Source organism: Streptomyces sp. BoleA5 (genome assembly GCF_000373665.1).
In the GTDB taxonomy this organism is placed as follows: Bacteria; Actinomycetota; Actinomycetes; order Streptomycetales; family Streptomycetaceae; genus Actinacidiphila.
In genome coordinates this window covers 1-846,565 of sequence record NZ_KB892090.1, presented here as the reverse complement: position 1 = coordinate 846,565, position 846,565 = coordinate 1, and the positions used below count along the sequence as shown (strand labels likewise).

Annotated in this window: 744 protein-coding genes, 11 tRNA genes, 1 other RNA gene, 24 pseudogenes and 3 riboswitches; of the genes and pseudogenes, 329 read left to right on the top strand and 451 right to left on the bottom strand. The window is 72.4% G+C overall.

Going from position 1 to position 846,565, the window contains the following annotated elements:
- From B085_RS0103935 to pgl, 3 genes and pseudogenes are all read left to right on the top strand, one after another.
- Positions 1-265: pseudogene (locus tag B085_RS0103935) on the top strand (glucose-6-phosphate dehydrogenase); the annotation flags it as partial.
- Complete coding sequence (opcA, locus tag B085_RS0103930) at positions 262-1,269, top strand: glucose-6-phosphate dehydrogenase assembly protein OpcA (RefSeq protein WP_018557259.1); 1,008 nt, start codon at positions 262-264, stop codon at positions 1,267-1,269. The pseudogene B085_RS0103935 and the gene opcA, both read left to right, overlap by 4 nt.
- The gene (gene pgl, locus B085_RS0103925) at positions 1,266-2,048 is read left to right on the top strand and encodes a 6-phosphogluconolactonase (RefSeq protein ID WP_018557258.1); all 783 of its coding nucleotides are present in this window, start codon (positions 1,266-1,268) and stop codon (positions 2,046-2,048) included. The genes opcA and pgl overlap by 4 nt, the downstream gene beginning before the upstream one ends.
- 100 nt (positions 2,049-2,148) lie before the next feature.
- Here the strand turns inward: pgl and pgi are convergent, their stop codons facing one another.
- From pgi to uvrA, 15 genes are all read right to left on the bottom strand, one after another.
- Complete coding sequence (gene pgi / locus B085_RS0103920; RefSeq protein ID WP_018557257.1) at positions 2,149-3,810, bottom strand: glucose-6-phosphate isomerase; 1,662 nt, start codon at positions 3,808-3,810, stop codon at positions 2,149-2,151.
- A 46-nt stretch (positions 3,811-3,856) separates the two neighbouring features.
- Positions 3,857-5,110 carry an MFS transporter gene (locus B085_RS0103915; RefSeq protein ID WP_018557256.1) on the bottom strand — a complete coding sequence of 418 codons (1,254 nt, stop codon included), beginning with the start codon at positions 5,108-5,110 and terminating at the stop codon, positions 3,857-3,859.
- Between the two features lie 78 nt (positions 5,111-5,188).
- Entirely contained in the window at positions 5,189-5,956 is a 768-nt protein-coding gene (locus B085_RS0103910) for a sugar isomerase domain-containing protein (RefSeq protein WP_018557255.1), read from the bottom strand.
- A gap of 149 nt (positions 5,957-6,105) precedes the next feature.
- Positions 6,106-7,086, bottom strand: coding sequence for an N-acetylglucosamine kinase (locus B085_RS0103905; RefSeq protein ID WP_026250649.1), 981 nt, complete (start codon positions 7,084-7,086; stop codon positions 6,106-6,108).
- Positions 7,087-7,195: 109 nt separating this feature from the next.
- Positions 7,196-7,531: an RNA polymerase-binding protein RbpA gene (locus B085_RS0103900; protein WP_078619730.1), complete on the bottom strand. Its 336-nt coding sequence runs from the start codon at positions 7,529-7,531 to the stop codon at positions 7,196-7,198.
- Between the two features lie 161 nt (positions 7,532-7,692).
- Positions 7,693-7,929: a preprotein translocase subunit SecG gene (gene secG, locus B085_RS0103895; protein WP_018557252.1), complete on the bottom strand. Its 237-nt coding sequence runs from the start codon at positions 7,927-7,929 to the stop codon at positions 7,693-7,695.
- A 117-nt stretch (positions 7,930-8,046) separates the two neighbouring features.
- Complete coding sequence (gene tpiA, locus B085_RS0103890) at positions 8,047-8,823, bottom strand: triose-phosphate isomerase (protein WP_018557251.1); 777 nt, start codon at positions 8,821-8,823, stop codon at positions 8,047-8,049.
- Positions 8,824-8,827: 4 nt separating this feature from the next.
- The gene (locus B085_RS0103885) at positions 8,828-10,063 is read right to left on the bottom strand and encodes a phosphoglycerate kinase (RefSeq protein WP_018557250.1); all 1,236 of its coding nucleotides are present in this window, start codon (positions 10,061-10,063) and stop codon (positions 8,828-8,830) included.
- A gap of 130 nt (positions 10,064-10,193) precedes the next feature.
- Positions 10,194-11,198, bottom strand: a complete 1,005-nt coding sequence (gap, locus tag B085_RS0103880; protein ID WP_018557249.1) for a type I glyceraldehyde-3-phosphate dehydrogenase — start codon at positions 11,196-11,198, stop codon at positions 10,194-10,196.
- A 173-nt stretch (positions 11,199-11,371) separates the two neighbouring features.
- Positions 11,372-12,349 (bottom strand): DNA-binding protein WhiA, encoded by a 978-nt coding sequence (whiA, locus tag B085_RS0103875; RefSeq protein WP_018557248.1) that lies wholly within the window; start codon positions 12,347-12,349, stop codon positions 11,372-11,374.
- Positions 12,340-13,347, bottom strand: coding sequence for a gluconeogenesis factor YvcK family protein (locus B085_RS0103870; RefSeq protein WP_037730950.1), 1,008 nt, complete (start codon positions 13,345-13,347; stop codon positions 12,340-12,342). Before B085_RS0103870 ends, whiA begins: the two co-directional genes overlap by 10 nt.
- Positions 13,344-14,267 (bottom strand): RNase adapter RapZ, encoded by a 924-nt coding sequence (gene rapZ, locus B085_RS0103865; protein WP_018557246.1) that lies wholly within the window; start codon positions 14,265-14,267, stop codon positions 13,344-13,346. Before rapZ ends, B085_RS0103870 begins: the two co-directional genes overlap by 4 nt.
- Positions 14,264-16,324, bottom strand: a complete 2,061-nt coding sequence (gene uvrC / locus B085_RS41095; protein WP_051101923.1) for an excinuclease ABC subunit UvrC — start codon at positions 16,322-16,324, stop codon at positions 14,264-14,266. Before uvrC ends, rapZ begins: the two co-directional genes overlap by 4 nt.
- A 39-nt stretch (positions 16,325-16,363) precedes the next feature.
- Positions 16,364-16,783, bottom strand: coding sequence for a Rieske (2Fe-2S) protein (locus tag B085_RS0103855; RefSeq protein ID WP_018557244.1), 420 nt, complete (start codon positions 16,781-16,783; stop codon positions 16,364-16,366).
- A 76-nt stretch (positions 16,784-16,859) separates the two neighbouring features.
- Positions 16,860-19,775 carry an excinuclease ABC subunit UvrA gene (uvrA, locus tag B085_RS0103850; RefSeq protein WP_018557243.1) on the bottom strand — a complete coding sequence of 972 codons (2,916 nt, stop codon included), beginning with the start codon at positions 19,773-19,775 and terminating at the stop codon, positions 16,860-16,862.
- A gap of 210 nt (positions 19,776-19,985) precedes the next feature.
- On the opposite strand from uvrA, the gene B085_RS0103845 reads away from it, so the two are divergent.
- From B085_RS0103845 to B085_RS0103835, 3 genes are all read left to right on the top strand, one after another.
- Positions 19,986-20,717: a maleylpyruvate isomerase family mycothiol-dependent enzyme gene (locus B085_RS0103845; RefSeq protein WP_018557242.1), complete on the top strand. Its 732-nt coding sequence runs from the start codon at positions 19,986-19,988 to the stop codon at positions 20,715-20,717.
- A 4-nt stretch (positions 20,718-20,721) separates the two neighbouring features.
- Positions 20,722-21,378, top strand: coding sequence for an MBL fold metallo-hydrolase (locus tag B085_RS0103840; RefSeq protein WP_018557241.1), 657 nt, complete (start codon positions 20,722-20,724; stop codon positions 21,376-21,378).
- A 95-nt stretch (positions 21,379-21,473) separates the two neighbouring features.
- Entirely contained in the window at positions 21,474-22,787 is a 1,314-nt protein-coding gene (locus tag B085_RS0103835) for an MFS transporter (protein WP_018557240.1), read from the top strand.
- 11 nt (positions 22,788-22,798) lie between these two features.
- Here the strand turns inward: B085_RS0103835 and B085_RS0103830 are convergent, their stop codons facing one another.
- The 6 genes from B085_RS0103830 to B085_RS0103805 form a co-directional block, all read right to left on the bottom strand.
- Positions 22,799-23,779 (bottom strand): TerC/Alx family metal homeostasis membrane protein, encoded by a 981-nt coding sequence (locus B085_RS0103830; RefSeq protein ID WP_018557239.1) that lies wholly within the window; start codon positions 23,777-23,779, stop codon positions 22,799-22,801.
- Between the two features lie 250 nt (positions 23,780-24,029).
- Complete coding sequence (locus B085_RS0103825) at positions 24,030-25,829, bottom strand: TerD family protein (RefSeq protein ID WP_018557238.1); 1,800 nt, start codon at positions 25,827-25,829, stop codon at positions 24,030-24,032.
- Between the two features lie 28 nt (positions 25,830-25,857).
- Entirely contained in the window at positions 25,858-26,439 is a 582-nt protein-coding gene (locus B085_RS0103820) for a TerD family protein (RefSeq protein WP_018557237.1), read from the bottom strand.
- A 108-nt stretch (positions 26,440-26,547) separates the two neighbouring features.
- The gene (gene uvrB, locus B085_RS0103815) at positions 26,548-28,644 is read right to left on the bottom strand and encodes an excinuclease ABC subunit UvrB (RefSeq protein ID WP_026250647.1); all 2,097 of its coding nucleotides are present in this window, start codon (positions 28,642-28,644) and stop codon (positions 26,548-26,550) included.
- Positions 28,645-28,693: 49 nt separating this feature from the next.
- Complete coding sequence (locus B085_RS0103810) at positions 28,694-29,836, bottom strand: acyltransferase family protein (RefSeq protein WP_018557235.1); 1,143 nt, start codon at positions 29,834-29,836, stop codon at positions 28,694-28,696.
- On the bottom strand, positions 29,833-32,007 hold the full coding sequence (locus tag B085_RS0103805) for a bifunctional polysaccharide deacetylase/glycosyltransferase family 2 protein (protein WP_018557234.1): 2,175 nt from the start codon (positions 32,005-32,007) through the stop codon (positions 29,833-29,835). The genes B085_RS0103810 and B085_RS0103805 overlap by 4 nt, the downstream gene beginning before the upstream one ends.
- A gap of 70 nt (positions 32,008-32,077) precedes the next feature.
- Here B085_RS0103805 and B085_RS49085 point away from each other — a divergent pair, with 70 nt between their 5' ends.
- Both B085_RS49085 and B085_RS0103795 read left to right on the top strand, forming a co-directional pair.
- Entirely contained in the window at positions 32,078-32,314 is a 237-nt protein-coding gene (locus tag B085_RS49085) for a hypothetical protein (RefSeq protein WP_158689644.1), read from the top strand.
- A 437-nt stretch (positions 32,315-32,751) separates the two neighbouring features.
- Positions 32,752-33,789 carry a chitinase gene (locus tag B085_RS0103795; protein ID WP_018557232.1) on the top strand — a complete coding sequence of 346 codons (1,038 nt, stop codon included), beginning with the start codon at positions 32,752-32,754 and terminating at the stop codon, positions 33,787-33,789.
- Here the strand turns inward: B085_RS0103795 and B085_RS51825 are convergent.
- Positions 33,754-34,158, bottom strand: a complete 405-nt coding sequence (locus B085_RS51825; RefSeq protein ID WP_026250646.1) for an MHYT domain-containing protein — start codon at positions 34,156-34,158, stop codon at positions 33,754-33,756. The genes B085_RS0103795 and B085_RS51825 overlap by 36 nt on opposite strands.
- Before the next feature lie 141 nt (positions 34,159-34,299).
- A complete protein-coding gene (locus B085_RS45395) occupies positions 34,300-35,238 on the bottom strand; it encodes a hypothetical protein (protein WP_018557231.1) in 939 nt (312 codons plus the stop codon).
- Between the two features lie 170 nt (positions 35,239-35,408).
- On the opposite strand from B085_RS45395, the gene B085_RS0103780 reads away from it, so the two are divergent.
- Positions 35,409-35,987: a methylated-DNA--[protein]-cysteine S-methyltransferase gene (locus B085_RS0103780; RefSeq protein WP_018557230.1), complete on the top strand. Its 579-nt coding sequence runs from the start codon at positions 35,409-35,411 to the stop codon at positions 35,985-35,987.
- Between the two features lie 108 nt (positions 35,988-36,095).
- Positions 36,096-36,899, top strand: a complete 804-nt coding sequence (locus B085_RS0103775) for an N-formylglutamate amidohydrolase (RefSeq protein WP_018557229.1) — start codon at positions 36,096-36,098, stop codon at positions 36,897-36,899.
- A 19-nt stretch (positions 36,900-36,918) separates the two neighbouring features.
- Here the strand turns inward: B085_RS0103775 and B085_RS0103770 are convergent, their stop codons facing one another.
- From B085_RS0103770 to rpsA, 5 genes are all read right to left on the bottom strand, one after another.
- Positions 36,919-40,023 carry an alpha-N-acetylglucosaminidase TIM-barrel domain-containing protein gene (locus B085_RS0103770; RefSeq protein ID WP_018557228.1) on the bottom strand — a complete coding sequence of 1,035 codons (3,105 nt, stop codon included), beginning with the start codon at positions 40,021-40,023 and terminating at the stop codon, positions 36,919-36,921.
- A gap of 147 nt (positions 40,024-40,170) precedes the next feature.
- A complete protein-coding gene (locus tag B085_RS0103765) occupies positions 40,171-40,539 on the bottom strand; it encodes a tetratricopeptide repeat protein (protein ID WP_018557227.1) in 369 nt (122 codons plus the stop codon).
- A gap of 438 nt (positions 40,540-40,977) precedes the next feature.
- Positions 40,978-41,580, bottom strand: a complete 603-nt coding sequence (gene coaE, locus B085_RS0103760) for a dephospho-CoA kinase (protein WP_018557226.1) — start codon at positions 41,578-41,580, stop codon at positions 40,978-40,980.
- Positions 41,581-41,621: 41 nt separating this feature from the next.
- Positions 41,622-42,557 carry a PAC2 family protein gene (locus tag B085_RS0103755; protein WP_018557225.1) on the bottom strand — a complete coding sequence of 312 codons (936 nt, stop codon included), beginning with the start codon at positions 42,555-42,557 and terminating at the stop codon, positions 41,622-41,624.
- 147 nt (positions 42,558-42,704) lie between these two features.
- The gene (rpsA, locus tag B085_RS0103750) at positions 42,705-44,201 is read right to left on the bottom strand and encodes a 30S ribosomal protein S1 (protein WP_018557224.1); all 1,497 of its coding nucleotides are present in this window, start codon (positions 44,199-44,201) and stop codon (positions 42,705-42,707) included.
- A 302-nt stretch (positions 44,202-44,503) separates the two neighbouring features.
- Between rpsA and B085_RS0103745 the strand changes: the two genes are divergently transcribed.
- Positions 44,504-45,337 carry a class I SAM-dependent methyltransferase gene (locus B085_RS0103745; RefSeq protein ID WP_018557223.1) on the top strand — a complete coding sequence of 278 codons (834 nt, stop codon included), beginning with the start codon at positions 44,504-44,506 and terminating at the stop codon, positions 45,335-45,337.
- Entirely contained in the window at positions 45,241-47,898 is a 2,658-nt protein-coding gene (gene hrpB, locus B085_RS0103740; RefSeq protein WP_078619728.1) for an ATP-dependent helicase HrpB, read from the top strand. The genes B085_RS0103745 and hrpB overlap by 97 nt, the downstream gene beginning before the upstream one ends.
- Here hrpB and B085_RS0103735 read toward each other — a convergent pair.
- Complete coding sequence (locus B085_RS0103735; protein ID WP_026250642.1) at positions 47,879-48,670, bottom strand: helix-turn-helix domain-containing protein; 792 nt, start codon at positions 48,668-48,670, stop codon at positions 47,879-47,881. The two genes, hrpB and B085_RS0103735, sit on opposite strands and share 20 nt — an antisense overlap.
- A gap of 80 nt (positions 48,671-48,750) precedes the next feature.
- Positions 48,751-48,833, bottom strand: a tRNA-Leu gene (locus B085_RS0103730).
- A 90-nt stretch (positions 48,834-48,923) separates the two neighbouring features.
- Between B085_RS0103730 and B085_RS0103725 the strand changes: the two genes are divergently transcribed.
- Entirely contained in the window at positions 48,924-49,550 is a 627-nt protein-coding gene (locus B085_RS0103725) for an ANTAR domain-containing response regulator (RefSeq protein ID WP_018557220.1), read from the top strand.
- Between the two features lie 18 nt (positions 49,551-49,568).
- On the opposite strand, the gene B085_RS45390 is transcribed toward B085_RS0103725, so the two are convergent.
- The gene (locus B085_RS45390; protein WP_161275766.1) at positions 49,569-50,099 is read right to left on the bottom strand and encodes a DUF4352 domain-containing protein; all 531 of its coding nucleotides are present in this window, start codon (positions 50,097-50,099) and stop codon (positions 49,569-49,571) included.
- 310 nt (positions 50,100-50,409) lie between these two features.
- On the opposite strand from B085_RS45390, the gene B085_RS0103715 reads away from it, so the two are divergent.
- From B085_RS0103715 to B085_RS0103695, 5 genes are all read left to right on the top strand, one after another.
- Positions 50,410-51,549: a branched-chain amino acid ABC transporter substrate-binding protein gene (locus tag B085_RS0103715; RefSeq protein WP_234018477.1), complete on the top strand. Its 1,140-nt coding sequence runs from the start codon at positions 50,410-50,412 to the stop codon at positions 51,547-51,549.
- Positions 51,550-51,682: 133 nt separating this feature from the next.
- Positions 51,683-52,612, top strand: a complete 930-nt coding sequence (locus tag B085_RS0103710) for a branched-chain amino acid ABC transporter permease (protein ID WP_018557217.1) — start codon at positions 51,683-51,685, stop codon at positions 52,610-52,612.
- The gene (locus B085_RS0103705) at positions 52,609-53,976 is read left to right on the top strand and encodes a branched-chain amino acid ABC transporter permease (RefSeq protein WP_018557216.1); all 1,368 of its coding nucleotides are present in this window, start codon (positions 52,609-52,611) and stop codon (positions 53,974-53,976) included. The genes B085_RS0103710 and B085_RS0103705 overlap by 4 nt, the downstream gene beginning before the upstream one ends.
- Positions 53,977-53,996: 20 nt before the next feature.
- A complete protein-coding gene (locus B085_RS0103700) occupies positions 53,997-54,905 on the top strand; it encodes an ABC transporter ATP-binding protein (protein ID WP_234018476.1) in 909 nt (302 codons plus the stop codon).
- Positions 54,902-55,669: an ABC transporter ATP-binding protein gene (locus B085_RS0103695; RefSeq protein WP_018557214.1), complete on the top strand. Its 768-nt coding sequence runs from the start codon at positions 54,902-54,904 to the stop codon at positions 55,667-55,669. Before B085_RS0103700 ends, B085_RS0103695 begins: the two co-directional genes overlap by 4 nt.
- Positions 55,670-55,793: 124 nt before the next feature.
- Here the strand turns inward: B085_RS0103695 and B085_RS0103690 are convergent, their stop codons facing one another.
- The gene (locus B085_RS0103690; RefSeq protein ID WP_018557213.1) at positions 55,794-56,270 is read right to left on the bottom strand and encodes a PaaI family thioesterase; all 477 of its coding nucleotides are present in this window, start codon (positions 56,268-56,270) and stop codon (positions 55,794-55,796) included.
- A gap of 56 nt (positions 56,271-56,326) precedes the next feature.
- Positions 56,327-58,636: an FdhF/YdeP family oxidoreductase gene (locus B085_RS0103685; RefSeq protein ID WP_018557212.1), complete on the bottom strand. Its 2,310-nt coding sequence runs from the start codon at positions 58,634-58,636 to the stop codon at positions 56,327-56,329.
- A gap of 67 nt (positions 58,637-58,703) precedes the next feature.
- On the opposite strand from B085_RS0103685, the gene polA reads away from it, so the two are divergent.
- Positions 58,704-61,439, top strand: a complete 2,736-nt coding sequence (gene polA / locus B085_RS0103680) for a DNA polymerase I (protein WP_026250641.1) — start codon at positions 58,704-58,706, stop codon at positions 61,437-61,439.
- Here polA and B085_RS0103675 read toward each other — a convergent pair.
- On the bottom strand, positions 61,370-62,272 hold the full coding sequence (locus tag B085_RS0103675; RefSeq protein WP_026250640.1) for a DUF4184 family protein: 903 nt from the start codon (positions 62,270-62,272) through the stop codon (positions 61,370-61,372). The genes polA and B085_RS0103675 overlap by 70 nt on opposite strands.
- 138 nt (positions 62,273-62,410) lie before the next feature.
- On the opposite strand from B085_RS0103675, the gene B085_RS0103670 reads away from it, so the two are divergent.
- On the top strand, positions 62,411-63,622 hold the full coding sequence (locus tag B085_RS0103670) for a lytic transglycosylase domain-containing protein (protein WP_018557209.1): 1,212 nt from the start codon (positions 62,411-62,413) through the stop codon (positions 63,620-63,622).
- Positions 63,623-63,933: 311 nt separating this feature from the next.
- Here B085_RS0103670 and pyk read toward each other — a convergent pair whose 3' ends face one another.
- Both pyk and B085_RS0103660 read right to left on the bottom strand, forming a co-directional pair.
- Complete coding sequence (pyk, locus tag B085_RS0103665; RefSeq protein ID WP_018557208.1) at positions 63,934-65,373, bottom strand: pyruvate kinase; 1,440 nt, start codon at positions 65,371-65,373, stop codon at positions 63,934-63,936.
- Between the two features lie 139 nt (positions 65,374-65,512).
- Positions 65,513-66,217, bottom strand: a complete 705-nt coding sequence (locus tag B085_RS0103660) for an SIMPL domain-containing protein (protein ID WP_018557207.1) — start codon at positions 66,215-66,217, stop codon at positions 65,513-65,515.
- 175 nt (positions 66,218-66,392) lie between these two features.
- Here B085_RS0103660 and B085_RS0103655 point away from each other — a divergent pair, with 175 nt between their 5' ends.
- Positions 66,393-68,228: a bifunctional metallophosphatase/5'-nucleotidase gene (locus B085_RS0103655; protein WP_018557206.1), complete on the top strand. Its 1,836-nt coding sequence runs from the start codon at positions 66,393-66,395 to the stop codon at positions 68,226-68,228.
- Between the two features lie 120 nt (positions 68,229-68,348).
- On the opposite strand, the gene B085_RS0103650 is transcribed toward B085_RS0103655, so the two are convergent.
- On the bottom strand, positions 68,349-69,236 hold the full coding sequence (locus tag B085_RS0103650; RefSeq protein WP_018557205.1) for a LysR family transcriptional regulator: 888 nt from the start codon (positions 69,234-69,236) through the stop codon (positions 68,349-68,351).
- Positions 69,237-69,329: 93 nt separating this feature from the next.
- On the opposite strand from B085_RS0103650, the gene B085_RS0103645 reads away from it, so the two are divergent.
- The 3 genes from B085_RS0103645 to B085_RS0103635 are packed head-to-tail and all read left to right on the top strand — an operon-like array spanning position 69,330 to position 72,747.
- Entirely contained in the window at positions 69,330-70,055 is a 726-nt protein-coding gene (locus B085_RS0103645; RefSeq protein ID WP_037730947.1) for a succinate dehydrogenase cytochrome b subunit, read from the top strand.
- A 2-nt stretch (positions 70,056-70,057) separates the two neighbouring features.
- Positions 70,058-71,992, top strand: coding sequence for a fumarate reductase/succinate dehydrogenase flavoprotein subunit (locus B085_RS0103640; protein ID WP_018557203.1), 1,935 nt, complete (start codon positions 70,058-70,060; stop codon positions 71,990-71,992).
- Positions 71,989-72,747 carry a succinate dehydrogenase/fumarate reductase iron-sulfur subunit gene (locus B085_RS0103635; protein WP_018557202.1) on the top strand — a complete coding sequence of 253 codons (759 nt, stop codon included), beginning with the start codon at positions 71,989-71,991 and terminating at the stop codon, positions 72,745-72,747. The genes B085_RS0103640 and B085_RS0103635 overlap by 4 nt, the downstream gene beginning before the upstream one ends.
- On the opposite strand, the gene B085_RS0103630 is transcribed toward B085_RS0103635, so the two are convergent.
- The 5 genes from B085_RS0103630 to B085_RS45385 form a co-directional block, all read right to left on the bottom strand.
- Positions 72,689-74,122 carry a lysine N(6)-hydroxylase/L-ornithine N(5)-oxygenase family protein gene (locus B085_RS0103630; RefSeq protein WP_018557201.1) on the bottom strand — a complete coding sequence of 478 codons (1,434 nt, stop codon included), beginning with the start codon at positions 74,120-74,122 and terminating at the stop codon, positions 72,689-72,691. The two genes, B085_RS0103635 and B085_RS0103630, sit on opposite strands and share 59 nt — an antisense overlap.
- Positions 74,119-75,504 (bottom strand): pyridoxal phosphate-dependent decarboxylase family protein, encoded by a 1,386-nt coding sequence (locus B085_RS0103625; RefSeq protein ID WP_026250637.1) that lies wholly within the window; start codon positions 75,502-75,504, stop codon positions 74,119-74,121. Before B085_RS0103625 ends, B085_RS0103630 begins: the two co-directional genes overlap by 4 nt.
- A 264-nt stretch (positions 75,505-75,768) precedes the next feature.
- A complete protein-coding gene (locus B085_RS49080) occupies positions 75,769-75,909 on the bottom strand; it encodes a hypothetical protein (protein WP_018557199.1) in 141 nt (46 codons plus the stop codon).
- A gap of 123 nt (positions 75,910-76,032) precedes the next feature.
- Positions 76,033-78,528 carry an aminopeptidase N gene (gene pepN / locus B085_RS0103615; RefSeq protein ID WP_026250636.1) on the bottom strand — a complete coding sequence of 832 codons (2,496 nt, stop codon included), beginning with the start codon at positions 78,526-78,528 and terminating at the stop codon, positions 76,033-76,035.
- A 99-nt stretch (positions 78,529-78,627) separates the two neighbouring features.
- Entirely contained in the window at positions 78,628-79,881 is a 1,254-nt protein-coding gene (locus B085_RS45385; RefSeq protein WP_158689642.1) for an acetamidase/formamidase family protein, read from the bottom strand.
- A gap of 654 nt (positions 79,882-80,535) precedes the next feature.
- On the opposite strand from B085_RS45385, the gene B085_RS0103605 reads away from it, so the two are divergent.
- From B085_RS0103605 to B085_RS0103595, 3 genes are all read left to right on the top strand, one after another.
- Positions 80,536-80,934, top strand: a complete 399-nt coding sequence (locus B085_RS0103605; RefSeq protein ID WP_018557196.1) for a VOC family protein — start codon at positions 80,536-80,538, stop codon at positions 80,932-80,934.
- A gap of 103 nt (positions 80,935-81,037) precedes the next feature.
- Entirely contained in the window at positions 81,038-82,060 is a 1,023-nt protein-coding gene (locus B085_RS45380; RefSeq protein WP_018557195.1) for a class I SAM-dependent methyltransferase, read from the top strand.
- A 33-nt stretch (positions 82,061-82,093) separates the two neighbouring features.
- Entirely contained in the window at positions 82,094-82,996 is a 903-nt protein-coding gene (locus B085_RS0103595; RefSeq protein WP_018557194.1) for a hypothetical protein, read from the top strand.
- A 12-nt stretch (positions 82,997-83,008) separates the two neighbouring features.
- Here B085_RS0103595 and B085_RS0103590 read toward each other — a convergent pair whose 3' ends face one another.
- The 4 genes from B085_RS0103590 to B085_RS0103575 are packed head-to-tail and all read right to left on the bottom strand — an operon-like array spanning position 83,009 to position 88,816.
- Positions 83,009-84,019 (bottom strand): alpha/beta fold hydrolase, encoded by a 1,011-nt coding sequence (locus tag B085_RS0103590; protein WP_018557193.1) that lies wholly within the window; start codon positions 84,017-84,019, stop codon positions 83,009-83,011.
- Positions 84,016-85,845 carry an alkyl/aryl-sulfatase gene (locus B085_RS0103585; RefSeq protein WP_018557192.1) on the bottom strand — a complete coding sequence of 610 codons (1,830 nt, stop codon included), beginning with the start codon at positions 85,843-85,845 and terminating at the stop codon, positions 84,016-84,018. The genes B085_RS0103590 and B085_RS0103585 overlap by 4 nt, the downstream gene beginning before the upstream one ends.
- A 38-nt stretch (positions 85,846-85,883) precedes the next feature.
- Entirely contained in the window at positions 85,884-86,948 is a 1,065-nt protein-coding gene (locus B085_RS0103580; protein ID WP_018557191.1) for a glycoside hydrolase family 113, read from the bottom strand.
- Positions 86,945-88,816, bottom strand: a complete 1,872-nt coding sequence (locus B085_RS0103575) for a DUF2334 domain-containing protein (RefSeq protein ID WP_234018475.1) — start codon at positions 88,814-88,816, stop codon at positions 86,945-86,947. The genes B085_RS0103580 and B085_RS0103575 overlap by 4 nt, the downstream gene beginning before the upstream one ends.
- A gap of 528 nt (positions 88,817-89,344) precedes the next feature.
- Here B085_RS0103575 and B085_RS0103570 point away from each other — a divergent pair.
- The 3 genes from B085_RS0103570 to B085_RS0103560 all read left to right on the top strand — a co-directional run bounded on the left by B085_RS0103570 (position 89,345) and on the right by B085_RS0103560 (position 92,571).
- Entirely contained in the window at positions 89,345-90,589 is a 1,245-nt protein-coding gene (locus B085_RS0103570) for a glycosyltransferase family 2 protein (RefSeq protein ID WP_026250634.1), read from the top strand.
- A 72-nt stretch (positions 90,590-90,661) separates the two neighbouring features.
- A complete protein-coding gene (gene wecB / locus B085_RS0103565) occupies positions 90,662-91,864 on the top strand; it encodes a non-hydrolyzing UDP-N-acetylglucosamine 2-epimerase (RefSeq protein ID WP_051101922.1) in 1,203 nt (400 codons plus the stop codon).
- The gene (locus B085_RS0103560; protein ID WP_018557187.1) at positions 91,861-92,571 is read left to right on the top strand and encodes a hypothetical protein; all 711 of its coding nucleotides are present in this window, start codon (positions 91,861-91,863) and stop codon (positions 92,569-92,571) included. Before wecB ends, B085_RS0103560 begins: the two co-directional genes overlap by 4 nt.
- Positions 92,572-92,633: 62 nt before the next feature.
- Here the strand turns inward: B085_RS0103560 and B085_RS0103555 are convergent, their stop codons facing one another.
- From B085_RS0103555 to hisI, 14 genes are all read right to left on the bottom strand, one after another.
- On the bottom strand, positions 92,634-94,094 hold the full coding sequence (locus B085_RS0103555) for a glutamate synthase subunit beta (protein WP_018557186.1): 1,461 nt from the start codon (positions 94,092-94,094) through the stop codon (positions 92,634-92,636).
- Positions 94,087-98,673, bottom strand: coding sequence for a glutamate synthase large subunit (gltB, locus tag B085_RS0103550; RefSeq protein ID WP_018557185.1), 4,587 nt, complete (start codon positions 98,671-98,673; stop codon positions 94,087-94,089). Before gltB ends, B085_RS0103555 begins: the two co-directional genes overlap by 8 nt.
- 275 nt (positions 98,674-98,948) lie before the next feature.
- Entirely contained in the window at positions 98,949-99,722 is a 774-nt protein-coding gene (locus B085_RS0103545) for a VIT1/CCC1 transporter family protein (protein WP_078619725.1), read from the bottom strand.
- 192 nt (positions 99,723-99,914) lie between these two features.
- Positions 99,915-100,979 (bottom strand): prolipoprotein diacylglyceryl transferase, encoded by a 1,065-nt coding sequence (gene lgt / locus B085_RS0103540; RefSeq protein WP_018557183.1) that lies wholly within the window; start codon positions 100,977-100,979, stop codon positions 99,915-99,917.
- A 75-nt stretch (positions 100,980-101,054) separates the two neighbouring features.
- Entirely contained in the window at positions 101,055-101,951 is an 897-nt protein-coding gene (locus B085_RS0103535) for a DsbA family protein (protein ID WP_018557182.1), read from the bottom strand.
- A gap of 75 nt (positions 101,952-102,026) precedes the next feature.
- Positions 102,027-102,836 (bottom strand): tryptophan synthase subunit alpha, encoded by an 810-nt coding sequence (trpA, locus tag B085_RS0103530; protein WP_018557181.1) that lies wholly within the window; start codon positions 102,834-102,836, stop codon positions 102,027-102,029.
- Complete coding sequence (gene trpB, locus B085_RS0103525; protein ID WP_018557180.1) at positions 102,833-104,077, bottom strand: tryptophan synthase subunit beta; 1,245 nt, start codon at positions 104,075-104,077, stop codon at positions 102,833-102,835. The genes trpA and trpB overlap by 4 nt, the downstream gene beginning before the upstream one ends.
- 200 nt (positions 104,078-104,277) lie before the next feature.
- On the bottom strand, positions 104,278-104,415 hold the full coding sequence (trpM, locus tag B085_RS51820) for a tryptophan biosynthesis modulator TrpM (protein ID WP_375818389.1): 138 nt from the start codon (positions 104,413-104,415) through the stop codon (positions 104,278-104,280).
- 8 nt (positions 104,416-104,423) lie between these two features.
- Entirely contained in the window at positions 104,424-105,233 is an 810-nt protein-coding gene (trpC, locus tag B085_RS0103520) for an indole-3-glycerol phosphate synthase TrpC (RefSeq protein WP_018557179.1), read from the bottom strand.
- Positions 105,234-105,381: 148 nt separating this feature from the next.
- A complete protein-coding gene (locus B085_RS0103515; RefSeq protein ID WP_018557178.1) occupies positions 105,382-105,798 on the bottom strand; it encodes a DUF2752 domain-containing protein in 417 nt (138 codons plus the stop codon).
- 108 nt (positions 105,799-105,906) lie between these two features.
- Positions 105,907-106,119, bottom strand: a complete 213-nt coding sequence (locus B085_RS41060; RefSeq protein ID WP_018557177.1) for an HGxxPAAW family protein — start codon at positions 106,117-106,119, stop codon at positions 105,907-105,909.
- 123 nt (positions 106,120-106,242) lie between these two features.
- The gene (locus tag B085_RS0103505; protein WP_018557176.1) at positions 106,243-106,908 is read right to left on the bottom strand and encodes a TIGR02234 family membrane protein; all 666 of its coding nucleotides are present in this window, start codon (positions 106,906-106,908) and stop codon (positions 106,243-106,245) included.
- 58 nt (positions 106,909-106,966) lie between these two features.
- Positions 106,967-108,487 carry an anthranilate synthase component I gene (locus B085_RS0103500; RefSeq protein WP_018557175.1) on the bottom strand — a complete coding sequence of 507 codons (1,521 nt, stop codon included), beginning with the start codon at positions 108,485-108,487 and terminating at the stop codon, positions 106,967-106,969.
- 32 nt (positions 108,488-108,519) lie between these two features.
- Positions 108,520-108,867 (bottom strand): phosphoribosyl-AMP cyclohydrolase, encoded by a 348-nt coding sequence (gene hisI / locus B085_RS0103495; protein WP_018557174.1) that lies wholly within the window; start codon positions 108,865-108,867, stop codon positions 108,520-108,522.
- Positions 108,868-109,767: 900 nt separating this feature from the next.
- Between hisI and B085_RS0103485 the strand changes: the two genes are divergently transcribed.
- Positions 109,768-110,406, top strand: a complete 639-nt coding sequence (locus tag B085_RS0103485; RefSeq protein ID WP_018557172.1) for a TIGR03085 family metal-binding protein — start codon at positions 109,768-109,770, stop codon at positions 110,404-110,406.
- Positions 110,407-110,412: 6 nt separating this feature from the next.
- On the opposite strand, the gene B085_RS0103480 is transcribed toward B085_RS0103485, so the two are convergent.
- Together B085_RS0103480 and B085_RS0103475 are read right to left on the bottom strand one after the other, a co-directional pair.
- On the bottom strand, positions 110,413-111,678 hold the full coding sequence (locus B085_RS0103480) for an MFS transporter (protein ID WP_018557171.1): 1,266 nt from the start codon (positions 111,676-111,678) through the stop codon (positions 110,413-110,415).
- Positions 111,679-111,700: 22 nt separating this feature from the next.
- Positions 111,701-112,312 (bottom strand): winged helix-turn-helix domain-containing protein, encoded by a 612-nt coding sequence (locus tag B085_RS0103475; protein WP_018557170.1) that lies wholly within the window; start codon positions 112,310-112,312, stop codon positions 111,701-111,703.
- A gap of 82 nt (positions 112,313-112,394) precedes the next feature.
- On the opposite strand from B085_RS0103475, the gene B085_RS0103470 reads away from it, so the two are divergent.
- The gene (locus B085_RS0103470) at positions 112,395-112,898 is read left to right on the top strand and encodes an NUDIX hydrolase (RefSeq protein ID WP_078619724.1); all 504 of its coding nucleotides are present in this window, start codon (positions 112,395-112,397) and stop codon (positions 112,896-112,898) included.
- Between the two features lie 3 nt (positions 112,899-112,901).
- Positions 112,902-114,089 (top strand): MFS transporter, encoded by a 1,188-nt coding sequence (locus B085_RS0103465; RefSeq protein ID WP_018557168.1) that lies wholly within the window; start codon positions 112,902-112,904, stop codon positions 114,087-114,089.
- A gap of 27 nt (positions 114,090-114,116) precedes the next feature.
- On the opposite strand, the gene hisF is transcribed toward B085_RS0103465, so the two are convergent.
- From hisF to hisD, 8 genes are read right to left on the bottom strand one after another with little or no spacing between them, the layout of a single operon-like run.
- On the bottom strand, positions 114,117-114,881 hold the full coding sequence (gene hisF / locus B085_RS0103460) for an imidazole glycerol phosphate synthase subunit HisF (protein WP_018557167.1): 765 nt from the start codon (positions 114,879-114,881) through the stop codon (positions 114,117-114,119).
- The gene (locus tag B085_RS0103455) at positions 114,878-115,294 is read right to left on the bottom strand and encodes a RidA family protein (protein ID WP_018557166.1); all 417 of its coding nucleotides are present in this window, start codon (positions 115,292-115,294) and stop codon (positions 114,878-114,880) included. The genes hisF and B085_RS0103455 overlap by 4 nt, the downstream gene beginning before the upstream one ends.
- Complete coding sequence (gene priA / locus B085_RS0103450) at positions 115,291-116,025, bottom strand: bifunctional 1-(5-phosphoribosyl)-5-((5-phosphoribosylamino)methylideneamino)imidazole-4-carboxamide isomerase/phosphoribosylanthranilate isomerase PriA (protein ID WP_018557165.1); 735 nt, start codon at positions 116,023-116,025, stop codon at positions 115,291-115,293. Before priA ends, B085_RS0103455 begins: the two co-directional genes overlap by 4 nt.
- A 13-nt stretch (positions 116,026-116,038) precedes the next feature.
- The gene (hisH, locus tag B085_RS0103445) at positions 116,039-116,689 is read right to left on the bottom strand and encodes an imidazole glycerol phosphate synthase subunit HisH (protein WP_018557164.1); all 651 of its coding nucleotides are present in this window, start codon (positions 116,687-116,689) and stop codon (positions 116,039-116,041) included.
- Positions 116,690-116,701: 12 nt separating this feature from the next.
- Positions 116,702-116,854: a hypothetical protein gene (locus B085_RS49895; protein ID WP_018557163.1), complete on the bottom strand. Its 153-nt coding sequence runs from the start codon at positions 116,852-116,854 to the stop codon at positions 116,702-116,704.
- Positions 116,854-117,447, bottom strand: coding sequence for an imidazoleglycerol-phosphate dehydratase HisB (hisB, locus tag B085_RS0103435; RefSeq protein ID WP_018557162.1), 594 nt, complete (start codon positions 117,445-117,447; stop codon positions 116,854-116,856). Before hisB ends, B085_RS49895 begins: the two co-directional genes overlap by 1 nt.
- A gap of 4 nt (positions 117,448-117,451) precedes the next feature.
- A complete protein-coding gene (locus B085_RS0103430) occupies positions 117,452-118,552 on the bottom strand; it encodes a histidinol-phosphate transaminase (protein ID WP_018557161.1) in 1,101 nt (366 codons plus the stop codon).
- A complete protein-coding gene (gene hisD, locus B085_RS0103425; RefSeq protein WP_018557160.1) occupies positions 118,549-119,871 on the bottom strand; it encodes a histidinol dehydrogenase in 1,323 nt (440 codons plus the stop codon). The genes B085_RS0103430 and hisD overlap by 4 nt, the downstream gene beginning before the upstream one ends.
- Positions 119,872-120,028: 157 nt before the next feature.
- On the opposite strand from hisD, the gene B085_RS0103420 reads away from it, so the two are divergent.
- The 3 genes from B085_RS0103420 to ybaK all read left to right on the top strand — a co-directional run bounded on the left by B085_RS0103420 (position 120,029) and on the right by ybaK (position 122,984).
- A complete protein-coding gene (locus B085_RS0103420) occupies positions 120,029-121,600 on the top strand; it encodes a hypothetical protein (protein WP_018557159.1) in 1,572 nt (523 codons plus the stop codon).
- 158 nt (positions 121,601-121,758) lie between these two features.
- Entirely contained in the window at positions 121,759-122,466 is a 708-nt protein-coding gene (locus tag B085_RS0103415) for an LON peptidase substrate-binding domain-containing protein (RefSeq protein WP_026250632.1), read from the top strand.
- 17 nt (positions 122,467-122,483) lie between these two features.
- Positions 122,484-122,984 (top strand): Cys-tRNA(Pro) deacylase, encoded by a 501-nt coding sequence (gene ybaK, locus B085_RS0103410; RefSeq protein ID WP_018557157.1) that lies wholly within the window; start codon positions 122,484-122,486, stop codon positions 122,982-122,984.
- A 156-nt stretch (positions 122,985-123,140) separates the two neighbouring features.
- Here the strand turns inward: ybaK and B085_RS0103405 are convergent, their stop codons facing one another.
- The 5 genes from B085_RS0103405 to B085_RS0103385 all read right to left on the bottom strand — a co-directional run bounded on the left by B085_RS0103405 (position 123,141) and on the right by B085_RS0103385 (position 127,083).
- The gene (locus B085_RS0103405; RefSeq protein WP_078619723.1) at positions 123,141-123,749 is read right to left on the bottom strand and encodes an ABC transporter permease; all 609 of its coding nucleotides are present in this window, start codon (positions 123,747-123,749) and stop codon (positions 123,141-123,143) included.
- Between the two features lie 65 nt (positions 123,750-123,814).
- On the bottom strand, positions 123,815-124,645 hold the full coding sequence (locus B085_RS0103400) for an ABC transporter permease (protein WP_018557155.1): 831 nt from the start codon (positions 124,643-124,645) through the stop codon (positions 123,815-123,817).
- A complete protein-coding gene (locus B085_RS51365; protein ID WP_018557154.1) occupies positions 124,642-124,764 on the bottom strand; it encodes a hypothetical protein in 123 nt (40 codons plus the stop codon). Before B085_RS51365 ends, B085_RS0103400 begins: the two co-directional genes overlap by 4 nt.
- The gene (locus tag B085_RS0103390; RefSeq protein WP_018557153.1) at positions 124,761-125,774 is read right to left on the bottom strand and encodes an ABC transporter ATP-binding protein; all 1,014 of its coding nucleotides are present in this window, start codon (positions 125,772-125,774) and stop codon (positions 124,761-124,763) included. Before B085_RS0103390 ends, B085_RS51365 begins: the two co-directional genes overlap by 4 nt.
- A 61-nt stretch (positions 125,775-125,835) precedes the next feature.
- Positions 125,836-127,083, bottom strand: a complete 1,248-nt coding sequence (locus B085_RS0103385) for an NYN domain-containing protein (protein WP_018557152.1) — start codon at positions 127,081-127,083, stop codon at positions 125,836-125,838.
- 204 nt (positions 127,084-127,287) lie between these two features.
- On the opposite strand from B085_RS0103385, the gene B085_RS49075 reads away from it, so the two are divergent.
- Positions 127,288-127,458 carry a hypothetical protein gene (locus B085_RS49075; RefSeq protein ID WP_018557151.1) on the top strand — a complete coding sequence of 57 codons (171 nt, stop codon included), beginning with the start codon at positions 127,288-127,290 and terminating at the stop codon, positions 127,456-127,458.
- A 92-nt stretch (positions 127,459-127,550) separates the two neighbouring features.
- On the opposite strand, the gene dnaE is transcribed toward B085_RS49075, so the two are convergent.
- The 6 genes and pseudogenes from dnaE to B085_RS0103345 all read right to left on the bottom strand — a co-directional run bounded on the left by dnaE (position 127,551) and on the right by B085_RS0103345 (position 136,167).
- Complete coding sequence (gene dnaE / locus B085_RS0103375) at positions 127,551-131,129, bottom strand: DNA polymerase III subunit alpha (RefSeq protein WP_018557150.1); 3,579 nt, start codon at positions 131,127-131,129, stop codon at positions 127,551-127,553.
- Between the two features lie 116 nt (positions 131,130-131,245).
- Positions 131,246-132,220 (bottom strand): zinc metalloprotease, encoded by a 975-nt coding sequence (locus tag B085_RS0103370; RefSeq protein WP_018557149.1) that lies wholly within the window; start codon positions 132,218-132,220, stop codon positions 131,246-131,248.
- A 288-nt stretch (positions 132,221-132,508) separates the two neighbouring features.
- A pseudogene (locus B085_RS0103365) lies at positions 132,509-133,003 on the bottom strand (alkaline phosphatase D family protein); the annotation flags it as partial.
- Between the two features lie 267 nt (positions 133,004-133,270).
- Positions 133,271-134,077 (bottom strand): DsbA family protein, encoded by an 807-nt coding sequence (locus B085_RS0103355; protein ID WP_018557146.1) that lies wholly within the window; start codon positions 134,075-134,077, stop codon positions 133,271-133,273.
- A 53-nt stretch (positions 134,078-134,130) separates the two neighbouring features.
- On the bottom strand, positions 134,131-134,775 hold the full coding sequence (locus tag B085_RS0103350; protein WP_018557145.1) for a hypothetical protein: 645 nt from the start codon (positions 134,773-134,775) through the stop codon (positions 134,131-134,133).
- 75 nt (positions 134,776-134,850) lie between these two features.
- The gene (locus B085_RS0103345; RefSeq protein ID WP_018557144.1) at positions 134,851-136,167 is read right to left on the bottom strand and encodes a DUF2252 domain-containing protein; all 1,317 of its coding nucleotides are present in this window, start codon (positions 136,165-136,167) and stop codon (positions 134,851-134,853) included.
- 157 nt (positions 136,168-136,324) lie between these two features.
- On the opposite strand from B085_RS0103345, the gene B085_RS41050 reads away from it, so the two are divergent.
- Positions 136,325-136,861 (top strand): hypothetical protein, encoded by a 537-nt coding sequence (locus tag B085_RS41050; RefSeq protein WP_018557143.1) that lies wholly within the window; start codon positions 136,325-136,327, stop codon positions 136,859-136,861.
- Positions 136,862-137,998: 1,137 nt separating this feature from the next.
- Here B085_RS41050 and B085_RS0103330 read toward each other — a convergent pair.
- Complete coding sequence (locus B085_RS0103330; protein WP_018557141.1) at positions 137,999-139,666, bottom strand: ATP-binding protein; 1,668 nt, start codon at positions 139,664-139,666, stop codon at positions 137,999-138,001.
- Positions 139,667-139,877: 211 nt separating this feature from the next.
- On the opposite strand from B085_RS0103330, the gene B085_RS50400 reads away from it, so the two are divergent.
- Together B085_RS50400 and B085_RS41040 are read left to right on the top strand one after the other, a co-directional pair.
- A complete protein-coding gene (locus tag B085_RS50400; RefSeq protein ID WP_018557140.1) occupies positions 139,878-140,027 on the top strand; it encodes a hypothetical protein in 150 nt (49 codons plus the stop codon).
- Positions 140,028-140,643: 616 nt separating this feature from the next.
- Complete coding sequence (locus B085_RS41040) at positions 140,644-141,264, top strand: hypothetical protein (RefSeq protein WP_199789139.1); 621 nt, start codon at positions 140,644-140,646, stop codon at positions 141,262-141,264.
- Positions 141,265-141,296: 32 nt separating this feature from the next.
- Here B085_RS41040 and B085_RS0103315 read toward each other — a convergent pair whose 3' ends face one another.
- The 4 genes from B085_RS0103315 to B085_RS41035 all read right to left on the bottom strand — a co-directional run bounded on the left by B085_RS0103315 (position 141,297) and on the right by B085_RS41035 (position 143,405).
- Positions 141,297-141,674 carry a hypothetical protein gene (locus B085_RS0103315; RefSeq protein WP_026250630.1) on the bottom strand — a complete coding sequence of 126 codons (378 nt, stop codon included), beginning with the start codon at positions 141,672-141,674 and terminating at the stop codon, positions 141,297-141,299.
- A 180-nt stretch (positions 141,675-141,854) separates the two neighbouring features.
- Positions 141,855-142,196 carry a hypothetical protein gene (locus tag B085_RS0103310; protein ID WP_018557137.1) on the bottom strand — a complete coding sequence of 114 codons (342 nt, stop codon included), beginning with the start codon at positions 142,194-142,196 and terminating at the stop codon, positions 141,855-141,857.
- A gap of 503 nt (positions 142,197-142,699) precedes the next feature.
- Positions 142,700-142,773: transfer RNA gene (locus tag B085_RS0103305), tRNA-Met, on the bottom strand.
- 137 nt (positions 142,774-142,910) lie between these two features.
- Entirely contained in the window at positions 142,911-143,405 is a 495-nt protein-coding gene (locus B085_RS41035; RefSeq protein ID WP_018557136.1) for a hypothetical protein, read from the bottom strand.
- A 13-nt stretch (positions 143,406-143,418) separates the two neighbouring features.
- On the opposite strand from B085_RS41035, the pseudogene B085_RS41030 reads away from it, so the two are divergent.
- Together B085_RS41030 and B085_RS0103290 are read left to right on the top strand one after the other, a co-directional pair.
- Positions 143,419-144,639: pseudogene (locus B085_RS41030) on the top strand (tyrosine-type recombinase/integrase).
- A gap of 189 nt (positions 144,640-144,828) precedes the next feature.
- Entirely contained in the window at positions 144,829-145,050 is a 222-nt protein-coding gene (locus B085_RS0103290) for a hypothetical protein (protein WP_018557134.1), read from the top strand.
- Positions 145,051-145,063: 13 nt separating this feature from the next.
- On the opposite strand, the gene B085_RS41025 is transcribed toward B085_RS0103290, so the two are convergent.
- Positions 145,064-145,402 (bottom strand): hypothetical protein, encoded by a 339-nt coding sequence (locus B085_RS41025; protein ID WP_018557133.1) that lies wholly within the window; start codon positions 145,400-145,402, stop codon positions 145,064-145,066.
- A gap of 233 nt (positions 145,403-145,635) precedes the next feature.
- The gene (locus tag B085_RS0103280) at positions 145,636-146,226 is read right to left on the bottom strand and encodes an XRE family transcriptional regulator (RefSeq protein WP_018557132.1); all 591 of its coding nucleotides are present in this window, start codon (positions 146,224-146,226) and stop codon (positions 145,636-145,638) included.
- Positions 146,227-146,359: 133 nt separating this feature from the next.
- On the opposite strand from B085_RS0103280, the gene B085_RS0103275 reads away from it, so the two are divergent.
- Positions 146,360-146,746, top strand: coding sequence for a hypothetical protein (locus tag B085_RS0103275; RefSeq protein ID WP_158689640.1), 387 nt, complete (start codon positions 146,360-146,362; stop codon positions 146,744-146,746).
- Here B085_RS0103275 and B085_RS0103270 read toward each other — a convergent pair.
- Together B085_RS0103270 and B085_RS41020 are read right to left on the bottom strand one after the other, a co-directional pair.
- Positions 146,705-147,157: a hypothetical protein gene (locus B085_RS0103270; protein WP_018557130.1), complete on the bottom strand. Its 453-nt coding sequence runs from the start codon at positions 147,155-147,157 to the stop codon at positions 146,705-146,707. The genes B085_RS0103275 and B085_RS0103270 overlap by 42 nt on opposite strands.
- Positions 147,158-147,208: 51 nt before the next feature.
- Entirely contained in the window at positions 147,209-147,835 is a 627-nt protein-coding gene (locus B085_RS41020; RefSeq protein WP_018557129.1) for a dienelactone hydrolase family protein, read from the bottom strand.
- A gap of 79 nt (positions 147,836-147,914) precedes the next feature.
- Between B085_RS41020 and B085_RS0103260 the strand changes: the two genes are divergently transcribed.
- Entirely contained in the window at positions 147,915-149,018 is a 1,104-nt protein-coding gene (locus B085_RS0103260; protein ID WP_026250629.1) for a mechanosensitive ion channel family protein, read from the top strand.
- Positions 149,019-149,034: 16 nt separating this feature from the next.
- Here B085_RS0103260 and B085_RS0103255 read toward each other — a convergent pair whose 3' ends face one another.
- The 5 genes from B085_RS0103255 to B085_RS41015 form a co-directional block, all read right to left on the bottom strand.
- Positions 149,035-150,630, bottom strand: coding sequence for a Na+/H+ antiporter (locus B085_RS0103255; RefSeq protein ID WP_018557127.1), 1,596 nt, complete (start codon positions 150,628-150,630; stop codon positions 149,035-149,037).
- 36 nt (positions 150,631-150,666) lie between these two features.
- Positions 150,667-151,104, bottom strand: a complete 438-nt coding sequence (locus tag B085_RS0103250; RefSeq protein WP_018557126.1) for a GNAT family N-acetyltransferase — start codon at positions 151,102-151,104, stop codon at positions 150,667-150,669.
- Positions 151,097-152,032, bottom strand: a complete 936-nt coding sequence (locus B085_RS0103245; protein ID WP_202470412.1) for an RluA family pseudouridine synthase — start codon at positions 152,030-152,032, stop codon at positions 151,097-151,099. Before B085_RS0103245 ends, B085_RS0103250 begins: the two co-directional genes overlap by 8 nt.
- A gap of 58 nt (positions 152,033-152,090) precedes the next feature.
- On the bottom strand, positions 152,091-152,651 hold the full coding sequence (lspA, locus tag B085_RS0103240; RefSeq protein WP_018557124.1) for a signal peptidase II: 561 nt from the start codon (positions 152,649-152,651) through the stop codon (positions 152,091-152,093).
- A 147-nt stretch (positions 152,652-152,798) separates the two neighbouring features.
- The gene (locus B085_RS41015; RefSeq protein ID WP_078619720.1) at positions 152,799-153,926 is read right to left on the bottom strand and encodes a TraR/DksA family transcriptional regulator; all 1,128 of its coding nucleotides are present in this window, start codon (positions 153,924-153,926) and stop codon (positions 152,799-152,801) included.
- Between the two features lie 554 nt (positions 153,927-154,480).
- Between B085_RS41015 and ileS the strand changes: the two genes are divergently transcribed.
- Complete coding sequence (gene ileS, locus B085_RS0103225) at positions 154,481-157,609, top strand: isoleucine--tRNA ligase (protein ID WP_018557122.1); 3,129 nt, start codon at positions 154,481-154,483, stop codon at positions 157,607-157,609.
- A gap of 273 nt (positions 157,610-157,882) precedes the next feature.
- Here ileS and B085_RS0103220 read toward each other — a convergent pair whose 3' ends face one another.
- The 17 genes from B085_RS0103220 to mraZ form a co-directional block, all read right to left on the bottom strand.
- On the bottom strand, positions 157,883-159,118 hold the full coding sequence (locus B085_RS0103220) for a DivIVA domain-containing protein (RefSeq protein WP_018557121.1): 1,236 nt from the start codon (positions 159,116-159,118) through the stop codon (positions 157,883-157,885).
- A 46-nt stretch (positions 159,119-159,164) separates the two neighbouring features.
- Complete coding sequence (locus B085_RS0103215) at positions 159,165-159,455, bottom strand: YggT family protein (RefSeq protein ID WP_018557120.1); 291 nt, start codon at positions 159,453-159,455, stop codon at positions 159,165-159,167.
- A gap of 62 nt (positions 159,456-159,517) precedes the next feature.
- The gene (locus tag B085_RS0103210) at positions 159,518-160,099 is read right to left on the bottom strand and encodes a cell division protein SepF (protein ID WP_018557119.1); all 582 of its coding nucleotides are present in this window, start codon (positions 160,097-160,099) and stop codon (positions 159,518-159,520) included.
- Between the two features lie 63 nt (positions 160,100-160,162).
- Positions 160,163-160,924, bottom strand: a complete 762-nt coding sequence (locus B085_RS0103205) for a YggS family pyridoxal phosphate-dependent enzyme (protein ID WP_051101941.1) — start codon at positions 160,922-160,924, stop codon at positions 160,163-160,165.
- Positions 160,896-161,636, bottom strand: a complete 741-nt coding sequence (gene pgeF, locus B085_RS0103200) for a peptidoglycan editing factor PgeF (RefSeq protein ID WP_078619741.1) — start codon at positions 161,634-161,636, stop codon at positions 160,896-160,898. Before pgeF ends, B085_RS0103205 begins: the two co-directional genes overlap by 29 nt.
- 15 nt (positions 161,637-161,651) lie before the next feature.
- Entirely contained in the window at positions 161,652-162,875 is a 1,224-nt protein-coding gene (gene ftsZ, locus B085_RS0103195; RefSeq protein ID WP_018557116.1) for a cell division protein FtsZ, read from the bottom strand.
- Positions 162,876-163,121: 246 nt separating this feature from the next.
- Entirely contained in the window at positions 163,122-163,895 is a 774-nt protein-coding gene (locus tag B085_RS0103190) for a cell division protein FtsQ/DivIB (protein WP_018557115.1), read from the bottom strand.
- A gap of 184 nt (positions 163,896-164,079) precedes the next feature.
- The gene (murG, locus tag B085_RS0103185; RefSeq protein ID WP_018557114.1) at positions 164,080-165,171 is read right to left on the bottom strand and encodes an undecaprenyldiphospho-muramoylpentapeptide beta-N-acetylglucosaminyltransferase; all 1,092 of its coding nucleotides are present in this window, start codon (positions 165,169-165,171) and stop codon (positions 164,080-164,082) included.
- A gap of 6 nt (positions 165,172-165,177) precedes the next feature.
- Positions 165,178-166,578 (bottom strand): putative lipid II flippase FtsW, encoded by a 1,401-nt coding sequence (gene ftsW / locus B085_RS0103180; RefSeq protein WP_018557113.1) that lies wholly within the window; start codon positions 166,576-166,578, stop codon positions 165,178-165,180.
- A gap of 40 nt (positions 166,579-166,618) precedes the next feature.
- Positions 166,619-168,028: a UDP-N-acetylmuramoyl-L-alanine--D-glutamate ligase gene (murD, locus tag B085_RS0103175; RefSeq protein ID WP_026250626.1), complete on the bottom strand. Its 1,410-nt coding sequence runs from the start codon at positions 168,026-168,028 to the stop codon at positions 166,619-166,621.
- Between the two features lie 80 nt (positions 168,029-168,108).
- Complete coding sequence (mraY, locus tag B085_RS0103170) at positions 168,109-169,173, bottom strand: phospho-N-acetylmuramoyl-pentapeptide-transferase (RefSeq protein WP_018557111.1); 1,065 nt, start codon at positions 169,171-169,173, stop codon at positions 168,109-168,111.
- Positions 169,173-170,597: a UDP-N-acetylmuramoyl-tripeptide--D-alanyl-D-alanine ligase gene (locus tag B085_RS0103165; RefSeq protein ID WP_018557110.1), complete on the bottom strand. Its 1,425-nt coding sequence runs from the start codon at positions 170,595-170,597 to the stop codon at positions 169,173-169,175. The genes mraY and B085_RS0103165 overlap by 1 nt, the downstream gene beginning before the upstream one ends.
- Positions 170,594-172,189: a UDP-N-acetylmuramoyl-L-alanyl-D-glutamate--2,6-diaminopimelate ligase gene (locus B085_RS41010; protein ID WP_051101920.1), complete on the bottom strand. Its 1,596-nt coding sequence runs from the start codon at positions 172,187-172,189 to the stop codon at positions 170,594-170,596. Before B085_RS41010 ends, B085_RS0103165 begins: the two co-directional genes overlap by 4 nt.
- Positions 172,190-172,358: 169 nt before the next feature.
- On the bottom strand, positions 172,359-174,683 hold the full coding sequence (locus tag B085_RS0103155; RefSeq protein ID WP_018557108.1) for a peptidoglycan D,D-transpeptidase FtsI family protein: 2,325 nt from the start codon (positions 174,681-174,683) through the stop codon (positions 172,359-172,361).
- Positions 174,684-174,756: 73 nt separating this feature from the next.
- On the bottom strand, positions 174,757-175,188 hold the full coding sequence (locus B085_RS0103150; RefSeq protein ID WP_018557107.1) for a septum formation initiator family protein: 432 nt from the start codon (positions 175,186-175,188) through the stop codon (positions 174,757-174,759).
- A complete protein-coding gene (gene rsmH, locus B085_RS0103145; protein ID WP_018557106.1) occupies positions 175,185-176,153 on the bottom strand; it encodes a 16S rRNA (cytosine(1402)-N(4))-methyltransferase RsmH in 969 nt (322 codons plus the stop codon). The genes B085_RS0103150 and rsmH overlap by 4 nt, the downstream gene beginning before the upstream one ends.
- Positions 176,154-176,309: 156 nt before the next feature.
- Positions 176,310-176,741, bottom strand: a complete 432-nt coding sequence (gene mraZ / locus B085_RS0103135) for a division/cell wall cluster transcriptional repressor MraZ (protein ID WP_018557104.1) — start codon at positions 176,739-176,741, stop codon at positions 176,310-176,312.
- Positions 176,742-176,976: 235 nt separating this feature from the next.
- Between mraZ and B085_RS0103130 the strand changes: the two genes are divergently transcribed.
- From B085_RS0103130 to B085_RS0103115, 4 genes are all read left to right on the top strand, one after another.
- A complete protein-coding gene (locus B085_RS0103130; RefSeq protein ID WP_018557103.1) occupies positions 176,977-177,519 on the top strand; it encodes a beta-class carbonic anhydrase in 543 nt (180 codons plus the stop codon).
- A gap of 108 nt (positions 177,520-177,627) precedes the next feature.
- Positions 177,628-178,605: an AAA family ATPase gene (locus B085_RS0103125; RefSeq protein ID WP_018557102.1), complete on the top strand. Its 978-nt coding sequence runs from the start codon at positions 177,628-177,630 to the stop codon at positions 178,603-178,605.
- A 33-nt stretch (positions 178,606-178,638) separates the two neighbouring features.
- Positions 178,639-179,982 (top strand): DUF58 domain-containing protein, encoded by a 1,344-nt coding sequence (locus tag B085_RS0103120; protein ID WP_018557101.1) that lies wholly within the window; start codon positions 178,639-178,641, stop codon positions 179,980-179,982.
- Positions 179,982-182,528: a transglutaminase TgpA family protein gene (locus tag B085_RS0103115; RefSeq protein WP_051101940.1), complete on the top strand. Its 2,547-nt coding sequence runs from the start codon at positions 179,982-179,984 to the stop codon at positions 182,526-182,528. Before B085_RS0103120 ends, B085_RS0103115 begins: the two co-directional genes overlap by 1 nt.
- Before the next feature lie 196 nt (positions 182,529-182,724).
- Here the strand turns inward: B085_RS0103115 and B085_RS0103110 are convergent, their stop codons facing one another.
- The 3 genes from B085_RS0103110 to B085_RS0103100 all read right to left on the bottom strand — a co-directional run bounded on the left by B085_RS0103110 (position 182,725) and on the right by B085_RS0103100 (position 184,718).
- The gene (locus B085_RS0103110; RefSeq protein ID WP_018557099.1) at positions 182,725-183,135 is read right to left on the bottom strand and encodes a DUF3040 domain-containing protein; all 411 of its coding nucleotides are present in this window, start codon (positions 183,133-183,135) and stop codon (positions 182,725-182,727) included.
- A gap of 234 nt (positions 183,136-183,369) precedes the next feature.
- Positions 183,370-184,140, bottom strand: coding sequence for a methyltransferase (locus B085_RS0103105; protein WP_018557098.1), 771 nt, complete (start codon positions 184,138-184,140; stop codon positions 183,370-183,372).
- Between the two features lie 86 nt (positions 184,141-184,226).
- Complete coding sequence (locus B085_RS0103100) at positions 184,227-184,718, bottom strand: SAV_6107 family HEPN domain-containing protein (RefSeq protein WP_018557097.1); 492 nt, start codon at positions 184,716-184,718, stop codon at positions 184,227-184,229.
- 228 nt (positions 184,719-184,946) lie between these two features.
- On the opposite strand from B085_RS0103100, the gene B085_RS0103095 reads away from it, so the two are divergent.
- The 5 genes from B085_RS0103095 to B085_RS0103075 all read left to right on the top strand — a co-directional run bounded on the left by B085_RS0103095 (position 184,947) and on the right by B085_RS0103075 (position 190,946).
- Positions 184,947-185,759, top strand: coding sequence for an ATP-binding cassette domain-containing protein (locus B085_RS0103095; RefSeq protein ID WP_018557096.1), 813 nt, complete (start codon positions 184,947-184,949; stop codon positions 185,757-185,759).
- On the top strand, positions 185,731-187,845 hold the full coding sequence (locus tag B085_RS0103090; protein ID WP_018557095.1) for a YhgE/Pip domain-containing protein: 2,115 nt from the start codon (positions 185,731-185,733) through the stop codon (positions 187,843-187,845). Before B085_RS0103095 ends, B085_RS0103090 begins: the two co-directional genes overlap by 29 nt.
- A 43-nt stretch (positions 187,846-187,888) precedes the next feature.
- A complete protein-coding gene (locus tag B085_RS0103085) occupies positions 187,889-188,500 on the top strand; it encodes a TetR/AcrR family transcriptional regulator (RefSeq protein ID WP_018557094.1) in 612 nt (203 codons plus the stop codon).
- Positions 188,501-188,791: 291 nt separating this feature from the next.
- Entirely contained in the window at positions 188,792-189,406 is a 615-nt protein-coding gene (locus tag B085_RS0103080; protein WP_018557093.1) for a DUF4126 domain-containing protein, read from the top strand.
- A 10-nt stretch (positions 189,407-189,416) separates the two neighbouring features.
- On the top strand, positions 189,417-190,946 hold the full coding sequence (locus B085_RS0103075) for a phytoene desaturase family protein (RefSeq protein ID WP_078619719.1): 1,530 nt from the start codon (positions 189,417-189,419) through the stop codon (positions 190,944-190,946).
- Positions 190,947-191,044: 98 nt separating this feature from the next.
- Here the strand turns inward: B085_RS0103075 and B085_RS0103070 are convergent, their stop codons facing one another.
- The 5 genes from B085_RS0103070 to B085_RS0103050 form a co-directional block, all read right to left on the bottom strand.
- Positions 191,045-192,007: a hypothetical protein gene (locus tag B085_RS0103070; RefSeq protein ID WP_018557091.1), complete on the bottom strand. Its 963-nt coding sequence runs from the start codon at positions 192,005-192,007 to the stop codon at positions 191,045-191,047.
- Positions 192,008-192,063: 56 nt separating this feature from the next.
- Positions 192,064-192,981 carry a methylenetetrahydrofolate reductase [NAD(P)H] gene (metF, locus tag B085_RS0103065; RefSeq protein ID WP_018557090.1) on the bottom strand — a complete coding sequence of 306 codons (918 nt, stop codon included), beginning with the start codon at positions 192,979-192,981 and terminating at the stop codon, positions 192,064-192,066.
- Positions 192,982-193,137: 156 nt separating this feature from the next.
- A complete protein-coding gene (thiE, locus tag B085_RS0103060) occupies positions 193,138-193,842 on the bottom strand; it encodes a thiamine phosphate synthase (protein ID WP_018557089.1) in 705 nt (234 codons plus the stop codon).
- Positions 193,843-193,889: 47 nt separating this feature from the next.
- The gene (locus tag B085_RS0103055; protein ID WP_018557088.1) at positions 193,890-194,255 is read right to left on the bottom strand and encodes an Rv2175c family DNA-binding protein; all 366 of its coding nucleotides are present in this window, start codon (positions 194,253-194,255) and stop codon (positions 193,890-193,892) included.
- A gap of 122 nt (positions 194,256-194,377) precedes the next feature.
- Positions 194,378-195,583 (bottom strand): NAD(P)/FAD-dependent oxidoreductase, encoded by a 1,206-nt coding sequence (locus B085_RS0103050; RefSeq protein ID WP_018557087.1) that lies wholly within the window; start codon positions 195,581-195,583, stop codon positions 194,378-194,380.
- Positions 195,584-195,665: 82 nt separating this feature from the next.
- A riboswitch (TPP riboswitch) is annotated at positions 195,666-195,779 on the top strand.
- On the opposite strand from B085_RS0103050, the gene thiO reads away from it, so the two are divergent.
- The 6 genes from thiO to B085_RS0103020 all read left to right on the top strand — a co-directional run bounded on the left by thiO (position 195,775) and on the right by B085_RS0103020 (position 201,510).
- Positions 195,775-196,923 carry a glycine oxidase ThiO gene (gene thiO, locus B085_RS0103045; RefSeq protein ID WP_018557086.1) on the top strand — a complete coding sequence of 383 codons (1,149 nt, stop codon included), beginning with the start codon at positions 195,775-195,777 and terminating at the stop codon, positions 196,921-196,923. Its footprint overlaps the riboswitch before it by 5 nt.
- The gene (thiS, locus tag B085_RS0103040) at positions 196,920-197,138 is read left to right on the top strand and encodes a sulfur carrier protein ThiS (protein WP_018557085.1); all 219 of its coding nucleotides are present in this window, start codon (positions 196,920-196,922) and stop codon (positions 197,136-197,138) included. Before thiO ends, thiS begins: the two co-directional genes overlap by 4 nt.
- A 4-nt stretch (positions 197,139-197,142) precedes the next feature.
- Complete coding sequence (locus tag B085_RS0103035) at positions 197,143-197,946, top strand: thiazole synthase (protein ID WP_018557084.1); 804 nt, start codon at positions 197,143-197,145, stop codon at positions 197,944-197,946.
- Between the two features lie 174 nt (positions 197,947-198,120).
- Complete coding sequence (pknB, locus tag B085_RS0103030; RefSeq protein WP_018557083.1) at positions 198,121-200,022, top strand: Stk1 family PASTA domain-containing Ser/Thr kinase; 1,902 nt, start codon at positions 198,121-198,123, stop codon at positions 200,020-200,022.
- Positions 200,010-200,912, top strand: coding sequence for a deoxyribonuclease IV (locus B085_RS0103025; RefSeq protein ID WP_018557082.1), 903 nt, complete (start codon positions 200,010-200,012; stop codon positions 200,910-200,912). The genes pknB and B085_RS0103025 overlap by 13 nt, the downstream gene beginning before the upstream one ends.
- A gap of 91 nt (positions 200,913-201,003) precedes the next feature.
- Positions 201,004-201,510 (top strand): DUF4396 domain-containing protein, encoded by a 507-nt coding sequence (locus B085_RS0103020; protein ID WP_018557081.1) that lies wholly within the window; start codon positions 201,004-201,006, stop codon positions 201,508-201,510.
- A gap of 21 nt (positions 201,511-201,531) precedes the next feature.
- Here B085_RS0103020 and B085_RS0103015 read toward each other — a convergent pair whose 3' ends face one another.
- A complete protein-coding gene (locus B085_RS0103015; protein WP_018557080.1) occupies positions 201,532-202,146 on the bottom strand; it encodes a sulfite oxidase-like oxidoreductase in 615 nt (204 codons plus the stop codon).
- Positions 202,147-202,307: 161 nt separating this feature from the next.
- On the opposite strand from B085_RS0103015, the gene bfr reads away from it, so the two are divergent.
- Positions 202,308-202,787: a bacterioferritin gene (gene bfr / locus B085_RS0103010; protein WP_018557079.1), complete on the top strand. Its 480-nt coding sequence runs from the start codon at positions 202,308-202,310 to the stop codon at positions 202,785-202,787.
- Positions 202,788-202,814: 27 nt separating this feature from the next.
- Here the strand turns inward: bfr and B085_RS0103005 are convergent, their stop codons facing one another.
- Both B085_RS0103005 and B085_RS0103000 read right to left on the bottom strand, forming a co-directional pair.
- Positions 202,815-203,120, bottom strand: a complete 306-nt coding sequence (locus tag B085_RS0103005; protein ID WP_018557078.1) for a (2Fe-2S)-binding protein — start codon at positions 203,118-203,120, stop codon at positions 202,815-202,817.
- A gap of 145 nt (positions 203,121-203,265) precedes the next feature.
- The gene (locus tag B085_RS0103000) at positions 203,266-204,615 is read right to left on the bottom strand and encodes a class II 3-deoxy-7-phosphoheptulonate synthase (RefSeq protein WP_026250624.1); all 1,350 of its coding nucleotides are present in this window, start codon (positions 204,613-204,615) and stop codon (positions 203,266-203,268) included.
- Between the two features lie 280 nt (positions 204,616-204,895).
- On the opposite strand from B085_RS0103000, the gene B085_RS0102995 reads away from it, so the two are divergent.
- Positions 204,896-205,414: a hypothetical protein gene (locus tag B085_RS0102995; protein ID WP_018557076.1), complete on the top strand. Its 519-nt coding sequence runs from the start codon at positions 204,896-204,898 to the stop codon at positions 205,412-205,414.
- On the opposite strand, the gene B085_RS0102990 is transcribed toward B085_RS0102995, so the two are convergent.
- Positions 205,365-205,889, bottom strand: a complete 525-nt coding sequence (locus B085_RS0102990) for a DUF1772 domain-containing protein (RefSeq protein WP_037731124.1) — start codon at positions 205,887-205,889, stop codon at positions 205,365-205,367. The genes B085_RS0102995 and B085_RS0102990 overlap by 50 nt on opposite strands.
- Before the next feature lie 253 nt (positions 205,890-206,142).
- Between B085_RS0102990 and erm the strand changes: the two genes are divergently transcribed.
- Both erm and B085_RS41005 read left to right on the top strand, forming a co-directional pair.
- Positions 206,143-206,895 (top strand): 23S ribosomal RNA methyltransferase Erm, encoded by a 753-nt coding sequence (gene erm, locus B085_RS0102985; RefSeq protein WP_018557074.1) that lies wholly within the window; start codon positions 206,143-206,145, stop codon positions 206,893-206,895.
- Between the two features lie 35 nt (positions 206,896-206,930).
- The gene (locus tag B085_RS41005; protein ID WP_037731122.1) at positions 206,931-207,323 is read left to right on the top strand and encodes a hypothetical protein; all 393 of its coding nucleotides are present in this window, start codon (positions 206,931-206,933) and stop codon (positions 207,321-207,323) included.
- Here B085_RS41005 and B085_RS0102975 read toward each other — a convergent pair.
- A complete protein-coding gene (locus B085_RS0102975) occupies positions 207,301-207,888 on the bottom strand; it encodes a Uma2 family endonuclease (RefSeq protein ID WP_018557072.1) in 588 nt (195 codons plus the stop codon). The two genes, B085_RS41005 and B085_RS0102975, sit on opposite strands and share 23 nt — an antisense overlap.
- 283 nt (positions 207,889-208,171) lie before the next feature.
- On the opposite strand from B085_RS0102975, the gene B085_RS0102970 reads away from it, so the two are divergent.
- Together B085_RS0102970 and B085_RS0102965 are read left to right on the top strand one after the other, a co-directional pair.
- Positions 208,172-210,115 (top strand): phenazine-specific anthranilate synthase component I, encoded by a 1,944-nt coding sequence (locus B085_RS0102970; RefSeq protein ID WP_018557071.1) that lies wholly within the window; start codon positions 208,172-208,174, stop codon positions 210,113-210,115.
- Between the two features lie 134 nt (positions 210,116-210,249).
- Complete coding sequence (locus B085_RS0102965; protein WP_018557070.1) at positions 210,250-210,642, top strand: hypothetical protein; 393 nt, start codon at positions 210,250-210,252, stop codon at positions 210,640-210,642.
- Between the two features lie 15 nt (positions 210,643-210,657).
- Here B085_RS0102965 and B085_RS41000 read toward each other — a convergent pair whose 3' ends face one another.
- The 5 genes from B085_RS41000 to B085_RS40995 all read right to left on the bottom strand — a co-directional run bounded on the left by B085_RS41000 (position 210,658) and on the right by B085_RS40995 (position 215,296).
- Positions 210,658-211,320, bottom strand: coding sequence for a uridine kinase family protein (locus tag B085_RS41000; protein ID WP_018557069.1), 663 nt, complete (start codon positions 211,318-211,320; stop codon positions 210,658-210,660).
- Between the two features lie 131 nt (positions 211,321-211,451).
- Complete coding sequence (locus tag B085_RS0102955; protein ID WP_026250622.1) at positions 211,452-212,480, bottom strand: 6-phosphofructokinase; 1,029 nt, start codon at positions 212,478-212,480, stop codon at positions 211,452-211,454.
- Between the two features lie 179 nt (positions 212,481-212,659).
- Positions 212,660-213,319: a response regulator gene (locus B085_RS0102950; protein ID WP_018557067.1), complete on the bottom strand. Its 660-nt coding sequence runs from the start codon at positions 213,317-213,319 to the stop codon at positions 212,660-212,662.
- A gap of 17 nt (positions 213,320-213,336) precedes the next feature.
- Complete coding sequence (gene macS / locus B085_RS0102945; RefSeq protein WP_018557066.1) at positions 213,337-214,491, bottom strand: MacS family sensor histidine kinase; 1,155 nt, start codon at positions 214,489-214,491, stop codon at positions 213,337-213,339.
- Between the two features lie 91 nt (positions 214,492-214,582).
- Positions 214,583-215,296 (bottom strand): lysophospholipid acyltransferase family protein, encoded by a 714-nt coding sequence (locus tag B085_RS40995; protein WP_106434813.1) that lies wholly within the window; start codon positions 215,294-215,296, stop codon positions 214,583-214,585.
- Positions 215,297-215,423: 127 nt separating this feature from the next.
- Between B085_RS40995 and B085_RS0102935 the strand changes: the two genes are divergently transcribed.
- Both B085_RS0102935 and B085_RS0102930 read left to right on the top strand, forming a co-directional pair.
- The gene (locus B085_RS0102935; protein WP_018557064.1) at positions 215,424-216,209 is read left to right on the top strand and encodes an alpha/beta hydrolase; all 786 of its coding nucleotides are present in this window, start codon (positions 215,424-215,426) and stop codon (positions 216,207-216,209) included.
- Positions 216,202-216,780 carry a hypothetical protein gene (locus B085_RS0102930; RefSeq protein WP_018557063.1) on the top strand — a complete coding sequence of 193 codons (579 nt, stop codon included), beginning with the start codon at positions 216,202-216,204 and terminating at the stop codon, positions 216,778-216,780. Before B085_RS0102935 ends, B085_RS0102930 begins: the two co-directional genes overlap by 8 nt.
- Positions 216,781-216,792: 12 nt before the next feature.
- Here B085_RS0102930 and B085_RS0102925 read toward each other — a convergent pair whose 3' ends face one another.
- The 6 genes from B085_RS0102925 to B085_RS0102900 all read right to left on the bottom strand — a co-directional run bounded on the left by B085_RS0102925 (position 216,793) and on the right by B085_RS0102900 (position 221,762).
- Entirely contained in the window at positions 216,793-217,557 is a 765-nt protein-coding gene (locus B085_RS0102925; protein ID WP_018557062.1) for an endonuclease/exonuclease/phosphatase family protein, read from the bottom strand.
- 149 nt (positions 217,558-217,706) lie between these two features.
- On the bottom strand, positions 217,707-218,648 hold the full coding sequence (locus tag B085_RS0102920) for an ROK family glucokinase (RefSeq protein WP_018557061.1): 942 nt from the start codon (positions 218,646-218,648) through the stop codon (positions 217,707-217,709).
- Positions 218,649-218,753: 105 nt separating this feature from the next.
- Complete coding sequence (locus tag B085_RS0102915; RefSeq protein ID WP_018557060.1) at positions 218,754-219,155, bottom strand: DUF5304 family protein; 402 nt, start codon at positions 219,153-219,155, stop codon at positions 218,754-218,756.
- A gap of 67 nt (positions 219,156-219,222) precedes the next feature.
- Positions 219,223-220,452, bottom strand: a complete 1,230-nt coding sequence (locus B085_RS0102910; RefSeq protein WP_018557059.1) for an ArsA family ATPase — start codon at positions 220,450-220,452, stop codon at positions 219,223-219,225.
- Between the two features lies 1 nt (position 220,453).
- Positions 220,454-220,897, bottom strand: a complete 444-nt coding sequence (locus B085_RS0102905) for an SRPBCC family protein (protein ID WP_018557058.1) — start codon at positions 220,895-220,897, stop codon at positions 220,454-220,456.
- A gap of 97 nt (positions 220,898-220,994) precedes the next feature.
- A complete protein-coding gene (locus B085_RS0102900; RefSeq protein WP_037731115.1) occupies positions 220,995-221,762 on the bottom strand; it encodes a metallophosphoesterase family protein in 768 nt (255 codons plus the stop codon).
- 283 nt (positions 221,763-222,045) lie between these two features.
- On the opposite strand from B085_RS0102900, the gene B085_RS0102895 reads away from it, so the two are divergent.
- The gene (locus B085_RS0102895) at positions 222,046-223,842 is read left to right on the top strand and encodes an AMP-dependent synthetase/ligase (RefSeq protein ID WP_018557056.1); all 1,797 of its coding nucleotides are present in this window, start codon (positions 222,046-222,048) and stop codon (positions 223,840-223,842) included.
- A 72-nt stretch (positions 223,843-223,914) separates the two neighbouring features.
- Here B085_RS0102895 and B085_RS0102890 read toward each other — a convergent pair.
- Positions 223,915-224,241 (bottom strand): annotated as a pseudogene (locus tag B085_RS0102890) (GMC oxidoreductase); the annotation flags it as partial.
- A gap of 105 nt (positions 224,242-224,346) precedes the next feature.
- The gene (locus tag B085_RS0102885; RefSeq protein WP_018557054.1) at positions 224,347-225,477 is read right to left on the bottom strand and encodes a glycosyltransferase family 4 protein; all 1,131 of its coding nucleotides are present in this window, start codon (positions 225,475-225,477) and stop codon (positions 224,347-224,349) included.
- Between the two features lie 134 nt (positions 225,478-225,611).
- On the opposite strand from B085_RS0102885, the gene B085_RS0102880 reads away from it, so the two are divergent.
- A complete protein-coding gene (locus tag B085_RS0102880; RefSeq protein ID WP_018557053.1) occupies positions 225,612-226,862 on the top strand; it encodes a glycosyltransferase family 87 protein in 1,251 nt (416 codons plus the stop codon).
- Here B085_RS0102880 and B085_RS46450 read toward each other — a convergent pair.
- A complete protein-coding gene (locus tag B085_RS46450) occupies positions 226,744-228,144 on the bottom strand; it encodes an MATE family efflux transporter (RefSeq protein WP_026250620.1) in 1,401 nt (466 codons plus the stop codon). The two genes, B085_RS0102880 and B085_RS46450, sit on opposite strands and share 119 nt — an antisense overlap.
- A gap of 110 nt (positions 228,145-228,254) precedes the next feature.
- Between B085_RS46450 and B085_RS0102870 the strand changes: the two genes are divergently transcribed.
- Entirely contained in the window at positions 228,255-228,779 is a 525-nt protein-coding gene (locus tag B085_RS0102870) for a PadR family transcriptional regulator (RefSeq protein WP_018557050.1), read from the top strand.
- 108 nt (positions 228,780-228,887) lie between these two features.
- Here the strand turns inward: B085_RS0102870 and B085_RS0102865 are convergent, their stop codons facing one another.
- The 6 genes from B085_RS0102865 to B085_RS0102840 all read right to left on the bottom strand — a co-directional run bounded on the left by B085_RS0102865 (position 228,888) and on the right by B085_RS0102840 (position 235,478).
- A complete protein-coding gene (locus B085_RS0102865) occupies positions 228,888-229,979 on the bottom strand; it encodes a M48 family metalloprotease (RefSeq protein ID WP_018557049.1) in 1,092 nt (363 codons plus the stop codon).
- Positions 229,976-231,151 carry a hypothetical protein gene (locus tag B085_RS40990; protein WP_018557048.1) on the bottom strand — a complete coding sequence of 392 codons (1,176 nt, stop codon included), beginning with the start codon at positions 231,149-231,151 and terminating at the stop codon, positions 229,976-229,978. Before B085_RS40990 ends, B085_RS0102865 begins: the two co-directional genes overlap by 4 nt.
- A gap of 31 nt (positions 231,152-231,182) precedes the next feature.
- Positions 231,183-232,238 carry an NlpC/P60 family protein gene (locus tag B085_RS0102855; RefSeq protein ID WP_026250619.1) on the bottom strand — a complete coding sequence of 352 codons (1,056 nt, stop codon included), beginning with the start codon at positions 232,236-232,238 and terminating at the stop codon, positions 231,183-231,185.
- A 154-nt stretch (positions 232,239-232,392) separates the two neighbouring features.
- On the bottom strand, positions 232,393-233,418 hold the full coding sequence (locus B085_RS0102850; protein ID WP_018557046.1) for a C40 family peptidase: 1,026 nt from the start codon (positions 233,416-233,418) through the stop codon (positions 232,393-232,395).
- A 315-nt stretch (positions 233,419-233,733) separates the two neighbouring features.
- Positions 233,734-235,137 (bottom strand): NYN domain-containing protein, encoded by a 1,404-nt coding sequence (locus B085_RS0102845; protein WP_018557045.1) that lies wholly within the window; start codon positions 235,135-235,137, stop codon positions 233,734-233,736.
- Between the two features lie 89 nt (positions 235,138-235,226).
- Complete coding sequence (locus B085_RS0102840) at positions 235,227-235,478, bottom strand: hypothetical protein (protein ID WP_018557044.1); 252 nt, start codon at positions 235,476-235,478, stop codon at positions 235,227-235,229.
- A gap of 114 nt (positions 235,479-235,592) precedes the next feature.
- On the opposite strand from B085_RS0102840, the gene B085_RS0102835 reads away from it, so the two are divergent.
- Together B085_RS0102835 and B085_RS0102830 are read left to right on the top strand one after the other, a co-directional pair.
- Positions 235,593-236,372, top strand: a complete 780-nt coding sequence (locus B085_RS0102835; protein WP_018557043.1) for a rhomboid family intramembrane serine protease — start codon at positions 235,593-235,595, stop codon at positions 236,370-236,372.
- Positions 236,369-236,650 (top strand): Lrp/AsnC family transcriptional regulator, encoded by a 282-nt coding sequence (locus tag B085_RS0102830; protein ID WP_018557042.1) that lies wholly within the window; start codon positions 236,369-236,371, stop codon positions 236,648-236,650. Before B085_RS0102835 ends, B085_RS0102830 begins: the two co-directional genes overlap by 4 nt.
- A gap of 37 nt (positions 236,651-236,687) precedes the next feature.
- Here B085_RS0102830 and B085_RS0102825 read toward each other — a convergent pair whose 3' ends face one another.
- The 6 genes from B085_RS0102825 to B085_RS0102800 form a co-directional block, all read right to left on the bottom strand.
- Complete coding sequence (locus B085_RS0102825; RefSeq protein WP_018557041.1) at positions 236,688-238,082, bottom strand: aminotransferase class V-fold PLP-dependent enzyme; 1,395 nt, start codon at positions 238,080-238,082, stop codon at positions 236,688-236,690.
- 156 nt (positions 238,083-238,238) lie between these two features.
- Positions 238,239-238,355, bottom strand: a riboswitch (SAM riboswitch).
- A 128-nt stretch (positions 238,356-238,483) separates the two neighbouring features.
- On the bottom strand, positions 238,484-239,548 hold the full coding sequence (gene trpD / locus B085_RS0102820) for an anthranilate phosphoribosyltransferase (protein WP_026250617.1): 1,065 nt from the start codon (positions 239,546-239,548) through the stop codon (positions 238,484-238,486).
- Between the two features lie 126 nt (positions 239,549-239,674).
- Complete coding sequence (locus tag B085_RS0102815; protein ID WP_018557039.1) at positions 239,675-241,312, bottom strand: cytochrome b; 1,638 nt, start codon at positions 241,310-241,312, stop codon at positions 239,675-239,677.
- Positions 241,309-242,349, bottom strand: coding sequence for a ubiquinol-cytochrome c reductase iron-sulfur subunit (locus B085_RS0102810; RefSeq protein WP_018557038.1), 1,041 nt, complete (start codon positions 242,347-242,349; stop codon positions 241,309-241,311). The genes B085_RS0102815 and B085_RS0102810 overlap by 4 nt, the downstream gene beginning before the upstream one ends.
- An 8-nt stretch (positions 242,350-242,357) precedes the next feature.
- Positions 242,358-243,167 carry a c-type cytochrome gene (locus B085_RS0102805; RefSeq protein ID WP_018557037.1) on the bottom strand — a complete coding sequence of 270 codons (810 nt, stop codon included), beginning with the start codon at positions 243,165-243,167 and terminating at the stop codon, positions 242,358-242,360.
- Between the two features lie 78 nt (positions 243,168-243,245).
- The gene (locus tag B085_RS0102800; RefSeq protein WP_026250616.1) at positions 243,246-243,866 is read right to left on the bottom strand and encodes a cytochrome c oxidase subunit 3; all 621 of its coding nucleotides are present in this window, start codon (positions 243,864-243,866) and stop codon (positions 243,246-243,248) included.
- Positions 243,867-244,035: 169 nt separating this feature from the next.
- On the opposite strand from B085_RS0102800, the gene B085_RS0102795 reads away from it, so the two are divergent.
- The gene (locus B085_RS0102795; protein ID WP_018557035.1) at positions 244,036-244,437 is read left to right on the top strand and encodes a hypothetical protein; all 402 of its coding nucleotides are present in this window, start codon (positions 244,036-244,038) and stop codon (positions 244,435-244,437) included.
- Between the two features lie 2 nt (positions 244,438-244,439).
- Here the strand turns inward: B085_RS0102795 and B085_RS0102790 are convergent, their stop codons facing one another.
- The 4 genes from B085_RS0102790 to coxB form a co-directional block, all read right to left on the bottom strand.
- Positions 244,440-245,705 (bottom strand): L,D-transpeptidase, encoded by a 1,266-nt coding sequence (locus B085_RS0102790; protein WP_037731111.1) that lies wholly within the window; start codon positions 245,703-245,705, stop codon positions 244,440-244,442.
- Between the two features lie 120 nt (positions 245,706-245,825).
- Positions 245,826-246,224: a cytochrome c oxidase subunit 4 gene (locus tag B085_RS0102785; protein WP_018557033.1), complete on the bottom strand. Its 399-nt coding sequence runs from the start codon at positions 246,222-246,224 to the stop codon at positions 245,826-245,828.
- Entirely contained in the window at positions 246,221-247,963 is a 1,743-nt protein-coding gene (gene ctaD, locus B085_RS0102780; RefSeq protein ID WP_018557032.1) for a cytochrome c oxidase subunit I, read from the bottom strand. The genes B085_RS0102785 and ctaD overlap by 4 nt, the downstream gene beginning before the upstream one ends.
- On the bottom strand, positions 247,960-248,925 hold the full coding sequence (coxB, locus tag B085_RS0102775; RefSeq protein ID WP_018557031.1) for a cytochrome c oxidase subunit II: 966 nt from the start codon (positions 248,923-248,925) through the stop codon (positions 247,960-247,962). The genes ctaD and coxB overlap by 4 nt, the downstream gene beginning before the upstream one ends.
- A gap of 268 nt (positions 248,926-249,193) precedes the next feature.
- On the opposite strand from coxB, the gene B085_RS0102770 reads away from it, so the two are divergent.
- Positions 249,194-250,588, top strand: coding sequence for a cysteine desulfurase/sulfurtransferase TusA family protein (locus B085_RS0102770; protein WP_026250615.1), 1,395 nt, complete (start codon positions 249,194-249,196; stop codon positions 250,586-250,588).
- A gap of 127 nt (positions 250,589-250,715) precedes the next feature.
- Here B085_RS0102770 and B085_RS0102765 read toward each other — a convergent pair whose 3' ends face one another.
- Positions 250,716-251,690: a carbohydrate kinase family protein gene (locus B085_RS0102765; RefSeq protein WP_018557029.1), complete on the bottom strand. Its 975-nt coding sequence runs from the start codon at positions 251,688-251,690 to the stop codon at positions 250,716-250,718.
- Between the two features lie 137 nt (positions 251,691-251,827).
- Here B085_RS0102765 and B085_RS0102760 point away from each other — a divergent pair, with 137 nt between their 5' ends.
- Positions 251,828-252,031, top strand: coding sequence for a hypothetical protein (locus tag B085_RS0102760; protein ID WP_018557028.1), 204 nt, complete (start codon positions 251,828-251,830; stop codon positions 252,029-252,031).
- 102 nt (positions 252,032-252,133) lie between these two features.
- Entirely contained in the window at positions 252,134-253,486 is a 1,353-nt protein-coding gene (locus B085_RS0102755; RefSeq protein ID WP_158689639.1) for a hypothetical protein, read from the top strand.
- 91 nt (positions 253,487-253,577) lie between these two features.
- Here the strand turns inward: B085_RS0102755 and B085_RS0102750 are convergent, their stop codons facing one another.
- The gene (locus tag B085_RS0102750) at positions 253,578-253,931 is read right to left on the bottom strand and encodes a HesB/IscA family protein (protein WP_018557026.1); all 354 of its coding nucleotides are present in this window, start codon (positions 253,929-253,931) and stop codon (positions 253,578-253,580) included.
- A 242-nt stretch (positions 253,932-254,173) separates the two neighbouring features.
- Between B085_RS0102750 and nadA the strand changes: the two genes are divergently transcribed.
- Together nadA and B085_RS0102740 are read left to right on the top strand one after the other, a co-directional pair.
- Complete coding sequence (gene nadA / locus B085_RS0102745; RefSeq protein WP_018557025.1) at positions 254,174-255,349, top strand: quinolinate synthase NadA; 1,176 nt, start codon at positions 254,174-254,176, stop codon at positions 255,347-255,349.
- A gap of 15 nt (positions 255,350-255,364) precedes the next feature.
- Positions 255,365-256,249 carry a GNAT family N-acetyltransferase gene (locus B085_RS0102740; protein WP_018557024.1) on the top strand — a complete coding sequence of 295 codons (885 nt, stop codon included), beginning with the start codon at positions 255,365-255,367 and terminating at the stop codon, positions 256,247-256,249.
- Between the two features lie 62 nt (positions 256,250-256,311).
- On the opposite strand, the gene B085_RS0102735 is transcribed toward B085_RS0102740, so the two are convergent.
- The 5 genes from B085_RS0102735 to B085_RS0102715 form a co-directional block, all read right to left on the bottom strand.
- Positions 256,312-259,452, bottom strand: a complete 3,141-nt coding sequence (locus tag B085_RS0102735; protein WP_018557023.1) for an efflux RND transporter permease subunit — start codon at positions 259,450-259,452, stop codon at positions 256,312-256,314.
- Between the two features lie 164 nt (positions 259,453-259,616).
- Positions 259,617-260,303: a response regulator transcription factor gene (locus B085_RS0102730; protein WP_018557022.1), complete on the bottom strand. Its 687-nt coding sequence runs from the start codon at positions 260,301-260,303 to the stop codon at positions 259,617-259,619.
- Positions 260,300-261,517, bottom strand: coding sequence for a sensor histidine kinase (locus tag B085_RS0102725; RefSeq protein WP_018557021.1), 1,218 nt, complete (start codon positions 261,515-261,517; stop codon positions 260,300-260,302). Before B085_RS0102725 ends, B085_RS0102730 begins: the two co-directional genes overlap by 4 nt.
- A gap of 111 nt (positions 261,518-261,628) precedes the next feature.
- Positions 261,629-261,907 carry a PspA-associated protein PspAA gene (gene pspAA / locus B085_RS0102720; RefSeq protein ID WP_018557020.1) on the bottom strand — a complete coding sequence of 93 codons (279 nt, stop codon included), beginning with the start codon at positions 261,905-261,907 and terminating at the stop codon, positions 261,629-261,631.
- A gap of 20 nt (positions 261,908-261,927) precedes the next feature.
- Positions 261,928-262,719 carry a PspA/IM30 family protein gene (locus B085_RS0102715; protein WP_018557019.1) on the bottom strand — a complete coding sequence of 264 codons (792 nt, stop codon included), beginning with the start codon at positions 262,717-262,719 and terminating at the stop codon, positions 261,928-261,930.
- A 228-nt stretch (positions 262,720-262,947) separates the two neighbouring features.
- Between B085_RS0102715 and B085_RS0102710 the strand changes: the two genes are divergently transcribed.
- From B085_RS0102710 to B085_RS0102700, 3 genes are read left to right on the top strand one after another with little or no spacing between them, the layout of a single operon-like run.
- A complete protein-coding gene (locus tag B085_RS0102710) occupies positions 262,948-263,505 on the top strand; it encodes a DUF3043 domain-containing protein (protein WP_018557018.1) in 558 nt (185 codons plus the stop codon).
- 47 nt (positions 263,506-263,552) lie between these two features.
- Positions 263,553-264,284 carry a class I SAM-dependent methyltransferase gene (locus B085_RS0102705; protein ID WP_018557017.1) on the top strand — a complete coding sequence of 244 codons (732 nt, stop codon included), beginning with the start codon at positions 263,553-263,555 and terminating at the stop codon, positions 264,282-264,284.
- A 49-nt stretch (positions 264,285-264,333) separates the two neighbouring features.
- Positions 264,334-265,434 carry a S1C family serine protease gene (locus B085_RS0102700; protein WP_018557016.1) on the top strand — a complete coding sequence of 367 codons (1,101 nt, stop codon included), beginning with the start codon at positions 264,334-264,336 and terminating at the stop codon, positions 265,432-265,434.
- An 88-nt stretch (positions 265,435-265,522) separates the two neighbouring features.
- Here the strand turns inward: B085_RS0102700 and B085_RS0102695 are convergent, their stop codons facing one another.
- Positions 265,523-265,729, bottom strand: coding sequence for a hypothetical protein (locus B085_RS0102695; protein WP_018557015.1), 207 nt, complete (start codon positions 265,727-265,729; stop codon positions 265,523-265,525).
- A gap of 69 nt (positions 265,730-265,798) precedes the next feature.
- On the opposite strand from B085_RS0102695, the gene B085_RS0102690 reads away from it, so the two are divergent.
- The 3 genes and pseudogenes from B085_RS0102690 to B085_RS51815 form a co-directional block, all read left to right on the top strand.
- A complete protein-coding gene (locus B085_RS0102690) occupies positions 265,799-267,001 on the top strand; it encodes a bifunctional adenosylcobinamide kinase/adenosylcobinamide-phosphate guanylyltransferase (RefSeq protein ID WP_018557014.1) in 1,203 nt (400 codons plus the stop codon).
- Positions 267,002-267,041: 40 nt separating this feature from the next.
- Positions 267,042-268,085 (top strand): nicotinate-nucleotide--dimethylbenzimidazole phosphoribosyltransferase, encoded by a 1,044-nt coding sequence (cobT, locus tag B085_RS0102685; RefSeq protein WP_026250609.1) that lies wholly within the window; start codon positions 267,042-267,044, stop codon positions 268,083-268,085.
- A gap of 378 nt (positions 268,086-268,463) precedes the next feature.
- A pseudogene (locus tag B085_RS51815) lies at positions 268,464-268,661 on the top strand (phosphatidylglycerol lysyltransferase domain-containing protein); the annotation flags it as partial.
- 51 nt (positions 268,662-268,712) lie between these two features.
- Here B085_RS51815 and B085_RS0102675 read toward each other — a convergent pair.
- Positions 268,713-269,450 carry a hypothetical protein gene (locus tag B085_RS0102675; protein ID WP_018557011.1) on the bottom strand — a complete coding sequence of 246 codons (738 nt, stop codon included), beginning with the start codon at positions 269,448-269,450 and terminating at the stop codon, positions 268,713-268,715.
- 69 nt (positions 269,451-269,519) lie between these two features.
- On the opposite strand from B085_RS0102675, the gene B085_RS0102670 reads away from it, so the two are divergent.
- The 6 genes from B085_RS0102670 (at position 269,520) to B085_RS0102645 (ending at position 277,585) form a co-directional block, all read left to right on the top strand.
- Entirely contained in the window at positions 269,520-270,368 is an 849-nt protein-coding gene (locus tag B085_RS0102670; RefSeq protein WP_018557010.1) for an adenosylcobinamide-GDP ribazoletransferase, read from the top strand.
- A 290-nt stretch (positions 270,369-270,658) separates the two neighbouring features.
- The gene (locus tag B085_RS0102665) at positions 270,659-272,170 is read left to right on the top strand and encodes a leucyl aminopeptidase (RefSeq protein ID WP_018557009.1); all 1,512 of its coding nucleotides are present in this window, start codon (positions 270,659-270,661) and stop codon (positions 272,168-272,170) included.
- Between the two features lie 303 nt (positions 272,171-272,473).
- Entirely contained in the window at positions 272,474-273,862 is a 1,389-nt protein-coding gene (gene lpdA, locus B085_RS0102660; protein WP_018557008.1) for a dihydrolipoyl dehydrogenase, read from the top strand.
- A gap of 51 nt (positions 273,863-273,913) precedes the next feature.
- Positions 273,914-275,671: a 2-oxoglutarate dehydrogenase, E2 component, dihydrolipoamide succinyltransferase gene (gene sucB / locus B085_RS0102655; protein ID WP_018557007.1), complete on the top strand. Its 1,758-nt coding sequence runs from the start codon at positions 273,914-273,916 to the stop codon at positions 275,669-275,671.
- 371 nt (positions 275,672-276,042) lie between these two features.
- Positions 276,043-277,008, top strand: coding sequence for a helix-turn-helix transcriptional regulator (locus tag B085_RS0102650; protein ID WP_018557006.1), 966 nt, complete (start codon positions 276,043-276,045; stop codon positions 277,006-277,008).
- A 61-nt stretch (positions 277,009-277,069) separates the two neighbouring features.
- Positions 277,070-277,585, top strand: coding sequence for a DUF4240 domain-containing protein (locus B085_RS0102645; protein WP_018557005.1), 516 nt, complete (start codon positions 277,070-277,072; stop codon positions 277,583-277,585).
- Positions 277,586-277,625: 40 nt separating this feature from the next.
- On the opposite strand, the gene B085_RS0102640 is transcribed toward B085_RS0102645, so the two are convergent.
- Positions 277,626-278,111 (bottom strand): GNAT family N-acetyltransferase, encoded by a 486-nt coding sequence (locus B085_RS0102640; protein ID WP_018557004.1) that lies wholly within the window; start codon positions 278,109-278,111, stop codon positions 277,626-277,628.
- Positions 278,112-278,161: 50 nt separating this feature from the next.
- Between B085_RS0102640 and B085_RS0102635 the strand changes: the two genes are divergently transcribed.
- Positions 278,162-279,064 (top strand): TIGR01777 family oxidoreductase, encoded by a 903-nt coding sequence (locus B085_RS0102635; protein WP_018557003.1) that lies wholly within the window; start codon positions 278,162-278,164, stop codon positions 279,062-279,064.
- A 154-nt stretch (positions 279,065-279,218) separates the two neighbouring features.
- Positions 279,219-280,460 carry an NAD(P)/FAD-dependent oxidoreductase gene (locus B085_RS0102630; RefSeq protein WP_018557002.1) on the top strand — a complete coding sequence of 414 codons (1,242 nt, stop codon included), beginning with the start codon at positions 279,219-279,221 and terminating at the stop codon, positions 280,458-280,460.
- Between the two features lie 123 nt (positions 280,461-280,583).
- Here the strand turns inward: B085_RS0102630 and B085_RS0102625 are convergent, their stop codons facing one another.
- A complete protein-coding gene (locus tag B085_RS0102625; RefSeq protein WP_018557001.1) occupies positions 280,584-282,110 on the bottom strand; it encodes a hypothetical protein in 1,527 nt (508 codons plus the stop codon).
- A 350-nt stretch (positions 282,111-282,460) separates the two neighbouring features.
- On the opposite strand from B085_RS0102625, the gene lipB reads away from it, so the two are divergent.
- The 4 genes from lipB to B085_RS0102605 all read left to right on the top strand — a co-directional run bounded on the left by lipB (position 282,461) and on the right by B085_RS0102605 (position 285,502).
- Positions 282,461-283,267: a lipoyl(octanoyl) transferase LipB gene (gene lipB / locus B085_RS0102620; RefSeq protein ID WP_018557000.1), complete on the top strand. Its 807-nt coding sequence runs from the start codon at positions 282,461-282,463 to the stop codon at positions 283,265-283,267.
- Positions 283,268-283,306: 39 nt separating this feature from the next.
- Positions 283,307-284,281: a lipoyl synthase gene (gene lipA, locus B085_RS0102615; protein ID WP_026250608.1), complete on the top strand. Its 975-nt coding sequence runs from the start codon at positions 283,307-283,309 to the stop codon at positions 284,279-284,281.
- Between the two features lie 238 nt (positions 284,282-284,519).
- Positions 284,520-284,744: a hypothetical protein gene (locus B085_RS0102610; RefSeq protein WP_018556998.1), complete on the top strand. Its 225-nt coding sequence runs from the start codon at positions 284,520-284,522 to the stop codon at positions 284,742-284,744.
- Positions 284,745-284,821: 77 nt separating this feature from the next.
- Positions 284,822-285,502, top strand: coding sequence for a DUF4191 domain-containing protein (locus tag B085_RS0102605; RefSeq protein ID WP_026250607.1), 681 nt, complete (start codon positions 284,822-284,824; stop codon positions 285,500-285,502).
- A gap of 76 nt (positions 285,503-285,578) precedes the next feature.
- Here B085_RS0102605 and B085_RS0102600 read toward each other — a convergent pair whose 3' ends face one another.
- On the bottom strand, positions 285,579-286,046 hold the full coding sequence (locus tag B085_RS0102600; RefSeq protein ID WP_018556996.1) for an RDD family protein: 468 nt from the start codon (positions 286,044-286,046) through the stop codon (positions 285,579-285,581).
- Between the two features lie 199 nt (positions 286,047-286,245).
- Between B085_RS0102600 and glnA the strand changes: the two genes are divergently transcribed.
- A complete protein-coding gene (gene glnA / locus B085_RS0102595; RefSeq protein ID WP_018556995.1) occupies positions 286,246-287,658 on the top strand; it encodes a type I glutamate--ammonia ligase in 1,413 nt (470 codons plus the stop codon).
- A 108-nt stretch (positions 287,659-287,766) separates the two neighbouring features.
- Here the strand turns inward: glnA and B085_RS50390 are convergent.
- A pseudogene (locus B085_RS50390) lies at positions 287,767-287,951 on the bottom strand (site-specific integrase); the annotation flags it as partial.
- A gap of 117 nt (positions 287,952-288,068) precedes the next feature.
- On the opposite strand from B085_RS50390, the gene B085_RS40985 reads away from it, so the two are divergent.
- Positions 288,069-288,557, top strand: coding sequence for a hypothetical protein (locus B085_RS40985; RefSeq protein WP_018556994.1), 489 nt, complete (start codon positions 288,069-288,071; stop codon positions 288,555-288,557).
- Between the two features lie 156 nt (positions 288,558-288,713).
- Here the strand turns inward: B085_RS40985 and B085_RS0102585 are convergent, their stop codons facing one another.
- Positions 288,714-289,163 carry a hypothetical protein gene (locus B085_RS0102585; protein WP_018556993.1) on the bottom strand — a complete coding sequence of 150 codons (450 nt, stop codon included), beginning with the start codon at positions 289,161-289,163 and terminating at the stop codon, positions 288,714-288,716.
- Positions 289,164-289,249: 86 nt separating this feature from the next.
- On the opposite strand from B085_RS0102585, the gene B085_RS0102580 reads away from it, so the two are divergent.
- Complete coding sequence (locus B085_RS0102580) at positions 289,250-289,708, top strand: SRPBCC family protein (protein WP_018556992.1); 459 nt, start codon at positions 289,250-289,252, stop codon at positions 289,706-289,708.
- Between the two features lie 15 nt (positions 289,709-289,723).
- On the opposite strand, the gene B085_RS0102575 is transcribed toward B085_RS0102580, so the two are convergent.
- The 9 genes from B085_RS0102575 to B085_RS0102535 form a co-directional block, all read right to left on the bottom strand.
- The gene (locus B085_RS0102575; RefSeq protein ID WP_018556991.1) at positions 289,724-290,515 is read right to left on the bottom strand and encodes an SAM-dependent methyltransferase; all 792 of its coding nucleotides are present in this window, start codon (positions 290,513-290,515) and stop codon (positions 289,724-289,726) included.
- Positions 290,516-290,660: 145 nt separating this feature from the next.
- Positions 290,661-291,362: a (2Fe-2S)-binding protein gene (locus B085_RS0102570; protein WP_018556990.1), complete on the bottom strand. Its 702-nt coding sequence runs from the start codon at positions 291,360-291,362 to the stop codon at positions 290,661-290,663.
- Positions 291,350-292,021: a GntR family transcriptional regulator gene (locus tag B085_RS0102565; RefSeq protein WP_018556989.1), complete on the bottom strand. Its 672-nt coding sequence runs from the start codon at positions 292,019-292,021 to the stop codon at positions 291,350-291,352. The genes B085_RS0102570 and B085_RS0102565 overlap by 13 nt, the downstream gene beginning before the upstream one ends.
- Positions 292,022-292,079: 58 nt before the next feature.
- Positions 292,080-293,081: a proline racemase family protein gene (locus tag B085_RS0102560; protein ID WP_018556988.1), complete on the bottom strand. Its 1,002-nt coding sequence runs from the start codon at positions 293,079-293,081 to the stop codon at positions 292,080-292,082.
- A 48-nt stretch (positions 293,082-293,129) separates the two neighbouring features.
- Positions 293,130-294,029 carry a dihydrodipicolinate synthase family protein gene (locus B085_RS0102555; RefSeq protein WP_018556987.1) on the bottom strand — a complete coding sequence of 300 codons (900 nt, stop codon included), beginning with the start codon at positions 294,027-294,029 and terminating at the stop codon, positions 293,130-293,132.
- Positions 294,026-295,360, bottom strand: a complete 1,335-nt coding sequence (locus B085_RS40980; RefSeq protein WP_018556986.1) for an NAD(P)/FAD-dependent oxidoreductase — start codon at positions 295,358-295,360, stop codon at positions 294,026-294,028. The genes B085_RS0102555 and B085_RS40980 overlap by 4 nt, the downstream gene beginning before the upstream one ends.
- Positions 295,357-295,665 (bottom strand): (2Fe-2S)-binding protein, encoded by a 309-nt coding sequence (locus B085_RS50385; protein WP_018556985.1) that lies wholly within the window; start codon positions 295,663-295,665, stop codon positions 295,357-295,359. Before B085_RS50385 ends, B085_RS40980 begins: the two co-directional genes overlap by 4 nt.
- Positions 295,662-296,837 (bottom strand): NAD(P)/FAD-dependent oxidoreductase, encoded by a 1,176-nt coding sequence (locus tag B085_RS0102540; RefSeq protein ID WP_026250605.1) that lies wholly within the window; start codon positions 296,835-296,837, stop codon positions 295,662-295,664. Before B085_RS0102540 ends, B085_RS50385 begins: the two co-directional genes overlap by 4 nt.
- A 26-nt stretch (positions 296,838-296,863) precedes the next feature.
- On the bottom strand, positions 296,864-297,958 hold the full coding sequence (locus B085_RS0102535) for a magnesium and cobalt transport protein CorA (protein WP_018556983.1): 1,095 nt from the start codon (positions 297,956-297,958) through the stop codon (positions 296,864-296,866).
- Positions 297,959-298,445: 487 nt separating this feature from the next.
- Between B085_RS0102535 and B085_RS0102530 the strand changes: the two genes are divergently transcribed.
- The gene (locus B085_RS0102530) at positions 298,446-299,282 is read left to right on the top strand and encodes an undecaprenyl-diphosphate phosphatase (protein ID WP_026250604.1); all 837 of its coding nucleotides are present in this window, start codon (positions 298,446-298,448) and stop codon (positions 299,280-299,282) included.
- 26 nt (positions 299,283-299,308) lie between these two features.
- Here B085_RS0102530 and B085_RS0102525 read toward each other — a convergent pair whose 3' ends face one another.
- From B085_RS0102525 to B085_RS0102505, 5 genes are all read right to left on the bottom strand, one after another.
- Positions 299,309-299,893 (bottom strand): TIGR03086 family metal-binding protein, encoded by a 585-nt coding sequence (locus B085_RS0102525; RefSeq protein ID WP_018556981.1) that lies wholly within the window; start codon positions 299,891-299,893, stop codon positions 299,309-299,311.
- A gap of 73 nt (positions 299,894-299,966) precedes the next feature.
- A complete protein-coding gene (locus B085_RS0102520) occupies positions 299,967-300,989 on the bottom strand; it encodes an NADPH:quinone reductase (protein ID WP_018556980.1) in 1,023 nt (340 codons plus the stop codon).
- A 76-nt stretch (positions 300,990-301,065) separates the two neighbouring features.
- Entirely contained in the window at positions 301,066-301,467 is a 402-nt protein-coding gene (locus tag B085_RS0102515; protein ID WP_018556979.1) for a hypothetical protein, read from the bottom strand.
- A 58-nt stretch (positions 301,468-301,525) separates the two neighbouring features.
- Positions 301,526-302,395, bottom strand: coding sequence for a Gfo/Idh/MocA family protein (locus B085_RS0102510; RefSeq protein ID WP_026250603.1), 870 nt, complete (start codon positions 302,393-302,395; stop codon positions 301,526-301,528).
- 2 nt (positions 302,396-302,397) lie between these two features.
- Positions 302,398-302,772, bottom strand: a complete 375-nt coding sequence (locus B085_RS0102505) for a 5-carboxymethyl-2-hydroxymuconate Delta-isomerase (RefSeq protein WP_018556977.1) — start codon at positions 302,770-302,772, stop codon at positions 302,398-302,400.
- Between the two features lie 276 nt (positions 302,773-303,048).
- Between B085_RS0102505 and glnII the strand changes: the two genes are divergently transcribed.
- Positions 303,049-304,068 carry a glutamine synthetase gene (gene glnII / locus B085_RS0102500; RefSeq protein ID WP_018556976.1) on the top strand — a complete coding sequence of 340 codons (1,020 nt, stop codon included), beginning with the start codon at positions 303,049-303,051 and terminating at the stop codon, positions 304,066-304,068.
- 55 nt (positions 304,069-304,123) lie between these two features.
- On the opposite strand, the gene B085_RS50380 is transcribed toward glnII, so the two are convergent.
- Positions 304,124-304,675 carry a DUF1203 domain-containing protein gene (locus B085_RS50380; protein ID WP_018556975.1) on the bottom strand — a complete coding sequence of 184 codons (552 nt, stop codon included), beginning with the start codon at positions 304,673-304,675 and terminating at the stop codon, positions 304,124-304,126.
- Positions 304,676-304,796: 121 nt separating this feature from the next.
- On the opposite strand from B085_RS50380, the gene B085_RS49070 reads away from it, so the two are divergent.
- Both B085_RS49070 and B085_RS0102485 read left to right on the top strand, forming a co-directional pair.
- Positions 304,797-306,764, top strand: coding sequence for a hypothetical protein (locus B085_RS49070; RefSeq protein WP_018556974.1), 1,968 nt, complete (start codon positions 304,797-304,799; stop codon positions 306,762-306,764).
- Between the two features lie 195 nt (positions 306,765-306,959).
- Positions 306,960-307,466, top strand: a complete 507-nt coding sequence (locus B085_RS0102485; RefSeq protein ID WP_018556973.1) for a GNAT family N-acetyltransferase — start codon at positions 306,960-306,962, stop codon at positions 307,464-307,466.
- 84 nt (positions 307,467-307,550) lie between these two features.
- Here the strand turns inward: B085_RS0102485 and B085_RS0102480 are convergent, their stop codons facing one another.
- The 3 genes from B085_RS0102480 to pulA form a co-directional block, all read right to left on the bottom strand.
- Positions 307,551-307,901: a hypothetical protein gene (locus B085_RS0102480; protein ID WP_018556972.1), complete on the bottom strand. Its 351-nt coding sequence runs from the start codon at positions 307,899-307,901 to the stop codon at positions 307,551-307,553.
- A 10-nt stretch (positions 307,902-307,911) separates the two neighbouring features.
- Positions 307,912-308,664, bottom strand: coding sequence for a TNT domain-containing protein (locus tag B085_RS40970; protein ID WP_018556971.1), 753 nt, complete (start codon positions 308,662-308,664; stop codon positions 307,912-307,914).
- A 216-nt stretch (positions 308,665-308,880) separates the two neighbouring features.
- Complete coding sequence (pulA, locus tag B085_RS0102470; RefSeq protein WP_018556970.1) at positions 308,881-314,349, bottom strand: pullulanase-type alpha-1,6-glucosidase; 5,469 nt, start codon at positions 314,347-314,349, stop codon at positions 308,881-308,883.
- Between the two features lie 328 nt (positions 314,350-314,677).
- Here pulA and B085_RS0102465 point away from each other — a divergent pair, with 328 nt between their 5' ends.
- A complete protein-coding gene (locus B085_RS0102465) occupies positions 314,678-316,138 on the top strand; it encodes a hypothetical protein (protein ID WP_018556969.1) in 1,461 nt (486 codons plus the stop codon).
- Between the two features lie 333 nt (positions 316,139-316,471).
- On the opposite strand, the gene B085_RS0102460 is transcribed toward B085_RS0102465, so the two are convergent.
- The 5 genes from B085_RS0102460 to B085_RS0102440 form a co-directional block, all read right to left on the bottom strand.
- Entirely contained in the window at positions 316,472-317,509 is a 1,038-nt protein-coding gene (locus B085_RS0102460) for a LacI family DNA-binding transcriptional regulator (RefSeq protein ID WP_018556968.1), read from the bottom strand.
- A 31-nt stretch (positions 317,510-317,540) separates the two neighbouring features.
- Positions 317,541-319,172, bottom strand: coding sequence for a glycoside hydrolase family 13 protein (locus B085_RS0102455; RefSeq protein WP_018556967.1), 1,632 nt, complete (start codon positions 319,170-319,172; stop codon positions 317,541-317,543).
- A gap of 97 nt (positions 319,173-319,269) precedes the next feature.
- Entirely contained in the window at positions 319,270-320,196 is a 927-nt protein-coding gene (locus B085_RS0102450) for a sugar ABC transporter permease (RefSeq protein WP_018556966.1), read from the bottom strand.
- Between the two features lie 12 nt (positions 320,197-320,208).
- Positions 320,209-321,210: a carbohydrate ABC transporter permease gene (locus B085_RS0102445; RefSeq protein ID WP_018556965.1), complete on the bottom strand. Its 1,002-nt coding sequence runs from the start codon at positions 321,208-321,210 to the stop codon at positions 320,209-320,211.
- A 93-nt stretch (positions 321,211-321,303) separates the two neighbouring features.
- On the bottom strand, positions 321,304-322,575 hold the full coding sequence (locus tag B085_RS0102440) for an extracellular solute-binding protein (protein ID WP_018556964.1): 1,272 nt from the start codon (positions 322,573-322,575) through the stop codon (positions 321,304-321,306).
- 326 nt (positions 322,576-322,901) lie between these two features.
- Between B085_RS0102440 and B085_RS0102435 the strand changes: the two genes are divergently transcribed.
- From B085_RS0102435 to B085_RS0102425, 3 genes are read left to right on the top strand one after another with little or no spacing between them, the layout of a single operon-like run.
- On the top strand, positions 322,902-324,560 hold the full coding sequence (locus tag B085_RS0102435) for a glycoside hydrolase family 13 protein (protein WP_018556963.1): 1,659 nt from the start codon (positions 322,902-322,904) through the stop codon (positions 324,558-324,560).
- A gap of 25 nt (positions 324,561-324,585) precedes the next feature.
- Positions 324,586-325,674 carry a LacI family DNA-binding transcriptional regulator gene (locus B085_RS0102430; protein ID WP_026250601.1) on the top strand — a complete coding sequence of 363 codons (1,089 nt, stop codon included), beginning with the start codon at positions 324,586-324,588 and terminating at the stop codon, positions 325,672-325,674.
- A 37-nt stretch (positions 325,675-325,711) separates the two neighbouring features.
- On the top strand, positions 325,712-326,554 hold the full coding sequence (locus tag B085_RS0102425) for a phosphatase PAP2 family protein (protein WP_018556961.1): 843 nt from the start codon (positions 325,712-325,714) through the stop codon (positions 326,552-326,554).
- A gap of 23 nt (positions 326,555-326,577) precedes the next feature.
- On the opposite strand, the gene B085_RS0102420 is transcribed toward B085_RS0102425, so the two are convergent.
- Entirely contained in the window at positions 326,578-329,541 is a 2,964-nt protein-coding gene (locus B085_RS0102420; RefSeq protein WP_018556960.1) for a bifunctional [glutamine synthetase] adenylyltransferase/[glutamine synthetase]-adenylyl-L-tyrosine phosphorylase, read from the bottom strand.
- Between the two features lie 230 nt (positions 329,542-329,771).
- Here B085_RS0102420 and B085_RS0102415 point away from each other — a divergent pair, with 230 nt between their 5' ends.
- Positions 329,772-332,090, top strand: a complete 2,319-nt coding sequence (locus B085_RS0102415; protein ID WP_018556959.1) for a peptidoglycan recognition protein — start codon at positions 329,772-329,774, stop codon at positions 332,088-332,090.
- A gap of 124 nt (positions 332,091-332,214) precedes the next feature.
- On the opposite strand, the gene B085_RS49065 is transcribed toward B085_RS0102415, so the two are convergent.
- Positions 332,215-333,042 carry a hypothetical protein gene (locus tag B085_RS49065; RefSeq protein ID WP_158689638.1) on the bottom strand — a complete coding sequence of 276 codons (828 nt, stop codon included), beginning with the start codon at positions 333,040-333,042 and terminating at the stop codon, positions 332,215-332,217.
- 1,272 nt (positions 333,043-334,314) lie between these two features.
- On the opposite strand from B085_RS49065, the gene B085_RS0102400 reads away from it, so the two are divergent.
- The 3 genes from B085_RS0102400 to B085_RS0102390 are packed head-to-tail and all read left to right on the top strand — an operon-like array spanning position 334,315 to position 337,510.
- Positions 334,315-335,214: an alkaline phosphatase family protein gene (locus tag B085_RS0102400; RefSeq protein WP_018556956.1), complete on the top strand. Its 900-nt coding sequence runs from the start codon at positions 334,315-334,317 to the stop codon at positions 335,212-335,214.
- A 5-nt stretch (positions 335,215-335,219) separates the two neighbouring features.
- Complete coding sequence (locus B085_RS0102395; protein WP_018556955.1) at positions 335,220-336,470, top strand: MFS transporter; 1,251 nt, start codon at positions 335,220-335,222, stop codon at positions 336,468-336,470.
- A 20-nt stretch (positions 336,471-336,490) separates the two neighbouring features.
- A complete protein-coding gene (locus B085_RS0102390; protein ID WP_018556954.1) occupies positions 336,491-337,510 on the top strand; it encodes a TolB family protein in 1,020 nt (339 codons plus the stop codon).
- 31 nt (positions 337,511-337,541) lie between these two features.
- On the opposite strand, the gene B085_RS0102385 is transcribed toward B085_RS0102390, so the two are convergent.
- Positions 337,542-337,964 carry a TOBE domain-containing protein gene (locus tag B085_RS0102385; protein ID WP_018556953.1) on the bottom strand — a complete coding sequence of 141 codons (423 nt, stop codon included), beginning with the start codon at positions 337,962-337,964 and terminating at the stop codon, positions 337,542-337,544.
- A gap of 93 nt (positions 337,965-338,057) precedes the next feature.
- Complete coding sequence (locus tag B085_RS0102380) at positions 338,058-338,483, bottom strand: ATP-binding protein (protein ID WP_018556952.1); 426 nt, start codon at positions 338,481-338,483, stop codon at positions 338,058-338,060.
- A 181-nt stretch (positions 338,484-338,664) separates the two neighbouring features.
- On the opposite strand from B085_RS0102380, the gene B085_RS0102375 reads away from it, so the two are divergent.
- Both B085_RS0102375 and glpK read left to right on the top strand, forming a co-directional pair.
- Positions 338,665-339,432 carry an IclR family transcriptional regulator gene (locus B085_RS0102375; protein WP_018556951.1) on the top strand — a complete coding sequence of 256 codons (768 nt, stop codon included), beginning with the start codon at positions 338,665-338,667 and terminating at the stop codon, positions 339,430-339,432.
- Positions 339,433-339,594: 162 nt separating this feature from the next.
- Entirely contained in the window at positions 339,595-341,109 is a 1,515-nt protein-coding gene (glpK, locus tag B085_RS0102370; RefSeq protein WP_026250599.1) for a glycerol kinase GlpK, read from the top strand.
- Here the strand turns inward: glpK and B085_RS0102365 are convergent.
- The 3 genes from B085_RS0102365 to B085_RS0102350 form a co-directional block, all read right to left on the bottom strand.
- Positions 341,087-341,977: a PhzF family phenazine biosynthesis isomerase gene (locus tag B085_RS0102365; protein ID WP_037731098.1), complete on the bottom strand. Its 891-nt coding sequence runs from the start codon at positions 341,975-341,977 to the stop codon at positions 341,087-341,089. The genes glpK and B085_RS0102365 overlap by 23 nt on opposite strands.
- Before the next feature lie 225 nt (positions 341,978-342,202).
- A complete protein-coding gene (locus tag B085_RS49060; protein WP_158689637.1) occupies positions 342,203-342,580 on the bottom strand; it encodes a hypothetical protein in 378 nt (125 codons plus the stop codon).
- A gap of 736 nt (positions 342,581-343,316) precedes the next feature.
- Positions 343,317-344,678, bottom strand: a complete 1,362-nt coding sequence (locus tag B085_RS0102350; protein ID WP_018556946.1) for a glutamine synthetase family protein — start codon at positions 344,676-344,678, stop codon at positions 343,317-343,319.
- A gap of 269 nt (positions 344,679-344,947) precedes the next feature.
- Between B085_RS0102350 and B085_RS0102345 the strand changes: the two genes are divergently transcribed.
- Positions 344,948-346,705 (top strand): NAD+ synthase, encoded by a 1,758-nt coding sequence (locus B085_RS0102345; RefSeq protein ID WP_018556945.1) that lies wholly within the window; start codon positions 344,948-344,950, stop codon positions 346,703-346,705.
- Between the two features lie 216 nt (positions 346,706-346,921).
- Here B085_RS0102345 and B085_RS40960 read toward each other — a convergent pair whose 3' ends face one another.
- The 4 genes from B085_RS40960 to B085_RS0102320 all read right to left on the bottom strand — a co-directional run bounded on the left by B085_RS40960 (position 346,922) and on the right by B085_RS0102320 (position 351,680).
- Positions 346,922-348,151 (bottom strand): MFS transporter, encoded by a 1,230-nt coding sequence (locus B085_RS40960; RefSeq protein WP_018556944.1) that lies wholly within the window; start codon positions 348,149-348,151, stop codon positions 346,922-346,924.
- A 94-nt stretch (positions 348,152-348,245) separates the two neighbouring features.
- Positions 348,246-349,166, bottom strand: a complete 921-nt coding sequence (locus tag B085_RS0102330) for an endonuclease/exonuclease/phosphatase family protein (RefSeq protein WP_420706575.1) — start codon at positions 349,164-349,166, stop codon at positions 348,246-348,248.
- Between the two features lie 268 nt (positions 349,167-349,434).
- Entirely contained in the window at positions 349,435-350,079 is a 645-nt protein-coding gene (locus B085_RS0102325; protein WP_018556942.1) for a TetR/AcrR family transcriptional regulator, read from the bottom strand.
- A complete protein-coding gene (locus B085_RS0102320; protein ID WP_018556941.1) occupies positions 350,076-351,680 on the bottom strand; it encodes a DHA2 family efflux MFS transporter permease subunit in 1,605 nt (534 codons plus the stop codon). Before B085_RS0102320 ends, B085_RS0102325 begins: the two co-directional genes overlap by 4 nt.
- Positions 351,681-351,849: 169 nt before the next feature.
- Here B085_RS0102320 and panB point away from each other — a divergent pair, with 169 nt between their 5' ends.
- The 7 genes from panB (at position 351,850) to B085_RS0102285 (ending at position 357,782) form a co-directional block, all read left to right on the top strand.
- Complete coding sequence (gene panB, locus B085_RS0102315) at positions 351,850-352,731, top strand: 3-methyl-2-oxobutanoate hydroxymethyltransferase (RefSeq protein ID WP_018556940.1); 882 nt, start codon at positions 351,850-351,852, stop codon at positions 352,729-352,731.
- A 202-nt stretch (positions 352,732-352,933) separates the two neighbouring features.
- Complete coding sequence (locus B085_RS40955; protein ID WP_078619717.1) at positions 352,934-353,479, top strand: hypothetical protein; 546 nt, start codon at positions 352,934-352,936, stop codon at positions 353,477-353,479.
- Positions 353,479-354,072, top strand: coding sequence for a sigma-70 family RNA polymerase sigma factor (locus B085_RS0102305; protein ID WP_078619716.1), 594 nt, complete (start codon positions 353,479-353,481; stop codon positions 354,070-354,072). Before B085_RS40955 ends, B085_RS0102305 begins: the two co-directional genes overlap by 1 nt.
- Positions 354,069-354,779 (top strand): anti-sigma factor family protein, encoded by a 711-nt coding sequence (locus tag B085_RS40950; RefSeq protein ID WP_018556937.1) that lies wholly within the window; start codon positions 354,069-354,071, stop codon positions 354,777-354,779. The genes B085_RS0102305 and B085_RS40950 overlap by 4 nt, the downstream gene beginning before the upstream one ends.
- A gap of 138 nt (positions 354,780-354,917) precedes the next feature.
- Positions 354,918-355,898, top strand: a complete 981-nt coding sequence (locus B085_RS0102295) for a daunorubicin resistance protein DrrA family ABC transporter ATP-binding protein (RefSeq protein WP_026250598.1) — start codon at positions 354,918-354,920, stop codon at positions 355,896-355,898.
- Positions 355,895-356,716, top strand: a complete 822-nt coding sequence (locus tag B085_RS0102290; protein WP_018556935.1) for an ABC transporter permease — start codon at positions 355,895-355,897, stop codon at positions 356,714-356,716. The genes B085_RS0102295 and B085_RS0102290 overlap by 4 nt, the downstream gene beginning before the upstream one ends.
- Positions 356,717-356,726: 10 nt before the next feature.
- The gene (locus B085_RS0102285) at positions 356,727-357,782 is read left to right on the top strand and encodes a PHP domain-containing protein (protein ID WP_018556934.1); all 1,056 of its coding nucleotides are present in this window, start codon (positions 356,727-356,729) and stop codon (positions 357,780-357,782) included.
- On the opposite strand, the gene B085_RS45375 is transcribed toward B085_RS0102285, so the two are convergent.
- The 3 genes from B085_RS45375 to ligD form a co-directional block, all read right to left on the bottom strand.
- Positions 357,773-359,323, bottom strand: coding sequence for a M48 family metallopeptidase (locus tag B085_RS45375; protein ID WP_018556933.1), 1,551 nt, complete (start codon positions 359,321-359,323; stop codon positions 357,773-357,775). The genes B085_RS0102285 and B085_RS45375 overlap by 10 nt on opposite strands.
- 131 nt (positions 359,324-359,454) lie before the next feature.
- Positions 359,455-360,330: a hypothetical protein gene (locus B085_RS0102275; RefSeq protein ID WP_018556932.1), complete on the bottom strand. Its 876-nt coding sequence runs from the start codon at positions 360,328-360,330 to the stop codon at positions 359,455-359,457.
- A 13-nt stretch (positions 360,331-360,343) separates the two neighbouring features.
- Entirely contained in the window at positions 360,344-361,243 is a 900-nt protein-coding gene (ligD, locus tag B085_RS0102270) for a non-homologous end-joining DNA ligase (RefSeq protein ID WP_018556931.1), read from the bottom strand.
- A gap of 41 nt (positions 361,244-361,284) precedes the next feature.
- Between ligD and B085_RS0102265 the strand changes: the two genes are divergently transcribed.
- Positions 361,285-362,184, top strand: a complete 900-nt coding sequence (locus B085_RS0102265) for a Ku protein (protein WP_018556930.1) — start codon at positions 361,285-361,287, stop codon at positions 362,182-362,184.
- Positions 362,185-362,195: 11 nt separating this feature from the next.
- Here B085_RS0102265 and B085_RS0102260 read toward each other — a convergent pair whose 3' ends face one another.
- A complete protein-coding gene (locus B085_RS0102260) occupies positions 362,196-365,534 on the bottom strand; it encodes a BTAD domain-containing putative transcriptional regulator (protein WP_018556929.1) in 3,339 nt (1,112 codons plus the stop codon).
- Positions 365,535-365,735: 201 nt separating this feature from the next.
- On the bottom strand, positions 365,736-366,254 hold the full coding sequence (locus tag B085_RS0102255; RefSeq protein WP_018556928.1) for a hypothetical protein: 519 nt from the start codon (positions 366,252-366,254) through the stop codon (positions 365,736-365,738).
- Between the two features lie 267 nt (positions 366,255-366,521).
- On the opposite strand from B085_RS0102255, the gene B085_RS0102250 reads away from it, so the two are divergent.
- On the top strand, positions 366,522-367,310 hold the full coding sequence (locus tag B085_RS0102250; RefSeq protein WP_018556927.1) for a site-2 protease family protein: 789 nt from the start codon (positions 366,522-366,524) through the stop codon (positions 367,308-367,310).
- On the opposite strand, the gene B085_RS0102245 is transcribed toward B085_RS0102250, so the two are convergent.
- Both B085_RS0102245 and npdG read right to left on the bottom strand, forming a co-directional pair.
- Positions 367,307-367,498, bottom strand: coding sequence for a hypothetical protein (locus tag B085_RS0102245; protein WP_018556926.1), 192 nt, complete (start codon positions 367,496-367,498; stop codon positions 367,307-367,309). The genes B085_RS0102250 and B085_RS0102245 overlap by 4 nt on opposite strands.
- A gap of 62 nt (positions 367,499-367,560) precedes the next feature.
- Positions 367,561-368,277: an NADPH-dependent F420 reductase gene (gene npdG, locus B085_RS0102240; RefSeq protein ID WP_018556925.1), complete on the bottom strand. Its 717-nt coding sequence runs from the start codon at positions 368,275-368,277 to the stop codon at positions 367,561-367,563.
- A 288-nt stretch (positions 368,278-368,565) separates the two neighbouring features.
- On the opposite strand from npdG, the gene B085_RS0102235 reads away from it, so the two are divergent.
- The 4 genes from B085_RS0102235 to B085_RS0102220 all read left to right on the top strand — a co-directional run bounded on the left by B085_RS0102235 (position 368,566) and on the right by B085_RS0102220 (position 372,304).
- On the top strand, positions 368,566-369,249 hold the full coding sequence (locus tag B085_RS0102235) for a FadR/GntR family transcriptional regulator (protein WP_018556924.1): 684 nt from the start codon (positions 368,566-368,568) through the stop codon (positions 369,247-369,249).
- 66 nt (positions 369,250-369,315) lie between these two features.
- Complete coding sequence (locus B085_RS0102230; RefSeq protein WP_018556923.1) at positions 369,316-369,909, top strand: hypothetical protein; 594 nt, start codon at positions 369,316-369,318, stop codon at positions 369,907-369,909.
- 10 nt (positions 369,910-369,919) lie between these two features.
- Positions 369,920-370,879 (top strand): dihydrodipicolinate synthase family protein, encoded by a 960-nt coding sequence (locus B085_RS0102225; RefSeq protein ID WP_018556922.1) that lies wholly within the window; start codon positions 369,920-369,922, stop codon positions 370,877-370,879.
- Positions 370,880-371,029: 150 nt separating this feature from the next.
- A complete protein-coding gene (locus tag B085_RS0102220) occupies positions 371,030-372,304 on the top strand; it encodes an MFS transporter (protein WP_018556921.1) in 1,275 nt (424 codons plus the stop codon).
- Between the two features lie 22 nt (positions 372,305-372,326).
- Here B085_RS0102220 and B085_RS0102215 read toward each other — a convergent pair whose 3' ends face one another.
- The 4 genes from B085_RS0102215 to B085_RS0102200 form a co-directional block, all read right to left on the bottom strand.
- A complete protein-coding gene (locus B085_RS0102215) occupies positions 372,327-374,018 on the bottom strand; it encodes a carbohydrate binding domain-containing protein (protein ID WP_018556920.1) in 1,692 nt (563 codons plus the stop codon).
- Positions 374,019-374,181: 163 nt separating this feature from the next.
- Entirely contained in the window at positions 374,182-374,850 is a 669-nt protein-coding gene (locus tag B085_RS0102210) for a hypothetical protein (protein ID WP_018556919.1), read from the bottom strand.
- A gap of 138 nt (positions 374,851-374,988) precedes the next feature.
- Positions 374,989-375,987 (bottom strand): CapA family protein, encoded by a 999-nt coding sequence (locus B085_RS0102205; protein ID WP_018556918.1) that lies wholly within the window; start codon positions 375,985-375,987, stop codon positions 374,989-374,991.
- A 33-nt stretch (positions 375,988-376,020) separates the two neighbouring features.
- Positions 376,021-376,254 carry a hypothetical protein gene (locus B085_RS0102200; protein WP_018556917.1) on the bottom strand — a complete coding sequence of 78 codons (234 nt, stop codon included), beginning with the start codon at positions 376,252-376,254 and terminating at the stop codon, positions 376,021-376,023.
- Between the two features lie 64 nt (positions 376,255-376,318).
- Between B085_RS0102200 and map the strand changes: the two genes are divergently transcribed.
- The 5 genes from map to B085_RS0102175 all read left to right on the top strand — a co-directional run bounded on the left by map (position 376,319) and on the right by B085_RS0102175 (position 381,565).
- The gene (gene map / locus B085_RS0102195; RefSeq protein WP_037730924.1) at positions 376,319-377,167 is read left to right on the top strand and encodes a type I methionyl aminopeptidase; all 849 of its coding nucleotides are present in this window, start codon (positions 376,319-376,321) and stop codon (positions 377,165-377,167) included.
- A 123-nt stretch (positions 377,168-377,290) separates the two neighbouring features.
- Complete coding sequence (efeO, locus tag B085_RS0102190) at positions 377,291-378,427, top strand: iron uptake system protein EfeO (RefSeq protein WP_018556915.1); 1,137 nt, start codon at positions 377,291-377,293, stop codon at positions 378,425-378,427.
- A 19-nt stretch (positions 378,428-378,446) separates the two neighbouring features.
- Positions 378,447-379,700, top strand: a complete 1,254-nt coding sequence (gene efeB / locus B085_RS0102185) for an iron uptake transporter deferrochelatase/peroxidase subunit (protein WP_018556914.1) — start codon at positions 378,447-378,449, stop codon at positions 379,698-379,700.
- A 16-nt stretch (positions 379,701-379,716) separates the two neighbouring features.
- Entirely contained in the window at positions 379,717-380,688 is a 972-nt protein-coding gene (efeU, locus tag B085_RS46440; protein WP_018556913.1) for an iron uptake transporter permease EfeU, read from the top strand.
- Positions 380,675-381,565: a hypothetical protein gene (locus B085_RS0102175; RefSeq protein WP_202470291.1), complete on the top strand. Its 891-nt coding sequence runs from the start codon at positions 380,675-380,677 to the stop codon at positions 381,563-381,565. Before efeU ends, B085_RS0102175 begins: the two co-directional genes overlap by 14 nt.
- A gap of 39 nt (positions 381,566-381,604) precedes the next feature.
- Here B085_RS0102175 and B085_RS40940 read toward each other — a convergent pair whose 3' ends face one another.
- Complete coding sequence (locus B085_RS40940; RefSeq protein WP_018556911.1) at positions 381,605-382,351, bottom strand: bifunctional DNA primase/polymerase; 747 nt, start codon at positions 382,349-382,351, stop codon at positions 381,605-381,607.
- A gap of 431 nt (positions 382,352-382,782) precedes the next feature.
- Between B085_RS40940 and B085_RS0102165 the strand changes: the two genes are divergently transcribed.
- Positions 382,783-383,454, top strand: coding sequence for a heme oxygenase (biliverdin-producing) (locus B085_RS0102165; protein ID WP_018556910.1), 672 nt, complete (start codon positions 382,783-382,785; stop codon positions 383,452-383,454).
- A gap of 29 nt (positions 383,455-383,483) precedes the next feature.
- Here B085_RS0102165 and B085_RS0102160 read toward each other — a convergent pair whose 3' ends face one another.
- The 4 genes from B085_RS0102160 to B085_RS0102145 form a co-directional block, all read right to left on the bottom strand.
- Complete coding sequence (locus B085_RS0102160; RefSeq protein WP_018556909.1) at positions 383,484-384,866, bottom strand: serine hydrolase domain-containing protein; 1,383 nt, start codon at positions 384,864-384,866, stop codon at positions 383,484-383,486.
- 51 nt (positions 384,867-384,917) lie between these two features.
- A complete protein-coding gene (locus B085_RS0102155) occupies positions 384,918-386,039 on the bottom strand; it encodes a putative sulfate exporter family transporter (RefSeq protein ID WP_018556908.1) in 1,122 nt (373 codons plus the stop codon).
- Positions 386,036-386,599, bottom strand: coding sequence for a cysteine dioxygenase family protein (locus B085_RS0102150; RefSeq protein WP_018556907.1), 564 nt, complete (start codon positions 386,597-386,599; stop codon positions 386,036-386,038). Before B085_RS0102150 ends, B085_RS0102155 begins: the two co-directional genes overlap by 4 nt.
- Positions 386,600-386,684: 85 nt before the next feature.
- The gene (locus B085_RS0102145) at positions 386,685-387,590 is read right to left on the bottom strand and encodes a LysR family transcriptional regulator (protein ID WP_018556906.1); all 906 of its coding nucleotides are present in this window, start codon (positions 387,588-387,590) and stop codon (positions 386,685-386,687) included.
- A 171-nt stretch (positions 387,591-387,761) separates the two neighbouring features.
- Here B085_RS0102145 and ddaH point away from each other — a divergent pair, with 171 nt between their 5' ends.
- Positions 387,762-388,577, top strand: coding sequence for a dimethylargininase (gene ddaH / locus B085_RS0102140; RefSeq protein ID WP_037730922.1), 816 nt, complete (start codon positions 387,762-387,764; stop codon positions 388,575-388,577).
- Positions 388,578-388,596: 19 nt separating this feature from the next.
- A complete protein-coding gene (locus tag B085_RS0102135) occupies positions 388,597-390,141 on the top strand; it encodes an FAD-dependent oxidoreductase (protein ID WP_018556904.1) in 1,545 nt (514 codons plus the stop codon).
- Positions 390,142-390,211: 70 nt separating this feature from the next.
- Here B085_RS0102135 and B085_RS0102130 read toward each other — a convergent pair whose 3' ends face one another.
- Positions 390,212-391,204 (bottom strand): small ribosomal subunit Rsm22 family protein, encoded by a 993-nt coding sequence (locus B085_RS0102130; RefSeq protein ID WP_018556903.1) that lies wholly within the window; start codon positions 391,202-391,204, stop codon positions 390,212-390,214.
- A 600-nt stretch (positions 391,205-391,804) separates the two neighbouring features.
- Here B085_RS0102130 and B085_RS50370 point away from each other — a divergent pair.
- Positions 391,805-391,984, top strand: a pseudogene (locus B085_RS50370) (DUF6891 domain-containing protein); the annotation flags it as partial.
- Here the strand turns inward: B085_RS50370 and B085_RS40935 are convergent.
- Both B085_RS40935 and B085_RS0102115 read right to left on the bottom strand, forming a co-directional pair.
- Complete coding sequence (locus B085_RS40935; RefSeq protein WP_018556901.1) at positions 391,944-393,770, bottom strand: ABC transporter ATP-binding protein; 1,827 nt, start codon at positions 393,768-393,770, stop codon at positions 391,944-391,946. The pseudogene B085_RS50370 and the gene B085_RS40935 sit on opposite strands and share 41 nt — an antisense overlap.
- Positions 393,770-395,488, bottom strand: a complete 1,719-nt coding sequence (locus tag B085_RS0102115) for an ABC transporter transmembrane domain-containing protein (RefSeq protein ID WP_018556900.1) — start codon at positions 395,486-395,488, stop codon at positions 393,770-393,772. The genes B085_RS40935 and B085_RS0102115 overlap by 1 nt, the downstream gene beginning before the upstream one ends.
- Before the next feature lie 405 nt (positions 395,489-395,893).
- On the opposite strand from B085_RS0102115, the gene B085_RS0102110 reads away from it, so the two are divergent.
- Entirely contained in the window at positions 395,894-397,375 is a 1,482-nt protein-coding gene (locus B085_RS0102110) for a sugar transferase (protein ID WP_078619713.1), read from the top strand.
- Between the two features lie 3 nt (positions 397,376-397,378).
- Here the strand turns inward: B085_RS0102110 and B085_RS0102105 are convergent, their stop codons facing one another.
- Entirely contained in the window at positions 397,379-398,329 is a 951-nt protein-coding gene (locus tag B085_RS0102105; protein WP_018556898.1) for a GDP-L-fucose synthase family protein, read from the bottom strand.
- A 95-nt stretch (positions 398,330-398,424) separates the two neighbouring features.
- Here B085_RS0102105 and gmd point away from each other — a divergent pair, with 95 nt between their 5' ends.
- From gmd to B085_RS0102075, 6 genes are all read left to right on the top strand, one after another.
- Positions 398,425-399,438 carry a GDP-mannose 4,6-dehydratase gene (gmd, locus tag B085_RS0102100; RefSeq protein WP_018556897.1) on the top strand — a complete coding sequence of 338 codons (1,014 nt, stop codon included), beginning with the start codon at positions 398,425-398,427 and terminating at the stop codon, positions 399,436-399,438.
- A 183-nt stretch (positions 399,439-399,621) separates the two neighbouring features.
- Entirely contained in the window at positions 399,622-402,330 is a 2,709-nt protein-coding gene (locus tag B085_RS0102095; RefSeq protein ID WP_018556896.1) for a DUF7594 domain-containing protein, read from the top strand.
- A 127-nt stretch (positions 402,331-402,457) separates the two neighbouring features.
- Positions 402,458-405,193: a LamG-like jellyroll fold domain-containing protein gene (locus tag B085_RS0102090; RefSeq protein ID WP_026250591.1), complete on the top strand. Its 2,736-nt coding sequence runs from the start codon at positions 402,458-402,460 to the stop codon at positions 405,191-405,193.
- Positions 405,194-405,302: 109 nt separating this feature from the next.
- Positions 405,303-407,531, top strand: a complete 2,229-nt coding sequence (locus B085_RS0102085) for a LamG-like jellyroll fold domain-containing protein (protein ID WP_018556894.1) — start codon at positions 405,303-405,305, stop codon at positions 407,529-407,531.
- Positions 407,528-408,214, top strand: a complete 687-nt coding sequence (locus B085_RS0102080) for a hypothetical protein (RefSeq protein ID WP_018556893.1) — start codon at positions 407,528-407,530, stop codon at positions 408,212-408,214. The genes B085_RS0102085 and B085_RS0102080 overlap by 4 nt, the downstream gene beginning before the upstream one ends.
- Positions 408,211-409,050 (top strand): glycosyltransferase family 2 protein, encoded by an 840-nt coding sequence (locus B085_RS0102075; protein ID WP_018556892.1) that lies wholly within the window; start codon positions 408,211-408,213, stop codon positions 409,048-409,050. The genes B085_RS0102080 and B085_RS0102075 overlap by 4 nt, the downstream gene beginning before the upstream one ends.
- Here B085_RS0102075 and B085_RS0102070 read toward each other — a convergent pair.
- Both B085_RS0102070 and B085_RS0102065 read right to left on the bottom strand, forming a co-directional pair.
- Complete coding sequence (locus B085_RS0102070; RefSeq protein WP_018556891.1) at positions 408,995-410,158, bottom strand: glycosyltransferase; 1,164 nt, start codon at positions 410,156-410,158, stop codon at positions 408,995-408,997. The genes B085_RS0102075 and B085_RS0102070 overlap by 56 nt on opposite strands.
- Before the next feature lie 13 nt (positions 410,159-410,171).
- Positions 410,172-410,717, bottom strand: a complete 546-nt coding sequence (locus tag B085_RS0102065) for a WcaF family extracellular polysaccharide biosynthesis acetyltransferase (RefSeq protein WP_018556890.1) — start codon at positions 410,715-410,717, stop codon at positions 410,172-410,174.
- Between the two features lie 129 nt (positions 410,718-410,846).
- Here B085_RS0102065 and B085_RS0102060 point away from each other — a divergent pair, with 129 nt between their 5' ends.
- Complete coding sequence (locus B085_RS0102060; RefSeq protein ID WP_018556889.1) at positions 410,847-412,379, top strand: hypothetical protein; 1,533 nt, start codon at positions 410,847-410,849, stop codon at positions 412,377-412,379.
- Positions 412,380-412,411: 32 nt separating this feature from the next.
- Here B085_RS0102060 and B085_RS0102055 read toward each other — a convergent pair whose 3' ends face one another.
- Positions 412,412-412,858 carry an adenylyltransferase/cytidyltransferase family protein gene (locus B085_RS0102055; RefSeq protein WP_018556888.1) on the bottom strand — a complete coding sequence of 149 codons (447 nt, stop codon included), beginning with the start codon at positions 412,856-412,858 and terminating at the stop codon, positions 412,412-412,414.
- A 135-nt stretch (positions 412,859-412,993) separates the two neighbouring features.
- Between B085_RS0102055 and B085_RS0102050 the strand changes: the two genes are divergently transcribed.
- From B085_RS0102050 to B085_RS0102040, 3 genes are read left to right on the top strand one after another with little or no spacing between them, the layout of a single operon-like run.
- A complete protein-coding gene (locus tag B085_RS0102050) occupies positions 412,994-414,280 on the top strand; it encodes a glycosyltransferase family 4 protein (protein ID WP_018556887.1) in 1,287 nt (428 codons plus the stop codon).
- Between the two features lie 23 nt (positions 414,281-414,303).
- Positions 414,304-416,037: a hypothetical protein gene (locus B085_RS40930; protein WP_018556886.1), complete on the top strand. Its 1,734-nt coding sequence runs from the start codon at positions 414,304-414,306 to the stop codon at positions 416,035-416,037.
- Entirely contained in the window at positions 416,034-417,293 is a 1,260-nt protein-coding gene (locus B085_RS0102040) for a hypothetical protein (protein ID WP_018556885.1), read from the top strand. Before B085_RS40930 ends, B085_RS0102040 begins: the two co-directional genes overlap by 4 nt.
- A 251-nt stretch (positions 417,294-417,544) precedes the next feature.
- On the opposite strand, the gene B085_RS0102035 is transcribed toward B085_RS0102040, so the two are convergent.
- From B085_RS0102035 to B085_RS0102010, 6 genes are all read right to left on the bottom strand, one after another.
- Positions 417,545-419,116 (bottom strand): methionine--tRNA ligase, encoded by a 1,572-nt coding sequence (locus tag B085_RS0102035; RefSeq protein WP_018556884.1) that lies wholly within the window; start codon positions 419,114-419,116, stop codon positions 417,545-417,547.
- Positions 419,117-419,258: 142 nt separating this feature from the next.
- The gene (locus tag B085_RS0102030; RefSeq protein ID WP_063740978.1) at positions 419,259-420,029 is read right to left on the bottom strand and encodes a CDP-alcohol phosphatidyltransferase family protein; all 771 of its coding nucleotides are present in this window, start codon (positions 420,027-420,029) and stop codon (positions 419,259-419,261) included.
- Between the two features lie 57 nt (positions 420,030-420,086).
- A complete protein-coding gene (locus B085_RS0102025; protein ID WP_018556882.1) occupies positions 420,087-422,246 on the bottom strand; it encodes a SpoIIE family protein phosphatase in 2,160 nt (719 codons plus the stop codon).
- A gap of 272 nt (positions 422,247-422,518) precedes the next feature.
- Complete coding sequence (locus B085_RS0102020; protein ID WP_018556881.1) at positions 422,519-423,607, bottom strand: serine hydrolase; 1,089 nt, start codon at positions 423,605-423,607, stop codon at positions 422,519-422,521.
- Complete coding sequence (locus tag B085_RS0102015) at positions 423,573-423,770, bottom strand: hypothetical protein (protein ID WP_018556880.1); 198 nt, start codon at positions 423,768-423,770, stop codon at positions 423,573-423,575. The genes B085_RS0102020 and B085_RS0102015 overlap by 35 nt, the downstream gene beginning before the upstream one ends.
- 38 nt (positions 423,771-423,808) lie before the next feature.
- Positions 423,809-425,101, bottom strand: coding sequence for a multidrug effflux MFS transporter (locus B085_RS0102010; RefSeq protein WP_026250589.1), 1,293 nt, complete (start codon positions 425,099-425,101; stop codon positions 423,809-423,811).
- Positions 425,102-425,182: 81 nt separating this feature from the next.
- Between B085_RS0102010 and B085_RS0102005 the strand changes: the two genes are divergently transcribed.
- Positions 425,183-426,193 carry a Gfo/Idh/MocA family protein gene (locus B085_RS0102005; protein ID WP_026250588.1) on the top strand — a complete coding sequence of 337 codons (1,011 nt, stop codon included), beginning with the start codon at positions 425,183-425,185 and terminating at the stop codon, positions 426,191-426,193.
- A 6-nt stretch (positions 426,194-426,199) separates the two neighbouring features.
- On the opposite strand, the gene B085_RS0102000 is transcribed toward B085_RS0102005, so the two are convergent.
- A complete protein-coding gene (locus B085_RS0102000) occupies positions 426,200-427,846 on the bottom strand; it encodes an alkaline phosphatase D family protein (RefSeq protein ID WP_018556877.1) in 1,647 nt (548 codons plus the stop codon).
- 843 nt (positions 427,847-428,689) lie between these two features.
- Entirely contained in the window at positions 428,690-429,004 is a 315-nt protein-coding gene (locus B085_RS0101995) for a 4a-hydroxytetrahydrobiopterin dehydratase (RefSeq protein WP_018556876.1), read from the bottom strand.
- Between the two features lie 34 nt (positions 429,005-429,038).
- Between B085_RS0101995 and B085_RS0101990 the strand changes: the two genes are divergently transcribed.
- From B085_RS0101990 to B085_RS51360, 5 genes are all read left to right on the top strand, one after another.
- On the top strand, positions 429,039-429,815 hold the full coding sequence (locus B085_RS0101990; RefSeq protein ID WP_078619712.1) for an SDR family oxidoreductase: 777 nt from the start codon (positions 429,039-429,041) through the stop codon (positions 429,813-429,815).
- Positions 429,816-429,977: 162 nt separating this feature from the next.
- Positions 429,978-430,625 (top strand): hypothetical protein, encoded by a 648-nt coding sequence (locus B085_RS50365; protein WP_018556874.1) that lies wholly within the window; start codon positions 429,978-429,980, stop codon positions 430,623-430,625.
- A complete protein-coding gene (locus tag B085_RS0101980; RefSeq protein WP_018556873.1) occupies positions 430,622-432,739 on the top strand; it encodes a bifunctional polysaccharide deacetylase/glycosyltransferase family 2 protein in 2,118 nt (705 codons plus the stop codon). Before B085_RS50365 ends, B085_RS0101980 begins: the two co-directional genes overlap by 4 nt.
- Positions 432,740-432,769: 30 nt before the next feature.
- Positions 432,770-433,990 carry an acyltransferase family protein gene (locus tag B085_RS0101975; protein ID WP_018556872.1) on the top strand — a complete coding sequence of 407 codons (1,221 nt, stop codon included), beginning with the start codon at positions 432,770-432,772 and terminating at the stop codon, positions 433,988-433,990.
- Between the two features lie 98 nt (positions 433,991-434,088).
- Positions 434,089-434,214, top strand: coding sequence for a hypothetical protein (locus tag B085_RS51360; protein WP_018556871.1), 126 nt, complete (start codon positions 434,089-434,091; stop codon positions 434,212-434,214).
- A gap of 2 nt (positions 434,215-434,216) precedes the next feature.
- On the opposite strand, the gene rnpB is transcribed toward B085_RS51360, so the two are convergent.
- Positions 434,217-434,617, bottom strand: an RNA gene (gene rnpB, locus B085_RS45405) — RNase P RNA component class A.
- Positions 434,618-434,736: 119 nt separating this feature from the next.
- Positions 434,737-435,368: pseudogene (locus tag B085_RS46170) on the bottom strand (RNB domain-containing ribonuclease); the annotation flags it as partial.
- A gap of 65 nt (positions 435,369-435,433) precedes the next feature.
- On the opposite strand from B085_RS46170, the gene yaaA reads away from it, so the two are divergent.
- Together yaaA and eda are read left to right on the top strand one after the other, a co-directional pair.
- Positions 435,434-436,216, top strand: coding sequence for a peroxide stress protein YaaA (yaaA, locus tag B085_RS0101960; RefSeq protein WP_018556869.1), 783 nt, complete (start codon positions 435,434-435,436; stop codon positions 436,214-436,216).
- Positions 436,217-437,019: 803 nt separating this feature from the next.
- The gene (gene eda / locus B085_RS0101955) at positions 437,020-437,688 is read left to right on the top strand and encodes a bifunctional 4-hydroxy-2-oxoglutarate aldolase/2-dehydro-3-deoxy-phosphogluconate aldolase (RefSeq protein ID WP_018556868.1); all 669 of its coding nucleotides are present in this window, start codon (positions 437,020-437,022) and stop codon (positions 437,686-437,688) included.
- Here eda and B085_RS0101950 read toward each other — a convergent pair.
- From B085_RS0101950 to B085_RS0101940, 3 genes are read right to left on the bottom strand one after another with little or no spacing between them, the layout of a single operon-like run.
- A complete protein-coding gene (locus B085_RS0101950; protein ID WP_018556867.1) occupies positions 437,674-438,831 on the bottom strand; it encodes a bifunctional RNase H/acid phosphatase in 1,158 nt (385 codons plus the stop codon). The two genes, eda and B085_RS0101950, sit on opposite strands and share 15 nt — an antisense overlap.
- A complete protein-coding gene (locus tag B085_RS0101945; RefSeq protein ID WP_026250587.1) occupies positions 438,831-439,574 on the bottom strand; it encodes a zinc ribbon domain-containing protein in 744 nt (247 codons plus the stop codon). Before B085_RS0101945 ends, B085_RS0101950 begins: the two co-directional genes overlap by 1 nt.
- Positions 439,571-440,434 carry a Nif3-like dinuclear metal center hexameric protein gene (locus B085_RS0101940; protein ID WP_018556865.1) on the bottom strand — a complete coding sequence of 288 codons (864 nt, stop codon included), beginning with the start codon at positions 440,432-440,434 and terminating at the stop codon, positions 439,571-439,573. Before B085_RS0101940 ends, B085_RS0101945 begins: the two co-directional genes overlap by 4 nt.
- Positions 440,435-440,614: 180 nt before the next feature.
- Between B085_RS0101940 and B085_RS40920 the strand changes: the two genes are divergently transcribed.
- The 6 genes from B085_RS40920 (at position 440,615) to B085_RS0101910 (ending at position 445,998) form a co-directional block, all read left to right on the top strand.
- Positions 440,615-441,745, top strand: a complete 1,131-nt coding sequence (locus B085_RS40920; protein WP_018556864.1) for a hypothetical protein — start codon at positions 440,615-440,617, stop codon at positions 441,743-441,745.
- A 60-nt stretch (positions 441,746-441,805) separates the two neighbouring features.
- The gene (locus B085_RS49890) at positions 441,806-441,982 is read left to right on the top strand and encodes a hypothetical protein (RefSeq protein ID WP_018556863.1); all 177 of its coding nucleotides are present in this window, start codon (positions 441,806-441,808) and stop codon (positions 441,980-441,982) included.
- Between the two features lie 494 nt (positions 441,983-442,476).
- Positions 442,477-443,409 (top strand): ABC transporter ATP-binding protein, encoded by a 933-nt coding sequence (locus tag B085_RS0101925; protein ID WP_018556862.1) that lies wholly within the window; start codon positions 442,477-442,479, stop codon positions 443,407-443,409.
- Positions 443,409-444,140: an ABC transporter permease gene (locus B085_RS0101920; protein WP_018556861.1), complete on the top strand. Its 732-nt coding sequence runs from the start codon at positions 443,409-443,411 to the stop codon at positions 444,138-444,140. The genes B085_RS0101925 and B085_RS0101920 overlap by 1 nt, the downstream gene beginning before the upstream one ends.
- 38 nt (positions 444,141-444,178) lie before the next feature.
- Complete coding sequence (locus B085_RS0101915; RefSeq protein WP_018556860.1) at positions 444,179-445,387, top strand: sensor histidine kinase; 1,209 nt, start codon at positions 444,179-444,181, stop codon at positions 445,385-445,387.
- Positions 445,384-445,998, top strand: coding sequence for a response regulator transcription factor (locus tag B085_RS0101910; RefSeq protein ID WP_018556859.1), 615 nt, complete (start codon positions 445,384-445,386; stop codon positions 445,996-445,998). Before B085_RS0101915 ends, B085_RS0101910 begins: the two co-directional genes overlap by 4 nt.
- Before the next feature lie 17 nt (positions 445,999-446,015).
- Here the strand turns inward: B085_RS0101910 and B085_RS0101905 are convergent, their stop codons facing one another.
- The 3 genes from B085_RS0101905 to B085_RS40915 are packed head-to-tail and all read right to left on the bottom strand — an operon-like array spanning position 446,016 to position 448,023.
- Positions 446,016-446,852: a GNAT family N-acetyltransferase gene (locus B085_RS0101905; RefSeq protein ID WP_018556858.1), complete on the bottom strand. Its 837-nt coding sequence runs from the start codon at positions 446,850-446,852 to the stop codon at positions 446,016-446,018.
- A complete protein-coding gene (locus B085_RS49055) occupies positions 446,849-447,010 on the bottom strand; it encodes a hypothetical protein (protein WP_018556857.1) in 162 nt (53 codons plus the stop codon). Before B085_RS49055 ends, B085_RS0101905 begins: the two co-directional genes overlap by 4 nt.
- Positions 447,011-447,045: 35 nt before the next feature.
- On the bottom strand, positions 447,046-448,023 hold the full coding sequence (locus B085_RS40915) for an RNA polymerase sigma factor (RefSeq protein WP_018556856.1): 978 nt from the start codon (positions 448,021-448,023) through the stop codon (positions 447,046-447,048).
- A 91-nt stretch (positions 448,024-448,114) separates the two neighbouring features.
- Here B085_RS40915 and B085_RS0101890 point away from each other — a divergent pair, with 91 nt between their 5' ends.
- From B085_RS0101890 to B085_RS0101880, 3 genes are all read left to right on the top strand, one after another.
- Complete coding sequence (locus B085_RS0101890) at positions 448,115-448,786, top strand: class I SAM-dependent methyltransferase (protein ID WP_018556855.1); 672 nt, start codon at positions 448,115-448,117, stop codon at positions 448,784-448,786.
- A 22-nt stretch (positions 448,787-448,808) separates the two neighbouring features.
- The gene (locus B085_RS0101885; protein ID WP_018556854.1) at positions 448,809-449,693 is read left to right on the top strand and encodes an N-acetylmuramoyl-L-alanine amidase; all 885 of its coding nucleotides are present in this window, start codon (positions 448,809-448,811) and stop codon (positions 449,691-449,693) included.
- Positions 449,694-449,823: 130 nt separating this feature from the next.
- Positions 449,824-450,699, top strand: coding sequence for a DUF5336 domain-containing protein (locus B085_RS0101880; RefSeq protein ID WP_026250584.1), 876 nt, complete (start codon positions 449,824-449,826; stop codon positions 450,697-450,699).
- A 189-nt stretch (positions 450,700-450,888) separates the two neighbouring features.
- Here B085_RS0101880 and B085_RS0101875 read toward each other — a convergent pair whose 3' ends face one another.
- Entirely contained in the window at positions 450,889-451,425 is a 537-nt protein-coding gene (locus B085_RS0101875; protein ID WP_026250583.1) for a hypothetical protein, read from the bottom strand.
- Between the two features lie 143 nt (positions 451,426-451,568).
- Here B085_RS0101875 and B085_RS0101870 point away from each other — a divergent pair, with 143 nt between their 5' ends.
- The gene (locus tag B085_RS0101870) at positions 451,569-451,856 is read left to right on the top strand and encodes a hypothetical protein (RefSeq protein ID WP_051101917.1); all 288 of its coding nucleotides are present in this window, start codon (positions 451,569-451,571) and stop codon (positions 451,854-451,856) included.
- Positions 451,857-451,863: 7 nt separating this feature from the next.
- On the opposite strand, the gene B085_RS0101865 is transcribed toward B085_RS0101870, so the two are convergent.
- Genes B085_RS0101865 through B085_RS0101855 form a run of 3 tightly spaced genes read right to left on the bottom strand, consistent with a single transcriptional unit; the run spans position 451,864 to position 455,020 of the window.
- The gene (locus B085_RS0101865) at positions 451,864-452,967 is read right to left on the bottom strand and encodes a prenyltransferase (protein ID WP_018556850.1); all 1,104 of its coding nucleotides are present in this window, start codon (positions 452,965-452,967) and stop codon (positions 451,864-451,866) included.
- Positions 452,964-453,701, bottom strand: a complete 738-nt coding sequence (locus B085_RS0101860; RefSeq protein ID WP_018556849.1) for a class I SAM-dependent methyltransferase — start codon at positions 453,699-453,701, stop codon at positions 452,964-452,966. The genes B085_RS0101865 and B085_RS0101860 overlap by 4 nt, the downstream gene beginning before the upstream one ends.
- Positions 453,695-455,020 (bottom strand): glycosyltransferase family 4 protein, encoded by a 1,326-nt coding sequence (locus tag B085_RS0101855; RefSeq protein ID WP_018556848.1) that lies wholly within the window; start codon positions 455,018-455,020, stop codon positions 453,695-453,697. The genes B085_RS0101860 and B085_RS0101855 overlap by 7 nt, the downstream gene beginning before the upstream one ends.
- Before the next feature lie 357 nt (positions 455,021-455,377).
- On the opposite strand from B085_RS0101855, the gene B085_RS0101850 reads away from it, so the two are divergent.
- A complete protein-coding gene (locus B085_RS0101850; protein ID WP_026250581.1) occupies positions 455,378-456,001 on the top strand; it encodes a TetR family transcriptional regulator in 624 nt (207 codons plus the stop codon).
- Here the strand turns inward: B085_RS0101850 and B085_RS50360 are convergent.
- Both B085_RS50360 and B085_RS0101845 read right to left on the bottom strand, forming a co-directional pair.
- Positions 455,964-456,204 (bottom strand): annotated as a pseudogene (locus B085_RS50360) (ferredoxin). The gene B085_RS0101850 and the pseudogene B085_RS50360 overlap by 38 nt on opposite strands.
- A 4-nt stretch (positions 456,205-456,208) precedes the next feature.
- Positions 456,209-456,701: pseudogene (locus B085_RS0101845) on the bottom strand (aldehyde dehydrogenase family protein); the annotation flags it as partial.
- Between B085_RS0101845 and B085_RS0101840 the strand changes: the two are divergent.
- The 6 genes and pseudogenes from B085_RS0101840 to B085_RS0101815 all read left to right on the top strand — a co-directional run.
- Positions 456,696-456,992 (top strand): annotated as a pseudogene (locus B085_RS0101840) (MBL fold metallo-hydrolase); the annotation flags it as partial. The pseudogenes B085_RS0101845 and B085_RS0101840 sit on opposite strands and share 6 nt — an antisense overlap.
- 72 nt (positions 456,993-457,064) lie before the next feature.
- Positions 457,065-457,191, top strand: a riboswitch (cobalamin riboswitch).
- A gap of 88 nt (positions 457,192-457,279) precedes the next feature.
- On the top strand, positions 457,280-458,416 hold the full coding sequence (locus tag B085_RS0101835; RefSeq protein ID WP_018556845.1) for a prenyltransferase/squalene oxidase repeat-containing protein: 1,137 nt from the start codon (positions 457,280-457,282) through the stop codon (positions 458,414-458,416).
- The gene (locus tag B085_RS0101830) at positions 458,413-459,036 is read left to right on the top strand and encodes an SCO2322 family protein (protein ID WP_018556844.1); all 624 of its coding nucleotides are present in this window, start codon (positions 458,413-458,415) and stop codon (positions 459,034-459,036) included. The genes B085_RS0101835 and B085_RS0101830 overlap by 4 nt, the downstream gene beginning before the upstream one ends.
- Positions 459,037-459,611: 575 nt before the next feature.
- Positions 459,612-460,733, top strand: coding sequence for a CbiQ family ECF transporter T component (locus B085_RS40910; RefSeq protein ID WP_051101934.1), 1,122 nt, complete (start codon positions 459,612-459,614; stop codon positions 460,731-460,733).
- On the top strand, positions 460,730-462,343 hold the full coding sequence (locus tag B085_RS0101820) for an ABC transporter ATP-binding protein (protein ID WP_018556842.1): 1,614 nt from the start codon (positions 460,730-460,732) through the stop codon (positions 462,341-462,343). Before B085_RS40910 ends, B085_RS0101820 begins: the two co-directional genes overlap by 4 nt.
- Entirely contained in the window at positions 462,295-463,206 is a 912-nt protein-coding gene (locus tag B085_RS0101815) for an ECF transporter S component (protein ID WP_106434819.1), read from the top strand. The genes B085_RS0101820 and B085_RS0101815 overlap by 49 nt, the downstream gene beginning before the upstream one ends.
- Before the next feature lie 57 nt (positions 463,207-463,263).
- On the opposite strand, the pseudogene B085_RS40905 reads toward B085_RS0101815, so the two are convergent.
- Positions 463,264-463,968, bottom strand: a pseudogene (locus B085_RS40905) (steroid 3-ketoacyl-CoA thiolase); the annotation flags it as partial.
- On the opposite strand from B085_RS40905, the pseudogene B085_RS50355 reads away from it, so the two are divergent.
- Together B085_RS50355 and B085_RS0101800 are read left to right on the top strand one after the other, a co-directional pair.
- A pseudogene (locus B085_RS50355) lies at positions 463,955-464,241 on the top strand (steroid C27-monooxygenase); the annotation flags it as partial. The pseudogenes B085_RS40905 and B085_RS50355 sit on opposite strands and share 14 nt — an antisense overlap.
- 64 nt (positions 464,242-464,305) lie before the next feature.
- Positions 464,306-464,380: transfer RNA gene (locus tag B085_RS0101800), tRNA-Val, on the top strand.
- 68 nt (positions 464,381-464,448) lie between these two features.
- On the opposite strand, the gene B085_RS0101795 is transcribed toward B085_RS0101800, so the two are convergent.
- From B085_RS0101795 to B085_RS0101740, 11 genes are all read right to left on the bottom strand, one after another.
- Positions 464,449-465,603 (bottom strand): tyrosine-type recombinase/integrase, encoded by a 1,155-nt coding sequence (locus tag B085_RS0101795; protein WP_018556839.1) that lies wholly within the window; start codon positions 465,601-465,603, stop codon positions 464,449-464,451.
- Complete coding sequence (locus tag B085_RS0101790) at positions 465,603-465,794, bottom strand: helix-turn-helix domain-containing protein (RefSeq protein WP_018556838.1); 192 nt, start codon at positions 465,792-465,794, stop codon at positions 465,603-465,605. The genes B085_RS0101795 and B085_RS0101790 overlap by 1 nt, the downstream gene beginning before the upstream one ends.
- Positions 465,791-467,182, bottom strand: a complete 1,392-nt coding sequence (repSA, locus tag B085_RS0101785; RefSeq protein ID WP_018556837.1) for a replication initiator protein RepSA — start codon at positions 467,180-467,182, stop codon at positions 465,791-465,793. Before repSA ends, B085_RS0101790 begins: the two co-directional genes overlap by 4 nt.
- Positions 467,179-468,708, bottom strand: a complete 1,530-nt coding sequence (locus B085_RS0101780; RefSeq protein ID WP_018556836.1) for a DNA cytosine methyltransferase — start codon at positions 468,706-468,708, stop codon at positions 467,179-467,181. Before B085_RS0101780 ends, repSA begins: the two co-directional genes overlap by 4 nt.
- A complete protein-coding gene (locus tag B085_RS0101775) occupies positions 468,702-468,899 on the bottom strand; it encodes a hypothetical protein (protein ID WP_018556835.1) in 198 nt (65 codons plus the stop codon). Before B085_RS0101775 ends, B085_RS0101780 begins: the two co-directional genes overlap by 7 nt.
- 94 nt (positions 468,900-468,993) lie before the next feature.
- Complete coding sequence (locus B085_RS0101770) at positions 468,994-469,296, bottom strand: hypothetical protein (protein ID WP_018556834.1); 303 nt, start codon at positions 469,294-469,296, stop codon at positions 468,994-468,996.
- A gap of 19 nt (positions 469,297-469,315) precedes the next feature.
- On the bottom strand, positions 469,316-469,510 hold the full coding sequence (locus B085_RS0101765; RefSeq protein WP_018556833.1) for a hypothetical protein: 195 nt from the start codon (positions 469,508-469,510) through the stop codon (positions 469,316-469,318).
- Positions 469,511-469,525: 15 nt separating this feature from the next.
- Positions 469,526-469,717 carry a mobile element transfer protein gene (locus tag B085_RS0101760; RefSeq protein WP_018556832.1) on the bottom strand — a complete coding sequence of 64 codons (192 nt, stop codon included), beginning with the start codon at positions 469,715-469,717 and terminating at the stop codon, positions 469,526-469,528.
- A gap of 13 nt (positions 469,718-469,730) precedes the next feature.
- Complete coding sequence (locus tag B085_RS0101755; RefSeq protein ID WP_018556831.1) at positions 469,731-470,375, bottom strand: DUF2637 domain-containing protein; 645 nt, start codon at positions 470,373-470,375, stop codon at positions 469,731-469,733.
- Between the two features lie 330 nt (positions 470,376-470,705).
- Positions 470,706-472,058, bottom strand: coding sequence for an FtsK/SpoIIIE domain-containing protein (locus B085_RS0101745; RefSeq protein ID WP_037730914.1), 1,353 nt, complete (start codon positions 472,056-472,058; stop codon positions 470,706-470,708).
- Positions 472,059-472,061: 3 nt separating this feature from the next.
- Complete coding sequence (locus tag B085_RS0101740; RefSeq protein ID WP_018556828.1) at positions 472,062-472,415, bottom strand: hypothetical protein; 354 nt, start codon at positions 472,413-472,415, stop codon at positions 472,062-472,064.
- A gap of 187 nt (positions 472,416-472,602) precedes the next feature.
- Here B085_RS0101740 and B085_RS40900 point away from each other — a divergent pair, with 187 nt between their 5' ends.
- From B085_RS40900 to B085_RS0101725, 3 genes are all read left to right on the top strand, one after another.
- A complete protein-coding gene (locus tag B085_RS40900; RefSeq protein ID WP_078619710.1) occupies positions 472,603-472,965 on the top strand; it encodes a GntR family transcriptional regulator in 363 nt (120 codons plus the stop codon).
- Between the two features lie 253 nt (positions 472,966-473,218).
- Positions 473,219-473,890, top strand: coding sequence for an NUDIX hydrolase (locus B085_RS0101730; protein WP_018556826.1), 672 nt, complete (start codon positions 473,219-473,221; stop codon positions 473,888-473,890).
- Positions 473,887-474,297: an NUDIX hydrolase gene (locus B085_RS0101725; protein WP_018556825.1), complete on the top strand. Its 411-nt coding sequence runs from the start codon at positions 473,887-473,889 to the stop codon at positions 474,295-474,297. The genes B085_RS0101730 and B085_RS0101725 overlap by 4 nt, the downstream gene beginning before the upstream one ends.
- 243 nt (positions 474,298-474,540) lie before the next feature.
- Here B085_RS0101725 and B085_RS0101720 read toward each other — a convergent pair whose 3' ends face one another.
- The 6 genes from B085_RS0101720 to B085_RS0101705 form a co-directional block, all read right to left on the bottom strand.
- Positions 474,541-475,485, bottom strand: coding sequence for a hypothetical protein (locus B085_RS0101720; RefSeq protein WP_158689636.1), 945 nt, complete (start codon positions 475,483-475,485; stop codon positions 474,541-474,543).
- 876 nt (positions 475,486-476,361) lie between these two features.
- Complete coding sequence (locus tag B085_RS49050) at positions 476,362-478,344, bottom strand: hypothetical protein (protein WP_158689635.1); 1,983 nt, start codon at positions 478,342-478,344, stop codon at positions 476,362-476,364.
- A gap of 165 nt (positions 478,345-478,509) precedes the next feature.
- On the bottom strand, positions 478,510-479,067 hold the full coding sequence (locus tag B085_RS49045) for an ABC-three component system middle component 2 (protein ID WP_158689634.1): 558 nt from the start codon (positions 479,065-479,067) through the stop codon (positions 478,510-478,512).
- The gene (locus B085_RS49040; RefSeq protein WP_158689633.1) at positions 479,054-480,124 is read right to left on the bottom strand and encodes a serine/threonine protein kinase; all 1,071 of its coding nucleotides are present in this window, start codon (positions 480,122-480,124) and stop codon (positions 479,054-479,056) included. The genes B085_RS49045 and B085_RS49040 overlap by 14 nt, the downstream gene beginning before the upstream one ends.
- A 544-nt stretch (positions 480,125-480,668) precedes the next feature.
- Positions 480,669-481,316, bottom strand: coding sequence for a GIY-YIG nuclease family protein (locus B085_RS45365; RefSeq protein ID WP_018556822.1), 648 nt, complete (start codon positions 481,314-481,316; stop codon positions 480,669-480,671).
- Between the two features lie 343 nt (positions 481,317-481,659).
- A complete protein-coding gene (locus B085_RS0101705) occupies positions 481,660-482,292 on the bottom strand; it encodes a hypothetical protein (RefSeq protein WP_018556821.1) in 633 nt (210 codons plus the stop codon).
- 12 nt (positions 482,293-482,304) lie between these two features.
- Here B085_RS0101705 and B085_RS0101700 point away from each other — a divergent pair, with 12 nt between their 5' ends.
- Positions 482,305-482,691: a hypothetical protein gene (locus B085_RS0101700; protein WP_158689632.1), complete on the top strand. Its 387-nt coding sequence runs from the start codon at positions 482,305-482,307 to the stop codon at positions 482,689-482,691.
- 1,203 nt (positions 482,692-483,894) lie between these two features.
- On the opposite strand, the gene B085_RS49035 is transcribed toward B085_RS0101700, so the two are convergent.
- The 5 genes from B085_RS49035 to B085_RS0101675 form a co-directional block, all read right to left on the bottom strand.
- Positions 483,895-484,155 carry a hypothetical protein gene (locus tag B085_RS49035; protein WP_158689631.1) on the bottom strand — a complete coding sequence of 87 codons (261 nt, stop codon included), beginning with the start codon at positions 484,153-484,155 and terminating at the stop codon, positions 483,895-483,897.
- A gap of 429 nt (positions 484,156-484,584) precedes the next feature.
- Complete coding sequence (locus B085_RS40890) at positions 484,585-485,379, bottom strand: formylglycine-generating enzyme family protein (RefSeq protein ID WP_234018472.1); 795 nt, start codon at positions 485,377-485,379, stop codon at positions 484,585-484,587.
- A gap of 188 nt (positions 485,380-485,567) precedes the next feature.
- On the bottom strand, positions 485,568-485,987 hold the full coding sequence (locus B085_RS0101685) for an arsenate reductase ArsC (RefSeq protein WP_018556817.1): 420 nt from the start codon (positions 485,985-485,987) through the stop codon (positions 485,568-485,570).
- 15 nt (positions 485,988-486,002) lie between these two features.
- Complete coding sequence (locus tag B085_RS0101680; RefSeq protein WP_018556816.1) at positions 486,003-486,836, bottom strand: aquaporin; 834 nt, start codon at positions 486,834-486,836, stop codon at positions 486,003-486,005.
- Complete coding sequence (locus B085_RS0101675) at positions 486,833-487,222, bottom strand: ArsR/SmtB family transcription factor (RefSeq protein ID WP_026250576.1); 390 nt, start codon at positions 487,220-487,222, stop codon at positions 486,833-486,835. Before B085_RS0101675 ends, B085_RS0101680 begins: the two co-directional genes overlap by 4 nt.
- A 96-nt stretch (positions 487,223-487,318) precedes the next feature.
- On the opposite strand from B085_RS0101675, the gene B085_RS0101670 reads away from it, so the two are divergent.
- The gene (locus B085_RS0101670; protein WP_018556814.1) at positions 487,319-487,810 is read left to right on the top strand and encodes an ArsI/CadI family heavy metal resistance metalloenzyme; all 492 of its coding nucleotides are present in this window, start codon (positions 487,319-487,321) and stop codon (positions 487,808-487,810) included.
- Positions 487,811-488,013: 203 nt separating this feature from the next.
- On the opposite strand, the gene B085_RS40885 is transcribed toward B085_RS0101670, so the two are convergent.
- Entirely contained in the window at positions 488,014-488,562 is a 549-nt protein-coding gene (locus B085_RS40885; protein WP_267881080.1) for a dihydrofolate reductase family protein, read from the bottom strand.
- 219 nt (positions 488,563-488,781) lie between these two features.
- Positions 488,782-489,726: a snapalysin gene (snpA, locus tag B085_RS40880; RefSeq protein ID WP_018556812.1), complete on the bottom strand. Its 945-nt coding sequence runs from the start codon at positions 489,724-489,726 to the stop codon at positions 488,782-488,784.
- A gap of 577 nt (positions 489,727-490,303) precedes the next feature.
- Between snpA and B085_RS0101655 the strand changes: the two genes are divergently transcribed.
- Positions 490,304-490,930 carry a DUF6000 family protein gene (locus B085_RS0101655; protein ID WP_018556811.1) on the top strand — a complete coding sequence of 209 codons (627 nt, stop codon included), beginning with the start codon at positions 490,304-490,306 and terminating at the stop codon, positions 490,928-490,930.
- 78 nt (positions 490,931-491,008) lie between these two features.
- Here B085_RS0101655 and B085_RS0101650 read toward each other — a convergent pair whose 3' ends face one another.
- Complete coding sequence (locus tag B085_RS0101650) at positions 491,009-491,449, bottom strand: VOC family protein (RefSeq protein ID WP_018556810.1); 441 nt, start codon at positions 491,447-491,449, stop codon at positions 491,009-491,011.
- Positions 491,450-492,203: 754 nt separating this feature from the next.
- Here B085_RS0101650 and B085_RS0101645 point away from each other — a divergent pair.
- Positions 492,204-493,217 carry a DUF1259 domain-containing protein gene (locus B085_RS0101645; RefSeq protein ID WP_018556809.1) on the top strand — a complete coding sequence of 338 codons (1,014 nt, stop codon included), beginning with the start codon at positions 492,204-492,206 and terminating at the stop codon, positions 493,215-493,217.
- 127 nt (positions 493,218-493,344) lie between these two features.
- Positions 493,345-493,665 carry a hypothetical protein gene (locus tag B085_RS0101640; protein WP_018556808.1) on the top strand — a complete coding sequence of 107 codons (321 nt, stop codon included), beginning with the start codon at positions 493,345-493,347 and terminating at the stop codon, positions 493,663-493,665.
- Between the two features lie 25 nt (positions 493,666-493,690).
- Here the strand turns inward: B085_RS0101640 and B085_RS40875 are convergent, their stop codons facing one another.
- From B085_RS40875 to B085_RS0101625, 3 genes are all read right to left on the bottom strand, one after another.
- On the bottom strand, positions 493,691-494,887 hold the full coding sequence (locus tag B085_RS40875; RefSeq protein WP_018556807.1) for an NAD(P)/FAD-dependent oxidoreductase: 1,197 nt from the start codon (positions 494,885-494,887) through the stop codon (positions 493,691-493,693).
- Between the two features lie 109 nt (positions 494,888-494,996).
- A complete protein-coding gene (locus tag B085_RS0101630; RefSeq protein WP_018556806.1) occupies positions 494,997-495,950 on the bottom strand; it encodes an RNA polymerase sigma-70 factor in 954 nt (317 codons plus the stop codon).
- A gap of 555 nt (positions 495,951-496,505) precedes the next feature.
- The gene (locus tag B085_RS0101625; RefSeq protein ID WP_018556805.1) at positions 496,506-496,796 is read right to left on the bottom strand and encodes a hypothetical protein; all 291 of its coding nucleotides are present in this window, start codon (positions 496,794-496,796) and stop codon (positions 496,506-496,508) included.
- A 679-nt stretch (positions 496,797-497,475) separates the two neighbouring features.
- Here B085_RS0101625 and B085_RS0101620 point away from each other — a divergent pair.
- Both B085_RS0101620 and B085_RS0101615 read left to right on the top strand, forming a co-directional pair.
- On the top strand, positions 497,476-497,991 hold the full coding sequence (locus B085_RS0101620; RefSeq protein ID WP_018556804.1) for a VOC family protein: 516 nt from the start codon (positions 497,476-497,478) through the stop codon (positions 497,989-497,991).
- Between the two features lie 595 nt (positions 497,992-498,586).
- Positions 498,587-500,278, top strand: a complete 1,692-nt coding sequence (locus B085_RS0101615) for a TROVE domain-containing protein (protein WP_018556803.1) — start codon at positions 498,587-498,589, stop codon at positions 500,276-500,278.
- Between the two features lie 9 nt (positions 500,279-500,287).
- Here the strand turns inward: B085_RS0101615 and B085_RS0101610 are convergent, their stop codons facing one another.
- The 3 genes from B085_RS0101610 to B085_RS0101600 form a co-directional block, all read right to left on the bottom strand.
- Positions 500,288-501,403 (bottom strand): WxL protein peptidoglycan domain-containing protein, encoded by a 1,116-nt coding sequence (locus tag B085_RS0101610; RefSeq protein ID WP_018556802.1) that lies wholly within the window; start codon positions 501,401-501,403, stop codon positions 500,288-500,290.
- 71 nt (positions 501,404-501,474) lie between these two features.
- Positions 501,475-503,400 (bottom strand): purple acid phosphatase family protein, encoded by a 1,926-nt coding sequence (locus B085_RS0101605; RefSeq protein ID WP_018556801.1) that lies wholly within the window; start codon positions 503,398-503,400, stop codon positions 501,475-501,477.
- Between the two features lie 130 nt (positions 503,401-503,530).
- On the bottom strand, positions 503,531-504,739 hold the full coding sequence (locus B085_RS0101600; RefSeq protein ID WP_018556800.1) for a HupE/UreJ family protein: 1,209 nt from the start codon (positions 504,737-504,739) through the stop codon (positions 503,531-503,533).
- 173 nt (positions 504,740-504,912) lie between these two features.
- Here B085_RS0101600 and B085_RS0101595 point away from each other — a divergent pair, with 173 nt between their 5' ends.
- The 5 genes from B085_RS0101595 (at position 504,913) to B085_RS0101575 (ending at position 509,319) form a co-directional block, all read left to right on the top strand.
- Positions 504,913-505,590: a hypothetical protein gene (locus B085_RS0101595; RefSeq protein WP_018556799.1), complete on the top strand. Its 678-nt coding sequence runs from the start codon at positions 504,913-504,915 to the stop codon at positions 505,588-505,590.
- Positions 505,591-506,010: 420 nt separating this feature from the next.
- Entirely contained in the window at positions 506,011-506,529 is a 519-nt protein-coding gene (locus B085_RS0101590) for a hypothetical protein (protein ID WP_018556798.1), read from the top strand.
- Between the two features lie 83 nt (positions 506,530-506,612).
- Positions 506,613-507,455 carry a DUF4097 family beta strand repeat-containing protein gene (locus B085_RS0101585; protein ID WP_018556797.1) on the top strand — a complete coding sequence of 281 codons (843 nt, stop codon included), beginning with the start codon at positions 506,613-506,615 and terminating at the stop codon, positions 507,453-507,455.
- Between the two features lie 83 nt (positions 507,456-507,538).
- Positions 507,539-508,528, top strand: a complete 990-nt coding sequence (locus B085_RS0101580; protein WP_018556796.1) for an ATP-binding cassette domain-containing protein — start codon at positions 507,539-507,541, stop codon at positions 508,526-508,528.
- Complete coding sequence (locus B085_RS0101575; RefSeq protein ID WP_018556795.1) at positions 508,525-509,319, top strand: ABC transporter permease; 795 nt, start codon at positions 508,525-508,527, stop codon at positions 509,317-509,319. Before B085_RS0101580 ends, B085_RS0101575 begins: the two co-directional genes overlap by 4 nt.
- A 60-nt stretch (positions 509,320-509,379) precedes the next feature.
- On the opposite strand, the gene B085_RS0101570 is transcribed toward B085_RS0101575, so the two are convergent.
- The 6 genes from B085_RS0101570 to B085_RS45360 all read right to left on the bottom strand — a co-directional run bounded on the left by B085_RS0101570 (position 509,380) and on the right by B085_RS45360 (position 515,461).
- The gene (locus B085_RS0101570) at positions 509,380-511,053 is read right to left on the bottom strand and encodes an alkaline phosphatase D family protein (RefSeq protein ID WP_018556794.1); all 1,674 of its coding nucleotides are present in this window, start codon (positions 511,051-511,053) and stop codon (positions 509,380-509,382) included.
- Between the two features lie 114 nt (positions 511,054-511,167).
- Positions 511,168-511,839 carry an HNH endonuclease family protein gene (locus B085_RS0101565; protein WP_051101915.1) on the bottom strand — a complete coding sequence of 224 codons (672 nt, stop codon included), beginning with the start codon at positions 511,837-511,839 and terminating at the stop codon, positions 511,168-511,170.
- A gap of 307 nt (positions 511,840-512,146) precedes the next feature.
- Positions 512,147-512,905 carry a Mut7-C RNAse domain-containing protein gene (locus B085_RS0101560; protein WP_026250573.1) on the bottom strand — a complete coding sequence of 253 codons (759 nt, stop codon included), beginning with the start codon at positions 512,903-512,905 and terminating at the stop codon, positions 512,147-512,149.
- A gap of 61 nt (positions 512,906-512,966) precedes the next feature.
- Complete coding sequence (locus tag B085_RS0101555) at positions 512,967-513,629, bottom strand: HAD-IA family hydrolase (protein WP_018556791.1); 663 nt, start codon at positions 513,627-513,629, stop codon at positions 512,967-512,969.
- A gap of 157 nt (positions 513,630-513,786) precedes the next feature.
- Positions 513,787-514,374: a hypothetical protein gene (locus B085_RS0101550; RefSeq protein ID WP_037730909.1), complete on the bottom strand. Its 588-nt coding sequence runs from the start codon at positions 514,372-514,374 to the stop codon at positions 513,787-513,789.
- Between the two features lie 91 nt (positions 514,375-514,465).
- Positions 514,466-515,461 carry a peptidoglycan-binding domain-containing protein gene (locus B085_RS45360; protein WP_158689630.1) on the bottom strand — a complete coding sequence of 332 codons (996 nt, stop codon included), beginning with the start codon at positions 515,459-515,461 and terminating at the stop codon, positions 514,466-514,468.
- A gap of 187 nt (positions 515,462-515,648) precedes the next feature.
- Here B085_RS45360 and B085_RS0101540 point away from each other — a divergent pair, with 187 nt between their 5' ends.
- Entirely contained in the window at positions 515,649-517,694 is a 2,046-nt protein-coding gene (locus B085_RS0101540) for an MFS transporter (RefSeq protein ID WP_018556788.1), read from the top strand.
- Between the two features lie 30 nt (positions 517,695-517,724).
- Here B085_RS0101540 and B085_RS0101535 read toward each other — a convergent pair whose 3' ends face one another.
- The 3 genes from B085_RS0101535 to B085_RS51355 all read right to left on the bottom strand — a co-directional run bounded on the left by B085_RS0101535 (position 517,725) and on the right by B085_RS51355 (position 518,908).
- Positions 517,725-518,213: a hypothetical protein gene (locus B085_RS0101535; RefSeq protein ID WP_026250572.1), complete on the bottom strand. Its 489-nt coding sequence runs from the start codon at positions 518,211-518,213 to the stop codon at positions 517,725-517,727.
- Positions 518,214-518,303: 90 nt separating this feature from the next.
- The gene (locus B085_RS0101530; protein ID WP_018556786.1) at positions 518,304-518,624 is read right to left on the bottom strand and encodes an antibiotic biosynthesis monooxygenase family protein; all 321 of its coding nucleotides are present in this window, start codon (positions 518,622-518,624) and stop codon (positions 518,304-518,306) included.
- A gap of 161 nt (positions 518,625-518,785) precedes the next feature.
- Positions 518,786-518,908, bottom strand: a complete 123-nt coding sequence (locus tag B085_RS51355; protein ID WP_018556785.1) for a hypothetical protein — start codon at positions 518,906-518,908, stop codon at positions 518,786-518,788.
- 15 nt (positions 518,909-518,923) lie between these two features.
- On the opposite strand from B085_RS51355, the gene B085_RS51350 reads away from it, so the two are divergent.
- Positions 518,924-519,052 carry a hypothetical protein gene (locus B085_RS51350; RefSeq protein WP_018556784.1) on the top strand — a complete coding sequence of 43 codons (129 nt, stop codon included), beginning with the start codon at positions 518,924-518,926 and terminating at the stop codon, positions 519,050-519,052.
- Between the two features lie 124 nt (positions 519,053-519,176).
- Positions 519,177-519,470 carry a DUF2087 domain-containing protein gene (locus tag B085_RS0101515; protein ID WP_420706574.1) on the top strand — a complete coding sequence of 98 codons (294 nt, stop codon included), beginning with the start codon at positions 519,177-519,179 and terminating at the stop codon, positions 519,468-519,470.
- 35 nt (positions 519,471-519,505) lie between these two features.
- Here the strand turns inward: B085_RS0101515 and B085_RS0101510 are convergent, their stop codons facing one another.
- The gene (locus B085_RS0101510) at positions 519,506-520,183 is read right to left on the bottom strand and encodes a hypothetical protein (protein WP_018556782.1); all 678 of its coding nucleotides are present in this window, start codon (positions 520,181-520,183) and stop codon (positions 519,506-519,508) included.
- Between the two features lie 118 nt (positions 520,184-520,301).
- Positions 520,302-520,970, bottom strand: a complete 669-nt coding sequence (locus B085_RS0101505) for a DedA family protein (protein WP_018556781.1) — start codon at positions 520,968-520,970, stop codon at positions 520,302-520,304.
- Positions 520,971-521,504: 534 nt separating this feature from the next.
- Between B085_RS0101505 and B085_RS0101500 the strand changes: the two genes are divergently transcribed.
- The 3 genes from B085_RS0101500 (at position 521,505) to B085_RS0101490 (ending at position 525,166) form a co-directional block, all read left to right on the top strand.
- The gene (locus B085_RS0101500) at positions 521,505-522,926 is read left to right on the top strand and encodes a family 2B encapsulin nanocompartment shell protein (RefSeq protein WP_026250570.1); all 1,422 of its coding nucleotides are present in this window, start codon (positions 521,505-521,507) and stop codon (positions 522,924-522,926) included.
- Positions 522,927-523,063: 137 nt separating this feature from the next.
- Positions 523,064-523,831, top strand: a complete 768-nt coding sequence (locus B085_RS0101495; protein ID WP_018556779.1) for a DUF4097 family beta strand repeat-containing protein — start codon at positions 523,064-523,066, stop codon at positions 523,829-523,831.
- A 90-nt stretch (positions 523,832-523,921) separates the two neighbouring features.
- A complete protein-coding gene (locus tag B085_RS0101490; RefSeq protein ID WP_018556778.1) occupies positions 523,922-525,166 on the top strand; it encodes a hypothetical protein in 1,245 nt (414 codons plus the stop codon).
- Between the two features lie 388 nt (positions 525,167-525,554).
- Here the strand turns inward: B085_RS0101490 and B085_RS0101485 are convergent, their stop codons facing one another.
- Both B085_RS0101485 and B085_RS0101480 read right to left on the bottom strand, forming a co-directional pair.
- Entirely contained in the window at positions 525,555-525,779 is a 225-nt protein-coding gene (locus B085_RS0101485; RefSeq protein ID WP_018556777.1) for an FmdB family zinc ribbon protein, read from the bottom strand.
- A 20-nt stretch (positions 525,780-525,799) separates the two neighbouring features.
- Entirely contained in the window at positions 525,800-526,459 is a 660-nt protein-coding gene (locus B085_RS0101480; protein ID WP_018556776.1) for an O-methyltransferase, read from the bottom strand.
- Between the two features lie 22 nt (positions 526,460-526,481).
- Between B085_RS0101480 and B085_RS0101475 the strand changes: the two genes are divergently transcribed.
- Positions 526,482-527,126, top strand: a complete 645-nt coding sequence (locus B085_RS0101475; protein WP_018556775.1) for a nucleoside/nucleotide kinase family protein — start codon at positions 526,482-526,484, stop codon at positions 527,124-527,126.
- Here the strand turns inward: B085_RS0101475 and B085_RS0101470 are convergent.
- Genes B085_RS0101470 through B085_RS0101460 form a run of 3 tightly spaced genes read right to left on the bottom strand, consistent with a single transcriptional unit; the run spans position 527,107 to position 531,574 of the window.
- The gene (locus B085_RS0101470) at positions 527,107-527,934 is read right to left on the bottom strand and encodes a hypothetical protein (RefSeq protein ID WP_018556774.1); all 828 of its coding nucleotides are present in this window, start codon (positions 527,932-527,934) and stop codon (positions 527,107-527,109) included. The two genes, B085_RS0101475 and B085_RS0101470, sit on opposite strands and share 20 nt — an antisense overlap.
- The gene (locus B085_RS0101465; RefSeq protein WP_037731046.1) at positions 527,931-530,378 is read right to left on the bottom strand and encodes a phosphoribosyltransferase; all 2,448 of its coding nucleotides are present in this window, start codon (positions 530,376-530,378) and stop codon (positions 527,931-527,933) included. Before B085_RS0101465 ends, B085_RS0101470 begins: the two co-directional genes overlap by 4 nt.
- A gap of 29 nt (positions 530,379-530,407) precedes the next feature.
- Positions 530,408-531,574, bottom strand: coding sequence for an HpcH/HpaI aldolase/citrate lyase family protein (locus tag B085_RS0101460; protein ID WP_018556772.1), 1,167 nt, complete (start codon positions 531,572-531,574; stop codon positions 530,408-530,410).
- Positions 531,575-531,802: 228 nt separating this feature from the next.
- Here B085_RS0101460 and B085_RS0101455 point away from each other — a divergent pair, with 228 nt between their 5' ends.
- A complete protein-coding gene (locus B085_RS0101455) occupies positions 531,803-532,717 on the top strand; it encodes a TerD family protein (protein ID WP_018556771.1) in 915 nt (304 codons plus the stop codon).
- A gap of 25 nt (positions 532,718-532,742) precedes the next feature.
- Here the strand turns inward: B085_RS0101455 and B085_RS0101450 are convergent, their stop codons facing one another.
- From B085_RS0101450 to B085_RS0101425, 6 genes are all read right to left on the bottom strand, one after another.
- Positions 532,743-533,474: a TerD family protein gene (locus B085_RS0101450; RefSeq protein WP_018556770.1), complete on the bottom strand. Its 732-nt coding sequence runs from the start codon at positions 533,472-533,474 to the stop codon at positions 532,743-532,745.
- Between the two features lie 82 nt (positions 533,475-533,556).
- Positions 533,557-534,699: a DUF475 domain-containing protein gene (locus B085_RS0101445; protein WP_018556769.1), complete on the bottom strand. Its 1,143-nt coding sequence runs from the start codon at positions 534,697-534,699 to the stop codon at positions 533,557-533,559.
- A 16-nt stretch (positions 534,700-534,715) separates the two neighbouring features.
- Entirely contained in the window at positions 534,716-535,291 is a 576-nt protein-coding gene (locus B085_RS0101440; protein ID WP_018556768.1) for a TerD family protein, read from the bottom strand.
- A gap of 62 nt (positions 535,292-535,353) precedes the next feature.
- Positions 535,354-535,929, bottom strand: a complete 576-nt coding sequence (locus B085_RS0101435) for a TerD family protein (protein ID WP_018556767.1) — start codon at positions 535,927-535,929, stop codon at positions 535,354-535,356.
- Positions 535,930-536,002: 73 nt separating this feature from the next.
- Positions 536,003-536,461, bottom strand: coding sequence for a peroxiredoxin (locus B085_RS0101430; protein ID WP_026250566.1), 459 nt, complete (start codon positions 536,459-536,461; stop codon positions 536,003-536,005).
- A gap of 136 nt (positions 536,462-536,597) precedes the next feature.
- Positions 536,598-537,038 (bottom strand): DUF3052 domain-containing protein, encoded by a 441-nt coding sequence (locus B085_RS0101425; protein ID WP_026250565.1) that lies wholly within the window; start codon positions 537,036-537,038, stop codon positions 536,598-536,600.
- A 406-nt stretch (positions 537,039-537,444) separates the two neighbouring features.
- Here B085_RS0101425 and aceE point away from each other — a divergent pair, with 406 nt between their 5' ends.
- Positions 537,445-540,186: a pyruvate dehydrogenase (acetyl-transferring), homodimeric type gene (aceE, locus tag B085_RS0101420; protein WP_018556764.1), complete on the top strand. Its 2,742-nt coding sequence runs from the start codon at positions 537,445-537,447 to the stop codon at positions 540,184-540,186.
- Positions 540,187-540,269: 83 nt separating this feature from the next.
- Here aceE and B085_RS0101415 read toward each other — a convergent pair whose 3' ends face one another.
- The gene (locus B085_RS0101415; RefSeq protein ID WP_018556763.1) at positions 540,270-540,632 is read right to left on the bottom strand and encodes a peptidase inhibitor family I36 protein; all 363 of its coding nucleotides are present in this window, start codon (positions 540,630-540,632) and stop codon (positions 540,270-540,272) included.
- A 104-nt stretch (positions 540,633-540,736) separates the two neighbouring features.
- The gene (locus B085_RS0101410) at positions 540,737-542,338 is read right to left on the bottom strand and encodes an MFS transporter (RefSeq protein WP_018556762.1); all 1,602 of its coding nucleotides are present in this window, start codon (positions 542,336-542,338) and stop codon (positions 540,737-540,739) included.
- 106 nt (positions 542,339-542,444) lie between these two features.
- Between B085_RS0101410 and B085_RS0101405 the strand changes: the two genes are divergently transcribed.
- The 3 genes from B085_RS0101405 to B085_RS0101395 all read left to right on the top strand — a co-directional run bounded on the left by B085_RS0101405 (position 542,445) and on the right by B085_RS0101395 (position 545,242).
- On the top strand, positions 542,445-543,128 hold the full coding sequence (locus tag B085_RS0101405; RefSeq protein ID WP_018556761.1) for a TetR/AcrR family transcriptional regulator: 684 nt from the start codon (positions 542,445-542,447) through the stop codon (positions 543,126-543,128).
- A gap of 53 nt (positions 543,129-543,181) precedes the next feature.
- Positions 543,182-544,378 (top strand): alpha/beta hydrolase, encoded by a 1,197-nt coding sequence (locus B085_RS0101400; protein WP_018556760.1) that lies wholly within the window; start codon positions 543,182-543,184, stop codon positions 544,376-544,378.
- Between the two features lie 75 nt (positions 544,379-544,453).
- Complete coding sequence (locus B085_RS0101395; protein WP_018556759.1) at positions 544,454-545,242, top strand: DUF4429 domain-containing protein; 789 nt, start codon at positions 544,454-544,456, stop codon at positions 545,240-545,242.
- Here B085_RS0101395 and B085_RS0101390 read toward each other — a convergent pair.
- A complete protein-coding gene (locus B085_RS0101390) occupies positions 545,203-546,222 on the bottom strand; it encodes an aldo/keto reductase (RefSeq protein WP_018556758.1) in 1,020 nt (339 codons plus the stop codon). The genes B085_RS0101395 and B085_RS0101390 overlap by 40 nt on opposite strands.
- Positions 546,223-546,227: 5 nt before the next feature.
- Entirely contained in the window at positions 546,228-546,689 is a 462-nt protein-coding gene (locus B085_RS0101385) for a MerR family transcriptional regulator (RefSeq protein WP_018556757.1), read from the bottom strand.
- A gap of 61 nt (positions 546,690-546,750) precedes the next feature.
- Here B085_RS0101385 and B085_RS0101380 point away from each other — a divergent pair, with 61 nt between their 5' ends.
- On the top strand, positions 546,751-547,569 hold the full coding sequence (locus B085_RS0101380) for a serine hydrolase domain-containing protein (protein ID WP_018556756.1): 819 nt from the start codon (positions 546,751-546,753) through the stop codon (positions 547,567-547,569).
- Here the strand turns inward: B085_RS0101380 and B085_RS40865 are convergent.
- A complete protein-coding gene (locus tag B085_RS40865) occupies positions 547,541-548,263 on the bottom strand; it encodes a cache domain-containing protein (protein WP_018556755.1) in 723 nt (240 codons plus the stop codon). The genes B085_RS0101380 and B085_RS40865 overlap by 29 nt on opposite strands.
- Before the next feature lie 46 nt (positions 548,264-548,309).
- On the bottom strand, positions 548,310-549,056 hold the full coding sequence (locus tag B085_RS0101370) for a FadR/GntR family transcriptional regulator (RefSeq protein ID WP_037730903.1): 747 nt from the start codon (positions 549,054-549,056) through the stop codon (positions 548,310-548,312).
- Positions 549,057-549,163: 107 nt separating this feature from the next.
- Between B085_RS0101370 and B085_RS0101365 the strand changes: the two genes are divergently transcribed.
- The 9 genes from B085_RS0101365 (at position 549,164) to fabF (ending at position 558,157) form a co-directional block, all read left to right on the top strand.
- On the top strand, positions 549,164-550,240 hold the full coding sequence (locus B085_RS0101365; RefSeq protein ID WP_018556753.1) for an ABC transporter ATP-binding protein: 1,077 nt from the start codon (positions 549,164-549,166) through the stop codon (positions 550,238-550,240).
- Positions 550,231-551,430 carry an ABC transporter substrate-binding protein gene (locus tag B085_RS0101360; protein ID WP_018556752.1) on the top strand — a complete coding sequence of 400 codons (1,200 nt, stop codon included), beginning with the start codon at positions 550,231-550,233 and terminating at the stop codon, positions 551,428-551,430. The genes B085_RS0101365 and B085_RS0101360 overlap by 10 nt, the downstream gene beginning before the upstream one ends.
- A gap of 8 nt (positions 551,431-551,438) precedes the next feature.
- The gene (locus B085_RS0101355) at positions 551,439-552,338 is read left to right on the top strand and encodes an ABC transporter permease (RefSeq protein ID WP_018556751.1); all 900 of its coding nucleotides are present in this window, start codon (positions 551,439-551,441) and stop codon (positions 552,336-552,338) included.
- Between the two features lie 11 nt (positions 552,339-552,349).
- On the top strand, positions 552,350-553,165 hold the full coding sequence (locus B085_RS0101350) for an ABC transporter permease (RefSeq protein WP_018556750.1): 816 nt from the start codon (positions 552,350-552,352) through the stop codon (positions 553,163-553,165).
- Between the two features lie 66 nt (positions 553,166-553,231).
- Complete coding sequence (locus tag B085_RS0101345) at positions 553,232-554,431, top strand: PucR family transcriptional regulator (protein ID WP_018556749.1); 1,200 nt, start codon at positions 553,232-553,234, stop codon at positions 554,429-554,431.
- A 100-nt stretch (positions 554,432-554,531) separates the two neighbouring features.
- Positions 554,532-555,467, top strand: a complete 936-nt coding sequence (locus tag B085_RS0101340; RefSeq protein WP_018556748.1) for an ACP S-malonyltransferase — start codon at positions 554,532-554,534, stop codon at positions 555,465-555,467.
- A gap of 14 nt (positions 555,468-555,481) precedes the next feature.
- Entirely contained in the window at positions 555,482-556,513 is a 1,032-nt protein-coding gene (locus tag B085_RS0101335; RefSeq protein WP_018556747.1) for a ketoacyl-ACP synthase III, read from the top strand.
- Between the two features lie 74 nt (positions 556,514-556,587).
- The gene (locus B085_RS0101330; protein ID WP_018556746.1) at positions 556,588-556,833 is read left to right on the top strand and encodes an acyl carrier protein; all 246 of its coding nucleotides are present in this window, start codon (positions 556,588-556,590) and stop codon (positions 556,831-556,833) included.
- A 64-nt stretch (positions 556,834-556,897) separates the two neighbouring features.
- Positions 556,898-558,157 carry a beta-ketoacyl-ACP synthase II gene (gene fabF, locus B085_RS0101325; protein WP_018556745.1) on the top strand — a complete coding sequence of 420 codons (1,260 nt, stop codon included), beginning with the start codon at positions 556,898-556,900 and terminating at the stop codon, positions 558,155-558,157.
- A gap of 67 nt (positions 558,158-558,224) precedes the next feature.
- Here the strand turns inward: fabF and B085_RS0101320 are convergent, their stop codons facing one another.
- Entirely contained in the window at positions 558,225-559,181 is a 957-nt protein-coding gene (locus B085_RS0101320; RefSeq protein WP_018556744.1) for a beta-ketoacyl-ACP synthase 3, read from the bottom strand.
- A 62-nt stretch (positions 559,182-559,243) separates the two neighbouring features.
- Between B085_RS0101320 and B085_RS0101315 the strand changes: the two genes are divergently transcribed.
- From B085_RS0101315 to B085_RS0101305, 3 genes are all read left to right on the top strand, one after another.
- On the top strand, positions 559,244-559,846 hold the full coding sequence (locus B085_RS0101315) for a TetR/AcrR family transcriptional regulator (RefSeq protein WP_018556743.1): 603 nt from the start codon (positions 559,244-559,246) through the stop codon (positions 559,844-559,846).
- Between the two features lie 72 nt (positions 559,847-559,918).
- Positions 559,919-560,587, top strand: coding sequence for a hypothetical protein (locus B085_RS49885; protein ID WP_026250563.1), 669 nt, complete (start codon positions 559,919-559,921; stop codon positions 560,585-560,587).
- 3 nt (positions 560,588-560,590) lie between these two features.
- A complete protein-coding gene (locus tag B085_RS0101305; protein WP_018556742.1) occupies positions 560,591-561,352 on the top strand; it encodes a DUF4239 domain-containing protein in 762 nt (253 codons plus the stop codon).
- Here B085_RS0101305 and B085_RS0101300 read toward each other — a convergent pair whose 3' ends face one another.
- Positions 561,353-562,228, bottom strand: coding sequence for an NAD(P)-dependent oxidoreductase (locus B085_RS0101300; protein WP_018556741.1), 876 nt, complete (start codon positions 562,226-562,228; stop codon positions 561,353-561,355). It abuts the gene before it with no gap.
- Between the two features lie 99 nt (positions 562,229-562,327).
- Here B085_RS0101300 and B085_RS0101295 point away from each other — a divergent pair, with 99 nt between their 5' ends.
- The 3 genes from B085_RS0101295 to B085_RS0101285 all read left to right on the top strand — a co-directional run bounded on the left by B085_RS0101295 (position 562,328) and on the right by B085_RS0101285 (position 565,181).
- Complete coding sequence (locus B085_RS0101295; protein WP_051101932.1) at positions 562,328-562,912, top strand: sigma-70 family RNA polymerase sigma factor; 585 nt, start codon at positions 562,328-562,330, stop codon at positions 562,910-562,912.
- Complete coding sequence (locus B085_RS0101290) at positions 562,909-563,691, top strand: anti-sigma factor (protein ID WP_018556739.1); 783 nt, start codon at positions 562,909-562,911, stop codon at positions 563,689-563,691. Before B085_RS0101295 ends, B085_RS0101290 begins: the two co-directional genes overlap by 4 nt.
- Positions 563,692-563,822: 131 nt before the next feature.
- Entirely contained in the window at positions 563,823-565,181 is a 1,359-nt protein-coding gene (locus B085_RS0101285; protein ID WP_018556738.1) for a cryptochrome/photolyase family protein, read from the top strand.
- 216 nt (positions 565,182-565,397) lie between these two features.
- Here B085_RS0101285 and B085_RS0101280 read toward each other — a convergent pair whose 3' ends face one another.
- From B085_RS0101280 to B085_RS0101260, 5 genes are read right to left on the bottom strand one after another with little or no spacing between them, the layout of a single operon-like run.
- On the bottom strand, positions 565,398-566,219 hold the full coding sequence (locus tag B085_RS0101280; RefSeq protein WP_018556737.1) for a DUF1295 domain-containing protein: 822 nt from the start codon (positions 566,217-566,219) through the stop codon (positions 565,398-565,400).
- 5 nt (positions 566,220-566,224) lie between these two features.
- On the bottom strand, positions 566,225-567,511 hold the full coding sequence (locus B085_RS50345) for an SAM-dependent methyltransferase (RefSeq protein ID WP_018556736.1): 1,287 nt from the start codon (positions 567,509-567,511) through the stop codon (positions 566,225-566,227).
- Positions 567,508-568,782, bottom strand: coding sequence for an SAM-dependent methyltransferase (locus B085_RS50340; RefSeq protein ID WP_202470286.1), 1,275 nt, complete (start codon positions 568,780-568,782; stop codon positions 567,508-567,510). The genes B085_RS50345 and B085_RS50340 overlap by 4 nt, the downstream gene beginning before the upstream one ends.
- Before the next feature lie 2 nt (positions 568,783-568,784).
- Complete coding sequence (locus B085_RS0101265) at positions 568,785-569,540, bottom strand: DUF1365 domain-containing protein (RefSeq protein ID WP_018556734.1); 756 nt, start codon at positions 569,538-569,540, stop codon at positions 568,785-568,787.
- Positions 569,534-570,805, bottom strand: coding sequence for an NAD(P)/FAD-dependent oxidoreductase (locus tag B085_RS0101260; RefSeq protein ID WP_026250559.1), 1,272 nt, complete (start codon positions 570,803-570,805; stop codon positions 569,534-569,536). Before B085_RS0101260 ends, B085_RS0101265 begins: the two co-directional genes overlap by 7 nt.
- A gap of 182 nt (positions 570,806-570,987) precedes the next feature.
- On the opposite strand from B085_RS0101260, the gene B085_RS0101255 reads away from it, so the two are divergent.
- Together B085_RS0101255 and B085_RS0101250 are read left to right on the top strand one after the other, a co-directional pair.
- Positions 570,988-571,698, top strand: coding sequence for a dienelactone hydrolase family protein (locus B085_RS0101255; RefSeq protein ID WP_018556732.1), 711 nt, complete (start codon positions 570,988-570,990; stop codon positions 571,696-571,698).
- Positions 571,695-573,179 carry an SDR family oxidoreductase gene (locus B085_RS0101250; RefSeq protein ID WP_018556731.1) on the top strand — a complete coding sequence of 495 codons (1,485 nt, stop codon included), beginning with the start codon at positions 571,695-571,697 and terminating at the stop codon, positions 573,177-573,179. The genes B085_RS0101255 and B085_RS0101250 overlap by 4 nt, the downstream gene beginning before the upstream one ends.
- A gap of 10 nt (positions 573,180-573,189) precedes the next feature.
- On the opposite strand, the gene B085_RS0101245 is transcribed toward B085_RS0101250, so the two are convergent.
- Positions 573,190-573,636 (bottom strand): MarR family winged helix-turn-helix transcriptional regulator, encoded by a 447-nt coding sequence (locus B085_RS0101245; RefSeq protein ID WP_037731032.1) that lies wholly within the window; start codon positions 573,634-573,636, stop codon positions 573,190-573,192.
- Positions 573,637-573,774: 138 nt separating this feature from the next.
- Here B085_RS0101245 and B085_RS0101240 point away from each other — a divergent pair, with 138 nt between their 5' ends.
- Positions 573,775-575,910, top strand: a complete 2,136-nt coding sequence (locus B085_RS0101240) for an MMPL family transporter (RefSeq protein ID WP_018556729.1) — start codon at positions 573,775-573,777, stop codon at positions 575,908-575,910.
- Here B085_RS0101240 and B085_RS0101235 read toward each other — a convergent pair.
- A complete protein-coding gene (locus tag B085_RS0101235; RefSeq protein ID WP_026250557.1) occupies positions 575,898-576,392 on the bottom strand; it encodes a DUF3145 domain-containing protein in 495 nt (164 codons plus the stop codon). The two genes, B085_RS0101240 and B085_RS0101235, sit on opposite strands and share 13 nt — an antisense overlap.
- Positions 576,393-576,628: 236 nt before the next feature.
- On the opposite strand from B085_RS0101235, the gene B085_RS0101230 reads away from it, so the two are divergent.
- The 9 genes from B085_RS0101230 to B085_RS0101190 all read left to right on the top strand — a co-directional run bounded on the left by B085_RS0101230 (position 576,629) and on the right by B085_RS0101190 (position 587,415).
- Positions 576,629-577,537 carry an SGNH/GDSL hydrolase family protein gene (locus B085_RS0101230; RefSeq protein ID WP_018556727.1) on the top strand — a complete coding sequence of 303 codons (909 nt, stop codon included), beginning with the start codon at positions 576,629-576,631 and terminating at the stop codon, positions 577,535-577,537.
- 199 nt (positions 577,538-577,736) lie between these two features.
- Positions 577,737-578,897, top strand: a complete 1,161-nt coding sequence (locus B085_RS0101225; protein WP_018556726.1) for a mandelate racemase/muconate lactonizing enzyme family protein — start codon at positions 577,737-577,739, stop codon at positions 578,895-578,897.
- Complete coding sequence (locus tag B085_RS0101220) at positions 578,894-579,916, top strand: zinc-dependent alcohol dehydrogenase (protein ID WP_018556725.1); 1,023 nt, start codon at positions 578,894-578,896, stop codon at positions 579,914-579,916. The genes B085_RS0101225 and B085_RS0101220 overlap by 4 nt, the downstream gene beginning before the upstream one ends.
- 103 nt (positions 579,917-580,019) lie before the next feature.
- Positions 580,020-581,066: a hypothetical protein gene (locus tag B085_RS0101215; RefSeq protein ID WP_018556724.1), complete on the top strand. Its 1,047-nt coding sequence runs from the start codon at positions 580,020-580,022 to the stop codon at positions 581,064-581,066.
- A gap of 6 nt (positions 581,067-581,072) precedes the next feature.
- On the top strand, positions 581,073-582,194 hold the full coding sequence (gene chvE / locus B085_RS0101210) for a multiple monosaccharide ABC transporter substrate-binding protein (protein WP_018556723.1): 1,122 nt from the start codon (positions 581,073-581,075) through the stop codon (positions 582,192-582,194).
- A gap of 65 nt (positions 582,195-582,259) precedes the next feature.
- Complete coding sequence (gene mmsA / locus B085_RS0101205) at positions 582,260-583,810, top strand: multiple monosaccharide ABC transporter ATP-binding protein (protein ID WP_018556722.1); 1,551 nt, start codon at positions 582,260-582,262, stop codon at positions 583,808-583,810.
- Position 583,811: 1 nt separating this feature from the next.
- Entirely contained in the window at positions 583,812-585,071 is a 1,260-nt protein-coding gene (gene mmsB / locus B085_RS0101200; protein WP_018556721.1) for a multiple monosaccharide ABC transporter permease, read from the top strand.
- A 27-nt stretch (positions 585,072-585,098) separates the two neighbouring features.
- Positions 585,099-586,295, top strand: coding sequence for an aldose epimerase family protein (locus B085_RS0101195; protein ID WP_037730900.1), 1,197 nt, complete (start codon positions 585,099-585,101; stop codon positions 586,293-586,295).
- Between the two features lie 214 nt (positions 586,296-586,509).
- Complete coding sequence (locus B085_RS0101190) at positions 586,510-587,415, top strand: hypothetical protein (protein ID WP_158689629.1); 906 nt, start codon at positions 586,510-586,512, stop codon at positions 587,413-587,415.
- Positions 587,416-587,466: 51 nt separating this feature from the next.
- On the opposite strand, the gene B085_RS40855 is transcribed toward B085_RS0101190, so the two are convergent.
- The 6 genes from B085_RS40855 to B085_RS0101160 all read right to left on the bottom strand — a co-directional run bounded on the left by B085_RS40855 (position 587,467) and on the right by B085_RS0101160 (position 593,662).
- Complete coding sequence (locus tag B085_RS40855) at positions 587,467-589,014, bottom strand: pyridoxal phosphate-dependent aminotransferase (RefSeq protein ID WP_051101914.1); 1,548 nt, start codon at positions 589,012-589,014, stop codon at positions 587,467-587,469.
- A gap of 237 nt (positions 589,015-589,251) precedes the next feature.
- Positions 589,252-590,499, bottom strand: a complete 1,248-nt coding sequence (locus B085_RS0101180) for a hypothetical protein (protein WP_018556719.1) — start codon at positions 590,497-590,499, stop codon at positions 589,252-589,254.
- Positions 590,500-590,558: 59 nt separating this feature from the next.
- Positions 590,559-591,335: a class I SAM-dependent methyltransferase gene (locus B085_RS45350; protein WP_018556718.1), complete on the bottom strand. Its 777-nt coding sequence runs from the start codon at positions 591,333-591,335 to the stop codon at positions 590,559-590,561.
- Positions 591,336-591,420: 85 nt separating this feature from the next.
- Complete coding sequence (locus B085_RS0101170) at positions 591,421-592,224, bottom strand: EI24 domain-containing protein (RefSeq protein WP_026250555.1); 804 nt, start codon at positions 592,222-592,224, stop codon at positions 591,421-591,423.
- A gap of 40 nt (positions 592,225-592,264) precedes the next feature.
- Complete coding sequence (locus B085_RS40845) at positions 592,265-592,810, bottom strand: hypothetical protein (RefSeq protein WP_018556716.1); 546 nt, start codon at positions 592,808-592,810, stop codon at positions 592,265-592,267.
- Positions 592,811-593,041: 231 nt separating this feature from the next.
- Positions 593,042-593,662, bottom strand: coding sequence for a fibronectin type III-like domain-contianing protein (locus tag B085_RS0101160; RefSeq protein WP_324603848.1), 621 nt, complete (start codon positions 593,660-593,662; stop codon positions 593,042-593,044).
- Between B085_RS0101160 and B085_RS50335 the strand changes: the two are divergent.
- A pseudogene (locus tag B085_RS50335) lies at positions 593,577-593,783 on the top strand (TetR family transcriptional regulator); the annotation flags it as partial. The gene B085_RS0101160 and the pseudogene B085_RS50335 sit on opposite strands and share 86 nt — an antisense overlap.
- Before the next feature lie 48 nt (positions 593,784-593,831).
- On the opposite strand, the gene B085_RS0101150 reads toward B085_RS50335, so the two are convergent.
- The 4 genes from B085_RS0101150 to B085_RS0101130 all read right to left on the bottom strand — a co-directional run bounded on the left by B085_RS0101150 (position 593,832) and on the right by B085_RS0101130 (position 597,543).
- Complete coding sequence (locus B085_RS0101150; RefSeq protein WP_018556713.1) at positions 593,832-594,839, bottom strand: NADP-dependent oxidoreductase; 1,008 nt, start codon at positions 594,837-594,839, stop codon at positions 593,832-593,834.
- A 218-nt stretch (positions 594,840-595,057) separates the two neighbouring features.
- A complete protein-coding gene (locus B085_RS49025; protein WP_158689628.1) occupies positions 595,058-595,768 on the bottom strand; it encodes an SCO2400 family protein in 711 nt (236 codons plus the stop codon).
- Positions 595,769-595,906: 138 nt separating this feature from the next.
- Positions 595,907-596,770 (bottom strand): SMP-30/gluconolactonase/LRE family protein, encoded by an 864-nt coding sequence (locus tag B085_RS0101135; RefSeq protein ID WP_018556710.1) that lies wholly within the window; start codon positions 596,768-596,770, stop codon positions 595,907-595,909.
- Complete coding sequence (locus tag B085_RS0101130) at positions 596,767-597,543, bottom strand: IclR family transcriptional regulator (protein WP_018556709.1); 777 nt, start codon at positions 597,541-597,543, stop codon at positions 596,767-596,769. The genes B085_RS0101135 and B085_RS0101130 overlap by 4 nt, the downstream gene beginning before the upstream one ends.
- A gap of 256 nt (positions 597,544-597,799) precedes the next feature.
- Between B085_RS0101130 and B085_RS40835 the strand changes: the two genes are divergently transcribed.
- Both B085_RS40835 and B085_RS0101120 read left to right on the top strand, forming a co-directional pair.
- A complete protein-coding gene (locus B085_RS40835) occupies positions 597,800-599,689 on the top strand; it encodes a glycosyltransferase family 2 protein (protein WP_063740977.1) in 1,890 nt (629 codons plus the stop codon).
- Positions 599,690-600,250: 561 nt separating this feature from the next.
- On the top strand, positions 600,251-600,592 hold the full coding sequence (locus tag B085_RS0101120) for a chaplin (protein ID WP_018556708.1): 342 nt from the start codon (positions 600,251-600,253) through the stop codon (positions 600,590-600,592).
- Positions 600,593-600,651: 59 nt separating this feature from the next.
- On the opposite strand, the gene B085_RS51345 is transcribed toward B085_RS0101120, so the two are convergent.
- On the bottom strand, positions 600,652-602,247 hold the full coding sequence (locus tag B085_RS51345; RefSeq protein WP_078619702.1) for a S8 family peptidase: 1,596 nt from the start codon (positions 602,245-602,247) through the stop codon (positions 600,652-600,654).
- Between the two features lie 172 nt (positions 602,248-602,419).
- Here B085_RS51345 and B085_RS0101110 point away from each other — a divergent pair, with 172 nt between their 5' ends.
- Together B085_RS0101110 and B085_RS0101105 are read left to right on the top strand one after the other, a co-directional pair.
- Entirely contained in the window at positions 602,420-602,695 is a 276-nt protein-coding gene (locus B085_RS0101110; protein WP_018556706.1) for a chaplin, read from the top strand.
- 62 nt (positions 602,696-602,757) lie between these two features.
- Positions 602,758-603,051 (top strand): hypothetical protein, encoded by a 294-nt coding sequence (locus tag B085_RS0101105; protein ID WP_018556705.1) that lies wholly within the window; start codon positions 602,758-602,760, stop codon positions 603,049-603,051.
- A 130-nt stretch (positions 603,052-603,181) separates the two neighbouring features.
- Here B085_RS0101105 and B085_RS0101100 read toward each other — a convergent pair whose 3' ends face one another.
- From B085_RS0101100 to B085_RS0101070, 7 genes are all read right to left on the bottom strand, one after another.
- Positions 603,182-603,466, bottom strand: a complete 285-nt coding sequence (locus B085_RS0101100; RefSeq protein ID WP_018556704.1) for a hypothetical protein — start codon at positions 603,464-603,466, stop codon at positions 603,182-603,184.
- A 134-nt stretch (positions 603,467-603,600) separates the two neighbouring features.
- Positions 603,601-604,854, bottom strand: coding sequence for a beta-ketoacyl synthase N-terminal-like domain-containing protein (locus B085_RS0101095; RefSeq protein ID WP_018556703.1), 1,254 nt, complete (start codon positions 604,852-604,854; stop codon positions 603,601-603,603).
- Positions 604,851-606,149 carry a beta-ketoacyl-[acyl-carrier-protein] synthase family protein gene (locus B085_RS0101090; RefSeq protein WP_018556702.1) on the bottom strand — a complete coding sequence of 433 codons (1,299 nt, stop codon included), beginning with the start codon at positions 606,147-606,149 and terminating at the stop codon, positions 604,851-604,853. Before B085_RS0101090 ends, B085_RS0101095 begins: the two co-directional genes overlap by 4 nt.
- Positions 606,146-607,051 (bottom strand): cupin domain-containing protein, encoded by a 906-nt coding sequence (locus B085_RS0101085; protein WP_018556701.1) that lies wholly within the window; start codon positions 607,049-607,051, stop codon positions 606,146-606,148. The genes B085_RS0101090 and B085_RS0101085 overlap by 4 nt, the downstream gene beginning before the upstream one ends.
- A gap of 275 nt (positions 607,052-607,326) precedes the next feature.
- A complete protein-coding gene (locus tag B085_RS0101080; protein ID WP_018556700.1) occupies positions 607,327-607,527 on the bottom strand; it encodes a hypothetical protein in 201 nt (66 codons plus the stop codon).
- Positions 607,528-607,570: 43 nt separating this feature from the next.
- On the bottom strand, positions 607,571-608,371 hold the full coding sequence (locus tag B085_RS0101075; protein WP_018556699.1) for a family 1 encapsulin nanocompartment shell protein: 801 nt from the start codon (positions 608,369-608,371) through the stop codon (positions 607,571-607,573).
- Positions 608,368-609,369, bottom strand: coding sequence for a Dyp-type peroxidase (locus tag B085_RS0101070; protein WP_018556698.1), 1,002 nt, complete (start codon positions 609,367-609,369; stop codon positions 608,368-608,370). Before B085_RS0101070 ends, B085_RS0101075 begins: the two co-directional genes overlap by 4 nt.
- 124 nt (positions 609,370-609,493) lie before the next feature.
- Between B085_RS0101070 and B085_RS40825 the strand changes: the two genes are divergently transcribed.
- Positions 609,494-610,153 carry a YoaK family protein gene (locus tag B085_RS40825; protein WP_018556697.1) on the top strand — a complete coding sequence of 220 codons (660 nt, stop codon included), beginning with the start codon at positions 609,494-609,496 and terminating at the stop codon, positions 610,151-610,153.
- 18 nt (positions 610,154-610,171) lie between these two features.
- Here the strand turns inward: B085_RS40825 and B085_RS40820 are convergent.
- The 6 genes and pseudogenes from B085_RS40820 to B085_RS0101030 all read right to left on the bottom strand — a co-directional run bounded on the left by B085_RS40820 (position 610,172) and on the right by B085_RS0101030 (position 613,531).
- Positions 610,172-611,400 (bottom strand): annotated as a pseudogene (locus B085_RS40820) (cytochrome P450 family protein).
- A gap of 522 nt (positions 611,401-611,922) precedes the next feature.
- Positions 611,923-612,303, bottom strand: a complete 381-nt coding sequence (locus B085_RS0101050) for a hypothetical protein (RefSeq protein WP_018556694.1) — start codon at positions 612,301-612,303, stop codon at positions 611,923-611,925.
- Positions 612,304-612,530: 227 nt separating this feature from the next.
- Positions 612,531-612,746, bottom strand: a pseudogene (locus B085_RS46380) (alginate lyase); the annotation flags it as partial.
- Between the two features lie 383 nt (positions 612,747-613,129).
- Positions 613,130-613,203, bottom strand: a tRNA-Ile gene (locus B085_RS0101040).
- Between the two features lie 168 nt (positions 613,204-613,371).
- Positions 613,372-613,444, bottom strand: a tRNA-Asn gene (locus B085_RS0101035).
- A 14-nt stretch (positions 613,445-613,458) separates the two neighbouring features.
- Positions 613,459-613,531 (bottom strand) — tRNA-Asn (locus B085_RS0101030).
- A gap of 177 nt (positions 613,532-613,708) precedes the next feature.
- On the opposite strand from B085_RS0101030, the gene B085_RS0101025 reads away from it, so the two are divergent.
- The 4 genes from B085_RS0101025 (at position 613,709) to B085_RS0101010 (ending at position 619,313) form a co-directional block, all read left to right on the top strand.
- Positions 613,709-614,008 (top strand): hypothetical protein, encoded by a 300-nt coding sequence (locus B085_RS0101025; protein ID WP_018556692.1) that lies wholly within the window; start codon positions 613,709-613,711, stop codon positions 614,006-614,008.
- A gap of 80 nt (positions 614,009-614,088) precedes the next feature.
- Positions 614,089-615,543, top strand: a complete 1,455-nt coding sequence (locus B085_RS0101020; protein WP_018556691.1) for an FGGY family carbohydrate kinase — start codon at positions 614,089-614,091, stop codon at positions 615,541-615,543.
- Between the two features lie 69 nt (positions 615,544-615,612).
- Positions 615,613-617,361 carry an ABC transporter ATP-binding protein gene (locus B085_RS0101015; protein ID WP_018556690.1) on the top strand — a complete coding sequence of 583 codons (1,749 nt, stop codon included), beginning with the start codon at positions 615,613-615,615 and terminating at the stop codon, positions 617,359-617,361.
- Positions 617,358-619,313 (top strand): ABC transporter ATP-binding protein, encoded by a 1,956-nt coding sequence (locus B085_RS0101010; RefSeq protein WP_018556689.1) that lies wholly within the window; start codon positions 617,358-617,360, stop codon positions 619,311-619,313. Before B085_RS0101015 ends, B085_RS0101010 begins: the two co-directional genes overlap by 4 nt.
- A gap of 59 nt (positions 619,314-619,372) precedes the next feature.
- On the opposite strand, the gene B085_RS0101005 is transcribed toward B085_RS0101010, so the two are convergent.
- The 7 genes from B085_RS0101005 to B085_RS0100975 all read right to left on the bottom strand — a co-directional run bounded on the left by B085_RS0101005 (position 619,373) and on the right by B085_RS0100975 (position 627,420).
- Complete coding sequence (locus B085_RS0101005; protein WP_051101931.1) at positions 619,373-620,680, bottom strand: RNA polymerase sigma factor; 1,308 nt, start codon at positions 620,678-620,680, stop codon at positions 619,373-619,375.
- A 142-nt stretch (positions 620,681-620,822) separates the two neighbouring features.
- Positions 620,823-622,736 carry a DNA primase gene (gene dnaG, locus B085_RS0101000; protein ID WP_018556687.1) on the bottom strand — a complete coding sequence of 638 codons (1,914 nt, stop codon included), beginning with the start codon at positions 622,734-622,736 and terminating at the stop codon, positions 620,823-620,825.
- Between the two features lie 31 nt (positions 622,737-622,767).
- Positions 622,768-623,217, bottom strand: coding sequence for a GNAT family N-acetyltransferase (locus B085_RS0100995; protein WP_018556686.1), 450 nt, complete (start codon positions 623,215-623,217; stop codon positions 622,768-622,770).
- 30 nt (positions 623,218-623,247) lie between these two features.
- A complete protein-coding gene (locus tag B085_RS0100990) occupies positions 623,248-624,510 on the bottom strand; it encodes an NAD(P)/FAD-dependent oxidoreductase (protein WP_018556685.1) in 1,263 nt (420 codons plus the stop codon).
- A 160-nt stretch (positions 624,511-624,670) separates the two neighbouring features.
- On the bottom strand, positions 624,671-625,978 hold the full coding sequence (locus B085_RS40815; protein WP_018556684.1) for a deoxyguanosinetriphosphate triphosphohydrolase: 1,308 nt from the start codon (positions 625,976-625,978) through the stop codon (positions 624,671-624,673).
- Between the two features lie 36 nt (positions 625,979-626,014).
- Positions 626,015-626,893 (bottom strand): sirohydrochlorin chelatase, encoded by an 879-nt coding sequence (locus B085_RS0100980; RefSeq protein ID WP_026250554.1) that lies wholly within the window; start codon positions 626,891-626,893, stop codon positions 626,015-626,017.
- Between the two features lie 104 nt (positions 626,894-626,997).
- Positions 626,998-627,420, bottom strand: coding sequence for a gamma-glutamylcyclotransferase family protein (locus B085_RS0100975; protein ID WP_018556682.1), 423 nt, complete (start codon positions 627,418-627,420; stop codon positions 626,998-627,000).
- Between the two features lie 83 nt (positions 627,421-627,503).
- On the opposite strand from B085_RS0100975, the gene B085_RS0100970 reads away from it, so the two are divergent.
- The 10 genes from B085_RS0100970 to B085_RS0100925 all read left to right on the top strand — a co-directional run bounded on the left by B085_RS0100970 (position 627,504) and on the right by B085_RS0100925 (position 638,075).
- On the top strand, positions 627,504-628,199 hold the full coding sequence (locus B085_RS0100970) for a SanA/YdcF family protein (RefSeq protein ID WP_420706564.1): 696 nt from the start codon (positions 627,504-627,506) through the stop codon (positions 628,197-628,199).
- A 539-nt stretch (positions 628,200-628,738) separates the two neighbouring features.
- Complete coding sequence (locus tag B085_RS0100965; protein WP_018556680.1) at positions 628,739-630,862, top strand: molybdopterin oxidoreductase family protein; 2,124 nt, start codon at positions 628,739-628,741, stop codon at positions 630,860-630,862.
- A gap of 24 nt (positions 630,863-630,886) precedes the next feature.
- Positions 630,887-631,132 carry a type II toxin-antitoxin system VapB family antitoxin gene (locus B085_RS0100960; protein ID WP_420706563.1) on the top strand — a complete coding sequence of 82 codons (246 nt, stop codon included), beginning with the start codon at positions 630,887-630,889 and terminating at the stop codon, positions 631,130-631,132.
- The gene (locus B085_RS0100955; RefSeq protein ID WP_018556678.1) at positions 631,129-631,533 is read left to right on the top strand and encodes a PIN domain-containing protein; all 405 of its coding nucleotides are present in this window, start codon (positions 631,129-631,131) and stop codon (positions 631,531-631,533) included. The genes B085_RS0100960 and B085_RS0100955 overlap by 4 nt, the downstream gene beginning before the upstream one ends.
- A 111-nt stretch (positions 631,534-631,644) precedes the next feature.
- Positions 631,645-632,979 carry an NAD(P)/FAD-dependent oxidoreductase gene (locus tag B085_RS0100950; protein WP_037730894.1) on the top strand — a complete coding sequence of 445 codons (1,335 nt, stop codon included), beginning with the start codon at positions 631,645-631,647 and terminating at the stop codon, positions 632,977-632,979.
- A 1-nt stretch (position 632,980) separates the two neighbouring features.
- Positions 632,981-635,566: a nitrite reductase large subunit NirB gene (nirB, locus tag B085_RS0100945; RefSeq protein ID WP_018556676.1), complete on the top strand. Its 2,586-nt coding sequence runs from the start codon at positions 632,981-632,983 to the stop codon at positions 635,564-635,566.
- Positions 635,563-635,895, top strand: a complete 333-nt coding sequence (gene nirD, locus B085_RS0100940) for a nitrite reductase small subunit NirD (RefSeq protein ID WP_018556675.1) — start codon at positions 635,563-635,565, stop codon at positions 635,893-635,895. The genes nirB and nirD overlap by 4 nt, the downstream gene beginning before the upstream one ends.
- Positions 635,896-635,923: 28 nt before the next feature.
- Positions 635,924-636,571: a PhzF family phenazine biosynthesis protein gene (locus B085_RS0100935; protein WP_018556674.1), complete on the top strand. Its 648-nt coding sequence runs from the start codon at positions 635,924-635,926 to the stop codon at positions 636,569-636,571.
- A gap of 319 nt (positions 636,572-636,890) precedes the next feature.
- A complete protein-coding gene (locus B085_RS0100930) occupies positions 636,891-637,088 on the top strand; it encodes an antitoxin (RefSeq protein ID WP_018556673.1) in 198 nt (65 codons plus the stop codon).
- A gap of 60 nt (positions 637,089-637,148) precedes the next feature.
- Positions 637,149-638,075: an oxidoreductase gene (locus B085_RS0100925; RefSeq protein ID WP_018556672.1), complete on the top strand. Its 927-nt coding sequence runs from the start codon at positions 637,149-637,151 to the stop codon at positions 638,073-638,075.
- Between the two features lie 279 nt (positions 638,076-638,354).
- On the opposite strand, the gene ppdK is transcribed toward B085_RS0100925, so the two are convergent.
- Both ppdK and dusB read right to left on the bottom strand, forming a co-directional pair.
- Positions 638,355-641,051 (bottom strand): pyruvate, phosphate dikinase, encoded by a 2,697-nt coding sequence (ppdK, locus tag B085_RS0100920; protein WP_037731002.1) that lies wholly within the window; start codon positions 641,049-641,051, stop codon positions 638,355-638,357.
- Between the two features lie 417 nt (positions 641,052-641,468).
- Positions 641,469-642,617 (bottom strand): tRNA dihydrouridine synthase DusB, encoded by a 1,149-nt coding sequence (dusB, locus tag B085_RS0100915; protein ID WP_018556670.1) that lies wholly within the window; start codon positions 642,615-642,617, stop codon positions 641,469-641,471.
- 96 nt (positions 642,618-642,713) lie between these two features.
- Between dusB and B085_RS0100910 the strand changes: the two genes are divergently transcribed.
- The 3 genes from B085_RS0100910 to B085_RS0100900 are packed head-to-tail and all read left to right on the top strand — an operon-like array spanning position 642,714 to position 645,183.
- Positions 642,714-644,126, top strand: a complete 1,413-nt coding sequence (locus tag B085_RS0100910) for an MFS transporter (RefSeq protein WP_018556669.1) — start codon at positions 642,714-642,716, stop codon at positions 644,124-644,126.
- A complete protein-coding gene (locus tag B085_RS0100905) occupies positions 644,123-644,545 on the top strand; it encodes a MarR family winged helix-turn-helix transcriptional regulator (protein ID WP_018556668.1) in 423 nt (140 codons plus the stop codon). The genes B085_RS0100910 and B085_RS0100905 overlap by 4 nt, the downstream gene beginning before the upstream one ends.
- Positions 644,546-644,595: 50 nt before the next feature.
- Entirely contained in the window at positions 644,596-645,183 is a 588-nt protein-coding gene (locus B085_RS0100900) for an NADAR family protein (protein WP_026250552.1), read from the top strand.
- Here B085_RS0100900 and B085_RS0100895 read toward each other — a convergent pair.
- Positions 645,164-646,030 carry a helix-turn-helix transcriptional regulator gene (locus B085_RS0100895; protein ID WP_018556666.1) on the bottom strand — a complete coding sequence of 289 codons (867 nt, stop codon included), beginning with the start codon at positions 646,028-646,030 and terminating at the stop codon, positions 645,164-645,166. The genes B085_RS0100900 and B085_RS0100895 overlap by 20 nt on opposite strands.
- 101 nt (positions 646,031-646,131) lie before the next feature.
- On the opposite strand from B085_RS0100895, the gene B085_RS0100890 reads away from it, so the two are divergent.
- The 3 genes from B085_RS0100890 (at position 646,132) to B085_RS0100880 (ending at position 649,446) form a co-directional block, all read left to right on the top strand.
- Entirely contained in the window at positions 646,132-647,664 is a 1,533-nt protein-coding gene (locus tag B085_RS0100890; RefSeq protein ID WP_018556665.1) for an MFS transporter, read from the top strand.
- 152 nt (positions 647,665-647,816) lie between these two features.
- On the top strand, positions 647,817-648,827 hold the full coding sequence (locus B085_RS0100885; RefSeq protein WP_018556664.1) for an aldo/keto reductase: 1,011 nt from the start codon (positions 647,817-647,819) through the stop codon (positions 648,825-648,827).
- A gap of 34 nt (positions 648,828-648,861) precedes the next feature.
- The gene (locus tag B085_RS0100880; RefSeq protein ID WP_026250549.1) at positions 648,862-649,446 is read left to right on the top strand and encodes a TetR family transcriptional regulator; all 585 of its coding nucleotides are present in this window, start codon (positions 648,862-648,864) and stop codon (positions 649,444-649,446) included.
- Positions 649,447-649,547: 101 nt separating this feature from the next.
- Here the strand turns inward: B085_RS0100880 and B085_RS0100875 are convergent, their stop codons facing one another.
- Positions 649,548-650,930, bottom strand: a complete 1,383-nt coding sequence (locus B085_RS0100875; protein ID WP_018556662.1) for a glycine--tRNA ligase — start codon at positions 650,928-650,930, stop codon at positions 649,548-649,550.
- Between the two features lie 183 nt (positions 650,931-651,113).
- On the opposite strand from B085_RS0100875, the gene B085_RS0100870 reads away from it, so the two are divergent.
- Genes B085_RS0100870 through B085_RS0100855 form a run of 4 tightly spaced genes read left to right on the top strand, consistent with a single transcriptional unit; the run spans position 651,114 to position 654,246 of the window.
- The gene (locus B085_RS0100870; RefSeq protein WP_018556661.1) at positions 651,114-652,076 is read left to right on the top strand and encodes a metal ABC transporter substrate-binding protein; all 963 of its coding nucleotides are present in this window, start codon (positions 651,114-651,116) and stop codon (positions 652,074-652,076) included.
- 34 nt (positions 652,077-652,110) lie between these two features.
- Positions 652,111-652,872, top strand: coding sequence for a metal ABC transporter ATP-binding protein (locus B085_RS0100865; RefSeq protein ID WP_018556660.1), 762 nt, complete (start codon positions 652,111-652,113; stop codon positions 652,870-652,872).
- Entirely contained in the window at positions 652,872-653,765 is an 894-nt protein-coding gene (locus B085_RS0100860) for a metal ABC transporter permease (protein WP_018556659.1), read from the top strand. The genes B085_RS0100865 and B085_RS0100860 overlap by 1 nt, the downstream gene beginning before the upstream one ends.
- A gap of 52 nt (positions 653,766-653,817) precedes the next feature.
- A complete protein-coding gene (locus B085_RS0100855) occupies positions 653,818-654,246 on the top strand; it encodes a Fur family transcriptional regulator (protein ID WP_018556658.1) in 429 nt (142 codons plus the stop codon).
- 11 nt (positions 654,247-654,257) lie between these two features.
- Here the strand turns inward: B085_RS0100855 and B085_RS0100850 are convergent, their stop codons facing one another.
- Genes B085_RS0100850 through recO form a run of 3 tightly spaced genes read right to left on the bottom strand, consistent with a single transcriptional unit; the run spans position 654,258 to position 656,353 of the window.
- Positions 654,258-654,659 (bottom strand): hypothetical protein, encoded by a 402-nt coding sequence (locus B085_RS0100850; RefSeq protein ID WP_018556657.1) that lies wholly within the window; start codon positions 654,657-654,659, stop codon positions 654,258-654,260.
- Between the two features lie 47 nt (positions 654,660-654,706).
- A complete protein-coding gene (locus B085_RS0100845; protein ID WP_026250547.1) occupies positions 654,707-655,546 on the bottom strand; it encodes an isoprenyl transferase in 840 nt (279 codons plus the stop codon).
- A 60-nt stretch (positions 655,547-655,606) separates the two neighbouring features.
- Positions 655,607-656,353, bottom strand: coding sequence for a DNA repair protein RecO (gene recO, locus B085_RS0100840; RefSeq protein WP_018556655.1), 747 nt, complete (start codon positions 656,351-656,353; stop codon positions 655,607-655,609).
- Positions 656,354-656,409: 56 nt separating this feature from the next.
- Between recO and B085_RS0100835 the strand changes: the two genes are divergently transcribed.
- Both B085_RS0100835 and B085_RS0100830 read left to right on the top strand, forming a co-directional pair.
- Positions 656,410-656,772, top strand: a complete 363-nt coding sequence (locus tag B085_RS0100835) for a DUF1304 domain-containing protein (RefSeq protein ID WP_018556654.1) — start codon at positions 656,410-656,412, stop codon at positions 656,770-656,772.
- A complete protein-coding gene (locus B085_RS0100830) occupies positions 656,772-657,071 on the top strand; it encodes a hypothetical protein (protein WP_018556653.1) in 300 nt (99 codons plus the stop codon). The genes B085_RS0100835 and B085_RS0100830 overlap by 1 nt, the downstream gene beginning before the upstream one ends.
- Here B085_RS0100830 and B085_RS0100825 read toward each other — a convergent pair.
- The 5 genes from B085_RS0100825 to leuA form a co-directional block, all read right to left on the bottom strand.
- Positions 657,061-657,750, bottom strand: a complete 690-nt coding sequence (locus B085_RS0100825; RefSeq protein WP_018556652.1) for a response regulator — start codon at positions 657,748-657,750, stop codon at positions 657,061-657,063. The two genes, B085_RS0100830 and B085_RS0100825, sit on opposite strands and share 11 nt — an antisense overlap.
- Entirely contained in the window at positions 657,747-659,093 is a 1,347-nt protein-coding gene (locus tag B085_RS0100820; RefSeq protein WP_018556651.1) for a histidine kinase, read from the bottom strand. Before B085_RS0100820 ends, B085_RS0100825 begins: the two co-directional genes overlap by 4 nt.
- Positions 659,033-661,162 (bottom strand): MMPL family transporter, encoded by a 2,130-nt coding sequence (locus B085_RS0100815; protein ID WP_018556650.1) that lies wholly within the window; start codon positions 661,160-661,162, stop codon positions 659,033-659,035. Before B085_RS0100815 ends, B085_RS0100820 begins: the two co-directional genes overlap by 61 nt.
- Positions 661,163-661,335: 173 nt before the next feature.
- Positions 661,336-662,097, bottom strand: a complete 762-nt coding sequence (locus B085_RS0100810) for a TerB family tellurite resistance protein (RefSeq protein ID WP_051101913.1) — start codon at positions 662,095-662,097, stop codon at positions 661,336-661,338.
- Between the two features lie 158 nt (positions 662,098-662,255).
- A complete protein-coding gene (leuA, locus tag B085_RS0100805; RefSeq protein ID WP_018556648.1) occupies positions 662,256-664,019 on the bottom strand; it encodes a 2-isopropylmalate synthase in 1,764 nt (587 codons plus the stop codon).
- 306 nt (positions 664,020-664,325) lie between these two features.
- Between leuA and B085_RS0100800 the strand changes: the two genes are divergently transcribed.
- Both B085_RS0100800 and B085_RS0100795 read left to right on the top strand, forming a co-directional pair.
- On the top strand, positions 664,326-665,444 hold the full coding sequence (locus B085_RS0100800; RefSeq protein ID WP_018556647.1) for a M4 family metallopeptidase: 1,119 nt from the start codon (positions 664,326-664,328) through the stop codon (positions 665,442-665,444).
- A gap of 9 nt (positions 665,445-665,453) precedes the next feature.
- A complete protein-coding gene (locus tag B085_RS0100795) occupies positions 665,454-665,720 on the top strand; it encodes a protealysin inhibitor emfourin (RefSeq protein WP_018556646.1) in 267 nt (88 codons plus the stop codon).
- Between the two features lie 45 nt (positions 665,721-665,765).
- On the opposite strand, the gene era is transcribed toward B085_RS0100795, so the two are convergent.
- Positions 665,766-666,719 carry a GTPase Era gene (era, locus tag B085_RS0100790; RefSeq protein WP_018556645.1) on the bottom strand — a complete coding sequence of 318 codons (954 nt, stop codon included), beginning with the start codon at positions 666,717-666,719 and terminating at the stop codon, positions 665,766-665,768.
- A 230-nt stretch (positions 666,720-666,949) separates the two neighbouring features.
- Here era and B085_RS0100785 point away from each other — a divergent pair.
- Positions 666,950-667,207 (top strand): annotated as a pseudogene (locus tag B085_RS0100785) (LysR family transcriptional regulator); the annotation flags it as partial.
- Between the two features lie 62 nt (positions 667,208-667,269).
- Here the strand turns inward: B085_RS0100785 and B085_RS0100780 are convergent.
- The 4 genes from B085_RS0100780 to B085_RS0100765 all read right to left on the bottom strand — a co-directional run bounded on the left by B085_RS0100780 (position 667,270) and on the right by B085_RS0100765 (position 670,564).
- The gene (locus B085_RS0100780; protein ID WP_018556643.1) at positions 667,270-667,617 is read right to left on the bottom strand and encodes a hypothetical protein; all 348 of its coding nucleotides are present in this window, start codon (positions 667,615-667,617) and stop codon (positions 667,270-667,272) included.
- Positions 667,618-667,699: 82 nt separating this feature from the next.
- On the bottom strand, positions 667,700-669,034 hold the full coding sequence (locus tag B085_RS0100775) for a hemolysin family protein (RefSeq protein ID WP_018556642.1): 1,335 nt from the start codon (positions 669,032-669,034) through the stop codon (positions 667,700-667,702).
- Between the two features lie 5 nt (positions 669,035-669,039).
- On the bottom strand, positions 669,040-669,537 hold the full coding sequence (ybeY, locus tag B085_RS0100770) for an rRNA maturation RNase YbeY (protein ID WP_018556641.1): 498 nt from the start codon (positions 669,535-669,537) through the stop codon (positions 669,040-669,042).
- Positions 669,538-669,550: 13 nt separating this feature from the next.
- The gene (locus B085_RS0100765; RefSeq protein WP_078619699.1) at positions 669,551-670,564 is read right to left on the bottom strand and encodes a PhoH family protein; all 1,014 of its coding nucleotides are present in this window, start codon (positions 670,562-670,564) and stop codon (positions 669,551-669,553) included.
- Between the two features lie 136 nt (positions 670,565-670,700).
- Between B085_RS0100765 and B085_RS0100760 the strand changes: the two genes are divergently transcribed.
- From B085_RS0100760 to B085_RS0100750, 3 genes are read left to right on the top strand one after another with little or no spacing between them, the layout of a single operon-like run.
- Complete coding sequence (locus B085_RS0100760; protein WP_018556639.1) at positions 670,701-671,216, top strand: GNAT family N-acetyltransferase; 516 nt, start codon at positions 670,701-670,703, stop codon at positions 671,214-671,216.
- 52 nt (positions 671,217-671,268) lie between these two features.
- Positions 671,269-671,496 carry a FitA-like ribbon-helix-helix domain-containing protein gene (locus B085_RS0100755; RefSeq protein WP_018556638.1) on the top strand — a complete coding sequence of 76 codons (228 nt, stop codon included), beginning with the start codon at positions 671,269-671,271 and terminating at the stop codon, positions 671,494-671,496.
- Complete coding sequence (locus tag B085_RS0100750) at positions 671,493-671,885, top strand: type II toxin-antitoxin system VapC family toxin (RefSeq protein WP_018556637.1); 393 nt, start codon at positions 671,493-671,495, stop codon at positions 671,883-671,885. Before B085_RS0100755 ends, B085_RS0100750 begins: the two co-directional genes overlap by 4 nt.
- Before the next feature lie 29 nt (positions 671,886-671,914).
- On the opposite strand, the gene B085_RS0100745 is transcribed toward B085_RS0100750, so the two are convergent.
- Complete coding sequence (locus B085_RS0100745; RefSeq protein ID WP_018556636.1) at positions 671,915-673,012, bottom strand: carbohydrate kinase family protein; 1,098 nt, start codon at positions 673,010-673,012, stop codon at positions 671,915-671,917.
- A 126-nt stretch (positions 673,013-673,138) separates the two neighbouring features.
- On the opposite strand from B085_RS0100745, the gene B085_RS45340 reads away from it, so the two are divergent.
- Positions 673,139-674,002, top strand: a complete 864-nt coding sequence (locus tag B085_RS45340) for an FHA domain-containing protein (protein WP_026250544.1) — start codon at positions 673,139-673,141, stop codon at positions 674,000-674,002.
- A gap of 265 nt (positions 674,003-674,267) precedes the next feature.
- Positions 674,268-675,083, top strand: coding sequence for an HAD family acid phosphatase (locus B085_RS0100735; protein ID WP_026250543.1), 816 nt, complete (start codon positions 674,268-674,270; stop codon positions 675,081-675,083).
- Here the strand turns inward: B085_RS0100735 and B085_RS40805 are convergent.
- The 8 genes from B085_RS40805 to hrcA all read right to left on the bottom strand — a co-directional run bounded on the left by B085_RS40805 (position 675,071) and on the right by hrcA (position 684,450).
- The gene (locus B085_RS40805) at positions 675,071-675,586 is read right to left on the bottom strand and encodes a hypothetical protein (protein ID WP_158689627.1); all 516 of its coding nucleotides are present in this window, start codon (positions 675,584-675,586) and stop codon (positions 675,071-675,073) included. The genes B085_RS0100735 and B085_RS40805 overlap by 13 nt on opposite strands.
- 70 nt (positions 675,587-675,656) lie before the next feature.
- Positions 675,657-676,646: an adenosine deaminase gene (locus tag B085_RS0100725; protein WP_018556633.1), complete on the bottom strand. Its 990-nt coding sequence runs from the start codon at positions 676,644-676,646 to the stop codon at positions 675,657-675,659.
- A gap of 30 nt (positions 676,647-676,676) precedes the next feature.
- Positions 676,677-677,591 carry a ribonuclease Z gene (locus B085_RS0100720; protein ID WP_018556632.1) on the bottom strand — a complete coding sequence of 305 codons (915 nt, stop codon included), beginning with the start codon at positions 677,589-677,591 and terminating at the stop codon, positions 676,677-676,679.
- 6 nt (positions 677,592-677,597) lie between these two features.
- Positions 677,598-677,957 carry a histidine triad nucleotide-binding protein gene (locus B085_RS0100715; RefSeq protein WP_018556631.1) on the bottom strand — a complete coding sequence of 120 codons (360 nt, stop codon included), beginning with the start codon at positions 677,955-677,957 and terminating at the stop codon, positions 677,598-677,600.
- A 108-nt stretch (positions 677,958-678,065) separates the two neighbouring features.
- Positions 678,066-681,341 carry a S41 family peptidase gene (locus B085_RS0100710; protein ID WP_018556630.1) on the bottom strand — a complete coding sequence of 1,092 codons (3,276 nt, stop codon included), beginning with the start codon at positions 681,339-681,341 and terminating at the stop codon, positions 678,066-678,068.
- 87 nt (positions 681,342-681,428) lie between these two features.
- The gene (locus B085_RS0100705; protein ID WP_018556629.1) at positions 681,429-682,166 is read right to left on the bottom strand and encodes a 16S rRNA (uracil(1498)-N(3))-methyltransferase; all 738 of its coding nucleotides are present in this window, start codon (positions 682,164-682,166) and stop codon (positions 681,429-681,431) included.
- Between the two features lie 128 nt (positions 682,167-682,294).
- Positions 682,295-683,434: a molecular chaperone DnaJ gene (gene dnaJ, locus B085_RS0100700; protein WP_018556628.1), complete on the bottom strand. Its 1,140-nt coding sequence runs from the start codon at positions 683,432-683,434 to the stop codon at positions 682,295-682,297.
- Complete coding sequence (hrcA, locus tag B085_RS0100695) at positions 683,434-684,450, bottom strand: heat-inducible transcriptional repressor HrcA (RefSeq protein WP_026250542.1); 1,017 nt, start codon at positions 684,448-684,450, stop codon at positions 683,434-683,436. Before hrcA ends, dnaJ begins: the two co-directional genes overlap by 1 nt.
- A gap of 207 nt (positions 684,451-684,657) precedes the next feature.
- Here hrcA and B085_RS0100690 point away from each other — a divergent pair, with 207 nt between their 5' ends.
- Together B085_RS0100690 and B085_RS0100685 are read left to right on the top strand one after the other, a co-directional pair.
- Complete coding sequence (locus B085_RS0100690; RefSeq protein WP_018556626.1) at positions 684,658-685,392, top strand: MBL fold metallo-hydrolase; 735 nt, start codon at positions 684,658-684,660, stop codon at positions 685,390-685,392.
- 30 nt (positions 685,393-685,422) lie between these two features.
- Complete coding sequence (locus B085_RS0100685; protein ID WP_018556625.1) at positions 685,423-686,250, top strand: DUF3097 domain-containing protein; 828 nt, start codon at positions 685,423-685,425, stop codon at positions 686,248-686,250.
- Position 686,251: 1 nt separating this feature from the next.
- On the opposite strand, the gene hemW is transcribed toward B085_RS0100685, so the two are convergent.
- Together hemW and B085_RS0100675 are read right to left on the bottom strand one after the other, a co-directional pair.
- The gene (gene hemW / locus B085_RS0100680; protein ID WP_026250541.1) at positions 686,252-687,484 is read right to left on the bottom strand and encodes a radical SAM family heme chaperone HemW; all 1,233 of its coding nucleotides are present in this window, start codon (positions 687,482-687,484) and stop codon (positions 686,252-686,254) included.
- A 103-nt stretch (positions 687,485-687,587) separates the two neighbouring features.
- A complete protein-coding gene (locus B085_RS0100675; protein ID WP_018556623.1) occupies positions 687,588-689,420 on the bottom strand; it encodes a SpoIIE family protein phosphatase in 1,833 nt (610 codons plus the stop codon).
- Positions 689,421-689,659: 239 nt separating this feature from the next.
- Here B085_RS0100675 and B085_RS0100670 point away from each other — a divergent pair.
- Positions 689,660-690,499, top strand: a pseudogene (locus B085_RS0100670) (HAMP domain-containing protein); the annotation flags it as partial.
- Between the two features lie 149 nt (positions 690,500-690,648).
- The gene (locus tag B085_RS0100665) at positions 690,649-691,188 is read left to right on the top strand and encodes a response regulator (protein WP_051101929.1); all 540 of its coding nucleotides are present in this window, start codon (positions 690,649-690,651) and stop codon (positions 691,186-691,188) included.
- 14 nt (positions 691,189-691,202) lie between these two features.
- Here the strand turns inward: B085_RS0100665 and B085_RS0100660 are convergent, their stop codons facing one another.
- The 3 genes from B085_RS0100660 to lepA all read right to left on the bottom strand — a co-directional run bounded on the left by B085_RS0100660 (position 691,203) and on the right by lepA (position 695,640).
- Positions 691,203-693,080, bottom strand: a complete 1,878-nt coding sequence (locus B085_RS0100660; RefSeq protein ID WP_018556620.1) for an AMP-dependent synthetase/ligase — start codon at positions 693,078-693,080, stop codon at positions 691,203-691,205.
- A gap of 234 nt (positions 693,081-693,314) precedes the next feature.
- Positions 693,315-693,572: a hypothetical protein gene (locus tag B085_RS40800; protein ID WP_018556619.1), complete on the bottom strand. Its 258-nt coding sequence runs from the start codon at positions 693,570-693,572 to the stop codon at positions 693,315-693,317.
- 202 nt (positions 693,573-693,774) lie between these two features.
- Positions 693,775-695,640, bottom strand: a complete 1,866-nt coding sequence (gene lepA, locus B085_RS0100650) for a translation elongation factor 4 (RefSeq protein ID WP_018556618.1) — start codon at positions 695,638-695,640, stop codon at positions 693,775-693,777.
- A 237-nt stretch (positions 695,641-695,877) separates the two neighbouring features.
- Here lepA and rpsT point away from each other — a divergent pair, with 237 nt between their 5' ends.
- Positions 695,878-696,144: a 30S ribosomal protein S20 gene (gene rpsT, locus B085_RS0100645; protein ID WP_018556617.1), complete on the top strand. Its 267-nt coding sequence runs from the start codon at positions 695,878-695,880 to the stop codon at positions 696,142-696,144.
- Positions 696,145-696,328: 184 nt separating this feature from the next.
- Here the strand turns inward: rpsT and holA are convergent, their stop codons facing one another.
- The gene (gene holA, locus B085_RS0100640; RefSeq protein ID WP_018556616.1) at positions 696,329-697,312 is read right to left on the bottom strand and encodes a DNA polymerase III subunit delta; all 984 of its coding nucleotides are present in this window, start codon (positions 697,310-697,312) and stop codon (positions 696,329-696,331) included.
- 40 nt (positions 697,313-697,352) lie between these two features.
- On the opposite strand from holA, the gene B085_RS0100635 reads away from it, so the two are divergent.
- Together B085_RS0100635 and B085_RS0100630 are read left to right on the top strand one after the other, a co-directional pair.
- Positions 697,353-697,601 (top strand): hypothetical protein, encoded by a 249-nt coding sequence (locus B085_RS0100635; protein ID WP_026250538.1) that lies wholly within the window; start codon positions 697,353-697,355, stop codon positions 697,599-697,601.
- Positions 697,602-697,604: 3 nt separating this feature from the next.
- On the top strand, positions 697,605-699,047 hold the full coding sequence (locus B085_RS0100630) for a hypothetical protein (RefSeq protein WP_018556614.1): 1,443 nt from the start codon (positions 697,605-697,607) through the stop codon (positions 699,045-699,047).
- Here B085_RS0100630 and B085_RS0100625 read toward each other — a convergent pair.
- Positions 699,010-699,276, bottom strand: a complete 267-nt coding sequence (locus B085_RS0100625; protein ID WP_018556613.1) for a GlsB/YeaQ/YmgE family stress response membrane protein — start codon at positions 699,274-699,276, stop codon at positions 699,010-699,012. The genes B085_RS0100630 and B085_RS0100625 overlap by 38 nt on opposite strands.
- 243 nt (positions 699,277-699,519) lie before the next feature.
- On the opposite strand from B085_RS0100625, the gene B085_RS0100620 reads away from it, so the two are divergent.
- The 3 genes from B085_RS0100620 to B085_RS0100610 all read left to right on the top strand — a co-directional run bounded on the left by B085_RS0100620 (position 699,520) and on the right by B085_RS0100610 (position 702,045).
- Entirely contained in the window at positions 699,520-699,969 is a 450-nt protein-coding gene (locus B085_RS0100620; protein WP_018556612.1) for a RidA family protein, read from the top strand.
- Positions 699,966-700,409, top strand: a complete 444-nt coding sequence (locus B085_RS0100615; protein ID WP_018556611.1) for a pyridoxamine 5'-phosphate oxidase family protein — start codon at positions 699,966-699,968, stop codon at positions 700,407-700,409. The genes B085_RS0100620 and B085_RS0100615 overlap by 4 nt, the downstream gene beginning before the upstream one ends.
- Before the next feature lie 214 nt (positions 700,410-700,623).
- Positions 700,624-702,045 (top strand): APC family permease, encoded by a 1,422-nt coding sequence (locus B085_RS0100610; protein WP_018556610.1) that lies wholly within the window; start codon positions 700,624-700,626, stop codon positions 702,043-702,045.
- 102 nt (positions 702,046-702,147) lie between these two features.
- On the opposite strand, the pseudogene B085_RS46365 reads toward B085_RS0100610, so the two are convergent.
- The 6 genes and pseudogenes from B085_RS46365 to B085_RS0100575 all read right to left on the bottom strand — a co-directional run.
- A pseudogene (locus tag B085_RS46365) lies at positions 702,148-704,565 on the bottom strand (ComEC/Rec2 family competence protein); the annotation flags it as partial.
- 17 nt (positions 704,566-704,582) lie between these two features.
- Positions 704,583-705,389 (bottom strand): ComEA family DNA-binding protein, encoded by an 807-nt coding sequence (locus B085_RS0100595; protein ID WP_018556607.1) that lies wholly within the window; start codon positions 705,387-705,389, stop codon positions 704,583-704,585.
- Positions 705,390-705,621: 232 nt separating this feature from the next.
- On the bottom strand, positions 705,622-706,467 hold the full coding sequence (locus B085_RS0100590; protein WP_018556606.1) for a DegV family protein: 846 nt from the start codon (positions 706,465-706,467) through the stop codon (positions 705,622-705,624).
- Between the two features lie 102 nt (positions 706,468-706,569).
- Positions 706,570-707,226 (bottom strand): hypothetical protein, encoded by a 657-nt coding sequence (locus tag B085_RS0100585; RefSeq protein WP_018556605.1) that lies wholly within the window; start codon positions 707,224-707,226, stop codon positions 706,570-706,572.
- A 265-nt stretch (positions 707,227-707,491) separates the two neighbouring features.
- Positions 707,492-710,347 carry a leucine--tRNA ligase gene (leuS, locus tag B085_RS0100580; protein WP_018556604.1) on the bottom strand — a complete coding sequence of 952 codons (2,856 nt, stop codon included), beginning with the start codon at positions 710,345-710,347 and terminating at the stop codon, positions 707,492-707,494.
- A 258-nt stretch (positions 710,348-710,605) separates the two neighbouring features.
- On the bottom strand, positions 710,606-712,576 hold the full coding sequence (locus B085_RS0100575; RefSeq protein ID WP_051101911.1) for a S53 family peptidase: 1,971 nt from the start codon (positions 712,574-712,576) through the stop codon (positions 710,606-710,608).
- A 336-nt stretch (positions 712,577-712,912) separates the two neighbouring features.
- On the opposite strand from B085_RS0100575, the gene B085_RS45335 reads away from it, so the two are divergent.
- Both B085_RS45335 and B085_RS0100565 read left to right on the top strand, forming a co-directional pair.
- Entirely contained in the window at positions 712,913-714,064 is a 1,152-nt protein-coding gene (locus tag B085_RS45335; protein WP_051101910.1) for a hypothetical protein, read from the top strand.
- Positions 714,061-715,641 (top strand): NADH-quinone oxidoreductase subunit NuoF family protein, encoded by a 1,581-nt coding sequence (locus B085_RS0100565; protein ID WP_078619697.1) that lies wholly within the window; start codon positions 714,061-714,063, stop codon positions 715,639-715,641. The genes B085_RS45335 and B085_RS0100565 overlap by 4 nt, the downstream gene beginning before the upstream one ends.
- Before the next feature lie 466 nt (positions 715,642-716,107).
- On the opposite strand, the gene B085_RS0100555 is transcribed toward B085_RS0100565, so the two are convergent.
- Positions 716,108-716,180: transfer RNA gene (locus B085_RS0100555), tRNA-Ala, on the bottom strand.
- 148 nt (positions 716,181-716,328) lie between these two features.
- On the opposite strand from B085_RS0100555, the gene B085_RS0100550 reads away from it, so the two are divergent.
- Positions 716,329-717,603 carry a glycosyltransferase 87 family protein gene (locus B085_RS0100550; RefSeq protein ID WP_018556600.1) on the top strand — a complete coding sequence of 425 codons (1,275 nt, stop codon included), beginning with the start codon at positions 716,329-716,331 and terminating at the stop codon, positions 717,601-717,603.
- Between the two features lie 168 nt (positions 717,604-717,771).
- Here the strand turns inward: B085_RS0100550 and B085_RS0100545 are convergent.
- From B085_RS0100545 to B085_RS49880, 6 genes are all read right to left on the bottom strand, one after another.
- Positions 717,772-717,844 (bottom strand) — tRNA-Ala (locus B085_RS0100545).
- Between the two features lie 117 nt (positions 717,845-717,961).
- Positions 717,962-718,615 (bottom strand): histidine phosphatase family protein, encoded by a 654-nt coding sequence (locus B085_RS0100540; RefSeq protein WP_026250536.1) that lies wholly within the window; start codon positions 718,613-718,615, stop codon positions 717,962-717,964.
- Entirely contained in the window at positions 718,612-719,049 is a 438-nt protein-coding gene (rsfS, locus tag B085_RS0100535) for a ribosome silencing factor (protein WP_018556598.1), read from the bottom strand. Before rsfS ends, B085_RS0100540 begins: the two co-directional genes overlap by 4 nt.
- Before the next feature lie 86 nt (positions 719,050-719,135).
- Complete coding sequence (locus B085_RS40785; RefSeq protein ID WP_018556597.1) at positions 719,136-720,908, bottom strand: LCP family protein; 1,773 nt, start codon at positions 720,906-720,908, stop codon at positions 719,136-719,138.
- Positions 720,909-720,945: 37 nt separating this feature from the next.
- Positions 720,946-721,527, bottom strand: a complete 582-nt coding sequence (nadD, locus tag B085_RS0100525) for a nicotinate-nucleotide adenylyltransferase (RefSeq protein ID WP_018556596.1) — start codon at positions 721,525-721,527, stop codon at positions 720,946-720,948.
- Positions 721,528-721,561: 34 nt separating this feature from the next.
- Entirely contained in the window at positions 721,562-721,720 is a 159-nt protein-coding gene (locus B085_RS49880; protein ID WP_018556595.1) for a hypothetical protein, read from the bottom strand.
- A 140-nt stretch (positions 721,721-721,860) separates the two neighbouring features.
- Between B085_RS49880 and B085_RS0100515 the strand changes: the two genes are divergently transcribed.
- Complete coding sequence (locus B085_RS0100515) at positions 721,861-722,982, top strand: M48 family metallopeptidase (protein ID WP_018556594.1); 1,122 nt, start codon at positions 721,861-721,863, stop codon at positions 722,980-722,982.
- Here B085_RS0100515 and B085_RS0100510 read toward each other — a convergent pair.
- From B085_RS0100510 to proB, 5 genes are all read right to left on the bottom strand, one after another.
- Entirely contained in the window at positions 722,903-724,045 is a 1,143-nt protein-coding gene (locus tag B085_RS0100510) for a hypothetical protein (RefSeq protein WP_026250534.1), read from the bottom strand. The two genes, B085_RS0100515 and B085_RS0100510, sit on opposite strands and share 80 nt — an antisense overlap.
- A 65-nt stretch (positions 724,046-724,110) precedes the next feature.
- Positions 724,111-724,599, bottom strand: coding sequence for a hypothetical protein (locus B085_RS0100505; RefSeq protein WP_018556592.1), 489 nt, complete (start codon positions 724,597-724,599; stop codon positions 724,111-724,113).
- A 71-nt stretch (positions 724,600-724,670) separates the two neighbouring features.
- A complete protein-coding gene (locus tag B085_RS0100500; RefSeq protein WP_018556591.1) occupies positions 724,671-725,996 on the bottom strand; it encodes a glutamate-5-semialdehyde dehydrogenase in 1,326 nt (441 codons plus the stop codon).
- A 91-nt stretch (positions 725,997-726,087) separates the two neighbouring features.
- Complete coding sequence (locus tag B085_RS0100495; RefSeq protein ID WP_026250532.1) at positions 726,088-726,534, bottom strand: hypothetical protein; 447 nt, start codon at positions 726,532-726,534, stop codon at positions 726,088-726,090.
- Between the two features lie 125 nt (positions 726,535-726,659).
- A complete protein-coding gene (gene proB, locus B085_RS0100490; RefSeq protein ID WP_018556589.1) occupies positions 726,660-727,814 on the bottom strand; it encodes a glutamate 5-kinase in 1,155 nt (384 codons plus the stop codon).
- 340 nt (positions 727,815-728,154) lie between these two features.
- Between proB and B085_RS40775 the strand changes: the two genes are divergently transcribed.
- Both B085_RS40775 and B085_RS0100480 read left to right on the top strand, forming a co-directional pair.
- Positions 728,155-730,188 carry a hypothetical protein gene (locus tag B085_RS40775; RefSeq protein WP_106434805.1) on the top strand — a complete coding sequence of 678 codons (2,034 nt, stop codon included), beginning with the start codon at positions 728,155-728,157 and terminating at the stop codon, positions 730,186-730,188.
- A 468-nt stretch (positions 730,189-730,656) separates the two neighbouring features.
- Entirely contained in the window at positions 730,657-731,799 is a 1,143-nt protein-coding gene (locus B085_RS0100480) for a CDP-alcohol phosphatidyltransferase family protein (protein ID WP_037730887.1), read from the top strand.
- 77 nt (positions 731,800-731,876) lie between these two features.
- On the opposite strand, the gene obgE is transcribed toward B085_RS0100480, so the two are convergent.
- The 17 genes from obgE to B085_RS0100395 form a co-directional block, all read right to left on the bottom strand.
- Positions 731,877-733,316 (bottom strand): GTPase ObgE, encoded by a 1,440-nt coding sequence (gene obgE, locus B085_RS0100475; RefSeq protein ID WP_018556586.1) that lies wholly within the window; start codon positions 733,314-733,316, stop codon positions 731,877-731,879.
- A 114-nt stretch (positions 733,317-733,430) separates the two neighbouring features.
- Entirely contained in the window at positions 733,431-733,685 is a 255-nt protein-coding gene (gene rpmA, locus B085_RS0100470) for a 50S ribosomal protein L27 (RefSeq protein ID WP_018556585.1), read from the bottom strand.
- Positions 733,686-733,699: 14 nt separating this feature from the next.
- On the bottom strand, positions 733,700-734,020 hold the full coding sequence (gene rplU / locus B085_RS0100465) for a 50S ribosomal protein L21 (RefSeq protein WP_018556584.1): 321 nt from the start codon (positions 734,018-734,020) through the stop codon (positions 733,700-733,702).
- 233 nt (positions 734,021-734,253) lie between these two features.
- Entirely contained in the window at positions 734,254-738,339 is a 4,086-nt protein-coding gene (locus B085_RS0100460; protein ID WP_018556583.1) for an Rne/Rng family ribonuclease, read from the bottom strand.
- Positions 738,340-738,557: 218 nt separating this feature from the next.
- Positions 738,558-739,331, bottom strand: a complete 774-nt coding sequence (locus tag B085_RS0100455) for a TIGR03936 family radical SAM-associated protein (protein WP_018556582.1) — start codon at positions 739,329-739,331, stop codon at positions 738,558-738,560.
- A 102-nt stretch (positions 739,332-739,433) separates the two neighbouring features.
- Positions 739,434-740,354: a hypothetical protein gene (locus B085_RS40770; protein ID WP_018556581.1), complete on the bottom strand. Its 921-nt coding sequence runs from the start codon at positions 740,352-740,354 to the stop codon at positions 739,434-739,436.
- A 201-nt stretch (positions 740,355-740,555) separates the two neighbouring features.
- Positions 740,556-742,481 carry a TIGR03960 family B12-binding radical SAM protein gene (locus B085_RS0100445; protein ID WP_018556580.1) on the bottom strand — a complete coding sequence of 642 codons (1,926 nt, stop codon included), beginning with the start codon at positions 742,479-742,481 and terminating at the stop codon, positions 740,556-740,558.
- A gap of 115 nt (positions 742,482-742,596) precedes the next feature.
- Complete coding sequence (locus B085_RS0100440; protein ID WP_018556579.1) at positions 742,597-744,135, bottom strand: CYTH and CHAD domain-containing protein; 1,539 nt, start codon at positions 744,133-744,135, stop codon at positions 742,597-742,599.
- A gap of 60 nt (positions 744,136-744,195) precedes the next feature.
- Positions 744,196-745,392 (bottom strand): rod shape-determining protein RodA, encoded by a 1,197-nt coding sequence (gene rodA, locus B085_RS0100435; protein WP_018556578.1) that lies wholly within the window; start codon positions 745,390-745,392, stop codon positions 744,196-744,198.
- Positions 745,389-747,599, bottom strand: a complete 2,211-nt coding sequence (gene mrdA / locus B085_RS0100430; RefSeq protein WP_018556577.1) for a penicillin-binding protein 2 — start codon at positions 747,597-747,599, stop codon at positions 745,389-745,391. Before mrdA ends, rodA begins: the two co-directional genes overlap by 4 nt.
- Complete coding sequence (gene mreD, locus B085_RS0100425; RefSeq protein WP_018556576.1) at positions 747,596-748,204, bottom strand: rod shape-determining protein MreD; 609 nt, start codon at positions 748,202-748,204, stop codon at positions 747,596-747,598. Before mreD ends, mrdA begins: the two co-directional genes overlap by 4 nt.
- Positions 748,201-749,148, bottom strand: coding sequence for a rod shape-determining protein MreC (gene mreC, locus B085_RS0100420; RefSeq protein ID WP_018556575.1), 948 nt, complete (start codon positions 749,146-749,148; stop codon positions 748,201-748,203). The genes mreD and mreC overlap by 4 nt, the downstream gene beginning before the upstream one ends.
- Positions 749,149-749,270: 122 nt before the next feature.
- Positions 749,271-750,290, bottom strand: coding sequence for a rod shape-determining protein (locus B085_RS0100415; protein WP_026250531.1), 1,020 nt, complete (start codon positions 750,288-750,290; stop codon positions 749,271-749,273).
- Between the two features lie 314 nt (positions 750,291-750,604).
- The gene (gene ndk, locus B085_RS0100410; protein WP_018556573.1) at positions 750,605-751,018 is read right to left on the bottom strand and encodes a nucleoside-diphosphate kinase; all 414 of its coding nucleotides are present in this window, start codon (positions 751,016-751,018) and stop codon (positions 750,605-750,607) included.
- Positions 751,019-751,113: 95 nt separating this feature from the next.
- On the bottom strand, positions 751,114-751,449 hold the full coding sequence (locus B085_RS0100405; protein ID WP_018556572.1) for a DUF4233 domain-containing protein: 336 nt from the start codon (positions 751,447-751,449) through the stop codon (positions 751,114-751,116).
- A gap of 24 nt (positions 751,450-751,473) precedes the next feature.
- Positions 751,474-752,958: a bifunctional tetrahydrofolate synthase/dihydrofolate synthase gene (folC, locus tag B085_RS0100400; protein WP_051101927.1), complete on the bottom strand. Its 1,485-nt coding sequence runs from the start codon at positions 752,956-752,958 to the stop codon at positions 751,474-751,476.
- Between the two features lie 127 nt (positions 752,959-753,085).
- The gene (locus B085_RS0100395; protein WP_018556570.1) at positions 753,086-755,722 is read right to left on the bottom strand and encodes a valine--tRNA ligase; all 2,637 of its coding nucleotides are present in this window, start codon (positions 755,720-755,722) and stop codon (positions 753,086-753,088) included.
- A 433-nt stretch (positions 755,723-756,155) separates the two neighbouring features.
- Here B085_RS0100395 and B085_RS0100390 point away from each other — a divergent pair, with 433 nt between their 5' ends.
- Complete coding sequence (locus B085_RS0100390) at positions 756,156-757,022, top strand: hypothetical protein (protein ID WP_018556569.1); 867 nt, start codon at positions 756,156-756,158, stop codon at positions 757,020-757,022.
- A gap of 70 nt (positions 757,023-757,092) precedes the next feature.
- Here the strand turns inward: B085_RS0100390 and clpX are convergent, their stop codons facing one another.
- The 5 genes from clpX to B085_RS0100365 form a co-directional block, all read right to left on the bottom strand.
- A complete protein-coding gene (gene clpX, locus B085_RS0100385) occupies positions 757,093-758,379 on the bottom strand; it encodes an ATP-dependent Clp protease ATP-binding subunit ClpX (protein ID WP_018556568.1) in 1,287 nt (428 codons plus the stop codon).
- Between the two features lie 174 nt (positions 758,380-758,553).
- The gene (locus B085_RS0100380; protein ID WP_037730978.1) at positions 758,554-759,219 is read right to left on the bottom strand and encodes an ATP-dependent Clp protease proteolytic subunit; all 666 of its coding nucleotides are present in this window, start codon (positions 759,217-759,219) and stop codon (positions 758,554-758,556) included.
- 68 nt (positions 759,220-759,287) lie between these two features.
- Positions 759,288-759,890 (bottom strand): ATP-dependent Clp protease proteolytic subunit, encoded by a 603-nt coding sequence (locus B085_RS0100375; protein WP_018556566.1) that lies wholly within the window; start codon positions 759,888-759,890, stop codon positions 759,288-759,290.
- Between the two features lie 242 nt (positions 759,891-760,132).
- Complete coding sequence (tig, locus tag B085_RS0100370) at positions 760,133-761,527, bottom strand: trigger factor (protein WP_018556565.1); 1,395 nt, start codon at positions 761,525-761,527, stop codon at positions 760,133-760,135.
- 165 nt (positions 761,528-761,692) lie between these two features.
- Positions 761,693-761,769 (bottom strand) — tRNA-Pro (locus B085_RS0100365).
- A 111-nt stretch (positions 761,770-761,880) separates the two neighbouring features.
- Here B085_RS0100365 and B085_RS0100360 point away from each other — a divergent pair.
- The 3 genes from B085_RS0100360 (at position 761,881) to B085_RS0100350 (ending at position 764,150) form a co-directional block, all read left to right on the top strand.
- Positions 761,881-761,951 (top strand) — tRNA-Gly (locus B085_RS0100360).
- Between the two features lie 805 nt (positions 761,952-762,756).
- On the top strand, positions 762,757-763,743 hold the full coding sequence (locus B085_RS0100355; RefSeq protein WP_018556564.1) for a CorA family divalent cation transporter: 987 nt from the start codon (positions 762,757-762,759) through the stop codon (positions 763,741-763,743).
- Between the two features lie 20 nt (positions 763,744-763,763).
- Positions 763,764-764,150, top strand: a complete 387-nt coding sequence (locus B085_RS0100350; protein WP_018556563.1) for an arsenate reductase family protein — start codon at positions 763,764-763,766, stop codon at positions 764,148-764,150.
- Between the two features lie 181 nt (positions 764,151-764,331).
- Here the strand turns inward: B085_RS0100350 and B085_RS0100345 are convergent, their stop codons facing one another.
- Positions 764,332-764,784 (bottom strand): Lrp/AsnC family transcriptional regulator, encoded by a 453-nt coding sequence (locus B085_RS0100345; protein WP_018556562.1) that lies wholly within the window; start codon positions 764,782-764,784, stop codon positions 764,332-764,334.
- A 115-nt stretch (positions 764,785-764,899) separates the two neighbouring features.
- Between B085_RS0100345 and B085_RS0100340 the strand changes: the two genes are divergently transcribed.
- On the top strand, positions 764,900-765,904 hold the full coding sequence (locus B085_RS0100340; protein ID WP_018556561.1) for an asparaginase: 1,005 nt from the start codon (positions 764,900-764,902) through the stop codon (positions 765,902-765,904).
- 87 nt (positions 765,905-765,991) lie between these two features.
- On the opposite strand, the gene B085_RS0100335 is transcribed toward B085_RS0100340, so the two are convergent.
- Positions 765,992-766,186 carry a hypothetical protein gene (locus tag B085_RS0100335; RefSeq protein WP_018556560.1) on the bottom strand — a complete coding sequence of 65 codons (195 nt, stop codon included), beginning with the start codon at positions 766,184-766,186 and terminating at the stop codon, positions 765,992-765,994.
- A 453-nt stretch (positions 766,187-766,639) separates the two neighbouring features.
- Here B085_RS0100335 and B085_RS0100330 point away from each other — a divergent pair, with 453 nt between their 5' ends.
- Positions 766,640-767,803, top strand: coding sequence for an acyltransferase family protein (locus tag B085_RS0100330; protein ID WP_018556559.1), 1,164 nt, complete (start codon positions 766,640-766,642; stop codon positions 767,801-767,803).
- On the opposite strand, the gene B085_RS0100325 is transcribed toward B085_RS0100330, so the two are convergent.
- Positions 767,784-768,926, bottom strand: a complete 1,143-nt coding sequence (locus B085_RS0100325; RefSeq protein WP_026250530.1) for a PP2C family protein-serine/threonine phosphatase — start codon at positions 768,924-768,926, stop codon at positions 767,784-767,786. The two genes, B085_RS0100330 and B085_RS0100325, sit on opposite strands and share 20 nt — an antisense overlap.
- A gap of 128 nt (positions 768,927-769,054) precedes the next feature.
- On the opposite strand from B085_RS0100325, the gene B085_RS0100320 reads away from it, so the two are divergent.
- Positions 769,055-770,284: a GNAT family N-acetyltransferase gene (locus B085_RS0100320; protein ID WP_018556557.1), complete on the top strand. Its 1,230-nt coding sequence runs from the start codon at positions 769,055-769,057 to the stop codon at positions 770,282-770,284.
- A gap of 68 nt (positions 770,285-770,352) precedes the next feature.
- Here B085_RS0100320 and B085_RS0100315 read toward each other — a convergent pair whose 3' ends face one another.
- Positions 770,353-771,168, bottom strand: a complete 816-nt coding sequence (locus tag B085_RS0100315; RefSeq protein ID WP_018556556.1) for an Fpg/Nei family DNA glycosylase — start codon at positions 771,166-771,168, stop codon at positions 770,353-770,355.
- A 7-nt stretch (positions 771,169-771,175) separates the two neighbouring features.
- On the bottom strand, positions 771,176-771,664 hold the full coding sequence (locus B085_RS0100310; protein ID WP_018556555.1) for a ribose-5-phosphate isomerase: 489 nt from the start codon (positions 771,662-771,664) through the stop codon (positions 771,176-771,178).
- Between the two features lie 140 nt (positions 771,665-771,804).
- On the opposite strand from B085_RS0100310, the pseudogene B085_RS46165 reads away from it, so the two are divergent.
- Positions 771,805-772,583 (top strand): annotated as a pseudogene (locus B085_RS46165) (hypothetical protein).
- 158 nt (positions 772,584-772,741) lie between these two features.
- On the opposite strand, the gene B085_RS0100300 reads toward B085_RS46165, so the two are convergent.
- A complete protein-coding gene (locus B085_RS0100300; RefSeq protein WP_018556553.1) occupies positions 772,742-773,335 on the bottom strand; it encodes a biotin transporter BioY in 594 nt (197 codons plus the stop codon).
- Positions 773,336-773,598: 263 nt separating this feature from the next.
- On the opposite strand from B085_RS0100300, the gene B085_RS0100295 reads away from it, so the two are divergent.
- Both B085_RS0100295 and B085_RS0100290 read left to right on the top strand, forming a co-directional pair.
- Positions 773,599-774,528, top strand: coding sequence for a carbohydrate kinase family protein (locus B085_RS0100295; RefSeq protein ID WP_018556552.1), 930 nt, complete (start codon positions 773,599-773,601; stop codon positions 774,526-774,528).
- 53 nt (positions 774,529-774,581) lie between these two features.
- A complete protein-coding gene (locus B085_RS0100290; protein ID WP_018556551.1) occupies positions 774,582-775,283 on the top strand; it encodes an HAD family hydrolase in 702 nt (233 codons plus the stop codon).
- Positions 775,284-775,298: 15 nt separating this feature from the next.
- Here B085_RS0100290 and B085_RS0100285 read toward each other — a convergent pair whose 3' ends face one another.
- Positions 775,299-775,940: a DsbA family protein gene (locus tag B085_RS0100285; protein WP_018556550.1), complete on the bottom strand. Its 642-nt coding sequence runs from the start codon at positions 775,938-775,940 to the stop codon at positions 775,299-775,301.
- Positions 775,941-776,101: 161 nt separating this feature from the next.
- Between B085_RS0100285 and pepN (B085_RS0100280) the strand changes: the two genes are divergently transcribed.
- Positions 776,102-778,681: an aminopeptidase N gene (gene pepN / locus B085_RS0100280; RefSeq protein WP_018556549.1), complete on the top strand. Its 2,580-nt coding sequence runs from the start codon at positions 776,102-776,104 to the stop codon at positions 778,679-778,681.
- 245 nt (positions 778,682-778,926) lie between these two features.
- Entirely contained in the window at positions 778,927-779,901 is a 975-nt protein-coding gene (locus tag B085_RS0100275; RefSeq protein WP_018556548.1) for a hypothetical protein, read from the top strand.
- A gap of 9 nt (positions 779,902-779,910) precedes the next feature.
- Here the strand turns inward: B085_RS0100275 and B085_RS0100270 are convergent, their stop codons facing one another.
- Positions 779,911-781,659, bottom strand: coding sequence for a TIGR03767 family metallophosphoesterase (locus B085_RS0100270; RefSeq protein ID WP_026250529.1), 1,749 nt, complete (start codon positions 781,657-781,659; stop codon positions 779,911-779,913).
- A gap of 411 nt (positions 781,660-782,070) precedes the next feature.
- On the opposite strand from B085_RS0100270, the gene B085_RS0100265 reads away from it, so the two are divergent.
- Positions 782,071-785,388, top strand: a complete 3,318-nt coding sequence (locus B085_RS0100265) for a S8 family serine peptidase (RefSeq protein WP_420706561.1) — start codon at positions 782,071-782,073, stop codon at positions 785,386-785,388.
- 61 nt (positions 785,389-785,449) lie between these two features.
- On the opposite strand, the gene B085_RS40760 is transcribed toward B085_RS0100265, so the two are convergent.
- From B085_RS40760 to B085_RS0100250, 3 genes are read right to left on the bottom strand one after another with little or no spacing between them, the layout of a single operon-like run.
- Positions 785,450-785,914 (bottom strand): hypothetical protein, encoded by a 465-nt coding sequence (locus tag B085_RS40760; protein ID WP_018556545.1) that lies wholly within the window; start codon positions 785,912-785,914, stop codon positions 785,450-785,452.
- 19 nt (positions 785,915-785,933) lie between these two features.
- Complete coding sequence (locus B085_RS0100255) at positions 785,934-786,620, bottom strand: hypothetical protein (protein ID WP_037730883.1); 687 nt, start codon at positions 786,618-786,620, stop codon at positions 785,934-785,936.
- A 2-nt stretch (positions 786,621-786,622) separates the two neighbouring features.
- Positions 786,623-787,147, bottom strand: a complete 525-nt coding sequence (locus tag B085_RS0100250) for a sigma-70 family RNA polymerase sigma factor (RefSeq protein WP_026250527.1) — start codon at positions 787,145-787,147, stop codon at positions 786,623-786,625.
- Between the two features lie 99 nt (positions 787,148-787,246).
- On the opposite strand from B085_RS0100250, the gene B085_RS0100245 reads away from it, so the two are divergent.
- From B085_RS0100245 to B085_RS0100235, 3 genes are all read left to right on the top strand, one after another.
- On the top strand, positions 787,247-788,689 hold the full coding sequence (locus tag B085_RS0100245) for an amidase (RefSeq protein ID WP_199789134.1): 1,443 nt from the start codon (positions 787,247-787,249) through the stop codon (positions 788,687-788,689).
- Between the two features lie 157 nt (positions 788,690-788,846).
- Positions 788,847-790,931, top strand: a complete 2,085-nt coding sequence (malQ, locus tag B085_RS0100240; RefSeq protein WP_018556541.1) for a 4-alpha-glucanotransferase — start codon at positions 788,847-788,849, stop codon at positions 790,929-790,931.
- A 49-nt stretch (positions 790,932-790,980) separates the two neighbouring features.
- The gene (locus tag B085_RS0100235; protein WP_018556540.1) at positions 790,981-791,217 is read left to right on the top strand and encodes a hypothetical protein; all 237 of its coding nucleotides are present in this window, start codon (positions 790,981-790,983) and stop codon (positions 791,215-791,217) included.
- Between the two features lie 212 nt (positions 791,218-791,429).
- Here the strand turns inward: B085_RS0100235 and pepN (B085_RS0100230) are convergent, their stop codons facing one another.
- Positions 791,430-794,000: an aminopeptidase N gene (gene pepN / locus B085_RS0100230; protein ID WP_018556539.1), complete on the bottom strand. Its 2,571-nt coding sequence runs from the start codon at positions 793,998-794,000 to the stop codon at positions 791,430-791,432.
- 196 nt (positions 794,001-794,196) lie between these two features.
- Between pepN (B085_RS0100230) and B085_RS0100225 the strand changes: the two genes are divergently transcribed.
- The 4 genes from B085_RS0100225 to B085_RS0100210 all read left to right on the top strand — a co-directional run bounded on the left by B085_RS0100225 (position 794,197) and on the right by B085_RS0100210 (position 800,336).
- On the top strand, positions 794,197-797,607 hold the full coding sequence (locus tag B085_RS0100225) for a beta-N-acetylglucosaminidase domain-containing protein (RefSeq protein ID WP_018556538.1): 3,411 nt from the start codon (positions 794,197-794,199) through the stop codon (positions 797,605-797,607).
- A gap of 94 nt (positions 797,608-797,701) precedes the next feature.
- A complete protein-coding gene (locus B085_RS0100220) occupies positions 797,702-798,241 on the top strand; it encodes a PadR family transcriptional regulator (RefSeq protein WP_018556537.1) in 540 nt (179 codons plus the stop codon).
- On the top strand, positions 798,238-798,948 hold the full coding sequence (locus tag B085_RS0100215) for an ABC transporter ATP-binding protein (RefSeq protein ID WP_018556536.1): 711 nt from the start codon (positions 798,238-798,240) through the stop codon (positions 798,946-798,948). Before B085_RS0100220 ends, B085_RS0100215 begins: the two co-directional genes overlap by 4 nt.
- Positions 798,945-800,336 (top strand): FtsX-like permease family protein, encoded by a 1,392-nt coding sequence (locus tag B085_RS0100210; RefSeq protein ID WP_078619691.1) that lies wholly within the window; start codon positions 798,945-798,947, stop codon positions 800,334-800,336. The genes B085_RS0100215 and B085_RS0100210 overlap by 4 nt, the downstream gene beginning before the upstream one ends.
- A 102-nt stretch (positions 800,337-800,438) precedes the next feature.
- Here the strand turns inward: B085_RS0100210 and B085_RS0100205 are convergent, their stop codons facing one another.
- The gene (locus B085_RS0100205) at positions 800,439-800,975 is read right to left on the bottom strand and encodes an HNH endonuclease (protein ID WP_018556534.1); all 537 of its coding nucleotides are present in this window, start codon (positions 800,973-800,975) and stop codon (positions 800,439-800,441) included.
- 233 nt (positions 800,976-801,208) lie between these two features.
- Between B085_RS0100205 and B085_RS0100200 the strand changes: the two genes are divergently transcribed.
- The 14 genes from B085_RS0100200 to B085_RS0100135 all read left to right on the top strand — a co-directional run bounded on the left by B085_RS0100200 (position 801,209) and on the right by B085_RS0100135 (position 819,556).
- Positions 801,209-802,267, top strand: a complete 1,059-nt coding sequence (locus B085_RS0100200) for a mechanosensitive ion channel family protein (protein WP_018556533.1) — start codon at positions 801,209-801,211, stop codon at positions 802,265-802,267.
- Between the two features lie 323 nt (positions 802,268-802,590).
- Positions 802,591-803,757, top strand: coding sequence for an ROK family transcriptional regulator (locus B085_RS0100195; protein ID WP_018556532.1), 1,167 nt, complete (start codon positions 802,591-802,593; stop codon positions 803,755-803,757).
- A gap of 114 nt (positions 803,758-803,871) precedes the next feature.
- Positions 803,872-805,209 (top strand): ABC transporter substrate-binding protein, encoded by a 1,338-nt coding sequence (locus B085_RS0100190; protein ID WP_018556531.1) that lies wholly within the window; start codon positions 803,872-803,874, stop codon positions 805,207-805,209.
- Positions 805,209-806,156, top strand: a complete 948-nt coding sequence (locus tag B085_RS0100185) for a carbohydrate ABC transporter permease (RefSeq protein WP_018556530.1) — start codon at positions 805,209-805,211, stop codon at positions 806,154-806,156. The genes B085_RS0100190 and B085_RS0100185 overlap by 1 nt, the downstream gene beginning before the upstream one ends.
- A 5-nt stretch (positions 806,157-806,161) precedes the next feature.
- The gene (locus B085_RS0100180; protein WP_018556529.1) at positions 806,162-807,067 is read left to right on the top strand and encodes a carbohydrate ABC transporter permease; all 906 of its coding nucleotides are present in this window, start codon (positions 806,162-806,164) and stop codon (positions 807,065-807,067) included.
- The gene (locus B085_RS0100175) at positions 807,064-808,326 is read left to right on the top strand and encodes a 6-phospho-beta-glucosidase (protein WP_018556528.1); all 1,263 of its coding nucleotides are present in this window, start codon (positions 807,064-807,066) and stop codon (positions 808,324-808,326) included. Before B085_RS0100180 ends, B085_RS0100175 begins: the two co-directional genes overlap by 4 nt.
- Positions 808,317-809,333, top strand: a complete 1,017-nt coding sequence (locus B085_RS0100170; protein WP_018556527.1) for an N-acetylglucosamine kinase — start codon at positions 808,317-808,319, stop codon at positions 809,331-809,333. Before B085_RS0100175 ends, B085_RS0100170 begins: the two co-directional genes overlap by 10 nt.
- 361 nt (positions 809,334-809,694) lie before the next feature.
- Positions 809,695-810,954 (top strand): hypothetical protein, encoded by a 1,260-nt coding sequence (locus B085_RS0100165; protein ID WP_018556526.1) that lies wholly within the window; start codon positions 809,695-809,697, stop codon positions 810,952-810,954.
- Between the two features lie 17 nt (positions 810,955-810,971).
- Complete coding sequence (locus tag B085_RS0100160; RefSeq protein ID WP_018556525.1) at positions 810,972-811,988, top strand: glutamate ABC transporter substrate-binding protein; 1,017 nt, start codon at positions 810,972-810,974, stop codon at positions 811,986-811,988.
- A gap of 38 nt (positions 811,989-812,026) precedes the next feature.
- Positions 812,027-813,313: a hypothetical protein gene (locus B085_RS0100155; protein ID WP_018556524.1), complete on the top strand. Its 1,287-nt coding sequence runs from the start codon at positions 812,027-812,029 to the stop codon at positions 813,311-813,313.
- Positions 813,310-815,925, top strand: coding sequence for a serine/threonine-protein kinase (locus tag B085_RS0100150; protein WP_018556523.1), 2,616 nt, complete (start codon positions 813,310-813,312; stop codon positions 815,923-815,925). The genes B085_RS0100155 and B085_RS0100150 overlap by 4 nt, the downstream gene beginning before the upstream one ends.
- A gap of 5 nt (positions 815,926-815,930) precedes the next feature.
- Entirely contained in the window at positions 815,931-817,118 is a 1,188-nt protein-coding gene (locus tag B085_RS0100145; protein WP_018556522.1) for a PP2C family serine/threonine-protein phosphatase, read from the top strand.
- Between the two features lie 53 nt (positions 817,119-817,171).
- Entirely contained in the window at positions 817,172-818,533 is a 1,362-nt protein-coding gene (locus B085_RS0100140; RefSeq protein ID WP_018556521.1) for a vWA domain-containing protein, read from the top strand.
- A gap of 99 nt (positions 818,534-818,632) precedes the next feature.
- Positions 818,633-819,556, top strand: a complete 924-nt coding sequence (locus B085_RS0100135) for an FHA domain-containing protein (protein WP_018556520.1) — start codon at positions 818,633-818,635, stop codon at positions 819,554-819,556.
- On the opposite strand, the gene B085_RS40755 is transcribed toward B085_RS0100135, so the two are convergent.
- Complete coding sequence (locus B085_RS40755; RefSeq protein WP_018556519.1) at positions 819,537-820,688, bottom strand: methyltransferase domain-containing protein; 1,152 nt, start codon at positions 820,686-820,688, stop codon at positions 819,537-819,539. The genes B085_RS0100135 and B085_RS40755 overlap by 20 nt on opposite strands.
- A 62-nt stretch (positions 820,689-820,750) precedes the next feature.
- On the opposite strand from B085_RS40755, the gene B085_RS0100125 reads away from it, so the two are divergent.
- On the top strand, positions 820,751-821,155 hold the full coding sequence (locus tag B085_RS0100125; RefSeq protein WP_026250523.1) for a globin: 405 nt from the start codon (positions 820,751-820,753) through the stop codon (positions 821,153-821,155).
- Between the two features lie 137 nt (positions 821,156-821,292).
- Here the strand turns inward: B085_RS0100125 and B085_RS0100120 are convergent, their stop codons facing one another.
- The 3 genes from B085_RS0100120 to ettA are packed head-to-tail and all read right to left on the bottom strand — an operon-like array spanning position 821,293 to position 824,109.
- Entirely contained in the window at positions 821,293-821,988 is a 696-nt protein-coding gene (locus B085_RS0100120) for a hypothetical protein (protein WP_018556517.1), read from the bottom strand.
- A complete protein-coding gene (locus B085_RS0100115) occupies positions 821,985-822,437 on the bottom strand; it encodes an acyl-CoA thioesterase (RefSeq protein WP_018556516.1) in 453 nt (150 codons plus the stop codon). The genes B085_RS0100120 and B085_RS0100115 overlap by 4 nt, the downstream gene beginning before the upstream one ends.
- A gap of 7 nt (positions 822,438-822,444) precedes the next feature.
- Positions 822,445-824,109, bottom strand: coding sequence for an energy-dependent translational throttle protein EttA (ettA, locus tag B085_RS0100110; protein WP_018556515.1), 1,665 nt, complete (start codon positions 824,107-824,109; stop codon positions 822,445-822,447).
- A 175-nt stretch (positions 824,110-824,284) separates the two neighbouring features.
- On the opposite strand from ettA, the pseudogene B085_RS51810 reads away from it, so the two are divergent.
- Positions 824,285-825,539 (top strand): annotated as a pseudogene (locus tag B085_RS51810) (Tn3 family transposase); the annotation flags it as partial.
- 331 nt (positions 825,540-825,870) lie between these two features.
- Here the strand turns inward: B085_RS51810 and B085_RS0100095 are convergent.
- Complete coding sequence (locus B085_RS0100095; protein ID WP_026250522.1) at positions 825,871-826,620, bottom strand: SDR family oxidoreductase; 750 nt, start codon at positions 826,618-826,620, stop codon at positions 825,871-825,873.
- Between the two features lie 159 nt (positions 826,621-826,779).
- A complete protein-coding gene (locus tag B085_RS0100090) occupies positions 826,780-827,685 on the bottom strand; it encodes an AraC family transcriptional regulator (protein WP_018556511.1) in 906 nt (301 codons plus the stop codon).
- Between the two features lie 149 nt (positions 827,686-827,834).
- On the opposite strand from B085_RS0100090, the gene B085_RS0100085 reads away from it, so the two are divergent.
- Together B085_RS0100085 and B085_RS0100080 are read left to right on the top strand one after the other, a co-directional pair.
- The gene (locus tag B085_RS0100085; protein WP_018556510.1) at positions 827,835-828,152 is read left to right on the top strand and encodes a putative quinol monooxygenase; all 318 of its coding nucleotides are present in this window, start codon (positions 827,835-827,837) and stop codon (positions 828,150-828,152) included.
- 103 nt (positions 828,153-828,255) lie between these two features.
- Positions 828,256-829,224 carry an alpha/beta hydrolase gene (locus B085_RS0100080; RefSeq protein WP_018556509.1) on the top strand — a complete coding sequence of 323 codons (969 nt, stop codon included), beginning with the start codon at positions 828,256-828,258 and terminating at the stop codon, positions 829,222-829,224.
- Between the two features lie 47 nt (positions 829,225-829,271).
- Here the strand turns inward: B085_RS0100080 and B085_RS40750 are convergent.
- Positions 829,272-829,556, bottom strand: a pseudogene (locus B085_RS40750) (site-specific integrase); the annotation flags it as partial.
- 345 nt (positions 829,557-829,901) lie between these two features.
- Between B085_RS40750 and B085_RS0100070 the strand changes: the two are divergent.
- On the top strand, positions 829,902-830,168 hold the full coding sequence (locus B085_RS0100070; protein ID WP_018556507.1) for a hypothetical protein: 267 nt from the start codon (positions 829,902-829,904) through the stop codon (positions 830,166-830,168).
- Positions 830,169-830,921: 753 nt separating this feature from the next.
- Here B085_RS0100070 and B085_RS0100060 read toward each other — a convergent pair.
- From B085_RS0100060 to B085_RS0100045, 4 genes are all read right to left on the bottom strand, one after another.
- Positions 830,922-832,340: an LAETG motif-containing sortase-dependent surface protein gene (locus B085_RS0100060; protein WP_078619690.1), complete on the bottom strand. Its 1,419-nt coding sequence runs from the start codon at positions 832,338-832,340 to the stop codon at positions 830,922-830,924.
- A 233-nt stretch (positions 832,341-832,573) separates the two neighbouring features.
- Entirely contained in the window at positions 832,574-833,020 is a 447-nt protein-coding gene (gene ssb / locus B085_RS0100055; protein ID WP_018556504.1) for a single-stranded DNA-binding protein, read from the bottom strand.
- A 116-nt stretch (positions 833,021-833,136) separates the two neighbouring features.
- Complete coding sequence (locus B085_RS0100050; RefSeq protein WP_018556503.1) at positions 833,137-834,735, bottom strand: GTPase; 1,599 nt, start codon at positions 834,733-834,735, stop codon at positions 833,137-833,139.
- Positions 834,736-834,739: 4 nt separating this feature from the next.
- A complete protein-coding gene (locus B085_RS0100045) occupies positions 834,740-836,380 on the bottom strand; it encodes a dynamin family protein (protein WP_018556502.1) in 1,641 nt (546 codons plus the stop codon).
- 331 nt (positions 836,381-836,711) lie between these two features.
- On the opposite strand from B085_RS0100045, the gene B085_RS0100040 reads away from it, so the two are divergent.
- Positions 836,712-836,784, top strand: a tRNA-Arg gene (locus B085_RS0100040).
- A gap of 176 nt (positions 836,785-836,960) precedes the next feature.
- Here B085_RS0100040 and B085_RS45325 read toward each other — a convergent pair.
- A complete protein-coding gene (locus B085_RS45325) occupies positions 836,961-837,308 on the bottom strand; it encodes an integrase (protein ID WP_158689626.1) in 348 nt (115 codons plus the stop codon).
- 20 nt (positions 837,309-837,328) lie between these two features.
- Positions 837,329-837,664, bottom strand: a complete 336-nt coding sequence (locus B085_RS49020) for a hypothetical protein (RefSeq protein ID WP_158689625.1) — start codon at positions 837,662-837,664, stop codon at positions 837,329-837,331.
- Positions 837,665-837,843: 179 nt separating this feature from the next.
- Here B085_RS49020 and B085_RS46355 point away from each other — a divergent pair.
- Positions 837,844-838,398, top strand: a pseudogene (locus B085_RS46355) (IS110 family transposase); the annotation flags it as partial.
- A 76-nt stretch (positions 838,399-838,474) separates the two neighbouring features.
- Here the strand turns inward: B085_RS46355 and B085_RS51805 are convergent.
- Positions 838,475-838,591, bottom strand: a pseudogene (locus tag B085_RS51805) (IS5/IS1182 family transposase); the annotation flags it as partial.
- 142 nt (positions 838,592-838,733) lie between these two features.
- Entirely contained in the window at positions 838,734-839,309 is a 576-nt protein-coding gene (locus B085_RS40740; RefSeq protein WP_018556500.1) for a fascin domain-containing protein, read from the bottom strand.
- Between the two features lie 847 nt (positions 839,310-840,156).
- Here B085_RS40740 and B085_RS0100015 point away from each other — a divergent pair.
- A complete protein-coding gene (locus B085_RS0100015) occupies positions 840,157-840,840 on the top strand; it encodes a hemerythrin domain-containing protein (RefSeq protein ID WP_018556499.1) in 684 nt (227 codons plus the stop codon).
- A gap of 81 nt (positions 840,841-840,921) precedes the next feature.
- Here the strand turns inward: B085_RS0100015 and B085_RS51340 are convergent, their stop codons facing one another.
- Positions 840,922-841,056: a hypothetical protein gene (locus tag B085_RS51340; RefSeq protein WP_267881079.1), complete on the bottom strand. Its 135-nt coding sequence runs from the start codon at positions 841,054-841,056 to the stop codon at positions 840,922-840,924.
- Positions 841,057-841,830: 774 nt separating this feature from the next.
- Between B085_RS51340 and B085_RS0100010 the strand changes: the two genes are divergently transcribed.
- On the top strand, positions 841,831-845,058 hold the full coding sequence (locus tag B085_RS0100010) for an FG-GAP-like repeat-containing protein (protein ID WP_106434804.1): 3,228 nt from the start codon (positions 841,831-841,833) through the stop codon (positions 845,056-845,058).
- A 515-nt stretch (positions 845,059-845,573) separates the two neighbouring features.
- Here the strand turns inward: B085_RS0100010 and B085_RS0100005 are convergent.
- The coding region (locus B085_RS0100005) for a DNA-directed RNA polymerase subunit alpha (RefSeq protein ID WP_018556497.1) at positions 845,574-846,565 on the bottom strand (992 nt) is incomplete at its 5' end.

Here is an 846,565-nt window from a genome sequence, read left to right as displayed (position 1 = left end):
CGTGACGATGGACTTCGCCTATGGCGAGTCCTTCACCGAGTCCAGCCCGGAGGCCTACGAGCGGCTGATCCTGGACGTCCTGCTCGGCGACGCCAACCTCTTCCCCCGGCACCAGGAGGTCGAGGAGTCCTGGCGGATCCTGGACCCGATCGAGGAGTACTGGGACCGGCACGGCANGCCCGAGCAGTACACCGCNGGNACCTGGGGTCCGAAGGCGGCGGACGAGATGCTCGCACGAGACGGCAGGAGCTGGCGCCGGCCATGAACATCGATCTGACCGAGACCACCTCAAGCAAGATCAACTCGGCGCTGATCAAGGCCCGCAGGGCCATCGGCAGCCCGGCGGTCGGCATGGTGCTCACCCTTGTCATCGTCACCGACGAGGGGAACCACTACGACGCCCTCAAGGCCGCATCCGACGCCTCGCGCGAGCACCCCTCGCGCATCCTGGTCGTCATCAAGCGGCCCGGCCGCTCCCCCCGGGACCGGCGCAGCGCCCGCCTCGACGCCGAGGTGCGCGTCGGCGGCGAGTCCGGCACCGGCGAGATCGTCCTGCTCCGCCTGCACGGCGAACTCGCCGACCACGCCGAGAGCGTCGTGCTGCCGCTGCTGCTGCCCGACGCCCCCGTGGTGGTCTGGTGGCCCGAGGACGCCCCGGCGAACCCCGCCGAGGACCTGCTGGGCCAGCTCGCGGCGCGCCGGATCACCGACGCGGCGGCCACCGAGGACCCGGTAGCCGCACTGGGTCTGCGCGCCGCGACGTACGCCCCCGGCGACACCGACCTCGCCTGGACCCGGATCACCCCGTGGCGCAGCGTGCTGGCCGCGGCCCTGGACCAGAAGCAGGCCGCGGTCAAGGGCGCCGTCGTCGAGGGCGAGGCGTACAACCCGAGCACGGAGCTGCTCGGGCTGTGGCTCGCCCGGCGACTCGGCGTACCCGTCAGGCGGAAGGTCTCCGACGGCCCCGGCATCACCGCCGTACGGCTGGCGACCGCGGACGGCGAGATCTGCCTGGACCGGCCGACCGGCTCGCTGGCCGAGCTCGCCATCCCGGGCCAGCCGGACCGGCACGTGGCGCTGCAGCGGCGGGCGACCTCGGACCTGATCGCCGAGGAGCTGCGCCGGCTCGACCCCGACGAGGCCTACGCGGCCGCGGTCAAGTTCGGCGTGGACCGGCTCGCGCACGCCGAGGAGGCGGCCGAGCCGGCCGCCGCCGCGGCGGGGACCGGCCAGGACGGCGGCTCCGGCAAGAAGGCGGCCGCCCAGTGACCGCACCCCAGGTGGTGGTCCACCGGGACAAGGAGCTGATGGCGCAGGCCGCGGCGGCCCGGTTGATCACGAAGATCGTGGACGCCCAGGCCGCCCGCGGCTCCGCCTCGGTGGTGCTGACCGGCGGACGCAACGGCAACGCCCTGCTCGCCGCCCTGGCCGCCTCGCCCGCCCGGGACGCGGTGGACTGGGCGCGGCTGGATCTGTGGTGGGGAGACGAGCGGTTCCTGCCCTCGGGCGACCCGGAGCGCAACGAGACCCAGGCCCGTGAGGCGCTGCTCGACGCGGTTCCGGTCGACCCGGCGCGGGTGCACGCGATGCAGCCCTCGGACGGGCCGCTCGGCAACGACGCGGACGCCGCCGCGGAGGCCTACGCGCAGGAACTGGCGGAGGCGGCCGGTCCCGAGGACCACGGGCCGGTGCCCTCCTTCGACGTACTGATGCTCGGTGTGGGTCCTGACACCCACGTGGCCTCGCTGTTCCCCGGGCACCCGGGGGTCCGCGAGACCGAGCGCACCGTCGTGGGCGTACACGGCTCCCCCAAGCCGCCGCCGACCCGCATCTCGCTCACCCTGCCCGCCATCCGTGCCGCCCGCGAGGTCTGGCTGCTGGCGGCGGGCGAGGACAAGGCGGGAGCCGTGGCCATCGCCCTGTCCGGGCCCGGTGAGATCCAGGCCCCGGCGGCGGGTGCCCACGGGCGGGCCCGCACCCTGTGGCTGCTGGACCGTACGGCCGCCGCGAAGCTGCCCCCACAGCTGTACCCGCCGTCCTCCCCGTGAGGCGGTGACCGGCGCGGGACGCCACACGCGAAAGACGCCGGGCGGGCTCCGAGGAGCCCGCCCGGCGTCTTTCGTGCTTCTCGCGTGTGCGCTGTCCGCCTCAGCGGCCGCGCAGCGAGCGGTAGGTGGCCACGAGTGCCTTCGAGGAGGCGTCCAGGCCGGCCACCTCGGCGCCCTCGGTCAGCGCGGGCTCCACGCGCTTGGCGAGGACCTTGCCCAGCTCGACGCCCCACTGGTCGAAGGAGTCGATGTTCCAGACCGCGCCCTGGACGAAGACCTTGTGCTCGTACAGCGCCACCAGCTGGCCCAGCACGGACGGGGTCAGCTCCTTGGCGAGGATGGTCGTGGTCGGGTGGTTGCCGCGGAAGGTGCGGTGCGGGACCTGCTCCTCCGGGACGCCCTCCGCACGGACCTCCTCGCTGGTCTTGCCGAAGGCCAGCGCCTGCGTCTGGGCGAAGAAGTTGGCCATCAGCAGGTCGTGCTGGGCGGCGAAGGCCGGCTCGAGCTCGCCGACCGGGTTGGCGAAGCCGATGAAGTCCGCGGGGATGAACTTCGTGCCCTGGTGCAGCAGCTGGTAGTAGGCGTGCTGTCCGTTGGTGCCGGGCGTGCCCCACACGACCGGGCCGGTCTGCCAGTCGACGGGCCGTCCCTCGCGGTCCACGTACTTGCCGTTGGACTCCATGTCGAGCTGCTGAAGGTAGGCCGTGAACCTCGACAGGTAGTGGCTGTACGGCAGGACCGCGTGCGCCTGGGCGTCGAAGAACTGGCCGTACCAGACGCCCAGCAGACCCATCAGCAGCGGCGCGTTGGCCTCCGCGGGGGCGGTGCGGAAGTGCTCGTCGACCAGGTGGAAACCGGCCAGCATCTCCCGGAACTGCTCCTCCCCCAGGGCGATCATCAGCGAGAGCCCGATCGCGGACGGGTACGAGTAGCGGCCGCCCACCCAGTCCCAGAACTCGAACATGTTGTCGGTGTCGATGCCGAACCTGGAGACCTCCGCCGCGTTCGTGGACACCGCCACGAAGTGGAAGCGCACCGCGTTCTCGTCGCCGCCGAGCCCGTCGAGCAGCCATTGGCGCGCCGAGGTGGCGTTGGTGATGGTCTCGATGGTGGTGAACGTCTTGGACGCGACGATGAACAGCGTCTCGGCGGGGTCCAGGCCGTGCAACGCCTCGTGGAGGTCGGAGCCGTCCACGTTGGAGACGAAGCGGAAGGTGAGCTCGCGGTCGGTGTACGGCCGCAGCACCTCGTAGGCCATCGCCGGTCCCAGGTCGGAACCGCCGATCCCGATGTTCACCACGTTCTTGATGCGGCGTCCGGTCGAGCCGACCCACTTGCCCGTGCGGACGGAGTTGGCGAAGCTCCCCATCCTGGTGAGCACATGGTGGACCCCGGGCACCACGTTGACGCCGTCGACCGTGATCTCGGTCGACAAGGGGGCGCGGAGCGCCGTGTGCAGCACGGCGCGGTCCTCGGTGACGTTGATCTTCTCGCCGCGGAACATGGCGTCCCGCAGCTCGGCGACACCGGTGGCCGCCGCGAGGTCGCGCAGCAGACGCAGCGTCTCGTCGGTCACCAGGTGCTTGGAGTAGTCCAGATGGAGATCGCCGACCCGCACGGTGTAGCGCCGGGCGCGGTCCGGGTCGGTGTCGAACAGCTCCCGCAGGTGGGTCGCGCCCAGCTCCTCGCGGTGCTCGGCGAGCGCGTGCCACTCGGGCCGCTGGTCGAGACGGGTTCGGCCCTGCGTGTTGGTATCGGACATCAGTCCACTTCTCCTCGTCCTCCTGCTGCAGGTCCAAACTAGTTGATTACCTGCACGCCGTTCTTTCACGTCCGCCGTCGGGCGTGGTGACGATCGGACGAAGAGCAGGCAACGCGCAGCCCACCAGACCGGCCGCGAGCAGCAGCGGGGTGTTCGGGCCGAGGATCTGCGCCGTGGCGCCGCCCAGCAGGGCTCCCAGCGGCGCCCCCGCGACTCCCAGGGTGCGCATGGCCGCGCTCACCCGGCCCAGCAACTTCTCGGGCGTGCGCTGCTGCATCAGGGTGGTCTCGTTGACGTTCCACACCATGCTGAGGGCGCCGAAGACGGCCAGGGCGGCCGCGGTCACCGCCAGGGACCGGACGGTGCCGGCCAGGACCAGGCACCCGGACTGGAGGGCGAGGCCCGGCGCGAGGCTCCTGACGCGGCCGCCCAGCAGCGCCGAGAGCCGCCCGGCGGTCGCTCCCCCGGCCACGCTGCCCGCTCCGTAGGCGACCAGGACGACGGCGTATCCCGTGTGCCCGGCGTGGAGCCAGCCGGTGACCTGGAGGACGAGGGTCGCCACCAGGGCGCCGATCCCCACGTTGACCACAGTGTTGGCCGTGCACAGCGCCCGCAGCACACGGTCCCGCCACAGCACGCGTATCCCCTCGGCGATGTCCCGCCGCAGGGTGTGGCCGGCGGCCCGTGCGTCCCGCTCGGGCGCGGGCAGCCGCAGCGAGGCCACCAGCAGGGCCGCGGCCGCGTAGCTGAGGGCGTCCACCCCGAACGGCAGCGCGGCCGTGAGACCGAACAGCGCCGGCACCAGCGGCGCGGCGAGGAAGGTCGCGGCCGTGGTCTGAGCCGTCATCAACCGGGCGTTGGCACGGCCCAGGGCACGGGAGGGCACGACGGCCGGCAGCAGGGAGGTCGCGGCGTTGTCGAAGAGGGTCTGCAGCGTGGTGAGGGCGAACGCCAGCACCAGCAGCAGCGCGATGCCCGCCCGGTCCAGCCACACCGCGAGCGCGAAGGCGGCGGTGAGCGCGCCCCGTACGGCGTCCACGGCCCACATGGCGCGCCGCTGGTCGACCCGGTCGGCCACCGCGCCGCCGAGCAGCCCGAAGAGGAGCCAGGGCACGTAGCCGGCGGCGGTGACGAGCGAGACGAGCAGCGGGGAGTCGGTCAGCCCCACGGCCAGCAGCGGCAGCGCCGCCGCCCGCAGCCCGTCACCGAACCGCGAGACCGCGGCCGCCGTCCACAGCCGCCCGAACCCGCCCCGCCACGCGGGCGCGTGCTCGGTGCCGTACGCGATGCCCGCGCTCATGGAAACCCCCGCTCACCGGTCCTCGACTTTCGTCACAGACCGTAGCGGGGGCCACTGACAACACCGCGTACACCCAGGTCAGAAGCCTCCGCGGTGCAGCCGCTCCCCGTAGTGGCGCTCCAGGACGAGGTTGCGCTCGAAGCCGCCGGGGACGTTGGCCGAGACGTACACCGGTGCCTGGTGGCCCTCGGCGGTCATCAGGCCGACGGCCTCGGCGACGGTCATCTGGACGAGCATGGCCGAGGTGATCGTGGAGATCCCGCACAGCGACCCGCCGTCGGGCAGCGGGAGCAGCGCGTCACCCGTCGGCGCCCCGTTGTCCAATACGACGTCGGCGACGTCGGCCAGGTGCTTGCCGCTGGCGTGCAGTGCCGGGACGGAACGGGTGTGCTGCAGCGAGGTGAGGGCGATCAGCGGGTGCCCCGCCTCCTTCACGTGCAGGGCGAAGTCGACGATCGAGTTGTTGACGCCGGAGTTGGAGATCACGACGAAGACGTCCCGCGGGTGCGGGGCGGCCAGCTCGTACAGCCGCTTGCCGAGCCCCGGCGACCGCTCCAGCAGCGGGTCGGAGAGCACCGAGAGGTCCTCGCCGCCACGGGCCACCAGGTCCGAAAGCCCGATGCGGTTGGTGGGGATCAGCCCGCCGGCACGTCCGGCGATCTCCAGCGCCGTGGCCTGCGAGTGGCCCGTCCCGAAGGCCTGGACGATCCCGTCCGCGGCGACGCAGTCGGCGAGCAGCCGGGCGGCGGCGGCCACGGAGTCCTTGTTGGCGGCGACCACGCGGTCGATGACCGTCCTCGCCTCGTCGGCGAACCGTGCAGCGGTGGTCGTCACGTCGTCGGCCATGGCCGATTCCCCCTGAGTCCAGTGATCCGGTGGGTGCTCCTCCGAAACGATGGACGAGAGGTCTAGTCCACGTCAATCCCCAGACGGGGGTGTCCTGTCGGGACCGTCCGAACCATCCGAACCGTCCGAACCATCCGGTTCGCTCCCGCTCAGTCCCCGTTCACCCGCAGCCGGGCCAGCGCCAGCGCACCCGCGCCGCCGTCGCGCACCGGCAGCACGTCCAGGTCCATCTCCTCGGCACGGGCCACGATCCGGCCGAGCAGCGGTCCCGTCGGCCCCAGCAGCCCGCCCGTGACGACCAGGGGTTCACCGGGTCGTGGGTCCAACGCGGCGACGGTGGCGGCCAGTTCGTCGGCGGCGTCGTCCAAGAGGGCTCCGGCGACATCGTCGCCGTCCCGGTCGGCGGCGACGGCGAGCGGACTCAACCTGGCCAGCCTGACCGGGGGTTCGGCGTACACCAGCGGCACCAGACGGTTGCGCAGCACGTGGCACTCATGGCCGCCGGGCCGTTCCTGCGCGAGGTACGGACCCCCGGGGGAGCCCATGTAGTGGGAGAGCACGGCCTCGACCAGGATCGTCCACGGTCCGCGCCCGTCCAGCGCGCGCAGAGCGGCCCGCATGACCTCGCGGCCCAGCCAGAAGCCGCTGCCCTCGTCACCGACCAGCCAGCCGTTGCCGTCCGCGACGAGGGTCTGGTTGCGCTTCTCGATCCGCGCTGCCACGGCTCCGGTACCGGCGACCAGGGCCAGTCCGTCCGCGGGCGTGCCCGGCGCGGAGGCGAAGGCGACCTCGATGTCGCCGCAGACCGTCACCTCGGGCGCGCCGACGCCATGGCTGTCGAGCGCCGCCCGCAGACAGGAGGTGGCAAGTTCGTGCCCCGTCTCGGGGCCGGTGCCGAGCGCCGCGCCGGCAAAGCCGCCCACGACGGTCGTGACCTCGCCCCTGCGGTCCTCCGGGACCGCGCCGCGGATGGCGTCCGCGAGGTGCTGCGTCAGCGCCACGCGTTCGACGGTCATCGCGTTGCCGGGACCGCCCTCACCCTCGCCGAGCACCACGCCGTCGGGCGCCGCCTCGGCCAGGTAGGCGCGCGTCCGGGTTCCGCCCGCATCGATGCCGATCACCAGAGACACGACACGGAGTATACGTTCCGGTTACGCAGTGAAGGGACGCGACGGGCCCGGTCCGCGAAAGAAGGGTCTTCCTTGCGGGTCGGGCCCGTGGAGCATCAGCCGGTACGGCTCAGATCTCGCCGCGCAGCTTGGCCAGCGCCTCGGCGAGGATCGCCTCGCCGTCGGCCGCGCTGCGCCGCTCCCGCACGTACGCCAGGTGCGTCTTGTACGGCTCGGTGCGCGGCGGCGCAGGCGGGTTCTCCTCGTCCTGTCCCGCCGGGAAGCCGCAGCGCGGGCAGTCCCAGTGTTCGGGGATCTGCGCGTCGCTCGCGAAACTCGGCCGGGTCTCGTGCCCGTTGGAGCACCAGAAGGAGATGCGGAGACGCGGCGCGGACTCGCCCCGCTCGGCCTCTCCCATCGGCCCCGCCCCGACCCGACTACCACGGATCGCGTTGCCACTTGCCACGGTCGTAACTCCCTGCGTGATGGTGCTGCGAGGTCGCCCAGTTTGCGGAGACCGGTTCGCCCCGCGCCTGCGGGGAAAGGGCACCGTATCCCATGGGGCCCTCCCATGATAAGTCGCGCCAACGACGAGGCGTCAGTTCTCCCCGGAAGCCGGGGACTCGGTCACTTCTGGAACTTCAGCAGAAGCCCGAGAGCGACAATGCAGGCAAACCACAGCAGACCGATGACAACCGTGATCCGGTCGAGGTTGCGCTCGGCCACCGAGGAACCGCCGACGGACGACTGCATGCCGCCGCCGAACATGTCGGACAGGCCGCCGCCCTTGCCCTTGTGCATCAGCACGAGCAGCAACAGCAGCAGGCTGAAGATGATGAGGGCGATGGAGAACCCGATGACCACAGCTGGACCAACTCTCTCGGTGACCTAGGACGACGCGGGGGCCGGGCCGCTGCCGCGCAGCGCTCCGACCCCCGACAGAGTACTTCGGGCAGGGCCCGACAGCCTACTGCCGCAGACTTACTGGTCGCGGAAGCGGATGATCTTGACGAACTCCTCGGAGTCCAGCGCGGCACCGCCGACCAGGGCGCCGTCCACGTCGGGCTGCGCCATGATCGCCGCGATGTTGCCGGCCTTGACCGAGCCGCCGTACTGGATACGGATCGCGTCGGCCACCTCCTGGCCGTACAGCTCGGCCAGCCGGCCGCGGATCGCCCCGCAGACCTCCTGGGCGTCCTCGGGGGTGGCGACCTCGCCGGTGCCGATGGCCCACACCGGCTCATAGGCGACGACCAGCGTCTCGGCCTGCTCGGCCGGAATGTCCTTGAGGGCGCCGTCGACCTGGGCGAGGGTGAAGGCCACCTGCTCGCCGGCCTTGCGGACGTCCAGGCCCTCGCCGACGCAGACGATCGGCGTCAGGTCGTGCCGGAACGCCGCCTTGACCTTGGCGTTCACCTGCTCGTCGGTCTCGTGGTGGTACTGGCGGCGCTCGGAGTGGCCGATGACCACGTACGAGCACTTCAGCTTGGCCAGCATCGAGCCGGAGATCTCGCCGGTGTAGGCACCGGAGTCGTGCGCCGACAGGTCCTGGGCGCCGTACTTGATCTTCAGCTTGTCGGCCTCGATCAGGGTCTGCACACCCCGGAGGTCGGTGAAGGGCGGCACCACGACGGCCTCGACGGCGTCGAAGTCCTTGTCGTTGAGCGCGAAGGCGAGCTTCTGGACGTGGGCGATGGCCTCGAGGTGGTTGAGGTTCATCTTCCAGTTGCCCGCCATGATCGGCGTGCGCGTGGTCATCGGGTCAGTCCTCCAGTGCGGCGAGGCCGGGGAGCGTCTTGCCCTCGAGGTATTCGAGGCTGGCGCCGCCACCGGTCGAGATGTGGCCGAATGCGTTCTCGTCGAAGCCCAGGATGCGGACGGCCGCGGCAGAGTCGCCGCCTCCGACCACGGTGAACGCTGGGGGTCCCCCCGCCGGAGGCAGGGGGCTGTCGATCAGCGCCTGGGCGATGGCGCGGGTGCCCTCGGCGTAGTCGGGGTGCTCGAAGACGCCCATCGGGCCGTTCCAGAAGACGGTGGCCGCGTCGGCGAGCTTCGAGGCGAAGAGCTTGCGGGACTCCGGACCGATGTCCAGGCCCTGCAGGTCTGCGGGGATGGCGTCGACGCCGACGACCGCCGGGTGGGTGTCGACCGGGTTCTTCAGGTCCGGGAAGGACGGGGCCGCGACGACGTCCACGGGCAGCACGAACTCCACGCCCTTGGCCTTCGCGCGCTCCAGGTACTCGGTGACAGCGGGGACCTGGTCCTCCTGCAGCAGGCTGTTGCCCACCTCGTGGCCCTGGGCCTTGAGGAAGGTGTAGACCATGCCGCCGCCGATCAGGATCCGGTCGGCGCGCTCCAGCAGGTGGTCGATGACCCCCAGCTTGTCGGAGACCTTGGCGCCGCCCAGCACCACCGCGTACGGACGGGACACCTCGTCGGTGAGCTTCCTCAGCACCGCGACCTCGGTGGCGATCAACAGGCCCGCGGCGTGCGGCAGCCGGGCCGGGAGGTCGTAGACGGAGGCGTGCTTGCGGTGCACCGCGCCGAAGCCGTCGCCGACGTACAGCTCCGCCAGCCCGGCCAGCTGCCCGGCGAAGGCGCCGCGCTCGGCGTCGTCCTTGCTGGTCTCGCCCGGGTTGAAGCGCAGGTTCTCCAGCAGCGCCACCGAGCCGTCGGTGAGGGAGTCCACCGTCGCGCGGGCGCTCTCGCCGACCGTGTCGGTCGCGAAGGCCACCTGCGTGCCGAGGAGTTCGCCCAGGCGCGCCGCGACGGGGGCGAGCGAGAACTGCGGGTCGGGCGCGCCCTTGGGACGGCCCAGGTGGGAGGCGACGATCACCTTGGCGCCTGCCTCGGCCAGCTTGGCGATGGTCGGCACGACGGCGCGGATGCGGCCGTCGTCGGTGATGGTGGTGCCGGACAGCGGCACGTTGAGGTCGGCGCGCACGAACACGCGCTTGCCGCCGACCCCCTCGTCGACGAGTTCGTCGATCGTCTTCATGGTGAAGGCTCCCCTGCCTTGGTCCTGACTGGGTCGAATCGCTCGGACCGCCACCTCATGGGACAGGGTCCGGACGACGGCACGTCGTTCGGACCCTGTCCTCATCGCATGACGGGAGGTCGAGCGGGTGTCAGAGCTGCTCGCCGACGAACACGGTCAGGTCGACGAGACGGTTCGAGTAGCCCCACTCGTTGTCATACCAGCCGATGACCTTGACCTGCTTGCCCTGCGCCATGGTCAGCGAGGAGTCGAAGGTGCAGGAGGCCGGCCAGTTGACGATGTCCGAGGAGACGATCGGGTCCTCGGTGTACTCCAGGATGCCCTTGAGCTGGCCCTCGGCGGCCTTCTGGAAGGCGGCGTTGACCTCGTCCTTGGTGACCTCGCGCTCCAGCTCGATGACCAGGTCGGTCACGGAGCCGGTCGGGACCGGGACGCGCATCGCGATGCCGTCGAGCTTGCCCTTGAGCTGCGGCAGGACCAGGGCGGTGGCCTTCGCGGCGCCCGTCGAGGTCGGGATGATGTTCTCGGCGGCGGCGCGGGCGCGACGCAGGTCCTTGTGCGGGAAGTCAAGGATGCGCTGGTCGTTGGTGTACGCGTGCACGGTCGTCATCAGACCCTTGACGATGCCGAAGTTCTCGTCGAGGACCTTGGCCATCGGCGCCACACAGTTGGTCGTGCAGGACGCGTTGGAGATGATGTTGTGCTTCGCCGGGTCGTACTTCTCGTTGTTGACGCCCATCACGATGGTGATGTCCTCGTCGGAGGCCGGCGCCGAGATGATGACCTTCTTGGCGCCGCCCTCGAGGTGCTTCTTGGCGTCGGCGGCCTTGGTGAAGATGCCGGTGGACTCGATCACGATGTCGACGCCGAGCTCGCCCCACGGGATGTCGGCGGGGTTGCGCTCGGACAGCACCTTGATGGTGTGGCCGTCGACGGTGATGGAGTCCGCCGTGTGGGACACCTCGGCCTTGAGGCGGCCGAGGATCGTGTCGTACTTGAGCAGGTGCGCGGTGGTGGCCGTGTCACCCAGGTCGTTGACAGCCACGATCTCGATGTCCGCACCCTGCTCCAGAGCGGCACGGAAGAAGTTTCGACCGATGCGACCAAAGCCGTTGATGCCTACGCGGATCGTCACGAACCGATCTCCTCGCTGGTGTGCCGGAGGCCATTTCGCTCCGGCTGCGACGTATTGGGATGTCCCCGACCAAGGACGACCCTACCTCCCCGGGCACCTGGCGGTGACATCGGCGCCACGGGTGCCCGCCGTACGGACCGGTAACCGGACGGGGCGGGCGGGCCGCGCCGGACTCAGCCCACCATCTCCTCGGTCAGGTTGGACTCGGTGCCCGGGACGCCGAGATCCGAGGCGCGCTTGTCGGCCATCGCCAGCAGACGGCGGATCCGGCCCGCCACCGCGTCCTTGGTGAGCGGCGGTTCGGCGAGCGAGCCCAGCTCCTCCAGCGAGGCCTGCTTGTGGTCCATGCGCAGCCGGCCGGCCGCCGCGAGGTGCTCGGGCACGTCGTCGCCGAGGATCTCCAGCGCCCGCTGCACACGCGCGCCCGCCGCGACCGCGGCGCGGGCCGAGCGGCGCAGGTTGGCGTCGTCGAAGTTGGCGAGCCGGTTGGCGGTGGCGCGCACCTCGCGCCGCATCCGCCGCTCCTCCCACGCCAGCACCGACTCGTGCGCGCCGAGCCGCGTCAACAGCGCGCCGATGGCATCACCGTCACGGACGACCACACGGTCGACGTTGCGCACCTCGCGCGCCTTGGCCGCGATCTGCAGCCGGCGGGCGGCACCGACCAGGGCGAGGGCCGCCTCGGGGCCGGGGCAGGTGACCTCCAGGGACGAGGAACGGCCCGGTTCGGTCAGCGAGCCGTGGGCCAGGAACGCACCGCGCCAGGCGGCCTCGGCGTCGCAGGTGGCCCCGGACACGACCTGCGGGGGCAGGCCACGGATGGGGCGGCCCCTGCCGTCCACCAGACCTGTCTGCCGGGCCAGCTGGTCACCGCCGGCGACCACCCGCACGACGTACCGGCTGCCGCGGCGCAGCCCGCCGGGCGCCATGACCACCAGGTCGGAGGAGTGCCCGAAGATCTCCAGGATGTCCTTGCGCAGCCTGCGCGCGGCGATTCCGGTGTCCAGCTCCGCTTCGATCACGATGCGTCCGCTGACCAGGTGCAGTCCGCCCGCGAACCTCAGGATCGCCGAGACCTCCGCCTTGCGGCAGCAGGTCCGGGTGACGGGGAGCCGGGAGATCTCGTCCTTCACCGCTGCCGTCATCGCCATGGGCCGATCCTTCCATGCATACGAAAAATCCGGTCGAACGCGGCGGCCAGCAGTTCCGGATCGTGCCGCGGCCCGTCGGGGGCGGCGACCCGGGCCAGTTCCACCGTGCCCGACAAACGCTCGGCTGCCTGTATCAGGCTGTCGCGGTCGAGTACGGCGGCCTCGTCGGCCAGCACCACGTCGATGGTGAGTTTAGGGGCGTGTCGGGCCAAAACCTCCAAGTGACGCTGCGGAGAAAAGCCCTCGGTCTCACCCGGTTGCGGCGCGAGGTTGAGCGCGAGCACCTTGCGGGCCCTGGTCTCCATGAGCGCGGACACCAGATCGGGCACCAGCAGGTGGGGCATCACGGAGGAGAACCAGGAACCGGGGCCGAGCACCACCCAGTCCGCGTCGAGCACGGACTGCACCGCCTCGGGGACGGCCGGCGGGTCGTGCGGCACCAGTTGCACCTCCTGCACCTCACCGGGGGTGAGGGCGACGGTGGCCTGGCCGTGCACGGTCGTGACCTCGTCCGGCACCTCCGGGTCATGGCCGCGGACCGTGGCGGTGAGCTCAAGCGGCACCGCCGACATGGGCAGCACCCTGCCGTGGGCGCCGAGCAGCCGGCCCACCCACTCCAGGGCGGCCACGGGGTCGCCGAGTTGTTCCCACAGCGCGACGATCAGCAGGTTCCCCACGGCGTGGCCGTGCAGTTCACCCTCGCTGACGAAGCGGTGCTGGACGACCTGCGACCAGGTGCGGCCCCACTCGTCGTCGCCGCACAGCGCGGCCAGCGCCTTGCGCAGGTCGCCGGGCGGCAGCACCCCCATCTCCTGCCGCAGACGGCCGCTGGAGCCACCGTCGTCGGCGACCGTGACCACGGCCGTCAGATCCTGGGTGATGCGGCGCAGGGCGGAGAGGGAGGCGGACAGTCCGTGCCCGCCTCCCAGTGCCACGACTTTGGGGGTGACCCCACTGCGCCCTGCCGACCGGCGCAAGCGCCGAGTCGTCCTGATCACTCGCGCCCCATGTCCCGGTGGACGACCACCGTCTCCACTCCGTCGGCGGACAGCCGCGCGGCCAGGCGTTCGGACATGGCGACGCTCCGGTGCTTGCCACCGGTGCAGCCGACCGCGATGGTCACGTAGCGCTTGCCCTCGCGGCGGTAGCCGGCGTTGACGATGTGCAGCAGCTCGGCGTAGCGGTCGAGGAACTCCTTGGCGCCGGGCTGGTTGAACACATAGGTGGCGACCTCGTCGTTGAGACCGGTGTACGGCCGCAGCTCCGGCACCCAGTGCGGGTTGGGCAGGAAGCGGCAGTCCGCGACCAGGTCGGCGTCGACGGGGAGGCCGTACTTGAAGCCGAAGGACATGACGGTGGCCCGCAGCTCCGGCTCCTCCTCGCCGGCGAACTGGGCGTCCATCTTGGCCCGCAGCTCGTGGACGTTGAGGCTGGAGGTGTCGATCACCAGGTCGGCGTCGCCGCGCAGCTCGCTCAGCAGCTCCCGCTCCTTGGCGATGCCGTCGACGATCCGGCCGTCGCCCTGCAGCGGGTGCGGGCGGCGCACCGACTCGAAGCGGCGCACCAGCGTCTCGTCGGACGCCTCGAGGAAGAGCACCCGGCGCTTGACCCCCTTGGAGTCCAGGTCCGCCAGGGACTCGCGGAGGTTGTCGAAGAAGCGCCGGCCGCGGACGTCCACGACCACCGCGATCCGTGCCACGTTGCCCTGGGAGCGGGCGCCGAGGTCGACCATGGTGGGGATGAGGGCCGGCGGCAGGTTGTCCACGACGAACCAGCCGAGGTCCTCCAGGCATTTGGCCGCATGGCTGCGGCCGGCACCCGACATGCCCGAGATGATCACGAGTTCGGGGATGGCCTCGGCAGCCTCGCCCGCTCCTCCGGTCGTCACCTGTGCTCCGCCTCCGTCGTTCGCGTTCATGAGCTGTTTCCCCGTTCCGTGGGGACGGTCACCGGACCGGTCGTCCCCTCTTCCTCAATGATCTCTCCTGTGGCGGTGTTCACCGCCGGTCCGGCAGGGGCGGCGCCGGCCAGCGCGGCGAGCACGGACTCGGCCGTGCGCCGGCCGACACCGGGGACCTCGCAGATCTGCTCGACCGTGGCCGCCCGCAGCCGCTTGAGCGAGCCGAAGTGCTTCAGCAGCGCCTGGCGGCGGCTCTCGCCGAGGCCCGGCACCGAGTCCAGGGCGCCGGCCCGCATCGACTTGGAACGCTTGTTGCGCTGGTAGGCGATCGCGAAGCGGTGGGCCTCGTCACGCACCCGCTGCAGCAGGTACAGGCCCTCGCTGGTGCGCGGCAGGATGACCGGGTCGTCCTCGCCGGGAAGCCAGACCTCCTCCAGGCGCTTGGCCAGGCCGCACACGGCCACGTCCTCCACGCCGAGCTCCTGCAGGGCCCGCTGGGCGGCGGCGACCTGCGGCTGCCCGCCGTCGACGACGACCAGCTGCGGCGGGTAGGCGAACCTGCGCGGCCTGCCCGTGTCCGGGTCGATGGGTCCGCCGGCGACCTCGCCGCCGCTCCCCGGGCCGACGCCCACGCTCTCGCCGTCGCCCTCGCCGTCGACCCATTCGCCGGTCTTCTGCTTCTCCAGCAGATAGCGGCGGAAGCGCCGGGAGACCACCTCGTGCATCGACCGGACGTCGTCCTGGCCGGCGAAGCTCTTGATCTGGAAGCGGCGGTACTCGCTCTTGCGCGCCAGCCCGTCCTCGAAGACCACCATCGAGGCGACGACGTCGTCGCCCTGGAGGTGGGAGATGTCGAAGCACTCGATGCGCAGCGGTGCCGAGTCCAGGTCCAGCGCCTCGGCGATCTCCTCCAGCGCGCGGGAGCGCGTGGTGAGGTCGGAGGCGCGCCGGGTCTTGTGCAGCACCAGCGCCTGCTGGGCGTTGCGCTGCACGGTGGCCATGAGGTCCTTCTTGTCGCCGCGCTGCGGTATCCGCAGGCTCACCTGGGAGCCGCGGCGCTCGGTGAGCCACTGCTGCACCGGCTCGCACGGGTCGGGCAGCGCGGGCACCAGCACCTCCTTGGGCACCCCCTCGCCGCGCTCCTCGCCGTAGAGCTGCTGCAGGGCGTGCTCGACGAGCTCGGCGGTGCCGACCTCCTCGACCCGGTCGGTGACCCAGCCGCGCTGACCGCGCACCCGGCCGTCGCGGACGTGGAAGATCTGGACGGCGGCCTCCAACTCGTCCTCGGCGACGGCGATCAGATCGGCATCGGTGGCATCCGCGAGAACGACCGCGTTCTTCTCCATGGCGCGCTTGAGCGCCTCGATGTCGTCGCGCAGCCGGGCGGCCTTCTCGTACTCCATCGCCGCGGCCGCGTCCCTCATCTGCTGCTCCAGGCGGCGCAGGTAGGTACCGGTGCGGCCGGCCATGAAGTCGCAGAACTCCTCGGCCAGTTCGCGGTGCTCCTCGGCGCTGACCCGGCCGACGCAGGGTGCCGAGCACTTGCCGATGTAGCCCAGCAGGCAGGGCCGGCCGATCTGCGCGGAGCGCTTGAACACCCCGGCGGAACAGGTGCGCACGGGGAAGACCCGCAGCAGCAGGTCGACGGTCTCGCGGATCGCCCAGGCGTGCGCGTAGGGGCCGAAGTAGCGCACGCCCTTGCGCTTGGGGCCGCGCATCACCTGGACGCGGGGGAACTCCTCGTTCATGGTGACGGCGAGCGAGGGGTAGCTCTTGTCGTCCCGGTACTTCACGTTGAAGCGCGGGTCGAACTCCTTGATCCAGGAGTACTCCAGCTGCAGCGCCTCGACCTCGGTGGTCACCACCGTCCATTCCACGGAGGCGGCGGTGGTGACCATCGTGCGGGTGCGCTGGTGCAGGTTCGCGAGGTCCTGGAAGTACGAGGAGAGCCGCTGGCGCAGGCTCTTCGCCTTCCCGACGTAGATCACCCGGCCGTGCTGGTCCCGGAACTTGTACACCCCGGGAGAGTCCGGAATCTGTCCCGGCTTGGGGCGGTAGCTGGAGGGATCGGCCATGCCCCCACCCTACTGATTGACGGTGACATTCCCGTCGTCTCAGGCACCGGTCACGGCGACGAGCTTTCCGCCCTGGACCTGGACGTCGACCTTGGTCAGCGGCTTGGTCGCGGGGCCGGTGCGGACGGCGCCGGTGGCGGCGTCGAAGACGCTTCCGTGGCAGGGGCAGGACAGCGCGGTGCCCTCCACCTTGTCGCAGGTGCAGCCCTGGTGGGTGCACACGGCACTGAAGGCCTGGTAGGTGCCCTGCGTGGGCTGAGCGACGACGATCCGGGCCTCGCGGTAGAGCTTGGCGCCGCCGACCGGGACCTCGCCGGCCGCACCGAGCTCGATCGGGCCGTCGGAGACCGCCGTGCCGGGACCCCCGCAGGCGGTGAGGCCGACCCCGGCGACTCCGGCGAGGGCCGCCCCCTTCAGGACGGTACGGCGGCAGGGGGGCAGGGCGGTGGTGTCAGCCATCGGGGACTCCGCTTCGGCACGTAAGGAGAAAGAGCTTGAAAGCTGCACCTTACGTGTCGAAACTCTGAGCCTGCTGTCAGGCCTTCGCCGCGGCCCGCTTCCGCGGGGCGGCCCGCTTCTTGGCCGGGGCCGGCGGGGCGTCGGAGATCCGCTCGGCACCCAGGATGTCCCTGAGGAACTTGCCGGTGTGGCTGGCGCCCACCCCCGCGACCTGCTCGGGGGTGCCCTCGGCGATCACCAGACCGCCGCCGCTGCCGCCCTCGGGACCCATGTCGATGACCCAGTCGGCGGTCTTGATCACATCGAGGTTGTGCTCGATGACGATCACGGTGTTGCCCTTCTCGACCAGCCCGGAGAGCACCTTGATCAGCTTGCTGATGTCCTCGAAGTGCAGACCCGTGGTCGGCTCGTCCAGCACGTACACCGTGCGGCCGGTGGACCGCTTCTGCAGCTCGGAGGCGAGCTTCACACGCTGCGCCTCACCACCGGACAGGGTCGTGGCGGACTGGCCCAGCCGCACGTAGCCCAGCCCGACCTCGGTGAGGGTGCGCAGGTGCCGGGCGATCGTCGGAACGGCCTCGAAGAACTCCAGTGCCTCGGAGATCGGCATGTCCAGGACCTCGGCGATGGACTTGCCCTTGTAGTGGACCTCCAGGGTCTCCCGGTTGTACCGGGCGCCGTGGCAGACCTCGCACGGCACATAGACGTCCGGCAGGAAGTTCATCTCGATCTTGATGGTGCCGTCGCCGGAGCAGTTCTCGCAGCGGCCGCCCTTGACGTTGAAGGAGAAGCGGCCCGGCAGATAGCCGCGCACCTTCGCCTCCATGGTCTCCGCGAAGAGCCTGCGGACGTGGTCGAAGACACCCGTGTACGTGGCCGGGTTGGACCGCGGGGTGCGGCCGATCGGCGACTGGTCGACGTGGACCACCTTGTCGACCTGATCGTCCCCGTCGACCCGGGTGTGCCGTCCGGGCACGCCCCGGGCGCCGTTCAGCTCACGGGCCAGGTGCGTGTAGAGGATGTCGTTGACCAGGGTGGACTTTCCGGAGCCGGAGACCCCGGTGACCGCCGAGAAGACGCCCAGCGGGAAGGACACGTCGATGTCCCGCAGGTTGTTCTCCCGGGCGCCGTGCACGGTCAGCCGGCGCTCCCCGTCGACCGGGCGGCGCGTCTCCGGGATCGGGATCTGCCGCTTGCCCGCAAGGTACTGGCCGGTCAGCGACTCCTTGTTGCGCAGCAGTTCCTTGAGCGAACCGCTGTGCACCACCTTGCCGCCGTGCTCGCCCGCGCCCGGGCCGATGTCCACCACCCAGTCGGAGGTCTTGATGGTGTCCTCGTCGTGCTCCACCACGATCAGGGTGTTGCCGAGGTCGCGCAGCCGCACCAGGGTCTCGATGAGCCGGTGGTTGTCCCGCTGGTGGAGACCGATCGACGGCTCGTCCAGCACGTAGAGCACGCCCACCAGGCCCGAGCCGATCTGCGTGGCCAGCCGGATGCGCTGTGCCTCGCCGCCGGAGAGCGTGCCGGCCGCGCGGTTGAGCGACAGATAGTCCAGACCGACGTCCACCAGGAAGCGCAGCCGCTCGTTGACCTCCTTGAGCACCCGCTCGGCGATGGTCTTCTCGCGTGCGCTCAGCTTCATGTCGCGCAGGAACTCCGCGCAGTCGCTGATGGACATCGCGGCGACCTCGGCGATGGACTTCCCCTGGACGGTGACCGCCAGCACGATCGGCTTGAGGCGGGTGCCCTCACAGGTGGGGCAGGGCACCTCGCGCATATACCCCTCGAACCGCTCACGGCTGGAGTCGCTCTCGGACTCCGCGTGCCGGCGCCGGACGAAGGGAATCGCGCCCTCGAAGGAGGTGGTGTACGAGCGCTCGCGCCCGTAGCGGTTGCGGTAGCGCACCGCGATCTGCGTCTTGTGGCCGTTGAGCAGGGCCTTCTTCGCGCGCTGCGGCAGCCCCGCCCAGGGGATGTCGGTGCGGAAGCCCAGTTCGTCGGCGAGCGCGCCGATCAGGCGCTGGAAGTAGTCCCGGGTGTGACCGAGCGACCACGGGGCGATGGCGCCCTCGTCGAGGGACTTGTCCTCGTCGGGGATGATCAGCTCCGGGTCGACCTCCATGCGGGTGCCGATGCCGGTGCACTCCGGGCAGGCGCCGAAGGGCGAGTTGAAGGAGAAGGAACGGGGCTCCAGCTCCTCGAAGGACAGATCGTCGTACGGGCAGTAGAGGTGCTCGGAGAACATCCGCTCGCGCTGCGGGTCGTCCTCGGGGAGGTCGACGAAGTCCAGGATCACCATGCCGCCGGAGAGGCCCAGGGCGGTCTCGATCGAGTCCGTCAGCCGGCGCTTGGCGCTCCCCTTGACGGTGAGGCGGTCGACGACCACCTCGATGGTGTGCTTCTCCTGCTTCTTCAGCTTCGGCGGATCGGTCAGCTGGACGGTCGCGCCGTCCACCCGGGCCCGGCTGTAGCCCTTGGTCTGCAGGTCGGAGAAGAGGTCGACGAACTCGCCCTTGCGCTCGCGCACCAGCGGCGAGAGCACCTGGAAGCGGGAGCCCTCCTCCAGCTCCAGCACCCGGTCCACGATCGCCTGGGGCGACTGCCGGGAGATGGGCCGGCCGCACTCGGGGCAGTGCGGCTTGCCGATGCGGGCGAAGAGCAGGCGGAGGTAGTCGTAGACCTCGGTGATAGTGCCGACCGTCGAGCGCGGGTTGCGCGAGGTGGACTTCTGGTCGATCGAGACCGCGGGCGACAGGCCCTCGATGAAGTCGACGTCCGGCTTGTCCATCTGGCCCAGGAACTGCCGTGCGTACGAGGAGAGCGACTCCACGTAGCGTCGCTGGCCCTCGGCGAAGATCGTGTCGAACGCGAGGGAGGACTTGCCCGACCCCGAGAGGCCGGTGAACACGATGAGCGAGTCCCGTGGCAGGTCGAGCGAGACGTTCTTCAGATTGTGCTCGCGAGCGCCACGGACGGTGAGACGATCGGCCACGCCAGTGCGCACCTTTCAAAAGACAGACAAGGGGACAGCACCCCCAGACAGCCTAAACGGGGCGCCGACGAGTTTTCTTCCGGTTATGACGAGAGCGAGCCTATAGCACGCACATTCGATTTTCGGCATCGGTGCGGCAGCTTCACCCGAACGAGTGTCCCGCGCTAGCGTCTCCCCGGAGACGTCGATCAGGTCCGCCCAGGAGGCCCCGTGTCTGTCCAACGACCCGACCCCGACCACGATGCGGCCGAACTCCGCGAAGCCACCGAACGACTGATCGAGACCGTCGCCGCCATGTCCCCCTCGTCCGTCGCCGAGCCGTCGCGGCTGCCGGGCTGGTCCCGCGGCCACGTGCTGGCCCATCTGGCGCGCAACGCCGACTCCCTGGTCAACCTGATGGTCTGGGCCCGCACGGGCGAGGAGACCCCGCAGTACGAGAGCGGCGACCGCCGGGACAAGGACATCGAGGAGGGCGCGGGCCGCCCCCTCGCCGAGCACCTCGACGACCTGCGCGTCTCCGCGGACCGGCTGGCCCTGGCCATCGAGGAGCTCCCGCCGCGGAACTGGGCCGCACAGGTCGCCATGCGCTCCGGCCGGGTGATCGCGGCGGCGGAGATCCCGTACCTGCGGCTCATGGAGATCTACTTCCACCACGTCGACCTCGGCCTGGAGTACACCTGCGCGCACCTCCCCGAGGACTTCGCGACCCGGGAGCTCGGCGCCATCATCGACGACCTGTCGGGCCACGAGGGCGTCGCCGCCGTCCGCATCCACGACACCGGCAGCGGCGAGAAGTGGGTGATCGGCGCGGCCGACGAGCCCGAACTCACCGTCGGCGGGCCCCGGCACGCGCTGCTCGCCTGGGTCAGCGGCCGCTCCGGCGGCGAGGACCTGACCGCCCGTCCGGACGTGCCGCTGCCGGTGCTGCCGCCACTAGGCTGACGTCATGACGTACAGCGGCGAGGTCACGGTCGGGGGCGCGCCCGACGTGCACGAACTCAAGGACCTCATCATCACCAAGGTCGCGGTCGGCCCCATGAACAACAACGCGTATGTGCTGCGCTGCCGCGCCACCGACGAACAGTTGCTCGTCGACGCGGCCAACGACGCGCACACGCTCCTGGAGGTCGCCGGCAACGACGGTCTCGCGTCCGTCGTCACCACGCACCGGCACGCCGACCACTGGCAGGCGCTGCAGGCCGTGGTCGACGGGACCGGCGCCCGCACCTACGCGGGTCGCCACGACGCCGAGGGGATCCCCGTCCCCACCGACGTGCCCGTCGAGGACGGCGACCGGATCCAGGTCGGCCGGGTCGAGCTCACCGCGCGGCACCTGGTCGGTCACACACCGGGCAGCATCGTCCTGATCTACGACGACCCCCACGGGCACCCGCACATCTTCACCGGGGACTGCCTCTTCCCTGGCGGCGTAGGCAACACCCACAGCAACCCGGACCACTTCACGAGCCTCTTCGAGGGGGTCAAGGCCAAGCTCTTCGACCGCCTCCCGGACGAGACCTGGGTCTACCCCGGCCACGGCAACGACACCACGCTCGGCGACGAGCGCCCGCACCTCGACGAATGGCGCGAACGGGGCTGGTAACGGCCCCGCGGCGGCGCCCACCGCGGCGCCGCCACCCCCGCGCCGCCACCCCCGCGCACGTGGGTCGTTGGACCCACGTGCGCACCTCCCCCTCCATGGCCCGGATCGCCGCCGCGTCGGCGGCCGGGACCGCGATCGAGTTCTACGACTTCTTCGCCTACGGCACCGCGGCCGCCCTCGTCCTCGGACCGCTGTTCTTCCCCGACGCCTCGGCGCTCGCCGGCACCCTGGCCGCGTTCGGCACCTTCGCGGTGGGCTTCGTCGCCCGCCCGCTCGGCTCGGTCCTCTTCGGCCACATCGGCGACCGCGTCGGGCGCCGCCCCGTACTGGTCGGCTCCCTGCTGCTGACCGGGCTGGCGACCACCGCCGTCGGCTGCGTCCCCGGATACGCCGCGATCGGCCCGGCAGCGCCCGTACTGCTGGTGGCCCTGCGCTTCCTCCAGGGGCTGGGGCTGGGCGGCGAGTGGGGCGGGGCGGTGCTGCTCGTCGCGGAGCACGCGCCGGGGCGGCGCCGCGGGCTGTGGACGAGCCTGCCGCAGACCGGTCCCGCGGTGGGCTTCCTGCTGGCGAACGGGATCGTGCTGGCCCTGTCCGCGGGCCTGAGCGACGCCGCCTTCCGCTCCTGGGGCTGGCGGGTGCCGTTCTGGGGGGCGGGCGCGCTGGCGCTGGCCGGACTGGCGCTGCGGGCCGCGCTGCCGGAGACCCCCGCGTTCTCGGCGGCCGCGGGGCGCGGTGACCTGGCCCGGGTGCCCGTCTCGGAGCTGCTGCGTGAGCACGGGCGCCTGGTGCTGCTCACGGCGGGCGCCATGGCGTGCGGCTACGCCGTCTTCTACACGGTGACCACCTGGTCGCTGGCGTACACCACCGAGCACCTCGGCATGGACCGCACGGTCGTACTGGGCTGCGTGCTGGTGGCCGTCCTGCTCAAGGGGGCGCTCACACCGCTGGCGGGCCTGCTCGGCGACCGCTTCGGGCGGCGGCGGATGGCGCTGGCGGGTACCGCCGCGATGGGCGTGGTGGTCTTCCCGTACGCCGGACTGCTCGCGAGCGGCGAGCCGGTGGCGATCGCCGTGGGGTCCGCCGCGGAGCTGATCGCCTTCATCACGGTCTTCGCCGTGGTGGGCGCGTACCTCCCGGAGCTGTACGCACCCCGGGTGCGCTGCACAGGCGCCGCCCTGGGCTACAACCTCGGCGGCGTCCTGGGCGGCGCCCTGACCCCGCTCGTGGCGACCCGGCTGGTGGCGGGCACCGGCACTCCCTGGCCGGTGGCGGTGTACGTCGCGGCCGTGGCACTGCTCAGCCTCGGGTGCTTCGCGGCGCTGCCGGAGACGCGGGGTGCGGCCGCGGCGGAAGCGACGGACGCGACGGCGGGGTGCGCGGCGGTCCGCCGCGCACCCCGCCCGGGCTGAGGAGCCGTGGGTCAGACGTCGATGTGCTCCTCGTCGCGCTTCTCCGCGGCCGCCTGCTTCTTCGACGCCATGAGGCTGGTGACCGTGGTGACGGCCAGGACCACGACGATGAAGCCGAGGGAGAACGGGATGCTGATCTCGGGGACGTGGACCCCCGCCTCGTGCAGGGCGTGGAGCACGAGCTTCACCCCGATGAAGCCGAGAATGATCGACAGCCCGTACGAGAGGTGGACCAGCTTCTTCAGCAGACCGCCGATGAGGAAGTACAGCTGCCGCAGGCCCATCAGCGCGAAGGCGTTGGCGGTGAAGACGATGTACGGGTCCTGGGTCAGGCCGAAGATCGCCGGGATGCTGTCCAGTGCGAACAAAACGTCGGTGGTGCCGATCGCCAGCATGACCACCAGCATCGGGGTCATGATCCGCTTGCCGTTCTGCTGGATGAAGAGCTTGGTGCCGTGGTAGCGGTCGGCGACGCCGAAGCGGCGTTCGGCGGCCTTCAGCAGCCGGTTCTCCTCGAACTCCTCGTCGTGCTCCTCGGCCCGGGCCTCCTGGACCAGCTTCCACGCGGTCCAGATGAGGAAGGCGCCGAAGATGAAGAAGACCCACGAGAAGCTGGCGATGATGGCGGCGCCGGCGGCGATGAAGATCGCGCGCAGGACCAGTGCGATGAGCACGCCGAAGAGCAGGACGCGCTGCTGGTACTGGGACGGCACCGCGAACTTCGCCATGATCAGCACGAAGACGAAGAGGTTGTCCACGCTGAGCGACTTCTCGGTGATGTAGCCCGCGAAGAACTCGCCGGCGGGCTGCCCGCCGGCGAAGAACAGCAGGCCGAGCCCGAAGAGGGCGGCCAGGACGATCCAGACGATCGTCCAGGCGCCGGCTTCCTTGACCGACACGTCATGGGGTTTTCGCCCGATGAAGAAGTCGGCGGCGATCAGGGCGCACAGACCGGCGATGGTCAGCACCCAGAGGGTCAGGGATACATCCACGCGATGCCTCCGGCAGATGGGCTGGCAATTGTCAGCGTTGTCGCTGCCGGAGGTCTCTTCCACCCGGGCCCGTGGGCCGGGGCCGGTGTCCCGGGGCCTTTCAGGCCCGTGATGACGGGATGCACCGCAAGCAGGGAGTACTCCCCTCCGCGTAAAGAAGAGTACATGAAATCCCAAGGAAAGGTAAAGAGAGTAAAGTGATCGTCAATCAGGACGGCGGCCGGAGCCCCCGCCGGACCGGCCGGACAGGTCAGTGGCGGCCCGGGTCGTAGGTGCGTCGGGCGGCGGCCACCTGGCGCAGCACCTGGGACAGGACGGCGCTGCCGGGCGGGGCGAGCAGCGGTTCGTACGTCCAGGCGTGGCCGACCCAGGGGTCGGCGAGGTGGTCGTCGGGCTGCGGGGTCAGACGCATCATCGAGCGCCACAACGGGTCGAGGAGCGGACCGTACTCGCGGGCGTCCTCACGGGCGGCGACCAGGATGAGGTGGACGCCGACCTGCGGGCCCTCGTCCGCGAGGTAGCGCAGCTGGTTGATCGTCCGGTCGTCGAAGCCGTACGGGAAGTCGTTGACGACCAGCACCTGGCGGGCCGGGTCGACGCCCGGGGGCACTTCGAAGGGCACGTCCGCGCGCAGCGCCATCTGCACCAGGTCGACCCGCTCGGTGAGCCGGGCGAGCAGCGCCGCCACCCCGGCGGCGCCCGTGGCGGGCGGCTCGCGCAGCGCGCCGGAGTCCGTGAACGGGGCCAGCGCCGTCGCGGCGGAGCCCGCGGGGTCGACGACGTGGACGGCGCACTCCCCCGCCGGGTGGGAGGCGAGCAGACGGGCGGCGAGCGCCACGGCCACGTCCACGGCGCGACGGCGGTCCTGGGCGCCGTCCACCCACAGCCCGCGTTCCAGCGGCAGCCGTACCAGCAGGGGGATGCGCAGCTCCGGGCGTTCGGGCAGGTGGAGGTCGCCGAGCCGGACCGCCATCGGGGGCTCGGCGGGGACGCGGTAGCCGTGCCAGACCGGGCTCTCCCAGCCCGCGTAGGGCGGCGGCAGGGCGGGCTCGACGACCTCGGCCTCGGCGGTCAGCTGGGCCAGGTCGCGGTCGAGCACGGCACGGGCCCGGTCCACCAGCTCCGTCTGGCGCGCCCTGGCCTGGTCGCGGGCGGCCTCGGCGGCGGGGCCGACGCGGGTGCGCGGGTCGGCGAGGATCGTGTCCAGCTCCTGGTCGAGCCGGGACTCGGCGAAGTCGACGGCACTGCGGTACGCCGCGATGGTGCGGGCCAGGTCCTCGAACATGCCCCAGACCTGGTTGTGGAGCCGTTCCTCCATGCTCCAGCCGGAGGCGTCGCCCGCGACGGGCGCCGGGGTCGGGGGCACCGTGCCGGCGGCTGGCGCGGCGGGAGGGGAGGCGGTGGGAGGGGACCCGGCGGGAGGGGACCCGGCGGGAGGGACGGGGGGCGGTGGCGGCGTGGCGACCGGAGGCGGTGCGGTGGAGGGCACGGCGGGCGCGGGGCGCACCGCCTCCGCCACGCGGGCGGCCACGGCGTCCGCCTCGGGGCGGCCCAGCCCCTGGTCGCGCAGCAGCTCGGCCAGTCCGCCCGCGTACCCCTGGCCGAGCGCGCGTACCTTCCAGGCGCCCTGGCGGCGGTAGAGCTCCAGGGCGACGATCGCCGCCTCGCTGCTCAGCCCGGTCACGGTGAAGCTCGCGACCGGCACCCCGTCGGATCCGGAGACGGTCAGGTGGGGCGCGGGGCAGGCCCCGAAGCGGCTCGGCGCCCCGGCGACCGGCGGCAGCGCCAGCAGGACGTGGACGCGGTCCACGGCCGCCGGGACGGCCGCCAGGTCGGCGGTGACGCGCTGCTCGGCGGCGAGACGCGTGGGCACCTCGATGCCGGGCAGCCGCGGCGCCGCCAGGTGGGCGACGGCCCCGGGGCCGCTCACGCGCCCCTGCCCGTCGCCCAGGGAGACGGCGGCCACGACCGGCGTGCCGGCCGACACCCGGACCTCCAGCGAGGTGCCGGGTAGCGGATGGTTCTGCCCGTGGACCAGCTCGGTGGTCATGCCCGCGCCCCCCTGTGCCCGATCCCGATCAGAGCGCCGGCAGGATCGCCGGCATGAGGTCCTGGAAGGTGCGGCCGTTGGCCGGGGTGCCGATCGCGGTCATCGACCAGCCGGCATCGCCACCGCGCTGCACCTTCGCCATGATCTGCGCGGTGTAGGCGCCACCGCCGGTCAGGGTGTAGCGGGCCAGCTCCTGGCCGTTGGTCTCGTCGACCAGGCGGCAGAACGCGTTCTGCACCTCCTGGAAGGACTGCCCGGTGAAGGAGTTGACCGTGAAGACGATCTGGTCGATGTGCACCGGCACGCGCTGCAGGTCGACCAGGATCGCCTCGTCGTCCCCGCCCTGTCCGGCACCGCCGACCAGGTTGTCGCCGGTGTGCCGCACCGAGCCGTCGTCGCTGACGAGGTGCCGGAAGAACACCACGTCCACGGGCTGCTTGTCGGCGAAGAGGACCGCGGAGGCGTCGAGGTCGATCTCCCGTGTGCGGCTGCCGAACAGCCCACGGCGCGGGGCGGCCTGCCAGCCGAGCCCCATGCGGACCGACGTAAGCGTCCCCCCGTCCGACTTCTGCAGGCTGATCTTCTGACCCTTGGTCATGTTGACCGTCACGCGCTGTCCCCTCTCAACCGTTTTGCCGACGTGCGGTTGCTCGCACCCTATGGGTAGACGCCCGGGTAGGGCACCGTGGTTCGGCAAGAGATTCGACGGCGGCGACGGTCAGGCCACGCCCGCCTCTCTCATCTGCCGCAGCTCCTTCTTCAACTCGCCCACCTCGTCCCGCAGCCGGGCGGCGACCTCGAACTGCAGATCCGCGGCGGCGGTGTGCATCTGGTCGGTCAGTTCGCCGATGAGCTCGGCCAGTTCGGCGGCGGGCAGGCTCTTGGCGGCCCGCTTCTCCCCCGCCTTCGCCGACAGGCCCGGCACCGGTGCCTTGCCGCGCGAGCGCTGGCGGCCCGAGCCCAGCAGCTCCTCGGTGTCGGCGTCCTCGCGGGCGAAGGAGTCCAGGATGCCGGCGATCTTCTTCCGCAGCGGCTGCGGGTCGATGCCCCGCTCCTCGTTGTAGGCGATCTGCTTGGCCCGGCGCCGGTTGGTCTCCTCGATGGCCTTCTCCATCGCCGGGGTGATCTTGTCGGCGTACATGTGGACCTGGCCGGAGACGTTGCGCGCCGCGCGGCCGATGGTCTGGATCAGGGAGGTGCCGGAGCGCAGGAAGCCCTCCTTGTCGGCGTCGAGGATGGCCACCAGCGAGACCTCGGGCAGGTCCAGGCCCTCGCGGAGCAGGTTGATGCCGACCAGCACGTCGAACTCGCCGGCCCGCAGCTCGCGCAGCAGCTCCACGCGGCGCAGGGTGTCGATGTCGCTGTGCAGGTACCGCACCTGGATGCCGAGTTCCAGCATGTAGTCGGTGAGGTCCTCGGACATCTTCTTGGTGAGCGTGGTGACCAGGACGCGCTCGTCGCGCTCGGCGCGCAGCCGGATCTCGTGGACGAGGTCGTCGATCTGCCCCTTGGTGGGCTTGACGATCACCTCGGGGTCGACCAGGCCGGTGGGGCGGATGATCTGCTCGACGACACCGTCGCCCCGGGAGAGCTCGTACTTGCCGGGGGTGGCCGACAGGTAGACCGTCTGACCGACCCGCTCCAGGAACTCCTCCCACTTCAGCGGCCGGTTGTCGAGGGCGGAGGGCAGCCGGAAGCCGTGGTCGACCAGGGTGCGCTTGCGGGAGGCGTCGCCCTCGTACATGGCGCCGATCTGGGGCACGGTGACGTGCGACTCGTCGATGACGAGCACGAAGTCCTCGGGGAAGTAGTCGATGAGGGTGGACGGGGCGGAGCCCGCCTCGCGGCCGTCGATGTGCCGCGAGTAGTTCTCGATGCCGGAGCAGGTGCCGATCTGCCGCATCATCTCGATGTCGTACGTGGTGCGCATCCGCAGCCGCTGCGCCTCCAGCAGCTTGCCCTGCTTCTCCATGACCGCGAGCTGCTCGGCGAGCTCCTTCTCGATGCCGGCGATGGCCCGCTCCATGCGCTCCGGTCCGGCCACGTAGTGGGTGGCGGGGAAGACGTAGAGCTGCCGGTCGTCGGTGATGATCTCGCCGGTGAGCGGGTGCAGGGTGTACAGGGCCTCGATCTCGTCGCCGAACATCTCGATGCGGACGGCGAGCTCCTCGTAGACCGGGAAGATCTCGATGGTGTCGCCGCGCACCCGGAAGGTGCCCCGGGTGAACGCCACGTCGTTGCGCGCGTACTGGATGTCGACGAACTTGCGCAGCAGGGCGTCCCGGTCGATCTCCTCGCCCACCCTGAGCCGGACCATGCGGTCGACGTACTCCTGGGGCGTGCCGAGGCCGTAGATGCAGGACACCGAGGCGACCACGACCACGTCGCGGCGGGTCAGCAGCGAGTTGGTGGTGGAGTGGCGCAGCCGCTCGACCTCCTCGTTGATCGAGGAGTCCTTCTCGATGTAGGTGTCCGTCTGCGGGACGTACGCCTCGGGCTGGTAGTAGTCGTAGTACGACACGAAGTACTCGACCGCGTTGTTGGGCAGCAGCTCCCGGAACTCGTTCGCCAGCTGGGCGGCCAGGGTCTTGTTGGGCGCCATGACCAGGGTCGGGCGCTGCAGCCGTTCGATCATCCAGGCGGTGGTGGCCGACTTTCCGGTACCCGTCGCGCCGAGCAGGACGACATCGTTCTCGCCCGCGCGGATGCGCCGCTCGAGGTCGTCGATGGCGGTCGGCTGGTCGCCGCTGGGCTGGTAGGGGCTGACGACCTCGAAGGGCGCCACACTGCGTTCGATGTCTGATACGGGCCGCATGGGTCAACGGTACGACCCCCCACCGACAACCGGCTCCGACCTGCCCGGATCAGGGCAGGAGGCGGGGCCGGCGCCCCGCCGCGAGGTCTTCCACCAGGCCCGGGAGCAGCACCGCCACCGCGATCAGCCCCCAGGCGACCGCGAACTGGAACCAGGTGCTGTCCAGGGGCAGCGACAGTTCGAAGGCCCTGACCCGCCACATCAGGTCGATCAGGGGGACGCTGAGCACGAGCGCGACCTCATGCCACAGGTAGACGGTCACGGCGCGCGCGCTGACGATCCGCACCAGCCGGTCCAGCGGCGGGATCCGCCCGGCCGGGCCGGCGCACGGCCGGAAGCGCAGCAGGAGCAGGACGAAGCCGGCCGACCACAGCGCCTGGGCGAGGGGGATCTCGTTGAGGTCGTAGGAGCCGTCCACGCGGTGGTACGAGGTCCACCAGCCGCCCGCCGCCATGGCGGCCGCCGCCAGGACCGCCACCCGTCCGGCCGGTGCCCGTTCTAGCAGCCCGTCGCGGTGGGCGAAGCCGAGCAGCCAGCAGGTCAGGAAGGTCGCCAGGTCGGTGACGGCGGTGCCGGCCGCGCCCTCCGGCGGGATCCAGACCGTCTGCAGGAGCACGACGGGGGCGAGGGAGGCGACGAGCGCGGCGGAGGGCGACCGCCGGAACACCCGCAGCAGCAGCGGCGAGAGCAGGACGAACCACAGGTAGGCACGCACGTACCACAGGACCCCCGTGACCTGCTCGGCCCAGGCGCTGCCCGGCGGGTCGGCCACCGGCACCGCCCACAGGAGCAGCCGCGCCCACCAGCGGCCCGCGTGGTGATCGCCGGGCGCCCAGCCGTGGAGCAGCATCGCCGGCACCAGGACGGCGCCGAGGCACCACAGCGGCGGCAGGAGCCTGCGCAGCCGCCGCCGGACGACCGACGGCGCGGGCCCCTCCAGGGATCGCGCCATGAACGATCCAGCGAGGGCGAACATCACCCCCAGAGAGGGGAACGCCAGGCTCAGCCAGGCCCAGCCGAACGTGTGGTACGTCACGACGCGGACGAGCGCCAGGGCGCGCAGGAGGTCCAGGTAGCGGTCGCGGCCGCCGCCCGGGGCGGCGGGGGGCCCCGGCGCGGCCCGGCGGGCGGCGTGCCGGCCGGAGGTCCTGGGTCGGGGCAGCGGCGGGGAGGAGGTGTCGGGCGCGGTCATCGGGCGGCTCCCGCGGACGCCTGCGGGGACCCCACCTCGCCGGTGCGTTCGAGCTTCTGCCAGCGCAGCCGGCCGCCGGTCATGGCCGTGACGCAGGAGTGGATCAGGACGAGGTACATCAACTGCCGGTAGACGATCTGCTGCAGCGGCAGCATCAGCAGATGGCGGTACCGCTCGCGGTCCAGGCGGAAGGCGTACGCCGCGCAGAGGAGTTGGACGGACATCAGCGCGGCCCAGGCGAGGAGTGACCTGGCGGGGTCGACGAAGACGGCGCCGTAGACGGTCAGGAGGTCGATCAGCGGCGCGAAGAGGGGTGTGACGATCTGGAAGAGCACGACCAGCGGCATGCCGACGCGGCCGAAGCGTCCCGAGGGCCCGCGGTCCACCAGGGAGCGCCGGTGCTTCCACAGCGCCTGCATGGTGCCGTAGCTCCAGCGGTACCGCTGCCGCCACAGCTGGCCGATGGTGCCCGGTGCCTCGGTCCAGGCGCGCGCGTGCTCGGCGTACACCACACGCCAGCCCGCGCGGTGCAGCGCGATGGTGACGTCGGTGTCCTCGGCGAGGGTGTCGCCGCTCATGCCCCCGGCGTCGATGAGCGCGGCGCGGCGGAAGCCGCCGACGGCACCCGGCACGGTGGGCATGCAGTCGAGCAGGTCGTACATGCGGCGGTCGAGGTTGAAGCCCATCACGTACTCGATGTGCTGCCATGCGCCGATCACCGTGGCGCGGTTGCCGACCTTGGCGTTGCCCGCGACGGCGCCGACCCTCGGGTCGGCGAAGGGCTGGACGAGCCGGTGCACGGTGCCGGGCTCGAAGACGGTGTCGCCGTCCATCATCACGACGAGTGCGTGACGGGCGTGCTCCAGGCCGCGGTTGAGCGCGGCGGCCTTGCCCGCGTTCTCCTGGCGCACGACGCGCACCCGGGGCAGGCGCATCGCCTCGACGATGTCCGCGGTGCCGTCGGTCGAGCCGTCGTCCACGACGATGATCTCCACCGGGTGTGTGCTCGCCGCGAGTGAACCGACCGTGCCGGCGATGCACTCCTTCTCGTTGTAGGCGGGCACGATGACGCTGACGGGATCGGTCACCGCCGGCCCCCAGCTGAAGCGGCGGCGGCCGCGGATCCTGGCGTGCCGGCGGGCGAGGACGAGCATCAGGGCGAAGCGGGCCAGGACGGCGACGCCGACCACGACGAGCAGCCAGAACAGGACGGGCATGGTGAACTCGGCCAGGGTCACGACGCCGATGAGGGCGCGCCCCTGCCACAACTCGGCTCCGCTCGCCCGGTGGTTGGCGGTCGTGGCGCCCAGGCTCGCGGTCAGCGTGGTGAAGGTGTAGCCCTTCGCCTTCATGGTGTCGATGTACGTGCCGAGCGCCTCCACGGTCTGGGAGCGGTCGCCCCCGGCGTCGTGGAAGAGCACGGAGGCGCCCTTCCCGTGCCCCGGGGCGGCGTCGCGGACGATGTGTGCGACGCCGGGGCGCCGCCAGTCCTCGCTGTCGGTGTCGACGAAGGCGCTGATGTAACCCTTGGTGCCGAGGTAGCGGTAGACGGGCCACATGGTGTCGTCGACGGCGTCGGGCTCGGAGGAGTACGGGGCGCGGAAGAGCGAGGTCGTGATGCCCGCGGCGCCGGCGAGCGCCAACTGGGTCTGGGCCAGTTCGCGGTCGATCCTGGCCCTGCTCTGGTACGCCAGGTCGACGTGGGAGAAGGTGTGGACCCCGATCTCGCCGCCGGAGTCGACGATGTCGCGGATGAGCCCGGGGTATCGGGCGGCCATCTGGCCCACGACGAAGAAGGTGCCCGGCACGTCGTGTTCGCGCAGTACGGCCAGCACCTTCGCGGTCCACCGGGGATCGGGGCCGTCGTCGAAGGTGAGCGCGATCGTCCGGGGCGGCAGAGTGTGGCTGACGGGCTCGCCGGCGGCGTCGAAGGTGAGCACCGGCCCGCCCTCGAGGACGGAGGCGGGCACCCGGTCCGAACTCCCGGACTCGTGGACACGGCTGTCGTTGCCGATCTCCGAGTGCAGGTAGCCGTCCAGCAGCATCACGCACACCAGCGCGAACAGTCCCAGCACGGCCATGACGACGCGTGGTCTGGGCACGGCCTGCCGGCCGGCCGACGCCACCTTGGTGATCGCACCGGGTGCCGCGTGCCGGGCCGTCCGTGCCATGGCCGCTCAGTCGTCCCAGCCGTCGCCGGGCGCGGGATCGCCGCCCGCGTCGACCGGAGGGAACGCGGGGGTGTCGGGTCCGGGTGTCGCCGGGACGGAGGCGGACGGCGAGGCGGAGGCCGCCGGGGTGCGCGGCGGGTTGGGCCTCGGGGTGACGCTCGCCGCCGGGGTGGTACCGGTCCTGCCGGGAGCGGCGGTGGCGGTCGCGGAGGCCGTCGCACGGCCCCCGGTGGCGGAGGGGCTCACCTCGGCGGCCACGACGACGGTGGGTGCGGCGGCGGGGCGGGCCGCCGGCACGGGCGCGTGAAGGGCGTCCGGGGCGCCCGCGGCGCGTTCGCGGCCGCTTCCGGTCCGTCCACCCGCCCCGGCCTGCGCCGAAGCGCCCCCGGGGACGTCGGCACCCGGAATCAGGGTCTGGGGCGCGAAAGGGGTTCCTCCCGCCAAAGCCACCCCCAGCAGGACGGCATATCCCGCGCAGGCGACCCCGACCGCCAGTCCGGCGCGCCGGATAACGCGCGCCCGGCGGCCCGACGCGTCGACGAACACGGGCCCTTCCTCCGTGGACCGCCCACGGGGACACGCCCGCCGGGAGAGGGAATGCATAGGCGGAATGCTAGCAGCAATTCCCCTCCGCGAATTCCCTGGATTCGCTTCGGAATTAATCCCACGAATGGGCCGCGACCCCTTTTCGGTAATTTCCGGGAAGTGGGATCCGGAATTCCCGGGGCGGATAGTCTCTCCGTCATGAAGAGCCGCGCGGCACAGCTGATCACCGGGCTCGTGGCGGTCGCCGTCGCCGCGACGACCGCCTCCCTCCTCACCGGCCGGGAGCCCGCCGGCGCCCCGGCGGCCCGCGCGCCCCACGGGAGGGAAACGGTGGCCGAGGTGCCCTTCACCCCGTACGTGGACGCCTCGCGCTCCACCGCGTACGACATGGCGGGTGCGGCCCGCAGCACCGGGGCCGACGGTTTCACCCTGGGGTTCGTCACCGCGCGCGGCGGCTGCGCCCCGACCTGGGACGGGCGCGAGGGCATCGCCCACGGCGACCTGGCGGACCGCATCGCCGCGTTGCGCGCCACCGGCCGCGACGTGCGGGTCTCGTTCGGCGGCGCCGACGGCACGGAGCTGGCGGGGGCCTGCCCCGACGTGGACGGACTCGGCTCGGCCTACGCCGAGGTGATCGGCCGTTACCGGCTGACCGGGGTCGACTTCGACGTCGAGGGCGACGACCTGGCGGACACGGCGGCCGGCACCCGCCGGGCGCGCGCCGTCGCCCGCCTCCAGAGGGAGGCGGAACGCGAGGGTCGGACGCTGTCGGTCTCCTTCACGCTGCCGGCGATGCCCTCGGGGCTGACCGCCGAGGCCTCGGCGCTGCTCGCGGACGCCCGGCGCCAAGGGGTGCGCGTCGACGGCGTCAACATCATGGCGATGGACTACGGGGATTCGTACACCGGGGACATGGGCCGGTACGCGATCCAGGCGGCCACCTCAACGCACCGGCAGCTCAAGGCGCTGCTGGGCCTGCCGGACGCGGCGGCCTGGCGGACCCTCACGGTGACGCCGATGATCGGTGTGAACGACATCGAGGGCGAGGTCTTCACCCTGGGGGACGCTGCGCAACTGGCCGCCTTCGCCCGCGACAAGGGGCTGGGCGGTCTGTCGATGTGGTCCGCCGACCGGGACAGGGCCTGTGAGGACGACCCCGGGAGCACGGCACCGACCCAATGCAGCGGGGTGAACCAGCCGTCACTGGCGTTCGCGCGGGCCCTCGCGGAAGCGTGAGGCGCCGGCGACGGACGGAGACCGCTGCCCACAGGGCGACGATCGCGGCCAGAACGGCGGGCGGCGTACGAACCGTGAAGCCGACGAGAACACCCCGAGTTCGACGACCACGATGGGGACCACCAGGCTCGCTAAGGTGACGGGCATGTCGTAGGGGATCCGCGGCCCACCGGTGGCGAAGCCCGTCACGGCGATGAAGTGCACCGTCCGGATGCCGTATGCCGGATGCCGGAGCCGATTGCCGCGGAACGCGGCGCGAGCCGGCCGGCCCGTCGCGAAGGGCGCTTGCCAAGCGCCCTGGTCGTGCAGCGCGGCCCGATGGCGGCGCCCAAGCAGGCCGCCATCCACCCCGAGAGAGGGGTCGCCCATCGGTGGCCGAGTCCGTTGGCCGTTCCCCATGTGCCGCTCACGGCACCCTCCGCTGTTTTCGTCCGCCGCGCTGCCGCACGCCAGGGTCGCGGGCCGCCCGGCGCACCTCACGACGGCTTCAGTCGCGCGGACACCCGTGCGTCATCTCGTTCCGGGCAGTGCCGTGATCCGCTCCAGCGGCCCGTACGGCCCTTCCGCCAGGGCGTTGCGCAGGGCGGCGACGACCTCGGCGGGGCTGCGGGTGAGCGCGGCGGGCGCGACCCGCAGCACACGCAGTCCCAGCGACTCCAGCCGGCCGCGCCCCGTGCCCGGGCCGAGGTCCAGGACGAGGCCGTCGCGCACCCAGTAGGCGTCCGGCGAGCCCAGGAAGGCGCCGTCGAACTCGAGCGTGGGACGCCACAGGGGTTGCCGCAGCCCCGACCGGGCCACCAGGGCGCGGGCCATCGGCTCCGCGGAGGCCGCGCGCGGGCCGGAGTCCACGGCGTCCAGCAGAGCGGCCACGGCGGGGCGCCGGGCGAGCACCGCACCGCCCAGTTCCGCGGCGAGCGCGGCCGCGGGCACGCCGAGCGCCGCGACGAGTTCGCGGACCACCTCCAGGGCCCACTCGGGGTCGATGGACTCCCGTACGCCGTCGGCCGCCGCCCGGACGACCGGGGCCACGGGCACTCCGTCCACGGTGTCGGGCACGGGGAGCCCGCGGCCGTGGTGGACCCGCACCCAGGTGTGGGTGCGGATGCGGCGCTCGCTCGGCACGAGGACGTCCACCACCGGGAGCCCGCACGGCGGCGCGGCAACGGCGACGCCGTGCAGGGCGAGCCCCGCCACACCGGTGATCATGGCCGGGACCTGCGGATGCCCGGCGAAAGCCAGTGCCGCCCTGGACCGCTGTGCGGCGGTGAGCGGACCGGGCTGGAGAACGACCACTCTGGGCAGCGGCCGCTGCCACCGGCCGCCGGGGCGGCACCACTCGCGCAGCCTGCTCTGCGGTACGCCCACCGCGGCGAGTTGGGCGACGGTGGCGACCCGGTCCTGTTCGCGGGCGAGCCGGCGGACGGCATGGGTGAAGTCGTTTCGCGTCATGCGCGCCCCATCCCCCTCGTGACCGATCAACTACCGCTTGTGACAGACCTGTCGAGAACGGCCACCCTCCCGGGTGGCAGGGCGTGCGGCCGGTTGCCGGCACCGTACGGGGACGGCGACCGGCACCGGGCCGGCACCGACTGTCGGTGCCCCGCCCTAGGGTGGGAACCGTGACGCAACCCCAGACCCATGCCACCGAGGTCGCCTGGACGGTGCTGGATGCACCGATCGGGCCGCTGCTGCTCGCCGCGACCGGGCAGGGCCTTGTCCACGTGGCCTTCCGGACCGGGGAGGAGGAGGCCCCCGCCGTGCTGGAGCGGATCTGCTCCCGGCTGGGCGCCGCGGCGGCGCGCAGGCCCGGGTCCGCGAGCGCCGCGGGAGCCCGGCTCGACGAGGCGATACCGCAGGTGGAGGCGTACTTCGCCGGGACGCGGCACACCTTCGACCTCGACTTCGACTGGTCGCTGACGACCGGCTTCAACCGCCGCGTGTTGCGCGAGCTGTCGGCCGGTGTCCCGTTCGGCAGTGTGGTCGGCTACCAGGATCTGGCGAACCGGGTCGGCGAGCCGGGCGCGGCCCGGGCCGTGGGGACGGCCATGGGCTCCAACCCGCTGCCCGTCGTCGTCCCGTGCCACCGGGTCCTGGAGAGCGACGGCGGCATCGGCGGCTTCGGCGGAGGCCTGCGCATGCTCGACATCAAGCGCTCGCTGCTGGCCTTGGAGGGTGTGCTGCCGGAGCCGCTGTTCTGACCTGCCGCCCACACCGCCGTGGACGGCATCCGTCACAAGGGCGGGGTGCCCGCGGGTGACTCCGGCGGTGCCGATGGGAGGCGGGGAGGAGCGGAGAGGGGTGGAGAAATGGATGAATCGACTTTCCGTGTCACCGAGGGCGCACCGGACTCACCGGTGCTCCTCCATGTCCCGCACAGTGCCCGCGCCGTGCCCGGGCACGTCCGCGAGCGCATCCTCCTGGACGACGACGCGCTGGCGGCCGAACTCGACCACGTGACGGACGCGTACACCGACCTGATCGCCGTGCGCGCCGCCGCGCGGACCGGCGCCTGGCGGTTCACCAACCTCCTGTCGCGGCTGGTGGTCGACCCCGAGCGGTTCCCGGACGAGCGGGAGGAGATGCGCGCCGTCGGCATGGGCGCCGTCTACACCCGCACCTCGCACGGCGCCCCGCTGCGCGAGGACGACCCCCGCCACGAACGGGATCTGCTGGACGCGTACTTCGAGCCGTACGCGGCCGCCATGACGGCCGCCGTCCAGGACCGGCTCGCGGCCACCGGACGGGCGGTCGTCATCGACGTGCACTCCTACCCCGCCGCGCCGCTCCCCTACGAACTGCACGGCGGCGGGCCCCGCCCCGCGGTCTGCCTGGGCACCGACGCCTTCCACACCCCGGCCTGGCTGCTGGACGCGGCCCGCGAGGCCTTCGCGCCGTGCGGCGAGATCGGCCTCGACTCGCCGTTCGCCGGCACCTATGTGCCGTTGAAGCACTATGGCGAGGTGCGCGAGGTGTCGGCGCTGATGGTCGAGATCCGCCGGGACGGATACATGACGGAGCCCGGCGGTGCCCCCGGCGAGGGAGTGGACCGGCTCGGTGACGCCCTGGCGGCCCTCGTCGCCGCCGTCGGCACGGGTGACGGCACCGGCTGAGGGCGAGGGGCCGCCGGGTTCAGCCGATGCGGAAGCCGGTGAACTCCACCAGGCCGCGGTCGCCCGTGCCGCCGTTGCCCGCGGTCATGAAGAGCCCCACGTCCTGCGTCCGGGCCGCGGCCGGGACCGTCACGGTCGCGACCTTCCGCCATGTCGTCCCGTCGTCGGTGCTGCACTCCCCCGTATACGCGCGACCCCGGCGGCGCAGCCTCAGCAGCACCGGGGCCCGCACTCCGGCGAGCCGCCGGTAGCGGTTGAGCAGGCCGCCGCCGTCGGAGTCGTACGACAGCGTCACCCCGTGCCCGGGGCTCACCGCCAGGTTCAGGAAGCCCGGGGCGGCCGGATCGTCGAGGTCGTCGCGGACGACGATGCCCGCCCGCGCCCATGCGGCGGTCTTCGCCTGGCTGTCGACCCGGGTGGTGACCGTCCCTCCGTCGCTCAGCGCGCCGCGCCGCAGCAGTGCCGCGAACTCGGCGGTGCCCTTCCACAGGTCGCGCCCGGCGCCGTCGATGGCGAAGCGGTCGCCGAGCTGCCCGAAGACGGCGCCGGTGCCGTTGACGGTGTGGTACTCGGCGTCCAGCGGGCCCGCGACGTACAGGTCCCCCGCGGCGACCGCGGGCACCCGCGCGCCGCCCGGCACCGGCTCGTACGCGGCCCGCGCCTCGTACCGCAGCGGCGACAGCGGCCGCTCGGGACGCGCCTCGGGCGCGGTGACGTGCCAGCTGGCACGGCCGGTGCCGCCGGCCGCCACGCGCGGCAGCGACAGCGCCCCTCGGGGTGCGGCCCGCACGCCGTTGGTGGTCAGGGAGAAGCCGACCGTGCCCGTGGGGGCGAGCCCGTTGGTGTTGGTGAACTCGGCCGTCACCAGGGCGAGGCCGCCCGGTACCAGCGTCGCGGGCTGCGCCGTCACGGCCAGCGTGCCCTGGTAGGGGGTCGCGGCAAGGGTCTCGTAGGCCCGTCGGGCGAGCGTGTGCGCGTCGCCGGTGGGCCGGGTGGGGTAGCTCCCGGCGCGCTTCGTCCAGCGCTCCTCGGTGCGGTACCAGTCGGCTTCCCTCGGTGCACGTCGGGTGCCGAGGGAAGCCGCGCAGTCGTCCAGGAAGGTCCGCCAACGCGGCAGGTAGAAGTCCGCGACCAGGCCGTTCCAGTCCCGGTTGGCGTACTCGTGCAGTGACACCGAGGTCGCCCGCCCGCCCCAGGTGGTGATCAGCACCCGCGCGGTGCGCTCGAGTCCGGCGCGCTGCGCGTCCGCCCCTCCCCAGGCCCGGGCCTCCGCGAGCCAGGGGCCGAGCAGGAACGCCCGGTGACCGCCCGCCACCTCGTCGGCCAGCCGCATCAGCCGCAGCCACACCTCGGACAGCTGGCGGAAGACCGCCGCGTCGCCACGCTCGAACGCGGCGCGCAGTTGCGGCAGGAGCTGCCGGCTGCGGTTGGCGACGGCCTGCCGGGCGACGTCGACCAGGTCGTAGCGGTAGGCGTCGCTTCGGCGTGCCCCGGCGGACACGGCCAGCAGTGCGGCGAACGCCGTGTCGAAGGCGGTGGGATCGTAGGTGAGGGTGTTCGGCGCGTACACGCTGGCGGCGTCGGCGGTCAGCGAAGGGCGGGCCGTGAACAGGCTGTCGTGGGCGTCGGCGCGCTCCAGAGCGTCGTGCCGGTAGGCGGTGCGGCGCAGTGCCTGCCAGGCGACGCGGGCCTGGCCGTCCTCGGTGCCGTAACGGGTGCGCGCGTAGGTGTCGAACCAGGTCGGCAGGTCCACCCGCTGCTCGTGCCAGGGCAGTTCGCAGAAGAGCTCGAAGGCGGCCGGGTCGCGTTCGGCGGCCTCCGGCAGGTAGCAGGTGCCGGACAGCGCGCTGCCGGGCTTGTCCCGCCAGCTGAAGAAGCGGTCGGCCCACACATGGGTCTTGGCGCCGATCGTCGTCCGGCCGCCGAAGTTGGGGATGGAGCCGAAGGCGTACGGGGTGCCCGCCCAGTCCCGCTCGCGGTCGGTGACCGAGGCGTAGCGGTCGGAGACGCCGTCCACGACGAGCATCCGCTCCTTGTCGACGGCTCCCAGCAGATCGGCCCGCGGATTCTTCTCCCAGCCGAGGATCACCCAGGTCGCGCGGGGGTGCGCCGCGCTCAGCGCCTCCTGGACGCCCCGGGCGGCCGCGGGCACGGGCACGTCGCCCGCGGTCCCGCCCTCATGGAGCAGGTCCATCTTGAAGTACCCGGCCTCGCCGAACAGCTTCTTCTGGTGGCGGTAGAAGGATGCGGCCACGGCGGCGAAGGCGCCGCTGCGCGGGTCGAGCCAGCCCGGGCGGGCGAAACCGTGCCAGGTGCCCTGCGGGACGACGCGCGCCCCCGCGTTGCGTCCGGCGAAGCCGTCCGGGACGGTGCCGAAGTAGCCCGGCAGCACCGGGGCCATGCCCAGTTCCCGCAGCCGCGCGGTGATCCTGCGGCCCAGCGCGGCGCGGGCGTCGACGATGCCCGGGGTCAGCGGGCCGCCGTACCCGGACAGGTTCTGCAGCAGCCACCACGGCTGGTGGGACGGGGCCGGCAACCAGGCCAGGGCCTCGCGGTCGGAGTAGCCGAACTCGCGCAGCACACGCCGGTACACGGCCTCGGCGCCGGCCACCACCAGCACCTCGTTGCAGCCGTGCAGTGCCAGGACGTCGATGAAGCGCTCCCAGCGCGACCAGTCGGCGTAGGGGGCGGTGTAGCCGTCGTTGGTGTCGTTCAGGACGAAGCGGTGCGGCACGGTGGCGCGCCGGGCGATGCCGTCCGGGGGCGGGGCGGGAAGCGTCGCGGGCAGGGCGTCCAGGCTGTCGCCCACCCAGGAGACGCCCACGCCGCACACGTGCTTGAGGTACCAGCGCACGCCGCACAGCAGTGTGGCCGGTGACGTCCCGGCCACCTCGACGCTGCCCCGCCCGCCCGCGATCCGGAAGCGGTCGGACCCTTCGCCGTCCTTGCCGCCGTTCCCCTGGCCCAGCGCGACCAGCCTGAACTGCTCCGCGTGGCGCGGCAGCAGCCGGCCCAGCGCGGCGTGCGCGGGCCCGGTGTCAAAGGAGGCGGCCATGGTCGCGCCCGCCGCCCCCGTGGGGAACACCGCGCCCGCCGCGGTCGCGGCGGCGGAACCCAGCAGCATCCGCCTGGTCACTCGAGTCACGGCCGGCTCCCGACAGTTGGGGCTGCGTCAGAACGCGTGCCCCGGAACCGTAACGGGAGTGACGATGCGGATCAATGTGACGCGAGGGGTGTTCGCCGTAAAACCGGGCGAACTCCCCGGCCTGGCTCACGCCGGGTCGGGGAAGCGGGCCGCCTGCAGGTAGTCGGGCTTGGGGTCGAGCGCCGCCGCCAGCCGGAAGTGCCGCAGCGCCTCGGCCGACCGGCCGGAACGCTCCAGGGTGCGGCCCAGGGCGAAGTGCGCGTACGCGTTGTCCGGCTCGCGCTCCAGGACGACCTGGAACTCCAGCTCGGCCGGGCGCAGCTGCGCCGACAGGAAGAAGGCCCGGGCACGCAGCAGCCGCGCGGCCGTGTTCTCCGGGTGGGCGGCGATGACCGAGTCCAGCAGCTTCACCGCCCCGCGGGCGTCGCGGGCCGCCAGCAGATGCTCGGCCGCGCGGAAGTCGATGACGTGGTTCTCGGGGCTCTGCTCGGGCACAGCCGCCTCCTTCCCCGGGCACTCAACAGCTCACAACTACCCAACATCACCATCCGCATATGCATTCCCCAGGGAACAGCGGCGGGCCCTCAGCCCTCCCCGTCCACCGGACGCCGTTGCGCAGGCACCGCGGGCCCCGGCCGGTCCTCCGGCGCCTCCAGGGCCACCGGTGCCGCGCCGTCGGCCTCGGCGGCGGGCCCCGCGGGGTCCGCGACCGCGGCCGGGCCCGGCGCGACGGCGGGGGCGGGGCCGGGGCGGGGTGCGGTTCGGCGGAGGGGCGGTCGCTCCAGGCCGCGCGCTCGAAGAAGCGCAGGCCCAGCCCCAGCACCACGACGGCGATCCCGATCGCGGCCGACACGGCTTCCATCCGCATCCCCCTCATGTCCACGGCGCGGCGACCCCACTGCCCCATGGACGTCCCGCGGAGAGGGTTCCGGATCAGCTCTCGACGATCTTTTGACGCAACTGCTCCCACACCTGCCGGACCTGGGGCTCCAGCGCCTCCAGCGGCCCGTCGTTGTCGATCACGACGTCGGCGACCGCCAGCCGCTGCTCCCGGGTGGCCTGCACCGCCATCCGGGCCCGGGCGTCCTCCTCGGCCATCCCGCGCAGCCGCACCAGCCGGTCCAACTGGGTCTCCGGGGCGGCGTCCACCACCACGACCACGTCGTACAGCGGCGCCAGACCGTTCTCCGCCAGCAGCGGCACGTCGTGCACGACGACGGCGTCCGGGCCCGCGGCCCGCTCCAGCTCGGCCGAGCGGTCCCGGACCAGCGGGTGGACGATCGCGTTCAGCGCCCGCAGCCGCTCGGGGTCGGAGAAGACGATCGCGCCGAGCTTCGGGCGGTCCAGGGACCCGTCGGCGGCCAGCACCTCCGCGCCGAACTCGGCGGCCACCGACGCCAGCCCGGGTGTGCCGGGCTCCACCACTTCGCGCGCGATCCGGTCGGAGTCGATCAGCACCGCCCCGTACGAGACCAGCAGCCGCGACACCGCGCTCTTGCCCGCCCCGATCCCGCCCGTCAGCCCCACTTTGACCATGGCGCGAGACTACCGGTGCCCCCGCACACCCACGAGCCCGGTCAGGCGCCGTCGTCCTCGCGGTCGGCCAGGAAACGCTCGAACTCCGCCGCCAGGTCGTCCGCCGACGGCAGTTCGACCGGCTCGGCGATCAGGTTCTGCCGGCTGCCGCCGCCCGCCATCGCGTCGTACTGGTTCTCCAGGCCCTGCACCACCGCGACCAGTTCCACATCGCCATCGGCGACCTGGCGGTCGATCTCGGCGCGCACCGTGTGCGCCTCCATCCGCAGAGCGTGCGCCACCTGCGGCAGCACCAGGCCGGTGGCGGCCGTCAGCGCCTCCACCACGGCCAGCGCCGAATCCGGGTACCCCGAACGCGCCAGGTAGTGCGGTACGTGCGCGGCCACACCCAGGACGTCACGGCCCGCCTCGGCCAGCCGGTACTCGATCAGCGACTCGGCGCTTCCGGGCACCTGCGCCTCGTCGAACCAGGTGCGGTGTCCCGGCACCAGGTCCAGCCGGTTGCCGTGCGGCGTCAGCCCCACCGGCCGCGTGTGCGGCACGCCCATGGGGATGCCGTGGAAGTTCAACGCCAGCCGCACGCCCAGGCGCTCGACGATCTGCACCACCGCCGCGGCGAAACGCTCCCACTCGATGTCCGGCTCGTGACCCGACAGCAGCAGGAACGGCGAGCCCGTGCTGTCACGGACCAGCCGCAGCGCGATCTCCGGCGCCTCGTAGCCCGTCCAGCGGTCCCGCTTGAAGGTCATCAGCGGACGGCGCGCCCGGTAGTCCACCAGGCGGTCCGCGTCGAAACGCGCCACCAGCCGGTGCTCCTGCCGTTCCAGCAGTTCCTCGACGACCTGCGACCCGGTCTCACCTGCGTCGATGTACCCCTCGAAGTGGTACAGCAGCACGGGCCCGGTCTCACCGAACGCCTCGTCGACCGCCTCTGCCCCGCCCGGCTCGTATGCGTACAGCCCCTGCGGATCCAGCACTGCGCACCCTTCCCTCGGTCTTCGTCAACTCTGAGTGCAACGGGCCGTACAGCCCGCGCATTCCCGCCCGGACCCGGCGAACGCGGAAGGACCCGCCCTCCAAAGGAGAGCGGGTCCTTCCGTGATGCGTGGGCGTGGGCCCTGCGATCAGCTCTGGCCGCCGGCCAGCTTCTCGCGGAGCGCCGCCAGCGCCTCGTCCGAGGCGAGGGCGCCGGACTGGTCACCGGACTCCGAGGAGTACGAGCCACCGGTCGGGCCGGCCGGAGCCGCCTCGCCGGCCTCGGCCGCGGCCTCGGCGTCCGCCTCGCGGGACTTGATGACCTGCGCCTGGTGCTGCTCGAAGCGCGTCTGCGCCTCGGCGTACTGGTGCTCCCAAGCCTCGCGCTGGGTCTCGTAGCCCTCGAGCCAGTCGTTGGCCTCGGGGTCGAAGCCCTCGGGGTAGATGTAGTTGCCCTGGTCGTCGTAGGACGCGGCCATGCCGTACAGGGTCGGGTCGAACTCGACCGAGGCCGGGTCGGCACCGAAGGACTCGTTGGCCTGCTTCAGCGAGAGGCTGATGCGGCGGCGCTCGAGGTCGATGTCGATGACCTTGACGAAGATCTCGTCGTTGACCTGGACGACCTGCTCCGGGATCTCCACGTGGCGCTCGGCCAGCTCGGAGATGTGGACCAGACCCTCGATGCCCTCGTCCACGCGGACGAACGCACCGAACGGCACCAGCTTGGTGACCTTGCCGGGGACGACCTGGCCGATCTGGTGCGTACGGGCGAACTGCTGCCACGGGTCTTCCTGGGTCGCCTTCAGCGACAGGGAGACACGCTCGCGGTCCATGTCGACGTCCAGGACCTCGACCGTGACCTCCTGGCCGACCTCGACGACCTCGGAGGGGTGGTCGATGTGCTTCCAGGACAGCTCGGACACGTGCACGAGGCCGTCCACGCCACCCAGGTCCACGAAGGCACCGAAGTTGACGATGGAGGAGACGACGCCGGAGCGCACCTGGCCCTTCTGGAGGGTGGTGAGGAAGGTCTGGCGGACCTCGCTCTGGGTCTGCTCCAGCCAGGCGCGACGGGACAGGACCACGTTGTTGCGGTTCTTGTCCAGCTCGATGATCTTGGCCTCGAGCTCCTTGCCGACGTACGGCTGGAGGTCGCGGACACGGCGCATCTCGACCAGGGAGGCGGGGAGGAAGCCGCGAAGGCCGATGTCGAGGATGAGACCACCCTTGACGACCTCGATGACGGTACCGGTGACGATGCCGTCCTCTTCCTTGATCTTCTCGATCGTGCCCCAGGCGCGCTCGTACTGGGCGCGCTTCTTGGACAGGATCAGACGACCCTCCTTGTCCTCCTTCTGGAGGACCAGGGCCTCGATCTCGTCGCCCACGGCGACGACCTCGTTGGGGTCGACGTCGTGCTTGATCGAAAGCTCGCGCGAGGGGATGACACCCTCGGTCTTGTAACCGATGTCGAGCAGGACCTCGTCCCGGTCGACCTTCACGATGACGCCGTCGACGATGTCGCCGTCGTTGAAGTACTTGATCGTCTCGTCGATCGCGGCGAGGAAGGCTTCCTCGGAACCGATGTCGTTGACCGCCACCTGCGGGGTGGTACGAGGGGCCTGGGCCTCGGTGCTGCTCGTCATTAGGAAAAGGGCTCCGGTACGGACATGAAGTCGTAGGTACTGCTACGCCGTAAGCCCGTTTCGCTCCTGCCGATTCCGGACAGCCCACAAGGCCGAGAGGTACAACAGATGTGAGCGCAGCCTGCTCCGTCCGAGGCGCGCAGGCTCGCAGCGCAACTTGTAGCATACGGGGGCAGCCGGGCACGGTCAATGCACGAAGAGCACACCACGGGCTTAACACCCCGTACCGGGCACTGGCACATAGACGTGCTGCGGTGACACCGCAGCCACAGGTCACCACAGAGGGTACGACGACCAGCGCGATGATCCAACCACCGGCCCCCCGGCCAGCCCCCGAAGAACCCGAGGCCACGCGCCGTGTCGCCGACGACACGGAGAGCAGCCGAGCCAACCGCGGATGGTGGGACCGCAACGCGGACGAGTACCAGAGCGACCACGGGGAGTTCCTCGGCGACTCCGATTTCGTCTGGGGCCCGGAAGGAGCAACCGAGGACGAACTCCGCCTCCTCGGACCCGCCGCCGGCCTCGACGGCGCCCGCATCCTGGAGATCGGCGCCGGCGCGGCCCAGTGCTCCCGCTGGCTCGCCGCGCACGGCGCCCGGCCCATCGCCCTCGACCTCTCCCACCGCCAGCTCCAGCACGCCCGCCGCATCGACGACGGCCACAGCCCCTTCCCCCTCGTACAGGCCGACGCCGGCGTCCTCCCCTTCGCCGACGCCTCCTTCGACCACGCCTGCTCCGCCTACGGCGCCCTCCCCTTCATCGCCGACACCGCCCGCGTCATGCGCGAGGTCCGGCGCGTCCTGCGCCCCGGCGGCCGCTGGGTCTTCTCCGTCACCCACCCCGTGCGCTGGGCCTTCCCCGACGAACCCGGCCCCGAGGGACTCACCGCCTCCGCCTCCTACTTCGACCGCACCCCCTACGTCGAACAGGACGAGAACGGGCACGCCGTCTACGTCGAGCACCACCGCACCCTCGGCGACCGCGTCCGCGAACTCAGCGCCGCCGGCTTCCGCCTCGTCGACCTCGTCGAACCCGAATGGCCCGCCTGGAACACCGCGGAGTGGGGCGGCTGGTCCCCGCAGCGCGGCCGCGTCATCCCCGGCACCGCGATCTTCGTCTGCGTCGCCCCGTGACTCCCCGCCCCGCGCGAACCCGGGAGGACGCCCTCGCCGCCCTCCCGGTGCGCACCGCCCTGCCCGCCCTCCACGACGCCCTCGACGGCCACGGCTGCGCCGTCCTCGCCGCCCCGCCCGGCACCGGCAAGACCACCCTCGTCCCGCTCGCCCTCGCCGGCCTGCTCGACGACCGGCCCACCCGGACCGTCGTGGTCGCCGAACCGCGCCGCATGGCCGCCAAGGCCGCCGCCCGCCGCATGGCCTGGCTGCTCGGCGAGGAGCCGGGCGGCCTCATCGGCCACACCGTCCGCGGCGACCGCAAGGTCTCCCCCCGCACCGTCGTCGAGGTCGTCACCACCGGCGTCCTCCTGCAGCGGCTCCAGCGCGACCAGGAACTCCCCGGCACCGCCGCCGTCCTCCTCGACGAGTGCCACGAACGCCACCTCGACGCCGACACCGCCATGGCCTTCCTGCTCGACGTACGCGCCGCCCTCCGCCCCGACCTGCGCATCGTCGCCGCCTCCGCCACCACCGACGCCGACGCCTGGTCACGGCTGCTCGGCGACGCACCCGTCGTCCACGCCCGGGGACACATGCACCCCGTGGCCGTCACCCACGCACCCCCGCCGCACGGCACCCGCCCCCCGCACGGCATGCGCGTCGACCCCGCGTTCCTCGACCACGTCGCCGCCACCGTCCGCACCGCGCTGCGCACCGCCGACGGCGACGTCCTGTGCTTCCTCCCCGGCACCGGCGAGATCGCCCGCGTCGCCGGCCTGCTCGGCGACATCGGCGCCGAGGTCCTCCAACTCCACGGCCAGGCACCCGCCTCCGTCCAGGACGCCGTCCTCCGCGGCGGCGACGGCGCCCGGCGCCGCGTCGTCCTCGCCACCTCCGTCGCCGAGTCCAGCCTCACCGTCCCCGGCGTCCGCGTCGTCGTGGACTCCGGCCTCGCCCGCGAACCCCGCACCGACCACGCCCGCGGACTCGGCTCCCTCACCACCGTCCGGGCCTCCCTCGCCACCGCCACCCAGCGCGCCGGACGCGCCGGACGCGAAGCCCCCGGCACCGCCTACCGCTGCTGGAACGAGGCCGAGGACACCGGCCGGCCCCGCTTCCCCTCCCCCGAGATCGCCGTCGCCGACCTCACCCCCTTCGCCCTCCAGGCCGCCGCGTGGGGCGATCCCGACGCCTCCGGGCTCGCGCTCCTCGACCCGCCCCCACCCGGCGCCCTCGCCGCCGCCCACGACGTCCTCACCGCCATCGGCGCCCTCCGCCCCGACGGCCGCACCACCGACCGCGGCGACCGCATGGCCCGCATCGGGCTCCACCCCCGCCTCGCCCGCGCGCTCCTGGACGGCGCCCCCCGCACCGGCACCCGCCGCGCCGCCGACATCGTCGCCCTCCTCTCCGAGCAACCCCCGCGCGACCACGGCGACGACCTCGCCACGGCCTGGCGCACCGCCCGCCGCGCCCACGACGCCCACGCCGACCGCTGGCGCCGCGAAGCCCGCCGCCTCGCCGCCTCGGCGCCCGACCACCCCGCCACGGCGCTCACCGACGACACCGCCGCCGGACTCGTCACCGCACTCGCCTTCCCCGAACGCGTCGCCCGCCGCCGCGGCGGCGGCAACGGCGCCGTCACCGGCACCGGCACCGGCACCGGCTACCTGATGGCCTCCGGCACCGCCGCCGAGCTCGCCGACGGCACACGCCTCGGCACCCCCCAGTGGCTCGCCGTCGCCGTCGCCGACCGCCCCGCGGGCTTCCCCTCCGCCCGCGTACGCCTCGCCGCCGTCATCGACGAGGACACCGCCCGCACCGCCGCCGCACCTTTGCTCACCGAGACCGACGAGGTCACCTGGACCGACGGCGACGTCACCGCCCACCACGCCGCCCGGCTCGGCGCGATCACCCTCACCACCCGCCCCCTCGCCCACCCCGACCCCGCACAACTGCGCACCGCCCTCCTCGACGGCCTCCGCCGCGAAGGACCCGGCCTGCTCAGGTGGACCCGCGACGCCGACACCCTGCGCCTGCGTCTCGCCTTCCTCCACCGCGAGATCGGCGCCCCCTGGCCCGACGTCTCCGACGAGGCCCTGATCTCCCGCGCGGACGAGTGGCTCGCCCCCGAACTCGCCACCGCCCGCCGCCGCGCCGACCTCGCCCGCGCCGACGCCGCCACCGCCCTGGGCCGCCTCCTGCCCTGGGCGACCGGCGAAGCCGCCCGCCTCGACGAACTCGCCCCGGAACGCATGGAGATCCCCTCCGGCTCCAGGATCCGCGTCTCCTACGACGACGACCGCCCCGTCCTCGCCGCCAAGCTCCAGGAACTCTTCGGCTGGACCGCCACCCCCCGCATCGCCGGCGGCCGCGTCCCCCTCCTCGTCCACCTGCTCTCACCCGCCGGCCGCCCCGCCGCCGTCACCGCCGACCTCGCATCCTTCTGGCGCGACGGCTACCGCGCGGTGCGCGCGGAACTCCGCGGCCGCTACCCCAAGCACCCCTGGCCCGAGGACCCCACGACGGCGGTCGCCACCCGGCACACCAGCGCCCGGCTCAATGCTTCGGACCGATGAAGCGGTCCATGAGCGCGACGGCCTCCCGTCGGGCGACGGAGATGTTGTACGGATCGTTGCCGCGCCGGGTGACCCGCCACTCCACCCCGACCTTGTCTAGGGTGTCCGTGAGGAGTCTCCTGATGTCGTCGGATTTGTTGGTGAAGAAGTAGCGTGGATATTCGTAGCGCTTGCGTTCCCCAGCGACGATCCGCGTCGTCCAGTTGGTGATCCGGCAGCCATCGGAATGGATGAGTCCGCGGATGAAGCCCCACGGGTACCTGTCCACGATCGCTTGCTGCCACGGCTCGAGGGCGATGTGGCGTTCGTGTTTCCTGCCTTCGCCGTGCTGCGGGAACAGACACCACAGGTGCTTCGAGTAGACCTTGACATTGAGTGCCCCGGTCTTGCGGACGCGGCACGTCCTGTTTTGCGGGAAAACCGCGCGCATGGCCCGCTCCGCCTCGTCAATGAGCCCGGTCCACTTCTCCGAGCACGTGATCATCAGACTGGGCACACGGTGCCGGGAGTGCTGGACGATGTGTCCGTCGCCGAGGTAGAGCCCGAGGAGATAGGCGTACGCCACCTCGTCGAGCGGAGTGTCGTCGCATCGGGGGCAGGACGGCGGCGGCCGCCTTCCTGGACATTCACCACGTCTTGAGCGATCCACGTGCAGCCAGTAGCCCACGGTTCCCGGCGGGACTCCGAGCCGACGGGCGACCTCGGCGTTCGGCATGCCCGATCGGCAGAGGGCAATCGCCCGGTGACGCAAATCGTTCCCTTGTGCGACCATGCGTCCACTTTGAGCGGAAGCCGAAGATCAACAAGGCGGAAAGGGGGAACATTCACTCGAACGGGATGTTCGCGAAAAAGTGCCGGGTGCGGGATTCGAACCCGCAAGCCCTCACGGGCAGATGTGTTTGAGACATCCGTGTATGCCGTTCCACCAACCCGGCGGGTTGCGGATCACAGCGTACCGTGCGGGTACGCGACACCGCAGCTAGGTAGGCTCTAGTCGCAGCACCTGCCCTGGAACGAGGAGTCCCGTGAGCGCCGCCGAGCCCGTTGACGAGCAGTCGCACGTACCGCCGCAGACCACCCGCGTGGTGATCGCCGAGGACGAGGCTCTGATCAGGCTCGACCTGAAAGAGATGCTCGAGGAGGAGGGCTACTCCGTCGTCGGTGAGGCGGGGGACGGCGAGACCGCCGTCAAGCTCGCCGAGGAGCTGCGGCCGGACCTGGTGATCCTGGACGTGAAGATGCCCGTGCTGGACGGGATCTCGGCCGCGGAGCGGATCGCCAAGGAGAAGATCGCGCCGGTGCTGATGCTGACCGCCTTCTCGCAGCGCGAGCTGGTGGAGCGGGCCCGGGACGCGGGCGCCATGGCGTACCTGGTGAAGCCCTTCAGCAAGAGCGACGTCGTGCCGGCCATCGAGATGGCCGTGTCGCGGTTCACGGAGCTGCGGGCGCTGGAGGCGGAGGTCGCGGACCTGAGCCTGCGGCTGGAGACGCGCAAGCTGGTGGACCGGGCGAAGAGCGTCCTGCAGACGAAGTACGGGTTGTCGGAGCCTGCAGCGTTCCGGTGGATCCAGAAGACGTCGATGGACCGCCGCATGACGATGCAGGCGGTGGCGCAGGCCGTGCTGGAAGAGGTGGACGGCGGCGCCAAGTAGCGTCGGCCGGGGAACGGTTCAGGCCGAGTGGTCGGGCCAGTCGCGCGACGGCAGGGGGATGTCCGATGAGGGCATCCCTTTGTCGTTGGCGACGGCGAGGCGGTCGACGGCGGCGTCGCGGGGGATGTCGAACCACAGGTCGTACTGGGCGCTGTCGTGGGCGCCGATGTCGACGGTGAGGGGCTGGCGCTTGATCTGCATGGCCTCCCAGTCGATGGAGTGCCTGCTGCCGTCGGCGAGGACGAGCCGGTGGAGGTCGTTGTCGAGGCGTGCGCTGACGGAGTCGTCGACGGTCACGGAGAGGCGGACGCGGCAGAGGCGGCCCTTCGCGGGGTGTTCGGCGTGGGTGCCGACGATGACGGCGATGCCGCAGCGAAGGGCGAGGGCGCGGAATTCGAGGTTCCCCGCTTTGACGGCCGGTGCGTCGAGGGGGATTTCGAGCTGACGCAGGGGTTGGCCGGTCGCGGGCGGGGAAGGGTGGGGCCATATCGCCGCGGCGGTGAGGGCCGCTACCGTGGCCCCGGCGAGCGCTCCGGCCAACGCGGTCACGAGTGGCCGGGCGGCCGCCCGTCGCACAAGGCCACCAAATCGGACCTTTGTCTGCATCTCTCCCCCAGGTGTCGTCCGGTTACCGGTAAGGACCGTTCTGTTTCCGGCACATGACCCAGGTCACCGTCCGATCACATATCTTCCTACGACCTATCTGTGTGCCTGATCAGCGGATTACATTCCCGCCAACCCGCGTGTTGTTCACGCGGTCGCAATCCGGAGGGCCTACGGCCCGCCGACTCGTAATCTCATTGGGCGGCTCCAGGGGGTCGTAGTGCTCAACAACAAGTTCGTCAAGTTTGCTATCCCGGTGGCAGTTGGCGCTCTCGCGCTCACCGCGTGCGGTGGCGGCAAGGACGACAGCGGCAAGGGCGGCGGCGGCAAGCCGACGTTCTCCATCGGCTTCCAGGGTCCGCTGTCCGGCGACAACAGCGCGCTGGGCATCAACGAGGACAACGGCCTGAAGCTGGCTGTCGAAGAGGCCAACAAGAAGGGCGACCTGCCCTTCACGCTGAAGGTCGTGGACGGTGACGACCAGGGTCTGCCGGACCAGGCGCCCGCTGCCGCCCAGAAGCTCATCGGTGACACCAGCGTCGTCGCCGTCGTCGGCCCGGCGTTCTCCGGCCCGACGAAGGCCTCGGGTGGCCTGTACGCCCAGGCGCAGCTCGCCGCGGTGACGCCGTCGGCGACCAACCCGGACCTGACGAGCCAGGGCTTCACCTCGTTCCTGCGCGGTGCTCCGAACGACAACGAGCAGGGTGCCGGCATGGCCGAGTACCTGTCGAAGAAGGAGAAGGCCAAGAAGGTCTTCGTCATCGACGACAAGAGCGAGTACGGCGTCGGTCTGGCGAAGGTCGCGATCGACAGCCTGAAGGCCGCGGGCGTCACGGTGGAGACGGACTCCGTCCCGGCGAAGACCCCGGACTACACCGCCGCCGCGACGAAGGTCGTCAACTCGAACGCCGACGCGCTGATCTACGCGGGTTACTACGCGGACCTGGCGCCGTTCGCCAAGAAGCTGAAGGACGGTGGCTTCAAGGGCATCGGCATCTCGGGTGACGGTTCCAACGACGCGAAGTTCGTGGAGCTGGCCGGCGCCGCGGCCGACAAGTGGTTCCTGACCTGCCCGTGCACCGACGCCACGAAGAACGAGAGCACCAAGGCGTTCACCGAGGCGTACACCGCGAAGTTCAACACGCCTCCGGGCACCTACTCGGCCGAGTCGTACGACATCGCGAACCTGATCATCTCCGAGATGAAGAAGCTCGGTAAGGACGTCACGCGCGACAAGCTGCTGGCGGCCCTGAAGGGCGTCAACTACAAGGGTCTGACCAAGGAGTTCGCCTTCGACGACAAGGGCGAGCTGAAGACCAAGAACGTGTACCTGTACCAGGTCGCCGACGGCAAGATCGGCTACCTGGGTGACGTGGCCACCCTCAGCAACGGCTGATCCGGCAACCGGCATCTGAGGTGGGGGGCGCGGGACGCGGCACGGATTCCGGCCGCCGCCCCGCGCTCCCCATCGCTGTACCGGACGTGTTCTCGCCGCCCTTCACCGGCTTCAGCAAGGATTCCCACGCACGATGAATCTCTTCCACAACTTCTGGGACTACTTCATCCCAGGCTTGACGACGGGTTCCATGTACGCCGTCATAGCGATCGGGTACACCCTGGTCTACGGCGTGCTCCAGCTCATCAACTTCGCGCACAGCGAGGTCTTCATGATGGGCGGCTTCGGTTCGCTCGTCGTGCTCTCCGAGCTCGCCCCGCAGTCCCCGCACGGGTTCACCTCCGTCGTGTGGGTGATCGTCGGCATGATCGCCGGCGCCCTGGTCGGAGCGCTGACGGCGTTCGGGCTGGAGAAGGCGGCGTACAAGCCGCTGCGCAAGCGCAACGCCCCCAAGCTGGTCTTCCTGATCAGCGCCATCGGCGCGTCGTTCTTCCTGTACAACCTGGCGGGCAAGCTGTGGGGCCGCAACCCCGTGCCGATGCCGGAGCTGTACACCAACGGTGAGGTCTTCAGCGTCTTCGGCACCCCGGTGAAGATCACGCAGCTGATCATCATCGGTTCCGCGGTCGCGATGATGATCGGCCTGGACCTGGTGGTCAACCGCACGAAGATGGGTGCGGGCATCCGGGCCGTGGCGCAGGACGCCGAAACGGCGGGTCTGATGGGTGTCGACATCGACAAGATCATCTCCCGTACGTTCATCATCGGCGGTCTGCTGGGCGGTGCGGCCGGCTTCCTGTACGGCTTCGGCATCTCCGGCCAGGTCTGGTTCACGGTGGGCTTCCTGCCGGGCATCAAGGCCTTCGCGGCGGCGGTGCTGGGCGGTATCGGCAACATCCGCGGTGCGATGCTGGGCGGCCTGCTGCTGGGCATCGTCGAGAACCTGAGCTCCCCGCTCTTCGGCACCCAGTGGATCGACGTGACCGCGTTCGTGGTCCTCATCCTGGTGCTGATGTTCCGTCCGACGGGCATCATGGGCGAGCGTCTGGGGAGGTCGGCATGAGCGACACGACCGCTGCCAAGTCCTTCTCGGTGGACGTGGCCAAACTGCGCCGCAAGGCCTGGTACCAGCAGCCCCGCTGGACCCGCCTGCTCGGCATGGTGGCGCTGGGCTTCATCCTCGCGCTGATGACGGGCGAGGACGGCAACCCGGCGGAGAAGTTGTCGGCTTTCACCGGCGCCTTCGAGTCGGCGCGGCTGTACATCTGCATCGCCATCCTGGTGGGTGTCTGGGCGCTGGTGGAGTTCGGCGCTCCGGTGCGCCAGGCGGCCCGGCAGGGTGCGCAGGGCGTCAACAAGTCGCTGGAGCCGACCCGGGCGATGTTCCGGTCCAACGGCTGGCTGCGGCTGGGCGCCCTGGTGGTCGTCCTGGTGCTGGCGATCGTCATCCCCGCGAACACCAGCCTGTTCTGGCAGGAGGTCCTCGTCACGCAGATGGGGATCTTCATGATCATCGCGGTCGGTCTGAACGTGGTGGTCGGCTGGGCCGGTCTGCTGGACCTGGGCTTCATCGCCTTCTACGCGATCGGCGCGTACTCCTGCGCCTTCTGGACCGGCCACATGCCGGTGAAGCCGCCGTTCACGGTGGGCGCGCTGGAGTCGATCCCGTTCGCCATCGTCACCTGCCTGATCGCCGGTGTGCTGCTGGGCGCCCCGACGCTGCGGCTGCGCGGTGACTACCTGGCGATCGTGACGCTGGGCTTCCACGAGATCGTGTACCTGGTGGCCAAGAACTCGGACGGCTTCACCAACGGTTCGCGCGGTGTCATCGGCATCCCGCACCCGTCGATCCACATCGGTCCGATCAACTACGACTGGACGCTGGACCCGCTGCCGTACTGGTACCTGCTGCTGTTCTTCCTGGTGGTGCTGATCTTCCTGTACAACCGCCTGGAGCACTCGCGGATCGGCCGCACCTGGACGGCGATCCGGGAGGACGAGGTGGCCGCCTCCGCGACGGGCATCAACACCGTCCGGTACAAGCTGCTGGCGTTCGCTATCGGCGCGTCGACGTCGGGTCTGGCGGGCGTGGTGTACTCCAGCAAGGTCGGCTTCATCAACCCGGAGAACTTCACCATCGTGCTGTCGGTGCTCGCGCTGGCGTACGTGGTGTTCGGCGGCATGGGCTCCATCGCGGGCGTGCTGTTCGGTGCCGCGCTGCTGGTGTGGCTGCCGAACGCGCTGCGCGACTATGTTCCGGAGCAGGACCGCTTCATCTACCTGGGTGCGCTGCTCGTCATCATGATGATCTTCCGTCCGCAGGGTGTTATCCCTTCCCGCCGCAGGCAGCGCGAGCTGCACATGGCGGAGGCGGGCATCGGTGACGCCGATGCGATGACCGAGCCGACGGGAGGCGTGAAGTCGTGAACGCGGTGAAGGATGCGGGCGTGCAGCCCGCGCAGACCGGCGATGCGGTGCTGCAGGCCCGCGGCGTGACGCTGCGGTTCGGCGGTCTCACCAGCCTCTCGGAGGTCGACCTGACGATGCGGCGGGGCGAGATCCTCGCGGTGATCGGCCCGAACGGCGCCGGCAAGACCTCGCTGTTCAACTCCCTGACGGGCGTGTACGTCCCGCAGGAGGGAGCGATCACCTTCCACGAGGAGGGCGGTGCGGAGCGCAAGCTGCTCGGCGCCAAGCCCTACCTGGTGAACCGTTATGGCGTAGCCCGCACTTACCAGAACATCCGGCTCTTCGCCGCCCTGACGGCCCTGGAGAACGTCAAGATCGCGGCGGAGTCGCGGCAGAAGTCGGGAGCGATCTCGATCATGCTGGGCATGCCGTGGGCGCGCCGGGACGAGAAGGCCAGCGACAAGCGGGCGCAGGAGCTGCTGTCGTACGTGGGCCTGGCGGGCAAGCACAATGAGCTGGCCGCCAGTCTGTCCTACGGTGACCAGCGGCGCCTGGAGATCGCCCGGGCGCTGGCGACCGACCCGAAGGTGCTGCTGCTGGACGAGCCGGCGGCCGGTACGAACCCGACGGAGAAGCTGGAGCTGGAGCAGCTGATCCGCCGGATCAACCAGGATCTGGGCGTCAGCGTGCTGCTGATCGAGCACGACATGAAGCTCGTGATGTCGGTCGCGGACCGCGTCATGGTGCTGAACTTCGGCAAGGTGATCGCCGAGGGTCTGCCCGAGGAGGTGCAGCGCGATCCCGCGGTGATCGAGGCGTACCTGGGTTCGGCCGACGAGGAGGCCGTGGAGGCCGTCGCGGAGATGGTGGAGATCGCCGAGTCGCACCATGCGGCCGATGTTCCCGAAGTCCCCGCGCCGCGTGAGTCCGAGGAGGAGGGCCGATGACCGAGGCCGCCAACTTCGAGAAGGAGACGGCTGGTTCCGTCACCGAGGCCCCGGCGATGCTGGAGCTGGTCGACCTGCAGGTGTTCTACGGCGCGATCCAGGCGCTGAAGGGCATCAATGTGACGGTCCGGCAGGGCGAGGTCGTGGCCCTGCTCGGTGCGAACGGCGCCGGCAAGACCACCACCCTGCGCACGATCTCCGGTCTGCTGCAGCCGCGCCACGGCGAGGTGCGGCTGGGCGGCGAGCGGATCGACGGCGTTCCCTCGCACAAGGTCGTGGAGCTCGGCATCGGCCAGTCCCCCGAGGGCCGCAGGGTCTTCCCGGTGATGACGGTGCTGGAGAACCTGGAGATGGGCGCGTACCGGTTCAAGGGCGTCCCCAAGGAAGACCTGGAGCGGGTGCTGGACCTCTTCCCGCGCCTGGCGGAACGGCGTACGCAGCTGGCGGGCACCCTGTCCGGCGGTGAGCAGCAGATGCTGGCCATCGGCCGAGCGCTGATGGGCCGCCCGAACCTGCTGCTGCTCGACGAGCCGTCGATGGGTCTGGCGCCGCTGATCGTCCAGCAGATCTTCGAGATCATCAAGGAGATCAACGACCAGGGCACCACGGTGCTGCTGGTGGAGCAGAACGCCTCCCAGGCGCTGCAGTTGGCCGACCGCGGCTATGTGCTGGAGACGGGTGCGATCGTCATGGAGGACGACGCCTCCGCCCTGCTGTCCGACCCGCGCGTGCGTGCCGCCTACCTCGGTGAGGGCGCGGCGTAACGTCCGGCGCCGTACGGCGCGTCATACGGCGAGGAGAACGGCTCCCGGAGCATTCCGGGAGCCGTTCTCCTCGTGCGGGCCGTGCGGGCCGTGCGTGGCGCGTGCCGCGCCGTACGGCAGGTCGTCAGGGGGCGACGGTGCCCGGGGTGGCCGGGCGCAGCATGCAGGTGAGGCGGGCGGAGCAGACCCGGCGGTCCTGCTCGTCGCTGATGACGATCTCGTAGGTCGCGGAGGAGCGGCCGCGGTGGACGGGGGTGGCGACCCCGGTCACCTTGCCGGAGCGCAGGCCGCGGTGGTGGGTGCAGTTGAGGTCGACCCCGACGGCGATCTTGCCGGGGCCGCCGTGCAGCATGGCGCCGATGGACCCGATGGTCTCCGCCAGGACGGCGGAGGCGCCGCCGTGGAGGAGCCCGTAGGGCTGGGTGTTCCCCTCGACGGGCATGGTGGCCACGACGCGCTCGGCGGTCGCCTCGACGATCTCGACGCCCATGCGGGAGCCGAGGTCGCCGGCGGAGAAGAGCGCCACCAGGTCGACGCCGAGACCGGCGTACTGCTCGATGACCTCCGGAGAGAAAAGGCTGGTGGTGGTCTGCTCGCCCATGGACGGTGGCTCCGATCGTCGTCGTTCGGTGTACTGGCCCGTTTTCTACCGGACGGTCAGCGGGGACCGCCGACCGGGGTGGTCCGTTCCAGCCGGACGACGACGGACTTGGAGGCCGGAGTGTTGCTGGTGTCGGCGGTGTGGTCGAGAGGGACCAGCACATTGGTCTCCGGGTAGTAGGCGGCGGCGCAGCCGCGGGCCGTCGGGTAGTGGACCACCCGGAAGCCCTCGGCGCGGCGTTCGGTGCCGTCCGTCCACTCGCTGACGATGTCGGTGTAGGAGCCGTCGGCGAAGCCGAGGGCGCCGGCGTCGTCGGGGTGGACCAGGACGACGCGGCGGCCGCCCTTGATGCCGCGGTAGCGGTCGTCGAGGCCGTAGATGGTGGTGTTGTACTGGTCGTGCGAGCGCAGCGTCTGCAGCAGCAGCCGTCCCTCGGGAACGTGCGGGTACTCCAGGGGCGCGGCGGTGAAGTTGGCCAGCCCGGTGGCGGTGGGGAAGCTGCGGGAGTCGCGCGGGGCGTGCGGGAGGGTGAAGCCGCCGGGGCGGCGCACTTTGACGTTGAAGTCGTCGAAGCCGGGGACCACCCGGGAAATGCGGTCGCGGATCCGGTCGTAGTCGACCTCGAGCTCCTCCCAGGGCACCCGGCTGTCCGGGCCGAGGACGGCACGGGCGAGACGGCAGATGATGGCGGGCTCCGACAGCAGGAGGGGGCCCGCGGGCTCCAGGCCGCCGCGTGAGGCGTGCACCATGCCCATGGAGTCCTCGACGGTGACGAACTGCTCGCCGGCCGCCTGGACGTCCCTCTCGGTGCGGCCCAGCGTGGGCAGGATCAGGGCGCGGGCGCCGGTGACCACGTGGGAGCGGTTGAGCTTGGTGGACACGTGAACGGTGAGGCGGGCGCGGCGCATGGCCGCCTCTGTGACGTCCGTGTCCGGTGAGGCCGCGACGAAGTTGCCGCCCATGGCGAAGAAGACCTTGGCGTCGCCGTCGCGCAGGGCGCGGATGGCGGCGACGGTGTCCAGGCCGTGCTCGCGGGGCGGGGCGAAGCCGAACTCCTTCTCCAGGGCGTCGAGGAAGGCGGGTGCGGGCTTCTCGTAGATGCCCATGGTGCGGTCGCCCTGGACGTTGCTGTGGCCGCGCACGGGGCACACGCCTGCGCCGGGACGGCCGATGTTGCCGCGCAGGAGGAGGAAGTTGACGACCTCCTTGATGGTGGGCACGGAGTGCTTGTGCTGGGTGAGGCCCATCGCCCAGCAGACGATGACGCTCTTGGCGCCGAGCACCATGGCGAGCAGTTCGTCGATCTCGGACTGCGGCAGCCCGGTGGCGCGCAGCACCTCGTCGGCGCCGGTGGCGCGGGCGGCGGCGGCGCACTCCTCGAAGCCGTGGGTGTGCCCGGCGATGAAGGCCTGGTCGAGCACGGTGCCGGGCGCCTGGTCCTCGGCCTCCAGGAGGGCCTTGTTGAGCGCGCGGAAGAGGGCCTGGTCGCCGCCGAGCCGGATCTGCAGGAAGAGGTCGGCCAGCGGGGTGCCGCCGCCGGCCAGGCCCTTGGGGGTCTGCGGGTTCTTGAAGCGCTGCAGGCCCGCCTCGGGCAGCGGGTTGATCGTGACGATCCTGGCGCCGCTCGCCTTGGCCTTCTCCAGGGCGGAGAGCATGCGGGGGTGATTGGTGCCGGGGTTCTGCCCGGCGACGATGATCAGGTCGGCGCGGTAGAGGTCCTCCAGCAGGACGCTGCCCTTGCCGATGCCGATGGTCTCGGCGAGCGCGGAGCCGGACGACTCGTGGCACATGTTGGAGCAGTCGGGCAGGTTGTTGGTGCCGAACTCGCGGGCGAAGAGCTGGTAGAGGAACGCGGCCTCGTTGCTGGTGCGGCCGGAGGTGTAGAAGACGGCCTCGTCGGGGCCCGCCAGGCGGTTCAGCTCGTCCGCGACGATCTCGAAGGCACGCTCCCAGGGGACGGGCTCGTAGTGGTCGGCGCCGTCGGGCAGGTACATGGGCTGCGTGAGGCGGCCCTGCTGGCCCAGCCAGTAGCCGCTGCGCCGGGCGAGGTCGGCGACGGGGTGCGCGGCGAAGAAGTCCGGGGTGACCCGGCGCAGAGTCGCCTCCTCGGCGACGGCCTTGGCGCCGTTCTCGCAGAACTCGGCGGTGTGCCGGTGCTCCGGCTCCGGCCAGGCGCAGCCGGGACAGTCGAACCCGTCCTTCTGGTTGACCTTGAGGAGGGTGAGCGCGGTGCGCCGCACCCCCATCTGCTGCTGCGCGACGCGAAGGGTGTGCCCGATGGCCGTGAGCCCGGCAGCGGCGTGCTGCGGGGCGCTGACCTCGGGTGCGTCCTGGACGGGGTCGCCTGCGGGTGCTTTGCCTGCCATGACTTCGATCCTGCCACGGCGAGACCGCGGACCGGCAGTGTCAGTCGGGCGTGGGAGGATCGGGGACGTGGCAGCAAAGGCAGAGAAGACGAGCGCAGCGACCGGCACCGCACCCCAGGGGGGTGAGCGGCCCCGGTTGCTCCTGCTGGACGGGCATTCGCTGGCGTACCGGGCCTTCTACGCACTGCCCGTGGAGAACTTCAACACCACCACCGGCCAGCCCACGAACGCGGTGTACGGCTTCGCTTCGATGCTGGCGAACACGTTGCGTGACGAGCAGCCGACGCATCTCGCGGTCGCCTTCGACGTCTCGCGGCGCACCTGGCGGCTGGAGGAGTTCCCCGAGTACAAGGCGACCCGGTCCGCGACGCCGGACGAGTTCCGCAGCCAGGTGGCGCTGATCGGCGAGCTGCTGGACACGATGCATGTGCAGCGCTTCGCCACGGAGGGCTACGAGGCGGACGACGTGATCGCCACGCTGGCCACGCAGGCCGAGGCGCTGGGGTTCGAGGTGCTGATCGTCACCGGGGACCGCGACTCCTTCCAGCTCGTCTCGGACCACGTCACGGTGCTGTACCCGACCAAGGGCGTCTCCGAGCTGACCCGGTTCACCCCGGGCAAGGTCGAGGAGAAGTACGGGCTGACCCCCGCGCAGTACCCGGACTTCGCGGCGCTGCGCGGCGACCCGTCGGACAATCTGCCCGGCATCCCGGGTGTCGGCGAGAAGACCGCCGCCAAGTGGATCAACCAGTTCGGGTCGTTCGCGGAGCTCGCGGAGCGCGCGGACGAGGTGAAGGGCAAGGCGGGCGAGAATCTGCGCGCGCACCTGGAGTCGGTGAAGCTCAACCGGCGGCTGACGGAGCTGGTGCGGGACGTGGAGCTGCCGTGCGGGCCGGAGCAGCTGGCACGGCAGCCGTACGACCGGGCCGCGCTCGACGACGTGCTGGACACCCTGGAGTTCCGCCACCCCAACTTCCGGGAGCGGCTGTACGCGGCCGACCCGGGCGCCGAGGAGCAGGCCACGCAGGAGGTCGCCGGCGGCGTCGCCGTCGAGGGCCGGGTGCTGGCCGCGGGCGAGCTGGCCGACTGGCTGGCGGAGCACGCCGGGGGGCCGCTGGGCGTGGCGACGGTCGACGCGTGGGCGCTGGGCGCGGGCAGCGTGTCCGAGGTGGCTCTGGCGACGGCGCAGGGCCCGGCGGCGTGGTTCGACCCGGCGGCGCTGGACGAGAAGGACGAGCGGGCCTTCGCCGCGTGGCTGGCGGACGGCGCGCGGCCGAAGGTCCTGCACAACGCCAAGAACGTGACGCGGGTCCTGGCCGAGCACGGCTGGGGCGTGGACGGGGTCGCGATGTGCACGGCGCTGGCCGCGTATCTGGTGAAGCCCGGCCGCCGCTCGTTCGCGCTGGACGACCTGTCGGTGGAGTACCTGGGTCGGGAGCTGGCCCCCGCGGGCGGCGAGGACGGGCAGTTGGCCTTCGGCGCCGACGACGAGGCCGAGTCCGAGGCGCTGATGGTGCAGGCGCGCACGGTGCTGGACCTGGGTGACGCGTTCGCCGCGCGGCTGGAGCAGGACGGCGCGCTGCGGCTGCTGCGCGAGGTGGAGCTGCCGACCTCGGCGCTGCTGGCGCGGATGGAGCGGGCGGGCATCGCCGCTGACCGCGAGCATCTGGAGCGTCTGGAGCAGCGGTTCGCGGGCGAGGTGCAGCTCGCCGTGAAGGAGGCGCACGCCGCAGTCGGGCACGAGTTCAACCTGGGCTCGCCCAAGCAGCTCCAGGAGGTGCTCTTCGGCGAGCTGGGGCTGCCCAAGACGAAGAAGACCAAGACGGGTTACACCACCGACGCGGACGCGCTGGCGTGGCTGGCGGCGCAGACCGAGCACGAGCTGCCGGTGATCATGCTGCGTCACCGGGAGCAGGCGAAGCTGCGGGTGACGGTCGAGGGGCTGGTCAAGACGATCGCTCCCGACGGGCGGATCCACACCACGTTCAGCCAGATCGTGGCCGCCACGGGCCGGCTGTCGTCGACCGACCCCAACTTGCAGAACGTGCCGGTGCGCACCGACGAGGGCCGGGCGATCCGCCGCGGATTCGTGGTCGGCGAGGGCTACGAGTCGCTGCTGACCGCCGACTACAGCCAGATCGAACTGCGGGTGATGGCCCACCTGTCGGAGGACGAGGGCCTGATCGCGGCCTTCGACTCCGGCGAGGACCTGCACACCACCGTCGGCAGCTATGTCTTCTCGGTGCCGCCGGAGCAGGTGGACGCCGAGATGCGCCGCAAGATCAAGGCGATGTCGTACGGCCTGGCGTACGGGCTGTCGGCCTTCGGCCTGTCGCAGCAGCTGGGCATCGAGGCGGCCGAGGCGCGCGGCCTGATGGAGACGTACTTCCAGCGGTTCGGCGGGGTGCGGGACTATCTGCAGCGGGTGGTGGAGGAGGCCCGGGTCACGGGCTACACCGAGACGCTGATGGGCCGCCGCCGTTACCTGCCGGACCTCACCAGCGACAACCGGCAGCGCCGGGAGATGGCCGAGCGGATGGCGCTCAACGCGCCGATCCAGGGCTCGGCCGCCGACATCGTCAAGGTCGCGATGCTGAAGGTGGACGCGGCACTCGGGCGGGAGGGGCTGCGGTCGCGGCTGCTGCTCCAGGTGCACGACGAAATCGTGGTCGAGGTCGCGCCCGGGGAGCGGGCCGCGGTGGAGGAGCTGGTCCGCCGCGAGATGGCGGCCGCCTATCCGTTGCGGGCGCCGCTGGACGTCTCCGTGGGCGTCGGTCCGGACTGGGAGTCGGCGGCCCACTGACCGGGCGTCCCCCGGCCGTCGCGGCGGGCGGCGCGGTGCGTGAGGTGCACCGCGCCGGCGCAGGTCGTGGCGGCCAGGGCGAGTCCCGCTCCGGCGCCGAAGAGTCCGGCCGGGATCATCCCGGCGGCGTCGCCGGTCGCCCCGTACCACTGTTCCGCGCGTACGGCGGCCCCGGCGGCCGTGGTGGCGCCGAGGACGGCCAGGGCGAGCCGCCGGGTCCGGCGGGAGAGCCGGGGCACGAGGGAGGGACGCTTTTCGGCCGGATCGGACGCGGCCCTCAGGGCGCGCAGCCCGTACCAGCCCAGCACGGCCAGCGCCAGGGCCGAGCTCCCGTACTGGACGTACTTGTGCAGGGCCGTGCCGTGCACCTCGTGGTCGAGCACGGGCAGCAGGCGCACACCCCACCGCCCGGGGTGGGTGAAGGCGTCCCAGACCACGTGGGTGGTCGCCCCGGCCACGGCCGACAGCCAGAAGGCCGCGACCGAGCGGGCCGAGGGCCGCACCGGGTCGCCGACACCCGCCAGGGCGGCGATGCCCGCCTGCCGGTGCCCGGGCAGCAGGGCCACCAGCGGGCCGCGCAGCACCATCCAGCCGCCCACCAGTCCGGCGGCGATGAGCGGGTCCACGAGGGCGACGCCGAGCGGCGCGTGGGTGAACTGCCCGTAGCCGAACAGGCCCCGCACCAGCGAGTCGGCGAAGTAGGGCACGTCGGGGGCGAAGGAGCCGGCGACGAGGGCCGCCGCGACGAGCGGGCCGCGTCCTCGTACGGTGCCGGCGCGGTCCTGCCGCAGAACGGGCAGCACGGCCAACGCATGACTGATCGTGAACGGCATGCAACCTCTTCCGGAACACATCGGTCCGATCAGTATGCGACGTCCGGGACGGTGGCTCCGTTCAGGAAGTTGCCGTAGGGTCACCAGGGTTGCCACGCAGGGAGACGGGCAATACGGCTTTGGGGAGGGGCACCGGGTATGCGAGCGCGGTACGGACGGCGGATCCGCAGGGGAGTCGCGGGCACCGCGGTGGCCGCCGCGGCCATGGCGGCGCTGACGGGTTCCCAGGCTCCCGGACTGCTGCAGGGCGTCCTCAACACCAGCGTCGGCGCCCCGATCGTGCCCCCGCCGGGCGATCCCATCGACGGCAACTCGTCGGAGTACTTCACCGCGCTCCCGCCGCTCAACACCCCCGCTCCGGGCAGCACCAGCACCCCGGACGCCGGCGCCGGCACCGTGACCACCGACGGCACGGGCCTGCCCGCCACCGTCCTGGAGGCCTACCGCAGGGCCGAGACGGCGCTCGCCGCCAGCGACCCGGGCTGCAACATGCGCTGGGAACTGCTGGCCGCGATCGGCCAGGTGGAGTCCAACCAGGCGCGCGGCGGCAACGTCGACTCCGAGGGGACCACGATCTCACCGATCATCGGCCCGACCCTGGACGGCAACGGCTTCGCGAAGATCACGGACACCGACGACGGCGCCTGGGACGGGGACCGCGTCCACGACCACGCCGTCGGCCCGATGCAGTTCATCCCGTCGACCTGGCAGACCTGGGGCTCCGACGGCAACGACGACGGTGTCAGCGACCCGAACAACATATTCGACGCGGCGCTCGCCGCCGGCCGCTACCTCTGCGCGGGCAACCGCGACCTGTCGATCGAGAGCAACCTGCACCAGGCGATCCTGGGCTACAACAACTCGACCGCGTACCTGAACACCGTCCTGTCCTGGTACGAGCACTTCCGCGAGGGCGACGTCGTCTCCGTTCCCGACATCGGCGGCGCCGGCGGCGACACCCCCGGCAACCCGCCGTTCTCCGGCTCCCCCTCCGCCACGCCCTCGCCGTCGAAGTCCCCGAGCGCGAGTTCCTCGCCCCGGCCGACGAAGAAGCCCACCCCGACCGCGTCCTCCAGCGGCACGATCGGCACCCCCGGCAGCCCCTCGCCGACGACGACGCCGCCGACGAGCTCCCCGACGTCGGACCCCTCCACGGACCCGACGGATCCCGCGGACCCGACGGACCCGCCGACCTGTCCGACGGACTCCGGCACACCCACGGCGACCCCCACCGACACGGCCTCCCCGTCGCCGACCGGAACGCCCGACCCGTGCGCGACGGCCTCCCCCAGCGACAGCCCGTCGCCGACGGAAACCGAGGGCGGCACCGCCTCCGGCCCGGTCAACTGACGCCGTAGAACCTGTTCTCATTTCACCTCCCGGGGTCACCGGGGAGGCGGTCCACCGCGAGGAGATGCGCTTCACCGACGGGAGCAGCGGCCGATCACGGCGTTCGCCGGGCATGTGAGGATGCGCGAGGACTACGTCCGGCACCCCGTCGGCCTGGTGAGTTCCCAGCGGGCAGGCGGTGCTGCTGATGACCTCCTACCTGCCGTGGGGCTCCCTGCCGCTCGGCGCCGCGCTGCTGTCGCTCGCGCTCCCGCTGGAGGCGCGCGGCCGCCGCCCGGCCGCGGGCGGCGGCGCCGACGGGGTCAGCGGCGTCAGCGGTGCGAAGGGGAGTCGTCCTCCCCGATGTGGTGCACGCGCACGAGGTTGGTGGTCCCCGGGACGCCGGGCGGCGACCCCGCTGTGATGACGACGATGTCGCCCTCCTGGCAGCGGCCGATGCGCAGCAACTCCTCGTCGACTTGTTCGACCATCTCGTCGGTCGTCTGCACCATCGGCCCGAGGAAGGTCTCCACGCCCCAGGTGAGGCTCAACTGCGAGCGGGTGGCGGGCTCGGGGCTGAAGGCGAGCACCGGGATCGGCGAGCGGTAGCGGGAGAGCCGCCGGGCGGTGTCGCCGGACTGGGTGAAGGCCACCAGGTACTTGGCGTCGAGGAAGTCGCCCATCTCCGCGGCCGCGCGCGCGACGGCGCCGCCCTGGGTGCGGGGCTTGTTCTGCTCGGTCAGCGGCGGCAGGCCGGCCGCGAGCATGTCCTCCTCGGCGGCGGCGACGATCCGGCCCATCGTCCTGACCGTCTCGACGGGGTGCTTGCCGACGCTGGTCTCGCCGGAGAGCATGACCGCGTCGGCGCCGTCCATGACGGCGTTCGCGACGTCGGAGGCCTCCGCGCGGGTGGGCCGCGAGGAGTCGATCATCGACTCCAGCATCTGCGTCGCGACGATCACCGGCTTGGCGTTGCGCCGGGCGAGGGAGACGGCGCGCTTCTGCACCATGGGCACGGCCTCCAGCGGCATCTCGACGCCGAGGTCGCCGCGGGCCACCATGATCCCGTCGAACGCGGCGACGATCTCCTCGAGGTTCTCGACCGCCTGCGGCTTCTCGATCTTGGCGATGACGGGGACCCGGCGGTCCTCCTCGCGCATGATGCGCAGCACGTCCTCGACGTCCCGGCCGCTGCGGACGAAGGACAGCGCGACGATGTCGGCACCGGTGCGCAGCGCCCAGCGCAGGTCCTCGACGTCCTTCTGGGACAGGGCGGGCACGGAGACCGCGACACCCGGGAGGTTGAGCCCCTTGTTGTCGGAGATCAGACCGCCCTCGATGCACAGGGTGCGGACCCGGGGGCCGTCGACACCGGTGACCTCCAGGGTGACGCGGCCGTCGTCGACGAGGATCCGCTCACCGCGGGTGACGTCGGCGGCGAGACCCTTGTAGGTGGTGCCGCAGACCAGTCGGTCGCCCTCGATCTCCTCGGTGGTGATCGTGAACTCGTCACCGCGTTCAAGGAGTACGGGGCCCTCCGCGAAGCGTCCCAGCCGGATCTTCGGGCCTTGAAGGTCCGCGAGGATCCCGACACTCCGGCCGCTCTCGTCGGCGGCCTTGCGCACGCGCCGGTAACGCTCCTCGTGATCGGCGTGGCAACCATGGCTCATGTTCAGGCGGGCGACGTCCATACCGGCCTCGACCAGGCCCTTGATCTGGTCGTAGGAGTCGGTGGCGGGCCCGAGGGTGCAGACGATTTTTGCTCGGCGCATGGAACGAGCCTATGACCTACTTCACAGTAGGTACCTCGTGGAATGCGACTGACCAACGTCAGCCTGATTAACGGTTGTTGACAAGTGGTGAAGTGAGCCGTGTTCCGCTCTGATGAGCACACCGCGGGTGCGGCGCGCCTCAGGACGACAGATCGGGGGCCGTCATCGTGAAGTGCGCGGTGACCTGGGCGTACACGCTCTGTCGCTCCGGCTCCATGTCAAGGGCGGGTGCGGACTCCGCGCCGCCGCCGGGCGCCGCGAAGGCGGCGGTCCGCATCGCCGGCCGGGCGCGGAAGGGTGCGGACTGCTGCACGCCCTCGTCGGTCAGCTCGACCAGGGCGACCAGGCGGGCGCCGAGCGCCTCGGCGTACTCGCGGGCGCGCTGCACCGCGTCGCGCACGGCCTGCCGGCGGGCCTCGCCGTAGGCCGGGGAGTCGGGGCGCAGAGACCACCAGGGACCGTCGACGCGGGTGAGCTCCAGATCGGCCAGCCGGGTGGTGAGCTCCCCCAGAACGGTGAAGTCGGTGAGGGCCGCGCCCACGCGCACGCTGCCGTGGTACGCCCGTACGCGTTCGCCGCGGCCCCGCTCCCGCAGCTCGGGGGTGATCACGAAGGCGCCGGTCTCCAGCTTCTCGACGACGTCGGCACAGCCCTTGACGAGTTCGAGCACTTGCGCGTTGCGCCGGGTGAGGTCGTCCAGCGTCGCGCGGCGGTCGGTGCCCCGGGCACTGACGGTGACGGCGATCCGGGCGAGCTCGGGCTCGACCTCGAGGGTCGCCTCGCCCCGAACCCCCACGTGCGGGGTCTCGGGCGTCGGGTACGTCCTGGCCGGTTCTGTGGTCATGCGTCCCACCCTGCCAGGCCGCCGCGGCCGTGACGAGTCATCTGTTCGCAACCTGGCGGGGGTGTTGCCGGGAGCGCCCTTGCGCCAGAATCTACGCGCGTTAACACCACAAAAAGACGATCATCCCGCCCCTGGCGACCACCGGGGGCGCCACCGGGATCCCAGGAGCCGACGTATGCCGCTGAACCGCAGGGACTTCCTCAACCGCTCCGCCGCCACCGGCGCGGGTCTCGCGCTCGCCGGCACGGCGGGCGCCGTGGCCGGTGCGGCCCCGGCCCAGGCCACGGGCCGCCACGGCCCCGGGCACGGGCACGGGCACGGGCACGGACCGAAGAAGTACTCCTTCAGCGTCCTCGGCACCACCGACCTGCACGGCAACGTCTTCAACTGGGACTACTTCACCGACGCCGAGTACGACGACAAGGCGCACAACGACGTCGGTCTCGCCAAGATCTCCACGCTGGTCGCTCAGCAGCGCGCCGCCAAGGGCCGCGGCAACACCCTGCTGATCGACGCGGGCGACACCATCCAGGGCACCCAGCTGTCCTACTACTACGCCAAGATCGACCCGATCACCGCCAAGCACGGTCCGGTGCACCCGATGGCGCAGGCCATGAACGCCATCGGCTACGACGCGGCGGCGCTGGGCAACCACGAGTTCAACTACGGCATCCCCGTGCTGCGCAAGTTCGAGGAGCAGTGCGACTTCCCGCTGCTCGGCGCGAACGCGCTCGACGCGCGCACGGGCCGGCCGGCCTTCGCGCCCTACTCCTTCCACCGGCTGCGCGTGAAGGGCGCGCCCGACGTGAAGGTGGCGGTCCTGGGCCTGACCAACCCCGGCATCGCGATCTGGGACAAGGCCAACGTGCAGGGCAGAATGACCTTCCCGGGCCTGGAGGAGCAGGCCGCGAAGTACGTGCCACGGCTGCGCGCCATGGGCGCGGACGTGGTCGTCGTCTCGGCCCACAGCGGGTCCTCCGGCACCTCCTCCTACGGTGACCAGCTGCCGTACGTCGAGAACGCCGCGGCGCTCGTCGCCGAGCAGGTGCCGGGCATCGACGCGATCCTGGTCGGACACGCCCACTCCGAGATCCCCGAGTACGTGGTGGCCAACAAGCAGACCGGCCAGGGCGTGGTGCTCTCCGAGCCGCTGAAGTGGGGCCAGCGGCTGACCGTCTTCGACTTCGGCCTGGAGCTGGTCCGGGGCAAGTGGGAGGTCGTCACCGTGGGCGCGTCCGTCCTCAACTCCAACACGGCCGAGGAGGACCCGCGGATCGTCCGGCTGCTCGCGGACGAGCACAAGGAGGTCGTGGGCTACGTCAACCAGGTGATCGGCACCTCGGCCGCCGCGATGTCGGCGCAGGAGTCGCCCTACAAGGACACGCCGATCATCGACTTCATCAACTTCGTCCAGGCCGAGACGGTCAAGGCGGCGCTCGCCGCGACGGAGTACGCCTCCCTGCCCGTGCTGTCGCAGGCGGCCTGCTTCTCGCGCACCGCGGCCATCCCGGCGGGCCGGGTCACCATCCGCGACGTCGCGGGGCTGTACGTCTTCGAGAACACCCTGGAGGCCCGGATCCTGACCGGTGCCCAGATCAAGGCGTACATCGAGTTCTCGGCGAACTACTTCGTGCAGACCGCGCCCGACGCGCCCGTCGACGTCGCGAAGCTGACGAACGCGAACGGCACGCCGGACTACAACTACGACGTCGTCGGCGGCGTCACCTACGACATCGACATCTCCCGGCCCGCCGGTTCCCGGGTGTCGAACGTGCTCTTCCAGGGTGCGCCGATCGACGAGTCGGCCCGCTTCGTGCTGGCCGTCAACAACTACCGGGCCAACGGCGGCGGCAACTTCCCCGGTGTCGCCACGGCGCAGCAGGTGTGGGCGAACTCCGAGGAGATCCGCAACACCATCATCACCTGGGTGCAGGCCAACGGCTCCATCGACCCGGCGCGGTTCGGCTCGCAGGACTGGAAGCTGACACGTGGCGGCGCGCCGGTCTTCTAGACCCGGGCAGGGGTTCGCAGCGGAGAACCGGAGGGCGTGTGCGCGGCGCGCACACGCCCTCCGGGCGTTCGGCGGCGGCCGTCGCGCCGGCCGGCGGGCTCGGGCCTCGGGCCTCGGGCCTCAGGCTGGTACGTGTTCGAGGAGCACGCGGCGCAGCTCGCGGGCGGCGCGCGGGGGCTCGGCGTCCTTGCGGTGCGCCAGGGCGACGGTGCGCTGCAGCCCGGGGGCCTCGAAGGGCGTCGTACGCAGCCGGGGACGGCGTCCGGCGACCATGCTGGGCACGACCGCCGGCCCGAGTCCCGCCTCCACGAAGCCCAGCACGGCGTCCATCTCGCCGCCCTCGATCGCGAAGCGCGGCTCGAAACCCGCCGCCCGGCACGCGGTGACGGTGAGCTCCCGCAGGTCGTAACCGTTGCGGAACATGACCAGCGGCCGGTCCCTGAGGTCGCCGACACGGATGGTGGGGCCCGCGGAGGGTGGCGGGGCGTCGGCGGCGGTGACCACCACCAGGTCCTCGTGGAGCAGCGGCGTGGCGTCCAGGGCGGGGTCGTGGCTCTGCAGCGGCAGGACGATCAGGGCGAGGTCGAGGCTGCCGGAGGCCAGCTCGCGCACCAGGTCGCGTGAACCACCCTCCTCGACGACCAGCCGGATGCCCGGGTAACGGTCGTGGAAGTCGCGCAGCACGTCCGGCAGCAGGCCGGTGGCGAGGCTGGGGGTCGCGCCGAGGCGCACCCGGCCGCGGCGCAGCTGCACCAGCTCCTGGACCTCCTGGGTGGCGGTCTCGGTGTCGGCGATGATGCGGCGGGCCAGCGGCAGCAGGGCCTCCCCGGCGTCGGTCAGCGCGATGTTGCCCCGGGCCCGGCTGAACAGGTTCGCGCCCAGCTCCCGCTCCAGTGCCTTGATCTGCTGCGACAGCGAGGGCTGCGCGACGTGGACGCGCTCGGCGGCGCGGGTGAAGTGCAGGGTGTCGGAGACCGCCAGGAAGTACACGAGCTGCTGCAGCTGCATGACCGCACGATAACCCACGATAGGCGCCCCCTATCGAAACGAGCCGGAACATGTCTTGGACCTGTCGTAGCAGGCGGACCTAGCGTCGGGCCCATGGCTTTGGCGACGACGAGGACGAGGACGACGACCGGCACGGGCCGCCGCCCGTCGCTCCTACGGGCACTGTGGGGCTCGACCGTGGGCAAGAAGGCGGTCATGGCCGGGACCGGCGTGATCATGCTGCTGTTCCTGGTCGCGCACATGCTGGGCAATCTGAAGATCTTCTTCGGCGCGGAGGAGTTCAACGGGTACGCGGCGTGGCTGCGCACCATCGGTGAGCCCGCCCTGCACAACAGCTGGTACCTGTACATCCAGCGCACCGGCCTGGTCGTCGCGGTGGTGCTGCACGGCGTCGCCGCCTACCAGCTCAGCAAGCGCGACATCAAGGCACGCCCGGCGAAGTACGAGCACAAGCGGCAGCGGGCCAGCTACGCGACCCGGACGATGCGCTGGGGCGGGGTGATCCTCGGCCTCTACATCGTCTGGCACATCCTCGACCTGACGACGCTCACCGTGAACCCGCTGGGCAAGGAGCACCACCCCTACGAGAACATCGTGGCCGACTTCCGGATCTGGTGGGTGAACGTCGTCTACATCGTCGCGATGCTCGCCCTCGGCCTGCACATCAGGCACGGCTTCTGGAGCGCCGCGCAGACCCTGGGAGCGGTGAACAAGCGCCGCGACCGCGCGCTGAAGATCACGGCGAACGTGCTGGCGGCCTCGCTGACCGCCGGCTTCCTCGTCGTACCCGTCGCCGTGATGACCGGATTGGTGGACTGACCATGGATTACCGACTGGGCGAACCGATCGCCGACACCAAGGCGCCGGACGTACCGATCGCCGAGCGCTGGGACCGTCGCAGGTTCGAGGCGAAGCTGGTCAACCCGGCCAACCGCCGCAAGCACACGGTGATCGTGGTCGGCACGGGCCTGGCGGGCGGCGCCGCGGGCGCCACCCTGGCCGAGCAGGGCTACCACGTCGTGCAGTTCTGCTACCAGGACTCCCCGCGCCGGGCGCACTCCATCGCCGCCCAGGGCGGCATCAACGCCGCGAAGAACTACCGCAACGACGGCGACAGCGTGCACCGCCTGTTCTACGACACCGTCAAGGGGGGCGACTTCCGCGCGCGCGAGTCGAACGTCCACCGCCTCGCCGAGGTCTCGGTGCAGATCATCGACCAGTGCGTGGCACAGGGCGTGCCCTTCGCCCGCGAGTACGGCGGCCTGCTGGACACCCGCTCCTTCGGCGGCGTCCAGGTCTCCCGCACCTTCTACGCCCGCGGCCAGACGGGCCAGCAGCTGCTGCTCGGCGCCTACCAGGCGCTGTCGCGGCAGATCGACGCGGGCAACGTGGAACTGCACGCGCGCACCGAGATGCTCGACCTGATCGTGGTGGACGGCAAGGCCCGCGGCATCGTCGCCCGCGACCTGGTGACGGGCGAGGTGTCGGTGCACATGGGCGACGCCGTGGTGCTGGCCAGCGGCGGCTACGGAAACGTCTTCTATCTGTCGACCAACGCCAAGGGCTCCAACGCCACCGCCATCTGGCGGGCCCACCGACGCGGCGCGTACTTCGCCAACCCCTGCTTCACGCAGATCCACCCGACCTGCATCCCGCGTTCCGGCGACCACCAGTCCAAGCTCACGCTGATGAGCGAGTCGCTGCGCAACGACGGCCGCATCTGGGTGCCGAAGGCCAAGGGCGACACACGTGCGCCGAACGAGATCCCCGAGGACGAGCGCGACTACTACCTGGAGCGGATCTACCCCTCCTTCGGCAACCTGGTGCCCCGGGACATCGCCTCCCGCGCCGCCAAGAACGTCTGCGACGAGGGCCGCGGCGTCGGGCCGGGCGGCCAGGGCGTCTACCTGGACTTCGCCGACGCGATCGCCCGCATGGGCCGCGCCAAGGTGGAGGAGAAGTACGGCAACCTCTTCGAGATGTACGAGCGGATCACCGCCGAGGACCCCTACACCCGGCCCATGCGGATCTACCCCGCCGTGCACTACACGATGGGCGGCCTGTGGGTCGACTACGACCTGCAGACCACCGTCCCGGGCCTGTTCGCCATCGGCGAGGCCAACTTCTCCGACCACGGCGCGAACCGGCTGGGCGCCAGCGCCCTGATGCAGGGCCTGGGCGACGGCTACTTCGTCCTGCCCGCCACCATCAACGACTACCTGGCGCGCGGCCCCCACGACACCGTGGCCCCCGACCACCCCGCGGTCGCCGAGGCCGTCGCCGACGTCGAGGACCGGCTGAAGCTGCTGCTCGCCGTGGACGGCGACCGCACCCCGGACTCCTTCCACCGCGAGCTGGGCGAACTGCTCTGGGACGAGTGCGGCATGGCCCGCACCGAGTCCGGGCTGCGCAAGGCGCTGGAGCGGATCCCGGCGCTGCGCGAGGAGTTCTGGCGCCGGGTGAAGGTGCCCGGCAGCGGCGTGGAGCTGAACCAGTCCCTGGAGAAGGCCAACCGGGTCGCCGACTTCCTGGAGCTGGCCGAGCTGATGTGCCTGGACGCCCTGCACCGCGCCGAGTCCTGCGGCGGCCACTTCCGCGAGGAGAGCCAGACCCCGGACGGCGAGGCCCTGCGCGACGACGAGAACTTCTCGTACGCCGCGGCCTGGGAGTTCACCGGTCCCGGCGAGGACCCGGTGCTCCACAAGGAGGCCCTCGACTTCGAGTACGTACACCCCACCCAGCGGAGCTACGCGTGAACCTCACCCTGCGCATCTGGCGCCAGCAGTCCTCCGAGGAGGAGGGCGCCATGGTCACCTACCGCGTCGAGGACATCAGCCCCGACATGTCCTTCCTGGAGATGCTCGACGTCCTCAACGAGGAGCTGATCCTCGCGGGCGACGAGCCCGTGGCCTTCGACCACGACTGCCGGGAGGGCATCTGCGGCGCCTGCGGCATGGTCATCAACGGCCAGGCACACGGCCCGGAGCGGACCACCACCTGCCAGCTGCACATGCGGCACTTCAAGGACGGCGACACCGTCGACGTCGAGCCGTGGCGGGCCGCCGCCTTCCCGGTCGTCAAGGACCTAGTGGTGGACCGCTCGGCCTTCGACCGGGTGATCCAGGCGGGCGGCTACATCAGCGTGCCCACCGGCAGCGCTCCCGAGGCGCACGCGACGGCCGTGCCCAAGGAGGCCGCCGACTTCGCCTTCGAGCACGCCGAGTGCATCGGCTGCGGCGCGTGCGTGGCGGCCTGCCCCAACGGCTCGGCGATGCTGTTCACCTCGGCCAAGGTCAACCACCTCAACGTGCTGCCCCAGGGGCAGCCCGAGCGCGAGACCCGGGTGCTGGACATGGTCGCGGCCATGGACGACCAGGGCTTCGGCGGCTGCACCAACACCGGGGAGTGCGCCACGGCCTGCCCCAAGGGCATCCCGCTGCCGTCGATCGCCGCTATGAACCGCGAGTACCTGCGGGCCTTGCGCAAGGAGAAGTCGCGGTCCAAGGGCTGACCGGCTCGGTGGCCGCCCCGAGCCCGAAGGTCGTGAAGGCCGTCCGGGAGGGCAGCGGGTAGGGCTCCTTGCCGGTCACCGCGTTGAGGACGACCGCCGAGCGCCACGCGGCGAGCCCCAGGTCGGGGGCGCCGACACCGTGGGTGTGGCGCTCGGCGTTCTGCACGTGCACGGCCGCGCCGGTGCCCGCGACGACCGGGTCCAGCTCCAGCCGGTGGCACTCGTCGATCCTGGGCCGGCCGGACGCGTCGCGGCGGATGTACGGGTGGATCGGGGCGAGCAGCGCGTCCAGGGAGCGCTCGCGGTAGCCGGTGGCGAGGACGACCGCGTTGGTGACCAGCCGGCTGCGGGTGCCCTGCTGCTCGTGCTCCAGGTGGAGTTCGACGGCTCCCAGGCCCATCCGGCCGGCCGTACGGACCGTCACACCGGGGGTGAGGACGGCGTCCGGCCAGCCGCCGCCCAGGGTGCGGCGGTACAGCTCGTCGTGGACGGCGCCGATCGTCCCGTGGTCGATGGCCCGGTGCAACTGCCACTGGCGGGGCAGGAGGTTGTCGCGGACCGGCTCGGCCAGCCCGTGGAAGAAGCGCGTGTAGTCGGGGGTGAACTGCTCCAGGCCGAGCTTGCTGTACTCCATCGGCGCGAACGAGGGGCTGCGGGCGATCCACGTCAGCCGTTCGCGCCCGGCGGGCCGGGCGCGCAGCAGGTCCAGGAAGACCTCGGCGCCCGACTGCCCGGAGCCGACGACGGTGACGTGCTCGGCGGCCAGCAGCCGGTCCCGGTGCTCCAGGTAGTGGGCCGAGTGCACGACGGGGACGGCGGGCGACTCCGCCAGCGGCCGCAGCGGTTCCGGCACGTACGGCGCGCTGCCGACCCCGAGCACCAGGTTGCGGGCGTACGTGCGGCCGAGGGCCTCGGCCTGGCCGTCGGCGTCCAGCCGGGTGTGGTCCACCTCGAACACGGCGCGCCCGGGGTTCCAGCGGACGGTGTCGACCTGGTGGCCGAAGCAGGTGCTGGGCAGCGACTCGGCGACCCACCGGCAGTAGGCGTCGTACTCGGCGCGGTGCGTGTGGAAGCGCTCGGCGAAGTAGAACGGGAAGAGCCGCTCTCGGGTCCTGAGGTAGTTCAGGTAGCTCCACCGGCTCGTCGGATCGACCAGGCTCACCAGGTCGGCGAGGAACGGCACCTGGAGGGTGGCGTCGTCGAGCAGCAGCCCCGGGTGCCAGCGGAAGGAGCGCTCCTGCTCGTAGAAGGCCGCGCTGAGGTACGGCACGCCGTCGGCGAGCGCGGCCAGGGACAGGTTGCACGGGCCGATGCCGATGCCGAGCAGGTCGAAGGGCTGGTCCCGGTGGGGGTCGTGGTCGTCGGTCGCGGTCATCGGGGGGTGCTGCCTTCCTGGTGGGTCGCGCATACGAGCGTGAGCAGTGCCTCGAGGTCGGTGGGTGCGGCGGCCGGGTTGAGCAGGGTGGCCTTGAGCCAGAGCCGTCCGTCGGCGCGGGCCCGGCCGAGGACGGCGCGGCCGTCGAGCATGAGCCGGCGGCGGATCGCGGCGACCTCCTCGTCGCCGGCGCCGGTGGGGCGGAAGAGGACGGTGCTGACGGCCGGACGGGCACGCAGGGTCAGTGCGGGGTGCCGGTCCACCAGGTCCGCGAGGTGGCGGGCCCGGTCGCAGACGGCCTCGACGAGCCCGCCCAGGCCGCGGCGGCCCAGGGCGCGCAGGGTGACGGCGATCTTCAGCACGTCGGGGCGGCGGGAGGTGCGCAGCGAGCGGCCGAGCAGGTCGGGGAGGCCGGCCTCGGTGTCGTCGGCGGCGTTCAGGTAGTCGGCGCGGTGGTCGAGCGGGCGCAGCAGCCCGGCCTCCCGCACCGCGAGCACCCCGGCCGCCACGGGCTGCCAGCCCAGTTTGTGCAGGTCGAGGGTGACGGTGTCGGCCTCCCGCAGCCCGGTGAGCCTCGCCGCCTCCCGGTCGCTGAACAGCAGCGACCCGCCGTACGCGGCGTCGACGTGCAGGCGGGCACCGTACTCCCGGGCGGCGCGGGCGAGTTCGGGGAGCGGGTCGATGTCCCCCGAGTCCGTGGTGCCCGCGGTGGCGACCAGCAGGGCCGGGCTCCCGTCCGCGGCGAGCGCGTCCCGCACCCGCTCCGGGTCGAGCACCCCGCCGGGGGTGTCCACGACGAGGGGGGCGGGCATCCCGAGCAGCCAGGCGGAACGCGGCACGCTGTGGTGCCCGTTGGCCCCGGCGACGACCCGCACGCCGGTGGCGGTCTCCCGGGCCAGCAGCAGGGCGAGCTGGTTGGACTCCGTGCCGCCGGTCGTGATCAGCGCGTCCGGCGCGGCCGCGTCCGGGTGGACCAGGCGGGCCAGTGCGCGGGTGACCCCCGCCTCCAGCGCGGTCGCGGCCGGTGCCTGGTCCCAGGAGTCCATCGAGGGGTTGAGCGCGCTCGCGGCCAGGTCGGCCGCCACCGCCACGGCCAGCGGAGGGCAGTGCAGGTGGGCGGCGCACAAAGGGTCCGCCGGATCGGCCGCGCCCTCGGCGACGACCCCGACCAGCGCGCGCAGCGCCTCCGCGACCCCGGTGCCGTCCTCCGGCAGGGCCTCCCCCAGGACCTCCCGTACCCGCCGCTCCACCGCCTCCGGGCCACCCGCGGGAAGCGGTCCCTTCCGGGCGGCCGCCCCCGCCGCGAGCGCGCCGAGCGCGTCCTCGACCAACGGGCGCAACCGGTCGGGCCCTTCACTTCCGCCGGCGAGATGGGGTGGCATGGAGTCGGCGCCCTCTCCGTTGTCGCGGGTCACCGGCGCGTGCGCGCTGGGCGACCTGCGTAACGACGCTCCCCCGCCCCGGGTGTTGCCAGCACGCCCCGAACGGTCGCCGCCCCGGCGCACCCGCGGACCGCCCACGAGCCGAGGCGCCGCCCCGGGTCCCGTGGGCGAGCCCCACCCGGGGACCATGGCGAAGCCCCGCGGCGGCCCGGATGGTTCCGGGCCGCCGCGGGGCTTCGGTGCGTCAGTCGGCGTGCGAGGCGGTCAGTGCTGCCGCTCCTGCCACGCCGCCGCGTCGGGCCGGGGCTGCCGCCTGCGCACGACGGCGATCACGATGCCGATGACGACGACGGCCGGTACGACCAGTATCAGGAGCAGCTCCGGTGCCCCGACTCTGCCGAACATGCGTACCTCCAGGTTGCTTTCCGCTCGAGCGCCGCTCACTGTACGGCGCAATGCCTCCATCGGCTCCCGGGCGCACACCGGTCACCGTGGCCGTCCGCGCCGCCCGGCCCCGCGCGGGCGTCCTCAGCCGGTCCGCACGCGCAGGGCGCGGCGCAGGTCGTCGAGCTGGTCGGCGAGTCGGCGGCGCAGCGCGGGCGTGGGGGCGGGGTCGCCGGTGCGGAGGCACTCCTCGCCGAGGTCGAGCACGGCGGCCTCGACGACGGGGACGGGGAAGGCCCAGCGGCCCGCCGCCTCGGCGAGTGCGGGGCCCCGGCGGGCGGCGACCGCCACCGCGGCGGGGAAGAAGCGGGGCACGTACTCCCGGACGAGGTCGAGCTGTTCGGGTTGCCAGAAGCCCTGGGCGGTGGCGGTGAAGAGGTAGTTGGACAGGGTGTCGCCGTCGAACATCCGCGCCCAGGCGTCCCGCTTGGCCTCCGGGTCGGGCAGTGCGGCCCGGCAGCGGGCGGCGCCCTCCTGGCCGGTGGCGCTGGGGTCGGAGGCCAGTTCGGCCGCGATGTCCTCGTCCGACGCCGCGCCCAGGACGCTGAGCCGGGTGAGGATCTGCCAGCGCAGTTCGGGGTCGAGCGCGGGCCCGCCGGGCAGTGAGCCCTCGGTGAGCCAGCCGCGCAGGGCACCGGGGTCGGCGGTGGCGGCGATGAGCTCGCGAGCCGCGGCCAGCCGCAGCCCGGGGTCCTCGCCGGAGAGCAGGTCGCGGGCGAGCGCCTCCAGCGTGGCGAGCGCGCCGGGTCGTTCGGCGGCGGGCAGGTAGCGGTCGGCGATCTGCCCGCGGGCGAACCCGAGCACCCCCTGCACGACGGCGATGTCGGTCTCGTACGTCAGGTGGGTACGGGCGACGTCGAGGTAGGCGGCGGGCGGGAGTTCGCCGTCCCGGACGAGGTCGCGGGCGGAGTTCCAGACCAGGGCCCGGCTGAGCGGGTCGGGCAGGCCGCGCAGCGCGGCGACCAGGGTGTCCCAGGACCGGGCGTCGAAGCGGATCTTGGCGTACGTCAGATCCTGGTCGTTGAGGAGCACCAGGTCGGGACGGGTTCCAGGACGGGCGCCGGGCGTCTCGCCGTTCGCGGGCACGTCGGTCTCGAAGCGCTCGCGCAGCACCAGTTGCGCCGGGTCGTCGCCGGCGCGGTCGTACGCGGCGACGGCGACGCGGTGCGGGCGGCCGCCCTGCTGCGTGACGTCGAGCCGCCAGCCGCCGTCGGCGTCCGCGGGGACGGGGGTGAGCGTGTCGACGCCGGTCGTGCGCAGCCAGCGGTCGGCCCAGGCGTGCACGTCGCGGTCGGTGGCGCCGGCGAGGGAGTCGATGAAGTCGGCGAGGGCGGCGTTGCCGAAGCGGTGCCGCGCGAAGTGCTCGTTGATGCCGGCGAGGAAGTCCTTGCGGCCGAGCCAGGTGACGAGCTGGCGCAGCGCCGAGGCGCCCTTGGCGTAGGAGATGCCGTCGAAGTTCAGCAGGGCCGAGGCGGTGTCGGGGACGGCCTCCGGCGCGGGGGCGACGGGGTGGGTGGAGGGGCGCTGGTCGGCGTCGTAGCCCCAGCCCTTGCGGGCGACGGCGAAGTCGGTCCAGGTATCGGTGAACCGGGTCGCCTCGGAGAGCACCTGGTAGCCCATGTACTCGGCGAAGGACTCGTTGAGCCAGATGTCGTCCCACCAGCGCAGGGTGACCAGGTCGCCGAACCACATGTGGGCCATCTCGTGGGCGACGACCATGCCGCGGGTCTGCCGCTCGGTGTCGGTGACGGCGGAGCGGAAGACCATCTCGTCGCGGAAGGTGACCAGGCCGGGGTTCTCCATCGCGCCCGCGTTGAACTCGGGGACGAAGGCCTGGTCGTAGGAGTCGAAGGGGTACGGCTCCTCGAACAGCTCGTGGTAGCGGTCGAAGCAGCGCCGGGTGATGTCGAAGAGCTCCTCGACGTCGGCGTCCAGGTACGGGGCGAGCGAGCGGCGGCAGTGCAGCCCGAAGGGCAGGCCCGCGTGCTCGGTGCGCACCGAGTGCCAGGGGCCGGCCGCGACGGCGAGCAGGTAGGTGCTGATCGGCGGGGTCGCCGCGACGCGCCAGCGGCCCTCCGCCTCGCCGGTGCGCTCGGCGACGCCGTTGCCGAGGACGGTCCACGCGGGGGGCGCGGTCACGGCGACCTCGAAGACGGCCTTGAGGTCGGGCTGGTCGAAGGCGGCGACGACGCGCTGCACGTCGTCCAGGAAGAGCTGCGTGTACAGGTACGTCTCGCCGTCGGACGGGTCCGTGAAGCGGTGCATGCCCTCACCGGTGCGGGAGTACCGCATGTCCGCCTCGACCCGCAGCTCGTGGGGTCCGGCGGCGAGGCCGGTGAGCGGCAGCCGGTTGCCGTCCAGGGTCGCGGGGTCCAGCGGCCGCCCGTCCAGGACGGCGGCGTGCAGCACGGCCGGCTTCAGCTCGACGAAGGTGTCGCCGTCGGCGAGGGCGGTGAAGCGGATCTCGGTGGTGGATCCGAACACCTCGTCGCCGCGGGTGAGGTCCAGGTCGACGGAGTAGTGCTGGACGGCGATCAGCCGGGCGCGGGTCTCGGCCTCGGCGCGCGTGAGAGCAGGCATGCCGCCATGCTGCCCCATGCCCGGCCCGTGGCGCACGGGGGTTCCCCACGGCCCGCCGTCGCCCGGCTCCGGCGCCCGGACGTCGGCCCCGGCCTGCCGTCAGGTGAAGATGCCGCGCGGAAGGGTCATCGACACGAGCCAGGACGGCAGGTCCACCGTCTCGTTGATCTTCAGGTCGCCCGCCACGCTGCAGAGCGTGTAGGCCTCGTGCAGGCTCAGCCCCTGGTCGGCGGCGAGCCAGTCGATCATGTCCCGGACCGCGTTCTTGGCGTTCTCCATCAGGTCCGGTCCCGTGCCGGTCGTCTGGTAGTAGCCCTGGGCGAGCATCTCCTCGGACAGGGCCAGCTGGGTCGGGTCCGCGGCGGGCACGACGGCGCGGGGGCCCGCGATCACCGTGTCCGGGACGATGCCGAAGCGCAGGGTGACCGCCATGAGCGTCTCGATGGCCGTCCCGGTCACCTCTCCGTCGCCCTGCGCCATGTGCCCGTCCCCGGCGGAGAACAGCGCGCCCTCGGCGTAGACCGGGATCTGCATCCGTGTTCCCCTGACGAGCTGCCGGATGTCGGTGTTGCCGCCCATTCCGCCGCTGACATCGGGTGGGAAGGTGCGGTACATGCCCTTGCGCAGGGGCGCGACACCCATGATCCCCATGAAGGGCGCGACGGGGATGCGGGCCTGCCGGCCGGTGTCGGCGCCGGTGAACGTGGCGAAGCCGGTGTTCTGGCCGCGCTCGAAGCCGAACAACTGGATGAAAGGGGCGCCGCTGTTGTGGGGTTGGTCCTCCGGCAGGGCACCGGCGGCAGGGCCGGGAGTGGGGTCGCTCAGCTGGGAGGCCTCGCTCCACGGGGCGAGCGGGGCGAGCGGTTCGGGGCGCAGGGATCCGAAGAGGCCCAGGGCGGGGCTGACGACGACGTAGCCGAAGTCCACGAGGGGGGCGACGTCCAGGACCTCGACCTCGAGGATGTCACCTGGCTTCGCACCCTCCACCTCGATGGCGCCGGTGAGCGGATGGACCTTCCCCAGGTCGATGGTCAGGGTCGCCTCGGGGGTCATCGTCCGGGCCGCGGCGCCGATGTCCAGGGCGTCGCGGCACAGCAGTTGGACGACCTCGCCCGGCCGCACCGTGGTGACCGGACGCAGGTCGCGGTTCCATCGGTTGTGCAGCACGTGGCCGAACCCGTCCACGACCTTGTCCCCGTCCGGTCCCGTCGTCACGTCCGGCCCGCCGGCGCCGGCGACGTCCATGCCGCCGACCGTCCCGCCACCCGCCGCCAGTGCCGACAGCGCGGCCGCGGCCGGTCCCGCGGAGGCCTGCTGGACCAGGCTGCGGGCGCCTGCGGTACCAGAATGCACGAAACACATCGCGGCCTCCCGTGGCCCTGCGTCCCGGGTGCCCGGGGCCACCCGGCTTTCGGGGCTCGACCCGGTGTCGGCCGGGCGGCGCCCGAGGCGGCGGGGAACCGGGTGGCGCGCCGCTGCGAGGGCGCGCGACTCCGTCATCCGATGCGGGAGCGGCCCCGCTCCTCACGATCCTCCGCCGGAAATGCCGCGGCAACCGGGGGCGCGGGACGTGCGGGCGAGGACGTTGATGCGACGGTGCGTCATCCGCATCCCGGGCTCACCTCGGACGGACGGCGTGGAGGACACCGAAGACGCCCGTCGCCGGCAGCAGCGCGCCGGTCGGGCCGGCCCCGGACCGAGGGCGCCGGGGGTCCCGGCCACGCACCCCGCGAGGACCACGAGGACCACGAGCGCCCCGGGCGCCGGCGGTCCGGACGGTCGCGGCGGAGGTGGCGCGGACGGCGGACATGGGTCGGGGTCCCTCGGGCGGCGGCGGTACGGACGTCGTGGCCGGCCGCCGGGCGACGGGCGGCCGGCCACGGGTCCCACCGTACTGAGCCCGAGGGTGCCGGGGCCTCCACCGCCGGACGGGTTCCGTATCAGCCGAAAGTATGGTCCCGGAGGCGGGTCTTGCGTCCGCAGGAGGACGCCGGGCAGGCTCGGCGGATGATCGCCACCTTGCAGTGCACCGTGATCGACTGCCCGGACCCGACCGCGCTGGGCACCTTCTACCAGGGCGTCCTGGGCTGGGCGCTGGACACCGCGGACCCCTCGTGGGTGACCCTGACGGCCCCGCACGGTGCCCGGTTCGCCTTCCAGGAAGTGCCCTTCCACCGGCCTCCGCGCTGGCCCGACCCGGAGCACCCCCAGCAGTTCCACCTCGACTTCGACGTCCCGACCCGCGCCGACGTGGAGCGGGCCCACGAGGAGGTCGTGGCGCTGGGCGCCGTCTTCCTGCACGACAGCGGCGGCGAGCGCAGCGGCTTCCGGGTCTTCGCCGACCCGGCAGGGCACCCGTTCTGCCTCTGCTACGGGCAGACTCCGGGGCCGGCCGTCACGGGGTGAGGGGCCGCCGGCCCGGTGTCGCTGTCGGTGCCCGCTTGTACGGTGTCCACATGCCGCCGCCGGGTGCGGCGGCGTGCGGACACACAAGGCCGAGGGGGACGGTATGGACACGGGACGGACGGCGTACGAGCCGGTCCGGCAGGACCCGGACCCCGCGTCGGTGCGCCAAGTCACCTTCGTGCCGTTCCTGCCGGGCGGCCTGGTGGGCGCGGTACGCGGCGGCGACGGGGTGGTGCGGCTGCCCTCCGGCGAGGTGCTGCCCGGAGAGGACTGGATCCTCGACACCGCCGCCCGGGTGCCGCTGGAGACCGCCGGCTACTACCGGCAGCGTGTGCACCCCTTCGCCTGGGACCCCGGGCGGCAGCGGCTCTACGCCTGGCTGGACGGCGACCGCTACCGGGGCCGGCGGCCGCACGCCGCCGACGCGGACCTGGTCGTGGCCGACGCCGGCACGATCGCGGGCATGCTCCCCCAGGGTCCCGACCGGCGTGCCGTGCTGGACGCCGCGCGTTCCTTCCGGGAACAGGACGACGCCTCGTACTTCGCCGACAACCTGCGCCTGCTGGAGCCCGCCTACCTGCGGGCGACCACGCCCGAGGGCGGTTCGGGCTTCGGCCGGGAGCCGGAGCAGTGGCGCGCGCGGCGCTCGATGGTGGTCGAGGCGCTGCACAAGGACGGCACGTTCCTGGACGTCGGCTGCGCCAACGGGCTGCTGATGGATTCGGTGCGGGGGTGGGCGGCGGAGCGGGGCCGGGTGATCGAGCCCTACGGTGTGGACTTCGCCCCGCGCCTGGTGGAGCTGGCCCGGCGCCGGCTGCCGCGCTGCGCCGGGCGGATAGCCGTGGGCAACGCGCTGGGCTGGCGGCCGGCGGACGGCGGGCGGTTCACGTTCGTGCACGCCCTCGCCGACTGCGTGCCCGAGCGCCGGCTGGGCGACCTGGTGCGCAGACTCCTGGCGGAGCTCGTGGAGCCGGGCGGCCGGCTGCTGCTCAGCGTGTACCAGGCGGAGGGCGGCACCGCGCCGACCGCCGCGGAGCGGCTCGCGGCGCTGGGTGTGCCGGTGGGTGGTTCGGCGCGCGGCGCGGGGCCGGAGCGCACGGCGACAACGGCCTGGGTCGACGCGTAGGCTCGAAGCGTCGTACCCGCTTGGGGAGGCGCCGTGACCGAGCCGTCGTCCAGCCCGATCGTGCACGGCTTCCCGCATCTGGAGCAGGTGCGGACCGCCCTGACCGCGCTCTACCGGCGGCTGTCGTACGACACGGTGAGCCGCTTCCCGGCGAGCGTGCGCCCGGAGGCCGTGGCCTTCCCCGCGGACGAGGACCTCCATCTGGGCGCCCAGCGGGTGGCCCGGGCCATCGTGCAGCACTTCCGCCTGCCGGAGGCCCGCATGGTGGTCAGTTTCCGGGACATGGTGCACGCGGGCAACGTGGAACTGGCCGCGGGGCCCGAGTACTTCGTGGAGCTGCACGGCCGCTTCCGGGACGACCGGCGCGACGTCGGGGCGGTGCTGGCGCACGAGGTCATGCACGTCTACCTGCACCGGCTGGGACTGGAGTTCCCCGGAGTGCGGGAGAACGAGATCCTGACCGACACCGCCACGACCTATCTGGGCGCGGGATGGCTGCTGCTGGACTCCTACCGCGAGGAGCCGGCGCTGCTCGGGGAGCGGCTGACGACGGCCGCGTCCAAGCTGGGCTACCTCACCCCGGAGGAGTTCGGCTACGTCCTGGCCAAGCGGGCGCAGGCCTTCGGCGACGACATCGAGCCGTGGCTCACCAGCCCGAGGGCCCGCGAGGCCTACCGGGCCGGACTGCGGGTCGCCGAGGACGATCTGCGGCATCCGCCGATGGTCGGCTGCGGCTGGGCGGGCCGCCGCCGGTACGCCCACGACCGGCGGCGCGGCCTCGCGTACCCGCCCGCCGGCTACGCCTTCGAGGGCGGCGACCCCCTGCGGGTCTCCTTCCCCTGCCCCATGTGCCACCAGCGGATCCGGGTACCCGTGCGGGGCCGGGTGAAGGCACGGTGCGGGCTGTGCCGGACCGTGCTGGAGTGCGACACCTGACCGCGCGGGTGCTCAGCCGGTGGGCGGGGCGGCCTCCCGCAGGAAGTCCAGCAGCGCGGCGTTGACCTCCGCCGGGCGCTCCTGCTGGGTCCAGTGCCCGCACCCGGGCAGCACCACCGGTTCGCGCAGCGTGGGGTGGAGCCGCCGCAGCGCCGGGATCAGCTCGGACATCCCCGGGAAGCCGTGGACGAGGTCGCGGTCGCCGGTGACGTAGAGGGCGGGAACCTGGAGCGCGGCGCCGGTCCAGGGCGCGGTCAGCCGCCAGTTGCGGTCGATGTTGCGGTACCAGTTGAGCCCGCCGGTGAAGCCCGGCCCGGCGTACTCGGCGGTGAAGGCGTCGAGGTCCTCCTCGGTGAGCCACTCCGGCAGTTCCTCGGGCTCCTCGACGATGCCTAGGAAGCCGCCGCCCGGCGGTACGAGGGGCTGCGCCGGAACCGGGTCGTTGGCGGGGTTGGCGCCGCAGGCGCCGTACAGGAGGCGCCGGAAGGTCGTCCGCGGGTCGGCGGCGAACTCGGCGTCGGCGACACCGGGCCGCTCGAAGTAGTTCCAGTAGAAGTGCCCGCCGTACAGCTCCCGCATGGCCCGCAACGGCGGTGTGCCGCCGCTGCGCAAGGTCGGCGGGACGCTGAGGCCGGCGACGGCGCGGACGACGTCCGGCCGCATCAGCGCGGTGTTCCAGGCGACGGGGGCGCCCCAGTCGTGGCCGACCACGGCGGCGCGGCTCTCGCCGAGGGCGTGCACGAGGCCGACGACGTCGCCGACGAGGTCGAGGACGGTGTACTCCTCGACGGCACCGGGCCGTTCGCTGCGGCCGTAGCCCCGCTGGTCGGGGGCGACCACCCGGTAGCCGGCGGCGGCGAACGGCCCGAACTGGTGGCGCCAGGAGTACCAGCACTCGGGGAACCCGTGCAGCAGCAGGACGAGCGGGCCCTCGCCCGCCTCCGCGATGTGCAGCCGGATTCCGTTCGCTTCGACGGTGCGGTGCCGGACCGCCGCGCGCCCCGCGCTTCGGGGGACCTTCACGGCGTGACGATCGGGAAGTCCTGGTCGGCGGCGTCCAGCAGCCCGACGAGGGTCGCGACCACCTTCAGGTCCCCCTCGTGCTCCACTCCCTCGAAGCGGCCGCCCGCGAGGAGCCGGTGCAGCTCGGGCCGGGTGAGGGTGAGCGTCAGGTCGGCGTTCCGTACGGCGGGGCGCCCGTCCTGGGTGGAGAAGTAGGTGAGGGCGCCGTTGGAGAGGGTCAGGTGCCAGGTGCGGTGCTCGTCGGTGAGGCGCCAGTCGATGGTCAGGTGGACGTCCCACGCCTTGGGGCCGTTGACGCGGATGGCGAGGGAGTCGATGAGCTGGTCGACGGTGAGGGCGGCCATCACGTCCGGGTTGGCGATGACGACCGGGGTCCTGGTGACGCCCTGCCGCAGTTCCTGGGCGCCCATCAGGTAGAAGTTGCGCCAGGGCCCGTTCTCGCAGCCGTGCCCCAGGCGCTCGTAGAGCAGGGCCAGTTCCTCCACCGCGCAGGCGTGCCCGGGGTCGGCGAAGACGGCGTGGCCCAGCAGGGTGACGGCGAAGCGCAGGTCGCCCGCCTCGGCGTACTCCCTGGCCTTGGCGACGGTGGCGTCGGTGCCGCCGAGGCAGTCCACGTAGCGGCGCGCCTCCGCCACCGGGGGGTGCTGCCACAGGTGGGCCGGGTTGCCGTCGAACCAGCCCATGTAACGCTGGTAGACGGCCTTCACGTTGTGGCTGAGGGAGCCGTAGTAGCCGCGGTTGGAGTTGAGCCGTTCCAGGGCGGGGGGCAGGGTCAGCTCCTCGGCGATCTCGCTGCCGGTGAGGCCCCGGTTGATCAGCCGCAGGGTCTGGTCGTGGAGGTAGGCGTACAGGTCGCGCTGGTGGGACAGCAGCCGGTGGATGCCCTCGCGGCTCCAGGTCGGCCAGTGATGGGAGGCGATGACGACGTCGGAGGCGTTGCCGAAGAGGACGAGGGCCTCGTTGAGGTAGTGCGCCCACAGCCGTGCGTCGCGGACCTGCGCGCCGCGCAGGGTGAGGACGTTGTGCATGGTGTGCGTGGCGTTCTCCGCCATGCACAGCACCCGGTTGGCGGGAAAGTGGAAGTTCATCTCGGCGGGCGCCTCGGCCCCCGGGGTCAGCTGGAAGATCATCCGGACCCCGTCGATCGTCTCGTCCTGGCCGGTGCGGGTGACGTGCACGGTGGGCGGGATCAGGGTGACGGTGCCCGTGGAGGCGGTCTGGCCGAGGCCGCAGCCGATCTGCCCGGCCGGGCCCTTGGGCAGTTCGGAGCCGTACATGTAGACGGCGCGGCGGGTCATCGCGACCCCGGCGTCGACGCTCTCGCCGGCGGCGTGCTCCAGGAAGCCGGACGGGGCGAGGACGGGCACCGGGGCGTGGCCGTGCGGCAGGACGCCGCGGGCGCCGCCGAAGTGGTCGACGTGCGAGTGGCTGTAGATGAGGGCGGTGACGGGCCGGTCCCCCCGGTGCTCGCGGTAGAGGGCGAGGGCGGCGGCGGCGCACTCGGCGGAGCGGAGGGGATCGATGACGACGACCCCGCGGTCCCCCTCGACGAGGGTCATGTTCGACAGGTCGAGGCCGCGTACCTGGTAGATGCCTTCGACGACCTCGAACAGGCCCTGCCGGGACGCGAGCCGGCTCTGCCGCCACAGGCCGGGGTGCGCGGTGTCGGGGCACGGGCCCTGCAGGAAGGAGTACGCGTCACCGTCCCAGACCACCCGGCCGCCGCCGTCGGTGACGCGGCCGGGGGTCAGGGCACCGAGGAATCCCCGGTCGGCGTCGGCGAAGTCCGTCGTGTCCTCGGTTGCGCCGGGTGCGAGAGCCGTCATGACGACACAATGTCAGCGTTTAGTCGGAATTGTCACGCTCATGTGCGCCACCAGCGGCGCAGCACCTCCTCCGCGGGTTTGCCGTGCGGGCTGTACGCGAGCCGGGCCGGGGTCTCACCGCTGTCCGGCCAGTCGTCCCACATCCACCAGCACACCCCGGCCCACCAGCGCTCCCCGTCCAGGGCGGAGAGCAGCGCCTCGTAGGCGGCCGCCTGTTCGGCCTCCCCCGGCTGCCGGCTGACGGTCCAGGAGTACGGCGCCGTGGTCGCCCCCCGCTGGCTGACGTACCCGGCCTCCGTGAACAGCACGCGGCGGTGGTACCGGGCGGAGTGGCCGGCCAGCTCCCGGATGACGGGCCGCCAGGCGTCGCGCAGCCTGCGGGCGTCGGTGGTGGGGCGGTCGGCCAGCGGCCAGTAGGCGTCGACGCCGATCAGGTCGAGGGCGCCCCAGAAGGGGACGTGCTCGTACTCGTCGTAGTTGGCGGCGTAGACCAGCGGACCGTCGTAGGCCTCCCGGACGGCGCGGATCACCGCCTCCCAGCGCCTACCGTCCCTTGAGGTGCCGGCCAGTTCGGTGCCGACGGAGAACCGCTCGACGCCGAGCGAGCCCGCCAGTTCCGCGTAGTGGGTGATGAAGCGGGTGTACGAGGCGAACCACGCGCCGGGGACGGCGGGCGTGATGCCGGCCCGGTCGCCACCGCCGGTGAGGTCGACGTGCGGCTTGAGCAGCACCTTCAGGCCGGCGGCGTGCGCTTCTCGGACGATCCGCCGCAGGCTCGCGTCGCTCGCGGTCTCCCCGGTGGTGCGCATCGAGGAGTCGTGGATACCGGACTGGTACCAGGTGGGGGTGAAGGACACCCACCGCGCGCCGGTGGCGGCGATGCCGCGCAGGTAGCGCCCGGCCGCTGGGCTGTCGTAGTCGTCCGCGGCCCAGGAGGGCAGCGCGATGCCGCGGACGCGGTCGTCCGCGGTGTCGCGGGGGCGCTCGTGCGGCCGGTCGTCGGAACGGTCCGCGGGCCGGGCGCCGACGGTGGCGCAGCCGGCGGTGAGGGCGAGGACCGCCGCCGCGACGGTCGCGGCGGCGGTCCTCCCGACCAGGGTCATCCGGCGGTCGCGGGGCTGACGAAGGTGTAGCCCAGGGCGCGGATGCCCTCGACCGTCTCCTTGAGCGGCTGGACCGGGTAGTAGGGGTGGTAGAAGAAGCTGGCGTAGCCGTCGCGCACGGCGAGATTCGCCTTGGCCGAGGCGATCAGGTCGGCCGGCAGGCGCACCGGGTGGTTGTTGTAGGCCTCGGGCTCGTAGTTGCCGATGTTCTCGGGCAGCACCTTGGTGCCGTACACGTCCTTGACCACGTAGGGGAAGAACTGCCCGATGAAGCGGTTGGGGTCGGCCGTACTGCCGCCGAGAGTGCCGGAGAAGTACAGCGAACGCTCCAGGCGCGCGGTGTAGTTCCGGGCGAAGACCTTGTAGTCGGTGGCGGAGGCCGCGTAGTGCGGGGTGGTCCACAGCCTGGGCACCGGCAGGCCCGCCAGGGCGAACTGCGTCAGGCCCAGGGTGACCCGGGTCTGCGCCCACAGGGCGGAGTCCCCCGTGACCGGCCCGTCGTAGACCACGTTGTCGGAGGCGTCGACGTGGGCCCGGTAGAACTCGAAGTCGTCGCCGGTGACGCCGTTGTAGGGGTTGGCGGTGTTCCCGTGCTGGTGGGTGTACCCGTGGTTCATCAGCACGGCGCCGTGCTGGAGCATGTACTTCAGGGTGGCGACCAGTTGCGGACGCTGCACCAGGGTGACCGTCTGCGGCTGACCGTTGTTGTACGTGCCCTTGGGGTCGGTGTAGACGGGGATGACGTTGATGCCGTAGGGGATCTGCTCCGCGGCGAGGTAGTCGGCGATGGCCCGTAGCTCCGCGGGGTCGGAGTTGGGGCTGATGTCCTCCAGCCGCATCATGGCCCGGTGCCGCTCGGCGGTGGCGGGGGCGAGGGAGTCGAAGAGCAGGTCCTGGAAGGCGATGATCCGGTCGCTCTCGGAGACGTAGGCGAAGGGGATCTCACCGACGTAGGTGAGGTTGCCCGAGCGCAGCGCCCACGGGAAGTCGGTGCCCGTGCTGGTGTCGCGGGCGGTGGCCAGCCGTGTCACCGCCGGGTAGCCGGGCCCCGGCATGACGGCGGGCCGCAGCACGCCGCCGTCCTGGCCGGCCGGGACCTTCCGGGTGAGGGTCTGGTCCTTGTACGTCACCTGCGTGACGGTGCCGACGCTGCCGTTCGCCTCGAAGTACGACGCGGTGGGGTCCCAGCCGTACTTGTTCTGGAACTGGGCGACGCCCGTCGCGTTCGCCAGCGACCAGATGTTGTCGGCGAGCCAGGTCACCGGGCGCGTGGTGGTGACCACGTCCTGGTAGAAGGCGGCGGGTACGGCGTCCGGGACGCTTCCGCCGTAGTAGGTGGAGCCGATGTAGTAGGTGGCCGTGTACTGGCCGACCATGCCCGCGGTGTACTGCGAGACGGGCTTGGCGGTCACCGTCCCGAAGTGGCCGGCGAGGTTGGCGGTGGCCATGGCGTACAGCTCGCCGAGGTGCCCGTAGGGGCCGGCGGTGTCGTACAGGACGAGCGCGGTGGTGCCCGCGTCGGCGGCGGCCGCGGCCCGCGCGGAGCCGGCTGCCAGCGGGGCGCGCGCGCCGGCGAGGTCGCGGCCGGCCCGTGGCGGCTGTCCCGCACGGCGGACCGGGGTCATGGCGCGCCGGTCGCGGTCGGCGGCGCGCTGGGCCTTGGCCCAGCCCGAGAAGTCGACCTCGCCGAGGCCGGCGCGGCCGCCCGGGGACTCGCCGCGGTGGCGGTGGTCGCCCTTGCCGGCCGGAGCGTGATCCGCGGCGCCGCCCGCCGGGGCGGACAGGAATGCGGCCCCGAGCAGGGCCACGATGAGCATGACGACGACGGAGAGCCGGGACTTCCCGGACCTCCCGATACGGGATTGCAATTTCCCCCCAATGCACCAGTACGGAACAGGCCGCCGATTGTTCAGAGCGGCAATGCCCGCTGTCAACACGATCATCGGTTTGACTTCTCGTTCGATCATCCATTCCATAATGGAGACCGAAGCCCCCGGAAGGGTGAATCCCCCTTTGGGTGCACGCCCCCGAGCTGCGGCGTTGCGGCACGGGCCGGGAAGGCCACCCCACGCTTGACGCGGAGGGCGATGATCATCAAAAAGTATCTGCTAACTTCCTGCCCTGGAGTTCCGGGCTGCCTTTCGCACCGGAGCACATTGGGGGGACACACTCATGTACGGAAGGCCCGCCCTGGGCACGATGCTGCCGCTGGCCGGTATGGCCACGGCTTCGAGAACCGTTCCTGGCATTCCGTTCGCCAGGGGTTTACAGATAGCGGCAGGACTGGGCTTCCTGCTGTATTGCCTGATCGCATTCGGTCTTATAGCGGCGAGACTCTGGCTCCGCCGGCCCTCGGCCCGTGCGGCGGCGGCCGGCCGCCCCTCCGGGGGCGGGTCATGACGGGCCAGCTCGGGTTGTGGGCCGCGACCGCCCTGATCGTGCTGGCCGGGACCTACAACACCACGCTGTTCCTGCTCTCCCGGCGGCACATCCGCCGGGTCCGCCGGCCGGGACGGCAGCGCTTCTACGTCTTCCTGCTCGCCTGCCTCAACGAGGAGAAGGTCCTCGCCGAGAGCCTGGCCCGGATCACCTCGCTGCCCGCCGACAGCTTCGTGGCACTGGTCATCGACGACGCCTCCGACGACCGTACGGCCGAGGTCGCCCGGGCCGCCGACAGTTCACGGGTCTGGCTCTACCAGCGCCGCCTCCCCGACGCCCGGCGCGGCAAGGGCGCGGCGCTCAACGCGGGCGTGCGCCACCTGCGGGCCGCCGGTCTGCTCGGCCACCGCGCTCCCGAGGACGTCGTCATCTGCGTCGTCGACGCCGACGGCCGGCTCGACCCGCACACCATCCAGGCGGTCGACCCCTGCTTCGACGACCCGGCGACCGGCGCCGTCCAGATCGGCGTCCGCATGTACAACCGCCACCTGGGCCTGCTGGCCCGGCTGCAGGACATGGAGTTCGTCGTCTACGGCGACGTCTTCCAGAGCGCCCGGCGCTTCCTGGGCAGCGTCGGGATGGGCGGCAACGGGCAGTTCATGCGGCTGTCCGCACTCGACACCCTCGGCGGCGACGGCCCCTGGAGCGACAGCCTGACCGAGGACCTCGACCTCGGGGTCCGGCTCATCGCCCGCGGCTGGCGCAACCAGTACTGCACCACCGCCGCCGTCTCCCAGCAGGCCGTGCTCGACGTACGGCGCCTGGTGCGGCAGCGCTCGCGCTGGTTCCAGGGGCATCTGCAGTCGGCCAACCTGGTCCCGCTGATCCTGCGCGAGGTGGCCACCCGCCCGGCCCTGGACCTGCTCTACCACCTGTCCAGCCCGGTGCTGATCCTGCTCACCTCGCTGCTGCCGCTCTCCTTCCTGGTCGCCGTCGCCGGCACCGTCCTCGCCTCGTTCCAGCAGGGCCGGCCGCTGGTGTCGCCGATGTGGCTGCTCGGCCCGTACCTGCTCTCCTTCACCGCGGCCTACGTCTACGGCTTCGTCTACGCCAGGCGCGAGCGCACGCTCGGGCTGGTGCGCTCCGTCCTGGTGGCGCACGCCTTCATCCTCTACGGCTACATCTGGTTCGCCGCCGGCTGGTGGGGCCTGTGGCGGATGGCCACCGGCAAGCGCACCTGGCTGAAGACCGCGCGCACCTGACGGCACGCACTCCTTCTCACACCAGCACACCAGCACACCAGCACACCAGCACCACCGTCCCAGGGGGGAACCATGTCCGCTCACCCAGCCGAACTGCCCGAAGTGCCGGGAACCATCCGCGCGATGCTCGTCCTCGGCACCCGGCCCGAGGTGATCAAACTGGCCCCCGTGGCGCGTGCCATGGCGGCCTCGCCGCTGTTCGAACCGGTCGTGGTCACCACCGGGCAGCACCGCGAGATGCTCCACCAGATGCTGGAGCTGCTCCAGGTCCCCGCCAAGGCCGGGCTCGACGTGATGCGCGAGCGCCAGCGGCTCCCGGAGCTGACGGCCCGTCTGGTGGAGGGGCTCGGAGAGGTCATCCGCGACGACCGCCCGGACCTGGTGATCGTCCAGGGCGACACCACCACCGCACTGACCGGGGCGCTGGCCGCCTTCTACGAACGGGTCCCGGTCGCCCACGTCGAGGCGGGCCTGCGCACCGGCGTCCTCGACAACCCCTTCCCCGAGGAGCTCAACCGCCGGCTGATCGGACGGATCGCCCGCTGGCACTTCGCCCCCACCTCGCGGGCCGCCGCACACCTGCTCGCCGAGGGCACCCCCGGCACCCAGGTGTTCACCACCGGAAACACGGTCGTCGACAACCTGCTGTGGGTGCTCGGCGAGGGCGTCGGACGCAGTGCCTTCCCCGGCAGCGGCCGCCGCCGGGTGCTGCTCACCCTGCATCGCCGGGAGAACCAGGGAGAGCGGATGCGCGCCATGGGCCGCGCGCTGCGCCGGCTGGGCCAACGAGGGGACGTGGAGATCCTGCTTCCGCTGCACAAGAGCCCGGCCGTGCGCGACGCGCTGCTGCCCGAACTGACCGGCCACCACGCCGTGCACGTCGTCGAGCCGCTGGGCTACCCCGACTTCGCGGCCACCCTCGCCGACTGCGAACTCGTCCTGACCGACTCCGGCGGCATCCAGGAGGAAGCGCCCAGCCTCGGCAAGCCCGCGCTGGTGCTGCGTACGACGACCGAGCGGCCGGAGGCCGTGGAAGCCGGCGCCGCCAGGCTGATCGGCACCGACCCCGAGGCGATCCTCGCGGCCGCGGGCCGGCTGCTGGACGACCCGGCCGAGTACCACCGGATGGCGACCGCGGGCAATCCCTTCGGCGACGGACGGGCCGCCGAACGCGTGCTCGCCCAGCTCGCCGAGGACTTCGGGGAGGACGTGCCCACCACGCTCTCCTCCGCGGTCCCGCCGCCCCGCGCCACGGAGCCCTCCCCCGCGGTATGACCACCGCCCTGAACTCCTCCGCGCCCAGGCCGCTGCGCCCCCGGCGGCGGAGGGGCCCGCGGTCCGTCGGGCTGGTGCTCGCCCTGCTCCTGGTGGTGGGCGGCGTGGTGTACGCCTGCCAGGGCCGCGGAAGCGCCGGGCCCGGCTGGGCGGACGGCACGGTGCACGGACCCTGGCTGTCGGTGTACGACGGGTACGGCGACAACCGGGGGGACGCAACATCGCTGCGGCTCGCTCCGGGCGCGGCGGACCGGCCGGACGTCACCCACGCGGGCCTGGTGGTCTCCACCGAGGAGTACGGGAACATGGCGTACACGGCGCGCACCCGGACACTCCGTCAGCTGCGCACCCCGCTCCCCAACCCGTGGGAGGTGCCGTGGCTGGTCTGGGCGTACCGCGACCCGGAGCACTTCTACTACCTCGCCCTCAAGCCCAACGGCTGGGAGCTGGGCAAGCGCGATCCGGCCTACCCGGGCGGCCAGCGCTTCCTGGCCACCGGTCCGGCGCCGTTCCCCACCGGGCGCTGGTACCGGATCGAGGTGGAGCAGCGTGGCGGCACGCTCACGATCGCGGTCGACGGGCGCTTCCTGACCGCGTACACCGATGCCGAACGCCCCTACGCCCGGGGCGCCGTGGGCGCCTACACCGAGGACGCCCGGGTGGAGTTCGACGAGATGGCAGTGCGGCGCCTGCCCCCGGTCGGGTGAGGGCAGGCGCCGCGTTCCGTTCCGTACGCCTTTGTACGGGACGTCTCAGGGGTGACGGAGGGTCAGACCGTCAGCGGGCGATCCGTCGGGCGGATCGGGGCCGGCAGGATGCTCGCGCCGGTGAGGTAGTGGTCCACCGCGCGGGCCGCGGAACGGCCCTCGGCGATGGCCCACACGATCAACGACTGGCCGCGGCCCGCGTCACCCGCGACGAAGACCCCGTCCACATTGGTGGTGAAGTCCTTGTCGCGGGCGATGTTGCCGCGGGCGTCGAGCTCCAGGCCGAGCTGATCGACCAGGCCGTTGCGCTGGTCGGTGCCGGTGAAGCCCATGGCGAGGGTGACCAGTTCGGCCGGGATGACCTTCTCGGTCCCGGGCTGCGGGACGAACTTCCCGTCCTGGAACTCGACCTCCACCAGGTGCAGCGCCTTGACGTTGCCGTTCTCGTCGCCCTCGAACCGCATGGTGTTGACGGCGTAGACCCGCTCGCCGCCCTCCTCGTGGGCGGAGGTGACCTTGTACGTCATCGGCATGGTCGGCCAGGGCTGGTGCGACGGGCGCTCGTCCGACGGCCGCGGCATGATCTCCAGCTGGGTGACCGAGCGGGCGCCCTGCCGGTGCGCGGTGCCGACGCAGTCGGCGCCGGTGTCGCCACCGCCGATGACGACCACGTGCTTGCCCTCGGCGGACACCGGCGGGGTGACGAAGTCGCCCTCCTGCACCTTGTTGGCCAGCGGCAGGTACTCCATGGCCTGGTAGACGCCGCCCAGTTCGCGTCCCTCGACGGGCAGGTCGCGCGCCGCGGTGGCACCCGCGGCGATGACCACGGCGTCGTAGCGCTTGCGCAGCTTGGCCCCGTCCATGTCGCGGCCGATCTCGACACCGGTGCGGAACTTGGTGCCCTCCGCGCGCATCTGCTCGATACGCCGGTTGATGTGCCGCTTCTCCATCTTGAACTCGGGGATGCCGTAGCGCAGCAGACCGCCGATGCGGTCGGCCCGCTCGTACACGGCGACCGTGTGGCCCGCCCGGGTCAGCTGCTGGGCGGCGGCCAGACCCGCCGGACCGGAGCCGATGACGGCGACGGTCTTGCCGGAGAGCCGGTCCGGGGGCTGCGGGGTGACGTCCCCGCTGTCCCAGGCCCGGTCGATGATGGTGACCTCGACGTTCTTGATGGTCACCGCCGGCTGGTTGATGCCGAGCACACAGGCGGACTCGCAGGGGGCCGGGCAGAGGCGACCGGTGAACTCCGGGAAGTTGTTGGTCGCGTGCAGGCGCTCGCTGGCGGCCTTCCAGTCCTCGCGGTAGGCGTAGTCGTTCCACTCGGGGATCAGGTTCCCCAGCGGACAGCCGTTGTGGCAGAAGGGGATGCCGCAGTCCATGCAGCGTCCGGCCTGCTTGGTGATGATCGGCAGCAGGCCGCCGGGAACGTAGACCTCGTTCCAGTCCTGCTTGCGCTCCTCGACCGGACGGGTCGGAGCGGTCTCGCGGGGCGTGGTGAGGAAGCCCTTCGGGTCAGCCATTTGCCGCCTCCATCATCTTCGCGACGGTCTCGGACTCGGAGAGCCCGGCTTGCTCGGCGGCGTACTTGGCGGCGAGCACTGCCTTGTAGTCCCTCGGCATGACCTTGCCGAAGCGGGTGAGGGTGTGGCCCCAGTCGGCGAGGAGCTTCTCGGCGACCGTGGAGCCCGTCTCCTCCTGGTGGCGGCGCACCACGTCGTGCAGCCACTTGATGTCGTCGGCGTCCAGCTCCTCGACGTTCACCATGCCGGTGTTGACGTTGTCCGGGTCGAGGTCGAGGACGTACGCGATGCCGCCGGACATGCCCGCCGCGAAGTTGCGGCCGGTCGGGCCGAGGACGAGCGCGCGGCCCCCGGTCATGTACTCGCAGCCGTGGTCGCCCACGCCCTCGGACACGACGGTGGCACCGGAGTTGCGGACGCAGAAGCGCTCGCCGGTGGTGCCGCGCAGGAAGAGCTCGCCGCCGGTGGCGCCGTAGGCGATGGTGTTGCCGGCGATGGTCGAGTACTCGGCCAGGTGGTCGGCGCCGCGGTCGGGACGGATGATCACCCGGCCGCCGGACAGGCCCTTGCCGACATAGTCGTTGGCGTCGCCCTCCAGGCGGAGCGTGATGCCCTTGGGGAGGAAGGCACCGAAGGACTGGCCCGCGGAACCGGTCAGGGTGATGTCGACGGTGTCGTCGGGGAGCCCGGCGCCACCGTACTTCTTGGTCACCTCGTGGCCGAGCATGGTGCCGACCGTGCGGTTGACGTTGCGGATCGCGACCTGGGCGCGGACCGGGTCGCCGTTGTCGAGGGCGTCCGCGGCGAGCGCGATCAGCTCGTTGTCGAGCGCCTTCGCCAGGCCGTGGTCCTGGTCGGTGGTGCGGTGCCTGGCCGCGCCCTCGGGCAGGTCGGGCACGTGGAAGAGCGGGGCCAGGTCCAGGCCCTGCGCCTTCCAGTGGTCGACCGCCGCGGTGGCGTCGATCAGCTCGGCGTGGCCTACGGCCTCCTCGATCGAGCGGAAACCCAGCTCGGCGAGGAGCTCGCGGACCTCCTGCGCGATGAACTCGAAGAAGTTCACCACGTACTCGGCCTTGCCGGAGAAGCGGTCGCGCAGCACCGGGTTCTGGGTGGCGATGCCGACCGGACAGGTGTCCAGGTGGCACACCCGCATCATCACGCAGCCGGAGACCACCAGCGGCGCGGTCGCGAAACCGAACTCCTCGGCACCCAGCAGGGCGGCGATGACGACGTCGCGGCCGGTCTTGAGCTGGCCGTCGGTCTGCACCACGATGCGGTCGCGCAGACCGTTGAGCAGCAGCGTCTGCTGGGTCTCGGCCAGACCCAGCTCCCAGGGGCCGCCCGCGTGCTTCAGCGAGGTCAGCGGGGAGGCGCCGGTGCCGCCGTCGTGGCCGGAGATCAGCACGACGTCCGCGTGGGCCTTGGAGACGCCCGCCGCGACCGTGCCGACGCCGACCTCGGAGACCAGCTTCACGTGGATGCGGGCCTGCGGGTTGGCGTTCTTCAGGTCGTGGATGAGCTGCGCCAGGTCCTCGATGGAGTAGATGTCGTGGTGCGGCGGGGGCGAGATCAGGCCGACGCCGGGGGTGCTGTGCCGGGTCCTGGCCACCCACGGGTAGACCTTGTGGCCGGGCAGCTGGCCGCCCTCGCCGGGCTTGGCGCCCTGGGCCATCTTGATCTGGATGTCGTCCGCGTTGACCAGGTACTCCGAGGTGACGCCGAAGCGGCCGGAGGCGACCTGCTTGATCGCGGAGCGCCGCGCCGGGTCGTACAGGCGGTCCGGGTCCTCGCCGCCCTCGCCGGTGTTGGACTTGCCGCCCAGCTGGTTCATGGCGATGGCCAGTGTCTCGTGCGCCTCGCGCGAGATGGAGCCGTACGACATGGCGCCGGTGGAGAAGCGCTTGACGATCTCCGAGACCGGCTCGACCTCGTCGACGGGGATCGCGGGGTGCTCGCCGTCCTTGAACCGGAACAGTCCGCGCAGCGTCATCAGACGCTCGGACTGCTCGTTCACCCGGTCCGTGTACTGCTTGAAGATGTCGTAGCGGCGGGAGCGTGTGGCGTGCTGCAGCCGGAAGACCGTCTCGGGGTCGAACAGGTGCGGCTCACCCTCGCGGCGCCACTGGTACTCGCCGCCGATCTCCAGCCGGCGGTGCGCCGGGGCGATGCCGGAGGCCGGGTACGCCTTGGCGTGCCGGGCCGCGACCTCCTTGGCGACGACGTCGAGGCCGGCGCCGCCGATCTTGGTCGTGGTGCCGTGGAAGTAGGTGTCGACGAAGTCGGTGTCCAGGCCGATGGCCTCGAAGACCTGCGCGCCGCGGTAGGAGGCGACGGTGGAGATGCCCATCTTGGACATCACCTTCAGCACGCCCTTGCCCAGCGCCTTGATCAGGTTCCTGATGGCTGCCTCGGGCTCGACGTCCGAGATGAAGGTGCCCGCGCGCAGCAGGTCCTCGACGGACTCCATCGCCAGGTACGGGTTGACCGCCGCGGCGCCGTAGCCGATGAGCAGCGCGACGTGGTGCACCTCGCGGACGTCGCCGGCCTCGACCAGCAGGCCCACCTGGGTGCGCTGCTTGGTGCGGATGAGGTGGTGGTGGACGGCCGAGGTGAGCAGCAGCGACGGGATCGGCGCGTGCTCGGCGTCCGAGTGCCGGTCGGAGAGCACGATCAGGCGGGCGCCGTCCTCGATGGCGGCGTCCGCCTCCGCGCAGATCTCGGTGAGCCGCGCGGCCAGGGCGTCGCCGCCGCCGGAGACCCGGTACAGACCCGACAGGGTCGCGGCCTTCAGGCCCGGCAGGTCGCCGTCGGCGTTGATGTGGATGAGCTTGGCCAGCTCGTCGTTGTCGATCACCGGGAACGGCAGGGTGATGTTGCGGCAGGAGGCCGGAGAGGGCTCCAGCAGGTTGCCGGACGGTCCGACGGCGCTGATCAGCGAGGTGACCAGCTCCTCGCGGATGGCGTCCAGCGGCGGGTTGGTGACCTGCGCGAACAGCTGGGTGAAGTAGTCGAAGAGCAGCCGGGGCCGCTCGGACAGCGCCGCGATCGGCGAGTCGGTGCCCATGGAACCCAGCGGCTCGCCGCCGGTCTTGGCCATCGGCGCCAGGAGGATCCGCAGCTCCTCCTCGGTGTACCCGAAGGTCTGCTGGCGGCGGGTGACCGAGGCGTGGGTGTGCACGATGTGCTCGCGCTCGGGCAGGTCGTCGAGGTGGATCAGGCCGGCGTCCAGCCACTCCTCGTAGGGGTGCTCGGCGGCGAGCTGGGCCTTGATCTCGTCGTCCTCGACGATCCGGTGCCGGACGGTGTCGACCAGGAACATCTTGCCGGGCTGCAGGCGGCCCTTGCGGACCACCTTGTCCGGGGCGATGTCGTCCAGCACGCCGGACTCGGAGGCGAGCACGACCAGGCCGTCGTCGGTGACCCAGTAGCGGCCGGGGCGCAGGCCGTTGCGGTCCAGGACGGCGCCGACGACGGAACCGTCGGTGAAGGTCACGCAGGCCGGGCCGTCCCAGGGCTCGATCAGGGTGGAGTGGTACCGGTAGAAGGCACGCCGGGCCGGGTCCATCGAGTCGTGGTTCTCCCACGCCTCGGGGATCATCATCAGCACGCTGTGCGGCAGCGAGCGGCCGCCGAGGTGGAGCAGCTCCAGCACCTCGTCGAAGGTCGCCGTGTCGGAGGCGTCCGGGGTGCAGACCGGGAAGATCCGCTCCAGGTCCCCGCCGAAGTGGCCCGAGGCGAGCTGCGACTCGCGGGCGCGCATCCAGTTGCGGTTGCCCTTGACGGTGTTGATCTCACCGTTGTGGGCGACGAAACGGTACGGGTGCGCCAGCGGCCAGCTGGGGAAGGTGTTGGTGGAGAATCGGGAGTGCACCAGGGCGATCGCGGTGGCGATGCGCTCGTCGGACAGGTCCGGGAAGAAGGGCTCCAGCTGGCCGGTGGTCAGCATGCCCTTGTAGACGAGCGTGCGCGCCGACAGCGACGGGAAGTAGACGTCCGCCTCGCGCTCGGCGCGCTTGCGCAGCACGAAGGCCGGGCGGTCGAGCTCGATCCCGGTCCGGGTGCCCGCGGCGTCCGCGACGAAGAGCTGGGAGAAGTGCGGCATCGTCGAGCGCGCCGTGGCACCGAGGGTTTCGGGGCCGATCGGCACCTCACGCCAGCCGAGGACGGCGAGACCCTCCTCGGCGGCCAGCCGCTCGATGGACTCGACGGCCTTGCGGCGGTCCTCGTCCTCGACGGGAAGGAAGGCCGTGCCGACCGCGTACCGGCCGGCGGCGGGCAGCTCGAAGCCGGCGACCGCCCTCAGGAACGCGTCCGGGACCTGCATCAGGATGCCCGCGCCGTCGCCGGAGTCCGGCTCGGAGCCGGTGGCCCCGCGGTGCTCCAGGTTGCGCAGCACGGTCAGTGCCTGCTCCACGAGCGCGTGGTCCGCCTCACCGGTGAGGGTGGCCACGAAACCGACGCCGCAGGCGTCGTGCTCGTTGCGGGGGTCGTACATCCCCTGGGGGGCGGGACGCCCGTCCATGTGGGCCCGGCCGGAACCGGCGCCGGCGGCCTGGGGGTGCGTGGACGCGGAACGCATCGGCTCTCCCGTCGTCGTCATCTGGCATATGACATGCGCACTAGGGACGACGTTGGCCCTCTGCGATTTCGTGCAGGTTACATGATGGCCGGATGGCCGAAAAGTGGATAGCCAGTTCCATCATGTGGACTGAGTAGCGCTACGAGCAGGCAGTTTTGGGCCAGCATCGCTCACGTGAGACGCAGGCGACACTGCCCACGGCGCCACAGACTGATGCCCTCTGTCGGTCGTGCTGAAACGAGCGGGTAACAAATGGCTTGTGGCCGTCACCCGGCTCAACCGACGGCGGTGCCGAACAGCGCGCCCAGAACGAAGGTAACCCCGGCGGCCGCTCCGCCCAAGACGAGCTGCCGGAGCCCGCTGAACCACCAGCTGCGCGCCGTCACACGTGCCACAGCCGCCCCGCAGAGGAAGAGACCGATCAGTGCCACGATCACCGCGGGCCAGACCACCGTTGCGCCGAACAGGTACGGGAGCACCGGCAGCAGGGCCCCGACACCGAAGGACAGGAAGGAGGAACCGGCCGCGACCAGGGGCGAGGGCAGATCGGTCGGATCCACGCCCAGCTCCTCGCGGGCGTGGATCTCCAGGGCCATCTCCGGGTCCCTGGACATCTGCCGGGCGACCTCCTCGGCGAGCTCCGGCTCGACGCCCCGTGCGACGTACAACGCGGCCAGTTCGCGCAGCTCGTCCTTGGGGTTGCGGCGCAGTTCCAGCCGCTCGACGTCCAGCTCCGCCTGGACCAGCTCCCGCTGGGAGGCGACCGAGGTGTACTCGCCCGCGGCCATCGAGAAAGCGCCCGCCGCGAGTCCCGCCAATCCGGTGATCACGATGGTCGAGGGGGCCACGTTGCCGCCGGCGACGCCGGTCATGAGCGCCAGGTTCGACACCAGGCCGTCCATCGCCCCGAACACCGTCGGACGCAGCCAGCCGCCGCTCACGTCCCGGTGGGTGTGGTGCGCCACGTGGTACGGCGCCGCCTGCCCGTCCTCCCCCGGCGTCCGCTCGGGGGCCGTGCCCGGTGCGCTGCGCTCCACGGCTGACGACATGGTCAAGGTGCTCCTTCCCCAGGGGCGGCGATCCCCGCATCCCTCCCTCGAACGCCTCGACCGTACGCTCGAATTCCCTGCGTTTCCAGCAAGGAAAGCCTGCCTTACCTGCGAAAACGCGCCCGCCGGGACAACGCCGCGGCCGCCGTCACCAGATGGTGAACGGCGGCCGCGGGCTGCTCGACGTGGGCGTCAGTGGTTCTTGGCGGGCCTGGCCTCGGCCTCGACGGGGACGGCGGCGCCGTCCTCCGCGTCCCGGTCCGCGTCCGGCTCCGCTTCGCCGGCGGCGGTCTTCTCGTCGTCCCCGTCCGCCGCCTTCTCGTCGGCGTCCCCGGCGTCCCCGGCGTCCGCACCCTCAGCGTCCTTCGCGTCCGCGTCCCTCGCGTCGGGGTCCGTGTCCTTCGCGGAGGCCTCGGCCGCGGCGAGGGCCGCCGGCTCGACGACCTCCTCACGGCCCGGCCGCAGCTTCGCCGAGACCACCATGTAGGCCACCGCGGCGGCGAAGACCAGGATCGAGGTCCAGTCGTTGAGCCGCAGGCCCAGGACGTGGTGGGCGTCGTCGACGCGCAGGTACTCGATCCAGAAGCGCCCGACGGTGTACGCCGCGACATAGAGCGCGAAGGCACGGCCGTAGCCGAGCTTGAAGCGCCGGTCGGCCCAGATGACCAGCAGGGCCACACCGACGCACCACAGCGACTCGTACAGGAAGGTCGGGTGGTACGTCGCGGCGTCCAGGCTGTCCGCGGGCCGGTGGGCGCTGTCGATCTTCAGCGCCCAGGGCAGATCGGTGGCGCGTCCGTAGAGTTCCTGGTTGAACCAGTTGCCCCAGCGGCCGATGGCCTGGGCGAAGGCGATACCGGGCGCCACCGCGTCGGCGTACGCGGGCAGCGGGATGCCGCGGCGCCGGCAGGCGATCCAGGCACCGAGGGCGCCCAGGGCGATGGCGCCCCAGATGCCGAGGCCGCCCTCCCAGATCTTGAACGCGTTGACCCAGTCCTTGCCCTCACCGAAGTAGAGCTCGTAACTGGTGATCACGTGGTAGAGACGACCGCCGACCAGACCGAACGGCACCGCCCAGACGGCGATGTCCGCGACCGTGGTCTTCTGTCCGCCGCGGGCGACCCATCGCCGGCTGCCGAGCCACACGGCCACGAAGACGCCGATGATGATGCAGAAGGCATAGCCGCGCAGAGGGATGGGGCCGAGGTGGATGACCCCGCGCGACGGGCTGGGAATGAATGCGAGTTCGAGTTCCATGGCACTCCCGACGCTACCGTGCCGGGCGGCTACGACGGGCACCCGCCCGGCAACGGCTGGATAACGGGCGGGGGCTCAGCCGCTCTGCGAGGCCGCGGGAGAGCCCCCCGCGGGTGCCGAACCGGTCGCCGATCCCGGCGCGCCCGGCGACCCGGACGCGCTCGGCGGGGTGGCGCCCTGCGTCGCGGTGCCGGGCTTCTTGCCCTTGTTGGCCTCGGTGACCAGCTGCTTCAGCCGGTCCGCGGTCAGGTTGGGCTGCCCCTTCGCCAGCAGGTTCTCGCCGCCGTTGAGCAGGATGGTGGGCGTGGAGTTGAAGCCGGCGGTCCCGAAGGCCTTGTTGTTGGCATTCACCCAGTCGTCGTAGGTGCCGTCCTTCACGCAACGGGTGAAGGCGGGGGTCTTCAGCCCCGGAACCTTGCCCGCCAGCTCCAGCAGGTGGTTCTTGTCGGCGAACAGGTCGTCGTTCTCCGGCGGCTGGTTCTGGTACAGCACGTCGTGGTACGCGCGGAACTTGCCCTCGTCCTGCGCGCAGGCGGCGGCGTTGGCGGCGTCGAGCGAGCCGGAGCCGCCCAGGTTCCCGTCGATCAGCCGGACGAGGTGGTACTCGACCTTCAGCTGTCCCTGGTCCTGGAGGCCGTGGATGGTGTCGCGGAGCTCGTTCTCGTAGGCCGCGCAGGCCGGGCACCGGAAGTCCTCGTACACGGTCAGCGTGGACGGGGCGTCGCTCGCGCCGTTGGGGAGGGCCAGCTTGTCCTTGCCCGTCGCGCCCGCCGGGGCCACGGCCGGGGCGCCGGAACTGCCGTCGCTGCCCGCCACCACGACCCCGATGACGGCGCCGACGACCAGGACCCCCACCACGGAGCCCGCGACGATCGCCGTCCTCTTGCGCTTCTGCCGGCGCTGGTCGTCCGCCCGCTGCTCCTGCAGCCGGTCCCGGGCATTGCGCTTTCCTTCACGGTTCTTCTCGCTCACACCCAGGCACAACGAACCGGGGGCACGCTCGCGCGTACCCCCGGCCCATGTTTCGCCCGGAAGAGTGAGGCGCCGCTACCGGCGGACGCCCCGGGCCAGGTCCGCGGCGAGCTCGCGCACGCCCGCGAGACCCTGCTCCAGGTCCGGCGCGTCGAGCAGCCGCTTGACGAACGCGGAGCCGACGATCACCCCGTCCGCGAAGCTTGCCACCTCGGCCGCCTGGGCGGCGTCGGAGACGCCCAGGCCGACGCAGACCGGCAGCTCGGTCTGGGCGCGGGTGCGCCGCACCAGTTCGGCCGCCTCGGCGCCGACGCTCTCACGAGTGCCGGTGACGCCCATCAGCGAGGCCGCGTAGACGAAGCCGGACCCCGCCGCCGTGATCTTCGCCAGCCGCTCGTCCCGGCTGCTCGGCGCGACGACGAACACCGTGGCCAGTCCGTGCTGCTCGGCGGCCTTCCGCCACACCTCGGACTCCTCGACCGGCAGGTCCGGCAGGATGCAGCCGGCGCCGCCCGCCTCCGCCAGTTCGGCGGCGAAACGCTCGGCGCCGTAGCGGTCGACGGGGTTCCAGTACGTCATGACCAGGATCGGCTTCCCGGTCGCGGCGTGCGCCTCGCGCACCGTGCGCAGCACGTCCTTGATCCGCACACCGCCGCGGAGCGCGATGTCGTCCGCGGTCTGGATGACCGGGCCGTCCAGCACGGGGTCGCTGTGCGGAAGGCCGATCTCGACGACGTCGGCGCCGCCCTCGAGGGCGGCCTTCGCCGCCTCGATGCCGCCCTCGACGGTCGGGAAACCCGCCGGGAGGTAGGCCACCAGGGCCGCGCGGCCCTCGGCCCTGGCACCGGCCAGGGTCCGGTCCAGCAGCTCGATCCGCCCGCTCACCGCTGTGCTCCCTCAGCCTCGTCGTACAGCCCGAAGTAGCGGGCGGCCGTGTCCATGTCCTTGTCGCCGCGCCCGGAGAGGTTGACCAGGACCAGGCCCTCCTCGCCGAGCTCCCGGCCGATCCGCAGCGCACCCGCGAGGGCGTGGGCGCTCTCGATGGCCGGGATGATGCCCTCGGTGCGGGAGAGCAGGCGCAGCGACTGCATCGCCTCGTCGTCGGTGACCGGGCGGTACTCGGCGCGGCCGGTCTCCTTGAGATAGGCGTGCTCGGGGCCGATGCCGGGGTAGTCCAGGCCCGCCGAGATCGAGTACGGCTCGGTGATCTGGCCCTCGTCGTCCTGCAGGACGTAACTGCGCGAGCCGTGCAGGATGCCGGGCTCGCCGACGGTCAGCGTCGCCGCGTGCTCGCCGGAGTCCACGCCGTGGCCGGCCGCCTCCAGGCCCAGCAGGCGCACTCCCTCGTCCGGGATGAAGGCGTGGAACAGGCCGATCGCGTTCGACCCGCCGCCCACGCAGGCGGCGACCACGTCCGGCAGCCGGCCCGCGCGCTCCAGGATCTGGCGGCGTGCCTCGACGCCGATGACGCGGTGGAAGTCGCGCACCATCGCCGGGAAGGGGTGCGGGCCCGCGACCGTGCCGAACAGGTAGTGGGTGCGGTCCACGTTGGCCACCCAGTCGCGGAACGCCTCGTTGATGGCGTCCTTCAGGGTCCGGCTGCCCGACTTCACGGGGATGACCTCGGCGCCGAGGATGCGCATACGGGCCACGTTGAGCGCCTGGCGCTCGGTGTCGACCTCGCCCATGTAGATGGTGCACTCCAGGCCGAACAGCGCGCAGGCGGTGGCCGTGGCCACGCCGTGCTGTCCGGCGCCGGTCTCGGCGATCACCCGGGTCTTACCCATGCGCTTGGTGAGCAGCGCCTGGCCCAGCACGTTGTTGATCTTGTGCGAGCCGGTGTGGTTGAGGTCCTCCCGCTTGAGGAAGACCCGAGCCCCGCCGGCGTGCTGCGCGAACCGCGGCACCTCGGTGAGCGGGCTGGGGCGGCCGGTGTAGTGCACCAGCAGCTCGTTCAGCTCCGCGGCGAAGGCGGGGTCGGACTTCGCCTTGTCGTACTCGACGGCGACCTCGTCCACGGCGGCGACCAGCGCCTCCGGGATGAACTTGCCGCCGAACCGGCCGAAGTAGCCCTCGGCGCTGGGGACCCGGCCCTCGGGGTCGGGGATGAAGAAGTCTTCGGACATGACGTTCTCGGCTCCTTCGGGGGCGCGCGTCGGCGGCCCCCAGGGATTCGCGTACCAATGGTCACGTTACGGCGGCGGCGCATGGGACGCCGCCCGCGGCATGGGCGCGCGCCCGCGACCGGGGAGCACGAGGGGGCCGTCGCCGGCGGGACGCCGGCGGGCACACCCGTGCCCCGGTCATCAGGCGGACGGCGCCGCCGTCAGCGCCATCGGCGCCCGTTGATCTGACCCGGCTCGCAGCCGATGTGGTAGCGCACGCGGCGACCGAGGACGCGCCGCGCGGGCGCGCGGCAGCCACGGGGACGGCAGCCCCGGGCCAGTCGCGCGTAGCTCGTCATGGTGCCGGTCAGCCCCGCCCGTGACGCAGCGCGGGGTGCGCGCCGGCGGCGACGAGGTCGGCCACGGCGGCCTTGGGGTCGCGGCCGGTCACCAGGGACTCGCCGACGAGGACGGCGTCGGCGCCGTCGTTGGCGTAGGCGATGAGGTCGTGCGGGCCGCGGACGCCGGACTCGGCCACCTTGACGATGTGGTCCGGGATCTCCGGGGCGACGCGGGCGAAGGTGGCGCGGTCGACCTCGAGGGTCTTGAGGTTGCGCGCGTTGACGCCGATGATGCGGGCGCCCGCGTCGACCGCCCGCTCGACCTCCTCCTCGTCGTGCACCTCGACCAGCGGGGTGAGGCCGATGGACTCGGCCCGCTCGATCAGGGAGACCAGCGCGTCCTGCTCCAGCGCCGCGACGATCAGCAGCGCGAGGTCGGCACCGTAGGCGCGGGCCTCCCAGAGCTGGTAGGCGGTGACGATGAAGTCCTTGCGGAGGACGGGGATGTCGACCTTGCCGCGGACGGCCTCGAGGTCGGCCAGCGAACCGCCGAACCGGCGCTGCTCGGTGAGGACCGAGATGACGGCGGCGCCGCCCGCCTCGTAGTCCGCGGCGAGGCCCGCGGGGTCGGCGATGGCGGCGAGCGCGCCCTTGGAGGGGCTGGACCGCTTGACCTCGCAGATGACCTTGACGCTGTCCCCCCGCAGGGCCGCCACGCCGTCCTTGGCGTCGCGCGCCTTCGCCGCCCGGTCCTTGAGCTCGTCGAGGGAGACCCGGGCCTGCCGCTCGGCGAGGTCCTCGCGGACTCCGTCGATGATCTCGTCGAGCACACTCACGCGAGAGGACCCCTTCCGAAAGCGAAACGATCAAGCCAGTGAGATGTTCCACCGGCACTGCGATGGTAACCGCCGGTCGGCGGAGGACCCGCATCCGGCGGAGCGAAGGCGCCCCGGGCGGACGGTCCGGACGCCGCTCCGACGCAGGTCAGGGTGCGAGTGCGGACCCGAAGGGAAGGTTCCGGACGACGGTGAAGAGCAGCACGACGCCCGCGATCGTCCACCAGTGCACGGCCCGCAGCGGGAGCGAGAAGGGCCTGCCGCGCAGTGTCCGGGTGAGCCAGACCGTCCACAGCACGGCGAAGAACACGTAACCGGCCACGGCCAGCGCGTTGAGGCCGAGCGCCGCGCCGAAGTCGCCGTGCACGACCGCGTAGGCGCTGCGCAGCCCGCCGCAGCCCGGGCAGTACACGCCTCCGTACTGCAGCAGGGGGCAGACCGGGTAGTGCCCGGCCTCGTTCGGGTCGAAGGTGCCGACGTACGCGAAGGCGGCGGCGACACCGCCGAGGACGCCCAGCGGGGCGACGAGGTCACTCGGCTTCGGCCTGGCGGCAGTCTCGGTCACCCGGTGATTGTCCCGCGTCGTGCCCGCCCGGAACAGCCGGGGTGGCCGGAAAGCGCGGAGCCGCCGCCGGCGGTGTGCCGGCGGCGGCTCCGGAGCCCGTTGCCCGGGTCAGCCGCGCTGCCGCTCGGGCATCGGCTTGCCGAGGCCCGCGGCGCGCATGCCGAGACCGACCAGACCGCCCAGGGCGGCGACCGCCAGGCCGGCGAACATCCCGATCGGCTCCGCCAGGACGACGAAGGCAGCCGCGACGCAGAAGCCGATGAAGGCGATGGTCACGCCGGTCCAGGCGGCAGGGGTGTGTCCGTGGCTGTTGCCCGCCATGAGTGCTCCCAAGTCGTTCTTCGAGAAAGGGTCGTCAGTTCGTCCGCCCGCGCGATGGCGCGCGTCACGGGTTATTGTCCCCCGTTCCGCTCACGCTCCGCGCGCGGGGGGTGGCCCGGCGCGTTACGGCGACTCGGTGGGGTCCTCGCCGCGGTCCAGCGCCTTCCACAGGTCCTCGGGACGCTCCTCGCCGCCCGCGGCCGCGGCGGTACGTGCGGGGGGCACCGCCCTGGGGGTGTCGCGGTCGTAGCGGTTCGACATGCCGGGCCAGGTGCGCGCGCGGAGCAGGGCGACGGTGCCGGCCAGCAGCAGGAGCACGCCGCCGGCCGCCGACACAACCGGCCAGGCGCTGGTGGAGGACCCGGTGACGGTCGTACGGGACAGGCCGCTGGCGGTCGCCGCGGCCGCGTCCAGGGCCGCGGTGTCGCCGAACGCGAGGAGCACCGCCGTCAGGGCCCCGGCCCCGCACAGCGCGAGCAGCCCGCCCACGAGCAGCCGGGCCGCTCCCCGTACGGCGAAGACCGCCACGAGGGCGGCGAGGCCCACCAGCGCGAGCGCTCCCGGCACCCCGGTCACCTGGTGGCCGGAGACCCTGACCGGCATCCCGCCGTCGGCGAACGGCGCGCTGCCCTCCTGCCAGGTCTTGCTCGAGGCCAGGAGTACGACCGCGGCACCGAGCACACCGCTCGCCAGGGCGAGGACGAGGCCGCCGCGGCCGCGCGTCCGGCGGGCTGCGGGCTCGGCGGACGGTTCGGCGACGGTGCGGGACTGAGGTGCGGAGCTGCTCACCCGACCACTATCCCCCGTCGCCGCGCCGGCCCGGCACGCGGGGCCCGGCCCGCGCCGGTCAGGCCCCGGCGCGCATCCGGCCGGCCGTGGCGACGGCGCGGAGCACCGCGGCGGCCTTGTTCCGGCACTCGGTGTCCTCGCTGACCGGGTCGGAGTCGGCGACGATGCCGGCCCCGGCCTGCACGTACGCGGTCCCGTCACGCAGCACCGCGGTGCGGATGGCGATGGCGGTGTCGGAGTCCCCGGCGAAGTCCAGGTAGCCCACGGCGCCGCCGTACAGGCCGCGCCTGGTGGGCTCCAGCTCGTCGATGATCTGCATCGCGCGCGGCTTGGGCGCGCCCGAGAGGGTGCCCGCGGGGAAGCAGGCGGTGAGGACGTCGAAGGCCGTGCGGCCGGCGCCGACGCTGCCGGTGACGGTGGAGACGATGTGCATGACGTGGCTGTAGCGCTCGATCGACATGAAGTCGACGACCTCGACGCTGCCGGGTTCGCAGACCCTTCCGAGGTCGTTGCGGCCCAGGTCGACCAGCATCAGGTGCTCGGCACGCTCCTTGGGGTCGGCGAGCAGTTCGTCGGCGAGCGCCTGGTCCTCGCGCGGCGTCGCGCCGCGCGGCCTGGTGCCCGCGATGGGGTGCACCATGGCCCGGCCGTCCTCGACCTTGACCAGCGCCTCGGGGCTGGAGCCGACGACGTCGAAGCCGTCGAAGCGCAGCAGGTACATGTACGGGGAGGGGTTGGTCGCCCGCAGCACGCGGTAGACGTCGAGCGCGCTCGCCGGGCAGGGCGTCTCGAACCGCTGCGAGGGCACGACCTGGAAGGCGTCGCCGGCCCGGATGTACTCCTTGGCCGTCTCCACCGCGGCCTGGTAGGCGGCGCCGCCGAAGCGCGAGGTGACCTCCTCCGGGAGCCGGGAGGGCGGCAGTTCGGCGGGCGCGGAGTCCACGGGGCGGGCCAGGTCTGCGGTCATGGCGTCGAGCCGCCGCACGGCGTCCGCGTACGCCTCGTCGACGCCGGTGTCGAGGTCGTTGTGGTTGATCGCGTTGGCGATCAGCAGCACCGAGCCGTCCCAGTGGTCGAGCACCGCCAGGTCGGAGGTGAGCAGCATGGTGAGTTCGGGCAGCCGCAGGTCGTCGCGGGCGTGGTCGCCGATGCGCTCCAGGCGGCGTACGACGTCGTAGCCGAGGTAGCCGACCATGCCCCCGGTGAACGGCGGCAGTCCGGCGTCGTCGTGCAGGTCGCGCGGGGTGTGCAGGGCCTCGATCGTGGCCCGCAGCGCCTCCAGCGGGTCGCCGCCGGCCGGCACGCCCACCGGGGGCGTGCCGAGCCAGTGGGCGCGGCCGTCGCGCTCGGTCAGGGTGGCGGCGCTGCGGACGCCGACGAAGGAGTAGCGGGACCACGAGCGGCCGTTCTCGGCGGACTCCAGCAGGAAGGTGCCGGGGCGCTCGGCCGCGAGCTTGCGGTACAGGCCGACCGGGGTGTCCCCGTCGGCCAGCAGCTTCCTGCTGACCGGGATGACACGGCGGTCCCGCGCCAGCTTGCGGAAGGTGTCCGGATCGGGGGTGACGGTGCCCGTGGTCATGGTCCGCAGCCTAGTGCCCGGGCGTGGCCGCTTCAGGACAGCGGCAGTTCGCCCGCGTCGAAGCAGGTGCGGTCGCCGGTGTGGCAGGCCGCGCCGACCTGGTCGACCTTGACCAGGATCGTGTCGCCGTCGCAGTCCAGGGCCACGGACTTCACGTGCTGGACGTGCCCGGAGGTGTCGCCCTTGACCCAGTACTCCCGGCGGCTGCGGCTCCAGTAGGTGCAGCGGCCGGTGGTGAGGGTACGGTGCAGCGCCTCGTCGTCCATCCATCCGAGCATGAGGACTTCGCCGGTGTCGTACTGCTGCGCGACGGCGGGCACGAGGCCGTCGGCGGTGCGCTTGAGGCGGGCGGCGACAGCTGGGTCGAGCGGGGATTCCATACCTCCATTCTGCCCGCTCCGGGCGGCACGACTTCGGCTCCTGCCCGCACTCCGCTCACCCGCATGGGGCATGCTTCGTGCATGAGTTTTCCTCCGCCGTCGCCGCCCGACGACCCGCGCTCCGGACAGGGTGGCGGTTTTGGGCCGCCCCCCGGGGGGTTCGGCCCGCCGCAGTACCAGCCGCAACCGCAGTACCAGCCGCAGCCGCAGCCGCCGTACCAGAACCAGGCGCAGTTCCCCGGACCGACGCAGCCGGGCGGGGGTTACGGCTANCCGCCCCCGCCGCAGCCGCCGCGCAGCGGTGGCGGTGCGAAGGTGGCCGCGATAGCCATCGGCGCGATCGTGCTGACAGCCGTCGTCGTCGGCGGTCTGGCGATCGCGCTCAGCGGCGGCGAGGACGACAAGGGCGCCACCGGGACCACCAGCAGCAGCCCGACGGTCTCGGCCCCCACCACCCAGGACACGGCGACGGCCTCCACGGAGCCGGACCCCTCGGAGACCTTCCGCAAGTACGTCGTGCTCAGCCCCGGCCAGTGCTTCGACGACCCGGGACTGGACACCGGCGTCACCGAGGTCACCACGGTCTCGTGCAACGGCCCGCACGACGCCGAGGTCATCGCCAACGAGACCATCACGGGCACCTTCGCCACCGAGGCCGCGCTCAAGGCCAAGGTCCTGAAGCTGTGCGAGGCGGACGCCGCCAAGCGCCTGAAGGACGTCAAGGACAACCCCGGGTACTTCTACTACGCGCTGTACCCGAAGCTCACGGGCTACCAGCTGCAGGGCAAGGACACCGTCTCCTGCTCCCTGACCCTCAGCAACCGGCCGGACGGCAAGAAGCTGACCAAACCGCTGCCGTAGCTGCTGCCCACCGGCGGGGACCGGACGTAGGCTGACGGCATGTCGACTCATGCCCAGCGTGAACGTCTGCTCCTCGCCGACCTGCTGGAGAGTGCCGGACCCGAGGCGCCAACCCTCTGCGAGGGCTGGACCACCCGTGACCTCGCCGCCCACATCGTGGTGCGGGAGCGCCGCGGTGACGCCTCGGCCGGCCTGGTCATCCCCTTCCTCGCGGACCGGTCGGAGCGCGTGCGCAAGGAGTTCGCGGAACGGCCGTACCAGGAACTGATCCGGCTGATCCGCACCGGGCCGCCGCGGCTGTCGCCGTTCGCCCTCAAGCAGATCGACGAGGCGGCCAACACCGTCGAGTTCTTCGTCCACGCCGAGGACGTGCGCCGCGCCCAGCCTGACTGGTCGCCGCGCGAACCGGACCCCGTCTTCGCCGACCTGCTCTGGTCCCGGCTGGAGCGCTCCGCCCGTCTGCTGGGCCGCAAGGCCCCGGTCGGCGTGGTGCTGCGCCGTCCGGACGGCCAGACCGCGGTCGCGCACCGCGGCGCACCGGTCGTCACCGTCACCGGGGAGCCCGGAGAGCTCCTGCTGTTCGCCTTCGGACGGCAGGACTCCGCCCGGGTGGAGACCGAGGGTGAGAAGGACGCGGTGACCCGGCTCTACGACGCCAGGCTCGGCATCACCGCCTGAGTCCGGCTACCCGGGGCGGCGGGCGAGTTCCGCCCGCCGCAGCGCCGGCGCGGCGATTCCCAGGACGGCCCCCGCGGCCGCGACCGCCGCGCTCGCCACGAACACCGGCTGCGGGCCCCAGGCCCCGATGGCGGCACCGGTGAGCGGATAGCTCATCGGTGCGAGGCCGAGCGAGAACAGCGCGGCCACCGAACTGACCCGGCCGAGGTAGGCGGGGTCGGTGAGGGTCTGCAGCAGGGCCCCGCACAGCGCGCCGCTGAGCCCTGCCACCAGGCCGACCACGACCGCCAGCGCGACCGCTCCCGGCAGTGCGGGGACGAAGGCGAAGGCGGCCACCGCGACCGCCGCCAGCCCGAGGCAGCAGGCCTGGGCCAGTCCGGCGCGGGGCAGCCGGCCGCGTACCGTCAGCAGCAGCGAGGCGGCGCCCGCGCCGGCTCCGAAGCCGCTGACGATCCAGCCCAGCCCCGCCGCGCCCCAGCCCCGGTCGGCGGCGACCAGCGCGAGACCGATGTTGAACGGCCCGGCGAAGCCGAGCTCGCCGATCGCGATGACGGCCATGAGCGCGGTGAGCACCCGCCGTGCGCGTATGTGGCGCAGACCTTCCACCAGGTCCCGCCAGGCGGTGCCGTCCGCCTGCGCGGCCCGGTCGTCGGGCGGCAGCGGGGCGACGCGGACGGCGACCAGCAGCACGAGCGAGACCGAGAACAGCACGCCGGCGGCGGCGAACGCGACGGGAGCGCCGCCTGCCGCGACCGCCGTGCCGCCGAGCGAGGCGCCGGCCACGTTGCCGACGCGCATCGCGATGCCCTTCATCCCGTGCAGCCTGCCCAGTTGGTCCGGGCCGGTGATCCGGGCCGGCAGGGCGCCGACGGCGGGCAGGAACACCGCGTCGACGGCGCCGAAGAGCAGCGCGACCACGGCCAGCGCCCACAGCCCGGGAGTGGTGAGGGCGAGCAGCGCGGCCGCCGCGAACATCACCGCGCACCGGGTCAGATCGCTGCCGATGACGATGCGGCGCGGCCCGAACCGGTCGGCCAGCACTCCCCCGCCGAGCATCAGCACCGCGCGCGGCACGGCGCCGGCCGCCAGTACCAGGCCTGCCCGCCCGGGGTCCCCGGCGCGGGTGGCGGCCCAGGACAGGGCGAGGAACCACACGGCGTCGCCGACGATCGAGGCGGTGAACGCGGCCAGCCAGCGCAGGACGTTGGCGTCCCGGTGGGCGGGGGCTCGGGAGGGGGACAGGGGCGGTGCGGCGATGGCGGGCGCCGTCATGAGGTCGCGCCTCCTTCGGGGTTCACGGCCGGTAGGGGAATCCGTACAGGTGCACCGCGACGTGCTCGCGGCCCCCGGTGTCGCCCGCCTCCTCGGCGGCGCGCCCGCGGTCGGTCCAGCGCTTCATCAGCTCGCCCAGCTCCTCGCCGAACCGGTGCATCTCCTCGGCGGTGAGCCGGGGCATGTACTCGGAGCTGAAGGAGGCGTCGGTCCACTCCTTGCCCCAGGCGAGCTGCTGGTCGAGATAGGCGGAGTAGCGCGCGTACCGGGTGGCGAGGAGCTGCCGGGTCACCTCGCCCATGACGGCGGCGCCCTCGGGGCGGTCGGCGAAGTCCGAGGTGCGGAAGGTGAATCCGCGCTCGGAGCTGACCTTCCACCAGCGCTCGCGGCCGTCCGAGCTCTGCCCTGGGGCCTCGGTGATGAAGCCGTGCGCGGCGAGCCTGCGCAGGTGGTAACTGACCAGCGAGACGGCCTCGTCGACCTGGTCGGCCAGCTGGGAGGCGGTCGCGGTGCGGGCGGTGAACAGGGCGCGGTAGAGCTCGATGCGCAGCGGGTGCGTGAAGACCTTGAGCGCGTCGAGGTCGGTGATCCTGCGGGGGTCCGCGCCGGTCTCTTCCGGCTCTTCCTCGGGCATACCGGGGAGGCTAGACAGGAAAGGAAATTTGCGCAACAGAAATTGCGCAACAAATCCTGTGCATCGGCTACGCTCTGCGGCCATGGACGCGAACCAGGGTGGGCCGGCAGTGGACGTCGAGGTGCCGGGGATCGCGGTGCCGGTGCCGCGCCCGGGCGAGACCTGGGCCGTCGGCGCGGTCGTCCTCGACGCGGACGGCAGGGCCTTCGCCCAGCGCCGCTCCCCCGGCCGCCTGCTCTTCCTGGACTGCTGGGACATCGTCGGCGGCCATGTGGAGCCCGGCGAGAACCTCCTGGCGGCCCTGGCCCGCGAAGTGGAGGAAGAGACCGGCTGGCGGCTGCGCACCGTGCGGCGGCTGATCGGGGTGTCCACCTGGGAGGGCGACGACGGCCAAGGCCTGCGTCACGAGGCGGACTTCGTCGTCGACGTCGACGGGGACCTCGCACGTCCGCGCCTGGAGCCGGGCAAGCACACGGCCTACGGCTGGTTCGGCCCCGAAGACCTCGAACGGCTGAAGGAGAACCGGGCACCTGGTGAGACCCTGGTGCACGACGTGATCGCCGCAGCGCTCGACCTCCGTGGGTGACGTGTGCCGTACCTGAAGCTGCTCCGCCGGCCCCATGTGGGCCGGTTGCTGTCCGGTTCCCTCGTCGGACGGCTGCCGACCGCCATGGCGGCCCTGGCCATCGCGCTGGCGCTGCGCGCGGCGGGCGCCGACTACCGGCTGGTCGGCGCCGCCGGCGGCGTCTACGCCGTGTCCGGGGCGATCGGCGGGCCCCTTTTGGGACGGTGGGTGGACCGGCTGGGGCAGCCGCGCGTGCTCGTCCTCTCCTCCCTGGTGTCGGCCGCCGGCTTCGCGGCGCTGGCCGCGGCGCCGGGCAGCACGGCGGTGGCCGTACTGGGCCCGGCCGTCGCCGGGGCCGCGTCGCCTCCGCTGGAGCCGTGCCTGCGGGCGCTGTGGCCCGATCTGGTCGAGCCGGACGAACTGGAATCGGCGTACGCCGTGGACGCGGGCGCGCAGGAACTGGTCTTCATCGGCGGCCCGCTGCTGGTCGGCGGCCTGGCCGTGGCGGGCCCGGCCCGGCTGGCGCTGGTGGCCGCGGCGGTCCTCGGGGTGGTGGGCGCGCTCTTCGTCGCGACCTCCGCGCCCTCGCGCGCCTGGGCCTCCGCCGCCCGTTCCGTCCACTGGCTCGGGCCGCTGCGCAGTCGGGCCCTGGTCGTGCTGCTGTGCGCGCTGACCGGCTGCGGCTGGGCCCTGGGCACGTTCAACGTCTTCGCCGTCGCCTATGCCGAGCGCCACCCGCTGCCCGGCGGCGCGGGCACCCTGCTGGCGCTGAACTCCACCGGCGCCCTGATCGGCGCCCTGCTGATCGCGGCCCTGCCCTGGCGGGCGGACGCGGCCACCAAGGCGGCCGTCACCGGAGCCGGGATGGCCCTCACCTTCTGGCCCTTCACCCTGGTCCCCGGACCGCTGGCGATGGCGCTGGTCGCCCTGTTCAGCGGGGTGTTCTTCGCGCCGCTGCTCACCGTGGTCTTCCGGCTCACCGGCGAACTGGCCCCGGCGGGCACCGTCACCGAGGCCTTCGCCTGGCTGGTCACCCTCGTCACCACGGGCATCGCGGGCGGCTCCGCCGTCAGCGGCCTGATCCTCGCCGACGGCTCCCTCCCCACGGCCGCCGTCAGTGCCGCGAGCGGCGTCACCCTCTCGGCCCTCACCCTCGCCGCCGCGCGCCCGGTCCTGGCCCGCGGCCGGGTCACCGTACAGGCGGCCGGCTAGCCGGCGCGGCCGCCGCCGTCACATCGGTCAGCGCACCGGGTGCCCGGCGTCGCGCAGCGTCTGCTTGACCTCGCCGATGCGCAGATCGCCGAAGTGGAAGACGGAGGCGGCCAGGACGGCGTCGGCACCGGCGGCGACGGCCGGGGGGAAGTCGGTGAGCCGGCCCGCGCCGCCCGAGGCGATGACGGGGACGGTGACGTGCCTGCGGACGGCGGCGATCATCTCGGTGTCGTAGCCGTCCTTCGTGCCGTCGGCGTCCATCGAGTTGAGCAGGATCTCGCCGGCGCCGAGCTCGGCCGCGCGGTGCGCCCACTCCACCGCGTCGATGCCGGTGCCCTGGCGGCCGCCGTGCGTGGTCACCTCGAAGCCGGACGGGGTCCCGGCCTCGGTGCGGCGGGCGTCCACGGAGAGCACCAGCACCTGCCGGCCGAACCGCTCGGCGATCTCGCGCAGGAGGTCGGGCCGGGCGATCGCGGCGGTGTTGACGCCGACCTTGTCGGCCCCGGCGCGCAGCAGTTTGTCGACGTCGTCGGCCGAGCGCACGCCGCCGCCGACGGTGAGCGGGATGAAGACCTGCTCGGCGGTGCGCCGCACCACGTCGTAGGTCGTCTCGCGGTTGCCGGAGGACGCGGTGATGTCGAGGAAGGTCAGCTCGTCGGCGCCCTCGGCGTCGTAGAGCTTGGCCATCTCGACGGGGTCGCCCGCGTCCCGCAGGTTCCGGAAGTTGACGCCCTTGACGACCCGGCCGCCGTCCACGTCCAGGCAGGGGATGACTCGGACCGCCAGGGTCATTGCTCTCGTGCTCCTCGGAATGCTCGGAATGCCTCGAGTTCCACTTCGACCAGGACCCGCGGGTCCATGAACCCGGAGACCACGACCATCGTGGTGGCCGGGCGGGCCGCGTCGAAGAACTCCTTGTGCGCCCGCCCGGCCTCGTCCATGTCGCGGATGTGGGTGAGGTAGATCCGGACGCGGACGACGGACCCGGCGTCCAGGCCGAACTCCTCCAGCGCCGCCAGGGCGTTGGAGAACGCCACCCTGGCCTGTTCGTACGGGTCGCCCTCGCCGTGGAGCACGGTGCCGACGAACGGCATGGTGCCCGCGACGTGGACGCGGTCCCCCGCCGCGACGGCACGTGCGAATCCGAACTGCTCCTCCCAGGGGCTGTCGCTCTGCACTCGCCGCACCTCGGGGGTCTCCGTCATCGGGACACTGCCTCCAGGGCCTCTTCCAGGGTGAACGCCTTGGCGTAGAGGGCCTTTCCGACGATGGCTCCCTCGACCCCCTCGGGAACCAGGGTGGCGATGGCCCGCAGATCGTCGAGGGAGGAGACGCCGCCGGAGGCGACGACCGGCCGGTCGGTGGCCGCGCAGACGTTCTTCAGCAGCTCCAGGTTGGGGCCCTGGAGGGTGCCGTCCTTGTTGATGTCGGTGACGACGTAGCGTGCGCAGCCCTCGGAGTCGAGGCGGGCCAGTGTCTCGTAGAGGTCGCCGCCGTCGCGGGTCCAGCCGCGGCCGCGCAGGGTGGTGCCGCGGACGTCCAGGCCGACCGCGATCCGGTCGCCATGCTCCGCGATGACCTTGGCGACCCACTCCGGGGTCTCCAGGGCGGCGGTGCCCAGGTTGACCCGGGTGCAGCCGGTGGCGAGGGCCGCGGCCAGCGTGTCGTCGTCGCGGATGCCGCCGGACAGCTCGACCTTGACGTCCATGGAGCGGGCGACCTCGGCGATCTGCGCGCGGTTGTCCCCGGTGCCGAACGCGGCGTCCAGGTCGACCAGGTGCAGCCACTCGGCACCCGCCTGCTGCCAGGCCAGCGCGGCGGCCATCGGGTCGCCGTAGGACGTCTCGGAACCGGACTCGCCGTGGACGAGGCGGACGGCCTGCCCGTCGCGGACGTCGACGGCGGGAAGGAGTTCGAGGCGGTGCGTCGTGCTCATGGCGGCGTACGTCCTAGTCCTTGAAGGTGTCGAGCCAGTTGGCCAGCAGCTGGGCGCCGGCGTCGCCGGACTTCTCGGGGTGGAACTGGGTCGCCCACAGCGGGCCGTTCTCCACCGCGGCGACGAAGGGCTCGCCGTGGGTGGCCCAGGTGACCTTCGGGGCCGCGATGGTGGGGTTGGCGGTCTCCAGCTCCCAGGTGCGCACCGCGTAGGAGTGCACGAAGTAGAAGCGGGCGTCGGCGTCCAGTCCGGCGAACAGCCGTGAGTCCTCCGGCGCCTTGACGGTGTTCCAGCCCATGTGCGGCACGACCGGCGCGCGCAGCGGCTCGACGGTGCCGGGCCACTCGTCGCAGCCCTCGGTCGTGACGCCGTGCTCGACGCCCTTCTCGAAGAGGATCTGCATGCCGACGCAGATCCCCATCACGGGCCTGCCGCCCGACAGCCGGCGCCCGATGATCCACTCACCGCGCACCGCCTTCAGCCCGGCCATGCAGGCCGCGAAGGCGCCGACGCCGGGGACGAGGAGCCCGTCGGCGTTCATCGCCTTGTCGAAGTCGGCGGTGATCTCGACGTCCGCGCCGACCCGGGCGAGCGCGCGCTCGGCGGAACGGACGTTGCCGAAGCCGTAGTCGAGGACCACGACCTTCTTGGCGGCCTTGCTCATCTGCCGGCCCCCCTACAGCCGCAGCAGGCCGGCCGCCAGCGACATGGCGGATCCGATACCGAGCAGCACGACGACGCCCTTGGGCAGCTTCTGCTTCCAGAAGGAGTACACCCCGCCGGCCAGGAACAGGCCGAGCAGGATGAAGAGGACCGAGGCCTTGCTCATCAGAGGGCGCCCTTCGTCGACGGGAGGATGCCCGCGGCGCGCGGGTCGCGCTCGGAGGCGTAGCGCAGGGCCCGGGCCAGCGCCTTGAACTGGCACTCCACGATGTGGTGGGCGTTGCGCCCGTACGGCACGTGGACGTGCAGCGCGATCTGCGCCTGGGCGACGAAGGACTCCAGGATGTGCCGGGTCATCGTCGTGTCGTAGGAGCCGATCATCGGCGCCATGTTCTCGGGTTCGGTGTGCACCAGGTACGGGCGGCCCGACAGGTCGACGGTGACCTGGGCGAGGGACTCGTCCAGGGGCACGGTGCAGTTGCCGAAGCGGTAGATGCCCACCTTGTCGCCGAGCGCCTGCTTGAAGGCGGCGCCCAGTGCGAGGGCGGTGTCCTCGACGGTGTGGTGGGTGTCGATGTGCAGGTCGCCCTCGGTCTTGACCGTGAGGTCGAACAGGCCGTGGCGGCCGAGCTGGTCGAGCATGTGGTCGTAGAAGCCGACTCCGGTGGAGATCTCGGTCCTGCCGGTGCCGTCGAGGTCGAGCTCGACGACGACGGACGTCTCCTTGGTCGTGCGCTCCACGCGGCCGACGCGGGTCATGTGGTTACTGCTCCTTCTTGAGCTCGCGTACCGCTTCGAGGAACGCGTCGTTCTCGGCCGGGGTGCCCGCGGTGACCCGCAGCCAGCCCGGTACGCCGTTGTCGCGGACGAGCACGCCGCGGTCGAGGATCGCCTGCCAGGCGCGGTGGCTGTCCTCGAAGCGGCCGAACTGGACGAAGTTGGCGTCGGAGTCGGTGACCTCGCAGCCGATCGCCCTCAGCTCGCCGACCATGCGGTCCCGCTCGGTCTTCAGCTGCTCGACGTACCCCAGCAGCGTATCGGTGTGCTCCAGGGCGGCCAGCGCGGTGGCCTGGGTGACGGCCGACAGGTGGTACGGCAGCCGCACCAGCTGGACGGCGTCGACGACCGCGGGGTCGGCGGCGAGGTAGCCCAGCCGCAGCCCGGCGGCGCCGAAGGCCTTCGACATGGTGCGGCTGACCACCATGTTGGGGCGGCCCTCGATCAGCGGCAGCAGGGACGGGCGGTGGCTGAACTCGCCGTACGCCTCGTCGACCACCACCAGGGAGGGCCGGGCGGCCTGGGCGGCCTCGTACAGCGCCACGACGGTGTCGGCGGCGACGGCGGTGCCGGTGGGGTTGTTGGGCGAGGTGACGAAGACCACGTTCGGCCGCCGCTCGGCGATGACCCGCTCGGCGGCGGCCACGTCGATGGTGAAGTCCTCGCGGCGCGGGCCGGCGATCCAGCCGGTACCGGTGCCGCGGGAGATCAGTCCGTGCATGGAGTACGAGGGCTCGAAGCCGATCGCCGTGCGCCCGGGGCCGCCGAAGGTCTGCAGCAGCTGCTGGATGACCTCGTTGGAGCCGTTGGCGGCCCATACGTTGGCGAGGCCCACCTCGTGACCGGCGGTGCGGGTCAGGTACTTCGCGAGTTCGGTGCGGAGCTCCACCGCGTCCCGGTCGGGGTAGCGGTTGAGGTCGCGGGCGGCCTCGCGGACCCGCTCGGTGATCCGGTCGACCAGCGGCCCGGGCAGCGGGTACGGGTTCTCGTTGGTGTTCAGGCGTACGGGCACGTCGAGTTGCGGGGCGCCGTAGGGCGACTTGCCGCGCAGTTCGTCCCGGATGGGCAGGTCGTCGATGCCGGTCACGAACCCGGTACCGTCCAATCGAATCGGGCGCGGACCGCGGCGCCGTGCGCGGGCAGGTCCTCGGCGTCGGCCAGGGTCACCACGTGCGGGGCGATCTCGGCGAGCGCCTCGCGGCTGTAGTCCACGACGTGGATGCCGCGCAGGAAGGACTGCACGGACAGGCCCGAGGAGTGGCAGGCGCAGCCGCCGGTGGGCAGCACGTGGTTGGAGCCCGCGGCGTAGTCGCCGAGCGAGACCGGGGCGTAGGCGCCGACGAAGATTGCGCCGGCGTTGCGCACCCGGGCGGCGACGGCGGCGGCGTCGGCGGTCTGGATCTCCAGGTGCTCGGCCGCGTAGGCGTCCACCACCTGCAGGCCCTGCTCGATCCCGTCGACCAGGACGATGCCGGACTGGCGGCCGGACAGCGCGGGCGCGATCCGGTCCTCGACGTGCTTGGTGGCGGCGATCTGCCGCTCCAGTTCCTTCTCCACCGCCTCGGCGAGGTCCACGGAGTCGGTGACCAGGACGGCGGCGGCCAGCGGGTCGTGCTCGGCCTGGCTGATCAGGTCGGAGGCGACGTGCACCGGGTCGGCGGTGGCGTCGGCGAGGACGGCGATCTCGGTGGGACCGGCCTCCGCGTCGATGCCGATGCGGCCCTTGAGCAGGCGCTTGGCCGCGGCGACCCAGATGTTGCCGGGGCCGGTGACCATGCTCACCGGACGGCACTCCTCGGTGCCGTAGGCGAACATCGCGACGGCCTGGGCGCCGCCCGCGGCGTACACCTCGTCGACGCCGAGCAGCGCGCACGCGGCGAGGATCGTCGGGTGCGGGAGCCCGCCGAACTCCTTCTGCGGCGGCGAGGCCACGGCCATCGAGGCGACCTTGGCCTCCTGAGCGGGCACCACGTTCATCACCACGGAGGACGGGTAGACCGAGCGCCCGCCGGGGACGTACAGACCGACCCGCTCGACCGGCACCCAGCGCTCGGTGACCGTGCCGCCCGGCACGACCTGCGTGGTGTGGTCGGTGCGGCGCTGCTCGCCGTGGACGAGCCGGGCGCGGCGGATCGACTCCTCCAGCGCGGCCCGCACCTTCGGGTCCAGCTCCTCCAGGGCCCGGGTCAGCGCCTCGGCCGGGACGCGTACCCGGTCGATGGTGACGCCGTCGAACTTCTCCGCGTAGTCGATCAGTGCCGCGGTGCCACGATGCTTCACGTCCTCGCAGATCGCGCGCACCGTCTCCAGTGCGGCCTCGACGTCGAGCTCGGCTCGGGGCAGCAGGTCGCGGTCGACGCCGTCCGACGGGAAGGCGTCGCCGCGCAGATCGATTCGGGAGATCACCCTCCCAAGTGTAGAGAACCGCCCCCGCGGGCTCGGCCGGGTATCAGTCCGTGATACGCCCGCCGTGTCGAGGCCGAAGATCGCCCCCGCCTGTCGCCCGCGGGCGTGCCCACCGATAGCGTTTCGGTCGTCGCTGTGAGCCACGGGAGGGAAACCGGTGACCGAGCCGTCGGACGTCGCGCCGCCGCACGACTGGACCGCCGTGGAACAGGGCCTGTGGCAGGCCTTCCGCCGCGGGGAGCTGTACGACCTGCGCACCGGCATCCCGGAGCGGGACGACCCGGCCGCCGACCGCTTCTGGGGCCCGGACCGCACGGTGCGGGCCGAGGTGATCGCCAAGCTGCTGCTCGACGGGCCGCAGGCCGCCTCGGGGCGCGTGTCGTGCGTGAAGCTGTCCGGGGCCCAGATCAGCGGGCAGCTCAACCTCTCGGGCGGCACGGTGGTGCCGTACGTGGAGCTGCACGACTGCCGCTTCGAGCAGCAGGTGCTGCTCGCGGAGTGCACCTTCACGACCCTGCGCATGGTGCGCTGCGCCATACCGCGGCTGGAGGCGGCCCGGCTGCACACCTCGGGCGACCTGCACCTGCCGCAGTGCACGATCGAGGGCGGGATACGGCTCACCGACGCCCACATCGGCACGGACCTGCTGCTCAACCAGATCACCCTGCGCAAGGACCGGCACGGCCGGGCGCTGGCGGCCGACGGGCTGAGCGTCGCCCAGGACGTCGAGGCCGAACTGATCGAGGCGACCGGCGAGATCAGCCTGCGCAGCGCCCGCATCGGAGGCCGCCTCAGCCTGCGCGGCAGCCGGCTGCACAATCCGTACGGGCGCTACGCCCTCAACGCGGCCCGCGTCACCGTCGAGCACACCCTCTACCTGAGCGCGGGCTACGTCGGCACCGGCGGCTCCGGCAGCGGCACCCCGCCGCTGGGTGTGCGCACCCGGCGCTTCAGCTCGGACGGCGGGGTGCGGCTGGACGACGGCCGGTTCGGCAACGCGGTGATCATCCACCAGGCGCGGTTCCGGCTCACCGGGGGGCAGCAGCTGTCGCTGCGCCGGATCCAGACACCCGAGCTGCGGCTCACCCTGGACCAGCCGCCGACCGGGACGATCTCGCTGGCCGGAGCGCGCGTGGGCAACCTCACGGACAGCCGCACCTGCTGGCCCGAGGCCGGCGGCCTCGACCTGACCGGCTTCGCCTATGGCTCGCTCAGCCCCGAGGGCGCCTTCCCGCTGCGCGCCCGGATCGCCTGGCTGGCCGCGGCCACCCCGGAGTACAGCCCCGAGCCGTACGAGCACCTGTCGGCCGCCCTGCGCGCGAGCGGCGAGGACGCCGACGCCCGCGAGGTGCTGCTGGCCAAGCACCGCAGGCGCCGCGAGACCCTCCCGCTCGCGGGCAAGCTGTGGGGCTACCTGCAGGACGTGACCGTGGGCTACGGCTACCGCCCGGGCCGGGCCGCCATCTGGATGGCGCTGCTCTGGGCCTTCGGCGCGGTGTTCTTCAACGTCCACGGCGAGCCGCGTCCCGTCGACGGCGGCGCCTTCCCCCACTGGAGCCCCTCCCTCTTCGCCCTCGACCTGCTCCTCCCGGTCATCAACCTCGGCCAGGACAACGCCTGGCGCCTCGGTGGCAGCGCCCAGTGGGCCGCCGCCGTCCTCACCATGCTCGGCTGGATCCTCGCCACCACCGTCGCCGCGGGCGCCTCCCGCCTCCTCCGCCGCGGCTGAGGCCCCGGCCGAGGCCCGCCGAGGCCCGCCGAGGCCCGCCGAGGTCCTCGCCGAGGGGGCGCGCTCCGGGCGCGGACGGCCCGTTCGGGGCGAAAACGGACGGGGCGGGACGAGGGCGACGATGGGGGTCGGCGTCACAGGCCCTAGGCTTGCTGACCGTGACCGCTCGTCTTCCGCTCTTCCCGCTCGGCTCCGTCCTCTTCCCGGGGCTCGTGCTGCCGCTGAACGTCTTCGAGGAGCGCTACCGCGCGCTCTTCCGCGACCTGCTCGCCCTGCCCGAGGACGCACCGCGCAGGTTCGGCGTCGTGGCGATCCGCGACGGCCACGAGGTCGCCCCCGCGGGTGCCGAGGAGGCGGCGGCCGGATACGCGGCGGACCTGTCCGGGGCGCTGTACGCACTGGGGTGCACCGCGGACGCGGCGACGATCGGGGAGCGCGAGGACGGCGGCTTCGACGTCGTGGCGACCGGCACGACGCGCTTCAGGCTGCTGTCGGTGGACGCCTCGGGGCCCTATCTGACCGGTGAGGTCGAGGAGGTCGCGGAGGAACCCGGCACCGGCTCGGGGGCGCTGGCGGCCGACGTGGCGCGGGCGTTCCGCACCTACCAGAAGCGGCTGGCCGGGGCACGGGAGCGGAGCCTGGCGGGCAGCCAGGAACTGCCGGACGACCCGACCGTGCTGTCGTACCTGGTGGCGGCCGCGACCGTCGCCGGGACCCCGGCGAAGCAGGCCCTGCTGGAGGCGCCGGACACGGCGGCCCGGCTGGAGGAGGAACTGCGGCTGCTGCGCCGCGAGGCGGCCGTCATCGACAAGCTGGGCGCCCTGCCCGCCGTGGACTTGACGCGGCAGGTGCCGAGCCCCAACTGACGTATCCTCGCAGCGCCATGGTCAAGAAGAAGCAGTCATCCTCCGGCGGCACGCCCGCCACCGTCGCCCTGGAGAAGGCGAACGCCGCCTTCACCGTGCACGCGTACGCCCACGACCCCGCCTCGGAGCTCGGCTACGGGGAGGAGGCCGCACAGGCGCTGGGCACCTCCCCCGACCGGGTGTTCAAGACCCTCGTCGCCGACGTGGACGGGGCGCTGACCGTCGCCGTCGTCCCCGTCGCGGGCTCGCTGGACCTGAAGGCGCTGGCCTCCGCGGCCGGCGGGAAACGCGCCGGCATGGCGGACCCGGCCGCCGCCGAGCGGACCACCGGCTACGTCAGGGGCGGCATCTCCCCGCTGGGGCAGCGCAAGCGGCTGCGCACGGTGGTGGACGCGTCGGCGCTTGAGCACGCCACGGTCTTCGTCTCTGCCGGCAAGCGCGGCCTGGAGGTCGAGCTGTCTCCGCAGGACCTGGTGCGGCTCACGGACGCGGTCGTCGCACCGATCGGACGCGCCTGACCCCTGGACGGCGCAGCCTTAAGGGCGCACTCTGCCCGGAAGCGCACCCGGCTCAGGGGAGGCCCGATGTCCAAGCGCACCCGCAAGCGCAGGTGGCGGATCAAGAAGCGCAGGGCCAACCACGGCAGGCGCCCGGCGTGACCTCCGGGCCCCGCGTCAGACGCCCGGGGGCGGCGGCTTCCATTCCACGGCGGGGGGCTGCTCGTCGCGCGGGCCGAAGCCCGTGGTGAGCAGCAGATGGGTGAGGACGGCCCCTATGGGCCAGGCCAGGAGCGCGCCCTTGGCCTGCAGTTCGAGGGGGCCGTCGAACACCTTTTTCGCGCCGACCGCCCTGGCGTGCGCGATCAGGTCGCTGGTGGGGCCGAGCCAGGTGCCCAGCCGCCAGGCCAGCACGGAGCCCAGTACGGCGCCCGCGGCCATGCCGAGGACCACTCCGACGCCGCCGCGCCGGCTCCGCCAGAAGACGACCGCCCCGGTCAGCACCCCGATACCGAGCCCGAGCAGCACGAAGGTGCCGTCGGCGCCGATCGCCTGCTCCCCCTCGGTGTCCTTGAGGTAGACCGCCTTGCCGTCGGAGACCAGCGGGATCCGCGGCGCCAGCCACAGCCACAGCAGGCCCAGGACCACACCCGCCACGGCCACGAGCACCGCGGTCAGTGCGCCGCTCTTGAGCTCCCGGACGGGGTCCATGCGGCTCTCCTGCTCCGGGAACGGCGGCAGCGGCGCGGGCGGCCATTGGTCGTGAGGGGTCAGGGGTGCGGTCACCCTGCCATCGTGCCAGGTCCGTCCGTGGCCCGCGTCACCGGCACCTCACCGCCGCCACCCGGCGGTCACCGGCAGGCGGCACGCCGGTAGGCCCAGGTGGCCGCCGCCAGCGACACCAGGCCCACGGCCGCGCACACCGACAGGTCGGCGGTGACCGCCAGCCAGTCGGGGCGGTCGTCGAAGCTGCGGATGAGGGCCTCCACACCGTAGGTGGAGGGCAGCAGATCCCGTACGTAGCGGATGGGCTCGGGCAGGTTGCCGGCCGGCAGCACGCCCAGCAGCAGCGCGGCGGACATGCCGAGCTGGCCGGCCAGGGTGGCCAGCTCCTGGCGCGGCGCGAGCAGCCCGAGCGCCGCCCCCAGCCCGGACAGCGCGGCCCCCGCCAGCGGGATGACCGCGGCGAGGATCCACAGGTTCGCGAAGGGCAGCTGGAACAGCGCGCAGCCGATGCCCGCCGTCACGAGCGTCCCGGGCACGGTGAAGGAGGCGTACGCGCCGGCCGCGCCCAGCACCACGGCGGCCGGGGGCACCGGAAGGGTCGCGTAGTGGTCGAGCCCGCCGGAGGCGCGCAGCTGCCCGAAGTACTGGGCCAGCAGGTTGAGCGCCACGAAGGCGACGACCAGCACGCTCGATCCGGCGACCACCGCGCGTGCGGCCGGGCCGCCGTCGACGACGCCCCTCATCATGATCATGATGCCGACCGACTGGAAGGTCGCCACGAACAGCAGCGGGATCCGGGCGACCTTCGCCCGGGACATCTGCGCCCGGTACACCGCGGCCATCGCCGGCAGCAGCCGGGCGCGCGGGGCCAGCGTCGCGGCCTCCGCCCCCAGGGGGGCGGAGGGCGCCGCCGGTGCAGCCGTACGGGTGTCCGCGCCCGCGGAGATGATCGTCACTCCGCGCCGCCCCACCGCGCCGTGCCGTGCGCCCCGTCCAGATCCGTGTCCAGATCCACGTTCCGGTCCGTGTTCCGGTCCGGGTCCGGGGTCAGGTCTCCGCCGTTGCCACCGTTCACGCCTTGACCAGTCCCTTCCTCCGACCGCCGAGCGCCAGGTAGACATCCTCCAGGCTCGGCGCCGTCAGGGTGAAATCGTCGAGCGCGGTGAAGGCCGGCCCGCCGGTCAGCTCCGCGACCACGGCACGGGCCCGCTGCTGGGGCAGCCGCAGCGTCCAGCGGCGTCCGGTGACACGGGCCGTCTCGCGCAGCGCCGCCACGCCGGGCACGGCCAGCGGGGGCTCGTCCCGCCACACCAGGTCCAGCCGTACCTCGTCGGCGACGAGCGCCTTGAGCCCGGCCGGGGTGTCGCAGGCGATGACCCGGCCCTCGTCGATGACCGCGACGCGGTCGAGCACGGTCTCCGCCTCGATCACGTTGTGGGTGACGAGCAGCACCGTGGTGCCGCGTTCGGCGCGCCGCCGGTCGACCGCCGCCCAGACCGCGCGCCGGGCGACCGGGTCCATGGCGGTGGTCGGCTCGTCCAGTACGAGCACGGGCCGTTCGCCCACCAGGGCGGCGGCGAAGCAGGCCAGCCGCCGCTCCCCGCCCGACAGCCGCTTCAGCGGCCGTGAGGCGAGGGCGGTCAGTTCCAGTTCCTCCAGGACGGCGTCCCGCTCGGCGCGCGCGGCCCTGAGGTCGAGGCCGCGCAGCCGTCCGGTGGTCTCGGCGGCCAGGGCCACGGTCAGTTCGTCCAGCGCGCTCGACTCCTGGCCGAGGTAGCCCACCAGCCGTGCCGCGCGCTCCGGGTGCCGGACGATGTCGTGGCCGAGCAGTTCGACGCTGCCCGCGTCGGGACGCAGCAGCCCCGTCAACTGGCGTACGAGGGTGGTCTTCCCGGCACCGTTGGGGCCGAGCAGCCCGAAGATCTCACCGCCCCGGATGTCCAGGTCGATGCCGTCGTTGGCGCGTACCGGGGGGCTCGCGGCGCCGCGCCGGCCCCGCCCGGCCGGATAGCTCTTCACCAGCCCGCGCACGGTCACCACCACCGCCGTCCGCGCGGTGGCGTCCTGTTCCGTGCCCGTACTCACGAGGACCGAGCCTACGCTGCATCCCGGCCGGGACATGCCGCAGGGTCGGATCCGGGCGCGCTCACTCGCCCGGAGAGGCCCTCGCGACGACGGCGCGGGCGTCGATCTCCCGCCAGAAGCCCGCCCGGATGGCGTAGCGGTCGTGCTCGTCGATCTGGTCGTCCTTGTGGGCCAGCAGCCCGAACCGGGCGGCGTAGCGCAGCAGCTCGCCGTCGATGCGGTGCGGGACGCGGGGGTACTCGGCGGAGAGCACCTGGAGGTGGGTCGCGTCGGCGAGCCGGCCGATCCAGCGGCCGGCGAAGACCTGGCCGACCTCGTACGGGTCGCCGCTGACGGCCGTGATGTCCTCCTCGCGGTCCGCCCAGCGCTGTTCGGCGCTGGTGAGCTGGGCCAGCGTGGGCAGGGTCGCGTCGGCACCCTCGGCGCCGCCGACCAGCCCGCGGTCGGAGGACCAGCGCAGGGTGGCGCCGGCGGCCGCCGGGGACGCGGGGTGCGGGGAGGAGTGCCCGCGGTGGACGATGCCGGCGACGTCCTTCGGGGTGGGCACCAGACCGCGGCCGGCGGTGGCGGCGGGTGCGGCGGGACTCGGGCGGGTGCCGTTGCGCTCGGCGGTGACGACCTGGGGCGCGGCGGCGGCCGGCTCCGCGGGCTGGTCGGCCGCGGGCTGCGACTCGGCGCCCTGGGCGGTCTCGGGCAGCGGTGCGGAGAGGATCGCGGCGATCTCGGGGCGCGGGGTGAGCGGTGCGCAGACGCCTGCGGGCTCCCGTACGTGGATGGCCCGGGTGATCCACTCCCGGTCCAGGACGCGCCGTTCGTCGGCCTCGGCGACCAGGTCCTCGGACTGGTTGAAGTCGCCGTCCGCGGCCTGCACGGCCCACAGATGGACGGCGACGCCGTGCTCCTTCGCCGACATCATGCCGGGCAGGAGGTCGCCGTCGCCGGTGACCAGGACGACGTCGGAACACGCGCGGTTGCGGGCCAGCTCGGACAGCTCGGCGTGCATCGCCGCGTCGACGCCCTTCTGCGCCCAGCGTCCGTCGGTGCGGGTCAGCGCCCCGAGGCGGACCGTCACGCGGGGCATCACGCGCAGCCTGCGGTGCTCCGGCTGCGGTACGCGGTCGGGGGCGCCGTCGAACCAGTAGATCCGCAGCAGCGGCTGCCCGGTCTCCTTCTCGGCGCGCTCCCGCAGACCCGCGACGATCTCGGAGTGGTCGACGGTGATCCGGGACCGGGAGGGCTCTCCGGCGAGGAGGCTCGCGGCGGCTCCGAGCAGGTAGCCGGCGTCCACGAGGACGACGCAGCGGTCCATCGGTCTCACCCTCTTCTCCGAAAGTCCTGCCGTCCGACCCCCCGGTAACACTGCTGCCCCGAGTCTGCCCGAACACGGGGGCGTTGTGACCGGTTACGCGATCACCGGCGCGCCACACTCTGCAACTGCCCGAAATGCGACCTTCGTACTCCCGTGCAAGCCTGAGTGCGGCCCATCATCCGAGATTTCCCCCAAGGAGGAATCGTGGGCAAGAACAAGAACCGGGGCGAACGTACCGGCCAGCAGCACGACCGCGGCGCCGCGACCACCGAGGAGCACGCGAAGAGCGCAGGCGGACGCGAGCCGGTGATGACGGTCCCGGGCGCCGAACCGCACGTGTCGCAGAAGCGGCAGAAGAAGTTCGGCCACAACTAGCGCGCAGGCGCCGGTCGCTCATGATCGAGGGTGGCACCCCTTCCGGAAGGGGTGCCACCCTCGTCGCTTCCGCGCGCCGGCTCGGCGCGTGATCAGCCCGCCTGCTGCTGGGCGGTGGCGAGACAGGAGGGGCCGAGGAGGGCCTTGAGGTCGCCGAAGAGCGCCGGGTCGGCAGTGACGCGGTGGCGGTCGAGCCGCAGCACCGTCGTCTTGCGGGCGCCCTGCAGCCGCACGCGGACCTCGGTGCTCCCCTTGTGGCTGGCGAGGACCTCACCGAGGCGGGCGACCAGCGGCGGAGTCACCTTCACCGTCGGGATGGAGATCGTCACCGGGGCGTTGGTCCCGGCGTCCGTGAGGTCGGGGACCATCAGCTCCATGGCCACCAGGCGCGGGATGTCCTCGCGCTTGTCGAGCCGGCCCTTGACGAAGACGACGGCGTCCTCGACGAGCTGGGTCGAGATCAACTGGTAGGTGGCCGGGAAGAACATGCAGTCGATGGAGCCGCCGAGGTCCTCGACGGTGGCGATGGCCCAGGCGTTGCCCTGCTTGGTCATCTTGCGCTGCAGACCGGAGATGATGCCGCCGATGGTGACGATCGAGCCGTCGGAGTAGTCGCCTGCCAGCGCCGAGACGGAGGCGTCCGCCTTGTCGTTGAGGACGTGCTCGATGCCGAAGAGCGGGTGGTCGGAGACGTACAGACCGAGCATCTCGCGCTCCTGCGCGAGCAGGTACGTCTTGTCCCACTCGACGTCGGAGAAGGTGACGTCGAGGCCGAAGCCCGGTTCGTCGCCCCCGTCGTCGTCGCCCATGCCGCCGAAGAGGTCGAACTGCCCCTCGGCCTCCTTGCGCTTCACCGCGACCACGTTGTCGATCATCGGCTCGTAGTGCTCGGTGAGGCCCTTGCGGGTGTGTCCCATCTCGTCGAAGGCGCCGGCCTTGATCAGCGATTCCACGGTGCGCTTGTTGCAGACCACGGCCTCGACCTTGTCGAGGAAGTCGGGGAAGGAGGTGTACTTCCCCTTGGACTTGCGGCAGCGAATGATCGAGTCCACCACGTTCTGGCCGACGTTGCGGACGGCGGTGAGGCCGAACAGGATGACGTCGTCGCCCTGCGCGGTGAAGTTGGCGTCCGACTCGTTCACGTTCGGCGGGAGCACCCTGATGCCCATGCGGCGGCACTCGTTCAGGTAGATCGCCGACTTGTCCTTGTCGTCGCGCACCGAGGTGAGCAGCGCCGCCATGTACTCGGCCGGGTAGTTGGCCTTGAGATAGGCCGTCCAGTAGGAGACCAGGCCGTACGCGGCGGAGTGCGCCTTGTTGAAGGCGTAGCCGGCGAACGGCACCAGGACGTCCCACAGCGCCTGGATCGACTCGTCGCTGTAGCCGTTCTTCCGGGCGCCCTCCTGGAAGATGGTGAAGTTCTTCGCCAGTTCCTCGGGCTTCTTCTTGCCCATGACGCGGCGGAGGATGTCGGCCTCGCCGAGGGAGTAGCCGGCGATGATCTGGGCGGCCTTCTGCACCTGCTCCTGGTAGACGATCAGACCGTAGGTGACGTCGAGGACCTCCTTGAGGGGGGCCTCGAGCGCCGGGTGGATCGGGGTGATCTCCTGCTGCTTGTTCTTCCGCAGCGCGTAGTTGATGTGCGAGTTCATGCCCATCGGGCCCGGCCGGTAGAGGGCCGAGACGGCGGAGATGTCCTCGAAGTTGTCGGGCTTCATCATGCGCAGCAGGGAGCGCATGGGGCCGCCGTCGAACTGGAAGACGCCGAGGGTGTCGCCCCGGCCCAGCAGTTCGAAGGTCTTGGGGTCGTCGAAGGGCAGGGCCAGCAGCTCGATGTCGACGCCCTTGTTGGCCTTCACCAGCTTGACGGCGTCGTCCATGATCGTGAGGTTGCGCAGGCCCAGGAAGTCCATCTTCAGCAGGCCGAGCGACTCGCAGCTCGGGTAGTCCCACTGCGTGATGGTGACGCCGTCGGAGTGCCGCACCCAGACCGGGGCGTGGTCGACGATCGGCTCGCTGGACATGATCACGCCGGCGGCGTGCACGCCCATCTGCCGGACCAGGCCCTCCACGCCGCGGGCGAGGTCGATGACCTTCTTGGCGTCGGGCTCGTTCTCGTACATCGACCGGATCTCGCCGGCCTCGCTGTAGCGCGGGTGCGCGGGGTCGGTGATGCCGGAGAGCGGGATGCCCTTGCCGAGGACGTCGGCGGGCATCGCCTTGGTGAGGCGGTCGCCGACGGCGTACGGGTAGCCCAGGACGCGGGCGGAGTCCTTGATCGCGTTCTTGGCCTTGATGGTGCCGTAGGTGCCGATCATGGCGACCTTGTCGGCGCCGTACTTCTCCGTGACGTACCGGATCACCTCGGCGCGCCGGCGCTCGTCGAAGTCGATGTCGACATCGGGCATGGAGATGCGCTCGGGGTTGAGGAAGCGCTCGAAGATCAGGCCGTGGTCGATCGGGTCGAGGTCGGTGATGCCCATGGCGTACGCGACGATCGAGCCGGCCGCCGAACCCCGGCCCGGGCCCACGGCGATGCCGTTGTTCTTGGCCCACATGATGAAGTCGGCGACGACGAGGAAGTAGCCCGGGAACCCCATCTGGATGATGGTGTCCATCTCGTACTCGACCTGCTTCATCCGGTCGTCCGGGATGCCTCCGGGGTAGCGGCGGTGCATGCCGCGCATGGTCTCCTCGCGGAACCAGGTCACCTCGGTGTAGCCCTCGGGGACGTCGAAGCGGGGCATCAGGTTCCGCGCCTGGAACATGCCGTCGGTGTCGACCTGCTGCGCGACGAGCAGCGTGGTGTTGCGGCAGCCCTCCTGCCAGGCGTCGGACGAGTCGATGCCGAGCATCTCGTCCGTGGTCTTCAGGTAGTAGCCGGTGCCGTCGAAGCGGAAGCGGTCGGGGTCGGAGACGTTCTTGCCGGTCTGGATGCACAGCAGCGCGTCGTGGGCGTCGGCCTCGTGCGCGTAGGTGTAGTGCGAGTCGTTGGTGACGACCGGGGGGATGCCGAGCTTCTTGCCGATCTCCAGCAGCCCGTCGCGGACCCGGCGCTCGATCTCGATGCCGTGGTCCATCAGCTCCAGGAAGTACCGCTCCTTGCCGAAGATGTCCTGGTACTCGGCGGCGGCCTTCACCGCCTCGTCGAACTGGCCGAGGCGGAGCCTGGTCTGCACCTCGCCCGAGGGGCAGCCGGTGGAGGCCATCAGGCCCTCCGACCACTGGGCGATGGTCTCCTTGTCCATGCGCGGGTACTTGGTCAGCCAGCCCTCGGCGTAGGCGTCCGAGGAGAGCCGGAAGAGGTTGTGCAGACCCGTCGCGTTCGCCGCCCAGATGGTCTTGTGCAGATAGGAACCGGAGGCCGAGACGTCGTCGCGCTTCTGGTGCGGCTGGCCCCAGGTGACCTTGCGCTTGTTGCGCCGGGACTCCGGCGCGACGTACGCCTCGATGCCGATGATCGGCGTGATCCCGGCGCCCTTGGCCTGGTGGAAGAAGTCGTACGCCCCGTGCAGGTTGCCGTGGTCGGTCATGGCGATGTGCGTCATGCCCATCTCACCGCAGGCCTTGAACATGTCCTTGAGCCGTGCCGCCCCGTCGAGCAGGGAGTACTGGGTGTGGACATGCAGGTGGGTGAACGGCGTGGTCACGGGAAGCGACACCTCCGGCATCGGTCGTCATCTGGCGGCGTTGGAATCCTACGCCGGGGGTCCGACAGCCGACGCCATTCCCGCGCGTCCCGCCGCGTCCGGCCGGCCCCGTGACCGGCCGGACGCGGAGGGTGGCGTCAGCTCGCCCGGTAGGCGGTCCAGGAGCTCTTCATACGGCTCACCTGGCCCGCGGTGAACTGGTACATGCAGGAGTCGTAGGTGTAGTCCATGAAGTTGTGGACCGGGTCCGCGCCACTGGCCGTGCAGGTGTCGCGGCCGGTCGGGCAGGCGCTGGCGGCGGTCTTCTCGGCGGGCGTGTCGGAGACGTAGTCGCCGTTTGCGCCGCAGCCGCCCTGGAAGGTGTGGTACAGGCCCATCCAGTGGCCGACCTCGTGGGTGGCGGTGTCGCCCTGGTTGTAGTTGGTGGCGGAACCGCCCGGCACGGACGCGTCGAGGATCACGACGCCGTCGTCCTTGGGGTCGCCGGCGTACCAGCTCGGGAAGGTGGCCCAGCCGAGCAGGTCCTCCTGGAGGTTGGCCGAGTAGATGTTGAGCGCGCTCACCCCGCCCTTGCGGAGGCCGGTCTTCATCGCGGTCTCGGCCGAGGAGCTCTCGGTCAGGTTGTACCAGGCGGCCTTGTCGGTGTAGTCGGTCGCGACCAGCGAGAACCGGAAGCCGGAGTCGACGTTGCCGGTGCCCTGGCCCGCGTAGGCGGCGTTGAGCACAGCTATCTGGCCGGAGATGGCGGAGGCGCTGAGCTTGCCGGTGCTGCCGCTGTGGATGACGTGCCAGTAGACCGGGATGGTCGTCGTCGCGGCGGCGGCGACGCGGGAGCCCTTGCCCTCGGCCTTGATCCTGGCGACGCGCTTCTCGAGGTCCGCGTCCATCGCCTTGGCGGTGGCGTCGCTGACGGCGTTGGGCTCGTGGGCCGTGGAGCCCTTCATCTTGCGGGCCGCGGCGTCGCCGCTGTCCGCGCACTGCTCGGCGGGGGTTCTCGCGTGAGCTGAGGCGCTGCTCACGGTCGCCGTGGCGCCGGTGAGGGGAAGCAGGGCCAGGGCTCCGGTCACGGCGGCGAGACCGACGAGACGGCGGGAACGGGGGGTGCGTGACATGTGGGGGCACTCCTCGTGGGACGTACGGGAGGAATTTCCTCCTCGCCGTCCGGAGGTTATGTGTCCATGCCAGAACCGGTGCAGCCCTCTTCCGGCCCATTGGCGGACAGAGGGTAATCCCTGGACAACGAAGGTCCCTTGAGGGTCCGCGCCGGCCGGCGTGACGTCCCCGGAGCGCGGGACGGGCGGTGTGTCCGGATTCGGACCCGGGGGCTCCCCGCCGCCCGCCCCGCGACGGCCGGTCCGCGCACGATGCGGGGACGGGCCGGAAATCGACGTTCGGGCGGCTCAGCGTACCGGCGCGTGGACCCGCTCGACCTTCTGCGTGCCCGACAGGGTGCGGTACGAACGCTCCCAGGTGGAGGAGGCGTTCGGGTCGGTCCGGTCGGAGAGCGCGTAGTAGTCCATCTGCGCCCGCTCACCGGTGATGTCCAGCACGCCGTAGCCGTGGGAGTCCATGTCCAGCCACTTCACATGGCGGTTGGCGGCCTTCACGGCGGCCTCGGCCACCGTGGAGAGCGTGCCCGGGGCCACCTTGAGGATGTCGTCCAGGTTGTCGGAGGTGACCGAGGTGACCACGAACTCGGTCGCAGCCGAGGCCGAGAGCGGATAGGTCGCCGCCTTCACCGGGACGTCGTTCGCCCACGCCATGTGGATGTCGCCGGTCAGGAAGACCGTGTTGCGGATGCCGTTGTCCCGCAGGTGGGCCAGGATCTCGCGGCGGTCGTCGGTGTAGCCGTCCCACTGTTCGACGTTGACCGCCAGGCCCTCGGCGGGCAGGCCGTCCCTTGCGCGGATGCGGCGCCGGCGCCGGCCGTCAGCCGTATCAGCGCGGCGCCGGTCACAACGGCGCCGGCCTTGACGACCGAACGGCGGCTGGGTGTTCTCGATGAGGTCTGTGAGGGTGCAGAGGTCTCGGTCACGGCCGGTCAGATTACGCGTCAGTAACCCCTTTCCGGGACCCCGTGCACGAGGTTTCCGAAGGACTTCGCCCCCCGGCCCCCGGCACGACGCCGGGGACCGGAGGGCGAAGCGGCCCGCGGGCTGGTGCTATCCCTTGCCGATGATCTGGTCGACGGCGGCCGTGTACTGCTCGGGGGTCATCGCCTGCACGCTCTCGAGGGGCTTGTCGTCGAGCTTCACGGTCGGCGTCGCGTTGATGCCGTCCGCGCTGAACTGCTTGTCCATGGTCAGCGCCCACTTGTCGTAGGTGCCGTTGCGGACCGCGTTCTCGAAGGTCTTGTTGCCCTTGAGCGCGTCGACCTTCTGCGCCAGTTCGATCAGCTTGTCGGCGCTGCCGAAGTCGTCCTTGGTCTCCTCGGGGTGGACGTCCTTGGAGTACAGCAGCGCGTGGTAGTCGACGAACGCCTCCTTGCTGACGTTCAGGGCGGCGCCCAGCGCGCTCAGCGCCTTCTTCGAGCCCTGGCCCTGGCCGAGGCTGTTGTCGAGGAAGGCCCCCATGGTGTAGGAGATCTTGTACCTGCCGTCCTTGGCGTCCTTCTGGACGGTCTCGCCCGAGGTCTGCTCGAACTGCGCGCACACCGGGCAGCGCAGGTCCTCGTACACCTTCAGCGTGTGCTTGGCGTTCTCGTCGCCGATGACGATCGACGTGCCGTCCTTGCCCGAGGAGTTGGCCGGCTTGACCAGCGGCTTGTCCGCGGCCTTCTCCCAGTAGGTGGGCGCGTTCATCTTGACGACGGCCACGGCTATGCCGGCACCGAGCGCCAGCACGCCCAGGACGCTGCCGCCGACGACGAGCTGCCGCCGCAGCTTGTCCCGCTTCGCCTGCCGCTCGCGTTCGACGCGCAGCCGCTCACGGGCGGCGGTCTTGGCGGCCTGGCTGTTTCGCTTGCTCATGGTGGTGTGATCTCCGACTCGTACGTACGTGGGTGAGGGGTGGGGCGCCGTGCTCAGCGGAAGCCGAGGCGGGCGGGCGGCCCTCGCCGTACGACGGAGTGCAGGAGCAGGGGCAGCGCCGGGGCTGCGGCCGCGGGCCCGGCAGCGCCGGGACGGGTCGCACCCCGCGGCCCCGGCGTCCGGAGGACGGCCACCGCGACGAGCAGCGGCCTGAAGGCCGCGCGCAGCAGGCGGTGCAGGGCGTCCTCGCCGGCCCGCAGCCACCCGGCGGCGACCAGGCCGACGCAGACGTGCGCCAGGAGCAGCAGCCACGGCGAGGTGCCGGTGCCGGACACCCCCGGCGCGCCGGCGAGTGAGCCGCCGACGTCGCCGTGGCAGACCAGCGCCTCGTTGAGCGAGCGCCACGAACCGGTGACGGGACCGCCGCCCGGGCCGTAACAGGTGTCCTGACCTGCGGTGAACAGCGTGTCGACGGCCAGTTCCAGCGGGACGAGCAGGCCGGCGATCGGCCAGTAGCCGCGCTCGCGGCGGCCGAGCGCGTACGCGACCGCGAAGACGCCCGCGAAGGCCCCCGCCGTGGTCGTCATCGGCAGGGGCTCCCGCGAGAGCATGATGTGGGCGGTCGCGGACAGCGTCACGCACAGCGCGGCGAAGCATCCCGCGCGCAGTGCCCTCAGCCGGGGCCCGGTCCCTTCCATGGCGCAGAGTGTGTCATGCCGGTGTGTAAGCAGTGCCTAAACCCCGCAACAAGGTGCCGGGGGCAGGGCCCCCGATCAGAGCCCCGGGATGCGGCCGTTGCGGAACAGGTCCACGAAGATCTGGTGGTCGGCGCGGGCCCGGGCCCCGTAGGAGTGGGCGAACTCCACCAGCGATTCGGCGAAGCCCTCCTCGTCCCGCGCTATGGCCGCGTCGATGGCGTCCTCCGTGGAGAACGGCACCAGGGAGTGCCCGCTCTCGTCGTCCGCCGCCGCGTGCATGCCGGCGGTGGCCCGGCCGAGGTCCGCGACGACGGCCTCGATCTGCTCCGGGTCGTCGATGTCCGACCAGTCCAGGTCCACCGCGTACGGCGACACCTCCGCGACCAGCTGGCCGACGCCGTCCAGCTCGGTCCAGCCCAGGTACGGGTCGGCGTGCGCCTGCAGCGCGCGCTGCGAGATCACGGTGCGGTGGCCCTCGTGGCGGAAGTAGTCGCGCACCGCCGGGTCGGTGATGTGCCGGGAGACCGCCGGGGTCTGCCCCTGCTTCATGTAGATGACGACGTCGTTCTCCAGGGCGTCGGTGTGGCCCTCGAGGAGGATGTTGTACGAGGGCAGGCCCGCGCTGCCGATGCCCACGCCGCGACGGCCCACGACATCCTTGACCCGGTGGCTCTCCGGGTTGATCCGGCTGGTCTCCGGCAGCGTGTCCAGGTACGCCTCGAAGGCCCGCAGTACCTTCTCGCGGGTGCCGCCGTCCAGGTCCACCGCGCCGCCGCCCTCGGCGAAGCGGCGGTCCCAGGCGCGGATCTCCGTCATCGAGTCCAGCAGTGCCACCCGGGTCTGCGAGCGGGCGTGGCGGAGCGCGTCCAGCAGCGGGCCCTCGGCGGAGTCCAGCGCCAGGGAGGGGACGGCCTCGCCCTGGGCGAGGGCCCGGATGCGCTCGCGGTAGGCGGTGGCGTAGCTGCGCACCAGACCGGAGATCACGTCGTCGGCCAGCGCCTTGCTGTAGCCGATCAGCGCTATGGAGGCGGCGAAGCGCTGCAGGTCCCAGGTGAACGGGCCGACGTAGGCCTCGTCGAAGTCGTTGACGTTGAAGATCAGGCGGCCGTTGGCGTCCAGGTACGTGCCGAAGTTCTCGGCGTGCAGGTCGCCGTGGATCCACACCCGGGACGTGCGCTCGTCCAGGTACGGGCCGCTGTCCTTGGCGTCGGCGAGGTCGGCGTAGTAAAGGCACGCGGTGCCCCGGTAGAAGGCGAAGGCCGACGCCGCCATCTTGCGGAACTTGACCCGGAACGCGGCCGGATCGGCCGCCAGCAGCTCCCCGAACGCGGTGCCGAAGACCTCGAGGATCCGCTCGCCGCGCTCTTCGTCCGTCGTCATGCCTGTGGCCATCGGTGCAGTGCCTCCTGGGCTGGTCCGTGTCTGCCGGGTCAACGCAGGAGCGTACGCTCGCGTGCCCGGCGACGAACCCGGCGGGACGTAATTCGCGTCACCGTCGACCGGCTTCCGACCGGGCACTTCCGGTCACGGTCAAGCGTTCTGGCTTGCGATGAACACCACCAGGGGGCGGGACACCGCGCGTCGCGGCCGGCGGCGCACCATAATCGGACTGCTGCTGATCGGCGGCCTCGTGCTGGCCGCCATTGCGTGGCCCACGCTCTCCGCGCAGGTCCGCGCGGCCAACTGGCCGAAGGAGCAGCCACGCGGGCCTCAGCACATCACCGCACGCATGGAGGCCGTCCGCGACGCCGTCGTCAAGGAGTTCGGCCCCCGCGGCCTGGAGGGCGCCCCCGGCTGCTACCGCGAGGAAGGCGGCATCGCCGGCGGCGGCGAACACCCCCTCGGCCGCGCCTGCGACTTCATGCTTATGCCCGCGGGCGAGAAGGCCACGGGCAAACCCGACGCACTGGGCGAGGCGATCGTGGCCTGGGTGCGGGAGCATGCGGACGAATACGGCATCTGGTACGTCATCTACGAGCAGCACATATGGTCCAGCCGGCTCCCGCAGCAGGGGTGGAAGCTGATGGAGGACCGCGGGTCCATCACCCAGAACCACTTCGACCATGTGCACATATCGGTCTACTGAGCGGCAGTCTGGCTGAGCCGCAGCTTCGGGACGAAACGGCCCGCCGACCAGCGTTGTCGCTGTCACTGGTCGTCCACGTTGGTCAGCGCTGGCCCACCTTCCACGCCCCAGGGGCGGCCCCGCGACGGTGTTCCACTTGCAGGGCGACACCCGCTTTGGGAGTTCGTTCTTAGCTACATGCGCACTGCTGCGTTGCTACTACAAGGCCTCAAGGCAGTCCCCTCGCTACCCCCAAGGTCCCCGCGCGCACAGCTTCGTTGCCGTCATGTTCCGCCGTCAGGATCCGCAGAGCACAGGCACCGGTGCTGTCAAGCTGACCGAGAGGGCCGCGTCCGGTGTAGGCGAAGACTGCAGACATGTAGATCCGAAGTTGATATTGCAATGATTCGGTGAACCATCGAGACTGGCGCCCCGCCCTCACCGCACAGGAGCAGCGTGCGCCGCCTCGCCGCCGCACTCGTCACCATCGCCGCACTCGCCATCGGCGGGGTGATCTGCATGTACCCCGTGACCATCAGCATCTTTGGCACCACCGGGACCTGTTGACCGGCCATTTTCGCCGCGCTCTCCGACCGGACCACCTACGGCACCGACGAGACCAGCATTGCCCTCCAGCCGGAGTGCCGATCTCAGGGCTGGAGCATGTCTCTGATCGGCGGCATCGTGGGAGGCGCCGGTCTAGCGGCGGGCGCGGCACTACTGTGGCTGAACACGTCGAAGTGGCCGAACGCGGCGGCGAACCTGCGGACCACGGTCATGCAACTGCATTACTACGCCCCGGACGGGTACTGCCCAACCTGTCGGCTTGTTTGGCCGTGTCCGACAGCGCAGGCAATTCGCGTCACGCTGATCAGCGACCCCAGCAGTGCCCCATCGCACTGAGTAGGGTCGAGCGGCAGCGCAGGTGCGTCGGCCCTCCTTTCACGGCCTACAGACGCCCCGGAGAGCACCCTCGGCGTTGTCACGCAGTTACAGATGATCTTCGAGTGGAGTCGCCCGCGCATCGACCATCGCCGCAGCTCACACGACTGTGCCAGGCGGCATCACACGGCGAATCTCAGTAGAGTAGAGGTCTACCAGTGCTTCCCTCGCCGACCGTGGATCCGCCGTCCGGGCACTGTGAGCAGGAGACAAGGGTTACCGTGGCACGGCCACTGCCAAGAGTCTGCCGTCCCCAAGATGGAGCCAGCCTCGGCCAGGGGAGACAGGGCTGCCAGAAATGGAGTCTCCGGTCTTGATGCCGATCAAATCGCCGGCGTTTCTCTTCTGGGGAGACAGCAGTAGGCCGCGGTGGGCTTTCCTTGCCTCGCCCAGCCAGTAGGTGCTCCGCTGGGGTTCGTCCTCATTGCGGCCCAGGACCAGCGCCATTCCCTCGTCGAAGCCGTGCTGCAACACGCTGGCCAGCAGGCGCCAGGCATCGCACTTTCCCAAGACCTCAGCGTCGTCCATCACGATAACGACCGGGTCCTCGGTAGACGCCACCGACAGAACCTCCTCGAGTTCATTGTGCCCGATGTCGTCTTGCACGAAGCAGGCCAACACACCCTCCCGATCAGCCAACTCCCTCAGAGGAGAAGGCCTAGGCGCAGCCAGTACGAGGCGGGTGCCATTTGCGAGCAGCGAGCGCGCGATGTTGACCAACGCCGTGGAGCGGCCCGAGCCGGCTGGCCCGGCCACAACGAATCCCGGAGCTGTGCCACACGCCAGATCAAGGCCGTATGCGGTCAGGTCGTCGCCTCCGACACCGGCAATCACCCACAACCTCGATGTCGTCGGGTCACGCATCGTCCATGCCTCATCAAAGCTGATATGGGACGGCAACACATCATGGCGTTTCGGCACCTCCAACGCATCATGGGCTGCGTCCCAAAGGCCGAGCAGCAGGACGTGATCCTCTGGTGTCAGGTGTGCCGTGTGAGAGAACGCGACGAGTGCCTCACGCTCGGGCAGTTCGTCGTGGGTGCACCAGCGGATCCATGCATCAGCGGAGACACCCGTCTGGTCCTCCATGTTGGTGAAGGACCACTTCCGCTTCAGCCTGTGTTGTTCAAGGACGCGATGGAGCGTGACAAGTTCCGATCGCGCCGAAGGGTAGTTCACTTCGAACTCCCTGCTCTTCACGCCGTAGAACGTCGCGTTTGCTGGCCGTTGCTCCTCAGCCGCGTCAGCCATCTTGACGAATCCCTCACTGCGACGCACCACACCAAGGAACACTCTCAACGCATCCTTGTCGTGCCACAGGGCCTGTGCAGCGTTGAGGATCAGCCCCTTCAAGGACTCCTCCGCGTAGTTGAACTGTGCAGTGGAGTGCTCGGCGTTGGTAGCTGTCTCGGCGCTGGCCGGTGGCTCTTCTGCGGCCCGCTCGCGTGGGTCCTTGGTGTTCTGCTTCCGCTGCCCCTCGAAAGGACCAGCTGCGTCGTTCACGTCACCACAGCCTGTAGATGTCGTGGTACCTGCAGGAGGGCGTACTGACGCTTGCGCAACAGTTTCCCTGACGACCTGCTTCCACAAGTCCTTGAAGCGGTTGACTTCGCCGTCTATGTCGTTGGATCGAGCAGCTTCGGCCAGGGCACTGACGATCACCTCGAGGCGGCCCCACGGCGGGAGGTCCGGCCTTTGAAAGGTGTCCAGCACTGCCTGGTGGTTCACGATCCAGTAGTCCTGCGCATCCTTCCCGATGCGGTCGCGAATGGTTCGCGCTGACGGGAGTCCTGCCTCCAGTCTCAGCTCGTGGAGTTCATCGTTCAGCTCCTTCAGGTCAGACTGGTCGGCCAACTCGGGCCTCTTCCACGGCTGAGTCACCATCTCTTCCCCCTTCTGTGATCCAGCGTCAGATGCGGTACATCAGAAGCACCGACGTCTGTACACACGATCGTCGGAATCCGTCCTGCGTTGTCAGACGAGAGTTGTCCTTGGTCGATGCTGTCAGTGATCGTCTTGGTGCCGTCAAGGTCGCCCGTGAGGCGTCCACGCTGGTTGCACAACCCAGCTCGCACCATACGGAAAGCAGGTCCTCATGGAACAGATCAGCGTGCGTCTCGTAGTCCTCCTGCTGGTCGGCGTCCTCGTCGTCGCCCTGATCCTGCATGCACCGAAGGTCGGGGCCGCTGTAGTCGGAGCCACTGCGGTGGTGGCCCTACTTGCCCAGCTCATGGCCCGCGAATGACTCCGGACCGCCCGATCGCATGTTTCCCCATCCAGACTTGTATGGCGTCAACTTCGCTCCGTCGTGGGCCGGTGGGATGGACGAGTCAAGACCTGTCTTCGTGTCGGGGGTCTTGCGATCGATCACACTGCCCTGCGTTTTCGCAGGTCACGGATCAGTTCAACAGCCCCTGAGTGGTAATCATTGGCCATCCTTGGCCCTGCCGATCGCCCTCGGGCGGCCGAGAGACGGCCCAGTGCCGATGCAGTCCTTGCCCTCAGCCTGTCACGCCCGATCATCTCGATGCGAACTATGGGCGGGACGGTCGCTGAGGTCAGCTCGTCTGGTCAGACGGTCATGCGGAGTTGCTGGTGGTCGGCTGCGGTCGCGGTAGTTGCTGTACTTGGCTGCTGTACAGCGCTCTCGGCGGCCACCTCTTCAGGAGCGAGATGGGGGGTCGGGTCCCAACATGCGGTAGCGGCGCGGTCGTGGCCCGTACCTGGGAGCGCCACGCGTACCCCCATGCAGCTCGGCGAAGAAGTTGAACATGTTCAATTGCGCTGGCAGGATGGCACGCGCGTGATCGACGGCCGGTCGAACCGCAGTCATTTGTGGTGCCGTAGTGGGAGGCCGGATTGTGAACACCTACTCACCTGGCCCGGCACGGCGGATCGCGGCTGTCATCGCCTGCCTGTTCGTACTGGTGGGATGTAATCCGCACATGTACAGCGAGGTGCCCGCAGTGCACGACGCGAAGCGGGCGGAGATCGCGGGTTCGTGGCTCTGCATTGATCGCACGGAGGTCTCTCTCCGGCCTGACGGAAAGGCAGTCATCAGCCTCCTGGACGGGCAGGAGTTCGACTTTGACGACAGGTGGCGACTGTCAGGGACTGGGGAGTGGGAGCTGACCGACGAGCGCACCGGGTGGAACGACGGTCAGCACGTCCGGCTGACTCTCACCTCGCGCACGGCATCAGCCACGCGCACTCCGGATCCCGCTGAGCCTCTCGACCCGTCGTCCGAGCATGAGCCAGCACCCGAGACCTATACGTGGACCTTCGAGTTGCAGCGCGACGACAAGAAGCAGTTGATGTTGTACTTCTTCTTCGGCGACCCTGACTCCCGCAGCGCCTATCCCCGTTCGGCACCGCCTCACCTGGCACGGCTGTGGCACGCTCGATGCGAACTATGGGCGCTACGGTCACCGAGGTTTCTGGCTGATCCGGTCGACGGTGGCCAACCATCGCCGAATCCTTGAGGTCATTGCGTGGAAGTACCGCACCCGCTGTGTCAGCGATCGACCACCCAGTGGGCGTCCGCCGGCCAGGATCCCACGCCGACGATGTGTCCCACGATCCTCAACGCGTCACCGATCGGCACCGTGTCCTCGTTCGGATACTCGTCGTGCTGCCCGTTGAGGAGAACGAACCCCCCGCTCGCGCCGTGGGCTCCCGGGTCCACGGCATGCTCACCAGGGTCGCCCTCTCCGTCGAGCAGCATCACCATCGCGCGTTCGGTGTTCGTCACGACGGCCACCAATCGTCCGAATGAACTGGTCAGCCACGTCTCAAGCTGCCCAATATCGATCCTCGCTCGAAGCGCCTCTAGCACCACCTCAGAAGGTACGGGGACGGTGCTGCCGTCATCGATCACCCAGGACTCGATCATGGGCACGACGATCTCACGGACAGATGGGCTCTAGTCGGATCAGTTTTTCTGGAAGTGGTGAGGACGCCTCCCACCTGGGCCGGAGCGCCGCGCCTGGCTGCTGAGCTGCGACGACGCCGTGGTCAGCTGTCATCGTCTGTCAACGTTGGCTTGCCTCGGACGGCCCGGAGACGGCCCGGACTAGTCTCCGACGAATACCAGGTAGCTGCCGGGAGTGGTGGCGCAGTTCTCCAGGTAGGCGGCGAGGTCGCGAACCGCTTCAGCTTGTGAGTCGTTGGTGCAGCGGTCCAGAAGTTCCGGGATCTCGCCGAGTGCGGCCTCGGCCTCCCGCTCGTTGAAGGTCGTGCCGTTGTACGGGTCGACCATCCAGAGCTTGCCCGATGTGTTGGCCGGAAGTTCGGCGATCAGCTGAGCCAGCGCTTCCCCGTGCTCGTGTGACTGCCGGATCAAAGTCGGCTTGCGCTTCGAGCGGCGGCTGGGCCAGTGCGGGCGGCTGCCGTGCAGCTGCAGGTCGATCCCCATGACCTGATTTTCTCCGGTCAGTGCCTACCTGGTCTCGAACTCCGCCAAGGTTGGCGGAGAGACTTTGGGCTGGAGCTGCCATGGGGCGAGAGATCGGGGCCCGTAAGCTGCTGGCGACTCGGGCAGTCTGTGGACCTGCCCGCAATAGCCCGATGTGGGCCCCGATCTTCGAGGCTCGCCCCACGGTGGCTGCGTAAAGTCTCGGAGCGCCGGCCGCCCCAGCCACCGCGGTTCTGACCTCATGCCCCGGCCTTCCCTTGCCGGCGCGCGGCGGCGGACGGCCGTGCCGAGCGGGGCGAAGACTGGAGCGTGGGCGCGCCCGGACGCGGGCCGCGCGCCCGGCGGAGCGTGAGCGACGCCGGGTGCCTTGATGAGGTAGAGAAACCTGTAACAGATCCCGGGCGAGAGTCCGGCTTGGAGTCGCAAGAGGTCCACGGGAAACAGGGCATGCCGCACAAGTAAGAGGGCCCGGAGCCTTGTTGACTCTGGACCCTCTCAAGCAGTAGCGGGGACAGGATTTGAACCTGCGACCTCTGGGTTATGAGCCCAGCGAGCTACCGAGCTGCTCCACCCCGCGCCGTTGTGATCCACACGCTACCACGACACGCGGAGTGGCCCCGCAGCCTCGTTTCCATGCCTCTATTGCGGTTCCTTATGTCCGCTTCAGCGCGTTCGTCAGACTCTCGGAGACCGTCGCCCTCGGCTGAGGCGCCCCTATCCGATCGCGCAGCGTTCGGCGAGATCTCGCAGCGACTCGGGGACACGACGTCCCGACAGCTGGCTCAAATCGCGGATGACCTCGCGGGCTACGTAGTGGTCGTGAACCTGCTCGGGGGCCAAGGACTCAGCTTCCAAGAGCGCGGCTGCGGCCTCCCCGACGTGTCGCCGCTGCGCGTGTTCCCGCGCCACGTCAAGCAGGAAACGAGCCTGCCGCTCCGGAGACAGGGTCGAAGCATCGACCTGCCTCGCAACCTCAAGGGCCGGCCCGGCATCGCCCAACTCGACAGCGGTGCTGACCGCGTGGATCTCCACATTCGTCGGACCGAACTCGGTTTCGAAGTCGTTGCGGTCTTCTCCCAACCGCGCCGCGATCTCCCGCCGGAGGTCGGGCGGTTGTGGACGGGGCCGAACGAGGGGGGCGGTGAGGGTGGCGCACACCTTCGGATGCACCCGCACCGTGGCGGGGGTGCCCTTGCCCGGGTCGCCCACGTGGCCCGCGCGGATGAGGTACGCATTCCGGCGGGTGCCCTGGCTGCGTACATCGAGAGCAACACCGCCGGTTGGGTCGGTCAGGCAGTACCGTTCCGGCCGTTGGACAGCTGGTTATCTAGGGCCTGACGCGCAGGAGTACCGGTCGCCGGAGACCTTTGCGACCAGGCGGGATGCCGAGATCTGGCTGTCACAGGTCGAGGCTGATCTGACGACAGGGGGACTGGCAGGACCCCAATGCCGGAGCGGTCAACTTCGAGGAGTACGCCCTCCAGTGGATCGCCGAGCGCGACCTATCGGCGACCACCGAAGAGCTGTATCGGCGGCTGTTGAGGCTGCACATTCTGCCGACGTTCCAGGCCTGGGACCTGGACGAGATCACCTCACCTCGCATCCGCACCTGGCGGGCAGAGCGCCTGTCGACCAGTGGAGCGGCAACGACTATCGCCGAGGCATATCGGCTGCTTAAGGCGATTCTCGAAACGGCCGTCGAGGACGAACTGATCCGCCGCAATCCGTGCCGCATTCGAGGCGCGGGCAAGGAGTCGGCACCGGAGCGCCCGACCGCAACCGTGGAACAGGTTGACGCGCTCGCCGAAGCCATGGGACCGCGGTGGCGGCTGGTGGTCTACATCGCCGCTTACGGTCCGGCTCGTCCGGAGGAACAGGCCGGCCTTCGCCGCCTGGACGTCGACTTGGAAGCCGTGGGCGTGTGGGGCCGGCGGGCTGTGCCGGAGCTGACGACGGGCAAGCGTGCGGAGGGCCCCACCAAGTCCGAAGCGGGAAAGCGGTTCATCGCCCCCCACCGTTTATGCGCAAGGACTTGGAACACCATCTCAAGTGGTTCGTCGAGAAGGAGCCGAACGGCCTGGTGGGCGAACGGGGCGCGCCCTTCCGCCGCTCCTCTTTCGGCCGCAAGTGGCGGCGGGCCCGCACCAAGGTCGGGCTCCCGGAGAACTTCCGCTTCTACGATCTGCGGCACACCGGCCACACCCTCGCCACTCAATCGGGCGCCACGCTGAAGGACACGTTGGTCCGGGCGGGCCAGTCATCTGAGCGGGCTGCGCTGATCTATCAGCACTCGACGTCGGAGCGGCAGCGGGAGGTCGCCGCGGCTCTCGACGCGCGGGTTCGCGCGGAGCGTGCGCGGGCATCTGGTGCGGGATCTTCGAGGCTCGCCCCACGGTGGCTGCCTCAAGCAGCGGAGCCGGCCGCCCCAGCCACCGGGTTCTGACCTCATGCCCTCGGCCTACCTTTGTGGGCGCGCAACGACGGACGGCGCGCCAAGCGGGACGCAGGCAGGAGCGTGGGCACGGCCGGTGCAGCATGGCGTGGCACACCGTGGACCACCCTCACGGAAGCGGAAGAAGGGATCCGCCGCCGCGCGCTGCGCAGGGAAAGCCGGGACTGGGCCGTTGTCTGCATGGTGTTCTCCTACCTGCTCACGGTTCCCCTCTTCTGCTGGCGTATCTCCCACGGCCAGGACGGCCGTCCGCTCCTGCTCCTCCTCTGGGGGCCGCTGTCGGTCCTGCCCACCTGCCTGACGCTGCTCCGCTCGACGGAGCAGCGGCGGCCGACCCGAATCTCGCAAGGCGGCGAGGCCGAGCCCGAGTTGCGACGCCGCGGCGACCGGCACCGTCGGTAGTGCGGCCGGAGGCTCACGGTTCCCCCGGTACCGACCTCCGCGGACGCATGGCCCGCCGGCCGGCGGTGACGACCGCGTACGCCCGCTCGATCTCGGCCAGATACTGCTCCAGGCGGAAGCGCACCTCCTCGACGGCCCTGCCGTCGTCGCCGGGGTACACCAGGCCCGACCAGATGACCGTCCCGCCCCGGAGCCGGAGCCGGATGCTCAGCCTGTCCGGCCCCGGCCCGGGCTGCTCCTCGGCTGCCACCTCGACCTCACGCGGCATGTGTTCCGGATAGAGCGGCCCGCCCGGTCGGAGCAGTCGCCGCGGGTCGAGGCCCGCCATCCTGCTGTCGCTGCGCGCGACCACGTCGAGACCGTCGACGAAGAAATACGTGTGAACGGCAACGCACGCCGGCCGCCCCGGACATGTGCCGATGAGCAGCGAGCTCACCGCGCCATTGCCTCGCCCGCCGGACCCGGCGGCCCGCACCTCGCGCGGCGACCTACGCGGCATCCGCCTGATGTGACGTCATACCCCGATCGCAGCGGCCCCGCCGGACCAGCGGCCGGCGACCTCGGCCACCATGAGGACGTCCAGGGTCACGTCCCCCGGCCGGGCCTCGCACGGACGTGCATGCGTTCGCCCTGGCTGCCGAAGAGGCTGAGGATCTCGACGGATCGGTCGTCGGCGCTGCCGAACCAGTGGGGCAGCCGGGTGTCGAACTCGGCGGCCTCGCCGACGCCGAGGACGACCTCGCGGTCGCCCAGCAGGAGGCGGAGGCGTCCGGAGAGCACGTACAGCCACTCGTAGCCCTCGTGTACGCGGAGGTCGGGCTCGCACGGGGCGGCCGCCGGGATGACGACCTTCCACGCCTGCGGGGAGCCCGGCTGCCGGGTCAGGGGCAGGACGGTACGGCCGTTCACGCGGCGGGGCCTGAGGCGGACCCGGGGGTCGCCGACCTCGGGGGCACCGACGAGTTCGTCCAACGGTACGCGGTGGGCCTGGGCGATCGGGAGAAGGAGTTCGAGGCTGGGACGGCGCCGGCCGGTCTCCAGGCGGGACAGCGTGCTCGTGGAGATGCCCGTGGCCTCGGACAGCGCGGCCAGCGTGACGCCCCGCTGCGTGCGCAAGCGCTTGAGACGCGGGCCGACCTCGGCCAGGGCCGCGGCGATCGAGGTCAGGTCTTCCATGCGCCCATTGCACCCCGGCAGTCCCCGGAACGGCAACAGGCGCCGTCGCGTTCGGCCGCCGGCACGGCGCCGGGCCGCGATCCGCTATGTTGAACGCGTTCAAACGGTGTTCGCCACGGGGGAAGGGGCGGTCATGGGGGCTGAGGCGGGGCGGCCGCATACACGGCCGGAAGCGCGGCCGGGCATCGGCCGCCTGCAGTGGGTGCTGGCGGTGGGGGCGCCGGCTGCGGCGGTGCCCGGGCTGCTCCACGGGCTGGACAGCCACCACGGCGGCTTCTTCGTGCTGACCGTCGTCCCGTTGGCGCTGCCGCCGCTCCTGGGGCGGTTCCCCAAGGTCTTCGCCCAGGCCTGCGTCGTCATCGCGCTGGCGCTGGTCTCCTGGTCCGTCATCAGCGCGGTGATCGCGATGTACGTGTTCCTGCCCTCGGCCGCGCTCCTGCTGCTCGCCGCGGCGCCGGGACCCGCGGGCCGCCTTCGCTCAGGGGCGTATCCAGCAGTAAAGGCGCCGCCCGTCCGCTGACGCACGGCCGGCCAGCCCGGCGAGCTCCTTGAGGAACAGCCCGAGGACGTCGGGGCCGTGGACGCCGTGGAGGCCTCCGGAGCTGCGGGACCACCCCATGGCGACGTCGTCGAGCAGATCCGCGTCGAAGGCGGCGAGCGCGTCGCGGAAGCTGTCGGTGAGCGAGACCGCGACGACCCTGCCCTCACCGGCAACCCCCACCAGGGCGCCGCGGCGCGGGTCGGAGCGTACGTCCTCGGGGGCGCGGCCGGTGATGAGGACCTCCGCGGGGAGCAGCTCCACGACCGGGTCGATGCCCTGGGTCACGTGCTGGTCGCGGCCTCCGGACTCCGCCCGGCGGAACTCGCGGACCACGGCGCGGGCGGCGTCCTTGTCGTCGGCGGCCGAGTAGTACCCGTAGAGAACACCCATGTCCCGGATGATCTCAGCGGCCACTGACAACGGCCCCCGCCCACAGGGCTGTTAGGCGCCCTTCCCGGTCTCCCCGGTCTCCCCGGTCTCCCCGGTCTCCCCCGCCTCCGCCGCCAGATCCGCGAGGAAGTCCAGGGCGACCGCCCAGGCCTGCTCGGCCGCCTCCGCGTCGTAGTCGTCGAGGCCGGGGTCGGTGAAGAGGTGGCCGGCGCCGCGGTAGCGGTGGATCTCCACGTCGGCGCCCGCCTTGCGCATGCGCAGGTACCAGGCGTTCAGCCAGTCGTCGGGCTCGAAGGGGTCGGGCTCTGCGACGTGCAGCTGGACGGGGAGCTCGGTGGCCGCGTCGTCGGCGATGTCGGAGGTGCCGTGCAGCAGCAGGAGGCCGCGGGCCCTCTCGTCGGCGAGGGCGAGGTTCTGCGCGATGGAACCGCCCAGCGAGAACCCGGCGTAGACCAGGCCTCGGTCGGAGAGCGGTCCGGAGACGGTGACGGCGCGCATCAGCAGTTCGTCGCGGCCGATCTCGTCCTTGATGGCCATGCCCTCCTCGACGGTGTCCGCGGTGCGGCCCTCGTAGAGGTCGGGCACGTGCACTTCGTGGCCGGCCGCCCGCAGCCGGTCCGCGGCGGCGTGCACGGCGGGACGGAGTCCGTAGGCCGAGTGGAACAGCACGATGGTCATGCCGGAGCTCACAATTTCACTTCCCATGATCGGCGCACGGTCGGGTACGGGCTCCATCATGCCCGTTACCGTCGAAGACATGGATTCCGTCATACGACCGCTCGGCGTGGTGGGCGGCTCCCTCGTCGTCACGCTCGCCGTTGGCTGGGCCGTGGACCACGCGCTGCGCCGGGCGGACGCCCGCCACCCGGAGACCCCGCTGTGGAACCTGCTGCGGCGCGCGCGGCTGCCGCTCCAGCTCGTGATCTGCGGTTCGCTGCTGCGCGGCTCGTACGAACAGGCGCACCTGGCCCGCGGCCACACCCGCGGGATCGGGCAGGTGCTGACGCTGGTGCTGATAGGGGCCTGTGCCTGGCTGATCGTCAGGATCGCCGCCGCCGTCGTCGAGGCGTCCTACTCGCGGTACGCCTCCGCCGCCCAGGACGCGGCGCGGGTACGGCGGGTGCGGACCCAGGTGACGCTGATCCAGCGGGTCGTCACCGCGGTCGTCGGCGTGGTCGCGGTCGCGGCCATGCTGCTGACCTTCCCCGCGATGCGCGGCTTCGGCGCCTCCATGCTGGCCTCCGCGGGGGTGATCGGCATCGTCGCGGGCATCGCCGCCCAGTCGACGCTGGGCAACCTCTTCGCGGGGCTGCAGATCGCCTTCGGGGACATGGTCCGGATCGGCGACGCGGTGGTCGTGGAGGGCGAGTGGGGGACGGTGGAGGAGATCACCCTCACCTATCTCGTGGTGCGCACCTGGGACGAGCGGCGGATCACCATGCCGGTCTCGTACTTCACCAGCAAGCCCTTCGAGAACTGGTCCCGCGGCAACGCCCGGATGACCGGCACCGTCTACTTCCATCTGGACCACGCCACACCCGTCGACCTGATGCGCGAGCATCTGCACGACGTCCTCAAGGGGTGCGAGCAGTGGGACGGCCGGGCCTGGGGCCTGGTGGTGACGGACAGCACGCCGTCGACGATCGAGGTGCGGGCGCTGGCCACGGCGAAGGACGCGGACGACATCTGGACGGTGCGCTGCGTGGTGCGGGAGCACATGATCGACTGGCTCCGCCGCGAGCACCCCTACGCCCTGCCGCGCATCAACACCGCCACCGCCCCCGGCCTGGCCGAGGCCCCGGACCGGAGGCAGGCCACCCCCGGGGCCGAGGACATCGGTCCCGGTCCCGGGGCCAGGTAGGGGCCGGGCGGCACCGCTAGCGGGACACACGCAGGCTGCGGACGTCGAGCTGGCGCAGCACCCGGTCGACGATCTCGGGGTCGTAGCCGGGCTCGCTGCGCGCGGCGAGGACCTCGTGCCGGGCGGCGGAGAACATGTCGCGCTGGACGCGCTCGACCGTCTTGATGCGCCGCACCCGGGCGGTGTGCCGGTCGCGCTTCTCGTCGTCGACGATGTCGGGGCAGATCCGGGCCCCGACGTCGAAGGCGCGGCGGTGCAGGAGTTCGGAGACCTCCTCGGAGAAGTCCTCGGTCGCCTCGACCTCCTTCAGCCGCTGCTTGGCGGCGGCCATGGCGCGCAGCGCGAGCAGCATCTCCATGTCGTGCTCCACCTGGGTGTCGCTGCTCACCCCGAGGCGTTTGACGACCTTCGGAAGGGTGAGCCCCTGCAGCACGAGGGTCGTGAGGACGACCGAGAAGGCGATGAAGAGGATCTCGTCGCGCGCCGGGAAGGGCGCGCCGGACTCCGTGGTGTGCGGGATGGCCAGCGCCAGGGCGATGGACGCCACTCCGCGCATCCCGGCCCACCACATGACGACGGTCTCGCGCCACGACAGGGGGATGTCCTCGTCGAGGTCGCGCCGTTTGTGCAGTTTCCTGGTGACCGCCGCGGCCGGCATCAGATAGGCCAGCCGTACGAGGACGACCGCGCCGACGACGATCGCCGCGTGGCTCAGCATGGTGCCCCAGCGGCCGGCGCCGACACCGAAGACGTTGTGCAGCTCCAGGCCGATCAGGCCGAAGGCGACACCGGTGACGAGCGTGTCGACGACCTCCCAGAAGGTGGCGCCGACCAGCCGCCCGGTCACGTCGTCGGCGTCGCGGGCGTGTTCGGCCAGGAACAGCGCGGTGGTGAGCACGGCGAGGACTCCGGAGCCGTGCGCCTCGTCGGCGATCGCGTAGGAGGCGAACGGGACGAGCAGCGAGAGCCCGATCTGCAGGGTCGGGTCCCCCACGACCCCCATCAGCTTGGAGGCGGTCCAGCCGAGCACGACGCCGACGGCGACCGCGACGACCGCCGACAGCAGCAGTTCGCCGAGCGCCTCCGGCCAGGAGAAGGAGCCCGTCACGGCCGCGGCGACGGCCACGTTGTAGACGACGATCGCGGTGACGTCGTTGAAGAGCCCCTCGCCCTCCAGGGTCGACACCATGCGGCGCGGCAGTCCCAGCCGCCCGGCGACGGCGGTCGCGGCCACCGGGTCGGGCGGGGCGACCAGTGCGCCAAGCGCGAGGGCGGCGGCGATGGAGACGCCGGGGACGACGGCGATGGCGATGGCGCCCACCGCCGCGGTGGTGATCAGCACCAGCGCGACGGCCAGCAGGAAGATGGCCTTCTTGTTGGCGGCGAACTGCCGCCAGGACGTGCGCTGTACGGAGGCGTAGAGCAGCGGCGGCAGCACGAGCGGAAGGATGAGCTCGGGGTTGATCTGCACGTTCGGCACGAACGGCAGAAGGGCCAGCACGACCCCGAGCAGTGTCATCAGAACGGGCGACGGCAGCCCCATCCGGTCGCCCAGCGGCACCATCACGATGGCCGCGAGCATCAGGGCGAAGAACAGCGCGAGTTGATCCACGCCCCTAGCGTGGCACGTCCGCCGCCCCGGCCCCGGTCAGAGCACGCGCCTCATCGAGAGGTGCGGAATGCCCGCTTCCTCGTACTCCGCGCCGAAGGAGGTGTAGCCGAGGCGCTCGTAGAAGCCGACGGCGTGGGTCTGGGCGTGCAGTTCGACGGCGGACAGACCGTGCCGCCGGGCCTCGTCCTCGATGGCGCGCACCAGCGCCACGCCGATGCCCAGCCCGCGGGAGGCGCCGGTCACGGCGAGCCGGCCGAGGACGCCGGTGCCGTCCTCGCCGAGCAGCAGCCGGCCCGCGCCGAGTGCGCCGTGGGGGCCGGTCGCCAGGACGTGCACGGCGGAGGCGTCGTGGGCGTCGTACTCGAGCTCGGCGGGGACCTGCTGCTCGACGACGAAGACCTCGTGCCGGACCGCGTAGTACGCCTTCAGGTCGTCCGGGTCGGCGGCGACCCGGACCTCGTAGTCCTCAGGCACTGTCGTCCCGCACGGTGTCGAGGGCGTGCTGCAGGTCGTCCGGGTAGGTGCTCTCGAACTCCACCCAGCGCCCGTCCTCGGGGTGGGAGAAGCCCAGGCGCACGGCGTGCAGCCACTGGCGGGTGAGTTTCAGCCGCTTGGCGAGGGTGGGGTCGGCGCCGTAGGTCAGGTCGCCGACGCAGGGGTGGCGGTGGGCGGCCATGTGGACCCGGATCTGGTGGGTGCGGCCGGTCTCCAGCTTGATGTCGAGCAGGGAGGCCGCGCGGAACGCCTCGACGAGGTCGTAGTGCGTGACGCTGGGCTTGCCCTCCGCGGTCACGGCCCACTTGTAGTCGTGCTGGGGGTGGCGGCCGATCGGGGCGTCGATGGTGCCGCTGAGCGGGTCGGGGTGGCCCTGGACCAGCGCGTGGTAGCGCTTGTCGACGGTGCGCTCCCGGAACTGCTGCTTGAGGTCGCTGTAGGCGATCTCCGACTTGGCGACGGCCATCAGGCCCGAGGTGCCGACGTCGAGCCGGTGGACGATGCCCTGGCGCTCGGCGGCCCCGGAGGTGGAGATCCGGTAGCCGGCGGCGGCCAGCCCGCCGATGACCGTGGTGCCGGTCCAGCCGGGGCTGGGGTGGGCGGCCACGCCCACGGGCTTGTCGATCACGACCACGTGGTCGTCGTCGTACACGATGCGCATCCCGGGCACCGGCTCGGCGACGATCTCCACCGGGCGCGGCGGTGCGGGCATCTCGACCTCGAGCCAGGCACCGCCCGAGACCCGGTCGGACTTGCCGGCCGCGCTGCCGTCGATCGTCACCTTCCCGGCGGCGGCCAGCTCGGCCGCCTTGGTCCGCGAGAAACCGAACATACGGGCGATGGCGGCGTCGACGCGCTCGCCCTCGAGGCCATCGGGGACGGGGAGGGATCGAACTTCGGCAGGCATACTCACCTGATCGAGTATGCCGGATCCGCGGGGCACCCCTCGCCTCCCTGCTCCCGGCTCAGTCCTTGTGCACGGTTCCGTCCGGGTCGAGACCGCGGAAGGACAGCAGGACGATCAGGATGCCGCCGCAGACGATCGCCGAGTCGGCCAGGTTGAACACCGCGAAGTGGGTCGGCGCGATGAAGTCGACCACATGGCCCTGCAGGAAGCCCGGCGCGCGGAAGATCCGGTCGGTGAGGTTGCCGAAGGCGCCCCCGAGCAGCAGCCCCAGCGCGATCGCCCACGGCACGCTGTGCAGCTTGCGGGCGATCCTGGCGATCACCACGACCACCGTGACGGCGATCACCGTGAAGACGATGGTCATGCCCTGGCCGAAGCCGAAGGCCGCGCCGGCGTTGCGCACCGCCTCGAAGCGCAGGTAGCTGCCGATCACCTCGATGGGCTCGTGTCCCTCGAGGCTGGTCACCACCCAGATCTTCGTGAGGAGGTCGAGGACGTACGCGAGCGCCGCGACGCTCAGGAGCACGGCGATGCGCCGCGGCCCCTTGCCGGTGACCTCGCCCGTACCGCCGGTCGGCTCCTCGGCCGTGTCCGCCGCGGTCTCCTGTGCCTTCGCCATGTGAGTCCTTCAGCCCTGATCTGCGCCAGTCCGGATCCTGACGCAGACGAGGTTACGGCACATACGTCCGAACAGCGGGGCTGCGAGGGTTCGGGCCCCGCGATTCCCCGTTTCCGCGCCCGGTGCCCCGCGGCCGGCGACCGGCGGTCAGTGGCGTTCCTGGCGCTGCTTGCAGTCCACGCAGAGCGTCGCACGGGGGAAGGCCTGCATCCTCGCCTTGCCGATCGGCTTGCCGCAGGACTCGCAGAGCCCGTACGTGCCGGAGTCGAGCCGCTCCAGCGCGTGCCCGGTCTGCGCGAGCATCTCACGTGCGTTGGCGGTCAGGGCCATCTCGTGCTCGCGCGTGATGTTCTTGGTGCCGGTGTCGGCCTGGTCGTCACCGGCCCCGTCGCCCGAGTCGCGCAGCAGCCCGGTGATGGCGTCCTCCGAGGTGGTGATCTCGGACCGCAGCCGGTCCATCTCGGCCAGCAGCTCGGTGCGCGCCGCCTCCACCTCCGCCTCGGACCACGGCTCCTCGTCCGGCCGTACGGCCAGGTCGCCCGCGGCGACGGCGCCCGCCGCCTCGGCGATGCGGGCCGTGGGGACCGCGGAGGCGGACGCCCCTGCCGCGGCCGTACCGGCCGCCGTCTTCTTCGCTGCCACCTTTTTGGCTCCCGTCTTCGTGGCCTTCGTGGCCTTCGCGGTCTTCGTAGTCTTCGTGGTCTTCGCGGGTGCGGCCGCAGCGGCCGTACCGGCGCTCCTGGCGGTCTTGGTGGTGCCGGTGGTGCCGGTGGTGCCGGTGGTCCTGGCGGTGGCGGTCTTGGCCGTCTTCGCGGCCTTCTTGGCCGCGGCCGGCGCCTTCGCGGGCTTCTCCGCCGCCGTCACCGCCTTCTTGGCGGGCGGCGCGGTCCTGCTCGCCGTACGTCCCGTGGTCTTGCGTGTGGACGCCGCCTTCGTCGTCTCCTCCGCCACGGCCGCCTTCTTTCCTGCGGCCTTGGCCGCGGTCTTCCCCGCGGCGGGAGCCGCGGCCTTCTTCGCGGCGGGTGCCGCCTTGCGTACGACAGCCTTCTTCGCGGGCGCCTTCTTCACGGCCGCGGCCTTCCTCGCGGTGCTCCGCTTCCCCTCGGCCGTTCCCTCGCCCGCCGCGGGGGCCTTCCTGCGAGCGGGCGCGGCCGGGCGCTTGGCCGCCGCCTTCCGCGCGGTGGGCGCGGCATGCGTGCGGGCCGCGGAGGCGGCCGCCGGTGCCGTCTTCTTCGCCGTCGACTTCTTCGTGACGGTGGTCTTCTTCCCCACCATGGCCGAGGCCCCTTCACATATTGCGATCTTGGCCGCGAATCGTGCCGGAACGATAAATCGGCTCCGGACCCGCGGCAACGGGGCACGCCGCCTGATCCGCCTGCCGTGCCGGGTCGCGAGGCAGGTCTGCATCCGTTGTGCCCAGCTCTCCGCGAGGTATTCAGGTACCAACGGGTAACAGGGTGCGGACCGGGCCATTAGGGTCACACCGGCCCCCCGCGGAAACCCGGCCGACACCGCGCCCCGCGGCCCCTTACACTGGGCGGAGCGAAAGGCGTGGAAGGGGACGAGTAGCGCCGTACGCAGCCCATAGCGACCCGGGGACGGTGGAAGCCCGGGGGTGTGCGCGACGTGAAGATCACCCCGGAGCCGCCGGAAGAAAGCCCGCGAGGGCGAGTAGAGCCGGCAGCGCGACCCCAATGAGGGGGTTGCGGAGGAGCCCCCATGGGCCCGTCCGCGGCCAAGGAGGGTGGTACCGCGGGAGCACTCACAGCAGGCGCTCTCGTCCCTCCGACGGAATACGCACGCGAACGTGTCCGCCGGAGGCAGATCCGATGACGCAGTACCGCCAGGTCCCCGCCCAGGTCGACCTGCCCGCGCTGGAGCACGAGGTGCTCGCGTTCTGGCAGGAGAACAAGGTCTTCGCCCGCTCCCTGGAGCAGACCGAGGGCAAGCCGGAGTGGGTCTTCTACGAGGGCCCGCCGACCGCCAACGGCATGCCGGGCGCGCACCACATCGAGGCCCGCGTCTTCAAGGACGTCTTCCCGCGCTTCAAGACGATGCAGGGCCACCACGTGACCCGCAAGGCCGGCTGGGACTGCCATGGCCTTCCGGTCGAGCTCGCCGTCGAGAAGGAGCTGGGCTTCTCCGGCAAGAAGGACATCGAGGCGTACGGCATCGCCGAGTTCAACGCCATGTGCCGCGCGTCCGTCACCCGGCACACCGACGCCTTCGCCGAGCTGACCACCCGCATGGGGTACTGGGTCGACCTCGACGACGCCTACCGGACGATGGACCCGGAGTACATCGAGTCCGTCTGGTGGTCGCTCAAGCAGATCTTCGACAAGGGCCTGCTGGTCCAGGACCACCGCGTCGCGCCCTGGTGCCCGCGCTGCGGCACCGGCCTGTCCGACCACGAGCTGGCGCAGGGCTACGAGACCGTGGTCGACCCCTCGGTGTACGTGCGCTTCCCGCTCACCTCCGGCCCGCTCGCGGGCGAGGCCGCGCTCCTGGTGTGGACGACCACCCCCTGGACGCTCGTCTCCAACACCGCGGTCGCCGCCCACCCCGACGTCACCTACGTCGTCGCCACCGACGGCCGGGAGAATCTGGTCGTCGCCGAGCCGCTGCTCGGCAAGGCGCTCGGCGAAGGCTGGGAGGCCACCGGTCAGAGCTTCACCGGCCGCGAGATGGAGCGCTGGACGTACCAGCGCCCCTTCGACCTGGTCGAGTTGGAGGGCGCGCACTTCGTCGTCAACGCCGAGTACGTCACGACCGAGGACGGCACCGGCCTGGTCCACCAGGCGCCCGCCTTCGGTGAGGACGACCTCAGGACCTGCCGTGCCTACGGGCTGCCCGTGGTCAACCCGGTGCGCCCCGACGGCACCTTCGAGGAGGACCTGGAGCTGGTCGGCGGCCAGTTCTTCAAGAAGGCCGACGAGGCCCTGGTCGACGACCTCCAGGCGCGCGGGCTGCTCTTCCGCCACCTGCCGTACGAGCACAGCTACCCGCACTGCTGGCGCTGCCACACCGCGCTGCTCTACTACGCGCAGCCGTCCTGGTACATCCGCACGACCGCGGTCAAGGACGCCCTGCTCCGCGAGAACGAGCGCACCAACTGGTACCCGGAGGCGGTCAAGCACGGCCGCTTCGGCGACTGGCTGAACAACAACATCGACTGGGCGCTGTCCCGCAACCGCTACTGGGGCACGCCGCTGCCCATCTGGCGCTGCGAGGAGGGCCACCTCACCTGCGTCGGCTCGCTGGCCGAGCTGTCGGAACTGACCGGCGCCGACCAGACCGGCCTGGACCCGCACCGCCCCTTCATCGACGACGTCACCTTCGGGTGCCCGCAGTGCTCGGCCACGGCCGTGCGTGTGCCCGAGGTCATCGACGCCTGGTACGACTCGGGCTCCATGCCGTTCGCGCAGTGGGGCTACCCGTACCGGAACAAGGAGCTCTTCGAGGGCACCTACCCGGCGCAGTTCATCTCCGAGGCGATCGACCAGACCCGCGGCTGGTTCTACACGCTGATGGCGGTCGGCACCCTCGTCTTCGACCGGAACGCCTACGAGAACGTGGTCTGCCTGGGCCACATCCTCGCCGAGGACGGCCGGAAGATGTCCAAGCACCTGGGCAACATCCTCCAGCCCATCCCGCTGATGGACCAGCACGGCGCCGACGCGGTGCGCTGGTTCATGGCGGCTGGCGGCTCGCCCTGGGCCGCCCGCCGGGTCGGCCACGGAACGATCCAGGAGGTCGTCCGCAAGACCCTGCTGACGTACTGGAACACGGTCGCCTTCCAGGCCCTGTACGCCCGCACCTCCGGCTGGGCCCCGAGCGAGGCCGACCCGGCCCCGGCCGACCGACCGCTGCTGGACCGCTGGCTGCTGGGCGAACTCGGCGCGCTGGTACGGGACGTCACCGACGCCCTGGAGTCCTACGACACCCAGCGCGCGGGCAAGCTGCTCTCGTCCTTCGTCGACGACCTGTCCAACTGGTACGTGCGCCGCTCCCGCCGCCGCTTCTGGCAGGGCGACAAGGCGGCGCTGCGCACCCTGCACGACGTCGTCGAGACGGTGACCCGGCTGATGGCGCCGCTGGTGCCGTTCATCACCGAACGCGTCTGGCAGGACCTGGTCGTCCCGGTCACCCCGGGCGCCCCCGGCTCGGTGCACCTGGCGAGCTGGCCCGCGGTGGACGAGGCGCTGGTCGACCCCGTCCTGTCCGAGCAGATGGCCCTCGTACGCCGCCTGGTGGAGCTGGGCCGCGCCACGCGTGCCGAGTCCGGGGTGAAGACCCGCCAGCCCCTCTCGCGGGCCCTGGTGGCCGCCTCGGGCTTCGAGGCGCTGGGCGAGGAACTGCGGGCGCAGATCGCCGAGGAGCTCAACGTCGCCTCCCTGGCGTCCCTGAGCGAGGTCGGCGGCTCCCTGGTCGACACCACGGCCAAGGCCAACTTCCGCGCCCTCGGCAAGCGCTTCGGCAAGGGCGTCCAGGCCGTCGCCAAGGCCGTCGCCGAGTGCGACGCGGCGGCGCTGTCCCTGGCGCTGCGCGAGGGCAACGCGTCCGTGGTCGTGGACGGCGAGCCGGTCGCCCTGTCCGCGGAGGAAGTGATCATCACGGAGACCCCGCGCGAGGGCTGGTCCGTCGCGTCCGACTCCGGCGCGACCGTGGCGCTCGACCTCGAGATCACCCCGGAGCTGCGCCGGGCGGGCCTGGCCCGCGACGTCATCCGGCTCGTCCAGGAGGCCCGCAAGAACAGCGGCCTGGACGTCGCGGACCGCATCGCGCTGCGCTGGGCCGCCGCCGACGCGGAACTGGCGGAGGCGCTCGCGGAGCACGCGCGGCTCGTCGCGGACGAGGTCCTCGCGACGGACTTCGCCTCAGGCGCCCCGGAGGAGGGGTACGGTCCCGCCTTCACGGACGAGGCACTCGGGCTCACGTTCCACCTCCGCAAGCGCTGACCCCTCCGGGGTCGTGCACCGCGCGACGGCCCCCCGCCCACGTTTCCGTGGGCGGGGGGCCGTCGTTGTGTGCGGGTTGTTTGCACCTGCGGGCGGCTGCGCCGGGCTGCCCGCACACAACAACCGGCCGCAAGGGGCACCCCGAACCGAAGGCGCAAGGCACTCGCTCACAACCACCCGGGGTCGGGCGCGAAAGGGCCGGGCCCCCGAGGGAAGCGATTCCCTGGGGGCCCGGCCCTGTGGTGCCGCAGTGGCAAGCGACCACGCAGACGACTAGTTGTCGTCCTCGTCGATCAGGAACCCACGCATCGGCGTCGGCGCCTGCTGCAGCGGCGCCGGCCCCTGGGGCCGCACCGGTGCCATCGGCTGCGTCATGGCGGGCGACATCTGCTGCTGGCCGCCGTACGTCGGGTTCTGCCCGCCGACGCCGCCCATGCCCTGGCCGCCGTAGCCCTGGTTGCCACCCATGGTGCCGGCACCGGCCGTGGCCATGCCGCCGCCCATCGTGCCGCCCATGCCGCCGCCGCCCATGGTGCCGCCCATTCCTCCGGAACCGGAGGAGAGAGAGGCGGCCGCGGGGGTGCGCGGCGGGGCGAGCGAGTCGTCGGCCTGGTTCTCCAGCTGACGCAGCTGGCTCTCCAGGTACGACTTCAGGCGGGTGCGGTACTCGCGCTCGAAGCCGCGCAGGTCCTCGACCTTGCGCTCCAGCGTGGCGCGGGCGGACTCCAGGGAGCCCATGGCCACGCGGTGCTTCTCCTGCGCGTCCCGCTCAAGCGCGTCCGCCTTGGCGCGGGCGTCGCGCTCCAGGCCCTCGGCGCGGCTGCGGGCCTCGCCGACGATCTTGTTCGCCTCGGCACGCGCCTCGGCGATCGCCTGGTCGGCCGTCTGCTGGGCGAGCGAGAGCACACGGGCGGCGCTGTCGCCACCGGGGCCCTGCTGCTGCATCGGGTGACCACCCTGCATGGGGTGCTGCTGTCCCATCGGGCCCTGGCCCATGGGACCGCCCTGCATCTGGCCCATCGGACCCGGACCCATCGGGCCCTGGCCCATGGGACCGCCCTGCATCGGGCCCTGGCCCATCGGACCTTGACCCATGGGGCCCTGGCCCATGGGGCCGCCCTGCATCGGACCCTGGCCCATCGGACCGGGGCCCTGCTGAGCACTGGGCCCGGCGGGCAGGGCGAGGCCACTGCCGGGTCCCTGGGGACCGGGGCCGCCCATCTGCTGGGGCGGCACCGGCTGCGGTCCTGATATGGCGGCGGGCACGGGAGCCCCGGGACCGCGGCCGTCCTGCGGCTCGGGCTTGCGCATGCCCTGCTGCTGGTTCTGGGCGGCGGCACGGGTCGCCGCGGCCAGCTTGGCGCGCAGGTCCTCGTTCTCGCGGAGCAGTCGGGTCAGTTCCGCCTCGACCTCGTCGAGGAAGGCGTCCACCTCGTCCTCGTCATAGCCTTCTCGGAGGCGGACGGTTGTGAACTGCTTGTTCCGCACGTCCTCGGGGGTCAGTGGCATCTCTTCACCTCAACGTGATCGTCGACATATCGGGAGCCCGCATCGGTCATCCTCGCAAGCCCCCTACGACGGTGAGCAGGATGTACACGATGATCATCAATACGAAGAAGGACAGGTCGAGCGCCACGCCCCCGAGGCGCAGCGGCGGAATGAACCGCCGCAGAAGCTTGAGTGGCGGATCGGTGACAGTGTAGGTGGCCTCCAGGACGACCACCATGGGCTTCCCAGGCTGCCACGATCGAGCGAACTGGAAAACATAGTCCATCACCAACCGGAAGATCAGGACAAGCAGGAAGCACATCAGCGCGATCCACAGCACCTGGAGTGCGATGTCCATCGCGCTGCCCTCTCCCCTGCTTGTTCATGGGCCTCACGGCCGGTTTCGTACGGTTGCGTATCTCAGCTCTGATTGAAGAACCCGCCTTCGGCGATGCGGGCCTTGTCCTCCGCCGTGACATCGACGTTAGCAGGCGACAGCAGAAACACCTTCTGCGTCACCCGCTCGATGCTGCCGTGCAGCCCGAAGACCAGTCCGGCGGCAAAGTCGACAAGTCGCTTCGCGTCCGTGTCGTCCATCTCCGTCAGATTCATGATCACCGGAGTGCCTTCACGGAAGTGTTCCCCGATCGTACGGGCTTCGTTGTACGTCCGGGGGTGGAGTGTCGTGATCCGGTACGGCTCTCGTTCCGACACGACCTTGGGCATGATCACCGGCGCGTTCTTCTCCAGGCTATGGCGTTCTTGTGTGATGGATGCCACTGCGGCGATCCGGGGTTCCCGGGGGGCCGGAGCATGCACGATGCGTGCCGGTTCCTCCGGTTGTGTCTGATGTGGTGGCTGGTGGGACTGGTGCGGTCGGCGGGAGCGCTCCGGCTCGGGTTCGGGTTCGAACTCGTCGTCGGGGTCGAATCCCGGGCCGTCGTACCCGTCGTCCTCCACGAGGCCGAGGTAGACCGCCATCTTGCGCATCGCGCCGGCCATGCTCTGCGTCCTCTCAGCGGGGAAAGACCATATTTTTTGTGTGGTCCGACTTGTTTGGTGACGTTACCCGAGCCCGGTCCGGACTCCGAGTACCGCGCTACCGATGCGTACGTGTGTCGCACCGGCGGCGATTGCCTCTTCGAGGTCCGCGCTCATCCCTGCCGAGACCATGTTCGCAGCCGGATGCGCGGCGCGCAGGCAGGATGCGATTTCCGCCAGCCGATCGAAGGCGGCGCGGGGTTGACCCGCGTACGGCCCCGCCAGCGGCGCGACCGTCATCAGTCCGTCAAGGCGGAGCCCGGGGGCGGTCGCGACTGCTTCGGCGATCCCTTCGACGGCATCGGGTGCGATTCCGCCGCGGGAGCCCGCCGCCCCGGACTCGGCGTCCAGCGCGACCTGGAGCAGACAGCCGAGCTCGCGGTCGGCCCGCTCGGACTTCACGACGGCCGCCGAGAGCGCGTCGACCAGCCGGAGGCGGTCGACCGAGTGCACGAGGTCCGCGTACCGCACCACCGAGCGCACCTTGTTGGTCTGCAGCTGGCCCACGAAGTGCCAGGTCAACGGCAGGTCGGCGCAGGCCTCGGCCTTGGGGGCGGCGTCCTGGTCGCGGTTCTCCGCCACCTCGCGGACACCGAGCCCCGACAGGATCCGCACGTCGCTCGCCGGGTAGGTCTTGGTGACCACGATCAAGGTCACTTCGTCCCGCGCCCGGCCGGCCGCCGCGCAGGCCGCCGCGATGCGCTCCTCTACCGCGGCCAGGTTCCCGGCCAGCTCGGCCCTTCGATCTTGCGTACGGTCAGTCACTCGGTCCGTCCAGCCAGACATATCCCGCGAGCCGTCCGGTGGTCCGCTCGCGGCGGTACGAGAAGTGGTCTCCGGACTCCATCGTACAAATATGGGATTTCTCACCCATCGGCACACCCAGTCGGGCGAGTTGGGCGTGCACTCCGGTGGCGATGTCCAGGGAGGGGGTGCCCCAGCTGGTGGTGGCGCGCGCCTCGGGGACGGCGGCGGCCACCTCGTCGCGCATCGGCTCGGGGACCTCGTAGCAGGAGCCGCAGACCGAGGGACCGGTGATCGCGGTGATCCGCTCCGCGCGGGCGCCGAGACCGACCATGGCCTCGACCGCGGCGGGGACGACCCCGGCCAGCAGACCCGGGCGGCCGGCGTGGGCCGCGGCCACCACTCCGGCGTGCGCGTCGGCCATCAGGACCGGGACGCAGTCGGCGGTCAGCACCGCGAGGGCGAGTCCGGGCCGGGTGGTGACGACGGCGTCCGCCTCGGGGACCCGGCCGTCGGCCCAGGGGGCGGCGACGACGGCGACGTCGTTGCCGTGCACCTGGTTCATCCACACCACGCGGGCGGGGTCGAGGCCCAGAGCGCGTGCGGCGGCTTCGCGATTGGAAAGGACGGCGGCCGGGTCGTCACCGACGGCACCGCCGAGGTTGAGGCTGTCGTACGGAGCGGCGCTCACCCCGCCCCACCTGTCGGTGAAGGCGAAATGGGCGCCGCCCGGACGTGCTTGGCTGAGCGTTATCACGTGTGGCTGTGCTTACTTCAGGAAGTCGGGTACGTCGAGTTCCTCGGCTGCGGTGTCCTGGTAGGGACGCGCCGGGGGAACCTGCGGGGCGATCGGCTGGGCCGGGACCTCGGCCACCGGCTCGGGCTTCGGCTCCTCTTCACGCTGCGTGACACTGCCCAGGCCGCTGAAGGCCGGGCGGGCCGGCTCGGCGGGCTGGGCGGCCGGACGGGACGGCGCCGGGGAGGAGTTCTCCTCGCGGGAGGAGGAGTACGAGCCGAGCACCTTGTCGCGGTTGCGGGTCGGCGGCTGCCCGCCGTCGAAGCCGGCCGCGATGACGGTGACCCGGACCTCGTCGCCCAGGGCGTCGTCGATGACCGCACCGAAGATGATGTTGGCCTCGGGGTGCGCCGCCTCGCTGACCAGCTGGGCGGACTCGTTGATCTCGAACAGACCGAGGTCCGAGCCACCGGAGATGGAGAGCAGCACGCCCCGGGCGCCGTCGATGGACGCCTCCAGCAGCGGCGAGGAGATCGCCATCTCGGCGGCGGCGACCGCGCGGTCGTCCCCGCGGGCCGAGCCGATGCCCATGAGGGCCGAACCCGCCTCGGACATCACGGACTTCACGTCGGCGAAGTCGAGGTTGATCAGACCGGGGGTGGTGATCAGGTCGGTGATGCCCTGGACACCGGAGAGGAGTACCTGGTCCGCGGAGCGGAAGGCGTCCAGCACGCTCACCTGGCGGTCGGAGATCGACAGGAGGCGGTCGTTGGGGATCACGATGAGGGTGTCGACCTCGTCGCGTAGCCCGGCGATGCCGTCCTCGGCCTGGTTGGCCCGGCGGCGGCCCTCGAAGGTGAACGGCCGGGTGACCACGCCGATGGTCAGGGCACCCAGCGAGCGGGCGATGTTGGCGACCACGGGCGCCCCGCCGGTGCCGGTGCCGCCACCCTCGCCCGCGGTGACGAAGACCATGTCGGCGCCCTTGAGCACCTCTTCGATCTCCTCGCGGTGGTCCTCGGCGGCCTTGCGGCCGACATCGGGGTTGGCGCCGGCGCCGAGTCCACGAGTGAGCTCCCGGCCGACGTCCAGCTTGACGTCGGCGTCGCTCATGAGCAGGGCCTGTGCATCGGTGTTGATCGCGATGAACTCGACGCCCTTGAGACCGACCTCGATCATCCTGTTGATGGCGTTCACGCCACCGCCGCCGATGCCGACGACCTTGATGACTGCGAGGTAGTTCTGCGGTGCTGCCACGTCGAAGGCCTCTCGCCTCGAGTTACGTATACCTGTGGGGACGGTCGGGAAGGCCGGCCGATCCGAACCCTAACCCTGAGGTTTAGGGTTACCAGTATGTCTGTCCCGCACTGTCTTTGGGACAGGACACTAAATCGACAAGCGGTTCGCGTTCAACGAACACGCCGAACCTCCCGTTTTTCTTTTGACCCTATGTGATCACGCCAGAGCCGGACCAACCAGGGTGTCGAACACAAGGCTGGGACGTCAACCGTCCGATGCGGCAGGGGAAGTTGGGGCGCTCACGTCGAAGAACTCGGCATGCCGCTCGACTTTCATCAGGGCGGCGAGAGCGACCGCTTTCTCCGCCCCCTGATCCGCGCTCCCCCACATCACCGCGCGCCCACCCGTCAGTTCGACCGTAATGTCGTCATATGAGCGCACCTCGATGAGCTGCGCGTCCCGGTATGCGACCTTCGGCAGGTCCGCCGCGACTCGAACAGCCGCCGCCAATAGTCGTTTTGTACCGAAAAGTCGATAGCTCGCGGAGTCGCGGTCGGGGCGCAATTCGATGATGGGCACACCCTTCAGAGGAGTGTCCCGCTCGTCGAACCGGAAGCCGTCCGCGTCCACTTCGGCGAAGTACCCGTCACCTTTCACCAGGGCGGCGGGAGTTCGCTCCGTCACTTTCAGTGTGATCGCGTGCGGCCACGAACGCTCCACTTCCACCGCGGAGATGCGCGGCAGCCGGCCCTTCAGCCGGCGGGCGATCACATCGGTGTCCACGGAAACCAGCGGCCCGTTGAGCGGGACCTGCGCGGCGTCGCGGACCTCGTCGGGGTGGAGCACCTCGGTGCCCGTCACGCGGACCTGGGTCGCGCGCAGCCACGCGGAGCCGTACAGCAGCCAGGTCCCGGTGCCGCCCAGCACGGTGGCTGCGGCGAGCGCCGTCAGGACGATGACGCGCCGGCTCCGCCGCGGCGGGAGTCCGGTCCCGCCGTCCTGGTCGCCGGCCGCCTCGACGGTCGTCGGTACGGCCACGTTCGCCTCCGGTGTCGTCGGAACTGCCTTCCGCTTCCGGGCAGGCTAGTCGTCGTACTGAGTGGCCGGGCGGCCGCGCGCCGCCCGGCGGGCCGGGCCCGCTCCCCCGTGACCCCAACGGAGCACGGGGCACCCCCGGCGCCGTGCGCGGGGGGTGCCGGAGGTGCCCGGCCGGCACCGGGGGTCAGCCGCGGCGGGCGGCGATCGCCTCGTGGACCATGCCGACGAGCAGCTCGTCGGCATGGGGGCGGCCGAACTCGGCGGCCGCGCGCGACATTTCGTACAGGCGGTGCGGATCGGTCAGGACCGGCAGCACGTTGCCGAGCACCCAGTCCGCGCTCAGGTCGGCGTCGTCGACGATGACGCCGCCGCCCGCCTTGACGACCGGCTGCGCGTTCAGCCGCTGCTCGCCGTTGCCGATCGGCAGCGGGACGTACGCGGCCGGCAGGCCCACGGCCGAGAGCTCGGCGACGGTCATGGCGCCGGCCCGGCAGAGCATCATGTCGGCGGCGGCGTAGGCGAGGTCCATCCGGTCCAGGTAGGGGACCGGGATGTACTGCGGCATGCCGGGCATGTTGTCCGCGTGCGGGAGCTCGTTCTTCGGGCCGACCGCGTGCAGGATCTGGACGCCCGACTGCTGCAGGCGCGGGGCTACGGAGGCGATCACCTCGTTGAGCCGCCGGGCGCCCTGGGAGCCGCCGGAGACCAGCAGCGTCGGCAGGGTCGGGTCGAGACCGAAGGCGGCACGCGCCTCGGCGCGGACCGCGGCGCGGTCGAGGGTCGCGATGGACCGGCGCAGCGGGATGCCGACGTAGCGGGAGTGCCGGAGCTTGCTGTCCGGGGTGCTCACGGCCACGAAGCTGGTGTAGCGGGAGCCGATCTTGTTGGCGAGGCCCGGACGCGCGTTGGCCTCGTGCACCACGATCGGCACGCCGAGCCGCTTGGCGGCCAGGTAGCCGGGCAGGGCGACGTAGCCGCCGAAGCCGACGAGCGCGTCGGCCTTGGTGCGCTCCAGGATCTGCTCGGCGGCCTTGATGGTGCCGCGCAACCGCCCTGGGACGGTGATCAGCTCGGGGGTGGGCTTGCGCGGCAGCGGGACCGCGGGGATGAGCGCCAGATCGTAGCCGCGTTCGGGCACGAGACGGGTCTCCAGACCCCGCTCGGTGCCGAGTGCCGTGATCCCCACGGTCGGGTCCTGCCTGCGCAGGGCGTCGGCGAGCGCGAGCGCGGGCTCGATGTGGCCGGCGGTCCCCCCACCGGCGAGTACGACATGCACCGAAATTCACCGCTCTCCGGACGGTCGCCGTCTGACGAACCGCCTCATCGTCCGTGTCATTGCCCCCGGCCAGTAGCCGGGCCCCCGCGCGTTGAGCGCCGCTCGCGCGCCGGGCTCGCTCCTCGCGAAGGAGATGAGCAGCCCGATCGCGAACATGGTCGGCAGGAGGGCCGAGCCTCCGTAGGAGAACAGCGGGAGCGGGACTCCGGCGATCGGCAGCAGGCCGAGCACCGCGCCGATGTTGACCACGAACTGCGCCGTGATCCACGTCGTCACGCCTCCCGCGGCAAACCTGACGAAGGAGTCCTCCGTTCGACCGGCCACGCGGATACCCGCATAGCCTAGAGCCGCGAAGAGTGCGAGCACCGACAGCGTGCCCGCCAACCCCAGTTCCTCCCCGGTCACGGCGAAGATGAAGTCGTTGTGCGGTTCGGGCAATTGGCCCCATTTCTCCACGCTCGCACCGAGGCCGGAACCGAACCATCCGCCCGAGGCGAGGGCGTAGATCCCGTGCACCGCCTGCCAGCAGTCGCCACTGGGAGTGATCTCAGTGGCGCCGATGCACGCCAGCCGCTCCATGCGGTTGCCGCTGGTCTTGATCAGCAGGAAACCGATCACCCCTGCCACGCCCAGCACTCCCGCGAACAGCCGGGTGGGGGCACCGGCGATCCACAGCAGCCCGAACAGGATCGCGGTGAGGATGATCGCGGTGCCCATGTCACCGCCGAGCATGATCAGGCCGAGCAGCAGGAACGCCATCGGCACCAGCGGGATCAGCAGGTGCTTCCACTGGACGAGGAGCTTCAGGTCCTCCTTGCGGGCCAGCAGGTCCGCGCCCCACAGCACGAGCGCGAGCTTGCCGAACTCGCTGGGTTGCAACTGGAACGGGCCGCCGAGGTAGAGCCAGTTCTGGTTGCCGTTGACCGACTGCCCTATCCCCGGCACCTGGACCAGGATCATGAGGAACACCGAGCCGACGAGCAGCGGGTAGGAAAGCGCGCGGTGCAGCCTCACCGGCACCCGCGTGGCCGCGACGAGCAGGCCGGTGCCGAGCACGGCGGCGAACAGCTGCTTGCGGAAGTAGTACGTGGACGGCAGTCCGTCCTCCAGCGCCTTGATCTGCGAGGCGGAGAAGACCATGACCAGGCCGAGCACGGTGATCAGCAGGCTGCTGCCCAGGATGACGTAGTAGGCGGTCAGCGGGCGGTCCCAGGCCCGCATGGCGCGGTCCAGGACGACTCTGGCGCCGCGCAGCACGCTGCCCCGCGGCGCCTTGCCGCCGGGCGTACGCGCCCCGCGGGCCGCGGCCCCGGGGCGGGGCGGCGCCGCCCGCGGGGGGCGGGCGGGCGCCTTCAGGGCGTTGCGGGAACGAGAACCGGAGGCGTCACCGTGGTCGGCTGCCGTCATGTCCCCTCCTAGGTCGCGGTGCGGGCCGGAGCGGCTCCGGCTACTGCCCGGCGCCGGGCGCCCGCAGATCCCGTACGGCCTCCGCGAAGGCGTTTCCGCGAGCCTTGTAGTTCGCGAACATGTCCATCGAGGCGCAGGCCGGTGCCAGGAGCACCGTGTCCCCCGGGTGGGCGAGGTCCCGTGCGGCGTGGACGGCCGCCGCCATCGCCCCAGTGTCGGTGCGGTCGAGGTCGACGACCGGGACCTCGGGGGCGTGTCGCGCGAGCGCTTCACGGATGAGGGCGCGGTCGGCCCCCATCAGCACGGCGCCGCGCAGCCTCTTGGCCGCGGCCTTGACCATCTCGTCGAAGGCGGCGCCCTTGGCGAGGCCGCCGCCGATCCAGACGATGTGCTCGTACGCGGCGAGGGAGGCCTCGGCGGCGTGGGTGTTGGTGGCCTTGGAGTCGTCGACGTAGTCCACGTCGTCGATCCGGTCCACGTGGGCGATGCGGTGTGCGTCCGGCCGGAAGGCGCGCAGGCCGTCCCGGACCGCGGCCGGCGGGACGCCGAACGCGCGGGCGAGGGCTGCCGCCGCCAGGGCGTTGGCGATGTTGTGCGGCGCCGGCGGGTGGACGTCGGAGACCTCGGCCAGCTCCTGGGCGTTCTTGTGCCGCTCGGGCACGAAGGCCCGGTCGACCAGGATGCCGTCGACGACGCCGAGCTCCGAGGGCCGCGGGCTGCCCAGGCCGAAGCCGATCGCGCGGCAGCCCTCCTCGACGTCGGCCTCGCGCACCAGCGCCTCGGTGGCCGGGTCGGCGAGGTTGTAGACGCAGGCGACCTTGTTGCCCTCGTAGATGCGGCCCTTGTCCGCGGCGTAGGCGGCCATGGAGCCGTGCCAGTCGAGGTGGTCGGGGGCGAGGTTGAGGACCGCGGCCGAGTGCGGGCGGACCGAGGGGGCCCAGTGCAGCTGGTAGCTGGACAGCTCGACGGCTAGGACGTCGTACTCCTCGCCGGACAGGACGACGTCCAGGACCGGCGTGCCGATGTTGCCGACCGCGGCGGTGCGCAGGCCCGCGGCGGCCAGGATGGAGGCGAGCATCTGCACGGTCGTCGTCTTGCCGTTGGTCCCGGTGACGGCGAGCCAGGGCACGGCCCCGGGGCCGCGCAGCCGCCAGGCCAGCTCCACGTCGCCCCACACGGGCACGCCCGCGGCCTCGGCGGCCGTGAAGAGCGGGGCGGCGGGCTGCCAGCCCGGCGAGGTGACGATCAGCTCGGTGCCCTCGGGCAGGGTCCGGCCGTCCCCGAGCCGTACGGAGACGCCCAGCGCCTCCAGTTCGGCGGCCTGCGCCCGGGCCGGCTCGTCGTCGCCGTCGTTGACGACCGTGACGCGGGCGCCGAGGACGTGCAGCGCCTTGGCGGCGGGCACCCCGGAGACTCCCAGGCCGGCGACGGTGACCCGGCGGCCCGGCAGGCCGAGCCGCCCGGCCGCCTCGACGGCGGCCGGCGGAGGTCCGCCTCGACGGGGACCGGGTTCCTGCCCGGGGCCCGGGGTCACTGCGCGGCCACCCAGCCCGCGTAGAAGAGACCGAGACCGACGGCCATGCACATGCCCTGGATGATCCAGAAGCGGACCACGACCAGGACCTCGCTCCAGCCCTTGAGCTCGAAGTGGTGCTGCAGCGGCGCCATGCGGAACACGCGCTTGCCCGTCAGGCGGAAGGAGCCGACCTGGATGACCACGGAGAGGGTGATCAGGACGAAGAGGCCGCCCAGGATCGCCAGCAGCATCTCGGTGCGGGAGCAGATGGCCAGACCGGCCAGGGCTCCGCCGAGCGCGAGGGAGCCGGTGTCGCCCATGAAGATCTTGGCCGGCGAGGTGTTCCACCACAGGAAGCCGAAGCAGGCGCCCATGAGCGCGGCGGCCACGACCGCCAGGTCGAGCGGATGCGGTACGTCGTAGCAGCCCGGTCCCGCGGTGATGACGTTGGAGCAGGACTGGCCGTACTGCCACACGCCGATGACGGTGTAGGAGGCGAAGACCATCACCGAGGCGCCGGTGGCCAGGCCGTCGAGGCCGTCGGTGAGGTTCACGCCGTTCGACATCGCGAGGATCATGAACAGCGCCCAGATCACGAAGATCACCGGGCCGAGCGACCAGCCGAAGTCCTGTGTGAAAGACAGCCGGGTGGAGGCCGGGGTGACGCCGCGGGAGTCGGCGAACTGCAGCGACAGCACCGCGAAGGTGATGCCGACGATCAGCTGGCCCGCCATCTTCGCCTTGGCCCGCAGACCGAGGCTGCGCTGCTTGACGATCTTGATGTAGTCGTCGAGGAACCCGACCACGCCCAGGCCCGTGAAGAGGAAGAGCACCAGCACGCCGGAGATCGTCGGGCGCTCGGAGGTGATGACCTTGGTGAGCGCGTACGCGACGAGCGTGGCCAGGATGAAGGCGATGCCGCCCATGGTGGGCGTACCGCGCTTGCTGTGGTGCTCCTTCGGGCCGTCGTCGCGGATGAACTGCCCGTAGCCCTTGCGGGCCAGCAGCTTGATCAGCATCGGGGTTCCGATGAGGGACAGGAACAGCCCGAGCACGCCCGAGACCAGGATCTGGTTCATTACTGAGCGCCCCCGCCCTCGACGCCGTCGAGAAGCGCGAGTGCGACCCGCTCCAGGCCGACCGCCCTCGATGCCTTCACCAGCACGACGTCCCCCGGACGCAGTTCACTGCGCAACAGGTCGATCGCCGCCTCAGCGTCGGACACGTGCACCGACTCCTCACCCCACGAACCCTCGTTGTAGGCGCCCATTTGCACCCAGGCGGCCGCCTGGCCGCCGACTGCCACGAGCTTGCTGACGTTGAGCCGGACGGCGAGCCGTCCGACAGCGTCGTGCTCCGCGAGGGCCTCCCCGCCGAGCTCCGCCATCTCGCCCAGCACCGCCCACGTGCGTCCCCCGCGTGCCTCGGCGGCACGCCCCATGGCCGCGAGCGCGCGCAGGGCGGCTCGCATGGACTCGGGGTTCGCGTTGTAGGCGTCGTTCACGACCGTTACGCCGTCAGGCCGTTGGACGACCTCCATACGCCAGCGGGACAGCGTCCCCGCTTCGGAGAGCGCGGTGGCGATCTCTTCGACGGGCATGCCGAGTTCACGGGCAACGGCGGCCGCGGCAAGCGCGTTCGACACGTGGTGCTCACCGTACAGGCGCAAGGTCACTTCGCTGCACCCGGTAGGTGTTGTGAGCGTGAAGACGGCCTGACCTCGGTCGTTGAGGCGGACGTTCTCGGCGCGGACGTCGGCGTCGGCGGACTCGCCGAACAGCACGACGCGCGCCGCGGTACGGGAGGACATGGAGCGTACGAGGGGATCGTCCGCATTCAGCACGGCGACGCCGCCTTCGGCGGCCTCCGGCAGCGCCTCGACCAGCTCGCCCTTGGCCCGGGCGATCTGCTCTCGGCCGCCGAACTCGCCGATGTGGGCGGTGCCGACGTTGAGGACGACGCCGATGCGCGGCGGGGTCAGCTCGGTGAGGTAGCGGATGTGGCCGATGCCGCGGGCGCCCATCTCCAGCACCAGGTGCCGGGTGGAGGCGTCGGCGCGAAGCGCGGTCAGCGGGAGCCCGATCTCGTTGTTGAGCGAGCCAGGCGTCCAGACGGTCGGGGCGAGCCGCTTGAGCACCTGTGCGGTGAGGTCCTTGGTGCTGGTCTTGCCCGCCGATCCGGTCAGCGCCACGAGGGTCGCGCCGAGCCGTTCGATGACGTGCGCGGCCAGGGCGCCGAGGGCGAGCTGGACGTCGTCCACGACGATCGCGGGCACGCCGACCGGCCGGGCGGCCAGTACGGCCACCGCCCCGGACGCCACGGCCTGCTTCGCGTAGTCGTGGCCGTCCACGCGCTCGCCCTGGAAAGCGACGAACAGGCCGCCCGGCGTCACCTTGCGGGAGTCGATCTCGACGGACCCGGTGACGGGCAGCGTCAGGTCCGGTATGTCGTGCGTGCTCCCGCCGACCGCGTGTGCGACCTCGGCGAGGGTGAGTGGGATCACAGCTGGTCCTGGTCCTTCTCCTGCGCTGGTGTGGCGGCGGCCCGTTCGATGGCCGCGCGCAGCACTTGTCGGTCGTCGAAGGGGCGTACCACTCCGGCGATGTCCTGGCCCTGCTCATGGCCCTTGCCGGCCACCAGTACGGTGTCGTCCGGCCGGGCGAGGGCGACGGCGGTCGCGATGGCCGCCGCCCGGTCGGGTTCGACGACGACATGACCCCGCTCGTGCGCGGGCACCCCGGCCGCTCCCGCGAGCATCGCGGTGAGGATCGCGAGCGGGTCCTCGGAGCGGGGGTTGTCGGAGGTCAGCACGGCCGTGTCGGCCAGCCGTGCCGCGGCGGCGCCCATCGGGCCGCGTTTGGTCTCGTCGCGGTCGCCGCCGCAGCCGAGGACGATGTGCAGGCTGCCCTTGGTGACCTTGCGCAGGGCCCGCAGCACCGATTCCACGGCGTCGGTCTTGTGTGCGTAGTCGACGACCGCGAGGTACGGCTGTCCCGCGTCGACGCGCTCCAGCCGGCCCGGCACGCCCGGGACGGCGGCGACGCCCTGGGCGGCCGTCTGCGGGTCGATCCCGGCCACCGCCAGGGCGGTGATCGCGGCAAGCGCGTTGGCGACGTTGAAGGGCCCGGGAAGGGGCGAGGCGGCCTCGATCCGCACGCCGCCGGGACCGGCCACGGTGAAGGTGGAGCGCAGCGGCCCGGTCACGACGTGCTCGGCGCGCCAGTCGGCGTCCGGGTGGCCCTCGGCGGAGAAGGTGGTGACCGGGACCTGGGACTCGCGGACCAGGCGGCGGCCGTACTCGTCGTCGATGTTGACCACCCCGGCCCTGCTGCGGCGCGGGGTGAACAGCTGCGCCTTGGCCTGGAAGTAGTCCTCCATGCCCGAGTGGAACTCCATGTGCTCGGGGCTGAGGTTGTTGAAGACGGCGACGTCGAAGACCGCTCCGTCCACCCGTCCCAGCACCAGGGCGTGGCTGGAGACCTCCATGACCAGGGCCTCGATGCCGCGCTCGCGCATCACGGCGAAGAGCGCCTGCAGGTCCGTGGCCTCGGGGGTGGTGCGCTCGCTCTTGAGCCGCTCGTCGCCGATGCGCGATTCGACCGTGCCGATGAGCCCGGTCCTGTCACCGTGCACGGCGCGCAGGCCGCCCTCGATGAGGTAGGCGGTGGTGGTCTTGCCGGAGGTGCCGGTGATCCCGATCTGGAGCAGGCTCCCACCCGGCCGGCCGTAGATCTCGGCGGCCAGGTCGCCCATCCGGGACCTGGGGTCCTCGACCGTCAGCACCGGGAGGCCGGTCGCGGCGGCGCGCTCGGCGCCCGCCGGGTCGGTGAGGATCGCCGCGGCCCCCAGTTCGGCCGCCTGCGGCGCGAAGTCGGCGCCGTGGAAGCGGGCCCCGGGCAGCGCGGCGTACAGGTCGCCGCGGCGGACGGCCCGTGAGTCGTGCGTGATCCCGGTGACCGGGGCGGCATCGGGCGCGGGCGGTTCCACGCCCAGCCGCGCGGCCAGTTCCGCGGGGGGTACGGGGCGGACCTGGGCCGGGCGGGGTGCGCCCGGCTGCTTCTGTTCGGGGCCGGGGGGCTGATCAGCGTGTGACACGGCCGTGAGAGTACCCGCCGGGCCGGGCTCCGGGCCAAAAGCCCCTCGCCGGGCTTCCGGCCTGCCGCTTCCTCCAGTACGGTCCGCGTGCGCGGGGCTACCGCCCGTGCCCGGGGCTGTGGGGTCGTGTCCGTTCACGGCCGCCGTTCCTTCCTCCCCTGCTCGCCGGTCACGGCTTCGAGGGGTCCCACTCGACCGGCAGGTTCGGGGTCTTGGCTCCGCTCGGCGCCACCTGCAGGGACTTCAGGGCGAACTCCATGACCCGCTTGAACACCGGGCCGCAGATCTGACCACCGAAATAACTGCCGCGGGTCGGGTTCTGGATCACGCACGACACGGTCAGGCGCGGGTCGTCCGCGGGGGCGAACCCCATGAAGGAGGCCGTGTAGCCGCTGTAGGTGCCCGTTTCCGGGTCCACCCGGTTGGCCGTGCCGGTCTTGCCCGCCACGCGGTACCCGGCGATCCGGGCCTTGGTTCCGGTGCCCTGCTCGTCGCCGACCACGGACTCCAGCATGGTGGAGAGCGTCCTGGCGGTCTTCGTGCTGACCACCCGGGTCTTCGCCGGCTCCTGCGACGGGACGAAGCGGCCGTCCGGGCCGGTCGTGCCGCGCACCAGGCTGGGCTCGACCCGTACCCCGCCGTTGGCGATCGTCGAGTAGACCGAGGTGGCCTGCAGCGCGTTGAGCGACAGGCCCTGCCCGAAGGGGATGGTGTACTGCTGGGACGCGTTCCACTGGTCCGGCCTCGCCAGGATGCCGGGCGTCTCTCCGGGGAACCCGACCCCCGTGGGCCGCCCGATGCCGAATTTCCTCAGATAAGAGTAGAGGACGCGGTTCGCCTGCTTCTGGTTCTTGCCGAGCTGTTCGGCGGCCAGGATCGTGCCGATGTTGCTGGACTTGGCGAGCACGCCGTTCAGGGTCAGGTGCCAGGTGCCGTGGTCAACGTCGTCGTGGAAGACCCGGTCGGCGCGCGGCAGGGTGCCGGGCACCGTGACGTGGGTGTCCGGGGTGGCCACGCCCTCGTCGAGGACCGCGGCCATGGACATCAGCTTGCTGACGCTGCCGGGCTCGTACGCGTCCTGCAGGGCGGCGTTGCCGAGGGCGGTGGGGTCCGCCCGGGACAGGTCGTTGGGGTCAAAACCGGGAGCGTTGGCCATGGCCAGCACCTGCCCGGTGCGGGTGTCCTGGACGATCACATAGCCGCGGTCGGCGTCGGACGCCCGCACCTGCTGGGTGATCGCCCGCTGGGCCGCCCACTGGATGTCCCGGTCCAGCGTCAGCTGCACGTCGGTGCCGGGCTCGGCGGCGCGCTCCTGCATGCTGGCCGTCGGCACCCGGCGGCCGTTGGACTGGGCGTAGGTGACGGTGCCGTCCTTTCCCGCGAGCGCCTTGTCCAGGCGGCTCTCCAGGCCGCCCCCGCCCGCGCCGGAGGCGTTGACCCAGCCGACCACGCCCGCCGCGAGGTCGCTCGCGGGGTAGACCCGCTTGGCGTGCCGGAGCCGGAAGACGCCGGCGAGGTAGTTGACGCCGTCGCCCTTCTCGGCCCGGTCGGCGAGCGCGCTCTGCAGGTCCTTGATCTGGTTCCAGACCTGCGGCGACTGCTGCCGGGCGATGATCTCGTTGCGCGATCCCGGGTAGTTGGCGAGCTGCCGCGCGATCTTCTTCTCGTCCCCGTCGACGATCGGCGCGAGCAGTTCGGCGGCGCGGGCCGGGGCGTCCTGGGCCTCGGCGTACTCGGGGGTGAAGAGCATCGGGTCGGCCGTGATGTCGTACGCGTCCACGGTGGTGGCCAGGTCGACGCCGTTCCGGTCGGTGATCGTCCCGCGCTCGGCGGCGAGGGTCACCTTGACGTTGCGGTTGACCTCGGCCTTGGCGGCGTACGTCGCGGCGTCCACGGCCTGCACCTGGAAGAGCCGGATGACGAAGGTCAGCACCACCAGGGTCAGCGCGAAGCTGACCAGCCGCAGGCGGGGGCGCGGCCTGCCGAGCCGCAGCAGCGGGGCACCGGCCGGTGTGACCGGGCGCGGGGGCCTGCGCCGCGGCGGTACGGCCGCACGGCCGGCCCGGTCCCGGGCGGCGGCGTCGCGGTCGCGCCCGCCGGCCGGCTTGCGGGCGCCGGGGGTACGGCGGTGCGCGACGCCGGAGGTGCCCGGTCCCTCCTCGCCGGAGGCGGGCCTGCGGGCGCGCGGGTCGCGGCCCGTCGCACGGGCGGCCCGGGCGGCGTCCTCGCGCGGCCGGGCGCCGCGTGCGGCGGGCCGACGCGCTCCCTGCTGCCCGGGCGTCGTCCTGCGCCGGGGCTCCCCGGCCTCGCCGCCGCGTGCGGGGGCTCCGCCGTCGCCGTCGCGGCCCCGGGGCACCTGCCGGCGCCGGGGGGCGGCCCCGCCGCCGTCACCGCGCTCACCGCGGCCCTGCGCGCCCTTCTCCCGGTCGGCCCGGTCACGCCGCTCGCCTCGTTCGCCCCGGTCGCGCGGCGGCTCCCCGTCGCGGGTCACCACGCCCCGGCACCTTCCCGGCCGGCCGGACGGGCGGATCGGGGCGGACGGAGGGCGCGGGGCCCCGGAGCTGCCGTCACGGGGTCTCCTTCGGGCTCGTGCTGGGCTTGGCGGACGGCGTCGGGCCCAGAGAGGCGGCCGCGGAGCCGCTGGGCGCGACGGTGGCGGGCGCCGTGCTCGGGCTGGGCGCCGGGACGTACGGCGCGGCGCCGGGGCTGCCGAGGACGGTGCCGTCGGGGGCGAGGAAGGCCGGGTTGCCGCCGGGGACCAAGCCCAGCTCGCGGGCCTGCTCGTCGAGCGCGTCCGGCGCCGAGTACCGGTCGACCTCCTGCTGCAGCGCCTGCTCCTCGTCGGTGTACTGGGTGGTCTTCTTCTGCAGCTCGCTCAACTTGAAGGAGTCCCGGTTCACCGCCGAGTTGAGCAGCAGCAGGGTGATCAGGCCCCCGCCCAGCAGCAGCACGATCAGCAGCACGAAGGGCGAGCGCGCCGCCGAGCTGCGCCGCCTCATTTCAGCGCCTCGCGGATCCGCTGGGCGCCGCGCAGGCGGGCCGGGGCGGCCCTGCGGTTGGCGGCGATCTCGTCCTCCGTGGGCAGCTCTGCGCCGCGGGTGAGCAGCTTGAGCCGGGGCTGGTACTGCTCCGGCACCACGGGCAGCCCGGGCGGCGCCGTGGTGGCCGCGCCGGCCGCGAGGACGCCCTTGACGAGGCGGTCCTCCAGGGAGTGGTACGACAGCACGGCGATCCGGCCGCCCACCGCGAGCGCGGCGACGGCCGCCGGGATGGCCCGCTCCAGCACCGTCAGCTCCCCGTTCACCTCGATGCGCAGCGCCTGGAAGGTGCGCTTGGCCGGGTTGCCGCCGGTGCGCTTGGCGGCCTGCGGCAGCGCCTCGCGGATCAGCTCGACCAGCCGGGCGCTGGTGGTGAAGGGCTCGCGTTCCCGCTCGCGGACGACGGCCTCCACGATCTTGCGGGCGAACTTCTCCTCGCCGTACTCGCGCAGCACCCGTACCAGCTCGCCCGGCGGATAGGTGTTGAGGACCTCGGCGGCGCTGATGCCGGCGGTCTGGTTCATGCGCATGTCCAGCGGCGCGTCCTGGGCGTAGGCGAAGCCCCGGTCGGCCTCGTCCAGTTGCATGGAGGAGACGCCGAGGTCGAACAGGACGCCCTGCACCTTGGGGACGCCGAGCCGCTCCAGCACCTCGGGGATCTCGTCGTAGACCGCGTGCACGAGGGTGGCCCGGTCCCCGTACGGCGCGAGCCGCTCACCGGCGAGCTTGAGCGCGGCGGGGTCGCGGTCGACGGCGACCAGCCGGGCCTCGGGGAACCGCCGCAGCAGTGCCTCGCTGTGCCCGCCGAGGCCGAGGGTGGCGTCCACGACCACGGCGCCCGGCACTTCGACGGCGGGGGCCAGCATGTCCAGGCAGCGGTCCAGCATGACCGGGACGTGGCGTGGCTCGGACGGGGTGGTGCTCATGAAGCCCTTCTCATCTGCTCTCGGGGACGTACCACTGGGTCCCCGCCCGCTCGTGGGCGGCCATCTGGCACCGGGGAAGGAGTGCCAGCGGGCCGGGGAGCGGGAGGAGGCCGAGCGTCACGTACACGGACGTGAGTCATCAGGCTACGGGCGAGGTCACATTAAGCCGGGAGGCACCTCCTGGGACAACGCCGAAAAGGCGTCTTCCTGACCCGCCAGATAGTCCTCCCAGGCCGCCGCGTCCCACACCTCGACGCGGGTGTTGGCGCCGATCACCGAGCATTCGCGGCGCAGCCCGGCGTAGTCGCGCAGGGGCTGCGGGAGGGTGACCCGCCCCTGCTTGTCGGGCACCTCGTCGTGGGCACCGGCGAAGAGGACCCGCATGTAGTCGCGTGCCGCCTTCGAGGTGAGGGGGGCGCGGCGGAGCTCCTCGGTGAGGGCGCGGAAGCCCTCGACCGGCCATACGTACAGGCAGCGCTCCTGGCCCTTGGTGATGACCAGGCCGTCCGCGAACTGTTCGCGGAACTTCGCGGGCAGGACCAGCCGGCTCTTGTCGTCCAGCCGTGGCGCGTACGTCCCGAGGAACATCCGCACCTCCCGCGTCAGGTTGGCGACCCACTTCGCGCCACTTTACTCCACCAGTCCCCACGGTCAACGAGAAGCCTGCCCTGGCGCAGGCGCCCTCGCGGACCCGAGCGCCCGAATCACCCGCACGGGCGAGCGCGCGCGGCGCCTGTGGGTTACCTCACAGTGCACCGGTTTGACCGAGATTTGCCGGACCCCACAGCAGGTCGGAAGAGACCGCGCGCTCTACGGTCGTGTCATGTCGATAAACGCGCATCAGTCCTCGGTTCCCGCAGGCACCGGCACGGCGTCCGTCACCGACCGGCTGGTCGAGGCGAACCGGCGTTACGCGGAGCAGTTCCGCGACCCCGGCATGGACGCCCGCCCGGTGCTCCACGTGGCCGTGGTCGCCTGCATGGACGCCCGCCTCGACCTGCACAAGGCGCTGGGCCTGGAACTTGGCGACTGCCACACCATCCGCAACGCCGGCGGGGTGGTCACCGACGACACCATCCGGTCGCTCACCATCAGCCAGCGCGCGCTGGGCACCCGCTCGGTCGTGCTGATCCACCACACCGGCTGCGGCCTGGAGTCGCTGACCGAGGAGTTCCGCACGGAGCTGGAGGAGGAGGTGGGCCAGCGTCCGACCTGGGCGGTGGAGTCCTTCCGCGACGTCGACCAGGACGTGCGGCAGTCGATGCGGCGGGTCCGTACGTCCCCCTTCCTGGCCCACACGGACGACGTCCGGGGGTTTGTGTTCGACGTGCACACCGGCCTGCTGCGCGAAATCACAAACGAGTAACGGAAGCGGAGTGACGCGGAGCATAGTTGAAGGAGAGAATGCTTCGTGTGACGGGGAGGGCCGGTCCAGGGATGACCGCGACCCTAGGAACGGGCCGAGGAGAACCGGGTGACGACCTATGACGCACGAGCGAGCCTCAGCGATCTGACTGCCACGGCGGACCGCGTACGCCGGTCGGTGGAGAACGTGATCGAGGGCAAGCCCGAGGTCGTACGGACTGCGCTGACGGTGTTGCTCGCCGAGGGACATCTGCTGATCGAGGATGTCCCCGGCGTCGGCAAGACGATGCTTTCCAAGGCGCTGGCCCGGTCGATCGACTGCTCGGTGCGGCGCATCCAGTTCACGCCGGACCTGCTGCCGTCGGACATCACCGGGGTCAGCGTCTTCGACCAGCAGCGCCGCGACTTCGAGTTCAAGCCGGGCGCGATCTTCGCGCAGATCGTGGTCGGCGACGAGATCAACCGCGCGTCGCCCAAGACGCAGTCCGCGCTGCTGGAGTCGATGGAGGAGCGCCAGGTCACCATCGACGGCAGCACCTATCCGCTGCCGAGCCCCTTCATGGTCATCGCCACCCAGAACCCGGTGGAGATGGAGGGAACGTATCCGCTGCCCGAGGCGCAGCGGGACCGCTTCATGGCCAGGGTCTCCATCGGTTACCCCAGCATGGAGGCCGAACTGGAGATGCTCGACGTGCACGCGGGCGTCAGCCCGCTGGACGACCTGCAGCCGGTCGCCCACGCGCACGAGATCGTCAAACTGGTGGAAGCGGTACGGACGGTGCACGTGTCCCCGGCCGTGCGGCACTACGCGGTGAGCCTGGTGTCGGCCACCCGGGACCACCCGGACCTGAGGCTCGGCGCCTCCCCGCGCGCCACGCTGCACCTGGTGCGCGCGGCACGCGCGGCGTCGGCCCTGGACGGCCGGGACTACGTGCTCCCCGACGACGTCCAGACACTGGCCTCGGCCGTGCTGGCGCACCGTCTGCTGCCGACCGCGCAGGCGCAGTTGAACCGGCGCACCCCGGAACAGGTCATCGCGGAGATCGTGCAGCGCACGCCGGTCCCCGACCCGTACGGCAACCGGTGACCCGGACGACGGGCGGGGCGCTGGAGGTGCCACGTGACCGAGCGTGAAAGCGGCTTCCGGGCCGCCCTGGGCGGCCTCACCACGCGGGGCCGCTCCTTCCTCGCCGCGGGGATCGCGGCGGCCGTCTGCGCCTACGTCCTGGGGCAGCCGGACCTGCTGCGGGTCGGCCTGCTGCTGGCCGTGCTGCCGCTGGTCTGCGTGGCGGTCCTGTACCGCACGCGCTACCGCGTCGCCGGCAGCCGCAGGCTGTCGCCCTCGCGCGTGCCGGCGATGTCCGAGGCGCGGGTGCACCTGCGGGTGGACAACGTGTCGCGGCTGCCCACCGGGCTGCTGATGCTCCAGGACCGGGTGCCGTACGTGCTGGGGCCCCGCCCCCGCTTCATCCTGGACCGGGTGGAGCCCGGCGGGCACCGCGAGGTGTCCTACCGCGTCCGCTCCGACCTGCGCGGGCGCTACCCGCTGGGGCCGCTGCAACTGCGGCTGACCGACCCCTTCGGCATGTGCGAGCTGACCCGCTCCTTCAGCGCGTACGACACCCTGACCGTGGTGCCCCGCGTGGAGCCGCTGCCGCCGGTCAAGCTCAAGGGCGACTCCTCCGGCTACGGGGAGAGCCGCACCCGGGCGCTGGCCCTGGCCGGCGAGGACGACGTGATCCCGCGCGGCTACCGCCACGGAGACGACCTGCGCCGGGTGCACTGGCGCTCCACCGCCAAGTACGGCGAGCTCATGGTGCGCCGGGAGGAGCAGCCGCACCGCACCCGGTGCACGGTGCTGCTGGACACCCGCGCCGTGGCGTACTTCGGCGCCGGGCCCGACTCGGCCTTCGAGTGGGCGGTGTCCGGGGCGGCGTCGGTGGCGATGCACATGCTGGAGCGCGGGTACTCCGTACGGCTGCTCACCGACACCGGCAGCACGGTGCCCGGCTCCGAGGGCTTCGGCGGCACCGACTCCTCGGACGCGGCAGGCGCCATGCTGGACACCCTGGCCGTGATCGACCACTCGGACGGCGCCGGGCTCTCCCGTGCGCTCGACGTGCTGCGCACGGGCAGCGAGGGCCTGCTGGTGGCCTTCTTCGGAGATCTCGACCAGGAGCAGGCCGCGATGGCGGGGCGGATGCGGCAGCGGGCGGGGGCGGCCGTCGCCTTCGTCCTGGGCAGCGCGGCCTGGGGCGCCCTGGACGAGGACGGGACGGCACAGCCCGCGGCCCCGCGGCCGGACGCCGCCGCCGACGCGCCCGAGGGCGCCTCGGCGCGGACCGTGCGGATGCTGCACGAGGCGGGCTGGACGGTGCTCCAGGCCGCCGCCGGCGACCGACTGCCCGATCTGTGGCAGCGGGCCGACCGGCACCGGTCGCGCGAGGAGGCGGGGACGCGATGATGAGCGGACGGGGACGGCTCGCGGTCTGCGCGGCGGCGGCGACGCTCATGACGACCTGCTCGCTGCTGCCGCTGGCGACGCCGAACTCGTGGATCCTTCAGGCCGTCTTCCTGGTGCTGCTGCAGACCGGGGTGGGCGCGCTGACCCGCCGGGCGCCGCTGGCCCGGCCGCTGACCGTACTGGCGCAGGCGGTGTTCTCACTGCTGGTACTGACCCTGATGTTCGCGAACGAGCAGGCCGTGCTCGGGTTCCTGCCCGGGCCCGCCGCGTACACGCAGTTCGGCAACCTGCTGACGGCCGCGATGCAGGACGTGACCCAGTTCGCCATCCCGGCGCCGGTCACCCCGGGCATTCGGCTGCTGCTGCTCGGCGGGGTGCTGCTGATCGGCCTGGCCGTGGACGCGCTGGCGGTGACCTACGGCAGCGCGGCCCCGGCCGGGTTGCCGCTGCTCGCCCTGTACTCGATCGCGGCGGGTCTGGCCGGGGGCGACGGCACCCGCTGGCCGTACTTCCTGCTGGCCGCCGTCGGCTACCTGCTGCTCCTGCTGGCCGAGGGCCGCGACCGGATCTCCCGCTGGGGCCGCGTCTTCGGCGGCGTCGGATCCGGGGCGCGCGCCGGCTACGGAGGACCGACCGGGGCGGTGGCCCCGGTACGGACCGGGCGCCGCATCGGGGCGATGGCGCTCGGCATCGCCCTGGTGGCGCCGGCCGCGCTGCCCTCCATGGGCGTGGGGCTGCTGCCGACCGGCGGCTCGGGCACGGGGAACGGGCGCGGCGGCGGAACGATCTCCGCGGTCAACCCGGTGGTCGCGCTCCAGGACAACCTGAACCAGTCCGACGACCGGGTGGTGCTCCGCTACCGGACGAACGCCGTCTCCAACGCGGACATGTACCTGCGGATCGTTGCCCTCGACCGCTTCACCGGTGACAAGTGGGAGCCCGCCCAGCGTTCCCTCACCGGCGTGCCCAAGGTGCTGCCCAGCCCCCAGGGTCTCGGCCCCGGCGTGAAGGCCGCGGAGGTCGCCACCTCGGTCGCGGCGGACAAGAGCTACGTCCAGATGTGGCTGCCGCTGCCGTACCCGGCCACCCAGGTGCAGGTCGACGGGCGCTGGCGCTACGAGACCACGGGCCGCACCATCATCGGCGACCGGGGTCAGACCACCTCCGGCGCGCAGTACCAGGTCAGCAGCCTTGCCCTGGAGCCGACCGCGCAGCAGCTGGCGAGCGCGCCACCGGCCGACGACCGGCTGCGGGCCGAGTACACGAAGGTGCCGGACTCGCTGCCGCAGGTGGTGGCGCAGACGGCCCTGGACGTCACCAAGGACGCCGGCAACGACTACGAGCGGGCCCTCGCCCTGCAGCGGTGGTTCACCTCGGGCGCCTTCTCGTACGACACCTCGGTGCGCTCCGGCACCGGGGTGCAGGCGATCACCCGCTTCCTGCGCAACAAGGAAGGGTTCTGCATCCACTTCGCCTTCACCATGGCGGCGATGGCGCGGACCCTGGGCATCCCGGCGCGGGTGGCGGTCGGCTTCACGCCCGGCACCGCGGAGGCGGACGGCGCGTACGCGGTCGGGCTGAAGGACGCTCACGCCTGGCCCGAGCTGTACTTCGAGGGTGTCGGCTGGACCCGGTTCGAGCCCACGCCCACCCGTGGCACCCTGCCGGGCTACACCCAGGAGACGACCGCCTCCGACAGCGGGCCCTCGGCGCCCGACACCCCGGAGGAGTCCGCGGGGGCGGGCGCGAGCACCGGACCGACCGTGGCCCCGACCTGCGTGGGCAAGGACGCCCAGCTCGGCAACTGTGACCCCCTGGGCCAGGCCTCGGGCATCGGCGGGGATGACGAGGGGCTGTGGCCGCGGATCCTGGAGTGGACGCTGCGGGTCCTCGCCTGGGCGGTGGTACCGCTGGTGGTGCTCGTGCTGCTGCTGCCGCTGCTCTGGCGGCGCAGGCAGCGTTTCCAGCGGCTGGGCGGCGGCCAGGACCCGGCCGCCCTGGCGGCGTGGCTGGAGCTCACCGGGCGGGCCCGGGGCACGGCGCCGGACGGCGGGGACGGGCGGGGCGGGGCCCCGAAGGGCCTGACCCCCGGCGAGCTGGACGCCATGGGCGCCCGCGACGGCGCCCGGACCCTGGCGGCCTGGCTGGAGCTGACCGACACCGCCTGGGACTACGGCCTGCGGCCCGACGAGTCCGAGACACCGCGCCGGGTCGCGGGGCGCCTCGTCCGCGACGGGGGCCTTGAAGGGCCCGCCGCGGAGGCGGCGCAGCGTCTGGCCGGCGCGGTGGAGCAGGCCCTGTTCTCGCCGCGGCCGCCGGCCACCACCGGCTCGGCGAAGGACGTGCAGCTGGTCCGCGAGGGACTGCACCGGAACGCGGACGCCAAGACGCGGATCCGTGCCGTGCTGCTGCCGCGGTCCGCGGTCCGGGTCGTGTGGCGGTCCGCGGAGCGCTGGTCCGCGTTCTCGGCCCGCGTGTCGGCCCGGCTGCAGGGTGCGGGCGACGCGGTGATGCGGCCGCTGCGGCAGCGGCGGCGGACCTCCTGAGGGTTCCTCCGGGGGCGGCCGGGTGGCCGCTCCCGGAGGCCGCACGTCGCGAACGCCGGGTGGAGCACGCCGAGCGTCGCATGCTGTGTGTCGGATGCCATGTGTCGGATGCAGCGGCACCACGGGCGACGGCAGGCGGCATGGCGAAGGGGCGGGGTTCCGACCGGAACCCCGCCCCTTCGTCTTCGTCCGTGTGTCAGTGGCCCTGTTCGTCGCGGCGCCGCTGCCAGCGCTCTTCGATGCGGTCCATCATCTTGCGCCGCGGCTGGTTGCGCCGGCCTCGTCCGACGGCCCCCTGCTGGGGCTGCCCCGCGGGAGCGGCGGCCGCACCCGGTTTGGCGGCACGACGCCAGCCGGTGACGGCGAGAACGGCACAGCCGAGCATCACGAGGAAGCCCACGACGCTGATCCAGGGCTGCTGGGCGATCATGCCGCTCATCAGCAGCCCGATGCCCACCAGGAAGCCCGCCACAGCCAGGTAGACGCGCCGCCTGGTGTAGGTGCGCAGCCCGCTTCCCTCAAGCGCCGACGCGAACTTGGGATCTTCGGCGTACAGCGCTCGCTCCATCTGCTCGAGCATGCGCTGCTCGTGCTCCGAGAGCGGCACGGAGTCCTCCTCCTCGTCGGTCGCGGGGGAGCGACCGGTACGACCCTTCCAGGATAGGCAGGGAATCGCCCCCGTGAAACCCGCCCCACTACGCCAATCCGACGGGGGGTGTTTTCCCCGTCGAACGCCACGTCATGCCAGCATACGGCCCTTGACCGGGAATCGGGGGGCGTGTGACGGACTCCTCCCGCTGGGTGACCGGAAGAGGCGACGCCGACCGCCCCCGGTTCCGGCTCAGCCGCGCTCGGCCAGCACGTGCAGCTGCGTCGCCACGGCGTGGAAGGCGGGCTGCTCGGCAGCGGCCAGTTCCAGCCTCAGCAGGGCGTCCATCGCGCCCGGTTCGGTGTCCACCAGGACGCCCGGCACAAGGTCGGCGAAGACACGGACGCCGTGCACCGAGCCGACCCGCAGCCCGGCGTCGGCGACCAGGGCGGTGAGCTCCTCGGCGGTGAAGCGGCGGGGCATCGGATCACCCTCGCCCCAGCGGCCGTCGGGGTCGTCCAGGGTGTGCCGGGCCTCGCCGAAGTGACCGGCGAGGGCCCGGGCGAGGACGGCGCCGTGGCGGCCGGCGGCGAGCAGGCTGAGGGCGCCCGAGGCGCGCAGGGTGCCCGCGGCGTTCCGCACGCCCTCGGCGGGGTCGTCCACGTACTCCAGGACGCCGTGGCAGAGCACGACGTCGTGGCTGCCGGCCGGCACGACGTCGAGCAGCCCGTGGGCGTCGCCCTGGACCCCGCGGACACGTTCGGTGACGCCCGCCTCCGCCGCACGGCGTTCGAGGGCGAAGAGGGCGTCGGGGCTCGGGTCGACCACGGTGACCCGGTGGCCCAGACTGGCCACCGGCACCGCGAAGTTGCCGGTGCCGCCACCGGTGTCGAGCACGTCGAGGACGTCCCGTCCGGCGGCCTTGGCCTGCCGGTCCAGCGCATCGCGCAGGACCTCCCAGACCACGGCGGTACGCAGGGCTGCGCGGGGCCGCAGCGGTTCGGCCCCTCCTGGACGGGACATGCGGACGGCTCCTCGCGGACGGACGGGGCTGGGACCGGTCGGCCCGGCCTGGGACCCACTCTAGTGGGACGCCGCCCGGCGGCCGATCAAGCGGGACGGCCGGTCTGCGGCCGTTCCAGCACGGGTTGCAGCGCCAGCATGCGCTCCACGAGGCGCAGGAACATCTCCGTCGCGCGGACGAGGTCGTCGGCCTCGCGGGCGCTGGCCGCGCCCTGGATGCCGGCCTCCGCGCGGGCCCGCTGCCGGGCACCCGCCTCGAACAGGGCGCTCCATTCGGCCAGTTCGGGGGCGACCTCGGGCAGTACCTCCCAGGCACTGCGTATCCGCTGCCGGCGTCGCCTGGTGGGTTCGGGGCGGCCGCGCACGGCGAGGACGGCGGCCGCGGTACGCAGGGCGGCCAAGTGTGCCGTGGCGAAGCGGTCGTTGGGGATCTCCAGGACGGCGGCCTCGTCGAGCCCCCGCCGGGCCTGGACGAGCAGGTCGAGGGCGGCCGCGGGGGCGTTGGCCCCGCGCAGCACGGGGTGGACGTCGGCGGCACTGCCGCCTGCGACGGCGCCGCTGCGGACTGACGCGGTCATCACATACCTCCTGTCTTCGCAGGACGTGTCCGACACTTCCCTGTCTTCACCACTCATCGTGAAGCACACCTCTGACAATCGCGCTGACCTGGTAAAACGGCGGCCACGGCCGTACAGCGCCCCGAACGTCCCCGAGGGTTCCCGAACATCCCCGGATTCGCGGTCCGATGACCCCGTGGGCTAGAGTTTTTGAACTGACCAGTCAGTTCAAAAGAGGGGGGTGGCCACGTGATCGCCGCCGAGGGGTTCGGGCTCGAGGGGCCCCGGGGCCGGGTGTTCGGGGACGTCACCTTCACCGCGCCGGCGGGCAGCCTGATCGCCGTCGAGGGGCCTTCCGGCTCGGGCCGGACCTGCCTGCTGCTGTCGCTGACCGGGCGCATGCGCGCCACCGAAGGCCGGGCCGAGGTGGCCGGGTTCCGGCTGCCCGGGCAACTCGCCGCGGTCCGCCGCGTCGCCGCGCTCGGCCCCGTCACCGGGGTCTCGGAACTCGACCCCGCCCTCACGGTCGGCGAGCACCTGCGGGAACGCGTGCTGCTGCAGCGGCGGTTCGGCGGCTCGCCGCGCGAACTGCTGCGGCCCGGCGGAACCCGCGGGGCGCGCGTCGACGACGCGCTCTCGGCGGCCGGGCTGGACCTGCCGGCACTGCCCAAGGCCGAACGCACCGCCGCCCGGGACCTGGAGCGGCTGGAGGTCCTGCGCCTGGGCACCGCCCTCGCACTGCTGGCCCGTCCCGAGGTGCTGGCGGTGGACGACACCGACCACAAGCTGGCCCCGGCCGAACGAGAGCAGGCCTGGGCGATGCTGCGCGGCATCGCCGCGAACGGCACGACGGTCCTGGCGGTCTGCACGCAGGCACCGGAGGACGCCGTGGTGGTACGCACCCGGGCGCCCGCCGCACACGGCCGCGCGATCGAGGACTCCACCGGCGAGCCCGGTGGCGGGCACGCCGACGAGCACGACGACGAGCACCACCCCGAGCACGAGGACGACACCGACGAGGAAGGGGCGGCCGATGCGCACGCCGAGGCTGGCAGCGCTTGAGCTGAGGAAGTTCGGCAGGGGGCGGCTGCCGCGCGCCGCCATGGTGTCGGTGCTGCTCCTGCCGCTGCTCTACGGCGCCCTGTACCTGTGGTCGTTCTGGGACCCCTACGCACGGCTGGACAAGATCCCCGTCGCCCTGGTGAACGCCGACGATGGCACCACCGTGGACGGGCGACGGCTCGCCGCGGGCGGCTCCATCGTGGACGGTCTGCGGGAGAGCGACACCTTCGACTGGCACGAGACCGACGCCGCCGAGGCCGCCAAGGGCGTCCGGGACGGCCGCTACTACCTGTCGCTCACCATCCCGCGGGACTTCAGCGCGCGCGTCGCGTCGAGCTCCGGCGACCACCCGCGCACCGGCGCGCTCCAGGTGCGCACCAACGACGCCAACAACTACATCGTGGGGCAGATCTCCCGGACGGTCTTCTCCGAAGTACGGTCCGCCGCCTCCACCAAGGCGTCGAGGAATTTCTACGACCGGATCTTCGTGGCCTTCTCCGACCTCCACGACAAGACGGTCGAGGCCGCCGACGGCGCCGACGACGTCACCAAGGGCGCGGGCACGGCCCGTACGGGTTCCGAGGAGCTGGGCGACGGCATCGCCGGCGCCGAGGACGGCGCGCGGCGGCTGGCCGGCGGCCTGCGCACGGCGAAGCAGGGCAGCGGTTCCCTCGCCGACGGGCTGGGAGCGCTCGACACCGGAGCGGGACAGGTCGCCGCGGGGACCCAGTCACTGGCGGACAAGGTCAACGGCTCCTCGGACGAACTGACCTTCGTCAAGCAGCACGTCAAGGAGATCAACGCGGTGGCGCGGGTCGTCGCCCGGGGCTCGCAGGCCGCGCGCGCCGGCATCGACGACCTGCCGGGGCAGGCGGCGCGGGCGGCCGAGGACGCCGAGGACGCCGCCGCGGGGATCCACGACGCCTATGACGAACAGTGCCCCCTGGGCGCGGTCACCCCGCAGTGCCGGACCCTGAGGAATGCCGTCGACGCCGCCGACGAGGTGGCGGACGTCGCGCGCCGCCTCGATACCTACGTGCACGGGCACTCCGCGGCCCTGGACGGGCTCCGCGACGACTTGGGCGCGCTGCACTCGGCGGCCGTGGAGCTGTCCGACCCGGCGCTCGCCGCCAAGCTCCAGAACGCCGTCGACGGCGTCAACCGGCTCAACGACGGCGCCCACAAGGTGGCGAAGGGCCTGCGGACCGCCTCCGCCGGCGCGGGCGCCCTGGACGCCGGGCTAGGGGACCTGGCGTCGGGTGCCGACACCCTGGCGGGCGGGATGTACCGGCTCTCGGACGGCAGCAACCGGCTGACGACCGGCCTGACCCGGCTCACCGACGGCAGCGGGCAGCTCGCCGACGGCCTGCACGACGGCGCGTCCCGGATCCCCGACTACGACGGCCGGGAGCGCGCCGGCCGCACCGAGGTGATGGCGGACCCGGTCCGGCTCGCCGCACGGTCGCTGCACAAGGCGCCCAACTACGGGACGGGCTTCGCCCCCTACTTCATACCGCTGTCGCTGTGGGTCGGCGCGATGGTCGCCTACATGCTGCTGCCGCCGCTCAGCAGGCGCGCGATGGCCGCGGGCGCCCCCGCCGGGCGGATCGCGGTGGCCGGGTGGCTGCCGGTGCTGGCCACAGGGGTGCTGCAGACGCTGGCGCTGATGGCGGTGCTGCACTGGGCGATCGGCCTGCAGATGGTGCGGGCGGCCGGGACGATCGGCTTCCTCGTGCTGGTGACCGCCTGCTTCGCCGCCGTCGTGCAGTGGCTCAACGCCCGTTTCGGGCCCGCCGGCCGCGTGCTGGTGCTGGCGCTGCTCATGCTGCAGCTCACGTCGGCGGGCGGCACCTACCCGGTGCAGACCAGTCCGGGCTTCTTCAACGCGATCCACCCCTTCCTGCCGATGACCTATGTCGTCGAGGGGCTGCGCCACCTCATCACGGGCGGTGGGCTCTGGCCGGTGTGGCGGGCGGTCCTGGTGCTGCTCGCCTTCACCGCGGGAGCGCTGGCGCTCACCGCGGTGTCGGCCCGACGCAAGCAGGTGTGGACGGTGGACCGGCTGCATCCGGAGCTGTCCCTGTGAGGCCGCGCCGAGACGGCCGCCCGGAGCGTAGACAATCGTCGTCATGAACAGTGCACGACGGCAGGCCACCCGGCAGCGGCTCTTCCAGGCCGCGGTCACGCTCATCGCCGAGCAGGGCTTCTCCGCGACGACCGTCGACGAGATCGCCGAGCGCGCCGGGGTGGCCAAGGGCACCGTCTACTACAACTTCGCCAGCAAGAACGAGCTCTTCGAGGAGCTTCTGCGGCACGGCGTGGGCCTGCTGACGGCCTCCCTGCGGGATGCGGGCGCCGACGTCACCGCGCGCGGCGGCAGCCACGTGGACGCCATCGACGCGATGATCAGGGCCGGACTCGCCTTCATCGCGGAGTACCCGTCGTTCACGCAGCTGTACGTGGCCGAGCTGTGGCGGACCAACCGTGCCTGGCAGGACACGCTCATGGTGCTGCGCAAGGAGGCGGTCGCGGTCGTGGAGCAGACGCTGCGCGACGCGGTGGAGGCGGGCGAGCTCTCCGAGGAGATCGACGTGCCGCTCACGGCGGCCGCGCTCTTCGGGATGGTGCTCGTCGCGGCGCTGGACTGGCTGTCCTTCCAGCCCGAGCGGTCGGTCGACGACGTGCACGCGGCTCTGTCGCGGCTCCTGCAGGGACGGGTCGCGGGGCACGCCCGCGCCTGAGCGCCGCACGGTGGCGCGCCGCCCCGGCGCGAGCCCGATCCCCCGTCGGGCCGTTCCGGGACGGCGCTCCCCCGTGCACCCCCGCTCCGGCCGGGCGTCGCAGCCGTTCCGCCGCCCCGTGTCGGCGGTGCCGGTGCCGTGCCCTTCCGTTGCCTCCACCTTGGCGTCCGGGCCGGTCCGCGCTCATCCGCGCAGCTACTCAAGTGGGGGTCTGAGTACGGATACTCATCCCCGCGTCGTATCACTCAAAGGCGGCGGCGCCTTTCCGGGGGTTCGGTAGCATCACGGCCCATGTCGGTACTTCCGCTCGTGTTCACCAGCGGCTGGGCGAGCGGGATCAACGCCTATGCCGTGGTCTTCCTGCTGGGCCTGATGGGCGTCACGGGGGTCAGCGACGAGGTGCCGCCGGCGCTGGAGCGCACCGATGTGCTGGTCGTCGCGGGGATCCTGTTCCTCTGCGAGGCGGTCGCGGACAAGATCCCCTACGTGGACACCACGTGGGACGCCGTGCACACGGCGATCCGGCCGGTCGCCGGAGGCGTGGTGGCGGCCCTGCTGGCCGGACAGGACGGCTCGCTCCCGCAACTGGCGGCAGGCGCGGTCGGCGGGACGACGGCGCTGGTGAGCCATCTGGTGAAGGCCGGGCTCCGGCTGGGCGTCAACACCTCGCCGGAACCCGCGAGCAACATCGTGATCAGCCTGGCGGAGGACGCCGGCGTCGCCACGATCATCGTCTTCGCGCTCTTCCACCCGGTGGCCGCGGCCTGCGTCGCGGCCGTGCTGCTGGTGCTGGGCATCATCCTGGTGATCTTCATACTGTCGCGGATCCGCCGTGCCTGGCAGCGCTGGAGGGCCCGAAGGGAACGCCGCAAGGCCGGTCGCGGCGTTGTCGGTGGCTGGGGCTAGAGTCCCCTTCATGGCACGGATTGCGGTGATCGGCGCGGGGATGGGCGCCATGGCTGCCGCCGCCCGGCTCGCGATCGGCGGGCACCGGGTGGCGGTGTACGAGCGCGCCGCCACCCACGGGGGTGCGGTGCGGCGGCTGGAGCGCGCCGGCTTCGGGTTCGACACGGGCCCCGGTCTGCTGCACCTGCCGGCGGTCTACCGCGACCTGTTCGTCAAGACCGGCCGGGAGAGCCTGGAGGACAGCGTCACCCTCACCCAGGTCGACCCGGCGAGCCGCCACGTCTTCTCCGACGGCACGTCCGTGTCGCTGCCCAACGCGTCGCGCGGCGGGGTCGTCGCGGCCCTGGACGCGGCGCTCGGCACCGGCGCGGGCGAGCGCTGGAGCGAGCTGCTGGTGCGGGCACGGGAGGTCTGGGACGCCACACGCCGCCCCCTGCTGGAGGACGCGCTCGCGGGCGACCCGTCCGCGCTCGGCCGCGACCCGTATCCGGCGCCCGCCGTACGCCGGGGGCTGTTCCGGCGCGGCGCACCCGTCCTGGCCGACGTCGGCCGGCGTGAACTGGACGATCCGCGGCTCGCCGCGCTGCTCGGCTCATATGCCCTGGCGTACGGCTTCGACCCGCGTACCGCGCCCGCGAGCGCCGCCGTGCTGCCGTACATGGAGCAGACCTTCGGCAGTTGGTACGTGCGCGGCGGCATGCGAGCGCTGGCCGACGCCGTGCACGCGCGGTGCGTGGCACGAAGAGTGGAGTTCCACTTCGGGACCGCGGTCACGGGGATCGTGGAGAAGGACGGCCGCGCGGCGGGCCTCGAACTCGCCGACGGCACAAGGGTGGAGGCCGACACCGTGGTCGCCGGTGTCGCGCCGTGGCTGCTGCCTCCGCTGCTCTCGCACGGCGCCGGAGGCGCCTGGCCCGCCGACCGGGTGTGGGACGGAGTCGACCCCGGCCGCCGCTGCGAGGGCCCCGGGCGCCTCACGGTCTGCCTGGCACTGCGCGGGGCCCGGCCCTCGGACACCGCGCACCGTACGGTCGTGCACACCGCGGACCCGCGGGCCGAGGCGGCCGCCGTGGCAAGCGGCGAGCTGTACGACAGCCCGACGGTCACGGTGCTGCGCCCCGACGACGACACCCTGCGGCCCGACGGCGCCTCGGAGTCGGTCACGCTCGGCGTGACGGTCCCACCCCACGGCCCCTCGGGGGTGGACTGGCGTGCGCCGGGCCTGGCCGAGCGCGCCGCGGACGCGGTGCAGGCGGTCGCGGCCGCGGTGCTGCCCGATCTGACGGACCGCCTGCTGTGGCGTGCCGTGCACACCCCCTCCGACACCGAGGAGGAGACCGGCACCCCGGGCGGCCGGCTCCCCCGCCCCGCCCTGGCCGGCGCGGACGGGGCACACCTGCACCCCGGCAACCGGCTGCTCGTCCCGGGTCTGTACCTGGTGGGCGGCTGGTCCCACCCCGGCGGCGGCCTCGCCCACACCGGCATGTCCGGTGCCATCGCCGCCGACCTCGTCATGGGCGGTCCGGGCGGCAGCCGCTGAGCCCCGCGCCGGTCTCACGGCCCGCGGCCCGTCGCCGCGGGCTGCCGGCCTCCCGGCCGGAGCGGACCGGCTCCGGCTGAAGGGCCCGGCGTCGGGCGCTAGTTGTAGCGGTAGGGGTCGTACTGGTCGTACTGCCCCTGGCCCTGCTGCTGCGTCTGCTGCTGGCCCTGCTGGTCGTAGGAGTTCTGCTGCTGCGGGGCGTAGGGCTGCTGCTCGCCGCCCTGCTGCGGCACCCACACACCGCCCGCCGGGGTGTCGTAGCCGTACTGCTGCTGAGGGGCGCCCTGCCCCTGGTACGGATCCTGGTAGCCGCCCGTGTAGTTGCCGTACGCCGTCTGCTGCTGCTCCCAGCCGCCGGTCTGCTGCTGCTGGCCGTAGGCGTCGTACGAGGCGGCGGCGGGCTGCTGTTGCTGCTGGCCGCCGTTCCAGTCCCCGTAGCCGGTCGTGGCGTCGTAGCTCTGGTAGCCGGCGCCGGCACCCGCGTACGGGTCCTGGGCGTAGTTCGGCTGCGGCTGCCCGTCGTACATCGGGTACTCGCCGCTCTCCTCGTGCAGGGGCATGGGCTGGTAGACCTGCGTGGAGTCCGTCCCCGCGGGTGCCGCGGCGGCCTGGCCGGCGGTGGCGTAGCTGTCGTAGGACTGCCCGACGCCCGCACCGGCCGGGGCCTCGTTCCCGGGCTCCTCGTACGGCGCCGACAGGCCGTCGGCCGACGGCTCTTCGTGCTGCGCGCCCCGGCCGCGGCGGCCGGCGGCACGGCGCGGCAGCGGCGGTGCGTCGTCGTCCTCGTCGTCGTCGGCGCCCTCCTTGGGAGACCGCAGCGCCCAGCCCTCGACGAAGCCGCGGCGGTAGGAGAGCGTGACGAAGGTCTGGCCGGCGCCGAAGGCGAGCGCACCCACCACGATGACGAGGACCGAGGGCAGATAGACGCCCAGGACGACTCCGAGGAATCCCGCGAAGGCCAGCAGGCGCCACCTCAGCCGTGCCTTGTACTGCAGGAGCACTTCGCCGAGCAGCCACAGCGCGACCACCCCGAAGGCGATGTAGAGCACTGTGTAGGCCATGAGCGCACTTCCTCACCGTTCACCGTCGTCGGCCAACAGGGGCGGCTGGTCCGCCCTCACGACCTCTGGTGCAGTCCCAGATTCTCGTAGATTTCCAACGACGCCGTGGAGTGATTGAGGGTAATGAAGTGCAGCCCCGGGATGTCCTCGGCCATCAGCCGCCGGCACATCTCCGTCGCGTACTCGACCCCGATCGCCCGCACCGCGGCCGGATCGTCCTTGACCGCGAGGATACGGTCCGCGAGCTCCTGCGGGAAAGGCGCGTTGCCGAGCTGGGCGAAGCGCTCGATCTGCCGCACGTTCGTGACCGGCATGATCTCGGGGATGATCGGGGTCTCGCAGCCCGCCTTCCCGACCCGGTCACGCAGGCGCAGGTAGTCCTCGGCGTTGAAGAACATCTGGGTGATGGCGTAGTCCGCGCCCGCCCGGCACTTGTCGACGAAGTGACGCGTATCACTTTCCCAGTCGGCCGAGCGGGGGTGCATCTCCGTGAAGGCGGCGACTCCCACGCAGAAGTCGCCCGACTCCTTGATGAGCCGCACCAGTTCGTAGGCGTAGTCGACGCCTTCCGGGTGCCGCTGCCACTCCCCCATGGGGTCGCCGGGCGGGTCCCCGCGCAGTGCGAGCATGTTGCGGATGCCGGCGTCCGCGTACTGGCCGATGATGTTGCGCAGCTCGGCGATGGAGTGGTCGACCGCCGTCAGGTGGGCGACCGGGGTCAGGGTGGTGTCGGAGGCGATCCGCTCGGTCGCCCGGACGGTGCCCTCGCGCGACTTGCCCCCGGCGCCGTAGGTGACGGAGACAAACGTCGGGCCGACCGCCTCGATGCGGCGGATCGCGTTCCACAGGGTCCGCTCGCCCTTCTCGGTCCTCGGCGCCATGAACTCGAAGGAGTACGAGCGCTCACCGGAGGCCAGCAGCTCACGAATGGTGACCGCATGATCGGTCCTGGTGGAGGCGGTTCCGAGGGCCATGCGCCTCAGGCTAGCGGCGAGAGCTGGGCCGTCCCAACAGGCGACGCCCAAATGTCCACCCCTTGGACATCCAGCGCTCGCGGCGCGAGACGGCCCCGCGGGGCGCCGGGCAGCCGTACGCCACCCGGCCGGCGCGGGCACCCGCCAGGGCCTCGCTCACTCGTCGTACGCGCGCACCCGCTTGGCCAGCTCGGCCGCCGCGGCACCCGGGTCCTCCGCCTCCGTCACGGCCCGTACGACCACGATCCGGCGGGCCCCGGCGTCGAGCACCTGCTCCACGTTGGCCAGGTCGATCCCGCCGATCGCGAACCACGGCCGGTCCGTGCCCAGCCCCGCGGCGTACCGGACCAGGCCGAGTCCGGGCGCGGGCCGGCCCGGCTTGGTCGGGGTGGGCCAGACCGGCCCGGTGCAGAAGTAGTCCGCACCGGGCTCCGCGGCGGCCGCGGCCGCCTCGTCCTCGGAGTGGCAGGACCGCCCGATGATCACCTCGTCGCCGAGGATCGCGCGGGCGGCCGGCACGGGCAGGTCGCCCTGGCCCAGGTGCAGGACGTCCGCCCCGGCGGCGTGCGCCACGTCGGCGCGGTCGTTCACCGCGAGCAGCCTGCCGTGGCGGCCGCACTCCTCCGCGAGGACCGCGAGGTACTCCAGCTCCTCACGGGCCTCCAGACCCTTGTCGCGCAGCTGGATGACGTCCACCCCGGAGGCCAGCACGGCGTCCGCGAAGGCCGCGAACTCCGCCAGGCCGCCGCGGCTCCGGCGCGCGTCCGTGCACAGGTAGAGCCTGGCATCGGCGAGCTGGGCGCGGGTGGCGCTGCTCGTGCTGGTGCTCGTACTGCCGCTCGTGCTCGTACGCGTGCTCATGCGGGCGGGATCCCCTCGGTCGGCTGCGTCGGTGGCGGGTCGTGCGGTCAGACGGCGAGCGCCTGGGCGCGCCGCTTCACCTCGGTGCCGCGGTTCTCGCGCAGCGCCTGGACGGGGGTGCCGGGCAGGCTCTCGTCCGGGGTGAACAGCCACTCCAGGGCCTCTTCGTCGCTGAACCCGTCGTCCTTGAGGACGGTGAGGGTGCCCACGAGGCCCTTGACGATCTTCTCCTCGCCGATGAAGTCGGCGGGGATCATCAGCGCCCGGTTCTCACCGCGGCGCACGGCGATGAGCTGGCCCTCCTTGATGAACTGGCGGACCCGGGTCACCTCCACGCCCAGGCGTTCGGCGACGTCGGGGACGTACAGCCAGGAGGGGACGAGGGAGTCAATCTTTGCGTCGATCTCGGTCACAGGACAAGCGTGCCATCCCGGACCGACACCATGGAACCGCTCACGCCCCCCGTTGCTCCGTCCTGACGGGTCCGCCACGCCCCGCCGACGCCGCGGCGGCCCGTCCGGCACGGCCCCGCGGCTCAGACGACCGCGGCCCGCAACTGGACCGCGGGGTCGGCGGCCAGGGTCTCGTCGAGGCGGGCGCCGCGCGCGATGAGCTTGCGGGCCTGCGCCAGGTCGCGGGGCCGTCCGACGGCGAACAGGGCGACCAGTTGGCCGTCGCGCAGCCACAGCACCGACCAGGCGGTGCCGTCGGGGTCGCCGCGCAGCAGCATGTGGTCGGAGTCGACGTGGTGTCCGGCGTACTGCACGAAACGCCCGAACTGCTCCGACCAGAAGTAGGGGACGGGGTCGTAGGGCTCGTCGCCGCCCAGGATGTTCGCGGCGGCCGTGCGCGGCCCCTGCACCGCGTTGTCCCAGTGGTGGATCAGCAGCCGCTCCCCGTACCGCGCCGACGGGAAGGACGCGCAGTCCCCCACGGCGTACACCTCCGGCACCGAGGTGCGCAGCCGGTCGTCGGCGAGGACCGAGCGGTCCGGCCCCAGCTCGACCCCGGAACCGGCCAGCCATCCGGTGGCCGGCCGGGCGCCGATCCCGATGACGACCGCCTCGGCGGCGAGCACGCTGCCGTCGGCCAGCCGCACCGCGCCCGGCTCGACGGAGGAGACGACCGCGCCGGTGCGCAGCTCGACGCCCTCCTCCGCGTACCAGCCGCGCATCCGCTCGGCGATGTGCGCGGGCAGCACCCCGGCGAGCGGGCGGTCGGCCGCCTCGACGACGGTCACCTCGCACCCGGCATGACGTGCCGCGGTGGCGAACTCGGCGCCGATCCAGCCCGCGCCGACCACCACGACCCGGTTCCGGCCCTCCAGCACCGGGCGCAGCGCGGTGGCGTCGTCCAACGTGCGCAGCACGTGCACGCCCGGCGTGCCCTCGCTGCCGGGGAGCATGACGGGCTCGGCGCCGCTGGCCAGCACGAGCTTGTCGTACGCGACCGGGCCGCCGTCGGTGAGGACCTCCCGTTCGCCGACGCTCAGGGCGGTCGCGTGCCGCCCGAGCAGCAGCTCGACGCCGATGCCGGCGAAGTCGACGTCCAGCGCCGGGCCCTCCTCGGCGCCGAAGAGCACGCCCTTGGACAGTGGCGGCCGGTCGTAGGGGGCGTGCCGCTCCGCGCCGATCAGCGTGATCGTCCCGCCCCACCCCTGCTCGCGCAGGGACACGGCGGTCTGCACCCCGGCCATCCCGGCCCCTACGACGACGACGCGCTGCTCGCTGCTGGTGGTCACGCGATCACCGTAACGCCGCGGGGGCGCCGCCCGCCGGTACCGGTGCCCTACTCGCCGCGGATGGTGCGTACTAAGGTGGGTCGGGAGCACTCGCGGGAGCCCGGCGCACCGGGCTGAGAGGGCGGCTGGAGCGGCCGCCGACCGTACGAACCTGATCCGGGTCATGCCGGCGAAGGGAGGAGCGGGACATCATGCACCGTCATGACGTCGTCGTGATCGGCGGCGGGATCATCGGACTGGTCACCGCGTGGCGGGCCCGCCGGCGCGGCCTGCGCACGGCGGTCGCGGACCCCGAACCGGGCGGCGGGGCCGCCCAGGTGGCCGCGGGGATGCTGGCCCCCGTGACGGAGGTGCAGTACGGCGAGCAGGCGCTGCTGGAGCTCAACCTCGCGGCGGCGCGGCGCTATCCGTCCTTCGTGGCCGAGCTGGAGGAGACCACGGGGCTCGACGTCGGGTACCGCACCTGCGGCACCCTCGCCGTCGCCCTCGACGCCGACGACCGCGCGCAGCTGCGCGAACTCCACGCCTTCCAGCAGTCCTTGGGTCTGGCCTCGGAGTGGCTCGGCGGCCGCGAGTGCCGCCGGCTGGAGCCCATGCTCGCCCCCGGCGTGCACGGCGGGCTGCGGGTCGACGGCGACCACCAGGTCGACCCGCGGCGGCTGGCGGCGGCGCTGGTGCGCGCCTGCGAGCTGTCCGGGGTGGAGTTCCACCGGTCGCGGGTGGCGCGGGTGGAGGTCGCGGGCGACCGCGCGCACGGGGTCGTCCTGGAGGACGGCACCCGGATCGCCGCGGGGCAGGTGGTGCTGGCGGCCGGCAGCCTCAGCGGCCGTATCGAGGGGCTGCCCGCACGGGTGCTGCCGCCCGTACGGCCGGTGAAGGGGCAGGTGCTGCGGCTGCGGGTGCCCCCGGCCTACGCGCCGTTCCTGTCGCGGACGGTACGGGCCGTGGTGCGCGGCGGCCACGTCTACCTGGTGCCGCGCGAGAACGGCGAACTGGTCGTCGGCGCCACCAGTGAGGAGATGGGCTGGGACACCACCGTCACCGCCGGCGGGGTGTACGAACTGCTGCGCGACGCCCACGAGTTGCTCCCCGGCATCACCGAACTCCCGCTGACCGGGACGCAGGCGGGGCTGCGCCCCGGCACCCCCGACAACGCCCCGCTGCTCGGCCGCGGCGCGCTGGACGGACTGGTGCTCGCCACCGGCCACCACCGCAACGGCGTGCTGCTGACCCCGTTGACCGGCGACGTGATGGCCGAGGTCCTCACCGGCTCGGAGGTCCCCGCGCAGGCCCGGCCCTTCTCCCCCGACCGTTTCGCCCTCCAGGAGCAGCACGCATGACCGCGCCCGTCCTTCTCTCCGTCTCCGTCAACGGCGAGGCGCGCGAGGTCGCCGAGGGCGTCACCCTCGGCGGCCTCGTCGCGACCCTGACCGCCGCCCCGTCCGGGGTGGCGGCCGCGCTCAACGAGACCGTCGTCCCCCGCGCGCAGTGGCCGGCGACACCGCTGCGCGACGGTGACCGCGTCGAGGTCCTCACCGCAGTCCAGGGAGGCTGAACCCATGGCCGACGACCCGCTGACCATCGGCGGCACCACCTTCGACTCCCGGCTGATCATGGGCACGGGCGGTGCGCCCAGCCTGGAGATCATGGAGCAGGCGCTGCTCGCCTCCGGCACCGAGCTGACCACGGTCGCCATGCGGCGGCTGGACCCGACGGTCAAGGGCTCCGTGCTGACCGTGCTGGCCCGGCACGGCATTCGCGTGCTGCCGAACACCGCCGGGTGCTACACCGCCGGCGAGGCCGTGCTCACCGCCCGCCTGGCGCGGGAGGCGCTGGGCACGGACTGGGTGAAGCTGGAGGTGATCGCCGACGAGCGCACCCTGCTGCCCGACCCGGTGGAGCTGCTGGACGCGGCCGAGACACTCGTGGACGACGGCTTCACGGTGCTGCCGTACACGAACGACGACCCGGTGCTCGCCCGGAAGCTGGAAGACGTGGGCTGCGCGGCGATCATGCCGCTGGGCTCGCCCATCGGATCGGGGCTCGGCATCCGCAACCCGCACAACTTCGAGCTGATCGTCGAACGGGCGACGGTGCCGGTGGTCCTGGACGCGGGGGCGGGCACGGCCTCGGACGCGGCCCTGGCGATGGAGCTGGGGTGCGCGGCCGTCATGCTGGCCTCCGCCGTCACCCGTGCGAGGGAACCGGTGCTCATGGCGGAGGCGATGCGGCACGCCGTCGAGGCCGGGCGCCTGGCGTACCGGGCGGGACGCATCCCCCGCCGCCACCACGCGACCGCGTCCTCCCCCGCTGTGGGCCTCGCCACGTTCGACCCGGAGCGGCCCGCCTTCGGCGCCCCCTGACCGGCGGCCCGGCGCGCGGCCGCGACCTGCGTGGAACCCCCGGGCCGGGGCCGCGCCCGAACGGGAGACCCCCGCCGCGCCGGGTCACGGGGCGGTTGCGGTACCGCACGGGTGGGGTACAACCTGGGCGCGTTAGCCCAGAAGGGTCATGTCGGCACCGTAAACTGCACCTTCGTGGACAGGACGACGCTTCGGGACCCGCTCGTCGGGCAGACGCTCGACGGCCGCTACTGGGTGGAGTCCCGGATCGCGGTCGGCGGCATGGCGACCGTCTACCGGGCGCTGGACACCCGCCTGGACCGGCTGCTCGCCTTGAAGGTCATGCACCCCGCCCTCTCCGCCGAGCCCGGCTTCGTGGAGCGCTTCATCCGCGAGGCGAAGACCGTCGCCCGCCTCGACCATCCCAATGTGGTGCAGGTCTACGACCAGGGCACCGACGGGACCTACGTCTACCTGGCCATGGAGTACATCGCCGGGTGCACCCTCCGCGACGTGCTGCGCGACCGCGGCGCGCTGCCCGCCCGCGCCGCGCTGGACATCCTGGAACCCGTGCTGGCCGCGCTCGGCGCGGCGCACCGGGCGGGGCTGGTGCACCGCGACATGAAGCCGGAGAACGTCCTCATAGGGGACGACGGCCGCGTCAAGGTGGCGGACTTCGGCCTGGTCAGGATCGCGGGCACGCACACGGACACCTCCACCAGCGGGGTGCTGGGCACGGTCTCGTACATGGCGCCGGAGCAGGTCGAGAACCTCACGACCGACGAACGCACCGATGTGTACGCCTGCGGGGTGCTGCTCTACGAGATGCTCACCGGCGCCAAGCCGCACGGCGGCAGAAATCCCGTCCAGGTGATCCACCAGGTGGTGAACGAGGACGTGCCCGCCCCGTCCGCCGCCTCCCCCGGGCTGCCCCCGCAGCTGGACGCGCTGGTGGCCGAGGCCACGGCGCGCGTCGCCGCGCGGCGTCCGGCCGACGCCGCGGAGCTGCTGAGGCGGCTGCACGCGGTACGCCAGGGCATGACGCCCGAGCAGCTGGACCTGATGCCGCCGGCCGCACGCACCCCCGCTCCGGCCCCGGCCGCATCTGCCGATTCCGAGGAACCGACGACGGTGGTGCACCGCACCGCGCGCCTGGAGCTGTCGCCCGAGCCGACCCGGCGGCAGCCCCGGGTGGGCTCCCGGCCGGCGTCGCGGTCCCGGCGGCGTCCAGGGGTGATCGCGGTCGTGACGACCCTGCTGCTGATCCTCGGGGTCGGCGCGGGCATCTGGTACATCAACGACGGGCAGTTCACCAGGACCCCCGCCGTCGTCGGGCTGCCGCAGGCGCAGGCGGAGCGCCAGCTGCGCGACGCCGGGCTGCGGGTCGAGGTCGTCGAGGCCTTCGACCCGACCATGACCAGGGGAAAGGTGGCCTCCACCGACCCGGGTACCGGCGAGCGCATCCGGGACAACGGCACGGTGACGATCACCGTGTCCAAGGGCCCGGAGCGGGTGACGGTCCCCGGCGTCGTGGGCGAGGAGCTGGCCGAGGCCAGGCGTCGGCTGAAGGCCGCGGGCCTGAGCCCGGGAACCGTGTCCCGGGAGTTCAGCGACGAGGTGCCACAGGGCCGGGTCATCTCCACCGACCCCGGCTCGGGCGCCAGCCGGCGGCCGGACTCGGCCGTGTCGCTGGTGGTGAGCAAGGGCGTGCCGGTCGACGCCCCCGACCTGCTCGGGCAGCCGCTGGCGGACGCCCGAGCGCGGCTGGAGGAGGCCGGCCTTCGGGTGAAGGTGGACCCGCGGCGGGTCTTCTCCGACCAGGCGGACGAGGGCGCGGTCGCCCGGCAGACACCCGGCGCGAACACGCGGCTGGCGGCCGGGGACACGGTCACGCTGACGATCTCCAAGGGCCAGGAGATGATCGGGGTGCCGGACGTGGAAGGCTTGGACGTCGACGAGGCGAAGGCGAGACTGGAGGCCGCGGGCTTCGACGTCCGCGTCATCCAGTTCTTCTTCACCGGCCAGGTCAACAACCAGTCGCCCGCCGGCGGCACCGAGGCACCGAAGGGCAGCACGATCACACTGTGGGTGCGATAGCCACGTCAGGGAGCGGCGCCGCCGCGCTCCGCAACCCCGTCGGCGGCCATGTCGCGGTGGCCGGCGGTCTGGCCGCCACCGGGCTGGCGGAGGCCGCGCGGATGGGTGCCGAGACCGTGCAGGTCTTCGTCGCCAACCCCCGCGGGTGGGCTACCCCACCCGGCAGTGCGCGGCAGGACGAGGAGTTCCGCGAGCACTGCGCCACGCGGGGCGTCCCCGCGTACGTCCACGCGCCGTACCTGATCAACTTCGGCTCGCACACCGCGGCGACCGTCGACCACTCGGCCGACTCGCTGCGCCACTCGCTGCGCCGGGGGCGGGCGATCGGAGCGCTGGGCACGGTCGTGCACACCGGGTCGGCGACCGGCGGCCGTTCCAGGGCCACGGCGCTGGCACAGGTGCGGGAGCGGATGCTGCCGCTGCTGGAGGAGCTGACGCACGACGACGACCCGTGGCTGCTGCTGGAGCCGACCGCGGGCCAGGGGTTCTCGCTCTGCTCGCTCGTGGAGGACCTGGGCCCTTACTTCGACGCGCTGGACCACCACCCGCGGCTGGGCGTCTGCCTGGACACCTGCCATGTGTTCGCGGCCGGGCACGACCTCGCGGCGCCCGGCGGGGTCAAGGCGACGCTGGACGAGCTGGTGGCGACGGTCGGCGAGGGGCGGCTGAAGCTCATCCACGCCAACGACTCCAAGGACGTCGCCGGCGCCCACAAGGACCGCCACGAGAACATCGGCGCCGGTCACATCGGCGCCGCAGCCTTCGGGGAGCTGTTCCGGCACCCCGCGACGGAGGGCGTGCCACTGATCGTGGAGACGCCGAACGGCGGCCCCGAGGGCACCGGGATGGCCAGCGACGTGGCCGTGCTGAAGTCGCTGCGCCCGGCCTGACCCGTACGTGCGGGAATACCCCGGGGGGGTATACCGTTGAGGAGGGCGACAGGGCACGGCGACACCCGCACTCACCCCTGGGGGACACAGGATGCAGCACGTCGAGCACTCCCACCACGACCACCACGGCACCGCGCACCACGGCGGCGGACAGGCCGGCGGCCCGGCCTCCTGGGGCACCGCCGTCCAGGCCACGTTGCACTGCCTCACCGGCTGTGCGATCGGTGAGGTCCTCGGCATGCTGATCGGCACGGCCCTCGGCTGGCGCAACGTCCCGACGATGGCCCTGGCGATCGTGCTGGCCTTCGTCTTCGGCTACTCGCTCACCATGCGCGGCGTGCTGCGCGCCGGTCTCGACCTGCGCAGCGCCGTGCGGGTGGCGCTCGCCGCCGACACCGTCTCGATCGTCTTCATGGAGATCGCGGACAACGGGACGATCCTGCTGTTCCCGGGCGCGATGGACGCGACGCTGTCGGACGCGCTGTTCTGGCTCAGCCTGGCGCTGGCCTTCGTGGTCGCCTTCCTGGTGACCACACCCGTCAACAAGTGGATGATCGGCCGCGGCAAGGGCCACGCGGTCGTGCACGGGTACCACTGATCTCGCGGCAGGGCCCGGCGGCTACAACTCCGGCCCGTCGCCGGGCTCCTCCTGGTACGAGTAGCGCTGCTCGCTCCAGGGGTCGCCGATGTTGTGGTAGCCGCGCTCCTCCCAGAAGCCGCGGCGGTCGGAGGTCATGTACTCCACGCCCCGGACCCACTTGGGCCCCTTCCAGGCGTAGAGGCGGGGCACGATCAGCCGGACCGGGAAGCCGTGCTCCGCGGTCAGCGGCTCTCCGCCGCGGTGGGTCGCGAATATCGACTGGGGGTCCGCGAAGTCCGCCAGCCGCAGGTTGGAACTGAAGCCGTACTCGGCCCACACCATGACGTGCGTGACGTCGGGCGCGGGCGGCGCCAGCCGCAGGATCTCGGCGGCGGAGACGCCGCCCCACTCGACCCCGAGCATGCTGAACCTGGTCACGCAGTGGAAGTCGCCCATGACCGTCGTGTACGGCAGCGCGGCGAACTCCTCATGGCCCCAGGCGCGCTTGCCGCCGTCCGCCGTGGCGCCGAAGACCTGGAACTCCCACCGCTCGGGCTTGAACCTGGGCACCGGACCGTAGTGGGTGACCGGCCAGCCCCGCTGGAGCCGCTGCCCGGGAGGAAGCTCCCCTTCGCGGCGTTCGGACTGACCCATGCGTCCATGGTGACAGACCTGATGCAGTGCTACCGACCAGCACCTGGGCAAAGTGCGACAACCCGGGTCAGCGGAGTAAGTGTGAACTTACTGGATCACCTCCACCGGCGGTGCGAAGATGCGCCCATCGTGTGGATTCCTCCCGAAAGGACGGGCTTGCCATGCAGGGCGACCCCGAGGTCATCGAGTTCCTGAACGAGCAGCTGACGGGCGAGCTGACGGCGATCAACCAATACTTCCTGCACGCCAAGATGCAGGAGAACCTCGGCTGGACGAAGCTCGCCGCGTACACGCGGCACGAGTCCTTCGACGAGATGAAGCACGCCGAGGTGCTGACGGACCGCATCCTGTTCCTCGAGGGACTGCCGAACTACCAGCGGCTCTTCCACGTCCGGGTGGGGCAGACCGTCACCGAGATGTTCCAGGCCGACCGGCAGGTCGAGGTCGAGGCGATCGACCGCCTCCGGCGCGGCATCGAGGTCATGCGAGCGAAGGGCGACATCACGTCGGCCAACATCTTCGAGGACATCCTCGCCGACGAGGAGCACCACATCGACTACCTCGACACCCAGCTCGAACTGATCGAGAAGCTCGGGGAACCGCTGTACATCGCGCAGCTCATCGAGCAGCCCGACAGCTGAGCGGACCGGCGGCCGGGACTCGGCCGTTCAGGCGGCGCCGGCGGCCGCGGGCAGCGGAGCCGTCACCGGCACCGGCAGCGCCGGCGGGACCGGCAGGGAGGCCGGCGCGGGGGCGGCGGGCACCGCGGGCGTGCCGGGGTTCACCCTGTCGAGCTTCGTACGGGTGGCACAGCCCTCGCCGCGGCCGAGAAGCGCCTGTATCCGGCGCACGCAGGAACCGCAGTCCGTGCCCGCCTTGCAGGCGGAGGCGATCTGGCGAGGGGTGCAGCGGCCGGCGTCCGCATGCTGCTTGACCTGCTCTTCGGTGATGCCGAAGCACGAGCAGACGTACACGCGGTTCTCCCCTCTCTCGATCCCGGCCTGAGGTTAACCTAACCTTACCCCGCCGGTGGAGTGGCTGAAAACCGACGAGGGGCGCGGATCGATGTGATCCGCACCCCTCTCAAGGTCCGCGACGTCCGTGACGGGACGGCCGCCGCTACTGGCCGCGGTACATCTCCGCCACCAGGAAGGCCAGGTCGAGAGACTGGCTGCGGTTGAGCCGCGGGTCGCAGGCCGTCTCGTAGCGCTGGTGCAGGTCGTCGACGAAGATCTCGTCGCCGCCGCCCACGCACTCGGTCACGTCGTCGCCGGTGAGCTCCACGTGGATGCCGCCGGGGTGGGTGCCGAGGCCGTGGTGCACCTCGAAGAAGCCCTTGACCTCGTCGAGCACGTCGTCGAAACGGCGCGTCTTGTGGCCCGAGGCCGCCTCGAAGGTGTTGCCGTGCATCGGGTCGCAGACCCAGGCGACCTGCGCGCCCGAGGCGGTGACCTTCTCCACCAGGTTCGGCAGCAGCTCGCGCACCTTGCCCGCGCCCATGCGCGTGATGAAGGTCAGCCGGCCGGGCTCGCGGTCCGGGTCCAGCCGGTCGATCAGCGCCAGCGCCTCCTCGGGCGTGGTCGTCGGGCCGAGCTTCACACCGATCGGGTTGCGGATCTTCGAGGCGAACTCGATGTGCGCGTGGTCGAGCTGACGGGTGCGCTCGCCGATCCAGACCATGTGGCCGGACACGTCGTACAGCCGGCCGGTGCGCGAGTCCACGCGGGTCAGCGCCGACTCGTAGTCGAGCAGCAGCGCCTCGTGGGAGGCGTAGAACTCGACGGTCTTGAACTCCTCCGGGTCCGCGCCGCAGGCGTGCATGAAGCTCAGCGCGCCGTCGATCTCCCGGGCGAGGGCCTCGTAGCGCTGCCCGGACGGCGAGGACCTCACGAAGTCCTGGTTCCAGGCGTGCACCTGCCGCAGGTCGGCGTAACCGCCGGTGGTGAAGGCACGCACCAGGTTGAGCGTCGCGGCGGACGCGTTGTACAGGCGCTTCAGCCGCTCCGGGTCCGGCACACGGGCCGCCTCGGTGAACTCGAAGCCGTTGACCGAGTCGCCGCGGTAGGTGGGGAGGGTCACCCCGTCCCGGGTCTCCGTCGGCTTCGAACGCGGCTTGCTGTACTGGCCGGCGATCCGGCCGACCTTCACGACCGGCACGGACGCGGCGTAGGTGAGGACGGCGCCCATCTGCAGCAGCGTCTTCAGCTTGCTGCGGATCTGGTCGGCGCCGATCTGGTCGAAGGCCTCGGCACAGTCACCGCCCTGCAGCAGGAACGCCTCACCACGGGCCACGGCCCCCAGGCGGTCGCGCAGCTGGTCGCACTCGCCTGCGAAGACGAGCGGCGGATACGACTCGAGGTCCGCGATCACTTCGCGCAGAGCCTCGGGGTCGGGGTACTCAGGCTGCTGCGCCGCGGGCAGTGAGCGCCAGGTCTGGCGCCCGGCGTGGGTTTCAGCGTTCACGGTCACGAAGCCCACATTACGGGGTCGTGTCCGTTCCTTTGCGCACCGGACCAGAGGATGAGACGACCGGGTGACTCCGGCGGAGCCCCCTCCGGCCCGCCCCGGGCGGGCCTCCGGGGCGCGGACGGCGTGCCCTTCCAGGGCCCTTGCGCCGGCGCCGCCCGGCGCGCGGTGACAGCGCGTCCGGCCCGTGCGCCTGCCGCCGGGTCCACCCAGTGAGACGCCCACCGGCCGGGGCATAGGCTGCCCCGCACACCGCAGCCACCGCGGAAGGGGGGCCGCCGCCATGCCGACGCCGTCCGAGGCGTTCGCGTACGTCGGACCGGCCGACATCCGCGCCGCCGTGGTGCGGCCCGGTGCGACGGGCCGGACGGTGCGGTCACCGGACGGCCTCCGGGAGTGGCTGGACGGCACCGGACCGGCCGAGCGCGAGGAGCCGTTCACCTACGTCGTCGACCTGACCGGCACCCTTCTGCTCGCGCCGCGCCGCAGCGAGCACGTGGCATGCGCCGGTGGCGGCCCCGTGCTGGCCGCGGGGGAGATCACGTTCGCAGCGGGCGAGGACGGTGGATGGGAGGTGACCGAGGTCAGCAACCAGTCGACCGGCTACTGTCCCGACCCCGAGGCGTCCTGGCCGGCCCTGGCGGAGGCCCTCGACCACGCGGGCCTCGCCCGCCCCCGGTGGTTCACCCAGGCGGTCGTCTTCCGGCACTGCCCGCGGTGCGGCGAGCGCAACCTGGTCAAGGACGGCGACTTCACATGTGCCCTGTGCGAATCGCCGCTTCCGCCACGGCCCGGCCGCTGAGGACGAGCGCCCACCCCAGGCAGCCCAGCGCGCCCGTGCACAGGAGCGTGCGCACCAGGTTCCAGCGGACCCAGGCCGCCTCGAACCGCTCGCGCACACCGGCGGCGTCGGCGAGGCCGCCGGGGTCGCCCGCCGCGTCCAGCCGGTCGTTCAGCGGGATGCTGACGCCGAAGGTGACGGCGAGCACCGCCAGGTAGAGCACGGTCGCGGCGATCACCCACGGGAGCGGTCCGCGGCCTCCGTCCCGCAGGCAGAGCACCACGGCGCCGGCGCACAGCAGCAGCGAGCCGCCGAAGACCAGCAGGAACCAGCCGTTCTGGATGGCGGCGTTGATGCGCTGCATCGCGTCGACGAGCGTGCGGTCGGCCGCCTTGGCGAGACCCGGCATGACGGCGACGGAGAAGGCGAAGAACAGCCCGGCCATGAGGCCGACGGCGACGGTGGCGGCGACGAGGACGGCGTCTCGGGAAGTCATGCGTTCAGTGAAGCCGCGCCGCGTGAGACGGAACATGGCCCGAACGCTCCGCCCCATACGCGAGCGTCCACAGGGACCACACGGAAAACCTCGTGCGGAACCGAACGGGACCGGGATACCGTGCCGCACATGGGTTGCACCTACTACATCAGGCTGCGCCGGGCATAGCCGCGGCGCTCTTCGCCGCGGCATCGGGTCCATCGTCGGAACCTCTTATGTCGCGGAGTGCACACCCATGCCTCACCACCGGTCCATGGTGGGTGGCCGACACGAGCTCGGCCAGAACTTCCTCACCGACCGCACGGTCATCGCCTCCATCGAGGCCCTCGTCGCCGCCACCAGCGGGCCCATCGTCGAGATCGGCCCCGGCGACGGCGCGCTGACCCTCCCCCTCAGCCGCACCGGCCGCCCCCTCACGGCGGTGGAGATCGACCCCCGGCGCGCACAGCGCCTCCAGCGGCGGCTCCCGCGCGGAGCGCACGTCGTCAACACCGACGTCCTGCGCTACCGCTTCCCGCGCGAACCGCACGTGATCGTCGGTAACCTGCCCTTCCATCTGACGACCACCATCATGCGGCGCGTCCTGGCCGCCGACCGGTGGGATTCCGCGGTGCTGCTCGTCCAGTGGGAGGTCGCCCGCCGCCGTGCGGGCATCGGCGGCGCCACCATGCTCACCGCCTCCTGGTGGCCCTGGTACGACTTCGCCCTCCACTCCCGCGTCCCGGCACGCGCGTTCCGCCCGGCGCCCTCCGTCGACGGCGGCCTGCTCACCATGAGCCGGCGCCCGGAGTCCCTCGTTCCCGGCGACCGCCACGCGTATCAGGCGTTCGTCCAGCGGGTGTTCACCGGCCCGGGGCGCGGCCTGCGCGAAGTCCTCGCCCGCACGGGCCGCTTCGACCGTGCGGCACTGCGCGACTGGCTCCGCGCCGAGCGCGTGCCGCCGTACGCCCTGCCCAAGGACCTCACGGCAGCTCAGTGGGCGTCCCTGTGGCGACTGGTGCGGTGAGGTGAGTTGGCCGGGGAGCGGCGCATGCTGTGCGCATGCTGCTCCCCGTCGCCGCCGCGCCGATCGGGTGCGTCGAGGCCGTGAGCATCACCGCTGACATGGTCCCCCGGCCGCGCACCGTGCCGGGGGACACGATCGACGTCTGGGTCGAGGACGAGGCGCGGAGCGTCCTCCACCTGCTCGGCGAAGTGCCGGAGGGCGAGCGCGCCCGGTGCTTGGTGCCGGGCTACGGGCTCCGCGCCCACAGCGCCCACGAGGTCCTCTTCGAGGTCGCCCTCTGCTTCCGCTGCGAGGGCGCACCGCTGCTCGGCCCGCTCGTGCCCGCGGAGTTGCGCGGCGTACAGGCCTTCGACGCCGGCAGCGCACCCTGCCGGGAGCTCCTGCGCCGCTTCCAGGAGGCGGCGGCTACAGCCGATCGATCCCGCTGAGATCGATGTCCACGGCGAACGGCACGGACACCTTGAGGCGGTCGTGGTGGATGCCGGTGGCGACGTAGGCGCCGGTGGCCGGCTCCCGTTCGAAGACGTAGACGACGGGGAGCCGGCCCTCGCCGCCCTTCTCGACCCGCCAGAAGTGCGGGATGCCCGCCTCGGCGTACAACTGCGGCTTGCGCTTGCGGTCCCGCTCCTCGGAGTCGGGCGATACGACCTCGACGACCAGCACGGCGTCGGCCGCCTGGTACCCGGTCTCGTCGGCCGCGTCGCTCGCGGCCTCCGCGCGCACCAGGACGAGGTCCGGCTCGGGCCGGTTGCGCGTGTTCAGCACGAGGCTCATCTCCCGCCGTACCCGAAGGGTCTCCGGGGCCGTCGCCCGCAGACCCTGCTCCAGCAGGTACACGGCCAGCGAGTGGAAGCTCTTCTGCGGGCTCACGAACACCAGGCTCCCGTCGATCAACTCCGTGTGCGGCGGGAGGTCGGGAATGCGGTCCAGGTCGTCCGAGGTGAAGCCGCCCCGCGGCGGAATCGCCCAGGCCGGCAAGGGTTCGGCGGTCATGGTTCCTCCCATGGACGGGATTCTGGACGCATCCCCGAGAGTACCGGGGACGTATGCCCCGCGATGCCCCGAAAGCGTGAGACACGACCGTCGCATCGTGGGCGCATGCGTTAGGGTGCGGAGCATGTACGCGCAGCAGACGCACCTGCAGTGGTGGTGGACCGCGGATCCGGCGGCCCACTAGCAGCGCGTACGCACAGCCAGACGCTCAGGCCGCCCGAGGGGCGGCCTTCGGTGTTTGCGCGGCCGTCCCTTCCCTCGCCGAAGACCGGAAGGAACCGCCGTGGAGAACCACGACCCCAGCACCGCGCCCTTTGCCGCCGCGCTCGTCGAACGGCTGCTGGACCCCGCGTGCCCACCGTTCGCGCTGCTCAGGCGCAGAGCGCCGGGATGCGCCGCGGACAGCGTGGAAGTGCTGCTCGGCCCGGTCGGGACGGCCGAGCGGCTGACCGACATCGCGCTGCCCACCGGCGCCCCCGAGGGGGCCCGGCCCGCGCTCGACGCGCTGGCGCTGGTGCCGTACCGGCAGATCAGGGAGCGCGGCTTCGACGTGCGCGACGACGGGACGCCGCTGCTCGTGCTCCGCCCCCTGGAGACGTACGAGCTGCCGCTGCCCGAGCTCATGGCGGCCCTGCCCGCGCACGCGGTGCGCGTCGAGGGCGGGGCTTTCGACGTCGACGACGACACGTACGCCGGGATCGTGGAGCGCGTCATCGAGGACGAGATCGGACGCGGCGAGGGCGCGAACTTCGTCGTCCGGCGCACCTTCCGCGGCGATATCCCGGGGTTCGCGGCGGCGGACGCGCTCGCGCTGTTCCGCAGGCTGCTCGACGGCGAGCGCGGCGCCTACTGGACGTTCGTGGTGCGCACCCCCGAGCGGACCCTGGTCGGCGCGAGCCCCGAGGTGCACGTGCGGATGGCCGGCGGCACGGTCGTCATGAACCCCATCAGCGGCACCTACCGCTACCCCGCGCAGGGGCCGGACGCGGAGGGGCTGCTCGCCTTCCTGCGGGACGCGAAGGAGGTGGAAGAGCTGACGATGGTGGTCGACGAGGAACTCAAGATGATGTGCACCGTCGGCGACCTCGGCGGCGTCGTCGTCGGCCCGCGCCTGAAGGAGATGGCGCACCTGGCGCACACCGAGTACGAGCTGCGCGGCCGCAGCACCATGGACGTGCGGGACGTCCTGCGCGAGACGATGTTCGCCGCGACGGTCACCGGCTCGCCGGTGCAGAACGCCTGCCGGGTGATCGAACGCCACGAGCCGGGGGGCCGCGGCTACTACGCGGGCGCCCTCGCGCTGGTCGGGCGGGACGCGGGCGGCGCGCAGACCCTGGACTCCCCCATCCTGATCCGCACGGCCGACGTCGACGCCGCGGGCGGCCTGAAGGTCCCGGTGGGCGCGACGCTGGTACGCCGCTCCGACCCGTACGCGGAGGTCGCCGAGACACACGCCAAGGCGGCGGCCGTGCTGGCGGCGCTGGGGGTCCGGCCCGGACCGGAGCGGGGCCCGGCGGCGGACCGGCCGCGGCTCGGCGACGACATCCGGGTGCGGGCCGCGCTGGACGGGCGCCGCAGGAACCTGGCGCCGTTCTGGCTGCGGATGCGGACCGCCGAGCAGCCCCGCACGCTGTCCGGGCACGCCCTCGTGGTGGACGCCGAGGACACCTTCACCGCGATGCTCGCGCACGTACTGCGGTCGTCCGGGCTGGAGGTCACCGTGCGCCGCTTCGACGAGCCGGGGCTGCGCCAGGCCGCCCTCGCCCACCTCGGCCCGGTCGTCCTCGGCCCGGGCCCCGGCGACCCGTCCGACACCGGCGACCCCAAGATGGCGCTGCTGCGCGGGCTCACCGCCGAGCTCGTCCGCAGCCACCGGCACGGCCTGCTCGGGGTCTGCCTCGGCCACGAACTGATCGCCGCCGAGCTCGGCCTCGACATCGTCCGCAAGGACGTCCCCTTCCAGGGCGCCCAGACAGCGATCGACCTGTTCGGGCGGGCCGAGACCGTGGGGTTCTACAACTCCTTCACCGCCCGCTGCGACGACGCGACGGCGGAGGAACTGGCCATGCACCGGGTCGAGCTGAGCCGCGACCCGGTGACGGGCGACGTCCACGCGATGCGCGGCCCGGGCTTCGCGGGCGTCCAGTTCCACCCGGAGTCGGTGCTCACCCTGGGCGGCACGGCGATCGTGGCGGAGCTCCTGGCGGGGGTGACGGTCGCCGGGTAGCGACGGACGCTCGGGGCCGGGCGTCGCCGTCCGGCCCCGCGCCTCTTGAACGCGTTCAAGAAATCTGGACCGGAACTTGGAGTCCACTCGAACCCGTTCCCTCTCGCACGGAACGGGCCCGGGTCGCGGCGGTCATGCCCCTGATGCTCCTGCTCTCGCTCGTCGTGCTGCCCGTCCCGCCCGGGTCCTTCCTCGCCTGCGCCGTGGCGACGCACACCGAGGACTGCGGGCAGGTTGGGCGGTACGCGGGCGGGACCGTCCCCGCCGGGGCCACCGACGTCGCCTGCACCGCCACCGGCGGTCTTAACGACCAGGACCACGAGATCGACTTCCGCATTCCGCGCGAAGGCGCCGAGGAACGTCTGCTCGACGCCTTCCCGCGGCTGCGGCGGGAGAGCCTGTGCGCCGCCGACGCCTGCTTCCGCGTGCGTCCGGACGAGCCCGCGAGCAGGCGGCTGTGGGGCTACCTGGAGGCAACGGTGGAGTACGAAGGCGACCGGGCACACGTCCACGTCCTCGCCACGTGACGGGACCCCGGCGCGTCAGACCGCCGCCGCGGGAAGCTGGTGCGTCCGCGGGGTGACCGCGCGGGCACGGCGGGGGCGGGCGGCGGGGGCGGGATCGGACAGGGGGTCGGGAACGGCCGACAGGAGCGGGCCGACGAGGCCCAGCACCGCCGCCAGCATCTCCGGGCCCTCGTGCGTGCCGTCCACCACCAGGTCGGCCACCGCCCGGGAGGGCGCGACATGGGCGACGTGCCGGTCCCGGCCGCTCTGCAGATAGTTCAGCAGGGACAGCCGCGGGTCCTGGCGCTGGACCTCGATCTTGCGGAGGATCTTGCGGGCCAGCCGGACGTCGTCCGGGGCGTCCACGTACACCCGCCAGTCCGCGCGTTCCCGCACCGACGGCAGGGTCAGGGCGAAGAGTCCCTCGACCACCACCAGGCGGACGCCGGGCCGGGCCAGCGCCATGTCGATCGCGGCGCTGACGGCGGCCTCGTCGATGGAGCCGGGATGGTTCCAGTCGAGGATGGCGTGCCCGCCGGCGCTGACCGTCCACACGCCCCTGAGGGGATCGTGCGCGGGCACGTAGTAGTCGTCCAGATGGACCAGTGCGATGCTCTCGGGACACTGCAGCGACAGGGCCTCGGCAAGGGTGGACTTGCCGGATGCGGTGCCGCCTGCGACCGCCAGTACACCCGTCATTCCGGGCGCTCCTCATGTGCTCAAGGGGGATAGACGAAGCGGCCGGACAAGCCGGGTGCAGGGAATGTACGGCCGCGTGATCGCCCATGGCAAGCGGGGAAAGCGCAGACGGCGCCGAGGAAACGCCGTGTTTACCCGAAGAAGACTCCGGCCTCCGTGTAGAGCCGCGGGTCGACCGTCTTGAGCTGGGTCGTCGCGTCGCGGAGCGGGACGCGGACGATCTCCGTGCCGCGCAGGGCGACCATCTTGCCCCAGTCCTGGTCGCGGACCGCGTCGATGGCGTGCAGGCCGAAACGGGTCGCGAGCCAGCGGTCGAACGCGCTGGGGGTGCCGCCGCGCTGGACGTGGCCGAGCACGGTGGTGCGGGCCTCCTTGCCGGTGCGACGCTCGATCTCCTTGGCGAGCCACTCGCCGACGCCGGAGAGCCTCACGTGGCCGAAGGAGTCGAGCGTCTGGTCCTTGAGCACCATGTCGCCGTCCTTCGGCATGGCGCCCTCGGCGACCACGACGATGGGCGCGTAGCGGATCTTGAAGCGGCTCTCCACCCACGCGCAGACCTGGTCGAGGTCGAACCGCTGCTCGGGGATGAGGATGGCGTTGGCACCGCCGGCGAGGCCGGAGTGCAGGGCGATCCAGCCGGCGTGGCGGCCCATCACCTCGACGACGAGGACGCGCATGTGCGACTCGGCGGTGGTGTGGAGGCGGTCGATCGCCTCGGTGGCGATGTTGACGGCGGTGTCGAAACCGAAGGTGTAGTCGGTGGCCGCCAGGTCGTTGTCGATGGTCTTGGGCACGCCGACGCAGGGGACGCCGTACTCGTCCGACAGGGCGGTGGCGACACCGAGGGTGTCCTCGCCGCCGATCGCGACGAGGGCGTCGACCTCGTACTTGGCCAGGTTCTCCTTGACGCGGCGCACGCCGTTCTCCGCCTTGAGCGGGTTCGTGCGCGACGATCCGAGGATCGTGCCGCCGCGCGGGAGGATGCCGCGGACCGCCGGGATGTCCAGCGGCACGGTGTCGCCCTCGAGGGGGCCGTGCCACCCGTCCCTGAAACCGGTGAACTCGTATCCGTACTCCTGGACACCCTTGCGCACGATGGCACGGATGACCGCGTTGAGCCCGGGGCAGTCTCCGCCGCCGGTCAGCACGCCAACTCGCATGATCCATCCCTTCCCGTTCGCACCTTTTGCCTGCGTCCACGACGCTAGCGTGACCGGCGTCACAGGTGGGATGGGCCGTTCGATGAAATCCTTTGCGCCACGGGGATGTTGGCCCGCCGATTTCACCCTTCCGGGCGGCGTGCGGCGTGGGTGCGGGCGCCCCCGGGCCGATGGCGGCGCTACTCCTCGTCCAGGCCTCGTTCGATCGCGTAGCGGACGAGCTCCACGCGGTTGTGGAGCTGGAGCTTGCCGAGGGTGTTCTGGACGTGGTTCTGGACGGTGCGGTGGGAGATCACCAGCCGCTCGGCGATCTGCTTGTAGCTGAGTCCCTTGGCGACGAGCCGCAGGACCTCGGTCTCGCGGTCGGTGAGCCGGGGCGCCTCCGGGGTGTCGGACGCGGCGGGGGCGGGGTCGGAGGCGAGGCGGCGGTACTCGCCGAGGACCAGGCCGGCGAGGCCGGGGGTGAAGACGGGGTCGCCGACGGCGGTGCGCCGGACGGCGTCGAGGAGTTCCTCGCGGCCGGCGGACTTCAGCAGGTAGCCGGTGGCGCCGGACTTCACGGCCTCCAGGACGTCCGCGTGCTCACCGCTGGCGGAGAGCACCAGCACCCGCAGGGCCGGGTTGTCGGCGATGACGTCCTTGCAGACCTGGACGCCGGACAGACCGGGGAGGTTGAGGTCGAGGACGAGCACCTCGGGCATGGCCGCCCTGGCCCGCCGGACCGCCTCCGGACCGTCACCGGCGGTGGCGACCACCACGTATCCGGCCTCGGTGAGGTCGCGGGCGACCGCGTCCCGCCACATCGGGTGGTCGTCGACCACCATCACCTTCACGGCCATGACCCCAATCTCCTCCCTCATTTGGCGAGCCTCAACTCGACTTCTGTCCCCTGCCCGGGCACCGACACCAGTTCCGCCGTGCCGCCGAGGTCCCGGAGCCGGCCGCGGATGGACTGGGCGACCCCGAGCCTGCCCTCGGCCTCGGCGGCCGACAGGCGCCCCTCGGGGATGCCGGGGCCGTCGTCGCGGACGCTGACCAGCACGGCATCGGGTTCGTCCTCGACCAGGATCCAGGCGTGCGCGTCCTCGCCGGCGTGCCGGTGGACGTTCTCCAGGGCGGCGCCCACGGCGGCGGCGAGTTCGCGGGCGGCGCGGCCGGGGACGACGACCGGGGTGCCGGGGGCGGAGACGGTGACCCGGGCGCTGCCGTACGGGGTGAGCAGCGCGCGCAGGTCGCGGGGCGCGTCCGCGTCCTGCCCGGCGTCGCCTTCGGCGCCTGCGTCGTTGCCGGCGCGGGGGGACGGCAGGGCGGCGGCGCCGTCGATGACCAGCGTGCGCAGGGCGGCCTCCTGCTCGCCCGCCATCCGGCCGAGGGCCTCGGCCTCACCGCCGATCTCGGCCCCGCGCCGCTGCACCATGGCGAGCACCTGCAGCACGTTGTCGTGGATGTCGCGGGCCAGCCGCTCCCGCTCCCGGGTGGCGGCCTCGATCTGCAGGGCGCGGGCGAGGGTGCGCTCGCTGGCGCGGGCGACCTCGACGACGTACCCGATGGCGATGCTGGCGATGGCGACCAGCAGCACGTTGTGGAGGGTGTCGCGGGCCGGGGAGCCGCGTTCCACGATGTTGGCGCCGCCGACGAGGCAGGAGGCGGCGGCGGCCCAGCGCCAGCCGCCCTTGATGGCGAAGGCGAGCACGGAGCCGGCCGTCCAGATCGACGGCAGGGTGGGGCCGCCGTCGACGATGCGCTGGTGCGACTCGACGAGCGGGGTGATGAGGATGCCGGTGAGGGCGACGCCGAGGTCGGCGATGAGGAAGGGGCGGGTGCAGCGCTGGGGCGAGCTCACCTTGCCGACGGTGGCCAGCGTCCACACGGCGAGCACCGCCATGTAGGCCGCGCCCGCCAGGGGGTGTGCGTGCTCGTGGTAGGCGACGGCGTAGAGCCCGATGGCGTACGCGGCGGTCAGCACCCGGTAGCCGGTGAGGGCGCGCCACAGCGGCTGCTCGACCGACATGCGGGTGACGCGCGCCGGCCGCGCCGCGGGCGGCCCTCCGGTTCTCCCCCCGGCCATGGGCCGTCCCCCTGTTTCCCCCGGGCGTGTCCGGCTAGGACCCGCCGTGCTGCTGCTTCTTCGCCGCCTCGGCGATCTGCCGCTTGGCGGCGGTCGCGTAGATGTCCACGTACTCCTGGCCGGAGAGCTTCATGATCTCGTACATCACCTCGTCGGTGACCGAGCGCAGGATGAACCGGTCGTGCTCCATGCCCATGTAACGGCTGAAGTCCAGCGGCTTGCCGATCCGGATGCCGGGGCGCATCAGCTTGGGCATCACCTGGCCGGGCGGCTGGATCTTCTCCGTGTCGATCATGGCGACCGGGATCACGGGCGCGCCGGTGGCGAGCGCGATGCGGGCCAGGCCGCCGGGCTTGCCGCGGTAGAGCCGGCCGTCGGGCGAGCGGGTGCCCTCGGGGTAGATGCCGAAGAGCTCGCCGGCCTCGATGACCTTTATCCCGCTGTTGATCGCCGCCTCACCGGCGCCGCGAGCGCCGGAGCGGTCCACGGGGAGCTGGCCGACGCCCTTGAAGAAGGCGGCGGTGAGCTTGCCCTTGATGCCCGGCGTGGTGAAGTACTCGGCCTTGGCGATGAAGGTGACCTTGCGGTCGAGCACGGCGGGCAGGAAGAACGAGTCCGAGAAGGACAGGTGGTTGCTCGCCAGGATCGCCGGTCCCTGCTTGGGGATGTGCTCGAGGCCCTCCACCCACGGCCGGAACGCGGCTCGCAGGGGGTGGCCGATGGCGATCTTCATCACGCCGTACAACAACCGATGACCTCCTGTGTCTGACGGGAAGACCTTAACGCCAGATCCGCCGGTGCTCTCCCCCGGTGTCGGCCGTCCGCGTACTGTGAGGTATCGCTTTTCGCGCATTCCACCGAACAGGAGACGTACGGTGCCGCTGATGCCCGGAGCCGAGCCCTACCGCCAGGACGGCGGTGAGGTCGGCGTCCTGCTGTGCCACGGTTTCACCGGCACACCGCAGTCCATGCGGCCCTGGGCCGAGTACCTCGCCGAGCGGGGCCTGACCGTGTCCGTACCGCTGCTGCCGGGGCACGGCACGCGCTGGCAGGACATGCAGCTGACGGGCTGGGAGGACTGGTACGCGGAGGTCGACCGGGAATTCCGCGCGCTGTCCGAGCGCTGTGACCGCGTGTTCGTCTTCGGAATGTCGATGGGCGGGGCCCTGACCCTGCGGCTGGCCGCCCAGCACGGCGCCGCGGTCAGCGGCATCGCCCTGGTCAACCCCTCGGTGAAGGCCGACAGCCACCAGCTGAAGGCCGTCCCCCTGCTGCGCCACTTCGTCCCCTCGGTGCCGGGCATCACCAGCGACATCGCCAAGGAGGGCTCGAAGGAGGTCGGCTACGACCGCACCCCGCTGCGGGCGGTGCACTCGCTGAGCCGTTTCTGGAAGCTGGTACGGCACGGGCTGCCGCAGGTGACGCAGCCGCTCCTGCTGCTGCACAGCCGGGTCGACCACGTGGTGCACCCGTCGAACTCGGCGGTGGTGCTGAGCCGGGTGTCGTCGACGGACGTCACGGAGACGGTGCTGGAGCGCAGTTACCACGTGGCGACCCTCGATCACGACGCGGAGACGGTCTTCGAGCAGTCGTACGCCTTCGTGGAGCGGCTCTCGGGTGCGGGAGAGCGAGCGGACAAGGAGGACGCGGCCAGTGGCTGAGCCCGAGGAGGAGGAGCGTCAGGTGCCCGAGGGCGGCGAGCCGGAACGCGCGCCGCTGGACGAGGAGTCGGCGTGGGCCGAACTCGTCGCGGCGTACGGGAAGGACCCCGAGCCCGGAACGGGTTCCTGGCCGGCGGCCGAGGACGTCCCGGCGGCGGAGCGGGACGGCGAGGGCGGGTCGGACGGCGAGCGCGAGGGCGAGGGGAACGAGACGGCGGCGGACCCGTCCGCGGTGCCCTCGGCGCCGGACGCGACGCGCATCATCCTGCATCCCGTGCTGTCCGGTCCCCGTGACTACGAACTGGACGAGGACGCCGACGAGGGCCACTACGAGCCGCCGGAGCCGCCGCCGCTCCCGGAGGCGGACGTGACGACGAAGTTCGCCTGGCTCGCCGCGGTGGGCGGGCCGCTGCTGATCTTCGGATTCGTCCTCTTCCAGGAGCCGATGCCGTGGTGGGCCCTCACCGTCGGCATAGGCGGCTTCCTCGGCGGCTTCGCCACCCTGGTGACACGCATGCGGCCGGGCGGCGACGAGGACGACGACCTGCCGGGCGGCGGCGCCGTCGTCTGACGGACGCCGCCGTCAGGCGGACGCGGGCACCCTGAGGGCGGCCAGGACCGGGAGGTGGTCCGTGGCCGCCCTCAGGTCGTGGGCGGTGACGCCGGGCAGGCCGTGCGGGACCCCGCAGCCGAGGACCTCGACGCCCGGGGTCGTGAAGATCGCGTCGATCCGCTGGTGCGGGTCCTGCGGGGTGGAGGTGTACTCACCGCCCCACGGCCGGGCCGTCCAGGCGTCCTGCAGGTCGTCGGCGAGACGGCGGAACGTGCGGCCGTGGGGGCGGTCGTTGAGGTCGCCGCCGACGACCGCGTACGGCTCGCCCATCGCGGCGAGCCGGTCCAGCAGCATGCCGCCCTGGTCGTAGCGTTCGCGCGCCTGGAGCGAGAGGTGGCAGCTGACGACGGACAGGCGGGCGCCGCCGACGCGCACGACGGCGGTGGCGAAGCCGCGCCGGTGCAGGCCGGGTGTGCGGGGCAGCAGGACGTCCTCGGCGCGTTCGACGTGCACCCGCAGGGAGGACAGCACGAGGGGGCCGGTGGCGGTGGCCCCGCCGGTGACGGCGACCAGCCCCGAGGCCCGGGCGAGGCGGGCGACGGCCTTGCGCCAGCGGAAGAAGCGCGGTGCCTCCTGGATCAGCGCCAGGTCGGGGTCGCAGGCGCGGATCACCCGGGCGAGCGCGGCGGTGTCGTCGCGCATCGAGCGGATGTTGTAGCTCAGCACGCGGACGACGGCGGAGCCGTCCGGCTCCGTACGGGACGCCGGCAGCTCCGGCGTTCGGCCCTCGCTCACGGGGTCACTGTAGCGGCGGCGCGTTCACGCGGGGCGGACACGGTCGCACGGGGCGGGCGTGCCCGGCCGGGAAAGGCGGTGCCCCCGTCACTCCTGTGCGTGGAGTGACGGGGGCACCGGTGCCGTACGGGTGACCGCAGGGCCGGGTACTAGCCCTGGCGGGCGAGGTCGGCCGCGCCGACGAGACCGGCCTTGCCGCCGAGCTGCGCGGCGAGGACCTGGGCGTGCGGCCGGTACTGGCCGCCGACCAGCCAGCGGCGGAAGGACTTCCGGATGGGTTCGAGGACGAGTTCGCCCTCGTCGGAGACTCCGCCGCCGACGATGAAGGCGGAGGGGTCGAAGAGCGAGGCCAGGTCGGCGAGTCCGGCTCCGGCCCAGCGGGCGAGCTCGCGGAAGGAGTCGACGGCGACCTTGTCCCCGTCGCGCGCGGCGCGGCTGATGTGCTGGCCCTGGATGCCCTCGGGCGTGCCGTCGCCGAGCGACAGCAGCAGGGTGGCGTTCTCCGGTTGGGCGACGGCCCGCTGCTTGGCGTAGCGCACCAGTGCCCGGCCGGAGGCGTACTGCTCCCAGCAGCCCTGGCTGCCGCAGCCGCACAGCAGGCCGTCCGGCACCATGCGGATGTGGCCGAACTCCCCTGCCACACCGAAGCGGCCGCGGCGCAGCTTGTTGCCGATGATGATGCCGCCGCCGAGCCCGGTGCCCAGGGTGATGCAGATGACGTCGTCGTGGCCCTGGCCGGCACCGAACCGGTACTCGCCCCAGGCGGCGGCGTTGGCGTCGTTCTCGACGACGACGGGCAGTCCGACGCGCTGCTCGACCTTGTCCTTCAGCGGCTCGTGCCGCCAGCGGATGTTGGGCGCGAAGAGCACGGTGGCGCGCTTGTCGTCGACATAGCCGGCGGCGCCGATGCCGACGGCCTCGACCGTGTGGCCAGCACTGACGTCGTGCACCGCTGTCGCGATGGCGTCGACGACGCCCTCGGAGGTCTGCGGGGTCGGCACTTTGACGATTTCGAGAATCGAGCCTTCCTCGTCGACCACGCCGGCCGCGATCTTGGTGCCGCCGATGTCGACGCCGATGGTGAGTCCCATGTATCCCTCAGTATTCGGTCGAGCCCCGCTGCGTCCAACCGTACCGGAGGGCGGCCTGCGCCCTGTTCGGGCCCGATGTTCCGTGCCGGGTCCGTGTCGCGCCGTTCAGTCCAGGTCGATGCGCTCGCTGGGCGGGGTGTCCCCGCCGGAGGTCCAGCGGCGTTCCTGCCCGCTCACCGCGGCGCGGTAGGCGGCCAGGAGTTCGGCGCCCGCGGCGGCGAGGTGGTCGAAGACCTCGGGGTTGCGTTCGACGATCGGCTCCACGGCCTGTTTGACCTGGGAGATCAGCCCCTGCGCCGCCATCTCCGCGGCGGGGGTGCGAAGCATCGACAGTCGGTCGGTGACGGCTTCCGCGAGACGTCGCAGCTCCTCGCCGGCGCTGCCGGGGGTCTGGCCGCTCTGCTGCCGCCTGCGGGCGTTCTCGGCGGCGATGTCCTCCGCGCTCGCCTTGGCCCAGGCGTCGGAATCGGCGTCGGGGCGGCCCGCGCGGTCCGTTGATTCGCTCATGGTGGCTCCGTAAGGCTCCGGCTTGGTACCCACGACGGTACCCGAACAGGGGCGGCGCTTTCAGCGCTCAGCGGGGCCAAAGACCGGGATCCGGGGCGAACCGGACCTGCAGCGCGCCGTCGCGGAGCGCCGCACCGGCCACGGTGCAGCGGCGCAGCGCGGAGGGCAGCGGGAGGATGCGGCGGTATCCCTCGGCGTCGACGACGAGTTCGTCGCCGCGGCGTACGAGGTCGACGGTGTCGCGTGTCGCGCCCGGCAGCGGCAGCCGCCAGAGGAAGTGGCCCTCGGCGGCGAGCCGGTCCTCGGTGGTCCACGGCGGCGCGGCGGGCCCCTCGGGTGCGTCTGCGGGCGGCTGCGCGGCGAGGCGGGCGAGGTCCTCGGCGCCGCGGGGTTCGCGGCCGAGGTGGGGCAGTTCGTGGAGCGCGGTGGTGGTGCCGGCGAGTTCCGCGCGCAGGGCGCGCACTTCCTTGCGGCGGTGTCCCGCCAGTTCGGCCAGCCAGGGGTCGGGGGACCCGTCGGGCAGCAGGCGGTTGGCGACGACGGCTTCGAGGCGGTGGCCGTACAGGGCCAGTCCGGCGCGGGCCCGGCTCACGGCGCCGGCGGCGTGCGCGCCCGGGGCGACGACCAGCCGTACGGTCGTGGCGGCGTCCTCGATAACGGCCTGGGCGGCGGCCAGTTCCCGGTCGGCGCGGGCGGCGGCCTCGTAGGCCCAGGCGCCGGGCGCGGGGACGCCCGCGAGTTGCGCGAGGACGGGCCGCAGGGCGCGGGCGGCCTGCCGTTCCCGGGGGACGAGCCGGGCGATGTAGCGGCGCAGTTGCGCGGGCAGCGCGAGCGCGGCGAGGGCGCCGTGGACCGGTGGCAGGTCGACGACGACGAGATCCCAGCCGCCGGCGGTGTCCCGCAGGGCGCGCAGCAGCGCGAAGGCGTCCGCGCCGGGGAGTTCGGTCAGTTCCTCGGGGTCCAGCGGGGCCGCGCCGAGCAGGTCGAGAAGGGAGCCCAGGCGCTGCTGGACGGCCGCGGCGTCGGCCCGGAAGGCGGCGGCCGCGTCGATGCGCGCGGCCCACAGACCCGGTACGGACGCGACGGGGGCGAAGGACGGCACGGCCCCCTCGTCCGTCCGCGGACCGCCGCCGCCGGCCGGGGCGGGCACCGGGCCCAGCACCCTGTCGAGGGAGGCGTCGCGGTCGGCGGAGAGCAGCAGCACGCGCCGTCCGGGCGCGGCCGCGGCCACGGCCGTGGCGGCGGCGACCGTCGTGCGCCCGGCGCCGCCCGTGCCGGTGACCAGCAGCGTCCGCACGTCAGCCCTGGGACTCGACGCGCTTCTTCAGGCCGGCGAGGGCGCGGTCGATGATGACCTTCTCGGCCTTGCGCTTGATCATGCCGAGCATCGGGATCTTGACGTCGACGGTCAGCTGGTAGGTGACCTCGGTGCGCTTGCCGTCCTCCAGCGGGACCAGGATGTAGGCGCCGTCCAGGGTGCGCAGCATCTGGGACTTGACCAGCGTCCAGCGGACCTCGTTGTCGCCCGCCCAGGTGTAGGCGAGGGTGTGGTCGTCCTTGATGGCGCCCGCGTCGAGGAGGAGCCGGACCTGCTCGGCACGGCCGTCGGCGCCGGCGGAGAGGATCTCGGCCTCCTTCACCTCGCCGGTCCACTCCGGGTACCGGGCGAAGTCCGCGATGACGCCCATGACATCGGCCGGGGCCGCGTCGATGGTGATGCTCGACCTGGTGTGTTCCGCCATCGCCGTGGCCCCTCCGGGACGTCGCGTCGTACCTGCTGTTGTATGCCTGCCGGTGAAGGCTACCGCCTGGTCGGGCGGCCGCAGACCGCCGGGGCCGTCACCACCGCATCGCCCAGGGCGTTCGGGTGGAGTTGAAGTGGCCGACGTTGACGCATTCGGTCGGCCCCAGGCGCATCCGCGGCACGAGCGGCTGGTGGACGTGGCCGAAGAGCGCGTACTTGGGGCGCACCCGGCGGATCGCGTCGAGCAGGGCCTCGCTGCCGCGTTCGAGGCGGCGGGCGACGGTGTCGTAGCAGAGCTCGGGGACGGCGGGCGGGATGTGCGAGCAGAGCACGTCGACCTCGCCGAGGGCCTCCACCTTGGCGGCGTACGTCTCGTCGTCGATCTCGTACGGGGTGCGGTAGGGGGTGCGCAGCCCGCCGCCGACGAAGCCGAAGACCAGGCCGCCGATCTCGGTGGTGGTGCCGTCGAGCACCGTGGTGCCGGGCCGGGCGTACTCCGGCCAGAGCGCGGGGATGTCGACGTTGCCATAGGTGGCGTAGGTGGGGGTGGGGAAGGCGGCGAACAGCTCGGCGTACTGCCGGCGCACGGCGGACTCGATGGCGGTGCGCCGGTCGGTGCCGAGCCCCGACCACAGCTCGCGGTCGAGGGCGCGGGCCTCGTCCCAGCGCAGCGCGGTGCGCAGCCCGACCATGCGGGAGGCGTTCTCGGTGCCGAAGAGGTCGGGGAAGATGCCCCGCGAGTGGTCGGCGTAGTCGAGGAAGAGGATCAGGTCGCCGAGGCAGATCAGCGCGTCGGCGCCGTCGCCGGCCCTGGCGAGGGCATCTGAGGCGCCGTGGACGTCGCTGACGACATGGACCCGCATGACGATCACTCTAGGACGCGGCGGACGGCGTTGGGGAGGGCACACCGGGGCCCCGGTTACCTGCGGGTCACAGGGGTGCTCGACTAGGCTTCCGGCCAGTGGATCCGCACTGTGCCGCAGCGGGCATCCGGCGTGTGACGACGGTGTGACACACAAAACATCTACACGGCACCCCCTACCGCAGAAGCTTTACCGGTGGGTAACGTCCAGGCCGTCCGTTCCACGCTCAACCATGCAGTGGACGCAGCCAGCACCGCCGCCGGCGCCGATGAGGAGCAGCAGTTTGCGCGAGTTCAGCCTTCCGGCTCTCTATGAGGTCCCCGCGGACGGGAACCTGACGGATCTCATCCGGCGCAACGCCGCGCAGCATCCCGACGTTCCCGTCATCGCCCGGAAGACCGCGGCCGGCGACTGGGCGGACGTCACCGCCACCGCCTTCCTCGCCGAGGTCCGCGCCGCCGCCAGGGGCCTGATCGCCTCGGGCGTGCAGCCCGGCGACCGGGTGGCCCTGATCTCCCGCACCCGCTACGAGTGGACCCTCCTCGACTTCGCCGTCTGGACCGCGGGCGCGGTCACCGTGCCGGTCTACGAGACCTCCTCTGCCGAGCAGATCGAGTGGATCCTCGGTGACTCCGGCGCCGTCGCGGCCGTCGTGGAGAACGAGGCCCACGAGAAGTCGGTGGAGTCGGTGCGCGACCGCCTGCCGCAGCTCAAGCACGTGTGGCGGATCGAGGCGGGCGCGGTCAAGACCCTCGGCGCGGCCGGCACGGACGTCGCCGAGGCGACGCTGGACGAGCGCAGCGCCTGGGCCAGGGCGGACTCCCCGGCCACCATCGTCTACACCTCGGGCACCACCGGCCGCCCCAAGGGCTGCGTGCTCACGCACCGCGCGTTCTTCGCCGAGTGCGGCAACGTCGTGGAGCGCCTGAAGCCGCTCTTCCGCACCGGCGACTCCTCGATACTGCTCTTCCTGCCGCTCGCGCACGTCTTCGGCCGGCTGGTCGAGGTCGCCGCCGTCATGGCACCGATCAAGCTCGGGCACGTCAGCGACACCAAGAACCTCACCGGCGAACTGGCCGCCTTCCGGCCGACGCTGCTGCTGGGCGTGCCGCGCGTGTTCGAGAAGGTCTACAACTCCGCGCGCGCCAAGGCCCAGGCCGGCGGCAAGGGGAAGATCTTCGACAAGGCCACCGACGTGGCGATCGAGTACAGCCGTGCGCTGGACTCGGCGAGCGGTCCCGCGCTCGGCCTGAAGTTCAAGCACAAGGTCTTCGACCGGCTGGTCTACGGCAGACTGCGCGCCGTGCTCGGCGGCCGCGCCGAGTACTCGATCTCCGGCGGGGCGCCGCTGGGCGAGCGGCTGGGCCACTTCTACCGCGGCATCGGCTTCACCGTGCTGGAGGGCTACGGCCTGACCGAGTCCTGTGCGGCCACCGCCTTCAACCCCTGGGACCGCACCAAGATCGGCACCGTCGGCCAGCCGCTGCCCGGCTCCACGGTCCGCATCGCCGACGACGGCGAGGTCCTGCTCCACGGCGAGCACCTGTTCTCCGGGTACTGGAACAACGAGGCGGCCACCGCCGAGGCCGTCACCGACGGCTGGTTCCACACCGGCGACATCGGAACGCTGGACGAGGACGGCTACATCACCATCACCGGCCGCAAGAAGGAGATCATCGTCACCGCGGGCGGCAAGAACGTCGCCCCGGCCGTGATCGAGGACCGGATCCGCGCCCACGCGCTGGTCGCCGAGTGCATGGTGGTCGGCGACGGCAAGCCCTTCATCGGCGCGCTGGTCACCCTGGACGAGGAGTTCCTGCCCCGCTGGGCCGAGCAGCACGGCAAGTCCGGCCGCGGCGTGGCGGAACTGCGCGAGGACCCCGAACTGCTGGCCGAGGTGCAGTCGGCGGTCGACGACGGCAACGCCGCGGTGTCCAAGGCGGAGGCGGTGAAGAAGTTCCGCGTCCTGGCGACGCAGTTCACGGAGGAGTCCGGTCACGTGACGCCCTCGCTGAAGCTCAAGCGCAATGTGGTGCTGCGGGACTTCGCGGACGAGATCGCCGCGATCTACGGCGGGTGAGCCCGCGCTGACGGGCCCCACCGAAGTTGCCGGTGGCCGCCGTACGCCTCGCGCGGACGGCGGCCACCGGCGTTACCAGGTGATGCCGTCCTGGGCCAGGACCCTGGCCATGGTGCGCTCGGCCAGGGCGGTGATGGTGACGAACGGGTTGACCCCGATGGAGCCGGGGACGAGCGAGCCGTCGACGACGTACAGGCCGTCGTAGCCCTTCGCGCGGCCATAGGCGTCGGTGGCCCCACCGAGGACGCAGCCGCCCAGCGGGTGGTAGCAGAAGTCGTCGGCGAAGACGTGGTTGCCGCCCAACAGGTAATAGCGGTAGATGGTGGCGCTGGCCCGGTTGGCGCGGTCGCGGATGGTCTTCGCGGCGGCGACGGAGGGCTGGTTCCGGGAGCGGCTCCAGGTCTGCAGGGCGGCCATGCCCAGCACCTGACGGCGCGTCAGGTTTGCTGTCCGGGGGCGCATCATGGGCGGCAGATTCCGCCCATACCGTGCGCACACGGTCTTTTACAAGAGGGCCTTGAGCCGCCCGGCGAGCAGATCCCACCGCCAGGCGTCCTCCACCCACTTGCGCCCGCGCTCGCCCATCCGGCGCCGCAGCTCCGGGTCGTCCAGCAGCGCCAGGATCCGCTCGGCGGCCTCCCCGGGCTCCCCGCCGCGCACCACCCAGCCGGTCTCGCCGTCCAGCACCGCGTCCGGCGCTCCGCCGGAGTCGCCCGCGACGACCGGCAGCCCGGTGGCCGAGGCCTCCAGGTAGACGATGCCGAGGCCCTCGACGTCCAGCCCGCCGCGGCGCGTGCGGCACGGCATGGCGAAGACGTCGCCGGCGCCGAAGTGCGCGGGCAGCTCCTGCCAGGGCACGGCCCCGGTGAACCGCACCGACTCCGCCACCCCGGTCCGCTCGGCGAGCCGCTTCAGGTCGTCCGCGTACGGGCCGCCGCCCACGACCAGCAGGACGGCGTCCGGCTGGGCGGCCAGGATCCGCGGCATCGCCTCGATGAGGGTGTCCTGGCCCTTGCGCGGCACCAGGCGGGAGACGCAGACGACCACGGGCCGGTCGGTGAGCCCGAGCCGGGCGCGCACCGCCTCGCCGCCGGAGGCCGGGTGGAAGGTCTTCTCGTCCACGCCCGGCGGGAGCTGCACCATGCGCCCGGCGGCCTCGGGCGTCAGCGCCCGGGCGATCCGGGAGCGGGTGTACTCGCCCAGATAGGTGATCGTGTCGGTGCCCTCGCCGATCCGCCGCAGCAGCGTACGGCTCGCGGGCAACTGCGCCCACCCCGCCTCGTGCCCGTGGGTCGTCGACACCAGCCGGCGCGCCCCCGCCTTGCGCAGCGCGGGCGCCATCAGCCCGAGCGGGGCCGCCGCCCCGAACCACACCGATGTGCAGCCGTGTTCGCGCAGGAGCGCGGCGGCCCGCCGGGTCACCCTCGGGGTCGGCAGCAACATCGTCGTACGATCACGTACGACCGGGAAGGGCTGCTCGGCGTCGAACGCGGCGACCTCGGAGCCGTCCCGCCAGGTCGACGCGTACACCACCACCCGGCCGGGATCGAGGCGCAGCGCCATGCTGTGCACGAACGCCTGGATGCCACCGGGACGTGGCGGGAAGTCGTTGGTGACGATCAGGGTCTTGTCCATACGTCGCCGAGGGTATCCGGTGCGGTCCGCGGCAACCGACCGCGGTACCCGGCGCGTCTAAGCTCCACACGCCTGTCCACAGGTGAGACCGGCATCGTGCATCATCACAGCAGAACCGATTCGACGAGGTGGACATGGCAGGCGACAGCGGCAAGCGGCTCCCGGTCGGGCCGGTCCTCGCCTGGGTGGCCACCAGGGTCCTGCTGCTGCTCTACGTCTTCAAGGTGCTCAGCCTGTCCCCGCTGGACGTGACCACCGACGTCTCGGTGATCTACCACGGCTGGTACGAGGTCCTGCAGAGCGGCGCCTTCCCCCACCACGACGTCACCTGGCAGTACCCGCCCGCCGCCGCGCTCGCGGTGCTCTCCCCCGCGATACTGCCCTTCCTCGACTACGCGACCGCCTTCTTCTGGCTCGCCTGCGCCGCCGACCTCGTCGCCTTCGCGCTGCTGCTGCGCGGTTCGCGCGGCGAGGGGCGGCGGCCGGCCGGTGCGTATGTGTGGGTGCTGGGCGTGCCGCTGCTGGGGCCGACCGCGTACGCGCGCTACGACGTCATGGTCACCGCCGTCGCCGTGGCCGCGCTGCTGGCGACGGTGCGCCGTCCCAGGGTCGCGGGCGCGCTGATCGCGTTCGGCGCGATGCTCAAGGTCTGGCCGGTGCTGCTGCTCACCGGGGTCCGCGACCGCCGGATCTGGGCGGCGGCCGCGGCCGGGGCGGGCGTCCTCGCCCTGGGCTTCTGGCTGTGGATGCCGGGGGCCTTCGCCTTCCTGCGCTTCCAGGGCGAGCGGGGCACCGAGGTGGAGTCCCTGGGCTCCCTGGTCTTCCACATCGCCCGGCACCACGGCTGGGAGGGCCAGGTGCTGCTGAACTACGGCTCCGTGGAGTTCCTCGGGCCCTACGTGGGCCTGGTCAGCGACATCGCGCTCGGGCTGACCGCGGTGGCCTTCGGCTGGCTGCTGCTGTGGCGGCTGCGGGCGCGGACGTACGGCCCGCAGACGGCCTTCGACGCGGCGTTCACCGCGGTGCTGCTGTTCACCACGACCAGCCGGGTGATCAGCCCGCAGTACATGATCTGGCTGATCGGCCTGGCGGCCGTCTGCCTCACGCTGCGGGCCAGTGTGATGGTGCTGCCCTCGGTGCTGGTGCTGGCGGCGACGGTGCTCACCCTGTACGAGTTCCCGGTGCGCTTCGCCGACGTCGTCGGCAGCACCGACCTCGGCATCACGCTGCTGCTGCTCCGCAACGGACTGCTGGTGGCCGCCTCGGTCATCGCCTGCCGCCGGCTGTGGGTGGCCTCGGCCCGTCTGCCGTCGAGGCCGCGCAGGGCGTCCGAGACGCGTCTGCCGGAGCACGACCAGGACGCCGAGAAGCTGCTGACCTGGTGAAGGCCGCCGTCACGGCCAGGCACTGCAGTCCCGCGGCCACGGCCATCGCCACGCCGACGCCCACGAGCCCCAGCCCGGCCGGGACGGCGAGCGCGTAGGCGAGCGGCAGCTGCACCGCCGTACCGACCAGGGTCACCCGGACCAGCAGCGCGGCCCCGCCGCCGCCCTGGAGGACACCGCCCGGCGCGATGAAGCACGCCAGCAGCACCAGGTAGGGCCCCAGGGTGCGCAGAAACGCCGTTCCTGCAGAGGCCACGCCGGGCTCCGCACCGAAGGCTGCCATGATCCAGGGCGCGGCGGGCTGCAGCACGACCGCCGCGAGGAGTCCCAGGCCGGCGCCGAGCAGCAGTGCCTGGCGGCCGATCGCGCGCCGTTCGTCGCGGCCGGCGCCCAGGTGGTAGGCGGTGTGGATGGACGCCGCCTGGCGTACGGCGTAGAAGCCCATCGTCGCCACGTACACCGCCTTGGTCGCGATCCCGTACGCCGCGACCCGGTCGACGCCCAGCCGGGCCACGATCGCCACCAGGGTGAGCGTGCCGGCCATCCGGACGAGGAAGTCCGCCGCCATCGGCGCCCCCGTCACGGCGGTACGGCGCAGCGCGGCCGCCACCGGCTCGGCGGGCGGGACGGTCGCGGCCCGCCGCACCAGGGGGTTGCGGCGCAGCAGCGCCAGCCCGGCGGCCAGGGCCGCGCCGCGGCCCGCTACGGTGGCCACGGCCGCGCCCCGCACCCCGAGGGCGTGGATCAGGAACGGGTCGAGGAGCAGGATCAGCCCGTTGGCGAGCAGGGCGAGCCGCATCGGGGTACGGGTGTCGCCCGCGCCCTTGAAGACGCCGTCCAGGGTGTTCTGGGCGTAGAACACCGCGGTGCCGGGGAGCGAGACCGCGAAGTACCCGGCCGCGAGGCGGACGGCCGCCGGGTCGCCGTGCCCGCCGAGCAGCAGGGCCGCCAGCGGCTCCCGGCACAGGAATCCGCCGACGGCGACCGCCGGGGCCAGCAGCGCGCACAGCGCCCAGCCGCCGCGCACCGCCGCCCCGACCGCCGCCGGGTCCCGCGCCCCGACGGCCCGGGAGACCAGCACCGTCGTCCCCTGCGCGGCCATCAGCACGACTCCGAGCAGCACGTTCTCGGTGTTCGTGGCCACCGCCACGGCCGCGACGGCCGCTGCCCCGCCGCCGAGCCGGGCCACCCACAGCACGTCGATGATCCCGGCGACGACGCCGGCGAGCAGTTCCAGGTAGACCGGGCCCGCCAGCGCGGCCAGTCGGGCGCGGTGCGTCATGGTTTCCCTCCCCCGAACGGGTACCTCGTTTCGAGATACCGCGTTTAGAGGTACCATCATGGGCACTGCACTGACAAGTCCGAACGCATGATCGGGAAAGGTGGCGAACAGTGCTGGAGCTCACCATCCTGGGCTTCCTCTACGAGGAATCCCTGCACGGCTACGAGCTCAAGGAGCGCATCGCCGCACTCAACGGCCACGTCCGCCCCGTCAGCGACGGCGCGCTCTACCCGGCCATCAACCGCCTCACCGCGGCCGGGCTGGTCGGCCAGCACACCGAGCCCGGCGTCGGAGCCGCCCCGCGCCGCGTGCTCTCGCTCACCGACGCCGGGCGCACACGGCTGCTCGCCCGGCTCCGCGACCCCAAGCCGATCGAGATCACCGACGCCACCCGCTTCTTCGCCGTGCTGGCGTTCCTGAGACACCTCCCCGACACCACGGCCCAGGCCGGGGTGCTGCGGCGCCGCCTGGAGTTCCTGGAGACCCCGGCCAGCTTCTTCTACGACCGCGGAAAGCCCGTGCGCGCCGAGGACACGGGCGACCCCTTCCGCCAGGGCATGCTCCGCATCGCCCGCGCCACGGGTCGCGCGGAGCGCGAGTGGCTCACGGAGGCCCTGGCGGAGCTCACCGCCTGAGCCGGGTCCGGGCGAGGCCCGCGCGCGGTCCGGGCTGCCCGCCCGGGGAGGCGAGCGGTCCCGCGCAGGCTGCGCGGACGGCCCGCCAAGGGCGACCCGCGCACCGGGCTAACCCGCGGCGGCCGCGAAGGCGCGGGCGGCGGCGATGCGCTGGACCGCGGTGGGGTGCGTGCCGAAGAGGACGTGCAGAAGGCGCGGGGGGTCGGGGTCGGAGACGTTGGTGACGGTGAGCCGGCGCTGCATGGCGATGAACCGCTCGGCGTCCCCGGTGAGTTCCAGCGCGTGCGTGTCCGCCCGCCGTTCGACGCGCCGGCTCAGCGCGCAGCCGAACGGCCCGGCGCACGCCGACAGCACCGCCGCCACCGCCGCCAGCAGGAACAGCCCGCGCGGGTCGTCCGTGCCGTGGGAGGAGGCGGCCATGACGGCGGAGAGCACGCACACCCCCGCTCCCGCGCCGAGGGCGCCGAGCAGGGTGCCGCGCGGCACGTCGCGGTGCTTGACGTGTCCCAGTTCGTGGGCGACGACGAGTTCGACCTCGGCCGCCGGGGCCGTGCCGAGCAGCGTGTCGTAGGCGACGATCCGACGGGTGCGCCCGAAGCCGGAGACATAGGCGTTGAGCGCCGTCGTGCGCCGGGACGCGTCGGCGACGAGCACCGCCCGTACGGGGATCCGGTCCCGCTCGGCCAGCGCCAGCAGCGCGTCGCGCAGGGGCCCGTCCTCCATCGACCGGAAGCGGTTGAAGAGCGGCTCCAGCACGACCGGGGCGAGCCAGGACAGCACGACGGCCGCACAGACGGCGCCCAGGGCCGCCCAGGCCCAGCCGAGGCCGTAGTAGCCGTACAGCGCGGCCAGCACGAGCGGAACGGAGACGAGCAGCCCGCGCAGGACGTCGACGGCCCAGCCGCCCCAGCCCTGCGTGACGAGCCCGTAGCGCCGCCGGATGACGCGGACCCGGGCGGAGAACGGCAGGGTGACCGCCTGCTGGAGCAGCACCAGCAGCAGGCCGCCGACCAGCACGCGCAGGGCCCGGGCGTCGCCGAACAGCCCGGTGAGGGCGGCGCCCGCGGGGGTCAGCCCCAGCACCAGCAGAAGTGCGAGCCCGGCGAGGCGGCCGCCGAGCAGGAAGGGCAGCTGCGCGCGGCGCAGGGCCCTGCCGCGGGCGGTCTCCTCCGGTGTGAAGTCCCCGTCCGTGCCGCTCATCCCAACTCCCCCTCGACGTAGGCCCGCCAGCGCTCGGTGAGGGTGTCCTCGTCGATGCCGAGCGTGCCGCGCAGATCCGCACCGGAACGGTACAGCGCGACCAGCCGGTCGGCGCCCCAGGTGTCGGCGATGAGCCGGCAGGCCAGCCAGGCGCCTTCGTACGCCTGGGCCTGCGTGGTCGCGCCGGGCGCGAAGTCGGCGTCCGCGGGGAGGTGGCCGGGCGGGCCCGAGGCCGTGACCTCGCGGCGCAGCTCGGGTGCCAGGCTCGCCGCCGTACGGCCGGAGTCCCGGTAGGCGACCCAGTCGGCGAAGCCCTCGGAGAGCCACATGGGGGTGCGGGAGGTCGTCGCGGCGCGCGTGGCGACGTGGGTGGTCTCGTGGGTGAGCACGACCTGGCGGCCGAAGGCCGACAGCCCGGCGAAGGCCTCGGGGTTGACGATGACGCGTCCGGCGGGGGCGGTCCCGCTGCCGCCGGCCTCCCCGGTGGTGACGGCCGCGACGCCCGCGTAGGTCTCCGCCGGGGCGTCCAGCAGCTCGCCCATGCCCCGCAGCGAGGAGGGCACCTCCAGCACCACCCGTCCGGTCCACCCCTTCCCGCCCCAGGCCCGCCGCACCTGGGGGACGGCCCGGTCCGCGTCGGTGGCGTACCCGGCCAGCTCCTCGCGGTCGCCGGTGCCGAGGACGAGGCTGTGGCCGCCGCGGACGACGTGCAGCGTCCCCTGCTCCCACAGCAGGCCGCCCGGGTCGCCGTCGCCGGCCACCCGCCACCGTCCGCCGCCGTCGGTGCGCAGCAGCAGGGACTCGTCCGTGGTGACCGGGGCGCTGTCGTAGCCCTTGAGGCGGTAGCGCAGCTCGACGCGGGCGGTCACCGGGTCGGCGCCCTCCGTGGAGACCAGCCGGTACGACCAGGAGGCGAGCGGGAGCTCCCGGAGGTTGCGGAAGACCCGGCGTTCGACCTCGCGCCGGGCGGGCGTCACATCGGCCAGATACGCCTTCTCGTCACGGTCCAGGACCGCGTCGGCCCGCCGTTCCAGCAGTTGCCGGACGACCGGGTCCCCGGGGCCCGACTGCTCCGCCGCACCGCCGCCCGAGGGGCCGCAGCCCGCGAGGAGCACCGCCGCGGCGCACAGCGCGGCGGCCGCGGCGCGGGTCGGTGAGCGGAAGAGGGCCACGCCGCCGATCGTACGGTCCCGGCGGCGACGCTCACGTGGGCCGGGTCACCGCCGAGATCGGCAGCATGGCGACGGGGTCGTAGCGGACCCGGGCGCCGGGGTACGGGGCGTGGATGACCCGGCCGTCGCCGACGTACATGGCCACATGGCTGGCGTCGCCGCGGTAGAGGACGAGATCGCCGGGGCGCGCCTGGCTGAGCGGCACGTGCCGTCCGGCGCTCAGCTGGGCCTGCGAGGTGCGGGGCAGGCCCACGCCGGCCTGGCGGTACGCCCAGACCATCAGGCCGGAGCAGTCGAAGGAGCCGGGGCCGGTGGCACCCCACACGTAGGGGGCGCCGACGGCGGAGCGCGCGGCGGCTACGGCCGTCGCGGCGCGCAGCGACAGAGGGCCGAGATCCGGGATGTCGACCGTGCGGCCGGAGCGGGAGGCACGGGCCTCCAGGCGGCTGGCGAGCCGGGCGCGCTCCTGCGGGGAAAGGGAGTTGACCAGGCGCGCGGCCGCCATCAGCTTGCGCTGCACGGCCTTCTTCCGGACGGTGAGGCTGGTGCGGGCCCGCTCGAGCTCGCCGAGCCGGTCGGTGGCCCGGGAGCGTTCCTGGTCCAGGAAGCGCTGGGCGGAGCGGAGTTCGCCGAGTCGCGCGTTGCCGCGGTTGCTGATCCGGTCGAGGGTGGCGGCCCGGTCCAGATAGGTCGCCGGGTCGGGCGAGAGCAGCAGGGCGAGGGTCGGGTCCACTCCCCCGCCGCGGTACTGGGCCCCGGCGAGCGTGCCGAGGTCGTCCCGGAGCCGGTTGACCCGCTCCTGGCCGCGCGCGGCGCGGTCCTGGAGCACCTCCACCTCGCGCCGGAGCCGCTGGGTGTTCTCGCGGGCGGCGTTGAACTGCTCGGTGGCCCGCTCCGCCTGGGTGTAGAGGTGGTCGATGCGGGCCGCGACATCGCCCGGGGTGTCCGCGGGGTCGGCCGCGGCCGTCTGCGCGGTGGTGGCCGCGCCCGCCATCGCGGCGGCGGCGGTGGCCGCCGCCGTCAGGACCGTGGCCCTGGAGGCCCGCGGAGTCCGGCCGGGCTGCGGAATGCGTCGATGGGATGGCACGTCGACCGACAGTAGTCAGCCGGGCACGGGGAGTTCAAAGACCGAGTACGGCCGGGCGGCCTGACGGTGCCCTGCTTGCGCAGGTCACCGCCGGGCCGTCACCGTACGAGATCACCCGATAGGTTCAACGGGCTCCGCTGCTTCGGCCCGGAACTCAGATGCGGACGCCGAACTGGAACGGCATGTTGTTGATGGACTCGTAGCGCACGACGGTGCCGGTGCGCGGCGCGTGCAGGACCATGCCGTTGCCCGCGTAGAGCCCCACGTGGTGCAGATCGCCGTAGAAGATCACGAGGTCGCCGGGCGCCAGCTGGCCCATCGACAGCCGCGTGCCGGCGTTGGCCTGGGACTGGGAGGTGCGCGGTATGCCGGCGCCGGCCTGGGCGTAGGCCCAGGAGGTGAGGCCGGAGCAGTCGAAGGAGCTCGGGCCGGTGGCGCCGTAGACGTACGGCGAACCCAGCTTGGTCTTGGCGGCGGACAGGGCCGCGGCGGCCAGCGAGGAGGCGGGCGGGACGTCGCCGAGGTCGACCCGCTCGTTGGAGCGGTTGGCGCGGTTCTCCGCGGCCTCAAGCGACGCCCGCTGGGCGGCGGTCAGCGAGTTGAGCAGCTTCTGCGCCTCGCTGAGCTTCGCCTGGACTTCCTTCTTCTTCTTGCCCAGTTCGGTGCGGGTCTCGTCGAGCTCGTCGAGCTTGCTCGCGGCCTCCGCCTTCTGCTGGTTGAGGGTGCGCTTCTTCTCGGCGATCTGCTGGAGNCCCTCGGCCTGCTTGGTGCTCAGCTGGTCGAGAGTGGACGCCTTGTCGAGGTAGCTGTCCGGGTCGGCGGAGAGGAAGAGCTGGAGCGAGGGGTCGATGCCGCCGCTGCGGTACTGGGCGCTGGCCAGGGTGCCGAGGTCGTCCTGCAGGTCGTTGAGCTCGGACTGCTGGCGGGCCACCTCGTCCTGCAGGTCCTCGACCTGCTTCTGCAGCTTCTGCTGCTTCTCCTTGGCGCCGTTGAACTTCTCGGTCGCCTGCTCGGCCTGCTCGTAGAGGCCGTCGACCTTGGCCTTCACGCTCTTGACGGAGGGCTTGGCGGGAGCGGCCTGGGCCGCCTGCGCGGACAGGGCGACGGCTGCTGCGGCGGTCGCGGTGAGCACGGTGACACGTGTGCGACTGGCCTGCTTGGGACGACGGTGGGACGCCACTCGGGCGAGCTCCTTCTTCCTCCAGCCGCCTGCCGCATGCATCGGGAACTGGGTTCCCCGGCCCTGAGCGTCGGCGTCCCCCGTCGTACGCACGGCACTTCAGATCGGCGGGACCTCCGCCGTCATCCTGAGTGGATGATCGACTGGGCAGAGGTTCGAGGCACGACCATAGTGACCATCTTGTGATCGGATCAAATCCCTGAAGAAAAAAAGTCGCTCGACCGCGGTTTCTTTACACATATCGCACGTGCAGTGATGACGAGTTGACACTGAGTCCGCAAAAAGCGCCTCACGCACCCCACGGTGTGCTCCAGGTCACACCCGGGCAAGTCGCTTCAGCAGCAAGGTGGATGCGACCGGGCGGGCGCCGGCACGGGCCACACCGTCAGCAACTTCGCGATCGGAAGAAACCACCACAATCGGACGACCGGGAGGTTCCGCCCGAACCAGACGGCGGATCAACTCGTCCGCGGTCTCACCGGCCTTGCTGAACAGCACCCGCACCCCGCGCGGCGGCGCCAGCAGCACCGGGGCGTCCAGATCGGCCCCGTCGAAGACGCAGGTGACCTCGGCGCCGCTCTGCGCCGCGAGCACCGCCAGGCCGCCCAGCAGCCGCAGCCGCTGCTTCTCCAACGGCAGCGCCGGATAACCGGTCTTGGTCACGTTGTAGCCGTCGACCACCAGATGGGACTGCGGCAGCGCCAGCAGCTGGTCCAGCAGCGCCGGATCGTCCTCCGACAGGGCGCGCCGCGCGATGTCCTTGGGGCTGATAGCCCCCGGCATCACCGCGTCGACGGTGTCCGCGGGCCGGGCGCCCAAGGTGTCGCGCGGCGGCAGCGCCAGCTCCCGGCGCAGTCCCGACGCGGCGTCGAGGACGGTGTCCAGCAGCAGCCGCAGGCGCATGTCCTCGGTGCTGCGGCCCTCCCGGGCCGCCCGGCGGGACGCCTCCACGGCCTGCTCGGCCTCGGCGAGCCGGGCCCGCAGCCGGCGTGCCTCACCGTCCGCCGACGCCTTCTCCGCGGCCGCGGCCGCGCGCGTCTCGTCCAGTTCGGCCTCGACCTTGCGCAGCGCGGCCTCGGCCCGCTTCACGTCGCTCGCCGCGCTGCGCAGTTTGCGCTGCAGGGACTCGGCCTCCTTGCGGGCCGCCTCCAGTTCGGTACGGACGCGCACGGCCTCGTTACGGGACTGGGTCCGGGCCTCGTCCAGTTCCGCCTTCAGCTGCCGCAGCTCTCGCTGCGCCTCCTCGCCCGCCCGTTCGGCGCTGACCCGCTGGGCCTCCTCGCCCGCGGCGGCCACCAGCTTGGCCCAGCCCGCGGGACGCAGCAGATACGCGGCGGCCGCCACGTCCAGCGGGTCGACCGCGGGGGGCGGGGTGCCGGCGTCCAGCGCCTCGCACAGCTCCGGCTCGGCCTCGCGCAGCCGGGCACCCACCCGCTGCCGGAAGGACGGGTCGCCCTCCAGCGCCGTGGCCAGCGCCGTCGCGGCGAACTTGGCGCGGCGGCTCGGGGTGAACCGGGCGTAGGGGCGCAGCACCGCGGGCAGCTCGGCCGGGGTCAGCCCGCCGAACGCCTCCGCCGCCAGGGCGACCACGCGGTGCCGTACGCCCTCGGGCAGCGGACGGTCCAGCGACTCGCCGTGGACGGACTCCTCCGGCGCAGCCGCGGTCTCGGGCGCGGCGGCTTCCCCGCCGCGGCCCGGATTACCGCCGGTCCCGTCCACCCGTCACTCCCGTCCAGTCCGTGGGCGCCTCCCCGGCCTCCTTCAACCTCTCTGGCCGCGCCGCATTCTTCTATTGTCCCCGGCCGCGCTCAGGCCTGCGTCGCCGCCGCCGTGTCGGGGCGGTCGACCAGTTCGACCTGGTCCACGGCGTTGCACCAGCGGCAGCGCACCGACTCCACGGTCTCGCTGAGCACCTCGCGCTCCTCGACCGAGGGCTCACCCGCCAGGTCCAGGTGGACGTACTCGACGACCTTGCTGGAGCGGGTGACGTCGAACCGGGTCAGATTGCCGCACAGGGTGCAACGCCAGCGGGTCGTGACGGTCGGCAGGGGCACCGGCATCGGTCGTCTCCTCGGTCGTGCGGATGCGTTCCGGTCACCCTACGGCCTCGGTGGTCCCGCGCGCTGCGGCGAGGCGCCCCGCGACCGTTACACCCGTTCCGTCATGATCGGTCCATGGTCATCCCGGTGTACGACAAGAACCCCGTCCACCGCACACCCGTGGTGACGTACGCGCTGATCGGGCTGTGCGGGGTGCTCTTCCTCATCAGCCCGTCCTCCGGGCTCAACTACATGTACGGCATGGGCCACGATCAGGTGTGCGCCCAGGCGACGTACTTCGCCCGCTGGGGTGTCATCCCCACCGAGCTCTGGCACGGCCACGTCCCCCCGGCCCAGGTGCCGATGCCGAACGGCTGCCCGCCGCTGAAGTCCTTCGCCACCTCGCCGTTCGTGTCGGTGCTCACCGCGCTGTTCGTGCACGGCGGTTGGTTCCACCTGCTCGGCAACATGCTCTTCCTCTGGGTCTTCGGCGACAACGTCGAGAACCGCATGGGCCGCTTGCGCTTCCTGCTCTTCTACATCGCCTCCGGCTACGTGGCGACGTACGGCTACGCGCTCGGGCACACCTCCTCCACCCAGACCCTGGTCGGCGCGTCCGGAGCGATCTCCGGGGTGCTCGGCGCGTACCTCTACCTCTACCCCAAGGCCAGGGTGACCAGCGTCTTCCCCTTCCTCTTCTTCCTGCCGCTGCGCTTCCCGGCCTGGATGGTGCTGATCTTCTGGTTCGTCCTGCAGTGGCTCGCCGGCGAGATCCAGCAGACGGGTCCCGGGGTGGCCTACCTCGCCCACATCACGGGCTTCGTCTGCGGCTTCCTGTGCGCGTGGGTGTGCTATCGCGCAACGCCTAAGCTTGAGCCCGCAGCCAGGGCGAGCCAAGGAGACCTACAGCCGTGATCACCGCGATCGTGCTCATCAAGACCAGCGTCGACCGTATCCCCGAGATCGCGGAGTCCATCGCCGCGCTCGACAGCGTCAGCGAGGTCTACTCCGTCACGGGGACGTACGACCTGGTCGCCATGGTGCGGGTGGCCCGGCACGACGAGCTCGCGGACGTCATCCCGGGCCGGATCAGCAAGATCCCCGGCGTCGAGGCCACCGACACCCACGTGGCGTTCCGCACCTACTCCCAGCACGACCTCGAGACGGCCTTCGCCATCGGCCTGGACGCCTGACCGAGCCGCCCGGCGCGGCGCACCCGGGCCGGGCCGCTCAGGCCCGGTCCCGGTCCGGCACGCAGCGGCCGTCCTCGGTGCGGTAACGCCACTTGGCCCCGTCCGACACCAGCTCCCGCACCGCGTCGACGAAGCGCTCCACGTGCTCGTCCGGGGTGCCCGCGCCGAAGGAGACCCGGATGGCGTTGAGCGTGGCGGCGTCCCCGGCCGAGGGGTCCGGGAGCTCGCCCGAAGCGGCCTCGGGGGCACCGCACTCGCCCGGCTCCTGGTCGGCGGCGCCGAGCAGGGTGCGCAGCAGCGGGTGCGCGCAGAAGAGGCCGTCGCGGACTCCGATCCCGTACTCCGCGGAGAGCGCCGCCGCGAAGTGGGAGCTGTTCCAGCCGTCGACGACGAAGGAGACGACGCCGACCCGGGGGGCGTCGTCCCCGAACAGCGAGAGCACCCTGACCTCGGGGACCTCGGCCAGTCCGGCCCGCACACGGGCCACCAGCGCCTGCTCCCGCCCGACCAGCCGGTCGAACCCTGCCTCCGTCAGCGCGCGGCAGGCCGAGGCGATCGCGTAGGCGCCGATGACGTTGGGCGAGCCGGCCTCGTGCCGGGCGGCCGTGGTGTGCCAGTCGACGTCCACCCCGCCGTCCGCACTGCGGGCCACCCGCCGGGAGGCGCCGCCACCGGCCAGGTAGGGCTCGGCCGCGCCGAGCCAGTCGGCGCGGCCGGCGAGCACTCCGGAGCCGAAGGGCGCGTAGAGCTTGTGCCCGGAGAAGGCCACCCAGTCCACGTCGAGTTCCGCGACGTCCACCGGGTGGTGCGGGGCGAGCTGCGCCGCGTCCAGCACGATGCGGGCCCCGTGGGCGTGGGCCGCCGCGGCCAGCTCCCGCACCGGCCAGAGCTCACCGGTCACATTGGACGCCCCGGTCACACAGACCAGAGCCGGTCCGTCCTCCGCCCGGGCGGCCAGTGCCCGCTCAAGCGTCGCCACCGCCTCCGCCGGGGTGCGGGGGGCACCGAGGTAGGTCACATCGGCCTCCCTCCACGCCAGCAGGGACGCGTGGTGCTCGGTCTCGAAGACGAAGACGCTCGTGCCGGCCGGTACGGCGGCGGCCAGCAGGTTCAGCGAGTCGGTGGTCGAACGGGTGAAGATCACCTGGTCGCCGGGGCGACAGCCGAGGAACTCCGCGACCGTTGCGCGGCTCTGCTCGAACAGGTCGGTCGACAGCTGCGAGAGGTAGCCGGCCCCCCGGTGCACGCTGCCGTAGTACGGCGCGTAGGCCGCCACGTCGTCCCAGACCCGCTGCAACGCGGGCGCGCTGGCCGCGTAGTCGAGGGCGGCGTACCCCACCTCGCCCCCGGTCACGAGCGGCACGAGGACCTCGCGTCCCAGGACGGGCAGCGGAGCGTGGACGGACGAGGGCAGGGCAGGGCGCGGCGACATGGCGAAGTCTCCTGGGAGCAGGCGGGGGTGAAGGAACGTCAGTGATGACGGAACAGCCCTCGGCACGACGGGCGGACGCCCGGGAAGAGGGTGGGGAGGGGCGGCTGGGGGCCGGAAGGGCCCTAGCGCATTCGCTTGCTCATGGAGGAACTCCTCTGACCGCGCTTGCCGCAGACCTCGCTGCCTGCGGCCTGGTCATCACCCGGGGCACCCCGCCACGGAAGGAGGGTTGCCGGACAGCGGGCCGGGGCCGTTTCGCTGTCACTCGTGACCTGCGCAGCATCATGCCACAGGGGCACGCCGCCGCAAGCCGCGGTCCGCATCCCGGACGGCCCGCCCTGGACCGGACAGCGCGCAGGGCCGGGGCCGAAGGCCCCGGCCCTGCGTGGTGGTTCCCGTCGTCAGACCTGCGTGGCCGCGGCCCAGCGCTCGAGCGTCCGTGCTGCCGCCCCGGAGTCGACCGACTCGGCCGCCCGGGCGATCCCGGCCGCGATCCGCTCGGTCAGCGGACCGCCCGCGCCCTCCAGCGCCACCAGCGCGGCCGCCGAGTTGAGCAGCACCGCGTCACGCACCGGGCCGGTCTCGCCCGCCAGCAGCCGGCGGGCGACGTCGGCGTTGTAGGCGGCGTCCGCGCCCCGCAGCGCCTCGATCGGCACCAGTTCGATGCCGACGTCGCGCGGGTCGAAGGACTCCTGCTCGACCTTCCCGTCCCGCACCACCCACACCTGGGAGGTGGCCGTGACGGTGAGCTCGTCCAGCCCGTCGTCGCCCCGGAACACCAGCGCGGAGGAGCCGCGGCGGGCCAGCACGCCCGCGATCAGACCGGCCATCCGGGTGTCGAAGCACCCCACGGCGGAGGCGCCCACCCGGGCCGGGTTGGTCAGCGGGCCGAGGATGTTGAAGGAGGTCGGGATGCCCAGGTCGCGGCGGGCCGGGGCGGCGAACCGCATCGCGGGGTGGAACCTCGCGGCGAAGCAGAAGGTGATCCCGGTTTCCTCGGCGACCTCCGCCACCCGGCCGGCGGGCAGGTCGAGGTTGATGCCGAGCTTCTCCAGGACGTCGGAGGCACCGCTGGCGCTGCTGGCCGCCCGGTTGCCGTGCTTGACGACCTTCGCGCCCGTGCCGGCGATCACGATGGCGGACATCGTGGAGATGTTCACCGTCCTGGCACGGTCGCCGCCGGTGCCGACGATGTCCACGGCGGGGCCGGGGATGTGCAGCGGCTCCGCGTGCGCGTACATCGACTCGACGAGGCCGGTGACCTCCTCGACCGTCTCCCCCTTGGCCCGCAGGGCCACCATGAAGCCGGCGACCTGGGCGTCCGAGGCCTCGCCGCTCATGATCCGGTCCATCGCCCACGCCGCTTCGGCCGCCGTGAGGTCCTTGCCGTTCAGCAGCGCGCCCAGGACGTCGGGCCAGGAGCCGCCCGCCACGGATGCGCCTCCGGCGGGGTTCACAACGCTCATGGTCCACTCCATGGGGTCTGACGTGCGGCGGGAAACATTCGGCTCCAGCCTATCGGCGCGGGGGAACGGGAAAGGGCCCCGTCCATCGGATGGACGGGACCCTGCCCGGTGGCACAGCTTCAGTGATCAGTGGTGACCGTGGCCGCTCGTGATCTCCTCGTACTCCTCGGCGGTGGGCTTGTCGATCTGCGTTCCCTCGCCGTAGTAGCCGCGGGACAGCTTCGCGCGCAGCTTCGCCGTGGGGCCGACCTTCTTCTCCACGCCGTTCTCGTCGACCTCGGGGCCGACTTCGAGCGGCTTGGGCTGCTCGTGCTGGGTGAGCTTGAACAGCGCGCCCTGCTCCAGTGGCTCGTGGATCTCGATGAACTCACCGTGCGGGAGCCGCTTGATGATGCCGGTCTCGCGACCGTGCAGCACCTTGTCCCGGTCTCGCCGCTGCAGACCCAGGCAGATCCGCTTGGTGACGAAGAAGACCAGCACCGGCAGCACGAAGAACGAGACCCGGACCACCCAGGTGATCGCGTTGATCGACAGATGGAAGCGGGTGGCGAAGAGGTCGTTGCCACCACCGACGAGCAGGATCAGGTAGAGGCTGATCCAGGCGGCGCCGATGCCCGTGCGGACGGGACGGTTACGCGGCCGGTCGAGCAGGTGGTGCTCGCGCTTGTCACCGGTGACCCAGGACTCCAGGAACGGGTAGACGCCCATGAAGCCCAGGACCAGCGGGAAGATCACCAGCGGGATGAACACGCCCAGGACGAGTGTGTGACCCGCGAAGTTGATCTCCCAGCCCGGCATGATGCGGATCAGGCCCTCGGAGAAGCCCATGTACCAGTCGGGCTGGGCGTCGGTGGACACCTGGTCCGGCCGGTAGGGGCCGTAGGCCCACACCGGGTTGACGGAGACCAGCGCGGACATGGCCGCGATGACACCGAAGACCACGAAGAAGAAGCCGCCCGCCTTGGCCGTGTAGACCGGGAAGAACGGCATGCCCACGACGTTCTTCTCCGACTTGCCGGGGCCGGCCCACTGCGTGTGCTTGTGGTAGAAGACCAGGATCAGGTGGGCCACCAGCAGTCCCGCCATGATGCCGGGGATCAGCAGCACGTGGATCGTGTAGAACCGCGGCACGATGTCGGTGCCGGGGAACTCACCGCCGAAGAGGAAGAACGAGAGGTACGTGCCGACGATCGGCACGGACAGGACCGCGCCCTCCATGAAGCGGATACCGGTGCCCGACAGCAGGTCGTCCGGCAGCGAGTAGCCCATGAAGCCGTCGAACATGCCGAGGAACAGCAGCAGGAAGCCGAAGACCCAGTTGATCTCGCGCGGCTTGCGGAACGCACCGGTGAAGAAGATGCGCATCATGTGCACGAGCATCGCGGCCACGAAGACGATGGCCGCCCAGTGGTGGATCTGCCGGACGAGCAGACCGCCGCGCACGTCGAAGCTGATGTGCAGGGTCGACGCGTACGCCTCGGACATCTTGATGCCCTGCAGCGGCGCGTAGGAGCCGTCGTAGACGACCTCGTTCATCGCCGGGTGGAAGAACAGCGTCAGGTAGACGCCGGTCAGGATGACGATGATGAAGCTGTAGAGGGAGATCTCGCCCAGCATGAAGGACCAGTGGTCCGGGAAGATCTTCCGCAGGTTGGCCTTGCTCAGGCTGTAGATGCCCAGCCGGCCGTCGGCCCAGTCGGCGACGCGTTCGCCGGCGGGCGCCTTTCCGCGCGGCTTCGCGCTCGCGCTCGTGTTGGTGCTCATCCACGCTCCCAAAAGGCCGGGCCCACGGGCTCTTCGAAGTCGCCCAGAGCCTCGAGGTAACCCTCGCCGTTCACGCTGATGTGCAGCTGCGGCAGGGCGTGACCGGCGGGGCCGAAGATCACCCGGGCACCGTCGGACAGGTCGAACGTCGACTGGTGGCAGGGGCAGAGCACGTGGTGCGTCTGCTGCTCGTAGAGGCTGATCGGGCAGCCGACGTGGGTGCAGATCTTGGAGAACGCCAGGATGCCCTGGTGCGCCCAGTCGCGGGACTTCTTGTCCTTGATGTCGTTCGGCTGGATGCGGACGATCATCAGGGCCGCCTTGGCGAGCTGCTCCTGGTAGTCGTGCTGCTCCTCCTCCAGGCCCTCGGGCACGGCGAAGGTCAGCGAGCCCACGGCGACGTCCTCGGGACGCAGCGGCTTGTTGGTGTTCTGGTTGATCAGCAGCCTGCCCTTGGACCACAGCGTGTGGCGGAGCTTGTCCTCCGGCAGCGGGCCGAGGTCGCGCAGCAGGAACACCCCGGAGAGCGGCACCAGCGTCAGCGCGCCCAGCATGGTGTTGCGGATCAGCTTGCGGCGGCCGATCTGGCTCTCACCGGCGCCCGTGGCGAAGTCCGCCATGACCTTGGCCCGGACCTCGGGGCTCGCCGCGATCGGGTGGCGCTCGTCGGCGACCTCGACGTCCGACATCAGCGTGCGGGCCCAGTGGACCGCGCCGGCGCCGATGGCGAAGAGCGAGACGCCCAGGGTCATGCCCAGCGCGAAGTTCAGCGCGCTGATGTGGCCCAGCGGCCAGATGTAGACGATCTTGTCGATCGGGATGACCACGAAGCTGGCGATGAAGCCCAGCGTGGCGAGCATCGACACGGTGAACAGGAACGCCACCGTGCGCTCGGAGGACCTCGCGGCCTTCTCGTCGATGTCCTGGCGGCGCGGCTGGTGAGCCGGGAAGCCCGGGTCCGCGAACGGGTTCTCCGCGGTCGCGACCTGGCCGCCGCCCTCGTGTGCCGGCCTGTCCGGCAGGTTCTCTTCTGACATGTCCTGACTCATGACTTCTTCGCCTTGGTGGTGTGGGCCGCGAGCCAAATGGCGCAGGCGATCAGGGCCCCGAGGCCGAAGATCCAGCCGAAGAGACCCTCGGTGACCGGGCCGAGGCTGCCCAGCGACATGCCGCCGGGGCTCGGCGCGCCCTCGCCGTTGACGGCGTCGAGGTACGCGATGATCTCCCGCTTGTTCTCCTCCGGCATCGTCGTGTCGGGGAAGGACGGCATGTTCTGCGGGCCGGTCAGCATGGCCTCGTACAGGTGCTTGTTGCTCACGCCCTCGAGCGTGGGCGCGTACTTGCCGTGCGTCAGCGCGCCACCCTTGCCCTGGTAGTTGTGGCACTGGGCGCAGTTGGTGCGGAACAGCTCCCCGCCGCGCGCGGCGTCGGCGCCGGCCGGGTCGTACTGCTCCTCGGTGGGCGTGACCGGGCCGGGGCCCAGCGAGGCGATGTACGCCGCGAGCTGGTCGATCTGCTTCTGCGTGTAGATGACCTTCTTGCGCGGCACCTGGGCGCCGGGCTGCTGGGCCGGCATGCGGCCGGTGCCGACCTGGAAGTCCACGGCCGCGGAGCCGACGCCGACGAGGCTGGGGCCGTCACTGCCGCCCTGCCCCGACGTACCGTGGCAGCTGGAGCAGCCGACGGTGTACAGCTTCTTGCCCTCTTCGATGGCGAGGGACTGGGAGCTGTCGTCCGCCTGAGCCTTGGGCGCCGGCGCGAGCGCGGCGTACAGCCCCCCGATGGCCGTGAGCGCGACAAGTAGGACGACAAGCGCCGCCAGCGGGTGGCGCCGTCGTGCGGAGAGCTTTTTCACGGATTACCCCGGTGTCAGGATCTCTTGCGTCGATGTTCTGGATGTCGTGACCGTCAGCGCGCTCGCGCGCGGGTCCGACTACTTGATCAGGTAGATCGTGGCGAAGAGGCCGATCCAGACGACATCGACGAAGTGCCAGTAGTAGGACACGACGATGGCCGCGGTGGCCTGCTCGTGGGTGAACCGCCGTGCCGCGTAGGTCCGTCCCAGGACCAGCAGGAAGGCGATGAGACCACCTGTCACGTGCAGACCGTGGAATCCGGTGGTCAGGTAGAACACCGAACCGTACGGGTCGGAGGAGAGCGAGAGGCCGTCCTCCTTGACCAGGTTGGTGTACTCGAAGATCTGACCGCCGATGAAGATCGCGCCCATGACGAAGGTCACGATGAACCACGAGCGCAGCTTCTTCACATCGCCGCGCTCGGCGGCGAAGACACCCATCTGGCAGGTGAAGGAGGAGAGCACGAGGATCGTGGTGTTCGTCGCCGAGAACGGGATGTCCAGGACGTCGGCGTGCGCCTTCCAGTACTCGGCACCCGTGACCGAGCGAAGGGTGAAGTACATCGCGAAGAGGGCCGCGAAGAACATCAGCTCGGAACTCAGCCAGATGATGGTTCCGACGCTGGTGAGGTTCGGCCGGTTGACCGACGGGTGCGCGTGCCCGGTTTCTACTGCTGTTGCTGTCGCCACGACCGACATTATGTCGGTCCCTTATCTCGCGCTCACTCCGGGGGGTGCCATTCGGTGTGTCAAGGCCCTTGAGGTAGGGAAAGGCATCCCCCGAAGGAGCTAACCCTCCTCGAAGCACCGTGCTCGGGAGTAAGGTTCGGCCACAGGCAGGCGACTCCACGAAGGCGAGGAGGCACGGATGCAGACGACCGCGACGGTGCTGGTCTACAGCGACGACAGGAACACCCGGGAACAGGTCCGTCTGGCCGTCGGCCGCCGCCCTGCGAGCGATCTGCCGCCGGTCGAGTACCTGGAGTGCGCGACCCTCCCGGCGGTCCTCAGCGCCCTGGAGAGCGGCGGCGTCGACGCGTGCGTGTTCGACGGCGAGGCCGTCCCGGCCGGCGGCATGGGAGTGTGCCGCCAGGTGAAGGACGAGATCTTCCGCTGCCCGCCGGTGCTGGTGCTCATCGGGCGTCCCCAGGACGCCTGGCTGGCCAGTTGGAGCCGGGCCGACGCGGCGGTGAGCCACCCCGTCGACCCGGTCGCGCTCAACGACGCCCTGGCGGGGCTGCTGAGGCAGCGGCTGGCCGTCGACGCCTAGCCTCACATCTCGGGCTGCAGACGGGCCTCAGGGGCGTCGGTACGGTCGGCCACGGCCGGGTCGGCGCCCTTGCGCGCTCCGGTCGCGCTGCCCTTGCGCCACTCGCTCCAGGACAGGTTCCAGTCGCCGAAGCCGTTGCCGAAGGCGGGCATGTCCTCGCCGAGGCTGTGGACGACCGAGACGACGTCGCCGACCCGCACGTTGTCGAAGAACCAGTGGGCGTTGGCGGTGCTCATGCCGACGCAGCCGTGGCTGACGTTGGCGATTCCCTGCGAGCCCACCGACCAGGGCGCGGCGTGCACGTACTCCCCGCTCCAGGTGACACGGGTGGCCCACTGCACGGGCAGGTCGTAGGAGTCGGAACTGCCCGAGGCGATGCCGACGGTCTCGCTGCGCATCCGTACGTTGGCCTCCTGACCCAGCACCACCTTGATGCCGTTGCGGGTCGAGAACCCGGGCTTGCCGGTGGTCACCGGGATGGTGCGGACGAGCTTGCCGTTGCGCTTGAAGGTCATGGTGTGCGTGGCCGCGTCGGTGACGGCCTCGATGCGGTCGCCGGTGCGCAGCGTCAGCGGCTTGACGTCGCCTCCGTAGAGCGAGCCCTTGATGTGCACCTTGTCCAGGGTGCTGCGGACGTCGATACGGGCGTGTGCGGGCCAGTAGGTCTTGGGGCGGTAGTGCAGGGTCTTGTCGTCGACCCAGTACCAGGCGCCCTCGTCGGCCGCCGGTGAGGCGTTGACGTGCAGGTTGCGCTCGACCACGCTCCGGCCGACGGTGTCCTTCACGGCGGCGCTGAGTTCGGCGGTGATGGGCTGGCCGACGCCGTAGGTGCCGCTCTCCGGGCCGAAGGTGACCTTCAGGTGGCGCTTGGTACCCGTGGTGTCGACGGAGAGCGTCTTGCGGCCCTGGCGGCCCTTTCCGTCCTCGGTGGTGACCTTGACGACGTAGTGTGCCGCAGCGGAGAGCTTGGAGGTGCTGCGCCAGCGCTTGCCGTCCGCGGACAGCTTGCCGCTCACGTACCGTCCCGAACCGTCGGAGGCCGTCACGTCGGTGATGCGGTTGCCTTCACCCTTGACGGTGATTTCCAGCGGCTTCTTGGGGTCGGCCTTCTTCGACCCGGCGGCTCCCCCGGTCCACACGACCTGGCCGGCGGCGTCGTACGGGGCGTTGGCGAGGGGATCGCCGCCGCCCGAACAGGAGGCCAGTGGCGCGGAGAGTGTCACTGCAGCGATCGCGGTCGCCATGCGGCGCGGAGAAAAGTGACCCATGGTCACCACGCTAAGCAGAGACGATCTCGGGCGCCCGTCGAGCGCGTGCGAACGGGCGATGGCCCGGACCCCCTGCCGGGGGTCCGGGCCATCGCCGTGCGGTGCGTGGGCGCCGGGCGCTCACTGGGTGCGGTTCTCACCCCGGTAGTACTCGAAGACCCAGCCCCACAGGCCGACGAGGATGAACGGCGAGGCGAAGTAGATCAGCCACCAGCCGAAGATGATGCCCAGGAAGGCCATGGCACCACCGAAGGCCAGCAGGAGCGGCTGCCAGCTGTGCGGGCTGAAGAAGCCCAGTTCGCCGGAGTCGTCCGCGACGTCCGCGTCCTCGCGGTCCTGCGCGCCGGTGTCGGCACGCCGGGCGGTGAAGGCCAGGTAGAAACCGACCATCACGGCGAGGCCGAAGGAGAGGAAGAGCGCCGTGGTGCCCACCGGCTCCTTGGACCACAGGCCGTAGACGACGGCCATGCCCAGGAAGAAGACGGACAGCCACAGGAACAGCTTGCCCTGGAACTTCACTTGCCGCTCTCCTTCTCGTCGCCGCCGGAGACGGCCGGAGCCGCGCCGACGTTCTCCAGCTGGTCCAGAGCGGCCATCTCCGGGTGGTGGAGGTCGAAGGCCGGGGATTCGGACCGGATGCGCGGCAGCGTGAGGAAGTTGTGCCGCGGCGGCGGGCAGGAGGTCGCCCATTCCAGCGAGCGGCCGTAACCCCACGGGTCGTCGACCTCGACCGGCTTGCCGTACTTCGCCGTCTTCCACACGTTGTAGACGAACGGCAGCATCGACAGGCCCAGCAGGAAGGAGCTGATGGTCGAGATGGTGTTCAGCGTGGTGAAGCCGTCGGCGTTCAGGTAGTCCGCGTACCGGCGGGGCATGCCCTCGGCACCCAGCCAGTGCTGGACGAGGAAGGTGCCGTGGAAGCCGATGAACAGCGTCCAGAAGGTGATCTTGCCCAGGCGCTCGTCGAGCATCTTGCCGGTGAACTTCGGCCACCAGAAGTGGAAGCCGGAGAACATCGCGAAGACGACGGTTCCGAAGACGACGTAGTGGAAGTGCGCCACCACGAAGTACGAGTCGGAGACGTGGAAGTCCAGCGGGGGCGAGGCCAGGATGACGCCGGTCAGACCACCGAAGGTGAAGGTGATCAGGAAGCCGATCGCCCAGAGCATCGGTGTCTCGAAGCTCAGTGAGCCCTTCCACATGGTGCCGATCCAGTTGAAGAACTTCACACCGGTCGGTACCGCGATCAGGAAGGTCATGAAGGAGAAGAACGGCAGCAGCACACCACCGGTGACGTACATGTGGTGGGCCCACACCGTCGCCGAGAGGCCGGCGATGGAGATCGTCGCCGCGATGAGGCTGACGTAGCCGAACATCGGCTTCCGGGAGAAGACCGGGATGACCTCACTGATGATGCCGAAGAACGGCAAGGCGATGATGTACACCTCTGGGTGCCCGAAGAACCAGAAGAGGTGTTGCCAGAGCAATGCGCCGCCGTTGGCGGCGTCGAACACATGCGCCCCGAACTTGCGGTCGGCCTCCAGGGCCAGCAGCGCGGCGGCCAGCACCGGGAAGGCGAAGAGCACCAGCACACCGGTGAGCAGCACGTTCCAGGTGAAGATCGGCATGCGGAACATCGTCATGCCGGGGGCGCGCATGCAGATGATCGTGGTGATGAAGTTGACCGAGCCGAGGATCGTACCGAAGCCGGAGAACGCCAGACCCATGATCCACAGGTCGCTGCCGATGCCCGGCGAGCGGACCGCGTCGGTCAGCGGGGAGTAGGCGAACCAGCCGAAGTCGGCCGCGCCGTTCGGGGTGAGGAAGCCGGCGACGGCGATCAGCGAGCCGAACAGGTAGAGCCAGTAGGCGAACATGTTCAGCCGCGGGAACGCGACGTCGGGGGCGCCGATCTGCAGCGGCATGATCCAGTTCGCGAACCCGGCGAAGAGCGGGGTCGCGAACATCAGCAGCATCACGGTGCCGTGCATCGTGAAGAGCTGGTTGAACTGCTCGTTGGACACCACCTGGGTGCCCGGGCGGGCGAGTTCGGCGCGCATGACGAGCGCCATCACGCCACCGATGAGGAAGAAGAAGAACGACGTCGCCAGGTAGAGCGTGCCGATCGTCTTGTGGTCCGTGGTGGTCAGCCACTTGACGACGGCGTTGCCGGGCTGCTTCGTGCGGACCGGCAGCTCGTCCGCGTACGCGTCGTCGTGCGCGGCGGCCGCACCGTGGGGTTCGTTGAGAATGCTCACTGGGTCTTGGTCTCCGCGTTCTTGGCGTTGCCGGTGGTGGCAATGCCTGCCGGGACGTAACCGGTCTGGCCCTTCTTCGCCAGGTCCTTCAGGTGCTGCTTGTAGGCCTCCGGGGAGACGACCTTGACGTTGAAGAGCATCCGGGAGTGGTCCACGCCGCACAGCTCGGCGCACTTGCCCACGAAGGTGCCCTCCTTGGTGGGGGTCACCTGGAAGACGTTGGTGTGGCCGGGGATGACGTCCATCTTCATCAGGAAGGGGACCACCCAGAAGGAGTGGATGACGTCACGCGAGGTGAGGACGAACCGGACCGACTCGCCCTTGGGGAGCCACAGGGTCGGGCCCGGGTTGCCGGTGTCCTGGTTCCTGGAGGCGGGCGTCCCGAAGTCGTAGACGCCGTCGGCGCCCGCGGGCGCGTCCAGCTTCTTCGCGGAGATCGAGGAGAGCTCCGCGGGCACCGTGCCGGCCTTCGGCGTCGACGGGTCGCCGTCCACGTCCTCGACGTAGTTGAAGGCCCAGCTCCACTGGAAGCCGACCACGTTGACCACGTGGTCGGGGCGCGCCGAGGTCTCCAGCAGCTTGGACTCGTCCCGGGCGGTGAAGTAGAAGAGCACCGAGATGATGACCAGCGGGACCGTGGTGAAGAGCGCCTCGATCGGCATGTTGTAGCGGACCTGCGGCGGGATCTCCACCTTGGTGCGGCTGCGCCGGTGGAAGATGATGCTCCAGAGGATCAGTCCCCAGACGAGCACGCCGACCGCCAGCGCGGCGGCCCAGGAGCCCTGCCAGAGGGACAGGATCCGGGGTGCCTGCTCCGTGACGGGGCTGGGCATGCCGAGGCGGGGGAAGTCCTCGTATGTGCAACCTGTGGCGGTCGCAAGGACCAGGCCCGCGGCCAGCGCCTGCGGCAGAATCCGCCGCATCGGGCGCCGCGACGAGCGGTCGGAGCCGTAGGGACTCACGTAGCGCCTTCCCGAGAGTCTCGCCCACGCGTCCGGATGCCCGGCCTGTGCTGGTCGGTCGCCCTGGCGCGGGCAGTGGTGTGGATGTTTATGCGGACCAAACCCTACTGGACTCGATTTTGGGGCGCGCGGGGAGGGGGGCCAACGCGCCGGGGCGGCCCCCGAAGGGGTGTCGGGCACCGCCGCGCACCTGCGGAGGGCCCCGGTTCGGGGTCTTTTGACTGGTCCCCAGGAGCTCGGTGGGACGCCGGGGCGTAGCGTGCAGCACGTGCCCTACTTCGACGCCGCGTCCGCCGCACCATTGCATCCCGTCGCCCGGCAGGCCCTCCTCGCCGCGCTCGACGAGGGATGGGCCGACCCCTCCCGGCTCTACCGCGAGGGACGCCGCGCCCGGCTGCTCCTGGACGCCGCCCGGGAGGCCGCGGCCGACGCCGTCGGCTGCCGTCCGGACGAACTCGTTTTCACTCCTTCGGGTACGCGTTCCGTGCACGCGGGGGTGGCCGGGGCGCTCGCCGGCCGGCGCCGGGTCGGCCGGCACGTGGTCGTCTCGGCCGTCGAACACTCCTCGGTGCTGCACGCGGTGGAGGACGCCGACGTCACGGAGGTGGCCACCGACCGCACCGGCCTGGTGGACGCCGGCGCCTTCGGCGCGGCGCTGCGCGAGGACACCGCGCTGGCCTGCCTGCAGTCCGCCAACCACGAGGTCGGCACGGTGCAGCCGGTCGACGCGGCCGCCGAGCTGTGCCGGGCCGCCGGGGTGCCGCTGCTCGTCGACGCCGCCCAGTCACTGGGCTGGGGGGCCGTGACAGGCGGCTGGTCGCTGCTGACGGCGAGCGCCCACAAATGGGGCGGGCCGTCCGGGGTGGGCCTGCTGGCGGTCCGCAAGGGCACCCGCTTCGCCGCCCAGGGACCCACGGACGAAAGGGAGTCGGGGCGCGCGCCCGGCTTCGAGGACGTCCCCGCGATCGTCGCCGCCGCGGCCTCCCTGCGGGCGGTGCGCGCCGAGGCCACCGCGGAGGCGGCACGGCTGTCCGCCCTGGTCGACCGCATCCGCACCGCGGTGCCCGAACTCGTCCCGGACGTCGAGGTGGTGGGCCACCCCGAGCTGAGGCTGCCGAACGTGGTGACCTTCTCCTGCCTCTACGTGGACGGCGAGGCGCTGCTCCACGAACTGGACCGGGAGGGCTTCTCCGTCTCCTCCGGGTCGTCGTGCACGTCCAGCACGCTGACGCCCAGCCATGTGCTGAAGGCGATGGGCGTGCTGTCCGAGGGGAACGTGCGGGTCTCGCTGCCGGCGGGCACGGAGGCGGGCGACGTGGACCGCTTCCTGGAGGTGCTGCCGGGAGTGGTGCGTGGAGTGCGGGAACGGCTCGGCGCGCCGGCGTCCGGGCCCGCGGCGGGGGCCGGGCGGACGGCCGGGGCGCAGGGCGAGGGCGAGCCGGACCTCGTCGTGGACTCGCTCGGCAAGCGGTGTCCGATTCCGGTCATCGAGCTGGCGAAGGTCATCGGGGACGTGCCGATCGGCGGCGTCGTGTCGGTGCTCTCGGACGACGAGGCCGCCCGGCTCGACATCCCGGCGTGGTGCGACATGCGCGAGCAGGAGTACCTCGGGGCGCACGCCGCGCCCCGGGGCACCGCGTACTGGGTGCGCCGCGTCTCCTGACGCCGCCGGGCCGTGGCGCGCCGGGCGTGCCCGGGGGCGCAGGCGTCCGCGAGCAACCGGCCCGGGCAGCAGGACGGCGGCACCGCGCCTGTGCGGTGCCGCCGTCGTGCCGCCCGGGGGCGCGGGGTCAGTGCAGGTGGGCGCGGACCTCCTGGGCGGCGTCGTCGCCGTAGGCCTTGGTGAAGCGGTCCATGAAGTGGGCCCGGCGCAGCTGGTACTCCTGGGTGCCGAGGGTCTCGATGACCAGCGTCGCCAGCATGCAGCCGACCTGCGCCGCCCGCTCGGGGCCGACGCCCCAGGCGAGGCCGGAGAGGAAGCCGGCGCGGAAGGCGTCGCCGACGCCGGTGGGGTCGACCTTGGCGTCCTCCTCCGGGCAGCCCACGACGATCGGCTCCTCGCCGGCCCGCTCGATGCGGACGCCGTGCGAGCCCAGCGTGGTGACGCGGGTGCCGACCCGGCCGAGGATCTCCTCCTCCGTCCAGCCGGTCTTGGACTCGATCAGGCCCTTCTCGTACTCGTTGGAAAAGAGGTAGGCCGCGCCGTCCAGCAGTATCCGGATCTCGTCGCCGTTCATGCGGGCGATCTGCTGCGAGAAGTCCGCCGCCCACGGGATGCCGCGCGATCGGCACTCCTCGGTGTGGCGGAGCATCGCCTCGGGGTCGTCGGCGCCGATGAGCACCAGGTCGAGGCCGCCGACGCGGGCGGCGACCGAGTGCAGCTCGATGAGGCGGGCCTCGCTCATGGCACCGGTGTAGAAGGAGCCGATCTGGTTGTGGTCGGCGTCCGTGGTGCACACGAAGCGCGCGGTGTGCAGCACCTCGGAGATGCGGACGGAGGCCGTGTCGACGCCGTGCCGGTCGAGCCAGGCGCGGTACTCGTCGAAGTCGGCGCCGGCGGCCCCGACGAGGACGGGCCTGACACCCAGCTGGCCCATCCCGAAGCAGATGTTCGCACCGACGCCACCGCGGCGTACGTCGAGCGTGTCGACCAGGAAGGAGAGGGAGACCGTGTGCAGCTGGTCGGCGACGAGCTGGTCGGCGAATCGGCCGGGGAAGGTCATCAGGTGGTCGGTGGCGATGGAGCCGGTGACTGCGATACGCACGGCTGGGACGCTCCTGCGGAGGCGGACGGCGGACGGTACCTGTCCACGCTACCGGCTGGACCGGTGGGCGCCGACATGGCGAAACTACCTGATAGTAGGCCTTTCTCCCGTGACCCCACGTGCCTATGGTCGTGTCTATGACCACTCCTCTTCCCATCGCACCGCTCGACGACCCCGAGTCGCTCGCCGAGCTGATCGGTGACTGCCGCAAGATGGCCGAGCACTGGGAGGTCCCCGCGGAGAGGGAGTCCGCGCGGGTCGGCCCGGCGAGTCTGCACGGGATCACGGTGCCGGCCGCGTCGTCGCACATCGTCGAGGGCATGGCCGACTTCGCCGACTGATCGGAACCGCGAGGCGCTCCGGCCCGTCCAAGTGGCGTCCCCCGGTCGAAAAACCGGGACGTCATCAGCTGTACGCAGCTGAGCGGAGCCCAGGGAGCCATCGTGGAGAGCGAGCAGACGCGACCGCGCCGCCGGCACAGGTCACCGTGGGTGACGTCGGCGGTCGCCGTCGCCGTGCTGGCCGCCGGAGGCGGCGGCGCCTACTGGGCCTCGTCCGACGCAGGGGTCATTGCCCCGCGCGCCTCGGGCGGCAGCGGGGACGCTTCGCCGGAACCGCTGGAACTCGACGGCGCCACCGGCGGCACCGGCGCAGAACTCACCGTCCGCGGCGATCTGCCCGACGGCCCGTCGTCCGCGGCGGTGCAGCGCCCGGGCAGCGTGTCGCGTGCCGCGGTGGAGCGGCTGGCACGGGCCCTGGGGGTGCCCGGCACGGTGAAGTCCGACCACGGCGCCTGGAAGGCCGGAGGCACGCCGGACGGCGGCGGCCCGGTGCTCCGGGTGAACAAGGACGCTCCGGGCACCTGGGCGTACTCGTACTACGGCGGCAAGCCCCGCAAGAGCCGCGCGCCGGCCCAGGACGACCTCGCGGTGCCGGCGGCGGAGGCACTGCGCAGGGCTGCGCCGGTCTTCGCGGCGCTGGGGCTGAAGGGCGCGCGGACGGACGCGAGCGAGGTCTCGGGCGTGCTGCGCACGGTCACCGCGGACCCGCGGGTGGCGGGGCTGCCGACGCACGGCTGGCGCTCGGCCCTGCAGGTCGCCTCCGACGGGCTGCTGGTCACCGGGCACGGCATGATGGCGCCGCTGACCAGGGGCGACACCTATCCGGTGGGGTCGGCGAAGGAGGCGCTGAAGCTGCTGGAGCGCCGTGGGACGGGCGGTGACCTGGGGATCGGCGACTGCCCCACCGTGGTGCCGAAGCCGTCCCGGGCGCCCGGCGATGACCCGACGCTGCCGCAGGTGCTGCCCTGCGTGCCGGGCGCGCACCGGCAGATGGAGGTGCGGAAGGCCGAGTTCGGCCTGTCGGCGCAGTTCGTGGCCGGGCGGCAGACGCTGGTGCCGTCCTGGCTCTTCGAGGTGGTGCAGGAGGGCGTGACGCGCCCCTCGGTGCTGGCCCAGCCCGCAGTGGACCCGGCGTACCTGCGGGACACGAAGGCCTCCCCCGCGCCCTCGGGGACGGCGGCGCCGGCCGCCTCGACGGCGAAGGTCGAGTCGTACCGCGCCGAGGGCACGGAGCTGACACTGCGCTTCTGGGGCGGGGTCTGCAGTGACTACACCGCCTCGGCCGACGAGTCCGGCGCGGTGGTGAAGGTGAAGGTCACGGTGGTGCGGAAGGACCCGGGCAAGGCCTGCATCATGATCGCCGAGCGGTTCTCCCGCACGGTCCGGCTCGACACGCCGCTGGGCGACCGCAGGGTCGTCGACCTGTCCGACGGCGGCACGGTGCCCCGGAAGTAGCCCGCACACGCGCCCGGCGGCCGCCGCCAAGGGCGTCAGGACATGCCGAAGGCGGCGGGCACCTGGGGTGCCCGCCGCCTTCGTGCGGCGCTCAGTGGAACGAGTCGCCGCAGGCGCAGGAGCCGGTGGCGTTCGGGTTGTCGATCGTGAAGCCCTGCTTCTCGATCGTGTCGACGAAGTCGATGGAGGCGCCGCCGAGGTACGGGGCGCTCATGCGGTCGGTGACCACCTTGACGCCGCCGAAGTCCTTCACGACATCGCCGTCGAGCGAACGCTCGTCGAAGAACAGCTGGTAGCGCAGGCCGGAGCAACCGCCCGGCTGGACGGCGACGCGCAGCGCGAGGTCGTCGCGGCCCTCCTGCTCGAGCAGGTTCTTGACCTTCGAGGCCGCCGCGTCGGACAGGAGGATGCCCTCGCTCTGGCTGGTCTCGTCCTGAACCGTCATCTGATCCACTCCCGGGTTGTACGGATGCTGCCACAACGGTGAACCGGTGGCCGCCCGGATTCATTCCTCCGGGTCCGATGGGTCGTCGCGCCATCCATGCTCGCACACCGGGCCCCTCGCGGGTAATGCGTCACATTGACACGAGGGCCATCGTCATTCTGACGCGAACGGGTTATGATAGATAGCGTCAAACAGACGAAAAGGTTTGCGTCGCAGTTCCGCAGAGAAAGGGCTCCGGGCCCGTGACCACCACATCCGAACCGCTGGACGTCCAGCCGACCCCGCTCGCCCTGCTCCTCCTGGGCCGCGAGTCCGACCCACGCAGCGAGCGCGGCGTCGACTGTCCCGGCGACCTGCCCGCCCCCTCGGACCCGGATCTCGTGGAGCGCGCCCGCGCCGCGAAGGCCAAGCTCGGCGAGAAGGTCTTCGTCCTGGGCCACCACTACCAGCGCGACGAGGTCATCCAGTTCGCCGACGTCACCGGTGACTCCTTCAAGCTGGCCCGTGACGCCGCCGCCCGCCCCGAGGCCGAGTACATCGTCTTCTGCGGTGTGCACTTCATGGCCGAGTCCGCGGACATCCTGACCTCCGACGCCCAGCAGGTCGTCCTCCCCGACCTGGCGGCCGGCTGCTCCATGGCCGACATGGCCACCGCCGAGCAGGTCGCCGAGTGCTGGGACGTGCTCACCGAGGCGGGCGTCGCCGGCGTCACCGTGCCCGTCTCCTACATGAACTCCTCCGCCGACATCAAGGCCTTCACGGGCCGGCACGGCGGCACCATCTGCACCTCCAGCAACGCCGAGCGCGCCCTGGAGTGGGCCTTCCAGCAGGGCGAGAAGGTGCTGTTCCTGCCCGACCAGCACCTCGGCCGCAACACCGCGGTCCGGGAGATGGGCTTCTCCCTGGAGGACTGCGTCCTCTACAACCCGCACAAGCCGAACGGCGGGCTCACCCCCGAGCAGCTGCGCGACGCGAAGATGATCCTGTGGCGCGGCCACTGCTCGGTTCACGGCCGCTTCTCGCTGGAGTCGGTGGAAGACGTGCGGGCCCGCATCCCCGGCGTCAACGTCCTGGTGCACCCCGAGTGCAAGCACGAGGTCGTCAGCGCGGCCGACCACGTCGGTTCGACCGAGTACATCATCAAGGCCCTGGAGGCGGCCCCGGCCGGCTCGTCCTGGGCGATCGGCACCGAGCTCAACCTGGTGCGCAGGCTCGCGAAGGCGCACCCGGACAAGCAGATCGTCTTCCTCGACAAGACCGTGTGCTTCTGCTCGACGATGAACCGGATCGACCTGCCGCACCTGGTGTGGGCGCTGGAGTCGCTGGCCGACGGCAAGGTCGTCAACCGCATCCAAGTCGACCGGGAGACCGAGCACTTCGCCAAGCTGGCGCTGGAGCGGATGCTCGCCCTGCCGTAGGGGCAGGATGGGCGCATGATCCTGCGCCCGTTGCACGACACCGACGAGGACGCCGACGCGGTGGCGGTCGTGGCCGCCGCCGCGTTCGGCGCCTCGCGCGCGCTGCGCGGCGGCGGCCCGCCCGAGGAGACACCCCCTGAGCGGGCCGCTCTGCTGCGGCGGCGCAACCGGTACCTGGCGCGCACCGATCCCGGTGGCTGCTGGCTGGCCGTCGACGAGGCCTCCGGCATGCCGCTGGGCGTGTCGATGTCGACGCGCCGCGAGGGGACGTGGGGGCTCTCCCTGTTCGCCGTCCTGCCCTCCGCGCAGCGGCAGGGGGTCGGCCGCGAACTGCTCGCCGCCGCCCTCGCGTACGGGCGCGGCTGCCTGCGCGGCATCATCTGCAGCTCCGCCGACCCGCGGGCGGCGGCGACCTACCGGCGGGCGGGCTTCGCGCTGCACCCGGCGATGCGCCTGGAGGGCGCGGTCCGCAAGGGCGACCTGCCGGCCCCGGACGGCGCGGTGCACGAGGGCTCGGCCAAGCACCGCGACCTGATGGACTCCGTGGACCGCCGCACCCGGGGCGGCGCGCACGGCCCCGACCACGACCAACTGCTCACCGAGTGCCCCCTGTTGGTCGTGGACGACCTCGCCGGCAGCGGCTACTGCTACGTCGACATGGACGGCCGCATACGGCTGCTGGCCGCGACCTCGCGCCGGCTGGCGTCCCGGCTGCTCACCGCCGCGCTGCTGAGCCTGCCCGAGGGCACCACGGCACGGGTGCCCAACCTGACGGCGGAACAGCAGTGGGCGGTGGACGTCGGGTTGACGGCCGGGCTGGAGCTCGGCACATCCGGATGGGTCTGCCTGCGGGGGATGCGTCCGCCCGAGCCGTACATCCCCTCGGGGTTCTTCCTGTAGACGAGGCGGGGCCCGGGGCGTTCACGAACGCCCCGGGCCCCGCCGCCGATCCACGCCGGGTCTCAGACCCCGGCCAGCTCCGGCTCCTTGCGCGTCTCCCCGTCGCCCGGGCCGCCGGCCCTGGACGCCCGCTTCAGCGCCTTGCGCTTGGCGCGGCGTTCCTTGCGGATCTCGACCATCGTGTAGAGGGTCGGGACGAGCAGCAGGGTCAGCAGCGTCGAGGTGAGCAGACCGCCGATGACGACCACGGCCAGCGGCTGGGCGATGAAGCCGCCCTCGCCGGTGACCCCGAGAGCCATCGGGAGCAGGGCGAAGATGGTCGCCAGCGCGGTCATCAGGATCGGCCGCAGACGGTGCCGGCCACCCTCGATGACGGCCTCCACCACGCCGTACCCCTGGGCGCGGTACTGGTTGATGAGGTCCATCAGCACGATCGCGTTGGTCACGACGATGCCGATGAGCATCAGCATGCCGATCAGCGCCGGAACGCCCATCGGGGTGCCGGTGACCAGCAGCAGGCCGATCGCGCCGGTCGCGGCGAACGGGATCGACACCAGCAGCACCATCGGCTGGATCAGGCTGCGGAAGGTGCCGACCAGCAGCATGAAGACGATGGCGATCGCGGCGAGCATCGCGAGCCCGAGGGCCAGGAAGGCGTCGTCCTGGTCGGACGAGACACCGCCGATCTCGGCCGTGGCACCCTTGGGCAGCTTCAGCGACTTGATCTTCGCCTGCAGCGCCGCGCTCACCGCGCCGGTGTTGTCACCGGTCGGCTTTGCCGTGATCGTCGCGGCGCGGGCCCCGTCGATCCGGGTCTTCTGCACCGGGCCGGGGGCCTCGACGACCTCGGCGACCTTGGCGAGCTTCACCGGTCCCGCGGGGGTGGCGATGGTGAGGGCCTTGAGCTCGGCGACCGTGCCGGCCTTCTGCTCCGAGAGCACCCGCACGTCGCGCTCGGTGTCGTCCAGCACCGCGGTGCCGACGGTCGTACCGCGCACGGCCTGGGTGACGGCGGCGCCGATGGTGGCGTCGTTCAGGCCGTAGCGGGCGGCCTCGGCCTGCTTGGCGTGGACCTCGATGCGGGGCACGCTCTGCGCGAGGTCGCTGGTGACGTCGGTGACGTCGTCCAGTCCGGCGACGGCGTCGCGGACCTGGGCGCTGGCCTTGGCCAGGGTGCCGGCGTCCGCGGCCTTGACCACGACCGACAGGTTCTGGCTGCCGAAGCCGCCGCCGGCGGAGACCGAGGTCGTGCCGGCGCCGTCGAGGGTCTTCAGGCCGGCGCGGATCTCGTCGAGGGCGCCGGCGCTGTCGTCGGCGTCCTTCAGCTTCACCTGGAAGCTGGCCTGGTTGGCGCCGGTGCCGCCGCCGAAGGCCGCCAGGAAGCCGGAGGAACCGACGGTGACCTGGTAGTCCTGGACCTGGTCGATGCCCTCGAGGAGCTTCTCGACCTTGCGGGCCGCCGCGTCGGAGGCCGCGAGGCTGGTGCCCGGCGGGAGTTCCTGCTTGACGGTCAGGGTGTCCTGGTCGCCCTGGTCGAAGAAGTTGGTCTTGAGCATCGGGGCGAGGCCGAAGGTGCCCAGCAGGACCGCGACGGCGATCACGATGCTGGTGACGCGGCGCCGGGTGGCGAAGCGCAGCACCGGCACGTACAGCCGCTGCAGCAGGCTGCGGGCCTCCTGCTCCTCGGCCCTGCGCCGGATCTCGTCCGGATCCACGGTGCCCGCGTCGGCCGGGGGCTTGAGGAACCAGAACGAGAGCACCGGGACGACCGTCAGCGACACCAGCAGCGAGGCGAGCAGCGCCGCGGCCACGGTCAGCGAGAACGAGCCGAACAGGGCGCCCACCATGCCGCCGACCAGGCCGATCGGCACGAAGACGGCGACGGTGGTGAGGGTGGAGGCGGTGACCGCGCCGGCCACCTCGCGCACCGCGGCGACGATCGCGGACTGCTTCTCCTCACCGTAGGCGAGGTGCCGCTTGATGTTCTCCAGCACCACGATCGAGTCGTCGACGACCCGGCCGATGGCGATGGTCAGCGCGCCCAGGGTGAGCATGTTGAGCGACAGACCGCGGGTCCACAGCACGATCAGGGTCAGCACCACGGAGAGCGGGATGGAGACCGCGGTCACCAGGGTCGAGCGCAGCGACGCCAGGAAGACCAGGATGATCACGACCGCGAAGAGCAGGCCGAGCAGGCCCTCGGTGGTCAGTCCGTCGATGGACTTGGAGACGGCCGGGCCCTGGTCGCTGACGACGGTGAGTTCGGCGCCCTTGCCGAGGTCGCGCTCGAGGTCGGCCAGCTTGTCCTTGACGGCCGAGGAGATCGCGACGGCGCTGCCGTCCCGGTCCATGGTGACGGCGACACCGAGGCTGGGCTCGCCGTCGGTGCGGGTGATGGAGTCGGCGGCGTCGGGGCGCTCCGCGACGGTGGCGACGTCCCCGAGGCGGACGGGCTTGGGGGACGCGGGGATCCGCAGGTCCTCGATCTCCCGCACCGAGGCGTACTCGCCGCCGACCTGGACGGTGCGGCTCTTGCCGCTGTCGTCGAAGGAGCCGGCCGGGACGGCGTGGCCGCCGGCCTGCAGCGCCTGCACGAGGGCGGCGCCGCCGAGCTTGCGGGCGGCGAGCTTGCCGTCGTCGGGGGTGACGGTGACGATCCGGTCCTGGACGCCGGTGACGGTCACCTGGCCGACGCCGTCGATGTCCTGCAGCACCGGGACGACCGAGCGGTCGAGCGCGTCGGCCAGTGCCTGCTGGTCCATGCCGGTGGAGGTGGCGGCGAGGACGACGGTCGGGATGTCGTCCGTCGAGCCGGCCACGACCTGCGGGTCGGCGTCCTCCGGCAGCCGCGAGGAGACGCGGTTCACGGCCTGCTGGACATTGGCCACCAGCTTGTCGCTGTCGATGCCGTAGTCGAACCGGGCCATGATCACGGCAGCGCCCTCGCTGGCCGTGGACGTGATGCCGGTGATGCCGTCGACGCCCTTGACGCCGTTCTCGATCGGCTCGACGACCTGCTTCTCGACGACGTCGGGGGACGCGCCCGGGTAGGCCGTGATCACCGACACCATGGGCAGGTCGATGGAGGGCAGCAGCTGCTGCTTGAGGGACGGTATCGCGATGGCGCCGAAGCCGATGGCGACCACCGCCATCAGCGCGACCAGGCTGCGCTGGGCGAGGCTGATTCGGGACAGCCAGGACATCGTGGTGCGGTCTCTTCTCTGTGCTCAGAGTGCTCGGATGGTCTCGGGTTGCGGACTTTTGTCAGCCCACGCCACCTTCTCCTGCCGCGGAGGGTGGTTTCCTCAGCCCGAGGTCGTGATTGCCCGCGGGGGCGTACTGCGGATGCGGTACGCGCCGGTCGTACTCAGCGCGGGGCGGCCCGCACCAGACCCGACTCGTACGCTGCGACGACCAGCTGCGCGCGGTCGCGGGCGCCGAGTTTGGCCATGGTGCGGTTGACGTGCGTCTTGACGGTGAGCGGGCTCACCCCGAGCCGTTCGGCGATCTCGTCGTTCGGCAGCCCCATCGCCACCTCGACCAGCACCTCGCGCTCGCGCGCCGTCAGCGCGTCCAGGTCGGGGGCCGCCGGTCCGCCCTCCGAGGGCAGCGGGCGCTGCCCGCCGCTCTGTGCCAGGAACTGGGCGATCAGGCTCTTCGTCGCCGACGGCGACAGCAGCGCGTCGCCCGCGGCGACGGTGCGGATCGCGGAAAGGAGCTCGTCCGGCTCCGCGCCCTTGCCGAGGAATCCGGCGGCGCCGGCGCGGATCGCCTGGGCGACGTACTCGTCGGCCTCGAAGGTCGTCAGGACGAGGACCGCCACATGGGTCAGGTCCTCGGCCGCGGTGATCTCGCGGGTGGCGGCCAGGCCGTCCGTGCCCGGCATGCGGATGTCCATCAGGACGACGTCCGCGCCGGTGCCGCGGGCCAGGGCGACGGCCTCGGCGCCGTCCGAGGCCTCCCCGACGACCTCCATGTCGGGCTCGGACTCCACGAGCACGCGGAACGCGCCCCGCAGCAGCGCCTGGTCGTCCGCGAGCAGCACCCTGATCATGCGGGGATTCTCCCATCCCCCGCCGGGCCGGCGGGCCGGGCGGGGGCCGCGAGCGGCAGGCGGGCGTGAACGCGGAAGCCGCCCTGGGTGCGGGGGCCGGCCTCGCAGGTGCCGCCGAGGGCCGCGGCGCGCTCGCGCATGCCGATCAGGCCGTGCCCGCCGCCCGCGGTACCCGGGGCCTGCGGGCTGCCGCCGCGGTCGACCACGGTGACCTCCAGTTCCGCGGCGCCGCGCGCGATGCGGATCTCGGCACGGGCGCCCGGCCCGGCGTGCTTGTGGACGTTGGTGAGCGACTCCTGGATGACCCGGTAGGCGGTGAGGTCCACGCTCGCGGGAAGCGTGCCGGGATCCTCTTCGACGACCTCCACCGGCAGCCCGGCCCGGCGGAAGCCGTCGACGAGCTGGTCCAGCACGCCGAGGCCGGGCGCCGGTTCCATGGGGGCGGCGGGATCCCCGGACTGCCGCAGCAGGCCGACGGTCGCACGGAGCTCGTCGAGCGCGGAACGGCTCGCCTCGCGGACGTGCGCGAGGGCCTGCTTCGCCTGGTCGGGGCGGCTGTCCATGATGTGGGCGGCGACGCCCGCCTGCACGTTGACCAGGGCGATGTGGTGGGCGACCACGTCGTGCAGCTCCCGGGCGATCCGCATCCGCTCCTCGGCGACGCGGCGCTTGGCCTCCTCCTCCCGGGTGCGCTCGGCCCGCTCGGCGCGCTCCTCGACGGCGGCGACGTACGCACGGCGGTTGCGGGTGGCCTCACCGGCGGCGGCGGCCATGCCGCTCCACGCGAACAGGGCGATGTTCTCGGCGGAGTACCAGGGCCGGGCTCCGAAGAGCATGGCGATCGCGGGCAGCAGGAGGCAGGTCGCCAGGCCCAGCCGGAAGGTGGTGGTGCGGTCGGTGTGCGTGGAGGCGGAGAAGAGCGCGACGACCACGGTGGCGGCCACCGGTGCGCGGCCCTCCCCGGTCGCGGTGAGCAGGTAGACCACGGTGACCGCGCCGGTGAAGGCGAGGACGCCCAGCGGGCTGCGCCGGCGCAGCAGCAGCGCGGCGGAGCCGACGACGGCCAGCAGGATGTCCGGGGCCGAGGCGTCGTACCGCTCGGTGTGCGGCCCGATGAACATGTTGCCGAGGATCACCGCGAGGACGGCGAGCGCCAGCCCGGCGTCGAGGGCGATGGGGTGGGCCTGCGGCCACAGCCTGGCCCGGTCCCTCATGGATCGATGGTGCACGCTCATCAACGGTACGGGTCCCCACGGACGGCCGTGCCCCGGCCCGGTGCGGTACCGGGCCGGGGCACGTCGGCGAGTGCGCTGGTCGGCGAGGTGTCAGCCGGGGATGAGGCCTTCGTCCCCGAGTAGTTCCCGGACCTCCTCCAAGGTGGCGTCCGAGGCCGGCAGGATCAGCTGGGACGGCTCCAGGGAGTCGTCCGGCAGCGGTGTGCCGAGCCGCCGGACGGCGTCGAGGAGCGCGGTGAGCGTGCGCCGGAACCCGGCCTCGTCACCGCTCTCCATCTCCGCCAGGAGCTCGTCGTCGAGCTTGTCGAGTTCGGCGAGGTGGCTCTCGTCCACCGTCACCTGGCCCTCGCCCATGATCCGTACGATCACGACGCCCTCCTCCGGGGTGTCTACTGCTTGTCGAACCGGGGCTGGTCCTGGGGCTGCGACTGGGTCTGTCCCTGCTGCTGCCCGCCCTCGATGGCCTGCTGCGGGGAGCCGCCGGCCAGCTCGGCCTTCATGCGCTGCAGCTCCAGCTCGACGTCGCTGCCGCCGGAGAGGCGGTCGAGCTCGGCCTGGATGTCGTCCTTGGCGATCCCGGTCGGGTCGTCGAGGGCGCCGGAGGCCAGCAGCTCGTCCAGGGCGCCGGCCCGGGCGCGCAGCTGCTCGGTCTTGTCCTCGGCCCGCTGGATCGCCAGGCCGACGTCGCCCATCTCCTCGGAGATGCCGGAGAAGGCCTCGCCGATCTGGGTCTGGGCCTTGGCCGCGCTGTAGGTGGCCTTGATGGTCTCCTTCTTGGTGCGGAAGGCGTCCACCTTGGCCTGCAGCCGCTGGGCGGCGAGGGTGAGCTTCTCCTCCTCGCCCTGCAGCGTCTGGTGCTGCGTCTCCAGGTCGGTGACCTGCTGCTGGAGGGCGGCACGGCGCGACAGAGCCTCGCGGGCCAGGTCCTCCCGGCCCAGGGCGAGCGCCTTGCGGCCCTGGTCCTCGTACTTCGCGGACTGCTGCTGCAGCTGGTTCAGCTGCAGCTCCAGGCGCTTGCGCGAGGTGGCGACGTCCGCGACACCGCGGCGCACCTTCTGCAGCAGCTCCAGCTGTTTCTGGTACGAGTAGTCGAGCGTCTCGCGCGGGTCCTCGGCCCGGTCAAGGGCCTTGTTGGCCTTCGCGCGGAAGATCATCCCCATCCGCTTCATGACACCGCTCATGGGCCTCGCGCGCCCCCTTCATTCAGCTCGCCGGCACACCTCTACAGACCCCACAGTACGGGCCCTGGTTCCATTACCCCACTGTTCTGTTGCGGATGCGCTCATCCTTAGGAACGATCACAGTTCGATGACCTCAGGCCCAGGGAGTAGGTGAGGGGCTGGGGGTCTCGTCGGCGAGCACGTAACCTTGGAGTCGTGTTCCGACGTCGTTCCCAAACCGAGCAGACCGTGTCCACCACTGTGGTGGAGGACCGGCAGCCCCGCGACCCGCAGGCTCCCAAGGGCCGCCCCACCCCCAAACGCAGCGATGCCCAGACGCAGCGCCGCAAGGCGGTGACCGCACCCACCGACCGCAAGGCCGCCACCAAGCAGGCCCGTGAGGCCAGGCGCGCCGACCTCGCCAAGCAGCGCGAAGCGCTGATGAACGGCGACGAGCGCTACCTGCCCGCCCGTGACAAGGGCCCGGTGCGCAAGTTCGCCCGCGACTACGTGGACTCGCGCTTCCGTGTGGCGGAGTTCTTCCTGCCGCTGGCCGTGGTCATCCTCGTGCTCAGCATGCTCAAGAACCCGGCGCTGCAGAACATCTCCCTGCTGCTGTGGCTCGTGGTGATCGTGCTGATCGTCGTCGACTCGGCCGTCAGCGGCCTGCTGCTCCGCCGCGAGCTGGCGAAGCGCTTCCCGGACAAGCCCACCAAGGGCGCCGTGGCCTACGCCCTCATGCGGACCCTCCAGATGCGCCGACTGCGCCTGCCGAAGCCGCAGGTCAAGCGCGGCACCAAGCTCTGAGCGGGAACGGCGGGTTCGCCGCCGCCGCGGGCCCGTGGCTGGAGCGGTTGGGCGGACTCCGGAACACCGTGCGCCAGGAGCTCGTCGCGCGCCAGCTCGACGAGCAGATCACCGCGCGCTTCCCCGTGGGGCGCCGGCTCAGGATCCTCGACGTCGGCCCCGGCCAGGGCACCCAGGCGCTGCGGCTGGCCCGCGCGGGTCACCTGGTCACCGGCCTGGAGGCGGACGCCGAGATGGCGGCCGTCCTGCGCGAGGCGGTGGCCGCCGAGCCCGAGGGCATACGCGAGCGGATCACCCTCGTCGAGGGCGACGGCCGGGAGACCGGCCGCCACTTCGGGCCCGGCAGCTTCGACGTGGTGCTCTGCCACGGCGTGCTGATGTACGTGCCCGAGCCGGACGCCATGGTCGCCGCGCTCGCCCGCGTGCTGGCCCCCGGCGGGCTGCTGTCGCTGCTGGTGCGCAACGCCGACGCCCTGGCGATGCGGCCCGCGCTGCAGGGCGACTGGGCCGACGCGCTGGCGGCCTTCGGCGGCGACACGTACACCAACCGGCTGGGGCTGCCCGCCCGCGCCGACCGGCGGGCGGACCTGACGACGACGCTCAGCGCCATCGGCGCGCCGCTGCACGCCTGGTACGGGGTGCGGGTCTTCACCGACACGGCGCCGGACGACGCCGTGGAGGTGCCGGAGGAACTGCTGACCGCCGAGGAGCTGGCCGGGCGCACCGACCCCTACCGGGGAGTCGCGGCACTGCTGCATCTGTGCGGCGTACGGAGCTGATCGGGGCGGGATACCCGGGACGGAGCGCCGCGAACGCGACACTTCGGTCATGCGCGATTCCAAGCCGAACCGATGGCGGCCCCCGGCGGCACTGCGGGCGGCGGCCCTGCTGCTGGCCGTCGCGTGCTGCGGGAGCCTGACAGCCGGATGCACGGAGGACTCCCCCTCACCCGGCGCGGCGTCCTCCGCGCCCGCGCCCGTCTCCGCCTCCGAGCCGGCCGGCGCCCGCGATCTGGAGCGCTCCTACCAGCAGGTGGTCAAGGCGGTGCTGCCGTCCGTCGTCCAGATCAACACGTCCGAGGGACTGGGCTCCGGCATCGTCTACGACACCAAGGGCCACATCGTCACCAACGCCCATGTCGTCGGCAGCGCCGACACCTTCGAGGTCACCCTCGCCAACAGCGACACCCTCCACAAGGGCCGGCTCGTGGCCGCCTATCCCGAGCAGGACCTCGCCGTCATCGAGCTGGAGGACCCGCCGGACGGGCTGCGCGCGGCGGCCTTCGGGCGGTCCCGCGACGTCCAGGTCGGGCAGATCGTGCTCGCCATGGGCAGCCCGCTCGGCCTGAACAGCAGCGTCACGCAGGGCATCGTCTCGGCCGTGGGCCGTACGGTCAGCGAGACCGGGGCCGAGGGCGGCACCGGCGCCACCCTGGCCGACATGGTGCAGACCTCGGCGCCCATCAACCCGGGCAACAGCGGCGGCGCGCTGGTCAACCTCTCCGGCCAGGTCATCGGCATCCCGACGCTCGCGGCGCTCAACCCCACCATGGGCGACTCCTCCGCGCCGGGCATCGGCTTCGCCATCCCGGCGGCCACCGTCACCCGCATCGCGGACCAGATCATCGAGCACGGCAGGGTCGTCGACTCCGGCCGCGCGGCGCTGGGCATCGCCGGGCGCACCGTGCTCGACGAGAACTTCCAGCCTGCCGGGGTGGGCGTCGTCGAGGTCACCAGGGGCGGGGCGGCCGAGAAGGCCGGCATCAGGCCGGGGGACGTCATCACCGGGGTCGGGGACGACGACATCACCACGCTGCAGTCGCTGTCCGAGGCCCTGGTGCAGCACGCGCCCGGCGACACCGTGGACGTCACCTTCCAGCGCGGCGGCACCCAGAAGACCGTCAAGGTCACGCTGGGGCAGCTCCAGTAGTGCCGGGTGCCCGGCAGGGGGCGGGGTCGTGGGACGTCCCACGACCCCGCCCCGACGGCCGGCTTTCCCGGCCGCCGCGGCACGGCGGCTACTCGTCGGCGTGCAGGCTCATCGGGCCGTAGATCTTCGTGCTGTCCTCGAAGAGGTGGACCTGGTCGGCGCCGCCCTGGAGGAGGTCCTTCCAGACCTCGCCGATCCATGACTCGGCGTCACCTTGCGTGGTGAACTCCTCGGGCTCGACCGCGGGGGTGACCTCCGTGCCGTCGGTCTTCTCGAAACGCCACGTCCACGCCATGTCCGTCTCCTCGTCCCTGGGGGTGCCTGCCCGGCAGCGTAGCGTGCGCGGACGCGAGAGGATCTGCACGTGGAACTGACTCTCCTCGGCACCGGGGGCCCCGACGGCCTGCCCTTCCCCGGCTGCCCGTGCGCCGCGTGCGAGACGGCGGTGGGCGACGACGCGCGGGCGGCGACCTCCCTGCTCGTGGACGGGGTGCTGCTGCTCGACCTGACGCCCGGTCTCGCCTTCGCGGCGGCGCGTTCCGGTCACTCGCTCACCGGGGTGCGCCAGGTGCTGCTGTCGCACCCGCACGACGGGCCGGCCGTGGAGATCCCGGCGGGGCTGCCCGCGCCGGGCCGGGTGGCGCCCGGGCAGGAGATCGCGCTGCCGACCGGCCACCGGGCGCGGGCGGTCCCGGTCGACGCGCCCGGCTCCGGGTACGAGGTGACGGGACCCGGGGGCGAGCGGCTGCTGTACCTGCCGCCCGAGTGCGCGCCCGCGGGGCTGCCGGAGGCCGTGGAGCCGTACCGGGCGGTGCTGCTGGACGCGGTGGGCCGGCCTGACGCGCTGGCGCGGCTGCGCGCGGCCGGCGCGGTTGGGAGCACCACCGACGTGGTCGCCGTCCACCTGGACCACCGCGTCCACCCGGGGCCGGAACTGCGGCGCCGGCTGGCCGCGCTCGGCGCACGCGCGGTGCCGGACGGCACGACGCTGACGGTCGGCGACATCCACGACGTACCCGATGTGCCGCGGCGCACGCTTGTGCTGGGCGGCGCGCGGTCGGGCAAGTCGGTGGAGGCGGAGCGCAGGCTGTCGGCCTTCCCCGACGTGGTGTACGTGGCCACCGGCGGGATCCGGGGCGGCGACCCGGAGTGGGCGGAGCGGGTGGCACTGCACCGGGAGCGGCGCCCGCAGTCCTGGCGGACGGTGGAGACCTGCGACCTGCTGCCGCTGCTGGCCGAGGCGGACGGGCCGGCGCTGCTGATCGACTGCCTGTCGCTGTGGCTGACGCACGCCATGGACGAGCTCGGCGCGTGGGACGACGACGCGTGGGCGGGGGGCGCCGAGCGCGAACTGCGGCGCCGTGTCGGGCAACTGACCGCGGCCTGGCGCGCGACCCGCCGTACGGTCGTGGCGGTCAGCAACGAGGTCGGCTCCGGGGTCGTCCCGGCCACGGCCAGCGGGCGCAGGTTCCGGGACGAGCTGGGGCGGCTGAACGTCGCGCTGGCCGACGAGTCCGAGCACGTGGTGCTGGTGGTCGCGGGACAGGCACTGCCGCTGCGGGGCTGACCTCGGCGCGCGGCCCCTCGGACCGGTAGTGTTCGACCCCGTGAGCGGCCTGAACCTTGATGACTTCGCGACCCTGGTGGAGCGTCCGGACGCCGGTGTGCGCCGTGACGCCCGCGATCGCTGGCAGCGGCTGGTGCGTCCGGCGAGCGCGCTGGGCGGGCTGGCCGAGCTCGCCGACTGGCTTTCGGCGGCCCAGGGCGTGGCGACCGTACGCCCGATCGAGCACCCCAAGGCGGTGCTCTTCGCCGCGGACCACGGGGTGGCGGCGCTGAAGGTGTCGGCCCGCACCGAGGGCACCGCGGTGGAGCTGGTGCGACGGGTCCTGGACGGGGCCTCGCCGGTCAATGTGCTGGCCCGTCAGTACGGCGCGGGGGTCCGGGTGGTGGACGTGGGCGTGGACGCCCCGGCCGAGGACCTGCCCGCCGACGTGACGGCGCACCGGGTGCGGCGCGGTTCCGGCCGGATCGACGTGGAGGACGCGCTGACGGCCGAGGAGGCCGAGGCGGCGTTCCGGGCCGGTATGGCGGTCGCGGACGAGGAGGCGGACTCCGGCACGGACCTGGTGCTCCTCGGCGACCTGAGCGTCGGCGGCACCACGGTGGCCGGGGTGCTGGTCGCGGCGCTGTGCGGTACGGACGCCTCGGTGGTGACCGGCCGGGGTTCGGGCATCGACGACATCGCCTGGATGCGCAAGTGCGCGGCGATCCGCGACGCGTTGCGCCGGGCCCGGCCCGTGCTGGGCGACCAGCTGGAGCTGCTGGCGGCGGTCGGCGGCGCGGACGTGGCGGCGATCACCGGTTTCCTGCTGCAGGCCTCGGTGCGGAAGCTGCCGGTGGTGCTGGACGGCGTGGTGTCGGCGGCGTGCGCGCTGGTCGCGCAGCGCATCGCCTTCCGGGCGCCGGACTGGTGGCTGGCCGGGCAGGCCAGCGGTGAGCCCGGTCAGGTCAAGGCGCTGGACCGGCTGTCCATCGAGCCGCTGCTGGACCAGAAGGTGACGGCGGGTGAGGGCACCGGCGCGCTGCTGGCGCTGCCTCTGCTGAAGGCGGCGGCCGCCCTGTCGGCGGAGCTGCCGGAACGTTTCTGACGCATCACGGAACGTGCCGTTCCCGTAGGATCCGGACTTATGGGAACGGCCGTCTCGGTCCGGCGTGAGCGCTGCGCGGTGTTCACCGTCGGGTATCTGCGCGTGGCCGGTGTGGTCGACCTGCTGGGTGCGGTGTGGGTGTCCTTCGGCAACGACATCCGGCGGCACGACGTCGACGAGTACGTCACGCCGTACCTGCTGACCGCCGGGTACACCCCCACCTTCCTCGCGCTCTTCCTGGCGGTCACGATGCGCCGCGGGAAGCGCGCGGCCTGGCTGCTCAACCTCGTCCTCGCCGGGCTCTACCTGCTGTTCCCGGCCGCTGCGACGGCCGTCCCCGAGGTCCGCGGCCACCCGCAGAACCGGGTGTCGCTGGGGTGGCGGGCGCTGCTGACCTTCTTCTCCCGGTGACGGCAGATCGAGTCGCTGTACCGCGCCAACGCCAAGTACCGGCCCGTCTGGGAACCGCGTTTCCTGCTCTTCGAGAAGGGCGGCGAACTCCCGCGCATCGGTCTGGCGAGCGCACGCGCCGAGGGGTTCCTCGCCGCGCCCAGGATGCCCTCGGCCCGGCGGTGAGCGGGCGCGAGCGTGCGGGGTGGTCGCGGGGCGGTCCGGCCGCCGTCCCGCTCAGCGTTCGGTGAAGCCGCCGAGCCAGTCCTGGAGCCGCCTCAGCGGTCCCGCCCAGCGTGCGTCGTGGCGGGCGGCCCGGGCCTCGGCCCGCTGCGCCGCCCGGGGCCTGCGGGAGTAGAGCCGCTCGGCCCACAGCGAGTCCGGGCGCGCCAGCCGGAGCGCGGCGAACAGCGCGACGAAGGGCACGAAGACGCCGAGGACGGCGGAGCGCAGCTTGCCCTTGACGAGGGCGAGGAGGACGAACAGGAAGTTGACGGCGATGGTGAGGATCACCGAGACGCGGCTCTGCTGCTCGTCCGGGGTCACCGAGTCGACGCCGAAGGGGACCAGGCCGAGGAGCATCATCGAGACGACGGAGAAGGTGACGACGACGGCCTCAACGCTCTTGCGGCCGCGATCGCTCCAGTACACGTCGTCGAGGTAGAGCACGAGCGCGAACTCGTCGAGCACCAGACCCGCTCCGGCGCCGAACAGGACCGCGGACAGGCCGGCGCCGAAGCCCTGTGAGGAACTGGCGACGCCCCCGAAGCCGCCGATCGTCATGAGGATGATCCCGGGCACCACGTGGTGGATGTGGGTGCCGCCGGAGGAGATGTTGCGGAAGGGGCCCCGGCCGGCCCGGATGAGACGGGTGATCATCCGCGTGACCAGGAAGGTCAGCACGAACGCGCCCAGCGCGAGGAGCAGCGGCAGCTTTCCCGGCTCGATGATGTTGCGGTACCACCAGTCGCTCATGCCGATTGCTCCAGATTCGCCCCGTATGCGGCACTATACGGTTCCGTCCCGGCGGTTACCCTGCACGCCATGACCGCCGGCCCCGCCCCCGACCCCGCGCCCAACCCCGCGCCCAACCCCGCGCCCCCTGCCGCTTCCCCGGCCGCGACGGCGGCCGAGGGACTGCGCTTCGCCTTCGGCACGCTGACGGTGCTGCGGGTCCACGTCGGCCGCTGGGACCGCCCGGCGGCCCGCGCCGGGATGCTGTGGGCGCCTCCGGTCGGGCTGGTCGTGGGGCTGTGCGCGGCGGCGGCCGGCGGACTGCTGCTGCTCCTCGGCTCGGGGCCGCTGCCCGCCGCGGTCGCGAGCGCCGCCGTTCCGGCCGCACTGACGCGCGGGCTGCACCTGGACGGGCTGGCCGACACCGCGGACGGACTGGGCAGCGGAAAGCCCGCCGAGGACGCGCTGCGCATCATGAAGCAGTCCGACATCGGGCCCTTCGGGGTGCTCACCCTGGTCCTCGTCCTGCTGGCGCAGGTCGCCGTGCTCGCCGAGCTGTACGGCGAGTCCTGGACCCGGGGCGCGGTGGCCGCCGCCCTGGCGGGGCTCACCTCGCGCGCCGCGATGACGCTGGCCTGCCGCGACGGTGTGCCGCCGGCCCGGCCCGGGGGGCTCGGCGCGACCGTGGCGGGCGTCGTCCCCGTCCGTACCGCCCGGGCGCTCGCCGCGCTGACGGTGGCGGTCTGCGCGGCCTGCGGGGCCGCCTTCGGCGCGCCGGACGCGGTGCGCTGCGCGGCGGCGGCGGTGCTGGCGCTGGCCGCGGCGGAACTGCTGCTCCGGCGGTGCCGCCGGCGCCTGGGCGGCGTCACCGGTGACGTCTTCGGCGCGTTGTGCGAGACCGCGGCGACGACCTCGCTGCTGGTGCTGACCCTGGGCTGAGCGCCGCGCGACGACCGCGCCGCGGCGTCGGCGGATGCCACAACTCCCGCCGGGCGAAGGGGTGTCGGGCACCCTCGGGGGGTGCCGCGCGGACGCGCCCTCCTAGGGAAAACCCGCGCCTTCGCGGTCATGGGCCCAGGTCGTGGTCGCAAGTGACAGGAGTGAGCGTAAGGTCGGTCCTGCACCCCCGTTCCGTGCCGCGAAGGACGCCCGGCATCGGGACACGAGGGGAGCCGGACGGAGTCCGGCGTCAAGTATTGGACCCCCGAAGGAACAGGATCCGCATCACCGTGACTGCACTGACTCTCAGCACCTCCTCCGCGGCAGCGCTGCGCGCTGACGCCGTCGTCGTCGGCGTGACCAAGGGCGCCAAGGGCCCCGAGGTCGCCGCCGGGGCGGAGGCGGTGGACCAGGCCTTCGCCGGGCGGCTCGCCGCGACGCTCGAGACGCTGGGCGCCTCGGGCGCTGAGGGTGAGGTGACCAAGCTCCCCGCTCCGGACGGCCTGAAGTCCCCGGTCGTGCTGGCGGTCGGGCTCGGCGAGGCCCCCGCCGACGGCGCCGCGTACGACACCGAGGCGCTGCGCAAGGCCGCCGGTGCCGCCGCCCGCGCGCTGTCCGGGTCGAAGAAGGCCGCCTACGCGCTCCCGGTGCAGAACGCGGACGCCGCGCAGGCCGTCGCCGAGGGCGCGCTGCTCGGCGCCTACGTGTACACCGCCTACCAGTCCTCCAACGGCAAGGCGCCGCTCGCCGAGGTCGCCCTGCTCGGCGCGAAGCCGCGGGACAAGGCGTACAAGGCCGCCGCCGAGCGGGCCGCCGTCATCGCGGCCGAGGTCAACCGCGCGCGTGACCTGATCAACATGCCGCCGAACGACCTCCACCCGAAGTCCTTCGCCGCCCTCGCGCAGGAGGCCGCCAAGGAGCACGGCCTCAAGATCGAGGTCCTGGACGAGAAGGCCCTGGTCAAGGGCGGCTACGGCGGCATCATGGGCGTCGGCCAGGGCTCGGCGAACCCGCCCCGCCTGGTGAAGATCGCCTACACGGGCGCCAAGGGCCGGAGCGCCAAGCACCTGGCGCTGGTCGGCAAGGGCATCACCTACGACTCGGGCGGCATCTCCCTGAAGCCGGCCGGCCACAACGAGACCATGAAGTGCGACATGAGCGGCGCCGCCGCCGTGCTGTCCACCGTGGTCGCCGCCGCGCGCCTGGGCCTGCCCGTCAACGTCACCGGCTGGCTGGCGCTCGCCGAGAACATGCCCTCGGGCAGCGCCGCCCGCCCCGGCGACGTGCTGAAGATGTACAGCGGCAAGACCGTCGAGGTGCTCAACACCGACGCCGAGGGCCGTCTGGTGATGGCCGACGCCCTCACCCGCGCCTCGGAGGAGAAGCCCGACGCGATCATCGACGTGGCCACCCTGACCGGCGCCATGGTGCTGGCGCTCGGCAACCGCATGTTCGGCGTCATGGCCAACGACGACGCCTTCCGCACCGCGCTGCACGAGACCGCGACCGAGGTCGGCGAGCAGTCCTGGCCGATGCCGCTCCCGGCCGACCTGCGCAAGGCGATGGACTCCCCCACCGCCGACATCGCGAACATGGGCGAGCGCATGGGCGGCGGCCTGGCGGCCGGCCTGTTCCTGAAGGAGTTCGTCGGCGAGGGCATCACCTGGGCCCACCTGGACATCGCGGGCCCCGCCTTCAACGAGTCCGGCCCCTTCGGCTACACCCCCAAGGGCGGCACCGGCTCCGCCATCCGCACCCTGGTGCGCGTGGCCGAGAAGGCCGGCGAGGGCGAGCTGCTCTGACCGCGGTGTAAGCCTCGGCACATTCCGTACGGCCCCGGGTATGGCATCCGGGGCCGTACGCGTTCGCCAAGAGCGAGCAAAGAGTGCAACCACTCCGTATTCCGTGGGGGATACCGGCGAGTAGCACCAGCCGGGGACGTTCCGTACGTCTCAGACACCGGCCCGGTGCCTCGTCCGCCCCGAACAAGTGCGAAGATGTTGTCTCGGCACGACAGGGCCCCGTTTAACAGAAGCGGCCGAACAAAAGCCGCCGCCCGGTCACGACGGACCGGCTCCGGCGTATCCATGCATGGAGGACGTGACGTGGCGAACGACGCCAGCACCGTTTTCGACCTAGTGATCCTCGGTGGCGGTAGCGGCGGCTACGCCGCGGCCCTGCGCGCGGCGCAGCTCGGTCTGGACGTCGCCCTGATCGAGAAGGACAAGCTCGGCGGCACCTGCCTGCACCGCGGCTGCATCCCCACAAAGGCTCTGCTGCACGCCGGTGAGATCGCGGACCAGGCCCGCGAGGCCGAGCAGTTCGGTGTCAAGGCCACTTTCGAGGGCATCGACATCGCCGGGGTCCACAAGTACAAGGACGACGTGATCTCGGGCCTCTACAAGGGCCTGCAGGGCCTGGTGGCCTCCCGCAAGGTCACCTACGTGACCGGCGAGGGCCGGCTCTCCTCCCCGACCTCCGTGGACGTCAACGGCCAGCGCTACACCGGCCGGCACGTCCTGCTGGCGACCGGCTCCGTGCCGAAGTCGCTGCCGGGCCTGGCCATCGACGGCGACCGCATCATCTCCTCCGACCACGCGCTGGTCCTGGACCGCGTGCCGAAGTCGGCGATCATCCTCGGCGGCGGTGTCATCGGCGTCGAGTTCGCCTCGGCGTGGAAGTCCTTCGGCGCCGACATCACCATCGTCGAGGGCCTGCCGCACCTCGTGCCGGCCGAGGACGAGAACAGCTCCAAGCTGCTGGAGCGTGCCTTCCGCAAGCGGGGCATCAAGTTCAACCTCGGCACCTTCTTCTCCAAGGCCGAGTACACCGCCGACGGCGTCAAGGTCACCCTGGCCGACGGCAAGGAGTTCGAGGCCGAGGTCCTGCTCGTGGCCGTCGGCCGCGGTCCGGTCTCCCAGGGCCTGGGCTACGAGGAGGCCGGGGTCGCCATGGACCGCGGCTACGTCCTCGCCGACGAGTACATGCGCACCAACGTGCCCACCATCTCCGCTGTCGGTGACCTCGTCCCGACCCTGCAGCTGGCCCACGTCGGCTTCGCCGAGGGCATCCTCGTCGCGGAGCGGCTGGCCGGTCTGAAGACCGTGCCGATCGACTACGACGGCGTGCCGCGCGTCACGTACTGCCACCCCGAGGTCGCCTCCGTGGGCATCTCCGAGGCCAAGGCCAAGGAGCTGTACGGCGCGGACAAGGTCGTCACCCTGAAGTACAACCTGGCGGGCAACGGCAAGAGCAAGATCCTCAAGACCGCGGGCGAGATCAAGCTCGTCCAGGTCCGCGACGGTGCGGTGGTCGGCGTCCACATGGTCGGTGACCGCATGGGCGAGCAGGTCGGCGAGGCCCAGCTGGTCTACAACTGGGAGGCCCTGCCCGCGGAGGTCGCGCAGCTCATCCACGCGCACCCCACGCAGAGCGAGGCCCTCGGCGAGGCCCACCTCGCGCTGGCCGGCAAGCCGCTGCACTCGCACGACTGACACACGGACACGCAGAACCATCCGCACAGATCGTTAGGAGCAACCGAAACCATGGCGGTTTCCGTAACCCTGCCGGCGCTCGGCGAGAGCGTGTCCGAGGGCACCGTCACCCGCTGGCTCAAGGCCGAAGGTGAGCGCGTAGAGGCCGACGAGCCGCTGCTCGAGGTGTCGACCGACAAGGTCGACACCGAGATCCCGGCGCCCGCCTCCGGCATCCTCTCCTCCATCAAGGTGGCCGAGGACGAGACGGTGGAGGTCGGCGCCGAGCTGGCCGTCATCGACGACGGCACGGGTGCCCCCGCTGCCGCCCCCGCCCCGGCCGCCGCCGAGGCGCCCGCGCCGGCTCCGGTGCAGGAGGCCCCCGCCCCCGCGCCGGCTCCCGTCGCCGCTCCCGCCCCGGCCGCGGCTCCGGCCGGCGGTTCCGAGGGCACCCCGGTGCTGCTGCCCGCACTGGGCGAGTCGGTGACCGAGGGCACCGTCACCCGCTGGCTGAAGTCGGTCGGCGAGAGCGTCGACGCCGACGAGCCGCTGCTCGAGGTCTCCACCGACAAGGTCGACACCGAGATCCCGTCGCCGGTCGCCGGCACCCTGCTGGAGATCCTCGTCGGTGAGGACGAGACCGCCGAGGTCGGCGCCAAGCTCGCCGTCATCGGTGCCGCCGGTGCCGCTCCCGCCGCCGCCCCGGCCCCGGCCGCCCCCGCGCCGGCCGCCGCTCCGGCCCCGGCTCCGGCGCCCGCCCCGGTCGCTCCCCCGGCTCCGGCTCCGGTTCCGGCCGCCGCTCCGGCTCCGGCTCCGGCGCCCGCCCCGGCCGCCGCTCCGGCTCCGGCTCCGGTCACCCCTGCCCCGGCTGCCGCGGCCGCCCCCTCGGCGACGGCGCCCACCGACGAGGGCGCGTACGTGACCCCGCTGGTGCGCAAGCTCGCCGCCGAGAACGGCGTGGACCTGGCCTCGGTCAAGGGCACCGGTGTCGGTGGCCGCATCCGCAAGCAGGACGTCCTGGCCGCCGCCGAGGCCGCCAAGGCCGCCGCTGTCGCTCCGACCGCCCCGGCCCCGTCCGCGGGCGTCACGGTGCCGGCCGCCGCCGCCGCGCTGCGCGGTCAGACGGTCAAGATGACCCGCATCCGCAAGGTCATCGCCGAGAACATGATGAAGGCCCTGCACAACCAGGCGCAGCTGTCGACCGTGGTCGAGGTGGACGTCACCAGGATCATGCGGCTGCGGGCCCGGGCCAAGGAGTCCTTCCTGGCCCGCGAGGGCGTCAAGCTCTCGCCGATGCCGTTCTTCGTGAAGGCCGCCGCCGAGGCGCTGAAGGCCCACCCGGTCATCAACGCCAAGATCAACGACGACGGCACCGTCACCTACCACGACGTCGAGAACGTCGGCATCGCGGTGGACTCGGAGCAGGGCCTGATGGTCCCGGTCATCAAGGGCGCCGGCGACCTGAGCCTGGCCGGCATCGCCAAGAAGACCGCCGAGCTGGCCGGCAAGGTCCGCAACAAGAAGATCAGCCCGGACGACCTTTCCGGCGGCACCTTCACGATCAGCAACACCGGTTCGCGCGGTGCGCTGTTCGACACGATCATCGTGAACTACCCGCAGGTCGCCGAGCTCGGCATCGGCGCCACCGTGCGCCGCCCGATGGTCGTCAACCACCCGGACCTGGGTGAGACCATCGCGATCCGCGACGTGGCGTACCTGACCCTGTCGTACGACCACCAGCTGGTCGACGGCGCGGACGCCGCCCGCTACCTGAACGACGTCAAGGCCCGTCTCGAGGCCGGCGAGTTCGAGGGCGACCTCGGTCTGTAACCGACCGGAGTCCCCGCGGGACCGTACGACGGCCGAGGCCCCAGCCCCTTCCCGGGCTGGGGCCTCGGCCGTTGTGCCCTCGACGGGGGATCACCGCCGGATTGAACGGCCCCGGCCCGGCGGACGTACTGGAGGGGGCAGGGCCGGGGAGCCGGACGCCGGTGAACCCGCCCCGCGGTGACGGCCGATCGCCGTCACCGGCTCCCGCCGGGGCGCCACCGTCCCCACCGGCCCGGCCGCCCTGGCGGGTTGCGCGCTGCGGAGTCCTTCCCCCGCGCTGACGCGCACGCAGCGGGCTCCGGCGGGGCCGGTCCGGACCTCCCGGACCGGCCCCGTCCCGTCGCCCGGGGCGACCGCATAGCCTCGGGGGCATGCGTGCGGCACGACTGATCCACCTCGTCCTCCTGCTCCAGTCCCGCGAGTCGATGACGGCGACCGAACTCGCCACGGCCCTGGAGGTGTCCGAACGCACCGTCGGCCGGGACGTCCTGGCCCTGTCCGAGGCGGGGGTGCCGGTCTACGCCGAGCGGGGGCGCGCCGGCGGGTACCGCCTGGTCGACGGCTACCGCACCCGGCTGACCGGGCTGGCCCGCGCGGAGGCGGAGGCGCTCTTCCTGTCCGGGGTGCCCGCCGCGCTGCGGGCCATGGGCTTGCACGACGCGGGTTCCTCGGCCCGTCTGAAGGTCTCCGCCGCCCTGCTGCCCGAACTGCGGGACGCACCGCGCTCGGCGGCGCAGCGCTTCCACCTGGACGCGCCCGGCTGGTGGCAGGAACCGCAGACGCCGCGGCTGCTGCCGTCGCTCGCCGCGGCCGTGTGGGGGGACCGGCGGCTGCGGGCCCGGTACCGGCGGGGCGAGGCGGAGGTGGAGCGCGAACTGGACCCGTACGGCCTCGTGCTCAAGGGGGGTGTCTGGTACGCGGTGGCGCGCTGCGGCGCGGACGTCCGGGTCTACCGGGTGGACCGGTTCACCTCGGCGGAGCCCACGGAGGATCGTTTCGGCAGAGACCCGGACTTCGATCTGCCCGCGTTCTGGGAGGCCCGCGCCGCCGAGTTCGCCCGCTCGATGCTCCGGGACGAGGTCGTCCTCCGGCTCACGCCCGACGGCGCCCGCCGCCTGCCGTACGTCACCGACCGCACCGCCGCCCGTGAGGCCCTCGCGGCCGCCGCACCCCCGGACGCGCGGGGGCGGGTGACCGTCACCCTCGCCGTCGAGGGCCAGGACGTCGCCTACGAACAGCTCCTGTCCCTCGGCCCCGACGCCGAGGTGCTCGGCCCGGACGCCCTGCGCGAGCGGCTGGCCGGCGCGGTCCGCGCCATGGCCGCCCTCTACTCCTGAGGGGCGCGTCTGCCGTGTTCCGCGTGCGTGGGAGGGCCGCAGCCAGGATGCTGGAGCGGTGATGGACGAGACGGAGTTCTGGGAGATCGTCGACAGCACGCGTGAGGCAGCGGGGGGCGACCCGGAGGAGCACGCCGACCTCCTGGTGGAACGACTCACCCAGCTCGACCCGGAGTCCGTCGTCGACTTCGCCCGGCACTTCGAGAGCCGTTTCAACCGGGCCTACCGCTGGGACGTGTGGGGCGCCGCCGACCTGATGCTGGGGGGCGCCGGTGACGACGCGTTCGACTTCTTCCGCTGCTGGCTCATCGGCCAGGGCCGGCACGTCTTCGAGGGGGCCGTCCACGACCCCGACAGCCTCGCGCAGCTGACCGGCGCCTTCGACCCGGAGGTCGACGGCGACGCCGAGGACCTCGGTTACGCGGCGGACGAGGCGTACGAGCAGCTCACCGGGGTCCGGCTGCCGGACCTGGACCTGCCGGCGCAGCCCGCCGAGCCGGAGGGCGTCTACATCGACTTCGAGAACGCGGCCGCGGTGGCGGAGCGGTTCCCCCGGCTCTGGGAGCGCTTCGGCTGAGCCGTACCGCCGGGCCCCGCCGCCCGCACCGGGTGACCCGTCAGACCCGGCGCCCCATGCACACGTCGTCCACGTAGACACCGTCCAGCAGGAACTCCCCGGGCAGCACGCCCTCCACGGTGAAGCCGGCCGCCTCGTACAGCCGCCGGGCCGGGGTGTTGTGGCCCAGCACCCGCAGCGTGACGCGCACCGCGCCCTGCCGGCGGGCCTCCACCACGGCCGCCAGGACGAGTTCCAGCCCCACCCCGCGGCCCCGCGCCCAGGTGTCGACCGCCAGGCCATGGATCTGGCGCACATGGGCGTTGGAGGCCAGCGGCGTCGGCGGCACCAGCCCGACGAAACCGGCGAGCCGCCCGTCGGTCTCCGCCACCAGGAAGGCGTCCGGGCCGAAGCGCTCGCCGAAGAAGTCCTCGTTCTCCTCCCGCGGTGCCCGCACCGCATGCAGGGTCGACCACGTCGCCCGCTCCAGACGCACGAGTGCGGGGTCGTCGGAGAGCAGGGCCGGTCGCACACGGATGTCGGACATGCGGGTCACCTTCCCACACCAGGAGGGCCGTTCCGCGCGACGATGTCCCCATGCGCATCGCCATCACCGGCTCGTCCGGCCTCATCGGCTCCGCCCTGGTCCGCTCCCTACGCTCCGACCGGCACGATGTCGTACGCCTCGTCAGGCGCGAGCCCTCCGGGCCGGACGAGGCACGCTGGGACCCGCAGGCAGGCACCGTCGACACCGCGCGGCTCGCGGGCGTGGAGGCCGTCGTCAACCTCGCCGGCGCCGGGGTCGGCGACCACCGCTGGACGGACGACTACAAGCGGACCATCCGCGACAGCCGTGTGCGGGGCACGGCGACCCTCGCGCGGGCCCTCGCCTCCCTGGACACCCCGCCGCGGGTGCTCGTCAGCGGTTCCGGCATCACGGCGTACGGCGACACGGGCGACCGCAAGGTCGACGAGAGCGCACCGCTGGGCACCGGCTTCCTGCCCTCCGTCTGCCGCGACTGGGAGGCCGCCGCCGACCCGGCCCGCGAGGCGGGCGTCCGCACCGCGTTCGCCCGCACCGGACTGGTCGTCTCCGGCAGCGGCGGGGCGTGGGGCCGGCTCTTCCCGCTCTTCAAGGCGGGCCTGGGGGGCCGGCTCGGCGACGGACGCCAGTACTGGAGCTTCATCTCCCTGCACGACCACATCGCGGCACTGCGCCACATCATCGCCACCGACTCCGTCTCCGGGCCGGTCAACCTGTGCGCGCCCGAGCCGCTGACCAACGCCGAGGTGACCCGGGCGATGGGACGGGTGCTGCGCCGGCCCACGGTGTTCGCCGTCCCCGGGCCCGTACTGCGCTCCGTCGTCGGTGAGTTCGCCACCGAGATCCTCGGCAGTACCCGCGCGGTGCCGCGGGTGCTGCTGGACTCCGGATTCACCTACGCCCACCCCGGGATCGAGGATGCGATCCGCGCCGCACTGGCCGAAGAAAGGCACTGAATGCCACCCACAGCCGTTTTCCGGCATCAGTTGGCGCGTGAGTGGGCATGACGGTTCCAGCACCAGCTGACGCGAGCGGGGAAACGTGCCGACCTCGGGGAGGGGCATCGTGCTCTCTACAGCACGCTCTACGGGTTCACATACGGACGTGTGCGTGATCGGGGCCGGCCTCGCCGGTCTCTCCGCGGCGCGTCACCTCACCAGTGCGGGGCTCACCGTCACCGTGCTGGAGGCCGAGGACCGGGTCGGTGGCCGCATGGCCACCGAGAAGGTCGACGGCTTCCTTCTCGACCGGGGGCCACAACTGCTCAACACCTCCTATCCGGAGCTGCGCCGCACCCCGGAACTGGAGGGGCTGCAGCTGCGGCCGCTCTCGCCCGGCGTCCTGGTGCGCTCCGCGGGCCGCGGCTACCGCGTCGGCGACCCGCGTGCCGCGCTCGCCGCGGCCCGCGCGCCCATCGGCTCGCCCCTGGACAAGGCCCGGCTGCGGACGGCGCTCAACCGCCTCGCCGACGCGCCCGCCGAACGCCTTCTGGAGCGCCCCGAGACCACGGCCGCGGCCGCCCTCGCCTCGCGCGGCTTCGCGCCGCGCACGGTCGACGGGTACCTGCGGCCGCTGCTGTCCGCGCTGCTCTGCGACCCGGACCTCACGACCTCCAGCCGGGTCGCCGACCTGGTCCTGCGCGGGTTCGCCCTCGGCCGTACGTGCCTGCCGGCGGGCGGCGCGGCCACGGTGCCGCAGGCGCTGGCCGCCGCGCTGCCGCCCGGTACGGTCCGCACCGGGGTGCGGGCGGTCGCCGCGGCCACGAACGGCGTCCGCACCGCGGGCGGGGACGAGATCCCCTGCCGGGCCGTGGTCGTCGCCACCGGGGCCCGCGCGGCGGCCGGTCTGCTGCCCGGGCTGCGGGTCCCCGCCTTCCACGGCGTCACCGTCCTGCACCACGCCTCGTCGGCCGCCCCGCTGAAGCAGCCCGCGCTCGTACTCGACGCGGACCGGCGCGGCCCCGTCTCCCACACGTTTCCGGCCAGCCTCGTCGACCCCTCCCGCGCCCCCGTGGGCCGCGCCCTCGTCACCTCCGTCCTGCTGGGCCCCGCGGCCGCCCCCGCGCCGGACGACATCGCCGTCCGGGCCCACCTCGCGGAGCTCTACGGCACGCCCACCGCCGGATGGGAACTGCTCGCCGTCCACCACGACGCCGAGGCGCTCCCAGCGATGACGGCCCCGCACGACCTGCGCCGCCCGGTGCGGATACTGCAGGGCCTCTACGTCTGCGGCGACCACCGCGACACCAGCACGGTCCAGGGCGCGCTCCTCTCCGGGCGCCGGGCCGCCCAGCACCTGCTGCGCGACGTCGGCCTCCGCCAGGGCCCCGACACGCAGCCGCTCGCGGCGTAGGGGCCCTTCGCCGGGTCTCCCGCCCGAAGGGCGCGAGACGAACCCGCACCCACTCACGAGCACAGCCACCCCATCGGCATCCCAGGCACCCCCGCACCCCCGTCCCGGCGCCCGGAGGAGGCCTCACCCCACGGGAACCCCCAGGGCCGTCGCGCGGTCGTGGAAGGCGCGGACGGGGGCGGCGTCGCGGTGGGTGTCGAGGCGGCGGCTGAAGTCGCGGACGTACTCGACGGCGCGCACCGACCGCATCTCGACGGCGGCCTGCATGGCCTCCGCGCCGAGGGCGCAGGCGGCGTCGACCTCGCCGAGGCCGAGCCGCGCGGTGGCCAGCACCGTGCGGCAGAAGACGCGGCTGCGGGCGTACGCGTGGCCGCGCAGGTGCAGCGAGCGCTCCGCGTGCTGCGAGGCCGCGCGGTACTGGCCGAGGTCGCGGTGGCAGTGGCCGAACTCGTCCGCGAGCTGGGCCTCGTCGAAGAAGCGCGCCCAGGACGGGACGTCGTCGCCGTTCCTGACCGCCTCCAGGGCGCGTTCGGCCCGCACCAGTGCCGCTGTGCAGGCGCGGACCTCGCCGAGCAGCCCGTGACCGCGTGCCTCGGCCGCGTGGAAGAGCGCCTGCACGACCGGGGGGGCTCCGCTGCCGACCCCCTGCTGGGCGACCCGCGCCAGCTGGACGGCCTCACGGCCGTGCCCGAGGTAGACCGCCTGGCGGCTCATCGTGACGAGGACGTACCCCCCGTAGACGCGGTCCCCGGCGGCCTGCGCGAGCCGCAGGGCCTGCACGAAGTACCGCTGGGCGAGCCCGTGGGCGCCGATGTCGTAGGAGGTCCACCCCGCGAGCCGGGTGAGGTCGGCCACGGCGGCGAAGAGACGGCGGCCCATCGTCTCTCCGTAGCTGCCGCGCAGCATGGGTTCGGCCTCGTGCTCCAGGTAGCGGACGAGGGCCTGCCGCGCGTGGCCGCCGCCGTAGGCGTTGTCGAGGGTGCGGAAGAGCTCGCCGACGGAGCGCAGGGCGGCGATGTCCCCCATGCCGACCCGCTGGCCGGTGCCGCCGAAGACCGCGGGCGCGGCCACCGCGACCGGTGCGTGCGCGCCGCGTAAGCCGCCGCCGGCCCGTTGCGCCGGCAGCCGCGCCGACCCGGGTCCGGCGCCGTGCCCCGGACCGCCCGCGCCCGCCGGGGCGGCGCCCGGCTCGGGGCCGCGCCCCACCCGGTCGTCGGCGCGGCCGATCAGCCAGTCGCGGCTGGGGACCACGAGCCCGGCGGGGGTGAACGCGATCTTGCGGAGGTCGGCCTGGTTGCCGGTGTCCTTCCGCCACAGCCCGGAGATGATCTCGACGGCCTCCTCCGGGGAGGAGGCGTACTCCAGCCCCGCGTAGACGGGTGCGACGGCGTCGAGGCCGAGGTCGTGGGCGGACAGCCGGCGCCCGAGCCGCCGGGTGAAGACCTCGGCGATGAGCGCGGGCGTCGTGCCCCGGGGCTGCTGGCCGCGCAGCCACCGGGTGACGGAGGTCTTGTCGTACCGCAGGTCCAGACCGTGCTCGATGCCGAGCTGGTCCACCCGGCGGGCGAGCCCGGCGTTGGAGAACCCGGCCTCGGCGATCAGGGCGGCCAGTTGACGGTTCGGGGGGCGCTGCGAGGAACGGTCGGACATCTGTGGTGCGGTCCCCTGCCTTCCGGGCGTGCGGGCGTGCGAGGTTGCGGGTGTTCGGGCGTGTGCGGCGTCGCGGGCGTCCGGGGCGGTGTCCACCGTCCGCGGCCCGCCGGGGCATCCGCAGAACGGCGCGAATGTAACGTTCTGTATCGACTCACTCACGACCCGAGCGCCTCCCATTCGCCGTATCGGGTGAATCTGCACCCACATATCGGCAGAACGCTTCCTTTGCCCTTTGCCGGGTGCTAAGCCCTCGGCCCCGTGCAGGACACCACCCCACCGGACGTACAGTTGCTGAGGCGCTCCTGACGCGTGGAGGGGCGCCGCAAAGGACCACAAAGGGAGCGGCCGTGAGTGACCTGCGCTTCGTCCACCTGGGCTTCGGCGAGGACGCGGTGGAGTACCGGGAGGCGTGGGAGGAGCAGCGCCGGGTGCACGCGGCGCGCTTCGCCGACGAGATCCCTGACACGTGCCTGCTGCTGGAGCACCCGCCCGTCTACACCGCGGGCCGCCGCACCGAGGACAGCGAGCGCCCGCTGGACGGCACCCCCGTGGTGGACGTCGACCGGGGCGGCAAGATCACCTGGCACGGGCCTGGCCAGCTGGTCGGCTACCCGATCCTGAAGCTGCCGCGCCCGGTGGACGTCGTCGCGCACGTGCGCCGGCTGGAGGAGGCGCTGATCGACGCGTGCGCCGAGTTCGGCCTGGAGACCACCCGGGTGGAGGGCCGCAGCGGCGTGTGGGTGCTGGGCGACCCCGTCGAGGACCGTCCGCCGGTCATCCCGGGGCTGACCCTGGACTTCGATCCGCGGCTGCAGGACGAGGAGTTCGACCCCCGCCTGTCGGGCCCGGAGTACGCCCCCTCCAACGCCGGCCAGCGCCGCGAGGACCGCAAGCTCGCCGCGATCGGCATCCGCGTCGCGAAGGGCGTGACGATGCACGGCTTCGCGCTGAACTGCAACCCCGACAACACCTGGTTCGACCGGATCGTGCCCTGCGGCATCCGGGACGCCGGCGTGGCCTCGCTCAGCAACGAACTCGGCCGCGAGGTCACCGTCTCCGAGGTCCTCCCGGTGGTGGAGAAGCACCTGCGGCGGGTCCTGGAGTCGGCGGAGCCGCTCCCCCGGGTCGTCCCGGAATCCACAGGCGTACGCTGATGTTCACCAACGAAACGAAGCCTCGAGAGGGAGTCGGACGTGTCCGCTGTAGCGCCTGAAGGCCGCAAGATGCTGCGTCTGGAGGTCCGCAACAGCCAGACCCCCATCGAGCGCAAGCCCGAGTGGATCAAGACCCGGGCCAAGATGGGTCCCGAGTACACCGAGCTGCACAGCCTGGTGAAGCGCGAGGGTCTGCACACGGTGTGCCAGGAGGCGGGCTGCCCCAACATCTTCGAGTGCTGGGAGGACCGCGAGGCCACCTTCCTCATCGGCGGCGACCAGTGCACCCGGCGCTGCGACTTCTGCCAGATCGACACCGGCAAGCCGCAGGCCCTCGACCGTGACGAGCCGCGCCGCGTCGGCGAGTCCGTCGTCACCATGGACCTGAACTACGCCACCATCACCGGCGTCGCCCGCGACGACCTGGAGGACGGCGGCGCCTGGCTGTACGCCGAGACGGTGCGCCAGATCCACTCCATGACCGCCGACCGCGCCGCCGGCCGCACCAAGGTCGAGCTGCTGATCCCGGACTTCAACGCGGTCCCCGAGCAGCTCGCCGAGGTCTTCGGCGCCCGTCCCGAGGTGCTCGCCCACAACGTGGAGACGGTGCCGCGGATCTTCAAGCGCATCCGTCCCGGCTTCCGCTACGAGCGCTCGCTGGAGGTCATCACCAAGGCGCGCGAGGCGGGCCTGGTGACCAAGTCCAACCTCATCCTCGGCATGGGCGAGGAGCGCGAGGAGGTCAGCCAGGCGCTGCAGGACCTGCACGACGCGGGCTGCGAGCTGATCACCATCACCCAGTACCTGCGCCCGAGCCTGCGGCACCACCCGGTGGAGCGCTGGGTGAAGCCCCACGAGTTCGTGGAGCTGAAGGAGGAGGCCGAGGAGATCGGCTTCGCCGGTGTCATGTCGGGCCCGCTCGTGCGGTCCTCGTACCGGGCCGGCCGGCTCTTCCAGCAGGCCGTCGAGCGCCGCGGCGAGCGCGGCGAGGTCGTCGCCGTACAGGCCGTCTGATCACACTGCGGTGACCTGCGCGTCACCGCAGGAACGTGCGGTTCGTCACGTCAGGGGTCCCCGCGGGGACCCCTGACGCGTCCCTGACGTGCGGCACCTCCGCGGGGAACGGCGCGAAGGCACCGCCGGGGTTTCACGACGGTTTGACCGACCGGTCACGGACTGGTAACACAATGTGGTGACTCTGGATAAGCGGACCATCCCACCGCGTCTGAGCCGTCCTGAGGGGGACACCACCATGCAGGCCGCACACCTCCACCGCCAGAGCACCATCCCCGGTGCCGCCGCCGGCGCGCTGCGCGCCGTGGAGTACCTCCTGTTCCGCGGCGCCGAGGAGACGGCGCGCCGCAACGCCTGGTCCGCCGTCCTGGAGGACCGCAAGCGCGCCAAGGACCGCCGTGACGCCCAGCACGTGATGGACGCCCTGGTCTCCTCTCGGGCCTCGCACGGCGACGCCCTCTAGGCCGTGGCGGGGCCGCCGGAAAAGGCGGACCCCCTCCGGTGGGGCCGGGGCCGCGCGGGCCACGTATCCTGTGCGGCATGGCGAGGGATACATCCGAGAGCAACCCTGGGCGCCTGAAGCAGATCGCCCAGACCTACAAGATGACCAGGCGGGTCGACTCCAAGGTCGGTCTCGTCCTTGCGGCTGTGGGAATCGTCACCTTCGGTGTCATCCTCGCCCTCGGCTTCTTGATCGGTCACCCCATCTACGCGGGCATCCTGGGCTTCCTTCTGGCCCTGCTGGCGATGGCGATCATCTTCGGGCGGCGTGCCGAGAAGGCGGCGTTCGGCCAGCTGGACGGGCAGCCCGGCGCCGCGGCCGCGGTGCTGGACAACGTCGGCCGCGGCTGGTCGGTGACGCCCGCGGTGGCGATGACCCGCAGCCAGGACGTCGTGCACCGCGCGGTCGGCAAGGCCGGCATCGTCCTGGTCGGCGAGGGCAACCCGAACCGGCTGAAGGGCCTGCTGGCCTCCGAGAAGAAGAAGATGGCGCGCATCGTCGTGGACGTCCCGGTCACCGACCTCATCGTGGGCAACGGCGAGGGGCAGGTGCCGCTGAAGAAGATCCGCACCACCCTGCTGAAGCTGCCGCGCGTGCTGCCAGGCCCCAAGGTCACCGAGGTCAACGACCGGCTCCGGGCGCTCGGCGACCTGATGAGCAACATGCCGGTGCCGAAGGGGCCGCTCCCCAAGGGCATGCGGATGCCGAAGGGCCGCTGATCGCATACGAAACGGAACGCGAAGTGCCCCGGACGAATCGACTCGTCCGGGGCACTTCGCGTCGTGCGCTCCGCGGTCACATCCGGATCTGGACCGCCTTCACGGCCCGGTCGTGCATGCCGCGGGTGTCGCGGTCCCAGACCACCGCCGGGACGACCAGCAGGAGCAGCAGCGTCCGCAGCACCGCCGCGCCGAGCCCGAGCGGCCCGCCGTCCTCCTTGACCACGCGCAACCGCAGCAGGCGCTTGCCCGGGGTGGTGCCGACGGTGCCCAGCAGCAGCACGCTCATGAGGCCGAAGACCACCGTGGTCCACGGATTGGCCGCGGCCGCGTCACGGTGCGCGATCAGCCCGTACGCGATCAGCGCGCACAGGCCCCAGTCGATGAAGAGGGCCGCGATGCGCCGCCCGACCGGGGCGATCGAGCCGGGGCCGTCCTCAGGCAGCCCGAGGCGCTGCCCGCGGTAGCCGAAGTCGACACCCATCCGCTCCGCCGCGGCCTTCGGGCCCTCGATCCACGATCCGATGACATCCCTGTTGTCCACGGCTCCACGGTAACCCCCCGCCCCGGGGCGCCCGCGTCCGACCCGGCACCCGTGGGGCGGCTCGGTTAACCTGCAAGAAACAAATGGGTCACGAGAGGGAAATGCCCGATCTCTATGGTCGGCACCAACGTGCGCCACCGCACTGGTCGCACCCATGAGCTGCAATCCGGCCTCCCGGGCCGGGCCAAGGAGGAGTTGGATGTCGTTCCAAAACGCCGACGAGGTGAAGAAGTTCATCTCGGACAACGACGTCAAGTTCGTGGACGTCCGGTTCTGCGACCTGCCCGGTGTGATGCAGCACTTCACGGTCCCGGTCGAGTCTTTCGACCCCGACGAGCAGCTGATGTTCGACGGGTCCTCGATCCGCGGCTTCCAGGCCATCCACGAGTCCGACATGGCTCTGGTGCCGGACCTCTCCACGGCCAAGCTGGACCCGTTCCGCCGGGACTCCACGCTCAACGTCAACTTCTTCATCCACGACCCGATCACCGGCGAGCAGTACAGCCGTGACCCGCGGAACGTGGCGAAGAAGGCCGAGGCCTACCTCGCCTCCTCCGGCATCGCCGACACCGCGTACTTCGGCCCCGAGGCCGAGTTCTACGTCTTCGACAGCGCCCGCTTCGAGACCAGCGCGAACCAGTCCTTCTACCACATCGACTCCGAGGCCGGTGCCTGGAACAGCGGTGCGGAGCAGGACAACCGCGGTTACAAGGTCAAGTACAAGGGCGGCTACTTCCCGGTCCCGCCGGTCGACCACTTCGCCGACCTGCGCGCCGAGATCACCCTCGAGCTGATGAAGTCCGGCCTCCAGGTCGAGCGCCAGCACCACGAGGTGGGCACCGCCGGCCAGGCCGAGATCAACTACAAGTTCAACACGCTGCTCGCCGCGGCCGACGACCTGATGCTCTTCAAGTACATCGTGAAGAACGTCGCCTGGCGTGCCGGCAAGACCGCGACCTTCATGCCCAAGCCGATCTTCGGTGACAACGGCTCCGGCATGCACGTCCACCAGTCGCTGTGGACCAACGGCGCCCCGCTGTTCTACGACGAGCAGGGCTACGCGGGCCTGTCGGACACCGCCCGCTACTACATCGGCGGCATCCTCAAGCACGCCCCGGCGCTGCTGGCCTTCACCAACCCCACGGTGAACTCGTACCACCGCCTGGTCCCCGGCTTCGAGGCCCCGGTCAACCTGGTCTACTCGCAGCGCAACCGCTCCGCGGCCATCCGCATCCCGATCACGGGTGCGAACCCCAAGGCCAAGCGCATCGAGTTCCGCGCCCCGGACTCCTCCGGCAACCCGTACCTGGCCTTCTCGGCGCTGCTGCTCGCGGGCCTCGACGGCATCAAGAACAAGATCGAGCCGGCCGAGCCCGTCGACAAGGACCTCTACGAGCTCGCCCCCGAGGAGCACGCGGGCGTCCCGCAGGTCCCGACCTCGCTGTCGGCGGTCCTGGAGTCGCTCGAGGACGACCACGAGTTCCTCCTCCAGGGCGGGGTCTTCACCTCCGACCTGATCGAGACCTGGATCGACTACAAGCGGGTCAACGAGATCGCCCCGATCGCACTGCGGCCGCACCCGCACGAGTTCGAGCTGTACTTCGACATCTAGGAAGTCCGCAGGGTCGGGCCATGATTCCCTGACCTGGGCCGTCCATGGGCCGTGGGCCGTGCCTCCCTCATCGGGAGTCACGGCCCACGGCTCGTTGGTGGGGCGCTTTCACGGAGCAGCGGAAGGTGCCTCTCCCCCGCCCCCGAACGCGGCGTCGATGGCCCGACGGGCACGCTCTTGGCTGTTCGGCATCAGGTGCGTGTAGGTCTCAGGGTGAACCCCGGGTCGGCGTGGCCGAGGTAGTCAGCCAGAGCCTTGACGTTCTCGCCGGCGTCCAGGAGCACTGAGGTCCAGAGACTGCCCGAGTCGCCAGCAGCTTACGGGCCCCGATCTCTCGCCCCACGGCAGCTCCAGCCCAAAGCCGCTCCCGCCGACGTACGCAGTAGGGTGCTGGCCTCATAGGGGGTGGGATGGCTTCTCTCACGATCACTTGGACACTGCGCCATCACGGCTGGGCCTTCGTCACGGTCGCTGACGAACACGGCGAGTCTGAGGTGCTCGCCTCGTACGTCACGGATGCGCCCGAGCAGTTCCTGTACGCGATCGCCAGGCTTGCAGGTGGCGATGACGACACACGAGCTGAGTTCGAGGGGGAACCTCAGGTCTACCGGTGGTTCTTCCACCGCGACGGGTCCGACGTCGACATCCGACTGGTCGAGGCAAAAGACCTTCGAGCGCCCGACAGCTCAGGGACCGTTCTATGGTCGGGGCGCCACGACGCCAGGGCGCTGGCACGGGCGGCTGTGCGGGCCTTCGACCGGGTCGCTCATGAGCTGGGCGAAGAGGGCTACGCATCCCAATGGGGCCGCCCGTTCCCTCGAACGGAGCTCGAAGCTCTACGGAACGGGATGCGCACGCCTGGCAGTCCCATGAGACCTCAGCCACCGCAACGCCCATAGTCCACGTCGAGCGGCGCGTGCCACAGCCGCGCCAGGTGAGGCGGTGCCGAACGGGGAGCCACGGGGAACAGCGGTGACGGGGTCGCTTTGCCGCAGGTCAGCACCGCCCAGGTGAGGCAGGGGCCGCAGCCTCAGTCTTCCCAACTGGGGCCGTAGCTACTTCTGCAACTCGCCGATTGATGCCACGAAAGCGACAACTTGAATCGCCGTTTCCTTGTCCATCTGGCAGATGGCCAGGCCGAGCGCTCGTTCGCCGCGATCCCAGAAGTTGCCGCTGATCGCTCCTTGCTCTAGCAACAGCTCGGTGAAAGGCGACGTCTCACCCCCTGCGAGCCGATTCGTGATGTCGACCGGGCACGGGTCACCCCAGACGACTGCGGCGGCAATCTCGTAGTTGCGGTACACCGACGCCAGGTGCTCTCCGGCCGCCGCGGCGGCTGAACCATCATGGTCATCCCAGAACTCATCGGACTCGGCGAGCACGATCGCATGGCCGCTCTCGTTACTGGTAACGGTCAGATCACCGTGTCCCCATTCGGTCCAAGACCTCGGAAAAGCCCGGGTCTCGAACTCGGCATAGAGCGCTTGAAGATCCACATACGGCATGCCCAGAGGCTACATCTTGTTCGTCCAGGGGCGGCGGTCGGACAAGATGGGGCCGTGCCGGGTGCCGTGCCGAGGAGGGGTCCACTATGCCGTCCACCGAACTGGAGCACACCTTCCGGGTCGCCGCGCCCCCGGATGAGGTCTTCGCGCACCTGGCCGAGCCGACGCACTACATCGGCCTGTCGCCGCTCCTCGTCGCCGTCCGCGATGTGCACCGCAGTGGCGGGAGCGTGCGCTACACGGCCGTGGAGCGGTTCCGGTTCCTGGGGCTGCTGCGGCACGACAACGTCATCGACGTGACGCTTGTCGCCGTCCCGGACCGGCTGCCGCACTCCGCCGAGATCTCCGGCGAGGTCCGCAGCCCGGCCCGGGTCCGCATGGGCTACCGCTTCGCCATAGAGCGCGACGGCGCCGGCAGCCTGGTCACCGACACCCTGCGCCTGCGCACGCCGCCCGGCCTGCTGCGCTTCGCCGCCTCCCAGGCGGGGGCGGTCCAGCGGGCCAGGGCCCGGGTCCTCAGGGACCGGCTGGAGCGGCCCGTCTGAAGACGGGGGATCCTGTCAGGCGCGGCGGCCGACGCCGCCGTAGAAGCCGATCTCGCCGGAGCGCGGCGGGACGGGGGTGTCGGGGCGCCAGAAGGGGACCTGGACGAGGCCCGGTTCCTCCAGCTCGAAGCCGTCGAAGAGCCGCTCGACCTCGGAACGGGAGCGCAGGTTGAGGCTCGCGGTGGCGTTGTTGTAGACCGCCTGGGCGTCGCTGCGGTCGGCGAAGTCGCCGGTGGCGTGCGAGAGCACCACATAACTGCCGGCCGGGAGCGCGTCGCGCAGGGTGGCGACGACCTCCGCGGGCTTCTCCCCGTCGGTGAGGAAGTGGAGGACGGCGACGAGGAGCAGGGCGACCGGTTCGTCGAAGTCGATGACCTGCCGGACGTCGGGGTGGTCCAGGACGGCCCGGGGGTCGCGCAGGTCGGCGAGTACGACGCTGGTGGCGGCCGAGCGGCTGAGCAGGGCGTTGGCGTGGGTGTTCACGATCGGGTCGTTGTCGACGTACGCGATGCGGACTTCGGCCGACACCTCTTGGGCGATCTCGTGCACGTTGGGGGAGGTGGGCAGTCCGGTGCCGATGTCGAGGACCTGGCGGACGCCGCTGCCGACCACGTGCCGGACGGCGCGGCGCATGAAGGCCCGGTTGGCGCGGACGCCGATCCTCACCTCGGGCGCCGCGACGGCGAGTGCGTCGGCGGCCTTGCGGTCGACCTCGTAGTTGTCCTTGCCGCCCAGCAGGTAGTCGTAGATCCGCGCGGGGTGCGGCCTGCCGGTGTCGATCTCCTCGGCGCGGAAGCCGTTCTCCATCACGCTGCGCTCCTCTCGGCGGCCGGCCGGGCCCTGACCCGGCACCGCTGACGACAGCTTTCCACATCATCAACTTCTATGCCGACATAGATAGTTCCTGGTCACCGGGAGTTCGACACGGCGACCACCGGCGGCCGGCCCGCCCTCAGCGCAGCGCGCAGTCCCCGCACAGTCCGCCGCCGGGCACGCGGTAGTACAGGCAGCAACTGCGGCGGACGTAGGCGGGCGCGCCCGGCCCGGTGAGGCGCAGGCCGCCGGCGTCACGCAGCAGGGGGTCCGCCATCAGCTCCTCCGCCAGCGCGACGGCACGGGCGGCGGCGCCGGGCCGGGCGCCCTCCCCCAGGCACCAGGAGTGCAGCACCCGCAGGGTCCCGGCCAGGGCCGAGGCGGCGTTGCCCCACAGCAGCCCCGGCGCGACGCCCGACACCGCGTGCACGGACTCGCAGAGAGGCACCAGGTGGCCCAGGAGCACGTCCTCGCGCAGCCGGCCGGCGGGCACCCGCGGGGCGTCGTCCGGCAGCCACAGCTCGTCCGGGGCCGACCGGCCGGGGTGCCACCACAGGCGTCCGCCGGACAGGTCGGGCATGCGGTCGGTCAGCGCCGCCGGGCCGAGCGCGACGGACCACAGCCGCGCGGCCAGCCCCTGCTGGGCCAGCGAGGCGGCGACGCGCCGCTCCGGCGTGCCGAGCCGCCGCCCCACCTCCGCCACCCGTGCGGTCAGCGCGGGCGACGGCCGCCCGGCGTACACCTCCGCCAGCGGCACGAATCCCTCCGCCCGGGGCTCCCCCGGCCCGGTGCGCACGGCGAAGAACGGCCCCGGGCCGCCTCCGCCGGTCAGCGCGCCCACAGGCCCCTGACGTGTCCGAGATGACGGGTCATGACGGCCTGCACGGCCGCGCCGTCGCGGGCCAGGAGGACGTCCAGCAGTTCCAGGTGCTCCTCCGCCGAGGCCCGGAGCAGGCCGCGCTCGGCGAGGGCCGTGAGGCCGTACAGCCGGCTGCGCTTGCGCAGGTCGCCGACGACCTCGACCAGGTGCTCGTTGCCGGCGAGGGCGAGCAGCCCGAGGTGGAAGCGGCGGTCGGCCTCCACGTAGGCGATGAGGTCCCCGGCCGCGGCGGCGGTGACGATCTCCTCGGCGGCCGGGCGCAGCGCCTCCAGCGCCGTGGCGTCGGCGGTGGAGGCGAGGCCGGTGACGGTCGGGATCTCGATGAGGGAGCGGATGTGGGTGTACTCGTCGAGTTGCCGGTCGGAGACCGCGGTCACCCGGAAGCCCTTGTTGGGCACCGGGTCGAGCAGCCCCTCCTTGGCCAGGTCCAGCAGCGCCTCGCGGACGGGCGTGGCGGAGATGCCGAAGCGGCCCGCCAGCGCGGGCACGGAGTGCACCTCGCCGGGGCGCAGCTCCCCCGCGACCAGCGCCGCGCGCAGGGCGTCCGCGACGCGCTCGCGGTAACTGCCGGAGCGCTGCCCGCCGAGGGCGGGCAGGGCGGGCCCGTAGTGCGCTGCCATGCGGTGGCTCCTCCTCGGCGACGTGGCATGTATGCGACCAGTATCGGTGTCCGGGTCGCTAGAGGACGAATCCGGCGGGGAACGGGTCCGACGGGTCCAGCAGGTACTGGGCCGTGCCGGTGATCCAGGCGCGGCCGGTGACGGACGGCAGCACGCCGGGCAGGCCGGCCACTTCGGTGGTGCCGGTGAGCCGCCCGGTGAAGTGCGTGCCGATGAAGGACTCGTTCACGAAGTCCTGGTGCAGGGGCAGTTCGCCGCGGGCGTGCAGCTGCGCCATCCGCGCGCTCGTTCCGGTGCCGCAGGGCGAGCGGTCGAACCAGCCGGGGTGGATGGCCATGGCGTGCCGCGAACGGACCGCCGTGGAGCCGGGCGCCAGCAACTGGACGTGCTTGCACCCGCGGATGGTGGGGTCCTCCGGGTGGACGGGCGGCTCCTCGGCGTTGATCGCGTCCATCAGCGCGAGTCCGGCGGCGAGGATGTCGTCCTTGCGGGACCGGTCGAAGGGCAGGCCGAAGGAGTCCAGGGGCAGGATCGCGTAGAAGTTGCCGCCGTAGGCGAGGTCGTAGGTGACGGTGCGGCCGTCGGCGAGGACGGCCTTGCGGTCCAGGGCGACGCTGAACGAGGGGACGTTGCGCAGGGTCACGGCGGTCGCCGCGCCGTCGGTGACGGCCACCTCCGCGACGACCAGGCCGGCCGGGGTGTCGAGGCGGACCGTGGTGACGGGCTCGGTCACCGGCACCATGCCGGTCTCGACGAGGACGGTCGCCACGCCGATCGTGCCGTGCCCGCACATCGGCAGGTAGCCGGAGACCTCGATGTAGATCACGCCGTAGTCGGCGTCCGGGCGGGTGGGCGGCTGCAGGATCGCCCCGCTCATCGCGGCGTGGCCGCGGGGCTCGTCCATCAGCAGGTGCCGGATGTGGTCGAGATGGTCGCGGAAGTGGAGGCGGCGTTCGTTCATGGTGGCGCCGGGGACGGTGCCGATGCCGCCGGTGACGACGCGGGTGGGCATGCCCTCGGTGTGGGAGTCCACCGCGTGCAGGACGAGTTTGCTGCGCATGGGGGTGTGTCCTCCTCGTGGGTCGGGTGCCGGGGCCGCGGGCGGGGGCTACGCCAGGCCGGCGGCGATCGCGGCCTCGGTGGCGGCCCGGACCTCCTTCTCCTGCTCCGGCAGCAGCGGCACACGCGGCGGGCGGCAGGGGCCCCCGTACCGTCCTACGAGGTCCATCGACACCTTGATGGCCTGGACGAACTCCGTCCGGGAGTCCCAGCGCAGCAGCGGGTGCAGCGACCGGTAGAGCGGCAGCGCGGTCCCGGTGTCCCCGGCGACCGCGGCGCGGAAGAGCTCGCCGCACGCCCGGGGCAGGGCGTTGGGGTAGCCCGCGACCCAGCCCTTGGCGCCCGCGGCGGCCAGTTCGAGCAGCACGTCGTCCGCGCCGATCACCAGGTCGAGTCCCGGGGCGAGTTCGGCCAGCTCCCAGGCGCGGCGCACGTCGCCGCTGAACTCCTTCACGGCCTTGATGTGACCCGCCTCGTGCAGTTCCGCGAGCAGGCGCGGGGTCAGGTCGACCTTGGTGTCGTGGGGGTTGTTGTACGCGACGACCGGCAGCCCGGCCCGCGCGACCTCGGCGTAGTGGGCGTGCACGGAACGCTCGTCCGCGCGGTAGGCGTTGGGCGGCAGCAGCATCACGGCCGAGCATCCGGCGTCGGCGGCGTACTCGGCCCAGCGGCGCGCCTCGCCGGAGCCGTACGCGGCGACGCCCGGTACGACGCGCTCGCCGCCGATCGCGGCGACGGCCGTCTCCACGACCCGGGCGCGCTCCGCGGGGGTCAGGACCTGGTACTCGCCGAGCGAGCCGTTGGGTACGACGCCGTCGCAGCCGTTCGCCACCAGCCAGGCGCAGTGGGCGGCGTAGGCCTCGTAGTCGACGGACAGGTCCTCGGCGCGCAGCGGCAGGGCGGTGGCGACGAGCAGGCCGCGCCACGGGCGGTCGGGGGTGCTGTTCACGGCTGTTCCCTCTCTTCCTCTTCGGCTGCCCCAGCGGCCAGCAGGCCGAGCGGCACGGGCCGGGCGAGGGGCCGCCCGGGGTCGGTGAAGGGGCATCCGGCGACGGCGGCGACACCGGGGCCGCAGACACGGCCCTGGCACCAGCCCATCCCGGCGCGGGTGAGCAGCTTGACGGTGCGCAGGTCGCCGGCGCCGAGGTCGCGGACGGCCTCGCGGACGGCGGCGGCGGGCACCTCCTCGCAGCGGCACAGCACGGTGTCGTCGGTGACGGTGGACTGCGCCCAGCCGCCGGGGAGGCGGTAGACGGCGTCGAGCACGCCGGCGAACCTCCTCAGCCGCTCGCGGCGGCGGGCGGCGGTCGCCCACCCCGCGCGATCGGGTTCCGTACCGCGCAGCCGGGCGGCGGCGGAACGTCCGGCGATCTCCCCCTCCGCGAGGGCGAGTTCGGCGCCGCCGACGCCGGTGACCTCGCCGGCGGCCCAGACGCCGGGGGTGGGGGTGCGCTGTTCCGCGTCCACCTCGAAGGAGCCGGCGAGGTCGGTGTGGGGCAGCAGTCCGTGGCCGACGGCGAGGGCGTCGCAGGCGACACGGCGCCGTGCGCCGCCGGGCCCGGCCAGGGTGACCGCCTCGACGCGGTCCACGCCGTGGGCGGCGACGACCGTGTGCCGCCAGCGCACGCGGATACCGTGCCGGGCCAGCCGGGCGGCGTACACGGCGCCCTCCACAGCCTTGCCGAGGGGTACGGCGGTGGCGTGCCGCAGCAGGTCGCGCGGGTCGGCGGCCTCGGCGAGCGCCGCGACGCGCGCCCCGGCCGCCGCGAGGCCCGCCGCGACCGGCAGCAGCAACGGCCCCGTCCCGGCGACGACGACGGTACGGCCGGGCAGCACCAGACCCCCCTTGAGCATCGCCTGCGCGCCGCCCGCCGTGACGACCCCGGGCAGGGTCCAGCCGGGGAACGGCAGCACCTTCTCGTATCCCCCGGTCGCCAGGACCACCCCGTCCGCGCCGATCGCGCCCGCCTCCAGCGTGTGCAGGGTGAACCCCGGCTCCAGGCACCAGACCTGGCACCCCGGGAGGTGGGTGACGCGGCCTGCCCCGATGTGGGCGTCGAGGCGCCCGCGCAGCCTCCGCCAGGTACCCCACGCGTGGTGCAGGGCCCCGGCCCTGCGGGCCCGGAGGCCCGGTGCGGGCTGCCGGTAGAACTGCCCGCCCGCCTGGGGCGCGGCGTCCACCAGAGCGACGCGCACGCCGGCGTCCGCGGCCTCCAGCGCGGCCGCGAGCCCCGCCGGGCCGGCTCCCACGACGGCCAGCTCGTACCTCTCCCCGGTCACGGCAGCTCTCCCGTGCGGGCCTGCGGGGTGACGACGTCGCCGGGGTGGGCGACGGTGACGCAGGCGCGCCGGCCCGGGCTGCCGTTGACCGTGACGAGGCAGTCGAAGCAGACGCCGATGCCGCAGAAGACCCCCCGGGGGGCGCCGTCGACGCGGGTGGTGCGCCAGGACAGGACACCGGCCGACCAGAGGGCGGCGGCGACGGACTGACCGGGGTGGGCGGGGATGTCGCGCCCGTCGAAGGTGAAGGTGAAGCCCGGGCCCGGTGCGGCGCGGGCCAGGCGCAGGGGGCTGCGGCGGCTCACGGGGCGGCCTCCTCGGCGGGGAAGCGGTCGGGGCGGAAGGGGGCGAGGTCGAGGTCGGGGCGGACCCCGGTGAGGCACTGGGCGATCAGGTGGCCGGTCGCCGGGGCGAGTCCGATGCCGGCGCCCTCGTGCCCGCAGGCATGGTGGAGCCCGGGGGCGCGGGGGTCCGGGCCGATCGCGGGAAGGTGGTCCGGCAGGTAGGGCCGGAAGCCGGTGTACGCGCGCAGCGTCGCGACGTCCCGGAGCACCGGGAAGAGGGCGAGGGCCTGGGCGGCGAGACGGCGAACGACGGGGAGGGAGAAGGTGCGGTCGAAGCCGACGCGTTCACGGCTGGCGCCGATGAGGACCGGGCCCGCCGCGGTGGCCTCGACGACTGCGGATGTCTGCAGGTCGGCGGAGTCGCTGGCGACGTCGGCGACGTAGTCCGCCGCGTACACCTTGTGCCGGACGGTGCGCGCCGGGAGGGGCTCGGTGACCAGGACGAAGCCGCGCCTCGGCAGTACGGGCAGCCGTACCCCGGCGAGTGCGGCCACCTCGCCGCCCCACGTGCCCGCGGCGTTGACGACGGCCGGGGCGTGGATGTCGCCGCGGTCGGTGCGGACCCCGCGCACGGCGCCGTCCGGCGTGCGGAGGACCGCCGTCACCGTGGTGCCGAGCCGGGCCTCGGCGCCCAGGTCACGGGCGGCGCGTACGAGGCGGGCGGCGGCGAGCGCGGGCTGCACCTGGGCGTCCTGGGGGTAGTGGACGCCTCCGGCGAGGCCCTCCGCCAGATGGGGTTCGAGGTCGCGCAGCCCGTCAGCCGGTACGGGCACCGCCTCGACGCCGCCGCGCCGCTGGGCGGCCGCGAAGTCCAGCAGCGCGTGGAGGCCTTCCTCGCCGGCGGCCACGACGAGCCCGCCCTTGGCCTCGTACTCGGCGGTCGCGCCCAGGCTGTGACGTTCGGTCAGCTCGTGCCACAACCGGGCGGAGAGCAGGGCGAGTCCGAGCTCCGGACCCGGTTCCTTGTCGGACACCAGCAGATTGCCCTCGCCGGCCCCGGTGGTGCCGCCGGTCACCGGTCCGCGGTCCACCAGGACGGTGCGCAGCCCGGCCGCCACGGCGTGGAGGGCGCAGGCCGCGCCCACCATCCCGGCGCCGACGACCACGACATCGCAGCTCGTCGGCTTGCTCACGCCGGTAATATGTCACACAGCACTGCTCACAACCAGCCGTTGCGCCGGAATCCGCGGTGGATGACGAAGCAGGCGACGGCCATCACGCCCACGGCGAGCGGATAGCCGTACGTCCAGCGCAGTTCGGGCATGTGGTCGAAGTTCATGCCGTACAGGCCGCAGATCATGGTGGGGACGGCGAGGATGGCGACCCAGGCGCTGATCTTGCGCATGTCCTCGTTCTGGGCCATGGTCACCTGCGCGATGTTGGCCTGGAGTATCGAGTTGAGCAGTTCGTCGAAGGAGTTGACCTGCTCGGTGGCGCGGGCGAGGTGGTCGGCGGCGTCGCGGAAGTAGGTCCGCAGGTCGGCCTCGATGCCGGGCAGCGGGACCTCGGCGAGCCGCTCCAGGGGGCGGCCGAGCGGGGCCACCGCCCGCTTGAGCTCGAGCAGTTCCCGCTTGAGCTGGTAGATCCGGCCGGCGTCGGTGCCGCGGCCGCGGTGGTCGGAGAAGACGTCCGTCTCGACCTGCTCGATGTCCTCGTGGACCGCGGAGGTGACGGCGAGGTACTGGTCGACGACATGGTCGGTGATCGCGTGCAGGACGGCGGCCGGCCCCTTGGAGAGCTGGTCGGGGACGGTCTCCAGGCCCTCCCGGAGCGGGCCGAGGGAGCCGTGGCCGCCGTGGCGCACCGTGATGACGAAGTCGGCGCCGGTGAAGACCATGATGTCGCCGGTCTCCACCACCTCGCTGGTGGCGGTGAGCCTGTCGTGCTCGACGTAGCGGGCGGTCTTGAGGACGGTGAACAGGGTGTCGCCGTACTGCTCCAGCTTGGGCCGCTGCTGCGCGTGGACGGCGTCCTCGACGGCGAGCGGGTGGAGTCCGAACAGCTCGGCGACACCGGCGAACTCCGCCTCCGTGGGCTCGTGGAGGCCGATCCACACGAAGCCGCGGCCGGACTTGCGGACCCGGGCGATCGCCTCGTACGCGGCGCAGTCGTCCTGCCGCAGCCCGTCCATGTAGACCACGCAGTTCACCACCGAGCTGCCCAGCGGGGAACGCGCCGGGTGGCTGAGGTCCACACGCCGTTGGCGTATGTGGGTGAGGCGGACGGCTTTGCGGAGATTGCTGATCATCGACATGAAAGGCTCCTACGCAGGCATGCGGCGGCCAGTATTGCCCACGCCCGGGCCTGTTCGGGCCCCGCGTCACACCGTCCCCGCACCGCGGGGGACTTGGGGGCGTCCCCGGCCCATCCGCGTACACGGGGGCCGGGGGTGGGAGAGGCGGGCGGTAGGACCGGCCTCCTGCGCGCCGCCCGTCGCAAACACCGCGCGGCCGCATCTCGACGGCATCACCGATGTGGCTTTCTTCGCCTTTTCGGAGGTGTACACATGTTTCTTCGTGATTTCACACGGGATGCCGGTGATGTGACATCCGCGACATGCCGGCGGACCGCGCTCGGGCACGTCCGGCCTGTTCGCGGGGTCGCCGCCCGCCGCAAAGGCCTTCGGGGCGTGCGATCGGGGCGGACCTGGTTCGCGGGGGGCGCGGGACTTCTCTTACACTCCGTAGGGCTCCGGCCGGTGCAGGCCCGGGCACGCCACGTACTCCGCAGAGATGGGTCCCATGAGCGCCATCAGTATCGGTCAGGCAGCTGTGCTCGGCGTCGTGGAGGGGGTCACCGAGTTCCTCCCGATCTCGTCCACCGGCCACCTGAAGATCACCGAAGGCCTGATGGGCATCCCGGTGGACGACAAGGCCGTCGTCGCCTTCTCCGCGGTCATCCAGTCCGGCGCGATCGCGGCCGTGCTGGTCTACTTCTTCAAGGACATCGTCCGGATCTGCAAGGCGTGGTTCACCGGCATCGCCAACCGCGAGGAGCGGTACCACCACGACTACAAGTTCGGCTGGTGGGTGATCTTCGCGACGATCCCGATCGTCGTCGTCGGCCTGGCGGCCAAGCCGCTCATCGAGGGGCCGCTCGCCTCACTGTGGGTGGTCGCGGGCTCGCTGATCGTCGGCAGCGGCGTGATGTGGGCGGCCGACCAGATGGGCCGCCACAAGCGCGGCGAGGACGACACCACGTTCAAGGACGCGATGCTCGTCGGCTCCTCGCAGATCCTCGCCCTGCTCTTCCCCGGCTTCTCGCGTTCCGGCGCGACGATGTCCACCGCGCTCATCCTCGACCTGGACCGGGTCGCCGCGACGCGCCTGTCCTTCTTCCTGGGCATCCCCGCGCTGACCGGCGCCGGCCTGTACGAGCTGAAGGACGCGCTCGGCGCCGGGGTCGACACCGCACCGCTGATCGTCGGGACGGTCGTGTCCTTCGTCGTCGCGTACGGGTCGATCGCCTGGCTGCTGAAGTTCGTGGCCAAGCACTCGTTCAACGCGTTCATCGTGTACCGCCTCGTGATCGGCACCCTGCTCTTCGGCCTCCTGGGCGCGGGCGTCATCGGCGCGTAGGCCGCCGCCGGCGCGCGGGGCCGCCGTCAGCGCGCGGGAGTGCGGCCGGACAGGGCCAGGGCCCGCTCGAAGGCCGTGGCCGCGGCGGGGTCCGGGAGCGTGACCGGCTCGGCGAAGCCCTCGTAGCGGCGGTAGACCTCGGCGTACCGGTCGACGACCTCCAGCACGAACGCGCCGAGCCCCGCGCCGCAGCGGTACTCCTGGCCGGTGGCGCGGGCCACGTCCCAGCCGTGGACGGCGAGCTCCTTGACGATCATCGAGGCGACCTCGGCGGCCGGCATCTTCTCGTACCCCAGGTCGAGCTCGCCCTCCCACACCTCCGGCGCCGCCCACGCCGCGACGGCGCGGTCCAGTTGCTCCGCGTACGCACCGGCCCAGTCCGGGGCGGCGGTGAAGTCGCGGGCGGTCAGCTCCTCGGGCAGCGGCCTGCGCAGCGCCCGGTGCTCCAGGCCGTGCGAGGTGTAGAGGATCCAGTGGTTGAGCAGCGTGCGGGTGTCCCACTCCCCGCACGGGGTGGGCGCGGAGAGTCGGCCCGGGTCGGCACCCACACCGCGGGCGACCCGGGCGGCCTCGGCGGCGGCTTCGATCATGAATGCGTGCAGTTCGGTCATGCGCCCATCCTGCGGAGGCGGGCGGCGGCCGGTCTTGAACAAACGCGACAGCCGCACCGCCCGCCCCGCACGGCTACGGGCCGGTCCGGACGTCGACGAGGACCTTGCCCACCGCACCCTGCTCCACGGCCGCGTGGGCGTCGCCGGTCCGCGCCAGCGGGAAGCGGTGCAGCGGCAGCCCCGCGTCCTCGCCGACCCGCAGGGCCCCGTCGGCCAGGGCGGCCGTCAGGGCCGCGACGGCCTCCGCCTTGGCCGCGTCCGGCATGGTGTAGACGAGCACGCCCTGCCAGCGCAGGTTGCGCGCGAAGCTCTCCCGTACGGGCAGGGTGAACTCGGCGCCGCCGTTGTCGGCGTAGTAGGCGACCACGCCGCCGGGCGCCAGCACCGCCAGGTCGAGCGCGGTGTTCTGCGCGACGGACACCTCCACCACGATGTCGACGCCCCCGGGCGCGACCTCGCGGATCTCCGCGGCGGCGTCGCTCTCGCGGTAGTCGACGACGTGGTGCGCGCCGGCGGCCCGGGCGAGGTCCGCCTTGTAGGGTCCGCTGACCGTGGTCACCACCGAGGCCCCGGCCCAGCGGGCGAGCTGGATCGCCGCGTGGCCGACCGCGCCCGCACCGCCCGCGACCAGGACGGTCCGGCCGTCGAGGGCGCCCGGCGCGAGCCGCGCCGGACCGTGCTCCGCCACGGTCAGCGCGCGGTGCGCGGTCATCGCGGGGATGCCGAGGGCGGCGCCGAGGTCGAAGGACGCGGAATCGGGCAGCGGCACGGCGTGCGCCCCGGGGAGCGTCACGTACTCCTGGGCGGTGCCGTCCGCCCGCTGCCAGGCCGCCTCCCACAGCCACACCCGCTCACCCGTCCGGCCGGGGTCGACGTCCTCGCCGACCGCGTCCACCACCCCGGCGCCGTCCTGGTCCGGCACCTGCTCCGCGACCGTGGCGGGCGGGCCGGCGCGCCGCGACTTCCAGTCCGTCGGGTTGACCCCCGACACCTCGACCCGTACCCGCACCTCGCCCGGACCCGGTCGCGGCACCGGCCGCTCGGTCGGGCGCAGCACCTCGGGGCCGCCGCCTTCCGTGTACACGATGGCCTTCATGATCCGTACAAGGCCGCACCGGAGCGCATTCTTCCCGCCGCACCGCCGGCGCACCGCGCGGCGCGCGCTGAGGGCGTCAGACGGGGGCCGCCCGTTCGCACAGGACGGCGGCGCCGGAGGGTTCCGGCGGGGGCTCGGGGAGGCCCACCGCGGCCGCGCCCGGCGAACGGTGCGGGGCGCGGGGGACGAACGCTCCGCTGGTGCCGCCGCGACCGCGGTGGACCAGGACGCCGGAGACCGGATCGGGGACGGCGTCGAGCGCCGCGCGAGTGCCGGGCAGGGAGCGCCAACCGAGCCAGTGCTCCTCTTCGCGGAAGCACAACTCGAAGACGACACCCCACCCGTACGTGTGCCATTCCCACGCCAGTGCACGGTTGGTGACCGCCGACTCGACGAGCGTCGGCGCGTACGCGTCACGCCATGCCGCGGCGGGTGTGCTGGCGTCGAGGACTTCGATGGACCACCAGTCCGCTGCCATACCCAAAACGATAGGCACTTCGCAAGTCGCCCGCCAGGGTACTGCCCCTGACGGCGCGTCACACAGGGTCGGCCGAGGCCAGCAACTCCGTCACGCGCGCCGCGAAACGGGCGTCGCAGGGGTGGGGGACGCCGGTGCCCACGGCCGTGAGCAGGGCGTCGATGGCGTTGCCGAAGGCGGGCACCGGCCCGTCGGCGCGCTCGGGGAGCGAGGCGACGCCGGTGGTGCCGCGCAGCTCGACGGTCATGCCGGCGGCCGCCGGAGGGGCGGTGAGGCTCAGCGCCGCCGTGCTGGAGGCGCCTCCGTCGTGCCGCAGCACCAGGTGGACGGTGTCGCCGGGGCCCTGGACGGCGGTGAGCGCGGTGACGTCCCCGAGGACGGGCAGGAGCACGGACAGCGCGTGCGGTCCGACGTCCCACAGCGCGCCCTTCTCACGCCGCCACGGGGAGTCGGCGAAGGGGCTGTCGCCGGAGGTGAACACCGAGCCGAGCCACTGCGCGCGGGCGGTGAACCAGCCGTCGCGGGCGGCCTGCTCGTCGATCCAGGCGGAACTGGTGGCGTCGAAGCGGAGGGTGAAGAAGACCACCGACGCGACGCCCGCGGCCTCGGCGGCGTCGGCGACGAGGCGGGCGTCGGTCACCGTCGTCGCGACCGGCTTGTCGAGCAGCAGGTGCCGGCCGGCCTCGGCGGCACGCACGGCCAGTGGGGCCTGCACGTCCGGGGGCAGGGCGATCGCCACGGCGTCCACGTCGCCGATGAGATCGTCCACGTCGGCGTAGGCGCGGGTGCCGAGGGTCGCGGCGAGGGCGGCGGCCGCCTCGGGGCGGCGGCCCCAGATGCCGGTGAACTCGACGTCGGGGTGGGCGACGAGGGCGGGGCCGTGGGCGATCTCCGCCCAGGGGCCGGTGCCGAGGAGTCCGATGCGCATGGTCACCGCTCCCCCGCCGGCTCGGTGTGGCTGCGGTACCAGGTGCGGTCGAGGTCGACGATGTCGACGGCGGTCTGCACGCTCAGCCCCGGGGTCGGCGCGAGGTGCTGCTTCAGCAGTTCCAGGACGGCCTCGCTCAGCCGCGTCTTGGCCTCGGGCGTGCGCCCGGACAGGACGGCGGCGCGGACGAGGACGAGCGCGTGCTCGGGACCGCCGTCGGCGAGGACGTACTCGTCGGACCGGAGGAAGCGGGTCTTGCACGCCTCCACACTGGTGTCGATGGTCTTCGCGACCAGCGGGTGCAACGCGGTCGCGAAGCCGCGCCGGTCGAAGGCGTCCGCGAGGTTGCCTGTGTAGTCCACGGTGATGTGAGGCATGGCACACACCCTACGTCCCTGGTCACGGCGGTCCGCGGGGCCCCGGCTCCGGGGCGGCGGAGGGCGGCTCCGGCCCTGTGGCCGCCGGGCACACGGGGGTGTTCCGGCGGCCGTGGCGGGGCCCGGCGCCCGTCGGACCGGGGTGTCCGGCAGGTGGGACGGCAGCGCGTTCACATCGGGTTAACACACGGGCAATGGATGCGAAATCACAGATTGTGACGCTGCAGCGGCAACACCACCCGCCCCGCAAGGCACACGCCACCAAGGATGACGCCCGTGAGCTACAAGGCCGAGTACATCTGGATCGACGGTACCGAGCCGACCGCCAAGCTGCGCTCGAAGACCAAGATCCTCGCCGACGGGGCGGAGCCCGGTGTGTGGGGCTTCGACGGCTCCAGCACCAACCAGGCCGAGGGCCACAGCTCGGACCGCGTGCTCAAGCCGGTCGCCACCTACCCGGACCCGATCCGCGGCGGCGCGAACCTGCTGGTGCTGTGCGAGGTCTTCAACATCGACGACACGCCGCACTCCTCCAACACCCGTGCCCTGCTGCGCCCGGTCGCCGAGCAGTTCGCCGGCCAGGAGTCGCTGTTCGGCATCGAGCAGGAGTACACCTTCTTCCAGGGCTCGCGCCCGCTGGGCTTCCCCGAGGCCGGCTACCCGGCCCCGCAGGGCGGCTACTACTGCGGTGTCGGCGCCGACGAGATCTTCGGCCGCGAGATCGTCGAGAAGCACCTCGACAACTGCCTCGCCGCCGGTCTGGGCATCTCCGGCATCAACGCCGAGGTCATGCCCGGCCAGTGGGAGTTCCAGGTCGGCCCGCTGAGCCCGCTGGAGGTCGCCGACCAGTTGTGGGTCGCGCGCTGGCTGCTCTACCGCACCGCCGAGGAGTTCGGCGTCTCCGCCACCCTCGACCCCAAGCCCGCCAAGGGCGACTGGAACGGCGCGGGCGCGCACACCAACTTCTCCACCAAGGCCATGCGCGAGGGCTACGACGCGATCATCGAGGCCTGCGAGGCCCTCGGCCGCGACGGCAAGCCGATGGAGCACATCAAGCAGTACGGCTCCGGCGTCGAGGCCCGCCTGACCGGCGCCCACGAGACCGCCCCCTGGAGCGAGTACAGCTACGGCGTCTCCGACCGCGGCGCCTCGGTCCGCATCCCGTGGCAGGTCGAGGTCGACAAGAAGGGCTACATCGAGGACCGCCGGCCCAACGCCAACGTCGACCCCTACGTCGTCACCCGCCTCATCGTCGGCACCTGCTGCTCGGCGCTGGAGAAGGCCGAGCTCGTCTGACGCTCCGCACCGTCCCCGAGGGCGCCCGGCCACCCGCCGGGCGCCCTCGGCGCGTTCACGGGGTGCGGACGGCCTCGAAGAGGAAGCAGCCGTACTCCACGGCCCGAACGTGCACCACGGCCACCCGCGGGTCGGCGAACCGGGCCGCGTGGACGGCGGGCAGGGCGTCGAACACCCCGACGGCCGCGCGGAGGACCGCCAGGTCGGCCATCTCCCCGTCCCAGAGGGCCTCCTGCTCCTCCTCGTCCGCGTTCGCCCAGGCCTCCTCCCAGGCGTCGATCGCCGCGCCGTCCGCCGGGAACGCCCGCGCCCGGCACTCCTCGGCCTCCGCCGGGCCGGGCGCCGCCTCCGCCGCGTACCGCAGGAAGCCCAGCAGCGCGGAGCGCGCTCCGGCCGGGTGCTCCCCCGCGAGCAGCTCCGCGACCCGCCGGACGGCCGGCGGTGTGGCGGGCCAGGGCGTGCCCTGGTGCACGATCGACCCGTTGAGGTGCTCCAGGGCGGCCGCCACCTCCGCCTCCCGGCCGGCGCGCAGGGCGGCCAGATGCCGCGGGGTGTCCGTCGCGGCCCCGTAGGCGTGGAACAGCCGGGCCCAGTCCGTCTCGCGCATGCCGCCATCATGGCGGTGGGCACCGACAGCGCCCGCCCGGAGAGCGCGTGGCGGCTCCCGCGCCGGGGGCGGCGCGCGGGCGGCGGAGTGACCATCCCAGGATTCACTCGTTCAACGGAACGTGAACGCCCAGCACGCGACCGCCACCCGTCCCCGGCACGGCGCACCCGTCATCGTGGACGTCGAGGAGGCGGAGGCCGCACTCGTCGAGAACTACCCGCACCTGGTCCGGCTGGCCTATCTGACGCTGCCGCCGTCGCTCGGCCGGCACCGGAGGGTACTGACCGCCCACACCCTGACGCAGGGCGCGCTGCCGCGCTCGCCGTGCGAACCGGACCCCGCCGTCGCCGACGTGGCCGGCCCGCGGGGCACCGTGGACCCGGCGTACGCCCTGGTGCGGCAGGAAGTACTGGACACGGCGCTGGCGTTCGGGCGCGAGCGGGGCTGGCGGGGCCGGCTGCGCAGGACCCTGGTGGGCGGTCCGGCGCCGTACGTCCTCGGCCTGCGGCTGCACACCAAGGCGACCGGGACGGACGAGGCGGAGCTGGACCGGGCGCTGTCCGGGCTCAACGCGGCCGGGCGGGCGGCGTACGCGCTGCTGGAGCTGGAGCGACCCCGGCACGCGGACGGCCGCGAGGTGCGCAGGCTGCTCGTGGCCGCCGGGGTGGCCGACCCGCGGGGCGCGCTGAAGGCCGCCAAGGCGGTTCCGGAGGGACTGCTGCTGGGCGGCAGCGGGTTCGACCCGTGCACGGTGCACGCCCGGCCGACGGATCTGCTGCGCAGGCGCCAGCACGTGCGGGTGGGCCTCATCGCGGCGGGCGCGATCGCCGTCACCGCAACCCTGGTCGCGGTGCTGACCGGCGGGCAGGACCCGTACGCGGCGGGCGGGTCACCGGGCGCCTACGGCACCGCGGTGCTGCTGGACCCGGCGAAGCTCGTGCGGGTGAAGGACACCGCGTGGACCCGCGCCTCCCGGGTGGACTTCACCGCCTGGCCGACCCGTGGCGGGCGCGCCGGCGACCGGGCGCTGCTGGGCCGGGCGATGGCCGTGTGGGCGCGGCCCTCCGCCCGGGTCTCGGTGTCGGCGACCCAGGGCACCGCCGAGGGACTACCCGTGCAGCAGCCGCAGTTGCTGTACGCGGGGGACCTGGACGGCGCCACGGTGGTGCTGATGTACGACGGCCTGCGGCTGGTGCGGTACGCCGAGCCGCGGGACGGCGGGGGCACGGCGGCCCTGGACTTCGCCCGGGTCGACGGCGCGGGCGTGACCACGGCGGCCGTGGTGCTCGGCCGGACGGACGGCAACACCCGGTTCCTGACCGCGCCCTGGGTCACCGAGGCGGCATCGCGCGACCTGCGGGACCCGGGGCGCGCCCCCGCGAAGCTGGACCGCACGGCGGACGGGGTGACCGAGCCGGTGCGCATGCCGGGCGCGGACAGCCGCCCCGGGGTGTGCGGGGACACCTGGCCCGCGCTGCAGTTCCGCGCCGCCGGCGGACTCGGCGCGGACCGGCCGTTCCTCCTCACCGACCTCGGCGACCTCGTACCGGCGCACCTGACGTACCAGCCGCCGGCGGCGGGTGCGCCGCTGGAGGCGACCGGCCCCACGGCCCTGGCGAACGTGGCCCGGACGGCCTGCAACCTGTCCTCCATGAGCGGCCTGGGCACCCGGTCGGTCAACGTCTGGCGGTACGCCACGCAGCGGCTGCCGGAGGACAACGGCCATGCCTCGTGGGTCTGCGCCCGCGCCGACACCTGGCGCGGCACCGACGGCCGGGCGCTGGCGCTGTTCCTGCCCCCGGTGTCCGACCCGGGCACCCCGGGCGCGCCGGTGGGCCAGAGCGGCCGGGACGGCGGGGCGTGCGGCCGGGGCATGCCGCGGGTGCTGGCCGGGGCGCTGTGGAAGTCCACCGCCGGCCACTGGTACCTGCTGGCCGCGGGCAGCCGTGACGTGACGCGGATCAAGGCCGCGGGCGGCGTGACCGGCACCTCGAAGGGCCCGACGATGGCGGTACGGGCCGAACAGGGCGCCCGGGCCGAGTTGTCGGCGGTGCTCGACTCGGGCGCGGCGCTCACGACGTTGCGCTGAGCCCGCCCCGTCCGCCCCGCCTCACCTCCGGGGCGCTTGAGCCGACGCGCTCCCCCCGCCCCGGTGGCCGGGGAGCGTCCCGACGCGGCGGTGCGGCCGAGGGCCTCCTCACGGCGAAGTACGCCCGGACGGCCGGCCCGGATCTCGCGGACAGGCCGGACGAAGGTCCGTGGGCGGTTACCGGACAATGGAGGCATGAATGATCTCTCCTTCCGCCTCGCGCTGCCCGGCGACGCCGCCCTCCTCGTCCGCCTCCGGGACGACGCCGCCCGCTGGATGCAGGAGCACGGCATCGACCAGTGGAAGCCCGGCGAGATGGACGAGGGCCACTTCCGCGCCCGCATGGCGGCGGGCGAGGTCTGGCTCACCGAGCACGAGGGCCGGGTGGTCGGCGGCTGGGAGCTGTGGTGGACCGACGAGCACGCCTGGGGGGTGCGCCCCCCGGACGCGGGCTACGTCCACCGCCTCATGGTGGACCGGGCGGCCGCCCCGCGCGGCCTCGGCCGGGCCATGCTCGACCGGGCGGAGCGCCGCATCGCCGAGGAGGGCCGCCCGTACGCGCGGCTGGACTGCGTGGCGGACAACCCGCGGCTGCGGGGGTACTACGAGGGCGCGGGCTACACCGTCGTCGGTGAGCAGCCCCACAAGCAGGGCGGCAAGGGCAGCCCGTACGCGGTGACGCTGCTGGAGAAGGCCCTGTGACGATCGCCGCCGACGTGCGGAGCGGCCCGCCCCGGATCCCGGGGCGGGCCGCTCCGCGTCGGCGGCCGCAAGGGGCCGGCCGCATCAGTCCCGCCGGCGCCGGGCGCGTTCATAGCTGTCATGGGCGGCCCGCCGGATCTCCTCCCGGTCGCGCAGGACCGCCTCCATCTCCTCGTCGGCCCCGGGGCCCGGCCCGGGCCCTGTGTCGGTGAGTCGGTCGTAGAGGTAGCGGCAGGCCGCGTCCTCGGTGTCGAAACGCCGGTGCGGGTCGTGCACCCCGCGTTCGACGTTGCCCACCACCCACACCTCGCCTTCCTGCCGGAGGTACCTGAAGTCCGGCGGCCTCAGGTCGAACTCGTGGAAGCCCGGGATCTCGTACAGCCCGCCGGGCACGCCGGCGGAGGCGAGCGCCTCGCTCAGCTCACGTCGGTCCATCGTCGGCCCGTCAGTTCAGGCGGATCAGGTCACCGTTGGCGACGTGGTTGGCCACGTTGTCGCCCGCGGGCAGCACATACTGGAGTCCGTTGCCCGGTTGCCCGAACCAGGGCTCCGCGGGTCCCGAGGCGACCGTGAAGGGCTTGACGACCTTGTACAGGTGGTAGTTGAAGGGGTAGCCCGCGTCGAAGGTGTTGAGGTTCGACGGGGGGATGGAACGCTGGGAGAACGGCGAGCCCGCCGGAGCGAGGAACCTCCCGCCCTCGTTGCCGAAGCGGTCGATCCTCTGTCCGACGCTCAGGGTCAGGGGGACGGGGGTGAAGCCCGTGCGGAAGCCGTCGGGGTTGGTCACCGGGTCCGGGAACTTGTAGCTGTTCGTCGTGAAGTTCCACCAGGTACCCAGGAAACCGTTGGCGTTCTGCCCGTCGAGGCGCCGGTAGCCGGCCAGGATCGTTCCGAGCAGGCCCTTGGTGGGCAGTTCACGCGGGCCGAGCCGGGGGTCACCGCAGAAGAACTTGGGCGCGGTGAAGACGGCACCGAGGCAGATGCGCGGGTTCTCGGGGCCACCGGGAGGGCGCCCGGGGGCACCCACGACCGGGCCGGGCCCGTGGCCCGCTTCGGGGCGGCCGTGGGGAGCCGCGAGCTGCGCGCCCGGCCCCCAGTCCTCGGCGTGGGCCGAAGTGACCGTGCCCAGCAGGGTGCCGACGAGCAGGACGAACAGGGCGGGAAGAGTGGAGAGCGATATTCGCTGGCGCCGCTTCAAGGGTCCTCCAGGGGACGACGGGAACGAGGCCACCCGGGGACGGCGATCACCGTGCGTCACCGGAGCCGCGCGGATACGTACCCCTGCCGGATCGCCCACCGCAGCCGACCCACCGCCGATTCATCCGGATGGACACGCACTTCGCCCGTACGCAGCACCGCCCGGCCGGGGCCCGCGGGAAGCGGGGCGCCGGCCGGGCGGTGACGGAACGTGTCGCTACCTGCGGACGAACACCGCCACGGTGCGGCCCGGCACGGTGAAGGTGCCGGAGGCGGTGTCGTAGGAGGACCGCTTCACCACGGCGTCGGAGCCGGCGGCCTGCACCGGGTGGAGGGCGTAGCCCTTGCCGGCGAGGGCGCCGACCCGCTGGTCCTGGGCCTTCGGGCTCGCGTTGAAGACCACGACCAGCCGCCCGGCGCGCAGGGTGATCACGCCCGGGGTCTCGTCCTCGCCCGAGAGCGGGAAGGACACCTGCTCCTGGACCTGGGCCGCCGTGGTCAGCCCGAAGGCCGGCTCGGTGGAGCGGATGCGCAGCAGGTCCCGGTAGGCGGCCGAGGCCGCGGTGATCTCGGCGCAGCCGACCCGGAGCGTGTCCGCCGTCAGCAGCGGCCTGGCGAAGGACCACTTGGACTCGTTGTCCGCCTTCGGCGGCAGGCCGCGGCCGAAGCCGTTGCCCGCGCCGCAGTCCCAGTGGACGGCGTTGAACCAGTCGCCGGAGTCGTAGGAGTTGCGGTCCAGGGACTTGGAGCGCAGCAGGTCCGAGCCCGCCTGGTAGAGCGCCGGGCCCTGGGAGAGGGCGGGGACGGCCTCGGCGAGGACCTGCATGCGCGCCCGGTCGGCGGGCGAGGTGCCCTTCGGCAGCTTGAAGGCGAGCGCGTCGAACAGGGACTCGTTGTCGTGCGCGTCGGCGTAGGCGAGGGCGTCGCCGGGGGCGTCCGCGTATCCGGCGGGTGAGCCGTTGTAGTCGACCTCGGCGCCGGTGACCTCCTTGCCGGCGCTGTCGGTGAAGGAGAAGGACTTCAGGTTGCCGGTGAGGCCGACCTTGATGAGGTCCTGGTAGTGCAGCAGGCGGGCCCGCTGCTCGGCCTCGCTGCCGTTGGCGGCGGAGCCGTTGGGCTCGTTGAACAGGCCGGAGGCGAAACCCTGGACACCGGGGTCGGAGTCGAAGGGGCCGCCGCCGCGGACCGCGTCGCGGGCCCGGTCGGAGAAGGTGGCGATGCCGGTGCCGGCCATGTTCTTCTGGGTGGCCTGCTCAAAGCGGGCGTCGTCGGCGACCTCGCCGAAGTTCCATCCCTCGCCGTAGAGGATGATCCTCTTCCCGTCGACGCCGTCCTTCGCGGGGGTGAGCGCGTCCAGCGCCTTGCGGACGGCGAGGATGTTCGCCTTCGGGTGGTGGCCCATCAGGTCGAAGCGGAAGCCGTCGACCTTGTACTCCTTCGCCCAGGTGACGATCGAGTCGACGACCAGCTTGCCCATCATCGCGTTCTCGGTCGCGGTGTTGGAGCAGCAGGTGGAGTCGGCGACGGTTCCGTCGTCCAGCAGGCGCTGGTAGTAGCCGGGCACGATCCGGTCGAGGACCGACTTGTCGTCCTGGCCGCTCGCCGCGGTGTGGTTGTAGACCACGTCCATGACGACCCGCAGGCCCGCCTGGTTGAGGCCCTGCACCATCCTCCGGAACTCGACGGTGCGCTGGGTGCCGTCCGGGTCGGTGGCGTAGGAGCCCTCGGGAACGGTGTAGTGGAAGGGGTCGTAGCCCCAGTTGTAGGCGTCCTTGGCGGCGACCGCGGCCACGCACTCCTGCTGCCTGTCGGAGTCGGCCGGGTAGGCGCCCAGGTCGCAGTCGACGGTGGCCTGGTCGGCGCTCTTCTCGGCGACGGTGGCGAAGTCGAAGGCCGGCAGCAGGTGGACGTAGGAGACCCCGGCCTTCGCCAGCGCCCTCAGGTGCGTCATGCCCGCGGAGCCGGTGTCGGTGAAGGCGGTGTACCTGCCCTTGTCCCCGGCGGGGACGGTGGTGTCCGCGACGGAGAAGTCCCGGATGTGGAGTTCCTGGATCTGGGCGTTGTTCAGTCCCACGGCCTTGGGCTTGGCCAGGTGCGACCAGCCGCCCGGTGCGAGCCTCGCGTCGTCGAGGTCGACCACCAGGCTCCGCTTCGAGTCCGCGGTCAGGGCGACCGAGTAGGGGTCGGTGACCTTGTTGGTGACGACCTTCTGGACGCGGGGCGCCCAGACCTTGACGACGTACCGGTACGGCTTGCCCGTCCAGCTCCGCTCGCCGGTCACGCTCCACACGCCGGTGGCGGCGTCGCGCCGCATCGGGACGGTGCGCCCGTCCAGGTCCAGGGCGACGGACTGCGCGGTGGGGGCCCACACGGACAGGGTGGGCCTGCCGTAGGTGAAGACCGGCCCGAGGGCGGCCTTGGTCGCCTTGGCCGCGTACAGGTCGTCGAGGACGCCCTGGATCTGGACGCCGGTGGCGGAGAGCAGCGCCCCTGTGGCCAGTCGTTGCGTGGCGACCACCTGCCCGGTGAGGGCGGTGCGGACCCGGTCGCGGTCGCGGCGGTCGATCGTGAAGGCCGCGTAGTCCTTCAGATGCGGGAAGCGGGCCTTCTGGGCGTCGGTCAGACCGCCCGCGACGCGCTGCAGGCGGAGCCAGTGGCCCTCGGCCCCTTCTGCGACCAGTGCGCCGTCCTTGATCGTCAGGCCGCCGTCCGGGGCGTAGACCAGCTGGTGACTCGCGGCGGTGTCACCGGTCTTCCAGGCGACGGTGTCCGCGTCGATCCACTGGGCCTTGGCCGAGGACAGGTCGAGGTCGGCGGATGAGCCGGAAGTCGAGGGCAGCAGGTACTTCTCCGTGCCGTTCAGCAGCCACACCTCGTGTCCGTAGGTGGCGAGGTCGAGCGACTGGTCGGCGGGCAGGTCCTTGGTGTCGCCCTTGTGGACGATGTAGCTGAGGGACGTGGCGCCCGCCGCGAGCGGCACCTCGAAGACGGCGCCGTACGTGTCGGTGCGCACCGGCTGCAGCGGGGCGGTCCAGTCGGTGGGGTTCGCGGCGCCGGTCCAGGTGTGCAGGCCCCAGCCGCTGTAATCCCCGTCGGCGCGGTGGTAGTGCAGGACGGCCCTCGACCTGTCCTGCCCCGGCTCGGTGCCGGGCGGGGCCTCGGTGAGGACGGCCTCCTTGCCCTGCTCGACCCAGATCTCGCCCGTCCTGGTGACGTCCATGAAGCGGTCGGCGGCGACGTCCTTGGTGCCGTCCTTGTCGATGACGAGGTAGCCGACACTGGAGGCGCCCGGCCTGAGCTTCACATAGGCGAAGGCGCCGTAGGCGTCGCGGCCGGTGAAGTCGTGGCCCGCGGGCCAGGTCGTGCCCTCGCCGTCGGCGATGTCGCCCCAGGCGTACAGGCGCCAGTCGGCGTAGTTCCCGTCGGCCCGCTTGTAGTGCACGACGGCGTAGTCGCGGCTGCTCGCCACCGGGGTCTCCGGCGGGGCCGGGGTGCCGCTGGTGGTCCGGGCGGTGGCGGCGGCGGTCCGGCCTGCGGAATCGATCACGACGGCCTTGTACCGCAGCGCGGTGCCGGGCGTCACGTCGTCGCCGACCGTCTGGGTGACTCGGTACGGCGCGTGGTCCGCGGAGCCGAGCACCTTCCACGGGCCGTTGCCGGTCTGCGCGGCGAAGACCACGCGGTTGAGCTGCCCGCCGTCGACGTCGGCGGAGAGCTCGACGGTGCCGGTGGCACCCGCGGCGGGGGCCTTCAGCGTCAGGGACGGCCGGGTGGCGGGGGCGCCGAGCGGTCTGCCCGCCTTGTAGACCACGGTGGACAGCGCCGGGACGGTGACACCGATCTTCCGGTCGGCGCCGCTGGTCACGGAACCCTCGGTGCCGTAGAGGGCGGTGAAGGCGGTGTTCGCGGAGCCGGTGGGAACGTCGGCGGTCCGCGCCTCGGTGGCGTTGTTGACGGCGACGACGTACTCGGTGCGGGTCTTCGGGTCGGTGCGCGAGAAGGCGTAGATCCCGGCGCCGTCGGTGACGTGGCGCTCGGTCTGGACGCCGTCGGCGAGCGCCGGATGGGCCTTGCGGAGCGCGGCCAGCTTCGCGATCGCCCGGTAGAGGGGGGCGCCGGTGTCGTAGGCGTCGCTCGCGTGGGTGCGGTCGGTGCCCAGCTGGTCGTCGTCGAGGTAGTCGGCGACCTTGGAGGCGAACAGCGTCTGGCGGGCGTCCTTGTCGCCGCCGGCGCCGGTGTAGCCCTGCTCGTCGCCGTAGTAGACCACCGGGTTGCCGCGGGAGAGGAACATCAGCTCGTTGGCGAGCCGGTCCCGGCGCACGAGTTCGGCGTCGTCGGCCTTCGGGTTGTCCTGCTTCAGGAAGGTCCCGATGCGGCCCATGTCGTGGTTGCCGAGGAAGGTGACCTGCTCGTACGCGTTGGCCTTGTCGGTCGTGTACTTGTAGTCGTCACCGAAGACCGAGGCGAGCCTGCCCGCGGAGCCGCCCTGGGAGGCGTACTGGCGGGCCGCGTCCTGGAAGGGAAAGTCGAGCGTCGCGTCGAGCCGGCCCTGGGTGACGTAGGGGGAGGTGATGGAGGTGTCGGCGGAGTAGACCTCGCCGAACATGAAGAAGTCGTCGCGTCCGTGCCTGGCGGCGTAGGAGTCGAGGGCCGTGGCCCACTGGGTCCAGAACGGCAGGTCGACGTGCTTGACGGTGTCGATGCGGAAGCCGTCGACGGCGAAGTCGCGGACCCACTTCCGGTAGATCTCCTCCATGCCCTTCACGACCTCGGGACGCTCGGTCCACAGGTCGTCCAGGCCGGAGAAGTCGCCCTGCTCGGAGCTCTCGCCGGCGAAGGTGGAGTCACCCCGGTTGTGGTACATCGTCGGGTCGTTGAGCCAGGCCGGGACCTTGTCCTCCGCGGTGACGACGGGGGTGCGGGGGAAGGAGTCGCGGTCGACGGCGGGGAAGCCCTTTCCGCCCTTCGCGTAGTCGGTGTCGTCGAAGGGCACGCCGTCCTTCGTCAGATAGGGGAAGGCGCCCTTGGAGAGGTACCCGTAGGACTTCTCGTCGTAGTCGACGACGTCGGCGGTGTGGTTGGTGATGACGTCGAAGAAGACCTTCAGGCCCTTGGCGTGGGCCTTGGATATCAGGGCCTTGAGGTCGGCGTTGGTGCCGAAGTGCGGGTCGACCTGGGTGAAGTCGGTGATCCAGTAGCCGTGGTAGCCGGCCGAGGCTCCCCCAGAGGCTTCGCCCTGGGAGGTACCCCCGTCCCCCGTCCCCTGTACGGGCCGGTTCTTGAAGATCGGCGCCATCCATATCGCGGTGGTGCCGAGGCCCTTGATGTAGTCGAGCCGGTCGGTGAGTCCCTTGAGGTCGCCGCCCTGGTAGAAGCCCTTGTCGGCGGGGTCGTAGCCGGTGCTGAGCCGGGTGCCGGTCAGCCCGCCCCTGTCGTTGGACCGGTCGCCGTTGGCGAAACGATCCGGCAGGACGAAGTAGAACTGCTCCCGCGTGAGGTCGTGACGCGCCGCCCGGGCGGCGAGCGCCGCGTCGGAGGGCGGCGGGGGCGGGGCGGCCGCCTGCGCGGCGGGCGCCGAGGCGGGGACGGCGAAGGCGGCGGCGAGGGCCGCCACCGCGACGGCTGCGGCTCCGCGTCTGCGCGCGCGTGGGCGCGGGGACGCGGGCAGCCCGGTGTGCTGGGCCACGGGGTGTTCTCCTTGCGGAATCCGTGTGCGGACGGTTGTACCTCTGGGAGCCCACGCGCCATGAGCCGTGGTCCGGCAGCGGTGCCGGACCAGTGACCGGGACCGTACTCCTTGCGAAGGGCTTACAGCAAGATGTCGCAAGGATTTCCAACAGACCCGCCGGAACGGCGGTGCGTGGCGTGTGACACACCGTCAGCATCCCTCCCCCGGCGGTGGATCACCGAACACTATGAACGCAATGGCCACGGCTCTGGACCCCCGCCACCGCGTCCCGAAACATCGGGGCCCCGCGCGACGACGCGCCGGGTGACCACGGGAGGACGAGACCATGCTCACCGGGCATTCCCCACGACGCACCGGTTCCGGAACCGCACGACGCCGTATCGCCCTGGCGGCCGGGGGCATCGCCGCCCTCCTCGCCACCGGGCTCGCCGGCCCCCCACCCGCGGCGGCCGCAGGGGCGGCGCCCGCCCCCGCCGACTGCCCGGCCGAGCTGACGGCGCAGGCCACCTGCTACCGCGGCCAGGACGCCAACGGCGCCCACTACGCGATGGCGGTCCCGCACGACTGGAACGGCTCCCTGGTCGTCCACGCCCACGGCGGCCCCGACCTCGGCGACACCTCCGACCCGGAGCGCAGCGTCGGGGACCTCGCGCGCTGGTCGGTCATGGTGAAGGAGGGCTACGCCTGGGCGGGTTCGTCCTACCGCCGCGGCGGCTACGGCACGCGGATGGCGGCCGAGGACACCGAGAACGTGCGGCGGCTGTTCGTGCGGCGCTTCGGCACGCCGCGCCGGACCTTCGTCCACGGCCAGTCCTGGGGCGGGAACGTGGCGGCCAAGGTCGCCGAGATCCACGCGGCCGGTCACCGGTCGCCGTACGACGGCGCCCTGCTGACCAGCGGCGTCCTGGGCGGGGGCTCGCGCGGCTACGACTACCGGGTGGACCTGCGCGTGGTCTACCAGTACTACTGCCGCAACCACCCCAGGCCCACCGAGCCCCAGTACCCGCTGTGGATGGGGCTGCGCGCCGACTCCACGATGACGGCCACCGGACTGCGCGCCCGCCTGCAGGAGTGCACCGGGTACTCCTCGGCCCCGCAGGAGCGCACCGCCCTGCAGCAGCGCAATCTCGACGACATCCTGGCCGTGACGAGGCTTCCCGAGCGGACACTGGAGTCGCACCTGCGGTTCGCGACCTTCACCTTCCGCGACATCGTGCACAACCGGCTGGGCGGCCGTAACCCGTTCGGCAACACCACCGTCCGCTACTCCGGTTCGCACGACGACGCGGCCCTCAACGCCGGCGTGGAGCGCTTCGCCGCCGACCCGGCGGCCCGGCGTGACCTGTCCTTCGACAGCGACGTCACCGGCGCCGTGTCGATCCCCGTGCTCACCGTCCACGCCATCGACGACCCGACCGCCTTCGTCGAGCACGAGGCGGCCTACCGGGCCTCACTGGAAGGGGCCCACCGCGGAGGGCTGCTGGTGCAGAACTTCACGCGGGAGAGCGAGCACAGCGAGCTGAGCTCCTCGGAGTACGCCGCCGCGATGCGGTCGCTGGCGGCCTGGGTGCGGACGGGCCACCGGCCCACGGCCCGCTCGGTGGCGGCCTCCTGCCCGGCGTTCGACGCCGCCTACGGCACCGGGTGCTTCTTCGAGCCGGGCTACGTCCCGCGCTCCTACGCCTCCCGCGTGTACCCGCGGCCGGGGGCGCTGCGCTGGCCGGCGCTGTCCGCCGCCCAGGAGCGCGCATGGAGCCGCCTGGACGGTGTGGGCATCGCGCCCTGAGCGGCCTCCGGCCGAGGGCCACGTGGCCTCTCACCTGCGATCACGCCCCCGCGCAACGCCCCCTGCAGAATCTTGCAGAAAGTTTCTGCAGGGGCCTTCCGTCCCGGCCGGAACGGCTGTTACGTTCCTCTTCGGCCCGGTTCGGCCGGCCGGGGGTCCGCCCCTGACGGCGGGTCCCACGCGCCCGGCCGGCCGGACCGCGCCCCCGGTACGGGGGCGGGCCCAGGACCGGAGAAGCCACCCCGCTACGCCCCGCCCGGGGCAGGTCCAGGGCCCGCCCCGGCATCCGCACGCGGGACGCGTGATGCCCGGCGGGCCCCGTCGGGAAAGCCCTCAGGAACGCCGGCCGGCGCCGGGCGCCTGGCCCGTGGAACCGCGCACGACCAGTTCCGTCTGGAAGACGAACTCCGAGCGCTGCACCGGGTTGCCGCCGATCTCCTCCAGCAGGGCGTTCACCGCGGCCGCGCCCATCGCCTCGACCGGCTGGCGGACCGTGGTCAGCGGCGGGTCGGTGAAGGCGATCAGCGGCGAGTCGTCGTAGCCGACGACCGAGACGTCCCCGGGGACGGTCAGCCCGCGCTCCCGCACGGCGCGCACCGCGCCCAGCGCCATCAGGTCGCTGCCGCAGACGATGCCCGTGCAGCCCTTGTCCAGCAGCGCCCCGGCGGCGGCGTGGCCGCCCTCCACGGAGAAGAGGGTGTGCCGGACGTACTCCCCGGCCTGCTCCTCGCCGAGCCCGAGCAGGCTGCCCAGCGCCTCGACGAAGCCCTCGACCTTGCGGTGCACGGGCACGAAGCGGTTGGGGCCGACGGCCAGGCCGATGCGCTGGTGGCCGAGTTCCACCAGGTGCTGGACGGCGATGCGCGCCGAGGCGCGCTCGTCCGGCGAGATGTACGGTCCGGCGATCGCCGGGTTGAAGCCGTTGACCAGCACATAGGGCACGCCCTGGCCGAGCAGCCGGGCGTAGCGCTCGGGGTCGGCGGTGACGTCGGCGTGCAGCCCGGACAGGAAGACGATGCCGCGCACCCCGCGCTCCACGAGCGCCTCCACCAGTTCGTCCTCGGTGGAGCCGCCGGGGTGCTGGGTGCACAGCACCGCGGTGTAGCCGTAGCCGGTCAGGTTCTGCTCGATGACCTGGGCGAAGGCGGGGAAGATCGGGTTGTTGAGCTCGGGGGTGATCAGCCCGATCTGGCCGGCGCTGCGCTGGCGCAGCCGCACCGGACGCTCGTAGCCGAGCACGTCCAGTGCGGCCAGCACCTTCTGCCGGGTGGCGGGGGCGACCCCCGCCTTCCCGTTCAGCACGCGGCTGGCGGTGGCCTCGCTGACCCCTGCCTGCGCCGCGATGTCGGCGAGTCGGGCTGTGGTGTTCACACCTGCAGACCCTATGCGACCGCGGCGCACGTCAAACGGCCCACCAGACGGTCGTGTCGGCCGGGACGACGACCCCGTCCGCCGTGACCTCCACGGGAGAACTGGCCAGCAGGAGCGCGCCCGGCACGGGCAGTGTCACCGGCGCGGCCGTGGTGTTGACGGTGCACGCGAAGCCGGGCCGGCGGAAGGAGAGCACGCCCTGCGGGGCGTCCTGCCACCGGACCGACTCGCCCGCGCCGAGGCCGTCCCGCTCGCGGCGCAGCCGCAGGGCGGAGCGGTACAGCTCCAGGGTGGAACCCGGGTCGCCGGTCTGCGCGGCCACGCTCAGCCGCGCCCACCCCTCGGGCTGCGGCAGCCAGCTGCCCCCGCTGCCGAAGCCGAGGCTCGTGCCCTCGGCGGTCCACGGGATGGGGACGCGGCAGCCGTCGCGGAAGCCGTCCTGGCCCGCGGCGCGGAAGAACGCCGGGTCCTGACGGGCCTCGTCGGGCAGGTCGGTGACCTCGGGCAGGCCCAGCTCCTCGCCCTGGTAGACGTAGGCGGAGCCGGGCAGCGCCAGCATCAGCAGCGAGGCGGCGCGGGCGCGGCGCGGGTCGTGGCTCTTCCCGTCGGAGGACAGCCGGGTGGCGTGGCGGACCACGTCGTGGTTGGACAGCACCCAGGTGGTGGGCGCGGCGACCGGGCGCATGGCGTCGAGCGAGCGGTCGATGACCTCGCGCAGTTCGGCGGCGTCCCACTTGGTGCCGAGGTACTGGAAGTTGAAGGCCTGGTGCAGTTCGTCGGAGCGGACGTAGTTGGCGGTGCGCTCGACGGTGGGGGTCCAGGCCTCGGCGACGGCGATGCGCTCGCCCTGGTACTCGTCGAGGATGCGCCGCCACGAGCGGTAGATCTCGTGGACGCCGTCCTGGTCGAAGAAGGGCAGGACATCGTTGCCAAGGAGCTTGAGCTGCTCGTGGGCGCCGATGTCGGGCAGGCCGTCGGCCTTGACAAGCCCGTGCGCGACGTCGATGCGGAAGCCGTCGACGCCCATGTCCAGCCAGAAGCGCAGGATCGAGCGGAACTCGTCCTGGACGGCCGGGTGCTCCCAGTTGAAGTCCGGCTGCTCCGGGGCGAACAAGTGCAGGAACCACTCGCCGTCGGCAGCGCGCGTCCAGGCCGGTCCGCCGAAGACGGACTCCCAGTCGTTGGGGGGCAGTTCGCCGTCCTCGCCCTTGCCGGGACGGAAGTGGTAGCGCGCCCGCAGCGGCGAGCCGGGACCCTCGCGCAGCGCCTGCTTGAACCACTCGTGCTGGTCGGAGGAGTGGTTGGGAACCAGGTCGACGATGATCCGCAGACCCAGCCGGTGGGCGTCGCGGATCAGGCCGTCGGCGTCGTGGAGGGTGCCGAACATCGGGTCGATGGCCCGGTAGTCGGCGACGTCGTAGCCGGCGTCGGCCTGCGGGGAGGCGTAGAAGGGGCTCAGCCAGACGGCGTCGACGCCGAGGTCGCGCAGGTACGGCAGGCGCTCGCGGATGCCGGGGATGTCGCCCATGCCGTCGCCGTTCCCGTCGGCGAAGCTGCGGGGGTACACCTGGTAGATGACCGCGTCTCTCCACCAGTCCGTGGTGGCCACGGGCCGGTCGGAGGTGTGGGGGTGACGGGTGGAGTCCGCCAGGTACTGGGTCATGGTGATCCCTTGGAGGATGGAAGGCTCGGTGCGGCGATGGGGCGGGGGCGGGGCACCCGGCCGGTCGGGCCGGGCGCCCCGGGGGATGTGGTACGGGTCAGGACTTGGCCGCGCCGGCGGTGAGGCCGGTGACCAGGTGCTTCTGCACGAGGTAGAAGACGACGCTGACGGGGATGGCGATCAGGACCGCGGTGGCGGCCATCAGGTTCCACTGCGCGTCGTGCTCGCTGACGAAGCTGCTCAGGCCGACGGCGAGGGTGTACTTGCCGTCGTCGAGCATGAAGGTGGTCGCGAAGGCGACCTCGCCCCAGGCGGTGAGGCAGGTGTAGAAGGCGGCGACCGCGAGTCCCGGCCGGGCCAGCGGCAGCACGAGCCGCCAGAAGGTGCCGAAGGGGCTGAGTCCGTCGACCCGGCCCGCCTCGTCGATCTCGAACGGGATGGTGTCGAAGTAGCCCTTGAGCATCCAGGCGCAGTAGGGCACGGCCGTGCTGCAGTAGATGAGGATCAGGCCGCCGTAGGTGTCGATCAGGCCCAGGTCCGAGAGGATCACGTACATCGGGACCATGAGCACGGCGACCGGGAACATCTGGGTGACCAGCAGCGCCCACATGAACTTCTTGTAGCCCGGGAAGCGCATCCGTGAGACCGCGTAGCCGGTGGTGGCGGCGATCATCACACCGATGACGCAGGTGGCGCCCGCGATGATGGCGGTGTTGCCCATCCAGGTGAAGAAGCTGGTGTGCTCCAGCACGAAGGAGTAGTTGGAGAAGCCGGCCTTGTCCAGGATCCGGCCCGGGTGCAGGTAGTCGTCCTTGTCCGGGCCGAGGGAGAGGAAGACCAGCCAGGCGATGGGGAACAGCGCGATGACGCTGGCGGTGATCAGCACGCCGTGCGACAGCACCGAGGCGGTGCGGCTGCGCTGCCCGCGGCCGCGGATCCGCTTCGGGCGCGGGCGCGCCGGGGGGTCGAGCGGGTCGCCGCCGAGGCCGGGGCCGGGGACCGTCGTCTTGGTGGTGGTACTCATGCTGCGATCCCCTCAGCCGGCGAGCTGCTCGTTGCGAGCGAGCCAGCGGCGGTAGAAGGCGGTGAAGACGACCAGGATGGACAGCAGCAGGACGCCGTAGGCGGCGGACTGCGCGTAGTCGCGCGGCTGCTGGCCGAAGCCGAGGTAGTACGCCCAGGTCACGAGGATCTGCGCGTCGGGGGCCCCGCTGCCGAACAGCAGGTAGATGATGGCGAACTGGTTGAACGTCCAGATGATGCCCAGCAGGACGACGGTGCTGCTGACCGAGCGCAGGCCGGGCAGGGTGACGTTGCGGAAGCGCTGCCAGGCGTTGGCTCCGTCCATCTCCGCGGCCTCGTACAGCTCCGAGGGGATCGACTGCAGGCCGCCGAGCAGGGAGACCATCATGAAGGGGACGCCGACCCAGGTGTTGACGCCGATCGCGGCGATCTGCTGGAAGGTGCTGTCCTCCAGCCACTGGGGCTGCGGCAGATGGAGCGCGCCGAGGAAGGAGTTCACCACTCCGGAGTCGCTGAGCATGATCCGCCAGGAGAAGACGGTGACGAAGGTCGGCACCGCCCAGGGCAGGATCAGCATCATGCGGTAGAAGGTGCGGCCGCGCAGCTTCTGGTTGAGCAGCAGCGCCAGGCCCATGCCCACGCCGTAGTGGAGGGTCACGCAGACCGCGGTCCAGACCACCGTCCAGATGAAGTGGGCCCAGAAGCGGTCGTACGCCGTCGGGCCCCACAGGATGTCGGCGTAGTTGTGGAGGCCGATGAACTCGTAGGTGGCGTCGATGTGGTTGACGCCGATGGTGCGGGCCGAGTTCAGGCTGTTGGCGTCGGTGAGCGTGAGGTAGAAGCCCTGGGCCAGCGGGTAGCCCACCAGCACGCCGAGCACGACGACCACCGGGGCGATCATCGCGTACGCGTACCAGTACTTCTGGTAGGAGCGCTTGAGGCGCTTGATCGGACCGGGGCGCGGTTCGCGGGAACCGCGGGTCTTGGCGGCCGTGCCCTGGGCGGCGACTGTCATCGTTGGCCCTCTTCTACGGGGTTTCTTACCGGGTGGAACAGCCGGTGGCCGCCGCCCCCGCCCGGAAGCGGGCGGGACCGGCGGCCGCGGGGATCACTTGCTGTAGTCGGGCAGCAGCTTGGCCATCGCGGTGGCCGCGTTGTCCAGGCCCTTGTCCAGCGGCTCCTTGCCGCCGGCGACCTTGGTCAGCTCCTCGCCGAACGGGCCCCACAGGGAGCCGTACTCCGGCAGCTCCGGCCGCGGCTGGGCGACGGACAGGACCGACTGGAAGCCCTTGACGCCCGGGTCGGCGGTGACCTCGGCGGTGTAGGCGTCCGAGCGGGTCGGCAGGGTGGAGTTCTTGAGGGCGATCTGCGTCTGGCTCTTGGCCGAGGTCATGAACTTCACGAACTGGATGGCGGCTTCCTGGTGCGCCTTGTCCGAGCCCGCGTAGACCGAGAGGTTGTGGCCACCGGTGGGGGCACCGGCCGAGCCGGAGGAGCCGGCCGGGACGGGCGCGATGCCGAGGTTGTTCTTGTCGGCGAACGCGGAGCCCTTGTAGAAGTTGGTGATCTCCCAGGGGCCCTGGATGATCGCGGCGACCTTGCCGTTGACGAAGGCGTCCTGGATGTGCGCGTAGGAGTCGGCGGTGGTGTCCGCCTTGTGCAGGCCGGCGCCGGAGAACATGCCCTGCCAGGTCTTCAGGCCCTTGGCGGCGGCCTCGCCGTTGACGGTGATCTTCTTGGCGGCGGTGTCCACCATGTCGGTGCCCTCGCCGTACAGGAACGGCTGGGCGTAGTACGAGGCGGTGTTCAGCCAGAAGCCGTCGACGCCGGCCTTCTTCTTGATCGTCCCCGCGGCGGTCTTCAGCTCGTCCCAGGTCTTGGGGGCCTCGGCGATGCCGGCCTCCTGGAACAGCTTCTTGTTGTAGACAAGGGCCAGGGTGTCCGTGGTGAACGGGACACCGTAGGTCTTGCCCTCGTACTGGGCCTGCTTCAGCAGGGAGGCCTGGAACTTGTCCTGGTCGGCGAGGGCGTCGGTGCCGTCCAGCGCGACGAAGTAGCTCTTCTTGGCGAAGGCGGGCGTCCAGCCGACCTCGGAGCGGAGCACGTCCGGAGCGCCCTTGCTGCCCGCGGCGGTGTCGAACTTGTTCTGCGCCGCGTCGAAGGGGACGTTGACGTACTTGACCTTGATCTTCGGGTTCGCCTTCTCGAACTCCGCGACCAGGGCCTTGTAGGTCGGCGCCTCGTTCGTCGCGTTCGAGGTGTCCCACCAGGTGATGGTGACGGGACCGCCGGCCTTGTCACCGCCGCTGTCGCCGCCGCAAGCCGTCGCCGCGAGCCCGAGCGCCGCAACCAGCGCGGTGGCCGCTATGCCACGCCGCATGTGATCTCCTCCAGGATGAAAGCCCGTGATGGTGCGGGGCGCGTCGCCGCGTCCCCCCTGCCGACTGCGCCTTTGCCGCGGCCGGGCTATCGAGGAACGTAACAGGGAAGAAAGCCCGACGAAAGACCTTGCTGCAAAGACTTGCAAGATCTTCCGATCGTTACATCTACGTGTCCTCACAGTTGCCGACAGGAGACGCGCCGTGGGACGCTCACCGCCCTGGAAGCCGTTACGCGATCTTCCGCAAATTCATGAAAGGCATTGCCGATCACGCGGCGGATTCGGAATCATCGGCAGGGACCGGCGCCGACTCACGAGGGACCGACATGACCCAAGAGCTCGCCCCCGTCATCCACGACGCGACCGACGCGACCCCGGCCGCCCCCGAGGGGCGCGCTCCCGGCTGGTGGCGCAGCGCCGTCATCTACCAGGTGTACGTGCGCTCCTTCGCCGACGGCGACGGCGACGGCGTGGGCGACCTGCCCGGCATCCGGGCCCGGCTGCCCTACCTGGCGGAACTGGGCGCCGACGCCGTGTGGCTGACCCCCTTCTACGCCTCCCCCCAGGCGGACGGCGGCTACGACGTGGCCGACTACCGCAGCGTCGACCCCCTCTTCGGCTCCCTCGCGGACGCCGACGCGCTCCTCCGCACCGCCCACGAGCTGGGCCTGCGGGTGATCGTCGACATCGTCCCGAACCACACCTCCGACCGGCACGCGTGGTTCCAAGCGGCGCTCACGGACCGGCGCGGGGGGCCGGCCCGTGAGCGCTACCACTTCCGCCCCGGCAGGGGCGAGCAGGGCGAACTGCCGCCCAACGACTGGGAGTCGGTCTTCGGCGGCCCCGCCTGGACCCGGGTCGCGGACGGCGACTGGTACCTCCACCTCTTCGCGCCCGAGCAGCCCGACCTCAACTGGGAGCACCCGGAGGTCCGCGAGGAGTTCGACGCCGTCCTCCGCTTCTGGCTGGACCTGGGCGTCGACGGCTTCCGCATCGACGTCGCCCACGGCATGGTCAAGGCCGCCGGCCTGCCCGACATCGGCCGCAAGGAGCAGGTCAAGATGATCGGCTCCCAGACGCTCCCCTTCTTCGACCAGGACGGGGTCCACGAGATCCACCGCGCCTGGCGCCGGCTGCTCGACTCCTACTCCCCCGCCCCCGGGCCGGAGGCGCTGCCGGCCGAGCGCATCGGCGTCGCCGAGGCCTGGGCCCCGAACGCCGGGCGCATGGCGCTGTACGTACGCCCCGACGAGATGCACCAGGCCTTCAACTTCCACTTCCTGCAGTGCCCGTGGGAGGCCGGGGCGATGCGCACGGTGATCGAGGAGTCCCTCGCCGCCACCGTCTCCGTCGGCGCCCCCACCACCTGGGTGCTCTCCAACCACGACGTGGTCCGGCACGTCACCCGCTACGGCGGCGGCGCGGCCGGCCTGCGCCGGGCCCGCGCCGCGGCGCTGCTGATGCTGGCGCTGCCCGGGTCGGTCTACGTGTACCAGGGCGAGGAACTGGGCCTGCCCGAGGTCACCGACCTGCCCGACGAGGTCCGCCAGGACCCCTCCTTCTTCCGGGCCAACGGCCAGGACGGGCTGCGCGACGGCTGCCGGGTGCCCATCCCGTGGACCACCGACGGCCCCAGCCACGGCTTCGGCCCGGCCGCCGGATGGCTGCCGCAGCCCGCGGGCTGGGGCGGGCTCAGCGTCCAGGCGCAGACCGGCGACCCCGACTCCACGCTGGAGCTGTACCGGTCGGCGCTGCGGCTGCGCCGTGAGCTGCCCGGCCTCGGCGACGGGCCGATGCGCTGGCTGGACGCCCCCGAGGGGGTGCTCGTGTTCTCCCGGCCCGGCCTGGTGTGCACCGTCAACACCCGGCCGGCGCCGGTCCAACTCCCCGTTCCGGGGCGGCCGGTGCTCTCCTCCGAGCCCGTCGCGCCCACCGGCGGATCCGTCCGTCTTCCGGCTGATTCGTGCATCTGGTGGGCGATCTGAGATGCGACCGGTACAGTCCAATCCCGTGACCGCAAGGCTTGCCGACATCGCAGCCCAGGCGGGGGTGAGCGAAGCGACCGTCAGCCGTGTCCTCAACGGCAAGCCAGGTGTCTCCGCCGCCACCCGCCAGTCCGTGCTGGCCGCCCTCGACCTGCTGGGGTACGAACGGCCCGTGCGGCTGCGGCAGCGCAGCGCCGGCCTCGTCGGGCTCATCACGCCCGAGCTGGAGAACCCGATCTTCCCCGCGTTCGCCCAGGTCATCGGGCAGGCCCTGACGCGGCAGGGATACACCCCGGTGCTGGCCACCCAGACGCCGGGCGGCTCGACCGAGGACGAGCTCGTCGAGATGCTCGTCGAGCGCGGCGTCGCCGGGATCATCTTCGTCTCCGGGCTGCACGCCGACTCCACCGCCGACACGGCGCGCTACGACCGGCTCCACGGCCAGAGCGTGCCGTTCGTCCTGATCAACGGCTTCTCCGCCAGGATCAAGGCACCGTTCGTCTCGCCCGACGACCGCGGTGCCATGCGTCTGGCCGTCACCCATCTGGCGGCCCTCGGCCACGAGCGGATCGGCCTCGCGGTCGGTCCCAAGCGGTTCGTCCCCGTGCAGCGCAAGATCGAGGGCTTCCTGCGCAGCATGGAGGAGGTGCTCGGGATGGCCGCCGAGGAGGCGGCCGACCGTATCCAGCACTCGCTGTTCACCCTCGAGGGTGGTCAGGCGGCCGCCTCCGGTCTGCTCGACGCCGGCTGCACGGCCGTGGTGTGCGCATCGGACATGATGGCGCTGGGCGCCGTCCGCGCGGCCCGGCAGCTGGGGCTGTCCGTCCCCGGGGACGTCTCCGTCGTCGGCTTCGACGACTCCCCGCTGATCGCCTTCACCGATCCGCCGCTCACCACCATCCGGCAGCCGGTCACGGCCATGGGCCAGGCCGCCGTGCGCGCGCTGCTGGAGGAGATCGGCGGTACCCCGGCCCCGCACAGCGAGTTCGTCTTCCTGCCCGAACTGGTCGTCCGCGGTTCGACGGCATCAGGTCCCCAGGCGGGGGCAGCCGTACCCGTACAGCAGTCGGCCGGGAGGCGTATACGGGATGCACGGAATCCCACCGGGGGTTGATCGGACGGCGCCGGACCGCATGGCAGACTATCGCCCCATGGGGGAATCGAACGCGAAGATCATGGCCCGCCGCAGTGGCGGCGTACCGCCGCGCTCCATCGATTCCCGTGACGCCGATGGAGCGACGACGGGCAACGGGCTGCTGGCACCACGCCGTCCCAGGCTGTGGTTCGAGATCCTGCTGATCGCCGTCAGCTACTGGATCTACTCGCTGGTGCGCAACGCCGTACCGGAGCAGCAGGACGACGCCATGCGGAACGCGAGCCACGTCTGGGGCTTCGAGCAGTCCCTCGGGCTGGCCTTCGAGCACGCGGTCAACCATGCCGTGAACTCGGTGACGTGGCTCATCGTCGGAATGAACTATTACTACGCGACGCTCCACTTCATCGTCACCCTCGCGGTGCTCGTGTGGCTCTTCCGCAGGCACCCCGGGCGTTACGCGCCGACCCGGCTGGTCCTGTTCGTGACCACAGGCATCGCGCTGCTGGGCTACTACTTCTTCCCCCTGGCGCCGCCCCGGCTGATGGAGGGCGGCGGGTTCATCGACACCGTGAAGATCCACCACACCTGGGGGTCGATGGCGTCGGGCGACCTGGCGCACGTCTCCAACCAGTACGCGGCCATGCCCTCGATGCACATCGGCTGGTCGCTGTGGTGCGGCATCACCGTGGCCATGCTCGCGCGGAGGGCCTGGGTGCGGGTGCTGGGTGTCCTCTACCCGGTCGTCACCCTGCTCGTCATCGTCTCCACCGCCAACCACTTCTGGCTGGACGCCGCCGGCGGCACCCTCTGCCTCGGCGTCGGCTTCGCCGCCTCCTGGGCCGTCTACGGTGGCCTCGCCTACCGGTTGCCCCGCCAGGTCCGCGTCGCCACGGCCTGACCGGGCGGCGGCCGGGTGAGCGCCTAGTCCGTGCCGTAGAAGAGGCGCTCCACCACCGCGCGGGCACGGCGCGTGGCCCGGCGGTACTCCTCGACCATGTCTCCCACGTGGCCGGGCTCGTAGCCGAGGTACCGCCCCACCGCGGCGAGTTCCTTGCCGTCGCCGGGGAAGGTGTCGCCGGCGCGGGCCCGGACGAGCATGACGGCGTTGCGCATCCGGCTCGCCAGGATCCAGGCGGCGTCCAGCACCTCGGCGTCCTCCGCGGCCACGAGTCCGGCCGCCTCGGCCGCCGCCAGCGCCGGCCGGGTGCGGGTGGTCCGCAGACCGGGGAACTGCGCGCCGTGCCGGAGCTGCAGCAGCTGCACCGTCCACTCGACGTCACTGAGCCCGCCCCGGCCCAGCTTGGCGTGGGTCGTCGGGTCCGCGCCGCGCGGCAGCCGCTCGGACTCCATACGCGCCTTGAGCCGGCGGATCTCGCGGACCGCCTCCTCCGGCAGCCCGTCCGCCGGGTAGCGCAGCGGGTCGACGAGGCCGATGAAGCGGGCGCCCAGGTCCTCGTCCCCCGCGACCGGTTCGGCGCGGAGCAGGGCGTGGCTCTCCCAGACCAGCGACCAGCGCCGGTAGTAGGCGGCGTACGAGCCCAGCGTGCGCACCAGCGGTCCGCTCTTGCCCTCGGGGCGCAGGTCGGCGTCGATCAGCAGCGGCGGGTCGGTGGTGGGGATCTGCAGCAGCCGGCGCAGCTCGTTGGCGACCTTGAGCGCGGCGCGGGCGGCCAGGTGCTCGTCGACGCCCTCGTGGGGCTCGTGGACGAACAGGACGTCCGCGTCGGAGCCGTAGCCGAGTTCGCGCCCACCGAAGCGGCCCATCCCGATCACGGAGAACCGGGTCGGCAAGGGCTCGCGCTCGGCCGTCTCGACGGCGTTGACCGCGGCCTGCAGGGCCCCGGTGACGGCGGCGGCGTTGAGGTCGGTGAGGGCGGCGCCGATCGCGTCGGGGTCGTCGCGGTGGACTCCGACCAGGTCCGCGGCCGCGGTGCGGAACAGCTCGCGGCGGCGCACTCCGCGTACCGCGGCGACGGCCTGCTCGGCGGAGTCCGCGCGGTGGACCGCGGCCAGGACCTCCTGGTCCAGGGCAGCACGCGTACGCGGCTGGAGCCCCTCGTCGTCGGCGAGCAGGGCGACCGCCTCGGGGGCCCGCATCAGCAGATCGGGGGCGAGCCGCCCGGAGGAGAGCACCCGCGCGAGGTTGACGGCGGCGGCGCCCTCGTCCCTCAGCAGCCGCAGGTACCAGGGAGTACGGCCCAGGGCGTCGCTGACCTTGCGGAAGTTCAGCAGGCCCGCGTCCGGGTCCGCGGAGTCGGCGAACCAGCCGAGCAGCACCGGAAGCAGGGTCCGCTGGATGGCGGCCTTGCGGCTGACCCCCGAGGCCAGCGCCTCCAGGTGGCGCAGGGCGGCGGCCGGGTCGACGTATCCGAGCGCCTCCAGGCGCTGCTTGGCCGCGTCCGTGGACAGTCCCACCTCGCCGGGGGCGAGCTGGGCGACCGCGTCGAGCAGCGGCCGGTAGAAGAGCTTCTCGTGGAGGCGGCGCACCTCCCGGGCGTGCCGCCGCCACTCCCGCTGCAGCTCCGTCACCGGGTCCGCGCGGAATCCCAGGGAACGGCCGAGCCGCCGAAGGTCGGCCACGTCCTCCGGCACCAGGTGGGTGCGGCGGAGCTTGTGGAGCTGGATGCGGTGCTCCATCGTCCGCAGGAAGCGGTACGAGGTGTCGAGCGCCGCCGCGTCCGCGCGCCCGACGTACCCGCCGGCGGCGAGCTGGGACAGCGCGGTCAGGGTGGTGCCGCTGCGCAGCGACGGGTCGGTGCGGCCGTGCACGAGTTGGAGCAGCTGCACCGCGAACTCCACGTCCCGCAGGCCGCCGGGGCCCAGCTTCAGCTCGCGGTCGAGGTGCGCCACGGGGATGTTCTCCACGACCCGGCGCCGCATCTCCTGCACGTCCTGGACGAAGTGGTCGCGCTCGGCGGCCTGCCACACCATGGGCGCCAGCGCCTCGACGTACTCCTGTCCCAGCGCCGGGTCGCCGGCGACCGGGCGGGCCTTGAGCAGCGCCTGGAACTCCCAGGTCTTGGCCCAGCGCTTGTAGTAGGCCAGATGGCTGGAAAGGGTGCGCACCAGGGGGCCGCGCCGGCCCTCGGGACGCAGGTTGGCGTCGACCTGCCAGATGCTGCCCTCGACGGTGGTGTCGGAGCAGATCCGCATCATGCGCGAGGCCAACCGAGTGGCCGCCTGCAGCGCGTTCGCCTCGTCGGCTTCGGGGCGGGCCTCGGCCACGAAGATGACGTCGACGTCGGAGATGTAGTTGAGCTCGTGGCCGCCGCACTTGCCCATGCCGATCACCGCCAGCCGGCACAGCGCGGCGTCGGCCGGCCCCTCCGCCTCGGCCATGGCCAGGGCGGCGCGCAGCGTCGCGGTGGCGAGGTCGGCGAGCTCCGCGGCGGTCTGCACCAGGTCGCTGGTGCCGCACACGTCCCGGGCGGCGATGCCCAGCATGCAGCGCCGGTAGGCCACGCGCAGCGACTCGGGGTCGTCGGCCCCGGCCAGTCCCCGCTCGAACTCCGTGGTCCCCGGGTGCAGGTCGGCGTGCTCGTAGGTGACCAGGGCGTGCCAGTCGCGCGGGTGCCGGGTCAGGTGGTCGGCGAGCGCGGCGGAGGCTCCCAGCACCCCGAGCAGCCGGTCGCGCAGCGGCTTGGCCGTGGTGAGCGTGTCGAGGAGGGTGCGCCGCTCCCCGTCGTCGAGGGCCTCGACGAGCCGTACGAGGGAGGCGAGCGCCTGGTCGGGGTCGGCGGTGGCGCCCAGCGCGTCGAGCAGGACCGGGTCGCTGCGCACCGGGGCGAGCTGCTCGCCGCCCAGCAGCGCCTCGGCGGCCACGGCGTCGCTGAAGCCGTGCCGCAGCAGCCGCCCGAATCTGGTGTCCCGTCGCCCTTCCAGCACGCCGCCTGCCTTTCCCGGGGCTCCCGTCCGGCCCGATCCGCCCTAGAGAGAGTATCCGCCAGGCCCCGGCTCCGTTACCTGGCGTTATGGCCGGTTTCGGGGTGGTCGTCCTGCGGTGTGAGCGCGGTCTTGTCCTTCTGGTATAAAGCGCTTGCTGTTTTCAGAGGTTTAAGAAATCAACCAACGGTACCCACGGCTACCCATGAGTGGGACGGGGCGGGGAAGAGAACATGCGGCGAATACGTCTGCGCGGGCGTGCGTGGCTCGCGGTCGGGGCGGTCGTGCTCGGAGGGGCCGGTGTCATCACCGCCGCGTCCGTGGCCAGCGGTCCGGAGGGGACCGCCCCGTCGGCCGACGCGAAGGGGCCGGTACCCAGTGCGGTCCAGTCTCTCGACCTCAAGGGCAAGGGCGGGGAGCGCACCCTGTCGCAGCGTGGCACCGACACCTTCGGCCTGCTGGGTGTGACGTGGGACGACCCGCGTACGGAACTGGACGGCACGGTGCAGGTGCGCACCCGTTCCGTGAAGACCGGCACGTGGTCCGACTGGCACGCGGTCGACCCGCACTACGACGACGCTCCCGACCCGAAGACCGAGGGCGCCACCCGGGGCGGTTCGGCCCCGCTGTACGTGGGCCTGTCCAACGGCGTCGAGCTCAAGGTCGTCTCGGAGGACGGCGCCACCGGCAGCCTCCCCGAGGGGCTCCAGCTTGAACTGGTGGGTGACGCCAAGAAGAGCGGCACCGACGTCGCCATGGCACCGGTCGCCTTCGCGGCGGACGCCGAGGACACCACGACCCCGCAGGCCGACCCCTCCGTGACGGACTCGCCGTCCGACACCGCGACGCCCGACCCGGCGGATTCCTCACCGGGCGACACGGCGTCCCCGTCGACCTCGGCCCCGGCGCCGGACTCCTCCGCGTCCACCAGTGCCTCGCCGAGCGCGTCCGCGAGCACCTCGCCTCCCACCTCCACCTCGCCGTCGCCGAGTTCGACCCGGCCGACCGCCCCAGCGTCCACCGTGGCGAAGCCGGCCATCGTGAGCCGGGCCGGATGGGGTGCCGACGAGACCAAGCGCGAGGCAGGTGATCCGCCGTACGCGGACAAGGTGAACGTGGTCTTCGTCCACCACACCGACACCGCCGCCGACTACGACTGCGCCGACTCGGCCTCGATCGTGCGATGGATCTACGCCTACCACCTGTCGCAGGACTGGCGCGACATCGGCTACAACGCTCTCGTCGACAAGTGCGGCACCATCTTCGAGGGCCGCTACGGCGGCCTGGACCTGCCGGTCATCGGCGCGCAGACCTACGGCTTCAACACGCGCAGCTGGGGCATCGCCGCGATCGGCACCTTCCAGGTCATCAACGGCGTCCCGGCCACGCCGATCTCCTCGAAGATGCTCGGCTCGATCGCGGCGCTGTCCGCGTGGAAGCTCGGCCAGTACGGGATCGCTCCCAACCCGAGCACCAAGACGCAGTCCCTCGTGGAAGGCGCCAAGGACAGCTACGGGTTCACCTACGGGCAGACCTACACCTTCCAGCCGATCTCCGGGCACCGCAACGGCTTCGCCACCGCCTGCCCCGGACAGAACCTGTACGACAAGCTCGCCACCATCCGCTCCTACGCGGCCGGCGTCGCCGCGCCGACGCTGAACGGCGTCAGCGGCGCCACGCTCTCCGGGTCCTCGTACTACACCAAGGGCACGGCCACGGTCTCGTGGAAGGAATCCACCCCGTACGCCGTCGTCAAGCGCTTCGAGGTCCTGGTCGACGGCAAGGTCGCGGCCACCGCGAGCCGGACCGCCACCTCGGTGGGGATCACGGTGCCGGCCGGCAAGCACACGGTGACGGTGCGGGCTGTGCACATCAACAACAAGACGGCGACGTCGGCGTCCTCGTACACGATCGTCGGCGACACGACCAAGCCCACATTCACCACCGCGCCCGAGGTGAAGATCCGCAACGCCACCGTCTCCAGCACCTCCGTGCCGGTCTCCGTGACCTGGAAGGCCGCCGACAACGGCGCCCTCAAGAGCATCGCGGCGACCGCGCCGACCACGGCCACCTTCGGCCCGACCACCACGTCGTGGAGCACCTCCGGCAAGACGAACACCGCGGTCACGTACGGCCTGAAGGCCACCGACGCGGCCGGGAACTACGCCACCGCCTCGGTGAGCCGCACGGCGGCGGTCCTGCAGGAGACCTCGGCGACGAAGTCCGGTACCTGGTCGACGAAGAGCTCCACCAGCTACCTCGGCGGGAAGTCCTACACCTCGTCCTCCAAGAACGCCAGCCTGACCTGGACGTTCACCGGCCGCTCGGTCGGCTGGGTGGTCTCCCGGGCCTCGACCTCCGGCCAGGCGTACGTCTACGTCGACGGGGTCAAGGCGGCCACGGTGGACCTCAAGTCCTCCACCACCGCCTACCGGCAGACGATCTGGTCCAAGTCCTGGAGCACCAGCGCCAAGCACACGCTGAAGATCGTCGTCGTCGGCACCTCCGGGCGCCCGGCGATCACCACGGACGGCATCACGTACGTGAAGTGACGCGCTGAGGCAGCAACGACAAGGTCCGGGGAACGCATCGCGCGTTCCCCGGACCTTCGTGTTGGCAGCACTCACCACCCCCGCGCGCGGGGGTGGTCGCGACCTGCCGCGCTGACGGCACGCCTCACAGGGGCAGCCACCTGGGCCTTGTCGTCCTAGGCCACTCCACGGGCGTACCGCCCGGTTGGCACATGCTCTCCGGGTGCCCGGGCGAGACGTACCACATTGCCAGCACCGGCCAGAGCAGCGCCGCCGTGACGATGACCGTCAGCACCATAGGCAGCAGCAGGCGTTGACGGCCGGTCACCTTGCACATCACAGCCCACAGCACAGTCGACCCCATCGCCATGCCGGTCGCCGTGGCCGCCAACGAGACGAGCCGGTAGGCGCCATTGGCATCGATATCGCAGTTCACCCAGGTACTGGACAAAAGCAGCGAAGTCGTATACCTGGAGCCCAGAAAGACCGCCCATCCGATCAACCAGGCACCAGCGCTGTACCGCACCGCCTTCCCCGTGCGGGAAGGCGGTGCTTCCTTTGTCTCCATAGAGGCACCTTCGGGCAGAAATGGTGCGTCTGGTCGGTGGTGTAGCCGAGGCACGTCGCATGGTTGTCGGCGTTCATCCTCCGGGTCGCGTCCCGCGCCTTGTTCCGACAGCAGCGTGACCTCGTAGTAGGGCCGGGGCGTCAACCAGGCGGCCAGGCGGGCGGCTCCGGTTCCGGTTCCGGTTCCGGTTCCGGTTCCGGCCAGCACGGTGCATCCCAGCCTCCGGGCCGGCAGCAGGCCTGGGGCAGGTTGTCCGTCCGGGGGCACGACGACCTCGTCCGCCGTCTTCCGCGCCTCGGCCACAACGTCACGTGCGGCCAACGCGCACGCCGTCGCAGCCGTCACCAGGCCTGCACCCGCTGCCAGTTGCGGCGTCCCGAACAGCACGCCGTGCCGCACGGCCAACGCCGGCACGAAAGCTCGGGAAGGCGCCCGAGAGCCGCCCCAGGTGTTGAAGTCCCGGGCGAAGCCGTCGGCGTGGCTGTTGTAGAGGATCGGCGCGATGTATCCGTCGCAGTCGTACCGAAACCGGGTGCGACCTGTGAGGCTCGGAAAACCGTCGCCACAGGGCGATGATTACCATCAGCATTGGCCACTGGGGCTGTAGCACGGCCCCTCAAAATTCCAGTACGTAATCAGGGACGGCACCTGGGTCCAGACAACCACTATCAACACCAAGAGAATTACGCACAGCAACCAGGCGACCTTCCACCTACGAGACACCCACGCAGCGACCAATAGAAAGAGGAAGGACATCAACAGGACGAAGTTCGACCCGGCCACGTCGTCAGGATCACTCGTAGGTCCGATCTCCTCCCCGATAAACGGGAGGCTGAAGGCGAGCCAGAGAACCGAAGCAATGTACAGGCCTACCGCGACAAGAGCCCGAACCCACAAGCCCAGTCGACTTTCAGGAGCAACCACTTATTTTTCCCTAACCCCATAAATTCCGCGCAGTGCGCCGAGCGGAGCGCCCGGCGCACTGCATCAAGCACAACTGCTATCCCAGCAGGCCCTGTAGCATGGGTTGCCACTCGACGATTCTATTGCCGTATGCCTGCGAACGGGGATTGGTGGCATAGAAGTCGGGCCCTCCCTGATACCAGGCCCCGACGTTCCTCATGTCATCTTCGGTGAAATTGTTTCCCGCGGCCACGGCACCGCTCAGATCACCTACGCGGGCCCGGACGGTCGCGTCCGTACGGTCACGGCCCGGCTTCCCTGGCATGGCACAGCCGACGCGGAGGTCGGCGACGGTTCTGCCGGTGTCTCCATCGTCCTCGGCGCGGGCGGGGGCACCGCCACCTGCACCGTCGCCGTGCACGGCAAACCCGTGCAACGGGCCACCGCCCAGGGCTCCTACGGTCGGGCCGACTGTCGCGCACCACTCACACCTACCGCACGCTGAATCCTTGTGAGCAGCGCTTCCACCGCGCGTTTCGGGGAACCCACCCCGAACGCCATCGACGTCCGGGAACAGGACAACTGACGTGACGTCGATATCTTGCGGACCACAAGTCCGGTTCCACTGAACCTTTTTGCTGACCCTTGACCCAGAGATCCAAGGACGTACCCAGCGTTCCCCGGACCTTCACCTGAGCAGTGGTGCCGGATTCCTGATCTCCCACCTAGCCTAGCGCGGCGCCATTCCCCGTCCCCCCTTCACGGAGGTCCGCCGTGTCCGGCTGGTCCCTGCCCCGTCCCCGCCGCACCGTCACCGCTCTCGCTTCCACGCTCGGCGTCGCCGCCGCCTCCCTCGGCCTGTGGGCCGGGCTCGGCGGCTCCGAGACCGCACACGCGGCCGGCAGCGTGCCGAGCCCCGACCACGTGGTCGTGGTGATGTTCGAGAACCACGCCTACAACCAGGTCATCGGCAGCTCCAGCGCCCCCTACATCAACAACACGCTCAAGGCCGGCGGCGCCAGCCTGACGCAGTCGTACGGTCTCACCCACCCGAGCCAGCCCAACTACCTGCAGATCTTCTCGGGCGGCAACCAGGGCGTCACCGACGACGGCTGCTACACCCCCGGCTTCAGCTCCAAGCCCAACCTCGCCTCCGAGCTGATCGCCGCGGGCAAGAGCTGGGCCAGCTACAACGAGACCCTCCCCAGCCAGGGTTCGACCACCTGCAGCAGCGGCACCTACGCCCGCAAGCACAACCCGTGGTTCGCGTTCAGCAACGTCCCGACGTCGACGGCGAAGACCTTCGCGCAGTTCCCGACGGACTTCACCACCCTGCCGAAGGTCTCCTTCGTGGTGCCGAACCTGTGCAGCGACATGCACGACTGCTCGGTCTCCACCGGTGACACCTGGCTGAAGAACAAGCTGGGCGCGTACGCGACCTGGGCGAAGACCCACAACAGCCTGCTCGTCGTCACCTTCGACGAGGACAACCGGCTGAGCGGCAACAAGATCCCGACCGTGCTGTACGGCCAGCCGGTCAAGGCCGGTTCGTCGTCCGCGACGACCTACAACCACTACGACATGCTCCGTACGCTGGAGGACCTGGCGGGTCTCGGCACGCACGCCGGCAACGCCGCCTCCGCCTCGGACATCACCGGTATCTGGGCGAGCTGAGGCCGGTGTACGTCGCGGACAGCCGCGGCGGAGCCGGCACCGAGGTCCGGGACGCGACGCGTCCCGGGCCCCGGGCCACCGCCGTCGCCCCCACCGTCCTCGTCCTGGGCACGGTCAGCCTGATCACCGACGTCTCGTCGGAGATGGTCACCGCGGTGCTCCCCCTCTACCTGGTCGCCGGGCTCGGGCTCTCCCCGCTCGGCTTCGGCCTGCTCGACGGCGTCTACAACGGCTTCAGCGCGCTGGTGCGGTTGGTCGGCGGCCACCTCGCCGACCGGGGCGGCGGCCGGTACAAGGCCGTGGCCGCCGTCGGGTACGGACTGTCGGCGGTGTGCAAGCCCGCGCTGCTCCTGGCCCACAGCCTGCCCTTGATCGGTGCCGTCCTCGCGGTCGACCGGACCGGCAAGGGGCTGCGCACCGCACCACGGGACGCGCTGATCTCGCTGTCCTCGGCGCCGGAGACGCGCGGACGGGCCTTCGGCGTGCACCGCGCCATGGACACCGCCGGGGCGCTGCTGGGACCGCTGGTCGCGTTCCTCATCCTGCGGCAGGCCGCCGAGGGGTACGACGCCGTCTTCACGGTGAGCTCCTGCGTGGCCGCCCTGGGCGTGCTGGTGCTGCTGCTCTTCGTACCGGGCGGCCGCGGCGGGGCTCCCGCCCCCGCGTCCGCGGATTCGCCCGCGCCCTCACTGCGGGCGTCCCTGGCGCTGCTGCGCCGCCGGGACGTGCGTCGGCTCACGGTCTGCGCGACGCTGCTGGGCCTGTCGACGGTCAGCGACTCCTTCGTCTACCTGCTGCTCCAGCACCGCCTCGGCGTCCCCGACCGCTGGTTCGCGCTGCTCCCCCTGGGCACCGCGGCGGCCTTCCTGCTGCTCGCGCTGCCGCTGGGACGGCTGGCCGACCGCATGGGCCGCTGGCGGATGTTCCTGGCGGGACACGTCGCCCTGCTCGCCGCGTACGGGCTGCTGCTCGCGCACGGCCCGGCGTACGCCGTCCTGCTGCTGCACGGCGCCTTCTACGCCGCCACGGACGGGGTGCTGATGGCCGCCGCGTCCACGGCCGTACCCGACGAGCTGCGCGGCGCAGGCCTCGCCCTCGTCCAGACCGGGCAGGCCACGGCCCGCTTCGCCGCCTCCCTGGCCTTCGGCGCGGCCTGGACCGCCTGGGGCGACCGCACGGCCCTCACCACCGCCGCGCTGGCGCTGACGGTGTGCGCGGTCTGCGCCGTGTACCTGCGTCCCGCGCAGAGCAAGTGACCCCCGAGGAAAGGCCCCCCATGAACACCCGCAGCCGTCTGTTCGTGCTGCTCGCCGCCGTGGCGGCGCTGGCCGCGGTCGCCGCCGTGTCCGTGCTGCGCGCCGCCGACCGCGCGGCGGAGAAGGACCGCCCGCAGGCGGGCGGCCCCGCGGTCACGGCGGGGACGGTGACGCTGGCGCCGGACACACCCCGCATGGTGTTCCGCAACATGGCGTGGGGCCCGCACCGGGACGAGCTCGCCAGCGTCCCGGCCGGCAGCCCCACGGCGGCGCGCACCGCCTCCGACGTCACGTGCCTGCGCTTCTACGCGGCCGCGGGCACCGGCATCTGCCTGCAGTCGGTCAAGGGCGCCGTCCAGGACACCTACCGGGCCGTCGTGCTCGACGCCAGGCTGCACGAGCTGCGCCACTTCCCGCTCGCGGGCATCCCGACCCGGGCCCGGGTGTCGCCCAGCGGGCGCATGGCCGCCTGGACGGTGTTCGTCGGGGGCGACTCCTACGCGGGCACGAACTTCTCCACCCGTACCTCCGTCCTCGACACCCGTAGCTGGGCCCTCGTCGCGAACCTCGAGGACTTCCGGATCATCCGGGACGGCCGGCCCTACCACGCCGCCGACGTCAACTTCTGGGGCGTGACCTTCTCCGACGACACCCACTTCTACGCCACCTTGGGCACCGGCGGCGGCACCTATCTCGTCCGCGGCGACGTCGCGGCCCGCTCCGTCCGGACACTGCGCGGCAACGTCGAGTGCCCCTCGCTCTCACCCGACGGCACCCGGCTGGTCTTCAAGAAGCGCGTCGCGGGCCTCTCCCCCGACGCGCCCTGGCGGCTGTACGTCCTGGACCTGGCCACCATGCGCGAGACCCCGCTCGCCGAGCGGCGCAGCGTCGACGACCAGGTCGTCTGGCGCGACGACCACACGGTGGTCTACGCCCTCGCCGGGGACTTCGGCGCGGACCTGTGGACGGTGCCCGCCGACGGGACCGGCACGGCCCGCCGCATGATGACGGCGGCGCTCGCTCCCGCCTACCTCGGATAGCCCCTGCCCGGCCCCGGCCGGGACCTTGTCCTCAGGTCGCCAGCGACACGTCGGTCGCCTTGACCAGCGCGACGACCTGGGCTCCCTCGGCGAGGCCCAGCTCGTCGAGGGCCTCACGGGTGATCACGGCCGTCAGCTCGCGGCCGCCCCCGAAGACGACCCGCACGCTCGCCATGGCCTCCCCCGACGTCACTCCGGCGACGGTCCCGGGGATGCGGTTGCGGATGCTGATGCCCTGCACCGGGGCCGTCGCCAGGGACACCTCCGTCGCCTTGATCAGCACGGTCACCCCGCCGCCGGGGATGATACCGAGCTCCCGCACGGCCTCGGCCGTCACGGCCGCCGTGAAGTCCGGTCCCCCGCCGTCGAGTCGGACCGTGACCACGGCCATCACCTCGCCCGGGACCACCGAGGCGACCTTGCCGTCGATCTGGTTGCGAATGCTCAGTGCCATGAGCGGCACCGTAAGCCCGTCTGCGGCGTGCCGCGCGGAACGACCCGCCGCCCGCCCCGGGCCCGGGCGGCGGTCTGCACCGCCTGCGGCGGCTCAGGCGGTGACCAGGTCCGCCCAGCGGGTGAACCCGGCGCGGTCGGCACGGATGCCGTGCCGTGTCGAGAGGGCGCCCACGATGCCGAGGCCCCGGCCGTGCTCGTCGGGATCGGTGGATCCCCCCGGCATGCATGGCCGGGCCGACGGGCCCGAGTCGGTCACCTCGATGTGCAGGGCGCTGCGCCCGTCGACGTCCGTCCAGCAGATGCGCAGGGAGGCCGGGCCGTCGGCGTGCACGATGGCGTTGGTGGTCAGCTCGGAGATCACCAGCAGCGCGTCCTCGGCGACCTCCGGGCACAGCTCCCACTCCGCCAGCACGCCCCGTACCCGCCGGCGCACCACGGACAGGGCGCCTGGGATGTGCGACAGCGCGCAGACGTGCACATCCTCGCGCTGCGGCATCGTCTCGGGCTCTGCCGCCATGGTGTCCTCCTCCCAGGGAAATCCCGCCGGGTGGACTCCCGGACCTGCACGAAAGCTTCCGAGACGGGACATCGCGGGTCAATGAATCGGGGTCGCCATTGTCGAACGCCGCCCCCATAGGCCGAACGACCTGCGGAAACGCGCTGATGCCCATCGAGGTTGCCGGGGATAGCATCGACGTATGGCCGGCCCGCTGCAGTCCATCGAACGGGCGGCGGCGATCCTCAGGCTCCTGGCCGGCGGTCCCCGCCGACTCGGGCTGGGCGAAGTGGCCGGCTCCCTCGGACTGGCGAAGGGCACCGCGCACGGGATCCTGCGCACCCTCCAGCACGTGGACTTCGTCGAGCAGGACCCGGCGACCGGGAAGTACCAGCTCGGGGCGGCCCTGCTGCACCTGGGCACCAGCTACCTCGACGTCAACGAACTGCGGTCCCGGTCGATCAACTGGGCCGACGCGCTGGCCGCCCGCAGCGGCGAGGCGGTACGCCTCGGCACCCCGCTGGAGGGCCAGGTCCTCGTCGTCCACCACGTCTTCCGGCCCGACGACAGCCTCCAGACGCTCGACGTCGGCGCCCTGCTGCCGCTGCACGCCTCCTCGCTCGGCAAGATCCTGCTGGCGTACGGGGCGGCGCCGCTGGAACCGCTGCTGAAGGAGGAACTGGAGGCGTACACGCGGCACACCCTGGTGCTCCCGGAGGACCTGAGCCGCGCGCTCGCCGAGATCCGCGAGCAGGGCTGGGCGGCGGAGGTCCAGGAGATGTCGATGGGCGAGGCCGGGGTCGCGGCGCCGATCCGCAGCTCGGGCGGCCTCGTCGTGGGCGCGATCGGCCTGTCCGGCCCGGTCGAGCGGATCTGCGACACCAGGAGCCGCCCTCAGGCGTCCCTGGTCACGCTGCTCCGGGAGGCCGCCCGGGCGATCTCCAGGGACCTCGGCGCCGCCCGATGGTGAGGCCCGCCCGCGCTCCGGACACGGTGGGCACGAGGAGCACAAGAAGCACGAAGAGCACAGAAAACACGAGGAACACGAGGAACACGAGGGCACCGCAAACGCGACGAAAACGGCGGAAGACATAGGAAAGCATGGGAAAGCATCGGAAAGCAGGCCCCGATCATGGTTGAACGGTATGTGATGTCCATCGACCAGGGCACCACCTCCACCCGATGCATCCTCTTCGACCACCGGGGCCGCCTGGTGTCGGTCGCCCAGCGCGAGCACCAGCAGCACTTCCCCCGGCCCGGCTGGGTAGAGCACGACGCCCTGGAGATCTGGCGGAACCTGGAGCGCATCGTGCCGCAGGCGCTGTCCTCCGCCGAGATCGCGGCGGAGGAGGTCGCCGCGATCGGGATCGCCAACCAACGCGAGACGACGGTGCTGTGGGACCCGAGCACGGGCGTACCACTGGGCCGGGCCATCGTCTGGCAGGACACCCGTACCGCGCCGCTCGTCGAGCGGCTGCGCAAGGACCCCGGCGACGACTTCTTCCTGGACCGCTGCTGCCTGCCGCCCTCCACCTACTTCTCCGCGCCGCGGATCCGCTGGCTCTTCGACGAGGTGCCAGGGCTGGAGCAGCGCGCCCGCGACGGGGAACTGCTCTTCGGGACGATGGAGACCTGGCTGATCTGGAACCTCACGGGCGGGGTCGACGGCGGCCTGCACATCACCGACGCCACCAACGCCAGCCGCACCATGCTGATGAACATCCGCTCGCTGACCTGGGACCAGGACCTGCTGGACTTCTTCGGCGTCCCCCGCGTGATGCTCCCCGAGATCCACGCCTCCGCCGAGAACTACGGCGCGGCCCGGACCATCCTGCCCGGCGTCCGCATCACCGCCGCCCTCGGGGACCAGCAGGCGGCTCTCTTCGGCCAGACCTGCTTCTCCCCCGGCGACGCGAAGTGCACCTACGGGACCGGCAGCTTCCTGCTGCTCAACACCGGTTCCACGATGATCAGGTCACGGCACGGGCTGCTCTCCACGGTCGCGTACAAGATCGACGACCAGCCGGCGGTCTACGCCCTGGAGGGCTCGATCGCCGTCACCGGCTCGCTGGTGCAGTGGTTCCGCGACCGCCTCGGCCTGATCAGCAGCGCCCCGGAGATCGAGACCCTCGCCCTGACCGTCGAGGACAACGGCGGCTGCTACATCGTGCCCGCCTTCTCCGGTCTCTTCGCCCCGCACTGGCGCAGCGACGCCCGCGGCGTGATCGTCGGCCTCACCTCGTACATCACCAAGGGGCACCTGGCCCGGGCCGTCCTGGAGGCCACCGGCTGGCAGACCCGCGAGGTCGTCGACGCCATGAACGCCGACTCCTCGATCGGCCTGAAGGAGCTCAAGGTCGACGGCGGCATGACCGCCGACAACCTGCTGATGCAGTTCATCGCCGACGTCCTCGACGTCCCCGTGGTCCGCCCGATGGTCGCCGAGACGGTGTCCCTGGGCGCCGCCTACGCCGCCGGCCTGGCCTCCGGCTACTGGCCGGACCTGAAGGTGCTGCGGAACAACTGGCACCGCGCCGGGCAGTGGCTGCCCGACATGGACCCCGGGCGGCGCGAGGCCGAGTACGAGAACTGGCAGCGCGCCGTCGAGCGCTCCATCGGCTGGATCAGACAGCCCGGGGCCCCGTGACCGGGGGCGTGACCAGGGCCACCGCCCGGCCGGTCACCCGCACCCGTGGGTCCCCCGGGTCGACGCCCACCAGCAGCTCGCTCGGGCGGCCCATGTCCTCGCCCTGCCGCACCACCACCCGGCCCGGTTCCGTCACCAGGCCCAGCTCCCGCAGGTAGCCGCCGAAAGCCGCCGCGGCCGCGCCGGTCGCCGGATCCTCGACGACCCCGCCCACCGGGAAGGGGTCGCGGGCGTGGAAGCGGTCCGGGGCCTCCCGCCAGACCAGGTGCACCGTGGTCCACCCGTGGCGGCGCATGACGTCGGCGAGGGCCTCGAAGTCGTACGCGAGGTCCGCCAGCCGGGCCCGGGCGGCGGCAGCCAGCACCAGGTGGTGGACCCCTCCGAACGCCACGTGCGCCGGCAGCGCGGGGTCCAGCTCGCCGCGCTCCCAACCCAGCGCGGCGAGCGCCGCGTCCAGCTCGGCGTCCTCAGCGGGGCGGGACCGGGTCGGCACGCTGGTGAGCGTGGCGTGCAGCGCCCCCTCGCCGTCGGCCGCGGTCAGCACGGGGATCTCCCCCGCCGGGGTGTCGAAGACCAGCTCACCTGGCCCGATGCGCTCCGCCAGCGCGACGGCGGTCGCGACGGTCGCGTGACCGCAGAAGTCGACCTCGGCGAGCGGACTGAAGTAGCGCAGGGTGAACCGCCGGCGGTCGGGGTCCGCTTCCGTGACGAACGCCGTCTCGGAGTAGCCGACTTCGGCGGCGAGGGCGAGCATGCGCTGCTCATCGAGTCCCGAGGCGTCGAGGACGACGCCCGCCGGATTTCCCCCGGCGGGGTCGGAGCTGAAGGCGGTGTAGCGCAGCACGTCGGTACCGGTTCCGGATGTCATGCCGTCCACGCTGCCACAACAGGGGCCGTCGACAGGCTCGATCCCAGGCACCGATGTGACGCCCCGGCGACCTGGAGGAGGCCCGCCACGTGGCGATCCTCCTTCATGCCGATCTGGGTACCACGCTCGAGCGCTACGCCGAAGCGCTCGAAGGCCACTAGATCTCCCGGCCCTTCTGATCCGTAGCCAGAGCCGGATCGACGCACGACGTTCGGTTGGGTCACTTCAGGGCCCGTCGGGGTCGCCACCAGCCGCGTCGGTTGCCGCACTTCCCTGCCGCTTTGCGCGCTTCGCTGCCGTGTTCCGGGCATGAGCCTCGCGCCGCAGCCGTCGCTCATAATCAGCGATCTGCTGAGACATGGGTATGCCGGTCCCCCTCTGAACGAACCGCTCGTTCTCCCGATCCACCAAGAAGGGAGCGTTCCCGCCAAGGCTCGGCCGCGTGCCGGCGGGGCGTCCGATGTCCCGTCGCGCGCACCAGTAGAACACCCAGCCGAACGAGACGGATTCAACCCTGGAGATCGCAAGGTCCATGCCGATCGCTTCTGCGTCCCGTGCGAGCTCGGCCAAAACGACTTCTCTGGCTTCATCTTCACTCAGCATCTGCCCAGCGTCCCAGAACGTGGATGCGGGTATGTCTCGTCCTCCCGGAGCAATGCGAGCGACCGTGCGGCTCTGCGCCGGCGGAACGGAGACTACCGACCTGATCCACATTTCACCGGCGTCGATCTTGTGGTGCGGTGCTCCCCACACCACCATGGGCGGAGACCAGACCGGAACTCGTGTTCGTCGGGGGATTCTTGTGATCGCTGCGAGGGACGCCGGCACCTTACTGATGATCGGCAGACTGGCAGGGGTTTTCCTCGGGGCGATCGGGCTCATCAGTCTGCTGCCGGCACTCCTCCTCCTGGCCTCGGCGCGACGCGACAAGGCGGTAGGAGCCTTTGAAACCGCGAGGACTGTGCGACGAAACGGTCTTGTCGCGTTGGTTCTCGGGGCCCTGCTCGTCGCCGTCGACACAGCCCTGTGGGTCCTGTAGTGCGCTGTCCATCCCGTCCCCGCCGATCGACTGCGGTGAACTGTCCCTGCGACGTGACCACCGTCTTACAAGTTCTGTCGCGAACCGGGCCGTTCCCGGTTGGCGTGCGCCAGCGCGCCGGCGGATCGGCCGCCCGCGAACGTCCACGACGGTTCCGGCCTCATGCCCTCCGGACCTGCCCGGGCGCCGCGCCGGGCGGCCCACAGACGGCCCACGGCGCGAATGGGACGACTCCGGGCCGACAGCATCGCGCTGCCGGCCCGGATCGCGTCGTACCGGGAAGACCCCGCCGGCCCGCGGCTACAGGTTCGGGAGGTTCTTGCGGAGCTCGAACGCCGTGACCTCGGAGCGGTACTCCTCCCACTCCTGCTTCTTGTTGCGCAGGAAGAAGTCGAAGACATGCTCCCCGAGCGTCTCGGCGACCAGTTCGCTGCGCTCCATGAGGGAGATGGCCTCGCCCAGGTTCTGGGGAAGCGGCTGGATGCCGAGCGCGCGGCGCTCGCCGTCGGAGAGGGCCCAGACGTCGTCGTCGGCGCCGGGCGGGAGCTCGTAGCCCTCCTCGATGCCCTTCAGGCCTGCCGCCAGGAGGACGGCGTAGGCGAGGTAGGGGTTGGCGCCCGAGTCGAGGGAGCGGACCTCGACGCGGGTGGAGCCGGTCTTGCCGGGCTTGTACATCGGGACGCGGATGAGCGCGGACCGGTTGTTGTGGCCCCAGCAGATGTACGAGGGCGCTTCGCCGCCGGCACCCGCGGTGCGGTTGGCGCCGCCCCAGATGCGCTTGTACGAGTTGACCCACTGGTTGGTGACCGCGGAGATCTCGTCCGCGTGCCGGAGCAGGCCCGCGATGAAGGAGCGGCCGACCTTCGACAGCCGGTACTCGGCGCCCGACTCGTGGAAGGCGTTGCGGTCGCCCTCGAAGAGGGAGAGGTGGGTGTGCATGCCGGAGCCGGGGTACTGGCTGAAGGGCTTGGGCATGAACGTGGCGTTCACGCCCTGCTCCAGCGCCACCTGCTTCATGACCAGCCGGAAGGTCATGATGTTGTCGGCGGTGGACAGCGCGTCCGCGTACCGCAGGTCGATCTCCTGCTGGCCGGGGGCGCCCTCGTGGTGGGAGAACTCCACCGAGATGCCCATCGACTCCAGCATCGTGATGGCCTGGCGGCGGAAGTCCTGGCCGACGTTCTGCGGGGTGTGGTCGAAGTAGCCGGAGTTGTCCGCGGGCACCGGCACCGTGCCGTCCAGCGGCAGGTTCTTGAGCAGGAAGAACTCGATCTCGGGGTGCGTGTAGAAGGTGAACCCGAGGTCGGAGGCCTTGGCCAGGGACCGCTTGAGGACGAAGCGGGGGTCGGCGTACGACGGGGAGCCGTCCGGCATGAGGATGTCGCAGAACATCCGGGCCGTGCCGGGGGCCTCCGCGCGCCACGGCAGGATCTGGAAGGTCCCGGGGTCCGGCTTGGCGATCATGTCCGACTCGTACACCCGGGCGAAGCCCTCGATCGCGGACCCGTCGAAGCCGATGCCCTCGTCGAAGGCCTGCTCCAGTTCGGCCGGCGCCACGGCGACCGACTTGAGGTAACCCAGCACGTCGGTGAACCACAGCCGCACAAATCGGATGTCGCGCTCCTCGAGGGTGCGGAGCACGAACTCCTGCTGCTTATCCATAGCTATCCAACCTCACAGGTCATGGGGCCTGTTGTCCGTGCCGGCTCGAGCGAGGGCCAGACCAGTATCGCGCCACGGGATTACCGGACTGTTTCGGCGGCGACCGGTACCGCCGGACACCCCTCGCCACCATTGTGATGCACCCTTGCGATCTTGACACAGGGGGACGACCCCGGAAAGGCCCGTCCGCCACGGCCAGGGGGCCGAGTGCGCGACCCCACAGGCGCCGCCCACGACATCGCGTCGATTTGACGATTACACTGGGCGGCGTGCCTCAACTTCGCCTCGCCCTGAATCAGATCGACTCCACCGTCGGCGACCTCGCCGGGAACGCGGAGTCGGTAGTGCGCTGGACCCGGCACGCGGCCGAACAGGGAGCCCACCTCGTGGCCTTCCCGGAGATGGCGCTGACCGGGTACCCCGTGGAGGACCTCGCGCTGCGCTCCTCCTTCGTCGAAGCCAGCCGTGCCGCCCTGGAGGCGCTCGCCGAGCGCCTGGCGGCCGAGGGCTTCGGGGAGCTGCCCGTCGTCGTCGGCTACCTCGACCGCAGTGAGAAGGCCCAGCCCCGCTACGGCCAGCCCGCCGGCTCGCCGCGCAACGCGGCGGCCGTGCTGCACGGCGGAAGGGTCGTACTCAAGTTCGCCAAGCACCACCTGCCGAACTACGGCGTCTTCGACGAGTTCCGCTACTTCGTGCCCGGCGACACCCTCCCGGTGATCCGCGTGCACGGGGTCGACGTCGCCCTCGCCATCTGCGAGGACCTGTGGCAGGACGGCGGCCGCGTGCCCGCCGCCCGCACCGCCGGCGCCGGGCTGCTGCTCTCCGTCAACGCCTCCCCGTACGAGGTCGCCAAGGACGACACCCGCCTCGACCTGGTGCGCAAGCGCGCCCAGGAGGCCGGCTGCACCCTCGCCTACCTCGCCATGATCGGCGGACAGGACGAGCTCGTCTTCGACGGCGACTCGATCGTCGTCTCCGAGGACGGCGAGGTGATCGCCCGGGCCCCGCAGTTCGAGGAGGGCTGCGTGCTGGTCGACCTCGACCTGCCCGCCGCGGACACCACCAAGGTGCCGGGCGGCATCGCCGACGACGGCCTGGAGATCGAGCACGTCACCCTCTCCGCCGAGCCGCTCCCCGCGTACGAGCCCGAGGTGCACGGCGGCGAGGCCCCGCGGCTGGGCGACGACGAGGAGGTCTACACCGCGCTGGTCGTCGGCCTGCGGGCCTACGTCGCCAAGAACGGCTTCCGCTCCGTTCTGATCGGCCTCTCCGGCGGCATCGACTCCGCCCTCGTCGCGGCCCTCGCCTGCGACGCCGTCGGGGCGGCCAACGTGTACGGCGTCTCCATGCCCTCGCGGTACTCCTCCGACCACTCCAAGGACGACGCCGCCGAGCTGGCCCGGCGCACCGGTCTGAACTTCCGCACCGTGCCGATCGGCCCGATGTTCGACGCCTACATGGGCTCCCTGGGGCTGACCGGGCTGGCTGAGGAGAACCTCCAGTCCCGGCTGCGCGGCACGACGCTGATGGCCATCTCCAACCAGGAGGGGCACATCGTCCTCGCCCCGGGCAACAAGAGCGAGCTGGCGGTCGGCTACTCCACGCTGTACGGCGACTCGGTCGGCGCGTACGGGCCCATCAAGGACGTCTACAAGACGACCGTCTTCCGTCTCGCGCGGTGGCGCAACCAGGCCGCGGCGGAGCGGGGCCAGACCCCGCCGATCCCGGAGAACTCCATCTCCAAACCCCCGAGCGCGGAGCTGCGCCCCGGCCAGGTCGACACGGACTCCCTGCCGGACTACGACGTCCTCGACCGGGTGCTGGCGATGTACGTCGACCAGGACAAGGGGCGCGAGGCGATCGTCGCCGCCGGGTTCGACGGGGAGCTGGTGGCGAAGGTGCTGCGGATGGTGGACACGGCGGAGTACAAGCGGAGGCAGTATCCGCCGGGGACGAAGATCTCGGCCAAGGGGTTCGGGAAGGACCGGCGGCTCCCCATCACGAACCGCTGGCGCGAGCACGCGTGACGCCGCGCCGGCGGTCCGGGGCCGGTGGTGGCGTCCGGCGCTTCGCGGTCTGGGGCGCCCGCCGCTCGGGCCGGGTTCGCCCCGGCGCCGGGGCGGCGCCGGGGCGATGATGCCCGATGTCCTGCTCTCCCGCCGTCTCGCGCCCTTCGGGCACACAGATGCCGGCTGCGGATGGGAGGGCGCGGGACAGCCGGCGACGGCGGACGCTCCCCGCCGTCAGCCCACCCGCTCCGCGGGCCGCACCAAGGCGTCGGACGCGACGACGACCCGGGACGAGGACGACGCCGCCCCGGAACCCTTCGCCGTGCGCCGTTCCCACAGCCCGCCGGCCGTGGCGATCCCCACCCCGACGACCGCCAGCCCCGCGCCCGCCACCGCCGGGGCGGTGTAGCCGAGGCCCTGCGCGAGCACGACCCCACCGAGCCAGGCACCGCCCGCGTTGGCCAGGTTGAAAGCGGCCTGGTTCGCGGCGGAGGCCAGCGCCGGGGCGTGCCGGGCCTTCTCCATGACGAGCATCATCATGGGCGACCCCGCGGCGAACGCCGCGACCCCGAGCAGGACGACCGTGAGCGCCGCGCTCCAGCGGGCGTGCAGGGTGACCGTGAACAGCAGCAGGACGACCGCGAGCGCGCCGAGCCCGCCGAGGAGGGCGGGCCGCAGGGCGCGGTCGGCGAGGCGGCCGCCGAGCAGGTTTCCGATCGTCGCGCCGACGCCGAAGAGGGCGAGGACCAGGGTGACGCTGCCGTCCCCGAAGCCGGCCACCTCCGTGAGCATGGGCGTGACGTAGCTGTAGACCGCGAAGACCGCGGCGAAGCCGAAGATCGTGGTGGCCAGCGTCAGCCAGACCTGCCCGCTGCGGAAGGCCGACAGCTCCCGGCGCAGTCCGCCGCCCGGGGCGAGTGGGATGCGGGGGACGAGCAGGGCGATGCCGGCGATGGCGACGAGGCCGATGACGCCGACGGTGAGGAAGGTGGCGCGCCATCCGAGGTGCTGGCCGAGGAGGGTGGCGGCGGGGACGCCCACGATGTTCGCGATGGTGAGGCCGGCGATCATCAGGGAGACCGCACGGGCCTTGCGCGCAGGGTCGACCATGCTCGCGGCGACGACGGCGCCGACGCCGAAGAAGGCGCCGTGCGGGAGTCCGGACAGCACGCGGCCGGCGAGCAGCCAGCCGAATCCGGGGGCGAGTGCGGAGAGGGTGTTGCCGACGGTGAACAGGACCATGAGCGAGAGCAGCAGGGCCTTGCGCGGCATCCGCGTGGTGATCGCGGCGAGGAGGGGGGCGCCTATGACGACGCCGAGGGCGTAGCCGGAGACGAGGTAACCGGCGGTCGGGATGGAGGTGTGCAGGTCGTCCGCGACGTCGGGCAGCAGGCCCATCATCACGAACTCCGTCGTACCGATGCCGAATGCGCTGATCGCCAGTGCGAGCAGGGCGAGAGGCATGACAGGCCTTTCCGGGGCAGGGTTGCGAGCAGCTATAAGTTTAACTGCGGAACAAAGTCTGCCCGGCCCGTTCTTCCCTTGGGCGAAGAACTCGTTACGGGAGTGCTACCTTCGCGGCCACCGGCCGGTGGTCGCTGCCCGTCGCGGGCAGGACCCACGAGTCGGTCGGCTCCGCGCCCCTGACGAGGATCTGGTCGATGCGGGCGGTCGGGAAGCCGGCCGGCCAGCTGAAACCGAAGCCGTCACCCGCGGCGCCCTGCGTGGAGCGCATCTGGGAGGTGATGTTGGCGAGCGCGCGGTCGTTCATCGTGCCGTTGAGGTCGCCCATGAGGATCACGTCGGGCACCTTCTCGTCCGCCACGGCCTCGCCGAGCGCGTCGGCGCTGCGGTCGCGCTCGCCGGCGGTGAAGCCCGCGTTGAACTTGACCCGCACCGAGGGCAGATGGGCCACGTACACCGCGACCTTCCCGTGCGGGGTGGTGGCGGTGGCGCGCAGGGCGCGGACCCAGCCGAGCCGGATGTCCACCGGCCGCACCTGGCTGAGCGGGTACCGGCTCCACAGGCCGACGGTGCCCAGCCTGGCGTGGTACGGGTAGCGGGCCTTCAGGCCCGACTCGTAGACGGCGGCCTTCCCGGCGGGGATCTCCTCCAGCGCGACCAGGTCGGCCCCGGAGCCGACGAGGGCCTGGGCGGTGCGGGCGGGGTCGGGGTTGTCGGCGTTGACGTTGTGTGTCACCACGGTGAGGTCGCCGCCGTCGCTGTGCTTGTCCGTGAGGAGCCCGCCGAAGAAGTGCAGCCACACCACGGCCGGCAGCAGGACGGCGATCAGCGCGGTGACCGAGCGCCGCAGCAGGCCGATCGCCAGCAGCACCGGGAGCACGAGCCCGAGCCACGGCAGGAAGGTCTCCAGCAGGCTGCCCAGGTTGCCGACCCGGTTGGGCACCGCTCCGTGAAAGGCCATCACCACGGTGATGGCGACGGCCAGTACGGCCGTGACGATCCCCCGCCGCCACATGCCGTCGCCGAACGCCCAGTACCGCCGGAAGCGCCCGAAACGTCCGTTCGCACCCGAACCCTGCGGCTTGTCACCGCTGTCGGTGGTCACGTCCGCGTCGTACGCCTGAGCCATGGGGAGAGTCCTCACTGTCTTGCCAGGTGCTCAGTCGACCATAGGGGATCGACGCCCGGAGGACGGGACTCGCCGGGCGACGGGTTCCCCGCCGGGCCGCGTACGGGGCGCCCTGTGACAGAACCAGGACATTTCCCCCTGTTCCCTGACGCGTTCAGTTCCCGGCGCGGACACCCTGCAGCACCGCGTCGACGATCAGCTCGGACAGCCCCTCCGGCAGCGCCGCGTCGGGGCGCAGCATCGAGCGGGACAGCATGGGGCCGAGGAAGAGGTCGCCGAGGAGTTCCGGGTCGATGTCCGCGCGGAGTTCGCCGCTGTGGACGCCGCGCCGCAGGACCTCGCCGACCTGCGCGCGCCGGGCCGCGATGACGGTGTCGTGGTAGGCGGCCCACAGTTCCGGCTCGTTCTGGGCCTGGGCGATGACGTTGCGCAGCAGGGCGGAGGAACGCTTGACCAGGGCTCTGCGCCGTATGAACTCGACGCAGGTGACCAGGTCGTCACGGACCGAGCGGCCGGCGAGCCGCGGCGTCTGCTCGTCGACGGACTTCATGACGTCCAGCATCAGCGCGTTCTTGCCCGCCCAGCGCCGGTAGACGGTGGCCTTGCCGACCCCGGCGGCGCGGGCGATGCGCTCCATCGACAGTTCCGCGATCGTCGCGCCGTCCTCCAGCAGGCTGAGGACGGCCTCGATGATCGCGGTGTCGGCGGCGGCGCTGCGCGGGCGGCCGCGTGCGACGCGCGGGGAGGGTCCGGGCGGCGTCCCGTCGCACGGTTCCGTCTCCGCACGGGTGTCGGTCACCGCTCCGCCCCCACCGGGCTGGCCTCGCGTTCCTCCCCGCCCGCGGGGCGCGCCCCGGAGGTCCTGCCGGGCAGGAAGAACAGGACGACGAGCATGCCGAGCAGCGCGACACCGCTCGCGACGTAGGCGGTGACGTGCATGGCGTCGAGGAAGGCGTCCGTGGCCGGGGCGATCAGCGCCTTGCCCGCGGGGCCCATGCCCTCGGCCACGGCGCGCGTGGCCTCGATGGACTCGCCGGCCTGGTGCTGCACCCCGGCGGGGAGGCCCGTCAGATGGTCCGCGATGCCGTCACGGTAGACCGTCGACATCAGCGAGCCGAGGACCGCAACGCCGAGTGCGCCGCCGACCTGCCGGAAGGTGTTGTTGACGGCGGAGCCGGAGCCGGCCTTCTCGCGCGGCAGGGAGGACATGATGGCGACGGTCGCGGGCGGCATCACGTGGGCCATGGCGGTGCCCATCAGGAAGAACAGCACCTCCAGCAGCCAGATCGGGCTGTCGGCGTCGAGGAGACGGAAGCCGAGGAAGCTGAGCGCTATGAGCGCGAGCCCGGTGGCGCACGTGGCGCGGGCGCCGACGCGGTCGACGACCAGCCGGGCGCGGGGAGCGAAGACGAGCTGGGCGAGGGCGAGCGGGAGCAGCAGGAGACCGGACTCCAGGGCGGTGTAGCCGCGCACGCTCTGGGTGTAGAAGACCATGAAGAAGGTCACGCCCATGAGCGCGAAGAAGACCAGGCCGATCGCGGAGACCGAGGCGGAGAAGGTCGGGTTGCGGAAGTAGGAGACGTCGAACGCGGGGTGGCTGCTGCGGGCCTCGTGCCAGACGAAGGCGCCGAGCACCGCGAGGCCGCCGACGACGGGCGCGAGGGCCGTGGGGGCGGTGAAGTCCGCGAGCTGGCCGCCCTTGATGATGCCGTACACCAGCAGCACCAGGCCGACGATGGAGAGCAGCACACCGACGGGGTCGAGCCGGCCCGGCCGCGGGTCGCGCGAGTCGGGGACGAGGAGCACCATCGCGACGAGGGCGACGGCGATGATCGGCACGTTCACCAGGAAGACCGAGCCCCACCAGAAGTGCTCGAGGAGCAGGCCGCCGGTGACCGGGCCGATGGCTATCGCGAGGCCCACGGCACCGGTCCATATGCCGATCGCCTTGGGCTGCTCCTCCCGCTCGAAGACGTTGATGATGATGGCGAGCGTGGCGGGCATCACGAAGGCGCCGCCGAGGCCCATGACCGCGCGGAAGGCGATCAGCTCGCCGGAGGAGCCGGCGAAGGCCGACAGCACCGAGCCGACACCGAAGACGGCCATGCCGAAGAGCAGCACCTTCTTGCGGCCGAGGCGGTCGCCGAGCAGGCCCGCGGTGAACAGCAGGCCGGCGAAGACCAGCGTGTAGGAGTTGATCGCCCACTCCAGCTGGCTCTGGGTGGCGCCCAGGCCGGTCGGGGCGGGCTCGGCGATCGTCTTCATCGCGACGTTGAGGATCGAGTTGTCCAGGACCACCACGAGGAGGCTGAACAGCAGGACGGTCAGGATCCCCCAGCGGCGGCGGTGGACCGCCTCCGGGACTCCGGGGCTCGGCGGCTGTGCTGTGTCGACGGGCATGCGGCCAAGGTAGACCCGATTTCCGATACGGGACCGTTTCGTATTGTAAAACCTCGGCAAAAGGGGGAGCGGCGGCCGCCCCCTTTGCGCGAACGGCGGCGCGTGTCAGCATGGAAGCGGTCCGGGGACGCCGTGAGGGCGCCTCGAGATGACACAAGGAGCCGTTGCAATGACGCATGCCGTTCCGGCTGCCCAGACGCCCGCCCAGCCCGCTCCCGACAGCAGCAAGGCGCTGTACGGCGGCAAGGGGACACGGCGGATCACCGTCCGGGACATCGCCGCCGCCAAGGAGCGCGGCGAGAAGTGGCCCATGCTCACCGCCTACGACGCCATGACCGCCTCCGTCTTCGACGAGGCCGGCATCCCCGTGCTGCTGGTCGGCGACTCGATGGGCAACTGTCACCTCGGCTACGAGAGCACCGTCCCGGTCACGCTGGACGAGATGACGATGCTGTCCGCCGCCGTCGTGCGCGGCACCAAGCGCGCGATGGTCATCGGCGACCTGCCGTTCGGCTCGTACCAGGAGGGTCCGACGCAGGCGCTGCGCAGCGCGACCCGACTGGTCAAGGAGGCCGGGGTCGGCGCCGTGAAGCTGGAGGGCGGCGAGCGCTCCGCCCAGCAGATCGAGCTGCTGGTCCAGGCCGGCATCCCCGTGATGGCCCACATCGGCCTCACCCCGCAGTCGGTCAACGCCTTCGGCGGCTACCCGGTCCAGGGCCGCGGCGAGGAGGCCGCCCAGCAGCTGCTGCGCGACGCGAAGGCCGTGCAGAACGCGGGCGCCTTCGCCGTCGTGCTGGAGCTGGTCCCCGCCGAGCTGGCCGCGGAGGTCACCCGCATCCTGCACATCCCGACGGTCGGCATCGGAGCGGGCGTGGAGTGCGACGCCCAGGTGCTGGTCTGGACGGACTTCGCGGGAATGACCGGCGGCCGGGTGCCGCGCTTCGTCAAGCAGTACGCGGCGCTGCGCGAGACCCTCGGCGGTGCCGCGAAGGCCTTCGCCGAGGACGTCGTGGGCGGCGCCTACCCGGCCCCGGAGCACAGCTTCCACTGATCTCCCGACGACCTGTCGCGGCGCCACGCGCGACTTCCCCCCTGAGGCGGTGCGACCCACCGCCCGCTTCCGCCCCGGGCCCCCCTCCCCGGGGCGGAAGTTTTTTCTGAGGACGTTGAGTACACCGCCCCTCGCCTCCGTATGAGTTGGCAACCGCCCACCAGGGGCGGAGCACCGACGAGACACTGCCGGGGGCCTTGGCATGAACGTTCCGAAGTTGCGCCGGTCAGTGGGGGCGGGGGCATTCGCCTCCGCCGCGCTGATCGTCGCCACCGCCTGCAACGCGGGCGTCGACCATGCCAGTCCCCCGGTGGGCGCGATCCAGGCGTCGCAGCCCGCACCCGCACCCGGCCTCCGGACCGTCGACAACGCCCAGCTCGGCAAGCTGGTCACCGACGAGAAGGGCTGGGTGCTGTACCGCTTCGAGCAGGACAAGCCCAACCCGCCGACCTCGACCTGCACCGGCGAGTGCGCGACCCGGTGGCAGCCGGCCGCCGCGGTCTCGGACACCCAGGTGCAAGGCGTGGACCAGAACCTGGTCGGCAGCGTGAAGCGCCCCGACGGCACGATGCAGCTCACGCTCAACGGAATGCCGCTCTACCACTTCGCGGGCGACAAGAACCCGGGCGACACCAAGGGCCAGGGCGCGAACCGCACCTGGTACGCGGCCACCCCGGACGGCGAGAAGGCCGGGGCGCCCGCGCAGCCGAAGAGCGCCTCCACCGAGAACGGGTCAGACGGGTACTGATGGGACAGCAGGCATTGAGAGGACTCGACCCCCGGCGATCAGTAGGGCAGGATGCGCTCGTGGCCGACCATCGCTCAGGTGGGGTCCCCGAAGAGGACCTCATGCGGGCGCTCTACCGCGAACACGCGGGTGCGCTCTTCGCCTACGTTCTTCGGCTGGTCGGCGGTGACCGCTACCTGGCCGAGGACGTCGTGCAGGAGACCCTGCTGCGCGCGTGGAAGAGCGCGTCCCGGCTCGACCCGGGCGCCCGTTCCCTGCGGCCCTGGTTGGTGACGGTCGCCCGGCGGATCGTGATCGACGGCCACCGCAGCCGTCAGGCACGGCCCCCGGAGGCCTCGCCGGCCGCCCTCGACCAGCTCCCGGCCGAGGACGAACTCGAACGCTCCCTGAGGCTGATGACGATCTCCGACGCACTGGATGATCTCACCGAGGCCCACCGCCAGGTGCTGATCGAAACGTACTTCAAGGGCCGGACGGTCAACGAGGCCGCGGCGGCGCTGGGGGTACCGCCCGGCACCGTGCGCTCCCGCGTCTTCTACGCCCTGCGCTCCCTGAAAATCGCTCTTGAGGAAAGGGGTGTGACCACCTCGTGACGGTCTACGGTTACGGCTCCGGGGCAGGTACCCCCCACGACCCGCATGTCGACGTCGGGGCCTACGTCCTCGGCGTGCTCGACGACGCCGACATGGCGCGCTTCGAGCAGCACCTCGCCATCTGCCACCAGTGCGGGCAGCAGCTCGACGAGTTGAGCGGCCTCGTGCCGGTGCTCGCCGAACTCGCCCCCGCCGGCGCCGGCGCACCCGTCCCGCCCAGCGGCGACAAGGTGCTCGGGCGTCTGCTCGGCAAGGTCTCCGACGAGCGCAAGACCCGCGCCCGGCGCAGGATGTTCGCACTCGCCGCCTCCGTGGCGCTGATCGTGGCGGCCCCGACCGTCGCGGTGCTGGCCTCCGGCGGCTCGGACGACGTGCAGGCCAGGGTGTACGCGGAGCAGTTCAAGGGCACCGACAACTCCACGGGCGTCAAGGCGACGGTCGGTGTCAACGAGAAGAAGTGGGGCAGCGAGGTCGGCCTCACCCTCGCCGGGGTCCAGGGCCCGCTGACCTGCCGCCTGGTCGTCGTCGGAAAGGACGGCTCCCAGCAGACGGTCGGCACCTGGAGTGTCCCGACGGCCGGCTACGGCACCTCCGACCAGCCCAACCCGCTCACACTGGACGGGTCGGCGGGGATGCAGCCGGACGACATCTCCCGCTTCGACGTCGTCACGTCCCAGGGGCAGCGGCTGGTGTCGGTCGCCACCTGAGCCCTGCGGGACCGGTGCCGGGAGGGGGGACGCGGTTCGCGTCCCCCCTCCGGCGTTCTCCGAGGTGTCGGCACCATGTCGGTGGGGCTGTCAGCGATATGTCGGCGCCGTGTCGGCGAGGCACGCGACCGTGGCGTCATGACACAACGGGATGCCAAGAGCGCGGACACCGCCGTCAGGGTGCGGGGGCTCGTGAAGCGCTACGGGGAGACGAAGGCCCTCGACGGGGTGGACCTGGACGTGCGGCAGGGGACCGTGCTCGGCGTACTGGGGCCGAACGGCGCCGGGAAGACGACGCTGGTGCGGATCCTGTCCACGCTGATCCGGCCGGACGCCGGCACGGCGACGGTGGCCGGGTACGACGTGGTGGCGCAGCCCCGGCAGCTGCGCCGGGTGATCGGGCTGACCGGGCAGTACGCCTCGGTCGACGAGTCGCTGTCGGGCCGCGAGAACCTCTACATGATCGGCCGGCTGCTGGACCTGTCCCGGCGGGACGCCCGCGGAAGGGCGGACGAGTTGCTGGAGCGGTTCTCGCTGACGGACGCCGCCCGCAAGCCGGCCAAGGAGTACTCGGGAGGCATGCGCCGGCGCCTGGACCTGGCGGCGTCGATGATCGGGCGCCCGGCGGTGCTGTACCTGGACGAGCCCACCACCGGTCTGGACCCCCGCACCCGCAACGAGGTGTGGGTCGAGGTGCAGAACATGGTCGCGGACGGCACGACCGTGCTGCTGACCACGCAGTACATGGAGGAGGCCGAGAAGCTCGCGCACGAGCTGACGGTCATCGACCGCGGCCGGGTGATCGCCGGGGGCCGGGTCGAGGAGCTGAAGGCGAAGGTCGGCGGCCGGACGCTGCAGGTGCGGCCGGTGGACCCCGGGGTGCTCGACGCGATGGCGGCGGCGCTCGGCAAGGGCGCGCAGGCCGTCGCGGACCACGCGGGCGGCGTGCTCAACGTACCGATCCTCAGCGACGAGCAGCTGACGGAGACCGTGGCCGCGCTCGGCGCACAGGGCTTCGCCATCGCCGGTATCGACACCCATCTGCCCAGCCTGGACGAGGTGTTCCTGGCCGTCACGCGCGGCAGCGGCACCCAGGAGCGAGAGGAGCTCGCGGCATGACCGCCGTCACCGTCCCCGTGGGGGACACCAGGGCCGCGACCGCCGATCCGCGGATCGGGCTGCGCGCCAACCTGCGCCACGTCGGCGCCCTCGTGCGGCGCAACGTGCTGCAGATCCGGCAGGACCCGGAGTCGATGTTCGACGCGCTGCTGATGCCGATCGTCTTCACGCTGCTGTTCGTCTACGTCTTCGGCGGGGCGCTCGAGGGCAGCCAGGAGAAGTACGTCAACTACATGGTGCCCGGCCTGATGGCCATGATGGGCATGAACATCGCCATGGCGGTCGGCACGGGCGTCAACTCGGACTTCAAGACCGGGGTGATGGACCGGTTCAGGACGATGCCGATCGCGCGTTCCTCCGTGCTGATCGCGAAGATCGTGGTGGAGATCGGCCGGGCGCTGGTCGCCACGGTGATCCTCCTCCTGATGGGCTTCATCCTCGGACTGCACGTGGACAACGGGGTGTTCGGGCTGCTGGGCGCGGTGGTGCTGTCGCTCGCCTTCGGGGCCTCGCTGATGTGGGTCTTCATCCTCCTGGGTCTGGTCGCCCGGACCCCCCAGTCCGTCCAGGGACTCGCCATGATCGTCGTCCTGCCGCTGCAGTTCGGGAGCTCGATCTTCGCCAAGCCCACGACCATGCCGGGCTGGCTGGAGGCCTTCACCCGCTACAACCCGCTGTCCAACCTCGCGGACGCCTCCCGCAACCTGATCAACGGCGGCGCCGTCGCGCACTCGGCGATGATGACGGTGATGTGGGCCGTGGGCATCACGGTGATCAGCGCGCCGCTGGCGGTGGCGAGGTTCCGCAACAAGACCTGATCCTGGAGGCATGGACCCCGTAGCGGCGCTGGACCGGATCGCCTTCCTCCTGGAACGGGACGGTGCGCCGGCCTACCGGGTCCGTGCCTTCCGCGGTGCGTCCGCCGCGGTCGCCGCGATGCCGCCGGAGGAACTCCGGCGGCGCGCGGAACGGGCGGGCGGCCTGGAGGAGGTCAAGGGGCTCGGGCCGAAGACCGCCGCCGTCGTCCGGGAGGCGCTGGCGGGCGAGCGGCCCGCCTACCTCACCCGGCTGGCGGAGGGTGCCGCGGACGCGGTCCCCCGGCCGGAGGGCGGCGCGGGGCTGCGGATGCGGGCCGCGCTGCGCGGCGACTGCCATCTGCACTCCGACTGGTCCGACGGCGGCAGCCCGATCGAGACGATGGCCCGCACCGCGATGGAGCTGGGCCACGAGTGGGCGGCGCTCACCGACCACTCACCCCGCCTGACCGTCGCCCGGGGGCTGACCGCCGAGCGGCTGCGCGCCCAGCTGGGGGTGGTGGCCGAGGTGGGCGAACGCCTGCCGCCGTCCTTCCGGCTGCTCACCGGCATCGAGTGCGACATCCTCGCCGACGGCGCCCTCGACCAGAACGCGGAGCTGCTGGACCGGCTGGACGTCGTCGTCGCCTCCGTCCACTCCAAACTGCGGATGGACCGGGACGAGATGACCCGGCGGATGATCTCCGCGATCAGCAACCCCCTGGTGGACGTGCTGGGCCACTGCACGGGCCGGCTGGTGTCGGGCAAGCTCCGCCCGGAGTCGGAGTTCGACGCGGACCTGGTCTTCGCCGCCTGCGAGCGCTTCGGGGTGGCCGTGGAGATCAACAGCCGTCCCGACCGCCTCGACCCGCCGCGCCGGCTGCTGCGCAGGGCCGTGGAGGCCGGGGTGCTCTTCAGCATCGACAGCGACGCCCACGCCCCCGGCCAGCTGGACTGGCAGATCCACGGCTGCGCGCGCGCCGAGGAGTGCGGAGTCCCCCCTGAGCGGGTCGTCAACACCTGGGACGTGGAGACCCTGCTGCGCTGGACCCGCACCCGCCGGGTGCCCGCGGCGGCCGCTCAGGGCTGAGCCGGTGCCCGGTCCGCGGGCAGCCCGAGGAGGTCGCGCAGGCCCGAGCTGTCCGGTTCGGCTCCCTCCCCGGGGGACACGGCGGCGTCCATGGCCCGGTCCAGGGCGGCGTGCACTCCCTCGTCGAACTCCAGGTGTCTGCCGCGTTCCCAGTCCAGCTCCCAGCGGGCCCGGCCGTCCTCGACCAGGGCCGCCAGCGCCAGGGAGTACAGCGCGTCCGCGGCGTCGGCGCGGGCGCGGTCCCGCAGGGAGTCGTCGAGGAGCATGTGTCCGCCGTGGCCGGGGCGCGGCATGCAGTCGACCACCTCCGCCCACCGCCCGGCGTCGACGGCGTCCAGCAGCATCGCGAGGTCCGCGGGCCCGCGCAGGACCGCGCGTCCGGCCCGGAGCACCGGTGTCGCCTCGGTGCCGAGCTCCGCCGTCCCCACCTCGGCGGCCAGGTCCCGCCACGGCAGCTGCCGCAGCTCCGCGGCCCCGGGGAGCGCCAGTACGGTGCCGGCGCCGGTTCCCGCGAGGTCCCTGACGAGGCCGGTTCCGGCCGGCGACGGATCGCCGGGGAACGTCCCGGGACCGTCGGCGGGCAACGCCTCGATCGCCGCGACGCGCTCGCGCATCGGGGGGTGGGAGTCGTAGGGCGAGGTCCTCTCCCGGGGCGGGTCGGCGATCAGCCGCCGCTCCTCCTCCTTCCAGGTGCCGCTGTCCAGGAAGGCGCGGAAGCCGGAGTGGACCTCCCGGGCCGGGGGCCGCAGGCCGAGCGCGGTGCCGATGCCGGCGTACTCCCGCATGTAGCGGGTGTGCGCGGCGTCGAGCAGGGGGATACGGCGCAGGGCGGCGGCGGTGGTGTCCCGTCCGGCGATCCCCGCGGCGGCGCGGTCCGCGGCGAGTTCCCCGAGACGGGCCTGGGCCTGCGTCGTCCGCAGGCAGAAGCGGGCGTAGCCGGCGAACATCGAGCCCATCGCGTGGCCGATGCCGTTGCCGTCCTCGGCGTACCGCTCCAGGACCCGCATCAGTCCGGCGCGGTTGCGGGCCGCCAGTCCGGACAGCAGGGTGTCGCGCCGGGCGAAGTGGCCGAGTTCATGGGCGATGACCGCATCGATCTGACGCTCGGTCAGTCCGGTGAGGTACGGGATGCCCAGCATCATGCGCCGGGGCCCGGGGATCAGCCCGAGCACCCAGGAACTCTGCCAGACCGCGGCCACGGGCTCCGCCACGAGCCAGAGCTCGGCGGGGGCCGCGGTCTGCATGGCCTCGGCCACCCGGCGCACGCGCGCCCACAGCTCCGGCTGCTCCTGCGCGCTCACCCGTATCCCGTCCGGCCGCCGGCGGTTGAAGCCGCGGACGGAGGCGAACAGGCCCGACACCAGCGGTGAGGCGAAGGCGACGCTGATGCCCAGGAACAGGAAGGTCACATAGCCCTGCCGCAGTGCGACGCCGGTGAGGACGACGTCGAGGGCCACGATCGCGGCGAGCAGGCCGACTGCCATGACATAGAAGCCGATCAGGAGTACGAGCAGCCGGACGGCCTGGAGGTACGCGCGCATGGCGGAAGGGGTCTCCTCGGAACCTGGGAGTCGCGCGCGACGGGCCGGGCGACGACGCGTCATGCTATTGCGGCGCCGACCCGCTGCTCAACGGCCTTTCCGGGGCGGGGTGGTGAACTCCTCCCCCCCGGTCACACCTCGGGCCGCAGGCGGAGCACCGTCGTGAGGGCGTGGCGCCCCTCGCCCTGGAGGACCTCGACGGGGAGGGGGGCGGGCAGCGGACGGTAGGGGGTGCCGTCGTCGAGGGCCGCGGCGGCCGGGGCCTGCGGAGGGGCGAGGAGCGCGGCGAGCTGGGTGCGGAGGAGGGCGTCCAGGGGCGCGGAGGCGAAGGGGCCGTCGCCCAGGTCGAGGACGAGGGCGCGGGGGGCGCGGGGGGTGCCGGTGAAGCCGATGGCCTCCGCGTCCTGGGGGACGGCGTGGCGGAGTTTGAGCCAGTCGCGGCGGTCGGGGCGGTAGCGCTGGGCGCGGCCCTTGACGACGAGGCCCTCGATGCCGGCCGGGGCGAGCGAGGTGTACCACCCGACGGCCTCGTCGCGGTCGGTCGTCATCGGTACGGCCTGCAGCGGTGGCCCGAGCGGCGCCAGCAGGGCGACGAGGGCGGCCCGGCGTTCGTCGTACGGGCGGCCGCGCAGGTCGGTGCCGGCCGCCGCGAGCAGGTCGAACGCCGCGTAGTTGGCGGGGAGGACGGGGCCGCGGCGGGAGCCGCGCAGCGCCCGGCGCTGGAGGGACGCGAAGTCGATGCGGCCGTCCCGCCAGATGACGACCTCGCCGTCGAGGACGACCCCCGGCGGCAGCGCCCCGGCGGCCTCGGCGATCTCGGGGAAGGTCGCGGTCACGAGCCGGCCGGAGCGGGTCTGCAGACGCACGGGGCCGGTGAGCACGACCATGCGGTGGCCGTCGAACTTGGGCTCGTAGGCGCACCCGCCGGGAAGGGCGTCGGCCGCGGGGACGGTGTCCACGCGGCGGGCCAGGGCGACACGGACGGGGAGCGGGAGGGGATCGGTCACCGGGGGGCGCCCGTCACGGCAGGGTGCCGCGTCCGGCGGCGTCGTCGAGGGCGGCCAGCAGGTCGCCGTGGTCGGCGGCGCGCCGCAGAACCTCCTCGGGGGTGAAGACGAGGTCCTCCGCCGCCCGGCAGGAGGCGACCTCGTCCCAGGTGACGGGGGTCGCGACGCCGGGGCGGTCGCGCAGCCGCAGGGTGTAGGGGCAGGCGGTGGTCTTCGCGGAGGCGTTCTGGGACCAGTCGATGAAGATCTTCCCGGCGCGCAGGCTGCGGGTCATGGAGAACACGACGAGGCCGGGGTGCTCGTCGCGCATACGGGCGGCGAGGGCCTTGGCGTAGCCGGTGGCGGCGGCCTCGGTTGCGGGCCGCAGCGGCGCGTACAGGTGGAGCCCCTTGCTGCCGGAAGTGACGGGGAAAGCGGTGAGCCCGTCGTCCTCCATCATCTGCCGCAGGCGTTCGGCGACCCGGCAGCACAGGACGAGGCCGGCGCCCTCGCCGGGGTCGAGGTCCAGGACGAGCCGGTCGTGGGCGTCACGGCCGCCGGCCACGGTCCACTGCGGGACATGGAGCTCCCAGGCGCCGAGGTTGGCCATGCCGACCAGAGCGGGAGTGGAGTCGACGACGATGTGCGGCTCGTCGGCCTCCCCGGCGGTGGTCACCCATTCGGGCGTGCCGGCGGGCGGGCGTTTGGCGAACCACCGCTGGGCGTGCGGGCCCTCGGGGGCGCGGACGAAGGAGGCGAGGCGCCCGGCGGCGTGCGGCACCAGCACCGGGGCGATGCTCGCGTAGTACTGCAGCAGTTGTGCCTTGGTGTGGCCGGTGACCGGGAAGACGACCTTGTCCAGGTGGGTGAGGACCACTCGGCGGCCGTCCACCTCGACCGTCTGCCGGTCGGGCGAGGCTGACGGGGCGGGCATAGTCTGGAAAGTCCCCGGAAAGGGACGAAAGTATGCGATCCATGTGGAAAGGTGCGATCGGCTTCGGGCTGGTCTCCATTCCCGTCAAGCTCTACGCGGCCACCGAGGAGCACGGCGTCTCCCTGCACCAGGTGCACGCCGAGGACGGCGGCCGCATCCGCATGAAGCGGTTCTGCGAGAAGGAGGGCAAGGAGGTCCCCTACTCGGAGATCGCCAAGGGGTACGAGGACGAGTCCGGCCGCACGGTGGTGCTCACCGACGAGGACCTGGCCGACCTCCCCCTGCCCAGCAAGAAGCTGATCGACGTGCTCGCCTTCGTCGACGCCGGCGACATCGACCCGCTGTCGCTGTCCCGTGCCTACTACGTCGGCGCCGAGACCGCCGCGGCCAAACCGTACGTCCTGCTCCGCGAGGCCCTGAGCAGCAGCGGCAAGGCCGCCGTCACCAAGATCGCGCTGCGCACCCGCGAGTCGCTGGCGCTGCTGCGCGTCCACGAGGACGTACTGGTCCTGCACACCATGTACTGGCCCGACGAGGTCCGTGCCGCGGAGGGGCTGGCGCCGCCGGAGAAGGTCACCGTGCGGCCGCAGGAGCTGAAGATGGCGCGGAGCCTGATGGACACCCTTTCCGAGGACTTCGATCTGGAGTCGATGCACGACGAGTACCAGCACGCGATGGACGAGCTGGTCGCCGCCCGGCTGGAGGGCGAACCCGTCCCCGAGATGGCCGAGGTCACCGCCGCCCCCGACAACGTGGTGGACCTGATGGCCGCGCTCCAGGCCAGCATCGACGCCCGCGGCGGGGAGAAGGCCGGCGCGAAGAAGACCGCCTCCGGCGAGGCCCCGGCGAAGAAGACGGCCGCGAAGAAGGCGCCGGCGAAGAAGACGGCCGCCAAGAAGACCGCGGCGAAGAAGGCGGCGCCCCGCAAGAAGGCCGGCTGAGGGAAGAAGCCTCAGACGGGCCGGCGCAGCAGCTCGACCGCCTCGGCGAAGGCGAGCCCCTCGCCCTCGCGGTAGGCGTGCGCGAAGTCCTCCTCGCCCAGGTACCCGCGCAGCCGCACAGCGTCCTCGTCCAGGCTCGTCCGCTCCCACGAGGTGCAGGCGGTCTGCCGCAGCGCGTCGTGGGCACCCAGCACCAGCGCGGCGCGGCGGGCGGGGCCGCGGACGTCGTCGCCCTCCCGCAGGCCGGCGATCCCGGTGAAGAGCGCGACACCCGGCGGGAAGAGGAGCACCCCCAGGCGCGGCCCGATGATCGGGCTGAGCGGGTGCCCCTCCATGTAGGCGACGGACTCGGCCAGATGGGGCAGCCCGCCGTACGGGTCGCCGGCCATGCCGGTGAGCCAGCCGCGGATGGCGGCGAGGAGTCCGACGATGAACGAGGGCATCCCGCGCGGCGGGGCGGCCTGCAGGGCGTCGAGCAGCGCGAAGGCCTCGTCCAGTTCTCCGCGCCGGGAGAGCAGGGCGATGAGGAGCACCTTGCCGTAGTAGCCCGCGTCGTCACCCACCGGACGGAAGGTCTCGGCCTCCGCCACCCCCTCGCGGATCAGCCGCTCCCCCTCCACGAGGTCGCCGGCGTTGGCGAGGGCGTCGCCGAGGCGGACCGTCATGATCGGCACGTGCTGGTACGCGCCGAGCTTGCGGGCGAGGGCGATGGCCTCGCGGCAGCTCTCCGCGGCGCGGACCCAGTCCCCGGCGTTGGCGGTCGCCTCGGCCTCCGCCGCCAGCACCTCGGCCATGCCCCAGTCGTCGCCGACCCTGCCGAACAGCTCCCGGGCCTCGCGGATGTCGTCCATGGAGGCCTCGAGCCGGTCCTCCACGTCGTTCATCACCTTGGCACGGAGCTGCAGCGCGAACGCCAGCTCCCACACCCGGCCGTGCAGGCGGCAGCTGCGCACCGTCTCGTCCATGAGCTCGGACATGCGGTCGAAGCGCCCGGTCAGCATCGCGCCGAGCATGCGGAAGAGCCCCGGCCGCAGGCTGGACTGCGGCAGCTCCGGCGGGTAGGCCTCGATGATCGCCTCGCCGAGCCCGACGAGCCCCGGGTCGTTCCACACGTCGCGCTCGCCCATGTACGCGAACACCTCGGAGGTGCGCACCCAGCGCCGCGCCTCGGTGAGCTGCTGCGGCGTCATGGGCGGCGGGTCCTCCAGCGGCCCGCGGTCCAGCGGCGGGAGCCGCAGCGGCTCGGCGAAGGCGTCCACCGGGCTCATCGCGGCCACCACGGCGGGCCAGTGGCCGATCTCGCTGCGGTAGTTGCGCATCTCCCAGAACCAGCCGCAGGCCAGCACCAGGCAGAGCGCCTCCTGCTCGTCGCCGGTGTCCACCGCCCGGCGGATCGCGGCCCGCAGGTTCTCGTGCTCGCTCTCCAGCCGGTCCAGGCACCGCAGTTGGCCCGGTCCTCGCAGCTCGGGGTCGGCGGTGCGGACGTACTCGCGGAAGTAGGCGGTGTGGCGACGGCCGACGGCGTCGCGCTCGCCGGCCTCGACGAGGCGCTCGGCCGCGTACTCGCCGATGGTCTCCAGCATGCGGTAGCGGGCGCCGTCCTCGGCGAGGTCGGCGACGACCAGCGACTTGTCGACGAGCGAGGCCAGGACGGAGGCGACGTCGCGGGCGTCCACGGCGCCGCCGTCCGCTCCGCACACCGCCTCGGCGGCGGCCAGGTCCCAGCCGCCGGCGAACACGGCGAAGCGGCGCAGCACGATCCGCTCGGCCTCGCTGAGCAGTCCCCAGCTCCAGTCGACCACCGCGCGCAGCGTCTGCTGGCGGGGCAGCACGGTGCGGCTGCCCGCGGTGAGGATGCGGAAGCGGTCGTCGAGCCGGTCGGCCAGCTGACGGGGCGTCATCATCCGGAGCCGGGCCGCGGCCAGCTCGATGGCGAGCGGCAGTCCGTCGAGCCTGCGGCACAGCTCGGCGCAGGCCTCAGGGTCCTCGTCCGGTGTGAAACCGGGGCGGGCCGCCGCCCCGCGGTCGGCGAGCAGCCGCAGGGCCGGCGTCTGCGGCAGCGGGTCCAGCGGCCGGATCAGCTCGCCCGGGACACCCAGCGGCTCACGGCTCGTGGCCAGCACCGCCACGCCCGGGCAGTGCGCGAGCAACCGCTCCGCGAGCTCGGCGGCGGCGCCGATCACATGCTCGCAGTTGTCGAGGACCAGCAGCATGCGGCGTTCCGCGCAGTACTCGGTGAGCTGCAGCAGCGGGTCCTTGGCCGCGGCCCCCTTCGCCTCGGCGGCCAGCGCCGCCTCGGTCGCCGAGGCCGCGTGCAGCAGTGTCTCGCGCAGGCCGAGCGCGTTCACCACGGCGACGGCCACGGTGCGCGGGTCCTCCACGGGTGCCAGCTCCGCGAACCAGACACCGTCCGGCCAGTGCTCCGCGACCAGGTCCCCGGCCTCCTGCGACAGGCGCGTCTTGCCGGTGCCCCCCGGGCCGGTGACGGTGACCAGCCTCGCGGCCGCGAGGTCGGCGGCGATCGCGGAGAGGTCCGACTCGCGGCCGACGAAACTGGTCAGCCGGGCACGGGCGTTGCCGCGTCGCGCCGGGCTCCCGGACGGTGGCGCCGCGGGGGCGGGGGCGGGGGCGGAAGGATTCAGCAGCTCCGTGTGGAGTGCGCGCAGTTCGGGGCCCGGATCGGTGCCCAGCGTCTCGGCGAGCTCGCGCCGCACCTCCTCGTACGCCGCCAGCGCGTCGGCGCCCCGGCCGGCCTGGCGCAGGGCACGCAGTCGCAGCAGCTGGACCGCCTCGTTCAGCGGGTGCGCCGCGGCCAGTTCCACGGCCTCGGGCAGCACCTGCTCGGCCCGGCCGAGCGCCACCTCAGCGGAGATCCGCAGACGCCGGGCGTCCAGCCGCAGCGCGTCGTAGCGGGGCGCGACGGACACGCGGTCCGGGAGATCGGCCAGCACCGGGCCGCGCCACAGCGCGAGCGCGGAGTCCAGAGCCTCCGCGGCCTTGGCCGCGTCCCCGTCGGTGAGCGCCCGGCCGCCGTCCTCGACGAGCCGCTCGAAGCGGTGGAGGTCCACGGCGTCCGGCTCGGCCACGAGGCGGTAGCCGCCGTCCACCGAGCCGACGGCCTCATGCCCGATCGCCCGCCGCAACCGCGCGACCAGCGCCTGCAGGGCGCCGGTGGCGTCGGCGGGGGGCTCGCCCTCCCACACCTCGTCGATCAGCGCCTCGGTGGTACGCACCCGCCCGGGGCGCAGCGCCAGCGCGGCGAGCAGCGACCTCAGCCGCGTACCGGCCAGGGGGACGGCTGTGCCGTCGTCGCGGTGAGCCTGGGTCGTCCCGAGTATGCCGTAGCGCACGCCCCCATTCTGTCCGAGCGGCGAGCGAGTCCGCCCCCGGGTTGTGATTGCGGCCCGTTGTCGTGTGCGGGCGGCTGCGCCGGACTGCCCGGTGGGATGTGTGCGGCGCGGGTGGTTGTGTTCGGGCCGTTTGCGCCTGCGGCGGGCGGGCGGGGGAGAAACCGCAACCGCAACACCGCGGCGCCGCAGACGAAGAACCGGTCACATACCTTCGCACGCGTCCGCCCGGAACTCCCCCATCGACGTCGTGGCGTTGCCATCCCCGTCGGTGCCCGGCTCCCCCATGCCCTTGTACCAGCGGACCTGCCCGGGCTCGAGGCTCGCGAACTGCGCCGCCGTGAACCTCACGTGCGCCGTCGACGAGGAGTTGTCCCGGGTCCAGCCGTACAGGCTGTACGTGCGGTGCGGTGCGAAGGGGGCCGACGCCGCCACCTCCGCCCGCCAGCCCCTGCCGCCGCTCTCCAGCGACCACACGGTGAACCCCGTGGCCGGCTTGGCGCGGCTCCACCTGCCGAGGCGAGCCGAGGCGTCGTCCGCGTCGGAGTCGTACAGCGTGGCCCCGTCGATGTGGTCGTGGCAGACCACTATCACCCCCAACGGCCTGCCGTCCTCGCTCACGGCGATACCGGTGGTACCCGCCACCGGCACGGTGCACCCGGTCAGCGTGCCGCACACGGCGATGCCGAGCAGCGCCGGCACGGCGAACCTCTTCCACGTCATGGCTCCCCCGTCCTGACCCCGTCCCCGGGCCCCCGGCCCCGGACGACTTCAGGGTGCGCCCGCCGTGGCCCCCGCGGCGACGGAGCGGGTGCGATCGATGGCGTATCGCAACGCGGTCGCGACCCGGGCGTCGCCGACGGGCCGCAGGAACGTCCGGCGTCGGCAGAGCGTTATCCCGCCGTGGCTGTGCCCGGCGGCGGCCGGATGGCATGATCGGGCGGCCAGCACCACGACCGATGACGCACCGCCTCCGCAGGAGCCCGCACGATGACGACCGCAGCAACCCGCAGTGAGCGGCAGATCAGCCCGATCTTCCTGGGCCTGGTCGCGATCATGGCCGTCTCGGGCTGGGCGGTGTGGACGGACTTCTCGACCAGCACCGGCTTCGCCGTGTTCCTGTTCGTCGTGTCCGGCTGGGTCGTCTCCCTGTGCCTGCACGAGTACGCGCACGCCCGCACAGCGCTGCACGGCGGCGACATCTCGATCGGCGCCAAGGGCTATCTGACCCTGAACCCGCTGAAGTACACGCACGCGCTGCTGAGCGTCGTGCTGCCGGTGATCTTCGTGATCCTGGGCGGCATCGGCCTGCCCGGCGGGGCGGTCTTCATCGAGCGGGGCAGGATCCGCGGCCGCTGGAAGCACAGCCTCATCTCGGCCGCGGGCCCGCTCACCAACGTGCTGTTCGCGATCGCCCTGATGCTGCCGTTCACCCTCGGTGTCATCACGCTGGACCGCACCAACGCACCCTTCGCGTCCGCGCTGGCGTTCCTGGCGATGCTGCAGGTCACGGCGGCGATCCTGAACCTGCTGCCGGTGCCGGGCCTCGACGGCTACGGCGTGATCGAGCCCTGGCTGTCGTACCGGACGCGGCGCCAGCTGGAGCCCTTCGGGCAGTTCGGGCTGCTGGCCGTCTTCGGTGTGCTGTGGATCCCCGAGGTCAACGCCGCGTTCTTCGGCTTCATCGACTCCGTGACGGCGGCCTTCGGGATCCCGGACGGGCTGTCGGGCCTGGGCTACGCCTTCTTCCAGTTCTGGAAGGGCGACCCGCTCAGCTAGCGGTCCGCTGCTCCGCCGGACTCCTTCCCCGCCTTCGCCTTGCGCAGGTAGTACCAGCACATGTTGCTGGTCAGGCCCGCGATCAGGATCCAGAGGACGCCCAGCCAGCTGCCCTCCACGAAGGAGACGACGGCGGCGGCCACGGCGAGCGCGCACAGGACGAGCGCGTAGAGGGCGAGGCGGGGCATGGGGGGCGGCTCCTGTCGGGTCGGTCACGAACCCGCCCATTGTCCCCCATGCCCCCGCGGCCCTACACGTCGGTCAGGCGCAGGCCGGCGTGGGCCTTGTAGCGGCGGTTGACCGAGATCAGGTTGGCGACCAGCGCCTCCACCTGGTGGGCGCCCCGCAGCCGGCCGGCGAAGACACCGCGGATGCCCGGGATGCGCGCTGCCAGGGCCTGGACCAGGTCGGTGTCGGCGCGGCTGTCGCCGAGGACGAGGACGTCGGTGTCGATCGTCTCGACCTGCGGGTCCTCGAGCGTCACCGCGGACAGGTGGTGGAAGGCGGCGGTGACGCGGGACTCCGGCAGCAGCGCGGCGGCCTGCTGGGCGGCGCTGCCCTCCTCCGGCTTCAGCGCGTAGGCGCCCTGCTTGTCGAAGCCCAGCGGGTTGACGCAGTCGACGACGAGCTTGCCGGCGAGTTCCTCGCGCAGGGCTTGCAGGGTCTCGCCGTGGCCCTCCCACGGGACGGCGACGATGACGACGTCGCTGCGGCGGGCGGTCTCCGCGTTGTCGGCGCCCTGCACCCCGAGGCCGAGCCGGTCGGCGGTGGCCCGGGCGCGGTCCGCGGCGCGCGAGCCGATGATCACCTGCTGGCCGGCCTTGGCGAGCCGGTACGCCAGGCCGCGGCCCTGCGGGCCGGTGCCGCCGAGGACGCCGACGACGAGGCCCGACACGTCGGGCAGCTCCCACGGGTCCTTCGCCGGGGCCTTGGGGGCGGGGGTCTCATTGCCACTGTCAACAGTCATACCGCGATCCTGCCAGGTGGGGGCCGTGCGTGGCCGCGCGGACGCTGTGACGCGGCCCTCCCGGCCCTGCCCGTACGCGGCCGTGCGCGGCCCCCGCACGGTGCGGGAAAGCCCCCGGACGCACCGGTATTGGCTCGGGGGACGACGGATGTGAGGTATGACATCGGTGTTGCCTCCCGATGCGCGGCCGCCGGGCGGACGCAGGACGTCCCTCGTCCGGTGCGGGCCGCACGGGACAGCTGACGTAACGTCAAAAGTGCACGACAGCACAGGGAAAGGCGGCACCCCGTGACCAGAACCGCCGGCAGCGGCCGCGGCCCGACGCTCCAGGACCGCATCATCGAGCTGATCCACGAGCAGCGGCTCGCCCCGGGCGCGGCCCTGCCGACCGAGCCGCAGCTGATGGACCTGCTCGGCGCCGGCCGCAACAGCGTGCGCGAGGCGGTGCGGGCGCTGCAGGCGCTCGGCATCGTCGAGATCCGGCACGGCACGGGCACGTTCGTCGGACAGGCGCCGCTGCGGATGCTGATGCCCTCGCTCACCTTCCATCTGCGGTCCCGGGTGCGGGCCCTCGCCGACCTCGTCGCGGTGCGCGAACTGCTCGAGGTCGGCCTGATAGGCGAGGTGGCCGGGACGCTGCCGCCGCAGCGGCTGGACGAACTCGACGAGCTCGCGGCGCGGATGGTCGACGACCCGGACGCGGACCGGCTCTTCCACTCGCTGCTCTACTCCTCCTGCGGCAACGAGCTCGTGCTGCAGCTCGTCGATCTGTTCTGGGCCGCCTACCACGAGGTCGGCACCGCCCTGGCGCCCGCCGAAGGCCCGGTCGAGCGGGCCGTCGCCAACCACCGTGCCGTCGTCGGCGCGCTGCGCACCGGGGACGCGGGCGCGGCCAGGGCCGCCATGCGGCGGCACTTCGCGGACGTACGGGAGCGGGTGTCCCGGGCCCTGCCTGCGGACGGCGCGGACTGACCCCGTTCGGGTGAGCGGGGCGCGAAGCGGGGCCGGGCGGGGGCGCGGTCCGCGAGGATGCGGGGCATGGATGCCGTACGGGTCGAGGTCGTCCGTGAACTGCTCGCCGGGAGCGAGTGGCCGGAGCTGACCCGGTCCTTCGCGGGCTCGCTGCGCGGGGCCGTGCGCCGGGGGCCTGCGGGCGGGCTGCTGCTCGTCGGCAGCGGAGGTTACGAGCCCTGGCACATGGCGGCCCACCTGGATGACGAGGCCGCCTGGAGCGGGCTCCCGGAGCTGTCGCCGACGCTGGTGCGGCACCGCGTGCCGCAGGGCGCGCCCCCGCACCTGGCGGTCGGGACGGCCCGTCTGGAGGCCGCGCGCAGGGGCGAGACGGTACTGGTGGTCACCCCCGAGCGGGCCGAGGCCGGGCTGCTGGAGCGGGTGGAGGACGCGCGGCGCTCCGGCGCGACGGTGCTGGCGATGGACGCCGGCGATCCCGAGCTGCGCGGGCTGGCGCACGAGGCGCTCACCGTGCCGCCGGAGCCCTCCGAGGTAGGTATGGACGTGCTGCAGCACCTGGTCAGCGCGGCGGCCGGACGCCGGGTGCGGCTGCGGGACCGGCTGCCCCGGCTCACCCGGCTCGCCGAGCAGTTGGTGTCGCCGCCGCCCGCGAGCTGGTAGGAAGCGGTTCATGACCGCAACCGGGACCGATCCGCTCCGCCCGCTGCGCGGGGTCGTACCACCTCTGTGCACCCCGCTCACGGAGACGGGGGACGTCGACACCGAGGGCCTGCGCGCCCTGGTCGGGCATGTCCTGTCGGCCGGGGTCCACGGGGTCTTCGCCCTGGGGTCCAGCGGCGAGGCGGCCTTCCTCACCGACGCGCAGCGGCGCACCGCGCTCACGACGGTCGTGGAGGCCGTCGGGGGCCGGGTGCCCGTGCTGGCCGGTGTCGTCGACATGACCACCCCGCGCGTGCTGGAGCACGCGCGGGCCGCCGTCGCGGCGGGGGCGGACGCCCTGGTGGCGACCGCGCCCTTCTACGCGGCGACGCACCCGGTGGAGATCGCCGACCACTTCCGCCGGGTCCGGGACGGGGCGGGCGGGGTGCCGCTGTTCGCCTACGACATCCCCTCCGCGGTGCACACCAAGCTGCCCGCGGCGACCGTGTCGGCCCTCGCGGAGGAGGGCACGCTGGCCGGCCTGAAGGACAGCAGCGGCGCCGACGGCCCCATGCGCCGGCTGCTGACCGGGCTGCGCCGCCGCGGCCTGGACTCCTCCTTCGCCGTGCTGACCGGGTCCGAACTCGCCGTGGACGGCGCCCTCCTGGCGGGCGCGCACGGTGTCGTCCCCGGTCTCGGCAACGTGGACCCGCACGGCTACGTACGGCTGCACGCGCACGCCGTCGCGGGTCGCTGGCGGGAGGCCGCGGCGGAGCAGGACCGGCTCGCGCAGCTCTTCGCCATCGTCAACGCGGGCGCGGAGTCCGCGCCGATGGGCCCGAGTTCCTCCGCGCTGGGCGCCTTCAAGACGGCGCTGCGGCTGCGCGGCGTCATCGGCTGCGCGGCCACGGCGCCCCCGCAGGTCCCGCTGGACGACACCGCCGTCGCGGTGGTCCGGCAGCGGCTGGCGGCCGCGGGGCTGATGCGCTGAGGGCGTCGCCCGCCACCGGTTCCCCGCCACCGGTGGCGGCAGGCGGGCCGCCTCGGTGCCTCGCGCCCACCGTCCGGCCGCCCGGTCACGGCACACGGACCGTGAAAACCCGGTTGCGCCGGGCGGCCCGCGCACGGACCATGCGACTTCGTGTCCAAACTCCTTCCCGACCTCGCACCGTGGCGGACCTCGCGCGACTTCCGCCTGATGTGGTGCGCGGGCCTGATCACGACCTTCGGCAGCTTTTTGACCTTCGTGGCCGTCCCGGTCCAGGTCAAGGAGCTGACCGGCTCCACCCTCGCGGTCGGCGCCCTCGGCGCCGTCGAACTGGTGCCGCTGATCGTCTGCGGCCTCTACGGCGGGGCGCTCGCGGACGCCCTGGACCGCCGCAAGCTCATCCTGTGGACGGAGGCGGCCCTCGGGGTGCTGTCGGCCGTGCTGCTGCTCAACGCCCTGCTGCCGCGGCCGGTGCTCTGGCCGTTGTACGTGGTCGCCGCGCTGACCAGCGCGCTGGGCGGGCTGCAGCGGCCGGCGCTGGACGCGATCGTGCAGCGCATCGTCCCGCACGGGCAACTGACCGCCGCCGCCTCGCTGAACGCGCTGCGCTGGCAGATCGGCGCGATCGCGGCGCCCTCCCTGGCGGGTGTGCTGATCGCCTACGCGGGGCTGCGGTGGGCGTACGCCGTCGACGCCCTCACCTTCGCCCTCTCGGTCGTCCTCGGCCTCGGGCTGCGGCCCTCACCTCCTGCGCACGACGCGAAGCGCCCGTCGCTGCGCTCGATCGCGGAGGGGGCGCGCTACGCCTGGAGCCGCAAGGAACTGCTGGGCACCTACGTGGTGGACATCGCCGCCACCGGACTGGCCTTCCCCATCGCGGTGTTCCCCTTCATCGCGGACGACCTGGGCGCGCCCTGGTCGCTGGGCCTGATGTACGCGGCCCTGCCGGCCGGTGCGCTGCTGATGAGCCTCACCGGCGGCTGGTCGTCGCGGGTGCACCGGCACGGGCGGGCGGTCGTGCTGGCCGCGGTGGGCTTCGGGTTGTGCATGGCGGCGGCCGGCTGGTCCGGCAACGTGTGGGTGGTGCTGGCCTTCCTGGCGCTCGCGGGCGCTTTCGACATGGTCAGCGGGGTGTTCCGGGCCACGATCTGGAACCAGACCATCCCCGACGCGCTGCGCGGCCGGCTGGCCGGCATCGAACTGCTCTCCTTCACCATCGGCCCGCAGTTCGGCCAGGTGCGGGCCGGCGGCTCGGCGGCGCTGCTGGGCCTGCGCACCTCGGTGTGGTCCGGCGGGCTGGCGTGCGTGGCGGCGGTCGGGGTCCTGGCCGCCTGCCTGCCGACGCTGATGGCGTACGACGCCCGGACCAACGAGCACGCCGTGGGCATGCGCAAGGCGGCGGAGGACGCGGTGTCCTCCGCCGCCTGACCCGTGGGGGGCGGGGGTCCGATCAGCCGGTGAAGCCGGCGGTGATCGAGGTGAACTGCCAGGTGCTCTGGTTGATGCCGGAGCAGTTGCTGGTCACACCGCCGCCGGGGCACGGGCGGTCCCGGTTGACCGACCAGTAGGCGAGCCGGGCGATGTGGTGGGAGTTGGCCCAGTCCCGGATCTGGGTCCAGATGGCCGGGGTGGTGGTCTCCTGCTGGTCGCTCAGCCCGTTCATGCCGGAGATCCCGAGGTGGGCGTAGGCGGTGGCGTCGTCCCAGCCGAAGGTGGACTTCAGCTTGGCCTTCAGGCCCTCGGCGGCGTTCACGGTGTTGCCGTACATGTCGGCGCCGCCGCCGAAGTCGAACGGCATGATGGTGAAGACGTCGATGCCGGCGCCGAGCGCGTTGGCCCGCTCGACGAGGCGGTTGCCCCAGTAGCTCGGACCGGTCGTCGAGGTGCCGAAGGTGATGATCGTGCGGATGCCGGGGTTGTTCTGCTTGACGATCTTCAGTGCGTTCAGGACGCGGTCCTGGACGACCTCGCTCTCGAACTCGTCGGTGTTCTCGATGTCGACGTCGATCGCCTTGAGGCCGTAGGCGTCGATCACCTTCTGGTACGCGCCGGCGAGCGCCTCGGGCGTGGAGCAGTTGGGCCCGAGCTTGTTGCCGCTCCATCCGCCGATGGACGGCACGATGTCCCCGCCCGCGGCGCGGATGGCGTTGATGGTGGACTGGTCGGTGCCGCCGGTCAGCGGACGGGAGCCGTCCCAGGCGGGGTTGCAGCCGCCGGAGGAGAGGATGAAGGCCATGGTGAACCACTTGATGCCGGTGGCGCTCATCACCGTGGACGGGCTCGGCGGGTCGCCCCAGCCGAGGTAGAGGTAGGGCGCGGCCTGCTTGAAGCCGGTGCCCCCGCCGCCGGCGCTGGTGGTGACGCTCACCGCGTTGGAGGCGGCCGAGGTGTTGCCCGCGGCGTCGCGCGCCCTGACGGTGAAGGTGTACGCGGTGCTCGCGGCGAGCCCGGTGACGGTGCCGGAGGTGCCGGTCACCGTGGTGGCGAGGGTGCTGCCGCGGTAGACGTCGTAGCTGGTCACGCCGGTGTTGTCGGTGGCGGCGTTCCAGGACAGCGAGACGCTGGAGGAGGTCTTGCCGGTGGAGGTGAGGCCGCTGGGCGCGGTGGGCGCCTGGGTGTCGCCGCCCCCGCCGCCAGGGCCGTCGAGGCTGATGTCGTCGGCGTTGTAGGTGCCCTGGGCGTACCAGCCGTGCACGTAGATCTGGACGCTGGTCTGCGAGGCGCCGGTGGTGAAGGGCACGGTGAGCTGGGTGTAGGAGGCGGCGGACGGGGTCCAGGTGGACGCCCCGCCGGTGACCCCGAGGTAGACGTACGCGCCGCGCACCCAGCCGGACAGCGAGTAGGCGGTGTTGGGCTGCACGGAGACGGTCTGGGTGCACTGGGCGGTGTCGCTGCTGCTCACCGCGCCGGCGAGTGCCTTGGTGCCGCTGTGCACGGGACTGCCGACGACCGATCCACCGGAGCAGGACCAGCCGGAGAGGCTGCCGCTCTCGAAGCCCGGGTTGGCGACGAGGTTGGCGGCGTGGGCGGTGCCGGGCAGGGCGATCAGGCTGCCCGCGGCGGCGAGGAGGGCGGCGGTGACGCCGGCCAGGAAGCGGGATCTGCGCGATCCGGTACGGGGGACATGACGACGGAAGAGCACGTGACCTCCCTGTGGGGGGCGGGGGGCTGCGCTGTGCGAGTGGTCTGGACCGTTGGTCTGGACCTGTCGCGGATTGAAGCGGACTGTCGTGCTCTCGTCAAGAGGTCCGGACCACCGCCGCTTCCTGGTTCGGCGGTGGCCCGGACCGGCCACGGGCTCCCGGTCAGCCGACGCGCTCGATACGCGCCTTCCTGATCAGGAACTTGCCGGGCTCCCGGACCTGCTCGAAGGCGGCGTTGTTCAGCAGCGCGCAACTCCCCGAGGTCGAGGTCACCGACACCGTCGTCGACTTGTCGTTGTCCAGGTTGGTCACCTTGAGCCTGGTCCCCAGCGGGAACTGGTTGCTGGAGGCGGCGGGCGCGCCGGCCTCGCCGGAGAGGGTGACCGTCGAGCCCGCGCAGACGACCTGACCGCCGGCGCCGCCCGCCGGCGGCGCGGCCTGGCCCTGGTTCTGGTTCTGACCCTGCTGGTTCCGACCCTGCCCCTGCTGGTTCTGGCCCTGCCCCTGCTGGTTCTGGCCCTGCCCCTGCTGGTTCTGGCCCTGCCCCTGCCCGGCGGGCGCCGCGGGCGCCGCCGGGACGGCCCCGCAGCCGGAGGCCTCCCGCTGCACGTCGATCTGCTTGATCACGGCCTCGCGGTTGGCGATCCGCGCCGCCGACTGGGCGTCGGGGTTGGCGCGTTGGCCCGCGATGAAGCTCTCGTTGTTGCGCAGCGCCTGGTCGAGCCCGTCGCACACCACCGAGGCGTGACCCATGCTCATCGTCACCACGGCGAAACCGCCGGCAAGGGTCGCCGCCCCGGTCATGAGCGCGATCTTCTGCTTGGTGCTCATCGTGCGTTTCCTGGACATGGGGCCCCTTTCCTCCGACCGGCCGCCGGTCGGTTCCGGTCCACGTGCCCTGGGAAACGGAGCGCGGTTGGTCTGGACCTCAATCCGTTCGGAATCTCGGACAGGAAGGGGGTGTCTGTGCTACGGGCGGGTAGCTTGCCCGTCCCAGCGGACCACCAGCCGCCCGCGCTCCTCCGTGACCTCGTGCCCGAACGCCGCGCAGGCGCGCCGGAACCGCCGCGCGATCCAGGCCCGTTCGGCGCGGTCGGCCAGGCGGGTGAAGCAGAAGTCGAGGGCGATCGGCACCGCCTCCAGCCGGACGGGCCGCCGGCCGGCGGGGTCGAAGGTGACGAGGAAGAGCAGACCGCGGTCGTTGCGCAGCCGCGGGTCGGTCGCGTAGTCGTCGACGAAGTCGCCGAGGTCGTAGAGGACCCCGTCCGCCACACCGTGGAAGGCGTGCGCGGACGTGCCCGCCACGAGCGTGGCCCCCGCCGTGCGCAGGACCGCGGCGGCGTCGCGGATGTAGCGGGCCGGGGCGGTGGTCATGTTGGGCCCCCAGTGGGGGGTGACCAGCACCGCCGGGACCCGCGCGCGCAGGCTCGCGACACCGTCGGTGAGCCAGCGCGGGACGCCCTCGCCCAGGTCGGCGTAGGCGACCCCGGGGCGGCCGGGTCCCGCCGCGTACTGCGCCGGATGGTCGGTGACGCCGACGACTCCCAGGCCCGGGGAGCCCGCGCCGCAGCCCCGGCCGCACAGCACCGCAGGAGCGCGCGCGGCGGCCTCGTCCGGTCCGGCCCCGACGGCGGCGATCCCGGCGGCGGCCAGATGCTCCAGGGTGTCCAGCAACGCCGTGCGGCCGTAGTCCAGGGCGTGGTTGTTGGCCAGGTTGACGCAGCTCACACCCAGGTGCGTCAGGGCGCGCACGGCGGCCGGCGGGGCACGGAAGAAGAAGGGCTTGCAGGGGTCGGGCCAGCGCTCGCCGCGGTCGGAGATCGCGCACTCCAGGTTGAGGACGAAGAGGTCCGCCTCCCGCGCGACGGCCACGACCCCGTCGGAGAAGAGCGCCTCCGCAGGGGCCTCGGCCAGCCGCGCGGCAACCATGCGGCCGAGCATGGTGTCACCGGCCAGACCGAGCTTCACCCCTCCATCGTGCACCCGGCGCAGGCGGCCGGGTCAGCCCTCCCCCTCCTCCCGCGCGCGGTCCTTCCACCGCGGGTCGTTCTCCCACTGCAGGTTCCGCTCGGCGGCCGTCTCCATCGCCCGCTCCGCGTCCGCTCGGCTCGGGTACGGCCCCATCCGGTCCTTGGCGGGGCACTCGGGCCCCTCCTCGACCTTGTGGTGCTCGATGCAGTAGAACCACTCGCCGGGCTTCCCCGCGGGCTTGCGGACTCGTCTGAACAGCGCCATCGTCCCTCCTCGTACGACGTCCTGCCGCCATGCTGCCCGACCGGCCGCCGATACACTCGCCGACATGTCTGTCCTGGTTCCCGGCAAGCTCTCCCCCACTCGTTCCGTGCCCGCCTCGATCCCGCGTCCGGAGTACGTGGGCAGGCCGGCCCCGCGGCCGTACGACGGCCCGGAGGTGCAGTCGGCGGAGACGATCGAGAAGATGCGGATCGCCTCGCGGATCGCCGCTCAGGCCATGGAGGAGGCGGCGAAGGCCATCGCGCCCGGTGTCGCCACCGACGAGCTGGACCGGATCGCCCACGAGTACATGTGCGACCACCAGGCCTACCCCTCGGACCTCGGATACCGGGGCTTCCCCAAGTCGCTGTGCTCCTCCGTCAACGAGGTCATCTGCCACGGCATCCCCGACTCCACCGAGCTGCGCGACGGCGACATCGTCAACCTGGATGTCACGGCCTACATCCACGGGGTGCACGGGGACACCAACGCCACCTACCTCGTCGGCGAAGTCGCCGAGGAGTCAAGGCTGTTGGTGGAACGCACCCGGGAATCCCTGAATCGCGCCATCAAAGCGGTGAAGCCCGGACGGCAGATCAATGTGATCGGCCGGGTCATCGAGTCCTACGCCAAACGGTTCGGTTACGGCGTCGTGCGCGACTTCACGGGCCACGGGATCAACACCGCCTTCCACTCCGGGTTGATCGTCCCGCATTACGACGACCCGCGCGCCACCACGATCATGAAGCCGGGGATGACCTTCACCATCGAGCCGATGCTGACCCTGGGCACCCACGAGTACGAGATCTGGGACGACGGCTGGACGGTCGTCACGAAGGACCGCAAGCGCACCGCGCAGTTCGAGCACACCCTTGTGGTGACGGACACAGGCGCGGAGGTACTGACGCTGCCTTGACCTTTCCATTACCTTTCCTTTACGAAAAAGACGAATGGGCGCGAGGTGCCTCGGATAGGTTAGGCAAGCCTTTCACAGGAAAGGCTTGCCTAAGCCGTTGTCCCTGAGCCGCCTGGAGACCGCATGTCCGCCGTCCGCATGTCCGCAGTAGCCGCAGCCGGCATGGTGGTCGCCGTCACCGCTGTCACCGGGTGCGCGGAGAAGGCGGACGGCAAGGCCTCCGACGCGATCACGGTGACCGCGACGGACAGCGCGTGCGAGGTCTCCAAGACCACCTTCCCGGCCGGGCACGTCCGGTTGGCCGTGGAGAACAAGGGCTCCAAGGTCACCGAGGTCTACGTCTACACGCCCAGCGACCAGATCGTGACCGAGCGGGAGAACATCGGCCCCGGCACCAAGGCCACCATCACCGCCGAGATCAAGGCCGGTACGTACCAGATCGCCTGCAAGCCCGGTATGAAGGGCGACGGCATCCGCCAGAAGATCACCGTCACCGGCAAGGGCGCCGCCAAGAGCGACGCGCGCCTGGACGCCGCGGTGGCCGCGTACCGCACCTACGTCCAGGAGCAGGCCGACCAGACCGTCCCGGTGGTCCAGCAGTTCGCCGACGCCGTCAAGGCGGGCGACGTGGAGAAGGCCAAGTCGCTCTTCGCGCCCTCCCGCGTCGGCTGGGAGCGCACCGAGCCCGTGGCGGAGTCCTTCGGCGACATCGACCCGCTGACCGACACCCGCGAGGACGGCCTGGAGGACGGCCAGAAGTGGACCGGCTGGCACCGGCTGGAGAAGTCCCTGTGGCAGGACAAGAAGGCCGGGGCCGAGGAGGGCGCCCTCGCCGACCAGCTGGTCTCCGACCTGAAGGACTGGCAGACCCGCGTCGGCAAGGCCGACATCACCGCCACCAGCATGGCCAACGGCGCCAAGGAGCTGCTGGACGAGGTCGCCACCGGCAAGATCACCGGTGAGGAGGACCGGTACTCCCACACCGACCTGTCGGACTTCCACGCCAACGTCGAGGGCGCGCTGAAGGCGTACGAGCTGCTGAAGCCGGTCGCCGCCGAGAACGACGCGGCGCTCACCGCCGAACTGGACAAGCAGTTCCCGGCGCTGACGGCGCTGCTCGACAAGTACCGCAAGAGCGGCAGCACGACGGAGTTCGTGTCCTACGACACCGTCGGCAAGGACCAGCGCAAGGAGCTCTCGGACGCGGTCAACGCGCTCGCCGAGCCGCTGTCGAAGCTCGCCGCGGCCGTCGCCAAGTAACCCGAGGGGGCATCGGACCATGGGCGAGAAGACCGTCACGTCGCGCCGCAAGGTGCTCGGCTGGACCGGTGCGGGCGTCGTCGTCGCGGCCACCGCGGCCGGCGGCGCCGTGGCCGCGGTCCGCTCCGGGGACGACGTGCAGCCCGCGGGCGCCGCGGGCGGCGCGATCGCCTTCCACGGGGCGAACCAGGCCGGCATCACGACCCCGGTCCAGGACCGGCTCCACTTCGCGTCCTTCGACGTCAAGACCGAGGACCGCGAGGAGCTGGTCGCGCTCCTGAAGGAATGGAGCGACGCGGCCCGGAAGATGACGCAGGGCCGGCCGGTCGGCGAGGGCGCGGTCGGCGGACTCGCCGAGGCCCCGCCGGACGACACCGGCGAGGCGCTCGGCCTGCCGTCCTCGCGGCTCACCCTCACCATCGGCTTCGGCCCCTCGCTGTTCACCACGAAGGACGGCCGGGACCGCTTCGGCCTGAAGGCGCACCGGCCCGAGGCGCTGGTGGACCTGCCCAAGTTCCCCGGCGACGCCCTCGACCCGAACCGCAGCGGCGGCGACCTGTGCATCCAGGCCTGCGCGGACGACCCGCAGGTGGCGGTGCACGCCATCCGCAACCTGGCCCGGATCGGCTTCGGCAAGGTCGCGATGCGCTGGTCGCAGCTCGGCTTCGGCAAGACCTCCTCGACCACGCCCGAGGAGCAGACCCCGCGCAACCTGATGGGCTTCAAGGACGGCACGCACAACGTCGCGGGCTCGGACCGGGCCGCGCAGGACAAGCACGTGTGGGTGTCCGCGAAGGACGGCCCGTCCTGGATGGCCGGCGGCTCGTACCTGGTCGCCCGCCGCATCCGGATGCACATCGAGACCTGGGACCGCACCTCGCTGCGGGAGCAGGAGGAGATCTTCGGCCGGACGAAGGGCGAGGGCGCCCCGATCGGCCGGCAGCGCGAGCACGACGCCCCCGACTTCAAGAAGATGCTCCCGGACGCGCACGTCCGCCTCGCGCACCCGGACAACAGCGGTGTGACGATCCTGCGCCGCGGCTACTCCTTCACGGACGGCACCGACGGCCTGGGCCGGCTGGACGCCGGGCTGTTCTTCATCGCCTACCAGCGCGACGTCCGGGACGGCTTCGTGCCGCTGCAGATGCGGCTGGCGAAGCTCGACTCGCTCAACGAATACATCCAGCACGTGGGTTCGGCCGTCTACGCCGTACCGCCGGGCGTCCGCGACGAGGACGACTGGTGGGGCCGCGAGCTCTTCCAGAACCACTGAGAGGAAGTGACCGGCGGTGTTCGCCAACTACCTGATCGGGCTCCGGGAGGGCCTGGAGGCCAGCCTGGTCGTATGCATCCTGGTCGCGTACCTGGTGAAGACCGGCCGCAGGGACAAGCTGCCGCCGGTCTGGCTGGGCGTCGGCACCGCGGTGCTGGTGAGCATGGCCTTCGGCGCAGCCCTGCAGTTCGGCTCCTCCGAGCTCACCTTCACGGCGCAGGAGGCGCTGGGCGGTTCGCTGTCGATCGTGGCGGTCGGCCTGGTGACGTGGATGGTCTTCTGGATGCGGCGGACCGCCCGGCACCTGAAGGCCGAACTCCACGGGAAGCTGGACGCCGCGATCGCCATGGGCACCGGCGCGCTGGTCGTCACCTCCTTCCTCGCCGTGGGGCGTGAGGGGCTGGAGACCTCGCTGTTCATCTGGACCGCGGTGCAGGCCACCGACGACGGCGTGCGCCCGCTGGTCGGCGCGGTGCTGGGCCTGCTGACCTCGGCGGTGCTGGGCTGGCTGTTCTACCGGGGCGCGCTGCGCATCAACCTCGCCAAGTTCTTCACCTGGACCGGCGCGATGCTGGTCGTGGTCGCGGCGGGCGTGCTCGCGTACGGATTCCACGACCTGCAGGAGGCCGCCTGGCTGCCGGGGCTGAAGGCCCAGGCCTTCGACGTCAGCGACACGGTCCCGGCCGACTCCTGGTACGGGACGCTGCTGAAGGGCGTGTTCAACTTCCAGCCCGACCCGACCTGGCTGCAGGTCACGGTCTGGGCGCTGTATCTCGCGCCCACGATGTTCCTCTTCCTCCGCCCCGGTAGGGTTGCCGCGCCGGCCGTGAAGCCGTCCGCCGCAGCCACGAAGGAGCCCACGTCCGATGACCCGCAGGCCGCGATTCCTGCCGGCGCTCGCCCTGTTGACACTGACGGCGGCGCCACTGACCGGGTGCGTGACGGTGCACGGGGAACGGGCGCTCATCCCGTCGGTGACCAAGGCTGAGGCCGGCAGGGCACTGGAGCGCTTCACCGAGGTCAACAACGAGGCGAACAAGAACCTCGACGCGAAGCTGATCGCCGGCGTCGAGTCCGGCCCCCTCGGCGCCGTCGACGGGGCCGGTCTGCGCGCCCGGAGCACCGTCGCCCCCGGCGGCAACCCCGGCTTCAAGGCGCTGGGCCTCAGCGACCCGCGGTTTCTGATACCCCGCCAGGTGGGCTGGCCCAAGTGGTTCGTCGCCGACGTGGCGCCGGAGCTGGGCGGTTCGGGCTCCGGCACGAACCGCTGGCTGATGGTCTTCGAGCGGGGCGGTGCCCGCGAGGCATGGCGGGTGTCGTACGTCGCCTCCTTGCGGGCCTCCGCCGTCCCGGAGTTCACCCGTGACGAGCAGGGGTACGTGGAGCCGGTGGCGGCCGAGGGCTCCGGACTGGTGGTGGACCCCGGTGAGCTGGGCGGCGCCTACACCGGGTACCTGGCCAAGGGCGACGCGAAGGACGCCTCCGTGTTCGCCCCGGGGTCGTCCACGTCGGAGTTGGTCATCAGCCGGGCGAAGACCGCCCGTACCGCCCGTTCGGCCACCCAGTACGCCGACCAGCCCGCCACGGAGGGGGACTTCGCCCCGCTCGGGCTGCGCACCGAGGACGGCGGCGCGCTGGTCTTCTTCGCCACGCACCACACGGCGAAGATCACCATGCTGCGGCCGGGCGTCACCCCGCAGGTCGACGCGTACACCAGGGCGCTGATGACCGGCACCCTCAAGCAGTCGGTCACGCTGGGCCGGGTCGCCCGGCAGACCGTGCTCGTCCCGGCGAAGAAGGACGGCGGCGGTCAGGTCGTCTTCCTCACCCGCACCGTGGGCCTGGTCGCCGCGCGCGGGGAGTGACCCGCGGGGGCGGTGCGGCCGGAGCCGGTGCGGCGGGGGTCAGTGCAGCCAGCCCACCGTCTCGGGCTCGGGCTCGACCTGGGCGCAGGCGTCGGTCAGCACCCCGAGCAGCGGCAGCGGATCGGGCAGCGCCCGGTCCGGGCCGTGACCGGTGACCCATGCGACGACGGCGCCGGAGGGCAGGCGCGAGGGCGGCAGCAGCACATAGCTGGCGCGGCAGTGCCAGCGCAGGCCCGGGTGCTCGTCGAGGGTCTCGGGATGGCAGTCCAGCTCGCACGGCCACCACTCGTCCTCGTCGGCCGTGGCGCGGGTGGCGGTGAAGAACAGCATCCGGCCGTCGGAGACGGCGACGGGCCCGCCCTCGGAGCCCTCGGCGGCCAGCCGCTCCAGGGCGATCCGGCCCGCCTCGGCCGGTACGTCCAGGACGTCGTGGGCGATACCGGTGGCGGTGATGAAGTTGGCCAGCGGGTGCGCGCGCAGCCAGCGCCTGAGCTGATCCGGATCGGTGGTGGCCTGGGTCTGCCAGGCGAAGGAGACGGGGTGCGTGCCCGGGGTCGGACAGCCGATCCGGTCACAGGAGCAGCGGTAGCCGGAGACGGGCGAGGGATGGGCGGCCGGTGCCAGGGGCAGTCCCGCGTCCGCGGCCTCCAACAGGAGTTCGTCCCGGCGCAGGTCGTCGCCGTTCCGGCCACCGGCGGCCGCACGGACCGCGGCCCCGTCCACTCCGGCACCGCGCTCCCCCGCCTTGCGGCGCAGCCAGTCGGACAGCCTGCCCTTGGTGACCATCGAGCCCCTTTCCTCGCCCGTGAACCCTTGCTCCACCCTACGTAACGAGGGAAAGGCCGTAAGCGGAATCCACGGATGGTTGAAACCATCCTGCTCCCCGTGCGCATTCCGGTCGTACGCGGGGTCCCCTGGAAGGGGGAACGCGGTTACCGCCGATTCGGCCTCCAATATCAGGGCAAAGAGTATCGAGCCGCCGATGAGGAACTTTCCGCATATAAGGGAATGTTTTTCTCGTCGTCACTGCTGGCCGCACCCGGGGCGGCGACCGGCGGGAGTCGCGGCTCCGTGACCACTGTCACCCGCCGCGCGACGGTCCGACCGCCCCGGAAGGCGGATCCGCGCCGGCCTGGTTTCCGACAGGTTGTCGGAAACCCGTCGACTCGGGATCGCCCGAGTGCGGCATTCCTGCAGGCCCGACGCAGGAGGTCCCCTTGACGCCGGCCCACGGCTCCGCGACCGCACCCTTCTCCACCGTCATCCGTTCCGCCAGCCACGACCGGCACACCGAGGCGGAGAGCTCGGCGTTCATCGGCGACCTGCTCGGCGGCCGCCTGGGGGTGGCCGCGTACGCGCGCTACACCGAGCAGCTCTGGTTCGTCTACCGGGCGCTGGAGGACGCCGCCGCGGAGCTCGCCGGCGACCCGGTGGCCGGCCCCTTCCTGCGCCCGGAACTGCTGCGCGTCGCCGCCCTGGAACGCGACCTCGACCACCTGCTCGCCCCCGGCTGGCGCGACCGCGCCGCCGCGCTGCCCGAGACCCTCGGCTACGCCGGGCGCATCGCCGAGACCGCCCGCGCGTGGCCGGCGGGCTACGTCGCCCACCACTACACCCGCTACCTCGGCGACCTCTCGGGCGGCCAGGTCATCCGCGGCATCGCGGAGCGGACCTGGGGCTTCGCCCGCAAGGGCGACGGCGTGCGCTTCTACGTCTTCGACGCGATCGGCGACCCCGCGGCGTTCAAGCGCGAGTACCGCAGCCTGCTGGACGCCCTGCCGGCCGACGAGCTCGAGAGGCAGCGCGTCGTGGAGGAGTGCCGGCGGGCCTTCGCCCACAACTCGGCCGTCTTCGCCGCGTTGGGCCGCGAGTTCCCCCTGACGGCCTGACGGGACGTCGCGGCGCCCGCGGCGGGACGCTAGCCGAGGGGGGCGGTCCAGCCGGAGGGGTCGACTCCGCCCGGAACGGGGGCCGCGGGGTCGTAGGGGGTGCGGGTGAGGACGAAGGAGCCGAGGTCCAGGTGGCTGACGGCGCCGTCGTCCGTGCGCACGGCACGGAGGGTCTCGCCGTCGTAGTAGGCGTCCAGACCGGTCCAGGCGCCGTCCGGTCGCGCGCGGAAGCGGGCGCCGCGGGCGGTGCCGGACACGGCCGTCAGCTCGAGGTCACGGCCGGTGCGCACGCGCAGCACGTACGGGGCGGTGCCCCAGTACCAGTGGCCGGTGAGGGCGAGCAGTTCCGGGTCGGGGTCGGAGACGGGCCGCCAGGGCTCCGGGATGCGGGGCTCGCGTTCGGCGACCAGGCGCAGCAGATCGGCGGCGATCGAGGTGGCGGGGGCGCCGGTGGTGGAGTTGGCGAGGACGACCGCGCCGAGGCCCTCCTCGACGTCGCACCACAGACCGGCCACGAAACCGGGCATGGAGCCGCCGTGACCGACCAGCACCCGTTCGCCCGGGCCCTTCGACAGCTGTACGCCGAGGCCCTGGTCGCCGCCCGGCGCGGCCGGCCGGCGCATCTCCTCCAGCGTCGCGGGCGCCAGGACGCGCGCGTCGCCCGCGGCGAGGAAGGCGGCCCAGCGGCACAGGTCGTCGGCGGTCGACCACAGTTCGCCCGCGGGGGACATCAGCCCGGTGTCCTGCACGGCCTCGGCCATCATCAGCTCGGCGTAAGGGTGGACGGCCCAGCCTCCGGCGTGCGGGGCCCGCGGGCGGCGCGTCGTACGGGTCATCCCCAGCGGTTCGAGGACCTCGGAGGTCAGCACCTCGTCCCAGGGCGTGCCGTCGTGGAGGGCCTCGACGACGGCGCCGAGCAGGGCGAACCCGGGGTTGGAGTAGTGGTGGCGTTCACCGGCCGGGTGCAGCCGGGGCGTCTCGCCGAGGAGGTCGGCAGTCCCGGGACGCAGCGCGCCCGGCGTGCGCTCCCACCAGGGGCCGGGGGTCTCGGCGGCCAGTCCCGCGGTGTGCGTGAGGAGTTGGCGGACGGTGACCCCGTCGGCGGGGGTGGCGCCGATGTGCTTCTCGACGGGGTCGTCCAGACCCAGGCGCCCCGCGTCGCGCAGTCGCAGCACCAGGACGGCCACGAAGGTCTTGGTGATGGAGCCGATCCGGTACTGGGTGTCCCCGTCCGGTGCGTGACCGTCCACGCAGGAGCGCGCCCCGGTCCACACGGCCCGGCCGTCCCGGACGACGGCCGCCACGAGGGAGGGGGTGCGGCTGCGGGACTGCGCGACCGCGACGCAGTGCAGCAGGGCCCGGCGGGTGTCGGGGAGCAGGGCGTCGTCGGGCTCGGTCTGCGGTGTCGGCATGCGCTCACCTTAGAGGCCCCCGGCGGCATGCCGGGCGCACGGGTGCGGCCGTCAGGCGGTCAGGAGCACGCCGGCGTAGGAGACGGTGGCGATGAGGGTCCAGGAGATGAGGCCGACGGCGGCCACACGCGGCCCGGTCCGCGCCAGGGCGGGCAGGTGCACCATGCTCCCGAGCCCCACCATGGCCATGGCCAGCAGCAGTTGCTGCAGCTGCTGCGCGCCGCCGAGCACACCCGCCGGGAGAACTCCCGTGCTGCGCACCGCGATCATGACGAGGAAGCCGACGACGAACAGCGGCAGCAGCGGGGTGCGCCGGGCGGAGGCAGCGGCGTCCGGTCCCGCGGCTCCCGAGATCGCGCGGCGCCGGCGCAGCGCGTAGGCGACCCCCGCGACCAGGGGCGCCAGGAGCGCGACGCGCATCAGCTTGACGAGCACCGCCTCGCCGAGCGCCGCGGGGCCCGCGGTCTGCGCCGTCGCGACGACCTGCCCGACGTCGTGCACGCCGGCCCCGGCCCAGCGGCCGAACTGGACGTCGTCCAGACCGAGCGGGTGGTGCAGCAGCGGCAGCACGCCGATGGCGAGGGTGCCGCAGAGCGTGACCAGGGCGACGGACGCGGCCACGTCCTCCTCGTCGCTGCCGGTGACCTGGCTCACCGCGCCGATGGCGGAGGCACCGCAGATGGAGTAGCCGGTGGCGATGAGCAGGGGCTGGTCGCCGCGCAGTCCCATGCGGCGGCCGAGCCAGACGGTGCCCCAGAAGGTGGCGGCCACGACGCAGACCACCATGCCGGCCGTGGCCCAGCCGAGGCCGAGCACGTCGTCCAGCCCGAGCTGCAGTCCGAGGACGACGATGCCGATCCGCATCAGCCGTTTCCCGGCGAAGGTCAGCCCGGGCCGGGCCCGGCCGCGCAGGGTCGTGCGCAGGCCCGGCACGTTGGCGGCGGCGATGCCGAGGACGACGGCGCCGGTGGGCACCGGCAGGGCGGGCAGCAGAAGGTGCAGTGCGGTCGCCAGCGTGGCACCGGCGGCGGCCATCAGCAGGCCGGGCAGGACGGCCGCCACGGCCTTGCGGCGGCCCGCACCGCTTCCGGCGGGGGTCGCGGCGGGGCGGGCGGCCGGCGCCGCCTCGCGGGGCGCGGTCGCGGGGGTGCGCGCGGGGGTGCGGAGGTTCACCGTTCGCCGACCGGCAGCCGGTAGACGCGCCGCACGCTGGAGCCCAGGCGGGAGATGTCGGCCCCGTAGACGTGCAGCGATATCGCCTTGCCGGGGCCGCCGTTCCACACCTCGTGGATGTCACCGGGCGGCGCGAATCCGCAGACCTCGCCCTGGGCGTTGACGACGTCCTGGGTGGGGACGAGGCGGGAGCCGGCCCCGTCGGGGACCAGCCGGTAGCGGCGCTCGTGCTCACGGCCCCGGTGCACGCCCGTGACGCACCACGAGACGTGGTCGTGGATGGACGTCCGCTGCCCCGGCAGCCAGACCAGGGCGACGACGGAGAAGCTGCCGTCCTCCTCGGCGTGCAGGACGTGCTGGCGGTAGCGGTCCGGGTCGCCCTCGGTGTGGCCCCCGGCCAGCAGGTCGGGGGCGCCGAGGTGCGGCGCGAGCCGTTCGCCCACCAGGTGGGCCGTGGGGCCGGGCGCCAGGCCGCGGCCGACCGCCTCACGCACCTCGTCGACGAGGCGGGCCAGCCTGGCGGTGGGCGCGGAGAGCGCCGGAGCGGTCGCGGAGGTCATGCTCGCAGCGTCCGTGCGCGCGGGCCCGCGCGTCCACTGACAGTTGCTTCACCCCGCTGTGCCCCTCCTTATGGATGCGGTCGGGTCAGCAGCCGCTGCGCCGCTCGGCGACCGTCCGGAGCGCGTCGAGCACCAGGGCCGCGGCCGGGATCCGCAGGTGGTCGCGCGGCACGTACGCCGCGACCCTGCGGCGGGAGACGGGGTCCAGCGGCCGGCCGGTGACCCGGTCCAGCCGCATGAAGGACAGCACCAGCCCGGGCATCATCGCGACCCCCAGCCCCTCGGCGACCAGTGACTGCACCACGAGGTTGTCGTCGGTGGCGAAGGCGATGTCGGGGGCGAAGCCCAGCTCCGCGCACTCGTGGAGGAAGTTGACCCGGCAGCGCATGCAGCCGGCGATCCAGCGTTCGCCGGCCAGGTCGCCGAGCCGGACGGAGCGGGACCTCGCCAGCCGGTGCCCGGCCGGCATCAGGACCATGAGCTGGTCCTCCAGCAGCGGGATCTCGACCAGGTCGTCCGGCACGGCCTCGTGCAGTCCCGGATAGGTGAAGGCGAGAGTGATGTCGCACTCGCCGCGGGTGACCCGCTCCAGCGAGTCGGGCGGCTCGTCCCCCAGCAGCTCGACCCGTATGCCGGGGTGCTCGGCCGCGAGCAGGGCGAGCGCCTCGGGGATCAGGGTGGCGTTGGCGCTGGGGAAGGCGCACAACCTCACCCGGCCGGTCTCCAGCCGGGTCACCGCCCCTATCTGCTCCCAGGCCACGGTCATGCTGTCCAGGATGGTCTCGGCGTGCCGGGCCAGCGCCTCCCCCGCCTCGGTCAGCCGCATGCGCCGCCCGACGCGGACGAAGAGCGCGGTGCCCACCGAACGCTCCAGCGCCTTCATCTGCTGGGTGACCGCGGGCTGCGTGTAGCCCAGCGCCACGGCCGCCGCCGAGTAGGAGCCGGCCGTGACCACGGTGTGGAACGTCTTGATGTGCCTGGAATCGAACACGCATGAATCATAAGAGGAACTTGGGGTGATCCGGCACAGGGCCTCCTGGTGCTTCTGGGACCACTGCGCCGGGGGGTGTTTGCGTCCGCAATCCGGTGCGCGGTGTCCGCTGTGGGTCCACCATGTCACTACGGGTCACACGGGCCTCAACCACACCGCGAGGAGCCTTCATTGAGCGCAGCGCGAACCGCCTCGTACCGCCGGTATCTGATGTGTCCTCCCACGTACTTCCGCGTCACGTACTCCATCAATCCCTGGATGGACCCCACGAAGCCGGTCGACCCCGCGCTCGCCCTGCTGCAGTGGGAGGACCTGCGCGACCGCTACCGCGCGCTGGGGCACACCGTCGAGATCCTGCAGCCGCTGCCGGGCCTGCCGGACATGGTCTTCGCCGCCAACGGCGCCACCGTGGTCGACGGCCGGGTCTTCGGCGCCCGCTTCGCCAACCCCGAGCGGGCCGCGGAGGCTCCCGCGCACCGCGAGTGGTTCCTGAACCGCGGCTACGGCGAGGTGCACGACCCGCACCACGCCAACGAGGGCGAAGGGGACTTCGCCGTCACCGAGAGCTGGCTGCTGGCCGGGAAGGGCTTCCGCAGCAGCCCGCTGTCGCACTCCGAGCTCCAGGAGTTCTTCGGCCGCCCCGTCATCGGCCTGGAGCTCACCGACCCGCACTTCTACCACCTGGACACCGCGCTGTGCGTGCTCTCCGGCGACGAGATCATGTACTACCCGGACGCCTTCTCCCCCGGCAGCCGCGCGGTGCTGCGCAGGCTCTTCCCCGACGCGCTGACCGCCACCCGGCAGGACGCCGCGGCCTTCGGGCTCAACTGCGTCAGCGACGGCCTGCACGTCCTGGTCCCCTCCGGGGCCACCGGGCTGCTGCGGCGGCTGCGCGAGCGCGGCTACGAGCCGGTGCCGGTGGACATGTCCGAACTGCACAAGGCCGGCGGCAGCGTGAAGTGCTGCACCATGGAGCTGCGCGACTGAGCGTGATACGAAGGGGCGCATGTCGCAGCAGCTGCCCCTCCGTACCTCGTACGACGTCGTGATCGTCGGCGGTGGCCACAACGGCCTCGTCGCCGCCGCGTACCTCGCCCGCGCGGGCCGCTCCGTGCTGCTGCTGGAGCGGCTGCCGGGCACCGGCGGCGCCGCCGTCTCCACCCGCGCCTTCACCGGTCTGGACGCACGGCTGTCCCGGTACTCGTACCTGGTGAGCCTGCTGCCCCGGAAGATCGTCGACGACCTGGGGCTGCGCTTCGCCGTGCGGCGGCGGCGCATCTCCTCCTACACCCCGCACGGCGACGGCGGGCTCCTCGTCGACGCCGAGTCGCCGTCCGCGACCCGCGAGAGCTTCGTCCGGCTGACCGGCTCCGACCGCGACTTCGAGGCCTGGCAGCGCTTCTACGGCATGACGCAGCGGGTCGCCGAGCGCGTCTTCCCGACGCTGACCGCGCCGCTGCCCTCCCGGGCCGAGCTGGAGCGGACGGTGGACGACCCGGAGGCCTGGTCGGCGCTGTTCGAACGGCCGCTGGGCGAGACCGTCGAGTCCGTCTTCGAGGACGACGTGGTGCGCGGCGTGGTGCTGACCGACGCCCTGATCGGCACCTTCAGCCACGCCCACGACCCCTCGCTGCTGCAGAACCGCTGCTTCCTCTACCACGTCATCGGCGGCGGCACGGGCGACTGGGACGTGCCCGTCGGCGGCATGGGCGCCCTCACCGACGCCCTGGCGGACGCGGCGCGGGCGGCCGGGGCGGAGATCGTGACCGGCACCGAGGTCACGGCCGTCGGGACCGACGGCACGCGGGCCGAGGTGTCCTTCGAGGGCGGCGCGGTGGGCGCGGGCCACGTGCTGGTCAACGCCTCCCCGTACGCGCTGGCCGGTCTGCTGGGCGAGGCCGCCCCGGAGAAGCCGGAGGGCGCCCAGCTCAAGGTGAACATGCTGCTGCGCCGGCTGCCGAGGCTGCGCGACACCGCGGTGGACCCGCGCGACGCCTTCGCCGGCACCTTCCACATCGCCGAGTCGTACACCCAGCTGGACCGGGCCTACCGCGAGGCGGCGGAGGGCGCGGTGCCCACGGCGCCGCCCTCCGAGATCTACTGCCACTCGCTGACCGACCCCTCGATCCTCTCCCCCGACCTGGCCGCCCAGGGCGTGCACACCCTCACCCTCTTCGGGCTGCACGCCCCGGCGCGGCTCTTCGCGGACGACCCCGCGCAGGCGAAGGAGTCCCTGCTCAAGGCCACCCTGGCGCAACTGGACGGGGTGCTCGCGGAGCCGCTGGCGGACTGCCTGGCGGTGGACGCGGACGGGCGGCCGTGCATCGAGGCGAAGTCCCCGCTCGACCTGGAGCGGGAGGTCGGCCTGCCCGGCGGGCACATCTTCCACCGGGACCTGGCGTTCCCGTACGCGGAGTCGGGCGGCGGCGCCTGGGGCGTGGGGACCGCGCACGCGAACGTGCTGCTGTGCGGGGCGGGAGCGGTGCGCGGCGGCGGCGTCAGCGGCGTTCCGGGCCACAACGCGGCCATGGCGGTGCTGGGCGGCCGGTGACCGCGCGGGCGGGCGGTCGCCCCGCGGACCCGGGACACAGGCCGTGCCCCGGGCGTCCGCGCCCGCGGGACTACTCCGGCTCCGCGGGAGGAGGCGGCCAGGCGTCGCCCCACGCGACGTCGCGGGCCGCGCGGTACAGCGGACCCTGCCGCTTGGTCACGGTGTCGCGGCGCAGGCCGTCCCCGACCGTGCACAGGTCGATGAGGACCTGGCCCTTGCGGATCTGCGGGTGCCGGACGACCCGGTCCGGCGCACCGGCCTGGTCCGCGGGGAAGCGGGCGGCGGCGACGTAGCTGAACTTCTCGTCCTCGTAGGGCAGCGAGCCCCCCTTGACCTGCCGGTGCAGCGAGGTCCGGGCGACCCGCGCCGCGAAGTGGCACCAGTCCGGCGCCTGCACCGGGCAGGTGCCGTCGTGGGGGCAGGGGGCGAGGACGTGGAAGCCGTCCGCGACGAACCTCTCGCGCGCCGCGAGGACGCGCGCGTAGCCGTCGGGCGTGCCCGGTTCGACGACGAGCACGGCGCCGCGCGCCGCCCTGGCGGCCTCCGCGACGACCGCGTCGCGGTCGGCCGCGGTGAGTTCGCCGATGACGTACGACAGCGTGACCAGGTCCGCCTCGGGCAGCCGGGCGCCGCCGCCCAGCGGTGTCTTCTGCCAGCGTGCGTCCCGCACCGCCGCGTGCTCCGACTCCGCGGCCAGTTCGCGGCCGAGCGAGAGCGCCGCGTCCGACCAGTCGAGGACGGTGCTGGTGTGCGTCCCCTCCTCCCAGGCGTCGGCGACCGCCCAGGTCGCGGCGCCGGTCCCGCCGCCCACGTCCAGATGGCTCGCCGGCGCCCACTCCCCCGCCCGGGCCCGGAACTCCGCGAGCGCGGCGCCGACCGCGGCGTGGGTGGCCGGCATGCGGTAGGCCGCGTAGGCGGCGACGTCGGAGCGGTCGCGCAGGATCGGGGTACTGCTGGGCGTGCGCCCCCGGTAGGTGGCGATCAGCCGGTCGACGGCCTGGGTGGCACGGCCCGGCGGCAGCCCGTCGAGGAGTCCGGCGAGGGCGGATTGCAGAGAGGACACAAAGGTCAAGGGTAAGGGCCGCCCGGACGGGGCCGGCGCGGGCGCCGCCAGGGTGCACCGGCACCCGCTTCGGGGGCGGCGGCAAGGTCGCCGGCGCCGGGACGCGACCGGGCCACTGCCGCCACGAGCCGGAAGCTGACGACGGCGCGGGCGTGGACGAGGCCCCGCAGCGGATCGACCGCGTCTCCTCGGTCTCGGGGGTCCCGGCAACCCACGCTGGGACTCTCGTCCGGGACCGTCCGGACCCGCGGGCGGACCAGAGGGCGTGTCCTGCCGGCTCGCGGGGTCGCGCCGTCCGGCCCGGTACGCACCTGTGCCGCATGTCGGAGGCATGGGTCTGGGCCCGGCCGCCACGACCTCGTCGGACGATCAATCGGATGACCAATCGGATGACGCACGCCGGGACTTCGGCCGGCTGTGGGGCGCCTGCGCGGTGAGTGCGGCGGGGAGCGCTATCGGCACCGGGGCCCTGCCTCTGGTCGCCGTCCTGGCGCTGGAGGTCACGACCTTCCAGGTCTCCCTCCCCGCGGCCCTGTCCGCGCTCGCGGCCGCCGCCATCACCCTCCCCCCCGTGACTCCGGGATCGGCGCGGTGTGGGGCGCCGGACGCGGGCTGCCCCTCTTCTACGGGGGCTTCGACGGCTCGTCCGGGACGACGGCGGCGATCGGCCGGGAGGTCGTCGCGGCGCTCACGGCGGCCGGGCTGCCGTCGGAGTGGGACGGGGACCCGGACGGCGTCATCACGGTGACCCCTCTGGACTGGCGCAAGCGGCTGGTCGGCTGGACCGGGCGGCAGCCTGGGCCCCGGCCTGCGGGGTGTCCGTCGTGCCGCGCCAGGAACGCCACAGCGCGGCGTAGGCGCCGCCGGCGGCCACCAGCTCGTCGTGGGTGCCGAGTTCGGTGACCACCCCGCGGTCCATCACGGCGACGCGGTCCGCGTCGTGGGCGGTCTGCAGCCGGTGGGCGACGGCGATGACCGTGCGGCCCCGCAGGACAGCGGCGAGGGCGCGCTCGGTGCTGCGCGCCGTAGCCGGGTCGAGCAGGGCGGTGGCCTCGTCCAGGACCAGGGTGTGGGGATCGGCCAGGACGACCCGGGCCAGGGCGAGTTGCTGCGCCTGGGCGCCGCCGAGGGGGTGGGCGCCACCGCCGAGTGCGGTGTCGAGACCGTCGGGCAGGTCTCCGGCCCAGGCCGCGTCCACGGCGGCCAGCGCCGCGAGCAGCTCGGTGTCGGTGGCGGCAGGCTCCGCGATCAGCAGGTTCTCGCGGAGCGTGCCGTGGAAGACGTGGTGCTCCTGGGTGACCAGGACGACCTGGCGGCGCAGTTCGTCCGGGGCGAGGTCGGCGACCGGCACGCCGCCGACGGTGACGGCACCGCTGCGGGGGCGGTCGACGCCCGCGAGCAGCCGCCCCAGGGTGGACTTGCCGGCCCCGGACGGGCCCACCACGGCGAGCCGTTCCCCGGGCCGTACGTCCAGGTGGACGCCGTGCAGCACGTCGCGGCCGTGGCCGTACGCGTACCGGACGTCCGTGACCTCGATGCGCCCGCCCGCGGGCACGGCCGCGGTCGGCGGCCCGGCCGCGGGGACCATCGCCAGGCCCTCCACGCGTGCGTACGACGCGGCACTGCCCTGCAGGTGCTCGACCCACAGCAGCAGGTTGTCCAGCGGCCCGGCCAGCTGCCGCAGGTAGATCGCCGAGGCGATCACGGTGCCGAGGGACACGGCGCCCCGCTGGTGCAGCGCGCCACCGGTCAGCAGCACGCTGACGACCGGCAGCGCGTAGGAGACGTCCACGGCCGGGAAGAGCACCGTACGCAGCCGGAGTGTGCGCAGCCGGGCACGGCGGGCCTCGGCGATGGCCGTCTCGGCCTTCGCGACGCGGCGTGCCTGCAGACCGAGCGCCTCGACGGTGCGGGCCCCGGCCGCCGTGGCCGACAGCTCCTCGGCGAGCGCCGAGTTGGCCCCGCCCTCGGCGAGGTAGGCGGCGCGGGCCCGGCGCAGGTACCAGCGCAGGGCGACCCCCATCACCGCCATGCCGGCCAGTCCGCACAGTCCGAGCAGCGGGTCGAGCAGGACGACGGCGCCGACGACGAACAGCACCTGCACGCAGGAGACGAGGACCTCGGGCACCGCGTCGCGCAGCGTGACCGCGACGGCGGTGACGTCGGTGGTGCCGCGCGCGGCCAGGTCGCCGGTGGGGACCCGCTCGACGGTGGCGGCGGGCAGCGCGAGGGCGCGGTCGAGGAAGCGTTCGCGGATCCGGGCCGCGGTGCGCTCGCCGAAGCGGGCCCCGGCCCTGAGGGCCTGACGGGACAGCAGGATCTGCAGCACCGTGCAGGCGGCGATGGCGAGTGCCAGCCGGTCCACGGCGGCGAGGGCGGCCCGGCCGGGCGCGTCCTTGACGGTGTCCACGATCGCGCCGAGCAGCCACGGCCCGGCGAGTCCGGCGCCCGCGGCCAGTGCGTTGAGGGCCAGCACGCCGGCGAACGCCCTGCGGTCGGAGCGGAGTTCGCCCAGGGCCGCACGGCGGACCCGCGTACGGTCGGCGACCGGCAGCACGTCCGCCATCACCCCGCCCCCTCGCCCGCGCCCCGCGCCACCAGCGCCCGGTAGCCGGCCTCGTCCCGCAGCAGGTCGCGATGCGCGCCGGTGGCGGCCGCCTTGCCGTCGACGAGGAACACGACGACGTCGGCCTGTTCGAGCAGGAGCGGGGACGTCGTGGTGACCAGGGTCGTGCGGCCCTGCCGGGCGGCGCGGAGCCCGGCGGCCATCGCCGCCTCGGTGTGGGCGTCGACGGCGGAGGTGGGCTCGACGGCGAGCAGGGCGTCCGGGGCGGCGTGCAGGGCGCGGGCGAGCCGCAGGCGCTGGCGCTGGCCGCCGGAGAGGTTGCGGCCCTGCGCGGCGACGGCGGAGCCCAGGCCGTCGGGGAGGGCGTCGACGACGTCGCCCGCCGCGGCGGCGCGGACGGCCGCGCGGATCGCGTCGTCGGCGGGCTCGTGGCGCCCGGCGACGACCTCGCGGACGGTGCCGGCGAAGAGGTCGGCCTCGTTGTCCGCGACAAGGATCCGGTCGCGGAGCGCTCCGACGGGGACGGCGTCCAGCCGGACGTCTCCCCAGGTCGTGTCGGAGGGGGCGAAGCCGCCGAGCCGGTCGACGACGGCGACGGCGTCCTCGGGGCGGGTGGCGGCGAGCGCGGTCAGCAGTCCGGGGCGGACCTCGACGCCGGAGCCCGGGTCGCGCAGGACGGCGGCCGCGCCGGGGGCGGCGGCGGGGGCCCGTTCGGGGTCGTCGGCGTGCTCGGGCCGCAGGGCGAGGAAGCGGGTGACCCGCCGGGCGGCGACGGTGGCACGGGCCAGGTCGGCGCCGCCCTCGATGAAGAGCGCCACCGGGATCACCAGCACGGCGACGTACCCGTGGACGGCGACGAGGTCGCCGACGCTGATCGACCCCTCCGCGGCCATCCGCGCGGCCAGCCAGGTGACGACGGCGAGGAAGAGCGCGGGAAGCCCGTTGCCGAGGGCGCCGACCCAGCTGGTCACGGCGCCGACCCGGTAGCCCTGGTCGCGCAGCGCCGCGGAGTCGCGGCGGTAGCGCGCGGCGTACGCCTCCTTGCCGCCGAGGCCGCCCAGTACCCGCAGTCCGGTCACCACGTCGACCAACCGGGCGGTCAGCGCGCCCTGTTGCTCGCGGTAACCGGCGCCGACGCCCTGCAGCCGGCGCAGCAGCGGCCCGACGGTGACGGCGAGCAGCGGCACCCCGGCCAGCACCACGGCGGCGAGCAGCGGGGATATGGACAACAGGAGCACCGCGACGGCCACGTACGCGACGACGGCCCCGACCCCGGGACCGGTCACGGTGAGCGACTGGGCGATGGCCTGCACGTCGCTCATGCCGATGGCGACGACCTCGCCCGCGGTGACCCGGCGCGGCAGCGCGGCGCCGAGACGCGTGGCGTGGGCCACGGTGACCCGGACGGTGCGGAAGGAGGCGTCCATCCGGACCCTGGTCATCGTCCGGTGCCGGGCGATGCCGAGCCACGCCGTGAACGCGCCGCCGGCGAGGAGCGCCGCGGACCACCCGGCGAGGGCGCCGTGGTCGTCGGCGCGCAGGCCGTCGTCGACGGCGCGCGACAGCAGGTAGGGCGACAGGGCCAGGCTCGCCATCCATGTGCTGCCCAGCAGCGCGCCGAGTGCCACGCGGCGGCGCTGGCTGACGACCAGCCACCACAGGAACCGGACCGGACTGGCGATGTCCCTCGCGGTGGGAGCGGTGCGACTGCCTGGCATGGCCACACCATACTGACCCGGTCCGTCCGCTCTGTCACCCTCCCCCCCACCCGTCCCGGAAACGAGCGGTTCCCACAGCGCGCGCCCGTATACGAAAGGACGGGACACACCGCCCTCCGGGCGGGGGCGCGCGAACCGCCCGCCGGAGCACGTCAGAAGCGCGGACAGGGAGCCCTCAACCCCCTACGATCAGGAACGATCCCCAGACGGCGCCGTACCGCATCACAGAACCCTCCAGCGGACAGATCAAGCCGAATGTGAACTTCAGGACAACTGGCCTCCGAAATTTCGTAAACCGCAGCGAACGCACAACTGTTTGGCATAGCGTTCCGGGTTACTACGGCGCACGGCTGCTTGGGGAAGTAGCGGTGCGCCCACTTTTGTCGCGTTGTGCCAGGGGGGTCCATGCGGCGTGTCGGTATACCCAATTCAGGCCCGATAGATACGTCCCCCGCGCGCGGCCGTACGGCCACCCCGCGCGGGCTGAGCGACAAGGCGCGCTGGTACCTGCCGGCGGCGCTCGTCACGGACGCGGTGGGGGTCGCACTCCCGGTCGGGATCGTCTTCGACGCCACGTTCCAGCCGCACCCGGTGTTGTGCGCCGTGACCGCGGCGGCGGCCTGGCTGATCGTCCAGACCGCCCGGCGCAGGTACACCCAGCGCGCACTCGGCGAGTCGCGCAGCGGGCTGTCCGTGGTCTACGACTGGATGGTCCTGCTCGGCGTGCTCGCGGTGGTCCGCGCGCTGCTCGGTGAGCGCTCCGAGCCCTCGGCGGCCCTCCTCGCCCTCACACCGGGTCTGCTGCTGACCACCGCCTGCCGCAAACTGACCTACCGTCATCTGCTGGCCTCGCGGCGCGAGGCGCACGCGGTGCGCCGCATCCTCGTGATCGGCGAGCCGAGCGCGGCCGACTATGTCGTCGACCAGCTGGCCGCGCGCACCGACCACGAGTACGTCGTGGTCGGTGCCATCCCCGTCGGGCTGGCCAACCTGGAGTGCGGCGCGCCCGTGGCCGCCCGGCTGGAGTCGCTGGCACCGGCGCGGCCGAGCGCCGACTCCGGTGCGGTGCTGACCGCGGCGCGGGAACTCGGCGCCGACCTGGTCCTGGTCGCGCCCGGCCCGCGGATGGCCGGTGAACGCCTGCGGCAGCTCTCCTGGGCCGTGCACGACGCGGGCATCCCGCTGGCCGTGCTCCCGGGCCTCACCGACGTCGCGGTGCGGCGGGTGGAGCTCACCTCAGCCGCCGGGCTCACCCTGCTGCACATCAGCCCGCCGCTGCGGCGCGGGGTGCAGGTGAGCCTGAAGGAGGCGCTGGACCGCGCCGGGGCCGCCGTCGGACTGCTGCTGCTCTCCCCGCTGTTCGGCCTCATCGCGGCGGCCATCCGGCTCGGCTCCAAGGGGCCGGTGTTCTACCAGCAGATCCGGCACGGGGTGAACTGCGTGCCCTTCACCATGTGGAAGTTCCGCACGATGGTGACGGACGCCGACGACCGCAAGCCCGAACTGGCCTCCGCCAACGAGAGCGACGGCCTGATGTTCAAGATGCGCCGCGACCCGCGCGTCACACGGGTCGGGCGCATCCTGCGCCGCTGCTCGCTGGACGAACTACCGCAGCTGATCAACGTGTTGCGGGGCGAGATGTCGCTCGTCGGCCCGCGCCCCCCGCTGCCGGAGGAGGTCGCCCGCTACGACGAGGTCGCGCTGCGCCGGCTGTCGGTGAAGCCCGGCCTGACGGGCCTGTGGCAGGTCAGCGGGCGCTCGGACCTCTCCTGGGACGAAACGCTCCAGCTGGACCTCCGGTACGTCGACAACTGGACCCTCACCAGCGACGTCGACGTGATGGCCCGCACGTTCCGGGCCGTCGTGGACGGCCGCGGAGCGTACTGAATGTCAGGCAGCGCAGGCGTCCTTCCACCACCGGTACGTGGCGGCGATCCCGTCCCGCAGCGGGATCTGCGGCTTCCAGCCGAGGGCGGAGAGACGCGAGATGTCCAGCAGCTTGCGCGGGGTGCCGTCGGGCTTGGAGGTGTCCCAGGCGACGGCACCCTCGTAGCCGGTGACCTCCCGCACGGTCTCGGCCAGCTCGCGGATCGTCAGGTCGTCGCCGCAGCCGATGTTGACCGGCTCCTCGCCGTCGTACGCGCGCAGCAGCACCGCGCACGCGGCGGCGAGGTCGTCGACGTGCAGGAACTCCCGGCGCGGGCTGCCGGAGCCCCAGAGCACCACCTCGGGGGCGCCGTCGCGCCGCGCCTCGTGGAAGCGGCGGATGAGCGCGGGCAGCACGTGCGAGGTCTCGAGGTCGAAGTTGTCGCCGGGACCGTAGAGGTTGGTGGGCATCGCCGAGACGAACAAGGCGCCGTACTGCCTGCGGTAGGACTGCACCTGGACGATGCCGGCGATCTTGGCGAGCGCGTACGCCTCGTTGGTCGGCTCCAGCGGGCCGGTCAGCAGGGCGTCCTCGTGGATCGGCTGCGGCGCGTGCTTCGGGTAGATGCACGAGGAGCCCAGGAAGAGCAGCCTGCCCACCCCGGCCGCGTGCGCCCCGGCGATCACGCTCAGCTGGATGCGCAGATTGTCCTCGAGGAACTGCACCGGGAAGGTGCTGTTGGCCATGATGCCGCCGACCTTGGCGGCCGCCAGCACCACCGCGTCGGGCCGCTGCTCCTTCAGGAACGCCTCGGTGCGCGCCGCGTCGCGCAGATCGAGTTCGCCGCGGCCACGGGTGATCACCTCGTGCCCGTCGGCGGTCAGCCGCCGGGTCACCGCCGATCCGACCAGGCCGCGGTGGCCCGCGACGAAGATCCGGGCGCGGTCGGGCAGGAGTGCGTTCGCTTCGCTCATGGAAGCGAATTCTGCCAGGAGGGTTCACCCCACCGGGGGTGATTCCAAACATCAGTACGCAAAAGAAACATAACCGACTCAAGGGGGGAGATCGCATGGGCAAGAGCGCCCTGATCACCGGTGTGACCGGCCAGGACGGCTCCTATCTGGCGGAGCTGCTGCTGAGCAAGGGGTACACCGTGCACGGCCTCGTCAGACGGTCGTCCAGCTTCAACACCGAGCGGATCGACCACATCTACCAGGGGCCGCAGGAGGCCGACCGCTCCTTCGTGCTCCACCATGCCGACCTCTCCGACGGCGTGGCCCTGGTGAACCTCCTGCGCGACCTGCGCCCCGACGAGGTCTACAACCTGGGCGCCCAGTCCCATGTCCGCGTGTCCTTCGACGCCCCGCTCTACACCGGGGACGTCACCGGCCTCGGCTCGATGCGGCTGCTGGAGGCGGTACGGGCCAGCGGCGTGGAGACCCGGATCTACCAGGCCTCCTCCTCCGAGATGTTCGGCGCCACCCCGCCGCCGCAGAACGAGCGGACGCCCTTCCACCCCCGCAGCCCGTACGGCTGCGCCAAGGTCTACGGCTACTGGGCGACGGTCAACTACCGCGAGGCGTACGACATGTTCGCGGTCAACGGCATCCTGTTCAACCACGAGTCCCCGCGCCGCGGCGAGACCTTCGTGACCCGCAAGATCACCCGCGCCGTGGCCCGCATCAAGGCCGGTCTGCAGGACCGGCTCTACCTGGGCAACCTCGACGCCGTACGGGACTGGGGCTACGCCCCCGAGTACGTCGACGCGATGTGGCGGATGCTCCAGCGCGACGTGCCGGACGACTACGTCGTCGCCACCGGCGAGGCCGCCACCGTGCGGCAGTTCGTGGAGACCGCCTTCGCGCACGTGGACCTCGACTGGGCGGAGTACGTGCGCTACGACCCCAAGTACGAGCGTCCCAGCGAGGTCGACGCCCTGATCGGCGACGCCAGCAAGGCGGAGGAACTGCTCGGCTGGAAGCCCTCCGTGCGGGTCGACGAGCTGGCCCGGATCATGGTCGACGCCGACCGCAGGCAGGTCGAGGACCAGCTCGCCGGCGTGACCGTGCGCATCGACCGGTGAACAGGCGGCAAGGGACGGCCGGTTACGTCCCGGCAACGGCCGCTTGAGCCAAGAGTGAACACAATTTCGTCAAACCTTCACACGAGGAGCTTCACCTCCCCCTACGCTGCCGTCCACAGGCGGCCGAATGGGCCGCTTGTGCACGAGTGAGGCCTTGGGGGGCACATGCGAAGACTTGGGGCGATGACCGCCGCCGGGACACTGGTGGCGGGGGCTCTGGCGGGGATGGGGGTGGCCGCGGCTCCGGCCGCGACCGCGCTCACCCCGCCGGTGGCGATGACCGCGGACGAACTCCCGACCTGGCAGACCAACGGCATCGTCTGGGCGATGGCCCAGTCGGAGGGGGTCGTCTTCGCCGGCGGGACCTTCTCCACCGTCCGCCCGCCCGGCAGCGGCGCGGGCACCAACGAGCAGTCCGCGGTGAACTTCGCGGCGTTCGACGCCGCGACCGGGGCACCGACCGACTGCCACCTGTCGTTCACGATCGGCCCGGGCAGCACGGCCACCGTGCGCGCCCTGGCCGTCTCGCCGGACGGCGACACCCTCTACGCGGGTGGATACTTCAGCGCCGTCAACGGCGTCCAGGTCAACAGCCTGGCCGCCATCGACATCGCGACGTGCACGCCGGTCGCCTCCTTCCACCCCGGGATCTCCGCGACCGTACGGGCGCTGGACGTGACCGCGGACACCGTCTACATGGGCGGTGACTTCACCACCGTCGCCGGCCAGTCCCGGCGGTACTTCGCGGCGCTGACCACCGCGGGGGCGCTGAAGGCCTGGGACCCGCAAGGCGACGAGCCCGGGCGGGCCGTCCAGGCCGCCCGGGACGGCACCCATGTGATGATCGGCGGTGACTTCGACACCGTCGGCGGCAGCGACTCGCACGCCCTGGCGGTCGTGGACACCGGCACCGGCGCACTGACGAAGGCGTACCCGGTGGGATTCTTCCCGGCGACCTCGGTCGTCAAGGACATCACGGACGACGCGACGGGCCTGTACGTGGCCAACGAGGGCACCGGCGGCGGCGTCTTCGACGGCCGCACCGCCTTCGACCTGAGCGACTTCGACCAGCGCTGGCGCGACACCTGCCTCGGCGCGACGCAGTCGCTCGCCGTCTACCAGACGGTGCTGTACAGCGGTTCGCACGCGCACGACTGCAGCAGCATGGGCGCCTTCCCGAACCAGCGGCGCAAGCACCTGCTGGCGCAGTCGGTGGACGACCCGAAGCTGCTCGGCTGGTTCCCGGACACCAACGACGGCCTCGGCGAGAGCATCGGCCCGCGGGTGATGTCCGTGTCGTCCGCGGGCGGCAAGGACTACCTCTGGGTCGGCGGCGAGTTCACCACCGTCCAGGGTGCTCCGCAGCAGGGCCTGACCCGATTCTCCAACGGTCCCGACACCGGCAACCCGACGACTCCCGAGGCGAGCGCGGCGAGCCTGGCGGCCGGGCAGGTCAAGGTGAGCTGGCAGGCGAGCCTGGACGACGACGACAGCGCGCTGACGTACAAGGTCTACCGGGACGGCTCGTCCACCCCGGTGTACACCACCTCCGGCGACTCGCTGCCGTGGGTGCGGCCGCAGCTCAGCTTCACCGACACCGGGCTGACCGTGGGATCGACCCACAGCTACCGGGTCAGCGCGAGCGACGGCACCAACACCAGCCCGCTCTCCTCGACCGCCACGGCCACCGTGGCCTCCGGCAGCAACAGCTACGCCGCGGCGGTGCTCTCCGACGGCGCCAACCTCTACTGGCGCTACGACGAGAGCGGCGGCACCTTCGCCGCCGACGCCTCCCCCGCGGACGACAACGGCGACTACGTCGGCGGCCCGTCCTACCGCCAGAGCCCGGGCGCGGTGAGCGGTTCCAGCACGGCGATCGGCTTCAACGGCTCCGACCAGTGGGTCTACAGCGACCGCAGCCACCCGCGTCCGGCCGCCTTCAGCGTGGAGTCGTGGTTCAGGACCACCACGACCTCGGGCGGCAAGATCGTCGGCTTCGGCAACACCACCAACGGCACCAGCAGCCAGTACGACAAGCACGTCTACATGACCAACAACGGCCGGCTGGTCTTCGGCGTCTACACCGGCGCCACCAACACCGTCACGAGCAGCGCCGCCTACAACAACGGCGCCTGGCACCACGTGGTGGCCACCCAGGGCGCCGACGGCATGAGGATGTACGTCGACGGCACCCTCGTCGGCAGCAACCCGCAGACCTCCAACGAGAACTACACCGGTTACTGGCGGGCGGGCGGCGACAACCTCAACGGCTGGCCGGACCAGCCGTCCAGCGGCTACTTCGGCGGGCAGATCGACGAGACCGCCGTCTACCCGTCCGTGCTGAGCGCCGCCCAGGTCGCCAACCACTTCGCCCTGGCCAGCGCCCCGGCCGACACCGTCACCACGCTCACCCCCGGCGAGGACACCTACGTCAACGCCGGTGCCCCGTCGGCCAACTACGGCACCTCGGGCTCGCTGGCCGTCCGCGGCAGCTCGGCCTACCTGTCGTACCTGCGCTTCAGCCTGCCGCCGGCCCCGGCCGGGCAGACCCTCAAGAGCGCCGTGCTGCGGGTCATGACCAGCAGCGACCCGACGGCGGGCACCAATGACACCGTCTCCGTCGTGCCCGTCACGGGCGCGTGGACGGAGACCGGGGTCGCGTACAACAGCCGGCCGGCGCTGTCCCCGACCGTGCTGGGCACGCTCGGCGGCGCGACGACGGTCTCGACGTCGTACACCGTGCCGCTGGACACCTCCCAGCTCACGGGCTCGCTGGGCGGCTCGTACGCCCTGGCGCTGACCAGCACGGGCACGGACGCGATGTGGCTCTGGTCGCGTCAGGCCGCGTCCCAGGCGAACGGACCGCGGCTGGTGCTCACCTTCGGTTCGTAGCGGCGATCCGGGGACCCCGGCCGAAAGTACCCGCCGGGGTCTCCTCCGGGCCGCCTGTCACGGCGTACGCTGCCGTGGCAGGCGGTCCGTTCCCGCACCGCCGGGGGCGGCGAGGGCTGGGGGGCTCATGCGCACTTGGGGAAGACTGTCCGCTGCACTGGTACTGACGGCGGCCTCACTGGCCGGCGCGGGGATGGCGGCGGCACCGACCGCCGGGGCGCTCACACCGCCCGTGGCCGTCACCGCGGATCCGCTGCCGACCTGGCAGACCAACGGCGTGGTGTGGGCGATGGCCCACCAGGGGGGCACGGTCTACGCGGGCGGGACCTTCTCCACCGTCAGGTCCTCCGGCTCCGGCGGCACCACACAGTCCGCCGTCAACTTCGCGGCGTTCAACGCCGCCACCGGAGCCCCTGCCGGCTGCCGGCTCTCCTTCACCATCGGCTCGGGAACCGCGACCGTGCGCGCCCTGGAGGTCTCGCCGGACGGGCGGACCCTCTACGCGGGCGGCTGGTTCAACGCCGTCAACGGAGTGGCCGTCAGCAGCCTCGCCGCGATCGACATCGCGAGCTGCACGCCGATCGCCTCCTTCCGGCCCTCGTTCTCGGCGACCGTACGCGCGATCGACGTCAGCGCCGACACCGTCTTCGTCGGCGGTGACTTCACCTCGGTCGCGGGCCAGTCCCGGCCGCGGTTCGCGGCGCTGTCCACCGGTGGCGCGCTGCGCGCGTGGAACCCGAACGCCGACAAGCCGGGCCGCGCGGTCCAGCTGAGCCCGGACGGCTCGCACGCGGTGCTCGGCGGCGACTTCGACACCGTCGGCGGCACCGGCTCGCACGCCCTGGCCGTGGTCGACACCGACACCGGCGCCCTGACCAGGGCCTACCCGGTGGGCTTCATCCCGGCCACGTCGGTGACCAAGGACCTCACCGCGGACGCCACGGCGGTCTTCACCGCCAACGAGGGCACCGGCGGTGGCGTCTTCGACGGCCGTATCGCCCTGAACACCAGTGACTTCGGGCAGCGCTGGCGGGACAACTGCCTGGGCGCCACGCAGTCCGTCGAGGTCTACCGGACCGTCCTGTACAGCGGTTCGCACGCCCACGACTGCAGCAGCATGGGCGCCTTCCCCAACCAGCGGCGCAAGCACCTGCTGGCGCAGTCGGTCGACGACCCGAAGCTGCTGCCGTGGTTCCCCGACACCAACGACGGCATCGGCGAGGGGCTCGGCCCGCGGGTGATGACCGTGGCCTCCTCCGGGGGCACCGACTACCTGTGGGTCGGCGGCGAGTTCACCACCGTCGCCGGATCGGCCCAGCAGGGCCTGACCCGCTTCGCCTCCGGCCCGGACACCGGGGCGCCGAGCGTGCCCGAGGTGAACGTGGCGAGCATCCGGCCGGGCCAGGTCACCGTGCGCTGGCGGACCAGCCTCGACCTTGACGACGGCCCGCTGACCTACCGCGTCTACCGCAACGGCTCGGCCACGCCGATCCACACCGCCACCGGGTCCTCCCTGCCGTGGGCGCGCCCGCAGCTCACCTTCACCGACACTTCCGTCACCGCTGGCAGCACCTACTCGTACCGGGTCACCGCGAGCGACGGCACCAACACCAGCGCCCTGTCCACCGCCCAGTCGGTGACCGCCGCGTCGGCGACCCAGGCCTACCCGGCCCGCGTGCTCGCCGACGGCGCCAGCTTGTACTGGCGCTACGACGAGGCGTCCGGTCAGTTCGGCGCCGACTCCTCCCCCGGCGACGACAACGCGGTCTACCTCAACGGGCCGCTGTACCGGCAGACCCCGGGCGCCGTGGCCGGCAGCACCGCCATGGGCTTCAACGGCACCAACGACTACGCCTACAGCGACGCCCGCCACGCCCGCCCGGCCGCGTTCAGCGTCGAGACCTGGTTCCGGACCACGACCACGGCCGGCGGCAAGCTCGTCGGCTTCGGCGACCGCAACGTCGACGACAACCTGAGCGGCAGCTACGACAAGCACGTCTACATGACCAACAACGGGCGCCTGGCCTTCGGCGTGCGCAGCGGCAGCAGCCGCACCATCACCACCACGGGCACCTACAACGACGGCGGCTGGCACCATGTCGTCGCCACCCAGGGCGCCGCCGGCATGCGGCTGTACGTGGACGGCGCCCTCGCCGGCACCGACCCCACCACCACCAGCCAGAACTACTCCGGCTTCTGGCGGGTCGGCGGCGACAACCTCAACGGCTGGCCCAACCGACCCAGCAGCAACTACTTCGCCGGGCAGCTGGACGAGACGGCCGTGTACCCGTCGGCGCTGACCGCCGCCCAGGTCGCCGACCACCACTCGCTGGGCACCGGGGGCGGCGGCACTCCCCCCGAGTCCGAGGTCACGGTCGAGGCGGCCGAGGACTCGTACGTCAACGCGGGCGCCCCGTCCGCCAACTACGGCACCTCGGGCTCGCTCGCGGTGCGCGGCAGCTCGGCGTACCTGACCTACCTGCGCTTCCCGCTGCCCGCCGCACCCGCCGGCACGGTGCTGAAGAGCGCACGGCTGCGGGTGCACACCAGTTCCGAGGCCAGTGCCGGATCCGCCGACAGCCAGAGCGTCGTGCCGGTCACCGGGAGCTGGAGCGAGACCGGCGTGACGTACACGGGCCGGCCCGCGCTCTCCTCCGCGGTGCTCGGCACGCTCACCGGGGCCACCGCGGCGCAGAGCAGCTACGAGACGGCGCTGGAGGCCGGTGCGCTGGCGGGGGCCCTGGGCGGCTCCTACGACCTCGCGCTGACCGGCGCGGGCACCGACGCGCTGTGGCTGTGGTCGAGCGAGGCTTCGGGGGCGAGCAACCACCCCGTCCTCGTACTGACATTCGGCGCACCTTAGTGCTCACATTTTCTTCAAACACCGTCCATCAGCCGTATGTCAACCCATACCCTGCGGTGCACGGGCGGCCAAAGGGCACGCTCGGGGGCATTGGGGCCTTGGGGGGCACATGCGCAAGCTCAGATCCATCTCCGCCGCCTTGACCATGGCGGCGGGGTCCCTGGCGGCGGGGGCGATGGCACCGCAACCGGCGGTGGCACTGACGCCGCCGGTGGCGATGACGGCCGACAGCCTGCCGACCTGGCAGACCAACGGCATCGTCTTCGCCATGGCGCAGGCGAACGGCACCGTCTTCACCGGCGGCACCTTCTCGTCGGTCCGCCCGTCCGGAGAGGCGGCGGGCGGACCGAACGAGCGCGAGGCGGTCAACTTCGCCGCCTTCGACGCGGCCACGGGCACGCCCACGGACTGCAGGCTGTCCTTCACCGTGGGCTCCGGCACGGCCACCGTGCGGGCGCTCGCCGTGTCGCCGGACGGGGCCACGCTGTACGCGGGCGGCTTCTTCGGGGCCGTCAACGGCACCCCGGTCAGCAGCCTGGCGGCGATCGACATCGCCACCTGCACGGTCAGGACGGACTTCGCCGTCGCGGTCAACGCCACCGTCCGCGCGCTGGCCGCCACCACCGACACCGTCTACCTGGGCGGCGACTTCAGCTCCGTCGACGGCCAGCCGCACGACAACTTCGCCGCCGTCACCACCTCCGGCGACGCCACCTCCTTCACCGCCAACGGCGACGCTCCGGGCCGTGCCCTGGAGATCACCCCGGACGGAGCCAACGTCGTCCTCGGCGGTGACTTCGACCGCGTCAACGGCACGTCCTCGCACGCCCTGGCCGTGGTCGACGCGACGACCGGCGCCGTGGTGAAGGGCTACGGGTCCTCCTTCATCCCGTCGACGTCCGTCGTCAAGGACATCACGACCGACGCCACCGGGGTCTACACGGGCAACGAGGGCACCGGCGGCGGGGTCTTCGACGGCCGCATCGCGCTCGACCTCAGCGACTTCAACCAGCGCTGGCGCGACACCTGCCTGGGCGCCACCCAGTCCGTCGAGGTCTACAAGTCCGTGCTGTACAGCGGCTCCCACGCGCACGACTGCAGCACCATGAACGAGTACCCGAACCAGCGGCGCAAGCACCTGCTCGCGGAGTCCGTCGACAACCCCGCGAAGCTGGGCTGGTTCCCCGACACCAACGACGGCCTGGGCGAGGGCATCGGCCCGCGCGTCATGGCCGTCTCCTCGTCCGGCGGCACCGACTACATGTGGGTCGGCGGGGAGTTCACCACCGTCAACGGCGTGGCCCAGCAGGGCCTGACCCGCTTCTCCTCGGGGCCGGACACCGGCGTGCCGACCACGCCGAACGTCAACGCCTCCAGCGTCACCCCGGGCTCGGTCGAGGTCCGCATCCAGACCAGTCTGGACCTGGACGACAGCTCGCTGACCTACCGCGTGTACAAGAACGGCGCCGCCACACCCGTGTACACCACCACGGCCTCCTCGCTGCCGTGGGTGCGGCCGCAGCTGACCTGGACGGACACCGACGTGACCGCCGGCGCCACCTACACCTACCGGGTCACGGCGAGCGACGGCGCCAACACCACCGTCAAGTCGCCCACCCAGACCGTCACGGCGGCGACCACGCCCGAGGCGTACCCGACGCAGGTCCTCACCGACGGCGCGACGCTGTACTGGCGCTACAACGAGACCGCCAACACCTTCGTGGCCGACAACTCGCCCGCCGACGACGGCGGCAACCACGTCGGCGGCCCGACCCGCGGCGTCAGCCCCGGCGCGATCGCCGGCAACGGCAGCACCGCCGTCACCTACAACGGCACCACGCAGTGGTCGTACAGCGACGCCAAGCGCAACCGGCCGAACTCGTACAGCATCGAGACCTGGTTCCGGACGACGACCACCACCGGCGGCAAGATCGTCGGCTTCGGCGACCGGACCACCGAGGCGAGCGCCACCACCGACAAGCACGTCTACATGACCAACGCCGGCCGGCTGATCTTCGGCGTGCGCAGCGGCAGCAACCGCACCATCACCACCTCCGGGGCCTACAACGACGGCGAGTGGCACCACGTCGTCGCCACCCAGGGGTCCAGCGGGATGCGGCTGTACGTCGACGGCTCGCTGCAGGCGTCGAACTTCCTGATCACCGGTGGCAACGACTACGTGGGCTACTGGCACGTCGGCGGCGACAACCTGTCGGGCTGGACCAGCCGCCCGACGAGCAACTACTTCGCCGGTTCCATCGACGAGACCGCGATCTACCCGAGCGTGCTGTCCGCCTCGCAGATCGCCCAGCACTACAACCTGGGGAAGAACGGATGACCCACCCGCCCCGCCGGGTCGCCACCGCCGCCGCCGTCCTCGTGACGGCGGCGGCGGTGCTGCTCACCGGCTGCTCCAGCGGATCGGACGGCAAGGACACCGCGGCCAAGGGCGCGCCCGCGCCGACCGCCGCCACCTCGGCGCCGGTCCCGGACGAGCCGGCCACGCCCACCGACCCCGCCTCCGACGCGGTCCCCAGCGGGCCCAAGGTGCCCGAGGACGAACTGACCCCTGTCACCGGCTCCTTCACCAAGAAGGAGAAGGACTACCTGTCGGGGCGGGTGCCCAAGGGCACCGATCCCGCGGCGGTCCTGCAACTGGGCCAGGAGACCTGCGACCGCATCGCCCGCGTCGCCGAGGTCGACAAGGACGCCGCGATCGGCGGCATCATCACGGGGCAGATCGGCGGTGCCAAGGGCGCCGTCACCCATCTGTGCCCGGACCAGGAGGACGTCCTCGCGGCCGCCGCGACCGGCTTCGCCGACGGCTCCTACACCGTGGGGGCCAAGGCGAAGGCGGGCAGCGTGGTCGTGCCCGGCACCTACCGCGCCCTGACCCCCACCAAGGACTGCGCGTGGACGGCCGGGACGAGGACCGGCACGGCCCACAAGGTCACCATCACCGCGGGTACGAAGACCTTCGACTCGCGCGGCTGCTTCGCCTGGGCACGGGAGGGCCGATGACGGAACTCGAGAGCAGGATCCCGGTCGTGGTGGCGATCCCGACCAAGAACGAGGCGGAGAACATCGCCGCCACGGTCGGATCGGTCATCGGCCACTTCGAGGCGGTGGTGGTCGTCGACTCCGACAGCACCGACGACACCCGCGCCATCGCCGAGTCGCTGGGCGCCCAGGTCGTCCCGTACACCTGGGACGGCAAGTACCCCAAGAAGAAGCAGTGGTGCCTGGACAACGTCCACCCGGACATCCCCTGGCTGCTGTTCCTGGACGGGGACGAGGTGCCCACGCCGGAGCTGATCGACGAACTCCGCGAGATCTTCGCGCGGCAGCCCGTCCTGCCCGCGGCCTTCGACATCCCGCTGCTGTACTGGTTCGCCGGGCGGCCGCTGCGGCGCGGCTACACCGTGGTCAAGCGGTCGCTGCTGGACCGCACCCGGGTGTCGTACCCGGAGGTCGACGACCTGGGCGCACCCGGCATGGGCGAGCAGGAGGGCCACTACCAGCCCCGTGCGGACGGGCCGGTGGGGCAGCTCAGGGGCCGGATCGAGCACCGCGACCTGGACCCGGTGCGCACCTGGTTCGAGCGGCACAACCGCTACTCGGACTGGGAGGCCTGGCTGGAGCACCACCCGGGCGCCAAGGAGCAGGTGCGGGGGCTGAAGACCCGGCAGGGGCGGATCTTCCAGAGGGTGCCCTTCAAGCCCCTGCTGTTCTTCGGCTACACCTACCTCGCCCGGCGCGGCTTCCTCGACGGCCGCGCCGGCTTCGACTACGCCCTGGCGCTCAGCTTCTACCGCTGGCAGATCGGGGTGAAGACACGGGAGAACGCTCCTTCATAGCCGTCCCGTACACGTCCTGGAGGACGTCGAGGACGGCGTCGAGCGACAGCTCGTCCCGGATGAGGCGCCAGGCGGCCTGCGAGGCCGCCTGGTTCGCCCCGTCGCCGAGGAGCTCCAGGACCGCCTTGCCGATGTCCTCGGGGCGCCGCACGACCCGGCCGGCGCCGGACCGCTCGATGTCGGGGGCGAGTCCGTTGGACTCGCGTACGACGACGGGCGTGCCCACCGACATCGACTCCAGCAGCGACATCGCGAACGGCTCGTCCACGGACGGCAGGACGTAGACGTCCGCGGCACGGAAGGCCTCCAGCGCCTCGGCGTGGCTGAGCGGGCCGACGTGCCGCACGGACTTCTCGACCCCCAGCGTGCGCACCGTCTCCAGGGTGCCGGCCAGCTCACCGGAGTCCGGTCCGGCGAGGACGAAACGCGCGTCCGGGTAGTGCGCCAGCACCTCGGGGATCGCCTCGGCGAACGCCTTGGGGCGCTTGCGGGCCTGGAAGCGGGCCAGGTAGAGCACGGTGGGCGGGCCGCTGCGGACCCTCGGCTGGTGCAGTGCGGTGCCGTTGGGCAGCCGTACGGGCCGGGCCAGCTTGCCCTCGCCGACGACCGCCTCCAGGTCGCCGCGCTCCCACTCGGTCAGGTGCAGCACGGCGTCGGCGCGGCGCAGCAGCCGCTTGGTGGCGAGCGCGTCGAGCACCTTGGCCAGCGGCTTGTCGCTGGGGTCGACCATCCCGTGGGTCTGCAGCACCAGCGGACGCCCGCACTGCAGCGCGGCCACGGCGACCGGCAGGGTGATCAGGTCGCGCATCAGGTGGACGTGGACGACGTCCGCCGAGCGCACCAGCCGCCGCGCGCCGGCGAGCAGGGACGGCGAGGTGATCCCGGAGACCTCGAAGCGCGGCAGCACGTGCCGGGCGCGGAAGATCCGTGCGGGCACGCCCTCCACCTCGTGCGGCAGCGCCCCCTCGGGGAAGCCGTCGCCCAGGGTGACCAGTTCGGCGTCGACGCCGCGGCCCCGCAGTCCCCGGGCGAGGTTGAGGGCGACCCTGGTCGGGCCGCCGAAGGCGTTGGTGGGCGTGTGCAGGGTGACGACGTGCAGCACCTTCACGGCTGGGGCTCCTTCACGACTGGGGCTCCTTGAGCGTCCGGGTGCCGTCGGCGGTGTGCAGGGTGAGTTCGGGCAGGTCCTTCGACAGGACGGTGCCGGCGCCGACGACGGCGTGGCGGCCGACGGTCACCCCGGCGAGCACGATGGCGCGGGCGGCGACCCAGGCGCCGTCCTCCACGGTGATCGGCGCGTTGCGGTAGCGGAAGTCGACGGTGCGGTGGTCATGGCTGCCGGTGCACAGCAGCGCCTCCTGGGAGACGCAGACGTCGGCGCCGATGGTGACGGGCTCCAGGTTGAGCAGCCAGGCGCCCTCGCCGATCCACGTCCGGTCGCCGACGGTCAGCTTCCAGGGCCACAGCACCCGGACGCGGTGCCGGATGAGCACCCCCTCGCCGATCGTGGCGCCGAAGGCCCGCAGGATCGCCACCCGCAGCCTGGCCGGGCAGAACCAGGCGGAGAACACGGTGTTCATCACCGCGAACCACAGCGCCTGGACGGCCTTGCCCCGCCCCTTGTCGTATCCGGCCAGTGTGAAGGCCGACAGATCACGTGCCGTCACGGACGCACCCCCAAGAACCCCCGTCCCGCGTGCCCTCCCCGGCACCGTTCGCACAGATTATCCGTGGACACGCTTCCGGGGAGGCCGGATCTATAGACTGCGCGAGGGGAATCGTTGGGGGGCTGTCGCATGGCCGTTCAGGCACACGAAATCCAGCCGCGCGGAATCCCGCCGCGGGGGCCGGGGGGCCCGGCCGGTCCGTCCGGTCCGGCGGCGGGGGAGGTCGAGGTCCCGGCGGTCTCGCCGCGGGCGCTGCTCTCCCGCGCGCTGGCCGTACCGCTGATCCTGGGCCTGGGGCTGTTCCTGCCCGCGGTGGTCGCGGTGCAGCCGGGTCCGGGCGTGCGCGACGGCGTCTTCTGGCTGCAGCTGGTGCTCACCTGCTACTCCGGCACGCGGCTGGCGGTGATGGCGCTGACGGCCCACCGCAAGCTGATCCAGGGCTCGTTCTGGCTCTTCGTGTACGTGGCGATGGGTGTCGCCCCGCTCGTGCAGAACGTCCTCGACCAGACGCCGACGCCGGTCGTCGGCACGCGCGCCGACCTGCTGGTCGCGGTGGCGCTGGTGCTGATCGGCTGTGCGGCCTTCGACGTCGGCGCCCTGCTGTCGCGGCACCGGCCGATCCGCCGGGCCCGGCGCAAGGACCGCTCCGCCTCCTTCCACCGCAGACGGGTGTTCCTGCTGGCGGCGATCGCGTTCGTCGGCAGCGCGCTGCTGGTGGTCAAACTGGGCGGTCCTGCCGTGTTCTTCAGCAGCCGTCAGGCCATCACCGACACGATCCGGGCCGACGGCGCCGCCTCCGCGGAGTCCAATGTCGGCTCCGCCTTCCTGCGCGGCTTCGGCACCGTCCCGGCGCTGCTGGCGCTGCTCGTCTTCACCCGCTGGCTGGTGACCTCGCGACGGGCCCGCCGGCGGCCGCTGGTGATCGCCACCTGGGGTGCGCTGCTGCTGCTCAACGGTGTGGTCAACAACCCGATCAGCAACCCGCGTTACTGGTTCCTGACGGTGCTCTTCTCGTTCCTGTTCACCGCCTTCCCCAAGAGCCCGACGATGTACCGGACGGCCCTGGCGCTGGGCGTGCTGGCCGCCCTGGTCGTCTTCCCGTTCGCCGACCGCTTCCGCTACGACGACAGCGGCTACAAGCCCGTGCAGACGACGTCCGTCTTCGAACCGCTGGCGATCAAGGACTACGACCAGATCGGGATGTTCGCCAACACGATCACCTTCTCGGACACCGGCCCCGGACACTTCTACGGCCGCCAGCTCGCGGGCTCGGTGTTCTTCTTCGTGCCGAGGTCCGTCTGGCAGGGCAAGCCCCGCGACACGGGCGTCATGATCGGCCAGTGGATGGGGATGAAGAACGTCAACCTCTCCTCCCCCATGTGGGCGGAGGTCTGGATCGACTTCGGGGCCGGCGGGGTCGTCGTGGGCTTCGTCGCCCTCGGCTACCTCGCCGCCCGCGGTGACCGCCGCTACGCCCTGCGCACCTCGGTGGACCCGCGTCCGGGCAATGTGATGGCGATCGTCATCCCGCTCGTCGCGGGCTACTCCTTCATCCTCCTGCGCGGCCCGCTGCTCCAGGCCTCGGGCCGCATCGGGGTCGCCCTGATCTGCTTCGCCCTCGTCACGACCCTGCGCTCCGACGAGCGATGGCAACTGCGCTGAGCGGGCCGCGCCAGGCCGGGCCGCGCCGGAGGTCAGCGCCCGGCCGCGCCCGCGGCCGGGGCCGTCAACGCGTCCAGCGCGCGGCGCAGTTGCGTACTGGAGGTGTGCACCGTGTACGGGAAGTAGACGACCTCGACGCCGACCGTGGCGAAGTCCCGTTCGAGCCTGGTGCCCTTCTCGGTGCCGCGCCAGTCGTCGCCCTTGAAGATGACGTCGAACCGGACCTGCTCCCAGGTCTCCAGCTTGTCCGGGACGGTCTCGACGAACGCCGCGTCGACGAAGCGCACGCTGCGGACGATCTCCAGCCGCTCGATGAGCGGGACGACCGGCTTGCGCCCCTTGGCCAGGGCGGCCATCTCGTCGGACACCACTCCGGCCACCAGGTAGTCGCACTGGCTGCGGGCGTGCCGCAGGATGTTCAGGTGGCCGACGTGGAACAGGTCGTAAACACCAGGTGCATACCCCACACGGTGCGCCATGTTGCGAATCCCCCCACAGGAATACAACCATTCCGCGAGTTGCGGAGTCTCAGACATTAGCGTGAAGCCAGTGTGTTTCTCTGGTGAACGGATAAGGTGAGCATCTGGTCACTTCTGGGGGGAAGGGGTCCTTCCGTGCCCGAGTTCAAGGGCCGCACTCTGCTACTCGTCTCCACCAACTACGCGCCCGAGCACGCGGGCATCGGCCCGTACGCCACGCAGATCGCCGAGCACTGGGCGGCCGCGGACGGCGGCGGCGCCGAGGTGCACGTGCTCGCCGGGATGCCGCACTACCCGTCGTGGCGGCTCGACCCGGCGTACAAGGGCGTGTGGCGGATCGAGGAGCGGCGTGCCGGGGTGCGCGTGCACCGTCGGCGGCACACCGTGCCGCCACGTCAGACGGCCCTCAAGCGCGCCCTGTTCGAGGCCTCGATCCTCGCCCACGGGCTGGTCGCGGCGCCCCGCGTCCGGCCGGACGCGGTGGTGGCGCAGATGCCGAGCCTGGCCGGCGGCGTGATCGGCGCGCGCATCGCCGCCCGGCACAAGGTGCCGTACGTACCGATCGTGCAGGACCTGATGGGTGCAGCCGCCGCGCAGAGCGGCATCCGCGGCGGCGACCGGGCGGCGGCCGCCGCCGGGGCCGTGGAGGCGTACGCGCTGAAGCGGGCCACGCTGGTCGGGGTGATCCACGAGAGCTTCGTGGACAAGGTCGCCGCGATGGGCGTGGACCGCGGACGCATCCGGCTGGTCCCCAACTGGTCGCATGTGGCCCGCCCTTCGCGGCCGCGCGAGGAGACCAGGGCGCGGCTGGGCTGGGGACCGGAGCAGACCGTCGTGCTGCACTCCGGCAACATGGGGCTCAAGCAGGGCCTGGAGGTGCTCGTCGAGGCGGCCCGTCTCGACCCCTCGGTGCGCATCGTCCTGATGGGCGACGGCAACCAGCGCGAACATCTGCGGGACCTCGCGGCGGACGTGCCCAACCTGGAGTTCGCCCCGCCCGCCGACGACGCCGACTTCCCCGACGTGCTGGCCGCGGCCGACGTCCTGGCGGTCACCCAGCGCGCCTCGGTCCTGGACATGAGCATCCCGTCCAAGCTCACCTCCTACTTCGCCGCCGGGCGGCCGGTGGTCGCCTCCGTCGCCGCGGAGGGCGGCACCGCCCAGGAGGTGCTCCGCTCCGAGGCCGGGCTGCTGGTGGAACCGGAGGACCCGGGGGCGTTCCTGAAGGCCGTGCGCGCCCTCGCCCAGGACCCGGGGGCCGCCGCCGAACTCGGGGGCCGGGGGCCCGCGTACGTGGCGGCGCACCTGAGTCGTGAGGCCGGATTGTCACGGATCGGTGCGCTCCTCTCGGAGGCACTGGACACGGCCGCAGAAGCTGTCGATCCTGAGGGATCGGACGTATGGGGGGTTCCACGCACGTGAGTGATCAACCGCACGCATCGCAGATGTCCGAGGCCCACGACGAACCGGACCTCCTGCGGGACCAGTTCCGTCAGCTCGTCCGCTACCGCGCGCTGCTGGTGGCCGGCGTGCTGATCGGGCTGCTCGGCGGCGGATACCTGGCCGTCTCCGGCAAGGACACCTACGTGGCGACCAGTGAGGTCGTTCTGCGGGCGGCCACCGTCGACGAGTTCGCGGCCGGCGGCACGGCGCCCGACAAGGCGATCAACATAGGCACCGAGCGGCAGACGGCGATGAGCAACGAGATCGCCAAGCGCGCCGCCAAGAAGCTGCACCTGCCGGCACGTTCCGTTTCCGCGCTCCAGTCCGACCTCCAGGTCACCAACCCGCCCAACACGCTGGTGCTGCGCTTCGCGTACACCTACACCGACCCGGACCAGGCGGCCCGCCGCGCCAACGCGCTCGCCCAGGCGTTCATGGACGCGCGCCGGGAGGCCACCGAGAACACCATCAAGAACACCGTCCACAACCTGCGCAAGCAGCTCGACCCGGTGGTCAAGCAGCGCAAGGAACTCGACGAGCAGATCCTGCGGCTGGGCGAGGGTCCCACCCTCGACGCCGCCACCACCGTGCAGGCCACGCTCGTCGGCCGCATCTCCGAACTCAGCACCAACATCACCAGGTTGCAGACCCTCGACACCACGCCCGGCAAGTGGATCCGGGTCGCCTCCCCGCCAGCGGCGGCCTCCGGCCCCGGGCTGCCCATGATGCTCGGCCTCGGCGCGCTCGTCGGCATCGCGATCGGTCTGCTGGCCGCCTGGGTGCGGCTGGTGTTCGACCCGACCGCGCGCTCCGAGGGCGACGTGGTGCGGGCGCTGCGCGCACCCGTGCTGGGCACCCTGCCGCGCAGCAAGGGCGGGCCGCTGCTCGCCGTCGACAACGCCGACCCCCGGCCGGCCGAGGAGTTCCGCTCGGTCGCCTTCCGCCTCGCGTACGACCAGCGGTTCGCCGAGCACCGCCGGCTGCTCGTGGTCGCCCCGCGCGGGGGCGGCGACACGGCGGCATCGGTGGCCGTCAACCTCTCCGCCTCCTTCGCCGAGATGGGCATGGAGGTGCTGCTGATCGAGGCCGACCTGCGCACCCCCGGGCTGTCGGCGCGGCTGCGCGCGGCGGACGGCTCCCGACCCGGCTGGGCCCGCTCCCCGCACCTCAGCGAGGGCGGCTGGCCGGCCGGTCTCCAGGTGCCCATCGACGCGGGCGAGTCCGGCTCCTTCGACCTCGTGCCGGGGCGCCGGGTGCGCAACGTGGCGCGGGCGCTGACCTCGTCGGCGGCGAGCCGGCTCTTCGCGGAGGCGGACACCCCGGGCGCCGCGGTGATCGTGCTGGCCCCCGCGGTCCTCACGTACGCCGACGCCCTCGCGCTGGCCGACCGCATCGACGGCGTCCTGGTCGTCGCCGACCCGCACGCGGTCCACCGCGCCGACCTCGACCGGGTGCGCCAGCTGATCACCGGCGCGGGCAGCACCGTGCTCGGAGCCGTCCTGCACACCTCGCCCGGCCGCGGATGGTGGGCCCGGCGGGCCCGCAGGGCGGCGCGCAAGCGGAGCGCCGCCGCGGCGCGGTCGGAGGCCGCCGTCCCGGCCGCCGGGGCCGCGTCCTCCCCGGAGGGCGGCGTCACCGTCGCGACGACCTCCACGGCCAGGACGGCCCTCACCCCCGGTGACGACACCCCGGCGCCGACCACCGACACCATCCCGCTGCGCACGGTGACGCGGTGACGGTGCGCCCGGCGCCGGGCGCGAAGACCGCGATCGTCTGCTCCGTGCTCGACCAGGGCGTGGCGGCGCTCACGAACATCCTGGTGCTCGTGGTCGCCGCCCGGCTGTCCAGCGCCGCCGGGTTCTCGGTCTTCTCGATGGTGTACACCGTCTTCTCCGTGCTGCTCGGCGTGAGCGTGTCGTACGTCGGGCAGGCCCTGGTGCTGGAACGGGGCGAGGCGGCGTCGGTGGCCGCGGCCTGCCGCTCGGCGGCGTCCTTCGTGGCCGTGGCCTCCGCCGTGGCCGGGGGAGCCATGGCGGCGGGGCTCGCCTTCGTCCCCGGCGAGACGGCCTGGGCGCTGGCGGTGCTCGGCATGGTGCTGCCGCTGGTGCTCACCCAGGACGGGTTGCGCTACTGCTTCTCGACCCTGCGGCTGCCGCATCTCGCCCTCACCAGCGACGTGCTGCGGCTGGCCGTGGCGCTCCCCGCGCTCGCGCTGCAGCCGCACGGCACGGGCCCGGCGCGGCTGGTGGCGGTGTGGGGCCTGTCCGCGGTGCCCGCGCTGCTCGTCGGCGCGGCCCTGCTGGCCCCCCGGCTGCGCGGCACCAAGGCCGACCTGCGGCGCTTCGTGCGCAGCGGGCACCTCGGGCAGCGCTTCGTCGTCGAGTACGGCGTCGGCAACGCCTCCAGCCAGCTCGCGGTGGTCGGACTCGGTGTCTTCGCCAGCCAGTTGGCGGTGGGCGCGCTGCGCGGTACGACGACGCTCTTCGGCCCGATGAACGTGCTCTTCAACTCCGCCACCGCCTTCGGGCCCCCGCTGCTGGGCCGCGTCCCGGGCATGCGCGGTCAGGTCCGGGCCACGGCCGTCCTCGCCGCCGTCCTCGCGGGCGTCGCCGCCGGCTGGACGGCCGTCCTCATGGCCCTGCCGGACCGCGCCGGCCGTGAACTGCTCGGCGAGACCTGGTCGGCGGCGTCCCGCCTGCTGCCCGCCACGGGCACGCAGTACGCCGCGATCGCCGCCGGTACCAGCGCCCTGCTCACCCTGCGCGTCCTGCGCCCGAAGGCCACCCTGCCCATCCAGGTGGTCTTCTCCCTCGCCTCGGTCGGCTTCATGATCGGCGGCTACGCCCTCGGCGGAGTCCTCGGCGCCGCCTGGGGCCTCGCCCTCGGCTCGGCCCTCAAGGCGCTGGTCCTCTGGGCCCGCGTCGCCGTCGTCCGCCGCGAGTCCGCCCCGGCGGACGACCCCGAGACCCGCGCCGAGCCCGCCCCCGCGTAACGCCCTGCGGGCGGGCCCTGTTCTGCTGCGGGTGGCGGGTCCCGTCGCCGTCCGCGCGTACGGACGGCCGGTTGCCACGCCTTCGCCGGATGGCGGGCGCACCCGCCGTGACCGGCGTATGCGGGTGCTTCGGGGTGCTGTCGGGCGGTGTGCGAGCGAGATCGGGCTCTGTTGCGCCACCTGTGCGGCCGAGACAGAGCCCGTTCCCCCTGTGCCCGCGCCCTACCGGAGGGGTCTCGCCGCCACCCGACTCACGGCCCGGGCGTCGCGGCGGCATCCCGGTGGGTGGAGTGCGGGAACAGCGGGGCGGGGGACGGAAGACGGCCGTCGGGGCCCGGGGCGCAGCGGCGGGCGATCAGGGCCGCGGCGTCCGGGAGGAAGGGCTCCAGCTCGCCGGCGAGGGTGCGGCAGGCGTGCACGAGGGCCGCCAGCACCGCGTCGAGACGGTGTCCGGCGCAGGCGCTGCGGTGGCGGCGCTCCGCGCGGGCCAGTTCCCAGGGCCGGGTCTCGTCGATACAGCGGTTGGCCACGTCGACGATCCGCCACACGGCGGCCGCCGCGCCCCGGAAGTCCACGTCGTGCAGCGCCGCCGCGACGGCGTCCGGCGCCTCCTGACAGGCCGCCAGCACGCTCTCCGTGCCGGGCTCGCCGGGCCCCTCCGCCGCGGGGACGACCCCGTCGCGGAACCGGTGGACCATGGTCACCACCCGGTGCACCAGGTTGCCGAGCCCCCCGGCCAGGTCCGCGTCGGCGCGGGCGACCAGCCGTTCACGCGTGAAGTCGGCGTCGCCGACCCGCGGCACCTCGCGCAGCAGCCACCAGCGCACCGCGTCGGTACCGTGCTCGGCGGCCAGTTCCTCCGGGTCGACGGTCGTGCCCGACGACTTGCTGATCTTGCGCCCCTCCACCGTGAGGTAGTCGTGGACGAGGATGTCCGTCGGCAGCGGCAGCCCGGCCGACAGCAGCATCGCGGGCCAGTACACGGCGTGGAAGCGCAGGACCCCCTTGCCCACCAGGTGCACGCGCCGTCCGTCGCCCGCCCACCAACGGTCGTACGCGGCGCCGGCGTCCCCGTCGGGGCCGCCGTAGCCGAGGCTGGTGACGTAGTTGCCGAGCGCGTCCCACCAGACGTAGATCACCTGCCCCGGGTCGCCGGGCACCGGGATGCCCCAGCCGCGGGCCCGGGTCTGGGAGCGGGAGACGGAGAAGTCGCGCAGCCCGCGCGCGAGCAGGGCGAGCACCTCGTTGCGGCGCGCGGCCGGTTCGATGCGCAGCCGCCCGTCCTCGATCAGCGCGCGCAGCGCGCCGGTGTGGCGGGACAGCCGGAAGAACCAGTTCTCCTCCGCGACCGCCCGCGGCTCGGTGCCGTGCTCGGCGCAGCGGCCGCCGACCAGGTCGTCCGGGGTGTAGAACTGCTCGCAGCCCACGCAGTACAGGCCCTCGTAGTGCTCGCGGTAGAGGTCGCCCGCCTCGGCGCAGCGGCGCCACAGGCGCTCCACGCCGGCGCGGTGCCGGGGGTCGCGGCTGGTGCGGATGAAGTCGTCCAGGGAGAGCGCGAGCGGGGCGTCCAGTGCGGCGAACGCGGCCGCGTTGCGGTCCACGAGATCCTGGACGGGGATGCCCTCGGCCTCCGCGGCCAGCACGTTCTTCAGCGAGTTGTCGTCCGTGCCGCTGAGGAAGCGCACCGGTTCGCCGCGCCTGCGATGGTGCCGGGCAAGCACGTCCGCCTGCACCAGTTCGAGCGCGAAGCCGAGGTGGGGGCGGGCGTTGACGTACGGAATCGTGGTGGTGACGTAGAAGCGGGACGTCCGGGCTGCGGTCATCGGAACCTCCGGGAAGGGCGGGGGCGGGGCTCCGATGCGCAAAAGGATCGAGGCCCCGGCAGGGGCCTCGGAAGACGCGAACGCGTCCGGTGTCAGCGGCCCCGGGCGGGGGCCGTCATCTGCCGGTGGTGCGGGTTCGCGATCATGCCTCGATGCTAGCAGCGGGGGCGCTCAGTTCGCGGAACCATTTCGCGAGGAAGGCGACGAGGAAGAGCGCGTGCACGGCGAACAGCGCCGCGTACGCGGCGAGGAAGACCCGCGGCGCCCCGAGGGTGAGGAAGACCAGGCAGAACACCCCGTAGTCGACGGGCAGCAGCGCGACGGCGCGCAGCCGTGACGGCGCGGCGGCCGGGACCGCCTGGGCGGACGCAGGGGGCCTCGGCTTGAGCTTGTCCGCCAGGAGGCCGCCGCTGAAGATCATCACGGCGACGAACTGGAAGCCGAGCGGCAGCAGCAGCCAGCCCTCGGAGGGCAGGTCGAAGAAGCGGTGGAAGGCGATCAGGACGGCCGCGTGGATCGCGGTGATCTTCCCGGCGTCGACCACGTGGTCCAGCCACTCCCCCGCCGGGCTGCCCCGCCCCAGCAGCCGGGCGAGCTGCCCGTCCGCGGAGTCGAAGGCGAAGCCGACGACGAGTCCGAGATAGACGGCCAGGGCCAGCGGCCAGGAGGGCCGGGCCAGCGCCAGCGCCAGCACCGCGCCCAGGCTGAACGCGGCGCTGACCAGGGTGACCTGGTTGGGTGTCAGCCGCGCCCGGTAGGCGCCGGCGGCGAGCACCCGGCCGGCCGGGCGGTTGATGTGGCGCGAGTACAGCGACACGCCCTTGGCGGACTTCTGGGCCGTGCGCAGTTCGCGCAGGGCCCCACCGATGGTCAGCGTCACGTGATCCCCCAGCAATGCGACATTCGTGCGCATCACATCATGGCAGGACGCGGCCCCGCGTGGGGGGCCGGTCCGCCTCCTGAGGGATCGTCACACCGGCGGCCGGGCCACCGCCGCCCCCGTCACGTGGGTGAGCAGCAGGGCGATGTCGTCGTTGCGCGGACCGGAGCGCTGGGCGTGCCCGAGGAGGCTGTCGGCCAGGGCGTCCATCGACGCGCCCGGGCCGGCCCGGGCGACCTGGGCCGCCAGATCCGCGGCGGAGGCGTCGAGGTCGACGCCCGGGGTCTCCACCAGGCCGTCGGTGTACAGCGCGAACACCGCGCCGGGCGGCAGCGCGATCTCCGTCGTCGGGTAGCGGGCGTCGCGGTCCACGCCCAGCAGCGGGCCGGGCGGCAGCGGCAGCACCTCGGTGGTGCCGTCCGGATGCCGCAGGACCGGCGGCGGGTGGCCGGCGGTCGCGATGCAGGCGGTGTGCCGTTCCAGGTCGAGCTGGGCGTAGAGGCAGCTGGCGAGCAGCCCGGGATCGAGGTCGACGAGCAGCCGGTTGGAGCGGGTCAGCACCTCGCTCGGGGAGGCGCCCGCGACGGCGCGCACGGCGGTGCGGACCTCCCCCATGAGCGCGGCGGCGTTGACGTTGTGGCCCTGGACGTCGCCGATCGTCACGGCGCAGGTGGTCGTGTCGAGCCGGATCACGTCGTAGAAGTCGCCGCCGATGTCGATGCCGCGGGTGGCCGGCATGTAGCGGGCGGCCACCTCCAGCCCGGGGACGTCCGGCAGGGCGCGGGGCAGCAGCCGCGCCTGCAGGCTGATGGTGAGGTTGTGCTCGGCGTCGTACAAGCGCGCCCGGTCCAGTGCCTGCGCGACCAGACCGGCGATCGAGATCAGGACGCTGCGCTCGCCCGAGGAGAAGGGATGGGGGCGGTCGTAGGCGAGGGCCATGGACCCGACGGGCCGGCCCGAGGTGATCAGTGGCAGGAACGCCCAGGCGGCCTTGCGGTCCCGGACGACCATGTCCGGGTAGATCCGCAGCAGTTCGTCGACACTGGCGAAGAAACTCGGGACGCCGGTCTTGAGGGTGCGCACGGCCGGGTTGTCGACGTCCATCGGCAGGGTGTCGACGGACTCCATGAAGTCCTCGTGGTAGCCCCGGTGCCCGATGACCCGCAGCCGCCCCTCCTCGGCCGTCATCAGCGCCACGGCCTGCACGCCGAAGACCGACAGCATCTGCTCGACGACCAGGTCGATGACGTCCTGGGTGCCCACGGCCTCGGTGAGCGTGGCGGCCATGTGCAGCAGGTGGTAGAGGGCGATGGCCCGGTCCGGCGTGGGGCCCGCCGGGAGCAGCGCCGCGGGCGTCTCCGCGGCCTCGGGCGCGGGGGCGGGGGTGACGCGGACGCTCACGCCCGTGCCGTCCGGGTAGAACTCGAAGGTGAGCCAGCGGTCCGGAGGGCGCAGCGCCGTGGCCGTGCCGGGACGGCGGCTGATCATCGCGCCGCGGAAGCGGTCCTCGAAGACCGGGTCGTCCAGCCAGGGCAGCAGATCCCAGGGTTCGGTGCCCAGGAGGTCGGCCACCCGGGCGCCGAGCAGCGCGGCGGCGGTCTGCGTGACGAAGGTGATCCGGCCCTCCAGGTCGAGGGCGAAGGAGCCGTCCGGGAACCGTTCGGCGAGGTCGGCGGCGGCCATGGCCTCGTCCGGGCCGTGGGTGCGGGTGCGCAGCACGGGCAGCACCCGCGGCTCGTCGGGGGGCAGCACGGGCCGGCCGTCCTCGGCGGCCCTGCGCAGCAGCCGCCCCATGCGGTCGCAGGCCCCGCGGTAGGCCTCGCGGTTGCGCCGGGTGATCCGCCCGGGGTGCCCGGTGTGCCCGCCCGGCCACACCAGGCACAGCGCGCCCCAGGTGGTGGGGCCGCTGGTGATCGGGGCCGCCGCGAGCGGGAAGTCGTACGGCAGGACCAGGGCGAGCCTCGGGTACGCCCGGACGGTGTCCTCGTGGCCGCCCAGCAGCACCATGCGCCGTTCCCGGACCGCGTCGGCGACGGGGCTCGAGGCGCTGGGCACCACCCGTCCCCATATGGTGTCGATCTTGCGGGAGACCCCGACGACCACGGTCAGCCGCAGCATGTCCTGCTCGGGGGTCATCAGGTAGATCAGGCCCATGGAGGCGCCCGTGTCGCGCACCACCTGGCTCAGCGGGTAGTCCAGCAGCGCCGGACCGGGGTCCGCGGCGACGAGACCGGCGAGCTCCGGCGCCATGCCCTCACCGCCCTCCGGCCGCAGCCGGGCCCGGTCGCGTCCTGACCTCGGGGACCATCGCCTCCTGTGCCTCCGTTCCGCCGTGGGGGCCGGCCGGCCGACGCGGCTGCCGGGAGGCATCCGGGGATGGACACTCCCCACCACGCGTCAGCTGCCAAACTACCCGATGAACAGCATTGCTCACCTTTCGGGCGCCCGACCCCACCGCCCGCCGCGCACGCCACGTCCCCGCGGCCCCTCGCCTCCCAGCCGCCCCATGCGCCCCACCGGCCTCACAGGATGCCGAGCGCCCTGGCGAACCGGGTGCCCGCCGCCGCCCGGGGCGCGCTCCCGTCGCGCCATGTACGGCAGGGGTGCACCGAGTTGGCGAGCAGCACCAGGAAGCCGTCGGTGGCGGGGTCGATCACCAGGCTGGTGCCGGTGAACCCGGTGTGTCCGGCCGCGCCGCGCCCCGCGAGGGCGCCCATGAACCAGGGCCGGTCCACCTCGAAGCCCGGGTAGGGGCCGCCGCGGTCGAGCAGCGCGCGGCAGAACAGGGCGAGGTCCCAGGCGGTGGAGAACAGTCCGGCGTGACCGGCGACCCCGCCCATGACGTGGGCGTTCTCGTCGTGGACGGCCCCGCGGAGCGGGCCGCGGTCGAGCCGGGCCCAGGGCCTGCGCTGGTCCTCGGTGGCGGCGATCCGCGGGGTCCAGGACGCGGGCGGGTTGTAGCGGGTCTCGTACATCCCGAACGGGTCGGTGACGTCCTCCCGCACGAGGGCGTCGAGGGCCTCCCCGGTGGTCCGCTCCAGGACGTGCTGGAGCGCGATGAGATTGAGGTCGGAGTAGATCCGCTCGGTGCCGGGCGCCGCGACCGGGGCCTCCTCCCACAGCAGCCTCGCCCGGGACTCGGCGTCGGCGTGGTCGTGGAAGGGCAGTTCGGGACGGAGCCCCGAGGTGTGGTCGAGCAGCTGCCCGACGGTGATGCGCCGCTTGCCGGCCGCGGCGAACTCGGGCACGTAGGCCGCGACCTCCCGGCCGAGTTCCAGTCGTCCCACGGCGACGGCGGCCGTGAAGAGCTTGGTCAGCGACGCCAGGTCGAAGACGGTGTCGTGCCGCATCGGCACCCACCGCTCGCGCGGCAGCTCGACGCCGCGGTCGGCGTTGTCGTCGAAGGCGGCGTAACGCTCCGCCCAGCCCACCGCCTCGTGGAGGGCGACGGTTCCGCCGCGGCCCGCGAGGACCACCGCCCCGGCGCACCAGGGGTGCGCCGAAGGTGGCACGGGCTCCAGATATGGGGTGATGTCCGTGACGAGCCGGCTCAGCTCGTCGCCGCGCAGCTCCGCCTCACGGGAGGTACCTCTCGACAGCTGCGGGGCCATGCTCCTCCAGCAACTTGCGGGCCTTCTCGATGAGGGCCGGTGTCGGCTCGCGGCCGGAGGCCATGACCAGGTCCTCCGGGTCGATCATGTGTTCGGACCCGGTGTGCAGGCAACTGTCTGCGGTCTTCCAGGCCCACTTGCTCTCGTCGATCGGCTCGGACATCGCTGCCTCCTGAGTCGGCGCGGCAATGACTGCACGAATCACCGTGCATCCACAGTACGTCGCCGCGGTCGGCACAGCCCGGCGAAGCAGACCACGGCGGCCAGGGCGCTGCCCAGCTGCACCACGGCCATGGGCACCGCCGTGTGCTCGCCCGCGATGCCGACGAGCGGCGAGGCGACGGCGCCGACCAGGAAGGAGGTCGTGCCCAGCAGCGCGGAGGCCGATCCGGCCGCGTGCCGGGTGCGCATCAGCGCGAGCGCGTTGGTGTTCGGCAGCACCAGGCTCATCGCCGCCATCAGCACGAAGAGCCCCGCGGCGACCGGCAGCAGCCCCACCGGCCCGAACCATCCCGAGGTCAGCGCCAGCAGCACCGCCGCGGCCGCCGTGATCACCGCCAGGCCCACCCCGGTCACCTTGTCCATGCTGACCCGCCCGACCAGGATCTTGCCGTTGACCTGGCCCAGTGCCACCAGGCCCACGGAGTTGAGGCCGAAGAGCAGGCTGTAGGTCTGCGGAGAGGCCCCGTAGATCTCCTGGACGACGAACGAGGAAGCGGAGACGTACGCGAACAGCGCCGCGAAGGTGAAGCCGCCGGTGAGCATGTAGCCGGTGAACGCGCGGTCCGCGAGGAGGCCGCGCATCGCCCCCAGCGTCTCGCCCAGCCCGCCGCCGTGCCGGTCCCCCGGGCTCAGCGTCTCGGGAAGGCAGCGCCACACCACGAGCGTCAGGAGCACCCCGACCACGGTCAGCACGACGAAGACCCCGTGCCAGTCGGTGAGCCGCAGCACCTGGCCGCCGATGAGCGGCGCGACGATCGGCGCGACCCCGGAGATCAGCATCAGGGTGGAGAAGAAGCGCGCCATCGCGACGCCGTCGTACAGGTCGCGGACGATCGCGCGGGCGATCACTATGCCGGCCGCGCCGCTGAGGCCCTGCAGCAGCCGGAAGCCGATCAGCACTCCCGTGGTGGACGCGAGGGCGCAGACGGCGGTGGCCAGGACGTAGAGCACCATTCCCGCCAGCAGCGGGCGGCGGCGGCCCCAGCGGTCGCTCATCGGGCCGACGACCAACTGGCCGAGGGCGAGTCCGGCCAGGCACGCGGTGAGCGTGAGCTGCACCGTCACGGCGGGGCTGCGCAGTTCCTCGGTGACCTGCGGCAGCGCCGGCAGATACATGTCCATGGAGAGTGCGGGGAGGGCGCTGAGCGCGCCGAGGAGGAACGTCACCATCAGGCTGGTGCGAGCTCCTGGGATCTCTCCGGCGCGTCGTACCGGGGTTGACGGCCCCGGTGTGGATATCTGGTCGGGCGGGGTCGCGCCGGCTTCCGGCATGGGTCTCTCTCCGTGGTGTGTGAATCGTTCTCTATGCTCTCAGCAATCACGAGGTGGTCGAGGCCAGGTGGGGGCAGATTCATGACGGAATCGGTCGGTTCCGGTAGGAAAGTGCGCTGGGGCATCCTGGCCACCGGTGGCATCGCCGCGTCCTTCGCCGAGGACCTGCGCGAACTGAAGGACGACGCCGAGATCGTCGCCGTCGGCTCGCGCCGGCTCGAGTCCGCGCGCGCCTTCGCGGACCGCTTCGGCATCCCGCGCGCGTACGGCAGCTGGACCGAACTCGCCGACGACGAGGGCGTGGACGTGGTGTACGTCGCCACCCCGCACTCGGCGCACCGCGTCGCGGCCGGGCTGTGCCTGCGGGCCGGACGGTCGGTGCTGTGCGAGAAGCCCTTCACCGTCAACGCGGTCGAGGCGCGCGAGCTGGCCGACCTCGCCCGGACCCACGGACGCTTCCTGATGGAGGCGATGTGGACCTACTGCAACCCCGTGGTGCGGCGGCTGACCGAGCTGGTCGCGGACGGTGCGATCGGCGAGGTCCGCAGCGTGCACGCGGACTTCGGCCTCGCCGGCCCCTTCGACCCCGGCCACCGGCTGCTCGACCCCGCGCTCGGCGGAGGCGCCCTGCTGGACCTGGGCGTCTACCCGGTCTCCTTCGCCCACCTGCTGCTCGGCGAGCCCGACGAGGTCCAGGCCTGGGCCCACCTGACCGAGGACGGCGTGGACGACAACACCGGCATGCTGCTCGGCTACGACAGCGGCGCCATGGCGGTGCTCAGCTGCTCCCTCACCGCCGACACCGCCCGGACCGCGGTGGTCACCGGCTCCGCGGGACGGATCGAGGTTCCGGCCGGCTTCTTCCACCCGGACCGCTTCGTGCTGCGCCGCGAGGGCCGCGAGCCCGAGGAGTTCGGCGCCCCGGACGGCGGTCTGCGCGGGCTGCAGCACGAGGCGGCCGAGGTCATGCGCTGCCTGCGCGCGGGCGAGCGGGAGTCCCCGCTGGTGCCGCTGGAGGGCAGTCTCGCCGTCATGCGGACGCTCGACACGGTCCGGGACCGGATCGGCGTCCGCTACCCCGGCGAGCACTGACCCCCGTCAGGTCTCCCGCAGACCGGGGTCCCCGGCCTCGGTCACGAAGGACGCGGCGGTGGTCAGGGCGGCGCCCGGGGTGGTCACGGCGTCGACGGTCCTGAAGTCGGCCCGCGCCTCCTCGGCGTCCAGCCGGACGGTCACATAGCCGCGGCGGCCGTCGTAGAACCGCAGGTGCGGGTTGGCCTCCATGACCGCCGACCAGTCGGACGGGCGCGGGGAGCCGTCGCGGCCGCTGCTGACCGAACTGGTGACCAGCTCGGTGCCGATGGTGCGCGAGGTCGGGTCGTCCCAGTCCGCCTTGATGTCCATCGCGTAGTGGACGTGCACGTCGCCGGTGAGCACCAGCAGGTTCTCCACGCCGGCGGCGCCCGCCCCGGCCAGCACGCGGTCACGGGAGGCGGGGTAGCCGTCCCACGCGTCCATGCTGAGTGGGGACGCCGCGGTGGTGCCGCTCCTGCGCCGGGACAGCACGACCTGCTGCGGGATCACGTTCCAGGTGGCGTGCGAGCTGCGGAAGCCGTCCAGCAGCCAGCGCTCCTGGGTCGCCCCGGTGATGGTGCGGGCCGGGTCCTGCGACTCCGGTCCCGGGTGGTGCCAGCGGCCGCGGTACGCCTGGTCGGTGCGGTACTGACGGGTGTCGAGGATGTCGAACTGCGCGAGCCGTCCGTAGTGGAAGCGGCGGTAGAGCGTCATGTCCGGGCCCTGCGGGAGCTGCGGGAGGCGCAGCGGCTGGTTCTCCCAGTAGGCGCGGTAGGCGGCGGCGCGGCGGACGAGGAACTCGTCGCCGGGGCCGCCGCCCTCGTCGGAACCGCCCGCGTAGTTGTTCTCGGTCTCGTGGTCGTCCCACGTGACGAACCAGGGGAAGGCCGCGTGCGCGGCCTGCAGGTCGGGGTCGGACTTGTAGAGGGCGTACCGCAGCCGGTAGTCCTCCAGCGTGACGGTCTCCTTGGCGAACCAGGAGGGCAGGGTGCGGTCGGTGTAGGCGCGGGCGCCGCCGGTGGCGCCGACGGCGTACTCGTAGAGGTAGTCGCCCAGATGGAAGACGGCGTCGACGTCCTCGTCCGCGAGGTGCCCGAGCGCGGTGAAGTAGCCGTCGTGGTAGGCCTGGCAGCTCACCGCGGCCAGGCGCATCTCGTACGGGAGGGAGTCCGGCGCGGGGGCGGTGCGGGTGCGGCCCGGGGGGCTGATCCACGGGCCCGCGCGAAAGCGGTAGTAGTACACCCGGTCGGGTGCGAGGCCCTGGGCGTCGACGTGCACGGTGTGGTTGAACTCCGGGTGCGCCGTCGCGATGCCGCGGCGGACGACCCGGCCGAACCGGTCGTCCCGGGCGATCTCCCACTGGACGGGCACGCGCGCGTCGGGCAGTCCGTTGCCCGGCGCCGGCTCGTACGGGCGCGGCGCGAGCCGTGTCCACAGCACGACCCCCGAGGGCGTGGGGTCGCCCGAGGCGACACCCAGCGTGAACGGGTACTCGGTGAGCGTCCCGGGCACCGCCTCGGCCGCCTGGGCGGCACCGGCGACGGGCAGGTTCGTGCTGAACGCCAGGGTCGCGGCGGCCCCCGTGACGGTCAGGAAGCGGCGGCGGTCGAAGAGCGCGGCGGCGGCGCGCAGGATGCGGTCGTGACGGCCGTGGCCCTGCGGCTCCGTCATGTGCTCCTCCCCGGCGGTGGGTTGCGCGACCCCGGTCCGGTGGCCGGGCGGATCTTCACCCGTGCACGGGACTGCGCTGCCGCGTACACGGGCCCCCGGAACCCCCCGTTCGGCCCACGACGCCCCTGCCACGCTGTTGACGCCGCGTCACCTCGGCGACCCGGAACGGCCACCGTAACCGCCACGCCCGACCTCCGCGATCCGGGACCGCCCGTCCGGGGAGACCCCCGGCGCACCAGGTCGGGCAGGGCTTCCCTTCCGAGATCACCCAGAGCGGTGACAGCGGATGCCGCAGCTCACACCCAGGAGAGACTGGCATGACGGACCGTCACCATGTCTGCGGTGCACGACCGGACGTACGGGGGCGGGCCCGCCCGCACCGGCCGCGGGCCACCGGTCCGGCCCCGGGCGGCCGGGTGACGGAGCGTCATGCACCACATGCCGAATCGGGTCCCCGCCGCCCGCCGGACGCGCCGCGCGGCCCGTTGGAGGACCTCGACGACCGCACCACAGGCCTCAGGCCCGACGAGGGTCGGCCTCGGCGCACGGCGTCGACCCAGGGCGCGGGGTGCGCCGCGGGTGTACCAACCCCCGACGGAGGCGCGTATACGCGGCGGTCGGAGCCAGGCAGGGCGGCACGGTCGCCCTGCGCGGCCCGCTGCCGTGCGTTCGGCACCGAGGACGACGAGGCCGCGGCGGCGCGCCAGACAGGCGAGCCGGGCGCGGACAGCCGACGGCGGCGGGGCCGCGCGGGCGGCCCGGACCGCCGCCGGGTCACCGCGGAGGCCCGCCGCCACACCGGCGTGGGAGACGGCGGCCCCGCACCGAGCGCGGGCTGTGCCGCTACGCGGCGCCGTGGGCCGGGGCGATGTCCTCGATGCGCCGGGCCAGCCCGAAGTCCCGTTCCGTGAGCCGGCCGCCCGCCGCGTGCGTGGTGACGGCGACGGCGACCGACTGGTAACCCAGCGTCAGGTCACTGTGGTGGTTCAGCTCGTCCTGGATCTGCGCGATGTGCATCACGAGGACCGCCGCCGGGATGTGCGGCAGCCGGTACGTGCGCCGCAGGCTCGTTCCGTCCTCGGAGAGGGACCAGCCGGGCAGCTCGGCGAGGCGGTCCTCGATCTCCTTGTGCGACAGGGGCTCGGCGTAGGGTGACATGGTTTCATCGTGGCACCGCATACCCTGCGGAGCCATGACTGAGATCGCGGGAAATGGAACGGGCGCGGCGCTCCGGGTCGCGGTGGTCACCGGGGCCGGGTCCGGCATCGGGCGGGCGGTGGCACGCGAACTGGCGGCCTCGGGCTGGGCCGTGGCCCTGGCCGGCCGGCGTGAGGAGGCGCTGCTCCGTACCGCCGAGGGACTGCCGGACGAGGCGGTCGCGGTCATCCCGACGGACGTCAGCCGCCCGGAGGCGGTGGCGGCGCTGTTCGCCGCCGTGGGCGCCCGCTTCGGCCGCGTCGACCTGCTGTTCAACAACGCGGGCACAGGCGCGCCCGCCGTTCCGCTGGACGAGCTGACGTACGAGCAGTGGCGTGCCGTCGTCGACGTCAACCTGACCGGGGCGTTCCTGTGCGCGCAGGCCGCCTTCCGGGCCATGCGCGCGCAGCGGCCGCAGGGCGGGCGGATCATCAACAACGGGTCGATCTCGGCGCACGCGCCGCGGCCGCTGAGCGCGCCCTACACGGCGACCAAGCACGCCGTCACCGGGCTGACGAAGTCCCTGTCGCTGGACGGCCGCCCCTACCGGATCGCCTGCGGCCAGATCGACATCGGCAACGCGGCCACGGAGATGACGGAGCGGATGGCCGCCGGGACCCTTCAGGCGGACGGGCGGCTGACGACCGAGCCCCGGATGGACGTCGACGACGCGGCCCGGACCGTCGCGCACATGGCCTCGCTCCCGCTGGAGGCGAATGTGCAGTTCGCGACGGTGATGGCGACGAACATGCCCTACATCGGGCGCGGTTGAGGGCACCGCGGAGGAGAGGGCCGAGGGGAACGGCCACGCGCGCGGCCGGAGTCGGGGGCCGGGCCACAGCCACCCGCGGCCGGATTCGACCACTTCACCCCCGAAAATGGTCAAGTCCGAAATACGTCCCATAGGACTGCTTGCGTCGCGTTACGTTGCGGCATGCTCTCCAAGCACCACCGCGACGTATGGTCAGAACCACCCGCAGACGAAGCCGGGTCCGAGGCCGGGACCACCGAGCCGGAGACCGAGCTGATAGCGCTGCCCGGTCCCGTGTTCGTCGATTCCAGCGGGAGACGGGCCCGCGCGGTACGCAGGGCCGGCTGGCTGGTCGGCGCGGCGTGCTCCGTCTACACGGCGGCGCTGGCGCTCAGCCTCTCCGGCGCGACGCCGATCGCGCCGAAGACGCTGCTGCCGCTGCCGGGGGTGCCAAGCACAGCGCCGGACGACGCGGGCTCCTCGGGGACGGGAGAACTCGACGAACCGGCCGACCAGGCCGCACCCCCGGCGACGGCGGGCTTCATCCGGGCGGGGGCGGCGGCCGCGCCGTCCCCGCCCGGGGCGGTCCGCCTCGTGTCCTCCCCCAGTCCCAGTGCCTCCCCGACCAAGCGCCCGGCCAAGGGCGGCGGGGTCCCCGGCACCCCGCGGGCGACCGCGGGCAGCCCGGCCGCCCCGACCCCGACCGCCGGCGCGACCGCGACCGAACCGGTCGCGTCCGGCTCCCCGTCGGCGCAGCCCAGCACCTCCGCGTCCCCCGCACCGGGTGTCTCCGACGCCCCGGTCGACCAGCAGCCGCAGGGCGGACAGTGACCGCCCTGCGCCCCCGCCTCGTCATACCCCTGCTCGCCCTCGTGATGCTCGTGTGCGTCCTGCTGCTCGGCGGCTACGTGCGCGGCGACTTCGAGGCCGACCACCGGGTCCACCCGCCGGTCTCGGCGGACAAGGTGCCGGAGGCGGTACTGGAGGGCGGCCCGGTGGTCGACGCCACCGGCGACAGGCCCCGCTCGTACCGCACCCCGGACCGCACGATCGCCCTCACCTTCGACGACGGACCCGATCCGGTCTGGACGCCGGAGGTGCTCGACGTGCTCGAGCGGCAGCACGTGCGCGCCACCTTCTTCGTGACGGGCGGCATGGCCGCCCGTCACCCGGGGCTGATCCGGCGGATGGTCGCCGAGGGCCACGAGATCGGCGTGCACACCTTCTCCCACCCCGACCTGGTGTACCAGTCGCCGGGGCGGATCGACCGGGAGCTGTCCCAGACCCAGCTGGCGCTCGCGGGGGCCGCCGGCATCCACACCTCCCTGTTCCGTCCGCCGTACTCCTCGACCGCGGACGCGCTGGACGACCTGTCCTGGCCGGTCGTCCAGCGGGTCGGCCGGCAGGGCTACGTGACCGCCTTCATCGACCGCGACGCCGAGGACTGGCGGCGGCCCGGCGTGCAGGCGATCGTGGACGCCTCCGTGCCGGCGGAACCGGGCCAGGGCGCGATCGTGCTCATGCACGACGCCGGCGGCGACCGCTCGCAGACCGTGGCGGCGCTGGACCGGCTGATCCCGCTGCTCAAGGAGCGCGGCTACCGCTTCGACACCGTGGGCGGAGCGGTCGGCGCCACGTCCACCAACGGCAAGGTCACCGGCTCGGAACTGTGGAAGGGGCGGGTCTTCGTCGCCGCGGTGGAGCTCTCCGAGGCCGCCGTCCCCACGCTGGCCGTCGTGCTCGCCGGGGTGGGCCTGCTGGTCCTGGCCCGGTTCGCCGCCATGCTGGTGCTGGCGCGCCGGCACGCGCGGCGGCGGCGGGCACCCGGCTTCACCTGGGGGCCGGCGGTCACCGAACCGGTGAGCGTCATCGTGCCCGCGTACAACGAGAAGGAGTGCATCACCCACACCGTGCACTCCCTCGCAGCGAGCGACCACCCCGTGGAGATCGTGGTCGTCGACGACGGCTCGACCGACGGCACCGCCGACATCGTCGAGGCCCTGGACCTGCCCGGCGTCACCGTCGTGCGGCAGCCCAACAGCGGCAAGCCCGCGGCCCTCAACAACGGTGTGGCGCACGCCCGGAACGACCTCATCGTGATGATGGACGGCGACACGGTCTTCGAACCGGCCACCGTCCGCGAACTGGTGCAGCCCTTCGGCGACCCCCGGGTCGGCGCGGTCGCCGGCAACGCCAAGGTCGGCAACCGCACCCGGATGATCGGGCGCTGGCAGCACATCGAGTACGTGATGGGCTTCAACCTCGACCGCCGCATGTACGACCTGCTGCGCTGCATGCCCACCATCCCCGGCGCGTGCGGCGCCTTCCGGCGGGACGCGCTGCGCGACGTCGGCGGCATGAGCGACGAGACCCTCGCCGAGGACACGGACGTCACGATGGCGATGCACCGGGCCGGCTGGCACGTGGTGTACGCGGAGAACGCCCGCGCCTGGACCGAGGCGCCGTCCTCGGTACGGCAGTTGTGGAAGCAGCGGTACCGCTGGAGCTACGGCACCATGCAGGCGATGTGGAAGCACCGCGGAGCGGTCCTGGACCGCGGGCACTCCGGGCGCTTCGGCCGGGTCGGGCTGCCGCTGGTCGTCCTCTTCCAGGTGCTCGCGCCGCTGCTGGCGCCGCTCATCGACGTGTTCGCGATCTACGGGCTGGTCTTCATGGACCCGTTTCGCACCGCGCTCGCGTGGGCGGGCGTGCTCGCCGTGCAGGCCGCGTGCGCGGCGTACGCCTTCCGGCTGGACGGCGAACCGCTGCGCGACCTGTGGCCGCTGCCCCTCCAGCAGGTGCTGTACCGGCAGTTGATGTACCTGGTGCTGCTGCAGTCCTGTGTGACGGCCGTCAACGGCGGCCGGCTGGGCTGGCACAAGCTGCGGCGCACCGGCGAGGTCGGCGCGCCGACCGTCGGCAGCGGCACCGCCGGCCGCGTCTGAACCCCCCGTACCCTCCCGAGGAGTCGACCCATGCCCGAGGCACGCGAGGCGGGAGCCCCGGCGACCCCGCCCCGGCCCGCCGACGGCGCCGGGACGCACATACCGGGTCCACGGGGCGCCGCCCCGGCCGCCCCTGCCGCCGCCTCCTCCGGGAGCGGCGGCGGGGGCGGCGGCGGGGGCGGCGGCCGTGACCGCTACCTCGACCTGCTGCGCGCCCTCGCGCTGGTACGGGTGGTCGTCTACCACACCTTCGGCTGGGCCTGGCTGACCCTGGTCTTCCCGTCCATCGGCATCATGTTCGCCCTGGCCGGGTCCCTGGCGGCGCACTCCCTGCAGCGGCCAGCGCTGTCCGTGGTGCGGGGGCGGCTGCGGCGGCTGCTGGTGCCCTTCTGGCTGTTCTCCGCGGCCGTGAACGTCCTGATGCTGCTCCACGGCTGGCGGCCGCACTCCTGGCACCGGATGCTGCTGTGGATCCTGCCGCTGGCGGACCCGCCCGGCACCACCTGGGCCGAGCAGATCATCGCCCCGCTCTGGTACATCCGCACCTACCTGTGGCTCGTGCTGCTCTCCCCGTGGCTACTCAAGGCCTTCCGGGCGGCGCCGCGGCCGTGTCTGGCGGCGTGCGGCGCACTCGTCGTCCTCGCCCAGTACGACCGGCTGCCGCTCGCCGAGCCGGCCCTCACTCCGGTGGTCGACCTCGTCACTTTCGCGGCCTGCTGGCTGCTCGGCTTCGCGCACCGCGACGGCCTGCTGGACGCCCTGCGGGCCCGCACGGTGGTCGCCGCGGCCGCGCTCTGCCTCGTCGCGGGCGGCTGGTTCGCGTACACCCACCCCACCGACGAGGGCATCGACCTCGGTGAGATCCCGCTGGCCCAGGCACTGTGGTCGGCCGGTTTCGTCCTCCTGCTGCTGCGCTTCCGGCCCCGCCGGATGCACCGGGTACCCGGCGCGGACGGAGCGGTGGGACTGCTCAACGCCCGCGCCGTCACGGTCTATCTGTGGCACGAGGTCGCGCTCTTCGCCAGCGTCCCGTTGATCGACCTGATGTGGGACGTGCCCTTCTTCGAGGCCCATCTCCCGCTCGACGCGACCTGGTTCCAGTTCCTCACCGTCTGGCCGCTCATCGGCGCGGCCGTCGTGCTGGTCGGCTGGACCGAGGACCTCGCCTCACGGCGCCGGCCGCGCCTGTGGCCGGCGGGCGGCAGGAAACGCGGGCGGCGGGCCCGCGGCCGCGCCGCCGGGGCCCGCTGAGTCAGCGCGGCGCCCGGACGTCGTCCGCACCGGGACCGGACCCCGTCCGGTCCCGCCCGCCGAGCAGCAGGACGGCCGGGACGGCGACGAGCGTCCCCGTGAGCACGACCGCGGCTGCCCCGCGCCTGCTGCGCCCGGCCCGCGAGGTCGCGGAGGAGTACGGGATGGCACGGCCGGCCGCGGAGTGCGCGGCGCTGCCGGCCGAGACCGGCGGGGAGGAGTGAGGCAGACGAGTCGAGCTGTACGCCGGGTTCTGTTCCCGGTCGGCCTCGCGGCCGGCCGGGCGACGGCCATCCATCTAGGACCGGCGTTGCCACCGGTCTCGTGCGGTCTACCCGCGGACTCGGGCGGGCAGCCCTCGATCGTCCGCGCAGGACCGTCTCGCGACGGTCCCTCTTGACCTTGCTCCGGGTGGGGTTTACCTAGCTGCCCAGGTCACCCTGGGCACTGGTGGTCTCTTACACCACCGTTTCACCCTTACCGGGAGCCTTGCGGCCCCGGCGGTCTGTTTTCTGTGGCACTGTCCCGCGGGTCACCCCGGGTGGGCGTTACCCACCACCCTGCCTTGTGGAGCCCGGACGTTCCTCGGCAGGACCAGGGTCCTGACGCGGCCGCCCGCTCGGCTCGTCTGCCGTGGCGACCATGCTACCGGCCGATCACGCCGGGGTGAAAAGCACGGTGTGGCGACCGGGGTCGGCCCGCGTGAGGCGGACGGCGAGCGGCTCGCCGAGCGGGAGGGGGGCGGTGCCGCCGCGGACCCGCTCCTGCGCCTCGCGCAGGCGGCCGACGGCCCGCAGCAGGGCCACGGGCACCTCGGCGGTACCGGCGTCGATCGCATGCTGCACACCCGCGTAGTCGAGCCGGGCGCGGCTGCGGACGAGCGCACGGCGGACGTCGACGTCGGTGACCACCCCGTCCGCGTCGAGGTCCATCCGCCACAGCACGGCGGGCCGGTCCTGTCCGGGCAGCAGGCTGGCCGCCCCCTCGCCCAGCACCGTCGGGTGCAGCGGCACCCGGACGTCGGGGAAGTAGAGGGTCTGCACACGCCGGTGCGCCTCGGCGTCCAGCGCGCCGCCGGGTGCGACGAAGGCCGCGGCGTCGGCGATCGCGTACGACACCCGGTAGCCGCGGCCCCCTCGCGGACCGCGAGGTGCATCGCCTGGTCCAGGTCGAGCGACCCGGGCGGGTCGACGGTGAAGAGCGGCACGTCGGTGGCGTCGTACCCCGGCAACCGGGGGTCGCGCGCGGCCTCCTCGGCCTCGGCGAGCACGCCGGCCGGGAAGTCCCGCCGCACATGCAGCTCCGTGCGGAGCACGTCGAGCGCGGACCGCAACCGGGCTCCGTCGGCGGTGGTGACGCGGAGGGGACGACGAAGCATGGAGCGAGCCTAAGTCGCACGGTCGTAGGCTGCACTGCACCGGGGAAACGCGAAGGAGAACCACAGTGCTCGTCCTGCTACCGCCGTCCGAGGGCAAGGCCACCGACGGCACGGGCCCCGCCGTCGACCTGGGCTCCCTCTCCCTGCCCGGGCTCACCACGGCCCGCGCGACGGTGCTGGACGAGCTCGTCGGGCTGTGCGCGGGCGGCGACGAGGACAAGGCGGCGGACGTGCTCGGGCTCAGCCCCGGGCTGCGCGGCGAGATCGCCCGCAACGCGGGGCTGCGCGACGCGCGGACCCGGCCGGCCGGCGAGATCTACACCGGCGTGCTCTACGACGCGCTCGGCCTGGACACGCTGGACGCCGCCGCCCGCCGCCGGGCGGCCAGGTCGCTGCTGGTCTTCTCCGGGCTGTGGGGCGCGGTCGGCATCCGCGACGCGATCCCCGCGTACCGCTGCTCGATGGGTGTGAAGCTGCCCGCGCTGGGGTCGCTCGCCGCGTACTGGCGCACGCACCTCGCCGAGGCCCTCCCGGACGCGGCCGAGGCCGCGGGCGGCGGCCTGCTGCTCGACCTGCGGTCGTCGGCGTACGGGGCGGCGTGGAAGCCGGCGCCGCGCAGCGCGCTGGCGGGGCGGACGGCGACGGTGCGGGTGGTGCAGGCGGAGACGCGGAAGGTCGTCAGCCACTTCAACAAGGCGACCAAGGGGCGGATCGTGCGGGCCCTCCTGGAGTCCGGGGCGCGCCCCGAGAACCCCGACGCGCTGGTCGCGGCCCTGCGGGACCTGGGCTTCACGGTGGAGGTGGCTGCGCCGGGGCGGCTCGACGTTCTGGTGACCGACGTCCACTGAGTTTTGTGCGGGGTGGTCGTGGTTGCGGTCCGTTGTCGTGTGCGGGCTGTTTGCGCCTACGGCGGGCGTCCACCCGCCCGCCCTCACTCCCCCAGCCTTCGGCCGGGGGTGCCCCCAACTCCCCCGCCCCCTCCGTATCGTCAGGCGACTGACGGCCGGAGAGGGGTGAGGAGACGGTCCGGGGTCGCCGCACACGTCCTACTCGACGCCCCCTCCATCCAGTTCGTTGCCGTCGGCAAGGTGAGCGGGCACGGGTTCGGCCGCTCGTTGAAGGACAGAGGTGTGCCCTCGCGCCTGCCGTGACGCAGGCAACCGGTGCGGGGGAGGTGCCCCTGGCCACCGGTGCGTGCGCCCTGTCTCGGCCTGCGGCCGGGAACCCTCCTGCCGGGGGCAGTTTCCTGCGGTGCGGGGAGGGGTGGGCTCCATCACCCCCCACCGGCGCTGGTCGCCGAACGATACGGAGGGGGCGGGGGAGGTGGGGGTCCCCCCGGCCGAAGACTGGGGGAGGGTGGGCGTTCTGGACGCTGACGTGTATGTGTTGTGCGGCACAGACGGCACCGAAAAGTGCCGCCCGCCATACACATAAATATGCGGTACAGAATGCCCAGCCCCGGAGGCCCCGCCCCCGGCCCACCACGCACGCGCGAAGGCCCGCACCAACCGCGCCGGGCAATCGGGCGGGAGGGCGGGGATGCCCGCCGCAGGCGCAGACAACCCGCACACAACAACCGGCCGCAAGGCGCACCGTTGCGCAAGATGCAACGCCCGTTGCGGAGCCCGCAGCCGCCCGGCACGATGCCACCGTGCTGAGCCTCACCCCCGGCGCCCCCGGCGCCCCCTCCCCCGCCAACGCCCCCGTCATCCCCGTGCTCACGCTGGACGACCCCGCCGACGCGCCCCCGCTCGTCCGCGCCCTGGCCCGCGGGGGGTTGACCGCGGTGGAGATCACGCTGCGGACGCCCGCCGCGCTGGAGGCGATCGCCGCGGCGGCCCGCGAGGTGCCGGAGGCGGTCGTGGGGGCCGGGACCTTGGTGCGGGCAGAGCAGGTGGGGGCGGCGGCGCGGGCGGGGGCGCGGTTCCTGGTGAGCCCGGGGTGGACGGAGGGCCTGCTGGACGCGATGGCCGCGTCCGGGCTGCCGTTCCTGCCCGGCGTGTCGACCGCCTCCGAGGTCGTCGCCCTGGCCGAACGCGGCGTGCGGGAGCTGAAGTTCTTCCCCGCGGAGGCGGCCGGCGGCACGGCGTACCTCAAGGCGCTGGCCGCGCCCCTGCCGGAGATCCGGTTCTGCCCGACCGGCGGTATCGACGCGGCCCGCGCGCCGGCCTACCTCGCCCTGCCGAACGTCGCCTGCGTGGGAGGCAGTTGGATGGTCCCGCAGGACGCCCTGCGGGACCGCGACTGGGACCGGGTGGAGCACCTCGCCCGCGAGGCGGCCGGACTGCGCGCGCCGGCGCCGCCGTCAGCGCAGGTGTGACGTGTCGTTGAGCAGCCTCAGCGACGCGTTCCCGTCCCCGTAGTACGCCACCGCCGACAGCGCCGCCGCCGACAGCTCCATCCGGAACAGCGACTCCGGCGGGGCCCCCAGGGCGAGCCGGACCAGGGTCTTGATCGGCGTGACGTGGGTGACCACCAGCACCGTGCGCCCGGCGTAGCGGGCGATGAGCTTGTCCCGGGTCAGGGAGACCCGGCGGGCGACGGCGGCGAAGCTCTCCCCGCCGGGCGGGGCGGTCTTCGCGGAGCCGAGCCAGGCGTCGAGTTCGGCCGGGTGGCGTTCCTTCACCTCGGCGAAGGTCAGCCCCTCCCACGCGCCGAAGTCGGTCTCGCGCAGCCCTTCGTCGACGCGCAGGTCGAGGCCGAGCCGGTCCGCGACGGTCTGCGCGGTCTGCCGGCAGCGGGCCAGCGGCGAGGTGACGACGGCCTGGACGGTGCCGCGGGCGGCGAGGGAGTCGGCGACGCGCTGGGCCTGCCAGCGGCCCTTCTCGGAGAGTTCCGGGTCGTCGCCCCCGCTGCCGGAGAAGCGCTTCTCCGCCGTGAGCGGGGTCTCCGCGTGGCGCAGCAGGACGAACGTGGTGGGCGTGCCGAGGTCGGCCGCCGCGGCCCAGCCGGCGGGCGGGGCCTTGGGGGCCTCGTCCGCGGGTTCGGTGGCGACGGCGGCAGGCGAGGCGCCCGCCGCGGCGGAGGAGCGGCGGGGTTCCCACTGCTTGCCGCGCTTGCCCGCGTCCATCGCCTCGTTGGCGAGCCGGTCGGCGTGCTTGTTCTTCTCGCGCGGGATCCACTCGTAGCTGACCTGCTCCGCCGGCAGGACCGTCTTCGCCTCGGCGGCCAGCGGCCGCATGTCCGGGTGCTTGATCTTCCAGCGGCCGGACATCTGCTCGACGACCAGCTTGGAGTCCATGCGCACCCGCACCCGGGCCTGCGGGTCGATCGCGTGCGCGGCACGCAGCCCGGCGATCAGGCCCCGGTACTCGGCGACGTTGTTGGTGTGCGTGCCGATGAACTCGGCGGCCTCGGCGAGCACTTCGCCCGTGGCGCCGTCGCAGACGACAGCGCCGTACCCGGCGGGCCCCGGGTTGCCCCGGGACCCGCCGTCGGCCTCCACCACCAACGTACGGGCCATTACAGGCCCGACTCGGGGGTGCGGACGAGGATGCGGCGGCAGTTCTCGCAGCGCACGACCTCGTCGGCGGCGGCCGCCCGCACCTCGTTGAGCTCCGTGATGTTCAGCTCCAGCCGGCAGCCCTCGCAGCGCTTCTGGTAGAGCCGGGCGGCGCCGACGCCGCCGGACTGGCCGCGCAGCTTGTCGTAGAGCTTCATCAGGTCGGCGGGGACCGAACCGGCGATGATCTCGCGCTCCTTGACGACCGTGGAGCCCTCGGCGTCGATCTCCCGCAGCGCGGTGCTGCGGCGCTCCTCGGACTCGCCCGCCTTGGCCTGCACGGACTCCAGGCGGCCGGTCAGCTCCTGGACCCGCTCCTGCAGGCCCTCACGGCGTTCCATGACCTCCAGGACGACGTCCTCGAGGTCGCTCTGCCGTTTGGCGAGCGAGGTGATCTCGCGCTGCAGGTTCTCCAGGTCCTTGGGGGAGGAGACCGCGCCGGAGTCCAGCCGCTCCTGGTCGCGGACGGCGCGCTTGCGCACCTGGTCCACGTCCTGCTCGGCCTTGGTCTGCTCGCGGGCGGTGTCGCTCTCCTCGGTCTGGGCGGCGACCAGCAGGTCGCGCAGCTGGGTCACGTCGGAGCCGAGGCGCTCGATCTCCGCGTGCTCGGGGAGGTTCTTGCGCTTGTGTTCCAACTGCGCGAGGCGCGAGTCGAGGGCCTGGACCTCGAGCAGTCGGATCTGGTCTGCGGGCGCGGCTTTCAGCGGGGGGCTCCTGAGGTCGTGGGTTCGTCAAGGGGAAGTGCCTGGGCGTGGGCCGTCCACGGGTCGGTGACGGCGCGTGACACATAGGTGCGCAGCGCCCAGCCGTGCCGTTCGGAGACCTCGTCGAGCCGGCGCGCGGCCTGCTCGCACCAGGGCCACTCGGTGGCCCAGTGGGCGGCGTCGACGAGTGCCGGCGGACCCGCCTGCCGCGCCTCGGACGCCGGGTGGTGGCGCAGGTCGGCGGTGAGGTAGACGTCCACCCCGGCCCTGCGTACGTCGTCGAAGAGGCTGTCGCCGGAGCCGCCGCACACCGCGACGGTGCGGACCTGCCGCTCGGGGTCGCCCGCGACGCGCAGCCCGGTCGCGGTGGCCGGCAGGCCGGCCGCCGCCCGGCGGGCGAAGTCCGCCAGTGTCATCGGCTCGGGCAGCTCACCGATGCGGCCGAGGCCGCGGCGGCCGGCCGGGTCGGCGGGGTCGGGCACGAGGGGGCCGGTGACGCGCAGGCCGACGGCCTCGGCGAGGGCGTCGGAGACCCCGGGGTCGGCCCGGTCGGCGTTGGTGTGCGCCACGTGCAGCGCGATGCCGTTCCTGATCAGGGTGTGCACGACGCGGCCCTTGAAGCCGGTCGCCGCGACCGTCGTCGTCCCGCGCAGGTAGAGGGGGTGGTGCGTGACCAGCAGGTCGGCGCCGGTGGCGATCGCCTCGTCGACGACCTCCCGGACCGGGTCGACGGCGAACAGCACCCGGCCGACCTCGGCGTCCGGGTCCCCGCAGACGAGCCCGACGGCGTCCCACTGCTCGGCCCACGCCGGGGGCCAGAGGGCTTCGAGGGCGGCGATGACGTCGGACAGTTTCGGCACGGGTCGAGGTTACCGCGCCGGTGCCGGGCGGCCGGAATCCCGGGCTGGTCATGAGCACACCGAGCATCCGAAGTCCGACGGAACGGGACGAGCGCCACCCTTACGTGTGAAGACCACCAACTCGTGTCGGACGCCCGGGCGTGCGAAAACTAGCGTCGTGGCCCGGAGGTGAGCCACACCATGACAGCCTGCGCCACCGAGACCACCACCGTGCGACGGGCCGGGTTCACGATCGCCGCGGACGGCTCCTACGCCGCCTGCCTGGCTCAGGGACCCGAGGGGGACGACGGCTGGTACCCCGAGCGCTGGACGCTCGGCGGGCCCGAGCCGTACACCGTGCCGCTGCCCGGGAACCAGCCCGAGGAACAGTGCTCCGAGGTCATGCCGCTGCCCGACGGCCGCGTGCTGATCCGCCGCCGGGTCGCCGACCGGTTCGACCTCGCCCTGCTCTACCCGACCGGTCCCGGCACCGGCGAACAGCTCATCGGCTCGCTGCCGGGCGGGGAGGCGGAGGCGCGGCTGCTGCCTCCGGTCGCCTCCGGCGAGGTGTACGCCCTCACCTACGACCCGGCACGCGAGGTGTCCGCGGTGTGGCTCGTCCACGACGACCGGGATCTGCGGCCACGCCGCCTCGCGGAGGTCCCGGGCCGCTGCGGGGGCGGCGCCTGGCTGGACCGGGCCGGACGTCTGATCGCGCTGGACCGCGAGGCGGAGGGGACGGTCAAGACGGTCGCCGTCGACCTGGAGCGGGCCGGGGCGGTCAGTCCGCTGCTGCAGATCACCGAGGCGAGCAACGACCGGCTGCTGCTCGCGGAGCCGGACAGCGGGCTGCTGATAGTGCGCAGCGACGCCACCGGCGAGGACCGGATCGGCTGGGGCGTGCTGGGCAGTCGCCGGCCGATGCGGTTCGCCGAGTGCCTGCGCGTCCCGGACGCGGTGCTCACCCCGTTCGCGGCCCAGCCCGGCCAGGTGCTGATGCCCGAGGCGTGCGCCGTGGCGCTGCGCGCGGACGGAGCGCACGGCACGTCGCTGGCGGTCTGGCGGCCCGGGGAACGCCGCGCCACCTGGCTGTCCGCGCCGGAGGGATGGCTGGCGGGGGCGGGCCTGTGGTCGGCCCGGGGGGTGCTGCGTCTGCCGTACGCCTGCGCGCACTGCCCGTGCGGCACGGTGGAGTACGAGGCGCCGGCCGCGGTGTCCTCGCCGTCGCCGGCGGGGAGCGCGGCGGAGGGCGCTCCCCCGGCCGTCCCGGACGGGGGAAGGACGAGCCCCGTGCTCCCGTTGCAGAAGGCGCCGCTGGCCACGGGATCTTGAATCGGTAAACTCCTGCGGCGTTCCGCGCACCCTGCAAGCTAGTCGACGGAGAGTCTTCCCATGTCCGATGCCCGACACGACACCGCCGCCGAGGCCCGCCTCGAGGACGGTAACGCCGAGGGCCCGCACGCCGGCCGCCACCGCGGTACGGCTTCCGCCCAAGAGAACGCCCAGGTGGTCGAGGCGCCGCACGGCCGCCACCGCCGCCCCTCCAGGCCCCCCGCCATGGAGGTCTGACGGTCCCGGGGCCCGTTTCAGCCCTCGTGGCGCAGGGCCTCGACGTCGGTGGCGGCGAAGGTGTCACCGGGGTCACGGCCCGCCCAGTACGGGGTGAGCAGGTCGTCCGGCTCGTCGCGGGTGAACGCCTCCTTGGCGGTGTCGGACTTCGCCGTCGCCGGAGCCGTCGCGGCCGGGCTGCCCGTAGTCCCGGACGAGTTCGGCGCTGCGGGGTTCGGCCGAGCTGGCGGCGACGACGTCGATCGGCATGTCCGGCGGCTCGTTCGCTATGCGGTGGGCCTTGGCGCGGCCGTCCGCACCGTCGGCCCCGCCAGGGCGTGCACTAGAACGCGTTCTAGTGCACGCCCGTGCATAACGCATCGCCCCGGCCCTGAAAATAGCTGACGTGTCGTCAGATCAGCGCCCGCCAGTGACATTTGTCCTGCCCGGGTCCGTACATTCCCCACTGACCCGCGGTGGCCGCCGGTCGTAGTGTCGGTGACATGACGACGACAGTGAGCTTCACCAGGGCCGTCAAGGCGTTCGGCGCGGTACGCGCGGTGGACGGCGTCGACCTGGCGATCCGGCGGGGGGAGTCCGTCGCCCTGCTCGGCCGCAACGGCGCGGGCAAGTCCACCGCGATCAGCCTGCTGCTCGGGCTCAACGAGCCCGACGAGGGCGAGGTCCGGCTCTTCGGCGGCACCCCGCACACCGCGGTCCGCGCGGGCCGGGTCGGCGCGATGCTGCAGGACGGCCGGCCGATCCCCCGCGTGACCGTGCGCGAACTGATCACCTTCGTGGCGCGCACCTACCCCTCCCCGCTGCCCGTCGCCGAGGCCCTGGAACTGGCCGGCCTCACCGAGGTCGCCGGCCGCCGGGCCGACCGGCTCTCCGGCGGCCAGGCGCAGCGGGTCCGCTTCGCCGTGGCCCTGGCCGGCAACCCCGAGCTCATCGTGCTGGACGAGCCCACCGCCGCCCTCGACGTCGAGGCCCGGCGCGCCTTCTGGGACTCGATGCGGGCCTACGCGGCCCGCGGCAACACCGTGCTGTTCTCCACCCACTACCTGGAGGAGGCGGACGAGAACGCCGGCCGCATCGTCGTCATCGACCGCGGCCGTGTCGTCGCCGACGACAGCGGCGAGCGCATCAAGCGCGCGGTCGGCGGCAACCTCGTCTCCTTCGACCTGGCCGGGACCCCCACCGAGGGCCTGCGGCAGCTGCCCGGGGTGGTGTCCGTCGAGGTCCGCGGCGACCGCGCGCTGCTGCGCTCCTCGGACTCCGACGCCACCGTCCTCGCCCTCGCCGGCCGCGGCATGGTCCGCGGCCTGACGGTGACCGCCGCCAGCCTGGAGGACGCGTTCCTCTCCCTCACCGCGCGGTCCGCCGCACAGGACGCCGCCCCCATCACCGCCGAAGACACCGTCGCCCTCGCCGAGGAGAAGGTCTGATGCTGCTCGCCTACGTCTCGCTGGAGATCCGCCGCACCCTGCGCGACGCCGGATTCGTGATCTTCGGCGTCGGCATGCCCGTCATGATGTACCTGCTCTTCACCAACCTCGGGGTCTCCGGCTCGGAGGAGGACAAGGCCGCCTCCCTGGCCGCCATGATCGGCATGGCCGCGTACGGCGCCCTGGGCTCGGCGGTGTCCACCGGGTCGAGCGTCGCCGAGGACAAGGGCCTCGGCTGGCTCCGCCAGCTGCGGATCACCCCCATGTCGCCGCTGCTGGTCGTCACCGGCCGCTGCATCAGCGGCTCGGTCACCGTGCTGCCCGCCATCCTGGCCGTCCTGCTGGCCGGCGGCCTCGTCAACGGCGTCGCACTGGAGGCCTGGCAGTGGGCCGCCGTCGGCGGGCTGCTGTGGGTCGGCACCGCCCCCTTCACCCTGCTCGGCCTCGGCAACGGCTACCGGCTGTCCGGGCAGACCACCGGCGTGGTGAACATGGCCTGCAACCTGGGCCTTTCCGTCGTCGGCGGGCTGTGGATCCCCTCGGCCGTCTTCCCCGGCTGGCTGCGGGCGGTCTCCGAGTGGACCCCGTCCCACCGCTTCGGGCAGCTCGGCTGGAGCATCGCGGACGGCGCGCTTCCCCGGGCGGGTACCGTCGCGGTGCTCGCCGCGTGGACGGCCCTGTTCGGCGCGTACGCCGTCTACGCCTACCGCCGCTCGGCACGCACCCCGTGAGTCCCGCCCGCACAGCGCAGGAGAAGGAGACGACGGCCATGGCGACCACGACGCGATCACGGCCCCCGCTGCCGGCGCGCATCCGGCACGGGTGGCGGCAGGTGCGGGTGACCCGCTCCTTCTCCCAGGAGATCGAGGACCTCAAGCCCCCCACCCGCTTCACCTTCCTGCCCTGGCTGCTGATGGGCGTGGGCGCCCTGTCCCACCTCCTGCAGGGCGAGGCCGCCAACCCCTGGCTCGGCGGCCTCGGCCTGCTGGCCTTCAACTCCCTCTACATCGGCGTGGTCTTCACGTCCTTCGACCCGCGCACCGCCCGCGGCAAGGTGCCCCGGCGCTACCTCCTCGCGCTGGCCGCCGTCACCTACGCCCTCGCCATCGGCTACGGCGGCAGCTGGCTGGTGTTCTTCCCGCTGCTGTCGCTGGCCGTCGGGATCGTGGTGCGCGGCCGGCGGATGGGTCCGGTCCTCGTCGCCCTCGCGGTGTCCGCCGGAATCGTCTCCGGACTGCGCAGCGGTGACATCTGGGAGGGCGTGTCCATCGGGTACGGCAGCCTCATCTCGGGCCTGGTGACCGCGGCCATGCTCACCCTCTTCGACGCGGTGACCCAACTGCGCGCCACCCGGCAGGAACTGGCCCGCAACGCCGTCGCGGAGGAGCGGCTGCGGTTCTCCCGCGACCTGCACGACCTGCTCGGGCACACCCTGTCCGTGGTCGTCGTCAAGGCGGAGGCCGCCCGCCGGCTCGCCCCGCGCGACCTGGACGCCGCCCTCACCCAGGTCGCCGACATCGAAGCGGTCGGACGCCAGGCGCTCACCGAGATCCGGGAGGCCGTCACCGGATACCGCGAGGGGAGCCTGTCCACCGAGCTGGATCGCGCCCGCTCGGCCCTGGCGGCCGCCGGGATCGAGGCCCTCGTCAAGGAGTCCGGCCCGCCGCTGCCCTCGCAGACCGAGGCCCTCCTCGGCTGGGTGGTGCGGGAGGGGGTGACCAACGTCGTACGGCACAGCGGGGCGACCAGCTGTGCCATCGAGCTCGCCGGCACCGGCGGGCACGTACGCCTGCGGATCACGGACGACGGCCGCGGCGTAGGCTCGGTGCCCGGATCGGGATCGGGCTCGGGCTCGGGGCTGAAGGGACTCACCGAACGGCTCGCCGCCGCCGGCGGCTCCCTCGGCACGGGCCCCGGCCCGCGGGGCGGGTTCCGCGTGGTCGCCGAACTGCCGGTGGAGGAGGAGCAGACCGCATGAGCGGCGCCATCAAGGTCCTGCTGGCCGAGGACCAGGGCATGATGCGCGGGGCGCTCTCCCTGCTGCTGAACCTGGAGGACGACATCGACGTCGTCGCGCAGGTCTCGGCGGGCGACGAGATCGTCGCCGCGGCGCTGGAGGCCCGGCCCGACGTCGCGCTGCTCGACATCGAGCTCCCCGGGCGCAGCGGCCTCGACGCCGCGGCGGAACTGCGCGAGCGCCTCCCGGAGTGCAGGGTGCTCATCCTGACGACGTTCGGCCGCCCCGGCTACCTGCGCCGCGCCATGGAGGCCGGGGCCCGGGGCTTCCTGGTCAAGGACGGCCCCGTCGAGGACCTCGCCGCCGCGATCCGGCGCGTCCTCGACGGGCACCGCGTCATCGACCCCGCCCTGGCCGCCGCCGCCCTCAGCACCGGGCCCAGCCCGCTGACGCCGCGCGAGCAGGACGTGCTCAACGCGGCAGCGGACGGGGCGACCGTGGCGGACATCGCGGCACGTGTGCACCTGTCGGAGTCGACGGTGCGCAACCACCTGTCGTCGGCCATCGGGAAGACCGGCACCCGCAACCGCACGGAGGCGGTCCGCACCGCCCGCCACAACGGCTGGCTCTGACCGGGCCGCCTACCCCGTCACTCGTGCCAGACCCAGGTGACCCGCTCGTACAGCGACTCGAAGCCGGCGCGCAGCATGTTGTGCAGGGAGGTGTTGCGGTCGCCCGGGCCCTCCGCTCCCGTCTCGGCGACGAGCCATCGGCAGCCGGCGTCGCGGGCCGCCCGGACACGGGCCGTCAGAAGCGCCGACTGGGCGCCGCGGCCGCGCCACTGCGGGAGCGTCGCCCCGCCGAACATGTCGGCGCAGTCACCGTTCACGAAGACGCTGCCGACGGCGACGATCCGTTCGCCCTCCCAGACGGCGTACTGCCGCCAGTCCGGCCTGCCCACGCACGCCGCGGCCATGTCGATCATGGCCGGCGCGGTGAAGCCGAAGGTCGTCATCATCACGGTGGCCCACTCGTGCGCCTGGTGGCGCCCCACGAGGCCGACGCGCAGGCCCGGGTCGAGCGCGGTGACACCGTCGGCCGCGGCCAGGGCCGTCCGTACCTCGCAGCCGAGCTTGACGAGGCGCCCGCCCTCGGCGAGGTTCCACTTCCGTGCGGTCGGGGCCCAGTCCGGGGGCAGCAGCGGCGGCGCGATCGCGAACGAGCCGGCGGGCACACCCTGCTCGCGGTAGAAGCCGCACACCTGCTCCACGACGTCGGCGGTCACCGGTGCGGCGGGCCCGAAGCCCCCGGCCCGGTTGAAGAAGCGGCTCGGGTCCTCGCGAACGGCCAGCGCCCGCACGGAGCCGATCCGCTCCGCGCCGATGCCCAGTGTCCTGCGGATGTCCGCCGGCGCTCCGGTCACGAAGTCGGCGTAGGCCGCGATCTCGGTCTCCTCGGCGAGGCCGGTCGGCACCGTGGTGCTCATGCTGCGTTCCCCTTGTCCTCGGTGGTGACGACGTCGTGGCCGCCGGCGATCGCCGGGACCGGCGCCGCGCCGCCACGGCACCGCGCCCGTGTGCGGGCCGGACGTGCCGGAGACGTGGCGCGTGTGCCGCGCTCCGCCTCGTGATGGATGACGTTCATACCCGCACGATGCGGTGGGGAGCGGAAAGGTTCGATCAGCCGCCATGATCTTTTGCGGGGCCGCCCCGCCGGTGGCGCGGGTGGTACAGGCGCAACCTGTCGTCGCGGTCCCGGTCCAGGAAGTGCACCCAGACCACGCCGGGCGGGCAGTGGAACGGGTCCTCCGGCGGGTTGACGATGGCCGTCTCCCAGATGACGACCTCGCGGCTCGCCACCACGTTCAGCAGCTTCTGGCGGACACCCTCGGAGACGTCGCGGCCGAAGGAGAATCCCAGGTAGTCCAGGTCCGAGCGCTTGCCGGTCGGCCAGGTCACCTCCAGCCGGGGCGACCGCCACCCGGCCCACGCGGAGGCGAGCTCGCCGTGGTGGGCCGCGATCAAGGTCTGCTCGGCCAGCAGGCGGTGGCGCGCGGTGAGGGAGGCGGCGTCGTCGTGGACCCGGTCGCCCAGGCTCAGCAGCGCGGCGGCCAGCTTGGCCCGCGCCTGGTTGAGCCTGCTGCGCACGGTGCCGACGGCGATGCCGCACAGCAGCGCTATCTCCTCGTAGGAGGTGACGTCGGTGAAGTAGCGGAGCATCGTCACCAGTCGCAGCCCGGGTGACAACTGCTCCAGCGCACTCCAGATCCAGTCCCGCAGCACCTGCTCGTCGAGTACGTCCGCCGGGTCCGGCGGGCCGCCCGAGCGGTCCATGGCGACGAACCCCTCGAGTTCGGCCACCGGGACCGCCGACTTCCTGCGCAGCTGGGCGCGGGAGACGTTGCGCACCACCATCCGCAGCCATGGGCCGGCCGCCTCCGGGTCGCGGAGGTCCCCGATGCGCCGCAGCGCGATGAGCGCCGCCTCCTGCACGGCGTCCTCGGCGTCCGGGCCGTGGCCCAGCATGGCGAGGGCGACGCCGTACATGGGCGCCCGGTGCCTGGCGAGCAGCAGACCGAGGGACGCCGCGTCGCCCGACTGCGCGGCCCGCACCAGATGGAGGTCCGGCGGCACCCCGCTCGGCAGCAGATCCGTCATATGGTGACCATTCAACCAGAACGGCCGGAGCCCCGGACCGCACGTCGCGAGCCGCACCCCGGACGGAACGGCACCGCGGGCGTGGGGGACGATGGAGGGCATGAGCACGCCACTCCCCGCCGAGGTCCCCGCGGACGCACTGGCCGCGTTCGAGGCGGCCAAGGGCTTCATGCCCACCCACGAGGGCCTCGCCCTCCACGCGGCCGCGGCCGGCGCCGCCGCGCGCCTCCCGGGCCTGCCCCTGCTGGAGGTCGGCACGTACTGCGGCCGCTCCACCATCCTGCTGGCCGCCGCCGCCCGCGCGGCCGGGACCGTCGCCGTCACCGTCGACCACCACCGCGGCAGCGAGGAGCAGCAGCCCGGCTGGGAGTACCACGACACGACGCTCGTCGACCCCGAGGTCGGCCTGATGGACACCCTCCCCGCCTTCCGGCGCACCCTGCACGCCGCCGGGCTGGAGGAGCACGTGGTCGCGGTCGTCGGCCGCTCCCCGCAGGTCGCTGCGGTGTGGGGGAAGCCGCTCGCCCTGGTCTTCATCGACGGCGGTCACACCGACGAGCACGCCGGGAACGACTACGGGGGATGGGCCCCGCACCTCGCGCAGGACGGCCTCCTGGTCATCCACGACGTCTTCGCGGACCCGGCCGACGGCGGACAGGCGCCCTGGCGGATCTACCGGCGGGCGCTGGACTCGGGCGCGTTCACGGAAGTGTCCGTGACCGGTTCGCTGCACGTCCTCCGGCGTACGGGCGCCGGGACCTGAGACGGCGGATAGCATCGCTGACGTGTTCAAGAGCAAAGCCCGCACCACCGTGGTCGTCGTGGCCGCGCTGGTGCCGGCGTGCGCGGCCGCGTGGCTGGTGTGGGACGCCACGAGCGGACCGGACGACCCCGGACGGAACGGCGACCTCCCGCAGAACGTGCGTCCGCACCGCTCGGCGGCGGCGTCCTCCGGCCCGTCGCCGGCGGCACCGTCCTCCGGGGCGGCGAAGCCGCTCGCGGGGAAGGTCGTGGTGCTGGACCCGGGGCACAACGCGCGGAACAGCCGGCACACCGCCGAGATCAACCGCCTGGTCGACATCGGCACCGCCCGCAAGGAGTGCGACACCACGGGCACGGCGACCGACGCCGGCTACGCCGAGGCCGCGTTCACCCTGGACGTGTCCCGGCGCGCCAGGGCGCTGCTCGAGGCGCGCGGGGCCGCGGTGAGGTTCACGTACGACGGCGACCGCGCCTACGGCCCGTGCATCGACGAGCGGGCCCGGATCGGGAACAAGGCCAAGGCCGACGCGGTGGTGTCGGTGCACGGCGACGGCTCGGCGGCCGGCAACCGCGGCTTCCACGTGATCCTGCCCGCGCCGGTGCACCGCGGCATCGCGGACACCCGCGCGATCAGCGGACCGTCCAAGCTGCTGGGCACCGCCCTCAAGCGGCACTTCGCGGCGGAGACGGGCACGCGGCCGTCCAACTACATCGGCGGCGGCACCGGCCTGGACGTCCGCCGCGACCTGGGCGGACTCAACCTCAGCACCAGGCCGAAGGTGTTGATCGAGTGCGGCAACATGCGCGACCCGAAGGACGCGGCACTGATGACCAGTCCGGCCTGGCGGCAGCGCGCCGCGGAGGGCATCGCGGACGGCATCAGCGCGTTCCTGGAAGACCGCGAGTGATCGGCCGGTGAGCATTGGGTCCCGATCGTGTCACCGAGGGGCGTACCGGTCCCACCCGGCGACAACCGCCCTCATACGATGGGGAACCGCTCGGCGACAGCGACAACGAGACGACTGACAAGGACTCCTAGTGAATAACCGCTCCCTCACCCGAGGAGACGGCGCGGTGATCGGCGCGGCGCTGCTGCTGCTGATCGCCTCGTTCCTGAACTTCTACACGTTCAAGGGATGCAGCTCCGACGAGTGCGGAGCCAGCGCGTGGAAGAGCGAGCTGTTCCCGCTGCTGCCCTCGGTGCACCTCCTGGGCCTGATCGCCGCCGGCCTGTTCGTCGCCTCGCGCTTCCAGCCCGAGGGCCGCAAGCTGCTCGGCATCGGGCTCGCCCACTGGGGCGCGGTGCTCTCCGTCGCCGCCGCCTGGGACGCGCTGTGGTCGCTGTTCCACGGGAGCGAGGCCTTCGAGCTGGCCGCCGGCGCCTACCTCTCCTTCGTCGCCGCGGCCGCTCTCGCCGCGGCCATGCTGCTCACCCTGCAGGGCCTTCCCGCGCTGAAGGCGCCGCTGCTGCCGGCTCCCCGGCCGCAGCAGCCCCAGCAGGCGCAGCCGTACGGCGGCCAGCAGGGCCAGCCGTACCCGGGCGTGCAGCAGGGCGGCTACGGGTACCCGGGGCAGACCGGTGGGCACGGCGCGCCGGCCGACCAGTCGTTCGGCGGCGGCCAGTACGGCTACCCGCACGGGCAGCAGCAGCCGCAGGCCCAGCAGCCCCAGCCCCAGCCCCAGCCCCAGGCCCAGGCCCCGCAGCAGCCTTCGGCGGACTTCGCGGCCTTCTGGTTCGCGGTGCCCGTGGCGCGGCCGCTGTACGCGGAGGACGGTTCGGCCCAGCAGATCGCCGAACTGACCCCCGGCACCTGGTACCTGGCGGTGGAGCAGCGGGGCGGCGCCCTGGTCGCCCAGACCCAGGACGGCCGGCGCGGCGTCCTGCAGGACGTCAGCGGCCTCCAGCGCGGCTGATCCCCGCTCCTCGCACACACGCGAGACGCACGATCCGTGCCCCGGACCGGACGGTCCGGGGCACGGCTGTCTCCCTTCCGGGCCGGGGGGCGGTTGCCGTACCGCATAACTGACATACCGTCAGTTGTGGCGGGAGGCGTGCGCATGCGGCCGCGCCCGACCCGGCCACCCTGCGGGTGCCGGCCGACCTCATCCGGCGCTGAGCTGGGACAGCGAGGGCACCTTGTCGGTGACCTTGGCGCCGGCGCCCTCGCCCGCCGACTTGACGCCGCTGATGGCGTCCTGGAAGGTGCCCACGATGTCGTCCGTGCCCTGGCCGCTGCGCAGCTTGGCCGGCAGGTCCTTGAGCGAGTCGATCCCCGCCGTCAGCGGCGCCACCAGCTTGGCGAGGGTCGGGTCGCCCTTGGCGTTCTCCGAGGCGGCCTTGAGCCGGTTGTAGGCGAAGGCCCCGGCCAGGCCCGCCTTCACCAGCGTCAGCTTGCGGCCGTCCGCGTCCTTGTTGAACTTGCCCTCGCGGTAGGGCTTGACGATCCACTGGTAGGTCGCACCGGCGGCCAGTCCCGCGTTGGCGACGAAGCGCGTCTTGGCGAGCTTCTGCTTCTGCACGGAGGAGGTGGGGCTCGCGGTCCCGCCGCTCGCGGTGTCGCCGGAGTCGCCGCCGCAGGCGGGGACGAGCAGCAGCACGCCGGAGAGCAGGAGGGCGGTCAGGGCACGGCGCAAGGGCATGACGGTCTCTCCCGGGAGGATGCGGTGGGTGATCGCATCCTCGCCCGGGCCCCCGGCACCGGCCACCGCACAGGGCCGTACGGGGCGTCAGGCGGGCGCCACCGGGGACGTTTCAGTCCGCCGATCGGGGCAAGACGGCAGGTATGTCCAGACGATATCGCGGCAATCTGGCGGCCACGATCATCATGGTGGCCGCGGACGTGGCGGCTTTCATCCTGATCCTGTGGATCGTCCTGTGGATGCTCGACGCCAACCGGGCGAACGACCTCGTGGAGTGGATCCACGACATGGCGTCCTGGCTCGGTGGCTGGGCCCACAACATCTTCTCCACCCAATCCGCATGGGCGCGCACCCTGCTGAACTACGGCCTGCCGGCGGCGGTCTACCTGATCGTCGGGCACGCCGTGGCGGGTCGCGTCAACAGGGCCTGACGCCCGTTCACCGGCCGGCGCAGCACCCCGCCGCATCGGGCACCAGCCCGAGCGGCAGCCGGTCGCCCCCGAAGACCGCGGTCGTCGCCTCGTCCCCTCCCAGGGCGGCGACGGCGAGCAGCAGGGCCCCGGCCGTCCATGTGGTGCGTTCCCGGGGCCACACCGAGGGTTCGGTGCCGGCCTGCGCGTCGCCCTCGAAGACGTACCCGGTCCAGTACATGCCGTCCTCGGCGCGCAGGTGCTGGATCTCGGCCAGGACATCCACGGCGCGGTCCGACTCGCCCATCGCCCACAGGGCGAGGGCGAGTTCCGCGCTCTCGCCGCCGGTGACCCAGGGGTTGGGCACCACGCAGCGGACCCCGAGGCCGGGCACGACGAACTCGTCCCAGCGGGCCAGCACGCGCTCGCGCGCGGCCTCGCCGCGCAGCACCCCGCCGAGGACCGGGTAGTACCAGTCCATCGAGTACCGGTCCTTGTCCAGGAACCGCTCGGGGTGGTGGGCGACGGCGTGCCCGAGGGCACCGGCGGCCAGCTCCCAGTCGGGCTGCGGGTCCTCGCGGTGCTCGGCGACGGCCAGCGCGCAGCGCAGCGCCTGGTACATCGAGGAGCAGCCGGTCAGCAGCGCCTCCCGCGGGTACGTCCCGTCCTCCTCGCGCTTCCAGGCGATCTCGCCGCCGGGCAGCTGGAGTTCCAGGACGTACTCGACGGCCGCGTACAGCACCGGCCACATGCGTTCCACGAAGGCGTCGTCGCCGGTGGACAGGTAGTGGTGCCACACGCCGACGGCGACGTAGGCGCAGAAGTTGCTCTCCCGCCCCAGATCGGTGGGCTCGCCCTCCGCGCCGTCGGCCCAGCCGTACGCCGCGTACCAGGAGCCGTCCGGGTTCTGCCGGCGGGCGAGCCAGGTGTAGGCCGCCTCGGCGTGCTCGTGCTCACCGGCCGCGTCCAGGGCCATGGCGGCCTCGACGTGGTCCCAGGGGTCGAGGTGGCCGCCCTCGAACCACGGTATGGCGCCGTCCGGCCGCTGGACGGCGAGGATCCCGGCGACGGTCTGCGCGGCCTGCTCCGAGGTCAGGACGCCCGGGAGGACGAGGTGTTCGGTCCGCCTCACGCGTCGACGCCCGCCTTCGGGGTGTGCGGCTTGGTGGCGTAGGCGACGAAGCTCTTGCCGATCAGCGGGTTGAGCGCGTTCTCGGCGAGCCGGGTGGCCAGCGGTTTCCTCATGATGTCCCAGACCAGCAGCTTGTGGTACAGCTTCACCGGCAGGGCCTTGTCGTTGTCCACGCCGACGGCGCACTTGATCCACCAGTACGGGGAGTGCAGCGCGTGCGCGTGGTGGCTGCCGTACGGGCGCAGGCCCGCCTCGCGGATCCTGCCCAGCAGTTCGTCGGCCCGGTAGATGCGGATGTGCCCGCCCTCGACCTCGTGGTAGGCGTCGGACAGCGCCCAGCAGATCTTCTCCGGCCCGTAGCGCGGCACGGTGATCGCGATCAGCCCGCCCGGCTTGAGGACGCGCACCATCTCGGCGAGCACGCCCTTGTCGTCCGGGATGTGCTCCATGACCTCGGAGATGATGACGCGGTCGAAGGTGTCGTCGGGGAACGGCAGGCTCAGCGCGTCGCCCTCCATCGCCGTGGCGGTCGCCCCGGCCGGGGCCTCCCCGGCCTCCTTCATCGCGGCGAACCACTTGGCGACCTCGCGGATCTCGTCGCCGTTCCGGTCCAGGGCCACCACGTTCGCGCCGCGCCGGTAGCACTCGAAGGCGTGGCGGCCCGCACCGCAGCCCAGGTCGAGCACGCGGTCGCCCGGGGCGAGCGGGAAGCGGGTGAAGTCGACGGTCAGCACGTGGAGTCTGCTTTCGTCCGGGACGGTGACTGGACAGTGGGCCGCGGCCCCGCGGCGGCCTCGATCGCCGCACGGTAGTGCTCGGCGGTGCCGATGGCGGCCCGCTCCCAGGTGAAGCGGGCCAGTACGCGTTCCCGGCCGGCCAGACCGAGGCGGCGGCGCAGCTCGGAGTCGCGCAGCAGCCGGCCGAGCGCCGTCGCCAGCGCGCCCGGGTCCCCCGGCGGCACGGCGAGGCACGTCTCGCCGTCGGGCCCGGCGACCTCGGGGATGGCGCCGCCGGTCGTGGCGACCAGCGGCGTCCCGGTGGCCATGGCCTCGGCGGCCGGCAGCGAGAAGCCCTCGTACAGCGACGGCACGCACGCCACCTGGGCGCCGCGCACCAGGTCGACCAGCTCCTCGTCGCTGATGCCCTTGACGAAGTCGACGGCGCCGCCGAGCCCGTACCGCTCGATGGCGGCGGCCACCGGGCCGTCGTCGGCCCGCTTGCCGACGACGACGAGGTGCGCGTCGGGGTGCTCGGTGCGCAGCTTCGCGAGCGCCTCCACGAGGTGGACCAGGCCCTTGAGCGGCACGTCGGCGCTGGAGGTGGTCACGATCCGCCCCGGCACCTCGGGCACGGACGGGTCCGGCGAGAACAGCGCGGTGTCCGCGCCGATGTGCACCACGTGCACCCGGTCCTCGCGCACCCCGAGGTGGTCGACGATCTCCTGGCGGGAACTCCCGGAGACGGTGAGCACGGACGGCAGCCGGCGCGAGACCCGCTTCTGCATCCGGGTGAAGCCGTACCAGCGGCGGACCGACGCCCGGCGCTTCCACCCCTGCGCGGCGTCGAGTTCGAGCTGCCGGTCGACGGTGATGGGGTGGTGGATCGTCGTCACCAGCGGCGCGCCGAGGGCGTCCGGGCCGCCGAGCAGGCCGTAGCCGAGGGTCTGGTTGTCGTGGATGACGTCGAAGGCGCCCCGCCGGGCGGCCAGGTGACGGCGGGCCCGCAGGCTGAACGTCAGCGGCTCCGGGAACCCGCCGGTCCACATCGTGCCGACCTCCAGCGCGTCCACCCAGTCGCGGTACTCGTCGCGCTTCGGGGTGCGGAAGGGGTCGGGCTGGCGGTAGAGGTCCAGGCTCGGCAGCTCGGTGAGGCGCACCCCGTCACCGACCTCGTCGAGCACGGGGTAGGGCTGGGCCCCGATCACCTCGACGCTATGGCCGAGCCGGGCGAGTTCCCTGGACAGATGGCGCACGTAGACGCCCTGGCCACCGCAGAACGGGTTCCCCTTGTAGGTGAGCAGCGCGATCCGGAGCGGCCTGGCCTCTGCGGTCACTCACGGCCCCCTTCTCACTGCACTTCAGCGGGAGCGTAGCCGCCCGTGCGTTGGTAGAACAAGTTTCAGAATCGGTTACTCAGGAGTTGGCCCGAGAGCACGAAGATACCTGTAGCCGTGCGGGGGGTTCTGGCTGGTGCGGGTGATTCCCGCCACGCCGCGGTGGGGGCCGTGGGGGGGGTTCACCCACCCGCCCGCCGCAGCAAACAACCCGCACACAACCACCGGCCGCAAAGGGCACCCACCGGGCAGCCCGGCGCAGCCGCACACGGCGGCGGAACAGAGCGGACCCCGCGGCAAGGCACCGCAGTACGCTGGGGAAGGTTCCGCACGGCGCACAGATTCGGATTGGGACAGATGACCGCAGCTCCTCAGCCGACGCCGTCCCCCGTGCCGCTGACCGAACGTCAGGAAGCCCGGCGGCGCCGCATCCTGCGCACCAGCGCCGAGCTCGCCGTGCGGGGCGGATTCGACGCCGTCCAGATGCGCGAGGTCGCCGAGCAGTCGAACGTCGCGCTCGGCACCCTCTACCGCTACTTCCCGTCCAAGATCCATCTGCTCGTCGCCACGATGCGTGACCAGCTGGAGCACCTCCACGAGGCGCTGCGCAAGCGTCCGCCCTCGGCTGCCGCGCCCGCGGACCGCGTGGCGGAGACGCTGATGCGCGCGTTCCGCGCGATGCAGCGGGAGCCGCACCTCGCGGACGCCATGGTGCGGGCGCTGACCTTCGCCGACCGTTCCGTGAGCCCGGAGGTGGACGCCGTTTCGCGGCTGACGACCGCGATCGTGCTGGACGCGATGCGGCTGGACGGGCCGCCCGGGCCCGAGCTGCTGTCCGCGGTGCGCGTCATCGAGCACACATGGCACTCGGCGCTTGTGACCTGGCTGTCCGGGCGCGCCTCGATCGCCCAGGTGAAGATCGACATCGAGACCGTCTGCCGGCTCATCGACCTGACCGATCCGCGCCGCGCGCAGGCGTGACCCCGGCACGTCGCTCCTCGGGCGGGAAGACGGCCTCGCCAGTCGGCCAGCGCGATGCTGATCGCCTCCACCGGGCAGCCCTCCGCCGCCGCGTGGGACTGCCGGGCGGAGGCCAGGGTGAAGCCGCCCGGCGCGGAGCTCACGCACATGCCCGTGCCGATGCGCACTCCCCGGTCGACCTCGATGTGCCAGCGGTCCCCCACGGGGTCAGCCCTCCCAGCCGGCGGGCAGGTGGACCATCTTGTGCTCCAGGTACTCGCCCAGCTCCTCCGGCCCGAAACTCGCGCCCGAGCCCGGAGTTCCTGTAGCCGCCGAAGGGGCCGAGCATGTCGCGGCTGAAGGTGTTGACGTCGAACGTGCCGGTGCGCCGGCGGATCGCCGGTACAGACCCTGCCGGAAGGCCGTGGTCGGAGTCGTCGGCGATGCGGACGGCCTCCGCCTCGTCCTCGTACGGCAGCAGGCAGATGACCGGGCCGAAGATCTCCTCGCGGGCGATCCGCATGGAGTTGGACACGTCGCCGAAGAGGGTGGGCTCGACGTACCAGCCGGTGGGCTGCGCCTGCGGGCGGCCGCCGCCGGTGAGGACCTTGGCGCCCTCCTGCTGCCTGAAGGCGACGTAGTCCAGGGAGCGCTGCTGCCGGCGGCGGGCGACCAGCGGCCCGACCTGGGTGGCGGGGTCAAGGGGGTCGCCGACGCCGAGGTGCTGCCCGCCCACGAGCACGCCTCCACCGGCGCCGGCGCCCGGGTACGCGAACTGCCGGACCACCACACCGCCCGCCTCGTCTCGCTCCGCGCCCTGATCGCCGAGGCCCCCCGCACCCCGTGGGAGCTCGCCGCGGCCATGCGGTGGAACCGCCTCTGGGAGCAGATCCCCTTCCCCTCCCGGAACATCGCCGTCGCCGAGGCCGAGGCCCACCTGCGCCGCCTGGTCAAGCTCGGGCACGCCGAACCGGTGCCCGGTTCCGACCCGGTCGCGTACACCGCGGTGTGAGCGGCCGGTGTGAGGCAGACCGCACCAGGCCGGGCACGGCGCGGCACGCGGTCCCGGCTAAGGTGTGCTCGACACAACCAAGTCCAATCACGTCCGAGCGGGGGAAGCCGGTGCGAATCCGGCGCTGACCCGCAACCGTGAGCCGTCCCCGGCCGGGGAGGGCCCAGCCGGAGCACCCGCGCGGACGGGAGCGGCTCTTCCGTCGAGGTACACGGAGCCGGAGCCCGGTGCCGTGACCGCGCGCCCGCATCCGTCTGCGCGACCGCTCACCCGAAAGGCACCACCCGATGCATCTGCGCCGCACCGCCGCGGCCGCCCTGGCCGCCTTCAGCACGCTCCTCATAGCCGCGTCGCCGTCACCCTCGCCGGCAGCGGCCCCCGCCGCGCTGTACGGGGACGCCGACCCGACGTACGACGGCGTGTGGCGCCAGTCGTACGCGCTGCTGGCGCTGCACGCGGCCGACATGGAACCGGCCGGTGACGCGGTGAAGTGGCTCGCCGGGCAGCAGTGCGCGGACGGCGGATTCGCCTCGTACCGTCCCGACCCGACGGCGCCCTGCGACCCGGGGACCGAGGACACCAACGCCACCGCCATAGCCGTCCAGGCGCTCGCCGTCCACGGGCAGGACTTCGCCGTCAAGCGCGCCGCCGAGTGGCTCGCCAAGGTGCAGAACCGCGACGGCGGTTGGTCGTACAACCCCGGCGGAGCCTCCGACGCCGACTCCACGGGCGTCGTCATCGGCGGCCTCAAGGCCGCCGGCACCGACGTCAAGTCCGTGACCACCGACGGCCTGTCGCCCTACGACGCGCTGCGCTCCCTCCAGTTGGCCTGCGGCAAGAAGGACGGCGGCGCGTTCGCCTACCAGCCCGACCCCAAGTCGGGTGACCTCGCGGCCAACGCCAAGGCCACCGCCGACGCCGTGCGCGGCGCCGAGGGCGCGGGCCTCGTCGTCGAGGCCCCCGGCCGCGACGTCCCCGTGCGCGACGGGTGCGGCGGCAGCGCCTCCGACGCGGGCGCCGCCTGGCTCGCGGCCCGGCTCACCGCCGGCGGCGGCCACTTCGACGCCGTCACCCCGGGCTCCGACCAGAAGACCCCCGACTTCGGCACCACCGCCGACGCCGTCATCGCCCTCGTCGCCGGCGGCCATCTCGACGCCGCCAAGGGCGCCTACAACTGGCTCGCCGCCAACTCCGGCGCCTGGGCGAAGGACAACCCCACCGCCCTCGCACAGCTCGCCCTCGCCGCGTACGCCACCGGCAACCCGATGCGGGACCACGTCACGCGGCTCAGCGCCCTCGGCCCGGTCGCCCAGCAGAAGCCCGAGTCCTCGGACGGCAGTTCGGTGTGGTGGATCGTGGGCGCCTGCCTGGTCGCCGGCATCGGCATCGGGGTGCTGCTCGCCGGCCGGAAGCACCGGCTGTGAGGCGGCCGCCCCTCACGGCGGCGGCACTCCTCCTGGCCCTGGTGGCCGCCCTCGTCTCGACGCCCGCGCACGCGGCCGCCTACCGGTACTGGTCCTTCTGGCAGCGTGACGCCGCCACCGGCGCCTGGACGTACGCGACGACCGGGCCGGCCCTCAGCCGCCCCGGCGACGGTGCCGTGGAGGGCTGGCGCTTCGGCGTCAGCCCCGACGCCGACTCGGCCGCCCGCCCCCGCGGCACGGCCCGGTTCGCCGCCGTCTGCGAGGGCACCCCGGCCCGCCCGGGCACCAAGCGGGTCGCCCTGCTGCTCGACTTCGGCACCGCCGCCGACGCCCCGGCCATCCGCACCGCCTGCGCCCGCGTCCCCGCCGACGCCACCTCCGCCGACGCCCTGGCCGCCGTCGCGCCCCCGCTCCGCTACAACTCCGCGGGCCTGGTCTGCGCCATCGCCGGCTACCCCGCCAAGGGCTGCGGCGAGCAGGTCGCCGACGCCGCCGCACCCCCCGCCCCCACCTCTTCCCCGGGCCCCGCGCTCGGCACGTACGGCGCCGCAGGAGTCGTCCTCCTCGTCGTCGCGGCCGCCGCCTGGCAGGTCCGCCGCCGCCGGAGCGACCGCCCGTGACCGCCGGCACACCCCTGCCCCGACCGCCGAGGGCACTCACGCTGCCGGTTCGGCTGCGCCCCCGTGACCGCCGCGACGGCTCGCCCACCCCGGACACCCGCCGTTCCGCCGACGCTGCTCCGCCCCGGCCGCGACAGCGATCAGTCGTGCCGTCCGGTGACACCCCCGGCGCACCACGCACGGCGAACGCGACCGACGGGCTGTCCAGGGCATCGCGAGCCCTCGCGCTGCTTCCCCGGCCGCGCCCGCGCAGCCGCGACGCCTCGCCCACCCGCGACGCCTCGCCCACCCCGGACGCCCGCTCGGCGACCCCCGCTGCCCGTCGGCAACCCCGCCCCGGCACACCGGTGTCGATCGAGCCGGCCATCACCCCCGGCTCCGGCGGGACACCACGCACGGCCGGCCCGGCCGCCGCCGAGGCCCGGGCATCGGCAACCCCCGCCTCGCCCGCCCCGGTCACCCACCGTTCCGGCGCGGCGGTCCGGCCCCGGCGGGCGATCGTGCCCGCGGGCAGCGACGAGCACCCCCTTCGCCGAGGCCCCCGAAACGGCGGCGGCTCCGGCCGCTTGCGGGCGCTGCGACGGCGGCCGGAACGCACCGGGCAGGCCGGCGCCGCGGGCCCGCGGCCTGCGGGCCGGGCGCGCGGGCCGCACGCCGGGGCGTGGTGGCTGTGGGCGCTGGGCCTCTCCACCGCCGCGTCGCGGACGACGAATCCGGCGCTTCTCGCGCTGCTCGCCGCCGTCGCCGGTTACGTCGTGGCCGTGTGCCGGGTGCCGGACACGCCCTGGTCGCGGTCGTACGCCGCGTTCCTGCGCCTGGGCCTGGTGGTCGTCGTCATCCGGCTCGCCTTCGCCGTCGTCCTGGGCTCGCCGATCCCCGGCACGCACACCCTGCTGACCCTCCCCGAAGTGCCGCTCCCCGACTGGGCGCAGGGCGTCCGTCTCGGCGGGCGGGTGACCGCCGAGGGGCTGTGGTTCGCCTTTCGCGAGGGCATGCGGCTGGCCACCCTCCTGGCGTGCCTCGGTGCCGCGAACGCCCTGGCCAACCCGGCCAGGCTGCTGAAGTCGCTGCCCGGCGTCCTGTACGAGGCGGGCGTCGCCGTGGTCGTCGCGATGACGTTCGCGCCCCATCTGGTCGCCGACGTGCGGCGGCTGCGGACGGCCCGCAGACTGCGGGGCCGCACGGAGAAGGGCGTACGGGCGCTGCTCGAGGTCGGCCTGCCCGTGCTCGAGGGCGCCCTGGAGCGTTCCGTCGCCCTCGCCGCCGCCATGGACGCCCGCGGTTACGGACGCACCGCCGCGGTGCCGCCTGCCGTGCGCCGGGCGACCGCCGCGCTCACCCTCGGCGGCCTGCTCGGACTGTGCGCGGGCACGTACGCGCTGCTGGCCGCCACGGGAGCCGCGTACGGCCTGCCGCTGCTGCTGGCCGGACTGGCCGCCGCCGTCGCCGGGCTGCGGCTCGGCGGGCGCCGCTCCGTCCGTACCCGTTACCGCCCCGACCGCTGGGACGCGACGGCATGGCTGATCACCGCCTCGGGGGTGGCCGTCGCCGCGCTGACGATCTGGGCCGCCGCCGCCTCCCCCGCCGGCCTGGACCCGCCCGTGGTACCGCTGACCGCGCCCTCGCTGCCGCTGTGGCCCGCGGCCGCCGTCCTGCTCGGACTGCTGCCCGCACACCTGAAGGGAGCCCGCCCGTGATCCGCTTCGAGCAGGTCTCCGTCACGTACGACGGCGCCGCCGGACCCGCCGTCGCCGGTGTCGACCTGACCGTCCCCGAGGGCGAACTCTGCCTGGTCGTCGGGCCCTCCGGCACGGGCAAGTCCACGCTGCTGGGCGCCGTCTCCGGCCTCGTGCCGCACTTCACCGGAGGCGTCCTCACCGGCCGGGTCACCGTCGCCGGGCACGACACCCGCACCCACCGGCCGCGCGAACTCGCCCATGTCGTCGGCACCGTGGGCCAGGACCCGCTCGCGCACTTCGTCACCGACACCGTCGAGGACGAACTCGCCTACGGCATGGAGTCGATCGGCCTCGCCCCCGACGTGATGCGCCGCCGCGTCGAGGAGACCCTCGATCTGCTCGGCCTCGCCGACCTGCGCGACCGCCCGATCGGCACCCTCTCCGGCGGGCAGCAGCAGCGCGTCGCCATCGGCTCGGTCCTCACCGTCCATCCGCGGGTGCTGGTGCTGGACGAGCCGACGTCCGCGCTCGACCCCGCCGCGGCCGAGGAGGTGCTCGCCGTCCTGCAGCGGCTCGTCCACGACCTGGGGACGACCGTGCTGATGGCCGAGCACCGCCTGGAGCGGGTCGTGCAGTACGCCGACCAGGTCGTCCTCCTCCCCGGCGCGGGCGCCGCCCCGGTCTCCGGTCCGCCGGCCGAGGTCATGGCGCTCTCGCCGGTGCGTCCGCCGGTCGTCGCCCTCGGCCGCCTCGCGGGCTGGTCCCCGCTGCCGCTGTCGGTGCGCGACGCCCGCCGCGCCGCCGCCCCGCTGCGGGAGCGCCTCGCCGGCCGCACCCCGCCCGCGCCGCCCGGGCCCGCCACCGGCGAGCCCGTCGCCGCCGTCTCCCGGCTCACCGTCCGCCGCGGCCGCGTCGAGGCGCTGCGCGGGGTGGACCTGACCGTACGTCCCGGCGAGACCGTGGCCCTCATGGGCCGCAACGGCGCGGGCAAGTCGACCCTGCTGTCCACCCTTGCGGGGATGCGGGCGCCCACCTCGGGCAGCGTGGACGTCGGCGGCCTGGAGCCGTCCCGCGCCCGGCCCGCGGAGCTGATCCGCCGCGTGGGCCTCGTCCCGCAGGACCCCCGGGACCTGCTGTACGCCGACACCGTCGCCGCCGAGTGCGCCACCGCCGACGCCGACGCCCGCGCCACCCCCGGCACCTGCCGCGCCCTGGTCGGCGAGCTGCTGCCCGGGGTGGCCGACGGCACCCACCCGCGCGACCTGTCCGAGGGGCAGCGCCTGGCGCTCGCCCTCGCCGTCGTGCTGACCGCCCGGCCCCCGCTGATCCTGCTCGACGAGCCGACCCGCGGCCTGGACTACGCCGCCAAGGCCCGGCTCGCCGCGCACCTGCGCACGCTCGCGGCGGACGGCCACGCCGTCGTCCTGGCCACCCACGACGTCGAACTCGCCGCCGAACTCGCCCACCGCGTCGTCGTCCTCGCCGACGGCGACCTCGTCGCGGACGGTCCCACCGCCGAGGTCGTCGTCTCCTCCCCCGCCTTCGCCCCGCAGGTGGCCAAGGTGCTCGGCCCGCTGCCCTGGCTGACGGTCGGCCAGGTCGGGGCGGCCCTGGCGGGAACGGCGTGACCGCGCGTCCGCCGCGCGCCGTCCGGCTGGGCGGGCGGGCCGTCGCCGCGCTGACGCTGGTCTCCGCGATCGGCGTCGCCGCGTTCGGCTGGCCGCTGCTCGCCGACCCTGGCTCCGGGCTCGCCCACAGCGAGGACGCGCCCTGGCTGTTCGCCCTGCTGCTGCCGCTGCTGCTCGCCGTCGTCATGGCGACGATCGCCGACGACGAGGACGGCCTGAGCGCCAAGTCCGTCGCCATGCTGGGCGTGCTGGCCGCCGCGGGCGCGGCCCTGCGCCCGCTCGGCGGCGGCACGGCGGGCATCGAGCCGATGTTCTTCCTCGTCGTGCTGTCCGGCCGGGTGCTCGGCCCCGGCTTCGGCTTCTCCCTGGGGGCGCTGACGATGTTCGCCTCGGCCCTGCTCACGGGCGGGGTCGGGCCGTGGATGCCGTTCCAGATGCTCTCGATGGGCTGGGTGGCCCTCGGCGCGGGCCTGCTCCCCGGCGCCGCCCGGCTGCGCGGCAGGGGCGAACTCGTCCTCCTCGCCGGGTACGGGGCGGTGTCCTCGATCGCGTACGGCACGATCATGAACCTGCAGGGCTGGCCGTATCTCGGCGGCGCGTCCTCCGGGGTCTCCTTCGTGCCGGGCGGCCCGCTCCCGGACAACCTCGCCCGCTTCGTCGCGTACTGCCTGGCCACCTCGCTGGGCTGGGACGTCCCGCGTGCCGTGCTCACGGCGGTCCTCGTCCTCACCCTGGGCCCGTTCGTGCTGCGCGCCCTGCGCCGGGCCACCCGGCGCGCCGCGTTCGGCGCGCCGGTGGCGTTCGGCGAGGGGGACGCGCCCGGTGCGCCCGGTGCGCCCGGCGTGCCGCCTCCGTCGCGCTGACCGTACGAGGCCGCGAGCGGGCAGGCCCTCGCCGGAGGGCGGGCGAACCCCGCCGGGTCAGATCCGCTGGATGATCGTGCCCGTGGCGAGCGCCCCGTCCGCGCACATCACGATCAACGCGAACTCCTTGTCGGCGCGCTCCAGTTCGTGCAGCGCCGTGGTGATCAGCCGGGCCCCGGTGGCGCCCACGGGGTGGCCCAGGGCGATCCCCCGTTGACGTTGACCTTCTGCAGGTCCTGGTCGAAGACCTGCGCCCAGGACAGCACCACCGAGGCGAAGGCCCCGTTGACCGACGAGGTCGATGTCGTTCAGCGTCATGCCGGCCTTGCCGAGCACCGTGCGCGTCGCGCCGATCGGTCCGTCCAGGTGGTAGCGCATGTCCGCGCCGACCAGCGCCTGCGCCACGATCCGGGCCCGCGGCCGCAGTCTCAGCGCCCGCGCCGTCCGCTTGGACGCCCACATCACGGCCGCCGCGCCGTCCGAGATCTGCGAGAAGTTCCCCGCGGTGTGCACGGCCGTCGGCATCATCGCCTTCAGCCCGCCCAGCGCCTCCCTGCTGGTGTCGCCCAGGCCCTCGTCACGGTCGACCAGCCGCCACATGCCCTGGCCGGCGAGCTGCTCGTCCCCCGTCGTGGGCACTTGCACGGCGAAGGTCTCCCGCTTGAAGCACTCCTCGGCCCAGGCCCGCCCCGCCCGCTCCTGCGACAGCAGCCCGAGCCGGTCCATGTGCTCCCGGGTCAGCCCGCGGCGCCGGGCGATGCGCGTCGGCATCTTCTACGCCTCCGCCAACCACGACCCCGAGGTCCTCACGTCCTCCGACACTTTCGACATCACCCGCGACCCCACCCCCACCTGGGTTTCGGTGGTGGCGGCCCCCACTTCTGCCTCGGCGCCAGCCTCGCCCGACTGGAGATCGACCTCATCTTCAACGCCATCGCCGGCACCCTCCCCGCCATCCGCCTCGCGGCCGAGCCCCGCCGCCTCCGCTCCCCCTGGCTCAACGGCGTGAAGGAACTCCGTGTGACCTACACCTGACGCCGCGCGTGCGTTTACCGGTCACCGGGTATGGCAGGGTAGGGTGTGCTTTCGCGTGTCCAGCGGGCGTGTAGCTCAGCGGTAGAGCGCTGCCCTTACAAGGCAGATGTCGGCGGTTCGAAACCGTCCACGCCCACCAGTGAGAAGACCCCCAGCCGGTCATGGCTGGGGGTCTTTGACATCCAGATCCGACATCAACGGCCACGCTCACTCGCGACCGGGACGCCTCCGAAGCAGCCGGTCCATGTGGCTCACGGCCTCACGCTGGGTGTCCTGCACGACGTGCGTGTAGACGTTCATCGTGACGGCGATCTGGGAGTGGCCCAGGATCTCCATCACGACGCGGGGCGCGACGCCGGCCGCGGTCAGCAGCGTGGCGCAGCCGTGCCGGGCATCGTGCAGCCGGATCACGCGAAGGCCGGCGCTTCCCGCCACGCGCGTGAATGAGCGGTACAGGTTCCGCGGCTCGACAGGCCGCCCCGTGCGGGTGGTGAAGACGTAATCGGTCTCCGTCCACTGCTCCCCCGCTCGCTCGCGCATGGCCGCCTGGCGCATCCGCTGCCACCTCAGAGGAGCGACGCACATCGCCGGCAGGGGAAGCGACTGCTTGCGGCGGCGTCCCTTGGGGTCATCGTCGTACACCTCTCCATGGACGCGCTGACGCTGCTTGCGGACCCGGATCACGCGCTGCTCCAGGTCGACGTCCTGCCAGCGCAGACCGATGATCTCGCCGCGCCGGAAGCCGAGCGCGATAGCGATGACGAAGGCCGCGTACAGCGGATCGGTCCGGGCCGCCGCGAGGAAGTCCAGCGTCTCGTCCAGCGACCACGGCGACAGATCTCGCTGCTCGACCTGCGGCGGCTCGACAAGCGACACCACGTTGCGCGCGATCAGCTCCTCACGGCAGGCAGCCGACAGCGCGGAGCGCAGCACCTTGTGCGACTCCTTGGCGGTGGCCGCGGTGGTCTGCTCCTCCAGGCGCGCGAGGAACCGCCGGACGTCGGCGACGCTCAGGGCCTCCAGCTTCTTAGAGCCGAGTAGAGGCACCAGGTACAGCCGGACATGCACTTCGTACTTGGCGAAGGTCGTGCGCTTCCGCCGGGGCTTGATGACGTTCTCCAGCCAGTACGGCAGCCACTCGCCAAGCCGGGCCGACCGCGTGGGCACGGGGATGCCGGACTCGACCTTGTCGAGCAGCTCGCGGCGCTTGATGTCGCACTCGGCCCAGGTCTTGCCGTAGGCGAACTTCCGGGCCCGGGTGCCGTCCGGCTGGAGGACGTAGACGGCAGCTTGGTAGCGGCCGTCCTTGCGCTTGGTGATGGTGCCGGCGCCGTTGGGGTTGCGCTTGCGTTGTCCGGGCATCAGGCAGCGGCCTCCTCGGTCTCATGGGCGATGAAGTCCCGTAGGGCGTCGGCGGGGATGCGGCGGGCGCGGCCGATGGTGATGGAGACCAGGCGGCGCGAGCGGATCAGGTCGTAGACGGTGGAGCGTCCGAGCTTGAGCCGCGCCATGACTTCCGGCACGGTCAGCAGCTCCGCGGTCGTGGTCGTCATGCTGCGGCTCCTTCCAGGGCCAGTTGGTCGCGCAGGGCTTCGCGGGCGGTGTCGCGGTTGAGCTGGAGGTCCCGGGCGATGGATGCGGCGAGGACCGATTCGCCGGGGGTGTGGCCGTGGCCGGCGTATTGCCAGTCGGCCAGGACGAGCACGGTGGGGTCCTGGTCGTAGTCAGGCAAACCGAGGGCGTCACGTTGCTGGGCAGCGCGGTAGTCGGCGCGGATCTGCCGGAGGGTGCCAAGGGTGGTGGAGTAGCGGCGCGACTTGGTGGAGAAGTGGCCGCGGAAGCCGAGCATGTGAGCCCAGGCCCACAGCCGCCGGTCGGGATACAGACCGTCCAGGTCCCAGCAGGCTTGGATGAGGCGGCGCGCGTGGTCGGGCACGCCGTGGCGGTCGAGTTCGGCGAGTTCGCCGATGCGGCGGTCCAGAGTGCCAGTGGTCTCGGCTGCTTTGGTGGCGTACTTGGCGACGTATGCTGCGACGGCCTGCTCGGTGATGTCGGTCCCGGCGTCGAAGGCACGGATGGGGCGGATGTCGAGCTGCGTTCCCCAGCGCAGCGCGCGGGCAGGCTGCCCGTCTGCGGCCGGAACGTTGATGGTGGTGTAGGCGTGGGTGGCGGCGGCACGGATCGCGTCGTCCAGCAGGGTCGTGGTGGCCCAGGCCGGCGGCGAGGTGTCGGGGCCTTCCGGACCGTCGATGCGGATAACGGCGTGGAAGTGGACGGCGCCGCGCTTCTGAAACTCGGCGACCTTTCCGTACGAGAGGCAGGCGACGTCGGCGAGGGCGCGTTGGGACAGTCCGGCACGAGCGGCGATCTCGCGGCGGAGACGGTTGGTGAACCGTATGTACAGCTCTCCGGCGTGATTGTTGAAGAGCACCGCGGAGGCGTAGTCGTAGGTCTCCGGGTTCAGTGGGGTGCCGAGGGCGGGGTCGTTGTCGCTATGGGTGGTGCCGCAGCGGCAGCGGCCGGTGTCGGGCTGGTTGTGAACCGGGCCGAAGGAGGGCGCCGTGAAGGTAGCGAAGACCCGGGGGTGGTCCCGGACGGCGCCCGGGATGCCCTTGGCGTCGTCTCCGGCAAGTCCGGCGCGGATGAGGTGGTACGTGTCGCCTGCGTAGACGGTGGCACAGGGCTGGCAGCGGGAGGCCCGTCGGTTACCGCAGGCGATCCGTAACCGACCGCCGGGTTCGTCGGCAGTGGTGTAGGCGTGCAGGGTCTCGCCGGTGGTCTTGTCCTTGACCGCAGTCCAGCCGCGCAGGTGGACGGGGCTGGCGCAGCCTCCGGCGCGGTGGATCTGGTCTTCCCAGCGGTGGTAGTCCGGGGCACCGGCCACTCGCAGGAGATCCCGCAGGATGGTCGGGTCCAGCCCGGTCGGAGCCATGACGGTCATGCGCGGCCCCCGTCGAGGGTGGTGCCGGTGATGGCTTCGACGAGGGCGGAGACGAGGACTTCGGCGACGGGGGGTGTGACGGCGTTGCCGTACTGGCGGACCTTCTCGCGCTTGTTGCCCAGGACGGCGTAGGTGTCGGGGAAGGCCATACCGCGGCCGATCTCGCCGGGTTCGAGCATCCGGAACAGCACCGCGTCCAGTTCGACGGCCGGACAGTTGACCAGGGCGTAGCGATCGCGCGTGGTCAGTGTGCCGACCGGTTCGGCCACGGTGCGGGCGGTACCGGTGCCGTAGTACGGAACGAGGAGGGTGTCCCAGTGGACGGGTTCGAGGGCGGTGACCAAGCCGTGGTGGTTCCCGGACGCTGTGACCGTGGCCAGGGCATCAGTGACCGGTCGGGCGTCGGAGGAGCCGCCGCGGAGTTCGGCGATGAACGGCAGCCAGGCCAGGCCGGTTTCGTTGCGGGCGGTCTGGGTGCGCAGCGGGTCCCTAGCCGGGGCAGCCTGCTTGCCTTCCCTGCCCTCGACCGGCACCAGCAGCGGCGGCACTGCCAAGGCGTCGTTCTCGCGGGTGGTGCGGGTCGGCATCGGTTCGGTTACCGGGGCGGGGTCCGTGCGCCAGGTGCCGCCGGCCGGAACGGTGACGGGGAGGGCGTAGCGGTCGAGGCCAGCGCGGATGCGGGCGAGGGTCTTCGGGGACAGGCCCTTGGGCCGGTCGGCGATCGGGGTGCCGGGACGGGTCCAGTCGATCGCCACCGCGGCGGGCAGCACGCCCGGCTCCACAACCGAGTTCCGGCAAGCCGCACGCGGGCAGCGGTACACGTACTGCTGGCGGTAGCGGCCCATGTCCCGCCGGGGGTTCTTGAACGACTGCACCGCGCTCACGGCCTGCTCGCACACCGGGCACCAGGCGGTGGGGCGGAGCCAGCGGCCCCAGTCGGGGTCGCGGCCCAGGTCCGCCCGCCAGTAGGCGAGGTAGAGGCGGTCGCGGGACTGCGGCGCGGGTGCCGAGCGGACCGGCCGGGCGTGCATGGAGTTCAGCGCGATCAGCCGGGTGCGGTAGCCCAGGGCCCGGATTGCGGCGACCCATTCGGTCCACCGGTACCACGCGCGCACGTCGATGACGTTCTCCACCACCCCTGCGAGGACGGGCTTTCCGCGTGCGGCGCAGGCTTCGAGGTAGCGGGGAACGTCCCACATCAGGGCCCTAGACCGGTCGGTCGCCGCGTCGGGGAGGGTGTCGCCGAACAAGTCGGGCTGGGCGTCGAAGTCCCGCCGCTTGCCCCGTGCGTTGGACCACTGCGGACACTCCGGCGAGGCCCAGAACAGGTCAGCGGCCGGGAAGCGGGCGACGTCGGCGTCGTGCAGGTCGCCCAGGAAGTGATCCGCCCCAGGGAAGTTCTTCGCGTGCGAGGCGATGGCCTTGTCCCAGTGGTTCGCGGCCAGCACCGGACGGACACCCGGGACGGCGGCGGCACCGGAGGAGGAGCCGCCCGCACCGCAGAAGAAGTCGACGTAGGTCAGCACGAGGCACCCGCCCTCACCGAAGCCGGAGCGGCGGTCGGCCGGGAGGTGCCGGAGCCGGAGCAGGCCGGGCAGGTGACGCGGAGCGTGGCGCGGGAGCCGTCCGGGTGGCGGGTGCCGGTGGTGATGGCGGCGACGGGGAAGCCGTCGCAGTGGCCGCAGACACGGGCGCCAGGGCGAGGATTCGAGGGCATGATGATGAAGTCCTTTCGGGTCCTTTGGATCTGGAAGGGAGCAAGGCGCCCGGGGCGGTCGATGCTTGGCGGCGTGTGCCGCCCCGGGGGCCCGTCAGCGCTTGTGCTGGCTGTTGAGCAGGGAGCGCAGGACGACGGCGCATACCGCGATAGACACAGCGGTGATGGCGACGGCGAGCAGCAGCGAGACCAGGACCGTTCCAACAACCAGGACGGCGGCAGTTCCTCCGGCGACGACGGTGATCAGGCCGCTGGGGGTGAGCTGCACCGTCGGCCGGGACGCGGTGACCGGGACCGGCGCCGCAGTGGTGTGCTGGAGCTCCACGGCACTGGTGGACGTCGGCGGAATGACGACACCGGTCGCGGTGGGGTTGGTCGGGATCTTGGGACGGAGCATGGCTGTTCTCCTCTCGGGCCTACTTGGTGGTGCCGTTGACGATCTCGACGCCGGTACGGGTACCGGAGTCGACGGCGGGGGCGAGGAAGGTGTCGGCGAGGTAGAAGCCGCCGAGGACCAGGACCAGGACGAGCCAGGTCGGGACACGGGTGAGCTTGAGGCCGAAGTAGCCGAGGGCGGCCAGGACGGCTATGAGCGGCAGGTGGACGGTCATGGCGTTGGTCTCCTCTCAGCCGATGCGGCAGCGGTGGGTGCGGGCGGCGAGCGTGGCGGCGGCGCGGGTGGCGTAGTCCGAGGACCAGCCGCAGCGTTCGGCGGTGCACACCGCGGCATGGCGACTACGGCCGTAGGGGTCACGGAAGGCGCCGATCTGAACGGGGCCGACGTGAGCGATCGAGTGGAACTGGTCGCGGCGGGCCATGGTGGATCTCCTCTCAGGTGAGTTGGGCAGCGATAGCGGCGGCGAGCGGTGCGGGGACGCCGAGCCGGGCGCGCAGGGTGTCGGTGTCGATCTCGGTGCCGGATGCCGCACGGTGGGCGTCGGCGACCTTGTGGGCGTACGCGAGCAGCGCGGCCGGTACTGGTGGTGCAGGCGGCGCCGGCAGGGCGGGCGGGGCAGGCTCGGAGCCACCGACGGCTTCCCGTTGCGACTCGACCGCAGCGATGGGCTCCGGGTCCGGCTCGACGGGTTCGGCCGCATCGGCGGGAGCCGGGGCGTGCACGAGGAGGGTGCCGCCGAGGAAGGCCAGGGCGGGCCAGCCTGCGACGAGGATGCGCAGCCAGGCGGGCACGTCTGCCAGGTCGAGGAGCCCGGCGGTGGCGATGTTCGCCCCGAGGGATGCGGCGAGGGCGACGGCGAACCAGAACCAGGCCGCACGGACCGGACTGTCGGTGGCGCGGAGAAGGCGCAGGCGGCGCCAAGCGGCGACCAGCAGCAGGTCCACGGAGACCGGGTAGGCCCAGGCTTTCCAGCCGTGCTGTCCAGCGGCTTCGGCGATGTCGTGGAGGTGGGCGAAGGACAGGGCACCGGCGATCACGGCCTGTACCAGCACGGCATCCGGCCGGAGCTTTGAGCGCATGGCGGTTCCTCCATCCAGGGTGTTGGGTCGGTGCCGGGCGGGGCATGGTGGCCGGTCGCCCGGCACCAGGTCATTCGGATTCGGTGGCCTCTCCGGAGCCGAAGCAGGTCAGGCAGATGCCGGCCTGTCGGTGATCGGTCTCGGCGCGCTTGCGGCCAATGCGGACCGGGACGGCGACCTCACCTGTGCCCTTGCACACCGGGCAGGCGGGCGGTTCGGGAGCGGGTTCCTTCCGGGTGGCCGTGGCGGCTGTTTCTTCCGGTGATTGAGGCATGGCGGTGGTAGGGGCTTGGCACGGGGTGGTCGCGCCGACCGTGGTTCGGGGGTGGTTCAGGCTGTGACGGGCACCGGCTTGGCCAGGCCTGTGGGCTCGACTTCGCGCAGCGGGCGGAAGGCGGCGAGGGCGGCCGGCTCGGGAGTGAGGTGCGCGTGCTCGTTGCAGGCGGTGACGGCTTGGCGGAGCGTGGTGTGGGGGGTGCGGGTGCGGACCCATCCGCCGGAGGAGTCGCCGCAGATCGCCAGGCCGGGGCGGTTGGTGGGGATGGTCTGCACGGCGAGCACGGCGTCGGGGTTGATGTCGCCGAAGGCCATCTTGGCGGAGGCTTCGTCGTTGACGCGGTGCGCGACGCGGCCCGTGAGCTGGGCTCGGAGCATGGTGATTCCGTCGCCGAGTTCGGAGCCGAAGCGCTGTCCGCAGATCTCCAGGTAGATGCCGGCGGCGCGGCCGAGCTGGGCCAGGCGGACCAGCGCGGTGACGATCCGCTCGCGGCGCTTCTTCTCCGCCGTGGTGGACCACAGGGCGAGTTCGGCGACCTCATCTATGAGGACAACGATCGGCGTCGGTCGCTCATCTTCCAGCAAGCCCCAGATGTCGGAGGTGATCTCCGCGTCCGGGGTGTCGGCACTGATCCGCTGCTCGCGGCGGATGACCTGGTACGTGTCCGCCATCATGGCCACGAGCGCTTCAAGCAGGTCGGCGGCGTCATCGGGGTTGTCCGCCAGGGCGGAGAAGCGACGTGCCAACGGGGCGAGTTCGACGCCCTGCTTGCAGTCAATCCCGACCAGGGCGACCCGCTGCGAGGCCAGCTCGCGCACGAGGTTGCGCTGATAGACGGACTTGCCGGACTGGGTGGCCCCGAGGTTCAGTGCGTGCGGTGTCTCGCGGTAGTCGCGGTAGTGGACCGTGCCGTCATCGCGGAGCGCGACCGGGATCCGCAGGACCCCGCGATCGGCCCGGACGGGCATCTGGACGCGCTTGAGGACGTCGTAGCCGGTCATGGCGACCTCGACTACCCCGGCCTTGATCTCGCGGGAGGTGACCCCGTGCATCCGGAAGGAGTGCCGCAGACGGTCGGTGGCGGCGGCCACGTCGAAGGCGTCCTGTCCGGGCCGGAGCCGAAGGCGCAGCACCAGTCCTGTGCGGGTGACCCGGATCCGGGAGAGCCGCGCCGGCCGGTCCGGTGGGACATCGCTGTTGGTGGCGCGGGCCCACATCAGTCGAGTCCGGGATGGCGGGACGGTCAGCCCGCATGCCTCCATCACCGAGGCGTAGGTGAACCGGATGCGTACGACGGCGATCAGGGCGCCGATGGTGAGCCAGTACCAGGCCGGACGGCGCCAGCGCAGGACCAGCACCCCGGCTCCGGTTAAGCCGGCCAGGACGGTGAGCCAGGTTCCCGACATGACTCAGCCCTGTCCGTTCGCGGCGGCCGGGACGAGGGCGGTCACCGCGGCGGCGCGGAAGCTGATGCCATGCCGCTTGGTGCCGTTGAACTCGTTCTCCCACGGTCGGGCGACCAGGCCTGTCAGCGCGACCGGGGTGCCCATCACCAGCTCGCCGGAGATGTCGGGCTCGGCAACGGTCACGGTGATGACCTCGGCGGAGCCGTAGGCCGCGTACATGACGTCCACGGTCATCAGCGTGTGCCCGGTCTCCGGGTCCATGGCGATCACGCCGTTCTTCTTGTCGCGCATCTTGATCTGCGGGGGCTGGGCCACCAACACGGCCGCAGCGGAGGTGTCGACGGGGATCTGACGCATGATGGAACTCCCTTTCAGGGGACGAGGAGCGGCGGACTGCTTGGCGGTAGGGCGCCGCTCCCTGGCTTGTGTTGAGGGTGAGCGTGCAGCGAGCGTCACGTCTCACTGTGATGCAATACGTTCTAGATCACAAGAGGGTTGGGTGTATCACCTCGATCTGACTCGCACTAATCGGTAGCCTCGACACATGAGCGTCCGTGCCGATGACCCCAGACCGCCCAAGGTGCAAGTAGCCGCGATTCTGCGGGACGAGATCACCTCGGGCGGGATCGCACCGGGTCAACGGCTGGACTCGGTTCGGGCGCTTGCCCTGCGATTCGGCATCGCCTCTCAGACCGTGACGAGCGCTCTGAAGATCCTGATCGAGGAAGGCGTCATCCGGTCGGTGCCCAACCGCGGGTACTTCGTCCAGTCACCGACCGACGATCCTCAGGGATCGTCCGAGTATCAGGCGATCGTGAAGCGGCTCGACGAGGTCAGCGAGGCCGTCCGTCTCCTCACGGATCGGGTGGCCGACCTTGAGGGAACAGTTCGGCGTGACGGGAAGTAGCGAGCGCGCGAACGGCGTCGATTCGCTCGCCCAGGTCGCGGACATCGCCGGCCAGGCGGTCGAGCCGAACCGCCAGGTCCCGCAGCTCTTCCGGGCTGAGATCCCTGGCATCCGGTGTCGGGGGTGTGCTCTCCATGCCTTCGAGTCAACCGCCAACGCGGGCGCACCACCATGAACGAGCAGTGCAGCACCAGCGCGCTCGTAAGGCACTTGCCATGCACATCAGCGACCGGCTTACGGCGGGGGTCCATCAGTGGACGTGATCGAGGTCTGGAACGGCCAGTACGCCTGCACCTTGCAAGCCGCCCTGCGAATGACCAACGAGGCGTTTGCGACTCACCTCGGCATCGGCATTCGCACGGTCGCCACCTGGCACGCCGACCCAACCATCGTGCCCCGAGCTGAGATTCAACAGCTACTCGATTCCGTCTACGAGAAGGCCTCAGCAGCGGTACGGCAGCGGTTCCATCTCCTCACCGCCAGCAGCACCGCCCACGACTCCACGCCGGCCGCGGTGGGCGCCCCTGCCGCACAGGCCTTACGAGTCGCAATAGCTGTCGTGATCCGCGCCGAAGATGTCCTGATGGTCTGCCGCCGATCCGACGACGCCACCGGGATCACCTGGCAGTTCCCCGCTGGAGTCGTGAAGCCGGGCACAAAGCCCGAAGTCGCGACCATCCGCGAAACCCTTGCGGAGACCGGCGTCCACATCGCCGTCCGGCAGCACCTCGGCAGCCGCCTGCACCCGATCACCGGTGTCATGTGCGAGTACTTCCTGTGCGAGTACCTGGCCGGAGAGGCCCACAACAGCGACGTGTTGGAGAACGTCGACGTCATGTGGACGCCTAGAAACTCAGTTACGCGATTCATCCCCGCCGATAGACTCTTTCCGCCGATCTTGGCCGCTCTGGAGGAGCAGACATGACGCAGCAGACCGACGAACAGCCCGGCATCTCCGCCGCGATCGTGGTCCAGGAAGGGCGCGTCCTGATGGTCCGGCGGCGGATGCGCGAAGGCGAGCTGTCCTGGCAGTTCCCCGCCGGAGGCATCGAAGCCGGCGAGAGCCCCGAGGAAGCCGCCGTCCGGGAGACGCTCGAAGAGACCGGGCTCACCGTGAGCGCCACCAAGCTCCTGGGCGAGCGCGTCCACCCCAAGACGAAGCGGCTGATGTCCTACACCGCATGCGATGTCGTGTCCGGTACCGCGCACGTAGCCGACGAGGAAGAGCTCGCCGAGCTCGCATGGGTGGCCCACGCCGAGATCCCCGAGTACGTCCCGTACGGGCTGTTCGAGCCGGTACAGGACTACCTCGACGGCGCGCTGATCAAGTAGCCGATCACTACGAGAACCAGTTCTAACGACCCTGAGCCACGGCGTAGACCGCTTCGATCTGCGCCGTGGCTCAGCTCCCCGCTCAGCTCCCGATACCTCACGTGTTCTGCGGATCACGCGCACATCGAGGAGCGAGGGACCTCCGTCCACTTCACGTGCTGAAGCAAATGAGGCTGCCACGCTGCAAGCCGAGGGGGTCGCCTGTGTCGGCAGCCAGGTCTGCCGACAGGGCGAATCGGGCGCCTACGGATTCGACCCAGCCCCGCGGTTCTTAGCCCTGAGAAGCGCCTTCAGGGTGGCGTGAACCGTCTCCCCAGAGTAGACGGCAGGTTGGGGTGCATGGAGCTGCTTCACGCGAATTGCGGCCCGGACGAGGAATCCTCGGCTGAATTCATAGTTCTCCCTAGTCATAAACTTCGGCTCGAACCAGAGTTCAGTGTCCGGCTCGGTACGGGTTCCCGGCCAACGTGGGCCTCCGTGATGCCGGGGAACAAGGCTGACGAACCGACTGTATTCCGCGTAGTTAAGGTCGAGGAGAAAAACGGGCCAGTAGTGCCGCAGCACAAATATGTCAGTCTCTACGATGCTCACGAGAGGCTCCCAGTCGGTGCCTCGACTGGCACGCCGCAGCGCCGGGCGGTCAGCATTGACCAACTCGGGCTTGATGAAGGACCCAAAGAGCATCTGGAAGGCGTCATGGAGGTAAAGCATCGCGATAGCAATCGCATTGACGGTCGCCATCGACGCCAGTTCGTCGGCCTCTTCTAGGAGTTGGCGAGCCCGGGTGTCCTCGACCAGCAAATCCATGCTGATTTCATCAAAGTCGACGTTGAATACCATTGGCACGGTGTCTGCAAAGAAGGTCGTCACGTCGGCACGGACCTGCTCGATCGTCGAGACCGACGGGATGAGTCCGTGGTGCTTAAAGGCGACTCGCGCATCATTCATTCGCTTCATTGGCCCTCGGCTGGGGAGCACAATGTTCTTCTGCTTCTGGGTCGCCGTCCAGTAACTCTCGAATGTTGAGCTCTTCTCCAGCTGGACGCCCAGGAACCCTGTCGCTTGGTGCAGGAGGTTCTCCACCGAGTCATGGAAAAGAAGCAGAGAATCGGCGTCGAAGGGGTGGGCTTCATGCGAGATTCGCTCTGCGCGTTCATAGAGTGCCTTGGTGTGAGTCAGGCGGTTCATCTGGACTTGGTCTAGCCCGCTCATGGTTGTCCGCTCGTCGTAGGGCTGGGATTCCGAGGTCGATGGCTGTTCGGCGTCGTCACGATGGTCGGCACGAGGGTAAGCGTGAGGGTAAGTCGTCGACCTCCCCACCCAGCGCTCTGAGCCAAATCACTGACGGCGCTTCAGTAGATCGTCCTCCAGGTCGTCGAGCAGCGCGAGCACTTTTGCGTTGACCTGCCGCCCGGGGTACCGGCTACAGGCATGTTCGCGTTAGAAGGCGGCACCGAAAGGGTGTTCGCAGGGGGAGAGTTCGACTCGGCAATGTTAATGAGAGGCTGTCAGTCTCGGGTCGACGATGCGACGCCCCCACCGCTGGGCTAGTTCACGTCCCCTCGATCTTGCCTCCATCACTCCGCGACTGACCAACAGATCACTCATGAACCCTCAGGAGTCTCGGCACAGCCAAGATCACGGGAGCGAGAGTGGCCGGTCCACACTTGAGCATGATCAGCCGTTCCAAACGCGGTGGAACTTTCCCTACTTCATCAAGGCGCTCCCGCCGCGCAGAGCGCGGCGGCGCGCGGCCCGGCGCCTCGGCCCGACGCTCCTGTCTTCGCCCCGCTCCGGCCCGGCCGCCGGCCGCCCGCCAGACGGCGAAGGGGGTGCTGAGGGGAAACCCGCCGTGGCTGAGGCGGTCGGCTCCGCGGCTTTACGCAGCCACCATGGGGCGAGCCTCGAAGATCGGGGCCCACATCGGGCTATTGCGGGCAGGTCGACAGACTGCCCGAGTCGCCAGCAGCTTACGGGCCCCGATCTCTCGCCCCATGGCAGCTCCTGCCCAAAGCCGCTACGCCGACCTCATTGCCCAACTACAGCGCTCGTGGTGGGAAAAATTCACTGAACTGACGCGTCGTCAATCAGCCCGTGAGGGGGCTGTCCTTGAGGCCCACCGAATCGCGCAATTACGTCGGATTCCACCGAGGATGGCGGAACGTTGTCGACCAAGATGATCTGAGCTCCACGCCCTGATGATTCCAGCCAGCCTTGAATGTGCGCATAGACTCGACGCACAATCGCCTCTCCTAGAACGACCGGAGTATCCGCATCGCTTGCGTCGCTACCCTCCTCTTCATCTGCCAGTTCAGTTGACGCCGGGCCGGAATCTGGTGCCAGATTTTTTTGAGGACTGTCAATCATCAAGAACCCCGGATGGCGTCCGCCTTCCTCGAAAGAGAGCTCAAAAATCGTCAACTCCCAAGCCAGAGCGATCAACGTCATGGCCCCGGCAGATCCGACCCGGTCGTAGCGAACACCACGCACCCATGGGATCAAATTCCTGTCAATCTCGGCATCGTGCAGTTTGGGGTAACCGAAGCTACCCAAAATCGAAGAGAACCGTCGCGTGAGATTGGCGATTAGAGCATCTTTCCCTCGCTGACTCGACTCTGCTGCTGCCATCCTCCGACGGGCCTCAGAGAGTCGAGCAGCCAATGCCTGGACCGATCGATCTCTCTCTTCTACGGATTCAAGCATGCGCTGCTGTTGCCGGATTTGATCGCGGGCGCGATCAGCATCACCCACGGCTCCAGTGGCCGCATCCCGCTCTGCAATCAGCGGCGTGATGGCCTCACGCGTGAGTTCATCAAAGCGCATCTGCAACCGTTCCGCCTCGGCATCGAGATTCTCAGTCTCCTTGCGTGCCGCGATTACCTCACGCTCAATAGACTCAACGTATCCGTTAAGTTCGGTCAATCTCCTTTTCATGCTGTTAAGTTCCTTGGCCACGTCCAAATCGTCATCACCACTTGACGCTGACTCTTCAGACGGCGAAGAAATCGCATAATGCACGAGATGGGGAACTTCTGAACGACAGAGAGTGCAGTGCCCGTCCACAACTGCGACATGGGACAGGTCCGAGGAACAGGCTGGACATTTGACCACACCCAGCGGGTCGAATAGCCTCCTGGCCTCCATCAGCATGCTCAATTTTTTGAGATCGTCGGAATACTGGGCACGCAACGGGCCAAGCCTCCTGAGAAGCGTCTCACGCTCACGCACCAGGCTGGCACTTTCCCGGGCTGACTGTAGCTTGTCCAGGTATTCACGGCGGACGTTTTCCGCGAAAGCCGTTCTCTCTCGGGCAACAACATTGACCCGCTCCAAGCCTGCGAGAGCCTGCCGATAACGACTATCCGCCTCAGCCTTTGCGGCATTGAGAGAGATTGGATTGTCAGGGATGCCTTGGTCGCGGATGAACCGCCAGACGGCATTTAGCCCTTGCCTCTCGCCGGCTAGCTCTTTTTGTAGCTCAGAGATTTGGGTTGATAGGGCCGCCCCATGCTCGTCAAAAACATCAAATACTAGATCGACTACCTGGCGGAGCTTAATGGCTTTATGTGGCGTATTTTCGAGAGCGAGATTCTTATTGTCGAGCCGCGTATTACTCAAATACCACAGGGGTGCTACGTCTCTGATGCTAAGAGCATGCGTGGCTGAGTCATGCCTTGTCGGCGCTACTCGCAAACGCATCCCGTCGAGACCGCAGAGCTGCAGCAAGAACTTCGAAAGGCTTTCCTCTGCTGCAGAATCTGCCGACACCACGCGCGGTGCTACCGAGTCGAGTTGGTCAAGATTTCCTGAAAAGATAAGCACATCACGCGTAGAACCTTCCACGCTCCGCTGGATAACGAAACGCTGATGTGCATATCCAAGTCGGGAAGCATCCGGGGAATTATCGGTAGACTGGTCAGCCTCCGTCAGCCGCTCAACAGGGACCTCAGCTTCGACGGCGAGCTGGACTGCCTTGACTGCGTCAATCACCTCGGGATGCTGTGGATAGTTCCCCGCACCAAGGCAGTATTCGATAAATTCCAGCACCGTTGTTTTCCCAGTGCTAATCTCTCCCGCAATAATACTGATGGGCCGACACGAGCCGTCCGCACCTACGAAATCGACACGATAGTCTTTCCTGTACCCCAAGAGGCGGAGTCCTAGAATCCTCACCCTGGAGCCGTGGAGAGTGGCGATCACCGATTACCCCCATCACACATCGTAAAGGTCCAACATTGCGGGATCGGCATTTAGCCAGGAACTGCAAAAATCCTGTAGTTTGCTGTCGGGAATCTTCCGCAGCCTCTGCGTGATCACCTCGGCGCTCGTTCTATAGGCATCGGCATATACGCTCGTGAGTTGTTCGGAGAGCTCAGATCCACTGGTCGTCAAAACGCACACCCGGTATCCCTTCTCGATTGCCACTCGCACGAGGTCGTAGGCCACCAGCAGGGCTAGGTCCTGCTCGATTCGATTCCTTCGAGTGATAAACCGATGTCCGGGTGATGCATAGCTCATGGGCTTCACAGAGAACCCTGCAAGTACGAGACGTTTAAAGTCGGGCTCGTCAGGTTGGACGACTAGGAATGGATTCGCAGCAAAAAAATCCAGCACTCCCAAGCGTTCGATACTCGGCAACGCCTTCTGGTCTTGCATTGTTTCGAGAAGGAGGACCAGTTGAGCCAGACGAAATTCCTCCTCATCTTCGGGTCGAAAATAGTGTTCAAAGTCGCTCTTTGCGCGGCTGACGTTGGGCTCAATTGGAGACATCTTCGCCCCCCGTCCCCTCACGGGAAACACTAGTAGCGGTGCTCTCCGTGTCTTCCTGTTCCGAAAAAGTTGGCGACAGCGGGCCGTCCTCAGCTTCTTTGAAATAAGCCGCTGCCACATCTCGGTAGTCTCGTACCCAGCCGGCTCGACCAGCATCAACCCGCTGATGAATCATCCCAAAGGCGTGCACCACATTAGACCGAATTTCCGGGGGAAGGTTCGGGTGGTGCTCGCGAACTGCGTCCATGACACGCTCATAGAGTCCGACCAGCTTCCTGCCGGAAGATACTTGCAATGCGCTATTAAATCTTTGCGCCCACAGAGACGCCAGAACTACTTTCGTATCGGCTAGAGCCTTCATCTCATCCGGAATTCCCTTGTCCGTGATTTCGTGGCTGAGGATCTCGGCATTGAAGAACTCTTCCTTTGCCTCCTCGCAGGCGAGCATCTCCGCTTCGCGCATCTGCCGAACAAAGAGAGCCCCCTCATACTGTTCGTAATCCTCAAGAGTTTCGGTGTGCCGCTGCACCCTAGGTGGTAGCGCCACAGTCGGATTGAAGTAGTACTCCCTGATCTGCCGAGCATCCTCAGACTGCAGAATCCGGCGCAACCTCAAGGCATTCCATAGTTCAATGGTCACATTATCCCGCTTTTCCATCCGCCCCTTCCAGCCCTTCCACCATTTCTCTGTAGGGCCGTCCAGATTGACCGGGATACACAGAGTCCAACTGGCAAGGATGTATCCTTCCCGGACTGCGCAGGCAAGTGCTTGCTCATAAGCGTCACGGACCTGCTTTTTCTGCGATTCTCCAAATTCGTCGATGAAATACTTCGACTGCCAAACGCTTACTTCGCCTCCAATTAGGGATCCAACGTAGGCATCAATCCCCCAGTCGCCCGGATTCGCCTCAATGGTCGAACAGTTCGGATACTTCACGTCAACGAGGTCCTGGACCATCTGTTCGAATAGCGCCCGACCTCCATCGACATTGCCGGTTCTTATCTTAAAGAACTCGAAATTGATAACGCCTGTGCCGACAATAGGTACTTCCGTCATTCGCGTGCGATCCCCCCTCGTACGAGCCGCTGAGGCCCAGGTCGCCATCGTCCCATCAGCCCGGTTTGGTTGACCAGCAGTCTGTCAATGGTTACGGAGCGTGGATGAGATGGGTGGAGTCTGGCCCGAGGGGCCGAGTGGCAGCGAGTGCGCAGCACCCCTTGCCCGGCCAGGCGTTGCGGCCTTCCTCGACGGTGATAGCAGCGATGACGCGGGCGGCGATCGGCGTCGGCAGGGTGCCAGCGCTTCGCCGCTCCTGACGGCAGAAGATGTCTGCAACGGAGCTGTATGCCCAAGGACCTTGGCGGGAGTAGAGACTTGCCGTCTATCCATGTCGTAGCAACGAGGCGGCACGGACGAAGCGATGAACGAACTCCGAAAGCGAGTGTTGCAAGGCCACGCCCGCTCGGCTGGACCCAGACTCAAACTTTGGCGAACCACCCCGGTGGACCGGACGGCCGCTCGCGGGTATGGGTAAGCGTTGGGGATGACGAGCCTGAGACACAGCAGAGGTCGACCTCAAAGAAGACAACACCCAAGGCGATCAGGGGACTCGCGGCTGCGGCTGAGAAGCAAGTGGCTCCGGTCGTGCTTCACAGACTGTTCGCGCGTCGTGCGGCTCCGCGGTGGGCGCCTCAACCTTCGCTATACGCCCGTCGTGGAGGCGCACCGCTCGGCGTTTGAACACCAACCGCTCAACCGGGCGGAGGACCGAGGCTCTGTTCATGCCGACCAGCGAGGCCAACTCTCGCGGCGTGACGGGGCCGGCCTCCAGTGCGGCCAGCACCCGACCCTGCGTCGTGTGCGGCTTCACGTGCCGAACCGAGGGTGATGCCTGCACCATCGGCGCGCACGGGGCGGGCAGGTCGGGCACCCCGTAGCCGAGCATCCCGGCAGCAGCAGCCACGGTCGAGATCGGATCGTCCTCGCCGAAGTCGAACCACTCGCCATGAAGCCGGTGCGCCGCGAAGTGCTGGTGTAGGGCCGACTCCAGCTGTTGTCCGCCCTTCGCTTCCCACAGCAGCACTAGCGGCACGGGGCTGCCGACTTGGAGATCGGCGAGGCGCGCTTCCGGGTCGTTGGATACGCCGATCTTCACGGGGCGCACCACGGGCGAGCCGATCAGGTACACCCATCGTCGAGAGACGCCGCTACCCGGCTGAGCGTCGTTGTAAGCCTGAACGGTCGTCATCGCGGGGACTCCTTAACAGTCTCCGAAGTGGCGCGGCCATGCACCACCACCAGCCGGGGCCACGTCACGCTCTCTCCCCAACATAGCTGCGGGGTAGGACAGTTCTACGCGGCAAGCGTGTACCGGCCGCACGACACTCGTCGCACCCGCCCGGCGCCGACGAGGGCCGGCAGCACAGTCGAACCTTCAAGGCAGATTTCCTCCAACACGCGAACGCCCTCCCGGGCCGTCCTGGGGCCGTGGAAGGGCGCTACACAATGACCAATGCCGACAGCTACTGACAGCTCAACAGCAGGTCAGAGCATTGATTGATGTGACGCCCGCAAGTCACAGCCGGACGCGGTCAGGTCTGGCTGAACTGTTCGGCCGCACTGTCTAGGAAGTGTCGTAGCTGTGCACTGGCATGACCGAGATGCTCGTCGATCTTTTCCTTACACTCATCTCTATAGCTGCGGGCCGCACGGCGGGCGGAATGGGCCTCGTCCGCGCGGTTACGCATGCGCTCAACCGCCTCCGCCGGATGCACGTGTTCTCCGTCAAACGGAGTGTGTCCGGGGCAGAACTGCTCAAGGTCGTCAGAAAGTTGCTCTAGCTCATGGACAGTTGCTAGAGAGTCGTAGAGCATGCGCCGGACGTAGAGGGTGCGTCCACTGTCGCTACTCATGCCCTTGAGTAGTCGCGGGAACGCCTCTTCGATACGCCTCCGGTCATCGGCGATGAGCTCGCGGACCCGTGCCATGTCGATTCGCACAATCGATGGATCATGCTCGTAGGGGATGTTCGCGACGTGTACATGCGCTTGGACGGAAGCACTGCTCAAGTCGCCAGCAACCATCATGCGAAGCGCGGAAGCGTCAGCGTGAATCAGGGCGCCCACGGCTGTGTGGCAATCACCCAGAATCCCTCTGGCAGCCTCGACCAAGCTGAGCGGCCCGACGATGTTCAGGCGGACGACAGCAGCGACCAGGGTGTCCATCACTTCCCGTGTTTGAACATGGAAGTCAGCCGGGTGATCGCGACGATCCATGGCGGCTCGCCCGGGGCTTGGGTAGAGGGTCCCCCCGAGCACCTCATCACGCCCGGCCTCGACTCGCTGGATGAGGACATTCGCGACGTCGGCGAAGTGAGCCAATGCGTCGCGCTGGGCGTTCACGTGGGCTTGCTGCAAAGTGGCGCGGGCTTGAGTGTCGGCGGCCTGCACTGCTGCGTCTGCTTGAGCATGGGCGGCACGTGCCTGAATTCGAGCGGCACCCAGGGTTCCAGCGATTCCAAGGGTGACCCCTACCAAAGCGCCACCGCCACCGATGTACGCAGCTATCACTTCCGGTTGCATACGATGATCGTGCCAGTACGTGGGTGTGCTGCGTGGGCGTGAGTGCAAACTCTGCCGTCACCGGTTGGCGACAGGCGGGCCGCAGGTCCGCAGCACGACCGTCTCTGATCGCTCAGGCTTCTCAAGTCGTCGACGCGAAGGATCGTGTTGACATCAGCGACTGACATCAACGGCGGCGAACGATCAGAAGCCGAAATGACCATCGCCGGATCGGGGAACGACCGCTCAACCAGGTTTCGGCACGCCACGTAGCAGGGCACGCGAACTTACAAGTCAGGGATCAGCAACCGCGCCGAACTTACGCCTGTGTCGGGTCTGACGGTGTCGGTTCGTGCCGATGGGAACGGTCGGGTTCGGCGCCGACGGGATTCGAACCCGCGGGCTGGGTAGGGCAAGGACCGCCCGGACCCGCACTGGAGCGCCGTAGGAGGGACCTTCCCCTACGTTGTTCCGCCGCAGCACTCCCCCGCGCGGCCCGACGAAGACCCGACCCGTGCGGCCAAGCTCGGCATAGTCGGCGAGATGGGCCGCCAGCTCCGTGGTGAGGGAGGCGGGAAAGGCCACGGTGTGCAGCCGCGGAGCGGTCCCGACGGCCCTGTGGTCATCGCTGATCGAGCAGGCCACCAGCCACGTTGAGATCCTCGTCTACGCGGGGCTGTTCCTCTTCGACAGACACCCCGACCTCACCGACCAGCGGGCGCCGAGGGCCGCCGCCGGCGCGCAGGTGCGGATGCTGCTGGGCGACCCGGACTCGGATGCGGTCCGTCAGCGCGGAGATGGAAGGGATCGGAAGCCTGGCCGCGCGAGCCCGGATCAGGCGCCTACCTCCAACCGGCCATGGCCACACCAGACGTGGAGGTCAGGTCACACGAGGCGATCCTTTACAACTCCATCGACCAGCCTTGGCCAACCGGGAGTTCCGATGGGAGCCTCGCTGGTCGTGGATGTGGCTGAGCGAACTCCCGGCAGACCCATGCTATTTACTCGCACGCAATACGACGTTCCGCGAAATGTTGTGGCTCCCGGCTGGCCTGCTGGCCTGCTGGCGATCGAGTGTGAATCGTCTGCGGCGCCTGTACGGCCACGGGCCCGCATGGAGCAGACGATGCACGTTGTGGAAATGATCCGGCGTACGAATGCCCGGGACCTGTCGAAGCCATAGCCAGGTACGGCCGGGGGTTGCGGAAGAAGGGAAGGCCGTGCCCCTAAGGAGACCCACGCATCCACCAGCTTCGAAGGTCGTTCCTATGCGCCAGAATTGCCGAACGCGGCCTTGACCAGACCGGCGTCGCCGCTGTAAACCCTCATGCGCCGCACGTTCCCGTCGGCAAGCGTGAGATCGAATCCGGCAGTGCCCATGAACAGGTGCTTGTCCGCGGGGGCGACACTGGTGGTGGCAAGCGGGATCGTCAGCGCATCCTTGCCGACCCTGGCTTCCCATATGGCGTCCGCGGAGTTCGAAAGGCGCAACTCGCCCCACTGCGTCTTGACCTTGCTGTCCGGCATGACGAACAGTGCACGTACCCGGAGTTCAGTGCCCTGGCTGAAGTCGGCTACGTCCTTGGCCGAGCTGAGCGGGGCCCTGCGGATAGCCGCCACCCAACGAAAGAGCGGAGGCGTGCTGCCGAAGGATGATCTAGAGGAGGTTGTCACGGGCTGCATGCTCGCACTCCGCATACCTGCTCTACAAGGTGCGTTGGACCAACTCTGTCGAACCGACCACACGCACAAGAGTCGTCTGGGGACTCGCTGACCAGACTTCCTTGTCTCTGGGTGCCTCGGGTTCGTCGCATCGAGTTCGAGTGCAGGCCCGTCAGCAAGCAGCCACCCGCATGCTTGTCGACGGCGGTGACAGCAACGCCGAGAGACAACTGCGGAACGCGGCAGCCGATGATGGGACGAGGGCCGTCCGTCGCAGGGGTCCCGGCAAGCGGCCTATGGTACGGCGCGAACTTGCAAGGCAGCTGTCGCGCGCGCGGTCTGGACATCCCCCGGACCGGTTGGAACAGGTGCGACCGGACGGAGCGCAGTGAAGCCGTACATCTCGAAGCGGGTGGCGGAGAGCAATAGTAGCCACTCGTCGCAGCCCTGCCACGGGTAGAGGTCACCGGCGCCTCCGCGCGCCACCCGCGGACCGTCACCGGTGCGTGGGCGGGCATCTGCCGGCGCGCCCTTGAAATGCGGTATCCACACGTCAGCGCAGATTTCGTTCGCCGACCCCATCGCAGCCAGCCCGAAGGCGTTCTCGGCCGCGGCGGTCCGCTCCTCGTCGGCGAAGTCGTCGAGCACCTGGTCCTCGTCCGGCTTGCCGTCCCCGCGGAAGGTCAGGGTGGTCGTGCCTGCCCGGGCCGCGTACTCCCATTCCGCCTCGCTCGGCAGCCGGAACGGCCACGCGCCGAGCAGGTCGTCCAGGTCGTCCTCGACCCGGGCCGTGCCCGACACCGAATCAGCGAGGCTGTCCTCGTACTCGGGCAGCCAGTGCTGTACCTGCGCGACCGTCAGCGGATGCCGGGCGATCAGGAACGGCTCGACCCGTACTTCTCGCACCGGCTGGGCCTGGGCGGCACCAGCGAAGAACGGTTCGAGGCCGTCCTCGGCGCCTCCGGCGCGCTCGATGGCGCGGACCGCGTCCAGTTCCGCGTCGGACAAGCCCATCCGGAACGTCCCACCGGGAACCGCGCGGAAGACCACCCCGGACGGCGTGTGCCGCCAAGCCGGTCGGCCGGCCACGATCTCCTGAGCCCACATGGTGCCGGACGCTAGCAGTCAGGCATCCCGGATGAACGAGGGGCTCTGCATTCCATCTCGCCGGTATGGCTACGGGTCACGAGGTGCCGCGCCGCATTCGGGCCACATCGGCCGGCCGGCCACGGTCAATGACGGCGTGCGGAAGTCGAGACGACTCGTTGATCAAGGGGTCATGGCCGCGTCTCGACGCCGAGTTCGACGAGCAGGCCCTTGATGCGCTGCTCGATCTCGTCGCGGATGGGGCGGACGGCGTCGACGCCCTGGCCGGCGGGGTCGTCCAGCTGCCAGTCGAGGTAGCGCTTGCCGGGGAAGTACGGGCAGGCGTCGCCGCAGCCCATGGTGACGACCACGTCGGAGGACCGCACCGCCTCGGTGGCGAGGACCTTGGGGACCTCGGCGGAGATGTCGATCCCGGCTTCCCTCATGGCCTCGACCACGGCGGGGTTGACCGCGTCGGCGGGGGCGGAGCCGGCCGAGCGGACCTCGACCCGCTCCCCGGCGAGGTGCGTGAGGAAGGCGGCGGCCATCTGGGAGCGGCCGGCGTTGTGGACGCAGACGAACAGCACGGAGGGGACGGCGGAAGTGCTCACGGGGTTCCTCCTTGTTCAGTGACCAGTGACGGCGGGTTCGGTGACGGCGGGTTCGGTGACGGCGGGTTCGGTGACGGCGGGTTCGGTGACGGCGGGTTCGGGGTCGGCGGGTTCGGGGTCGGCGGGTTCGGGGTCGGCGGGTTCGGCGACGGACGCCGCAGCCGGGGCGGTACGCCCGAACAGGAGGGCGACCAGGCCGAGCCCGAGGGCGGCGCCGACGAACTGGGCGACGACGAAGGGCGCCACGGAGGCGGGGGCGATGCCGGCGAAGGTGTCGGAGAAGGTGCGACCGATCGTCACGGCCGGGTTGGCGAAGCTGGTGGAGGAGGTGAACCAGTACGCCGCGCCGATGTAGGAGGCGACGGCGACGGGTCCGATGCGCTGCCGTCCTGTGCGGCCGAGACCGAGGACGAGCAGGATCAGGCCCGCGGTGGCGACGACCTCGCCCAGCCACAGGTGCCCGGCGGACCGGTCGTGCGCGGACCAGGCCACGAGCGGTTCGGCGAACATCGCGTCGGCCAGGACGGCGCCACCGACGGCGCCGGCAATCTGCGCGGGTACGTAGGCCGCGACCGCACGCGAGGACGGTCCGTCGCCGGTGGCGCGGCCGGTCCACCATGCGGCGAGGGTGACGACCGGGTTGAAGTGCGCGCCGGAGACCGGGCCGAGCAGGGCGATCAGCACGCCCAGGCCGAACACGGTGGCGAGGGAGTTGGCGAGCAGCTGCACGCCCACATCGCGGGACAGCTCGGTGGCCTGGATGCCCGAGCCCACCACGACTGCCACCAGCGCGGCGGTGCCGACGAACTCGGCAGCGACACGGCGGCCGAGCGGAGCTGGGACGGTCATCCGCGGGCCCCGGCAGCGGCCTGTCCGGCCGGGGTCTGCAGAAGGGAGGAGAGCCGGGTGAGCGCGGGCGGCAGGACCCAGTAGTAGACCCAGGTGCCGCGCCGTTCGGAGCCGACCAGACCCGCTTCGCGCAGCACCTTCAGGTGATGGGAGATGGTCGGCTGTGACACGTCGAACGGCCCGGTCAGGTCGCACACGCATGCCTCGCCGCCCTCATGCGAGGCGATCAGCGACAGCAGTCGCAGCCGCACCGGATCCGCCAGGGCCTTGAACATGCGAGCCAGGTCGACGGCAACCGCTTCGCCCAGGGGTTCACGGACCATCGGCGAGCAGCACGCGGCGGCCGGGTCGTCCTGCCCGAGGACCCGCAGCTCTGATTTCGACATGCGTCTATGTTGACGTCTGTCGATGCAGATGGCAACCTCGGGGTTGCCGAGCTGTATCGATGGATGTCGATACAGAAGCAGATGAGGGAGACCGTCATGTCCCGCGTTCAGCTCGCCCTGCGCGTCGCCGACCTCGAAGGGTCCATCGCGTTCTATTCCCGGCTCTTCGGCGTCGAGCCCGCCAAACTCCGCCCCGGCTACGCCAACTTCGCCATCGCCGAACCCCCGCTCAAGCTCGTCCTGATCGAGGGCGAGGACGGTCAGGACACGCGCCTGGACCACCTCGGCGTGGAGGTGGAGTCCACCGAGCAGGTCACCGCGGCCGCCGGCCGGCTCCAGGAGGCCGGGCTGGCCACCTTCGAGGAGAACGACACCTCCTGCTGCTACGCCCTCCAGGACAAGGTCTGGGTCACCGCCCCCGGCAAGGAGCCGTGGGAGGTGTACGTCGTCAAGGCCGACGCCGACACTCTCGGCAGGAGCGCGGACAGCACCCCGGGCATGTGCTGCGGCTCCGGCGAGCATGCCGAGACCGCGCGGGACACCACCTCGGCCACCACCGGCGGAGGCTGCGCCTGCGGTCCCCGCTAGGCCGCCGGGCGATTCGGCCGGGAACCCGTGCCCGGTCGCCGTCCTTGGGCCGCCGAAGCGGCAACGGCGGGGGACATGCGGGGGCCACGAGCGGAAGGGCCGGCCTGCGGTCGTCCAGGTCCACTGGGAACGCCCCGCTGACGGGAGCCGGGCGGGGCGTTCACGGACAAGGTGCCGCCGTTGTAGGCGACGCGCCGGTATGTTCAGGCGCGGTGGTAGACGTCCACCCGGGGGCCGGGCGGGAACTGCAGGCTGTCGACGCGCCGCCACGGCGTTCTGCGCACCGTGTCGGGGAAGACGCGGAGCCCGGCGCCGATGGTCATGGGGAAGACCATCAGCCGCAGCTCGTCGACGAGGTCGTGATCGAGCAGGGTGTGCACCAGCCGCGCACTGCCCGCGACCAGGATCGGCCCGCCGTCCTTCGCCTTGAGCTCGGCGACGCCCTTGACCGCATCGCCGGTCAGCACCGTCGTGTTCTGCCAGGCGGGGTCGGTCAAGGTGCCGGACACCACGACCTTCTGCATCGTGTTGAGCTGGTCGGCCAGCTCGCCGGTCCGCTCCGGCCAGGAGCCGGCGAAGGACTCGTAGGTCACCCCGCTGATGAGCGGCGTCTCGGCGGCGAGCGTCTCCTCGACCTTGTACTGCCCCTGCTCGGGGCTCATATGGTCGAACACCCACCCCGAGTGTGGACGGGTGTCCTCGCCTCCTGGCGCCTCCATCACGCCGTCCAGCGTCACGAACTCGGAAACGATCAGCTTTCGCGCGGATCTCTCCTGGGAGTCTGCACCCGGCGCTCACCGGGTCTCCTCAGTGGACCGCTCACGGCGCGCGAACTCATCGGTGCCGCTGCGCGCCGGCGGCGCGGCCGGTGTCTCCGCGCGTCGGCCGAGGGCACTCCCCCGCACGGCCCGGCGCCTGCCGCACGAGTGCCCAGGCGCCGTCGGCGAGCCGCTTCCCACGGGGGAACGCGATCACCCCCAGGGCGTCCTGTGGAGCGGACGCCCCGGACCCTGGACCTCCGGTCCCTGAACCCCGGGACCCTGGACCCCCGGACCCTGAACCTCCGGACCCTGAACCCCGGGACCCTGGACCCCCGGACCCTGAACCTCCGGACCCTGGACCCCGGGACCCTGAACCCCCGGACCCTGAACCCCGGGACCCTGGACCCCCGGGCCCTGAACCCCCGGACCCTGGCCCGGCGCCCCGGTCCCCACCTGCGGTGCAGGGCCGAGTCGGTCACCGGGCTGGTTCCCCGCGCCCGGGGCCTGCGCGGCTCCGGTGGCCCACAGCTGGTCGACGCGCGAGCGCTCGGTGGCGTTCGGATAGCGGTTGGTGCAGGACGGGCCGGGGCCGCCGCCCGACATCAGCTCACTGCACGGCCCGCTGTAGTCGTCCGCCAGGCCCAGCACATGGCCGGTCTCGTGGGTGACGACACGAAGCGAGTCGTCCTGCCGGTTCTGGGTGTAGTCGAGGAAGACGTAGCCGCTTCCGTGGCCGTTGGTGGAGGCGTACGACCCGCGCGAGTCGTTGCCCTCGCGGTAGGAGAAGTCGGCATCGGCGTCGCTCGAAGCCTCCTGGAGCTTGACGTTGGACACGGAGCTGTTCCATATCGAGGCCGCGCTCGATATCTGCGAGCGGAAGGTCGGCGCCTTGGAGTCGTTGTAGTAGACGGTCACCGCCTGCCCGTCGGGCTGGGCGGCGCGCTTCGCGGCGACCGACTTGAGCACGGATTCGAAGAACGCCTTGTTGTTCGCGGCCTCCCCGGCCGACCCGTCGTACCGCGCCACGGAGGTACCGGCGGAAGCGGACGGGGTGGCGGCCGACGCGGCACCGGCCACCGCGCCCAGCGCGCTGGAGGCCAGACCCACGCCGAGAGCGAGGGCGAGGAGCCTCGCGGACGTTCGGGACGACTTCATGTGAGGCTCCTACTCACTCGGTGACGCCGAGCGCCCGGTGCGCGGTCGAATCCGCGGGAACACCAGCTCTGAACTGCAGCGACGTCCTTTGGGTCGTCATTGTTAGAGCGGCTCGGCAGGGAGCGCAAAGGGTCCCGCCACTACGTCGCCTCGTAGGTCCCGGGATCTCGCCGGGGCGGTGCGCGGCCCTCCGCTTCGCATATGGCGACGGGACCGCGGGACTGTCGCGCCGTCAGAATCCTTACGCCGCCGGGTAGTGGGCGTGCGTGTCGATTGGGTGGCATTCCGGGACGCACGCCAAAATCCACATTCGGGCAAAAATGGACAAATGCTTAGATCTCGACCACGCCGGGTCTACTAAGCACGCCAGGTGGTAGGCGCGGCGCTGTGACCGATTTCATAGAACATGGGCTTCCGCCCGTTTCGTGCTCCACCGGCCCCGAACCGTCCCCAGGCGTCGCCCTCGCCGCCGGGCGGCATCCCCCACCACTGAGCCGCCGCCCCTCAGTCGGCCGGCTGACCGCCGGGGCCGGGAAACGCACTGGTCGACCGGCGTCGCCCAGGACAGGATGCGGCCATGCGTCACGCCGATGAGGATGATCCCGAGCTGCTCGCTCTTGTCCACCGCTACGTCACACCCGACAGGCGCCACCTCAGACTCGGCGGCCGGCTCATGCGCATGACCGGGCCTGAACGCACCACGTTCGCAAGGGAGCTCGGCGAGGCCGCCCGCGACATCAGACCCCGCGAGCCGGCCATCCCGCTCGAAGGCAGCCGGCGTGAACGCAGGACCGCGGCCTGGCTCATCGCCGCCGCCCGCAGAACCGGGTTCCGCGAACGCCTCGGCGACATGCTTCTCGCCGGCGAGGTCCGCCTCGCAGGCTCGGCCTACTGCGTCACCCTCGCCACGTTCGCGACTCCCGCCGACGCGGACCTGCCGGCCGCCTACCTCGATCGCTACCTGCGACGCCCTGACCTCTCCTATGACCAGACCGCCGCCATGGGCGCTCTCCTGCACCTCGACGCAGAGCTCCGGTCCGATCGGGCAGCCCGGTTCCTGGCCCCGGACGGCCTATGGCGTCAGTGGATCGACGGGCCGCCCCGCAAGGAGCACCACGGCACGCCGGACCGCTACCGCGAGAGCGTCAGCCGGCTCTGCGCCTTCGCCGACGAGAGCGCCGGGCACCCCGGGCACCGCCCCTGAAGGCGGCTGCGAGTGCGGCCACCCCGGATCCGGATCCGGATCCGCCAACGGCTCGCTCCCGTTCGGGCATCTCCCCGCTCAGCCCAGTTGCTCGGCCAGGCCGACGATGACGCCCTCCGGGCCGCGGAGGTAGCAGAGCAGATAGCTGTCCCCGAACCGGGCGATCTCGCCGACGAGTTCGGCGCCGTGGGGGCGCAGGCGGGCGACGGTGTCCTCGATGTCGTCGACGGCGAACATCACGCGGTGCGTGCCCAGGATGTTGTGCGGCCGGTCGCGCGGCCCGGCGCTGGTCGCCTCGGGGCTGCGGTACTTCGCCAGCTCGAGCCGGCTGTGACCGTCCGGGGTCCGGAGCATCGCGATGTCGCAGTGGACGCCGTCGAGTCCGGTGCACCGGTCGGCGAAGAGGCCCTCGATCTCCGCCCTGCCCTCAAGCTCCATGCCGAGTTCCTCGAAGAACGCGACGGCGGCGTCCAGGTCCTCGACGACGATGCCGACGTTGTCCATCCGCTGAATCGCCATCCCGGCTTCTCCTTCTTCCTCGTGCGGCCGGTGGTGGCCGCTGACATCCCTGGGACGGAGCCGGCGGCACGTTCTCGACATCAGGCGCACCGCCGGACCACGGGAGATCCGGGTCGCGCCTGAAGTGAGTCGTGCCGGCCGCAGACAAGAGCATGGCGCAAAAGCTCACGTGCGACCGCCGCGACGGCGGCGCACACGGAGGGCGGACGAAGGTCGCATCGCAGGCGGTGGTGCGCGGTTCCCGCTCACCACCGACGGATGGCTCGGCACGGCCTCCGGCCTCCGGCATCCGGCATCCCGGCAAGGCGGAGAGGGGCGGGGGCGAGTGGTGACGCGGGGTGGTGCGGGACGAGTGAGCCCCCGCGCCTGACGGACGGGGCTGACACGGAGGACGGCGGGCCGCAGCCGTGCCGCATCGGCGGCGGTGCCGCGCGGGGGCCCCGCCCGCGACCCGGACCTGCGGGTCGGGGCCCGCCGGGACCTGCTCCGTCTGCCGCACGGCACCGGTGTACGTCTCGATGACGGCCGGGGCGCCGGCGGGGATCTCCGTGCAGCGGCGCGTCGGCAGGACCGGAGGTCCCGCGGTGCCGTCCCGGCGACTCTCGCCGCCCGCAACGGAGACCCGGCCCGGAAGCCGCCCCGGCGGCTGGGCTCACCCGTTTGCCGACGGGCGCTTCACCCACCTGGCCCAGGTGCTGGCGGTGCTGGGGTGTGTCCGCCGTTCGCCGTGCTTCCATCCCGTCAGGAGGCACACATGATGCGTGAGGACCGACAGCAGGACACCCACCCGCAGGCGGGTGCGTCACGGCGGCATCTGCTCGCCGCGGCCACTCTGGCGCCGTTGCTGGGCGGGGCGATCTCCGCGTGCGCGCCCACCGGGACGTCGAAGCAGCACAACCACCCGTCGGTCATGCCCGTGCGCACCGCCCTGACGGACTGGAAGGAGGTGGCCCTCGCGCTGGGACGGACGGGCGACATCAGGCGCGAGTTCATGTACCACACGGGTCTGCCGCGCCGGGACCTCACGGTGGTCTCGCAGGGCGTCACCGTCAAACCGGGGCTCGCACTGGGCTCGCACGTGTCCTTCGTCCGCTACGCCGACGGGAACACGCTGCTGATGGGCGACGTGGTGGTCACCGAGAAGGAGATGCAGTCGTTCGCCGACGTGCTGCACGAGCGCAAGATCGAGCAGACCGCGATCCACAAGCACCTGCTGTCGCAGGACCCCGAGATCTGGTGGTTCCACGTCCACGCGCACGGCAAGGACCCCGTGGCCATCGCCAAGGGCCTGCGCGCGGCGCTCGACCGGACCGGCGCCCCGCCCCCAGGACGGCCGGACCACTCCGTACCGCGCCAGCTGGACATGGACACCGCCACCATCGACAAGGTGATGGGCGTCAAGGGCGGCATCGACGACGGCGTCTACAAGAACACCTTCGTGCGCCGGGAGACCATCACCGACAACGGCATGGTCCTGCCGCCGGGCCTCGGATCCACCAGCGCGATCAACTACCAGCCGCTGGGCAACGGCCGGGCCGCGGTCAGCGGCGACTGCGCCATGATCGCCAGCGAGGTCCAGAACGTCCTGGCGGCCCTCCGGAAGGCCGGGTGCCAGCTCGTCGAACTGCACAACCACGGGCTCGTGGACGAACCGCGGCTCTTCTTCGTGCACTTCTGGGCCGTGGGTGACGCGGTCAAGCTCGCCAAGGGGATCCGCAAGGCGTTGGACGCCACCAACGTCAAGGGGATGGCGGTGGAGATCGGCTGACCACCCGCAGCCGGTGGCTCCGTGTGACCCGGCCGCCGCTCCGCGCGGGACACCCGCTGCGGACGCGGCGGTCGGCCGTGTCTCCCCCTGGTGTACCGTCTCGGCAGGCGATCGGGGGACGAGGATCATGGCGAGACGCTGGTACACCGCCCTGGGTGTGAACCTGCTGCTGGGGGTTCCGGGCGTTGTCCCGCTCTGGATGCTCTGGTACATCGCCTCCAACTGGCCGCTCGCAGAGCTCGGGTTGACCGTTCGCGAGCCGACGGAGAACGACGGCGTCATGCCCGCGCTGGTGCTCTGCGGGCCCGTCGTCCTCCTGTTCGCCGTGCTCTGGTGGTTGGCGAACCGGCCTCTCGCCGAGCGGACGACACTCACCGCGGGCGGCTACTGGCTGCTCAGCGTCCTGGCCACCCTCCTGCCGACGGCGGCGCTGTTCGCCAACTCCTGATCCCCCCGCCGGTGCGCGGGCCGGGTCAGGCCGGCGTACGGACGCCGGGCTCCGCCGCGGCGGGCCCGGGGGCGACGCGGCGGCGGCGGGTGGGGATGCCCATGGTCGGGTTGGCGACGCCCCAGGCCGCGCCCTTGCAGACGAGTTCCTTGTAGACGGCGGCGAACCTCCCGGTCATGGCCGCGCCGACGGCGCGGTCGTCGGCGGTGACGAACTGGATCAGGCCCTCCTTGCGTCCCAGCGAGATGCACTGGTTGAAGTACCGCAGCGGCATGTCGGGGAGCTTGCCGCCGGTCAGGCGCGCGGCGATGGCGTCGGCCGCCTGCCAGGCGGTGGGGATGCCCGAGGCGCACGACATCCGCAGCGGCTTGCCGCCGGCGCCCGTCGCCATGGCGGCGTCGCCGATGGCGTAGACGTCCGGGTGGGAGACCGAGCGCATGGTGGCGTCCACCACGATCTGCCCCGTGTCGGTGGTCTCCAGGGTGGTGGCCCCGGCGATGGGGTGGACGGCGAAGCCCGTGGTCCACACGGTGACCGCGGCGGGGAGCGAGGTGCCGTCGGCGGTGGTGACGCGGTCGGGCTCTACGGCGGTGACGGTGGTGTGCTCGTGCACGGTGATGCCGAGCCGGCCGACGACCTTCCGCAGGTGCCGGGCGCCCTTCGGGGAGAGCCAGTCGCCGAGGCCGCCGTGGGCGGCGAGCGCGACGTCGAGGTCCGGGCGGGCCTCGGCGATCTCGGTCGCGGCCTCCAGGCCGGTGAGGCCGCCGCCGACGACGAGGACGGGCCGTCCGGCCTCCAGGCCGGCCAGGCGCTCGCGCGTGCGCAGCGCCCCGGCGCGGCCGGCGATCTCGTGGGCGTGCTCGGCGGCGCCGGGTACGCCCTGGTCCTTCCAGCCGCTGCCGAGGGCGTAGACGAGGGTGTCGTACGCCAACTCCTCGTCGCCGTCCGCGCCGTGGACGGCGACGGTGCGGCGGTCGGCGTCGACGCCGGTGACCTTCGCGGCCTTCAGTTCGACGCCGGTGCCCGCGAACATCTCGCCGAGGGGCCGGGGCGTGAGGTCCTGGCCGGCGGCGAGCTGGTGCATGCGGACGCGCTCGACGAAGTCGGGCTCCGCGTTGACGAGGGTGATGGCGACGTCCTCGCGGCGCAGCCGCCGGGCGAGGCGCCCGGCGGCGCTGGCTCCGGTGTACCCGGCTCCGAGGACGACGATGCGGTGCTGCATGTCCTGGCTCCTGTCTGCTCTCCAGCGGATTCGCCACTTGAACCGGGCGGCCCGCCGTTTCCTGACAGGAACGTGATGTGAAGCACGTCACACGGGGATCGTAGGGGCGTCAGAAGGCGTGAAACAGGGGTTCCCCGTGGTCGCCGGCCGCCCATCGCCGGGTGGCGCGTTCGAGCTTGTCGGGGTTGACCTGGTTGCGGACGGCCGCGACGCCGTCGGCGGTGACCTCCACGCACATGACGCCGACGACCCGGCCGTCGACGACCGCCACGACGGCGGGGTCGCCGTTGACGTCCGTCGCGTAAACCTCGGCCGTGCCGCCGACCAGGGCGCGCTTGGCCGCGCCGGGCGTGAACAGGCCCCGCAGGAACTTCGCGACGGCGAGGGCGCCTTCGAACGCCTTCGTGCGGGCCGGCACCTTCCCGCCTCCGTCGCCGACCGCGACGGCGTCCTGGGTGAGCAGCCGCACCAGCGGCTCGGTCCGGCCGCTGGTGGCGGCCGCCAGGAACTCCTCGACGACCCGCCGGGCCGCCGCCTCGTCGATCCCGGCGCCGGTCCCGCGGGCCCTGCCGTCCGCGACGTGCTTCTTGGCACGGTGGTGGATCTGCTGGCTGGCGGCCTCGGTGATGTCGAGGATCTCGGCGATCTCGCGGTGCGGGTAGGCGAAGGCCTCCCGCAGCACGTACACCGCGCGCTCGTTGGGGGTGAGGCGCTCCAGCAGGACGAGGACCGCGTAGGAGACCGATTCGCGCTGCTCGGCGGTGTCGGCCGGGCCGAGCATCGGGTCCCCGGCGAGCAGCGGTTCGGGGAGCCACTCGCCGACGTAGGTCTCGCGCCGTGCCCGGGCCGAGGTGAGCTGGTTGAGGCACAGGTTGGTGAGCACCTTGGTCAGCCACGCCTCGGGGACGTCGACGCGGTCGACGTCGGCGGCCTGCCAGCGCAGGAACGTCTCCTGCACGGCGTCCTCGGCTTCGCTCGCGGAGCCGAGCAGACGGTAGGCGACGGCCTCCAGACGGGGCCTGGACGCCTCGAACCGTTCCACGTCGTGCGGAGTCAGGGCCATGGCCCGGATCCTAGCCCGCGCGCGGCCGTGCGTCAGTGGCCGGCGTCGAGGCGGACGACGGCGCCGATCTCGACGAGCCGGTCGGGCAGCACCAGGTCGGACCGCCCGTCACGGTGCCGGTGGGGCGGTGGTCGCCGCTGTACGCGGCGTGCAGGGGGGCGACGGTGTCGAAGTGGTCCCGCAGGCCCCGTACCGGGACGGTGGTCCCGACGATCTGGTCGGACGGGCCCCGAAGTGCTCCAGCACGCGGTCGAGGTTGCCGAGGGTGGTCCTGATGTCTGCGGTTCGAAGTCGCCGGTCCCGATGAAGGTCCCGGCGATGTCGTGGGACAGCCGCCCCGAGATGGCGAGCGTTTCGCCGGCCCGGACGGTCACGGTGTCTCCTCGTCGTCGACCGGAACGGCCCCGCGCGGCGGGGGCCGGCAGCTGAGACCGGAACCGCCGTGGGGGGACAGGAACGAGGCGAGCGCGGCGCCGGCCGGAGGGCCGTGGCTTTCGTCACGGGTCCTCCGGCCGGGTGGGGCGTGCCGCGGTGGCCGCCAGGGGCGGCGAGGCCTCAGCGGAAGGGGAAGAACCCGCCGAAGCCCCCGACGGGGACGACCACGGGGACGACGACGGCGGGGACGAAACCGCCGTAGAAGTTGTTGCCGTAGAACCCGTTGCCGCGGAAGCCGCCGATGCCGCCGAAGCCGCCGCCGCCCTGGACGTAGTTCGTCACGGCTGACTGAGGGGCGATGGAGGTCACGGTCTGCGGTGCCGCTTCGGCGGTGCCCGCCGCGACAAAGGCGAGCATCGGTGCCGCGAGCGCCGCGGCGACAGTCCGGCGGACGGTGATGTTTGCGCGCATGTCAATCTCCTTCGTACGGGAAGATTGGTGGACAACGGCCGTGCCATTTCCGACCGTCGTCGAACCGGCTTCGTGTGCCTGGAGCCGGTAGGACGAGGGGCACGTGACCCACGCGTTCTCGCTCACCGGGCAGGGACGCCGTGATGCAAGGCGGCAAACGCCGAGGAAACGACCGTGACACGGGTGGGGCCCGGAGTCAAAAGAAAGCGCCGCGCCTCAGCGTCATCGGGGCCGCTTTTCCGCAGGTCGGAGAGTGTGTGATCGGCTCGCCGGAAATCTTCGGGCCGCCTGGGAGGGCGGTCACGCACAAGCATCCCATGGCCATTACACGGGGTCCGGGGTCACCCTCCGTGGCCGCCGGTCCCAGCCGTGCCGTCGCCGGCCCACGCCATGCGATCACCGGCTCCCGCTCCCGCCCCCGCTCCCCGGGCACCGTCCGGCGAGGACCGTCCGATGCGGACCGTCCGGAGCCGACCGCCCGGAAGGGCCGAGGGGCCGGTCGCGCGGCGAGTCGTCGATGGCGCCGACCCCTCCATGCTTGACTCGTCAAATAAATAGCCCTATGTTCGGTTGACGCGTCAAGCATGAATGGAGCAGGGCGGGCTCCGCACCGTCGCCCAGGTGCCCGCCCGTGCAGTCCGCGCACCTCGCGCGGTCCGCAGGATGAGGAGTCACGACCATGGCACAGCCGCACGGCGAGGAACTGCAGGCGATCCTGGAGCGTCAGGCAGAGCTGAGGGACCGTTACCTCCTCCCGGCCGGGAAACGCCCCGCGCCCACGACGCAGGGGGTCCACCACGCCGCGTTCATCGCGCGGGACGTCGAGGAGACCATCCTCTTCTACCGGGACGTCCTGGGCCTCCCACTGGTGGACCTGATGGAGAACCGGGACTACCGCGGGTCGACGCACTTCTTCTTCGACATGGGCGCCGAGAACATGCTCGCCTTCTTCGACTTCCCGGGCCACCCCCACCCCGACTACGCGGAGACGGTCGGCGGCGGCCACCACATCGCGCTGTCGGTCACGCCCGAGGTCTTCGCCACCGTGAAGGAGCGCCTGGAGGAGAAGGGCATCGCGTACGCGGCCTTCCCGACCGAGGTCGCGGACAGCATGTTCCTGGCCGACCCCAACGGGCTGAGGATCGAGCTGATCACGGAGCCCAAGGGCTACGCCCTCGGCGAGTACATCCTCTGACACGAGCGATGCGGGCAGCGGGCGCCGGACGCCGGCCGAAGGGGCGGAGGATCACCTGACGGCCGTCGGTCCGGCCCCCGCACGCGCCGGGCCGCGGCCCGGACCGCCCCGCTCCCCCGGCTCCGCGGTGTTCCACCGCGGAGCCGGGCGCTTACGCCCCGCGCCCACGCCCCGCGCGGCCGGGACCCGAGACCCACGGAACTCGAACTCCGCTGAGATGAGGCCGACTTCGGCCCCCCGGCGGACGCCCGGTGCGCCGATACGGCCGGCCCGGGCCGTGGCGGCCGGGGAGAACTCCCGCGCGACGTCGCGTCGGTGGAGAGCGCGCAGGACACCATCGACGGGCGCCGCCCATCGCGCCCGCGTCAATTGGGATGCGCCGGCGCACGGGGCCGGGTAACGTCCCCGTCCGACGCCTTCCGATGCGCCGTGCCCCGGTTACTTCCTGCGAACAAGTACACACCGGTGCACACCCTTGATCTCGGGAGGCGCCGCTCTCGCGTGCCCCGGGCGATGTCCGTGACCGCGCGTGCCCCGTTCCGCGTGTCTTCCCGCCGCACGCCCTCCGACCGCCACCCTCCAGGGGGACATCTGCATGACCCGGTTCAACCGTCAGCGGGCCAAGACCGAGACCAGGGAGGAGATCCGGGCCGAGATGCCGGGCGTCACCGCGGGCGGTGCCACCTCCCCGCTCTCCCTGCACGGCCGCTGGGTCGAGGCCGCTCCCCGGTCCGCAGGGGCCGTGCTGCGGACGGCGTTCCCGCCGCCCGGCCTCAACCACGAGGCGGGCGCCGGATACGCGCGGGAGCCCAAGGCGGAACTGTTCTTGCTCGCCGTCTCCCACATGGCCGGTCAGAACAGCTTCTACGAGGGCGCCGGGTCCCGCGACGAGCGCTACGCCCGCCTGGTGCGGCGACTCGCCGTCGAGGACCCGCAGTGGACTCTCGGTCTGCTGCGCTGGCTGCGCACGCAGGCCCACATACGAACGGCGTCGGTGGTGGGCGCGGCCGAGTTCGTCCGCGGCAGGCTGGACGCCGGGGCCGCGGGCTTCTCCCGGCAGGCCGTCGAGGCCGTGCTGCAACGCCCGGACGAGCCGGGCGAGTTGCTGGCGTACTGGACCTCCCGCTACGGGCGGAGGCTGCCGCAGCCGCTCAAGCGCGGGGTCGCGGACGCGGTGCGCCGGCTCTACACCGGCCGCGCGCTGCTCAGGTACGACACCCCCTCGCACGACTTCCGCTTCGGCGACGTACTGGAGCTCACCCACCCCGCCCCCGCGCCCGGCCGTCCGTGGCAGGGCGGGCTGTTCCGGTACGCGCTGGACCGGCGGCACCGTCCGGACCGCGCCGTACCACCGGCCGGGGAACCGCTCCTCGCCGCGCACCACGCGTTGCTCTCCCTACCGGTGGAGCGGCGGTACGCGCTGGTCACCGGGGCGGACGGGGCCGAGCGGCTGGCCGCGGCCGGGATGAGCTGGGAGGCGCTGGCGGGCTGGCTGCAGGGGCCGCCGGACGCCGCGGTGTGGGAGGCCGTGATCCCCTCGATGGGGGCGATGGCGCTCGTCCGCAACCTGCGCAACTTCGACCTCGCCGGGGTCGGCGACGAGGCGGCCACGGAGGTGGCCCGCCGGATCTCGGACCCCGCCGAGGTGCTGCGCTCCCGGCAGTTCCCGTTCCGCTACCTGGCCGCGCACCGCAACGTGCCCTCGCGCCGCTGGGAGGAGCCCCTGGAGAGGGCCCTCGGGCACTCACTGGCGAACGTGCCCGCGCTGCCCGGCCGGACGCTGGTCCTGGTCGACCGTTCGGGCTCGATGTTCGACCGGCCGAGCGCGGACACCGAGCTCAACCGGGCCGACTCCGCCGCGATCTTCGGCACCGCGCTGGCGATGCGGGCCGAACGGGCCGACCTCGTCCAGTTCGGCACCGGCAGCCTGCGCGTCGAACCGGCGCGGAACGAGTCCGTCCTGCGGGCGCTGGACCGGTTCGGCGACCTCGGCGGCACGAACACCGCCGCCGCCGTCACCCGGCACTACGCCGGGCACGACCGGGTGGTCGTGGTCACCGACGAACAGGCCTTCTGGTCGCCCCTGGGCGACCCGATGGGCGCCGTCCCGAAGCACGTCCCGGTGTACACGTGGAACCTGGCGGGGTACGCCACGGGCCACGCCGCGACCGGGCCGCACCGCCACACCTTCGGCGGCCTCGCCGACGCGGCGTTCCGGCTGATCCCGCTCCTGGAGGCGGGGCGGGACGCCTCGTGGCCCTGGGACCCCGCCGCCGTCACGGACTGACGGGCCGGGTCAGGCCTTCTGCCCGGGCTTCGCGGTCTGCTCCGGCTGCTCCGGATCCGCCGACTGCGCGTCCTTGCCGCGCAGCGCCTTCTCCACGGCGTCCCGTACCCGGCTGTCCTCGCGCTGCTTGCGCCGTGCGCGGCCGCGGCGCCGGAGGACGATCGCGGCGGCGACGGCCGCGGCGAGCAGGACGATCAGCAGGAGCAGGATCCAGGGCACGGCCCAGCCGTGGGCGGTGGCCTCGACCGGGTCCAGGGGGTTGATGGAGCCCGACGCGTCGGTGAGCATCGGGGTGAGGGTGACGGTGGCGGTCAGGCTGACCGCGGGCGCCACGCCGTGGACGGGCACCTTCACCTTCCAGCTCTCCCCCGGCAGCAGCTCCGGCGGCGCGGCGAGGTCGCCGGCCCTCGCCCGCAGCCATCCGAACGGGCCCGCCACCGAGACGGACTGGCGTGCCGACAGCATCGCGTTGCCGGTGTTGTGGATCGTGTACGTGACGGTGGCGTCGCCCGTGCCGAAGGGGTTGGCCGGGCCGCTGTAGTCGACGTGGAGGTCCTCGACGGCGAGCTTCGGCTTGAGCGCGCCGCTGACCCGCAGCTTGACGCGGATGCCCAGGCGCCGGTCCACGTTGATGCCCTGGGCCTCGTCGGACTGCTTGAGCGAGGTCAGGATGCCGCCGACGTAGTCGCCGGGGGTGGCGTTGTCCGGGACGGTGACGGTGAAGGGGATCTCGGCGGTCTTGCCGGGCTTGATGACGACGCTGTCGCGGTCGGCGTGGACCCAGGCGCCGATCCCGACGGACTTCTTGTCCTTGGTGAGCAGGTCGAGCTGCCCGGTGTCGGTGGTGTAGCCGTCGGACGCGTAGAGCGCGAGCCGCAGCGGGGCGGTGCTGCGGTTGGCCACGACCATGGCGTCCTTGACCTGTCCGCCGGGGTTCGCGGAGTAGCTGTAGCTGGACCGGTCGTCGCCGAACGCGTTCGCGGCCGTCCTCACCGTCCAGGTGACATCGCCGTCGGCCGCCCGGGCGGGGCCCGCGTGGAGGCCCACGAGGGCGAGGGCCGCGAGCAGGACCAGGACGGCGGTGCGGGCGAAGGGCGTCGTGCGGCGCGGTGCGGACGGGAGCATGTCGGGGTTCTCCTGGAGCGGGAGGCGGGGCAGGCACCGACGGTGCCTGCCCCGCCGTCAAACGGGTACGGTCAGCTGCTCAGCGCAGTGATCGTGAGGGTGGCGCGGTAGCCGCCCTTCTCGACGCTGTCCGGGATCTTCAGATCCAGGTCGGCGCCGAGCTTGGCGGAGCCCCGCGGGTGGCCCTGCTCGGCGGAACCGAGGCCGCGCGAGACGGACAGGCCCTGACCGTGGTCGTCGTAGCCGGAGTTCACCGGGTCGCCGGCCTTGGCACCGGCGCCGCCGTCCAGGACGTACGGCGTCCAGCCGAGGTAGGAGCCGGAGAACGTCTTGTCGGCGTCCTTGAAGTCACCCACGTTGGCCGAGATCGACCACGGGGCGAGCGAACGGCGGCTGTCGGAGACGAGGATCGGGTTGATCTTGCCGCCCGCGACGAAGTGGTCGCCGTCCTGCTCCTTGGCGGTACCGAGGTCCACCAGGCCGTTGTAGCCGTCGATGGTCCAGCCGAACTCGCCCGGGGCCGGGTTCGGGACGTCGACCTGCAGGTCCTGCTTGTCCCCGTGGTACGGGTGCACCGTGACGTCGTCGACGTGCGAACCGACCGGCTGGTCGGCGCCGTTGGCGGCGCTGCGGATGTTCTCGACCACGAGCTTGTCGTTGCGCACCTGGACCTTGACGTAGGTGCGGACGTGCTCCTGGTTCTGGACCGAGTTGTACCAGTAGTTGTTCGGGTTCAGCGGGTCGGCGCCGTTGCCCGCGCCGCTGGTGCCGCTGCTGTCCGGCTTGGTGATGTCGTAGTACTTCGAGCCCGAGGCGGAGTTGGCCGTCACGTAGAGGACGCCGCCGGGACCCGGGTACACGTCGGAGGCGCCGGGCTGCTCGGCCGGGTTCTCCTTCGCACCGTTCTTGATCAGGTAGCTGCGGGAGTAGCTGTGGTCGTGGCCCTGCAGGACCAGGTCCACCCCGAGCTTGGAGAACGTCGTCGGGAAGTCCAGACGACGCTGCTTGTTCTCGCTGTCCTTGGCGTGCGAGGCCGGCGAGTAGATCGCGTGGTGGTAGACGAGGACCTTCCACTTGGCCTCGTTGCCGTGCTTGTTGATGACGTCGGTCACGTAGTTGACGTGCGCCGCGTCACCGCCGCCGTTGGCGGAGTTGTAGCTGTTGCTGTTCAGGTCGATGAACAGGACATCCTTGTAGATGTACCAGTAGTCACCGCCCGACTTGGTGCCGTCCGGGTTCCCGTTGTCGTAGTACGGGGCCGAGCGGTCGGTGTTCGGGGTGGTGAAGTGCTGCTCGTAGGCCTTGCCGCCGACGTCGTGGTTGCCGATGGTGGCGGCCCACGGGTACTGGCGCAGTCCGTCGGGAGCGAGGAAGGAGTTCCACTGGGACTCGGTGTTGGCCGTCTCGACCTGGTCACCGCCCGACACCAGGATCTCGGCGTTCGGGTTGGCCCGCAGCGAGACGTCGACCGTGTCCTGCCAGCCGGCCTGGTCGGCGGCCAGGTTGCCGGACGAGCCGATCTGCGGGTCGCCGTAGAACAGGAAGTCGTACTCGCCCTCGAAGTCCTGCGTCTTGAAGGAGTACGTGGTGGACCAGTTGCCCTCGCTGCCGACGCGGTAGGAGTACTGGGTGTTCTCCTTCAGGCCGGTGATCGTCGCGTGGCGGTTGAAGCCGCCGCTGGTGGCGATGTTCGCCGCGCCGATGGCGTCGAAGGTGGCGGAGCCGGCCGGGAACTGGCCGTCGGTCACCTGCGCGGTCGGCGCGACCTGGATCTGCTGCGCCGTGTCGGCGGAGGAGTACCAGGTCACGGTGCGCTGGGTCTCGTTGGCGCCGACACCGAGGACGATGCCGCTCAGGGTGGCGGTGTCGGCGGCGGACGCCGAGGTCACCAGCCCGTTGCCGAGGGCAACCGTCAGGCCGAGGAACGCCGCGGTGGCCCCGGTGGCCACACGGCGCCGCGCGGACCCGGAGGTCCGCGAGGAGTTGCTCGATCTCATCTTTGTCTTTTCCTTCTGTGCACGAATCGTGTGCATCGAGTGGAGAACCCCACGCTGACCTCGGCAGGTAAAGCGAACATAAATGCGAGCCACGTGACAGTTGAACTTCGTACGAGCCCTGGACGGAGTCTCAGAATCCGGACACTCGTTGCACGAACCACACCAGCCCCATCACGGACACCCCTGCCGATATCCCGCCCGTGGCCCACAGCCCGGCCCGCGCCGAGCGCCGGCGCAGCACGATCAGCAGCGGGAAGACGAGGGCGATGATGGCCAGTTGGACCGCCTCGATGCCGACGTTGAACACCAGGAGGGACCACAGCAGCGTCCACGACCACGCCTCGTCGATCCCCAGCGCGCCCGCGAAGCCCAGGCCGTGCACGAGTCCGAAGCAGAACACGGCTCCGAGGCGGGTCCAGCCGGCCCGGTCCAGGCTGAAGTGCCCCTGCCCGGGTGCCTCCAGCTCGGTCGCGTGGTCGCCGCGCCGCCAGATCCGCCACAGGTACCAGCCGGCGACCACCGCGATCGACAGCGCGATGACGGGCTCCACGATCCGCGCGGGCACGTCGACCGCACCCAGCGCGGCGAGCATGAACGTCACCGAGTGCGCCAGGGTGAAGCTGGTGGCCGCCAGCACGATCTCGCGCGGCCGCCGCGAACCGGCGATCAGGGCGAGCAGGAACAGGATGTGGTCGATCCCGGTCAGCAGGTGCTCGGCGCCGAGCCGGAAGAACTCCCAGAACCGCTCGTACCAGGACTGGCCGAGGGAGAAGGACGGGTGCTCGGCGTCGAGCGCGGCACTGCCCGAGCTGCCGTCGAGCGCGTACGTGACGATGGTCTTGGTGCCCTTGACGTAGCCCTCGGAGTCGGGGAACAGTCCGCTGCGCACCTCGCGGTCCTCGCCCTGAGGGCAGTTCCAGTCCACCCGGAGGGTGGCGTACGGCACGCCCTCCTGCCGGCCCATCGTGAAACCGCCGGCCGGGGTCGCGGCGCAGGGCTTGCCGCCGGAGGTCACCGAGAAGCGCTCGGTCGCGTACGCCACGGCCGACTTCGCGTGCGCCTCCAGCGCCGCGGCCTGCGCGGCGGAGTCGCCGGCGTCGAACGCGGCGGTCCCTTCACGGAAGAGGGTGTCGTCGTGCTGGTAGTCGGCGGCGGACACGACGAAGAGGTCGTACTCGAGCTTCAGGGTGGTCCGAACGCGGCCCCCGTCGGCCGGGGCGACGTCCACGTAGACGGTCGAGGTGAACCCGTGCGCGAACGCGGACTGCTGCCCCAGGCCGAGGAAGGCGATCACCGCCGCGATGATCCCGACGAGGCTGCGGCGGAGGCGATGTGACATGTGGCTCCTTCAGGTTGCCACTGCACGGTGCACGTCATGGGTGAACCGGAACCGGCCGGCCGGCGAATCGTGCGAAAACAAGTTCGAGAACAGCCCCCCACGGATGGAGGCGAAGCGGGACGGATTGCAGGATGGGGACGGCACCACCTGTCACCACCCGGAGGTCGATCGCCTTGCGCCCCCCGCTTCGTGCCGCCGCCACCCTGGCCGCGGCCGCCGCGCTGCTCACCGGATGCGGCTCCGGCGACGACTGGTCGGAACCGCATCCCCGGCCCAGTGCCGTCGGAACGCCCGGCCCCGGCTTCGTCGACCGCGCCGCGCCGCCCGCCCCCGAGGCCACCGCCACCCCGCGGCCCGGCTCCTGGTCGGGGGTCCACCCCTCGAAGGGCTACCGCGTCGTCCTCCTCACCTCCGGCGACGACCGCCCCACCAAGAGGCTCGTGACCGCCGTGGAGGAGTGGGCCGAGGCCGAACACGTCGACCTCAGGAAGGTCGTCGCCGACCATCCCGCCGACCTCCTGGCCACCGTCACCCGGGGCCTGGAGATGCACGCGGACCTCATCGTGAGCGCGGGCAACGCCCTGATCGACCCCCTCGCCACGGTCACCCCGAACCACCTCTCCCAGCAGTTCCTCGTGGTGGGCGCGGAGTTGGCCGAGCCCACCGCCAACGTCACCGCGGTCGACTGGTCCGGCGCGTCGTTCCGCGGCGAGGGCCTCGGCATGTCCTCGACGTACGACCCCGCCACCTTCACCCCCGCCCGCTGCGCCGCGGCGATCCGCGCGGGCGTCGCGGCCGTGCTGGGCGGCGTGACCGGGATCGTCCTCTGGCTGGACGAGCACGCGGGATAGCATCCCCGCGCCCGTCCCCCGGCGGTCCGCGCTCTCGCTCGGACGGCTGCTCGTGGTCCACGACGCCGGCCGCGGCGGCGACGCCATCGGTGCGCCGAGGACCGCCGCGTGCTCGCGGGGACGCTCCGCTTGATCCAGCGCCGTCCGCGCAGGACCGCTACGTGGCGGGCCAGGCCTGTGCGCAGTGCCGTCCCCCTGGAACGCGCCTGCGGTGGCACCGCATGGCAGCACGTGGCGCCACTCGGTGCCAGCCGGTGCCACATCGCGTCATGGATGGCACATCAGACCCTCACGGTGCCACGATGACTCAGACTGCCACCATGGCATATCCGCAGGTCAAGAAGGCACAGTGCGCATTGGCGCCCCTGGTGGCGCCATAGAGGCTTGCACATGGCACCACAGTGGTGCCATGATGGCGTTATGGACCTCACCCCGTATGTCGACACCCTCCGCCGCGAACTCGCGGTGGCCGCCGAAGCCGGCGGGGAGGAAGCCCGCGAGCTGGCAGAGCGGCTCACCGCTCCCCTGGAGTCGGCGACCCGCCTGACCATGCTCAACGTGCTCTCCGCGGCGATGGACGAGATCACCCGCGAACTCGCCCCCGGCTCGGTCGACGTACGGCTTCGCGGGCTGGACCCCGACTTCGTGGTGACGCTGCCGCCCGCCGGCGGCGGCCCCGCGGAGATGGGCGCCGCGCCCGTCGAACCGCTCAGGACCCCGGTTCCGGCCGAGGGCGACGAGGGCGGCACCGCCCGCGTCAACCTGCGCCTGCCGGCGCACCTCAAGACCCGCGCCGAGGAGGCCGCGAGCCGCGAGGGCCTGTCGGTCAACGCGTGGCTGGTGCGCGCCGTGTCGGCCGCGGTCGACGGCGCGCCGCAGCCGCGCGCGACGGAGAGGACCCGCACCACCGGACAGAGCTTCCGGGGCTGGGTGCGCTAACCGCGCCCGCGCCGCGCCCCACTTCACCCACACCACGTCCCACCAGCGGGGACGGCCCAAGGACTCAGAAGGACGGGACAGCCATGCCTGCTTTCGACACCACCGGACCGATCTCGGTCACCGCCCATGTGGGCGCCGGTTCCATCCGGTTCACCGCGGGCGACCGCTCCGACACCGTCGTCGAGGTGCGGCCGCGTGAGCCGAAGCGCGACAAGGACGTGCGGGCCGCCGAGCAGACCGAGGTCGCCTTCGCGAGCGGTGTCCTCACCGTCAGGACGAAGGAGCGGTTCCTCATCGGGCCCAGCGGCGTCGTCGACGTGACGGTCGAACTGCCCACGGGCTCGGACGTCGACGTGACCGGCTCCTGGACCCAGGTGCTCGGCGAGGGCCGGCTCGGCGAGGTCCGGGTGAAGACCTCGTCCAACGACGTGCGCTTCGACACCACCGGCCCGCTGCAGCTGACCGCCTCCCACGGCACGGTCACCGTCGACCGTGTCGAGGGTCCGGCCGAGATCACCACCAGCTCCGGCAGCCTGCGCGTCGGCACCATCGACGGCCCCGCCGACATGAAGAACTCGCACGGCACCACGACCGTCGGCGCCGCGCTCGGCGAGCTGCGGGTGCGCGGAGCCCACGGCAACGTCGACATCGCGCGCGCCGAGGGCTCGGTCACCGCCACCGTCGCCCACGGCAACCTGCGCGTCGCCGAGGTCGCCCGCGGCGCCGTCCGGCTGGAGACCTCCTACGGCGCCATCGAGATCGGCGTCCGCGAGGGCACGGCCGCCTGGCTCGACGTCAGCTCCGAGCGCGGACAGGTGCGCAACACGCTCGCCGGCTCCGAGCCCCCGCAGAGGACCGAGGACACCGTCGAGGTCCACGCCCGGACCCGCTGGGGCAACATCGAGATCCACCGCGCCCAGGCCTGAGCCGCACGACCTCGTCCTCGCCTTCGCCCCCGTCCCCCGCCCGCTTCAGCCTTCGATCGGAGGGCCCCATGCCTTCATCTGTCATGCCCACACCCAGGAAGCACGACGCCCGCACGCCGCCGGCCGCCGTCTCCGCCGTCGGACTGCGCAAGTCCTTCGGCGACAGGACCGTCCTCGACGGCATCGACCTGTACATCCCCGCCGGCTCCGTGTTCGCGCTGCTGGGCCCGAACGGCGCGGGCAAGACGACGGCCGTGAAGATCCTCTCCACACTCATCACCGCCGACGGCGGGCGGGCGCAGGTCGCCGGCCACGACCTGGCGACCGATCCGCAGGCGGTCCGTGCGGCGATCGGGGTCACCGGACAGTTCTCCGCCGTCGACGGGCTGATCACCGGCGAGGAGAACTTGCTCCTCATGGCGGACCTGCACCACCTGTCCCGGAGCGAGGGCAGGCGGGTGGCCGCAGAACTCCTGGCGCGCTTCGACCTCACCGACGCCGCCGGCAAGCCCGCCTCCACCTACTCCGGCGGCATGAGGCGCCGTCTGGACATCGCCATGACCCTGGTCGGCGGGCCCCGCGTCATCTTCCTCGACGAACCCACCACAGGCCTGGACCCCCGGTCCCGCCACACCATGTGGCAGATCATCCGCGAACTCGTCACCGGCGGCGTGACCGTCTTCCTCACCACCCAGTACCTCGACGAAGCCGACGAACTCGCCGACCGCATCGCCGTACTCGTCAACGGCAGCATCGCCGCCGAGGGCACCGCCGAAGAGCTCAAGCGCCTCATCCCCGGCGGACACGTCCGCCTCCGCTTCACCGGCCCCGCCGCCTACCGCGACGCCGCCACCGCCCTGCCCACCGCGACCGGCGACGACGACGCCCTGACCCTGCGCATCCCCAACGACGGCAGCCAGCACGCCCTGCGCGCCCTCCTGGACCGGCTCGACACCGCCGGCGTCCACGCCGATGAGCTGACCGTCCACACCCCCGACCTCGACGACGTCTTCTTCGCCCTCACCGGCGACGACACCCGCGTCCCCGACCAGCCCACGGAGGCCCTGCGATGAGCACCCTGTCCCTCGCCCTGCGCGACTCCTCGACGATGCTGCGCCGCAACCTCCTGCACGCCCGCCGCTACCCCTCCCTCACCCTGAACCTCCTGCTCACCCCGATCATGCTGCTCCTGCTGTTCGTCTACGTCTTCGGCGACACCATGAGCGCCGGCATCGGCGGCGGCGCCCCCGACCGCTCCGCCTACATCGCCTACCTCGTCCCCGGCCTGCTCCTGATGACCATCGGCAGCACCACCATCGGCACCGCCGTCTCGGTCTCCAACGACATGACCGAGGGCATCATCGCCCGCTTCCGCACCATGGCCATCCACCGCGGCTCCGTGATCGTCGGTCACGTCATCGGCAGCGTCCTGCAGTCCGTCGTCAGCGTCGTCCTCGTCGGCGCGGTCGCCGTCGCCATCGGCTTCCGCTCCACCGACGCCACGCCCCTGGAATGGCTCGCCGCCCTCGCCCTCCTGGTCCTGTTCGCCACCGCCCTGACCTGGATCGCCGTCGGCATGGGCCTGGTCAGCCCCAACGCCGAGGCCGCAAGCAACAACGCCACGCCCCTGATCCTCCTCCCGCTCCTGTCGAGCGCCTTCGTCCCCCTCGACGCCATGCCCGGCTGGTTCCGGCCGGTCGCCGAGTACCAGCCCTTCACCCCCGCCATCGAGACCCTCCGCGGCCTCCTCCTGGGCACCCCGATCGGCGTCAACGGCTGGATCGCCACCGCCTGGTGCGCCGGCCTCACCGTCCTCGGGTACCTGTGGGCCACCGCGAAGTTCGACAGCACCGGCAGGTTCTGACCCCGTACCGCGCACCACGGCAGGAGGGCCCGCGAGGAACGCGGGCCCTCCTGCCGTGGTTCAGTCCCTCGTGAGGTGCGTGTCCATCACCGTCACCAGCCCCGCCCGCCGCGAAGTCCCCTTCGGCGCGCGGGTCTGGTCCAGCCGCAGCGCCGCGGCACGGCCGCGCAGGGTCAGGGTCATGAGCTGGTTGCCGAACCAGGGCCCGTCCAGTTTGTCCCAGCGCAACGCGGGCGCGGCGGCGCGGCCGTGCCGGGTGAGGGCGCGGCCGACGAGGCGGGCGGGACCCGTCCAGGCGAAGCGGAAGGCGAGCCGCATGTAGCCGGGGATCGTGTTGTGGACCGGGGAGCAGGTGAGTTGCAGCAGCCGGGAGCGCAGGGGCGTGCCGGGGCGGCGGGCCTCGGCGGTGTAGGCGTGGTGGACGTCGCCGGACAGGACGCAGATCGTGGCGGGGGCCTCGGGATCGTCGGCGGCGTCGGTGAGGATCCCGGCGAGGTCGTCGAAGGAGTCGGGGAAGGCAGACCAGTGTTCGAGGTCGCCGGCCTGGCGCAGGCGTTCGCCGCGACGGGTCCAGCGGTGGCCGCGGCTGCCGCGGCAGATGGCGGCGCTCCAGGCTTCGGCGGCGTGGACGGCGTGCGGGAGGAGCCAGGGCAGGGAGGTGCCGATGAGCAGGTGGTCGAAGCTGCCGTCGGGGCGGGCGTTCCGGCGCAGCCAGTCGAGTTCCTCCGGGTCGAGCATGGCGCGTTCGTGCTCGTCCAGGACGCGGGCGGCGCGCGAGTCGACCATCAGCAGGCGGGTACGCCCGAGGTCGCGACGGTAGCTCCAGCGGGTGTGCGCCGGGTCGGCCTCCACGCGGGCGGCGAAGGCGCGCAGGGTCTCGGTGCCGTCGTCGGCCGCGCGGACCGCCGCGAGCAGCTTGTCCGCGGCGAGTTCGGCGGGGGTGAGGTTGCCGAGGTGCTGGTGGACCCAGTACGAGGTCAGGCCGCTGGTGACGCGTTCGTGCCACCAGGCCGTCTCCCGCATGGTGTTGCGCCACGTGTGGGAGGTGTTCCAGTCGTCTATGACGTCGTGGTCGTCAAAAATCATGCAACTGGGCACGGTGGACAGCAGCCAGCGGATGTCCGGGTCGAGCCAGGACTCGTAGTAGAGGTGGGTGTATTCCTCGTAGTCGGCGACCTGGTCCCAGGGCGGCTCGTTCAGGTCGCGGCGCCGGGCGAGCCAGCGGCGGGTGGCCGCAGAGGTCTCGTCGGCGTAGATCTGGTCGCCGAGCAGCAGCAGGAGGTCGGGGCGGGGGGCGTCACCGGAGGCGATGTGGTGGGCGAGCGTGTCCAGCGCGTCCGGGCCGAGGGGGTCGGGTTCGTCCGGGGGCGGTGCCGCCCAGCGGCAGGAGCCGAACGCGACGCGCAGCGGCCGTCCCTCCGCCTCGCCGTCCCCGCCGCCGTCGCCGTCGTGTGCGGCGGTGCGGATGGTGCTCGGCGGGTACGGGGAGTCGGGCAGCGGCCAGACCTCCTGCCCGTCGAGGAGGACGCGGTACGCCGTGGTGGTGCCCGGGCGCAGCCCGCCCACGGTGACGATCGCGTAGTGGTGGCCGGCGATCTGCCAGGTGTGCTCGGTGCCGTCGGCCCCGTCGTCGCACACGACGGTCACGGTGGCGGGGCGGTCGGCCTCGACCCACACGGTGGCCGTGTCCTCGTCCACGTACCTCAGCAGCGGGCCCAGGCGCAGTTGTGCCATGGCGGTCGGCCTTCCCTCCGTCGTCGTGAGTTGTGGACGTCGGAGGGAAGGCGTGAGTTCCCAGCCGCGCCCCGGCCGTGGTCCCGGCGGCCGGGGCGGAGCCGGGACGCGGGCTCAGCAGCCGCTGAGCACGCTGCTGAGCTTGCTCTTCTCGGCGGAGTCGACCGACAGGCCGTAGTAGTACTTCACCTGGACCCAGGCGCGGACGTACGTGCAGGCGTAGGCACTGCGCGACGGCATCCAGGTGGCCGGGTCCTGGTCGCCCTTGGCCTGGTTCACGTTGTCCGTGACGGCGATGAGCTGCGGGCGGGTGAGGTCGTTGGCGAAGGACTGGCGCTTGGCGGTCGTCCAGGCGGAGGCGCCGGAGTCCCAGGCCTCGGCGAGCGGCACCAGGTGGTCGATGTCGAGGTCGGAGGCGGCGGTCCAGGTGGCGCCGTCGTAGACGGAGTACCAGGAGCCGCTGATGGCGGCGCAGGCCGAGTCGGTGACCACACCGCTGCCGTCGCGCTTGAGCACGGTCTCGCGGGTGTTGCAGGCGCCGCTGATGGTGATCCAGTGGGGGAAGAGGTCGCGGTCGTACCCGGTGCGGTTCTCGGTGGCCACCTTGAGCGAGGCCAGGTAGGTGCGGGCGGTGGCCGCGCTGACGGGCGTGGGGAGCGCCGCCTGGGCGGTGGGGCCGTTCAGGGTCGCGAAGCCGGCGAACAGGCTGGTGAGAGCCATGAGGAGACCCAGGCGTCGACGCGCGTAGACACCGCGCCGCGTGAGAGCACTGCGTATTCGGGACATGGGGAACTCCCTCTGCTGTGGGGGTGTTTGGCCGCTGAAACCGCTGGCCATCCTTCTGCTGGAACGTTTCTGCGCGACAAGCGGCAGGTAACAGGTTGGCGACATGGACACGTCATGTCTAGAGGTCGGACGGCACCGGATCCGCGCCATGGCGTCCCCTCGCACCGGCCGGTTCCCCCACGGGCCGGGCCCGCCGCACGACGCTTCAGACGGCGTCGGCGGCCGAGTACCCCGAGCAGGTCGCCGGAGTGCTACCGATACCCGACGGCCAGTCCCACGACGGGCGGACCTGCGAGCAGGCCGTCGTTCAGTCGGCGAGCCGAAGATGCGGGGCGGCCCCGCCGGCGCCGAACTCGGTCACCGCGTCACGGACGATGGCCTCGAGCCGGGCGTGGTGGGCGCCGCGCCAGTACGGGCGCTCGCACTCGGCGCACTGCGCGAACACGTCGTAGCTGCGCCGGGTGCCGTGCTCCAGCTTCTCCCAGACCGCGTCCCTGTCGGCCTCCCGCAACTGCCCGTTGCACGCCGTGCAGCGCGTCCAGGGCTCCAGGACGGGCGCGAACCGGCCGAGCACGTCGCGCAGTTGCTCGTCGGGCTGGTCGCTGTAGACGTACGCGCCCGCCCACAGCTCCCGGCGGCGCAGCAGGCCGCGGTCGCGTGAGAGCATCACCCGGCGCTCGGCGGCCGACCGGGCGGCCAGCGCGGGGTCGCCGATGTCCTCGCTCTCGTAGGCGGCGTCGACCCCCAGCAGGCGCAATCGCCGGGCGAGCGTGCCCAGGTGAACGTCGAGCAGGAAGCGCAGCGGCGCGCCCGGCACCGACTGCGGCCGGGTGACGGGCTCGACCTCCACGTGGTCGCCCGCGGCCGGCACGTACGAGACGGGGACCTCGCGGCCGTCGGCCAGCAGCCGGCCGACCTCGGTGAGCGGGACCCCGAGCGACTCCACGACGTGCCCCAGGGTGGACACCCCGTCGGTGACGACGGTCGTCCGCCCCTCCCGTCGCGCGGAGGCGGCGAAGAGCCGCAGCGCGGAGGCGAAGCTGATGCCGATCTCGGGTCCGTTCAGGCCGCTCACTCCGTCAGGATGTCACCCCGGGCGGGGGTTGTGGGGGCGGGCGCCGGAGGCGCTAGCTGATGTGCAGCAGGAACGACCCGTCCGCCGCCGCCTCGACGCGAACCCGCGCGAGCGTGTCGACGTGCACCGTGGGTTCGTGCGCCGCCGCACGGGGGCCGACGCCGACCACGCGCATGCCGGCGGCCTTGGCGGCCGCGATGCCGACCTCGGAGTCCTCGAAGACCACGCAGTCCTCGGGCCCGAAGCCCAGCTCGGCGGCGCCCTTGAGGAAGCCCTCGGGGTCGGGCTTGCTGGCGCTGACGCTCTCCGCGGTGACCATGACGGCAGGCAGCGGGAGGCGGGCGGCGCTCATGCGGGCCCGGGCGAGGGCATCGTCCGCGGAGGTCACCAGGGCGTGCGGACGGCCCTGCAGCGCGGCCATGAAGGCCGGGGCGCCCTCGACCGGGACGACGCCGTCGACGTCGGCGGTCTCCTCGGCGAGCATGCGGGCGTTGTCGGCATGGTTCTCCGCCATCGGGCGGTCCGGGAGCAGCACCGCCATCGTGGCGTAGCCCTGGCGGCCGTGGACGACCTTCATCACGGCGTCGCCGTCGAGCCCGTGCGTCGCGGCCCACCGGCGCCAGCAGCGCTCGACCACGGCGTCGGAGTTGACCAGCGTGCCGTCCATGTCCAGCAGCAGAGCGCGGGCGGGTACGACGGTGGACGGCGACAGCATGGAACTCCCTCGGACGTACAAGCAAGTGGCCCGCCCGCCGGTCAGGGGAAACGGGCGGAACCACTTTGTTCCTACACGATACAAAACCGTGCGGTGGTTCCGCCAGTAGGGGTGCCGGAGCGCGGCCGGCGCCGCGGCCGCCCCCGCCCCGCAGCTCTCAGGCCGCGGCGTCCACGTACTGCAGCAGTCCGTAGGTGAAGCCCGCGCTCCGGCGGGCGGCCCCGGGCGGGGCCTGCGGGTCGGTGAACTCCAGCCGCCAGCGGGTGGGGGCGTCGCCCTCCAGGGGCCGCGCGGGCGGGAAGGCCCGGGCCACCTCGTCGACGGTGCAGGACCAGGGCGTGAGGTCGGCGAGGCCCGACAGCCGCGGCCCCCGCTCCCCCGGCGCGCGGACCAGCCACTCGTTCCAGACCGCCCCGCCGCCCGGAGCGCACAGCACCTCGAACCGCAGGGTCGGCCACAGCGGGACCGGCCAGAGCAGCGCCGGGCAGGTGACGTCGCCCACCGTACGACGGAGCACCGCCTCGGGCGGCCCGAGCACCGCACGGTAGCGGCGCTCGCCGCGCGGGAAGCCCCTGGCGTGCCCCCAGGCCTGCCAGCGGCGGTTCGCCTCCCGCATCTCGGTACGGCTCGCCCCGAGCGTGCGCAGCGCCTCCTCCACCAGTTCGGGCCGGTGGTCGGCCATGCGCCGCAGCAGTACGAGCTGGAAGCCCCTGGGCCCGAAGTCGTCGATCGCCACGCCCCCCATCCTGCCGGAGCGCCCGGACGGCCGGGCACGACGGCGCCCGCCGCGGGACCGGGTCCCGGGGCGGGCGCGGTGCGCGGGATGCGGCGGCCGGTCAGTCCCAGCCGTTCCCGTTGCCGTCGTCCTGGTCCGGCGTGGTGCCGCCGGTCTTCGCCTCCAGGGCCGCACGGGTGTTGGGCCCGTAGACACCCTGCGGGTCGCCCTTGACCCCGTTGAAGAACTGGAAGCGGGCGACGGCGTCACTCACCTTCCGGCTGTAGTCGCCGTCGGAGGGGCCGTAGTAGAGCCGTACCGCCTTGAGGCGGTTCTGGAGGTCCACGACGGCGGGACCGGTGTCTCCGCGCTGCAGCGTCACGGGCGCGGCCGGCGGGGGCGGCGAGCTGGGCGTCCGGGAGACCTGGCCGCTGGCGGAGGCCGTCGGGCGGGACGCGCTGGCGCTGGGCGTCGGGGCGCCGGTCGTGACCGACGCCGAGGCGCTCGCGGAGGCGAGCGTGGAGGGGGTGACGCTGGGTGAGGCCGAGCGCGAGGCGGAGGCCGAGGCAGAGGGCCGCGCGGAGGAGGGCAGTTCGACCGCGGGTTCGGAGGCGCCCTGGTCGGGGGCCGCCTCGGTGCGGTCCGGTATGCCGGTCAGCTGGGCGGTCAGGAAGACCGCGCCGACGGCGAGACCGACGGCCCCGATGCCCGCGCCGGCGATGAGCGCGCCGCGGCGGCGGCGATGGGCCCCCGCCCGGCGCCGGCCCTCGGCACGGGTGGGGTAGGGCACGAGGTCACGCGACGTGGCGGCCACCGGCACCGGCAGCAGCCGGTCCGAGGAGACCGTGCCGAGGTCGATGAGGTCGGTGTCCTCCTCCCGCCCCTCCGCCCCGGCGGCCGCCTCCGGCGGCATGGGCGCCACGGGGGCCGGAGGCGCGGCCGGCGGATCCGCGGCATGCGTCGGGAAGGCCTCCGCGGCCCCCGCCGGCACGGCGGCCGGGACGGCCTCCTCCGCGTCCGCGTAGCCCTCGGGCCCCGGCACGTACGGCCGCACCCGGAGGGACTCGTACTCGTGCTCCTCCTGCGAAGCCGGTGACCCCGGCTTGTCAGACGCCACCGGCGCCCCCTCCCCATCCCCTGACAGACGCAGTGATTATGCAGACCGCGGTGGCCCGGTGCCCAGGCGCCTCCGGCCCCGACGGTCGTACAAACGGAGCCAATCTCGTGGAAAGGGTGTGAATATTTACAGGGAAGTGACGTGAACGCGGTATCGGAGCCCCGGTACCCGAGCGGAACGAGTCCCTATGGCCCAGGACGACACCGCTGCCCCAGGGGGGCGGGCCACGGCGGACGGCCCGGCGGAGGTGACCGACAAGCGGTCCGTGTACGTCGCGATCGGCGCGCTCGCGCTCGGTCTGCTGCTCGCCGCCCTCGACCAGACGATCGTGTCCACCGCGCTGCCGACGATCGTCAGCGACCTGGGCGGTCTCAAGCACCTCTCCTGGGTGGTCACCGCCTACCTGCTGGCCTCCACCGCCGCCACCCCGCTGTGGGGCAAGCTCGGCGACATGTACGGACGGAAGAAGCTCTTCCAGTCCGTCATCGTGATCTTCCTGATCGGCTCCGCGCTGTGCGGCCTCTCCCGCAGCCTGGGCGAACTCATCGCCTTCCGCGCGCTGCAGGGCCTGGGCGGCGGCGGGCTGATCGTGCTGTCGATGGCGATCGTGGGCGACATCGTGCCGCCGCGCGACCGGGGGCGCTACCAGGGTGTGTTCGGGGCGGTGTTCGGCGCGAGCAGCGTGCTCGGGCCGCTGCTGGGCGGGCTGTTCGTGGACACCCTCAGCTGGCGCTGGGTGTTCTACGTCAACCTCCCCCTCGGCATCGCCGCGCTCGCCGTCATCGCCGCGGTGCTCCACATCCCGGTCCGGCGGACCACGCACCGCATCGACTACCGCGGCATGGTGCTGGTGGCGGCCGCGGCAACGGCTCTGGTGCTGATGACGTCCCTGGGCGGTACGACCTGGGCCTGGGGCTCCTGGCAGGTCGTCGGGCTCGCGGTGCTGGGCGTGCTGCTGATCGGGCTCTTCGTCCTCGTCGAGCGGCGGGCCGAGGAACCCGTGCTGCCGCTGCGGCTGTTCCGCATCCGCACCTTCTGGCTGTGCTCGGTGATCTCGTTCGTCATCGGCTTCGCGATGTTCGGCTCGCTGACCTTCCTGCCGACCTTCCTGCAGGTCGTGCACGGCTACTCGCCGACCTGGTCCGGCGTGCACATGATCCCGATGGTGGTGGGCATGCTGGTGGCCTCCACCGCCTCCGGCCAGATCGTCTCCCGCACCGGCCGCTACAAGGTCTTCCCGATCGCCGGGACCGCCGTCACGATCCTCGGGTTGTTCCTGCTGCACCGGCTCGACGAGACCACCGAGGTCTGGGTGCTGAGCACGTACCTGCTCGTCTTCGGCCTCGGGCTCGGCCTGGTGATGCAGGTGCTGATCCTCGCCGTGCAGAACGCCGTGGGCTACGCCGACCTGGGTTCGGCCACCTCCGGCGCGACCTTCTTCCGCTCCATCGGGGCGGCCTTCGGCGTCTCCATCTTCGGCGCGATCTTCGCGACCAACCTCGCGCGCGGGATCACCGCCGCCCTCACCGGGCTCACCCTGCCGCCCGGCTTCGACCCGGCCATGGTCCAGTCCGATCCGCGCGGTGTGCGGCAGCTCCCGCCGTCCCTGCGCGACCCGGTGCTGCACGCCTACTCCACCGCCATCACCAGCGTCTTCCTGTGGGCGGTGCCGGTCTGCGCGCTGGCCTTCGTCCTGGCCTGGTTCCTGAAGGAGCAGCCGCTGCGGCGCACGGTCACCGTGCCCGACGCGAGCCAGACGATCGGCACCAACCCGGTCGACCGCTCCTCCCTCGACGAGATCGCCCGCGGCCTGAGCGTCCTCGGCAGCCGCGAGGCCCGCCGCGACCTGTACGCACGGATCACCGAGCTGACCGGCCTCGGCCTCCAGCCCGCCGCCGGCTGGCTGCTGCTGTACATCGCCCGCACCGGCTCCGCCGACCCCGTCGACCTCGCCGTGCAGACCACGGTGCCGTACAACGTCATCGAGGCCGCCGCCTTCGAGGTCGAGGAACACCGCTACGCCGTCCGCCGCGGCAACCCGCTGTACCTCACGGAACGCGGTCAGGAGGTCGTGGCGCTGCTCACCGAGGCCCGCCGCAAGGTGCTGGCCGAACTCCTCGGCGACTGGGACCCCGAACGCCACGCCGACCTGGCCGCCCTGCTCACCCGGTTGACCACCGAGCTGTGCGGCCAGGACCAGGACCGCCCCGGCCCCCACCGCCCGACGGCGTGAACCGGCCGACAGCCGGGACAGCCGGGAGGGTCACCGCGGTGACGCGGTGAAGTCGGCCTCGCGCAGGCCGACCCGCGGGTCGACGTGGTGCAGGAGCGCCCGGCCGGGATGGTGAGCGGCCACCCACTCCGCGTCGGCGGGGCTCTGCTCGTCGTCGACCCAGGCGAAACGGCGGCCTCCGGCGTACGCCACGAGCGCCTCGGTCTTCCAGTGCACGAGGTCGGGACGGTGGGCCGACAGCGCGGCGCCGAAGTCGACGTACGGCAGTTCGGGGAGGCCGAGGACCGGGCCGATCCAGTGGTTGGCCTCCGCCATCCACGTGGTGGCCCAGCACAGTTCGAAGCCCAGCCCGAGCAGGGCCTCGCCGTGGGCGGGGTTGAGCCACACACGCAGCGGGCGGGAGGAGATGCCGGGCACCGGCACGCGCAGCGTGGTGTAGCCCTCGGGACGGCGGCTGGGCTTGGCCGCGTACGGGTTGAGCGGCCCGTCGACGTCGAGGAAGAGCAGCGGCCTTTCCATGGCCACAGCCTGGCGTCCGGTGATCGCCGGCGGCAAGGCGATTTCCGCGGCCGGTGGGCGGCGCCCCGCGGGACGGGGCGCCACGCGGATTCAGGCCTGCTTCGGCGCGGCCTGCTGGACGACCTCGAAGGACCACACGGTGGATCCGGTGGCGGCCGGCCTGGGTCGCTCGCCGCCCTCGCGGTGGGCGGCCTGCATCGGGCCGGACATCCAGTTGCGGAAGTCCTCCTCGCTGCGCCACCGCGTGTACACGAGGTACTGGTCGGTGCCCTCGACCGGACGCAGCAGCTCGAACCACTCGAAGCCGTCCGAGCTCTCCACGGCGCCCGCGCGCGAGGCGAACCGCTTCTCCAGGACCTCGCGCTGCTCGGCCGGGACGGTCAGTACGTTGATCTTTACCACGCTGGGCACATGACACCTCTTACCAAGAAGGGACCCGGTCGGGCCCCCGATCCGGACATGTGCGTGCAGTCTCCTACATCAGGCGGCCCGGGAAGCGCGCTGCCGACGGCAAGTCGCCCCCGGAAGCCCGGGCACCACGACGCGTGCGGCGCCGATCACCGCGGCGACCGTCACGGCCGCGCGACGCGGGTGAGGACGACCGCGTAGCGGCATTCCGCATCGCTGGTGTTGGCGAAGACGTGCGGAACGGGTTCGTCGATCTCGATCGAGTCGCCCGCGCAGAGTTCGGGCACGGCGGTGCGACCCAGGTGTACCTCGCCGGCGGCCAGGGCCTCGGGCTCGACGAGGGCCTCCAGGCCGCCGACGTGGACCGATGGCTGGAGATGCTCGGTGAGGTGACCGAGGAGGCCGGCCGCCTCGGCGTCCGCGCGCCCTGAGCACCGGCGGGCGGCGGGCGGCGGGCGGCGCGGGACGGGCCGCCGCGCATCGCACGTCCCCGTCGGACCGGCTGAAAATCACGTGCTCCGGGCCGGTCCGCGTGTCACGCTGCCCGGCGGAGTCATCGTCCCCGACCTGGAGGAGTTCGCTGTGCCCGAGAACGGTGCGCACGCGGTGTCGGCCCTTTTCTCGCAGGGGCGGCTCACGGTCATCCCGCGCCGGGCGGTGCGGCGCGAGCAGTTGCTGCGGCACCTGACCGAGACCCTGTTCCGGCCGGGGCGGGACTACCGGGAGGGCGAGGTCAACGAGGCGCTGCGGACGGTGCACGACGACTGTGCGGCCCTGCGCCGCTACCTGGTGGAGGACGGCTGGCTGGAACGGTCGGCGGACGGGTCCGCGTACCGCAGGAAGCGCTGAGCCGCGGCCCGCACGGACTCGGGCGCGGGAGGCCGTCAGCGGGTGGCGCTGTCGCGCGGCCGGCCCGGGCCGTCGGGACCCGCGCGTCCGGGACCGCCCGTCGCGGGGTGCCCCCGCCCCGGTGCGAGCAGCAGGACGCACACGGCGATGACCCAGAGCCCGGCGAGCCCGAGGCCGATGAAGCCGGCGAACGGGATGAACATCAGCACGCCCAGGACGAAGGCCGCCCATCCCAGCCAGTGCGGCAGCGGACCCGCGTCGCCCCGGGAGACGGCCGGTCCCGCCCCGAGCAGCATGACGCCGATGCCCGCCAGGATGGGCAGGAAGAGGTCGCTGCCGAGGGCGTTGAGGGCCTGGAGCGCGCCGCCGCCGACCAGGGGGCGGTCGCTGGCCTCGACGAGGCTGAGGGTGAGTCCGGCGCTGATCCAGAAGCCGAGGGCGGCCAGGATGCCGCCGGCGAAGGCGACCTGGGGCAGCCAGCCGGTACGGTCGGACGCGGCCAGGACGTGCCGCAGGTAACCGGCGAAGAACGCCAGGAAGAGTCCGGCGACGAGCAGCAGGTAGAGGCCGACGCCCTGCCTGGTGCCGTGGGTGAGGTAGAACGCCCTGACCGCGACCCCGGAACTGCCGATCCCCGGGGTGTCCCCCTGGAGCGCGTACGAGACGGCGGCGAGGATCACGGCCACCAGGCCGGTGAGCGGTCCGAGTCGCATCGGGGGTCTCCGATCCGTCCGTTGGCCCCCCAGACCGGTGGATGTCCGTACCGATGCTGTCACGGCTGGTGTCGGGCCGCCCATCGGCGGCGCCCACCCGGGGCGGGTCCGGTACGGCTCAGAGGGCCTCGGCGACGGCGGCCCGCTCGGGCGTGACCGAGGCCTGCGCGGGCAGCGTCACCGGGACGACCGTCTGGGCGCGGCGCTCCCGGCGGAAGACGTACGCGGCGAGGGAGCCGGAGCCGACCAGGGCGACGGCGGAGGTGGCGGTGCCGAGCCAGCCGGCGCCGAGCCACTGACCGCCCGCGTAACCGAGTCCCACGCTGTACGCGGCCCAGGCCAGACCGGCCAGCGCCGACCAGGGCAGGAACTCGCGGATGCGGCGGTGCGCGGCGCCCGCGCTCAGGCTCACGACGGAGCGGCCGGCCGGGGCGAAGCGGGCGAGCACGACGAGCGCGCCGCCGCCGCGGGACAGGACCGCGCCGAGGATCTCCTGGGCGGTGGAGAGGCGGCGGGAGTGCGCCACGTGCTGGTCGATCCAGTCGCCGCCGCGCCAGGCGAGTCGGTACGCGGCGAGGTCGCCGAGGGTGGAGGCGACGGCCGCGCAGACCAGCAGGGCGAGCACGTCGAGGAGGTCGTTGCCCCCGGCGGCCGTGCCGGCCGTGGCGGCCGAGATCAGCAGGACGCCGCTCGGCATCACCGGCAGGAATACGTCGAGCACGATGGACGCGGCTACCAGGGCGTAGATCCACGGTGAATCGAACAGGGAACCTGCTCCGATGAACACCGCGTCCTCCTCTCCTGGCGAGTGCGCGGCGCCTCCGGGGTGTGGGGCGGTATCGCGCAGAAGCGGTTCTTCTGCGATCCGCTCTCAGCCGTACAGCGTACGCCAGCCATGCTCCTGTGATCCCCTCGGGGGCGCGTGACGTTTTCCTCATCTTCGATGGTGAGCATCGGGAATAGCACGCGATTAACCGGGAGGGAGGACAGAACGTCCCCGGAACGAGATGTTCCGCCCGGACCCGGGTTCACATCATGGACATGCCACACATTGGACGTCCCCCCGGCCCGCAGTCGAAGCCGCACGCGAAGTCGCACACGAGTGCGCCCGCGAGCCGGCCGCCCCGCTCCGGCGGCCCGGAAATCCACGCTCACCCGAATGAGTGAGTGCAGGGCACTCCACCCGGTGGGTAGTTTCCGAGGGGAAAGCGGCCGAGGGCAGGGGGACCACCGCACAACAAACCTCGTTTCAGCATGAATTGATTGCTCTAACCGCGCCTTTGTGGGCGTGGGCCATCAGGCCGCAAGGGAAGGACCATTCATGACGGTTGAGCCGGGTGTCGCGTCGGAGGCAGCGACGGGGAACGGCCAGTCTCAGCGGAGTCTGGGCACCGCTGCCGCGCGGAATTTGGCGACGACCACCAAATCCGCGCCGCAGATGCAGGGAATCACGTCGCGCTGGCTGCTGCGGGTGCTGCCGTGGGTCGAGGCCGCCGGCGGCGCCTACCGGGTCAACCGGAGGCTCAGCTACTCGGTGGGCGACGGGAGGGTGGACTTCGTCCAGACCGGCTCCGAGGTCCGGGTGATCCCGGCGGAGCTCGGCGAACTGCCGCTGCTGCGCGGCTTCACCGAGGAGGCGGTACTGGCCTCGCTCGCCGGGCAGTTCGAGCAACGGGAGTACGCGGCCGGCGAGACGATCGTGGCCGCCGGGCAACCGGCCGACCACGTCTTCCTCGTCGCCCACGGCAAGATCAACAAGCTGGCCCCGGCCAAGTGGGACGGCGAGGGCGTGATCGGCAGCATCGCCGACGGCGACCACTTCGGCTCGGAGGGCCTGGCGGGCCCCGACAGCACCTGGGAGTACACCGCCAAGGCGGTTACCCCGGTCACCGCGCTCGCGCTGCCGCGCCAGGCCTTCCAGTCCGTCATGCAACAGGCCGACGGGCTGCGCGAGCACGTCGCGGGCTTCGTCACCGGAACCCAGCAGGCGCAGAACAAGTACGGCGAGAAGGCCATCGAACTGGCCTCGGGCCACGTCGGGGAACCGGACCTGCCCGGTACGTTCGTGGACTACGACCTCTCCCCGCGCGAATACGAGCTGAGCGTCGCCCAGACCGTGCTGAAGGTCCACACCCGCGTCGCCGATTTGTACAACCAGCCCTACAACCAGGTCGAGCAGCAGGTGAAGCTGACCATCGAGGCACTGCGCGAACGGCAGGAGCACGAACTGGTCAACAACCGGGAGTTCGGGCTCCTGCACAACGCCGACTACCGGCAGCGCATCACCACGCACTCCGGTCCGCCCACCCCCGACGACCTCGACGAACTGATCAGCCGGCGCCGCAACGCCCAGTATCTGCTGGCCCATCCGCGGGCCATCGCGGCGATCGGGAGGGAATTCAACAGCCGCGGTCTCGTGCCGCACAGCATCGATTTCCACGGCCAGCACGTGCCTTCGTGGCGTGGAATCCCGATCCTCCCCTGCAACAAGATCCCGATCTCCCGCGAGAACACCACCTCGATCCTGGTGATGCGCACCGGCCAGGACAACCAGGGTGTGATCGGCCTGCACCAGACGGGAATTCCGGACGAGTACGAGCCCGGCCTCTCGGTGCGTTTCATGGGCATCGACGAGAAGGCGATCATCTCCTATCTCGTCAGCACCTACTATTCCGCGGCCGTCCTCGTCCCCGACGCCCTCGGCGTTTTGGAGAACGTGGACATCGCGCGTCCCGGCGCGTGACCCCGGCGAGCACGCGGTCGCCGGGAGCGGCGGCCGCGTGCTCGCGGAACCCCCGGACGTGGCGGGGGTTTTCCCCACCCCGCTTCCGGTGGGCGGCCTGATTCCGGGCACAACGGGCCCTCCGTAGCGTCCTGGGTATGACGAAGAGCACCCGCACGTTGAGGACATTCGCCGCCGCCGCGGGCGTCGTGGCGCTGATCGGTACGGCGTCCGCCTGCGCGAACGCCTCCGACGACAGCGAGCCGGAGCGCAAGGGCTTCGCGCTCGACGGGAGCGAGCTGACCATCGACTCCTCGGACAGCAAGGTCGTGGTGAGGCCGGCCGACGTGAAGGAGGTCCGGGTGACCCGGTGGTTCGACGGCTGGGCCGTGTTCGGCGACACCCCGAAGGCCACCTGGTCCATGAACGGCCACACCCTGACCTTCCGCACCAAGTGCCAGGGCGCGGTGCAGGACTGCTCGGTGCGCCACGAGGTCCTGGTGCCGCGCGGAGTCCGCCTGACGGTGGTCAACGGCGACGGCAGCGTGGAGGCGAGCGGCTTCAGCACCGCGCTGGACCTCACCACCCGCGACGGCTCGGTCGTCGTCCGGGACGTGACCGGACCGCTCCGGCTCTCCAGCGGCGACGGCCGGATCGACGCGGGCGGCATCGGCTCCCGCGAGGTCAGCGTCCACACCTCGGACGGCTCGGTGAAGCTGGCCTTCGACAAGGTGCCCGACCTCGTCGAGGCGACGAGCGGCGACGGCCGGGTCAGCGTCGCGCTGCCCCACCAGAGCTACAAGGTCTCCGCGCGCTCGGGCGACGGGCACGTCAGCGTCGACGTGCCGCGCGACGACACCAGCGGCCACGTCGTGACGGTCCGTACGGGCGACGGCTCGGTGAGCGTCACGGAAGCCGGCCGCTGACCGCAACCGCCCGGCCCGTGTATTCGTCCCAGCCAGGTGGGAGACTGGACCGGACAACCACCGGCGGCGGACCTGCGGGAGAGGGCGACTGTGACGACGGCACGCTCGTGGTGGCGGCGTGGGGACAATCTGCGCGCCGACGCCCAGGCCGCGAAGGACGCCGCCGCCGAGGCGTTCTACGAGCTGGACACGGCCCAGCGCGACCTGGTGATCTCCATAGAGACCATCACCGCGGTCGACAGCTCCCCCGCCGCACGGCGCGCGAGCGAGGACTTCCGGGCGCTGGGCGAACGCATCGACCAGGTCAGCGCCGCCTACATCGCGGCGGTCGACGCTTACGACCTGGACCGCGACGAGTTGGAGGCCGCCACGGCGGCCCGCGCGCGCACCGAGCTCACCAAGGCGAAGGACGACCTGGTGCGTGCCAGGAAGGACCTGGACGCCTTCGCCCGGGGGCTCGGCCCGCTGCTGGACAAGGCCGAGACCCAGCTCGCCCGTCTCGCCCCGGCCGTGGAACGGGCCCGGCAGGCGCTGCTCGCCGCGTCCAACGCGCTGGACGCCGTACGGGCCTCGGGCCTGCGCGCGGATGACCTCGCGGCCCGGCTGGCCGCCCTCGGACCGGAGCTGACCAAACTCAACCAGGGCGCCGGAACGCACGGCGTCCAGGAGACCATCCGGCGCGGCGACGAGGTGCTGCGCACGGCCGAGGCCATCCGCGCCGAGGCCGAGCGGCTGCCCGAGCGGTCCCGTGAGATCGACAAGCGGATCGTGTCGCTGCGTACAAGGACCCAGGCCCTGGCCACCCGCACGGAGGGCGTCGATCCGGTCCTCAGCGAGCTTCGCCGCCGCTTCAGCATGGCGTGCTGGCAGGACCTGCAGCACGTGCCGGAGCGGTCGACGGAGGCAGTGGGGCGCGCGGAGCAGAAGCTCCAGGAGGCCGCGAAGGCCCGGGACGAGCAGCGCTGGCCGGACGCGACGGCCCTGCTCGGCACGGTGCGGGCGCTGCTCGACGACGCCGACGCGGCGGTGTCCGCGGCCGGCGACAGGCTGCGGCGGCTCAACGAGGTCAGCAAGGACCCGCAGGGCGAGATCGAGCGGACCCGGTTCGCCGTCCGGGACGCGCAGCGGCTGGCCATGCAGGGCCGCACGACACCGGAGCAGCGGCACGCGCGCCCCCTCGACGAGGCGGTCGCCCGGCTCGACCGGGCCGTCGAAGGCCTCCAGGGCCGGCACCCCGACTGGTGGCACTTCCTCACGGAGACGGCGGCGGTGCGCGAGACGGCCGGCCGGGTCGTCGCCGCGATCCGCGAGGACCGCGCCACGGGGCGGGCCTAGCCGCCCTCGGCCACCCCGCCGCCGCGCCCTTCGGGCGAAAAGACGCCGGCTCACTGGAAAGGCGGACCGCTGACCAGGTGCGGGCCCAGGTCTCGGCCGCCTCGTGCCGGCCGGGTTCGTCGAGGAACTCCCGCGGGCGCAGGCCGTCGAGGACCGGATGGCAGTAGTGGCCGTCGGCGAAGTCCACCGTCACGCCGCGCCGCCCGTCCCAGCGCCGGTTCCCCGGGTGGAAGTCGCCGTGCACCACGGTGTGCGCAGTCCGCAGGCGTCCGGTTCCGCGACGAGCGCGGGCGGTCGGGCGGCAGGCCTGCGGGCCTGGGTCCGCTCCGGCGGGGTGAGTTCCCGCCCGGCGGCGGCGTCCCGCGAACGGTTCCGGTGCCGCGGCCCGTCAGCCGCAGCAGCCGCCGCCGCAGCAGCCCCCGCCGCCCGCGGCCGGGCGGGGCGCCGCCGCCCCTGAGGCGGCGGCGGTGCCGCCGACCGCGACCGTCGACAGGAGCTTGACGGTGTCGTCGTGCCCGGCGGGGCACTCCGCCGGTGCGGAGGACTCGGCCATCGGCCGGCTCAGCTCGAACGTGGTGCCGCAGGAGCGGCAGCGGTACTCGTAACGGGGCATGGGCACAGATTAACCACGGCTCACAGCCTGCGCGCCAGGGTCAGTCCGTCCGCCACGGTCAGCAGCAGCGCCTCGACGCGCTCGTCGGACGCGACACGGTCGTTGAACGCCCGGATCCCCGCCGTGTCACCCGTGGCGCGCGGGTCCACGACCCGCCCGTGGTAGAGCGTGTTGTCGGCGGCGATGATCCCGCCGGGCCGCATCCGCGGCACCAGCTCCTCCCAGTAGGCGACGTAGCTGCCCTTGTCGGCGTCGAGGTAGACGAGGTCGATCCACGGCTCGCGCGGCAGCGCCCGCAGCGTGTCCAGCGCGGGCGCGATCCGCAGGTCCACACGGTCGGCGACACCGGCCTTGGCCCAGGCCTCACGGGCGACCGCGGTCCACTCCTCGGAGACGTCGCAGGCGATGAGCCGCCCGTCCGCGGGCAGCGCCTGCGCCATGGACAGCGCGGAGAATCCGGTGAAGGTGCCGACCTCGACGACCTGCCGGGCCCCGGTCAGCCGGACCAGGAAGGCCAGCAGCGGGCCCTGCTCGCGCGCCGACTGCATGGCCGCCGCGGCACCGAAGCGGGCGCGGGTGACCTCGACCAGCTCCTCCTGCACCGGGTCCAGCGGCGGGTTGTGGTCGAGGACATACGCGTACAGTTCGGGCGTGAGCTGCGGGTTCTTGGTCTCGTGCACGGCTGCTCCTTAAGGTGGCGGCATGTACGTGGATGACGTCCTCGCCCTGGTGCCCAGCATGCCAGGCAGGCGGGTGCTGCTGGGGCTCGCGGGCGCGCCCGCGGCGGGCAAGTCGACCCTGGCCCGGGCGATGGTGGAGGCGGTCGACGCACGCCTCGGCGCGGGCACGGCGGCGTACGTGCCGATGGACGGCTTCCACCTCTCCAACGCCCAGTTGGACCGGCTCGGGCTGCGCGGCCGCAAGGGCGCGCCGGAGACCTTCGACGTGGACGGATACGTCCATCTGCTGCGGCGGCTGCGCTCCCGGCAGGCCGGCACCGTCTACGCGCCGGACTTCGACCGGGCCCTGGACGAGCCGGTCGCGGCCGGGATCTCCGTGCCGCCGCAGGCCCGGCTGGTGGTGACGGAGGGGAACTACCTGGCCGACGACGCCGCCGGCTGGCACGAGGTCAGGGACCTGCTGGACGAACTGTGGTTCGTCGAGACCGATCCCGCGGTCCGCGAGGAGCGGCTGCTGGCACGGCATGTGACGGGCGGTCGCACGGAGGCCGAGGCCCGGGCCTTCATCGAGGCCAGCGAACGGCCGAACGCGCTGCGCGTCGAGTCGACGCGCAGCGCGTGCACGCGGGTGGTGCGGCCGGACGGGGTCAGCGGCGCGCCACGCTGAGCATCCGGCGCAGGATCTCCTCCCCCGCCGCGACGCCCGGCAGGGCCAGCGCGTCGACGTGCGGCGCGCCCCAGCCGGTGTCGGCGAGTTCGCCGTGGCCGGGACGCCAGGCGGTGTGGGCGGCGAGCAGCAGTTCGGCGTCCAGGAGGGAGTCGCCCGCGGCGAGCACGTGGTCGGCGCCGGTGCGGCGGACGACCTCGGCCAGGGCCGCGGACTTGGTGAGCGGCTTGGGCACGGCGTAGACCTTGCGGCCCTGCAGGGAGACCGTCCAGCCGCGCTCCTGCGCCCATTCGGCGAGGTCCTTCACCCACAGTTCGGGCAGCAGCGAGCGCTCCACGACCAGGTAGACGAACAGGTCCTCGGCGACACGCTCCTTGCGCAGCCAGGACTCGTCCGCGGTGCGCGCCATGTACGCGCGGACCTCGTCCAGCGGAGCGCAGCCCTCGGCGAGGCGGCGGCGCATCTCGGCGTTCCACTCGTGGTCCGTGTGGCCCTTGACCAGGATGTGCCCGCCGTTGGCGCAGATCGCGTACCGCGGGACCGGGCCCGGCAGGTTGATGCGCCGGTACTGCTTGCGGGTGCGGGTCGTGGCGGGGACGAACTCCGCGGCGGCCGCGAGCCGCTGGATCAGCGCGGCGGCGGTCTCGGTCATGAAGGACAGCGGCCGGCCCTCGTGCACCTCGACGCACAGCAGCCGCGGCGCCTCCTCGTCCGCCATGGACAGGGCCAGGGCCGAGGGCGAGTAGATGAGGGTGCGGTCCAGGTCGCTGGCGACGAGGGACTTCACGATCTCCGGGCGCTGCTTCACTTGGCCTCCACCGCCTTGCCGTCCGTGCCGGTCGCGCCCCGGGTGAAGCGCGGGTGGATCAGCCCGACGCACGAGTACGGCAGGTCGTCCACCTCCTCCACCGGGACGCCGCGCTGCTCGGCGAGCAGCCGGATGTGCGCCAGGTCGGCTCCCGCGCCGCGCCGGGCGAGCACCCGCCACGGCACGCGGCGCAGCATCACCCGGGTGGTCTCGCCGACGCCGGGCTTGACCAGGTTGACGTCCCCGATCCCGTACTCCTCGCTGATCCGCTCGACCGCGGCCCAGCCCTCCCAGGTGGGCGTGCGGTCGCCGGCCTGGAGCTCCTTGACGTCGCGGGCGACCTCGTCGGCCACGGCGCCGAAGCGGGCCGAGACCTCGTCGAGGAAGAGGCCGGAGACGTCCGAGCCGGCCAGCTCGCGGTAGAACTTGGCGCCGTGGAACTCGTCGGGGCCGATGAGGTCGGCGCGCAGCACGGTGCGCGAGACCAGGCCGGAGACGGTCGAGTTCAGGCACGCGGACGGGATGAGGAAGTCGTCGCGGGTGCCGAAGGTGCGGACGCACGACCCGGGGTCGGCCAGCACCGCGATCCCCGGATCGAAGCCCCCGAACGGGGCCACCGCGTCGGCCAGTTCACGGGTGATGGCACCCTTGCCCGTCCAGCCGTCCACGAACACCACCCGTGCGGGGTCGTGGTGTTCGGCCAGCCAGCGCAGGGCGGTGGTGTCGATGCCCCGGCCGCGGACGATGGACACCGCGTAGTGCGGCAGGTCCAGGCCGTGCGCGTGCCGCGCCCAGCGGCGCATCAGCACACCGACCGGGGTGCCCGCGCGGGCCAGCGACACCAGGACGGCCTGCGGGCCGCGTTCGGCGAGCACCAGTTCGGTCACGGCGCCGACGGCGCGGGCGATCCGGCCGGCGGAGTCCGCCAGCGCGTTCCGGAACAGCTCCTGGTACTCCGCGCTGGGCTGGTACTCCACCGGCAGCGACTCGGCGTAGTGCGCCCCGCCGCTCTGGATGGCCTCCTCGCGCTCCTCGGTGGGCGCCTCCAGTTCGGCGTCGGAGAGGTCCTTCAGCAGCCAGCCGACCTCGTCGGGCGCGTACGAGGAGAACGCGGGCCCGCGCAGCGGCTCCGGGAGCGTCGGGGGGGCGGGCGGGCGGGGTTCGTACGAGGGCACCACGGCCAGCAGGAGCCTTTCGGTGTGGCCGGCGAGCTGCGCGAGCAGTCCTCCGGGAGCGTGCAGGGCGGGCGTGTCGCCCGCGCTGTCCACGACGGCGACGACGGCGTCGAAGCCGGCGCCCGCCACGTTGTACGCATGGCGCTCGCCGGGCCCGTCGGCCGGGTCGTCGTGGTCGGGGAAGGTGATCCGGGTTCGTATCGCGTACCCCGGGTCGTCCACGGCCAGGACCGGCGAACGGGTCGTCGTGGAGAAGCGCACCTCCACCGCGGGCAGCGCCTCCTGGAGGGCCTGGGCCAGCCGCAGCGGGGCGTACATCAGCTCCTCGTTGCCGAGGACGAGGACGCGGGGTGCCGGTCCCTCACCGACGGCGCTCAGGCCCCCTGTCAGGCCCCCTGTCAGGCCCTCCGCCAGGCGTGCCGCCATCGCGGGCAGCGCCGCCTCCAGCCGCGCGCGGTGCGCGGGCGTGAAGCCGTGCCGGCCGCCGTCGGGCAGCCCGGCGGGCCAGTCCAGGTGCACCCGGTGCGGCGCCGCGGCCGGGGCCAGGCGCGCGGGTGCGGCGGCGCCGTGCGCGGCCACCAGCGCCTGGCCCCGCTCCAGCACCCCGTCCGGCAGGCCGACCGTGCCCGAGGCCAGGGCGAGGACGTCGACGCCCGCGCCGAGATCCGCCGCGAACCGGGCGAGCAGCGCGCGGTCGGCCTCCGAGCGCATGTCGACCAGGGCGACCACGACGTACCGGCGCCGGGGGTGGCGGGCGTGCAGGGCCCGCACCGTGTTGAGCACCGTCCGGCCGGTGGAGAACTCGTCGTCGACCAGCACCAGCGGCCCGTCCCCGGCCAGCAGGCCGGCGTCCTCGGGCAGCAGCAGGTGCGAGGTCGCGTGGCTATGCTCCTCCTCGAAGCCGCCGACCGCCTCGACCCCGGCGACCGGGCGCCGCGTGGAGTGCAGGTACGGGGCGACGCCGAGGCCGTCGGCCACGGCGTGCCCGAGGCCGGTCGCGGTCTCGGCGTAGCCGAGCACCACGGCCCGGGCCGCCTCCTCCTCGCCGAGCAGTTCCCGTACGCGCACGCCGAGCCCGTACCCGGCGTCGTAGACGACCCCAGGGCGCTGCGGCACATGCTTGCCCAGCACATTGGAGACCAGCAGGTGCGCCCGCTTGGGGTTGCGGCGCAGGGCGAGGCCGAGCAGTCCGCTCAGGCCCTCTCCCCGCAGGGTGACACCGAGGCGGTCGGCGACCCACTGCCCGGACCAGACGTGCTCCACTGCCATGCGTTCGGCACTCTCCCTCTCGTAGCCGGTCACGACGGCACGCACGCGGAGAGCAGCTCGACGAAGCCGATCTCCTCCCGCGCCACGCCGAAGACCTCGGCGCGCCGCACGGTGCGTTCGGCCCAGGCGCGGTGCGGCTTCACCTCGTTCATCTTGTTCGTGTAGGCCGAGCGCAGCACGCCCCCGCCGCTGCGGTCCTCGTGGAGTATGTCGGCCGCGTCGCTCCACTCCTCGTGGGAGACGACGCTGAGCGCGTGCACGGGCTGGACGTGCGAGGGGTGGATGCAGGTCTTTCCCTGCAGGCCGTTCGTCCGGTCCAGTTCGATCTCGCGCAGCAGCCCGTCCATGTCCCGCTGGATCAGGGCCTCGCGCAGGTCGACGGCCGCCGGGACGAAGGGGCTCTGCCGCAGCAGCGGCTTGAACATGCGCTCGGAGTGCTTGAAGTACTCCCAGACCGGTCCGGTGATGGTGAAGCCGGTGCCGTCGGCGCGTCCGAGGACGTTGACCACGTCGGCGATGATCGAGGCGACGATGCGGACGTCGTAGGCGGTCATGTCGGGCGAGCGGCGCAGCCCGTAGGCGGAGCAGAAGTCGGTGACGCCGAGCCGCAGCGCGAGGACGCGGTCGCGGTACTTGTCGACGGTGCGGGAGATGCCGTACAGCGTCTCGGTGCGGGTCTCGAGGTGGAGCAGCTGCGGGGACTCCAGGACCGGCATGGCGAACAGCCGCCGTCCGCAGTCCGCCTCGGCGGCGGCGAGGGCCTCCAGGAAGGGGACCCCGGACTCCTCGGTGAACTTGGGGAGCACGAACCCGGAGAGCAGGGACACGTCGTCGCCGAGCCGGCGCACGAGGTCGGTGATCTGGCCCGGGGTGCGCACGCGGATGAAGAGCAGCGGGGGGTCGCCGTCGGGGATCCGGTGGGACAGTTCCCCGAACTGGCGGACGAGGTTCTCCTCCGCGGTCTCGACCTCGCGGTCGTCGATGGAGTCCTCCAGGCACAGCACCATCGAGACGACCCCGCGCGCGGCCTGCTTGAGCACGTCGTCGGCGAGCCGCAACCGGGTGGCCGGGCAGTAGAGGGTGGCGCCGAGGGCGACGGCCAGCGTGCCGGCCGGCGAGGCCGCGGTGAACTCCGCGGGCTGCCGGTGGAAGAGCTCGTCCCGTACGTCCGGTGCGAGGTGCCCGAAGTGGCGCATGCGTTCCCCCGTGGCAGGTGGTGGTTGGAGAGGTGGGAAGCGTCCCCCGACGCCGTGTGGCCGATTATCGTACGCGCGACCCCCCTGCGGACGTTCCCGGCGTACGTGAAAATCAGGTAACCCCCTCGGGTCCGGTACATGTCGGCCTGTCCGCATCCCTCCCCTGCGGCACACCCGTCACACGCCCCGCGTTGTGGACGCGGCCCCCGGGAGGGCAGGATTACGCGCATGACGCAGGCGATGGTGAAGGGCTCCAACATCCCGGTGACGGCCTCGGCGGTGCGGGCGGTGCTCCGCTGGAGCCCGGGGGCGGGTGTGCCGGACGTGGACGCCTCGGCGCTGCTGCTGGGCGCGGACGGCCGGGTGCGCTCGGACGAGGACTTCATCTTCTACAACCAGCCCCGGCACCCCGGGGGCGCCGCCCGGCACCTGCCCAAGCGCAGCGAGCCGGCCGGGCTGACGGACGCGGTCGAGGTGGACCTGACCGCGCTCGAGGCGGGCGTGGAGCGCGTGGTCGTCGCGGCCTCCTCGGACGGCGGCCCCTTCGCCCTGGTCTCCGACCTGACGGTGCTGCTCTACGACACGGCCGCGGGCGCCGACGCCGAGCCGCTGGCGCTCTTCGATGTCGTCCCGGACACGGGCGACGAGTCGGCGCTGATCTGCGGCGAGCTGTACCGCAGGGCGGGCGGCTGGAAGTTCCGTGCGCTGGGGCAGGGCTACGCCTCGGGGCTGGAGGCCCTGGCCACCGAGTTCGGCATCACCGTGGAGGAGGGCGACCTCGACGAGGCGCCGCCGCCGCGGCCGGAGGGCGAGGCCGCGGTGCCGCAGCCCGTGCCGCCGACCGTCGCGGTGACCGGCGAGCCGGACGCGTACACCCTGCAGGCCCCGGCGCCGGTGCCCCCGCAGCCCGCCGCGCCGCCCGCCTACGGCTACCCGCAGGAACCGCAGCCGACGGTGGCCGCCCCGGCGTACGGCTACCCGCAGGAGCCGCAGCCCACCGTGGCCGCCCCGGCCCACGGCTACGGCTACCCGCCGCAGCAGCCCGTCCCGGCCCCCGCTCCCGCCCCGGCGTACGGCTACCCGCAGCCGGTGCAGGGGTTCCGGCTGCCGCCGATGGGCCCGCAGTTCCAGGAACGCCGCTGAACGTTCCCGGCACGGGGCCGCGCGGTCAGACCTTGGTCTTGTAGCCGCGGCCCCACTGCAGGCCCCAGCCGTAGAGCCGGTCGAGCTCGGCCTGGAAGCCGTAGACGTACTTGACCTCGCGGCGCACGGTCAGGTCGCCCTTCTTGTTCTCGATGAGCACCACGGCGCACGAGCGGGCCTGCGGTTCGCGCTCGTCCAGCGGGATCTCGATCCGCGGGCCCGAACTGGGGAAGATCTCCACCTTGGCGTGGGTGCGGTCGAAGGCCGGCGTGCCGTCGTAGATGTAGACGAAGACGAGCATGCGCTTGAACTCTTCGTGCTTGTCGAGGTTGATGTAGAGCGTCTCGCCGGACGAGCCGCCGAAGCGGTCGTCACCGGTCATCTGGATGTACGGCGGTGCGTCGAGGTCGCCGAGGAAGCTGCCGAGCGGCTGCACGACGCCCTTGGTGCCGTCGGCCAGCTCGTACATGCACGCCAGGTCGAGGTCGACGTTGACCATGGCGGGGCCGGCGGCCTGCACGGGCTCCGGTTTGAACAGGTGCATCTGGCGGCTCAGCCAGGAGCCGCTGCGCTGGTTCCAGCCGCCGGTGTCGGAGGTGCGCATCTGCCAGGACAGGTTGATGCGCAGGTTGCCGACGGCCGCGCCCTGCTTGGACAGGGACACGACCGGGTGCCGCCGGGTGAGTTCGATGGTGTGCGCGTTCGCCATGTCGAACTGCGTGTTGATGCCGCCGCTCGGCCGCAGGAAGTTCCACATGTCCGTCCCTCCCCAGGACGCAGGCCGCCCCCCGCCGGGCGGCGAGGGGCGGCGTGAGCCGTCTGCCGTGACGAGACGGGGGTCAGACCCCGCTCGTCACCTCCGCTTTGTCGTCCCGCTGCTCGGAGCTTTCCCCGAGACGGCGGTTCCGCACCACCGACGACCAGTAGGAGGCGCCGATCAGGACGACGCCGATGAGGCCGGTGATGACCTCGTTGATCTCGAACCGGATGGTGACCAGGAGGATGACCGCCAGCGCCCCGATCGCGTAGTGCGCGCCGTGCTCCAGGTAGACGTAGTCGTCCAGGGTGCCCTTGCGGACCAGGTAGACGGTGAGCGACCGGATGTACATCGCACCGATGCCGAGGCCGAGGGCGATGATGAAGATGTCGTTGGAGATCGCGAACGCGCCGATGACGCCGTCGAAGGAGAACGACGCGTCGATGACCTCGAGGTAGAGGAAGAGGAAGAACGCCGCCTTGCCCGCCAGGCCCACGGCCGAGGCGCCGCTGCCGGCCGGCTTGCCGCCCGAGCTCATCTCCTCGAGCTCCTCGTCGGCCTCCTCGGCCTCGTCCTCCAGCTTGTCCTCGAAGTAGCCCGAGATGCCGCCGACGACGAGGTAGGTGATGAGGCCGCCGATGCCGGAGAGCAGCACCGTGGAGGACTTGTCGCCCCCGCCGTGCGGGACGGCGGTGGCGAGGGTGGTGGCGGTGATCAGCAGTGCGACCAGCGCGACGACGACGGAGAGCGTGTCGAGCTTGCCGAGCTTGGAGAGGGGCTTCTCCAGCCAGGCGAGCCACTTGTGCTCACGCTCCTCGAAGATGAAGTCGAGGAAGATCATCAACAGGAACATCCCGCCGAACGCGGCGATCGCCGGGTGCGCGGAGGTGACGAGGTGCTCGTACTGTTCCTTGTTGTTGATCGCCAGGTCGATGGCCTCGATGGGGCCCAGCTTCGCCGTGATCGACACGATGATGATCGGGAAGACGAGGCGCATGCCGAAGACGGCGATCAGAATGCCGATGGTGAGGAAGATCTTCTGCCAGAAGGCATTCATCTTCCGCAGGATGCCGGCGTTGATCACCGCGTTGTCGAAGGAGAGCGAGATCTCCAGCACCGACAGGATGGCGACGAGGGCAAGCCCCTCCGCACCCCACAGATAACCGGCGAGGGCGAGGCCGGCGGCGGTGACACCGAACGACCAGCCGAAAGTTCGGAGGAGCACTGGATATCCAATCCCTTTACGAAACGTTGACCCCAAAGTCTAGGGCGATGCCCCGGAGCCCTGATGCATACCCCTGGCCAACGGCTCGGAACTTCCATTCGCCGCCGTATCGGTACAGCTCGCCGAAGATCATCGCCGTTTCGCTCGAGGCGTCCTCGGAGAGGTCGTAGCGGGCCAGTTCGCTCTGGTCGGTCTGGTTGACCACCCGGATGAAGGCATTGCTGACCTGACCGAAGGTCTGGCCGCGGGCGTCGGCTTCGTAGATGGAGACCGGGAAGACGATCTTGTCGACCCGCTCGGGTACGGCGGACAGGTCCACCAGCAGGACCTCGTCGTCGCCGTCGCCGTCGCCGGTCAGGTTGTCGCCGGTGTGCTCGACCGAGCCCTCCGGGCTCTTGAGGTTGTTGTAGAAGACGAAGTACTCGTCGCCGAGCACCCGGCCCGAGGCGCACAGCAGGGCGCTGGCGTCCAGGTCGAAGGGCGCCCCGGTGGTGGAGCGCGCGTCCCACCCGAGCCCGATCAGCACGCTGGTCAGGTTGGGTGCGGCCTTGGTGAGGGAGACGTTGCCTCCCTTGGCGAGCGTCACGCCCATGCTGTTCTCCTCCCCCGCGGGGCTCGCGGCCCGCCGGACGCGGACCGCGCGACCCCGGCGAATCAGACGTTGACGCCGAAGTCCTGCGCGATGCCGCGCAGGCCGGACGCGTAACCCTGGCCGATGGCCCGGAACTTCCATTCCGCACCGTGCCGGTAGAGCTCTCCGAAGACCATCGCCGTCTCGGTCGAGGCGTCCTCGGTGAGGTCGTAGCGAGCCAGTTCCCTGTCGTCGGCCTGGTTGACGACGCGGATGAACGCGTTGCGCACCTGGCCGAACGACTGCTGGCGGGTCTCGGCGTCGTAGATCGACACCGGGAAGACGATCTTGGCGACCTCGCCCGGCACACCGGCCAGGTTCACCTTGATCTGCTCGTCGTCCCCCTCGCCCTCACCGGTGATGTTGTCACCGGTGTGCTCCACGGAGCCGTCGGGGCTCCTGAGGTTGTTGAAGAAGACGAAGTGCTGGTCGGAGAGGACCTTGCCCTCGGTGCCCGTGAGCAGGGCACTGGCGTCGAGGTCGAAGTCCGAGCCCGTGGTGGTGCGGGCGTCCCATCCCAGGCCGACGATGACGGCCGTGAGGTTGGGGGCCTCCTTCGTCAGCGATACATTGCCACCCTTGCTGAGGCTGACTCCCACGAGTCCTCCCATGTCATCGCGTGCTGCTCGTATCAGGATCAACGCCCTGAGGTTAGTACCCGGTTCCCCAGGACTACAGGGCTTCGAGCGCCTTGACATAGTCGTTCAGGTCACGGGCGTCCGGCAGGCCGTTGACGACGGTCCAGCGGACCACGCCCTCCTTGTCGATGACGAAGGTGCCACGCACCGCGCAGCCCTTGTCCTCGGCGAAGACGCCGTAGGCCCGCGAGACCTCGCCGTGCGGCCAGAAGTCGGACAGCAGCGGGTACTCCAGGCCCTCCTGGTCGGAGAAGACGCGCTGGGTGTGCATCGAGTCGTTGGAGACCGCGAGCAGCTGGACCTCGTCGTTCTGGAAGGCCGGCAGTTCGTCGCGGAGAGCGCACAGTTCGCCCGTGCAGACCCCGGTGAAGGCGAAGGGGAAGAAGAGCAGCACGACGTTCTTGGCGCCCCTGAAGTCGGACAGCCGCACGGTCCGGCCGTGCTGGTCCCGCAGCGCGAAGTCGGGAGCCTGGTCGCCTACGGCGAGCACCATGGTGGACACACCTCTCCGGTGGACGGTGACGGGACCCGCGGCGGGCCCCGCCGTCAGTCTCGCACCGCCACGGGCACCCCATGCGAGGCGCCCCCGCGACGCTCGGTCACGGGGGCGCGGTGCCGGTCGCCAGGGTTCAGCGCTTGCCGGCCTTCGCCGTCTTGGGAGTCACCAGACGACTGGCGGTCCAGTCCTTGGAGACGTTGACACTGCTGGTCTGAGCCAGGCCGGCGGTCTGCGCGGCCTCTCCGATGTCACTCGGCTCGACGTGCCCGTCACGGCCGGTCTTCGGGGTCATGAGCCAGATCTGGGCGCCCTCGTCGATGGCGGACGTGGCGTCGACCAGGGCGTCGGTCAGATCGCCGTCATCATCACGGAACCAGAGGATGACGCCGTCGGCGACGTCGTCGTACTCCTCGTCCGCGAGTTCTTCACCCGTGATCCCCTCAATACCCTCACGGAGCTCGTGATCGACGTCGTCGTCGTAGCCGAGCTCCTGGACCACCTGTCCGGGCTCAAAACCAAGCCGGCTTGCCGGGTTGGTCTGCTCCTCCGCGTGGCCCGCGGTCGCGCTCACGCTCTGCCTCCTGTCATGGGGGTTGTCTTCCCGCTCCTGTGCGGGGTTATGGGCGGTAGTCCACACGGGCGCGGCGGTTCGCGCAAGTACCCAGCCGCCCATCCCGCCCAAACGTTGACGTGTCACCGCAACCCGAACCGTGAGGGGTGACGTGGCTCACTCCACTATGCCAGGATTTCTCCCGAATCGGGGTTGCGGTCGGTCGTACGTCCGAGTGGGCGTAGAGTTGCGGTTTGGTCGAACGGCCACCGGACAGCCATGCGTGAGCCTCAAGAGGGTCTGTAAGAGGGGTCTGTCTCACTTAGTGATGGTTACCACTCAGTAGAGATGACGTATCCCGAACGCGCGGTACACGATGGAGGCGGCGCGACCCAGCAGAGCAAGACCCTAGAAGCGAAGGAATAGCGTGGCTTCCGGATCAGATCGCAACCCGATCATCATTGGCGGCCTTCCCAGCCAGGTCCCGGATTTCGATCCCGAGGAGACGGCGGAATGGCTCGACTCGCTTGACGCCGCCGTCGACGAGCGCGGACGCGAGCGCGCCCGCTACCTCATGCTCCGCCTGATCGAGCGAGCCCGCGAGCGGCGGGTTGCCGTGCCCGAGATGCGCAGCACGGATTACGTCAACACCATCGCCACCAAGGACGAGCCGTTCTTCCCCGGCAACGAGGACATCGAGCGGCGCATCCTCAACGCGACCCGCTGGAACGCGGCGGTCATGGTGTCCCGGGCGCAGCGGCCCGGTATCGGCGTCGGCGGGCACATCGCCACCTTCGCTTCCTCTGCCTCCCTGTACGACGTGGGCTTCAACCACTTCTTCCGGGGCAAGGACGACGGCAAGGGAGGGGACCAGATCTTCTTCCAGGGCCACGCCTCCCCCGGTGTGTACGCCCGCGCCTTCCTGCTGGACCGGCTCTCCGAGACCCAGCTCGACGCGTTCCGCCAGGAGAAGTCCAAGGCGCCGTACGGCCTGTCGAGCTACCCGCACCCGCGGCTCATGCCGGACTTCTGGGAGTTCCCGACCGTCTCCATGGGCCTCGGCCCGCTGGGCGCGATCTACCAGGCCCGGATGAACCGCTACCTGCAGGCGCGCGGCATCGCCGACACCGAGCAGTCGCACGTGTGGGCGTTCCTCGGCGACGGCGAGATGGACGAGCCCGAGTCGCTCGGCCAGCTCTCCCTGGCCGCCCGCGAGGGCCTGGACAACCTCACCTTCGTCGTCAACTGCAACCTGCAGCGGCTCGACGGCCCGGTGCGCGGCAACGGCAAGATCATCCAGGAGCTGGAGTCGCAGTTCCGCGGCGCCGGCTGGAACGTCATCAAGCTGATCTGGGACCGGACCTGGGACCCGCTGCTCGCGCAGGACCGCGACGGCGTGCTGGTGAACAAGCTCAACACCACGCCCGACGGCCAGTTCCAGACCTACGCCACCGAGACCGGCGAGTACATCCGCGACCACTTCTTCGGTGACGACCACCGGCTGCGGAAGATGGTCGAGGGCCTCACCGACGACCAGATCCTGCACCTGGGCCGCGGCGGCCACGACCACCGCAAGATCTACGCGGCGTACAAGGCGGCCCGTGAGCACAAGGGCCAGCCGACCGTGATCCTGGCCCAGACGGTCAAGGGCTGGACGCTCGGCCCGAACTTCGAGGGCCGCAACGCGACCCACCAGATGAAGAAGCTGACGGTCGACGACCTCAAGCGCTTCCGCGACCGGCTGCACCTGCCGATCTCCGACAAGGAGCTGGAGTCCGGCGCCCCGCCGTACTACCACCCGGGCCGGAACTCGGAGGAGATCCAGTACATGCACGACCGGCGCAAGGGCCTGGGCGGCTACGTCCCGACCCGCGTCGTGCGCGCGAAGCCGCTGGCGCTGCCGGACGACAAGGCCTACGCGGGCACCCGCAAGGGCTCCGGCAACCAGACGATCGCCACCACGATGGCCTTCGTCCGGCTGCTCAAGGACCTCATGCGGGACAAGGAGATCGGCAAGCGCTTCGTGCCGATCGCCCCCGACGAGTACCGCACCTTCGGCATGGACTCGCTCTTCCCGTCGGCCAAGATCTACAACCCGCTGGGCCAGACGTACGAGTCCGTCGACCGCGAACTGCTGCTGGCGTACAAGGAGTCCCCGACCGGCCAGATGCTGCACGACGGCATCTCCGAGGCGGGCTGCACCGCGTCGCTGATCGCCGCCGGGTCGTCCTACGCGACCCACGGCGAGCCGCTGATCCCGGTCTACGTCTTCTACTCGATGTTCGGCTTCCAGCGGACCGGCGACCAGTTCTGGCAGATGGCCGACCAGCTGGCGCGCGGCTTCGTGCTGGGCGCCACGGCGGGCCGCACCACCCTCACCGGTGAGGGCCTGCAGCACGCCGACGGCCACTCGCACCTGCTGGCCTCGACCAACCCGGCCGTCGTCTCGTACGACCCCGCGTTCGGCTTCGAGATCGCGCACATCGTCAAGGACGGCCTGCGCCGCATGTACGGCGGGACCCCCGAGGCGAACGAGGACGTCTTCTACTACCTCACCGTCTACAACGAGCCGATCGTCCAGCCGGCCGAGCCGCAGAACGTGGACGTCGAGGGCATCCTCAAGGGCCTGTACCGGTACCGGACGGCCGAGGCGGGCGCCATCCCGGCTCAGATCCTGGCGTCCGGCGTGGCCGTGCCGTGGGCCCTGGAGGCCCAGCGGATCCTCGCCGAGGAGTGGAACGTCCGGGCCGACGTGTGGTCCGCGACCTCCTGGAACGAGCTGCGGCGCGACGCCGTGGAGGTCGAGGAGCACAACCTGCTCCACCCGGAGGAGGAGCAGCGCGTCCCGTACGTGACGCAGAAGCTCAGCGGCTCCGAGGGCCCGTTCGTGGCCGTCTCGGACTGGATGCGGGCCGTCCCGGACCAGATCTCCCGCTGGGTGCCGGGCACCTGGCAGTCGCTCGGTGCCGACGGCTTCGGCTTCGCCGACACCCGTGGCGCGGCGCGCCGGTTCTTCCACATCGACGCCCAGTCGGTGGTCCTCGGCGTGCTCACCGAGCTCGCCAAGGAGGGGAAGATCGACCGCTCCGTGCTGAAGCAGGCGATCGACCGCTACCAGCTGCTCGACGTCGCCGCCGCCGACCCCGGTGCCGCGGGCGGCGACGCGTAACACCGTTTGTCCCGACCCGGGGCCCCCGTCGCGCTTCCGCGCGGCGGGGGCCCCGGCCTTTCCCGGCTCCCCGCGGGCTCGTGTCACTGGTCGACGATCTGGAAGGCGCGGACGGTGTGCCGGGACTCCGGCACCCAGGTACCGGAGGGGAACGTCACGAAGTCGCCCTCGGTGGAGCACTCGGCGCTCTGGTAGGTCGTCACGAGCTTGCGGGTCCGGTTGACGAACGACCTCGCGGACGTGCCCGGCGGCAGCGGCACGCAGGAGTTGACGTCGGTGTCGGCGAGCTCGTGCACCAGGCGTGCCCCGCGGTAGCCCGGCCTGTCCCACAGGCACAGCTCCCCGGGGTCGCAGCGCCCCGCGGGGGCGGCCGCTACGGGCGGCGCCGGCGCGGCCAGGGCCGCGGCTGCCGCGGCCAGGGCAAGGGTCAGGACGGCACTGCGCATGTGGATCACTCCCCCGTGGTGGTCGGAGCTCCACGGTGGACGGCGAGGCCCGGGACCGCCAAGGGCCCCGGGCCTCGTTCACCCGGATAGGGAATCGTCCGGTGTCAGATGTGCACCCCGCCGCCGGCGGCGTCCGCGTTGACGCCGCGCTTGGTCAGGAACGCGATGCCCGCGGCGAAGGCGGCCACCACGCCGGCGACGGTGAAGGCCAGACCCATCCCCGAGAGGAAGGTCTCGTTGGTGACCTTCGTGATCAGGGCGACGACCTCGGCCGGGGTGTCCTTGGCGACGGGCGGCACACCGACCACGACCGCGTCGGCGGCCTGCGCGGCCTGCTCGCCCTTCAGCGGGGGCAGGCCGGCGCCGGCCCACTTCTCGGGCAGCACGCTGTCGACCCGCGAGGCCATGATCGTGCCCAGTACGGCGGTACCGAGGCTGCCGCCGACCTGCATCGCGGAGCCCTGGAGGCCGCCGGCCACGCCGGACAGCTCCAGCGGGGCGTTGCCGACGATGACGTCGGTGGCGCCGACCATCACGGGGGCCAGGCCGAGGCCCAGCAGGGCGAACCAGAGGGACATGACGCCGGTGCCGGAGTCCGCCTCCAGCCCGGTCATGCCGAACATGGCGACCGCCGTGCACACCATGCCGCCGACCAGCGGAACCCGGGGGCCGAACTTGGTGATGAGCGCACCGGCGACGGGCGAGCTGACGATCATCATCGCGGTGAGCGGCAGCAGGTGGACGCCGCACTCCACCGCCGACATGCCGTGGACGTTCTGCAGGTAGAAGGTGACGAAGAACAGGCCGCCCAGGAAGGCGAAGGCCATGAGCACCATCAGCGCCGTGCCCGCGGACAGCGGCACCGAGCGGAACATCCGCAGCGGGATCAGCGGCTCGGAGGCCCTGGTCTCCCAGAGGGCGAACAGGACGAACAGCAGCACCGAGCCGGCCAGGAAGCCCAGGGTCAGCGGGTCGCCCCAGCCCCACTCCGGAGCCTTGATCAGGCCCCACACCAGGCCGAACATCGCGCCTGAGAGCAGCAGGATGCCGGGGACGTCGAAGGACCGCGGCGCGTTCTCGGCGCGCACGTCCTTGAGGATGACCAGGCCCAGGACCAGCGCGACCAGACCCACGGGCACGTTGATGAAGAAGACCGACTCCCAGTTGACGTGCTCGACCAGCAGACCGCCCGCGATCGGCCCGGCGGCGGTGGAGGCACCGATGACCATGCCCCAGATGCCGATGGCCATGTTGAGCTTCTCGGCCGGGAAGGTGGCGCGCAGCAGGCCGAGCGCGGCCGGCTGCAGCAGCGCGCCGAAGACGCCCTGCAGCACGCGGAGGCCGATCACCATGCCGACGCCGCTGGACACGCCGATCAGGCCGGAGGTGACGGCGAAGCCGGCGAGGCCGACGAGGAAGGTCTGGCGGTGGCCGAAGCGGTCGCCGAGCTTGCCCGCGGTGATCAGCGACACCGCCAGGGCCAGCATGTAGCCGGTGGTGATCCACTGGATCTGCTCACGGGAGGCACCCAGGTCGGCCTGGATGGCCGGGTTGGCGACGGCGACGATCGTGCCGTCCAGCGCCACCACCATGACGCCGATGGCGACCGAGAACAGGGTCAGCCAGGGGTGGCCGCGAAGGGGTTTCTTGGAAGGCGCCGGTATCGAGTCCGGGGCCTTGTCGGTGACGACGGAGCCTTGGGTCATGGACAAGAGATTATGGCAGCGTCTGACATTTGACCAAAGCAGTCATCCGTCGGTAACTGTCAGGAAGCACCAAAGTATCGTGGGGGCCCCTGGAGGTGGACGGCAGATGAAGCATGCGATACGCGCGACGCCCGTGTGCGGCCTGCGCGAACGCAAGAAACAGCGCACGCGCGACGCACTCATAAGGGCCGCGATCGAGCTGTTCGTCGTCAAGGGCTACGAGCGCACGACCGTCGACGAGATCGCCGCGGAGGTCGAGGTCTCGCAGCGCACCTTCTTCCGCTACTTCGCGGGCAAGGAGGAGGTCGCGCTCGCACTGGAGGACAGCGTCGAGGAGGCCTTCGTCACCGCGGTGGCCGAACGCCCGGCCGGCGAACCGCCCTTCGAGGCGCTGCGCGCCGCGCTGGACGAGTCCTGGCACAGCATCAGCGCCGTGATCGCCGCCGTCGTACCGCTGCCCACGTACATGGCGATGTACCGCGTGATCGAGTCCACGCCGACGCTGCTGTCCGCCCAGATGCGCCATTCGGCGCTCGTCGAGGGACGGCTCGCCTCGGTCATCGCCGCCCGCGAGGGCCTGGACCCGGCCGACCCGCGGCCGCGGGTGCTCGTGGCGGCCGTCGGCGGGGTCATCCGGGTGGCCCAGCGCCTGTGGGGCGACGGCGACGAGACCAGCGTGGAGTCCATCCGCCGGACCACCGAGGAGCACCTGGACCTGCTGGTCCCTGTCCTCGCACAACCGTGGGACGAACACCAGGGTGTGTCCGGAATCTCCTTGTTCCAAACGTGACTTGGGTCACGGCGCGCCTCGGGGGTCTCCGGCGTCTCCTAGGGTGTCCCCCAGTGAACCTCGTCGATGAGCGCTTCAGCTCCCCCTCCCTGCGCGCCCTTCTGGCCTTGGCCGTGGTCTTCGTGATGCTGGCGACCACCGGCTGGACCGCGCTGCGCCACCACAAGGGCGGCGGGGACGCGCTGGCGGTGGCCACTGCCGCGTGGCGGCACGGCTCGGTGGGCGGACGTCCGCTCCCGGACCCCCAGGCGGCCCCGGGCGTCATCGCGCGCTTCTTCGCCTCGGTCGGACCGGACGGCGCCAAGCTGCTCGCCCACCGCTATCCGCTCGTCGTCGGCAACCTCAACGGCGCCCCGGTCGCCGTGCGTTACCAGGCCAACCGGCGCTCGCTCGTCACGGCCCGCGCCCAGGAGACCGCCCGCTCGCGCAGCTCCCTGCTGACCGCCGAGGGCCGCCAGGACGCCGCGCGACGCGCCGACCGCTACACCTCCCTGCTGGACGGCAAACGGCAGATCCTCGCCTTCGACCCCACCGGCCGCGGCCGGGCGGCCGAGGTCTTCGGCGACCTCGGCACCGCCGAACGGGTGTCGCTCGTCGTGCCCGGGGTCGACACGGACGTGCTCTCCTTCGAACGCGAGGACGATCCGGCCCGCGCCCCCGTCGGCATGGCCGGCTCGCTGTACGCGGCCGAGCACGCCGCCGCTCCGCGCACGCGCACGGCCGTCATCGCCTGGGCCGACTACACCACCCCGCAGGGCGTCGGCCTGGACGCCTCCACCGGCGAACTGGCCGAGCAGGGCGCCGTCCGGCTGGCCGCACTGGTGCGGTCCCTGCCGGCGCACGGCAGCGTCTCGCTGTTCTGCCACTCCTACGGCTCGGTGCTGTGCGGCGTCGCCGCCCCCGACCTGCCCTCCGGGCGGGTCTCGGACATCGCCGTCTTCGGCAGCCCCGGTATGCGGGTGGACAAGGCGGCCGACCTGGGCACGGCCGCCCGGGTGTGGGCCACGCGGGACAGCACCGACTGGATCGGCGACGTGCCGCACATGGAGTTCGCCGGGCTCGGCCACGGGGCCGACCCGGTCTCCCGCGCCTTCGGCGCCCGCGTGGTGACCTCCGAGGCCGCCGAGGGGCACGCGGGCTACTTCCGCCCCGGCACCGACAGCCTCGCCAACTTCACCAGCATCGCCCTCGGCCGCTACCCGGACGTCCGGTGCGCCGACGGCAGCGACTGCACGGCGGGCGCGGACTAGGCCGGTAGCCACATGGCCTAGTCCGGCCGTGCCCGGCCGGTTCCCGAATTCGCGACGCCGCCTACGATGACCCGTATGGGTGACGTATTGGCCGGATCCAACGCCGTATGGGAGTTCGATGCCGATGCGGTGCTCATCCGTTACGAGCGGGGGATGCGCAACTCGAAGCTGCTGCAGACCCTGGGACGGCGGCGTGTCCCGTACGAGGCCCTGGCGGGCGTCGAGCTGGGCCCGGGGCGGCGCGGCACCGTCGTGCTGCGCGCGCTCCCGCGGCGGGGCGCCGATCCGTTGATGGAGGCCGCGAAGGGCCAGCTCAAGGAGGCCGCCGACCCCTACCGGCTGGTGCTGCCCGCCGAGCGGGAGCTGCTCGCCGAGTACTACGCCGAGGAGCTGCTGTCCGCGATCGGCGCGGCCGGGGGCGGCTCGGACGCCGAACCGGCCCCGCGCCACCTCGTGGAGGTGCCGTCCGCACCCCAGTCGTTCAAGGCGTACGACGGCAAGGCGTCCTTCGACGGCGAGACGGTGTCCTTCCGCTGGTTCTGGACGGGCGCCTCGACGGCCAAGTGGAAGGCCGGTGACCAGCACTTCCCGGTCGCCGAGCTGTCCGGGGTCGACTGGCGCTCCCCCGAGATGCTCGGCGGTCACCTGCGGCTGCTGCCGCGCGACGCCGACGGCCACCACGCAGACAATCCCGACGACGACCCGGCGACCGTGGTGTTCGGTCTGGGCTACGGCCTCGTCCACGAGTCGCTGCCGCTGGCGGCGGCGGTCGTGGCGGCGGTCCAGCGGGCCGCTCGGACGCGGCCCGCCCTGGACCGGGACGGCTACTCGCGCGCCGCCGACGTGGACGACATGTCCGGGTAGCGGTCGCCCGCGACCTGCCCGGCGAGCGGTTCCAGCCGGCCCAGTTCCGCCTCGTCGAGGACGATCCGGGTGGCGGCGGTGTTCTCCCGCAGACGCTCGGCCTTTCGGGTGCCCGGGATCGGCACCACGGTCAGCCCGTGCACCTGTGCCCGCTGCTGCACCCAGGCCAGGGCGATCTGGGCGGGTGTGGCGCCGTGCGCCTCGGCGACCCGGCGCAGCGGCTCCAGCAGGTCGAGGTTGCGCTTGGCGTTCTCCCCGGAGAAGCGGGGCTGGTACTGGCGGAAGTCGTCCGCCGACAGCTGGGAGGCGTCCTGGAAGGAGCCGGTCAGGAAGCCCCGGCCCAGCGGGGAGTACGGCACGAGGGCCACTCCCAGCTCGGCGGCGGCACCGGTCAGCGAGATCTCGACGTCCCGGCTGAACAGCGACCACTCCGACTGCACGGCCGCGATCGGGTGCACGGCGTGCGCCTCGCGCAGCTCGGCCCCGGTCACCTCCGACAGGCCCAGGTGCCTCACCTTGCCGGCTCGCACCAGCTCGGCCATCGCGCCGACGGACTCGGCCAGCGGCACGGCGGGGTCGCGGCGGTGCATGTAGTACAGGTCGATGACGTCCACGCCGAGGCGGCGCAGGCTGCCGTCGACGGCATGGCGGATGTACTCCGGGTCGTTGCGCACGCCCCGGTACCGCGTGTCGTCCGCCTTCCGCGCTATGCCGAACTTGGTGGCGAGGGTGATCTCGTCGCGGTGCTCGCGCACGAAGGGGGCGATGAACTCCTCGTTGGCGCCCATGCCGTACACGTCGGCGGTGTCGAGGAGCGTGACCCCGAGGTCCAGCGCCGCGTCGAGGGCGGCGCGGGCGGCGGCCTCGTCGGTGGGACCGTAGAACTCGCTCATGCCCATGCAGCCCAGGCCCTGCACGCCGACCAGGGGGCCGCCCGTACCGAGCGTGACCTTGGCGATCGGCTCGTTGTTGTCGCTCATCTGCCTCATGCCCTCTCCGACGCCCGGCGGGCGCCAGCGTAGGTGTCGATCTTGTGGTCGAGGACCGCGAGGGTGTCCCGCAGCTCGTCGATCCGCCGCAGCACGTCGCGCCGGGTCGACTCCAGCAGCTCCTGGCGGTCGGAGAAGGTGTGCTCCCCGAGCCGCACCAGCTCGGCGTAGCGGACCATGTCCGCGACCGGCATCCCGGTCAGCCGCAGCTTGCCGACGAAGGCCAGCCAGTCGAGGTCGCGGCTGGTGAAGCGGCGCTGCCCAGTGTGCGAGCGGTCGACGTGGGGCATCAGCCCGATCCGCTCGTACCAGCGCAGCGTGTGCGCGCTCAGGCCGGTGAAGGCCGCCACCTCGCTGATCGTGTAGCGGTCCCGGCCGTCCGGGAGGGGTCGCCGCGCCTCCCCGGAGCAGTCGGGCACGCTTCCGGGCTTGCTCTTGGCCACCTGCGTCACGGTCATGGGTTCCACGCTAAAACCCTGGAGTGCACTCCAGGCAAGGCCATTCGTTAGGCTCACGGTCATGCGGAGCCCGAGCAGCCTGAGCGCGATCGAGAACTGGCCTGTCCCGACGGCCGCGGCGGCGGTCGTACGCCGTGACGGCACGGTCCTGGGGACGTACGGCGAGACCGGGCGGCGCTTCCGGCTGGCCTCGGTGACCAAGCCGCTGTCCGCCTACGCGGCGCTGGTCGCGGTCGAGGAGGGCGCGGTCGAACTCGACGAACCGGCCGGCCCCGAGGGCTCGACCGTGCGGCACCTGCTCGCCCACACCTCCGGCCTCGCCTTCGACGAGCACCGGGTGATGGCGGCTCCCGGCACGCGGCGGATCTACTCCAACGCCGGCTTCGACGCGCTGGCCGACCACATCGCCAAGGCCACCGGGATCCCCTTCGGCGAGTATCTGCGGCAGGGGGTGCTGGAGCCGCTCGGCATGCACGCCACCGACTGCCCGGGCTCGGCGGGCGCCGGTGCGGTCTCCACCGTCGACGACCTGGTCCGCTTCGCCGCCGAGGTGCAGGCACCGCGGCTGCTGGCCCCGGAGACGGTCGCCGAGGCGACCTCCGTCGCCTTCCCCGGCCTCAAGGGCGTGCTGCCCGGCTACGGCGGCCAGAACCCGAACGACTGGGGCCTGGGCTTCGAGATCCGGGACCACAAGTCCCCGCACTGGACGGGCGCCTCGTCCTCCCCGCGCACCTTCGGCCACTTCGGCCAGTCCGGCACCTTCCTGTGGGTCGACCCGGACGCCGGGGCGGCCTGCGTCGTCCTGACGGACCGTGACTTCGGCGAGTGGGCCCTGCCGTTGTGGCCGGCGCTCACGGACGCGGTGCTGGCAGCGCTGTGACCAGCGTCAGCGGGATCGGTCCGCAGGACCGGCCGCTGACGCTGCGCAGGAGGGAACCGGCCAGGTGCCGGGGGTCGGTGGAGGCCGCGACCCGGCCGCGGGCGTTGACCAGGGCGGCCGGCGCGGGCAGACGGCGCAGCAGGGGCAGCACGGCGGCCTCGAAGTGGCGCAGGTACACGTCGGCGGCGGCCACGCCGAGGAAGCGCCCGCCGTGCTGGACCGGCACCGACAGGGTGAGGCTGTACTCGTCGGAGCACAGGTAGTCGACGTACGGTCCGGCCACGGCGCGCTCGCCGGTGGCGCGGGGCAGGGCGAACCAGTCCCAGTGGGTGTAGTCGGAGTAGGCCGAGGTGCCCGGGTCCAGGTCGGGCAAGAGCGGCCGCAGCCCCTCCTCCCCGTGGTTCTGCCACCACTCCAGCCAGGCCGGTACGTCGCCGAGCAGCCCGGGTTCGGCGATGAAGCCGATGCCGGAGATCAGGTCGTGCCGCCGGCGCAGCCGCTCGTGGAGCAGCGGGCGCAGGGCGGCGAGGTCGGCGGTGGTGGGGGCCCGGCCGGCGGCGCGGACGGCGGCGATGGCGGTGGTGCGCTCGGCGACCTGGGCGACGGCGGCGAAGACGTCCTCCAGGGTGCCGCGGACCCGGTCCACGACGTCGGCGACGACCTCGTCGACGAGGGCGGTTGAGCTGACGGCCACGGCGGCTGCCTCCGGTGCGGGAGGACGGGTGGTGCGGACGCCCGGGTCAGCCGGCGACGGTCAGACGCAGTCCGATCAGGCGCTCCATCGCGTCCCGCACCCGCCGTTCGGCCAGGGACCGGGCCAGCTCCGCGTCGCCGTCGCGCACGGCGCGGAGCAGCGCGCGGTGCAGGTCGACGACCGCCGCGCGGGCGTCGTCCTCCCCGAGTGCGAGACAGATTAGCGCTCCGATCTCCGCCTGGATACGGATCTCCTCCTTGGTGAGACGGGCCGACTGGGCGGCGGCGGCGAGTTCCACATGCAGCCTGCCGTAGACGCGTCCGCGGGCGGCGGGTTCGCCGGCGGCCTCGAACTCCTCCAGGGAGCGCTGCAGCGGGGCGAGGTCCTCCGGCTCGGTGCGCTCGGCGGCGAGCCGGGCGGCGGTGCCGGCGACGGCGGCCCAGTGGTCGGCGAGGTCGCGCAGTTCCTCGGTGCTCCAGTCGGCCAGCCGGTGGCCGAGCCGGACGGTGCGCGGCTGGTCGGGGGCGGTGACGAAGCTGCCGCCGCCGCGGCCGCGACGGGTGGTGACCAGCCCCTGCTGGCGCAGGGCCATGAGGGCCTCACGCAGGGTCACGGTGGAGACTCCGAGGCGGGTGGCGAGCTCGCTCTCGCCCGGGAGCTGCTCGCCGTCGGCGAGCAGGCCCAGTTCGATGGCGTCCGCCAGGCGCCGTACGACCGCGTCGACCCGGGCGAGGTTGCCCACCGGTGCGAAGACGGCGTGCAGTGCGCCATTCGAAAGTTTGCTCACCCGCACACCTTCTCACTTGGCGAAAGTTTTACCCCGGCCAGACCTTGTCCTCTGAAATATAACTTCATAGGTTTCCGGTCAACGCTCCAGCCGAAGAGAAAGGTTCCCCGCCGATGGAGGGAACGGCCAAGGAAACGGACACCGGCGCACCCGCCATACGCCTGCGGGACCTGCGCAAGTCCTTCGGCCCGGTGCACGCGGTCGCCGGGGTGGACCTGGAGATCGCCGACGGCGAGTTCTTCTCGATGCTGGGCCCCTCCGGTTCCGGCAAGACCACGGTGCTGCGGATGATCGCGGGCTTCGAGGCCCCCACCGCCGGCACCGTGGAACTGGCCGGCCGGGACGTCACCCGGCTCGCCCCCTTCGAGCGGGACGTCAACACCGTCTTCCAGGACTACGCGCTCTTCCCGCACATGACGGTGGAGCAGAACGTCGCCTACGGGCTGAAGGTCCGCAGGGTGCCGAAGGCGGAGCGGATCGAGCGCGCCCGCGCGGCGCTGGCCTCGGTCCGGCTGGAGGGGTTCGGCGGGCGCCGCCCGGCACAGCTCTCCGGTGGTCAGCGGCAGCGGGTCGCGCTGGCCCGCGCCCTGGTGGGCCGTCCCCGGGTGCTGCTGCTCGACGAGCCGCTGGGGGCGCTCGACCTCAAGCTGCGCGAGCAGATGCAGGTCGAACTGAAGGCGATCCAGCGCGAGGTGGGCATCACCTTCGTCTTCGTCACCCACGACCAGGAGGAGGCGCTGACCCTCAGCGACCGGATCGCGGTCTACCACCAGGGCCGGATCGAGCAGGTCGGCACCCCCGCCGAGGTGTACGAGCGGCCGGCGACGCCCTTCGTCGCGGGCTTCGTCGGCACCTCCAACCTGCTCAGCGACGGCTCCGGGACCTACAGCATCCGTCCGGAGAAGATCCGTCTGCTGGGTCCCGACGACGCCTCGGACACCCCGGACGCCCCGGACGCAGAGCTGCGCACCGTCGCCGGCACCGTCGCCGAGGTCATCTACCTCGGCGACACCACGCGCTTCCTGGTCGACCTCGACGAGGGCGGCCGGCTGACCGCCCTCCAGCAGAACCAGGAGACCTCCTCGGCCGACGTCGCCGCCTACCGGGGAACCCGCGTCCGCCTTCAGTGGCACCGCAGGCACAACGTCACCGTCCAGTCCCACCCGGAAACGGAGCCCACGTGCGTCTGATCCGTACGCTCGCAGCCTGTACCGTCCTCGCCCTGGCCACCGCCTGCGGCGGCTCGTCCTCCCCCGGCAAGGGCTCCGGCTCCTCCGGCGGCGCCTTCACCCCGCCCAAGCTCAGCGCGCCGAAGGCCCTGGGCGAGACCGAGGGCGCGGTCAACCTGATCGCCTGGGCCGGCTACGCCGAGGACGGCTCGAACGACAAGTCCGTCGACTGGGTCACCCCGTTCGAGAAGGAGACCGGCTGCCAGGTCAACACCAAGGTGGCCGGCACCTCCGACGAGATGGTCAGCCTGATGAAGACCGGCCAGTACGACGCCGTGTCGGCCTCCGGCGACGCCTCGCTGCGCCTGATCGCCTCGGGCGACGCGGCACCGGTCAACACCGACCTGGTCCCGAACTACAAGGACGTCTTCCCCGGCCTGAAGATGCAGAAGTGGAACTCGGTGGACGGGGTCGCCTACGGCGTCCCGCACGGCCGCGGCGCCAACCTGCTGATGTACCGCACCGACAAGGTCTCCCCCGCCCCCACCTCCTGGTCGGCGGTCTTCGACAAGGCCTCGCCCTACAAGGGCCACGTCACGGCGTACGACTCCGCCATCTACATCGCGGACGCCGCGCTCTACCTGATGAAGACCAGGCCGGAGCTGGGCATCAAGGACCCGTACGCACTGGACCAGAAGCAGTTCGACGCCTCCGTCGCCCTGCTGAAGGAGCAGAACGCCAACGTCGGGGAGTACTGGAGCGACTACCTGAAGGAGATCTCCTCCTTCAAGAGCGGCGACTCCGTCGTCGGCACCAGCTGGCAGGTCATCGCCAACCTCGCCAAGGCCGAGAAGGCACCGGTCGAGGCGGTCCTGCCGAGCGAGGGCTCCACCGGCTGGTCCGACACCTGGATGGTCTCGGCCAGGGCCCAGCACCCCAACTGCGCCTACAAGTGGCTGGACTGGATCGTCTCGCCGAAGGTGAACGCCCAGGTCGCCGAGTGGTTCGGCGAGGCCCCGGCGAACGAGAAGTCGTGCGCCCTGACCTCGGACAAGAATCACTGCACCGTCTTCCACGCGGCCGACGAGCCCTACTGGAGGCAGGTCCACTTCTGGAACACCCCCATCCCGCAGTGCCTGGACGGCCGCACCGACGTCCGTTGCGTGCCCTACGCCAAGTGGGTCCAGGCCTGGACCGAGATCAAGGGCTGAGCCGTCCCGTGACCACCACGCCCACGACGTCCACCACGACGGGCGGCACCCTCGGGCGGCGGCTGGCAGGTTCCCTGCACCGCCGCCCGCGGCTGCGGCTGTCGCTGCTGCTGTCCGCCCCGCTGCTCTGGCTGGTCCTGGCCTATCTGGGCTCGCTGGCCGCGCTCTTCCTCTCCGCGTTCTGGACGACCGACCCCTTCACCTCCGACGTGGTCAAGGTCTGGAGCACCGACACCTTCCGCACCGTCCTGACCACCGACGTCTACCGGGACGTCGCCCTGCGCAGCATCGGCGTCGCCGTCGCGGTGACCGTGATCGACATCGTCATCGCCTTCCCGATCGCCTTCTACACCGCCCGGGTGGCCGCCCCGAGGTACCGGCACCTGCTGGTCGTCGCCGTGCTCACCCCGCTGTGGGCGAGCTACCTGGTCAAGGCGTACGCCTGGCGGATCATGCTTTCCGAGGACGGGCCACTGGACTGGGCGCTGAAGCCGCTGGGCCTGAGCGGTCCCGGCTACGGCCTGCCCGCGGCGATCATGGTGCTGGCCTACCTGTGGCTGCCGTACATGATCCTGCCGATCCACGCCGGGCTGGAGCAGCTGCCGGCCGGCCTGCTGGACGCCTCCGCCGACCTCGGGGCCCGCACCTGGCGCACCTTCCGGTCCGTGGTGCTGCCGATGGTGCTGCCCTCGGTCGCGGCCGGCTCGGTCTTCACCTTCTCGCTCAGCCTCGGCGACTACATCGCCGTGCAGATCGTCGGCGGCAAGACCCAGCTGATCGGCAACGTCGTCTACTCCAACATCACCCTCGACCTGCCGCTCGCCGCGGCGCTGGGCACCGTGCCGGTCGCGGTCATCGTCGTCTACCTGCTGGCCGTGCGGCGCGCCGGCGCGCTCCGGAGTCTGTGAGGCCCCTGACCATGCGACTCTCCCGTCCCGCCCGCGTCGCCCTGCGCGTCGCGGCCGCGCTGGGCTTCACCGTCATCTACGTGCCGCTGCTGCTCGTCCTGCTCAACTCCTTCAACGCCGCCCGCGGTTTCGGCTGGCCCCCCTCGGGCCTGACCCTGCACTGGTGGGCCGACGCCTGGCACAGCTCCGGCGCCCGCGCCGCGCTGTGGACCTCGGTGAAGGCGGGCCTGGGCGCGACGGCGGTCTCCCTCGTCCTGGGCACCCTGATCGCCTTCGCCGTCGCCCGTCACCGCTTCTTCGGGCGGGAGGCGCTCTCCTTCGTCGTCGTGCTGCCGATCGCGCTGCCCGGCATCGTCACGGGCATCGCCCTCAACACCGCGTTCCGTACGGTCCTGGAGCCGCTCGGCGTCGGGCTGGGCCTGTTCACGGTCGTCGTCGGGCACGCCACCTTCTGCGTCGTGGTCGTCTTCAACAACGTCGTGGCCCGGCTGCGGCGCACCTCCGGCTCGTACGAGGAGGCGGCGATGGACCTGGGGGCGAACACCTTCCAGGTCTTCCGCGACATCACCTTCCCGCTGGTGCGCACGGCGCTGCTGGCGGGCGGGCTGCTGGCCTTCGCCCTCTCCTTCGACGAGATCGTCGTCACCACCTTCACCGCGGGGCCCGGCGTCCAGACCCTCCCCGTGTGGATCTTCAGCAACATGGCCAGGCCGCAGCAGGCGCCCGTCGTCAACGTGGTGGCCGCGGTGCTGATCGTCGCGTCGGTGGTCCCGGTCTACCTCGCGCAGCGGCTGTCCGCCGACTCCGCCTCGGGAGGCCGCCTCTGAGGCACGGGGGCACGCAGGTGAGGGGTCCGTGCCATGCATCCGCCCGGATAAGGCAGGCTTGTACCCGTGCCAGAACCCGCGCTGAACGCATTCGACCCCGCCCGCGACCACTCCCACACCGCCACGTTGAAGAGGCTGGAGAAGTCCTCGGGGCGCCTGGCGGCGGCCGCGATCGCGCGGATGGACGCGCAGCTGCCCTGGTACCGCGCCATGCCGCCGGAGAACCGCTCGTGGATCGGACTGGTGGCGCAGGCGGGCATCGCGGCCTTCACGGAGTGGTTCCGCCACCCGCAGACCCCGCAGGCCATCAGCACCGACGTCTTCGGCACCGCCCCGCGGGAACTGACCAGGGCGATCTCCCTGCGCCAGACGGTGGAGATGGTGCGCACCACCATCGAGGTCATGGAGTCGGCGATCGACGAGGTCGCGGCTCCCGGCGACGAGTCGGTGCTGCGCGAGGCACTGCTGGTGTACGCGCGGGAGATCGCCTTCGCGACCGCCCAGGTCTACGCCCAGGCCGCCGAGGCGCGCGGGGCCTGGGACGCCCGGCTGGAGTCCCTGGTGGTCAACGCGGTGCTGTCCGGGGAGGCGGACGAGGGCGTGCTGTCGCGGGCGGCGGCGCTCGGCTGGAGCTCCCCCGACAAGATCGCGGTGGTGCTGGGCACGGCGCCCAACGGCGACAGCGAGCTCACCGTCGAGGCGATCCGGCGGGCGGCGCGGCACGCCAAGCTGCAGGTGCTCACCGGAGTGCTGGGCGACCGGCTGATCGTGGTCGCGGGCGGCGACGGGGACCCGCTGCGGGTGGCCAAGGCGCTGATCGGGCCGTTCGCCGCCGGGCCGGTGGTGGCCGGGCCCCTGGTGGGCGACCTGCTGGCGGCGTCGAAGTCCGCGCAGGCCGCCGCCGCGGGCCTGCGGGCGTGCGCGGCCTGGCCCGACGCGCCGCGCCCGGTGCTCGCCGACGACCTGCTCCCGGAGCGCGCGATGGCGGGCGACCGACACGCCCGCGATCAGCTGGTGGAGGAGATCTACAGGCCGTTGGAGGAAGCTGGTTCGGCACTGCTTGAGACTCTGTCCGTCTACCTCGAACAGGCCTCGTCACTGGAAGGGGCCGCCCGGATGTTGTTCGTTCACCCCAACACCGTTCGCTACCGGCTGCGACGTGTGACGGACGTCACCGGCTGGTCACCCTCGGACGTGCGCTCCGCATTCACCCTACGCATCGCGCTCATCCTGGGCCGACTCTCCGAGTCGGGGCAGACACCGTAGTACGCTCAGGGCTTTTGTGGGACACCAACAAATCGCCCGTCGGTTCTTGGTCCCTGTCCCCACGGGCGGGGATCACCTCGCTCAAGAGAGAGTTGAAAGCGTGCTCGTACTCGTCGCTCCCGGCCAGGGTGCCCAGGCCCCCGGCTTCCTGAACCCTTGGCTCGAACTGCCCGGTGTCGCCGACCGTCTCGCCGGTCTGTCCTCGACCGCCGGGCTCGACCTCGCCCACTTCGGCACCAAGGCCGAGGCCGAGGAGATCCGTGACACCGCCGTCGCCCAGCCCCTGCTGGTCGCGGCCGGTCTGCTCGCGGCGGAGCAGCTGTTCGGCGACCCGGCCGCCGCGCGTTCCGCGCTGGGTGCCGTGGCCGGTCACAGCGTCGGCGAGATCACGGCGGCGGCCGTCGGCGGCGTACTGAGCGCCGAGGCGGCGATGACCTTCGTCCGCACCCGCAGCACCGCGATGGCCCAGGCCGCGGCCGTCACCGAGACCGGCATGTCGGCCGTGCTCGGCGGCGACCCGGACGCCGTCGTCGCCCACCTGGAGAACCTCGGCCTCACCCCGGCGAACATCAACGGCGCCGGCCAGATCGTGGCGGCCGGCACCATGAAGCAGCTCGCCGAGCTGACCTCGGACAAGCCCGAGAAGGCGCGGGTCATCCCGCTGAAGGTGGCGGGCGCGTTCCACACCCACCACATGACCCCGGCCGTGGCGGTCCTCGACGAGCTGGCGCAGACTCTGGCGGTCTCCGACCCCGCTCTGCCGTACGTGTCCAACACCGACGGCACGGTCGTCGCCTCCGGCGCCGAGATCGTCTCCCGCCTGGTGTCGCAGGTCTCCAACCCGGTCCGCTGGGACCTGTGCATGGAGACCTTCAAGGAGCTCGGCGTCACCGCGATCATCGAGCTGGTGCCGGGTGGCACCCTGGTGGGCCTGGCCAAGCGCGCGCTGCCCGGCGTCGCGACCCTGGCGCTGAAGACCCCGGACGACCTCGAGGCCGCCCGCGCGATCGTGGCCGAGCACGGCACCCAGGAATAGGAGTCCCCGCAGACATGGCGAAGATCAGGCCCAGCAAGGGCTCCCCGTACGCGCGCATCATGGGCGTCGGCGGCTACCGGCCGACCCGTGTGGTGCCCAACGAGGTGATCCTGGAGAACATCGACTCCAGCGACGAGTGGATCCGCTCCCGCTCCGGCATCGCCACCCGGCACTGGGCCGGCCCGGAGGAGACGGTCGCCGAGATGTCGGTCGTCGCGGCGGGCAAGGCCATCGCCGACGCGGGGATCTCGGCCGAGGACATCGGGGGCGTCATCGTCGCCACCGTCTCCCACTTCAAGCAGACCCCGGCCGTCGCGACCGAGATCGCGCACCGGATCGGCGCCGGCAAGCCGGCCGCCTTCGACATCTCGGCGGGATGCGCGGGCTTCACGTACGCGGTGACCCTCGCCAAGGGCATGGTCACCGAGGGCAGCGCGAAGCACGTCCTGGTGATCGGCGTCGAGCGGCTGAGCGACCTGACCGACAAGACGGACCGTGCCACGGCCTTCCTCTTCGGCGACGGCGCCGGCGCGGTCATCATCGGCCCGGCCGACGAGCCCGAGATCGGCCCCACCGTCTGGGGCTCGGAGGGCGACAAGTCCGACACCATCACCCAGACCGTGGCGTGGGACCGCTTCCGCGTGGGCGACGTCTCGCAGCTGCCGGTGGGCGAGGACGGGGAGCTGAAGTTCCCCGCGATCACCCAGGAGGGCCAGACCGTCTTCCGCTGGGCCGTGTTCGAGATGGCCAAGGTGGCCCAGGAGGCGCTGGACGCCGCCGGGATCACCGCGGACGACCTGGACGTCTTCATCCCGCACCAGGCCAACATGCGCATCATCGACTCGATGATCAAGGCGCTGAAGCTGCCGGAGCACGTCGCGGTCGCCCGCGACATCGAGACCACCGGCAACACCTCCGCCGCGTCGATCCCGCTCGCGATGGAGCGTCTGCTCGCCACCGGACAGGCCAAGAGCGGCGACACGGCACTGATCATCGGTTTCGGGGCTGGGCTCGTCTACGCCGCCACTGTCGTTACCCTCCCCTAGGCAACACCCACGCGGCGCGCACTCCCGCCCGCCGCAGCCCGTAGTAACCAGCACGAAAGAAGGAGAGCGCCGCCATGGCCACCCAGGAAGAGATCGTCGAGGGTCTCGCGGAGATCGTGAACGAGATCGCCGGCATCCCGACCGAGGACGTCCAGCTGGACAAGTCCTTCACCGACGACCTGGACGTCGACTCGCTGTCCATGGTCGAGGTCGTCGTCGCCGCCGAGGAGCGCTTCGAGGTCAAGATCCCGGACGACGACGTCAAGCAGCTGAAGACCGTCGGCGACGCCGTCGACTACATCCTCAAGGCTCAGGCCTGAGGCTGAACCACCCCTGGACGACGCGTCTGTCGCCCGCCCTTCTAGACGTGGAGAGACAATCCCTGTGAGCCCGACCAATCACACCGTGGTCGTCACCGGTATCGGCGCAACCACTCCGCTGGGCGGGGACAGCGCGTCGACCTGGGAAGGGCTGATCGCCGGGCGTTCCGGCGTCACCCCCCTGAAGCAGGACTGGGCCGCCGAGCTGACGGTGCGCATCGCCGCGCAGATCGCCGTCGAGCCGCTGGAGGTCCTGCCCCGACCGCTCGCCCGCAAGCTGGACCGCTCGGCGCAGTTCGCGCTGATCGCCACCCGTGAGGCCTGGGCCGACGCGGGCTTCACCGCCAAGGCAGGCGAGGACAGCTCGGTCGACCCCGACCGCCTGGGCACGGTCATCGCCTCCGGTATCGGCGGCGTCACCACCCTGCTCGACCAGTACGACAACCTCAAGACCTCCGGCCCGCGCAAGGTGTCCCCGCACACCGTGCCGATGCTGATGCCCAACAGTCCCTCGGCCAATGTCGGCCTCGAGGTCAACGCCCGCGCCGGTGTGCACACCCCGGTCAGCGCCTGCGCCTCCGGCGCCGAGGCCGTCGGCTACGCCTACGAGATGATCCGCTCCGGCCGCGCCGACGTCGTCGTCGCCGGCGGCACCGAGGCGGCCATCCACCCGCTGCCGATCGCGGCCTTCGCCAACATGATGGCGATGTCCAAGAACAACGACGACCCCGAGGGCGCCTCCCGCCCCTACGACAAGGGCCGTGACGGCTTCGTCCTCGGCGAGGGCGCGGGTGTCGTCGTCCTGGAGTCGGCCGAGCACGCCGCCAGGCGCGGTGCCCGGGTGTACGCCGAGGTGCTGGGCCAGGGCCTGTCGTCCGACGCCCACCACATCGCGCAGCCGGAGCCCACCGGCCGCGGCATCGCCGCCGCGCTGGAGCAGTTGATCGCTGCGACCGGTCTGGACCTGGCGCAGATCGCGCACCTGAACGCGCACGCGACGTCCACCCCGCAGGGTGACGTCGCCGAGGTCAAGGCACTGCGCAAGGTGCTCGGCGACCACCTCGACCACGTGGCCATCTCGGCCACCAAGTCGATGACCGGTCACCTGCTGGGCGGCGCCGGCGGCATCGAGACGGTCGCCACCGTCCTCGCCCTGCACCACCGGATCGCCCCGCCGACGATCAACATCGTCGAGCTGGACGACGAGATCGACCCCGGTCTGGTCTCCACCGAGGCGCGGAAGCTGCCCGAGGGCCCGATCGTGGCCGTCAACAACTCCTTCGGCTTCGGCGGCCACAACGTGGTCATGGCCTTCAAGGCCTGAGCCGTACGGCACCCCTGAGGGCCGGTCAGCCGCTCGCGCGGCCGGCCGGCCCTCCGCCGTTCCCGGATCAGGGACAGCCGACGACCTGCCCGGCCCAGGACAGCCCGCCGCCGAAGCCGAGCAGCAGTACGGGAGCGCCCGGGGTGAGCTCGCCGCGCTCCACGAGCTTGGAGAAGGCGAGCGGAACGGAGGCCGCGGAGGTGTTCCCCGAGTCGACGACGTCGTGGGCCACCACCGCCTGAGGGGCGCCCAGCCGGCGTACGACGGCCTCGATGATCCGCAGGTTGGCCTGGTGCGTCACGATGCCGCCGAGGTCGCCGACGGCGATACCGGCACGCCGGCAGGCCTCCTCGGCGATCGGGGCGAGGGTCGTGGTGGCCCAGCGGAAGACCGCCTGGCCGTCCTGGGCGAAGCGGGGCTGCCAGGCGCCGGCCAGCCGGACGGCGTCGGCGCGGGTGGGGTCCGAGCCCCACACGACCGGGCCGATGCCGGGGAGCGTCCCCGGGGCGGTATCGGCGGCACTGACGACGGCGGCGCCGGCCCCGTCGCCCAGCAGGACGCAGGTGCTGCGGTCGCTCCAGTCGGTGAGGTCGGACATCTTCTCGGCGCCGATGACCAGGGCGTGCCGGGCGGCACCGGCCCGTACCGAGTGGTCGGCGGCGGCGAGCGCCGTGGTGAAGCCCGCACAGGCGTTGTTGACGTCGTAGGAGGCGGGCGCCGTCATGCCGAGCGTGGCCGCGACCCGGGCGGCGGTGCTGGGGCAGCGGTCGACGGCGCTGGAGGTGGCCACGACGACCAGGTCGACGTCGGAGGGGTCGAGGCCCGCAGTGGCGAGGGCCTTGCCCGCGGCGGCGCTCGCCATGTCGGCGACGGTCTCGTCCTCGGCTGCGATGTGCCGGGTCGCGATGCCGGTGCGCTGCCGGATCCAGGCGTCGCTGGTGTCGACCATGGCGGCCAGATCGTCGTTGGTGAGGACACGTTGCGGCTGGTGGTGGCCCAGGGCGGCGATGCGGGATGCAGTCATGGCGGCACTATAGCGACCGACCGTTCGGACTCTAAAGAGGGAGGGGTAGCTACGATGGCCGCATGAGCCCACGCAAGTCCGCCGCCGAGGCGCGCCACACCCGCGAGCGGATCATCGAACGCAGCGTCGCGGTCGCCTCCGTGGAGGGTCTGGAGGGCCTCACGATCGGCCGGCTCGCGGCCGACCTCGGGATGAGCAAGTCCGGGCTGCTGGGGCACTTCGGTACCAAGGAGGCCCTGCAGATCGCCGCCCTGCGGCGGGCCTCGGAGATCTTCACGCGCGCCGTGTGGGTGCCCGCCGCGGGGGCCGCTCCCGGCCTCGCCCGGCTGACCGCGATCTGCGAGGCCTGGGTGACCTATCTGGACCGGGAGCGCGAGGCCTTCCCCGGCGGCTGCCTGTTCACCGCCTCCGCCGTGGAGTTCGACGGCCGCGAGGGGCCGGTACGGGAGGCGGTCGCCCGGCTCTACACCGTCTGGCAGCGCCGGCTGACCCGGGACATCCGGGCCGCGGTCGAGCACGGCGAACTGCCCACCGGCACCGACCCCGAACAGCTCGTCTTCGAGCTGAACGGGATCTACTTCTCGCTCAACCACGCCGTCCAGCTCTTCGGCGACGCGTCCGCCCCCGACCGCGCCCGGCGTGCGCTGCGGCGCGTCCTGAGCTGACGAATCAGTCCTTCGGGGGGATTGGCCCGGTCCTCCGGATGGCCGCGCGCGGCACCGCGCAGGATCCTGTCCATGAGCATCTGGCTGAGGGGGGCCGGCCTCACGGCGGCCGCGGCGCTGACGGTGCTGGGGCCGTGGGCGGCCGGGGGGACGGCGTACGCGCACGATCCACCGGGGCCGCCGGGTCCGCCCGTGGTCCGGTTCCTGCCCGACGGCACCGTACGCGTCGAGACCGGCGGCGGCGCCGTCCGGGTGGAGACCCGCGACGGTGAGACGCGGGCGCGGGTCACCCACGGCGGGGACACCGTGGACGCGCGCACGGGCAAGGGCGGCTCGTCCGCGACCGTCCGGCGGCGGCACTGTCCCGCGTACGAGTCGACGGTGGACGCCCGTACGGACAGCGGTGGTTCGCGGGGTTCGGTGTCCTGGCGGCACCCCTGCGGACCGGCGCCGCGCCCCACCCCCGCCCGCCCCGTACGCCGCGCACCGGCTCCGGCGCCCACGCCGACCCCCACCCCGACCCCGACCCCGACCCCGACACCCACGCCGACCCCCACGCCCACGCCGACCCCCACCCCGACGCACCGCGCGGAACTGCCGCCGGTCGCCTACCGCAAGGCGAGCGCGCCGCCCCCGCCCGATGGACCGAGCATCGTCCACCTCATGCTGCTCGTCACCGCCCCGGCGGTCCTGTCCGCCGCCGCGCTCAAGCCCCGCTCCCAAGCCCGCTCACGGAGGTGATCGATGTCGGACTGGCTCGTCCTGGGCATCGCGATGGCCGCGGCCTGCGCCGTGGTGCTGACCATCGTGCTCATCAACCAACGCCGCATCGGCGATGACGACGACCCCTCGGAGACCCCCGACGTCATCGAGTACATGACGATGATGATCGGCGTGGTGTACGCCATCGTCCTCGGTCTCGCCATCGCCGGCGTGTGGGAGGCCCGCGGCGGCGCCGAGGACACCGTCCACCGCGAGACCCAGGCCCTGCACGAGGTGCGGCAGCGCGTCCAGGTCTACCCGGCGGCCGTCCGCGACCAGGTGCGCGCCGACGTCGACTCGTACGTCTCGTACGTCGCGCACACGGAGATCCCCTACATGCTCGAGCACGGGGAGAACACGCAGCGCGGCTCGGAACTCCTCGACAAGGTGCGCCGGGACGTCACCGACTTCGAACCTCGCACCCCGCTGGCCAACCAGGCGTACCAGCCGATCGTCGACCAGGTCGCGGCCGCCGACGACGCGCGCACCGGACGCGGCGAGAACGCCGGACCGACCATGCCGGGGGTGGTGTGGTTCGGCCTGATCGCCGGCGCCCTCGTCGCGGTGGGACTGATCTTCAGCCTGCAGATCCGGCGCTCCCGGCGCGAACTGGTCCTCGCCGGGCTCTACAGCGCCCTGATCGCCTTCCTGCTCTTCCTCATCTGGGACCTGGACGCCCCGTTCGGCCGGGACGCCGCCGAGGCGGCGGCGTCCTTCACCAGCCTCTTCCCTCACATCGGATGATCACTTCTCGAAGCTCGCGAAGTACGAGGCCGCCATGTCCTCCTCCGCGTGCCCGAGTTCGGCCGCACGGCGGAAACGCTCGGCACCGGCCGCGGCCACGTCGAGCCGCACCCCGACGGACTCCCCCGCCTCCACGATCAGCCGGGCGTCCTTCTCCGCGGTGTGCACGGCGAAGCTGGGAGTGAAGTCGCCGGCCAAGATCGACGCCGCCTTCGCCTGCAGGTAGCCCATGTCGAGGGCGCCGCCGGAGACGGCCTGGAGGAAGTCCGCGGCGTCCACGCCGAGGCCCTTCGCGAGCGCGAGGGCCTCGGCGGTGCCGTGGGTGACGGTGAGCACCCAGCTGTTGATCACCAGCTTCAGGCGGCTGGCCGCGCCTTCTGCCGCGTCCTCCCCCACCCACACGGTGCGGCTGCCGATCGCGTCGAAGACCGGTGCCACCGGCTGCCGGGCCTCCTGCGGCCCGGCGGCCAGCACCAGGAGCTGCCCGTTCTCGGCGGGCTGCCGGGTGCCCAGAACGGGCGAGTCCAGGAAGACGACGCCGTGCTCGCGCGCGAACTGCGCGAACGCCCCGAGGGCGCCCACGCCCGCGGTGGTGCACTGCGCCCACACCGCGCCCTTCCGCAGCGCCGGCGCCGCCTGCCGCATGGCCTCGATGGCGGAGTCCGCGTCGTGCAGGATGGTCAGCACCACGTCGGCGCCGTCCACCGCCTCCGCGGGGGTGCCGGCGACGCGTGCGCCGTCCTTGCCGAGCGGCTCGGCCTTCTCCTTCGTACGGTTCCACACACGGACGTCGAGGCCGGCCTTGACGAGGTTGCGGGCCATCGCGGCACCCATGATGCCGGTGCCGAGTACTGCTGCTGAGGTGGTGTCGGACATGACTGCCACGGTACGACGGACCAATCCGAAACGCTCGCGGCGCCGAATGCCGGACGCGAGACTTGTCCACGACACACGGAATCGAACGCTGGAGGTGTGGTGAGGGAACCGCTGCGGTTCGGCAGGCCCGCACGGCAAGGCCCTGACCTCTCGGAACTGCTGCTCGCCGTCGCGCGCGGCGACCAGGAGGCCTTCGCCCGGCTGTACGACGCCGTGAGCGGACCGGTGCTCGGGCTGGTGCGCGGAGTGCTCAGGGACCCCGCCCAGTCGGAGGAGGTGACACAGGAGGTGCTGGTGGAGGTGTGGCGCACCGCCGCCCGCTTCCGGCCGGAGAAGGGCAGCGCGATGACCTGGGTGATGACCCTGGCCCACCGAAGGGCCGTGGACCGCGTGCGGTCCGCCAGCGCGGCGGCGGACCGCGAGCAGAAGGCGGCGCTGCTGGAGCGCACCCCCGCCTACGACGAGGTCACCGAACAGGTCGAGGCCCGGCTTGAGGCCGAGCAGGTGCGGCGCTGCATGCGCACCCTCACCGAGCTGCAGCACCAGTCGGTGACGCTCGCCTACTACCGGGGGCTGACGTACCGGGAGGTCGCCGAACTGCTGTCGCTGCCCCTGGGCACCGTCAAGACCCGGCTGCGGGACGGCCTGATCAGGCTGCGCGACTGCCTGGGGGTGACCGCGTGAGCACCGATGCCGAACTGCACACCCTCACCGGCGCCTACGCCGTCGACGCGCTGGCCCGGCACGAGCGCGCGGAGTTCGAACGTCACCTCGCGGAGTGCGAGGCCTGCGCGCTGGAGGTGCGCGAGCTGGGCGCGACCGCCGCCCGTCTCGGGCTCGCGGCGGCCGAGGCCGTCCCGCCCCGCATGAAGGACCACGTCATGCGGCTCATCGTCAACGTGCGGCAGGAGCCGCCGTCGGTGCCCGAGCCACCGCGCGCCGCCACACGCGCGACCCGCCGCCGCGCCCCGCAGCCCGCTCGGCGCCGCGTCCGCTTCGCCCTGGCGGCCTGCCTCGCCGCGGCCGCGGCACTGGGCGGGGTGACGGTCTGGCAGCAGCAGCAGCTCGGCGACCTGCGCCAGGAGAACCGGCAGACCCAGGCCCAGGCGGAGCAGGTCTCCCGGGTCCTGGCCGCCCCCGACGCCGTCACGGCCTCCGCCAAGCTCGCGGGCGGCGCCAGCGGCACGGTCGTCGTCTCCCGGAGCCAGGACCGCGCGGTCTTCTTCGCCCACGGCATGCCCGCGCTGAGCGGGAACCGGGTCTACCAGCTCTGGTACTCCGACGGCGGCGCGATGCGCTCCGCGGGCCTCATGCCGGAGCCCACCGGGCGCGACACCACCCAGGCCGTGCTCCTCCAGGGCGCCGTCGACGGGGCTTCCGGCATGGGCATCACCGTCGAACCCCCGGGCGGCTCCCCCCGGCCCACCTCCGACCCCGTGGCCCTGATGGAGTTCCCGGCGTAGGCGGGCCGCCCCGCCCGTCGCGGGCTCGTGCGGCGCCCCGGCGCGACGCGGCGGGGCGCCTCACTCCGCGGCGCCGGGCGGCGCCATAGGCTCGCCGGGCGCGCATACCCGCCAGGAGGAGTGCACCGGACGTGACGACGACGTCGATCTGCCTGTTCACCGCCGATCTACGGCTGCACGACAACCCCGTCCTGCGGGCCGCCCTCGACTCCGCGGAGCAGGTCGTCCCCCTGTTCGTGCTCGACGAGGCCATCGAGGCCGCGGGCTTCGCCGCTCCCAACCGCGCCGCGTTCCTCGCGGACTGCCTCGCCGACCTGGACGAGGGTCTGCGCGAGCGCGGCGGGCGGCTGGTACTGCGCTGCGGGGACGTGGCACGCGAGACGTGCCGGGTCGCGGAGGAGACCGGTGCCGGGCAGGTGCACATCGCGGCCGGGGTGAGCCGCTACGCCGCACGGCGCGAGGAGCGGCTGCGGGAGGCGCTGGCCGGGGCGGGACGCCGACTGCGGGTGCACGAGGCCGTGCTGACCGCGGTGCCGCCCGGTGCGGTGACCCCGGCCGGCAAGGACAGCTTCGGGGTGTTCACCCCGTATTTCCGGCGCTGGGAGCGCGCGGACCTGCGCGACCCGCTGGACGCGCCTCGTGTGGTCCGCGTCCCGGACGCCGTGGCGTCCCGGCTGCTCCCGAAGGCGCCGAAGGGCACGTCGCCCGGGCTGCCCCCGGGCGGCGAGACCGAGGCACGCGAACGCTGGCGCGCCTGGCGCGCGTCGGGGCTCGCCGCGTACGCGGACCGCCACGACGACCTGCCCGGCGACGCCACCTCACGCCTCTCGCCCCATCTGCACTTCGGGTGTCTGTCGGCCACCGAGCTGGTTCGGCGCGCCCGCGACGCGGGCGGGCCCGGTGCGGACGCGTTCGTACGGCAGTTGGCGTGGCGCGAGTTCCACCACCAGGTGCTCGCCGCCCGCCCCGACGCCGCCTCCCGGGACCTGCGGCCGCGCGGCGACTGCTGGCGCGGTGACGGCCCCGAGGCGGACGCGTGGCGCCAGGGCCGTACGGGATACCCGGTGATCGACGCGGCGATGAGGCAGTTGCGGCACGAGGGCTGGATGCACAACCGCGCGCGGCTGCTGGCCGCGAGCTTCCTGACGAAGACGCTGTACGTGGACTGGCGGATCGGCGCGGCGCACTTCCTGGAGCTGCTGGTGGACGGCGACGTCGCCAACAACCAGCTGAACTGGCAGTGGGTGGCCGGCACCGGCACCGACACCCGCCCGAACCGGGTGCTGAACCCCCTGGTGCAGGCCCGCCGTTTCGACCCGGACGGCGCCTACGTGCGCCGCTGGGTGCCCGAGCTGGCCGGGGTACGGGGCGGCGCCGTGCACCGCCCCTGGCGCCTCCCCGAGGCCGAACGGGGAGCCCTGGACTACCCCGCCCCACTCGTGGACCTCGACGAGGCCCTCGCCCGCTTCCGAGGCGCCCGCGGCACGTAGCCGCTCCGCGGGTCGAGAGCCGCGGCGGCCCGACGCGCACGCCCCGAGGTGCACACGGCAGGCGGCACGCGGGCCGTCCCGCCCGCCGGGGGCCACCCCGTCGCGCGCCTCGGTGACGGCGCTCGCCCCCTCTGCGTGCAGCCGCGCATCACCACCGCACCACGTGCGCGACCCGCTGGAGCGGTCCCGGGCTGCCGGCAGTGCCCGCCCCGCCCCTCACCCCGGCGGGACGCCGGTCCGCTTCCGTGGGGGCCGGGGGAGGAACCCGCTGGTGCGCGAGGCGTACTCGGCCCAGCCGGGGCGGTCCGCCATGTGCCGTTCCAGCAGGGCCTTCCCGCTGCCCCGGGTCAGCAGGTACGACATCAGCAGCGGGGACACGACGGACACCGCCGCGGCCTGCCAGGCGTCGCAGGCCACCGCGAACAGGCCCCACCACACGCAGAAGTCGCCGAAGTAGTTGGGATGCCGGGTCCAGCTCCACAGACCGCGGTCCATGATGCGGCCCCGGTTCGCCGGGTCGGCCTTGAAACGTGCCAACTGGTGGTCGCCGACGGCCTCGAAGAGCAGGCCGGTGAGCCAGAGCAGCACACCGACCGCGACGGCCGGGCCGACCGGACCGGGGATGTACGAGGCGGCCTGGACGGGCAGCGAGACGACCAGGACGAGCGCGCCCTGCAGCAGGTACACCGCGCGGAAGGCGTAGGCGGCCCGGCTGCCGCGGGCCTTGGCCAGGAAGGCCTCGTAGCGGGGGTCCTCTCCGTGCCCGCGCCCGCGGCGGGCGATGTGGACGGCGAGCCGCAGGCCCCACACGGCGGTCAGCGCCGGCACCAGGGCGCGACGGGCCGGGTCGCCGTGCCCGGCGGACATGCCGTACGCGCAGGCGGCCACCGCCGTGAAGGCCACGCCCCAGGCGACGTCGACGTAGCGGTGCCTGCCGCGGGACAGCGCGAAGGCGAAGGTGACGAGCATGACGGCGAGCGCGGCCCCGGCCGCCACCGCCACGCCCGCTCCGAACGCGCCCCAGGGGAAGCCGTTCATCACCCTCACCACCCCCCGTACCAGGCGGCGGGCGTTCCGGCCGTGCCGCCGGTGCCGTCGGCGGTGGGCCGTACGACGAGGATCTGGTCGACGCCCATGCGCCGTTCGGCGAAGGCGAGCGCGCCGCCGGCCAGGTACAGCCGCCACACGCGCGCGGTCTCCTCGCCGGCCAGGAGGACGACGTCGGACCAGCGCCGCTCCAGGGTGGCCAGCCAGGCCCGCACGGTGCGCGCGTAGTGCTCGCGCAGCGATTCCACGGCCCGGACCTCCAGACCCGCCTCCTCCAGCAGCGCCACGGTCCGGCCGAGGGGCCGCATGTGCATGTCGGGGGCGATGTAGGTCTCGATGAAGGCACCGCCACCGGGGGCGGCACGGCCGCGGGACATCTGCTGCACCAGCGCCCTGCCCCGGGGCCGCAGCATGCGGTGGATCGCCCCGGCGAACCGCGGGTAGTGCGCGTCGCCGACGTGCTCGCCCATCTCGATCGCGGTGACCGCCTCGTAGCCGCCGCTGCCCTCCAGGTCGCGGTAGTCGCGCAGTTCGACGGTCACGTACTCCTCCAGGCCGCGTTCGCGGATCCGGTCCCGCACGAAGTCCCGCTGGGCGGCGGAGAGGGTGACCGCGTGCACCTGCGCGCGATGGGCCTGCGCGGCGTACAGGGCGAGCGCGCCCCAGCCGCAGCCGATGTCGAGCAGCCGCATGCCGGGGCGCAGGTCCAGCTTGCGGCAGACGAGTTCGAGCTTGTCGCGCTGGGCGTCGGCGAGGCCGTACGCGGGGTCGTCGTCACGCGTCCAGTAGCCGCAGGAGTACGCCATGGAGGGGTCGAGGAGGAGTTCGTAGAAGTCGTTGGACAGGTCGTAGTGGTGGCTGACGGCGGCCCGGTCGCGGCTCCTGCTGTGCGGGGTGCCGTTGAGCCTGGCGCGGCCGCGCGGGGCGGGGGGCCGGGGCCCGACCGCGCCGAGCCGTACGGCGGCGCCGGCGGCGCGCAGCCGGTCGGCCGCGGTGAGCCGGGGAGGACGCAGCCCGTCGTCGCGCACCGCGTGCCACAGGGCGCGCAGGCCTTCGGTGAGGTCACCACGCACGTCGATGTCGCCGGTGATGTACGCCTCCGCGAGGCCGAGTTCGCCGGGCTGCCACAGGAGTCTTCGCAGCGCCCGCCGGGAGCGCAGGACGACCACGGGGGCGTCGCGCGGCCCGGCGGTGCTGCCGTCCCAGGCCCGCAGCCGCACCGGCAGCGGGCCGCCCGTGAACTGCTCCAGCAGCGGGGCGAGAGTGTCCGCGGCGCCCTTCACCCGGCGGCCTCCCCACGGGCCAGCCGCAGTTGGCACACGTCGAGGTAGCCGGACCGGAACCCCGCCTCGGAGTAGGCGAGGTACAGGGTCCACATGCGGCGGAAGGTCTCGTCGAAGCCGAGGGCGGCGACGTCGGCGGCGCGTCCGGTGAAGCGTTCGCGCCACAGCCGTAGCGTCTCGGCGTAGTGCGGGCCGAAGCCGTCGCAGGAGGTGACACGCAGTGCGGTGTGCTCGTCGAGGGTCCGCTCGATCGCCCCCAGGGAGGGGATGAGCCCGCCGGGGAAGACGTACTTCTGCATCCAGGTGTGGGTGTCGCGGGTGGCGAGCATGCGCTGGTCGGCCATGGTGATCGCCTGGAGGGCGACCGCGCCGCCGGGCGCCAGCAGCCTGTCCAGGGCGGTGAAGTAGACCGGCCAGTACTCGGCGCCGACGGCCTCGATCATCTCGACGCTGACGATGGCGTCGTAGCTCCCGGTGACCTGCCGGTAGTCGCGCAGCTCCACGGTGGCCCGGTCCTGCTGCCCCGCGGCCGCGATCCGGGCCGTGGCGAGCCGGCGCTGTTCCTCCGAGAGGGTGACGGAGACGACCGTGGCGCCGCGGCGGGCGGCCCGGACGGCGAGTTCCCCCCAGCCGGTGCCGATCTCCAGCAGCCGGGTGCCCTCGCCGACGCCCGCCAGGTCGAGCAGCCGGTCGATCTTGCGGTGCTGCGCGGCGGGCAGTTGGGACCACCGGGCGGGAAAACCGCGGAAGACGGCGGAGGAGTAGGTCAGGGTCTCGTCGAGGAAGAGGGCGAAGAGGTCGTTGGACAGGTCGTAGTGGTCGTGGATGTTGCCGCGGGCGCCGTCGAGGGTGTTGCGCCGCTCGCTGGGTTGCCGGTGCGCCCACAAGGAGCGCAGCCGCTGCAGCGGCTGCGGGACGAGTTCGGTGACGTGCGAGGCGAGCACGGTGAGGACGGCCGGCAGGTCGGGCGCGTCCCATTCACCGGCCATGTAGGACTCGCCGAAGCCGATGAGGCCGTTGGTGCCGACGCGGCGGTTGAAGGCCTCGGGGTCGGCGATCAGCACGGCGGGGCCGCCGGTGCCGAGGACCGGGCCGCCTTCGCCGAGGCGGCAGCGCAGCGGGAGCCCGCTCAGGGCCCGTCGTACGACGGCACCGGCGACGGCGGCGCGCAGGCGTGAGCCGCGCGGCCGTGCCGCGACGTCGGGCCAGCGGCGCGGGTCCACGCCGGCGGCGGGCGCGGAGGCGGAGAGGGGGACGGATGTGGTGGACATGGTCACTCGAAGCCCTCCTGGGGGGCGTGGACGGGGCGCTGCTGCACGTGCAGTCCGCGCAGCAGCAGCCGGATGCCGTGCCGGCGGATGCCGGCCGACACCGCGGCCGTGGGCCAGGGGTGCCGGGCGGCGGCGCGCAGCAGGCCCGGCGCGGTGGCCGGGCGCCGCTCGCCGCGCACGGTGGCGGTGAACGGGGTGCCGTCGCCGGGGCGTTCCAGGTGGACGGTGAGGTGCAGCCGGTCCTGCGGCTCGGACAGCCGCATGCGGTAGCCGCCGTCGACGGGGAAGAACGGGGAGACGTAGAAGTCCTTGGCGACGCGGGCGGTGTCGCGTTCGTCGGTGTGCAGCAGGTAGGCGTGCCGCTCGCCGTAGGTGTTGTGGACCTCGGCGACGACGCAGACGAGGGTGCCGGCCGGGTCGTGGCACCAGTACAGGGTCAGCGGGTTGAAGACGTGGCCGAGGACCCGGGCGTGGCAGAGCATGCGGACCGGGCCGCCGCGCAGGTCGACGCCCTGCGCGGCGAGCCAGGAGTCGAGGGCGGCGCGTACGGTGGCGTGCCGGCCGCCGAAGTGGTCGCGGGGGTCGAAGCGGGCGAGCGGACGCAGCGGGGCGGGGAACCGGGGCGGCCGGGCCGGGTCGGTCAGCCACATGTAGGTGCGGTGGGTGAAGGCGTGCCGCAGCGGGCGGGTGCGGACGTGGGTGATCGTGCACTCGTACAGGGCGGGCACCTGCGGTGGCAGGCCCGCGGGGGTCACCATCGGACCCCCAGCCGGCGGGCGGCCTCGGCGCCGGAGCGGCAGCCGTCCTCGTGGAATCCCCACCCGTGGTAGGCCCCGGCGTAGGCGGTGACGGAGGTGGTCAGGGCGGGCAGCCGCCGCCGCGCGGCCATCGAGGCGGGGGTGTAGACGGGGTGCTCGTACACCATGCGGGCGAGCACCCGCGCCGGGTCGACGCGGTCGTCGGCACCGAGGGTGACGAGGTAGTGCTCGGGGGTGTCCAGCCGCTGGAGGCGGTTCATGTCGTAGCTGACGCGCACCCCGCCGGGGTCGGGTGCGCAGGTGGGCATGAGGTAGTTCCAGGAGGCGCGGGCGGCACGGCTGCGGGGCAGCACCGAGGTGTCGGTGTGCAGCAGCGTCGGGTTGCGGGAGTACGTGAGGGCGCCGAGCGTCCGGCGCTCGTCCGCGGTGGGGTCGGCGAGCAGCCGCAGCGCCTGGTCGGGGTGGGTGGCGACGACCACCGCGTCGTACGTCTCGGTCTCCCCGTCGCCGGTGACGACGTCGGCGCCGTCGGCGTGCCGTCGCAGGGCGCGCACGGGGGTGGCGGTGCGGATCGCGGTGAGCCGTTTGACGATGCGTTCGACGTAGACGCGTGATCCGCCGGTGACGGTCCGCCAGGTGGGGGCGCCGCCCACCGAGAGCATCCCGTGGTGGTCCAGGAACCGGAAGAGGTAGACCGCCGGGTAGTGGGCCGCGGTCCGCGACGAGCAGGACCAGACGCAGGCGACCAGGGGGGTCATGAAATGGGCCGTGAAGTACGCCGAGAACCCCCCCGCGTCGAGGAACTCCCCCAGCGTGGTGGTGTCGTCGCTACCGCCCTCCGCGAGCTGCCGCCGGGCAAGGCGGTGGAAGCGGGGCACTTCGCCCAGCATACGCAGATAGGCCGGGCGCAGCGCGTTGCGCGGCTGCGCGAAGATCCCCGACGGACCGCGGGCACCGGCGTACTCCAGTCCGCAGCCCTCGCAGCGGACGGACATGCTCATCTCGGATTCCTGCGTGGGGACGCCGAGTTCGGCGAAGATCCGCAGCAGGGTGGGGTAGGTGCGCTCGTTGTGGACGATGAACCCGCTGTCGACGGCGGTGATCCGGCCGTCGGAGGAGGGCACGTCGTGGGTGTGGGCGTGCCCTCCGAGCCGGTCGTCGGCCTCGAACAGCGATACGTCGTCATGCCGTTGCAGCAGGTAGGCGGCGGTGAGCCCGGCGACGCCGCTCCCCACGACGGCCACCCTTCGCCTTCTGTCGGTCACATCCCGTCCCTTCGTCGCGTTCCTCTCACTGCTGGGTTGTTCGCAGCCGCCCGCCGGGCGGATTGGTCCGTACGGCAATCCGCCGGGCCGGCGGCGGCGAATCCATGGGTGGAGGCATGTGACGGGCGTGGCCGCGGGGAGCGGCCGATAATGACGGTGAGCACACGAGAGAGGCCGATCCGATGACGTACGGTGACGAAGCGGGTGGCGGGCGGCCGCGGCCGGCGCTGGTCCCGTACGTGCTGCCCCAGCGGCCGCACGCCGCCGTCCTGGTGCTGCACGGCGGCCGCGCGGAGGGCCTGGAACCGCCCCCGGCGCTGAACCTTCCGGGGGCCCGGATGCGTCCGTTCGTCCGCGCGATCGGCCGGGCCACCGCCGGGCACGGGGTGGCGCTGGCCGGGGTCCGCTACCGGCACCGCGGCTGGAACGGCGAGCGGGAGGACGCCGCGCGGGACGCCCTGCGGGCGCTGGAGGCACTGCGGCAGCGGGCCGGGGAGGTGCCCGTGGTGCTGGTGGGGCACTCGATGGGCGGCCGGGCGGCGCTGCGCGCGGCCGGGCATCCCCTGGTGGGCGCGGTCGTGGGGCTGGCGCCGTGGTGCCCCGAGGGCGAGCCGGTGGGGCATCTGGCCGGACGGCGCCTGGTGCTGCTGCACGGCGACCGGGACCGGGTCACCGATCCGGCCGGCTCGCTGACCCTGGCGGACCGGGCGCGCGCCGCGGGCGCCGAGGCCTGCCACCTGGTGGTACCGGGCGGCGACCACGCGATGCTGCGCGGTGCCGGGGCCTGGCACGACCTGACGGCGCGCCTGGTCGCCGGCCTGCTGCGGCTGGGCCCGCTGCCGCCGGAGGTGGCGGGAGCGCTGACCGCCCCGGGATCGGAGGGAGCGCGATGAGCCTCACCTGCCTGGTGACGGGCGCCACCGGCTACATCGGCGGCCGGCTCGTCCCCGAACTGCTGGAGGCCGGGCACCGGGTGCGCTGCCTGGCCCGTACGCCCGGCAAGCTGCGCGACCACCCGTGGGCGGGCGAGGTGGAGGTCGTCAAGGGCGACGTCACCGACCCGGACTCGGTGGCGGCGGCGATGGAGGGCGTGGACGTCGCGTACTACCTCGTCCACGCCCTGGGCAGCGGGCGGGACTTCGAGCGGACGGACCGGGAGGCGGCGGAGGTCTTCGGGGCCCGCGCGAGGGCCGCGGGCGTACGGCGGATCGTGTACCTGGGCGGTCTGACCCCCGCAGGTGTACCCGAGCGGGAGCTGTCGCCGCACCTGCGCTCGCGCGCCGAGGTGGGACGGGTGCTGCTCGCCTCCGGTGTGCCGACGGCGGCACTGCGGGCGGCGGTGATCATCGGCTCCGGCTCGGCCTCCTTCGAGATGCTCCGCTACCTCACCGAACGGCTGCCGGTGATGGTCACCCCGCGCTGGGTGGGCACCCGGATCCAGCCGATCGCCGTACGGGACGTGCTGCGCTACCTCGTGGGCTGCGCCACGCTGCCGCCCGAGGTGAACCGCGCCTTCGACATCGGCGGCCCCGACGTGCTGACGTACCGCGCCATGATGCTGAAGTACGCCGAGGTGGCGGGGCTGCCGCCACGGCTGATCGTGCCGGTGCCCGTGCTGACGCCGCGGTTGTCGAGCCACTGGGTGGGACTGGTGACCCCGGTGCCCGCGGGCCTCGCGCGGCCGCTGACGGAGTCCCTGCGGTACGAGGTGGTCTGCCACGATCACGACATCGCGCGGTGGGTGCCGGACCCGCCCGAGGGCATGATCGGCGTCGAGCCGGCGCTGCGGCTGGCGCTGCAGCGCATCCGGGAGGCGAACGTGGTCACCCGCTGGTCCTCGGCCGCCGTGCCCGGCGCGCCGAGCGACCCGCTGCCCACGGACCCGGACTGGGCGGGCGGCTCCCTCTACTGCGACCACCGCACGCGGATCGTGGACGCCTCGCCCGAGGCGCTGTGGCGGGTCATCGAGGGCATCGGCGGCGACAACGGCTGGTACTCCTTCCCGCTGGCCTGGGCCGTGCGCGGCTGGCTCGACCGCTTCGTGGGCGGGGTGGGGCTGCGCCGGGGACGGCGGGACGCGGCGCACCTGCGGGCGGGTGACTCGCTGGACTTCTGGCGGGTGGAGGAGATCGAGCCGGGCCGGCTGCTGCGGTTGCGCGCCGAGATGCGGCTGCCGGGCCTGGCCTGGCTGGAGCTGTCGGCCGGACGGGACGGTGCCGGGCGCACCGTCTACGGGCAGCGGGCGCTGTTCCATCCGCGCGGGCTCGCGGGGCACGCGTACTGGTGGAGCGTGTCGCCGTTCCACTCGGTGGTCTTCGGCGGCATGGCGCGCAACATCGCCGCGGCGGCCCGGAAGGGCGCGGGGGGGCCGTGACTGCGGCGGATCACTCCGGGGCGGGGGCGCGCAGGGCGGTCAGTTCGTCGTTCATCGCGCCCAGGAAGCGCATCACGACGGCGAGTTCGTCCTCGGTGAAGCGGTCGCGCGCAGCATCGGTGCTCCGGGCGAGCGGACGGAAGAACTCCCGCGCCACCGCCATCCCTCGCGGGGCGTAGTGCAGATGGACCACGCGGCGGTCGGCGGCGTCGCGGGTACGGCGGATGTGGCCGGCGCGTTCCAGCCGGTCCAGGCAGGCGGTGACGGCACCGGAGGTCAGATTGAGGCGTTCGCGCAGGCGACCGGGGGTCATGGCCCCGCCCCGGTCGTCGCCGTCCAGGATCGCGACCAGCGCCTGCACGTCGGTGTGGTGCAGCTTCTGGCTCTGCGCGAAGTCCTGCGCAATGCGGTTGAACTCGCTGTTCATCCGGCGCAGCTGCACGGCGAAGGCGTGCAGCCCGGTCGGGGACTCGTCCTGGAGGTTGTCGGGCACCCCTCCATCGTAAATAATCTCGATTATTAAGATACTCGATCAATGAGATATACCCTTTCCTCGCGGGGACATCCCCCGGTTCCGACTCCACGGGAGAGAGCGATGACATCCCTGCCGCGCGCCGTCCGATGGCTGCTGCCGGTGGTGCTGCTGGTCGCCTGGCTGGGTATCGGGGGCACCCTCGGCCCGTACGCCGGCAGGCTCGGCGAGGTCTCCACCAACGACCAGGCGGCCTTCCTGCCGCGCAGCGCCGAGTCCACGAAGGCCGTCAACGAACGCACGGCCTTCAGCCGCGACGGGACCGTGCCCGCGATCGTCGTCTGGACCGCCGGCAGCGGCCGGGTGACCGACGCCCAGCAGCAGGCCGCCACGGCCGCGCTGGCCTCGCTCGCCGGCACCGAGGGGGTCAGCGGCCGCCCCTCCCCCGCGCTGCGCTCCGACGACGGCCTGGCCCTGCAGGGCGTCGTGCAGCTCCGCCCCGACCTCGGCCGGGACGTCGGGGACGCCGTCGGCCGTATCCAGGACACGGCGTCCCGCGTGGGCGGGACCACCGCACACGTGGCCGGACCCGCGGCCTCGCAGGCCGACCTGGGCGAGGCCTTCGCGGGCATCGACGGACTGCTGCTGTTCACCGCGCTCGGCGTGGTGCTCGCGATCCTGCTGCTGGTCTACCGCGCCCTGCTGCTGCCCCTGGTCATCATCGTCGGCTCGGTCTTCTCACTCGGCCTGGCCTGCGGGGTGGTCTACGTACTGGCCGACCACGGCATCGTCCGGGTCGACGGCCAGGTCCAGGGCATCCTGTCGATCCTCGTCATCGGCGCGGCCACCGACTACGCCCTGCTGCTCGCCGCCCGCTTCCGGGAGGAACTCGCGGCCCGCGGCGACCGGTTCGCGGCGATGCGCGCCGCGCTGCGCCGCTCCGCCGGCGCGATCGTGGCGAGCGCGGCCACCGTGGCCCTCGGTCTGCTCGCCCTGCTGGCCAGCGACCTCACCAACAACCGCGCCCTCGGCCCGGTCGGCGCCGTCGGGATCGTCTGCGCCGTCGCGAGCAGCCTGACCTTCCTGCCCGCCGCGCTGCTGCTGCTCGGCCGGGCCGCCTACTGGCCCGCCAGGCCGCGGGAGCGGCGTCCGGAGGGGGAGGGCGTCTGGCGGCGGATCGCGGCCCTCGTGGACCGCGCGCCGCGCCGGGTCTGGGCCGCGAGCCTGGCCCTGCTGCTGGGCTGTGCGGCCTTCTCCCCCGCGCTGACCGCCCGGGGCGTGCCGCTCGACGAGATCTTCGTCCACCAGGCGCCCTCGGTGACCGCCCAGCGCGTCCTCGGCGAGCACTTCCCCGGAGGTTCCGGCAACCCCGCCGTGGTCATCGCGCAGGCGGACCGGCTCGACCCCGTCACCCGGGCCGCGTCCGGCACCGACGGCGTCGACTCCGTCGCCCCCCTCACCGCCTCGGGCCGGCCCGGTGGGGGCGAGCCGCTCGTCACCGGCGGCCGGGTCCTGCTGGAGGTGACGCTGAAGGACGCCGCCGACAGCGACGCCGCCAAGGCCACGGTGCAGCGGCTGCGCACGGCCGTGCACGCGGTGCCCGGCGCGGAAGCGGTGGTCGGCGGGTACACGGCCCAGCAGCTCGACACCCAGCGGACCGCGGAGCGCGACCGCACCCTCGTCGTCCCCGTCGTCCTCGCGATCATCCTGGTGATCCTGGCGGCGCTGCTGCGCAGCCTGCTGCTGCCGCTGCTCATGGTCGCCACGGTGGGCCTCAACTTCGCCGCCACCCTGGGGGTCTCGGCACTGGTCTTCCGCCACGTCCTCGGCTTCTCGGCCACGGACGCCTCGGTGCCGCTGTACGGCTTCGTCTTCCTGGTCGCCCTGGGCGTGGACTACAACATCTTCCTGATGACCCGGGTCCGCGAGGAGACGTTGCGCCACGGCACGCGGCAGGGCGTCCTGCGCGGGCTGACCGCCACCGGAGGGGTGATCACCTCGGCGGGCGTGGTGCTCGCGGCGACCTTCGCGGCGCTCGGCGTGATCCCGCTGGCCTTCCTGGTGCAGATCGCCTTCATCGTGGCCTTCGGGGTGCTGCTGGACACCCTGCTGGTGCGCTCGTTCCTGCTGCCCGCGCTGGTACGCGACATCGGCCCGAAGGTGTGGTGGCCGGGTGCCGCCGCACGCGGCGGCGACGGGCCGCCGGCGCGGCAGGGCGCCGCGGACCCGCCGCGCGTGGCGGAGCGTCAGACGACCTGATGCAGCCAGCGCACGGGGGCGCCCTCACCCGCGTAGCGGAAGGGCTCCAGTTCGTCGTCCCAGGGCTTGCCGAGCAGCTTGGCGACTTCGGTCTCCAGGTCGGCCTCGCCCTTGCGGGCGCGGGCGAGCGCGGCGCGCAACCGGTCCTCGGGGATGAGGATGTCCCCGTGGATGCCGGTGACCGCGTGGAAGATGCCGAGGTCGGGGGTGCTGCTGTAGCGCTCCCCCTCGGCCCCGGCGCACGGCTCCGCGGTGACCTCGAAGCGCAGCAGGTGCCAGCCGCGCAGCGCGGACGCCAGCTTGGAGGCGGTGCCGGGTTCCGCCTGCCAGGAGAACTCGGCCCGCCAGGTGCCCGGCGAGGCGGGCTGGCGGATCCAGTCCAGGTTCACGCGCACGCCGAGGACACCCGCGACGGCCCACTCGACGTGCGGGCACAGCGCGCGTGGCGCGGAGTGCACGTACAGAACTCCACGTGTCGTCACCGGAACCTCCAGTGTGGGACGAGGTACGCCTTCCCCAGCGGCCTCATGCCCATAACCGAGCCATCCGGGACAGCAGTGGACATTCTGCACTAATCATAACGAATGAGACAAGATCTGACCTTGGATCACCTCTTTCGCACCACCTGTCAGGGAAAAAGCTACCGCGCGGCGCCAGGCGAGGAGTGACGTACTGTCGGGATCAGCGAGAAGTCACCCACTCGTCCGAGGGAGAACGGATGCGCCAGTCGCTCTCGCGCGGGGTCGGCCGCACCCTGATCGCGCTGGTCACCCTGCTCACGACGGCACTCGGGGCCGGCTGCTCCGCCACCGAGGGACCGGGCGGCGCCGAGGCCGGCGCCGCCGGGCGGGCTGACGCGGCGAAGCGCCCCGCGGCGGTGTGGGACACCACCCCCGCCTCGCTGGCCGCGCTCGGCGACTCCATCACCCGCGCCTTCGACGCCTGCGGGATCCTGACGGACTGTCCGGACCTGTCCTGGGCGACCGGCAGCCGCCGCTCCGTGGACAGCGTGGCCAACCGCCTGCTGGACAAGCCGGCCTCCAAGAGCTGGAACCTGGCGGCCAGCGGGGCCAAGATGCACGACCTGCCGGCACAGGCGAAGAAGGCCGTCGAACGACGGCCGCAGCAGGTGACGATCCTGATGGGCGCCAACGACGCGTGTGCGCGCAGCACCGACCGCATGACCCCGGTGGCCGAATACCGCCGGGATTTCTCGGCCGCCCTGCGGACCCTCGACCGCGAACTGCCCAAGGCCCAGGTCTTCGTCGCGAGCGTGCCCGACCTGATGCGCCTGTGGGACGTCGGCCGGCAGAACGCGCTGGGACGGCAGATCTGGAAGCTGGGCCTGTGCCCGTCGATGCTCTCCGACGCGCAGTCGATGAGCACGGCCGCCCGCGAACGGCGGCAGACCGTACGCGAGAGGGTCATGGCGTACAACGACGTCCTGCGGCAGGAGTGCGCGCGCCTCGAGCGCTGCCGCTACGACGGCGGCACGGTCTTCGACTACCGGTTCACCCAAAAGGAGCTGAGCCCCTGGGACTGGTTCCACCCCAGCGCCGAGGGTCAGGCCAAGCTGGCGGGACTGGTCTACGCGGCGGCCTTCGGGCCGGGCGCCGTCGGTCGCTGACCGGGCGGGAAACGGCACCTCGTTCGGGGTTTCGGACACGGCGCGGCACGCGCCACGGGCGGACGGACTCACTTCGGCAACATCGCCGTCACCTCCCCGGCACACCCATTGACACCGCCGGGAGCCCGTAACTACGTTCCCTTCAACATTTCGAACGTGTGACGAAATCTCGAACGACACCCTGTAAGGGGCGGCTTCCGTGCGCATCACCGGCATCAGTACCCATGTGGTCGGCACTCCCTGGCGGAATCTCACCTATGTGCTCGTCCACACCGACGAGGGACTCACGGGCGTCGGCGAGACCCGCATGCTCGGCCACACCGACGCGTTGCTCGGCTACCTCCACGAGGCGGAGGCCAACCACATAGTCGGCTCGGACCCCTTCGCGGTCGAGGACCTGGTCCGCCGGATGAAGTACGGCGACTACGGGCGCGCCGGAGAGATCGTCATGTCCGGCATCGCCGTCATCGAGATGGCGTGCTGGGACATCAAGGGCAAGGCCCTCGGCGTGCCCGTCTGGCAGCTGCTCGGCGGCAAGGTGAACGAGAAGGTCAAGGCGTACGCCAACGGCTGGTACACCACCGAGCGCACCCCGGAGGCGTACCACAAGGCCGCCGCCGCGGTGGTGGAGCGGGGCTACCGCGCGCTGAAGATCGACCCCTTCGGCACCGGCCACTTCGAGCTGGACCACGCGGCGACCGCCTACTCCGTCTCCCTCATCGAGGCCGTGCGCGACGCGATCGGCCCCGAGACCGAGCTGCTGGTGGAGATGCACGGCCGGTTCAGCCCGGCCACCGCGATCCGCGTCGCCAAGGATCTGGCACCCTTCAAGCCCAGCTGGATCGAGGAGCCGGTGCCGCCGGAGAACCTCAAGGCCCTGGCGAAGGTGGCCGCCCACACGGACCTGCCGATCGCGACCGGCGAGCGCATCCACGACCGCTACGAGTTCCGCGAGCTGTTCGAGCTGCAGGCCGCCGACATCATCCAGCCCGACCTCGGGCACATCGGCGGCATCAACGAGGTCCGCAAGCTGGCCGCCACCGCGGAGACCCACTACGTGCTGGTCGCCCCGCACAACGTCGGCGGCTCCGTGCTCACCGCCGCGAGCCTGCAGCTCGCCGGGTGCACCCCCAACTTCAAGATCCTCGAACACTTCAACGACTTCGCGGACTCCGAGATCAAGAAGGTCGTCAAGGGCGCACCCGTGGTCGGCGAGGACGGGTACTTCACCCTCTCGGACGCACCGGGCCTCGGTGTCGAGCTCGACGTCGACGCCGCCGCCGAATTCCCCCAGCAGCAGGCCCGTTTCGACCTGTGGGCCGAGGGCTGGGAGCGCCGGAAGCCGAAGGGCTCGAAGTGACCGTCCACACCCCCCGCGCCGTCGTCCTCGACGGGCCCGGCCGGCACCGGATCGCGCCGGCCGGACCGGTGCCGCCCGGTCCGGGCGAGGCGCTGGTCCGCGTGCACGCCGCGGGCATCTGCGGCAGCGACCGGGAGATGTACGCCGGCACCCGCCCCGAGGGGTACGTCCGCTACCCCGTCACCCCGGGCCACGAGTGGTCCGGCACGGTGGAGGCGGTCGGCGCCGGGGTGACCGCCGCTCTGGTGGGCCGGAAGGTCGTCGGCGAGGGTTTCCGCAACTGCCAGGTCTGCGAGCGGTGCCACGCCGGGGAGACCACGCTGTGCAGCGCGCCGTACGAGGAGACCGGCTTCACGCAGCCCGGCGCGATGGCGGACACCCTGACACTGCCCGCCAGGCTGCTGCACGTCCTGGACGACGCCGCCGACCTGCGCACCGCCGCGCTCCTGGAGCCGGCCGCGTGCGTGGCGGCGGCACTGCTGAAGGCCCCGGCGGCGCCGGGCGAACGGGTGGCGGTCGTCGGCACCGGCACGCTCGGCATGCTGGCGGTGCAGTTCCTCGCCGCGGTGTCGCCGGCGGAGCTGCTGGTGGTGGGCACCGGCCGGGTCCGCGAGGAGCTGGCCGCCTCGTTCGGCGCCACGCGGTTCCGCACGGCAGCCGAACTGGCCGACGCCGATGGGGAGTACGACCTGGTGGTCGAGGCCGCCGGGTCCGCCTCCGCGGCCCGTGTCTCGGCGGGGCTGCTGCGCCGCGGCGGCCGGATGGCGCTGACCGGCATCCCCGCGCCGGGGGCGCTCGGGCTCGACCCCACCGACCTGGTGGTGCGCCAGCTGACCGTGCACACGGTCTTCGGGGCGCCGCCCGCCGCCTGGGCCCACACCGTCCGGGCCTTCGACGCCGGGATCCTGGACCCCGCACCGCTGATCACGCACGACCTGCCCCTGGAGGAGTACGCCGGCGCCCTGGAACTGCTGGGGAGCCGGGATCCCAAGGTGGGGAAGGTGCTGCTACGTCCGTGACCGCTCCGTGCGCGGCGGACACACGATGTCCCATCCGTGCCCACTCACACCCAATGAACCGAACGTCGTCCGACATCTCGAACGGCGAGAACGAAGGAGCACCGTGACCGACGCACCCACCCCGAGCCCCGGAAAGGCCGGCACCACCTCCGGTCCCCGTCACCCGGGCCAGTACGCGCTCACTCTCCTCGGTCACGGAGCGCCGGCGGACGACCCAGCCGACTCCTCCCCGCACTCCTTCCCCGACGGCGGGACCTGGCGCACCGAGATCCCCTCCGTGGAGGGCCCGGAGGCCCTGGCCACCGTGCTGGAGGAGAGCGAGCGGCTGGAGGTGCCGGTGCACCGGATCAGCCAGGGCAGCGGCATCTGGATGCTGACGGACGCGGAGATCACCGAGATGGTCACCGCCTGCGCCGAACGCGACGTCGAGCTCTGCCTGTTCACCGGGCCCCGCGGCACCTGGGACATCGGCGCCGCGACCCGCACCGACTCCCGCGGCGGGGGCCTGCGGGCCCGCGGCCACGACCAGGTGGCCGGCTGCGTCGAGGACGCGCTGCGGGCGGCCGCCCTGGGCGTGCGCTGCCTGCTCGTCGCGGACGAGGGCGTGCTGTGGCTGCTGCACCAGCTGCGGGAACAGGGGCTGCTGCCGGCCGACACCACCTTCAAGGTCTCGGCGCTGGTCGGCCCGGTCAACCCGGCGGCCTACGCGGTGTGGGAGCGGCTGGGTGCCGACTCCATCAACATCCCCTCCGACCTGACCCTCCAGCAGATCACCGAGATCCGCAGGGTCAGCCGGGCGCCGATGGACTTCTACATCGAGGCCCCGGACGACCTCGGCGGCTTCGTACGGCTCTACGACGCGGCGGAGCTGATCCGCCGCGGAGCACCGATCTACCTCAAGTTCGGGCTCAGCAAGGCCCCTGGCATCTACCCGTACGGACGCCAGCTGCGGGAGGTCGCCCTGTCGACCGCTCGCGAGCGGGTCCGGCGCGGCCGCCTTGTGCTCGACCTGCTCTCCCGGCTGGGCGCGGACGGCGGGCAGTCCCCGCTGGGCGCGCGGCTGCCGGGCCCGCTCCACCGCTTCCCCCTGGACATCGCGACCGACCCGGACCAGGCGACCGACCCCCGCCTGGCCGCCGAAAGGATCTGATCAGCCATGCGCATCGCCAGAGCCGCACGTCTGCGCACCACAGCCGCGCTGATAGCCACCCTCGCCCTCGGGGCCACCGCAACCGCCTGTGGGCAGAGCGACAACGCCAACGGTGGCGACAAGGACGGTGGGAAGGGCGGCACGATCGGCATCGCCATGCCCACCAAGTCGTCGGAGCGGTGGATCGCCGACGGCGCCAACATGGTCAAGCAGTTCAAGGACCTGGGTTACAAGACCGACCTGCAGTACGGCGACGACAAGGTCGAGAACCAGGTCGCCCAGATCCAGAACATGATCACCAAGGGCGACAAGCTCCTGGTCATCGCGGCCATCGACGGCTCGGCCCTCAGCGACGTGCTGCAGCAGGCCCACGACGCCGGCATCAAGGTGATCTCCTACGACCGCCTGATTCTGGGTTCGCCGAACGTCGACTACTACGCGACCTTCGACAACTTCAAGGTCGGACAGCTCCAGGGCGGTTACATCGTCGACAAGCTGGGCCTGAAGGACGGCAGCAAGAAGGGCCCCTTCAACATCGAGCTCTTCGCCGGCTCGCCCGACGACAACAACACCAGGTACTTCTTCAACGGCGCGATGGAGGTACTCAAGCCGTACATCGACAAGAAGCAGCTGGTGGTCAAGAGCGGCCAGACCGAGCTCAACCAGGTCACCACGCTGCGCTGGGACGGCGCCACCGCCCAGGCCCGCATGGACGACCTGCTCAGCAAGTCGTACACCTCCGACGACGTGGACGCGGTGCTCTCCCCGTACGACGGCATCTCGCGCGGTGTCATCTCGGCGCTGAAGGGCGTGGGCTACGGCAGCGGCAACAAGGCGCTGCCGATCGTCACCGGCCAGGACGCGGAGGTCGCCTCGATCAAGTCGATCATCGCCGGCGAGCAGTCCCAGACCGTCTTCAAGGACCTGCGCGAGCTGGCCAAGGTGGCCGCCCAGATGGGCGACGCGGTGCTGACCGGCGGCAAGCCGGAGGTCAACGACACCAAGAGCTACGACAACCGCACCAAGGTCGTCCCGACCTACATGCTGCCGCCGGTGAGCGTCGACAAGTCCAACTACAAGCAGGCTCTCATCGACTCCGGCTACGTCAAGGAGTCCGAGCTCCAGTAGTCCCGGATCCGGAGCACTACCGACGATCTTCCCCTTCCATCACCCGAGGAGAACGGAAAGCAGGAATGGCCGGACCCGTCCTCGAAATGCGCTCCATCACCAAGACCTTCCCAGGGGTCAAGGCGCTCTCCGACGTCACCCTGACTGTCGCCGAGGGCGAGGTCCACGCCATCTGCGGTGAGAACGGTGCGGGCAAGTCGACCCTGATGAAGGTGCTCAGCGGGGTCTATCCGCACGGCAGTTACGAAGGGGAGATCCTCTTCCGCGGTGAGACCTGCGAGTTCCGCGACATCCGCGCGAGCGAGCAGCGCGGCATCGTGATCATCCACCAGGAACTCGCCCTGGTTCCCTACCTGTCCATCGCCGAGAACATCTTCCTCGGCAACGAGCACTCCACACGCGGTGTCATCAGCTGGAACGAGACGCTGCGGCACGCGGGCCGGCTGCTCAAGCGGGTCGGGCTGACCGACCAGCCGAGCACCCGTGTGGCGGACATCGGCGTCGGCAAGCAGCAGCTCGTCGAGATCGCCAAGGCGCTGTCCAAGGAGGTCAAGCTCCTCATCCTGGACGAGCCGACGGCCGCCCTGAACGACGAGGACAGCCGCAAACTCCTGGATCTCATACTGGAGTTCAAGGAGCACGGCATCTCCTGCATCATCATCTCGCACAAGCTCAACGAGATCGCCAGGGTCGCCGACTCCATCACCATCCTTCGGGACGGGCGGACCATCGAGACGCTCGACATGAAGGCCACCGACGAGGACGGCGAGAGCACCGTCACCGAGGAGCGGATCATCCGCGGCATGGTCGGCCGCGACCTCGACCACCGCTTCCCCGAGCGGGAACCGGAGATCGGCGAGGTGGCCTTCGCCGTCGAGGACTGGACCGTGCACCACCCGATCGACCAGCAGCGCAAGGTCGTCGACGGGGTGTCCCTCAACGTCCGGCGCGGCGAGATCGTGGGCATCGCCGGGCTGATGGGGGCCGGCCGCACCGAACTGGCCATGAGCGTCTTCGGCCGCTCCTACGGCCGGGGCATCAGCGGCCGGGTCTACCTGGACGGCAAGGAGATCCGCACCCGCACCGTCCCGGAGGCGGTCGGCCACGGCATCGCCTACGTCACCGAGGACCGCAAGCACTACGGGCTGAACCTCATCGACGACATCAGCCGCAACATCTCGCTCAGCGCCCTGTCCAAGGTCGCCAAGCGCGGCGTCGTCAACCAGCACGAGGAGGCCCGCGTCGCCGAGACCTTCCGCTCGACGATGAACATCAAGACCCCGACCGTCTTCGAGACCACGGGCAAACTGAGCGGCGGCAACCAGCAGAAGGTCGTCCTCAGCAAGTGGATCTTCGCCGGGCCGGAGGTCCTCATCCTCGACGAACCCACCCGGGGCATCGACGTCGGGGCCAAGTACGAGATCTACACGGTGATCAACGATCTGGCGGCCCAGGGCAAGGCCGTCGTCTTCATCTCCTCCGAGCTGCCGGAACTGCTCGGCATGTGCGACCGCATCTACACGATGTCGGCGGGCCGGCTGACCGGGGAGATCCCGCGCGAGAGCGCGACGCAGGAAGTGCTTATGCGCCACATGACCATGGACCGAGGTAACTGAGATGGGCAGCCCGGTGAAGACCGACAAGACTCCTCCGCCGCCCGCCGGGGGCGCGGCCGCGGCCGTCAAGGACGGCGGCGCGGCGGCCGGAGCCGCCGGCCTGCTGCTGCAGGCGGCACGGCGCAACATGCGCCAGTACGGCATGATCATCGCGCTGGTGCTGATCGCGGCGCTGTTCCAGATATGGTCCGGCGGCATCCTGCTCAAACCGCAGAACGTCACCAACCTCATCGGCCAGAACAGCTACATCCTGATCCTGGCGATCGGCATGATGGTCGTGATCATCGCCGGCCACATCGACCTGTCCGTCGGTTCGCTGGCGGCCTTCGTCAGCGCGGCCGCCGCGGTGATGATCATCCACCACCACGTCTCGTGGCCGCTGGCCCTGGTCGCCTGCCTGCTCATCGGCGCGATCGCCGGCGCCTGGCAGGGCTACTTCATCGCGTACGTCGGGATCCCGTCGTTCATCGTGACCCTGGCCGGCATGCTGCTGTTCCGCGGCGGCACGCAGATCTTCCTGGAGGGCCAGTCCATCTCGCCCTTCCCGAGCGGCTTCCAGAAGATCGGCAACGGCTTCCTGCCCGAGGTCGGGCCGCACACGAACTACCACAACCTGACGTTGCTCATCGGTCTCGTGGTGATCGCCATCGCCGTCGTCCAGGAGATCCGCGACCGCCGCCAGCAGCTCGCGTACGACCTGGACGTGCTGCCGCGCAACTTCTTCCTGCTGAAGCTGCTCGCCATCATCGCCTGCTGCGTCGCCTTCACCATGACCCTCGCCAGCTACCACGGCGTGCCGATCGTGCTGCTCATCCTCGCCGGGCTGCTCATCGTCTTCGGCTTCGTGATGCGCAACGCGGTGATCGGGCGCCACGTGTACGCGCTCGGCGGCAACCAGGCGGCGGCCAAGCTCTCCGGCGTCAAGGACAAGCGGGTCGTCTTCCTGGTCTTCGTGAACATGGGCGTGCTCGCCGCGCTCGCCGGACTGGTCTACGCGGCGCGGCTGAACGCCGGCGTCCCGCAGGCCGGCATCAACTTCGAGCTCGAGGCCATCGCGGCCGCCTTCATCGGCGGTGCCTCCGCGACCGGCGGCGTCGGCACGGTGCTCGGCGCCATCATCGGCGGCCTGGTGCTCGGGGTGCTCAACAACGGGATGTCGCTGGTCGGCATCGGCACGGACTACCAGCAGGTCATCAAGGGTCTGGTGCTCCTGGCCGCGGTCGGCTTCGACGTCTGGAACAAGCGCAAGGTCGGTTCGTAAAGCAGCTACCTACAGAAGGAGCCGCAAGTGAACAGACGTACATTGATCGCGGGCGCGGCGCTCGGGGCGGTCGCGCCCGCGATCGGCGGGACGAACGCCTGGGCGGCCGGGGAGGCCGCCCCGGCGCGGCAGACCGCCGACGCCAGGCACAGGCCCGTGGGCAGGAGCAAGGTGAGCAAGGAACACTTCGGGACCCTGGAGGACGGCACCAAGGTCGACATCTGGACGGTCAGCAATGGCGGGATCACCCTCAAGGTGCTCTCGTACGGCGGCATCGTCCAGACCTTGGAGCTGCCCGACCGGCGCGGCCGCCGCGTCAACGTGTCCCTCGGATTCGACGACCTGGCCGGCTACGTGGCGAGCAGCCCGTACTTCGGCGCGCTGATCGGGCGCTACGGCAACCGCATCGCGGGCGGCAAGTTCACCCTGGACGGCCGCACCTACCAGCTGCCCGTCAACGACGGCCCGAACAGCCTGCACGGCGGCGACCGGGGCTTCGACAAGCGGGTCTGGGCGGTGGAGGGCTTCAAGGCGGGTTCGGACGCCGGTCTGGTGCTGCGCTACACCAGCGCGGACGGCGAGATGGGCTACCCGGGCACGCTGAAGATCAAGGTCGTCTACACCCTGACCGCGGACGCGCGGTGGCGGATCGACTACACCGCCACCACCGACAGGGCGACGGTCGTCAACCTCACCAACCACACGTACTTCAACCTGCGCGGCGAGGGCGACGGCGGCGTCTACGACCACGAGGTCCAGATCGCCGCCCGGCGCTACACCCCGGTCGGGTCCACCCTGATCCCCACCGGTGAACTGGCGCCCGTCGCGGGCACCCCGTTCGACTTCCGCTCGGCGAAGACGATCGGCCGCGACATCCGCTCCGCGCACCAGCAGATCCTGTACGGCCAGGGCATCGACCACAACTTCGTGCTCGACAAGGGCCGCACGGCCGCGCCCGAGCACATCGTGACGGTCACCGAGCCCGTCTCCGGCCGGGTCATGCGGATCGCCACCACCGAGCCCGGTGTGCAGTTCTACACGGGCAACTTCCTGACCGGTACGTTCGCCGGCTCCTCGGGCCGGGTCTACCGGCAGGGCGACGGGTTCTGCCTGGAGACCCAGCACTTCCCGGACTCCCCCAACCAGCCCTCGTTCCCGTCGACGGTCCTGCGGCCGGGGCAGACCTACCGCTCCACCACCGTGCACTCCTTCGGCACCCACTGAGCGGCGCCACCCTCCCCGCGGGCGGGGGCGGCCGGGATTGTCTCCCGGGCGCCCCCGCCTGTCGACTTGGGGGACGGCTCCGGGTGAACTTCCCCTGGGCCGTACGGGAATGTTCTGGGCCACCGGAATGACAGCGGCACAGAGTCCGCGCGCCGGGGGGTACGCATCCCGTCGATCAGGCCCTGCGGCTTTCGCATTCGACGAGGAGTCCCCCATGAGTCCTGACGGCAGGTCGTCTTCGCCGCGCAGGTTCCGGCGGTACGGACGGCTGACCGGCGTGGTCCTGCCGCTCGCCGTCGCCGCGGCCGCGGTGTCGGCGCCCGTGCTCGCCACGACCCCCGGCACCGTGGCCACGGCGGCCGGCACGAGGACGGCCGTGAACGACCCCCGGCCGCCCGTCACGCGGAGCGTCGCCGCCGACGACGACGAGGAAGAGGCGGCGGAGGGCGAGGAGGGCGGCCGCGAGCAGGAGGCCCGCGACGAGGACGGCGGGGACGGCGGGGAGCGCACCGACCAGCGGGGCGAGCGGGAGACCGACCGGGGCGACGACGGCCGGGACGAGGGCGAGAACGAGCGCGGCGACGAGGGCGACCAGGGCCGGAACGACCGCGGCGACCAGGGCGGAAACCAGGGCCGGAACGACCGCGGCGACCAGGGCGGAAACCAGGGCGGCGACCAGAGCGGCGACCAGGGCGGCGACCAGCGCCCGCAGCAGCAGCACCGCGACGACCAGGGCGGGAACCGCGACGACGGCCGCCGGGACGAGCAGGGCGACGCACGTGGCGGCCGCGAGGGCGACTGCGTCAGCATCGACTCCACCCTCCGCAAGAACGACCAGGAGATCTCCGTCGCGGTGTTCGACGGCCGGATCTTCATCGGCGGCCGCACCCTTCCGCGCGGGCGCTTCGTGTGGCACTCCCTCAGCGGCAACCGGGGCTACCCGCGCGGTGTCTGCGGGGCCACGGTGACCTCTGTCGGCTCCGGCGTGTGGGTCAAGGCGATCACCCGGGACGGCCGGGTGGTCGAGACGCACTGCACCATCCAGGAGACCCGCGGCAAGCAGAGCTCGTGCGGGGAGTGGAAGACCCTGGAGAGCCGCTCGTTCCGCTCGGCCAGGTGACCGCGCGCCCGCGCCGGCCGGTGAACGACCGGCCCGCGCGGGCGCGGTGCGTCAGGAGGCGTCCTGCCAGTACAGGGCCGGCCGCGGGGTGCCGGACGGCACCGCCGCGAAGGCCGGCGGGACCTCGGCGGCGAGCGCGGGGTACATGTCGGTGGCGGGCCCCTCGGCCCGCGGCTGGACCTGGGGCTGGGGCTGCGGCTGGACCTGCTGCTGCGGCTGCGGCTCGCGTCTGACCTCGTAGACCGGCTGCGGCGGCGCCGGGGGCGCCGCGAAGGGCTGCTCGTACAGCGGCTGGGACGGTGGGGCCTGCTGGATCTGCGGGAGCGGCTGAGGCGGCGGGGCGGGCTGGATCTGCGGCAGCTGCGGCGGCGCGGGCTGCGGGGGCGGGGCGGGCTGCTCCTGGACGGGCGCGGGGGCCGCGGCGGCGGGCGCGGGGGCCGCGTACCAGGTGCTGCCGTACAGCACCGTGCTCAGCCCGGTGAGCAGCCGCTGGACGTCGGCCTGGGGGCGGACCACCAGCCGCATGAAGCGGCTGCTGCTGCCCAGCTTGTTGCCGCACTCGCGGACCAGCACCCCGTGCTCGGCCAGCAGCCGGTCGCGCAGGACGGCGCCGTCGACGCCGTCGGGGAGCTTGACGAAGACGAAGTTGCCCTGCGACGGGTAGACGGTGAGCCCCGGCAGCGCCGCGAGCTGCCAGGTCATCTCCTGGCGGTCGCGGGAGACCATGCGCAGGCTCTGCGCGTACTCCTCGCGGTGGTCCTTGAGCATGAAGACCACGGCCTCGGCGAAGGAGTTGAGGTTCCACTTCGGCAGCATGCGGCGGACCTTCCCGGCCAGCGCCGGGTTGGCGACCAGGTAGCCGAAGCGGATGCCGTGCAGGCCGAAGTTCTTGCCGAGGCTGCGCAGGACGACCACGTTGGGCCGCAGGACGGCCTCGTCGGCGACGCTCGGCCAGGCCTCGGCGTCGCTGAAGTCGAGGAAGGACTCGTCGATCACGACGAGGTCGAGGTCGGACAGGGCGTCCATGAGCGCCACGACGGCGTGCTTGGGGAGGAAGCCGCCGTCGGGGTTGTTGGGGTTGCAGATCACGGCGGTACGGGAGCCGCGCGCCCGGACGAACGCGACGAAGGCCGCCGGGTCGAGGGCGAATCCGGCGGCCTCCGGGAGGAGGAACATGTCGACGCGCTTGCCGGTCTCCATCGGCTGGTCTGTCCAGCGGCCGAAGGTCGGTATGGGGATCGCCAGGCTCTCGCGGACCAGCAGGTGGTCGATCCAGGTGATCAGCTCGGTGGAGCCGTTGCCCATGGCCACGGTCTGCGGGTTGAGGCCGAGCAGCGAGCACAGCTCGTCGGTGATGACGTCCGTGCCGCTCGGATAGTAGGTGAGGATGTCCCGCATCGACTCCTGGAGCTTCTCGTACATGGCCGGGCTCGGGAAGTACGGGTTGCACGGGATGCAGAAGTCGACGATGTCGCGCCCTCCGCCGGAGGGCGACAGGCCGCCGGCGGCGCGGCGCAGCGCGAAGTACGAGGGACTGTGCGCGGTGTTGGCGCGGAACAACTCGGTGGCATTACCGGTGACGCCGACAGCGACGGTCACGGCAGGACCTCCCTCGATCACGGGGGCCGCGCCGCGGCGGCCCGCTTCCCCTTGCCTGCACGACCTTGTCACACATTCCTCACATCTCACACATGTGGGTTGATCGTGGGACAAGTGGTGCGCGGTTCGGCTAACTTGCGGCCTTCCCGCGTCTCATACGGGCCCGGGCGCGCTTCCGTTCAGTGACCGCCGCCCCTTCCCGCGGAGCTCGACGGCGGCAGCGGGGCGCCGGTCCCTTCAGCCGAGGGTGCCCGCGGCCGCGACGAGGAGGGCGCGGATCTGGGCGGTGACCGCCAGACGCTGGGCGACGAAGGCGGGATCGGTGACCGCGCCGGTGGCCGGTTCGGTGTTGCCGGGGCCGAAGTGGAGCACCGGGGTGTGGACATGGCCGCCCGGGGCGGGCAGCGCGAGCCTGTCCCGGAGCAGGGTGGCCCGGTACGCGATCTCGTTGGAGAGGTAGTCGCCGCCGCCCCCGGCGCGGGCGGCGGAACCGGCCGTCGGGCCGCCGTCACGGGTGACGGGGGCGCCGCCCCCGGCGGGCACCTCGGTGACGGTGGTGCGGTCGTGCACCGGGAAGGCACCGGTCCCGGCGGCGGCGATCGCCGCGTACGGCAGGGTGGACGCCGTCCACTGCGGCTGGTCGCCGGGGACGGCGACGGGGACCGGGCCGGTGGCGGACAGGCCCGCGTTGTCGGGGTGGCCGCCGCGCCAGGCGCCGTTGAAGCGTTCGAGGTCGAAGCGTCCGTCCCGGCCCTGGCTGACGGTGGCGAAGAGGTCGACACGGCGCGGGCCGGGCCGGAACCGGGGGCGGAGCACGTGTTCGACCGTGCCGTCGGTGAAGTCGCCCCAGCGCACCGGGAAGACGACGGCCTCGACGCGGGCCGGGCCGGCGGCGGTCTCCAGCGTGACGCCGTCCAGGGCGAGCGCCGCGGCGCCGGAGGGATTGCTGCAGCGTATGTCCGCGTCCAGCCGGAAGGGGTCGAAGCCGGTCAGCAGGACGCGCCGGACGCCCTCGGCCACGGGCGGGCGGACGGCGTCCTGCCCCCGCGAGGCGCGCTCCAGACGGGCCGCCAGCGCCGCGCGGACGGCGGCGGGCAGCGTGAACGCCGGTTCCCAAGACCGCAGTTCCCTGCCGAGGGCGAGCCGGGCCCAGTACAGCGGCCGGTCGTCGTCGTGACCGAGGTCGCCCTCCACCGGACCGCGGCCCTGGGCCCGGTCCACGGCGGTCCGCCACAGGGCGCGCCCGTGCCGCCGTACCGTCCTGGCGGCCCCCGCCGGGTCGCGGGACTCCGCCAGCGCCCGGGCGAACCGGGGAGCCGCGGTGTGGAAGCCGCTGCGGCGCAGGATCTCTTGCGGCACCGTCCGCCCCAGGCGCAGTTCCTCGCCCGCGGGTGGCGGGACGTCGGCGGGTACGCCGGGGTGGAGCGGCAGCCGCGTCACGGGGAACCTCCGGTCGGTCGGGTACGGGTCGGCCGCCCGGAGCATGCCAGAGAGCCCCGCTCCGCCAGGGGCCGGGGTGCCGGGCCGCGCCCGGCCGCGCCCGGCTAGGCCCGGCTAGGCCCGGCTAGGCCCGGCTTGCGGACGAGGAAGAAGATGCTCGGCCCGAACCCCACGCGGGCCAGCGGGGACTGCAGCGCGCCCTCGGCCCTCACCAGCGCCGAGTGCGGGACCACGCGCTTCAACCGCGCGCTGCGCAGGTTGGACACCGACAGCCGCCGCTCCACGCGCAGCCCCGCGGCCTCCAGTTGCCCGGCGACCGTGCGCGGGTGGTGGTTGACGAACGGGATGCTGTCGCGCTCGCGGTTCTCCGCCGAGCGTATGTCGACCGGCGACAGCGGCACCCGCCGGCGGTGCGCCGCGTAGCGGAGCCGGTTGGCGGCGTGCGCGAGGTTGGCGGTCTCGACGACGGCGGTTCCGCCCGGGCGCAGCACCCGGGCGATCTCGGCCAGTGCGCCCCGGGGGTCCGGCAGGTGGTGCATGACGCGGATCAGGGTGACCAGGTCCACGCTCGCGGAGTGCAGGCCGAGGCCGTCGGCGCTCATCAGCCGCATGCTCACCCCGGCGAGCCCCTTGAGGTACACCTCGGCGTCGTTCAGCTGCTTGCGGCTGGCGTCCACCAGCGTGACCCGGTCGGCGAACTCCCGCAGCACGGGTACGAGCCGGCCGTAACCACCGCCGACGTCCGCCGCGTGGCCGAAGTGCCGCCCTTCGAGCAGCCGGCGCAACGCGGCGACCTCGGCGTCGTGTTCGTAACCGCGGCTCACCCAGTAGGTCCGGTAGCTCTGCGGGTTGTCGTCGTACTGGTTGGTGCGCTGCGCCATCGCGCGCCTCCCCCTCGCGTGCTCGTCCCCGTACATAGGTCACACGACGGGTGCGGAATGGTTCCCTCCGGTTCGCCCCCGGCTGCTACGGCTTGCGGAAGTCCAGCGGCTCCACGGGCGCACCGGCCTCCGGCTGCGGCTCAGGTGCTTCCTGTGGCGGCATCAGGGACCGCACCAGAAGCGTGGCGCCGGCCACCGCGCCGGGCATGAGCAGGACGGAGACCAGCGGCACCAGGAAGCAGAGGATCAGCGGCACCCCGAACCCGAGCGTGAGCGCCATCCGGCCGCGCAGTATGCGCATCCGCTCCCGCAGCGGCACCTCCCGGCGCTGGAAGGCCACGCCGGTGAGTTCGAGGGCGAGGAAGTAGCCGGAGACGCAGAAGCCGATCGCGGGGACGACGGTCTGGCCGACGACGGGGACGAAGCCGGCGGCGAAGAGCAGGACGCCCCAGATCGCCACCCGGACCAGCACCCGCAGGCTGTCGCGGGCGGACTGCAGCAACTCCCGCCACAGCGGGAGGTCGGGCCCGTCCGGGGCGCCGCCCTCCGAGACGTCGACGTGCTCGGCCAGGGACTCGTAGAAGGGCTGGCCGACCAGCAGGGTCACCGCGGTGAAGGAGATCACCGCCAGCAGCAGGCCGCCGCCGAAGGCGACCGCGGTGAGCAGCCCGCGGAACAGGCCGCGCCAGGGCGAGTCCCAGTCGTCGGCGAAGGGCGTGGCCCAGGCGGTCGCGTCGTCGGCCCAGAAGGCGAGGGCGACCAGTGCCGCAGCGTAGCCGACGAGCGTGACCAGCGCGGGCAGCAGCCCGAAGCCGAACCAGCGGCCGTGCCGGAGCACCCAGCGCTGGCCGTCCACGAAGAGCCGTATACCGGAGGCAAGATCTCGCATGCGCGACAGGGTATGCCAACCGCGGGTGGCCGGGGACGGCTCAGACCATGACCTCGCAGTCCCGCAGGCCCGAGGGGTCCGGGTCGAAGAGGCAGACGTCGGAGCCCGTGTCACCGGTCACGACGCCGGTGCCCGCGATGTCCTCGGCCCTCAGGAAGAGCACGTCGTCGCCCCGTCCGCCGCTGACGGTGCCGGAGTTGGCGTCGGCGTCGCCGATCAGGTCGACGAGGTCGTCTCCCTCGCCTCCGGTGACGATCCCGCTGTTCCCGCCGCTGATCTCGATCATGTCGGCCCCGGCGCCGCCGTCGACGGTCCCCGCGTTGCCGCCGTGGACGGTGATGACGTCGACACCGCCGCCCCCGGCGACCACCACGCCGGCGGGGACGCCGCGCGCGCAGTCGATCTCGTCGAAGCCCTCGGTGCCGGTGACGGCGGTGCCGGTGGCCGGCCGGCCGTTGACCGAGCAGCCGGCGACGGCGGGCGCGGGCGGTTCGCCGGCCCGTGCGGAGCCGGGCAGCACGGACGCGCCGGCCAGGAGGAGTGCCGCGCCGGCCAGGACCGGACGGATGCGCGTTCGTGCCGTCATCGCTGCTCCTCGGGTGGACGCCTGGAGTGGGGCGCGGATGGCACGAGCGTCACGTCACGGCCCGCGGCCCGCAATCGGGCGGGGTCCGCCCGGGGGACCGCCCCGGCGCGGCGCCTGACGAGCCGTCACCGAGCGGCGTGCCTCCCGTCCGGGCCGATCGCGGCCGGGACGCCGTGCTCGACGACCCCGCACCCCGGGGAGGCTGTCAGGGACCTCCCCGGGGTGTGTGGGTCAGCCGTTCACGGCCACCGGCACCGTGAGACGGCGGTCGGCGACGCTGCGCGCGACCTCGGCGGTGTACGTACCCGCAAGAGTGCGCCAGTCACCCTCCGAGGGGTCCCAGATCTGCGCGGCTCGGCGCGCGAGCGCGATACGGGTCTGCGTCACGGCGCCCGCGGCGAGCTCGACAGAGAGGAAACCGGCCAGGACCCGGGCCGGACGGCCGACCGCCGGATCCTCCCCCGCGGGCGCCGCCAGGTAGACCTGGACGACCTCGCGCCCCGGCCGGTCGCCGGTGTTGCGCAGCCGTACGGTGAGCGTGCCGAGCACGTCCGGCCCGCCGTCCCCGGCAGGGCCGCCCTCGGCGGGCGCGAAGAAGGCGTCCTCGTAAGCCCAGTCCGTGTAGCCGAGTCCGTGGCCGAAGGGGTACGCGGGCGCCGTCCCGGCCCGTTCCCAGGCGCGGTAGCCGATGAAGACGCCTTCGTCGTAGCGCAGCACCCCGTCCCGGGGCACGACCTCGGCGACCGGGGCGTCGGCCAGCCGGGCCGCCGACTCCCTCCGTGCCGAGTACGGGGACACGCTGCCCGGCGGCCTCACCCCCGAGCAGGCCGCCCCGCTGCTGGTGGCCGTCATGGACGGCCTGCAGCTGCAGTGGCTGCACGACCCCGGCGCGGTGGACATGCCGGCCGTCTTCCGGCACTTCGTCACCCTGCTCGACCCGGGCGGAGGCGACGGGGAGCCCGATGGCACATGAGGGGCGCGCCCGCCCGGGCGCACCCCTCATCCCCGCCGCCGCCCGCCGCTATTCGGGCAGGCGCACCAGCATCTTCCCGGTGTTGTCGCCCCGCAGGACGCCGAGGAAGGCCTCCAGGTTGTTCTCGATCCCGTCGACGACGGTCTCGCGGTAGTGCAGCCTGCCCTCGCGGATCCAGCCGCCGACCTCCCGGACGAACTCCGGCTGCAGGTCGTAGTGGTCGCCGACGAGGAAGCCCTCGATGCGCAGCCGGTTCTGGATGAGCCGGGACAGGTTGTGGGGGCCGGGGGCGGGCTCGGTGGCGTTGTAGATGGCGATCATGCCGCAGACGGCCACCCGGCCGTGCAGGTTGAGGGCGCCGATGGCCGCCTCGAGGTGCTCGCCGCCCACGTTGTCGAAGTAGACGTCGATGCCGTCGGGCGCGGCCGCCGCCAGCTGCTCGGCCACGGGGCCGTTCTTGTAGTTGAAGGCGGCGTCGAAGCCGTACTCATCGACCAGGAGCTTGACCTTCTCGTCCGAGCCGGCGCTGCCGATCACCCGGGAGGCGCCCTTGAGCCGGGCGATCTGGCCGACCTGGCTGCCGACCGCGCCCGCCGCGCCGGAGACGAAGACCACGTCGCCCTCCTTGAGGCCGGCGACGCGCAGCAGGCCCGCATAGGCGGTGAGGCCGGTCATCCCGAGTACGCCCAGATAGGTGCTCAGCGGGGCGAGGCCGGGATCGACCTTGACCACGGCCTCCGCCTTGGCCAGGGCGTACTCGCGCCAGCCGAGGGGGTGGAGCACGTGGTCGCCGGGGGCGAAGCCCTCCGCACCCGAGGCGACGACCCGGCCGACCGCGCCGCCGTGCATCGGCTGGTCCAGCCGGTACGGCTCCGCGTACGACTTCGCATCGTTCATGCGGCCGCGCATGTAGGGGTCGACCGACACGTAGAGGTTGCGCACGAGGATCTCACCGGGCCCGGGCTCGGGAACCTCGGTCTCGCGCAGCGCGAAGTCCTCGGGCTTCGGCCACCCGTGAGGGCGGGCTACCAGATGCCATTCACGGCTCTTCGGCATGAGGGGACGCCTCCAAAGCTTTAGGTTCTTAACTAACCATGAGCCTGGATGTTTGAGGAAGTCAAATAAATCGGCATGGGCGTGTCCCGTCGCACAGCGGAGCGCCGGCCGGTGGAACCGGTCGGCGCGGTGAGGCGGTGCGAGCGGGGTGGGACGGACGGGGCGGGACGGACGCGGGACGGATCGGCGAAGGCGCCGGGATGACGGGCGGCTGCCCGTCAGGTGCACCACCACAGGAAACGGGTGCAGGAGGGTGTCGGCTTCGGCGTGTGCGTGGCGGGTTGCGAGGCCGGGGCGGACTGCGGCGGGGCCGAGGCCGTGGGGGCGCCGCCGGCGGGGGCCGTGGACCCGGAGCCGGCGGACGAGTGACTGGCCGTGGCGGAGACGGAGACCTTGGGGGACGGCGACTTCTTGGCGCTCTCCGAGACGCTGGGCGACGCGGAGGTGCTCGCGCTCGCGGACGCCGAGGCGTCCGAGTCGGGCGCCTTCGGGTCCCCGGAGGTCTTGCCGCCGGGCGAGGAGGTCGCGCTCGGGGAGGCGCCGTCGGTTTGCGTGTGGTCCGCGGCGGCCGAGTTCGCGCCCGTCACATAGCCGGCGAGCGGGAGTTCCGCCACGCTCCAGCCGACGAGCACGATGGCGGCGCCCACCAGGGTGCCGACCACCAGCCGCGAGCGGCGGCGGTTACGGACGCGGCGGGTGCGGGCCCGGCTGCCGGAGCGGCGCGGGGCGCCCTCCGCGGGGCCCCGCCCCGCGCCCTTGCGTCGTTCGGCGCGACCGCTCTCGGCGGCGGCGTTCTCGCCGTCGGTCGCGGATGCTTGCGCGGGCGCGTCGGCAGGCCCCTGCGCACCGAGTTGGTGGGCGGGCGTTCCGCACCCCGGGCAAGACAGGGCGCCGTTGATGTGCCGTCGGCAGGCTGCGCAGTAGTCCATTGCCCTGGCAGGGTATGGGACGCACCGATACGACGTACATATGAGTTGCCCGTCGATCCCGTGAAACCTCTGTGAAACCCGGGACATGCGGGTTTAGGGCGCCGATCAGCCCCGAATCAGCCCCGAACCACCACGGAATCAACCACCGAACGGCACATCGGGCATCCCCTGCCCGGCTCCCGGCACCACCAGCAGCGATCCCGACAGGGGCCGCTCCGCCAGCTCCCGGGCGTCAAGGCCCGTGCTCGCGGAGGTGATGTAGAGATCCGTCAGGGACGGGCCGCCGAAGGCGCAGGCCGTGGGCCGCCGTACCGGCACCTCCACGACCCGGTCCAGGTCTCCCCGCGGGGTGTAGCGGCGGACGGCCGCCCCGTCCCACAGGGCCACCCAGACGCAGCCCTCGGCGTCCACGGTGAGCCCGTCCGGGAGGCCCGCCTCCTCCTCGACGACCGCGAACGGCCGCCGCCCGCGTACGAGTCCGGTGTCCCGGTCGACGTCGAACACGTCGACGCGCCGGGTCGGGCTGTCCACGTAGTACATGAGGGAGCCGTCGGGACTCCAGTCGGTGCCGTTGCTGACGGTCACGTCGTCCAGCACCGGCACGACCGCGCCGTCCGGGCCGACCCGGCGCAGGGTCCCGCCGCCGGGCGCCTCGTCGTAGCGCATGGTGCCCGCCCACAGGGTGCCGGCGGCGTCCACGGCCGCGTCGTTGGCCCGCCGTCCGGGGACGGGGTCGTGGTGCAGCCAGCGGAAGGCGCCGTCCGCGTCGTACAGCCCCACGCCGTCGCGCAGGTTGACGACCACGCCGCCGGCCGCGCGCGGCTTGGCCGCGCCCACGTGCTGCCCGGTCGCCATCACGGACTCGCCGCCGCCGGCCGGGTCGTACCAGTGCACCCGGGAGGCGAGGATGTCCACCCACAGCAACCGCGCGCCGACCGGGTCCCAGGTGGGACCCTCGCCGAGCCGCGCCTCGGCCTTCAGGGCGAGTTCCACCCCGTTCACCGCGCACCGTCCCGGTGGCCGAGGCGCTCGGACAGCTCGGCGGCGCCCTTGGCGGCCAGTTCCTCCAGCTCGGCCCGGCGCTCCTCGCTCCAGCGGATCATCGGCACCGAGATGCTGAGCGCGGCCACCACCCGCCCCACCGAGTCCCGGACCGGGGCGGCGACGCAGGAGACGTCGGGGTTGGACTCGCGCCGCTCGACGGCGACGCCGCGCTCGCGCACCGCGTCGAGCTGCCGTCGCAGTTCGCCCGCCGAGGTGATGCTGTGCTCGGTCATCGCGGGCAGCGGCCCGTCCCCGGACAGGCGTTCGTCGAGGTCGTCGGGGGGCAGCGAGGCCAGCAGCATCTTGCCGACGGAGGTGCAGTGCGCGGGCAGCCGCCGCCCGGCCGCCGACACCATCCGCACCGCGTGGGTGCTGTCCACCTTGGCGATGTAGATGACGTCGGTGCCCTCCAGGACGGCCACGTGCACCGTCTCGTCGCAGGTCTCCGCGACCGAACGGGCCACCTGCTGGCCCTCGGCGGCGAGGTCCAGCTGCTCGGCGTAGCGGCTGCCGAGCTGATAGGTGCGCACGCCGAGCCGGTAGCGGCCCGCCTGACCGGGCTGCGAGACCAGGTAGTTGCGCGCCGCGAGGGTCGTCACCAGCTCGTGCACGGTGGTGCGCGGCAGCCCCAGCCTGCGGGTGATCTCGGGCGCGGACATCGAGCCGTCGCCTTCGAGGAAGAGCTCCAGGATGTCCAGGGCTCTGGTCACGGCGGGTACGAGACGTCCCATCTCTGCTCGCTCTCTCCGGCGCCTGTTCGAAATTCCGTATAACGATCGGTATCGCGAACGCAGCGTATCCGCGCCAGGTCGTAGCGGGCAATGGGCGCGCACCGCGCCACGCCGATTGTCGTCTTGTCAGACAACTCTAGGGCCGTTTGCTACTTTCTCAGTGCCCATCAGGTGATTTGCACCCTTTCCCCACTGTTCGGTGATTCCTTCACCTCTCTCCTCCTACGGGGTCGCCGTGACGATCACGCCCAGCAGCATGCGCAAGACACCCGCCCGGCCCGGCGGGCTCGTCCCCTCCCCGGCCACCGGGGAGGGCGACCGGCCGGGCATGGACCCGGGCCCGCACCCGGACACCGCCCGCCGCCACGACTACGCACGCCACGGCACGCTCGCCGGGCCCCTCAACGACCCGCCGCGACCGGGGGTGCTGTACCGGGTCAGGTACCGCAGCCTGATGTCCCGCGAAGGGCACCGGGTGCGCACCTGGCTGCTGCTCACCGCCGCGCCCCTGGCCTCGCTGGGCGTCCTGGTCTGGCTCCTGCAGCCCCGCCACTGGGCGACCCGTGAGGCCGTGCCGCTGTGGGCGCACGTCGCGGACGTCGCGTTGCTGGTCTGCCTCGGCCTCGTCGCACTCTTCCGGCTGGTCGCCGTCGTGTCCCACGCCCACGCCACCCTGGTCGCCCGCGACCCGGTCCCGGTCGCCCCGGCAACGGGCACGCGGGTCGCCCTGCTGGCCTCCGCCGCACCGGGCGAGGAGTCCCTGGTGCGGGTGCGGGCCACCCTGGAGGGCGCGGTGCGCGTCCGGCACGACGGACCCGTCGACGTGTGGCTGCTGGACGAGGACGACGACCCGGAGATCCGGCGGCTCTGCGAGGCGATGGGCGTACGGCACTTCACCCGCAAGGGTGTCGAACGCTGGAACCTGCCCGAGGGCGCCTTCCGCGCGGGTGCCCGGCACGGCGGCCACAACGCCTGGCTCGACGCCCACGGCGACGACTACGAGTTCACGGCCTCGGTCGGCACCGGCCGGGTGCCGCTCCCCAACTACCTGGAGCGGACGCTCGGTTACTTCCGCGACCCGGACGTCGCCTTCGTCGTCGGCCCGCAGGTCCACGGCGGCCACGGCACCCGCGGCACGGCCGTGGCGAGGGCCGCCGAGAGCCACCGGTCCCTCGTCGACGCGTCCGCCCAGCGGGCCGCCAACCGCTACGGCTCCGCCCTGTTCAGCGGCACCACCAACGTCGTCCGCGTCTCGGCGCTGCGACAGGCCGGCGGGCTGTCCGACTCCGCCGCCGGCGATCTGGCCACCGGGCTGGAGATCCACGGCCGCCGCAACCCCGCCACGGGCCGCAAGTGGCGCTCGGTGCACACCCCGGACGTGGTGGCCGTCGGCGAGGGGCCGTCCTCCTGGTCCGGCTTCTTCGACCAGCAGCGGCGCCGGAGCCACGGCACCTGCGAGGCGGTCCTGCGCCGGTTCTGGAAGGCCCCGTGGAAGCTGCGTCCCGGCAGCCTCCTCACCTACACGCTGACGGCCGCCCACTACCCCCTGGCCGGCCTCGGCTGGCTCCTCACCGCACTCGCCTGCGTCCTGTTCCTCGGGTTCGGCGCTTCCCTGGCCGCCGTCGACCCCGCGGTGTGGCTGACGCTCCACGGCACGGCCGTGGCGTTCCGGATCGCCCTCTGCCTGGGCAACCGCGGACGCAACGTCAGCCCCCACAAGCCCAAGGGCTCCTTCGGGGTCGCCGGGACGGTGATGTCCGCGGTGGCCGCCCCGCTCTACGTGCTCGCCCTCGTGACGGCACCGCTGATGCGCACGCCGGGCACGGCGGCCACGGCCGACCCGGCCCGCCCCGACCGGCTCGCCACCTTCCGTGCCCACCTGCTGTGGGCGGCCGTGTTCGCCGGTTCGCTGCTCGCCTCGGTCCCCCTCGGCCACACCCACGCGGCGATGCGCACCTGGGCGGCGATCGCACTGCTGACCGCCCTCGTCCCGCTGCTGGTCTGGCGGTGCAGTGTGCTGCGGCGCCGGGTGGCGGGCGCGCTGGCCGCACGGAGGACCCCGGCCGGCCGGGGCCGGCACCGCGCGCCCAGGCAGCGCGCCGCCACCCGGATCGCGGCGGTACGACGCCACTTGGCGCGGCGCTGAGGGACGCGGGAGGACCGGAGAAGCGAGGACGGCCGCCACCGGGCGGCCGTCCTCGACTGCTTCCCGCGTCCTTCCCGGCGGGCCCGGCGGGGGATGACGGCCCGCCCGAGGCCGATGCGGCGGGGACGCCCGCCGAAGCGGGCGTTCACCGGAACAGGGGCGGATGGCGGGGCGGAAACCGGGGCGGATGCCGGGGCGGACGGCGACGGGCTCCACGTGGCCAGGGCCGGGGCGGGCCAGCGCCAGGGCGGCCCCGCGGCCCACCCCGGTGACGGCAGCACCACCGCGCCGGCCAGTGCGGCCACGACGCGTACGGTGCGTGCGCCGGGTCGTCGAGCATGTGCGCTCCCGGCAAGAGACATGTGCCCCACCGTCACATCCGCGACCGAGGGCGCCGCTTCTCGTGCGCCGAACGGTCGTCCCGGGTTCCGGGAACTGACGAATCGTCATGCGGTATCCGAATCCGGTACGACTATTCGGGTGATCATGCGCATCCATGGACAAATCGGGTCGTTGATCAGATCACGACCTTTGGTCCCCTCCAGTCCGAAAGGAACACAAGTGAAGCGTTTCTCCAAGGCTGTCGCCCTGACTGTCGCCACCGGTGCCCTCGTCCTCGGTTCCGCCACCACCGCCCTCGCCGGCGGATACGACGGCGGCGGCAAGGGCGGCGGCCACGGCTACGGCAAGGGCTACGGCAAGAGCTACGGCTACGACGGCTACGGCTACGGCAACCGCCGCAGCGGCGCCAACGCCCGTGCCATCGCCGTCGGCTCCCCCGGCATCCTGAGCGGCAACGTCATCCAGGTGCCGATCAACGTCCCGATCAACGTCTGCGGCAACGGCCTCAACGCGATCGGTCTGCTCAACCCGACCGCGGGCAACGTCTGCATCAACGGCTGACGCTCCCGCCGCATCTCCCGGGGCCGCCGGAGGGCACCTCCTCCGGCGGCCCCGCCATGTCACAGGCCGTTCGTGTAGGCCGACAGCCGCGCGGTGCCGTAGCCGCCGTCGATGGGCACGTTGCGGACGGCGTGGCCGGTGAGCCACGCGCTGAGCGCCTCGAAGGACGCGTCACCGTGGGTGTCCTTGTACAGGGCGGCGATCCCGGTGACGTGCGGGGCGGCCATCGATGTGCCGTCCATGTCGCGGAAACTCCCGTTGAGGTACGCCGACAGGATGCCCGTGCCCGGTGCGTGGATGTCGACGCAGGTGCCCCAGTTGCTGAACCAGGCGCGGCGGTCCTCCTGGTCGATCGCCCCGACGGTGAAGGCCGTCCGCGAGCTCGCCGGCGAGACGAAGCACGCGTTGAGGTTGTCGTTCCCCGCCGCGGCCACCGGGAACACCCCGGCCTTGGCCAGACCCTCGACGGCCCGGTTGGCCGCCTGCGACCAGCGCCCCGACAGCGACAGGTTCGCCACGGCGGGCCTCCTCGCGTGCCCGGCGACCCAGTCGACGCCCGCGATCACCGCGGAGTTCGAGGTCCGCCCGACGCAGGGGAAGACCCGCACCGACACCAGCGTCGTCTTGCGGGCGACACCGGTGTAGCCGCCGCCGACGACGCCCGCCACATGGGTGCCGTGGCCGTTGCAGTCCCCGCCGTCCAGTCCGTCGCCGATCGCGTCGTACCCGGGCACGGCACGGCCGCCGAAGTCCGGGTGCGAGAACTCGATGCCGCTGTCGACGATGTACGAGGTGACCTTGGCGCCGGTGGCCCGCACCTCGAAGCCGGAGCCCCCGAGGGCCCGGTTGTTGATCCGGGTCAGGCCCCAGGGCGTGAACCCGCCCAGGCCTCGCAGCCCCTTCGACCGGGGTCCGGAGGAGTCCGGCACCGGTGCCGAGGGCGTGGCCGGGCCGGGGACGGTCTGCGGCAAGGGAACCGGCACCGGCTTGGTGCCGGGCCGCGGCGCGAGGGACTCCCCCGGCGCCGCGGGATCCTGCGAGGACTGCCCGGGCGCGGCGGGTTCCGGTTCCGCCTGGTACGGCACCGTCAGATCCGGCGCCGCCGGACCCGACACCGCCGGGTCCGGACCGGACGCTCCCGGCATCGGCTGCTCGGGGAGCCGTTCGGGGGCCTGCTCCGGCGACCGGCCGTCCGGCCCCGGCCCCGGCCCCGCCGGCATGGGCACCCCGGGCGCGGCGGTGTCCTGGGGGAAGTCGACGGGGCCAGTCGGCTCACCCGGGACGTCGCCGGGGTAGGGGGGTTCCAGGTCGCTGTCCGCGGGGGCGTCCTCGCCGAGCGGGATGGCGACCACCGCGTCCTGCTCCACCTCGTCCACGCCGGGCGCGGCGCGTACCCGCTGCACCTGGGCCGGAGTGAGCCGGGCGGCGAAGCCGGCCAGCGCGTGCCGGTAGGTGAAGAGCGGCCGCACGCCCAGCCCGTCGAGAACGGTGTGCGGCGCGGTGCCGTGGTCCAGGGTCACGATGTACTGGTCCGGAATCGCCCCGGGAGGACCGGGCCGTGGTTCCGCAGCGCTCGGGAGGGGAGCCGCCAGGGCGAGGGCGGGAAGAGCAGTCATCAGGGCGGCGGAGGCGGTCCGCCGCAGAGAGGTTCGCATCCGCGGAGCTCCTTGACCGGTAGACGATCTGACGGCCCCCCAGGTTTCTGGTTATCAGCTCACCATCCCGGCTGCCCGGTTCCGGCGGCTGTTCGGGTGATGCTTCGCATCCGCCCCGACGTACGCGTCGTTGACCAGACCGCACATCAGTGACCAAGGAAAGGAAGAGCTCGTGAAGCGTCTCTCGAAGGCCGCAGTGCTGACCGTCGCGGCCGGTGTCGCGGTGATGGGGAGTGCGGGCGGCGCCCTCGCCAGCGACGGCGGCAAGGACCGCCACTACGACCGCGGCGGTGCCTCGGCCGAGGGTGCGGCCATCGGCTCCCCGGGTGTGCTCAGCGGCAACGTCATCCAGCTCCCGGTCAACGTCCCGGTCAACATCTGCGGCAACGGCATCAACGCCGGTGCGCTGCTGAACTTCACGGCCGGCAACGCCTGCTTCAACGTCTGACGGCGGCGCCCGCCCCCGGGCGCCCCGCCATCCGTCCGCACCTCATTCTGGAGCTCCGCAACATGCTGAAGAAGGCACTCGCCTGCGCCACCCTGGCGGTGGCCGCGACCGGCAGCGCCGCGGCCCTCGCGCCGACCGCCCAGGCCTCCGACGTCCACGGTGGGAACTACTCGCAGAACGTCAACGTCCTGCCGCACCTCTGCCTGGACGTGAAGCGCATCAACGCCCTCAACCCAGTCGCGCTCGACGCGCTGACCGAGACCAGCGGCCAGCAGTGCAACGAGAAGTCCAGCGTGGTGGACGCGCACAAGTCGGCGCTGTCCGACCTCGCCGACGTCGGCGCGTACCAGAACTGATCCGGGCGGGATCCACGGCGGCCGTCCCCGATGCACGGGGGCGGCCGCCGCTGCTTCTGCTCGCACGCACGGCAAAAGGGCCCGGCCCCACGGAGTTCCGTGGGGCCGGGCCCTGTGTGCGCCCGGTCCGTCAGTTCTGGTAGGCACCGGCGTCGATGAGATCGGAGAGCGCCGACTTGTGCGCGTCGACGACCTTCGACTTCTCGTTGCACTGCTGGCCGCTGGTCTCGGTCAGCAGATCGATCGCCAGCGGGTTGAGGGCGTTGATGCGCTTCACGTCCAGGCAGGGGTGCGGGATCAGGTTGACGTTCTGCGAGTAGTTCCCGCCCGAGGTGTCGGAGGCCACGGCGGCGGGGACGACGGCGCCGGCGGCCGCGACGGCGAGTGAAGCGCAGGCGAGAGCCTTCTTCAGCATGGGGAGTTTCTCCTCTGGGAGTTCAACGACGTCCTCCGGACGCCGACACCTGGAGCAACGCCCCCCACCGGGTGGACGTGACGGGCGTTGCTCCAGGTTTTCCCGCATTCACTCCCAGGCCGTATGGCGCGCCGCTAATACGAGGAGTCCGCGTCCAACGACCCCAGGACGACGGCGCTGTTGAACCCGCCCGTCCCCCGGGCGAGGACCACGGCCGTGGTCAGCCGCTCCGGCCGCGTCCAGCGGGTGACGAGGCGGACGCCGTACCGCTCGCGGGCGGCCCGCGCGTCGCCGCCGCGGGTGGGCGGGACGACCCCGGTGCGCAGGGCGAGGGCGGCGGTCACCGCGTCCAGGGCGCCCGCGCCGGAGGTCAGCCGGCCCACGCCGGCCTTGGGCACCGTCACCGGGATCTCCCCCAGCCGGTCGCCGAAGACCCGGCGGAGCGCCGCCGCCTCGGCCGCGTCCCCGGCCGGGTCGCCGGCGCCGTCGGCGAAGACCACGTCCACGTCCCCGGGGGCGCGGCCGGCCTGCTCCAGGGCCGTGGTGACGGCCCGGGCGAGCTGGACGCCGTCGGCCGCGGGCGCCGTATGGTGGTGGGCGTCGTGTGTGGCGGCGTGGCCCAGCAGTTCGGCGTAGCCGCGTACCCCGCGCTCCGCGGCGTGCGCCCTCTCCTCCAGAACCATCAGGGCGCCGCCCTCCCCGGGCACGAACCCCGAGGCGTGCGGGCTGAAGGGCAGATAGGCCCGTTCGGGATCGGTGCCGCGGTGCACCGTGGGCAGGGTCGACTGGCAGGCGAGCGCGAAGGGCGACAGCGGCGCCTCGGTGCCGCCGACGATCACGGCCTTCCCGCCGCGCCGCAGCAGCCGCCAGGCGTGCTTGAGCGCGTCGAGACCGCCCGCGCCGTCCGCGGCGACCACCCCGCAGCCGCCGGTCAGCCCGTGCCGGATGGAGATCTGGGCGGCGCCCGCCGCGTGGAACCAGGCGATGGACTGGTGGGCGCCGGTCTCGCCGGGCTGCCGGGCCCACAGGGCGTGGGTCTCCCGCTGGCCGGACTCGTTGCCGCCGGAACCGCTGGAGGTGACCACCGACAGGTGGAACGGGGGGTGGTCGGCGGGCCGCAGCATCGCGTCGGCCAGCGCCATCTCGGCCGCTGCCAGGGCGAACCAGGTCCAGCGGTCGGTCTCGGCGCGGAGTCCGTCGTCGATCCAGTGGGCGGCGTCGAACCCGGTGACCTCCCCTGCCAGCACGACCGGCGAGCGGCCCGCGTCGGGCCGGCCGATCGGCCGGATGCCGTTGCGCCCGGCGATGGTGGCCCGCCAGTAGGGGCGGGCGCCGACGCCGGTGGGGGCGACGACCCCGAGCCCGCTGAGGACCGCGCGTGTGGTCATGCCTCCGCCTCCCGTTCCGGGTCCGGCTCCAGGGCCGAGAAGACCATCGCCGACTGGAAACCGCCGAGGCCGCAGGCCACCGACAGCGCGTGCCGCACCCGCCGTTCGCGGGCGAGGACCGGCGTGTAGTCGAGGTCGCACAGGGGGTCGGGTCGCAGCAGGTTCGCGGTCGGCGGGATCATCCCGCGCCGGACGGCGAGGGCGCAGGCGGCCATCTCCAGTGCGCCCGCCGCGCCGAGGCAGTGGCCGATGACGGACTTGACGGAGCTCACCGGGACCTTGCGCGCGTACTCGCCGAGGGCGCGCTTGTACGCGGCGGTCTCGTAGCGGTCGTTCTGCACCGTGCCGGAGCCGTGCGCGCTGATCCAGTCGAGCTGCTCGGGGGCGATGCCGGCCTCCGACATGGCGGAGATGATCGCCTCGCTCAGGTCGTAGCCGTCGGGGCGCAGACCGGTCATGTGGTAGGCGCCGGTCCGGTTGTCCCAGCCGCGGACCTCGCAGTAGACGGACGCGCCCCGGGCGCGGGCGTGCTCCAGTTCCTCCAGCACGAGCACCGCGCCGCCCTCGCCGAGCACGAAGCCGTCACGCCTGGCGTCGAAGGGTGCCGGTGCCAGCTCGGGATCGCCGGTGTGGGCGGTGGTCGCGCGGATCGCGTCGAAGCAGGCCACCGTCACCGGTGAGATGGGCGCCTCGCTCGCGCCCGCCAGCATGACGTCGGCCTCGCCGTCGCTCAGCGTCCGGAAGGCGCAGCCGATCGCGTCGACGCCGGAGGTGCAGCCGGTGGAGACGACCGAGGACGGGCCGTGCAGGCCGTGCCGGAGCGAGAGTTCGGCGGCGGCCGAGGAGGGGTGCATCGCCCGGTGCAGGAAGGGCATGCCGTGGTCGGGGCTGACCTCCCAGTGCCGGCCGCCGTCGCTGGCGACCATGTACTCGTCCTCCAGGGTGGAGGTGGCGCCGACGGCGGTGCCGAGGCAGACCCCGAAGCGGTCGGTGTCCTCGGCGTCCGTGCGCAGTCCGCTGTCGGCGAGCGCCTCGGCGGCCGCGGCGAGCGCGAACTGGGCGAACCGTCCGTTGCGGCGTATCTCCCGCGGGGTGAGCCCGGCCGCGCGGGGGTCGAAGTCGGCCTCGGCGGCGATCCGCGAGCGGTACCGCGAGGGGTCGAAGCGGGTGATCCGGCGGATCGCCGGCCGGCCCCCGACGATCCGCTCCCAGAACGCCTCCCGCCCGACGCCGCCGGCGGCGACGGCTCCGACGCCCGTCACCACCACCCTGCGCGCGGTACGGCCCGCGGTCACCGGTCGACCAGTTCGCGGCCCGGCGGCGGGCCCTCCGTCGCCGGGCCCGCCGCGGTGGCGGCGCGGGCGACGGCGGCGGCCTGCTCACGGGTCTCGGTGTCGACGTGCCCCAGCTCGGGGCGCGGCGCGAGCGGGGCCAGGAAGAACACGGCGCGGGCCACGGCGTCGGAGGTGTTCACCAGCCGGTGGCGGACCCCGCGCGGAACGAGCAGTGCCTCGTTGGCGGCGACGCTGCGGGGCGAACCGTCGAGGTCGACCCGTACCTCCCCCTCGACGACGACCAGTTGCTCCTGCGAGTACGGGTGGTAGTGCTCGGCGACGGCCTCACCGGGGCCGACGGTGACCATGCCGCAGAACCCGTCCGTCGTACCGACCGAGGCGGTGGTCAGCAGGGTGCGGATGTCGCCGCCGCGTCGGGTGTCCGCGGGGGTGTCCAGGGTTCCGACGGGGCGGATGCGGCGGGACTCCAGCCGGTCCTTGACGAGTTGCATCTGGACGCGGGAGTTGCTGTTGATCCGCTGCCGCATGCCCTCGTCGTCGACGGGCGCGTCCACCTTCATCCGGAAGTCCTGCAGCCAGCGCATCCGGGTGCTCTCCGGGCCGAGCTCCTCGTACTGCCAGTAGATGTTCATGAACTCGAACGGGCCGGTCTCCAGCCGCCGGGCCCGCACGGTACGGGTCTCGGGGTCGGCGGTGCGCTCGGACACCCAGGACCAGACGCGGCCCTTCTCGTCGGGGTGCATGGTGAGGCGGAAGCGGGTGGTCTCGCCCTCCCGGGAGATGATCTCGGCCTCGGCGTACTCGCTGAAGAGGGTGGGCCAGCCGGCGACGTCGTTGGTCCGCAGCCACACGTACCGCAGGGGTGCGTCGATGACGATCTCGTTCTCGGTGTGCATCGTCATCGGGTCCGCACCTCCGCGGCGCGGTGGCCGGGCTGACGTTCCGTCACTGGTTTCATGGGGGTCCTACCTCCAACCGAGCGGGCCGAATAATCACACAATCGGTCCCCGCGGTGACGGAACGTGTCACACCCTCCCGTCCCGCTCCACCCGGACGGGGGCACACTTCATGAGGGTCCGTCAGCGACCCTCACGGCCTCCCGTGCACCGGCCCGGGCGTCCGCGGCCGGCGGGGCGCGCGGGGCCGGTCACCACGACGCCTCCCGTGCGCCACCCCCTCACGCGCGGTGGTGGGGCGCCTCCGTGCCGTCCACATGGGCGCCGGGCACCACCGGGGCGTGCGCGCGCGGGAGGTCCTCGGGGACGCGCTCACGGCCGGGGGCCTCGTCGCCCTGCGGGGCGGCGTGACGGGCGGGGCCGCCGGTCCTGACCTGGGAGCGGTGCGGCCAGAGCGAGGTCTTCCTGTGTTTTCCGGTCATAACGGGCGAATACCCGCGCCGGGCGCCCGTCACCCGTCACCCGTCACGCGGCCGTGAGCGCGACCGCCGCCTCCGCCGTGTGCACCAGGAAGGTGAGGGTCTCCTGGAAGTACAGCCGCACGCTGGTGTCGTCGTGCGAGAGGTAGCCGACGGACACGTCCTCGCCGATCCGCAGCTCGAAGTCGCCGCCGCGGGTGGAGAGCAGGAACGCCCCGTCGATGGCGGGCGCCCACACGATCTCCCCGTCGAGGAGCCGGGCGAGGTGCGCGTGGACCGGGTAGCCGTAGTGGGAGGTCTCGTTGACGGCGGTGTAGGCGTCGGCGCTCAGCGCGAGCGTGTACGGGCCGCCGACGCCGGCCAGGCGCAGCGCCGAGATGGCCTGGCTGACGGCGTCGGGGTAGTCCCGCACGTCCTCGGGGAGCCCCAGCGGCGGGTTCGACGCGCTCGCGCGGATGCCGGTGATGCCGGCCGCCGCGTACCCCTCGAAGACCGCCCGGTCCTCGGTGAACGCGATGCGCCGGGCGGCGTCCTTCACGGGCTGCCAGTCCGCGTCCTGGGCGCCGCGCTCCACGAGGTCGACCTCACGGCGGTCGACCGTGAAGGGCACGCGCAGCTCGACGACCGGCTGCGCGCGGCGCACACGGGCGACGACGTCCTCGTGGGGCGCCTCGACCGGGTCCAGGTGGCCGGTGTTCACCCCGGCGAACGCGGGCCCGGCGGCCTCGGGCACGTCGACGATCCGGCGGGCGGCGACATGGCGCTCGAAGGTGCGCCGTGCCTCCTCCTCCAGGTCGTCCCAGGCGGCTTCGGAGATCGGGGCGAGTTCCCGGTGCAGGTTGTTCATGATGTGACGGTCTTCCTCAGGTCGCCGATCCCCAGCGACTTCGCGGCCGGGCGGGCCGCGACGGCGGGGGGATCGGGAAGGTCGTCCAGGAAGTCGGCGGAGGGCGCGAAGAACAGCGTGCCGGTCACGGCCCGGGAGAAGTCCAGGATCCGGTCGTGGCTCGCCTGCCCGTCGCCGAGGAACATGTTGCGCAGCATCCGCTCGGTCACCTCGGGGGTCCGGGCGTAGCCGATGAAGTACGTCCCGAACTCGGCGGTGCCCACGCGGCCGAAGGGCATGTTGTCGCGGAGGATCTGCCGTTCGGTGCCGTCCGGTTCGACGATCGTGGTCAGGGCGACGTGGGAGTCGGCGGGCTTGACGTCGTCGTCCATCTCGACGTTGCCCAGCTTGCTGCGGCCGATCACCCGCTCCTGCGCCTCCACGGACAGGGCGTTCCAGGCGTCGAGGTCGTGCACGTACTTCTGCACGATCACATAGCTGCCGCCCGCGAAGTCCGGGTCCTCGTCGCCGGTCAGGACCGCCTCGGTCGCCTCGGGGCCCACCGGGTTCTCGGTGCCGTCGACGAAGCCCAGCAGGTCGCGGATGTCGCGGTACTTGAAGCCGTGCACCTCGTCGCGGACCGTGACATGGCCGCGCAGCCGGTCCATCACCAGGGAGGCCAGCGCGAAGCACAGGTCCAGCCGGCCGGCGCGGATGTGGAAGAGCAGGTCGCCCGGGGTGGCGGGCGCCTGGTGGCGGGCCCCGGTCAGCTCGGTGAAGGGGTGCAGCTCGGCGGGGCGGGGCCCGCCGAAGAGGCGGCCCCACACGTTCGACCCCACTCCCGCGACGCAGCTGAGGCGCCCGTCCGGGGTGCCGAAGCCGACCGAGCGCTGCAGTCCGGACAGGTCCTCCAGCAGATCGCGGACTGCGCTCTCCCCGCCGGGGTCGACCGTCACGACCAGGAAGATCGCGGACGTGGTGAGAGGGCTGAGCACCGGCTGCGGCAGCGGTTCCGCCATCACCACGCTCCTTCGTGTCGGGGCGCACCCGGGTCCGGGCGGACACGCTCAAGTCTGCTCCGGGGCCCGGTCCGGTGCATCCTGACCAGGAGCGGCACCGAACCCCTGGGGAAGGCGGCTGGACATGAGCGGTGGCCCGGAAGGGGAACGGCGGCGCCTGCTGACCGTGCTGCTGCTGGTCCTCACCGTGCTCAGCGGACTGGTCGACGCCGTGAGCATCCTCAGCCTCGGCCATGTCTTCGTGGCGAACATGACGGGCAACCTGGTCTTCGTCAGCCTGGGCCTCGCCGGGGCGCCCGAGTTCTCCGTCGTCACCTCGCTGGCGGCCCTCGGCGGCTTCACGGTGGGCATCCTCTTCTGCCGGGCGGCGCTCTCCCGGCTGAGCCCCCCGGTCGCGCTGGTGAGCGCGGCCGCGCTGTGCGAGACCGCGCTGCTCGCCTCGGCGACGGTCCTGCACGCGCTGGACGGGCCGCGGCGCGTGCTGGTGGTGGTCTGCGCGGTGGCGATGGGCCTCCAGAACGCCATGGCCGGACGCGTCGGCATCGCCGGCCTGACCACGACCGTGATGACCCGCACCCTGGTCGGCCTGATCGGCGACACCGGCGCCGCGGCGCACGACCGGCGGATCGCCGTACGCCAGGCGCTGAGCGTCGCCGCCCTGGTGTGCGGCGCCCTCGCCGGGGGCCTGCTGGTGCTCCTGGTGACACCGCCCGCCGCGCTCGCCGCGGCCACCGGGTGCGCGCTGGCGGTGGCCGCTACGGCGACCGTCGCCGCCCGCCGGTGACCCGGCCCGTACCGCCGCTCAGAAGCGGACCGGCAGGGCGATCAGGCCGCGGGTGCGCATCGAGGCGCGCCACCGCAGCTCCGCGGGGTCGGCGTCCAGGGCGAGCCCGGGCAGACGGGCCAGCAGTTCGGCGAGCGCGACCTCGGTCTCCAGCCGGGCCAGGGGCGCGCCGAGGCAGTAGTGGATGCCCTGCCCGAGGCCGAGGTGCGCGGTGTCGGCCCGGTCGACGTCGAGCCGGTCGGGCTCGGGGAAGCGGGCGGGGTCCCGGTTGGCCGCGGCCAGCGACAGCAGCACCGTCTCCCCGGCGGGGACCGTGACGCCGCCGATGGTGACGTCCTCCAGGGGGAAGCGCCGGATGGCCAGCGGCGCCGGCCCGTCCCAGCGCGTCAGCTCCTCGACCGCCGCCGCGATCCTGCCCGGCTCGGCACGCAGCGCCGCCAGTTGCGCGGGGTGCGTCAGCAGCGCCAGGACGGCGTTGCCGATGAGCTGCACGGTGTTCTCGTACCCCGCGAACAGGACGAGGAAGGTCAGCGACATCAGCTCGTCCTCGCTGAGCCGGTCGCCGTCGTCGCGGGCGGCGATCATCGCCGAGAGCAGGTCGTCCTCGGGGTGGGCCCGCTTGCGCGCGATGAGCTGCCCGAAGTACGCGAGCATCGCGGCGACCGCCTCCTTCGCCGCGGAGGGGCGCGACGGGTCCGGGGCGACCAGGGCGTCCGTCCAGCCCCGGAAGTCGCGGCGGTCGCCGGGGGCCACGCCGAGCAGGTCGCAGATCACCCGGATGGGCAGCGGCGCGGCATAGGCGGCGACCAGGTCCGCGCGGCCGTCGGGGGCGAGGGCGTCCAGGAGTTCGGCGGCGGTACGGCGGACCGGTTCGCGCAGGTCCGCGACGCGGCGCGGGGTGAAGGCCTGCGACACCAGGCGCCGGATACGGGTGTGGTCCGGCGGGTCCATGTTCAGCAGGTTGGCGTCGAGGGCGGGGGGCAGGGCGAACCCGGAGTAGTTGCCGGGCAGGGCGTTGCGCTTGTCCAGGGACGCAGCGGGTCGCCGAGCGCCTGCCGCACGTCCTCGTACCGCGTGACCACCCAGGCGGGACGCCCGTCGGTGCCGGTGACGCGGTGGACGGGGCCGGCCTCGCGGAGCCTGCCGTACGCCCCGTAGGGGTCGGCGATCAGCTGGGCGGGGCCGACAGGGCTCCGGCTGGGCGGGGTTGCGTCCGGCGCGGCGTTCGGCGGGGTCGAAGTGGCCATGGCCCCAGCCTAGGAGCGGGCTCGCGGCGGTTCGTCCCCTGAGCCCCCCCGGGGGCCGCCTCGACGGGCGCTAACCGAGCGCCGCCGAGAGGAGGGCGGCGGCCACGAGGTAGCCGATCGCGGCGGCGAGGACGACGCCCACCATGGCGAGCGCCTTCACCGCGGAGAACAGGCCGGAAGGTGAGGTCCATCTGGGAGACCGTCATCTGCGACATGTCGACCAGGACGTCGAGGCCGCCGTGCGTGCGGGCCACGGCCCCCGTCGTCGCGGCGGCCTGCAGGTACTGCGCCGAGACCCCCATCCCGAAGTACATCCGGCCGCAGCCCTCCGAGGCCCGCGCGGCGTCCGCGGTCCTGGTGAGGTCGCCGGCGAACACCTCCGCCCCGGTGGGCCCGCAGTTGCGCCGCCCGCTTGTCCTCCCGGTGGACGAAGGCGCGGACGTGGCCGACCGCTCCCACGCTCCCGGCCGCGCCGGTCACGAGGATCCTGTCGGACGTCATCGGGCCGCTCCGCCGGTCCTGTCAGGAGGGCGGCGTCACGCACGTCCGAGGTGCGCCGCCCGCCTCCAGGCAGGAGACGACCAGCCCCAGCGCCGCCGTCAACTGGTCGGCCGTCATGCCCGGATGCGCCTGCAGCCACTGCGTGGCGAGTGCGGCGAGGGCCTGCACATGGGGATCGTCCGCGATGTCCGGATGGGCCTGCAGGAAGGACTGCAGCGCCTCCTGGACGTCCGCCGCGGACCATCCCGATCCGCCGGGCAGGCAGTGCGACGGCGAACCGCCCTGGCCGTCCCCGCCGTGGCAGCCCTCGTCGGCCAGGGCCGTACCGGTGCCGCCGAAGGCCAGGGCACCCGCCGCGAGCGCGGCGGCCGTTCCTGCGGCGAGCTTCTTCGAGAGAGCCATGGGATCCGCCTCGGGTCGGGTGGTCGGATCGGCCGGTGCCGGCGCTCCCGAGGCACCGGGCACACGACGGTGCCTGCGAGGGAGCGCGGATCACCGGCCCCCTGGGAAGGGGCGGGATAGCCGGGGCCCGGGGCACCCGCGGGTGCCGGGCCGTCATCGACAGACCCAGCACATCACAGTCACCCGGATGGCGCATCCGGAGCAGAACCGGGCCCCGGCGTCCCCGTTCAGCCCGTGATGCCGTCCAGTTGCTCCGGTGCCGGCCGCAGTGCCCACCGGTCGCCGCCCGGGGGCGCCTCCAGGTCCGCCGGCGCGGCGCGCGCCCACCGGTCACCGCGGTCGGCGGCGGCGTGAACGACGTCGGAGGCGGCGTAGGCGGGGAAGTCCGGCTCGGGGTGGGGCCAGGGTGCGGCGCCGGTGGCGGCCGGCAGCAGGAAGCCGACGACCGCGTCGCGGGCACCTGCGCCCGCTGCCAGACGTACACCGAGGACGCCGTCTCCCGCCTGGTCGAGTCCGGCTCCGGCCCGGGCGGCATCCTGGTCCTCTGCGCCGACGCCGAGGCCTGCATCGCGCGGGCGCCCGCCCCGCACCGCACCGCACCGGCCCCCGCTGACGGCCGAGGCCCCCGCCCTCTCGCCGCGCGGCGGGGGCCTCCCCCATGTCCGGCGGGAGCCCGCCGGGGTGACGGCGCCTCGGGCGTGGCGCGTCGGCAACTCGGCGCGGCGGGGGCCCGGCTGACGAACAATGAAGCCCCTCCGGGTGACCCGGAGGGGCTTCGTTCGTTATCTCGCTGCGGGTCCCGAACCTGCGGGCCCGCGACCCTCGGTGGGGCGGGTGGGACTCGAACCCACGACCGACGGATTATGAGTCCGCTGCTCTAACCGGCTGAGCTACCGCCCCGTACGGCGTGCCGTCACCATCCCGTGCACGCCGTCTGCCGCAGCATAGCTGCTCATACGATCTGTCGCCCTCGCGGGTCACAGACGCACCACCTGGTGGACTGCGATCACCGGGTGATCGGTTCCCGGGGGCACGAAAAAGGACCCCCGAGGGGGTCCTTGACCGCTGCTCCCCCGACTGGACTCGAACCAGTAACCTGCCGGTTAACAGCCGGCTGCTCTGCCAATTGAGCTACAGGGGATAGAGGAGCGCGAGCTCCCCCGACTGGACTCGAACCAGTAACCTGCCGGTTAACAGCCGGCTGCTCTGCCAATTGAGCTACAGGGGATCGCTCCGCTTGCACCGAATGCACCCGTTTCCGGCATCCCGGACGGCGTGCGCTCGCTGCGACACATACATTAGCGCAAGGTGGGGGGTGCTCCGCCAACCGGTATCTCCGTGGTTGTCCGCAGGCCACGGCGGGTAGGCGCGAAGCACAGCCCCGAGACGAGGAGAGGGTGGAGCCATGCGCTACCGGCTGACGTTCATCAGCGGGGTCGCCGTCGGGTACGTGCTCGGGGCGCGGGCCGGCCGCGAGCGGTACGAGCAGCTGCGCAAGAGCGCCCAGCGCATCGCGCAGAACCCGGCGGTGCGGAACAGCGTGGAGTCCGCGGGACAGGCGGGGCGCGGGGCGGCCGTGAAGGCCGTGGACGTGGTCACCGCCAAGGTCGGGGACCGGCTGCCGCCGGCGGTCGCGGAGCGGCTGCGCCGGGTGCGCGGCAACGGCTCCGCCGGCGAGGACGACTGGGGCACCAGCAACACCTGACGCCACTGCCCGCCACTGCCCGGCGCTGAGGCGCGTGCCCGGTTTTCCGCCGTACGCGCCGGGTGCGGCATGATGCCCGCATGGCGATTGTGGCGGGGATCGACAGCTCGGGCACCGGCACTACGGTGGTCGTGTGCGACACCGGGAGCGGGGCCGTGCTCCGGCAGACGCACGCCCCGCACCCCCTGCCGGGCGGCGAGGGCGCCGGGACACCGACCGAGGTCGACCCCGAGGCGTGGCTGCTGTCGCTGGGCGAGGCGGCCAAGGGCGGGATGCTGGAGGGCGTGGAGGCCATCGGGGTCTCCGGACAGCAGCACGGGATGCTGGCGCTGGACGCCGGCGGGGCGCTGGTGCGGCCCGCACTGCTGTGGAACGACAAGCGGGCGCAGATCCAGGCCGCCGACCTGACCGAGGAGCTGGGCGGTCCCGGCGCCTGGGCCGAGGCGGTCGGGGCGGTGCCCCAGGCCGCGTACCCGGTGGCGAAGCTGCGCTGGCTGGCCCGGCACGAACCCGCCTCGGCGCAGCGCACGGCCCAGGTGCTGCTGCCGCACGACTGGCTGGTGTGGCAACTGATGGGCCGCCCGCAGCGGCGTACGACCGACCGGGGCGACGCCTCGGGGACGGGCTACTGGTCGGCGGCGACCGGCCGGTGGCGTACGGACATCGTGGAACTGGCCCTCGGCCATCCGGTGCAGCTGCCCGAGGTGCTGGCGCCCGCCGAGCCGGCCGGCCGGACCCCGGAGGGGCTGCTGATCTCGGCCGGCACCGGGGACAACATGGCGGCCGCGCTCGGCCTGGGCGTCGGCCCCGGGGACGCCGTGGTGTCGCTGGGCGCGGCCGGGACGGTCTTCGCGGTGCACCACCACGCGCTGAGCGACCCGTCCGGCATGATCACCTCGTTCGCCGACGCGACCGGCCGCCACCTGCCCGTGGTGCACACCCGCAACGCGGTACGGGTGCTGCGCGGCACCGCCGAGCTGCTCGGCACCGACCTGGCCGGCCTGTCCGAGCTGGCGATGCGCTCCACGCCCGGCGCGTACGGACTGGTGCTGCTCCCCTACCTGGAGGGCGAGCGCACGCCTGACCTGCCGCACACCGCGGGGACGCTGCACGGACTGCGGCGCGAGAGCATGAAGCCGGAGCACCTGGCGCGGGCGGCGTTCGAGGGGATGCTGTGCGGGCTGGCGGACGCGCTGGACGTGCTGCGGGCGCGCGGGGTCGAGGTGCGCCGGATCTTCCTGCTGGGCCCGGCGGGCGACCTGCCCGCCGTGCGGTCGATGGCCCCGGCGCTGCTGGGCGCGCAACTCGTGGTGCCCCCGCCGGGCGAGTACGCGGCACTGGGCGCGGCCCGGCAGGCGGCGTGGTCGCTGGGGGTGGTGAACGGCACGGACTCGCCGGAGCAGCCGCCGTACTGGCACCCCGCCGAGTACGCCGTGGTCGAACCGGGCGAGGACGACGGGCCGATCGGGCACTCGGTGCGGCAGCAGTACGTGTCGGTGCGTGAGCAGACGCATCCGGGGGCGTTCCCGGGTTGATCCCGGTGTCGGCCATGAGCCGGTAAACCGTGTGCCTGCGGCAACCATCGGACTATAGGGTCATCGGTCGTGCTGATCCGTCTCCTGCGGTCCCATCTCCTGCCCTACAGGCGTGCCGTCTCCGTGCTCGTCGTACTGCAGCTCGTGGCGACCCTCGCCATGCTCTACCTGCCCACCCTGAACGCCGACATCATCGACGAAGGCGTCGTGAAGGGGGACACGGGCTACATCCTCAGGATCGGCGGCATCATGCTCGCCGTGACCCTGGTCCAGCTCGCCTGCTCGGTGGGCGCCGTCTACCACGGGGCCCGCACCTCGACGGCCGTCGGCCGGGACATCCGCGCCTCGGTCTTCGACCGGGTGCAGCGCTTCTCCTCGCGCGAGGTCGGGCAGTTCGGCGCTCCCTCGCTGATCACGCGTACGACCAACGACGTCCAGCAGGTCCAGATGCTGGTGCTGATGACCTTCACGCTGATGGTCTCGGCGCCGATCATGTGCTTCGGCGGCATCATCATGGCGCTCGGCCAGGACGTGCCGCTGTCCTCGCTGCTGCTGGCGGTGGTACCGGTGCTGGGCCTGCTGGTGCTGCTGCTGGTGCGGAAGCTGCGTCCGCTCTTCCGCTCCATGCAGGAGCGGCTCGACACCGTGAACCGGGTACTGCGCGAGCAGATCACCGGCATCCGGGTCATCCGCGCCTTCGTCAAGGACGACTTCGAGCAGGACCGGTTCCGCAAGGCCAACGACGACCTGACGGACGTCGCTTTGCGCGCCGGGCGGATGATGACGCTGATGTTCCCGGTCGCGATGGCCGTCGTGAACGTCACGAGCGTGGCCGTGCTGTGGTTCGGCGCCCACCGGATCGACAGCGGCGGCATGCAGATCGGCGCGCTGACCGCCTTCATCAGCTATCTGATGCAGATCCTGATGTCGATCATGATGGCCACCTTCATGGTGATGATGGTGCCGCGCGCCGAGGTCTGCGCCGAGCGCATCGAGGAGGTGCTCGGCACCGATCCCAGCGTCGTCCCGCCCGCCCGGCCGGTGCGGCTGCCGGCACGGCGCGGCGAGCTGGAACTGCGCGCCGCGGACTTCGCGTACCCGGGCGCCGAGGCCGAGGTACTGCGGGGCATCGACCTGATCGCCCGGCCCGGTGAGACCACGGCGGTGATCGGCTCCACCGGCAGCGGCAAGACGACCCTGCTGGGGCTGGTGCCGCGGCTGTTCGACACCACCGGCGGCCAGGTGCTCATCGACGGCACCGACGTCCGCGAACTGGACCCGGTGCACCTGGCCGAGACGGTCGCCCTGGTCCCGCAGAAGCCGTACCTGTTCTCCGGGACGGTCGCCTCCAACCTGCGCTACGGCAACCCCGAGGCCACCGACGAGGAGCTCTGGCACGCCCTGGAGATCGCCCAGGCCAGGGACTTCGTGGAACGGCTCGCGCAGGAGGACGGCGGCTCCGGGCTCGACGCCCCGATATCGCAGGGCGGCACCAACGTCTCCGGCGGCCAGCGCCAGCGCCTCGCCATCGCGCGGGCCCTGGTGCGCAAGCCCGGCATCTACCTCTTCGACGACTCCTTCTCCGCGCTGGACTACGCCACCGACGCCGCGCTGCGCCGGGCACTGGGCCGGGAGACGGCGGACGCGACGGTCGTGATCGTCGCGCAGCGGGTCAGCACCATCCGCGACGCCGACCGGATCGTGGTCCTCGACGAGGGCCGCGTGGTGGGTACCGGCACCCACCGTGAACTGATGGACGGCAATCCCACGTACCGGGAGATCGTGCTCTCCCAGCTCACCGAGCAGGAGGCGGCATGAGCGTCCCCGCGCCCCGCAGGGGGCCCGCACCCGCGGCGGGGCCGATGCGGTTCATGAGCGGCCAGCCCACCGAGCGGTCCATGGACTTCAAGGGCTCCGGCAAGCGGCTGCTGGGGCTGATGCGTCCCGAACGCGCCCTGGTCGTCGCCATGCTGGCCTGCACGACCCTGGGCGTCACCCTCAACGTCATCGGCCCGAGGATCCTGGGCAAGGCCACCGACCTGATCTTCGCCGGGGTCCTCGGCCGTTCGCTGCCCGCCGGCACCGACAAGGCCGGGGCCATCGAGCACCTGCGGCAGCAGGGCAGCGACACCCTCGCCGACCTGCTGCAGTCCGCCGACTTCACCCCGGGCGCCGGGATCGACTTCGACGCCGTGGGCCATGTGCTGCTGACCGCCCTCGCGATCTACGCGGCCGCCGCGGTCTTCGCGATCGTCCAGGGCCGGCTCGCCACCACGGTCATCCAGCGGACCGTTTTCCGGCTGCGCCAGGACGTCGAGGCGAAGCTGGCCAGGCTGCCGCTGTCGTACTTCGACCGGCAGGCGCGCGGCGAGGTGCTGAGCCGGGCCACCAACGACATCGACAACATCGGCCAGACGCTGCAGCAGACGATGGGGCAGATCATCTTCGCGCTGCTGTCGATCGTGGGCGTGCTGGTGATGATGTTCTCGATCTCCTGGCTGCTCGCGCTGGTGGCACTGGTGACCGTGCCGCTGTCGGTGTTCGTCGCCACGGCGGTGGGCAAGCGGGCCCAGCCGCAGTTCGTGCAGCAGTGGCGGACCACCGGCAAGCTCAACGCCCACATCGAGGAGATGTACACCGGGCACACCCTGGTGAAGGTCTTCGGCCGCCAGGAGGAGTCCGCGGAGGCCTTCCGCGAGCAGAACGAGGCCCTCTACCAGTCGGGCTTCCGGGCGCAGTTCATCTCGGGTGTCATCCAGCCCGCGATGATGTTCATCGGGAACATCAACTACATCCTGGTCGCCGTGGTGGGCGGCCTGCGGGTGGCGAGCGGCGCGCTGTCCATCGGCGACGTCCAGGCCTTCATCCAGTACAGCCGGCAGTTCAGCCAGCCGCTGACCCAGGTGGCGAGCATGTCCAACCTGGTGCAGTCCGGGGTCGCCTCCGCCGAGCGGGTCTTCGAACTGCTCGACGCGCAGGAGCAGAGCCCGGAGCCCAAGGCGCTCTCGCTGCGCAAGGTACGACGCGGCGAGGTCCGCTTCGAGGACGTGGCGTTCCGCTACGAGCCGGAGAAGCCGCTGATCGAGGACCTGTCGCTGACCGTCGAACCGGGCCACACGGTGGCCATCGTCGGCCCCACGGGCGCGGGCAAGACCACCCTGGTCAATCTGCTCATGCGCTTCTACGAGGTCACCGGCGGCCGGATCACCCTCGACGGGACCGACATCGCGTCCATGCCACGGGAGGAGCTGCGCTCCGGCATCGGCATGGTGCTGCAGGACACCTGGCTGTTCGGCGGCACCATCGCGGAGAACATCGCGTACGGCACCGAGGGAGCCGGCCGCGAGCAGATCGAGGAGGCCGCGCGCGCCGCGCACGCGGACCGCTTCATCCGGACCCTGCCCGACGGCTACGACACCGTCATCGACGACGAGGGCACCGGCGTCAGCGCCGGCGAGAAGCAGCTGATCACCATCGCGCGGGCGTTCCTGTCCGACCCGGTGATCCTCGTCCTGGACGAGGCCACCAGCTCGGTCGACACCCGCACCGAGGTGCTGATCCAGCGGGCCATGGCGCAACTCAGCCACGGGCGGACCAGCTTCGTCATCGCGCACCGGCTGTCCACGATCCGCGACGCGGACGTCATCCTGGTGATGGAGGGCGGCGACATCGTCGAACAGGGCACCCACGAGGAGCTGCTCGCCGGTGACGGTGCCTACGCACGGCTGTACGCGGCGCAGTTCGCGCAGGCCGTGGCGGAGGTCGACTGACCGCCGGGCCGCCGCGAGACGAGCCCCCGCCGGCCCGGCCGGCGGGGGCTCTCGCGTGCTCAGTCGAGATAGCCGCGCAACTGGTCGGCGAAGGCGTGGTCGCGCAGCTTGTTGAGGGTCTTGGACTCGATCTGCCGGATGCGCTCGCGGGTGACGCCGAAGATCCGGCCGATCTCCTCCAGGGTGCGCGGGCGCCCGTCGGCCAGGCCGTAGCGCAGCTGGACGACCTTGCGCTCGCGCTCTCCGAGGGTGGACAGCACCGCCTCCAGGTGCTCGCGCAGCAGCAGGAAGGAGGCGGACTCCACGGGCGAGGCGGCGTCGCCGTCCTCGATGAGGTCGCCGAGGGCGACGTCCTCCTCCTCACCCACCGGGGCGTGCAGGCTCACCGGTTCCTGCGCCAGGCGCAGCACCTCGCTCACCCGCTCCGGGGAGATCTCCAGGTGGGCGCCGACCTCTTCGGTGGTGGGCTCGTAACCGCGTTCCTGCAGCAGGCGGCGCTGGACGCGGACGACGCGGTTGATCAGCTCCACGACGTGCACCGGGACCCGGATGGTGCGGGCCTGGTCGGCCAGGGCGCGGCTCATGGCCTGGCGGATCCACCAGGTCGCGTAGGTCGAGAACTTGTAACCCCGGGCGTAGTCGAACTTCTCCACGGCGCGGATCAGCCCGAGGTTGCCCTCCTGCACCAGGTCCAGCATGGTCAGGCCGCGGCCCACGTAGCGCTTGGCGACGGAGACGACCAGGCGCAGATTGGCCTCGATCAGGCGGCGCTTGGCCATCCGGCCGAGCACGACCAGCCGGTCGAGGTCGACGGCGAGCCGTGAGTCGGGGTCCTGGGTGCTGTTCAGCTTCTCCTCGGCGAAGAGGCCCGCCTCGACGCGCCGGGCGAGCTCGACCTCCTCCTCGGCGGTGAGCAGGGGTATCCGGCCGATCTCCCGCAGGTACTGGCGGAACAGGTCGGCGGACGGGCCGGCGACCTCGTCGCCGGACCGCCGTACCGGTCCCGGGTCGGGATCGGACTCGGACTCGGGGCCGGGGTCGGAGCCCGCCTCGGCCGCGGCCTCGGCCCGCGCCTGCGCCACCGCCTCGTCGTGTTCACCGGCCGGCTCCTCGGGGTGAACGGCCGCGTGGTTCTGCTCCGGCACGCGCTCCAGCAGGTCGTCGGCAGGGGCCGCCGGGGGCCTCAGGGTCTGGATGTGCACGGGAGCGACCTCCACGGTGAGCGCAGCCACGGGCTCGGAGACGCGCGCCGGCGGAACGGTCACGGCGCCCTCGCCGCGGCCCGTCCGGGAGTTCGCCGTCAGCGGTACCGCGGTGGCGTCACCATCGACACCGCTCGGCAGTCCGCGCTCCGAGGACTCTTGCACCGCCCCCAGTGTGGCGTACGGCACACCGAGCCCACGAGAGTCGTGCGCCGCTTTTTTGTGACGGAGGGCGACCCCCTCGTCACGCCGGTGTTCGCATCCGTTCCCGCCCGTTCCCGGGCCGGACGGCGCTGCGCGACCCGGCTCAGAGGGCCGCGGCGCCCTGTTCGCGCAGGCGCTGGCCGTACTGCTGCAGCGCCCACAGCTCGCCCTGTACGGCCGAGACCTGGGCCTCGTCCGCGCGGGGGCCGAGCCGGGCGAGCGAGGCGCGGACCTCGGCGACGCGGCGGTCGACCGCGAGCAGGCGGACCCGGACGAGGACCTCGCCCGCGTAGATGTCGGGGGCCTTGTGCATCACGGCCTCGACGGCGAGTTCCGTCACCATGCTGCGGACCGTGTCGTCCGGCGCGACGTCGCGGACGCGGGCCAGGTACCCGGCGTCGGCGGACTCCGCGCCGCCCGCCTCGGTGATGGCGCGGCGCACGGCGACGTAGGGCGGGGCGGTGAACTCGTCCTCCCCGTAGGCGTCGAAGGCCGGGGAGACCAGCCCGGGGTGCTGCAGGGCCAGCTTGAGCAGCTCGCGCTCGACGCGGTGCGCCGGGCTGCGCAGGTCCAGCCGGGGGCCGCTCGGTACGGGAGGTCCGGCGGGAGCCGCCTGGTGCCCCTGCGGCGGGCCGTTGCGGGGCCCCTGGCCCGGGCCCGACGGGCCGCCGGACTGGCGGCGTTCGCGCTGCCAGCGGGCGAGCTGGGCGACCCTGCGCACCACGAACTGCGAGTCGAGGATGCCGAGCATGCCGGCGAGCTGCACCGCGTACTCGTGCTGGATGGCGGCGTTCTTGATGCCCGCCACGATGGGCGCGCCCGCCTCCAGCGCGGAGGCCCGGCCCTCGGCGGTGTCGAGGTTGTAGCGGGCGACGACCGACCGCAGCGCGAAGGCGAACAGGGGCGTGCGGGTGTCCACCAGCCGCTGCACGGCCGCGTCGCCCTCCGCCAGACGCAGATCGCACGGGTCCATGCCGCCGGGGGTGATGGCGATGGAGGTCTCGGCGGCGAACTTCTGGTCGTCCTCGAAGGCGCGCAGGGCGGCCTTCTGGCCGGCCGCGTCGCCGTCGAAGGTGAAGACGACCTCGGCGTTGGAGTTGTCCATCAGCAGCCGGCGCAGGATCTTGATGTGATCGCCGCCGAAGGCGGTGCCGCAGGTCGCGATGGCGGTGGTGACACCCGCGAGATGGCAGGCCATGACGTCGGTGTACCCCTCGACGACGACGGCCCGGCTGGTGCGGGCGATCTCCTTCTTCGCCAGGTCGATGCCGTACAGCACCTGCGACTTCTTGTAGATCGGCGTCTCGGGGGTGTTGAGGTACTTGGGGCCCTGGTCGTCCTCGCGCAGCTTGCGCGCGCCGAAGCCGATCACCTCGCCGGTGATGTCGCGGATCGGCCAGATCAGCCGGCCGCGGAAGCGGTCGATGGCGCCGCCGCGGCGGCTCTCGCTGGCCAGCCCCGAGACGATCAGCTCGCGATCGCTGAAGCCCTTGCCGCGCAGGAAGCGGACGAGGTGGTCCCAGCCCGCCGGTGCGTAGCCCACGCCGAAGTGCTCGGCGGCGGCCTGGTCGAAGCCGCGCTCGGCGAGGAACTTGCGGCCGATCTCGGCCTCGGCGCCGCCCAGCTGCTCGACGTAGAACTGCGCGGCCGCCTTGTGGGCCTCGACCAGCCGGATCCGCTCGCCCTGCTGGCGGCCCGGGGTGTAGCCGCCCTCCTCGTACCGCAGTGTGATGCCCGCCACGGCGGCGAGCCTCTCGACGGCCTCGGAGAAGGACAGGTGGTCGACCTTCATCACGAAGTCGAGGGTGTCGCCGCCCTCCTGGCAGCCGAAGCAGTGGTAGAGCCCCTTGCTCGGGCTCACGTGGAAGGAGGGGGACTTCTCGTCGTGGAAGGGGCACAGGCCCTTCAGATTGCCGCCGCCCGCGTTCCTGAGCTGGAGGTACTCGGACACGACGGCGTCGATCGGGACCGCGTCCCGTACCGTCTTGACGTCCTCGTCCCTGATCCGCCCAGCCACACAGGGATTCTACGGCGCGGCCCGCGGAGGGTCAGACCGGCTTGGCGACGAAGAGGAAGTGCGGCCCGGCCGGCTCCAGCACGAACTCCTCCCCCACCGCCGTGAAGCCCTGCCCCTCCCAGAAGCCGCGGGCCGAGGTGCGGCCGTTGCACCACACCACCTCGGCCCCGCGCCGCCGGGCCTGCTCCAGCGCGGCGTGCAGCAGCGCCGCCCCGTAGCCGCGGCCGCGGGCCTCGGGGGCGCTGGCCATGCCCCGGATCCGGTACGCGATCGCGGGGTCGCCGGGCAGTCGCTCCGGGAAGAGCGTGACGCACGCCACGACCTCGTCGCCGCCGTCTCCGCCGTAGGCCGCCATGTGGAAGGCGAGCGGGTGACCGTCCTCCAGGAAGATCGCCGACTCGCGCGGCAGCCCTGGCCGCAGGACCCTCCAGCGCAGATCGAAGATCTCCTCGACGGGTACGACGGCGGTCCTGGGCTCCATGGCAGCCATGCTAGGCGGTCGCCCCCGCGCTCACTCCAGCAGGGAGGCCAGCGGCACCGTGGGGTCGGCCAGCGCGTCGGTGTCGATCTGGCGGCCCGAACGGATCAGCTTCTGCACGGTGTCGGTCACGTCCCACACGTTGACGTTCATCCCGGCCAGCACCCGGCCCTCGCGCAGCCAGAAGGCGATGAACTGCCGCTTGCCCATGTCGCCCCGGGCCAGCACCTGGTCGTAGGTGCCGGGGGCGGCGTGCCCGGAGAACTCCATGCCCAGGTCGTACTGGTCGGTGAAGAAGTACGGGACCCTGTCGTACAGGACGTCCTTGCCCAGCATGGCGCGCGCCGCCACGGGCCCGCTGTTGAGCGCGTTGGCCCAGTGCTCGACCCGCAACCGGCCGCCCAGCAGCGGGTGTTCGGCGTTGGCGACGTCGCCGGCGGCGAAGACGTCGGGGTCGGAGGTACGCAGCGAGGCGTCCACGGCGATGCCGCCGCCGGCGGCCCGGTCGGCGAGGGCGAGCCCGGCGGCCTCGGCGAGCGCGGTGCGCGGGGCGGCGCCGATCGCGGCGAGCACCTGGTGGGCGGGGTGCTCCTCGCCGTCGTCGGTGAGCACCGACATCACCATGCCGTCCTGGCCGGTGATCTCGGTGAGCCGCGCGCCGAAGTGGAAGCGCACACCGTGCTCGCGGTGCAGGTCGGCGAAGACCTCGCCGAGTTCCGGGCCGAGGACGGAGTGCAGCGGGCACGGCTGTGGCTCGACGACCGTGACCTCGACGCCGTAGCCGCGGGCGGCCGCCGCCACCTCCAGGCCGATCCAGCCCGCTCCCGCGATGACCAGGTGGCCGTTCTCGCGGCCGAGCGAGGTCAGCACGTTCTTCAGCCGCTCGGCGTGCGCGAGGCGGCGCAGGTGGTGCACCCCGACCAGGTCGGTGCCGGGGATGTCCAGCCGGCGCGGCTCGGCACCGGTGGTCAGCAGCAGCCGGTCGTACGGGATGGACGTGCCGTCGCCCAGGGTGATCCGCCGGGCGGCCCGGTCGAGGCCGGTGACCGGCTGGCCGAGGTGGAGTTCGACGTCGTGCTCGGCGTACCAGGCGGCCGGATGGACGAAGACCGAGTCGCGCTCCTCGTTGCCCAGCAGGAAGCCCTTGGACAGCGCGGGTCGCTCGTAGGGGTGGTCGCGTTCGTCCCCGATCAGTATCACGCGGCCGGTGAAACCCTCGGAGCGCAGCGTCTCCGCCGCTTTCGCCCCGGCGAGCCCCGCCCCGACGATGACGAATGTGTGGTCTGCGTCCACCACTGTGCGCCTCCCTGGTGTCCTCGGGTGCCCCGCGGCCCTCCCTCTGGCAATTGCCAGTCATGTGAGCGTCCCGCACCCCGGCGCCGACGTGAAGAGTGCCGCGCCGACCGGGAGCGGGGGCGGGGCGGTGCCAGGGGGCGGGCGGGGGCCCGCCGGGGGCTCACCGGGAGACGCTGAGCCGGGCGTGCAGGGCGGTCGCGGCGCCGTCGGTCAGCGAGGCGATCTGGTCGACGACGGCCCGCTGCCGGGCCCGGTCGTCCTTGGCCGCGTCGAAGATGCCACGGAACTGGGGGTCCAGTCCCTCCGGCGCCCGGGCCAGCAGGGCCTCGGCGAGCTCCCCGATCACCACCCGCTGCTGGGCGCGCCGCCGCTCCTGCGCCTCGCGCTGCATGACGTACCGGTCGGCGACGGCCTTCAGGACGGCGCACTCCAGCCGCTGGTCGCGCGGGACGACCAGCTGGGCGCGGTGGCGGGTGAGCCGGCCGGTGCCGTAGGCGTCCCGGGTGGCGCGCTCCGCGGCCAGGCAGAAGCGGCCGATCAGCTGCGAGCTGGCGTCCTTCAGCCGGGCCTGGGCGATGGCGGAGCCGTCGTAGCCGTGGGGCCACCACTCCATGTCGAGCAGCCGGTCCAGGGCCTCGGCGAGTTCGTCCTCGGCCGCCCCGGGGGCGTAGCGGCCGGCGGCGACGGCGAAGATCTCGCGCCGCTCCGGCTCGGCGAGCAGCACGGCCGGGTCGAGGTGGCCGGCGTGCAGCCCGTCCTCGACGTCGTGGACGGAGTAGGCCACGTCGTCCGACCAGTCCATGACCTGGGCCTCGAAGCACTGCACGTACGGGCGGTCGGCGGGGGCGGTGCGGCGCAGCCAATCGAAGACCGGCAGGTCGTCCTCGTACACGCCGAACTTCGGGCTGGCGGGATCGGTGGGGTGGCCGCCGCGGGGCCACGGGTACTTCGTCGCCGCGTCCAGCGCCGCCCGGGTCAGGTTGAGGCCGACGCTGACCAGGGTGCCGTCGTCGGCGTGGGCGAACCGCTTCGGTTCCAGCCGGGTCAGGATGCGCAGGCTCTGGGCGTTGCCCTCGAAGCCGCCGCAGCCGGCCGCCACCTCGGCGAGCACCATCTCGCCGTTGTGGCCGAAGGGCGGATGGCCGAGGTCGTGGGCCAGGCACGCGGTCTCCACCAGGTCCGGGTCGCAGCCGAGGGCCGCCCCGAGCTCCCGGCCGACCTGGGCGCACTCCAGGCTGTGCGTCAGACGCGTCCGCGGGCTGCTGTTGATCGCCCGGGCGTCGTCGACCGGGTCCACCACCTGCGTCTTCCCGGCCAGCCTGCGCAGTCCCGCGGAGTGCAGCATGCGGGCCCGGTCCCGCTGGAACGACGTACGGCCGGGCCGCTTGTCGGGCTCGGGGACATAGCGTTCGGTGTCGGCTTCGCTGTAGGGGGCGTGGTCGGCCGCCGCGGGGTGGTTCGCGTCCATACCGCGACGTTAGCGGGCGCGACCGGATACCGGTGGCTACGCGGTGGCCGGCTGCGCCGCGGCGGCGGAACCGGTCGTGCCGGGCAGCGCCCGGTCGTAGCGGTGCAGCACCAGCGCCGCCATCGCCGGATGCGCGCCGAGCGGTGCGGCGGCGATCCACGGCGCCGCGGCGGCCGTAGCCGTCGCGAAGCGGCCCGGGGCGGCGAAGCAGGACGCCACCGCGACCCGGTCCCGGCCCTCGGCCGCCAGCCGGCGCACCGCCGTGGCGACGTCCGGGCCCGCCGACGCGTACGCGGGCACCACCGGGACGCCACCGCCCAGCCGCGCCCCCAGCAGGGCCGCCGTCGCCTGCGTGTCGCGGGCCGACCGCGGGTTCCGGGACCCGGCGGCGGCCAGCACGACCCCGGCACGCCGGGCGGCCTGCCCGGAGCCTGAGCACCAGCCCGCCTCGGCCAGCCGGCCGGCCAGCGCCTCCGCGAGCAGCGGGTGCGGCCCGAGCGGCGCCGCGACCCGTCCGCGCAGGTGCGGGGCCCGGGCCAGCGCCCCGGGGACGTCCCGTTCGACGTGGTGGCCGCGGGTCAGCATCAGCGGCACCAGGACCACCTCGCCGCTCAGGGCGGCGAGGGCGTCGTCCAGCGACGGCTCGTCGATCTCGATGTGCCCGAGCCGCACGGGCAGCCCCGGGCGCAGGTCCCTGATCCGTTCCAGCAGGGCGTGCGCGGTGCGCAGCGCCTCCGGGTCCCGGCTGCCGTGCGCGACGGCGACCAGCACCGGGGGGCGCGGCGGCGCGGAGTGCAGCGTCACCCGGGAGAGCCGGCTGCTGAGCTGGGCGGTGATCCGGGACATGAGCTGCGCCGTACTGTCGAAGTGGTCCGGTCCTGGCGCGCCGTGCGGCGCGGGCTGCTCGGCCGTCATGGACCGAGTGTCGCGAGCCGGGGTTGCCGGCCCGTTGCACCCGCGTCACGACTGGTTTCCGCCGCTTCACACGGCGCGCGCACCGGTGTGAGGGCGTACCGGGGTCAGCGGTGCTTCCAGTCGCCGCCGGCGATGGGGCGGCCCTTGTCGCGCAGTTCCCGCTCGTGGTCGGCGGCCGCCAGGTACACCCAGGCGGGCAGCGTCTGCCCGGCGTAGGTGCGCACGTCGCGGACGACCCGCTCGTACAGGTTCCCTGGCGCCCCCGGGCTGTACTCCTCCAGGCGGTCGAGGTCCGAGAGCACCTCCTGGTACAGGTCCTCCGCCGGATGGATCACGTCTCCGTGGACGCGGCCGCGCTCGTCGGCCACGGCGTACGGGTAGCCCGGGCCGTCGAAGAGCAGCGCTCCGTGCAGCACCGCGGGCGTCTCGGACGTCGTCCGGCCCCGCAGCAGCCAGGAGTGGTTGATCTCGCCGGGCCGCAGGGTCCCGTACACGAAGAACGGGAGGCGGGAATGGTCGTCACGCATCAACTTCATGGAACCGCACGGACGTGCGGGACGTCGACTCGGACGTGGAACGAAGCCTGAACCGGAAGACCCCGGGATCGCGGGTGGCAGCCGTCGTGCGGCGGGTGCGGCAGGGGCAGCGGCTGCCGCGGCTGCCGAGGTCCAGGCGGGGACGTCGGCACCTGCTGTGGGCCGCCGTGGCGCTGGGCGTGCTGGCGCTGCTGCCGGCGACGTGGCTCCAGGTCACGGCGGACGACCGGGTCCGCACGGTCGCGGACGCCCCCGAGGAGCCCGTCGCCGTCGTCTTCGGCGCGGGCCTGTGGAACGGCGAGCCCTCCCCCTACCTGGCCCACCGCCTCGACGCGGCCGCCGAACTGTGGGCGGCGGGCAAGGTGCGGGCGGTCCTCGTCACGGGCGACAACAGCCGCACCGACTACGACGAGCCCACCGCGATGCGCGACTACCTGGCCGCGCACGGGGTGCCCCGGGACAAGGTCGTCCTCGACTACGCCGGCTTCGACACGTGGGACTCCTGTGCCCGGGCCCGGCGCGTCTTCGGCGTCGACCGGGCGCTGCTGGTGAGCCAGGGCTTCCACATACGGCGGGCGCTGGCGTTGTGCGGGGCCGCCGGGATCGAGGCGTACGGGGTCGGGGTCGACGAGCCGCACGACGCCACCTGGTACTACGGCGGCACCCGCGAGGTCGCGGGAGCGGTGAAGGCGGTGTTCGACGCGGTGTTCACCCCGGATCCGCGGTTCCTGGGGCCGCGGGAGGGCGGGGTTCGGCGCGCCCTGGGGTGACGCGCCTTCCCAGGGGGGTGCCGGTTCAGTGCGCGGTGCCGCTCGCGGCCGGTGGTTGTGTGCGGGTGCGTTGCGTCTGCGGCGGGCTGTCCCCCGCCCTCCCTCCCCCAGCCTTCGGCCGGGGGGACCCCCACAACGCTCGCGGTTTGGCCCAACATCATTCGGCGCCGGGTCCGCCGCTCGTCGCCCCCGGCCTTCGGCCAGGGGGAGCAACCCGCCATGCACCTGCCCCTTGCGCGGGCGCGTGTTGTCCAGGGGGTGCGTCGGACGAGTGCGGCGCCCCGGACTGCCTTCTGACGCCCCACCGGCCGTTGGTCGCCCGACGAAACGGCGGGGGCGGGGGAGTTGGGGGCACCCCCGGCCGAAGGCTGGGAGAGGGTGGGCGTTCTGGACGCTGACGTGCGCCAACCACGACGCACCCGCACACACCCACCGGCGCATCGCCTCACACCCGGCACCGCCCCGCGGGGAGCGCACCGTGCGCCCGCCGTAACCCCCACGCGCGCGACGCGAAACACCGGCGCCGCATCGTGGACGGCATGAGCGCGAGCGCAGGCGGAACCGTCGACACCCACTGCCCCTACTGCGCCCTGCAGTGCGGAATGGGCCTCCGCCCCGCCGCCGGGGACGGGGGCGTCCCGGACGTTGTGGAGCGCGACTTCCCCGTGAACAAGGGTGCCCTGTGTGGCAAGGGCCGTACCGCGCCCGCCGTGCTCTCCCCTCAGGCGCGCCTGACCGGGCCCCTGGTCAGGAACCGCGCCTCCGGGCTGCTGGAGCCGGCCCCGTGGGAAGACGCCCTGGACCGGGTCGCGGAAGGCCTGCTCCGGGTGCGGGCCGCCCACGGCCCCGACGCCGTCGGCGTCTTCGGCGGCGGGGGGCTGACGAACGAGAAGGCGTACGCCCTGGGCAAGTTCGCCCGCGTCGTGCTGCGGACCTCCCAGATCGACTACAACGGCCGCTTCTGCATGTCCTCCGCCGCGGCCGCGCACTCCAGGGCCTTCGGACTGGACCGGGGCCTGCCGTTCCCGCTGGCGGACATCCCGCGGACCGGCTGCGTGATCCTGGTCGGCTCGAACCCCGCCGAGACGATGCCGCCCGCGCTGCGCTACTTCACGCAGCTGAAGGAGAACGGCGGCCGCCTGATCGTCGTGGACCCGCGCCGTACGCGCACCGCCGAGCACGCCGACCTGCACCTGCAGCCGCGCCCCGGCACCGACCTCGCCCTCGCGCTGGGCCTGCTGCACCTGGTGGTCGCGGAGGGCCGCGTGGACGAAAAGTTCGTCGCGGAGCGGACGACCGGCTGGCCGGAGGCGCGCGCCGCGGCGATGACGCTCTGGCCCGAGCTGGCCGAGCGGATCACGGGGGTGCCGGTGCCAATGCTCCGAGAGGCGGTGGAGATGTTCTGCGGCGTGCCGGAAGCGATGGTGCTGACCGCGCGGGGCCCGGAGCAGCAGTCGAAGGGCACGGACACGGTGAGCGCGTGGATCAACCTGTGCCTGGCGACGGGCCGCGCGGGGCGGCCGCTGTCGGGGTACGGCTGCCTCACGGGGCAGGGCAACGGCCAGGGCGGCCGGGAGCACGGCCAGAAGGCCGACCAGCTGCCGGGCTACCGCAGGCTCGACGACCCGGCGGCCCGCGCCCACGTGGCCGGGGTGTGGGGGGTCGACCCGGACGACCTGCCGGGACCGGGGCGCAGCGCGTACGAGCTGCTGGACGCGCTGGGCCGGGATGTGCGGGGCCTGCTGCTGATGGGCTCCAACCCGGTGGTCTCCGCGCCGCGGGCGGCGCACGTCACGGAGCGCATCGCGGCGCTGGACTTCCTCGCCGTGTGCGACGTGGTGCTGTCGGAGACGGCGGCGATGGCCGACGTGGTGCTGCCGGTGACGCAGTGGGCCGAGGAGACGGGCACCACGACGAACCTGGAGGGCAGGGTGCTGCTGCGGCGCAGGGCCGTGGACCCGCCGGAGGGCGTGCGCAGCGACCTGTACGTGCTGAACGGGCTGGCCTCGCGGCTGGGCCGGGAGAAGGGCTTCCCGGCCGATCCGGAGGAGGTCTTCGACGAGCTGCGCCGCGCGTCGGCGGGCGGCCCCGCGGACTACTCGGGGATCACCTACCGCCGGATCGAGGAGGAGGACGGCGTGTTCTGGCCGTGCCCGGAGCCGGCGGCCGGGGAGGGCGCCGCGCACCCGGGCACACCCCGGCTGTTCCTCGACCGGTTCGCGACGCCCGACGGCCGCGCCAGGTTCGTGCCGGTGGTGCACCGGCCCGCGGCCGAGGAGCCGGACGGGGACTTCCCGCTGTACCTGACGACCGGCCGCGTGCTGGCGCAGTACCAGTCGGGCGCCCAGACGCGGCGGGTGGCGGAGCTGAACGCCGCCGCCCCCGGTCCCTTCGTGCAGCTCCACCCGCGTCTGGCCGAGCGCATCGGTGTCGCCGACGGCGACCCGGTCGCCGTCACGTCCCGCCGGGGCCGCGCGGTGGCGCCGGCCCGGGTGGACCGCGCCATCCGTCCGGACACGGTCTTCATGCCGTTCCACTGGGCGGGCGAGGGCCGGGCGAACACCCTCACCCATCCGGCGCTCGACCCGACGTCCCGCATGCCGGAGTTCAAGGTGTGCGCGGTCCGCGTCGAGCGGGCGGAGCCGCGGGCCATCGACGTCTGATATCCCTGTTGATATACTGACATCTTGCCTGATATCAACAGGGAGGCCGTCATGGCGCGCACGGTCATCGATCTGGACGACGCGATGCTCGCCCTCGCCCAGCGGCAGCTCGGCACCAGGACGAAGCGCGAGACGATCAACCTGGCCCTGTCGATAGCGGCCGGGACGAGCGCCGACGACCGTGCCCGCGGTCTCGCATGGCTCCAGGAGCACGCCGAGGACGTCCTCGACTTCGACCACCTGGCGGAGCAGGAGCGCGGCGGCCGATGAGCTACCTCGCCGACACCTCCGCGATGTGGCGCCTGTTGCGGCGGCAGATCCCCGAGCCGTGGCCCACGCATGTGGCCCGGGGGCTGGTCGCCATGTGCCCGCCGGTCGAAGCCGAGTTGATGACCGGGGTACGCGCCGATCGGGAGTACGAGCCCTTTCTGTCCGTACTGCGCCGGACCTTCGGCTGGTGCCCGGCGCTCGACGACCCCTGGCGCCGGATCCACGCCGTGCAGCGTGATCTGATCGCCATCGGGCACCACAGGGGACCGTCGCCCACGGACATCCTCATCGCGCTGACCGCCGAGGCCCACGGTCTGACCCTGATCCACGCCGGCCAGGACTTCGCGTCGGTGGCCAAGGTCCGGCCCGGTATCCCCATGATCAGGGTCGACCGGCCGTGACCTGCGGCCGCTGCGGGCTCACAGCGGAGCCGGGCCGGCGCTGAGGGCACTGTTCCCCGGGGGAAACGACGGGGATCCGGCCGGGTAACAGCGGCACCGCAGGCTCGTGCCATGAGAATCGTGGTGGTCGGCGGCGGAATGGCGGGGGCGCGCCTCGCGCAGCGTCTGGCGCCCTCCGGGGCGGACGTCACGGTGGTCGGCGAGGAGCGGCACGCCCCGTACAACCGGGTACTGCTCGCGGAGGTGCTGGCGGGCCGGTACGCGCCGGAGGCGGTCGCCCTGCCGGGCGTGCCCGGCGCGGTGGTGCGCGGGGGTGTGCGGGTGGTGCGGATCGACCGCGGCGAGCGGGCCGTGGTCTGTGACGACGGCGGCGTGCTGCGGTACGACCGGCTGGTGCTGGCGACCGGCTCCAATCCGGTGCTGCCGCCGCTGCGCGGGCTGTTCACGCAGGACGGCGGCTCCTTCCCGGAGGGGGTGCACGCCTTCCGGACGATGGACGACTGCCTGGCGCTGTCGGCGGCGGTGCGCCCCGGGGCCCGCGCGGTGGTCGTCGGCGGGGGGCTGCTCGGGGTGTCGGCGGCCCGGGCGCTGGCGGCACGCGGAGCGCAGGTGGTGGTCGCCACCCAGGGCGAGCACCTGATGGAACGCCATCTCGACGCTTCCGCGGCCGAGTTGCTGCGTGCGCATCTGGAGGGGCTGGGTGTCGAGGTGCACACCCAGTGCCGGGTGCGCGGTCTGCTGACCGGCGACGCGGACGGCGGCGCGGAGCCCTCGCGGCAGTTGCGCCTGGCCCTGGCGGCGCGCTCGGGAGGCACCCGCGCCGGACCACGTCCGCTGACCCTGCCCCGCGGGGTGGGCGGCGAACGCCGGACGGCGCGTCCCGTGGTCACCGCGGTCGAACTCGCCGACGGCTACCGCCTCGGCACCGACCTGGTCGTGCTGGCCTGCGGCGTCCGGCCGCGCGTCGGACTCGCCCGGGCGGCGGGGCTGGCGGTCGCCGAGGGGGTGGTCGTGGACGACGCGCTGCGCACCGCGGACCCGTCGGTCCACGCCATCGGCGACTGCGCCCAGCACGCCGGCGTCGTCTACGGTCTCGCGGGCCCGGCCACCGAGCAGGCGGACGCGCTGGCGGACGTCCTGACGGCCGGCCCGGCGCCGCGGTACGGCGGCACCCGTTCGCTGACCCGGCTCACCCTCAACGGCCCGGCGGCCCTGGACATCGCCTCCTTCGGCGAGACCACCCCCGCCCCCGGCGACGACGTGCTCCGGCTCGCCGACGCCACGCGCGGCGCGTACCGGAAGGTCGTGCTGCGCGGTGACCGCCTCGTCGGCGGCATCCTCCTCGGCGACCTCGCCACCGTGGGCACCCTCGCCCGCACCTGGGAGGGCGACGAGCCGCTGCCCTCTCCCCCGCTCCACCTGCTCACCGACAACGGAGGGTCCTGACATGACCACGCCCACCATTGTGCTCGTCGGCCACGGGATGGTCGGACAGCGGTTCCTGGAGGCGCTGGCCGACCGGGGCCTGACCTCCCGCGCGCGGGTGGTGGTGCTCTGCGAGGAGCCCCGCCCGGCGTACGACCGCGTCCACCTGAGCTCGTACTTCGCCGGCACCGGCCCCGAGGCGCTCTCCCTGGTGGAGGCCGGCTTCATGGCGGAGCACGGCATCGAACTGCACCTGGGCGACCCGGCGGTGACGATCGACCGGGAGGCCCGGACCGTCACCGCCCGCTCGGGCCTCACCGTCGGCTACGACACCCTGGTGCTGGCCACCGGCTCGTACCCCTTCGTACCGCCGGTCCCCGGCAGGGACGCGGGCGGCTGCTTCGTCTACCGCACCATCGAGGACCTGCTGGCGATCGAGGAGTACGCGATGACCTCCCGCACCGGCGCGGTCGTCGGCGGCGGGCTCCTCGGGCTGGAGGCGGCCGGCGCCCTCAAGGGGCTCGGACTGGACACGCACGTCGTGGAGTTCGCTCCCCGGCTGATGCCGGTGCAGGTCGACGAGGGCGGCGGCGAGGCGCTCCGGCGCACCGTCGAGGACATGGGCGTGGCCGTCCACACGGGGGTGGGCACGCAGGAGATTGTCACGGCCGGCGACGGCTCGGTCCGGGCCATGGCGCTGTCGGACGGCTCGTCGCTCGACATCGACCTGGTGGTCTTCTCCGCGGGGGTACGGCCGCGCGACCAGTTGGCCCGGGAGTGCGGGCTGCCGGTCGGCGAGCGCGGCGGCATCGTCGTCGACGCGGCCTGCCGCACCGGTGACCCGCACGTCTACGCGATCGGCGAGTGCGCCCTGGCCTCCGACGGCCGGGTGTACGGCCTGGTGGCGCCGGGCTACGAGATGGCGGAGACCGCGGCGAAGGCCATCGCCGGCGAGGAGGGCTCCTTCACCGGCGCCGACACCTCCACCAAGCTGAAGCTGCTCGGCGTGGACGTGGCCTCCTTCGGCGACGCGCACGGCGCGACCGCGGGCTGCCTCGACGTGGTCTACTCCGACTCCCGCTCGGGGGTCTACAGGAAGCTGGTCGTCTCGCGGGACGGCGTACTGCTGGGCGGCATCCTCGTCGGCGACGCGGAGCAGTACGGCATGCTGCGCCCGCTCACCGGCTCGGTGCCGCCGGTCCCGGCGGAGCAGCTGGTGCTGCCGGCCGGCGCGGGTGCCCCGGTGGCGCTGGGCCCGTCCGCGCTGCCGGACGAGGCGGTGATCTGCTCCTGCCACAACGTCACCAAGGGCACGATCCGCGGCGCCGTCACCGAGCACGGCTGCGCGACCGTCCCCGAGGTGAAGAAGTGCACCAGGGCCGGGACCGGCTGCGGCAGTTGCGTGAAGGTGCTGGGCCAGCTGGTCACCGCCGAACTGGAGGCCTCCGGCGTCGAGGTCGACAAGGGCCTGTGCGGCTGCTTCGCCCACACCCGCCAGGAGCTCTTCGAGATCGTGCGGGCGCTGCGCGTCACCGGTTTCCGCGAGCTGCTCGACCACCACGGCCGTGAGGGCGCCCGCGGGGGCGACGGCTGCGAGGTCTGCAAGCCGGCCGTCGGCTCGATCATCGCCTCGCTCGCCCCGGCGATCGGCGCCTCCGGTTACGTCCTGGACGGCGAGCAGGCGGCGCTGCAGGACACCAACGACCACTTCCTGGCCAACCTGCAGCGGAACGGCTCGTACTCGATCGTGCCCCGCATACCCGGCGGCGAGATCACCCCGGAGAAGCTGATCGTGATCGGCGAGGTCGCACGCGACTTCGGCCTCTACACCAAGATCACCGGCGGCCAGCGGATCGACCTGTTCGGCGCCCGGGTCGACCAGCTCCCGCTGATCTGGGCGCGGCTGGTGGACGCCGGCTTCGAGTCCGGGCACGCGTACGGCAAGGCGCTGCGCACCGTGAAGTCCTGCGTCGGGCAGACCTGGTGCCGCTACGGCGTGCAGGACAGCGTCCGCATGGCCATCGACCTGGAGCTGCGCTACCGGGGCCTGCGCTCCCCGCACAAGCTCAAGTCCGCCGTCTCCGGCTGCCAGCGCGAGTGCGCGGAGGCCCGGAGCAAGGACTTCGGCGTCATCGCCACCGTGGGCGGCTGGAACCTCTATGTCGGCGGCAACGGCGGCGCCACCCCGCGCCACGCGGACCTGCTCGCCCAGGACCTGAGCGACGCCCAACTGGTCCGGCTGATCGACCGCTTCCTGATGTTCTACATCCGCACCGCCGACCGCCTGGAGCGCACCTCCGCCTGGCTGGAGCGGATCGAGGGCGGGCTCGGCCACGTACGGGACGTCGTCGTCCACGACTCGCTCGGCATCTGCGAGGAACTGGAGCGGCAGATGGCCGGCCATGTCGCCAACTACCGCGACGAGTGGGCGCAGACGCTGGACGACCCGGAGCGGCTGCGGCGCTTCGTCTCCTTCGTCAACGCGCCCGGCGTGCCCGACCCCTCCGTCCGCTTCGTCCCCGAGCGGGACCAGGTCAAGCCCGACCTCGGCCTGCTCGCCGGCCCCGTGCTCGCCGTCCGCACCCTCGAAGGGACCACCACCGCATGAACGTCGAAGTCCTCCTCCCGGGCACCGCCGACTGGATCGCCGTGTGCGACCACGACGCCCTCACCCCCGGCCGCGGCGTCGCCGCCCTCCTCCCCGACGGCCGGCAGGCGGCCCTGTTCACCGACCGCCACGGGCGTCCCTACGCCATCGACAACCGCGACCCCTTCACCGGCGCCTACGTCCTGTCCCGCGGCCTGATCGGCTCCACCGCCGAGGGCCGGGCCTTCGTCGCCTCCCCGCTGCTCAAGCAGCGCTTCGACCTGGAGAACGGCCGCTGCCTCGACGACGAGGCGGTCTCCGTCCCGGCCTTCCCGGTGCGGATGCGGTGACGGGCGCGGCACCTGCTTGAATCGGTCCATGGCCGAAGTCGAGGTGCTGCGGGTGTTCGTCGGTCCCGACGGGCGGGGCGGGAACCTGCTCGGGGTGGTGCGGGACGGCGCGTCCGTGCCCGGGGCGCAGGCGAGGCGGCGGCTGGCCGCGGAGCTCGGCTTCAGCGAGACCGTCTTCGTCGACGACACCCGACGCGGCGTCGTCGACATCTGGACGCCGAGCGTGCGGCTGCCCTTCGCGGGCCATCCGGCGGTCGGGACGGCGTGGCTGCTCGGGGCCGAGGTGCTGCGGCCGCCGGCCGGCGAGGTGAAGGCCTGGGCGGAGGGCGGGCTCACCTGGGTGCGCGGGCGCGCCGAGTGGGCGTCGGGACGTCGCACCCAGCGGTTCGGCTCACCCGAGGAAGTGGACGCGCTTCCCGCGCCGCCGCCCGGCGAGGGCTGGCTCTACGCGTGGGCCTGGGCCGACGAGGCGGCCGGGCGCGTGCGCGCGCGGGCCTTCCCGCGCCGCGGCGACGGGATCGTCGAGGACGAGGCGACCGGTGCCGCCGCCCTGGTGCTCACCGCCGAACTGGGGCGTCCGCTGGACGTCCGCCAGGGCGTGGCCTCGCAGATCCTGACCCGCCCCCACCCCGACGGCACCGTCGACATCGGCGGCCGGGTCTCCCCCGCCTTCTGACCCTCCGTCGGCCCTCGCCCGCGACGGCAGGTCGCACCCCCTTCCCCGTGCCGATCGCCGACAGGTCGTGCCGGGTGACGGCACGAACCGGCGGCGGCCGGACCCGGCGGGGCGTGTACGAACGGAACGCCGCCGCGCGGGGCGGCCCCGGGATTCGCGTACACCGTCCGGTGGGCGGCCGCCACGCGGACGCTCCCCTGCGAGCACGGCTCGCACGGGCCTCTGACCTGCGGATTCGGGACACCGCGGGCTCCGGATGCGGATCTTCGTCGGGGCGGTGATGCTGAGAGAAGTGCCACTGACGGCGAGGAGGACAGCGATGTCCATGTTCGACAAGATCAAGGCCAAGCTGAAGGGCCACGAGAGCCAGGCCCAGAAGGGCATCGACAAGGGCGGCGACATGCTGGACGACAAGACCGGCGGGAAGTACCAGCGCCAGGTCGACAGCGCTCAGGACAAGATGGGCGACGAGTTCGGCACCGGCGGCACCGGCGAGGACCGTCCCCCGCACTCCTGACGCCGAAGGGCCGTCGCGCACCCGTGTGAAGGGCGGCGCGGCGGCCCTACGCTGGCCCGCATGGTGTGGACCGCGAAGGACATCCCCGACCAGAGCGGCCGCACGGCCGTCGTCACCGGAGCGAACAGCGGCATCGGCTACTGCGCCGCCCGCGAACTCGCCCGCAGGGGCGCGAGGGTGCTGCTCGCCTGCCGCAGCGAGACGCGCGGCAAGGAGGCCGTCGACCGTCTGAAGGCCGAAGTGCGGGGCGCCCGCGCCGGATACCGCCACCTCGACCTGGGGGACCTGTCCTCGGTGCGCGCCTTCGCCGCCGGGTACGACGGCACCACCCTCGACCTGCTGGTCAACAACGCCGGCGTGATGGCGCTGCCGTACGGCACCACCGCCGACGGCTTCGAGACCCAGATGGGCGTGAACCACCTCGGCCACTTCGCCCTCACCGGGCTGCTGCTGCCGCGCCTGCTGGCCACCCCGGGTGCCCGGATCGTCTCCGTCTCCAGCGGCATGCACGCGGTCGCCAACGTCGACCCGGGCGATCTCAACAGCGAGCGCCGCTACCGCCGTTGGATCGCCTACGCCCGGTCCAAGAGCGCCAACCTGCTCTTCGTCCACGAGTTGTCCCGGCGGCTGGCGGCCGCGGGCGCCGGGACCGTCGCCGCGGCGGCGCACCCCGGCTACGCGAGCACCGCGCTGCAGACCCGCGCCGCGCGCATGGAGAAACGCCGGACCGTCGAGCGCGTGGTGAACCTCGGGAACCGGGTGATCGCCCAGTCCGCGGACGCCGGCGCGCTCCCGCTGCTGTACGCCGCCACGGCGCCCGGTGTGCTCCCCGACTCCTTCACCGGCCCCCGCTTCCAGGGGTGGCGCGGATCCCCCGTCCCCTCCTGGCGGGCCCCGTGGACCCGCGACGACCGGTCGGGCGAGCTGCTGTGGGCGGCTTCCGAGCAGCTGACGGGCGTCCGCTACGAGTTGCCCACGGCGGGGTGAGCCGCGCCGTCTGCCAGGACGGCGAATGCGGCAGAACAGGGCAAAGGGTTCACGCCGCGTTGGTGCCCACGTCAGGCGGCGCGCCCTGGCCTTGTCGTCGAATGAAATCCCCCAGCTACCGCTGGGCAGCGCGGTACGAGCGGCAGTTCGTCCGGCGGCATCACCTACGAGGTGCGCGGCCCGTTCCGCTCGTGACCGGGCGGAACGGAAGCGGGGGCGGCACCTTCGCACAAAGGTGCCGCCCCCGGTGAGGGTTGGAGATGGTCTTCCGGGCCGGGGTTACCGGCTGTCGCCGCCCTTGCCCGACGCCGCGGCCCGGCCCGCCTCGAGGCGCGCGACGGGGATGCGGAACGGGGAGCAGGAGACGTAGTCCAGGCCCACCTCGTGGAAGAAGTGGACGGACTCGGGGTCGCCGCCGTGCTCGCCGCACACGCCGAGCTTGAGGTCGGGCCGGGTGGCGCGGCCGGCCTCGGCGGCGGAGCGGACGAGGGCGCCGACGCCCTCCTTGTCGATGGTCTCGAACGGGGAGACGCCGAAGATGCCCTTCTCCAGGTAGGCGGTGAAGAAGCTCGCCTCTACGTCGTCGCGGCTGAAGCCCCAGACCGTCTGGGTCAGGTCGTTGGTGCCGAAGGAGAAGAACTCGGCGGCCTCGGCGATCTGACCGGCGGTCAGGGCGGCGCGGGGCAGCTCGATCATCGTGCCGAGGGTGAGGCTGAGCTCGGTGCCCGTGGCGGCCTCGACCTCGGCGATGACGGCCTCGGCCTCGTCGCGGACGATCTCCAGCTCCTGGACGGTGCCCACCAGCGGGATCATGATCTCCGCCCGCGGGTCGCCCTTGGCGTTCCGGCGCTCGGCCGCGGCCTCGGCGATGGCCCGCACCTGCATGGCGAACAGGCCGGGGATGACGAGCCCCAGGCGCACACCGCGCAGGCCCAGCATCGGGTTCTGCTCGTGGAGTTTGTGGACGGCCTGCAGCAGCCGCAGGTCGTTCTCGTTGGAGTCCTTGCGCGCCTCGGCGAGCGCGACGCGCACCGACAGCTCGGTGATGTCGGGCAGGAACTCGTGCAGCGGCGGGTCCAGCAGGCGCACGGTCACCGGCAGCCCGTCCATCGCCTCGAGCAGCTCAACGAAGTCGGACCTCTGCAGCGGCAGCAGCGCGGAGAGCGCCTTGTCGCGCTCGGAGTCGGTGTCGGCGAGGATCAGCCGCTCCACCAGCTCGCGGCGCTCGCCGAGGAACATGTGCTCGGTGCGGCACAGGCCGATGCCCTGGGCGCCGAAGCGGCGGGCGCGGGAGGCGTCCTCGGCGTTGTCGGCGTTGGCGCGCACGCGCAGCCGCCGGACCCGGTCCGCGTACGCCATGATCCGGTGCACCGCCCGCACCAGCTCGTCGGCGTCGTCGGCGCCGGCGTGCATGCGGCCCTCGAAGTACTCCACGACCGGGGAGGGCACGACCGGCACCTTGCCGAGGTAGACCTTGCCGGAGGAGCCGTCGATGGAGATGACGTCGCCCTCCTCGACCACGACCCCGCCGGGGGCCGTCATCCGGCGGCGCTTGGTGTCGACCTCGAGCTCCTCGGCGCCGCACACGCAGGTCTTGCCCATACCGCGGGCGACGACGGCGGCGTGCGAGGTCTTGCCGCCGCGCGAGGTGAGGATGCCCTCGGCGGCGATCATGCCGTTGAGGTCGTCGGGGTTGGTCTCGCGGCGGATGAGGATGACCTTCTCGCCGGAGCGCGACCACTTCACGGCGGTGTACGAGTCGAAGACGGCCTTGCCGACCGCGGCGCCCGGCGAGGCGGCGATGCCCCAGCCGATCCGCTCGGCCTTGGCCTTCTCGTCGAAGCGGGGGAACATCAGCTGCGCCAGCTGCGCCCCGTTGACCCGCTGCAGCGCCTCGGCCTCGTCGATCAGGCCCTGGTCGACCAGCTGGGTCGCGATGCGGAAGGCGGCGGCCGCGGTGCGCTTGCCGACGCGGGTCTGCAGCATCCACAGCTTGCCGCGCTCGATGGTGAACTCGATGTCGCACAGGTCCTTGTAGTGCGTCTCGAGGGTCTCCATGATCTGCATCAGCTGCTCGTAGGACGTCTTGTCCAGCTGCTCCAGCTCGGCGAGCGGCACGGTGTTGCGGATGCCCGCCACGACGTCCTCGCCCTGCGCGTTGCTCAGGTAGTCGCCGTAGACGCCCTGGTGGCCGGTGGCCGGGTCGCGGGTGAAGGCGACGCCGGTTCCGGAGTCGGAGCCGAGGTTGCCGAAGACCATCGAGCAGATGTTGACGGCCGTGCCCAGGTCGCCGGGGATGCGCTCCTGGCGGCGGTAGAGCTTGGCCCGCTCGCCGTTCCACGAGTCGAAGACGGCGCGCACGGCCAGGTCCATCTGCTCGCGCGGATCCTGCGGGAAGTCCCGTCCGGTCTCCTTGGCGACGACGGCCTTGAACTGCTCCACCAGGCGCTGCAGGTCGCCCGCGTCCAGGTCGAGGTCGTCGTGGGTGCCCTTGGCGCGCTTGGCGTCCTCCAGCGCGTCCTCGAAGAGCTCGCCGTCGACGCCCAGCACGGTCTTGCCGAACATCTGGATCAGGCGCCGGTAGGAGTCCCAGGCGAAGCGCTCGTTGCCGGCCTGGGCGGCCAGGCCCACGACCGAGGCGTCGGAGAGGCCGATGTTGAGGACCGTGTCCATCATGCCCGGCATGCTGAACTTCGCCCCGGAGCGGACGGAGACCAGCAGCGGGTCGTCCGCCTGCCCGAGCTTCTTGCCCATCTTCCGCTCGAGCGCCTCGAGGTGCGCACTCACCTCGTCGCGCAGCGCCGTGGGTTCGGCGCCCGACTCCAGGTAGACCTTGCAGGCCTCGGTGGTGATCGTGAAGCCCGGGGGGACGGGCAGACCGAGGTTGGTCATCTCGGCGAGGTTCGCGCCCTTGCCGCCGAGCAGGTCCTTGAGGTCCTTGTTGCCCTCAGTGAAGTCGTAGACGAACTTCTGGATTACTTGTTCTTCCGACACGGGACTCGCTCCTCGCGGCCGGGATGCCCTGACGGCGGGGAGCGTACCCATCCCGAAGGCGCCGCAGTACGTCAATCACCAGGTCACACGGTCGTAACCACCCATCCGCCGAGAGATCGAAAGTCGTGGCACCCCTATGGGTGAACGAGGCATGCGTTCAATCGTCGAACGCATGCTCTCGCCACGTGATCGACACACCTGGAGTCGGTCACTCCATGCGACGGATGGCTTGAGCATGTGTCCACGACAACGATGGCACCCAGTGCCACTCATTGGAGAGATGTGGTGACACTCAGCCCGCTCATCTGAGCAATACCCCTATCAGGCGTGGCGAGAATCACTCGCCCCGCGCCCCCTTCGTCTTACGGTCCGGACGTCGCCGGGGTCCCCGAAACGTCCTCAGCCGCCCGAAGTGTCCAGCTCGGCGTCGGCGCCGACGACCACCGAGCAGTCGTACGGGTCCTCCAGCCAGCCGTCCGGCAGCACCACCCGCTTGCTCCCGGCCGTCCGGCCGCGCGGCCCCTCGGCGCCATCCGGCCATTCCTGGTCGAGGTCGAGGTCGGCGAGGTGGGCGTCGAGCTCGGCGAGGGAGGAGGTCATCGCCAGCTTGCGGCGCATCTCCGAGCCGACCGAGAACCCCTTGGTGTACCAGGCGACGTGCTTGCGGAAGTCGATGACGCCGCGCTCCTCGTCGCCCAGCCACTCCCCCAGCAGCCCGGCGTGGCGCCGCATGACCCCGGCGACCTCGCGCAGCGTCGGGGCGGCCGGTGCGCCGCCGCCCTCGAAAGCGGCCACGAGGTCGCCGAACAGCCAGGGGCGGCCGAGGCAGCCGCGGCCCACGACGACGCCGTCGCAGCCGGTCTCCCGCATCATCCGGACCGCGTCCGCGGCGCTCCAGATGTCGCCGTTGCCCAGCACCGGGATCTCCGGGACGTGCTCCTTGAGGCGGGCGATCGCCTCCCAGTCGGCCGTGCCCCCGTAGTGCTCGGCGGCCGTCCTGCCGTGCAGCGCGACGGCGGTGACACCCTCCTCGACGGCGATCCGGCCGGCGTCCAGATAGGTGGTGTGGTCGTCGTCGATGCCCTTGCGCATCTTGATCGTGACGGGCAGGTCGCCCGCGTTGCCGACCGCCTCGCGCAGGATCGAGCGGAGCAGGTTGCGCTTGTAGGGCAGGGCCGAGCCGCCGCCCTTGCGGGTCACCTTGGGGACGGGGCAGCCGAAGTTCAGGTCGATGTGGTCGGCGAGGTCCTCGTCGACGATCATCCGGACCGCCTTGCCGACGGTGACCGGGTCGACCCCGTACAGCTGGATCGAGCGCGGCTTCTCGCTGCCGTCGAAGTGGATCAGCTGCATGGTCTTGTCGTTGCGCTCGACGAGGGCCCGGGTGGTGATCATCTCCGAGACGAAGAGCCCCTTGCCGCCGGAGAACTCGCGGCACAGCGTGCGGAACGGCGCGTTGGTGATCCCGGCCATCGGCGCCAGCACGACCGGGGGCCACACGGTGTGCGGGCCGATACGTAGTGCGGGAGCGGTGGCGTCAGCAGTCATGCGGACCATTCTCCCGTATCACCGGGGCGAGGTTGGGTGTAGCGTGAAATGGTTACACACGTACAATCAATCCGGATCAAGGAGACCGAACAGCCGATGCCCGAGCTGAGCCGGGGCAGGCGCCTTCTGGTGCTGGCCATCTGCTGCATGAGCCTGTTGATCGTCAGCCTCGACAACACGATCCTCAACGTCGCGCTGCCCGCCATGCGCCGGGACCTGCACACCTCCATCTCCGGACTGCAGTGGACCATCGACGCCTACACGCTCGTGCTGGCCTCGCTGCTCATGCTCTCCGGCTCGACCGCCGACCGGATCGGGCGGCGCCGGATCTTCCGCACCGGTCTGGTGATCTTCACGGGGGCGTCCGCCCTGTGCAGCATCGCCCCCAGCCTGGAGTGGCTGGTGGTCTTCCGCATGCTGCAGGCGATCGGCGGTTCGATGCTGAACCCCGTCGCGATGTCGATCATCACCAATGTCTTCACCGACCCGCGCGAGCGCGCGCGGGCGATCGGGGCGTGGGGCGGCGTCGTCGGCATCAGCATGGCCGCCGGGCCGATCATCGGCGGCGCGCTCGTGGAGACGGTCGGCTGGCGCTCGGTGTTCTGGATCAACCTGCCGATCGGGCTGCTCGCCCTGGTGCTCACCGCGCTGTACGTGCCCGAGTCCCGTGCCCCCCGGCCGCGCCGGATCGACCCGGTCGGCCAGCTGCTGGTCGTCGCGCTGCTCGGCTCGCTGACCTACGCCATCATCGAGGCGCCCGCGGCGGGCTGGGGCTCCCCCGCCATCGTCGGCTGCCTCGCGCTCGCCGTGTTCTCCGCGGCGTCCCTGGTCCCCTACGAACGTCGGCGCAAGGAACCGCTGATCGACCCGCGCTTCTTCCGCAGCGCGCCCTTCAGCGGGGCGACGGTGATAGCGGTGAGCGCCTTCGCCGCCCTCGCCGGCTTCCTCTTCCTCAACACCCTGTATCTGCAGGACGTGCGCGGCATGTCGGCCCTGGACGCCGGACTGCACCTGCTGCCGATGGCGGCCATGGCCCTGGTCTGCGCCCCGCTGTCCGGCCGCATGGTCGGCAGCCGCGGCCCGCGGCTGCCGCTGCTGCTGGCGGGTGTGGCCACCACGGCGAGCGGCGTGATGTTCGCCGCGCTGGACGCGACGGCCTCGGACCCGAAGCTGTTCACCGCGTACGTCCTGTTCGGCATCGGCTTCGGCTTCGTCAACGCGCCCATCACCAACACCGCCGTCTCCGGCATGCCGCGGACCCAGGCGGGTGTCGCCGCGGCGGTGGCATCGACCAGCCGGCAGGTCGGACAGTCCCTGGGCGTGGCCGTCATGGGCGCCGCGCTCGCCGCCGGCCTCGACCTCACGGCGTGGTGGATCATCACCGGCTGCGGTGTGGCCATCCTGACGCTGGGGTGGCTGACCTCGGGCCGGTGGGCGGCGGCCACCGCCGAACGCGCCGCCGAGCGGCTCAGCGCCGACGCCGCCCGCGAGCCGGTGGGCGCCCGGTGAACGAGGCCACGGCCGCCCGGGTGTGGCGCGACCTGCGCACACTCGTCCTCGAGCGCAACGAGCGCCGCCGCGAGGTCGCCGACGCCCTCGGTATGAGCTTCTTCCGGGTCAAGGCGCTGCGCCGGATCGCGGCCGACCCCGTCACCCCGGGCGACCTCGCCGCGGACCTCATGACGGACCGCCCGTACGTCACGCTCGTCGTCGACGACCTCGCCCGGCGGGGGCTGGTGGAGCGCACGCCGCACCCGCGGGACCGGCGCCGCAAGCTCCTGAGCGTCACGCCGGCCGGCGCCTCGGCCGCGGAGGAGGCCGACCGCATCCTCGGCACTCCCCCGCCGGGCCTGGTGGCCCTGGACCCGGAGGAACTCGCGGCGCTGGACCGGGTGGTGACCAAGCTGCTGGGGCCCGCGGCGGGGTGAGCGGGGAAAACCGGGGGCCGTTGTCGGTGCCCGGCGGTACCGTCACGAGCATGGCGACGCAGATCACCAAGCCCCGCGACGCCCGTTCCCGGGCCGCACTGACGGAGCTGACCGCGCGCGGCGTCCGGCCGAAGTACCTGTTCTTCTGGGGGCACCGGCCGCAGAGCGACGGCAGCGTGGGCGCGGGCTGCCTGAGCCAGTGGTGGCCGTCGGAGTTCACCGTCGACGGCATCGGCTACGCCACGGCGGAGCACTGGATGATGGCCGGCAAGGCCCGGCTCTTCGACGACGACCGGGCCCTCGCCGCCATCCTCGCCGCCCCGCACCCGCACGCGGCGAAGAAGCTGGGCCGCCAGGTGCGCGGCTTCGACAACGCGACCTGGGAACGGCACCGGGAGGAACTGGTCGTCGAGGGCAACGTCGCCAAGTTCGGTCAGGACCCGGCCCTGCGCGACTACCTGCTGGGCACCGGCTCGCGCGTTCTGGTGGAGGCCAGCCCGTTGGACCGCATATGGGGCATCGGCCTCGCGGCCGACGACGACGGGGCCGCCGACCCCGCACGGTGGCGCGGCCTGAACCTGCTGGGCTTCGCCCTCATGGAGACGCGGCAGCGGCTGCTCACACCGGCACCGGCATGACGCTCGGCGCGGACGCGGCGAGCTCGTACAGCCGGTCCAGCCGTTCACGCGTGGCGGCGTCCGCCGGGGAGTAGGTCACCAGCCGCGGGCCCTGACTGGGGCCGAGCCACAGGTGCGTGAAGTGGAAGGTCAGCAGACCGACCCGGGGGTTGAGGAAGCGCTTGGTGCGGTTCTCCGGTTCCTGCACCTCATGCCGCTCCCACAGCTCGCAGAACGCCGGGGACGCCTGCTCCAGCCGCTTGACCAGGGACTTCCACGCTGGCTCCGCGAGGTGCTCGGCCATCGCCGCACGGTACTTGGCGACCAGCTGCCGGCTGGTCTCGTGCCAGTCGGGCAGGCCCTCTCGCCAGGCGGGGTCGGTGAAGGTCAGCCACATGATGTTGCGGTCCTCGAACGGCAGCCTGTCGAGGTCGTCGACCAGCCGCGCGTAGGTGCGGTTGTGGGCGATGACGTCGGTACGGCTGTTGAGCACCGCGGCCGGCAGCGGCTCCAGCTTGGCCAGCATCTCCCGGATCTGGTCGGACATCCCCGGGCACTGGGCGCGCGGGTTGGGGTCCGGCACCCCGGCGAGCAGGAAGAGGTGGGTGCGCTCGTTCGGGTCCAGCATCAGGGCCCGGGCGATCGAGTCGGCCACCTGCGCGGAGATCTGGATCTCCCTGGCCTGCTCGAGCCACGTGTACCAGGTCACGCCGACCGCGGCCAGCTGCGCCACCTCCTCACGACGCAGCCCGGGGGTGCGGCGTCGGCGTCCGGGCGGGAGTCCGACCTGCTCGGGGGAGATCCGTTCACGGCGGCTGCGGAGGAAGGAAGCGAGTTCGCTCCGCGCGGCGGCGCTGGGAGACGTCATACCTCCAGGGTGCCTGAAGCCCCAGACCATTGCCAGGTGGTCGCGATACCTGGATAAACGCTCTCTGGTACCCCCCTCGGAACAAGGTCATCGTGGCATACGTGACCGATCACAATGAATCCTCCGCCTCCGCCGCCCTCCGTTCCCGGACCCAGGTGCGGCCCCGCGTCATCCGGGTGGGCGCCACCGGACCGGCGCCGGCCGCGAGAACCTCGCCACCGGCCGCCGAGGCGCCGCCCGGCCCCGCGGCACCGCTGCTCAGCCCGCTGGGCCTGTTCACCGTGCTGCTGGGCGCGGCACTGCCGCTGATCGACTTCTTCATCGTCAACGTCGCCCTGCCCGCCATCGAGACGGACCTGCACGCCGGGGCGGCCCTGCTGGAGCTGGTCGTGGCCGGCTACGGCGTGGCGTACGCCGTGCTGCTGGTGCTCGGCGGCCGGCTCGGCGACTCCTTCGGCCGCCGCAGGCTCTTCCTCGCCGGCATGGCGGCCTTCGGCCTCACCTCGCTCGCCTGCGGTCTGGCGCCCGACGCGTGGGTGCTGGTGGGCGCCCGCGTCGCACAGGGTGCCGCGGCCGCGCTGATGCTGCCCCAGGTGCTGGCCACCATCCACTCCACGACCGCCGGGCACCGCAGGGCCAAGGCGCTCAGCCTGTACGGCGCGACCGCGGGCCTGGCCATGGTCGCGGGCCAGATCCTGGGCGGCGTCCTGGTCGCCGCGGACATCGCGGGCACCGGCTGGCGCGCGGTGTTCCTGGTCAACGTGCCGGTCGCGGCGGCCGGTCTGCTGCTCGCGGTGCGCTCGGTGCCGGAGACCCGTTCCGACCGGCCCGCGCCGGTCGACCGGCCGGGCACCCTGCTGCTGGCGGTGTCGCTGGTGACCCTGCTGGCGCCGCTCACGGAGGGCCGTGCGGCCGGCTGGCCGGTGTGGACGTGGGTGTCGCTGGCCGTCTTCCCGTTCGCGGCCGTGGCCTTCTTCGTGGTCGAGCGGCGGGCCGACCGGGCCGGGCGGATCCCGCTCGTGCCGCCGAGCCTGTTCGCCCTCACCGGGATGCGGCGGGCGCTGCCCCTGCTGGTGCCGTTCTCCATCGGCTTCGGCGGCTTCATGTTCGTGATCGCGGTCGCCCTGCAGCAGGGCCTGCGGTACGGGCCCGTGGAGGCGGGCACCTCGCTCGTGCCGATGGCCGTGGCGTTCTTCCTGGCCTCGCTGGCCGGGCCGCACCTGGTGGGCCGGTACGGCGGGCGTGTGGTCACCGCGGGCGGTGTCCTGCAGGGCGCCGGCGTCGCGGTGCTGGCGCTGACCGTCGCCCGCAGCTGGGAGACCGGGATGACGGCGTGGGCGCTGCTGCCGGGTGTGGCGCTGGCCGGACTCGGCCAGGGGCTGCAACTGCCGGTGCTGTTCCGGCTGGTGCTCGCGGACGTACCGGGCGAGCGGGCCGGGGTGGGCAGCGGGGTCATGGTGACCACCCAGCAGTCGGCGCTGGCCCTGGGCGTGGCCACCCTCGGCACCCTCTTCCTCGCCCTGGTCCCTTCGCACGGGACCCGCGAGGCGCTGGTCACGGTGCTGATCGTGCAGTTGGCGGCGGTGGTCGTGACGGTGCTGGCCAGTCTGCGGCTGCCGCGCCAGGTGGCCTGAGGACCCGCCGGACCGGGTCCGGGACCCTGGTCCGGCCCCTGGGACGGAGCCGGGAGTGGCGCATGCACTGACAGATATTGAAATCTGTCAGTGCATGTGTCACTGTTGTCAGCATCCCCGCTCGACCTCCTGATCCGACCAAGGAGTCCCCCTTGCAGAACCGCACCCTCGGTTCCTCCGGCCCCACCGTCTCCGCCCTGGGCCTCGGCGCCATGGGCATGTCCGCCCTCTACGGCGACGCAGACCGCGGCGAGTCGATCGCCACCGTCCACGCCGCCCTCGACGCCGGCGTCACGCTGATCGACACCGGCGACTTCTACGGCATGGGCCACAACGAGCTGCTCGTCGGCGAGGCCCTGCGCACGGCCTCCCCGGCCGACCGCGAGAAGGCGCTGGTCAGCGTCAAGTTCGGCGCCCTTCGGGGGCCCGGCGGCGACTGGCTGGGCCTCGACGGCCGCCCGGCCGCCGTGAAGAACTTCGCCGCGTACTCCCTGCAGCGCCTGGGCACCGACCACATCGACGTCTACCGCATCGCCCGGGTCGACCCGGACGTCCCGATCGAGGAGACCGTCGGCGCCATCGCCGAGCTCGTCGAGGCCGGCTTCGTACGGCACATCGGCCTGTCCGAGGTCGGCGCCGCCACCCTGCGCCGGGCCGCCGCCGTGGCCCCGATCAGCGACCTGCAGATCGAGTACTCGCTGATCTCCCGCGGCATCGAGGACGAGATCCTGCCCACCGCCCGCGAACTGGGCGTCGGCGTCACGGCGTACGGTGTGCTGTCCCGCGGTCTGATCAGCGGCCACTTCACCCGCGACCGGCAGCTGGCGGGCAACGACTTCCGCGCCATGAGCCCCCGCTTCCAGGGCGAGAACCTGCAGCACAACCTCGGGCTGGTCGAGGCGCTTCGCAAGATCGCGGAGCAGAGGGGCGTCACGGTCGCCCAGACCGCCATCGCCTGGGTGCTGTCCCGGGGCGAGGACATCGTCCCGCTGGTGGGCGCCCGCACCCGCGAGCGGCTGGCCGAGGCGCTGGGCGCGCTGGACGTGACCCTGGACGCGGACGACCTGGCGGCGATCGAGGCCGCCGTCCCGCCCGGCGCGGCCGCAGGCGAGCGCTACCCGCAGTCGCAGATGGCCCACCTGGACAGTGAGCACGGGCACTGACGGGCACCCGCCCGGCCCTGGGAGAATGGCGACCATGCCACCCGAGACGCTGACCGCCGAACGCATCCTCGAGACCACGGAAGAGGTGCTGCGCCGTTACGGCCCGGCCAAGGCCACCGTGGTCGACGTGGCCCGTGCCCTCGGCGTCAGCCACGGCAGCGTCTACCGGCACTTCCGCACCAAGGCCGCGCTGCGCGAGGCGGTCACCCAGCGGTGGCTCGACCAGGCCCACGCGGAGCTGTCGGCGATAGCGGAGGACGGCGGGCGGCCGGCCCAGGCGCGGCTGCGCACCTGGCTGGAGGCCCTGTTCGCGGCCAAGCGGCGCAAGGCGGGCGGCGACCCCGAGCTGTTCGCCACCTACCTGGCGCTGACCGAGGAGCACAGCACCGTGGTCGCCGGCCACGTCGCGGTCATGGTCGGGCTCCTCACCCGGATCATCCGGGACGGCGTGGCCGGCGGGGAGTTCGCCGCCGGCGACCCCGGGGCCGCCGCGCAGGCGGTGTGGGACGCCACCGTCCGCTTCCACGACCCGGCGTACGCCGCCGAGTGGTTCAGCCCGGGCGTCGACGCCGCGTACTCCGCGGTCAACGACCTGATCCTGCGCGGCCTGCGGGCCTGAGCCCCGGCCGCGCGGACCCCAGGGCCGGCGTACGCGAAAGGCGCCCGGCCACTCCCTCTCGGGAGCGGCCGGGCGCCTTTCGCGTACGTCCGGGTCCGGACCTAGCAGCCGAGCAGGCGGCCGCCGAGGTAGGCCTCGACCTGGTCCAGCGAGACGCGCTCCTGCTTCATGGTGTCGCGCTCGCGTACGGTGACCGCGTTGTCCTCGAGGGTGTCGAAGTCGACGGTCACGCAGAACGGGGTGCCGATCTCGTCCTGGCGGCGGTAGCGGCGGCCGATGGCACCCGCGTCGTCGAACTCGATGTTCCAGTGGCGGCGCAGGTCTGCCGCGAGGCCCTTGGCCTTCGGCGAGAGCTCCGGGTTGCGCGACAGGGGCAGGACGGCGACCTTGACCGGCGCCAGGCGCGGGTCGAGGCGCATGACGGTGCGCTTCTCCATCACGCCCTTTGCGTTCGGGGCCTCGTCCTCGTTGTACGCGTCGAGCATGAAGGCGAGCATGGCGCGGTTGAGACCCGCCGCGGGCTCGATGACGAACGGGAAGTAGCGCTCACCGGCCTCCTGGTCGAAGTACGACAGGTCCTGGCCGCTGGCCTGGCTGTGGGCCTTGAGGTCGTAGTCGGTGCGGTTGGCGATGCCCTCCAGCTCCGAGTACTCCGTGCCGCCGAAGTTGAAGCGGTACTCGATGTCGACGGTGCGCTTCGAGTAGTGGGACAGCTTCTCCTTGGCGTGCTCGTACCAGCGCATGTTCTCCTCGCGCATGCCGAGGCCCCGGTACCAGTCCCAGCGCTGCTGCATCCAGTACTCGTGCCAGGTCTCGTCCTCGCCCGGCTTGACGAAGAACTCCATCTCCATCTGCTCGAACTCGCGGGTCCGGAAGATGAAGTTGCCGGGCGTGATCTCGTTGCGGAAGGACTTGCCGGTCTGGGCGATGCCGAACGGCGGCTTGCGGCGCGAGGTCTGCTGCACCAGGCCGAAGTTGGTGAAGATGCCCTGCGCGGTCTCCGGGCGCAGGTACGCGACCGCGCCGGAGTCCTGGGTCGGGCCCAGGTGCGTGGACAGGAGGCCGGAGAACTGCTTGGGCTCGGTGAAGGTGCCCTTGTTGCCGCAGTTCGGGCAGTTGAGGTCGGAGAGGCCGTTGGCCGGCAGGTGGCCGTGCTTGGCCTCGTACGCCTCCTCCAGGTGGTCGGCCCGGTACCGCTTGTGGCAGGAGGTGCACTCGGTGAGCGGGTCGGTGAACGTGGCGACGTGACCCGAGGCCTCCCAGACCTCACGGGCCAGGATCACCGAGGAGTCGAGGCCGACCACGTCCTCCCGGGAGGTGACCATCGCACGCCACCACTGGCGCTTGATGTTCTCCTTCAGCTCCACACCCAGCGGCCCGTAGTCCCAGGCGGCCTTCTGGCCGCCGTAGATCTCGCTGCAGGGGAAAACGAAGCCACGGCGCTTGCTCAGGCTGACGATGGTGTCGATCTTGTCGGCGGCCACGGTGCTCTCTTCAGACGACGAAGCGGTCGGTGGAGTCCGCCGGGTCGCGTGCGGTCCGGCGAATACCTCAGATTACCGGCGGGTGCGGGGGCTGTATCAAATCGGTTCCGCACTCCGGGAGCTCCTTGGTCCGGCCAGAGGGTCAATTGACAATCGTTTCCACTTTTGTTGAAAATGGGTGTCATGAACATAGGTCGCGCTCTGGTCCCCCTCGCCGCCCTCGCCGGGCTGGCCGCCCTCTCCGCCTGCTCCACCGCGGGCGCGGGCGGCGAGGACGGCAGGCTGAAGGTCACCGCTTCCTTCTACCCGATGCAGTTCCTGGCCGAGCAGATCGGCGGCGGGCACGTCGACGTGACGGAGCTGACCAAGCCCGGGACCGAGCCGCACGACCTGGAACTCACCCCCCGGCAGACCGGCGAGCTGGGCGAGTCCGACGTCGTCGTCTACCTCAAGGGCCTGCAGCCCGCCGTCGACGACGCGATAGCCCAGTCCGGCGTGGAGAACACCGTCGACGCCGCCGCGCTGACCCCGCTGGAGGACCACGGCACCGAGGTCGACGGCCACGACCACGGCCCCGACGACGACCACACCGGGCACGAGGACGGCGAGGACGGCGAGGACGCCGGCGCCGACCCGCACATCTGGCTCGACCCGGTCCGCTACGCCGAGGTCGCCGAGGGCGTGGGCAAGGCCCTCGCCAAGGCGGACCCGGGCCACGAGGCGGTCTACGAGAAGAACACCGCGGCGCTGGTGAAGAAGCTCGGCGCGCTGGACACCGATTTCCAGGGCGGGCTGAAGAACCGTTCCTCGGACACCTTCATCACCACCCACGCCGCCTTCGGCTACCTCGCCGAGCGCTACGGGCTGGTCGAGCAGGCGATCAGCGGCATCGACCCGGAGTCCGAGCCCAGCGCCGCCCGGATGAGGACGCTGCACACCCTCGCCGAGGACAAGGGCGTCAGCACCGTATTCTTCGAGACGCTGGCCAGCGACAGGACCGCCAGGACCCTCGCCGGCGATCTCGGCCTGAAGACCGCGGTGCTGGACCCGATCGAGGGCATCACCGACAAGTCCGCGGGCCGCGACTACTTCGAGGTCCAGCACAGCAACCTTCAGGCCCTGCGCGCGGCGCTCGGCGCGAAGTGAGGCGATGATGACGGAGCCCGGTACGGAGGCTGGAATGGACACGGTCATATCGATGCGGGGCGCGACCGCCACGCTCGGCTCACGGCCGGTACTGCGCGGCGTCGACCTGGCCGTGCGGCGCGGCGAGGTCGTCGCGCTGCTCGGCGCCAACGGCTCGGGCAAGTCCACCGCGATCCGCGCCGTGGTCGGCCAGGTGCCGCTCACCTCGGGCGGGCTGGAGCTGTTCGGCACCCCGCTGAACCGCTTCCGCGACTGGGCCCGGATCGGCTACGTGCCGCAGCGCACCACGGCGGCCTCCGGCGTCCCCGCCACCGTCCGAGAGGTCGTCTCCGCCGGGCGGCTGGCCCGTACGAAGCTGGGCCTGCCCCGGAAGGCGGACCGCCGGGCCGTGGAGCACGCCCTGGAGCTGGTCGGGATGGCCGACCGGGCCGCCGACCCGGTCGAGGCGCTCTCCGGCGGCCAGCACCAGCGGGTGCTGATCGCCCGCGCGCTGTCCGTCGAACCCGAACTGCTGATCATGGACGAGCCAATGGCGGGCGTCGACCTCGCCAGCCAGGAAGTGCTCGCCGGGACGCTGCGCGAACAGGTCTCGCTGGGCACCACCGTCCTGCTGGTGCTGCACGAACTCGGGCCGCTCGAGCCGCTGATCGACCGCGCGGTGGTGCTGCGCGACGGCTGCGTCGTCCACGACGGGCCCCCGCCCAAGGCCCAGGGACAGCACGCCCTGCCCGGCCACGACCATGTCCACCCGCACGCCGGTCACGCGGCCGAACCGATCCGGACGGGGCTGTTCTGATGGAGCTGTTCTCCTACGCCTTCATGCAGCGGGCGCTGATCGCCGCAGTCCTCGTCGGCATCACCGCCCCCGCGATCGGCATCTACCTCGTCCAGCGCCGCCAGTCCCTCATGGGCGACGGCATCGGCCACGTCGCCCTCACCGGTGTCGGCCTCGGCTTCCTGCTCAGCGCCAACCCGGTGTGGATGGCGACGGCCGTGGCGGTCGCGGGCGCCGTCGTCATGGAACTCATCCGCTGGTACGGCAGGACGCGCGGCGACATCGCGCTCGCGATGCTCTTCTACGGCGGCATGGCGGCCGGTGTGCTGTTCACCTCGCTCGCGCCGAACGGCTCCAACGCCAACCTGCTCACCTATCTGTTCGGCTCCATCACCACCGTCTCCCCGCAGGACATCACCGCGATCTGCCTGCTGGCCGGTTTCGTGGTGCTGGTCACCGTGGGCCTGCGGCGGCAGCTGTTCGCGGTCTCCCAGGACGAGGAGTTCGCCCAGGTGACCGGACTGCCGGTGCGGCTGCTCAACCTGCTGGTCGCCGTCACCGCGGCGGTCACGGTCACGGTCGCCATGCGGGTCGTCGGGCTGCTGCTGGTCAGTGCGCTGATGGTGATCCCGGTCGCCGCCTCGCAGCAGGTCGCCCGGAGCTTCGCCACGGCGTTCGCGCTGTCGGTCGTGATCGGCGTGGTGGTCGCCTTCTCCGGAACGGTGACCTCGTACTACGCCGACGTGCCCTCCGGGGCGACCATCGTGCTGCTGGCCATCGGCGTCTTCGTCACGCTGACGCTGCTGGCGGCGCCGCTGGCGAAAAAGCGTGCACGCCGTGCCGCAGGGGACGGGACACGGTGCACCCTGGAGGTACCCGCGGCGCGTCCCACCGAGGACGACGTCCGGGTATGAGCTCCAGGCCTGGCAGAATGACCGACCGAACCGACCGAGTAGGAGGCCACCGGTGACGACCGCCAAGCCCCCCGTCCGAGGCCGATCGACGCGGCAGCGTGCCGCCGTCGCCGCGGCCCTCGCCGAGGTCGACGAGTTCCGCAGCGCCCAGGAACTGCACGACCTCCTCAAGCACCGGGGTGACTCGGTCGGCCTCACCACGGTCTACCGCACGCTGCAGTCCCTCGCCGACGCCGGCGAGATCGACGTGCTCCGCACCGGGGAGGGCGAGTCCGTCTACCGCCGCTGCAGCAGCGGCCACCACCACCACCTGGTCTGCCGCGTCTGCGGCAAGGCGGTCGAGGTCGAGGGCCCCGCGGTCGAGAAGTGGGCCGACACCATCGCCGAGGAGCACGGCTTCGTCGACGTCGCCCACACGGTGGAGATCTTCGGCACCTGCGCCGACTGCGCCGGCTGCGGCGGCGTCCCCGTGCGGGCCTGATCCCGCGCCGGTCAGCGGTCGTAGCAGAGGTACGAACCGTCGTCGGCCCGGCCGACGCTGTTGTGGGACCAGCAGTGCAGGGCGGGGGCGACGGTGCACATCCGCCACGCGAGGAGCGCGGCCAGGCACAGGGCCGCGCCGCGCGCCGCCCTTGAACGCCGGGCCGCCACCGCGACCCCGCCCGCGGCGAGCAGCGCCGCGAGCGCGCACAGGTAGACGACCAGGGGAGCGGTGTTGTCGCGCAGGCCCGGACCCGACTCCATGTCCATCGTGGCGAGGAAGCCGAGCATCACCAGGCAGGCGCCGGCCGCGAAGACCACCGCCGCGGTGCAGCCGCGCGCGGCGGTGTCCCCCCACACCGCGTCGCCGTCGCGTGTGCCCTGCGTACCGGCAGCGCTGTCGACGCCTTCCATGCCCCTCCCCCGTGACCGCGGTCGCCCGGTGGGCGACCGCGGGGTGACTACTCGCCGTCCGCGTCGCTCTCCGTGCCCGGCGGCTGCTCGTTGGGGATCGCGCCGCCGAAGCGGCGGTCGCGGGAGGCGTACTCCAGGCACGCGCGCCACAGGTCGCGGCGGTCGAAGTCCGGCCAGAGGACGTCCTGGAAGACCATCTCGGCGTAGGCGGACTGCCAGATCAGGAAGTTGGAGGTCCGCCGCTCCCCGGAGGGCCGGACGAACAGGTCCACGTCCGGCATGTCCGGGTGGTACAGGTACTTGGCGAGGGTCTTCTCGTCGACCTTGGAGGGATCGAGGCGACCCGCCTTTATGTCCTCGCCCAGGCGCGCCGCCGCGTCGGCGATCTCGGCGCGGCCGCCGTAGTTGACGCACATGTACAGCGTCATCGCGTCGTTGTCGCGGGTCATCTCCTCCGCGACCTGGAGCTCCTTGACGACCGACTTCCACAGCCGGGGCATGCGCCCGGCCCAGCGGATGCGGATGCCCATCTCGTGCATCTCGTCGCGGCGGCGGTGGATGACGTCCCGGTTGAAGTTCATCAGGAAGCGGACCTCGTCGGGCGAGCGCTTCCAGTTCTCGGTCGAGAAGGCGTACAGGGAGAGGTTCTTGACCCCCAGTTCCAGGCAGCCCTTGAGGACGTCCAGCACGACGGTCTCGCCGACCTTGTGCCCCTCGGTGCGGGGCAGGCCCCGCTCCTTGGCCCAGCGGCCGTTGCCGTCCATCACGATGGCCACGTGCTGGGGGACCAGTTCCCCCGGGATCTTGGGGGGCTGCGCGCCGGACGGATGCGGGTCGGGAGCCCGGTACTCGCGCCGGGGACGGCTCAGAATCCCGCGTACTGCCATGACCTTGCTCTCCACTTCCTGTGCCTCACGACTTGGTGCTGCCGGGCCCGCCGGGTACCGCTACTTCTCGATGAAGCGCAGACTGCGCAAGCCGCGCTCCAGGTGCCACTGCAGATACGCGGCGACCAGTCCGCTGCCCTCCCGGCAGTGGCGCGGTTCGCACGCGTCGGCGGTCTCCCAGTCCCCTCCGAGCAACGCGCCGAGGAGTTCCAGTGACTCCAGTGAGGGTACGACGCTTCCGGCCGGGCGGCACTCGCCGCATACGACTCCTCCCGCGGCGACCGAAAAGAACCGATTGGGGCCGGGCATCCCGCACTTCGCGCAGTCCCCGAAGCTGGGGGCGTAGCCGTTGACCGCCAGTGAGCGCAGCAGGAAGGCGTCGAGCACCAGGCGCGGGTCGTGCTCACCGTCGGCGAGCGTGCGCAGGCCGCCGACCAGCAGCAGGTACTGCTGCACGGCCGGTTCGCCCTCGTGGTCGGTGAAGCGCTCGGCGGTCTCCAGCATCGCCGTGCCCGCGGTGTAGCGGGCGTAGTCGGTGACGATGCGGCTGCCGTAGGGGGCGATCGTCTCACCCTGGGTGCACAGCGGCAGACCGCGGCCGACCAGTTCTCCCCCGCGCGCGAAGAACTGCACGTCCACGTGGGAGAAGGGCTCCAGACGAGCCCCGAACTTGGACTTCGTCCGCCGCACGCCGCGGGCCACCGCCCGCACCCGGCCGTGCCGGCGGGTGAGCAGGGTGATGATCCGGTCCGCCTCGCCCAGCTTCTGGGTGCGCAGCACGATGCCGTCGTCGCGGAACAGACTCATGCGCCCATTCTCCCGTACGCAGCGAGCGATCCGGCCCGGGTCGTACGCTACGGCCCATGTCGATCACCGCGACCGTCGCCGTACTGCTCATAGCGGCCCTCCACGTCTACATCCTGGTCCTGGAGATGTTCCTGTGGACCACCCCCCGCGCCCGGGCGGCCTTCGGCACCACCGAGGAGTTCGCCCAGGAGAGCAAGGCGCTCGCCGCCAACCAGGGGCTCTACAACGGTTTCCTGGCCGCCGGCCTGGTGTGGGGCGCGGTGGCGTCCGACCCGGTGGGCTTCCAGGCGAAGGTGTTCTTCCTGGTCTGCGTGGCGGTCGCCGGGCTGTACGGTGCCGCGACCGCGAGCCGCCGGATCCTCTTCGTGCAGACCGTGCCGGCGCTCGTCGCCCTGGCGCCGGTGCTGGCGGCCCGCTGATGGACTCCGTCACCCACCACATCACGGCCGCCGGCCCCGACGGCACCGAACTGGAGGTGCTGTACGGCTACGCGGACCGGCAGCGGCGGATGCTGGAGTGCCGGCACTGCGCATGGCGCGAGCAGATCACCTGGGGCGGCGCCAGGGACAAGGCGCTGGCCCATCTGTCGCAGGCCCACGGCGCCACCGGGGCGCCGGCGATGGCCGCGGACGGACGGACGCTGGGCACGACGGTGTGGGCCGTGCTCGCCTGCTTCGCCGTCGCCGCCGCGATCCTCCTCTGGGCGGTCAGCCGCTGAGCCCCGCCGTTCCGCCGGGGGCGATCAGCCCCGACTCGTAGGCCGCGATCACCAGCTGGGCGCGGTCGCGGGCGCCGAGTTTGCCCATGATCCGGCTGACGTGCGTCTTGGCGGTGAGCGGGCTCAGGCCCAGCGCCTCGGCGATCTCGGTGTTGTTCAGGCCCCGCGCGACGAGGGTGAGGACCTGCCGCTCCCGCTCGGAGAGCGCGGCCAGGCGTTCCGGCGCCGGGCCGCCCTGCGGCGGCCCCTCGGGCAGGCGCAGCACCCGGGCGATGAGCCGTGCCGTCGGCCCGGGCGAGAGCAGCGCCTCGCCCGCGGCGACCGTACGGATCGCGTCGAGCAGGTCGGCGGGGCGGGTGTCCTTGACCAGGAAGCCGCTGGCGCCGGCGCGCAGCGCGGGCAGGACGTGGTCGTCGCTGTCGTACGTGGTGAGCACCAGCACCCGGACACCGGCCAGGTCCTCGTCGGCGGCGATGAGCCGGGTGGCCTCGATGCCGTCGAGGTCCGGCATGCGGATGTCCATGATCACCACGTCGGCACGGCCGGCGCGGGCCGCCGCCACGGCCTCCCGTCCGGTGGCCGCGTGCCCGACGACCCGCATGTCGGGCGCGGACTCGACGAGCATCGCGAAGGCCTCGCGGACCAGGTTCTGGTCGTCGGCGAGCAGGACCCGGATCACGCGGGGCCTCCCGCGAGCGCGCCGCCCCCGCCGAGCGGGAGGACGGCCGCGACGGCGAAGCCGCCCTCCGCGGAGGGGCCGGCCGTCAGGGTGCCGCCGACGCTGCGGGCCCGCTCGCGCATGCCGACCAGGCCGTAGCCGACCGGGGCGGGCTCCTCCTGCGGCGGTCCGGACGGCGCCATGGCCCGCCAGGGACGCCATCTGCCGTCCTGTTGCGGCGGGGCCGGCGCCTCCGCCTCCGCGCAGCGGGGGCCGTCGTCGGTGACGGCGATGCGCAGGGCCGCCACCTCTGCGTCCAGGGACACGCCCACCCGGACCCGGGTGCCGCCGCCCGCGTGGCGTACCGCGTTGGTCAGTGCCTCCTGCACGATCCGGTACGCCGCCGCGCCGATGGCCGGGGGGACCCCGTCGGCACCGGGCGCCACCGCCAGTTCGACCCGGGCCCCGGCGGCCTCCGCGGACCGGGCGAGGTCGGTGACCCCGGCCAGGCCCGGCAGCGGACCGCGTTCGTCGTCACCGCGCAGCACCTGCAGGGTGGCCCGCAGTTCCGTGCGGGCGTCGCGGCAGGTCTCCGCGATGTTGTCCAGGGCCCCGGCGACGGCCGTACGGTCCAGCCGGTCCGGGTCGGCGAGCAGCACATGGGCGGCGACCGAGGTCTGCACGCCGATGACGGTGATGCTGTGGGCCAGCAGGTCGTGCAGGTCCCGGGCGATCCGCAGGCGCTCCTCGGCGACCCGGCGGGCCGCCTCCTCCTCGCGGGTGCGCATCGCCCGCTCGGCGCGCTCCACGACCGCCGCCACGTACTTGCGCTGGATCCGCACCGCCTCGCCGACCAGGGCCATCGCCAGCACCCAGCCGCCGCTGCGGAGCATGTCGCCGACGGCGTGCCGGTCCGGGGTCGCGGCCATCACCGACGCCATGATCCCGACGACCGCCGTCACCGTCGGGAAGGTCCGCAACGGCGGTCCGGCCACGGCCAGCGAGTACACCGCCACCATGCTCGCGGGCACGACGGCCACGTGGAGGTTGTCCAGGGCGTGGTAGGGCCCGACCGTCAGGACCGTCGCGATCATCACGGCCATCGGCACCCGCCGCCGCGCCGTCAGCAGCAGCGCGCTGACGACGAGCAGCGTCCAGCCCACCGCGTCCGGCCGGTGCCCGTTCCGGTCGGGGAAGAACAGGGCGAGCGCGCACTGCGCCGCGAGCACGGCGACGGCGAGCAGGGCGTCGCCGTGGGAGGCGAGAACGATGCGTGGCTGCTTGGGCACGGCTCCATCTTCCGCTACGGGGTCGGGGAGTTCCCAGGGTGCGGTGCCGGCCTGCCGAGCCGGCCCGGCCACCACACCCGGCGTCCCAGCAGCAGACTCGCCGACGTGACGAGGCAGGTCCGCACCAGGAAGGTGTCCAGCAGCACTCCGACGGCGATGACGAAGCCGAGCTCGACCAGCGACACCAGGGGCATGGCGAGCAGCACCGAGAAGGTCGCCGCCAGCACCAGCCCGGCGGAGGCGATGACCCCGCCCGTGGTGCGGAGCGCGGTGAGGGCCGCGGCAGCGGGCGCGGCACCGGCGAGCGACTCCTCCCGCATCCGGTGCATCAGGAAGATGCCGTAGTCGACGCCGAGCGCGACCAGGAAGACGAAGGAGAGCAACGGCAGCCCCGGGTCGGTCCCGCCGAAGCCGAAGAGCGGGCCGAACACCAGGCCGCCGATGCCCAGCGAGGCTCCCCACACGGCGATCACCGCCGCGACGAGCAGCAGCGGCGCGACAATGCTGCGCAGCAGCGCGACGAGGACCAGCAGCACCGACAGCAGGACGAGCGGCACCACCAGCAGGCGGTCCCGCGCGCTGGTGTCCGCGAGGTCCAGTTGCTGGGCGCCGGGCCCGCCGACGTACGTCCCGTAGCGGCCGTCCAGTTCGGCGCGCAGCGCCTCGACGGTGGCGGCCTCGCCCGCCGAGTCCGGCACCGCCCGGGCGGTGACGGACAGTTCGGTCCAGCCGCCGCCGCTGCGGCCGCGTTCCACGGCGGTGACGCCCTCGGTCGTCCGGGCGGCCGCCGCGACCTCTGCGGCCCGGCCGGCGGGCGTCATGACGGTGATCGGCTGGGCGCCGCCGTCGCTTTCCGCGCGGGCGAGGGTGCGCATGGCCGCGACCGACTCGGGGGCGCTGGTGAAGGCGTCGTCGTTCCTCAGGCTGCCGGGCAGGCCGACAGCGCCGACGGCCAGCGCTCCCAGCAGCACCGCCCCGCCCGCGAGCACCGCGAGCGGCCGGCGGGCGACCAGGCCGCCCATCGAGGTGAACAGTCCCCGCCGCACGGGCGGTTCCCCGCCGTACACCGGGACCAGCGGCCAGAAGACCCGGCGGCCGAGCAGCACCAGCAGCGCGGGCAGCAGGGTCGTCATGGCGGCCAGCGCGCAGAGCACCCCGACCGCGGCGATCGGCCCCATGCCGCGGCTGCTGTTGAGGTCGGCGGCGAGCAGGCAGAGCAGGCCCGCGGCCACCGTCGCGGAGGAGGCCAGCACCGCGGGCCCGCAGCCGCGCAGCGCGGCGCGCATGGCGTCGTACGGGCGCGGCACCCGCCGGAGTTCCTCGCGGTAGCGGGAGACGAGCAGCAGGGCGTAGTCCGTCCCGGCGCCGAAGACCAGGATGGTCATCACGCCCTGGCTCTGGCCGGTGACGGTGATGTCGAAGGCGCGGTGGAGGCCGTGGACCGCGGCCATGGCCGTGGCGTCGGCGACACCGGCGACCAGGAGCGGCAGCAGCCAGAGCAGCGGGCTGCGGTAGATGAGGACCAGCAGGACGGCGACGACGGCCACCGTGGTGTACAGCAGCGGCCCGTCGAGCGAGGAGTACACCTCCTTCATGTCCGTGCCGACCGCCCCGGGGCCCCCGACCTGGACGGTCAGCCCGTCGCCGCCGGCCGCCACGGCGCGCACGTCCTCGACGAAGGCCTCCACGGCCGCGTCGTCCTGGCCGGGCTCGGTGCTCGCGACCGGGAACATCAGCGTGCTGCCGTCCTGCGACGGGACGCCGCGCGGCCGTCCGGCACTGGTGAGCCGGTGCGCTTTCGCGACGTCGGCCATCTGCCCGGCGGCCCTGGCCCGGTCGGCGGCGGTCAGCCCGCCGTCGCGGTGGTAGACGACCAGCAGTTCGGTCGCCTCACCGCCCGGGAGCGCGTCCTGCAGCACGGCAGCGCGTGTCGAACCGGCGCTCGCCGGGAGGTAGTCGACGGCGCGGTTCTGCTGGTCGCCGGCGAGGCCGCCCGCCATCGGGCCGGCGAGCGCGAGCACCGCGAGCCACAGGACGAGCACCCCCCAGGGCACCAGGCGCGCCGCGCGCCGTCCGTCCCTTGCGCGCCGCGGCGGCGCCTGCGCCGGCGCGCCCGCCGTGCTCTTCGTGCTGGTGGCCCCCATCGCGGGCCTCCCTCCGGGCCGGTGGTCTGGTCGCTTCCAGACTCCCGGCCGCGGAGCGCCGTTTCGTCGGGCCCGAGGGCGAACCGCGCGTTACTTCCCGGGGTGCGGGACGGGTCCCGTTACTCCCCGGGGAGTACGCCCGGCGGTGGCAGGGGTTGGCGTGGGGGCGGCCGTCAGGACGGCGTGCGGGCCGCGTCCTCCAGGATGCGCTCGGTGTCCGCGCCGACGAGGCCTAGGCAGCGGCCGACGGCGCCGAGGACCTCCCGCTCGGCGGGCAGGTAGGGGCCGTCGGCGAGGGCGATGAGGGCGCCCTGGAGCAGGACGTACTCGCGGCCCTGGGGGGCCAGGTGCCGGGAGAGGGGCTCCAGGGCCTCGTGGAGCTCGATGGACAGCCAACTGCCGCAGCCGTCGAGGGCGTCGGCGAGCCCGTCGGCGTCCAGCGCGTCGGAGGCGCCGGGGAACCGGCCCTCGTCGGCGACGATCGCGGCGAGCAGGCCGAGCAGCTGGTCCTCGGTGCAGTCGGTGAACCCGGCCGAGCGGACCGCGCCGACGGCGGCCTCGCGGGCGCCGCGCCCCATCGCGCCGCCCGCGGTGAGCACGGCGAGGGCGACGGTGTGGACGGCGTCGCGGAGCATGGCGGAGAAGACGGTGGTGGTGGGCTGCTCCAGGACCTCCGGGCCGTGGTGCGCGCGGCACACCACGCACTCCACGACCGTGCCGGCCGAGCCGCGCGGCAGCAGGGGCAGGCCCAGCAGGGTCAGCCGGCGGGTGCCGGTGCGCCGCCGGTAGCCTCGGTCGCCGCCGCATCCGGAGCAGAAGAACTCCCCGTCACCTTCGGTGTGCCAGACCGTCCGCACGCCCAAGATGCACAAGCCCTTGATCTGGAGCACTTCGCACCCTCCGGCCGCCGTCCCGATTACACCGGTTCGTCCCATTACGCGCCGTACGCGTGGGTAACGCTCCGGCAACGGCGCCGTCATGACGTGATGTTAGCCACATGAGCAACGCGCAGTCAGTACCACGAGAGGGGCGAATACAAGAACCGGCCACGGCGCCCGGGCGGGCGCCGTGGCCGGTTCACCGTCCGCGGCGACTACCGGGCCGCGCGGTTGACGGCGGAGACGACCGCCTTCAGCGAGGCGCGGGTGGTGTTGGCGTCGATCCCGATGCCCCACAGGACCTTGCCGTCGATGGCGCACTCGATGTAGGAGGCGGCCTGGGCGCTGGCGCCCTCGCTCATGGTGTGCTCGGTGTAGTCCAGCAGGCGGGCGTCGACCCCGACCGAGGCCAGCGCGTCGAAGAACGCGGAGATCGGGCCGTTGCCGGTGCCGGTCAGGACCGTCGCGGCCCCGTCCACGGCCGCCTCGACGGTCAGGGTGTCGGCGCCGTCGCTGCTGGTCGAGGTCTGCGCCGAGCGCAGGGCGATGCGGCCCCAGGCGTTCTCCGGGGTGGGCAGGTACTCGTCCGCGAAGATCGCCCAGATGTCCTTCGGGGTGACCTCGCCGCCCTCGGCGTCGGTCTTCGCCTGGATGATCTTCGAGAACTCGATCTGCATCCGGCGCGGCAGGTCCAGCTTGTGGTCGTTCTTCAGGACGTACGCCACACCGCCCTTGCCGGACTGCGAGTTGACGCGGATCACGGCCTCGTAGGAGCGGCCGACGTCCTTGGGGTCGATCGGCAGGTACGGGACCGCCCACTCGATCTCGTCGACCGTCTTCCCCCGGGCGGCCGCGTCGGCCTCCATGGCGTCGAAGCCCTTCTTGATGGCGTCCTGGTGGGAGCCGGAGAAGGACGTGTAGACCAGGTCGCCCACGTACGGGTGGCGCGGGTGGACCTCCATCTGGTTGCAGTACTCGGCGGTGCGGCGGATCTCGTCGATCTGCGAGAAGTCGATCATCGGGTCCACGCCCTGGCTGAACAGGTTCATGCCCAGGGTGACCAGGTCGACGTTGCCGGTGCGCTCGCCCTGGCCGAACAGGCAGCCCTCGATCCGGTCCGCCCCCGCCATCAGCGCCAGTTCCGCGGCGGCGACGGCCGTGCCGCGGTCGTTGTGGGGGTGGACCGACAGGCACACGTACTCGCGCCGCGACAGGTTGCGCGACATCCACTCGAAGCGGTCCGCGTGCGTGGAGGGCGTGGAGCGCTCCACGGTGGCCGGCAGGTTCAGGATGATCTCGCGGCCCTCCTCGGGCTGCCAGACGTCCATGACCGACTCGCAGACCTCCAGCGCGAAGTCCAGTTCGGTGTCGGTGAAGATCTCCGGGCTGTACTGGTAGCCGAAGACGGTCTCGTCGCCCAGGATCTTGTCCGCGTACTCCATGACCAGCCGTGTGCCGTCCACGGCGATCTGCCGGATCTGCTCCTTGGAGCCGCGGAAGACCACCCGGCGAAAGGTCGGGGCGGTCGCGTTGTACAGGTGCACCGTGGCGCGCGCCGCGCCGCGCAGCGACTCCACGGTCCGCTCGATCAGCTCCTCGCGGGCCTGGGTCAGTACGGAGATCGTGACGTCATCGGGGATCGCGCCCTCCTCGATGATGGAGCGCACGAAGGCGAAGTCGGTCTCGCCCGAGGCCGGGAAGCCGACCTCGATCTCCTTGTAGCCCATCGTCACCAGCAGGTCGAACATCGCGCGCTTGCGGGCCGGCGACATGGGGTCGATCAGCGCCTGGTTGCCGTCCCTCAGGTCGGTCGACAGCCAGCGCGGGGCCTTGGTGATCCGCCGGTCGGGCCAGGTGCGGTCCGGGATCTCCACGGACTCGTACGGCGTGTACTTGTGGACCGGCATCGCCGTCGGGCGCTGGCGCACGGTCGCGGCGGTGATGGGCGTGGGGCGGCCGACGGCGTTCGGGGTGGACATCTGCGGGGGTGCTCCTCGGTTGCGGCTGTGGAGGCGGCCGACCGGCGCTGGTGCAACGCCAAACCCCGCGGGGAGGGAGTCGACCTGGACTACAGGCCCTCGCCGCGGCAGCTAAGAAGAAGCAGCCCGAAACGCATGATGCTGTCGACCATAGCCGAGCCCCCGGGGACCCTGCAGCCGCTGCGGCGTTCTTCTCAGTATGCAAGACCGCCCGTGATGACATGAAAAACGCATATCTTCCCCCCTTTTCGTGGATCATGGTGACAGCTAGTGACAGACAGTGAGCACCGTGCCACATTGCCCTGCATGGAGCAGACACCCGTTTTCTGCACGATCGTGCCGCCGCACGTCCTCGACAAGGTCGCCCGGAACGAGGACCGCGCACTCGCCGAACCCGCCCGCCGCACCCTGGAACGCGACGCCGCGGAGCGCACCCGCCGCCGGCTGACCACCGTCATCGGCGCCCTCCCGGTGACCGGGGCGGAGCCGTCAGACCGGCCGCGCCGCACGATCAGCGACGCCGAGCACCGCACGGACCTGCCGGGGCGGGCGGTGCGCGGGGAGGGCGACACCGCCGTCGCCGACGCCACCGTCAACCGGGCCTACGACGGGCTGGGGGCGACCTTCGAGCTCTACCTGACGGCGTACGGCCGCCACTCCATCGACGACTCCGGGCTGCCGCTGGACGCCACCGTCCACTACGACCGCGACTACAACAACGCCTTCTGGAACGGCGAGCAGATGGTCTTCGGGGACGGCGACGGGGAGATCTTCCTCGACTTCACGCTCCCCCTCGACGTCATCGGTCACGAACTCACCCACGGCGTCACCCAGTACACCGCCAACCTCGACTACTTCGGCCAGTCCGGCGCCCTCAACGAGTCGATGTCCGACGTCTTCGGCTCCCTCATCAAGCAGTACGCGCTCGGCCAGACCGCCGACGAGGCCGACTGGCTGATCGGCGCCGGACTGCTCGCCCCGCGCGTCACGGGAGTGGCGCTGCGCTCCATGAAGGCCCCCGGCACGGCCTACGACGACGACGTCCTCGGCAAGGACCCGCAGCCCGGCCACATGGACTCCTACGTCCGCACCTCGCGGGACAACGGCGGCGTGCACATCAACTCCGGCATCCCCAACCGGGCGTTCCACCTGCTCGCCACCGCGCTGGGCGGCAACGCCTGGGAGCGGGCCGGGCTGGTCTGGTACGACGTGCTGACCGGCGGAGAGCTGTCGCCGAGGGCGACGTTCGCCGAGTTCGCCCAGGCGACGGTCGCCGCGGCCGCGGGGCGGTTCGGCGAGGGCGAGGAGCACGCCGCGGTGGTGAAGGCGTGGTCGGAGGTCGGCATCGCGACCGCCCTCGGCGGCACCGACGTGCCGCGCCAGTCGGCCGCCCCGGAAGGTGCGCGACCGCCCGCCCACGGGTAGGCGTCCGCCATGCGCATAGAGGTGATCCGCTCCGGCGGCTTCGCGGGGATCGAGCGCCGGGCCGTGCTGGACACCGCCGGCCGGCCCGACGCGTTCCGTCTGCACGCCCTGGCCCGCGACGTCCTCGCCGCGGACCCGGGCGGGCCCCCGCAGGGCGTTCCGGACGGCTTCCGGTACGAGATCGCGGTCGAGGGCCGCACGGTGCACTGCGCCGACCCCTGGCTGACGGAGGAACAGCGCGAACTGGTCCGGCTGGTGCTGAAGGAGGGGGCCTGACGTCCGCGCCGCCGGCCGTCAGGCCCCGGCCTTCGGGCCGGAGGGTCAGAAGCCGAGCTTGCGCAGCTGCTTGGGGTCGCGCTGCCAGTCCTTGGCGACCTTCACGTGCAGGTCGAGGAAGACCGGCGTCCCGAGCAGCGCCTCGATGTGGCGGCGGGACTTGGTGCCGACCTCCTTCAGCCGGGAGCCCTTGGGGCCGATGATGATGCCCTTCTGGCTGGGGCGCTCGATGTAGATGTTGGCGTGCACGTCCAGCAGCGGCTTCTCCGCGGGGCGTCCCTCGCGCGGCAGCATCTCCTCCACCACGACGGCGATGGAGTGCGGCAGTTCGTCCCGTACGCCCTCGAGCGCGGCCTCACGGATGAGCTCGGCGACCATGACCTGCTCGGGCTCGTCGGTCAGGTCGCCCTCCGGGTAGAGCGCGGGGCCCTCCGGCAGCAGCGGGACGATGAGGTCGGCGAGGAGGGAGACCTGCTTGTCGCCGACCGCGGAGACCGGGATGATCTCGGCCCACTCGATGCCCAGCTCGGCGCCGAGCTGGGCGACGGCCACCAGCTGCTCGGCGAGCCGCTTGGAGTCCACCAGGTCGGTCTTGGTGACGATGGCCACCTTCGGGGTCTTGCGGACCTCGCCCAGCTCCTTGGCGATGTAGCGGTCGCCGGGGCCGAGCTTCTGGTCGGCGGGCAGGCAGAAGCCGATCACGTCGACCTCGGCCCAGGTGGTGCGGACGACGTCGTTGAGCCGCTCGCCGAGCAGGGTGCGCGGCTTGTGCAGACCGGGCGTGTCGACGAGGACGAGCTGGGCCTCGGGGCGGTGCACGATGCCCCGCACGGTGTGCCGGGTGGTCTGCGGCCGGTTGGAGGTGATGGCCACCTTCGTGCCGACCAGAGCGTTGGTCAGGGTGGACTTGCCCGCGTTGGGGCGGCCCACGAAGCAGGCGAAGCCGGCTCGGTGGGCGGGGGCGGGGGTCGTCTCGGTGCGCACGCTCATGGCGACCATTGTCCCTGATCCACCGGGCCCGGCCGACGCCCTCCGCCGGCTGCCGCGGCCGCCGGTGCCCGGCGCGGAGGGCCCGCAGCGGGCAGGGGTGGCGGCCGGTGGCGCGTACTCGCCGCTGACCTGTGCGTTCCGGGCGGGCCTGGACTCTCGGGGTGCGTTTGCCGGGCCGTCGTCCAGCGTTCCGCCGGGAGCACGGAACCGTCCAGGAGGCACTGCTATGACCGATGGCTATGGACGTCCATCTGCGTGACCTCCGCTACTTCACCGAGGTCGCGGACGAGCTGCACTTCACCCGGGCCGCCGAGCGGCTGCGCATCTCCCAGCCCGCGCTCTCCAAGCAGATCCGGGCCCTCGAACGCCAGCTCGGCTTCAGCCTCTTCGACCGCGGGCCGCGCAGCGTCGCGCTCACCGCGCAGGGTGAGGCACTGCTGCCCGCGGCCCGCGCCCTGCTCGGCGACTGGGAGCACGCCCTGCGCGCGGCCCGCGCTACGGGGCCCGCCTCGGGCTGACCGCCGGTGCCCGGGCCGGGACCGCGGGCGGGCCGGCGGACTCAGCCGGCGGTGACCGTCGCCCTGACGGCGCCGTCGGGCCCGGCCAGCAACACGGGGGTGCCGGGACCGCCGAGGTCGCGCACGGCCGCGCGGTCCGCGTCCGGCACCGCCTCCGCCTCGGACACCACGGCCGCCGCCTCCAGTGACGTGGCTCCGCTCGCCACGGCCATGGCCACCGCGGTCTGCAGCGCGCTGAGCGAGAGCGACTCCAGGGCGACGGTGCCCGCCACATAGGTGCGGCCCGTGTCGTCGCGGACCGCCGCACCCTCGGGGACCCCGTTGCGGGCCCGGGTGGAGCGGGCCAGGGTGATGATCTTGCGGTCTTCCGCGGGCAGCTCGTCGCTCATGGCGGTCAGCGTAGCCGTCCCGGCGCCTCCCCCTCGAGGACAGGGCTCTGGCGTCAGCCCCGCACGGGCGAAGGGCGCGGCACTACCCGCCGTGCATCGCCCCGTCCGGCTCCGGACCCGCGCCGTCCTCGTCCACGACGGCCGCGACCGGCTCGACGAGAACCGCGCCGATCCGGTTGCGGCGGCCCGACGGGGCCTCCGCGGTGAGCCGCAGCGCGGCCGGCGCGTGGGGGGCCGAGGCGGTCTCGGGGAGCGCGACGACGGCGGAGGCACCGGGGATCGGCACGCGGCCCAGAACCTTGGCGAGCAGGCCGCCGACGGTCTCGACGTCCTCGTCGTCCAGGTCCACTCCGTAGAGCTCGCCCAGGTCGCCCAGGTCGAGGCGGGAGGTGACGCGGTAGCGGCCCTCGCCGAGCTCCACGACCGGGGGCAGCTCGCGGTCGTACTCGTCGGTGATCTCTCCGACGATCTCCTCCAGGATGTCCTCGATGGTGACGATGCCGGCCGTGCCGCCGTACTCGTCGATGACGACGGCGACGTGGTTGCGCTCGCGCTGCATCTCACGCAGCAGGTCGCCGGCGTTCTTGGTGTCGGGGACGAAGTAGGCGGGGCGCATCAGCGAGGAGACGGGGTCGGTCTCGGCGTCCCGGTTGATGTGCACCCGGCGGGCGAGGTCCTTGAGGTAGACGATGCCGACGATGTCGTCCTCACTCTCGCCCGTGACCGGGATGCGCGAGAAACCGCTGCGCAGGGCGAGGGTCATGGCCTGGCGGATCGTCTTGAAGCGTTCGATGGCGACGAGCTCGGTGCGCGGCACCATCACCTCGCGGACCAGGGTGTCGCCGAGCTCGAAGACGGAGTGCACCATGCGGCGCTCCTCGTCCTCGATGAGGGACTCGCTCTCGGCGAGGTCCACCAGCGCGCGCAGCTCCGCCTCGGAGGCGAACGGGCCCTGGCGGAAGCCCTTGCCGGGGGTGAGGGCGTTGCCGAGGAGGATCAGCAGCGCCGGGACCGGGCCCATGACCCGGGCCAGCGGCAGCAGCACGTACGCCGCCGCGGTGGCTGTGTTGAGCGGGTGCTGGCGGCCGATGGTGCGGGGCGAGACGCCCACCGCGACGTAGGAGACCACGATCATGACGGCGACCGCCACCAGGACCGCCTGCCAGGTCCGCTCGAAGTGCCGGACGCACACGACGGTCACCAGCACCGCCGCCGCCATCTCGCAGGCCACCCTGACCAGCAGCGCGACGTTGAGGTAGCGGGTGGGGTCCGAGGAGACCGCCAGCAGCTTGTCCGCCCCGCGCCGGCCGGCACGCACCGCGGCCTCCGCCCGGAAGCGGGAGGTGCGGGCGATACCGGCCTCGGCGCAGGCGGCCAGCCAGGCGACGACGACCAGCAGGACGGCGAAGACCACCATCGCGATCAGTGGGTGGTCGTCGGGGCCGGCGAAGGCCCCTGGATGCCGCGCTCGGCGCGCCAGCCGTCGAGGATGGCCTTCTGCAGGCCGAACATCTCGGCCTTCTCGTCGGCCTCGTCGTGGTCGTAACCGAGCAGGTGCAGCACCCCGTGGACGGTGAGCAGCTGCAGCTCCTCGTCCATGGAGTGCTTGGTCACGGCCGCGTCGCCCTGCTTCTTGGCCACCTCGGGGCAGAGCACGATGTCCCCGAGCAGGCCCTGCGGGGGCTCCTCGTCGTCCTTCCCGGGACGCAGTTCGTCCATCGGGAAGGACATGACGTCGGTGGGGCCCGGTTCGTCCATCCACTGGATGTGCAGCTGCTCCATGGCGTCGGCGTCGATCGCGATGACCGAGAGCTCGGACAGCGGATGGATACGCATGTGCTGCAGGGCGTAGCGGCTGATGTCGAGCACCGCCGCCTCGTCGAAGTCCCAGCCGGATTCGTTGTTGACGTCGATCGCCATAGTGCTTCGGTGGCTACTTTCGGTTGCCGTTGAGGTCGTCGTAGCGCTCGTAGGCGTCCACGATGCGCCCGACCAGCTTATGGCGTACGACATCCGTGCTCGTCAGACGCGAGAAGTGCACGTCCTCGAGGCCTTCGAGGATGTCCACGACCTGGCGCAGCCCGCTCTTCGTGCCACCGGGGAGGTCGACCTGCGTGACGTCTCCGGTGATGACGATCTTGGAGTCGAAGCCGAGGCGGGTGAGGAACATCTTCATCTGCTCGGCGCTGGTGTTCTGCGCCTCGTCGAGGATGATGAACGCGTCGTTGAGCGTGCGTCCGCGCATGTAGGCCAGAGGAGCGACCTCGATCGTGCCGCTCGCCATGAGGCGGGGGATCGAGTCGGGGTCGATCATGTCGTGCAGCGCGTCGTACAGCGGGCGCAGGTACGGGTCGATCTTCTCGTAGAGCGTGCCCGGCAGGAAGCCGAGCCGCTCGCCCGCCTCGACGGCGGGGCGGGTCAGGATGATCCGGTTGACCTGCTTGGACTGCAGGGCCTGGACGGCCTTGGCCATGGCCAGGTACGTCTTGCCGGTGCCGGCCGGCCCGATGCCGAAGACGATCGTGTGCTTGTCGATCGCGTCGACGTAGCGCTTCTGGTTGAGGGTCTTGGGGCGGATCGTGCGGCCCCGGCTGGACAGGATGTTCTGGGTGAGCACCTGGGAGGGGGTCTCCTCCAGGCCGTCGGTTCCGCTGTCCTGCCGGAGCATGGCGATCGACCGCTCCACTGCGTCCTCCGTCATCGGCTGGCCTGTGCGCAGTACCAGCATCATCTCGTCGAAGAGGCGCTGGACCAGTACGACGTCCGCGGGTTCCCCGCTCGCGCTGATCTCATTGCCCCGCACATGGATGTCGACCGCCGGGAACGCCTGCTCTATGACGCGCAACAGCGAGTCCCCCGACCCCAGGACGGTCACCATGGGGTGCTTCGCCGGTACGACGAAGTGGGCGCTCGCCTGCCGTTGCTGCGTTGTCCGTGTCTGAGTCATGGGCCAGGCTCGACGGCCTGCTCATCCCGCCTTCTGCTGTTCGGCATGCCACTGGGCTTGGGGTTCAAGGGTACGTCGGTGCGGCTTGGGTTCCGAGAGGTTTTACGCTCCGTCACGCGCCGGGTAGAACAGCACAATGAAGATCCGCACCGGAGGACCCGGGGACCTGCCCGCCACACTCGCCCTGCTGGACGGGGCCGTCGAGTGGCTCACCGCTCGCGGCCACGCCGGCCAGTGGGGCACCCGCCCCTGGTCCTCCCGGCCCCCGGCGGTGGAGCGCGTGACCCGGTACGCCGAGGAGTACCTGCTGCGGGTCGCCGAGACCGGCGGCCGGGTGGTGGGCGTCTGCGTGCTGGCCGAGGAGAGGCCCGAGTACGCCCCGCCCGTGGACGAGCGCGAGCTTTACGTCCGGCTGCTGGTCACCGACCGGTCGCTCTCCGGCAGCGGCATCGGCGCGGCCCTGGTGGAGGACGCCGTCGCCGAGACCCGGCGGCGCGGCATCCGGCTGCTGCGGGTCGACTGCTACGCGGGCGGCGAGGGCCGGCTCGTACGGCAGTACGAGGCCCTGGGCTTCACCCGCGCCCAGCCCTTCGCCGTCAGCCGGGAGGAGGGCGACCCCTGGCCGGGGCAGATCCTGGAGCGCCGGGCGTGACGGCGCATGCGAAACGCATGCATGCATGCGTTTCGCATGCTAGCGTCACGGAATGGCGAACATCCAGATCAAGGACGTCCCCGACGACGTGCACCGCACCCTCAAGCACCGCGCGGTCGAGGCGCACCAGTCCTTGAACGAGTACCTGCGCCAGAGGTTGATCGAACAGGCGAGAACCCCGACGGTCGACGACATACTCGCCAGCGCCCGGAAGTCGGCGACGGCCGACTACACGGTGGATGACCTCCTGGGGCACCTCGACGAGGGGCGCCGCGGGTGATCGTCGTCGACGCTTCGGCGCTCGTCCTGGCCCTCACCCACGGCGGTCCGCTGGGCGATCTCGCGCGCAAACGCCTGTCCGGCGAGATCCTGCACGCACCGGCCGTCATCGAGTTCGAGGCGGCTCATGCCATCCGTGGGCTCTCGCTCGGGGGAAAACTGGAGCAAGCGGCGGCGGAGACGGCGATCACCCTGCTGTCCGCCCTGCCGATCCAGCGCATGCCGGGCTACGCCCTGCTTGATCGCGTCTGGGAGCTGCGCGCCAGCCTCTCCGCGTACGACGCTTCGTACGTCGCGCTCGCCGAACACGTGGGGTGCGCCCTGGTGACGGGGGACGCACGCATCGAGCGGGCGAGGGCGGCACGCTGCCCCGTCGACGTCATCGCCTGACGCCCTCCCGCCGCCCGGCGCACCCCGCGTCAGCGCATCGGTGGCGGACGGAAGCCGACCGTCGGCACCGCCCGGCGCAGGGGCCAGCGGCGGGTGCCGGTGGGCAGCAGGTCGTCCAGGAAGGCGTAGCGGCGCAGTGCGGAGCGGTCCTGGTCGTCGTAGGCCTTGGCGTGCTGCCACCAGGCCGCGATCTCGATCCAGCCGGGCGCCGACAGCGATCCGCCGAACTCCTTCACCGACAGCGCCGCCGTGAGGCACGCGAAGGCCAGCCGGTCGGCGAGGGCCCAGCCGGCCAGGGTGCCGGTGAGGAAGCCCGCGACGAAGACGTCCCCGGCGCCCGTGGGGTCCAGGGCCTCGACGGAGAGCGCCGGGACCTCGGCCGCCTGCCCGGCGGCGGAGTCCACCGCGTACGCGCCCTCGGATCCCAGCGTGACCACCGCCAGGGGGACCAGCTCGGCCAGCTTGCGGGCGGCGGTGCGGGGGCAGTCGGTGCGGGTGTAGCGCATGGCCTCGGCCGCGTTCGGCAGGAAGGCCTCGCAGTGCGCCAGGTCGGCGAGGTCGGCGCGGTCCCAGCGGCCGCTGTCGTCCCAGCCGACGTCGGCGAAGATCCGGCTGCCCCGCCCGGCGGCGGTGCCGATCCACTCCTGCTGCGGGACCCCGGGCACCAGGGAGGCCACGCACGCCCGGCTCGGCGGCGGGCACGGCGGGGCTGGCTCCTCGGGCGGCGGGGCCTCGTGGCCGTGGCTGACCATGGTGCGCTCGCCCTCGTACGCCATGGAGACGGTGACCGGGGAGTGCCAGCCGGGGATCTTGCGGGACAGCGCCAGCTCGATGCCCTCGCCCGCGGCGAGAGCGTCCCAGCAGTAGTCCCCGTACACGTCGTCGCCGAAGGCGGCCGCGAGCGAGGTGCGCAGCCCCAGCCGGGCGAGGGCGGTCGCCATGTTGGCCACGCCGCCGGGGCTGGAACCCATGCCGCGCGCCCAGGACTCGGTGCCGCGGACGGGCGCGCTGTCCAGACCGGTGAAGATGATGTCCAGGAAGACCGTGCCGGTCAGGTACACATCGGTCTCCGGGTCGTCCGGCCCGCGTACCGCCGCGAGCGGGTCGAGGACGGGCTGGTCTTCCACCCGGGCTCCTCCCGGCCTGGTGTCGTTCCGACCGATCGTACGCGCGCCCGGGGCCTTGACCAGCGTTTGTCCGCGCGGGGACGCGGACGGATGCTGAGGGAAAGCGGATGACCCCAGGGGCTGGAGATGCCCGGACACTCGGCCGCACCGCCGCAACTGATCGTGACCACGGGGCCGGACGCCGGACGGGCCTACGCCGTTCCGGCCGGCTACTGCGAGATCGGCAGGCTCGCCGGCAGCGGGATCCGGCTGGACGCGGAGGGCGTGAGCCGGCGGCACGCCGCGATGAACCGCGCCGGCAGCCACGTCGTGCTCAGCGACCTCGGCTCGACCAACGGCACCTACCTCAACGGGACCCTGCTCGACGCGCCGCGCCCCCTCCGCGACGGGGACCTGCTCCGCATCGGCCACGTCGAACTGCGGCTGTCGGTGGAGGCGGCCCGGCACGGGCCGGCGCGTCCGGGGGATCCCGAGGACGGCGCCGCGGAGGAGCGCGGCGAGGATCCGGGCGGCGCTTCCCCGCCTCCGGCCGTCCTCCACGACCTCGGGGACACCCGGACCCCGTCCGGGCCCGGCGGCACCCACCGCTACGCCTCCGGGCGCGCGCAGTACCTCGCGGGCCGCCGGCGCTACGGGGGCGGCGGCGACGGCCGTGAGGCGGACCCCGGGGCCGCCGACGAGGCCTGCACCGGGCTGTTCCGGGTGCGGGGGGCCGGGCGGGTGCTCATGGCGGCCGGGGTGCTGGTGGCGCTCGCCGGGTTCGCCGTCTGGGTGTCCCTGATCCTCAGCCTGCTGGGCGGTGCGGGCAGCGCGCAGGCCCCGCCGGACCCCTTCGCGGAGTCCCTGTGGGGGCTGCCGAAGGCACCGCTGGGCTTCACCGCGTTCGCGGCGGGCGCCGTGCTCTGCGCGGGCGGTGCGGCCCTGTCGAGGCACACCCGTGCAAAGGGCGCGGCATCGGGGCGGCGCGGTCCCGGACGGCACCGCCACTGACCCTCGAACCGGTACCGGCATGCCGCCGCGGCCGCCCGGCCGCGGCGGCATGCCAAAGCTTTGCCGGTCCTTTCCGCACGTGGCGACCTGGGCTGATCCGGCCCCGGGCGGCGATTCCGGTTCATCGCGCGTAGACAGCCCTTGACCAGCATGATCGGGACCCCTAGCGTCGCCGCGTCAACGAGCCCCGCAGGGCCGGGCATCCCCCTCGAACGCGTGGGCCCGGCCGTGTGCGCCCTCCCGGCCGGATCGAAGGAGCCCCCAGATGCCCGCAGCCAGGCCGTCCGTGTTCACCCGCGGGCGCACCCGCACCGTCGCCGCCGCCGTCGCCGCGGTGGCGGCCGCCGCCACCCTCTACGGGGTCGGCGCGGCGAGCGCGGACACCTCCGTGCCGCGCAGCGACAAGCAGATCCCCAACCTGACCGACGTGGTCAACGACATCAAGGCGTACTACGGCGACACCGTCGACGCCTCGGGCGAGCACCAGGCCGCGGCCGACGGCAACTACGCCAAGCAGGTCACCGGCATCGAGAAGAAGGCCCAGGACTACCTGCGGGACGCCCTCGCGAAGTCCGCGCACCACCGCCACGGCAAGCCGGCGATCGTCCTGGACGTCGACGACACGTCCCTGCTGACGTACAACTACGAGCTCGAGGTGGGCTTCAACTACACGCCCGCCTCCAACGACGCGTACATCCAGAACAAGGACATGGCCCCGGTCCCCGGCATGCCCCAACTGGCCGACTGGGCCGCCGACCACGGTGTGACCGTCTTCTGGATCACCGGCCGCCCGGAGACGCAGCGCGCCGCGAGCGTCCGCAACCTCGGGGCCGCCGGCTACACTTCCACCGCCGACCCGGCCCACTTCTTCCTGAAGAACAAGGTCGCGACCGACTACCTGCCCTGCTCCGCCCCGACGTGGACCTGCTCCACCGTCGACTACAAGGCGGGCACCCGGGCCCACATCGAGGCGCAGGGGTACGACATCGTCGCCAACTTCGGCGACCAGTACAGCGACCTGATCGGCGGTCACGCCGACAAGTCGTTCAAGCTCCCCAACCCGATGTACTACGTGCCCTGACCGGCGGCGGGCCGCCAGCCCGCGGTGCCCGCCCCGCCGCGCGGGGGACGGGGGCCGCGGCGGCGGGCGCGGGCCAGCCACAGGCCGCGGCCCAGCGACCACAGCACCAGCCCGGCGACCAGGGGCCCGCCGAGCAGCATCGCCAGCCCGGCGCCGATGTTGGCGCCGATCACCCCGGCCGTCACCGTCCGCCAGATCGCGCCGGTCAGCAGCCCGGCCGCGAGCAGCGGCCCGATGACCTCCCACCACCGGCCGTCGAAGCGGTCCGGCCCGGGACGGGAGGCCCGGCCCAGCAGCACCGCCGCGCCGGTGGCCAGCACGGCGGCGGCCGCGCCGATCGCGGTCTCCGCCCCCGCCGGTATGCCGAAGGGCCGCACCAGGTAGTCCAGTTCGGAGGGGTCGAAGCCCGCGGCGTCCTGCCGGCCCATGAGCCCCCAGGTGGCGACGGGCGTGGTCACGATCAGCGTGACGGCCGCTGCGGGCCGCATCAGGTGCCTTCGCATGACTCCATGCTCCGCCCGCGCGGCACGCCCCGCATGAGTGCGCGTACTCAGACGGCACGCGCGGCGGCACTCAGAACGTGTGGGCGTCCACCTCGGCGAGGTACCGGGCGCGCAACTCCTCGTCGTCGTCGAGGAAGGCGGCCAGGAAGGAGTTGCGGGCGAGCCTGCGCAGGTCGTCCTCGCCGAGCGGCAGCGCGCCGGCCACGGCGTCGAAGGTGTCGCCCGCGTAGCCGCCGAAGTAGGCGGGGTCGTCGGAGTTCAGGGTGACCATCAGGCCCGCGTCGAGCATGGCGGGCAGCGGGTGGTCGGCGAGGGTGTCCACACAGCGCAGCCGTACGTTGGACAGCGGGCAGACGGTCAGCGGCACCTGGTCGCGGACCAGCCGGGCCACCAGGTCCGGGTCCTCCATGCTGCGGATGCCGTGGTCGATCCGGTCGACGCCGAGCACGTCCAGCGCCTCCCGCACATACGCCGGCGGACCCTCCTCGCCCGCGTGCGCGACCCGGCGCAGACCGGCCGCCGCGGCGGCCTCGTACACCGCTCGGAACTTCGACGGCGGGTGGCCGACCTCGGCGGAGTCCAGGCCGACGGCGCTGATCCGGTGCAGGTGGGGCCGGGCGGCCTCGAAGGTCTCCAGCGCGGACTCGGCGGACTCGTCCCGCAGGAAGCACATGATCAGCCGTGTGCTGACGCCGTGCCGCTCCGGGGCGCGGTCCAGGGCCCTCGCCAGGCCCTCCACCACCGTGCCGAGCGGGACGCCGCGCGCGGTGTGCGCCTGCGGGTCGAAGAAGACCTCGGCGTGCCGCACGCCCTGCGCGGCGGCGCGGGCGAGGTAGGCGTCGGCGAGGTCGGCGAAGTCCTGCTCCGTGCGGAGCACGGCCATGAGAGCGTAGTACAGGTCGAGAAAGGACCGCAGGTCGCTGAAGGAGTAGGCCTGCCGCAGCTCCTCGGTCGAGGCGTACGGCAGGTCGACCCCGTTCCGCTCGGCGAGGGCGAAGGCGAGCTCGGGTTCGAGGGTGCCTTCGATGTGCAGATGCAGTTCGGCCTTGGGGATGCTCACCCGGCAACCGTACAGGTCACAGGCGTTCGGCTAGGTCTGGCGGCGCTTCGGGACGACGACCCGGCCGAGGTCCTGGGCGACCGTCAGCTCGCCCTCGAAACCCGCGTCCCGTGCCTGGCGCTCGAAGTCCGCCGGATCGGTGTAGCGCTGCGAGAAGTGCGTGAGCACCAGGTGCCGGACGCCGGACTCCGCCGCCACGCGAGCTGCCTGACCAGCCGTCAGATGCCCGTGCTCCTCGGCGAGCGCGGCGTCCTCGTCGAGGAAGGTCGACTCGATGACGAGCAGGTCGCAGCCGTCGGCGAGGGCGTACACGGCGTCGCAGAGCCGGGTGTCCATCACGAAGGCGAAGCGCTGCCCCGGGCGCGGCTCGCTCACGTCGGCGAGCGTCACCCCGTCCACCTCGCCCTCGCGCTGCAGCCGGCCCACCGCCGGGCCGGTGATGCCGTGCGCGGCCAGCCGCTCCGGCAGCATGCGACGCCCGTCGGGCTCGACCAGCCGGTAGCCGTACGCCTCCACCGGGTGCGACAGCCGGCGCGCCTCCAGCAGGAAGGCGCCGGACTCGACCAGCACCACCGCCTCGCCCTTCACCGGTTCCTCGCGCAGGGCCACCGTCTCGCGGTAGGCGGTGGCGTAGCGCAGCCGGTCGAAGAAGCGGCGGCCGGACTCGGGGTAGTGGGCCGTGACGGGGTGGGGCACCCGGTCGAGGTTGATCCGCTGGATCACCCCGGCGAGGCCCAGGCTGTGGTCCCCGTGGAAGTGGGTCACGCACAGCCTCGTCAGGTCGTGCGCCGCCACACCGGCCCGCAGCATCTGGCGCTGTGTGCCCTCCCCCGGGTCGAAGAGGATGCCCTCGGCGTCCCAGCGCAGGAAGTAGCCGTTGTGGTTGCGGTGCCGGGTCGGGACCTGGCTGGCCGTGCCGAGCACGACCAGTTCACGTGCGGACACCGGCGGTTATCCGGGCGGCCACTCGAAGCCACGGCCGCCCAGCACGTGGGCGTGCGCGTGGAAGACGGTCTGGCCCGCCCCCGCGCCGGTGTTGAAGACGATCCGGTAGCCGCTGCCGGCCACCTTGTCCTCGGTCGCCACCTCGCCCGCCTCCCGCAGCACGTCCGCGGCGAGTTGGGGCGCCCGGGCGGCCAGCGAGGCGGCGTCCGGGTAGTGCGCCTTGGGGATGACCAGAACGTGCGTCGGCGCCTGGGGGTTTATGTCGCGGAACGCGACGGTCGTCTCGGTCTCCCGCACGACGGTCGCGGGGATGCTCCCCGCGACGATCTTGCAGAACAGGCAGTCCGCCTGCGGCTCTCCCGCCACCTGACGCCTCCGTCCAGGGGTTGATCAGTACGTCCCGCATGCTACCGGTGCCCCCCGCGGCGGCGCGCCGCCGCGGGGCCCGGGCCGCGCCGGGCCCCGCTCCCGCCGCTACGGCAACGGGGGCGCGGTGCGGGCCGGATCGGCCTCCAGCGCCTCCAGCGCGAGACGGACGGCCTCGTCCAGCTGCGGGTCCCGCCCGGCGGCCGAGTCCTGCGGGGTGTGGACGACCTCGACGTCCGGGTCGACGCCGTGGTTCTCCACGTCCCAGCCCATGCCCTCCAGCCAGGTGGCGTACTTCGGCTGGGTGACCAGCGTCCCGTCGACCAGGTGGTAGCGGGAGTCGATGCCGATGACGCCGCCCCAGGTCCTGGTGCCCACCACGGGCCCGATCCCCAGCGCCCTGATCGCCGCGTTGACGATGTCGCCGTCCGAGCCGGAGAACTCGTTGGCGACGGCCACGACGGGCCCGCGCGGCGCGTCCAGCGGGTAGCTGGAGGCCGGCAGCCCGCGGGGCAGGTTCCAGCCCACGATCCGCCGCGCCAGCTTCTCCACGACCAGCTGCGAGGTGTGGCCGCCGCGGTTCTCCCGCACGTCGACGACCAGCCCCTCCCGCACGACCTCCACGCGCAGGTCGCGATGGAGCTGGGCCCAGCCGGAGCCGACCATGTCGGGCACGTGCAGATACCCCAGCCGGCCGCCGGACAGCTCGTGCACGTACGCCCGGCGCCCGGCGACCCAGTCGTGGTAGCGCAGCGGCTCCTCGTCCGCGATGGGCACGACGACCACATGGCGCGCCGCCCCGCCGTCGGCGGGGCCCACGGTGAGCTCGACGGGCTTGCGCACGGTGCCCATCAGCAGCGGGCCGGGGCCGGTCAGCGGATCCACGGGCCGTCCGTCCACCGCGAGGATCGCGTCGCCCGCGCGGACCGCGGCGCCCGGCGCGGCCAGCGGGGAGCCGGCCATAGGGTCGGAGGTCTCCGAGGGCAGCACCCGCTCCACGCGCCACACGCCGTCCGCGTCCCGGGCGAGGTCCGCGCCCAGCAGGCCCTGGCGGTGCAGCCCGTCGCCGCGGCCGCCGTACGGCACGACGTAGGCGTGCGAGGTGCCGAGCTCGCCCGCCACCTCCCAGAGCAGGTCGACGAGGTCGTCGTGGGTGGCGACCCGGTCCAGGACGTGCCGGTAGCGCTCGCGCACCCCGTCCCAGTCGACGCCGCCCATGTCGGCGCGCCAGAAGTTGTCCCGCATCAGGCGGTGCGACTCGTCGTACATCTGCCGCCACTCGGCCTGCGGGTCCACGGTGACGCGGACCCGGGAGAGGTCGACGGTGACGTTGCTGTCGGTCTCGTCCTCGGACGGCGCCGACTTGTGGTCGGCGGCGGCGACCCGCAGCCGGTGACCGGACGTCACCAGCACCTTGTTGCCGTCGCCGCTGACGGCGTAGTCGTCGGCGTCGTCGGCGATGTCCTCCACGCGCAGCTGCTTGAGGTCGTAGCGCTCCAGCGCGGTGGACGGCGGCTCGGCCTCGGGTGAGGCCAGGCTCGCGCCCAGGACCCCGCGCACGGGGTGGCGCAGCCACAGGACGCCGTCCTTGGCCGCGCGCAGTGTGGAGTAGCGGGCCGCCTCCACCGGGAAGGGGACGATGCGGTCGGCCAGGCCCTCGGCGTCCACCCTGGTGACGGGAGTACGGGGGCGGTCCTCGCCGTCCTCCGTGCGGGAGTCCTTCCTGCCCTCGTCCTGGGCGCGGTCCTCGCCGTCCTTGTCCTCGGCGGAGGAGTCGACCGGGCGGCCGTGGCGCTGCGGGCCGAAGGGGGAGGGCGTGGTGGCGGCGAGCGTGATCAGGTGGGGACGGCAGGCGCGCAGGAAGGCCATGTCGAAGACGTGGTCGTCGTAGACCGGGTCGAAGGAGCGCTCGGACAGGAACGCCAGGTGCTTGCCGTCGGCGGTGAAGGCGGGCGAGAAGTCCTGGAAGCGCAGCGGCGTCGCGTCGACGACGGTGAGGTCGGCGGTCGAGGCCAGCTTGAGCTGGCGCAGCGGGTCGGGTCCGGCGTGCGACCAGGCGAGCCAGGCCGAGTCGGGCGAGAAGGCGAGGCCGGTGGCGTGGCCGTGCTCGCCCTCCACGACAGTGCGGACCTCACCGGTCTGGGCCTCGACGAGCAGCACCCGGCCGTCGTGCGAGGCGACGGCGATCCGGTGGCCGTCCGGTGAGACGGTCATCCCCAGCACCCGGCCGAGCCGCCCCGAGGCCAGCCGGCGGGGCGCCGCGGTGCCGGTGCCCGCCGCGGGGGCGATCTCCAGCGCGTCCTCGCCCTCGGCGTCGGTGACCCAGACGACCTGCTGGTCGCCCTCACCGCCGAACACCCGCGGCAGCCTCGTGCGCACCCCGGGCTCGGCCGACAACGCCCGTGCCGGGCCGCCGCGGTGGGTGACCCAGTGCGTGGTGCCGCGGATCTCGACCGCGCTGCCGCGGCCGGTGTGGTCGGGCCGCGCGTCGCCGAGGTGGTAGGCCGCGTGGATCGGGTGCGGCTGCAGGTCTGCGCGCTGGCCGCCGAGGCGCACCTCGACCGGCCGGGCCTCGGCGCCGTCGAGGTCGTCCAGCAGGAACAGCCGGCCGGTGCTGGTGTAGACGACGCGGGAGCCGTCGCTGGCGGCCTGCCGGGCGTAGAAGCCGCCGTCCGCCACGGAGGTGTGGCGGCGCAGGTCCGAGCCGTCGGGGAGGCTGGAGTAGACGGCGCCGACGCCCTCGTGGTCGGAGAGGAAGGCGATCCTGTCCCCCACCCACATCGGGTACTCCAGGTTGCCGTCCAGGCCGGTGTGGATCCGCTCGAACTCTCCCTCGCCCGTGCGGTCGATCCACAACTTGCCCGCGGTGCCGCCCCGGTAGCGCTTCCAGGCCGCCGCCTCACGGCCCATCGTGGCCGACAGCAGCAGCACGGCCCCGTCCGGACCGTGGGCGACGGCACCGACCGGCCCGTACGGCAGCGTCGAGGCGGGACCGCCGTCGACCGGGATCGCCCGCGCCCAACTGCGGCGCAGCGACGCCTGCCCGTACGTGCTGATGGCCAGCACGTCGCCGCCGGGCGTCCAGCCCCGTACGGAGGTGCGCACGCTGCCCCAGTGCGTCAGCCGCTTCGACGGCCCGCCGTCGGCGGCCGCTACGTGCACCTCGGGTGCGCCGTCCCGCGTGGAGGTCCACGCGATGAGCGTCCCGTCGGGGGAGAACCGCGGATGGCCGACCGGCATGTTGTCGGCGCTGACCCGCCAGGCCCGTCCGCTGCCGTCCAGCGGGGCGGCCCAGACGTCGTCCTCGGCGGTGAAGGTGATCAAGTCACCGTGCAGGTGCGGGAAGCGGAGGTACGCGGGATGCGAAGGCTGCGGCTGCGTCACGTCGCCACATTAACCACCCGGCGCCCGGCTGGTCAGGGGTTTTCGATCTCATTGCCCGCCGGGGGGGACGCCACCTCGGCGGCCGCGTCAGCCCCAGCGTCCGGTACGTCCCAGCAGGAGGGCCGTGGCGGCGACACCCGCGGTGGAGGTGCGCAGCACGCTGGCGCCGAGGCGGTACGGCTTCGCTCCTGCCGCGGCGAAGGCGTCGAGCTCCTCCGGGGAGACCCCGCCCTCGGGACCGACGACGAGCACGATGTCGCCCTCGGGCGGCAACGGGGCCGTGGCGAGGGGCTCCGAGCCCTCCTCGTGGAGGACCGCGGCGAACGCGGCGCCGGACAGCAGCCCGGCGAGCTGACGGGTCGTCAGCAGATCGGCGACCTCCGGGAACCGCAGCCGCCGGGCCTGTTTGGCCGCCTCCCGGGCGGTGGACCGCCACTTGGCCAGCGACTTGGCGCCGCGCTCGCCCTTCCACTGGGTGATGCAGCGCGCGGCGGCCCACGGCACGACGGCGTCGACGCCGACCTCGGTCATGGTCTCGACGGCGAGTTCCCCTCGGTCGCCCTTCGGCAGCGCCTGGACGACCGTGATCCGCGGGCGGGGCTCGGACTCCTCGCGGACCTCGGCGACGGCGACCTCGAGCGTGTCCTTGCCGTCGACGGCCGCCACCGTGCCGTACGCGCCGCGCCCCAGGCCGTCGGTGAGCACGATCTCCTCGCCGGCCCGCAGCCGGCGCACGGACACCGCGTGCCGCCCCTCGGGTCCGGAGAGCGTGATGCGGTCCGGGCCCAGCGCGCCGGGTTCGACGACGAAGACGGGTGCGGTCACGGCGCGGTCCTCGGGGAGCGGTGGGTCAGGGCGGCCATGCGCCCATCGTTTCACGGCACGCGACGGCCCGCGGTCCAGGGTGTCGTGCGCCCCGGCCGCGGGCCCCCGGGTGGCTGGGCCGTGTCGCCCTAGCGCCCGTTGAACGCGTCCTTGAGGCGGGAGAACAGCCCCTGCTGGCCCGGCTGGAACTGCCCCAGGGGCCGCTCCTCGCCGCGCAGCTTCGCCAGGCGGCGCAGCAGTTCCTCCTGCTCCGGGTCGAGCTTGCCCGGGGTCTGCACCTCGACGTGCACGATGAGGTCGCCCCGGCCGCCGCCGCGCAGGTGCGTGATGCCGCGCTGGTGGAGCGGGATCGACTGGCCGGACTGCGTCCCGGGCCGGATGTCGATCTCCTCCAGCCCGTCCAGGGTCTCCAGCGGGACCTTGGTGCCCAGCGCCGCCGCCGTCATCGGAATGGTGACGGTGCAGTGCAGGTCGTCACCGCGCCGCTGGAACATCTGGTGCGGGAGCTCACGGATCTCGACGTAGAGGTCGCCGGCGGGGCCGCCGCCGGGGCCGACCTCGCCCTCGCCCGCCAGCTGGATGCGGGTGCCGTTGTCGACTCCGGCCGGGATCTTGACCGTCAGCGTGCGCCGCGAACGGATCCGGCCGTCGCCCGCGCACTCCGGGCACGGGTTGGGGACGACGGTGCCGAAGCCCTGGCACTGGGGGCACGGGCGGGAGGTCATGACCTGGCCGAGGAAGGACCGCGTGACCTGCGAGACCTCACCGCGGCCGCGACACATGTCACACGTCTGCGCGGTCGTGCCCGGGGCGGCGCCCTCGCCGTGGCAGGTGTTGCAGACGATGGCCGTGTCGACCTGGATGTCCTTGGTCGTGCCGAAGGCCGCCTCGTCCAGCTCGATCTCCAGCCGGATCATCGCGTCCTGGCCGCGCCGGGTGCGCGAGCGCGGGCCGCGCTGGGACGCCGTGCCGAAGAAGGCGTCCATGATGTCGCTGAAGTTGCCGAAGCCCTGGCCGAAGCCCGCGCCCGCGCCCGCACCGCCGCCGTTGGCGGACAGCGGGTCGCCGCCGAGGTCGTAGACCTGCTTCTTCTGCGGGTCCGAGAGCACCTCGTAAGCGGCGTTGATCTCCTTGAACCGCTCCTGGGTCTTCGGGTCCGGATTGACGTCCGGGTGCAGCTCGCGCGCGAGACGGCGGAAGGCCTTCTTGATCTCGTCCGGTCCTGCGTCGCGGCGCACGCCGAGCACGGCGTAATAGTCCGTGGCCACTACGACTCCGCCAGGATCTGTCCGACGTAACGTGCCACTGCGCGTACCGCTCCCATCGTTCCGGGGTAGTCCATGCGGGTCGGTCCGACCACGCCGAGTTTCGCCACCGCCTCGTCGCCCGAACCGTAGCCGACGGAGACGACCGATGTGGAGTTCAGGCCCTCATGGAAGTTCTCGTGACCGATTCTCACCGTCACGCCCGAATCCTTGGCCTCGCCCAGCAGCTTGAGAAGCACCACCTGCTCCTCGAGCGCCTCCAGCACCGGGCGGATCGTCAGCGGGAAGTCGTGCCCGAAGCGGGTCAGGTTGGCCGTGCCGCCGAGCATGATCCGCTCTTCGGTCTCCTCGACCAGGGTCTCCAGGAGTGTGGCGAGCACCACCTGGACGGAGGGCCGGTCGTCGGGCTCGAAGCCCTCGGGGAGCTCCTGCACCAGCGGCGGGACGTCGCTGAACCGGCGCCCCACCACCCGGCTGTTCAGCCGGGCGCGCAGGTCGGCCAGCACGGTCTCGCCGACCGGTGCCGGGGCGTCCACCAGTCGCTGCTCCACCCGTCCGGTGTCCGTGATCAGCACCAGCATGACCCTGGCCGGGGCGAGCGCGAGCAGTTCGACGTGGCGCACCGTCGAGCGGGTGAGCGACGGGTACTGGACGATCGCGACCTGCCGGGTGAGCTGCGCAAGCAGCCGGACCGTCCGGGCCACCACGTCGTCGAGGTCGACGGCGCCGTCCAGGAAGTTCCCGATGGCCCGGCGCTCCGCGCCGGACAGCGGCTTGACACTGGTCAGCCGGTCGACGAAGAGCCGGTAGCCCTTGTCGGTCGGCACGCGGCCGGCGCTGGTGTGGGGCTGCTGGATGTAGCCCTCGTCCTCCAGCACGGCCATGTCGTTGCGGACGGTGGCCGGGGAAACGCCGAGGGCGTGCCGCTCGGTCAGCGCCTTGGAGCCGACCGGCTCCTCGGTGCCCACGTAGTCCTGGACGATGGCACGCAGCACTTCCAGTCGTCGTTCACTGAGCATCGCGCACCTCCAGTCGCTCGGTCACCGTGCGGGTCGTGTCGCCCCCGTGGCCTGGCACTCCTCTGGGCTGAGTGCCAGCTTTCCCCAAGTCAGTGTACGGCGGGGTGGCAAGACCTCGGCAAGGGCCGTCCACGGGTCCGGTCCCGGGACGTCCTTGACCGGCCACCGTAGCGGGCGCGGGGCAGGTGGCGGGGATACCGTCACGTTGTGGAGACCACACCGACCGCGCCGGGCTCCCCCGGCGGCTGGGAACAGCTCGCCCCGGGCGTCGCACGGCGGCGGCTGCCCTTCCTCGACGTGACCGTCGGGGTGGTCGTCGGCGACGACGGCGTGCTGCTGATCGACACGGGCTCCTCCGTCCCCGAGGGCGCCGGACTCCGCCGTGAGGTCCGCGAACTGACCGGGCGGGACGTGACGCACATCGCACTCACCCACGGCCACTTCGACCACGTCTTCGGCACCGCCGCCTTCGAGGGCGTCCAGGTGTTCGGCGAGATGACGCTCGACACCTACCTCGGCCGCGAGCGCTTCTCGCTGGGCCGGGACGCGGTCCGGCACGGCGCCGACGAGGCCGAGTCCGCGTGGGCGGCGGAGGCCCTCGTGCACCCCGGTCACCTCGTGGACGGCTCCTGCGAACTCGACCTCGGCGGCGACCGGCAGGTCCTGCTGGTCCACCCGGGTGAGGGGCACACCACGCACGACCTGGCGGTGGTCGTGCCGGGCACGCCGGCCGTGGTCTTCTGCGGCGACCTCGTCGAGGAGTCCGGCGAGCCCCAGGCCGGGCCCGACGCCGCCCCGCACGCCTGGCCCGCCGCCCTGGACCGGCTGCTGCTGCTGGGCGGCGAGACCGCGCTGTACGTGCCGGGCCACGGCGCGGTCGTCGACGCCCGCTTCGTCCGCGCCCAACGGGACTCGCTCGCCGCCCGGTTCGGATCCGCCTGAGCGGCGTGCCGCGCGGATACGATCGCAGGCATGCGCAGCCGCAGCTACGACCCCGACCTCACCCCGCCGTGGAAACGGCCCGCCACGCCCGCGCCCGAGGTCGCCGCCGAGCGGGACCTGGTGGTGGAGGAGGTCTCCACCGGCTTCTGCGGCGCCGTCGTCCGCTGCGAGAAGACCGCCGAGGGCCCCACGGTCACCCTTGAGGACCGCTTCGGCAAGCACCGCGTCTTCCCCATGGCAACCCGCGGCTTCCTCCTGGAGGGCCGCGTGGTCACCCTCGTGCGCCCCTCCACCGCCCCCGCGGGCGGCCCGCGGCTGACCGCCTCCGGCTCCCTCGCCGTCCCCGGCGCCCGGGCCCGGGTCGCCCGCGCCGGCCGTATCTACGTCGAGGGCCGCCACGACGCGGAACTGGTCGAGCGCGTCTGGGGCGACGACCTGCGGATCGAGGGCGTCGTCGTCGAGTACCTGGAAGGCGTCGACGACCTCCCCGCCATCGTCGCCTCCTTCGCCCCCGGCCCGGACGCGCGCCTCGGCGTGCTCGTCGACCACCTGGTGCCCGGCAGCAAGGAGTCCCGGATCGCCGCGGAGGTCACCGGCGAGCACGTCCTGGTCGCCGGCCACCCCTACATCGACGTCTGGGAGGCCGTGAAGCCCTCCTCCGTCGGCATCCCCGCCTGGCCGGCCGTCCCCCGCGGCCAGGACTGGAAGACCGGCGTGTGCCGCGCCCTGGGCTGGCCGGAGAACACCGGCGCCGCCTGGCAGCGCATCCTGGGCGCCGTCCACTCCTACAAGGACCTCCAGCCGGAACTGCTGGGGCGCGTGGAGGAGCTGATCGACTTCGTCACGGCCCCGGCGTGAGTCAGTCGACCAGGTCCCTGACGACGGCGTCGGCCAGCAGGCGGCCGCGCAGCGTGAGGACGGCACGGCCCTCACGGTAAGGACCGGTCTCCAGGAGCCCGTCCCTTACGGCGCGCTCCGCGGCCCCGGCGCCCGCCGGGGCGAGCACGTCCAGCGGGCAGCCGTCGGACAGCCTCAGCTCCAGCAGGATCCGCTCCACCCGGCGGTCCTCCGCCGCCAGCACCTCACGGCCCGCCCCGGGACTGCGGCCCTCGGCGAGCGCCGCCGCGTACGCCGCGGGGTGCTTCACGTTCCACCACCGCACCCCGCCCACGTGGCTGTGCGCGCCGGGCCCGGCTCCCCACCAGTCCGCGCCGGTCCAGTACAGCTCGTTGTGGCGGCACCGGGCCGCCTGCGAGGTCGCCCAGTTCGACACCTCGTACCAGCCGTAGCCGGCCGCCGCCAGGCGCTCCTCCGCGATCAGGTAGCGGTCCGCGTGCACGTCGTCGTCCGTCATCGGCACCTCGCCGCGCCGGATCCTGCGCGCCAGCTGCGTGCCCTCCTCCACGATCAGCGCGTACGCCGACACATGGTCGGGCCCCGCGCCGATCGCGGCGTCCAGCGACGCCCGCCAGTCGTCGTCCGACTCCCCGGGCGTGCCGTAGATCAGGTCCAGGTTGACGTGCTCGAACCCCGCCGCCCGGGCCTCCGCCACACACTGCTCCGGGCGGCCCGGCGTGTGCCGCCGGTCCAGTACCTGCAGCACGTGCGGGCGGGCGCTCTGCATCCCGAACGAGAGCCGCGTGTACCCCCCGGCCCGAAGCTCCTCCAGATACGCCGGGTCCACGGACTCCGGGTTCGCCTCCGTGGTGACCTCCGCACCCTCCGCCAGGCCGAACTCCTCCCGGATGGCCCCCAGCATCCGGGCCAGGTCCGCGGCCGGCAGCAGGGTCGGCGTCCCGCCTCCGACGAACACGGTCTCGACGCGGCGGGGGTCGTCGCCCAGCACCTTGCGGGCCAGCCGGATCTCGTCGACCAGGGTGTCCGCGTAGTTCTCCCGTGAGGCGAGCACGCCCCCGGTGCCGCGCAGCTCGGCGGCGGTGTAGGTGTTGAAGTCGCAGTACCCGCAGCGGGTGGCGCAGTACGGGACGTGCAGGTAGAACCCCAGGGGGCGGGAGTCCGCGCCGTGCAGCGCGGTCGGGGGGAGCGCGCCGTCCTCCGGCATGGGCTCCCCGTCGGGCAGTACGGATGGCATGCGTCCCATTGTCCGCCATCCCTTCCGAGGGCGGTTCCGGTCCCCTCGTGCGGGGCCCGGTTGTCGTGTGCGGCTCCGTTGCGCCTGCGGGCGGCTGCGCCCCTCACTGGGCCTGAAGCACGAGCACCGCGAGATCATCATCCGGCGGCGCCACGTCGTACTCGTGCACCGCCCTCCGGATCCGCTCCGCCACCCCCGCCGCCCCCAGCCCGGCGCAAGCCGCCAGCACGGCCGCCAGCCCGTCGTCGTCGTCGAACTGGCGGCTCCCGTTGCGCCGCTCCGTCACCCCGTCCGTGACGCACAGCAGCGTGTCCCCGGGGGCCAGCCGGAACGATTCGCTGCGGTAGCGCGCGTCGTCCGTGATCCCCAGCAGTATCTGCGGCACCGCGGCGGGCCGTACCGCGCCGTCCCCTGTCAGCAGGAGCGGAAGGGGATGCCCGGCGCTGGCCAGGGTGCACAGGGCGCCGCCGCCCGGCGCACCGGTGCCCTCCCCCACACCCTCCGGCACGATCTCCCCGTACAGCAGGGACAGGAACCGCGGCCCCGTGTCCCACCCCGGCCCGAGCGCGTCGCCGAGCGTGGCCGCGGCGGCCTCGTCCGCGAGCGCGCGGTTGAGCCGGTCGAGGACCTCCGTGACGCCGTACCCCTCGCGCGCGAGGAGCCGCATGACGGGCCGGGCGAGGCCGGTGACCGCGGCCGCCTCGGGGCCGTTGCCCTGGACGTCGCCGAGGGCGAAGCACCACCGGCCGCCGCCCGCGGGGAAGAGGTCGTAGAAGTCGCCGCCGACGACATCGGCACGCGTGGGCTCGTAGACGACGGCCGTGTCGAGGCCCGGCACCGCGCCGAGCCCCGCGGGCAGCAGGCCGCGCTGCAGGACCCGGCTGATCATGGCCTGGCGCGTGTACTGCCGGGCGGTGCCCACCGCCAGTGCGACGCGGCGCGCGAAGTCCTCGATGAGGCCGATGACCTCGTCGGGGAAGCGCATCAGCCCGGTGCGCCCGAGCAGCAGCGTGCCGTGGCAGCGGCCGCCGGTGACCAGGGGGCAGGCGAGGGCCGCGCCGAACGCGTCCGCGCCCTGGGCGGTGGCGGGCCACGGCCAGGGCACGGCGCCGGCGCGGGAGGCGGGCGGCGGCGGTTCCTTCTCCAGCACCATGCGCAGCTCGTCGATGCGGCCCTCCGAGGTGTGCCAGACGCGCGCCAGGCGCGGCTCGGCACCCTCGGGCCCGTCCCCGGAGAGCCAGACCGCGCACCAGTCGGCGAGGCGGGGCACGAGCAGCTGCCCGGCGAGCGAGGCGACCATGTCCTCGTCGAGCTGCCCGGCGAGCAGGTCGGATGCCTCGGCGAGGAAGGAGAGCGAGCCGCGGTTGATCCACTCGCTGTCGTACCGCCGCGGCAGCCGGTACGCCGTCGGCGCGAGGATCTCGGTGGCGCGCAGTCCGCGCAGCAGGGCGCGGTCGGCCTCGGGGGCCGGCGGCAGCGTCCCCACGGGCTCGCGGTCGGCGGCCAGCCGGCACCAGATGGTCTTGAGCTCGCGCCGGTAGGTGATGCCCCACTCTTCGGAGAGCGCGGAGACGAGCTGCAGTCCGCGCCCTCCGTCGCGGCCTTCGCGGGCGAGTTCGGCCCGGTCGCGGACGACCCGGGCCGGGTGGTGGTCGGAGACCTCGACGACGAGTCCGCCCTCCTCACGACCGCCTGGCGCCGAACTCTCCAGCCTGCAGAGCAGCTCGACGGTGGTGCCGGCGTGGATGACGGCGTTCGTGACGAGTTCGCTCACGAGCAGCACCGCGTCGTCCACGAGGTGGTCACCGATGCTCTCGGCCGGCCAGGGTTCCTCGGTGGTCCACTCGGCCAGCGCGGCACGGACGAACTTCCTTGCCGCGGAGGCCGCCAGCTGGTTGCCGGGCAGGCTGGTACGGGAAACGAACTCCCGTGGCATGGAATCTGGCCCCACTGTGCGGCTCCCGAGCAGATCCGGCATTGCGCCCTTAACGGCACGCCCAGCGTGACAGACTGAGCGCGCTCATAAGCGCCGAGTCACCGAAGAAGGCCGTCATGGCTCTTAAATCGGCTGTTCCCGCCCCGAAAACCGCGACTCCTGCGCGTCCGCGTGTCGCCGACCCGCCCACGGACGGTGAGTGGATACGCGCGGCGGAACTGCGGCCGCTGCTGACGGCGATGCGCTCCCTGCGCGACGGCGACTCCCGGGTGCGGCCGGGCGACGGGACGGAGGGGGTGCCGGCCGAACTCGCCGGAACGTTCCACCGGATCGTCGCCCGGGAGCGGCACTTCTCCGCCGAACTGGGCCGGGTCAAGCGGGAGGTCGTACGCCGGGACGGGCTGGACGAACGGCTCGCGGAGAGCCCGGGCCAGGGCTCCTGGGCGATGAGCGCGCACGCGGCGAACGCCACCCGCGTGCTGGACGCCGTGGCGGACGGGGACCTGACCCAGCGGGTGGACCTGCACGACGGCAGCCGGCCGCTCCGCGGCGACCTGCGCAGGCCCGACCGGGCGGTCAACGGCATGGTGGGCCAGCTGTCGCTGTTCACCGGCGAGGTGACCCGGGTGGCCCGCGCGGCCGGCACCGAAGGCCGGCTCGGAGGCCGTGCCAAGGCGTGCGGGCCGTCCGGCAGTTGGCGGGACGTGACCGAGGCGGTCAACACGGTGGCGGCCCGGCTGACCGCCCAGGTCGGCGACTTCGCGCTGGTGGCGACGGCGGTGGCGCGGGGCGACCTGACCCGCGAGGTGACGGTCGAGGCGGCCCGGGTCGCCCGCGAGGTCGGCACCGAGGGCCAACTGGGCGGCCGCACACAGGTCCGCGGCGTCTCCGGCGTCTGGAAGGACCCCACCGGCAACGTCGGCTTCATGGCGTGCGACCTCACCTCCCAGGTCCGCAACATCGCCCAGGTGACGACGGCCGTCGCCGACGGCGACCTCTCGCGGAAGATCACGGCCGCCGCGCAGGGCGAGATCCTGCAGCCGAAGTCGACGATCGACACGAGGGCCGACCGGCTCTCCGACCCCGGGGCGGGACGGGACGACGGACGGGCCCGTCCCGGTCCCGGCGGCCTGTGCGCCGGCTCAGACGACCCCGCGAGGCCCGCGTCGTGACCACGGGCGCCACCGGCACGGTCGCGGGGAAGGCGGGCATCCTCCTCGTCGACGACATGGAGGACAACCTCGTCGCCCTCGAGGCCATCCTCGGCCCCCTCGACCAGCCGCTGGTCCGCGCCCGTTCCGGGGAGGATGCGATGAAGGCGCTGCTGCGCCAGGAGTTCGCGGTCGTGCTGCTCGACGTCCTGATGCCCGGCATGGACGGCTTCGAGACGGCCGCGAACATCAAGCGCCTCGACCAGACCAGGGACATCCCGATCATCTTCCTGACCGGGGACGACCTGGACACCACTTTCGCCTTCCGCGGCTACGCCACCGGCGCGGCGGACTACCTCACCAAGCCCTTCGACCCCTGGGTGCTGCGCGCCAAGGTGACGGTCTTCCTCGAACTGCACCACACGTCACGCCAGTTGCGAGGACTGCTGGAGCGCGACCGGGACCGGCTGGAGGCGGTCGAGCAGCGCCTCGCGGCCGTCGAGCGGCAACTCGCCGCCGACGGCCGCCCGGACGTCACCGCGCTCGCCCACCGCGTGGCCCGGCTGGAACGCGCCCTGCGCGGGGTGGGCCTGCCGGGCCCCCGGACGGGCGACTGAGGCGCCCGGCCCGCTCAGCCCTCCCGCGTACCGGCGTACATGTCGTCGATCAGGTCCTTGAACTCCCGCTCCACGACCGGCCGCTTGAGCTTCAGGCTCGGCGTGAGGTCGCCGTGCTCGACGTCCAGGTCTCGCGGCAGTACGCGGAACGTCTTGATCTGCTGCCAGCGCTGCAGGTCCTGGTTGACCCGCTGCACATAGCCGTCCATCAGGGCCCGTACCTGCTCGGAGCCGACGACCTCCGCGTAGGGCCTGCCCTCCAGGCCGTTCTCCTTCGCCCAGCCGAGGATCGTGGGCTCGTCGAGGGCGAACAGGGCGGTGCAGAAGTTGCGGTCGGCGCCGATCACCAGGACGTTGCTGATGAAGGGGCAGGCCGCCTTGAACTGGCCCTCGACCGCGGCCGGCGCGATGTACTTGCCGTTGGAGTTCTTGATGATGTCCTTCTTGCGGTCGGTGATGGTGAGGTAGCCGTCCGCGGACAACTCCCCGATGTCACCGGTGTGGAACCAGCCGTCCGACTCCAGCACTTCGGCCGTCTTCTCGGGCAGCCCGTGGTAGCCCTGCATGATGCCGGGGCCGCGCAGCAGGATCTCGCCGTCCTCGGCGATGCGGACCTCGGTGCCGGGCAGCGGCTTGCCGACCGTGCCGGTCCGGTAGGCCTCGCCGGGGTTGACGAAGCTGGCCGCGCTGGACTCGGTCAGCCCGTAGCCCTCCAGGATGTGGATACCGGCGCCGGAGAAGAAGTAGCCGATCTCCGGGGAGAGGGCGGCGGAGCCGGAGACGCAGGCGCGCAGCCTGCCGCCGAAGGCGTCGCGGAGCTTGGCGTACACCAGGCGGTCGGCGACGGCGTGCTGGGCGGTGAGGCCGAAGGGGGCGCTCGCGTTGCCGGTGCGGCGGCGGTTGTCCTGGGTGACCTTGGCGTACTCGCGGGCGACCTCGGCGGCCCACTTGAAGATCCGGTACTTGGCCCCGCCGCCGGCGCGGGCCTTGGCGGCGACGCCGTTGTAGACCTTCTCGAAGATGCGCGGGACGGCGGCCATGTAGGTGGGCTGCACGACGGGCAGATTCTCGATGATCTTGTCGACGCGGCCGTCGACGGCGGTCACGTGGCCGATGGTGATGTGCCCGGCGGTGAGCACCTTGCCGAAGACGTGCGCCAGCGGCAGCCAGAGGTACTGGACGTCCTCCGGCTCCAGCAGGCCGTTCGCCTGGATCGCCCTGGCCATGTACGCCCAGCAGTCGTGCGGCAGCCGTACGCCCTTGGGACGGCCGGTCGTGCCGGAGGTGTAGATGAGGGTGGCCAGCTGGTCCTTGGTGATCTCGCCCACGGCCTTGCGGACGGCCTCGGGGTTCTTCTCCAGGTAGACCTTGCCGCGCTGCTCCAACTCGGCCAGCGACAGCGCCCACCCGTCGTCCCCGAGGTCGGCGCCCTCGGGGTCGACGACCACGACGTGGACCAGCTCGGGAAGCTCGGCACGGCGCTCGACGGCCTTGGCGAGCTGCACCGCGTTCTCGGCGATCAGCACCCGGCTGCCGGAGTCGGCCAGGATGAAGGCCGTCTCGTCGGCGTTGGTGCTGGGGTAGACGGTGGTGGTCGCCGCACCGGCGCAGAGCACGCCGAGGTCGGCCAGGATCCACTCGACCCGGGTGGCCGAGGCGATCGCCACCCGCTCCTCGGGGCGCACGCCCAGGTCCATCAGTCCCGCCGCGACGGCGTGGACCCGTTCCGCGGCCTGCTTCCAGGTGAGCGACTTCCAGGAATCCGGGCCGCCGTCCGCCGACGCCACCGGGAAGCGGTACGCCTCGGCATCGGGCGTCGCCTCGACGCGCTCCAGGAACAGGCTCGCCACGGAGGGCGGCCGGTTCTCGATCAAAGTCTGCGTGTCGGTCACGACAACCTCCGGGGGCCCGCCTCTTAGCTGGGTGACTCGTGAGTAACCACCGAGTGGTGATCAGAGTAGGGAATCGGCGCCCGCTTGGTAAGGGGCCGCGGACACCGCGATGCAACCGTGACGACCGGATAGGTGGTGCATACACATAACGGCGGGCCCTCCCGGAATCCGGGGAGCCCGCCTTCCGGCCACCGCTCCGGCCACCCACCGGCGGCACCGCGGGGAGCGCGGCGCTCAGCCGCCGATGGGCAGCCCGCCGATCATGCCCTTGGTGCCCCCGGTCTTGCCCGCTCCGCCGAGCAGTTCGCCCGTCTTGCCGGTGACCGCCTTCAGGCCGGTCTTGGCGACCTCGTCCTTGGCGTCCAGGATCTTCATCGGCCCGTTGCCGAGCGGGAGGGCCTCCCCGGCGAAGGCGGGGGACGCGGCGGCACCGGCGGCGCCCAGCGCGATCACGGAACCAGCGACGACGGCCGCGGCCTTCGAGTACTTCACTTCACATTCCCCTTCCACAGCGACGACTTTCGCCGCTGTCACGATGAGTAACGTCGTGGACTCCCGGCAGAAACCGCACGGACCGGGGTTTTTGCCAATCACCCGAATGCCGGACCTCTCATACGAAAGGGCGCCTGCCCGGTAATCGGACAAGCGCCCTTCCTGCGCGGGGCCTCGGACCGCGTCGGCCGACCCGCCTCGGCTACTTCTTCTTGGCGGCGTTCTCGTCGCTGGAGAGCACCGCGATGAAGGCCTCCTGCGGCACCTCCACGGAGCCGACCATCTTCATCCGCTTCTTGCCCTCCTTCTGCTTCTCCAGCAGCTTCCGCTTGCGGGAGATGTCACCGCCGTAGCACTTGGCGAGGACGTCCTTGCGGATGGCGCGGATGGTCTCGCGGGCGATCACGCGCGAACCGATGGCGGCCTGGACGGGCACCTCGAAGCTCTGCCGCGGGATGAGCTCGCGCAGCTTGGCCACCAGGCGCACGCCGTACGCGTAGGCGTTGTCCTTGTGCGTGATGGCGGAGAAGGCGTCGACCTTGTCGCCGTGCAGCAGGATGTCCACCTTGACCAGGCTGGAGGACTGCTCGCCGGTGGGCTCGTAGTCCAGCGACGCGTAGCCGCGGGTCTTGGACTTCAGCTGGTCGAAGAAGTCGAACACGATCTCGGCGAGGGGGAGGGTGTAGCGGATCTCCACCCGGTCCTCGGAGAGGTAGTCCATGCCGAGCAGCGAGCCGCGCCGGGTCTGGCAGAGTTCCATGATCGCGCCGATGAACTCCGTGGGCGCCAGGATCGTGGCCCGCACCACCGGCTCGTACACCTCGGCGATCTTGCCCTCGGGGAACTCGCTGGGGTTGGTGACGACGTGCTCGGCGCCGTCCTCCATCACCACGCGGTAGACCACGTTGGGGGCCGTGGCGATCAGGTCGAGCCCGAACTCGCGCTCCAGCCGCTCGCGGATCACGTCCAGGTGCAGCAGACCCAGGAAACCCACGCGGAAACCGAAGCCGAGAGCCGCGGAGGTCTCCGGCTCGTAGACCAGCGCGGCGTCGTTGAGCTGCAGCTTGTCCAGGGCGTCGCGCAGCTCCGGGTAGTCGGAGCCGTCCAGCGGGTACAGGCCGGAGAACACCATGGGCTTGGGGTCCTTGTAGCCGCCCAGGGCCTCGGTGGCGCCCTTGGACTGCTGGGTGATCGTGTCACCGACCTTGGACTGGCGGACGTCCTTCACACCCGTGATCAGGTAGCCCACCTCGCCGACGCCGAGGCCGTCGGCCGGCAGCATCTCGGGTGAGTTGGTGCCGATCTCCAGCAGCTCGTGGGTCGCGCCGGTGGACATCATCCTGATCCGCTCGCGCTTGCTGAGCTGACCGTCGACGACCCGGACATAGGTGACGACACCGCGGTAGGAGTCATAGACCGAGTCGAAGATCATCGCACGGGCGGGCGCGTCGGCGACGCCGACCGGGGCCGGGACGGTCTCGACGACGCGGTCCAGCAGCGCCTCGACGCCGAGGCCGGTCTTGGCCGAGACCTTCAGCACGTCGGAGGGGTCGCAGCCGATGAGGTTGGCCAGCTCCTCGGAGAACTTCTCGGGCTGCGCGGCCGGCAGGTCGATCTTGTTCAGCACCGGGACGATGGTGAGGTCGTTCTCCATCGCCAGGTAGAGGTTGGCCAGCGTCTGCGCCTCGATGCCCTGCGCGGCGTCGACCAGCAGGACCGTGCCCTCACAGGCCGCCAGCGACCGGGAGACCTCGTAGGTGAAGTCCACGTGCCCCGGGGTGTCGATCATGTTCAGGATGTGGGTCTTCCCCTGTCCTGCGCCCTCGGTGGGCGCCCAGGGCAGCCGGACCGCCTGGGACTTGATCGTGATACCGCGCTCGCGCTCGATGTCCATCCGGTCGAGGTATTGGGCGCGCATCTGCCGCTGGTCCACCACGCCGGTGAGCTGGAGCATGCGGTCGGCGAGCGTCGACTTGCCGTGGTCGATGTGCGCGATGATGCAGAAATTGCGGATCAGCGCCGGGTCGGTACGGCTCGGCTCCGGCACGTTCGAAGGGGTCGCGGGCACGCAGGGTCCTGTCTCTTGAGGCGCCTGTCGCCTCTGGTCGGATCGATACGTATGGCTCCCATAGTCCCATGGCCCGGGCCCACGACCGTGCCGGGCGGTGCGGGACGGGCCGCGAGACCCGCCACCGGCCACCGGTTTGGGCGGCGCGGCGGCCGACTGCTAGCCTGGGCAGTCGCGTCTCGTGACCCTCTACCCGAGGCGCGGACCCCATCAGATCAAACCTGAAAAGGCTCTTTCGTGGCGAACATCAAGTCCCAGATCAAGCGCAACAAGACCAACGAGAAGGCGCGCCTGCGCAACAAGGCCGTCAAGTCCGAGCTCAAGACCGCCATCCGTCGCACCCGTGAGGCCGTGGCCACCGGCGACGTCGAGAAGGCCACCGAGGCCGCGCGCCTCGCGTCCAAGAAGCTCGACAAGGCCGTGAGCAAGGGCGTCATCCACAAGAACCAGGCCGCCAACAAGAAGTCGGCGCTGGCGCTGAAGGTGGCCGGCCTCCAGGGCTGAGCCTTCCCGTAAGCAGTACCCGTCGGTGACGGACACAGCGGTCCCTCTCACCCGCTCCTCCACCGGCACCCCTGATGTTCCGGCCGCACGCGGCCTGCGTTCGCCACGCGGGTGCGGCCTCCGAAGGGCTCCTACCTTTCCGGTACGGGGCCCTTCGGCATGCCCGGGGCCGTCCGCCGCGGGATCAGCGGGCCCGCGCGGCCCGCGCTACGGCGACGACCGCCTTCTCCAGGGCGTAGGCCGGGTCCGCGCCACCGCCCTTGACCGCGGCGTCGGCATCGGCGACGGCGCGCAGGGCGGCGGAGACGCCGTCGGCGGACCAGCCGCGCATCTGCTGGCGTACGCGGTCGATCTTCCACGGCGGCATGCCCAGCTCGCGGGCCAGGTCGCCGGAGCGCGCCCCGCGCGGGGCGGAGGCGAGCTTGCCGATGGCCCGTACGCCCGAGGCGAGCGCGAAGGTGATGCCGGGCAGCGGCTGGCCGACCGCGATCGCCCAGCGCAGCCGCTCCAGTGCCTCGGCGGCGCGGCCGGTCACCGCCAGGTCGGCGACCTCGAAGCCGGTGGCCTCGGCCCGGCCGGTGTAGTAACGGGCCACCACCGCCGCGTCGATCGCGCCCTCCACGTCGGCGGCGAGCTGGGCGCAGGCGCTCGCCAGCTCCCTCAGGTCGCTGCCGATGGCGTCGACCAGGGCCTGGCAGGCCTCGGGGGTGGCGGACCGGCCCAGGGTGCGGAACTCCTGCCGGACGAAGGCCAGCCGGTCGGCGGGCTTGGTCATCTTCGGGCAGGCCACCTCGCGCGCACCGGCCTTGCGCGCGGCGTCCAGCAGGCCCTTGCCCTTGGCGCCGCCCGCGTGCAGCAGGACGAGCGTGATCTCCTCGGCGGGGGCGTCCAGATAAGCCTTGACGTCCTTGACGGTGTCCGCGGACAGATCCTGAGCGTTCCGTACGACCACGACCTTGCGCTCGGCGAACAGCGACGGGCTGGTGAGCTCCGCCAGCGTGCCCGGCTGGAGGGCGTCCGGAGTGAGGTCGCGCACATCGGTGTCGGCGTCGGCGGCGCGCGCCGCCTCCACGACCTCCCGTACCGCACGGTCGAGGAGCAGGTCCTCCTGCCCCACCGCGATCGTCAGGGGGGCGAGCGGGCTGTCTGTCGTACTGTTCCTGGCCATCGCGGTCCAGCATCCCACGCGGGTCCGACACAATGTCCCGGTGACCGACGTCAGACATGTGCTCGTCCTCCCCGACCGCGACGCCGCCGAGGACGCCGCCGACGAAGCCGCCGAGCGCTTCGACCTACCCGCCCGCCCCCAGCTCGTCCGTGACGCCCTCGCGGGCGAGGACGACGCCGAGGACGCCCAATGGCTCGTCGTCATCAACGACGACGACGAGGAACTGGACCCGACCGCTCTGAACGAGCTGGCGGAGGAGTTCGAGGGCTGGCTGGAGGAGGAGGACTAGACCGTGCCGCTGCGCCTCCCCGCACAGCGCCGTCGCTCGCGGGAGCCGGGGGCCGAAGGCCCCGGGACGGCCGGGACGCTCCCGGCCGTCCCGTTCAACCAGCGCGTACGTCTCCTGGTCGAGGCCGTCGACCAGGCGGACGAGCTCGCCCTCGCCCAGGGGCTGATGGAGGCACGCGGCTGGGCGGTGCGCCGCGCCGGCCGTGAGGACGCCCCGGCCACCGCGGACGGCGGCCGCGTCGCGCTCGTCGTCGAGGTTCGGCTGAGCGGCTCCCGCCGGCGGGCCGAGAAGGCGGCGTGCGGGGCCGTGGAGCGGCTGGCGAGGACCCATAAGCTCGCCCTGTGGGTTCGTGACGCCGCGCTGGTGATGCGGCCGGACGACCCGCGGACGGAGTACCGCGTGATCCGCCGTCCCGGCGCGGGCACCGGCCGGCGCGACCGGCTCGCCCGGTGGTGGGCCGCGTGCGGCGGGCGGGGCGCGCACCGGCTGCTGCGGCTGCCGGCCGGGCTCACCCGGGAGGCCGTCGAGCGCGAGCTCGCGGAACGCCCCCTGGGCGGCCGTACGTTCACCGCCGAGGCCTATGAACTGCGGCCCGCGCCGCCGGAGACGGAGGACGTCGCGACGGCCGCCGCGACGGCCGCCGCGGGGCGCCGTACCGCGGCCCGGGTACGGGTGCTGCCCGCTGCGGCCGTCGCGGCAGCGGCGGTGCTGGGCTGGGCGGCCCTCGACGGCGCGGGGCTCCTGTGGTGGCCGCTGACCGCGGCGGCCCTCTTCTGCGCGCCCGGGGTGTACTTCGCCCTGCGCGACTCGTCGTTCTCGCGCAACGCGGTCTGGCTGGTGCCGCTCGCCCTGCCGGTGGGGTGGTCGCTGGTGACCTGGCTCGGCCGGCTGATGCAGGCGTTCTACCTCGACCGCTTCGGCATCCCGTCCGGCTCCGTCCGCTCCGCCGGGGACCTGTGGCCGTACGCGGCCGCCGCCGAACCGCTGGGCCTCGCGCTGGGGTTCGTCCTGTTCTTCACGGCGGTCGCGGGGTGGCTGCGGCACGTGCACATCGCCAAGGGCGACAACCGCCTCGCCCTGGTCGCCCTCACCGTGCTGCTCTCGGCGGCCTTCGCGGCCACCGCGCTCCTCACCGGAGTCCACGACGCGGACCGCGCCGCCCGAGAGGCGGCAGCCGCCGCCCGCAAGGGTCACGCCCCGGCGGCGTACTTCGGCGTGCGCGGCACCCTGATGTGCGTGGTGCCCGTCGGCGAGGGCCCCGTCCCCGTGGAGAACGGGCCGGTGCCGGCCGGCCGCGCCGTCCTGTCCTTCGGTGCCTCCGGGGACTGGATCTGGCTGTGGGACCCGGCCCGTTCGCAGGCGCTGTCCGTGCGCCGGGAGGACGTGCAGCTGCTGCCCGCCCCAGGGGTCAGCGGCGGGAGTCCCCGAACAGGATGCGGTAGATGATCAGGAGGACGAGTGCTCCGCCTATGGCCGCGCCCCATGTGGGCAGGTCGTAGAAGTCCTTGGTGATGGGGTGGTCGAGGAACTTCGCCGAGATCCAGCCGCCCACCACGGCGCCCGCGATGCCGATCAGCGTCGTCCCGACCACTCCGCCCGGGTCCTTCCCGGGGAGCAGTATCTTCGCGATGGCGCCCGCGATCAGGCCCAGAACGATCCAGCCGATGATGGTCATGCCGTCAACCTGCCACGGCCCCCCGCCCTCCATGCGTGCCGAGACGAAGCCATGGGCAAGCCGTGACACGGCGGTTGCACTTCCCGGCCGACCACCGGCCTCGCGGCGGCGAGCGGCGTGCTGTCTTGGGGTGCTGTCAAATGTGCCGCCCAGGGGTGCTGTCCGGGGTGCGAAAACCGGGTGACGTCCGCGGCGGCGGCTCTGCAGGATCTCCGGGTCAGCCGATTCGAGCCAGGAGGCCCCGTGGTGCATCGCACGATCGTCCCGACCCTGTTCCCTCCGCCCGGTTATGCGCACGCCGCGGTCGTCGAGGCCGCGGAGCGGCTGGCCTTCATGGCCGGGTCCGTACCTCTCGACGCGCGGGGCGCCCTGGTGGGACCCGGCGATCCGGTCGCCCAGGCGCACCAGGTCGTCGCCAACCTCGACGAGGCGCTGCGCGCCGTGGGCAGCGGCCTGGAGCACGTCGTCGCCAGCACCGTCCACGTCGTGGGGGCCGACCCCGCCGACCTGTCGCGGGTCTGGGAGGTCGTACGGGCCTCGGGGCTGGGCGAGGGGCCGCACACGTCGACGCTGCTCGGGGTCGCATGCCTCGGGTACACCGGCCAGTTGGTGGAGGTCACCGCGACGGCGGTGGTGCCCCGTCCAGGGGAACCCGCGACGATCAGGCCGGAGCCGGATAGCTTCGCCGTATGACTCGAACACTGCGCGAGCGGCACGCCGGGGCGATGGTCCGGCTCAGGGACGACGAGGACGTGTGGGTGGCGACGGCGGACGGGGAGGGTACGCCGTGTCTGGTCCCGCTGTCGTTCTGGTGGGACGGGCACGAGCTGTGGCTCGCCACCCGGAGGACGAACCCCACCGGGCGGAACCTGGAGGCGTCGGGACGGGTGCGGCTGAGCCTGGGGCACACCCGGGACCTGGTGCTCATCGACGGCACCGCACGGGTCGTGGAGTTCGCGCGGCTGCCGCACGGCGTCGGAGACGCCTTCGCGGCGAAGGCCGTCTGGGATCCCCGCGGTGACGGACCTTCTTACGCGTTCTACGCGGTCCGGCCCCAATGGGTGCAGGCCTGGGGGACGGTGACCGAGATGCGAGACCGGGACCTGATGAAGGAAGGGGTGTGGCTATTCTGATCTTCGAGCACTGATATGCACAGCGGGTGGCCTTAAGTAACCGGTTTTACGTCGGACATGAGGTGGTGGATCTTCGGATTTCGTTGTCCGGAGACTCTTGACGGGGGCTTGACGGGCACGGTTTCATCCTCGGAAGCGGAAATGAATATTCCGTTTCGTGTTTCCCTGCACCGGAGGCGGTAGCCCCCTCAAGCCCGACCGATCGGATGCGCGCATGACCGACACGCTCCACCCGCCGACGGCCCCGCACTCGCCGCTCGCCCCGCCCATCGAGGCGCCGCAGTCGCTCAAGAGGTCGATCGGCGTGGTCGGCGGAACGCTTCTGACGCTGTCGTGCCTGACCCCGGCCTCCTCGCTCTTCGTCATCGTGCCCCCGCTCTTCGCCGACCTGGGGACCGGGACGGCGCTGACGATCGTGGTCGCCGCGCTCCTCTGCATCGCGGTGGCGTTCTGCTATTCGGAACTCGGCACGCTGATACCGAGCGCGGGCGGCGAGTACGCCATGGTCGGCACGCTCATCGGGCGGCTGGCCGGATGGATCGTGTTCGTGCTGTCCCTGATCGTGGTGATGATCGTGCCGCCGATCATCGCGCTCGGCACGGGTGAGTACCTGGCGCCGATCATGCAGATCGACCCGAAGATCGCGGGCGCCGCCGTCATGCTGCTCGCCACCGTCATGGGTCTGCTGGACCTGCGGGCCAACGCCTGGATCACCGGCATCTTCCTCGTCCTGGAGGTCGTCGCGGCGGCGGTGGTGGCCTTCCTCGGCTTCTCCCACACCTCCCGGTCGGCCTCGGTGCTGATCCACCCGGTGACCGAGGGCGGGCACGGGGTGAGCACGGCCGTCACGGCGGGGACGATCATCGCGGGCCTGGCGATCGCGCTCTTCGTGCTGCAGGGCTTCAGCACGGCCGTGTACCTGTCCGAGGAGATGGAGAACCCGCGGCGCACGGTCTCGCGGACCGTGCTGTGGACGCTCGGTATCGGCGCCGTCGTGGTGATCGTGCCGACGATCGCGATCACGCTGGGCGCGCCCGACATGAACTCCCTGATGGCCGGCGACCTCTCCGCGCTCGTACAGGGCTGGAGCAACTCGGCGGTCGGCACCTTCATCAGCCTCTGCATCGCGCTGGCCATCATCAACGCGGGCATCGTGATGGTCATCCAGAACTCCCGGGTGCTGTACGCCTCCGCGCGGGACCGCGCCTGGCCCGCCCCGGTCAACTGGGCCTTCGGCACGCTGAGCAAGCGGTTCGGCGCCCCGTGGATCGCGACGCTCGCGGTGGGCGTGCCCGGCGCCGTGCTCTGCTTCGTCCCGGTGGAGACGCTGAGCGGCGTCACGGGTGTCGCCGTCGCGGCGATGTACGTCGTCGTCGCGCTCGCGGCCCTCGGCTCGCGCCGCGGCGGGCACAGGGAGCGCGCGGCCTGGCGCATGCCGCTGTGGCCCGCGGTACCGCTGCTGCTGGTCGTCGTGCTGGCGTACGTGCTGACCCAGCAGACCGCGCGGGACCTGGTGATCACCGGGGTGATCGTCGCCGCCTCGCTCGCCTACTGGCTCTTCTACCTCCGGCCGCGGCAGAGCACCCGCTGGGTGATCTCCGTGCCCGAGGAGGAGATGGGCCTCGAGAACGTCTGAGCCGCCACCCGTCCCCCGTGGGGCCCGTACCGGTCGCGCACCGGTGCGGGCCCTTCGCCGTCCCCGGCCGGCCCGCTCCGCGGCGGGCGGCGGACCGGCCACGGCCGCCCGCAACTCCTCCCGGTCGCCGAGGACGGCGACCGGACCGTCCCGGTCGGTGCGCAGGACGGTGGTGCCCTGGGCGCGCAGCGCGGCGAGGGTGCGGGGGGACGGGTGTCCGTACGGGTTGCCCGCACCGCAGCTCACGAGCGCCAGACGGGGCCGCACCCGGGCCAGGAGCGCCGGGTCCTGGTACGCGGAACCGTGGTGGGCGACCTTCAGCACGTCGACGCGGGGGAGGTCCGGGACGGCGGTCAGGAGCGCACGCTGGGCCGCGGGCTCCAGGTCGCCGAGGAGGAGCACGGTCAGCCCTGCCGTGCGGACCAGCAGCGTCACACTGGCGTCGTTCGGGTTGGCGTCGTCGGAGCCCGCGAGGAGGGAGGGCGCGAGGAGGGAGGGCGCGGCGGGCCACAGCACGCTCCAGTCCAGGGAGCCCAGCCGGCGGCGCTCCCCGGGCGCCGCGCGGAGCAGGGGAACCCGGGCGCCGGCCGCCTGACGGCGTACGAAGGCGGCCTGGTCGGAGGGTTCGTCGAGGGTGGTGGTCTCGATGGCGCCCACGGAGCGGCCGCGCAGGACCCCGGGGAGGCCCGCGACGTGGTCGGCGTGGAAATGGGTGAGGACGAGCAGCGGAACCTTGGTGACGCCGAGGGAGCGCAGACAGCGGTCGACGAGGCGGGGCTCCGGGCCGGTGTCCACCACGACGGCGGCGCCGTCGCCCGCGGAGAGCACCAGCGCGTCGCCCTGGCCGACGTCGCAGGCCACCAGCCGCCAGGCCGGCGGCGGCCAGCCCGTCACCGCGCGGGGCAGCGGCACCGGACGCACGACGGCCAGGACGAGCAGCAGCGCCGCGGCGGCGCACATCCAGGGGCGGCGCAGAAGGCGGCGACCGGCCGCGAGCACCACGACGGTGACGGCGGCCAGCAGCAGGGCGCCTGCCCAGGTGCCGGGCCAGTCGAGGGTCGCCCCGGGCAGGGCGGCGCCACGACGGGCCACCGCCGCGATCCACCCGGCCGGCCAGGCCGCGACCCAGGCGAGGGCCTTCGCGACGGGCATGGCGAACGGCGCCGCGGCCAGGGCGGCGAACCCGAGGACGGTGGCGGGGCCGACCGCGAGTTCCGCCAGCAGGTTGCAGGGGACGGCGACCAGGCTGACGTGGGCGGCCAGCACCGCCACCACGGGGGCGCACACCGCCTGCGCGGCCGCCGCCGCGGCCAGGACCTCCGCGAGGCGGGGCGGCACCCGCCGGCGGCGCAGGGCGGCGCTCCAACGCGGCGCGAGCAGAAGAAGCGCGGCGGTGGCCAGCACGGAGAGCGCGAAGCCGTACGAGCGGGCGAGCCAGGGGTCGTAGAGGAGCAGCAGGAGAGCGGCTCCGCACAGTGCGGGCAGCAGGCTGCGGCGGCGGCCCGTGCCGATGGCCAGCAGGGTGATCAGCCCGCAGGCCGCCGCGCGCAGCACGCTCGGGTCCGGCCGGCACACGACGACGAACGCCGCGGTGAGCGCTCCCCCGAGCACGGCCGTCACGCGGAGCGGGAGAGCCAGCCGCGGCGCCAGGCCGCCGCGTTCGGCGCGCAGGGCGAGCCCGGGGGGACCGATCAGCAGGATGAGCACCAGGGAGAGATTGGAACCGCTGACCGCGGTCAGATGGGTCAGGTCGGTGGCCTCGAAGGCGTCGTGCAGTTCCACCGGAACACGGGACGTGTCCCCGACGACCAGACCGGGGAGGAGGGCCCGCGCGTCGAGTGGAAGGCCCTCGGTGGCCTCGCGCAGTCCCGCCCGGAGCCCGCCGGCCACCCGTTGCGCACGGCCCGGCGGCTCGACGACGCGGGGCGGCCCGCGGACCGACAGCACCGCGGCGATCCGGTCGCCCGGGCCCGTCGCCGGGGCGAGCCGTGCCTCCGCGTCGATGTGTGTCCCCGGCAGCAACGTCAGCCACCTGCGTGCCGGTTGCCGGGCGATGAGCAGGACCGGCGTGCGGACGGCGGTCGTCGCGCCCCGCGCCGCCACGCGCACCGCCTCGGCCTCCACCAGCACCGCGTCCGGGGCCCGCACCGCCCCGCTCACCTGTGGGCGGATCAGCCGGGGATCCGCGGTCAGCCGCAACTCGACCCTCGCATGCGCGTGTTCGGCCGCGAGGGCGGGCACGGGACCGCGGTGCAGATCCGCGGCGTGCAGCCCCGCGACGGCCGCGGACGCCGCCGCGCACAGCGCCACGGTGGCCGCCGTCGCCCACCGGCGTACGAGCGAGGCCAGCGCCGCCAGGACGGCCACCGCGCACGCCCACGCCACGGCTCGCCCCGGCACGGCGAGGGCGACGCCCGCGGCGAGCCAGGCCGCGATGGCCGGCGCCACCAGACGCAGGTCCGGCGGGCCTTCCCGGCGCGGGTTCGACGCGCCCCGGGGGGAGACGGCCGCCGCGTGCACCGCCGGGCGGGACGCGCTCACGGGGTCACCAGCGGTTCGAGATCGGAGAACCGGCGGTCCCCGATGCCGTTGACGTCCCGCAGTTGCTCCACGGACGTGAAACCGCCGTGCCGTCCGCGGTAGTCGATGATGTGCCGGGCGAGCACGGGACCCACACCGGGCAGGGCGTCCAACTGTTCGACGGTGGCGGCGTTGAGGCTGACCGGACCGCTCGCGCCGGCGGCCCCCGGGGGCCCGCCGACGGGCGGCGGGGCCGGGCGGCCGACGACGATCTGCTCCCCGTCGGCCAGCGGACGGGCCAGGTTCAGGGCGCTGGTGTCCGTGCCGGGCAGCGCTCCCCCGGCGGCGGCCACGGCGTCCGCCACGCGGGACCCCGCGGGCAGCCGGCGAAGCCCCGGTGTCCTCACCTTGCCCGCGACGTCCACGACCAGCACCGGTTTCGCGCCCGGCACGGGGCTCGGCGCCCGCGGCCCTGCCGCGGCGGGAGTCCGGACTGCGGCGGAGACCTCGGCGGTGGGCAGCGCCGCGGCGACCGGGGGTACCGCGACGGTGCGCGGCCGGCCGGTCCGGAAGTGGTGCACCGCGAAGGCCAGGGCGACGACCAGCACGACGGCGAGGGCGGCCGCGGTCTTCGCCTCGATGCCGCAGCGGACGGAGAACCAGGTGGGGAGGCGTTCGGTCAGGGCCAGACGCCAGGCACCCCCGACGCGGCGGCGCGCCGGCGGATCCGGCCGCGCAGGCCGTTCCGGCGGATCCGGTCGCGCCCCGGGCTCCGGTCGCTCCGGTCGCTCCGGTCGTTCCGGCCGTTCCGGCGGCTGCGGCACACCCCGTTGCGGGGGACGCGCCGGTGGACGGTCGAAGAGCGCGGCGGCCCGCTCCCGGACCGCGGCAGGCGCCGGTGCGCCGGGAGCCGCGGACGGATGCCTGCGGTGGCGAGGAGTTGCGGTGGTCGATCCCATGTCAGCGACGGTAGGCGGACCGCCACCAACAAGATGATCTTGCTCAAGTCCTGTGGATGGTCCGCAGGTTGTGGATAACTCCGTCACCCGGAAGCCGTCACAGCGGGGAGACGACAGCCCCCAGCAGCCCGGGACCGGTGTGGGCGCCGATCACCGCGCCGACCTCGCTGAGGACGAGGGTGTTGAGTCCCGGGACCCGCGCCCGCAGCCGCTCCGCCAGGGCGGAGGCGCGGTCCGCGGCGGCCAGATGGTGGACGGCGATGTCCACCTGCCGGGTGCCCGCCCGCTCGACGACGATCTCCTCGAGCCGAGCCAGCGCCTTGGAGGCCGTACGGACCTTCTCCAGCAACTGGATGCGGCCCTCGTCGAGTTGCAGCAGCGGCTTCACCGCGAGCGCCGACCCCAGCAGTGCCTGCGCCGCGCCGATGCGGCCGCCCCGGCGCAGGTAGTCCAGGGTGTCCACGTAGAAGTACGCCGAGGTGTCCGAGGCCCGCTTCTCCGCCGCCGCCACGATCTCGTCCGGGGAACCGCCCGCCTCCGCCGCCTCGGCGGCGCTCAGCACCGGGAACCCGAGGGCCATGGCGACCATGGCGGTGTCCACCACGCGCACCGGCACCGGCGCCTGCGCCCCCGCGAGCAGCGCGGCGTCATAGGTGCCGGAGAACTCCGCCGACAGGTGCAGCGAGACGATCTCGGTCGCCCCCGCCCCCGCCACCGCGCGGTAGGCGGCGGCGAATTCCTCGGGGCTCGGCCGCGACGTGGTGACGGGCTTGCGGCGCTGCAGGGCGCGGGCGACCGCGGGCGCCGACACCTCGGTGCCCTCCTCCAGCGCTTCGTCGCCGATCACCACCGCCAGGGGCACCACCGTGATCCGGTGCCGGGTCAGGGCCTCCTGCGGCAGGTAGGCCGTGGAATCGGTGACGATAGCGACATGGGACGACATGTGCGGGAGGTTACCCGCGCCGAAGGCCGGGCGACAGTACGGCTCCGCCGAGGTGAACCCGGGTGAACGTCCCCGGGACGCGTCCCGGCCGCGTGGGGCCCGTCACAGCGCCTTGGGCGGCTGACCGGCGCCGGGCTCGGACGTCCGCTCGCGTCGCGCCCCCGGCTGAATGTGCGGTTCCGGTGCCGGCCCCGGTCCCGGCTCCGGGAGCGCCGCGGGAGCCCAGTGCCGCAACGCCCCGGCCTCCAGGTCGATGTCGCGGCCCAGCGCGGCGAGGTCGTCGTCGGCGAAGCGGCGGGCGCGGTCCTGGGCGGCCCAGCGCAGCGAGTCGGCGGAGTGGGTGATGCGCCGCGTGCGCTCCTCGAGTTCGCCGATCCGGGCGGCGATGCGGGCCCGGTCGGGCTCGCGCTCCAGAAGCCTCAGCTCCGCGTCGAGCTCCTGGGCGTGCGAGCGAAGCCGGCTGAGCAGGGCGACGGCCTCGCTCAGCGACGGGTCGACGGCGGCCTGCCCCTCCAGTGCCTCACCCGTGCTCGCGACGGACGTACGCAGCGCCAGACGCAGCTCGGCGAGCTTCCCGGCGGGCCCGGGCCGGCTGTAGCGGCGGGCCTTGAGGCCGGTGTCCTCGACCATGCGGCGGGCCTCGATGCTGGTGCGCTCCACCCCGCGCTTGACCGCCCGCGCCGTCTTGACCGCGGCGACGACTCCGAGCGCCAGGAAGGAGGCGAAGAGCAGCAGGATCACGGCGACGGCGACATCCACGGCGGCTCCTCTGCCTGGTCGGCCCGGTCCGTCCGACCGGCCGGTCTGCTGGATCGGTTGTACGTCCACGGTAAACGGACGGGGGCGGGCAAGGGTTCCGGGAGAACCCTTGCCCGCCCCCTACAACGATTCGCGTCGTCCGCGCGATCAGCCGGGCATCAGGCCCCGTCAGTCCGGGTACGCCGCCACGCCGTCAGCCCGGCACGCCGTCACGCCCACACGCCCTCACGCCCTCACGCCCTCACGCCCTCACGCCCTCACGCCCTCACGCGGGAACGATGTTCACCAGCTTCGGAGCCCGCACGATCACCTTGCGCACCCCCGCGCCGTCCAGCGCGGCGACGACCGCCGGGTCGGCCAGGGCCTGGGCCTCCAGGTCCGCGTCCGAGATCGTCGGCGGCACCTCCAGGCGGGCCTTGATCTTGCCCTTGATCTGCACGACGCAGGTGACGGTCTCGTCCACCACGTACGCCGGGTCGGCCACCGGCAGGTCCTCGTGCGCCAGGGACCCCTCGTGACCCAGCCGCCGCCACAGCTCCTCGGCGATGTGCGGGGCCAGCGGCGCGATCAGCAGCACCAGGGGCTCGGCCACCGAGCGCGGCACGGGGCCGCCCGCCTTGGTCAGGTGGTTGTTCAGCTCGGTGATCTTGGCGATGGCGGTGTTGAAGCGCAGGCCCTCCAGGTCCTGGCGGACGCCGTCGATCGCCTTGTGCAGGGCGCGCAGGGTGTCCTCGTCCGGCTCGGCGCCGGTCACCGTGACCTCGCCGGTCGTCTCGTCCACGACGTTGCGCCACAGCCGCTGCAGCAGCCGGTACTGGCCGACGACGGCGCGGGTGTCCCAGGGACGGGAGACGTCCAGCGGGCCCATCGCCATCTCGTACAGGCGCAGGGTGTCGGCGCCGTACTCGGCGGCGATCTCGTCCGGGGTGACGGCGTTCTTCAGGGACTTGCCCATCTTGCCCAGCTCGCGCTTGACCTGCTCGCCGCCGTACCAGTAGCCGCCGTCGCGCTCCTCGACCTCGGCCGCCGGGACGGGGAATCCGCGGCCGTCGCGGTAGACGTAGGCCTGGATCATGCCCTGGTTGAACAGCTTGTGGAACGGCTCCACGGACGAGACGTGCCCCAGGTCGAACAGCACCTTGGACCAGAAACGCGCGTACAGCAGGTGCAGCACCGCGTGCTCGGCGCCGCCGACGTACAGGTCGACGCCGCCGTGCGGCTGCCCCTCGCGCGGGCCCATCCAGTACCGCTCGATCTCGGGGTCGACCAGCTTGCGGTCATTGTGCGGGTCCAGGTAGCGCAGCTCGTACCAGCAGGAACCGGCCCAGTTGGGCATGGTGTTGGTCTCACGGCGGTACGGGCGCACGCCCCGGCCGTCGCCCAGGTCCAGTTCGACGTGGACCCACTCCGCGTTGCGGGACAGCGGGGTCTCGGGCTCGGTGTCCGCGTCGTCCGGCTCGAAGGTGCGCGGGGAGTAGTCCTCGACCTCGGGCAGCTCCAGCGGCAGCATCGACTCGGGCAGGGCGTGGGCCACGCCGTCCTCGTCGTAGACGATCGGGAAGGGCTCACCCCAGTACCGCTGGCGGCTGAACAGCCAGTCGCGCAGGCGGTAGTTGATGGTGCCCTCGCCGATACCGCGCTGCTCCAGGTACGCGATGACCTTGCGCTTGGCGTCGGCGACCTCCAGGCCGTTCAGGTCGATCTCGTCGTTGGCGGAGTTGATCGCCGGGCCCTGGCCGGTGTAGGCCTCGCCCTCCCAGCCCTCCGGCGGCCGGACGGTGCGGACGACGGGCAGGTCGAAGACGCCGGCGAACTCCCAGTCGCGCTCGTCCTGGCCGGGGACGGCCATGATGGCGCCGGTGCCGTAGCCCATCAGGACGTAGTCGGCGACGAAGACCGGAATGCGGGTGCCGGTCAGCGGGTTCACGGCGTACGCGCCGCTGAAGACGCCGGTCTTGTTCTTGCCCTCGGTCTGCCGCTCGACGTCCGACTTGGCCTGCGCCTGCCTGCGGTACTCCGCGACGGCCTCGGCGGGGGTGGCCGCGCCGCCAGTCCAGGTGTCCTTGGTGCCCTCCGGCCAGGCGGCCGGCACCACGGCGTCGACCAGCGGGTGCTCGGGGGCCAGCACCATGTAGGTGGCGCCGAACAGGGTGTCCGGGCGGGTGGTGAAGACGGTGATCGGCTCCTCGGGGTGGCCCTCGACGGCGAAGCCGACCTTGGCGCCCTCGGAGCGGCCGATCCAGTTGCGCTGCTGCAGCTTGATCGCCTCGGGCCAGTCCAGCGCGTCCAGGTCGGACAGCAGGCGGTCCGCGTAGGCGGTGATGCGCATCATCCACTGGCGCAGCTTGGCCTTGAAGACGGGGAAGTTGCCGCGCTCGGAGCGGCCGTCGGCGGTGACCTCCTCGTTGGCCAGCACGGTGCCCAGGCCGGGGCACCAGTTGACCGGGGACTCCGAGGCGTACGCCAGGCGGTACTCGCCCAGCACGGCGTCGCGCTCGGCGGGGGTCAGCTCGGCCCAGGGGCGCCGGTCCGGGGTGTCCCGCTCGCCCTTCTCGAACTGCTCGACCAGCTCGGCGATCGGGCGGGCCCGGTCGGCCTGCTCGTCGTACCAGGAGTTGAAGATCTGCAGGAAGATCCACTGGGTCCACTTGTAGTAGTCCGGGTCGATCGTGGCGAACGAGCGGCGCGTGTCGTGACCCAGGCCCAGGCGGCGCAGCTGCCGCTTCATGTTCTCCATGTTGGCCTCGGTGGACACCCGGGGGTGGGTGCCGGTCTGCACCGCGTACTGCTCGGCGGGCAGGCCGAAGGCGTCGAAGCCCAGGGTGTGCAGCACGTTGTGCCCGGTCATCCGCTGGAAGCGGGCGAAGACGTCGGTGGCGATGTAGCCCAGCGGGTGGCCGACGTGCAGTCCCGCGCCCGAGGGGTACGGGAACATGTCCATGATGAACTTCTTGGGCCTGGCCAGCTCGCCGTCCCCGGCCAGGTCACCGGTGGGGTTCGGGGCGGCGAAGGTCTGGTTCGCGTCCCAGAAGTCCTGCCAGCGGCTCTCGATGTCGGCGGCCAGGGCGGCCGTGTAGCGGTGGGGCGCAGCCGCCTCCGCGGCGGGGGTGGTCTCGCTCATCGTCCTTCGTACTCCATCGCTGTCATGACGGCCTGCGGCCCGGCCGCCGTACGGGCATCTGCCTGCGGAACCGCGGAGCCGCGGAAACGAAAAAGCCCCTCGCACAGGAGGGGCGCCGCGCTGACATCGATCCTGGTCAGCACGGCTCACTAAGCAGAAGGCGTACGGCACGCATGCGGTCAGGGTACCCCAGAGCGGGAAGGGCCCGCACCGAGGTTCCCCCCGGTGCGGGCCCTTCCGTGCCGTTTCCGGCCGTGCTCAGCGGTGGTGCGGCTTGTACGTGTCGAGGTAGCCGCGCGCCGGGGTGCCGACGCCGGTCACGTCGTCGTAGCCGACGACCGCGGACAGCGAGCTGTCCTTGCCCAGGCTGCGGAGCGAGGTGATGGTGCCGTCCGCCGCGTCGAAGCCGTTGGCGTAGTCCACGCGGACCACCGCGAGGTCCTTGCCGCGGCCCAGCGGGTGGTCGGTCACGTCGTGGTAGGCACCGGTGCCGTAGCGGTCGTAGATCAGCGGGTTGGCGAAGCCGATCGGCACACCGTGCCGGGCCTGCTGCGCCAGCGCCTGCACGCCCGCGATGACCGGCGCGGCCAGCGAGGTGCCGCCGATCCGGTACTCGCTGTACTGGAGGGACCCGTCCGGGAAGGCCTGCGTCTGGCCGACCAGGAAACCGGTGTTCGGGTCGGCGACGGCCGAGATGTCGGGCTCGACGCGCTGCCTGACCTTGCCGCCGCCTGCCAGGGCGAGCGAGTCGGGGACGACGCCGCGCTGGTAGAAGGGCTGCGCGTACAGCTTGCTGGTGCCGCCGCCCGCGCCGGAGGTGAAGCCGCCGGGGAAGGCAGTCCAGCTCGAGCCGTCCTCGGCCAGCGTCGCCTTCAGGGTGCCCCAGCCGGTCTCCCACTGGTACGTGTCGCCCTTGCCGACGGCGAGCGAGGTGCCGCCGACGGAGGTGACCCAGGGGGAGTTCGCCGGGGTGTCGACCTGCTTCGCCCCGGTCCCCAGCGGATTCGCGACGTTGTCGCCCGCGTCGCCGGAGGAGAAGTAGAAGCCGATGCCCTCGACCGCGCCGATCTGGAAGATCTGGTCGTAGGCGGCGGCGATGTCCGGCGTCTCGTTGGACTCGAGGTCCCCCCACGAGTTGGAGACGATGTCGGCGAGCCGGTGGTCGACGATCTTGCCGAGCGCGTCGAGCAGGTCGTCGTCGGTGCAGGAGGAGGCGCCGACGTAGGTGATGTCGGCGGCCGGGGCCACCGCGTGCACCGCCTCGACGTCCAGGGTCTCCTCGCCGTACCAGCCGGAGGCGTCGCACTCGTCGGGGCTGGTGTAGCGGTAGTCGGCCGGCAGCACCTGGGAGAGCTGGCCACGCTTGTACGGGGCGTCGCCGTTGCGGGCCGCGTACTTCTTGGCGTCGGCGACGATCGTCGGGGAGGCGAACGCGTCGGTGATGGCGACGGTGACGCCCTTGCCGTTGTACGAGCCGGCTCCGTAGGCGGCGCGCAACTGCTTGCCCGTGTAGCCCTTGACGGCGTACGGGGCGTGCGTGCCGTAGGCGACCGGCAGCTTCTTGTCGGTGTTCGACCCGTAGTACGTCGAGAAGGGGCCGGCGTTCTTGAAGACGGCGCCGGGCGGCGGCAGGGTGTCCTGGTGCCGTGCGCGCCGCGGGGAGTTGTCCAGGCCGGTGACCGTGAGCACCGCGCCGCCCAGGGAGGCGGGCACGGAGGCCGTTCCGGTCGGGGCGTGGTAGGTCTTGGCGCCCTTCGCGTAGTCGTGGAGCTGGGTGCCGAACGCCTTCTCCGCGTCGGCGACGTCGCCGGTGACGGTCAAGTAGTGGTCGTTGACGCCGGTGACCCGCAGCCCGGAGGACTCCAGCCACTGCCGGGTCTGGGCGACCTGCTGCGCGGTGGCGCCGAAGCGGGCCTTGGCCTGCTTGGCGGAGAGGAACGCGCCGTACGAGGCGGAACCGGGGTCGGACACCGCCTTGGCGTAGGCCGCCAGGCCCTGGGCGTCGCGGCCGGCGAGGTAGACCCGGAGGGTGACCGAGGCCGAGTCCGCCGTGGCGCCCCTGTCGGCCTTGGCGGTGGCCCACCCCGGCTTGCTGCCGGCCAGGCCGTGCCGTCCGTGCGGCGCGTCGGCCTGGGCGCTGGGTATGCCCATCGCCAGCGCACCGGCGACCAGCGGCAGTGTCGCCGCCAGGGCCAGGCCGGCCCGCCTTCTCGAGCGGGTTGAACTCATGTGACCCCCTGCTGTGTGAAGTTCTCGCGGAGTGGCGGCGCGCCGGAACCGGCGGCGCGCGAAGACCGCCACGCCACTCTCGCCACGAACAGCTCATGCCAGGTACATGTGTTCGCCAAGAAGGACTCAAAGAAGGCCCACGAAAGGGCAATTGGGAGGGCGATCCGATCCGGAATGCGGACATATGGTGACGGAGATCGGACGCTGCGAGGAGGAGCCGATCATCCTTGCCGAACGGAGCCCGAACAAACCAACGTTAGCAGTTCGTAATGATCCTCATCCCGGGTTGTCGAAAGACGATCGTTCTGACCACCCGTAGGGGTTAGCGTCTGCCCCATGCGCACCAACCGACAGTCCCCGGACGGTCGCCGGACCCCCCCGATACCGGCGAGCGACATCCTGTCCGGGGCCCTTCGCGCCGCACGGTCGCCCCGCGCCTGGGCGATCGCCGGCACCGCCGCCGCCCTGCTCGTCCTCGCCGTCACCGCGGGGCCGTACCTGCGGGCGTTCCTGGACTTCGGCGCCGGCGTCCTCACCCTCGTCTCCCTGAGCTGCACCGTCATCTGGGGCCTGGTGTCCACCGACACCGTCTTCCTCGGGCCCCGCGAACGTCTGCTCACCCAGGGCATCCACCGCGGTCTGGGTGTCGCCGCGATCGGGTTCTTGATCCTTCACGTGACCACGAAGGTCGTCGAGGTTCGGGTCTCCACCGCCGGCGCCTTCCTCCCCCTGGGCGTGACCGGCCGGGACGGGCTCATCGCCCTCGGCGTGCTCGCCGCCTACCTGATGATCCTCGCCGCCGCCACGGGCGCCATGCGCAGCGTCTTCGCCGCCAACCGCCACCCCGTGCGGTGGCGCATCCTGCACAGCACCGCCTACGCCTCCTGGTGCATGGCGCTGATCCACGGCCTGCAGTCCGGGCGTTCGGCCAAGTCGTGGATCGTCGTGGCCTACGGGATCTGCCTGGTGGGTGTCGCCATCGGCCTGATCTACCGCCTCCGCAGGACCCGCGGCGAGGCGCTCTTCCCCGAGACCCGGGAACGCTCCGCCTCCTTCCGCAAGCTCGGCGGCGAACGGGCCGCGTCCCGGGGCGGTTCGGGCGGCCGCCGGCGCGCCGTACCGCGCGAGGAGACGGGGCCCAGCCTGGCCAGCGCCTACAGCCAGCCGCTGCCGCCGCTGCCCAACTTCCCCACCGCCCAGCAGTACACGGCTGTCCCTCCCCCGCCCCCGGACCGTACCCTCGGCCTGGATCCCGCGGCCGCCACGATGCAGATGCCGCAGGTACCCGCCGGACCCCAGGCGACGTACCCGCAGCAACCGCAGGTGCCGTACCAGCAGCAGCCCCAGCAGACCGGCTGGGACGGCACCCCCGCCTGGGGCACGCCGATGCAGGGCGGCGCACAGGACGTGGATCCGCTGGGGGCCGACCGGCTCCAGCCGATCGCCTGGCAGCAGTCCACGCCCGGCCCCTATGAAGGACAGCGATGAGCGTTCCCGCCATACCGGACCGGTCACCCGCCCCTCGTTCGGGGGCGGGTGATGTGCTCCCCGACGTGCGTACCGTCGGGCTGCCCCGGATCACCGCGGGTTTCGACGAGGTGGAGCGCCTGGACCGGGTGACCCATCTGAACGTGCACGGCTCCATGCCCAGCCTGACCGAGGGGGAACTGCTCGACCTCGCCGAGCTGATGGGGCTGCGCGGCCGCGGCGGCGCGGGTTTCCCCTTCTACAGGAAGCTCAAGGCCGTCGGTGAGGCCGCGCGCCGGCGCGGCACCCCGACCGCCGTGATGGTCAACGGCTGCGAGGGCGAACCGGCCTGCCGCAAGGACGCGGTCATCCTGCGCCGCGCCCCGCACCTGATGCTGGACGGCGCCCTGCTGTGCGCCGAGATCCTCGGCGCGCGCGAACTGGTCATCAGCGTCACACGCGACACCAACGAGCAGTCCGTGCGCGACGCCCTGGCCGAACGCGGCCTCGGCACCAAGCGCGGCCGCCAGTTGAGGGCCCGGATCGTGCGCATGCCGGAGCGCTTCGTGTCGGGCGAGTCCTCGGGCATCATCTCGGCGGCCAACGGCGGCCTCCCCCTGCCGCCCGGCAAGAAGGTGAGCGCGAGCGAGTCCGGTCTCGGCGGGATGCCGACGCTCTTCTCCAACACCGAGACCTTCACCCAACTGGCCATCGGCGCGCGGATGGGGGCGATCCGCTTCGGCTCCGCGGGCGCTCCCGGCGAGCCGGGCACCGCCATGCTGACCGTCTCCGGCTCGGTGCCGCGGCAGACGGTCGTGGAGACCCCCACCGGTGTCCCCATGTCGTACATCCTGCAGATGTGCGGCGGGAACCCGGGGCAGGGCGTGCTCGTCGGCGGCTACCACGGCGCCTGGATCGACCCCAGCGTGGCCTCGATGGTGACGATAGCCAGGGAGAGCCTGGAGGCCCACAAGGCCACCCTGGGCGCCGGCGCCCTGCTGCCGCTGGACCCGGGACTGTGCCCGCTCGGCGAGTCGCTGCTGGTCGCCCAGTGGCTGGCCGCCGAGACGGCCGGCCAGTGCGGGCCGTGCCGCCTCGGACTGCCCCGTATGGCGGGGCTGCTCCAGGACGTGCTCAACGGCGGTGGACAGGCGGCGCTGGAGCAGCTGCGGCAGACCGCGGTGGCGGTCAAGGGGCGCGGCGTGTGCAAGCACCCCGACGGCTCGATGCGCTTCGTGATGTCCAGCATCAACACCTTCACCGACGATCTCGCCGCCCACGTCCTCGGCGGCGGCTGCGGCCGTCCCACGGTGGGCGTGCTGCCGCTGTTGAAGTCCGACCCCCCGGCGCTGCGCGGCGGCTCCTCGGGCGCCGCGGCCGCGGCACCCAGCAACAAGCGGCTGAACGTCGACTGGACGCTGTGCAAGGGCCACGGCCTGTGCGCCGGTGTGCTGCCGGAGATCGTACGGCTGGACCGGGACGGCTACCCCGACATCGCCGGCACGCCCGTACCGCCGCACCTGGACGCCGCCGCGCAGCGCGCGGTGGCCCGCTGCCCGGCGCTGGCGCTGCGCATGGAGGAGGGCGGCCGCCGCTGACCGCGGACGCAGGGGCCCGGCACCGTGCGGTGCCGGGCCCCTCGTGCGTCCGCGCCGGCCGGCGGGCCGGCACCGCGCTCACTCCGGCTGGTCGCCGGTCATGCGCCTGAGCCACTGCCGGGCCAGCCGGCGCTCCTCCTGGCTGAACCCCGCCTCGAGCTCCCGTTCGCGTTCGCGCACCACGGGCCTGGCCTCCTCGAGGCGCTCGCGCCCGGCGTCCGTCAGGAAGACCTGCTGGCTGCGGCCGTCCGTGGGGTGCCACCGGCGCTCGACCAGGCCCTGGTCGGCGAGCCCGGCGAGCAGTTCGTTGGCCGACTGACGCCCACGCCGAGGCCTCGGCCGACGCCTGGCGCAGGGTGCTGGCCTTCGCCGAACGCGCGGCGGCCGGCTGAGGAGGGGCCGCCGCGGAACGCCAGGAGCCCGTCCGATCGAGGCGATCGGACGGGCTCCCGTCACACTGTGGAAGTGGAGCTACGGGGATTCGAACCCCGGACCTCTTGCATGCCATGCAAGCGCTCTACCAACTGAGCTATAGCCCCGCGATGTCGTTCTCCCGGGTTCCCCCGGCGACCTGGCATACATTACACGGCCATGGGGGCGGTTCGCCAAATCCATTCCTGGCCGCCCCGACAGGGCGCCCGGTACTGTCGGCTGGCCCCTCCCCGACCGAGACTGGAGCAGCCCTCAGTGACCGCGACACAGCCCAGGGCCACCGCCGAGAACGCGCCCCGGGGCCTGCCGGTACGGCGGGCCACCCTCGTCGCGGCACTCGTCTGCCTGGTCTCCTTCGCGGCCTTCTGGGCCGCCCAACGGGCCGCGCACGTCTCGATGATCGACCTCACCGTCTACCGGGCCGAGGGCTGGACGGTGCGCAACGGCGGGGACCTCTACGCGATGCGCGTCACCCACGCCCAGCTGCCCAACACCTACCCGCCGTTCGCCGCCCTGCTCTTCACGCCCCTGACGCTGCTGGGCACCGGCGCCTGCCGGATCGCGGCGACCCTGCTCAACCTGGGCCTGCTGGTGGCGCTCGCCCATCTGTCGCTCCGGCTGGCGGGACCGCCGCGGCGGCTCCCGCCGGCGGCGGCCGCGCTCGCCGTGGCGGCGGCGGCCGTGTGGTGCGAACCGGTGTGGACGACGCTGCGGTACGGGCAGATCAACCTGCTGCTCGCGGTGCTGGTGCTGTGGGACCTCACCCGCCGCGGGAGCCGGACGGCGGGGATCGGCGTCGGCATCGCCGCGGGCATCAAGCTGACCCCGCTGCTGTTCGTGCTCTTCCTGGCGATCGGCGGGGCGGTGGCCGCCTGGCGCCGGCGCGAGAAGTGGAACGCGTGGCTGCGGCAGGCGGCCGTGGCCTTCGTCACCTTCGCAGCGACCGCGGGCCTTTCCGCGCTCGTGCTGCCGCGTGACTCGAGGCGGTTCTGGACCGGGGTCGTCTTCTCCGCCGACCGCGCCGGCAACGGGGAGGACACCGCCAACCAGTCGCTGCGGGGCGTCCTCGCCCGCGCCCTGCACACCGGCGACCCGGGCGGCGTGTGGCTCCTCGCGGCCGTCGCCGTGGCCGCCGCGGGCCTGGCCGTCGCCGCGGTACACCTGACCTCCGGGGAGCACGCCTGGGCGGTGCTGTCCTGTGCCGTGACGGGGCTCCTCGTCAGCCCGGTCTCGTGGTCGCACCACTGGGTGTGGGCCGTCCCACTGCTCGTGTTCCTCGCCGGACGTGCCCCGCGCGGCCGCCGGCCCGCGCTGCGCTGGGGCGGCGCCGCCCTGTTCGGCCTGCTCTTCTGCTCGTACGCGCTGTGGCTCACGCCGCACGGGGACGGGGTCGCGCGTCCCGAACTCCACCAGTCGGCGGCCCAGATGGCCTTGTCCGCGGTCTACCCGGCCGCCGGGGCGGCGTTCCTGTGCCTCGCGGCGGCCGCCGCGTGGCGCGGGCGACGGGACCGCGCCACGGAACCCGCCTGAACGGCGCCCGGGCCGGCTCCGGGCCACCCCAACAGGGCCGTGGGCGGGGCCGGTTCGTCCTGCCCCCGCTGCCGGAGCCCGCGGCGAAAGGGACCGGATTCGGAACCGGGCGGGTGAAACGCGAGGATCCCGCCTCCCCCTGAGGGGAGACGGGATCCGGTGCTTCTGTGGAGCTACGGGGATTCGAACCCCGGACCTCTTGCATGCCATGCAAGCGCTCTACCAACTGAGCTATAGCCCCGCTGTCCTCGGGCTTTTCCGCCCGGCGAACGAGAAGAAGCTTAGCCGGTCGGGGCCGGATTCCTGAAATCGGCCGCGGACCGGCCGCGGACCGGCCCCGCCCGGGCCCGCGGGGCCGTCAGTCGTCGTCGCCGAGCACCGGCTCGGGCAGGGTCCCGGCGTTGTGCTCCAGCAGCCGCCAGCCGCGGGCGCCCTCGCCGAGGACCGACCAGCAGGTGTTGGACAGCCCGCCCAGCGCCTCCCAGCTGCGCGGGTCCAGCCCGAGCAGCCGGCCGATGGTGGTGCGGATGGCGCCACCGTGGCTGACGACCACCAGCACACCGCCGTCGGGCAGCTTGTCGGCCGCCGCGAGCACCACCGGGGCGGCCCGTTCCGCGACCTCGGTCTCCAGTTCGCCGCCGCCGCGCCGCACGGGCTCGCCGCGCTTCCAGGCCGCGTACTCCTCGCCGAACCGCTGGGTGATCTCCTCGTGGGTCAGGCCCTGCCAGACACCCGCGTAGGTCTCCCGCAGCCCCTCGTCGTAGGAGATGTCCAGGCCCGTGACGGCGGCCAGCTCGGCGGCGGTGTCGGCGGCGCGCTGCAGGTCGGAGGAGACGATCGCGTCCGGTTCCAGCGCGGCCAGCAGACGGGCGGCCCGCTTGGCCTGGGCGACGCCGGTGGAGGTCAGCGGGATGTCCGTGGAGCCCTGGAAGCGGCCCTCCACGTTCCAGGAGGTCTGGCCGTGCCGCCAGAAGACGACGCGGCGGCCGCGACCGCGGTGGTGCCCGTTCAGATCAGCTCTCCGTCCTCGTCGGCAGCCGCGGTGGCGCGGGCGTGCTCGTCGGCCTTGCCGCGGGTGGCGACCGCGTCCTTGGGCAGCTCGAGCTCGGGGCAGTCCTTCCACAGCCGCTCCAGCGCGTAGAAGACCCGCTCCTCCGAGTGCTGGACGTGCACCACGATGTCGATGTAGTCGAGCAGCACCCAACGGCCGTCGCGCTCGCCCTCACGACGCACCGGCTTGACGCCGAGCTCGTTCTGCAGCCGCTCCTCGACCTCGTCGACGATGGCCTTCACCTGGCGGTCGTTGGGCGCCGAGGCCAGCAGGAACGCGTCGGTGATGGAGAGGACGTCGCTGACGTCGTAGGCGATGATGTCGTGCGCGAGCTTGTCGGCGGCCGCCTGCGCGGCGGTCTGGATGAGCTCGATGGAGCGGTCCGTGGCGGTCACTGGTGCGGCTTTCCGGTCGGGGACGTTCGTACGTCCAGGGTCTCACGGACCGTCCTCGGTCCCCGACCGGTTATGCGCCGCCCAGGTCAGACCCGCTTCGGCGGGCTGTAGTCCTGGCCCAGGACGACCGTGATGTCCGCGTTGGAGGCGATGTCGCCCTTCTTGGCGGCCTTGGCGGACAGGCCCAGCGTCTTGGCCAGTTCCTCCGCGTTCGCCTTCTGATCGGCTTCGGCGTACAGCACCTGCGAGGTCGCCTGGGTGTCCGAGGCGGCGCCGGAGACGAAGGTGTAGCCGCCGCCGACGATCTGCACCTGGGCCTCGCCGGTGTTGGCGGCGACGCCGGTGGCGTTGCGCAGGGTGACCCGGGGGATGCCCTCGGAGTCGGTGTTGGTGACGGTGCCGCCGAGCACCTTCTTCACCACGTCCTCGGTGGCCTTCTCGCTCAGCGTTCCGTCGGGCTCCACCGGCAGCGTCTCGGTGGTGTAGTCGCCGCCCTTGGCCTCCTCGGACAGCGCCGCGAGGCTGCTGCCGAGGTCCTTCTCGGTCAGCGGCGGCTCGATGACCTGGTTGAGTCCCTCGACGGTCTTGGTCGCCAGGTCGGGGTCGCTGTACATCTTCTTGAGCACGGCCTGGACGACCTGCCCGAAGCGGGCGAGCTGCTTGTCGGGCCCCTCGCCCGGCCCCCGGTGGATGGCGTACGCGACGGCGGCCTGGCCGCCGAGCTCCTGCTGCTTGCCGGGCTTGACGAGGGTCTTGTCACCCTTCTTCTTTCCGGCTTTCACCGTGGCGTCGGTGTCGACGAGGACGCCGCCGAGGGACTCCACGAGGTTGTCCAGGTAGGGGGTGTCCAGCCGCCAGGTGCCGCTGATCTTGGTGCCGAGCAGCCCTTCCAGCGCCTCACGCGTGGGGGCGGAACCGTTCTCCACGACGGACTTCCCGAGCGTGGTGCTGCCGTCGTCGCCGCTCACGGCGAGCGAGTTCGGCAGCAGGACGGTGGTGCCCTTCTTGGTGGTCGAGTTGCTGACCAGCAGCGCGGTCGAGGTCTCCTCGCTGCCGACCGGGCGCAGGTGCAGCACGATGACGTCGCGCTTCTGGCCGCCCGCGGCCTGCTGGGCGGTCCCGGAGTCCCCGCCGAGGCCAGGGATCTTGCCGGCCTTCCACAGGTAGCCGACGCCGCCGACGGCGGCCAGCGCCAGGACGACGACCGCGGCGACCACGCGGTTGCGGCCGCGGCGCCTGGCTTCCTCGCGGCGCTCGGTGCGCGACTCGGTGAACTTCAGCCAGTCGATGACCTCTTCCGACTCCTCCGTCTCCTCGTCGACGAAGGAGAACTGGCCGGTGTGGAAACCGTCCTCGCCCGAAGGCGCGCGGCCGGGGGCGGCGGGGGCGGCGGGCCGGGCCGGCGGCTCCTCGTACGCGGGCCGCCGCTGAGCCGGCGGGGCCTGCTGCGGTGCCCGCGGCGGTGCCGGGGGCTGCTGCCCGTACTGCTGCTCCTCGTAGTACGGCTCCTGGTACTGCGGCTGCTGCGGGATCCACCCCTGGTACTGCTGTGTCTGCTGGGGCTGTTGAGCCTGTTGCGACTGCTGGGGGTGCTGCTGCGGCTGCTGGTACTGCTGCTGCTCCTGCGGGTAGTACGGCTGGCCGGTGTAGCCCTGCTGACCCTGCTGCTGGGCCTGCTGCCCCTGGTAGGCCTGCTGTTGGCCGGTCTGCTGGGCGTACGGGTCGTACTGCCCGTGCTCGTGGCCGTAACCGTTTGCGTAGTCGCCCTGCTGCTGTGCGTAGGGGTCCTCTCCGTAGGGGTCCTGACCGCCCTGCTCGGGTGTTCCCTCGGCGTATTGCCATCGGGGGTAGTCGTTCACTGGGGACCCCTCCAGTTGCCGATCAGCCGCTGATCACTTACCGGTACAGCCTGCGTTTGTCGATGTAGCGCACGACGCCGTCGGGCACGAGATACCAGACCGGCTCCCCCTTGGCGACCCGCTGACGGCAGTCGGTCGAGGAGATGGCCAGGGCGGGCACCTCCACCAGGGAGACCCCGCCGGCCGGGAAGCCGGGGTCGGAAAGGGTGTGCCCGGGGCGGGTGACGCCGATGAAGTGCGCCAGGGAGAACAGCTCCTCGGCCTTGCGCCAGGAGAAGATCTGGGCCAGCGCGTCCGCCCCGGTGATGAAGAACAGCTCCGCCTCGGGGTGCTCGGCCCGCAGGTCGCGGAGCGTGTCGATGGTGTACGTGCGGCCGCCGCGCTCGATGTCGCTGCGGCTGACCGAGAACTGCGGGTTCGACGCGGTGGCGATCACCGTCATCAGGTAGCGGTCCTCGGCCGCCGACACCTTCTGGGTGCTCTTCTGCCAGGGCTGGCCGGTGGGCACGAAGACCACCTCGTCCAGCCGGAAAAGGTGCGCCACCTCGCTGGCCGCCACGAGGTGGCCATGATGGACGGGATCGAACGTCCCACCCATCACACCGATTCGCTTCTTCATGCGGATAGACCCTACCCGCATCACCTGATCGAGCTCAGCGGTCGCGGTTGAAGCGCGTGGTGATGAAGAGCAGGAGCAGCAGCGCGAACAGCGCGCCGCCGCCGGTGAGGTACGGGCTCAGGCTCTCGTGGTTACCGCCGCCCTCGCCCTCGGCGAGCGTGGTCAGAACGGCGGCGGTCGCGTAGGAGGTCATTCGGCGTCCCTTGGTGGCTTCGGGTCTGTCGACGGGCGGAGGACTCGGGCAACATCGTACGGGCGGTCCGGGCGGAACTTCGCGGTGGCTCCGCGCGTCCTCACTACGTACCCAACGGGCGAGCAGGGGGGCGGGGACATATGTCCGGTCCGAACGATTCGAGCGGTGCGAACGGCGGCGGGAAGGACGGGCGGCGGCTGCCCGGACGCAACCGCCGGCGTTTCGAGGGGATCTCCTCGCGCGCGTACGAACACCCTGCGGACCGCTCCGCGCTGGTGGCGCTGCGCAAGCTGAGCGGCTTCGACACCGTCTTCAAGGCGCTCAGCGGCCTGCTGCCGGAGCGCTCGCTGCGGCTTCTCTTCCTCTCGGACTCGGTGCGCGTGAGCGACCAGCAGTTCGCCCACCTCAACGACATGCTGCGGGACGCCTGCTACATCCTCGACCTGCCCAAGGTCCCGCCGATGTACGTCACGCAGGACCCGCGGCCCAACGCGATGTGCATCGGCCTGGACGAGCCGATCATCGTCGTCACCACCGGGCTCGTGGAGCTGCTGGACGAGGAGGAGATGCGGGCCGTCGTGGGCCACGAGGTCGGCCACGCGCTGTCCGGCCACGCCGTCTACCGCACGATCCTGCTCTTCCTGACCAACCTGGCGCTGCGGGTCGCGTGGATACCGCTCGGCAACCTCGCGATCATGGCGATCGTCACCGCGCTGCGCGAGTGGTTCCGCAAGTCGGAGCTCTCCGCGGACCGGGCCGGGCTCCTGGTCGGCCAGGACCTGCAGGCGTCCATGCGCGGTCTGATGAAGATCGCCGGCGGCAACCACCTGCACGAGATGAACGTGGACGCCTTCCTGAAGCAGGCCGAGGAGTACGAGGAGTCCGGCGACCTGCGCGACTCCGTGCTGAAGATCCTCAACGTCCTGCCGCGCAGCCACCCCTTCACCACCGTGCGCGCCGCGGAGCTGAAGAAGTGGGCCGCGAGCCGCGACCACCAGCGCATCATGGACGGCCACTACCCGCGGCGCGGCGAGGACAAGGACACCTCGGTCTACGACTCGTTCAAGGAATCCGCGAGCCACTACGCCGAAACGGTGAAGACGAGCAAGGACCCGCTCATGAAGCTGCTCTCCGACATCGGGTCGGGGGCCGGCGACATCGGCGGCCGGCTGCGCGACCGCTTCACCGGGAGTCCGGGCTCGGGCCCGGACTCCCCGGGGCGCCCGCCGAAGGACTCGCAGGACCCGCCGCCGGAGAGCTGATCCCCGGACCGGCCGCCGGGGCCGGGGCGAGCACCCCGCACACCGAGCTGATCTCGTGGCGGTGGTCGTGGGGGTCGACCCCGGGCTGCACCGGCGGCCGCTGCCCGGCCAGCAGCGGCAGGAAGTGAGCCACGGGCGCGCCCACGCAGGACAGGGGGCCGGCTTCGACGGCGGCCTGCAGCAGCTCCACGTGCTTGTCGCGCAGGTCCGCACGGTCGAAGCGCAGCCGCAGCTCGCGCCGCACGGTGAACAGGGAGGCCTGGCCGCTGTCCCCGGCCGCGGCCTGCACGGCGTAGACCAGGGTGTGGTCGGTGACGACCTCCAGGGCCTCCTCCCGCACCTCGGCCACGGTCATGGTGCCGCGCACCCTGACCTCGTCGTCGGCGAGGGCGACCCGGCCGGGGTCGAAGCGCACCAGCCAGCCGGTCGCCGCGTGGCGCCCGTCGTCGGCGGGGCGCTCCAGGCTGTGGTCGAACTGGTCGAGCTGGCCGGGGTCGAGCATGGTGCGCACCGTGCGGACGTCCCCGCCGGTCAGGGCACCGGGATCGACGGAGGAGGCGACCAGGTACTCCTTGGCGGAGACCAGCGCCTGCATGACCTGGCTCTCGCTGAAGTGCGCGGTGCGCCGGGCCGGCGGCAGCGCGTAGCCGTCCCCGCCGGCCCGGTAGTGCTCGGCGCGCTGCCCGGCGAAGGGCCGGGCGCGGTCCACGGCGGCCACGGCGGCCGTGGGGGCGAGCGGCAGCAGGGTGATCCGCAGCGGCTCCGCCACGGGAGGGGCGGGCGGGTCGTAGGGGTTGCGTATGCCCAGGTAGACGGCGGTGCCGAAGGCGACGGCGATCAGGAGGACGAGGACCAGCGCCTGCCGCGGGGCGCCGCCGCGGGCCCAGAGGCGGCGGGTGCGCACCGAGCGCGCCGATCCGTCCAGCCGCTCCCGCGCGGAGAACTCCTGTATCCGGGCAGCGCGCACGAACGATTCGTCGAAGACGACGGATCGGTACTCGTCCTCGCCACCTCCCGGGGAGCCCTCGGGGTTCCCCTCCGGTGGGTCTCCAGGCCCGGCCATACAACAAGCGTAGGTCTGTCAGGGCCCTTTAAAACGTCCTGGTACGAGACAAGTTCGGGCGGTGCTCAGGGGCTGTGGCTGACCGCCACCGGGGGGAGCGACGGGGCCCCGATCCGGCCCGTGGGGGAGGGCGGGACGGAGGGCTGCCGGCCCCCACCGGCACCCCGGTAGACCGCCGCGAACGTCAGTGCGACGACGCCGATGCCCATCACCACGGCGAGCACCCAGGCCACCGTCCGGTGCCAGCGCCCGTTGCTCCGGTAGGGGCTGCGCTGGGAGTAGAGGCCCTCGTACTCCTCGTCCTCCGTGGAGCGCCCGGAGTCCTCCTGGTCGTACGGGACGGCGCCGTCCTCCGCGCCCAGGACACGGGGGCGGGAGGCCTCGGCCTCGGCCTGTGCCGTGGCGGCGGCGAGCATGCGCTCGTGGGCGCTGGGTTCGTGGAAGGCCGCCGCCCGTATGAAGGCCTCGTCGAGCACCACGGACGCGAATTCGTCATCCGCGCCACCGTGGTCCTCGCCGTCCGGGAACGGCTTGCCCCCCAGTTCGTCCGGCACCCGTCCAGAATAGGGCCGATGACGCGGATTGGGCAGGCCGCCGGGAAACTCTCTCCGTCCGCCGCCGCCGGTCAGCCGCGTACGTGACCGTCCCCGGTGAACACGTACTTGGTCGAGGTCAGCTCCGGCAGACCCATGGGGCCGCGGGCGTGCAGCTTCTGGGTGGAGATGCCGATCTCCGCGCCGAAGCCGAACTGGCCGCCGTCGGTGAACCGGGTCGACGCGTTGACGGCGACGGCCGCGGAATCCACCAACTGGGTGAATCGGCGGGCGGCCGGCTGCGAGGTGGTGACGATGGCCTCGGTGTGCCCGGACGACCACAGCCGGATGTGCTGCACGGCGGCGTCCAGCGAGTCCACCACGGCGGCGGCGATGTCGTTGCTCAGGTACTCGGTCTCCCAGTCCTCCGCGGTGGCCGGGACGACGGTGGCCCTGGTGCCGCACTCGCCGGCCAGTTCCCGCACCCGTTCGTCGGCGTGCACGGTGACCCCGGCCCCGGCCAGCGCGTCCAGGGCGCGCGGCAGGAAGTCGGCGGCGATGTCCCGGTGCACCAGCAGCGTCTCCGCCGCGTTGCACACGCTCGGGCGCTGGGCCTTGGAGTTGAGCAGGACCGAGACGGCGATGTCGAGGTCGGCCTGCGCGTCCACGTACACATGGCAGTTGCCGGTGCCGGTCTCGATCACCGGGACGATGGACTCCTCGACCACCGTCTTGATGAGGGAGGCGCCGCCGCGCGGGATGAGGACGTCGACCATGCCGCGGGCACGCATCAGCTCGCGCACCGACTCCCGGCTCTCCCCCGGCACCAACTGCACGGCGTCGGCGGGCAGTCCGGCGCCGCCGACCGCGTCGCGCACCACCGTCACCAGCGCGGAGTTGGAGTGCAGGGCGGAGGAGGAGCCGCGCAGCAGCACCGCGTTGCCGGACTTCAGGCACAGCGAGGCCGCGTCCACGGTGACGTTGGGCCGGGCCTCGTAGATGATGCCGACCACGCCCAGCGGCACCCGGATCTGGCGCAGGTCCAGCCCGTTGGGCAGCGTCGAGCCGCGTACCACCTCGCCGACCGGGTCGGGCAGGCCGGCCACGTCGCGCACGTCGGAGGCGATGGCCCGGACCCGCTCGGGGGTCAGCGTCAGCCGGTCCACGATCGACTCGCCGGTCCCCGCCTCGCGGGCGCGGGCGACGTCCTCGGCGTTGGCCTCGACGATCTCCCGCGTGCGGACGACCAGCGCGTCGGCGATGGCCAGCAGCGCGTCGTCCTTCACCGAGCGCGGCAGCGGCGCGAGGTCGGCGGCGGCCGAGCGGGCGCGGTAGGCGGCCTGCAGCACCGGGCTCTTCGGCCACGGCGAGGGCAGGGAGGCGGCGAGGTCGTCGTTGCTGTGGCTGCGGCTGCTCATAGCCGCCAGGGTACGGCGTGGGCGGCGTGCGACGGGGCGGCTTTCCGGGGGGTGAGACCCGTGCGGCGCACGGCGCGCAGGCCCCCTCGGCTCAGTAGGGGTGCACTCCGACGGGTGCCGCCGGGGGCGGCCCGTAGCCCTCCGCGAGGCGCTGGTGGTAGGTCTCGCGGTCGATGACCTCCAGGCCGACCGTCTCCCAGGGCGGCAGATTGGCGGAGGAGCGGTGCTCGCCCCACAGCCGCAGCGCGATGGCGGCGGCGTCGTGCAGGTCGCGGGCCTCCTCCCAGTACCGGATCTCGGCGTGGTCGGCCGCGTACCGGCTGGTGAGCAGGAAGGGATGGTCGTTGGCGAGTTGTTCCAGCGCGCGCCGGACCTCGGCGAGCGGGGCCTCGGGCCCGGAGACGCTGAGCGTCACGTGCCAGAGCCGGGACACGGGGCGCTCCCGCGCCGGCCGGGCGGTGTCGTCGCTCGTCACGCTCACCAGTGTCCGCTCCGCCGTCCCTCGGGACGACGATGCCCCCGGGCGCCCTCGTCTCACCGGCGGCCTCCCTGTCGTCCCTGTCGTCACGTCCCTGGCCGGATTCCGTGCTCCGCCCTCAAAGTCCAGCAGCCCTGGAGCGGCCGCGGGGCGGTTTTCACGAAGTAACCACGAAGGAGTCCGCCTCAGTGGTGCAGCAGTACGAGGTCGTCCCGGTGCACGACCTCGCGCTCGTAGGCGGGGCCGAGCTCCCGTGCCAGCTCGCGGGTGGAGCGTCCGAGCAGCCGCGGCAGTTCCTTGGCGTCGAAGTTCACCAGGCCGCGCGCGACGGCGTGGCCGGAGGTGTCGCGCAGTTCCACCGGGTCGCCGGCGGCGAAGTGGCCCTCGACGGCCGCGATGCCCGCCGGCAGCAGCGAGGTGCGGCGCTTGACGACCGCCTGCACGGCGCCGTCGTCCAGGATGAGCGCGCCGAGCGGGGCGGAGGCGTGGGCCAGCCACAGCAGCCGGTCGGCGGAGCGCTTGCCCGTGGCGTGGAAGAGGGTGCCCGTACGCCGGCCGGCCAGGGCGTCCGCGGCCCGTGAGGCGGAGGTGAGCACGACGGGGATGCCGGCGCCGGCGGCGATCCGGGCGGCCTCGACCTTGGTCACCATGCCCCCGGTACCGACGCCGGCCTTGCCCGCGCTGCCGATGGAGACGCCCTCCAGGTCCTGCGGTCCGTGGACCTCCTCGATGCGCGAGGTGCCCGGGAGGGCGGGGTCGCCGTCATAGAGGCCGTCGACGTCGGAGAGCAGGACGAGCAGATCGGCGCGGACCAGGTGGGCGACGAGGGCGGCGAGGCGGTCGTTGTCGCCGAAACGGATCTCGTCGGTGGCCACCGTGTCGTTCTCGTTGACGATCGGCATGGCGCCCATGGCGAGCAGCTTGTCCAGCGTGCGGTAGGCGTTGCGGTAGTGCGCCCGGCGGCTCATGTCGTCGGAGGTGAGCAGCACCTGGCCGACCCGTACGCCGTACCGGGCGAAGGAGGCCGTGTAGCGGGCGACGAGCAGGCCCTGGCCGACGCTGGCGGCGGCCTGCTGCCTGGCCAGGTCCCGCGGCCGCCGGGCCAGCCCGAGCGGCGCCAGGCCCGCGGCGATGGCACCGGAGGAGACCAGGACGACCTCCTTGACGGCCGCGCCCTCCTGCGCCGCGCCCTCCTGGGTTCCGCACGCCTTGGCCAGGACGTCCACGAGGGCGTCCACCCGGTCGGCGTCCAGGCCGCCGGCCGCCGTCGTCAGCGAACTCGACCCGACCTTGACCACGACCCGCCGGGCCTCCGCCACGTCCTGCCTCGCGCTCGCCACGTCCGTCCCTTTCCTCTCCCGGGTTCGCAATCTACGGCAGAGGAGCGGCCCGGTGCCGCCTGCATCCACCCAGCGGACGGACCCGAAGTACCGGCTTTACGGGACCAAGGACCCAAAGGGCGGGGCGGGAAATTCGCATAGCATGAGCCTTTGCCGCCTAAGCACTCAAACCGCATGCGGGCGGTCCATGCGGTCAAGAGGAGCCATTCGCTTGTGATATCCCACACGGGACGGTGCCGGAACGGCTTCCGTCACCCGGCCATCAGACCTCCTGTGCAGGGCAGTTGCACGGCCGTTCGAGCCAAAAGACCTCATCCTTTTGAATGGTAGGTTGCCCGCTGTGAAACGCACCATGGAGACCAGGACGGAGACCATCCATTTCGCGCTGCTGCTGCTGCAGGCCTGCGCGTTGATCGCCCAGATCGTGGGTGTGGCACTCCCCGGCACAGCGCTACTGGTCGGCGCCGCGGCGATCGGCTACGCCGCCGACCTCCGCCTGCACGCCGTCAAGGGCACCCCGCCGAAGATCTTCGGCCAGTTGCAGGCCGAAGCGGTCACGCGGCAGGCGCTGCGCGACCTGCTCCTCGTGATCGGGCTGCTGCGGGTGCACGAGGGGCCGTCGACGACGTTCCTCCTGCTCTGCCTCGGCGGGCTCCTCGCCGTGCACGGCGCGCACGTCGCGATTCAGGCGGGCGCCGTCCAGGTCCAGCGGGGCCGGAGACTCCCGGTCGTCACACGGAACATCGACACCTCCGCCCTCACCCTGCCGTCCGCTCCACCGTCCGCGATCACCCGCCGGCCCGGACTGCGGCTGCTGCTGATCGAGCTCACCGCCGTCGCGGGGCTGTCGGTCACGGCGGCCACCGGGGACACGGTGTGGGCCCTCGCGGGCATCGCCCTCTCCGCGGTCCTGGCGGCCGTGGCCCTGGCGGTGCTCGCCGCCGCCGTCCTGCGCGGGCGGCGAGCCCCGCAGCAGGACGAGGTCATGGAGTGGTTCGATGCGTGGCTGCGGGACTACCGGCCCACTGTCGGCATGTACTTCTCCGGGGGCAGCAGCTCCGCGTACCAGGCGAACATGTGGCTGCCCGCGCTGGCCAAGCTCGACGGCCGGCCCGTGATCGTGCTGCGTGAGCGGGGCATGGTGTCGCGCATCGGCCCCACCGACCTCCCCATCGTCTGCCTGCCGAAGGTCGCCGACCTCATGCGGCTCGACGACTCCAGCCTCAAGGTGCTGCTCCACCCGGCCAACGCGCCCAAGACCTCCCAGGTGCTGCGCATCCCGTCGATCATGCACGCCTTCGTCAACCACGGCGAGAGCGACAAGCTGTCCAGCTGCAACCCCTACGCGAAGGCCTACGACGAGGTCTGGGTGGCGGGGCCCGCCGCCCGCGAGCGCTACGCCCTCGCCGCGGTCGGTGTGGCGGACGACGACATCGTGGAGGTCGGCCGCCCCCAGCTGGCCGGCGTCGAGCGCGCCTCCGGTCCGGTGCGGGCCGGGGAGCCGGTCACGGTCCTGTACGCGCCGACCTGGGAGGGGTGGACCGACGACCCGGGCAACACCTCGATCGTCCTGGCGGGCGAGAAGCTCGTCAGCAAGCTGCTCGCCGACCCCGGGGTCCGGCTCCTCTACCGCCCGCACCCCCTGACCGGGTCCGTGGACCCGCGGGCCGGCGTCGCCAACCAGCGCATCATCGAGCTCATCCAGGAAGCCAACAGGGCGCGTCCGCAGGCCGACCCGTCGCCCGAGCAGTTCGCCCTCCTGGAGCGTGCCGAGCACGAGCTCGACCGGCTCACCGCAGCCTGGTCGCTGAGCAACGCGGACGACCTGGAGCGCATGGCCGACAAGGGCCTGGCCGGGGAGGTCAGCGTCACCGAGGCCATGAGGCGCGCGACAGAGGAATGGGAGGCCGTCTACTGGACGGCTCGCCCCGCGACGGAGCACCAGGTGCTCACCGCCGAGCGGCCCGGCCTCTACTCCTGCTTCAACCACTCCGACGTCCTGATCACCGACGTGTCCAGCGTGATCTCCGAGTTCATGGTGAGCGGCAAGCCCTACGCGGTCACCAACACCACGGACCTGTCAGAGGACGGCTTCCGCGAGACCTTCCCGACCGTCCGCGCCGGCATCGTGCTGACCCCGCAGGGCAAGGGCCTCGACAGCCTGCTGCAGGTGGCACGGGGCACCGCCGAGGACACGCTCACCGCGGCGCGTGAGGAGCTTCGGGAGTATCTGCTGGGCCCGGCCGCGCCGACCTCCGCGGAACGCTTCCAGGAGGCCGTGCACGCCCTCGCGGCCCGCGTGGACGAGCGACGCGCCAAGGCCGCCCGCGGCACCGCACAGGTGGTCCCGCGGCAGCGGGCCGGCGCCCTGTGACCGGGGCGCGCTGACCCACCGAGGAGGCCTCCGGCCGGAACGACCACGTTCCACCGGGGGCCTCCTTCTTTGTGCCTTCCGCGCGCCTTCGGCGCCTTCTTCGTGCCCGCCTGGCAACGGCGCCGCCGTCGAGGGGGGCGACGCCGCGCCAGGGGTGTCCTCCGCCACGGCCGCCACCCGGCCCCGGGGGACCCGCCTCGGCGCGCCGAGCGAGAACTTCCCAGGTCCGCGCGCCCCGCCGCTTCCCGGGCGGCTCCGCGGCCCCGTCCCAGACGAATGGGTCGCGGGATACCATTCGACAACTTTTTGTTTACTCTCCATTCACCCGTGCAACCATTGGGCGTCGCCGGGTGTCGTACCTGCGGTGGATGCAAGAGCCGTCCTTGACGGGCGCGCCGCCACTCCCGCCACCACCCCCACCGCAGATCCGTTCGACATCCCCGTCCCGCCTCGAAAGGTTCCTGGTCCATGGAAATACCGCCGCTCGCGGAAGTAAGGCGCCTCACGGAGAAGAAGCGAGACGCCTGGTGGACCGTGTTCCTGGTCGATCCGGTCGCCACCCCGCTGGTGCGCTGGACGGCCAGGTGGACCCGCGTCACCCCGAACCAGATCACCTGGGGCGCCCTCGTTCTCGGCCTCGGCGCGGCGGCGTGCTTCGCGATGGCCGACTGGAGGTGGCTGATCCTCGGCGCCGTGCTCTACCACGTCAGCTTCATCCTCGACTGCATGGACGGGAAGCTCGCGCGCCTGACCGGCAACGGCTCCGAGTTCGGCGCCTGGCTCGACTACATCTTCGACCGCATCCGCGTCGTCTGCTGCGCCGCGGCCCTGATGGGCGGGCAGTTCTACCGCACCGACAAGCCCGTCTACATGTGGCTCGCCCTCGCGGTGATCTTCCTGGACGCGCTGCGCTACCTCGACGCCCTGCAGATCTTCAAGGTGCGGGCCGGGATGCGCAAGAAGATCCAGAAGCGGCTGCAGCGGGTCGAGGCGGCCAAGCCGACCGCCTTCATGGAGGACCTGCTGCGCGAGCGGGCCGAGGACGACGAGACGCAGGCCGACGCGGACGCCCAGGCCGCGGCCGTGGTGCTCGACGCCGTCGGGCCCGGCCCGCGGAACGTGCCCGCGCAGTGGACCGGCCCCGACACCGCCACGGCGAGCACGGCGGCCACCACGGACGGCTCCACCGACACGGCCGAGGCGACCGAGACGGCCGACGCGGCCGACGCGGACGCGGACACCCCGTCGCCCGAGCAGGCCCAGAAGCGCGTCATCGACCTCCAGCAGACCTTCAAGAAGCGCTTCGGCCCCTACGAGAAGTTCCGCGACTTCCTGATCAAGCACCGTGTGCGGCCGCACCTGATCAGCGGCATCGAGTTCCAGATGGCGGTCTTCATCATCGCCCCGCTCACCGGTGCCATCGTCGGCGTCACGATCGGCGCGGCCGTGCTGCTGCTGACCTTCGAACTCGCCATCATCTACAAGCTGTTGCTCTCCACCCGCGACTTCGAGGGCGTCATGGCGCAGCTCGAGGCGGAGATCCGCGAGCAGGAAGGCGCCGAGGAGGCCGAAGAGGAGGGCGCGACCCCGCTCCAGGCGTCCGTGAGCTGACCCGCACGGCATGAGGACGAGGGCCGGTCCCCCCGCAGATCGCGGGGGAACCGGCCCTCGTCACATGTGGCCGCGGCTCAGGACTCGAAGGGGTCGAAGCCCTCGAACTGCTGCTGGACGTCGTCCCGCTCGGCGTCACGGTCCTTGCGGCGCTGCGCGGCGGGACGGGGCGTGTCGAAGCGGTGGTCCTCGCCACGGCGTCCGAGCATCTCGGCGCCGGCCGCCACCGACGGCTCCCAGTCGAAGACCACGGCGTCGTCCTCGGCGCCGATGACGACCTCGTCGCCCTCGCGGGCGCCGGCCTTGACCAGTTCCTCCTCGACACCGAGGCGGGCGAGCCGGTCGGCGAGGTAGCCGACGGCCTCGTCGTTGGCGAAGTCGGTCTGGCGCACCCAGCGTTCGGGCTTCTCGCCGCGGACGCGGTAGAAGCCCTCCTCCGCGGTGACGGTGAAGCCGGAATCGTCCACGGCCTTGGGCCGGATGACGATGCGGGTGGCCTCCTGGACCGGCTGGGCGGCCCGTGCCTCGGCCACGATGCCGCCGAGGGCGTAGGACAGCTCGTTGAGGCCCTTGTGGGCCACCGCGGACACCTCGAAGACCCGGTAGCCGCGCGCCTCCAGGTCGGGGCGGACCATGTCGGCGAGGTCCTGGCCGTCGGGGATGTCCACCTTGTTGAGGACGACGATGCGCGGACGGTCCTCGAGACCGCCGTACGCGCGCAGCTCCGCCTCGATGACGTCGAGGTCGCTCAGCGGGTCGCGATCGGACTCCAGGGTGGCGGTGTCCAGGACGTGCACCAGGACGCTGCAGCGCTCGACGTGCCGCAGGAACTCCAGGCCCAGGCCACGCCCCTCGCTGGCGCCCGGGATGAGTCCGGGGACGTCGGCGACGGTGAAGACCGTCGAACCGGCCGTGACCACGCCCAGGTTGGGGACGAGCGTGGTGAAGGGGTAGTCCGCGATCTTCGGCTTGGCGGCCGAGAGCACGGAGATGAGCGAGGACTTGCCCGCGCTCGGGTAGCCGACCAGCGCCACGTCGGCGACCGTCTTCAGCTCCAGGACGAGGTCCCGGCTCTGGCCCGGCACACCCAGCAGCGCGAAGCCCGGCGCCTTGCGGCGCGCGGAGGCCAGCGCCGCGTTGCCGAGGCCGCCGCGGCCGCCCTGGCCGGCGATGAAGGTGGTGCCGTGGCCGACGAGGTCCGCGAGCACGTTGCCGCGGCTGTCCATGACGACGGTGCCGTCCGGGACGGGCAGGACCAGGTCCGTGCCGTCCTTGCCCGAACGGTTGCCGCCCTCGCCGGGCTTGCCGTTGGTGGCCTTGCGGTGCGGGTGGTGGTGGTAGTCGATGAGCGTGGTGACCGACTGGTCGACGACCAGCATCACATCGCCGCCACGGCCGCCGTTGCCGCCGTCCGGGCCGCCCAGCGGCTTGAACTTCTCCCGGTGCACGGAGGCGCAGCCATGGCCTCCGCTACCCGCGGCGACGTGCAGCTCGACGCGGTCCACGAAGGTGGTCATGCGGATGTTCCTCCAGATACGTACGGGATGTCTTGGGCTTCAACGCATCGAGGGCGGACCTGCTTCCCGTCCGGGAAACAGGATCCGCCCTCGGTGAAGTCGTATCGCGGCCGATCAGGCGACCGGGACGATGTTCACGACCTTGCGACCACGGCTGGTGCCGAACTCGACCGCACCGGCGGCGAGGGCGAACAGCGTGTCGTCCTTGCCACGGCCGACGCTCGCGCCGGGGTGGAAGTGGGTGCCGCGCTGGCGGACGATGATCTCACCGGCGTTCACGACCTGGCCGCCGAAGCGCTTGACGCCGAGCCGCTGGGCATTGGAGTCGCGACCGTTCCGGGTGGACGATGCGCCCTTCTTGTGTGCCATCTCTCTTCAGTCCCTTACTTCGCAGCGGCGGGGATGCCGGTGATCTTCAGCGCCGTGTACTGCTGGCGGTGACCCTGACGACGGCGGTAGCCGGTCTTGTTCTTGTACCGCAGGATGTCGATCTTCTGGCCCTTGTGGTGGTCCACGATCTCGGCCTGGACCTTGATCCCGGCCAGCACCCACGGGTCGCTGGTGACAGCGTCGCCGTCGACGACGAGCAGCGTCGAGAGCTCGACCGCGTCGCCAACCTTGCCAGTGGAAATCTTGTCAACCTCGACGATGTCGCCGACGGCCACCTTGTGCTGGCGGCCGCCGCTGCGCACGATTGCGTACACGCGGAACTCACTCTCTCGCTCGGATCATCACTCCTGACGCCAGCCGTCCCTGCGATGCGTGGGGGGCCTCTGCCGGCCGGGGCCGGTAGGAAGGTGCTCAGGAATGGGCGCCAAAACGCCGAAGCTCAAGGTTACGGGGCGTCCCCGACCGGGTCAAACCGGCGCCTGCCCGACCCCGGACGCACCGCGGGCCGTCCCCCGGTGGGGAACGGCCCGCGGACGGTGACCCAGGGTCAGGACGCCTCGGTGGGCGCCTCGGCCGTGGCCTTGGCGGCGGCCTTCTTCGCCGGCGCCTTCTTGGCCGCGGTCTTCTTGACAGCGGTCTTCTTGGCGGCCGTCTTCTTCGCGGCGGCCTTCTTCGCCGGCGCCTTCTTCGCGGCCGTCTTGCGTGCGGCCCGCTTCTTCGGCTCCGCCTCGGCGGTCTCCGTCCCCACCGTCGCCGCCTCGGCAGCCGGGGTCTGCTCCGGCTGCGCCTCGGCACCGGGGACGACCACGACAGCGGCCTCCTCGCCGGAGGACGGCGCGCCGGCGGGCGCGGACACCCGGCGCGTGGCACGGCGGCGGACCGGCGCGGCCGGCTCCTGGACCTCCGCCACGGGCTCCGGCTCCGGGGCCGGTGCCGGGACGGCCGTCTCCGCCGCGGAGACCACCACGGTGGCGGCCTCACCGGCGGGCGCGCTCGGCGCGGTGGCCTTGCGGGTCGCCCGGCGCCGGCCGCGGACCGGTGCCACGGGCTCCTCCGCCGGCTCGGCCGCGCCCACGGGGACGGGCGGCTCGACGGCGGTAGCCGTCGCGGCCTCCGCCGCCTGGGGCTCCGTGACCGGCGCGGCCACCGGGACGACGGTGACGATCTCGGCCGTGGCGTCCGGCGAACTCACCGGGGCGGTGACCCGCCGCGAGGCGCGCCGCCGGGAACGCCGGCCCGCCGCCGCCTCGGCCTCGGCCGGGCTGCTGTACCACTCCTCGTCCCCGCCGACCGCGGGCACCAGCTCGGCCTCGGTGACCGCGACCGGCTCCAGCTCGGGAGCCTCCTCCGCGGCCTCCTCGGCCTCGATGACGGCGGTCTCCGCGACCGCGTGCTCCTCCGCCGCGCCGCCGCGACGCCGCTTGCGCTTGCCGCCGCCCCCGGCCGCCGTGGCCTGGTCCATGTGGACGATGACACCGCGGCCGTTGCAGTGCACGCAGGTCTCGGAGAAGGACTCCAGCAGGCCCTGGCCCACCCGCTTGCGGGTCATCTGCACCAGGCCCAGCGAGGTGACCTCGGCCACCTGGTGCTTGGTGCGGTCCCGGCCCAGGCATTCCAGCAGCCTGCGCATGACGAGGTCGCGGTTGGACTCCAGCACCATGTCGATGAAGTCGATCACGATGATGCCGCCCAGGTCGCGCAGCCGCAGCTGGCGCACGATCTCCTCGGCCGCCTCCAGGTTGTTCCTGGTGACCGTCTCCTCCAGGTTGCCGCCCTGGCCGGTGAACTTGCCGGTGTTGACGTCGATGACGACCATCGCCTCGGTCCGGTCGATCACCAGCGAACCGCCGCTCGGCAGCCAGACCTTGCGGTCCAGCGCCTTCAGCAGCTGATCGTCGATCCGGTACGTGGCGAAGACGTCGACCTCGGAGGTCCAGCGGCTCAGCCGCTCCGCCAGGTCCGGCGCGACGTGCGAGACATAGCCGTGGATGGTCTCCCAGGCCGTGTCGCCGCTGACGATGACCTTGCCGAAGTCCTCGTTGAAGATGTCGCGGACCACCCGGACGGTCATGTCCGGCTCGCCGTAGAGCAGCGACGGGGCGTTGCCGGTCTTGGCCTTCTTCTGGATGTCCTCCCACTGCGACTGCAGCCGCTCGACGTCGCGGCGCAGCTCGTCCTCGCTCGCGCCCTCGGCGGCGGTGCGCACGATGACGCCCGCGTCCTCGGGGACGATCTTCTTGAGGATCTGCTTCAGCCGGGCGCGCTCGGTGTCGGGCAGCTTGCGGCTGATGCCGGTCATCGAGCCCTCGGGCACGTAGACCAGGTAGCGGCCGGGCAGCGAGACCTGGCTGGTCAGACGCGCGCCCTTGTGGCCGATCGGGTCCTTGGTGACCTGGACGAGCACCGACTGGCCGGACTTGAGGGCCGCCTCGATGCGCCGCGGGCCGTTGCCCATGCCCAGCGCCTCGAAGTTGACCTCACCGGCGTACAGGACGGCGTTGCGGCCCTTGCCGATGTCGACGAACGCGGCCTCCATGGACGGCAGCACGTTCTGGACCTTGCCCAGGTAGACGTTGCCGACGTACGAGGTGGCCTGCTCCTTGTTGACGTAGTGCTCGACGAGGACGCCGTCCTCCAGCACACCGATCTGCGTCCGGTCGCCGTTCTCGCGGACGACCATCACCCGGTCGACCGCCTCACGGCGCGCCAGGAACTCGGCCTCGGTGATGATCGGCACCCGGCGGCGGCCCTGCTCGCGGCCCTCGCGGCGCCGCTGCTTCTTGGCCTCCAGACGGGTGGAGCCCTTGATGGACTGCACCTCGTCGACCGGCTCGGACGGCTTGCGCGGCTCACGGATCTTGACGACCGTGCGCTCCGGCGCGTCCTCGCCCAGGCTCTCCTCGGCCGGACCGTCGCCCCCGCGGCGGCGCCGGCGGCGACGGCGGCGGCTGGTGCTGCTGCTCTCGGCGTCCTGGTCCTCGTCGTCCTCGGACTCGTCCGGGGCACCCTCGTCCTCGGACTCCTCGTCCTCGCCGGCGGTCTCGTCGCCGTCGGCGGCCTCACCGCGACGACGACGACGGCCACCGCGACGGCGCCGGCGGGAGATCCGCTCGCCGCCCTCGTCCTCGTACTCGTCGGCCTCGTGCTCCTCGGCCTCCGCCTCTTCCTCGTGGGCGGCCTCGGGCTCCTCGCCGGCCCGCTCCGCGACGGCGGTCTGCGCGACCTCCACGGCCTCCGCGGGCTCGCCACGACGACGGCGGCGACGGCGGCGTCCGCCGGCGTACTCCTCGGCCTCGGCCTCGGGCTCCTCCGGCTCCTCCTGCTCCGCGGGCCGCACGGCGGCCTGCGCCGCCTGCGCCGCGGTGGGGGCCTGGAACACCGGCGCCTGGAACACGGCCACGGGCGGGCGCACGACACGGCGCCGGCCACGCGCGGGAGCGGCCTCGGGCTCGGGCTCGGGCGCGATCTCGGGCTGGACCTCGGCACCCTGTGCTTCCTGCACCTCGATGACGATCGTGTCCGCGGGGACGCCGAACGCCTCCGCGACGGCCGCGACCGCGGCGACACGGGCCTGGTCGACGGTGTCGCCGTAACCGCGGATCTCGTAGGCGTCCTCGACCTCGACGGCCCAGCCGGAACCGTCGGGGACGGCCTTGGCGGTGTAGGTGCGCTGCTCCGGGGCGGCGGTCGCGGCGGCCTCGCCCCCCGCCTCCTCACGCGGCGCGAGCGCGCCCGGCTTCAGACGGCGCGAGCCGTCGTCGGCCGCGAGGAAGGAGGCGGCCGGAGCCGTGCGCCGGCGCGAACGGGTGGCCCTGGACTTCTCGCCCTGGGGCTTCTCGGACTTCCCGCGCCTCGGACGCTCGGCGGGCTCCTCCTGGAGGGCCTTCGCCGGAGCGTCGGCGGCGGCCACGGCCACGGCCGCGTCCTCCGCCGGGGCGGGCTCGGGGCTGGTCACCTTGCGCGTGGCACGGCGCCGGCCACGGGCCGGGGCAGCCGCCTGCTCGGCCTGCTCCGCCACGGGGGCGGCCTCGGCGTGCAGCGGCAGATCGGACTGGAGCTCCTTGGCCTGCGTGTCGGCGGCGGCCGCGGGGCCACCCGTCTCCTCGGCGGCCGGGGCGGGCTCGGGGCTGGTCACCTTGCGCGTGGCACGGCGCCGGCCGCGGGCCGGGGCGGCCGCCTGCTCGGCCTGCTCCGCCACGGGCGTGTCGGTGGCAGGCGTCTCGGCGGCAGGCGTCTCCGCGACGGGGGCCTCGGGGGCGGTCGCCGGGGCGGCGGTCTTCCGCGTCGCCCGACGGCGGGCCGGGGCGGGGGCGGCCTCGGCCGTCTCCTGCTCGGACCCGGCGGGCGACTGCTCCGGGGCGGCCGCCTTGCGCGTCGCACGGCGGCGTGTCCGCGCGGGGGCGGCCTCGGCCTCGGCGGACGGGGTCTCGGCCGGTATGGCCGGCGGCTCGGCGGCCGCCGTCACGGAGGTCGCGTCCTGAGCGGCCTCACCGGCCGCGGGCGGACCCGCCGGACGGCTCGCCGCCCGGCGACGGCGGCGCGGAGCGGCCGTCGGCTCACTGTCGGTGCCGCCGGAGGCGGCTTCGGTGGCGCCGTTCTCGGGCGCCTCGTTCGGCTCGTTCTGCTCGAGCATGCGGGCATATCTCCCGTCACGCTCCCGGGCGCCGCACCCTGATCCGGTTCGCGGCGGTCCGCGTCCTCGCGGTTCCACCGCCCGGGGGCGCGGGCGCCACACGGGAGCTGTCGTTTCGCTCGTCGGCACCGGACTGACGGGCCGACGAAAGTCTCGTCTGATGCGTGCTGCCGGACCCGGGTTTCCCCAGATGCGTCGGCCGCACAACGACGACGGTCCTAGGCGGAACCCTCCGGCACCGCCGCGGCATCGCGGTCGGGCGCAAGCGGATCGGTCACCGTGCCGGTCTCCTCGTGGAGCGGCCCCTGCGCCAGCCTGGTCACCGCAGCGGGGACCGGCGGCGCGAGGTCGGCCACCGCACGGAGGCCGGACAGGACGTCGTCGGGTCGTACGGCAGGTGTCACATGCCGAACAACCAGCCGCAGTATCGCACAAGCTGCTGGTGTCGGCCTATCGGCACCCTGTTCGAAGATACCTTCCCGGGCCCCGGCCACCTGCGGATCCACCGCTTCGAGCCGGGCGACGGCCTCGCGCGCGTCGAAAGTCCGCACGCCGTTCTTCGTCATGCGCTGGACCTCGACGGTCCCCGCGGCGAGGAACGCGGCCACGGCCCGCTCGGCCACGGCATGCTCCACACCGTCCAGCCGCAGCTGCCACACGGACGCCTCCAGCCGCTCGACGAGCCCCGAGGTACGGGCCTCGACGGCGTCGACCACGTCGAGGCCGTCCGGCAGGGACTCGTCCAGCAGCAGGCGCAGCTTCTCCGGCTCACGGGCCTCGCTGAGCGCGATCTCCAGGTACTCGGCCTCGCTCGCGACGCCGGTGGGTGCGGCGTTGGCGTACGACACCTTGGGGTGCGGGGTGAAACCCGCCGAGTACGCCATGGGCACCTCGGCGCGCCGCAGCGCCCGCTCGAATGCGCGCTGGAAGTCGCGGTGGCTGGTGAACCGGAGGCGGCCGCGCTTGGTGTAGCGCAGTCGGATGCGCTGCACCGCGGGTGCGGGCGGCGGGCCTTCGGGCTGTCGCTTGCCCAGTGTCGTTCAGTCCCTCGTGCGTCTGGTAACCCCGGACGGGGTTGCTTGTCGTCTTCCAGATTACTGGGGGTTCCGGCCTTCCGGTTCCCCACGGCGCCCACCGCGCTCCACCGGCCGCGGCGCGCCCGTCAGCGCGGTGCGCAGATCGGCCCGCACCCCGCGTACGGTCTCCCGCACCGCCGCCAGCGCGTCGCGCACCGCCCGGCGCGCCTCCGCCGCCGCCCGCCGCACCGGCCGCCACACCGGCAGCACCAGAGCGCGCCACACCCAGGCCGCCGGAACCACCAGGACCACGGTGACCAGCCACTTCAGCGCGCGCCCCACGGCGCGCGACACATACCCCGCCACACGCCAGGCCACCAGCACCGCGTCCCGGACCTCCCGGGCGACCGGCACGAGCACCCGGCGCCACAGCAGGAGCAGCGGCGCCACGACCACCCACCGCACCAGCCACGCCACCCCCAGGGCCACCGGCACCAGGACGTACCGCCACAGCGCGACCGCCGGAAGCACCACAAGCGCCCGGACCGCCCACCGGGCCAGCCACGCCGCCCCGGCGGCCACCGGCACCAGGACATGGCGGTACAGCGCCACCAGGGGTGCCACCAGCAGCGCCCGAAGCACCCACAGCGCCCCCGCGCCGGACGCCCGGCCCAACGGGACCAGCACGTACCGCCACAGCGCCACCGCCGGCAGGACGACCAGCACGGAGACCGCCCACCCCACTGCGACCCCCACGGCCCGCCCCACCGGCGCCAGCGCATACCGCCACAGCGCCACCGCCGGGACGACCACCAGCACCCGGGCCAGCCATCCCCCGGCGCGGCCCAGTGCCCGGCCCGCGGCCATCAGTGCGTCCCACGCGATACGCAGCGGAAGCACCACCACCAGCGCGACGATCCGCGCCGGCGTCCTGACCGCCACCGTCAGGCAGCCGTCCCCGTTCCCGCCGTACCCGTCGGCGTCCCCCCGTTCCCGCATGCCCGAACCGTACGCCCGGAAGCGCGCCTTCCCCCTCCCACGGGCGGAACCCGGCCTCCCCGCAGGCGGCGCGGGACGACGACGCGCCCCCGCCCCGCGTCAACCGCCCTGCCGCGGAGCCGGCCTGACTGACCGTCGTTCCGCTCCCCCGGACGCACGAAGGCCCCCGCCGTGCGGCGGGGGCCTCGTGTCCGAGCCCGGCTACTTCACCACGGTCAGCGGGAGCAGCTTCTTGCCCGTCGGGCCGATCTGGATGTGGGTGTCCATCTGAGGACACACCCCGCAATCGAAGCACGGCGTCCAGCGGCAGTCCTCGACCTCGGTCTCGTCGAGTGCGTCCTGCCAGTCCTCCCAGAGCCAGTCCTTGTCGAGGCCGGAGTCCAGGTGGTCCCAGGGCAGGACCTCCTCGTAGGTGCGCTCGCGCGTGGTGTACCAGGCGAGGTCGACACCCTGCTCCGGGAGTGCCTTCTCGCACATGCGGATCCAGCGGTCGTAGGAGAAGTGCTCCCGCCAGCCGTCGAAGCGGCCGCCGTCCTCGTAGACGGCGCGGATCACGGCGCCGACGCGGCGGTCGCCGCGGGAGAGCAGGCCCTCGATGATGCCCGGCTTGCCGTCGTGGTAGCGGAAGCCGATGTTGCGGCCGTACTTCCGGTCGCCGCGGATGGCGTCGCGCAGCTTCTCCAGGCGGGCGTCGGTCTCCTCGACGCCGAGCTGCGGGGCCCACTGGAACGGGGTGTGCGGCTTGGGCACGAAGCCGCCGATCGACACCGTGGCGCGGATGTCGTTCTGGCCGGTGACCTCGCGCCCCTTCTGGATGACGTTCTTCGCCATGTCGGCGATCTGCAGGACGTCCTCGTCGGTCTCGGTGGGCAGACCGCACATGAAGTAAAGCTTCACCTGGCGCCAGCCGTTGCCGTAGGCGGTGGCGACGGTGCGGATCAGGTCCTCCTCCGAGACCATCTTGTTGATGACCTTGCGGATGCGCTCGGAGCCGCCCTCGGGGGCGAAGGTGAGACCGGACCGGCGGCCGTTGCGGGTCAGCTCGTTGGCGAGGTCGATGTTGAAGGCGTCGACGCGGGTGGAGGGCAGGGACAGGCCGATCTTGTCCTCCGTGTACCGGTCGGCGAGGCCCTTGGCGACGTCGGCGATCTCGGAGTGGTCGGCGGAGGACAGCGACAGCAGGCCGACCTCCTCGAACCCGGTGGCCTTCAGGCCCTTGTCGACCATCTCGCCGATGCCGGTGATGCTGCGCTCGCGCACCGGGCGGGTGATCATGCCGGCCTGGCAGAAGCGGCAGCCGCGGGTGCAGCCGCGGAAGATCTCGACGGACATGCGCTCGTGGACCGTCTCCGCGAGCGGGACCAGCGGCTGCTTGGGGTACGGCCACTCGTCGAGGTCCATGACGGTGTGCTTGGACACCCGCCACGGCACGCCGGAGCGGTTGGGGACGACGCGGGCGATCCGGCCGTCGGCCAGGTACTCCACGTCGTAGAACCTCGGCACGTACACCCCGCCGGTGCGGGCCAGCCGGAACAGCAGTTCGTCGCGGCCGCCGGGGCGCCCCTCGGCCTTCCAGGCGCGGATCACGTCGGTGATCTCCAGGACGGCCTGCTCGCCGTCGCCGATCACGGCCGCGTCCAGGAAGTCCGCGATGGGCTCGGGGTTGAAGGCCGCGTGGCCGCCGGCGAGCACGATGGGGTCGTCCTCGGTGCGGTCCCGGGCCTCCAGCGGGATGCCCGCGAGGTCCAGGGCCGTGAGCATGTTGGTGTAGCCGAGCTCCGTGGAGAAGCTGAGGCCGAACACGTCGAAGGCCTTGACCGGGCGGTGCGCGTCCACGGTGAACTGCGGCACGTTGTGCTCGCGCATCAGTGCCTCGAGGTCCGGCCACACGCTGTACGTGCGCTCCGCGAGGACGCCCTCGCGCTCGTTGAGCACCTCGTAGAGGATCATGACGCCCTGGTTGGGCAGCCCGACCTCGTAGGCGTCCGGGTACATCAGGGACCAACGGACGTCGCACTCGTCCCAGGGCTTGACGGTGGAGTTCAGTTCCCCGCCGACGTACTGGATCGGCTTCTGCACGTGCGGCAGCAGGGCCTCGAGCTGGGGGAAGACCGACTCGACAGGCATCAGAGGTGTCTTTCGTGAGCTGGCAAGGGTGACCATTCAGCGTAACGCGTCACAGAGGGCTTCCCGGCCGCGCTCGGCGCGGGCCGGGTGCCCTCCGACGGGCGTCCCTGGCGGCTCAGCCGGCCAGTCTGCCGCGGTCGGCCTTGGGCCAGTCCTTCGGCAGCTGCCGCTCGGCCGCGGCGGCGCGGTCGCGTTCCAGCTGGTAGAGCGCGCCGTAGGCGAAGGTGTCCTCGCCGGCCTCGCGGGCGTCGGAGGCGAGGCGGAGCACGGCGTCGCGGCAGATGACGCTGTCCTGGTGCTCGCCGAGCAGCTGCTGGACGGCCTTCATGCGCTTGGTGTGCTTCTTGGCGGGCTTGCGCAGCGCCGGGACGGCCTGGGCGGCCTCTCCGCTGTAGCGGGCCCGCTTGGCGGCCTTGCGGGCGTCGTGGAGGACGATGTCGCGCTCGTGGCCGGGTTCCATCGCCAGGGCGGGTTCGACGCGCCGGCGCAGCCGCTTGTGGTCGCGCGCCACGGCCTTGGCGACGGCGCGGGCCGCGGGGGCCGAGGCGCCGTCGAGCAGCAGCGGCGGGTCGGTGAGAAGTGACTCCAGGGTGTCCAGGAGGCGGAAGTAGCGGCCGCCTCCCAGTTCGCGCAGGAGTTCCTTGCGGGCGCCCTCGTGGACGGGGGCGTCACCGCCGATGCGGACGGTGAGGGCTTCCGTGACGAGTTCCTCCGGCAGTTCCGCCAGGCGGTCGCGGAGGCGTTCGGCGAGGACCTCCCGGTCGCGTTCCAGGCCCAGGACCGCGGCGAGCCACTTGAGTTCGTCGCCGATGGGGTCGGTCACCGCGCGGTCGAGTTCTCGGCGGAAGGACTTGAAGGCACTGCGCAGCCGGCGGGTGGAGACCCGCATCTGGTGGACGGAGTCCGGTTCGTCGCGGCGGACCGCCGGGTCCCAGGCGATGATCGCGGCGACCTGTTCGTGCACGTAGGCGAGGGCGATGTCGCCGGCGGTGCCGGTCGTGGACGGCGGCCCCGGCGGCCGGGGGGCGGCCGTCAGGCGGTCGCCGAGGGCGCGGGCGAGCTTGGAGGGGGACTTCGACCGCCGCAGCCCTGCCGTGCGGAGCCGCTTCTCCAGGGCGTCGAGCAGGGCGGTGTCGCCGTCGAGGAGTTCTGTCTCGACCTCGTTCCAGGCGCTCTCGGCCCCGTCGCCGTGGTCGAGGACGGTGGCCCGGACGTGGTCGTGGGCGATCTCCACCAGGGGCGCGCCCGTGTCGTCGACGAGGTGCACGCGCTTGCGGGTGTTGCGCAGCCGGACGACCGGGACGAGGTCCCGGTCGCGGACGATGGCGGCGACCTCGGCGAGCAGCGGCTTGGGCACCCTGGGGCCGCCCTTTCGGCCCTGCTTGCCGAGAGGTGCGTGGACCTCGGTGCGGGTGTCGGCCTGCGAGCTCGGCAGCTTCAGGTGCCAGCCCGCGTCGTCGCCGCCGGTGCGGCGGCGCAGGGTGATCCTGTGGGTGGCCAGTCTCAGGTCGGACGTGTCGACGTAGACGGCGTCCAGTGCGGCGGGTTCCAGGACGCGTACCGCCGCGACCCCGGGCAGACCTTCGAGGTCGGGCTCACCGGCCTGCTCAGCGGCCTCGTACTTGCGCTCGGTCTCCGCGACACGCTTCCCCATGTCAGGAACCTAATCGCGGGTTCGCCCGGCCGCAATGGTGCGTTCACCCGGCGGGCGGGGTCAGGCGGACATGGGCCGCTTCATATGGATGGCCTGCAGCAGCCCGATCGCGATCCAGACCGCGAACATCGAGGATCCTCCGTACGAGACGAACGGCAGCGGCAGACCCGCCACGGGCATGATGCCGAGGGTCATGCCGATGTTCTCGAAGGACTGGAAGGCGAACCAGGCGACGATGCCGGCCGCGATGATCGTGCCGTACAGGTCGGTGGCGTTGCGGGCGATGCGGCAGCCGCGCCACATGATCAGGCCCAGCAGCGCGATGATCAGGGCCGCCCCGACGAAGCCGAGCTCCTCCCCCGCCACGGTGAAGACGAAGTCGGTCTGCTGCTCGGGCACGAACTGCCCCGTGGTCTGGCTGCCCTCGAACAGGCCCTTGCCGAGCAGCCCGCCGGAGCCGATGGCGATGCGCGCCTGGTTGGTGTTGTAGCCGACGCCGGCCGGGTCGAGCGCGGGGTTGGCGAAGGCGGCGAAGCGGTCGATCTGGTACTGGTCCAGGACGCCGAGCTGCCAGACCGCGATCGCGCCGCCCGCGCCCGCCGTGATCAGGCCGAGGACCCAGCGGTTGGAGGCGCCGGAGGCGAGCAGCACGCCGAGCACGATGACCGCCATCACCATGACCGAGCCGAGGTCGGGCATCAGCATGACGATGGCCATCGGCAGTATGGCGAAGCCGAGGGACTGGGCGACGGTGCGGTGGTCGGGGAAGAGCCGGTCGCCGGCGTCCACTCGTGCGGACAGCATCATCGCCATGCCGAGGATGATGGTGATCTTGGTGAACTCGGACGGCTGCAGCGAGAAGCCGCCGCCCAGCACGATCCACGCGTGGGCGCCGTTGACCGTGGTGCCCAGCGGGGTGAGCACCGCGGTCACCAGCAGCACCGAGATGGCGTAGAGCACCGGCACCGCGCCGCGCAGCCGGCGGTGGCCCAGGGTGACCGTGCCGGCGGCGAGGGCGAAGCCGATGGCGGTGTTGAGCATGTGCCGCAGCAGGAAGTAGTACGGGTCCCCGTGGGTGAGTTCCGTGCGGTTGCGCGTCGCGGAGAAGACCAGCGCGGTGCCGATCAGGGACAGCGCGAGGGCGGCGCCGAGCAGCAGCCAGTCCATCCGGCGCAGTATCGAGTCCCGGGCCAGGAGCTTGCCCAGCGTGCCGCGTTCGGGGGTGAAGCGGCGCGCCGCGTAGCTGTGCGCGCTCATGACCGGTGCCTCCTGCCCGACAGGAGGTACCCGGTGCGGTCCGGGGGCAGTGCGGCGGCCGCCAGCACGGTGTCCTGCGGTGCGGCGGGCGTCTGCGGCACGTCGGCCCAGGCAGCCTTGGTGATCTTGATGGTGCCGTCGGCGTCGATCTTCGGCAGCTTGCTCAGGGGGTGCGGGAGCAGCGCCTTCTTGTTGTCGATCGACCCGTCCTCCTGGACGCCGTACATGGCCTCGTAGATCTTGCGGACGGCCGGGCCGGAGCCACCGGAGCCGGTACCGCCCTGGGAGATCGTCATGACGATCGCGTAGTCCTTGCTGTACGTCGTGAACCACGACGTGGTCTGCTTCCCGGCGACCTCCGCGGTACCGGTCTTGGCGTGCAGCGGGATCTTGTCCTGCGGCCAGCCGCCGAACCGCCACGCGGCCGTACCGTGGGTGACGACGCCCTCCAGGGCCTCGTTGATGTACTTCAGCGTGTTCTTGGTGGCCGGGGCCTTGCCGTTCACCTTCGGCTTGATGCGGGTGATCTTCTTGCCGTCGGCGCTGATGACGGCCTTGCCGATGGTCGGCTGGTAGAGCGTGCCGCCGTTGGAGATGGCCGAGTAGATGTTGGCCATCTGGATCGGGGTGACGAGGGTGTCGCCCTGGCCGATGGCGTAGTTGACGGAGTCACCGGCGCGCATCACGTAGCCGTCGACGCAGTTCTCGCGCGCGATCTGGCTCGCGTAGTCCTGCTTGTCGCTCTTGGCGACCTTGCACCAGTAGTCCTTGTTGGCCTCGTAGTAGTCCCGCTTCCACTGCCGGTCCGGGATTCGTCCGGTGACCTCGGAGGGCAGGTCGATGCCGGTCAGCGAGCCGAGGCCGTACTCCTTGGCGGTCTTGTAGAACCAGTCCTTGGGGTGCTTCTTGGGCTTGGTGCCGCCGTCCTTCAGCCACTGGTCGTACGACAGGCCGTAGAAGACGGTGTCGCAGGAGATCTCCAGGGCGTGGGCGAGGGTGATGGAGCCCGCGCTCTCCCCTTCGAAGTTGTTGAAGACCCGGCCGCCGATGGTCATCGACGACGGGCAGGGGTAGCGACCGTTGATGTCGTAGCCGGCCTTCACGGCGGCCGAGGTGGAGATCGCCTTGAAGGTCGAGCCGGGGGCCGACTGACCCTGTATGGCCCTGTTGAGCAGCGGGAAGTTGGACTTCTTGCCCGTCAGCTTGGCGTAGTCCTTGGCGGAGATGCCGCCGACCCACACGTTCGGGTCGTACGTGGGCGCGCTGGCCATCGCGATGACCTGGCCGGTGTGCACGTCCATGACGACGACCGCGCCGGAGTCCGCCTTGTAGAGGCTGCCGGTCACCTTGTCGAAGGTCTTCCGGGCGACCTTGATCGCCTCGTCGAGTTCCTTCTCGGCGACCCTCTGGACGCGTGCGTCGATGCTGGTGACCAGATGGCTGCCGGGCTCCGCGGCGGTCTCGCCCGCCTTGCCGATGACCCGGCCGAGGTTGTCCACCTCGTAGCGGGTCACGCCGGCCTTGCCGCGCAGCTCGCTGTCGTAGGTGCGCTCCAGGCCGGAGCGGCCGATCTGGTCCGAGCGCAGCAGCGGGCGGCCCTTCTTCTCGGCGGCGGTCAGCTCGTCGTCCGTCACGGGCGAGAGGTAGCCGAGGACCTGGGAGGTGTTGGACCCGAACGGCGCGGTGTAGCGGCGCACCGCGGTGGGCTCGGCGGTGATGCCGGGGAAGTCCTCGCGGCGCTCCATGATCTGCAGCGCCTGCTGGGTGGTGGCCTCGTCGGTGATGGGGATCGGCTGGTACGGCGAACCGTTCCAGCAGGGCTTGGGGGTCTGCGAGTCGCAGAGCCGGACCTTGCCCAGGACCTCTTCCGGCTTCATGTGCAGCACACCGGCGAGCCGGGTCAGCGCCGCCTTGCCGTCGTCCTTCTGCTTCAGCAGGTCGGTGCGGCTCGCGGAGACCACCAGCCGGGTCTCGTTGTCGGCGAGCGCCACTCCCTTGTCGTCCAGGATCGACCCGCGGACGGCGGGCGCGACGACTTCCTGGACGTTGTTGCTGTTGGCCTGCGCCGTGTACTCGCTGCCGTTGCGGATCTGCAGGAACCACAGCCGCCCGCCGAGGGTGAACAGCAGGGACAGGACGAGGATCTGCAGGACCACCAACCGGATCGTGACGCGCGGCGTACGACCCGTCTCGGGGATGTTGCTCAAAGCCGCCGTCCTCCCTTGGCGACGCTCCCCACCCGGCCCAGCAGGCTCGAGCGCTGGCCGCCGATACGGGCGCCGAAGCCGGGGCCGGAGGCGTCCTCCCCGAGCGCGTCGCCCTGGTACCTGCGGGCCAGTGCCATGATCCACGGCACGGTGAACGGCGCGAGCAGCAGGTCGTACAGGGTGGCGGTGAACAGCAGCTTGCCCAGGCCCACGTGCTGGGCCGCGGTGTCGCCGACGAGGGCGCCCACCGCCGCGTACAGCACCGTGGAGCCGATGGCGGCGCCGACCACGACCAGCATCGGCCGGGTGGCCGACCGCAACTGGCCGCCGTCGGGCTTGACCAGGCCCGCGATGTAGCCGACGACGCACAGCACGAGGGCGTAGCGGCCCGCGGCGTGGTCGGCGGGCGGGGCGAGGTCGGCGAGCAGGCCCGCGCCGAAGCCGACGAGGCAGCCGGCCACGTGACCGTACGTCAGTGCGAGACCGAGGACGACGAGCAGCAGCAGGTCGGGGACGGCGCCGGGCAGGTGGAGGCGGGCCAGGACGCACACCTGGAGGATCATTCCGGCGACCACGAGGCCGGTGGAGAGCAGGATGCGCTTCATCGGACCTCCTCCTGTCCGTAGAGCGGGGACTGAGAGGGGTTCACACTCGGGGTCGCGGTGACCGTGACCGTCGGGAGGGGCTTGGGCCCTGCCGGCAGCACCGAGTCGCGCGGGTCCTTGCGCGGGCCCTGGACGACGACACCGACGATGTCGAGCTTGGTGTAGCCGACGAACGGGGTGACCTCGACCGTACGGGTGAGGCCGCCGCCCGCGGGGTCGACCTTGACGACCGTGCCGACCGGCACGCCCGGGACGAACGGCTTGTCCGCCTGCGAGCCGAAGGTGACGAGGCGGGCGCCCTTCTTCACGTGGGCCTTGCCGTTGAGGAGCTGCACCCGCATCGGCCGGTTGCCCTGGCCGGTCGCGAAGCCGAGCTCGGAGGACTTCTCCAGCCGTGTGCCGACCGTGAAGTCCGGGTCGCAGGCGAGCAGGACGGTCGAGGTGGAGGGGCCGACGGTGGTGACCCGGCCGACCAGGCCGTCCCCGTTGACCACGGTCATGTCGCGCTGGATGCCGTCGTTGGCGCCGGCGTCGATGGTGACCGTCCAGGAGAAGCCCTGGGCCGCTCCTATCGCGATGACCTGCGCGCCCTTGACGCGGTACTGACCGGCGCCGGCGAGCTTGAGCAGCTTGTCGAGTTCGCGGGCCCGCTCGCGCGTGACGTCCTTGCTGCCGAGCTGCTGCTTGAGCTCGGCGTTCTCCCGTTCCAGCTCGCTGATGCGGCTGCTGCGGTCGCCGGAGTCGCGCACCGCGTCCACGGCGTTGTCCACCGGATCGACCGCGGCCGCGACCCCGTTCTCCACGGGGCCGAAGACGGCGGCCGCGGCGGACCGGGTGCCGTCCAGCGGTGAGTCCTCACCGCCGCGGATGTCGACGGTGATCAGCGCGAATGCGATCGCCACCAGCAGTACCAGCAGAAGCCGGCTCTCTCGTGTGTCCCTCACGGGGGCCAGTCCGTGCCTTCCTCGTCAGAGCGTGTGAGCCCGTGGGCCCGATGGGCCGTCCCGGGAGGTAGAACGATCCGGCGTGCGGGCGGGACTTCACCCGTACGACGGAACGTGAGGACTCATCTGCGCGGCTGCGCGTCCAGGACCTGCTGCAGCGCCTCGAACTCCTCGACGCACTTGCCGGCGCCGAGCGCCACGCAGTCCAGCGGGGACTCGGCGATGTGGATCGGCATGCCGGTCTCGTTGCGCAGCCGCTCGTCCAGACCGCGCAGCAGCGCGCCGCCGCCGGCCAGGACGATGCCGCGGTCCATGATGTCGCCGGACAGCTCGGGCGGGCACTTGTCGAGGGTCGTCTTGACCGCGTCGACGATGGCGTTGACCGGCTCCTCGATCGCCTTGCGCACCTCGGCGGCCGAGACGACCACCGTCTTGGGCAGGCCGGAGACCAGGTCGCGGCCGCGGATCTCGGTGTGCTCCTCGTTGTCGACCGCGAAGGCCGAGCCGATGGTGAGCTTGATCGATTCCGCGGTGCGCTCGCCCAGCAGGAGGCTGTACTCCTTCTTGATGTGCTGGATGATCGCGTTGTCCAGCTCGTCGCCGGCCACCCGGATGGACTGCGCGGTGACGATGCCGCCGAGCGAGATGACGGCGACCTCGGTGGTGCCGCCGCCGATGTCGACGACCATGTTGCCGGTCGCCTCGTGGACGGGGAGCCCGGCGCCGATCGCGGCGGCCATGGGCTCCTCGATGATGTGCACCTGGCGGGCGCCGGCCTGGGTGGCGGCCTCGATGACGGCGCGGCGCTCGACCCCGGTGATGCCGGAGGGGACACAGACCACGACACGGGGTCGTGCCAGGTAGCGACGCTTGTGGATCTTGAGGATGAAGTAGCGCAGCATGCGCTCGGTGATCTCGAAGTCGGCGATCACCCCGTCCTTGAGAGGACGGACCGCGACGATGTTGCCGGGGGTCCGGCCGATCATCTTCTTCGCTTCGGAGCCGACCGCCAGGATGCCGCCGGTATTGGTGTTGATGGCGACGACGGAGGGCTCGTTGAGGACGATCCCGCGACCCCTGACGTACACCAGCGTGTTGGCGGTGCCGAGGTCGACAGCCATGTCACGGCCGATGAACGACATGTTGTTCGCCATGAGGATACGTCTGGCCTTCCCGAGCTGGAGCGATGTGGGGGTGAGCACGGCGGATGCGCTGCTGTGCGCCGAGCCGGATGAGCGGAGATTCCATCGTAGTCGCGCCCGACGGGGCACGGGGTCAGGGTTCCGCCGCCATTGTCATCAGAACACACAGCTGTCCTCTGCAATGGTGACGCCGTGTCGGCGGAATTGGTTCCCCGAACCCCCGGCATATGCCTTCGGGCGGCCGGGAAATTTCCGGCCGCCCGTTGAGCTGATCGGGCGTCAGCGGCGAATTCGGGGCGAACAGGAGCGCAGGATCAGGCCAGGCCGGGGAAGAAGATCTTGATCTCCCGCTCGGCGGACTCCTCGGAGTCCGAGGCGTGGATCAGGTTCTCCCGGACGATGGTGCCGAAGTCACCGCGGATCGAACCGGGGGCGGCGGCGATCGGGTCGGTCGGGCCGGCCAGCGCGCGCAGCCCCTCGATGACCCGCTCCCCGGAGACGACCAGCGCGACGACCGGACCGGAGGCCATGAACTGGACCAGCGGCTCGTAGAACGGGCGGCCGACGTGCTCGGCGTAGTGCTGCTCGAGGAGGGCGCGGTCGAGCGTGCGCAGCTCCAGCGCGGTGATGCTCCAGCCCGCCTTGCGCTCGATGCGGCCGAGGATCTCGCCGACCAGGCCACGACGAACGGCGTCCGGCTTGAGAAGGACGAGGGTGCGCTGGGACACGGTGTGACTCCTATGTGCGGGGTGCGGGTACGACGACATTACCGGTGATCCCCGGGACCCACGGCACCCCCTCGGCCCGGGTGCCAGCCGTACGGTCAGGCCGGCTGCGCGGCACGCGCCGCCTTGGCCTCGTCGACCTTCCGGCCGAAGTGGACGGCCGCCCACCACAGCCCGGCGAAGACCACGCCGAGGAAGAACATCACCGGGACGACGAAGCCGCTCGCGATCAGCCCGGCCTGCAGCAGCCAGCCGACGGCCAGCCCGCCGCGCCGCCCCAGCACGCCGCACAGCAGTACGCACAGGGCCATGGCGATGCCGCTGACCGTCCACACCGTGCCGGCGGTCAGCTCCGGCTGCTTCATCGCCACCAGACCGGCGAAGCCGATCACGAAGAACTCACCGATCAGGGTGCTCGCGCACAGGGTCCGCATCCGCTTGGCTTCGCTTCCCGCTCGTCACTTGCGGCCCAGCAGCAGCCGGGCCTCTCCCACGGTGATCACCGAACCGGTGATCAGTACCCCGGAGCCGGAGTACTCCCCCTGCTCCTCGGCGAGCGTGACGGCCGCCTCGATGGCGTCGTCCAGCCGGGGCTCGACCTGCACGCGGTCGTCGCCGAAGACCTCGACCGCCAGCGCGGCCAGCTCGTCCACGTCCATCGCGCGGTGGGTGGAGTTCTGGGTCACCACGACCTCGGCGAAGACCGGCTCGAAGGCCTCCAGCAGGCCCCGTACGTCCTTGTCGCCGCTCGTCCCGACCACGCCCACCAGGTGCGTGAAGCCGAAGGCCTCGCCCACCGCGCCGACCGCCGCCCGGGCACCCGCCGGGTTGTGCGCCGCGTCCAGCACCACGGTGGGGCTGCGGCGCACGACCTCCAGCCGGCCCGGCGAGGTGACGTTGGCGAAGGCGGTACGCACGGTGTCCACGTCGAGGGTGCGGGCGTGCAGCGTGCCGATGCCGAAGAACGCCTCCACCGCGGCGAGCGCCACGGCCGCGTTGTGGGCCTGGTGCTCACCGTGCAGCGGCAGGAAGACCTGCTCGTACTCCCCGCCCAGGCCGCGCAGGGTCAGCATCTGCCCGCCGACGGCCACCTCGCGGTGCGCGACGCCGAACTCCATGCCCTCCCGGGCGACCGTCGCGTCCACCTCGACGGCCCGCTTCAGCAGCACCTGGGCCGCCTCCACGGGCTGCTGCGCCAGCACGGCGGTGGCGTCCTTCTTGACGATCCCGCTCTTCTCCACCGCGATCTCGCCGGCCGTCTCGCCCAGGCGGTCGGTGTGGTCCAGGTCGATCGGGGTCACGACGGCGACCGTGCCGTCGACCACGTTGGTCGCGTCCCAGCTGCCGCCCATGCCGACCTCGACGACGGCCACGTCCACCGGGGCGTCGGCGAAGGCGGCGTACGCCATGCCGGTCAGCACCTCGAAGAACGACATCCGGTGCGGCTGGGAGGCGTCCACCATCTCCACGTACGGCTTGAGGTCGCCGTACGTCTCGATGAACCTCTCCGGCGCGATCGGCCTTCCGTCGAGGCTGATCCGCTCGGTGACGGACTGCACGTGCGGGCTGGTGTAGCGCCCGGTGCGCAGGTCGAAGGCGAGCAGCAGCTGCTCGATCATGCGGGCGGTACTGGTCTTGCCGTTGGTGCCGGTGATGTGGATCGAGGGGTAGGAGCGCTGCGGCTCGCCCAGGATGTCCATCAGCGCGGTCATCCGGTCCAGGGACGGCTCCAGCTTCGTCTCCGGCCAGCGGCCGGCGAGCTCCGCCTCGACCTCGCGCAGGGCCCTGTCGACCTCCGGGTCGGTGGGGCGGGCCGGGACGCCGTCGTCCTGCGGCACCGGTCCCCCGGCCCGGAGGGTACGGCTGCCCGCCTCGATCACCGCCAGGTCGGCCTCGCGGCCGGGGTCGGTCTCGGCTTCGTCCTCGTCGCCGCCCAGACCCATCGCGGCCAGCGGATCGGAAAGGGGCTCGTCGTTCTCGGGGCGCGGGTTGCTCACGACCACATTGTACGAAGCGGCCGGGTAGATCCGGGTTGTGGGCAGGCGTTCACGCCTGCCCACCCCCGGCGCGTCAGCCCTGCGGCAGCGAGGACAGCTGCGCGGTGATGCGGGCGATGTCCGCCTCGGCCGCCTCCAGGCGGGTGCGGATCTTGGCGACGACCGGTTCCGGCGCCTTCGCCAGGAACGCCTCGTTGCCCAGCTTCGCCGTGGCCTGCGCCTTCTCCTTCTCGGCCGCGGCCAGGTCCTTCGCCAGCCGCTTCCGCTCGGCGTCGACGTCGATCGTCCCGGAGAGGTCCAGCGCGACCGTCGCGCCCGCGACCGGGAGGGTCGCCGTCGCGGTGAAGGCCTCGCCCTCCGGCTGCAGGCGCAGCAGCTGGCGGACCGCGGCCTCGTGGGCCTCCAGGCCGGTGGAGCCGAGGTCGAGCCGGGCCGGGACCTTCTGGCCCGGCTGCAGGCCCTGGTCGGCGCGGAACCTGCGGACCTCGGTGACCAGCGACTGCACCGCCGCGATCTCCTGCTCGGCGACCGCGTCGCGGAAGCCGGAGTCGGCCGGCCAGTCGGCGACGACGACCGACTCACGCCCGGTGAGCGTGGTCCACAGCGTCTCGGTGACGAAGGGGACCACCGGGTGCAGCAGCCGCAGCAGCTTGTCCAGGACCTCGCCCAGCACGCGCCGGGAGACCTCGGCCGGGCGGCCGCCCGCGAGGAAGGTGGTCTTGGACAGTTCGACGTACCAGTCGAAGACCTCGTCCCACGCGAAGTGGAAGAGGGCGTCGCTGAGCTTGGCGAACTGGTAGTCGTCGTAGAGCGCGTCGGTCTCGGCGACCGTGGCGTTCAGCCGGGACAGGATCCAGCGGTCGGTGGCCGACATCTCCTCGGGCGCGGGCAGTTCGCCCTCGACCGTGGCGCCGTTCATCAGCGCGAAGCGCGTGGCGTTCCAGATCTTGTTGGTGAAGTTGCGGGCGCCCTGGACCCAGTCCTCACCGATCGGCACGTCGGTGCCGGGGTTGGCACCGCGGGCGAGGGTGAAGCGCAGCGCGTCGGAGCCGTACTTGTCCATCCAGTCCAGTGGGTCCACGACGTTGCCGAAGGACTTGGACATCTTCTTGCCGCGCTCGTCGCGCACCAGGCCGGTGAGGGCGATGGTGTGGAAGGGGGCCTGGCCGTCCATGGCGTACAGGCCGAACATCATCATCCGGGCGACCCAGAAGAAGATGATGTCGTGGCCGGTCAGCAGGACGTCGGTCGGGTAGAACTTCTCGAGGTCCGCGGTGCGGTCCGGCCAGCCCAGGGTGGAGAACGGCCACAGGCCGGAGGAGAACCAGGTGTCCAGGACGTCGGTGTCCTGCGTCCAGCCCTCGCCGGCGGGCGGCTGCTCGTCCGGGCCGACGCAGACGGTCTCGCCGTCCGGGCCGTACCAGACCGGGATGCGGTGGCCCCACCACAGCTGGCGCGAGATGCACCAGTCGTGCATGTTGTCGACCCACTGGAAGTAGCGGCCGGACATCTCCTGCGGGTGGATCTTCACCCGCCCGTCGCGGACCGCGTCGCCGGCGGCCCGCGCGAGCGGGTCGACGTTGACCCACCACTGCAGCGACAGCCGCGGCTCGACGATCGTCCTGCAGCGGGAGCAGTGGCCCACCGCGTGGACGTACGGCCGCTTCTCCGCGACGATCCGGCCCTGCGAGCGCAGCGCGCCGACCACGGCGTCACGCGCCTCGAGGCGGTCCATGTCCTGGAAGGGGCCGTGGACGGTGATCCGTGCGCGCTCGTCCATGATCGTCAGGGACGGCAGGTTGTGGCGCCGGCCGATCTCGAAGTCGTTGGGGTCGTGCGCCGGGGTCACCTTGACGGCGCCGGTGCCGAACTCCGGGTCGACGTGCTCGTCGGCGACGACCGGGATCCGGCGGTCGGTGAGCGGCAGGTCGATCTCGGTGCCGACCAGGTGCCGGTAGCGCTCGTCGTCCGGGTGGACGGCGACGGCCGTGTCACCGAGCATCGTCTCGGCCCGGGTGGTGGCCACGACGATGGAGTTCTCGCCGTCGCCGTAGCGGATCGAGACCAGCTCGCCGTCCCGGTCCTCGTGCTCGACCTCGATGTCGGAGATCGCGGTCAGGCAGCGCGGGCACCAGTTGATGATGCGCTCGGCGCGGTAGATCAGACCGTCGTCGTAGAGCTTCTTGAAGATCGTCTGGACGGCGCGGGAGAGGCCCTCGTCCATGGTGAAACGCTCGCGCGACCAGTCGACACCGTCGCCGAGGCGGCGCATCTGGCCGAGGATCCTGCCGCCGTACTCCTCCTTCCACTGCCACACGCGCTCGACGAAGGCCTCGCGGCCCAGGTCCTGCCGGGACTTGCCCTCCTCGGCGAGCTGCTGCTCGACCTTGTTCTGGGTGGCGATGCCCGCGTGGTCCATGCCGGGCAGCCACAGCGCCTCGTAGCCCTGCATCCGCTTGCGGCGGGTGAGGGCGTCCATCAGCGTGTGCTGGAAGGCGTGGCCCAGGTGGAGGCTGCCGGTGACGTTCGGCGGCGGGATGACGATGGTGTACGGCTTCTTGTCGCTCTTGGCGTCGGCCTCGAAGTAACCGCGCTCTACCCAGCGCTCGTACAGGGGCCCCTCTACCTCGGCCGGCGCGTACTGGGTCGGCAGTTCGGGGGTCGCGCTGTTCGGCCCGCTCGCGGCGGCCTGCTGAGTGTTGTCGGTCACGGCGCTCAGTTTACGGGCGCGGCGGGCCCCCTAACGAATCCGGCCGGTGCCCGGGCGCGAGAGGCGGCCCCCGGGCACCGGCGCAGGCGCGCCCGCCGCGAGGGCCGGCCGGGGGGGCGCCGGCGCCGCGCGGACCCGGGTTCCCCACGCGCCCGCGCACCGGGCGCGGCGGCGCCGGGACCGGCAGGCGCGGCCCCGCCGTGTCCCGGAGCCCGACCCCAGCGCCCGAACGGCGCCCGGCCTGAGCGCATCTGAGGGTGACTCGGCGGAGGGAACGGGTAGGGGTGACTCCGGCCTGATGTGCGGTGACGGTGACCAACCGGGCATCTGCATCGTCTTGTTACCAAGTCCTGACGACTCCGGTGTAAAGACCGCTTAAACGATCCGCAAGGATGAGTACGAGGAGACAGCAGTTCAACGAGGGGACTCACCGATGAGCTTCAACCAGCCGCCGCCGCAGCCGGGTTACGGCGGCCAGCCCGGCTACGGGGGCCAGCCCGGCCAGCCCCAGCAGCCGCCGGTCCCGCCCGGTCCGCCCCAGCAGCCCGCACCCGGGTACGGCTACCCCCAGCAGCCCGCTGCGCCGCAGACCGTCCCCGGTTACGGCCAGCCCCAGCCGCCCGGCCCGTACGGTCAGCAGCCCGGCCCGTACGGCCAACCGGGCCCGTACGGCCAGCAGCCCGGCGCCTGGGGTGCCCCTCCGCCGCCCCCGTCCTCCGGCGGCAAGGGCAAGGTCATCGGAATCGTCGTCGGCGTCGTGGTCGCCGCCGCGGTCGTCGGCGGCGGCATCTTCGCCCTCTCCAGCGGCGGCGGCATCGGCGGCGGCGGCGATTACAAGCTGACGACGCCGGCGACGGTCGTGGACGGCAAGTACAGCAAGTCCGACCAGAAGCTCGCGGAGTCCGAGTCCGGCAGCGACAAGTACATCTCGAACGGCACCTCGATCTCCGCCGCCTACACGAGCGCCGACGAGCAGATCGGGTTCGGCGGCGCCTACGGCGGAATCGACGACCCCGGCGCCGCGGTCGACAAGATGATCTCGGCCGCCCTGTCGGGCAGCACCGCCGCCGAGCAGCACCCGGCCGGCTTCGACGGCGACGTGATGAAGTGCGGCGAGAAGGACTACGGCGTCTTCAAGTCCCCCTTCTGCGTCTGGGGTGACGACAGCACCATCGCCCTGCTGATCTGGTCCCCCTCCACGGAGGCGGCCGGCTCCGGCACCATCCCCGACGCCCCCTCCGTCTCCGACTTCGCGCAGACCACGGCGAAGTTCCGGAACGACGTCCGCGTCAAGAAGTAACCGGCCACCACACGTGAGGGGGCGCCCGGCAGCTGCCGGGCGCCCCCTCACGTGTGCGGGTGGGTGCGTGCTACGCGCTCTTCTGCTCGCCCTTGCCGATGATGCGGGGCTCGCGCGGTACCAGGGTCGGGTTCACATTGGAGTGCACGACGTCCTCGGTGATGACGACGCGGGCGACGTCCTTGCGGGAGGGCACCTCGTACATCACCGACATCAGCACCTCCTCCATGATGGCGCGCAGACCCCGGGCGCCGGTCTGGCGGAGGATGGCCTGGTCGGCGATGGCCTCCAGGGCGCCGCGCTCGAACTCGAGCTCGACGCCGTCGAGCTCGAAGAGCCGCTGGTACTGCTTGACCAGGGCGTTGCGCGGCTCGACCAGGATCTGCAGCAGCGCCTCGCGGTCGAGGTTGTGCACGCTGGTGATGACCGGCAGACGGCCGATGAACTCGGGGATCATGCCGAACTTCACCAGGTCCTCCGGCATGACCTCGGAGAACTGGTCCGCGGAGTCGATCTCGCGCTTGGAGCGGATCGTCGCGCCGAAGCCGATGCCCTTGGCACCGGCCCGGGACTCGATGATCTTCTCCAGACCCGCGAAGGCACCGCCCACGATGAAGAGCACGTTGGTGGTGTCGATCTGGATGAACTCCTGGTGCGGGTGCTTGCGCCCGCCCTGCGGCGGCACCGAGGCCGTGGTGCCTTCCAGGATCTTCAGCAGGGCCTGCTGCACGCCCTCGCCGGAGACGTCCCGGGTGATCGACGGGTTCTCGCTCTTGCGGGCGACCTTGTCGATCTCGTCGATGTAGATGATCCCCGTCTCGGCCTTCTTGACGTCGTAGTCGGCCGCCTGGATCAGCTTGAGCAGGATGTTCTCGACGTCCTCGCCGACGTACCCGGCCTCGGTGAGCGCCGTGGCGTCCGCGATGGCGAACGGCACGTTCAGCATGCGGGCGAGCGTCTGGGCGAGCAGGGTCTTGCCGGAGCCCGTGGGGCCGAGCAGCAGGATGTTGGACTTGGCGAGCTCGATGCCGTCGTCGTGGCCGCGCCCGCCGCCGTTCTCACCCGCCTGCACGCGCTTGTAGTGGTTGTACACCGCGACGGAGAGCGCCTTCTTCGCCGGCTCCTGGCCGACGACATAGCTCTCGAGGAACTCGTAGATCTCGCGCGGCTTCGGCAGGTCCTCCCACCGCACCTCGGAGGACTCGGCGAGTTCCTCCTCGATGATCTCGTTGCAGAGATCGATGCACTCGTCGCAGATGTACACACCGGGTCCTGCGATGAGCTTCTTCACCTGCTTCTGGCTCTTTCCGCAGAATGAGCACTTGAGCAGATCGCCGCCGTCACCGATGCGTGCCACGAGGTGCTTCCCCTTCGCCTGGGTCCCGCCAGTTCGACGAGTCCTGGTGCTTGCCTATCGACGGTACCTTGCCGCGCCCCCAGTGCGGGCCCCCCTTGGAGCTACTGGGCCGTGACCTGCACAACCCGGTGGCTCCAAGAGGGGACTTCTTGTCGCAGAATGCCCTGCCTGGCGTCAGACCGCGACCGACGAGCCCTTGCGGGTCGAGACGATCTGGTCGACCAGACCGTAGGAGAGGGCCTCCTCGGCCGTGAGGATCTTGTCGCGCTCGATGTCGTCGCGGATCTTCTCGATCGGGGTGCTGGAGTGCTTGGCCAGCATCTCCTCCAGCTGGGCCCGCATCCGCAGGATCTCGTTGGCGGCGATCTCCAGGTCCGAGACCTGGCCACGGCCGGTCTCGCTGTACGGCTGGTGGATCAGGATGCGGGCGTTCGGCAGCGCCATCCGCTTGCCGGGGGTGCCGGCGGCGAGCAGCACGGCCGCGGCGGAGGCCGCCTGGCCCATGCAGACCGTCTGGATGTCGGGCTTCACGAACTGCATCGTGTCGTAGATGGCCGTCAGCGCCGTGAAGGAGCCGCCGGGGCTGTTGATGTAGACCGAGATGTCGCGGTCCGGGTCCATCGACTCCAGGCACAGCAGCTGCGCCATGACGTCGTTGGCGGAGGCGTCGTCGATCTGCACCCCGAGGAAGATCACGCGCTCCTCGAAGAGCTTCGCGTAGGGGTCGTACTCGCGGACGCCCTGGGAGGTGCGCTCGACGAAGCGAGGCACGACGTAGCGGGCCTCGGCCGCGCTCGTGCGGTCGTAGATGCCGCTGCCGGGGAAGTTCTGGGTGGTCACGTTCACCGTCCTGAGATGAGCATTGGGCTGGGGTCGGTCCTGCGGGGCTGCGCGGGCGTCAGGCCCGGTCAGGCCCCGGTGCCGCCGCCGCCCGGCACGTTCACGGCGTGCGTGATGACGTCGTCGATCAGGCCGTACTCCTTGGCCGCGTCGGCGGAGAACCAGCGGTCGCGGTCGGAGTCGCGGGTGATCGCCTCGACGCTCTGGCCCGAGTGCTCGGCGATGAGCTCGGCCATCCGCTTCTTCGTACGGAGAAGCTGCTCGGCGTGGATCTTGATGTCGGAGGCCGAGCCGGCCAGGCCGGCGGACGGCTGGTGCATCAGGATGTCGGTGTTCGGCAGCGCGAAGCGCTTGCCGGGGGTACCGGCGGTCAGCAGGAACTGGCCCATGGAGGCCGCCAGACCCATGGCGATGGTGACGACGTCGTTCTTGATGAACTGCATGGTGTCGTAGATCGCCATGCCGGCCGTCACGGAGCCGCCGGGGCTGTTGATGTAGAGGTAGATGTCCTTGTCCGGCTCGGCGGCAAGGAGGAGCAGCTGCGCGGTGATCTTGTTGGCGATGTCGTCGTCCACCGGCTGGCCGAGGAAGATGATCCGCTCGCCGAGCAGCCGGTTGTAGACCTGGTCGCCGAGGCCACCGATGGTCGGCTCGCCGGCGGCGGAAGGCATCGGAGTCGTCACGTATCCACCTGCTCGTTGTCGGACGGCGCGGACGCCGTCACAGGGTCTTCTCGTAGGGCACGGGCCCTCGTACTTACGGACCCTAACGCGCAGGTGGGGCCCGGCAATCCCCCACGCGGAACTGTTCGCTGTCAGCGCAGGGAGGGTGTAAGCGGAGAGCGAAAAGGAGCAGAACGGGCCCGGACGCACTGGTCGTCCGGGCCCGTCGGATGTCGCTACGGGGGCGAGGATCAGGCCTCGGAGCCCTCACCCTTGGCGGTCTCGGCGTCCGCGTCCTCGGAGGTGGCCTGGACCGTCTCGCCGGTCTCGTCCTCCTCGTCCTCCAGGTCGACGACCTCGCCGTTGGTGTCCTTGACCGTGGCGGCCTCGACGACCAGGGCCAGCGCCTTGCCGCGGGCGACCTCGCCGACGAGCAGCGGCACCTGGCCGCCCTCGACGACCGCCTGCGCGAACTGGTCGGGGCTCATGCCCGAGGAGGCGGCACGGCGCATGAGGTGCTCGGTGAGCTCCTCCTGGTTGACGGAGAGCTTCTCGGTGGAGACGAGCTCGTCCAGGACGAACTGGGTCTTGATGCCCTTCTTCGCCTGGCCCTCGATCTCCTCGTCGTACTCCTCGCGGGTCTTGCCCTCGTTCTCGAGGAACGACTCCCACGTCAGGCCGGCGGCCGGGAACTGGTGGTGCTCCAGGTTGTGGACCCGGGTCTCGATCTCGTCCTTGAGCAGCTTCTCCGGCAGCGGGATCTCGACCAGTTCCAGGAGGGCGTCCAGCACCTTCTCCTGGGCCTGGGTGGCCTGGTCGTACTGCTGGATGCGCTCCTGGCGCTTCACGGCGTCGGCGCGGAGCTCCTCGAGGGTGTCGAACTCGCTCGCCAGCTGGGCGAAGTCGTCGTCCAGCTCGGGCAGCTCACGGGCCTGGACGGTGGTGACGTCCACCTTGACCTGGGCCTCCTTGCCGGCGGCGGAGCCGCCCTTGAGCTCGGAGGTGAAGGTGGCCGAACCGCCGGCCTCCAGGCCGATGACGGCCTCGTCGATGCCGTCGAGCAGCTGGCCGGAGCCGATGGTGTAGGTGACGCCACTGGCGACGCCGTCCTCCAGCACCTCGCCCTCGACCGAGGCCTCCAGGTCGACGACGACGACGTCGCCGTCGGCGGCGGCGCGCTCCACGACGGTGGTGGAGGCGAAGCGCTCGCGCAGCTGCTCCAGGGCCTTGTCGACGTCCTCGTCGGACACCTCGATGGCGTCCACGGTGACCTCGATGCCGGAGTAGTCCGGGATCTCGATGACCGGACGGATGTCCACCTCGGCGGTGAACTTCAGCTCCTGGCCGTCGTTGAACTCGGTGATGTCCACCTCGGGCTGGCCGAGGACGTTGAGCTCGCCCTCGTTGACCGCCTCCGTGTAGAACTTCGGCAGGGCGTCGTTGATGGCCTCTTCGAGGACCGCGCCACGGCCGAACCGCTGGTCGATGACGCGCGCGGGGATCTTGCCCTTACGGAAGCCCGGCACCGTGACCTGCTGGTTGATCTTCTTGTACGCCGCGTCGAGGCTGGGCTTGAGCTCCTCGAAGGGCACCTCGACAGTGAGTCGAACCCGGGTCGGGTTCAGAGTCTCGACGGCGCTCTTCACGGTTGGGTCTCCTTGGGGGCTTTACGTTGATGGGCGGCCGCTCGGCGATCGTGCGGGGCGGCTGGTGTTCGACCTGGCATTTCCGCGTACCGCGTGGCCGACGACCCATCCTACCGGTACCACAATCCTGCGGCCGGGCCTGCTCGGCACAGGGCGGCCGAGCACTGGTCGGGGTGGCCGGATTCGAACCGACGACCTTCCGCTCCCAAAGCGGACGCGCTACCAAGCTGCGCCACACCCCGTCGGTGCGACACGTAGAGTACATGCCTCCGCACACCCTGACGGCCACATACGGCGTGCGTGGGAGCCGGGTCGATCGGCTACGATCTGATGTGCCAGACTGACTGGCCGTTGCGGGCGTAGCTCAATGGTAGAGCCCCAGTCTTCCAAACTGGCTACGCGGGTTCGATTCCCGTCGCCCGCTCTGCAGGTAAAGGCCCAGGTCAGGGGAGTGACTCCCCGGACCTGGGCCTTTGTTTACCCCGAACGGACCGGTCGGCCGCGTGCGCCGGCCTCCGCGGTCCGTACCGCCCGGCCCTCACGATCACGGCGACGACGGCACCGGGTGATGCCGTTCCGGCGCGCGGTGGTGCCCCTCTGTCCGCCGAGGACACGCCCGGCGACCCGAACGGTGTGCACGGATCGTGCCGCGGTCCAGACGGCGTCCTGCCGGCGCGGGCCGGTCGACCCACCCCGTCGGAGGCGGCGGAACGCCCCACCGGGGGTTACGCCACAGGCCGGGGAGCGACTCCCCCGGCCTGGGACTCTCCGTTCGCCCCGTGGACCGCCCGGCGCCACCCGGCCACCGCGGGTCCGTCGGCTCACCCCATCGGAGGCCTCGTCAGCCCGAACGGGCGCTCGCCGGGGTCAACGCCGTCGGCGGGCACGCCGGGTTGACGCTTCGGGTCCGTCACCCGAACGGGAGGCCCGAAATCGCCGCCGGCCCTGACCGCGCCGGGCGCCGTGCGCGGGACCGGCCGTCGCGGCACACCCGCAGGGGGCCCGGAGGGATGCGGGCCCCGTTCGTCACGCCGCCGGGCTCTGCTGCTTGAGCCAGTCGGCGAACGTGAGGGTGCCGCGGGGGCCGGGGCCGGTCGGCAGCGGCCGGCGGCTCCATGGGAGGGGGCCCACCGGGGCCCGCGAACCCTCCGGGCCGGGCGCCTCCGCATGCGTGGACGCCGGAGTCTGCGCAGGCTGGGAGGTGTGCCGGTGATCCACGGTGAGGAACGATGATCGTTACGGTGGTGTCGATGCCGGAGGGCGTCGCCGCCCGTGCCGCCGTGTCGGAGGCGCGTGAGCGGCTCGCGGCGTGCCGGTTCCTGCTCGTGGACGTCGAGGTGCCCGGCGATGGGCGGCCCGACGAGCTGTCGATCGCCCGTGAACTCGGCCTGGAGGCCGAGGACCTGGCATGGCTGGGGAGGGCGGGCGAGACGGCGCGGGCGGAGTTCCACGGGGACAACGCCCGGTTCGTCGTGCCCGTCGTCGACGCCGGCAAGGTCGTCCACGTCCATGTCTTCGTGACCGAGCGGTACCTGGTCACCGTCCACCGCGGGCCGAACACCCTGGTCGGGCGGTTCGTCACCCGGCTGCCGCACGAGCGGCCCGCGGACTCCACGGCCACGCTGTTCCTGCTGCTGGAGGACGCCCTGGAGACCTTCCGCAAGACCGCCGTGGAGGCGTTGCTGCAGGTGGAGGACCTCGAGGACGAGATGTTCGAGAGCCGGCACCCTCAGCAGGTGTACCGGCTGGCGCGGCTGCGGCGGCGGGCGGCTCTGCTGCACCACGCCCTGCTGCCCTATCTGCAGGCGGCCGACGAGACCATCACCCGGCGGATGATGAGCGGCACCTTCCCCGAGGAGCGGCAACGGCTCGCGGCCTCGTACCAGCGGGCCGCGCGGATGGTGCTCGCCAGCATCGAGTCGCTCCAGGACGCGGCCCGGCGGGCCTTCGCCAGCTACTCCTCCCTCGTGTCCGGTGAACAGAACGGCGTGATCAACCGGCTGGCCATCGTCTCGACGATCTTCCTCCCGCTGACCTTCCTGACCGGCTTCTTCGGCATGAACTTCACGTACATGACGGACGAGTTGGAGAGCAGGGACGTCTTCTGGCTGCTCGCCGTGGGGCTGCAGGCACTCGTCCTGGTCATCGCCGTCTACGTGCTGCACCGCACCCGCATCTGGCGCAGGCTGCGCGACGACGGGCGCGACGACTCCTGAGGCCTCATTACATTGGCGGCATGGAGATCTGGATCAACCCCGCGTGCTCGAAGTGCCGCTCCGCGCTGCACCTGCTGGACGAGGAGGGCGCGCAGTACACCGTGCGCCGCTACCTGGAGGACCCGCCGGACGCGGACGAGATCCGCGCGGTGCTCGAGCGGCTCGGTCTGGAGCCGTGGGACGTAGTGCGGACCCAGGAGGCCGAGGCGAAGGAGCTGAGCCTGAAGGAGTGGCCGCGCGAGCCAGGTGAGCGGGAGCGCTGGATCGGGGCGCTCGCGGCGCACCCCCGGCTGATCCAGCGGCCGATCATCACCGCCGAGGACGGCACGGCGGTCGTCGCCCGCTCCGAGGAAGCGGTACGGGACGCCCTCGGACGCGTCCCGGGCGGCGCCGGGAACCCGGGGTAGAGCGCCTCGGCACACGGACAGCCCGGCGGCGGTGGTGAACCCGTCGAGGGCGCCACGGCGCCGGCGGAGCCGCCCGCCGGGCCGAAGCCGGGGCTCCGGACGCACGGGACCGCCCCGACGCGGCGGGACGGCGAGGACGGGCCCCGACGCCGCTCTCGCCGGGCAGTGCACCTCTACGGCCCTAGCCGACCGGCACGCCCTGCGGCCCCTTGATCCGCTTCATGATCATCTGCGAGTTCACCTCGCTGACGCCGGGCAGGGCGATCAGCTTCTCCGTCCAGAAGCGCTCGTAGGCGTCGCTGTCCGCCACCGCGATCCGCAGCAGGCAGCCGGGTGCGCCGTAGAGCCGGTAGGCCTCGACGATGTCGGGGATGGCCTGCACCCGCTCCTCGAAGGCGGCGACTGACTCGCGGTCCCGCCGCACCTCGACGGAGGCGAAGACCTCGAAGCCGCGGCCGACGGCTGCCGGGTCGACGACGGCCCGGTAGCTCTGGATCACCCCGTCCTCCTCCAGTTGGCGCACCCGGCGCAGGCACGGGGAAGGGGTGAGGCCGACCCGGGCGGCCAGCTCCTGGTTGGTGAGCCGGCCGTCGGCCTGGAGCTCGCGCAAGATTCTTCTGTCGATGGCGTCCACAAGGGCGATAGATACCACGTCTGGCGGATCTACGCGGGCTGATTGGCAATCCGATGCCGGGGTTAAGCACATATCCTTGCGGGGAGGATCGGGCGAACGCACGAGCGAGGGAAACGTGAAGCACATCGTCGTGATCGGCACCGGCGGCACGATCGCCAGCCGGTGGCAGGGGGCCGGGTACGCGGCCGAGGCCGCCGGCCACGAGGTGCTGGCGGCGGGCGCGGTCCCCGAGGGCGTCAAGGTGACCGTCCGCGACCTGTTCACGGTGAACAGCTCACGGCTGACCTCCGCCCACCAGATGGAGCTGCTGCGGACCGTCCACGAGGTGCTGGCGGACCCGGCCGTGGACGGCGTCGTGATCACGCACGGCACCGACACCATGGAGGAGTCCGCGTTCCTCCTCGACCTCCACCACGACGACCGGCGCCCAGTGGTCCTCACCGGCGCCCAGCTCCCGCTGGACTCCGTGGACGGCGACGCGCCGGGCAACCTCTACGACGCGCTGCTGACCGCCGCGACCGGCCGGGACATCGGCGTGGTCATCGCCTTCGGCGGCTTCGTGCACGCGGCCCGCGGCACGGTCAAGGCGCACACCCTGGACGTCCAGGCCTTCGCGGACCCCTCGGGACGGCCGCTGGGCCGGGTGAAGTTCGGCGAGATCGCCTGGGGCGCCCCGCGGCCGCGCCCCGCGGCGCTGCCGCTTCCGGACCCCGGCGCGAAGGCACCGCGCGTCGACGTCGTGATGCACCACGTGGACGCCGACCCGGTGCTCTTCGAGGCCGCGCTGGGCGCGGGGGCGCAGGGCATCGTGCTGGTCGGCACCGGGGCGGGCAACGCGACGCCCGACTTCGTGGCGGCGGTGCGCCGCGCGGTGGACGCCGGCGTGCTGGTCGCCGTGAGCACCCGGGTGGCGGCGGGGCCGGTGGCCCCGATGTACACCGGGGGCGGCGCGGTCGACCTTGCCGCGGCCGGCGGTGTGCTGGCCGGGACGCTGCGCGCGGGGCAGGCCCGTGTCGCCGTACTGGCGGCGCTGATGTCCGCGCAGAGCCCCGCGGAGCGGGCCGACGCGCTGCGCCGCATCATCGGGACGGCCGAGGACCGCACGCCGGCCGTCGCCTGACTCCCCGTCACCCGGCGCGGCCACCGCGCCGGGTGACGGGTGACTGCGACCGGTCGGCCCCCGGCGCGCGCCGCGCCCGGAGACCGGTCAGAGGTTTATCTGGTTGATGGTGTCGGCCAGCGAGTCGAGGAACTTGTTGATCGACGGCGCCATGCCCGTGGAGGCAAGGAAGAAGCCGAAGAGCGCGGCGATGATGGCCGGGCCGACCTTGAGCGACTTGCCTCTTATCAGGACGACCATGATGATCGCCAACAACAGGACCACGGACAGGGAAATGGCCACTGGGGATCACATCCTCGGTCTGACGCCTCACCGTTCCGGGGAGAGCCACCGGCAGCCGCACCCCCGCGACGTCCATCGTGCCACCTGCCACCGACACCGTGACCCCGCGGGACACCCCTTCCCCGCGCGCCGGGGTCGCACACCTGTGACGCAGGACATCGCGATCGTTTCCGATCACTTCGGTCGAGGCGAATCTCGCATTTACACGGCACGTTCGAGTGAATTTCCCTCAAACTATTTCCCCACACACCCACTTGCCACACAAAGGATCATCAAAAAACCCGCACAGTCGTCAACCCGTCTGGCGATGTGCCCCGTTCAACCCTTATGGGACCACCCATAGCAGCATGGAACGGACAACAGCATGACCCATGCATTCCCGGGTGACAGCGCGGCGAACGCCAATACGGCCGAAAATTTACTCAGCCAGAGGCGCCCGCTATGGTGCATGAAATGTTCCAGCTCCCCCGCACGAACACCCTGTCCCCCGGCAGGACCCAGACCGGGAATTCCGTTCTCCCCGCCCCGCGCAAGGGGGCCTCCCCCCGCCCCGTACCGACCACCCCGGCGGAGACCTCCGCCCCCGCCGCGTCCAGCGCCCCCGCCGGGCGCGACCCGTTCTTCGACAACGCCAAGTACCTCGCCATCGTCCTGGTCGCGATGGGCCACGCCTGGGAACCCCTCACCGGGCACAGCAGGGCCGCCGGCGCGCTCTACATCCTCGTGTACGCGTTCCACATGCCGGCGTTCATCGTCATCTCGGGCCACTTCTCGAGGAGTTTCGACGCCCGCCCGGACCGCGTCAGGAGACTGATCACCGGCGTCGCCGTCCCGTACCTGCTCTTCGAGGCCGCCTACTCGCTCTTCAGGAACTGGGCGGACGACGCCGCGGCCCAGCCGCTCAGCCTGCTCGACCCCTGGTACCTCACCTGGTTCCTCGCGGCCCTGTTCATCTGGCGCCTCACCGCCCCCATCTGGCGGGTCGTCCGGCAGCCGGTCGCGGTCGCCCTGGTGATCGCGGCCCTCGCGTCGATCTCCCCGGCCATCGGTGACGACCTGGAACTCCAGCGCGTCCTGCAGTTCCTGCCCTTCTTCGTGCTCGGCACGTGCCTGAAGGCCGAGCACTTCCGCCTCGCGCGGCGGCGCATGGTGCGCGTGCTGTCCGTCCCGGTGGGCCTGGCCGCGTCGGCCGTCTCCTACTGGGTGGTGCCGCGGATGGACCGGGGATGGCTCTACCACCGCGCGAGCGCCCAGGAACTGGGCGCCCCCTGGTGGACGGGACCGGTCATGACGGCGGCGCTGTTCTGCTGCTCCCTGGCCCTGACGGTGTGCTTCCTCGCGTGGGTGCCGCGCCGCCGCACGTGGTTCACGGCGCTGGGCGCCGGCACGCTCTACGGCTACCTGCTGCACGGCTTCATCGCCAAGGGCTCGCGCTTCGGCCACTGGTACGACCACGGGTGGATCCACACCCCGCTGGGTCAGGTCGCGGTCACCGCGATCTCCGTCGTGGTGGTCACCGCGCTGTGCACCCCGCCGGTGCAGCGGATGTTCCGCTTCGCCGTGGAGCCGAGGATGGCCTGGGCGTTCCGGCCCGCGCTCAGTCCCGGCACACGATGAGCAGGGCGCGGTCGTCGTTGACGTCCTTGGCGACCGCCTCGATCAGCTGCCAGGCCGCGCCGCGGAAGCCGTGCGCCACGTACCGGTCGGCCTCGCCGATGAGCCGGTCGATGCCCTCGGTGAGGTCGCGGCCGGCCGCCTCGACCAGGCCGTCGGTGAAGAGCAGCAGGACGTCGCCAGAGCGCAGGGTGCCCTTCACGCTGTGGAACTCGGCGCCGTCGTACACCCCCAGCAGCGGACCCTCGGCCGCCTTCTCCTCCCAGCGGCCGGTGCCCGCGCTGAGCTGCATGCCGGGCAGATGCCCGGCGGAGAGCAGCTCGTAGTCGCCGGTCTCCAGGTCGAGCACCAGGTGGACGGATGTGGCGAAGCCCTCGTCCCAGTTCTGGCGGAGCAGGTAGCCGTTGGCGGCGGTGAGGAAGGCGTGCGGAGGCAGCGAACCCAGCAGGCCGCCGAAGGCGCCGGACAGCAGCAGCGCGCGTGAGCCGGCGTCCATGCCCTTGCCCGACACATCGGTGAGGACGGCCTCCAGGATCCGCCCGCCCGAGGTGCGGGTGGCCACCACGAAGTCGCCGGAGAAGGACTGTCCGCCGGCCGGCCGCAGCGCCATCTCGGCGTGCCAGCCCTCGGGCAGCCGCGGCAGCCTGCTCTGTACCCGGATGCGCTCGCGCAGGTCGAAGAGCATCGTGCCGCCGCGCATCCAGGGCACACCGACCCGGGCGCGGAACTGCGCGACGATCAGCCCGGCCAGCGCCACCGCCGCCACCACGAGCACGGTGCCCGGGGTCACCCTGCCGACGCCGTCGCGGTAGGGCCCGAGGACCGCCGACTCGACGACCATCGCGGCGGCGCTGGCCCCGTACAGCAGCAGGAGGCTGGAGGGGCGCAGCAGCAGGCCGCCGACGAGGACGGGCAGCACCAGGGTGGTGGGCGGGCACCATTGCGGCGCCAGCACCGTGCCCCAGGCGATCAGCGGCACGCTGATCGTCAGGACGGTCAGTGCGAGCCAGTCGGCGGCGTCCCCGCGGAAGTAGTCCACGGCGGATTTGCGCAGGCCGACCCGGGCCCGGCGGACCGTCCTGCGCCACCGGGCCCCGAATCCGTCTCCTACCGGGCGTCGTGCCATCTTCCCGGCGACCCTATCCACCCTCACCCGTTCTCCGCATCGGAGGTGCCCCACAGGGTGCGCCGATTCGCCGCCACGACCGGCGAAAACCGGTCGCCCGCCCCCGCGGCGGCTGATAGGCAGGGCACATGACGGTGGAGTTGCGGGTTCTCGAGTCCGAACAGTGGGACGAGTGGTTCAGCACGCTGGAACGCGCGTTCGGCAGCGCGGTCTGGCCGACGGAGGAGCGGGAGTTCGACCGCGGGGTGACCGAGCTCTCCCGGTCGATCGCGGCCTGGGACGGCGCGGAGGTCGTCGGCACCGCGGGGGCGTTCTCCTTCCGCATGGCGGTGCCGGGCGGCGCCGTGGTCCCGGCGGCGGGCGTCACCATGGTCAGCGTCGCCTCGACGCACCGCCGGCGCGGGCTGCTGAGCTCGATGATGCGGCGGCAGCTGGACGAGGTGCACGAACTGGGCGAGCCCCTCGCGGTGCTCACGGCGTCAGAGCCGGCGATCTACGGCCGGTTCGGCTACGAGGTCGCCACCCGCCAGACGAGCCTGGAGGTCGACACCCTGCGGGCCGGCCTCACCGTGCCCGCGGGCGCCGACGCGGTCACGCTGCGCTTCGCCGACCCCGAGAAGGCCCTGGCGGCCTGCGAGGAGGTCTACGGGCGGCTGGTGCCCACCCGGCCGGGCATGCTGGAGCGGCGGCGGAACTGGGAGCGCAAGGGCGTACTCGACCCGGAGGCGTTCCGGGACGGCGCCTCGAAACTGCTCTGCGTGGTCGCCGAGCGCGACGGAGAGGTGCGGGGCTATACCCGGTACGCGGTGAAGTCCGCCTGGAACCCGGCCGGACCGGACGGAACGGTGGTGCTGCGCGACCTGGAGGCACTGGATCCGGACACATATGCCGCGCTGTGGCGCTACCTGTTCGGCATCGACCTCACCTGCCGCATCACCGCGCGCAACCGCCCCGCCGACGACCCGGTCCTGCACCTGGTCGACGACGTGCGCCGCTGCGGCGTGCGCGTCAGGGAGGGCCTGCTGCTGCGCCCGGTCGAGGTGGGCGCGGCCCTGTCGGCCCGTACCTACGCGGCCCCGCTGGACGTCGTACTGGAGGTCTCCGACCCCTTCTGCCCCTGGAACGAGGGCCGCTGGCGGCTCGGCGGCGACGCCAAGGGCGCCACGTGCGAACGGACGACGGACGCCGCGGACCTTGCGCTGTCGGTGCGCGAGCTGGGCGCGGCCTACCTGGGTGACGTCTCGCTGACCGCGCTGGCGCGGGCCGGCCGCGTACGGGAGCTGCGGCAGGGCGCGCTCCGGGAGGCCGCCGTGGCCTTCGGCGGCGACATCGCCCCCTGGCTGCCGCACGGCTTCTGAGCCCGAGGTCCCGGCGCGCGTTCCCCGGCCGGGGTGCTCCCGTTCGCGGGTGCCTCCGGCCGGCGGCGTCAGCCCAGGGCGGGCTGGCAGGAGGGGCACCAGAAGAGGTTGCGTGCCACCAGGGAGGCGGTGCGCACCTCGGTGCCGCAGAGGTGGCAGGGCATCCCGGCGCGGCGGTAGACGTAGACCTCGCCGCCGTGGTCGTCGACGCGCGGTGGACGGCCCATGGCCTCGGGGGTGTGCTCGGGGCGGACGGTGTCGATGCGGTTGTTCCGCACGCCCTCGCGCATCAGCGCCACCAGATCGGCCCAGATCGCGTCCCAGCGCGCACGGTCCAGGTCGCGTCCCGCCAGGTACGGGTCGACGCCGTGCCGGAAGAGGACCTCGGCGCGGTAGACGTTGCCGACGCCGGCGACGACCTTCTGGTCCATCAGCAGCGCGGCGACGCTGGTGCGGCTGCGCGCCACGCGGGCCCAGGCGGTCTCCCCGGTGTCGGCCGGCCGGAGCGGGTCCGGGCCGAGCCGGTCGTGTATCGCCTGCTTCTCGGCCCCGGTGATCAGCTCGCAGGCGGTCGGCCCGCGCAGGTCGGCGTGGTGCCCCTCGGTGGCCAGACGGAGCCTGACCTGGCCGACGGGGGCCGCGCCCGGGCCGGTGCCGAAGCCGAACTTCCCGTACAGCCCGAGGTGGACGTGGACCCAGCCGACCGGGCCGAAGCCCAGGAAGAGGTGCTTGCCGTGGGCCTCCGCGGACTCCATCACGGTGCCGTCCAGGAGGGCGGCGCCGTCGGAGAACTTGCCCTGCGGACTGCTCGCGCGGACCACGCGGCCGGCGAAGCGTTCCCCGTGGTCCGCGGCGAGGCGGTGGATCGTATGCCCTTCGGGCATGCCCGGATCAGCCCTCCTGCGGGTGGTGCGGGGGGATCGGGGGCAGCTCGCCGGTGGTCTCGTACGCGGTGAGCATGTCGATGCGGCGGGTGTGGCGCGGCTCGCCCGAGTAGGGCGTGCCGAGGAAGACCTCGACGAACTTGGTGGCGTCGTCCGTGGTGTGCATGCGGGCGCCGACGCTGATCACGTTGGCGTCGTTGTGCTCGCGGCCGAGGGTCGCGGTCTCCTGGCTCCACGCGAGCACGGCCCGGACGCCCTTGACCTTGTTGGCGGCGATGGCCTCGCCGTTGCCCGAGCCGCCGATCACGATGCCGAAGGAGCCGGGGTCCGCGGCGGTGCGCTCCGCGGCGCGCAGGCAGAACGGCGGGTAGTCGTCCTGGGCGTCGTAGACGTGGGGGCCGCAGTCGACGGGCTCGTGCCCGTTGGCCTCGAGCCACTCCACCAGGTGGTTTTTGAGTTCAAAGCCGGCATGGTCGGAACCGAGGTACACGCGCATACGGACGAGTGTCGCACGGGCACGCTGGGCGACATGCCGTGGGTGTTCCGTGAGGGGAATTTGAGTGTGCGCTGAGGGTGGGACAACGAAACGGAATAAAAGGTTCCCCGATCGCGCCGGGCCGTGTTTCATGCCACCCCATGAGTACACGTCCCCCCACCCCAGTGGCCGGCTCCACCGCTCCGGCCCACGAGGCCGCGACGGAGCAGCAGGACGGCTCGGGCCTGAAGGCCGGGCTCAAGAACCGCCACCTGTCGATGATCGCGATCGGCGGTGTGATCGGCGCAGGCCTCTTCGTCGGCTCGGCCTCCGGCATCGCCGCCGCCGGACCCGGCATCCTCGTGTCGTACGCCCTCGTCGGCGTGATGGTCGTCTTCGTCATGCGCATGCTGGGCGAGATGGCCGCCGCCAACCCCACCTCCGGCTCCTTCTCCGCCTACGCCGACCGCGCGCTGGGCCGCTGGGCCGGCGCGGTGACGCGCCCAAGGCCTTCGCCCGCACCACCGGCCGCGGTGTGCCGCAGGCGGCGATCCTGGGCTCGGTCGTCTTCGGCTTCTTGGCGGTCTTCTTCAACTACCGGTACCCCGACACCGTCTTCCTCTTCCTGCTCAACGCCTCCGGCGCGATCGCCCTGTTCGTGTGGCTGGTGATCTGCTTCTCCCAGCTGCGCATGCGGAAGATCATCCTGAGGGAGGCCCCGGAGCGGCTGCGGGTGCGGATGTGGCTGTACCCGTACCTGACCTGGGCGACGATCCTGATGATCGTGTTCGTGCTCGGCTACATGCTCACCGACACCGCCGACGGCGGCGGCCGGGACCAGGTGGTCGTCTCGGTGCTGGCGGCCCTCGCCGTCGTCGCCGTCGCGGTGGTGCGCCAACTGCTTCACAAGGGCCGGAAGGACTCCCCCACCCGCTCGTAGGCGGCCGGCGCGGCGGACCCGGCCGCACGGCCGGCCTGCTGCTGGGCGGCGCCCTGTGGCTGACCCGGCGCGGGCCGGCGCCACGGCACTGACGCGGAACGGGTGGGGGCGGGGCCTGCGCCCCGCCCCCACCCGGGTGCGTCGTACGCCGTGTCCGGTCAGCCGCGGCGGCCGGCCAGCTTCCAGGCGGCGGGCAGCGCACCCATGGCGAGGGCGGCCTTCAGCGCGTCGCCGATGAGGTACGGGGTCAGGCCCAGCGCCACGGCCTGGCCGGCGTTCAGCTGCGCGGCCAGCGCCAGGTAGGGGACGCCCACGGCGTAGGTCACGGCGCTGCCGGCCACCATGACGCCGGCCATCCGCCACACGCTGCGGTCGGCACCCCGCCGGGCCAGCGCGCCCACGAGCGCCGACGCCAGCGCCATGCCGAGGATGTAGCCGAAGCTCGGCGCCGCGGCACCGGACGAGCCCTCCGCGAACCACGGCACCCCGGCCACACCGGCCACCGCGTACAGCGCGAGCGCCAGGAAGCCGCGGCGCGCGCCGAGGGCCGTGCCCACCAGCAGCGCGGCGAAGGTCTGGCCCGTCACGGGCACCGGCGACCCGGGGACCGGCACCGACAACTGAGCGGCCAGGCCGGTCAGTACGGCGCCACCGGTCACGAGGGCCACGTCGCGCAGCCGCGACGCGGGGATGAGGTCGGCGAGGACCGGGTGGGTCCGTACGGCGGAAGCGGCGGGAACTGCGCTGGCCATCGGGTGACTCCGCGGGGTGAGGTCAGGTTCGGGACACCGTGACGTTAACCCGCCCCGCCCTCACCGATCATCGTCCGCCGATCACAAAGGCCTGATCACGGCCTTGGTCGCCTTCCTACAAGGAAGCCGCACCGGGCGTGAGCTTCGTCACCCGGGCCTTAGTGGGGTTTCTCCAATCACCGCCGGAGCGTCGCGGGAGCCCCGCCGGCGGCCGGCTGCGACACGGCTCCGGCGGCCGGTCGGCGGCCTCCTATGCTGCCCGCATGAGCGCTCCGTCCTCTCCCTCCCGCGTCGGCGTCGTCGGCGAGGTCCTCGTCGACCTGCTGTGGCGTTCCGGGGAGCGGCAGGTCACACCGGTGCCCGGCGGCAGCCCCGCCAACGTCGCGGTCGGCCTGCACCGGCTGGGGCGGCCGACCACCCTGGTCACCACGTGGGGCGACGACCCGCCCGGCGAACTGGTGCGGGCGCATCTGGAGTCCACCGGGGTCGAGGTGGTGCGGGCCGCGAGCCCGGCCGGGCGCACCACGCTGGCGATGGCCTACCTCGACCGGGACGGCTCCGCCTCGTACGACTTCCTGGCCTCGTGGGACCCGGAGCGGCTGCCGCTGCCCGCGGACACCGCGGTGCTGCACACCGGTTCGCTCGCCGCGGTGGTGGAACCGGGTGCGGCGCGGGTGCTGGAGCTCTGCCGCGAGCTGCACGCCGTACCGGGGCGCACCGTCGTCGCCGACCTCAACGTGCGGCCGGCCGTCCAGCCCGACCGGCTCGCCTACCGCCGGGCGTGCCTGCGGCTGGCCGCCGTCACCGACGTGGTCAAGGCCAGCGACGTCGACCTGGCGTGGCTCTTCCCGCGGTTCGCCCCGCAGGAGGCGGCGCGGGCGCTGCTCGCCGAGGGGCCGGCGCTCGCGGTCGTCACGCTGGGCGCGCAGGGCGCGTTCGCGGTGACCGGGGACACCCTCGTACGGGTGGCCGCGCCCGAGGTCCGCGTCGTCGACACCATCGGGGCGGGCGACGCCTTCCAGGCGGCGCTGCTCGACGCGATCGCCGATGGCGGCGTCCCCGCCTCGCGCGAGGGCCTCGCCTCCGTGCTGGAGCGCTGCGTCACGGCCGCGGCGCTCAACTGCACGCGCGTGGGCGCCGATCCGCCGTCCCGCGCGGAGCTGGACGCGGCGCTCGCCGCACGGCACGTCTGACCCCGGCGGAAAATGCGCGGCCTGCGGGCACGGGCTCTGGTTACCCTCGCGGGATGGACGAGGCACGGCTGACGGGGCAGGTACTGGTCTTCGACGCGGACGACACGTTGTGGGAGAACAACGTCGTCTTCGAGCGGGTGATAGAGGACTTCCTGGACTGGGTGGACCATCCCGTCCTTGACCGCACGCAGATCAGGGCGCTGCTCAACGAGATCGAGGCGGCGAACGCGGTCGTCCACGGCTACGGCAGCAAGGTCTTCCTGCGCAGCCTCGGCGAGCTCCTGGAGCGGCTGCGGGAACGCCCCGTCACGCAGGACGAGCTGCGGCGGGTGGACGAGCTGGCGGTGGCCTTCGTGGAGCACCGGGTGGAGCTGATGCCCGGCGTGGCGGGCACGCTGCACGAGCTGGGCACCCGCCACGAGCTGCTGCTCCTCACCAAGGGCGACGAGGAGGAGCAGGCGCGCAAGGTGGCGGCCTCCGGGCTGGCGGACCGCTTCCGGGGGGTGCACATCGTGCCGGAGAAGGCCGCGGGCACCTACCGCGCGCTTCTGGCGGAGTACGGCTTCGCGCCGGGCAGGAGCTGGATGATCGGGAACTCCCCGAAGTCGGACATCCTGCCCGCACGCGAGGCCGGGATGGGCGCGGTGTTCATCCCCAACGAGAACACCTGGGTGCTGGAGCAGTCCGAGCTGGATCCGGCCGACGAGCGGGTGCTGCGGCTGGCGGCCTTTCCCGAACTGCTCCGGCATTTCTGACCGGGCCGGCCGGGCTCAGTCGAAGACCGGGCCCTGGTCGCGGGTCCGCTTGATCTCGTAGAAGCCGGGGGTCGACGCGACGAGCAGGGTGCCGTCCCACAGGCGGGCCGCGGCCTCGCCCTTGGGCGCCGGGGTGACGACCGGGCCGAAGAAGGCGATCTGCTCGCCGTCGGCGCCGGGGACGGCGATGACCGGGGTGCCGACGTCCTGGCCGACCTTGGAGATGCCCTCCTGGTGGGAGGCGCGCAGCTCCGCGTCGTAGGCGTCGCTGCGGGCGAAGTCGGCGAGCTCGGCGGGCAGGCCCGCCTCCTCCAGTGCGGCGACGATCACGTCGTGGTCCTTGTGGCCCAGGCCCTGGTTGTGGATGCGGGTGCCCAGCGCGGTGTAGAGGGGGCCGAGCACCTTGCTGCCGTACTTCTGCTCGGCGGCGATGCAGACGCGGACGGGGCCCCAGGCCGTGGTCAGGAACTCCCGGTACTGCTCGGGCAGCTCGTCGCGGTTCTCGTTGAGGACGGCGAGGCTCATCACGTGCCAGCGCACCTCGACGGGCCGCACCTTCTCCACCTCCAGCATCCAGCGGGAGGTCATCCACGCCCAGGGGCAGGCGGGGTCGAACCAGAAGTCCACCGGGGTGGGGGTGGTTGTGGTCTCGGTCACGTTTCTCTCCTCCGGGCATGGCGCGGTGCCGCGTTGTTTCCCAGGGCGCAACGCCCTCGCCGCCGTCCCCATTCCCGTGCGCCGCCGTCAGGGCCGACATGCGAAGATGCGTGGCGTCCACAAGACAGATCCCACGACGGCGTGCGAAGGATGGAGACCCCGTGCCCGGTGAGAACCTCACGCGTGACGAGGCCCGAGAGCGGGCACGGCTGCTCGCTGTGGACGGTTACGAGGTCGCCCTCGACCTCCGGTCGGCGCTGCGCCCTCAGGAGCGGACGTTCCGGTCGGTGACGACGATCAGGTTCCGCTGCACTGAGCCCGGCGCGTCCAGCTTCGCCGACCTGCTCGCCCCCTCGGTGACGTCGGTGACACTCAACGGCCGCGAGCTCGACCCCGCGGAGGTCTTCGACGGGACGCGGATCGCGCTGGACGGCCTCGCCGCCGAGAACGTCCTGGTGGTGGACGCGCAGTGCGCCTACAGCCGGACGGGCGAGGGCATGCACCGTTTCACCGACCCCGAGGACGGCGAGGTCTACCTCTACACGCAGTACGAGCCGGCCGACGCCCGCCGGGTCTTCGCCGACTTTGAGCAGCCCGACCTGAAGGCGCCGTTCACCTTCTCCGTCACCGCGCCCGAGTCCTGGGTGGTGCTCGGCAACGAGCGGGTGACCGGGGTCTCCGGCGGCGGCGAGACGCGGCACTTCGCGCCGACCCGGCCGATCTCCACGTACATCACGGCGGTCGTGGCCGGGCCTTACCACATGGTCCACGACACCTACCGGCGCGCGCTGCCGGACGGCTCCGAGCTGGAGATCCCGCTGGGCGCGCTGTGCCGCAAGGGCCTCGCCCGGCACTTCGACGCCGACGAGATCTTCACCGTCACCAAGCAGGGACTGGACTTCTTCCACGACCACTTCGGCTACCCGTACCCCTTCGGGAAGTACGACCAGGCCTTTGTGCCCGAGTACAACATCGGCGCGATGGAGAACCCGGGGCTGGTCACCTTCCGCGAGGAGTACGTCTTCCGCGGCAAGGTCACCCGGGCGTCCTACGAGGCCCGGGCGAACGTCATCCTGCACGAGATGGCGCACATGTGGTTCGGCGACCTGGTCACCATGCGGTGGTGGGACGACCTGTGGCTGAAGGAGTCCTTCGCCGACTTCATGGGCGCCTTCTCACTGGTGGAGGCCACCCGCTACAAGGACGGCTGGATCACCTTCGCCAACCGCCGCAAGGCCTGGGCCTACCGCGCCGACCAGCTGCCCTCCACCCACCCGGTCACGGCCGACATCCGCGACCTGGAGGACGCCAAGCTCAACTTCGACGGCATCACGTACGCCAAGGGCGCCAGCGTGCTCAAGCAGCTGGTGGCGTACGTCGGGCGGGACGCCTTCCTGGAGGGCGCGCGCCGCTACTTCCAGCGCCACGCCTACGGCAACACCGAGCTGGGCGACCTGTTGTCGGTGCTGGCGGAGACCTCGGGGCGCGACATGGCCGGGTGGTCGCGGTCCTGGCTGCAGACCGCGGGCGTCAACTCGCTGACCCCGCAGGTGGCGTACGACGCCGACGGACGGATCACCGAGCTGGCCGTGGTGCAGGATGCAGCGCCCTCGCACCCCGAACTGCGGCCGCACCGGGTCGCGGTGGGGCTCTACCGGCGCACCGCGCAGGGCACCGTGGAGCGCTACGCGCGCGTCGAGACCGACGTCGCGGGCCCGCGCACGGTGGTGGGCGAGCTCGCCGGGGCGGAACGTCCCGACCTGGTGCTGGTCAACGACGACGACCTGACCTACTGCAAGATCCGCTTCGACGAGGACTCCCTGGCCACGGTGCGGGAGCACCTGGGCTCGCTCACCGACCCCATGGCCCGCGCCCTGGCCTGGTCCGCGGTGTGGAACATGACCCGCGACGGGCTGATGCCCGCCCGGGACTACCTCGGCCTGGTGCTGCGCTTCGCCGGCGCGGAGACCGACATCGGCGTCCTGCAGGGGCTGCACATGCAGGCCCGTACGGCGCTGAGCGACTACGCGGCGCCGGCCTGGCGCGAGCAGGGCGGGCGCGAGCTGGCCGACGGCGCGCTGCGCGAGTTGCGCGCGGCGGCCCCGGGCAGCGGCCACCAGCTGGCCTGGGCCCGCTTCCACGCGGCCGTGGCCTCCGGGGACGCCGGGACGGACGTGCTGCGCGGGCTGCTCGACGGCACCGAGAAGATCGACGGGCTCGAGGTCGACCAGGAGCTGCGCTGGGCCTTCCTGGAGGCCCTGGCCGCGGGCGGCCGGGCCGACGAGGCCGCCGTCGCGGCGGAGCTGGCCCGCGACGACACCGCCTCCGGCAAGCGGCACCAGGTGCGCTGCCTGGCGGCGCGGCCCTCCGCGACCGTCAAGGAGCAGTGCTGGGCGTCGGTCGTGGAGTCCGACGCGCTGTCCAACGCGCTCGTCGAGGCCACCATCGCGGGCTTCGACCAGGCGAGCCAGCGCGAGCTGCTCGCCCCCTACGCGGACCGCTATTTCGAGGTGATCGAGCGGGTCTGGAAGGGGCGCTCTATCGAGATCGGCATGGCCGTGGTCCGCGGGCTCTTCCCGCACCACCAGGACCGGCCCGCCACGCTCGACGCCGCGGACTCCTGGCTGGCCGCCCACGCGGACGCGCCGCCGGCGCTGCGCCGGCTGGTCGCCGAGTGCCGTGACGACCTCGCGCGGGCGCTGCGGGCGCAGGAGCGGGACGCGGCGGCGGGGGCCGTCTGAGGCCTCCCTCCCGGAAGGGAACAGGTGACCGGTCACCCCAATGGCGTACACGGGGTACCGCCCGGCCCCGGTGGTGCGACAGCATCGCCGGGGCCGCCCGCAGGTGGGAGAGGTAGGTCACCCGAATAGGTGAAAAACGGCACTCGGCAACCGAACGCCTGAACTTTAGTGCGGTGATGTCCGCATTTGTCGACGGTACGGTAACAGCCGTTAGCCTCCCCGGGGGATGCGGGAATCCACCCGCCATGAACCACAACATCCCCCTCAGCCCCCGCCCCCTCGACCACCTCTCCCGCACCCGGCCGACCGTGCTGTCGGCCCGCCAGCTGCGGGAGCACGGCGTCGCCCCGGAGACGCTGGCCGAGCGCAGCCGCCCCGGCGGTCCCTGGCAGGAGGTACTGCCCCGGGTGTACGTCCTCCACCGCGGCCGGCCCACCGGCGACGAGCGCGTCCGGGCGGCACTGCTCTACGCGGGCCGCGAGGCGATGGTCACAGGGCTCGCGGCGCTCGCCCTGCACCGCTTCTCCTCGGTGCCGCCGCTGGTCGGCCTGGACCGGATCGACCTGCTGGTGACCCGGCAGCGGCGGCTGCGGGCCGTCGGCGACGTGGGGCTGGTGCGCACCACCGCGCTGCCCCGGCCGCGCGAGGTGCAGGGCGTGCCGTGCGCGCCGCTGCCCCGGGCACTGGCGGACGCGGTGGAGGAGCTGGACGACGCCCGGGCGGTGGGCCAGGTGCTGACCGAGGCGGTGCGCGGCGGCCACTGCGAGGCGTCGGCGCTGGTCGCGGAGCTGAGCCGGGCCCGTCTGCTGTCCCGCCCGCACGTGGTGGAGGCGGTGGACGCGCTGGTGGCCGAGGGCCGCGCGATCGCCGAGAAGCGGCTGTACACGATGGTGCGCTGCTACGGGCTGCCCGACCCGCTGTGGAACGTGGACCTGCGGCTGCCGGGCGGCCCGTACCTGGGCGGCGTGGACGCGTACTGGCCGGAGCACGCGGTCGCGGTCGAGCTCGACGCCCGCGTACCCCGCCAGGAGGACGACGCCCTGTGGGCCGAGTACGCCCGCAGGCGCGAGCACCTGGAGCGACTCGGCATCTCGGTGGTGCACATCACTCCGCGCAAGCTCCGGGAGTCCCTGGAGCAGCAGGCCACCGTCGTCCGTACGGCCCTGATGGCCGCGGCCGACCGCAACCCCGCGTCGTGGGTGGTGGTGCTGCCGCGGTGACCCCGGCGGTCAGCGCTTCTTCAGCAGCAGTTCCACGTTGCGGTCGCCCGGCTCGCCGGAGAGCGTCACCCGGGAGCCCGGCGCGTTGAACGCGAGCTCGCGGTAGAGCGACGCGAGCCCGGTCTGCGACAGGTCGGAGAGATCGGTGCGGTAGGGAGCGGCGGACTCCACGAGCGTGCAGAGCAGCGAGAGCGTGCCGTCGTGGTTGTCGGTCAGCTCGATGATCCGGGCCAGCTGCGGATAGTCGACGTGGGAGGCGGTGGAGACCTCCCAGAAGGTGCCGTGCGGGACGATCCGGTTCTTGTGGCTGTGCCCGTTGATCCAGGCGGCGACGCCCGGATGCCGGCCGAGCAGCGCGAGCACCTCGTCGCCGCCGTGCCGCCGCTCGCCGGGGCGGGCGGGATCGCGGACCAGGTTGGTCATCGACCAGCTGGGGTGGTGGCTGAAGACCAGCACGGTCTCGCCGGCGTGCGCGGTGAGCGTCCGGTCCAGCCAGTTCAGCTGGTCCGTCCCGAGGGAGCCGCGGTAGTCGCCGCCACGGTCGGTGGTGTCGAGGCTGACGCCGAGCACGCCGTCGGAGATCCGGAACGCGTAGTGGAGCCGGCCGGAGTCGAGTTCGGCCGTCGTGTAGCCGTGGCCGACGGGACCGGCCCCGGCGTGCGCCGGGTCCAGATGGGCGGCGATGTACTCGCGCGGGGTGACCGGTGCCCGGCGTCCGTCGGGGGTGACGGTGCGGGTGGTGCGCTTGTAGCGGTTCCATGCCTCGCGGAAGCGGGTGCCCTGGGGGTCGGGCCCCTGGCGCAGGAACGTGTTGACGGCTTCGGCCTCGGCCGGGGGCAGCCAGAACAGCTTGCGTGAGCCCAGCGCCAGGTCGTGGAAGAAGGACGAGGCGGCGTACGAGCCCCCGTACAGCTGGTCGTGGTTGCCGATGGTGGAGTACCACGGGACTTTCAGGCCGGGGCTGTTGAGCTCGCGGACCGCGGCGGCGAGGAAGCCGGGCAGGCGGGGGTAGCCGGCCGCCTTGTCGGCGTCGCGCAACGCGTCGTCCGGCTGCCAGAAGCCCTTCAGCCCGGAGTCCTGCACGCCCTCGTAGTGGCCCGGGTCGCCCGAGTCGGGGGTGAACCGGCCGCCGCTCATCACCGCGAGGAACCAGTCCAGTTCGATGCGCGAGTTGTTGTCGGTGTTGTCGCCGGTGGTCATGACGAAGCCGATGGGCGTGCCGGTGGCGGGCCCGTACCGCAGGGCGTTGACCCGCTCGACGAGGGAGACGGCGCCGGCGTTGGTGAGCGCCTCCTGGGGACGCCAGCCGGCGGAGGCGGCGGAGCGCAGGAACTCGTAGCGCTGCGGGTTCTGCACATCCGTCAGGTGCAGGTCGGTGAACTGCACGAAGCAGGACAGGCTCGTACGGCGAGCGGCGCGGCCGCGCCCGGCGGCGGCCAGCTCGGTGCGGGTGACCCGCTTCCAGCCGGGGCCCTCACCGAGTCGGCGGTAGCCTCCCCGGCCGCGCGGGGCCGCGACGGAGTGCAGGGTCGTGCCCGCGGTGTAGGGCAGCGCGGCGGCCGGCCCGGCAGCTGACGTGGGGGCGGCCGGGAGGCCGGACGCGGGCCCGGTGACCGGTTCCGCGGGTGGGGGCGCGGCCGTCGCGTCGCCCGAACCGGGGACGAGCGCGAAACCGAGCCCCGCCCCGAGGGCGGTCGCACCCGAGGCGATCAGGACGTTGCGGCGGCTGAGGGCGGCAGCGGACACGGGACCAGGCATGGCGGGTTCCCCCGGTGGACGGTGGCTGCGGCGGCACTGCCGTGCCGCTCCTCACCGGATCGTTGGCACCCGGGATGGCCTGCGGTGCAACGCAGACGGAACGTCCGGCACCCATCTGTGGACGTGGATCAGCAGTCCTCCCGCGGGTCACCGGCGGCCGGTCCGGCGGTGGCCGGACGCTCATCCGGTGTTCACCGACCGCCGCGGCGGCGCCCGGCGTCGGGGCCCGAAGCGCCGGAGCACCGTCCGCCCGGACGCAATGGACCGGTTCGGCACGCTTCGCGCCCCGGCCCGGGTCCCGGCGTCTTGACGTATTCGCGTCATGTCGGTCTTACGCCATCTACGGCACTCCCCAACAACCCCACAGATGGCGCAATGTGTCGGTCAACTGGCGCCCAAATCTTGAACAGGATGCCCATGTCTCTCGATCACATACGCGGGAAGAGACGCGTGGTCCGAGTCGCGCTCGCGGCGGGTCTGGTAGCCGCGCTGACGACGACCGGAATCTCCGCCTCCACCGCTTTCGCCGACACGACCGGCGACCCGGCGGACGCGGCGGTGAAGACCGCGCACGACAAGCTCGGAACGGCCGACGCCGAACTGCTCGCCGAGGCCAAGGCCGGTGGCGACAAGAACGTCACCCTCATGATCGCCACCAAGAAGGGCTCCACCGAGCAGGTCTCGGACGAGCTCGGCGCCCTCAAGGGCGCCTCGGTGGACCGGACCTACGACAGCCTCGGCTACGTCCGTGCCACCGTCCCGACGGGCAAGGCGGACGCGGCGATCGAGGCGGCGCAGAAGCTCTCCTCGGTGCAGGCGATCGACCTCAAGCAGGAGATCGTCCTCGACGACCCGTCCCCGTCGGCCGACGGCGGCAAGGGCTCCTCGAAGGGCCACGGCCACGGACATGGGCACGGTTCCACCACGTACCCGGGTCCCGACGCGAAGACCCCGGCGAAGAACCCCTACCAGCCGTCGTTCGAGACCGGCGCGGTGGACTTCGTCAAGGACAACCCGAAGGCCGACGGCCGCGGCGTCACCATCGGCATCCTCGACTCGGGCGTCGACCTCGGCCACCCGGCGCTGCAGAAGACCACCACGGGCGAGCGCAAGATCGTCGACTGGGTCACCGCCACCGACCCGATCACCGACGGCGACGCCACCTGGCGCCGTATGACCAACGGCCCGAGCGTCACCTACCAGGGCCGCACCTGGTCCGCCCCCGAGGCGACGCAGCAGGTCACGGTCTTCTTCGAATCCGCCACCACCGGTGGCGACATGGCCGGTGACCTCAACCGCGACGGTGACACCACCGACTACTGGGGCGTCCTGTACGACCCGGCGAAGGGCACCGTCCGCCTCGACCTGAACGACAACGGGAACTTCGCCGACGACACCGAGATGAAGCCGTACAAGGACGGCTTCCAGATCGGCTACTTCGGCACCGACAACCCCGCCACCGCCATCTCCGAGCGGATCCCCTTCGTGGTGCAGGTCCGCAAGGACGTCCCCACGGACCCGTACGGCGGCACCTGGGTCGGCAAGAAGGCCGACTTCGTCAACATCGGCGTCATCGAGTCCGAGCACGGCACCCACGTGGCGGGCATCACCGCCGCCAACAGCCTGTTCGGCGGCAAGATGAACGGCGCCGCGCCGGGCGCGAAGATCGTCTCGTCGCGCGCCTGCACCTGGACCGGCGGCTGCACCAACGTGGCGCTGACCGAGGGCATGATCGACCTCGTGGTCAACCGCGGTGTGGACATCGTCAACATGTCCATCGGCGGCCTGCCCCCGCTGAACGACGGCAACAACGCCCGCGCGCAGACGTACACCCGTCTCATCGACGAGTACGGCGTGCAGCTGGTCATCTCCGCCGGCAACAGCGGCCCCGGCGCCAACACCATCGGCGACCCCGGCCTGGCCGACAAGGTCCTCAGTGTCGGTGCCACCATCTCCAAGGAGACCTGGGCGGCCAACTACGGCTCGCAGGTGACCAAGGCGTACGACATGATGCCCTTCTCCTCGCGCGGTCCGCGTGAGGACGGCGGCTTCGCGCCGATCATCTCCGCGCCCGGTGCCTCCATCAACACCATCCCGACCTGGGAGCCCGGTGGCCCCGTCGCGGAGGCCGGCTACAGCCTGCCGCCCGGCTACGCCATGCTGCAGGGCACGTCGATGGCCTCCCCGCAGGCGGCCGGCGCCTCCGCGCTGCTGCTGTCCGCGGCCAAGCAGGCGCGCATCCCGCTCTCCCCGGCGACCCTGCGCACCGCGCTGACCAGCACGACGAACAAGATCAAGGACGTCCCGGCGTACGCCCAGGGCTCCGGTCTGATCGACATCGTCGACGCCTGGCGCCTCATCAAGGCGGGCGCGAGCGCCCACACCTACACGGTCAAGGCCCCGGTCAGCACGTTCTTCTCGTCCGCGCTCGCCACGCCTGGCTACGGCACCGGCATCTACGACCGCGAGGGCGGCCTGAAGGCCGGTCAGACCAAGACGTACGACGTCACCATCACCCGCACCACCGGTCCGAACCGGTCCGTCCGGCACGACCTGGAGTGGGTGAACAACGACGGCACGTTCCGCTTCGCCGACTACGACAACGTGTGGCTGCCGCTGAACAAGCCGGTGACCGTGCGCGTCAAGGCCAAGCCCGGCTCGACCGGTCTGCACAGCGCGATCCTGACGGTCGACGACCCGGCGACGCGCGGCACCGACCAGCAGATCCTCAACACCGTGGTCGTCGCCACCCCGCAGGCCAAGCCGTCCTTCGCGGTCAAGGCCTCGGGCTCGGTGCAGCGCAACGGCACCAAGTCCTACTTCGTGACCGTCCCCGAGGGCGCCAAGACGCTCGAGATCAAGATGGGCGGCCTCGCCACCGGCAGCCAGACCCGCTTCATCGCGATCACCCCGTGGGGCATCCCGGCCGACCCGACCACGACGACCTTCTGCTACCCGAACTACACCACCACCAACGGGTGCCGTCCCGACCTGCGCTCCTACACCGACCCGATCCCGGGCGTGTGGGAGATCGAGGTCGAGGCGCGTCGTACCTCACCGGTGCTGAACAACCCGTACAACCTGACCGCGACCGCGCTCGGTGTCTCCTTCGACCCCGAGGTCCAGACCGTCGAGGAGGCCACGGTCGGCACCGCCGCCCCGGTCTCCTGGAAGGTCACCAACGGCTACGCCCCGGTGCAGGGCAAGCTGAAGGGCGGCGCGCTCGGCTCCGCCGCGGCCTCGCGCAAGACGATCGCCGACGGTGACAGCGTCACCAGCACGGTCGTCGTCCCCGCGGGCGCGTCCCGGCTGGACGTCGCCATCGGCGGCACCTCCGACACCTCCGCCGACCTCGACCTGACCGTGTTCCTCAACGGCACGCAGGTCGGCCAGTCCGCGGACGGCGACTCGGAGGAGGCCGTGAGCATCGCCAACCCGGCGGCCGGCACGTACACCATCCAGGTGGACGGCTACTCGGTCCCGGCCGGCACCACCGAGTACGACTACCGCGACGTCTTCTACTCGGCGACGCTGGGCTCGGTCGTCGTGGACGAGGCGGCGTCCGTACCGCTGGCCAACGGCGCCTCCGCGAACGTCGCGGCGAACGTCCTGGTCGCGGCCCCGGCCCCCGAGGGACGTCAGTTCTTCGGCGAGGTGCAGCTGCTGAACGCCGACGGCACCGCCGCCGGCACCGGCAGCGTGCTGATCGACAAGGTCGACGCGGGCTGACCCGCGGGCACGGCCTGATCACCGCCTGAAGGGGCGGGCGCTCCCCGGAGCGCCCGCCCCTTCAGCTCTGCCGCCACTCGTACTCCTGCTCCCCGCAGCGCAGCGTGCGTGAACGGGGCAGCGCCCGCTCCACCCACTCCCGCGTGCGGGCGATGTCCTCGCCCTGGTGGACGAAGGTGGAGCCCCAGGGCCGCAGCCCGACTCTGACGAGCACCCGGCTCCCCACCGCCATCTCGGGCTCCCCGTCCTCGTCACGGTCGACGGGCAAGGTCAGCCGGCGGTCCTTCCGCTCGCCCTTGAGGTAGCGGTCCACCTCCATCCGCAGCGACACCCGGTCCGCTCCCTCCCCGGGCGTCACCCGCAGCACCGTCCCCTCGGCGACGAGTTCGGTGCAGGCCAGCACCTCCGCGTCGGTCTGGCGGACCGAGTCGGCTTCGGCCTCGCCGCCGCCGGTCCCGCAGCCGGCGAGCGCGGCGAGCGCGAGCAGCGCCGCCACGGTGAGGGCCGGTCCCGTCCTGCGTCCCATGTCCTGTGCTCCCCTCGTGTCATGCGGTGTCGCTCTCGCACGGCAGGCCCCGGGAGGCCGCGAGCGCCTTCTCCATCCAGGCGCGGGCGGAGGCGATGTCCGCGGCGCCCTCGTACAGGTCCACCGGCTCCCCCGGGAGGACGGAGACCATCACCAGGACGCGGGACCCGGGTTCGGGGGGCGGGGCCACGTCGTCGTGGTCGTCGTCGATGTGGATCGTGAACGCCAGCCGGGGAGCGCCCCCGGCGGGCTTGAGGCGGCGGTCGACGTCCATCACCACCCGCAGGTCCCCCGGTTCCCCGGTGGGCGTCACCTCGCGCACGGTGCCCTCGGCGATGTCGCTCGCGCAGGCGACGACGCCCTCCAGCGTGCGCTTCGCGTCGCCCACCGCCGAGTCCCCGCCCAGGGCGGCGTCCCGTGCCAGGACGACCCCGCCGATCCCCGCCACGCCCGCCACGACGGCGGCCAGGCACCACGCGAGCGCCGTGCGTCGCCCGCGGGGGCGGCGCTCCGCGGGCGGGGCGGGCCGCGCGGCGAGGGCGTCGCCGATCAGCCGCACCTGGGTGCGCAGCAGGTCCACGTCGGCGCGCGCCGCGGCGTACGCCCGGTGCGCCTCGTCACCGGCGGACGCCTGCGGGGGCGCATCCGCGAGGGCGGCCGACAGTGCCTCGTCCGCCTCACCCGCGCCCTGCCCGTTCCCGCTCATCGTCACACCACCTCCTTCGTGTGCAGCCGGCCGCGCAGCGCACGGACGGCGGCGTGCAGCCGGCTCTTGACCGTGCCCTCCGGGACGCCGAGCGCCGTGGCGATCTCCGCCACGGGCAGGTCGGCGTAGAAGCGCAGCGTCAGCACCTGCCGCTGCCGCGGCGGGAGTTCCTGCAGCCCGTCGGCGACGGCCAGGGCCAGCACATGCGCCTCTCCCCCGCCGTGCCGGGACTCGTCCCGGGGGGTCAGGGCCGCGAGGCGTTCGCCGAGCCGCTCCTGCCGGCGTCGCGAACGGTGCCAGTCCATCGCCACGTTGGACGCGGCGACGGCCGCCCACGCCCCCGGGTCCCGCAGCGGCTCGCGGCCGCCCGCCCGGTGCTCCAGCAGCTTGAGCCGCACCTGCTGCACCCCGTCCGGCAGATCGCCCGCCGGCACCCCGCCGAGCGCCAGGACGGCCCGCACCCGATCGAGGTGCTCCGGTGCGAGGGGGTCCTCCCCTTCCCCCGGCCGGGACCTCCGTCTCAGCAGCGCCACACCCCACCCCTTCCTCGATTTCCCCTATGACGCGACAGCGGGGGAAAACGTTCACCCCTCCTGCGTTCCAGGGCCAGGCCCTAACCTGGCGGTGTGTCCGCCCCCCATGAACTGACGATGCTGGAACAGGCCGCGGCCGTCCGGGCGGGCGAACTGTCCCCCGTGGAGCTGACGGCCCACTACCTCGACCGGATCGAGCGGATCGACCCGGCGCTCGGGGCCTATCTGACCGTCACGCCCGAACACGCCCTGCAGGACGCGCGGCGCGCCGAACGCGTGCTCAAGGAGGGCGGGCCGCTCCCGCCGCTGCTCGGCGTACCGGTACCGGTGAAGGACCTGACGCCGGTCGCCGGGGTGCGCTTCACCTCCGGGTCGGCGGTCTTCGCGGACCGGGTCGCCGACCGGGACGCGTACCTCGTCCGGCTGCTGAGGGACGCGGGGACCGTCCTGACCGGGAAGACCAACACCCCGGAGTTCGGGCTCCCCGCCTACACCGAGGGCGCCGCCGGCCCGCCGGCCCGCACCCCCTACGACCTCGCGCGCGGCGCCGGCGGCAGCAGCGGGGGCGCGGCGGCGGCCGTGGCCGCCGGTCTCGCGGCGGCGGCGCACGGCAGCGACGGGGGCGGCTCGATCCGCATCCCGGCGAGCTGCTGCGGGGTCGTCGGGCTGAAGCCGAGCAGGGGCCGGGTGAGCCCCGCGCCATGGGGCGACGCGAGCGGACTGGCCGTCAACGGGCCCCTCGCACGCACCGTCCGGGACACGGCGGCCCTGCTCGACGTGCTGGCGGTGCCCGCACCGGGCGACCCCTTCCGGCTGCCGCCGCCGGAGCGATCGTTCCTGCAGTGGTGCGAGCGGGAACCGCGGCGGCTGCGGATCGCCCGCTGGGCGGTGCCGGACGTCGCGGGCGTGCAGGTCGACCCGCAGGTGCTGGCGGCGTACGAGCGCACCTCGGCGCTGCTGGCCGGGCTCGGGCACGAGGTCGTGGACGTACCGCAGCCGCTCGCCCCCGGCGACCGCGACGCGTTCACCCCGGTGTGGGCCGTGCTGGCCGCGCTGACGCCCGTGGCGGCGGAACGGGAGGGGGAGCTGCTGCCGCTCACCCGCTGGCTGCGCGCCCGTGGACAGGACGTGGGCGGCCTCGACTACGCCCGCACGCTGGGGGCGATGCAGAGCGTGGGCCGCAAGCTGGCCGAGGCCGCCGAGCCGTACGACGCGGTGCTCACCCCGACGCTGGCGCAGCTCCCCGCCCCGGTGGGCGCCCTGCGCGACGACGCCGACCCCGGGGCCGACTTCGCGGCGCAGCTGGCCTTCACGCCGTTCACCGCGCCCTGGAACATCGCCGGGCTGCCCGCGGTGTCGCTGCCGCTGGAGTGGTCCCCGGCGGGGCTGCCCATCGGCATGATGCTCGGCGCCCGGCACGGCGAGGAGGGCCCGCTGCTCGCCCTCGCCGCCCAGTTGGAGGCCGCCTCGCCGTGGCGGGCCCGTACGGCCCGCGCTTTCGAGGTGGCCGGGGCCGTCGGCGGGCCGCCCGCCTGAGACCGCCCGGAGACGGGAGCCGGGCCCGCTGCGTCCGCGTGCCGCCACTCCCGGGCGGGAGCGCGTGCACGGAATGCGACTGCTCCGCCACGCAGTGGGTATGGCTGAGGCTGTCCGGAGAACCCGCGCCCGCGATGACGCCCCGGGAGGGCATCCCATGACCGAAGCCGCCGACCGGGACAGACTCGCCGCGCTGCACGGCGTGGACGTCACCTACCGCCCGTCGCCGGACCGCGAGGTGCGCGTGCCGGACGGGACGGTCGTGGCGGTGCTGGCCGCGCTCGGCGTCGACGCCTCGACCCCGGCGGCGGTGCGGAACGCGCTGGCGGAGCACGAGCACCGTGCCGGGCGCCGGCTGCTCCCCCGCAGCGTCGTCCTGCGGACCGGCCGTCCGCTCGGACAGCGGCTGCCCGAGGGCACCGTGCTGCGGCTGACGACGGAGGACGGCACCGAGACCTCCTGGGACGGCGGCGCGCCCCTGCCGGTGGGACGGCACGCGCTGCGCGCGCAGGCCCCCGACGGGCGCACCGCGCAGGCGCAGCTCGTCGTGGCGCCGGAACGGCTGCCCGGCCCACCGGAACGGGTCCTGGGCTTCATGGCGCAGCTGTACTCCGTGCTGTCCTCGCGGTCCTGGGGCATGGGCGACCTCGGCGACCTCGCCGACCTCGCGGCATGGACGGGCCGGGCGCTGCACGCGGGCTTCCTGCAGGTCAATCCGCTGCACGTGGCCGTGCCCGGGCATCCCACGGACCCGTCGCCCTACCGCCCCTCCTCGCGGCGCTTCCCCGACCCGGTGTATCTGCGGGTGGAGGAGATCCCCGAGTTCGCCTACCTCGGTCCCGACGACCGCGACCGCGCCGCGGACCTGCTGCGCAAGGCGGCGGTACTGCGCGACTCGGTGCTGCTCAAGGACGCCCTGATCGACCGGGACGCGGTGTGGGAGCTCAAGCGCGAGGCGCTCGCGCTGGTCCGCAGGGTGCCGCTGTCGCCGGGGCGGCGGGCCGCGTACTGCGACTTCCTCGCGGACCAGGGGCAGGCGCTGGACGACCACGCCACCTGGTCGATGCTGGCCGAGCTGCACGGCCCGGACTGGCGCCGCTGGCCGGCGGGGCTGCGCGACCCGCGCTCGGGGCATGTCGCGCGGCTCCGCGGCGAACGGCTGGACCAGGTCGACTTCCACTGCTGGCTCGCCTGGCTGACGGACGCCCAGCTGGCCGCGGCGCAGCGTGCGGCGCGGGACGCGGGCATGGCGGTCGGCATCGTCCACGACCTCGCGGTCGGGGTGCACCCCTCCGGTTCCGACGCCTGGGCGCTGCAGGACGCCCTCGCCCACAAGATGTCGGTCGGCGCGCCGCCGGACGCCTTCAACGCCCACGGCCAGGACTGGGGCCTGCCACCCTGGCGCCCCGACGCCCTGGCCGCCACGGGGTACGCGCCCTACCGGGACCTGCTGCGCAACGTGCTGCGGCATGCGGGAGGCCTGCGGATCGACCATGTGATGGGGCTCTTCCGCCTGTGGTGGGTGCCGGAGGGCGAGCCGCCGACACAGGGTGCGTACGTCCGTTACGACGCCGAGGCGATGCTCGGGATCCTCGCGCTGGAGGCGCGGCGCGCCGGTGCCGTCGTCATAGGGGAGGACCTCGGCACGGTCGAGCCGGGCGTCCGCGAGGAGCTGGCAGACCGGGGCATCCTCGGCACGTCGGTGCTCTGGTTCGAGCGGGACTGGGAGGGGGCGCACGGCTCCGCGCGAGCCCGGCCGCTGCCACCCGCGGCCTGGCGGGCGGACGCCCTGGCCACGGTGACCACCCACGACCTGCCCACGACGGCGGCCCGGCTGACCGGGGAGCACGTCGTCCTGCGGCACCGGCTGGGTCTGCTGACCCGGCCGCTGGAGGTGGAGCAGGCCGAGGACGCGGTGGAGGTCGCGGAGTGGCTGGCGCTGCTCGGCCGGCTGGGCATGCTGCCGGAGGGCGCCCGCGACGAGGAGGCCGTCGTCAAGGCCGTCCACCGCTTCCTGGCGCGCACGCCAGCCCGGATGGTCGGGGTGTGGCTGCCGGACGGGGTCGGCGACCGCCGCCCGCAGAACCTGCCGGGCACCTGGGACCAGTACCCCAACTGGCGGCTGCCGGTCGCGGACCCGGAGGGACGCCCGCTCACCCTGGAGCAGCTGACCGCCTCGCCTCGGCTGCACGCGCTGGCGCACGAGGTGCGGACGGCGATGGCGGCGCCCCACGGGCCCTGACACCACCCCCGGGCGCGCGGGCCCCGGGAGCGTTCGCTACTTTGAGACCGTGGACAAGCTCAACAAGAACGCCCTGCGCGCCGGTGCCGTCACGGCCGGCACGGCGCTGATGCTGCTGATGTCGTCCCCCGCGTTCGCGAACACTCGCGACGACGGCGACGACCCGGGTCCCGGTCTGAGCGTGATCGAGACGCTCGGCCTGTACCTCGTCCTGCCGATCGTCCTGTTCCTGGTCATCGCGGGCCTGGTCGTCGCGACCGACAAGTCCCGCAAGACCCAGAGCTGATCCTTCGACCGTCTCGCTGACCGGGTCGCGGAGCACCGCGGCCCGGCTTCAGGCGTGCCCGTCGCCGGCCCGCGCGTCGCGGGGCGACCGGTGCCGCGGCAGCGCGCGGGGGTCCCCCGAACGGCGCAGTGCTCCCGCCGCGCCCCGGTGCGTGAGGCACGAGGCCCCCCGCGGCTGGTCGCCGCGGGGGGCCTCTTCGGTGCTGCCGCGGATCAGCCGGCCGCCGCGTCCGCGGCGCGGGCCTTGAGGGCGCGCTCGACCCCGGCACGGCACTCGGTCACCATGCGCCGCAGCGCGGGCGCCGGATCGGCCGCCGCGAGCCAGGCGTCGGTGGCGTCCAGGGTGTCCTGGGAGACCTGGAGCGCCGGGTAGAGGCCGACGATGATCTGCTGGGCCATCTCGTGGCTGCGGGAGGAGAACACGTCCGAGACCGCCGCGAAGTACCGCTGCGTGTACGGCGCCAGCAGCTCGCGCTGGTCCGGCTCGGAGAAGCCGCCGATGACCGCCTCCTGGACGGCGTTGGTGAGCGTCTCCGCCTCGACGACCGAGGCCCACGCCTCGGCCTTCGCCTCGGCCGTCGGACGCGCCGCCCGGGCGGTGGCCGCGTGCCGCTCACCGGCCGCCGTGGCGTCCCGGCCGAGTTCGGCGGCGATGGCCTCCTCGTCGGCGCGGCCGGTCGCGGCCAGCCGCTCCAGCAGGGACCAGCGCAGCTCGGTGTCGACGTCGAGGCCCTCGATCGTCTCCGTGCCGCCGAGCAGCCCGGCGATCAGGTCGAGCTGCTCCTTGGTGCGGGCCGTCGCGGCGAACGCCCGGGCCCAGGCGAGCTGGTGGTCGCCGCCCGGGGCGGCCGCGCGCAGGTGCTCCAGGGTCGCCTCGGTCCACCGGGCCAGGCCGGTCTCCCGCCACTCGGGCGCGGCGTACAGCTCCAGCGCCGTCTTCACCTGGCGGTGCAGGGACTGCACGACGCCGATGTCGGACTCCTTGCCGATGCCGGAGAGCACCAGCTCCAGGTAGTCGCGGGTGGCGAGTTCGCCGTCGCGCGTCATGTCCCACGCGGAGGCCCACACCAGGGCGCGCGGCAGGGACTCGGTGAAGTCGCCCAGGTGCTCGCGGACGGTGGCCAGCGAGACCTCGTCGAGCCGCACCTTGGCGTACGACAGGTCGTCGTCGTTGAGCAGCACGACCGCCGGGCGCTTCACACCGGTCAGCTCCGGCACCGCGGTCAGCTCGCCGTCGACGTCCAGCTCGACGCGCTGGACGCGCACCAGCTTGCCGTCCTGGAGGTCGTACGCGCCGACCGCGATGCGGTGCGGCCGCAGGATCGACTCGCCCTTGGCGCCGGCTGGCAGCGCCGGAGCCTCCTGGCGCACGGCGAAGGAGGTGATCGTGCCGTCGGCGGCGGTCTCGATCTCCGGGCGGAGGATGTTGATGCCCGCGGTCTCCAGCCACTTCTTCGACCAGGTCTTCAGGTCGCGGCCGGAGGTCTCCTCCAGGGCGGTCAGCAGGTCGGTCAGGCGGGTGTTCTTCCAGGCGTGGCGCTTGAAGTACGCCTGGACGCCGGTGAAGAACGCGTCCATGCCCACGTAGGCCACCAGCTGCTTCAGGACGGAGGCGCCCTTGGCGTAGGTGATGCCGTCGAAGTTGACCTGGACGTCCTGCAGGTCGTTGATCTCCGCCATGATCGGGTGGGTGGACGGCAGCTGGTCCTGCCGGTACGCCCAGGTCTTCATGGAGTTGGCGAAGGTCGTCCAGGAGTGCGGCCACCTGCTGCCGGGCGCGTAGGCCTGGCAGGCGATGGAGGTGTACGTGGCGAACGACTCGTTCAGCCACAGGTCGTTCCACCACTCCATGGTGACCAGGTCGCCGAACCACATGTGGGCCAGCTCGTGGAGGATCGTCTCGGCGCGCACCTCGTAGGCCGCGTCGGTCACCTTGGAGCGGAAGACGTACTGGTCGCGGATGGTGACCGCGCCCGCGTTCTCCATGGCGCCGGCGTTGAACTCCGGCACGAAGAGCTGGTCGTACTTGGCGAAGGGGTAGGGGAAGTCGAACTTCTCCTCGAACCAGTCGAAGCCCTGCCGGGTGACCGCGAAGATGGCGTCGGCGTCGAGGAACTCCGTCAGCGACGGGCGGCAGTACAGGCCCAGCGGTACGCTGCGGCCGCCCTCGCCCTCCCAGGTGCTGTGCACGGCGTGGTACGGGCCGGCGATCAGCGCGGTGATGTAGGTGGAGATGCGCGGGGTGGGCGCGAAGCGCCAAAGGTTGCCGGCCGGCTCCGGGGTCGGGGAGTTGGAGATGACCGTCCACCCCGCCGGGGCCTTCACGGCGAAGGTGAAGGTCGCCTTGAGGTCGGGCTGCTCGAAGCAGGTGAAGACCCGGCGGGCGTCCGGGACCTCGAACTGGGTGTAGAGGTAGGCCTGCTTGTCGACCGGGTCGACGAAGCGGTGCAGTCCCTCGCCGGTGTTGGTGTACGCCGCGTCCGCGACGACCCGCAGCTCGTTGGCGCCGGCCTGCAGCGACGGCAGGGCGATGCGGCTGTCCGCGAAGACCTCGGCCGGGTCCAGCGCGGTGCCGTTGAGCACCACCTCGTGGACCGTGGGGGCGACCAGGTCGATGAAGGTCGAGGCACCCGCCTCGGCGGAGTCGAAGCGCACCGTGGTCACCGACCGGAAGGTGCCGCCCTCCTGCGCCCCGCTCAGGTCGAGCTCGATGTCGTACGCGTCCACGGTGAGCAGGCGCGCTCGCTGCCGCGCCTCCTCACGTGTGAGGTTGGTGCCGGGCACGTGTCCGTCTCCTTCGTCGGGTTTTCGGCCATCCTCGCACGCGGCGGGGGTGGAACGGCCGGGGGTTTTCCCTCGACGGGCAGGTCGTGTCCCCGGCCGCCGCCGGCTACCGGCGGTACGGGCCGGGGGAACGGGGTGGGAGGGGGCGCGTCCGCACGTTGACACGCCCTCCGCGCGGGTGATGGGCTGTCGGACCATGACCCCGGGCAGGAGAACGGCCGCGACCCGCACGGCAGCGCTCGTCGCCGCCCTCGCCGGCACGGTACTCGGCACCGCGCCGGCCGCCCTGGCCGCCCCGCCCGTCATCCCGGCGACGGCACCCGACGCCTCGGACGACACCGCGGCGGAGGGCACCGCGCCCGCCGTCCACCCCCGGCCGCAGTCGCTGCACCATCGCGGTGCCGACGTCGCCGTGCCGGACACCGCGACCCTCGTCGCCGGACCCGGAGCCGACCCCTACGCCCTGGACTCCCTCCGCGCGATCCTGCGCGGGGCGGGCGTGACCACGCTCCACGAGGACCCGGCCGAGCCGCGCGGGCTGGTGGTGTACGCCGGCGGCGCACAGGCCGGCTCCGCGCTGCGCGCCCTGGGCGCCGCGCCCACCGGGGACCTGCCCTCCGGCGGCTACCGGCTGGCCGTGGGCCGTACCGGCGGCCGCGACGTCGTGGCGCTTGACGGGGCGGGCGAGGACGGGCTGTTCCACGCGGCGCAGACGCTGCGCCAGTTGGCGACGGGAAGGAGCCTGCGGGGCGTCGTCGTCCGCGACTGGCCCGCGGCCGCGACGCGCGGCGTCGCCGAGAGCTTCTACGGCGAACCGTGGACCCGGGAGCAGCGGCTCGCCCAGCTGGACTTCCTCGGCCGCACCAAGCAGAACCGCTACCTGTACGCCCCCGGCGACGACCCCTACCGCCAGGAACGCTGGCGCGAGCCCTACCCGGCCGCGCGCCGCGCGGAGTTCCGCGAGCTGGCCGAGCGGGCCCGGGCCAACCATGTCACCCTGGCGTGGGCCCTGTCGCCGGGCCAGGCGCTGTGCTTCTCCTCGCCGGAGGACCGCAGGGCGCTGCTGCGCAAGGCCGACGCCATGTGGGTGCTGGGCTTCCGCGCCTTCCAGTTGCAGTTCCAGGACGTGAGCTACAGCGAGTGGCACTGCGACGCCGACGCGGACGCCTACGGCGACGGCCCCGAGGCGGCGGCCCGGGCGCAGGCCGACGTGGCCGACGCGCTCGCCGCCCACCTGGCGGAGCGCCACCGGGCCGTCGTACCGCTGTCGCTGCTGCCGACGGAGTACTACCAGGACGGCGCGACCGGGTTCCGCCGCGAGCTGGCGCGGGTCCTCGACCCCGGGGTCGAGGTGGCGTGGACGGGCGTCGGCGTCGTCCCGGGGGAGATCACCGGGCGGCAGGTCGCCGACGCGCGGGCGGCGCTGCAGCACCCGCTGCTCACCATGGACAACTACCCGGTCAACGACTTCGCCGAGGACCGGATCTTCCTCGGCCCCTACACCGGGCGCGAGCCCGCGGTGGCGACCGCCTCGGCGGGCCTGCTGGCCACGGCGATGCGCCAGCCCACCGCGTCCCGGATCGCGCTGTTCACCGTGGCGGACTACGCGTGGAACCCCCGCGGGTACGACCGCGCGGCCTCCTGGCGCGCCGCGATCGACGACCTGGCGGGCCCCGGACCCGGGGCGCGGGACGCGCTGCGCGCCCTGGCGGGCAACGCGGCCTCCTCGGCGCTGGACAAGGGCGAGTCGGCGTATCTGCGGCCGCTCATCGCGGAGTTCCTGGTCGCCTATGCCGACGGCGGCCGCGAACGGGTGGAGAAGGCGGCCGCCCGGCTGCGCGAGGCGTTCGCCACGATGCGCGGCGCCCCCGAGCGCCTGGACGAACTGGCGGGCGGTTCCTTCGGCGGCGAGGTGCGGCCGTGGCTGAGCCAGCTGGCCCGGTACGGCTCGGCGGGCGAGCACGCCGTCGACATGCTGGTGGCGTTGCGCGCCGGCGACGGCACCGGGGCGTGGAAGGACCGCCTCGCGCTGGAGGCGGCCCGCCGGCGGATAGCCGACAGCCCGGCCACCGTGGGCCACGGCGTGCTCGACCCGTTCCTGGCCAAGTCGCTCGCCACGGCGGACGCGTGGACAGGTGTGCGCACCGCGGGCCGCAAGGCCACCGCCACCCTGGGCTCGGCCCGGTCCACCGACCCGTCGCTGATGACCGACGGCAAGGACGGCACCGCCTGGGCCAGCGACGCCCCGCCGCAGCGGGACGACACCTTCGGGGTCGACCTGGGCGCCACCCGCACCGTCCACGGCGTGCGCGTCGCCATGGGCACCGATCAGCCCGGCCCCGAGCGCGACGACTACCTGCGTGAGGCGGTGCTGGAGTACTCGGCGGGCGACGAAGGCGGCTGGCGGACCGCGGCCACGGTGAAGGACGACCGCACGGTGACCGCGCGGCTGCCCGAGGGCACCCGGGCCCGGTACGTGCGGCTGCGCGCGACGGCCCCGCAGGAGAACGCGGTGTCGGTACGGGAGTTCAGCGTCACCACGGAGGACGACGGCGCCTCCGGTGCCTACGCGGCCGACCCCGCGGCCCAGGCGGCCTCCGACGGCGACGCCACGACCACCGTCCGCGTGCCCGCCGAAGGGCTGACCCTGGAGTACGGCTCGGCCCGCCCGCTGGAGGCGCTGACCGTGCTCACCGACACCGGGCCCGGGGCGGCCGGGTCGGTGGAGGTGCGGGTGCCCGGCCAGGGCTGGCGCCGGCTCGGTGCGCTGGGCGGCGGCTGGACCGAACTGCCCGCGCGGGGCCTGCGGTCCGAGGCGGTCCGGGTCACCCCGTCGGCGGGGGCCCACCCGCCGGTCGTGCACGAGATCGTGCCCTGGTACGCGGACCGGCCCGCGGCCCGGATGACGCTGGACCGCACGGAGACCGACCTCGAACTCGGCGGCGCCCCCGCGACCGTCACCGCGGAACTGACCGACGCCTCGCCCTCGGCGGCCACCGTGTCGCTGACCGCCGAAGCCCCGGAGGACGTCGAGGCCGTGACGCCCGGTGAGGTGGAACTGCCGCGCGGCGGCAGGGTCGTGGTACCGGTGCGGCTGTCCCTGCCCGCGGACGGCGCACCCGGTGTGTACGAGGTGCCGCTGGCCTTCCGCGCCGAGGGCCGCACGGTGCGGCAGACCGTCACCGTGCACGCCTATCCGCGCACCGGTGGCCTGGACCTCGCCGCGGGCGCCCCGGCCACCTCCTCCGGCGACGAGACGGCGGACTTCCCGGCCTCGGCGCTGACCGACGGCGACCCCGCGACCCGCTGGTCGTCCCCCGTACGGAACGACGCCTGGGTGCAGGCCGAACTGCCGCGGGTCGCCAGGGTCGGCCGGGTGGTGCTGCGCTGGCAGGACGCGTACGCCTCCCGCTACACGGTCCTGACCTCGGCCGACGGGCAGAGCTGGCACACGGCGGCGGTGGTCTCCGACGGCCGCGGCGGCACCGAGTCCGTACGGCTGGACGCCCCGTCCGACACCCGCTTCATCCGCGTGCAGGGGCTGGAGCGCGGCACGAAGTACGGCTATTCGCTGTACTCGCTGCAGGCGTACGCCGTCACCGGCTGACCGTCTCGTTTCCCGTGGGCCACTTGCCAAGCGGCTGCGCGGGTGCAACTATTCACTCAATACATGTATCAAGTGAATAGAAGGAGGTGGGTGCGTGAGCACCGGCAACGTCCTGCTGGGACTGCTCGCCGCGGGGCCCGGCCACGGCTACGACCTCAAGCGGCGGCACGACGAACGCTTTCCGCAGGCCCGCCCGCTCGCCTACGGGCAGGTGTACACGACCCTCCAGCGACTGGTGCGCGACGGCCTCGCCGAGGTCGACGCCACCGAGCACGAGGGCGGCCCGGAACGCACCACCTACCGGATGACCGAGCACGGCATCCTGGTCCTGCGCCGCTGGCTGGAGGAGCCCGTGCCACCCGCCCCGGTGACCGCCGCCAACGAGATCTTCGCCAAGGTCACGGCCATCATGGCCTCCGGCTTCGGCGACCCGGCCGGTTTCCTGCGCCTCCAGCGCGCCGCCCACCTCGCCCGGATGCGCGAGCTCACCGCCGTGAAGACCGCCCCCGGCGCCCCCCTGTCGGCAGTGCTCTCCGCCGACTACGCCCTCACCCATCTCGATGCCGACCTGCGCTGGATGGACAACGCCGCGCAGCGCCTCGGCGCCCTGGCCGAGGAGGTAACCTCCGCATGACCACACCCCTGATCGAGGCCCGTGGCCTCGTCAAGCGGTACGGCACCACCGACGCGTTGCGCGGCGCGTCACTGCGCCTGCTGCCCGGGGAGGTGCTGGCCGTCACCGGACCGAGCGGCAGCGGCAAGTCCACACTGCTGCACTGCATGTCGGGCATCGTCCGGCCGGACGAGGGCGAGGTCCGCTACACGGGCGGCGTCGCCGGCGCGGAGCGGCTCGACCAGGCCGGGGAGGGCCGTCGCTCCACGCTGCGGCGCACCGACTTCGGCGTGGTCTTCCAGTTCGGGCAGCTGGTCGGCGAACTGACCGCCCTCGACAACGTGGCCCTGCCGCTGCTGCTGGCCGGGACCTCCCGCGCCGCCGCCCACGAGAGCGCGGGCACCTGGCTGGAGCGCTTCGGCGTGCGCGGTCAGGCCGCCCTGCGCCCGGGCGAGATGTCGGGCGGCCAGGCGCAACGCGTCGCCCTGGCCCGCGCGATGGTCACCGGCCCGAAGGTGGTCTTCGCCGATGAGCCGACCGGGGCCCTGGACTCCCTCGCCGGTGAGCAGGTCATGACCGCCCTGGTCCACGCGGCCCGCGAGTCCGGTACCGCGGTGCTGCTGGTCACGCACGACGCCCAGGTCGCGGCGTTCGCGGACCGCGAGGCGACGGTGCGGGACGGTGTCGTCGAGGGACAGGACGAGACCGTCGCCGAGGTGACCCGGTGAGGGGATTGCGGGGGGACACCCTGCTGGCCTGGGCGGTGCTGCGGGGCTCCCCGCGCAGCGAGTGGTGGCGCCTGGCGCTCACCGCGCTCGGTGCCGCCCTCGGCACGGGCTTCGCGCTGGCGGCCGCCGTCGTGACGGTGATCAACACACGGTTCGGGGGCGGGGAGCACCGGTACACCAACGACCTGCTGAACGAGAGCGGCCTGCGCCCGGGTGTGGTGGCCGCGCTGTTGCTGCTCATCGTGCCGGTGCTGGCCTTCATCGGCCAGTGCACCCGGATCGGCGCCCTGCGCCGTGAGCACCGGCTCGCCGCACTCCGCCTGTCCGGGGCCACCCCGCGACAGGTCAGGCGGATCGCCGCCCTGGAGGCGGGTGCGGCCGGCTGCCTGGGCGCGGTGGCCGGGCTGGCGGGCTTCCTCACGCTGCGGGCCGCGGTCGCGGCCGTGCAGGGTGACCGCGAGGCACTGACCTGGCCCACCGACGTGCCGGTGCCGTGGCTTCCTGCCGCCCTGATCGTCCTGGCGGTGCCGGTGCTGGCCACCCTGGAGGCGCGGTTCGCGCTGCGCCGGGCGGCCGTCGACCCGCTGGGCGCGGCGGCGCGCAGACCGCGCCGGCACCGCACCGGCCCCGGCATGTGGCTGCTGGGCCCCGTGGCCCTGCTCGCGGGGATCGGGCTCGTACTGCTGGGGCGGGCGGTGGACCTGGATCAGGTACCGGTCCTGCCGATCCTGGTGGCGATCCTCGCCCTGTGCGCCCTCGGGCTGGTGTACACCAGCGCGGGCCTTGCGCTGCTCACCGGACGGCTCGCGGCCCGCTCGGGCCGCCCGGCCCTGCTCATCGCGGGTGAGCGGCTGCGGGCCGACCCGTGGGCGGCGGCCCGCTCGCACACCGTGGTGATGCTCGCCTCGCTGGTGGGGGTCGGCTGGGTGGCCATGCGACGGGTGACGGTCGAGATGCTGCGGAACGACACGAACTACTCCGCCGGTGACGTCTCGTTCTACGTCGGCGGCTACGACCTGGCCGGGCTCGCGCTGCTGATCGGCGTCGCGGTCGTGGTCAGCGGCCTGGCCGTCGGCGTCGTCGAGTCGCTGATGACCCGTCGCCGGACGCTGGCGGCGCTGGCCGCGGCGGGCACGCCACGGAAGGTGCTGTGGCGCGCGACGCTGCTGGAGACGGCGCTGCCTCTCACCCCGGCGATCCTGCTCGGCGGGTGCTGCGGGCTGACGATCGTGGCCCCCGTCGTCGCCGTCGGCCAGCGGCGCGCCCTCCCGCTGCTGGAGCCGGCGCTGCTCACGGGCGGCCTGCTGGCCGCGTCCCTGCTGGCCACAGCCGTGTCCCTGCCGCTGCTGCGCCGCACCGTACAGCCCGCGCAGTTGCGCTACGAGTAGGCGGACGCCGCGGGCGCGGCGGGACCCCGGACCGGCACGGGGGTGCGGTCCGGGGCCCTGAGCCCGGTCCGGGACGGTTCAGGACAACATGAAGGCCCGGTCTCAGGCGGATATGCCGTCGATCCGGGCCATGGCGTCATCCGCGCCGAATGGCTGCAGGTATGGCAGCCAGCGCGGGTCCCTATGCCCCGTCCCGATGATCCGCCAGGCCAGGCCCGACGGCGGGGCGGGTTGGTGGCGCATCCGCCAGCCGAGCTCGGCGACGTGGCGGTCGGCCTTGAGGTGATTGCACCGGCGGCATGCCGCGACCACGTTGTCCCACGTGTGCTGGCCTCCGCGGCTGCGCGGGATCACGTGGTCGACGCTGGTTGCGACGGCTCCGCAGTACGCGCACCGGCCGCCGTCCCGGGCGAACAGCGCCCGCCGGGTCAGGGGCACGGGGCCGCGAAAGGGGACTCGGACGAATTTGGTGAGCTTGACGACACTCGGGGCGGGGACAGAGCAGGTCGCGCTGTGCATATAGGCGCCGGATTCCTCGAGGCACACGGCCTTCTTGTTCAGCACGAGGATGAGCGCGCGGCGGAGCGGTACGACGCCGAGCGGCTCGTACGACGCGTTGAGGACCAGGACATGCGGCACGGGTGCCTCCTTTTACGCCGGCGGCGCGTGGCTCGCGCCGGGACGATCTGCCCACAGTCTCTCCGGAAGCCCGGTCACGGCGCCACCATGACCGGGTAACGGAGCGAGGGTGTTTTCAACCACACCCCCTTTACATGCCCTGAATCACCGCACGTCGCGCTCGAACAACGCAACGGGACACATCGCCTCCCCCGTTAGTGTGGGAAGCCTGCCCAACCCGGAGGTTTCCGCCCGTGTCCCCATCGCCGTCCACCGCCACGACGATCGACGACGCCCAGAAGAGCGCGACCGACGCCGCCGACTACATCAGCCAGAACTGGGCGGACTGGCTGTCCGCCGGGCTGCGCATCCTGCTGATCCTGGTGATCGCGCTGGTTCTGCGGTCGGTGGTCCGTCGCATGATCACCAAGTTCATCGAACGCATGAACCGCGGCGCCGAGGTCGCGGCGACGAGCGCGCTGGGCGGACTGCTGGTCAACGCCGAGCGCCGGCGGCAGCGCAGCGAGGCGATCGGCTCGGTACTGCGCAGCGTGGCCTCGTTCGTGATCATGGGGACGGCGGCGCTGACCGTGCTGTCCGTGCTGAAGATCAACCTGGCTCCGCTGCTGGCCAGCGCGGGTGTGGCCGGTGTGGCCATCGGCTTCGGCGCGCGGAACCTGGTGACCGACTTCCTCTCCGGCGTCTTCATGATCCTGGAGGACCAGTACGGCGTCGGGGACGTCATCGACGCGGGCGTCGCCAGCGGCACCGTGGTCGAGGTCGGACTGCGCGTGACCAAGCTGCGCGGCGACAACGGCGAGATCTGGTACATCCGCAACGGCGAGGTCAAGCGGATCGGCAACCTCAGCCAGGGCTGGGCCACGGCGGTGGTGGACGTCCAGGTCGGCTACGGGGAGGACCTGGACCGGGCCCGCGCGGTGATCGAGGAGGCCGCGGCGGCGATGGCCAAGGACCAGCCGTGGGACGAGGTGCTCTGGGAGCCGGTCCAGGTGCTGGGCCTGGAGTCGGTGACCGCGGACTCGGTCCTGATCCAGGCGCAGGTCAAGACCATGCCGGGCAAGTCGGCGGCGGTCGCGCGGGAGCTGCGCTGGCGCATCAAGCGGGCCTTCGACGCGGCCGGGATCGCGATCGTCGGCGGCACCCCGCAGGCGGTGGAGGAGGACGAGGCGGCCGACCCCTCGGCCGCCGTCGCCCCGCCGTCGGCACTCGCCAACCCCGCTTCCCCGCAGGCCCTGGCGGCCCAGCCGCTGACCCCCGCGCAGGCGTCCTCCCAGCCGAGCACGCTCAAGTAGCGAACGCCGCCCTCCAGGGGCGTCGGGCACCGCCCGGCGCCCCTTTTCCGTGTCCCGGCGCGGCCGGTAACGCTTTGGCGCCGACCTCGCGAACCGCCCTTGACGCTCCGGCCCCGGGCGCCTACCTTGCCTTTCACCAACAGGAAGGTTTCCTAACTACCAACAGGGGGCACACCCGCCCCCCTGACCCCACCCAGCCCACCAGGCCCGTGCCGTAGCCTGCGGCGCGAGCCGTCACGACGAGGGAGGACGAGACCGTGGCCGGTACCCCCGGAAGCCCAGGCACACCTGGCACCCCCGGCACACCGCGCGTACTGCGGGCGATGAACGACCGTGCCGCGCTCGACCTGCTCATCGAACACGGCCCGCTCTCCCGGACCCGGATCGGCAAGCTCACCGGCCTGTCGAAGCCCACCGCCTCCCAGCTGCTCGCCCGCCTCGAGGCGGCCGGGCTGGTCCTGGCCACCGGCACGACCGCAGGCCGCCCGGGCCCCAACGCACAGCTGTACGCGGTCAACCCCGCCGCCGCGTACGTCGCCGGCCTCGACGTGACGACCGAGCGCATCCGTGCCGCCGTCGCCGACATCACCGGCCGGGTGGCCGGCGGGTTCGAGCTCGCCACCCCCGGCCGCGGCCGGCGCGGGCAGGGCGGCGCCGTCGAACAGGTCGTCCAGGCCGTCGACGGCGCGGTCAAGGCGGCCGGACTCCACCGCACCGACCTGCACCGGATCGTCGTCGGCACCCCCGGCGCCTTCGACCCCAGCACCGGCCGGCTGCGCTACGCCAGCCATCTCCCCGGCTGGCACTCCCCCACCCTGCTGGACGAGCTGGCCGCCGCCCTGCCCGTCCCCCTGGAGTACGACAACGACGTGAACCTCGCAGCCGTCGCCGAGCAGCGGCTCGGAGCCGCCCGGGAGCACGACGACTTCGTCCTGCTGTGGAACGAGGAGGGCATCGGCGCGGCCATCGTGATCGGCGGCCGGCTGCACCGCGGCTGGACCGGCGGCGCCGGCGAGGTCGGCTTCATGCCGGTGCCGGGGACCCCCCTGGTCCGGCACGTCGCCAAGGCCAACGCCGGCGGCTTCCAGGAACTGGCGGGCTGCAACGCGGTGCTGCGCGTCGCCCGGGAACTGGGGCTGACCGTACCGCGGGGCACGCAGGCCGAGGGCGCCTCGGCGCTGCTCGCCGCGGCGGCGGGGACCGGCGAGGGCGCGCACGCGGAACTCCTGAGGCGCTTCGCCACCGGGCTCGCCGTCGGGCTGGCCTCGCTGGTGACCGTCCTCGACCCCGAACTGATCGTCCTGGCCGGCGGGGTGATCGCCGCGGGCGGGGAGCCGCTGCGCTCCCTGGTCCAGTCCGAGCTGGCCGAACTGGCCGTGCCCCGGCCCCGGCTGGTGCTCGGCGGCGTACCGGACGACCCCGTCCTGTCCGGCGCGCTGCAGAGCGCCCTCGCCACCACCCGCGACGAGGTGTTCGACACCTCCCGCTGAACCCGACAGCCCACCCATCCCACCCACCCGCACACACAGCGGACGGTCCCACCCGGGCCGCTCCGCCGGTCTCGCACACCCTCGAACCGCCCGAAGTCCCCCGGAGGAAGCGAAGTGTCCGGTTCCACCAAGACGGCCGCGGCCGCCGTCGCGGCCGCCGCCGCGATAACCCTGCTGACGAGCGCGTGCACGGGCTCCGCCAACAACAGCGCAGGCGACGACCCCACCAAGGACGTGACCATCACCTTCTGGCACGGCTGGTCCGCGCCGAGCGAGGTGAAGGCGATCGACGCCAACGTCAAGGCCTTCGAGAAGGCCCACCCCAACATCCACGTCAAGGTGCAGGGCAACATCACCGACGACAAGATCAACCAGGCGCTGCGGGCCGGCGGCCCCAACGCCCCGGACGTCGTCTCCTCCTTCACCACCGACAACGTCGGCAAGTTCTGCTCGTCCAACGCCTTCGCCGACCTGGACCCGTTCCTGAAGAAGGCCGGCATCGACCCGGCCGCCACGTTCCCCAAGCCGATGCTGGAGTACACCCAGTTCGAGGGGAAGCGCTGCACCCTGCCGCTGCTCGGCGACGCCTACGGCCTCTACTACAACAAGGACGCCTTCAAGGCCGCCGGGATCGCCTCCCCGCCCAAGACGCTCTCGGAGTTCAAGGCCGACGCGGTCAAGCTCACCAAGAGCAAGGGCGACTCCTACTCCCAGCTCGGCTTCATGCCGAACTTCCACGGCTACGAGTCCACCACCACGCACCTGGCCGCGCAGTGGGGCGCGAAGTACTTCGACGCCGACGGAAAGTCGAACGTCGCCAAGGACCCCGGTTTCACAGCCATGTTCACCTGGCAGCAGGACATGGTGAAGGCGCTCGGCGGCTTCGGGAAACTGGAGAAGTACCGGTCGGGCTTCGGTGACGAGTGGGGCGCCAAGAACCCCTTCCACACCGGCCAGGTGGCCATGGCCATCGACGGCGAATGGCGGGCCGGCATGGCGAAGGAGGCGGGCACGAAGTTCGAGGTCGGCGTCGCGCCCTTCCCCGTACCGGACGACCAGGCGGACACCTACGGCAAGGGCTACCTGTCGGGCACGATCATCGGCGTCGCCAACACCAGCGCCAAGAAGAACGCCGCCTGGGAACTGGTGAAGTACATGGCCACCGACACCGACGCGGTGGTGAGCTTCGCCAACGCCATCCACAACGTGCCGTCCACGCTCGCCGCACTCAAGTCCCCGGACCTGGACGCCGATCCGCTCTTCCGCACCTTCGTGGAGATCGCGCAGAACCCGGACAGCACCACCACTCCCGCCAGCGTCAACGGCGGCACCTACCAGCTGACCCTCCAGGACTTCGGCTACGCCTACGAGGCCGGCAAGCAGAGCGACCTGGCCGCGGGTCTCAGGGGCGTCGACGAGCAGGTCGACAAGGACATCGCGCAGGCCCGTTGATGAGCGCCGTCCACCCGATGCTGAGAGCGAAGCGCCGCCGCGAGGCGCTTCGCATCCTCGCCTTCATGTCGCCCTGGATCATCGGCTTCGGCGTCTTCTTCGCCTACCCGCTGGTCTCGACCGTCTACTTCTCCTTCATGAAGTACGACGGGTTCGCCGCCCCGACCTGGAACGGTGTCAGGAACTGGTCGTACGTCTTCAACGACTACCCGTTCTTCTGGCCCGCGCTGCGCAACACGCTGTGGCTGGTCGTGGTCATGGTCAGCCTGCGGGTCGTGTTCGGTCTGGGGATCGGACTGCTGATCACGAAGATCAAGACCGGTGCGGGGCTCTTCCGCACCGCGTTCTACCTGCCCTACCTGGCCCCGCCGGTGGCCGCGACGATGGCCTTCGCCTTCCTCCTCAACCCCGGCACCGGGCCGGTCAACCACCTGCTGGGCAGCGTCGGGCTGCCGACGCCCGGCTGGTTCAACGACCCGGCGTGGTCCAAGCCCGCCCTCACGCTGCTGGCGCTGTGGGGCATCGGCGACCTCATGGTCATCTTCATGGCCGCGCTGCTCGACGTGCCCAAGGAGCAGTACGAGGCCGCCGAGCTGGACGGCGCCGGCCCCTGGGCGAGGTTCCGCTACGTCACGCTGCCGAACATCTCCCCCATCCTGATGTTCGCCGTCGTGACCGGCGTGATCCAGACGATGCAGTACTACACACAGCCCCTGGTCGCGGGGAAGGTCGCCAGCGGCGTCATCGGCGGCTCCGGCCAGCAGTTCGAGCCGGGCTACCCCGAGAAGTCCACGCTGACCCTGCCGCAGCTGGTCTACAACCTCGGCTTCCAGCGCTTCGACACCGGCTCGGCCTGTGTGATCGCCCTCGTGCTCTTCGCGCTCGCCATGGCATTCACCGCGCTCCTCATGCGCCGCCGCAGCGGCTTCCTGACGGCGGAGGACTGACGCCCATGACCACCCACGCCACCCTCGCCCCCTCCGCCACGGCGCCCGCCACCGGTCTCCCCTCCGGTGCGCGGCGCGCCGCGGCCCGCAAGGCGGCGCTGCACTGGATCGCGGTGCACGCCCTCGGCATCGCCGCCGCGCTCTTCTTCGTCCTGCCCTTCGTCTTCGTCTTCCTCACCGCGGTGATGAGCGACAGCCAGGCCCTCACCCGCGACCTGTGGCCCAGGACCTGGGAGTGGGGCAACTTCGGCACCGTCTGGGACACCCCGGGATTCCTCACCTGGTGGCGCAACACCCTGCTGTACGCGGGCCTCGGCACAGTGCTGACCGTCGTCTCCAGTACGCCGGTCGCCTACGCGCTGGCCAAGTTCCGCTTCCGCGGCCGCAACCTGTCGATGATGCTCGTGGTCTCCACGATGATGCTGCCCCCGCAGGTCGTCATCGTGCCCATGTACCTGTTCTGGGCGAAGCAGCTGCACCTGTCGGGCACGCTGTGGCCGCTGATCATCCCGATGGCCTTCGGCGACGCCTTCAGCATCTTCCTGCTGCGGCAGTTCCTGCTGACCATCCCCAAGGAGTACACGGACGCGGCGAGGGTCGACGGCTGCGGCGAACTGCGCACGATGCTGCGCGTCGTGCTGCCGATGGCGAAGCCGGCCATCGCGGCGGTGGCGCTGTTCCAGTTCTTCTACTGCTGGAACGACTACTTCGGCCCGCAGATCTACGCGAGCGAGAACCCGGCGGCCTGGACCCTCAGCTACGGCCTGGAGTCGTTCAAGGGCGCCCACCACACCAACTGGAACCTGACGATGGCCGCGACGGTGCTGGTCATGGCACCCGTGATCGTCGTCTTCTTCTTCGCGCAAAAGGCCTTCATCGAAGGCGTGACGTTGACGGGAGTCAAAGGATGAAGCTGGCGGTCGTGGGCGGCGGGTCCACGTACACCCCGGAACTCATCGACGGGTTCGCCCGGTTGCGGCAGACGCTGCCGGTCGAGGAGCTGGTGCTGGTGGACCCGGCCGAGGACCGGCTGCGGCTGGTCGGCGGGCTCGCCCGGCGGATCTTCGCCCGGCAGGGCCACCCCGGCACCGTGACCACCACCTCCGACCTGGACGCGGGCGTGGCCGGGGCCGACGCCGTGCTGCTGCAACTGCGCGTCGGCGGCCAGGCCGCCCGGGCGCAGGACGAGGCCTGGCCGCTGGAGTGCGGCTGCGTCGGCCAGGAGACCACCGGCGCGGGCGGCCTCGCCAAGGCGCTGCGCACGGTACCGGTGGTACTGGACATCGCCGAGCGGGTCCGCCGGGCCGCCCCCGACGCCTGGATCATCGACTTCACCAACCCGGTCGGCATCGTGACGCGCGCGCTGCTGCAGGCCGGCCACCGGGCCGTCGGGCTGTGCAACGTCGCGATCGGCTTCCAGCGCAGGTTCGCCGGGCTGCTCGGCGTGACGCCCGAGCAGGTCCACCTGGACCATGTCGGCCTCAACCACCTCACCTGGGAGCGCGGTGTCCGGATCGGCGGTCCGGAGGGCGAGGACGTCCTGCCGAAGCTGCTCGCCGAGCACGCCGACGGCATCGCCGGCGACCTCCACCTGCCCCGCGCGGTGCTGGACCGGCTGGGCGTGGTGCCCTCGTACTACCTGCGCTACTACTACGCCCACGACGAGGTCGTGCGGGAGATGCGGACCAAGCCCTCCCGGGCCGCCGAGGTGGCGGCCATCGAGGCGGAACTGCTGCGGATGTACGGGGACGAGACCCTCGACGAGAAGCCGGAGCTGCTCTCCCGGCGCGGCGGGGCCTTCTACTCCGAGGCCGCCGTGGCACTCGCCTCCTCGCTGCTGCGGGACACCGGCGACGTCCAGGTCGTCAACACCCTCAACAACGGCACCCTCCCCTTCCTCCCCGACGACGCCGTCATCGAGGTGCCGGCCACCGTGGACGCGAACGGAACGCACCCGCTGCCCGTCGCGCCCCTGGACCCGCTGTTCGGCGGACTGGTCGCGAACGTCACCGCCTACGAGGACCTGGCGCTGACCGCCGCCGTGCACGGCGGCCGCGACCGGGTCTTCAAGGCCCTGCTGTCGCACCCCCTCGTCGGCCAGTACGAGTACGCCGAGGCCCTGACCGACCGTCTGATCGCGCACAACCGGGAGCACCTCGCGTGGGCCTGAACCCTCTCGTCGCCGACGGCGTGCTCGCCGTCGACGCCGGCAACAGCAAGACCGACGTGGCCCTGGTCGCCGCCGACGGGACGGTGCTCGGCACCGCCCGCGGCGGCGGGTTCCAGCCGCAGATCGTCGGCACCGAGGCGGCGGTCGAGGTGGTCGCGCGCATCGTGGAGCGGGCCGCGGACGCCGCGGGCCTGTCCCCGCGGCCCGGCGAGCCGCTGGTGCGGCACGTCTCCGCGTGCCTGGCCAACGCCGACCTGCCCGTAGAGGAGCAGGAGCTCGAACTCGCCGTGCACGCCCGCGGCTGGGGCGAGGGCACCCGTGTCGCCAACGACACCTTCGCGCTGCTGCGCGCGGGCGTCGACGGGCCGCGCGGGGTCGCCGTGGTGTGCGGCGCGGGCATCAACTGCGCGGGCATGCTCCCGGACGGCCGCACGGCCCGCTTCCCGGCCATCGGCCACCTCTCCGGCGACTGGGGCGGCGGGGCGGGTCTGGCCGACGAGGCCCTGTGGTGGGCGGCGCGCGCCGAGGACGGCCGCGGCGGCGCCACGGCGCTGGCCGCCGCGCTGCCCGCGCACTTCGGGCTGACCTCGATGTACGCGCTGATCGAGGCGGTGCACCTGGGCCGCATCCCGGTCTCCCGCAAGCACGAGCTGACGCCGGTCCTCTTCGCCACCGCGCAGGCCGGCGACCCGGTCGCCCGGGCGATCGTGGAGCGGCAGGCCGAGGAGATCGTGGTCATGGCCACGGTCGCGCTGCGCCGGCTCGGCCTCCTCGACGAGGAGACCGACGTCGTCCTGGGAGGCGGTGTGCTGGCCGCCCGTCACCCCCTGCTGGTGGACTCCGTGACCGCCCTGCTGGCCGCGGCGGCGCCGAAGGCCGTCCCCAAGGTGGTCACCTCGCCGCCGGTGCTGGGCGCCGCCCTGCTGGGCCTGGACCGCACCGGAGCGGCGGCCGAGGCGCACGCGCGGCTGCGGGCGCACTACGAATCGGTGGGCTCCGTGTCGTGACCGGCGCGCACGCCGGGGGAACCGAACACGCTCCCCCGTGCGTGGTGACCTGCGAGGGGGCGGCACGCGGGGGAGGCCCCACGGGCGGCGGTCGGACCGTGTCGGACGGCAAGATCCACGCAATTCGTGGGTGGATGTCTGTGACGAGGGTCATACTGCTGGTCATGGGCTCGTCGCGCGTACGCGCGGGCGAACGAGTCGGGGGGAGGGCCGGCAGGTGACACGGACGCCGACGGAGACGGAGTCGCCGACGGTGCGGGGGGACACGCCCGCACCCGGCGGCAGACGGCCACGGGCGTGGGTGGAGCAACCACGCGCGTGGCGGGCCGCGGCCACCACCGAACCTGGCAGGCTGCGCGTCATGGGTGCGCTGCTGGCCCTGCTCGTCGTCGCCTTCGGCGCGGTGACGGCGTGGCAGATCACCGAGCGCTCGGCCGCGGCCGACGACGTGATCCACCACAGCGAGCCGCTGAGCGCCCGCGCCGCGGACATCTACCGCTCGCTCGCCGACGCGGACGCCACCGCCGCCGGCGGCTTCCTCGCCGGCGGCGACGACCCGGAACGGGACCGCGAGCGGTACGCGAAGGACATCGAGATCGCCTCGCGCAACATCGCCGAAGCGGCGGCCAGTTCCGAGGACTCCGCCCAGGCGCGGGCCCGACTGGAGCGGCTGAACCAGCGGTTGTCGGTGTACACCGGCCTGGTCGAGCGGGCCCGCGCCAACAACCGCCAGGGCTTCCCGGTCGGCGGGGCGTACCTGCGGCGCGCGAACAGGATGATGAACAAGGAGATCCTTCCGGACGCCAAGCAGTTGTGGACGATCGAGACCGCGCGGCTGGGCGAGGACTACAAGGACGCCAAGGCCCTGCCGCTGGCCGCCTGGGCGCTCGGCGTCGTCGCGCTGGGCGCGCTGGTGTGGGCGCAGCGGCGCTCGTACCGGCGCACCCACCGGGTGTTCAACCCGGGCATGGTGGCGGGCACGGTGGCCACCGCGGTGGTTCTGCTGTGGCTGGTCGCCGGGCACGGCGTCGCCCGCGCGAAGCTGGACGACTCCTATGCGCACGGCGCGCAGTCGCTGCAGGTCCTCAACGAGGCCCGGATCCAGACCCTGCAGGCCCGGGGCAACGAGAACCTGACGCTCGTGGCCCGCGGCGGCGGGGACACCTACAGCGCCGCCTACGACAAGCAACTGCAGGGCCTGGCGGGCACGGACGCCGACGGGAGGACGGGCCTGCTGGCGCAGGCGCTCGGCCTCGCCGACGACGACAAGGGCCGCACGAGCATCACGTCCGCGATGGAGGCCGCGAAGGCCTGGTGGGGACTGCACGGCGAGGCCCGCGAGAAGGACGACGAGGGCAACTACCTGGACGCCGTCGCCCAGACGATCGGCGGCACGTACGAGAACGGCAAGCGGCCCGAGCAGTACACCGGCTTCTGCTTCGACCAGGTCGACAACCACCTCGCGGATGCCGTCGACCACGAGCAGCGGGAGTTCGAACAGGCCGCCGCCGACGGGCGCGGCGCGCTGGGCGGGCTGGTACCGGGAGCCGCGGCTCTGGCGGTGCTCGGCGCCGCGGGCGCGGTGCTCGGCATCGGGCGCCGGCTGTCGGAGTACCGGTGAGCGGGAGGAGGCCGCTGATGGGACGCGAGGAGCGTGGGTGGCGCGTGCGGGGCTGGGCGACCGTGGTCTCGGCGGCAGCGCTGGTCGCGGCCGCGGCGGCCGGCGCCGTGCTGCCGCTGCAGGACGGCGGGGACGGGGACGGCGGGCCGCGGGCCCGGGCGACGGACACCGCGGCACCGGCCGCCGCGCCGGGGAGGGCCTCGGCGGACGACGACTGCGGCGGGCACCCGGAGGCGAGCCTGCGGCCGTCCTCCGCGAGCGGTCCGGCGGTCGAGCGCATCAAGAAGCGCGGCAAACTGGTCATCGGGGTGGACCAGAACGGCTATCGCTGGAGCTACCGCGACCCGGTCTCCCGGAAGATCGTGGGCTTCGACATCGACCTGGCCAAGGCCATCGCCAAGGACATCCTCGGCAGTGAGGACGCCATCCTCTACAAGACCGTGCCGACCGCCAAGCGCTTCGAGGCCGTCAACCACCGCGACGTGGACCTGCTGGTGCGCACCGTGAGCATCACCTGCGAACGGATCAAGGAGAAGCACATCGCCTTCTCCACCGCCTACTTCAAGGCGGGGCAGCAACTGCTGGTCCCCCGCCAGGGTTCGGCGATCAAGGGGTTCGACTCCTCCGTGGAGGGGAAACGGATCTGCGTCGCCGAGGGGAGCACCGCTCAGGCCGAGCTGGACAAGGAGAAGGAGCGGCTGCGGCCCCGCGTCCTTCAGGTGGCGAACCAGCTGGACTGCCTGGTGATGCTGCAACTCGGCGAGGCCGACGCGGTCTTCACCGACAACGCGCTCGCCGCCGGCCAGGCCGCCCAGGACCCGGCGGTGCGGCTGGTGGGCAGGCCGGTCACCACCGAGTACTACGGCGTGGCGATGAACGAGCAGGACACCGACCTGGTGCGCCGGGTCAACAAGGTGCTGGAGGACTACCGCAGCGGTGGCCCGGACAGCCGTTGGATGCAGGCGTACCGTACCTGGCTGGAGGCGGACCTTCCCGGCGTCGAAGGGCCGCCGGAACCGCTCTACAAGGACTGACGGCAGCACGGGGACCGGCGGGAGAGAAGGAAGGTGCGATGGCGGTCGCGGGACCATCCGGACCGGCGCTGAGCCGTGAGGACGTCGACCGTGCCCTGGCACGGCTCGGTGACGAGCAGGACGCGATCGAGGCGTCCCTGCTCGCGCTGCAGGAACACTCCGGCCGCAGGCTGCTGGAGGGCGCGGAGCTGAGCGGTGCCACCAAGGAGCGCTGGACGGCCGCCGAGCAGGCGATCTCCCTGCTGTGGGCGCACTTCGACACCTACACCGAGGCCCTGACCACCGCCCGGGGCCTGCGCGGCCGCCGCCGCTGGCCCACCCAGAGCGAACTGCGTGAGCTGACCGAGCTGTTGCGCGGCTCCGGCGTCACCGTCTCCGGCGGCGCCGTGCCGGAGGCGGCGCGGGGCCTGACGGGTCCGGCCCGGCTGAGCGAGCGGATCAGCCTGGAGCAGCTGCTGGCGCGGATGAACGAGTGGTACGCGCAGGTGATGGACGTGGTGTCCGCCGCCGACGCGGTGTGGTCGGCGCTGCCGGCCCGTATCGACCTGCTGATCGCGGAGGCGCAGCGGGTGCGTTCGCTCGCCGAGTCCGTCGGTGTGCGTCCCGGCACCCATCCGTCGGGCGACGACCTCGCGGGGATGCTGGACTCGCTGGCGGCGCTGCGCGCCGAGGTGGTCTCCGACCCGCTCGCCTTCTGGTCCGGCGGCCGGACCGACACCGGGCGCTACGACCGGGCCGGGCGGACCCTGGAGGAGATACGGCGAGAGGTCGAGGCCGTGCTGCACGTCCGCGACGACGCCGACCACCGGCTGATGCGGCTGCGGGACGTCCTGTCGCGCGCCGACCGCACCCTCACCGAGGCGCGCAGCGCCCGGGTGGAGGTGCTCGCCAAGATCGCGGCCTCGGAGGTGCCCGCGGTCAGCGGGGCGCCGGTCGCGCTGCACGAACAGCTCTCCGCGGCCGTCGACTTCCGCAGGAGCGGCCAGTGGCACCGGCTCTCGCCGCTGCTGGACGGCCTGGAACAGCGTGCCGACGAGGAACTGCTGCGCGCCCGCGAGTCGCTGACCGCGGTCACCGCGCCGCTGGCCGTCCGCGCCGAACTGCGCGGCCGGCTGGACGCCTACCGGGCGAAGGTGGCGCGGCACGGCATGGCCGAGGACCCGCTCCTGATGGAGCGGTACGACCACGCGCGGCGTCTGCTGTGGAGCGCGCCGTGCGACCTGCGCGCCGCGGAGAACGCGGTGCTGCGCTACCAGCGGGCCGTCGCCGAATCGCTGGTGCCGGGGCAGGCGGAACCTGCCGACCACAGGGGGGATGCACGATGAACTGCCAGCGTCCGGGGTGCGACGGGACGATCGAGGACGTCGGCGGGGGTGAGCTGTTCTGCGACACGTGCGGCCTGGCGCCGCTCGGCGCGGGGACGGCTGTCGGCCGGGGCGGCGGGGGCGGTGGGGGCTCGTCGCAGCCGTCACGTGCCACCGGGACCGGACCGGGCTCCGCCGCCTCCTCGCGCTCCTCGCGGACCTCGGGCTCGTCCCGCTCCTCGCGCCGTTCGGTGTCCGGACGGCTGTCGCGTTCGCTGAGCGGCGGCACGAGCACCGCCTCCGTGTCGGTGCGCAGTTCGCGCTCCGGCTCCAGCGGCCCTACCCGCGGCAAGCTGGGCGCCGGCCTGGTGAACGTACCGCCCATCCCCCGGCCCGACCCGGCCGCCGCCGTGCTGCAGGACCCGCAGGTCCCCGAGCGGAAGCGGTTCTGCAGCAGGGGCGAATGCGGCGCGCCGGTCGGGCGCGGCCGCGGCGACCACCCCGGGCGCACCGAGGGCTTCTGCACCAAGTGCGGCCACCCGTACTCCTTCACCCCCAAGCTGCGGGCGGGCGACGTGGTGCACGGGCAGTACGAGGTGGTGGGGTGCCTGGCGCACGGCGGCCTGGGCTGGATCTACCTGGCCGTGGACCGCGCGGTCAGCGACCGCTGGGTGGTGCTCAAGGGTCTGCTCGACACCGGCGACGAGGACGCGCTGGCCGCGGCGGTCTCCGAGCGCCGCTTCCTCGCCGAGATCGAGCACCCCAACATCGTGCGGATCTACAACTTCGTCGAGCATCTCGACCCGCGGGGCGGCACCCTCGACGGCTACATCGTCATGGAGTACGTCGGCGGGAAGTCCCTCAAGGAGATCGCCAACGAGCGCCGGGGCCCCGACGGCAGACGCGAGCCGCTCCCCGTCGACCAGGCCATCGCCTACGCCATCGAGGCCCTGGACGCCCTCGGTCACCTGCACAGCCGCAACCTGCTCTACTGCGACTTCAAGGTCGACAACGCCATCCAGACCGAGGACCGGCTGGAGCTCATCGACATGGGCGCCGTCCGCAGGACGGACGACCAGGACAGCCCGATCTACGGGACGGTCGGCTACCAGGCGCCCGAGGTGCCCGAGGTCGGCCCGTCCGTCGCCTCGGACCTGTACACGGTGGCGCGGACGCTGGCCGTGCTCACCTTCGACTTCCAGGGCTACACGAACGTGTTCGTGGACAGCCTGCCGGACCCGGACGGCATCGAGGTCCTCTCCCGTTACGAGTCCTTCTACCGGCTGCTGGTCCGTGCCACCGACCCCGACCCGGGCCGGCGCTTCGCCTCCGCGGAGGAGATGAGCGAGCAGTTGCTGGGCGTGCTGCGCGAGGTCGTGGCGCTCGGCTCGGGCAAGCCGCGGCCCGCGCTGTCCACCCTGTTCGGCCCGGAACTGCGGGTGGTCGACACCCAGTTGATGGCGCCCGCCCAGGACGCCTCCACCCTGGGCGACCGCGCCGCGAACAGCGGGCGCAGGGGCGCCGTGCCGCTCCCGCCCGCCGCGCGCCCGGCCGGCCCCGTGCTGCCCCCGTCGTCGCCGGCGGTGCCCGGCCCCGGCGGGTACGGCGCCGTCGTGCCGGCCTCGCCGTTCACCGTGCCCGCCCAGCGGACCGCCCCGGCGATCCCCGCGAACCCGGCGGCCGGGCGGGCCGTCTCGACCCTCGACGTGCGGGCGGCGGCGCTCTCGCTGCCCGTGCCGCACGTCGACCCCGCCGACCCCAACGCCGGTTTCCTGGCCGGTCTCGCGGCGGCCGCCCCGTCGGAGCTGGTGGCCGCCCTCCAGGCGGCGCCGGTGCAGTCCCCCGAGCTGCGGCTGCGCAGGGTGCGCGCCCGGCTCGACAGCGACGACGCGCCCTCCGCCGTCGAGGAGCTGCGGAGACTCCAGGAGGAGCATCCCGACGACTGGCGCGTGGTGTGGCACCGCGGCCTGACCGCGCTGGTCACCCGCGACGACGGGACCGCCGCGCTGTCCTTCGACGCGGTCTACGACGCCTTCCCCGGCGAACCCGCCCCCAAGCTGGCGCTGGGCGTCTGCGCCGAGGTGCTGGGTCAGCTGGACAACGCCGCCGAGTACTACCGGCTCGTGTGGACCACCGACCAGAGCTACGTGAGCGCGGCCTTCGGCCTGGCCCGCGTGCTGCTCGCCGCCGGCGACCGGGCGGGCTCGGTGGCCGCCCTGGAGTCGGTCCCCGAGTCCTCGATCCACTACACGGCCGCGCGGGTGGCTGCCGTTCGCGCCCGGCTGCGCGGACGCGCCCCGCAGGAGCCGCTCCTGGACGACCTGCGGGCCGCGGCCCGGCAGGTCGAGGACCTGCAGCGGCTGGGCCTCGACACACGGCTGCGCGAGCAGCTCTCCACCGAGGTGCTGGGCAGCGCGCTGGACTGGGTGCTGGCCGGGCAGCAGGGCGCGGCCGGGGTCCCGTCCGCGCAATCCGCCACGCCCGGGCTCCTGGGCCGGGACCTGGACGAACGGGGGCTGCGCTTCGGCCTGGAACACTCGTACCGGGTACTGGCCCGGCTCGCCGACCAGGGCCGCACAAGGATCGAACTGGTGGAGCGCGCCAACCGCCTCCGCCCCCGGACGTGGGTGTAACCGCCATGCCGCACCAGACCGTTTGCCCGGAGTGCAGCGAGCCTCTGGAACCCGACGACAAGTTCTGCGGCGTCTGCGGCGCCGACCTGTCCGCGCCCAGGCAACCGGACGCGTACGAACTGGCGCCGCCCGACCCCGCCGCCGTACCCGAACCGCCGGGCGGTGAGCCGGAGTCGTACGAGCTGGCCCCGCCGGGCAGGGACACCGACACCCTCCCCTTCGGCCTGGGCACCGCCGACCTGCCCCGGACGCGCATCACCGATCCCCGGCTGGACCCGGCCGCGGGCGGGGCGCCGGCGTCCTCGCCGCGGTGCGTCGCCTGCGGGATGGGCGACGTCGACCCGGACGGCTACTGCGAGCACTGCGGGCACGCGCAGCCCCGGCCGCGCGACCACCAGGAGCAGGAGCTCGACGGGGTGGCCGCCGTGACCGACCGGGGCCTGCGGCACCACCGCAACGAGGACGCCTTCGCGCTGGCCACGACCGCGCTGCCCGACGGCACGCCCGCAGTCGTCGCCGTGGTGTGCGACGGGGTGTCCTCCGCGTACCGTCCCGACGACGCCTCGGAGGCGGCGGCGGGCACCGCGAGCGGCTCCCTCGTACGGTCCCTGGCCCGCGGCACCCGCCCCGAGGAGGCGATGCGCGACGCACTGCTCGTGGCGGCCCAGGCGGTGACGGACCTGGCGGCCGAGACCCCCGAGGAGGAGGCCCGGCGCCACCACAACGCGCCCGCGTGCACCTGCGTCAGCGCGATCACCTCCGGAAAGACCTTCACCGTGGGCTGGATCGGGGACAGCCGCGCCTACTGGATCCCCGACGACCGCTCCGCGCCCGCCTCCCGGCTGACCGAGGACGACTCGTGGGCCGAACGCATGGTGTCGATGGGCCTGATGACGCAGGCCGAGGCGTACGCGGACGAGCGGGCCCACGCCATCACCGGCTGGCTCGGCGCGGACGCCGTGGAACTGGACCCGCACACCGCTTCCTTCGAACCGGACGAACCGGGTGTGGTGGTGGTGTGCACCGACGGACTGTGGAACTACGCGGAGTCGGCGGCGGAACTGGCCTCCGTGGTGCCCGAGGACGCCCGCACCCGGCCCCTGCACTGCGCCCGCACCCTGGTCGGGGTCGCCATCGACGGCGGCGGCCACGACAACATCACCGTCGCCGTGCTGCCGTTCCCGGCCGCGTGACCTCTCCCTGATGCTCTCTTCCGAAGGTTGAACAAGCGCAAGGAGCGCACCCGATGGCCAACATCTCGAAGTCGAACGTGCCGCAGTTCTCCGTCGACATCTACCAGAACGAGTTCCTGCCGGAGGGCGGGCGCGAGGTCAACGCCATCGTCACCGTGACCTCGACCGGCGGAGGCACCACCGGCGGGCTGCCGCTGGCCACGCACGGGCCCGCAGACGTGCCGGGCTCCGGGGCGGGCTCCGCGGCCGGGGCCGCCGTGGTGATCATGGTGGACTGCTCGGGCTCCATGGACTACCCGCCGACCAAGATGCGCAGCGCCCGCGAGGCGACCGCCGCCGCGATCGACACCATCCGCGACGGCGTCGCCTTCGCCGTGGTCGCCGGCACCCACGTGGCCAAGGAGGTCTATCCGGGGAACGGCGGGGTCGCCGTCGCCGGCCCGGCCACCCGGCACCAGGCCAAGGAGGCGCTGCGCAGGCTCAGTTCGGGCGGCGGGACCGCGATCGGTACCTGGCTGCGGCTGGCCGACCGGCTGCTGTCCACGGCCGAGGTGTCCATACGGCACGGCATCCTGCTCACCGACGGCCGCAACGAGCACGAGAAGCCGGAGCAGTTGCGCGCCGCGCTGGAGTCCTGCGCGGGCCGCTTCACCTGCGACGCGCGCGGCGTCGGCACCGACTGGGAGGTCAAGGAGCTGACCGGGATCGCCTCCGCGCTGCTCGGCACGGTGGACATCGTCGCCGACCCCTCGGGCCTGGAGGCGGACTTCCGGCGGATGATGGAGACCGCGATGGGCAAGGAGGTCGCCGACGTGGCCCTGCGCGTGTGGACCCCGCAGGGCGCGGAGATCCAGTACGTCAAGCAGGTCGCGCCGACCGTCGAGGACCTCACCGCCCGCCGCACCGAGGCCGGTCCGCGCGCCGGCGACTACCCGACGGGCTCCTGGGGCGACGAGTCGCGCGACTACCACGTCAACGTGGTCGTACCGGCGGCCGGTGTCGGCCAGGAGATGCTCGCGGCCCGGATCTCCCTCGTCCTGCCGCAGCCTGACGGCACGTCGCGCGTGCTGGGCCAGGGGCTGGTACGGGCGCTGTGGACGGACGACATGGCGGCCTCGACGCGGATCAACCCGCAGGTCGCCCACTACACCGGGCAGGCGGAGCTGGCTCAGGTCATCCAGCAGGGGCTGGAGGCCCGCAAGCAGGGCGACCTCGACTCCGCGACCGCCAAACTCGGCCGGGCGGTTCAGCTGGCCAGCGCGTCCGGCAACGACGACACCGCCAAGCTGCTGGCCAAGGTCGTGGACGTGGTGGACGCGGCGACGGGTACTGTGCGGCTGAAGGCCCGGGTGGCCGACGCCGACGAGATGACCCTCGAGACACGTTCGACGAAGACCGTCCGTGTGAAGAAATAGAGCAGCGGGACACAGCGGGGCAGAGGGGGAGAGAGCGACATGTCGACTTGCCCGAACGGTCACCAGTCCGCGACGGACGACTGGTGCGAGGTGTGCGGAATGCGCATGTCCGCGCCACCGTCCCCCTCCGTCCCCGCCTCGCCGTCGCCACCGTCCACGTACGCCGCGCCGGGTCCGCCACCGCCCCCGCCGCCCTACTCCAGCGGCTATTCCCCCGGCTACTCACCCGGTTACGAGTCCGCCTACGACCCGGCCTACGACCCCGGCTACGGCCGTGGTCAGGGCGGCTTCGGCTACGACCCGGACGCCACCGCGGCCGCGGAGCCCTGCCCCGACTGCGGTACTCCGCGCGAGGGCTACGCCCAGTTCTGCGAGGAGTGCCGCTACGACTTCGTCACCCAGGCCGGGACGACCTTCGTCCCGCCGGCGCGGCCCTCCTCCCCCGGCTACCCGCCGGACGGGCCGCCGTACCAGCGCTACGAGTCGCAGCTGTCCCGCCCGTCGCAGATCAACCGCCCGGCGGAGCCGCTGGCCCCGGAGTCGGTGACCTCCGGCTCGGGCGACTTCCTGCTCACCCCGCCGAGCCTGCCGGACCCCGGCGCCGGGCAGGCGGGCCCGCGCACCTGGACCGCCGTGATCGCCGCCGACCGGGAGTACTTCACCGGGATGATGGCCCGCAGCGGCCCGGAGGCGCGCGGGCTGTACTTCCCGTCGTACTCCCCCGAGCAGCGGATGCCGCTGGCGGGCCCGCAGGTCACCGTCGGCCGCCGCCGGCACAGCACGGGCGTGGCCCCCGACATCGACCTGTCCCGGGCGCCGGAGGACCCCGGGGTCTCCCACAAGCACGCCGTGCTGGTGGAGCAGCCCGACGGCAGCTGGTCGGTGGTGGACCAGGGCTCGACCAACGGCACCACGGTCAACGGCGGCGAGGACCCCATCGACCCCTTCGTGCCCGTCCCACTGACGGACGGCGACCGCGTCCACGTCGGCGCCTGGACGACGATCACGATCGTCCGCGACTGACCGCGGCCGTTCCCGGCACGGGCGGCAGCTCCCAGCGGTGCGGCCCGTCCGGGCGGTCCAGCCAGGTCCACTGGCGGCCGTCCGCCACACTCATGCCGAAGCGGTCACGGGGCGGCCGGCCCTCGTCGCACCACAGGCCGTACGCCTCCTCGACGGACGCCCACAGGTCGCGCGGCCCGGAGAGCCGGACGGTGCCGTCCCGGGCGGCGTGCGCGACGGAGCCGTCGGCGGCGGTGACCGTGGGGCCGCCGGCGGTCCAGTGGACCTCGGCGTCCCCGGCGTACAGGCCGAGCAGGAAGCGGAACAGCTCGTTCTCCAGAACCCTCGGCGGCGTGTCGCCGGCACGGCTGCGCCCGCCGGCGATGCAGGCGCCGGCGGTCTCCCGGCGCGGGGCCGCGCCTGCGCCCCGCAGCGAGACGAAGTAGGCGGGGGTGTGCAGGAAGCGCCCCTCGGCCCGCTCCGGGCCCGTCACGCGCAACGCGATCAGCCCGGCCGCGAAGGGCGCGAGGATCAGCCCGCCGGGCCGGCACTGCCGCGGCCACGCCTGCGGCACCGACGGCAGCTCGCAGGTGGCGACGATCCGGTCGTACGGCGCGCGCTCCGGGCAGCCCCGCGCCCCGTCCCCGGTGACCACGGTCACCGGACGCCCGGCCGCGACCAGGTGCGCGCGTGCGGCCTCGGTGATCTCCGCGTCGAGGTCCACCGTGGTCACCGCGCCGGCGCCCAGGCGGTGCGCCAGCAGGGCCGCGTTGTACCCGGTCCCGGCGCCGATCTCCAGCACCCGCTGCCCGTCCTCCACCCCCAGCGCCTCCAGCATGGCGGCCATCAGCGAGGGCTGGCTGCTGGAGGAGACCGGCTCCCCGCCCCGGACCAGGGTGATCAGCGGCACATCGGCGTAGGCCCCGGACAGCCAGCGGGACCGGCCGCGCGGGTCGGGGTCGTCGGCCGACAGCCGCGTGAACCCTCCGTCCGAGCGGGGCCGGTGGTAGACGGGCACGAACAGATGCCTCGGGACCTCCTCGAACGCCGCCCGCCACCGCGGGTCCGCCGGCCCGCCGGCCGCCGCGATCCGGCGCACCAGCCGGGCCCGCAGCGGAACCGCGGCCGCCGCGTACCGGTCGCCATCCGTCATATGACCACTCTGCGACGGTGACCCCCTCCGGACAACGCGGGCCGTCTGAGAACATGGAGGGCGTGAACGAGATCCCGCAGGGCACCGTGGAGCAGCAGACGTTCTTCGAGGCGGTCGGCGGCGAGCCGACCTTCCGGCGGCTCGTCCGCCGCTTCTACGAGGGCGTCGCCGAGGACCCGCTCCTGCGCCCCATGTACCCGGAGGAGGACCTCGGCCCCGCTGAGGACCGCATGCGGCTGTTCCTCATGCAGTACTGGGGCGGCCCCCGCACGTACAGCGAGAACCGCGGCCACCCCCGGCTGCGGATGCGCCACGCACCCTTCCGCGTCGACCAGGCCGCGCACGACGCGTGGCTGCTGCACATGCGCGCCGCGGTCGACGAGCTCGGCCTGGAGCCCGACCTCGAGCGGCAGCTGTGGGACTACCTGGTGTACGCGGCGGCGTCGATGGTGAACACCGCGGGCTGATTCCGTCGCCCGGATGTGTCACCATCCGCGACTGCACCCGCACGGAACGTGTCCCCCTGAGCGTTCTTGTGCGCCCTCGACGGGTGGTCAGGGGGACGGGTGACGATCAACCGGCGCTCGGCAGCCGCGTTCCGGAGTCAGCGGACCGGGCTGACCGACAGCCCCGGCAGGCCGCGCCGCACGGCGACCGAGCCGTACGGCGTGCGCAGCCGCAGCCACGGTCCCGCGGCGAGCAGCAGCACCGCGGGCTGCTCGGCGGTGCGCGGCGCGGGGACGGCCGTGCGCACCGGGCGGAGGAAGCCCAGCGCGTGGGCGGCGTGCACCACCCGCAGCGGCAGTCCGGTGGCGCCGAGCCGCCGGGACCAGATGTCGTCGGCGATGGCGTCGAGCTCGGCGCGGGTGCGGCTCTCGGGCCGCAGCGCCTCGCTGCGGTCGCGGAACTCGCTCACCGCGGCCGCGGCCACCGCGCGAACGTCCTCCGCGGACGGCAGTCCCGGTACCTGCTCCCAGCCGCCGCGCGGCGGGAGCAGCCCGGCCCAGGCCGGACCGGTGACGGCCGGGGGCACGGCGACCGTGCCCGTCACGTCGTCGATGCCGTCGAGCAACTGCCCGGCGGAGACCGTCGAGTCCAGGTCGCCGGCGGCCCCGTCGAGCTCGGCGGTACGGACGGCCAGGACCCCGCCGCCGAACGGCGGCTGCCCGAACACGGCGAGCACCGTGCCCGAGGCGCGCAGCCGGACGACGGCGGCCTTGTCCCAGCGGAGCAGCCGGGCCAGGAAGGCGGCGAAACCGTCCGCCTCCCTGGCGTCGACGAGTCGCAGGGGTGCCGTCATGCAGCGACTGCCCCCTCGCCGGCGGCGCCGGAGTCGCTCGCGCTGTCGTCGAAGTACCCCTCGAGGAAGGACCGCTCCTCCGCCGTGATCCGGCGCGGCCGGCCCTTCTCGAGGTTGTACGGCACCACGACCGTGGCGGCGCGCACATAGACCGCCTCCGCGTCCTTGACCTCGTACGCGACGGTCAGGGAGGCAGCGGTCACCTTGGTCACCCACGTCTCGACGGTGACCGGCTCGTGCCGGTGCACCAGCGGGCGCAGATAGTCGATCTCGTGGCGGGCGACGACCGACCCGCCGGTGAACGACTCGCTGCCCTCCCCGGGCGCCAGCCGGAACATGAAGTCGATCCGGGCCTCCTCCAGGTAGCGGAGGAAGACCACGTTGTTGACGTGCCCGAAGGCGTCCATGTCCGACCAGCGCAGCGGGCAGCGGTAGATGTGACGCGCCATCTGCCGATCAGCCCCGGGTGAGCTTCTTGTAGGTGGCGCGGTGCGGCCGGGCCGCGTCGGCGCCGAGCCGCTCGATCTTGTTCTTCTCGTAGGACTCGAAGTTGCCCTCGAACCAGAACCACTTGGACTCGCCCTCGTAGGCGAGGATGTGGGTGGCCACCCGGTCCAGGAACCAGCGGTCGTGGGAGACGACGACGGCGCAGCCGGGGAAGTCCAGCAGCGCGTTCTCCAGCGAGGACAGGGTCTCGACGTCGAGGTCGTTCGTCGGCTCGTCGAGGAGCAGCAGATTGCCGCCCTGCTTGAGGGTGAGCGCCAGGTTGAGGCGGTTGCGCTCGCCGCCGGACAGGATGCCGGCCGGCTTCTGCTGGTCCGGGCCCTTGAAGCCGAAGGCGCTGACGTACGCGCGGGACGGCATCTCGACCTGGCCCACGTTGATGTAGTCCAGCTCGTCCGACACGACCGCCCAGAGGGTCTTCTTGGGGTCGATGTTGGCGCGGGTCTGGTCCACGTAGGAGATCTTGACCGTCTCGCCGACCTTGATCGACCCGGAGTCCGGGGCCTCCAGGCCCTGGATCATCTTGAAGAGCGTGGTCTTGCCGGCGCCGTTGGGGCCGATGACGCCCACGATGCCGTTGCGCGGCAGCGTGAAGGACAGGTCGTCGATGAGGACCTTCTCGCCGAACGCCTTGGAGAGGTTGTTCACCTCGACCACGATGTTGCCCAGACGCGGGCCCGGCGGGATCTGGATCTCCTCGAAGTCGAGCTTGCGCATCTTCTCGGCTTCGGCGGCCATCTCCTCGTAACGGGCGAGGCGGGCCTTGGACTTGGCCTGGCGGCCCTTGGCGTTGGAGCGGACCCACTCCAGCTCGTCCTTGAGCCGCTTGGCGCGCTTGGCGTCCTTCTGGCCCTCGACCTTCAGACGCGACTGCTTGGTCTCCAGGTACGTGGAGTAGTTGCCCTGGTACGGGTAGGCGCGGCCGCGGTCGAGCTCGAGGATCCACTCGGCGACGTTGTCCAGGAAGTACCGGTCGTGGGTGATCGCCACGACGGTACCCGCGTACTTGGCCAGGTGCTGCTCCAGCCACTGCACGGACTCGGCGTCCAGGTGGTTGGTGGGCTCGTCGAGGAGCAGCAGGTCGGGGGCCTCCAGCAGCAGCTTGCAGAGCGCGACGCGGCGCTTCTCACCACCGGAGAGGTTGACCACGGGCCAGTCGCCGGGCGGGCAGCCGAGGGCGTCCATCGCCTGCTCCAGCTGGGCGTCCAGGTCCCAGGCGTTGGCGTGGTCCAGTTCCTCCTGCAGCTTGCCCATCTCGTCGAGCAGCGCGTCGGAGTAGTCGGTCGCCATCAGCTCGGCGATCTCGTTGAACCGGTCCAGCTTGGCCTTCACCGGGCCCACACCGTCCTGGACGTTCTCCAGCACGGTCTTGGACTCGTCCAGCGGGGGCTCCTGCAGCAGGATGCCGACCGAGTATCCGGGCGAGATGTACGCGTCACCGTTGGACGGCTGCTCCAGACCCGCCATGATCTTGAGCACCGTGGACTTACCGGCACCGTTGGGTCCCACGACACCGATCTTCGCGCCGGGCAGGAAGTTCAGGGTGACGTCGTCGAGGATCACCTTGTCGCCGTGCGCCTTGCGCGTCTTGCGCATGGTGTAGATGAACTCAGCCAAGAGAAACCGTCCGGCATTCGATGTGTGGGCAGATACACCCCATCTTGCCAGCCGTCCACCCCCGGGCGGAAACGAGTACCCGGGCGACCTCGCTCACGCCCGCGACCTGGGCCCGGGCCCGGGCCGTCCCGTTCCTGTCGTCGTCTGTCGCTGTCCGTCGACGCGGGCCATCCTCGAGATCGGCACGTCGCTGCTGGTCGGCTCGTGGCGGCGCCTCGTGCTGGCGGCGCCGCACCTGGAGGCGGGCACGGTGGACTGGAAGGCGTACGTGTTCTGCGTGCTGGAATCCTTCCACCGGCTGCTGCGCCGGCGGGAGGTGTTCGCCAAGAACTCCTCGAAGTGGGGCGACCCGCGAGCGAAGCTGCTGGACGGCGAGGCGTGGGAGCAGGTCCGCCCGACCGTGCTGGCCTCTTTGAACCTGCCCGGCGAGGCGGGTGAGCACCTGGCGGCGCGGGCCGCGCTGCTGGACGGCACGTACCGGGAGGTCGCCGGGCGGGTGCCAGCGACCTCCCAGATCGTGTTCGACGACGACGGCCGCCTCCATTTCGCCGCCCTGGAGCCGGAGCCCGAACTCGCCTCCCTGATCGACCTGCGGAAGGCGGTGGAGGCGATGATGCCCCGCGTCGACCTGCCGGAGGCCCTGCTGGAGGTGTTCTCGTGGACTGGCGCCGACCAGGCGTTCACCTCGATCACCGGCGGCGAGGCCAGGCTGAAGGACCTGCACGTGACGGTCGCCGCGCTGCTGGTCGCGCACGGCTGCAACGTCGGCTACACGCCAGTCATCGGCGGGATCGACGAGCTGAAGTACGGCAGGTTGTCCCACGTTGACCAGACGTATCTGCGCCTTCCAGGAAGCGGCCCGCGGCCGGGTCGACCTCACTCGGATCGAACGCCAGTGGGAGGTCATCCTGCGCATCATCGGCTCCGTCCACACCGGCGCCGTGCGCGCGTACGACGTGATCCGGATGCTGTCGAGGGACGGGCGGCCGACCCCGCTGGGAGACGCGATCGCGCACTACGGGCGGATCGCCAAGAGCCTGCACATCCTGCGCCTGGCCGACGAACCCGGCTACCGCCGCCAGATCAGGGCGCAGGCCAACCTCCAGGAGGGCCGCCACTCCCTCGCCCGGAAGATCTTCCACGGCCGTTCCGGACAGCTCTACCAGCGCTACCAGGACGGCATGGAGGACCAGATCGGCGCGCTGGGCCTGGTCCTGAACGCCGTCGTCCTCTTCAACACCCGGTACATGGACGCCGCCGTGAACCAGCTGCGCGCGGACGGGTTCGACGTGCGCGACGAGGACGTCGCCCGCCTTTCCCCGTTCGTGCGGCAGCACATCAACATGCTCGGCCGGTACTCGTTCAAGCTGCCCGAGCTGCCCGGCGGGATGCGCCCGCTGCGTGACAAGGACGCCACCGACGACGAGTGACGTCATACGAATGGTTGTCGTGGTCGCCACCATCTTGACCTAGGCGTCTGCGCTGGCCAGGCCCCGGAGAGGGGTACGGGAGCCGTCACACCGGCCGGAGCTGTTACGGCTTCGCGGATCCGTTCGGCGGCCCAGCGTGCCCGGTACGCCTTCTGTCGGCAGGCGGGCCGGCGTCCCGGCGGTGACCGTGGCCCAGGGCGAACTGGTCCGGCTTCTCGTCGTTGCTCAGGTTCCCGTTTGCCGGGGTGAGCGCACGACGGCGAGCCGACCCGTGCGTGGGGGCGGGGCCAGCTCCTGGTATTAGTGCGGCGTGACCTCGCCTGCTGGCTGATCACTTCGCCTGAGAGAGCGAGACCGCGTCAGGGCCGGCGGGGAATCGCAGCTGGCCCGTCGTGTCGTGCACGGCTCGCCACACTGTCTCGGCGACGTCGCTCTCCTTGGTGAACAGGTCCTGGCCCGTGAAGTCGCCCATGGCCTTCTTCGCCCATGGCGCATAGGGCGCCGGGACCAGCTCGTCCAGCGAGGCGCCCTTCGTCGCGTTGGCCGCGAAGTTCGTCGTCAGGCAGGCGCCCGGCTCGACCGTCTTCGCCCGCACACCGAACGGCGCGAGCTCGAGCGCGAGGGAGGCGGTGAACCCCTCGATGGCCATCTTGCTCGCCTTGTAGACGGCCGAGAGCGGCATGTGCCCCAGCACCACGCTCGAGGTCACGTTCACCACCACGCCGGAGCCACGCTCGCGGAACTGGGGCAGCACCGCCTGCGTCATCGCCATCACGCCGAACGTGTTGGTCTCGAAGACCTCCCGCACTCGGGCCATGGGGGTGCCCTCGAACACGCTGATCGAGGGCACGCCCGCGTTGTTGACCAGGACATCGATGGGGCCCTCGGCCTCGAACGCGGCGGTGATGCTCTCGGGCCTGGTCACGTCGAGCTCGATGACGCGGAGCCGGTCCGACTCAGGAAGGACGCCTGGACGCGGCGTCCGCATTGTGGCGATGACGTTCCACCCCTGCGAGTGGAAGTAGAGGGCGGTCTCCCGCCCGTACCCGGATGAGGTACCAGTGATCAGAACTGTCTTCATGTTGTGCCCCTTTGCGATGTGGTGGGATCCATACGGGTAGGCAGGCATTTTCCTGCTCCACGGGAGAACCGGTGATCCCATTGAATCGCTCTGACCTGCGCAGATAGTAGAACTATCCTCGCTACTCCTTGCACGATCCTCCAGTAAAGCCCACCCAGGTCAGGGCAGGAGACCTGCCGGCGCACGCACGGCCTGACGCAGGCGGGCGGCGTCCTGGCTGGGGGGCGCGCCGAACTGGCGGCGGTACTCCCGGCTGAACTGCGACGGGTTGTCGTAGCCGACGCGGTGGCCGACTCCGGTGACGTCTCCGGGGTGGGTGGCAAGCAGCAGCCGGGCCTCCTGGAGCCGGATCTGCTTCTGGAACTGGATGGGGCTCATCGCGGTCACCGCTTGGAAGTTACGGTAGAAGGCGGAGACGCCCATGCCGGACTGCCGCGCCACGTCCTCGACCCGGAAGGGCTGCGCGTAGTGCTCGCGGATCCACCGCACGGCCCGCGAGATGTGGCTGAGGCTGCTGTCGGCCAGGCCGAGCTGGCGAACCGTCGCACCCTGCTCGCCGGTGATCAGACGCCACAGGATCTCGCGCTTGACCAGCGGGGCCAGTACGGCCCGGTCACGGGGCTCGTCGAGCAGGCGCAACAGCCGAACCACCGCGTCCAGCAGCGCGGCCGGAGCGTCACTGACGGCGATCCCCGACGGCGCGCCCCCGCTGCTCCGGGGGGCGTCTCCGGGCCCGGCCTCAAGCAACAGCTCGGCAACGGCGGACGGTTCCAGGACGAGACCGAACCCCAGCGCCGGCTGCTTGGGGTCGGCCTGGGTGAACTGCCCTGTGACCGGCAGATCGACGGATGCAACCAGGTACTGCCCGGGCCCGTACTCGAACACCCTCTCACCCAGGGCGAGGCGTTTGGCGCCCTGCGCGATGACCGCCAGGAGCGTGCCGGACATCGAAGGCGCCGGCGGATCAGGGCGGTCGACCTTCGAGATGAGGACGCCGTCGACGGCGGTGGTCCAGTCGGGCCGCGCATGGCGGGCCAGCAGGGTGCGGAGTTCTTCGAGGTACATGCGTCCATTGCAGCACCATTCCGTGCCGCGGTTCCCAAAGCCGCGAGGATCGTGCAAGTACGAACGAGTATCGGTCTAACGTTTCCGCAGGTCAACCCGCTTGAATGGAATCACCGCACTCCATCACAGAAGAGGAAGAGAAGGAATCCATGATTGCCAACTACGGTTTCAGCGCCACCCTGACCGCCAGGCCCGGTATGGGCGACCAGCTCGTCGACCTGCTGCTGACCGGACTGAACGAGGGCAGCCCCGGCGCGAGCGAATACTGCCTCGTCTACCTCGTCTCCCGCTCCGCGTCCGACCCCGACATCGTCCATGTCGCCGAAGGCTGGACCAGCGAGGAGGACCACCACCGCGTCTTCGCCGGCAAGACCGCCCAGGCCATCGTGGCGCAGATCGACCCGCTGCTCGCCAAGGACTCCGAGTACACCGACTACGTTCCGGTCCGCGGCAAATCCGCCCTCTGACCCGCCGAACACCCCCACCCCAGCCTCTGCCGCCTCGGTGCCCACCGAGGCGGCCCCCGTCCTCGCCCGACCGTCCCGCCACCACCCACGAGAGGCAACGACCATGACCACAGCACGCCCCTCCCTCGACCCCGAACTGCATGAACTCCTGGCCGACATGCCGCTGATGTCCCAGCTCAGCCCGGAAGTGCTGGCGCAGGTACGCCCCTTCTCCTCGATGCCCGTCGAACCCCTCCTCGAAGGTCGCGCTATCGACCGGCGCGAGGTCACCGTTGCGAGCCCGGACGGCACCCCGATCCCCTTGTCCGTCTTCAGCCCCGCGAACAGCGATCGCACCGCTGCCGCACCCTGCGTCTACTGGATGCACGGCGGCGGGATGGTCATGGGCGACCGCTTCTCACAGATCGACATCCCGCTGGAGTGGCTCGACGAGTTCGGCGCCGTCGTGGTCTCCGTCGACTACCGGCTCGCGCCTGAGTCCACCGGCACCATCCCGGTCGACGACTGCTACCAGGGACTGCTCTGGATCGCCGACCACGCCGCCGAACTGGGCATCGACCCCGCCCGGATCATCGTCGCAGGCGCTAGTGCGGGCGGCGGCCTCGCCGCCGGCGTCACCCTGCTGGCCCGCGACCTCGGCACCCCGACGATCGCCGCCCAAGTCCTGATCGGCCCCATGCTCGACCACCGCAACACCACCACCTCCAGCCTCCAGTACTCGAACGGGCCCGGCGTCTGGACCCGCGAGATGAACGGATTCGGATGGCGCTGCCTCCTCGGCGACCTCACCGACGACGAGGTACCCGCATACGTCTCACCCGCCCTGGCCGACGACCTCGCGGGCCTGCCGACCACCTACATCGACACCGGCTCCGCCGAAGTCTTCCGCGACGAGGACACCGCCTACGCCACCCGCATCTGGGCGGCCGGCGGCCAGGCCGAACTCCACGTCTGGGCAGGTGGCTTCCACGGATTCGACGCCCTGTATCCGCAGGCACACATCTCGGCCACAGCCCGCCGAACCCGCACCGACTGGCTCGCCCGGCTCCTGCCCACGAATCCCGCCGCATAGGTGAAGTCGACGAGTTTCGGTCGTACGCTTCAGCCTTGGCTAAGACCTCAGCGTCTGCTGTCTCCGGGCGCGAGCAGGCTGGTGACCTCGGCGATCGCCTCCGCCGAGGGGTGGAAGTAGCGCCGTACGTTCTCCGGCTTCTTGTGCCGGGACCTCGCCATCAGCATGGGCAGGCCGGCCCCGGCCTCGCCGAGGTGGGTGAGACCAGAATGGCGGTATTCGTGCAGGTCCCAGCCTGTGCCCGGCACCCCGCCGACTGCGGTGTGGGCGTCGAGCAGGGCGCGGGCCTGGCCGTACGACAGCCGGACCAGCCCGCTGTCCGGGCACACGTCCGCAGACCGATCCCCAGTTCGGACCTTCCTACTGGGTAGCGACTCCCTCCGTGGCCGCCGCAGAGACGGACGGACATGAGGAAGGTGTCTCACGTGACAGACAAAGCCATCAACCACCCACCAGCTTTCGGAGTTCGTTCACAGCTACATGCGCGCTGCCACGTCGCTACGGCAGGGGCCCAGAGCGGCCCCTCGGCAACCGCCAAGGTCTGCGTGCCTTCGGCTCTGTTGCCGTCATCCGTTACCGTCCCGCGTTCTTCCGCACCGGCTGCCCCGGAGGAAATGACTGCCGCCATGAGCGGACCACACCGTGACGACCAACTTCCCCGACTGTATGAGGAGCACATGCGGGCACCGTTCCCCGCAGGCTTCCGCGGTGTGGACATTGAAGGCGCGGAGCTGATCCTGCTCGATGCGGATGTCGCTCTCGTCGTTCAAGGGGAGCTCGAGGGCGGTCTCAGTGGGGAGGACGTCGCGATGCTCTGGGCGTGCATCACGGGCCTCGACAAGATCCTGCCCCTGATCAGCGACGAGTACTGCAGGTCCTACTATGCGAGGCTGCGTCTGATGGCCGGACTCACAGCAGCGATGTACATGCCCAGGGCGATCTGACGAGCGGTTCCGGCTTGCCCATCTGACCGGCGAGCGGCTTGGAAAGCGTCGTGGCAGCGATGTCACCGTGGGTTCAAATCCCACACTCTCCGCACAGGCCGGCGAAGGCGCTGGACAGAAGGGGTGCCCCAAGACACGGGGGCGCCCCTTCTTCATGCGCGAGTGGCACCGTGCTTCCCCCTGGTTTCCCACCTGATCGGGCACGCCAGGAGCACGGCGGCTGTGGGGGGAAGATGGCAAAGTGCAGCTCCCCTACGTCTACCGCGTCACCAAGTACGACCCCGCCGACCGTGACGCGCACGGGCATTACACCGGCAGTGAGGACACCGTCAGCGATCACGGCGAGGTCGAGGCGGGCTCTTGGTCACCCCAAGCGGTGAGCGCTCCGGTCGAGGTTGGCGTAGCGGCTTGGGCAGGAGCCGCCAAGGGGCGAGAGATCGGGGGCCCGTAAACTCACCGCGACTCGGGCAGCACCTCGGCTGGCGCCGTCGAATGCTCTCAGAATGACCCCTCCGGGCCACGACGACCGGAGAGCGAGGTTGACTGCCGTTCTGCGCACGCGACCCTCTTTGAGGGATGTCCACTTGCTGATGCCGTGCGGGTGACTCGTCGGTGACCGCGCAGACCCTACCGGACATGGGGACAGGGTTTGTTGGCGCCGTCCGGGCGCGGCAGACGCGCCGGGAACTGCGAAGGGGGCGGAGGTCTGTCGACCTCCGCCCCCTTCACTCAGGAGCGGCCTGCGGGGTCAGTTCACTCGGCGGAGGGGGCCGCCTTCTTCTTCCGGAGGAAGAAGACCGCGCCGCCACCGACGACGACCAGGGCGATCGCGATGCCGGCGATCACCGGGGTGGCGCTGCTCGAACCGGTCTCGGCGAGGTCGCCGCCGGTGGTGGAGCCGGTGTCACCCGTGCCCTCGGAGGAGCCGCCGGCCGTGGCCGGGCTGGGCGAGGAGGACGGGGTGTCGCCGCCGTTGCCGGCGGTCTCGCAGTCGAGGACGCCCTCGAAGGTCTTCTCGAAGCCCTCGGGGCCGGAGATGGTGACCTTGTAGTGCTGGTCCTCGGCCACCGGCACGGTGATGGTCTCGGACTTGCCGGCCTCGACCGTGTAGTCCTTGTCGGCCAGCTTGAAGGTGAACGGCTGGTCACCCTCGTTGGCGGCCGTCACGTCCAGGCCGTTCTTGGCGCAGTTGACCTCGGCGGAGACCGCGGGGATCGGGCCCTTGGCGGCCCACGTGCCCGTCGCGGTCGCGGAGACGGAGCTGTCGCTGGAGCCGGCGAGGATCTGGACCTGCGTGGTGCTGTCGACGCCCGTGAAGGCGCGGCCGACCGGCAGCTTGGTGTTGGCGGTGGCCGTCAGCGAGGTCGTGCCGTCGGGGGTGCCGGCCTCGACGTCGAAGTAGAGCTCGTCGCCGTTCTTGGCGGAGGTGACCGCGGTGCCGTTCTTGTCGGTGACCTTGACGCCGGAGGGGTTGCTGGGCGCGGGGCTCACCTGGACGGTGGAGGCGTTGGTGCTGACCTTGATCGGACCGAGCAGGTCACCGGCCTTGCCGGAGACCGCGGGCGGGTCGAGGGTCAGCGACGCCGCGGGTTCCTTGAGGTCCTTGGCGTTCCCCTCCAGCCAGTCCGCGAGCTGCTCGGCGACCGGGTCGACCGCGGTCACGTCGGCCTTGTCGGAAAAGCGCCAGATGGCCACCTGGGTACCGGCGGCGGCGAGCTCCGGGGTCAGCGCGCCGTCCTTGATCTCAGCCGTCTTCTGCAGGGCGGAGAGGTCGTCAACCTGGGGGTACGAGTTCTGCAGAATCCAGTTGATCTTCCCCGCATCGTCGTTGTCGTGCAGGCTCGACTGGTCCCAGGAGACTTCCTTGTACTTGGCCTCGGTCTGCGTGGGGTTCTTGATGTCGATGCAGTACGTCTGGATCGTGCCGCCGCCGTCGACGGACATCTCGAAGAGGCCGGCGCTGACGTGCTCCTCCGCCTTGCCCTTCTCCTTGATGACGGCCTTGTCGGCGGTCTTCAGGCCGCCGAGCGTCGCCGTCGCTCCGGGCGCGGTGGGGGTCGCGTCGTCCGCGATGGCGGACCCGGCAACGGCTATGGAACCCGCGGCGAGGAGGCCCGAGGCCACCATCGCAACGGAAAGACGGGCAGCTCCCCGCCTCCGTACAGTGAACATGAATTTCCCCTCCGGGCGAGGCTGATCGTGGGGGCACGCCTCGCCGTCAGCTGTGGATCCCCGCGGAAAGCCGGGGTACCGCTGAATCCTAGGAACCAACCGCACCAAAGCCACCGGGATTCACAGGCGCCCGAGAATTCGAATCGCAATCGTTACCCGCGCGTAGGCATGAACGCGAAATTGTCGATAAATCATCGACGTTTTGCCGCAGGGCGAATGCGCAGCTGTCCGGCTTATCCGGACAGTGCGGCCAGCGGGTCACCGACCGGCGACTCCCCGGCGCCGGCCGCGGAATTCGGAACCATCAGTTCCGGCCGGGCCGCGGACAGCCGCCGGAACGCCGAGGTGCCCCGCGTCAGATCGTGGCCGCAGGCGATCGCGTCGACGTCGGCCGAGATCCAGCGCTGGCCGTCGCGCTCCTCCTCACGGACTCTCAGGCGGCCCTGGACGAGCAGCGGTTCGCCGACCCCGACCGAGGCCACCACGTTCTCCCCCAGCTGCCTCCAGGCCCACACCGTGTAGAAGCTGGTGTGCCCGTCGGACCAGCCGCCGCGCTCGCGGTCCCAGCGGCGCGCCGTCGTCGCCAGCCGGAACCTGGCGACCGGGACGCCCGTGGGCGTCTTGCGGAATTCCGGCCTGGTGGCGACATTCCCCACGACGGTGACCAGTGTCTCGTTCATTGCCGATGCTCCCCCGTTGCCGTCGCCGGCCGGCGACCCCCTGCCGCCGGCCCCCGCGATGGCTCCATGGTGCGCCCGCCGCGCCCCCCGTGGAGGAATCGGATTCAACCTGTGGATTACTGGCCCGCTGTGGACAACTCCGTCATCCGGAAGTGGTTCCCGGTGAGTACCCCGTACTGCTCCCGCACTTCCCGGTAGCGCAGCAATTCCGCCGCCAGCGGTTCCAGTACCCGTGCCCGCCCGCAGTCGGCCGCCGCGTCGGCCATCCGCCGCTCCGCGGCCTGACCATGCCGCCGGGCCGGGCCCCGGGCCGCGAACCGGCTCACCCGGGTGAGCAGCGGTCCGCCCAGAGCACCCACGGCCAGCAGCACGGGCGGCAGCCACCACGGCAGCCGCAGCACACCCGCCGCCGTCACGGTCCCGGAGACCAGCGCTGCTGTCGCGAGCAACGCCAGCAGCCACTGAGCCGTCCCGACCACCGACCACCACCGGGGACGCGGCGGCTCGTCCGGCGCCGCCCGCTCCACGGCCGCGTCCAGCGCCTCCGGGAGCGTGCGCCCACCGCGGCGCGCGGCCTCCCGTACCGCCTGCGCCCACGGAGCGGGCAGCCCCGCGACGGCCTCCGCGGCGACCGCGCGCACCGCCTCGTCGACCGACGCGCGGGACGCCGACAGCGCCGGGCGGCGGCCGTCGAGGGAGTCCTCGCCCCGCTCAGTACCGCGGACCCGGCGCAGCTGCCGCCACGGGGTGCCGCACGCCTCGTCGGCGGCCCTGGCCCACGCACGCTCCGCCGCCCGGCCCGCCGCCGCGGCGCCGACGGCGTGCGCGAGGCTCGCCGTGAAGTCCTCGCGGGCCCGGTCGGTGAGCCCCGTCACCCCCTCGGCGACGTACAGCGGGCGCAGCCGCTCGGCGAGCCCGTCCACATCCGCGGACAGCCGCCGGCTCGCGGCGGCGCGCTCGGCCACGACCTGGCCGACGGCCGCCCTCAGTTCCGGGACGCCGTCGCCGCTCAGCGCCGAGACGGCCATCACCATGGCGCCGTCCTCGCCGTGCTCGCCGACGGCGAGCCCGTCGTCGTCGAGGAGGCGCCGCAGGTCGTCCAGCACCTGCTCCACGGCCTCCTCCGGGAGCCGGTCGATCTGGTTGAGGACGACGATCGTCACGTCGGCGTGCCCGGCCAGTGGCCGCAGGTAGCGCTCGTGGAGCGCGGCGTCCGCGTACTTCTCCGGGTCGAGCACCCACACGATGACGTCCACGAGCTTGAGCACGCGGTCCACCTGGTCGCGGTGGGCGGTCGCCGCCGAGTCGTGGTCCGGCAGGTCGAGCAGGACCAGGCCGGCGGGCCCGTCGTCCGTCCGTTCCGCCACCGCGTCCAGGGCGCTGTGCCGGGCGAACCGCGCCTTGGGCGCGATGCCGAGCCGGTCCAGCAGCCCGGAGGCGCCCCGGGGGTCCCAGGCGCAGGCGACGGGTGCGGAGGTCGTGGGCCTCCGGACGCCGATCCTCGACAGCTCCAGTCCGGTCAGCGCGTTGAACAGCGACGACTTTCCACTGCCGGTCGCCCCGGCCAGCGCCACCACCGTGTGGTCGGCGGAGAGCCGGCGCCGGTCACCGACCCGTTCCAGCAGCTCTCCGGCCCCGTCGAGCGCCTCGTGGCTCACGCGGGTGCGCGACAGCCCGAGCAGTTCCGACAGTGCGTCCACCCGCTCCGTGAGCACCTGATCACCTCTCCTGCAATCCGTACGACTTCTGCACGACCGAAAGCTCCGCGATCAGCGCGGCCTGCTGGCCCGCCGTCACATCCACCGCCTGCACAGGGAGGACCCGCAGTTCCCGCTCGGCGTCAAGCACGTCGCCGACGAGCCGGTCCAGTTCCTCGCGTGCGCGGTCGCCCGCCCGCAGCGCCGCGTGCGCCCCGACGAGGGAGGCGAGCCGCTCGCCGGCGACCGTGCCCTTGCGGCCGCCGAGCACGGCGACGGCGATCAGCGCCGCCGCGTGCTGCGGATCGACGCCCTCGGCGCTCCCGCGCACCGCCTTGTGCGCCAGGCGGTTCACCGTGGACCCCCAGGTGTCGACGGCCTCCTCGATCCGCTCGGCCGCGTCGTCCGCCGCCGCCTCCGGTTCGGTGCCCTCCGCCAGGACGGTGCCCGCGCGGTCGGCGCACCAGGCGTCGAGGGTCCGCTCGTCCGCGGTGGCGACCTCGGTGCGCAGCAGCGCGGCCAGGCTGTCGGCCAGGGCGGCCACCAGGGCCGCCGGGCCGCAGTCCGGATAGCCGCGCCAGCTGGCCAGGGCCTCGCCGGCGAGGAGTGCCCCCTCCCCGACGGCCTCCTGTACCCGCGATTCGGCCTCGTCGTAGGCCTCGTCCACATGACGGGTCAGGCGCACCGCCGCGGCGTGCTGCGCGGCCGAGGCACCCGCCAGTTCCGGGAGCCGGTTGCCCAGCGAGCCGAGGACGCCGGACGCGGTGCGCCGCACCGCCTGGTGCCGTGCCGCCGGGTCCTCGGCGCAGTGCGCGAGCCAGCTGCCGAGGGCGGCGACCGCGGTGTGCGGCAGGAGCCCGCCGGACCCGGCGGACTCGGGCAGTTCCGGGACGGTGAAGCGCGGCACGTCCCCGAGCCCGGCCCGGGTCAGCAGGGCCGCGTAGTGCTGGGAGACGTCCTCGGCGATCTGGTGCGGCACCCGGTCCAGAACGGTGGCCAGGGTGACGTCGTACTCCTTGGCCGTACGGAGCAGGTGCCACGGCACGGCGTCGGCGTAGCGCGACGCGGTGGTCACCAGGATCCAGATGTCGGCCGCGCAGAGCAGTTCGGCCGCGAGCTCCCGGTTGCGGGAGACGAGGGAGTCGATGTCGGGCGCGTCCAGCAGGGCGAGCCCGCGCGGCAGCGTGTCGTCGGTCTCCAGGCGCAGCCACAGCCTGGTCTCCTCCGCCTCGCGCTCCTCGTCGCTCCCGTCCGCGCCCTCCGCCCCGTCGGCGTCGGCCGCGGTGCGGGGCCGCGGCGCCCAGGCGCGGGCCAGGCCCGGCAGCACCCGCGGATCGGCGAACCACGCACGGTCCTGGGGATGGCACACCAGCACCGGTGTGCGCGTCGTGGGGCGCAGCACGCCCGCGTCGCTCACCCGCCGCCCGATCAGCGAGTTCACGAGCGTGGACTTCCCCGCGCCCGTCGAACCGCCCACCACGGCGAGCAGCGGTGCTTCGGGCGCCTTCAGCCGGGGCACCAGATAGTCGTCGAGCTGCGCCAGCAGTTCCTGTCGTGTGCGGCGGGCCCGCTCGGTTCCGGGAAGAGGGAGGGGAAAACGCGCGTCCGCGACGCGGTCGCGCAGCGCCGACAGCGCGTCGAGGAGTTCGGGCCGTACATCCAAGATCGCCACCCTGGCAGAATGCCCCATTTTGGTGGGTTTTTGAAGCGTATTCCGCCTGGTTCACATCATTCGGCCCGCAAGAAGGCCGGAACGGGACGGAAGGGCCGGAAGAGACACCGGCATAACGAGTGCACAACAGCCGTCGACTGAGGCGCCAAAACTGGTGCGACATTCGCACCTGCCTGCGATTATCAGACCGCTTCACCGAACCTACACAACGTGTCATGAAGGCGAAGCAACCGGCCGCACATCAGCCGCGCCCTATCCTTGTCCCCGGCAAGGTCACGGAACCGTCGACACAAGGGGCGGGTTCGGTCGCGGCCAACGTCCGGCCCCCGTAGCTCAGTGGATAGAGCAGGCGCCTTCTAAGCGCTTGGCCGCAGGTTCGAGTCCTGCCGGGGGCACCCACTGCGCCCCTCCATATGGAGGGGCTTTTTTGCTGGTCAGAGCCTTGCCACGCGGTACGCAGCTGCACCTGACCACCCGCGGGTGATCACGAGAGCCCTCCGGCGCCGTCCGGCTGTCACCGGGGTTGCGCGGGTGGCTCTGTCGAATACGTGTCGAACTTCCGGGGACCGGTTCAGCGATCTTCGTCCGGCTCGGGGAGGTCTCCCCCGGCCTCGATCCGCCTCTGGTGATCCTTTAGCTGACCGGAGATACAACGCGTGCAGGTGGCCAGCAAGGCGGGGACGCTGTTGCCCGCCCACTCGGCAACCTGCGCCGGCGGAACGCCCGCGTTGAGCCACGAGGTCAGGCAGGTATGCCGCAGGTCATAGACGCGCTTGCCAAGCGGCGAGGCGAACTCTGCCGGTGCGGGCACCTGCTGCCGAGCGGTGCGCCAGGCGCGGCGAAAGACCGACCCCGCGAGGGTGTCCCCGTGCTCTCCCGGGAAGAGCAGATCCCCGGGCTTCAGGCCCTCTGCCTTCACGTGCTCCCGCAGGATGCGGGTCAGCGCCGGACGACACGGCACAACGCGGGTGTCGTCCTCGGCCTGCCCTTCAGCCCGCGCACCTCATGCACCTTGCCGGCATCCGTCCACTGCTTCCCCACCTCCGGCCGAGCGGTGTGGAGCATCAGCTCGCCCCACTGGTCTTCGTCGTCCTCCGCGGGCAGCCGGGCATCCAGTACACGGATGGCCACCGCTTCCTCCGGCCGGGGCCCCGCGTAGTACAGCGTGGAGAAGAAGGCGTGCAGCCGCCGGCCACCGCAGGGACGGCGCCAGATCGATCCAGCCCAGGAGACTCGCGGCGTGGTCAGGGTTGCTGCTCGGACGTTAATCGTCACGGCGCGAGCCCGCTCCAGGGTCGACCTCTTGTTCATCCGCGAGCCCACGAGCTCTGCAGAAGATCGAGCCCCTGGAGTGCGCTGGTGTCGCGAACGGCTACTGAGATGGCGGACCAACGAGTCCTTGGAATAGGGCGCCGCGCGACCCGCATGCGCTCGTGACCTGCATAAACGGACAGATCTTGGAGGACCGCTTGACCGTGCTCTGCGGCATCGACTGGGCAGAGCGCCACCACGACGTCGCCCTCGTCGACGAAGCCGGCACTCTGCTCGCCAAAGCCTGTATCACCGACGACGCGTCCGGCTACCACAAACTCTTGACCCTCCTCGCCGCACACGGCGACAGCCCCGAAGCCCCGATACCGGTGGCCATCGAGACCAGCCACGGCCTCCTGGTGGCGACCCTGCGCACCGGCAGCCGCCGTGTCTTCGCGATCAACCCCCTCGTGGCCGCTCGCTACCGCGACCGCCACGGCGTCAGCCGCAAAAAATCCGACCCAGGCGACGCCTTGGTCTTGGCGAACATCCTGCGTACCGACATGCACGCCCACCGACCCCTGCCGGCCGACTCCGAACTCGCCCAGGTCATTACCGTCCTGGCTCGAGCCCAGCAGGACGCCGTCTGGACTCGGCAACAGGTCGCCAACCAAGTCCGCTCGCTCCTGCGCGAGTACCACCCTGCTGCTCTGCTGGCCTTCCAGGGCAAGCAAGGCGATCTGACCAGGGCTGACGCCCCGAGCAGCCCACCACGCCGGCGGGCACATCCCGCCAGGCCACACCCTTGCGCAGTACATAGACAATGCCCGCCAGTGCAATACGGTCAGGCACCCGAAGCTGGCCTGGATTCCCATGCCTTCGCGCGGGCTGAGGCGGCAGCAGCGGGGCTATGCGCTCCCACAGGTCATCAGGGACAAGATCATCGGACACCCCGCAGACCCTGCCGACGAAGATCACTGACTGCCAGCCGGCATGCCGATCTCATTCTGAAACGATCAGTAAAGCGCGACCGTCGGGATCGAGCGGAGGGCGGAGGGTCTCGCCCACTGCTCGATCCCGGTGTGGTCGCATCTCAGCCCTGCGAGAACGAGAACTTCTCATAGGACTGGACGGAGGACGACCGAGCCCGGAGCATGCCGTAGCCAGTGCCTGTGTAGGCCAGCTCAGCACTCACGTACTGGCCGTTGGCGAGAGACTTGATAGTGCAGTAGCTAGGGCAGCGGACTTCGAACTTCTCGAAACTCTTGACGTCGGCGCTACGCGCCCGGAGCATGCCTGCGTCGGCGCCGGTGTAGTTCTTCTCGGCGCTTACATAACTCATGGTGCCATACGAAAAGAGGGTGTAATACCCGTCCATCGGGCAAAGGGAGAACTTCTCCCAAGACCCGCCGGAAGACGATCTAGCCCGGAGCATGCCCTTGACATATCCGGCATAATCCTTCTCCGCGGCAACAAAAAGACCGTTGGCTGTGGACTGGATCTTGATATCGTCACAGTGGTCAGTGCCGAGATCCCAATCAGGGTAGGCGGTTACAGTGACCGCGCCCGACGGGGCAGGAGTGGCGGTCGCGGAAGGCGCAACAGTCAGCACGACCGCCACTCCCGCGGCGGCAATACCGAACTTGCCGACGATGTTTTTGAGGTTCACATTCCCGCTTTCATCGATCCTTTGCCGAACTTATACAACGACCTGCCACCAGCAACCAGTGGCTGCCATGGTGTACAGGACATTGCAGAGCATCCGGCCGTGGTTAACCACGGTTGACAGACGGCGGCGAAGAAGAGCCGTCTGTAACCGTGGCAGCGCTCCACAACCTAGGGTGACCGCTCGGTCGGCCAGGGAGGCTTCACCAAACTCTAGAACGAGACCAATTCAGCCGCATAGAACATGCGCGCCAGGCTTACCCGTCAGGAACGTACCTCGATCGCCGACCCTGCTCCCCGCAGCAAGCTCCCTCAGCCGCGTACTAGGTCGGGATCGGCGGTGAGTTGCCGGAAGCCGGCGGACTTATGCCAGGGTGAGCGGACCAGGGTGCCGGAACCGTTTCTGCGCACCCCTTTGCCGCCGCTTGAGCCGCGGGTGGCCGCGAGAAATGTCTGAGCGAGCATGGCTAGGGCCGGGATTCGGTTCGGGTGTCATGGCACCGCATGAACTGCACCAGGTGGGCGTGCGCGCTTCTACTGTCCACGTCCAGGATCGGCGGCGTTCACAGCGCGGTTCAGGAGGTGTAGCCGCGCTACGGCGGTGGAGCGCGGCTATTTTCGAAGGTCGCAGTTGACTAGATGATTGGATCTGGCGCGCTCCTTCTATGCTCTCGCCATCTCGCCCTCTAGATTTCTCCAGGGTGGTAGTTGTGGCTGCAGACCTTCTGGTGGCCGTTGGATTACGACCTCTGGGGCCGGGCTCGTTCCGGCGCAGCATGCGCTCGGTTCGGCAGACCAACGCCTCAGGCAAGCAGCAGCGGATCTCTCCGCGAAGACGATCGAGGACCCTAGTGAACCAGCTCAACGACGAACCCATGGCGGACGTCCGGGACATGTATATGGTGCATACCATGTTGCGCCGTGAGTTCGGTCTTCTCCCGCAACTCATTAGGGACGTTGCCCCGGACGACATCAAGCGATCCGAGGTCGTGGGCGCCCACGCCGAGTTCGTCTGCGAAGTTCTGCACCTTCATCACGAGGGCGAGGACGTCGTGCTGTGGCCGCTGCTTCACCAGCGTGGCGGCGAAGAGGCCGAGGACGTCGTGCCTGTCATGGAGCGGCAGCACCACGGTATCGAGTCCGCCAACGCGGAGGTCCTGCGCCTGCTGCCGCAGTGGCGTTCCACCGCGCGCGCCGGTCAGGAACTTGCCGAGGCGTTCGACCGGCTGCAGGCCGCGCTGCTGGAGCACATGGCGATGGAGGAGGAGCGGATCCTCCCTCTGGCCGAGAAGTACGTTACCGCTGCGGAATGGCGACGGCTCGGCGAGCACAGCCTCGAGAAGTCAGCAAAGAAGTCTCTTCCGCTGGCCTTCGGCATGGCGATGTATGAGGGCGACCGGGAGGTCGTAGCGGGCGTCCTCGCCGAGGCTCCGCTGCCAGTCAGGCTTCTTATGCCCGCGATCGCGCGACGTTGGTTCGCCAGGCACGCTACGCGGGTTCACGGTACGCCGACGCCCCCGCGCGCCACCCACTGAGTACGGCCCCGCCTGCCCGCGAGTGCCATGTTTTGGCGCAGGGGCCCCTGGAGGTCTGGCGACGGGGAGTGTCGACGAGTACTACTCGTCGACACTCCCCGTCGCCAGCTTTTGTGGGCTCGTGCCGGCATGCTTTCCAGCATGAGGCAGGGTATGGCCTTCACCACCTTCGACGATCAAAGACAACTGGGCGACTGCGGCGTTGGCGTCGATCATTTTCAACCGTCTGTCGATGAGCCTTCAATGGCTGCAAGGTTGACTCGCTTAGGCATCCCCAACGTACGACGGTCTACAGTAGGTTTGCCGTTCCGTCTACAGAGTCCAGCGCCCAAGTGGAGCGACTTCAATTCAGCCTCTGTCGATGAGCGACAGAAGGACTGCTGCAAGCTCGGCGGGCCCGGCGGAGACCAATGGCTCGTCCAGGTCTCCCTAGACGCCGGGCAGGATATCGATCTCCGTCGCATTGATCATTAATGCGCGCTCTGCTGACGACGGCTCGTCCGTTGCGGGATAGCTCACCAACAGATCGTCCCCGGGCGGCAGAAGCCGTTCACCACCCGTGTCGAATGCATGTCGAGGGCGCCGAAAGTTCGCGCTTGGCGTTCAGGGAACGCCCACCCAGCCCTCCCAGTGGGAGGGCTTTTCACTGGTCAGGGACGGTTTCACTCGACGCAGGCCAGTCCCGGACGCCACCTTGGTGATCAAGGGCGCACTCCAGGACGCTCCGAGGCTGTCCGGCCGTCACCGGGTTTTCGCGGGTTGCCGTGTCGACTGCGTGCCGAAGTTCTCGACCGGAGGAAGAGAACGAACGCCCAAACGGTCGCCGTCGTCCCGTAGGGCGTGACACGGACCGCGATCAGTCTTTGAACGCGTTCGAAAACTCGATGTCGTGCGGTGATCATCCTGCTACTGTCGTCCTGCTCGCGCAGGGATGAGCGGCGATTCAATGAGCGCCCCCCTTGCGTCGATTGCCCTGGGGAGGACTCTTTCGTGATTCGTCGACTGAACAGACGGGCCAGGCGCCGCCAGCGCGCGCTCGGCCGTATCGCTCTCACCGTCACGCTTGCCGTGACCGCCGGAATCGGCACCGCCGCGGGGACGGCTGTCGCCGAGGTTCCCAGCGCGTCCGCCGGTCCCGTCGTCATCAGCCCGGGCGCGCGCTTCGTGCCCCGCGCCACCATCGTCCTGAACGCCGGCGAGACCGGCTTCCTCACGGCCCAGGAGGGTGACGACCGCCTCCGCTGGATCGACTACGCCACCGGTGCGACGACCTTCCTCGAGCACCGGCTGCCCGAGCCGCTCGCCTACAACGTGGACGAGTTCCGCTTCGTCAAGTACCCGGGGGACTTCGGCCACGGCTCCGACACCGTCGCCCTCTACGCGGATTCCCCGACCCCGCACGTGACGCTCCAGCAGCGGGCCGGTGGCGGACCATCGGCTACGGTCCCGATCCCGGAGGGCCAGACGTACGTCGCGACCTACGGCGACACCGTCATCACCCGGACCGGCACCGAGAACGCCGTCACGAGCCTGCACCTCCTGCACCTGGAGAACGGCGAGGTGCTGGACCGGAAACTGGAGGGCCTGCCGGAGGGGTGGAACCTTTCCGTCAGCGAGGGCGACGCCCGGTCCGTCGCCGTCCGCGGCATCAAGTGGGAGGACACCACGATGTCCCAGGGGTGGTGGGTCGTCGACCTCGCCACCGGGGGCGTGAAGGCGCTCTCCCCGCACGGCGAGAGCGTCTCCTTCGACCGGGACACCGTCTTCCAATTCGGCGCCCCGTCCGGCGACGCCGCCCTGGTGTACCGCCGCGACGACCCGGACGCGGAGCCGACCACCGTCGACCTGCGGGACGTGGCCTCGTACAACGACGTCGTCCGGCCCCTCGGCGACGGCTTCGTCACCGTGACCCCGCCCAACCCCGGCAACAACGAGTATCGGGGCAACCAGCTCTTCCTGCGCGACGCCAAGGGGAACTCGAAGTCCCTGCTGGCCGTCGCCTCCCCCTCGGTCCGCCGCACTCCCGACGGCTCGCTCCTGGTGGCCGGTGCGGAGGAGAACACCACCAAAGGCGCACTGGACTGGGGGTACTACCTCTTCACCCCCGCCGCGGACGGCACCGTCACCCGCAAGCGCCTCGCGGACATCGAGGACCGGGAGGCCAGGCCGGCCGGCATCTCGCTGGGCAGCGGCATCCTCACCACGGCCGACGACTCGCAGTACTACAGCCCCGGCACCTACATCGGCGGCTATCGGAGCACCTGGCTGAAGACCTCCGGCCGTCCGGAGGAGCTGAACTCGACCGTCGACGGCCTCGTGTCCGGCCGGGACGACGACTCCTGCAGCCCCACCTACGGCACCTACTGCGTGACCATGTTCGGGAGCGGCGACGGCTATCACGGCCGCAAGGCCGCGACCGAGCAGGACGTCACCATGCTCTACCGGAACGGCGCCGCCCCGTGGGGTCCGCGGGTGACCTCAGGGCTCGACAGCCCGCAACTCGTCGACCTCTCCGGCCGGTTCGGCGTCGTGAACCAGGCGTCGGGCGGCCAGCAGGCGATCCTCCACTTCAAGGACGCCGACACCGGGAGCGTGCTCCTGAAGCGGGAGCCGGTCGCGGCCTCCGTCTGGGGCAACACCCTGTGGAGCTCCCTCGGCCGGTGGGACGACACCGGCTCGGGCGTGCCGACCGGGGTGGCCGCGAAGAACCTGTCAACGGGTGCCGCCGGCGACTCCTTCGACGCGGGTTGCGTCCCCAGTGACCTGCAGGCCGTGGGCCGTTGGGTGTACTGGCGGTGCAGCGACTACTGGCACTACTTCAAGGGCGCGGGTGTCTACGACCGGCAAGCCAAGCGCTCCCTGAAGCTCGGGGCCGACGCGACGCTTCTCGGCGACGGCTACCTGGTCCACCGCTCGGACGCGACCGGCCTCACCCTCGTCGACCTGCACAACGGCCTCCCGCTCAGCGGCAAGGAAGCGGACCTGCCCCAGCGGGTGATCGTCACCGCCGCCGAGCTCGGAGACCGGACCGGGCGCCGGTCCGGGTGGACCGTCGACCGCTTCGGCGGTCACGTCGCCTACACGGGCGAGGACCGCCGAGTGCGGATCGTCCCGTCGGGCGTGCCGGCCTCCCGGATCGCCGTCATCGACGCCGACACGCCCGCCATGAACAGCAAGGCCGGTGCGTGGAAACCGCGTTGGTGGCTGTCGAAGCCGGCGGCGACGTGGTCGCTGACGATGAAGAACAAGGCGACCGGGAAGACCGTGCGGACGTTCTCCGGCGGGGAGGCCCGGGGGCTGATCACGCCGTCGTGGGACGGCAAGGACGCGGCCGGGAAGTACGTCCCGAACGGGGCGTACGTCTGGACCCTGACCGCGAAGCCGGCCGACGGCGTTCAGGCGGACCTCTCCGTCTCCGGGACGGTACCGGTGACCGGCGGTGCCGCCGTGTGGCGGGACATGGTCGGTGACGACGGGTTCGGCGACCTGCTGGCGATGGACACGACCGGGGCCGTGTCGCTGTACAGGGGTACCGGGACCGGTGCGCTGTCGTCCCGTATCGCCGGGTCCGGCAGCAAGTTCGCCACCAACTCCGTGCTTGTGCCCGTCGGGGACGTGAACGGGGACCGGTGCGCCGATGTGCTCGTGCGGGTGGGTGACCAACTGCGGGCCTACCGGCCGGGGTGCGGGAAGATCGTCACCGCCTCATCGCCGTACACGCTGATCGGTGCCGGCTGGGCCCAGTACGACCAGCTGACGTCGCCGGGCGATGTGAACGGGGACGGCTTTGTCGACCTGACAGCACGCCAGGCGTCCACCGGTGATGTGTACTTCTACGCCGGCACAGCTGATCACCGGCTGAAGGCCCGGCTGCGCATCGGGACGAACTGGAAGCTGTACAAGCGGATCGTCGGGGCCGGGGACCTGAACGGGGACGGGCGTGGCGACCTGCTCGGGGTCGACTCGGCCGGTGTGCTGTGGCGGTACTACGGGACCTCCACCGGTGGCGTGACCACCCGGATGCGGGTCGGTGGCGGGTGGGGCGTCTACTCCGCTCTCGTCGGGGTCGGTGACCTGTCCGGTGACGGACGCGCCGATCTGCTGGCGCGGGACACCGCCGGGAAGCTGTGGCGATACGCCTCCACGGGGGTCGGCACATACGGCGGCCGGGTGCTGATCGGCACCGGCGGCTGGAACGGATTCAAGGGTCTGTTCTGACCTCGAAGTGAGGGGGTGCGCTGTCGGCGCAGTCGCTGCGCCGACAGCGCACCCCCTGTGCCGACACGGACAGCAGCGACCCAGGGGCGGCCCAGCAGGGGTGTCGCTCTCGACGGAGCGCCACTCGTCCACGACACGTCCTCACCCGCGGGTGAGCCGCGACCGTAGCGTGCCGACAGAGCAGGAAGGCGGCGGTCCTTGCCGACTCGCCACCGGAACGGGCACTTGGGAGACCCGCTGAGAGCCGTTCCACGCCCCGGGACGGTTTGCCGCCCACGTGCCGGAGACCACCCGCACGGCGTCGTCGGACGACGCCGTGCAAACCGGGCGACGACGGGCCCCTACGAAACATTCCCCCCGGAGTGATCTCCGGGGGGAATGTCACGTGCTCCAGGTGCCGACGGGGACGGCGCGTCAGGCGGCGCTCCCGGCCGCACCCTGGGGCGGGTGCGGCCGGCCGGTGCTCATCGCCGGGTGCTCCGCCCTCCTGGCGCCCCCGCGGCCCTGCGCGACGCTCAGTACTGCTCGGTCTCCACGAAACCCGCGCCCGCGCCGTCGTCCGCACCGAAGGCGGCGGCGGTCGGGTCGAATCCGGGCGGGCTGTCCTTCAGGGCCAGGCCCAGGCCGGCCAGCTTCGCCTTGACCTCGTCGATCGACTTCGCACCGAAGTTGCGGATGTCGAGCAGGTCGGCCTCGGAGCGGGTCAGGAGCTCGCCCACGGAGTGGACGCCCTCGCGCTTGAGGCAGTTGTAGGAACGGACGGTGAGCTCGAGCTCCTCGATCGGCAGCGCCATGTCGGCGGCGAGGGCGGCGTCCACGGGCGAGGGGCCCATGTCGATGCCCTCGGCGTCGACGTTCAGCTCGCGGGCGAGACCGAACAGCTCGACCAGGGTCTTGCCGGCCGAGGCCACCGCGTCACGCGGACGCATCGCGGGCTTGGTCTCGACATCGACCACCAGCTTGTCGAAGTCGGTGCGCTGCTCGACACGGGTCGCCTCGACCTTGTAGCTGACCTTGAGCACCGGGCTGTAGATCGAGTCGACCGGAATACGGCCGATCTCCTGGCCCTGCTGCTTGTTCTGCACGGCCGAGACGTAGCCGCGACCGCGCTCGACGGTCAGCTCCATCTCCAGCTTGCCCTTGCCGTTCAGAGTGGCCAGCACCAGATCGGGATTGTGCACCTCGACACCCGCCGGCGGCGCGATGTCGGCGGCGGTGACCACACCCGGACCCTGCTTGCGCAGGTACATCACGACCGGCTCGTCGTGCTCCGAGGAGACGACCAGGGACTTGATGTTCAGGATGAGATCGGTGACGTCCTCCTTGACACCCGGCACGGTCGTGAACTCGTGCAGGACGCCGTCGATCCGGACCGAGGTGACAGCGGCACCCGGAATCGAGGACAGAAGTGTGCGGCGGAGCGAGTTGCCGAGGGTGTATCCGAAGCCCGGCTCCAGCGGCTCGATCACGAACCGGGAGCGGAACTCGTCGACGACCTCTTCGGTCA

What these genes read in the sequence shown, in the direction of transcription:
- opcA (WP_018557259.1), top strand. Translation starts at nt 262, where the DNA reads ATGAACATCGATCTGACCGAGACCACCTCAAGCAAGATCAACTCGGCG.
- pgi (WP_018557257.1), bottom strand. Translation starts at nt 3,810, where the DNA reads ATGTCCGATACCAACACGCAGGGCCGAACCCGTCTCGACCAGCGGCCC.
- B085_RS0103915 (WP_018557256.1), bottom strand. Translation starts at nt 5,110, where the DNA reads ATGAGCGCGGGCATCGCGTACGGCACCGAGCACGCGCCCGCGTGGCGG.
- B085_RS0103910 (WP_018557255.1), bottom strand. Translation starts at nt 5,956, where the DNA reads ATGGCCGACGACGTGACGACCACCGCTGCACGGTTCGCCGACGAGGCG.
- tpiA (WP_018557251.1), bottom strand. Translation starts at nt 8,823, where the DNA reads ATGACCACGCGCACGCCGATCATGGCGGGCAACTGGAAGATGAACCTC.
- B085_RS0103885 (WP_018557250.1), bottom strand. Translation starts at nt 10,063, where the DNA reads ATGAAGACGATCGACGAACTCGTCGACGAGGGGGTCGGCGGCAAGCGC.
- whiA (WP_018557248.1), bottom strand. Translation starts at nt 12,349, where the DNA reads ATGGCGATGACGGCAGCGGTGAAGGACGAGATCTCCCGGCTCCCCGTC.
- rapZ (WP_018557246.1), bottom strand. Translation starts at nt 14,267, where the DNA reads ATGAACGCGAACGACGGAGGCGGAGCACAGGTGACGACCGGAGGAGCG.
- uvrC (WP_051101923.1), bottom strand. Translation starts at nt 16,324, where the DNA reads ATGGCCGATCCCTCCAGCTACCGCCCCAAGCCGGGACAGATTCCGGAC.
- B085_RS0103855 (WP_018557244.1), bottom strand. Translation starts at nt 16,783, where the DNA reads ATGGCTGACACCACCGCCCTGCCCCCCTGCCGCCGTACCGTCCTGAAG.
- B085_RS0103840 (WP_018557241.1), top strand. Translation starts at nt 20,722, where the DNA reads ATGACGTACAGCGGCGAGGTCACGGTCGGGGGCGCGCCCGACGTGCAC.
- B085_RS0103835 (WP_018557240.1), top strand. Translation starts at nt 21,474, where the DNA reads ATGGCCCGGATCGCCGCCGCGTCGGCGGCCGGGACCGCGATCGAGTTC.
- B085_RS0103825 (WP_018557238.1), bottom strand. Translation starts at nt 25,829, where the DNA reads ATGACCACCGAGCTGGTCCACGGGCAGAACCATCCGCTACCCGGCACC.
- uvrB (WP_026250647.1), bottom strand. Translation starts at nt 28,644, where the DNA reads ATGCGGCCCGTATCAGACATCGAACGCAGTGTGGCGCCCTTCGAGGTC.
- B085_RS0103810 (WP_018557235.1), bottom strand. Translation starts at nt 29,836, where the DNA reads ATGACCGCGCCCGACACCTCCTCCCCGCCGCTGCCCCGACCCAGGACC.
- B085_RS0103805 (WP_018557234.1), bottom strand. Translation starts at nt 32,007, where the DNA reads ATGGCACGGACGGCCCGGCACGCGGCACCCGGTGCGATCACCAAGGTG.
- B085_RS0103795 (WP_018557232.1), top strand. Translation starts at nt 32,752, where the DNA reads ATGAAGAGCCGCGCGGCACAGCTGATCACCGGGCTCGTGGCGGTCGCC.
- B085_RS51825 (WP_026250646.1), bottom strand. Translation starts at nt 34,158, where the DNA reads ATGGGCGACCCCTCTCTCGGGGTGGATGGCGGCCTGCTTGGGCGCCGC.
- B085_RS45395 (WP_018557231.1), bottom strand. Translation starts at nt 35,238, where the DNA reads ATGACGCGAAACGACTTCACCCATGCCGTCCGCCGGCTCGCCCGCGAA.
- B085_RS0103775 (WP_018557229.1), top strand. Translation starts at nt 36,096, where the DNA reads ATGGATGAATCGACTTTCCGTGTCACCGAGGGCGCACCGGACTCACCG.
- B085_RS0103770 (WP_018557228.1), bottom strand. Translation starts at nt 40,023, where the DNA reads ATGCTGCTGGGTTCCGCCGCCGCGACCGCGGCGGGCGCGGTGTTCCCC.
- coaE (WP_018557226.1), bottom strand. Translation starts at nt 41,580, where the DNA reads ATGGTCAAAGTGGGGCTGACGGGCGGGATCGGGGCGGGCAAGAGCGCG.
- rpsA (WP_018557224.1), bottom strand. Translation starts at nt 44,201, where the DNA reads ATGACGAGCAGCACCGAGGCCCAGGCCCCTCGTACCACCCCGCAGGTG.
- B085_RS0103745 (WP_018557223.1), top strand. Translation starts at nt 44,504, where the DNA reads ATGATCCAACCACCGGCCCCCCGGCCAGCCCCCGAAGAACCCGAGGCC.
- hrpB (WP_078619728.1), top strand. Translation starts at nt 45,241, where the DNA reads ATGGCCCGCCTGGAACACCGCGGAGTGGGGCGGCTGGTCCCCGCAGCG.
- B085_RS0103735 (WP_026250642.1), bottom strand. Translation starts at nt 48,670, where the DNA reads ATGGTCGCACAAGGGAACGATTTGCGTCACCGGGCGATTGCCCTCTGC.
- B085_RS0103710 (WP_018557217.1), top strand. Translation starts at nt 51,683, where the DNA reads ATGAATCTCTTCCACAACTTCTGGGACTACTTCATCCCAGGCTTGACG.
- B085_RS0103705 (WP_018557216.1), top strand. Translation starts at nt 52,609, where the DNA reads ATGAGCGACACGACCGCTGCCAAGTCCTTCTCGGTGGACGTGGCCAAA.
- B085_RS0103695 (WP_018557214.1), top strand. Translation starts at nt 54,902, where the DNA reads ATGACCGAGGCCGCCAACTTCGAGAAGGAGACGGCTGGTTCCGTCACC.
- B085_RS0103690 (WP_018557213.1), bottom strand. Translation starts at nt 56,270, where the DNA reads ATGGGCGAGCAGACCACCACCAGCCTTTTCTCTCCGGAGGTCATCGAG.
- B085_RS0103685 (WP_018557212.1), bottom strand. Translation starts at nt 58,636, where the DNA reads ATGGCAGGCAAAGCACCCGCAGGCGACCCCGTCCAGGACGCACCCGAG.
- B085_RS0103675 (WP_026250640.1), bottom strand. Translation starts at nt 62,272, where the DNA reads ATGCCGTTCACGATCAGTCATGCGTTGGCCGTGCTGCCCGTTCTGCGG.
- B085_RS0103670 (WP_018557209.1), top strand. Translation starts at nt 62,411, where the DNA reads ATGCGAGCGCGGTACGGACGGCGGATCCGCAGGGGAGTCGCGGGCACC.
- pyk (WP_018557208.1), bottom strand. Translation starts at nt 65,373, where the DNA reads ATGCGCCGAGCAAAAATCGTCTGCACCCTCGGGCCCGCCACCGACTCC.
- B085_RS0103660 (WP_018557207.1), bottom strand. Translation starts at nt 66,217, where the DNA reads ATGACCACAGAACCGGCCAGGACGTACCCGACGCCCGAGACCCCGCAC.
- B085_RS0103655 (WP_018557206.1), top strand. Translation starts at nt 66,393, where the DNA reads ATGCCGCTGAACCGCAGGGACTTCCTCAACCGCTCCGCCGCCACCGGC.
- B085_RS0103650 (WP_018557205.1), bottom strand. Translation starts at nt 69,236, where the DNA reads ATGCAGCTGCAGCAGCTCGTGTACTTCCTGGCGGTCTCCGACACCCTG.
- B085_RS0103645 (WP_037730947.1), top strand. Translation starts at nt 69,330, where the DNA reads ATGGCTTTGGCGACGACGAGGACGAGGACGACGACCGGCACGGGCCGC.
- B085_RS0103640 (WP_018557203.1), top strand. Translation starts at nt 70,058, where the DNA reads ATGGATTACCGACTGGGCGAACCGATCGCCGACACCAAGGCGCCGGAC.
- B085_RS0103630 (WP_018557201.1), bottom strand. Translation starts at nt 74,122, where the DNA reads ATGACCGCGACCGACGACCACGACCCCCACCGGGACCAGCCCTTCGAC.
- B085_RS0103625 (WP_026250637.1), bottom strand. Translation starts at nt 75,504, where the DNA reads ATGCCACCCCATCTCGCCGGCGGAAGTGAAGGGCCCGACCGGTTGCGC.
- B085_RS49080 (WP_018557199.1), bottom strand. Translation starts at nt 75,909, where the DNA reads ATGTTCGGCAGAGTCGGGGCACCGGAGCTGCTCCTGATACTGGTCGTA.
- pepN (WP_026250636.1), bottom strand. Translation starts at nt 78,528, where the DNA reads ATGCCTGCTCTCACGCGCGCCGAGGCCGAGACCCGCGCCCGGCTGATC.
- B085_RS0103605 (WP_018557196.1), top strand. Translation starts at nt 80,536, where the DNA reads ATGATCGCCACCTTGCAGTGCACCGTGATCGACTGCCCGGACCCGACC.
- B085_RS45380 (WP_018557195.1), top strand. Translation starts at nt 81,038, where the DNA reads ATGGACACGGGACGGACGGCGTACGAGCCGGTCCGGCAGGACCCGGAC.
- B085_RS0103585 (WP_018557192.1), bottom strand. Translation starts at nt 85,845, where the DNA reads ATGACGGCTCTCGCACCCGGCGCAACCGAGGACACGACGGACTTCGCC.
- B085_RS0103580 (WP_018557191.1), bottom strand. Translation starts at nt 86,948, where the DNA reads ATGACCCTGGTCGGGAGGACCGCCGCCGCGACCGTCGCGGCGGCGGTC.
- B085_RS0103570 (WP_026250634.1), top strand. Translation starts at nt 89,345, where the DNA reads ATGACGGGCCAGCTCGGGTTGTGGGCCGCGACCGCCCTGATCGTGCTG.
- wecB (WP_051101922.1), top strand. Translation starts at nt 90,662, where the DNA reads ATGTCCGCTCACCCAGCCGAACTGCCCGAAGTGCCGGGAACCATCCGC.
- B085_RS0103560 (WP_018557187.1), top strand. Translation starts at nt 91,861, where the DNA reads ATGACCACCGCCCTGAACTCCTCCGCGCCCAGGCCGCTGCGCCCCCGG.
- B085_RS0103555 (WP_018557186.1), bottom strand. Translation starts at nt 94,094, where the DNA reads ATGGCTGACCCGAAGGGCTTCCTCACCACGCCCCGCGAGACCGCTCCG.
- gltB (WP_018557185.1), bottom strand. Translation starts at nt 98,673, where the DNA reads ATGCGTTCCGCGTCCACGCACCCCCAGGCCGCCGGCGCCGGTTCCGGC.
- B085_RS0103545 (WP_078619725.1), bottom strand. Translation starts at nt 99,722, where the DNA reads ATGTCGTCAGCCGTGGAGCGCAGCGCACCGGGCACGGCCCCCGAGCGG.
- lgt (WP_018557183.1), bottom strand. Translation starts at nt 100,979, where the DNA reads ATGGAACTCGAACTCGCATTCATTCCCAGCCCGTCGCGCGGGGTCATC.
- trpB (WP_018557180.1), bottom strand. Translation starts at nt 104,077, where the DNA reads ATGTCCGAAGACTTCTTCATCCCCGACCCCGAGGGCCGGGTCCCCAGC.
- trpM (WP_375818389.1), bottom strand. Translation starts at nt 104,415, where the DNA reads ATGACGAGCTACGCGCGACTGGCCCGGGGCTGCCGTCCCCGTGGCTGC.
- B085_RS41060 (WP_018557177.1), bottom strand. Translation starts at nt 106,119, where the DNA reads ATGGCGGGCAACAGCCACGGACACACCCCTGCCGCCTGGACCGGCGTG.
- B085_RS0103500 (WP_018557175.1), bottom strand. Translation starts at nt 108,487, where the DNA reads ATGACCACGGGCACCGTCACCCCCGATCCGGACACCTTCCGCAAGCTG.
- hisI (WP_018557174.1), bottom strand. Translation starts at nt 108,867, where the DNA reads ATGGAATCCCCGCTCGACCCAGCTGTCGCCGCCCGCCTCAAGCGCACC.
- B085_RS0103485 (WP_018557172.1), top strand. Translation starts at nt 109,768, where the DNA reads ATGTCGACTCATGCCCAGCGTGAACGTCTGCTCCTCGCCGACCTGCTG.
- B085_RS0103480 (WP_018557171.1), bottom strand. Translation starts at nt 111,678, where the DNA reads ATGACGGCGCCCGCCATCGCCGCACCGCCCCTGTCCCCCTCCCGAGCC.
- B085_RS0103475 (WP_018557170.1), bottom strand. Translation starts at nt 112,312, where the DNA reads ATGCCCGAGGAAGAGCCGGAAGAGACCGGCGCGGACCCCCGCAGGATC.
- B085_RS0103470 (WP_078619724.1), top strand. Translation starts at nt 112,395, where the DNA reads ATGGACGCGAACCAGGGTGGGCCGGCAGTGGACGTCGAGGTGCCGGGG.
- hisF (WP_018557167.1), bottom strand. Translation starts at nt 114,881, where the DNA reads ATGACCCTGGCGGTCCGAGTCATCCCCTGCCTGGACGTGGACGGCGGC.
- B085_RS0103455 (WP_018557166.1), bottom strand. Translation starts at nt 115,294, where the DNA reads ATGACGGAGACCCCCGAGGTGCGGCGAGTGCAGAGCGACAGCCCCTGG.
- priA (WP_018557165.1), bottom strand. Translation starts at nt 116,025, where the DNA reads ATGAGCACGACGCACCGCCTCGAACTCCTTCCCGCCGTCGACGTCCGC.
- hisH (WP_018557164.1), bottom strand. Translation starts at nt 116,689, where the DNA reads ATGAGCAAGGCCGCCAAGAAGGTCGTGGTCCTCGACTACGGCTTCGGC.
- B085_RS49895 (WP_018557163.1), bottom strand. Translation starts at nt 116,854, where the DNA reads ATGAGCAAGGCCTCGGTCCTCTTCATCCTGCTCGGCCTGTTCCTGGCC.
- hisB (WP_018557162.1), bottom strand. Translation starts at nt 117,447, where the DNA reads ATGACCCGCGTCGGCCGCGTGGAGCGCACGACCAAGGAGACGTCCGTC.
- ybaK (WP_018557157.1), top strand. Translation starts at nt 122,484, where the DNA reads ATGGTCAAGAAGAAGCAGTCATCCTCCGGCGGCACGCCCGCCACCGTC.
- B085_RS0103385 (WP_018557152.1), bottom strand. Translation starts at nt 127,083, where the DNA reads ATGGACCGCTGCGTCGTCCTCGTGGACGCCGGCTACCTGCTCGGAGCC.
- dnaE (WP_018557150.1), bottom strand. Translation starts at nt 131,129, where the DNA reads ATGCCGGAGGTGTCGCTTCCCGTGACCACGCCGTTCACCCACCTGCAT.
- B085_RS0103370 (WP_018557149.1), bottom strand. Translation starts at nt 132,220, where the DNA reads ATGTCACGCACCCCCCGTTCCCGCCGTCTCGTCGGTCTCGCCGCCGTG.
- B085_RS0103355 (WP_018557146.1), bottom strand. Translation starts at nt 134,077, where the DNA reads ATGAGCAAGCGAAACAGCCAGGCCGCCAAGACCGCCGCCCGTGAGCGG.
- B085_RS0103350 (WP_018557145.1), bottom strand. Translation starts at nt 134,775, where the DNA reads ATGGAAGGGACCGGGCCCCGGCTGAGGGCACTGCGCGCGGGATGCTTC.
- B085_RS0103345 (WP_018557144.1), bottom strand. Translation starts at nt 136,167, where the DNA reads ATGGCCACAGGCATGACGACGGACGAAGAGCGCGGCGAGCGGATCCTC.
- B085_RS41050 (WP_018557143.1), top strand. Translation starts at nt 136,325, where the DNA reads ATGAACACCACCAGGGGGCGGGACACCGCGCGTCGCGGCCGGCGGCGC.
- B085_RS0103330 (WP_018557141.1), bottom strand. Translation starts at nt 139,666, where the DNA reads ATGGTGACTCAGCCGTGGAAGAGGCCCGAGTTGGCCGACCAGTCTGAC.
- B085_RS50400 (WP_018557140.1), top strand. Translation starts at nt 139,878, where the DNA reads ATGGAACAGATCAGCGTGCGTCTCGTAGTCCTCCTGCTGGTCGGCGTC.
- B085_RS0103315 (WP_026250630.1), bottom strand. Translation starts at nt 141,674, where the DNA reads ATGATCGAGTCCTGGGTGATCGATGACGGCAGCACCGTCCCCGTACCT.
- B085_RS0103310 (WP_018557137.1), bottom strand. Translation starts at nt 142,196, where the DNA reads ATGGGGATCGACCTGCAGCTGCACGGCAGCCGCCCGCACTGGCCCAGC.
- B085_RS0103290 (WP_018557134.1), top strand. Translation starts at nt 144,829, where the DNA reads ATGGTGTTCTCCTACCTGCTCACGGTTCCCCTCTTCTGCTGGCGTATC.
- B085_RS0103280 (WP_018557132.1), bottom strand. Translation starts at nt 146,226, where the DNA reads ATGGAAGACCTGACCTCGATCGCCGCGGCCCTGGCCGAGGTCGGCCCG.
- B085_RS0103275 (WP_158689640.1), top strand. Translation starts at nt 146,360, where the DNA reads ATGGGGGCTGAGGCGGGGCGGCCGCATACACGGCCGGAAGCGCGGCCG.
- B085_RS0103270 (WP_018557130.1), bottom strand. Translation starts at nt 147,157, where the DNA reads ATGGGTGTTCTCTACGGGTACTACTCGGCCGCCGACGACAAGGACGCC.
- B085_RS41020 (WP_018557129.1), bottom strand. Translation starts at nt 147,835, where the DNA reads ATGACCATCGTGCTGTTCCACTCGGCCTACGGACTCCGTCCCGCCGTG.
- B085_RS0103260 (WP_026250629.1), top strand. Translation starts at nt 147,915, where the DNA reads ATGGATTCCGTCATACGACCGCTCGGCGTGGTGGGCGGCTCCCTCGTC.
- B085_RS0103245 (WP_202470412.1), bottom strand. Translation starts at nt 152,032, where the DNA reads ATGCCTGCCGAAGTTCGATCCCTCCCCGTCCCCGATGGCCTCGAGGGC.
- lspA (WP_018557124.1), bottom strand. Translation starts at nt 152,651, where the DNA reads ATGGCGAAGGCACAGGAGACCGCGGCGGACACGGCCGAGGAGCCGACC.
- B085_RS41015 (WP_078619720.1), bottom strand. Translation starts at nt 153,926, where the DNA reads ATGGTGGGGAAGAAGACCACCGTCACGAAGAAGTCGACGGCGAAGAAG.
- ileS (WP_018557122.1), top strand. Translation starts at nt 154,481, where the DNA reads ATGACGCAGTACCGCCAGGTCCCCGCCCAGGTCGACCTGCCCGCGCTG.
- B085_RS0103220 (WP_018557121.1), bottom strand. Translation starts at nt 159,118, where the DNA reads ATGCCACTGACCCCCGAGGACGTGCGGAACAAGCAGTTCACAACCGTC.
- B085_RS0103215 (WP_018557120.1), bottom strand. Translation starts at nt 159,455, where the DNA reads ATGGACATCGCACTCCAGGTGCTGTGGATCGCGCTGATGTGCTTCCTG.
- B085_RS0103210 (WP_018557119.1), bottom strand. Translation starts at nt 160,099, where the DNA reads ATGGCCGGCGCGATGCGCAAGATGGCGGTCTACCTCGGCCTCGTGGAG.
- B085_RS0103205 (WP_051101941.1), bottom strand. Translation starts at nt 160,924, where the DNA reads ATGTCTGGCTGGACGGACCGAGTGACTGACCGTACGCAAGATCGAAGG.
- ftsW (WP_018557113.1), bottom strand. Translation starts at nt 166,578, where the DNA reads ATGACGGCAGCCGACCACGGTGACGCCTCCGGTTCTCGTTCCCGCAAC.
- mraY (WP_018557111.1), bottom strand. Translation starts at nt 169,173, where the DNA reads ATGAACCAGATCCTGGTCTCGGGCGTGCTCGGGCTGTTCCTGTCCCTC.
- B085_RS0103150 (WP_018557107.1), bottom strand. Translation starts at nt 175,188, where the DNA reads ATGAGGCGGCGCAGCTCGGCGGCGCGCTCGCCCTTCGTGCTGCTGATC.
- rsmH (WP_018557106.1), bottom strand. Translation starts at nt 176,153, where the DNA reads ATGAGCACCACCCCGTCCGAGCCACGCCACGTCCCGGTCATGCTGGAC.
- mraZ (WP_018557104.1), bottom strand. Translation starts at nt 176,741, where the DNA reads ATGTTCCTCGGGACGTACGCGCCACGGCTGGACGACAAGAGCCGGCTG.
- B085_RS0103130 (WP_018557103.1), top strand. Translation starts at nt 176,977, where the DNA reads ATGTCGATAAACGCGCATCAGTCCTCGGTTCCCGCAGGCACCGGCACG.
- B085_RS0103115 (WP_051101940.1), top strand. Translation starts at nt 179,982, where the DNA reads ATGAGCGGACGGGGACGGCTCGCGGTCTGCGCGGCGGCGGCGACGCTC.
- B085_RS0103105 (WP_018557098.1), bottom strand. Translation starts at nt 184,140, where the DNA reads ATGTCCCGTCCAGGAGGGGCCGAACCGCTGCGGCCCCGCGCAGCCCTG.
- B085_RS0103100 (WP_018557097.1), bottom strand. Translation starts at nt 184,718, where the DNA reads ATGACCGCGTCAGTCCGCAGCGGCGCCGTCGCAGGCGGCAGTGCCGCC.
- B085_RS0103090 (WP_018557095.1), top strand. Translation starts at nt 185,731, where the DNA reads ATGCGCACGCCGAGGCTGGCAGCGCTTGAGCTGAGGAAGTTCGGCAGG.
- B085_RS0103085 (WP_018557094.1), top strand. Translation starts at nt 187,889, where the DNA reads ATGAACAGTGCACGACGGCAGGCCACCCGGCAGCGGCTCTTCCAGGCC.
- B085_RS0103080 (WP_018557093.1), top strand. Translation starts at nt 188,792, where the DNA reads ATGTCGGTACTTCCGCTCGTGTTCACCAGCGGCTGGGCGAGCGGGATC.
- B085_RS0103075 (WP_078619719.1), top strand. Translation starts at nt 189,417, where the DNA reads ATGGCACGGATTGCGGTGATCGGCGCGGGGATGGGCGCCATGGCTGCC.
- B085_RS0103070 (WP_018557091.1), bottom strand. Translation starts at nt 192,007, where the DNA reads ATGGCCTACACAGTGCTCTACATCGCCTTCGGGGTGGTCGCGCTGTGG.
- metF (WP_018557090.1), bottom strand. Translation starts at nt 192,981, where the DNA reads ATGGCCCTCGGAACCGCCTCCACCAGGACCGATCATGCGGTCACCATT.
- thiE (WP_018557089.1), bottom strand. Translation starts at nt 193,842, where the DNA reads ATGAGCACGCGTACGAGCACGAGCGGCAGTACGAGCACCAGCACGAGC.
- thiO (WP_018557086.1), top strand. Translation starts at nt 195,775, where the DNA reads ATGCACCGTCATGACGTCGTCGTGATCGGCGGCGGGATCATCGGACTG.
- thiS (WP_018557085.1), top strand. Translation starts at nt 196,920, where the DNA reads ATGACCGCGCCCGTCCTTCTCTCCGTCTCCGTCAACGGCGAGGCGCGC.
- B085_RS0103035 (WP_018557084.1), top strand. Translation starts at nt 197,143, where the DNA reads ATGGCCGACGACCCGCTGACCATCGGCGGCACCACCTTCGACTCCCGG.
- B085_RS0103020 (WP_018557081.1), top strand. Translation starts at nt 201,004, where the DNA reads ATGCAGCACGTCGAGCACTCCCACCACGACCACCACGGCACCGCGCAC.
- B085_RS0103015 (WP_018557080.1), bottom strand. Translation starts at nt 202,146, where the DNA reads ATGGGTCAGTCCGAACGCCGCGAAGGGGAGCTTCCTCCCGGGCAGCGG.
- bfr (WP_018557079.1), top strand. Translation starts at nt 202,308, where the DNA reads ATGCAGGGCGACCCCGAGGTCATCGAGTTCCTGAACGAGCAGCTGACG.
- B085_RS0102995 (WP_018557076.1), top strand. Translation starts at nt 204,896, where the DNA reads ATGCCGACGCCGTCCGAGGCGTTCGCGTACGTCGGACCGGCCGACATC.
- B085_RS0102990 (WP_037731124.1), bottom strand. Translation starts at nt 205,889, where the DNA reads ATGACTTCCCGAGACGCCGTCCTCGTCGCCGCCACCGTCGCCGTCGGC.
- erm (WP_018557074.1), top strand. Translation starts at nt 206,143, where the DNA reads ATGGTGGGTGGCCGACACGAGCTCGGCCAGAACTTCCTCACCGACCGC.
- B085_RS41005 (WP_037731122.1), top strand. Translation starts at nt 206,931, where the DNA reads ATGCTGCTCCCCGTCGCCGCCGCGCCGATCGGGTGCGTCGAGGCCGTG.
- B085_RS0102975 (WP_018557072.1), bottom strand. Translation starts at nt 207,888, where the DNA reads ATGACCGCCGAACCCTTGCCGGCCTGGGCGATTCCGCCGCGGGGCGGC.
- B085_RS0102965 (WP_018557070.1), top strand. Translation starts at nt 210,250, where the DNA reads ATGCCCCTGATGCTCCTGCTCTCGCTCGTCGTGCTGCCCGTCCCGCCC.
- B085_RS41000 (WP_018557069.1), bottom strand. Translation starts at nt 211,320, where the DNA reads ATGACGGGTGTACTGGCGGTCGCAGGCGGCACCGCATCCGGCAAGTCC.
- B085_RS0102955 (WP_026250622.1), bottom strand. Translation starts at nt 212,480, where the DNA reads ATGCGAGTTGGCGTGCTGACCGGCGGCGGAGACTGCCCCGGGCTCAAC.
- B085_RS0102950 (WP_018557067.1), bottom strand. Translation starts at nt 213,319, where the DNA reads ATGGCCGTGAAGGTGATGGTGGTCGACGACCACCCGATGTGGCGGGAC.
- macS (WP_018557066.1), bottom strand. Translation starts at nt 214,491, where the DNA reads ATGTCGGTCGAGCAGCCGCTGTGGCGCGCCCTCACCGGCTACCGGGTG.
- B085_RS0102920 (WP_018557061.1), bottom strand. Translation starts at nt 218,648, where the DNA reads ATGGGACTCACCATCGGCGTCGACATCGGCGGCACCAAGATCGCGGCC.
- B085_RS0102915 (WP_018557060.1), bottom strand. Translation starts at nt 219,155, where the DNA reads ATGAGCGAATCAACGGACCGCGCGGGCCGCCCCGACGCCGATTCCGAC.
- B085_RS0102905 (WP_018557058.1), bottom strand. Translation starts at nt 220,897, where the DNA reads ATGGCGGAACACACCAGGTCGAGCATCACCATCGACGCGGCCCCGGCC.
- B085_RS0102900 (WP_037731115.1), bottom strand. Translation starts at nt 221,762, where the DNA reads ATGCGGGTCCATGTCGTCAGCGACGTCCACGGCGCCTCAGATGCCCTC.
- B085_RS0102885 (WP_018557054.1), bottom strand. Translation starts at nt 225,477, where the DNA reads ATGGACAAGACCCTGATCGTCACCAACGACTTCCCGCCACGTCCCGGT.
- B085_RS0102880 (WP_018557053.1), top strand. Translation starts at nt 225,612, where the DNA reads ATGGCAGGCGACAGCGGCAAGCGGCTCCCGGTCGGGCCGGTCCTCGCC.
- B085_RS46450 (WP_026250620.1), bottom strand. Translation starts at nt 228,144, where the DNA reads ATGACGCACCGCGCCCGACTGGCCGCGCTGGCGGGCCCGGTCTACCTG.
- B085_RS0102865 (WP_018557049.1), bottom strand. Translation starts at nt 229,979, where the DNA reads ATGAGCGGCACGGACGGGGACTTCACACCGGAGGAGACCGCCCGCGGC.
- B085_RS0102840 (WP_018557044.1), bottom strand. Translation starts at nt 235,478, where the DNA reads ATGCCGGTGCCCCTGCCGACCGTCACGACCCGCTGGCGTTGCACCCTG.
- B085_RS0102835 (WP_018557043.1), top strand. Translation starts at nt 235,593, where the DNA reads ATGGTCATCCCGGTGTACGACAAGAACCCCGTCCACCGCACACCCGTG.
- B085_RS0102825 (WP_018557041.1), bottom strand. Translation starts at nt 238,082, where the DNA reads ATGTCGCCGCGCCCTGCCCTGCCCTCGTCCGTCCACGCTCCGCTGCCC.
- trpD (WP_026250617.1), bottom strand. Translation starts at nt 239,548, where the DNA reads ATGAGCGTTGTGAACCCCGCCGGAGGCGCATCCGTGGCGGGCGGCTCC.
- B085_RS0102815 (WP_018557039.1), bottom strand. Translation starts at nt 241,312, where the DNA reads ATGAGCACCAACACGAGCGCGAGCGCGAAGCCGCGCGGAAAGGCGCCC.
- B085_RS0102810 (WP_018557038.1), bottom strand. Translation starts at nt 242,349, where the DNA reads ATGTCAGAAGAGAACCTGCCGGACAGGCCGGCACACGAGGGCGGCGGC.
- B085_RS0102800 (WP_026250616.1), bottom strand. Translation starts at nt 243,866, where the DNA reads ATGTCGGTCGTGGCGACAGCAACAGCAGTAGAAACCGGGCACGCGCAC.
- B085_RS0102795 (WP_018557035.1), top strand. Translation starts at nt 244,036, where the DNA reads ATGCAGACGACCGCGACGGTGCTGGTCTACAGCGACGACAGGAACACC.
- B085_RS0102790 (WP_037731111.1), bottom strand. Translation starts at nt 245,705, where the DNA reads ATGGGTCACTTTTCTCCGCGCCGCATGGCGACCGCGATCGCTGCAGTG.
- B085_RS0102760 (WP_018557028.1), top strand. Translation starts at nt 251,828, where the DNA reads ATGACCACTCCTCTTCCCATCGCACCGCTCGACGACCCCGAGTCGCTC.
- B085_RS0102750 (WP_018557026.1), bottom strand. Translation starts at nt 253,931, where the DNA reads ATGACGGTTCAGGACGAGACCAGCCAGAGCGAGGGCATCCTCCTGTCC.
- B085_RS0102740 (WP_018557024.1), top strand. Translation starts at nt 255,365, where the DNA reads ATGATCCTGCGCCCGTTGCACGACACCGACGAGGACGCCGACGCGGTG.
- B085_RS0102735 (WP_018557023.1), bottom strand. Translation starts at nt 259,452, where the DNA reads ATGTCCTGGCTGTCCCGAATCAGCCTCGCCCAGCGCAGCCTGGTCGCG.
- B085_RS0102730 (WP_018557022.1), bottom strand. Translation starts at nt 260,303, where the DNA reads ATGATCAGGGTGCTGCTCGCGGACGACCAGGCGCTGCTGCGGGGCGCG.
- B085_RS0102725 (WP_018557021.1), bottom strand. Translation starts at nt 261,517, where the DNA reads ATGAGGGACCGGGCCAGGCTGTGGCCGCAGGCCCACCCCATCGCCCTC.
- B085_RS0102715 (WP_018557019.1), bottom strand. Translation starts at nt 262,719, where the DNA reads ATGAGCGGTGTCATGAAGCGGATGGGGATGATCTTCCGCGCGAAGGCC.
- B085_RS0102700 (WP_018557016.1), top strand. Translation starts at nt 264,334, where the DNA reads ATGCGCGATTCCAAGCCGAACCGATGGCGGCCCCCGGCGGCACTGCGG.
- B085_RS0102695 (WP_018557015.1), bottom strand. Translation starts at nt 265,729, where the DNA reads ATGGCGTGGACGTGGCGTTTCGAGAAGACCGACGGCACGGAGGTCACC.
- B085_RS0102675 (WP_018557011.1), bottom strand. Translation starts at nt 269,450, where the DNA reads ATGAGCGACTGGTGGTACCGCAACATCATCGAGCCGGGAAAGCTGCCG.
- B085_RS0102670 (WP_018557010.1), top strand. Translation starts at nt 269,520, where the DNA reads ATGACCGCCGGCCCCGCCCCCGACCCCGCGCCCAACCCCGCGCCCAAC.
- sucB (WP_018557007.1), top strand. Translation starts at nt 273,914, where the DNA reads ATGGCGGTTTCCGTAACCCTGCCGGCGCTCGGCGAGAGCGTGTCCGAG.
- B085_RS0102650 (WP_018557006.1), top strand. Translation starts at nt 276,043, where the DNA reads ATGCGTGCGGCACGACTGATCCACCTCGTCCTCCTGCTCCAGTCCCGC.
- B085_RS0102645 (WP_018557005.1), top strand. Translation starts at nt 277,070, where the DNA reads ATGGACGAGACGGAGTTCTGGGAGATCGTCGACAGCACGCGTGAGGCA.
- B085_RS0102640 (WP_018557004.1), bottom strand. Translation starts at nt 278,111, where the DNA reads ATGTCCGACATCCGTGTGCGACCGGCCCTGCTCTCCGACGACCCCGCA.
- B085_RS0102635 (WP_018557003.1), top strand. Translation starts at nt 278,162, where the DNA reads ATGCGCATCGCCATCACCGGCTCGTCCGGCCTCATCGGCTCCGCCCTG.
- B085_RS0102625 (WP_018557001.1), bottom strand. Translation starts at nt 282,110, where the DNA reads ATGTCCGACCGTTCCTCGCAGCGCCCCCCGAACCGTCAACTGGCCGCC.
- B085_RS0102610 (WP_018556998.1), top strand. Translation starts at nt 284,520, where the DNA reads ATGCAGGCCGCACACCTCCACCGCCAGAGCACCATCCCCGGTGCCGCC.
- B085_RS0102605 (WP_026250607.1), top strand. Translation starts at nt 284,822, where the DNA reads ATGGCGAGGGATACATCCGAGAGCAACCCTGGGCGCCTGAAGCAGATC.
- glnA (WP_018556995.1), top strand. Translation starts at nt 286,246, where the DNA reads ATGTCGTTCCAAAACGCCGACGAGGTGAAGAAGTTCATCTCGGACAAC.
- B085_RS40985 (WP_018556994.1), top strand. Translation starts at nt 288,069, where the DNA reads ATGGCTTCTCTCACGATCACTTGGACACTGCGCCATCACGGCTGGGCC.
- B085_RS0102585 (WP_018556993.1), bottom strand. Translation starts at nt 289,163, where the DNA reads ATGCCGTATGTGGATCTTCAAGCGCTCTATGCCGAGTTCGAGACCCGG.
- B085_RS0102580 (WP_018556992.1), top strand. Translation starts at nt 289,250, where the DNA reads ATGCCGTCCACCGAACTGGAGCACACCTTCCGGGTCGCCGCGCCCCCG.
- B085_RS0102575 (WP_018556991.1), bottom strand. Translation starts at nt 290,515, where the DNA reads ATGGAGAACGGCTTCCGCGCCGAGGAGATCGACACCGGCAGGCCGCAC.
- B085_RS0102565 (WP_018556989.1), bottom strand. Translation starts at nt 292,021, where the DNA reads ATGGCAGCGCACTACGGGCCCGCCCTGCCCGCCCTCGGCGGGCAGCGC.
- B085_RS0102560 (WP_018556988.1), bottom strand. Translation starts at nt 293,081, where the DNA reads ATGCGCAGCAAACTCGTCCTGCACGCGGTGGACTCCCACACCGAGGGC.
- B085_RS0102535 (WP_018556983.1), bottom strand. Translation starts at nt 297,958, where the DNA reads ATGTCGATGATCAGCAATCTCCGCAAAGCCGTCCGCCTCACCCACATA.
- B085_RS0102530 (WP_026250604.1), top strand. Translation starts at nt 298,446, where the DNA reads ATGAGCGCCATCAGTATCGGTCAGGCAGCTGTGCTCGGCGTCGTGGAG.
- B085_RS0102525 (WP_018556981.1), bottom strand. Translation starts at nt 299,893, where the DNA reads ATGACCGAACTGCACGCATTCATGATCGAAGCCGCCGCCGAGGCCGCC.
- B085_RS0102520 (WP_018556980.1), bottom strand. Translation starts at nt 300,989, where the DNA reads ATGAAGGCCATCGTGTACACGGAAGGCGGCGGCCCCGAGGTGCTGCGC.
- B085_RS0102515 (WP_018556979.1), bottom strand. Translation starts at nt 301,467, where the DNA reads ATGGCAGCGGACTGGTGGTCCATCGAAGTCCTCGACGCCAGCACACCC.
- B085_RS0102510 (WP_026250603.1), bottom strand. Translation starts at nt 302,395, where the DNA reads ATGCGCATCGGACTCCTCGGCACCGGCCCCTGGGCGGAGATCGCCCAC.
- B085_RS0102505 (WP_018556977.1), bottom strand. Translation starts at nt 302,772, where the DNA reads ATGCCTCACATCACCGTGGACTACACAGGCAACCTCGCGGACGCCTTC.
- B085_RS50380 (WP_018556975.1), bottom strand. Translation starts at nt 304,675, where the DNA reads ATGCGCGAGACGGACTGGGCCCGGCTGTTCCACGCCTACGGGGCCGCG.
- B085_RS0102485 (WP_018556973.1), top strand. Translation starts at nt 306,960, where the DNA reads ATGAATGATCTCTCCTTCCGCCTCGCGCTGCCCGGCGACGCCGCCCTC.
- B085_RS0102480 (WP_018556972.1), bottom strand. Translation starts at nt 307,901, where the DNA reads ATGGACCGACGTGAGCTGAGCGAGGCGCTCGCCTCCGCCGGCGTGCCC.
- B085_RS0102465 (WP_018556969.1), top strand. Translation starts at nt 314,678, where the DNA reads ATGCTCACCGGGCATTCCCCACGACGCACCGGTTCCGGAACCGCACGA.
- B085_RS0102455 (WP_018556967.1), bottom strand. Translation starts at nt 319,172, where the DNA reads ATGACCCAGTACCTGGCGGACTCCACCCGTCACCCCCACACCTCCGAC.
- B085_RS0102450 (WP_018556966.1), bottom strand. Translation starts at nt 320,196, where the DNA reads ATGAGTACCACCACCAAGACGACGGTCCCCGGCCCCGGCCTCGGCGGC.
- B085_RS0102445 (WP_018556965.1), bottom strand. Translation starts at nt 321,210, where the DNA reads ATGACAGTCGCCGCCCAGGGCACGGCCGCCAAGACCCGCGGTTCCCGC.
- B085_RS0102440 (WP_018556964.1), bottom strand. Translation starts at nt 322,575, where the DNA reads ATGCGGCGTGGCATAGCGGCCACCGCGCTGGTTGCGGCGCTCGGGCTC.
- B085_RS0102435 (WP_018556963.1), top strand. Translation starts at nt 322,902, where the DNA reads ATGACCCAAGAGCTCGCCCCCGTCATCCACGACGCGACCGACGCGACC.
- B085_RS0102425 (WP_018556961.1), top strand. Translation starts at nt 325,712, where the DNA reads ATGGGGGAATCGAACGCGAAGATCATGGCCCGCCGCAGTGGCGGCGTA.
- B085_RS0102415 (WP_018556959.1), top strand. Translation starts at nt 329,772, where the DNA reads ATGCGGCGAATACGTCTGCGCGGGCGTGCGTGGCTCGCGGTCGGGGCG.
- B085_RS0102390 (WP_018556954.1), top strand. Translation starts at nt 336,491, where the DNA reads ATGAACACCCGCAGCCGTCTGTTCGTGCTGCTCGCCGCCGTGGCGGCG.
- B085_RS0102385 (WP_018556953.1), bottom strand. Translation starts at nt 337,964, where the DNA reads ATGGCACTGAGCATTCGCAACCAGATCGACGGCAAGGTCGCCTCGGTG.
- B085_RS0102380 (WP_018556952.1), bottom strand. Translation starts at nt 338,483, where the DNA reads ATGGCGGCAGAGCCCGAGACGATGCCGCAGCGCGAGGATGTGCACGTC.
- B085_RS0102375 (WP_018556951.1), top strand. Translation starts at nt 338,665, where the DNA reads ATGGCCGGCCCGCTGCAGTCCATCGAACGGGCGGCGGCGATCCTCAGG.
- glpK (WP_026250599.1), top strand. Translation starts at nt 339,595, where the DNA reads ATGGTTGAACGGTATGTGATGTCCATCGACCAGGGCACCACCTCCACC.
- B085_RS0102365 (WP_037731098.1), bottom strand. Translation starts at nt 341,977, where the DNA reads ATGACATCCGGAACCGGTACCGACGTGCTGCGCTACACCGCCTTCAGC.
- B085_RS49060 (WP_158689637.1), bottom strand. Translation starts at nt 342,580, where the DNA reads ATGCTGAGTGAAGATGAAGCCAGAGAAGTCGTTTTGGCCGAGCTCGCA.
- B085_RS0102350 (WP_018556946.1), bottom strand. Translation starts at nt 344,678, where the DNA reads ATGGATAAGCAGCAGGAGTTCGTGCTCCGCACCCTCGAGGAGCGCGAC.
- B085_RS40960 (WP_018556944.1), bottom strand. Translation starts at nt 348,151, where the DNA reads ATGCCTCTCGCCCTGCTCGCACTGGCGATCAGCGCATTCGGCATCGGT.
- B085_RS0102330 (WP_420706575.1), bottom strand. Translation starts at nt 349,166, where the DNA reads ATGTGGCGGCGGGGGATCGTCACGGCCGTACTGGCCGTCGCCATCACC.
- B085_RS0102320 (WP_018556941.1), bottom strand. Translation starts at nt 351,680, where the DNA reads ATGCCCGTCGACACAGCACAGCCGCCGAGCCCCGGAGTCCCGGAGGCG.
- panB (WP_018556940.1), top strand. Translation starts at nt 351,850, where the DNA reads ATGACGCATGCCGTTCCGGCTGCCCAGACGCCCGCCCAGCCCGCTCCC.
- B085_RS40955 (WP_078619717.1), top strand. Translation starts at nt 352,934, where the DNA reads ATGAACGTTCCGAAGTTGCGCCGGTCAGTGGGGGCGGGGGCATTCGCC.
- B085_RS0102305 (WP_078619716.1), top strand. Translation starts at nt 353,479, where the DNA reads ATGGGACAGCAGGCATTGAGAGGACTCGACCCCCGGCGATCAGTAGGG.
- B085_RS0102295 (WP_026250598.1), top strand. Translation starts at nt 354,918, where the DNA reads ATGACACAACGGGATGCCAAGAGCGCGGACACCGCCGTCAGGGTGCGG.
- B085_RS0102290 (WP_018556935.1), top strand. Translation starts at nt 355,895, where the DNA reads ATGACCGCCGTCACCGTCCCCGTGGGGGACACCAGGGCCGCGACCGCC.
- B085_RS0102285 (WP_018556934.1), top strand. Translation starts at nt 356,727, where the DNA reads ATGGACCCCGTAGCGGCGCTGGACCGGATCGCCTTCCTCCTGGAACGG.
- B085_RS45375 (WP_018556933.1), bottom strand. Translation starts at nt 359,323, where the DNA reads ATGCGCGCGTACCTCCAGGCCGTCCGGCTGCTCGTACTCCTGATCGGC.
- ligD (WP_018556931.1), bottom strand. Translation starts at nt 361,243, where the DNA reads ATGCCCGCCCCGTCAGCCTCGCCCGACCGGCAGACGGTCGAGGTGGAC.
- B085_RS0102265 (WP_018556930.1), top strand. Translation starts at nt 361,285, where the DNA reads ATGTGGAAAGGTGCGATCGGCTTCGGGCTGGTCTCCATTCCCGTCAAG.
- B085_RS0102255 (WP_018556928.1), bottom strand. Translation starts at nt 366,254, where the DNA reads ATGACGTGGAAGAGGTTCGCCGTGCCGGCGCTGCTCGGCATCGCCGTG.
- B085_RS0102250 (WP_018556927.1), top strand. Translation starts at nt 366,522, where the DNA reads ATGACGACCGCAGCAACCCGCAGTGAGCGGCAGATCAGCCCGATCTTC.
- B085_RS0102245 (WP_018556926.1), bottom strand. Translation starts at nt 367,498, where the DNA reads ATGCCCCGCCTCGCCCTCTACGCGCTCGTCCTGTGCGCGCTCGCCGTG.
- npdG (WP_018556925.1), bottom strand. Translation starts at nt 368,277, where the DNA reads ATGACTGTTGACAGTGGCAATGAGACCCCCGCCCCCAAGGCCCCGGCG.
- B085_RS0102230 (WP_018556923.1), top strand. Translation starts at nt 369,316, where the DNA reads ATGGATGCCGTACGGGTCGAGGTCGTCCGTGAACTGCTCGCCGGGAGC.
- B085_RS0102225 (WP_018556922.1), top strand. Translation starts at nt 369,920, where the DNA reads ATGACCGCAACCGGGACCGATCCGCTCCGCCCGCTGCGCGGGGTCGTA.
- B085_RS0102210 (WP_018556919.1), bottom strand. Translation starts at nt 374,850, where the DNA reads ATGAGCACCAAGCAGAAGATCGCGCTCATGACCGGGGCGGCGACCCTT.
- B085_RS0102200 (WP_018556917.1), bottom strand. Translation starts at nt 376,254, where the DNA reads ATGGCGCTGTTCAGACGAGTCCGCAAGCCCGCGGGGAAGCCCGGCGAG.
- map (WP_037730924.1), top strand. Translation starts at nt 376,319, where the DNA reads ATGTCTGTCCTGGTTCCCGGCAAGCTCTCCCCCACTCGTTCCGTGCCC.
- efeO (WP_018556915.1), top strand. Translation starts at nt 377,291, where the DNA reads ATGTCCGCCGTCCGCATGTCCGCAGTAGCCGCAGCCGGCATGGTGGTC.
- efeB (WP_018556914.1), top strand. Translation starts at nt 378,447, where the DNA reads ATGGGCGAGAAGACCGTCACGTCGCGCCGCAAGGTGCTCGGCTGGACC.
- B085_RS40940 (WP_018556911.1), bottom strand. Translation starts at nt 382,351, where the DNA reads ATGGTCACCAAGGGCAGGCTGTCCGACTGGCTGCGCCGCAAGGCGGGG.
- B085_RS0102160 (WP_018556909.1), bottom strand. Translation starts at nt 384,866, where the DNA reads ATGCCGACACCGCAGACCGAGCCCGACGACGCCCTGCTCCCCGACACC.
- B085_RS0102150 (WP_018556907.1), bottom strand. Translation starts at nt 386,599, where the DNA reads ATGACCTCCGCGACCGCTCCGGCGCTCTCCGCGCCCACCGCCAGGCTG.
- B085_RS0102135 (WP_018556904.1), top strand. Translation starts at nt 388,597, where the DNA reads ATGTCGCAGCAGCTGCCCCTCCGTACCTCGTACGACGTCGTGATCGTC.
- B085_RS40935 (WP_018556901.1), bottom strand. Translation starts at nt 393,770, where the DNA reads ATGGCGGACGTGCTGCCGGTCGCCGACCGTACGCGGGTCCGCCGTGCG.
- B085_RS0102115 (WP_018556900.1), bottom strand. Translation starts at nt 395,488, where the DNA reads ATGCCAGGCAGTCGCACCGCTCCCACCGCGAGGGACATCGCCAGTCCG.
- B085_RS0102110 (WP_078619713.1), top strand. Translation starts at nt 395,894, where the DNA reads ATGCGGCGTGTCGGTATACCCAATTCAGGCCCGATAGATACGTCCCCC.
- B085_RS0102105 (WP_018556898.1), bottom strand. Translation starts at nt 398,329, where the DNA reads ATGAGCGAAGCGAACGCACTCCTGCCCGACCGCGCCCGGATCTTCGTC.
- gmd (WP_018556897.1), top strand. Translation starts at nt 398,425, where the DNA reads ATGGGCAAGAGCGCCCTGATCACCGGTGTGACCGGCCAGGACGGCTCC.
- B085_RS0102095 (WP_018556896.1), top strand. Translation starts at nt 399,622, where the DNA reads ATGACCGCCGCCGGGACACTGGTGGCGGGGGCTCTGGCGGGGATGGGG.
- B085_RS0102090 (WP_026250591.1), top strand. Translation starts at nt 402,458, where the DNA reads ATGCGCACTTGGGGAAGACTGTCCGCTGCACTGGTACTGACGGCGGCC.
- B085_RS0102085 (WP_018556894.1), top strand. Translation starts at nt 405,303, where the DNA reads ATGCGCAAGCTCAGATCCATCTCCGCCGCCTTGACCATGGCGGCGGGG.
- B085_RS0102080 (WP_018556893.1), top strand. Translation starts at nt 407,528, where the DNA reads ATGACCCACCCGCCCCGCCGGGTCGCCACCGCCGCCGCCGTCCTCGTG.
- B085_RS0102075 (WP_018556892.1), top strand. Translation starts at nt 408,211, where the DNA reads ATGACGGAACTCGAGAGCAGGATCCCGGTCGTGGTGGCGATCCCGACC.
- B085_RS0102060 (WP_018556889.1), top strand. Translation starts at nt 410,847, where the DNA reads ATGGCCGTTCAGGCACACGAAATCCAGCCGCGCGGAATCCCGCCGCGG.
- B085_RS0102055 (WP_018556888.1), bottom strand. Translation starts at nt 412,858, where the DNA reads ATGGCGCACCGTGTGGGGTATGCACCTGGTGTTTACGACCTGTTCCAC.
- B085_RS40930 (WP_018556886.1), top strand. Translation starts at nt 414,304, where the DNA reads ATGTCCGAGGCCCACGACGAACCGGACCTCCTGCGGGACCAGTTCCGT.
- B085_RS0102035 (WP_018556884.1), bottom strand. Translation starts at nt 419,116, where the DNA reads ATGACCGCAGCCCGGACGTCCCGCTTCTACGTCACCACCACGATTCCG.
- B085_RS0102030 (WP_063740978.1), bottom strand. Translation starts at nt 420,029, where the DNA reads ATGCGCACGAATGTCGCATTGCTGGGGGATCACGTGACGCTGACCATC.
- B085_RS0102025 (WP_018556882.1), bottom strand. Translation starts at nt 422,246, where the DNA reads ATGGCGCCGGAGCTCGCCGGTCTCGTCGCCGCGGACCCCGGTCCGGCG.
- B085_RS0102020 (WP_018556881.1), bottom strand. Translation starts at nt 423,607, where the DNA reads ATGGCCCCGCAGCTGTCGAGAGGTACCTCCCGTGAGGCGGAGCTGCGC.
- B085_RS0102015 (WP_018556880.1), bottom strand. Translation starts at nt 423,770, where the DNA reads ATGTCCGAGCCGATCGACGAGAGCAAGTGGGCCTGGAAGACCGCAGAC.
- B085_RS0102010 (WP_026250589.1), bottom strand. Translation starts at nt 425,101, where the DNA reads ATGCCGGAAGCCGGCGCGACCCCGCCCGACCAGATATCCACACCGGGG.
- B085_RS0102005 (WP_026250588.1), top strand. Translation starts at nt 425,183, where the DNA reads ATGACGGAATCGGTCGGTTCCGGTAGGAAAGTGCGCTGGGGCATCCTG.
- B085_RS0102000 (WP_018556877.1), bottom strand. Translation starts at nt 427,846, where the DNA reads ATGACGGAGCCGCAGGGCCACGGCCGTCACGACCGCATCCTGCGCGCC.
- B085_RS0101995 (WP_018556876.1), bottom strand. Translation starts at nt 429,004, where the DNA reads ATGTCACCCTACGCCGAGCCCCTGTCGCACAAGGAGATCGAGGACCGC.
- B085_RS0101990 (WP_078619712.1), top strand. Translation starts at nt 429,039, where the DNA reads ATGACTGAGATCGCGGGAAATGGAACGGGCGCGGCGCTCCGGGTCGCG.
- B085_RS50365 (WP_018556874.1), top strand. Translation starts at nt 429,978, where the DNA reads ATGCTCTCCAAGCACCACCGCGACGTATGGTCAGAACCACCCGCAGAC.
- B085_RS0101975 (WP_018556872.1), top strand. Translation starts at nt 432,770, where the DNA reads ATGCCCGAGGCACGCGAGGCGGGAGCCCCGGCGACCCCGCCCCGGCCC.
- B085_RS0101950 (WP_018556867.1), bottom strand. Translation starts at nt 438,831, where the DNA reads ATGGCCCGTACGTTGGTGGTGGAGGCCGACGGCGGGTCCCGGGGCAAC.
- B085_RS40920 (WP_018556864.1), top strand. Translation starts at nt 440,615, where the DNA reads ATGACAGCCTGCGCCACCGAGACCACCACCGTGCGACGGGCCGGGTTC.
- B085_RS49890 (WP_018556863.1), top strand. Translation starts at nt 441,806, where the DNA reads ATGTCCGATGCCCGACACGACACCGCCGCCGAGGCCCGCCTCGAGGAC.
- B085_RS0101920 (WP_018556861.1), top strand. Translation starts at nt 443,409, where the DNA reads ATGCTGCTCGCCTACGTCTCGCTGGAGATCCGCCGCACCCTGCGCGAC.
- B085_RS0101915 (WP_018556860.1), top strand. Translation starts at nt 444,179, where the DNA reads ATGGCGACCACGACGCGATCACGGCCCCCGCTGCCGGCGCGCATCCGG.
- B085_RS0101910 (WP_018556859.1), top strand. Translation starts at nt 445,384, where the DNA reads ATGAGCGGCGCCATCAAGGTCCTGCTGGCCGAGGACCAGGGCATGATG.
- B085_RS0101905 (WP_018556858.1), bottom strand. Translation starts at nt 446,852, where the DNA reads ATGAGCACCACGGTGCCGACCGGCCTCGCCGAGGAGACCGAGATCGCG.
- B085_RS49055 (WP_018556857.1), bottom strand. Translation starts at nt 447,010, where the DNA reads ATGAACGTCATCCATCACGAGGCGGAGCGCGGCACACGCGCCACGTCT.
- B085_RS40915 (WP_018556856.1), bottom strand. Translation starts at nt 448,023, where the DNA reads ATGACGGATCTGCTGCCGAGCGGGGTGCCGCCGGACCTCCATCTGGTG.
- B085_RS0101890 (WP_018556855.1), top strand. Translation starts at nt 448,115, where the DNA reads ATGGAGGGCATGAGCACGCCACTCCCCGCCGAGGTCCCCGCGGACGCA.
- B085_RS0101875 (WP_026250583.1), bottom strand. Translation starts at nt 451,425, where the DNA reads ATGCCCTTGCGCCGTGCCCTGACCGCCCTCCTGCTCTCCGGCGTGCTG.
- B085_RS0101870 (WP_051101917.1), top strand. Translation starts at nt 451,569, where the DNA reads ATGTCCAGACGATATCGCGGCAATCTGGCGGCCACGATCATCATGGTG.
- B085_RS0101850 (WP_026250581.1), top strand. Translation starts at nt 455,378, where the DNA reads ATGACCGCAGCTCCTCAGCCGACGCCGTCCCCCGTGCCGCTGACCGAA.
- B085_RS0101835 (WP_018556845.1), top strand. Translation starts at nt 457,280, where the DNA reads ATGCATCTGCGCCGCACCGCCGCGGCCGCCCTGGCCGCCTTCAGCACG.
- B085_RS0101795 (WP_018556839.1), bottom strand. Translation starts at nt 465,603, where the DNA reads ATGCCCGGACAACGCAAGCGCAACCCCAACGGCGCCGGCACCATCACC.
- B085_RS0101790 (WP_018556838.1), bottom strand. Translation starts at nt 465,794, where the DNA reads ATGACGACCACGACCGCGGAGCTGCTGACCGTGCCGGAAGTCATGGCG.
- repSA (WP_018556837.1), bottom strand. Translation starts at nt 467,182, where the DNA reads ATGACCGTCATGGCTCCGACCGGGCTGGACCCGACCATCCTGCGGGAT.
- B085_RS0101775 (WP_018556835.1), bottom strand. Translation starts at nt 468,899, where the DNA reads ATGCCCTCGAATCCTCGCCCTGGCGCCCGTGTCTGCGGCCACTGCGAC.
- B085_RS0101770 (WP_018556834.1), bottom strand. Translation starts at nt 469,296, where the DNA reads ATGCTCCGTCCCAAGATCCCGACCAACCCCACCGCGACCGGTGTCGTC.
- B085_RS0101765 (WP_018556833.1), bottom strand. Translation starts at nt 469,510, where the DNA reads ATGACCGTCCACCTGCCGCTCATAGCCGTCCTGGCCGCCCTCGGCTAC.
- B085_RS0101760 (WP_018556832.1), bottom strand. Translation starts at nt 469,717, where the DNA reads ATGGCCCGCCGCGACCAGTTCCACTCGATCGCTCACGTCGGCCCCGTT.
- B085_RS0101755 (WP_018556831.1), bottom strand. Translation starts at nt 470,375, where the DNA reads ATGCGCTCAAAGCTCCGGCCGGATGCCGTGCTGGTACAGGCCGTGATC.
- B085_RS0101745 (WP_037730914.1), bottom strand. Translation starts at nt 472,058, where the DNA reads ATGTCGGGAACCTGGCTCACCGTCCTGGCCGGCTTAACCGGAGCCGGG.
- B085_RS0101740 (WP_018556828.1), bottom strand. Translation starts at nt 472,415, where the DNA reads ATGCGTCAGATCCCCGTCGACACCTCCGCTGCGGCCGTGTTGGTGGCC.
- B085_RS40900 (WP_078619710.1), top strand. Translation starts at nt 472,603, where the DNA reads ATGAGCGTCCGTGCCGATGACCCCAGACCGCCCAAGGTGCAAGTAGCC.
- B085_RS0101725 (WP_018556825.1), top strand. Translation starts at nt 473,887, where the DNA reads ATGACGCAGCAGACCGACGAACAGCCCGGCATCTCCGCCGCGATCGTG.
- B085_RS0101720 (WP_158689636.1), bottom strand. Translation starts at nt 475,485, where the DNA reads ATGAACCGCCTGACTCACACCAAGGCACTCTATGAACGCGCAGAGCGA.
- B085_RS49045 (WP_158689634.1), bottom strand. Translation starts at nt 479,067, where the DNA reads ATGTCTCCAATTGAGCCCAACGTCAGCCGCGCAAAGAGCGACTTTGAA.
- B085_RS49040 (WP_158689633.1), bottom strand. Translation starts at nt 480,124, where the DNA reads ATGACGGAAGTACCTATTGTCGGCACAGGCGTTATCAATTTCGAGTTC.
- B085_RS45365 (WP_018556822.1), bottom strand. Translation starts at nt 481,316, where the DNA reads ATGACGACCGTTCAGGCTTACAACGACGCTCAGCCGGGTAGCGGCGTC.
- B085_RS0101705 (WP_018556821.1), bottom strand. Translation starts at nt 482,292, where the DNA reads ATGGACACCCTGGTCGCTGCTGTCGTCCGCCTGAACATCGTCGGGCCG.
- B085_RS49035 (WP_158689631.1), bottom strand. Translation starts at nt 484,155, where the DNA reads ATGCCGGACAGCAAGGTCAAGACGCAGTGGGGCGAGTTGCGCCTTTCG.
- B085_RS0101680 (WP_018556816.1), bottom strand. Translation starts at nt 486,836, where the DNA reads ATGACCGTCCCAGCTCCGCTCGGCCGCCGTGTCGCTGCCGAGTTCGTC.
- B085_RS0101675 (WP_026250576.1), bottom strand. Translation starts at nt 487,222, where the DNA reads ATGTCGAAATCAGAGCTGCGGGTCCTCGGGCAGGACGACCCGGCCGCC.
- B085_RS0101670 (WP_018556814.1), top strand. Translation starts at nt 487,319, where the DNA reads ATGTCCCGCGTTCAGCTCGCCCTGCGCGTCGCCGACCTCGAAGGGTCC.
- snpA (WP_018556812.1), bottom strand. Translation starts at nt 489,726, where the DNA reads ATGAAGTCGTCCCGAACGTCCGCGAGGCTCCTCGCCCTCGCTCTCGGC.
- B085_RS0101655 (WP_018556811.1), top strand. Translation starts at nt 490,304, where the DNA reads ATGCGTCACGCCGATGAGGATGATCCCGAGCTGCTCGCTCTTGTCCAC.
- B085_RS0101650 (WP_018556810.1), bottom strand. Translation starts at nt 491,449, where the DNA reads ATGGCGATTCAGCGGATGGACAACGTCGGCATCGTCGTCGAGGACCTG.
- B085_RS0101645 (WP_018556809.1), top strand. Translation starts at nt 492,204, where the DNA reads ATGATGCGTGAGGACCGACAGCAGGACACCCACCCGCAGGCGGGTGCG.
- B085_RS0101640 (WP_018556808.1), top strand. Translation starts at nt 493,345, where the DNA reads ATGGCGAGACGCTGGTACACCGCCCTGGGTGTGAACCTGCTGCTGGGG.
- B085_RS40875 (WP_018556807.1), bottom strand. Translation starts at nt 494,887, where the DNA reads ATGCAGCACCGCATCGTCGTCCTCGGAGCCGGGTACACCGGAGCCAGC.
- B085_RS0101630 (WP_018556806.1), bottom strand. Translation starts at nt 495,950, where the DNA reads ATGGCCCTGACTCCGCACGACGTGGAACGGTTCGAGGCGTCCAGGCCC.
- B085_RS0101625 (WP_018556805.1), bottom strand. Translation starts at nt 496,796, where the DNA reads ATGCGCGCAAACATCACCGTCCGCCGGACTGTCGCCGCGGCGCTCGCG.
- B085_RS0101620 (WP_018556804.1), top strand. Translation starts at nt 497,476, where the DNA reads ATGGCACAGCCGCACGGCGAGGAACTGCAGGCGATCCTGGAGCGTCAG.
- B085_RS0101615 (WP_018556803.1), top strand. Translation starts at nt 498,587, where the DNA reads ATGACCCGGTTCAACCGTCAGCGGGCCAAGACCGAGACCAGGGAGGAG.
- B085_RS0101610 (WP_018556802.1), bottom strand. Translation starts at nt 501,403, where the DNA reads ATGCTCCCGTCCGCACCGCGCCGCACGACGCCCTTCGCCCGCACCGCC.
- B085_RS0101605 (WP_018556801.1), bottom strand. Translation starts at nt 503,400, where the DNA reads ATGAGATCGAGCAACTCCTCGCGGACCTCCGGGTCCGCGCGGCGCCGT.
- B085_RS0101600 (WP_018556800.1), bottom strand. Translation starts at nt 504,739, where the DNA reads ATGTCACATCGCCTCCGCCGCAGCCTCGTCGGGATCATCGCGGCGGTG.
- B085_RS0101590 (WP_018556798.1), top strand. Translation starts at nt 506,011, where the DNA reads ATGGACCTCACCCCGTATGTCGACACCCTCCGCCGCGAACTCGCGGTG.
- B085_RS0101585 (WP_018556797.1), top strand. Translation starts at nt 506,613, where the DNA reads ATGCCTGCTTTCGACACCACCGGACCGATCTCGGTCACCGCCCATGTG.
- B085_RS0101580 (WP_018556796.1), top strand. Translation starts at nt 507,539, where the DNA reads ATGCCCACACCCAGGAAGCACGACGCCCGCACGCCGCCGGCCGCCGTC.
- B085_RS0101575 (WP_018556795.1), top strand. Translation starts at nt 508,525, where the DNA reads ATGAGCACCCTGTCCCTCGCCCTGCGCGACTCCTCGACGATGCTGCGC.
- B085_RS0101570 (WP_018556794.1), bottom strand. Translation starts at nt 511,053, where the DNA reads ATGGCACAACTGCGCCTGGGCCCGCTGCTGAGGTACGTGGACGAGGAC.
- B085_RS0101565 (WP_051101915.1), bottom strand. Translation starts at nt 511,839, where the DNA reads ATGTCCCGAATACGCAGTGCTCTCACGCGGCGCGGTGTCTACGCGCGT.
- B085_RS0101555 (WP_018556791.1), bottom strand. Translation starts at nt 513,629, where the DNA reads ATGCTGTCGCCGTCCACCGTCGTACCCGCCCGCGCTCTGCTGCTGGAC.
- B085_RS0101550 (WP_037730909.1), bottom strand. Translation starts at nt 514,374, where the DNA reads ATGGGGGGCGTGGCGATCGACGACTTCGGGCCCAGGGGCTTCCAGCTC.
- B085_RS0101540 (WP_018556788.1), top strand. Translation starts at nt 515,649, where the DNA reads ATGGCCCAGGACGACACCGCTGCCCCAGGGGGGCGGGCCACGGCGGAC.
- B085_RS0101535 (WP_026250572.1), bottom strand. Translation starts at nt 518,213, where the DNA reads ATGGAAAGGCCGCTGCTCTTCCTCGACGTCGACGGGCCGCTCAACCCG.
- B085_RS0101510 (WP_018556782.1), bottom strand. Translation starts at nt 520,183, where the DNA reads ATGCGACTCGGACCGCTCACCGGCCTGGTGGCCGTGATCCTCGCCGCC.
- B085_RS0101500 (WP_026250570.1), top strand. Translation starts at nt 521,505, where the DNA reads ATGACGGTTGAGCCGGGTGTCGCGTCGGAGGCAGCGACGGGGAACGGC.
- B085_RS0101495 (WP_018556779.1), top strand. Translation starts at nt 523,064, where the DNA reads ATGACGAAGAGCACCCGCACGTTGAGGACATTCGCCGCCGCCGCGGGC.
- B085_RS0101485 (WP_018556777.1), bottom strand. Translation starts at nt 525,779, where the DNA reads ATGCCCCGTTACGAGTACCGCTGCCGCTCCTGCGGCACCACGTTCGAG.
- B085_RS0101475 (WP_018556775.1), top strand. Translation starts at nt 526,482, where the DNA reads ATGTACGTGGATGACGTCCTCGCCCTGGTGCCCAGCATGCCAGGCAGG.
- B085_RS0101465 (WP_037731046.1), bottom strand. Translation starts at nt 530,378, where the DNA reads ATGGCAGTGGAGCACGTCTGGTCCGGGCAGTGGGTCGCCGACCGCCTC.
- B085_RS0101460 (WP_018556772.1), bottom strand. Translation starts at nt 531,574, where the DNA reads ATGCGCCACTTCGGGCACCTCGCACCGGACGTACGGGACGAGCTCTTC.
- B085_RS0101455 (WP_018556771.1), top strand. Translation starts at nt 531,803, where the DNA reads ATGACGCAGGCGATGGTGAAGGGCTCCAACATCCCGGTGACGGCCTCG.
- B085_RS0101450 (WP_018556770.1), bottom strand. Translation starts at nt 533,474, where the DNA reads ATGTGGAACTTCCTGCGGCCGAGCGGCGGCATCAACACGCAGTTCGAC.
- B085_RS0101440 (WP_018556768.1), bottom strand. Translation starts at nt 535,291, where the DNA reads ATGGGCGTGACGCTCGCCAAGGGAGGCAACGTCTCCCTCACCAAGGCC.
- B085_RS0101430 (WP_026250566.1), bottom strand. Translation starts at nt 536,461, where the DNA reads ATGGTGCTCGCCGTAGGCGACCAGGCTCCCGACTTCGCGCTGCGGGAC.
- B085_RS0101415 (WP_018556763.1), bottom strand. Translation starts at nt 540,632, where the DNA reads ATGCGCAGTGCCGTCCTGACCCTTGCCCTGGCCGCGGCAGCCGCGGCC.
- B085_RS0101410 (WP_018556762.1), bottom strand. Translation starts at nt 542,338, where the DNA reads ATGACCCAAGGCTCCGTCGTCACCGACAAGGCCCCGGACTCGATACCG.
- B085_RS0101405 (WP_018556761.1), top strand. Translation starts at nt 542,445, where the DNA reads ATGAAGCATGCGATACGCGCGACGCCCGTGTGCGGCCTGCGCGAACGC.
- B085_RS0101395 (WP_018556759.1), top strand. Translation starts at nt 544,454, where the DNA reads ATGGGTGACGTATTGGCCGGATCCAACGCCGTATGGGAGTTCGATGCC.
- B085_RS0101390 (WP_018556758.1), bottom strand. Translation starts at nt 546,222, where the DNA reads ATGAGCGACAACAACGAGCCGATCGCCAAGGTCACGCTCGGTACGGGC.
- B085_RS0101385 (WP_018556757.1), bottom strand. Translation starts at nt 546,689, where the DNA reads ATGACCGTGACGCAGGTGGCCAAGAGCAAGCCCGGAAGCGTGCCCGAC.
- B085_RS0101380 (WP_018556756.1), top strand. Translation starts at nt 546,751, where the DNA reads ATGCGGAGCCCGAGCAGCCTGAGCGCGATCGAGAACTGGCCTGTCCCG.
- B085_RS0101365 (WP_018556753.1), top strand. Translation starts at nt 549,164, where the DNA reads ATGGAGGGAACGGCCAAGGAAACGGACACCGGCGCACCCGCCATACGC.
- B085_RS0101350 (WP_018556750.1), top strand. Translation starts at nt 552,350, where the DNA reads ATGCGACTCTCCCGTCCCGCCCGCGTCGCCCTGCGCGTCGCGGCCGCG.
- B085_RS0101335 (WP_018556747.1), top strand. Translation starts at nt 555,482, where the DNA reads ATGGCGAAGATCAGGCCCAGCAAGGGCTCCCCGTACGCGCGCATCATG.
- B085_RS0101330 (WP_018556746.1), top strand. Translation starts at nt 556,588, where the DNA reads ATGGCCACCCAGGAAGAGATCGTCGAGGGTCTCGCGGAGATCGTGAAC.
- B085_RS0101320 (WP_018556744.1), bottom strand. Translation starts at nt 559,181, where the DNA reads ATGACTGCATCCCGCATCGCCGCCCTGGGCCACCACCAGCCGCAACGT.
- B085_RS0101315 (WP_018556743.1), top strand. Translation starts at nt 559,244, where the DNA reads ATGAGCCCACGCAAGTCCGCCGCCGAGGCGCGCCACACCCGCGAGCGG.
- B085_RS49885 (WP_026250563.1), top strand. Translation starts at nt 559,919, where the DNA reads ATGAGCATCTGGCTGAGGGGGGCCGGCCTCACGGCGGCCGCGGCGCTG.
- B085_RS0101305 (WP_018556742.1), top strand. Translation starts at nt 560,591, where the DNA reads ATGTCGGACTGGCTCGTCCTGGGCATCGCGATGGCCGCGGCCTGCGCC.
- B085_RS0101300 (WP_018556741.1), bottom strand. Translation starts at nt 562,228, where the DNA reads ATGTCCGACACCACCTCAGCAGCAGTACTCGGCACCGGCATCATGGGT.
- B085_RS0101280 (WP_018556737.1), bottom strand. Translation starts at nt 566,219, where the DNA reads ATGAACGGCTTCCCCTGGGGCGCGTTCGGAGCGGGCGTGGCGGTGGCG.
- B085_RS50340 (WP_202470286.1), bottom strand. Translation starts at nt 568,782, where the DNA reads ATGTCCACCACATCCGTCCCCCTCTCCGCCTCCGCGCCCGCCGCCGGC.
- B085_RS0101265 (WP_018556734.1), bottom strand. Translation starts at nt 569,540, where the DNA reads ATGGTGACCCCCGCGGGCCTGCCACCGCAGGTGCCCGCCCTGTACGAG.
- B085_RS0101255 (WP_018556732.1), top strand. Translation starts at nt 570,988, where the DNA reads ATGACGTACGGTGACGAAGCGGGTGGCGGGCGGCCGCGGCCGGCGCTG.
- B085_RS0101250 (WP_018556731.1), top strand. Translation starts at nt 571,695, where the DNA reads ATGAGCCTCACCTGCCTGGTGACGGGCGCCACCGGCTACATCGGCGGC.
- B085_RS0101240 (WP_018556729.1), top strand. Translation starts at nt 573,775, where the DNA reads ATGACATCCCTGCCGCGCGCCGTCCGATGGCTGCTGCCGGTGGTGCTG.
- B085_RS0101230 (WP_018556727.1), top strand. Translation starts at nt 576,629, where the DNA reads ATGCGCCAGTCGCTCTCGCGCGGGGTCGGCCGCACCCTGATCGCGCTG.
- chvE (WP_018556723.1), top strand. Translation starts at nt 581,073, where the DNA reads ATGCGCATCGCCAGAGCCGCACGTCTGCGCACCACAGCCGCGCTGATA.
- mmsA (WP_018556722.1), top strand. Translation starts at nt 582,260, where the DNA reads ATGGCCGGACCCGTCCTCGAAATGCGCTCCATCACCAAGACCTTCCCA.
- mmsB (WP_018556721.1), top strand. Translation starts at nt 583,812, where the DNA reads ATGGGCAGCCCGGTGAAGACCGACAAGACTCCTCCGCCGCCCGCCGGG.
- B085_RS0101190 (WP_158689629.1), top strand. Translation starts at nt 586,510, where the DNA reads ATGAGTCCTGACGGCAGGTCGTCTTCGCCGCGCAGGTTCCGGCGGTAC.
- B085_RS0101180 (WP_018556719.1), bottom strand. Translation starts at nt 590,499, where the DNA reads ATGCTCCGGGCGGCCGACCCGTACCCGACCGACCGGAGGTTCCCCGTG.
- B085_RS45350 (WP_018556718.1), bottom strand. Translation starts at nt 591,335, where the DNA reads ATGGCGCAGCGCACCAACCAGTACGACGACAACCCGCAGAGCTACCGG.
- B085_RS0101170 (WP_026250555.1), bottom strand. Translation starts at nt 592,224, where the DNA reads ATGCGAGATCTTGCCTCCGGTATACGGCTCTTCGTGGACGGCCAGCGC.
- B085_RS40845 (WP_018556716.1), bottom strand. Translation starts at nt 592,810, where the DNA reads ATGACGGCACGAACGCGCATCCGTCCGGTCCTGGCCGGCGCGGCACTC.
- B085_RS0101160 (WP_324603848.1), bottom strand. Translation starts at nt 593,662, where the DNA reads ATGACGGCCACCAGCAGCGGGGCGGCCTGCTCGGGGGTGAGGCCGCCG.
- B085_RS0101150 (WP_018556713.1), bottom strand. Translation starts at nt 594,839, where the DNA reads ATGCCGAAGAGCCGTGAATGGCATCTGGTAGCCCGCCCTCACGGGTGG.
- B085_RS49025 (WP_158689628.1), bottom strand. Translation starts at nt 595,768, where the DNA reads ATGGACTACTGCGCAGCCTGCCGACGGCACATCAACGGCGCCCTGTCT.
- B085_RS0101130 (WP_018556709.1), bottom strand. Translation starts at nt 597,543, where the DNA reads ATGGGACGTCTCGTACCCGCCGTGACCAGAGCCCTGGACATCCTGGAG.
- B085_RS40835 (WP_063740977.1), top strand. Translation starts at nt 597,800, where the DNA reads ATGCGCAAGACACCCGCCCGGCCCGGCGGGCTCGTCCCCTCCCCGGCC.
- B085_RS51345 (WP_078619702.1), bottom strand. Translation starts at nt 602,247, where the DNA reads ATGCGAACCTCTCTGCGGCGGACCGCCTCCGCCGCCCTGATGACTGCT.
- B085_RS0101105 (WP_018556705.1), top strand. Translation starts at nt 602,758, where the DNA reads ATGCTGAAGAAGGCACTCGCCTGCGCCACCCTGGCGGTGGCCGCGACC.
- B085_RS0101100 (WP_018556704.1), bottom strand. Translation starts at nt 603,466, where the DNA reads ATGCTGAAGAAGGCTCTCGCCTGCGCTTCACTCGCCGTCGCGGCCGCC.
- B085_RS0101095 (WP_018556703.1), bottom strand. Translation starts at nt 604,854, where the DNA reads ATGACCACACGCGCGGTCCTCAGCGGGCTCGGGGTCGTCGCCCCCACC.
- B085_RS0101085 (WP_018556701.1), bottom strand. Translation starts at nt 607,051, where the DNA reads ATGACGATGCACACCGAGAACGAGATCGTCATCGACGCACCCCTGCGG.
- B085_RS0101080 (WP_018556700.1), bottom strand. Translation starts at nt 607,527, where the DNA reads ATGACCGGAAAACACAGGAAGACCTCGCTCTGGCCGCACCGCTCCCAG.
- B085_RS0101075 (WP_018556699.1), bottom strand. Translation starts at nt 608,371, where the DNA reads ATGAACAACCTGCACCGGGAACTCGCCCCGATCTCCGAAGCCGCCTGG.
- B085_RS0101070 (WP_018556698.1), bottom strand. Translation starts at nt 609,369, where the DNA reads ATGGCGGAACCGCTGCCGCAGCCGGTGCTCAGCCCTCTCACCACGTCC.
- B085_RS40825 (WP_018556697.1), top strand. Translation starts at nt 609,494, where the DNA reads ATGAGCGGTGGCCCGGAAGGGGAACGGCGGCGCCTGCTGACCGTGCTG.
- B085_RS0101050 (WP_018556694.1), bottom strand. Translation starts at nt 612,303, where the DNA reads ATGGCTCTCTCGAAGAAGCTCGCCGCAGGAACGGCCGCCGCGCTCGCG.
- B085_RS0101025 (WP_018556692.1), top strand. Translation starts at nt 613,709, where the DNA reads ATGCGCTACCGGCTGACGTTCATCAGCGGGGTCGCCGTCGGGTACGTG.
- B085_RS0101020 (WP_018556691.1), top strand. Translation starts at nt 614,089, where the DNA reads ATGGCGATTGTGGCGGGGATCGACAGCTCGGGCACCGGCACTACGGTG.
- B085_RS0101010 (WP_018556689.1), top strand. Translation starts at nt 617,358, where the DNA reads ATGAGCGTCCCCGCGCCCCGCAGGGGGCCCGCACCCGCGGCGGGGCCG.
- B085_RS0100995 (WP_018556686.1), bottom strand. Translation starts at nt 623,217, where the DNA reads ATGGAGCCCAGGACCGCCGTCGTACCCGTCGAGGAGATCTTCGATCTG.
- B085_RS40815 (WP_018556684.1), bottom strand. Translation starts at nt 625,978, where the DNA reads ATGGACGCGAACCACCCCGCGGCGGCCGACCACGCCCCCTACAGCGAA.
- B085_RS0100980 (WP_026250554.1), bottom strand. Translation starts at nt 626,893, where the DNA reads ATGACGGCCGAGCAGCCCGCGCCGCACGGCGCGCCAGGACCGGACCAC.
- B085_RS0100975 (WP_018556682.1), bottom strand. Translation starts at nt 627,420, where the DNA reads ATGCGTGACGACCATTCCCGCCTCCCGTTCTTCGTGTACGGGACCCTG.
- B085_RS0100965 (WP_018556680.1), top strand. Translation starts at nt 628,739, where the DNA reads ATGAGCGCGAGCGCAGGCGGAACCGTCGACACCCACTGCCCCTACTGC.
- B085_RS0100955 (WP_018556678.1), top strand. Translation starts at nt 631,129, where the DNA reads ATGAGCTACCTCGCCGACACCTCCGCGATGTGGCGCCTGTTGCGGCGG.
- B085_RS0100950 (WP_037730894.1), top strand. Translation starts at nt 631,645, where the DNA reads ATGAGAATCGTGGTGGTCGGCGGCGGAATGGCGGGGGCGCGCCTCGCG.
- nirB (WP_018556676.1), top strand. Translation starts at nt 632,981, where the DNA reads ATGACCACGCCCACCATTGTGCTCGTCGGCCACGGGATGGTCGGACAG.
- nirD (WP_018556675.1), top strand. Translation starts at nt 635,563, where the DNA reads ATGAACGTCGAAGTCCTCCTCCCGGGCACCGCCGACTGGATCGCCGTG.
- B085_RS0100935 (WP_018556674.1), top strand. Translation starts at nt 635,924, where the DNA reads ATGGCCGAAGTCGAGGTGCTGCGGGTGTTCGTCGGTCCCGACGGGCGG.
- B085_RS0100930 (WP_018556673.1), top strand. Translation starts at nt 636,891, where the DNA reads ATGTCCATGTTCGACAAGATCAAGGCCAAGCTGAAGGGCCACGAGAGC.
- B085_RS0100925 (WP_018556672.1), top strand. Translation starts at nt 637,149, where the DNA reads ATGGTGTGGACCGCGAAGGACATCCCCGACCAGAGCGGCCGCACGGCC.
- dusB (WP_018556670.1), bottom strand. Translation starts at nt 642,617, where the DNA reads ATGACTGCTGACGCCACCGCTCCCGCACTACGTATCGGCCCGCACACC.
- B085_RS0100910 (WP_018556669.1), top strand. Translation starts at nt 642,714, where the DNA reads ATGCCCGAGCTGAGCCGGGGCAGGCGCCTTCTGGTGCTGGCCATCTGC.
- B085_RS0100900 (WP_026250552.1), top strand. Translation starts at nt 644,596, where the DNA reads ATGGCGACGCAGATCACCAAGCCCCGCGACGCCCGTTCCCGGGCCGCA.
- B085_RS0100895 (WP_018556666.1), bottom strand. Translation starts at nt 646,030, where the DNA reads ATGACGTCTCCCAGCGCCGCCGCGCGGAGCGAACTCGCTTCCTTCCTC.
- B085_RS0100880 (WP_026250549.1), top strand. Translation starts at nt 648,862, where the DNA reads ATGCCACCCGAGACGCTGACCGCCGAACGCATCCTCGAGACCACGGAA.
- B085_RS0100870 (WP_018556661.1), top strand. Translation starts at nt 651,114, where the DNA reads ATGAACATAGGTCGCGCTCTGGTCCCCCTCGCCGCCCTCGCCGGGCTG.
- B085_RS0100865 (WP_018556660.1), top strand. Translation starts at nt 652,111, where the DNA reads ATGGACACGGTCATATCGATGCGGGGCGCGACCGCCACGCTCGGCTCA.
- B085_RS0100860 (WP_018556659.1), top strand. Translation starts at nt 652,872, where the DNA reads ATGGAGCTGTTCTCCTACGCCTTCATGCAGCGGGCGCTGATCGCCGCA.
- B085_RS0100850 (WP_018556657.1), bottom strand. Translation starts at nt 654,659, where the DNA reads ATGGAAGGCGTCGACAGCGCTGCCGGTACGCAGGGCACACGCGACGGC.
- B085_RS0100845 (WP_026250547.1), bottom strand. Translation starts at nt 655,546, where the DNA reads ATGGCAGTACGCGGGATTCTGAGCCGTCCCCGGCGCGAGTACCGGGCT.
- recO (WP_018556655.1), bottom strand. Translation starts at nt 656,353, where the DNA reads ATGAGTCTGTTCCGCGACGACGGCATCGTGCTGCGCACCCAGAAGCTG.
- B085_RS0100835 (WP_018556654.1), top strand. Translation starts at nt 656,410, where the DNA reads ATGTCGATCACCGCGACCGTCGCCGTACTGCTCATAGCGGCCCTCCAC.
- B085_RS0100830 (WP_018556653.1), top strand. Translation starts at nt 656,772, where the DNA reads ATGGACTCCGTCACCCACCACATCACGGCCGCCGGCCCCGACGGCACC.
- B085_RS0100815 (WP_018556650.1), bottom strand. Translation starts at nt 661,162, where the DNA reads ATGGGGGCCACCAGCACGAAGAGCACGGCGGGCGCGCCGGCGCAGGCG.
- B085_RS0100810 (WP_051101913.1), bottom strand. Translation starts at nt 662,097, where the DNA reads ATGGGACGAACCGGTGTAATCGGGACGGCGGCCGGAGGGTGCGAAGTG.
- leuA (WP_018556648.1), bottom strand. Translation starts at nt 664,019, where the DNA reads ATGTCCACCCCGAACGCCGTCGGCCGCCCCACGCCCATCACCGCCGCG.
- B085_RS0100800 (WP_018556647.1), top strand. Translation starts at nt 664,326, where the DNA reads ATGGAGCAGACACCCGTTTTCTGCACGATCGTGCCGCCGCACGTCCTC.
- B085_RS0100795 (WP_018556646.1), top strand. Translation starts at nt 665,454, where the DNA reads ATGCGCATAGAGGTGATCCGCTCCGGCGGCTTCGCGGGGATCGAGCGC.
- era (WP_018556645.1), bottom strand. Translation starts at nt 666,719, where the DNA reads ATGGTCGCCATGAGCGTGCGCACCGAGACGACCCCCGCCCCCGCCCAC.
- B085_RS0100780 (WP_018556643.1), bottom strand. Translation starts at nt 667,617, where the DNA reads ATGAGCGACGAGCTGCCCGCGGAAGACCGCAAGATCATCACCCTGGCC.
- B085_RS0100775 (WP_018556642.1), bottom strand. Translation starts at nt 669,034, where the DNA reads ATGGTGGTCTTCGCCGTCCTGCTGGTCGTCGTCGCCTGGCTGGCCGCC.
- ybeY (WP_018556641.1), bottom strand. Translation starts at nt 669,537, where the DNA reads ATGGCGATCGACGTCAACAACGAATCCGGCTGGGACTTCGACGAGGCG.
- B085_RS0100765 (WP_078619699.1), bottom strand. Translation starts at nt 670,564, where the DNA reads ATGACTCAGACACGGACAACGCAGCAACGGCAGGCGAGCGCCCACTTC.
- B085_RS0100760 (WP_018556639.1), top strand. Translation starts at nt 670,701, where the DNA reads ATGAAGATCCGCACCGGAGGACCCGGGGACCTGCCCGCCACACTCGCC.
- B085_RS0100755 (WP_018556638.1), top strand. Translation starts at nt 671,269, where the DNA reads ATGGCGAACATCCAGATCAAGGACGTCCCCGACGACGTGCACCGCACC.
- B085_RS45340 (WP_026250544.1), top strand. Translation starts at nt 673,139, where the DNA reads ATGCCCGGACACTCGGCCGCACCGCCGCAACTGATCGTGACCACGGGG.
- B085_RS0100735 (WP_026250543.1), top strand. Translation starts at nt 674,268, where the DNA reads ATGCCCGCAGCCAGGCCGTCCGTGTTCACCCGCGGGCGCACCCGCACC.
- B085_RS40805 (WP_158689627.1), bottom strand. Translation starts at nt 675,586, where the DNA reads ATGCGAAGGCACCTGATGCGGCCCGCAGCGGCCGTCACGCTGATCGTG.
- hrcA (WP_026250542.1), bottom strand. Translation starts at nt 684,450, where the DNA reads ATGCTCAGTGAACGACGACTGGAAGTGCTGCGTGCCATCGTCCAGGAC.
- B085_RS0100685 (WP_018556625.1), top strand. Translation starts at nt 685,423, where the DNA reads ATGCGCAGCCGCAGCTACGACCCCGACCTCACCCCGCCGTGGAAACGG.
- hemW (WP_026250541.1), bottom strand. Translation starts at nt 687,484, where the DNA reads ATGCCATCCGTACTGCCCGACGGGGAGCCCATGCCGGAGGACGGCGCG.
- B085_RS0100675 (WP_018556623.1), bottom strand. Translation starts at nt 689,420, where the DNA reads ATGCCACGGGAGTTCGTTTCCCGTACCAGCCTGCCCGGCAACCAGCTG.
- B085_RS0100665 (WP_051101929.1), top strand. Translation starts at nt 690,649, where the DNA reads ATGGAGGACAACCTCGTCGCCCTCGAGGCCATCCTCGGCCCCCTCGAC.
- holA (WP_018556616.1), bottom strand. Translation starts at nt 697,312, where the DNA reads ATGGCCAGGAACAGTACGACAGACAGCCCGCTCGCCCCCCTGACGATC.
- B085_RS0100625 (WP_018556613.1), bottom strand. Translation starts at nt 699,276, where the DNA reads ATGACCATCATCGGCTGGATCGTTCTGGGCCTGATCGCGGGCGCCATC.
- B085_RS0100615 (WP_018556611.1), top strand. Translation starts at nt 699,966, where the DNA reads ATGACTCGAACACTGCGCGAGCGGCACGCCGGGGCGATGGTCCGGCTC.
- B085_RS0100610 (WP_018556610.1), top strand. Translation starts at nt 700,624, where the DNA reads ATGACCGACACGCTCCACCCGCCGACGGCCCCGCACTCGCCGCTCGCC.
- B085_RS0100590 (WP_018556606.1), bottom strand. Translation starts at nt 706,467, where the DNA reads ATGTCGTCCCATGTCGCTATCGTCACCGATTCCACGGCCTACCTGCCG.
- leuS (WP_018556604.1), bottom strand. Translation starts at nt 710,347, where the DNA reads ATGAGCGAGACCACCCCCGCCGCGGAGGCGGCTGCGCCCCACCGCTAC.
- B085_RS0100575 (WP_051101911.1), bottom strand. Translation starts at nt 712,576, where the DNA reads ATGAGTTCAACCCGCTCGAGAAGGCGGGCCGGCCTGGCCCTGGCGGCG.
- B085_RS45335 (WP_051101910.1), top strand. Translation starts at nt 712,913, where the DNA reads ATGCGCACCAACCGACAGTCCCCGGACGGTCGCCGGACCCCCCCGATA.
- B085_RS0100565 (WP_078619697.1), top strand. Translation starts at nt 714,061, where the DNA reads ATGAGCGTTCCCGCCATACCGGACCGGTCACCCGCCCCTCGTTCGGGG.
- nadD (WP_018556596.1), bottom strand. Translation starts at nt 721,527, where the DNA reads ATGAAGAAGCGAATCGGTGTGATGGGTGGGACGTTCGATCCCGTCCAT.
- B085_RS49880 (WP_018556595.1), bottom strand. Translation starts at nt 721,720, where the DNA reads ATGACCTCCTACGCGACCGCCGCCGTTCTGACCACGCTCGCCGAGGGC.
- B085_RS0100515 (WP_018556594.1), top strand. Translation starts at nt 721,861, where the DNA reads ATGTCCGGTCCGAACGATTCGAGCGGTGCGAACGGCGGCGGGAAGGAC.
- B085_RS0100510 (WP_026250534.1), bottom strand. Translation starts at nt 724,045, where the DNA reads ATGGCCGGGCCTGGAGACCCACCGGAGGGGAACCCCGAGGGCTCCCCG.
- B085_RS0100500 (WP_018556591.1), bottom strand. Translation starts at nt 725,996, where the DNA reads ATGAGCAGCCGCAGCCACAGCAACGACGACCTCGCCGCCTCCCTGCCC.
- B085_RS0100480 (WP_037730887.1), top strand. Translation starts at nt 730,657, where the DNA reads ATGGAAATACCGCCGCTCGCGGAAGTAAGGCGCCTCACGGAGAAGAAG.
- obgE (WP_018556586.1), bottom strand. Translation starts at nt 733,316, where the DNA reads ATGACCACCTTCGTGGACCGCGTCGAGCTGCACGTCGCCGCGGGTAGC.
- rpmA (WP_018556585.1), bottom strand. Translation starts at nt 733,685, where the DNA reads ATGGCACACAAGAAGGGCGCATCGTCCACCCGGAACGGTCGCGACTCC.
- B085_RS0100460 (WP_018556583.1), bottom strand. Translation starts at nt 738,339, where the DNA reads ATGCTCGAGCAGAACGAGCCGAACGAGGCGCCCGAGAACGGCGCCACC.
- B085_RS40770 (WP_018556581.1), bottom strand. Translation starts at nt 740,354, where the DNA reads ATGCGGGAACGGGGGGACGCCGACGGGTACGGCGGGAACGGGGACGGC.
- B085_RS0100445 (WP_018556580.1), bottom strand. Translation starts at nt 742,481, where the DNA reads ATGCCTGTCGAGTCGGTCTTCCCCCAGCTCGAGGCCCTGCTGCCGCAC.
- B085_RS0100440 (WP_018556579.1), bottom strand. Translation starts at nt 744,135, where the DNA reads ATGGGGAAGCGTGTCGCGGAGACCGAGCGCAAGTACGAGGCCGCTGAG.
- rodA (WP_018556578.1), bottom strand. Translation starts at nt 745,392, where the DNA reads ATGAGCGCGCACAGCTACGCGGCGCGCCGCTTCACCCCCGAACGCGGC.
- mreD (WP_018556576.1), bottom strand. Translation starts at nt 748,204, where the DNA reads ATGAAGCGCATCCTGCTCTCCACCGGCCTCGTGGTCGCCGGAATGATC.
- B085_RS0100415 (WP_026250531.1), bottom strand. Translation starts at nt 750,290, where the DNA reads ATGTCGTTCATCGGCCGTGACATGGCTGTCGACCTCGGCACCGCCAAC.
- B085_RS0100405 (WP_018556572.1), bottom strand. Translation starts at nt 751,449, where the DNA reads ATGCGGACCCTGTGCGCGAGCACCCTGATCGGTGAGTTCTTCGTGATC.
- folC (WP_051101927.1), bottom strand. Translation starts at nt 752,958, where the DNA reads ATGGGTCTGGGCGGCGACGAGGACGAAGCCGAGACCGACCCCGGCCGC.
- B085_RS0100390 (WP_018556569.1), top strand. Translation starts at nt 756,156, where the DNA reads ATGAGCTTCAACCAGCCGCCGCCGCAGCCGGGTTACGGCGGCCAGCCC.
- B085_RS0100375 (WP_018556566.1), bottom strand. Translation starts at nt 759,890, where the DNA reads ATGCCTTCCGCCGCCGGCGAGCCGACCATCGGTGGCCTCGGCGACCAG.
- B085_RS0100355 (WP_018556564.1), top strand. Translation starts at nt 762,757, where the DNA reads ATGATCGTTACGGTGGTGTCGATGCCGGAGGGCGTCGCCGCCCGTGCC.
- B085_RS0100350 (WP_018556563.1), top strand. Translation starts at nt 763,764, where the DNA reads ATGGAGATCTGGATCAACCCCGCGTGCTCGAAGTGCCGCTCCGCGCTG.
- B085_RS0100330 (WP_018556559.1), top strand. Translation starts at nt 766,640, where the DNA reads ATGTTCCAGCTCCCCCGCACGAACACCCTGTCCCCCGGCAGGACCCAG.
- B085_RS0100325 (WP_026250530.1), bottom strand. Translation starts at nt 768,926, where the DNA reads ATGGCACGACGCCCGGTAGGAGACGGATTCGGGGCCCGGTGGCGCAGG.
- B085_RS0100320 (WP_018556557.1), top strand. Translation starts at nt 769,055, where the DNA reads ATGACGGTGGAGTTGCGGGTTCTCGAGTCCGAACAGTGGGACGAGTGG.
- B085_RS0100315 (WP_018556556.1), bottom strand. Translation starts at nt 771,168, where the DNA reads ATGCCCGAAGGGCATACGATCCACCGCCTCGCCGCGGACCACGGGGAA.
- B085_RS0100310 (WP_018556555.1), bottom strand. Translation starts at nt 771,664, where the DNA reads ATGCGCGTGTACCTCGGTTCCGACCATGCCGGCTTTGAACTCAAAAAC.
- B085_RS0100300 (WP_018556553.1), bottom strand. Translation starts at nt 773,335, where the DNA reads ATGGCCAGCGCAGTTCCCGCCGCTTCCGCCGTACGGACCCACCCGGTC.
- B085_RS0100295 (WP_018556552.1), top strand. Translation starts at nt 773,599, where the DNA reads ATGAGCGCTCCGTCCTCTCCCTCCCGCGTCGGCGTCGTCGGCGAGGTC.
- B085_RS0100290 (WP_018556551.1), top strand. Translation starts at nt 774,582, where the DNA reads ATGGACGAGGCACGGCTGACGGGGCAGGTACTGGTCTTCGACGCGGAC.
- B085_RS0100275 (WP_018556548.1), top strand. Translation starts at nt 778,927, where the DNA reads ATGAACCACAACATCCCCCTCAGCCCCCGCCCCCTCGACCACCTCTCC.
- B085_RS0100270 (WP_026250529.1), bottom strand. Translation starts at nt 781,659, where the DNA reads ATGCCTGGTCCCGTGTCCGCTGCCGCCCTCAGCCGCCGCAACGTCCTG.
- B085_RS0100265 (WP_420706561.1), top strand. Translation starts at nt 782,071, where the DNA reads ATGCCCATGTCTCTCGATCACATACGCGGGAAGAGACGCGTGGTCCGA.
- B085_RS40760 (WP_018556545.1), bottom strand. Translation starts at nt 785,914, where the DNA reads ATGGGACGCAGGACGGGACCGGCCCTCACCGTGGCGGCGCTGCTCGCG.
- B085_RS0100255 (WP_037730883.1), bottom strand. Translation starts at nt 786,620, where the DNA reads ATGAGCGGGAACGGGCAGGGCGCGGGTGAGGCGGACGAGGCACTGTCG.
- malQ (WP_018556541.1), top strand. Translation starts at nt 788,847, where the DNA reads ATGACCGAAGCCGCCGACCGGGACAGACTCGCCGCGCTGCACGGCGTG.
- B085_RS0100225 (WP_018556538.1), top strand. Translation starts at nt 794,197, where the DNA reads ATGACCCCGGGCAGGAGAACGGCCGCGACCCGCACGGCAGCGCTCGTC.
- B085_RS0100215 (WP_018556536.1), top strand. Translation starts at nt 798,238, where the DNA reads ATGACCACACCCCTGATCGAGGCCCGTGGCCTCGTCAAGCGGTACGGC.
- B085_RS0100195 (WP_018556532.1), top strand. Translation starts at nt 802,591, where the DNA reads ATGAACGACCGTGCCGCGCTCGACCTGCTCATCGAACACGGCCCGCTC.
- B085_RS0100185 (WP_018556530.1), top strand. Translation starts at nt 805,209, where the DNA reads ATGAGCGCCGTCCACCCGATGCTGAGAGCGAAGCGCCGCCGCGAGGCG.
- B085_RS0100180 (WP_018556529.1), top strand. Translation starts at nt 806,162, where the DNA reads ATGACCACCCACGCCACCCTCGCCCCCTCCGCCACGGCGCCCGCCACC.
- B085_RS0100175 (WP_018556528.1), top strand. Translation starts at nt 807,064, where the DNA reads ATGAAGCTGGCGGTCGTGGGCGGCGGGTCCACGTACACCCCGGAACTC.
- B085_RS0100165 (WP_018556526.1), top strand. Translation starts at nt 809,695, where the DNA reads ATGGGTGCGCTGCTGGCCCTGCTCGTCGTCGCCTTCGGCGCGGTGACG.
- B085_RS0100160 (WP_018556525.1), top strand. Translation starts at nt 810,972, where the DNA reads ATGGGACGCGAGGAGCGTGGGTGGCGCGTGCGGGGCTGGGCGACCGTG.
- B085_RS0100155 (WP_018556524.1), top strand. Translation starts at nt 812,027, where the DNA reads ATGGCGGTCGCGGGACCATCCGGACCGGCGCTGAGCCGTGAGGACGTC.
- B085_RS0100150 (WP_018556523.1), top strand. Translation starts at nt 813,310, where the DNA reads ATGAACTGCCAGCGTCCGGGGTGCGACGGGACGATCGAGGACGTCGGC.
- B085_RS0100145 (WP_018556522.1), top strand. Translation starts at nt 815,931, where the DNA reads ATGCCGCACCAGACCGTTTGCCCGGAGTGCAGCGAGCCTCTGGAACCC.
- B085_RS0100140 (WP_018556521.1), top strand. Translation starts at nt 817,172, where the DNA reads ATGGCCAACATCTCGAAGTCGAACGTGCCGCAGTTCTCCGTCGACATC.
- B085_RS0100135 (WP_018556520.1), top strand. Translation starts at nt 818,633, where the DNA reads ATGCGCATGTCCGCGCCACCGTCCCCCTCCGTCCCCGCCTCGCCGTCG.
- B085_RS40755 (WP_018556519.1), bottom strand. Translation starts at nt 820,688, where the DNA reads ATGACGGATGGCGACCGGTACGCGGCGGCCGCGGTTCCGCTGCGGGCC.
- B085_RS0100120 (WP_018556517.1), bottom strand. Translation starts at nt 821,988, where the DNA reads ATGACGGCACCCCTGCGACTCGTCGACGCCAGGGAGGCGGACGGTTTC.
- B085_RS0100115 (WP_018556516.1), bottom strand. Translation starts at nt 822,437, where the DNA reads ATGGCGCGTCACATCTACCGCTGCCCGCTGCGCTGGTCGGACATGGAC.
- B085_RS0100095 (WP_026250522.1), bottom strand. Translation starts at nt 826,620, where the DNA reads ATGAAGACAGTTCTGATCACTGGTACCTCATCCGGGTACGGGCGGGAG.
- B085_RS0100090 (WP_018556511.1), bottom strand. Translation starts at nt 827,685, where the DNA reads ATGTACCTCGAAGAACTCCGCACCCTGCTGGCCCGCCATGCGCGGCCC.
- B085_RS0100085 (WP_018556510.1), top strand. Translation starts at nt 827,835, where the DNA reads ATGATTGCCAACTACGGTTTCAGCGCCACCCTGACCGCCAGGCCCGGT.
- B085_RS0100080 (WP_018556509.1), top strand. Translation starts at nt 828,256, where the DNA reads ATGACCACAGCACGCCCCTCCCTCGACCCCGAACTGCATGAACTCCTG.
- B085_RS0100070 (WP_018556507.1), top strand. Translation starts at nt 829,902, where the DNA reads ATGCGGGCACCGTTCCCCGCAGGCTTCCGCGGTGTGGACATTGAAGGC.
- B085_RS0100060 (WP_078619690.1), bottom strand. Translation starts at nt 832,340, where the DNA reads ATGTTCACTGTACGGAGGCGGGGAGCTGCCCGTCTTTCCGTTGCGATG.
- ssb (WP_018556504.1), bottom strand. Translation starts at nt 833,020, where the DNA reads ATGAACGAGACACTGGTCACCGTCGTGGGGAATGTCGCCACCAGGCCG.
- B085_RS51340 (WP_267881079.1), bottom strand. Translation starts at nt 841,056, where the DNA reads ATGATCGACGCCAACGCCGCAGTCGCCCAGTTGTCTTTGATCGTCGAA.